Here is a 922,746-nt window from a genome sequence, read left to right as displayed (position 1 = left end):
GATAATGTCCTCCCGAATTCCTAACATGGATCCTACGATTTTCCAAAAATACAGATAATCTTCGGCCTGTTTTTCTGTTATATTCATACCTAAACGACGAAGGCCATCAATGATAACACTAGAGAAGGTTAATAGAGTACCCAACAGATCCTCCTGACAAATGGGGATACCATTTTCTTTTTCGTCCCATCTACCGGTTTGTTGGACCAAGTGACGAATAGCCGAATGCATTAAACGGACTTTTTGGATCGCTTTGATTCCTTGTCCTTCGGATTCAAGACCACCTGGTGCCATGACATGAAGCATGAATTGTCCTGTTTCAGCTATCCTGCGGTAGGCATTTTGACCTAAACGATAACTGAATGTAAGGACCTTAACACCTTTACTTGCTGCATAACAATACACAAGTGAGCCTGTTGCTAATAGTAAAGTGATAGCAATACCATGTTCCCGAAATAAGTCAGTTGCGTTTCTCATTCGGGCCCAGTCAACCCCTTCTGGACAATAAGCTGTATCTCTCAGCCAACTTTCGATGTTATCAGGAAGCTCTTCTGGATAAGACTGGTCATTGTTAATTAATTCTTTCAACAAAGAGTTTACTGCACCAACCTGACTATTTTTGAACAATTCTTTAATAATTCCATCCGGAATAGGGTCACCTTCCATCCGTAAACTCTCCATAAACTCGTCGGTATATAACATCTATTTCCCCCCCTTAACTGTTTATTGTTTATATTCTAGTCAACCCGAAGAAGGACAAGAATATATTCAACGTTATATATATTCTATTTATACAAGTAATATGAAAATCTATGAATAATTAATAACATTGAAGGCAGTATGAATAAATATAGACAATAATAGACTCTCGAAAATAATAGGCGGTGAATTGATATTAGGAAAACAGTCAAGCAAATCTAATTTTTAATGGAGATAATATGGTGAAGGACATAAAAAAGAGTGTTCAATGGAGATTTGACATCGAAAAAAATTAAATGAAAGGTTAAAAATGTTTGATGGGAAAAGAAAAAAGCAATGCTTCATTTGATTATTTTATTATTGGTGTACTGGTGAGCGGCTAGATTGGCGTATTAGTTGAATCTATTCTTACAGAACAGCTAGAAGGAAATTCTTTAAGGGTGGACTGTGGTATTTTTTATGATTGAATATATAAATTGATTTTAATTTTTCGACATCTAAGTCGCCGCTATGCAAAATGCAACATGATCTACACTCGTTTTCTCTTTCTGTTTTCACTTCGCATGTGGCAGGAAAGACCCTGACGGCTTCTATGAATGGCCAGATGCCCTCGTTCCTCTCCTTAAAAAGAAAGGGGTTTTTTTATTGGTAGTGATATAGAAGCTAAAAAATACCGAATAATAGATTGTTAGTTAGATAGATAATGGGTTATATTACATTTTATGGTGAAATATGTTAAAATAACTTGTGCGTTAATAAAGATAAAAGGTTCATATGTTAGGATGGGATTTTTTGAAAATGAAGGAGTGAAAGCATGACGAATAATTTACCCCTGCTGTCGATTGTTGTTCCTTGTTACAATGAGGAAGCGATGTTAGAGGAAACAACAAAAGAACTGACAAGGATTATGGATGATTTAGTTGCAAATAAAAAAATAAGTCATGAAAGCATCATTTTTTATGTAGATGATGGGAGTGCAGATAATACTTGGGGCATAATTGAAGAGAAAATAACAGTAAATCCATATGTTCAAGGATTAAAATTAAGTAGAAATTTTGGTCACCAAGGAGCATTAATCGCTGGTTTAGAATCAGCAAGAGAATTTTCAGATTGCGTGATTTCAATAGATGCTGACCTTCAAGATGATGTTAATGTTATCTATCAATTTATTGATAAGTATCAAGAAGGTTATGAAATCGTATACGGAGTTCGTGATAAAAGGGACACGGATACTAAATTTAAAAGAAATACCGCTTTGTGGTTTTACAGACTAATGGGAAAAATGGGTGTTAAGTTAGTACCCAATCATGCAGATTATCGTTTAATGAGCAAAAGGGCATTAGATGAATTTATAAAATACCAAGAAGAAAATTTATTTATTCGCGGAATCGTTCCTCTTTTAGGTTTTAAATCTACTAAAGTTTATTATGATCGTAAAGAAAGATTTGCTGGCGAATCTAAGTATCCGTTAAAGAAAATGATTGCATTTGCTTTCGATGGGCTTACCTCGTTTAGCGTGGCACCAATACGATTTGTTTCATATTTAGGGTTTTTGATGGTGTTGATCGGAATTGGAATTGCTTTTTATACAGTATTTGCAAAAGTGTTTTCATATACAATTAGTGGTTGGACTTCATTGATGTTATCTATTTGGATTGTCGGAGGCATGCAATTATTAGCAATTGGAATTATTGGTGAATATATAGGGAAAATTTTCAAAGAAACAAAAGGACGCCCGAGATATACAATTGAAAGAAATAGCGTTCTTGAGAAGCAAAAAGAATACTTATCAGACTTGGTAAAAAGATAATAAAAAAATAGAAACTTGTAAAAAGCTTGATTGTCTAGCCTTATTCCTTTATGGACGCCCGCAAATTTTCTTGTATAAGAAGGTGCAGGCACATTGAATCATGGATGAAGAGAAACTACATCCTATGGGACGGACGAAACTTACGGGTATTTTCTAAAGGTTATTTTAGGCTTTGCCTAAACGAAATTCATCCCCATCTTACCGCTGGGCGATTGCCCGTCAAGCGTATGAAGATGGGGATGAACTTTGGAATACGTTAAATTTGACGGAGCATTTAAAGCGGATGTATGAGCTAATCATGAAATGTTCCCGGCTTGAATTAAATGAATGAGAGGAAGACTTAAAAGAAATGAAAAATTCAGCTAGGTTTAATGAGCTCAGGACAAATAAAGGATCATTTGAACAACTAAATATTTTCTTGTTTTTTTATTCCTTTATTATTATGTTGTTTTTTACAGAAACTTCTCCATTTTTTGTATTAAGCGAGTGGGTAGATTCGAATGCCTTTTTTACAGTTGGAAAAGGTATGGCTAATGGACTAGTACCCTATCAAGATCTTTTTGAACAAAAGGGGCCTTTGTTATATGGCTTGCATGCACTAGCTTATTTTGTTTCACATACAACGTTTTTTGGTGTATACATATTGGAAAGTCTTGCGATGTTTGCCAATATGGTTTTAGCATTTAAGATTTCACGTCTTTATTTGAATTGGATGCCTTCCGCTACTATAGCTATTTTTTTCCCGATATTAATATTAAATCAAAATGCCTTCCGTTTTGGGGATAGCGCTGAAGAGTTTTCGATTCCTTTCATAATGGCTCTTCTATATATAATATTTAAATATTATAAGTATGGCTCTGATTCTCTTTTTAAACGGTCAATTTTTCTTTTAAATGGGATTATGATCGGCTGTGTATTTTGGATTAAATTTACTCTTGTCGGAGCTTGGATTGGATTCTACCTCGCAATTTTGATCATTTGTATTTATGGTAAAAGATGGAAAGATTTAACGAATGCTATTGTTTACACGTTTGTGGGGTTAGTTCTTGCAAGTATTCCATGGTTGATCTATTTTGGTATGAATCATGCAATTCAAGATTTAATCGATGTGTATTTAAAATTTAATCTTGGTACTTATTCATCACAAGTTGGTACAACTGAAAAACTCATCAATTTTGCGTTTACTTTTGGGGATGCATTTAATGGAAATTTTGAAAGTAAAGTGATGATTCTTATTGGTTTGGTTGATTTTATGTTTACATGGAAATATTTTAAAGACAAGAGCCAAAAATGGTTACTTTTAAGTACTGTCATTTTCTTAATAGTAGGGATATATATTGGAGGAAGAGGATATCCATACTATTTCCTTCTTATAACTCCGCTAGGATTATTTGGATTAATAGCAATCGGTAATTTTATTCAAAATTCTAACATACAATCGCAGATTAAGTTGGATAAAAGTAAATGGTTTGCCCTGTCGATGATGGCAATAACAACAATTTTTCTTTGCTTTGGTTATAATTCAAATATGAAATCTTCCAAGCTATATCAGAAGGAGCCACTTGCACAAGAAAAATTTGCAAAAATCATGCATGAAGAACCGAATCCAACATTATTAAACTATGGTTTTTTAGATGGGGGATTTTACTTAGCGGCAGATATTGTACCGAATGTCCGCTATTTTGAAAGACAAAACATTAATTATGAGGAATATCCTGAAAATATGGATGAGCAAAATCGCTATATAAGAGAGAAAAAGGTTCAATTTGTTGTATTAAGGGTTGATCCAGCGACAAAGCCGAATCAGGTAAAAGTTCCTTACTTGAATCAAAATTACCATTTGGTTGCTGAGCAAGAGCAATTCTTGGAAGGATCACGAACTAAATATTTACTCTATAAGCAGAAAGATTAAATATTTGATAAGGATCTCCACATTGAACAATAGATTTACCTCTAAAACGAATGTTCTAAAAAAACCAGATGGAATGATGTCACTAATAGATGGCTCCGGTATTGTGGTCTTACCCCTGTCAAGTGGACAGTAAAAGATTAGGTGTCTTCTCATTAAGCAGCCTTAGTTCTAAATTTAACAGGACTAAGGTTGTTTAATTTTTTTGGAATCGTTTGTTATTGTAATACCCCATCTCCTTTTCCGCAGCCAAGAGCTTTTTTAAGTATGCATTTTCTGCTTCTAATTGTTCTATTCTGTCATCTTGACTTATTCTTATTAAATTTTGATTTGTTTGTCTAGATCTTCCTCGTTTTTCTTGTAGGCCAAGAATACCCTCGCTATTATAGTTTTTAATCCACCTGTCTATAACCGAATACGTAACTCCTAATTCTCTTCCAATTAACTTACTACCCATTCCTCTATGTAAGTATATTTCAATAGCTTTCATTTTAAAATCAACCGAAAAAGTTCTTATTTTTTTTTTTCCATAAAAAAATCCCCTCCATAATAAACGGTACAGTAACTTTCTTTCAACTGTCTACTATAGGGGGATAATACCAGACTAAGGATGTAACCATAGAAAATTATTTAGAAGATAAGTTGAAAGAGTAAATAATATTCGCCGTTACCTTAGTTACGGTGAACCGTATCATAAATAAGGGTCTTTCCTAAAACCGTATAAAATAGAACACACTTGAGATTTGTCGTGACAATTAGGATAATTCAATATATGTTGGAACATTTTGGTTTAAAGTTTTGATAATATTATAGTTATCTACTAGTTCACTAACATTAGAAGACCATTGGAGAAAATTTTCTAATGGTCTTTTAAATATTGTTTAAACAGTAATAGTTCATAATAAGTGGAGGAATCCTGTTTAGATTGTAGCAGGAATTGATAAACTCCTTTTTATTTTAAGGTATAGTATGATTAGAACTAACGTGTATATAACGAAGATCTTTTGAACTCCTTTTAATGAATGGGCCAGTCAGACCATTGATAGTATTATCTGTTGCGGTGAATGCTCCGTGGTATTGCCTAGGAATGATTGCGAAATAATCTAACTTGCTCCCATTTTTACTTTCATACATATTATCCCATATTTTTACATTATCACCGTATGAAGTAGCTACAAAACTTCGACTAAAACCCGTTAGTATGTTATTTCTGATTGAAATATGATTTCCTCGTGTAACAAAAGCATAATTGAAATTTTCAATATAATTATTTTCAAAGAGAATATGTTCAGCGGTGGAGTGTGTACCAAATCCACTATTTCCTACTGCCAATGTATCCTTTTTATATCCAAAGGCTTTTGAATAGGAAACTGTTCCATAACGAGATGGTGTATCGCCGGAAAAATCTACCCCACGCCTCACTTTTTTAAAAGTGCTAGTTGTAATGACGTTCCCGATTCCTCCGTAATCTTGTATACCATAGCCAGTTTTTATATCTTTTGTTGTACCTAGTTCTACATAGCTATTTGAAACATATGTATGGAATGTTTTGTTTAGAAGCACACCTGCTATTTTAGAATTTATTACAGAAATACCTTCCATTCTAGCGTTGCTTGTATAATTTATTTTTAGCATTGTTGTATTTTGGGGTTTTGGGTGCTTGAATGAAATATTATACAATTCTAAATTTCGTTCAGGATATGCGATGGCTGTCACTTTTTCTCCTTCTTTTATTTTATAATATTCACTAGTTGGACTTTCAAGATACACTTTATTCCCTTGGATTTTTATAATTTTATGTAATTCACCTTTAGTCAAATAGTGCCGATTATCCCAATACCATAATTTATCAGACTTTAAATGTAGTAGATCACCGGTTTTCATTCCTTCTGTACTTTCTAATACAACGTAAGATTGATTAGGGGAAATTGTTTGTTTTACATAAGTTGATTTCACGGGATCATTTTTAAAAATAAGCGCACTATCTTTATTTTTTTGTAAAATTATGGCTGGTTTTTCGTTCTTTTTACTTGTTTCAATTTTAATAGAATGATTGATAATAAGAGGCTTATCTATGAGATAAGTAGCACCGCTTTTTAAAATAAGGTGTGAGCCACTGTTAATGGCTTTTTGTAAAGCTTCCGTATCCAATTCTTTACCAAGTCCAGTTGCTCCAAATTGCTCAGGAGTAATAGGTGTATAATAAAAAGTTTTTGAATTAGAGGAATTTCGCAAATGGTTTAAGACATTGAAAAAAAATATACTGAAAAAAATACATAGGACCAGATATATCCACTTCTTTTTATAAAGGTTTTTCATATCTTCTCTCCTTATAAAAGATCTTAGTACCAGCATTTTTTTCTAATTAGTATAACTGTGGCTGTTTAATTTTGCATAATGTTCACAACATAATGACCATAAACTTAATAGATACGATTTTATCATATTTTTATAAACTAAGGTTACATTAAAACTTAAATAGTGATATTGAGAGAAAAAGGAATAATTAAAAGATAAAGCGTGGAATGATGCCTTAAACGAGATTTACGGTGTACTAAAAACAAAACTTTCTAATAACAAAATGAACGTATTAATGAAACTTTAATGATAATCGAGGTACTCAAAGTGAAACATGTATAGGAAGATGCTGGATTTTACATATTTTAACTAATGTAATTCCTACAAAAATAACTCCCTAAGGATAAAGGGAGGCTTATTCCTCACAATCCCTTAGGGAGTAATATATAATAGTTTAAAGTAAAATTTTAGCTAATTAATATACAGTTATTGTATCTAAATTAATGTTGGTAGCCGACTTACGAGCGCCTGGACCGGCCTTTCCTGTCCACTCAATTATTACAACATGTCGCTTCGATGTCAGCCCCGTTTTCCTAAAGAATTCCGTCTTATATAGGCTAGATGTAGAATATAAGCTTACCTCGGAACTTACACCATCTATTGTTATCTTCACAATCCCTTGATTTGCATCTTTTACCCCTTTAAGGGAGATACCCGTTCCATTAAAGACAAATTGTGCTTTAGATCCGGCAGTATTAGTTGATGAATAAGACCCACCTGATACGTTTGAATTTGAGATTGTACTCCAAGTCCCTATATAGCCAATCTCCTTTGCTGTATTTTCATAGGTCCCGGCAGTTACACCAAATGAAGCCTTTGCAGTATAGCTTCCCGATCCTTTATAGGCGTATACATCTAGGTAATATGTTCCGTCCTCCGGAGCAACATAGGTGAACGATTCGCTTGAAGTTCCGGACTTTTCGGAATAAGCTACAATACCAGCACTTGATTTTACTGTTTTAGCAGTAGGATTATAAAGATAGATATCAAAGTCCGTCCCAGTTGCTCCGGATAAAGTAATTGTTACCTTTTCACCTTTTTGTAGTTTCATAGAATAAACATCATCTAAGTCAGTTGAGGAATTTACAGTATCACTCACACTTGTACCAGGGAAAGTTATACCAGGGATTTCATTATCTGGTTGGTAATTAACGGCACTACCTGCATTTAGTAGCCCTCCCGTCTCTAAGAGCCCTTTTAAAGAAGAAAGAGGGGTAACAGTCTTCAGAATGGTATCTTTTAAAATTGCAGGAGTGGAAGATGCATTTCGACTTAAAATTAATGCTGCTGTTCCTGATACATGTGGAGTAGCCATAGATGTCCCATTGTAATATTCATAGGCACCGCCTGGAACTGAACTTAATACTGATACACCAGGAGCCGCAACATCTACACTCTTTACACCGTAGTTGGAAAAGTAAGCTAGGTTCCCCTGGTTATTAATAGCAGCTACTGATAGAATATTTGGTAAGTCGTAAGCGGCAGGATATGCAGGAATAGCATCAGAATTTTCTCCGTTATTTCCGGCGGCAGCTACAAATAGAGAATTAGAATTTTTGATTGCATCATATAAAGTTTGACTAAAGCTGCCACCTCCCCATGAGTTGCTAGAAATCTTTACACCTTTAGCCTTTGCGTAGTTGATTGCTAAAACTGCATCGGACGTATATCCTCCATTTGGACCTATAAATTTTAGCGGCATAATTTTTATATTTGGTGCAATACCAATGACCCCTGAAGTGTTTGTAGTGCCTGCAATTGTTCCTGACACATGCGTTCCATGTTTGTCTCCATCATATGTATCATAAACAGTATTATCGTTGTGGTAAAAATCCCAACCATTTATATCATCCACATATCCATTGTTATCATTATCAATATTATCACCCGCAATTTCTCCAGGGTTTCTCCATATCCTGTCCCTTAAATCCGGATGGCTAATGTCGATTCCAGTATCGATAACTGCCACAATGATATTTGAACTTCCTTTTGTCATAGCCCATGCAGTTTCAGCCTTAATGTCGATACCTGATCTTCCAGTAATCCCATCAATAGTTTGTCCGGTATTCTTCATTCCCCATAATTGTCCATATAAGGGGTCAGACACTGCTGATGTATTTGCCATATCCGAAGCTTGTAGTAAGTAATTGGGTTCTGCATATTCCACCTGTGGAAGGGAATTTAAAATTTTGAGGACATCTTCAAGATTACTATTAGATTTAAAATTTACTAGTTTAACATTAGGACCTAAGTCCTGTTTTTTAGCTAAACCTAGATTTTTTGTAATTCCTTCTAGGTTTTCTATACTATAGTTATTTTTGAATTTTATTAAAACTTCATCATTTTTATATTTTTTGGTTTTATCAACCCTAAATGTTGCTTTTTCTTTGATGTTTTTTAATCCTGACGGAATCTGGATAGATGAATTAATAGCTTGGGACGCCTTTTTCATATTGGAAGTTGAATTATCAGAGGGTTCATTAGACTCAGCTAGTGTCGGAATACAGGAGAAAACTAAAAAAGTACTAAAAACTAAACCAACGATTTTTTTCATAAAATCCCCTTTCGCCTGTTAATGGATATTTTACTAATAATATGAAATGTTGATATTGTTTACCACTCCTAAGAAGTTTTTTGTATTACATAGCTAATTAGTATGTGAATTTATGTCAACTTATGATTTGTTTGTAAAAACTTTATTAATCAAACTGATTAGGAGAGAAATAAGCTAGGTAATCATTAAACAATTAATTAAAAAGTCTAATTGGATTTTTGGTAAGAAAATTTTGCAGTTATCGTTGTTACGGTGAACCACCTACCTTACCATAAGTAAATGAGGTTTTTTATCCTTTTAAAAGTATCAACTGAATTAAAGAGAGAAGAGAAATCAAGGAATAATTGTTCCTCTTCTTTTTTTTCAAATTTGAAAGGGATAAAAAAATATAATTAAATTTGAATATTAAATTCAATGGTCATTGTGTTGATTTTGCTTACTTTATTTATTTTTACGATATTTATGGCAGTCAAAACATTGAGCAAAGGAGTTATCGCTGCATTGTTCTGAATTTCGTTCACATGGGTTAAAGGTAGGATTAGCTAGAACCTCATATGGTCCCATCATATCGTGATCTTCATGTTCAAGAATGTGGCAGTGCCACGGGTAGATTCCTGTAAATGGCCCAAAACGTACAATAATCCGGATAACTTCTCCGGGATTGGCACGAACAGTATCCCTCCACCCTTTCTCGCCTGGATCGGGTGGCATTGGCGGCCCGACTTTGAGGTTAGAACCATTTGGATCGCCAGTAAATACAGCACGATTCAAAATTTGAAAATTTACAAGATGCAAGTGAATCGGGTTAATGAATCTCTTTCATTCTCAAAGATGACATTACCACATCAATTGATGAGACTAGTGCTTTTAGAGCAAGTGTATCGTGCATTTCGGATTAATCGTGGGGAGCCTTACCATAAGTAAATGAGGTTTTATGTGTACGAAAGAGTTGAAAGAGACTGCCTCTGTAATAAACTGATGAGAAAAGATTTCTTATTTTACTTATCGTAATGCAAAAAAATTTGTTTTAAAACCTTGCTAACCCTTTTGTATTCAAAGGGTGGTGGGGGAATATCTGGTAGGATTCTTCTGTCACTTTTTGTCCAATTTGCTTTTTTCTCAGTGGCATAATTTATAACAAAGCCCAATATTTCAGTTTCAGCCATTATTTTTGAGCGAGTTTCTTCATTCATTTGTTTCAATCCAGCTCTAATGTATTGATTGAATTTAAAACCCTGCTAGGGACTTGGCATATTCAAATGGGGTTGGAAGTATATAGGGTAGGATTCTTCTGTCACTTTTTGTCCAATTTGCTTTCTTTTCTGCAGCATAATTTCGTTGCACTTCCAACAACCAAATCTTGCACTTTTTATCTAATATGAGATCAATAGCAACATCACCGAAGTGTGCTTCTTCAGCATTCTCCATAACGTTTAAAATATTAATACATAATTGGGTAATTTCAACTATTTTTTGTTTAATTTGATCTTCACTCAAATGATAGATTTCCTTAAGAGCTACTTCTCCTGGTATAACTTTCTCTCTGTGACTTGAATTTGTTATTACACTTCCAACCTTTGCTACTCTCGTTTCCAAGCCTGAATATTTCCAGTTTTTAGTTTCATCTTTTTGGAGGTATAGTCGGAAGTCGATTTTTTTCCCAGAGTGGTTAGAAGGAATTTCCTGTTGAATAATATATTTTCTATTTTTCTTTATGCTTGAATTTAATCTCTCTTCTAAAGTCTCTATTGATTCAATAAGAACCTTATTTCCAGTGTTATATGATAATATATACCCTCTATCCGCTTTTTCTATATGAAAAATTCCCCTACCTCTACTTAATGAGGTAGGTTTCAAAAAGACGGATTCATATTTTGTAAGCATTTGAACCAAACTTTCTACCCCGTTATACTTTCTTGTAATAGGTAAATGCTCTCCTATATGAGGTATTTTGGATATTTTGTGCCAAAAAGAATATTTATTGCCATTTCGATATGGATAGTTAAATATATTTTTACCTATATGTTTTTTAAAGTGTCTATAAATGTTTGGCTTCATATTAGAACGATTGTAGATTGCACAAGGATAAGGAAAGGTGCCTTTCATGAATTTATTTGTAGTTGGTTCGTAATAATAGCCAGAAATCGTTTTATTAGATTGATTAATTGTTTTCCTATTAAAAATATATATTAACCCCTTAATCTTGTCATAATTTGAAAAACGTAACTTGACGATCTCTTGCATATTATTGTAGTACCCAGGTGTTAATAGAAAGCCAATAACTGGACCTAAGAATAAATGATTTTTATTAAAAAAGGAATCATATGGCAGTTCGGGTATAGATATGTTTTCGTTCAAATAGGATGAGAGTTTAATTTGATTAAGTTTCAGATTATTATCGATTTCAATCGTAAGTTCTTTTTTGAATTTACCAAAATTTAGTATGATGGAATTTGACTCAATGTTTAATCGTTTTAATGTTTCGGCATTCAAATTAATATAAAGTGGATCAAGTTCCTTATCAATAAGGACCGAACAGATAAAGTGTTCTTTCATAGCTTATCCAACTCCTTAATATTTTGTAATTATCATATTTAATATGAGATCTTTTTGTGTAAAAAGATTGCCATAATTTTAAAAAATTGCCTTATAACTACGTTGTTTTTGTTAAAATTTATGTCCGATCTAATATATTTTAACGATAGCACTATGTTGCTTTTTGTACAGCCAATTTTGCTAGTAATAGAGTTGGGTCAACCATCTTCATGTCTGTTTTGAATAAATGAAACAATAAGGGTATTTCAGTGCAACCACCTATAATCACGGAAATTCCGATTTCTTTATAGACATTTAAGATTCTGTTAAGATCTTTTAAATATTGATTAGATGAAATTTTTCCTAGTTTAACATCTTTAATGGTGTTATCAATGATATTTTGTTCTTCTTTAATAGGAGTGATTATTTCATAAGGGGTATTATGAAATGCTTTTTGATATAATCCATCATTTATGGTTGTTTCAGTAGCGAGTAAAAGGATTTTTTTATTGGTAGAGTCTTTTTCTTCTAAAAATATTGATTCCACAGTGGTTTCAATTATGCTATAGAACGGTATTTGAATGGTTGCTTTTATTTGTTCTAGCCATATATGTGCTGTGTTACAGGGCATAATAATGAAATCTGCACCTGCTTTTTCCAATAATATTGCAGATTTGACTAGCTCGGGTAATGGATACGAATGTTGCGTTCGAGGAGGGATTTTAGGGTTATTGTAGATAATAATGCGATGATGTTCTTGTTCTGTTTGTACAGGAGTGTTTAAAATAATTTTATGGAATAAGTCCAATGTTGCTGCTGGACCCATTCCTCCAAGAATTCCTATAGTTTTAGACATTTAATTCTATTTTCTCCTTTGTTAAACTTAATTAATTATCATTCTAGTAGTAATAATATGTTTATAGAAGAATTGTAGTGTGGACGTTATTTTTAATTATCGGCAACTATTTCCAATTCGTGGTTCTGCCAGCCAAAGGCATGAGATTACATGAGAATTTGCACCACGAATAAATGAAAGGATATATCTGAAAAAGAACCTCTTAACATTGTTACAAACAACGAAATTTAAATGCTAAATAAAAACCTCATTTAGACATACTAGGGGGAACCGTATCACAAGTAACGGCAAATTATAAGAAACAACGGGTAAATAAAAACTCAAATATCCGTTGTTTCTTTAGTTTAAATATAGAGATTTACCAAGCATTGTATAAACGAATTCCAATAAATACACGAATATCGCATTTCGTTCTATTAAGGTAGAAACTTTTCTCGCATTAACAAGTGATTAAGAAAAATAATTATCATATTAAATCACCATAAATAAGAAAGGTATAGGGGTGGTAAAGAGTGACCATTGTTTTTTAAATCTGGCCCCAATCTACATGCTGACATAAAAAATAAAAGTTAGATTAGAATTCATAATTATTTTTGTTGCTTCTCTCTAGTAATAAATTTGGCATATTCCAGGGGATTGAGGTATGCTCGATCAATCGTTTTTTTATCATGTGTCCGTAATGTATTTTTTCCGGTTTTTACGTTACATTCTATGAACCATAAATGGCCTGTTTTATCTAGTCCAAAATCAATACCGATTTCACCAAAGGCACCGTAGGATAGTTCAATTTTCTCGTAAATATAGAGAAGAAGCTTCTCCAGCTGTTTTTTCAATTTTGTGGTTTCATCATCTGTATAACCCATCTTATTTTTGAAAAAATCATCGAATGGATAAATCGTCGATTGTGTACGGGTATTCGTAACAGGTGAATTTTTTGTACCTAATCGTATAGTATGCGCAACACATTCTAATTGCCCCTGACCATTACGCTGTATCTCAGACCTTATGTCCGCAGTTCTATCATTTAATTGAATTAAGTCAATGGCTTTTTGCATAATAAATGGCTTGCCATTATAAAATAACTTAATTGCCTTAAATAGATCATTAAAATTTTTAAAAGTGGCCGTCTTTAAAGATGATTTACCAAAACGAGTGTATTCATAGCCCTCCGAGTTCATAGTTACGCACATAATTCCGATTCCATTATTTTTACTTAGGGCTTTAAGAAAAACTCTAGAGCTTTTTTTGAACATTCTCTTTAGATCTTTTTTGTTTTTACAGAATCTTGTTTCTGGTAAATGAGGTCGTAATTCTTCATATTGTCTTAATTGCTGATCAACATGCCATTTATCAAAACAGTGTTGGCTATTTATGCTGGGAATGCCCATTTCTTCAAATGTATTCCTAATTTTATCAACAATATTTCCCTTATTTAAATTGGATGACCTACGGTTATAGTAAACATCTGGAAATGGAAAGTCAGCTTGAGTCCATTTTTTTTCCTCTGTATCAAAAAAAGTCCCATTTATAAGCTTTTGTTCAAAATTCACATCTTTGTCCGAAAAAAAATATAAATTTGTATTTGCAATTTGGTTCATCTTTTGAAGTCTACCCTTTTTCTGTTTATTAAGTTTTCTATCGATGACACGCCTTTTCACATGTACACCTACGTAAGGTTTATTCTCATTTAAATCCATATTAAATTGACCTCCCCAATATAGATGTTCTATTGTATGCTTGCTTTTTTGGGAGGTATAATCATACAGCCCTTTTTATATAACTTTGTTACCCATTTTTATTATTGCATTGGGACGATTAATGACTAAAGAGAAATAAATTGTTTTGCAATTTCATTAATTTTATAAAAACCCTTCATTGGCCTTATCTTCTAGCTAATTTTTTACATACATATTTGTTTAGTCCTTGTTCAACTAAGGCTGGCTGATAGATGAATAGAATTCAATAAAAGTGATAAGGTTAGTATCGTCAATGGCACTAATCTTATTTAAAAAAGTAAAGAGTTTGGAACTATTTCCAAACTCTTTTTAGGTTTAACCCTTCTTGAATATAATCCTAAACTGAAATCGGACTTATTATCATCTGGTAAATTAGAACATAAGCTAGAAATCCCAATTTATTTTTTCTTATTTTTAAATCAAGATTTCTAAAAATTCGTTTTTGATATCGATACATAAAATAATTTTTTAATATGGTTAAAGGTAAGACAAATAATGTCGTAGCACCAACGATCCAATAGTATCCAAAAAACGCAAGAACAAGACCCGGTAATCAACAGAAAGTATACACTATATCCAATTAGCATAAGACAGTAGAATTAAACAAATATGCGATATTAAAACTGTTTTTCATTCAATAAATAAACTAGAGATTATGTTTTTATCAAAAAATGAAATGGTTATTTAGAAGAATTAGAGGATGGGGCATTTAATTTATTAAAGAGAATGAATTATAGAAGATAAGAGGTAGATCAAAACTAATAACCCCTATGGTCTAGTTCACAAATATGTGAACTAGGCCATAGGAGCTGTAGGTTATATTTTATTTATTTCGCATTAACGGGCAGTAAGACCCCGATTGATTCAACTAACCATCAGCGGGGGATGAAGCCTCCCCACTGATGGAAGTTTCATTTTATCAGAGTTATTATTTTTTATTTCCAAAAGGCAGTCCAGATATGTAGCCAACTCCTCCAGTCTCCTGAATACCTAAGCCTTGTTTCATCGCTTCTTCTAATTTAGTTTTGTCGACGGCTGTAATTTGTTTGCCCTCAAGGTCTTCACCTGGATGCTGATAGTTGCTTAAGATATAACGGAAGCCGTTAGCATCGTCAACTGCTCTTAATCCTGTTGCTTCTGCTCCAGCAGGAACTGAAAGAATTCTTGATAGTTGCTTAGTTTTAACATTATAAGCCCATACAAAGTTATTTGTGTGCATAGAGCTGTCTTCTCCAATGAATAACGTGTTTAAATCGTTTGAGAAGGTTAGGTTATCAGGATTTGCTACTTTGTCTGGTGCAGCTGTATTTCCGTAGGCATCTGGAGTTTTCAAATCTTCTCCAACAATAAGTCCTTTCATACTAGCAGGTACGAATTCACTTTCGATGTGACGGCCGCTGTTATCTTTTTGTTCGCTGTTTAGGTCTATCTGCCAGGTTACGCCAGAATTAATAGCGGGTAGCTGAATATCGTCTTGAATACTGCCTTCTTGTTTTTGCATACTGCCATTTTGATAGGACATAGCGATATACGCTTTTTTATCTTTCTCATTAACAGCGAGGCCTTCCATTTTATTAAATTCAGATGTTGCACCTAATATAGCGCCATATCTGCGAGATTCTAAGAATGCAGCTGCTTTTTCCATTCCAGGTTTTACTTTAAGGTACTCGATGTTTTTATTTGCTGATGTTTTGACTGCCGTATAGCCAGCGGTAGGCTGAGTTGCTGTATCAAAAATATCACTGAACTTGACACCTTTATCAATAATAGCTTTTATTTCTTCATCAGTTGAATGACCCAACTTAATCCATTCTAAGTTTCCTGCACCGCCATTTTCAGCACTTGTTTGTTTAAATTTAGCTGCGTATAGCGTTCCTGCAGAAAAATCTTTCTTTTTATCTGCCACATACATAAACATCATCGTATTTCCGCCATCATCACCAAATATTGCCGTTTTATCATCAGGTAAAACTTGCATCAATTCATGGGAAAATCTTCCTGTACTATAATGTTTGACAACGGAAGATTCTCCTTGTGCATTAACGGAGATTTCAGGAATCCAGCCATAAAAGTAAGGGTTTGCTTTAGATTTATCACCAAAGTAGTAGTTAGCAAAGTTTGTAACAGCTTTATACGAACTGGATGTAGGGTCTTCGAATGAGCGTGCATCTGGTTCATATTCTTCTGAGCCAAGATGAGTGTTCCACTCTGTTGTAGTTCCATTACATGGATTCCAAAGACCATTTACGTTTGAAAAATCAATTTTTTTGGCGTTATTAACAGTTAGTTCGCCATTTTCTTTATTTTGATCAACTTGTGTAAGAGTCATAGATGCCGGTAGACCAGAAATTGACTTTCCTGCATTATCTATTGAATCATATTCATAATGAGAGATAATATAAGATTTTCCAGCGACCGTAATAAAACTATTGGAGTCAGGTGCATCAGAAATAAAATAAGAAGGCTTGTCCGGAACACTTTTATCGACAATTGGATTCCCTTTCACGTCAATAGGGGTGCCCGCTGGGATCATTTCACCTTTATTTTTTACAATTTTATCTTTGGATAAAAATAGAGAGCTGTAATCAAGAGGCGTTTCTTTCACACTGCCGTCTTTATAGGTGATTTTCACCTTAGCCTCTGAATAAGTTTTGACCATGTTTTCAATAGTAGTTGGAGCTTTCATAGAAGTAAATTCTACGCGCTCTATTTGGTTGTGTTTTTGAGACTTAGAACTGTGATCAAAATCGGATGCAAAAGTCGGAATTGCAGCGGAAGCCATTATAGCCATAGAAAGACCAACTGAGAATGCTTTTTTCATAATGATTTGATTCCTCCTAAGATTTTAATAATTTTATTAAATCATTAAATTGTTAAGAGGATATTAAGAAATACTTTTTACTGTTGAGAATTTATTAAAATAATAATAAATTTATCGAAAAATTGGCAAGAAGACCCCACCTTCAATACCCTCTAAATATCGTCTCATTGCTCGTATTTTTTCTTTTGAAGAAAATTTAGCCATAAAAAACTACACCTCCAATTGTTAGAATATGTCTAACAATTGGGGTGCAGTTCAAATTAGGAATTCTTCATTTCATCCACTATTTTTTCTGCTAAACGTCGATACATATTACTCATGGTTACGAAAGATGTAAGCAATAAGAACTTCTCAAGATTTTCATCTTCGAAGATGGCTGCTTCTGCTTTCACTTCGTCTACTCGATTGTTTACATCATTTTTAAAGGTGTTGATATTTGTTTCTGTTAGATGGAGGTAACTTTTATAAAGAGCATCTAGTTCAAAATCGTCTTCGTGTACTAATTTTTCATTCATTTCAACTAATGAGCTTTTTATGTCGTTAATAGAAAGTGCCCCTTTTAACTGATAAATTAAACTAATTAAGATTATATGCTCTTTAGAGTATTTTTTATTTTTAATAGGAAAAAACAGTTTTCCTTTTGCATAGTTGTTAATCATGGTTTTCGTTAGTACTTTTTCATCTTCATTTCTAGTTGTCATGTTGTAGCTATTTTCAAATAGCTGAACGACTTGATCTACATATAAATCTACGTTAGGGATATCTTCAAGTGTAATTTTTTTTTCTAAATGTAATGTTTCTAGTAAATCTTTTATATTTTCCATATGAAATCCTCACTTTTATAGGAATGATGTAAATTTTTATATCGATATGCCCACCTCAAGGTTATGAGAAAACAAGGTGAGGGGTAGCTGCTGGCATGTGCTCGGTTGGTTCAACTAATTATCAGTGGGCAATAAAAACTCTCACTGATGGAAGTTTCACTTTATTAGTGATTATAACTTTCCGTGGTTATTCCTGTATGTTTAATTATAGTATTATGAAACAGATTTCTTGTAAATGTTGACCTTTAGAATTAATTACTATATAATCACATGTAGTTATTAAAACTACATGTGATTATATAGGGGGTCGTTAATGTGAATTCTTATGTGAGAGAACCGGTTAATGCATTTACGCATTTTGGAGGCGCAGTTTTATCATTTGTCGCACTTCTTGCCATGTTAGTGAAAGTTTCTATAAACATGCCGTCTGTCACTACAATTTCAGCAGTCATTTTGTTTGGAGTGGGGATGATGATTCTCTACGCTGCATCCACTGTATACCACATGGTTGTTGCAAATGATCGTGTCATTTATTTTTTTAGAAAACTGGATCATTCCATGATTTTTGTTTTAATTGCAGGTACATATGCACCTTTCTGTTTAATTACATTACAAGACGACAAAGGTTTGCTATTGTTCATATTGGTGTACGCAACTGCTATGTGCGGAATTATTTTTAAAATGTTTTGGTTTAGCTGTCCTAGGTGGTTATCGACATCTATTTATCTTTTAATGGGATGGTTGATTATATTCTTTTTTGCTCCATTATCAGCAAACCTCAGTGCAAATGGCCTCGTGTTATTGATATTAGGAGGGGTATTTTATACGATTGGCGGATTTATTTATGGTGCAAAACCGAAATGGTTGGAATTTAAATATATGGGCCATCATGAAATCTTTCATATTTTTGTGTTACTAGGTAGCCTTGCTCACTTTTTATGTGTTTACTTCTATGTAATTTAGTATTTGGATATAAATAAAAGTTAAGTTGTGATAAGAAACTTTACAGCTTAATGAATTTTTGTATATAGAGTGTCGTATAGATGGATAAACTCACAAATATTGCATAGATAACTCCTATCTAAGGAAAAAAGATAGGAGTTTTTTCGTTAAAAAAGAGCCAGGAGTAATACCCTCACTGATAGAAGTGCCATCTAATTGTAATGATTTTATAAATAAAGGAATTTTGTGGGTTATATACTATTTTTTTAATCATTTATTTTTCTCCCGAATGCTGTTATTATATTGATATCGTTTTCATAATGTATACTTTTCATTTTGAAAGCGCTTGATTCAAAATTTATATGCACTTCAAATGTATTACCTGTTGCAAATTTTTCTAAAGACAAGCAGTTCCTCTGCTACATGTTATTGGAGAAGAGGAACTGCTTTTTATTGTTAAAACTATTAAAAAATGAATGTATGATGTAAGGAGGTATCGTTGTGAAAAACAGTTTTGTTTTTCACAAGAATATATATGGGTGATGTTGGATTATTGCTTTCCGGTGCAGTGCTCTTTTTAAATAGCCTTGTAATGCTAGGAAAAGCGGAAGAAAAGAGTATTGGTGTTTTTAATTTATTTGTAGGTGTACTGCAAATTATTATTCCTTTTTATTTAATTGTAGTGTCCGATCAAAGCAATTGGACAGTGTATTTATATGCGGCTACTTTTTTATTTGGTTTAACTTATTTATACGTAGGAGTTACTTTCATCGTAGGATTAAAAGGTGATGGATTAGGCTGGTTTTCTCTTTGGGTAGCAATTATTGCACTATTCTACATGGTTGTGGCTATTATACATTTTCAAGATATTGTTAATGCGTTAACTTGGTTAATGTGGGCGTTTCTATGGTTCTTATTCTTTATCTCTAATGTGCAGAAAAAGAATATCAATCATTATATTGGAAAAATAGCTTTTGTACAGTCATGGGTTACACTGACGTGCCCAGCGCTCCTCTCCTTGATAGGTGTATGGAAAAACTCTTATGTATATAACCTATGGATATATGTATCGATTCTTTCGATTATATATTTCTGTGTTTGTACGTTTAAATTGAAAGCTAATGTAAATGCTGCTCAAAAAAATATAGATGCACACACGAGTTATTAGTTAGTTGCTAATCCTCTCAAGGATTGATGAATGCTTCGATTATATAGGTGTTTGGCATCCTGAAAAAGTAGCTTAATAGTTGATATTAAAGCATTTCGTAAGAGGAAAAATAATAAATAACATTGTCTTTTATAAAGAAAACAAGCTATTAATAGCTTGTTTTTTTTATGTTACATTGGTGTAGATACATATTGTTTAAAGAAAATTTAAATTTACCAGTAAAACTTTTTATTCAGTTTACAAGAATACGTTCTGAAAGTACCATTTATATTGTAAAATGAGATTAGTACGAATTATAAGGACAGGAGAGATCAAGCTTCGATTATGCAAATGAAAAACCTGTTTCAAAGCAAAGGGTTTCAGAGGTTAGTTATATTAGGGTTACTTGTGCTCATATTATATGGGTTGAAAAGTATGTTTAACTTAATCTTAATTACATTTATTCTTACGTATTTAATGGACCGATTTCAAAAATTTATCTCTCGTAAACTGGACCATTTTTTACCGATTAATAGAAGAATAATTATTGCGTTTCTCTATATAACATTGGTTAGTGGGATTGTTATTACATTATACAAGTATTTACCAATTCTAATGATACAAATTACACAGCTCGTGTATCAGTTCAATATATTTGTACGAAATCCACCTGATAATGAGGTAATTAAATATTTAGTTTCTGCAATTGATCATATAGAGTTATCGAAGTATGTGAATCAAGGTGTTGACATCATTTATAGTTCATTAGCGAATATTGGGAAAGTAAGCTTGCAAATTTTACTTTCACTCATTTTAAGCTTATTTTTCTTGTTAGAAAAATCTCGGATTGTTGCATTTACAGTAAAGTTCAAAGAAAGTAAATTGGCTGTTTTTTATAATGAGATTGAGTATTTTGGAAAGAAATTCGCTCGCTCGTTTGGAAAAGTAATTGAGGCCCAATTCTTTATTGCTGTTATAAATTGTGTGTTATCTGTTATTGCCCTTTGGATTTTAGGTTTTCCGCAGTTGCTCGGGTTAGCTTTAATGATTTTCTTATTGGGTCTTATTCCTGTTGCAGGTGTAATTATATCACTGTTTCCGCTTTGTATAATTGCTTACAATATTGGGGGCACTGTATATGTACTATACATTTTAATTATTGTGGCAGTCATTCATGCGATTGAAAGTTATTTCTTAAATCCAAAATTTATGTCAGTTAAAACGAATCTACCTATTTTTTATACATTTATGATTTTAATTTTCTCTGAACATTTCTTAGGAGTTTGGGGATTAATTATAGGGATTCCGATCTTTATGTTTTTATTAGATGTGTTAGAAGTAACAAGTGATGAGAAAGAAGAAATGGTGAACAAGAAATAAAAAGCATCTATTTTGATGCTTTTTTATTTATAACTTACATTTTTGTATGCCATACTGTAAGAAAAGATAGTGGGGTGAAGATGTGGCTGTAAACGAAAAATATGAATTTGCAACATTTGCCGGAGGGTGTTTTTGGTGCATGGTGTCGCCATTTGAAGAGATGGATGGCATTATAAAGGTTGTATCTGGATACACAGGTGGACATAAGGAAAATCCAACGTATAAAGAAGTTTGCTCAGAGACAACAGGGCATTATGAAGCGGTACAAATTACTTTTGATCCAGAGCGTATGCCGTATGAGCAATTACTTCACTTATATTGGCAACAAATTGATCCAACTGATGCTGGAGGTCAATTTCATGATCGCGGACAATCGTATGAAACAGTCATTTTTTATCATAGTGAAGAGCAACGCGAGGCGGCAGAAGCGTCTAAACGTGAATTAGAAGAAAGTGGACGATTTTTGAAGCCGATTGTCACAAAAATTTTACCGGCTGCAACATTCTATCCTGCAGAAGAATACCATCAAAGCTATCATGAGAAAAATTCGTTTCGATATGCGTTATATCGCCAAGGTTCGGGACGTGATGCGTTTATCAAAAAATATTGGCCAAAGGATAATACTCATCTAAAAGAAAAACTCACAGAAATGCAATTTTATGTTACACAAGAAAATGGAACAGAACCACCATTTCAAAATAAATATTGGGATTATAAAGAAGAAGGTATTTACGTTGATATCGTTTCAGGAGAGCCTTTATTTAGTTCTTTAGATAAATTTGATAGCGGTTGTGGGTGGCCTAGTTTTACGAAGCCGATGTTATCAGCAAGTATAAAAGAAAAAATAGATGTGAGCCATAATATGACGAGAACGGAAGTACGCAGTAAAGATGCAGATTCTCATTTGGGACACGTATTTCCAGATGGGCCGGGACCTAATGGTTTACGCTATTGTATTAATTCTGCTGCACTTCGTTTTATCCCTAAAGCGGATTTAGAGAAAGAAGGATACGGAGATTTTCTCATCTTGTTTAGACGCTAAAAAATATAACAGCCTGTTCCGCTTATTTCATTTTTGGAACAGGCTGTTATTACGTTATTTTTATTTCATGTATAAACCGTTTCATTTAATTAAGTTTTACACTTTTTATAGAAATGGTAATCGTGTGAGTTTTTTCATATATTGATGAATCACATAGATTCCATAGCTTTGAATAATAAAGAAGCTTGGAATGATAAAATATCGATATCTTGTCTGTATTTCTATTAAAAAGTGAATAGATATATATCCGATAATAAGTAATAGGAATAATGTATACTGAAGGTTTTTCTGCTTTGTGAAAAGAAGGTATAATAATCCAATCATACCAAATAGCATGGTTGCAATATAAATATATTTTTCATATTCCATGGCTGTATCAGCTAATTCTTTTTTATTTAATTGATTTAAGCTCCAGTAACCAGCGGAATCAAGACCTCCCCACATATAGGAAAATTTATCTCCAAAGAGTGTGAATAGCTTTTCTTTATCTGCAATTCGCTCTTTAATGAGCTTCATTTCTAATTCTTTTCTTTCTTCACCTATTTCTAGACGCATGATTTGTTCAGCATCGGATGTTGAATATAATCCTGTTGTTTCGTGGTTAAGTCCTACGACAAATTTCCAAAGGGGATCACGATTAGATAAAGGATACTGTGTAACTCCTGTAGCAATGAATGCAGAGCTCACGAGATAATGGACAGCATAAAAGACAAAAAGAATACCAATAAGTTTCTTTGTTGTAGTAACCATTGATTTCTTATCTTTCCCAAGAAACCCGTGAAGGAATAGATAAATAATAACTGCTAATAAAATAAAGCTACCTAGAGGACGTGTTATATCACCAAGCGCTAGTGTAATCCCTACAAAGATCCAAGTATATTTACTATAGAATCTTTTTGACACTAATAAATAGAACCCTAAATAAAATAAAAATGTTGCAAGGTGGTCATTAGCTAAGACAGAGCTCATCATAATGCTTGGAATAAAAAAAGCATATAATAGTCCAGCTATACGCCCAGTCCACTCATTAAAAATGTTGCTTGTAATACTATATATACATATGGTAGTTCCTGTACAATAAAGGACATTTAACAACTTCAAGATGAATATATGGTTACCGAATACATTGATGATAAAAGCTTGATACATCGTAAATCCAAGTTGATATACCCATGCTGTATAGTAGGGAGAACTTGAAAAACTATAGTCACCGTGAGCAGCTTGTACAGCACTCCTATACATTAATGCAAAGTCAGATTCAATTGGTGTTGGGACTTTTAGAATCCAAATGAACCGAAGGGTAAACGTGCAAAGTATTAACAAAATAATAAAGGCAGTTTTAGAAAGATATTTATTACAAAGGCAAGTTAGTAATATCAGCAAAATCATAATGATAATTACAATTGGGCCGCTAATAAGTGTTCGAACACTTAGAGTTTCTTTAACAGTTAAATAAGAGCTCCAAATAGTAAAAGCAAAGATAAGTAAGCATAAAAACACGAGGCATTTTGCTAACAATGAATTTAAACGATTCCATTGTAGGGTTAACATGGCTTATTACACTCCTTGTTTTTATTAATTTTCAAGGTGAAGTATAGTAATAATTTATGTATTTAGATGGGAATAAAGCGCACTCTTCATAAGAATGCAATTTTTTAAACAAGGTAAAATGTTTTTCCTAAAGAAGAAATAATGAAATATGCCTCTTGTCTTAGACAAGAGGCATATTTTTATCCCGCATTAACGGGCAGTAAGACCCCCACTGATGGAAGTTTCACTTTATTGATGAGCAGCTTTTTCCGCCCATTCCTCTACGTTCCAAACTTTTGTAATCCAACCTTCATAAAAGTCTGGTTCGTGGCAAACAAGAACGATTGTCCCTTTATAGGCTTTCATAGCGCGCTGTAATTCATCTTTTGCTGTTACGTCAAGGTGATTTGTTGGCTCGTCAAATAATAGCCAGTTACTTTCTGTTGCCATTAATTTGCATAAACGAACTTTTGCTTGCTCACCACCACTTAGTTGGCTCAATGGACGAGAAATATGCTCATTTTTTAAACCGCATTTCGCAAGCATTGCACGTACTTGATGTTGGTCTAAGTGTGGGAACGCATTCCATACATCATCAATTGGTGTAATACTTTCTGCTTTTACTTCTTGTTCAAAATAAGCTGGCTCTAAGAAATCACCAAGGCTTGTTTTTCCGCTTAGCGGTTTAATTTTTCCAAGAATCGTTTTGAGTAATGTTGATTTTCCGACACCATTACATCCGACAATGGCGATTTTCTCACCACGTTCAATTGTCATTGTTAATTTCGGTAATAGAGGGTGTGTATAGCCAATTTCTACATCTTCTCCTTCGAAGACAAAGCGGCTGCTTGCACGGCACTCTTTAAAAGAAAACTCAGGTTTCATAGCAGTTTCTGGACGATCAATACGCTCCATACGCTCCAACTGCTTTTGACGGCTTTTTGCACGTCCTGTCGTTGAGTAACGCGCTTTATTTCGTGCGATAAAATCTTCTTGCTGTTTAATGAACTCTTGTTGTTTTTGATATGCTTGTAAATGTTGATTTTTGTTGATTTCTGCTAGTTCTAAGAACTTTTCATATGTTGCTGTGTAGCGTGTCATTTTTGAGAATTCCAGATGGAAAATAACATTGACACATTTGTTCATAAATTCTGTATCATGGGAAATTAAAAGGAACGCATGTGGATATTCCTTTAAATAGTTTGCTAACCATTGAATGTGTTCAACGTCTAAATAGTTGGTCGGCTCATCGAGTAATAGCACTTCTGGTTGCTCAAGTAATAGTTTAGCAAGCAATACTTTCGTACGTTGTCCACCACTTAATGCTGAAACATCACGATCTAAACCAATTGCATCAATTCCAAGACCGCGTGCTGCTTCTTCAATTTTAATATCTAATAAATAGAAACCGCCTGCTTCAAGTGCATCTTGCGCTTCTGCCATCTGTTCAAGTAGTACTTCTAATTCTTCTGGTGATGCCGTTGCCATTTTTTCAGTAATTGTATTTAACTCTTTTTCTTTCTCAAATAACGGTAAGAATGCATCTGTTAATACGTCACGAATAGTTCTTCCAGGCGTTAAAATTGTGTGCTGGTCTAAATATCCGTAATGCGTACCTGGTGTCCATTCTACACGTCCTTGATCATGAATAAGTTGCCCTGTAATAATATTCATAAATGTTGATTTACCAACGCCGTTTGCGCCGACTAAGCCAACATGTTCTCCTGCTAATAAACGCATTGATACATCTTTAAATAATGTACGATCGCCAAAGGTATGCCCTAGGTTTTCAACTGTTAATAAGCTCATAGTGTCCTCCGCCCTGTTTGAAATAGTATCTTGAATCATGATACTAAATTCTTAAATATAAAGCTATCTTTAAATTATCACGTATTCCTTATGAATGGGATATGTAACTTTATGGGAAAAAGTTATGTTTGTACTCAGGAAGAATATGAATTGTTGTAACTATCGATTTACCTTACAATAATGTAATTTTTTTGTAAGATAAATCGATAGTTGATTCCTTTTATATATTATACACTTTCGTTAACAAGGCCTTATGAACATATAGATGAATAAATATAATGATAAATACGATGATGCGTGCTTTATACCAAGATGATAAATTGTCATTATTTTATTCATCACTTGTTTAGAGATTATAAAAAATCTCCTTGTTTTTTTGTAAGTTAAAACCCTATAAAGAAAAAGCAACTGTCCAGCGAAGGATCAGTTGCTTTTTCTTTTATCACGCTATTCGCGGGCAGTAGGACCTCCACCTCAAGATTGAGAGAGAAGTGCAGTAGATAGGTGGGGGCTAACTGTCCCGTAAAAGCCCGATTGGTGAGGGCTTTCCATCAGTGGGGATAAAGAAACTCCTCACCGATGGAAGTTTCACTTTATTTAAAGTACCCTCTGACAATTCCTTTTAAGCGATTTGCATGGAATTTTCGTTTATCGTTAGAGATGTTTTGCATCGTACGGAATGTAGCAGCAGCAATGGCACGTACAAAGTAAGGGAATCCGTAATGCAAGCGAATGACTCTGCCGAAACCTCCAGCATAGGAAATTGCTCTTTTCAATGATTGCTCATTAATGACTTCTTCTTTTACAGGATGATATACGAAAAGGTCTTTCTTAAATACACCTGTATATCCATTCTTCATACCGCGAAGTACGAAGTCAGTTTCTTCACCGGCTCCATAAATCGTTCCTGATCCAACTCCTAAGTCTTCATCAAATGTGCCTACATCTTGTACAAATTGTTTCGTGAAGAATAGTGCAAAGGAAGGTCCCATGAAGCCATATTTGTTATTTAAAATGATGTCTGTTTCTGGTGCGTGTATTAAAGAGCCTGTCCCTTCTACATTTGTTGTATTGGTAGAGACAAAGTGAATATCTTTGTTTTTCCCAAACGTTTCTTGGATGCTTTCTAATACATTTGTTTCGTAAATACAATCGTCATCTGGAAAAGCAATAATATCGCCGTCAATTACTTTTAATCCTGTGTTACGTGCACGAGATAGACCTTTAATTGGTGTGTATATATAGTTGATTGGGAATTTCTCTTTATAATCTTCAAATAAATCAGAGATTGGTATATCATTTTGATCAACTACGATGAGTTCAAAGTTTTTGTATGTTTGTTTTTCTAGCGATGTTAGTAAATCTATAATATCATCACGTCTGCCGCAAGTGGCCATGATTAAAGAGAATTTCAATCGTAACAGCTCCTTTAAGAAATTTCGTTAGCAGGAGGATTGAGGAAAAGATGTAGTATCCTTTCCTCATGTGTATTACGCTTTTTTAAATTTTATTTTATTTAAAAACATAAAGAGAATTTCATCTTTTGTTACCAATAAGATAAGAGCGTAAGCAAATATATTTACTGAAATTGTGATAAAAGCAAATGATAGCGTGTTTTTGAAATACATCTTTACAATAAATGTTAATGGAATAAACGTTAGTGAGTAAAGTAAATATTTTAATTTGCTCATATCAAACAATGTGTAATTTACTTTTAATTTCTTCTTTACATACATATATTCCAAAACAATCAATAAGCAGTTTGCAATTGTTGTTGTGAAAATAGCAGTTGCTGGTGTGAAGACATGAAAGATAATTAATGAAATATCTAATACAAGGTTTGTGAAACCGCATATGAATAAAAAGCGAACTAAAATATGTTCTTTCTTCTTCACATAAATAATTTGGTTCGATAGAATCGACTCGATTCCTACGGAAACCATATATAGAGCAAAAATAGATAATGTATTCCCAGCAGGTGCAAATTCGGATCCGCCATAAATAACAACAGCAGCATGAGAAATTAAAATGAGGCCAACAGCAGCAGGGAAGAGTGTAATAAAGTATACCTTTGAAATCTTATTTAATAATGTTTCATACTCTTTTTCATCAGCATTTCCTGATAAATAGGATAGTCTTGGAATGGTAACTTGAATTACGCTGACCATTAGTGTATTAACAATGGTCATCATTTGAAAGGCCATTACATAGAATGCCACATACTCTGCACCTAAATATTCTCCAAGTAAGAAACGGTCTAATTGTGTATACAAGATGCTTGTATTTGAGAAAATAACAACTGCTAGTAATGGTTTTAAGTGCGGAACGATTGTAATATTAGAGAAATCAAATTTTATTTTCCGCTTAATGTATATAAAGCTAGTAAAATGATTTAAAAATGTTGAAAGAGCTAATAGTGCTGCATATTGTTTATAGTCGTTTGCATTATGAACGATTATAAATAATAGCACAACGTAAGTTAATCTAACACAAATGGTCTTTATAGCAATAAAATCATATTTTTCATGAGCCTCATTTACCCATTCTACGTAGAACATATTCGAAATGAAGTTAAATCCGAAAATAACTAACACCGGGAATATTTTTTCATTGCCATAGCCGATGTAACTAAATATTAAAAAGGTTGTTAGAGCAAATAAGCTTGTCATTAAATTAATAAGGTAAAGGTTTGTGAAAAGTTGACTTACCTTTTTTTTATCATTTTTTATTAAGCTCATTTCTCGTAATCCATATTGATAAATACCAAATACAGCAAAAATGAAGAAGTAATTAAAAATCGTATCAGCAAAGTTAACAGTTCCCATTGATTGTGCTCCAAGCGCTCGGTAAGCGTATGGTCCAACGAGTAAGGGGAGAATAATGTTAAAGACATTCAGTGCAATCTTATACAAAATGTTTTTAAATAGTGATTTTTGCATAACTAGATCCTTCTATACATAATTTTATGGAGTTCATGATTTGTGCTTTATCTATTACACATTTCGTAATTATACGATTTATCTTATGTTGTGGGCAAATTTTTTTAAAAGCCCTAGCTAACTTATAAGTAACCTTATCAGTGTAACGCACGTAAACTTTGTAAAGCAACTTATGGAAATAATCATTGATGAAAACGGATTTTAAATGTCATATTAAAGATTAAGAAGAAGTATGAGAAACCACCATCCTAATAGAGGATGGTGGTTTCTTTAATTATGCATTCCACGGTTTTTGGATGGTTAGTACTTCTGCCATTTCTTTACTTTTTAGTCGGTTCAGTTTTCGTTTTTCTGCACGTTCTGCACCTGTATTATATAACCATTGCTCTTCTTCTGTTTCAGCAATTAAACCTGGTACAGAGGATGGTTTTCCGTCCTCTAATGCCACGAAAGTAATGAAGCAAGTAGCAGCAATGCGGCGTTCACCGCCTAATAAATCCTCTGCAACGACTTTTACGAATACTTCCATAGAAGATCTTCCTGTATAACAAACGAATGCTTCATAGCAAACAGAATCAGTTTGATGAATTGGTGTTAAAAAGTCAACAGAATCGATAGAAGCTGTCACACAGTGTTTACGACTATGACGTGCAGCTGCGATAGAAGCAATGCTATCAATTTCTGCTAATAATTTTCCGCCAAATAATGTTTGATGGTTATTTAAGTCATTCGGAAAAACACGTGTTGTTTTTATCGCCTTGGATTCTCTCATAAATTTCTTTTCCATATTATCTACTCCTGTTTATTTTGTTCTAATGATATCCATAAGAACTCGATTTGTTCTGTTCATTATTTATAGTAATTAATGAACAGAAGTTTCACTCCATATAGATTGTAGTGTAAAAGAGATTTCGCTTACATTGCAAGGAGAATATGTGATGTTACTAGCTTTGTCATAGAAATAGGCTACCAGCACTCCTTTTATTCATGATAAAATCATTTTGTTAAAAATATAAAGTTAAAGGGAATAGATATCCTTTAACAAAGAGAAAAAGAGGTGCAATGCAATAGAATTATGAGTAATGTACAGATAGGCTTTCATTCTTTTTTTAACAAGATAGTAGTTGGACTCATGTTCCTCTTTTTTTTATATTCATTTTGGTATTCTTTTGAAGAGGTAAGCAATATTTTTGATATAAACTCTTCTAGTTTAGTGATTGTGTTAGGTGTTTGTATCATTTTAATTTTGCTGGCTACATCTATTTTACAATATCGATTTACGAGTAAACAATTTATTATTTTTCTTATTTCAATTACTGTGGTACTTCGCTTTCTATCAATTGTGTCGATGGGAGCCCCACTTGAAGGTAACGCGAAGGTGATATATGAGGCCGCTAAGCAAATTGGGCAAGGAAATACTAGTTTTAGCGGACTAGAAAATCTTGTACAATTACCTTTTATTATGTATGAATCCTTTTTTATTCGTTTTTTTGGAGATGCAATGTTTGTATTAAAGATATGTAATATCTTATATTGCGGGGCTACAGCCTTTTTTATTTACAAGCTTGCTTCTACGCTATTTCATGAAGAATGCGGCCGAATTGCAGCTATGTTGTATGCTTTATATATTCCTAATATTGTACTTTGTTCCGTGTTAACGAATGAACATTTAGCAACATGTTTATTTTATTTTGCATGTTACTTACTTATACATAAAGGTTTAAGTCACTCGTATATGTGGGGAGTGGCTGCTGCTTTATTTGCTTTTAGTAATATGATTCGTCCATTAGGTTTATTTTTGATTATAGTCCTTGTTATGTACCTTGTAGTGGTGGAAGTTTTGCAAAGTGCAGAACGAAAAAAAATGCTTTTTAAAATAGTAGGTGTATGCGTTATATTTTATGGTGTCCATTACGGAGTAAGTTACGCGTTGGCAAAATCAAATAGTTTACAATATACATTTACAAATGATCAGTATGTTCAATCTGTATTAGTAGGAGGAAATGAAAAAACAACAGAACAAGAGAAGAAAGAGAAAAAAGAGTATACTGTGGATTTTATAAATAAAAAGTTGAAAGCAATAGAGATGGATCAGTTTACCTCTATTCAAATGAGTTTAGGGGAATTTCAGAAACAAGGAATACAAAACACTCTTATAAAGGGTGGGTACCTTATATATATAATGATTACAATATTTGCAGCAATTGCTATGTTACATCTTCTATTTCAAAAACCGGGAAATGAAAGTTATATGCTGCTTCTATTCATTACAGGAGGCTATTTATTTACAAGATTTATGGATATGCGTATTGTATATGATGGCATACTAGTCCCTAGTTTATTGATATTACAAAGCTATGGGATATATAAAGTATATCAATATTGTCAAAAGCTGTTTTTTAAAAAATAAAAGAATCCTCTAAGTAGGATTCTTTTTTCATCTTTAAAAATGCTTAGCATGATTGTTCCCCCTCTATATATTTATCCTGCTATCTCTAGACAATAAGCCCCTACCTCAAAATTTAAAGATGGGATTCCTTGTTGATAGAAGTTTTACCTTATAAAACGTTTGCAATGTTTGGCATTTTATTTATTATAGCTTTTCTTTAAATTTTTATATTTGATTTAAGTGATTCTAATAACATAAAGAAAGAGAATTCTTCCAAGAATTCTCGTTTGTATGAAAATAGATCAATGACCTTTATTCATTTTTGCATGTGTCTTAAAAAAGACTGGGAAATGTACATTATAGATAAAAGTTACAACACGTATAGTAAATGTCACAAGTAAACAAATATAGAAAGCTAATACGTGTGATCCCATTTCATACGTAATAAGAAAGCTAATTGCACCTAGAATGGAGGCAATTGCATAAATTTCTTTACGAAAGACATATGGGATATCTTGAGCACAAATATCGCGTAAAATTCCACCGCCAATACCTGTAATTACTCCCATAGAAACAACTAAGAAAGAAGCAGTCATATGATGGGTAATGGCTGCATTTGCACCGATTGCAGTAAATACGCCTAAACCAACAGCGTCTGAGAGCATAATAACAACTTGTAATTTATGAATTCTTTCAAAAAACATACAAGTAAATAATGCGGCTAAGATGCTAATGAAAAAGTAAATGGGTTGAACAAATGCAACTGGAGGTAAGTTTCCAATCATAACATCGCGAATTATCCCGCCGCCAAGTGCAGTTGCTACAGATAAACAAAGGACACCAAATAAATCAAGTTCTTTTTTCAAGCCTACTAATGTACCAGAAATGGCAGCTGCGATAATACCGAGAAATGTAAATACATCAATTAAAAACATTGCTCCAATCCCTTCCTTCTAAAGATGTTCCAAGGAAAGAATATACACTAAAGTTATGAAAATAACAATTACTGTTTCGCTACATGTAAAAAAAGTGAAAGAATAAGGAAAGAAAGCGTTTGAAAATGCTATTTAAGGGTGAATAAATTATAAAGTGAAACTTCCCTCAGTGGGGGTCTTACCGCCCGTTAATGCGGGATAAAAATGAGGTTTTTAAAGATTTTATTATTCAATTAAAATACCACTTAGTCAATTGAGGACTTATGCTATAATAAGTATTTGGAACGAGTTACGATACTTACAATATTTATCGGAGGCAAAGATGTTAAATAACAATAGTTTAGGTTATAAATTCGAGAGCTTTCTATTGATTTTTATTATATTACAACCAATTATAGACTTGCTTACATCATTTTGTATTTTAGTGCTCAAAATTGATGCAACGGTTGGAGTGATATCGCGTTTCTTTGTTATGGCTCTTGCTGGTATTTATATTCTCATGCAAGCCCGTGTTAGAGAAAACCGAAAATATATTATATATTTACTTGGACTAGGAATTGTCCTTGGATTAGGATTTTTAAATAATAAAATGATTAAGAATCCGATGTTACAAGGAGAAGAGATTAAGTTTATCGCAAAGACGTTATACCCATTTGTCATGATAAGCTGTTATATTCTAGTATTTAAGTCATTAAAAATGAAAGAAACGATGCATACAAAGATGAGAAATTATGTAGCGTATGCAGCTTTAATTATAAATGTGGTTATGGTTGTATCTATCGCAACGGGAACAGATTCTAATAGTTATGAATATTTTAAAGAAGGTTCACGTGGCTGGTTTTTTGCAGGGAATGAACTTGGATCGGTTTTAGCAATAATATGTCCAATTGTTGTTTTGTATTCTATTGAAAAAACAACAAGCTTGGCAAAGAGTTATTTTTGGATTCCGTCTCTTTTAATAATATTTTCATTATTTGCAGTTGGTACAAAAGTAGGAGCGGGAGCTATTTTCTGTACAGTTGCTATTGCTATTTTTATGTGCTTTATACAAGCATTTTTACAACGGAAAGAGCATAATAAAAAGCCATATTTGTTAAATGGTTTGATTGCAACAGTTATATTTGTAGGAGTATTGGGGTATTTTCCGTTCTCGCCAATATATAAAAATACAAGTATTCATGTTCAAGTTTTTGAAAAAGTACAACGAGAGAAAAAACAACAGAATAAACCTGTTACACCAGAGGATATTAAAAAAGAGAAAGAAGAAGAGAAACAGGCTGAGACACAATCTCTCATTTTCAGTGGACGTGAATTATTTACACAGATGTATAAAGACTTTTATAAACAAGCGCCTATGTCTCAGAAGTTACTTGGTATGGGGTATGGTGGTAACTTTAAAGATGCCCCAAAATTAATTGAAAGAGATTTCCATGATTGGTTTTACACATTTGGAATTATCGGTTTCATTTTCCTTATGATTCCATTTGTGTATTATGGTTTGAGAATCCTAATGGTATTTATAACAAGGTTTCGTGATATGTTTACAGTTAAGTATGCGTTGTTAGCTGCGGGTCTTTTGTTAGCATTAGGAATTGCTTTTACAGCAGGTCACGTATTAACGGCACCAGGGGTAAGTATTTACTTTGCTGTATTATTGGCATATTTAATCGTAGATTTAGAAATAGAATGATGGAAAAATAAAAGCTAGCATTATGTTAGCTTTTATTTTTTGCTATAGTAAAACAAAGGAAAAATATATTGATGGAGGAAGAAAAAGATGAAAGTGTTACATATGAATGCTGGAGCAGAAACAGGTGGCGGAAAAACGCATATTATCTCACTTTTGTCGCAATTTCCGAAAGATGGAGTAGAATTAGCAGTATTTGAAGAAGGTCCAATTGCAAGCGAAGCGAGAGCGTTAGGGATAAAGGTACACGTGTTTTCACAATCATCTCGCTATGATATATCTATTCTCTCAAAAATACGTTCTTTTATTAATGAAGAACGTTTTGATATCGTTCATACACACGGAGCAAGAGCAAACTTTTACCTTTTGCTATTAAAAAGAAAGATAAGTGCCAAATGGGTTACAACAGTTCACAGTGATCCAACACTGGATTTTATGAAACGTGGTTTAAAAGGATGGATTTTTACAAAGTTAAATTTACGTTCGTTTAAGAAGATTGATTTGTTTTTTGCAATTACAGAACGTTTTAAGAGAAATACGGTAAAGCTAGGTGTACCAGAGGATAAAATTTGTACAATCTATAATGGTATTGAATATGATCTTACACCAGCAAAGCCTTATAACCTAGAGGAGCAATTTGGTATACAAGAAGACGTATTTACAGCGATTCAAGTAGCGCGTCTTCACCCTGTTAAAGGGCATGAAATATTATTTGAGGCATTACAAAATACGGAGATTCCAAATATAAAAGTATTGTTACTTGGCGATGGTCCGATTGAGAATGAGCTAAAAGAAATGGTAAAACAAAAAGGAATAGAAGGTAAAGTACTATTTTTAGGACATCGTCAAGATGTAAAAGAATTATATGCATCGGCACATATTAACTTACTTACATCACATAGTGAAAGTTTCTCACTTGTTTTATTAGAAGCGGCAAATCAACGTTTAACTTCTATTGCTACAGATGTTGGTGATATGTCAAAGCTCATTGTCGATGAGACATATGGCTGGATCATTCCAACTGGCGATGCTGAGGCTCTTGCTCATGCATTAGAGGAAGCATATGAAAAATGGAAGAATGGTGAATTGGCGGAAATGGGTGAGCGTTTATATATGCATGCGTCTTCTCACTTTTCTTTACGAAAGGTGTATGAAGATACGCATAAAGCGTATGAAAAGCTTTTATCGGAGTAACTATTATACTAAATTAGGAAAGTTAGACTACCCGTAAAAGCCCGATTGGTTCAACTAACCATTAGTGAGAAGAGAGTTCACTGATGGTTAGTTGAACCTTATAGAAATAGAAAAGATATTTGAAATAGAGAGGATTTTAAATATGGCAGTGCAAACAATTGATATTTTAGGCGTGCCCTTCTCAACGATGACAATGGAAGAAACGATTCGATATATGCTGCAGCAGCTAGAAAAGGAACAAGAGAATACATTCCAAGTTGTAACGGCAAACCCTGAAATTGTGATGTGTGCAAAAAAAGATGCTAAATTCCATGAAACGCTTCTTCAGGCAGATATTATTACACCGGATGGAATTGGCGTAGTAAAGGCAAGCGGTATGCTAGGTACACCGTTAAAAGAGCGTGTAGCAGGTTTTGATTTGATGAGTGATTTATTTAAAACATTATCACAAGAGAAGAAATCGGTATCTGTCTTTTTACTTGGAGCAAAGCCGCATGTTGTAGAAAAAGCTGCTCAAACTTTAACAGAAAGATATGAAGCGCTATCCATTGCAGGTACACAAGATGGATATTTTAAACAAGAGCAGGAAGAAGAAATTATTGCACGTATTCAAGAAGCGCAGCCAGATATTTTGCTTGTTGCGCTTGGATTCCCAAGACAGGAAAATTTTATTCAGCAGAATAAACATCGTTTAAATACAAAAATAGCTGTTGGTGTTGGGGGAAGTTTTGATGTTTGGGCAGGAGAAGTAAAGCGTGCCCCGAAATGGATTCAAGCTATTCATTTAGAATGGTTTTATCGTTTATGCAGCAATCCAACACGCTGGCGTCGTCAGCTCGTATTAGCTGAATTTTTAAAAGAAGTGGTTCGGTCGAAAAGGTAGCAATTTTTTGCTACCTTTTTTCTATGGAAGCTTGTATATGTAACTTGCCTTTTCGTTTCGTAGAGTAAAACACATATGCATGAGTTGTTTTTTTCATGGGAAAGATAAGGTTTATGTAGGTGGTTTGTCTTCTTTAATATACAAAAAAGTATTTTACATATGTAATGTACATATGTAAAATATAGTGTAAAGACAGCTTTGTAAGGAGGACCTCTAGTGGGGAAAGTTACAGAAATCTCGAAACGAAAGCTTCTCGGAATTGCTGGGCTTGGTTGGCTATTTGATGCAATGGATGTTGGGCTTCTTTCGTTTATTATTGCTGCACTGCAAAAAGAATGGCAGCTTAGTGCACAGCAGATGGGGTGGATTGGTAGTATTAACTCCATTGGAATGGCAGTTGGAGCACTTATATTTGGGATATTAGCAGATAAAATTGGTCGTAAACCAGTTTTTATTATTACATTATTATTATTTTCTGTTGGTAGCGGTTTAACAGCTTTATCAACAACGTTAACTGTATTTCTTATACTTCGTTTTCTCATTGGAATGGGACTTGGAGGAGAGTTACCTGTTGCATCAACACTTGTATCTGAAAGTGTTGCCGCACATGAACGTGGTAAAATTGTTGTTTTATTAGAAAGCTTTTGGGCCGGTGGATGGTTAATTGCTGCTCTCATTTCATATTTTGTTATTCCGAAATATGGTTGGCAAACAGCGATGGTTTTAAGTGCAATTCCAGCCTTTTATGCACTATATTTACGCTGGAGTTTACCAGATTCACCACAATTTCAAAAAGTACCTCAAAAACAATCTGTATTTGCAAACATAAAGGCAGTTTGGTCTGGGGAGTACAGAAGAGCGACTGCTATGCTCTGGATTTTATGGTTTTGTGTTGTATTTTCTTATTATGGAATGTTCCTTTGGCTTCCAAGTGTACTAGTATTAAAAGGGTTTAGTTTAATTAAAAGCTTTGAATATGTGTTAATTATGACACTTGCGCAGCTTCCGGGCTATTTTACAGCCGCTTGGTTTATTGAACGTTATGGCCGTAAGTTTGTGTTGATCACATACTTACTTGGAACAGCATGCAGCGCATATTTCTTCGGAGCAGCAGATTCACTTCTCATGCTAATGATCTTTGGTATGTTGCTATCTTTCTTTAATTTAGGAGCTTGGGGAGCGTTATATGCGTATACGCCAGAGCAGTATCCGACAGTCATTCGTGGTACAGGAGCTGGGATGGCAGCGGCATTTGGCCGCATCGGTGGTATTTTAGGACCATTATTAGTTGGTTATCTCGTAGCCATGCATGCTTCTATTTCTTTTGTCTTTACGATCTTTTGTACAGCTATTGTAATTGGTGCTCTTGCTGTACTTGTGCTTGGGAAAGAAACAAAACAACAAGAATTAATATAATGAAAAGGAAGCTATGTAAAGCTTCCTTTTCGTTGTTTTCTGACAAAAACATGATATATTTGATAGAAAAATGGTTTATAAAAAGGGATTATTTCGAAAAAAGCGAATGTATACAACAAGGCGTATGGACAAAAGGATTAGGTGGTTGGGCAGACATGAAAATTTTAATCGTAAATGAACGAGAAGAAAACAGAGGACAATTAATAGATTTTTTCAAAGAACATGTAAAGAATTTGGAATGTTTTGAAGCGAAAACAGGAATGGAATCACTACAGATAGCGAAAAAGTATACGCCAGATTTTATTTTTTTAGATACACAATTACCAGATGCAACGGGTTTTGAAGTCGCAGGCTTGTTGCGCCAATTAACATTACATACAAAGTTTATATTTACAGGAAACGACATGAAAGATGCAATTATATCATTTCGTTTTCACGCTTTTTACTACTTATTGCAACCATTTAAGCAGGAAGACTTGCAGTTTTTATTGCATAGTATTGAGCAAGAAAGAGTAACACAAGAGAAAAATCGGTTGCAAAAGCTCCCAATTGAATGTCATGAAGGAATTACATACATTCGTCCAGACGATATTGTATATATAAGTAAGAATAAAGAAAATAAAACAGTTTCAATTTATACAAATGATAATCAATATATCTCAACATATACATTGCAAGAATTAGAAGGTAAGTTAGCGGTATACGATTTTTTACGTGTTCATAAAAGTTATCTTATTAACGTTATATATGTGCGAGAATTAAAGCCTTATTATAACGGAACGTATAACTTATATTTGGAAAGGTATGATAACCAGCCGATACCTGTTAGTCGAAATTATGTAAAACGGCTTCGAAATAAAATTGAGTTGTAACAAGTCGTGGACGAATTTAAACATGTTAAAATAGGAAACATTCATCATAAGGAATATTATATTTAACTATTCTGAAAATTTAGTACAATTCCCTCTAAGGCATAACATTAGGGGGGATTTTTGTTGAAAGCATGGAAATCTATTTTACTTTGGGGTGTGATTACGGCTTTAGGAGCAGCAGGATTTGCTGTTTTAGCGTTATCTCGCGGTGAAACGATTAATGCAGTTTGGTTGTTGGTTGCCGCTGTTTCCGTATATGCTGTTGCATATCGCTTTTATAGTAGATTTATCTCCAGAAAAGTTTTTGAATTGGACGATAATCGAAAAACACCGGCAGAGCTTTTGAATGATGGGAAAGATTATGTTCCGACAAATAAATGGGTTTTATTTGGGCACCACTTTGCGGCAATTGCTGGGGCTGGACCGCTAGTTGGTCCAATCTTAGCTGCACAGATGGGATATTTACCAGGAACGCTTTGGATTATTGTTGGAGTTGTGTTAGCCGGAGCTGTACAAGATTTTGTGATTTTGTTCGCGTCTATGCGTCGCAACGGGAAGTCGCTTGGTGAAATGATTAAAGAAGAGATTGGTCCAGTAACAGGTTTTATTGCGATGATCGGTATTTTGGGAATTATGATTATTTTATTAGCGGTATTAGCTCTTGTTGTGGTGAAAGCGCTCGTAGGAAGCCCGTGGGGAATGTTTACGATTGCAGCAACAATTCCAATTGCAATTTTAATGGGTGTATATATGCGTTACATTCGCCCAGGTCGTGTTGGAGAAGGTTCAGTTATCGGTATTATTTTACTTCTTTTATCGCTTGTAGCGGGTCAGTATGTAGCGGAAAATCCAACACTTGCTACGATGTTCACATTTAAAGGTGAAACAATTGCAATTATGCTTACCATTTATGGATTTATTGCTTCTGCATTACCTGTTTGGCTATTACTTGCACCGCGTGATTATTTAAGTACGTTTTTAAAGATTGGAACAATTGTTGGTTTAGCGCTCGGTATCGTGATTGTTGCACCAGATTTACAAATGCCGGCAGTTTCACAATTTATTGATGGAACGGGCCCAGTATTTGCAGGGAATTTATTCCCATTCTTATTTATTACAATTGCTTGCGGAGCTGTATCTGGCTTCCATGCGCTTGTTTCTTCTGGTACGACCCCGAAAATGATAGAAAGGGAAGGACATGCACAGCCAATTGGTTACGGTGCTATGCTGATGGAATCATTTGTTGCAGCGATGGCAATGATTGCAGCTTGTGTACTAACGCCAGGTACATACTTTGCAATTAATAGCCCTCCGGCAGTCATTGGAACGGATGTAACACAGGCAGCACAAGTAATTAGTTCTTGGGGGTTTACTGTGACGCCAAATGAGCTGAAAGAATTGGCTGTAAACGTCGGAGAACAAACGATATTATCTCGTACAGGTGGGGCACCGACGTTCGCGATTGGGATGGCTCATATTTTCTCTCAAGTAATTGGCGGAAAAGCATTAATGGCATTTTGGTATCACTTTGCAATTTTATTTGAAGCGCTCTTCATTTTAACAACGATTGATGCAGGAACACGTGTTGGTCGGTTTATGATTCAAGACATTTTAGGGCACGTTTATAAACCATTTGCAAAAACAGATTCTATGCTTTCCAATATTGTTGCAACAACGCTGTGTGTTCTAGGATGGGGATATTTCTTATATCAAGGGGTAATTGATCCGCTTGGTGGTATCAATACGCTATGGCCGCTCTTTGGAATCGCAAATCAAATGTTAGCTGGGATTGCATTATTACTTGGAACGACTGTTTTGTTTAAAATGGGAAAAAAGGCATATGTTTGGGTGACACTCATTCCGACAACGTGGTTACTGATTGTTACAATGACAGCTGGCTATCAAAAGTTATTTCATGAAAATCCGAAAATTGGATTCCTCTCTCATGCAAAAGTGTTCCAAAGTGCACTAGATAAAGGGAAACTATTAGCACCGGCGAAAAACGTAGCACAAATGAAACAAATTATTTTTAATGATTATATTGATGCGACGCTTTGTGGAATTTTCATGCTTGTTGTAATCGCGGTACTGATATCGTCTATTAGAATATGGATACAAGTATTGAACAATAAAGCAACTCCATTAAAAGAAGCGGCGTATGTTCCACGCGATGAAAGCGAGGCACAGCACTATGCTTAAAACAATGATAAGCATGTGGAGATACCGAAAACAATTTATTAGTTTGCTTGTTGGTGTACCTAGCTATGAGAAGTATGTTGCTCATATGAAACAACAACATCCAAATGAAATGATATTATCTCGAAAACAATTTTTTGCCGAAGCGCAAGAAGCAAGATTTAATGCGAAGGGCGGTAAAATTTCGAGATGCTGTTAGAGAGAATATAGTAAAAAAGGGCGATATCTCGCTCTTTTTTTATGTTTCAAAGTTTCACGTGAAACATATAAAGAAAAGTTTTGGAATTGTAGGGGGATAATATACAAAAATAAATAGGAAAAGGGGTACGAAATGGATAGGGATGGAACTTTCATGTGAGTTTTCAAGTTGTAAAAAGACCAGGTATATTTTTATGCTAGATAATCTAGTTGTTAATACAACTATTATTCTTTCTTTTATTTTTGTTGGTATTGTAATGGGAACCTTAGGTGTTCTGCTTATGAAGTTTGGTGTCCATATTGAGGATGTGATGCTAGATTTACGCTATCTTTCTGTTATATTAGCTTTCATCATTATTTTAATTGTACGTCTATTGTTAACGAATTATTCGGTAGGTGCTTCAATCTATGTAGACTCACTGCAGCAACTTATTCAACTTGCAGATGATGCATTATACTCTTCCAACGAAATAGAAGAAATCAAGTGAGTGCTGTTTCATGAAAAATAAAGTCGTCACGTATGGACGACTTTATTTTTAAATTTTAATTCCGCTATTCGCGGGCAGTAGGACCCCTACCATTGATTGAAGTTTCACTTTATACAAGCTCTTTTCCAGCTCCAAATTTACGATATGCACCGTGATGAGTTGGACCCACATATTCGTTTAGTTTGAATGAGTGGTGAATTGCAGCTGTAATAAACTCTTTTGCTACTTGCACAGCTTCTTTTACAGATTTTCCTTTTGCTAACTCTGCTGTAATTGCAGCAGCATATGTACAACCTGCACCGTGTGTGTATGTTGTTTCAATTTTTTCAGATTCTAAAATTTCAAATGTTTCTCCATCGTATAATAAATCGATTGCTTTTTCTGTTCCTAGCTTGCTGCCGCCTTTAATAAGTACATATTTTGTACCTAAAGCATGGATTTTTTCAGCAGCTTGTTTCATATCTTCAAGTGAGTTAATTTTTACACCGCTTAGTTGATACGCTTCAAATAAATTTGGTGTTACAATCAATGCTTTTGGAACAAGCACATCGCGTAAGCATTCGTTCGTTTCTGGATGAAGCGCCTCGTCTGCCCCTTTACATACCATAACAGGGTCTACTACTACGTTTTGTAGATTATGTTTCTCAATTGTTTCAGCAACAAGTTCAATAATTTCAACAGATCCAAGCATACCTGTTTTTAATGCATCAACGCCAACGCCTTCAATTGTCGTTTCTAATTGTGGTTTCAATGTAGACGCTGGAATTGGGAACACATTATGTGCCCAACCGTTATGTGGATCCATTGTTACGATTGTTGTAAGAGCTGTCATACCATATACCCCAAGCTCTTGGAATGTTTTTAAGTCTGCTTGCATACCAGCGCCGCCGCTTGTATCAGATCCAGCAATTGTAAGTGCTTTGTTTAATGTCATTGTGAAAGCCCCCTCAAGTAATATAATGAAAACTACATTTTTATCCATTATATCAATGTTATGAATAACTACAAAGTGAAAAAGTTACTTGCATGTTTTAGAAGAGACTGAATTTGATACAATGAGAAATGAAAATATTGTATGTAGGAGTAGATATGATTAACGACACATTTAAGGCTGGTAGAGGATTTGATTTAACAGCAGAAGAAATTATTGCAGCAGGTCTTGAAAAAGCTGTTAAAGTAGCAAGTGTGTTCTAATTAACAAAACAAACGCTATTTAATAGAGCAGTACCAACACTATAAAAGTGCTGGTACTGTTTTTTTATCCCGCTATTCGTGGGCAGTAATACTCCCACCTCAAAATTCGGTGAAAGCAAAGAAGATAGGTGAGAGATAAACTGCCCGTAAAAGCCCGATTGGTTCAACTAATAATCAGTGGGGGATGAAGAAAACCCCCACTGATTAAAGTTTCACTTTATCCCGCTGCTTTTGAGTGGATTTTTTATTATCGAGAGATGAAGAAAAACTCCCACTGCTGGGAGTTTCGCTTTATTTTACTATTTTATTCTTGTACTAGTTCTTCTTGTTCATTCTTATTATGATTCGGAAGTGGAAATACATTACCGATCATTGCAGCTCCAATCATTGGTAACAATAAATTAATTGGGAAGAACATGAGTAATAATAATGTCATAGCGATTGGTTTTCGTACTGCATAGCTTGAAATAGCTGTCGTTACAATAGCTACACAAGCAACTGGATCTAATGACGGTATGAGAGTTGCTATAGCATAGCCAATACTTGCACCAGAAAATACAATTGGAAAAATATGTCCGCCACGCCAACCTGTAGTTAAACAAACCGCGGTTATACACAACTTTAAAATCCCTGAAAGAGCCAGTATCCCAAATGATATTCCTGTCCATTCATTTACTAAGTCTTTTAATTGGTGTTCTCCTGAAAACAGTGTATACGGAAGTATAGTTCCTGCAATCCCTAAAAGGATACCACCTATAATCGCTAATGTTAGCTTATATTCTTGAAAAGGATGTACTATTCTTTCTAATATATGTTCGAATTGGAAATAACAGTATCCTACCCCAACACCTATAAAAATAAGAGGGAGAAAGGCAATCCATTCATGGAGTGCAAAAGATCCTTCTCCGAAATTAACAATAAAGGATCCTCGATTATCGAACTGACTGAGAAATAAATAAACAGTAAAACCAGCAAAAGTAGTAGCGAGATATACAATAGTCTTTTTCCCTTTAAAATTTTCAGTGAGTTGTGTATCCTCATGTTCTCTTGGAGCTAAATAACCGAATAGTGGTGCATTAAAAATAACACTTAAAGCAGCGCCAATCCCAAATTCTGTTAGTTCGTGCATTCCTTTTAAAGTAAATTTAAAGCGATCACCAACCCACGTACAAAGCCCACCTATAATCCCAACAAGTGCTGCTTCCGGTCCTAAGCTTGCACCAAATACTAAAACAATAATAGCTGTTAACGTAGCTTTATGCACAAAATGGTACTCGATTCTACCTGTTTTCTGATATTCAGCCATGGTCTCTGGCATTAAACGAGGATATGTACCGAAATACTTCTGTGTCAGTCCGACAAGAACACCACCAATTACTGTTACACAAATTGTGTAATAAGAGGGTGATCCTAATTCTTTAGGTAAATATTCCCAAATAAACTGGATTCCAACATTTGTGATAACTAAAAATAACCAGACTATAGCACCAACTATAGCACCTAGAAATATACCGTACATGATGAGTAAATAGTGCATGTTTCTCCTAGTAGCCATTTTTTATGCCTCCTTTATGTTACATCCTATTATGAAAAAGTTAGAGATTCTGATACGAAAATAATTGGGTAACTCATTCAATATGGATATTATCTTTTTTAAAGAGCTACTTATTCAAAGTATATTACAAAAATCAGCATCATTATTGTATGAAGCCCTGAACTAGTCATAATTTTAATCATGTTTATACATATATTTTGATGCTTGCTAAAATTAAGTATAACTCTTTAATTTTACATAGTAAGTAAAGTTTTTGAAACGTTTTTTTGTTTTTAGTATAGAATATCAATGTTTTTTTAATATAATTTAAAGTTTGAGAATGAACAAACGGATTGTTGTTATTTTTACAAAGATTCAGAAAAATAATTGACACTAGGAAATATTTACTATAAAATCAACGGTAATTGCATAAGTCTTATCAAGAATAGGTGGAGGGACCGGGCCCTACGAAACCTTGGCAACAGCCGTAAAACGGAATTGTGCCAAATCCTGCAGGTATTTCCTGAACGATAAGAAAGGCGACATGTCGAGCGTTTATCTAAGCTGCTTCTTTCTTATTTAGGAAAGAAGCAGTTTTTTTTATGTTAAGAAAGAAAGGGGATTGAGGAATGAGTGATACAAGGGGAAAAGGCACAATTTGTGTACAAGGTGGTTATACGCCGAAAAATGGTGAACCGCGTGTTTTGCCGCTTTATCAAAGTACGACGTATAAATACGATACATCTGACGATTTAGCAGCTCTTTTTAATTTAGAGGCAGAAGGTTATATTTATACCCGTATTGGTAACCCAACGCTTGCGGCGTTTGAGCAGAAACTGACGGAGTTAGAAGGCGGAGTTGGTGCGGTTGCAACTGCATCTGGGCAAGCTGCAATTATGTTAGCGGTATTAAATATTTGCGGCAGCGGCGATCACCTGCTTTGCTCATCAACAGTATACGGCGGTACATTTAATTTATTTGCAGTTAGTCTGCGGAAGCTTGGCATTGAGGTTACTTTCTTTAATCCAAACTTAGCCGCTGATGAAATTGTTGCTCTCGCAAATGAGAAAACAAAGCTTGTGTATGCAGAATCGCTTGGAAATCCAGCGATGAATGTTCTTAACTTTAAAGAGTTTTCTGATGCGGCAAAAGAGCTTGAGGTACCATTTATCGTCGACAATACGCTAGCTACGCCGTATTTATGCCATGCATTTGAACATGGTGCAAACATTGTCGTTCATTCTACAACGAAATATATTGATGGCCATGCAAGTTCACTTGGCGGTATTGTCATTGATGGCGGTAATTTCGATTGGAGCAAGTTTCCTGAATTTGTTGAACCAGATCCAAGTTATCATGGTGTGAGTTACGTCCAAAGATTTGGGCAGGCGGCATACATTGTGAAAGCTCGTGTACAGTTATTAAGAGACTATGGAAATTGTATGAGTCCATTCAATGCGTATGTAAGCAATATTGGCTTAGAAACATTGCATCTTCGTATGGAGCGTCATAGTCAAAATGCACTAGCTGTTGCACAGTGGCTATCTCAGCATGAACGCGTTGAGTGGGTCAATTATCCAGGACTTCAAGGTAATGAAAATTATGCATTGGCACAAAAATATTTACCGAAAGGTGCGAGCGGTGTTTTAACGTTTGGAGTAAAAGGCGGTATTGAATCCGCTAAGCAGTTTATTGCAAATGTGAAGCTCGCAGCATTGGTGACGCACGTGGCAGATGCAAGAACTTGTGTGATTCATCCTGCAAGCACGACGCATCGTCAGCTTACTGAAGAGCAGCAGCATCTGGCCGGTGTAACGCCTGATTTAATTCGGTTATCGGTTGGTATTGAAGATGCGGCGGATATTATTGCTGATTTAGCAGAAGCCCTTTCTGGAGGAAAACAGTATGCCGATCATCATTGCTAAAGATTTACCCGCTCGTAAAGTATTACAAAATGAAAATATTTTCGTGATGACGAAAGAACGAGCAGAAACACAAGATATACGTGCTTTGAAGATTGCTATTTTAAATTTAATGCCAACAAAGCAAGAAACTGAAACGCAGTTGCTTCGTTTAATTGGAAATACACCGCTTCAGCTCGATGTACATTTACTGCATATGGAATCTCATACATCAAGAAATGTGGCGCAGGAGCATTTAACAAGCTTCTATAAAACATTTCGGGATATTGAAGGGGAAAAATTTGACGGACTGATTATTACAGGCGCTCCGGTTGAAACACTTCCTTTTGAAGAGGTAGATTATTGGGAAGAATTGAAGCAAATTATGGACTATTCGAAGAAGCATGTTACATCGACGCTTCACGTTTGTTGGGGGGCACAAGCGGGGTTGTATTATCACTATGGTGTTCCGAAACATCCGCTTCAGCAAAAGATGTTTGGTGTGTTTGAGCATGAAGTGAAGCAGGAGCATGTGAAATTGTTACGCGGTTTTGATGAAAGCTTTTTTGCACCGCATTCTCGTCATACAGAAGTCCGTGCATCTGATATTCAAAAAGTGCAGGAACTTGATATGTTAGCGACATCTGAAGAAGCTGGTGTTCATCTTGTTATGAGTAAAGACGAAAAGCATATTTTTGTTCTTGGCCATAGTGAATACAGCTGCGAGACGTTAAAGCAAGAATATGAGCGTGATCAACAAAAGGGGCTCGATATTGCTATTCCAAAAAACTATTTTAGGCATGACAATCCATTGGAAAAGCCAGTGGTAAAATGGCGTAGCCATGGGAATCTACTATTTTCAAATTGGCTAAATTACTATGTATATCAAGAAACCCCTTATATTTTGTAAAGGAAACTATACAACACTTGGTAGCGTTTTCTTTGTAAGGAGTGCCTTTTATTATTCGGAATGTTCCAAATATATTGTTTTTTTGAATTTTACCTTATATAATGGCACCTAAATACAATTTTTAGAGGGGTGGACAATATTATGAACGAAATTCGAGTCGGCTTATTAGGTCTTGGAACTGTAGGAAGCGGTGTGGTGCGTATTATTGAAGATCATCAAGATCGTTTAGCGCATCAAATCGGTTGTCCTGTCAAAGTAGCAAAAGTGTTAGTACAAAACATAGAAAAAGAACGTGAGGTCCAATTAACCCCTACATTGTTAACGAGAAATCCAGATGAAATTATAAATAACCCAGATGTTGACGTTGTTATTGAAGTGATGGGCGGTGTAGAAGATGCGAAAGCATATATTTTACAAGCGCTGCAAAACGGAAAGCACGTTGTAACAGCAAATAAAGATTTAATGGCACTTCACGGTGCAGAACTTCTTACTGTGGCAAAAGAAAATCAAGCTGATTTGTTTTATGAAGCAAGTGTAGCAGGCGGTATTCCGATTTTGCGAAGCATTGTGGAAGGTCTCTCTTCTGATCGGATTACGAAAATGATGGGGATTGTGAACGGAACAACGAATTTTATTTTGACAAAAATGTCTGACGAAGGGAGAGCATACGAAGACGTGTTAAATGAAGCACAGCAACTTGGATTTGCAGAAGCAGATCCAACATCGGACGTTGAAGGGTTAGATGCGGCTCGAAAGATGACGATCTTAGCGACACTAGGCTTTTCTACAAATGTAGAACTTCATGATGTGAATGTAAAAGGGATTACATCCATTACGGAGGAGGATATTACATATAGTAAGAGCTTAGGCTATACAATTAAGTTAATCGGCGTAGCGAAGCGTGATGGTGAAAAATTAGAGGTTACAGTAGAACCAACACTGCTGCCAAATGCGCACCCACTTGCAACTGTTCAAAATGAATATAATGCCGTATATGTATACGGTGAAGCGGTAGGAGAAACAATGTTTTACGGACCAGGTGCAGGAAGCTTACCAACAGCAACAGCTGTTGTATCTGACTTAGTTGCGGTTATGAAAAATGTACGCCTCGGTGTAACGGGGAATAGTGCTGTGACTCCGCAATATGAGAAAGTGTTAAAAGAGGAAGACGAAATTTATGTGAAGAAGTTTCTACGCCTTCATGTGAAAGATGAGGTAGGTGTGTTTGCAAAAATTACATCTCTGTTCTCTGAACGCGGCGTTAGCTTCGAAAAGATTATTCAAATGCCATTACAAGAGAAAGGAGCAGCTGAGATTGTTATCGTTACACACCGCGCATCCCTTGCAGACTATGCGTATATTTTAGAAACGCTAGAGACGTATGAAGAAGTGGATTGCGTGAAAGCGAATTACCGTATTGAAGGAGATGCTCGCTAATGTGGAACGGACTACTTGCTGCTTATAAAGAATATTTACCGATTACTGATCAGACGCCGGCCCTTTCGTTATCAGAAGGAAATACACCACTTGTTTTATTAGAAAACCTTTCAGAAAAATGGGGTGTTTCTGTTTATGCGAAAGTAGAAGGGGCAAACCCGACTGGTTCCTTTAAAGATCGCGGGATGGTTATGGCAGTAGCGAAGGCAAAGGAAGCTGGCAGCAAAACAGTTATTTGCGCTTCAACAGGAAATACATCTGCAGCTGCAGCTGCTTATGCAGCGCGCGCAGGTTTATCTTGCATTGTTATGATTCCGAACGGAAAAATTGCATACGGTAAGTTAGCTCAGGCAGTGATGTACGGAGCTGAGATTATTAGTATTGACGGGAACTTTGACCATGCTCTGCAAATGGTGCGGAAGCTGAGCGACTCATCGCCCATTACACTTGTGAATTCAGTGAATCCGTATCGCATTGAAGGGCAAAAAACAGCAGCATTTGAAATTTGTGATGCACTTGGAAAAGCGCCTGATATTTTAGCCATTCCAGTTGGGAATGCGGGCAATATTACAGCATACTGGAAAGGGTTTACAGAGTATAACGAAAAGCATAGTACGGGTTTACCGGAAATGCGCGGCTTTGAAGCGGAAGGAGCGGCAGCGATTGTACGCGGATATAAAATTGAAGATCCTGAGACAGTTGCCACTGCAATACGCATCGGTAACCCTGCAAGCTGGGATAAAGCCGTTGCAGCTGCCCGTGATTCAAATGGAAAAATTGATGAGGTAACAGATGCAGAAATTCTTCAGGCATATGAATGGCTTGCTAAGTATGAAGGGATTTTTGCAGAGCCTGCTTCTTGTGCGTCGCTTGCTGGTATTTATAAGCAAGTACAAACAGGAGAAATAACAAAGGGAAGTAAAATTGTTGCTGTTTTAACAGGAAATGGTTTAAAGGATCCTAATATTGCAATTGATACGAAAAAAATTCAGCCGCTTGTTTTGCCAAATGATGAAAAGGTTGTGTTTGAACACATTCAAGGAGCTGTCCTGCGATGAAGGCGGCTCCCATGTTTACAATTCGTGTGCCTGCCAGTACGGCAAATCTTGGGCCAGGCTTTGATTCAATTGGCCTTGCGGTAAGTAAATATTTAACGGTAGATGTATTTTCGCATTACAGATGGGAGTGCAAGGCCAAAACACCACTTCTTCAAGGTGTTCCAGAAGATGAGAATAATTTACTGATTGAGACTGCTAGGGGAATAGCCGCTCGTTATAATAAGGAGCTTCCATATTGTAGTCTCTATCTCGATAGTGATATTCCATTAGCAAGAGGACTTGGAAGCAGTGCCTCGGCAATTATTGCTGGGATTGAACTTGCCGATCAGCTCTGTGATTTGCATTTATCTAGCAGAGAAAAGCTATTGATTGCAACGGAAATAGAAGGACATATTGATAATGTTGGAGCTGCGTTATATGGTGGACTTATAATAGGAACGTATGATGGAGAAGATATTGCATTTTTGTCACAGCCTATTCATGATGTAGAACTTGTTGCAGTTATTCCTTCATATGAACTCAAAACAGCTCATTCAAGAGACGTGCTTCCGAGTAAGTTATCGTATATGGACGGCATTCGCGGCAGTGGTGTTGCCAATGTACTTGTAGCAGCTTTATGTAAAGAGGATTGGGTGCTTGCTGGAGAAATGATGAAACAGGATATGTTTCATGAACCGTACCGTAAACAGCTTGTTCCTGAATTACAAACACTTCATGAATTAAAGCATGAGAATGTATATGGTGTTTCTTTAAGCGGTGCCGGTCCAACTGTGCTTTGTTATGTGAAAAAAGGAAGTGCTCAAGAAGTGAAGGTATGGCTGCAATCTATTTTCGGTCATTGCGTAGTAGAAACGCTTCAAGTTGTAAACGAAGGGGTTCATATTATATACGAACAACAAAAGCCCATTGAAAGCATATAGCTTTCAATGGGCTTCTTGCGTACGACTACTTTGTAAGATTTTTGTACCAATTTGAATAAATGTTTGAATGAGCCAGCCTGTTGTAAAAGATAGAATAATGGTACCAAAATAAATAGGCCCATGTAGCATGAAACTACCAGCTAAAAATAGACAAGCTAGAGAAATTTCTGTTTTCTGAAAGGACCACTTTGTTTTTTCAGAGATTGTTAAAACAAATGCTTCTTGCGGCGCAGTGCCAAGCTGTGATGAAACATAGATACCGATCCCTGCGCCGACAGATACATTTCCGCATATAAGTGTTATATAATTTGGAAGAGCTCGAATGCCATCCATTATAAATGCAACGGAGCCAATCATATCAACAAAAACGGAGATTAGCACCATCGTTACGATTGTACCAATTGTAATGCGCTTTCGGTTCATATACAGTACGATAAGGGTAAAGATAAGATTGATAATAAACATCCAAGATCCGATGCTTAAACCAAAATTTTGATATAAAGCAATGAAAAGCGAATCATACGGACTAAGACCAAATGAAGTAATCGTTGTCATCATATTTATACCGAGAGAGAGTAGCAGTAATCCACCTATAAAAAAGATATACTCTAGCTTAATTTTCATAATGAAACACAAATCCTTTCTTAATAAGCTTGCTAGCAAAGGATATAATGTGAAAAGCTTACCAGGTCAAGGGGTACATTTCTAAAATTTTTTTGTATGCGATAATATGAATGATGGGAAGGAGGATTTTATTATGCCAAATATAAAAAAAATCGCAGAAATGGCAGGTGTCTCAATTTCTACCGTTTCACGCGTTTTAAATAATCATCCGTATGTAAATGAGCAAAAACGAAAAGAGATATTAGCAATTATCGAAAAGTTAAATTATACGCAAAATTCGAATGCCATCCATTTAGTAAGAGGGAAAACGAATGTTATTGGTGTTCTCCTTCCGTTTGTAAACAATCAATATTACAGTGCAATTATAGAAGGCATTTCAAGAGAGGCCGCAAAACATAATTACAATATGATGCTTTGTCAAACAGGTTATAGTGCTGATAAAGAAATAGAAATTTTGAATATGTTAAAGATGAAAAAGTTAGACGGGGTCATTATATGTTCGAAAATCAATGATTGTCAGGAGATCGAGAAGTACGCAAAGTTTGGTCCAATTGTGACGTGTGAAGATACGATATCAAATACAATTTCTAGTATTCATATTGATCACTACAAAACGTTTGCATTAGGAATGGAGTATTTAATAGAAAAGGGACATAAACGAATTGGATACTGCGTTGGACGAAGTAATAGTTTCAACAGTCAAAATCGAAAGCAAGCGTACTTGGACGCTTTATCATCTATCCATGTTATGCCGAAAGAGGATTGGGAGTTTGTAGATTGTTTTACAATAGAGGACGGGAAACGTGTTGTTCAATCACTGCTTCATATGAAAGAGCGTCCAACCGCTCTTCTTGTATCTTGTAATCATATTGCAGCTGGTATTGTAACAGCCGCCCAAAAAAGCGGCCTTTCTATTCCAGATGATATCACGATTATTGGTTGTGATGATCAGCAAGTTGCAGAGATACTAGATATTACAACAATTGCTCATTCGAGTGTGGAGGTTGGTGCAGGTGCGTTTACAATTTTGCATGACCAAATTACGAGTAGAGAAAAAGAAGTAAAAAGAATTGAGTTATTTGCGAAATTAACGGAAAGACTTACAACATAAGGAATAAAGTGAAAAGCACAATCTGGATTAAAATGATTGTGCTTTTTTCATAGGCTGATGAAAATCGCTTTTCGAATTTCCATTTGGTATAATATGGTCAATCTATAAGGGGATAAAGGGGTTTTAGGATGAGATCGAAATTTGTGAAAGCTATTTTATTTGTTACACTGGCATCTTTTTGTTTATTTGCTTACGGCTTTATTGCCGGTGTAAATGATGTTCTAAATCCGAAAGTCTCTAAGTTAACTCCCGCTGTGCCAAAAGAAGCAAAAGGGAAACAACAAAAAGGAACGTTACAAATTGTTAGTTTAGGTGATTCTTTAACGCGCGGTGTTGGAGATAAAGAAGGCATTGGATATATTGGACGTATGAAGAATGAATTGCAAACGAAATACAAACAAAAGGTAGCGCTTACAAATTTAGCGGTGAGCGGTGCAAAAATGCCTGATTTACTGAAACAAATGGAAAGCAGCGGCGCCGGATATGCAATCAAGAAAGCTGATGTGCTTGTTTTGACAATTGGAGGAAATGACTTATTTCCAGGATGGGAATCGCTTGGGAATCTTGATTTAACGACGTATCGCCCTGATACAGTAACATTTCAAAATAATGCGAAGCAAATTTTATCCAAGCTGCGGCAATTAAATCCAAACAGCCCAATTTTCTGGATTGGTTTGTATAATCCATTTGAAGATGTAGAAGAGCTAAAAGGCTCGTCTCCAATTGTTATTGATTGGAATGCGTCATTAGAAAAAATTGCACTCGATTATCCAAACGTATATGTTGTCCCGACATTTGATATGTTCCAAAATCGTGGTAAGGATTTATTATATTCTGATCACTTTCACCCGAATGAAACAGGCTATACATTCATAGCGGATCGGTTATTACAAAATGTTGTGAGTAAATTAAAGCTTACTGGGGGTGAAGAGAAATGACGACGGTACTATCTGCACGAAATTTAAAAAAAGTAATTAAGAAAAAAACGCTTGTTGAAAATGTATCGTTTGATATACAACAAGGAGAAGTATTTGGTTTTTTGGGGCCAAACGGAGCGGGGAAAACAACAACGATTCGTATGCTTGTCGGTCTTATTCAAGCAACAGAGGGAACAATTTCAATCGGTGATTATGATATAAAAGAAGATTTTCGCGGGGCGATGAGGCAAATTGGGAGTATCGTTGAAAACCCTGAATTGTATACATATTTGACTGGCTTTGAGAATTTAAAGCAATTTGCTCGCATGCTGGGCGGGATTTCTGATGAGCGTATTATAGAAATTGCAAAAATGGTACATCTTGATGAACGCATTCACGATAAGGTGAAAACATATTCACTTGGAATGAAGCAACGTCTTGGGATTGCACAAGCTCTTCTTGGGAATCCGAAACTCCTTATATTAGATGAACCGACGAATGGGCTCGATCCGGCTGGTATTCGAGAACTTCGTGAATTTGTGCATACACTTGTGAAAGAGGAAAACATGAGCGTATTCATCTCCAGCCATTTGTTAAGTGAAGTGCAAATGATTTGTGACCGGGTTGCGATTATTAATAAGGGGAAAGTGATTACGGTAGCAAGGGTTGAAGAATTAGTGAAGCAAGCGAGTGGCCGTATGGAGTGGATTGTTACACCGCTTGAAAAAGCAAAGACAGTGCTTGAAGAATCTGGTGAAGTGACAGAACTTGTAATAGAAGAAGGGCGATTATTATGCCGGATGAATCAAGAGCGTGTAAGTTTTTGCAATAAGAAATTAGTAGAGCACGATGTAGACGTTCATAGTGTAAAAGAAATTGTATTTACATTAGAAGATTTATTTATGGAACTGACAAAGGGGGAGCAACATGCGTGAATTTGCGAACCTCGTCTATAATGAGGCGGAGAAAATATATCGAAAGAAGCGCATCTTAGTAGTCATGCTCATTTTGGCGATATTAATTCCAATTTTTGTGTATGCGCAGTATCGGGAAGTGCAGACGACTATAAAACGTCTTGGTACTAGTGATTGGAAAGTATCGTTGCAGCAGCAAATTGTTGATTCGCAAAATCGTTTAAATAGCTCGCGTCTACCGGAAGAATGGAAAGACTGGCTAAAAGTAAGGATAGAACAGCAACAATATTATTTAGATCATAATATTAATCCAATTGCTCCAGGAGCACCGACTTTTGTACGTTTATTTATTGAACAAGGAATTACGTTATTTATTCCGCTTCTCGTCATGATTGTAGCAATTGATATCGTATCGGGAGAACGGAGCGATGGAACGATGAAAATGCTCCTTACTCGGCCAATTCGGCGCTGGAAAATTCTTTTAAGTAAATACGTGACGATGGTGTTGTTTATTTCGCTCATTTTATTACTTGTTGGTGTTATTTCTTATGTAATATCAGGAATTGTATTTGGTTATTCGGGATGGAATTTACCGGTGCTGACAGGGTTTGTTACTGAAAAGGATACGTTAAACACAAACTTTGTTCATCTTATTCCGCAGTGGCAATATATTATTATGGCTTACGGGCTTGCTTGGTTTGTTGCGGTTGTCGTCGGCACAATCTCATTTATGGTTTCCGTACTGATTCGCAATATACCGGCTGGCATGGGAGTTATGCTGGCAGCATTAATTGCGGGAGGTATCTTAAATAATTTTGCAACGTCTTGGGAAGGTGCAAAATATATTTTTAGTGTCAATTTATCGTTAACGGATTACTTATCAGGACAGTTACCAGCACTGCAAGGATTATCGATGAGCTTTTCATTACTTAATCTAACAATTTGGGCAGTTGTATCGCTCATTATTGCTTTTGCAGTATTTACAAAACAAGATATGGTCAATTAATACGATAGGAAGTGAAAAAATGGAACAAATACTAAAGAATGATTGGGCACCGTTGCTCGCACCTGAATTTGAGAAACCATACTATCAACAATTACAATCATTTTTAAAAGAAGAATATCATACACATGTTGTATATCCAAAGCAGGAGGATATTTTTAATGCTTTGCATTATACAAGCTATCAAGATACGAAGGTACTTATTTTAGGACAAGATCCATATCATGGGCCAGATCAAGCGCACGGTTTAAGTTTTTCCGTGCAACCTGGCGTACGTACGCCGCCGTCACTGCAAAACATGTATAAAGAATTACTGGATGACCTTGGCTATCCAATCCCGAATAACGGCTATTTAGTAAAATGGGCAGAGCAAGGTGTGCTTTTACTAAATACTGTATTAACTGTACGTCAAGGAGAAGCCAATTCCCATAAAGGAAAAGGGTGGGAAGTTTTCACAGATCGCATTATTGAATTGTTAAATGAACGTGAGAAACCAGTTCTCTTTGTGTTATGGGGGCGACCTGCTCAGGCAAAGAAAAAGCTCATTACAAATCCAAATCATCATATTATTGAATCTGTTCATCCAAGCCCATTATCAGCACGCCGAGGGTTCTTTGGCAGCAAACCATTTTCAAAAATAAACAACTTGTTAGTAAAACAAGGAGAACGGGAGATTGATTGGCAAATTCCGAACCTCTAAATGAGAGTTCTTTCATTTAGAGATTTATACATTTAAAAAACAGACCACTACATATGTAGCGGTCTGTTTTTATTTATTTATTTTCTTCTTTTTTTAATTTCGCATCTAGTACGAACGTACCAAATGGAATAACAGATGCAACAAGCGCACCAAATGCCCATGACTTTGATTTATGATGAATAGTGGTTACTTGAAAGACAGCGTAGATGAATAATATAAACAAGACACCATGTGCCATACCTGCTACAGTAACGGCTTTTGCAAAACCTGCAAAATATTTTAGCGGCATTGCGATGAATAGAAGGATGAGAAAAGAAATTCCTTCAAGTACTCCAATAACTCTTAAACGTCCAATCGGTGTTGATAACATAAAATGACCTCCTTATAAGCCTGTCTATGATAAATTTGTATTCTTTTTGTGAATAAAATAGCCTATTTTATTCCATTATAATCGAAAATAAACTTTACACTACAAGAATAGTGCAAAGTTCAAAATATCTTCACAAGCTGCTAAAAATAAAAGATAAATCCCGCTGAAATATTTGACTTCAGCGGGATTTTATAGACGATTGGTTTAACTAATCTTCAACGAGCAGGCTATTTTATACAAGCACTTCGCTGTTTAATACAAATTGTTCTACGACTTTTGCAACACCGTCATTCATGTTTGTGTCTGTTACATGATTAGCAATGGCTTTAATGTCATCAGGTGCATTGCCCATTGCAACGCCAAGGCCAGCAAATTCAATCATTGCTAGGTCATTGTAGCTATCGCCCATTGCGATAACTTCTTCACGTTGAATACCAAGTTTTTGGATGAGTTGGTTTAAGCTTGTGCCCTTTGTTACGCCAGCCTCTGTAAATTCTAAGAAGAATGGCTTTGAGCGCATAACACTTAATTGTCCTTCAAATTCTTGTTGTAATTTTTTTTCAACCTCTACAAGGCGTTCTGGTGCTTCCATCATTAATACTTTCACAACAGGTTCTTTCACTGTATCTATAAAACTATCAATTTCAATAATTGGCATACCCGTAATATGAGCTTCAACTTCTGTATATTGATTATTTTCTTCTGTTACAATGTCATCGCCGATATACGTATGAATCCAAACATCCTCATGCTGGCTTGTTTTATATAAATTATGAACGGTTTCAGGTGATAACGTACTGCTAAATAATTCCTCATTTGTTTTGCAGTTAATAATTTTTGCGCCGTTAAACGATAAAATAAAACTTCCGTATTCTTCTAAACGAAGTTCTTTTGCAATCGCCCACATCGCAAATGTTGGACGGCCAGAAGCTAGTACGACTTTCACGCCGCGTTCTTGTGCTTTCATCAGCGCTTCTTTTGTACGCGGTGAAATGGTATGGTCATCGCGAAGTAATGTATCATCTAAATCTAGTACAATCATTTTATAAGACATTTGAATGGTCCTTCCTATATGAATTTAAAATAAATTATAAGACACCGAACTTCTCTGTTAATGGAATCGATTCCGTGCGCATTCATATACGAGCAGAAGAATCTTGTCTGCTCGTATATGTCTCTATTATCGTAACAATACTTAAAATAGACTGCAATGCTTGAAGTTTGCCAATTTGGTTTACATTTTGTGTCGATTGGCTCAACTGGTTTTTAATAGGGGCTTTTCTCTAAGATGTGTGTTTGTCCGTTGAACGAGAAAATAATACTTCTAGTATAATTGCCATTACAGAACCGAGTACAAGGCCGTTGCTTAAAAAGGATGCAAGAAACGGTGGAAGTGAAGAAAAGGATTCTGATGGGATGAACATGACACCAATCCCGGTAAAGAGAGCGAGACCGGAAACTTTGAATAAGCGCTCTTTATCTTTTACAGTTTCATATTCTCGAAAAGCTAGCCCAATCATACTTGCAAATACAGGATAAATAGCTGCATAACCAACAGCTACTGGAATCGCTGCAAAGAAAGATGTAACTTTCGGAAATAGGCTAATGAGAATAATAAAGGTTGAACCTAGAATAAACGGTAATCGTTTATAAATATTTGTTGTTGAAATAAAACCAGCTGATCCAGAAATAGCAACAGGCCCAATTGCTGAAAAAAGGCCCCCAAGAAGCTGGTTGATGCCAGTAATAACCCCTGCTTGTTTAAATCGATTTTGTATTGGGATTTCTTCATGTTTTGAAACGACTTGTTGCACAACGCGAATACTTGCTAACATGTTTGTAAGCAGTAGTAGTGTTACGAAAACAACCGTAATGACCATATTCGATTCTACGCGGGGCATACCGAAAACAAAGATAGAAGGAAGATGGATGATATCATTTACTGGTGTAATCGGATTAGAGAGTCCGAAGTAAGCAAATAGAATCCAGCCGATTACGATACTACATAAAACAGAATATTGTCCCAGAACAGGTAGCTTCATAATAAAGAATGATAGTAAAATAACGATGAGAGAAAGAAGAAGTACTTTTCCTTGTATTTCTTTATGTTGTCCATCAAGTCCAAACATTCCTTTCAAAAAGGAGCCGCTTAGCTGGGCAACGAGAAGAAATAAATATGTTCCGACGACAGTTGGTGTAAAATAGCGCACGAGCTTATCAATAAGCCCAAATACACTAAGAAGGATACAAATGAGACCGCTTAGTAAAAAAGAATATTGTAATACACGAAGTGTTTCACCACTTGACCCGAATAACGTAATTCCGAGGCTTGCGTATAATGAAAATATACCCCACCAAAGTCCAGCAGGCCCTTCTTGAATTGGCAAGCGATGTCCAAATACAGCTTGTAATATGCCGGCAAAGCCAAGAACAAATAATGTTCGTTGTACAAAAGCGATAGCCTCTGCCCCTTCAAGTCCGTAATTAGCAGCAACACTAATCGGAACAATAAGACTACCGGCTAAAATAAATAATGCCCATTGCAAGGCAGAAAGAAATGTTTTCATCTTATCGACCTCTTTCTTGTATTCCGTTTCTAGTATATATGTATTTGATTTGTTGTGGCAAAGATTGAACATAGAGAAAAGAGATGAAAGAATATCATGAGTGCACGTAAACAATTGATTATTGCAATTATATGTATGTGTTTCATTGTAATTGTTGGAACAATCGGGTTTATGATAATAGAAGAGATTAGTATGTTTCAAGCATTTTGGATGACAATGATTACTGTATTAACAGTTGGATATGGAGATGCCGTCCCATTAACGAAAGCAGGAAAGATTTTTGCCCTTTTAATTATTCCACTTGGTGTCGGTATTGTGACGTATGCAATTGGGGTAGTAGCAGCTATGATTGTCGAGGGAAATTTATTTCAAGCGATGCGGAGGAAGAAGATGGAGAAACAAATTGCAGAAATAAAAGATCATATTATTGTGTGCGGGTGCGGCAGGGTTGGTTTGCAAGTTGTGCAAGAATTACGAGAAAAAAACATTCCGTTTATTGTTGTTGATAGAGAAGAGTCTGTATTAGTAGAGCAAAAGCTTTTATATGTACACGGCGATGCAACAGAAGATGGGGTGTTACATAAAGCTGGTATTACGAGGGCAATTGGTTTAGTGGCAATCGTTGCCAGTGATGCAGAAAATGTGTTTATTACATTAACTGCAAGGGGCCTAAATGCGAATATTAAAATCATAGCTCGGGCAGAAAAACAAGAATCGGAAGAGAAGCTAAGACGCGCTGGCGCGAATAAAGTTATTAATCCATCCAGTATGGCGGGAATTCATATTGCAAAAGGCATTACAAATCCTTTAACGGTTAATTATATAGATACAGTGTTATATGGAACAGAACAGAATTTTGCTATTGAAGAAATTGAAATGGCTGCAGGGTCATCCTTAATTGGGAAAACATTAATAGAAGGAAATGTAAGAAATCGTTTTGATGTTACGATTTTAGCGATTTTGCGAGATGGGCATATTATTCATAACCCAACAGGGGCGGAAAAGTTGGCAGAACGTGATATGATAATAGTATTTGGTCCAGTAGAGAAATTGGAGCAATTTGAGAAAGAATTACAATACATGAGGTGATAAAGAATGCAAATATCTAGCGATAAGATTTTGAATAAAATGGCAAGCGAAATTGCAAAAGCGAAAGGAAGCGAATCACATAAAACGAAAGAACATCTTCTAGTTGTTCGTGCATTATGCGATTTATTGCTTGAAGAACAGACGGAAGTTCCTGCGTATGTTGAGCCGAAAATACAAACACATGTTATAGCGCCGCAAATGCCGGTTCAGCCAATTGCTTCGTTTTCAGGAGAGCCTGTATATATAAAAGAAGACGATGCAAATGGAAACTCTCTTTTTGATTTTTAAGAGTTAAATAGTTGGATTATGTGTAAAAAATTTTTTATTATAAAAATAAAAAGGGGAATTCCAATGAAAATTTTCTTCTTATTAGGTTGTATTGCAGCTGCACTAGCTGTTGCACTCGGTGCATTTGGAGCGCATGGACTTGAAGGGAAAATCTCTGCGAAAATGTTAGATGTGTGGAAAACAGGTGTTACGTATCAAATGTTTCATGCAGGTGGATTATTTGTTGTAGCTTTGTTAATGGACAAGATTCAATCTTCTCTTGTAAGCGCAGCAGGCTGGTGTATGGTGGCAGGTATTATTATGTTTTCCGGAAGCTTATACGCATTAAGTACAACTGGTATGAAATTTTTTGGTCCAATCACTCCGCTTGGCGGCGTAGCATTTATTGTAGGCTGGGTTTTATTAGGAACTGCGGTCGTAAAAGGATTATAAAGTGAAACTTCTTCTTGGGAAACGTTTTTCTTCCCAAGAGGTTAGTTGAACCAATCGGGCCCTTACAGATGGTTTGTACTTACTTCCTTATCTAACCTCTTACCAGCTGTTTGGGCGGGATAAAAATAAAACAAAAGCTGGCATTTGCCAGCTTTTTCTTATCATCTTGGAGGGTAAGTTGCTGGTTGTTGTCCTGGGAAGTAGGTGATTTCTCCAGGAAATTCTACATAGTCAAGATAGATCATAAGTAGTAAATAACGTTTTCCGGACTTAGGTTCACTTACAATGATATGATCGCGTCCTGCAGCCTCGATGATGCCTGTATAGGATTGTGTACCAAGTGTGCTGCCGCGCTCATATGTCATGAAAAAAGTCGCTGGTTTTCCTTTGTTTAAACGAAGGATATTTTCAATATACGATTGCTCAAGTGGAAGCATGCCTTGAGAAGCGGCAATTTGCGCTTGAGTAGGTTGCGGCGTTTGTGGCATTTGCATTTGTTGTCCTGGTTGTCCTGGTTGCCCTGGTTGCGGCTGCATATATCCACCAGATGGTTGATAAAATCCTCCCCCATAGTATGGGTTTTGTTGCTGTGCCATACAAAATCCCTCCTCTTTTCAATTCACTAATATACACCTGGACAGGCTTCACCGGTTGGTTGGAAAAAGCAATGGTTTTTAAAACGACCAGAATTTTCTTGATTAAACCAAGTTGGCGGACAATCACCTGGTGGTCGGAAAAACCATAAAGAAAAATTAGCAGGCCAAAAGCGTTCACCTTGAACTGTGCGTCTTGCCAAAGCGACATCACTTTCACGAGCACGCTGATAAAAGTAACCTTTTTGCGTCGCCTCAAACCCACCAGGACTTTGAAATACCATTTGACGAAGGTTTCGAATCTTTTTAAAGTCTAAGCAATTCCCTCTTACGCGATTGACGCCGACATTTCCAACCAAAAGCATTCCTTTAGGCCCTTCTCCTTCTGCTTCTGCCCGCATTAACCTTGCGAGTAGTCTTAATTCTTCATCTGTATAGGCAATAACACCCATCTCTTTCACCTCTCTTATTACTCTGCTAGAGAAAAGAAAGTGTAGAACAATCACTAATTCATAGGTATGAAAAAAAAGGAGCAGATATGACAACTAAGCCATGTTTTGTGATGAGGGATAATCTTTAGTTTGATTGAGGGTTGATTCAACTGAGAGTGTTAGCAGGGTATAAAAAAAGGAACGAAAAATCGTTCCTTTTTAGCTTATACATGTAAAAATTTTGCGACCTTCTCGCTTGGTAAAATGTTTCCAATGAAAAATGTTCCAAACTCACCGTAACGTGCACTTACTTCATCAAAGCGCATTTCGTATACAAGTTTCTTAAATTGAAGAACATCATCAGCGAATAATGTTACGCCCCATTCATAATCATCAAAACCTACAGAGCCGGTAATGATTTGACGTACTTTTCCTGCATATTGACGACCGATTTTGCCGTGGCTATACATTAATTTTTTACGCTCTTCCATCGGTAACATGTACCAGTTATCATCACCTTGGCGGCGCTTGTCCATTGGATAGAAGCAAACGTGATTTGCTTTTGGTAATGTTGGGTATAGACGCGCAAGAATTTGTGGATTTTGGTACGGATCTTCTTCAGCAGGAAGATAGTTACTTAACTCCACAACAGATACGTAAGAGTATGTAGGAAGCATATACTCTGCTAATGTTGTTTTATTGAAGTCTGCTTCAATTTCATTTAATTCTTCCATTGTTGGACGTAAAATCATGAACATGATATCAGCCTTTTGTCCAACGATTGTATACATTGCATGGCTACCTTGTTTTGCAGTTTCTGTTTTGTTCCATTTTTCAACGATGTTTAAAAATTCGAACATTGCTTGCTGACGTTCGTCACTAGATAATGTTTTCCATGCCGCCCAGTCCATAGAACGGAAATCGTGTAAACAATACCAACCATCTAACGTTTTTGCTGCTTCACTCATTAGATTCACCTCGAATAGTCAAGTTTTACACGTTAACTATATCATATATAGATGAAAAAGCATGTATCGGAATCTTGGAAGCACAAAATTGTCACATTTCATGGCGGAATTTTAAGAAAATATAATCATTTTTATTTTGCCTATTTTTTAGAAGCAATAAGTTTAAAATATAGATAAAAAGCGGTATTCTTAAATATGGATTTGAATTTGTAGGAGGGTTATTCGTGAGCGATTTATTTACAACAGTAAAAGAAAAAGTTCAAGGGAAAGGCGTTTCTATCGTACTTCCTGAAGGAACTGATGAAAGAATTTTAGGCGCTGCAGAGCGTTTAGCAAAAGAAGAGTTAGTAAAACCAATCTTAGTTGGTAATAAAGAAGAAATTAGCGCGAAAGCTGCTAGCATGAACTTAACATTAGCAGGCGTTGATATTTATGACCCAGCTACATACGAAGAAATGGATGCAATGGTAGCATCTTTCGTTGAACGCCGTAAAGGTAAAGCAACAGAAGAAGCTGCTCGTGAAATCTTAAAAGACGAAAACTATTTCGGTACTATGCTTGTATACATGGGAAAAGCACAAGGCTTAGTAAGCGGTGCAGCTCATTCTACAGCTGATACAGTTCGTCCAGCACTTCAAATCATTAAAACGAAACCAGGCGTTACAAAAACTTCTGGCGTATTTATCATGGTACGTGAAGAAGAGAAATATGTATTCGCTGACTGTGCAATCAACATTGCTCCAAACAGCCAAGATTTAGCTGAAATTGGGATTGAAAGTGCAAAAACAGCTGAATTATTCGGCATCGATCCACGCGTTGCAATGTTAAGCTTCTCTACAAAGGGTTCTGCGAAATCTCCAGAAACAGAGAAAGTTGTAGAAGCAACTCGCATCGCAAAAGAAATGGCTCCTGAGTTAACATTAGACGGTGAGTTCCAATTTGACGCTGCATTCGTACCATCTGTAGCAGAAAAGAAAGCGCCAGGCTCTGTTATTAAAGGTGATGCTAACGTATTCGTATTCCCAAGCTTAGAAGCTGGTAATATCGGCTACAAAATTGCACAACGCTTAGGTAACTTCGAAGCAGTGGGACCAATCTTACAAGGCTTAAACATGCCAGTAAATGATTTATCTCGTGGTTGTAACGAAGAAGAAGTGTACAAGTTAGCTCTAATTACAGCAGCTCAAGCACTATAATTATGAAAAAAGCCCCGCATCTGCGGGGCTTTTTAGTTTTCTAATCCAAGTGATTTATTGTTTCGATCAATAATGCGCTGTAAGTGATGTTCGTATAATGGTACTTCGTCTATTGTAAGCTGTGACGGTGTTAACTGCGGTGTGAAGTGCTGTAACGTTTGTAAAAGTCGCATCATTAAATTTTGTACGGTAATGTCTTCACCAAGTAGTTCTGATAAGGAAGCCATCGTACTTGGAACGATTTCGGGATAGGTAAACTTTGTTTCTTCTCCTTGAATAGCTAAGTTATAAAAATCACGAACAAGTGCAGCGCGTTCTGAACCGCTATTTGTGGCACATAAATAAATTTGTACAGCAACGCCTCCACGAATGCGGCGCTGTGAAATACCAGCAAACTTTTTATCGTCAATGCTTAAATCATAGCTGCCAGGACAGTAAGAGCCGACGATTTCTTTTGCTTCAATATTGACATCATAATCTTTTAGCATTTCTTTAATTAAATGCCACATTGTATCATAGCCAAGATCGATATCAATGCCTTTTTCTGTTTCTTGGAATAGAAGAGAGACGTTCAGAACACCCTCATCTAACACAACAGCGAGCCCGCCTGAATTGCGGACAATGGCATTGAAACCTTTACTTTTTAAAAATTCAATTCCCTGTTTTAAATAAGGTAATCGTGTATCTTGAATGCCAAGAACAATTGTATTGTGATGAACCCAAGAGCGCATTGTTGCAGCAGATGTACCGTTTCCGACTGTTGTACATAACGTATCATCCATTGCGAAAGACTGCAGCGCATGGAATTGCGGACCTAAGCTCGATTGGTCAACAATGCGCCACTCTGGTTGAGATAGAATCGAACGAGAATCGCTCATGTAAATAACCCCTTATCTATAAAATGACAATATTTATCAGTAAGACCCCCCACCTCAAGATTCAGAGAAAAGCGAAGAAGATAGGTGGGGGATAACTGCCCGTAAAGGCCCGATTGGGCGGGCTTCCCATCAGTGGGGGGAAAAAACACCACTGATGGAAGTTTCACTTTATTATAGCAAAAAAGAGAGAGTAGAGAGGAAGGTTGTGAAGAAGAACCTGAAAGGATTGAAAAAGCTAGAAAAAACTAGAGTTAAAAGAAAATCCGAAAAAAGAGAGTTATCCCGATGTACGTAGAGAATCTAAGATGGAAGAATTTCAAACGGTGAATGAAACCATAATAAAAAGGATGCTATCATAGCATCCTTCTCATTCCGCAATCTTTTCTAAATTTCCGTTTCGATCCATGCGAAACGAGGTTTGTGTACGCTCTTCGTCGTCCATTAATGCAAGTTTACGCGCGCGGTTCATAATTTTCATCAGCGTCTCGTAATCTTCTTGAACTGTAGTTGATTGCTGTTCTAGTTTTTCCACTTTCGTTTCTAATTCAGCATTTCTTCGCATATACTCGGCAATTTCTTGTTTCAATCTCTCATTCTCTCTTTCAAGCGCGGATACTTTTACATTAGAAGTTCCGAGTGACTGTAGAAAATGGATAACGTCGTGCATAGCAATGGAAGAAGTTGTTGGCGTTACTTGGGCAGTTTGAACAGTTTGAACGTTTTGAACGGTTTGAACGGTTTGAATAGGTTGCTCAATTTCGATAGCTATATTTTCATCGGTTGTTACAGTAGATGAAATCGGCGGTGTATATAGAAGGCGTTTTTTCGCCTGTTCGCCGCCATTTGCACGCATTTTATCTTTACGATGCTTTTTCGCAAGTTGTAATGCTTGATCGTAACTATAGCGCACCACAGCATTCCAACGAAATCCACAAGCTGCTGAGGTACGATTTAATTTATCACCAACTTCTTCAAAGGCATTTAATTGTGTACTTCCTTCGCGAACGTGGCGCAAAACGGTTTCAGCAAGAAGTAAATCATCTTCTTCAGTCCAAGCATCTTGTCTTACTTTCATAGATTCATCTCCCTTTCTTTTTATCAATATCTTATTTTTAGAATGGACAAAATAAACCCCTTTTATACAAAGCTTTTAAAATTATGGTAGATTTTGAGCGGAAGTGTGTTTGCAGGTTATATTTGCTGTGCGAAAAAGCGAGAGTATGTGATTGGTTTGACATGAAACCTGGCAGGAAGAAAACTTGCATCACATCAAAAAGAAAGGTAAAATACCATTTAGTGTTTATTGTTATATGTACTTGAGAAAAGTTTCAAATAGAGGAAGTGTTATATAAAATGGGAAACGAATTTCGTGTGTGTGATGATTGTCAGGCAACGAATATTAAGACGTTAGTACCGCGTTTAAAAAAAATAGATGAATGTGCAGATATTCAAATTGGATGCCAATCGTATTGCGGTCCTGGTCGTAAGAAATCATTTGCATTTGTAAATAACCGTCCAGTTGCAGCACCAAATGAAGATGAGTTAATTAAAAAAATTGAAGCAAAGTTACACAAGTAAAAAGATACGATATCGTATCTTTTTTTTGTACACTAAAGTTTTTCAGGGCGTAAAAAAGTTTTGTATAACAAAATTAGTGGTTGACAAATTTTAGTGTAAATTTGTAGAATGATATTGAGAATCATTATCGGAATCAAGAATCGCTCTTGGTTTTCTTTTTTGCCCTATAATGAGAATGAATTTCATTACTATTTATGTATATTAAGAGTTAGGATGTTGTAGATGGAAGTGAGTACGAGAAGGTTTTACGAAGAAGAATCGGTAGACGTAAAAGAGATAAAAAGCCGGCCTCTTATTGCCTTAATGATTTTAATTGTTGGGACTGCTTTATTAGCTTTAAGTATGGCGACTTCTATATCGTTTGGTGCTGCCGATATTAGTTTGAAAACAGTATGGCAAGCTGTGTTTCAGTTTGATGAATCGATTACATACCATAATGTTATTCAAGAATTGCGGCTTCCAAGAGCGATTGGAGGAGCAGTTGTTGGAGCATTTTTAGCAGTATCTGGTGCAATTATGCAGGGGATGACGCGAAACCCACTTGCGTCTCCGTCACTTATGGGGATTACAGACGGATCAGTATTTGGAATTGCGATTATGTTTGCGTTCTTTCCAAACTCGCCATACTTCATGTTCGTAATTGCTTCCTTTATTGGTGCAGCATTTGGTGCGAGCATTGTGTATGGGATTGGTGCAGCATCTCCGGGTGGATTAACGCCAATTAAGTTAGCGTTATCAGGAGCGGCGATTAGTGCGTTATTAGGCGCAATTTCCTCTGGGATTACACTATATTTTAACTTAGCGCAAGAAGTTAGTATGTGGCATGCAGGCGGTGTTGCTGGTGTAAAATGGGAAAGTTTACGTATGTTACTTCCAGTTGGTCTCGTTTGTCTTATTGTTGCTATTATGCTAGCGAGATATATTACGATTTTAAGTTTTGGTGAAGAAATTGCTATTGGACTTGGACAAAATACGAAGCTCATTAAGTTGATTGGAACTATCCTTGTCCTTATTTTAACAGGTTCTGCGGTTTCAATGGCTGGATCTGTTGGGTTTGTTGGCCTTGTTATTCCACACTTAACGCGCTTTCTTGTTGGGTCAGATTATCGCTGGGTGATTCCGTGTGCTGCCGTTTTAGGCGGCTTGCTTGTTGAATGTGCCGACATAATCTCCCGTATTATAAATCCGCCATTTGAAACACCAATTGGTGCTGTAACAGCGATGGTCGGAGTACCATTCTTCCTCTACTTAGCACGTAAAGAAGGGAGAGGGAAAATGTGAATCAAGGAATTTTAACGAAAAAAAATATTTCAATTTTATCTAGTATTAGTATTTTAATTTGTGCAGTATTTTTCATTAGCTTATATACAGGTACATTCAAAATGTCACCAGTTGAAGTATTAAAAACACTCGTTGGACTTGGAGCCGAAGATCAAGCAACAATTTTATTTGATTTTCGTATGCCACGAATAATTATTTCAATTTTCGTTGGATCAGCTTTGGCTGTTTCAGGTGCAATTATGCAAGGACTATCTCGAAACCCACTTGCTGATCCAGGGATTATGGGTATTAATGCCGGGGCTGGATTATCGGTTGTTGTCTTTGTTTATTTCTTCTTTGGAAAAGTAACGATGTCTTCGTTTTTATCTGTATTTATTTTGCCGTTTTTTGCTTTAGTTGGTGCAATACTGGCGGCAGTTATTATTTATGCGCTTGCTTGGAAGGACGGAGTTTCTCCGGTTCGTTTAATTCTTGTCGGGATTGCCGTAGCAGCCGGGTTTGGAGCTGTAAGTCTAGTATTCTCGATGAAAATGACATCAAATGATTTCCGCTTTGCTACGATTTGGTTATCAGGAAGTTTATGGGGAACAGATTGGAAATTCGTATTAAGTGTTCTGCCGTGGATGCTTATTTTCTTACCGATTGCTTTTATGAAGGCACACGTCTTAAATGTAATGAATTTAGGAGATGCAGCGGCAACGGGTCTCGGTTTGGATGTTGAGAAAGAACGCCGCAAGTTACTATTTATCGCTGTTTGTTTAGCTGGTGCCTCCGTTGCAGTAGCAGGGGGAATTAGTTTTATTGGATTAATGGCTCCTCATCTTGCGCGCCGCTTAGTAGGTGGAAAGCATCAAATAATGTTACCAACTGCTGCGTTAATTGGAACATTATTGCTATTGTTTTCTGATCTTCTTTCACGCAGTTTACTTACAACATCAGAAATACCAGTCGGTCTTGTCATTTCAGTGATAGGCGCGCCGTATTTCATTTATTTACTTGTAAAAACAAGATAGGGGAGACGATCTATATGCCATCTTTATCAGTTGATTCGATATCTGTTGGATATAATGAAAATTTCATTATTGATGGGTTATCTGTTGAAATACCTGAAGGAAAAATTACGACAATTATTGGTCCAAATGGGTGCGGGAAATCCACGCTTCTTAAAACAGCTTCACGTGTTTTAAAAGCAAAACGAGGTACTGTTTATTTGGACGGGAAAGCAATTGAGAAACAGCCGACGAAAGAAATTGCGAAAAAAATGGCAATCTTGCCGCAGACGGCAGAAGTGCCAACAGGTCTTACTGTATTTGAACTTGTTTCATATGGACGTTTCCCGCATCAAAAAGGGTTCGGTACGCTATCAGAAGAAGATTATCGCTACATTCGCTGGGCGCTTGATGTGACTGGCATGAGGGAATTTGCAAATCGACCAGCCGAGGCACTCTCAGGCGGGCAACGTCAACGTGTTTGGATTGCGATGGCACTCGCACAAGGAACAAACTTGCTTGTGTTAGATGAGCCAACAACGTATCTTGATATGGCGCATCAACTTGAAGTATTGAATTTGTTAAGAAAGTTAAATGAAGAAGAAGGCCGGACGATTGTGATGGTTATTCATGATTTAAATCATGCTTCTCGTTTTTCTAATCATATGATTGCGTTAAAAGATGGAAAATTAATGAAACAAGGAACGCCTGATGAAGTCATGACATCTGAAACGCTTCGCGAAGTGTTTGAAATTGAAGCACAAATTGTTTCGTGTCCTGTCAATGGCAAACCAATTTGTCTTACTTACGATTTAACAAGTGCGTAAGCGGGCTTAAGTTGGTTCTAGCAGGCAATAAATGGCTGACGATAGAGTCGGAGATTTACTGCCCGTTAGAACGGGAGAAAGTTGAATTTCCATAATTTTATAAAAATGGTTGATTTTATAAATATACTCTTGTAGATAGTCATTTTGTAAGGAAGAGTTTCGTAGCACTGTCTATTTAGAGTGGGAATTACAATAAGGTAAGGAGAGGAAATCATGAAGAAAATCAAAGTTACTTTACTAGTTTTCTTGTTAGCTGTTACTTCTGTATTATTTGCTGCATGTTCTTCTGATAAGAAAGAAGAAAAGAAAGCAGATGCAAAAAGTGAAGAGCGCGTTGTCAAACATGCTAAAGGGGAAATTAAAATTCCTGCAAATCCAAAGAGAATTGCTGATTTAAGCGGATCAACAGAAGAATTATTAATCTTTGGTATGAAGCCTGTTATTACGGCAAATACGACCGAAGAGAAAATTGATGCTCATATTGCAGATCAATTAAAGGGTGTAAAACCAGTTGGTTCTGCTTGGGGCGATCAAGTTAACATTGAAGCCGTAGCTGCTGCAAAACCAGATGTAATTTTGGTGAACAATCGTCAAGAAAAAATCTATGATCAATTATCTAAAATTGCACCAACAGTTATGTTAAGTACCCCATTAGATCAGTGGCGTCCAAAGTTTGAAGAAGTAGGTGAAATCTTCGGTAAAGAAAAAGAAGCAGCTGCATGGCTGAAGAAATATGATGAAAAAGCAAGCCAATTACATGATGAAATCGTTGCAAAAACTGGCGATGGGAAATTCATGGTAATGGCTGCATACCCAAATGCATTCCGTGTGTACGGTGATTACGGTTACGGCAGTGTTCTATTTAAAGATTTAAAATTGCCAGCAGTTAATGGTACACCAACAGATAAGCCGTTAGTACAATTGCAAAAAGAAGCATTAATTGATTATAATCCAGACTATTTATTTGTATTTACAACAGGTGACGGCACGCAGCGTCTAAAAGAATTCCAAGAAGAAACAATTTGGAAAAACATGAACGCCGTGAAAAACAATCATGTGTATATGATTAAAAACGAAGATCTCAATAAAGGATACTTCCCACTTGGTAAAGAGACGTTATTAGATGAGCTATCTAATTTTATTTTAGAAAAATAATGATGATAGAGAAAATCACCTTCGTTTTTTGAAGGTGATTTGCTTTTTATCAGGAGATGGGCAAGAAAACCCCACCTTCAAAATGTGCAGGGCTGAAGTGACCTCATAAAGTTAGCCAAGTTTAAGGTGAGGATGAATTGTCGTAGTATTCGTAAAAATGTTTTCATATTGATGCGAATGTATGTTCTTTTTGGTGTTTTGTAGTATTATAAAAGAAAGAAGGAGGTGAAAGTAATGACGAAAGAAAAAGAATATGTAACCTATCAAATTTGGATTAAAAAAGGTCATAAATTATACCCTTACTTCCTGGAAATGTGTCAAGGCGCAAAAAAACTCTATAACACAACAAACTTCTACATTCGCCAAGTATATACGGCCTTACGCGCTGAGAAACCATTACAGCCACTTCAACAAGAAGTTCTCCATACATTACAAGCGTATATTAAAATCATGAATGAAAACCAACTTCGTGCGTACCAAAAAAACTTGCAAAAGCAGAAAGAAAAGCCGACAGAAGAGCGGAAAGAAATCAAGTGTAATTTGTTTACATTACCGACAAAAGAGAAATCATTCCTATCCTATAACTTCCTAGATTGTTTGTTTAAAACAATGAAGCAACAAAATTATATAAACCTGCCATCACAAGTGAATCAAGCAGTTATAAGAAAGCTTTTCAAAGACTGGGATTCATTTTTTGATTCCATAAAAAAATACAAAACACATCCTTCCACTTTTACTGGTAAACCTCATATTCCAGGCTATATCAAATCATTTATGAGAGAAGTTGTATTCACGAATCAAGTATGTAAACTCCAAGGTAAGTATATTCGTTTTCCAAAAACAAGTATCAAACTAAATATCGGTAAATTGTTCGGACAAATCGAAAATCTAAAAGAAGTACGTGTTTCTCCTGCTTACGGGAAATTTAAGGTGGAAATTGTGACAGAACAATCTGAGTCGCCACCTAAGCATGTTGACAACAACCGTTATATGAGTATTGATTTAGGAATCAATAACATTGCAACCATCGTAACGAATACGGGAGCTACTCCTGTACTAGTAAAGGGCAATGTGATTAAAAGTGTCAATCAATACTACAACAAACAAAAGGCGCATTTACTGGGCATTCTTCGTCAGGGAAAAGAACCAAAAGAGGGACCACATACATCAACACGTATAGAGAGGCTTCATGAAAAACGGTTTCTAAAAATAAAGGACCTCTTTCACAAAATGAGTTACCACATTGTTCAGTTTGCGATTCAACACGAGATTTCAACGATTATGATTGGGAAAAATACATCGTGGAAACAAAACAGTGATATGGGGAAACAACAGAATCAATCTTTTTGCCATATCCCACATAATCTACTCATTGAAATGATCAACTACAAGGCGAAGAGGCAAGGCATAATGGTACAAGTTGTGGAAGAATCGTATACAAGCAAAGCGTCCTTTCTAGACAATGATGCGATTCCCACTTACGGTGAGGAAGATATTCCTGTATTCAGTGGAAAACGTATCAAACGTGGCTTGTATCGTACGAAAGAGAACAAACTACTGAACGCAGATGTGAATGGTGCTTATAATATCTTAAAAAAAGTAGTTCCAAAGGCATTTGCCGATGGAATAGAGGGGTTGTGCCATCAGGCAGCCGTGTCAACTCCACTTGTGTTAAGCATCTCTTGAAGATGATACACAAGAAACCCCCACTTCAAGATCCAAAGGAGATAAGTGGCGGGAGTTTTCATACAGTAATATACAGTCTTTCATTTCTTTCTGTTTCGCCTTTCGTTTATAATAGAGATAAGAATGTATAATGGAGGGCGGTGAATTTTAATGGCATATGTAAGTGACAAATTAGATGAAACGAAAGTGTTTAAAGACCCAGTGCATAAGTATGTGCATGTGCGCGATCGCGTGATTTGGGATTTAATCGGGACGAAAGAGTTTCAACGTCTGCGCCGCATTAAGCAGCTAGGGACGACATTTTTTACATTTCACGGTGCGGAGCATAGTCGCTTTACTCATTCATTAGGTGTCTATGAAATTATCCGCCGTATGATTGACGATGTGTTTGATGGAAGACCAAATTGGAATGCTGAAGATCGTTTGTTGTGCTTATGTGCAGCACTCCTGCATGATGTAGGACATGGTCCTTTTTCGCATTCATTTGAAAAAGTATTTGAACTAAACCATGAAAAGTTTACACAAAAAATTATTGTAGGTGATACAGAAATTCATGATGTATTAAGCCGTGTTGATCATGAGTTTCCGCAAAAGGTAGCGGATGTCATTGCGAAAACTTCTACTAATAAATTAGCGATCAGTATGATTTCCAGCCAAATTGACGCAGATCGTATGGACTATTTATTACGAGATGCATACTTTACAGGTGTGAAATATGGGAACTTTGATATGGAGCGGATTTTACGGGTAATGCGTCCATTTAATAATCAAGTTGTGATTAAATATAGCGGAATGCATGCTGTAGAGCACTATATTATGAGTCGCTATCAAATGTACTGGCAAGTGTATTTTCATCCGGTAACGCGCAGTGCTGAAGTAATCTTAACAAAAATTTTGCACAGGGCGAAAGCATTGCATGAACAGTACTATACATTTAAATATCATCCGGTTCATTTCTACTCTTTATTCGAAGGAGAAGTAACGATAGAGGATTATTTAAAGTTAGACGAGAATGTGATGTATTATTACTTCCAAGTATGGCAGGAAGAAGAGGATGCCATTTTAAGTGATTTATGTCGCCGTTTTATGAACCGTAACTTGTTCAAATGTGTAGATTTCACAGAAAAGCATGGGTTAAACAATTGGGTAGAATTAAATAGTTTATTTAAGAAAATTGGGCTTGATCCAGAATATTATTTAGTAGTAGATTCCACATCAGATCTGCCGTATGACTTTTACCGTGCAGGTGAAGAGGAAGAACGTCTGCCAATTTTACTCCTTATGCCGAATGGAGAGCTCCGTGAATTATCTCGTGAGTCGGATATTGTTGAGGCAATTACAGGTAAAAAGAGAACTGATCAAAAATTGTTCTATCCGCATGATTTACTGTATGAAGACGGGCGAAAAGGAAAAGTAAAAGAAAAGATTATTCGTCTATTAGAAGGAAAAGAGTAGGAGAAGCAGCAGGGCTGCTTCTCCTGTATAAAATATTATTCTTGGTCGCTTAAGCGTTTGCCGCCAACTGCGTAATGATTTTTAGACATTTCTTCGATGAAAACAACGATGTTTTCTTCAGGAGCACCAGTTGTTTCGCTTACTGCTGCAGTTACTTTCTCAGCAAGAGCTTTCTTTTGTTCTTCTGTGCGTCCTTCTAGCATTTTTACTGTTACGTATGGCATATGTATCGCTCCTTTTATGTATATTACAGTACTATTATAACGGATTCTTGAAGAGAACAATCAGAAAAAGAAATTTTTTTCTTTTTTAACATAATGAAGAGGGAGAGGAAGTATGGAACACTTTTTTGCATATCCGCTGTACCAATTACCGTTATTGGCAATGGCTGTTGTAATAGCTTTGTCAGTACATGAATTTGCACATGCTTATGTTGCGTATAAATTTGGAGATGATACAGCAAAAAGACAAGGCCGTTTAACATTATCTCCACTGGCACACTTAGATATAATCGGGCTTATTGCTGTATTATTAATCGGATTTGGTTGGGCACGTCCAGTACCAGTCAATCCTTATAATTTTAAAAGACCACGTCTTGCTGGTATTCTTGTTTCAATTGCTGGACCACTTAGTAACTTATTATTAGGAGCCCTTGGGCTTATTGCTTGGTATAGCTTGTTGAAATTTGGAATTATTGATGCAGTCCCAATAGCAGTAGGAGAAACACTATTTCAGTTCTTTCAAATTTTTATCGGGATTAATATAGTTTTATTTATTTTTAATTTGTTACCAATCCCGCCATTAGATGGTTACCGTGTTGTGGAAGATTTAGCACCGACAAATGTACGTGCGAAAATGACGCAATATGAAAAATACGGTTCAATCTTTTTATTAATTCTTGTGATTACACCGTTAGATCGATATACGATTCAGCCAATTTTCCAAGTTGTCATTCCGCACGTTTTAGGTATGCTGCATAGTATAATTGGACCACTATTTGGATTGTATTAGAAGAGAAGGGGAGGTTTTCTTATGGCAGAGAAAAAGAAACAAATCGGCTTTAATATTATTAAAAATGACTCCACAGATGGACATGGCGGTTTTGGAGTTGGCGCATTAAGTCTAGAAAATATTTCTCCTGTTATTATTGATGTAACAGAAGGAACAGCAGTTGTTGATATTGGTGCGATGCATGCACGCAGTGCTGCTGAAAAAGGAATTAAATTTTTAACTAATAAAGAAGAAGTACCAAATGCAAAACCATATTGGCTTGTTTGGGTAACAATTGAGCGCACTGCAAACGGCGCATATTATGCTGGTGTAACTGCATGCGAAATGACAATAGACCGTGAAATTCGCCGCGGCTATAAATCATTACCTGAGCATGTAAATAAAATGGACAAATCATTAAAGCGTTACATCATGGTTGATCATATGGATGAACCTTCTAAAAAAGTACTTGGTACGTTCTTAAAAGAACATAATGAGGAGCTATGGAATCTTTCTAGTGAGAAATTACGTAGCGAATTGTTAGGAGAGTAATAGGAAATCCCTTTCTTGTTGAAAGGGGTTTTTTTATTTGCTCTGAAATAGGTTTGTGGTGAAATATCAGTAACTGTATTTTATATGCAGGAAATAAAGAATCTTGTCAGAAAACATATTTCATAAAGAGTATGAGAGGGAGGATACATTTTGAAATTGAAGGGAAGTCGTATTTTAGTAAAGATTCTTGAAGATAGTGATGCAGAAAAATTGCTAGATTTGGAATTGAAAAACCGAGATTTTTTTCAAACGTATACACCGTTACGAGAAGATGATTTTTATACGTTGAAAAGTCAACTGAATCGAATTAGGGAGAACAAGGAAAAGAAAGATCTTGATCAACTATACTCATTTGGTATTTACGTAATCGAAACAGAAGAACTAATTGGGAATATTACACTGACAGAGGTACTGCGTGGCCCTTTACAAAGTTGCTATATTGGATATTCTCTAGATAAAAATCATAATGGGAAAGGATATATGACAGAGGCTGTTAAGCTAGTAGTATCTTACGCATTCGATGAGTTAAAGCTTCACCGAATTGAAGCAGGAGTTATGCCACATAATATCGGATCGATAAAAGTTTTAGAGAAATCAGGGTTTCATAAAGAGGGCATTGCAAAGAAAAATGTAAAGATAAATGGAAGATGGGAAGACCATCAAGTGTTAGCTATCGTAAATGATACTGATGAATAGGAGCACTTTTTAAGAAAGAAAAGGGAGCAGAAGAATGACTGCGCCCTTTTTGTAATGTAATCTTTGAGTGATTTCATTGCATAAAAGTAACTAATCAAAGTCTCATTTCATAAGTTTTCGTTACCAAGGAAAATACTTTTTCCACCAGCTTTCTTTACCTTTTGTTTTCTCTTTTAGCACCGCCTCAAATTCATCCTTTTCATCGATATGATCCATACAATATTCTGTTGGCTCAGTACCTTTTACAAAATACATTTTTACAGAAGTAGGACAACCTTTCGTTGCGATTTTCCCATTTTCAGGGTTAATGTTTAATGCGACAACATTGGCCGGCTTTTTAAAATCTTTTTTCGGGCTTTCCTCTAAACCTTGCTCCATAATGGTTGCCCACATATTTTTCGCATAAGATTGCTCAGCTGGGTTAGAGATTGTTTTTTGTTTATCGTAGCCGACCCAAATACCTGTCACGAGCTGTGGTGTAAAGCCAATCATCCAGCTATCTGTCTCGGTTGAACCTGATTTTCCAGCGTATGTGCGGGATAACTTTGGAATAAGGTTTTGTCCAGTGACAGAGGCGTAGCTGCTTAATTTTTTATTAAACATGCCCGTCATCATTTCTTCCATCACAAAGGCATTATTCTCATCAAGAATTTGTTTGTTTTCTAAATGAGCATCATACAAGATGTTTCCATCATGATCGACAACGCGCCGAATAAATGTCGGTTTCACTTGCTTGCCGCCGTTAGCAAGCATACTGTAAGCATTCACCATTTCAAGCGGTTTTACAGGAGATGTTCCAAGCGCAAGTGATGGAACATCTTTTAATGCGCTTGTAATCCCAAATTGCTTCGCCGTTTTTACAAGTGACTCTTCACCTAAGAAAAGATGTGTTTTCACAGCGTACACATTATCAGAAACAGCAAGTGCTTGCATCATCGTTATAAAGTCATCTGCATAATAGCCTTTATAATTCGCTGGGTTATATTTGGAAACACCATCGCCTAATGTGAATACAGTATGTTCACTTTTTAAGCGAGTTACTGGTGTAAAGCCTTGCTCAAGAGCGGCGTAATATAAAAAGGGTTTAAATGTTGAACCTGGCTGCCGGTACGCTTGCGTTGCTCGGTTGAATTGACTCTTCTTATAATCGCGTCCGCCAACAAGTGACATTACTTCGCCTGTTTTTGGATTCATGGATACAATAGCCGTTTCTATTTCTGTTGTGCTTGGGATGGTTTCTTTTACTGTACTTTCCGCAATTGTTTGTAGCTTTGGATCTAGCGTTGTATATACACGCAGGCCACCGCGTCCTACTGTTTGTTCATCGAGACCAGCATCATTGATGAGGGAAGTTCGTACAACATCCTGAAAATAAGGTGCCATTTCTGCTACTTCTTCTTTTTCAAGAGGAGCCAAGGTGAGTTGTTCTTTTTTGGCCGCTGCTGCTTCTTTCTTCGTGATATACCTCTGTTCTACCATTTCATCTAAAATGAGAGCTTGTCTTTCTTTGGCCCGGCTTTCATGTAAGTAGGGAGAATATAAACTTGGTCCTTTTGGAATACCTGCAAGCATACTTGCTTCTGCTAAATTTAAATCTTTCGCATTTTTATTAAAGTAGAGCCGTGCTGCTGCCTCAACTCCATAGGCACCGTGCCCGTAGTAAATTGTGTTTAAATATCCTTGTAAAATATCATTTTTATTATAATTAACTTCTAGGCGAACGGTATACATTGCTTCTAACATCTTTCGTTTCCATGTTTTATCGTGGTCCAAATATAAATTTCGGGCGTATTGCTGCGTAATTGTACTTGCGCCTTGTACCTTTGCCCTCGCTTTAATGTCAGCAATTACTGCCCCGCCGATGCGTTTTACATCAAAACCATGATGTTTATAAAAGCGCTGATCTTCAATAGAAAGCGTTGCTTCTCTCACGTAAGGTGAAATATGGTCGAGTGACACATTATAGCGTTCCTGCGCTCCGTGACTTTGCCCCATAACAGAGTCATCATTTGCATAAAAGATAGTTGTTTGCGGAACTGCAACAGGTGGTGGTCCGGCAATTTTTGCAACAAGTAAGACAATGAAAATAGTAGAAACAAAGAAAATAACACATGATAACAGTGCAGTGAGGAAAAAGCGTATATATTTTGCTTGTTTTTCATTTGTTGTAAGTTCCATTTTTGTCACCCCTCATAGCATACTTTTACTAGTATTGAGGATTTTGGCTGTTTTTAAACTAAAAAAGAGCTTCTTATTAAGAAAGAAGCTCAAAAGCACGTGTTGGCCAGTCGGTAATGATTACATCGACGCCGTAATCTATCATCTTTTGTAAGTCTTTGTATTCATTGATTGTATAAGGGCGGAATATGTATCCTTGCTGCTGAGCCATTTGTACAAACTCTTTTGTGAGTAATTCAAAATTTGGATGAAGACCATTTGCCTGTCTTTTCTTTGCTTCAGCAATTGGATCCGCGAGTGGTTCATCGTATAAAATCGCGCGGGGGATCTCTGGCGCTAAAGCTGCAAGCAGGGAAACGGATTCATGATTAAACGAAGAAAATACAATTTGATTAGATAGATGAAATTCGCGAACAAGGTCGACGACTTTTTCTTCTATACGGGGATAACGAATAACATCCGTTTTTAATTCAATATTTAATTGCATTGTTGTTGTAGAAAGCCAAATAAGTACTTCGCGCAGCGTTGGGATTTTTGCTTCATGGAAAGAAGGATCCTTGTAACTGCCAGCATCGAGTGCTTGCAATTGCTGGACAGTTTGTTCATATACAAGTCCTGCTCCATTTGTAGTTCGGTCCACAGTTTCATCGTGAATGACAACAACTTCCCCATCTTTTGATATATGTACGTCAAGCTCAATGCCATGTGCACCAACACGCTCTGCCTTTTGAAAAGCAATCATTGTATTTTCTGGGTGCGTACTTCTCACACCGCGATGCGCAAAAATAAGTGGTTGTTTCATAGCAAATTCTCCTTATGGTTCATTTTATCCCGCTATTAACGGACAGTAAGCTCCCTACCTCACGATTTTGAGGATAGATGGGAGGTGATCCGACTGATGAAAGTTTCACTTTGCTTCAATTATGAAACTGAGCAATCAAAAATACAATGCCGGTAGAAAAAATTTACAAAAGCGTAATGGTTGCATAAAAGTTAACGTTAACGTAAAATGTAATATTGTTAGGAAGGAGGAATAGAATTGTATAAAATCGATGAAGTTACAAAACAAACAGGTTTAACAAAGCGGACTCTTCGTTATTATGAGGAAATTGGCTTAATTCATCCGCCAGAGCGCAGTGAAGGGAATATTCGCCTATATACAGATGAAGATGTAGAGAGAATCAAAAAAATTGTAGAAGCGAAAGAAGTATTAGGTATTACACTTCAAGAAATGCAGTATTTCTTATCACTTAAAGAACGTATGGAGCAAAGAAGAAATAGTGATAACCCGCGCGACCGAGAAGTAATTCAAGAAATAGCGCGTATGCTGACAAATCAAGTCGAGACGTTAGATAAGAAAATGCTACAAATGAAGCGCGTGAAGGAAGAATTAGAACATAGCTTGGAAAGAGCAACGAAGTTCTTAGAAGAAACAAAAGGAGAGTGATTTATATGGAGAGTAAACAACGACTTGGAAGACTTATTACAGTAGTCGCTACTTTTCTTGCCTTTTCTGGCATTGGAGTAGTCGATCCAATTTTGCCAAGCATTGCAGAGCAAATCGGTGCAACACATTGGCAAGTAGAAATGTTATTTACAGCCTATATTTTAACGATGGCAATTATGATGCTGCCAGCTGGTCTTTTTGCGGCAAGATTTGGCGATAAGCGTATGATGACAATTGGTCTTGCAACTGTAACGGTATTTGCGTGTATTTGCGGATTCTCACAAACAATTACGCAGTTATCTATTTTTCGTGCCGGCTGGGGTTTAGGGAATGCGATGTTTTTTGCAACGGCAATGACGTTATTAATTGCGCTGAGCAAAGAGGTGCATGAAGCTGTTGGATTGTATGAGGCAGCAATTGGTTTAGGTATGGCGGGAGGTCCGCTGTTAGGTGGTTTATTAGGTGGATATTCTTGGCGTTATCCGTTTTTTGCGACAAGTGTTTTAATTGCTTTAGCATTTATTCTTGTTTTCTTTTTTGTGAAAGAACCAGAGCGCAAAGTGAAACGTCAGTCAGCTGGATTAAAGGAATTAATTAATCTGGTGAAATATAAACCTTTCATACAAGGTGCTATTTCCGGGATGTTATATTACTATGCTTTCTTTGTTGTCTTAGCATATTCACCGCTTGTTTTACATTTATCTGCCATTCAGCTTGGCTTTGTCTTTTGTGGCTGGGGTCTTGCATTAGCGTATGGTTCTGCTGTGCTTGCACACCAATTAGAAGGAAAATACGAACCGAAAATGTTACTACGCTATAGCTTGCTTGTATTTGCAATCTTTTTAATGCTATTGTTCTTCGTACAAGTCATGTGGTTACAAATTGTACTAATCATTTTATCAGGATTAGCGTCTGGTCTTAATAATGCATTATTTACAAGTTACGTAATGGATATCTCACCTTATGAAAGATCTATTACATCTGGTGTATATAATTTTGTTCGTTGGCTGGGCGGGGCAATTGCACCAATTTTATCTGGAATTATTGGTCACGTAGTTTCACCGCAAAGTCCGTTTTTAGTAGGAGGAATTGTTGCGCTAGTTGGATGTGTGATGATTTGTCTACCAGTTCGAGTAAATGAAAAAATTGAGAGCAAAACCCTTTCCTAGGAAAGGGTTTTCTTACCGTTTTATACATAATTGACTAAATATACGAACGAAAACGACTCGTTTACAATATATTTACGTTCTTTTTTATATTTTTAACTATACATTTTACATGTTTTGTTTTATTTTTGTTAGGGGACATTAATGGTGTCACATTATAATTTGCAACGAAAGGCGTGATTGTACAATGGAACTATGGTTCACTGAGAAACAAACAAAGCATTTTGGAATTACAGCGCGTATTAACCGCACTTTACATACGGAGCAAACAGAATTTCAAAAGCTAGATATGGTTGAAACTGAAGAATTCGGCAATATGCTTATTTTAGATGGCATGGTTATGACAACGCAAAAGGATGAATTCGTATATCACGAAATGGTAGCGCACGTACCATTATTCACACATCCAAACCCTGAAAACGTTTTAGTTGTTGGCGGCGGAGATGGCGGCGTTATTCGTGAAGTATTAAAACACCCAAGCGTGAAAAAAGCGACGCTTGTTGAAATTGATGGAAAAGTAATCGAGTACTCTAAAAAATACTTACCAGAAATTGCTGGCGAGTTAGAAAATCCACGTGTAGAAGTAAAAGTAGGCGATGGCTTCATGCACATTGCTGAAAGCGAAAACGTGTATGACGTAATCATGGTTGATTCTACAGAGCCAGTAGGCCCAGCTGTAAACTTATTTACAAAAGGATTCTATGCTGGAATCTCTAAAGCGTTAAAAGAAGACGGTATTTTCGTAGCGCAAACAGATAACCCTTGGTTCACACCAGAATTAATTTCAAACGTGTTTAAAGACGTAAAAGAAATTTTCCCAATTACACGTCTATACACAGCAAACATTCCAACGTACCCAAGCGGCCTTTGGACATTCACAATCGGATCTAAGAAGCATGATCCACTAGAAGTAAGTGAAGAGCGTTTCCACGAAATCGAAACGAAATACTATACAAAAGAACTTCACAAAGCAGCATTCGTATTACCTAAATTCGTTGGGGATTTAATTAAGTAAGAAAAGCGAAGCTGACGGTGGCTAAGGTTCTTTCCCACAGAAGGCACTATTTGCTTTCTCGTGGGGAAGGTTCTTAGATGCTAGGGTCTAGTGGGGCAGAGCTAGCTGCCGAAGTTGTAATAAAAGTAAGTAAATTTCTTCTCGACTAATTGGGTTGAGGCGAGTGTGGTAAATCGATAAAGAGGAGCAAAACCGCTCCAAATTTGAGACAAAATGAAAGGTTGGGATACCTTCAGTTCCAGATAGGAGGAAAAAGAATATGCGTTTTGATGAAGCTTATTCAGGTAAAGTATTTATTAACAGTCATCCAAGTTTTGAAGATGCTGAGGTTGTTATTTATGGGATGCCGATGGATTGGACAGTAAGTTATCGTCCGGGTTCTCGTTTCGGTCCAGCACGTATTCGTGAAGTATCAATTGGACTAGAAGAATATAGTCCGTATTTAGATCGTGAATTAGAGGAAGTTAAATATTTTGATGCAGGTGATATTCCGCTTCCTTTCGGTAATGCACAGCGCAGCTTAGACATGATCGAAGAATATGTAACAAAACTATTAGATGCTGGTAAGTTTCCACTAGGTCTTGGTGGTGAGCACCTAGTGTCTTGGCCAATTTTTAAGGCGATGGCCAAAAAATATCCAGATTTAGCAATCATCCACATGGATGCTCATACAGATTTACGTGAGTCGTATGAAGGCGAGCCTTTATCTCACTCTACACCAATTCGTAAAGTGTGCGATTTAATTGGTCCAGAAAACGTATATTCTTTCGGTATTCGTTCTGGTATGAAGGAAGAATTTGAGTGGGCAAAAGAAGTTGGCATGAACTTATACAAATTTGATGTATTAGAACCATTAAAGAAAGTATTGCCAACACTTGCAGGACGCCCAGTCTATGTCACAATTGATATCGACGTATTAGACCCAGCGCATGCTCCTGGTACAGGAACATTAGAAGCTGGCGGTATCACTTCAAAAGAACTACTAGATTCCATTGTTGCAATTGCAAATTCAAATATAAACGTAGTTGGAGCAGACTTAGTAGAAGTAGCTCCTGTATATGATCACAGTGACCAAACACCAATCGCAGCAAGTAAATTTGTGCGCGAAATGTTACTTGGATGGGTGCAAAAATAAAAGTGAAGCTACTGAGTATTCCAGTCACTAGAGCTAGATGAAAAGTAAGCTTTCTAAAAAAGGCTATTTCGAATGAATTCGAAATAGCCTTTTTTGTTGAGAAGATATTTTAATTAACTTCTCTTACAATGATGTAAGAGAAATGTAAGAAAAATCGATAGAGACTATTTTGGATAGATTTTATACTCAATGAAGCACTATACAAGGATACATGTTAGAGGTGGAAAGATTCATGCGTATGATATTAAAAGTTACAGCAGTACTTGCTGTTTTAGGCGGTGCAGGTGTCTTTTACTTACAATCAAAAACAGAAGGTGTGCAAGCCTTTGTAGATAACTTTTTTTCAGGTAAGGAAGTAAAGGATTATTATGCTGTAACAAATCAAGCCGAGAGAAAAGGGAATAAGTATTTGTATACATTTACTGCTTATGATAGGGATGGAAATGAGCAAGTTGTGAAAAAAATGATAAATCGTGAACTTTGCCAAGGAGTATACTTGAAAGTTTACGCAAAAGGCAGCCAAGGGAAAGGATGGGCAGAACTGCGAGAGAATGAAGTGCCAACGAAAGTGCTAGAAAAACTGAAAAAATAATAAAAAACCCAAGTTCATACTGAACTTGGGTTTTAATGTTTCACAAGGATGATACCAACATTTTTATCCCGCATTAACGAGCAGTAAGACCCCCACCTTAAGATTTAGAGAGAAGCGAGGAAGATAGGTGGGGGACAACTGCCCGTAAAAGCCCGATTGGTGAGAGCTTTCCATCAGTGGGGAATGAAAAACCCCCCCCACTGATGGAAGTTTCACTTTATAAATTGCTTTTTTGAACTACATCTTTCAATATGTTTCCTAATATTTCAGCAGACAGACACCGCTGTTTTTTGATATGATAGGAAAAGTGTTTTATTATAAATTATACTTAATATCTATAACATTTTGAAAGGTGTGCAAGACGTGGAGAATCAACTTGCAGGCTTACCAGTACAAGTTCACTTTGTAACGGAAGTTCGTGAAGGGGCGCGAAAGGAAACTATTGCTTTTGACGCAAATGGTCTATACTATGTAAAGGGTCAAAGTACATATGTAACGTTTCAAGAGCCGAACGAACAAGGCGAAGTGAAGACAATTATTAAAATCCAAGATGATCAAGTTCTCATTATGCGTTCAGGTGCTGTTTCTATGCGCCAAACTCATAAAAAAGGCGAGTGGACAACAGGAACGTATACGAGTGAACTTGGAACGTTTGCATTGCAAACGAAAACAGATAACGTCCTTTTTAAATGGTCGGAAGAAAAGAAAAAGGGACAACTCTTTCTAACGTATGCATTGCTTCTAAGTGAGCAAGAAGCAGGCCGATATACAATTACTATTAATCTCAAGGAGGCACAATAATGAACTCTTTAGAACAAGTAAAAGAACTCATTAAAGAGGAAATTAAAGCTGCTGTAGTAAAAGCAGAATTAGCGACAGAAGAACAAATTCCAAACGTTGTATTAGAAACGCCAAAAGATAAAACACATGGTGATTTCTCTACAAACATGGCGATGCAGCTTGCACGCGTAGCGAAAAAGGCACCGCGCATGATTGCAGAAGAATTAATTGCAAATTTCGATAAAGCAAAAGCTTCTATTGAAAAAATCGAAATTGCTGGACCTGGCTTCATTAACTTCTACATGGATAACAGCTACTTAACAGATCTAATCCCAACAATTATTACAGCTGGCGAAGCTTACGGTGAAACAAACACTGGTAACGGTGAAAAAGTACAAGTTGAGTTCGTATCTGCAAACCCAACAGGTGACCTTCACTTAGGACATGCGCGCGGCGCGGCAGTTGGTGACACGTTATGTAACGTATTAGCAAAAGCAGGATACGATGTATCTCGTGAATACTATATTAACGATGCTGGTAACCAAATTCATAACTTAGCGCTTTCTGTTGAAGCTCGTTACATGCAAGCGTTAGGGTTAGATAAAGAAATGCCAGAAGACGGTTACCATGGTGCAGATATTATCGGTATCGGGAAGCGTTTAGCAGAAGAGTTTGGCGATCGTTATGCAAAAGCTGACGCAAAAGAAAGCTACGAATTCTACCGTGAGTACGGTTTGAAATATGAATTAGCAAAACTTCAAAAAGACTTAGAAAGCTTCCGCGTTAAATTTGATGTGTGGTTCTCTGAAACATCGTTATACAAAAACGGAAAAATTGACGAAGCTCTTGCAGCGTTAAAAGAGCGCGGAGAGGTATTTGAAGAAGAGGGCGCAACATGGTTCCGTTCTACAACTTACGGCGATGATAAAGACCGCGTATTAATTAAAAACGATGGTTCTTACACATACTTAACGCCAGATATTGCGTATCACCGTGATAAATTAGAGCGTGGTTTTGAGAAATTAATTAACATTTGGGGTGCTGACCACCACGGTTACATTCCACGTATGAAAGCAGCAATTCAAGCGCTTGGATACGATAAAGATACATTAGAAGTAGAAATCATCCAAATGGTACAACTATACCAAAACGGTGAAAAAGTAAAAATGAGTAAACGTACAGGTAAAGCTGTTACACTTCGTGAGCTTATGGAAGAAGTAGGCGTGGACGCAATGCGTTACTTCTTTGCAATGCGCAGCGGTGATTCTCATTTAGACTTTGATATGGACTTAGCGGTATCAAAATCAAATGAAAACCCTGTATACTATGCACAATACGCACATGCACGCGTATGCAGTATCCTTCGCCAAGGTGAAGAGCTTGGATTAACTGCAGGCAGCGATGTTAACTACAAACTTGTTGCTTCTGAGAAAGAAGTAGACTTATTAAAGAAACTGGGTGAATTCCCAGCGGCAGTTGCAGAAGCAGCACAAAAACGTCTGCCACACCGCATTACAAGCTATGCATTTGACTTGGCAGCAGCGCTTCATAGCTTCTACAATGCAGAAAAAGTATTAAACCAAGATAACCTAGAGTTAAGTAAAGCTCGTTACGACTTAATGCGTGCGGTACGCATTACACTTCAAAATGCATTAGCATTAGTTGGAGTATCTGCACCTGAGAAGATGTAATAAAGTGAAACTACCGAGTACTCTAGTCGCTGGCACTAGATAATAAAAAAGCAGGATGTACGGAAATATTTCCGTGCATCCTGCTTTTTCTTATAGTTGTGTTAAAATAATTGGTTCACCGCGTGTAACGACAACGGTATGCTCACATTGAGCAACAAGGCTTTTATCTGGCGTTACAAATGTCCAGCCATCATCACCGCGTTCGATAATATGATCCGCACCCATGGATACGAATGGTTCTACTGCTAAGACAAGTCCGTCTTTTAATAGCGCACTATCCATAGGATCGAAATAGCTTAAAATATGGTTTGGTGCTTCGTGTAAGCTAAGTCCAATGCCGTGTCCTGTTAAGTTTTGAATTACTGCGTAGCCATTTTTACGCGCATCATTGGAAACCGCACGACCAATTTGGTTTTGTTTTGCGCCAGCTTTTACTTTTTTCATGGCTGCCCAAAATGCACTTTCAGCAGCAGCGCAAAGTTTTTCTTTTGCTTCATCTTGTCCAAGAACGAACGAAATACCTGTATCTGCGTAGTAACCGTCAAGTGCTGCAGATACATCTACGTTTACTAAATCGCCTTCTTTTAGGACGCGATTCCCTGGAATGCCGTGGGCAACTTCTTCATTGACACTAATGCAAGTTGTGCCTGGAAAATCATATTCTTTTTCAGGTGCAGAAATGGCACCGTGCTCATCTAATACTTTCTTACCAATTAAATCAAGCTCTTTCGTTGTCATACCTGGCTTCGCTTGTTTCTTCATTTCCTCGCGAGCAAGCGCAACGATGCGGCCGATTTTTCGTAAGCCTTCTAAATCTTGTTCATTACGAATAATCATGAAAACCACTGTCCTTCCTCGAATGTACATCTCACATGATTGTATCACGTTTGTTTTTGTCCTGCTACTTGCGTGGGAAAACCCGTATTTTAAGACTTCCTGACATTTGTCATATTCATATCATGACGTCTTTTACTGTTTTCCATCTCTTCCAATTTATACAATATAAATGTAAGTAACGATGGAGGTGGAGAAATGGAACAAGTAATTGAAGTGAATGGTGTTTCAAAAACATTTAAATATAAAAAAGCAGTAAATAACGTTTCATTTACAGTAGGGAAGGGGCAAATTGTTGCATTACTTGGACCAAACGGGGTTGGGAAAACAACAATAATTTCGATGATGCTTGGATTAAGGGATCCTTCAGAAGGAAATATTTCTATATTTGGCAAGAGCCCAAAGCACCGGGACGTTCGCAATCGCCTTGGGGCAATGCTGCAAGAAGTGAGCGTAATTGATAGTATCTCTGTGGAAGAGGCAATTGATTTATTTCGTAGTTATTATACGAATCCACTTGCAAAAGAAACACTGCTTCAGCTATCCAATTTAGAGTCAGAAAGAAAGCAAAGATGTGAAAAGTTATCTGGCGGTCAAAAAAGACGTTTGAATTTTGCACTCGCACTTGCTGGAAATCCAGAATTACTATTTTTAGATGAACCAACAGTAGGGATGGACATCACGTCTAGAAAAAACTTTTGGGATACAATTCGAAAGTTAGCAGGTGAAGGAAAAACGATTATGTTAACAACACATTATTTAGAAGAAGCAGATGCACTAGCAGATCGAATTTTATTATTTGCAAATGGAAAAGTGATTGCCGATGGAACACCAGATGAGATGAAAGCAACAATTTCTCAAAAAACAATTTCATTTTATGCAAAAGAGGAAATGCCAACAAGTATGCTTCGAAGTTTATCTCATGTTACAAGTGTCCAGTCGCATGAAAAACGTGTGGTGCTGACAACAGATGATACAGATGCTACGCTCCGGGAAATTTTCAATAAAAACTTGCCGGTCATGGATATTGCTGTTGAGCGCGGCAGCTTGGATGAAGCTTTTGAACAGTTTGTTGCAAATCAGAAGGAGGGAATTGCATGAGAGCGTTTTGGATGCAATGTAAAATAGAAATATTACGTACGTTTCGCAATAAATTATTTATCTTTTTCTCGTTATTAATGCCAGTTATGTTTTATTACATTTTTACAAATGTCGTGTCAGTGCCGGAAAATGGAGATGCATGGAAAGCACACTATTTAATTTCAATGGCTACGTTTAGTATTGTAGGAACAGCACTTTTTAGTTTTGGTGTTCGTCTTTCACAAGAAAAAGGGCAAGGATGGACACAGCTTTTACAAATCACACCGCTGCCAGAAGGGGCGTATTTATCTGCAAAAATTGTTGCACAAACGCTTGTAAATGCTTTTTCAATCTTAGTTATTTTTATCGCGGGAATATTAATTAATGATGTACAGTTAACGATTGGACAGTGGATTGGCGCTGGATTATGGTTGTTAATTGGTGTTACGCCATTTTTAGCGCTTGGAACGGTAATTGGTTCGATTAAGAAGGCTGATGCGGCTGCGGGGCTAGCAAATATTTTAAATATGTGTTTAGCCATTCTAGGTGGTTTATGGATGCCAATCGAAGTATTACCAAAGGCGTTAAGAAGTATTGGGGAATGGACACCGACATATCGTTTCGGAAGCGGTGCTTGGGATATTGTTGCTGGTAAGGCAATTGGCTGGGAGAATGTTGCAGTGTTAGGAGGTTATTTCATCGCTCTTGTTGTATTATCAATATATATAAGAAAGAGACAGGAAGCGATATAAAATGACCGAAAAGAAACAGTTTGAATTCTTTCCAAAACATATGGGATTTTTCCCTTATATATGGCTCGTGTACTTGTTGTTTCCTCTTTATTACTTGATGGGGCAATCAGGTTGGAAATTGATATTAGGAGGCGGGATGCTCATACTCTTTGTTATTGCATACCGCCAGCTTTATTTTGTGAAAAAAACATTTGTTATATGGGCATGTATTCAATTTGTGATTACATTTCTATTTAGTGCATTTTATGAACCATATATGATTTATTTTGGATTTTATACAGCAAATGCAATGGGGTTTACACCGACAAAAAAGCAATTTCGATTGTTGTTTTTCCTTTTGATCGTAATGATTGGTTCTTTTATGTTGCTGCATATGAATGAGCTTACAAAAGCGTCTTTTATAACAGCGATTCCGATGTTTATTTTAATGATTCTTACACCATTTGGTATGCGGAATTTTAATCAAAAAAAGATATTAAAAACACAATTAAGTGAAGCAAATGAACAAATTCGTGATCTAGTGAAGCGAGAAGAACGCCAGCGCATTGCGAGAGATTTACATGATACGTTAGGACATACGTTATCGCTTATTACGCTAAAAAGTCAGCTTGTTGAGAAGCTTATTGTGAAAAATCCAGAACGTGCTTGTCTAGAGGCAAAGGAAATCACGCAAACATCAAGAAATGCGTTAAAACAATTACGGGAATTAATTTCTGATATGCGTATGATTACGGTGGAAGAAGAGCTAGAGCAAGTGAAGGTGATTCTCCAAGCGGCCAATATATCATTAGAAGTAAAGCAGGAGACAAGTACGAATGTATTATCACCGCTAGAACAAAACATTTTAGGAATGTGTTTACGTGAAGCGGTGACAAACGTTGTAAAACATAGCAAGGCAACAACGTGCGTGGTTGCTTTACTTGAAACACAAGGGAAATTGATTTTACAAGTAAAGGATAATGGAATCGGACTACAAAAAAATCATGATGGGAATGGCATTCTTGGAATGAAAGAACGATTGGCTCTTATTGATGGAGTACTTGAACTAGACGATATTCATGATGGAACGATGTTAACAATACATGTACCAATTGTTATAAGAACAGGGAAAGATGGGGTGAGAGCATGATTCGAATCATCATTGCAGAAGACCAGCGTATGCTTCGCGGAGCGTTAGGGGCTTTACTTGATTTAGAAGATGATATTGAGGTTGTTGGGCAGGCGGAAAACGGAGAAGAGGCTTTGCGACTAATTGAAAAACTACAGCCAGATGTTAGTATTATGGACATTGAAATGCCGATTCAGAGCGGATTAGATGTGGCTGAAACGTTACGGAAACAACAGTCACAGTGTAGAGTTATGATTTTAACAACATTTGCCCGTCCTGGTTATTTCGAGCGAGCGATGAAAGCAAACGTGCATGGGTATTTATTAAAAGATAGTCCAAGTGAAGATCTTGCAGCGGCAATTCGGAATGTAATGAATGGGAAAAGAGAAATTTCTCCTGAGCTCATGTTTGGGCTTTGGCAAGAACAAAATCCGTTAACAGACAGAGAAAGAGAGGTTCTCTTGTTAGCGAAGGAAGGAAAGACGGCAAACGAAATTGCAAAAACACTATACTTGTCATCTGGAACCGTTCGAAACTATATTTCCGATGTGTTAACGAAATTAAATGCGAAAAATCGGATTGAGGCAATTGCAATCGCTGAAGAAAAAGGGTGGATATGAAAAAAGAAACCCTAGTAATGGGTTCGGTTTAGAGGGAGAAAACAGGAAATAACATACATTCTGGAGATGTAATTCGTATATGAATTAGCATCTCTTTTCTATTGTTAAATACTACGCTGAATACGGAACACAGCGAAAGTGAATTCATTGATTTGTTTTGTTGAACATCCTGGATGACAAGGACTTTATTGACGGGATAAAAGAAATAATAAGCGTATCATTCAACAAAGACTTTTAAATACGAATAAGAACATTTGTTCTGATATGATTGTTTTGTAAAATAAAATGCTAGGAGGTCTTTAAAATGAGTAAAGTTATTAGATTTGAATTTCAATTTCCAAATCCTGAAGAAGCTATTGAATTTTATTCAAGTAATTTCGGTTGGAAGTTTGAAAAGATGCCTGGTCCAGTTGATTATTGGTTTATAATTACAGGTGAGAGTGATAAACCTGGTATAGATGGTGGGTTAATGAAATCTCCTGATGGGGCTACAAGAACTACTAATTCTATTGAGGTACCTTCAGTCGATGAATACATAAAAAAAGTCACTGAAAATGGAGGATAAGTAGTTGTCCCAAAAACTGCTATTCCCAATATGGGTTACTTTGCTTATTGTTTAGATAATTAAGGACTTCTTTTTGGAGTGTCTGAAGTTAATACAGAAGCATAGTGATTTAATAATAATAAGAGAAGAAGGCATTGCTTTTGAGCAACGCCTTTTTAGTATAATTATTTAATGCCAATTACTTTTTTATTTCTATAAATGTTATGTATGAATAATTTAATGTAAGGGGTTTGAAAGATTATGAAGATATCATAAATAATTACCATTCAAGTGCAGCGCTTCTTCTTCGTTTTACTCCTCTTATAGATGAGAGAGCCTCTATTAATTTGAAAAGTGCTAAATCTTTTTGTTTACTTTCAATCATAATATCGAAGTCTTGATTCAGTTCTTTTGCTATGGATAGGAAGTTTTGAATAAATGGAACATCAATATAATCAGAATGTGCCCGGAATTCTCTTTCTGATTTTGGTGAAGAAATATGAACTTTTGGAATGGTATTTGTATGATCCCACGTCGCAAAAATAGATGGAAGTAATGCTTCTAATGATTCTTCACATGGATTTGCAACATGATGATGATAATCGAAGACAAAAGGGAGTTGCTCTCGCCTGCAAACTGTTAACGTTTCGGCCGCTGTATATGTTTTATCATCATTTTCCAGTGTCATTTGTTTTTTAATATGAGTAGGAAGTTTCTTAATGTTCTCATGGAAACGCAGTAAAGCCTTTTCTTTATTTCCGTATGCTCCTCCAACATGAATGTTTATGTAAGAAGAATCTGCAATGTTCATTGCATCTAGCAAATTGTAATGATACGTCATATCGTGAATAGCATTTGTTGTAATATGAGGCTTATCACTTGTAAATAAGGTAAATTGATTCGGATGAAAACTTACACGTAAATGATGCCTTTTAATTAGCTCTCCTATTTCTTTCCAAAAAATTTTAAAAGTGTCGATATAATTGAAATTTACTTCAGGATGTGTTGCCAATGGAACAATAGAAGAGGATAGGCGATACAGCTCAATTTCATGTGCGATATTGTAGTGTAGAATTCGTAATGTATGCAAAATGTTTTGTTTTGTCACGTCATATAATTTTTCATCGCGTTCTTGTTTGTTCAATTGTTTCCATCTTGTAAATGTCATCGTTTTTGCAGGAGAACAGTCCCACAATGCAAGAGCATGTGAGACATAACCAAATCTTATTTTCATACGTACATCGCCTTTCATGTGTTTATAGAAAAAAGGAAAGGACTGTTCCAATCCATTCTTTTCCTTTGTCTAAAAGAGAGTGAGGAGAAACATCTTGAATTGAAAGTGAAACGGAAGCTTCTAAGTCGTGATTGATTTCTTTCTTCACTTGTTCTAAAAACGGTGAGCCATATAATATACAATTGATTTCATGGTTCAGATATAAGCTTCTCATATCAAAATTCGCAGTTCCAATATCACAAATACAGCCATCTATCATTACAATTTTGGCATGAAAAAATCCATCTTGAAATTCGTAAATATGACAGCCTGCTTCAATAAGCTTCCGGCAATATGGAAGTTTCGCTTCACGAACAAATGGATGATCCGCTTTTTTAGGTACGAGAATGGTAATACGAACGCCTCGCTTTTTTGCGCGTAGCAATGCACTCATTAGCTTTTTCCCAGGGATAAAATAGGGCGTACCGATATATAGCTCTTTCGTTGCCTTTTCAATTAAATCGAGAAAAGTTTGTTGTAAATAAGCGCCGTCAGTTGGTACGAACTGATGGGAAGTTTCTCCCTTTTCCAGTATTGGAAAGTAATAATCTTCATGCAATAAATCTTCATTTGTATCATCGCGCCAATCGTGTAGAAACTGCGTTTGTAAGTCTTGTACGCCTTCTCCGGTAAGGCGTAGATGGTAATCACGCCATGGACCGAGTGCAGCATTATGCCCTAGGTATTCTTCACCGATATTAAAGCCACCGATATAGCCGATTTTTCCGTCAATAATCGTAATTTTTCTATGGTTCCGTTGATTAGCGGAAAAAAAGAGAAATGGGAGACGGATTTTATGACAAAATGAAAAATGTATGCCCTGTTGTTTTAATTCACGGATTGTTTCCTTTGATAAATGATGGCTGCCAATCCGATCAAGGAGAAGGCGTACTTCAATACCTTGTTGTGCTTTTTCCATTAGAAGCTGTAAAAATGTATGGCTAATCTCATCGTTTTTTACGATAAAAAATAAAATATGTACGTGATGCTTAGCCTGTTGTATATCAGTAAATAGCTCCTTATATAATGTTTGGCCATATGTATAGAGTTTAAAGTTACTATGGCGCAAAGGAAATGAACGAGGTTTAAGTTGTTTTAAATGAAGTTTTCTTCCATATATGAAGTCGAAATTTATCCACAGTAAGAAAAAGACAAGGAAGAGAAATAAAAAGCTCATGTATCCATTCCCTCCTCTATATTCATTTTTATCCCGCTATTTGCGGGCAGTAAGACCCCTACCTCAAGATTCAGAGAGAAGCGAGGAAGATAGATGGGGGATAATTGCCCGTAAAAGTCCAATTGGTTAACCATCAGTGGGGATGAAAAAATCCCTTGCTGATGGAAGTTTCACTTTATAGTTTCACCGAAATAAAAAGCTTTATGAAAAAATATATTGTTGTATAACAAAAAACTGTTGACTGAACGCTCACTCATCATATAATGGAAATAAGGGCAATAAATTCAGAAAATTATTTATTTTCGAAGATTCGAAAAAGGGAATATTACACGGAGAGGGGTTGGCAGAAATATGAATAGTTTATTAATTGTTAACTGGTTGGCGACAATCGCCATCATAGCGTATGCAGCATATTTATTTGTATATCTCATACGAACGCGGATTACCTACATACAATTAGGAAAGAAAGTCGAATTTGATCGCCGCTTCAAAGAAAGATGGGATCTTATTAAGGGGAATGTCTTCGGACAAAAGAAGCTTCTTAAAGATAAAAAGAGCGGTATCATGCATGTTATGTTTTTTTACGGATTTATTCTTGTCCAATTTGGAGCAATTGACTTCATATGGAAAGGCTTAGCACCAGGATCACATCTTCCACTTGGACCACTATACCCTGCATTTACATTCTTCCAAGAAATCGTCACACTCATCATTTTAATTGCAGTCTTTTGGGCTTTTTATAGAAGGTATATTGAAAAACTTGTGCGCTTAAAACGTAATTTTAAAGCGGGACTTGTTTTAATTTTTATCGGCGGCTTAATGCTATCTGTTCTTCTTGGTAACGGAATGGGCATCATTTGGCATGGCGAGGAATTATCATGGAGTGAACCAATTGCTTCTGCAATCGCTTACTTATTTTCTGGAATTGGTGAAACAGCTGCGATTGTTGTGTTCTATTTTGCGTGGTGGATGCATCTACTTATTTTGTTAACGTTTTTAGTTTACGTGCCACAATCGAAGCATGCACATTTAATTGCAGGACCAGCAAATGTATATTTTAGCCGTTTAACAAATCCAGGGAAATTAGAAAAAATCGATTTTGAAGATGAAACACAAGAAACATTTGGCGTTGGAAAAATTGAAGATTTCAAACAAACGCAACTTATTGATTTATACGCATGTGTAGAGTGCGGCCGCTGTACGAATATGTGCCCAGCAACGGGAACAGGAAAGATGCTATCACCGATGGATTTAATATTAAAACTGCGTGATCATTTAACGGATAAAGGCGCAGCGGTGACATCGCGTGCACCATGGGTTCCAACTGTTGCATTTAACAATACACAAGGTAATCAGTTAGCGATGATGGCGGCTGGAGAGGGACAACATGAATCTGCAGCAACACTAGCATACAATCCAAGTTTAATTGGCGATGTCATTACAGAAACAGAAATTTGGGCTTGTACAACGTGTCGTAACTGCGAAGACCAATGTCCAGTTATGAATGAACATGTTGATAAAATTATTGATTTGCGCCGCTATCTTGTTTTAACAGAAGGAAAAATGGATCCAGAAGCGCAGCGTGCCCTGACAAATATCGAGCGTCAAGGAAACCCTTGGGGGCTGAACCGTAAAGAGCGTGAAACGTGGCGTACGATGGAAGAAGAAGTTTCTATTCCGACTGTGAAAGAGAAAACGAAAGCAGGCGAAGAGTTTGAGTACTTATTCTGGGTAGGCTCTATGGGATCATATGATAACCGCAGCCAAAAAATTGCGTTATCGTTTGCGAAGCTGATGAACGAAGCTGGTATTTCCTTTGCTATCCTCGGAAATAAAGAGAAAAACTCAGGTGATACACCGCGTCGTCTTGGAAATGAATTTGTCTTCCAAGAGATGGCAAACAAGAATATTGAAGAGTTTGAAAAAGCGGGCGTTAAGAAAATCGTGACAATTGATCCGCACGCATATAACACGTTTAAAAATGAGTATCCGGACTTTGGCTTACAAGCAGAAGTCTATCATCATACAGAATTGTTAGCACAGTGGGTGAAAGAAGGACGATTAAAACCAGTTCACCGCGTAGAAGAAACGATTACGTATCACGATTCTTGTTATTTAGGACGCTACAACGAAGTGTACGAAGCGCCGCGTAATATTTTAAAAGCGATTCCAGGCGTGAATCTCATTGAAATGGAGCGTAACCGCGAAACAGGAATGTGCTGCGGAGCGGGCGGTGGTCTGATGTGGATGGAAGAGACTGCTGGTTCTCGTATTAACGTTGCACGTACAGAGCAAGCGCTTGCTACATCGCCGACGATCATCGGTACGGGCTGCCCATATTGCTTAACGATGATTAGTGACGGTACGAAGGCAAAAGAAGTAGAGGAACGCGTACAAACCCTTGATATAACAGAGATTTTAGAGCGCTCTGTTATCGGGTCAAAGAAAGAAGCAATGTAACATGTAAGAATCCGTACAACTTTAGATAAAAGGGGGTGCAAAGGTTGCACCTCTTTCTCACAACAGCTGAACTGAACGAGCGTTCAATCAACGCCGCAAAATGAAGAAATGGGGGAATATGTTTTGACTAGAACAGTAATTTTAAGTGCTGCAAGAACACCTGTTGGAAAGTTTGGGGGAGCTTTAAAGGATGTAAAGGCAACGGAGCTTGGAGGAATTGCAATTGGAGCGGCATTAGAGCGCGCGAATGTTGCAGCAAGTGATATTGAAGAAGTTATATTTGGAGCGGTTATTCAAGGTGGTCAGGGACAAATTCCATCACGCCAGGCGGCAAGAGAAGCAGGGATCCCATGGGAGACGCGCACAGAAACAGTCAATAAAGTATGTGCTTCCGGGCTTCGTGCAGTAACATTAGCGGATCAAATTATTCGTACCGGCGATCAATCGTTACTTGTAGCAGGCGGCATGGAATCGATGAGTAATAGTCCATATATTTTACGCGGTGCACGCTGGGGATATCGCATGGGGCATAACGAGGTTGTTGACTTAAACGTGGCAGATGGCTTAACGTGCTCATTTTCTGGCGTGCATATGGGTGTGTACGGCGGAGATGTAGCGAAAGAAGATGGTATTTCCCGCGAAATGCAAGACGAATGGGCATGCCGCAGTCATATGCGCGCCGTTGCATCACGCAAGGAAGGCCGATTTGAAGAAGAAATTGTACCTGTATCTGTGCCGCAGCGAAAAGGTGAGCCGGTAGTTGTTGCTCACGACGAAGCACCGCGCGAAGATACAACAGTTGAAAAACTAGCAAAATTAAAACCTGTATTTGATAAGGATGCAGCGGTTACCGCAGGAAATGCACCAGGTTTAAATGATGGCGCGGCAGCGCTCGTATTAATGAGTGAAGAGCGTGCGAAGCAAGAGGGAAGAAAGCCGCTTGCGACAATTTTAGGTCATACAGCGATCGCGGTTGAAGCGAAGGATTTCCCGAGAACACCAGGTTATGCCATTAACGAGCTGTTAAAGAAAACAGGTAAGAAAGTAGAAGAGATAGATTTATTTGAGATTAATGAAGCATTTGCGGCTGTAGCTATTGCAAGTGCAAATATTGCAGGTATTGATCCAGAAAAGATTAACGTAAACGGCGGAGCAGTTGCGATGGGACATCCAATCGGAGCAAGCGGTGCGCGCATTATCGTTACTCTTATTCATGCGTTAAAGCAGCGTGGTGGCGGAATCGGTATTGCATCTATTTGCAGCGGCGGCGGTCAAGGCGACGCAATTATGATAGAGGTTCAGTAAAAAAGGGGGCTATAAATATGACGGTACAAAATATTGTTGTAATTGGTTCAGGACAAATGGGATCTGGAATTGCACAGGTATGTGCGATGGCAGGTTATGACGTATATATGCAAGATTTAAAACAAGAGCAGTTAGACCGCGGCATGGGGATTATTACGAAAAATTTATCTAGGCAAGTTGAGAAAGGCCGCATGAGCGAAGAGGATAAGCAGGCAACATTAAATCGTCTTACAGCAACACTTACACTTGATTGCTTGAAAGAGGCAGATCTTGTCATTGAAGCAGCTGTAGAGAGAATGGATATTAAAAAACAAATTTTTGCGAATTTAGATGAGTTAGCACCGGAACATACGATTTTAGCAACAAATACATCTTCGTTGCCAATTACTGAAATTGCAGCTGTTACGAATCGTCCAGAAAAGGTTATTGGCATGCACTTTATGAATCCAGTTCCAGTTATGAAGCTTGTTGAAATTATTCGCGGTTTAGCAACAGAGGACGTTGTATATGAAACGATTGAAGATATTACGAAAAAAATCGGCAAAGTTCCAGTTGAAGTAAATGACTTCCCAGGATTTGTTTCGAACCGTATTTTATTGCCAATGATTAACGAAGCAATTTATGCGCTATATGAGGGCGTGGCGACGAAAGAAGCGATTGATGAAGTTATGAAGCTCGGCATGAATCATCCGATGGGACCGTTGACACTCGCTGATTTTATCGGTTTAGATACGTGTCTATACATTATGGAAGTACTGCACGAAGGATTAGGAGATAGCAAATATCGCCCATGTCCGTTACTTCGTAAATACGTAAACGCAGGCTGGTTAGGGCGCAAGACAGGACGCGGTTTTTACGTTTACGAATAATAACATACTCCGGTAGGGCACCTCTTTGCATGCACTAGTGGTCTTACCAAATAGTTGAATTACTATATAAAACAATTTGAGGTGGAGCATATGAACTTTCAATTTACAGAAGAGCAGCAAATGATGCGAAAAATGGTTCGGGACTTCGCTCAAAAGGAAATTGCTCCCTTTGTTCCTACTATGGAACAAGGGGTGTTTCCTAGAGAAGTCTTACAGAAAATGGGCGAGCTTGGACTGATGGGAATTCCTATTCCAGCGAAATACGGCGGAGCGGAAATGGACCTTATTTCATATATTTTAGCAATTAATGAACTGTCAAAAGTAAGCGCAACCGTAGGTGTAATTTTAGCAGTGCATACCTCTGTTGGAACGAATCCTATTTTATATTTTGGAACAGAAGAGCAAAAGCAAAAGTATCTTCCGAAGTTAGCAGCTGGTGAATATTTAGGAGCATTTGCATTGACAGAGCCAGGCGCTGGATCAGATGCAGGAAGTTTGAAATCAAGAGCAGTTAGATGCGGTGATGAGTACGTAATTAACGGTTCAAAAGTATTTATCACAAACGGCGGCGAGGCAGATACATATATCGTGTTTGCTTCTACGAATCCGGATGCGGGTACACGCGGGATATCGGCATTTATTGTTGAGAAAGATACACCGGGTTTAATCATTGGAAAAGATGAGCACAAAATGGGGCTATTAGGTTCTCGTACAGTGCAATTAACGTTCGAGGACATGAGAGTTCCTGTTGAGAATTTGCTTGGCGAAGAGGGTCAAGGTTTTAAAGTGGCAATGGCAAACTTAGATGTTGGTCGCATTGGTATCGGGGCGCAGTCACTTGGCATCGCTGAAGCAGCGCTTGCATGTGCTACGGATTATGCGAAAGATCGTCATCAATTTGGGAAGCCGATTGCCGCGCAGCAAGGATTAGGATTTAAGTTAGCGGATATGGCAACAGCTGTGGAAGCAGCTCGTCTGCTTGTATACCGTGCAGCATCGCTGAGAGCACAAGGCTTATCGTGTGGGAAGGAAGCGTCAATTGCAAAACTATTTGCTTCCAAAACAGCAGTAGAAGTTGCGATTGAAGCTGTGCAGGTGCTTGGCGGTTACGGTTATACAAAAGAGTATCCTGCGGAGCGATTCTTCCGCGATGCAAAAATATGTGAGATTTATGAAGGAACAAGTGAGATTCAGCGCTTAGTTATTAGCAGAGCGCTTTAAGGGGGAATAGAGATGCACTTTAAATTATCAGAAGAACATGAAATGATTCGGAAAATGGTTCGTGATTTTTCGAGAAATGAAGTGGCACCAACGGCAGCAGAGCGCGACGAGGAAGAACGCTTTGACCGCGCTTTATTTGATCAAATGGCGGAGCTTGGCTTAACTGGTATTCCGTGGCCTGAAGAGTACGGTGGAATTGGGAGCGATTACTTGGCTTATGTGATTGCGGTAGAAGAGCTGTCACGTGTTTGCGCATCTACAGCTGTAACATTATCGGCGCATACGTCGCTTGCAGGATGGCCAATTTTTAAATTTGGTACAGAGGAGCAAAAACAGAAATATTTACGTCCGATGGCAGAAGGAAAGAAAATTGGAGCTTACGGCTTAACAGAGCCGGGTTCAGGCTCTGATGCTGGTGGAATGAAAACAACAGCAAAGCGTGACGGCGATCATTATATTTTGAACGGTTCGAAAATTTTCATTACAAATGGCGGAATTGCGGATATTTATGTTGTGTTTGCACTGACAGATTCAGAGTCAAAGCAGCGCGGAACAAGTGCATTTATTGTGGAAAGCGATGCGCCTGGATTTTCTGTTGGAAAGAAAGAGAGCAAGCTTGGTATTCGTTCTTCACCGACGACGGAGATTATATTTGAAGATTGCCGCATTCCTGCCGAGAACTTACTTGGCGAGGAAGGCCAAGGATTTAAAATTGCGATGCAAACGTTAGACGGTGGCCGTAATGGTATTGCTGCGCAAGCGGTTGGCATCGCACAAGGTGCACTTGATGCTGCTGCCGATTATGCGAAGGAACGCCATCAATTTGGTAAACCAATTGCCGCGCAGCAGGGGATTGGTTTTAAACTAGCAGATATGGCGACGGGTGTAGAGGCGGCACGCTTGTTAACATATCAAGCGGCTTGGCTTGAGTCAGAAGGACTGCCGTATGGCAAAGAATCAGCAATGTCGAAATTGTTTGCAGGAGACACGGCGATGAAAGTGACAACCGAAGCTGTGCAAGTATTCGGGGGATATGGTTATACGAAAGATTATCCAGTTGAGCGTTTTATGCGTGATGCGAAGATTACGCAAATTTACGAAGGCACGCAAGAAATTCAGCGCCTTGTTATTTCACGTATGTTAACGAAGTAGAAGCTATAAGAAGCGTAGGGAGCCTCCTACGCTTCTTCCTGCAAAATGACAGGAAAAGGGGTGAAGGATATGGTTAAGCACAATGTACAAGCATCTGTGAAAGATGAAAAACTTATTGCACTTCGGCGCGAGCAAATGATTAAAGGTGCTGTACAGCTCTTTAAGCAAAAAGGATTCCCGCGCACAACAACGAGAGAAATCGCGAAAGCAGCAGGCTTTAGCATTGGTACACTCTATGAATATATTCGAACGAAAGATGATGTGCTTTATTTAGTGTGCGATAGCATTTATGAACATGTAAAAGATCGTTTAGAGCAAGTGCTGTGCAGAGAAAAAGGCAGCATTGATAGTTTAAAAGCCGCGATTACAAATTATTTTAAAGTTATGGATGAGCTGCAAGAAGAGGTCCTTATTATGTATCAAGAAGTTCGTTTTTTACCAAAAGAGTCGCTGCCTTACGTATTAGAGAAAGAATTTCAAATGGTAGGGATGTTCGAAAATATTTTGCAGCAATGTGTTCAAAATAAGGTATTTACTTTAACAAAAAAAGAGGTTCAACTGCTTGCTCATAATATTTTTATTCAAGGACAAATGTGGGGATTTCGGCGCTGGGCACTGCAGAAACTTTATACATTGGAAGAATATACAGAGATGCAAATTCGTTATGTATTAAATGGTGCTCATATGATTCAAAACTAAAAAGGGCAATAACGTTGCAATATGTAGGGAAATCACTTTATGATTCCCTATTTTTTTTGTGGCATATTTGGTGGAGTTTTGTTTATAATGAATAGTATGGATTTTTTTTGAACAGGCCTTTATATTAATAGGATATATTTTAAGAAAGGAAGTGCCGCATAAGTGAATTTAAAGCAATATTCACCAGAAGAGCTAAAAGAATTGTCCATGATCGAAGCTGTACATAGCTTGTTAGAGGAAAAACAACAAGCAACATCTTTTCACGATCTAGTTCAAGAAATTGCTCAATTACTGGGACTAACTGAAGAGCAAGTTGCTGCGAGAATCGCACAATTTTATACAGATTTAAATATCGATGGGCGCTTTATCAATCTCGGAGAAAATCGTTGGGGACTACGCGGATGGTATCCATATGAGCAAATTGATGAAGAAATCTTACCTCAACCGAAACCTAAGAAGAAACGTAAGGTAGAAGAGGACGAGCTAGATGACTACAACGATGATGAAGAGGACGACTTCGAAGAAGAGGCAGATGAAGACTTTGACGAAGTTGAAGATGAAGACGAAGATGTAGAAGATCTTGATGAAATTCTGGATGAAGATGATGAAGATCTTGATGATCTAGAGGACGACGATGATTTTGCCGATGAAGATGAGTTGGAATACGACGAATCAGGCGAAGAAGAGGAAGAACAGTAGTCCTTGACTTTTTATTATCGTCCATGTAGAATCATTTTTGGGCTCTTTAAAAAAGACGATAATAACTTTTACGTGTAAATATAAAAGAAAATTGCTCCCTATTTATTACTTTTAGTGATAAAGGGAGCAATTTTCTTTTTTGTTTTTTGTTTAGAAAAACAAAAGAGTCTAACAATAAGATAAGGTAAGTGTTATCTACATACGTTGCGATTTGCAGCGATGATTATATAACAGCAAACTAGAAGGGAGTACTTTCATGACTAAGTATATTTTTGTCACAGGCGGTGTAGTATCTTCTTTAGGAAAAGGTATTACAGCAGCATCTTTAGGAAGACTTTTAAAAAATAGAGGACTAAACGTAACAACCCAAAAGTTTGATCCATACATTAACGTAGACCCAGGGACAATGAGCCCATACCAACACGGTGAGGTTTTCGTAACAGATGATGGTGCAGAAACAGACTTAGACCTTGGTCACTATGAGCGTTTCATCGATATTAACTTAAATAAATACAGCAGCGTAACAACAGGTAAAATTTACTCTTCTGTTCTTCAAAAAGAGCGTCGCGGTGAATATTTAGGGGGAACAGTTCAAGTTATTCCTCACATTACGAACGAAATTAAAGAACGCGTATTCCGTGCGGGTCGTGAAACAAATGCAGACGTTATCATTACAGAAATCGGCGGAACTGTTGGTGACATTGAGTCTCTACCATTCTTAGAAGCAATTCGCCAAATTAAGAGCGATATTGGCCGTGACAATGTAATGTACATTCACTGTACGTTAATTCCGTACTTAAAAGCAGCGGGTGAAATGAAAACAAAACCAACGCAGCACAGCGTTAAAGAACTTCGCAGCTTAGGTATTCAGCCAAATATTATCGTTGTTCGTACAGAACTTCCTGTTTCTCAAGATATGAAAGATAAGCTTGCATTATTCTGCGATATCGATCCAAAAGCAGTAATTGAAGCGCGCGATGCAGATACATTATATACAGTTCCATTATCTCTTCAAGAGCAAAATATGGACCAAATCGTTTGCGATCACTTAAAACTAGACAATCCAGCTGCAGACATGACAGAGTGGAATGCATTAGTAGAAAAAGTACGCAACCTGTCTAAGAAAACAAAAATCGCTCTTGTTGGTAAATATGTAGAGCTTCAAGATGCATACATTTCTGTTGTAGAAGCACTTCGTCATGCAGGTTACAAATTTGATACAGATGTAGAAGTGAAATGGGTAAATGCTGAGCACGTAACAGCAGAAAACGTGAAAGAATTAGTTGGCGATACAGATGGTATCCTTGTACCAGGTGGTTTCGGTGACCGCGGTGTTGAAGGTAAAATCGCTGCAATTCAGTATGCACGTGAAAACAAAGTTCCATTCTTAGGAATTTGCTTAGGTATGCAGCTTGCATCAATCGAATTTGCACGTAACGTATTAGGATTAGAAGGAGCTAACTCTTCTGAAATCAATCCTGACACGCCTTACGCAATTATCGATTTATTACCAGAACAAAAAGATGTAGAAGATTTAGGCGGTACACTTCGTCTTGGTCTATACCCATGTAAGCTTACTCCAGAAACAAATGCTTACAATGCGTATACCGAGCCAGTTGTTTATGAACGTCACCGTCATCGCTATGAGTTCAATAATCAATTCCGTCAAGACATGGAAAACGCTGGATTCATCTTCTCTGGTACAAGCCCAGACGGCCGTTTAGTAGAAATTATCGAATTAAAAGAGCATCCTTGGTTCGTGGCATCACAGTTCCACCCAGAATTTGTATCTCGTCCAAATCGTCCGCAACCATTGTTCCGTGACTTCGTAGAAGCTTCTATTATTAATAAAGAAGGTAAGTAATAAGAAAAAGGCGTCCTATATAGGGCGCCTTTTTATGTTACTCATATTCATTCATAATGTCATCGATTGTAAATTTTAATCCATGATATGCAAATAAAGCCGTTATTAAACTTGGAAAGCCATAGCGAGAGCCATCGTCATCTGGAATCAATGCCTTTACAAGCTTTGTATCAATATGTGCATCGGTGAATTGTTCTAGCGATAATTCGCCTTCTTGTTTTGCAGAAATACCAACAATAAAATGACCGTTTTCTTGCAGCTGCTTTGCTAATGAAATGATATCTTCATCCGTGGAAAAGCGGCTGATAAGTAGTATACGGTCAGCGACGGTTACGCCTGCTTGTTTACCGTCTTCAAATAGCCGTTTTGCATTTTGCATAGGCTCGGATCCATACAAAGCTTCACAAATTACACCTTCCATCTCTTTCGTACCGTGCAAATAAATGTGGCCATCTCCAACTAATGCTTGTGCAAGTAAACGAGCACTATCTTCTATATTCATCTCTTCTTTCTGAGCAATTCTTGTGAAATAGCCACCTAGCTGAGTGGAAAAAATTTTAAACATGAGGATGCTCCTTTCTAACGTGTTAGACGGCTTTCATTATAGCTTATTTTTTCATAAAGGCGCTAGCGTTAGTAAATAGTAGACGGTAAAATAAGAAAGAATAGGAAGGAATTTGATAAAAAGTAGCGAAAATAATCGAAAGAGATATGAGAAATATAAATTTTGTATTTATATAGAAAGGTTGGATAACATGGAAGGGAAAATCCTAATCGTTGATGATCAATACGGCATTCGTGTTTTATTACACGAGGTGTTTCAAAAGGAAGGTTATCAAACATTCCAAGCAGCAAACGGTTTTCAAGCCCTTGATATTGTAAAAAAAGACTGTCCTGATTTAGTTATTTTAGATATGAAAATTCCAGGTATGGATGGAATTGAAATTTTAAAACATGTGAAAGAAATTAATCGAGAAATTAAAGTGATTTTAATGACGGCGTATGGGGAATTAGATATGATTCAAGAAGCGAAAGACCTTGGTGCATTAATGCACTTTGCAAAGCCGTTCGATATTGATGAAATTCGTAGTGCTGTGCGAAAAGAAATTACAGTACAAGCATAATCGTGAATTTTTTATTAAAAAATATAGAAAAAAGCGTTTTCATGGGCTGATGAGCAGGTGAATGCAGTTGAGTTTTTGAGTACAAGTTGGTATCCTATTGAGTGTAGAAAAAAGTCCGGTATGTGATTATACATATTTTTCCTTTTCGTGGTCATACTACCATCGATAAGAACTTATCGGATATAAAAAACGTTTTTAGGAGGATTCACCATGCCTTTAGTTTCCATGAAAGAAATGCTAAACAAAGCGCTAGAAGGAAAATACGCAGTTGGTCAATTCAACATGAACAACTTAGAGTGGACACAAGCTATCTTAGCTGCTGCGGAAGAAGAAAAATCTCCTGTAATTTTAGGTGTATCTGAGGGCGCAGCTCGTCATATGACTGGTTTCAAAACAGTTGTAGCTATGGTTAAAGCTTTAATCGAAGAAATGAACATCACTGTTCCTGTAGCGATTCACCTTGACCATGGTTCAAGCTTCGAAAAATGTAAAGAAGCAATTGATGCAGGTTTCACATCTGTAATGATCGACGCTTCTCACCACCCATTTGAAGAAAATATCGAAACTACTAAAAAAGTAGTAGAATATGCACACGCTCGTAACGTATCTGTAGAAGCTGAGCTTGGTACAGTTGGCGGACAAGAAGATGACGTAGTAGCTGAAGGTGTTATCTATGCTAATCCAGAGGAATGTAAAGAACTAGTAGCTGCAACAGGTATCGACTGCCTAGCTCCAGCATTAGGTTCTGTACATGGTCCTTACAAAGGTGAGCCTAACTTAGGATTCAAAGAAATGGAAGAAGTTCGTGACTTAACTGGTGTACCTTTAGTACTTCATGGTGGTACTGGTATCCCAACAGCTGACATTAAAAAATCTATCTCTTTAGGTACTTCTAAAATCAACGTAAACACTGAAAACCAAATCGAGTTTACAAAAGCGGTTCGTGAAGTATTAAATAAAGACCAAGAAGTTTATGATCCTCGTAAATTTATCGGACCTGGTCGTGAAGCAATTAAAGCGACTGTAATCGGTAAAATTCGTGAATTTGGTTCTAACGGTCAAGCATAATTCTAAAAATATTTTTAGAAACCGTCTAGCCTTTTAGACGGTTTCGTTTCGTTGTATAATGAAAGCGTGACCATTTTATGGGATAGACAATTTTCTACTTGTTAAGGCGTTTGAAAGGAAATATTTTTATAATTGTGTAAAAATAGAGGAAACAAATAGCATGGATATACTCATACGTGTAAAAACGTATCCGAAGTTGTGAAATCACCCGTTGTAGTGGGGAGGCTGGAACGGTAGATGAATTCACGAGAAGGGGGCTCAAAATGGACAAGTTGCTGATTGAAGGCGGTGTGCCTTTGCAAGGTTCGATTCGTGTAAGTGGTGCAAAAAATAGTGCTGTTGCGCTTATTCCCGCGACCATTTTAGCAGAAACACCAGTTACAATTGGTGGTGTACCTAATATTTCTGATGTAAAAATACTTGGTGACTTATTAGAAGAAATTGGTGGTTCTGTTACGTATCATCAAGACGAAGAAATGACAATTGATCCTTCTAAAATGGTAGCCATGCCTCTTCCAAATGGAAAGGTAAAAAAACTGCGTGCTTCTTATTATTTAATGGGAGCGATGCTCGGTCGTTTCAAAAAAGCAGTAATTGGGCTTCCTGGTGGATGTCATCTAGGACCAAGGCCAATTGATCAGCATATTAAGGGGTTTGAAGCGCTTGGAGCATATGTAACAAATGAGCAAGGTGCAATCTATTTACGTGCAGACGAACTGCGGGGAGCACGTATTTATTTAGATGTTGTCAGCGTAGGTGCGACAATTAATATCATGCTTGCTGCAGTGCGTGCAAAAGGTAGAACAGTAATTGAAAATGCAGCGAAAGAACCAGAAATTATTGATGTAGCGACGCTTCTTACAAGCATGGGTGCTCGTATTAAAGGAGCAGGAACAGATGTGATTCGTATTGATGGTGTTGAATCGCTTCATGGTTGTTACCATTCTATTATTCCTGACCGCATTGAAGCTGGAACATATATGATTTTGGGCGCAGCTTCTGGTGGTGAAGTTACAGTTGATAATGTGATTCCGCAGCATTTAGAATCCATAACGGCTAAGCTTCGAGAAATGGGTGTAAAAGTAGATACACACGATGATCAAATTGTGGTGAATGGGAATCGCCAACTAAAAATGGTAGATGTAAAAACACTCGTATATCCAGGATTTCCGACTGATTTACAGCAACCATTTACAGCGTTATTAACGAAAGCGAATGGAACGGCAGTTGTAACGGATACCATTTACGGAGCGCGTTTTAAACATATAGATGAGTTAAGAAGAATGAATGCGCAAATTAAAGTGGAAGGTCGTTCTGCTATCGTAACAGGCCCTGCTTCGCTGCAAGGAGCCAAAGTAAAAGCGAGTGACTTACGCGCCGGGGCTGCTCTTGTAATCGCAGGTTTAATGGCAGAAGGAATCACAGAAGTTACAGGATTAGAGCATATTGATCGTGGATATGAAAATTTAGAAGATAAGCTTCGAGGTCTTGGAGCAAAAATCTGGCGTGAAAAAATGACAAGTCAAGAGATTGAACAGATGAAAAATGCATAAAGATCTTTACATGGGTAAAGTGATATATGTGTATAAAGTGTAAGTGAAAACGGCATAAGGTAAAAATTTTATTGGAAGTTTAGTATGAGATAAATATTACGGCTTAAAGGAGAGGGATTATTGTGGAAAGAAGTTTATCTATGGAATTAGTACGTGTAACAGAGGCTGCAGCGTTATCATCTGCGCGTTGGATGGGACGCGGTAAGAAAGATGAAGCAGATGGTGCAGCAACGTCAGCAATGCGCGACGTATTTGATACAGTACCAATGAAAGGAACAGTGGTAATTGGCGAAGGGGAAATGGATGAGGCACCGATGCTATATATTGGTGAAAAATTAGGAACTGGATATGGTCCGCGTGTTGATGTAGCGGTTGATCCGTTAGAAGGAACAAATATTGTTGCAGCAGGAGGATGGAATGCGTTAGCTGTTATTGCGGTAGCAGACCATGGAAATTTACTGCATGCACCTGATATGTATATGGAAAAAATTGCAGTTGGCCCAGAAGCGGTTGGTGCTGTCGATATTAATGCACCGGTTATTGATAATTTACGCGCTGTTGCAAAAGCAAAAAACAAAGATATTGAAGATGTTGTAGCAACGATTTTAAACAGACCACGTCACCAAGCAATTATTGAGGAAATCCGTAAAGCGGGAGCTCGCATTAAATTAATTAACGATGGTGATGTAGCTGGTGCAATCAACACAGCATTTGATCGCACAGGCGTTGATATTTTATTCGGATCTGGCGGTGCACCTGAAGGGGTACTAGCAGCCGTTGCATTAAAATGTTTAGGCGGAGAAATTCAAGGAAAGCTTCTGCCACAAAATGATGCAGAATTACAGCGCTGCAAAAAGATGGGTATCGATGATATTAACCGCATTCTTCGTATGGAAGATTTAGTAAGAGGTGACGATGCAATCTTTGCGGCAACAGGTGTTACGGACGGAGAATTACTGCGCGGTGTTCAATTTAAAGGAAGTACTGGTACAACACACTCCCTTGTTATGCGTGCGAAATCTGGGACAGTTCGCTTTGTTGACGGGCGTCATAGCTTAAGCAAGAAACCAAACTTAGTTATAAAGTAAAACTTCCATTAGTGGGGAGGCTTTATCCTCCGCTGATGGAAAGCTCCCATCAATCGTGATAAAATAAAAAGCGTGCAAAAGATGGGTAGAGCGAAGACAAATTTTCTTGTCTTCGCTTCTTGTATTTGTCTCGCAACGTATTGATTAAAACGAGGTAAAAGGGTTACAATAGTGAATATTACCCTACTTGTACTTATTGCCTTTCATTATTACGTATTTGCCTTCCGTAATTTCCCTTACCCATCTGAAAAGAGAATAATATCAAAGTGTGGTGTCTGAATGAATTTAACAATTTCAGCTTTAGAGAACATGAAATTAAAAGAGTTATATGAGCTTGCGAAAGAATTTAAGATTTCCTATTACAGCAAATTAACAAAGAAAGAGTTAATTTTTGCGATTTTAAAAGCACGAGCAGAAAAAGAAGGTTTCTTTTTCATGGAAGGTGTACTTGAAATTATTCAATCAGAAGGATTTGGATTCTTACGTCCAATCAACTATTCTCCGAGTTCTGAAGATATTTATATTTCAGCTTCGCAAATTCGTCGTTTTGATTTGCGTAATGGAGACAAGGTTTCTGGTAAAGTGCGACCTCCGAAGGAGAATGAACGTTATTTTGGATTGTTGCAAGTTGAAGCAGTCAATGGAGATGATCCAGAATCAGCAAAGGAACGTGTGCATTTCCCTGCGTTAACACCGTTATATCCAAATCGTCAAATGAAATTGGAGACGGAAACGAAGAAACTATCAACCCGCATCATGGATTTAATTGCACCAGTTGGGTTTGGTCAACGTGGTCTAATTGTTGCGCCTCCAAAGGCTGGTAAAACGATGCTGTTAAAAGAGATTGCTCACAGTGTTACAACGAATCATCCAGAAGCAGAACTGATTGTACTTTTAATTGATGAACGTCCAGAGGAAGTAACAGATATTGAACGTTCTGTAAAAGGTGATGTTGTAAGTTCTACTTTTGATGAAGTTCCGGAAAATCACATTAAAGTGGCTGAGCTTGTGCTAGAGCGTGCAATGCGCCTTGTTGAGCATAAAAAAGACGTTATCATTTTAATGGATAGTATTACCCGTTTAGCGCGCGCCTACAACCTTGTAATTCCACCAAGTGGACGTACGTTATCAGGTGGTATTGACCCAGCGGCATTCCATCGACCAAAGCGCTTTTTCGGAGCAGCTCGTAATATTGAAGAGGGCGGTAGCTTAACAATTTTAGCAACAGCTCTTGTTGACACAGGGTCTCGTATGGATGATGTCATTTATGAAGAGTTCAAAGGAACAGGAAACATGGAGCTTCATTTAGATCGTTCTTTAGCAGAACGTCGTATTTTCCCAGCTATTGATATTCGTCGTTCTGGTACACGCAAAGAAGATCTATTAATTCCAAAAGAGCATTTAGACAAGTTATGGGGTATTCGCAAAACGATGAGAGATACACCAGACTTCATAGAAAGCTTCTTACGCAAGTTACGTCAAACGAAGACAAATGAAGAATTCTTAAAAAATATCCCTGAAGATTCAAAGAGATATGTCGCGATGAAGTAATGCTAAAAACAGGTAGTTGCAAAATGCAGATAGCCTTGTTATAATTTCATCATGTGCGTTTCATCATTATAGTTGTGATTGCAGCTAACGATGAAAAACTCTGTTTCGAAAATGATTCAGGGCGGAAGGAGATGAAAAGAATGAAAGCAGGAATCCATCCAGATTACAAAAAAGTTGTATTTATGGATACTAACACAGGCTTTAAATTCTTAAGCGGATCTACAAAAGGTTCTAACGAAACTGTCGAGTGGGAAGATGGTAACACTTATCCATTATTAAAAGTCGAGATCAGTTCTGATTCTCACCCATTCTACACAGGACGTCAGAAGTTTGCTACTGCAGACGGACGTGTTGATCGCTTCAACAAGAAATACGGCCTTAAGTAATAACAAACATAAAGCAGGCAAGTGTATATATCCGCTTGTCTGTTTTTTTTGCGAAAATATAAACCTTTACCTACTTACAGTAAGAATAAGTAGACGAAAGGAGGAGCTCTTATGTACGTAATAAATCAAGACGGTTGGATTGAAGTGGTTTGCGGAAGCATGTTTTCGGGGAAATCAGAAGAGCTCATCCGCCGTGTACGCCGGACACAATTCGCAAAGCAAAATGCAATTGTATTTAAACCGTGTATTGATAATCGTTATAGTGAAGAAGATGTTGTGTCTCATAATGGATTGAAAGTAAGAGCAGTTCCTGTTGCGGCTTCAAAAGAGATGTTTGAGCATGTAACAGAAGATATAGATGTTATAGCAATTGATGAAGTGCAATTTTTTGATGGGGACATTGTGGAAGTGGTGCAAGAATTGGCAAACCGCGGCTATCGTGTGATTGTTGCTGGTTTAGACCAAGATTTCCGTGGTCTACCATTTGGACAAGTTCCTCAGCTTATGGCGATTGCGGAGCATGTGACGAAGCTGCAAGCAGTATGTGCTAAATGCGGATCTCCTGCAAGTCGTACGCAACGTTTAATTGATGGGGAACCAGCGTCTTTTGATGATCCTATTATTTTAGTTGCTGCATCAGAATCATATGAACCACGTTGTCGTCATTGTCATGTTGTGCCAATTAAACAGAGATAAAAACTCGCTACATAAGGCGGGTTTTTTTAGAAAATGCGTAGGGGCTGAATGAGCCGTTTGCGTTTTTAAATATAATTTGCGTTTTTTTTGTTATGTACCATATACTATTTGTATTAGAGACTAGGATGTTGAGGTGAATAGTGTGTTAGATCGTTTGCAAGCTGTAGAAGACCGTTATGAGAAGTTAAATGAGCTTTTAAGTGATCCAGAGATTATAAGTGATTCAAACAAACTTCGTGAGTATTCAAAAGAACAATCTGATATACAAGAGACGGTAGAGGTGTACCGTGAGTATAAAGATGCTCGTGAACAATTAAGAGATGCAAAGGCGATGTTAGAAGAGAAGTTAGATGCTGACATGCGTGAAATGGTAAAAGAAGAAGTGTCTGAGCTAGAGGGACAAGAGAAGGAATTATCAGAGCGTCTGAAAATTTTACTTGTTCCAAAGGACCCGAATGATGATAAGAACGTTATCGTAGAGGTTCGTGGTGCTGCTGGTGGTGATGAAGCGGCATTATTTGCTGGTGATTTATACCGTATGTATAGCCGTTATGCTGAGGTGCAAGGTTGGAAAACTGAAATTATCGAAGCGAGCTATACAGAACTAGGTGGATATAAAGAGATTATCTTTATGATCAACGGTAAAGGCGCTTTTGCAAAGTTGAAATTTGAAAATGGTGCGCACCGTGTGCAACGTGTTCCGGAAACAGAATCTGGAGGACGTATCCATACTTCTACAGCAACTGTAGCTGTATTACCGGAAGCAGAAGAAGTAGAAATCGATATTCATGAAAAAGATGTTCGTGTGGATACGTTTGCTTCTAGTGGTCCTGGTGGACAAAGTGTTAATACAACGATGTCAGCGGTACGTTTAACGCATTTACCGACTGGTGTAGTTGTTTCTTGTCAGGATGAAAAGTCACAAATTAAGAATAAAGAAAAAGCAATGAAAGTATTACGTGCACGTGTTTATGATAAGTTTAGACAAGAAGCGCAAGCTGAGTACGATCAAAACCGTAAACAAGCTGTTGGTACGGGAGACCGTTCTGAGCGTATTCGTACGTACAACTTCCCGCAAAACCGTGTTACAGACCATCGAATCGGTTTAACGATTCAGAAGCTGGATCAAATCTTACAAGGTAAGTTAGATGATTTCATCAATGCCTTAGTGATGGAAGATCAGGCGCAAAAGATGGAGGCAGCTGAGTAATGCGTGTCTATGAAGCCCTGAAATGGGCTTCTTCTTTTTTACAAGAAAATGGGCGAGATGAAAATGCGGGAGAAATTGTCCTTTGTCATGTATTAAAGACGAATCGAACAGGTTTAATGATGAACATGCGTGAAGAATTAACGGAAGAACAAGAGCAACCTTTTACAAACTTTATCCACAAGCATGTAGAAGGTATACCTGTTCAGTACTTAATTGGATATGAAATGTTTTATGGACGTCCATTTTTCGTAAATGAAGAAGTACTAATACCAAGGCCAGAAACAGAGGAGCTTGTGCTAGGTGTGCTAACACGTATTCGCCGTAAATTTGGGGATAAGCACGTGCATGTGGCGGACATTGGTACTGGCAGCGGGGCAATTTCGATTACACTTTCTTTAGAAAATCCTCATTTACATGTATACACAGTCGATATTGCTCCGGAATCGATTGAAGTGGCGCAGAAAAATGCAGCAGAATTACAGGCAAATGTAACGTTCTACCACGGGGATTTATTGTCGCCGTTTCAGGAAATGAAGCAAAAGCTAGATGTTGTTGTGTCGAATCCTCCTTATATTCCAGAAGAAGATTGGAGAGGGCTTTCTTCTGTTGTGAAGGAGCATGAGCCAAAGCGTGCGCTTGTTGGCGGTGAAGATGGGCTCAATTTCTATAGACGATTTATGGAAGAGCTGCCAAAGGTTCTGCAAGAAGAAGCGATTGTTGCTTTTGAGGTAGGTGTAGGGCAAGGAGAAGATGTGCGTGCCCTGCTGCAAGAAACATTCCCGCATGCACATGTCGAGATTGTCTTTGATATTAACGGGAAAGATCGTATGGTCTTTGCGGAAATGTAATTTTAACAGGGGGCTGACCTGAAAATGGGCTTTTGTCAGCTCCCTCCAGTGCATCTGGCATGTCGAACATCGTCGAAGGGCCTTTATCCCGCATTAACGGATAGTAAAGGCTAGAGAAAAGCGGAGAAGAAAACTGCCCGTAAAAGCCCGATTGGTGAGAGCTTTCCATCAGTGAGAAAAGCGTCACTGATGGTTAGTTGAACTTTATATTGTGTCGAAGCGCCGATATATCAGTGGACATGACCTTAAAAAGAAAAGCGTTTGTATGAATCACCTAAAAAACGAATAGATTCTGAATTTAGTAGTTTAGAAAGAAAAAAACTTGTCTACACTGTTTTACTGAAGGGGCGGTGGAGATAGGATGAAAAAACAAGCGATTGCTTATCTGCTTTTATTATTAATCGGTGCACAAATGGTTGCGCACTTTGGATATATGAAAGTTGATGCAAAGGAACCTGTCGTAATTCCCAAAGAAGCAATTCGATTACGTATTTTGGCTAACAGTGATTCGAAGGAAGATCAAGAGTTAAAACGTAAAGTGCGCGATGAAGTGAAAGCACAAATCGATGGCTGGGTGGCAGATTTAAAATCGTTTGAAGACGCACGTCGTATCATCCGAAGCCGTATTCCGGAACTTGAACAAACAGTGGCGAACACGTTGAAACGAGAAGGTAGTAAGGAAACTTTTACAGTTCAGTTTAATAAACATGTTAAATTTCCAACGAAATTGTATGGGAACTTTATTTATCCAGCTGGAGAGTATGAAGCGGTACTTGTGACAATTGGTAAAGGTGAAGGTGCAAATTGGTGGTGCGTGTTATTTCCTCCAATGTGTTTCTTAGATTTCTCTAGTGGTACAGCTGTGAAGCAAGAAGAGCATATTGTAAAGGCAGAAACAATTGATGAGGATGATATAGAAGAAAATTATTTGCAAAAGGAAGTTGCAAGAGAAGAAGTAAAACAATCTCTTAAAGCTAAGAAAGAGACAAACATCGCACCTAAACAAAAGGTAAAGGCAAAGGCTATGCGAGAAAACAGGGCTGAGAAAGAATTACAGGAACAAGAAGAAGTAAAGCAAGATGAACCGAGTGCTATTGAAAAAGAAGAGCACGTGAAGGTAGTAGAAGAAACGGAAGAAGAACCAAAGGTAAAATTGTTTATCGTTGAAGCATTTGCATCTTTATTTTCAAAATAAGTTCTAAAAGATAATCCCTCCTCATATATAAAAATATGGGGAGGGATTATGTATGAAGCAAATACGTTTTGCTACAAAAACAGATGTAGAAAGATTGCACGCTTTTTTTGGACAAGCTCATATGAAGGAAGAACGACTAGATCAATTGTATGGGAATTTTATGATATTAGAAGAAGAGGGACAAATCCAAGCGGCCGTTGGATTTGAGCAAGCTGGAACTGATGCGCTTCTTCGCTCTTGTTTATTCACACCTGCTGTGGATAAAGTTACATTCTTACATTTTTTTGAAACGTTTTTGCAGTATATTAAAGAGAAAAGTATTGAGCAATTATATTTACTCACAAAGAGTCCACAGTCGGTTACGATATTTCAGTTTTTTCAATTTGAAATTGTGGAAAAGGATGTTGTGTCAGAAGAAATTCAGGCATTAGAACATTTTTGTAAAAATATAAAACAACCAAATGTAATTATACTAAATTGTCAGCTATTCACAAAGTTATCCACCGATTAAATTGATTTATCCACATTTTGTGGATAAATCTTATTTGTCTTTTGGATAAATCTCATAGTAAACTACAAATAACAAGTATTTCATGGCAGAAAAGGACGTGGGAAGAAATGAATACAAAAATGTGGGTTGTGGATAATATTGTGGAAATAAAAAAAGATTATCCACAGTTGCAAGAAGCAGCGCATTTATTACGAGAAAATGAAGCAGTAGCGTTCCCAACTGAAACAGTATACGGACTCGGTGCGAATGCATTAAACGACGAAGCTGTTGCGAAAATTTTTAAAGCAAAAGGAAGACCAAGCGATAATCCGCTTATTGTACATATTGGTACGGAAGAACAATTAGATGGTATTGTGGCTCATATTCCGCCGATCGCGAATGTATTAATGAAACACTTCTGGCCAGGACCACTAACACTTATTTTCCCGAAAAAAGAAGGGATCTCTGAAAAGGTAACAGCTGGATTACATACAGTGGCAGTTCGAATGCCAGATCATCCGGTAGCATTGGCGCTTATTGAAGCGGCAAATGTACCAGTAGCAGCTCCAAGTGCGAATCGTTCTGGTCGTCCTAGCCCAACGCTCGCTTCTCATGTATATGAAGATTTAAACGGAAAAATTGCCGGTATTGTTGATGGCGGGGCAACTGGTGTTGGTGTTGAATCTACTGTAGTAGATTGTACGAGTGAAATACCGACGATATTGCGCCCAGGCGGTATTACGAAAGAGCAGTTAGAAGAAGTAATTGGACCTGTTTTGTTAGATCCGGCGTTAAAGGATGAAACGGAAAAACCAAAATCACCAGGAATGAAATATACACATTATGCACCGAAGGCACCGCTTAGCATTGTTGAAGGTTCGCGTGCATTTATTCAACAACTTGTGGATAAAAAAGAGCAAGAGGGTTATAAAGTAGGTGTATTGACAACGGAGGAATATCAGCATGTGTATAAAGCAGAAGTTGTTCTTTCTTGTGGAAAGCGCAGTGATTTAGCGACAGTTGCGATAAAGCTTTATGACGTATTGCGTACATTTGATGCAAGCGGTGTTGATATCATTTTTAGTGAGTCATTCCCAAGCGATGGAATTGGTAGTGCGATCATGAATCGTTTAACGAAAGCTGCAGGTCATCAAATCATCTTCGAAAAATAAATTCTATCTCTCCTCGGACGTGCATATTGTGAAGTAGCAAGTCCGAGGAGGGACATTATGAAGATTGAACATATTATAAGCGAATTGTTGCCGCTGTTTATTATGGCATTTGCACTAGGGCTTGATGCATTTTCTGTCAGCCTCGGTATGGGGATGATTACGCTTAAGCAGCGCCAAATCTTTTATATCGGTATTATAATTGGTATATTTCATATAATCATGCCTTTTATCGGCATAATGCTCGGCCGCTTTTTATCAGAGCAATTTGGTTCTATTACTACAATTGTAGGTAGTATTCTATTGATGGGATTAGGATTTCACATTGTGTATAGCTCAATGTCTCATGATGATGAGTATAGGAGCGTCCCTGCCGGCGGAAGTTTACTGTTGTTTGCTTTTAGTGTGAGTATGGATAGTTTTTCTGTCGGTTTAAGCCTTGGTATTTACGGAGCACGTACATTTGTAACTATTCTTATATTCGGCGTTGTGAGTATGATGCTCACTTGGATCGGATTGTTAATTGGCCGCAGAGTACAAAGTATTCTTGGAACGTATGGGGAAGTGCTTGGCGGGATTATACTTGTTGGGTTTGGGATTAAATTATTATTTTCGGTATGAAGTAAAACAAATAATGTAAGAAAGCCCAGCCATTTATTGTAGCTGGGCTTTCATTTTTAGTTCTATCCAGCTCCAGCGGCTAGAACAGTCGGTGGCTTCGCGTCTTCCGCCGAGGCAGAGAGCGCCTCTATGTCAGAAGCTCCATCCTCCTCCTGTTCTGAGCGAGCCGCTTCCGCTTTTAGTTATGGCCTTACAAGTTCAAATTGCTCCCCAAGTTTTGCGTAATTATGTCCAGCCAGTCGGCTTATTGGTTTTAACCCTTCAGCATGAATGCGTCCATTTTCATATAAGTGCTCAGCGATATGGAAACGCACAATGCGTCCAATTAAGAGATCGCATGCAGGGGAATCTTCTGTTCCGCCTAGCTGAATAGCGCGCTCTAGTACACATTCCATACGGATACTCGCTTCTTTTACCCCCGGTACAGAAATGACATCGCTATCAATTGGTGTTAGTTTTGCAAGTTCAATCTCACTTTCATTAGGAGGAAGGTTAGCTGCTGTTTCATTGATAGCCTCCGCATACGATTCGTCAGAAATATGAACGACAAATTCTTCTTTTTCCATCGCGTTTCTTGCTGTATCTTTTGGTTCTCCACCTTTTCGCTGCACAGAAATTGAGATAAGAGGCGGATTAGCAGCAACGATATTAAAGTAGCTAAATGGTGCTCCGTTTAGTACTCCATCATTTGTAACGGTTGTGACGAAGGCAACTGGGCGCGGAATAATGCTTCCTGTTAGTAATTTGTAATTGTCTTTTTCAGTTTGTGCATTTGGATTAATAGACAGCATGTATGTAATCTCCCTTCGAATATCTGTAACACTTCTTTGTTTGTTTACAAGATAGAGGGGGGAAACTCCTGCTGAAAAAATATTTTTTTGCCGATTTTTGTAAAGGGTATGAAACAGTTCCTCACAAGGAATACGGAAACGATTCAAGGGCAGTAAGACCCCAACTTCAAGATTCAGAGAGAGGCGAAGAAGATGGGAGGGGAAATTCACTAAGGGGGTATATATTTAAAAAAACAAAAAGATGACAGATGTCATCTTTTTGTTTTTTTACGTTCTAAGTTTTTCATTGTTGCATCGAACAAATACAATCTGCTTCATTATAGACGATAGGATGAAACGTTGATGCCTTTCCACTCATAGTAATCTAAAATACCAGAGTAAATTGCTTCTGCAGCACGTTGTCTCCAATATTCAGATCCTAATTTTTCATTTTCTTGTGGATTGTCAATGAAAGCGAGCTCTGTAAGAATGGCAGGCATTGTATTTTCACGAACAACATAAAAATCGCCATCTTTTACACCGCGGTCTGTCGTTTCCATAGCATTTACAAGACGACCTTGTACTTTTTCAGCTAATACACGGCTTTCCTCTGTATTAGGGTTTCCTGCAGTTCTTGATTGCCAGTAGTACGTTTCTGTTCCGTGTGCAGTACCATCGAAGCCATTTGCGTGAATGCTGACAAAAATATCTCCGTTATTTTGTTGTGCAAATTCTACGCGTTTTTGTAGTGATTCGCTAGCGGTATTACCAGGCCGTGAATCTGTTTCACGAGTTAACAGCACTTTAAACGGTGATTTTTGATTAAATAGATCACGAACACGTAAGGAAACATCTAATACAACTGCGTCCTCTGTTATGCCGTCGTTGATACCAGCATGACCATCATCGACACCACCATGGCCCGGATCAATGATGATTGCTTTTCCGTTTAATGGATCTACTTGTAGATCGGTTGCTTGAACCCATCCTGTTTGATCGCCAATGCGAACTTCAATCCAGTTATTTGGATCTTTGCGCAGTACATCAACGGTTGTTCCTTGCTGCAGTGTCCATTTTTTATTATTGGCATATGGATACGGTTCTGTACGGAACTCGTCTGTTGTTTTTGTAATTTGTCCTTTTGTGTTTGCTGCGTAGTTCGTAAAAGGAATATCTTTTGGCAAATCATGTGAATCCTTAACCGGTTCATTATTTTTAGGTAAAATATTCACGCCGTCATATTCAGAACGATTATATGGATGTATTTCTTCCATAAGGTTTGCAATCTTAGTTGCCCACGCAGGATCTGTTGAATAGTTAGCGTTAATATCTTTTACTGTGACCCCTTTATAGCGCCAGTCGCCAGGTTCTAAATAATACGCTCTTACGTAAGAGGCATTATAATTAATACTGTCATTAAACGTATTGAAGTAGCTGGCTAAGCCAAATGGGTCAGAATCTTCAGCACGAAGTCCAAATAGATTATGTTTTCGATAGGCAATTAATGATTTGCCGTACCCCGACTCTAAAATAGCATGAGATGCTAAGAATAGAGCGTTCACACCATATTTGTTTTGTGCGTCAATAAACGCCTGTCCATATCCGATAAGCGGGCTTGTCCCGTTTGTTCTTCGGTTCATATAATTATCAATTTCTTGGGCAGTTACTTTTGAAGGTTTGCGCAAATCTAGCGTTTCATAAGGCTGGCCAATATAGTAATCTAGTGAAAGATTCGCTAAGCCGCTTCCTTCAAAATACTCCACGCGCAGCTTATGATTTCCTTTTGTTAAAGAAATTTTTCCTGTACGTGTACCGTTGTTACTTGCTTCCCAAGAGTTAATAACGGGCTGATCATCTACATAGACGCGAACGCCATCGTCTGCTTTCGCCGAGAATGTATAATCGCCACCTTCAAAGTATTCCGTTTTTGTAAAGCGAGCAGAGAAGTTATCATTTGAAATAAATGGGCTTGGAGAACCATTTTGCCAATTGAAATCAATCTTCTCAATTTTTTGTAAGGCGTTATTGCCACCAAGAATAATAGGATCGCCTTGAAGATTCGTATTGTTATAGATCTCACCGAGCCAAGTAGACGAATTTTGTACAGTACTGTAAAGTTCAATGCTAAATTCTACGCGACTTTGGCCTGTTTGTTCTAAATATTGTACTTCAACTAAATGCGTATCTGGTTGATTGGCTTTACCAAATGCCCAGGCAGCAGTTCCATCAGAAATATGAATTTTCTTCGCGTATTCTGTAAATCCTGATGGTCCCCAACGATCAAGGACAAGTTTCCCATCAATAAAGACACGAATCCCATCATCAGCGCGCCCGCGAATGACGTAATCTCCAGCAGATAAACGTTTTACCGTTGTGTAACGAGCGGAGAAGTTGTCAGCCGGCACTTTAGAAGTTGGAGCCCCGATACCATTATTTTCAGCGAGTTGCTTCGTATCCCCTTGTGGCGTTAGTACTTTTGCATCGACAGGATAGCCGCTTAAATTAGTATTTGGGTAATAATAAGCTAGCCAAGAATCGAATGGCACAATATCAGAAAAGATAGCTGCTTGACCGCTATTTTCATAGAAGTCAGTTCGAATTTTATGATCCCCTTGCGGTACATTTGTCACGATAGTACGATCGATTTGTCCAGGAACATCATACCAACGGTCAATTACTTGTTTCCCGTCAAAAGAAACTTTGACGCGATCATCAGCTAACGTATGTATAAAGTAATCACCGGCAGCCAGCTGCCTAGATTGATCAAAAGTCGCTGTGAAATCATCTTCTGTTTGATCGGGTGTAGGACTTCCATATCCCCAATTATAATGAACATCTCCGCCTGTTTGAGAAAAAGGTCCAGGAGATTTTTTATAATCGAATTGAAGATTGGCTTTTCCGCTTTGTTCCATATATTCAACAGTAATTTTATGTTCTCCAGCTGACAATGGTACTTTTACTTTGCGAGTTTCACCGTTACTAGCATTCCAAGAATCGATTACAACTTTGTTATCAACGTAAACACGCACACCATCGTCTGCTTTCGCCGTGAATAAATATTCACCTTGTTCAAACTTATCTACCTTAGTAAAGCGGGCAGAAAAATTATCGTTTGAGATAGCTTTATGCGGTGAGTTGTCTTCCCAATTAAAGTTGATTGTGTTTAACTTTTCTGAAGAATTCGCTCCGCCGATAACAACAGCGTCACCTTTTAACTCTTTGTTATTATAGAATTCGCCGAGCCAACTAGTTGATTTTGTTGCTTCGCTGTAAGGTTCAATTTGAAAATCTACTTGGCTGTTTCCGCCTTCTTCTAAGTATTGCACTTCAACTAGATGGGTATCTGTTTGATTGGTTTTACCAAATGCCCATGCTGCAGTTCCATCATTAATATGGATTTTTCGAGCATCTTCCTGTAACCAACCGGATCCCCAGCGGTCAAGAACAAGTTGTCCATCAATAAAGACACGAATACCATCGTCTACTTTTCCGCGAATGATATAATCTCCAGCAGGTAATCGCTTTACTGTCGTATAGCGAGCAGAGAAATTATCTGCGGGCACTTTTGGTGTTGGTGAACCAATTCCATTGTTTTGGAACAGCTTCTTTTCTGTTCCCGTTGGAGGAATCACTTTTGCGTCTACTGGATAACCTTCTAAATTTTTGTTCGGATAATAGTAGGCTAACCAGTGATCAAATGGAACAATGTCAGAGAAAACCGCTGCTTGACCAGTATTTTCATAGAAATTTGTTTGTAACTTATAAGTTCCCGCTTTTACATTTGTTATAAGTGCACGATCAATTTGTCCACCAGTATCATACCAACGATCAATTACCGGTGTCCCGTTAAAGGAAACTTTGATACGATCATCAGCTAACGTATGTACGAAGTAGTCTCCAGCTGATAATTGTTTTGATTGATTAAAGATGCCGGTAAAATGGTCCGCTGAAATGTCGGATCTTGGACTTTGATATCCCCAGTTGTAATGTACATCTCCATCATTTTGGGTAAATGTATCATTGCTCGCAGCATGTGCAATAAATGGGGTTAGAAAAAAACCAACTGCTATGATTGGAGCATACCATTTTTTATTCACTTTTTTTTTCTTATCTCCCTTCTCTAAAATAAACTCGAACTTTATCAATCTACCATAATCTTGCATGGAAAGGTATACAAATAATAGTTTTGTAATATTAGGCTTAAAGCTTCAGCCTTTATCATAACTTGATCCAAGCATATGCAGTCTGTTCTGGGGAACATGGGAAATTTTTGAAAGAAAATAATTGTAAAGCTTCTTTAATAAATGTTTGTGCAGGATAAAATTTTTAGCGATGATGTTGTTTTCTTATAAAAAACTGAACGACCTTTGAATAATGAATTTTTGTATTATCAGTAGCTATGGGAATAAATTTATTTTCGAATTGGTTTCATACATACTGAAGGAATGCTAAAAAGGCTTCTTTATATATTATGAAGAAGCTTTTTCGTGGTGTGCTCAGCGTGTATATATTCTCTAGGGTTCAAGTTCCGCGTCGTGAAGGCATTACGACTAGCTTAAGACAAGGGTGTCTGTTGCAACGAACCCCAAAAACTAAACGGAGGAGTAAAGCTATTAGGTAAAAATATTATTAATGCTAATTGAAGGAAAAAAATCCCTCACAATTGTGAGGGACTGAGTTGATAAATATCTCGAGTTCAAGATAATAAGTTAAATTAAAGTGTAAGCGCCAGGTCCAATAAGAGCAACGCCAACTGCAACTGCGATTAAGATAAGGTTATATTCAAAACCGTTTTGTGTAACCCAGTAACCATTTTTGCCATGAACTGTGAAGATAGCCATTAACATTGTACCGACAATAAATAGAGCACCTACCCAAGTGAAAATACCAGCAGCAAATAAGAAACCACCTAGTAGTTCAGTTGCCCCAGCCATAAACGCCATAAATACTCCTGGTCGTAAGCCGATTGATTCCATCCAGCCGCCAGTACCTTTTAAACCATAGCCGCCAAACCAGCCGAATAGTTTTTGAGCACCATGTCCCATGAATGTAACCCCAATAATAAGACGAATAATAAGAAGACCAATGTTTATCATTTTATAATACCTCCTAAAAAGTTATTTACTTAACTTACATATCTCGAATTCGAGATAATAAGTTAAATTAAAGTGTAAGCGCCAGGTCCAATAAGAGCAACGCCAACTGCAACTGCGATTAAGATAAGGTTATATTCAAAACCGTTTTGTGTAACCCAGTAACCATTTTTACCATGAACTGTGAAGATAGCCATTAACATTGTACCGACAATAAATAGAGCACCTACCCAAGTGAAAATACCAGCAGCAAATAAGAAACCACCTAGTAATTCAGTTGCCCCAGCCATAAACGCCATAAATACTCCTGGTCGTAAGCCGATTGATTCCATCCAGCCGCCAGTACCTTTTAAACCATAGCCGCCAAACCAGCCGAATAATTTTTGAGCACCATGTCCCATGAATGTAACCCCAATAATAAGACGAATAATAAGAAGACCAATGTTCATCATTTTATAATACCTCCTAAAAAGTTATTTACTTATCTTATGTAAGTAATAATAAAATAGTTACTTATTTTAGTCAAGTAACTTTAATGAAAAATAACAAGAAATTTTACAAATGGTGAACAAAAACTAATTATGTTGTTAAGACTTCTAGACAACTGAAGAAAAAAAGGCTTAAATAGAGATGAAGAAGTTCACTTCTTTCCATTTGAATTCAGACTGTCTGAATTGACTGGAATTTTGCAAGGCGATACAATAAGGGTCTAATTGACAACTCTCTTTTTTATATCGAAAACGTTTTATGCTAGTAAAGCGAAGGGTTGTAATTATTGAGCTCAAGTGTATTGTAAGTAAGGAATATAAGGAGGATTATCCTATGTTTAAGAAATTATTTGGTCTTGGTTCTAAAACAAATGCAGAAACAATCGTAGCTCCATTAACTGGAGAAGTGAAAAATATTGAAGAAGTGCCAGATCCAGTATTCGCTGGCCGTATGATGGGAAATGGTGTGGCAATCGATCCGACTGAAGGTGTAGTAGTATCTCCAGTAGACGGTGAAATCGTGCAATTATTCCACACAAAACATGCTGTAGGTATTAAATCGAAAAACGGTGCAGAGATTTTAATCCACGTTGGATTGGAAACTGTAACAATGGCAGGCGAAGGTTTCGAAGCACATGTAGCTGAAGGACAAACTGTTAAAGTTGGCGATAAATTAATCTCTTTCGACTTAGAATTAATTCGTGAAAAAGCAAAAAGCACAATTACACCAATCGTTATTACGAACACAGATGCAACAGCATCTATTGAAACAACTATAGGCGTAACAGCTGCAAAAGGTTCAACAGGAGTAATGAAAGTAACAATGAAATAATCGTTTTGATTGATAAGGAATCCATTTCATATTTGAAGTGGATTCCTTTTTTGTGGATGAAAGAATAACAGTAGATTTTTTCCTGCCTTGTATTACTATATTGTGGTCACTTAGAAATAGAGTTTCACATGTGTAATGAGAGCGCATTTCTTCTAGAAGAAATGCGCTTTTCTATATATACATTTCTTTTTTTCATTATCATTGTGCGTTATGATGAAAATAGATATTCATCATAAGGAGTTGGTGTTTGGTGAAGCGAGTATTATTCGTTTGTACAGGCAATACATGCCGCAGTCCGATGGCAGAAGCGTTATTACGGCATCATGGAGAAAAGCATTTTGAAGTGCAATCTGCGGGCGTATTTGCCGCAGTGGGCAGTGATGCATCTGCGCATGCTAAAAGTGCGTTAGAAGAAAAAGGAATTTCAATTGCACATGCTTCTCAGCAAGTGACGGAAGAGTTGCTAGAGTGGTCTGATGTTGTATTAACAATGACAACGGGACATAAGCAGCTTTTACTGGCCCATCATCCAGAAGTAAACGGAAAAGTGCATACATTATATGAATTTGTAGAAGGTACAAATAAGGACATTTCTGATCCTTTTGGCGGCTCGCTTGCTATTTATAAAGCAACGCTGGAAGAAATGGAACAACTTGTGCAAACTTTGCTGAAAAACCATTCAGAAAGTTAATGTTTCGTGTATAATACGATATTGGAGATTATATCGATTTAACGGGTAATATATCTCATATCTCAAAGGTTTGAGATGGGGTCAACTGTTCAGTTCATTGTTAGTGGGGGAGAAGAGAAACCCGCTGGCATGTGCCCGATTGGTTCAACTAACTATTCGGAGAAAAAGCATCTCCGAACGGAAGTTTCACTTTATATTTGGAGGGGTTTGGAATGAAAGTAGTAGTAGCATCTGATCATGGCGGATTGAACATTCGCAAAGAAATCGTAAATTTATTAGAAGAGTTAAATATTGAATATATTGATTTAGGTTGTGAGTGCGAAGCGGGTTCTGTAGATTACCCTGATTTTGCATTCCCGGCGGCAGAAATGGTTGCAAGTGGTGAGGTAGACCGCGGTATTTTAATTTGCGGAACAGGCATTGGTATGTCAATTGCAGCAAACAAAGTACATGGCATTCGTTGCGCATTAGTACATGATACATTTAGTGCAAAAGCAACGAGAGAACATAACGATACGAACATGTTAGCAATGGGTGAGCGTGTAATCGGAGCTGGATTAGCACGTGACATCGCGAAAATTTGGTTAACAACGGAGTATGAAGGCGGTCGTCACGAGAATCGTGTAGGGAAAATTAAAACATACGAAGCGAAGTAATCGTATTCTAACTTCTAGTAAGAGTTAATATAATTTGTTGAACCTACCTGCGAAAGGAAGAGCGTAATGAATGAAATATTACAATTGAAAGAGCAGTTGCAAACAGCGCTTTCTGAGTTTCAAGAGCAAGCTTCGCTGCGAAATGGGAACATTTTTGTTGTGGGCTGCAGTACGAGTGAAGTACTAGGTGAAAGAATTGGAACATCGGGAACGATGGAAGTAGCGGAAGCGATTTTTTCTGCGTTAAAACAATTTCAAGAGCAGTGTGGTATTGCGTTAGCGTTTCAATGCTGTGAACATTTAAACCGTGCTTTAGTCATAGAAAGAGAAATCGCAGAGAAGCACCAGTTCGAAATTGTAAATGTTACGCCTGTCAGATCAGCAGGTGGGGCTCTTGGAACATATGCATATCATAATATGAAAGATCCTGTTATCGTAGAGTTCGTAAAAGCAGATGCGGGTATTGATATTGGAGATACGTTCATTGGTATGCATTTAAAGCATGTAGCTGTGCCTGTACGCACACGTGTAAAAGAAATTGGGCATGCGCATGTAACGATGGCAAAGACGCGTCCGAAGTTAATTGGCGGGGCGCGTGCAGTATATGCCGTAAAAGAGGAAACGTTTACTTGCAGTTAAGTCGTATATGCCGTAAAAGAGGAAACGTTTACTTGTAGTTACGTCATAAATTTACAATAAAAAAAAGACCAGATTCGGTCTTTTTTTTCTTTTATCATGTGTAGAGTCGTGTTAGAATGTAGTTGAAAACATGAAGGTTTAGAAGAATTACAACTGGAATTTTCGTTTTTTCTTGAAAAATGAAGAGGAAATGTCGGGAATAGATGTAATTCGTTCAGAAAAGGGGGATTTTGATGGAGCATTTAAAACGTCAAGATGAAAAGGTGTTTGCTGCAATTGAATTAGAATTAGGAAGACAGCGTTCAAAAATCGAGCTTATTGCATCTGAAAACTTCGTAAGCCAAGCCGTAATGGAAGCACAAGGTTCTGTATTAACGAACAAGTATGCAGAAGGATATCCAGGGAAACGTTATTACGGTGGTTGTGAGCATGTGGATATCGTAGAAGATATCGCACGTGATCGCGCAAAAGAAATTTTTGGCGCAGAGCACGTAAACGTTCAACCGCATTCTGGTGCACAAGCAAATATGGCTGTATACTTCACAATTCTAGAGCAAGGTGACACAGTGCTTGGTATGAACTTATCTCACGGCGGTCACTTAACACACGGAAGCCCTGTTAACTTTAGTGGTGTACAATACAACTTCATCGAATACGGTGTAGATCCTGATACACATCACATCAATTATGAAGATGTATTAGAAAAAGCGAAAGAGCATAAGCCGAAATTAATCGTTGCGGGTGCTAGTGCGTATCCTCGTGTGATTGATTTCAAAAAATTCCGTGAAATCGCTGATGAAGTTGGCGCATATTTAATGGTAGATATGGCACATATCGCGGGGCTTGTAGCAGCTGGCTTACACCCAAATCCAGTACCATACGCTGATTTTGTAACAACAACAACTCATAAAACATTACGCGGACCACGCGGTGGTATGATTTTATGTAAAGAACAATTTGCAAAACAAATTGATAAATCCATCTTCCCTGGTATTCAAGGCGGACCGCTTATGCACGTAATCGCTGCAAAGGCAGTTGCATTTGGAGAAGCATTGCAGGATGACTTCAAAACATATGCACAAAACATTATCAACAACGCAAGTCGTTTAGCAGAAGGTCTGCAAAAAGAAGGTATTACACTTGTTTCTGGTGGCACGGACAACCACTTAATTTTAATGGATGTTCGCAATTTAAACATTACTGGAAAAGTTGCAGAGCATGTATTAGATGAAGTTGGTATTACAACAAACAAAAATACAATTCCATTTGACCCAGCTAGCCCATTTGTAACAAGCGGAGTTCGTATTGGAACTGCAGCTGTAACATCAAGAGGCTTTGGACTTGCTGAAATGGATGAAATTGCATCCATTATCGCTTACACATTAAAAAATCATGACAATGAAGCAGTACTAGAAGAAGCACGCGTGCGTGTAAATGCTTTAACAAATAAATTCCCAATGTATAAAGAGCTATAAGAGAAAAAAGCTGTTGAAACATATTGTTTCAGCAGCTTTTTTTGTTAAATTCTTGATATATTGTTTATCCTTCTATTCGCGGGTAGTGAGCCCCACTCGCTGATAGAAGTTTCACTTTATCCCGCAGTAAGACCCCACCTCAAGATTCAGAGAAAGTCGAAGAAGATAGGTAGGGGATAACTGCTGGCATGTGCCTGATTGGTTCAACTAACTATCAGCGGGGGATGAAAAAACTACTGATGGAGGTTTCACTTTACTAAAAGATAAACTTTTCATGTGTGTAATGAAAGTCTTGTTTATTTCGTACATTTATCATCTTCTTATGGAATATGTTTTAGTTGAAAAAAGAAAAGGAAAAACATTATTTAACAGATTTTCCACAAAAATATTACACATGAGAAAGAAGGGCATACAAAGCATCCTATGTATGTATACAAATCATGAATATATTTTAAATATATAATGAAGGATTTCGTTTCCATAATTGGTAAGGCTATTCTTGATAGAGAGAAGAAGCATTTGAAATTTTGCCAAATTCACCCTTGAATATTAGTGGCGTTTTCTTTACAATCGTACATAGTGTAAAAAACGGCGTGTCCTCACGCATCAATATCATCTGAAGGAGAGATTCACATGGGAAAATTGTATGTTTTTGATCACCCTTTAATTCAGCATAAGATTACATATATTCGCGATAAGAATACAGGAACGAAAGAATTTCGTGAGCTAGTAGATGAAGTAGCAAGCTTGATGGCGTTTGAAATTACACGCGATCTTCCGCTTGAAGAAATTGAAATTGAAACACCTGTAAGTAAAGCGAAAACAAAAGTGATTGCAGGTAAGAAGCTTGGTTTAATTCCTATTTTACGTGCGGGCTTAGGAATGGTAGATGGAATTTTGAAACTAATTCCAGCGGCGAAGGTAGGTCATATCGGTTTATATCGCGATCCAGAAACATTACAACCTGTAGAATACTATGTGAAACTTCCAACTGATGTAGAAGAACGTGACTTTATCGTACTTGATCCAATGTTAGCAACAGGCGGATCTGCATCAGAAGCAATTACTTCTTTAAAGAAGCGCGGTGCGAAACATATTAAATTAATGTGTATCGTTGGTGCTCCAGAAGGCGTAAAAGTTATTCAAGAAGACCATCCTGATGTGGATATTTACGTTGCTGCATTAGATGAAAAATTAAACGATCATGGATATGTTGTACCAGGTCTTGGAGATGCTGGTGACCGTTTATTCGGAACGAAGTAAGACAACAGACGAGAAGGATACTTTCTCGTCTGTTTCTTTATGCAACATAACATACAGTCCAATTGCATATAATATAGAAACCTCTACTTGAGAAAGTTATATTACAGAAGGAAAACGTTATATTAGGAAAAAATAATAGTGACAAATATGTGAACTTTTTTCTTCCATTATAAAGAGAAAAGGCATGGAGATTAGACGCTTATTAACAGTATTTTGAAGGGGAACGTTTTCATTTCTGTCAATAAATGACTAATACTCAAATTTTTTGATTTTTTTCGATTTGACGTTGACACTGTTTAATACCCTATTGTATGCTAACAACGGGGATAGATGGTAGGGTTTTCATTGACAATTTTTCATCTATTCAGTGACGAAAAAGTTAACTTTTTTATTTGACTAGGATTTATGCAAAAAAATGAGTTATTATTAACGCATAGTGAATGAGACCTTACATATGGAGGGATGAATCCTTGGAGGAAAACAAGCGTAGTCCATTTAAGGCATATGCTTTAATGACCGGAATTCTTTCTCAGCTCGTTGGTGCTATTTTAGTTGGAATTTTTGGCGGGCAATGGATTGATAGTAAGCTTGGAACGTTTCCTTTATTCCTAGTAATCGGTTTATTACTAGGTCTTGGAACAGGGGTTTATGCTATGATTCGACTCATTCGACACTTTTATTCAGGAGAGCAATGATGATAGAAGTACATGAACTTGTCCAAAGACAAAAGAAATATATGTACAACCTTCTCGCACTCTTTGTATTAGGATGGGGCTTTACCTCATACAAAGATGTCTTTCTGGGGCTGATTATCGGAACGATTTTCGGTTTTCTTAGTTTGCGCATCGTTGCACACAAGACGGACAGGCTGTTAGATCGCGTTACACAAGGAGCAAATGTAAAGTATAAAGCGACTGCAGTGAGTACATATTCGAGATTAGCCACGATAGGGTTATTAATTATATTTGCAGCGAAATATCAGTATTTAATAGCGATGTGGAGCTTAGGAGTAGGATTGCTGACAGGATATCTTGTCATGATCATAGATTTTCTTTATCTACAATATAAGAGCAGGGAAGAGAGGTGAATTACTAGTGGAACACGGTAAATTAGTTGAATTTCTAGGTTTAACGTTCGACTTGTCCGCTGTTATGATGACGACTGTTGCGGCAGTAATCGTATTTATCATTGCTATGATTTGTACACGTCGCTTAGCCTTACGTCCAACAGGAATGCAAAACTTCCTTGAATGGATTATGGACTTCGTGAAGGGTATGATCAATAGTACGATGGATTGGCAAACAGGCGGACGATTTTTAACGCTTGGAGTTACACTCATTATGTACATATTTGTAGCAAACATGCTCGGTTTGCCGCTCATGCTTACGGTAGCTGAGGGTGGTGAGCACCTTGCAGGTTGGAGATCTCCAACGTCTGACCCAGCAGTTACTCTAACATTAGCCGTGATGGTAGTTGCCCTCACCCATTATTATGGAGTTAAGATGAAGGGTACGAAAGAATATTTAAGAGGCTATTTTCAACCAATGAAATTCTTATTCCCGTTAAAGGTGATTGAGGAATTTGCTAATACATTGACGTTAGGTCTTCGTTTATTTGGTAACATCTATGCTGGTGAGATTTTATTAACATTACTTGCTCAGTTAGGTGCAAGCGGTGTGTTTGGCGCGTTAGGTGCTGTTCTGCCGATGTTAGCATGGATGGGCTTCAGTATTTTCGTAGGTGCTATCCAGGCATTTATCTTTACAATGTTAACGATGGTGTACATGGCTCATAAAGTAAGCCACGACCATTAATATATTTAAAGTAAGTACAAAATTTATTTTTTAATGATAAAAAGGAGGACTTTTAAAATGAGTTTAGGTGTAATCGCAGCTGCAATCGCAATTGGTTTATCTGCATTAGGTGCTGGTATTGGTAACGGTCTTATCGTATCTCGTACAGTTGAGGGTGTTGCTCGTCAACCAGAATTACGTGGTCAACTTCAAACAATTATGTTCATCGGGGTAGCGTTAGTTGAGGCGCTTCCAATTATCGGTGTAGTAATCGCGTTTATCGTATTAAACAAATAAGGGATAGCTCCCCTTACAATAAGTGGCGAAGATCGTTTTGGGACCTTCTTCGCCATTGCTTTATGAATGAAACATTACTTGTCTTTTCATTTATTTAATTTAGATTTTTGAAGGGAGTGAATCCTTGTGCCAACTCTATTATTAGGAGCTGCTGCTGTTCCATACGGAACGGTACTTTATACATTAGTCGTTTTCCTAATTCTATTAGCACTGCTTCGTAAATATGCATTTGGACCTTTAATGGGAATTATGAAGGAACGTGAAAATCATATTTCTAGCGAAATCGACGCTGCAGAAAAGAACAATGCAGAGACGAAAAAGTTAGTAGAAGAACAACGTGAAATGTTAAAACAATCACGTGTTGAAGCGCAAGAATTGATTGAGAGAGCGAAAAAGCAAGCAGAGGATCAAAAAGAAAGTATCATTGCTGCTGCAAAAGAAGAAGCAGTATCCATTAAAGAATCTGCTGTACAAGAAATTCAACGCGAAAAAGAGCACGCGATTGCTGCTCTGCAAGAACAGGTTGCTTCTTTATCTGTACAAATTGCTTCTAAAGTAATGCAAAAAGAATTGAAAGAAGAAGACCAAGTTCAATTAATTCGCGATTATATTAAAGAGGTAGGAGAAGCGCGATGAGCAATGAGATTGTAGCTAAACGTTATGCTGTCGCTCTTTTTCAAATCGCAAAAGATAAACACGCACTAGAAATGTTTGAGGAAGAACTACGCCTTGTACAAAGTATTTTTGTAAGTAGTAAAGAACTACATACTTTTTTAGGACAACCAAGCATTTCAAAAGAAGAGAAAAAACAATTTCTTTCTAACGTGTTTTCTACTGTTTCTCAACCAATTTTAAACACGTTATATATTTTAATCGATAATCATCGCGAAACATTAGTGCCTGAAATTGTAGATACGTATGTTGCACTTGCAAACGAAGAGCGTAACGTAGCTGATGCAATTGTTTACTCTACTCGTTCTTTATCAGAAGATGAGAAGCTTAGCATTGCAGAAGTATTTGCAAAGAAAACAGGAAAAGATGCAATTCGCGTTCAAAATGTTGTAGATGAAAATTTACTAGGCGGTATTAAAGTACGCATTGGAAACCGCATTTACGACGGCAGTTTACAAAGAAAGTTAGCACGTATCCAGCGTGAACTTATGAAGAATAGATAGGGGTGAAGCGCATGAGCATCAGAGCTGAAGAAATTAGCGCACTGATAAAGCAACAAATTGAAAACTATCAATCTGAGATCGAAGTTAGCGATGTTGGTACAGTTATTCAAGTTGGTGACGGTATTGCACGTGCTCATGGTCTTGATAACGTTATGGCTGGTGAACTTGTTGAGTTCGCTAACGGCGTTATGGGACTAGCACAAAACTTAGAAGAAAATAACGTAGGTATCATTATTTTAGGACCTTATACTGAAATTCGTGAAGGTGACGAAGTACGTCGTACAGGTCGCATCATGCAAGTACCAGTAGGAGAAGAATTAATCGGCCGTGTTGTAAACCCATTAGGTCAACCAGTAGACGGTTTAGGCCCAATTAATACAACAAAAACTCGTCCAATCGAAAGCCCAGCACCAGGTGTAATGGACCGTAAATCTGTTCATGAGCCACTTCAAACTGGTATTAAAGCGATTGACGCTCTTGTACCAATTGGTCGTGGACAACGTGAGTTAATCATCGGTGACCGCCAAACTGGTAAAACAGCTGTTGCACTTGATACAATCTTGAACCAAAAAGATCAAGATATGGTTTGTATCTATGTAGCGATTGGACAAAAAGAATCTACAGTTCGTAACGTAGTTGAAACATTACGTAAGCACGGTGCATTAGAGTACACAATCGTTGTAACTGCATCTGCTTCTCAACCTGCTCCATTATTATACTTAGCTGCATATGCTGGTGTAACAATGGGTGAAGAGTTCATGTACAACGGCAAACACGTATTAGTTGTATATGATGACTTATCTAAACAAGCAGCTGCATACCGTGAGCTGTCATTACTATTACGTCGTCCTCCAGGTCGTGAAGCATATCCAGGGGATGTATTCTACTTACACTCCCGCTTACTAGAGCGCGCGGCAAAATTAAGTGATGCAAAAGGCGCTGGTTCTTTAACAGCATTACCTTTCATCGAAACACAAGCAGGGGACGTATCAGCTTACATCCCAACAAACGTAATCTCTATCACAGATGGACAGATTTTCTTACAATCTGATCTATTCTTCTCTGGTGTACGTCCAGCGATTGACGCAGGTACTTCTGTATCTCGTGTTGGTGGTGCGGCTCAGATCAAAGCGATGAGCAAAGTATCTGGTACACTTCGTCTTGACCTTGCATCTTATCGTGAATTAGAAGCGTTCGCTCAGTTCGGTTCTGACCTTGATAAAGCAACACAAGCGAAATTAAACCGTGGTGCACGTACAGTAGAAGTATTAAAACAAGGCTTACATAAGCCATTAAAAGTAGAGAAGCAAGTTATGATTCTTTACGCATTAACACGCGGATTCTTAGATGATATCCCAGTAGCGGACATCACTCGTTTCGAAGAGGAGTTCCATGCTTGGTTAGATACGAATGCTGCTGAATTATTAACTGAAATTCGTACAACAACAAAACTTGCTGAAGACGAAAAAATGGCAGCAGCTATTAACGGCTTCAAAAAAGTTTTCGTAGCATCTGAATAATAACAAAAAGCGGAAGCGGCTCGTTCAGAAAGGGAGGGGGATGGAGCTTTTGACGTAGAGGCGTTCTTTGCCTCGCAGGAAGAAGCGAAGCCACCGACCTTTCTAGCCGCCGGAGCTAGAATAAATAAAAAGCAGAGTCGGCTCTTGTAGCCGCTCTACTTGAATATAGAAACAGGCAACTCTTACATAGAGTGCTAACGGATATGTAGAGGAAAAGAGTAGGTGCACCTATTCTTTTCCTTCAATCATGAACAAGTATAACTTGTTAATTAGATTGGGAAGATGAACAAACGGAGAGTCTTTCTAATCATGCCAACTTCCGGAAAAAAGGTGGTGAAAACCTGTGGCATCTTTACGCGATATAAAAGCAAAAATTAACTCGACAAAGAAAACGAGTCAAATTACGAAAGCGATGGAGATGGTATCTGCATCGAAATTAAACCGTGCAGAGCAAAATGCTAAATCTTTCGTTCCGTATATGAATAAGATTCAAGAAGTAGTAGCGGATATAGCGCAAGGTAGCGGGGTAAATCACCCAATGCTAACAGCGCGTCCTGTGAAGCGAACAGGATATATTGTTATTACATCGGATCGCGGACTAGCAGGTGGATATAACAGTAACGTTTTACGTGCAGTAAGCAACGTAGTGAAAGAGCGTCACAACATGGATGCAAACCAGTACGCGATTATTGTACTAGGACGTCTAGGCCGTGATTATTTAAAACGTCGTGGTTTTAATATCATTGATGAAGTAATTGGATTATCTGATCAACCATCATTTGCTGATATTAAAGATATTGCTTCAAGAGCAATTTCTATGTTTACAGATGGTGCTTATGATGAATTGTATATTTATTACAATCATTATGTAAGTAAGATTTCACAAGAAGTAACGGAGAAGAAGATTTTACCGCTTACTGATGTGGCATCTGAAAAAGCAAAAACTTCATATGAGTTTGAACCGTCTGAAGAAGATATTTTAAAAGTATTATTGCCTCAATACGCAGAAAGCTTAGTGTACGGTGCATTGCTAGACGGTAAAGCAAGCGAGCACGCAGCGCGTATGACAGCAATGAAAAGTGCTACAGACAACGCAATGGAAGTTATCGATACACTTACACTTTCTTTCAACCGCGCTCGTCAAGCAGCGATTACGCAAGAAATTACGGAAATCGTCGGCGGTGCAGCAGCGTTAGAATAGGAATAAAAAGCGGAGCCGATAATCTCAAAGCGAAATGAAATATAAAAAAACTCAAAGCCGACTGTTCGTAGAAAAGCTGGCTAATTTAAAGAAAGCTAGGAGGGAACCCGATGAATAAAGGGCGCGTTACGCAAATCATGGGTCCGGTTGTAGACGTTAAGTTTGACGGCGGAAAGCTACCTGAAATCTACAATGCCCTTAAAATTAAACAAGATGCAATTAACTTAACTTTAGAAGTTGCGATTCATCTTGGTGATAATACAGTTCGTACAGTAGCAATGTCTTCTACAGACGGACTTGTTCGTGGCGTTGAAGTAGAAGATACTGGTAAAGCAATCTCAGTTCCAGTTGGTGATGCAACACTTGGCCGTGTATTTAACGTATTAGGTGATGCAATTGACTTAGGTGAAGCAGTAGCAGCGGATGTACGCCGTGATCCAATTCACCGTCAAGCACCTGCATTTGAAGAGTTATCTACAAAAGTAGAAATTCTTGAAACTGGTATTAAAGTAGTAGACTTATTAGCTCCTTATATTAAAGGTGGTAAAATCGGTCTATTCGGTGGTGCCGGTGTAGGTAAAACAGTATTAATCCAAGAATTAATTAACAACATCGCACAAGAGCATGGCGGTATCTCTGTATTCGCTGGTGTAGGTGAGCGTACTCGTGAAGGTAACGACTTATACCATGAAATGAGTGATTCTGGTGTAATCAAGAAAACAGCGATGGTATTCGGACAAATGAACGAGCCACCTGGAGCACGTCAACGTGTTGCATTAACAGGTTTAACAATGGCTGAACATTTCCGTGATGAGCAAGGACAAGACGTACTTCTGTTCATCGATAACATTTTCCGTTTCACGCAAGCTGGTTCTGAAGTATCTGCCCTTCTTGGTCGTATGCCATCTGCGGTAGGTTACCAACCAACACTTGCAACTGAAATGGGTCAATTACAAGAGCGTATTACATCAACAAATAAAGGGTCTATCACGTCTATCCAAGCGGTATATGTACCAGCCGATGACTACACTGACCCAGCACCAGCAACAACGTTCGCTCACTTAGATGCAACAACAAACTTAGAGCGTCGTTTAACACAAATGGGTATTTACCCAGCGGTAGACCCATTAGCGTCTACATCTCGTGCACTTTCTCCAGAAATCGTTGGAGAAGAGCATTATGCAGTTGCTCGTCAAATTCAGCAAACATTACAACGTTATAAAGAGCTTCAAGATATCATCGCTATCTTAGGTATGGACGAGTTATCTGAAGAAGATAAATTAGTTGTACATCGTGCTCGTCGCGTTCAGTTCTTCTTATCACAGAACTTCCACGTAGCAGAGCAATTTACAGGTCAAAAAGGATCTTATGTACCTGTAAAAGACACAGTTCGTGGATTCAAAGAAATTCTAGAAGGAAAACATGATGACCTTCCAGAGGACGCATTCCGTCTTGTTGGTGGTATTGAAGAAGTTGTTGAAAACGCGAAGAAAATGATGGCGTAAGGCCTTAGGAGGGACGAATTATGAAGACATTTCCAGTCAGTATTGTAACTCCTGATGGACCGGTTTACGAAAATGAAGTTGAAATGGTAAGCGTAAAAGCAGAGAGCGGGGAAATGGGGATCTTGCCAGGTCACATTCCAACTGTTGCACCACTTAAGGTTAGTGCAATTCGCTTGAAAAATGGTGGACATACAGATTACGTAGCAGTTAGCGGTGGCTTTATTGAAGTTCGCCCTGAGAAAGTAACAGTATTAGCACCATCTGCTGAAACAGCAAGTCATATCGACGTTCATCGTGCAAATGAAGCGAAGCGCCGCGCTGAGCAACGTCTGCAAGATAAACAAGCACATGTTGACTTCAAACGTGCAGAAATGGCACTACAACGTGCAGTGAACCGTTTGAACGTTTCAAATATGAAGTAATGAAAAAAGCCGTAAAGGGATGAACCTTTACGGCTTTTTTTTATAGTTATCCCGCAGAAGTATGAATACCATGTTCTTTTAAGTTTTTGTTCCTTTTTCCCAATATATCGACATAGGAATTTAAAATTTGATATAATAACCATAATTGAATTATTTAGAAAAATTAAAAAATAATAAATGGTGCAAATCAATCATAACGTTTACTGAGTGCACTTGTATTTGTGAGGGGGGAGAGAGTTTCACAATGGAAAATGTATATGAAAATAGTTATATGATTGTCGTCATTTTTTTGTTATTAGGTATATTACTGCCGATTGTAGCACTCACATTGGGAAAGTTGCTGCGTCCACATAAACCGAGTACAGCGAAGAAAACAACATATGAAAGTGGAATTGAGCCGTTTCAAGATGCAAACGTCCGCTTCCATGCCCGTTATTATATTTTTGCATTGCTTTTTGTCATTTTTGATGTAGAAACTGTATTTTTATATCCTTGGGCGGTAGCGTATGACAAGCTGGGTCTATTTGCATTAGTGGAGATGCTCATTTTTGTTATTATGTTACTCATTGGTCTTGCATATGCTTGGAAAAAGAAGGTGTTACAATGGCTATAAATTTTGAAGATATTCATCCACAAGAACGCGCTGAATTAGAAAGAAATATATTTTTTATGACGCTTGAGCAAGTAAAGGGCTGGGCTCGCAGTAATTCGCTATGGCCGATGACATTTGGACTGGCATGCTGTGCGATTGAGATGATGGGAGTCGGCTCTTCGCACTATGATTTAGATCGATTTGGCTCTTTCTTCCGTACATCACCCCGTCAATCAGATGTCATGATTGTATCTGGAACAGTAACGAAGAAAATGGCACCAATCGTTCGTCGTTTATATGATCAAATGCCAGAACCGAAGTGGGTCATTGCAATGGGGTCTTGTGCAACGGCAGGAGGACCATATGTGAATTCGTATGCTGTTGTAAAAGGGGTGGATCAAATCGTACCAGTGGATGTATACATTCCTGGCTGTCCACCAAATCCAGCAGCTTTAATTTACGGTATTAATAAATTAAAAGAGAAAATTCGTTACGAAGCAAAGACAGGGAAGCAGGTGACGAATAAATGAGCGACCAAGATAAAAATATAGATGATGCGAAAAAAGAGGCGGCAAGACGTGCAAAGGAAGAAGCGCAGAAGCGACTGGCGGCACGTCAGGAAAATGAGATTCAAATTGTAGAAGAAAAAGAGAAAGCGCTATCAAATGAGAATGAAATAGATGTAGCAGAAGTAAAACGCCGGGCAGCAGAGGAAGCAAAAGCGAAGGCGGCAGCGCTAGCGGAGCAGAAGAAAAAGGAAGAAGAATCGCCGGAAGAGGATGAGAAGGCCAAAGCAATTGCGGAAGCGAAAGCAAAGGCAGCGGCAGCAGCAAAAGCGAAGGCGGCAGCACTAGCGAAGCAAAAAGAAAAAGAAGAAGAATCGCCGGAAGACGATGAGAAGGCAAAAGCAATTGCGGAAGCGAAAGCAAAGGCAGCGGCAGCAGCGAAAGCGAAGGCGGCAGCGCTAGCGAAGCAAAAAGAAAAAGAAGAAGAATCGCCGGAAGACGATGAGAAGGCAAAAGCAATTGCGGAAGCGAAAGCAAAGGCAGCGGCAGCAGCAAAAGCGAAGGCGGCAGCACTAGCGAAGCAAAAAGAAAAAGAAGAAGAATCGCCGGAAGACGATGAGAAGGCAAAAGCAATTGCGGAAGCGAAAGCAAAAGCAGCAGCAGCGGCAAAAGCGAAGGCAGCAGCGCTAGCGAAGCAAACAGAAAAGGAAGAAGAATCGTCAGAGGATGACGAGAAAGCGAAAGCAATTGCAGTAGCGAAGGCCAAAGCAGCGGCCGCGGCGAAAGCAAAGGCGGCGGCGCTAGCGAAGCAAACAGAAAAGGAAGAAGAATCGTCAGAGGATGACGAGAAAGCAAAAGTAATTGCGGCGGCGAAAGCAAAGGCAGCGGCAGCAGCAAAAGCGAAGGCGGCTGCACTAGCGAAGCAACAGGGAATAGAAGAATCGCCGGAAGACGATGAGAAGGCAAAAGCAATTGCGGCAGCAAAGGTGAAAGCAGCGGCCGCGGCAAAGGCTCGGGCGGCTGAAGGAAAGAAAGAGGAAGAAGAACAGAAAGTAGAAGAGCCGTCACGAAATCAGCCATATTTAGATGCATACGTTCAGGCAGTTGTAGCAAAATTTAGTGAAGATGTGTTAGAAGATTTCTATATTAATACATTGTCCAAGGATGTGCCAACGCTTATTGTGAAGCCGAAGCATTACTATGAAGTGATGGAACTTTTAAAGGTGGGTCCCGAATTTGCATTCGATTATATGTCAGAATTGCATGCGACAGATTTTGTAACGCATATGGAAGTTTACGTGCATTTATTTTCTTATGAAAAGAGGCAATCTGTAGCGGTAAAAGTAAAGCTTAACCGGGACGAGCCGAAAGTATCTTCTATTGCACCGTTATGGAGCGGGGCAGATTGGCCGGAGCGCGAGGCGTATGATTTACTTGGCGTTGTGTTTGAAGGGCATCCAAATTTAAAGCGTATTTTGATGCCGGACGATTGGATTGGCTATCCGCTGCGAAAAGATTACGAGCCTTTTGATGTGGAGCTTTGAAACAGTGGTTCAATATATGGACAATTCTAGCCAAAAGTGGTCACTAGTCTTTTAGCTAGATGCTCGTTTCTTAGCTTTCACCCCTTAGTGAGTGTGGCGTTTAGAAATAGGCTCTGCACGATGAACTACGTTGGTAAGTCAGGTGAAAACACACCTGCGGATGTAATCGTCAGTCCGCTGCTCTGTGAGTGCCAAGGAAGAAACTATGCTAATGACCTGCATAGACACACCGAAACACATGTCCTCTTACTGACATTGGGTAGACGAACAATTCTCCATAAAGGATGGTTGGTCAGAAATGACTGTATATGCTTTTGTTGTCGATATAAACGAGAAACCGTTAAGTCCAACAAGAGAAAATAATGCATGGTATTTAATCCGAAAGAAAAAAGCAGTGCTGAAAAGCAAGTATCCGATGGTTATACAACTCAACAAAGGAGTTTCAGATGAAAAACAAGATATATCTACCTTTGTTTGTGGTATTGATGATGGTTCGAAGCATGTTGGAATAGGTATTGTTCAAAATGGAAAGAAAGCTGTGTTTACAGGTGAAATAGAACAACGTCAAGATGTCAAGAGTCTCATGGATCTAAGGCGTATTTATCGGAAGTATAGAAGGAGGCATAAAAGATATCGAAAAACACGTTTTAATAATCGTGCTTCTAGTAAAAGAAAAGATCGAATATCGCCTTCTGTTAAACAAAAGCGAGAAGCCGTACTTCGTGTTGTAAACCAGCTGCAAAAATGGATACCGATACACAAAATTGTGTTAGAAGATGTGCAGATTGATGTTCGTAAGTTGACAGAAGGAAGACAACTGTATCAATGGCAATATCAACAATCTAATCGTTTAGATGAAAACCTTAGGAAAGCAACTCTCATCAGGGATGATTTTATGTGTCAACAATGTAGTAAGAAGAATTGTAAGTTAGAAGTGCATCATATTACACCGAGACGATTTCGCGGTGCAGATACATTGAAGAATCTCATTACATTATGTTCAGTTTGTCATGAATCATTAGGAACAGATGAATTAAATTATGCAGAGCATTTTTACACATTAATTGAAGGAAAGCATATTCGATTTGATTATGCACAGCATGTTATGCAAGGAAAACATTATTTACGAAACGAACTTGCAAAAATCTCTCCTTTGGAACTTACGACAGGATGCGATACAGCAAACAAACGGATTGATTATGATATTGAAAAATCGCATACAAATGATGCCTTAGTAATAGCAGGATTAAAGAATAGCAATGTATTCATACAACCCTATAAAATCAGGCCAATGAGAAGAAAGTTAAAAGCTAAAGTAGAGGGATTAAATGGTTTTCAACATCGCGATTTTATAAAGTATACAAAGAAAAATGGAGAAGAATATATCGGTTGGATTACAGCTTTATCCCAAAAACGAAAAACGTTAAATATCACAACAATAGATGGGAAAGTGCTTAAACGATACGGTATAGGAAGATGTACTTTGTTATGGAGGTTTCAATACATTTATTGGATGATATAAAGGTATTTTAGAAGCTTAGGTGGGAGGTGTAAAACATGATTCGTACAGAAGAAATGCTTTTAAATGTAGGGCCACAGCATCCGAGTACGCACGGTGTATTTCGGCTCGTTATTAAAATTGACGGAGAAATAATTAAAGAAGCTACGCCTGTCATTGGATATTTGCACCGCGGCACAGAGAAAATTGCGGAAAGCTTGCAGTATACGCAAATTATTCCGTACACGGACCGAATGGATTATTTATCAGCGATGACAAATAACTATGTCATTTGTCACGCGGTTGAGACGATGATGGGGCTGGAAATACCAGAGCGTGCTGAATATTTGCGCGTACTTGCAATGGAACTTGGGCGCGTGGCGAGTCACCTCGTTTGGTGGGGTACAAATTTGCTTGATATCGGAGCGGTGAGTCCGTTCTTATATGCATTTCGTGAACGCGAGATGATTATTAACCTACTGAACGAATTATGCGGAGCACGTTTAACATTTAACTATATGCGTGTTGGCGGGGTGAAGTGGGATGCGCCGGACGGCTGGATTGAAAAAGTACGCGAGTTTGTTCCGTATATGAGGGAGCAGCTAAAGGGATATCACGACCTTGTGAGCGGCAATGAAATTTTCTTAAACCGTGTAAAGGGAGTCGGTATTTATTCGGCAGATGATGCGCTGCAATATTCATTAAGCGGAGCGAACTTGCGCTGCACAGGTGTGAAATGGGATCTTCGTAAAGATGAACCGTACTCGATTTATGACCGTTTTGACTTTGATGTTCCGGTTGGTAAAGTAGGCGACGCTTGGGACCGTTACGTTTGCAGGATGGAGGAAATTGAAGAGTCGCTGAAAATCATTGAGCAAGCGGTAGAGCAGTTTCCAAAAGAAGGAGCTATTTTAGCGAAGGTACCGAAGATTATTAAAGCACCAAAAGGTGAGGCGTTCGTTCGAATTGAATCACCGCGCGGAGAGATTGGCTGTTACATTGCGAGTGATGGAAAGAAAGAGCCGTACCGCTTAAAGTTCCGCCGTCCATCTTTTTATAATCTACAAATCTTACCAAAGATTTTGAAAGGCGAGAATATCGCAAACTTAATTACAATCTTAGGCGGCGTTGATATTGTACTTGGGGAGGTTGATGGATGATGATACAAAACCTCTTAGAGTCACCCGCAAGCTGGACGAATTTTCTTATCTTTTTCGGATTAGCAACGTTGTTATTGTTTGTCGTTCTGGGTTTTGTTACATATGGAATTTTAGCAGAGCGAAAAGTAATGGGATTTATGCAAGGGCGCATAGGACCAAACCAAGTGGGAGGCCGTTTTGGACTCCTGCAAACAGTAGCGGACGTGTTAAAGCTTCTGTTAAAAGAAGATACGATTCCGAAAGCTGCTGATAAACCCCTCTTCATATTAGCACCTGTCATTGCGTTTGCGCCGGCATTTATGGTATTAGCAGTGATTCCGTTTACAGATAAATTGCAGTTTGCTGATATTGGTGTTGGCTTACTGTACTACATTGCAATCTCTGGTATTACAACAATTGGCGTTGTAACTGGGGGCTGGGCGTCTAACAATAAATACTCCTTACTAGGAGGAATGCGCGCCGCAGCGCAAATGATTTCCTATGAAATTCCACTTGTTATGAGCGTAATTGGAATAATTCTTCTAACGGGCAGCTTGAATTTAAATGAAATTGTCGAGGCGCAAAAAGGGGTTTGGTTCATTTTCGTGCAGCCAGTTGGTTTTGTCGTATTCTTAATCGCAGCTGTTGCCGAATTGAACCGGACGCCGTTTGATTTACCAGAAGCTGAATCGGAGCTTGTTTCTGGATACCATACAGAATACTCGGGATTCCGCTGGGCGTTCTTCATGCTTTCTGAGTACGTGTATTTCTTTGGAATGGCATCGCTTATCACGGTACTATTTTTAGGGGGATGGCAGCCAATTCCGTTTCTATCGTTTATTCCAGGTGCCGTTTGGTTCGCGCTGAAATTTAGTGCTGTTGTGTTTCTATTAATTTGGTTCCGCGTGACGTTTCCGCGTATACGAGGCGATCAATTGATGGAGTTTGGCTGGAAGGTACTATTGCCAGTAGCGCTTGCGAATATTTTCTTAGCTGCACTCATAAAAGAATTGTTCTTCTAATCTAAAAAGGGGGTAGGAGTACAATGAAAGGATTATTTAAAGGTTTAAAGTATACACTTAGTAACTTAAGTAAGAAGAAAGTAACGTATGACTATCCAAATCAGCCGCTGCCACTTCCAGATCGCTTTCGCGGTATTCAAAAGTTTTATCCAGAAAAATGTATTGTTTGCAATCAATGCGCAAATATTTGTCCGACAGACTGTATTCAACTAACAGGGAAAAAGCATCCGGATCCAGAGAAGAAAGGGAAGATCATTGATACGTATGATATTAACTTCGAAATTTGTATTCTTTGCGATCTTTGTACAGAAGTTTGCCCGACAGAAGCAATTGTGATGACAAATAACTTTGAGCTAGCGGAATATACACGTGATGATTTATTTAAAAATTTACAGTGGCTGGATGAAAATGATCAAAATGTGAGAAGGGAGAATAAAGCATGAATGGCGAGTTAGTAGCATTTTTAGCATTAGCCCTGCTTGCGATGATGGGCGGTGTACTTATGCTGAACTTAAAGAAAGTGATGCATATGATGCTCGCTCTAGTGTTTACGTTCCTTAGTATTGCTGGGCTTTACTTTATGTTATCAGCAGAGTTTGTCGGGGTTGTCCAAATTTTGATTTACTCCGGTGCGATTACGATCATTATGATTTTTGGCATTATGTTAACGAAGCATAATGATGAGGAAGAAACGCATTTTGGTTGGCGGAAATTGTTTGTCTTTCTTGCAGTTACAGTATTCGGTGCGGTGATGTATTTTGCGGTGAATAACGTAGGTTTTGAGAATCAAAGCGTTCAAGATGGGGTACTACTTCATGAGCAAAATACACTTCAGATTGGAGAATTGTTGTATTCGAAATATATAATACCGTTCGAGTTAACGTCTGTTTTGTTACTTGTTGCTCTTGTTGGCGCAATTGTACTTGCGAAGAAGGATGAGAAAGAGGGGGATTCGCATGAGTAGCATTCCAGCTTCTGCGTACCTGACGCTTGCGATTATACTGTTTTGCATCGGTTTATTTGGAGCATTAACGAAGCGTAATACAGTAATTGTATTGGTTTGTATTGAACTGATGCTGAACGCGGCGAATTTAAATTTAGTTGCCTTTAGCAAATTAGGGATGTTTCCAAATTTAAAGGGACAAATTTTTGCACTGTTTACAATGTCCGTCGCTGCAGCAGAAGCTGCGGTTGGCTTGGCAATTTTAATCGCTTTATACAGAAACCGCGCAACGGTTAATACAGATGAAATGGATTCGTTAAAGCATTAATGTTGTGACCAAAAGGGGGGAGAAACTCATGATGGACTATGCATGGCTAATACCGCTTTTCCCGCTTGTATCTTTCGTTGTACTCTTGATGTTTGGAAAGAAGCTGAAAGAAGGAAGTAGTTGGCTTGGCACCTTTCTCGCTTTTCTTTCATTTGCGGGTGCGGTACTTGTATTAATAGAACGGCTATCGGCAGAAACGGTAAAACAGCAATGGACATGGCTGCAAATTGGAGATGTGAATATTTCCTTCGGCTTTGAAGTAAATGCGTTAAACGCATTGATGCTCTTTATTGTCACACTTGTGAGCTTGCTCGTTCATATGTATTCGAAAGGGTATATGCACGGCGATGAAAGGTTCCATATTTTTTATGCATACTTAGGGTTATTTACGTTTGCGATGCTTGGGCTTGTGATTTCAACTAACTTATTGCAGCTTTATATATTCTGGGAGTTAGTCGGACTCGGTTCCTTCTTGCTAATTGGTTTCTATTTCTTTAAAGAAGAAGCAAAGGCAGCTGCAAAAAAGGCGTTTATTATGACGCGTATTGGGGATGTCGGCTTATTTATCGGGATGATTCTATTATTCTGGCAAGTTGGCAGCTTTGACTACGATGCAATCTTCCAGGCGGTACAAGCTGGAGAGATTTCAGGGACAATGATTACACTAACGGCGATTTTAATCTTTGTTGGCGCAATGGGGAAATCCGGTCAGTTTCCGCTCCATACGTGGCTTCCGGATGCGATGGAGGGTCCAACGCCAGTATCAGCGCTTATCCACGCAGCGACAATGGTTGCAGCTGGGGTATATTTAGTTGCTACCATGTTCCCGCTTTTCTCAGCGAGCGAAGCGGCGATGCAAACTGTTGCCATCGTTGGCGGCGTTACGGCAATTTTTGCGGCATCCATTGGTTTAGTGCAAACAGACATTAAGCGTGTATTAGCGTACTCCACAGTAAGTCAGCTTGGTTATATGATGCTTGCACTTGGTTCAGCAGGGTACGTGGCTGGTGTTTTTCATTTAACGACGCACGCGTTCTTTAAGGCATTATTATTCTTAGCAGCCGGAAGTGTCATTCATGCCGTACATACGCAAAACATCGAAGAAATGGGCGGCTTGTTTAAGAAGATGAAAATAACCGGCTCGTTGTTTTTGATTGGTACGCTTGCAATTAGCGGTGTTCCGCTATTTTCTGGATTCTTTAGTAAGGATGAAATTTTAGCGGCGACGTGGGAGCGCGGCAATTACGGTTTATTCGTCCTTGCGGTGATTGCAGCTTTCTTCACGGCCTTCTATATGTTCCGCCTTTACTTCCTTGTCTTTACGGGAGAAGCGCGCGGGGAACAAAAGAATGTGCATGAATCTCCGGGTGTGATGACAGTGCCGATGATGGTTCTTGGCGTCTTAGCGGTTGTAGCGGGTTATGTGAATACGCCTTGGTTCGGAACATTTCTTGGCGATTGGCTTACAAAAGACGTAGCGTTTCAGGTGAAGCAAGTCCATGGCCCGGCTTGGATCATGATTGTGGCCACGCTCGTTTCATTAGCCGGGATTGTCTTAGCGTATTTGATATATGGAAAACGCACAATTTCCCGTGATTGGATTGGCGGCGAGAGGACCGCAATGTATAGCTTGCTGAAGGAGAAATATTATATTGATGAATTGTATAGCGTAACAGTGCTTCCGCTCGTGAAAGGAACTGCATATGTGTTGCACTTTTTTGAAACGTATGTTGTTGAAGGAATGGCGAAGCTAGTCGCTGGTATTGTAAGAGGTGTGAGCGCGGCCTTATCGAAATTGCAAAACGGGCAAGTACAAATGTACGGCACAGTTACAGCTATTTGTTTAGCTGCATTAGTAATGATTCTGCTATTGACAGGGGGGCATGGACAATGAGTTCCTTTCTATTATCTTTCTTCATTTTCTCCCCGCTGTTAGGTATCATACTGTTGGCATTTATACCGCAGAAAGAGGAGAGAGCGGCGAGGATTATTGGTCTGCTTGGCACATTACTTCCCCTCGGGTCCGCGCTCTTTATTGCGATTACATATGCATCGGGAACAAGCTTAACGATCTTTGCTGAGAAGGTAAAGTGGATTCAATTTGGCCGCTTTCCAGGTATGGAGAACGAATTGTTTACGATTTATTATGAGCTTGGCATTGATGGTTTCTCGCTCGTTATGATGCTTCTGACAGCATTGTTAGCGACGTTGGCAGCTATTACGGCCTTTTCCATTACAAAGCATGTAAAAGGTTTCTATATGTTACTGCTTATGCTTGAAATCGGAATGCTTGGTGTCTTCGCTGCTGAAAATCTGCTGCTGTTCTTCGTTTTCTTTGAAATTACATTGCCAGCTATGTTTTTACTCGTTGGCAAATGGGGCAAATTTAGCAGTGAAAAAGCAGCGTACAGCTATTTAATTTATAACGGCATTGGTTCTGCGATTTTACTCATTGCCTTTTCAATTTTATTTGCAAGGGCAGGTACAACGAATATAGCAGAGCTGCAAGCCGTTTTAGCAGGAAAAGAAATGACAACAGTCGGTGAATTGTCTGATTCGTTGCAGCTTGGGTTATTTCTAGCCATTATGGTGGCATTTATGATTAAGCTTCCGGTCTTTCCGCTTCACCGCTGGATGGTGAACGTCCATGTACAAGCGCACCCGGCAATTGTTATGCTGCATGCGGGTGTTCTCTTAAAGATTGGGGCGTACGGGATTGTCCGCTTTGGAATGGGTCTTTTCCCAGAGCAGTTTGAAAAGTTTGCGGTTGTCTTAGCGGTTTTAGGGGTTATCAATTTACTGTACGGTGCATTATTAGCACTTGTTCAAACAGATTTTCGAAAAGTGCTCGCATATTCAAGTATTTCGCATATGGGAATTGTGCTGATCGGTTTAGCTGCGCTGAACGAGGCAGGGATGAAGGGCGCATTGTTCCAAGTTGTTTCCCACGGTTTAATCGCCGCGCTGTTATTCTTCCTTCTTGGCATCATCGAGCAGCGCTTTGGCACTTCTGACATTACAAAGCTTGGCGGTTTAGCGAAGCAAGTACCAATCCTTAGCGGTTTCTTATTAGCAGGAAGTATGGCTTCGCTCGGACTTCCTGGAATGTCTGGTTTTGTGAGTGAATTTCTAGCGTTTCTTGGCTTGTTTCAAGCGCACCCAATCTTAGCGGCGATCGGAGCAATCGGTATTATTTTAACAGCGGTGTATGTACTCCGGGCAGTTATGCAAGTTACATTCGGACAAAGGGAATGCGAAGCGAAAAGCGATATGCGCGGAGTGGATTATATTCCCGTTGTGATCTTGCTGGCGTGTATTCTAATCATCGGTATCGTGCCAGATGTACTTGGTGAACCGCTTCGTGACACATTACAATCGTTAGGAGGTAGATAGAATGGATATGAAAACATTACTAGGCTTATCGTGGTATTTAATGACGCCGGAATTCATCCTTCTTGGCGGTGCTATCCTTCTATCACTTCTTGATCTGTTCGCGAAACAAACGTTTCATCGCCGGAATTTAGCGTACGGGGCAATTGGAACGGTCATACTTGCACTTGTTGCGCTCGTTACATTGTACGGTGCACCAGCTGGAGAGATTTTAGATGGATCGTTTATATTAGACGGATTTTCCAAAGCATTTAAAACGCTCTTATTGCTGGGCGGTATTCTTGTATTATTCATTGCGATGAGCGACGATGCCAAGCAGCCGATTGAAGATCGAGGAGAATATTATTACTTATTTTTAACGGCGCTTCTTGGTGCGATGGTTATGGCATCTAGCAGCGATCTTATTACGTTGTTCATCGGTCTTGAATTATTATCATTGTCCTCGTACATTTTAGTCGGCATTCGTAAGAACAACAAAGCTTCGAATGAGGCGGCAATGAAGTACGTAATTAACGGCGGTATTTCTACAGCAATCACACTGTTTGGAATGAGTTATTTGTACGGACTGACGGGTTCAACGAATATTTTGGATATGCAGGGCTTGTTTATACAAGGAGTGAGCGGTGATATAGAACTTTTATTGGCACTTGCGTTTATCCTGCTCTTTGTCGGTTTGTCTTTTAAAATTGCGACTGTCCCATTTCATATGTGGGCACCTGACGTGTATGAAGGCGCAGCAACGCCTGTTACAGCGTTGTTAGGAACGGTATCGAAAATTGCTGGATTTGTGATGATTATTCGCATTTTCTTAGTCATTTTCGCAGTAGTTCCTGTTCAAAATGAAACGACATCACTATTAAATAATATGAGCATCTATATTGCGGTTCTTGCTGGTGTAACAATGCTTGTTGGAAATAGCGTTGCCTTAAAGCAATATAGCATAAAACGAATGCTTGCGTACTCAGGGGTGGCGCATGCTGGTTATTTACTTGTACCGTTCGTAGCGTTGTCACCATTTCTGATGGATAGCATGTGGTTTTACATGCTTGCTTATGTACTGATGAATATCGGAGCATTTGCGATTATCCACGGCATAATCTTACAAACGGGACAAGAAAATATATCTGCTTTTGCAGGTTTATATAAACGATCACCATTTGCAGCGGTCATGATGACAATTTTTATGTTGTCGCTTGCTGGTATCCCGGGGACAGCAGGGTTTATCGGAAAGATTAACATCTTTTTAGGAGCCTTTATCGTCCAGCCAGCTCATTACGTGCTCGTATCGATTATGATGGGGACAACGGTAATCTCGTTCGTCTATTATTTCCGCATTTTGCAGCAAATATTTTTCCGCCGTGCAGAAAGTGAAGAGCGTATCGTTCTTCCGGTTAATTTGAAAATAGTTGTGAGCCTGTGCGCAATTGCAACAGTTGTGCTCGGAATATTACCGGCAATCGGTTACAATTTCTTTTATGATTATTTTCCGCTTATGAAGGATTTCTTCTTTGTCGGGAACGTGGTACAATAGTAAAAATTGAAAGTGTAGAGCATGTACTCTACACTTTTTGTTTTGGTTATTTTTTGTTTACTACAAAAGTAGTGAATGGGTTGAACCAATCGGGCTCATGTGGGCAGTTGTCTATAAGAGTAAGATAAAGTGAAACTACGTTTTGGGAACGATTTTTTCGAAAAGGTTAGTTGAACTAATCGAGCTCATACGGACAGTTGTGCACCAAGATATACGAGAGTTACTGCCCGTTAGAGCGGGATAAAGGGGTCGATTTTTTATGGCACAAATTTTAGGGCAACAAGCACTCATTGCGATTGTGTCGCATTTACTGTTTATTACCATTACGTGGTGGACGCTTCAGGGTCTTCATGTAGAACGCCTGATGAAACCAGGAAAAGTATTGCAAACGAGAGTGTTCATGATTCTTGTAACGATTGCCATCGGTGCATCGGTAAGTAACTTTTTCCTTGATTACTTAGGGTATTCAAAGAGCTTAACATACCTTGTAAAGTAAAAAAGTACAACGTATAGAACCATCCTTCTCCGTCAACAATGGGGACTAGGAGGGGATGAACGTGAAAAAGATGCAAGCCATGCTATTGATTGTTGTCAGTGCTGTTATATTTTTAGTCGGATATAGAGAAATGAAACCTGTGAGCGATCAGGAAAAAATGGAAAGTATGATTGCTGCTTTAGAGAAACATGGTGCAGATGTTCAGCATTGGTCTTGGTTAGCGCGGGAAACAAAGACAATTTCAAATATACATACGTTTGAAAAGTTACTTGGTCAAATTAAGCAACGTGCAAATGTAGAAAAATGGGAAATTGAGAAGTCTAGGGACGGTTATAAAGCAACAGCACAAAAAAGTTTTTCTTCTTATGAAGAAAGGCTAGTAGTTACATGGACAATGGAAAATACTAAAGAAAACACTTTCATTATATATGAAGTGAGCGGAGCAAAATGGAATCCTAAATATACGGATAAAATGAATAAAATTTTTAGTACAAAACCAGAAATTTATACTTGTGTTCAAGGTACGCTCAGTGATAAGATTGAAGGTGTTTTGCAAGATAAAGCCAATGAAGTTTTGAAAGATCTTTCAGCAAAAGCGATTGAAAGAGTAGAAGAAAGAGCATTTGTGTCAGTCTCCGCATATAATAAAAAATGGAATGACGCTCTTTCAACAAATAAAGAGAAAATCAATGTGCAAATAGCAATACGTTCTACAAACAACAAGAATACAATTGTGGTTGGCACACCGATCATAACTTCTGAGTATTGAATATATGTGAAAAAAGGACACGGAGGGGAATAACTTGGAAAAGATCATCGTCCGTGGCGGAAAGCGGTTGAGCGGCACAGTGCGCGTAGAGGGCGCAAAAAACGCTGTATTACCTATAATCGCTGCAGCCCTATTAGCGAGTGATGGAAAGAATGTACTATCTGAAGTACCAGAACTATCAGATGTATACACAATTAATGAAGTATTACGTCATTTGAATGCAGAGGTATCTTTTGCAAACAATGAGGTAACAATCGATGCATCAAAAGAACTAAAAATCGAGGCACCATTTGAATATGTACGTAAAATGCGCGCGTCCGTTCTTGTAATGGGACCGCTTTTAGCACGCAATGGTCGTGCACGCATTGCGCTTCCTGGTGGTTGTGCAATCGGTTCACGTCCAATTGACCAACATTTAAAAGGCTTTGAAGCAATGGGAGCAAAAGTAAAAGTTGGTAACGGATTTGTTGAAGCGTATGTAGACGGTAAACTAACAGGTGCAAAAATTTACTTAGATTTCCCGAGCGTAGGGGCAACAGAAAACATTATGTCTGCTGCTGTATTAGCAGAGGGGACAACAGTGCTTGAAAACGCAGCAAAAGAGCCAGAAATCGTAGACTTAGCGAACTTCTTAAATGCAATGGGCGCAAAAGTACGCGGTGCTGGAACTGGCACAATTCGTATTGAAGGTGTCGATAAATTATATGGTGCAAACCATTCAATTATTCCTGACCGTGTTGAAGCAGGGACATTTATGGTTGCAGCAGCAATTACAGGCGGAAACGTGTTAATTGAAAATGCTGTACCAGAACACTTGCGCTCTATTACAGCGAAAATGGAAGAAATGGGCGTTACAATTATTGAGGAAAACGAAGGTGTACGCGTTATTGGCCCAGAGGAGTTAAAAGCGGCTGATATTAAAACGATGCCACACCCAGGATTCCCGACAGATATGCAGTCACAAATGATGGCATTATTATTAAAAGCAAACGGCACAAGCATGATTACAGAAACAGTATTCGAGAACCGTTTCATGCATGTGGAAGAATTCCGCCGTATGAATGCAGATATTAAAATCGAAGGCCGTTCTGTAATTATGAACGGACCAGGTAACCTGCAAGGCGCTGAAGTAGCGGCAACAGATTTACGTGCAGCAGCAGCATTAATCTTAGCTGGTTTAGTATCTGAAGGTCATACGCGCGTAACAGAATTAAAACATCTTGACCGCGGATATGTAAACTTCCACGGCAAGTTAGCTGCATTAGGTGCAGATATTGAACGTGTAACTGAAAGAGTGGAAGAAGTAGCAGAACAACAAGTATCTGATCTTCACGCTTAATAGAGATAGCTTCTATGCTTTGGCATGGAAGCTATTTTTTTATGTACTATTATTGTTATAGTCAGGAAACATAATCTTTATGCCTGTTTCATTAAAAATATTCTAAAAATTTAATCTTGTGCCATGTTAGAAAGAAGAAAAGAACTTGTTCTAAATGCTTGTCTTACTCCATAAGAATGAAATGAGTCTAATTTCATAGTGGAGGAAAGCAATGAAAACTACGAAGCCAATTATGGTCATCGTAACGCTATTAGTAGCGTTAGTGATTATCGTACCAAGCATGCTTGTTTTTCCGTTTACAAAAGCGAAAGAGGAAAAGCATCATACGCCTTCTGCTCCTCCAGCAGCGCAAAATGCGCCAGCTCCTTCTCCTACGAAAACCAATGTGCAAGTATCTGTGTATCGCAGCGAACAAAAGAAGATCGAAACTGTTTCAATTGAAGATTATGTTGCTGGGGTTGTCGCTGCAGAGATGCCAGCAAATTTTGAAATGGAAGCATTAAAAGCACAGGCATTAACAGCGCGTACATTCGTTGTGAAGCGCATGTTAAGCGGGCAAAAGCTTCAGAATAAAGCAGACGTAACAGATACAGTGGAAAATCAAGTGTACAAAAGTAAAGAAGAGCTAAAAGAACAATGGGGAAAAGAGTATGAAGGCAGAATGAATCGTATTGAAGAAGCGGTATCGAAAACAGCCGGGCAAGTTTTAACATACGAGGGAAGTCCAATTACAGCATCATTTTTCTCGACAAGTAATGGCTATACAGAAAATGCCGCAGATTATTGGGGCAGCGACTATCCGTACTTAAAAAGTGTAAATAGTCCGTGGGATCAGCAGTCACCGAAATTTACAAGCGAACAAACCTTTACTGTTGCTGATTTTCAAAAGCGTCTTGGCGTGAAAGTGTTAGCAAACGGTAATGTTGGCAACATTAAAGAACGAACAGAAGGAAAGCGCGTGAAGGAAGTTGAATTTCGAGGGAAAACATTAACGGGAAAAGACGTACGGGACAAGTTAGGTTTACGTTCGTCTGATTTTACGTGGAAGCAGCAAGGCGATCAAATTGTTGTGACAACGAAAGGCTTTGGTCACGGCGTTGGGATGAGCCAATACGGCGCTAATGGAATGGCGAGGGAAGGTAAGGCGTATACAGATATTGTCGCACATTATTATAAAGGCGTGGCAATTTCCGCACTGAATCAGTATGAGGAAAAATTGACGGCGAAGAAGTGAAGGCATAGCGCAGGGCGCTATGCTTTTTTATATGGGTGAGTCGAGGGTGTCTGATTGTGTCGAAGCGCCGATAAACAGCGGCCCCTGATGTATAAGTTCTGTGTCAGCTTTTGTAGAAAAGGAAAGAAATGTTGCTAGTTTTTGCCAGGTGATGTCATGTTATAATACAGTTGTACCTTTAGATATACAATGATAACAGGGGGAATGTAAGATGATGATGGATGTACCACTTCTCATTCCAGCCATGATGGAACGGGCAGAGAAGTACTTTTCAAAAAAGGAAGTTATTTCGCGTACTGCATCGCGTATTCAAACATTAACATACGGAGAGATTGCGAAGCGGACAAGACGACTTGCGAGTGTATTAAGTAAAATGGGGGTTGAGACGGGAGATAAAGTGGGAACAATCGCTTGGAATCATCACCGCCATTTAGAAGCATATTTTGCGATTCCAGGAATCGGAGCTGTATTACATACGATTAACTTACGACTTTCAGAAGACCACATTTCCTACATTATTAACCATGCCGAAGACAAAATTATTCTTGTGGATGAAGATATGGTTCCGGTATTAGAAAGCATTCAATACGAAATTCCTCATGTAAAAGCATTTATTATTATGACAGATGACGACACACTACCTCATACAACACTATCACCAGCATATCACTATGATAAACTTCTCGAAGAAGGCGATGAAACATTTCCATTTGTAACAGATCTAGATGAGAAAGCACCTGCGGGCATGTGCTATACTTCCGCAACGACAGGAAAACCAAAAGGTGTCGTGTATACGCATCGTAGCATTGCACTTCACAGTTACACGCTTGGACTTGTGGACGGCGGTAGTATATCAGAAGGAGATACATGCATGCCAGTCGTTCCAATGTTTCATGTGAATGCGTGGGGACTTCCGTTTGCAAGCACATGGTTCGGTACAAAGCTTGTCTTACCAGGCCCGCACTTTACTCCGAAAATTTTAGCGCAGTTAATCGAACGAGAGAAAGTAACGATTACTGCTGGCGTGCCGACAATTTGGATTGGCTTATTACAAGAGATTGAAAAATATCCATATGATATTAGTAGTGTTCGCAGCATATGGTCAGGCGGATCGGCAGCGCCAAAAGGTATGATTCGCACATATGAAGAAAAATATAATATTTCTTTCAGACAAATCTACGGAATGACAGAAACGAGTCCAGCAGTTTTGATAAACCGTCCGAAGTCGTATCAACACGATTTACCGAAAGAAGAGTATTATGAGTTACGCTCCCGCCAAGGTTGTTTACTCCCAGGTCTTGAAATGAAAGTCATCGGTCAAGATGGTGAAGTAAAATGGGACGGTGAAGAAATGGGAGAACTTTGCCTCCGCGGACCATGGATTGCCGGCAGTTATTATAATGATGAACGCACTGAAGAATCGATGAAAGATGGCTGGCTGCACACAGGCGATATCGTAACAGTAGATTCAGAAGGTTTTGTTAAAATTGCCGATCGCACGAAAGATTTAATTAAAAGCGGCGGTGAATGGATTTCTTCTGTTGATTTAGAAAACGCTTTAATGACACATGAAAAAGTATTAGAGGCATCTGTCGTTGCTGTTCCGCATGAAAAGTGGCAAGAGCGTCCGGTTGCCTGTGTCGTTTTAAAAGAAGGAGAAGTGGTCAGCCAAGAAGAGCTATACGAGCTATTAGAAAATCAATTTCCAAAATGGTGGATGCCAGATGATATTTTATTTGTAGAAGAAATCCCTAAAACATCCGTCGGGAAATTTTTGAAGCGAGCGCTTCGTGATCAGTTGAAGAGTTACATGGTGAAGTAGAAATAATAGAGAGGGCTATCCCTATATGGGATAGCCTATTTTTATCGTAGGAATAGATTGCATAATTATGAAATAAATTCCTATATCATATTTGCTACAATGGAATAAAAAACCAACATAGGGGTGAGAGGATGGCGTTATTAGAGCTAAACCAATTAGCAAAGACAAATGTGTTGCCATCTATTCAGTTAGAAATTGAAAAAGGGCAGTGTGTTGTATTGCAATGCAATAATCATATCGGCAAAACGTTGCACCGGATTATCATGGGAGTGGAAGAGGCATCGACTGGGACTGTGTTATTTGATGGGCAGCCGTTTGGGAAACATTCTTTTTCGCGGATTGGTTTTTGTTTTTTAGCAGATGAAGCATACGAACGATTAACGGTAAAAGATTACTTTATTTTCTTGCGAGGGTTATATGGTAATGGATTATCGGTAGATGAAGTTGTTCAGCTTGTTGGTCTTTTCGATAAAAAAGAAGTAAAGATAAGGGCGTTAACCTTTTCTGAAAAACGTCGTCTTCATATTGGCAGGAGTATTCTACATAATCCGGAGCTTGTTATTTTGGAAGAGCCGGAACAAAACGTAGATATTGAAAGTACAATTATTATTCGAAATGTCATTACAAAGGTAAAAGAACAAGGGAAAGCCATTTTTATAACTTCTGCATTTCTTTCAGATGCCTTATCTTTAACGGAAGATGTGTACGTGCTGCACCAAGATGGTGTGAAAAAAGTTGAAATTGAGCAAGAAGAAAGGATAGAAGCAGAAGAGGAAAAGGTTATCGAAATGATTCCGCAAATGAAACTAGAGCGCATCCTCGCTAAAGTAAACGATAAAATCATTTTACTGGACCCGATGGAAATTCAATTTATTGAAACGCAAAATGGCACAACGCATATTCATGTGCGTGATGGTGATTTTATTTGCGTGCTTACACTAAGTGAATTAGAAGAACGCCTAAAAGGATTCGGATTCTTCCGTTGTCACCGCTCTTACCTCGTGAACTTACAACGTGTACGCGAAGTTATTACGTGGACACGAAACAGTTACAGTTTAATCCTTGATGATGAACGAAAAACCTCTATTCCGCTCTCAAAAGGAAGAATGGATGAATTGAAGGGTGTAATCGGATTGTAAATGTATATTATTGTTCCATTCAATCCTATATTTACTCTAATCGTCTGTATGGCTGTTCCAGCGGACTGAAACTATGCTCCATTCACCGGTAAAAATACTCCTTTTACCGGTATTTTACTGCGTATTCCTTTTATTTTTCATATGATGAAGTCAATAAGAAAACGAAAAGCGGAAGCAGCTCGCTTAGAATGGAGGACATAGGGCTCCTGACGCAGAGCAAAGGGGATGAAGAAATGACGTTGGCAATTGAAATGAAAGATGTAATGAAAACCTTCGATAGTAAAACAGCGCTTCGCAATGTAAATATTGAAGTGAAAGAAGGAGAAATCTTCGGGTTTCTTGGACCGAGCGGATCGGGGAAAACAACAACTGTGAAAATCTTAACTGCGCAGTTGCTTCATAGTGTAGGAAAGGTGAGAGTACTAGGTCAAGATATTACAGGGCCAGGCAGTATTGATTATAAACGAATTGGTATTTTGACAGATAACAGCGGTTTATATGAAAGACTTAGTATTTATGATAATTTGCTATTATTTTGTGACTTATACGATTGTAAAAAAGAACGAATTGATGAAGTGTTAGCGCAAGTGAACTTATTAGACGATAAAAAAACACAGGTGAAAAAGCTCTCAAAAGGAATGAAGCAGCGCGTGACATTAGCGAGGGCCATTTTGCATAAACCGGACATTCTGTTCTTAGATGAGCCAACATCAGCGCTTGATCCAGCCAATGTACAAAATATTCATAATATCTTAAGGGATTTAAATAAAGAAGGAACGACAATCTTCTTAACGACTCACAATATGGATGAAGCAGAAACACTTTGCGACCGCATCGCGTTCTTATGCGGCGGAGAAATTGTGGTGCTAGATACACCGGGAAATTTAAGACTTCGATATGCAAAAGATAAAATTGAAGTTGTGCTAAAAGACAAACGGAAAGAAACGGTACAAAAAGATGAACTCGGAGCAAAACGAATTTCGGAGTGGATGAAAAATGGTGAACTTTTATCGATTCATTCTTACGAGCCGACGTTAGGGGATATTTTTATTGAAGTAACTGGGAGGGGATTATAATGACGTTTTCAATGAAGAGATTTTCAGCCATTGTTCGGAAGGAAATGTATGATGCAGGGAAAAATTCACAAATTTTGATTATGGCTTTGTTGCCAGTTCTACTCGCTTTCTTTTATAGCAATATTGATTCACAGAAAGAATTTTTTGCTAGCTTTACGGTTGCGATGACGCTCACAATGGTAGGAAGTTTCGTGCAAGCGATTATGATTGCTGAAGAAAAAGAAAAACATACATTACGTGTCTTAATGTTATCTCCGGCAAATCCGATAGAAGTTATTTTAGGGAAAAGTGTGCTAACGATCTTTTTTGTCATTGCAGCAAGTTTTGCTAGCTTATTGATTTTAGGGACTTTACAAGGAAACATCGGAATGCTAATTGTCATTCTCCTTGTGGGCACATTGCTTTGTATTATATTAGGTACAATTGTTGGGCTATTGTCACAAAATATGGCACAGACATCTATTGTAGGGATGCCAGTTTTCTTATTGTTTACATTGGGACCAATGCTGCAAGAGTTTGTGAAAAATGAAATTGTAAAAAAAGCAGTAGGTTTTCTTCCAACAACCCATATTATAGAAGGTATGGGAAAAGTAATGCAGGGAAAAGGTTTCTCTGCGATTCAAGAGCATATTTTCAATAATGCGATTTGGATTGCATTTCTGATTGTGATTTGTTTCTTTGTCTATAAAAAGAAACAATTAGACTAAAAACTGAGCCAAAACGCTCAGTTTTTTTCTTTTTTTATCATTTCCTCGGAAATTTTGTAACTCCTATGCATATTTTTACAAATTTTGTCGAAAAGTAATTAGTTGTAGATTGTATAGGATGAATGAATCTTGTTCAAAATGATTGCTGAGGTGATGATAGAATGAGAGAGAGGGAAAACAAGAGGTCTTCTCGAAAAGTAGTACATTTATTTCAAAAGCGTTGGGTATTCCCGACACTATACATTGTGTGTGCAGCGGTGATTTTAACAGTTGCATTATGGTATCAGGCAGCGAATACGAAAAAGACGCCTGAGAAAAATGAAGCAACGCCGCAAAGCGTAAGTGAAATTCCTACAATGCCAGTCACAAAATCTTCAGAAGTCGTGAAGATGCCAACTGCAAATGCAGCAGAAGTTGTTGTAAAGAAGAAGTTTTACGAGGATAAAGCAGCAGCCGAGGAGCAAGAACAAGCACTTGTCTTTTATAACAACACATACTCTGCGAATACAGGAATTGATATCACAGCAAAAAATGGAAAAGAGTTTGATGTCACAGCGGCATTAAGCGGTACGGTTACAAAAGCGGAAAAAGATCCACTTCTTGGCTATGTTGTAACAGTTGACAATGGCAATGGCGTTACAACGTTTTATCAAAGCTTAGGCAGTGCAAAAGTGGAAAAAGGTGCGAAAATCAATCAAGGTGAAATGTTAGGGAAAGCAGGACTAAGTGAAATGAACAAAGAAGCAGGTTATCACGTTCATTTCGAAGTTCGTAAAGATAACGTTGCAGTAAACCCAGAACTTTACTTCGACAAGTCTGTTGCAGATATTAAAGTTGAAAAGCAAGAAAAGCAAAAAGAGGAAAAATCAACAAACGGCGCAACTGATGAGAAGCAAAAAGAAGAAAAATCAACAAGTGGCACAAATGATGAGAAACAAAAAGAAGAAAAATCAACAAGTGGCACAAATGATGAGAAACAAAAAGAAGAAAAATCAACAAACAGCCCAGCTGATGACAAGAAAAAAGAAGAGAAGTCTACAAATAGCTCAGCAGGTCAAGATGATAGCTCTTCTGCTGAACAAACAGAGTAATATACGAAACCATCAGCCCTCTATACGAGGGTTGATGGTTTTATTTTTATATAAAAATAATTAATATGTCTAAAAAAACCTGTAACAGCAAGGAAATTGGACAGAATTCTCGAATATATATTAGTAAAAGGAGGGGATTACTTTACTATGTCATTGCTATTCGTTTTGTTGATTGCACTTATTTTATTGTTTGTTTTATCTTCATTATATTATTTGATTACAAGCAAAAGGGAAGTCCCCCGTCAAAGCCTTTGGGAAGAAAAAATAGATCAAGAAGAATGACGCCTTTAATAAAGGGCGTTATTTTTATTTTTTTCTAATTTGAATTTATTTTATGTGTAGACAATCTAATGAGATATTTTAAGATTATTATTTTTGGTTTTTTAATGTACAGAAAATGAAATATAAGTAATACCTTATCCTTGTATAATAAATTTCTTTAATAATTATAATTTTACATATAAGGAAGATTAGCGCTGAAGATAGAGAAACATCTTATTTGAAAATGTTTGATAAGGGTATTGACCATGTAGTATTTGATAGTGCATATTACACAAATAATAGAAATTTATTTTAGAATAAGTATTTTTTTTTTGTTATAATTTGTAATGAATTGTAATGAGTTTTAGGAGGGGATTAGATGTTTAAGAAAATAATAGTTCCATTATTCGCTGTATCGTTAGTGATTGCTGGTTGTAGCAAGGAAACAACTAAAGAAAAACCGACAGAAAAAACAGAGCAGAACAAACAGGGAATACCTTTGGGGATTTCTGGGGCAAAGATTGAAAAAGTTAATGAACGTACTTTAAAGGTGGATGTAACAGCAAAAGGTGAAAATTTAAAGTATGCATACTATATTTATAAGGGTACAAACATAGTAGAAAAAATAGGTTATAAACCAGAAGCTTCTTTAACATATGAGGTAAAAGAACCAGGTACATACAAAGTTAAAGTATATGCGAAGGATAAGAAAGGAAAAATAGAAACTCGATATACAAGTGAAGTAAAGATTGAAAAGTAATTGCCATGTTTTTTAATAAGTATAGAAATAAAAAGGTTGTATTAAAATACACTATCCTATTTGTCGGTAGTTGTTAATAAGATAAGTAGGGTTTAAAAGGGACTGACTCGTTAATATCATGAGTCAGTCTTTTTTATTTAACATTAATAGGTGGTAAATAGTGAATTAAAACTTTGGGGAATTAGAGAGTTCTTGGAGTTAATGAGAGGATTGAAACATGCCCCTTGATTTTATGTGTATGAAAACGGGTTGTATTTACGTTTTTTTTGCCAAAAATGTAATTTTTGTCACTTTAGTCCGCAAAAATACAGAACTTGTAGCATATAAATACAATGCGGGCAATAGAATGGTATAAACCAAAGCAAAGAGAGTGTTTGAGGTGAGAAATCGTGGATCATTTTATTATAAATCCCAGGAAGTATAACGCTTACAAACAGCATTCGAACGTACAGCCTAGTCATATGCAGCGAGTCTCATTTCACCCTTCTCACATCCAATTTAGGGAGGCGAGTGGTGTGCACGATTACATCAAAGAGAGAACAATCAAGATTGGCAAGTATATCGTGGAGACAAGAAAAACAGTTCGTGTGATTGCAAAGGAATTTGGTGTATCAAAAAGTACTGTGCATAAAGATTTAACAGAACGCTTACCAGAAATTAATCCAGAGCTCGCAAATGAAGTGAAGGAAATTCTTGATTATCATAAGTCAATTCGTCACCTCCGCGGCGGCGAAGCAACGAAGCAAAAGTATCAAAAAGAGGACACAGAAAAAATCGTGCGTCAATAATCTGACAATCAGGCAAACATTCCTAATGAAAGGTAAAAAAATTCGGTAGAATCTATTTCTTCAATATTACGTTTCTACAAAGAATATGCTAAAATTAGAAATTAGGTGTAAAGTATTCGGGTTAAGCCTGATTTATATATTGAGGAGGAAAACACAGGAATGTTTGCGAGAGATATCGGAATTGACCTTGGCACGGCCAACGTATTGATTCATGTAAAAGGTAAAGGGATTGTATTAAATGAACCGTCTGTTGTGGCGATTGACCGCAATACGGGAAAAGTATTAGCGGTAGGTGAAGAAGCAAGACGCATGGTAGGGCGTACACCTGGAAACATTGTAGCGATTCGTCCGCTAAAAGATGGTGTAATTGCTGATTTCGAAATTACAGAAGCGATGTTAAAACATTTCATCAACAAACTAGACGTAAAAGGCTTCTTATCAAAACCTCGCATTTTAATTTGCTGTCCAACAAACATCACATCTGTAGAACAAAAAGCTATTCGTGAAGCTGCTGAGAGATCTGGCGGTAAGAAAGTATACTTAGAAGAAGAACCAAAAGTAGCTGCTGTTGGTGCTGGTATGGAAATCTTCCAACCAAGCGGAAATATGGTTGTAGATATTGGCGGAGGTACAACGGATATTGCAGTACTTTCTATGGGCGATATCGTTACCTCCTCTTCCATTAAAATGGCGGGCGATAAGTTTGATATGGAGATCTTACACTATATTAAACGTAAGTATAAGCTATTAATCGGGGAACGTACAGCAGAAGATATTAAAATTAAAGCAGGTACAGTATTCCCAGGTGCACGCAGTGAAGAACTTGAAATTCGCGGCCGTGACATGGTAACAGGTCTGCCTCGCACAATTTCAGTATGCTCTGAAGAAATCACAGAGGCATTGAAAGAAAACGCAGCTGTTATTGTACAAGCTGCAAAAGGTGTATTAGAACGTACACCGCCTGAATTATCTGCTGATATTATCGACCGCGGCGTTATTTTAACGGGCGGCGGAGCACTACTGCACGGCATTGACATGCTTCTTGCAGAAGAATTAAAAGTACCTGTATTGATCGCGGAAAATCCAATGCACTGTGTAGCAGTTGGAACAGGTATCATGCTTGAGAACATCGACAAATTACCACGCCGCGCTTTACTGTAAGTAAGAAAGAACATTAGGTATATTGCCTAATGTTCTTTTTTTATATTTATCTTTAAAAATATATAGTTTTTGCGAAAAATGTAGAAATATAAAGGAAAATAGAGAAAAATAAACCTTTACTGATATATTTTAGCGAATTTGCCGTTTTTCATATTAGAAATGGTTATACTATAATGAAGCCGAATACGACACATGAGGCAATATGCCTTCAGGCATATTGCCTTCCCCTAACTTGGGCATGCACTCTTTTCTACCTCCGTGTCAACTGTATTTATTTCTGTTATACCAAAGTTTGTAGGAAAGAAAGAGTGTATGCATTTTTTTGAAGCGATACGAAGCAGGAAAGACTGCTTCGTTTTTTTTAATAATGACAAATAATGAATAAAGTGGGATAATAATATATAACCAAGTACTAAGACTAATTTCTAAAAAAGGAGCGATATACATATGTTGAACATAGAGCAAATTAAAGAAATTATCCCGCATCGTTATCCATTTCTACTTGTTGATCAAGTTCTTGAAGTAGAAGAAGGAAAACGTGCGGTTGGTATTAAAAACGTATCGGCAAATGAAGAATACTTTAACGGCCATTTCCCTGACTACGCAGTAATGCCTGGAGTATTAATTGTTGAGGCACTTGCACAAGTCGGAGCAATTGCTGTTTTAAAGAAAGAAGAAAACCGCGGCCGCCTTGCTTTCTTTGCGGGCATTGACAACTGCCGTTTCAAAAGACAAGTACGTCCGGGCGATCAACTTCGTTTAGAAGTAGAAATGACGCGCGTACGTGGTCCGATTGGTAAAGGGAAAGCAGTCGCAACAGTAAACGGTGAGGTTGCTTGTGAAGCGGAAATTACATTTGCGCTTGGAGATAAGAAGGAATAATTTTAAAAAGAACACTCTGTCGAGTGTTCTCTTTTATCCCGCATTAACGGGCAGTAAGACCTCCACCTTAAGATTCAGAGAAAATCGAAGAAGGATAGGTGGGGGATAACTGCCCGTAAAAGCCCGATTGGTTCAACTAACCATCAGTGGGGAAAGAAGCCCCCCACTGATGGAAGTTTCACTTTACGAAGAAATTTCACTACATGTATATTTTTGAGTAAGAATAGTTTGTGTAATAAAACCCGCTGTACATAACACCTTGATCCGCTTTCTTAACAACATACATAATAGACAGAAAAAACAAAATAAACATATTGTCAAACAAATGTGTTTTATGTATGATTTGTATATCTTATTAATTACCAAAAGAGATATTATCATATAAAAAGAGAAAGCTGTGAAAGCAAAGCAGCTGCTTGAGCATACCTCAGGAAAATTATTAGGTGTGATCTTAAATGCGAAAGAAGAATTGAAAAATAAATATGGATACTATTAATAGAGAGATTATATAGATTCTTCATGTTCCCATGCTAGGGAATGAAATTTTTTGTGCATTGAAAATTCTACTAAAGATAGGTATAATTTATACGATTTATTCGGTATAATGAACAACCGATCTATATGATAAGCATCTTTTTCTTTGTTTTTTTAATTTATATATAAAAAAAACATAATATATTAATAATAATGAGTGTAATCTGTTCTTTAAAAAAGAACGGATTGAGGGGTGCCATATATGTGTTGTACATAAAAAAAGGAGAGATTTGTTGTGTTCGGTAAACAGAGACAGACAAAACGAAAATTAGTAGCACATCATGAACCAAAATCGCAAATTGCCGAGCAGTACCGGAATATTCGTACAAATATTCAATTTACAGCGGTAGATAGTGACGTACGTTCTATTGTTGTGACTTCGTCTTGTACAGGAGAGGGAAAAACAACGACAATTGCCAATTTAGCAGTCGTATTCGGACAACAAGGGAAACAAGTGTTAGTAATTGATGCAGATATGAGAAAGCCAAAGCTGCATGAGATGTTTCATATTCACAATCAATTTGGCTTAACGAATGTTCTATCTGGACAAGCTTCGTTTGAGCGGTGTGTACATAAAACAGAAATAGAAAACGTGTCGTTCTTGCCATCAGGTCCCATTCCTCCAAACCCGGCAGAATTATTAACCTTTCGTATGATGGGAGAAATGCTAGAGCAGGCATATGCAGCATTTGATATCGTGTTAATTGATTCACCGCCTGTGCTCGCTGTAACAGACGCACAAGTTGTAGCGAATCGATGCGACGGGATTATTTTAGTTGTACGCAGCGAAGTGACAGAAAAAGCCCAAATCGTGAAAGCGAAACAACTATTAGATAACGCTTCTGGTAAATTGCTAGGAGTTGTTTTGAATGACAAAAAGCAACAGACGGATCAATACGGATACTATTAATAGAGAAAACCTATGAGAGAAAAATCATAGGTTTTCTCTATCTATTCAATGTTTCGCGAGTAATAGTTTTTGCGGAAAAAGGGATTTTGTGGAAATTTTGTGGAGAATGTTGTAAATTTTAATGGTTTTATGTAGAATTGTATGTGTTGGTCTTATGAGAAGGGCATAAAAAATTAACATATTTATATTAAAATGACATGAAAAATTAACACTTCTGTATTAATGATGGTATATGATTGTACTATAATTTATTTTTCATGTAATAAACTGAAAGCTGGAGGAAGTTATGGAGGAAACGATTAGTTTAAAAGAGTTATTTCAAATTTTACGAAAACGCCTAGCAATGATCCTTTCAATTACATTTGGTGCCGCTATTATTAGTGCAGTTGTAAGTTTTTTCTTTATAACACCAATCTATCAAACTTCTACGCAAGTTCTTGTTAACCAAAAGAAACAAGAAGGGGCCGCATTTCAAGCTGGTGAAGTTCAAAGCAATATTCAATTAACAAATACATATAAAGTAATTATTAAAAGTCCAGTTGTTTTAGATCAAGTAAAAGAAAAACTGAATTTAGACATGACAACACAAGCTTTAACGGGGAAGATTGATGTTGCAAATGAGAAGGATTCCCAAGTTATTTCAATAACTGTCAAAGATAAAGATCCAAAGTTAGCGCGTGATATTGCAAACACAACAGCAGAAGTGTTTAAAGGTGAAGTTGCGAAGATTATGAACGTAGATAACGTAACCGTTCTTTCAAAAGCAGAAATAGTTGAACATCAATCACCAATTAAACCACAACCAGTGTTAAACATTGCAATGGCATTTGTTGTTGGATTGATGGCTTCTATCGGTCTTGCATTCTTACTAGAATACTTAGACAACACAGTGAAAAAAGAAGAAGATATCGAAGCGTTACTTGGTTTACCTGTATTAGGGGTTGTAGCGCGGATGGATGAAGGAGAAAAAGGATCCAAAACACATGCATCATCAGCGAAGAGAGTAGGGGGGCATACAATTGGCTCTTAAAGGTTTATTCCAGAAAAATAACAACCATCGTCAACGTCGTCAATTAATTGCATATAACCAGCCGAAGTCTCCGGTGGCAGAACAATTTCGTAACATTCGTACAAATATTGAATTTGCGGCGATAGATACGAATATTCATTCTCTAATGGTAACATCTCCAAGCCCAAGCGAAGGAAAAACAACAACAGTAGGGAACATCGCTGTTGTATTTGCCCAGCAAGGAAAGAGAGTGCTACTTGTCGATGCAGACTTACGGAAACCAGCTCTGCACCAAATGTTCCAAGTCGATAATATTTTTGGTTTAACAAACATTTTGACACATGGTGAAAGATTTGAAAAATGTGTGCAAACAACGAATGTTGAAAATCTATATTTTCTTCCGTGCGGACCGATTCCGCCAAACCCAGCAGAGCTGCTTGGTTCTAAGGCCATGAAAGAATTTCTCGGACAAGCTTACAGCATGTATGATTTAGTCATCTTTGATTTACCGCCGATTTTGCCAGTATCAGATGCACAAATTATGGCAAATCAATGTGATGCATCTCTGCTTGTTGTACGCAGCGCGCACACGGAAAAAGAAGCAGCATTAAAAGCAAAAAGGTTACTAGAAGCAGCAAAAGGTAAATTATTGGGTGCTGTTCTGAACGACCGTGAACGTGAGCAAAGCTTATATTACTATTACGGCACAAATTAAAGAGAAGAGGTGTGTGGAATACGCACACCTGGCTCTCTTATTAAGCGTATATGTATAGAAAGGGTGGAAAACGTGATTGACTTACATTGTCATATTTTACCTGGTGTTGATGACGGGGCACAAACAATAACAGATAGCATAGCAATGGCTAAAGCAGCAGTAGCGGAAGGAATACATACAATTGTAGCAACTCCCCATCATCAAAATGGAAGGTATGTCAATGAGCGTACAGATATTCTTCACCAGGTAAAGCAATTAAATAGCTTATTGAAAGAAAACGATATAAATTTGAAGGTTTTACCAGGTCAAGAAGTTCGATTATACGGTGACTTACTAACAGACTATGAAGCGAACAAAATCGTCACATTAAACGAAGCAAGTACATACATACTCATCGAATTCTCGTCTAATCATGTACCGCGCTATGCAGAGCAAATGCTGTACGAATTACGAGTAAAGGGATTAATCCCAATTATCGTTCACCCAGAGCGTAATGCAGAGTTAATCGAGCACCCTGATAAGCTATACAACTTTGTTAGCAAAGGAGCACTTACCCAAGTAACAGCAGGCAGTTTACTTGGCAACTTCGGCAAAAAAATTAAAAAGTTCTCACTGCAACTCATCGAACATAATTTAACGCATATGATTGCATCTGATGCACATAACACAACAACACGCGGATTTCACTTACAAGCTGGTTATGATGTCATTGAAAAAGAATTTGGTACTAACATACTTATGGATTTTAAAGAAAATCCATATCTATTAATAAGCGGAAAAAGTGTTTATAAAGAAGATCCAGAACAAATTCGCCGTAAGAAAATATTTGGTATCTTTTAATACGTATATGGTAATGTCTCCTAACCGTTATCAATGGAGGCACTCGGCCTTGCTGTGGGTAGAAATTTCATTTCAACCTACCTTAGACGCGTGTCGTCAGGAGCATGGCGTGAGGATGGGTTAGATGCCCAAAATTATTTTAGAAACTCTAGCTATAGAGTTGTGCATAAGGACGCTATAGCTAGGGTTTTTATTATTTAAATATATTTATAAATATACATATCAATAAAATATATTTAGGGGGACTGACAATGAAACAAGTAAAAAAAGCAATTATTCCAGCAGCTGGACTTGGAACAAGATTTTTACCAGCGACGAAGGCAATGCCAAAAGAAATGTTACCAATTGTCGACAAACCGACAATTCAGTACATCGTAGAAGAAGCAATTGAATCAGGGATTGAAGATATTATTATCGTAACAGGAAAAGGAAAACGTGCGATTGAAGATCACTTTGACCACTCCTTTGAACTAGAACAAAACTTATTAGAAAAAGGGAAGTATGGCATACTTGAAAAAGTACAAGCATCTTCCAAAATTAACATTCACTACATAAGACAAAAAGAACCAAAAGGATTAGGACACGCAGTATGGTGCGCGCGCAAGTTTATTGGAAACGAACCATTTGCCGTATTACTTGGAGATGACATTGTTCAAGCGGAAACACCGTGCTTACGTCAATTAATGAATGAATATGAAGCAACAAAAGCTTCTGTCATTGGGGTGCAAACAGTACCAGACAATGAAACACACCGCTATGGCATTATCGATCCAGCCGAGCAAAATGGCCGCCGTTATCAAGTGCGTCAATTTGTCGAAAAACCAGCACAAGGAACAGCACCATCGAACTTAGCAATTATGGGACGTTACGTCTTAACACCAGAAATCTTTATGTTCCTAGAAGACCAGCAAACAGGTGCGGGCGGAGAAATTCAGTTAACAGATGCAATTCAGCGTTTAAATGAAATTCAACGAGTGTTTGCGTATGATTTTGAAGGAACACGTTATGACGTTGGGGAGAAGTTTGGGTTTATTAAAACAACGATCGAAATGGCACTTCAGCATGAGGAATTACGAGATGAACTGATGAAATATATGAATGGATTAGTGCAGAAAGAGACTGTACATATATAAAAAGAATAGTATTTTGTGCTGCCAGTATATGTGTGTAACATAGGGAAAATAAATAATTTAGCTGTAGCTTCTTTAAAATGAAGAGGAAAAATTTTTATTTAAAAATAAGATAAAGAAAGGAACATGTATATTGAGTTATCCAAAACGGCTTTCATTATTAATTTTCTTAGATTCATTTATTGTGTTAACTGCCGTGTACTTAAGTTATTGGTTTATACATCCGAATGCATTAAGCGGCGATGTTCCGATTACATTAATTATTAGTTCGATTACATTACTTTGTAGCCATCATATTTTTGCATCTATTTATAAGTTATATAGTAAGGCTTGGGAGTATGCGAGCATTGGAGAATTAAAAAACATATTTAAAGCGGTTACCTTTTCGATTATAGTAACAGCAATTGTACAAGAAATTATTAATCAAGATATTTATGTTCGTATTTTGGCAATGGCATGGATGCTTCATCTGTTGTTAATTGGTGGTTCACGCTTTGTTTGGCGTATGTTTCGTGATACATATATGGCAAAGAATACAAGCAATATAAATAAAACACGAACACTTATTGTTGGAGCGGGTTCAGCAGGAACAATGGTTGTAAGACAGTTACAACAAAATAAAGAAGCTGATTTATACCCAGTCGCATTTGTAGATGATGATAGAAATAAACAGCGATTAGAAATTTATAATGTACCGGTTGTAGGTTCAACAAAGGATATTGAAAGAGTTGTAGAGCAATATAAAATTGAACATATTATTATTGCTATTCCTTCTTTAAATAGAAAACAAGTAAATAAGATTTTTGAAACATGTACAAAAACAAAAGCAAAAACGCAGATTGTGCCGATGCTAGAAGATCTTTTAGATGGTAAAGTCTCTGTAAATGAGTTTCGTGATGTACAAGTAGAAGACTTGTTAGGAAGAGAACCAGTTCAGCTAGACGATGCAGGCATTGGAGAAAAGATTACAGGTAAGACAATTTTAGTAACAGGTGCTGGTGGATCCATTGGTTCTGAAATTTGTCGTCAAGTTATGAAGTATAAACCAGCAAAAATTGTTCTCTTGGGACATGGTGAAAATAGCATTTATCATATTGAAATGGAATTGCGCACAAGTTATAAAGATGCAGCTGAAATTACGACAGAAATTGCTGATGTACAAGATCGGAATAAAATATTTGAAGTAATGAAAAAGCATCAGCCATTTATTGTATACCATGCAGCAGCTCATAAACATGTTCCTTTAATGGAGCGTAATCCAGAGGAAGCTGTGAAGAATAATATTATTGGTACGAAAAATGTAGCAGAAGCAGCTGATACGTTTAAAGTAAATACGTTTGTTATGGTTTCTACAGATAAAGCGGTAAATCCAACAAACGTAATGGGGGCGACAAAACGTGTTGCAGAAATGGTTGTCCAACATATGGCTACGGTAAGTAAAACACGATTCGTGGCAGTTCGGTTCGGAAACGTACTCGGAAGCAGAGGAAGTGTAATCCCACTATTTAAAAGACAAATCAAAAAAGGTGGCCCTGTGACGGTTACACATCCGGAGATTACCCGCTACTTTATGACCATCCCAGAAGCGTCAAGACTTGTGATCCAAGCGGGTACGTTAGCTAAAGGCGGCGAGATTTTTGTGTTAGATATGGGAGAACCAGTTAAGATTGTAGACTTAGCAAAAAACCTAATTCAACTGTCAGGTTATTCTGTTGAAGAAATCGGGATTGATTTTAGCGGCTTGAGGCCGGGCGAGAAGATGTATGAAGAGCTACTAAATGAGAATGAAGTGCATCCGGAGCAAGTATTCCCGAAAATTCATATAGGAAAAGCTGTTTTGATGGAACTGGATATTATTCAGCAGTTTATAGATAATTTTGAGCAGATGAGTCAAGAGAGCATAAGAGAGACTTTATTAGGGTTTGCAAATAATAAAGTTGCGGTAAAAAGTTGAAGAATGGGAACTGATATGATCACGACCTATTTTGATTATGTATTTAAATTGAAACAGAATTTATTTCAGAATTAATAAAGGAAGGAAGTCTTTGAAAATGGGAGAAAGAATATTCCTTTCATCGCCACATATGAGCGATGAGGGTTATGAAATGCAATATGTTAAGGAAGCTTTTGATACGAATTGGATTGCACCTCTTGGGGAAAATGTGAATGGATTTGAAAAAGAACTGGCTACGAAGGTTGGTTCTAAAGCTGCTGCGGCATTATCTTCTGGAACAGCTGCGCTTCATATGGCTCTTAAAGCATCAGGAGTAGGAGAAGGGGATATTGTTTTTTGTCAAACACTGACGTTCTCAGCTACAGCAAATCCTATTATCTATCAAAATGCCATTCCTGTTTTTATAGATAGTGATTATGAAACTTGGAATATGTGTCCTAAAGCATTGGAAGCAGCTTTTGAGAAATATCCAAATGTAAAGGCAGTAATAGTAGTTCACCTTTATGGTCTTTCTGCGGATATGGATAGAATAGTTGAACTTTGTAAGAAACATAATGTTGTTTTAATAGAAGACGCTGCCGAGTCTCTGGGAACTTACTACAAAGGTAGGCATACTGGGACCTTTGGTGATTATGGCATCTTCTCTTTTAATGGAAACAAAATCATTACTACTTCTGGTGGCGGCATGCTTGTTTCTGATAATGAAGAGCGGGTTGCGAAGGTAAGATTTTGGGCTACTCAAAGTAGAGATCAAGCAAGACACTATCAACATAGCGAATTAGGATTCAATTACCGTATGAGCAATGTAGTTGCTGGAATCGGTAGAGGGCAACTTAAAGTATTAGATCAGAGAGTTCAGAAGAAAAGATACATCTTTGAGTTTTATAAGAGAGAACTAGGGGATCTTGAAGGTATTCAGTTCATGCCTAGCAATGACTGGAATGAACCAAATTATTGGTTAAGCTCAATGACTTTAAACGGTAAGGTTCGACCAATTGATATTATGGTAGCTCTTGAAAAAGAAAACATTGAATCCAGACCAATCTGGAAGCCAATGCATATGCAACCATTCTTTGAGAAGTATGACTTTGTTGGTACGGATGTATCGGAAAAACTGTTTGAAAACGGTGTTTGTTTGCCAAGTGATACGAAGATGACGGATGAGGATTTGGCTAGGGGTGTAAAGATTATTAAAGGGTTGTGGTTAGCGTAATGAAAAATTCTAAAGGTGGCATCTATAGAAGGTTCGTAAAAAGGTCGATGGATTTTATACTATCTTTGATCGCTATTATGGTTCTCAGCCCAGTATTTTTGGTAGTTGCTATCCTTGTAAGAGTTAAGCTAGGCAGTCCGGTACTTTTTAAACAGAAAAGACCTGGTCTTAATGAGAAGATTTTTATGATGTATAAGTTTAGGACGATGACGGATGAAAGAGATGAGAATGGAGAACTACTTCCTGATAGTGTAAGGCTTACGAAATTTGGAAGGTTCTTACGTTCTACATCTCTTGATGAGCTTCCTGAACTTTTCAATATTCTTAAAGGCGATATGTCGATCATAGGACCTAGACCTTTACTGGTTCAGTACCTATCATTATACAATGAACATCAAAAGCGTCGTCATAAGGTTAGACCCGGATTGTCTGGTTTAGCGCAGGTAAGTGGTAGGAATGCTATTAGTTGGGAAGAGAAATTTAATCTTGATGTAGAGTATGTAGATAATGTAAGCTTCATCGGAGATTGGAAGATTATTCTTCTAACTATTAAAAAAGTTTTTGTTAGGGAAGGCATTAACTCAGATACCGCTGCAACTATGGAACCATTTAGAGGAAACAAAAAAGGAAGAGTAGAGCTATGAAGAACAAGCTTCTTATAATAGGTGCTAGTGGTCACGGGAAAGTTGTTGCTGATATTGCCTTAAAAATAAATAAATGGCAGAGCATTGCCTTTTTAGATGATGACGAAAGTGTTAAGTCATCAATGGGAATAGAAGTAATCGGTAAATCAGCGGATGTCTTTAAGTATATAGAGGATTGTGACTTTTTTGTAGGTATTGGTAATAATGCTATACGAGAAAAAATCCAGAAGAAGCTTGAAACTGAAGGGGCAAGCATACCTACCTTAACCCATCCTAGTGCTGTTATTGGAGAACAAGTTGAGTTGGCATCAGGTACCGTAGTCATGGCCGGAGTTGTGATTAACTGCTGCACTACAATTGGGAAAGGATGCATTATTAATACAGGTTCTACAATAGATCATGACAATGTAATTGGAGATTATGTGCATATATCACCAGGGGCACATTTAGCTGGTACGGTGAAAGTTGGACGAGGTACTTGGTTAGGTATTGGTAGTGTAGTGAGCAACAATGTTAACATCACTAGTAGCTGTAAAATTGGTGCCGGTGCTGTTGTGGTTAAAGATATAACTGAATTAGGAACCTACGTTGGGGTTCCGTCTAGGAGATTATAGAATGAAAAAAGTTCTAATATTAGCAAATAATGATGTTGGTTTATATAAATTTAGAAAAGAACTTATACAAGAACTAGTTAAAGAGTATAAAGTTTACGTATCACTTCCTTATGGTGAATTTATACCTCGGTTAGAAGAGCTAGGGTGTAAATTTATTGATACACCGATTAGTAGACGAGGCACGAATCCAATAACTGATTTAAAGCTGTTGATGAATTACAAAAAAATTATTAAGGAAGTTAAACCTGATGTGGTTTTAACGTATACAATAAAACCTAATGTTTATGGTGGTCTGGCTTGTAAAATGAGTGGTGTTCCTTATATAGCTAACATTACGGGACTGGGAACCGCAGTTGAAAATGGTGGATTATTGCAAAAGGTTACTTTGTTTTTATACAAGTTAGCTTTAAAAGAAGTGAATTTTGTTTTTTTCCAGAATGAGGAAAATAGAAAGTTTTTTATAAACCAAAAGATTGTTAGGGACAATCATAGATTAATACCAGGATCTGGAGTTAACCTTAATCATTACTCTCTATTAGATTATCCATCAGATACAATGGTAAATTTTTTATTCATTGCTCGTGTAATGAAAGAAAAAGGTATTGATCAGTATTTAGATGCCGCTAAATATATCAAAGAAAGGCATCCAAACACAGCTTTTCATATCTTAGGTTTTTGTGAAGGGTCTTACGAAAGTAAGTTAAAAGAAATGCAGGATAGTGGCATTATTCAATATCATGGAATGCAAAATGATGTTAGAGAGTTTCACAAGTTCTCTCACTGTACAATTCATCCTACGTATTATCCCGAAGGAATGTCAAATGTACTTTTAGAAAGTGCTGCTTCTGGGAGACCGGTTATTACCACAAATAGAAGCGGATGTCGAGAGATTGTAGATGATACAATCAATGGATATATTGTAGAGCAGGAGAATAGTAGAGATCTTATTGAAAAAATAGAAAGATTTATTAATTTAGATTATGAAACAAAAAAGCAAATGGGGGTAGCGGGTAGAATGAAAGTTGAAAGGGAATTTAGCAGGGATATTGTTGTAAATGCTTATATGAATGAGATAGAAGCGATATATTAAATTTGATAGGTTCAAATTAAAGGAGTTTCTCATGACAAGAAAAAGAGAAATAATAAAAAAATATACTTTATTGATAAATCTTTTGGTTAAAGTATCAAAAATTTTGCCTCCGGTTTTTTACTTAAGGTTACTGAAACTAACAAGGAGCCATGATAATTATATAGCTATGTTAATCAGATATATTTGTCTAAAAAACTGTGCTAAAAGCTGCGGGGAAAACGTTGCGATTTTTTCAAATGTTTATTTACACCGAATTCATAATTTAGAAGTGGGAGATAATGTTAGCATTCATCCACTTTGTTATATTGATGCCTCCGGAGGAATTAAAATAGGTGACGATGTTTCTATAGCACATAACAGTACAATTCTGTCTGAAGAACATATATATTCAGATTTAGAAAAAAACATTAAAGACCAAGGTTGTGAATTCAAAGAGACTATTATTGAAAATAACGTTTGGATAGGAGCAGGGAGTAGAGTATTGGGAGGCAGCATAATTCGTTCTGGTAGCATCATTGCTGCAGGAGCAGTTGTTAAAAAAGAAGTAAAGAGTAATACAATTGTTGGTGGCGTTCCTGCAAAAAAAATTATGGGAAGGAATAAACTATGAAGCTGTTATTTGCTCATGACCATATATTTTATAAATATAAAGACAATTTTTACAGTACAGGTGGCCTCTCTAAAGAAGTGTTAGAGCGATATACTGAGGTTTTCGAGGAAGTCACTGTAATTAGTAGACACAAAGAAATAGACATTTTAGATGATAAACTAACACTAGCTTCAACTGAAAGAGTTAAATTTGTAGAGATACCAAATTTTAAATCTATTAAAAGTTATTCAAAGTTTTTTGAAGCTAAAAAAATTATTGAAAAGGAAATTGAAAGTTGTGATTCATTGATTGCGAGGTTACCTAGTTCGATAGGGTCATTAGCTATTTCACTTTCTAAAAAGAGTAAAAAATCATATCTAATAGAAGTAGTGGCATGCCCATGGGATGCTTATTGGAATCATAGCTTTAAAGGTAAAATTATTGCTCCTTATATGTTTCTGGCAACTAGAAATCATGTTAAAAATGCACCTAATGTTATATATGTAACAAATGAATTTTTACAAAGAAGGTATCCTACTAGAGGAATAAATATGGGTTGTTCTGATGTAGCATTACCACAATTAAATCATAACATTTTGGAAAAACGATTAAAGAAAATTAATAATGTTAGTAAAAGTAATCCAATTATTTTGGGAACAACAGCTGCTGTTAATGTAAAATATAAAGGACAACAATATGTTATTGAAGCTATTTCACTTCTTAATAAACAAGGATACAACTTTGAATACCATATTGTTGGCGGGGGAGACAATAGTTTTTTAAAATCAATTGCAAAGAAACACGGGGTATCTGATAAAGTCAAACTCTTAGGTTCAATGTCACATAAAAAAGTGTTTGAATATCTAGATAACATAGATATATATATTCAACCAAGTAAACAGGAAGGATTGCCAAGAGCATTAGTAGAAGCAATGAGCAGAGGCTGTCCATCTATTGGATCCACTACTGGGGGCATACCCGAACTGCTAAATGAACAGTTTATATTTTCTAATGGGTCGGTCAAAGAAATATGTGAAAAGCTGAAGAAAATGGATAAAAAATCAATGTACAAAGAGGCTATACGAAGTTTTGAAAAAGCAAAGGAATATGATTACGATAAGCTGGATATTAAACGGAAAACTTTCTATCAAGAGTTTATTTTAGATTTTAAGGGTGGAATTAGTAATGAATTATAAAAAAGTAATATATGTAGTAAAAGAGGCTCTACATATGTATCCACCATGTGTTTCTCAAATATTACTACTAAATGATTTCGGCGTAGATGTCACCGTTGTTTGTGGGGAGTGCGACCAACATTTATTAAATGAATTGAAAAAGAGAAAAATTAAATGTATTGTAGTTGGGAATAAGCGAATCCCATTTCGCTATCTAGGAAAAGTTAGTAGCTATCTGAAATTTAGGTATAAAGCTTGGGAGATAATAAAAAAACACAAAGATGAAAATACAATTCTATGGTTAGGAACTGCGGATGGTGCCATAGCACTCAAAGGTAAATACAAAAAGATGTCTTATATTCTAAGTATACTAGAATTATATGATAAATATCCTTTTTATCGATTTGGATTAAAAAGGATAATTGGAAATGCTTCTGCTGTTATTGCTTGTGAAGAAACTAGGGCAAAAATAATGAAAACATGGTGGAATTTAAAACAACAGCCATATGTATTACCTAATAAGCCTTATTCCCATCCCAGGGTATTAAAACAAACACCAACTACATTAGAGTTGGAAGCAGCAATATCAAAAATACGTGATAAGAAGGTCATTTTATATCAGGGAATAATTGCTGCTGACAGAGATTTAGCTGTATTAGCAGAAGCGCTAGATGAAATGAAATCTGACTATACGCTTGTTTTAATGGGGAAATCATTTTATGATGGAGCAAAAAAAGTAAAGGAAATCTATAGTAATTCTATTTATTTAGGGTATTTTCCAGCTCCTTTACATCTACAAATTACTAGTTATGCACAAATAGGAGTAGCAAATTACGATGACTCCTCACTGAATAATTTATTTTGTGCACCTAATAAGATTTATGAATATACTGGTTTTGGTATCCCTGTTTTAGGAAGTAATGTACCTGGATTAACAAGTACAATTGGAGCATCTTTAGCTGGTGAATGTGTAAACTTTTCAGATAAAAAATCTATAATTGATGCTTTAAAAAAAATTGAAAATGATTATGAAAGGTATAAATACAATGCTGAAAGGTTTTTTGAAAGTACAGATAATGTATCTAATATGAACGAAATATTACTAAGTGTTAATAGTTAAAATTAAGGTTGTGCAAAATGGCAAATATAATGGATTGGATTCTCATTGTTATTTCTTCTACACTTTTCTTTAAATCTTTAAATAGGATACTCAGTTATAAATCTAATACAATAGCAGATTATGTAATGATTGTCATATATATTTTTAATTGTCTTCCGGTTCTTTTGGATCATACTATAGGGGTACCTAAATATACTTCATGGTACTTTAACTTTGAGTTGGCACTAGGTAATGATTTAGTTAGACTAGTTTATTCGATATATATATTAATTTCAATTTTTTGCCTTTACATATATATAAAAAGGCATAATGTAAAGGAAACTAATATATATAGTCGCAATAACTCGATTATATTCAATAACAAAGTATTGCCCTTGGTAATACTTTTGCCTTATATGCATATTTTAATTACCGGTAATTTAACAAAGTATTTTATTTACGGAACATATAATACTCGTGGTTTAACTAGTTCATTTTATCAGTTAAATACAGTTTTAGTTTTTATAAGTATGTTTGCATTTTGCTGTCTGTTTTTTTGTAAAAAAGTAAAAAGAGGTGACTATTTAATCCTCTTTTTATATGCATTTTCAATAATGTGGATAGATGGTAAGAGATATATTGTTGTTACAATATTAGTTATGTTTTTGTTTTTCTTGCTAAACAGCATAAGAGTGAAATATAAAAGAATACCAATTAAGGGAGTATTTATATTCGTAGTTTTAGCTTTGTTGATATTTAATTCTATATACTCACTGTATATTAAACCTGTAGCAACAAGCTCTTTTGATTCAATGTACATGTCATATAGGATAGATTTTGGTAGAGATGACGTTACAAAATTTGTTTTATATAGAGAACTTATAGTAGATGAGCCAATATTGGACTATAGAGGAGAAACTTTTATTTCAACTATATTTATGTTGGTACCTAGAACTATATGGCCTTCAAAACCCTATCCACATTATAGGTATTTAACTTCAGAATTATATGGAACGTCATCAGAACTAGATATACCTGGAGGTATGACTCCCTCTTTATATGAAATGAGCGTTGCAAATTTCGGCGTTTTTCTTGGTATTGTAGTTACAGTTTTTATTTTAATATTTGCTTGCCGTTGGGCAGATAGGTCTAAAAGTGTTCCTAGAAAGGCCCTTTATTTATTACTAATTGTTGGACTTCTAACTCAAAGTATGGATGCCTTGATGGCATATATTATTTTAGCCCCTCTAAGTGCTTTTTCATCATGGGCTAAAAGGAGTGTAAATAGTTAAAAGTAGGGTATAGACAACGTGCAGGGGATATGTTTCATCATCTAGTATAATGAAATGGTATTTAACCAGTTTCTTAATAAGTAAGAAACTGGTTAAATACCTTTATACTAAACGTGCCGGACTTTAAATAAAATTTTACTATTTTAAAGTATAAACTAATAAGTTTAATCAATGTAATTGGTTTTCTCTTACAGTTGGCATCGTGCTGCTTCTCTTTTTGTGAGATGTAATTAAGCTGAAGATCATAAATATACTTCTTGTATAATAAGAAAACTCGCTTTAATCATTAAGTAGTATTTAAGTATTATACTGAACTGGTACGTTGTTGAGACCGTTCTTGTTTTTCAGTGTTTAATTTTCAAATCAAATATGTTGGCGGAAGATTCGAACGATGATACAGGTTCCTTCTTGTTTCATTTAAATGCCTGAATGTCCTTTAGTATACTGCTAAATTATTTTTGTATTAAAATTAGGTCTGTATGGTTCTTAATTCGTGTGGAGTTGTAAGTTAAAATAATTCATTCTATTCTTCTTTAGCCAATTAAATGACTTTAATAGGTAGTATTTCTAATGAAGAAGCTTGGAAATGTCATCTTATTTTTCATACTTTTCCATTCGAAACAATTCTCTGTTGTTAATTTGAGAGGATTTGTTATTTGTATAACTTTTATCCTATACGTTTTTTACTTTATACTAAAAGACTATTTACAACTATTAGTTGATGTTTAAATTCTATTTGAATTTATAAAGTTTTTAAAAAATAGAGAGGTTAAAATGATTTCTAACATCAGTTCATTACTAAAAAATAAAATTTTTATAAATGGTGTTTGGCTTTATGTATTACAGCTTTTCAATACTTTAATACCTTTGCTAACATTACCATATGTAACTAGGGTTTTGGGTAGCTCGCAGTTTGGTGTTTTTTCGTTTTCATTAACTTTTGTAACTTATTTTCAAGTAATTGTCGAGTATGGATTCAATTTGTCTGGTTCAAGAAAAATAGCATTAACTTCACAAAGAGAAGAACAGTCCAAAATTTTTACTAGCATTACAATCACAAAAATATTACTATGTTTGATTTCTTTTATAGTAATGGTTTCTATTTCTCTGGTACTTAATTTAGACAAAAAACAATTTTTTACTATTTTAATTTTATATACCATGGTAATTGGAACTGCAATACAACAAATATGGCTATTCCAGGGATTACAGGTTATGAAATTTATTACTATTATAAATGTAGTATCGAGGATTATATCCTTAATTTTGATTTTCGCGTTAATAAAAAACTCTAATCAGGTTTATTTATACAGTGCACTTTATGCAGTTACATCCTTATTAAATGGTGTCTTTAGTGCACTAATCACAAGGTATAAATTAAAAATTAGATTTACGAGGATTACTATAAATGATATTTTTATTGAACTTAGAGAGGGATGGCATACATTTACAACCTCTGCTATGTCAGTAATATTTAGTGGAATTGGAATTACGGTACTCGGTTTCTCTAATAGTAGCAACAGTACAATTGGAGTATATTCAGCAATTCAAAAAATTCCTTATATGATGATTATGTTTTTTACGCCGATTAGTCAAGCAATTTTCCCTCGGGTGAGCCAACAATTTTCAATTTCTTTCGAAAATGGAATTAGAAGTGTGTGGAAAATTTCAAAAATTGTTATTCCCATTGTTGCTGTAATTAGTTTTTTATTAATATTATTTTCTAATTTAATAGTTAGTTTAGTATATGGAGAGCAGTATTCAACATACTCTTTACTTATGATTCCTTTAGTCTGTTGGTTCTTTCTAAGTATACTTAACAATTTTCTTGGTATTCAAAATTTAGTTGCAAGTGGTCATCAGAAAGAATATAGTACAGCTTTTAGAATAAGTGCATTAGTAATAATTTTATCCAATATATTATTAGGTTATATTTGGGGTGCATATGGCGTTGCTTATGCAACATTGCTTTCTGAATTTATTTTGACCACAGCTTTAGTATATCAAATTAAGAAGATAAAAAATAAGTTTCAGTGCAATAGGTAAATACTATTTTAGCTAATCCTAACAAAGACGTTAATTAGGAGAAGAGTAGCAATGTTAAAATGAATAATGAGAAAAATAATGTATGCCGTAAATCTAATCTTCTTCTTAAAGTTAATTAGAGTAGGCGTTGTATATAATAATTACCTTATGGTAGATTGAGAGATAACTAAAAAGAAAAATGAAAATTATTAATTAATACTTTTTATATAGAACTAAACACATTACAGTGGACTATATTTTACAATAAAAGGCTTGAATTGGAAGGTGAAGGCTATGTACAAAATAGCAGTAGCAGGAACAGGCTACGTAGGTTTAGTAGCTGGTGTTTGTTTTGCTGAAGTTGGTCATCAAGTGACTTGTGTAGATATTGATGAGAAAAAAGTGAACTTAATGAAGTCTGGGGTTTCTCCGATCTATGAGGCAGATTTAGAAGAGTTAATGCAGAAGAATTATAATGCTGGAAGAATAAATTATACTACAGATTATAAATCAGCTTACAAGGACGCGGATGCAATCTTTATAGGTGTTGGGACTCCTGAACTGCCGGATGGTTCAGCAAATCTTTCATATATAGCAACCGTTGCAAGGCAAATTGCTGAAACGATAGAAAAGGACTGTCTTGTCGTTGTAAAATCTACAGTTCCGGTTGGAACGAATGATAAAGTTGAACAGTTTATCCGTGATTTTTTAGTGAATAATGTAAAAGTAAAAGTAGCATCGAATCCAGAATTTCTGGCACAAGGTTCTGCTGTCCACGATACGTTATATGCAGAAAGAATTATTATTGGTACAGAAAGTAAATGGGCTGAAGAGATGCTGATGAAGATCTATGAGCCATTTCATTTACCTATCGTTTCAGTAAATAGACGATCTGCCGAGATGATTAAGTATGCATCTAATGATTTCCTTGCTCTTAAAATCTCTTACATGAATGATATCGCTAACCTTTGCGAACTTGTCGGTGCAGATGTTCAGGATGTTGCGAGAGGTATGAGTTTTGATGAACGTATCGGAAGTAAGTTTTTAAATGCTGGTATTGGTTTTGGTGGATCATGCTTCCCTAAAGATACAAAAGCATTGGAGTATCTAGCAAGACAGAATGGTTATGAGCTTAAAACTGTAAAGGCTGCTATTGATGTGAATAAAGATCAAAAGACTTTACTATATAAAAAAGCTAGCCAAAGACTTATAACTTTTAATGGTCTTAAGGTAGCAGTACTAGGATTGACCTTTAAGCCTGGAACGGATGACTTAAGAGAAGCAGCATCTCTTGAGAATGTCCCTCTATTATTAGAGAAAGGTGCAGATATCTACGCATACGATCCAGTAGGTGCAGAGAATTTTGCTAGAGTACATCCAGAAGGAAAAAATGGTAAAGGTAATATCAAGTATGTTGCTAATGTTGAGCAAGCTTTAGAAGGTGCGAATGTCTGCTTTATTTTTACTGAATGGGGAGAAGTGAAAGCAGTAACACCTGAAATGTATAAGAAGTTAATGAGAACGCCTTTAGTATATGACGGAAGAAATATTTATCGTGTGGAAGAGATGCAAGAAGCAGGAGTGGAATATCATTCTGTTGGAAGAAAGCCTGTAATTAGAGAAGCATTAAAGGAGGCGAAAAATTTTGAATTACAAATCTCTAGATACTAGTAAAGTATATCTTATCACCGGAGCAGCAGGTTTTATTGGATATTTCTTATCTAAGAAGTTATTGAATCAGGACTGCCGAGTAATTGGTGTTGATAATATAAATAATTATTATGATGTGAATCTTAAATATGCTCGTTTGGAACAGCTCAAACCTTATGAGAAGTTTACCTTTATCAAGGGTGATATTTCTGATAAGGCAATGATTACAAACATATTTGAAGAGTACAAGCCTAATATTGTTATAAATCTAGCTGCTCAAGCAGGCGTACGGTATTCAATAGAAAATCCAGATGTATATATTCAAAGTAATATCATTGGTTTTTACAATATTCTTGAAGCATGCAGATACAATCCGGTGGATCATCTTGTATATGCGTCATCTAGTTCTGTTTATGGAGCAAATAAAAAGGTTCCTTTTGAAGAAACAGATTTTGTAGATCATCCAGTGTCACTTTATGCATCTACTAAGAAGTCGAATGAGTTGATGGCTCATACATATAGTCACTTGTATAAAATTCCAGCTACAGGGCTTCGTTTCTTTACAGTGTATGGTCCAATGGGTCGCCCGGATATGGCCTACTTTGGATTTACCGATAAGTATTTTTCTGGTGAGCCAATTAAGATATTTAATAATGGTGATTTTGAAAATGACCTTTATCGAGACTTTACTTATATAGACGATATTGTTGAAGGAATTGAACGTCTTTTAAGTAATCCACCTGTGAACGATGTCCAACATAAAGTATTCAATATCGGAAACAACAATCCAGAGAAGTTGATGGTATTTATAGAAACTCTGGAAAAAGCGCTAAGTAAAGCGTTAGGTAGGGAAGCTTTGTTTGAGAAAATCTTTGAGCCTATTAAGCCAGGAGATGTACCGGCTACTTATGCATCGACCGATTTATTGCACAAAGCTGTGGAATTTAAACCAGAAACTTCTATAGAAGAGGGCTTGCAGAAGTTTGCAGATTGGTATGTGGAGTATTATAAGGTACAGTAAGAACGTTTCACTCCTGAAACGTGCCTCATTCCTCTGGTTTTATAACATTTTCATATTCAACCTTATTAGAGAGAGATACTTACAAAAAGAGGACTATCTGAATGCATTGGAAAAGTATGAAAGAGCAGTAAGTCTGCTTCTTTATACTAAAATGTCCGAGGAAGATTAAAACCATATTACTATAGCGGTTAAAGAGCTAATTCAGAGTATTTAAGGTTAAAAGTGAATTAGTGTTATACTGTTATTTTATAAGTTTTTGAATTAGTAATTAAAATAGAGGATAAGCGAAGTCATTATTGACTTCGCTTATTTATTAAGGTGATAAATATGATACTAATAATAGGCGGCGCAGGTTACATAGGCAGTCATATTGTGAAAGTGCTTGTTTCACAGCAACATCGTATCGTTGTATTAGACGATTTATCGACAGGTCATCGAGTGAGTGTAAACAAACGAGCTATTTTTGAAAAAGGTGATTTTCGAAATCCTGATGATTTAGATCGTGTGTTTTCACGTTATAGTATTGAAGCTGTTGTACATGTTGCGGCGTATGACGTAATGGGGGTGCGGTTACTATTAAAAAAAATGTTGGTGCACCAAGTGTACAATTTTATTTTTTCGTCTGAGTTACCTTTTTCAAGTATGTCTTATAAAGATCAAATACAGGAAGTATATATGCCATATCCTTTTATTTTTCAAGGGAATTCTAGCCTAGTGATAGAGCAAGTGTTAGAAGATTTTTATAAGGCATATGATTTACATTATATATCGCTGCGTTATTATAATGCAGTGGGAGCTAATATAGAAGAAGGAATTGGTGAAGATCATCAGCAAGAGACACATCTTCTACCGAGAATTTTGTTGCATTTACGAGATCAAGAAGAACAGCCTTTTTTTGTGAATCGTAGTTATGATACAGAAGACGGAACATTGGTAAGAGAGTATCTTCATGTTATGGATGTTGCGAGAGCGCATGTAGTAGCTTTACATAGCCTTCTTCAGCATGATAAGACTAATGAACGGTATAATATAAGTAATGAAATTGGATGTTCTGTCAGGGAATTGATAGAAAAATGCGAAATTATAACTGGTAAAAAGATGAATATATCGTATAATAGTTCTAGTTCAACTGATTTATCTATAGTAGTATCATCAGCAAATAAAATTCATAGAGAATTAGGATGGAAAGCGTTATGCTCTATTGACGAGGCGATTCATTCTGCTTGGCTGTGGCATAAACGGTTTCCAAGTGGATATAAGCATAAAGAATTAGTTTATAAATAGAGAGAGGGTTAGAGAGATGAAAAAGAAAATTTTATTCTGGATTCTCGGTATCATAGGTGTTCTCGTGGTTGGAGGAGGAGCTTATGCATATCATATTTATTCCAATGTATCGAGTACATTAGAGGCAGTTCATAAACCATTAGACCGTGATAAGTCAGATAAGCGTGAAGAAAAAATAGATGTAGCAGATCAAAAGCCTATTTCTATTCTACTAATGGGTAGTGACCAACGAGAAGATGAGGTTGGCCGTTCCGATTCTTTAATGTTATTTACTTTAAATCCAAAGACAAAGTCGATGAAAATTGTCAGTATTCCACGTGATTCTTATACAGAAATTATTGGTAAAGGGAAGAAAGATAAGATTAACCATGCGTATGCATTTGGTGGAGTTGATATGGCTGTGAAAACAGTTGAAAATTTCCTTGATGTTCCAGTTGATCATTACATTGAAGTAAATATGGCTGGTTTTAAAGATATTGTTGATGCTGTTGGCGGTGTAGATGTGAATAATGATTTAGATTTCACATCAGATGGTAAGCATTTTGCAAAAGGGAATATTCATTTAACAGGTGATGAAGCTTTAGCATATACACGTATGCGTAAAGAAGATCCTCGAGGTGATTTCGGTCGTCAAATGCGTCAGCGTCAAGTTATCCAAGCTGTAATTAAAAAAGGTGCAAATGTATCGTCGCTAGCAAATTATGGTGATGTGTTAGCAGCGATTCAAAAGAATGTGAAGACAAGCTTAACGCAGGAGCAAATGTTTGATATTCAAAAAAATTACAAAGACTGCATGCAAAACACTGAAGAAATCCAAATTCCTGGTGATGGTCATAAGGCTGAAGATGGTATTTGGTACTATTTTGTAACAGATCAAACACGTAAAGATATCTCTAATAAACTAAGAGAACATCTTGAGTTACCGAAGAAATAACCTTTTAAACCCAACTACTCTCACGGTAGTTGGGTTTAATTTTTTTATGCCCTTATACTAATATTATGTAGTATAAGATTATTAATGGAATGAAACGCATGAATAAGAAAGTTTGGTTCGTACTTTTGATTTTTGTGTTGTTTGTTGCTTCTTTTGTGAGTGGTAAGGTGTATTGGGATAAGAAGATTGCGAAGTACGGTTTGATCCATCGAAAAAGGATATCTTACCATATTTATAAAGTGAGTTTGGTTTCCAAAATACGAAAGGTCATGAGCTTTGGGCGCAGTATGTGACGAATTAGTTTGTAGCAAAACCATAGAATGTAGGGAAAGTGTATTTGGTAATTACAAAAGATGTATTAGAGCGTACACCGTCTGAATTATTCGCAGATATCATTGACCACGATGTTATTTTAGCAGGTAGCAGAACATCATTATGCAGTATGGATTGCTGAAAACTCAATGCATTACATTGCTGTTGGTACAGGAATTATGTTAGAGAGCGTTCATAAATTACCATGTCGTGTATTAAGATAAAATGAAAGAATGCCTATGCAAAACCTAAATGTATATTTCAGTTTTGCATAGGTGTTTTTTATATTTGTATAGGAGAATTTTCTTTAGTTTTATAAGTATGCAAATGTATAATTGTGTATAGATTTGTAAAAAAAGTATTTCACTTACTAATCATTCATAGTATCCTTATATATGTGAAAATCTTACTTTTGCAATCTTTTTTTAGTAATATTACCTTTTTTATGTTAATAATATTAGTATGATTGCTAACATTATAAGTGGGTGGAGATTATTTCAATATGAAAAAAATTTTAATGATTACACAAAATTTTTATCCAGAAATCGGTAGTGCTGCGAACAGGATGAAAAATATATACTTAGAATTGAAAAAAAAAGGGTATGAGATAACGGTATTAACTTCAGACCCTAGTTATCCAAATCGTAACTTATATAATGATGAAAGTTATTGGTGTGATGAAACGATAGAGCAGGATACAGTACGTATCCACCCTAGGACGCGGAAATATACAAGAAACCTTTTTCGAAGGCTAATGTTGTACATAGAGGTTGTCCTTAGGCTCATTCTGGCAATAGGTAAAGATAAAGCCAAATATGACTATGTATTTGTTTCTACGCCATCAATTTTTGTTGCTGTGGCAGGTATGTTTGCTAAGAAAAAAATGAAAGCAAAGTTGATTTTAGATGTGCGAGATCTATGGCCGGAATCTTTAATAGGGGTAGGTTTTTTTAATAAAAGATGGATATTAAAAGTTGCTTATAAATTTGAATACAGGATGTATCATACGGCTGATCAAATTCTTATTAACAGTGAAGGCTTTTTCTCCTATATTACTTCTAAAGGTATTGATCCTAAGCGCATTTCTTTTATGCCTAATTCACTAACAGAAAAAGAATTATCTGTGATTCCAGTAGAAAATACTGATGACAAATTAACCATTATTTATACAGGTAATATTGGATTAGCGCAAGATATTACAAAATTAATTTCAGTGGCAGAGTATTTACAAGACTACAAAAATATTACATTTAAAATTATTGGATATGGTTATAAAAAAAATGCTGTCTACGACATGATGAAAATGAAAAACCTCGCTAATATTCAATTCCTTAAGCCGAAAAACCGGGAAGACACACTTGCTGAAGTTGCCTCTGCAGATATAACGTATGTGAGTTTAGTGGAGGAAGATGTCTTCAAAAAAGTTCTTCCAGGAAAAGTAATTGATTATATGAGTGTGAAAAAACCGATTGTTGCTGATGTTGATGGGTATGCAAAAGAAGTGATCGGAGAAGCAAACTGTGGATTTGTTGCTGAAAATCGAACGGTTTCTGAGCTAGGAGACTACATTATAAAATTGGCATCTGATAAACAACTACGGAAGCAACTAGGAGAGAATGGATACCAATATGCGTTTCGAACATTACGTTGGAAAACGAATATTGAAACTTTAGTGCAAATACTGGAGGAAAAAGATGTTACAAAAGAAAGTTTGCATGTTTGTATGGAATCATTTCACAAATGATGCGCGTGTATTAAGAGAATGTACAGCTTTGGCGGAATCTGGATATGAGGTGGATTTAATTTGTATCCATGATTGGAAGCAAGAGAATCTTCCTATGTGGGAACAGCGTCAAGAAGGTTTTACGGTAACTCGTGTGAAAAATAGAGTTCCAGTATTACAGAAAGTATTTGGATTGGCCAAACGTGTCAAAAGGATAGCGATGAAAAATATTGCTACAATTGCTACATTTGGCCTCTTCGTAATGTTAGGAATTTGGAAGTTTCCTATAGTGACAGTTAGTTTACTATTATTAGCTTTTTTACTTTCGCAGAGAAAGGTGACCACTTTATTTGTAAGAGGGGCAATTTTGTTTAGAATGATCCGAGCTGGTTTAAAAAAGAAATATGATATCTACCACTCGAACGATTTAAATACGTTACCACAAGGATTTATATGTGCGAAAATATTGAGAAGAAAAAAGCTAATTTATGACTCCCATGAAGTACAGACGAGCAGGACAGGATATAACAGTAATATTTATGGGATTATGGAGAAGTTTTTTATTAAATTTTGTGATGTCATGATTATGGAAAATCATACAAGAGCAAAGTATACAGAAGAGTTATATGGGTTTTATCCAAAAGTAATTCATAACTATCCATTTGTTTCGCGCCCTGAATTGAGTAAGTCAATAGATTTACATGGATTGTTAAATATTTCACGAAATGAACCAATTCTTCTATATCAAGGCGGGGTTCAAATTGGGCGTGGTCTTGATAAATTGGTACAGGCAGTTCCTCTATTTAAACGGGGAGTTGTAGTGTTTATTGGAGATGGACGTATTAAACCGGAGTTACAGCAAATGGTACAAGATATGAAATTAGAAGATCGAGTAAAGTTTTTACCGAAAGTACCAGTGCAGGACTTAATCCATTATACAAAAAATGCCTATTTAGGATTTCAAGTATTAAATAATGTTTGTTTTAATCATTATTCTGCTTCTTCCAATAAGTTATTTGAATATATGATGAGTGGTGTACCTGTAGTTGCTTGCAGTTTCCCTGAAATTCAAGGTGTAGTTGAAAAAGAAAATATAGGGGTTTGTGTCGATTCTCATGATCCGGCATCAATTGCGGAAGGTGTGAACTATTTACTAGATCACCCTGAGGAAAGGGAAAGGATGAAAGTGAATTGTTTTCAATCTCGTAATAAATATAATTGGAATGTAGAAAAGGAACAATTTTTAAAAGTATACCAAGAAGTGATATAAACTTAATTAAGTATGTGTAGTAATTAATATTTTATATAAATAACATTATGTGACTAGCTGTTACAAATTGAAGAGGTGATACTTAAATGAAGAAACCTTTAGATCGAATTTCAGAAGCATATTTTGATGACGAGAAATTAAATACTTATCATCAAGTGTTAACAGTGCAAAAAGAAGCGACAATTCTAGCTCAAAAAGAGCATATGAAAACAAAAAAGTTACTTCTTGCATCCTATGAAAAAGAAGAAAAATTGCTTAAAAGTTTTGAAAAACTATTAGTAGATTATGAAAAAGTAAAAGCTGAAAACAAAGAGTTAAAAAATAAGTTTATGGAGCAAAAAGAAGTTACCATTCAAACGCAAAAATTAAAATTGAATGTAGAAGAAAAATTGCTTCAATCTTATGAAAAAGAAGAACTCCTGCTTAAGAATCATTCTGGGCTGTTACAGAAATATGAGCAGCTACAAAGAAGATACAATGCATTAAGTAAATCTAAACTTGGAAAATTTACATTATCATATTGGAAATGGAAAAAAGAAAAGCTTGGAGGGAAATAAGTTGGATATTAAATCAATTAAACAACGACTTAATACGATACAAAAATTAAAAGATAGTCTTCACAAAGATATGGAAATTCAGAAGCAAATAATCGAAGCTGAGCAACAAGAACTACGTGCATTAAAGAAGGGTGCTTCTATTGAAAAGATTCAAGGCAAAATTTCTGTTAAGCTAGCACCGGTTTCTAAACCAGTACAGCAAAAGGTTGCGCCTCAAAATACAATGACAGATGAGGAGAAAAAGGCTTATATTCAGTATAGAGATAAAAATTGTGATAAAAACTTTTTCCAAGAAGTAAAGGCAATGTTGGAGAAAATTCCTGAAAGTAATGGAAGTAAGTTTTATTCTAAAATGAATGTTAATATAGGTATTATTGCAGATGAGTTTTTATTTAACTCTTTTAATGGTATGGCTAATTTTACTTATATTACTAGGGAAAACTATAAAAAATATGCAAATGATTTAGATGTATTTTTTGTAGCAACGACTTGGAAGGGATTAAATCTAGAGTGGAAAGGTTTAGGAAATCCTAACATTCGAAAGCATAGACAAGATCTGTTTAAAATTATTGATCTTTATAAGTCTAAAGGAATTAAAGTGGTATTCTATTCAAAAGAAGACCCTGTTAACTATGAGTATTTCATTGAGATTGCAAAGAAATGTGATTATATCTTCACTACTGCTGAGGAAGTAGTAGCAGATTATAAGAGGGATTGCAAGAACGATCGAGTAGATGTATTAAGCTTTGGTATTAATCCGCTTTATCATAATCCTGTGGGAATTAAGAAACTTCCAAAACGTAAAGAAGTATTGTTTGCAGGGTCATGGTATGAAAAGTATCCGGATAGAAAAGTAGATACAAAAATGTTATTTGATGGTGCGATTGAAGCGGGTGAAGGTCTTAAAATCATTGACCGTAACTTTGAGTTAAATCTAGTTCCACACCTTTTCCCAAAAGAGTATGTTAAATATATTTCACCATCTTTAGATCATGGAAACTTACAAAAACTACATAAGCTATACGATTGGTCTATGAACTTAAATTCAGTAAAATATAGCCCGACAATGTTTGCAAATCGTGTATATGAGTTACAGGCACTAGGTAATATCTTATTATCAAACTATAGTACGGCGATTAATAATAAATTTCCAAATGTGTTCTTAGTTCACGACAAAAATGAAGTTAAGGATATTTTACATGGGTTTACCGAAGAAGAGAAATATAGACACCAAGTTTATGGTATTCGTACAGTAATGTCTAATGAAACAACAATTCATCGTTTAGAGCAACTTTTCGAAACAATTGGTCTCCCTTATGAGAAAATCACGAAAAAGGTGGCAGTAGTTGTAAAAAGTGCCACAAGTCGTGTAAGAACGATGTTCGAACAACAAACATATCCGTATAAAGAGTTAATTTTAGAAAAGAACTTTACTGATAAAGTAAAGCAACAGTATGATATGATTACATTTTTTGATGAGAATAAAGAATATGATGAATTTTATTTAGAAGACATGATTAATGGATTCAAATATACAAATTCTGATTATGTTACTAAAGATGCGTATTATGAAGGAAAGAAACTTATTGCAGGAATTGAACATGACTACGTAACAATCATGAATGATAAGTATCGAACTATATTCTGGAGTGAATCCTTCACAGCAGAAAGACTGTTAGAGATGAATGGAAAAGTGGAACTACCGAATGGTTATAGTATTGATCATTTTGAGTTCAATAACGAAAAGCAAAAAGTAAGTAAACAAAAGAATAATAAAAAGTATAAACTTTCTGTAATTGTTCCTTCATATAATAATGGAGCACATCTATTAAATAAATGTTTTAATAGTTTAAAACGTAGTAGTTTATTTAAAGATATGGAAATTATTATTGTAGACGATGGTTCTACAGATGGTTATACTCCAACAATTGGAAGATATTTAGAGAAACAGTATGATAATGTTAAAACATTTTTCTTTAACGACGGTGGAAGCGGAAGTGCATCAAGACCTAGAAATAAGGGGTTTGAGTTGTCGACAGCACCATACATTACATATCTTGATCCTGATAATGAGGCAATTAATGATGGATATGCTAAATTGTATGAAGAAATTAAAACAGAACAATATGACTTTGTAGTTGGAAATATGCCACGTATTGCAAATGATGTATTGAATTTTGATTACTATAAGACAGTTATGCACTTTAATAAGAGTGATGTAATTCAAGGTGATATGAAACAGTACTTAATTAATACACAATTTAAGGCGATGAGTATTCAGGCGTTGGTTATGAAGCGGGAATTAATTGCGGATAATTCCTTAAAGATGGTAGAAGGAGCTGCTGGAGAAGATACATTATTCTTCCAAGAACTTTTACTACATTCTAAGAAGGTAAAAGCAATTAACCTAGGCATTCATATTTACTATGCAGCTGTTTCGGGATCGACAGTAAATAGTATTTCTAAAAGATTCTTTGAAAAATATTTGATTTTAGAAAAAGATCGAATCAAAACATTTAAAGAACAAGGACTGCTAGACGGGTATTTAGAGAAACGCTTTGAATACTTCTTCAAAAATTGGTATTTAGAGAAATTGAAGAAGGTAAGCAAAGAAGAAGCTTTAGATTCTGTGGAAATTTTAACGGAAATTTTTGACCTTTATAAAGATGAAGTTCAACTAGTAGAACCAGAGCTGATTCGTTTTGCAGAGCTTTGTAAGAAGAAAGATTATGAAGAAATAGTGAAAGAATATATAGCGTAGGCTTATTAAATGGGGGTATAAGTGTGAGAGCTTGTACCCTATTTATAATGATCTCTGAGAGTAAGGAACTGGATTTCAGTTAATATTTTGGGCACAAACAAAGTAAGGTTAGGCTACTTAGTCACCTGCTGCTGAAGAAATAACAATTTGAAAGTAATTAACATGCAGACGGAATTTTTTGATAATTATTTTAGGTTGATAATATGTGGAAATTATTTATATCACAAATAATTTTGATATACCTATATGTGAGGTAATACAAAGCCGAATCTTATTGAAATGAACCCAAAAAGTTAGACAGAAAAATTAAGCGGCTGATTGGATATGAGTCCGGTATTGTACTGGACTCATTCCATTTAACTTTACTTTAATTCTTTTGTGGTTGTAATAATGAATATAATTCTCTAATTCTATCTTAAAATGTTCCATACTTTCAAATTCTTTAAGGTAGAGTAATTCAGATTTTAATAAGCCAAAGAAGTTTTCTATGACTGCATTGTCCAAACAGTTTCCCTTACGGGACATACTTTGGATAACCTTATATTTTTTTAGTGATTGCTGGTATTTTTTCATTTGATAATGCCATCCTTGATCTGAATGAAGAATAGGAGTTTCTCCATTATTTAAGCATTTAAAAGCTTTATTAAGCATTTTTAATACAAGAGAATATACAGGTTTATGTTCTATATTGTAAGCTATAATCTCCCCGTTATATAAGTCTAAAACTGGAGAAAGATATAGCTTTTTACCATGTAGGTGGAATTCAGTAACGTCTGTTACCCACTTTTCATTAGGTTTTGATGCATTAAATTTACGCTTCAAAATATTTGGTTCGAATTTTCCTACTTCTCCTCGATATGAACGGTATTTTTTTATGCGAACAAGACATTTTAATCCGATGACATTCATTAGACGACGAACTGTCTTATGGTTTAATAAATACCCACGGTTACGCAATTCTAACGTGATACGACGATAACCATATCTACCATGATTTTCCTCGTAAATCTCTTTAATCAAACCTTTAATCTTCTCATATTTATCCGGACGTCCCATTTGTTTAATCGAGTAATAGTATGTACTACGAGCGATACCAGCGATTTTCACAAGATCGATGATTTTGTATTTGTGCCTTAATTCATAAATTGCTTGTGCTCTGTTTTGATCTGTGATTTTTCCTTTTTCTGAACTAAGGCATTTAACTTTTTTAAATAATCATTTTCCATACGTAAACGTTCATTTTCTGCCTGTAGAGCTTCTATTGATCCTTCAACTAACACTTGATCTTGTTTTGGTTGTATCTTAGCTTTTTTATTTTTCATAGTTGGACGTCCCTTCCTTTTTGAACGTAGGGCATCCACACCATTTGAATCATAAGCTATTTTCCATTTGCGAAGTGTTTCATAAGATGGAATATTAAAAATCGCCGCTGTTTCTCTAATAGATGTCCCTTGTTTATCCATATAATTAAGCACATCTAGTTTATATTGAAGTGAATAAGTTGTATAGCGCTTTTCAAAAGCTTTTTCCCCAAAAGCCTCATATTGTTTAATCCACTGATAAAGTACACTGTAATGAATCCCTAGAGATTTAGCAATTATTTTCCCACCATCTACCCCATCAAAATATCGTTTTACTATTTGTAGTTTTTCTTTAGAAGAAAACTTACCCATAAAAAAGTGCACCCCAATTGTTAATTGTGTCTAACAATTGGGGTGCACATCATTATGAGTCGGCTTTGTATACTTTATTTTCAAATAAGCTATACTACACTATTCTCTTTTATTGTGATAGGTTCGCTTATCATAGATACCTTCATATCTTTGTCATTTAGTGCAAAAGCTTTCACTTGATATATTCCTTCTTTCTCAAAACTAAATGTAAAGGTATTATCTGCCGAATAATCTTTGAAATCAATTCTGTTTTTATTGTGAAAAAGGTACCATGCAATTTTATTATCTTTAGAATCTGTCTCGACAACAAATGTTTGTGTAGCACCTATTGTATATTCACCTGTTAGAGATTCTAATGAACAAATAGTTGGATATCCTAGTAACTTAGTAATTTTTTTCTTCAATATCGGCGGGAAGAATACACCGACATCGCTATGTTTATTATAATTACCTAAATCAAGTGTATAATCAATGCCTCTTTGTTCAAGAAGTTTTACTAATGGTTGAACATGAACAGGATAATGAGGTTCTCCAGCCCCCATATGAATAAAGATGCTTGGTCTATTCTCTGTCTCATTAATCAAATTTTGTAAAATACTATTTAGGTATTCAAAGTCCTCTTGCTCAGCTCCACCGGAGATAAATGTAGCTATATCACTACAATTTGTTTGTTTCATTAAATATGTTCCTAAGAAAAACTGAGGAGAAGCGGCAATAACATGGTTAAAACCGTATTTTAGTCCATAATACAATGCCGCGTATCCACCTTTACTAGAACCGCAAGTAACTACATTTGTAATACCATTCTCTTCAATTATGTGATTGATTAAAGAAATTACGGATCTCTCAATAGCATAATCACGATTTTTGCAAAGGTAATAACTAGCTCTACAACCAAAGTCATCTAAAATAAATAACTTATTACAATCAAAGTCGCTTAGAGTTCGTCCGTAATTATAAGTTGGTGGGTGACCAATAGGCGGTATCCCTGAAAATACAATAACAAGATTCTCAGTTTTTTTATATGATTTTTGAAACAGATACTGTATATTTACTTCGGAATTAAAAATTTTTTCATTTTTAAACATTAAACATAAATCCCCCTTATTTTTGGATAGTTTCTCAGTTTATGTAATATTGTATATTTGTATTTATTGATATGAGTAACAAACAGGTTTCAATTAACTTTGTACGATTGTATCATTTCTTTGAATTTCGTTAAATTGATTCATAAAATTTTCGTAATAAGCCTTATTTGAATCTATTTTATACCATTCTTAAAAAATATATCAAAAATTCGAAATAAGCAACAATATATAAAGGATAAAAGTTAAAATTGGTAACATCAATAGGAGTTTCTGTCGGTGTAGCTTTTGAAGTGAATCTATATATTAAAGTAATTATATTTAAAATGGAGAATCGTGAATTTGAGTCAATATTTTAGACACAAAAAAATTAAATCTATGCTACTTCCTTAGCTAGATTCTCTATTGCTTGAGGAGTTTTATACTCGATGGTTTTGGGGAAGGTAGTTACTGTTTTAATTGAAAGGATAACTCCGAGAAGAGCAGAGCGTAAGAAGAAATTAGTTGTTATTGCTTCTAATCTTTAGTCAAAAATTTATAAGTCTATTACAGAATAAGCAAAAAATCCTGCTTCAAGATGAGTACTAGATTGAAGCAGGGAGTTATTTATCCTAAGGTTTAATAGCCTGAATATAGTGTATTGATTTTTCTAAGCTTAAAGGATTATGTCCTTCTTCTTTGTTCGCATAAAATTCTAAGTGTACTTGATTTGAAAAAGCGTTTTCATCAATTTCTTGTAATCCTGCAATGAAAGGTAAAACATGCTGTTGCATGTCATGATCGCATAGAACATTTTGAATATAATGAATTTTTGGGATGTATTGTATTTTTTTATAGAACTCTAAAACATTTAGACGATCAGAGAATCTTTTTATAATTTCTTCCCTTGTTAAATTTGGGTGCACGGATTTAAATAAAAGATTTACATGTGACTGATAGTAGTTTGGAATAATTGTTTGTGGATTATTTACCAAGGATGTAGATCCTTTTACAAAACCAGCCAGTATTAGAGACATAAAACCGCCACCAGAGGTTCCATAGAACAATACTTTGTTCGATTCAATCTCTATCCGTTTCATAATTACTTGAAGGATGGTAGCAATGTTTTGTAAATAGAATTCATTTGCTGTACCAAATCCCCAGCCAAGGTTTATGGGCCCTAAGTATAGTGTAGGATCATTATAAAAAATCATGGAGTCATCAAAATGGTTTGTCCATGAATACCTATGAAAGATAGGTGGTTTCAATTTTTGGGCATTATATGCACCGGAACCGAAAACAAGTAAATTAGGTGTATTGCTTTTTAAATGTATAAAGAATTCATAATTTGTTTGATCCCATTCTACTTTCAATAAAAATGGAGAATCATAGATAAGTTGGAAATCATTTATTTGTTTGTAATTAATATGAATCTTTTTAAGTTCATTAAGCAAGCTACTCATCAACCTTCCTTGTTGGTATATAGAGATATTTAAGGAAGATCCATACAAAAATGATTGTTAAAAATTTGTTGTACGATATCCCGACATAGTATATCATATTTCGAAATAATTCACTATATTTCAGTTTCTGAATAAAAAATATAGGATTTATAGACGAATCTTCCAATTTTTGTTTTAATAATAAATAGGAATTAATGAATTTTTGGAGGGACGCATAAAGTGAAAATTTGTACAATGGGATTAGGTTATATTGGATTACCGACATCAGCGATGTTTGCAAAATATGGAACAGAAGTAGTGGGTGTAGATATCCATTCGAAAGTAGTGAACAAGCTAAATAATGGTGAAATCCATATTGAAGAGCCTGGTCTTGGGGAAGTTGTAAAAGAAGTAGTTGCCAATGGGAAATTCCGTGCATCTTTAACACCGGAAGAAGCAGATGCGTTTATTATTTCTGTTCCAACACCAAATCACAATGATGAGCATAAGTCTTGTGATTTAACACATGTTTTAACTGCGACAAAACAAGTACTTCCATTTGTAAAGAAAGGAAATGTTATTATCGTAGAATCTACAATCGCACCGCGTAGTATGGATGACTATGTAAAACCGTTAGTGGAAGAAGCTGGGTTTATTGTTGGAGAAGATGTGTATCTTGTTCATTGTCCAGAACGTGTTCTTCCAGGACAAATTTTACATGAACTAGTGTATAACAACCGTATTGTTGGTGGAGTTACTCCTGCGTGTGCGGAAGCTGGTGCTCGTGTATATGGTGTATTTGTACAAGGTGAAATCATTAAAACAGATGCAAAAACAGCGGAAATGTCGAAGCTTATGGAAAATACATTCCGTGACGTGAATATTGCGCTTGCAAATGAGTTAACAAAAGTTTGTAACGCTTTAGAAATTAACGTATTAGATGTAATCGAAATGGCGAACAAACATCCACGTGTAAACTTACATTATCCAGGTCCAGGAGTAGGCGGACATTGCTTAGCGGTTGATCCTTACTTTATCGTTGCCAAAGCACCTGAATTAGCAAATATTATTAACCTTTCTCGTGAAACAAACGTTTCGATGCCACACTATGTGACTGAAAAAGTAAAAGAATTACTTGCAGGTGTCGAAAATCCTAAAGTAGCAGCATTTGGTGTTACATATAAAGGAAACGTGGATGATATGCGTGAGAGTCCAGCAATGGATGTAATTGACTTAATTCGTAATGAGGGAATTACAGTTTCAGCACATGATCCGCATGTAGAGTCTGATTTCTTTACATTACATTCTGCAGAAGAAGCTGTTAAGGATGCACATTTAATCCTTGTATTAACAGATCATGACGAATTTAAAACAATGAACTATGAAGAATTAGCACCGCATATGGCGAATGCTGTTGTTCTTGATACTCGTAATTGTGTACAAGCTGTTTCGACTGATGCAATGAAAATCATTAATTTTGGAACTTTATATGAAGCGTTAGGTGAGAAAGCGGTTACGGTATGAACGCCCTAAAAACTATCATTAAAGAACACTTTGAAAGTTTCTATTTAATTCGTAGATTATCTCATTATGAATTAAAACAAGCATATGCAGGTAACTTCTTGGGGATTTTATGGGTGTTTTTAAACCCATTTACACAAATTGGTGTATATTGGTTAGTATTTGGATTAGGGATTCGAGGAGGAGCGCCAGTAAATGGCGTTCCTTACTTTGTATGGCTTGTTTGTGGATTGATACCATGGTTTTTTATTAGTGCATCAATTTTACAAGGATCTAATTCTATTTATGCTCGTTTAAATACAGTTTCAAAAATGAATTTCCCATTAAGTATTGTTCCAACATATGTTGTTATATCACAATTGTATACTCATTGTATATTAGTTGTATTCATGTTAATCATCTCTTTCATTAACCAAGGTTGGCATACGATTAATATCTTTGCCCTATTATATGGGATGTTTTCTGTTACAATATTTTTAGTTGCATTAGGGTTTATTACATCTACATTATCGACAATGCTACGGGATATTCATTTGCTAATTCAAACTGCTACACGTATGTTATTCTTCTTGACGCCGGTATTTTGGGAACCGAAGGAAAACATGCCGCAAGCGTTTCTATTTCTTGTTAAGATAAATCCGTTTTACTATATACTAGAAATATATAGAGATGCGGTGGCATATGGTCAAAGTTCTATTATTTTCTCAGGGTATACACTATATTTCTGGGGAATGGTAATTGTCCTTTTTGTCATTGGTTCTATGCTTCATATTAAATTCCGTAAGCAGTTTGTTGACTACTTATAAAAGGTGAATGATTCAATGAATTATACAGTAAAGTTTCAAAAGGTTACAAAAAAATATAAAATGTATAACAAGCCATCTGATAAGCTAAAAGATTTGTTTCGAAAGCAGGAGGATGGAGAATTCCATTACGCTTTAAGCAATGTTTCTTTTGAGGTGCCCAGGGGAGAAATCGTCGGAATTGTAGGTTTGAACGGATCTGGGAAAAGTACGTTATCAAATTTAATTGCCGGCGTTACAATGCCTAATAAAGGGAAAATTGATATAAAAGGATCTGCTTCATTAATCGCTATTTCCTCAGGATTAAATGGTCAATTAACAGGGATTGAAAATATTCAATTAAAGGGTTTAATGATGGGGTTAACGAAAGAAAAAATTAAAGAAATTACTCCGAAGGTCATTGAATTTGCTGATATCGGGAAGTTTATAAATCAACCTGTTAAAACATATTCGAGTGGTATGAAAGCGCGATTGGGATTTGCGATTTCGGTAAACATTGATCCTGATATTTTAGTCATTGATGAAGCTTTATCTGTTGGTGATCAAACATTTACGGATAAGTGTTTAAAAAAGATGAATGAATTTAAAGAAAGAGGAAAAACGATCTTTTTTATTAGTCATTCTCTTAGCCAAGTAAATAGTTTTTGTACAAAAGCAATTTGGTTATATTATGGACAAGTAAGAGAATATGGAGATGTAAAGGAAGTAGTTGCGAATTATGGTGCATTTCTTAAAGAATATAATCAAATGTCTCTAGAAGAGCGAAAGAAGCTACAAGAGGAACAAATCGGGAAATTTCAACATGGTCTATTACAAGAGTACACAGCCGAAACTAAAAAGAGCCCTCGTAATTCCCAAAGCCACCGTCGTAAAGGGAAAAAAAGAAGAGGTGTAATCACAGGAATTTGTCTAGCTATTATAGCAGGGGGTATTGCGGCAGGAGTTTATTATAAAGATTTACTTCCGTTTAAAAAAGATAATGAGCATGCAGAAAAAGTAGTTCAAAGTAAGAATGTTACTGAAACAAAAGAAGCAAAAGAAGCGAAGGAAGAGAAATATATAGTAAATAGCAATGACATTAGTGTTCGCAAAGAAGCAAATACAAGCAGTGAACGCTTGTTTGTAGTAAACTTTGGGGACATATTCACTATATCTGATCGTAAAAAGGATACGGAAACTGGTATCGAGTGGTTACAAATTACCTTACCAAGTGGTGAAGCTGGGTGGATAAGCTCACAATATTTCGTGCCATTCACGCCAAGTAATAGTGTGCTGGAGGATACAAAATTAGATGATGTAACCTCTTTGTTAAGTAGTGTGTATGGGGCTAAATTCGTGAGTGCTCCTACTTATATTGGAAAGACATTAAACGAACTAAAAACCACATATCCTAATGCATTAACTTCGCCACAAAATGTAGCAGGTAAAACAGTTGTTAAAGATGGTAATATTCAATTTGGTGTTTTACAAGATAAAGTAGTAGAAGTTGTATTCCAAGATATTTCAATGTCTACTGCTAAATTGCATCAATTACTTGGTAAAGAAAGTATAAGTAATGATTCAGAAAATAACTATTTCTATGAAACAAAAAGTTATTATATCGCAGCTCGTTCCGATCCAACACATAAGGAAATCCAATCATTATCGATTGTGAAGAAATAATTGTATTTGTATATTCTTAGAGATTTATCTTGTTATTAAAGATAAATCTCTTTTTTTATTCATTTTCTATTTTTCATACCTGTGTAATTAAGGAAGAGTTCGAAATCATCATGTGTGAATGTGTGATAATTGCTTCACTAATTTACTAGCAATTGCCTTGGAAAGTTGCTTCGTCATTTTTGATATGAATGGTTTCATAGCGCCATTAAAGATGAGAGCACCCTTCCCATTTGCACGCATTTCTAACTCACTGGTTATTCGTGTTTTCGATGGGGTAATTGCTTCAGCACGAAAGACACCGCTACCAAGTAATTTTTTTGTTGATGAAGCTATAGTAAAACGCACTGTATCATGTTCTTTCCATTCGATGATTTCAACGTCCAAGTTAATATTGCCTTTGACTACGCCTAAATCGCCATGTAGACACCAAACTGAATGACGATCATCTATTATTCTGTGTTTTACATAACCAGAAACAAGCGGTGCCCAATTGTTCATATCACTAACGAAATTCCAAACATAATCTAGTGGTACATCTAATTCTATTATGTAATTTCCTTTTGCCATCAGTTACTTCCTCTCTGAACAATGTTATTTTTGTAGATTTTCTAGAGTGACAATAATTTGATGTTTTATCCAAATTCTAACATAACATGTATAGTCTTAACGATTAAATAAATGAAGGAGATTGTTCTCAAATCTTTCATTCACTTTCTTTTTATGTGCTAAAAATATATATCACATATAAGGTATATGTTATTTTATGTATATTATTTAATAAATAAATAGTTGAGAAGAGAGGGTACCGTCAATATTTTTGTGTATATGTATAAAAATGTGTAAATGAGAGCACATTGTTTTTGAAGTTGTTTTTTATACATTATAATCGAGTTGGATTTGTTTGGTATAAAAATGATTTGTAATAAATACGTAAAGTTTCAAGTAAGAATATATAGAAGTTCACAGAAAATTCATCACAAAAACACAACTTTTTAAAAAGGAAGCTTTAATATAAATCCATAAATATAAAATAGAGAAAAGAGATGATTAATGTGAAGCTATTTGAAGTTTTACATGATTATGAGAATGGAAAATTTAAAGATGGCGATATGTTTTTGTATCAAAATAATCCGAATATGATTGCAATGTTTAAATCAGGCAGTTTTATTTGGTGTGACGATCGGGTAGCTGTTAGTTGTAAAGAAATTTCAAGAGACATTTGGGTATATAAAGAAGCACGATAAACTTTTTGTGAAACAGGTTTGATTTTATAAATGCGCGGTGAGGACTTTGGGCGCGTATATCAAAGGGTAATGAAGCCTGATGAATTCAAAGTATGTAAATTTGTGAGAGAGAATTTACTAGATGCGATGGTAATTATATCGAAAAAATGTCCTATGTGGCAATAAAGAAACGTTTGTTTATACGATAAAAAAAGGGTGCTTCGTTAAAAGAAGCACCCTTTTCTATAAATCTATTACATTAATGTACCGTTTGCACCAAGTTTATAACCACCAACCGTTATATTCGCAGCCGCGACGCTTACAAATTTTCATAGCCTTCGCGAAGCATAGCAATGTCTGCATCATCATTCCACGGGTCTTGCTGATCCAAGCGGTGTTCCACCTGTTAGCCAGTACGAAATTTGATGTGCCTCGCAAATATTATGAAGTGCTGAGTGTGTTTTAACGGATCTTTTTTAACTGCATCTAAGACAATTCCCTCCATTTTTCGAAATATATATTTCGAAAACATCCAATTTGTATACAGATTTATCCACTTTTTGTATCTAACATTAACCTATCCCTAAATAAGAAGTAGGTATTCATTTGATCGTTGCTTCTTAATCAAACGTTTGTTTAAGAAAACCAGAAAGGAAGTGTAGGGAAGACTGATGGAAGTTTCGCTTTATATATGATTGTGATAGAATTGAAAAATTCAAAATATTACATTACTTTTTACGATCAATAATAGAAATGTCAAACTATGTAATATAAATGCGAGAAATATCAGATGTCTGTTGAGATTTTTTGGAAAAATTTATATAATTTTATTATATAAATAATTCTAAATAGAAGGAGATAAAAAATGTTACCAGAAACCGTTCATACCCCGAATAAAAAGAAAAAGTGGATTGTGGTAGGAATTATTGCTCTTATTGTCATCGTTGCTGCTATTAATATTTTTATCATGAAAAATAAGGGGCTACACAAAAAAGTAAACGTGAATTTTGTAGAAGTAACAGAACGTCAGCTGAATAATACAAAGTTAGTTTCTGGTCAAGTGAAACCAGGGAATATTGAAAGCTTCTATGCGGATATGACAAAAGGAAAAGTGAAAGATATTGCTGTAAAAGAAGGGCAAGAAGTGAAAAAAGGGGACAAGCTGTTCTCGTATGATAATGAAGAAATTAATTTGCAAATGCAGCAAGCAGAAATTGATCAAGAAATGGCTTCTATGCGCTATGATCAAGGACAGAAAAAGATAGATTCATTGGAACAAGATATTAAAAAAGCGAAAGATAGCGGAGTAGGGAAAGAAGCACTTGAACCGTTAGAATCGCAATTAAGTGACCTCGAAATGACACAAAAAGCAGCAACTCTTGAAAAAGAAAAAGGAAATCTCCACATCGAAGAGTTGAAGAAAAAACAAGGTGAACTTACGGTTTACAGTAATTTTGCCGGTGTTGTACAAAAGCTTGATAAAGATGCAACGCAAGGTTCCACGCAAGCAATGGGTGGCCAAGGAAAGCCATTTTTACAAATCGCCTCTAAAGATCCGTTCCAAGTTCAAGGAACATTAACGGAGTTACAAAAATCACAAATTCAAAAAGATCAAACTGTTACAGTGACAGCAAAAGCAGCACCAAAGAAAAAATGGACTGGAAAAATTACAGAAGTAAGTGAATATCCAACAAGTGCTGACGTTAATACACAAGCTATGACAGGCGCAGAAGCAGGACAAAATATGTCTTATTATACATATAAAGCAACGCTCGACTCACAAGATGGATTATCACCGGGATATCATGTATCACTGCAAGTGAATTTAGAGAATAGGAAAATGATTGCAGTTCCTCGTAAAAGTATCGTAGAGGAAAAAGATGATGCATTTGTGTATGTAGAAGATAAAGGAAAGCTTCGCAAGCAAATGGTGAAGAAAGGTGCAAGTGACGGAGATTGGGTGGAAGTGCTTGAAGGCGTAACAGTAGGACAAAAGGTGGTTGAAAATCCTTCCGATAAAGTGTTTGACGGAATGGAAGTGAAGGGAAAATGATTACCTTAAACAATATTGATAAAACGTATTATCAAGGGAGCTTAGCTGTGCCCATTTTACATGATATTAGTTTGAAGATTGATAGCGGTGAGTTCGTTTCTATTATGGGACCGTCTGGATCGGGGAAATCGACGCTTATGAATATTATCGGTTGTCTCGATCGTCCAACAGAAGGCGAATATATGTTGAATGACGTGAATATTTTAACAGCAGACGAGTCAAAGTTGGCACTCATTCGAAATGAATATATCGGCTTTGTGTTTCAGCATTTTAATTTATTGCCTCGTCTTTCGGCGGTGGAAAATGTGGAGCTGCCGCTTATTTATGGCGGTATAAAGAAAGCAGAGCGCCGTCAAAGAGCATTAGAGGCTTTAGAAAAAGTTGGATTAGCAGATCGCGTGCATCACTTGCCAAATGAATTATCAGGCGGGCAAAAGCAGCGTGTGGCGATTGCGCGTGCAATTGCAAACAATCCAACGTTTATTATGGCCGATGAACCAACAGGTGCGCTCGATACGAAATCCGGTGAGCAAGTTATGAATATTTTCACTCAGCTTAATAAAGAAGGTACAACAATTGTCATGGTTACACATGAAGAGGAAGTTGCTGCGTATTCGTCTCGCCGCATTGTGCTCAGAGACGGAAGAATTACAGAAGATAGAAGGTGGGCCGTATGAGTTTACTAGATAGTATGAAAATTGCACTTTCTTCTATTCTAGCTCATAAATTACGCTCGGCATTGACGATGCTGGGTATTATTATCGGTGTTGGTTCTATTATTACTGTCGTTGCTATCGGACAAGGCGGGGAAGCGATGTTGAAGTCGCAATTTGTAGGTGCAGGTAATAATGTCATTCCAATTCAGTTTCAGTCGGATATCAATGATCCATTTGCAGTAGGAATGGGAGAACGCCCTGAATTAACAGACGAAGATATTTTGGAACTGAAACAAGTGCCAGAAATTTCTCATGTTGTTACGACAAATTCGAGTATGGAGCCGCTCGATATTAATGATAAAAAAGATATGACAAATATTATCGGGCTGGACAGTGAATATTTTGCGGTAAATAAAATCAAATTGATTGAAGGCCGCTCTTTAAATGAAGGTGACGTTGAGCATGGCAATAACGTTGCGATGATTAGTACGAAAGCAAAGGATATGTTTTATCCGAAAGAAAATCCTGTTGGGGAAATTATCGAGTTAAAGGGCCAGCCATTGCAAATTATCGGGGTGTATAAATCCGATAATGAATTTATGGGCATGGGGATGTCGGAAATGTTAATTCCTATTTCCCTTTGGCCAACGTTATATGGAAAAAATGAAATTCAAAATATTGCGGTGCAAGCAAAAAATGTGGATCAGCTACAAGAAGCAGGGAAAAAAGCAATTGGCGTTTTAAACGACCGAAAATCAAATGATATTCCAGGTAAGTATGAAGTTGTCGATCTTGAGAAAATGAAAGAAAGCATCTCGAAAGTAACAAGTATTATGACGATGATTATCGGTGGTATTGCTGGTATTTCTTTAGTCGTTGGCGGTATTGGCGTTATGAATATTATGCTCGTATCTGTTACAGAGCGTACGCGTGAAATTGGTGTTCGTAAAGCGCTCGGTGCAACGCGCGGAAAAATCTTGCTTCAATTCTTAATCGAGGCAGTGATGTTAACGCTTCTTGGCGGTCTTATCGGAATCGGTCTTGGCTATGGTGGCGCTTATATTGTCTCTGCCTTTGCGAAATGGCCACCGCTTGTTTCGTGGCAAGTTGTACTTGGCGGTGTCCTATTCTCAATGACACTTGGTATTATTTTCGGATTAATTCCGGCAAACAAAGCAGCGAAGCTCGATCCAATCGAAGCGCTGCGCTATGAATAACAGAAGGTTTTTGTATATTTCTTTATAAAGTGAAACTTCCATCAGTGAGGGAGGCTTTATCCCTCACTGATGGTTAGTTGAACCAATCGGGCATTTACGGGCAGTTATCCCCCACCCATCTTCTTTGCTTTTCTCTGAATCTTGAGGTGGGGGTCTTACTGCCCGTTAATACGGGATAACACCCAGTTCTTGTGGGTGGTTAATCTCTATTTATAAAAGTAGGGATTACCCACCCGTTAGAACGGGTATCAAATAAAAGGAGGTTTTACATATGGAATCGAACGTAAACACGCAGAAGGTAAGTGGAGAGAAGCCCTCATTATTTGGAATGATTACCTCGCCTAGTTTGCAGTTTGAGAGAATGAAAAGTAATGCACCGGTGTGGGGCGCGTTTTTCTTAATGGCTGTATTAGGCGGCCTTATCGGGGCTACGGCTACATATTTATATTCTATAGACCCTGCAGTTGTCGCAAAAAATAAAGAGCTTGGTTTTGAAATGCCTATAGCAATCGCATTAGGCACTGGATTTGTAATGGCATTTATTAGCGTTATAGTTACATTCTTTATTGGTGCAGCTCTGTATAAAGTATTAATGATGTTTATGAGCAATGATACGTCTTATAAGAAGTTATTAGCAATTACTGTTTATTCTAGTATTATTACAGTTATTGGTGGCATTATTAATATGGGATTAGCATGGATTCTTGGCGGAAATGGTCAAGAATTGTATACAGGATTAGGGCCGGTATTTGCTTCTACTGGCGGCGTTGTACATGGCATTGCAAAATCATTTGAAGTTTTCGCAATTTGGGGATTGGTGGTAACAGGATTAGGACTGCACATTACAGCAGGCCTAAGCAAGAAACAAGCGACAATCCTTGTTGTTATTTTCTTTATTTTATCAATGGCATTTGGAGCAGTTGGTGGTTTATTCCCAAAAGCATAATATAAGATCATATTTATAGAAACGGCTCATATAGAGCCGTTTTTTTGTCGTACGTTGGCGAAGTATCTTTATCCCGCATTAACGGGCAGTAAAGGCTGGAGAAGAGCGGGGAAGAAAACTGCCCGTAAAAGTAACGGGCAGTAAAGGCTGGAGAAGAGCGGGGAAGAAAACTGCCCGTAAAAGCCCGATTGGTAAGAGCTTTCCATCGGTGAGAAAAGCATCACTGATGGAAGTTTCACTTTATATTGTGTCGAAGCGCCCATATATTTTAAATTGCGTTCGGTATATTGAAAAAAGCGCCGATATATTGCCGCTGAAGATAAATTTGCTATCAAATTTTATATAAGACTAGTAAATTTTCAAATATTGCATAGGTAAATTTGAAATTTTGCTTATCTATCATGAAATGCAGTGCGGTGAAGGCTGTACTGTTTTTTTATAAGGTAAAGGTACCGCGGAATAACAAAGAGGCATGCCTTTTAGAAATGGGCTGAACATGAAGCCAGTTACCTTTGCAGAAACAGTAGCACTGTATGAGGGGATGATTAGAAATCAAATGAGGAAGCTTTGTATTTACCGAGATTATGAAGAGTATTATCAATGCGGACTCATTGCGCTTTGGCGGGCGTATGACAGATACGATGAGGAGAAGGGAAGTTTTCCGGCATATGCGCTTGTAACGGTGCGCGGTTACTTGCTAGCGCAGTTAAAGAAGGAGCGCCGTTTGCAAGACCGGGAAGTTTGCACGGAGAAAAATATATTAGAAAATGTAGGCGGTGAGGAGAAGTACGCAGAAGCTTTCGAATATATGAGTATGCTAGGGGCGAAAGAAAGGTTTGTTCTGCTAGAGCATTTCTACGGGGGAAAGAAGATGCATGAGATTGCAACTGAGCTAGGCATGACTTATCATCAAGTGCGCTGGATATATCGGCAAGCACTGAAAGAAATGCGGGTGTACGCAGCAAAAAAATGAACGAAAGTGAAACTTCCATCAGTGGGGATCTTACTGTCCACGAATAGCGGGATAAAAAGGAGGCAACATATGAGGTTGTCTCCTTTTGCTATATGTATTAACTTTTGTCATGGTATCGATCTAGAAGATTGAGCTTCGCTAAAATATGGCCAGCTCTTATCCATTGATGTTCCATTTGGTAGAAACTGATCGGGAAAATTTGTGCCTTACCGTTACGGAAATGTATTTTTGTGTGCCGGGAATCATGACGTTCAACTTTTTCTATATAAGCGTAAAATATCCAGGAGCAGGGCCAAGATGAAGGTGACTTTGTAGGGATGGCGCAAATGTAGTGCTGATGATCGATAGGGATTGGAATGTTTTGTTTAAAATGACAGCATTTTTGAATGGCTAATCGTTTTCCTTCATAGGTAGAGTAGTTTCTCAGAAGACAACTTTCCTGAATGAGCTGTAATGGTGTTTTTGCTGAGAAGAAGGTTCCTCGTGTGTCCAAAATTTTTGTCTGGTAAAATGAATGAGCGTACGGTTCCAGTGACATTGTATGAGCTGAAATTTCATACCGATCAGCTAATTCAGTCAATGTAAAAACCTCCTTATATATTGTTATTATGAATTATATTTTCAATTATAAAACTAGAATATAAAAATAATTTAAAATATTTGTAAATCTATGTTAAATATTGGGTTTGTAAGAGGTTTCTATCATTCATGTTGTCTAATTTGCAATGAAATTTCATATAGATGAAAATAGAATAGATAGGCGGTGAAAAATATGAAATGGAAATATGTGCTCCTCGCTTTGGCTCTAGTGCTTTTCGTATATTTAGCTAATAGTAATCCGAGCAAAGGAGAATATACGGACTGGGCAGCGAAGCAGTTGATGACGCGCAATGATATTCATAAGAAATTAACGGAAGTAGAGAAAGAAGACCAAGAAGGACTTTTTGGTGAGTTAGCTACAATGGGGAAGAAACTAGCGAAGAAATATGTAGAGCCGCAAGTGGGCGTACTGATTGATCACTATACGAAGCGTAATGATTATATTTTCTTTTCGACATATACAACAGAGTTTACGATAGGGAAAGAAAACTATAAATATGTTTCAGTTGGTATTTCAAATATCTTTATACCAATTGAAATGCCAAAAAAGAAAGAGGAGTAGCCGCACTCCTCTTTCTTTTTTGCTATGCGTTGATGTTTACTTCAGAAATAGTCTTTTCGACGATCCTTGCTCCTTTTTTACGCGCAGATTGCCCAAGTGCGAGAAAAATATCAGAGGATACAATTGTATCCATGACACTAGTTACGGTTTGTTCGTTTACAGGTGTAATCGGATTCTCGATAGAAAAAGTTGTCGTTTTACCGTCTTCTTTTAAGAAAACGAGTTCTAGTACTTCCATCTGTTATAACCTCCTTTTGTTATCCCGCTATTCGCGGGCAGTAAAAGCTGGAGATGAGCGGGGAAGAAAACTGCCCGTAAAAGCCCGATTGGTGAGAGCTTTCCATCAGTGGGGGATGAAGAAAACCCCCACTGATGGAAGTTTCACTTTATTGATTAGATACGTCGGTTGTGCTGACAAGTTGAACTGCATCAAGCTTATGCTGCTGTAAAGATGCAATTGCAGTTGCGACTTCGTGCACTTTGTTTAAGTCTGCATTTGTTTTTACATTTTTAAATTGTTTGTTTTTCATGATGGCTTTACCGTTTTTGTCTGTACCGCCGTTTAGGACAAGACGTAAGCTCATATCAGATACAATCGTTTGAATTGCCATGTTTTTCACCTCCTTTTCGTCATATATATAGGAGGTAAGGTCATACTTTTGGCGTGAATTTTTTTCTTTTTTTTGGTACGCTTGAAAGAAATAGGACAAGGAGTTTCAAATATGAATCGTAAGTGGTTATTCTGGATCCCCGTTTTATTATGGATAGGAGTCATTTTTTATTCTTCATCTCAGCCGTATACGAAGCAAGATATGCGTTCGGATATCACAAAACATGTGAATGATGAGTGGGTGAAAGAACATTTCTCATGGGTATCCATTGATTATGGAGGCGGCACACCTGTTAGCATTGCCAACAAAGGGGTAGGCGGTTTTATCGAATTTTTTGTTCGTAAAGGTGCTCATTTTACTGTGTTTGGTATTCTTGGTGCACTGTTGTATATCGCATTATTTCAATATGGCTTTAGGAGAAAGGAAGCTTTCCAGCTGGCGCTGCTTCTCGTCGCTGCCTATGCGGGAATAGATGAAATTCATCAATCCTTTACGGGTGACCGTACACCGATGTGGCAAGATTCTGTATTAGATACGTGCGGTGGTTTCACGGGGATTTTAATAAGCAGTTTCTATTGGAAAAGAAAAAGGAGCTAAATCCTTCCCCTTTAGGTAGACAGTAAAAAAGAGTCCATCTGGTATGATGGGCTCTTTTCTATTGTTTATCTAGGGGGATTTTTTATTTTCAATTACTGACCCGTTGGACTTTTTATAGGGGATAGCACGCTAATATTTTGGCCAGCTGACGATAGTAATCTGTCCAAATAGGATTAAGGTCCGGTACCCAAAAGAATATAAGTCACAATTGACTTGATTAATGCTAATATGACTTAATTTTACACTTTGAAAATACGAAAAATGTCGAAACGATAATGATAGGATGCAGTAGTTGTAAGGTATTCTAAATTTACTGAAAATTGGCATAAAAATTGCATCAAGTAAGTTGAATAAGTATTTGGGGGCGATAAAAATAATGGAGCAACAGCAGAACAAACTACAGAAGCAGCTAAAATCAAGGCATGTAACAATGATTTCTCTTGGCGGAATTATCGGGGCAGGGTTATTTGTAGGTAGTGGAGCGGTTATACACGAAACAGGCCCTGGTGCTATTCTCTCTTATGCAATAGCAGGTTTGCTTATCGTTTTACTCATGCGTATGCTTGGGGAGATGGCAGTCGTGAATCCAGACAGCGGTTCTTTTTCCATCTACGCACGACAAGCGATTGGACCATGGGCAGGTTATACCATTGGATGGTTATATTGGTTTTTCTGGGTGATTGTTATTGCTATCGAGGCGACAGCAGGAGGAGCGATTGTTCATGGTTGGATTCCTTCTATGCCGATTTGGTTAGTAAGTTTAATTTTAACCCTTTTGCTAACGCTTACAAACATTTACTCCGTTAAATCGTTTGGTGAATTTGAATATTGGTTTTCGATGATTAAAATTGTGGCAATAATTGCATTCATATGTATCGGGATAGCGATTATTTTTGGCTTTATCCCAGGAGTTGAATCACCAGGGCTGTCTAATCTTACAGAACACGGAGGATTTATGCCGAAGGGATTTGGTTCCGTTTTTGTTGGTATTATTACTGTTATTTTCTCATTTTTTGGTGCGGAGATTGCAGCAATTGCAGCCGGAGAATCATCTAATCCGGAAAAATCAGTAGTTGTAGCAATCAATAGTGTTGTTTGGCGTATTCTACTCTTTTTTATTGGTTCAGTGAGTGTACTGGTTATTCTTCTCCCTTGGAATTCCGCTGAGTCGCTTGAAAGTCCGTATGTAACAATGCTTAATATGATTGGTATTCCAGCTGCCGCTCAAATTATGAATGTCGTCGTTCTAGTCGCAGTTCTTTCTTGTTTAAATTCAGCTCTATATACGAACTCTCGTATGCTGTTTTCTCTTGCTCAAAATGGGAATGCGCCACGTGCACTTTTAAAAGTAAGTAAGAATGGTGTACCCGTAAGAGCGGTTTTAGCAAGTACATTTTTTGCCTACATCTGTTCTATTTTTAATTTTGTGTCTCCGGATAAATTATTTCTCTTTTTAGTGAATGCGTCTGGAGCTATTGCGTTACTTGTTTATCTTGCTATTGCTGTTTCGCATTTGCGTATGCGAAGAAAGTTGGAAAAAGAAAATCCAGAAGCAATGAAGCTAAAAATGTGGCTATTTCCTTACTTAACATACGTAACGATTATTGCTATGGTCGTTATTCTGATTGCCATGGCATTCATTGATTCTATGCGTTCACAGTTTTTCTTAACCATGATGATTACTATTCTGGTTATTATTTCTTATTTTGTATCTAAACGTAAAACTGCTCATAGTTCTATAGATGAAGAGAAAAATGTTATCTAACGTTCAAAATCAGGAGCGATTCTAAGAAAAACTTCACGGCCTCTCCCAGGTAGAATATTGGGAGAGGCCGTGGTATATATACTTTTTTTATTATTTTCTAATTGACGGATACACCTAGTAATTCTTTCAGCTCGTTTGTTGACAGCTCTGTGATCCAATTTTCACTTGTAATAATCGCATTATTGAGCGATTGTTTCCGCTCTAGCATTTCATCAATTTTTTCCTCAAGTGTTCCTGTTGTAATGAGTTTATGCACATGAACAAACCGCTTTTGACCGATTCGATAAGCACGGTCTGTTGCCTGATTTTCAACGGCAGGGTTCCACCAGCGGTCGTAATGAATAACATGGTTGGCTGCAGTTAAGTTCAGGCCCGTTCCTCCTGCTTTTAAAGAGAGAAGGAAAATACCGTGTTGTCCGCTTTGGAACTGCTCAATCATTTTATCGCGTTCTTTCTTCGGTACACTGCCGTTTAAGAAGATGACGCGCTCTCCAAAATGTTCTTCTAACAATGTTTGCAGCATATTCCCCATTCGAATATATTGCGTGAAAATTAAACAGCTTTCTTGCTGGTCGCGTATGTTTTCCACGAGTTCTAATAATGTTTCTGTTTTCATAGAACGCTCAATTAAGTTTGCTGGTGTGTCTTCTTTTAAATAGAGAGCAGGATGATTACAAATTTGTTTTAGTTTATTTAGCATGAGCAAAATAAATCCGCGGCGCTCAATCCCCGTTAATCCTTCTACATTCTTTAATGTATCTTGAACGAGTTGTTCATAGAGCGATGCTTGCTCTGCCGTTAACGGGCAGTATGCTTTTTGCTCTTGTTTATCTGGTAAGTTCAAGGCAACTGTCTTATCTTGCTTCGTACGGCGCAGTAAGAATGGTGCGATTAAACGTTGCACTTGCTGAATCTTTTTCTCATCGCGATCTTTTTCAATTGGTGAAACGAAGCGACGCTGGAACTGCGGCAAACTGCCAAGATAGCCGTGATTCAGAAAATCAAAAATAGACCATAGTTCTGATAGACGATTTTCCATCGGTGTTCCTGTTAAAGCGATTTTATGATTTGCTTGTAAATTCCGAACCGCACGCGATTGCTTTGTATGCGGGTTTTTTATATTTTGCGCTTCGTCGAGAATAATCGCATCCCACAGCTGTGTGTTTAGCTCTTCTTCATCAAGCTGTGCTAGCGCATAGGATGTAAGAATCACATCGGCATCTTGCAGGAAGACAGGCAAGTCTTCTCCCTTTGCCCGGTTGCCGCCGTAATGGAGCTTTACTTGTAAGCTCGGTGCAAAACGCTCAAATTCTTTTTGCCAGTTACCGAGGACTGATGTAGGCGCTACAATAAGCGCTGGCCCTGTTTTTAGGCTGTGTTCTTTTGTGTATAGTAAGTAAGTAATGGTTTGAATGCTTTATGACGATAGGTAAGTATTTGATACGATCTCCAACTTTTCCCCCGTCCCACACCGTGCATGCACCTTTCAATGCACACGGCGTTCCATCGATAGTGTTCTACTCACAGGTAGTTTTCTCTACATGTTTTCGTTGCTGGCTATGAACTCGCATTCATAGCTGCATTATAATCAGCAGTTTCTTTTGTTAATTGATGTTGGAATTTCTCAATCTTCTTAACGGTTTTAGGTGAACCTTCTACATTTTTCTTTTCATGAATCATAAGGTGACAAGATTGACATACAGTAGCTAAATTTGGAATTTTATTTACTTCGTATAATGGTAACCACGGTTTTATATGATGACAGTGTATATTCCATGGATAAAGGAATGAGTCACAACATCTGCATTTTCCTTTATCCCGATTGTAGGCGTATTCTCTGTTCATGATGTATTCGAAGTTGTATCTTGGGTGCAGTCTTTTATGTTTCAGTTCGTATATCCGGCTCCATAAAGTTTCTTGAGAGTAGATAACATCTCGTTCTAGGAGAAATTTCTTTTTTCTTTTTGTTTCTAAGAACTTTCTTCCTTCTTCGGTGTAGCAGGATATACCTGTTATCCATCGGTTAGGGATGCGAGCTTCGGTAAAAGAGAATTTTGTTAGCCCAATTTTGATTTCATCGGCTTCTAAGTAGAAAATTCTATCGTTCCTCCGTTGATGTCTGTTTGGGCGATTATCTGTTTCCTTAGCTGGAATCACATAGTTTTCCCAACGTCTCTTTTGTCCTCCGCTTTGCAACTTACACCATTTTTTATACGCCACTTGATACAACTTCTGATCTTGTCGTTTCATAATATGAGCTGCTGAACTCGTTTTATAGAAATCAGCAATTCCTACAATCATGGAATTTACTTTTTCAAGTATTGCTATGTTTTCGCGTGGTTGTCGTAAGTTATGAATTTTACGTATTTCTTTAGCTACTTGTCTTACTTTATTTTTCAGTCTTTTAATATCGGGAATGCTGTGACAACTTAATGATTTTGTTTTCTTACTATGGTTCTTCTCAACAAAGAATTCAAATCCTAGAAACTTTACTCGTTTTTTCCTTAAGTCTGTAATAATTGTTTTTTCGTTTGAAAGCTCAAGATTTAGTACATGTTTTAAATATTTTCTGCTTGTCCTTAGGAGGGACTCGGCTTGGTCCATATCTTCACATAGAATAATCCAATCGTCTGCGTATCTAACGATTTGACATTTCTTATGTTTTTTATGAACACGTCTTAGTCCATCACTGTACGGATTAGAAACATCGTATCTAGCAGAATGATCTTGGAACTTTCTTGCTATCATCCAGTCGAAATTATTTAAGTATATATTCGCTAATAGAGGTGAAATAATTCCACCTTGCGGGGTTCCTAAGTGATTGTCTATTTGCATGTTATTTTCCATAACTCCTGCTTTTAGCATTTTCTTGATAAGCATTAAAAAACGTTTATCTCTAATGCCAAGACTCCACATGATTTTTAGAAGTTTATTATGATCGATGTTATCGAAGTAGCCACGTATATCTCCTTCTATAGCGATATACATTTTGCTTCTTTGTACTCTATCTAGAACCTCACGTTGAGCATGTTCAATACTTCGATTTGGTCTAAATCCAAAACTGTATTCGTAAAACTTTCCCTCTGCTATTGGCTCTAGAACGATTCTGGCTAGTTCTTGAATAATTCTATCTAGAATTGTAGGTATTCCGAGAGGGCGTTTCTTTCCATCAGTTTTTGGTATATATACTCTTCGAACTGGATTTGGATAATAGTTATCGATACAGCTTCTTATTAAATTGAGTAAAGTTTGCTCTGGTAGTTGCAAATAATTGTATATATCTTTGTTGTCTATTCCTTTTGTTTTACTACCTTTATTCGATTTTATGTTGTGAATCGCCGTAATAATAGTTTCCCGATTTTTCATTAGTTCAATCAAATTGTAGAAAGGTTCATTACCATCTTTAGATTTAGCATACATTTCATCCAATGTTCTATTTAACATGAATTCTGATTTGATTCTACGAGCATCTACCTTCACGTTGTTTAATAACCTCCTTGTTTGAGGAATAGCTGGTTATGCGTGAATTAACTATTTTACTTCCACATTCTTTTAAAGAAAGGGTCGTCTTACCGTAGAATCTGCTGATTAACATACACTACCGACTGGTGCCCTTCGCTAAGATGTTTTTCTGCTCCGTGACACTTCCGCAGAATTTCGTCTGCTTTATAGTCACATCAAAGCCCATCTATTATTGCTACTATGACACCGCTGACTTTCAACTCGCTTCGTCGTACCTTTATACTCCACGAATTGAATCTCAAACGTTCCGTATCGTTTATCCCTTCTTTTGCATTCCTTAGGTGCCCTCTATACACCGGAGTTACTTCGCTCAAGTTAGATTGACCTTAACTTCTCGAGCCAACTTCGTCATTTAGGCAAAGTAACGAAGCTGCATTTGTATCTTAGGAAAATATACAAATATTTCACTCAGACCATCCTTTGACCTACGTAAGATGGCTATGGGTAACGGTGCGTGCATGACGAGGGTTCGTCTTCGCTCACCATAGAATGCTTTTAAGGACTACCGCCTCATATCAGGGAATGTAGGCTCCCGTCAGTAGACGACTTCACCTGGCTCTCATACAGCAAGTTATAAAGGTAATTTGCCGCATGCAGGAGTATTATAGATAGAACAGAAAGGTCATTTGTTCTAATTAGGAGTTTCACCTAATATTTCAACGATACAGTTAGAATAAGGCAAAACCTTATTCCCGTAATTTCGTGTTTTAAGCAACACTTATATACGAACGTTTCGCACTTCCGAGTCCCATATCATCGGCTAGCAACGCGCCAAATCCTAGCTCTCGTAAGTAGAGGAGCCACTCGACACCTTGCTGCTGGTATGGTCTTAATGTTGCTTGTAAGGAAGCAGGCACCTTGGCAGATGGAATTTCTCCAATGTGCAGCAATCTTTCAAACAGTTTATCGTAATAATCATCGAATTCAAATTCCATATCTGCAAAAGGATTTTCTTCTTCGACTACTTCAGTTTCTGCACTTCGTAGTAATCGCTGCTGCACGACGTCTTTCATTTCAAGGCCGTACTTGTCTGCTTTCTTCATCAGCTTCTTCACTTCTTCGATAAATGCTGGATCAAGTCTCATCCATTGTCCATTTATGTGAATAAGACGTCTGTTTTGTTCAATGAGCGCGAGAAATTCGGCCTCTGATAAATCGATGCCGTTTGTAGAAATGCGCCAGTCAAAATCTACGAGCGTATTCATTCCAAAGAATGCCTGCCCTGTTTTCGCATTATGTTTCACTTGGACGCGCAGCTTTGGTTTATTTGCTTTTAAGTTTTGCCACCATGATGGCAGTAAAATATCAACACCGGCCGCTAGCAATTCATTGCTGGCTTCTGTTAAAAAGCGCCATGCTTCCGTTTCGTATAATTCGCTCCGAAATACGTCCTCTTCCATTAACCAAGGTACGAGTTTGCCGAAACCTTCTTGCGTTTCGATAATACGTTCTTCATGGTTTATCCACCTTTTTGACAGCGAATCGGTGCCTGTATATACGGATATTCGCTGATTGCCGCGTTTTGGTGTTAGTATGGTTTCAAGCTTCCATGCTTCAAAATCATTCTCTGGTTCTTGTAATCGAAGCCCAATTGCAAATGGTAGATCATCCTCGATATAGCCAATTTTACGTAGCCAATCGTTTTCATGAATAGCCGTTTCAAGTTGTCGTTTCGTAAAGTCATAATGCTCATATAAACGCTTTGCATCCTCCCATGCATCGTCAGAGCGAGTATGATGCCGGAGTGTTTCATTAATCGCTTCTGAAAACAGCTTTTGCACCGTTTCATCCATTTCTTCTTCATGAGCGGTTTTCCATGATGGATACTGGCCCCAGTGTTTGATGTCTGGAAGAAAGTTTCCTGTTGTGTAAGCCTCCCAAGCCTGCTGAGCGACTGGCTTGAGTTCAGTAATGTTTGCGCTTGTTTGCAGCTTTGTAAATGAATTCACCGGCTTTTTGGCGATATATTCAAATGCTTGGGCAGCGCTCAAAATGATACCGCTTCGCTGTTCATATGTTCCTTCTTGCAAAAATGTTCCGTAGAAAGAAGTGGAGTGCCATGTGAACGCATGTTGTTTCCAACTGCTTAGAGGCAAGCTGCTTCCTGTTTCATCCTCTGCCCAAAGAAACCAGTTTTCTTTCATTCGTTCGAGCCGAATGGTAATGTCAATTTGTGTTGTCATGGATCAACTTTCCTTTCCGCAGTTCTTCTTGCAATGCCCGCAGCCGTGAGTGAGAGGAGGCAATCATTATAATGAAGTAATCCCATTCGTCTGTCCGTTTGAGCCTTTTGTAAAGTGTTCTCAATTTTTTTAAGTAGCGAATCGCTCTGCGATATGATTTTCGATTCTTTTCTTCAATGGCTTGCATTGCGGCATAATGATAGAGCGGAAGAGCAGCTTCTGGCGCTTCTTTTTCAATTTCTTTTAACGGTTCTTTTAACAATTCAATTGCTTCAAATCCATATAGTAAATGAAGCTCTGTCCATGTGTGATATTGCTTTTTAGCGAGCACATATTGCTCATAGCTTACAAAACTATATGGCAATAATTCTTGAAGAACCATTTCATAGCCAGCTTGTTCGTTCGTATGCGTGGCATATGTTTCATACATCATCATAAATAAACGGACAACATCTTTCACAAAGTATGAATCGTGCTCGGCAGTTATCGTTTCTTTCACTCGTTTGTAAGTGAATGATAGCCATTGTTCTGCTCGCTCCCACTGCATGGAACTTAATAAATCTTCCAACCAGTCAAAGTAAAGTCCAACAACTTGTGGTGGCTGTGCTCTTAGTACATCCATTGCTTCTGCATCCTTTTTCTGTAGAAAGAGAAGGTGAGCGGATGCAAGTGCTTTTGATAAGGGATGAACCTTTGTTGCAATCCGCAGTTCCTCTTCTTGTATCCAAGCTTGCTCTGTGAAAAGCTCTCCCCATATGTGGCGATAAATAAAAAATCGCTCTTGTGTATAGGAAGAGGACGAGAAGAAGATTGTATGTAGCACTTCGGCAGTGTGCTGCAAAAATGGCGTAAGTACATCTGGAAGCGGCTCAGCTTTAAAATCCCTTACAATGCTTTCTATTTTATCAACAAAGAGCCGTACAATATTGATTGGTTTATGATAGGAATAGAGTTCATCTTCTTCAAATATTTGTATTTCCTCAAGCAGCTTTTGAAAAGAAAAGAGAGCTGCACTCAGTCTAAACAGTTCGTGAACAGCAACAATGCGCGGTGCTTTTCGTTCAATTTTCATATAAAAATCCATGAAAATGTTCATCAGAAAATACATTTGTTTGTATGATAAGCGCTTGTGTTCTTTTGCGAATGTATCGTATTCAGATTCAAAATAGGCAAGCCAGCTTTTGTAATCTGTATCTTTAAAAGATGTTGTTTGCAACATTTGCCGTGCTGTGCGAATAGGCGGGAGAGTAGGTTTACTTTTATTTTTAAATAAAGTTAGAATGTCTCCCACTTTCCCAAAGCTTGCGGCTGCATAGAGCAATACAGCGAGCATGTGTTTACATTGCGTCGGTGAAAAACAGTCGCAATAACTTTCCGACACGTTTCGAATAGGGATGTTTACACTAAAAATACCTCCATCGTTTTCAACTGTCCCCGATAATGTGTATCCATCAAAATCAACGTTATACACGAGGCCGCTACGGTAGAGCTGAAGTGCATCTGAAACTTGTTCTTTGTCAGATGCTTGCTGTGGATCTAGTCCTTTCAAAAATTCATTGGCGATTTCCATAATCTCATCTTTCGTAATTGAATGTTGAAGCATAACGTTCCTCCGCGCAAAAGATTTCCTTCTTCTACATTATAAACACAATGAGTATAAAAATAGAAAAAAACAAGTTTATTCTCAAAAACATTTGAAAATTATGGTAGAATATCACATTCGTTATGGTGGTGGATCTATGAAGTTTAAAAGCTTTCGTAACGAGCATATTATTACAGTCACACCAGAAACACAGAATTCACGCAAAAAAGACTATCTCTTTTAAGAAGAGGTAGTCTTTTGTTGTAATACGCTTTGTACGTAAGGATCTTGCAAAATCATTTCGATTAAAGGAATGGTTTTATTTTTGAAGTGGTGGCCGGTATCAATCGGAAATGGTTTTTGTCCACCAGGTTTGACGCCATATTGTATAATTTTATACTGTACGTCCTCATCTTGTTGTAATACGATTAGTCTATAACGGTTATCGTCATGCTCTAATGAAAAATCAATTGCAGTCGCATCGTATGTGACATCGTCTTTATATATATATGGAGTAGGTGTGCCAATCCAGTCAACTTTTGCGTCTATATTCATACATGTGCCTCCTTTTCTTTCTATCCCGCACTAACGGGCAGTAATATTCCACCTCAAGAGTAAGAGAAAGCAAAGAAGATAGATGGGGATAACTGCCCGTAAGAGCCCGATTGGTTCAACTAACCTTCTGGGAAAAAAACGCTCCCAGAAGGAAGTTTCACTTTATTATAAGCAAAATAAAAGCCAGCTCTCAACTGATGAGAGCTGGCTTTGTTTTTTTTATAGCAATAGCATTTAGTCTAAAATTTTCACTTTTACATGTTTGCGTCCCCATTGGTTTGCAGCGGCATCAGAGCCGACTAGGACGTCGATACGGTTTCCTTTAATTGCACCGCCAGTATCACCAGCAATTGCTTCTCCGTATCCTTCTACCCAGATCTTTGATCCAAGTGGAATTACTTTCGGGTCAACAGCAACCATTTTCATGTTTGGATTTGCTGTTAGGTCATGCCCCATAGCAGTTAATACATGACCGCCATGTGTGCCGCCATTTTCGCTTGGGTCAGCTGTATAAGCAGTTGCTTCAACTGTTAGTTCACGGCCGCCAGCTGGTGCAGCTTTTGTTTGTGCAGCCTTTGTTTGTGTAGCAGTCTGCGTTGCTTGAGCTTGAGCTGGTTGTGCTTTTGCAGGAGCAGGTGCTTGTTCTTGTGCTGTCACAACAGGTGCAGTACCTGTTAAATAAGGAACATTTACATAAGCTGTCTTTCCGTTATATTCAAATTGTAACCAGTCGTTTTGAACTTGATGTGTCGTTTGAATGACATCATCTTTCTTTAATGTACCCAGAATTTCTGAGTTTGTGTTTGCATCAGCACGTACATTTAATACGTTTGCTGTTACATAATAGATGTTTTTCGTAAACTCGGAGCTTACGAATCCTTCTTTACCATTTAGGTTTACTTTTAGCCAACCGTTTTCTGTATTTTTAACATCTAATTTATAACCATCTAATACTTTACCTACAACTTTTGATTCAATATTTGGGTTTTCTCGTACGTTGAGAACGTCTGCGTTAACAACTGTTTCTGCTTGTGCAGAAGAAGTGAAAATCCCAAGACCAAAAACTGCTGCTGTTGCTATACCAAGTAACTTTTTCATGAATAGCCTCCTATGCTTTTGTTTTCGTGTCCTCATTATAGCAACAGGTTTTCAGCGAAAATGGGAAATCACACAATTACAAACCATTCGTAACACTTCATTAATACTTTGTAATATAAAAAAATACATAAACAAACCGCTGTTTTCTTGAGTTTTAAGGGACTTCATTACATGTTGCAGGATTTAGGAGAGGGGAGTAAATATTTTAAGGGGGTTAATCGTGTTTCAGTAGTATTACAATAGTGTTATGAAAGGATTACTTCCGTTGCGTATTTTATTAATTTATTTCCAAAATAGTTATTTAAACATAATCAATTTGTGCTGTTTTTCACAAATTATAGCCCTGTTTTACGAAAAATCATCATACAATTGTTACAAAAAGAAGGGGTTGTCATAGAACAAATTTGTTCTTTTTCATCTCTGTAACATATCACAATGAATGAAATACGTATTATTTATTCCAGCAAGAGGGGAAAAAGAAACCGTCTAGTTAGGATGCTTTTCATTTTGTGTAATATTGACAAAAAAATGTCGAAAATGTGTTGTCACATCCTCCTAAATGTGCTATATTATTTCCTGTAAGCGATTTCAATTTAAGTTTTACGGCAACTAAGGGGAGGACATCCAGAGTAATGAAACGTTACGAACGAAAGTGGAAGCATATTTGTTTAAAGCGTGCTACGCACCGAGCAGTACATGAAAACGAAGAGCGAAAGATAGAAAAACCTACAAAAGAACCAGAAAAGCAATTGGTCGCACAAAAGTAGGATCCACTTTTGTCGTATATATAAGAAAGTGTTACGTTCGTTGGGGGATGGGCGTAAAGTAACTTTCAACTAAGGGGTATTAGTTCAATATATAAGTTTACGGTTAAAATAAGCGCAGAGCATACGGCAGCTCTGCGCTTATTTTTTTCTATATATATAGTAGAAACTCGTTTGAATTGTATCGCAAGGCATGCCCCTGCGATTCTGGGCACGCTAAGTAAGACCCTCACCTCAAGATTTAGAGAAAAGTGAAGAAGATAGGTGGGGGACAACTGCTGGCATGAGTCCGATTGGTTCTACTAACCATCAGTGGGGGACCACTGATGGAAGTTTCACTTTATTTATTCTTTTTAAATCGTACTGTTTTGTCCCAGCCGATGACCTGTTTTTTGCTTTTTGCACGTAAATATAGGATGAGACTTCGGATAAACAAGTATGTGAAGAGCTGGGCATATGTGAAATACATAATGACACTTATAAATATGTTTATCGGTGTGAATGTTTTTTCGACGCTTTGTGCACTGAATAGTTGAGATGTATATGTCACGTATGCAACATACCACATAAACATAAGTGGAATTGGGTATTGAATATGAAAGATACCGAGTAAGCCGATGATGAACCAAACGTTTGAAATGATGAGAAACAGCCAAAAGACAACATAGACCGATACTTGCTGTAAGGAGTGAACAAGAAGTTTTCCTTTGAAGAAATCAAAGGAAGAGAGCATGTTCTCTAAAATATATAAATTTCCTTGTAACCACCGTGTGCGCTGTTTAATCAATACTTTCAAATGTTCTGGCTCTTGTTCCCATGTAATAGACTCAGGTACAATCGGTAAGAGATAACCTTTATGAGTAATTCGAAGTGTGAGTTCGGCATCTTCTGCAATTGCATAAGGGTCATAGCCGCCGAGCTCTTCTAAAACAGAGCGGCGAAGAAGCATATTTGTCCCCGTTAAAGAACCTGTTTGGAATAAGAGCCAGCGCCCAGATTGCATAAGCAGTTGAAAAACTTGAAATTCAAGTGAAATCATGCGGGTAAGCCAGTTGTGTGTTTCGTTCACCGTTCGTACATGACCGACTGCTCCAACGGCATCTTCTATTGTTTCTGCATATTCCACAAGCATGCGAAGCGCATGAGGCTCTGGCTGGTTATCTGCATCGTACACGCAGAAGTATTTACCATCTGAAATGCTTAATCCATAGTTTAGAACGCGTGATTTTCCTTTCGGTTCTTCAGGCGGAACACGAATATGCCGAATATGTGTATAAGCTTGTTCAAAACTATCGACAATTTCTCCTGTTTCATCGTGTGAGTTATCATTTAATAAGTAAACCGTTAGTTGACCTGGATATTCAATGTTTGCCATCGCTTCTAACGTGTCTTTTATTACGATACCTTCGTTATAGGCAGGAATTAAAATATCAACGCTCGGATAATGAGAAAGCGTGCGATCTTTTCGTTTCCGATTGCGATGAATTAACCCGGCAATTGTTAAGAGAGAGTAATAAGCAAGCAAGCCGGAAAATAAAAATGCTGTAAAAATAAGAACATATTTGATCGAAAAGAAGATGCTAATCCAAAAAACAAGTATACAAAATAACATAAATAAAATAAGAAGAATGAGCGCTATCATAGTGAAGGTGACTCCTGTTTTCCAATCTGTTCTTGTTTCAGTTGAATTTGTTTAATCGCATCGTCGGTTAGCCATGTTTTCATCTTTTCTTGTAATCGGTTCATGACAATCTCTGTTCCTGCTGCATTTGTGTTTTGCAAGAGAATGACGAGTTTTTCATCATTATATTTTCCCACTAGGTCAAAATTATTGCGTACTGTTTTTAATAGAAGAAAGGCAACGCGATTCATCACGCTGCCGCGCGTATATTTACTGAAAGATGAAAAGTCAAAGTAGATAATAATTCCTGTTTCATCGCGGCGCTTCATCGCAGCTTCAAGTAATATGCCGCGATTTTCAAATTCTTGTTTTGTTAATAATTTTGTCCCAGCTATATATTGTTCTAATTTTGTAAGCTGTTCTGTTAAACGTTTATTTTCGTGAACAACTTGTTTGAGTAAATAAGTTGAAATGTAAATAAGGAAGAAGTTAGAAGCTGCGAGAAAATGAAATATGATATAGCTGAGTTGTTCTGATGTGTTCCATAAGTATAACCATGCTTCATAAAATAAATAGAAAACAGAAAGAATGGTTCCGATAATAAAGAGTACAAAAGCTCGTTTATTGGGGATGAATAGGAATAACAAATGAACAGCCACATACATAATTGTAAAGATAAGAGCATATTTGTATTCGGTCATCTGTACTGTACTGAAATAAAAAAGAATTTGTACAATCCATACTAATAATACTTCATAGGATGTACTTTTCATGGTAAACGCCCCCTAATGTAAATATCACAGGTTACTTGTAATATGTGTAATTAGAAGGAAGATGAGTCAAGTGATCTAATCACACCGTATGTTTGAAGTGTAGAGTGCGACTTTTCATCATGATTAAAAGCTTGTTATACGATGAGCGAGGGATAAAAGGGAATTGTATATAAAAAACCCCTCTTAAGTGAAAAACTTAAAAGGGATTTTCATGTATTAAAACATCATGCCTGCTACGGCAGCGTTTAAGAAGTTAGCTAATGTACCAGCAATTACTGCTTTAATTCCCAATTGTGCAATTTGTTGACGGCGTGAAGGAGCAAGTGTACCTGTCACACCTAATTGAATTGCAATAGATGAGAAGTTTGCGAAGCCGCAAATTGCAAATGCTAAAATAATGTTTGTTTTTTCGGAAAGGTCTCCCATATGCTGAGCTAAATTTCCGTATGCAACGAATTCATTCACTGCAAGTTTCTGTCCGATGTAACCAGCTGCTTGAATTGCTTCATGCGGCGGAACCCCGATTAGTACAGCGAGTGGAGACAGGATGTAACCAAAAATTAGATCAAGGCTTAGTTTTATATCAAACCAAGAACCAATCCATCCTAGTAGACCATTTAATACAGCGATTAACGCAATAAATGCCATAAGCATGGCTGCAACGTTAATAACAAGCTGCATCCCTTCAGATGCACCGCGTGCTGCTGCATCAATAACGTTTGCATCTGTACGCTCAGTAGAAAGCTTTACATCGTTATTTACTTTTTCCGTTTCCGGCATAATTAATTTTGCAATCAGTAAGCTTGAAGGTGCAGCCATAATAGCAGCTGCAAGTAAATGCTCAAGCGGAATTCCCATTGCCGCATAACCAACAAGAACAGAGCCGGCAACAGACGTCATACCACTAACCATAATAGCGAAGAATTCACTATTTGTTACGCGATCTAAGTAAGGTTTAATTAAAATCGGTGCTTCCGATTGTCCTAAGAAAACAGTTGTAACAGCATTTAAGCTTTCTGTTTTTGAAGTGCCAAGAAGTTTGCTTAACCCGCCGCCAATAATTGAAATAAACCATTGCATGATACCAAAATAATATAATATAGCTACGAGTGCACTAATAAATACAATTGGAAGTAATGCTTGAATAATAAAGACGAAGCCCCAAGGACCTTTAGTGTTTGCTAGATCGCCCACAACGAATTTAATTCCTTCATATGAGAAATTAATAAGACTTTGTACACCACCAGCAGCATGTTTTAAAACAGCTTTTCCAGCGTCCCATCTTAATACGATGAAGGAGAAAGTGATCTGAATAGCTAGCGCAATTAAAATTGTACGCCAATTAATAGCTTTGCGGTTGGAAGACAATAAAACTGCAATTGCCAAAATTCCAAGCACGCCGCCAATTCCCCATAAAACATTCATGCTTGTAAAATCTCCTCTCTAAATTGACGAAACATTGCGAATAGTAGAATTGCTACGTTTCTCTGAAAATATTATCTTATGTAACTTATCACACCAGACATCAGAGGTCAAACGTCTACGGAAAAGTCAGAATAGGAAAACAATAAGAGGGATAACTGCCCATAAAAGCCCGATTGGTTCACTAACTTTCCGGGAAAAAAACGCTCCCAGAAGGAAGTTTCACTTTATCCCGCCCAAACAGCCGGTAAGAAGTTAGGCAAGGAAGAGAGACAAACAAACCGTCTGTAAGGACCCGATTGGTTCAACTAACCTTCCGGGAAAAAAACGTTCCCAGAAGGAAGTTTCACTTTATCCCGCCCAAACAGTCGGTAAGAAGTTAGGCAAGGAAGAGAGACAAACAAACCGTCTGTAAGGACCCGATTGGTTCAACTAACCTTCCGGGAAAAAAACGTTCCCAGAAGGAAGTTTCACTTTATGTCATTTTTCCAATTTGTATTTATATATATAATAAAACGAAAAGAGCCTTCTAGTAATCTAGAAGGCTCTAAAACTATCAATTAATAAGGCTTAGAATATCCTAAGAAATGACTGTTCCAATATGAGTTGTTTAATGAAGCTACTTTAACACCATTGTCACCGGCTTGAATAAACGTACCGCCGCCAAGGTAAATACCCATATGAGATGGACCAGATTTATATGTGTTTTGGAAGTAGATTAAGTCGCCTGGTTGTGGGTTAGATGTATGTTGGAAGCTGCCCCAATATCCAGCTACACTTGTACGACTGATTGAATAACCAAACTTCTTATATACGTGATAAATGAAACCACTGCAGTCAACACCATTTGCAGAAGTGCCGCCCCATACGTATGGAACACCTTCCATTGATCTTGCGTATGAAAGTAGTGATGACATATCACCAGAGTTATTGCTTGTATTGTTGTTATTGTTGTTGTTATTGTTTCCGTTATTCGGTGTTTCAGCTGGTTTACTTTCTTGTCCGCCGCTTACAGGTGTTTTAGATAAGTAGCGAGTGCCTACATATCCAGTGCGTCCATTATAGTTAATTTTGCTCCAGCCGTACTCGTCTGCAAGTACTTGTACTTTTTGTCCTTGTGGTAAGGCTCCGATTACACCGTAGTTTGAGCCAGCGCCGCTGCGTACATTTAGTGCGCTTGCATTAACGTAATATTCTCCGCTTCCTTGCGATGGAGTTTGGTCGTTTGTTGATGGCGGAGTAGGTGTAGAAGTGCCGTCTTTTACAAATTTCACAAATTCGCTGCTAACATAACCAATTTGTCCATTATGCTTCACTTTGAACCAGCCATTTTCAGCGCCAATAACGTTTAATTTTTGTCCGTTTAATACGCCGCCAATGATACTGTTGTATGTAGCTGGGCCTGTACGAACGCGTAAAGATGTTGCGTTTACAACGTAAGTACCGCCAGGTTGAACTGTAACATTGTTGTTATTATTTTGCTGTTGGTCATCCTGTGCAGCATCTGTATTAGAGCCGCCTTTTGTTACATAATCTTTGCTAATGTAAGCTGTTTGTCCGCTGTAGTTAATTTTGAACCAATCTTGTACTTCGCCAACGACTTGTACAACTTGTCCTTTATGTAGAGAACCTAACTGTGTATGTGATGTGCTAGGGCCTGTACGAACACGAAGGGAGGATACATTTACTGTATAGTTTCCGCTTGCTGGTCGAACAGTTGTGTTATCGTTTGGTTTAGAAGCGGTATTCGTATTGCCCGCATTTACAAACTCACCGCTAACATAGCCGACTTTTCCATGGTGATTAATTTTATACCAGCCATTTTCTTGTCCAATTACGTTTAGTGTTTGTCCTTCGTATACGCGAGACATGATGGCATTAGAAGTGCCAGGACCCGTACGAACGCGTAATACGTCCGCGTTTACTGTGTACTTTGTTGTATTTTGTGATGTTGCTTGAGCCGTTTGAGCTGTTTTCGCTGCAGGTTGTTGTACGGTTTCAGCTGCCTGAACCGTATCCATTGTCGGCGCTACAGCACCTGCAACAGATACCGCAGCAAGACCGGCAAGATATTTTTTCATAGTTTGTCGATTCCTTTCTGCCTGTATTTTAAGGTAATGAAAAATTTACCAACTATAAAAATTCTAAGACGGTTGTCGATTGATGTCAATGCTTATGAAGAAATCCGAATATCCTAAAAAGGGATAACAAAAAAAAGAAAGGTGCAAAAATGCACCTTTTTTTGGTTTTGTATCCATATATTTTCATTTTTGAGGTGTAATTGTCCGCTTTTAAGGCCAAAGGGCGTTGGAAGTAGAAAAACTTTGCATAAATGTTTTTTGTAACAATTTTGTGATAGGCCCGACTTGTCCGTTTTGAATAGCAGTCCCATCGAGGTGTGTCAGTGGCATCACTTCAAAGGTTGTTCCTGTAAAGAAACATTCATCTGCTTTGTATACATCATGAACACTAAACAATTCTTCTTCCAGGGGAATATGTAATGTATGGGCAAGCGATATAATATATTGCCGAACAATACCGTTTAAAATGAGATGATTGGCAGGGTGGGTATATAGCGTTCCATTTTTCACAAGAAAGAAGTTAGAGTGACTTCCTTCAGTGACAATGCCGTTACGAATGAGAAGAGCCTCTTTGCAGCCTTTTCGCTCTGCTTTTGTACTAGCTAATACATTGGGTAGTAAATTTAGTGACTTAATATCGCAGCGCAGCCAGCGGATATCAGGCTCTGTTATGGCGCGAATTCCATATTCAATCCATAAAGCAGGGCGTTCTTTTTTGCGTATGTATGCATAAATAGTTGGAGTTGCATCAAAGGAAAAGGCATGAACACGCGGCTTGACACCTCGTGAAATTTGGAGATAAATGATGCCGTCTTCTTGAAATTGATTTTTTTCCAGCAGTTCGTATAGGGATGCGATAAGCTCAGCTTTTGAGAGAGAAAGGGTGAGCTCCATTTCTTCCATAGAGCGATATAATCTTGTTATATGTGGATCTAACAAATGCAAGGTACCTTTATAAACACGAATGACTTCATATACGCCATCACCAAACTGTAGACCGCGCTCTTCTAAGTCAACATGAGGTTGTTCGTTTGTTGTATCAATCATTTTTCCATTCCATAATACAAAGCGTTCATATTTCATGTTTTTCTCCTTCCTTCTCCAAATATTGTCTGCACATACAAATTCGAAGGCTGGTAGAAAGAATCCTGCTTTGCAACAAAAAAACAACGTTCTATTACAGAACGTTGTATAAGGAGGGTAGCTTGTATCATAGGGACAAAGCTTACATGTTTTATTATAAAGATGTTTCATAAATTTTATGTAAAATTTTGGTTAAGGTTGTGTAATGATTGCTCAACGCTTTTCCTGAAAGCTGTTTCTGCATGGTGTGTATTCATGTTGTATATTGTAGAATCATCGATATATTGATGTTATAACTAGAAAAAAGACGCTGATTACGCAGCGTCTTTTTCTTTATTGTTTTCTTTATTGTTTTCTTTATTGTTTTCTTTATTGTTTTCTTTATTGTTTTCTTTATTGTTTTCTTTATTGTTTTCTTTATTGTTTTCTTTATTGTTTTCTTTATTGTTTTCTTTATTGTTTTCTTTAATGGTTGTTTTGATTGTACCTGTTTTTACTTTGTTACCATCGTAGAAACGCAGTAAGTCACCTTCAATGATTTGATCTGACATGCGCAATTCATTTTGTGCGCGGTCGATCATTGCTTGTGCTTCGGCTTTTGGCACTTCTGCAACTTGACCTGTCGTACGGTTATAGAATGTATTATTTGTGTAAATGTATTGATCTGTAACGAAGCTTCCATCACGTTGTACGACAAATGGTTTGCGCTCTGGTGCGAATAAATCATGACCAAAGTTAATGTCGTTCGTTGTATCAACACCTAGTAAATGAAGGATTGTTGGTTTTACATCAATTTCTCCAGCAGGTGCTGAAATTGTTTTTCCTTCTGTTTGACCAGGAACGTGAATGAAGAACGGTGTACGTTGTAAGTTCATACGATCAAATTCTGTAATTTCTTGTTTTCCTAAGAATTGTGCCATTGCACGGTTATGGTTGTCAGAAATACCGTAGTGGTCACCATAGAATACAATAACAGAGTTATCGTAAAGTCCCTCTGCCTTTAAATCTTCAACAAAGTGTTTTAACGCTTCATCTAAATAACGAGCTGTTACTACGTAATTGTCAAATACATCGTCACCAGAGTTATATGGCTCAATTAATTTCGTTGCTTCATCATAGTCAAATGGATAGTGGTTTGTTAACGTAAGGAAACGTGTATAGAACGGTTGCTCAATATTTTTTAACATATCCACTGATTGATCAAAGTACTCGATATCTTTTAAACCCCAACCTAGCTTTGTTTCAGGAGTAACCTTGTAATCTAATTCATTAAAGTAACGATCGTAACCAAGTGCTGGGTACACCATGTTACGGTTCCAGAACGTTGCGTTGTTTGCATGGAATACAGCTGTGTAATAGCCTTGCTCATGCAAGATTTCTGGTGTTGCAACAAATTCATTATTACCATGCGTAAAGAATACAGCGCCGCGATCTAATGGATATAAAGAGTTATCTACAAGAAACTCTGCATCAGATGTTTTACCTTGACCTGTTTGGTGATAGAAGTTGTCAAAGTAATAGCTTTCTTTCGCAAACTGGTTTAAGAATGGTGTTACTTCTTGGCCGTTTACTTTTGCACCAATTAAGAATTGCTGCATGGACTCAAGAGATACAACAATTACGTTTTTCCCTTTTGCTGCGCCGAACATATTTGGATCTGGCTTTTCTTGCATTGTTTTCACATAGGTCTCTGCTTCTTGCAGCTTACTGCCATCTGCAAATGCTTTTTGTGAACTTGATTTTGCTTGTAAGCCAAGGTCGTACACTTGGTGTACGTATAAACCCAAGTTTTTAACAAGCATTACGCGGTCAAATGAGCGTGTTAATAATTCCGGACGCTCTGCTTCTGCAAGTCCTAAGTTTGCAAAGAAAATGGCAATTGTTGATACGAAATATAGTGATCGCATCGGACGTGAAACACGCTCTGTTTTTGCATAGTCTTTCTTTTTCTTTAAAAGGACTGCGAAGAAGATAATATCGGCAAAAGCGACAACAATTTTGTAGTTAAGGAGTGACTTCACACTAGAGCCAAGACTACCGAAGTTTGACGTTTGTCCAAGTACAGGTAATGTTACAAAGTCGTTATAGAAACCGTAGAACATTACGTTACCAACAAGAATGATGGTAAGGAGAAAGTCAATGCCAAGTGCAATATAGTTTCGTTTTTTCCCTTTTGCAAATAATGCAAGACCCACTAGAAATAATGATGAGGCTAATGGGCTAATAAATAAAATGAATTCTTGCATGAAAGATTCTAGTTTTAAGTCAAAGCTAGTACGTGTAATAATGTACGTTTTTAGCCACACTGTGATGGCAATAAAGAATGTAAATCGCACGTTTTGAAATTGTAATTTCAAAGATTCCTTCATCCATTTCACCCTTTCTCTATCAGGCTTGGTCGATTTTTGAGAGAAACCTGCTAAAATAAAAAATACATAGTTTTCTTTGCCATGGATAGAGTTTTTTCTTTATACATCTATATATGACTTGAACTATGCATACCCTTTTGTTTTCCTGTCATTTTGTATTGTTCCATAAGAACAAAGCCATTTTGTATTATACAACAAAATTTGGCTATTAGGAACACACTCGCATCTTACATTTTTTGTCTTTTTTTCCATTATAGCTGACAGTGAAAACTTTAACATTGGTTTATATGCTCGTCAACTAGAAAATATAACAAATATGGGAAAGAGTCCGTAGAAACGAGGACTTTTTATATTGAGAAAAATTTAAAAACCGACACCAAACACTTGTTCTTTTTTGCTTGTTTGTTATAATAAGAATGCATGATAAGTAACGTTGCCAAGCCAGAACCTACATTATATTGTATGTATGTGAAGTTTGCTTATGTTGTAAATAAATTCGGCATAATAGACATAAAGTGAAACTTCCATTAGCAGGGGGTCTCACTGCCCGTGAATAGCGGGGGAAAAGAATAACGAGGGGAGATTTCATGATGAAGGAGAAATTTTCAGTCGAAGCGTTTTGGAATAAAGTAAAACATGTAGCGATTAAGGCAGGGCAATCAGTCATTTATGCTAGTTTGTTACTGTTTTATGTATTGCAGAAACCAGGTGTTCCAAAACGAGTGAAGCTTACGATTATTGGTGCTCTTGCGTATTTTATTGCACCGATTGATGCTATTCCGGATTTTATAGCTGGGCTCGGTTATACAGATGACTTAGGTGCATTAACAGCTGCGCTCGTACAAACTGCTATGTATGTAGATGAAGAAGTGAAAGAACAAGCGCGTACAAAGCTGGGAGAATGGTTTGGTTCTGATGTGGATACGTCACTTATCGATCAAAAATTAGATTAATGCAGTAAGACGCCTATTGATGTTTCTTTCATTAATGGGCAGTCGGACGAGTTAGGATCGAACGGAAGGAATTGGATATGCCATCAGGAAAAACACACACGAAGATAAACTTAGTTTCTCTTCCCATTGTATTATTTATGCTCGGTTCTTACGGGTTAACGAATTTTGATTTTCTTCTTACGTTTACGATTGGATTTATTGTTGGGACGTACTTTTTAACACCGGATCTGGATATTCATAGTTCTGCTTACCGAAAATGGGGGTTATTTCGCATCTTTTGGTATCCATATCAAGTTGTAATGCCGCATCGGTCACCGCTTACGCACACGATTATTATTGGTGATTTGATTCGTCTTCTTTATATGCTGCTCGTTTTCTCACCGTTTTTATACGTTTTAAATAAAACAGTGCTAGAGGGAAAACTCATAGAGATCGCAAAGGCGCATAAAGTGGCAATTATTATGTTTGTACTGGGCGTTATTGCTGCTAGTGCATTACATATTATCGCGGACGGTGTGAATACAAGGCGTAAAAAAATGATGCGCCGCAAACGAAGAAAAAGAAGATGAAAAAAGTACTCGCTGCATGCGAGTACTTTTTTCTTATATATAAAGATAGTGGAATTTTCCTTAATGATACTTATTTTCAATAGAAAATGTAGGATAATTTACAAAGGATTAGGAAGTGAATTCCCGCTTCAAGATTCGAGAGAGAGGTGAAGGGAATTTTCATACATGAAATGTCATTCCAGTTCTATCAATTAAGTTTAGATCGGGCGAATTATAATGGAATGAAAGCAAGACCGTCTTTTGACGGTCTTGCTTCTTATTTTTCTTTAATTCATGACTCTAACAAATACCCAAACAAATTATTTCGTATTAACGAGCTGTGACATCTTTAGCTGCTTCAGAAATACGGTCAACTGTTGCTTTTCCAGCATTTTCAACAGCATCAACTGCATTTTGTACTACATCGCTTGCTGCTTCAATCCCGCGTTTTGTGTTATTACGCCCTGCATCAATGGCAGATTGAGTTCGATTTTGCTCAGTCATTTTTTGTCCTCCTAAAATCAGTTTTCGACCTTAGTATAAGAAAATGTCATTTTACTATTCATACATTAGAAACATTTCTAATCATCTGGGTTGTGTAAACAAAAAAACTTCTTCAGAATACGTTTATCCCGCTATTTGTGCTCAAGGTTTAGAGAGAAGCGCAGAAGCCGGATAGAGGATGAAAAATTAAAATGAAAAGCTGTTTGATTATAATAATTTTTAACCATTAAAAAACGCCATCCTTTTAATAATTCTACGAAAAGGATAGCGTATTTCTCGTATAGGGATTTACTTTCTTTTAGAAAGATTCAGCCTAAACTTTGGTGTTGGTGTATATGTCAAAAAAACATAAATAGTACTTCATATTCTTACTCTGTTACTTTACCAGCACTGTCGTATTCGCTGGAATTACTAATGTTGATTTTTCTTTTTTTGCTCCTAATTCACTAGAAAAAATCAGTTTTCCTTTGTCTGAAACAGTTAATGTAACCGGCTTGCCTGAAATATTATGATACACTTGAATTGATTTATTTTTATACGTACGATTATAGGCAAAAACCTGTGAGTTATTGACAGAAATAGATTCTAAATTACCTTTGACAAGTTCATCGTGTTGCTGACGAACACGAATCATTTTACGATAATGGTCTAGAAGAGAAGCTTTTTGTTTATCTTGTGCTTCAACGGAAACACCATTATGACCAATGTTATATACTGGAGTCTCCCAGCTCGTTTGACCTTCTTTATCATCTTCATACCAACGGAATGGCTCACGAATCAATTCATCTGGTTTTTGGCCTGTCATGCCGATTTCTTCACCATAATAAATGAACGGATTACCAGGGAGTGTCAACAGAATAGAGGCTGCTGATTTTGCTTTGTTCACATCACCATTTAACTCACTCATTACCCGATTTTGGTCATGATTCGTTAAAAACGTTCCATCAATTTTATTTGGATTATATGTTTTATATAACTCATTCGTTGCAACAGCTGCCGTGGCTATCCCTTGATCAGTACCATTTTTAACGGAATTAACGATTTTATATGCTAAGTCGAAGTTAAATGTAGAATCTAACGATTGATAATACGGAGCAACTACTTCTGGTTGATCCCATATTTCACCAACTAGATACGTATTTGGATTCGTTTCTCTCATCGCGTCGCGGAATTCATTCCACCATTCAATGTTTTTCTTTGCTCCTTCAGGTGTTTGCCCTTTAAAGATATGCATGGCTGCATCTAGACGAAAACCATCAGCTCCTTGTTTAAGCCAAAATTTCCCGATTTTAATCATTTCTTCTCTTACTTTAGGATTGTCATAGTTTAAGTCCGGCATCCCTTCCCAGAACGTTGCGTAGAAATACTCTCCGTTCGACGCTTTGTGCCATACTTGTTGACCCCATGGGCCTTTTTCATTTAAGTCTGTATTTTTATCAGCCCAAATATAGTAATCCCGATATTTACTGTTTTTATTTTTTAATGCATCGACAAACCAAGGATGCTCACTGCTTGTATGATTGATAACAAGATCCATTACTACCTTTACGTTGCGTTTATGCGCTTCTGTTGTTAGTTCACGGAAATCTTGTAAATTTCCATACTGAGGATCGATATTATAGTAATCAGTTACATCATATTTGTGATAACTCGGAGAGGTGTTAATAGGCATCATCCAGATCCCGTTTATTTGAAGATCATTATTTGTTCTTGGATTTCCATCATTTAAATAATCAAGTTTCTTTGTGACGCCTTTTAAATCACCGTGTCCATTGCTATCAGTATCATAAAAAGAATTAACATACAGTTCATAAAAAACTCCGTCTTTATTTCCTGTTTGTGCCTTTTGACCCTTATTATTATGTAATGTTTCTGCCTGTATGTTTGTTGATAAACTCACAACTAGTGGTAAAGATAGTGCTAACGCAGTCCATTTTTTCCTCTTCATACTTCTATCTCCCTTTTGTTTGCAATCGTTTGCATAGATTGGCAGCAATTGAAATGTAGAACAACATAAACACACATATAATATTTTGAAATAATTTGAACTATTGCATCTAAAATACATTATGCATCTTAATGAATTTTTCCTCCATTGATTAGAGCAACCGATTGCATTGATTTTTAATAACATGAAAAATATAACATTAATTGAAAGCGATTTCAATAATCTAAACATTAAAATTGTTTGAACGTTTTAGGAATGTAGAATTTGGAGAAATTCTACATTCCTAAAAATAAATTGATACAACAAAGGAAAAAAGTTTTATCCTGCATTAACGGGCAGTAATATCCCCACCTCAAAATTCAGTGAAAGCAAAGAAGTTAGGTGGGAGATAAACTGCCCGTAAAAGCCCGATTGGTTCAACTAACCTTCAGGGAAAAAATGCTCCCAGAAGAAAGTCTCACTTTATCCCGCCTAAACAGCCGGTAAGAAGTCGGGCAAGGAAGGGAGACAAACCGTCTGTAAGGACCCGATTGGTTTAACTAATCCTCAACGAGAAAACCGTTCGTTGAGGAAAGTTTCACTTTATTTTAGAAACCTGTAATCATATCACATTTTGTGAAAGGATGAACAAAGAAAATGTGAAAAAAATTCGAAAATAGCATTGTAAATAGAGGAAAATATGATAAAGTAGAATTATCAAATATTCATGAAAACGTTTTCTGTAAACGTTTTATTTTTTGGACCTAAAGGTCTGATGACCTGGTTGTCTACTTATAGGATTATAAGTATATGAAAAAGAGACATTAGAAGGGAAGAGAAACTATGAGCACATGGACACAAGTTTATGATCCGCTAGGTAACATTTGGCTTTCGGCAGCAGTTGCAATGATTCCAATTATATTTTTCTTCTTAGCGTTAACAGTTTTTCGTATGAAAGGCTATGTTGCAGGGTTCATTACAGTTTTATTAACAGTTATAATTGCACTTTTTGTTTATAAAATGCCATTTACGATGGCGATAGCAGCAACGGGTTATGGGTTTGCTTATGGATTATGGCCAATTGCGTGGATTATCATCATGTCAGTATTTTTATACAAAATCTCAGTAAAAACGGGACAGTTCGATGTCATTCGTGCATCTGTTCTTTCTATTACAAATGATCATCGTCTACTTGTCATTTTAATCGGCTTCTCATTCGGTGCATTTTTGGAAGGAGCAGCTGGATTTGGAGCACCAGTAGCAATTACAGCAGCGCTTCTTGCAGGGCTTGGTTTAAACCCGTTATACGCAGCGGGGCTTTGCTTAATTGCAAATACAGCACCGGTAGCATTCGGAGCGATGGGTATTCCAATTTTAGTAGCTGGTCAAGTAACAGGTATTGATCCTCATAAAATAGGAGAAATGGCTGGGCATCAATTACCGCTTCTATCATTATTTGTTCCATTCTTTATTGTATTCTTAATGGATGGATTAAAAGGTGTAAAACAAACGTGGCCTGCATTACTTGTAGCAGGCGGTTCGTTCGGGATTACGCAGTTTATTACAGCAACATATCTTGGGCCTGAACTCCCAGATATTACATCGGCACTAGTGAGTTTAGTGAGTTTAGCGCTATTCTTAAAAGTATGGCAGCCAAAAGAAATTTACCATTCTGGAAAAGGACAAGCAGAAGCAGCGGCAACGGTAGATGCTGGTTCTACAATGAATTTAACAGCAGGAAAAGTTTTGAAAGCGTGGTCACCGTTTATTATTTTAACGATAATGGTTGTAATCTGGAGCCAAAAGTTCTTTAAAGCTTTATTTGCTCCAGGCGGTGCGCTTGAAAGCTTAGTGTTTAAAATTCAAATTCCGGGTCTGCATAATTTAGTGATGAAGGCAGAGCCAATTGTTAATAAACCAACACCATATGAAGCTATATTAAAGATTGATATTTTATCGGCAACAGGAACAGCAATTTTGATTGCATGTATTATCACAATGTTTGTTTTGAAAATGAGTCCAAAACAAGCAGTGGTCACATTTAAAGAAACGTTGCAAGAATTGAAAATGCCAATTTTGTCAATTGGATTAGTACTTGGTTTTGCGTTTATCGCAAATTACTCAGGACTTTCATCGACATTGGCATTAGCGTTAGCAGGAACGGGGAAATTCTTCCCATTCTTCTCGCCATTCCTTGGATGGCTCGGGGTATTCTTAACAGGATCAGATACATCTGCAAACGCATTGTTCTCAAATCTACAAGCAATTACAGCGCAGCAAGTAGGCGTGAGCGAAGTGTTGCTTGTTGCGGCGAATACAACGGGCGGTGTAACTGCTAAAATGATTTCACCGCAGTCCATTGCAATCGCATGTGCGGCAGTTGGACTTGCTGGAAAAGAATCTGACCTATTCCGTTTCACAGTGAAACATAGTTTATTCTTCGTAACAATCATTGGTATTATCACATATATTCAAGCTTATTATTTAACTTGGATGATTCCTTAATGAATACTCCCCCACTTAGCGGAGCTGGAAGTGGGGGTTTCTAACGTTTCGACCTAACGGAGGATTAACGTTAGTGGAGTTAACACATTGGCGAGCTGTTTCACACCTAACCCCTCTATCCCGTTTGTCCATGCATTCGGGAATGCTTTTCGTAAAATATTAGCCGCAGCGTTTACGTCTGCATTCATGAAGATTCCATTCGCAGAACGATACATACCACGCTTGATTCGTTTTCCTGAAAAGGTTGCATGCTTGTCATTTGTTCCATAGGTTGGAATGAAGTCATGATCCAAAAAACTTGCTTTGGATGTATACGATTCTTCGATTACAATCACTTCGATACCTACTTTTTTTGCTTTATATGTAATCATTTGAATCAATACACTGTGTGGGATATGACAAAACGTTTGGTTCTGTTTCTTTCCCATATCCGTTTCCTGTTTCCAATTTTTGTTCTGACCAACTACGATTTTGCAAATTCTCTCTTCCTGCGCTCGTTTTACAATCTCATGACTTGCCTTATGAAAAAGATCTTTGATTTTCAGATAACGTTTTTGATAAAGTTTTTCTAATCTTTTTGAAGTATAAGGTCCTTCGTTTGTTTGTTTCCCTTGTCGAAGAATACTTGTAAAATCACTCTTTAATTTATTGTAGAATTGATTGATGCTTTTGATCTGCTTGCCCTTCACAAGAACAGGTTTCATACCTGTGTTTGTGACAATAGTTGCAAGGTTATCAATACCTAAATCAATTCCCATATAACGTTCATTCTCTTCAACGGATGGTATTTTGGAAGAAGCATCTACCACCAATTCCACTACATATGCATGATATTTAGGAATCACACGAACTTGTTTCAGTTTGCCTTTGGCACAACCTAATTTCCCAATATTTAATTGGCATTTTGTCTTTGGAAATTTTAAAAAGGTATGATGTTTAATGACACAGTCTTGGTTTGTATACAGCACCTCTTTTTCCACAGAACGAATATATTTGGGAATTCTCGGTTTTCCTGTATATTTGTTTGGATTTTGTTGATAATCTCGTAAGCTTGCAAAAAAGGAATGCCAGTTTTGAAATACAGTTTTCATGATGGATTGGCTGGATTGTGCAGGTAAAGAACGATAATCTTTTTGAAGCATAGCTTTAAACAAAGCATCTAGAAAATAATAATCTACATGAGGATTTTCTTTCGTAGGTTTGGAAAACAAATTGCATTTGATTTCTTTCTGTTTTTCTTTCGGTTTCATCTTCTCTTTTGTTAATTTCTTTCGATGGACAAGAAGCTGCGTATCATTCATCTTTTCGATATATTGATCTATAATATCCAACACTTCTTTTTGTAGGGGCTGTAACTCTTTTTCTTGTGTCAACCCTGTATACACCTGACGTATATAAAAGTTGGTCGTATTGTACATATTCTTGGCATTCTGACAAGATTCTTGAAAGTAAGCATACATACGATGTCCTTTTTTAATCCAAATTTGAAATGTTTGATAGTTGGATTGTTGTTCCTGATTCTTTTGCATCTTTTCACCTCCTTCTTAAGAAGATTATACCAAGAAGGAACATACGTTTCTATAACTTTCTGAAAATAAGATACACTTTTTCGATTCACCTCGCCACCTTCACGTACGTTTAGAGGTGGGAGTCCTCTCGAAAGGTATGATAGAAAAAAGGGGTGTCTCTTATGATGAGATACCTCTTTTTGTTATTTTTAATTTTATGATGGAAGATGTACGGTTTTAACGTGATGTAAATTAAAATGAAAACGCTGATTACGTGCTGTAATGAGTTCAATTTGGTTGTCGGTTACTTCAGCTAATTTGCCAATTTTATAACTCTGTATGCCTAAATCAAGTAAAACGATATGTTGTTTTAGTTTTTTCATTTGCTCAGAAAATGTACGTGCAAGTGTAATCTTTGAAGCTGGCGATAAGAGTTTTGTATTTTCTAGTCCGTAAGGCGTTTCTGCTTCCTTATACGGAACGATATATTTTACGTGATGAAAGGGGATGTATAACATTTGATAGACAGGTGAGAGGAAGATAAAATAGTCATTCATAATATGGGTAACATATCCATGTAAGAAGTGTTCATGTGATAGCGCAAGTTCAATAAATTGTCCTTTTGCCACTTGCAATGTTTTTCGCAGTGAAATAGTGGATTCACTTGATATTATGTCTGGCGGTAGTAAAGATTCTGGAATTGCTAGGTTATCAAGTAATGAAGAATCGATGCTTGGGGTTAAATGTTGAATGTGTAAACTAGAGATATACATGTATTTTTCTCCATCATACAATACAATAATATCCGAGCCTTTATCAATCATAATTCCTTCAAATGGAATAATTTCCCTTGACAATGTCACTTGTATGGGCTGATTAATATATTTTTGTAAATGAAGCATAATAATCACCTTTCTCGTAATTACATAATCTCCTCCTTCTAACATAGTGGAAGGAGGGAGATGTTTTAAGATGTGAAGATTAATTTAACCCAATAATATAAACATAGCAGTGTAAAAATGACGGTTGGCGGAATGACAAGAAGTGTAGTTTTTATATAGGTATCCCAACCGATAGTTACTTTTCCTTTTTTCACAATATACATCCACATTAAGCTTGCTAATGTACCAATCGGGAGTAATAATGAGCCCATGTCACTACCGATGATGTTTGCAAGATAAATGGTTTTCAATGTAATAGGATCTAGTCCCATTTCGGTGAGTTCAATTGTGCCAATCATTAAGGCAGGATGGTTATTAAAAATGTTAGAGAGGATAGAGACTAGGCCCCCCATAACAAAAGTGGCATGAAATAAACTACCAGTGATGATTGGCTGAAATGTAGTGATGAGCAGGTTGGTTAAGCCGATGTTATTAAGTCCATACACAATCACGTACATAGAAAATGCGAAAATTAAGACATACCAAGGTGTTTTTTTAATCATATCATGAGGTGGAAGGCGCAGTTTGTACCATCTCCACCCGAGTAAAATAACGGAGCCAATGACTGCTACAATGGCGATAGAAAACTGAAAGAAAGATGCGATAAATAAGCTGAGGCGAACGCATAAAACAAATAATAGAATTCCAAGCATAAACCTTGTTCGCTTACGATTTTCATCAATTGCGGGACGTGGTTGCAGTGGGTGAAAGGATTTTTTAACGAAATTTTCATCTAAGTATGTCGATAAGACCGGGAGTTTTTTAGGGATTTTTTTCCGAAAAACAAGGAATAACAGAAACGACATAAAAAGGAGACCTAACGTAGCGGGAACAAACATCATGGCTGTGTGCATGTATAAGTCCATATCAATAATTCTCAAGGCGATTAAATTCACAATATTGCTTACACCAATCGGCGCGCTTGAGGCAGTGGCGATGAGTGCACCACTTAGTAAGTAAGGTATTTTTTGATCATGTGTGAGTCGCAAATGGTGTAACAAAAGCAGTAAAATGGGAGTTGTAATTAAGATGCTACCATCGTTATTGAAGAATAATGTCATGAGAAAACAAAGAAGATTTGTATACCAAAAGAGGCGAATACCAGAGCTTTTTGCTTTTTTAGCAAGTTTAACGGCGCACCAATAAAAAAAGCCGAAACTCTCTAATACGATTGCCATAACAATGGTAGCCATAATTGTTATGGCGGCGCCAATAATTTTTGAGCTAATATCACCCAAGTCGGTAAGAGAAACTGTACCGCTTAAAATGACAATTACTGCACCAACTGTTGCTGGAATTGCTTCATTCATCCCTTTGGGACGCCAAAAGATGATGAGCGTGGTTCCGAGAAAAGCGAGTATGGTTATTGTAGATTGTAGGTTTATCAACTCTTTCACCCCTGTTCTTATCGTGAAAAGTTTGCATAAGACATACGTCCTGCACTGGCTTATATTCTATATGTATGAAGTGCGGATTCGGCTTGTACTGAGTGAAATACCCATTTTTTGAATAAGGAAAAAAATGATATAAATACCTTTGCATTTTTTTGACAATGATGTATGATAAGAGCGTAGTGAAAATTTAATCAGTGATAAACTAGGGGTGCCCAAGAGCTGGGCTGAGAGGGAAGCGTGTTGAAGCTTCTTAACCCTTTGGACCTGATCTGGTTCGTACCAGCGGAGGGAAGTTAACGGCTTTACATAACAATGCCTTATGTTGCCAGGTCCTATTCTTTATTATGGACCTGGCTTTTTTATTTGAGCATATACTAGCCGCTAGTTCTCATCCTGGTCATAAGAAAAGTGGAGCCAACTGTTTAGACGCAAGGGTCTAGGCGGCGAAACTGAATCTAAAGAAAAGCGGAGGTTACTTCGCTAAGACACAGGGGAGGAAACACATTTATGAAACAATCTGTTTCAGCTGAGCAAATTGAGTTGAAGTCAAGTTTACCGGGAAGCAAGAAGGTATATGTAGAGGGTACGCGTGAAGATATGAAAGTACCGATGCGCGAGATTGCACAAAGCGATACAAACGGTGTAACAAATCCATCTATTCGTGTGTATGATACGAGTGGTCCTTATACTGATCCGGATTACAAAGTGGAATTAGAAAAGGGGATTCCAACGCCGCGCCGCTGCTGGATTGTGGAACGTGGAGATGTAGAAGAGTATGAAGGTCGTGAAGTGAAACCGGAAGATGATGGTGTAAAAGTAGCAGCTAAACATACGCCTGTATTCCCGCAAATGGGACGTAATCCGCTTCGCGCAAAAACTGGGGAAAATGTTACGCAAATGCATTATGCGCGTAAAGGTATTATCACAGCAGAGATGGAATATGTGGCGATTCGTGAAGGCGTGGAACCAGAATTTGTACGTAAGGAAATTGCTGAAGGTCGTGCCATTTTACCGGCAAATATTAATCATCCGGAAGCAGAACCAATGATTATCGGGCGTAACTTCCATGTGAAAGTAAATGCGAATATCGGGAACTCAGCTGTATCATCGTCGATTGCAGAAGAAGTAGAGAAGATGACATGGGCAACACGTTGGGGCGCAGATACAATTATGGATCTTTCTACTGGGAAAAACATTCATACGACGCGTGAATGGATTATTCGTAATGCGCCTGTACCAGTTGGAACAGTGCCGATTTACCAAGCGCTTGAAAAAGTAAATGGGATCGCGGAAGATTTAACGTGGGAAGTATACCGTGATACGCTAATTGAACAAGCAGAGCAAGGAGTAGATTACTTTACAATTCATGCTGGTGTACTGCTTCGTTACATTCCGCTTACAGCAAAGCGTGTAACAGGAATTGTATCACGCGGTGGTTCGATTATGGCCCAGTGGTGTTTATATCACCATCAAGAAAACTTCTTATATACACATTTTGAAGAGATTTGTGAAATTATGAAGAAGTACGATGTTTCCTTCTCTCTTGGAGATGGATTACGCCCTGGTTCAATTGCGGATGCAAACGACGAAGCTCAATTTTCTGAGCTGGAAACATTAGGAGAACTTACGCAAATTGCTTGGAAGCATGATGTACAAGTGATGATTGAAGGCCCAGGACATGTACCGATGCATTTGATTAAAGAGAATATGGATAAAGAACTCGACATTTGTCATGGTGCACCGTTCTATACGCTCGGACCGTTAACGACAGACATTGCACCGGGTTATGACCATATTACTTCTGCGATTGGAGCAGCGATGATTGGTTGGTTCGGTACAGCAATGCTTTGCTATGTAACACCAAAAGAACATCTTGGCTTACCAAACAAAGATGATGTTCGTGAAGGGGTTATTACGTACAAAATTGCCGCGCATGCTGCTGACCTTGCAAAAGGTCATAAAACAGCACATCAGCGTGATGACGCTCTTTCTAAAGCGCGTTTTGAATTCCGCTGGCGTGATCAATTTAATTTATCATTAGACCCTGAGCGCGCAATGGAATATCACGATGAAACATTACCAGCAGAAGGAGCAAAGACAGCGCATTTCTGCTCAATGTGTGGTCCGAAGTTTTGCAGTATGAGAATTTCGCATGATATTCGTGAGTATGCAAAGGATAATGATTTAGAAACAACAGAAGCAATCTCAAAAGGTATGAAAGAAAAAGCAGAAGAGTTTAAAGAAACAGGCAGTCAATTATATCAATAATTAGAAAGCATCTTTCTGAACACCTCTTAATCTATGATCATGTGTACCCTAACCTAATATAGATGATAGTCCCCCTGCTGAGCGAGAGCAGGGGGATTTTGTTATACTTTACATAAAAAGTAAGGAAAATCAGAGGGGTAAAAATGAAACAGAAAATTGTTCCTGCTACTGCATTTATATTACAGATTCTTTTTGTTGTTACATTCGTTTTTTTATTGTCACCGAATTATGAGAAACAAATGGATATTATCATAACAGCTGTCAGCACGTTATTTCTTGTGTTTGGTAGTTTTGGCCTTTCTGTATATTCATTTGCGAAGAAGTGGTACCCGAAATTATCGTTTTTCTTTATGATTACATCATGCATGTTGCTTGCTTATTTTATCTTGGCTTTTATTCTTCCCGAGGCGGGGATTCCGCCTTATCTCTGTCACCGATTTACGGAGCGTTAGTATTAATAGAAATAGGAACCTTCCGTATATATTTTGGAGGGTCCCTATAAGGTGTTTTATTAACGAGCAAAAACGAGCTGCACCCAGTAGAAGAGGAGGAAGAGTGTTACGATTGTTGTGAGTGGAATGACAATTAAGGAGACATTCAAGTAATCTTTCCATTTTACTTTGATTTTATTTTGCTTTAGGATATGCATCCAAATAAGAGAAGCAAGTGTACCGATTGGTAGTAACAATGATCCCATATCGCTGCCAATGATGTTTGCAAGGTAGATTGTTTTGAGGGTAACAGGATCTAATCCCATTTCTGTTAAGGTAATGGTTCCAATCATTAAGGCAGGATGGTTGTTAAAGAAGTTTGATAGAATTGAAACGAGACCACCCATGATAAAACTTGCATGTAATAAACTTTGATTTACGATTGGCTCACATATTTGTACCAGCCAAGCTGTTAATCCAGCATTATGAAGTCCGTAAATAATGACGTACATGGAAAAAGCGAATACGAGAATGTGCCACGGTGTCTTTTTTAATATATCGACTGGATTTGTTCGTAAGTAATACCATCTCCATACGAGCAGAACGAGAGAGCCAAGTACGGCAACAATTTCAATCGGAATTGCAAAGAATGAGGCAACGAAAAGAAGACAACGCATAAGGAAGACGAACAGTAACACTTTTAACATAAATTTTGTGCGTTTGCTTTTCGTATCAACAGAATCTTTCCCCTTTAATGGATGAAAGTGTTTTGTGAAAAAGGCTTCTTCAATATCATAAGCGGATGTTGGTAGTTTTTCCGGTAATTTCTTTTTCACAACTAGATACATGAGCCATGACATAAAGATAAGCCCTAACGTTGCAGGTACGAACATCATTGCTGTATGCATATAGAGTGTCATATGAACGATGTTTAATGCGATTAAATTTACGATATTACTAACGCCAATTGGAGCACTAGAAGCAGTTGCAATTAATGCACCGCTTAATAAATATGGAATTTGTTGATGTGGTTTTAATTGAAGGTTTTTCAAAAGCAGAATTAAAATTGGTGTGGTAATTAAAATGCTACCATCGTTATTAAATAATAGCGTCATGAGGAAACAGAGTAATTGAATGTACCAATATAGACGGTGCCCGGAGCCCTTTGCTAAGTTCGCGAGCCGGGCTGCTGCCCAGTGGAAGAAACCAAAACTTTCTAATATAACAGCCATAACGATTGTCGCGATGATGGTGATAGAGGCGCCGCCGATTTTACTAATAATATCGGCAAGGTCGCTGCGTGATACAAGACCGGTAATAATGATAATCGCCGCCCCAATTGCAGCTGGCCATGCTTCGTTTATTCCTCCTGGCCGCCAAAATATAACGACCATGGTGATGACAAAAACAAAAAGTGTAATCCAAATTTCAATACCCATAGCTAGCCTGCCCTTCTTGATTCTTGAATTTGAACAAGAACAATTCGACTTGTCCACGACTTTCTACTTAATCATATTCATATTCTTAAAAGAAGGTATGGGGCATTACACTAACTATTGTAAATATGTGCGTTTGGTGTTTTGAGGAAAAGACATCGTATATAAGGGATTCTAAATGAAAATAGGCACATATCCAGTATGTGCCTATTAGGTATTTATAATAGAAAAGCTTTTATATACATCTACCTAGTTTTCTTTTGGTAGGTAGACGTGGATGAAAATATGCTACTTATTTCATGGTAGATGATGTTTGACTAAGAAATTTGTTATCAGTATGGGTATTTGTAATGCTGCTTGTAAGGGCTCGATTGGTTCAACTAATCCTCAACGAGAAAACCGTTCGTTGAGGAAGTTTTACTTTACCCCGCCCAAACGGCTGGTAAGAAGTGAACGCAAGAAGAAGAGCAAACCAGCCGTAAGGACCCGATTGGTTCAACTAACCTATCGTGAGGAAAAGCGTCTCACGATAGGAAGTTTCACTTTACTTTAAAAAAGTTCGATCTTTCAAGAATAAGTTCCAGAAGAAGATGAAGCCTGGTAATAGTATTGCGATACCGACTGCATAGAGAATGAGCAGCGCATAAAACGTTTCTTTCGTTGTAAAACTTGTGAATACAGTTACTTCTGGATAAATAATATACGGAAGGTGTGCAACGCCGTAAGCGTAGCTTGCAAATCCATATTGGGCAACGACAGAAAGAACAGCAATGCGCGGCCAGCCGAGTGTTTCATGTTTTTGGTTTGTCCACCAAAGGGAAGAATAGCCAATGATAAAAAAGATGATCGAGATTGTAAACCATTTGAATTGTTTAATTAATCCTTCCATGAGCCAATGTGTTTCTGGCTCCATTACGACAAGTGCGACGATGGCGGTGACAAGCGTTGCAGGACCGAGCACGATGGCGTTTCTCCGGTAGACACGATATGTATCTTCGGATCCTTGTTCTCTAGCAAAATCAGCGAGAAAGAGCGCTGATAAAAAGAGTTCTGATGTTAAACCAAAGAGCATGTACCAGTATACGACTGGACTTGATAATAACTTTCCATATAATAATGTTTCTTTGCCACCAGTAGTGGTAATGAAGGCTCCTTCTGTTACAGGAAGAACTGTAATTAAGAGAGCTGGAATTAATAGACCGGTAATGCCCGAAATAATGCGCATTATACGCTCATACTTTGGCAAGGAATAAGAAAACACCATAAAAGTACTACGAATTGTAACGAGTATGAGAATTAAGGTAACAGGTAAAAACATTGCGGTTGCGAGTGTAAATGCAGCTTTTGGAAAGAAGCCGAGAAACGCAACAACGACAAAGACTAGAAATGTATTTGTAACTTCCCATGTTGGGGACAAATAGCGATTAGCAAGTTTTCCGGCAAGTGTTGGATGCTTTGCATACACCATCCCCCAAAAGCCGGCCCCAAAATCAATTGAACCTAAAATACTGTATACAAAGACGACAGCCCAGAGAATGATAATAGCAATGCTTGCTTCAGGCATGTGAGTCCCCTCCGTTCGGTTGTAAGTCTTGCTTCAATGGATGGCGCCTAAAGAATGTTCGTAATACGAAGACAGTTAAGATGCCAAGTGCAATGTAAAGTACGACAAATACGACAAATAATGGCCCAACAAAGTCGGCGCGCGTTGCAGCATCTGTTGTACGTTGAAAACCGTAAATCGTCCAAGGCTGCCGTCCGCTACAGCTGAAAATCCAGCCACATTCAATGCCGAGAAGCATAATCGGACCGCCCGCAGCGATTGCCCCTAGCAGCCATTTTGGCAATTGCCCGCCTTTTTTTCGGTAAATGAAGTACCAATATCCAAGTGCAATTGCAGCGACGGCGAATGAAAATGTAGCTGCTCCGACCATTAAGTCAAAGAATAAATGGGTGTAAAAAGGAGGCCACGTGTCTGGTGAAAATTCATTTAATCCTTTTACAACCGTATTTGGAGAAAAACCAACTAACATACTTAACATGTTTGGGAATTCAATGGCATATTTTAATTCGTGTGTTTCTGGATCGAGAACGCCTCCAACGGCTAGTGGTGCATGTGACTGCGTATGAAATAATGCTTCTGCTGCTGCCAGTTTCTCTGGTGAGTGCTCATGAAGTCCAATCGCAGATTCATGTCCAGAAACCCACATAATCGCGCCTGTAATGAATGTGACCATAAGACCTAAGTACAATCCTTTTTTATGATAAGCAATCTCCCGTGCACTTTTATTTCGTTTTAATAATTTAAAGCCAGCGATAGAAGCAATGACAGCAGCTCCTGTTGCATAGGCGGTAATGACAACATGAACGGAACTTGTGAAAAAGCTTGGATTAAAAAAGGCTTTCCAAGGATTGACGTTATAGACAGAGCCGTCCGGTGCCATTGAAAATCCAGCTGGTGTATTCATCCACGTATTTGCTGATGTAATGAGTACAGCGGATGCAGTCGCGCCGAGCATAACAAAAAAGAGCGATATTAATCGCATGAATGGTGGTAATTTGTCTGCAGCATAGACGTAAATGGACATGAACAATGCTTCTAGGAAGAAGGCGAAAATCTCAATTTGAAATGGGACGGAAATGACTTGTCCAACAATTTTCGCAAAACCAGGCCAAAGCAAGGAAATTTGGACGCCTACAATTGTTCCTGTTGGAATGGCAACACCAAGAAGAATCGCAAATGCTTTCGTCCATCTTTTTGCCATCACAGAGTAATCGGAGTCCTTCTTCCAGTGATATAACACTTCACTTATAAAAATCATTAAGGAAAGTCCGATTCCAAGTGTTGCAAAAATAATATGGAAGGCTAACGACGATCCAAAGAAAGCGCGCGATAGTGTAACAGTATCCATGTTTCTACTCCTCTTCGTTTTTGCCATTATTTTCTTACTGACATGGAAATTTTATTCAAAAAAATGACAAAAAAATATATATGTATTTTAGGAGAGATTATGATATTATAATGTTGAAATCTTCAGAAAATAAAAATTTTTATTTTAGAATTGTGCTTTGAGGAAAAATATTTTATAATGCTTTATGCGAACGCAAGTTCTGTTTTGCGAAATTTCTTTACACACTGTAAGGAAAAAATGCGGATGTGCACTGGATTTAGTCGTTTTCATGAAACGGAGGGAAAGTTTTCATGTATCCAGAAGTCATTAAAAAGATGGCATTTTCGAAAGAGCATAAAGATTTATTGTTGAAGTTATACAATAAGGAAATTACGCGACGTGAATATGATCGTCTCGTACAAGCACTATATCGACCAGCGAAAGAAAGTGTGTAAATATCCATTCATAGTGATTGGATAACTGAATCTCATATTAGTGAAGAAGGCAATCTGAAAAGATTGCTTTTTTATTATGATGGTTGGTTGAACCAATCGGGCTTTTACGGGCAGTTATCCCCCACCTATCTTCTTTGCTTTCTCTGAATCTTGAGGTGGGGGTCTTACTGCTCGTTAATACGGGATAAATAAAAACCATTTTAAAATCTCCTATTAAGATGGCTTTCATTTATAATGCTTTGGATTGATTCTCAAAAGTCAATAATTGAACAGAAGAAATGAATCTATCAAGTAGAGTAGATAGAAAATAACAATCCACCCTTATCTTTTAGTGCTTAAAATGGTCGCTGCAAAGAAAGTGAAGGAGTCGGACCTGTAATCCATTTGTGAAACGGAATATAGCTAAACACAATGATTGTTCCTAAAGATAAAATTGCTGTGCAGCTAAATAAGCATATGCTATAAAGAATAGAGTTAGCTGGCAATGCAAAGGAAGACAATAGTTTGACACTTATATTTAAAAAGAAAAAGTGTGCCAAATAAGCTCCGTACGTAAAATTCCCGATAAATCGAAGTCCTTTATATAAAAGAGTACGATACTGTGCAATTGTTACAGATAACGCATATAAAATTATAATTTCACAGACGATGTATACAAACATAGATGGTTTTAAGTACGTTACAACTGTAAGTCGAATCGTATTTGCGCCGTAAAAATTAAAGAGTTGATAATTAATGAATAGAAATAAAGCGAAAAATAAAGCTGTAAAAAGCGGTATGTGTTTAAACACAAATATACGCCAAGCACGCAGAGCAACTGCTGCAATTCCTCCCATAACAAAGTAGAAGGAATAGAATAAGAAAGAGCGATCTGTATAATGCAACGCAGTAAATTTTGTTAATTTCTCTCCGTTAAAAATATAGTGGGAAGAGAACCACATTAATAGAAAATAAATAAGAGCAAAGGCAAATGTGTACCGATATACATCTTTCTTGTTATGGCTACGTTTATGAAACCAATGAAAGACGAGACAAAGAAGCGGGAACAATAAATGAATTTGAAACATCATAACAACATACCAAAGATGAGGTGCTGCTGTTCCGAGTAGAAGGCTACGAATAATTTCCCATAGTGATGGTATCTGTTTCGCCGTAAATAAGTAGACAATGGACCAAAAAAAATATGGCGCAAGCAAGTTTGTTGTTTTTTCATAAATGTACTGTGTATATAACATTTGTTTTGTATATTGACTAATAAGATGAAAGCCGACAATAAAAATAAATGCCGGAGCAGAAAATTTTGCTAGATTAAATAGCATGCCGATAATAATAGACTGCTCAATCGCTAAATTTCCTTGATTCATGGTATATAGTAATGAACTTTGCAAAACAACAGCTAGAAAGGCAATGCTTTGTAGTACTTTAAACTCAGGGGCATTTTGTGTCATTGTTATCATCTCCTATTCCATACATGATTATAGTACAGGAGAGAGGATTGTAATATAGCCACTTTGTGAAACTTGTAACAATTTAGTGACAGCGCATACATTGTATATGTAATAGAAAAAATCCTTCTAGCGAAAATCACGAGAATCGCTTCTATATTAAAGGAATTCATGTTCAATTCCAACCTTAAAGTTTAGTAGAAAGAAATGAGATTTGAAGATCCTCCAATTGATGGGAATTTCATCTATTAGATGGATTCGCTCGTTGATAGAGAGAATAGCGTGAATAGGGGATTTTTGTTGGTATGCTCGTCATACGAAAATTACCCTAGACATATACATAGGTTAACTTAAACTTATTCCGCTGCCCGCATGCGGTAAGACTCCTGCCTTCAAGTTTTGAGAAGTTAAAGAAAATAGGTGGGAGATAAGTATTGGCATGTGCCCCGATTGATTCAACTAATAATCATGGGAGATGCCTAAAATGATTATGGACAGTTGTAAAGAGTGGGCTAAGAAAGGGGGCATCGTATGAACATTTTACTTTGCTGTGCTGCTGGTATGTCAACGAGTTTGCTAGTTACGAAGATGGAGAAAGCAGCACAGGCACAAGGTATAGAGGCAAAAATTTGGGCTGTATCTGGATCGGAAGTGCGTAATCATATCGATGAAGCTGATGTATTACTACTCGGTCCACAAGTGCGTTATCTGCTACCGAAAATGAAAGAACTATGTAAAGAGAAAGGAATACCTGTTGATGTCATTCAATCTGTACACTACGGACTTTGTAACGGGGAAGCGGTGTTACAAGCAGCATTGTCAATGAAGTCATAAGGAGAGTGGAGAAGATGACGGGGTTTTTAGAGAGATACGTTATGCCTATAGCTGGAAGAATTGCGGAGCAGCGCCACTTACAAGCTATTCGAGACGGAATTATTTTAACGATGCCTTTCTTAATTATCGGCTCTTTTTTCTTAATTATTAGTGCTTTGCCGATCCCTGGATATCATGAATTTATGGCTAATTTGTTTGGCGATGATTGGCAAAAAGCATTAGGGTATCCAGTTAGCGCAACATTTAGTATCATGTCTTTAATTGCTGCTTTTGGAATCGCTTACAGATTGGCGGAGCAGTATAAAGTGGATGCATTAGCTGCAGGAGCGTTATCGCTTGTGTCTTTCTTACTCGCAACGCCATTTCAAGTTTCTCATATTATAGAAGGAACAAAGGAAAGTATTATAGTAGAAGGCGTTATTCCAGCTGTACTTATGGGAAGCCAAGGGTTATTTGTGGCAATGATTTTAGCACTTATATCTACAGAAATATATCGCGTCTTTATACAGAAGAATATTGTTATTAAACTGCCAGAAACAGTACCGCCTGCTGTGTCTCGTTCGTTTACTGCACTTATTCCTGGTTTTATTGTCGTAACAGTTGTTTGGATTTTACGATTAATGATGGAACATACTTCATTTGGAAGTATTCATAATATTGTTGGACAATTATTACAAGCGCCGCTTAGTGAAATTGGTGCTAGTTTGTTTGGAGCTGTGGTCGCTGTTATTCTTGTTCATGTATTATGGGCATGCGGAATTCACGGAGCGGCAATTGTTGGCGGAGTTATGGGTCCAATTTGGCTCTCATTAATGGATCAAAACCGCGTTGCCTTTCAAGCTGGGCATACTTTACCAAATACGGTTACACAGCAATTTTTTGATCTTTGGATTTATATGGGAGGGTCTGGTGCAACACTGGCACTCGTTATCGCGATGTTATTATTCGCACAAAGTCAGCAGTTAAAAAGCTTGGGCAGATTATCAATCGCACCAGGTATTTTTAATATTAATGAAATGGTGACTTTTGGGATGCCAATTGTATTAAATCCGCTTCTTCTCATTCCATTTATTCTAGTTCCTGTTGTCTTAACGATTGTGACGTACTTTGCGATGGAATGGGGCCTTGCCGCGCGGCCAAGCGGAGCAGCTGTACCGTGGACAACACCGATTATTTTTAGCGGTTATTTAGCAACGGGCGGCAAGATTTCAGGAATTGTTATGCAGTTAGTAAACTTCTGCTTAGCGTTTCTAATCTACTTTCCATTCTTAAAAATATGGGATAAACAAAAGCTAGCAGAAGAAAAGGGGGAGCAATAGAGAGACATGGATACATTAGAGACAATGGCTTTTCATTTAATTTTACACGGGGGAAATGCCAGAAGCTCAGCGATGGAGGCAATTCAATTTGCGAAGGAAGGAAAGCTTCTCGAAGCGGAAGAAAAGCTGCAGGAAGCAGCCAGCGAGTTAAAAGAAGCGCATCGCTTGCAAACAACGTTGATTCAACAAGAAGCAGGCGGCGAAAAGGTCGAACTCAGCTTACTGTTCGTTCACGCCCAGGATCACTTGATGAATGCCATAACAATAAAGGAACTAGCGAGTGAGTTTGTTGATTTATATAGGAAGATGCTAGATGAGAAATAGGCCTTGCATGTGCAAGGTCTTTTTTATGCGTAGAAAACAGCAAGTTAAACAAATAACGGGACCGCTTATGTACATATCCATTTATATTTTCCACATTTATGTAAAAATGAAATGGAAAAGGGGGGACGGCATGAAGGTTCAATTTTCATATGTGTAGGAAGCTTTATGATTATTTACTTCATTATTTGGTTTGCAATGACAATGTACTGGAAGAAAAAAATTGAGGGGTTAAATAACCAGATTAAATAAGAAGGAGCATATAAAGTGAAACTTTCATCAGTGAGCGATTTTTTCACTGATGGTTAGTTGAACCAATCGGGTATTTACGGGCAGTGATCCCCCACCTCAAGATTCTTCGCTTTTCTCTGAATCTTGAGGTGGGGGTCTTACTGCTCGTTAATGCGGGACAAAACACGCTAGGTGTGAAAATCATTTGGCGTGTTGATCGTTTAGTTAATGACGGTGATTTCGCCTAAGCCGCGAATCACCTGTTTTACATATAATTGCTTCGGATTGAGTATAGGCAATATATAATCGATGGCTTGTTGCGGGTCTACCTTTGTTCCACACGTATAGCAGTCAATAGCTGCAAACTGTTTCTCTGGATACGTATGAATAGAGATATGGCTTTCCGATAGTAAAACTAATATTGTAACTCCAGATGGTTCGAATGTTTTGGAGTCTACTGATAATACAGTTGCACCGCACATATTGGCTGCCATGACTAAATGTTGTTGTAAGAATTCATGATCATTTAATAATGCAGTGTCTACCTCCCACATATCTACCATTATATGTCTTCCAAATGTTGAATACTCCATGATACCTCCTGTTTATATAAGACTAATATTCCATATCTTCATGATAGCAACGGTGTAGAATAAGTTGGTTCTCTGTGTTGATTACTGCGTTTTGCCGTTCCTCTAAGAGGTCTTCTCTAAAGCGAAATAATAAAGCGAGGTTTTTCGGAAGTGTTCGATGAGGAACGGTTACGGGTAATGGGTTTCTATTGCGCATAATGGAGGAAGAATTGGTCGCGATATGAAAGCCCCAATCGTTTCCGAAAGAAGGAACGATTGTATGATAGCTTGCAACTGTTAATCCAGTGCTGCGAATTGTTCGGCCGATGCTCCAATAGGTAAGTGGTGCATCTTCTGGTGAGTTGGATTGACAGACGAACGCTCCACCTTTCGTAAGGAAGCTAGATACAACAGAAAATAATTCTTTTGTATATAGCTGACTTAATGTCTCGGTTGCAGGGTCTGGGAAGTCGATAATAATCACGTCATATTTGCGAGATTTCGTACGTAAAAATTTTCGAGCATCGTATGCATGGATATTTACACGCTTATCGAAAAAAGCCCTTTCGTTTAACGCGACAATTTCAGGCACATGAGTCGCAATTTTGATAACTTCTTCATCCAAATCGACAAGATCGACGCGGCGAACCGTTTTATATTTTAAAACTTCTCTTAATGCAAGACCATCCCCGCCTCCTAAAATGAGAACAGATTCTGGGGAATCTACTAATGCCATTGCAGGGTGAACAAGTGCTTCATGATACAGTCGCTCGTCTACAGAACTAAATTGTAATTGTTCATCAAGATACATTCTGACATCATTCACCTTTAGCACATCAATCTTCTGGTATTGGCTCTTTCCTCGAAATAGAGCAGTATGCTTGTCTGCTAATATTTCTCCCAAACTCAGTTTGTCCCATATATCCCCGTGGCTGTAACTTTGAGATGATGTTGAGTTTGACTTATTGTTGTTAGATTTTTTATTATAATATTTATTATAATATTTTTTACAATTTGAAGTAGATTCTTCCTCCTGGTCATGCTTCCGATAGTTTCTCGACATGTTGAGCTCCTTTCTTTTATAAGAAATAGATTTTGTAAGTTCATGTTAGTATATGTACATTACTAGAGAAGGCTTGGACAATTCTTTATATTGAGGCAAAGATTTTTTAAATGAATACTCCCCCACTTAGCAAAGCTTGAAGTGGGGGTTTCTAACGTTTCGACCTAACGGACGATTAACGTCAGTGGAGTTAACACACTAGCGAGCTGCTTCACGCCTAACCCCTCTATCCCGTTTGTCCATGCATTCGGGACTACTTTTCGTAAAATATTAGCCGCAGCATTTACGTCTGCGTTGATTTCGATTCCTTTTGCAGAACGATACATACCACGCTTCATTCGTTTTCCTAAAAACGTTGCATTTTGGTCATTTGTTCCATACGTTGGAATAAAGTCATTATCTAGAAAACTTGCTTTTGATGTGTAAGATTCCTCGGTTACAATAACTTGAATGCCTACTGCATTTGCTTTGTATGTAATCATTTGAATCAATACACTATGCGAGATATGGCAAAACGTTTGGTTATTTTTCTTTCCCATATTCGTTTCTTGCTTCCAACTTTTGTTTTGACCAATAACGATTTTGCAAACTTCCTCTTCTTGAGCTAGTTTTACAATATGATGACTAGCTTTATGGAAGATGTCCTTTATTTTCAGATAACGATTTTGGTGAAGTTTTTCTATTCTTTTAGAAGTAAAAGGTCCTTCCTTTGTTTGTTTACCTTTCCTGAGAACACTTGTAAAATGGCTCTTCATTTTATTGTAATATTGATTTATGCTTTTGACATGTTTGCCCTTAACAAGTACAGGTTTCATACCTGTGTTTGTTACAATGGTTGCAAGATTATCAATACCTAAATCAATACTCATATAACGCCCATTCTCTTCAACGGATTGTTGTTCTGAAGGAACATCTACCACCAATTCCACTACATACTCATTGTATTTTGGAATGACACGAACTTGCTTCAATTTACCTTCAGTAAACCCTAATTTCCCAATGTTTAATTGCAATTTTGTCTTTGGAAACTTTAAAAACTTATCATTTTTAATGACACAATCTTGATTTGTATACAGAATCTCTTTTTCAGAAGAACGAATATATTTTGGAATTCTAGGTCTTCCAGTATATTTATTTGGATTCTTTTTATAATCTTTTAAACCAGCAAAAAAAGACTTCCAATTTTGGAATACATTTTTCATGATTGATTGACTAGATTGCGTAGGCAAAGCACGATAATCATTCTGAATCATCACTTTAAATAATGCATCCAGAAAATTATAATCTACATAAGGTTTTTCTGTAGTTGGTTCTGAAAACAAATTACATTTCACTTTTTTTGTTTTTCTTTTGGTTTTGTTTTCTCTTTTTCCAATTTCTTTTGATAGGAAAGAAGTTGCGTATCATTCATCTTCCCTATGTTTTTAGAAATCGTATCCAAAACTTCTTTTTGTAAAGGTTGCAACTCCTTATCTTGTGTCAAACCTGTATACACTTGTCGTATATAAAAGTTTGTCGTGTTGTACATATTCTTAGCATTTTGGCAAGATTCTTGAAAATAAGAATACATACGATGCCCTTTTTTAATCCAAATCTGAAGAGTTTTATAATGTGTTTGATTTTCCATTGTCATTTTTCACCTCCTTGTTAAGGATATTATACCAAAACAAGAACGTATGTTTCTGTTTTTGAACATAAAATATTTTTTTCGATTCACCTCACCACCTTCACATATGTTTAGAGGTGGGAGTCCTCTCGAAAGGTATGATAGAATTCTCCGACGACGCCAAAAGAAGCAATTGAATGAAGCGCATCATTTTCAAACCGAGCTCATACAATCAGAAGCAGGAGGAGAAAAAAACAGAGATTACAGTACTGTTAATTCATGCGAAAGGGGAACATGCAGCATGCGTGGAATAAAAATTACAACAATTGGCGGCGGCTCTAGTTATACGCCAGAATTAATTGAAGGTTTTATTAAGCGCTATCATGAAATTCCTGTTCGTGAAATTTGGTTAGTTGATATAAAAGAAGGAAAAGAAAAGTTAGAGATCGTAGGTAACTTAGCAAAGCGTATGGTAAAAAAGGCAGGAGTACCAATTGATATTCATCTTACGCTTGATCGCCGCGAAGCGTTAAAAGGGGCAGATTTTGTTACAACGCAGTTTCGCGTGGGATTATTAGCAGCGCGCAGTAAAGATGAAGCAATTCCATTAAAATATGATGTGATCGGTCAAGAGACAAATGGTCCTGGTGGTTTATTTAAGGCTTTGAGAACGATTCCTGTTATTTTAGATATTTGTAAAGACATAGAGGAGATTTGTCCAAATGCATGGTTAGTCAATTTTACAAATCCAGCAGGTATGGTAACAGAAGCTATCCTTCGCTATACAAACATTCAAAAAGTTGTTGGGTTATGTAACGTTCCGATTGGGATTCGTATGGGATTAGCGAAGATTCTCGATGTAGATCCAAGCCGTGTACACGTTGATTTTGCAGGTTTAAACCATATGGTGTACGGATTGGATGTGTATTTAGATGGTGTGAGCGTCATGGATCGTTTGCTGGAATTAGTGACAGACCCAGAAAAACAAATTACAGTACAGAATATTGTAGCGCTTGATTGGGAGCCTGATTTCATTCGTGCACTTCGTGCGATTCCGTGTCCATATCATCGCTACTACTACAAAACACGCGAAATGTTAGAAGAAGAAAAACAAGCATCCATGGAAAAGGGTATACGTGCAGAAGTCGTAAAAAAATTGGAAGCTGATTTATTTGAGCTTTATAAAGATCCCAATCTAGACATTAAACCACCGCAATTAGAAAAACGCGGCGGAGCATATTATAGTGATGCAGCGTGTAGCTTAATTACCTCTATTTATAACAATAAAGGTGACATCCAGCCTGTAAATACAAGAAATAATGGTACAATTGCAAGTCTGCCAGCTGATTCTGCTGTTGAAGTGAACTGTGTCATTACAAAGGATGGTCCAAAGCCAATTGCAGTTGGGGACTTACCGGTAGCGGTTCGCGGTTTAGTACAGCAAATTAAATCGTTTGAACGTGTAACAATTGAAGCTGCTGTAACAGGTGATTATCATAAGGCGCTGCTTGCGATGACGATTAACCCACTTGTACCATCCGATAAAGTGGCAAAGCAAATTTTAGATGAAATGCTAGAAGCTCATAAAGAGTATCTTCCGCAATTCTTCAAAAAGGTGGAGAACTAAAGGCAGCGCTATATAAGCCTGCTTTTTTCTTGTTACGTAATGGGAGGGGATAGAATGATTCGATTAATCGTAAACGCAGATGACTTTGGCTTAACGCGAGGTGTAAACTACGGTGTTATTGACGCGCATGTTAACGGACTTGTCAATTCTACAACGATGATGATGAATATGCCGGGAGTAGAACATGCAGTGCAATTAGCGAAGGAATATAAGACGTTAGGAGTTGGCGTGCACCTCGTATTAACCGCAGGAAAACCATTGCTTTCTGATGTGCCTTCTCTTATAAAACAAGATGGTTCGTTTCATTCGCAACATACGATTCGGAAAGGAAATATAGATCCGCATGACGTCGAGCGAGAGTGGACCGCTCAAATTGACAAGTTTCTATCCTATGGTTTAACACCGACGCATTTTGATAGCCATCATCACGTACATGCACTGCCGATTTTACATGGTGTATTAAAAAGATTAACAGAGAAGTATAAAATCCCAGTACGCCGCCTTAAACAAGGCCGTGCAGTAAGTCCATTTTCTGATGTATTTCTCCGTAATTTTTACGGAGTTGGTGTAACGGATGATTATTTTACAAATTTACAAGAGCGTGTACGGGACGGGGCAACAGTTGAAATTATGGTGCATCCAGGCTATGTCGATGCGGAGTTGATGAAATGTTCATCTTATGTCATGAAGCGTGTTGAAGAATTACGGATTTTAACAGAGAGTAAGCTTCCAAGTGGAGTGGAGCTTGTAAAGTTTTAATATATAAGAAAGACGGCTATTTCTCGGAATAGCCGTCTTTCTTATAATACTGACAAAATGATTCCACTTATCGCGCCAACTATCACAATTACCCACGGCGGCAGCTTCCAAAAGGCAAGCATTGCAAATAAGAGTAATGCGACAACGAAATCAGCAGGCTTCTCAACCGAGCTCGTCCAAATCGGTTGATAGAAGGCGGCAAGTAAAATACCGACAACAGCTGCATTTATACCAAGCAGAGCACCCTGTACGTACGGTTTACGGCGCAGTGCATCCCAAAAAGGTAACACGCCTACTACGAGTAAGAAAGCTGGAAGGAAAATTGCAATCGTCGCAATTGTTGCTCCGAGGGCTCCGTTCATAATCGCACCGATATAAGCGGCAAATGTAAATAATGGTCCAGGGACAGCTTGCGTCATTCCATAGCCAGCGAGAAACTGCTCTTTCGTTATACTGCCGTTTGACACAAACTCATTTTCTAAAAGCGGAAGAACGACATGACCACCGCCAAAGACGAGAGAGCCTGATCGGTAGAAGCTATCAAACATGGCAATCAAGTGCGAGAGAGGGCGTAATATTGGTAATAGTATCAATAAGAGAAAGAACAGAGATAAGCATAGCACTGCGACTTTGCGTGAAATCGGAATGGATATTTTTGTTTCAGTTGCTATTGTATGCTCTCTGTATAAGAGCCACCCAATTACACCGGCGAATAAAATAACGATGATTTGTATCCAAGCTGCTTGGAATAATAGAACAGCAGCTGTAGCGATGACTGCGATCGTTGCGCGGCCACGGTCTGGTGTTAACTTCTGTGCCATTCCCCATAATGCGTGAGCGACAATTGCTACGGCCACAAGTTTTAAGCCGTGAATCCATCCGGCATGGGCAATGTCTATTTGCTGTAATACGGAAGCAAACAATACGAGCACAAGAACGGAAGGTAACGTAAATCCAAGCCAAGAAACAATCGCCCCAAGTATGCCGCCTCGAGATAAGCCAATGCCCATGCCGACTTGGCTACTAGCAGGGCCAGGAAGAAATTGACAAAGCGCTACTAAATCAGCGTAGCTTTTTTCATCTATCCACTTTCGTTTTTGAACGTATTCGTGGTGAAAATAGCCAAGATGTGCAACAGGCCCCCCAAAGGAAGTGAGCCCAAGTTTCGTGGAAACGAGAAAGATTTCTATTAATATTTGTAAGTAGTTTGTGATGGTTTGTTTTGTTTTCAAAATGAAGTAAATTCTCCTTCTTTTTTGATGAACGTTTTCTTCTATCATATCGAATATATGTAAATAAGAACATCGATAGAATGTAATAAATATGTAAATTTGCATACACTGCGAGTATCGTTTTATGGAAGTTTCACTCTATTGGAAATTTGGGTGAGGTAGTCAAAGAAACAAGCATATTTAGAACGGAATGAGTATCGTATCAGCTTTATATAAGGAGGTGGTTAGAAGAGTGACAAAAGCCTTTTTGCTAGATTAAAAGGACGTAATGAAGTCCCTCCTGTAGAAACTGATGCTTGTAGTAAGGTGAAATTCATGTTTAATGAAGACTTTACAAAGCTATATTATAAATTAACTAGAAGATGACTGTCGCTCACATTCATTTAGGGAAGGAAGGACAAAATGGACCAGTGAATCCTGGGATTAGTATTGATAAAGGCGTTGTAAAGGGTGTATTGACAAAAGATAATCTTGTTGGGCCACTCCAAGGAAAGACTTTAGCAGATCTTATGAAAGAAATACAGGGAGAAATGCGTATGTCAATGTGCATACAGAGCAATATCCTCAAGATGAAATTCGCGGACAAATTCAAGAGGTATGCTAACAAGGAAAAGGAGCTGACCTAACTTGGTCAACTCCTTTTTGTATTGTTTTATAAAGTGAAACTTCCATCAGTGAGCGATTTTTTCACTGATGGTTAGTTGAACCAATCGGGCTCTTACAGGCAGTTTGATTTTGCAACAATGAATAGCAACTTACTGCCTGTTAGAGCGGGGTAAAGTGAAACTTCCATAAGTGGGGGGCTTCATTCCCCTCGGCTATTGATCACTATTTTAAAGTTTACACAAAAATAGGAATTGGGGAAAGAGTGGACAGATTTAGCGGAGGCTAAAGTTGTTACAATCTCGTATCCTTCCAAAAATTAACTTCTAAATGAGAAGAAGGGTTGTAAGGAAGAAGTGTATACCCTTGTGAACGAAGATAGTCAATTATGTTTGGTAAAACTTGCACGGTGACACTTGAGTCATGCATTAAAATGACTTCAACTGGTTTATTACTTTGATTCATTATCCGTTCCAATACAGCAGAAGGATTATGATCACTTTTCCAATCATATGTATCGACTGTCCAATCCCACATTTTATAGTGAGCTACAACAAGAGCATCACGATAGTTTTTCTTTAAATGGGGCATGCTGCCATAAGGAACGCGAACGAGATGCGTATCGAGTCCGGTGATAGTTTGAACGATTGCCCGAGCTTGTTCCATTTCAGAAACTAAAATAGAGGGATCACCGTTATAAAGGTATTTTGCATTATGAGACATACTATGTAATCCTAGGTAATGACCTTCTTGAATCAATCGCTTTGTTGTTTGAGGATAACGAGAGACACGTCCGCCAATAACGAAGAAGGTTGCTTTTTCATTTTTTTGCTTTAAGATATTTAAAATTTGTGATGTATATTTGTTTGGTCCATCATCGAATGTTAAATAAGCCACTTTTCCTTGCGGGGTAGCTGTATGCTGATGAGGCAGTTGTGTTTCAAGATGAGCGATAGAGCGATTCTCATGTGAAGATACAACTGCAGCCTGCTTAGATGATAGAAAACATGAGATGATAGTATAAAACAAACAAATCAGTAGAAGCGTTCGCTTAATCATGATGCTCACCCTAATTTGAAAATTGTACCGTTATTTTGCTCCAATAGTGGTATTCTCAAACGAACTATATTTTGGAAAACAAAAAACCGGATGATTTCTTTAAAGAAATCATCCGGTTTGTATATTTTTATATTGAATTGGTTATACTATTGTTATTCTTCACGTTTTTTTACTTTTTTATAGACTGAAATAATTGGTTTATAGCGATCGTGTTCGTGTACAAGACCAATAATCTCTGCGACAATTTCAGTAACTAAAATAAGAACGAATAGAAGAAAAATGGATAACCATAATGTTGCGCTTGAAAAAATAATCGCGTTGACACTAAAGAAAATCCCGAAGGCATAAATGATAAGCACCGTTGTTCGATGAGAGAATCCTAGTGCAAGTAAGCGGTGATGTAAATGTGATTTATCTGGTGCCGAAATTGGTTTTTTATTTACAATACGGCGAATGATCGCAAATGTTGTATCAAATATTGGTACTCCTAAAATAATGACTGGAACGATAAAGCTAAACAGTGTTACGCTTTTGTACAGTCCAAGTAGTGATAGTACAGCAATACAATATCCTAAGAACAGTGCCCCTGTATCCCCCATAAAGATTTTCGCAGGATGGAAGTTATAGAATAGAAATCCAATTGTACTTGCCAGTGCAATTAACGCAAGCGGCAAAATGATAGCACTCCCAGCGCCAGTAACGCTAGTAGCAGCCATATAAGCTAACGTTGCAAGAACAATGGACGAAATTCCGGCCGATAATCCGTCAAGGCCGTCAATTAAATTAATGGCATTTGTAATACCGACAATCCAAAATACTGTAATCGGATAAGATAACCATCCAAGTTCAGTTTCTCCTAAAATTGGAATATAAAGCACCGATATTTGTAAATTTTTCACGATTAGCAATGCGACTGCAAGTTGTCCGCCGAATTTTACTTTTGCAGATAGTTCATACACATCATCTAATATACCAATGATGATGATTATGACAGCACCTACACTAATCGATAGGATACGCTGTTCATACAAGCCGCTAACGAAGCAACCTACAGCAACTCCGATGAAAATTGCCAGTCCGCCAAGACGAGGCATAATCTGCTGATGTACTTTACGAGCATTTGGCTTGTCTGTTGCCCCGATCTTAAAAGCTAACTTAATCACGAAAGGGGTAGCAATTAGTACGGTAATGAAAGATGCCAATACTGCATAAATAGTTCGTGAGTCCATTAATACCCCACCCTTTATATTTTAACGTATGCAAATCTTTCTTTTGCTTAAAAGTTCGATATGTGTTTTTGGCTCATAACATATGGTATCATAAAAAGAATAGAATTCAATCTTTTTTTCCCTTGACTTTGAGTAATGAGGGTCAAAATATGTGACATTTTTTAGTGAATTATAGATGCAAATTAATCTTAATATGGATGTTTTACAGGAAAATATGTATGATTCCTACTTTAGGAGTATATGGTAAATTGCGGGTGTGAATCATGATATAATCGTGTAGTCTAAATATATATATATGATGAGATTAGGTTTTTGAATTATTTTTCGTCATAGTGTGTCATACATAAATGTTGAGGGACATGTATAATAAAGGAAAACTTCCATTTGTCGAGAGTGAAAACCTCTCAACTGATGGCAGTTTCACTTTATAATATGGAGCAAAGGTATCTGATGATAAATTTTTTTTCAGGGGGAGAAAGCATGATTTTAGTAGTTGGCGGTGCAGGATATATTGGAAGTCATACAGTAAAACAATTGTTAGACAAAAATTTTGAAGTGGTCGTATTAGATAACTTATCGACTGGTCATCGTGAGAGCGTTGATAAAAGAGCACTTCTAGAAATAGGAGATTTAAGCAATGCAGCGGATTTAGATCGTGTATTCGGCAAATATTCTATTGATGCTGTTATGCATTTTGCAGCAAATAGCCTTGTCGGAGAATCCGTTTTGAATCCGTTGAAATATTATAAAAACAACGTAACGGCAACGATTACGTTGCTTGAAAAAATGATGGAGCATGATGTGAAATCGTTTATTTTCTCTTCAACAGCAGCAACGTACGGAATTCCAGATACAGATATCATTACAGAAAAGAATGCAACAAACCCAATCAATCCATACGGACGTTCTAAATTAATGATTGAACATATTTTACAAGATTTTCATGCGGCTTATGGCATGAAATATGTTGCACTGCGTTATTTTAACGCAGCAGGTGCTCACGTATCAGGAACAATTGGAGAAGATCATACACCAGAGACACATTTAATTCCGCTTGTGTTGCAGCACTTATTAGGAAAACGTGAAACAATTTCTGTATTTGGCACAGATTATGAAACAAATGATGGTACTTGTATTCGTGATTATATCCATGTAACAGACTTAGCAGAGGCGCACATTTTAGCACTGCAAAGCTTACAAAATGAACAAAAAACAAATGAAGTGTATAACTTAGGAAATGGCAAAGGTTTTTCTGTAAAAGAAGTGATTGAAACGTGTGAGCGTGTAACTGAGAAGAAGGCGAATGTCGTTTACACGGAACGCCGCGCTGGAGATCCAGCACAACTGATCGCTTCTTCAGCAAAGATCTATGACGAATTAGGCTGGAAGGCAAAATATTCACTTGAAGAAATGATTCACACGGCTTGGGAATGGCATACAGCTCACCCGAACGGATATAGTAAGTAAAAACAAGTCAGCTGCCGATAAAGCAGCTGACTTGTTTTTTACAAGATATTTTGGTAGTAGGACTCCCACTTCAAGATTGTGAAAAATGAAAGAAGATAGGTGGGGGATAGCTGCTGGCAGGTGCCTGATTGATTCAACTAATAATCAGTAGGAGATGAAGAAAACTTACACTGATTAAAGTTTCACTTTCGAGAATTTCAGCGCTTTTCTTTACAAAAGCTTAAAAAATGAGGCTAAAGATGTTTCATATAATAAAATTAAAGTGAAACAAACCATAAGTAGGAGGTGTTGTTTATGAAAATTACAGTAGTAGGTACTGGATATGTCGGGTTAGTGACAGGGGTTGGATTAGCGACACTTGGGCACTCTGTGATTTGTTTTGATATTGATGAACAAAAAATACAGTTGTTAGAGAAAAATGAATTGCCGATATATGAACCGGGCTTACAAGGATTATTGGAAGAGGCTGTTTTGAAACGGAGATTATCGTTTACTTCAAAGCGAGAAGAAGCTTACGAGGCAGCTGATTTTATTTTTGTGGCGGTTGGTACACCGTCCTACTCAGATGGATCTGCAAACTTAACACATATTGTAAATGTGTGCCGTGACATTGGCATGTACGCAAAGCGTGATGTGACTGTAGTGACGAAAAGTACGGTTCCAGTTGGGACAAATGATGCTATGAGAGAATGGATTCGAGAGTCAGTGCGAGCAGATATAAGTATACATCTTGTATCAAACCCGGAGTTTTTGCGAGAAGGTTCTGGTGTGCATGATTTCTTTCATGGTGATCGAATTATAATTGGAGCAGAAACAACAGAGATTGCAAAGAGAGTTGGTGAGCTGTATAAATCGCTCCCAATTGAAATATTTACAACAGATGTGCGCAGTGCAGAGATGATTAAGTATGCATCGAATGCTTTTTTAGCGACGAAAATTAGCTTTATCAATGAAATTTCAAATATATGCGAAAAAGTACAGGCTGATGTGACGGAAGTGGCAGCTGGTATGGGAATCGATAAAAGAATTGGCCCGCATTTTCTGCAAGCGGGTATTGGATACGGCGGCTCGTGTTTTCCGAAAGATACAAACGCACTTGTGCAAATTGCTGGGAATGTGGCGCATGATTTCAGGTTATTAAAAGCAGTCATCGAAGTAAATAATAAGCAACAAGCTTCACTCGTGGAGAAGGCAGAAAAGGTGATGAATTTACGAGGGAAACGAGTTGCTGTTCTCGGTCTTTCATTTAAGCCAAATACAGATGATATAAGGGAAGCGCCTTCTCTTATGATTATTGAACAGTTACTGGCTTTAGGAGCTAATATTATCGTGTACGATCCAAAGGCAATTTTACATGCGAAGCGTATATTGGCACATCAAGTACAATATACGACAGATATAGATGCAGCCATTATGAAAGCAGATGCAGCCTTTATTGTAACGGAGTGGGAAAGTATTCGAACGTATCCCATTGTGAAGTATGTACAGCTTATGAATGAACCGATTTTATTTGATGGAAGAAATTGTTATCCCTTGGAAAAGATAGAGAATTATGCTGTTGATTACTATTCCATTGGTAGAAGAGCAGTTCGAAAGCGTGATGTTTCACATCTCTTTTAGTAAATATTTCCTTCTATTGTTTAGAATTCTCATATATAATAACAAGTGTTATCTCGTATGATAAATTGAAACACTGAAAGAAAAGAGGAACTCAATATGACAGAACGCATGAAAGTAATGACGATTTTTGGAACGCGTCCCGAAGCTATTAAAATGGCCCCTCTTGTGTTAGAGCTACAAAAACATTCAGAACAAGTCGAGTCGATTGTGACAGTAACAGCACAACACCGTCAAATGCTAGATCAAGTGTTAGATATTTTCGGTATTACACCGAATTATGATTTGAATATTATGAAGGACCGTCAAACGTTAATTGATATTACAACGCGCGGTTTAGAAGGCTTAGATAAGATCATGAAAGAAGCAAAGCCAGATATCGTTCTTGTACATGGTGATACAACGACAACATTTATTGCAAGCCTTGCTGCATTTTATAATCAAATTCCAATCGGTCATGTAGAAGCTGGTCTTCGTACGTGGGATAAATATTCTCCATACCCAGAAGAAATGAACCGTCAATTAACAGGCGTCATGGCAGATCTTCATTTCGCACCGACGGCAAAATCTGCAACAAACCTGCAGCAAGAAAACAAAAAAGAGGCAAATATTTTTATTACAGGAAATACAGCAATTGATGCGTTAAAAACAACAGTAAAAGAATCATATACGCATCCTGTTTTAGAGAAGGTTGGAGATGACCGTCTTATCCTTATGACAGCACATCGCCGTGAAAATTTAGGTGAACCGATGCGCAATATGTTCCGTGCAATTAAGCGTCTTGTCGAAACACATGAAGATGTGCAAGTTGTATATCCAGTACATATGAATCCTGTTGTTCGTGAAATTGCAGGAGAAATTTTAGGAGATCATAATCGCATTCATTTAATTGAGCCGCTTGATGTAATTGATTTCCATAACTTTGCATCACGTTCATACTTAATGTTAACGGATTCTGGCGGTGTACAAGAAGAAGCGCCATCACTTGGTGTGCCGGTTCTTGTTCTTCGTGATACAACAGAGCGTCCAGAAGGTATTGAAGCTGGTACATTAAAGCTTGCTGGTACAGATGAAGAAACAATCTTTACTTTAGCAAATGAGTTATTATCAGATAAAGAAGCACACAGTGCAATGGCAAAAGCATCGAATCCATATGGTGACGGGCATGCGTCAGAGCGTATTGTAAAAGCAATTGTGGAGTATTTTAATAAATAATAAAGTGAAACTTCCAGCAGTGAACGATTTTTTCACTGCTGGAAAGCTCTCACCAATCGGGCTCTTATAGGCAGTTTGATTTTGCAGCAATGAATAGCATCTTACTGCCTGTTAGAGCGGGATAAAGCGAAACTTTCATCAGTAAACGATTTTTTTACTGCTGGAAAGCTCTCACCAATCGGGCTCATACGGGCAGTTTGATTTTGCAACAATGAATAACATTCTACTGCCCGTTAGAGCGGGATAAAAAAACAGCTATCTCCATTTACGGAGATAGCTGTTTTTAATGTGCAGGCATTTGCCATTCTGTATTTGATTCATGAGTGTCTGAATTTGTCTTTTGTTCATGCGATTTAGACGATGGTGTAGATTGTTCCTGTTTTCCAGGTTGATGTTGTATATTCGAGCCATGAGATGGATTAGCTGGTTCTTGCTTTTCAGGTTGATGTTGTATATTCGAGCTAGATGGTTTAGCCGGTTCTTGTGTTTCAGGCTGTTCTTGTGTATCCGACGCAGGAGCTGAATCTTCAAGTTCTAAGTTTTGCATAAAGGTATGGTGAATTTCTTGGATATTTGATTCGTCTGGAACGAAATAGTAAATTCCATCTATTTTTGCATCTTTGCCTTCCATTTTTACTGTTTGAATGGTAGATGTATCAAAGCCAGAGAATTCTTTATAGAGTGCAAGACCATCTGATACAGGTATATCTGTTTTTATATACTTTCCGACTACTTTTGCAATGTCATTGATTTTAAATACAGTAGAAGGTGAGTTTAATTCCTGTAACACCGCCTCAAGTACTTGACGTTGACGTGCAGCACGGCCAAAGTCCCCATTCGGATCTTGCTTTCTCATCCGAACATAAGCCAAGGCTTCTTCGCCATTTAAATGCTGTGGTCCTTTTTTAAACTCAATCTTTTTGTAATAGTCAACATCAGAGCGTTCCCAGAAATCGAATGGAACATCGACTGTAACGCCGCCAACTGCATCGACTATGCCTTTAAATCCTTTAAAATCTAATTTAATATAATGATCGACAGGTACTTTTAAAAGGTTTTCCACTGTATCCATGGCCATTTTTTCTCCGCCATAGGCATGAGCTGCATTTATCTTATCTTTTTTGTCACGCCCAGCGATTGTTACGCGTGAATCACGCGGGATACTCATTAAAGATACTTGCTTGGTTTTTGGATTAATAGTTGCAAACATTAAGGAATCCGTTCGTCCGTTTTGGCCGCCTGTGGCATAATCTTCAATTCCCATGATTAAAAGACTAAATGGTTTTTTCGTAATTTCTACATCCTCTGTGCGGAGTTTAGATTTATCATGCTTCGAGCCGCTGTAAATTCCCATTAAAGAAGAGTAAGAATTATACGCATAAAATGCTCCGCCTCCGATAAGGAGAGCAAAAATAAGGAATATAAGCGATTTGCGTCTTCTTTTCTTTTTCGTCCTTCTATTCTGGAGATGATGATAACGATCTTCCATAAATAATCTCCTTTAAGTATAAATTAGTGTTGTACTATATCTTGTTCTAGATATAGCATCTCATCTTCATTAATTGTACATTTCCCATTTGTGATTTCAATCATCCATTCTGTGAATGATTGTTTTTGGCTTTCCTCCACATATGTGTCAAACGTGACATGATCTAAGTAGTGTATATCTTTAATCGTATATACAGAGTTGCGTAGTTCATTTTCAATTTTTCCGAGTAATGTATAATCAATTTCAGTTTTCATGACGCGCATTAGCTTTCGTTCAACGACGCCGACATGATTTAGACCTTCACTTGTACATTTCCCGTATGCACGAATTAAACCGCCTGCTCCTAGTTTAATGCCACCGAAATAACGCGTTACAACAACGACAGTATCTTTTAAGTGACGCTTCTTTAACACTTCTAGGATTGGGACACCAGCTGTACCGCTGGGTTCTCCGTCATCGTTTGCTTTTTGAATTTGGTCATGTTCGCCAATTAAGTAGGCTGAGCAGTTATGGGTTGCATTCCAATGTTGTTTTTTAATCTTTTGGATAAATTCTTGCGCTTCTTCTTCTGTTGTTGCGCGGCTTACATGACAAATAAAGCGAGATTTTTGAATCACTATTTCATGTTCGCCGCACCCTTTTACGGTGAAATATTGTAGTAGCACTAATTTTTACGCCCCTATCTGTATAAATTACAGCTTTTATCAGTGGGCAGTTCTATCCCAAGCTGATGGTTAGCTTTATGAAATTGGGTTCTTGTGAAACAGGGTTCTACCTTCAGTTTCTTTCGTTTCTCAGAAGGTGAAGAACGTATTACTCGTTAGATAGATAAATTATCAATACTTTTTATTCTAAAAGGGCTAGTGTGGAGTTTCAAATCTTTTTTTGCAGAAATTTAGCCATTTCTATTATAATTTGAATTTTTTTGTTGTAAATTGTTGAAATAGCACTTATAATCTTAACCTCTCGTTTTTTCAGCAGTTAATGCACCTTTTTCCATTTTCATGTACAATTAATAATAAATTTGTTTATAAGGTAGGTACGAAAATGAAAACAGCTATTGTAACTGATAGTACGGCATATTTACCAAAACATGTTCGTGAAGAATTAAATATACATATAATCCCGTTGAATGTCATTTTTGGGAATGATTCTTATCAAGAAGAGGTTGAAATTACAGCTGCAGATTTTTATGTGAAAGTTCGTGAACAAGAAGAGCTGCCGAAGACATCTCAACCAGCTATCGGAAAGTTTATTGAGTTATTTGAAGAGCTGGGGAAAGAATATGATGCAGTGATTAGCGTTCATCTTTCTAGCGGTATTAGTGGTACATATCAGACGGCGACGACAGCTGGTCAAATGGTAGACGGAGTAAAGGTATATACATACGACTCAGAAATTAGCTGTGAAGTTCAAGGTTTTTATGCACGTGAAGGCGCAAAAATGGCGAGTGAAGGGAAAACGCCGGAAGAGATTATCGCTCGTTATGATGAAATGAAGAAAACAGTGGATGCGTATTTCGTTGTAGATGATTTGCATCATTTGCAGCGCGGCGGTCGTTTAAATAGTGCTCAGGCATTTATTGGAAGCTTATTGCAAGTGAAGCCGGTACTATATTTCCGTGATAAAGTTATTATTCCGTTTGAAAAAATTCGTACGCGTAAAAAAGCATTAAAACGTATTGTTGAAATTTTTGATGAACAAGCAAGTAAAGGTATGCCAATGGAAGCAGTTATCATTCATGCTAATCGGGAAGAAGAAGCAAAAGAATGGAAGCAAGAATTGGAAGAAAAATACCCGCATGTGGAAATTCGAATCGGTTATTTCGGAGCGGTAATTGGTACACACTTAGGAGAAGGTGCTCTTGGTTTAGGATGGTACACGAAATAAAAAAAGCTCTCTTTCATGTAGAGAGCTTTTTTGGTAAAAATATAACAAACAAAATAAGTTTAATTACTTACTTTTTATAAGAAACTATTTTATAATAGAGAAGAGGTGAAACATATGGAACATAATCCTTGTTTATGTCCGAAGTTCGAGTCTGCTTTTACACTTCTGAGTAAAAAGTGGACAGGATTAATTATTAAATCACTGTTAGAAGAACCGAAACGATTTCGAGAAATTGCTGATATCATTCCAAACATGAGCGATCGTATGCTATCAGAGCGCTTAAAGGAATTAGAAAGTGAAGGAATTGTTGTGCGTGCCGTTTATCCGGAAGTGCCAGTTCGTATTGAATATGGTTTAACAGATAAAGGAAAAGCATTAGAGAGTGTAATGGATGAAGTACAAAAATGGGCAGAGAAATGGGTTCATTAATTGGGATTTTACTACCAAAAAGTAGTGGGATAAAAAAGTGCAGGGAGATATTCCTGCACTTTTTTACTTTACAAATAAGGGAAAATACGGTAAAAAATATTTCTTTTCGATTAAAAGTATTGCGTTAATGTAACAAAGAGGTTACGTGTGTATTTTGAGTGTAATATAACCCTTCTTGTGGAGCTGAAAATTTAATTGTTAATTTGGAAGATATGTAAAAAGAAGGTAGTATATGGTCTTACTATGGCCAACATGGTGTGAAGAAGACGAGTTGGTTATATGATGGTAGAAAATGGTATTATTTCAATTCAGATGGTAAAAGGAAATTATCAAATCAATGGCAAATAGAATAAGTTCAATGAAAATGGTGTTTGGTTAGAGGAAGTAAAAGCTTAATAGATTATAAACTCTCTTGCGTGATAGCAAGAGAGTTTTTTGTTATACATCACATCACTATAAAGTAAATAAAATCGTGCGACAAAAGAGAAAAAAGTATCGTCCTCATTCTCCATTTCTCTACAAAAAGGCACAATATTAGAACATAAATGTCAAGAAATTACAAACGTAATATTACATTTCTTTTACAAAAGCGTAACATTGCTAAAAAACATTGGTAATTATGGTATAAATTTTATTAGACAAATTCGGAAAACCAAGAAAAAGAAAGCGGTGTAAAACAGAATGAAAAAATTTAAAATCGCATCTTGCGCATTAGCAGCAGGATTTATGATGTTTTCAGTAGTAACACCAAATGCATTTGCTGAAAAAAATGACGACGTAAAAACACAAATTCAACAACAAAATGACACTTTACATAAACAACAACAAGAACGTGATGATCTTCAAAAACAAATGGACGAATTAAAGAATACAATTCAAGGATTGGATAAGTCTGTTCAAGAGAACGAAGCTAAACTTGCTGAAACAACGAAGCAAGTAGAAGACACACAAAAATTAATTGAACAAAAAGATAAAGAGATTGCAGATTTACAAACGAAAATTGCACAGCGTGAAGAACTGTTGAAGAAGCGTTTAGTTGCTCTTCAAGAGAAACCAAACACGAATGTTGTAACGGAAGTAGTTGTAAATTCTAAAAGTCTTGCAGATTTAATTGATCGTTTAACTTCTGTTTCACAAATTCTTGAGTCTGACCAAGACATTATGAAAATGCAACAACAAGATCAAGATAAAGTGAAAAAAGATGTGGAACTTATAAAAGTAAAACAACAAGAATTAAAAGATGCACAAGCAAAAATTGAAACTTCGAAACAAGAACTTGATGCTGAAAAAGCGAAAAAACAAGCAGCAATAGATGATTTAAGTGCAAAAATGCAAACAGTTGTAAATGGAATGTCTAGCACAGAGGCGCAATTGAAAGATTTAGAAAAACAAGCTCTATACTTACAAAGCTTAGCTGAACAACAAGAAAAACAAGCACAACAAGCACAACAACCACAGCAAGCACAACAAACGCAACAACCAGCAAATAATGGCGGCGGACAAGCTAAAAATGCTTCTAATTCGAAACCAGCTCCTGCAGCACCGCCACAAGAAGTAAGCGGCGGCGGGGATTCAAGTGTAATTGCAAAGGCACAAAAATACCTTGGTATGCCATATGTTTGGGGTAGTGCATCTCCATCTAACGGTGGATTTGACTGCAGTGGTTTCATTTCTTACATTTACGGCGTAGGTCGTCAAGATGTAGCTGGATACTGGAATTCTGTTCAGCATATTAGCAGCCCACAACCTGGTGATTTAGTATTCTTCCAAGGTACGTATAAAGCAGGTCCATCTCATATCGGTATTTATGTTGGCAACGGACAAATGATTCACGCTGGTGATGACGGAATTGCATATTCTAACATTAACAGTAGTTACAACCAAAAACATTTCTTAGGTTACGGTAGATTCTAGAATTTTAATTATATAAAATACGTGTATAAAGTCGATAGCTTACTATTTTAAGAGTAGGTTATCGGCTTTTTTGATTTTTTACAAACTCTTTCAATCTTTTTATAGTGAAAATAGAAAGGGGGAGAGAGATGCTAGAAGGCCGACAGGTATTACTAGAAGAAGTATCCGTATCAAAGGAAGAACTTTATCAACTGGAGCGAGATGGCTATATTTGTTATGAGCAAGGCGTGATAAAGAAAAGCTCTCGTTATATGTGTCAGCGCTGCGGAAATGAAAAACGGCGATTATTTTTTTCGTTTTTATGCTATTGCTGCAATAAAATGTGTACATATTGCCGGAAGTGCATCTTGATGAGAAGAGTGAGTGAATGTACACAGCTCGTTCGTTGGATTGGTCCTATACAAAATCAAATCATAGTGAATTGTCTTGAGTGGAACGGTCAGTTATCAGAAGGACAACAAAAGGCTGCAGATGGAATTGTAAGGGCAGTGCAAAGAAAAGAATCCTTTTTCGTCTGGGCCGTATGCGGTGCAGGGAAAACAGAGATGTTATTTCATGGTATACAAGAAGCCCTAAGTAAAGGAGAACGTGTTTGTATTGCGACGCCGCGGACGGATGTTGTCCTCGAACTTTATCCCCGTTTGCGGGAAGTATTCCCATCTGTTTCAATTTGTGCATTATATGGTGGAAGTGACGACTTATATACAAATGTGCAGCTTGTTGTTTCGACAACTCATCAACTCCTACGCTATTATAGAGCATTTGATGTCATGATCGTGGATGAGATTGATGCCTTCCCTTATTCAATGGATAAAACGCTGCAATACGCAGTTAACTCTGCTAGTAAAGAAAATGCAGCGTTTATTTATTTGACAGCCACTCCATCTAAAGACTGGCAGCGAAAGCTTCGTAATGGAAAACAAAAAGGAGTGATTATTCCTGCACGCTACCATCGTTATCCCCTACCTATCCCTATTTTTCGCTGGTGCGGGAATTGGCGAAAATCCATCCAAAAGAAAACCTTACCTTCAATTATTTTGCGGTGGCTTCGTGTATATCTCGAAAAGCAATATCCTATTTTTTTATTTGTTCCTCATGTTTGTTATGTAGAAGAAATTGTTTCTATTTTAAAATGTATTGATAATCGTATAGAAGGCGTGCATGCGGAAGATCTGAAGCGAAAAGAAAAGGTGGCTTCATTCCGAAAGGGAGAGATTCCGTTATTAGTGACGACGACGATTTTAGAAAGAGGCGTTACCGTTTCGAATTTGCAGGTGGCGGTGTTGGGGGCAGAAGAGCATGTTTTTTCAGAAAGTGCGCTCGTTCAAATTGCAGGACGAGCGGGGCGTAGTAGTCATTCTCCTTATGGCGATGTCATCTATTTTCATTATGGAAAGACAGAAGCGATGGTTGCGGCCAAAAAACAAATTCAATCAATGAACAAACAAGCAAAGCAAGAAGGGTTGGTAGACTAATGCATTGCCTTCTTTGTGATGATGTTATCTCTGTTTTGCCGAGCTGGTTTTCTTTTTTTGTTGAACAAGAAAAGGGGTGCGTATGCGCATACTGTGAACAAAAATTTTCTTATATTATAGGAGACATTTGTGCAGATTGCGGAAGACCCTTTCAGTATCTATCAGATGAATATAAGCAAGGTGAATATTGTAAGGACTGCTTACGCTGGAAGCAAGATCCGTATTTTCAGCATGTATATGTAAAAAATCGATCTGTCTATGTATATAATGATTGGATGAAAGAAGTATTAGCCCGTTTTAAGTTTCGCGGCGACGCCGCTCTTGTTCAAGTGTTTGCTTCTTCTTTTTCCAACGTTTTTCAGCAGTATTTTCTCCATTGTGATTGTATTGTTCCTATTCCTCTTAGTCTGTCTCGTAAATATGAACGAGGATTTAATCAAGCAGAATTGTTAGCCTCATGCTTATCTATTCCAATTGTGAAAACATCACTCGTGCGAAGTGATGCAGAGAAGCAAAGTAAGAAAACAAGAACAGAACGTTTGCAGCGTCCGCGGCCCTTTTATTTTGTAGAGGAAGAATCCTTTCACGGAAAAGATATTCTCCTAATTGATGATGTATACACAACTGGGATTACGGTGCGTCAAGCGGCGCAATGCTTCTATGAACGAGGTGCACGGAATGTTTCATCATTGACGCTTTGCCGCTGACTTCTTGTTTGGTGTCCTCTTTACTAATACAGTGCAACTCAAATATTCTGGAATTTTTTTCACTTTTGGATACACAGGGAATCCTTCCGGCCACTCTAGCTACAATAAAGTGAACTTCCGTCAGTGGAGGGGCTTCCTCCCCTACTGATGGAAAGCTCTCACCAATCGGGCTTTTACGGGATAAATCTTAAGTACATTTTCTCAACGTGGATTGTAAATTTTTAGAAGGTTTTTAAGAAATTAAGAAAGAATACGTTCATCACCATTAAGTGCAATGGAGGTAGAAAAATAAAAAGTAAATGAGTTGGAAAATTCAAACTAAAATTAGGGAGACGTTTTCTATTACACGCTTATCATTCCATCAACTATAAATTATAGGATGAATTGAAGAACAACGTATTTGCATGAAGATGGGAATTGCAAATTCAATAAGGGGGACTGCTGTGTTGCATAAGTGCAAACGTTTTTTCGCAGTATTGACTATTTTTATCTTTGCTTTTTGTTCTTTTCATATTTCATCCGTTTCCGCTAGTTCTACGCAAATGTCTGGTGGGATTTTTCCGCCATCAGAATCGTTTACTCCTGGGAGTTGGTTTTTAGGGGCAACTCCTGAGCGTGATGCGAATAAACCACCTATCGTTTTCGTTCAAGGTAAGAATGGAACTGCTAAGGACTGGTACGGTGAAACCGTTTATCACGGTATGAACGATATGTATAATTATGCTTATAATGCAGGGTATCAAACTGTTTTCGTTCAGCTGTATGATGCGGCCGGAAAGGGCTCAGCAAGTGAGTGGGATAATGGGCGTTTGCTCGCTTCTATGCTGGAGCAAATCTATAATCATTTTGGTAAAAAGATCAATATTGTCGCACACAGCAAAGGTGGACCTGACACGCAAGCAGCGCTCGTTCACTACGGTGCAAGTCGCTTTGTTGGAAACGTAGTGACGCTCGCTTCTCCGCACTATGGCTCTAACTTAGCAGATTTGGCGTACAGTTGGTGGGCAGGTTGGCTGGCTTCCTTGTTAGGACAACGGGATGACGGCACGTACTCTTTGCAGACAGGGGAAATGGCGCAGTTTCGTAACATAACGGATAGTAATCCAAACGCAAAGTTGAACCGTTATTATACAGTTGCGGGCACGAGCTGGGGACCTGCCTTCTCTGCACTGTCTATAGGCGGATTTTACCTTTCCTGGTATGGTTCTAATGATGGGTTAGTCAATGAATGGAGCACGAAACTTCCTTATGGAACACATCTGTTTACAGATGCTAGCCTGGATCATGACAGCATTCGAAAAGGATCAGCTGTATTTTCACGGATTGAGCCTTATTTGCGCAATACTTCTGCGGTTGCCTCTATTGCAAACGAAAATATATTTGAAGAATCACAAAAAAATCTAGCTGTGAATGCTAATCAAACGGTGTTAGGAGGACCGCTCACACCAAACAGTTGGGTGGAACAAACCTTTGCGGTGGATACTGTAACGGATGGAAATGTTTCTGTGTTGACTGCATCTCCAGACGTACAGATGCAGCTTATCGCTCCATCTGGCAAGGTGTACACCAATCAAAACAGCAAAGCAGCGACGGGAGAAGAATATGCGTATTTTAGCGGAGCGACAATCCGAACATTCCAGGTTGATCAAATGGAAGTAGGTGAGTGGCGCTTAAAAATGATGTCACAAGCACAAAAAGATGCATATCTTATGCTGGCTAATTATAAACAGGTTGCACCGTTTACGTTAGAAATGCCGGGTAAAGTCAAGAAAAATAAAGCGGAATTTAAGTTAAAGCAATCTACAAAACGTTCCCTACAGCAGGGGGATCTTTCCTTTGATATACGTGTTGTAGATCGGGATGGGAATTTAGTATCGCACTCCAATAAGCTGCAAAAGACAGATACAGTCACATTCACCGGAAATTTGCCAGATGTCGCAAAATCAGGTGTGTATAACGTAACGATTGATATTAAAGGAAAGAATAAAGAGGGAAAAGCATATAATCGGACGGTTGTGCGTTCTGTGTATATTGAGAAATAAGACATGTCGAAAGGTACAATAAAAAGGCGACAAGTCTTCTTTGACTTTGCACTTTTCCATTCGTTATATTCAAAGTATGGGGCAGATACCCTTATTTTACGATTGAAGGGAATGGAAAGAACATGCAAGGAAAAGTAAAATGGTTTAATGCGGAAAAGGGTTTTGGGTTTATTGAGCGCGATGGCGGTGACGATGTTTTTGTTCATTTTTCTGCCATTCAGCATGACGGATATAAAACGTTAGAAGAAGGACAAAAAGTTGAATTTGATATTGTAGAAGGTGCGCGTGGTCCGCAGGCAGCAAATGTTGTGAAGTTATAGTTGAAACATGGTGAGGCTTCAAAGACCAGCGTTTCACATAGGGGAGCCTCCGTTACATAGGTAACGGAGGCTTTATCATAAAGTGAAACTTCCATCAGTTATCCACTACCTATCTTCTTCGGATTCCTCACAATCTTGAGGTAGGAGTCTTACTGCCCGCGAATAGCGGGATAAACAAAAAGCTGTCAAAAAGTTGTAGTATTTTTGTAACGGATTTTTCACACTTATATATGATAACTACGATATAAATAGGATAAAATAATAATAGAAAAGGAATTACATTTCTTTTTCTACAAAATTCGATAAAAAAATATCGATTTTGTCAAAAAATTTAAAAATGAAAGAAGGGTTTTTGATACCTTTGTCGAAAACCTATACATAGGCTTGAAAGGAGGAGTTCATCTTATGAAATTTAACATTCGCGGTGAAAATATTGAAGTAACTCCAGCATTAAAGGAATATGTAGAGAAAAAGCTAGGTAAGTTAGAGCGCTATTTCGAGACTTTTCCAGAAATTAAGGTAAACTTAAAAGTGTACTCTGACAAGCAACGAGTGGAAGTAACAATTCCGTTTCCGGATTTATTACTTCGCGCTGAAGAAACAAATAGCGATATGTATGCTGCTATTGATTTAGTCGTAGATAAACTTGAACGACAAATCCGTAAACATAAAACAAAGGTAAATCGTAAGTTACGTGAAAATGGCATTACAAAAACAATGTTGATTCTTCCAGAGCAACCAACTGCGCAAGAAGAGGTTGCTGAAGATGAATTAGAACTTGTTCGTACAAAACGATTTGACTTAAAACCAATGGATGTAGAAGAAGCAATTTTACAAATGGACATGTTAGGCCATAACTTCTTCGTCTTTACAAATTCAGAAACAAATGAAACAAATGTTGTATATGGACGTAAGGATGGAAAATACGGTTTAATTGAAACTAAATAATAATATAAGGAAAACGCAGCTGTAATGGCTGCGTTTTTTTAGGTTATCAGGAACTTCCTGATAGCCGTTTTTGAGTCGTATATTGTAAACTCGCCAATAAATTGATGTGATCCCGCTATTCGTGGACAGTAAGACCCCCACCTTAAGATTCAGAGAAAAGCGAAGAAGATGAGTGGGTGCGTTTTCATGAGGACGCGTTTGGCCGATTGTTGTCATAGATATAAAACAAGTGTTACAATTGTCAGTAGGTTTATCCTTTTTTAAGGAAAAGAATCCTATTTTTTAGCAAAGAAATGAGATTGAGTGTTATAGCGACCAATCAGTGGAAAGAGCAATAATAAATCGCACTGATGGAAGTTTTATTTTAATAAAAGAGGAGCGTATTCCCATGATCGGTATTTTAAAAAAGGTGTTTGATGTAAATGAACGTCAAGTAAAACGTATGCAGAAAACCGTGGATCAAATCGAAGCATTAGCACCTCAAATGTCACCACTGACAGATGAACAATTAAAAGGAAAAACAGTAGAGTTTAAAGAGCGATTAACAAAAGGTGAAACAGTGGATGATTTATTGCCAGAAGCTTTTGCAGTCGTACGTGAAGCGGCAACACGTGTACTTGGCATGCGTCCATATCCTGTTCAGTTAGTGGGTGGTATTGCCCTGCATGAAGGGAATATCTCTGAGATGAAGACAGGGGAAGGTAAAACGTTAACTTCTACATTACCAGTATATTTAAATGCCCTTACAGGAAAAGGTGTTCACGTTGTTACAGTGAATGAATACTTAGCGCAGCGTGACGCAAGTGAGATGGGACAATTACATGAGTTTCTTGGTTTAACAGTTGGTATCAATTTAAATCATATGTCACGAGAAGAGAAGCAAGCTGCGTATGCTGCTGATATTACGTACAGTACGAATAATGAGCTTGGATTCGACTATTTACGTGATAACATGGTGCTTTATAAAGAACAACGCGTACAGCGTCCATTACATTTTGCTATCATCGATGAAGTAGACTCGATTTTAATTGATGAAGCACGTACACCGCTTATTATTTCTGGACAAGCGCAAAAGTCTACGGAATTATATTTATTTGCGAATGCATTTGTTCGTACATTAACGAATGAAAAAGAATATACATTCGATGTGAAAACGAAAAATGTTATGTTGACGGAAGAAGGGATCAACAAAGCAGAAAAATCATTCCACATTGAAAATTTATTTGATTTAAAACACGTAGCGCTTCTTCACCATATTAACCAAGCGTTGCGTGCTCATGTTGTGATGCAGCGTGATACAGATTATGTTGTGCAAGAAGGCGAAATCGTAATTGTTGACCAATTTACAGGTCGTCTTATGAAAGGGCGCCGTTATAGCGAAGGATTGCACCAAGCAATTGAGGCAAAAGAGGGCGTAGAAATTCAAAATGAAAGTATGACGCTTGCGACGATTACATTCCAAAACTACTTCCGTATGTATGCGAAGCTTTCTGGGATGACAGGAACAGCGAAAACAGAAGAAGAAGAATTCCGTAACATCTATAACATGCAAGTTATTGTTATTCCGACGAATAAACCAATTGTTCGTGATGACCGTGCAGATTTAATTTTCAAAACGATGGAAGGAAAATTTAATGCGGTTGTAAATGATATTGTTGCTCGTCATAAAAAAGGACAACCAGTTCTTGTTGGTACAGTAGCGATTGAAACGTCCGAGTTAATTTCGAAGATGTTAACGAGAAAAGGTGTGCGCCATAATGTCTTAAATGCGAAAAACCATGCACGCGAAGCAGAAATTATAGCTGAAGCAGGTCATCCGGGTACAGTGACAATTGCAACGAACATGGCTGGACGTGGTACGGACATTAAGCTTGCAGAAGGCGTACGTGAAAACGGTGGTTTATCTGTTATCGGTACAGAGCGTCATGAAAGCCGACGCATTGATAATCAGCTGCGCGGTCGTTCAGGACGTCAAGGAGATCCTGGTGTGACGCAGTTCTACTTATCAATGGAAGATGAACTGATGCGCCGCTTCGGTTCTGATAATATGAAAGCGATGATGGATCGTCTCGGTATGGATGATTCTCAGCCAATCGAAAGTAAAATGGTATCTCGCGCTGTTGAATCTGCACAAAAACGAGTAGAAGGTAATAACTACGATGCTCGTAAGCAGCTTCTTCAATACGACGATGTACTTCGTCAGCAGCGTGAAGTTATTTACAAGCAGCGTCAAGATGTAATGGAATCAGATAATCTGCGCGGCATTATTGAAGGAATGATGCATTCTACAGTAGAACGTGTTGTGGCTCTTCATACGCAAGAGGAATTAGAAGAAGAATGGAACATTGCTGGTCTTGTTGAATACTTAAATACAACTCTTCTACAAGACGGTGATGTGAAAGAAGAAGAATTACGCCGCTTAGCGCCAGAAGAAATGATCGATAGCATTTTTGCGAAAGTGAAAGAGCGCTACGACGAGAAGGAAGCACAAATGCCGGAAGCACAAATACGTGAATTTGAAAAAGTAGTTGTATTCCGCGTTGTAGACTCGAAATGGATGGATCATATCGATGCGATGGATCACTTACGTGAAGGTATTCATTTACGTGCATATGGTCAAATTGATCCGCTTCGTGAATATCAAATGGAAGGCTTTGCGATGTTTGAAGCAATGATTGCTTCTATTGAAGAAGATATTTCTCGTTATATTATGAGAGCGGAAATCGAACAAAACTTAGAGCGTCAAGAAGTAGCGCAAGGAGAAGCGGTTCATCCAAAAGACGGAGATGGAGCTGGAGTTTCAAAAAAGAAACCAGTCGTAAAAGGTGAGCAAACAGGCCGTAACGATTTATGCACATGTGGCAGCGGAAAAAAATACAAAAACTGCTGTGGAATTGGGAAATAAAGAAAAGCGGAAGTGGCTCGTTTAGAATCGCAGGACGTTGGAGCCCCTGACAGAGAGGTGCTTTTTGCCTCGTCCGAGGGGGCGAAACGACCGGAGATTCTAGCCGCTGGAGCTAGACAAAAAGAAAAGCGGAAGTGGCTCGTTTAGGATGTTTTACCTCATGGATGGAAAATTTCCGTGAACATTCATATAATAACAAGAGATGAACTCTCTCTCGCAAAAGCAGGGAGAGTTTGCCTTGTTGTTCGTATAAAGTGAAGTAGGGTCTTACTGCACGTAAGCAGCTTGATAAATGAGGAAAGTAATAGTAATTACATAGAGGTGACCAAAATGGAATTAGTAGAAATTAGACAAGAACTAGAGAAAATGGCTAAGAGATTAGCGGCTTTTAGGGGGTCTCTTTGACCTCGCTGGAAAAGAAAAGCGAATCGCAGAATTAGAAGAAATTATGATGGGTACAGGCTTTTGGGATGATCAAAAAAGTGCACAAACAGTCATCAATGAAGCAAATGCTTTAAAAGACATGGTTGGTAAGTTTAATACGCTTAACGAAACGTTTGAAAATCTAGAAGTAACGCATGAACTTGTGAAAGAAGAATACGATGAAGAACTGCATGCGGAGCTTGAAGCGGAAGTAAAAACTTTATCTGCAGATATGAACGAATACGAACTTCAATTATTACTAAGTGAAGAACACGACAAGAATAATGCTATTTTAGAGTTGCATCCAGGTGCAGGTGGAACAGAATCACAAGATTGGGGTTCTATGCTGCTTCGTATGTATACGCGCTGGGCGGAAAAACGCGGTTTTAAAGTAGAAACGTTAGATTATCTTCCTGGTGATGAAGCGGGGATTAAAAGTGTTACGTTATTAATTAAAGGGCATAATGCCTACGGTTATTTAAAAGCAGAAAAAGGCGTACATCGTCTTGTACGTATTTCGCCATTCGATTCATCTGGCCGTCGTCATACATCGTTCGTATCTTGTGAAGTTGTACCAGAGTTTAACGATGATATTGAAATTGAAATACGTACAGAGGATTTAAAAATAGATACGTACCGTGCAAGTGGTGCAGGTGGACAGCATATTAATACGACTGACTCCGCTGTACGTATTACACATATCCCAACAAATGTCGTGGTAACATGTCAATCTGAGCGTTCACAAATTAAAAACCGTGAACATGCAATGAAAATGTTAAAAGCGAAACTGTACCAACAAAAATTAGAAGAACAACAAGCGGAGCTTGATGAAATCCGCGGTGAGCAAAAAGAAATCGGATGGGGAAGCCAAATTCGTTCATACGTATTCCATCCATACTCTCTTGTAAAAGATCATCGTACAAATACAGAAGTAGGGAATGTTCAAGCGGTTATGGACGGAGAGATTGATGCATTTATTGATGCATATTTACGTTCTCGTATTTCATAAGCTGAAACTTCTATAGATATAAAAAAACGCCAACAGGTCGTTGGCACATGCGTGAGGAAATGAGAAGTATACCTTCTGTCTAGAGGGAAAGAAAGAGGAGAGAAGTTGCGAGGCAACTTCTCTTTTTGGTGGATGTAGTTGTAGCATACAAGCTTGTATATTGTTTTGTAAAAAGTAGAAAATAACAAAATGTTGAAAGTAATTGATCAGAAGAATGGGATGATTTTCGTATTCTGTATGCTAGGAAAATTCGTTGTTTTGCATCATATCATTCGTTCACAAAATTGAAACAATTACTGAAAAGCATTATGCCTGTAAGTGTCCCTTCTCGTTTAGGGTAATATTGGTTATGCAGGTAAGTTTTGAAATTGCAGGGAAATCATTATAATGCTATTGAGGGATTAATTAACAGCAGGGAGCGATATAGATGAAAAAGAAATTGTTGATGATTGTATTAGGTACATCATTAGCTCTTACAGTAGGAGCATGCGGGAAAACGGAAGAAAGTAAACCTTCTAGTCCTAGTCAACAGGCAAGCACAGATAGCGCTGAAAAAATATTCCAAAAAAGCTGCGCAGGATGCCATGGTAATGATCTAAAAGGATTATCTGGACCATCGTTAGAAAAAGTGGGCGGAAAATATTCAGAAGAAGATATTGAAGGCATTATCGCTAAAGGCCGCGGCATTATGCCAGCTGGTGTAATCCAAGGCGAAGACGCGAAAAAAGTTGCAGAATGGCTAGCTGAGAAGAAGTAAGAAAGAAAAGTGGAAGCGGCTCGTTCAGAATCGCAGGACGTTGGAGCCCCCGACAGAGAGGCGCTTTCTGCCTCGTCCGAGGGGGCGAAACGACCGGAGATTCTAGCCGCTAGAGCTGGACAAGAAAAGTGGAGCTGACTGTTCAAACATGAATGCTAGTTTTCTTCTGTATAGAAGAAAATTAGCATTCTTATGCGGCAGTCTTCAGCTATCGCTGTATGAAATTCAAACAAATAAGACCTTTTTACTTGATGACAGAAGGTCTTATTTGTTTGTGTCATGTCATATATTCTGCGCTATGTAACACAACTGTAACAAAGTTGTATCCGAATTGGAAACCGAATAATGGTACAATGTAGGGCGTAGTATCTTTTGTAGAATTTTGAAGAAAAAGTTTTACATACATGAGAAGTTGAAATAGCGATTGTTGAGAGACGCAGCGAAAGATTGAATATTGCGATCGCTATGGCTAAACAACGAAGAGTATAGAGTGTCGAAAAAAATCATTAATATTGGGTGATAAATAATGATAACAATGACGAATGTTTATAAGGAGTATCCAAACGGCATGAAAGCTGCTAATGGACTCACAGTTAAAATTAAGCAAGGTGAATTTGTATATGTAGTAGGACCGAGTGGAGCCGGGAAATCTACATTTATTAAAATGATGTATCGTGAAGAGAAACCGACTACAGGTTCTATTAATGTAAATGGTTTAGTAATTGAATCTTTAGCAGAGCGCGATGTACCGTATTTCCGTCGCCAGCTAGGCGTAATTTTCCAAGATTTCAAGTTGCTTCCGAGGTTAACTGTATATGAAAATGTTGCATTTGCTTTAGAGGTAATTGAAGAAGAGCCAGACGTGATTCGTGAGCGTGTTATGGAAGTGTTAAATCTTGTAGGCCTTGACGATCGTGCTGATGCATTGCCAAGTGAACTTTCTGGTGGTGAACAACAACGTGTTGCAATTGCAAGAGCGATTGTGAATCGCCCGAAAGTTGTAATTGCTGATGAACCAACAGGTAACCTTGATATGGATACAGCGATGGATATTATGAATATTTTCAAACGCATTAATGAGCGTAATACAACAATTATTATGGCAACGCATAATGCGGATATTGTAAATACAATTCGTCACCGTGTAATTGCGATAGAAGACGGAAAGATTGCTCGAGACGAGATTGAGGGAGGATACGGATATGAAGACTAAAACCCTTAGTCGACATTTACGAGAAGGTGTCAAAAATTTATCCCGTAACGGATGGATGACATTTGCTTCTGTAAGTGCAGTAACAGTTACATTACTGCTTGTAGGTGTCTTTTTAACAGCGATTATGAATATGAACCATTTTGCAACGAACGTAGAGCAAGATGTAGAGATTCGTGTACACATTGATCCAGCGGCTAAGAAAGAAGATCAACAGAAATTAAAAGAAGATATTTCAAAGATTTCGCAAGTCGATTCTATTAAATATTCTTCTAAAGATGAAGAGCTAAAAAGATTGATTAAAAGTTTAGGAGATAGCGGGAAATCCTTTGAGCTATTTGAGCAAGATAACCCATTAAAAGACGTATATGTTGTAAAAGCAAAAGAACCAACTGATACAGCAAGTGTTGCAAAGAAAATTGAGAAAATGCAATTTGTAAATCAAGTACAATACGGACAAGGTGAAGTAGAAAAACTATTCGATACAGTAAAAGCTGGTCGTAATATTGGTATTGTATTAATTGCTGGTCTTTTATTTACAGCAATGTTCTTAATCTCTAATACAATTAAAATTACAATTTATGCACGAAGCACAGAAATCGAAATTATGAAACTTGTTGGAGCGACAAACTGGTTTATTCGTTGGCCATTCTTATTAGAAGGGTTATTCCTAGGTATACTAGGGTCGATCATTCCAATTGTTGTAATCTTAACTTCGTATAATTCGCTTCAAGCTATGTTTAATGAGAAATTTAGCGGAACAATTTTTGAATTGCTTTCATATAGCCCATTCGTTTTCGAGCTATCTGCGTTATTAATGCTAATCGGTGGATTAATCGGTATGTGGGGAAGCGTTATGTCTATCCGTCGTTTCTTAAAAATATAAGTGTAAAAAGTTGCAAACATATTTCGTACAAGCTTATCATATAGTAGAAATAGATAAAGGCATCGCACAGAGTGTGATGCCTTTTCATACACCATTGTGTGTTCGGAAAGGGGAATTCCGCATTGAAACGTAGAGTTGCGATTATTGGAATGATTGTTGCGTTTTTAATTGGCGCTGGCGGAATGTTCGCAGGTATGCATTGGCTTGAAAATGGCTCTTACACAGTGCAATCAATTACAGGGAAAAATGCCAATGTAAAACAAGCGGATTTGGATAAAATTCGCGAAGCGTATGCACTAATTGATTCACGTTATGTTGAGGATGTGAACGACGACAAGCTTGTTGAAGGAGCTATTCAAGGGATGCTTGCAACGCTGAAAGATCCATACTCTACATACATGGATAAGAAAACAGCAGCGCAATTTGAGCAATCGCTTGATCCAGAGTTAGAAGGAATTGGTGCTGAAGTAAATAAAACGGATGATAAGTTAATGATTGTTTCGCCGATTAAAGATTCTCCAGCAGAAAAGGCTGGTCTTAAACCGAACGATCAAATTTTAACAGTTAATGGAAACAGTGTGAAAGATTTATCCCGTGAAGAAGCAGTTATGAAAATTCGCGGAAAGAAAGGAACAACGGTTACGCTTGAGGTAAAACGTTCCGGAGTTAGTGAGCCGTTAACATTTAAAATTAAGCGTGATAAAATTCCGATTTTGACTGTATTTAGCTCTGTGAAACAAGAGAATGGGAAAGATATTGGGTATATGCAAATCACATCATTCTCTGAAAAAACAGCAACAGAGTTTAAAGATCAATTGAAAGATCTTGAAAAGAAAAATATACAAGGACTTGTTATTGATGTGCGTGGAAATCCAGGTGGTTATTTAACGAGTGTTGAAGATATTTTAAAGGTGCTGATGACAGACCAAAAGCCAATGGTTCAAATAGAACAACGTAATGGTGAAAAGCAAAAGTTCTATACATCATTAAAAGAGAAGAAACCATATCCGATTTCTGTATTAGTCGATAAAGGCAGCGCATCTGCCTCTGAAATTTTAGCAGGAGCTTTACATGAAGGAGAAGGTTATCCTCTTATTGGTGAGAAAACGTTTGGTAAAGGTACTGTTCAGCAAGCTGTACCGTTTACGGACGGTAGTAACATTAAACTGACGATGTTTAAATGGTTAACACCGGACGGCAATTGGATTCATAAAAAAGGAATTGAACCGACGGTCGAAGTGAAGCAGCCTGATTACTACTACGCAACGCCAATTCAAATTGAAAAAACGTTGTCTTACAATGATAACGATGAGCAAGTGAAGCATGCGCAAGAGATGTTGAAGAGTCTTGGATATGAGCCGGGGCGTGAAGATGGCTATTTTAGTAAAGAAACAGAAGCAGCTGTGAAAGCATTCCAAAATGCAAATGATATGGATGCAACGGGTCAGCTTGATAAAAAGACAGCAGAAGCAATCCAAAACAAAATCGTCGAAAAAATTCGTTCTGGTGAAAACGATCTGCAGCTACAAACAGCTTTAAAATTAATGGCGAAATAAGGTTCAACTAACCGTTTGGAGATGTTTTTTCTCCAAATGGGAGTTTCACTTTATTTCACTGGTGAAAGATAAAAAATATACAGGCTTACGTAGCCTGTATATTTTTTTTATGTGTTAAACAAACGTTTGATTAATTGTGATAAGATAAAATAAAACTTCCATATCCTACATAATGGCAATTAAGTTCTTGTAGGCAGGAAATCTTACTGCCCATTAAGTGTGGCAGAAATGAAATATATTATATTATAAATGGTGGTGAATCGTTTCGTGGAGGTTTGGTCGTCAGAAATTGTGAAGGCAATTGTGCGTTTCTTTGCACATCCTGCTTTGTATGTTTTCTTTATAAGTAGCTTTTTTGTTGGATATTTACGAGTACTACGAGAACGGAAAGATTTTTCCTTTAAAGTGTATGATATTTTGTATGAATTACGTACATCTGCATTCGCAGGAATTGGTTTTGGACTCATTCTATCCTTGATTACAGTTGGAATGGGGCTTGTTATCTCACAAGCAAGTGTATTTATGATAGCAATTTGGACGGTATTCTTTGCTCTTATTGCTCAATATAGATACTTATCTCCTGCATACACATTCGGAATTGCGATTGCAGCGACGTTATTATCTTCAAAACTCCCAGTCTCTTTCTTACAGCTTCGTGAGGGAGAAGAGAGCAGTGTCGTGTCGTTAGCGATTTTACTTGGACTTATGTTAGTTGTGGAAGGTTTGCTGATTTCTAAGAACGCAGCGAACTATTCGACGCCGAAATTACGAAAAGGAAAACGTGGTTTAAATATTGGACTGCATGAATCAAAAAGATTATGGTTAGTACCGATATTTGTTCTTGTACCAGGTGACGCTATAACGCAGTTTGTGTCTTGGTGGCCGGTTGTATCTGTCGGGTCGCAAAAGTTTTCTTTATTCTTAATTCCATTTCTAATTGGGTTTATGAGAACAATTAAAAGTTTTGAGCCAAAAGGAGCATTGTTATTTACAGGTCGTCGTGTGTTTGGATTAGCTGCAGTTGTTCTTCTATTAGGAATAGCAAGTTACTGGTGGCATACACTAGCAATTGTAGCTATGGGAGCAGCAATGCTTGGCCGTTTAACGATTACTGTGCAAGAACGTTTAGAGGATGAAAAGCGCCCTGCATATTTTTCCTCTCGTGATCATGGCTTAGTTGTATTAGACACAATTCCAGGTACAGCTGGAGCAACGCTGGACTTGAAACCAGGGGAAATGATTGTGAAAGTGAATGGAATCAGTCCGACTAATGTGGACGAGTTTTACAATGCCCTGCAATCAAAAACAACAGGCGCTTTTTGTAAAATGGAAGTTATTGATACGAATGGTGAACTTCGTCTTGTGCAACATGCGATTTATGAAGGGGAGCATCACGAACTGGGAATTGTTTTTGTGGAACAAGAGCATCAGTGGGATACGGAAGTTGTGTGATGTGAGTTTGGACAGACTTTTCATTTTGAAAGGTCTGTCCTTTTTTTATTTCATAGATTTTCGTACCAGAACGAATATAGAGGTATGGTATCAAAAATTATTGTTAGATTCATAATGTATCAATTTCTTCATCGATCCCATCTAATTCTACGTTAAAGTTCATTTTTCAATCTAGTAATAAAGGTCTTACAAATTTGAGAATAATGTTTTCCTTCTGAACGTACCCAGGCAAAATAGACATCCTGTTGCTCAGGAACTTCAAGTTCAATCATTACAATGTCTTTTTTTAGTAAAGCAGACTCACTAGGAAAAGAATAATCAGGACCAACAGTGATAGCTAATCCGTCTGTAATCGTTTTTTGGATCGCATCTGTATTGTTAGTGGTAAAAAGAATATCAGCAGGGCCATATGCAGCTGTAAACTGATTCATAAACCATTCGACGTAATCAGTTTTGTATAAAACTAAAGAATGAGCTAACAGTTCTTCTGGAGTAATTGATTTGTTAGATGCTAAAGGTGAATTACGGCTGACTCCAATAACTATTTTTCCTTTTAGCAATGGTTCAAACAATAATCCACTACTTTTATGAACAATGTCTTCAAGTAGAATGATTAGACCCATGTCAATCTTATGTTGGCGAATATCGTCTAGTATTTCCTGTGAACCTTTTTCAAATATCTCTATTTTTACATTTGGATAATCCTTTTTAAAATTTGTCACTGTATGAACCAATAAAGGCATAGGGCCAGGAATTGTTGCAATTCTTAATTCACCACGTGCGGTATTTGAGAACCCGTTAGCCTCATCTTTTAACTCCTGGAGTTTCTCTAATGTTTCAGCAGCTTTTTTAATAATAATTTTTCCTTCAGCAGTAGGGATTGTACCCAATCGAGAACGTGTAAACAATAAAACTCCTAATTCTGCTTCCAATGCTGAGATTGATTGACTGATAGCAGATAATGTGACATGCATATTTTGTGCTGCAATGGTTAAAGAACCTGCATTTGTAACCTCAACTATGTATTCTAATTGTTCAATGTTCATATAAACACGACCTCTTTTATTAAGTCTTACTTAAGCAATGATAAGTATGTTTTAATAATATTTAATGTACAGAAGTGTTACAATTATTGCAAGAAATCTGATAGCGAATAGGGGGAGTAGTTATGATGACAAGAAGAGTTGCTGTAATCACAGGTGGAGGAAGTGGAATTGGTCGACAAACATGTATTAAATTTGCAAGAAAAGGGGATCAAGTAGTAGTCGCTGATGTGAATGAAACAGGTGGAAAAGAAACTGTAGAGCTCATTAAAGCTGAAGGTGGAACAGCTATTTTTGTTAAGACAGATGTTTCGCAGTACGAGCAAGTAGAAACTTTAGTTCATATCGCAGTAGAAACGTATGGCCGAATTGATATTATGTTTAACAATGCTGGAATTGGCGGGGCAGGTCCAGTGCTGAATCAAAATATGGATCGCTATGAAAAAGTAATTGGGGTTAATCAACATGGTGTTGCCTATGGAATTATAGCAGCAGGAAAGAAAATGAAAGAATTAAATATAAAAGGTGTAATTATAAATACAGCTTCTGTTTTTGGCTTCTTAGCTTCTCCAGGTACATTTGCATATCACGCAACAAAAGGTGCCGTTATTATGATGACAAAATCTGCAGCGCTTGAATTAGCTGAATACGGAATTCGTGTTGTAGCGGTAGCACCAGGAGTTGTCGATACACCTATTCTTCATGGATATGACGATAGTATGATTGAATCTATGAAAACGAAAGTTATGGGTAATGAGTTAACGAATCCAGAAGCACTTGCTGATGTAGTCTACCTTCTTTCATTAGAAGAAGCAGATGCCATTAATGGGAGTGTAGTAATGGCTGACCACGGATATGCTTCATTTAAATAATAAAATATAAATGTGATTTTTCTAGTTTTTAAATATATGTAATATTTTTTGAATCTTCCGTTAACTTGTTTTATTTATAATTGAAACGCCCACGATAGAACGTATAAATTTGTGGGGGTAACTGCTGGCATGCGCCTAATTAGGAGGGACTTCCAGCAGTGGGGAATGAAGGAACCACCCACTGCTGGAAGTTTCACTTTATCCCGCATTAACGGGCAGTAAGACCTAACCTTAAGATTCAGAGAAAACCAAAGAAGATAGGTGGGGGATAACTGCCCGTAAAAGCCCGATTGGTTCAACTAACCATTCGAAGGAAAAACACCTTCGAATGGAAGTTTCACTTTATAAAAATGAATATGAATGAATTTACTTAGGAAAGGATTTTTTATATGAAAGGGACTAGCACTATTCCGCAGCCTAAAACTTTCGGGCCGCTTCGCAATTTACCCTTGTTAAAGGGAGAGGAACCTATACAATCAATTTTAAAGCTTTCGTATGAGTATGGACCAATTTTTCAACTTGAATTGCCTGGAAGGACGCGCACCATTGTTTCTAATCATGAATTAACGGCAGAAGTATGTGATGAATCTCGCTTTGAAAAGAGTATTGGAACCGCTTTACAAAATGTTAGTGCCTTTACTGGCGACGGGTTATTTACGAGCGGGACAAACGAACCAAATTGGCATAAGGCACATAACATTCTGCTTCCTAGTTTTAGTCAGCAAGCTATGAAGAGATATCACTCTATGATGGTTGACCTTGCTATGCAACTAGTTCAAAAGTGGCAGCGTCTCAATCCTAATGAAAGTATTGATGTACCAGAAGACATGACGCGCCTTACACTAGATACCATTGGATTGTGTGGATTTAATTACCGTTTTAATAGCTTTTATCGTGATACTCCGCACCCTTTTATTACTAGCATGGTTCGTTCACTGGAAGAGGCAATGAACCAATCTCAACGCTTAGGGATACAAGATAAACTAATGGTTATGAAGAAACGTCAGTTTAAGCAGGACATTCAATCTATGTTTGATTTGGTAGATAATATTATTGCAGAGCGTAAAGAGAGCGATAATCAAGATGGGGATGACTTATTAGCTCATATGCTGAAGGGGAAAGATCCGCAAACAGGTGAGATGTTGGACGATGAAAATATTCGTTTTCAAATCATTACTTTTTTAATAGCCGGACATGAGACGACTAGTGGTCTATTGTCATTTGCACTACATTTCCTTTTGAAAAATCCAGATAAGCTTCAGAAGGCATATGAAGAAGTAGATCGAGTTTTAACAGAGCCGATTCCTACATATGAGCAGGTTCAAAAACTTAAATATACTCGTATGATTCTCAATGAGACGTTACGTTTATGGCCAACAGCGCCAGCTATTTCACTTTATGCAAAAGAAGATACACTTCTTGGTGGAAAGTACCATATAGAAAAGGGAAGAGAGGTTACAGTTCTCATACCAAAGCTTCACCGTGATACGGATGTATGGGGGGATGCTGTTGAAGATTTCCAACCTGAGAGATTTGAAAATATTGAACAAATCGCTCCGCATGCATATAAGCCATTTGGGAATGGGCAAAGAGCTTGTATTGGACAACAATTTGCACTTCAGGAAGCTACTTTAGTATTAGGTATGATTCTTCAATATTTTGAAATTATTAACCATACAGACTATCAATTAAAAGTTAAAGAAACATTAACTTTGAAACCAGATGGATTTACTATGTGTGTCAAACCGCGAACTAAAAAAGTTGCCTTCCCTGTTTCTGATTCAAAAGTTACAGTACCAACAGAGCAGGAAGTAAAACATAACTTTAAAACGGTTGTCGATTCGCATTATACACCGCTACTGGTACTTTATGGATCAAACCTTGGAACAGCGGAAGGACTCGCACGAAAGCTTGCTGACACGGCTCGCTTCCAAGGATTTGAGAGTGAAGTGGCACCGCTTGATGAGTATACTGAAAAGCTTCCTAGAGATGGAGTCGTGTGCATTGTTACTGCTTCATACAATGGTAATCCACCTGATAATGCCAAGGAATTTGTGCATTGGATAAGCGAGTTAGAGGATGAAACGCTTAAAGGAGTGAAGTATGCTGTTTTTGGATGCGGCGACCGTAGTTGGGCTAGTACGTATCAACGTATTCCAAGATTTGTTGACGAACAATTGGCCTTAAAGGGTGCGACTCGTCTGAGCATACGTGGCGAGGGTGACGCGAATGAAGACTTTGAGTTCCAATTTGATGAGTGGCAAAATCAGCTATGGGAAGATGTAGCAAAAGCTTTGAATTTAGAAGTTAATAAAAATGAAAAACGTTCGGAAAATAAACTGAAATTACAATTTGTTAGCGAATTGACAAGTACGCCTCTAGCGAAAACGTATGATGCACTTTCGGCGTATGTTATAGAAAATCGTGAGCTTCAAACAGAGAAAAGTGTACACAGTACGCGCCATATTGAAATTACTTTGCCTGAAGGTGTTCAATACCGAGAGGGTGATCATCTAGGAGTCTTACCACAGAATAGAAAAGATCTTGTAGAACGTGTTTTACAACGATATGGATTAAATGGGAAAGATGTTCTTCTTCTGAGCGGAAATGATCACAGCATTGCACATCTTCCTTTAGAGCAGTCTGTATGTGTTTATGAACTGCTTGCAAATTATGTTGAATTACAAGAGCCGGTGACACGGACGCAACTTCGTGAATTAGCGGCACATACTGTTTGTCCGCCTCATAAACGAGAGTTAGAAGATCTTTTAGAGGAAGAGGCATACAAAACAAATATTCTTCAAAAACGTACGACTATGCTTGATTTACTTGAGAAATATCCTGCTTGTGAATTGCCATTTGAAAGGTTTGTAGAACTTCTTCCATCGCTAAAAGTTCGATATTATTCAATTTCTAGTTCACCGCAAATTGTTTCGAATCGTGCGAGTATCACAGTTGGTGTCGTACGAGGGTCAGCATGGAGCGGGCGTGGTGAATACTTGGGGGTTGCTTCAAACTATTTGGCCGAGCGACAAGTAGGGGATGCTATCGCATGTTTTATTCGTGATCCACAATCAGGGTTTCACTTGCCAGAAAATCCTGAGAAGCCAATTATCATGGTTGGACCTGGAACAGGAGTTGCTCCATTTTTAGGATTTTTGCAAGCACGTCGTGTTCAAAAGCAAGAAGGACAGAAGTTGGGAGAGGCACATTTGTACTTTGGCTGTCGTCATCCTGAACAGGATTATCTTTACCGTGAAGAGCTAGAACGTGCTGGGGAGGATGGATTAGTCATGCTTCACACAGCATTCTCTCGTTTAGAGGGACAACCTAAAACATACGTACAGCATCTTATGAAGCAGGATGCAAACAATTTAATTCGTTTACTTGATAAGGGTGGTCAACTTTATGTATGTGGAGATGGAAGTCGAATGGCTCCAGATGTAGAGAGAACTTTATGTGAAAGCTATCAAATTTATCATGGTGTTGATGAGCAGAAAGCAAAAGACTGGCTTGATCATTTGCAATCTGAAGGAAGATATGCAAAGGATGTTTGGGCAGGGATATAAATTTTATTTTTTAATTTGATGGTGATGTGGCGGTAGCTCATTAATTGGGATAAGATAAATATCGTAAAAAACCTAGTTATTCATCTATGTGTTCTTCATATTGGATAGCTAGGTTTTTTATTTGCTTCCTTAGGTTGATAGTGATACTCCAAAAAGAAAAAATCGGTGCCGTGTCCCTACAATCTGGCTTTGCACACATCTCTGCTGAACTCCATGTTAAAATTAACAAGCAGGATTACTTGATTAAAGTTTTACTTTAGGTTTATATACTATAGTATAGACAAAGTAACATACATAGAAAGGAACGATGAAATATGCCAAAGCAACAAATTGGAGTTGTTGGTGTGGGCGTTATGGGAAAAAGCCTTGCACTTAACTTTGAGAGTAAAGGGTATTCTGTTGCCCTATATGATATTTCAAAGGAAAAAGTAAATGAAATCATTGAGGAGAACAGTGGTAAAAACTTAGTTGGTACTCATATGGTTGAAGAGTTTGTTAACTCACTTGAATCACCTAGAAAGATTTTATTAATGGTTAATGCAGGGGAAATTACAGATAAGGCGATTGATTCGCTACTTCCTCACCTTGATAAAGGTGATATTTTAATTGACGGCGGCAATACATACTTTGGTGATACAATTCGCCGAAACAAACGTCTTGCCGAAGAAGGAATCAATTTCATTGGTGCAGGTGTGTCAGGCGGAGAAGAGGGCGCGTTGAAAGGGCCGTCCATTATGCCGGGCGGACAGAAAGATGCATATGAAAAAGTGAAAGATATGCTTGAAAATATCTCTGCGAAAGTAAATGGCGAGCCTTGCTGTTCTTATATCGGGCCTAATGGTGCAGGTCATTATGTAAAGATGGTTCACAATGGTATCGAGTATGGAGATATGCAATTAATTTGTGAAGCGTATTACTTCTTGAAACAAACACTTGATTTGACTGCAGAAGAGTTTCACGAAATATTTGCTGAATGGAATAAGGGTGAGCTTAACAGCTACTTGATCGAAATTACAGCAGATATTTTCACGAAGAAAGATGAAGAAACTGGAAAGCCATTAGTGGATGTTATTCTTGATACTGCGGGACAAAAGGGTACAGGGAAGTGGACAAGCCAAAGCGCGCTTGATTTAGGTATCTCCCTTCCTATTATCACGGAATCTGTATTCGCACGTTGTATTTCTGCTTTAAAAGAAGAGCGTGTGAACGCAAGCAAAGTATTATCTGGCCCTAAAGACAAACCAGCACTTGGAATTGAAAAAGCAGAATTAATCGAAGCAGTGCGCCAAGCTTTGTATATGAGTAAAATTTGTTCTTATGCGCAAGGGTTTACGCAATTAAAGGCAGCTTCTGAGGAATATGACTGGAACCTTGATTTCGGCAGCATTTCTATGCTTTGGAGAGGCGGATGTATTATTCGTGCAGCCTTCTTACAAAACATTAAAGAGGCTTATGAGAATAACACTGACTTACCGAACCTTTTACTTGATCCATACTTTAAAGAAATTGTGGAATCATATCAAGGCGGATTACGCAAAATAATTTCATTGGCTGTACAACAAGGTATAGCGGTACCTGCGTTTTCAGCAGCAATTTCTTACTATGACAGCTATCGTACTGCAACACTGCCTGCAAACTTGTTACAAGCACAGCGCGATTATTTTGGAGCACATACGTATAAACGCGTGGATAAAGAAGGTACATTCCATACAAAATGGATATAAAGTGAAACTTTAATCATTGGGGGGGCTTCATCCCCCAATGATTATTAGTTGAACCAATCGGGCTTTTACGGGCAGTTTATCTCCCGCCTAACTTCTGTGCTTTCACTGAGTTTTAATGTGGGAGTATTACTGCCCGTTAATGCGGGATAAAATAAAAGGTGGACCAAGATTGAAATCTTGGTCCACTTTTTTATCCCGCTATTTGCGGGCGGTTTCATTTTATTGAAATAATAACACACGTGCTGGTGCTGCATCTGTACCCATTAGTTTTAATGGAGCTGCGACCATAAAGTATGTTCCTGCTTCTACTTCTTTAAATGTTAATCCTTCGATTACAATAATATCGTGCGCAAATAGTGTTTTATGGGTTGGATGCCCTTCTTGTGCACGTTCAACACCTAACGCATCAATACCGACACCGCGAATGCCTTTTTCAGCAAGCAGCTTCGCGCCGCTTTCAGCTAAATAAATAAACTCAAAGTTAAATCCCTCATCAAAGGAGTTCTTTGTTTTAAATAAGACAAAGTCGCCTTTTTGAATATCGAAATCTTTCAGGTCTTCAGCAGTAATGCCGCCCTCAACATTTGTCAGGTCAAAAACCTTTGCTTCACCTACTAATTTCTCAATATCAAGCGTTTCAAATGTATCTCCGTCATTTATCATGTGCAAAGGCGCATCAATATGCGTTCCTGTATGAGCATCCATTTTTAATGTGGATTCTGTTACATGACCGTTTGTAACTTTGGAAAGTTGAGGCTGTTTTTCCGGCTTATTTTTATATACCGGCATTCCTTCGTAAATAGGTACTGTAATGTCATATACTTTTTTCATAAAAATTCCCCTTTCGCCTTTGCTATGATTAGATTGAGTAGTCACTATCATCTGAAATAGGCCACCAATGGAAGCCATTTTCCGCAAGTAGATCATCAGAAGCTTGAGGCCCCATTGATCCTGATTCGTAAGTAAGTAAATCGTTTGATACATCCTGTTTCCATGCTTTAGAAATAACATCAACAAATTTCCATGATAACGCTACTTCATCCCAGTGAGTAAAGTTTGTTGCATCGCCTTGAATTGCATCGTATAGGAGCTTCTCGTAAGCTTCTGGTGTATTTACTCCGTCTACGCAGTCATTACAGTAATCAAGTTTAAATGGTGTCGTCTTTTCAGAAGTACCGATTTTCTTACCATTTAAAACAAGAGAAATTCCCTCATCCGGCTGAATATGAATAATAAGCAGGTTCGGATGAACGCTATTTTCTGATTTAGAATATAAATTCATTGGCAATTCTTTAAACTGAATAACGATTTTTGTTGATTTTTCTTGCATGCGTTTACCTGTACGAATGTAGATCGGTACACCAGCCCAGCGGAAATTGTCTATTAATAATTTACCCGCCACAAATGTTTCCGTTCTTGAGTTTGGATCCACTTTATTTTCACTTCTGTACCCAGGAACTTCTTTTCCGTTGATTGCTCCTGGACCATACTGACTTCGCACAAAATATTCATCCACTTCTTCTACTGTTATTGGTCGAAGTGCACGTAATGCTTTAATTTTTTCGCTTCGGATTTCTTCTGTTGTTAAACGAATTGGCGGTTCCATTGCCAATAAAGCAACCATTTGTAATATATGGTTTTGTACCATGTCTCTTAAGGCACCGGAATGGTCATAGTACCCTCCGCGATCCTCTACACCTAAAGATTCACTGGATGTAATTTGAATATTAGAGATGTATCTATTATTCCATAATGATTCAAATATTGCGTTTGCAAAACGAATGACACCAATATTTTGAACCATTTCTTTTCCTAGATAATGGTCAATACGATAAATTTCATCTTCCGCAAATGCGTGACGAAGTTCCTCATTTAATTTTTGTGCGGATGGGAAGTCATGCCCGAAAGGCTTTTCAATAATCAATCGATTCCAACCGCTTGCGTTTGTCACACCTTCTGATTTTAAGTAAGAAGCGATTGTTCCGAAAAATTCAGGGGCCATTGCCATATAGAACATTCTGTTTCCTGGAATATTGAATTGTTCTTCTAGGTTAGTAAGTAATGCATTCAAATCTTGGTAGGAAGCAGTATTCGTAACATCAAACGCTAAGTATCGGAAATGAGTTAAAAATTCATCTAAATCATCGCCTGGTTTAATTTTTGACTCTTGAATAGAGGAAAGTACATTTTCACGAAATACATCATCACTCCATTCACGTCTTGCCACACCAACAACAGCAAAATTTTTAGAGAGCTGCCCTTTTTTATATAGGCTATAGATAGAAGGGAATAATTTTCTCTTCGCTAAATCTCCTGTTGCTCCAAATATAACCATAGTGCAATATGCATTGTCGTTCTTGTTCACTGGGTACCCTCACCTTTATTAATGTATATTGAATAGTATCTCAGAAGATTTTAACACAATTTGAAAGAAGTCTCCTACTTTTAAGTATGTGTAGGAAAGTAGGAATAAATCTTGTAAATTATTTTAAGGCGAAGGTTATAGAAAATCAAAAGAAAAGCACGAAACCATCACTACAATGTAATTTAGTTATTTTGAAGTTAGCAGAGGAGAGTAAGTACGGCGCAATAAGGAACAAATGAACCCTGCAATTGTAAGAGTTAAGACGGAAAAGAGGGCCAATTGGGGGTGCCGATAGATTCTGGTGCAGCGAAATAAATTGTGCTATGATGTGGATAAATATAGAATAAAGCCATTTAACGGAGGGATTCACTTGCCGCATATTGTATTTCGTGGAATTACTACTGAACAATTAAAGAGTATAAGTAAACCATTAGTAGAAGAGCTCGCAGAGATTTGCGAATGTGGTACAGATAATTTTACATTAGAACTACCAAATTCTACATTTGTATATAATGGAGAAGAAATAGAGGCTTTTCCTCTTATTGAGGTTAAATGGTTCGAACGTGGACAGGAAATTCGTGATCGATTTGCCGGGGCACTTACCACATATATAATGGATTTTGATCTTCCTGAAGTAGAGGTTGTATTTACGGTCTTCTCAGAACCAGCATATTATATTAACGGAAAACATTGTGCAGAATAAGGTTACTTAGGTTTTGGTGTGAATCTTAAAATTTATCCCGCTATTCGTGGGAACTGATTGAAACTTCACTTTATATACATAGGAGGACATATATTATGATCGTTACAACAACTTCTACTATTCAAGGAAAAGAAATTGAAGAGTATATTGATATCGTAAACGGAGAAGCAATTATGGGAGCTAATATTGTTCGTGATTTATTCGCTTCTGTTCGTGATGTTGTTGGTGGCCGTTCCGGTGCGTATGAAAGTAAGTTAAAAGAAGCACGTGATATTGCGATGGGCGAAATGAAAAATCTTGCAAAGCAAAAAGGCGCAAATGCAATTGTTGGTATCGATGTTGATTATGAAGTAGTTCGTGAAGGTATGTTAATGGTAGCTGTAAGCGGAACAGCGGTTAGAGTTCGATAAGGGAAGCAGCTGTGCGTACCCTATAATAATATGTGAACCCTTTCTCTATCAAGAGTAAGGGTTCTTTTTATGTAAATAAATTAAGATTGTTATCATATGGATCCGTTCATTGGAAAATTCTCTAACGAGCAAGCTACTCGTGTGGCGATGATTGATGGTGGTTTAGTAGCGATGCAGCTTATGTTAGCAGCAAAAGCAAAAGGCTTTGATACTGTGCCGATTGGCGGTTTTCATCCGCAGAAGTTTGTAGAAGCTTTTAACGTTCCAGAAAACCTTGAACCTGTCATGTTAATTTGTGTAGGTAAAGCAGTTAAGGCTGGTTTTGAAAAATTTCGTCTTCCGCTTGATGATGTGTTAACGCGGAATAAATTTTAATCATGTTTGATTTCAGATGAAAGAAAAAGGCAGTGTGATCTGCCTTTTTCTTTCATTTTTAGAGTAGGCGTGTTCTGCATTCTTGAATTTGACGTAGCAATTGCTCATATTCATTTTCAAGAAGAATAACATTATCATGACGTCCTGGCATTGAAATGCGCCCGATTACTTCTGTTAACTTTGTTTGTAAGCGCAACAGTTCCTGCTCTGCTGGATTGATAGAAGCTTGTTCTGTCCGCTTTGTATACTGTTCATAATTCCCTTGAAAGAGTCGTGGTGCTTCTTCATCTAGGTGTAAAATGTGATCAGCAATTTTATGAACAAAGGTGCGGTCGTGACTAATGAATAGAACAGTACCAGGATAATCTTGTAGCATTTGCTCTAGTTCTTCTTGAGTGGCGAGATCTAGATAGTTTGTCGGTTCATCAAGAAGGAGCATATTGTAGTCTCCTAAGAAAATTTTGACCAGCGCTACTTTCACGCGTTCGCCGCCGCTTAATACGTTCACTTGTTTATGAACATCCTCTCTTCGAAAGAGAAGACGTGCAAGAATCGTTCGTACAAATGATTCGTCATAACGTGTTTCTTCCATAACGTTTTGTAAAATGGTTTTGTCACTTTGCAGAATTGCTAATGTTTGTTCAAAGTAACCAATTTTACAGCTTTTCGAAAGTTGAATTCCTCGTTCATTTGCTTCAATCATATGAAATAGTGTTGTTTTTCCGCTCCCGTTTTTTCCGAGAATAGCAAGCTTTGCGCCCGGAGCCATACTTCCATTTATATTGTGAAAGAGGCTGCGGTTTCCAATCTTTCTCGTAACCTTATTAAACTGCACAACCGTTTTACTGTGAATCGGTGCGTGGTACTGTGCATCAAACTTTGCATGCACAATTTCTCTTGGCTTTTCTTTCTTTTCTAATTGCTCTAATTTCGTTTCTAATGCTTTGGCGGCTTTTTGGACGTTCCCCTGGCTGTAAGCGGCTCCTGATTTATATAGCTTAGATTCAGAAGAACTATAGCGAGTTGGGATTTTTGTCATACCGGCAGCTCGCTGTTGCCTGCTGGTGATTGCTGTTTCTAAGCGCTGTTTTTCTTTCGTATACTGTTCATATTCTGATTGTTGGCGCTGCCTTTGCTGTTCTTTTTGCTCGCGATAGTTTGTGTAATTTCCTTTATATTCACGAACAGAGCCATCTTCAATTTCGATAATCTTTGTGCAAATGGCGTCTAACAAGGAACGGTCATGGGAAATTAGAAGGATTGTTCCTTTATAAGATTGTAATGCTTTCTCTAGTTGTTCTGTGCCATACATATCGAGATGACTCGTTGGTTCATCAGCGAATAAGATAGATGCTTCTTGTTCAAGAGCATGAGCAATTTTTAAACGTTCGCGTTCGCCGCCGCTCATATTCGTTGTGACATGAGAAATTCCCCATTGTCCTTTTGAAAGAGAAGAAGCTGTTTCTAATGTCTCTTCATGGAACTGCGGAATGATAGCAATGGAACCGTAGTGGTCGATTGTTCCGCAATCAGGTTCTATTTCTTTACTTAATATTTGTAATAGCGTTGATTTCCCTGCACCGTTTACACCGACGATTCCAATACGGTCATGCGCCTGAATATCAAGTGCTTGTAATGTAAATAAAGTACGATCACCATAGCTTTTTTCAATGTTTCGTGCTGTTAAAATGGTCATAAAAAAACCTCCCTAGTTTCACTAGAGAGGATATACGTCACCCATAGTATGTAAAAAGGTATGCACAAAAAAACAGTACACGTATTTTTTACATGTTCATGTCAAAAGAAAGTTATCGACAAAAGGGCATACTAATCCTCTTCTAGTTTTCATCATTTCGTTTCACTATTTGTGATGGATGAATAAAAAAGAGAATTAGAACTTCATTGGCCGATGTACCTTCCTTTCATAAATTTACATTTATTGTATGTGTATGGAGGTGTATTTGTCAAATCATTCTGTTAATTATTTTTGCTTGAAAGTACGATTATATACTTTTACTTTTTCTATTGTTTCTTTATCATTCACGATTTCGCCTGGTGCGTTGGCAGCCCCAATCATATAACCTTCAAAAGAAGCTCCTACAAAGTCAAAAATATATTGAAACTGTGCAATAAGCGGGAGTGCCTTTAATTTTGGATTGTCACCGCCGACAATGACAACATACATTTTTTTCCCTTTCATACGTTCTTTGAAATGAAGTGATGCATCCCGCAAGCTTTGCGACCAGCGATCCACAAAGTTTTTCATATATCCGCTCATACCGTACCAATAAAGTGGTGTTGCAAAGACAATTGTATCATGCTCAAGCATACGCTGAATGATACCCTCGTAATCATCGTCGATAGGTTGAAAGCCTTCTGCATCATGACGCTGATCTGTAATTGGTTGGATTGTATGATTGCGTAAATATACTTCTTCAGCATGTAGTCCTTCTAGCATCATATGCGTTAATTGTTCTGTATTCCCGTTTGAACGTGAACTTCCGTGTAAAACGAACATATTTATCAATTCCTTTCTTTCCTTTGTTTCAACAGCGTAACGTGTTTTTGTAAGTTCGTTTGGATATGAGAAAGTAACGAAATCTGCTTTGTTACTTCAGCGAGCTTTTCTTCGTAAAGCGTAATGATACTGCTGCATGGATTATCATAAAAGTGTGGCTCTATTTCTAAACAGCGCAGCATTTTGTGTGTTTCTTCTAAGTTTAGACCTAGCTGCAAATACATTTGAATGAGCTCTACTTTTTCAATCATAGCTTCATCAAAATCACGATAGCCATTTGTGAGCCGTTTTGAAATAAGCAAGCCTTTTTCCTCATAATGCCGTAGGGAGCGTTCACTTACGCCTGTATGTTTAGATAATTCTCCGATGCGCAAAACCATCACTCCTTCTCTCCTTATTCTAAACCTTCACATTAGTGTAAAGGTCAACTATGTTTATCCGCAAAGGTTTGCACATGATCTAAGAATACTTGAATCGCTTTGGAAGGAATGAAATATTTTCCTCGTACAATGGAAAAAGGGCGTATGAGTTTTTCGTTTGGGACAGGTATATGACATACTTCGCCAGCTTGCAGTTCTTTACGTACCGTCCAATCTGATAGAATCGCAATTCCGAGTCCGGCAGCAACGGCTTCCTTTACACTTTGAATGCTGCTAAATGTGAAGTAACGCTTCATTTTTAGATGATGGTCATGGATGAAGCGGTCGCTGTAAGCTCGCGTTCCTGAACCGGTTTCGCGGAGCACCCATATTTGATCTTGCAGTATGTTTGTATCAATCGGACTTGTCATTGTAAGAGGATGATTTGGTGGAACGACAAGCTTCATTTCATCCTCCATAAATGATTCTACGTCTACATCTGTGTATATCACTTGCCCTTCTACTAAGCCAATATCTAGTTGATTCGAGCGAACTCCCTGTAAGACCTCTTCTGTATTCGAGATAAAGGTATGAACTTCAACGCGCGGATGTTCCTTCGCGTAGTTTGCTAATATCTTGGGAAGAAGATATTCTCCGATTGTAAAACTAGCGCCAATGCGCAGTGTCCCCGTAACGATATTATGCAGGTCATGGATTTCTTGTTTTGCTTCTTCGTATAGAGTAAGCATTTGTTTTGCATGTATGTATAAAATGTTCCCAGCTTCTGTGACTTGCACATGTTTTGGTGAACGCTGAATGAGCGTTGTACCAAACTCATTTTCTAAATTACGGATGTGCATGCTTACCCCTGGCTGTGAAAGATTCAACATTTCGGCAGCTCTTGAAAAGTGTTTTTGCTCTACGACTGTTACAAAAATTTTTAAAATGTCGGTGTTTATGAGACTCATTCCTTTCGGTGAATAAAATAGTCGGCTCCGCTTTTCTTATTATCCAGCTCCAGCGGCAAGAGTGGTCGGTGGCTTTGCTTCTTCCGCCGAGGTAAAGAGCACCTCTTTGTCAGAAACTCCATCCCTCTCCCATTCTGAACGAGCCGCTTCCGTTTATCGTTATATCCCGCATTAACGGGCAGTAAAACCCACACCTCAAGATTCAGAGAGAAGCGAGGAAGATAGGTGTGGGATAACTGCCCGTAAAAGCCCGATTGGTTCAACTAACCATCAGTGATAAAAATCGTTCACTGATGGAAGTTTCACTTTATTTTATCATAAGTTTTCTTGATGATTGAGATATCATATTAGTATTAAACTTATGATTAAAATACTCTTATAATGAAAGTAGAACGAACATGCATGTTATAAGATGATTATTGGAGTGGTATAAAATGGAACAAATGTTAGAGTTACAAAAGGAGAAGCGTTTTGGATTTGCGCAAGGTATTGGGATTACGTTACTTATTGCTATTGTTGCAAGATATTTGGCGCAGCTTCCATTTTTAAGTATTATGGGCCAATTAGTGATTGCTATTCTAATTGGAATGGTATGGAGAGCGGCAATTGGTGTACCAAGTCAAGCGATCGCAGGAACGAATTTTGCGAGTAAAAAACTACTACGTCTAGGGATTATATTACTCGGTATGCGGTTAAATTTAGTTGATATTGTGAAGGCGGGCCCGAAGGTATTGGTTATGGCGGCAATTGTCATTACGTTTACACTTATTGTTGTATATGCATTAACACGTGTTTATAAAGTGGAGAAGAAGCTTGGCATGTTAACAGCATGCGGAACAGCGATTTGCGGAGCAGCAGCAGTTATTGCGATTGGACCACAAGTAAAAGCAAAGGACGAAGAAGTAGCGGTTAGTGCAGCGATCGTTGCGATTTTAGGAACTATTTTCACATTAGCATATACGCTACTATATCCTGTACTTCATTTGTCTCCGTATGAATATGGTGTTTTTTCGGGTGCAACATTGCATGAAATTGCTCATGTAATTGCAGCAGCAGCACCTGGTGGAAGCGAGTCGGTGGATGTTGCGGTAATTATGAAGTTAACGCGCGTTGCCTTTCTTGTACCTGTGGCAATTTTAATTGGCATATGGTTTCAGCGCGGAGAAGAATCGGGGGAAAAGAAATCTTGGCGTGATGTTCCGATTCCGTGGTTTATTTTTGGCTTCTTAGCAGTTAGTGCGTTTCATTCATTAGGAATTGTACCTGAAAAAATTGCAAGCGATATTGTTGTTGTTTCTTACATGCTTATGGCTATGGCAATGGCTGGGCTTGGTTTAAATGTAGAATTTAAGACATTTCGTAAACTAGGAACAAAAGCATTTGTTGCAGGATTGATTGGATCGGTATTGCTTTCTGTTCTTGGATATATACTCGTAAAGGTATTACATTTTGCGTAGAAGACCGAGGATTATGATACGATCAAATGGAGTTTGGAATAGATAAAAAAAACTGCTGAACGTTATGGTTCGGCAGTTTTTTTATAAATCCGTATTCTTAGAATATGTATCTAGCAATCAAATAGGCTTGATAGGGCTTTTTCCCATCGCCATCAAGTTAAGAAATTCATTGTTCCCCAAAACGAAGAAAATGAGCTGAATTCTCGTAGACAACTGTGGAGGGATAAAATTTTTGTTTTGGAGGTACTTCAAAATATTAGCTTGGTGGGCAGGGGTATTTAATTACTTTACCTTGATGGAGATGTGTTTCCTATTGCCCAGATTCTTCTTCCTCAAATCGAACCAACGCTGCTTTCGCACGGTCCCTAAGTGAGACTAAATCTTCTTCGACCTTTAAGAGGTTTTTCTTTTTTTGTTCGATGAAGTTCAGCTGCTCTTCGATAGTATTTACTACTTTTCTTAACTTTTCTGTTTGTTCACTTGTGCCTTTTACTTGCCTGTAATCCGCTTTGTGAAGCTCTAACGTGTCGCTGAGCGCGATGAATTGCTGAAGCTCTTGAAGGGAAAAGCCCATTACTTCTTTGGCATTTGTGATTTTTTTCAGGAAGTCAATATGTTCCTGGGAATATAATCTTATGCCTCCTTCACTTCGCGGGGGAGCAGGCAGCAGTCCGATTTGTTCGTAATATCTGATGGTTCGTTTCGTTAAACCGCTTTGTTTCGCTACGTCATCTATTTTTATTCCGTCCATCATTCCGCTCCTATATTTCTTTATTTTTACTATTACACTAACAGGATGGAGCTTTTTAGCTCAAGAATATTATACTACAACCAGAGCTTTTCAGAAAAAACAAGCAGTTTACGCTAACGAAGAAGAGGAAGTTATTAATAAAATCATTCTTTTGTCCACTTTAATTAACGTTGACGTCAAGGTTAGAAAGTTTTATACTAATATTTGTAACGAAATTGCAATCATAGCTTTTTCAATATAAAGGGGATGGATAAGAGATATCAATCAGAGACCCGTAAACGGTAGGTTGAACTCGCCCCAAAACTATATATAAAGGAGTTTGGAATGGATGAATTCAAATCAATCATATTCACTTAGTGCCCAAAACCAATCGGCCAAACAGCCGCTTGTCGTTTGGGTTATCTTTTTTGCCTCAATCATTTCTTTCATGGGCTTAGGACTTGTCGATCCTATTTTACCTGCGATTGCAGAACAACTTCATGCAACCCCAAGCCAGGTTTCCTTACTATTTTCAAGTTATAACTTGATTACTGGGATTGCGATGCTGATCACCGGCGTTGTCTCCAGCAGGATTGGCATTAAATGGACTTTATTGACCGGTATTCTATTTATCATCGTCTTTTCGGCACTGGCGGGTTCTTCAGACGGCATATGGCAAATTGTCGCTTTCCGCGGTGGATGGGGACTTGGTAACTCATTGTTTATTGCCACAGCGTTGTCTGCGATAGTAAGTTTATCTGTAGGCGGAACCACCAAAGCAATCATTTTGTATGAAGCAGCCATCGGGCTTGGTATTTCCGTAGGCCCGCTGCTTGGCGGAGAATTAGGCTCTATTTCTTGGCGCGGCCCGTTCTACGGGGTAAGCGTGCTAATGATCATCGCTTTTTTTGCTCTTTTATTAAAAATGCCTCAGGTTGCAAAGCCGAAAGTAAAAAGCTCTATCCTTGATCCGATCAAAGCATTGAAATTCCCTGGATTATTAAGACTTGGGATTACAGCATTCCTTTATAACATCGGATTTTTCACGTTAATGGCATATGCTCCATTCGTCATGGGATTGGATGAGCATGGATTGGGATATGTGTTCCTTGGATGGGGAATTTGTCTCGCTATCACATCCGTCTTTGTTGCTCCGAAGCTTCAAGCCAGATTTGGAACGATTAAATCAATGTGCGCGATGTTAACCTTGTTTGCATTAACTCTTTTGGCAATGGGAATTTGGACAGAATCAAGAACAGTTATTATTGTTTCTGTTATCATCGCAGGCCTATTCTTGGGAACGAATAACACTTTGATCACTACAGCGGTTATGCAAGTTGCGCCAGTAGAGCGCGCTACGGCCTCCGCAGCATACAGCTTCGTCCGTTTCATCGGCGGAGCGATCGGGCCTTGGCTGGCAAATAAGCTTGCTGAAACGTATACTCCACATGTTCCTTTCGTAATTGGCGCTGTATTTGTATTCTTGGCCATGCTGGTCGTTGCTTTTGGACGGAAACACATTGCACATGTAGATCAAGTTAGCGGCCACTAAAAAAGCACATGCTCTCAAGCCATGCACAGCCGCGGATCAGTGTACACAGGCAACTATATATGAGAGGACGCAACGAATAGTTGGATTAATGGGTATTATGTAGACGGAAATGGTGTTTGAAGCAATAAATAATTAGTTATTGAAAAACTGCTGAGGCTTTGTGCTTTAGCGGTTTTTTTATTTTGAATGAGATGTTAAAAATTTCTTGAAGCTATTTCATTGGGGGATTCACTTTGTTTTATTTGCTGGTACGCACATTGTATTTTTTTTTGTATGGATTGGTGCCGCTTGAAAATATAGCTAGTTTTGATGCAGATGTATTTTTAAATGAAATCGCGAATCGTGTGAGTAAAGTGTGGAGAATTGTTTTTTTTGTAGATACGCTTATTACTCTCTCTTATGTTATTTTCCCAAAAAAGAAAAAGAAAGAGAAAGAGATGTTGCCGCGCTAGGATAACATCTCTTTCTCTTTCCGTTCTCTTTATTTCTCACGGCAGATACAGATCAATTTTTTTGATGAATACATGTAATCCACCTTGAGTAGAGTCAAGATTTGAGACACTCAAGCTCTTAAAGTTTTCTACTTGAAATATTCTTGTACTTTCTGTAATTATAGCGGTAATAGGATTACAGGGGCTTTTTAATATAATGGTTACCGTCAAAGGTAAAGGATCTCCACCTTTTAATGAGACAGAATTCAACTGAAGTAATGTTTTATTCTGATTATCAGTAAAATCTTGAAAAACAGGTTGATGGCTAGTGCCTCCTGGTATGAGAACTAGTACTGGGGAATTTGTTGATCCAATTGTATGATTTCCAAAAAAACAGTTATGAGTATTTGATTTATCTTTAAGACATTCCTCATCAGATTTGTCATGATGATCAGGCATATTGATGTTAAACCTCTTTTCTTTATTTTTGATACATTGTATTCCATAAGTAGAAAACACGTGTGGACAATGCGTGACGAGCTAGCTGTTCATTCAAGTTGAAAACATCTTGTTTGAGCTACGTGAATTTGGTGTATGTCAATATATAAAAAAGCTGCTGCCCTTAATGGACAACAGCTTTTTTGTTACCTCGTATTATCGGATAGTAAAACCCCTGAGGGAAGTTTCACTTTATCCCGCTCTAACAAGCAGTAAGAAAAGATGGGAGTGCAAGAAGAGGAACTGCTTGTAAGAGCCCGATTGGTTCAACTAACCTTCTGGGAAAAAAACGCTCCTAGAAGTAAGTTTCACTTTATCCCGCCCAAACAGCCGGTAAGAAGTTAGGCAAGGAAGAGAAGCAAACCGTCTGTAAGGGCCCGATTGGTTCAACTAACCTTCTGGGAAAAAAACGCTCCTAGAAGTAAGTTTCACTTTATCCCGCCCAAACAGCCGGTAAGAAGTTAGGCAAGGAAGAGAAGTAAACCGTCTGTAAGGGCCCGATTGGTTCAACTAACCATTCGGAGGAAAAGCATCTCCGAATGGAAGTTTCACTTTATGCGGCGTCGTCTTTTTGTTCGTTTCTCAAAGTACTGTTTTTATATCCGTAGCTGAAATATACAATTAAACCGATAACTAACCAAACGCCAAAGCCAATCCATGTTGTTACTGGAAGCTGTAATGTTAGGTATCCGCAGAATAGAATTGCTAATATTGGAACCCATGGTACGAATGGTACTTTAAAGGCACGCGGCAAGTCTGGCTGTTTTTTGCGTAAGATGATAACGCCAATTGATACAACGATGAATGCGAATAATGTACCGATGTTTGTTAGTTCTGCTAGCTTGCTTAATGGAACGAAGCCAGCAAAGAAAGCAACCATAGCTGCTGTAATCCAGCTATTCATAACAGGTGTTTGCGTTTTTGGGCTTACACGAGAAAGTGCTTTTGGCAGTAAGCCATCGCGGCTCATTGCATAAAATAAACGTGTTTGTCCATATAACATAACGAGTAACACTGTTGTAATCCCAGCAATTGCTCCTAAAGAGACAAGGCCGGCAACCCAATCTTGATGAATATATTGCAGTGCAAATGCTACAGGGTTCTTTACATCTAACTGACTGTAGGGAACGATTCCTGTTAATATTAATGAAACAACGATATATAAGATTGTACAGATTGCTAAGGAAGCGATAATACCAATTGGCATGTTACGCTGTGGATTTTTTACTTCTTCAGCAGCTGTTGATACAGCATCAAATCCAATATAAGCAAAGAATACAGTTGCAGCTCCAGTTGTTACGCCAGAGAAGCCAAATGGCATAAATGGTGTCCAGTTTTCAGGTTTTACATAGAAAGCACCAACACCGATGAATAGAAGAACAACAAATAATTTGATAGCTACCATAATAGCGTTAAAACGAGCTGATTTTTTTGCGCCTCTTGTTAATAACAATGTCATGATGAAAATAATGCAAATTGCCGGTACGTCTACATATGTTCCAGCCGCAGGGTTGTAAGCACTTGTTAAAGCATGCGGCAGTTTAATGCCAAATCCAGCTAATAATCCTTGGAAATATCCTGACCAACCAGATGCAACGGCTGAAGATGCCAATCCGTATTCTAGAATTAAATCCCATCCTAAAATCCAAGCGATTATTTCTCCAAATGTTGCATAGCTGTAAGTGTATGCACTACCTGATACTGGTACAGTTGAAGCGAATTCGGAATAACATAGTGCCGCGAATACGCAGGCTAAACCTGATAAAATAAACGATAAAATAAGTGCTGGTCCTGCATGTTCGGCTGCGGCAACGCCGGTAAGAACGAAAATACCTGTTCCGATAATGGCGCCGACTCCTAACATTGTTAAATCAAATGCCCCTAAATCCTTTTTTAAAGAAGCTCCTTTCTGCTGCGATTGTGCTAACATTGCGGAAATCGATTTTTTTCGAAATAGATCCATATAAATCCCTCACCCTCATAGTTGTTATAATATTCTGAACATTAAGATCAAGTTGTCGTATAATGTCGAATCTTTAAACGTATTGTAATATGAAAAATGGGCACTGTAAATATAAAATTTTTAGAAAATTATACCTATACAAAAAACGATGGACTTCTTGTCGATATTTGTATAGGTGTTTTTATTGCTACGCTAAATTTCATTTTGGATGGTAGTATTAAGCGAAACTTCCATCAGTGGGGGTCTTATTGCCCGTTAATAAGGAGATCCGATTTTTCAAACATTAGATTATGATGGAATCAATATAAACTATCTTTTTGATGATTCCAACGATAAATTTGGAGGAAGTCATAAAGGAAAAAAAGTGATGTGTGTAAAGGGATCATGGAAGAAAAAAGCGGTGAAGACGTAAGCTGTAGACTAAGTGAATGTAAAGGAAATCATGAGTATATCAGTTATTTTTTGCTGAAGGTACCTCATGAATAACCATGGGCAGATGCTTAGTAAATAAGCCTTTTTTTTGTTATTACATATTAGATTTGTAGAAACGCTGTCGAATTGTTTATCGAATGCTTGTTCGTTTTTTTGGTTTTTTTATGAGCATTCGTGGTAAAATGAGAATACAGATTTTTTACGAGGAGGGCGGATTTATTTGGAACATCAATTTGAAATTGTCTCAGAATATTCCCCGCAAGGTGACCAGCCAAGAGCGATAGAGCAGCTGGTAGCTGGGATTAAAAATGGTAAGAAACATCAAGTGTTGCTTGGAGCGACAGGAACGGGTAAGACATTTACGATTTCAAATGTCATTAAAGAAGTGAAGAAGCCAACACTTGTAATGGCTCATAATAAAACGTTAGCAGGACAGCTATACAGTGAGTTGAAAGATTTCTTTCCGAACAATGCGGTTGAATATTTTGTTAGTTACTACGACTATTATCAACCGGAAGCGTATGTACCACAAACCGATACGTTTATTGAAAAAGACGCACAAATTAATGATGAGATTGATAAATTGCGTCACTCAGCGACATCGGCTTTATTTGAACGAGATGATGTCATTATTGTAGCGAGTGTGTCTTGTATTTACGGTTTAGGTTCTCCAGAAGAATATAGTGAGCTTGTTGTCTCTTTACGTGTTGGTATGGAGAAGGAACGCAATCAATTGCTTCGTGAACTTGTTGATGTGCAGTACGGCCGTAATGATATTGACTTCCAGCGTGGAACGTTTCGCGTGCGCGGGGATGTAGTTGAGATTTTTCCAGCATCCCTTGATGAACATTGTATTCGGATTGAGTTTTTTGGCGATGAGATTGATCGTATTCGAGAAGTGAATGCATTAACAGGTGAAGTATTAGCAGAACGTGAGCATGTGGCAATCTTCCCGGCATCTCACTTCGTTACACGCGAAGAAAAAATGAAAGTTGCCATTGAAAATATTGAAAAAGAATTAGAAGAACGTTTAAAGGAATTAAATGATAACGGTAAATTATTAGAAGCGCAGCGGATAGAGCAGCGGACACGTTACGATTTAGAAATGATGCGTGAGATGGGCTTTTGTTCAGGGATTGAGAACTACTCCCGTCATTTGACGCTCCGTCCAGCTGGTTCAACACCATATACATTATTAGATTATTTTCCTAAAGATTTTCTTATCGTGATGGATGAGTCGCATGTATCAGTGCCGCAAGTAAGAGCGATGTACAACGGAGATAAAGCGCGGAAACAAGTGCTTGTCGATCATGGATTCCGTCTGCCATCAGCGCTAGATAACAGACCGCTTATGTTTGAAGAGTTTGAAGAGAAAACGAATCAAGTTGTGTACGTATCAGCAACGCCGGGGCCGTATGAACTAGAACATGCACCGGAAGTTGTGGAGCAAATTATTCGTCCAACTGGGCTTTTAGATCCGCAAATTGATGTGCGTCCAATCGAAGGACAAATTGATGATTTATTAGGAGAAATTCACGATCGAATTGCAAAAAATGAGCGCGTTTTAATTACAACATTAACAAAGAAAATGTCAGAGGATTTAACTGATTACTTGAAGGATGTTGGTATTAAAGTAAATTATTTGCATTCTGAAATTAAAACATTAGAACGGATTGAGATTATTCGCGATCTTCGTCTAGGAAAGTTTGATGTGCTTATTGGTATTAACTTACTTCGTGAAGGACTCGATATTCCAGAAGTGTCGCTTGTAGCAATATTAGATGCAGATAAAGAAGGATTCCTTCGTTCAGAGCGCTCGCTTATTCAAACGATTGGCCGGGCAGCGCGTAATGCAAATGGTCATGTTGTGATGTATGCAGACCGAATTACAAAATCGATGGAAATCGCAATCAATGAAACGAAGCGTCGTCGTCAAATTCAAGAAGCATACAATGAAAAACATGGGATTACACCAAAAACAATTCAAAAAGAGGTGCGCGATGTTATTCGTGCAACGATGGCTGCGGAAGATACAGAAACGTATGAGACAGCACCACTAACTTCTAAGAAAATGACGAAAAAAGAACGAGAAAATGTTATTGCAAAAATGGAAGCGGAAATGAAAGAAGCTGCAAAAGCGCTTGATTTTGAACGGGCAGCTGAGCTTCGTGATTTATTACTAGAACTAAAAGCAGAAGGGTGAAGGCGATGAGTAAAGATTTTATCGTTGTAAAGGGTGCGAGAGCCCACAATTTAAAAAATATTGATGTCACCATTCCGAGAAATCAACTTGTTGTTGTAACAGGGTTATCTGGTTCAGGGAAATCGTCGTTAGCATTTGATACGATTTATGCGGAAGGACAGCGCCGTTATGTAGAATCACTATCGGCGTATGCACGTCAATTTTTAGGGCAAATGGATAAACCAGATGTGGATGCAATTGAAGGATTGTCTCCGGCTATTTCAATTGATCAAAAAACGACGAGCCGCAATCCGCGTTCAACAGTTGGAACGGTGACAGAGATTTACGATTATTTACGTTTATTATTTGCGCGTATCGGAACACCAATTTGTCCAAATCACGGCATTGAGATTACATCGCAAACAGTTGAGCAAATGGTAGATCGTATTTTAGAATATCCAGAGCGTACGAAGCTGCAAGTGCTTGCACCGATTGTATCAGGCCGTAAAGGTGCACATGTAAAGGTGTTAGAAGATATTAAAAAGCAGGGGTACGTCCGCGTTCGCGTTGACGGGGAAATGCTTGATGTATCGGAAGAAATTACGTTAGATAAAAATAAAAAGCATTCGATTGAAGTTGTAATTGACCGTATTGTTGTGAAAGAAGGAATTGCAAGCCGTCTTGCTGATTCATTAGAAACGGCTTTGAAGCTTGGTGAAGGTCGCGTTTTAATTGATGTAATCGGAGAAGAAGAGTTGCTGTTTAGCGAGCATCATGCTTGTCCGCATTGCGGATTTTCTATTGGTGAACTTGAGCCGCGCATGTTTTCTTTTAACAGTCCGTTCGGTGCTTGTCCGTCTTGTGACGGTCTTGGTGCGAAGTTAGAGGTAGATCTTGATTTAGTGATTCCCAACTGGGATTTATCATTAAACGATCATGCGATTGCACCTTGGGAACCGACAAGTTCACAATATTATCCGCAATTGTTGCAGTCTGTTTGTAACCATTACGGCATTGATATGGATGTACCGGTAAAAGATATTCCGAAACATTTATTTGAGAAGGTGTTATACGGAAGCGGAGATGAAAAAGTATATTTCCGCTATGTGAACGACTTTGGCCAAGTAAAGGAAAGCGATATTATTTTTGAAGGTGTAATTCCTAACATTGAGCGCCGTTACCGAGAAACAAGCTCCGATTATATTCGTGAGCAAATGGAAAAATACATGGCAGAGCAAGCTTGTCCAAAATGTAAAGGCGGTCGTTTAAAACCAGAAAGTTTAGCTGTTTTTGTAGGTGAGAAAACGATTGCGGAAGTAACGCAGTTTTCTGTTAAGGAAGCACATGATTTCTTTACCGATATTGAATTAACAGAAAAGCAACAAAGTATTGCCAATCTTATTTTGCGTGAAATTAAAGAGCGTCTTAGCTTCTTAGTTAACGTAGGACTCGATTATTTAACACTTAGCCGTGCAGCTGGAACATTATCAGGCGGAGAAGCGCAGCGTATTCGCTTAGCGACGCAAATTGGATCGCGGTTAACGGGTGTATTATATATTCTTGATGAACCTTCTATCGGTTTGCATCAACGTGACAATGACCGCTTAATTCAAACGCTGCAAAATATGCGTGATTTAGGAAATACGCTTATTGTTGTTGAACACGATGAAGATACGATGATGGCTGCAGACTATTTATTAGATATTGGTCCTGGTGCAGGTATTCACGGCGGGCAAGTCGTTTCAGCCGGTACGCCGCAAGAAGTGATGCATGATGACAATTCCTTAACAGGACAATATTTATCAGGCAAAAAGTTCATTCCAGTTCCGCTAGAGCGCCGCAAAGGTGATGGCCGTAAAATTGAGGTCATTGGAGCGAAGGAAAATAATTTAAAAAATGCGAAGATGTCATTCCCGCTTGGTACATTTGTTGCTGTGACGGGTGTATCAGGTTCAGGGAAAAGTACATTAATTAATGAAGTGCTATATAAAGCAGTTGCTCAAAAATTATATAAATCGAAAAGTAAGCCTGGTGTGCATAAAGAAATTAAGGGTCTTGAGCATTTAGATAAAGTGATTGATATTGATCAATCACCAATTGGGCGTACACCGCGTTCAAACCCAGCGACATATACAGGTGTGTTTGATGATATCCGTGATGTGTTTGCACGAACGAATGAAGCGAAAGTGCGCGGTTATCAAAAAGGGCGCTTCAGCTTTAATGTGAAAGGTGGCCGCTGTGAAGCGTGCCGCGGCGATGGAATAATTAAAATTGAAATGCACTTCTTACCAGATGTATATGTTCCGTGTGAAGTTTGTCACGGAAAACGTTATAATCGTGAAACATTAGAAGTAAAATATAAAGATAAAAATATTTCTGAAGTATTAGAGATGACAATTGAAGATGGAGTAGAGTTCTTTGCGAATATCCCCAAAATTAAACGTAAGCTCCAAACGCTTGTGGATGTAGGACTCGATTACATGAAGCTCGGTCAACCAGCGACGACGTTATCGGGCGGAGAAGCGCAGCGCGTGAAGCTAGCATCTGAGCTGCATCGCCGTTCAACAGGACGAACGTTATACATTTTAGATGAACCGACAACTGGTCTTCATGCACATGACATTGCCCGTCTATTAAAGGTGCTTCAGCGTCTTGTTGATAATGGTGAAACAGTGCTTGTGATTGAACATAATTTAGATGTTATTAAAACGGCAGACTACCTTATTGATCTTGGACCTGAAGGCGGCGATAAAGGCGGACAAATCGTTGCAACAGGTACGCCGGAGCAGGTTGTGAAAGAAGAGCGTTCTTACACAGGCAAGTATTTAAAAAGTGTTTTAGATCGTGATAAAGCACGCATGAAAGAAAAAGTAGAAGAAGTAGAATTAACACAGTAAAACAAACATCTAATAAGGAAGTATTACTTCTTTATTAGATGTTTTCTGCTATATCCATGAAAAAGGGAGTGGATTTTGTGGATTCTACGCAAAAAATTTTAGCTTCATGCTGCTATTTCAGTATTTTTTTTGCCCCGTTATTGTTTCCAATTATCGTGTATTTTGTTGTTCCTCATGAAGATGTGAAATCTCATGCAAAGAAAGCTTTCATTTCACATTTACTACCATTTTTTTGTTTATTTCTCGTGTTTTTATTTGTATTTGTTATGAACACACCAGAACAAATTGGTGTACTCGTACTTGTAGCTATGTTGTTATTTGGTCTTGTGAATCTTGTTATTTTTATATGGAATATTGTGAAAGGTGTACAGGTGCTTGCGAATGAGTAAATGATCCCGCTACTTTTGGGCAACTCAAGATTCGGAGAAAAAGCATCTCCGAAAGGAAGTTTCACTGTACCTCGCTCAAACAAGCAGTAAGCAAAGATGAAAATTCGAGAAGGAGGAACTGCTTGTAAGAGCCCGATTGGTTCAACTAACCCTTCGGAGAAAAAAGCATCTCCGAAGGGAAGTTTCACTGTACCCAGCTCAAACAAGCAGTAAGCAAAGAGAAAATTCGAGAAGGAGGAACTGCTTGTAAGAGCCCGATTGGTTCAACTAACCCTTCGGAGGAAAAGGCATCTCCGAAAGGAAGTTTCACTGTAATTGTACTTGGTTTTTTTTTCTGATTTGGAGTATTATTGTTGATATATGTAGTTTGGGTTGTAATTGTCCCTAATGAAAAGGAAGTGTAAGGAATATGAGATGGATTCTATCACTTATTGTGAATAGTATTGTGCTAATTGCTGTATCGGGTCTTCTTAAAATTTTTGCACCAGGTGCGTTTGAAATAGCAAATATAAAAACAGCAATTATTGCAAGCTTAATTTTAGCAGTTTTAAATGTAGTTGTGAAACCGTTCTTAATTTTAATTACGCTGCCAATTACGATATTAACATTTGGTTTCTTCTTAATTGTTATTAATGCGATTACGTTGGAAATTACAGATTCGTTACTTGGCGATGCGTTTAATTTATCTGGATTTGGCGTAGCGATTGTTGCAGCAATCTTTATTTCGATTTTAAACATGTTAATTGATAAAGTGATTATTGAACCATTGTCTGAGAAAAAATAAGTGGAGAGTATAAGTATCCGACAAAACGTAAAACATTTTGCGCAAAGCGTGGAATGTTTTTTTCTTTTTCAAAAGAAACCGTGTTTCGTGTTTTAAGAAAAAAATGGTACAATAGCGGGGAGAGTGGTAGTACGCTGCTTAGATACATTCCGCAACGTGGAGGTTTACATATGCCAAAAGTTCGAACGAAAGATTTAATTGAACATTTTCATTTAGAACTAGTAAGCGGTGAAGAAGGAATTCATCGTCCGATTGATACAAGTGATTTATCACGACCTGGAATTGAAATGGCGGGATTTTTCACATATTATCCAGCGGATCGTGTTCAGCTTCTTGGGAAAACAGAGCTTACTTTTTTTGATACGTTAACAGAAGGACAAAAGCAAGCGCGTATGCAAGCACTTTGTACAGAAGAAACACCGTGTATTATCGTAACGCGCGGTCAAGATGTACCTGAGGAATTAATGCAAGCATCTCGCCAGACAGATGTGCCCCTGCTGCGTTCACCGTTAAAAACAACACGCTTATCAAGCCGCTTGACGAATTACTTAGAAAGTAAATTAGCACCAACAACAGCAATTCATGGTGTATTAGTTGATATTTATGGTGTTGGTGTAATGATTACAGGACAAAGTGGTGTCGGGAAAAGTGAAACAGCACTTGAGCTTGTGAAACGCGGACATCGACTTGTGGCTGATGATAGTGTAGAAATTCGTCAAGAAGATGACGATACACTAGTCGGAAGTTCACCTGAGTTAATTGAACATTTACTTGAAATTCGTGGACTTGGCATCATTAACGTTATGACGTTATTTGGTGCAGGTGCAGTGCGTAATCATAAACGTATTTCACTTGTAATTAATCTTGAGATTTGGGATCAAAAGAAAAACTACGATCGCCTTGGTTTAGATGAAGAAAAAATGAAGATCATTGATACAGAGATTACAAAGATTACACTTCCAGTACGACCTGGTCGAAACTTAGCTGTTATTATTGAGGTGGCAGCGATGAATTTCCGCTTAAAACGTATGGGTGTCAATGCAGCGCAGCAATTTTCAGAGCGTCTTATGAGTGCGATTGAACTAGGAGATCAAAATTAATATAAGTGAAACTTTCATCAGTAGAGGGGTTCTTTCTCCTCCACTGATAGAAAGAGAAAGGGAGTAGAGAATATGCTGTTAGGGTCTGTACCACAGCTTGATCGTGTGGCGATTCAGCTCGGACCGTTTCCGATTTATTGGTATGGTGTAATTATTGGCACTGGTGTCTTACTTGGCTTATGGCTCGCAACTCGGGAAAGTGAACGGCTTGGTCTGCCGAAAGATACAATTATTGATTTAGTATTGATTGCGGTGCCGATTGCAATCCTTTGTGCACGTGCCTACTATGTTATTTTCGAATGGGGCTATTATTCGCAAAACCCAAGCGAAATTCTTAGAATTCGTCACGGCGGCTTAGCCATTCATGGCGGATTAATCGGAGCGGTTATTACAGGATGGGTATTTGCGAAAAAACGCGGTCTTTCTTTTTGGAAGCTAGCAGATATTGTTGCACCAAGTATTTTACTTGGACAAGCGATTGGACGCTGGGGAAACTTTATGAACCAAGAAGCACATGGCGGTGAAGTGACGCGTCAATTTCTCGAAAGTTTACATTTGCCACAGTTTATTATAAATCAAATGTATATTGATGGTGTATATTACCAGCCGACATTCTTATATGAATCATTATGGGACTTTGCCGGGGTTATTTTGCTTTTACTTCTTCGTAAAGCGAATTTACGCCGCGGTGAACTATTCTTTACATATTTAATTTGGTATTCTACTGGGCGCTTCTTTATAGAAGGATTACGTACAGATAGCTTAATGCTCGGCCCGCTTCGTGTTGCACAAGTTATATCAATTGCCATAATTATCGTCTCCATCATTTTCATTGTTGTGAGACGCAAAATGGGGTATGCAGATAAACGATATTTAGAACAATAATGATATAACTTTGTGATTCAGTGAATGAGTCGGGGTTGAATGAAAAAAGTAGCGTCACATATGCGGCGCTGCTTCTTTTCTTATCATACAACAACAAAGGATGGCGAAAAGATGAAAATTAATACAGTGTTATTTGATTTGGATGGAACGTTGATTAATACAAACGAACTTATTATCTCTTCATTTTTGCATACATTAGAAAAATACTATCCAAATCAATATAAACGTGAAGATGTACTGCCATTTATTGGTCCGTCATTACACGATACATTTAGTAAAATCGACGAGAACCGAGTGGAAGAACTTATTCAATGTTATCGTGATTTTAACCATGAACATCATGATGAATTAGTAGAAGAGTATGAAACAGTGTATGAAACTGTACAGGTGCTTCGGGAAAAAGGTTATAAAGTCGGGATTGTAACAACAAAGGCGCGCAAAACTGTTGAAATGGGATTACAGCTAACGAAATTAAAGCAGTTTTTTGATGTTGTGGTAACAATTGATGATGTAGAACATGTGAAACCACATCCAGAGCCAATTCAAAGGGCACTTCAGTTATTAGAGGCAAAGCCGGAAGAATCTTTGATGGTAGGCGATAACCATCACGATATTGTTGGTGGACAAAATGCTGGTGTGAAGACAGCTGCTGTTGCATGGACAATTAAAGGACGCGAATATTTAGAGTCTTACAAACCTGATTATGTGTTAGAAAAAATGAGTGACTTATTAACAATCTTACCTCACTAATCGTTTTTCTTACGAGCGGCTGGGCTCAGCGAGTACAAAAAGGGAGAGAGCAAAGTGCGACGGACAACGCGCTATCCAGTATCGGGAGCAAATTCATTATGGAATGTATATAAAACGGTTTCATTTTGGAAAGTGATGAAAAACTTCATTGTAATCCAAATCGCGCGATATACCCCTTTTTTACGTATGAAAAATTGGTTATATCGCACATTTTTGCGGATGCAAATCGGAGAGAAAACTTCTTTTGCACTTATGGTTATGCCAGATACTATGTTCCCAGAGAAAATTACAGTTGGACGTAATTCAGTGATTGGCTATAATACAACGTTATTAGCTCATGAATATTTAATTACAGAATATCGTCTTGGTGAAATTATTATTGGAGACGAAGTAATGATTGGTGCAAATTCGACTGTTTTACCTGGCGTTGTCATTGGAGATGGGGCAATTGTTTCAGCTGGGACACTTGTTCATCGCGATGTACCGGATGGTGCTTTCGTCGGTGGGAATCCTATGCGAATTATTTATACGAAAGAGGAAATGGCAGCGAGAGAAGGGAAATGTTAGAAATGTAACATTTTCCTTTTCTTTTCGGTAATGAAAAGGAAATATTTGTGTATAATATATTGTTTTGTTTTTGGAGGAATCGTTTATACTTAGAGATAGAAGAATGAAATAATGGAGGAGTTATGGGGAAAAATCAAGAAATTCATAAAGATAACGGACAAGTTATTTCTTTTAATCAATTAGCTAACTTCTTTTATGATAAAGGCATGAAGGCTTATCGCAATCATCATTTAGAAGATGCAATTAAATATTTTAAGAGAGCGGCACAAGATCAGAAAGAGCCGTTTATTTTATGTCAATTAGCAACGGCATTATCGGAAGCGGGAGAGTATCACGAATCGAATCAAATCTTATTACAAATTGTTCGTACGGGTGAACAAATAGAAGAATGCTATTATTTTATGGCAAATAATTATGCGTATCTTGGGTTATTCCAACAAGCGAAAAAGTATGCAGAACGGTATTTAGAAATTGCGACGGATAAAGAATTTATTGCTGAAACAATAGAACTTTTAGAGATTATTGAAGAAGAAGAAATGGATACGCCGGAATTCGAAGATGAAGATGGATTAATTGTGATGCAAGAGCAAGCAAATCATTATATTCGTAACGGTCAATTAGAAGAGGCGATTGCGACGCTTGAAGGAGTCATAACGGAATATCCGGAATTTTGGTCAGCGCATAATAATTTAGCAATTGCTCATTTTCAGCTTGGGAATGTTGATCAAGCGTTGAAAATGACAGAGCTGATTTTAGAGAAGAATCCAGGGAATATTCATGCGTTATGTAATACGCTTATTTTTCTATATTCCATTGGGGAATATAAGCAAGTAGAAAAGTTAGCAGAGCAATTGGAAACAGTGTATCCGATGTCGTTTGAACATCGGGTGAAACTAGGGACAACATTTGCGACAATTGGTCGTTTTGAAAGTGCATATAAATGGTTAAAAGTGTTAAAACGTCAAGGTTACGAAGGTGATGTTAGCTTTTATTATTGGTTTGCATATTCTGCCTATATGGTAAAGGATGAGCAAACAGCCGAGAAAATGTGGGCGCATGTAGTGGAATTACATCCTGATAAAAAGGGAAAAGAACCTTGGAATGCTATTAATTTAGTAGATGAAGGCCAAAATATTTTATTCCGAGAGCTTCAGCAATCGTTTCAAAAGAGTGAAACATTGGAAGAACAAATGCTCGCTTTATATTTAATGAATGAACTGACAACACCAGAAAAGCTTGGCTTTTTCTTTGATGTTATGCAATCTCCTAATCGTGTTCCAATTGTATCGCAATTAGCGAACTATTTCTTTTTAATTAACAGTCATAAAAGTATTCCAGGAGAACTGCAGCAGTTTGAACAATGTATTCGCATTGCAGATGCTTTATACAATTATACGAAAAAAAATGATGAGCTTATTGAAGAATGTTTACATCTTTGGTTTTGTACATTTATACGTTTATACACGAGCGGAACGTCCTTTACAAATGTATATGGCTGGTCAGCGGCAGTTGAATATATTGTAAGAGGCGAGTGCCAAAATAAGCTGACGCAGGCAGAGCTTGGTAATATATATAATGTATCGGTAGCAACTGTACGAAAATATGTGCAAGCAGTGAGACGTTTGCATGCGTAAGTGCAAGCAAATCGCTGGGAAAAACCAGTTGCCAGCAGTATAATGAGGGTATCAAAAGAGCGATAAGAACAGGAGATGAGCAATATGGCAGAAGAAAAAATTTATGATGTAATTATTATCGGAGCTGGTCCAGCAGGGATGACAGCAGCTGTGTATACATCTCGTGCGAATTTAAGCACACTGATGCTTGAACGCGGTATCCCAGGCGGACAAATGGCAAATACAGAAGAAGTAGAAAACTACCCAGGATATGACCATATTTTAGGGCCAGACTTATCAAACAAAATGTTTGAACATGCGAAGAAATTCGGTGCAGAATACGCATATGGTGATGTGAAACAAGTTATTGATGGGAAAGAATATAAAACAATTGTAGCTGGAAAAAAAGAATATAAAGCACGTGCAATTATTGTAGCGAGCGGTGCGGAATATAAGAAAATTGGCGTGCCAGGAGAGAAAGAACTTGGCGGCCGCGGCGTATCATACTGTGCGGTATGTGACGGTGCATTCTTTAAAGGTAAAGAGCTTGTTGTTATTGGCGGCGGCGACTCAGCTGTTGAAGAAGGTGTGTATTTAACACGCTTTGCAACGAAGGTAACGATTGTTCACCGTCGTGACCAATTACGTGCACAAAAGATTTTACAGGACCGTGCTTTCCAAAATGAAAAAATTAATTTCATTTGGAATCATACTGTAAAAGAAATTAACGAAGCAAACGGAAAAGTAGGCAGCGTAACACTTGTGGATGTAAATAGCGGTGAAGAGCAAGAGTTTAAAACAGATGGCGCATTTATCTATATCGGTATGCTACCACTTTCTAAACCATTTGCAGAGCTAGGTATTACAAATGAAAATGGTTATATTGAAACAAATGAACGTATGGAAACAAAGGTTCCTGGTATTTTCGCAGCTGGTGATGTTCGCGAAAAGATGCTTCGTCAGATTGTAACAGCAACTGGTGATGGAAGTATTGCAGCGCAAAGTGCACAGCATTATGTGGAAGAACTAGTAGAAGAATTAAAAGTAGGAAAATAATCAACAAAGAAGAGAAGCTATCTTGAATAAGATAGCTTCTTTTTTGTGATATAGGATTTCAGCATTTTAACTGTCATCGAGATGTCATAAGTAGTAAAGGAATTAGTTACTTATTGCAGCATTATGCGAGTGTGACGTATGCAGCTAGTATTGGGCTTGTTATCCCCCGCATTAACGGGCAGTAAGACCCCATAGTTAAGTGGATTTGTTAGCCTGCGAGCAGTACTAGTACAATAAAGGTGACTTGTATACTAGTTCGTAGCCATAGTGAGGGAGGATGTTTTCCAGCGATAGTTAACCTCTCTTTTGATGCCTTGATATTTGCTGGAAACATAGCGATGAGTAAGATCGCTAAGCAAATGGAAGTCAATCTAGACATAGATGGAATTAATATACCTATCGCTGCAGCAATTTCTAATAAACCAGTAATCAAGACGATTAAATCAGGTCTAGGGAAAATCGATGGTACCATGCGGATTAAGTCAGTTTTTCTCTTTCCCCACCTGGCGGAAGCAGCAATAAGTAACATAGCAGCAATAGCTGCTTGAAGTGATGTGTGCCAACTATCAAAATAAGGCAAACCCATTTGCCCCATAACTAGAAATAAAAAGAATGAAATAATGAGCACGTAAAATGCTACCATAACTATTCTCCTCCTCCTGATTAAGCTTTTAATAAATTACTCATGAGTAATTTTAGTTCTTCAGTTTGAAAAGAAGGTTTTTTTCCAGGAATAGCATGATGTACTTGGTAACCAAGCATCAGTAAAATCCACAGTTCTGCTGTTCTACTACTATCGATGGAGCTTTTAATCACAGCATGTTGTTGGCCACTTTCAATCCATTGTTTTGAAAAATGTAATGCATGTTCATAGTATTGCTTTAGTACCTTCATGACAGAAGGTTCATTTTCTCTTCCTAATAAATATAACAGTACTCGATTTGTCACTAGATGATCCTCAGAAGTCGACAAGTTCTGTATAACTTTCTCTAAGGATGCCTCAAAAGTTTTTCTCCTTTACTTACCATTTTTATTCATATTTTTTACGTTTTTTACTAAAAATACAAAAAGGTAGATTGGTTGACAAAGTTACTTGAACATACAGTGATTATCTTTGCTTTTCTACTGTATCCCGCTCTAACAAGCAGTAAGCGAAGGTGGAAATTCAAGGAGGAGAACTGCTTGTAAGAACCCGATTAGTTCAACTAACCATTTGAAGGAAAAGCACCTTCGAATGGAAGTTTCACTTTATCCCGCTACTTTACCTTATTTGGAGGTGTCAATATGAAAGTATCCGTATTTATTACTTGCCTTGGAGATGTTTTTTATCCAGAAGTAGGAAAAGATGTTGTTGAAATTCTTGAAGATTTAGGTTGTGAAGTCGACTTTCCAAAAGATCAAACCTGCTGTGGTCAACCTGCTTATAATAGCGGTTATCAAAAAGAAACGAAAACGGCTGCAAAACATATGATTGAAGCATTTGCTGGTTCAGAATATGTTGTGGCGCCATCCGGGTCTTGTGTCATGATGGTTCACGAGTTTTCAAGCTTATTTTCTGAAAGTGAAACAGAATGGAAGCAAAAAGCTACTGAACTTGCAAAGAAAACATATGAATTTACACAATTTCTTGTAGAAGTGTTAGGTAAAGAAGATTTAGGTGCGGAACTTCATAAAAAAGCAACCGTTCATACATCTTGTCATATGAGCCGGTTGATGGGTATTAAGGAACCTCCTCAAAAGTTATTAAAACATGTAAAAGGGTTAGAAGTCGTTCCGTTATCACACAATTATGATTGCTGTGGTTTCGGCGGTACATTCTCAGTGAAGATGGCAGAAATCTCAGAGCAAATGGTTGATGAAAAAGTAAAACATATTATGGAAACAGGTGCGGAAGTGTTAATCGGGATGGATTGCAGCTGTTTAATGAATATAAAAGGCCGATTAACACGTAATGGTTATCCAATTGAGGTAAAGCATATTGCGCAAGTATTAAATGAAGATAGAAAGGGGATATAAAAATGGGAATGAAAATTGGAAATGATCCCTTTCATAAACGTACTGAAACGGCCGTTGGTGATCAATTCATGAGAAGGGCTGTTGCGAAAGCGCAAGATGGCCTTAGAGGTAAGAAACTAAAAGCAACTGAGAGTCTTGGGAATTGGGAAGAATGGCGCTCTTTAGGAGAAGAGATTCGAAAGCATACATTAGAAAACCTTGATTATTATTTATATCAACTTAGTGAAAATGTTGAGAAAAACGGGGGCTTTGTTTATTTCGCAGAGACTGCTGAAGAGGCAAGGGAATATGTAAAAGGGATTATAAAAAAGAAAAACGCGAAAAAAATTGTGAAATCAAAATCTATGGTAACGGAAGAAATCAGTCTAAATGAAGCAATTGAAGAAGTGGGCGGGGAAGTACTAGAAACGGACCTTGCAGAATTTATTTTACAAATTAATGACCATGATCCGCCATCACATATTGTTGTTCCTTGTCTTCATAAAGATAAAGAAAGTATTTGCGAGTTGTTTAAAGAAAAAATAGGGTATACCGGAACAGCTGATCCTGAAAAAATGGCGAGGTTTGTACGGAACTATTTGCGTAATGACTTTTTAACAGCGGATGTAGGAGTGACTGGGTGTAATTTTGCAGTTGCTGAGTCCGGGTCTGTTTCTATTGTAGCAAATGAAGGGAATGCGAGGTTAGTTACGACCATTCCGAAAACGTTAATTACCGTTATGGGGATGGAACGGATTGTCCCAACATGGGAGGAGATGGATGTGTTAGTAACACTCCTGTGCCGAAGTTCTGTAGGGCAAAAATTAACAAGTTATATTACAGGCCTAACGGAACCTGGGGGGACGGATGGACCTGAGGAATTTCATTTAGTGATTGTTGATAATGGTCGTTCCGATATTTTAGGAACAGAATTCCAAAGTGTCCTTCAATGTATTCGTTGTGCTGCATGTATTAATGTATGTCCAGTATATCGTCATATCGGAGGTCATGCATACGGCTCAATTTATCCAGGCCCGATCGGTGCTGTATTGACACCGCTTTTAGGAGGGTATGATGAATATAAAGATCTACCTTATGCATCTAGCCTTTGCGGTGCTTGTACGGAAGCATGTCCGGTAAAAATACCTTTACACGAATTGTTAATTCGACATCGCCGACAGATTGTGGAAGAAGCGAAAAAGTCTCCTTTAGCTTGGGATATGGCTATGAAAGGCTTTGAAAAAGTGGCGAATAGCTCGAGGGCGTTCTCCCTTGCAGCGAGGACAGCTCCGTACGCATTAAAGCCTTTTATAAAAGGAGACAAAATTGAACGCGGGGTAGGGCCGTTAAAAGCTTGGACAGAAGCGAGAGATTTTCCGGCTCCGAAAAAACAACCGTTTAGAGATTGGTTCGAAAAACGGTCAAGGGAGGAGAAATAATGGCTATTCAAAATCGCGATACATTTTTATCCCAATTATCAGAGAAACTGGGCAGAAAACGCCCGGAAACAGTAAAAAAACCAAGTTGGTCTGTTTCTCCACAATGGAGCGTTTTTGACGGATTAACACAAGACGAACTTATATCGAAGTTAGTTGAACAATGTGAAACCATTCATACAGAGGTGCAGCGAACAACAAAGGCTCATCTTGTTGAAACGTTACAAACTTTTATAAAAGAATGGAATATCGGATCTGTTATTTATTCTTATGATGAACGATTTGATGAATATGATCTGAGTGGATTTTTTACAAATGAAGGGGAAATACATTTCCATAAATGGGACTTAGATCATAAAGAAGAGAGTATTGAATTTGCAAAAACAGCTGATGTTGGAATTACGTTTAGTGATATCACTCTTGCTGAATCAGGAACTGTCGTTTTATTTAATGAGGGTATAAAAGGGAGGCCCGTTAGTCTTCTTCCTGAATCATATATCGCAATTGTCCCGAAAAGTACGATTGTGCCAAGATTAACACAAGCTACAAAGATGATTCATAATCAAAATATGAAGGGTGAAAAAATCCCATCCTGTTTGAACTTCATCTCTGGTCCATCAAACAGTGCTGATATTGAAATGAATCTTGTCGTAGGTGTTCATGGACCAATAAGAACAGCATATATTATTGTAGATGATCAATAATTGTACAAGGCCTCTCCCTGGGGCCTGCCACCTGCCGATCAAATTAATATGCTGAAGCATCCCAATAAGAAAATTTTTTTCGCTACTTTGGAGCAGTAAGATTCCCGCCTCAAGATTCAGAGAAAAACAAGAAATATAGGTAGGGATGAAAAAAATCACTGATGGAAGTTTCACTTTATTTTTTTCACTGAATGGTGATGGGAATAGTCTCCTATCATCTTTTTTATTTGTTGGAGACCGGAAGTTCCTTCATTGTGACAAACTGTATTTGATAGTATAATGAAGTGAGTATATAATGGGAATTTCCCTGTTATAAGTAGCTGAGGTGAGAAGCTTGCAAAGAGTGACAAACTGTGTGTTAATCAAGGATAATGAAGTTCTCCTATTACAAAAGCCTCGTCGAAATTGGTGGGTTGCTCCAGGTGGAAAGATGGAGCGCGGCGAAACAGTAAGAGAGTCGGTTGTTCGTGAATATCGCGAAGAAACGGGTATTTATTTGAAAAATCCAACATTAAAAGGTGTCTTTACTTTTGTGATCCAAGAAGGAGATAAGGTTGTTTCTGAATGGATGATGTTTTCCTTCTTAGCTACAGATTTTGCAGGAGAAAATAAATTGCAAAGCGAAGAAGGGATAATAGGCTGGCATACAGTTGATAAGATTGATGAGCTGCCAATGGCGCCAGGAGATTATCATATTATTGATTATTTAATTAAAGGAAATGGTATTATTTACGGTACATTTGTATATACACCAAATTTTGAATTACTTTCGTATCGATTGGATCCGAGTTAAACCATAAGGGGGGGATAATGATGGACGCACATAATGATATTAAAATGGTCATTATTACAGGAATGTCCGGAGCAGGAAAAACGGTTGCTCTGCAAAGCTTTGAGGATTTAGGATATTTTTGTGTGGATAATTTACCGCCCATGTTGTTGCCGAAGTTTGTTGAATTAATGGCAGATTCGAAAGGGAAAATGAATAAAGTAGCGCTCGGTATCGATTTGCGTGGCCGAGAGTTCTTTGATCACCTATGGGGAGCGCTTGATGATTTAACAGAGCGTACATGGATTATTCCTCATATTTTATTTTTAGATGCAAAAGATAGTACACTTGTAACTCGATATAAGGAAACAAGGCGTTCACATCCACTTGCTCTAACAGGTCTTCCGTTAAAAGGAATAGAAGCAGAGCGTACGCTGTTAACAGATATGAAGGCGCGCGCGAATATTGTCCTTGATACGTCAGACTTAAAACCGAAAGAGTTAAGAGAAAAGATTATTCAATTATTCTCAACTGAGAGTGAGCAAGCATTTCGTGTGAACGTGATGTCATTTGGATTTAAATATGGTATTCCAATTGATGCTGATTTAGTATTTGATGTTCGTTTTTTACCGAATCCATATTATATTCCACACATGAAGCCGTTAACAGGTCTTGATGAGGAAGTATCATCCTATGTACTGAAATTTAATGAAACGCATAAATTTCTAGAGAAGTTAACAGACCTTATTTCCTTTATGCTTCCACATTATAAGCGAGAAGGAAAAAGTCAACTTGTTATTGCAATTGGATGTACAGGGGGACAACATCGATCCGTTACGCTTGCAGAATATTTGACGAAACATTTGAAACAAGAGTGTCCAACTCATGTGTCTCATCGTGATGTGGAGAAGAGAAAGGGACATTAAGCGATGGAAAAAGAGAGAAAACCGAAAATCGTTATTATGGGAGGCGGAACTGGTTTATCCGTTTTATTGCGCGGGTTAAAAAAGTATCCTGTCGATATTACAGCGATTGTAACGGTTGCTGATGATGGGGGAAGTTCTGGGAGACTTCGTGATGAGTTAGAAATCCCGCCTCCTGGAGACATTCGCAACGTGCTTGTTGCGTTGTCTGATGTGGAGCCTCTTGTGGAGGCGTTATTCCAACATCGTTTTACATCAGGAGAAGGATTAACAGGACATGCGCTTGGTAATTTATTGTTAGCTGGAATGACAGCTATTACGGGCGATTTCTTTCATGCCATTACGGAAACAAGTAAAGTGTTAAATGTAAGAGGGCGTGTACTTCCAGCTGCGAATCAAAGTGTTGTTTTGCATGCGGAATTGGAAGACGGGCAAATTGTAAGTGGGGAATCTAAAATTCCGTATTACGGCAAAAAGATTAACCGTGTATTTTTAACACCGGGGGAAGTAGAACCGCTTCATGAAACACTAATGGAAATTCGAAAAGCTGATTTACTTGTATTTGGACCAGGTAGTCTGTATACAAGTATTTTGCCGAATTTAATGGTAAAAAAAATCGGCGATGCAGTCCTTCGTGCAAAAGCGAAGAAAGTGTATGTGTGTAATGTCATGACTCAAGTTGGTGAAACAAGGGGATATACAGCGTTTGATCATGTGAAAGCATTGCACGATCATCTTGGAGAAGCGTTTATTGATACAGCAATAGTGAACGATGAACCAATTCCAATTGAATTATTAGGGCGTTATGCAGAAGAAATGTCGAAGCCAGTTACAATTGATGAAGAGCATTTTACATCGCATAATATTAAGTTGATTAAAGATCGTTTAGTAAAATATGATGATCAAGTTGTGCGTCATGACACAGTAAAATTAGCTTCGATTTTACATTCGTTAATATAAATTGTAAGCTTGTAGAAATAATGAATAGGCTTGCATGATGGAAGGCGTTACTTCTTTGAGGTAACGCTACAAATTCATTTAGGGCATGAAAATAATTTTTACATTTTGTCAGGAGGTGAAATGGTTGTCATTTGCATCAGAAACAAAGAAAGAGCTGACAAAGCTTGAAATGAAGGGGTGCTGTGAGAGGGCAGAGCTATCAGCATTACTTCGGATGAACGGTTCACTCTCCTTTTCAAATCGCCGTGTAATCATTGATATTCAAACGGAAAATGCAGCGATTGCTCGAAGGATTTATACATTATTGAAAAAAGGATATAACGTTACAGTTGAGTTGCTTGTGCGTAAGAAAATGCGATTAAAGAAAAATAATGTGTATATCGTTCGTTTAGTTGAAAAAGCACGTGAAATTTTATTGGATTTGCACATTGTACGAGAGGACTTTTCGTTTATTCGTGATATTTCACAAGAATTAATTGAGAAAAAGTGTTGTAAACGTTCATACTTACGCGGTGCGTTTTTAGCTGGTGGTTCCGTTAATAATCCGGAAACATCATCATATCATCTAGAAATTTTCTCGTTATACAAAGAACATAATGATGCGATATGTGAACTTATGAACGAGTTTGCATTAAATAGTAAAACGTTAGAAAGACGAAAAGGGTATATTACGTATTTAAAGGAAGCGGAAAAGATTACCGAGTTCTTAAATATTATTGGTGCTCATAATGCTCTTTTAAGGTTTGAAGATATTCGCATTGTGCGCGATATGCGTAATTCTGTAAATCGTCTTGTGAACTGTGAAACAGCAAACTTAAATAAGACGATTGGTGCAGCCTTAAGGCAAATCGAAAATATTCGTTATATTGATGAAACAGTTGGTCTGGATTTTTTACCAGATAAATTACGTGAAATCGCAGAACTGCGTATCAATTATCAAGATGTTACATTGAAAGAATTGGGGGAAATGGTATCCGGGGGGAACATTAGTAAATCGGGTATCAACCATCGTTTACGTAAAATCGATGATATTGCTGATAAATTGCGTGCTGGAGAAGCAGTTGTAAAAAAATAAAAGGTAAAGGGGAATGGAGCTGTGGTTCAAAAACAGGTAGAGGTGTTGTTGAAAACTGGATTGCAAGCACGTCCGGCAGCGTTGTTTGTACAAGAAGCAAATCGTTTTCAAGCCGATATTTTTATGGAGAAAGACGGAAAAACAGTCAATGCTAAGAGTATTATGGGGATTATGAGCTTAGCAATTGGATCTGGATGTAAAGTTACAATTACTGCAGAAGGATCAGATGAAACAGCAGCATTAGAAGCACTTGTTGCTTATGTGCAAAAAGAACAATAAAGTGAAACTTCCATCAGTGGGGGTCTTACTGCCCGCGAATGGCGGGATAAAAAGAGCTATCGCGAATGTGCGATAGCTTTTTTTGTAGTCCGCTTTTCTTAGCGATTTGTAAAGATTTTATCGATTAAGCCATATTCTAGTGCTTTATCTGCTGTCATGAAGTTGTCGCGCTCTGTGTCGCGCTCGATTACTTCTAAATCTTGACCTGTACGCTCAGAAAGAATTTTGTTTAATTTATCACGTAAGAATAGGATGCGTTTTGCAGCGATTTCGATTTCTGTCGCTTGTCCTTGTGCACCGCCAAGTGGTTGGTGAATCATAACTTCACTGTTTGGAAGAGCGAAACGTTTTCCTTTTTCACCAGCAGCAAGTAGGAAAGCACCCATAGATGCAGCCATACCGATACAAATTGTAGATACTTTTGGTTTAATGAATTGCATTGTATCGTAAATTGCCATACCTGCTGTAATAGAGCCGCCAGGACTGTTGATATATATATGAATATCTTTTTCTGGGTCTTGTGATTCTAAGAATAAAAGCTGAGACACGATAGAGTTTGCTACGTTGTCATCAATTGCGCTGCCAAGCATAATGATGCGGTCTTTTAATAAACGAGAGTAAATGTCGTAAGCACGTTCCCCGCGATTTGTTTGTTCGATAACTGTAGGAATTAAATTCATGTGTAACTTCCTCCTTTAACACATTTGTTAGTTTTATAATACAATTATGGTCAATAAAGGTCAAACGAAACCACTTCAGTTTAAAAAATATGTAGGTGTATCATGTTAATTCGCTATAAATAAGGAATTCCCTTCTTCTTTACCTTCCTCATCATAACCGAATTGCATGAATTTAAACATATCAAATATGGAGAAAGACTGCCATACAAAAAAGAACGCCGTTACATATATAAGCGTTCTTTTTTCTTTTACTCTTTAAGTAGATAAGTCACTTTATTTAAAATTTCCTCTATCTTCTTGGCATTATTTGCATACATGCTGCTAGCAGTATTTGATTTCGTTTCTAAAGAAAATAGTTCGAGATCAGCATGACACTTCTTTAAGGAAGCGAGTAATAATGGCTTGTCTTGAGGAGAAGGCATTTGGATTTTATCGTTGTATATGTCGACAGTTAGTTGTCCGTAAGAATCGACTTGTCCGATGAAAACATTATCTAGTGCAACCCCAACTTTTTCGAGTTCAGCGCGAAGCCAAGCGCGGTTATGGCCGCTAGCTGAAAGAGGTTCATCTATTATGTTTCCATCCATAATGACTGTGTGTGTTTCTTTTTCATTTGGTAATTTTAATCCGATGTCTTTTGCAGTTAGTGGTTGTTTGTCTTTCTTTAATAAAACGTTTAATTCCCCGCTTGGTTCCAGTACAGCAAATTCAACATCGGATATGTTGAATACATCTTTTTTTCGAAGAAGCTCTAGTAGTTCGTCGCTCGTATATTTTTCCTTTTTTAAATTATCTTCGAGTACTTTGCCATCTTTTATAAAAATAGTGGATTTACCTTCAACAAAATCTCGTACTGTCTTATTTTTTAAGGAAATCAGTCCTGCGAAAAAAGGTATGATAGCAAAAACCAGCATACTAGAAATACCGTGGACGAAGTTTTGTTCCAATCCTGTCGATACTTCTGCAGCGATATCACCAATCGTCATACCGGCTATGTATTCAAAAAAGGAAAGTTGAGAGATTTGTCTTTTGCCAAGCCATTTCGTAATGGCGAATAAAACAATTAAGACACATAAAGAACGTATAATGACAAGCGGCCATTCTGGTATGTGAATGTTAGGCATATAAAGTCCCTCCAGTCTTCTTAAAATCCTTTATATTGTGGTTCTTCTCGTTCTAATGCTGAAACTCGCCTTTGTAAATCAGCGATGACACTATCCATTTCTATCATACATTCGTGAAAAACGCGTTTCGCTTCTTCGTCAGCAGCGTTTTGTGAAAGTGTACTTAAACTTGCCTGTGCGCCTTTTAAGCTGGCAAGGCATGTTTTTACACTAGCAACAACGGTCATGAGAACACCTCTTATCCTTTTGGTTTAAATAATAAAGCTCCGATAAAACCGAAGATAATCGCGGCAGATACACCAGCGCTTGTTACTGCAAACATTCCTGTTATAACTCCAATGATGCCATGCTCAGCCGCTTCTGCCATCGCACCGTGAACAAGGGCGTTACCGAAGCTTGTAATAGGAACTGTTGCACCTGCTCCAGCAAAATCAATTAATGGTTCATACAAATTTAATCCATCTAATATGGCACCAATGACAACAAGCGTTGACATTGTATGAGCGGGGGTAAGTTTAAAGACATCAAACATAATTTGACCAATCACACAAATGGCGCCACCAATTACGAAAGCCCAAAAATAGATCATTTATTGTACACCTCCAACTTCAATGGATACTGCATGGGCGATACAAGGAATTGTTTCTTGCTGCTGGAAAGTTAATGGGGAAAGTAAAGCACCGGTAGCGACTACGAGCATTTTGCTGAATTCCCCTTTTTTCATTCGATTTAATAAATGCCCGTACACGACAGTTGCTGAACAGCCTGGACCGCTTGCTCCTGCTAAAATCGGTTGATCTTCCCTATAAATGAGTAATCCGCAATCTTGAAACTGTTCGCTTGTTATAGATGTTCCTTGCTTACGCAGTAAATCAAAGGCAATTTCGCGTCCTATATGACCGAGATCACCTGTTACAATTAAGTCATAGTAGGATGCATCAATTTGTCGTTCCCTTAAATGTGCTTCTATCGTATCGACAGCAGCGGGCGCCATGGCACCTCCCATATTAAATGGATCTGATAAACCCATATCAATAACTCTTCCAATTGTTGCTGATGTAACGCAAGGTCCGTCTCCTTGATCGCTTAATAAAGCAGCCCCTGCTCCAGTTACTGTCCACTGAGCGGTAGGGGGCTTTTGTCCTCCGTATTCAGTTGGATATCGGAATTGCTTTTCAACAGCGGTATTATGGCTAGAAGCTCCTGTTAATAAGTATTTCGCCCCTTTTCCATTTACAATACTTGCCCCTAAAGCAAGGCCTTCCATTGAAGTAGAACAAGCTCCAAATAATCCAAGATAAGGAGCGCCGAGTGTTCGGGAGGCAAAACTTGAGGGAGTGATTTGATTGATAAGATCTCCTGCTAGAATAAATTGAATATCCTCTTTACGCAGTTTTGCTTTTTCTGTTGCCCTGCTGCAAGCTTCTTCAAATAAAATTCGATGTGCTTTTTCATAGGAGTCTTGTCCTAACCATAAATTATCGTGCAATGTATCGAAATCTTCAGGGATGTTTCCATTTGCCTCAAATGGTCCGCCAATGACACCAGTTGATATAATCACAGGCTTATTTTCAAATACCCATGTTCGGTGACCTTGTAACATTTAAAAACCTCCCCATTGAACGAAAATGGTTCTAATAAGTGCGATGATAAAAGCGGAAAATACACCAAATAAAATAACGGATCCTGCTAGCTTAAACATATTCCCGCCTACTCCAAGAACAAAGCCTTCTGTACGATGTTCAATACAAGCTGCGATGACTGAATTTCCGAAGCCGGTAACAGGAACAGCTGTACCAGCCCCGCCAAACTGAGCTAATCGATCGTACACACCAAAGCCTGTTAGGAGCATGGAGATAAAAATCATTGTAGCTACAGTCGGATTCCCTGCTGACCTTTCAGTGAAATCGAAGTACGTAATATAAAACGTAGAGATAAATTGACCGATTAAGCAAATAAACCCGCCGACAAAAAAAGCTTTTATACAATTTTTTAGAACAGGCCGCTTCGGTTCACGCTGCTTTTCAAATTGTTTATACTCTTGCTGCACTGGTGTTAAATCTTTGTTTCTCTTTGACATATGAATCCTTCCTTTTCTGTTTTGAAAAGTATCATTACGTATCGGAATGCATTTCTTTTTTTACTATTTTTAGTTGTTTTTTTACTTCTTCTTTATCTACTTCTTTATTTTTAATCTTGGTATCTAACTTATCGAGTAACATGAAAATTTTTTTATCCGTACTTACATAAATTTTTGAATTAGGATACATCTTTTTTAATGTTTGTTTTATTTCTTTTCGTAATTTCTTTAGTTGAAAGCGTTCATGGTGCTCTGGTTTAACCGCTACATAAAGTTCGTTATTGAAATTGACAGCTTTTACGTCAAGTATTTCATCCATAGTAAGAATCTTATTTTTCGCTGCATTCGCTGCCGATTGATCAATGGATTCTATGTTTATCTTTGTTAGTTTCGCATCTGTTTTATTTGTTTTTTGTGCTGATTCTTGTTTTTCTTTTTTATCTAATGGACTGTGACATCCGCATAGGAAACTGAATAAGAGAAGGAATAACAAGGAGATTGTTCCGAATTTTCGCATGGTATCATTCCGTTTCTATTGCTTTATGTAATTTGATTTGAAAAAAGGATGATATTGTATCACCCTTTTTTCAACTAATCAGAAAGTATACATATAATAATGAATTAGCCTATGTAGGCGTACATTAATAAGTATCATTCTGTTTTTTGCAGTACGCTGGCTTGTGAATGACCAGTTTTCCTTATATCGTTATTGCTGTGTATATTGAGGTTCTTCTTGTTCAACTTCTTGAACACGTGGAGATAAAGTCTCAATAATTGATTGCGTTTGCTGAGCTGCACTTTGAAATAATTGCTTCGCTTGTTGGTTATCAGTATCAAGAGCGAATCCTTCTAAGCTTGCTTGTGCACTTTTTAATCCTGAAACAGTTTGTTTAAGTTTTGTAATTACAGTCATAATGTAATTCCTCCTCTGATTGAGTTTGATTTCAATCATTAGAGTTTGTGAATGAGCACTGAAATATAATTACCAATTTTAGGGTTCTTCGAAAGTGTATTATTTTTAATTTTATTTATTAGGTATGTCGTATATTTGATTTTAAAAAATACAAGGAACTTAACATGAATAATGATGGAGTAAATATTACATAATATAGGACATAGAAGAATCTGGTTCTTCTATCCACCAATATGCAGCCCGTTAGCATGAAGCTAGCGGGTTTTTCGTATTATAATAATAAATTTCTAAATGTTGATTGCGGATTTTCTATTGTGAATATTTTAGAAAGCTACATAGTTTAGATTTTGTTGTTCAAAATATTATGTATCAATTAAAATAAGAGAATAAAAAATAGCAATTAAAAGGAGAAAAGTTATGGATCATCATACTTTAGTTAGATGGTTGGAAGCAGTATTAATCATACTAGCGTTAGTTGCAATTTGGTTTTCTGCAAGCAATTTTAGTAGTGTGAAGCGATTTTTAATTGGTCGTCCTATGCGAACATCAGAGCTTCATGCGCACCATAACAAATTGTTTTGGTTGATTGCACTTCCTATTCTCTCAGCGGATTTGTATTCATCCGTTGCATATGGACCTGAATCAGGAATGACAGAGCTTGTAGGGCTTGGTCCTGATGCGAAATGGATAATTTTACCCATTACAATTTCTACTATCGTTCTTTTAGCAATTTTGATTGTCTCGTATATTATGGGGATTTTGGCATATCCAAACGGCGGGGGAGCATATGCCATTGCAAAAGATAACTTCAAGCCGCGATGGGTTTCTCTTGTTGCTTCTAGTTCGTTGCTCGTTGATTACGTGTTGACCGTGGCTGTATCTGTATCTGCAGCTATAGAAGCTATTTCATCTGCTTATCCTGTAGTTGCTCCTTATGAAACGATTTTGGCCATTGTGTGTGTTATTCTCTTAGTACTTGTGAATTTGCGAGGAGTAGCAGAATCAGCCCGCGTTTTTGCTTGGCCGACATTCGGTTTTATGGTTTGTATGTTAATTTTAATTTTTACCGGCTTTTTTGATGAATTTCGTCATGGATTTATCCAACCAACTACACCCTCCTTTGGAACGGTTCCAGAGGGATTAACAACTTTATTGATTTTGAAAGCGTTCAGCTCAGCTTGTTCGGCGCTTACAGGAATTGAGACAATTTCGAATGCAGTTCCTATTTTTAGAGAACCACAGCAAAAAAATGCAATTAGAACTTATATTGCTTTGGGCTCGATCACAGCTGTGACACTGTTAGGATTTTCGTATCATCTGTATGTGAAGGGAATTACGCCAGATCCGCACAACACGATGCTGTCTCAGTTGACTGGCATGTATTTTGGGCACGGAATTATATATCAACTCATTATATGGTTTACGTTTATTGTTTTGATTTTAGCGGCAAATTCTACATTTACAGGATTTTCTCAGCTTGCTGCGATTGTAGCCGCAGATGGATTTTTGCCTCGAAGTTTGACAAATCGCGGAGACCGTTTAGGGTATTCAAACGGAATTATTGTGTTAGCATCATTGGCGTGTATTTTGATTATCTCGTTTCACGCGCATACGAATGCTTTAATTCCATTGTATGCGATCGGTGTTTTCCTTTCATTTACAGTAGCGCAAATTGGTTTGATGCGCCGCTGGAAACGAGTTAAAGGACCACATTGGAGAATTAAGCTTACGATTAATACAGTTGGTGCTGTTATCACATCAATAGTTGCTGTTATTTTCGCTGTTACAAAGTTTACAGGCGGCGCTTGGGTTGTATTAGTTGTATTGCCTATTATCATTTTTATTTCAATGGCTATTCACAAGCATTATGAAGATATTGCAAAAGAACTGCGCATTGATACGCAAAGCATACGTCCAGAAGCAAGTCAGGTAGTCACCCTTGTTTTAGTGTCGGGCGTTCATCGTGTTGTGAACAATACGATTTCCTTTGCGAAAAGCTTAGATGTTGATCCGGTTGCTGTATACGTTGGTTTCGATGACCAATCTATAGATAAAATGGAGAAGAAGTGGAAAGAGTGGGGAAATCCTTGTAGGCTGGTAGTTCTTCGAAGTAAATATCGCTCTATTCTTGAACCGCTGAATCGTCTTATTAAAACAATAGAGGCGAAACAAGAAAATGGGGGACATATCCATATTATTATCCCTCAGTTTATTCCACACAAATGGTGGCATCATGTATTACATAACCAGAGTGCACTCCTTTTAAGAATGTGGTTTATTCGTCATAAAGATATCGTGATTACAACGGTTCCATATCATTTGCATAAATAATTCATTTTCATTTCGGGTATTTATGAATTTGCTACTGATAATTTGAGTTATACGCCTGTGTCGTCAATCGACGCGGGCGTTTCTTTTATTGTATGAACGGATAAAGTTGAAGGGACGAAAGTATAGAAGGAGTGAAGTTACATGTAATATAAAGATGGCTTTTTCATTTCGATATCTAGCTGTAGTGAAAGATAAGAGTCGTTCTGTAAACTGCGACGTAATAAGTAATTGCTTCCAAAACGAAGATATCGTATAATAAACATTACGCAAGGCGGCGTGAAAGTGTCTCTTGCGATTGTAAGCATAAGGGAAATCCTTGATGCTATTATATATTTCATGCGCCCATAGCTCAGCTGGATAGAGCGGTGGTTTCCGGTACCACGTCTGCCGGGGGTTCGAATCCCTCTGGGCGCGTAAAAAAAACCCTGACTTATATTTTGAAGTTAGGGTTTTTTATTAGTTTGTTTATAAAGTTCTTACCAGAATATACAGGAGAAAAAGAGTAGTTTAAGTATAACGAAACTTCATTATACTTAAACTACTCTTTTTAATTGTTATTTCTTCAAATAGGAGTTACTATTAGTATGTGGTATAAAATTTGTGATTATTTTTAAGATTTTGGCATTTTCTTTCGGTATTACTCATTTTTTGGTTGTAATATATAAACTTAATTAATACATATGAAGTAATAATATATGGATGTTGGTATTTTGTAAGGATTCTCCTTTTGAGAAACTTATTGTACAATAGAAGTGAGGGGGAGATTAGGGTGAAAGCAAGTCTTTTACAAGAACAAAGTTTACGTTTGGCAATGACGCAAGAGTTAAGACAAGCGATTACAATGCTCCAATACAATGTGCAGGAATTAACGGAGTTTTTGTATGAGCAATCGCTAGAGAATCCCCTTATTGAGTTGGGGGGATTTGACAGGGAAAAGAAAAAGAGTAAAACAACAAGTAAACAAACAGAGAATCAAATGGAAATTTATAGTGTCGATTCAACAACGATTCAACAACATTTAGTCAATCAATTGCAGTATTATAAAATAGATGAAGAACAACGAAAAATTGCCTCATTCATTATTTTAAATGTGGATGAGAACGGGTACTTACAAGAAACAAACGAGGAATTAGCAGCATTATTATCAGTATGTGTAGAAGAAATTAATAGCGGTATGGAGCTCGTCCAATCATTAGAGCCAGCAGGGGTAGCTGCAAGAAATATTCAAGAGTGTTTATCAATTCAATTAAAGCGCTTACAAAAAAAGAGCGCATTAGCAGAAATGATTGTGGACGAACATTTTGCATATTTTGTAAAAAAAGATTGGCGCAAGTTAGTAAATGTGCTGAAATGTAGTACGGAAGAATTGCAAGAAGCTGTTCATGTTATTACATCACTGCAGCCGAAACCAGGTTTGGCATTTTCTTCGGAAAAACCGATGTACATCGTTCCTGATATGGCGGTGAAAAAAGAGGATAATCGTTTGGTGCTCCAAATGAATGAACGTAATATGCCGAAGATTGAAATTCATTCAGAATATAGTGAGCTCCTTCATAATAGTGAAAGAGACGTTGCTTCTTATGTGTCTGAAAAATATCAGCATGTACAATGGATTATGCGCAGTTTAAAACAAAGAAAACAAACGCTTCTGAAAGTAATGGAAGTAATTATTGAAAAGCAGCGCGACTTCTTTATGAATGGCCCTCAATATTTAAAACCGCTTGCATTAAAAGAGGTGGCTGAGATATTAAGTGTCCATGAGTCAACAATCAGCCGTGCAACGCGTAATAAATATGTGCAAACACCATATGGTTTATTTGAGATGAAATCATTCTTTAGTAATGCAGTAGCAACAACAGAGGATGAAGCAATTTCAACAAAGAGGGTGAAGCAGCTTATTCAAGAGTTTGTAGGGAAAGAAGATAAGAAAAAACCACTCTCAGATCAAAAGATTTCAAAAATGTTAGAGGAAGAACATGAAATTGTTGTTTCGCGCAGAACGGTAGCGAAATATCGAGAGCAGTTAAACATTCCGGCGTCTTCACTGCGAAAAACGATTGTATAGGTGATGAACATGGAGGTTATTCTATATACAAAGGAAGAATGTGGTCTTTGTCAGAAGGCGAAACAACTTCTGCAAGAGCTGAAAACTGAATATGTATTTGATCTAAAGGAAATAAATATTTATGAGGATGAGCAGCTGTTAGAGAAGTATCATCTTATGATTCCTGTCGTTGAAATCGAGGGGAAAGAGGTAGAATATGGAATCATTCACAAAGATGTCATAATAAACAGCATAATTCGCGCAATAAGAGTTGAATAACTTTGGATCTCCTGTTACAATAATAACCGTAGCAGGGATTATTTTTTTACTCTATGTGGGACACAATTTGTCACTACGGGACATATAATGACCATATAGGGAATGAACCAATGTGGTGAGGAGATAAAATATGATGCGCTCATGGATTCAGTATACGAAAAAATTATTACCTGATCTGCTACCTGTTATGCAAACAAGAATGCAAATTCTTCAGTACATTCGGTTAACACAACCTATTGGCAGAAGAAACTTATCTGCAAGTCTTGGTATGACAGAACGAGTATTACGAAGTGAAGTGCAAGTTTTGAAAGAAGAGAACTTGGTTCACGTCGCCTCTTCTGGAATGACATTAACAGAAGAAGGAACAGCTGTTGTTCTTGCTTTGGAAGACTTTATGAAAGAAATTTCTGGTTTAAAGGTTTTGGAAAAACAGCTTAAGGAAACATTAGACTTGGATGAAGTTTTCGTTGTCCCTGGTGATAGTGATGAATCACCTTGGGTCAAGCTCGAGATGGGCCGCGCTTGTGTTGCTTGTATAAAAGATCGTCTGACAGCGAATAATATCGTTGCTGTGACTGGAGGAACAACAATAGCTGCCGTAGCTGATATGATGCAATTGGATTGCAGGGATCTACATACATTATTTGTCCCAGCACGCGGTGGAATAGGAGAGAGTGTTGAGCTAGAAGCGAACACAATCTGTGCGAAAATGGCACAAAATACGATGAGCAACTATCGCTTATTGTATGTTCCCGATCATGTGAGTAGCGAAGCATATGCGTCCATTGTGACGGAACCTTCTGTGAAAGAAATTCTTGAGTTGATTCGATCTTCCAATATTGTCATTCACGGAATTGGTGATGCCTTAACGATGGCGCGTAGACGAAGTACTTTAGAAGCAGATTGGATGAAAATTAAAGAAATGCAGGCAGTCGGTGAAGCGTTTGGGTATTACTTTAATGAACAAGGTGAAGTTGTCCATAAAGTACAAACGGTCGGCATGCAGCTTGAAGATTTACAACATGTATCTCATGTCGTTGCAGTTGCTGGAGGTTCATCAAAAGCGAAAGCAATTCAAGCAGTAATTAAGCAAGGGCACACTTCATTACTCATCACAGATGAAGGTGCAGCAAAAGAGTTAGTAAAGGGTAAATAACCCTTAATATACATCCCCCAAGGAGGAAATTCAAATGACTAAAATTGGTATTAATGGATTTGGACGTATCGGACGTGTGGTATTCCGCGCAGCTCTTAACAACCCTAACGTGGAAGTAGTAGCAATCAACGACTTAACAGATGCTAAAACATTAGCACATCTTTTAAAATATGATTCTGTTCATGGAGCAGTAAATGCAGAAGTATCTTCTAACGGCGACAGCATCGTTGTTAACGGTAAAGAAATCAAAGTTATCGCTGAGCGTGACCCAGCTCAATTACCATGGAGCGACTACGGCGTAGAAGTAGTAGTAGAATCTACTGGACGTTTCACTAAAAAAGCAGATGCTGAAAAACACTTAGGTGGATCAGTTAAAAAAGTTATCATCTCTGCACCAGCTTCTGACGAAGATATCACAATTGTTATGGGTGTTAACCACGAACAATACGATGCAGCTAATCATAACGTAATCTCTAACGCTTCTTGTACTACAAACTGCTTAGCTCCATTTGCTAAAGTATTAAACGAAAAATTTGGCGTAAAACGCGGTATGATGACAACAATTCACTCTTACACTAACGACCAACAAATCTTAGACTTACCACATAAAGATTTACGTCGTGCACGTGCAGCAGCAATGAGCATGATCCCAACTACAACTGGTGCAGCTAAAGCAGTAGCATTAGTATTACCAGAACTTAAAGGTAAATTAAACGGTGGTGCAGTTCGTGTTCCAACTGCTAACGTATCTCTTGTAGACTTAGTTGTTGAGCTTGAGAAAGAAGTAACAGTTGAAGAAGTAAACGCAGCATTCAAAGCAGCAGCTGAAGGCGAATTAAAAGGTATCCTTGGATACAGCGAAGAGCCATTAGTATCTATCGACTATAACGGATGCACAAACTCTTCTACAATTGATGCATTATCTACAATGACTATGGAAGGCAACATGGTTAAAGTACTTTCTTGGTACGATAACGAAACTGGTTACTCTAACCGTGTAGTTGACTTAGTAGACTATATCGCTTCTAAAGGTCTTTAATTCATAAGTTTATCCGTAATTAATGACAAAACGAGGGAGAGGGTTTGTTCCCTCTCCCTTCTTTCGTTTTCTAAGCAAATGTGATAAGCTTTTGAATGGGTTTTGTCAATCCTAACTAGTCGGAGGGAAATCCAATGAACAAAAAATCAATTCGTGACGTAGATTTAAAGGGGAAACGAGTATTTTGCCGTGTTGACTTCAACGTACCTATGAAAGAAGGCAAAATTACAGACGAGACTCGTATTCGCGCAGCTCTTCCTACAATTCAATATTTAGTAGAGCAAGGTGCGAAAGTGATTTTAGCAAGCCATTTAGGTCGTCCAAAAGGACAAGTAGTAGAAGAAATGCGTCTAACTCCAGTAGCAGCACGTTTAGGTGAACTTCTTGGTAAAGACGTGAAAAAAGCGGACGAAGCATTCGGACCTGCTGTACAAGAAATGGTTGCAGCAATGAACGAAGGCGACGTATTAGTTCTTGAAAACGTGCGTTTCTATGCGGGCGAAGAAAAGAACGATGCAGAACTTGCGAAAGAATTTGCAGCTCTTGCTGATATCTTCGTAAATGATGCATTCGGTGCAGCTCACCGTGCTCACGCTTCTACTGCAGGTATTGCAGATTACTTACCAGCAGTATCAGGTTTCTTAATGGAAAAAGAATTAGAAGTACTAGGGAAAGCACTTTCTAATCCAGAGCGTCCATTTACAGCAATCATCGGTGGTGCGAAAGTAAAAGATAAAATCGGTGTAATTCGTCATCTACTTGATAAAGTTGATAACTTAATCATTGGCGGTGGACTAGCTTATACATTTGTAAAAGCATCAGGTCATGAAATCGGACAGTCTCTATGTGAAGATGACAAAATTGAACTAGCAAAAGAGTTTATGCAGCTTGCAAAAGAAAAAGGCGTAAACTTCTACATGCCAGTTGATTGCGTCATTGCAGATGACTTCTCTGAAACTGCAAACCGACAAGTGGTAGATATCGATTCTATCCCTGCTGATTGGGAAGGATTGGATATTGGACCAAAAACAAGTGCAATTTATGCAGATGTAATTAAAAACTCTAAGCTTGTTGTATGGAACGGGCCAATGGGCGTGTTCGAAATGGCTCCATTTGCAGAAGGTACAAAAGCAGTAGGACAAGCATTAGCAGATGCAGAAGGTACATACTCTGTTATCGGCGGTGGTGACTCTGCAGCAGCTGTTGAAAAATTCGGTATGGCTGATAAAATGAGCCACATTTCTACTGGCGGCGGTGCGTCATTAGAATTTATGGAAGGCAAAGAGCTTCCAGGTGTAGTTTGTCTTAACGACAAATAATCATCAGCCAAGAAAAAGGACGGTGCAAAGCATGCGTAAACCAATTATCGCAGGTAACTGGAAAATGAATAAAACTCTATCTGAAGCAGTTAGCTTCGTAGAGGAAGTAAAAGGTCAAATCCCAGCAGCTACAGCTGTTGATGCGGTTGTTTGCTCGCCAGCTCTTTTCTTAGAGCGTCTTGTAGCAGCTTCAGAAGGAACTGACTTACAAGTAGGTGCACAAAACATGCACTTCGAAAAAAATGGTGCATTCACTGGCGAAATTAGCCCAGTAGCACTTAGCGACTTAAAGGTGAGCTACGTAGTACTTGGCCACTCTGAGCGTCGTGAAATGTTTGCTGAAACAAACGAAACAGTAAACAAAAAGACGTTAGCAGCATTTGAGCACGGTTTAACACCAATCGTTTGCTGTGGTGAAACGTTAGAAGAACGCGAAAGCGGAAAAACATTTGATCTTGTAGCAGGTCAAGTGACTAAGGCACTTGCAGGTTTAACAGAAGAGCAAGTGAAAGCAACTGTTATCGCATATGAGCCAATTTGGGCAATCGGTACAGGTAAATCTTCTTCTGCACAAGATGCAAACGAAGTATGTGCGCACATCCGTAAAGTTGTTGCTGAAGCTGTTTCTCCGGCAGCTGCAGAAGCAGTTCGTATTCAATACGGCGGCAGCGTAAAACCTGAAAACATTAAAGAATATATGGCACAATCTGATATCGATGGTGCTTTAGTTGGCGGTGCAAGCTTAGAGCCTGCGTCCTTCTTAGGTCTTTTGGAGGCGGTAAAATGAGAAAGCCAACAGCTTTAATCATTCTTGATGGTTTTGGACTACGTGAAGAAACTTACGGGAATGCTGTAGCACAAGCTAAGAAACCTAATTTCGACGGCTACTGGAACAAGTTCCCTCACACAACACTAACAGCGTGCGGTGAGGCGGTAGGCCTTCCAGAAGGTCAAATGGGTAACTCTGAGGTAGGTCACTTAAATATTGGTGCCGGCCGCGTTGTATACCAAAGCTTAACGCGTGTAAACGTTGCAATTCGTGAAGGTGAGTTCGATCAGAACGAAACGATTCAAAATGCAATGAAACACGTGAAGGAAAAAGGTACAGCCCTTCATTTATTCGGCTTACTTTCTGATGGCGGTGTGCATAGTCACATTGACCATATGTTTGCTCTTCTTCGCTTAGCTGCAAAAGAAGGCGTGGAGAAAGTATATATCCATGCGTTCTTAGATGGCCGCGATGTTGGTCCGCAAACAGCAAAAGGTTATATCGATGCAACAAATGAAGTGATAAAAGAAACAGGAGTAGGACAGTTCGCGACAATCTCCGGTCGTTATTACTCCATGGACCGTGACAAGCGTTGGGATCGCGTTGAAAAATGTTACCGTGCCATGGTGAACGGCGAAGGCCCTACTTACAAAACAGCATATGAGTGTGTGGATGACTCATACGCAAATGGTATCTACGATGAATTCGTATTGCCGTCTGTAATGGTAAATGAAGATGAAACGCCAGTTGCAACAATCAATGATGATGATGCAATCATCTTCTACAACTTCCGTCCAGACCGTGCAATTCAAATTGCTCGTGTATTTACAAACGAAGACTTCCGTGAGTTCGATCGTGGTGAAAAAGTACCTCACATTCCAGAATTCGTTTGTATGACACACTTTAGTGAAACGGTAAAAGGTTATGTAGCATTCAAGCCAATGAACTTGGATAATACGTTAGGTGAAGTTGTTTCACAAGCGGGATTAAAACAACTTCGCATTGCGGAAACTGAAAAGTATCCGCACGTTACATTCTTCTTTAGCGGTGGTCGTGAGGCTGAATTCCCAGGAGAAGAGCGTATCTTAATTAACTCACCAAAAGTCGCAACATACGACTTGAAACCAGAAATGAGCATTTATGAAGTAACAGATGCTCTTGTAAATGAAATTGAGAATGACAGACACGATGTTATCATTCTAAACTTTGCAAACTGTGATATGGTTGGCCATTCTGGGATGATGGAACCAACAATTAAAGCAGTAGAAGCAACTGACGAATGTTTAGGAAAAGTTGTAGAAGCAATTCTTGCAAAAGATGGTGTAGCACTTATTACTGCTGACCATGGTAATGCTGACGAGGAATTAACTCCAGAAGGCACACCGATGACAGCTCATACAACGAACCCGGTTCCTTTCATCGTTACAAAAGAAGATATTGAGCTTCGTGAAGGCGGTATTTTGGGAGATATCGCACCAACAATGCTTACACTTCTTGGTGTTGAACAGCCAAAAGAAATGACAGGTAAAACAATTATTAAATAATTACACATATAAAAGGAGAGAAATAATATGCCAGCAATTTTAGATATTTATGCTCGTGAAGTTTTAGACTCTCGTGGTAACCCAACTGTAGAAGTAGAAGTATACACAGAAAGCGGCGCATTCGGACGCGCATTAGTACCAAGTGGTGCATCTACTGGTGAATACGAAGCAGTAGAATTACGTGACGGTGACAAATCTCGTTACCTTGGTAAAGGTGTTCTTAACGCAGTAAATAACGTAAACGAAGTTATCGCTCCAGAAATCGTTGGTTTCGATGTAACTGACCAAGCTGGAATCGACCGTGCTATGATCGAATTAGACGGCACTCCAAACAAAGGTAAATTAGGCGCTAACGCTATCCTTGGTGTATCTATGGCAGTAGCTCACGCAGCAGCTGACTATGTAGGTCTTCCATTATACCGTTACCTTGGTGGATTCAATGCAAAACAATTACCAACTCCAATGATGAACATCATCAACGGTGGTTCTCACGCTGACAACAACGTAGACTTCCAAGAGTTCATGATCTTACCAGTTGGTGCTCCAACATTCAAAGAAGCAATCCGTATGGGTGCTGAAGTATTCCATGCATTAAAAGCTGTATTACATGACAAAGGTCTTAACACAGCAGTAGGTGACGAAGGTGGATTCGCTCCAAACCTTGGTTCTAACCGTGAAGCATTAGAAGTAATCATCGAAGCAATCGAAAAAGCTGGTTACAAAGCTGGCGAAAACGTATTCTTAGGAATGGACGTTGCTTCTTCTGAGTTCTACAACAAAGAAACTGGTAAATATGATCTTACAGGTGAAGGTCGCAGCATGACTTCTGCAGAAATGGTTGATTTCTACGAAGATCTTTGCAAGAACTTCCCAATCATCTCTATCGAAGATGGTTTAGACGAAAACGACTGGGATGGCCACAAGTTATTAACTGACCGTCTTGGTAAAAAAGTTCAATTAGTTGGTGACGACTTATTCGTAACTAACACTCAAAAACTTGCTGAAGGTATCGAAAAAGGTATCTCTAACTCAATCTTAATTAAAGTTAACCAAATCGGTACTTTAACTGAGACTTTCGAAGCAATCGAAATGGCTAAACGTGCTGGTTACACAGCAGTTGTATCTCACCGTTCTGGTGAAACTGAAGATGCTACAATCGCTGACATCGCAGTTGCAACTAACGCTGGCCAAATCAAAACTGGTTCTATGAGCCGTACTGACCGTATTGCGAAATACAACCAATTATTACGCATCGAAGACGAACTAGGCGAAATCGCTGTTTACGATGGTTTAAAATCTTTCTACAACCTTAAAAAATAATTGTAGAATATAAAAACCGGCCGTGAGAAATCACGGCCGGTTTTATTTTTCCCCCGCATTAACGGGCAGTAAGCCCCCACCTCAAGATTGAGAGAGAAGCAAAGAAGATAGGTGGGGAATAACTGTCCGTAAAAGCCCGATTGGTTCAACTAACCATCAGTGGGGGATGAAGAAAACCCCCACTGATGGAAGTTTCACTTTATCCTGCTATTTACGGTCAAATTCTCACCTCTAGTATCCTCTCGAAAAGTCTGAAAATATAAACTTTATGCTACGATAAGTTCATTTCATTCCTAATTACGTTTACAAATACAGTAAAAATACCATTGTAAGCGCATACCATGGTCGGTTTTGCTTGTCAATTCGGGAAATTGCGGGTTTTTACAATTTATACTATGATAAATATAGAAAGTATAAAGAATCGTATAATGAAGGATGATAGACAGATGAAATTCACAAAAATTATTGTCCAAGTAGCAGCACTTTACGTGTTTAATATGATTGGCACGTGGATCCAAGAAGCGCTGCACATCCCAATTCCAGGGAATTTAATAGGGATGTTCTTGTTGCTCATATTGCTTGGTTTAAAAGTCCTTCCAGTAAAATGGTTTGAATTAGGAGCAGAAACATTGATGGCTCTTATGCCATTTTTATTAATTCCTGCAACCATTGGTTTAATGAATTATGGTTCTTTTTTTATGAATAAAGGTATTTCGCTGTGTATTACTATTATCGCGAGTACGTTTTTAATTATTATTGTAGCAGGACATACAGGACAATATCTTGCGACTAGAAAGGAAAAAGAGACACAATGAGTATAGTCATCGGAATTGGTTGGATTATTATAACAGCTTTAATGTATCAACTGTCAAAGAAGATTTATCAATGGATTCCAACACCGTTTACAGTTCCAATGCTTGTCGCAACAGCTTTAATGATCTTGTTGTTAGTCGTATTTGATATACCATATCAACAATACATGCAAAGCGGCGGGGGCTGGATTTCGCAATTGCTTGGTCCTGGTGTGGTAGCATTTGCAATCCCTCTATATAAACAACGCGGCGTTTTGAAGAAGTATGTTGTACCAATTGCTGGTGGTGTATTGGTGGGAACGATAGTTGCGATTGCAAGTGATATGATAATTGCCACAATTATGGGAACGGATAAAAGCTTAATTTTATCTTCCTTACCAAAGTCAGTAACAATGCCAGTAGCCATGAGTGTGTCACAAGAAGTTGGTGGTGTACCATCTTTAACTGCAGCTTTCGTAGTAGTTGCAGGAATATCTGGAACCATTTCTGGTCCTATTTTATTAAAATGGAGCAGAGTGACAAATTCTGTTGGAAAAGGAATTGGATTTGGCTGTGCGTCTCATATTATGGGCGTTATGCGTGCGATGAAAAATAATGAGCATGAAGGTGTAATTGGATCAGTAACAATGACATTAACAGCAATCTTAACATGTATACTTGGTCCATTGTTTGCGGCGCTTTTTATTTAACGTGGTGAAGTATTCGGTGAGTGAGAGTCCATGAGACGCTCTCGCTTTTCCAATTATTTTATGATACATTTAAAGTAATCGAAACTTTAGGAGGCATGTAAAGTGCATACGTTTTTATCAGTTTTACTTATTATTGTATCACTGTTATTGATTGTACTTGTATTAATGCAATCTAGTAAGAGTGCTGGTTTATCCGGTGCAATTTCCGGCGGAGCAGAGCAATTATTCGGTAAGCAAAAAGCACGCGGAATAGAAGCTATATTAAACCGCATTACAGTTGTTGTTTCTATACTATTTTTTGTATTAACATTTGCTGTTACGTACTTACAAGTATAAAATAAAAAGATTCGCCTTTTTCGGGTTGAATCTTTTTTTTACTTTAAGCAAAAAAGTTTCTAATTAGATTATGGAAAAGAAACTATGATAAACTATAAATAGACCATATATGAAGATTACATTATAGGAAGAGAAGGAGAACGTAAAATGAAGCTAGCATCCCCAAAACCGTTTACATTTGAAGCGGGAGAACGTGCAGTTTTACTATTACATGGATTTACAGGGAACTCTGCAGATGTTCGTATGCTCGGACGTTATTTAGAGACAAAAGGTTATACATGTCATGCACCGATTTATAAAGGTCATGGTGTACCGCCGGAGCAACTTGTACACACAGGTCCAGAAGACTGGTGGAAAGATGTTATGGCAGCGTACCAACATTTAAAAGATAAAGGATATGAAAAGATTGCAGCTGTTGGTTTATCACTGGGCGGCGTTTTTTCGTTAAAACTTGCTTATACAATGCCGATTATTGGAGTTGTACCAATGTGTGCACCGATGTACATTAAGAGTGAAGAAATCATGTATCAAGGTATATTAGCATATGCGCGCGAATATAAAAAACGTGAGCGTAAATCACCAGAGCAAATTGAAGCAGAGATGTTTGAATTCAAACAAACACCGATGAACACATTAAAAGCACTGCAAGGTTTAATTCGTGATGTACGCAATAACATTGATATGATTTATGCACCGACGTTTGTCGTTCAAGCACGTCATGATGAAATGATTAATACAGATAGCGCAAACATTATTTATAACGGTGTAGAGTCAAATTTAAAAGAAATGAAATGGTACGAAGATTCCACGCATGTAATTACGCTGGATAAACAGCGTGATGAGCTGCACGAAGATGTATATAACTTCTTGGAGCAACTAGATTGGTAAGATCTAGTTGCCTCTTTTTTACATAAAAAAACATCATTTATACATGGTTATGTTTTCGGATAGACTATAGAATACGAGGATTTAAAAGGAGGTTTTTGTACTTGGAAGAAATCATTCAAGCAAACATCGATAAATTGTTATCGTTTATGAAAGAAGAAGCATATAAGCCGCTTACTGTGCAAGAATTAGAAGAAGCATTTGGCATTGAAGATGCAGCGGATTTTAAAGAGTTTGTGAAAGCACTTGTCATTATGGAGGAAAAAGGGCTTGTTGTTCGAACAAGAAGTAACCGCTATGGTCTTCCAGAAAAGATGAACTTAGTGCGCGGTAAACTAATTGGACATGCCCGTGGATTTGCGTTTGTCGTACCTGAGGAAAAAGGGTTAGATGATATTTTTATTCCGCCAACAGAATTAAAGGGTGCACTGCACGGTGATACAGTATTAGCACGTATTAGTTCGGAATCAAGCGGTTCACGCAAGGAAGGGACAATTGTTCGGATTATAGAACGCGGAACAAAAGAATTAGTTGGTACATATACAGAATCGAAAAATTTTGGATTTGTTCTCCCTGACAATAAGCGATGGACGAGCGATATTTTCGTTCCAAAAAATGCTTCTATGGGTGCAGTAGAAGGACATAAAGTCGTTGTTAAAATTACGAGCTATCCGCAAGATCGTTTAAGTGCAGAAGGAGAAGTTATTCAAATTCTTGGTCATAAAAACGACCCAGGCGTTGATATTTTATCAGTTATCCATAAGCATAACTTACCGCTTGCGTTTCCGGCAGATGTAATGGAGCATGCGAACAGTGTACCAGAAACAATTGATGAGAACGATTTACAAGGGCGCCGTGATTTACGAGACCAAACAATTGTTACAATTGATGGTGCGGATGCGAAAGACTTAGATGATGCGGTTACAGTAACGAAGCTTGAGAATGGTAACTACAAGCTCGGTGTACACATTGCGGATGTAAGTCATTATGTTACGGAAGGATCTGCAATTGACCGCGAAGCAGCTGAACGAGGAACGAGTATTTATCTTGTAGACCGCGTAATTCCGATGATTCCGCATCGTTTGTCTAACGGAATTTGTTCATTAAATCCAAAAGTAGATCGTTTAACATTATCTTGTGAAATGGAAATTAATGATCAAGGGGAAGTAGTGAGTCATGAAATTTTCCAAAGCGTTATTAAAACGACGGAGCGCATGACATACTCAGATGTGAAGCGAATTTTAGACGATGAAGATGAAGAATTAATGGCTCGTTATGAACCGTTAGTACCAATGTTCCAAGAGATGGGGAAATTGGCTGCCATTTTACGTGAAAAGCGTATGCGCCGCGGGGCAATTGATTTTGACTTCAAAGAAGCAAAAGTGCTAGTGGATGAAGAAGGGAAGCCGACTGATGTGATTTTGCGTGATCGTTCTGTAGCTGAGAAGTTAATCGAGGAATTTATGCTTGTAGCAAACGAAACAGTCGCTGAGCATTTTCACTGGATGAACGTACCGTTTATGTACCGTGTTCACGAAGATCCAAAAGAAGATAAATTAGAGCGTTTCTTTGAGTTTATTACAAACTTCGGTTATGCGGTAAAAGGTCGTGGGAACGAAGTACATCCGCGTGCGCTTCAACAAATTCTTGAAATGGTACAAGGTCAGCCGGAAGAGATTGTCATTTCGACAGTTATGCTTCGTTCCATGAAGCAAGCTCGTTATGATGCAGAGAGTATCGGCCATTTTGGTTTATCTACAGAGTTTTATACACATTTCACATCACCAATTCGCCGTTACCCAGATTTAATTGTGCACAGATTGATTCGCACGTATCTCATTAACGGAAAAATCGATAGTGAAACACAAGCGAAGTGGCGTGAAAACTTACCGGATATTGCCGAGCATTCTTCCAACATGGAGCGCCGTGCTGTTGAAGCAGAGCGTGAAACGGATGAACTGAAAAAAGCAGAGTACATGCTTGATAAAATTGGTGAAGAATACGATGGTATGATTAGTTCTGTAACAAACTTCGGTTTGTTCGTAGAGCTTCCAAATACAATTGAAGGTCTTGTTCATGTCAGCTATTTAACGGATGATTATTATCGTTATGACGAACATCATTTTGCGATGATTGGCGAACGTACAGGAAACGTCTTCCGTATTGGCGATGAAATTACGATTCGCGTTGTGAATGTAAACAAAGATGAGCGTGCGATTGACTTTGAAATTGTCGGTATGAAAGGCAATGTGAAGCGACAACGAAAAGATCGTCCTGTTGTCATTGAGCAGCCAAAAGGAAATAGAAGAAAACGTGGCGGCCGTGAAAATAATCGCGGTGGACAAGACAACGAGTCAAACCGAAATGGAAATGGAAAACGAAATGGTGTTAAAAAGAAAAAGGCATTCTTTGAAAATGCACCGAACTTTAAGAAGAAAAAGAAAAAACGTAAGTAAGAAAGAAGCCATATATGGCTTCTTTCTTCATATTTTGCTACAATGGTAAAAATGAAGGGAGGCGTCAATCGAGATGCCAAAAGGTCAAGGAAAAGTCATCGCACAAAATAAAAAAGCATATCATGATTATTTTATTGAAGAAACATACGAAGCAGGTCTTGTCCTTCAAGGAACGGAAATTAAGGCAATTCGTGCAGGTCGTGTAAACTTAAAAGATGCCTTTGCACGTGTGCAAAATGGTGAAGTATGGGTACATAATATGCATATTAGTCCATATGAACAAGGTAATCGTTTTAACCATGATCCGCTTCGTACAAGAAAGTTACTTCTTCATAAAAGAGAAATTTTAAAGCTTATTGGGTATACAAAAGAAACAGGCTATACGCTTGTGCCGCTTAAAATTTATTTAAAAAATGGATTTGCGAAAATGGAACTTGGTTTAGGTAAAGGTAAAAAGCAATATGATAAGCGCCACGATTTAAAAGAGAAGGAAGCAAAGCGCGAAATTGCACGTGCATTCCGTGATCGTCAAAAAGCATAATACAAAAATTTACAATTGCAAAATAGCGAACGTATGCTATAATAACAAATGTAAGGCCAGTTGAACATTGAAAAACAGCTCAATAGCAGCTATCACGAATATACTTCGTATGCTCCATTTCTTATATGGGGACGTTACGGATTCGACAGGGGTAGTTCGAGCTTAGGTTGCGAGTCGAGGGGATCGGCCTCGTTAAAACGTCAAAGCCTATAACTGGCAAACAACAAAACAACTTCGCTTTAGCTGCTTAATAACAGCTTTTAGCGGTTCGCCCCTCCATCGCCCATGTGGTAGGGTAGCGGACTCACTCTAAGTGGGCTACGCCGGAGTTCACCGTCTGAGGACAAAGGAAGAGAACAACCAGACTAGCAATTCGGAAGCCTGTCGATAGGCCGAAGAATTTGCGAAATGCTAATATATCGACTACACTCGTAGAAGCTTAAGTGCCGATACTTTTGGACGTGGGTTCGACTCCCACCGTCTCCACCAATACATATTTGGTGGTTTTTTTATTTTGTGTGTGATATGAACCATAAGTTTGCCGGAACGGCAAGCTTATGGTTCTTTTTGTTTGCGGCAAACTTATGCTTCCAGGATTTGAAGAATATTTTTAATGTCGCTTTAAATAAAGTCACGGTGTTTATAAAAAAGACGTGATGTTTTGAATAAAGTCGAGACGTTTATAAAAAAATTGCGATGTTTTGTCCCTTTGGATCTGTTTATCTAAAGGGATGTTTTTATAGTGAAAAGAAGATCTGAACTGAAAGGCGGATTAAGGAACTGTTGAGTAGCAATAAAGTTACTCCACTAAAGGGCCATTTAATGAAATAAGGCTTATCAGCTAACTGCAGTTAAGTTGTAAAAGGATTTTTGTAATTAAAGCAGAATAATTATATTTACCTCCAAAATTTGTAAGTAAGTTATTTATCATTAGGTATCAATTAAAAAATAAAAGATAATGAAAAAAGGAGGGAATTTAAAATGACGTATCCCACATTAAAAATGTACGACTACCACGCATGGGCAAATGGAGTTATAATTGATCGTTTAAAAGAACTTCCGCAAGACATTTATCATAAGGAAATTCAAACAGGTTTTTCTTCAATATCAAAGGTGTTGTCTCACATTTATGCCTCAGATTACACATGGTTTGACATTATTTCAGGTAAAAGCATGGATGAAGCATTGGCGCATGAAGATCAGTTAAGAGAACAGGCGGAAACAAAAAGTATTGAGGAAATGAAAAAGATCTTTTTAGACTTATCTGAACGTTACAAAGCACTTCTAAACAGTCAAGAAGATATCGACAAGGTGATTGTAGTTGATAACCCCTATGCTGGGTTGCTTGAAACTTCTGTTTCTGAATTGGTGCTACATGTTGTCACTCACGGATCTTATCATCGTGGGAATATAGCTACCATGTTACGGCAAATGGGACACACCTCCGTGATGCAAGATTATGGACTTTACCTATTCATGCCCCAAACTTCATGATTACTCGTCTTGGGGTCTTGTATATTTTTATAAAAATTCTTCAATTAAAAGAGTGCTAATGTAATAAGGTTTTCAACGACCTGAGTAATTCTGGAATAGGGCGCGATTGTTGAGCAAACACAGGTAGAAAAATGATCAAACTTTATTACAAACCAACAGCATTCACGGCAAGCTTATGGGTTAATAATTAATCCACGGCAAAGTTATGCTTCCTTTTTCCTCGAATAATCAACTAAATCTCTTCAAAAACATGTGATTTCCGGCAAAGTTATGCTTCCTTTAGCGGCAATTTTATGGGTAAAGTCACATTGTGTGTAACAAGAAGCATAAGATGGCCGTTTTGGCCAACTTATGCTTCTTTTAGTTTACGGCAAAGTGTTATATCTTAAATTTGTAAGGAAGGGTTGTGGGGAGAGAATGTGTATTTGCATCTTTAAAGAAAAGTTTAATCATTTGTAATAAAGTTGCATTGTTTTTCCCTTTAAATATGATTATCCAAATAAATTTTCCTTTCCCTCATGAACCTCATAAAAACTTCAGAATCTTATTAAGTCGTTGTTAATTTAGCATAGATGATAAAGAACAAGGTTAATTCTCCTATTATGACAATGTTCGGAACTACTACTATTAAATTAATAATAAAAAAGATGGCTAAAATCGCTAAAAATAGCCCTAAATGATAATATTTCAAACGATGTTTTTCATATCTGTATTGATGAAAAACAATAGAAGTTGCAATGAAATAGAGTAATACAGAACCGAATACAAAATACATGATAAACAAATAACGAACCTCTTGTAAAAACAGCAGCTTGATAGATGCAGCAATCATGCTTAAAGACATTAGAATAAACAAATGACCGTAAATAATGATTTGGCCGGCTGTTTGGATTGATTTATCTACTTTCTTTTCTACATTATCAAAATACTGCCACCACATAGAAATAATAAGGATAAATGAAATAAACGAAAATGAGATTGAATGCCAATCCCCTTTTTGCGGCTGCAGCACAGAAACGGTGCTGACGACCGATTCTCCAAAAAGGATTAATGTCAATAAAGCAAACCGTTCTAATAAATGAGCTGTATTGGGTGGTGCTTTCACCAAATACTTGCGTCCGAAAATAGGTACAATAATATCCACAATAATTCCTGCATATAACAAGGCGTATCGAATCCATGAATCAAAAAAGAGAGAAGAAAATGAGATTATGATTCCAAGCCAAAAACCTCTTCCTAAAAAGCGAGCCACCTTTTTTCGATTACCTTCTTCTATCTTTTGAACAACAAGATATTGGATAGCTGTTAGTGCTCTTAATCCAATATAACCAATAAGAAAGGAGAGGTAGTATTGATCAAAATTTACCGATAAGCTGGATGTCATAATAAGAACAAACAACATTTGAAGAATCATAAATATACGTTGATGTAAAAAATCTTGCCCATACCGATTCGTAAACATTGTTTGTCCAGTCCAAGACCACCATATCGGGATAAACATGAGAGCAAACTTTAATAAATATTCTGGATGAATATACCCTTTTTCAACATGAACTAGAACTTGAGTAGTAGTTGCAACTGCTGCTACAAATAACAGGTCATAAAAAAGTTCTAACCATGTAACCTTTTTTTCTTCCATTTTTAGCACTCCTTCCCATATTTGATAGAGTATAGTATCATGAAAGGTAACTTCGAACAAGGAGGGTAATTTAAATGACTAGAACGATTGGCCTTATTTGCGGCAGTTTAAGAAAAAATTCTTATAATCGAATCATTGCTCAATCATTGACAGATATGAGTGATTTTGTCCAATTTCGTTGGATAGAGATAAAAGAGCTTCCTCTATTTAACGAAGATTTAGAAGTAGGCGGAGATCCAGAAGTAGTAACATCATTTAAGTCATCTATTCAAGAAGTTGACGGTATTATTATCGTTAGTCCAGAGTACAATTCCGGCATTCCAGGTGCGTTAAAAAATGCGTTGGACTGGGCATCAAGACCTTCGAAATCCTCCGTTCTTAGTAGAAAGCCAGTTGGCTTAATTGGAGCAACTCCTGGCGGATTAGGTACCGCCTTTGCTCAAATGCAAATCAGACAAATACTAGAAGCCATGCAAGTTCATGTTCTTCCATTTCAAAAAATGCTGATTTCGCAAGTACATGAAAAGATTGATTCCGATCAAAAAGTGCTTACTGACGAAAAAACAAAGCGATATCTTCAGCGTTATTTACAACAATTTATTCAGTGGATTGATCACACTCCTGTTCTAGATTAACAAAAGGGGCAAAATTTTAATGCCCCTTTTCTCTTTCTTCATGGAACGTGAGGAACAGAATACGATTTATCACGCATCAACGGGCAGTAATATTGGTAGAATGATTTCGAACGATTCTTCGCTGTTAAGAGTATGAGGGAATGTATTAGAGCATGGGATGGAGCGTTTTTTCGCAGCGTTGCTGAAGGTGTCTTTGATGAAGGAAATCTTATTTTTCGCACGAAAGAATTGAATCAATTTTTAATGGAAATGTATCAGGAATCGATGATTTTTGTTATTTCTTTTTTAATATACTTAAATATGCATCCCATGGGCCAACGTCTTCTTTGTACCTTTCAGACATAACACGAACGATTTGAGAAATATGTGTTAAATCATGAACAACCCATGTTGAAATCAATTCTCTTACCTTCACTACACCAAATGCAGGATGGTATCCCGTCAATTCAAGCTGTAATTCAGAATCAATAAGTGATGTAAGTTTGGTTATGTTATGTTTTCTAATTGTTTTAAACTCAAATAATTTTTCTTCAATAGATCCTTGAGATTTATTGTTTAAGTGGGAAAAACGATCAAAATGAGGGAAAGGTTTACTTTCACCTTCCTGGAGAATAAATTCTAGCCGCGGTATCCAATTGTTTTTCTCCCCCTCAATGAGGTGTTCAATCACTTCAGAGACATTCCATGTTCCTTCCCCTTCATTGCAGTGCAACCATCCATCAGATAAACCAGACAAAAAATACTCCAATGTTTGTGGTGTACGATCAAGAATCTCAACAGCTTCATTTACATTAAAGTTCACATAATTTCCCCCTCTCGCTAATGATACAAAGGTATATTCCAAAAAATCATCTTCATACAACCCTTTAAAAAGTTGTAAATCATTCACATTATTATACATTAGTTTTTGGTGAACATTTATTACAATAATTACTTTAATTTCTTTTTTGAGATATGGTGATGATTTTTATCCCGCTATTCGTGGGCAGTAATATTCCTACCTCAAAATTCAGTGAAAGTAAAGAAGTTAGGCGGGAGATAAACTGCCCGTAAAAGCCCGATTGGGGAGGGCTGATTAAAGTTTCATTTTATCTTTTCTATCCAAGTCTTGATATAATAGGATGCATTTTTGGCGAGCTTATGATTCTTAAAATTGTAAGGAAGAGTTGTTAGTTAAACAATTGTACAATTCATATTTTATTAATTGTGTATAGTAATTAATAAATTGTCACCTTTTGTATAGTGAAGCAGTTTTGCTATAATGTATTAGCATAATTTACATATAGAGAGGAGTGCTAGATGAAATGCAAAGATCTAAAGTCGATTATTACATTGCTAATATTTTACAGTGGATATTAAATATAGCTCTTATTATATTATCCCTTGTTCTATCTATCTTTTTAATCAATGAAACATTCACATTTATACAGTACGTATTTTCATCAAAAAAATACACACCGTATAAACTAGTTGAAAGCATTATTGTTTACTTTTTATATTTTGAGTTTATTGCATTGATTATTAAATATTTCAAATCGAATTATCATTTTCCGTTGCGTTATTTTATTTACATAGGAATTACAGCCTTAATTCGATTAATTATTGTTTCTCATGAAGAACCATTTGAAACATTATTGTATGCAGGCTCTATTCTCATTTTAGTTGTTGCTTTATATCTCTCTAATTTAAGGGATTTGAAGAAAGATTGATTTACTCCGCGGCACAGTAAGACCCCTATCTCGAGATTCAAAGAAAATCGAGGTGGGGGTCTTACTGTTTGTATATGCCCGATTAGGTGTGCTAACTATCAGTGGGGGCTCTACTAATAGAAACTTCACTTTATTAGAAATAGTTCTATACTCCTTTGAGGATTTATTTTCTTCCATATAATCATGTACTTGGGCAATGGTTTGCTGATGTAAAAAGTGCTCAAACAATTAAACTGTAATTTCTTTTAATTTTCATATTAAACAATACACATAATATGGATGTCAAATTTTCCCGAAAAATGGAGTTGTATATCGGGCATACTAAAGCTCTTTTTCGTTCCTATCGGTATATCGTATCCTCAAATTAAACATCACTAAAAAGCATTCTGGATAGGGAATACCCTTTATCCATTCATATAATTTCGGGTTATTCCTATGTCTATGAAGCTAAACTTATCAAAGTGTAATTTTAGGGAGCCCCATACATGCTCATCAACCTAAGAGCTTAGATTTTCCCATTGTCATCAACAATAGATAAAATGCTGAAAGGTTGCAAAAAAATAAAATTGAACAAAATAAAGAGTCCTATTATAAATAGGACTCTTTATTTTAGGTATTGTTGGTTGGTTTTTTCTAGCAGCCGAATCCGCCTCAAAAACAGCTACATCCAATTATAATTAACAGGATGAATAACACAATTAATAAGGCGAATCCGCCTCCAAAACAACCACAACCAGCTCCAAAACCCATATTGACTCCTCCTTTATAAATAAGGAGATAAAACAGTGGGACATATTTGCTTACGGCAGATTCAAATTCAGTATATGTTATAAGCGTATATACAGTGCAAGTCTTTATGTTGAAGTCGGTGTTGCTGAATTTTGTTCGAAGCGAGATGATACCTCTTCCTCCTTTTGTATGGATAATGATAGAATAGGAGAAAAAACTTCCATACATATAGGAAAGACATTCGGGGGGAGCAGAGTTTGCAAAATAAGAAGTTGTATTCCAGATTGTATCGAAATTTTGTGCTGATAGGAGGAGCTTTACTACTTTTTGCACTTCCAGTTCAAGCAGCGGATAATCCTCCTGCGACTAGCGTACAAGAGAATCAAATCGTGGCATGGACGAAAGGAAATTCCATTTGGACGCTTCCTTATGGATTAACGGGTGCTAGTTATGTAGGGTCTACGAATGATTATTCGGGTAAAGAGATTCAGCTAGTTCAGAAGATGATTGTAAATGATGTGGTATGGTATCAATTTAGTATAAATGGTCAAGTAATCGGATGGCTTGATAGCCGCGCGCTAAGTGATTTGAAAAATATCCAAACGATTAATCAGACTGCTGTGATGGGGGCAACGGCAGTCAATGGTGTATGGTCGATGCCATACGGTGTATCGGGTGCGAATTATTTAGGTTCAACGGATCTTTACGCTTACCAAGATATTCAGTTGGTAGAAAGTGCTACATATGGCGGTGTGCAGTGGTATAAATTTAGCGTAGATGGCAAGGTAATCGGCTGGATAGATCAAAAGGCGTTAGATAATGCTGGGGAAGCAAAAGATGCCAATTTTACGGTTACAATCGGAAGTACTTATAACAATGGTATATGGACAACGCCTTATGGGGTCACAGGTGCTAAGTATATTGGAAGCACCAATGATTATGCCTATCAAACAGTTCAAGTGGTGAAGACTGTAACGCGAGGGAATGTAACATGGTATCATGTGATGAAAGATGGCAAACTGCTAGGTTGGATTGATGGAGAGAAGGCAGTTTCAGATTTACAGAATGTAAAAGATGAAAATTACTCTGCTGTAATGGGTCTTTCTACGAAAGGAGACGGAATATGGAGCGCTCCTTACGGCGAATATGGCGCAAGTTGGGTTGATTCTACCAATAGTTATAGCTATCAAAACGTACAGGTTGTACAAAGTGCCACGAAAGGAACGGTTACGTGGGATAAAATTATGGTAGACAACAAAGTATTGGGTTGGGTAGATGCGAGAGTATTTACGAAAACGATATCGAATATAAAAGATGAAAATCGAATCGCACTTGTTGGAGATACGGATGGTCATGCAGTATGGAGTGCACCTTATGGTGAAAATGGTGCATCCTTTGTTGGTTTTGCAAATAATTATGATAGTCGTCCGATTCAGATTACCCGCAGCTTAGATAAAGATGGGGTGCATTGGTATTATTTTAAAGTAGATGGTCACGAAGAAGGTTGGATTGATGTAAATGCAATTTCTAGTGCAACGAATATTCAACCTTTAAACAAAGTTGGACATGTGAGCAATGCAGCAGGTAATGCGGTCTGGACGAAGCCTTATGGAATGCAGCATGCTAATTATGTTGGTTCTGCAGCGGATTTTGTACATCAAAACTTGAATTTATTACAATCTGCAACCTATAACGGGGTGACGTGGTACCAAATTGAGCAAAACGGCCGCACTGGATGGCTCGATAGCCGAGCGGTTAGCCTAGGTGGAATCACACTTGCAGATAGTTTCCATACAGTTGATGATAATAACCAATTAATTGTAGTTACAACGAATGGTTACGGAACAAACTTAGCACGTATTCGTACGTTTGAACGTGTAAATGGTGCTTGGAAGCAGCTGTTAGATATTAATGGGCATATTGGCCGGGATGGATTTGCATCGAAAATGAGTGAGAATGTTGTGCAGTCGCCGAGGGGAAAATATTCTATTGGTACGGCATTTGGTCGTTATGGCAACCCAGGTACAAAATTACCATTCCGTCAAATTACGTCGGATGACGTTTGGGTTGATGATTCGAACAGTGCTCTCTATAACACGTGGCAGTCTCGCAGTGCGACGCAGGGACAATGGAACAGTGCTGAAAGGATGGATATATCTGCTTATAATTATGGATTTGTCATTAACTATAATACAGACAGAATTCCAGGTGCCGGAAGTGCAATCTTCTTCCATGTTTCTGATATGTATACAAATGGTTGTACTGGTACGGATCAGCAAGACGTTATTTCTATATTGAAGTGGCTAGATCCAGCTAAAAATCCGGTGATCATTCAGAGTCCTGAATCTGAGTTAGGAAATTATTGAAGAGGTTTATCCCGTATTAACGGGCAGTAAGATACCCACCTCAAGATGAAGAAAGAAACGAGTAAGATAGGTGGGGGACAACTGCCCGCAAAAGCCCGATTGGTGAGAGCTTTCCATCAGTGGGGGATGAAGAAAACCCCCACTGATGGAAGTTTCACTTTATATAAAGGGAAAGAAAAGGATAGATGCAAGCAGTTACATACTGCCTGTTCTATCCTTTTTTTAATAATAACTCAACACGTATGAAAAATATCCTATTTTAGGGAATGCTAATACAAGCTGTGTTAGCGATTATTTGGGTTCAATATATGATTTATAAATTAGAGAAAAACAGCACATGAAACAAACAGGAGGAAGGTAACATGCATGAAATCATAATGTCAACTTTCGCAGGATTAATCGTAGGAATCATATTTACTCTGTTAAAACTCCCGATTCCTGCACCCCCGGTTTTCTCAGCAATCATGGGAATCATTGGTGTATGGGGTGGAATGAAGTTAGTTCAATTTTTTTTAGGTTAAGTTAGGCGGTAAAATGAACTTTGGCGGGTTCGAGGTTCTTATCGTAAGTGTGAAATACGTAAATACCTTAGTTAATGCTTTAAATAGAAATATCTCCAAATCAACAATGGCCGTCTTGGTTAATATAAATAATTTGCTAATACCTTTGACAAATTACTGTCAGAGGTGTTTTTTCTATGCACAGAGTACGGAAAAATAACAAAAGAGACCTTAAAGAGTCTCTTTTTCTACATAATCACTGATATCGGTAGTGAAATGGATATTTTTTTCGTTTCTATTATATCTCGAAGAATGTTCTTTCGAATGTCCCCGGGGTAAATTGCACCCCTGCATCGGGTTCGAAGATCTCAATATTTGTGTAGAGAACTGATACAAGAACCATAATCTGTCCTCCAGGGAATTCTAATGTTGCTGCAGGTGGACTTAGCGTAAGCATTCTAGTAATTTGTCCATTTCCTCCTGAGGTAAATTCTCCTGATGCTTCAAGGGTTCCACTAACTTCAGTTCTCTTCGTATTACTAGAAAAGCTTCCATCTCTGTTCATGCAAGCGTATACTGCCAGTGCATCTGCCATTGCAATAACCGTTGTCGTCACATTATCGTCAAGACCTGCTATTTGAAATGAAACTAACAGGTTCCCGCTTGAAGAAGGTCCAGCGGCACTGGCATTAATAAATTGTGCATTCGTCTTAAAATTTTGATTCGTCATGAAATCTCATCCCCTTATTCATGATAATTCAATATATGCCTGTACGAGGAAGAACGAAAGGGACAAGAGTGGAAAATTTTAAGTGTATGAGAAAAAATAATGAGTGAAACAGAGATGGATATCGTACTTTCGCAATTATAAAAACCACTGTACATACAGTGGTTTTTATAATTGGATTATCTCCCTTTTTATCCCGCTATTCGTGGGCAGTAAGATCCCCACCGATGGAAGTTTCACTTCATTTCCGTTATATCTCAAAATTTGTTCTTTCGAATATTCCCTCAATAGATACTGTGCCGGTATGGGGTTCTGAAACTTGAACATTCGTGTAGGAAGCCGATACAAGAACCATTTCTTGTCCTAGAGGGCATTCTAATGTTAGTGCAGGTAAATATATTGTAAGGGTTCGAGTAACTTGCTCAATTTTTCCGGATGTAAATCTCACAGATGCTTTAACGGGTCCGCTTACTACAGCTTTTTTCAGATCGTTAGGGAAGTTTCCGCTCCTGTTTATGCAAGCGTATACTGCAGTTACATCAGCGCTTGCAGTAGCTGTTGTCGTCATATTATCGTCAAGACCTGCTATTTTAAATGAAACTATCAAGTGCGCACTTGGAGAAGGTCCAGCGGCATTTGCGCTAATAAGGGGTGCACCACCACTGATTTCAATTTTTTTAGACGGATGAGTGATCGATTTTGACACCACTACTGCATTTTGTAATGTATTAGCTAAAGTGGTCGTATAAATTTTAGCCATGACTGTATTTTGCGAGTCTACAAATTGATTGTTGTTTTGTAGATTAGTACCATTTTGTAATCTTGCATCATTATTTTGATTATCACATAAATTTGGAAAGTGCTCTCTAAAGTATTGACTATTATAATGAATATCATCACTTTGATACGTATAGCCAGATTTGTTAGTAGTGTATAGCTTTTTTTTATTAGAAGTCATTTTTTCACCTCTAAATGAAACGTTTTATAATGTCTGTATACATAATATATATAAGATGCAATGAATTTGTTTGCATATGCATTTAAATGTTTTTATCCTGCTACTTTTGGGCAGTAAGAGTCCGATTGGTTCAACTAATAATCAGTGGGGGATGAAGAACCCCCCCACTGATTAAAGTTTCACTTTATTTTTCGACTCATTTGTGCTGCTGTTTTCCTAGTTCCATATTTCTTACCTCTTGCATACATTATGTTAGGCATTGAGAACTATTTTGAATTGAGGTGTGAATGATGGGAACACAAGAATCAAGTGAGACACACCAGTCAAGTGATATACAACAACCAAATGGTACACAGCATTCAAGTGAGACACACCAGTCAAGTAATACACAACATTCAAGTGTATTCACCTCTAGTACGAATCCGCCATCCAATCCGCTTTCTAAAGAGGCGAAAAAATTAGAAAAGGAGATTTCTACACTTATCAAGGATGTTTTAGGTGATTTGAAAATGAGTTTAAAATTACAAAAATCACAGATGAAAAGGAACATTCGTAACATGGATATTGCAAATAAGCAGGAAATCTTACAGCAAACAGAGGAAGGCTTACAAGCTATACTTATGGATATAAAAGATCAAATTCGGATGGACATAGAACAAATGGAGAAAAAAGAGGATGCGATTTCTGTATCAATAGAGGCAGATGCAGAGAAAAAACCTGAAATCAGTAAGAAGAAAATTCGTAATATACTTCCGAAGGAAAAAGAGAGTGATGAATAGGAGATATCCATCACTCTCTTTTTTATCCTAAAGTTTGTGGAGGAACAGTAAAACCAACAATAGAACATATAGAAAATACGTAGATGGTTGTTGGTGTAGTAAGATTATCTACAAAAAACGCAAGACAATCGCATACTTTTAATACAAAGATATTGTCAATGATGGAAGGAAACCCTTCAACGAGCAGGTTTATTTTCAATCCGAAATTTGAAGTTGCTTCTAATTCTGTGCCCACCGTGTGGGAACAATATTTTTTACAATTACGTTTACAATCACAGTGTTCAGTTTCTTTTTTTATGCTGTCGCAATTGTTAGTTGTAGCAAGTAGAAAATCAAAAACTGGATTGTTAACGGCACTAATACCTGTAATTTTATTTATTTGTAAGGTTGTATTTAGAATTGGTGTATTTAGATGTGCCTTTTTAAATGTTACAGTTGCACAATCATTTACATTAGTAATGACCGGATTTGGAATCGGGTTTTCTAGCGGAGTCGTTGTATTTACATAGATGTTTATCTGTTTATCTGCGGGGGTAGGAATCGTAGTTTGGGCATTTTGTATCATGCGCAATAATGCGGATAAAGATGCAGTACAACAATCACATTCTTTAAACTTACAATCACAGTCTTCAAAGCTGCAACCACATTTTTTTCGATTATGTTTTCGAGTTTTTTTCTTTTCATTGCACTCACATTCTTTAAACTTACAATCACAGTCTTCAAAGCTGCACTCACATTTTTTTCGATCATGTTTTCGATCTTTTTTCTTTTCACTGCAATCGTGTTCTTTAAACTTACAATCACAGTCTTCAAAGCTGCAACCATATTTTTTTCGATTATGTTTTCGATCTTTTTTCTTTTCATTGCACTCGCATTCTAAATTCACATTAACGGTAACACCACCTACATTTGTGGAGATGGTTTGGGTATTGTTTAACGGGGAGTCATTTGTATGCCCCTGAATAGTTTGTTGTCCTTGCGCTTGGAGCTGGTCTCCTAATGTTTGTGTTTGTTGCTCATGTTGCTTTTGTGTTTGTCCTTTGTTCTTGGTCAACAATAGGTCCTTCTTGCTCAGCATTTTGTCGATTATTTTGTTTTTGTTCTTGTTCAGGTCCTTCTTGTTTAGCGTTTTGTTGAGTATCCTGTTCTTGTTCGACGTCTTGTTCAGGTCCTTCTAGCTTAGCGTTTTGTTGAGTATCCTGTTCTTGTTCGACGTCTTGTTCAGGTCCTTCTTGCTTAGCGTTTTGTAGAGTATCTTGTTCTTGTTCGACGTCTTGTTCAGGTCCTTCTTGTTTAGCATTTTGTTGAGTATCCTGTTCTTGTTCGACGTCTTGTTCAGGTCCTTCTTGCTTAGCGTTTTGTTGAGTATCTTGTTCTTGTTCGACGTCTTGTTCAGGTCCTTCTTGTTTAGCGTTTTGTTGAGTATCCTGTTCTTGTTCAGGTCCTTCTTGCCTAGTATTTTGTCGATTATTTTGTTCTTGTTCAGGTCCTTCTTGCTCAGTACGTTGTCGATTATTTTGTTCTTGCTCTTGCTCTTGTTCTTGGCAGTGACAATCACACCTAGATCTGAAACATTTTCGACAAAAGCCAATAGGTGGACAAATGTCTTTTTTTCTATGGCGTCTATCTCTATCACACTCGCATTTTTCTTTACGGCATCTGTCACATTTTTCCTTGCGGCACTTTTCTCTATCGCAATCGCACTTTTCTTTACGGCATCTGTCACATTTTTCCTTGCGGCACTTTTCTCTATCACACTCTCACTTTTCTTTACAGCATCTGTCACATTTTTCTTTGTGGCACTTTTCTCTATCGCAATCGCATTTTTCTTTGCGGCACTTTTCTCTATCGCAATCGCACTTTTCTTTACGGCATCTGTCACATTTTTCCTTGCGGCACTTTTCTCTATCACACTCTCACTTTTCTTTACAGCATCTGTCACATTTTTCTTTGTGGCACTTTTCTCTATCGCAATCGCATTTTTCTTTGCGGCACTTTTCTCTATCGCAATCGCATTTTTCTTTACAGCACTTTTCTCTATCGTAATCGCATTTTTCTTTGCGGCACTTTTCTCTATCGCAATCGCATTTTTCTTTACGACATCTTTCTCTATCACACCTTTCTTCTTTGCTGCTCATATGTTCTCTCCTTTCTTTCAGATTTCTTCATTGTATTCAGAAGCAAATTGGAAAGTGCGGTATGGATAAGTACCCCTTTATTTTTGTGATATTTTAAAAAAATTCATATAATCACATTGTTTTAAGTGTAATTTTAGATGTTTAAGAAACAAAAATAATTTAAGAGCACATAAATTTGTATAGTGACAATAAAGTCATTTAAAGGATAGTAAAGCTCTTTCAAATGGGGGTTTAGTAAGTGTACACATTCATGTAAAGGGGAGTTGGAAGAGAGGTTGTCAATATAAGAAGACTATGGCAGTATATAAAAGTATATAAGGACGACCTATATTTTTATAAAAAGGAAATTAAATCCAATTCTTATATATTAGAATGACAATAACGGATGGAGGAAATGGAATTATGTCGAATTTACCAAATTGCCCAAAATGTAATTCAGAATACACGTACGAAGATGGAGTCCTTTTTGTTTGCCCAGAATGTGCACATGAGTGGAGCTTAGAAACTGAAGGTAGCGAAGATGAAAAGGTTATTAAAGATGCGAACGGAAATGTTTTAAACGATGGTGATTCTGTAACAGTAATCAAAGACCTTAAAGTAAAAGGAACTTCACTAGTCGTAAAAATCGGTACAAAAGTAAAAAATATTCGTTTAGTTGATGGCGACCATGATATTGATTGCAAAATTGATGGTTTCGGACCTATGAAATTAAAATCTGAATTTGTTAAAAAGGTATAAAGTAAAGCATTTATCCCGCATTAACGGGCAGTAAGACCTCCACCTCGAGATTCAGAGAAAAGCGAAGAAGCTAGGTGCCCGTAAAAGCCCGATTGGTTCAACTAACCATTCGAAGGAAAAGCACCTCCGAATGGAAGTTTTACTTTATAGAAACTTAAAAGGATTACCTTGTATTCATAAGAGGTAATCCTTTTTAATCTGTTTTCTTTTTTATCATTTTGTTGAAATGACTAACTATCGAAGAATAAAAGTTTGTAAACATTGCAGTGTCTAACTCCTTTAAGCGGTTGTTAAAAATAAGTGCTATTACATGAAAAATTGATGAACGATTTTTATAAAACAAGCAATACAAGATAATAATACAAAGCCACCTAAGCAAGAACCAGTAACAATTTGGGTGAATAATAAATCTTGATTTTCGTTCATGAGAATCCGCTCCTTTGTCATATCCTCTAGCTTTATCCCGCATTAACGGGCAGTAAAACCCTCACCTCAAGATTGAGAGAAGCGAAGAAGCTAGGTGAGGGATAACTGCCCGTAAAAGCCCGATTGGTTCAACTAACCATCAGAGGGGGATGAAGAATCCCCCTCTGATGGAAGTTTCACTTTATTGTTAGCTTACATGGAATCAAGAAGCGGAAACATCGAATTGCCTAACAAATTTCTTACATTATTGTAAGAATTCTTACATTTAGAAAAAATGCTATTCTAGTTGAGAGAATAGCGTTTTTTTAATGAATAGCTCATTTTTAAAATATGGTAAAGCTCATCAAGCTTTTGGATTTCATAAGTTGGATTTATGTCAGTGTTGTTAGGTTTCATCTCAGGATTGAACCAACATGTGTCTAGCCCAGCAAGCTGTCCGCCTTTAATATCGGCGCTTAAGGAATCTCCGATAATTAATGCTTGTTTTGGAGAGAAATTAGGAATTCTTGCAAAGACATAATCAAAGTATTCCTTCATTGGCTTTTGAAAGCCAGTGTCCTCTGAAACAAAAATATCTTTAAATAGTGGATGTAATCCTGAATTACGTAAGCGTTTATCCTGTGTTTTGGAAACACCATTCGTAACAATATATAAGTTATATTGCTTTTGTAAGTTTGTTATTAATTTAAAGGCTCCGTTAACAAGCTGATTTCCTTCTTCTAAGTAGCTGCGATAGTTCTGTTCCAGTAAGATTCCGTCAACCTCTTGGACGTATTTTTTGAATAAAATAGAAAAACGAGTATTTACTACCTCATCACGATCTAGTTTTCCTTCTTCAAAGGGCTTCCAAAGACCTTGATTGACTTCTTTATAATGTGCCTCGATTTCAGCTGTTAAGGGGATTTGTTGCTCTTCGAAAAGCGAACGCAGCGCTACGCGTTCTGCTACACCAAAATCCAATAGTGTATCATCTACGTCAAATAATAACGTTTGATAATGTTTCAAAAGTCTTCCCCCATTTTTTCTTTTGTTACCCAGTATAGTACTTTTTTGTTTAATGATTGGTGAAAAATGGTTTTTGATACTAGGATTGAAAATTGTGTGTAGAAAGACTGTCATTAAAAAGGTATGAAATTAAAGGTGGTTTTATAGGGGAGAGTAGCTGTTATAATCTTTGTTAGTTAAATGATATTCAATATATTAATATAATAGAATTTACAATGGGTATTACTTTTATTCAATACATTCAAGGGCTGTATATATACTAAACCTCATTTTTATTCTTAACACTCTATATTGCTATTCCTCAAATCATTTTCCTACTATACAATTCGAATGAATTGCTCATTTTGTGGGGGTACATGGGAAGAATCTTAATTTATTTTCGTTAAATCGCCGTTTTGCTTGAAGTTTATATTAAGCTACCTTATGATAAATGTTATGAATCTTTTTCCTCATTTTTCTTAACACTCCATATTGCTGCTTTCCTCTTTCATAATAGGAAAGGAGTTTTTTCGTGAATATATATATCATTTTGTTATTTTGTATATGTACCATTTTTCCTCTTGTTCATTTATTTCATTGTTTGCCTTTATTTCGCAGGTCAGGAGAGAATATACAGCAACAATCTATGATGGAAAAGGGAATTAGTATTCTTGTTCCTTGTTATAATGAACAAAGTATCATTGAAACGTCAATTGCAAGTATGAAATCGTTGCCGTATGCGGATTTTGAAGTTATTTATATTAACGATGGTTCATCAGATGAAACGCTCTTCTTATTGAAAAAGTTGTTACAATTAGTACCTTGTCATAAGGTGCCTGATGGAAAGTTGTTTTATAAAGATATAAAAACATTTTATCAATCTGAACTTTATCCTAACATCTATGTGATAGATAAAGAGAATGGCGGTAAAGCAGATTCGTTAAATGCTGGGATTGAATATGCGAATCATGATATTGTCATTACACTTGATGCAGATAGCATTTTGGCAAATCAGTCGTTACCTCTTATTAATCAAGTGTTTGAAGATGAGAATGTAATTGCTGCAGGTGGCATGGTCCATGTTCTTCAAACGAAGATTATGGATGGTACGAATCGTTTGTCTTTGTTGACTTCTAATATATTAGTCCGTGTTCAAATGCTTGATTTCTTGAAATCCTTTTATATTTTGAAGACATCGCTTGCTCGTTTTCGTGCTCTTTCTATCATATCTGGAGCATTTGGTATCTTTACTAAACAAGTACTATTAGAAGTCGGAGGATACCGCTCTACACTAGGAGAAGATATTGATATCACGTTGCGAATGCAAAAATATATATCTAAACACAAGCATAAAAAGGTTGTATTTGTGCCTGAAGCGGTTTGCTATACGGAATGCCCTGAAAACTGGCATGATTTATTTAAACAACGAGTAAGGTGGCAGAAAGCTTTTATTGATTGCTTAATTCATTTCCGCTCGTTTTTCTTCCAGACCTTGTTTACAAAATCTGTTTCATTTTTCTTCATGTTTGAAGCATTTCTCACTGGAACAGTTATGGCCTACGTTATGACAGGGGAACTTATAAAAAATGTAGTTGAGGGGCAGTATTCTCTTACTCATTATATACTTGCATATTTAGTAAGTGTTTTATTGTTTGGTATTTTGTATGATGTAGCAGCTATCTTCATGTGCAAGTATTATGGCTTTACGTTTCAAGGTAGGGATAAGTACCGCTTAGTTTCTACCATTTTCTTTGATATTCTGGTATATCGCTTTGTGACTATGTTTTTTGTGATGTATGGCACAATTTCCTATTTCTTCAATAAGCATGATTGGAATAAGGTTACGCGTACTGGGCGTAAGTATGAAGTGGGCTCTAAGTCTGCAGCATAATACATATTTCTAAGAAGTGTGTATGTCGAATTTATAAATGTAGAACAAAAGTCTAGTTGGATTTTTGAGCCTCTTTTTAGTAATGATTATGCTGTTCTGATTTATATTAAAGCTGTGGAATAAGATATAACTATAAAAAAAGAAAGAGTTCATGCTCTTTCTTTTTTTGTACTGAATTATATTAGCGATTTTTAGCATTTATCGTTTTTCTTCTTATGTTTTATGTGTTAAAGGTCATAATGTTTTTAAAAACCCAATAAACTTCTCTAAACTTTGTGACCTTTGTTTCCCGCGTTTAATAATAAAATCAATCTTCATTTTGTCTGGTAATTCCTCATGATGAATGGTCTTCATTTCGTTTCGGCTATGTGCAACATCTGCTGGCATGATACTAATCCCAAGCCCTGCATGAACAGCTTGGAGAATGGATTCAAGTGAATCAAATTCTATAATAGTTGGTTGATTAAAATGATGTTTCTCTGCAAAATCTAACAACTTATTTCTATATATACAACTTGGATCGCTATTCACAAGTAGTGTTGGATGATGATGCTGTTCAATTGGAGAAATGAGTATAAGGTTTTCGAAATAACGGTAAATACTTTCGAACTGTGAATCGTTATATGTACCGCTTATAAAAATTCCATCAACCTCTCCGTAAGAAAGCATTTCTTGTAATTTTGGCTTATTATTCGTCCGGATTTTTAGATCAATGTTTGTATTTGATTGCAAAAAAGAAGAGAAGAGCCACGGAACTTTCACAGCAGAAATCGTTTGAGATGCCCCGATGATTAAAGATTCTCTCCACTTTTTCGGATTTATTTTTGATTTGGCTTCATCCATTAACATCATAATTTGATTTGTGTAATCTAACAAAACTTCTCCTTGGTCAGTTAATGTTACTCCTCTGTTATTACGTATTAATAATGGGACGCCTAGTTCTTCTTCTAAGCTTTTTATGCGCTGGCTTATATTTGGCTGTACATATCCGAGTTTTTCAGCGGCTCTAGATATAGATTGTAATTCAGCAACATGTTTAAAAATCCATAAATCGTGACTTTCCAAAAATACATCCCTCCACTGATATCATTTTAAATGATACCGGCCTCATTATTCAGTATTATACCTTTCGTATGAGCGAAGATACAATGAGTCATAACAAATATGAAAAGAAGAGGAGAAGGAAAAATGGAGATAAGAGATAAAGTGGCTATTATAACAGGCGGTGGTACTGGTATCGGAAAGGCTGCGGCTATAAAACTAGCAGATGCAGGAGCGAAGGTTGTGATTAATTATAGCCATTCGGAAAAAGAAGCGTTAGAAACAAGGGACGAAATTGTACAATGCGAAAGTACAGCGCTCATTGTGAAAGCCAATGTAGCGATAGAAAAAGAAGTTGAGGACATGGTACTGCAAACCGTGAAATCTTTTGGGACAGTAGATTTTTTAGTGAATAATGCAAGTATAACAGCGCAAATACCTATGGATGATTTGCAGTCTGCAACGGATGAAGTGTGGGATTCTCTTTTTAACGTAAATGTGAAAGGAATGTTTCATTGTGTAAAGGCTGTTGTTCCTCATATGAAGAAACAACGATCGGGTGCTATTGTGAATGTAGGCAGCGTTGCCGGAATAACAGGGCTAGGTTCGTCTGTACCGTATGCAGCAACAAAAGGAGCTATTCATACGATGACAAAATCGTTAGCCATTGCACTTGCACCTGAGATTAGGGTAAATAGTATCGCTCCTGGTGCAGTTCATACGAGATGGTGGGCTGACAATGAAGAGAAGATGTATCAACTTGCGGGAAACATACCGCTGAAAAGAATTTCAACACCTGATGAGATTGCAGAGGCTATTATTTTTCAATTGACTCAGGAGTCTATTACAGGACAGGTATTTACAATTGATAACGGGCAGACGCTTTGAAGTTTCACTTTATAAAAAACATCTTCTTATTTCATATGTAAGAAGATGTTTTTAGTTATAGATGTTCCGAAGGTTCACGGTTACACAACAGAACGTTGAAAATCGTATGTGTATTTTTAATTTTGTTCCTTCAGTTTATCGTTTAAAATATTCTCCTCCAAGACAGCAAATTTATCACCATATACTTTCGTAATATGTTTTTCTCCCCAAGTACATAGAGAGCTTAAAATATCTTGTAAGCTCCATCCATATTCACTTAGTTCATATTCCACTTTTGGAGGCACTTGATTGTAAACAATACGATTGATGACGCCATCTTCTTCTAATTCACGTAATTGCTGCGTTAACATTTTCTGTGTAATGTTTGGCATAAGACGTTTTAATTCACTTGTGCGTTTTTTACCATGAGTAAGATGACAAAGAATCACACATTTCCACTTTCCTCCTATTACTTCGAGTGTTGCTTCTACGGAAATATTGTACTTTTTTTTCTCCATGCTCTTCCTCCTAATTGACAGGTACTTTTTAGTTCCTATAGAACTTTTTGGTACCTATATTACTTAAAAGTACGTACTTTTCTTTATTTCTTCTATATCCCATAATAACATTTGCTGGCGGATTCTTACCATATGGTTTTCTATATAGTTTGTTTAGAAGAGATGGAACGATACAACAAGAAGATGGGGAGGAGAAAGAATGAGTTTAGATAAAAAACGAAGTACATTGGCACTGTTGGCATTAGCTGTAAGTGCTTTTGCAATCGGAACAACAGAATTTATTAGTGTAGGATTATTACCACTTATTGCGCAAGATTTAAACGTTACTGTTACAACAGCTGGATTAACTGTTTCTTTATATGCTTTAGGGGTGACATTTGGAGCGCCTGTCTTAACTTCTTTAACATCCAGTATGTCGCGTAAATCTTTATTACTTTGGATTATGATTGTCTTTATTGTTGGAAATAGTATTGCTGCGAGTGCAACAAGTATCAGTTTGTTGCTAGTTGCTCGTGTTGTTTCTGCGCTTTCACATGGTGTGTTTATGTCAATAGGCTCTACGATTGCCGCGGATTTAGTTCCAGAAAATCGCCGAGCAAGTGCGATTGCGATTATGTTTACAGGGCTCACAGTAGCAACTGTTACAGGTGTTCCAATTGGTACATTTATTGGACAACAATTTGGCTGGAGGGCTTCTTTTGTAGTGATCGTTGTAGTAGGTATCATTGCTTTCATTGCAAATAGTATTCTTGTTCCATCTAATTTGCGAAAAGGTAATCGAACAACATTTCGTGATCAAATTACTTTGATCACAAACGGTCGTTTACTTCTTTTATTCATTATTACAGCTTTAGGGTATGGAGGTACATTCGTTGTCTTTACGTATTTATCTCCATTGTTACAAGAGATAACTGGGTTTACGGCAGGGGCTGTTACTATTATTTTACTCGTTTATGGAGTAGCAATTGCGATTGGTAACGTCATTGGTGGTAAAGTAGCGAACCGTAATCCGATTCGTGCATTATTCTATATGTTTATCGTACAAGCGGTTGTACTCTTTATATTAACGTTCACAGCTCCATTTAAGATAGCTGGTCTTATTACAATCATTTTAATGGGATTATTAGCGTTTATGAATGTACCAGGATTACAGATATATGTAGTGATGTTAGCTGAACGTTTTGTACCGGGTGCAGTAGATGTGGCATCTGCAATTAATATTGCTGCATTTAATGCTGGAATTGCCATTGGTTCTTATTTAGGTGGTGTAATTACAGATTCGATTGGGCTCATTCATACGCCTTGGATTGGAGCATTAATGGTTCTAGGAGCTGTAATTTTAACAGGTTGGAGCAAGACTCTAGAACAAAAAGATCAAAAACGTGCAGCGTAGAAAATTTTCTTTAAAAATTAGGAGGTTTATTTATAATGGCGAAACATTTACAAGATAAAACAACTTTGCATAACGGTGTACAAATGCCTTGGTTTGGTATTGGGGTATTTAAAGTAGAGGAAGGTCCTGAGTTAGTGAATGCTGTAAAAACAGCGATTACACATGGCTACCGTAGTATTGATACAGCAGCGATTTATGGAAATGAAGAAGGAGTTGGGCAAGGGATTCGTGAAGGAATACAACAAGCGGGTATTTCTAGAGAAGATGTATTCGTCACATCAAAAGTTTGGAATGCAGATTTAGGATATGAGTCTACAATTGCTGCTTATGAGACAAGTTTAAATAAACTTGGACTAGAGTATTTAGATTTATATTTGATTCATTGGCCTGTAGAAGGGAAATATAAAGAGGCATGGAGAGCATTAGAGACTCTTTATAAGGAAGGACGAGTAAAAGCGATTGGAGTAAGTAATTTTCAAATTCATCATCTTGAAGACTTAATGAAAGATGCAGAGATTAAACCAATGGTGAACCAAGTAGAATACCATCCACGCTTAACGCAAAAAGAGCTGCAAGCATTTTGTCAGGAACATGACATTCAGTTAGAAGCGTGGTCGCCGTTAATGCAAGGACAATTACTTAATCATGAAGTTCTTCAAGAAATTGCTAACAACTATAACAAATCTGTTGCCCAAGTCATTTTACGCTGGGATTTACAAAATGGTGTTATAACCATCCCGAAATCTACAAAAGAACATCGAATCATTGAAAATGCAGATGTATTTGATTTTGAGTTAAAGGAAGAAGATATGAAACGCATTGATGATTTGAATGAAAATCATCGTGTTGGTCCAGATCCTGATAATTTTGATTTTTAACGCATTATCCGAAAGAATTCTCCTTCCTCAAGCGTGTGCAGGGCGATAGCCCAACGGTAGGTGGGAGATGAATTTCGGTTTGGTTTAGCCGAAAAGCACTTGATTTTTCTTTTTATGTTTTCTTTCTTTATAATCAGTCTTATAAATAATAAAGGTTGATATATCAATGAAATTAGATAGTAATAATCATTCAGTATTCTTGCTGTATTATCACCTTGTATTAGTTGTGAAATACAGAAGGAAAGTATTTGATGATACCATATCTGACTATGCAAAAGATATGTTTGTAAGACTTTCAGAAAGCTACAATATAACGTTAGTAGAATGGAATCACGATGTTGACCATGTACATATTTTGTTCAAGGCACATCCTAATACAGAAATGACAAAGTTCATTAATGCGTATAAGAGTGCGAGTTCTCGGTTGATAAAGAAAGAATTTCCACAAGTGAAAAAGAACCTTTGGAAAGAAATGTTTTGGTCAAGAAGTTTTTGTTTGATAATTACTGGTGGTTCACCAATAGATGTAGTAAAGAAATATATTGAAAATCAAGGTGAAAAGTGAGGTGAAATGATATGACAAAGCATAATAAAGCATACAAATTCCGTTTGTACCCAACAGAAGAACAGGCACAACTTATGCGTAAAACTTTTGGTTGTGTTCGATTTGTATATAACAAGATGTTGGCTGAACGAAAAGAAATGTATGAAAAATACAAGGGGAACAAGGAAGAACTAGAGAAACAAAAATTCTCTACTCCTGCGAAATACAAAGCAGAGTATGAATGGTTGAAAGAAGTCGATTCATTAGCTTTGGCAAACGCTCAACTAAACTTGCAAACTGCCTATAAGAATTTTTTTAGTGGTCAAAGTGATTTTCCTACATTCAAAAGCAAAAAAAGTAGAAAATCATATACAACAAATATGGTAAATGGAAATATTATGTTGCTTAATGGTCATATCAAATTACCGAAACTTAAAATGGTCCGAATCAAGCAACATAGAGAGATACCACAAGACCATATCATCAAATCATGCACTATTTCGATGACCCCAACTGGTAAGTATTATGTGTCTATCTTGACTGAATATGAAAAAGAAATCATTCAAAAAGAAGTGGAAACTGTGGTTGGATTAGACTTTGCAATGGTTGAATTGTACGTTAGTAGTGAAGATGAGAAAGCCAATTATCCTCGTTTCTATCGTCAAATGTTAGACCGATTAGCAAATGCACAACGAGTATTAGCAAGACGTGTCAAGGGTTCTCAACGATGGAATAAACAACGGATTCGTGTAGCTAAGTTGCATGAAATGGTTGCAAATCAACGTAAGAACTTCCTTCATCACAAGTCTAAAGAATTAGCTATTAACTTTGATGTTGTAGCAATAGAAGACTTGAATATGAAAGGAATGTCACAAGCACTTAACTTTGGTAAAAGCGTTGCTGACAACGGTTGGGGGATGTTCACGACCTTTTTAGCGTATAAGCTACAAGAACAAGGAAAACAACTTGTAAAGATAGATAAGTGGTTTCCTTCTACAAAGATGTGTAGTAGTTGCGGAAACATAAAAGACATGTCATTATCTGAACGCACTTATGAGTGTTCTTGTGGACTGAAAATAGGCCGTGACCATAACTCGGCAATCAATATCAAGAATGAAGCAATACGCTTATTAGCATTAGCATAAGTAACATCAAAAACCCTTGGAACAAGGGAGTTAGCTCGGCGGTCTTAGACTAATTCGTTAGCTATCAAAAGTAACGACTAACCGAGAAGCCCCCACTTCAATTAGGCTCGTAAGGACCAATAAGTGGTGGGTAGTTCACGTACAGTTACAGATATGAAAAAAACTACTGTTTATGCAACTAGTAAAGCATGATGAACGAAAAGAGTATAGATGTCATGCAGATTGTTCATTCGAAGAAGTTTTCTAAAACATTAAGGAGGTTTTTGAAGATGATCGTTGTTACAAACAGAATTAAAACAAAAGTAGGATTTGCAGAAAAGATGGCCCCAGCATTCACTCGTCCAGGTGCACTGCAAAAAATGGAAGGTTTTGTGAAGGTTGAAGTTTTAATTACACAAAACTTAACTGAGCATGATGAAATAAGTGTAAACACGTACTGGGAAGATATGGACAGCTTTACTAACTGGAGAAATAGTGATGCTTTTAAAGAATCACACAAAAGACCAGAGCCAGGTTCTAAAGAAGCACAACAAGAATCACCGATTTTAGGTAACCAAATTGTTGTTGCAGAAGTTGCAGGCGTAATGGAGGCACTTCCTGAGAAGTAATGCAATATAAATATGCTTTTTAATAGGAACGGATGTATCCGTTTCTATTCTATTATTTAATTTAAAAAGGTAAAGTGAATGTGTGTCCCAAAACGAAAAAGTAGTATCTTTTTCGTTTTGGGACATTTTTATTTTCTTAAGAAAATCTTAAGAAACCTCCTCGCTATTTATTAAGAAACGATATTTATACTTAGAGGTATCTTACACAATACTGAATAAGCGAGGAGATATTGCATGCAATTGATTACATTCTTAAGTGAGTTTATTAAGCACCCGAAAAACACTGGGGCGATTGCTCCGAGCTCGAAAATATTAGCGAAAAAAATGGTGGATGCTATCAACTTTGAAGAAGCGAAATATATTGTGGAATTAGGACCTGGAACAGGATCTTTTACAAGAGAAATAATGAAGAGAAAAAAGAAACATACTACATTGATTCTGATTGAAATTAATGAAGTGTTTTTCAAAGATCTACAGAAACAGTTTGAGGATGATCCAAGCGTTTTTGTTGTACATGGATCGGCTGAAAATATTCAAAAGTACATCGAAGAGTTAAATATAGAAAAAATCGACTATGTATTATCTGGATTACCGTTCACTTCTTTACCGGTGGAAGTATCATTGCGTATTTTAAGCAATGTTATGGAAGCATTACAAGAGAATGGTGAATTCATAACATTTCAATATTCGCTCGTAAAGAAAGCATTTATCCAGAAGTTCTTTCCAGCGATATCACTTAAAAAGGTGTGGTTCAATTTCCCGCCAGCTTATGTGTTTTGTTGTGGAAAAGAACAAGGGAGGACTGTAGCGAATGGAATTACATGAATTGTTATTATACATTCAACATTACGGTTACGGTGCTTTGTTTTTTTGTTTATGGTTAGGGATTATTGGGATGCCAATTCCTGATGAAATGGTTGTGATGAGCGGTGGATTTGTTTCATCGATGGGTATATTAAAACCAATTCCAGCTTTTATGTTAACGTATTTAGGTGTTGTGTCAGGGCTCTCTTTAGGATATATACTTGGGAAAATGTTTGGTTCGAAAATTCTTGATAGAATTATGAAAAAGAAGAAGATGAAGTATCTTTTAAAATCACAAGAACTACTGAATAGATACGGGCGTTATGCATTGGTAACAAGCTATTTCATACCGGTAGTGAGACATATTGTTCCTTATTTAGTTGGAATCAATAACATGCCATTTAAAACGTATGCCAAGTACTCATACGTTACAGGATTTGTTTGGACATTGTTATACTTTGTAATTGGGTTTGTTTTTGGAGGAAACATAGAGCGTATTGTAGAACTCACAACTAAGTATGGTGTGTTTTTGGGAGTAGCTATTGCTGCTGCATTTAGTATTTCCTATTTATATAGACATCGAAAAGAACAGATCGTTATAAGTAAAGAATCAAAGGAATCATGCAATGAAGATTTGATAGGCTGAAAATGTTGGAGGGGCTATTGTGAGCAAAGAAACAATACTTGTCGTAGATGATGAAAAAGAAATTAGGGATCTCATTACCATCTATTTAAAAAATGAAGGATATGAAGTATTACAGGCCGGGGATGGTGCAGAGGGATTAGAGTTAGTAAAGAAACATCAAGTGCACTTAGTCGTATTAGATATTATGATGCCGAAAGTAGATGGTATTCATATGTGTATGAAAGTACGGGAAATAGCTGAGATGCCGATTATTATGTTGTCTGCCAAAACACAAGACATGGACAAAATTTTAGGATTAACAACCGGGGCAGATGATTATGTAACAAAGCCTTTTAATCCATTAGAATTGATTGCTCGAATTAAATCGCAGCTTCGCAGATATATGAAAATGAGCGGAGGCTTTATACAAGACGAAAATGAAATTGAAATTGGGGATATGAAAATTAATGTTGCAACACATGAGGTGATTGTTGCAGAGGAAGAAGTGAAATTGACACCGAGGGAGTTTTCGATTTTAGAGTTACTTGCTAGGAATCCCGGGATGGTATTTAGTGCGGATCAAATTTATGAGCGAATATGGAATGAACGACCCTTTCAATCTGATAATACTGTGATGGTACATATTCGGAAAATACGTGAGAAGATAGAAGAAAATTCAAGGAAACCTCGTTATATAAAAACAGTGTGGGGAGTGGGGTATAAGATTGAAAAGGATATTTAAACCATTTTATTATATGAATAAAAAGATAAAAATGTTAATAAATAAAATGATAAATGAAGTTCGTCGTAGCATTAGGATTCAATTAATTACTACGTTTATTTTTTGTGCCTTGTTAGGTTTTTTTGTAACGAGATTATCAACTCCATTTTTTGAAAAAGCAAATCAACATGCGGTAATTGATTATAGCAGTGGTATGGAGGAAATTAATGAGGAAGCAAAGCACACAGCAGAGACAATAGCGAGAGAAAATACAGTAGATGCGTTGCAAAACATGATTGATATGGAAAATCAAAATGCAGAACATGGACAGCATGCTTTAAAAGTGCTAGTTACAGATGAAACTGGTAAGGTTTTGTATAAAACAAAACAAGCAGAGGAAGAGCAAATTAACCTGCACGATACAATTCGAAATGTGATGTCTTTTGCTATTAACCGTCCAATTGATAATAATGGTTCAGGAGAAATTGAGGACTTGCATAAAGAATTTATCACGTTTTATCCAGTTACAATTGAAGGTAAAAATTTATATATGTTCGTAGGTGGCATTCCAAGAGGGGATGTTGTATATAGTACGACGGAAGGGCCTTTTCCATTTCTTATTGGCGTTATCGTATTTATCTTTTCTTTCTTCTATATAACGAAGCGAAAGATGAAGCAAATTGAAGCGATGGCACAAGGGGTAAAAGAGATTGCGAAGGGAAACTTAGCATATCGGATTGAGAAAAAGGGACAAGATGAAATGGCTTTATTAACAGAAAATATTAATCATATGGCAGAAGAGTTGATGGTGAATATTGAAAAAGAACGGAAAATTGAAAAACAAAAAAGTGAATTGATCACAAATGTATCACATGACTTACGAACGCCGCTTACTTCTATTATGGGGTATTTGCGTTTGCTTCGTGATGCCAAATATGAAAATAAAGAACAATATGATGAGTATGTAAGAGTTGCATTTTCAAAGTCAGAGCAGTTAAAGAACTTAATAGAAGATTTATTTGAGTACACAAAGCTAACAAATGAGAAAATCACATTAGAAAAGCAAGAAGTATGTGTAAACGAACTTCTTGATCAATTAATCGAAGAACTTGTACCCCAAGCAGAAGAACATAATCTTTCGTTTGTGAAGGAATTTCCTGAAGAGCGTCTATACGCTGCCTTGGATTCAGAAAAAATTGTCCGTGTGTTTGATAATTTATTAATGAATGCGATTAAATATAGTAAAGATGAGGGAGAAATTACAGTTTCACTTCAAAAGCAGCGTCGCAATATTTTCATTTCTGTTGAAAATCATAGCGAAGAATTTACAAAAGAAGAGCTTGAGAACGTATTTGAACGCTTTTATAAAAAAGATCAATCAAGAAGTAGAGTCTCAGAAGGTTCGGGACTTGGTCTTGCGATTGCGAAAAGTATTGTGGAACTGCAGGGCGGAGAAATTCGAGCAGAATATGAGAATGGGATAGTTCGGTTTATTATTGTGTTGCCGATTGTAGCGGCGGGATAAAGAGTTTGAAAGTTTCAGTATATATAAGAAAAAGCACCTCAACTTCTAATGAGGTGCTTTTTCTTATATATATTCACACACGTACAGCTGTACCGCTTACAGCAACCATTAACATTCCATCACGAACAACTTCGTAGTCTACATCGATACCGACAATTGCATTTGCACCTTTTTGCTTCGCAAGAGTTTTCATTTCTTCCATCGCAATATCACGTGCTTCTTTCAATTTACTTTCATATGCCCCAGAACGGCCGCCGACAACGTCACGAACAGAAGCGAATAGATCACGTACGATATTTGCACCCATAATTGCTTCACCGTTTACAATGTCAATATACTCAATAATTTCTTTGCCTTGAATAACAGAAGTTGTTGTTACGATCATTACCGACACTCTCCTATAATCTTTAAAAATTTATGATTGTTTCTTATGCTTTTATTATTGCATTGAAACAGGAAAGTAACTATTTAATAACCTTACATAAAGGTGACAGTTTCGTAAGGTTTCATAAGTGAAAAATGGAAGTGAAATTTTATCCCGCATTAACGGGCAGTAAGACCCCTACCTCAAGATTCAGGGAAAAGCGAAGAAGATAGGTGGGGGGTGGTTCACGACATGTCTATTAACTATCCATTTTTTGGGAAAATGGATAACAAAACAAAGAAGGGGGATAGACTTAGAAGAGTTTGTCCTATACTAAGAATACTTAAGTATAAAATTAGCTCAGATAATGGAGTTATTGATATGCAAAAATTTTTTCAATTTCATTCAAAATTGGATCCATTTCGTCTTTTTTCCAGGGAGCACTTATTGACGCTCGGAATCATTTTAGCCCTCAGTGTTCTTCTGTTTATTTTTAGAAAACAGCTTCAAGAGCAGGGAAGAGAACGACTTTTTCGTTTCTCTCTAGCGTTTCTCTTATTGGCTTTTGAAGTTCTTAATCATCTCTGGCTCGTGTATGAGAATGCTTGGTCGCCTAAAACGGCTTTGCCGCTTCAACTTAGTGATTTAGCTGTCATTTTGGCTATTGTGATGTTACTGACGAGAAGCTACAGACTTTTTCAATTTATGTATTTTGCGGGATTAAGCAGTTCTATTCAAGCTATCCTTACACCTGATCTTGGAAAATTTTCGTTTCCCCATTTTCGATACATCGAGTTTTTTGTTTCGCATGGAGGAGTGGTGATAGCATGTTTGTTTATGGTGGCGGTCTGCAAATATCGACCGACCATTCCTTCCATGTGGGTGACCATTCTCATTGTTAATCTTTATGCAGCTTGCGTATTTTTTCTTGATAAGTGGTTAGGAGCGAACTATCTGTATATCATGAAAAGGCCCAAAAGCGCTTCTCTTTTAGACTATCTCGGACCGTGGCCGTGGTATCTTCTCTCGCTGGAGTTCATGATGATTGTAAGCTTTTATCTTCTGTACAGTCCATTTTGGTTAACAAGGAAAATAGGAAGAAAGTAATTGAGTCGTCTTAAGAAGATGAAGGATTCGGCTTATATAGATAAGGAGTTTCACGTTATAAAGGGAAGTACTGTGAAAGTATTAGACAAGGAAAAAATGCAGTTTCAAGCAACGTTTCAATTGGACGGAGAGTATGGCGTGAAGAATTTCAGCTTGAAGGATTATGTATTAGAAGTGGAGATGTCGCCGTTTCACCCTGATAAGACATTGCCGCCAGTTCAGATTAAATTAAAGTAAAACCATACTTCATGATTTGACATGCAATTGGTTATAGTAACAAAGGAACGATAATCAAGGAGGCTACTTTAGTGGACAACACAAGTAATTTTGTAGAGAAATTGCACGATACACAGGAAAAAGCTGAAAGAAATAAAAAGCGTCAAGGCAATGGGAATCCAGGCAAAAAAAAGCCAAATAAAACGCATAAATAATCACGAAAAGTTCATGTAAAAAAACACCTCCGTATTGAGGAGGTGTTTTTTCTTTGGTTTTAGTCCCTTTTCTTTTCCTCAACTTCATGTGCATCGCTTCGCATTTGCTTTTTTATTGCGCACATATAGAAAAACCAAAACGAAAAGCGCGAGAACGAGTAACACCAATAATAAGATAGAAGCATAACGGTGAATGGAATGGCCGATTAGATGCCAATCTTTCCCGAATATCATTCCTAATTTAATAAAAGTGAAACTCCATATGAATGCTCCCGTGTAAGCGTAAAGGCAAAATTTCCGAAAGCTCAAACGGGAAATACCAGTTAAATAGGCGGTAACATGTCTAACTCCCGGAATAAAGTAACTAAAAATCAATAAAGGTGGGCCAATTTTTTGAAAGAGAGTTCGTGTCCGAGCGATTTTATTTTCTGTAATGTGCAGTTTAGGACCAAATTTCTTTAAGAAGGGAAGTCCAAGTATTTTTCCTAATATATAACTAAGTGTAATGCCAATTGAAGAGCCAACCCATGCAGTTAGTAAGGCAAGAGAAAATATCATCTTTTTTTGAAATATAGAGTACCCTACAAAAGTTAATAAAGTTTCATCGGGTATCGGTAATCCGATAATTCCTCCAACTAAAGCAATGATCAGTCCGAAATATCCATAATGGGAAATGATATAAGTTAAGTGCTGTTCTATTTGTAATCACCGTCCGTCTCATATGCATTAAGAATTACTATGTATTCTTCCTAGTTTCACCCAATTACATGTAATCATTACTATACGGATCATTTACTTTGCATGAAATAGCATGTATAAAAACGCCCCGTAATTAAATACTAAACATATTAAATTTGCTATTTTCTTTATTATAATCCAAAAAGGGGCTGTAAGCATGATTTTAAAACAACCGTATAAGTTCTGGATTGCCTTCGTGAGCGCGCTATTCATCATAACAAATCTCGTTTTTCCGCTTGGAAAGGCATTCGCAGAAGTGATGGATCATACGAAGTATCAAATGGATTGGAGTTATAGTAAATCTTTAAAGAAACCAATTCGAACTGAGCTCATTAAAACAGCAGATGGAAAAATTGCCTTTTGTTTAAATGTGCATTTAAAATCACCAAGCGGTCAGGATTTACCTGAAATAGGAAAAGCAGATATTGGGGTATACCGTGTATTACTCAATGGATATCCGGTAAAAAGTCCGCAAGAGCTCGGTGTATCGACTTGGGAAGAAGCGCATTATGCAACGCAGTTAGCTGTATGGAATGCGCTGAAGCAAATCGATATTAATGATTTAGATCATCGCAATAAAAATGTAGGAAAAGCAATGAAAGAAATTGTTGCAAAAGCGGAGAGCAGCCAAGAAGTGCAAGAGATTACGATGAATGTAACTCCAACAGAAAAGCAAACAGCAACGTTAAAAAATGATTTCTTTGAAACCGATTTGTATACAGTGGAAACAAATGCAACAAAAGGTACGTATCAAGTGCAAGCAACGAATGCACCTGAAGGTGTAAAGTTTGTGAATGAAAATGGCGAAGCAAAAACACAGTTTAACGTAGGAGAAAAATTTCGTGTTTTAATTCCAAAAGCAACAAAAACAGGAGAATTTAGTTTTAAAGTTGTTGCAAACCTTTCGAGGTTACAAGCTATTAAATATAAAGGTACTCCTGCAATCCAAGATGCAACAGTTCTTTTAGAACGAGGAGAAGAGAAAGCAAGTCCTGACTTGTTAGTAAATTGGGAAGCGCCAGCACCTTCTAAAAAGAAAAGATAATAACAAATCCCAACGCTTCGAGTTAGTATGAAACGTTGGGATTTTTAATTTCTAAAATTTTTTAAAAAACGACGGACATAAAATCGTATGTCCTTTCGAATAATATAGTGTAACGTTGTAAACACAATATTTATATATAAAGAGGAGAGAGGGAACATGATAGAAAAATATGAAGATATCGCTGAAATATTAAAGGTATTAGCGCATCCTGTGCGTTTATGTTTAGTAGAAACCATGCTTGCAAAAGGCCCTACGAATGTAACAACAATGTATGAAAAATTGGGAATGCCTCAAAGTACAATTAGTCAACATTTAGCCAAGTTAAAAGCTGCTAAAATCGTTTCGGGCACTCGAAAAGGGTTAGAAATTTATTATGAAGTAGTGGATAATCGTACGAAAACGATATTATTAAACCTTGTGTAATTTTCTTGTCTTTGTAGTAAACGAGTGAAACGGAAACTGTGGAACTTGCTACTTTCGCAAAAGACATAAAACACCCCCAATTTGGGGTATCACATTCCGATCACTTTTTCAGTCTAATGCTATTTTTTAACAGTCTAATAATTTATCGTAGATTTTAAAATATTTCTTAATAAAATATTAGGCTGTTAACCGAATAATAGAGAAAAGAAAACAAAAATCATAAAAAAAAGCGCAATTCTTTTAGAAGGAATTGCGCTTTTTTTATGTGCATTATATTTTTATGTCAGAAAAACTAACATGACTTATTTTTATGAAAGCGTTTGTATTATAGAGTATTAACGAGGAAAATAGAGTATTAACGAGATAAATTTATATGAAATTGTTGTTTTGTCGAAAATTGTTGATTTTTGAACGATTTTAGGATATAATTCAATTTATGTGAAAAAAAGGGAGGGGACAATATGATTGACATTTTAGAAAAATTCATCGGAGTAACGAATAATATTCTATGGACTTATGTTATTATTGCAATGTTAATTGGCTTAGGCCTTTATTTTTCTTTTAAACTTAAATTTGTTCAAATTCGTCATCTAGGGGAAATGATGCGTTTAATGACGGATGGATTGACAGGAAAGACGCGTAAAAAAGGCAGCGTTTCTTCTTTCCAAGCTTTCTGTATGAGTTCTGCAGCCCGTATTGGGATCGGGAACTTAGCAGGTGTAGCATTAGCGATTTCTTTGGGAGGTCCAGGTGCGGTATTTTGGATGTGGTTAATTGCGCTTATTGGGGCATCTTCAAGTTTTGTAGAGAGCACATTAGCGCAAATTTATAAAATAAAAGATGGCAGCGGGTTCCGCGGCGGTCCAGCTTATTATATGGAAAAAGGTTTAAATAAGCGTTGGATGGGAATTTTATTCTCGATCTTAATTACAATTAGTTATGGACTGATTTTCAACTCAGTACAAGCAAACACAGTTACACTTGCATTTAAGAATGCATTTGGTATTGACCGTTATATAGTTGGAATTGCACTTTCTCTTTTAGTTGCAGTTATTATTTTTGGCGGTGTTAAGAGTATCGCACGTATGTCAGAACTGATTGTGCCACCAATGGCAATTGTATATATTGGAATTGCATTGTTTGTTGTTCTTAAAAACATCACATTGCTTCCAGATGTATTTACAGAAATCTTCACGAATGCATTTGGTTTACAAGAAGCAGTGGGCGGCGGCGTTGGTGCTGCGATTATGATGGGTATTAAGCGTGGTTTATTTGCGAACGAAGCAGGTATGGGTAGTGCACCGAATGCAGCAGCAACAGCGGACGTATCTCACCCTGCGAAGCAAGGATATATTCAAACGATTGGTGTATTAGTCGATACGTTCTTAGTATGTACATCTACAGCATTTATCGTACTATGCTCTGGTGCTTACAAAACGCCAGGTTTAACAGGTATTGAGTTAACACAAGTTGCGTTAAGTTCACAAGTCGGATCTTGGGCAAGTGGTTTCTTAGCGATTATTATCTTTTTATTTGCTTTTAGTTCTCTACTAGGAAACTATTATTATGGTGAAACAAATATTGAGTTTATTAAAACGAGCAAGACTTGGTTAACGGTATATCGTATTGCGGTAGTTGGAATGGTTATGTTCGGTTCTGTTGCAGCTGTACAAATTGTTTGGGACATGGCTGATTTATTCATGGGCTTCATGGTAATCACAAACTTAATTGCAATTGCACTTCTTGGTAAATTTGCATTTGCTGCACTTAAAGACTATGTGAAGCAGAAAAAGCAAGGGAAAGACCCTGTATTCCATGCAAGCTCTATCCCAGGATTAAAGAATGCGGAATGCTGGGAAGATTCAGTTGCTGGAAAAGAAAAACAAGTAGGTTAGTGGTACAAAAAGAACATAGAAGAAAGATTCTATGTTCTTTTTTTGGCTATTTTTCCCTTTAAAAAATATATTGCATTTCTGAAAGATAACGCTTACAATTTGCTTATGGATAGAACAAAATGATATCATTCTCATATTCCACATGAATTATGTAGTATATAAATTTGCACAATGCAAACGCTTACGGGTGTAGGTGGTAATTTATTTTTAGAGGTACTTATTTTTTTAATCTGAATTGTCAGACGTCTATCGTTCAACGACTAATAGGGAATAATAGATGAAACGAAAAAAATGGAGGATTCACGTATGAAATTTGTTATGTTTCTTGTAGGATTAATAGCTGTATTTTTCCTAGCGTTTCTTGTAAGTACTGATCGGAAAAAGATTAAATATAAGCCAATTGCTATAATGCTTGTTATTCAATTAGGATTATCATATTTCTTACTAAATACACAGATTGGATATTATTTAGTTAAAGGAATTTCTGACGGATTTAGTGCAATTTTAAAATTTGCGGACGCTGGAATTAGCTTTGTATTTGGCGGGCTTGTAAATAAAGGAGAATATACGTTTTTCCTTTCTGTATTACTTCCAATTATTTTCTTAGCGGTGTTAATTGGAATTCTGCAACATCTTAGAATTTTACCAGTTATTATTAAAGCGGTTGGATTTTTATTAAGTAAAGTAAATGGTTTAGGAAGACTAGAATCTTATAATGCAGTAGCAGCGGCAATTGTTGGTCAAGGGGAAGTATTTATTACAGTTAAAGATCAACTAAGCAAGTTACCAAAAAATCGTTTATATACGCTATGTGCATCTTCTATGTCAACAGTATCTATGTCAATCGTTGGTTCTTACATGAAAATGATTGATCCTAAATATGTTGTAACAGCACTTGTTTTAAACTTATTTAGCGGATTTATTATCATTCACATTTTAAATCCTTACGATGTAAGTGAAGAAGAGGATATTTTAGAGTTACAAGAGGACAAGCACCAAACGTTCTTCGAAATGCTAGGCGAGTACATTATGTTAGGATTTTCAATTGCAGTTACAGTAGCAGCGATGTTAATCGGATTCATTGCATTGATGGCAGCAATTAACGGTCTATTTGATTCTATTTTCGGTATTACATTCCAAACGATCTTAGGATATGTGTTCTCACCATTAGCGTTCATCATGGGTATTCCATCATCTGAGATGGTAACAGCTGGACAAATTATGGCAACAAAATTAGTAACAAACGAATTCGTTGCAATGCTTGATTTAGGAAAAGCAGCAGCTCATTTAACACCTCGTACAATTGGTATTTTATCTGTATTCCTTGTATCATTTGCGAACTTCTCATCTATCGGAATTATCGCAGGTGCAACGAAGAGTATCGATGCAAAACAAGCAAACGTTGTATCTTCTTTCGGATTAAAACTTGTATACGGTGCAACGTTAGTAAGTGTGTTATCAGCAATTATCGTTGGGGTAATGCTATAAAAAAGAAAAAAAGCAATGAGCAGCGGGCTCATTGCTTTTTTTGTTGCGTGCCCAGCTAAGCTGGGCACTGCTCACTGGTGAAAGTCCGGTCTAGGTAAGAATCAAGTCGCCTAGTAACTGACAGGCAATCGGGGGAGGAATTCTAAGATTGAAGCCCTGTGAAAAAGTAACTTCTTACTAGAAGTGCGAGCGAATTAGCAGACCGTAACATAAAGTGAACCTTGCCGCCTCGTCAAGAGCACCCTAGCAATAGGAGAAAGGGAAGTCGAGCCTGGAGTTAATAGGTGAAGACCATGGAAGATGTGAAGAACTTGGAAATGCAACATCGAAGAATCCCTCGGGGTAAGGAGGACGGTATGCCTCACGTACAGTTTTCTACTCTACTACCTCTGTGCCCACCTAGGCATGGCGAACTGCTCTTTACCGTGTGAGTAACCCCTCCTTATCCACCTTCTGGTCTGATTGAAGAAGGGGAATTCTTTTGGAAGCATGTTAAAAAGAAAGAGGAGTACATAGATTATTTACAATACACAAAATCGTAACAAAGTAGACAGTATATTTAGAGATTTCAAAAGGTGTATGTCACTTTCTTGTTGAATAAGTTATGTAGAGAATTTTGACCAAATAAAAACCCGAATCATAGATAAACATGATTCGGGCTATCATTCAGATTAGTAAGCTAAGCTGAATAATCCTTTAATGTGTGATAAGTAACGAACGTTACTTGCTTCTTTCATTAATGATGCTGGTAAGCCTTTAAGTGGAGTTGAGCTTGCTCCGATTGTAGCAACAGCATCTTTACGTCCTAGACTTGCAAGTGTTCCAGAGTTTACTGGTGCGAACTCTTCGAATGCTTTGCCTTCTAGTGCTGCGTATAAGTTGTATCCAATTAACTCACCCATTTGCCAAGCGATTTGTGCAGTTGGTGGGTATGGACGACCGTCTGGAGCGAAGACAACAGCGCTGTCTCCAGCAACGAATACGTCTTTATGAGAAGTAGATTGAAGGTATTCGTTAACAGTTGCACGGCCGCGGTTTACTTCAAGACCTGATTCACCGATTAATGGGTTACCTTGTACGCCGCCTGTCCAAACGAATGTGTTAGCAACGATTTTTTGACCGTCTTTTAAGTCGATTTCATTGCCAGCAACGTTTGTTACAGGAAGACCTGTTAAGAATTTAACGCCGCGTGCTTCTAAGCTAGTAGTTGCACGTTCAATTAAATGGTCAGGTAATACTGGAAGGATTTTTGGGCCTGCTTCAACAAGAAGAAGTGTAACTTCTTTTGGATTTACGCCGTGGCTTTTTGCAAGTTTAGGCATAATGTCAGCAAGTTCACCAACTAGCTCAACGCCAGTTAATCCGCCGCCGCCGATTAAGATTGTAGCATCAGCTTCGTTTTTCGTTTTAGCGTATTCACGAATACGGTCTTCAACGTGTTTGTAGATTTTGTTTGCATCAGCAGCAGATTTTAATACCATGCTGTTTTCTTCTAGTCCTGGAATACCGAAGTAAGCAGTTTTACTTCCTAAAGCAACTACAAGTGCATCGTAAGATAAAGTAGTGCCACCAGCTAGTTTAATTTCTTTGCTATCAACTGAGAATGACTCAACTGTTGCGATTTTAAGATCGATATCTTTGCCTTTGAAAAGTTTTTCTAATGGCATAGCAATTGCCTGTTCAGAAATATTTCCTGCTGCAAGGCGGTGTAGTTCCGTAATAATTTGATGTGTTGGATATTGGTTGATAACTGTAACTTGTGCTTCTGATTTGCTGTAATGTTTACGTACATTTAAAGCTGCAAGAAGTCCGCCATAACCAGCACCTAAGATGACAATTTGTTTTGACATAGTATGATATCCCCCGTCTTTACTAATTGTTGTGTAAGAAAGAATTATTTATGATTGCGTTCTGCAGTAATTTGAAGATAAGCGTTTACAAAGCGAAACATTTTTTGTGCTTGCGGATCTTTTAGCATTCTTAAAAGGCCAAAAAGACCGATAACTTCGTTGCTTTCTTCAGCGCGATCTTTCGCTTCGATAGCAGTTGCAGCAATGGCTTTCACTGTATCTTTTACAGGTTCTGCAAGTTCTTGGATTGCTCCAACAGTATCATTTTTTAATACTTCATCAGTAGCGACTGCTTGAGCGAAATCATAAGACTTTGTTAAAATGTTAACGAGCTCAGTTAATTTTGGAAGTTGTTCTACTAATGTAGTTAAAGACTCTTGAACTTCAGGCTTTAATAGCTGATCAAGTACATCAAGCTGTCCTTGACTAGCAGAAATTTGTAATGATTCTTGTTCAGGCTTTGTTTGAGTGATTGTTTCTGGCATCTCCAATTCTCCTTTACGATAGCAATACTTCTTAAATTTTTGGGAATGAAAGAAGATTCCCCATTACAGGTAAGATTTCTTCGTCCGTAACAACTCGAGGAAATTTGTAAAAATTTACACAAAGATTTAGGGCAAGCTGCTCTTAAAGTTACTATTGCCGGTGAATATGTCTTTTCAAACCGTTGCAACATTCGAATGAACTATAAGTAATCACCGAATCTGAAATAGTAAATTTTAAAAGGCTAGTTGCGTCCTCTAGCTTATGGACTTGTCCAGTAAAAGACTTTGCCTACCAACTGAGTATATTATATACTGTAATACACCTATGTTAACATAAAAATGATTATTAAGCATTCGATTTTAATGACTATAATCTACGAACCTACAGGGCGTTATATCTGTTTTTTTATTCCAATTTTACAATGTAAGAAGCATAAATTGACGAAAGCGGTTGATTTATGCTTTTTCTGTTCCAGTTTTCTACTCTACTACTCAGCTGGTGGTGTAAACGTGCGTTTTTCTAATTCAGCATCTAACATAAACAATGCATTTGAATCGTTTGTAATTCGCTTTAATTTTTGAATGGTGCTATCGAAAGATGCTTCTTCTTCAACTTGCTCGTCAACGAACCATTTTAAGAAGGTGATCGTAGCATGCTCGCGCTCATCCCACGCAATGTCAGATAGGTGATAAATTCGCTTTGTAACTTCACGTTCATGTTCGAGTCCAGTTTCAAAAGCAGTTAAAATGGATTCGTACTCGTTATTTGGATTCTCAAATCCAGTAATAATCGCACGCTCACCGCGATCATTAATATAATTGTAAAGCTTCATTGCATGGAAACGTTCTTCCTCTGCTTGTACAAGAAAGAAGTTGGCAAATCCATCGTAGTTTTCTGACGTACAGTAAGCCGCCATCGCCATATACACATGGGCGGAGTAAAACTCAAAGTTCATTTGATCATTTAGTGCTTCACGTAATGTTGGAGATAACATAAAAAGCCCCTTTCATATTATTACGATATAATCATATCGTAAATGAAAATAATTCTCACTTATTATTCAAATCGCTTGGAGAGTTTCTTAACATGCGTTTCCATAATATCTTGTAAATCTAAATTATATTTTTGCGCTAAAATAATAAGATTTCCTAAAACATCTCCAATTTCTTCTTTTAATTCAATTGTTAATTCTTCTTCGCTCTTCTTTCGTTCATCTGGACGATCACGACCAATTTCAATAGCACGCACGACGCGAGAAACTTCTCCAACTTCCTCCGCTAAAAAATTAACACGAATAAAGGAATTATATTGTGCCCAGCCCCGCTCATAATAAAATTGTTCCACCCAGCTTTGAAATTCATTCGTGTTCATTCTTTCCCCAACCTTTCAATATGTAGTATGATTACATTGTAGCACAACAATATATGGTTTTGGGGTGGAGTAATGAAGCGTATTTGTGTATTTGCAGGATCGAATGTTGGAGAGCGTTCAGAGTTTCAAACAGAAGCTCGACAACTTGGAGAAATACTAGTTCAAAATAATATAGAGCTTGTATACGGAGGCTCTTGCGTTGGATTAATGGGAGAAGTAGCAAATCAAGTATTAGAGCTAGGCGGCCGTGTAACGGGTGTTATGCCTCGTGGATTATTTAGAGGAGAAATTGTTCACCAAGGCTTAACAGAACTAATCGAAGTAGAAACGATGCATGAGAGAAAAGCAAAAATGAGTGAACTTGCTGATGCATTTATTGCACTTCCAGGCGGTTATGGAACGTTTGAAGAACTGTTTGAAGTGGTGTGTTGGTCGCAAATTGGGATTCATGAAAAGCCTGTTGGATTGCTAAATATTGCAGAATTTTACACACCGTTATTACAAATGGTGGACCGTGCAGCAGAGGAAGGTTTTATGAACCCATCGAATAAAGAATTGCTTGTATCTGCAAAAACGGCTAATGAGTTGGTTCCTAAAATGAAAGAGTACAAACGACCAGTGATGGGAAATAAGTGGAAGCAGTTAACATAAAGTGAAACTTCCATCAGTGAGCGATTTTTTCACTGATGGTTAGTTGAACCAATCGGGTTTTTACGGGCAGTTAGCCCCCACTTACCTTCTTCGTTTTTTTCTGCATCTTGAGGTGGGGAACTTACTGCCCGTTAATGCGGGATAAAGTGAAACCGAGCGGAATTGTCCCGCTCGATTTTTTGGCTTGATATTTGTCGAATGCGGTCGAAGGGTCTTTATATTGTGTCGAATTGCCGATATATTAGAAAAAGCGCCGATATATCGGCGCCGTTTCCGTTTTTCTTATTGATTCAAGAATGCACGTAACATCCATGCATGTTTTTCAAGTTCAGTGTAGACGCCAAGTAGTAGATCAGATGTCATTTCATCGTCTGCATCTTGTGCGATTGTCATGCCTTTTTTCAGTTCACCAAGCATCATTTCATAGTCTTTCATAATTGCTTCAACCATCCCTTCGGCAGTTTCTCCGTAAGCTGCTTCTTGAACAGAAGATAGTTCTAAGTATTCTTTCATTGTTGCTACTGGTTTGCCGCCGATTGCTAAAATACGTTCTGCAATTTCATCGATGTTCGTAGCTGCTTCTGTATAAAATTGTTCGAATTTCTCATGTAATGTAAAGAACTGAGGTCCTGTTACGTACCAGTGGTAGTTGTGTAATTTTGTAAATAAAACGCTCCAGTTTGCTACTTGTTTGTTTAATACTTCAATAACTTGTGTATTCATGATATCAATCTCCTTCACGTTTTTATTGTTTTGTATCAATTACTAATTTATAATTATTATAATGTAATAGGAGGTATAAAATCAACCCTTTTTGCATATATAATTTTTAAATATTTTGTGACATAGGTGTAGGTTTAAAACAAGGAATAATGTGGCATACAGAGAAAAGAGAATAACATAGAAAGGAGAATGAATATGCAACTCCTATCTCAAAAGATATATCAACAAACTGGGAACTGGTATGTACTTGATGAAGATTTTCCATGGGATATAAATCAAGTAAAGAGGGATGTGTTCTCATTAATTGAACGGCGTGATGTACCTGTATTTTTCTGTGATACGTGTGAAACAAATGATGTGTTAGTACGATTAGGAGAAGAGGAAGAAGAATTTTTATTTCCGCTGAACGGATTTTATCATAAAGAAAAACGTTTAATTTTTGTTTGTATGTGGGAGAAGTATGAGCAGTTATTAGAAACATTGTTGCATGAGTTTCGGCATGATATGCAGCATGAACGAAAGTTATTGTATGTCGGTAATGAAATGTATGAAAAGCGGTGGATTGAGAAGGATGCAAGAGTGTTTGCGAAGAGAAAGATAAGAGAATATAGGAGGAAATATGCAAACTAAACATAGTGGATCCGGCACTATGTTTTAGTTTTACTTACAAAAAGAAAGTAATTGACATTTTTAAGGTTTAGTTCTAAACTATAGTTACAAAGCTTAGCGAGGTGATGGAATGAAAACAGATGAACGACTTGGTTTATTAGTATGGTTTCGTTTATCACGCTTTTACAACCAAAGTATTAGGGAAACGAATCAACATTTAAAAAAATGGGATTTGTCTGCTGCGCAATTTGATGTATTAGTACAAATTGGAGCAGGGGATCGTTTAACGCAGCAAGAATTAGGACAAAAGCTTTTCGTTACAAAAGGAAACGTTACGCAGCTTTTAAGTAAAATGGAGCAGCTGGATTTAATTCAAAGAGAGCAAGAAGGAAAAACGAAGTATCTTTCCTTAACAGAGAAAGGTAAAGCATTGTATGAAGACGTTGTTCCGCCTCAAGAAAGATTTCAAGCAGCGCAATTTTGCAAGTTGGATCGCGAGGAACAGAAACAACTGTTAGCATTACTTCGTAAATTACAATCATAAAAAATTTTAAATAAATATCTCGAATTCGAGATAATATGAGGTGAAGGATATGTTTAAAAAAATTGATCATAAACAAATGGGAAGAGCAAATCACGGTTGGTTAAATACACATTTTCATTTTTCATTTGCAGATTACTACAATCCAAATAATATGAGATTTGGTGCACTTCGCGTAATTAATGATGATTTAGTAGCAGCACAAACAGGATTTGATACGCATCCACACCGTGATATGGAGATTATTTCTTATGTAGTGGACGGGGCATTAACGCACCAAGATAGTATGGGAAACCGCGGGACAATTGAGCGCGGTCATGTGCAATATATGAGTGCTGGAACAGGTGTCTTCCATAGTGAGCACAACTTAGGAGATGAAACATTGCGTCTTCTGCAAATTTGGATTTTACCAGACCGTGCTGGCCATACGCCAAATTACGGTGAATTTAAATTTGATTGGAATAAACGTGAGAATACATGGTTCCACATGGTTTCGCCAATTGATGGCGGTGCACCGATTGAAATTCATCAAGATGCAAATCTGTACTCTCTTGCTTTAGAAAAAGGAAAAGAGATTACATTCCCAGTTGGTGAAGGGCGTCAAGCTTATTTGGTTCAAATTGAAGGAAGCGGCATTGTGAATGGTGAAACGTTAGTGATGAGAGATGCAGCAGAAGTCATTGAAGAAGATATCCATATTCAAGCAGCAGAAACAGCTCATTATTTAGTAATTGAGATGAAGGAACAATAATTAAGTGAAACTTTCAACAGTGAGGGGGCTTACTGCCCGTTAATAAAAATATGCCACGAGTAGCGTCTATAGATAGCGCTGCTCTTTTTTTTGTATGAATTTTCTGTCGAAATTTTCTAAAATTTAAACGGGAGGTTATTACTATTATCTCTAGAATTGTATAAAAGTGTCAAAACATTAGGGGATGGGGAGTGTTGTTTTTGAAAAAGAAGGTATTATCTTCAACGTTAGCTTTATCTCTAGCTTTAGGGGGATTTGCGACATTTGGTACGTCACGTACATATGCAGCAGAGCAAAAAGTTCAATATAACCAAGAATTTCAGACACCATCTTATATTGGGGAAGAGTGGAAAGCACCGGAAGGACTAGATAAAAAAGAAACGGTGTTTGAGTATTTAAAGAGTAAGAAAGACATGTTTAAATTAGCAGGAAATATGGAGAAACATTTTGAAATCGTTGGAGAAGAAAAAGACGCAGAAGCGGGAACAACGCATGTGAAGCTTATTGAAAAATATAATGGTGTTCCTGTATATGGCTCTGATCAAACAGTAGCAATTGATAAAGATAATAATGTGAAAGCATTTTTCGGACAAGTTATCCCGAATTTAGAAAATAAAAATATCCCAGCAAATGCAAGTATTTCAGAAGATGAGGCTGTAAATATTGCAAAAGCTGATATTGAGAAAGAAATTGGAAAAGTAGACAACTATGATGGGATTAAGAAAGATTTATATGTATATGAAAAAGATGGACAATATTATCTTTCCTATCTTGTAAAAGCATCTGTTTCGAATCCAGCACCAGGCTACTGGCATTATTTCGTGGATGCGACAAACGGTAATGTGATTGAAAAATATAATGCAGTTGATCATATGGCTGGGTTTGGATATGGTGTGTTAGGAAATCGAACAACGTTTGAAATGTCACAAAATGAAAAAACAGGCACTTTTCAATTATTTGACGGCACGCGTGGACAAGGTATTCATACATTCGATGCGAAGAACATGAATGAATTTATATTTAACATATTGTCACAATGGTTTGGATATACAGGTTATGAAATTGAAAGTAGAAACAAGTTCTTTGAAGATAAAGCAGCTGTTGATGCGCACGCTAACGCTGAGAAAGTATACGATTATTATAAGAAAACATTTAAGCGTAATTCCTTTGATAATGAAGGGGCAAAATTAATCTCTTCTGTTCATGTAGGGAAAAACTGGAATAATGCAGCGTGGAATGGTGTCCAAATGATGTACGGAGACGGTGATGGAAAAGTATTCATTCCATTATCAGCAGGACTTGATGTTATTGCGCATGAGCTGACTCATGCAGTAACAGAATACTCCGCAAATCTAGAGTATCAAGACGAATCTGGTGCATTAAATGAATCGTTATCTGATATTATGGGTGCGATGGTCGATCGTGATGATTGGGAGATGGGAGAAGATATTTATACGCCAGGTAAAGCGGGAGATGCACTGCGTTCTTTAAGCAATCCTGCTGCTATTCCAAATCCATTAAAGCCAACTGAAGGCTATCCAGATCATTATAGCAAGCGCTACACAGGAACGGTTGATAATGGCGGTGTTCATATTAACAGCAGCATTAACAACAAAGCTGCATACTTAGTTTCTGAAGGTGGCACACATTACGGTGTTACTGTAAATGGTGTCGGCCGCGCAGCAACAGAAAAAATTTATTACCGTGCTCTTACAAAATATTTAACTGCAAACTCAAACTTTAGCATGATGCGCAAAGCTGCAATTCAAGCAGCTACAGATTTATACGGCCAAAATTCTAAAGAAGTACAAGCTGTAACAAAAGCATATGATGCAGTAGGTGTAAAATAAGAAATAAAGAAGACCTGACTTTGATAATGTCAGGTCTTTCTTTTCGTCCCGCTATTCGTGGGCAGTAAGACCCCCACCTCAAGATTCAGAGAAAAGCGAAGAAGAGAGGTGGGGGACCACTGATGGAAGTTTCACTTTATCTAATCGCGAATTCCTAGTGCGATTTTTGCCATGCGAGACATACGTTCTTTGGACCAAGGAGGATTCCAAACAACATTTACTTCTATTTCGTTTACCTCTGGAACATTTGTCGATAATACCTTTTTTACATCAGATACAATTTGTCCAGCCATTGGACAACCGATAGAAGTCATTGTCATTGTAATAACAGCATTATTTTGTTCGTCAGTTGTGACATCATATACTAGCCCAAGGTTTATAATATCTACGCCAAGCTCAGGGTCAATTACAGCTTCTAAATTGGCATATACTTTATCTTCTAAAGTTTGAGACATATGAAACACCTCTATTCATGATTGATAGTTATTCTCATTATACAAGATGGAAAGAGAAGATGCAGTGATTGGGCACACAGCATTTTTTTCTAGATCAAAAAAGTATTCCTCATAAAGTTTCACTTTATCCTATTTAATCATATTTTAGTAATCCCCAACTTCGACTTATACGCGCTATGCATAGAAGAAAAACTCTCTTCATTTTAAAAAGAGTTTTTCTATATATTTTTGGCGATCAGTGTATATAGTCCAGGGATGCGATGTTCAATTCCTTCCGGCGCGTGAGGTGGAAAGACCCATTTTTGCTTTGCCCCACATTCTTCTGTGAGCTCTTCGAGACGGAGTCCTGCTTGGGCGATTTTTGTTACAATTTCTCCTAACGTCCATCTGCGAATCGTATTTTTAGGTAAAGAGGAGCGCTCTGCTTCTGATAAGAGCATACCGTATGCTACATCTACTTCGATTACATCTTCATAAAAGTAATTTCCATTTGCGATTGCTTGGTTATCTTCTATTTGCAGAAGTTTTGTATACATCGGATGATAGTCGCGTAAAAGGAATGTTCCACCTTGTTTTAGCAATTGAGAAATAAGTGTAAATAAAGGCTCTAAATCTATGAAATAGTGGAGCACACCAAGCTCAAGTAATACTACGTCGAATGAGCCTATTGTCTCTGGTAAATCTAGTACATCAGACACGATGTATTCAACATGTGTTTTAGCGGCTGCGGCAAGTCCTTTAGCATATTTCGCATTGCTCTCTGAAATATCGACAACCGTTACTTCTGCCCCTAATAATGAAAGGGCAACCGCCTTACTCCCTTTTGATCCCATTAAATTTATAATTCGTTTTCCTCGCACTTCACCGATGTAAGGCAAATAATAAGTGACCTCGGCAGTAGGGTTTTCCCGTATTTGCTTGCCAAAAGAATGCGGCGTTCCGTGGCGATTTGTCCAAGCTTCATAAGCGGCTTTACTCCAGCCTGCTTTATTCTTTGCACTTAATTGCTGTTGATTCAAAAAGACCTCTCCTTTCCATGAAGGAGTATAAATTCTTCATAAATATAAAAATCCCTTTCTATGGAATGAATTGTAATTTTTTTTGTAATAGAACGAACAAATAGTTTGATTTTTCTGTATAATATTATAAAATGTAAATTACATATGAAAAGCGTTGAAGAGGAAAAGTAGAATGAAATCATTCTTTCCAGAGAGCTTCGGTAGCTGAGAAGAAGCAAGAATGCTCATTTGAACAATGGCCTCTGAGCTTCGTCCTGAACTTATCAGCTGATAATAGTAGGCGACGACGAGTGTTGGCTCTCGTTATCAAAGTCACAGTATACGAGCAATGGTTGCTCCGTACTTGCAGAGGTCAATTGTGTGAGCAATTGGCGAAATAAGGTGGTACCACGACTGTATATACAGCCTCGTCCTTATCTTTTTAGAAGATAAGGACGGGGCTTTTTTATTTTTAAAGGAGGAATGTAGGATGAATATTTTTATTGGAGGCGCGTGGCCATATGCAAATGGTTCATTGCACCTTGGTCATATTGCAAGTTTATTACCAGGAGATATTTTAGCGCGTTATTACCGTTTGAAAGGCGATAAGGTGCTATATGTATCAGGAAGTGATTGTAACGGTACACCGATTACGATTCGTGCTAAGCAAGAGGGAGTAAGTGTAAAAACAATTGCGGATCGCTATCATGAAGAATTTGAACGATGTTTTCAGAAGTTAGGTTTTTCCTATGATTGCTATACGCGTACTGACTGTGTTCATCATCATGAAGTAGTTCAGAACATTTTCTTAGAGCTTGTAGAAAAGGGGCTTATTTATAAAAAGAAGGTGGAGCAAACATATTGTGAGACTTGTGCGCAGTTTTTGCCGGATCGTTATGTGGAAGGGATTTGTCCGCAATGCGGCGCACAGGCGCGTGGTGATCAGTGCGATGCATGTTCTGCTATTTTGGATCCGATAGATTTATTAGAGAAAACATGTAAGTTGTGCGGCAGTGTGCCGACAATTAAGGAGACAGAGCATTTTTATTTTGCACTAACGTCATTACAGAAGCAAGTAGAAGAGTATATAGAAACGGTGAAACAGAATGGCACGTGGCGTGAGAACGCCGTGCAGCTGGCGCAGCGATATTTACAAGAAGGATTACAGGATCGTGCTGTTTCAAGAGATTTGCCAATTGGAGTAAGCGTTCCGGTTGCTGGGTACGAAGAGAAGAAGGTGTACGTTTGGATTGAGGCTGTGTCTGGTTATTATTCAGCAAGTAAACAATGGGCACAAGAAATAAACTGTGATGATACACCATTTTGGCAAGAGGATACACGGACGTATTATGTGCATGGCAAAGATAATATTCCATTTCATACAATTATTTGGCCAGCTATTTTGCAGGGAATACAAGCGAAAGCATTACCAGAATATATTGTTTCTAATGAATATTTAACGGTGGAAAAAAGGAAGTTATCTACGAGTAGGAACTGGGCTGTATGGATACCAGACATGTTAAAGGAATATAATCCTGATTCGATACGCTATTTTTTAACTATAAACGCACCAGAAAATCGAGATACAGATTTTTCGTGGCGAGAGTTTATTTATAGTCATAATAGTGAATTGTTAGGAGCATATGGAAACTTTGTTAATAGAACGCTGAAGTTTCTTGAAAAATATTACGAGAATACTGTACCAACTGGACACATCAATCAAGAAATTGAAGAAAAGCTAAAAGGATTATATATGGAAGCAGGGCGATTGATTGAAAAAGCGCATTTTAAACAAGCGCTAGAAATAATTTTTGAAACGATTCGTTATGCTAATAAATATTTCGATGAGAGACAGCCTTGGAAACAAATAAAAGAGGACAAGAGAGCCTGCGATGAAACAATGCGAAATTGTGTTCATTTCATTATAAACTTTGCACAAGTATTAGCGCCGTTTCTTCCGTTTTCATCTGCACAAGTACAACAAATGTTAGAGGTTTCTCAGAGCAAATGGAATTACGTCACTGAATGTCCAGCTTATATTTCGAATGTATCACCGTTATTTGAACGTATCGATGTGAAGAAAATTGAGGAAGAAGTGGAAAAACTGTATGGGTCTTTAATATAAAAAAATAGCACCGATTGTGGTGCTATTTTTTTATTAAAGTATATAATCACTTTCCTTACAAAAATGTAAGCTTATTGTAAGCCATTGCGATAGTAGTTTCGACAACATTTTTATACAATAAAGATACAAAATTAGTACGTTATAGAAGATTGAATATCAGCAAGAAAAGGAGAGGGCGACATGGAATGGGTTCATGAATTATTTCAACAATACGGGTACTATGTTGTACTCGTTGGACTGTTGTTAGAGTATATTGCATTTCCGTTTCCGGGAGAGCCAACATTAGTGTATGCAGGATATTTAGTGCATACAGGTGAGTTACACTTAACATTATTAATCTTCTTCTCTTTTCTAGGGACAAGTGTTGGTATGACCATTCAATATTTTGTAGGAAACAAGCTCGGTATGCCATTTATTCAAAGGTACGGAAAGTATGTCTTTTTAACGCAGCGTAAAATTGATTTAACGCGGAAGTGGTTCGATAAGTATGGGTATTCCCTAATATTTATTGCATTTTTTATTCCTGGTGTGCGTCATTTTACAGGGTACTTTGCAGGTATTATTAGTTTACCATTTCGCCGCTTTGCGATAACAATTTATTGTGGGGCATTATTTTGGGTGTCATTCTTCTTAGTAGGCGGTTATTGGTTAGGTGGAAACATAGATGCTATTTTTGGAGTGTTTGAAGATCATATCGGAAAGATTATTATCGGTGTTGTTGTGGTTGTGGCAGTAGGTTTAGCGGTAAATTTTCGCAAACAAATTAGACGTGCACTTGTGCAAACAGTAAATTAAAAATATCCATTCTATGTCGAAAAAGGTGGTCTCTGAAATGTACCCTTTACAAAGGGTGCATTTCAGAGACCACCTTCTTTTTTATTACGAATTACTTTCCATTTGAACGTGGTTTTCATCTTGTAGTAAATCAAAGATATCTGCTACGCAAAATGCGATAAACCAAGTCCAAAGACCATGGAAGAATGCTGTACTAAGTTGCAGAGGTAAATCATAAGTTGTTGTTGAAAATGAGATACAACCGCCGACAATTCCAATCATCGTTAAGAGTGTCGTTTTTCTTGCGTTTTCTTCCGGATTGAAAAGGAAGAAAGTAAACGAACCTAAAATTGAAGCGCTTACAATAGAATCGATTCCATTCATATATAAATTTTCACCAGTATGAGTATTTGTCCAAAAGCACACGAGACCGCCTGCTACGGCAAATAATGTTGCGATTATAAATCTAAATTGTTTGTTCATACGTTCATCTCCTTCATCATCATCATTTGAACAGGAGGACCTGAATTTTAATTAATAGAAATTAAATAAGAAGATATAGTTATTATCTACTTTTATGATATATACATAGTATAACATGTTTTAGATTTGAATAAAAATAATTATCTGATATTTCTAGTTTTTGATGTTTCAAATAGCTATAAACATCATTCCATTTCCTTCGATATCATAAAGTGAAACTTCCATCAGTGGGGCGGGTTTCATCCCCCACTGATGGTTAGTTGAACCAATCGGGCTTTTACGGAACTCTTTTATATGCAAATAAAAACGCAAGGATTTCCTCCTTGCGTTTTGTTATATACGTTTAAATCGTCCAACCACTTCTACTGTTTCTGTAATGTTAATAAAAGCATGGCTATCAACGTGACGGATTAGACGTTTAATTTCTCCTAATTCATAGCGCGTAACAACTGTGTAAATCATTTTTTTCTTATGATCTGTATATCCACCGACAGCATCAACCATTGTTACACCGCGAATCCCGCTGTGTAGTAATGCTTTTTTAATGGCATCTCCTTTTTCTGTAACGGTCATCACTGTTAATTTAATATGTTTTGTATGAATAGAATCGATGACTTTACTTACAACAAATCGGCTGATAAGTGTGTAAAGTGTAATATCCCATCCGAAAATAAAACCACCGACTGCAAGTAGAATAAGGTTAAAGGCAAAAATAATGGATCCAATAGAAATATCTCTATGTTTTGCTACAATTAACCCAATAATATCGAATCCACCCGTCGAAGAAGCAAAGCGGAAAATGATTCCTGTTGCAGCTCCACATAATACACCACCAAAAACAGAAGACAGCAAAACATCCTCAGAAATTTGATGAACTGGAATGATATTCATTGCAAGAGTCGATACAGCAAGAAAGTATGCTGTTAAAAAAGTTGTTTTCTTTCCTAGATAAAAATAGCTAAGAAAGAGCAGTGGAATGTTTAATAAAAAGATGAGTGCACCAATGCTATAGTGCATTAAGTAACCGATAATCATCCCAACGCCAGCAAAGCCGCCACTAATCATGTGGTGTGGAATAAAAAACATATTCATTGAAATTGCATAGAGGATTGAAGCGACTGAAATAACAACAAGTTGAATGATGAATTCTAAATGCAATGTTTTTGCGGCTGGGAATGCTAAAAAGGCGGTATCGGGAACGTAATCGGCGTCTCCTAGTTGGCCCATAGTCTGTTTTCATCTCCATATTCGTTTTTGATTACAAGAAGAGAATAATGCTTTTTTCAAACACTGGCAATAGTTTTATTATTATACGAAAATTTTATAAAATTTTTACAATTTAAGTGTATGAATAAAAACATAAATATGTAAAATATAAGGAATTTACATGTTGAAACAGTATGATATAATCCTGTCATAAGGATGTGAAGAGATGGAATTCCTATTGCAAGATGCAATGTTATGTATATCTGTTGTAACAACGGCACTTTGTTTATTAGAAGTCTTATTTCTCACTAATGTTTCACGTTTTGTACGTCAGCAAACATATAGAGGTAGACAGAAAGCTTTCGCAGTCGTTGAAACATGTGAGGAGCATATAGGGAATAGCTTACTTTTCTCTATCTTTTATAAACATGGAATGGCCCACTCAGTTCGCAGGCAAGAAGCAAGCGGAGAGAGTGACGATGTAGGTCCGTATATAACCAATGTTTCGCTAACGAATTAAGAAACATTGGAGGAATATATATATGTTTAAATCATACCGAGCTTGGCTCGTAAGTTTATCTTTATTACTTGTTGTTGTTTTATCTGGTTGTAGTAATGCGAATGCAAATGCAGGACCAGTTGATGCGAATAGCCCAGGATTTTGGAATCACTTTATTGTATATCCAATTTCTGTTATGCTGCAGTTTGTGGCGCACCATTTGCCGAATCATAGCTTCGGGATTGCCATTATCATTATTACGATTGTAGTTCGTACGATATTACTGCCGCTGACGATTACGCAATATCGCAGCCAATTAAAAACGAAAAAAATGCAGCCAAAGCTTCAGAAATTGAAGGAAAAGTATGGCGATACGACGAAGAATCCGGAAAAACAAAAGCAATATCAACAAGAAATGATGACTTTAATGAGAGAGGACGGTGTAAACCCGCTGATGGGTTGTTTACCGTTGCTGCTGCAAATGCCGGTCTTCTCAGGATTGTACTATGCAATTAGTCACACGGAAGAGATTCGTTCCTCTTCTTTCTTATGGGTAAATTTAGGACATGCAGATCCTTATCACATTTTACCTGTCCTTGCTGCTATGTCAACATTCCTGCAAATGAAAGTATTTCAGTCTAATATGACAGGAGAACAAGCTCAAAATCAAGTATTGAAAGTCCAGCAGTTTATAATGCCGGCAATGATTTTATTTATGGGATCAGCTGCACCATCAGGACTTGTCTTGTACTGGATTACAAGTAACCTATTTACTGTGATTCAAACTATAGTATTGAGGAAAGTTATGGATCGTGAAGATGTACAAGTGCAAAGCGCATAAGAAAGGTTTACTTTTATAAAGTGAAATTTCCATCGATGGGGGCATCCGCCCGCCTAATCGGGTTTTTACTGCATAAATAAGACAGTGCTCTAATGAGCACTGTCTATTTTTTGTGATTTCGATATACGAAATTGATGCATGAATGTAATGACCACTTGTTATCGGCTTGAATATGAAGGGGCTTGGAGGTTAATAGAGAGGAACGTTGTATCTGTTATATTATACCGATATAATTTGTGTGTGTAATATAAAACACTCTTGCATTTTTTCAAAAATTCAATATAATGAACAGTAACAACAACATTCGACAAAAGTATTGATAAGGACATGATCTATTTTTTACGATTCTCAGAGAGGGAAGCCTGAGGCTGTGAGCTTCCTAATACGAAAGAATAGTTTACCACCTTTGAACTGCAGCAGTGAACGAACATCTAGTAATTGTTTGCCGGCAACAGCCGTTATCTGAAACTTGAGCAATTGGCGCTTTGTGTCTTCGTGTCAATTGGAACAAGGGTGGAACCGCGAATCAAACACTCGTCCCTTTTTTAGGGAGGAGTGTTTTTTTATTTTATTTAGATCAAACTAGGATTAGAGGGAGGAGACGCAGTATGCATCACGATGACAAAAATAAAATTGGCCTAACAGTCGCATTATCAATCGTTGTCGGAACAATTATCGGCTCTGGGGTATTTATGAAGCCAGGTAAGGTACTGGATTACGCAGGAAGTTCTAACATGGCAATCTTTGCTTGGGTAGTAGGGGGGATTTTGACCTTAGCAAGTGGTTTAACTGTTGCAGAAATTGGGGCGCAAATTCCGAAAAATGGTGGCTTGTATACGTATTTAGAAGAGATTTACGGAAGATTTTGGGGTTATTTATCTGGATGGATGCAAACACTTGTATATGGACCAGCAATTATTGGAACATTAGGATTGTATTTTAGTTCGTTAGTTTTAAACTTTTTCCATATTGATAAAGTGTGGAATTTACCAATCGCGATTGGAACAGTTGTATTTCTTGGTGCTGTAAATAGTGTTGGAACAAAGTATGGGGGTATTGTTCAAACTGTGACAACAGTTGGGAAAATGATCCCGGTTGTACTTATTATTGTGATGGGGTTTTGGAAAGGGGACAGCGATATATTTAACGTCGTTGTACCAGCGTCCGCAAATCAAAGTATTGGGATGGCAATTTTGGCAACATTATTTGCATATGATGGTTGGATTTTACTAGCATCTATCGGCGGTGAAATGAAAAATCCAACAAAGCTGTTGCCAAAAGCGCTGACAATTGGAATCCTTGTAGTAACAGCAGCGTATGTGTTGATTAATATGGCATTATTAAAAGTGTTACCAGCTCCGCAAATTGTTGCACTTAGTGAGAATGCAACAGCGAAAGCGGCTGAAATGTTATTAGGTGAATACGGTGGGAAATTGATTAGTATTGGGGTTATCGTTTCAATTTTCGGATGTTTAAATGGAAAAATTTTAACATTCCCACGCATTCCAGTATCAATGGCAGAACTTGGTCAGCTACCGTTTTCAAAATTTATTGCAAAAATTAATGATAAGTTTAAAACGCCAGCAAATGCAATTTTTGTAGAGATTCTACTTGGTATTATTTTAATGATTGTAAGTGACCCGAATAAATTGTCCGAGATTTCCGTATTTATTATTTATATTTTCTATGTGATGACATTTATCGGTGTATTCATTTTACGAAAACGTAATGCAGGACAAAAGCGTGAATATAGTGTTCCCTTATATCCAATCGTACCAATCATAGCAATTTTAGGATCATTCTTTGTAATTGGAAGTGCGATTATTAATGATCCAATCAGTTGTTTCTTGTCAATTGGTATCGTATTAACTGGATTACCAGTGTATTGGTATTTGAATAAGAAAAAGGTAAGTTAGTCGATAATGAATTTTGAAATAGGCATCTTTTGGAGATGCCTATTTTTTTGTGCAAGGATGTTGAAAGAGATTGTGGAATATGTTGTTAAAAGGAGGTGTTTACAGTGTTAACGTCTGTTGTCGAATTTATCTTTATGATTGCACCACTTGCATTGCTTGCCTTTGTGTTTCGATGGATTCGTTTTATTTATATAAACTCAGAAGAACAAATAAAACAAAATGAACAAATTATTTCGTTGTTATCGGATATAAAGAATCAAAATGAAGAACGGACATGAGTGGGAATACATGTCCGTTTTTTTAATAACGTAATTTCATTAATATGCTTCGAATTTCCTCATCGTTCATAAATAAATCATGATGCTTTTCTGTAATTTTCGCAAGGGCAACGTCATGATAGAAAAATTCTGTGAAAAATTTAACGAATGGCTGAGACATTGTTTTCATTGCTTGCCATGAGTTTTGCTCAACACCTGCAAATAAAATTTCATGATCATCGATAATGATGAGTAAAAAGCGTTCAAGTGCATCATGTTCTTCTGTTGGGATGAGAAGGTGAATTTGTTCTAGTGTTGTATCAAGATTCCCTACAACAAGTGCTTCTATCTCTACACCTTGCTTTTTCTTCTCTTCTAATAACGGCATATATTCTAGGAACGTATCATTCCATGCAGACATACGGATGGATTTCTTTGCTTCCTGCACAAGTTGTTTACTTTGCGCATGAATAGAAGACTGTATTTTTAAGCTCCAAACACGGTCATCTGTATATATTTTTTTCGATACGTTGTTTTGTAACTCTTCAATATTTGATTGAAATTCTGCGGTTAACTTTTCGATAGCAAGCTGCAGCGGCAAGGCGATATATAGTTTTTTCTTTTCAGAAACAGAATCCATCACCATGCCTTTATCAATAAGACGTGCCAATACTTCGTATATCTTTGCTTTCGGAACACCAGAATATTTCACGATGCTCGTTGCATCAAGCGGCTCTTCGCTTGAAACGAGGACTTCGTATGCTTGACTTTCATATTGTGAAAAACCGAATCTTTGTAACATAGTTCCTCCTGAACGAAAATTTCTTCTTTCTTAAGAATAAGGAACTCTCTTCGTGAATACAAGGGAAGAAGCTTCTTCTCTTGTGATTGAAACAGAAGCGGCAGCTATATCAGAAGAAGTTAATGCAGCGACAGAAACACAGGTATCTCATTTAGAAAAAGTGTCAGGAACGATGAAGCAATTAATAGTAGAAATGAGCGATTTGGAAAAGCGAGTAGAACAGTTTAAAATAGAAAATTGAACTTTAGGCTGTCGGGATTTTCCCGACAGCCATTTTTGAATGTTTTTTGGGGCGTATTCATGTCGTATATTGTCGGAAGGTCGATATCCCGCATTAACGGGCAGTAAAGGCTGGGGAAGAGCGGGGAAGAATACTGCCCATAAAAGCCCGATTGGTTCAACTAACCATCAGTGAGAAAAGCGTCACTGATGGAAGTTTCACTTTATGTTGTGTCGAAGCGCCGATAAATGCCCCACTTCCGCCGATATATCGTGAAAAACACCGATATATTGAGATTGTAACTCTTTTCATATTTAATTATGGACAGCTTGGAATGTGAGGATGCCGTTACTTTCTGTTACCATTAATGTCCCGCCAATAGCTTGTGTTGTATATTGATGAGATGTACGATCAGTTAATCCAAGTTGTTCTAAAATAGACATAACACCTTGCTGACCAAGAGAAGGGTCTAAACTCAAAATAACAAGACCTACCGTTGCATAAAAGGCTGAAGTGTCTTGTTCAGAAACATCTGAACCGACAACAGCAACAGCACCGATATTGCCGTTAGATTTATAAATTGTCATGCCAAATCCTAAACCATTGCTGAATGTTCCATTGTACGTAACAGTTGCTTGATCCTCTGTGAATAGCTTAACATTTCCTAAGTTATATCCGGATGGCTTTCCAAGACGGTTAAAAGTGGAAACATATTCTTGGATAGTTCGAGTTGTCTCAGCTTGTGCTGGTTGATGTGGATTAGGTTGGCCCGGTTGAGGAGCAGGTTGTGGGTTTGGGGTAGGAGCTGGGGCTGGTATTTGTTCTGGTGGAACTGGCTTTTCAACTGGAGGAGAAGAAGTTGGTTTGTCTTTCTCTTTCTCACACGCTGTTGTTCCTAGCAGAAGACTTCCTGCTAATAATAAGGTAATAAATAAACGTTTCATAATCCACTTCCTTTCAAAGTTGCGAAAATGCGATTTCTTGCAGAAGTCATATCAATATATGCAGGGCGGACAGAAAAGAGTTACGGTAGATAAGCATATTCTGGGAAAATAAAGTAAAACTTCCATCAGTGGGGGGCATCCCCCACTGATGGTTAGTTGAACCAATCGGGTTTTTACGAGCAGCCATTTTTTTAGGTGAGTTTCTGTCGTATATTGTCGGAAGGTCTTTATATTGTGTCGAAGCGCCGATAAATGCCGTACTTCCGCCGATATATCGTGAAAAGCGCCGATATATTTTTAGTTATGGAGAAAATTTTGTACAATAGTAAAGAATCTACAGAAGAGGTGAACAGAAATGGCAATTGTTGATGTTACCATTATTCCAGTTGGAACAGGCACTACAAGTGTAAGTGAGTATGTAGCGGAAATACAAAAAGTACTTGAGAAAAATGCAGATCGCGTGAAGTATCAATTAACACCAATGAATACAATTATTGAAGGAGAACTTCCGGTGTTATTTGAAGTCATTCAACAAATGCATGAAGTTCCATTTTCTAAAGGCGCAGGTCGCGTAGCAACAAATATTCGTGTTGATGACCGCCGTGATAAAGTCAGCTCCATGGAGAAGAAGTTACAGTCTGTACAGTCGAAGTTATAGAGTGGAACTAATCGGGATTTTACTGCCCGAATAGGAGAAGCAGCGAAATAAGGCTGCTTCTTTTTTAATATGACTTAAAAAAGTAGGACAAGAAAATTGTTTCTATCTTTAAATTTATTTACTATCAAATATGAAGAAATGAGAAGGGAGCTAGAGGGATGAGTGACAAATTTCAAGAACAGTTTGACGGCTTGCTACAGAAGTATACAGAGCTATTATTAGGAGAGAGCAACGAAGAATATAAACAAAAGGTTGAGAAATGGGCGTTATATTCGTATATTGCTAAAACGATGCCAGCTCTTGTAAAGCATTGGAATGAAACGTATCCAGATGCAAAAGAAGAGATGGTAAAGTTAATTACAGAAATTAAAAAGCGAAATGATGAGCATAGACAAAATAAGTGAAAAATAGGAAAAGGCTACTTGTATAAGTGGTCTTTTCTTATTTTTGATGAATAGGCATATGAGTTATTTTTATATAATGTTTGTTTATCTGTATACCACTTTTTATATGAAATGGAAGGAGTGTTTATAGAGAGGAGAAGATGTTAAAAAGCATTTGTCGAAATTATTTTTTGAAGAAGGCATTTTACTATATTGTTACCCATCCCCCGAAATTTCTGTATGTCGAAAAAATTTTTTTCGTATTTTTCCTTTTAAAATTCAATTATACATACATTCTTGTATTATTATGTTAATTATCTAAATAATTATTTGTATCAAATAATTTTAAACAATGATATAATTTAGAAGAGGGGTAAAAAACAGACAAAGTACAGTCATAGGGGTGAAATACATGGAACAATTAATGCGTAATTCTTTCTTGTTTTTATCAAAAAATAAAGCGTTAACAAAACTAGCGAAAAAATACGGTTTACGTTTTGGAGCAGGACGCTTTGTTGCGGGGGAAACAATTGATTTAGCAGTAGCTGCAATTAAAGATTTAAACAAACAAAACCTTTGCGTTACGATCGACTATTTAGGGGAATTTGTTGATAACGAAGCAGAGGCAAATGAAATGGCGGATGAATCGATTGAAGCGATTCGTGCAATCGGTCGCGAAAAGCTAGATTCTCAGCTTTCATTAAAAATGACTTCTATGGGTTTAGATATCTCAGAAAATTTAGTTATGAACAATATGCGCCGTATTTTAGATGCAGCGAAAGAAAACGGTGTGTTTGTAACAATTGATATGGAAGATTATTCACGTTGCGGAAAAACAATTGATATCTTCATGAAATTAAGAGAAGAATATGATAATGTTGGTACAGTAATTCAAGCGTATTTATATCGAACAGAGAAAGATATAGATGATTTGAATGCGTATCATCCAAATTTACGTCTTGTAAAAGGGGCGTATAAAGAGTCTGAAGAAGTTGCATTCCCAGAGAAGAAAGATGTAGATGACAATTATAAAAAGATTATTAGAACGCACTTATTAAATGGTAATTATACAGCAATCGCTTCACATGATGATGCAATTATTGAATATACAAAAAAACTTGCTGAAGAATACAACATTTCTCGTGATCAGTTTGAATTCCAAATGTTATTCGGCATTCGTACAGAGCGTCAACTTGAGCTTGTGAAAGAAGGATATAAAATGCGCGTGTATGTACCATATGGAAACGACTGGTACGGCTACTTCATGCGTCGCTTAGCAGAACGTCCAGCTAACGTAGCATTCGTATTAAAAGGAATGGTTAAAAAATAACCAAGGAAGTTTAAACTTCCTTGGTTATTTTAATTGTTCAAAAGCATAGTCCGCCATCTTTTTTGCATCAGGGTACAGTGTTTTGCGGCCAGAAGAGAGGACAACGGTAATAACCCTTTTCCCGTCTTTCTCATCTACTGTAGCGACTGTATATTCTGCTAATGTAGAAAGACCGCTTTTGCTTCCAATCGCATGTGGATCAGCGTACAGTTCTTCACGTCCATAGTTTGCGATTTTTTTCGTTTGCATGGATGTATGTATAGTTGTATGAATGGTATTCATATCTTGTAAGACTTCTGGATACTTTAATACTTTTTTTGTAATAAGTGCTAAATCATATGGTGAAATTTTATTTCCAAGCGCATCAGCCCCGCTTGCATTTTTAAACGTTGTATGTGTCGCTCCGAGCTGTTTTGCTCGTTCATTCATCATTTTTGCGAATTTTTCTTTGGAACCGGCGATATGTTCTGCGATCGATTCAGCGATTGGATCGGCGCTAATAACAAGCATCAACTTTAATGCCTCATCGCGCTTTAGCTTTTCTCCAGCATGTAGTGTAATTTTTTTACTTTGGCTTTCTGTTTTTATTGCATGTTCTGTAACGGTAATTTCTTCATCTTCTTTTACATTTTCTAGTAGAAGAAGAGCAGTCATCATTTTCGTTACACTTGCTGGGTAGGAGCGTTCATGTTCACGTTTTCCATATAAAACTTCTCCTGTATTTGCATCAATTGTCACGCCGTACTTTCCGTATATATCAGGCTGGGCAGCTCTGGCTACTTTTTGTCTGTGCGCATATAAGGAAAAAATCATCGCAATAAATAATGTAGCAGTAATAACAAGTAGTGTAATCGTTCGTTTCATTCTGTACCCTCTTTTATGTATGGAATAGGCAGCGATATAGCCTATTTTTCATTATGCCACGTTCGCTGCCTATAGTTGTACTCTTATTTTTCACCCATGTTTTGTTTTTTATATTGCTGATTGTTTCCTTGTCGGCCTTTTTCGATGCCGCGATCAACTGGACCAGCATTTCCTGTTACGCTTGTAGAACTAATACCTGCTTTTGATGGGTTTTTCTTAATTTTAGCCATAAGTTATGCCTCCGTGTGATCAATTTTATGGATTTTTAAAGTGTAACTAACCTTTTTAGGAGAAGGTGTTTTAAGAAAGGAAGTTCACTACATATCATGCCCAAAATATAAAAAAGAAATAAGTTCAGAAAATTTTATCTTTAAATATATTGCGAAAATTTAAACAATATCATATATTTATTAGTAGAGGCTCATTCATAGATTGCGACGTTTGTCGAAAAATTGAATGAGCATTCATTCAAGAATAAGGGGGAGAATTGGATGTTCCAAATTAAAAAGGCTGCAGTTCTTGGTTCTGGTGTAATGGGTTCTGGAATTGCTGCGCATTTAGCTAACATCGGTATACCGACATTATTGCTTGATATTGTACCGCCAACGCTTACAAAAGAGGAAGAAGCGAAGGGACTTACATTAGAACATAAAAGTGTACGAAATCGTTTCAGTAACGGAGCGCTGCAAAAATTGTTAAAGCAAAAACCAGCTCCTCTTACAATGAAAGAAAACTTAACGTTAATTGAAGCTGGCAATATGGAAGATGATATGGAACGCCTTGCTGACGTTGATTGGATTATCGAAGTTGTTGTTGAAAATTTGGAAATTAAAAAGAAAGTATTTGAGAAAGTAGACGCTGTTCGCAAGTTAGGTTCTATTGTTAGCTCAAATACATCGGGTATTTCCGTTGAAAAAATGGTAGAAGGGCGTTCAGACGATTTCAAAAAACACTTCTTGGGAACGCACTTTTTTAACCCTCCACGTTATTTAAAACTTCTTGAGATTATACCGACAAAAGAAACGGCTCCTCATGTGTTAGACTTCATGAAATTATTTGGCGAAGATGGACTTGGAAAAGGTGTTGTTGTTGCAAAAGACACACCAAACTTTATTGGAAACCGCATCGGTACGTACGGACTGCTTGTAACGCTGCAAGAAATGCTAAAACGCGGTTATAGCATTGGCGAAGTAGATTCAGTAACAGGTCCGTTAATTGGTCGTCCGAAAAGTGCAACGTTCCGCACATTAGATGTTGTCGGATTAGATACGTTTGTTCACGTTGCAAATAACGTATATGAAAACGTACAAGAAGAAGAGCGTGAAGTCTTCAAAGTGCCAGCTTTCATGCACGACATGTTAGAACGAAAATGGCTTGGAAGTAAGACAGGTCAAGGCTTCTTCTTAAAACAAGGAAAAGAGATTTTAGAGTTAAATCCTGAAACGATGGAATACGAGGCTCGTAAAAATTTGAACGCGGCTTCTGTTGAATTAAGTAAACAGGAAAAAGGATTAGCAAACAAATTGAAAGCGCTTGTATACGCAAAAGACCGCGCTGGCGAATTGTTATGGAACATTATTACGCCAACTCTTCTATATTCAGCAAAGCTTATGAAAGAAATTGCTGATGATATTGTTGCAATTGATAATGCAATGAAATGGGGCTTTGGCTGGGAGCAAGGACCATTTGAAATTTGGGATGCAATTGGCGTTGAGAAGTCCGTTCAGAAAATGGAGGAAGACGGTCAAGTTGTTCCAGCGTGGGTAAAAGAAATGATCGAGAAAGGCATTACATCATTCTATAAACATGATAATGGTGAGAGCTATTACTATGATAACGGTGAATATAAACAAATCGTTCGTAATAAAAAGGCAATTTCTCTAAAACAACTGAAAGAGAAAAATGGCGTACTGAAGAAAAATAGCGGTGCGAGCCTTATTGATTTAGGCGATGGCATCCTTTGCTTAGAATTCCATTCAAAGAGCAACGCAATCGGTATGGATATTACGCAAATGATTAATTACGCTGTCGATGAAGTTGAGAAGAATTATAAAGGACTTGTCATTGGAAACCAATCGAAGAATTTCTGCGTTGGTGCGAACCTTGCGATGATTTTAATGGAAGCGCAAGATGACAATTATTTTGAAATTGAGTGGGTCGTGAAAAACTTCCAAGATGCAATGATGAAAATGAAGTACTGCTCAAAACCAGTCGTGGCAGCGCCTTATGGGATGACACTTGGCGGCGGTACAGAGGTTTGCTTACCGGCAGCTAGCATTCAAGCGTCTAGTGAAACGTACATGGGATTAGTAGAAGTCGGTGTTGGTTTAATCCCTGGCGGAGGCGGTAACAAAGAGTTATACATTAAACATTTGAATAAAATGGCAAACGGTGTTGAGTTTGACCTGCAAAAAGTTGCAAATAAAGTGTTTGAAACAGTAGCGATGGCGAAAGTTTCAACATCTGCACAAGAAGCAGCTTCTCATAACTTCTTAGGCGATAAAGATGGTATTAGCGTCAATGGCGATCACTTACTATATGATGCAAAACAAAAGGCACTTGCTTTATATGAAGCGGGCTATAAAGCACCAATTCGTAAAAAGATCCCAGTTGTCGGTGAAACAGGATATGCAACGCTCGTGCTTGGGGCAGAAGCAATGCACTTATCTGGCTATATTTCCGAACATGACTTACACATTGCGAAAAAACTCGCATATGTCATTGCTGGTGGAAAAATCCCATATGGAACAGAAGTTGATGAACAATATTTATTAGATGTGGAACGCGAAGCATTTATCAGTTTAGTGAGCGAAATGAAATCACAAGCAAGAATGCAGCACATGCTTGTAAAAGGAAAACCATTACGTAACTAAGGAGGACGAGTGTTCATGAGAGAAGCTGTTATTGTTGCAGGGGCAAGAACGCCAGTTGGGAAAGCGAAGAGAGGATCATTAAAAACAGTACGTCCTGATGATTTAGGGGCATTAGTTGTAAAAGAAACATTAAAACGTGCGAATAACTATGACGGTCCAATTGATGATTTAATTTTTGGCTGTGCGACGCCAGAAGCAGAGCAAGGTTTAAATATGGCGCGTAATATTGGTGGATTAGCAGGACTTTCTTATAATGTTCCGGCTATTACAATTAACCGTTACTGTTCTTCTGGACTGCAAAGTATTGCTTTTGGTGCAGAGCGTATTATGCTTGGGCATTCGGAAGCAGTATTATCTGGCGGCGCTGAATCTATGAGTTTAGTGCCGATGATGGGACACGTTGTTCGCCCGAACAACCGTCTTGTTGAAGCAGCTCCAGAATATTATATGAGCATGGGACATACAGCGGAGCAAGTAGCAGTGAAATATGGAATTTCCCGTGAAGAGCAAGATGCATTTGCAGTAAGAAGCCATCAGCGTGCAGCAAAAGCATTAGCGGAAGGAAAGTTTGTGGATGAAACAGTACCGGTGGATGTAACACTTCGCACTGTTTCGGCAAATAACAAATTACAAGAAGAAACAATTGTGTTCTCACAAGATGAAGGTGTAAGAGCAGATACGACGTTAGATATTCTTGGGAAACTACGACCAGCATTTAACGTGCGCGGTTCAGTAACAGCTGGCAATTCTTCGCAACTGAGCGATGGCGCAGCAGCAGTACTACTGATGGATCGTGAAAAAGCAGTAAGCGACGGACTAAAGCCGCTTGGAAAATTCCGCTCCTTCGCAGTAGCTGGTGTACCGCCAGAAGTAATGGGAATCGGTCCAATTGCAGCGATTCCAAAAGCGTTAAAATTAGCAGGCTTAGAACTATCTGATATCGGCCTATTTGAACTAAATGAAGCATTCGCTTCTCAATCGATTCAAGTTATTCGCGAACTTGGACTAGATGAGGAAAAAGTAAACGTAAACGGCGGAGCGATTGCACTTGGACATCCACTTGGATGTACAGGAGCGAAATTAACATTATCTCTTATTCATGAAATGAAGCGCCGTAATGAGCAGTTCGGCATCGTGACAATGTGTATTGGTGGCGGAATGGGTGCTGCTGGAGTGTTTGAATTATTGTAAAAAATAAAAAGTGGAAGCGAAGCCACCGAACATTCTAGCCGCTGGAACTGGATTCAATAAAAGTGAAACTAGATAGATAAAGAGTGGAAGCGACTAAAGGGTATAAAAACAAACAAAGGAGGGCTAGCTTCTCTCACAACAAGAGAAGCAGCCTATGAAAATATGAAGGAGGAAATTTTTCATGGAAAAAATAGTAGGAAGTGCAGTAAAAGGCGGCAGCTTTTTAGTTGATGATTTTACAATTGATCAAGTGTTTACACCTGAAGATTATACAGATGAGCATAAAATGATCGCGAAAACGACAGAGGACTTTATCGTAAATGAAGTACTGCCAGAGCTTGAATATTTAGAGCAGCATGAGTTTGATCGTTCCGTTCGTTTATTAAAAGAAGCAGGTGAGCTTGGATTATTAGGTGCTGATGTACCAGAAGAGTACGGCGGCATTGGCCTTGATAAAGTTAGCTCTGCGTTAATTGCAGAAAAATTTTCGCGTGCGGGCGGCTTTGCGATTACGCACGGTGCTCACGTAGGGATTGGATCGTTGCCAATCGTATTATTTGGTAACGAGGGGCAAAAGAAACAATATCTTCCTGCATTAGCAACAGGCGAAAAGTTAGCTGCGTACGCATTAACTGAACCAGGTTCTGGATCTGATGCATTAGGAGCAAAAACAACGGCTCGTTTAAATGCGGAAGGTACACACTATGTATTAAACGGTGAAAAACAGTGGATTACAAACTCTGCTTTCGCTGACGTATTCATTGTATACGCAAAAGTAGATGGCGAACATTTCACAGCGTTTATCGTAGAGAGAGAATACGCTGGCGTATCCACAAGCCCGGAAGAAAAGAAAATGGGTATTAAATGTTCTTCTACTCGTACGTTAATTTTAGAAGACGCATTAGTGCCAAAAGAAAATGTGCTTGGTGAAATTGGGAAAGGTCACGTAATCGCATTTAACATTTTAAATATCGGCCGTTATAAATTAGGTGTTGGTACAGTTGGTTCGGCTAAACGTGCTTTAGAAATTTCAGCACAATATGCAAATCAACGTCAGCAGTTTAAGCAGCCAATTGCTCGCTTCCCATTAATTCAAGAGAAGCTTGCAAATATGGCAGCAAAAATTTATGCAGCAGAAAGCTCTGTATATCGTACAGTTGGTTTATTTGAAAGCCGTATGAGTACATTATCAGAAGAAGAAGTAAAAGACGGTAAAGCTGTAGCAGCTTCTATTGCTGAATATGCAATTGAGTGTTCTTTAAATAAAGTATTTGGTTCTGAAGTATTAGATTACGTAGTAGATGAAGGTGTTCAAATTCATGGTGGTTACGGATTTATGGCAGAGTACGAGATTGAAAGAATGTACCGCGATTCTCGTATTAACCGTATTTTCGAAGGTACGAATGAAATTAACCGCTTAATCGTACCAGGTACGTTCCTGCGTAAAGCAATGAAAGGTGAATTACCACTTCTCGAAAAAGCACAAAAACTACAAGAAGAATTAATGATGATGATGCCGGAAGAAGTAGGCGATGAGCCATTAGCACTGCAAAAACATTTAGTGAAGAATGCGAAGAAAATCGGCTTAATGGTAGCTGGATTAGCTGTTCAAAAGTATGGTAAAGCTTTAGATAAAGAACAAGAAGTTCTTGTGAATATCGCTGATATCGTAAGCAACCTATACGCAATGGAATCAGTAGTTCTTCGTACAGAAAAAGCAATTAAAACAACTGGCCTTGAGAAAAACAAACAAAAAGTTCTATACACTGAAGTATTCTGCCAAGAAGCATTCAATCAAATCGAAGCAGATGCGAAAGAAACAATTATCGCTGTAGAAAATGGCGATATGCTGCGCATGATGTTATCTGCGCTTCGTAAATTTACTCGTCACACACCGCTTAACGTAATTCCGAAGAAACGTGAAATTGCGGCGAAAGTGTTAGAGGATGAGCGTTATACAGTTTAATATGTAAAAAGCAGGAGTCGTTTAGAGCGGCTCCTTTTTTCGTGTTCATCGATATATCGGCGGAAGTAGTATATTTATCGGCGTTTCGATGATGTTCAACATGCGAATCGTTGAGCGACTCCTGCCTTTTTTTTGCCCAAAAATGGAATTTTTAGTGACAAAAACTAATACCATTAGTATAATAAAACTAATATCATTAGTTTTTAAAAGGGAGCTGGAAATATGAGAATGATGCATGAGAAAACGGTATATCAATTGTCATTTTTGCCAAGAGTGTTTCCTGTGAATTGTTACTTTGTGGAGGAAGAAGACGGTTTAACTTTAATTGATGCGGCGCTGCCATATAGCGCAAAAGGCATTTTACAAGCAGCTCAAAAAATCGGAAAGCCGATTACTAATATTGTATTAACACATGCACATGATGATCACATTGGTGCGCTAGATGCATTAAAAGAAGTACTTCCTGATGTTCCTGTTTATATTTCAAAGCGGGACGCACGTTTGTTAGAAGGAGATACGACATTACAAAGAGATGAACCAAATACGCCAATAAAAGGCGGTGTACCTAAAAAAGTAAAGACAAGACCAGATGTTTTATTAGAAGATGGAGATCGAATTGGATCGCTTCTTGCGATTATGACACCGGGACATACACCAGGTTCCATGTCGTTTCTTGATACGCGAAATAACACTCTTATTGTCGGAGATGCATTTCAAACAAGAGGAGGCACTGCCGTTTCAGGACAAATGAAATTTTGGTTCCCGTTTCCTGCGATGGCAACGTGGAGTAAAGAAGTAGCATTACAGAGTGCAGAGAGATTAAGAGAATATGGGTCTTCCTTACTTGCAGCAGGACATGGAAAAATGATAAAGGATCCAGCCGCGGCAATAGACCGTGCGATTGAGGAAGCAAAGCGAAATATAGAAAGCATGAAAGAAGGTTAATTTATGTCACCGAGAATAGGGCTTACATTACAGAAAATCATCGATACAGCAGCAGAAATCGCAGATGTAAACGGAATGCAAGAAGTAACATTAGCGTCATTATCGCAAAGGCTAGGAATACGCTCTCCCTCTCTATATAATCATGTGAAAGGTTTACAAGACGTACGAAAAAACCTTGGTGTTTATGGAATAGAGCAGCTGCATGAGGAGCTGAAAGAGGCGGTAGAGGGTAAAAGTATGGATGAAGCAATTCATGCATTGGGAGAAGCGTACGTGTCGTTTGTCCGAAAACATCCTGGATTGTATGAAGCAACTTTTTTACGAGATGAAGAAGTACAACAAGCAGGAGATGGAATTGTAGAGCTTTGCCTTCATGTTTTACAACACTATGGTTTAGAGGGTGAAAAAGCACTCCATGCGACGCGTGGATTAAGAAGTATTTGTCACGGATTTGCGTCGATTGAACAGCAAGGTGGATTTGGATTGCCGCTGGATTTAGATGTGAGTTTACATTTATTACTGGAAACGTTTATTAAAGGGCTACATGTAATAAAAGAATAAATAAGGGGAGAGAAAACATGAATTTTTTGCTGTTCATGCTTCTTTTTACAGTAGGTTGCGGCTTGTTAGAGATGAAAGTGCAAAAGGATGTGAAGTGAAATGTTTGCAGGACATTTTGGCTTAGCTGCAGCAGTGAAGGCAAAGTCACCGAAAATACCGCTTTGGGCTCTCATGTTAAGCACACAACTATTGGACGTCATCTTTGTGCCGCTTTATGTTTTAGGAGTAGAGACAATAGAACCTATTGGTGGTAATGGCTATGGTGAAGCAGTGATTCATGCGGATTATTCACACTCTTTAATAGGAGCACTGTGTATTGCCTTTTTTGCAGGAATAGTGGGTATGAAGTTTTGGGGAAGACGAAGTGGCTTTGTTATTGGAGCGGTAGTTTTTAGTCATTGGATCCTTGATTTACTTGTGCATCGTGCTGATTTGCCATTACTTCCAGGGAATTTCGGAGACTTACCTATGCTTGGTTTTGAGTTGTGGCGATTTCCAGCTATTAGTATCGCATTGGAATGTATTCTTATTGCATTAGGTAGTATATCATACTTTCGATATGTTGTTTCGAGTGTAGAGCAACAAAAGAAATCTATAGCAAGAGTAGCCGGCGGTGTAGTAGTTGTGTTATTAATTCTTTCGTTAATTACAGATGTAGTTGGCTTTGCGGCTTGAGTATGAATAAGAGGGAACCTTAGAAGCAATCCTAAGGTTTTTTTAGTGTATACAATCTAAAAATAGATAGATACTAAATCTTGAATGAACAAAGAAAGGAAGGCTGTTACGATGCAAAATTTAAACGAGCTTGAAGTGGAGAATTTACGTCATCTTATTGGCGGGCATGCAACAGTTATTAACAAATTACAAGAGTATGCACAAGCATGTACGGATCCGCAGCTGAAGCAGATGCTGCAAAAAGATGTGCAAGATGCACAAAATACGAAACAACAATTAATGTCTTTTCTAGGATAGGGGGGTAAAGAACATGAATGAAAAAGATATGGTAAATGATTATTTAGCTGAATTAAATGCAAGTTTAACAGGCTATGCGAATTACATTGCTCAAACGAATAACGATCAATTATATCAAACGTTAATTCAAATTCGTAATCAAGACGAAATGCGTCAACGTAATCTGTATCAATTCGCAAAACAAAAGAATTATTATCAACCAGCAGCTCCTGCTAATCCAACGATTGTTCAGCAGTTGAAGAATCAATTAAGTGCACAATAAGAAAAGAGATTTTTTAAAACGGGTGACGTGATTGAGACGTTACCTGTTTTTTTGTGAAAGTAAAAAGTTCGTGACTTTGTCGAAATTATATGTAAGGGGACATAAAACGTCCATATTATTGTGATATATTTCACAAATTGTACATGGTTTCCATGGTAAAAACTTCTATAATAAAAAGTGTAAAGAACACAACAAAAAGAAAATTACACTAAGAAGCAGGTGAGATTGTCATGAATAGAAACACAAGAAAGATTGCGATTATTGGTACTGGATTAGTTGGATCAAGCTGTGCGTATTCTATTGTGAATCAAGGAATCTGTGAAGAATTAGCGTTAATTGATCTCAATCATGAACGAGCAGTCGGCGAAGCAATGGATTTATCACACTGTATTAATTTTACAAATACAAGAACAAAAGTATATGCAGGAACTTATGAAGACTGCAAAGATATGGATATTGTTATTATTACAGCAGGACCTGCTCCAAAGCCAGGTCAAAGTCGCCTTGATACTTTAGGGGCAAGTGCGAAAATTATGGAGAGTATCGTATCAAGTGTAATGGAGAGCGGATTTGATGGTATCTTCCTAATCGCATCAAACCCAGTTGATATTATTACTTATCAAGTTTGGAAATTATCAGGTTTGCCAAGAAATCGCGTCCTTGGTACTGGGACATCATTAGATTCTTCTCGTTTAAGAACAATTTTATCTGAAATGCTGGAAGTTGACCCTCGTAGCATTCACGGTTACTCATTAGGTGAGCATGGCGATTCACAAATGGTTGCTTGGTCACATGTAACAGTAGGTGGAAAGCCTGTCTTGCAAATTTTAGAGGAGCAAAAAGAGCGTCTAGGTGAAATTGATTTAGATGAAGTTGTGGAAAAAACAGCAAAAGCTGGTTGGGAAATTTATAAACGGAAAGGAACTACTTATTATGGTATTGGGAATGCGTTAGCTTATATTGCACGTTCTATTTTTAATGATGATCACTGTATTATTGCTGTATCAGCCGTTTTAGACGGTGAATATGGTGAGTATGAAATATCCACAGGTGTACCAGCTATCATTACAAGAGATGGTATAAAAGAACTTGTCGAACTGAACTTAACAGAAGCTGAAGAAAGCCGATTTGCAAAATCAAATGACATTTTACGCGACTACATGAAAACAATCGGTTACTAAACTAGAAGAAGGTGAAACAGATGAAGGAATATATCATGCCTCGTATATTCAAAGGATCTGCAGGAATTGCACAAGGTATTTTCGTATCTCTTGGAATTGGTTTGCTCATCGAAAATATAGGAAGAATTGCTGATATTCCTATGTTAATTACAATTGGAGTTGTTGCAAAATCACTTATGGCACCAGCAATTGGAGCAGGAATCGCTTTTATGCTTGGAGCAAATGGACTTGTCGTTTTCTCAGCGATGGTTGCAGGAGCGATTGGAGCTGGATCAATTTCGATTACTGCAGCCGGCTTGATGATTAAAACTGGTGAACCAATTGGTGCGTTATTAACAGCAACACTAGCAGTTTATATCGGTAAACGATTAAGCGGAAAAACTGCTTTAGATATGATGCTTGTTCCGTTTGCTGCAATATTAGGTTCAGGTTTAGTTGGTATTTGGTTATCCCACAATATTAGCCCGGTTTTAAATGCGGTTGGAGCATTTATTAAAGATAGCTCAGCAGGCAGTCCGTTTATTGCTTCTATTTTACTTTCAGTTGTTTGGGGATTATTATTAATTTCTCCAGCGTCATCAGCAGCTTTAGCGATTGCCCTTAGCCTAGACGGCGTAGCAGGCGGTGCTGCACTTGCAGGATGCGTCGCTCAATTTATCGGATTCGCTGTTATCTCTGCGAAAGAAAATAATTTAGGCGGTATTTTGGCACAAGCCCTTTGTACACCGAAAGTACAGCTTCCGAATATTACTAAGAACCCGATGATTCTTGTACCAACTGTTGTCGCCAGTGCAATTGTAGGTCCTGTATCGGCGCTTGTATTCCAAATGACAGCGGGGAAAGAAATTGCGGGTCTTGGACTTAGTTCTTTAATCGCACCAATTAACTTAATTTCAAGCAAAGGATTAAGTGTTGTTCCAGCGATGGTAATTACTTATATCATAATTCCAGTAGCTGTTTCTTATATACTGTATATGATTTTGAAAAAAGCAGGTCGCATTAAACCTGGCGACATGACTGTACCGCAATCTTAAAGATTAGTAAGAGTGTGACATATAATATACCAATTTGAAAAGCTCCTTTTACATAGAGAAAAGCAGACTGAAGCCGCAGTCTGCTTTTGTTTTTATAGATTATACGATTATCCAGCAGGGGCTTTAACCTTTTGTTTACGTAATTCAAATACAGATTGCATAGCAGCATAAAGAAAACTTGCTACTACGATGCCTGTTATTACATCTATAAAGGCGTGCTGTTTTGTAAACAAAGTAGATAAAATAATGAGTACGCCAACAAATGTTAATAGACCATATTCCCATTTGTTTTGCTTTTTTCTCTTATATGCTGTAATCATAATGACAAATGTTGTGAGCACGTGAATGCTAGGAAAACAATTTACAGGTTGATCGATACTGTAAATAAAGCGAACTAAATTAGCAAACACATCATTGCCAATCACTTCAGGACGTGTTACCGTTGTTTGCCACATATAATAAATGCCAAAAGAAAGAAGGTCACCTAATATAACACTACTTAATGTAACGTAGTAGAGCTTTCGGTCAGCAAAGCAGTAATAAATTAGAGTACCGTATAGATAGGGAAACCAAAGTAAGTATGGAACGATAAATTCTTTTGTAAAAGGAATCCATGCGTCTATTTTTGTTGTTACATTCACAGCACCTACTGTTGATTGATTGAGCACGTCATAAAGAAGACCTACAAGTATGAGTAGCAATATATAACATAATGGAAGAAAGGATGAACGTTGATTATTCTCCATAGCGGTTCTCCTATTTCTAATGTAATGAGATAAAACTTGAGAAATTATAAATAGAAAAAATGGAAATGAGCTATCAATTTTCATTAAAGCGTTTTCACTATATCATATTGTAAGGTGACGATATTATTCATTTGTATTTTTGATAAAGAGAAGCTGTCAGTAAACAAAAGTCTGTTTAAGAGGTATGTTCGAGTTTATCCCGCTATTCGCGGGCAGTAAGACCCCCACTTCAAGATTGAGAGAGAAGCGAGGAAGATAGGTGGGGGATGAAGAACTCCGCACTGATGAAAAATTATAATAGAAAAATATAAACGAGCTATCGACTTTCCTTATATTTTTGTCACTATATCATATTGTAGGGTGACGATATAGCTCATTTGCATTTTCAATAAGAGAGAATTGCCATTAAATAAATGTTTGATTAAGACGTACGTTCGATTTTGTGGTCTTAATCAAACGTTTGTTTAAGAGGTATGTTCGATTTTATAATACTAATTAAACGTTTGATTAAGATATATGTTCTATAATGCTGCGCACCTTGTTGGGAAAAATAAAAAAACACTTCTCAAAAAAAATGAAGTGTTTTTCTGTCTCTAAATATATTATAATAAAAATAGTTAGAATTTTATTATTTCAATAAAATATCATATAAGCTTAAATAGATGTATTATATTCATTTATGTATTTAGTTACGCTTTCATTTAATGTTGCAAAAAAGCCTGGGAATTCTGAACTATTCGTGCGAATATTATCTATATGTTGTAAAGAGAGTTTTTCGTTTAAGAGAAACTCACCGTGATGTCCAAATACCTGTATATTAGCATTCATTTGTCCTGAATCTTCTTGTGTTGATACGAGAATGTAGTGAAATGCTTTTACAGGAATGACATATGTTTTGCGATATGTATTTGTACTGTTTATTCCGGTTTGCTTTATCACTTGAAACTGGAGAATGTCTTTGTTTATAGCAACAGACAATGTTGTTGACTTTAACTTTGTGTCTGTTAATTCATCAAGTTCTTCAAGTTGAAAGTGGATTGTAGTTTGATCTGAATGATGTTGAATTTGTTGCTGGATGACTGAGTGAATTTGTAGGTCCATATAGTTAAATAATCTCCTTTTCTTTATGTACTATCAAAGACAAAAATATAGAACAAAAGAATTAATATAACAGTTTCAAGCAGTAAAAAAGATTAAACATTTGTATTCTTCCTTAAAGAGAATACATGACAAATTACTAAAAAACAATATAAACTAATTTAGTATTTCATGTTTTAAAAACCATATATTTAACATAGTTAATATTATGTTAAATAATTTCTTTAGGGTAGTAAAGTATTTTTTGAGAATTTAAGAAAAATAAAAGATTTTGCAGGATAAAAGAAATTCTTAGCGAATTAAGTTAAAGTTTGAAATGAAAAAATATTTTCTATATGATAAGGTAAAGGTTAGTGAAAAGTAGGTGAATGTATGCCAGTAACATTTTATTCATATCCAAAATGTGGAACATGCCAAAAGGCAAAAAAATGGTTAGAAGCAAATGATGTAGCATATGAAATGATTCATATTGCTGAAAATCCACCTTCTAAGGAAGAACTTCGCAGTTTATATGAAAAAAGCGAATTGCCATTAAAAAAGTTCTTTAACACAAGTGGAATGCGTTACCGCGAGCTTGGTTTAAAGGATAAGCTAAAAGATGCAAGTGAAGAGGAAATGTTGGACATGCTCGCTTCTGATGGCATGTTAATCAAACGACCAATTGTAACAGGCAGTAATTATGTAACAGTTGGCTTTAATGAAGAACAATTTGAAAGCGTGTGGAAAAAGTACCGATAAGGTATTTTTACATAATTAATACATTCATTGGAGGTACAGACATGAGCATTCCAAAACAATTACGTTACTCTGAAGAACACGAATGGGTAAAAGTTGATGGCAACCAAGTTGTTATCGGTATTACAGATTTCGCACAACACGAATTAGGAGATATCGTATTCGTAGAACTTCCTGAAGTTGGTGCAACAATCGAAGCTGACGAGCCATTCGGAAGCGTAGAATCTGTTAAAACAGTTTCTGAGTTATACGCACCTGTAGCAGGTAAAGTTGTAGCAGTAAACGAAGAATTAAACGACAAGCCAGAGCTTGTTAACGAATCTCCATACGAAGGTGCATGGATGATTAAAGTTGAGATTGAAGATGCAGGTCAAGTGGATAACTTATTAACTGCAGAACAATACGAAGAAATGATCAATCAAGACTAAGATGGAAAGGGCAGCTAATAGCTGTCCTTTTTTATTTATGTCAGCTCTAGTAGCTAGAATGTTCGGTGGCTTCACTTCTTCCTCACATTCTGAACGAGCCACTTCCGCTTTTATTCACAAAAATAAACAGGAAACAACATTGAAATATCGAATATACTATATACTAAAGGTAAGGTTGTATCATAGTATATGGTGATCGGGTGATGCCAAGTGGTCTATGTGGAAAAAGTAATTATTGTTGAAGGTAAATCAGATAAGAAGAAGATTGAAACGATTATTAGAGAACCGGTGGAAATTGTTTGTACAAATGGTACAATTAGTTTGTCGAAAATGGATGAACTTATTGATCAGCTGTACGATAAAGAAGTGTATGTGCTTGTGGACGCAGATGATGCAGGAGAGAAGCTACGCAAACAATTTCGCCGAGAATTTCCACATGCTGAACATATTTATATTGATCGTTCGTATCGTGAGGTTGCAACTGCACCATCAAATCATTTAGCGAACGTTTTATGGGGAGCTGACATTGACGTTTATACAGAATTTTTACGGTAAGGAATGGTAGAATGATCGATTTGACAGGAAATGAAGCTGTAACTGCAGTTGAAAATCAAGATAAAACGGTGTTATACGTATATACGCCAATGTGTGGTACGTGTCAACTTGCTAAAAAAATGTTAACAGTTGTTGAAGCCGCATTACCTCATTTGGAAATTGGGATGCTAGATTTAAATTACGCACCGCATTTTGCGCGGGAGTACGAAATTGAAAGTGTTCCGTGTTTACTTATATTTGAGAAAAATCAACTTATGAAGAAAATATATGCATTTCAATCTGTGGAATATTTATATATGGAATTACAATAGGCGGCAAATACTTTGCCGCCTCGACATATTTCTTGGGAAATATAAGCAACAAGTGATTTTTTGTCGAGAGAAAGATACAGGAGAGCTCGTTATAGAAATGGAATGGTATTATGTAAAACGTGATATGAGGAGTGTGACGGAGATGAAATTGTATTCACTGCTTCAATCATTTGTAACATATGCCAATACGCAATATCATTTAGAACCGCTACTGCCGCAATTTGAGCGGACTGTTTGTTTTACTTTTCAAGATGAGCGTTATTCATTGAAAATTTCAAGAGATAAAATTGAGCTTACGAATGGTGCAATGGGAACGGAAGAACTTGTTTGTTTTCAAGAAGATGACTTGCAGTTATTAATTACAGGACAAGTTCGTTTGCAGTCACTATTGCGTAGAAAGGCCATTACATATAGAGGGACATACCAAACAATGTTATTATTAGAATCTGTATTTCATATTTGTAAGCCGCTACGAATAGGTGCTTAAATTTCAGAAAGTTTCTTCTTTACGAAAATTTCTGTTGACATCTATTTCATGCGTTGATACAATTCAAAACATGAAATAATGAAAACTTCATAACGACAAAATCAGACGAAATTTATATCTGATTTTCTCTTATCAAGAGAGGTGGAGGGACTGTGCCCGATGAAACCCGGCAACCGTCAACTTATGTTGAAATGGTGCCAATTCCTGCAAAGCGAATGCTTTGAGAGATGAGAGGAAAGGATAATAGTAATTTATGTATATAAACCTTTCTGCTCATTTTAAAGCAGAAAGGTTTTTTTGTTGTTTCAGTGTAGGAGGACGCTCAAACAACAACTTCATTTATCCCGCATTAACGGGCAGTAAGCCCCCACCGGAAGGTTCAGAGAGAGGCAAGGAAGATAGGTGGGGGATAACTACCCGTAAAAGCCCGATTGGTTCAACTAACCATCAGTGGGAGATGAAAAAACTCTCCACTGATGGAAGTTTCACTTTATCGGTATAGCGGAGAGCTGCTTACACTTTTTAATTAAAAAGGGGTGACATTAATGATTGTGTTAGAAAATGTAAAGAAAATATATCGCTCCAAAAACGGCGATGTTACTGCTGTTGATAATGCAAATTTACAAATAGAAAAAGGTGAAATTTTCGGTGTTATCGGATATAGCGGTGCCGGAAAGAGTTCCTTAATTCGCTTGTTTAATCAATTGGAGAAACCAACGTCTGGAAAAATTACTGTTGGAGAGCGTTTGATTTCAGCAATTAGAGGAAAAGAACTGCGAGAAGCGCGTCAAGAAATCGGGATGATTTTCCAGCATTTTAACTTGCTTTGGTCACAAACTGTTCGTGAAAATATTGCTTTTCCGCTTGAAATTGCTGGAGTGACAAAAGAGAAAAGAACACAGCGTGTAGATGAATTGATTCGTCTTGTTGGTTTAGAGGGACGGGGAGATGCGTATCCATCTCAGCTAAGTGGTGGACAAAAGCAGCGTGTTGGTATTGCGAGAGCATTAGCAAATAACCCGAAAGTATTATTATGCGATGAAGCGACATCAGCACTAGATCCAGAAACAACAGATCAAATTTTAGATTTGCTTCTCGATATTAATAAACGCCTCGGTTTAACGATTGTACTCATTACACATGAAATGCATGTGATTCAAAAAATTTGTAATCGTGTTGCTGTTATGGAAAAAGGAAAGATTGTTGAAAGCGGCAGCGTTTTAGATGTATTTCGTAATCCGCAGCAAGACATTACAAAGCGCTTCGTTAAGCAAATAACAGATTCTGAAGATGCAGACGAAACAATTGAACATTTAGTAGAGAAGTACCCGGAAGGAAAAGTCGTGAAACTGCAATTTATTGGTGAAGCAGTGGAAAGACCAGTTCTGCAGGAATTAATGAAGAAAGATGGAGTGGAAGTGAGCATTCTGCAAGGGAATATTGCTCAAACAACAAACGGGGCGTATGGAAGTTTAATTGTTCATTTAAAAGGTGACGAAGATATAGTTGCAGAGGCAGTTGCAACAATTCAACAAGAGCAAGTAGAGCTGGAGGTGATTGCACATGGATAATTTGTTTCAAAATGTCGATTGGGATCAAATGTTAGAAGCAACACAAGAAACGTTATACATGACGGCAATTGCCACGCTTGCAACGTTCGTATTAGGTCTTATTCTTGGATTAGTACTGTTTCTCACAGGAAAAGATAATCTGTGGGAGAACAAGCCAGTCAATATTGTGATTGGCGCGTTTGTAAATATTTTTCGTTCTATTCCGTTTATTATTTTAATCATTTTACTGATTCCATTTACGAAGCTTCTTCTTAATACAATTCTTGGAGCAAGTGCCGCATTGCCAGCATTAATTGTTGGAGCAGCACCGTTCTATGCGAGAATGGTTGAAATTGCACTTCGTGAAATTGATAAGGGTGTTATTGAAGCATCGAAAGCGATGGGAGCAAAGACGAGTACAATTATTTTAAAAGTATTGATACCAGAATCTTTGCCGGCACTCATTTCGGGTATTACGGTAACGGCGATTGCACTTGTGGGCTACACAGCGATGGCTGGAGTTGTTGGAGCAGGCGGTCTTGGTACCCTTGCTTATTTAGAGGGATTCCAACGTAATAATGGTGATGTCACTCTCATGGCAACAATTCTTGTACTTGTTATTGTATTTATTATTCAAATGTTTGGTGATTTTCTTACAAAGCGACTTGATAAAAGGTAAAGAGAAGCTAGTTATTATTAGGATAAAGAGTTTTCGTTTCGTACGAAAACTCTATATAGATTTTATATTTTGAATATTGAAAAACAGGGGGCGTTATAACATGAAGAAGGTATTATTTTCAGTACTTCTTGCTGTATTTGTATTTGCATTAGCTGCTTGCGGTAGTAGCGACAAAGATAAGAAAACACTTGTGGTGGGTGCTTCTAACGTACCGCATGCGGTTATTTTAGAACAAGCCAAACCACTATTAGAGAAAAAGGGTATTACATTAAAAATAAAAAAATTCCAAGACTATGTATTACCAAACAAAGCATTAGCTGATAAAGATCTTGATGCGAACTATTTCCAGCACATTCCATATTTAGAGAAAGAAATTCAAGAAAAAGGGTATAACTTTGTAAGTGCAGGGAAAATTCATTTAGAGCCTATGGGCATTTACTCTAAGAAATATAAAAGTTTAAAAGATCTTCCAAATGGTGCAACAGTGATTATGAGTAATAACGTAGCAGAACGAGGACGTATGCTTGCATTATTGCAAAAAGGCGGCGTTATCAAGCTTAAAGATGGTGTAGATATCGTAAAAGCGACAGAAAAAGATATTGTAGAAAATCCAAAAAACTTGAAATTTAAAACAGATGTTGAGCCAGGGCTTACACCGAAATTATATGAAAACAACGAAGGCGATGCATTATTCATCAACTCAAATTACGCAATTGATGCAAAATTAAATCCGACAAAAGATGCAATTGCACTTGAAGGATCAGACTCTCCTTACGCAAATATTATTGCTGTTCGTAAAGGTGACGAAAACAGAAAAGAAATTAAAGAACTTGTCGAAGTATTACATTCAAAAGAAATTCAAGATTTCATTAAGAAAGAGTACAAAGGAGCTGTACTTCCTGTAAGTGAATAAGGTGAAAAAAGGGCTAGAATTTTTCAGCCCTTTTTTCTTTATATAAGTAGGAAGAAAGGTGTATCATAATATAATGTGCAGAAAATACCTGCTCGTATTTGTAGAAAAATTGTTACATTTTTTCAACGTTTGCGATATCATTTTATTTGATATAAAATTAGAATGAGAATAAAATGAGAATGTGAACGTTTTAGGAATTTTTAAAATGTATATAGATGATTAATGGAGGTATTGAGATGGCTGGTTCTACATTAACGATTAAAGATTTACATGTATCAATCGATGGCAAAGAAATTTTAAAGGGTGTAAACCTTGAAGTAAAAGGTGGAGAAATCCACGCAATTATGGGACCTAACGGAACAGGTAAATCAACTTTATCTTCCGCAATTATGGGTCACCCAAAATATGAAGTAACACAAGGCAGCATCATCATCGACGGTGAAGATGTATTAGAAATGGAAGTAGATGAGCGTGCACAAGCTGGTCTATTCCTAGCAATGCAATATCCAAGTGAAATTAGCGGAGTAACAAACGCTGACTTCTTACGTTCTGCAATTAATGCACGCCGTGAAGAAGGCGATGAAATTTCTCTTATGAAATTTATCCGTACATTAGATAAAAACATGGAATTCCTAGAAATGGATCCATCAATGGCACAACGTTACTTAAACGAAGGTTTCTCTGGCGGTGAGAAAAAGCGTAATGAAATTCTTCAATTAATGATGATTCAGCCAAAAATCGCAATCTTAGATGAAATCGACTCTGGTCTTGATATCGATGCATTAAAAGTTGTATCTAAAGGTATTAACGAAATGCGCGGCGAAGATTTCGGTTGCTTAATGATCACGCACTACCAACGTTTATTAAATTACATCACTCCAGATCATGTACACGTTATGATGAATGGTCGTGTTGTGAAATCTGGCGGTCCTGAGCTTGCACAACGTTTAGAAGCTGAAGGTTATGACTGGATTAAAAAAGAACTAGGTATTGAAGACGAAACAGAAGAGCAAGAAGCGTAAGAGAGGAGCATAAACATGACAATTGGTACATTACCTTTCGATCAAGATTCTATCCGTCAGCATGCAAGCGAAGCGAACGAAGCTGCTTGGTTGACTGAGTTCCGCTTACAAGCTCTTGCAAAGGCAACTGAACTTCCAATGCCAACGCCTGATAAAACAAAAATTGATAAATGGGATTTTGTCGGCAAAGGTCACACTGCAAAGCAAGAGCCTGTACGTTCTTTAGAAGAACTTCCAGAAGCAGTGAAAAATTTAATTGACGAAAATAATAGCGTTCTTGTAGGGCGCAGCGGTACAACTGCATTCGTTTCTTTATCAGAAGAGGCGAAAACAAAAGGCGTTATTTTTACAGATATCGTAACAGCTGCAACTGAGCATGCTGAATTAGTACAAAAGTATTTAATGAAAGACGGCGTGAAAGTTGACGAACATCGTTTAACAGCGCTTCATGCTGCACTAATCAACGGTGGTGCGTTCGTATACGTTCCGAAAAACGTTGTTCTTGAAACACCACTTCAAGCTGTATTCTTAGTAGACGGTGAAGAAGCAAATGTATATAACCATGTACTATTTGTAGCAGATGCAAACAGCTCTGCAACATATGTAGAAAACTACGTGGCAAATGAAAATGTTACTGGTATTGCAAATATCGTGGCAGAAGTAATTGTAGAACAAGGTGCACAAGTGAAATTTGGTGCAGTTGACTTATTAGCAAAAGATGTAACATCTTACGTAAACCGCCGCGGCGTAGTTGGACGAGATGGACGTCTAGAGTGGGCATTAGGTCTTATGAACGATGGAAACACAATTTCTGAGAACGTAACAAACTTAATGGGCGACGGTTCATTTGCTGATACAAAAACAGTAACAATTGGCCGTGGTAACCAAACACAAAACTTTACAACAAAAGTTGTTCACTTCGGTAAACATTCTGAAGGCTTTATCTTAAAACACGGTGTACAAAAAGATAGCGCAACATCTATCTTTAACGGAATTGGTAAAATCGAGCACGGCGCTTCTAAATCAAATGCACAGCAATCTTCTCGCGTTCTGATGTTAAATGAAAAAGCACGCGGCGATGCAAACCCAATTCTTTTAATCGATGAAGATGATGTAATGGCAGGTCACGCAGCTTCTGTAGGACGCGTAGATCCTACACAACTATACTACCTAATGAGCCGTGGTATTCCGAAGAAAGAAGCAGAACGTTTAGTCATCCATGGATTCTTAGCACCTGTAGTAAATGAGCTTCCAATCGAAGGAGTAAAGGCACAGCTTGTTGAGGTAATTGAAAGGAAAGTTCGCTAATGGATATTCATGAAATACGCAAACAGTTTCCAATTCTTGATCAAAAAGTGAACGGCAAACAACTTGTTTATTTCGATAGTGCGGCAACTTCTCAAAAACCAATTCAAGTAATTGAAACGTTAGAACGTTACTATAAAGAATACAACTCTAATGTTCATCGCGGTGTTCATACGCTCGGTACGAAAGCAACCGATGCGTATGAAGGTGCACGCGAGAAAGTTCGTAAGTTTATTAATGCGAAGTCTATGGAAGAGATTATTTTTACGCGCGGTACAACAACAGCGTTAAATACAGTTGCGGCAAGCTATGGTATGGAACATGTAAAAGAAGGCGATGAAATTGTCATCTCTTACATGGAGCACCATAGTAACATTATTCCTTGGCAACAAGTTGCGAAGAAAACAGGTGCAACATTAAAATATCTTCCGCTTCAACCAGACGGGACAATTTCATTAGAAGATGCTCGTCAAACGATCACGTCAAATACGAAAATCGTATCTATTATGTACGTGTCAAACGTACTTGGAACGATTAACCCTGTAAAAGAAATTGCAGAAATTGCACACCAAAACGGAGCAATCATGGTCGTTGATGGTGCACAAAGTACACCGCATATGAAAGTGAACGTAAAAGATTTAAACTGTGATTTTTACGCTTTATCCGCTCATAAAATGTGCGGACCTACAGGTATTGGCGTATTATATGGTAAGAAGGAATTGCTTGAAAATATGGAGCCAATTGAATTTGGCGGTGAAATGATCGATTTCGTAGACTTACAAGAGTCTACATGGAAAGAGCTTCCTTGGAAATTCGAAGCAGGTACACCGATTATCGGCAACGCAATCGGACTTGGAGCTGCAATTGATTTCTTAGAAGAAATCGGTCTTGATAATATTGAAAAGCATGAACATGAATTAGCGCAGTATGCTTTAGAAAGACTATCAGAAGTAGACGGTGTTACAATTTATGGTCCAAAGCACCGTGCAGGTCTTGTTACATTTAATATTGATGACGTACATCCACACGATGTTGCGACAGTATTAGATGTAGAAGGTATTGCGGTTCGTGCAGGTCATCATTGTGCACAGCCGTTAATGAAGTGGCTCAAAGCTTCTTCTACAGCACGTGCAAGCTTCTATTTATATAACACAAAAGAAGAAATTGATACATTTGTCGAAGCGCTGACGAAAACAAAGGAGTATTTCACAAATGTCATTTAATAATTTAGATACGTTATATCGTCAAGTTATTATGGATCATTATAAAAATCCACGTAACCATGGCGTATTAGAAGATAGTGTTACGGTTAATTTGAACAATCCAACTTGCGGTGACCGCATTCAACTTACAATGAAAGTAGAAGACGGTATTGTTCAAGAAGCGAAGTTTGAAGGAGAAGGCTGTTCCATCTCTATGTCTTCCGCTTCTATGATGACGCAAGCCGTAAAAGGAAAGAAAATTGAAGAGGCACTTCAGCTTTCAAAAATTTTCTCGGATATGATGCTAGGAAAAGAGTATGATGACAGCATTGATTTAGGAGATATCGAGGCATTACAAGGTGTATGCAAATTTCCAGCGCGTATTAAGTGTGCAACATTAGCTTGGAAAGCGTTAGAAAAAGGCTTGAACGAAGAGAAGTAATGCAAATGAGTTCCTAAATACGAAGTTTATCCAAGGAGGGACATACGAACATGGCGAAACAGCTGCCAGATATCGGCGATTATAAATATGGTTTCAAAGATAAAGACGTTTCAATTTTCCGTGCTGAGCGCGGTTTAACAAAAGAAATCGTAGAAGAGATTTCACGTATGAAAGAAGAACCACAGTGGATGTTAGACTTCCGTTTAAAATCACTGGATCACTTCTATGAAATGCCAATGCCACAATGGGGCGGCGACTTAAATGACTTAAATTTCGATGAGATTACGTACTACGTAAAACCATCTGAGAAATCTGAGAAGTCTTGGGATGAAGTACCTGATGAAATTAAAGCAACGTTTGATAAATTAGGTATTCCAGAAGCAGAACAAAAATATTTAGCGGGTGTATCTGCACAGTACGAATCTGAAGTTGTATACCACAACATGAAAGAAGATTTAGAAGAGCTAGGAATCGTATTTAAAGATACAGATAGCGCATTAAAAGAGAACGAAGATATTTTCCGTGAGCATTTCGGAAAAGTAATCCCACCAACTGATAACAAATTCTCAGCATTAAACTCTGCAGTTTGGTCTGGTGGATCATTCATCTACGTTCCAAAAGGTGTGAAAGTAGAAACACCGTTACAAGCGTATTTCCGTATTAACTCTGAAAATATGGGACAATTCGAGCGTACGCTTATTATCGTAGATGAAGGCGCACACGTACACTACGTAGAAGGTTGTACAGCACCTGTTTACACAACAAACTCACTTCACAGTGCGGTAGTAGAAATCATCATTAAGAAAGATGCATATTGCCGTTATACAACAATCCAAAACTGGGCAAACAACGTATACAACCTAGTTACAAAACGTGCAGTTTGTGAAGCAAACGCAACGATGGAATGGATTGACGGTAACATCGGATCGAAATTAACGATGAAATACCCAGCTGTTATCTTAAAAGGCGAAGGCGCTCGTGGTTTAACATTATCTATCGCGATTGCTGGTAAAGGCCAACACCAAGATGCTGGTGCGAAAATGATTCACTTAGCGCCAAACACATCTTCAACAATCGTTTCTAAATCGATTGCTAAACATGGTGGTAAAGTAACATACCGTGGTATCGTACACTTCGGACCAAAAGCGACAAACTCTCGCTCTAACATCGAGTGTGACACATTAATCATGGATAACCAATCTACATCTGATACAATTCCTTACAACGAGATCAAAAACGATCACGTATCACTTGAGCACGAAGCGAAAGTATCAAAAGTATCAGAAGAACAATTATTCTACCTAATGAGCCGCGGTATTTCTGAGCAAGAAGCAACAGAAATGATCGTAATGGGCTTCATCGAGCCATTCACTCGCGAACTTCCAATGGAATACGCAGTAGAAATGAACCGTCTAATCAAATTCGAGATGGAAGGTTCTATCGGTTAATTTAAAAGCGGAAGCGCCCTGTTTACAGGGCGCTTTTTTGCTTGGAAGCAAATATATCAGCCGTTTCTCCCGATATATTGGAGTTATTCTTGAAATAACGGTGCTTTGACACGATATAAAGTGAAACTTCCATCAGTGATGCTTTTCTTACTGATGGTATAGGCTTGAAGATGTTAAGAAGTAAAAAAGGATCGGGTGCATGAAAGTAGCTGAAAAACTATCTGAAAAAATTTTATCAATATACAAAAATCAAAATTTTATGATATAATTTTTTGAAAAAAGGAGGTTAGTTTTTAGAGAATTCTAAATTTTATTAAGGGAATAAAATTTCTAGTATGTTTATTAGTTAGTTTATGCACTATTAATTATTCGTTTATTTCCTTCGCTGAAACTTAAACAAGTAATTCAGCTGATGCAACAAAATTATTCTAAAAAAGGAGTTGAATTTTTTGAAAATTATAAATAGTGTCAGAGGAATAAAGTTTCTAGTATGTTTATTAGTTAGTTTATGCACTATTAATTATTCGTTTATTTCCTTTGCTGAAACACAAACAGATAATTCAGCTGATGCAACAAAAAATGCTAGTGGAATTGATACTGGCATAGCAAATTTAAAGTATGATAGTAGAGATATTTTAGCAGTAAATGGTGATAAAGTTGAGGGTTTTGTGCCGAAAGAAGGTATTAATTCAAATGGTAAATTTGTAGTGGTTGAACGTGAGAAAAAATCACTTACAACCTCGCCGGTGGATATCTCAATTATTGATTCTATGGTTAATCGTACATATCCAGGAGCAGTACAACTTGCAAATAAAGCTTTTGCGGATAATCAACCTAGTTTATTAGTAGCCAAGAGAAAACCTTTGAATATTAGTATAGACTTACCTGGCATGAGAAAAGAAAATACAATAACTGTCCAAAATCCAACATATAGTAATGTGTCTGGAGCAGTAGATGATTTAGTATCTACTTGGAATGAAAAGTATTCAACAACACATACGTTACCTGCAAGAATGCAGTATACAGAGTCTATGGTTTATAGTAAATCTCAAATAGCAAGTGCTCTTAATGTTAACGCTAAATATCTTGATAATGGACTGAACATTGACTTTAATGCGATTGCAAATGGAGAGAAAAAAGTGATGGTTGCGGCATATAAGCAAATATTTTATACCGTAAGTGCAGAACTACCTAACAATCCATCAGACCTTTTTGATAATAGCGTTACTTTTGAAGAGTTAACTCGTAAAGGGGTAAGTAATACGGCTCCGCCTGTTATGGTGTCAAATGTAGCTTACGGCAGAACAATTTATGTAAAATTAGAAACAACTTCTAAGAGCAAAGATGTACAAGCTGCCTTTAAAGCCTTACTTAAGAATAACAGCGTTGAAACAAGTGGACAGTACAAAGATATTTTTGAAGACAGTACCTTTACCGCTGTAGTACTAGGCGGAGATGCAAAGGAGCATAACAAGGTTGTTACAAAAGATTTTAATGAAATACGAAATATAATTAAAGATAATGCAGAATTAAGTCCTAAAAATCCAGCATATCCAATTTCATATACTAGCACTTTCTTAAAAGATAATGCGGTTGCTACTGTTCATAACAATACAGATTATATCGAAACTACATCTACAGAATATTCTAGTGCTAAAATGACGCTTGATCATTACGGTGCATATGTTGCTCAATTTGATGTATCTTGGGATGAATTCTCGTATGATGAAAATGGAAAAGAAGTATTAACCCATAAAACTTGGGAAGGAAACAACAAAGACAAAACTGCTCATTTCTCTACAGTCATACCACTTCCACCGAATTCAAAAAATGTAAAAGTGGTAGCGAGAGAATGTACAGGTCTTGCATGGGAATGGTGGAGAACTGTTATTAATGAACAAAATGTTCCATTATCAAAAGAAATCAAAATTTCAATTGGAGGAACGACATTATACCCAAGTGCTAGTATTAGTTATAATTAAAGGTAATGTATATGTCAGAAGCGCCTTGTTTACAGGGCGTTTTTTTCATGGGCACAAATATAACGGTGCTTTGACACAATATAAAGACCTTCTGAAGAAGTTCGATAGGCGAGAAGCTTTTGTTAATTAATCTTCTCCTTAACTTTTAAAGAAGAAACTTTTGCTTTTTCCATTAATGAGAGTACAATGTAAAATAGCAAGAAAAGACGAAAAGTATTTACAGGATTCGAGCTTGCATATAGCGTAAACAAGAAGTATGGAATTGAGAGGAGGTTTTTTCTCTGAATATAGATACGGAAGTAACAATTCATCTTTATCATACAAATGATATACATAGTCATTTTGAAAATTGGCCGCAAATTTCTCGGTTTGTTGTAGAAGAGAAAAAGCGTCGTCTTGCTGCTGGTGAAGCGGTCTTTACATTAGATATTGGCGATCACGTTGATCGCTTTCATATGATTTCTGAGGCAACGAACGGAAAAGGAAATGTGCAGCTATTAAATGAAGCGTTGTACGATTATGTAACGATTGGGAACAATGAAGGGATTACACTTGCGAAGGAGCAACTGGATCATTTATACGACGATGCAAATTTTGAAGTGCTCGTTGCCAATTTATTTGAAACAAATCAAACACGTCCTAGCTGGGTAAAACCATACGTGCTGCAAACACTTGATAATGGGGTTACAATTGCTTTTATCGGTTTAACAGTGGCATATCCTGACTTTTATGCGAAGTTAGATTGGCATATTGAAGATCCGTTTCTACATTTGGAAACAATTTTAGAAGAGGTACGTGCAAAGGCGGATGTCATTGTTGTATTATCTCATTTAGGAAAGAATGCAGATGAATATATGGCAGAGCATTATGATATAGATGTTATTTTAGGTGCACATACCCATCATTTATTTGAGCGCGGTGTATTAGTGAATGGAACGCTTCTCTGCTGCTGCGAGAAGTGGGGACATTATGTGGGGCATGTGCAAATAACGGTGGACTTACAAACAAAGCAAGTGACGAAAAAAGATGGACGGGCAATTAGTGCGAAGCGATTAGGCGCATATGGAGAGCCCAATATTTTATTAGGAGAGCTTGAACAAGAAAGTAAGTTCATGATGGCAGAGCCTGTTGTAAGCTTAAAGGAATCGTTAGAAATGGATTGGTTTCAGGAAACGAAATTTGCTCATATGCTTGCCGAATCCCTTAGGGAGTGGTGCGATGCTGAAATTGGCATGGTGAATGCTGGTGTATTACTCGAAGGATTACAGGAAGGTATAGTTACCCGAGGAGATATTCATCGCATTTGTCCACATCCGATTAATCCATGCCGCTTGCAAGTAAAAGGGAAAACATTGCGAGATGTTATTTTGAAAGCACGACGTCCAAACATGGAACAGCTTGAAGTAAAAGGTTTAGGTTTTCGCGGGAAAGTCATGGGGAAAATGATGTATGCTGGCGTAGAAGTTGTGCCAGATACGATTCCGGGTAATAAAATTTTACTCGAGGACGTAATCATTAACGGGGAATCATTAGATCTAGAACGAATCTATACAGTAGGAACGATTGATATGTTCACATTCGGTTACTTATACCCAGAGCTTGCGGTCGTGCCAGAAAAAGAATATTATATGCCGGAATTGCTCCGTGATGTTTTGAAGGATACATTAATGAAATGTGCATCATCTGTAAAATTATAGCCTACTGATTACAGTAGGCTTTTTGTATTCACATTCTTTTTTCTACTCTCATACAGATAAAGGAGAGAGGAGTGTGAACTATGGTTAATATAGAACCAATTATAATAAATGAATGCACGTTTATAGCAGTGAGTGTAAAGCTTCCAAAGACAAATTTGTTAGCAGTTATGAGCGATAAAGGATATATTATGTGCGGGGCGTTAGATGTGGGATTGTTAAACGAAAAGTTAAGCGATCGCGGCATTCTTGCAGGGCGCGCTGTTGGCGTAAGAACGATTGAACAGTTGTTAGAAGCACCACTTGAATCGGTTACGATTGAAGCAGAAAGGTTAGGAATTACAACTGGCACAATTGGAAAAGATGCACTGCTAAAAATGATCTAAATATATCGTCCCTCTTTTTTGCATATACATGTGTAAGAAGGAGGGATTTGTTATGCGTGCGTTTCGCCCCCGGACTTCTCGGTTTCGGAAAGGACCACTGCCATTTCGGTACGTATTGCTTATTTCATTTGCTATTTTTATTATACTTACCTTACAAGGATTGTGGCTTGTGAACAAAAGCATCCAGCCAACGTTAATGAAATATGCAGAAATGCAGACGAAGCGAACAGCAACAGTTGTCATGACGAAAGCAGTAAAAGATAGGGTTGCACAAGGGATCGATGTCGATTCATTAATGAAGGTGCAAACGGATAAAAACGGAAAAGTCGCGACGATGGATGTAAATACAGCAGCAGTTAATGAAATTCTCACATCAACTACAATGTACATAGAGAAATATTTACATCAAGCAGAAAAGGGAGATACGAAGGCGTTAGGTTTGCCGGAGGACGGAGGAGCTTCATTATCTGTTCCGCTTGGGAGAATTACAGACAATGCATTGCTCGGTAATTTAGGGCCGGATATTCCAATTACATTTACAACAATTGGTGATGTGTATACAAATATTAAGCAAGACTTTGAGCCAAATGGAATTAATAATACAGCTATTAAAATTGTGATGGAAATTGAAGTGACGCTTCAGGTTATTATTCCGTTCCATACGAAAGAAGTGACAGTAAAGCAAGATATTCCAGTGGCAACACGTATGATCCAAGGTGAAGTACCTGGCTATTATGGAAGCGGCGGAGTTGTTGCACCAGAGAAAAAGGAGAAAAAAGCGGATAACTAATGTTACCCGCTTTTTTAGATAAAGGAATTGTTAATTTGAGATAACTGTAGCATCAAACTGCGGTTATCTTTTTGAATTCATTCGTTCTTTCCGCTCCCATAAGCTTAAATGCATGTACGGATCAAACGCCCATTCTGTATAGCCGTTATCTTTATACAATCCAAAGTGCAAGTGAGGCGGGAATTTACCTGCTGTTCCAGGCGGACCATAACCAGTACTGCCGACAAATCCAATGACAGTTCCAGGCTCGACGATTTGTCTAAGCTGTATTTCTTTGGAAAATCCGCCTAAATGTGCGTAGTAATGGTAGTTGTTATATAAGTCGCGAATACCAATGCGCCAGCCGCCAAGACGATTCCAACCTTTCGTTTCAATAATACCATAGCAAGTAGAACGAACAGGTACACCATAGCCAGCGAAAATATCTGTTCCTTCATGCATACGCCGTCCGCCAAAGCTTCGTTTAGCACCAAATGTACTGCGGTAACTATGATCGCTGCGAACAGGCAGAGGGAAAGCATTACCTTCTAAATTAATCCGATTGTAATGTTTGTACATACGAGCATAACCTAATATTAGCTCTACTGTTTTAGATCGCTGATAATATTCCCACAACATAATTTTTAGCTGTTCTCGATTTGTCCCACGTTTCCCTAATATGGTAGCCATTGTATAGAGAACATCTTCTTCATTATTTGCGTCTGCCAATCCATCGTTGTTTCCGTCTAACCCCATGCCTCCAAATAAGGAGATTGTGTACGGTTTTGTATCATGGGGGTCCGGATTTGCTGGCCCGGACCATACTTCTGGTTTGAAGTAAATAGAGATAATGGCATCTGGCTTTTTCGGAATATCGCTGCGAACAGCACGGATATTTCGCTCGTATTGATCGATGGCAGCAAAGTAGTACCATGGAATAAGAGAGAATGTCTCCATTTCTTTATATAATGTCATTCGCTTCATGTATATATCTTCTTGTTTGTTTTCTTGCCCGTATACAATGTTTGTTTGAAGAAGAAAACAGATAGAAAGCAGAAGGAAAAATTTTCGATGCACGGCAGTAAGCTCCTTTCGAAATCACTACCTTTAGTGTGGGATATACACGATATTTCATTATAAGTAATAATTGGAAGGAATTCTTAGAATCTTCATTTGAGCAAATCGCTTTCATGCGATAGAATAGATATGTTACATTGAAAGAAGCGAACATGGTAAACTATTTCATATTGTGCGGAGTTGATGAACATGACAAAACAAACAGAATACAAGCGCAAGCCCGAGTGGTTAAAAATTAAATTAAATACAAATGAAAACTATACAGGCTTAAAGAAAATGATGCGTTCTAAGAACCTTCATACCGTTTGTGAAGAGGCAAAGTGTCCGAATATTCATGAATGCTGGGCTGTTCGTAAAACAGCAACATTTATGATTTTAGGTGCAGTTTGTACACGTGCATGCCGCTTCTGTGCTGTTAAAACAGGCTTACCAACGGAGCTTGATTTACAAGAGCCAGAACGCGTAGCAGATTCTGTAGAACAAATGGGTTTAAAACACGTTGTTATAACAGCAGTTGCACGTGATGATTTGAAAGACGGAGGAGCAGCTGTTTTTGCTGAAACAGTGCGTGCAGTTCGTCGTAAAAATCCATTCACATCTATCGAAGTTTTACCTTCTGATATGGGCGGAGTAGAAGAAAATTTAAAAATGTTAATGGATGCACGTCCTGATATTTTAAACCATAACATTGAAACGGTACGTCGATTATCTGACCGCGTTCGCGCTAGAGCAAAATATGATCGTTCTCTAGAATTTTTACGTCGTGCTAAAGAAATGCAGCCTGATATTCCAACAAAATCAAGCATCATGGTAGGGCTTGGGGAAACAAGAGAAGACCTTATCGAAGCAATGGATGATCTACGTGCAAACAACGTTAATATTTTAACGCTTGGTCAATATTTGCAACCATCTAAAAAGCATTTACCAGTTATTAAGTATTACACACCAGCAGAATTTGCAGAGCTAAAAGAAATTGCACTTAGCAAAGGATTTAGTCACTGTGAGGCTGGTCCGCTTGTACGTTCTTCTTACCATGCAGATGAGCAAGTACAATCTGCAAAAGAAAATACAGTAGAAGCAAAATAATGAGGAAATCCCTCTTAGTGAATCGGCTAAGGGGGATTTTTTTTGAACAAGATATCAGTGTAGAAAATACGATAGAGCATAAAGGGGGAAGTCTATGAAAGGATTTGTTTTTTTAGCGCTTGCAATTGTGAGTGAAGTATTTGGGACAACGATGCTGAAGTTGTCAGACGGATTTACGAAAGTATGGCCAAGTATCGGTGTTGTTCTTGGTTTTACATCTGCATTTTATTGTTTATCCCAAGCGTTGCAATACCTTCAACTTAGCACTGCTTATGCGATTTGGTCTGGAGTTGGTACAGCGCTAACGGCATTACTTGGTGTTCTCATTTGGAAGGACGCTTTTACATGGCAAACGTTCGTTGGCATAGTGCTTATTATTGGCGGAGTTGTTGTATTAAATATGTCGGGTTCGGGTGCACATGGATGAAAAAAGAACTGAAATTTTCAGCTCTTTTTCATTCATATTCTAATACGGTATTTCCACATGTGGATAACACTTTACGTAATTCTTCTGTGGATAAAGCAATTGTAAATTCAGGGACACCAGGTGAAATCAATATTTTTTCGTATTGATAGATAGAAGAATCCACAATAATTGTTACATCCTCTGTATAGCCAAAAGGAGCCACACATCCTGGGATGCATCCTGTTGTCGTTCTTAGTTCATCAGGTGAACAAAGAGAGACGCTTGTACCGATCATATTTTTCATTTGCTTCATATCAAGGCGAGTTCCTTCTAATGTAAAAAAGACATAGTAAGCCCCGGATTTCGTTTTTAAAAAGAGACTTTTACTTGGTTCACCATCTAAACCGAGACGTTCCCGAATCATTCGATCTGTTTCATAATTTAAAACAGGTTCATGTTCAAATTTCTCATATAAAACATTCGTTTTATGTAGTAATGAGATGACTTCTTCGTACATTGGAATACAAGCTCCTTTCTTTTCACTTATCGAGTGTTTTCCATAATTTTTTGAATTTTTTTTGTTTACCCCGCACTAACGGGCAGTAATATTTAGCGAAAGAAAAGAAGTACTAATTGCCCGTAAGAACCCGATTGGTTCAACTAACCTTTTGGAGAAGAGCACTCCAAAAGGAAGTTTCATTTTATACACATATGTCCTGGAGCTGTAATGGGGCGTATTCAGCTGGAAAGTATTCAATACATACTTTTCCATTTACGTCTAACTTTTTGAAGACAAGTCCTTCTCCCATTCGCTGTTGCAACCATGCTTTCTTTTGCAAAACCCCGTGTGCCATTCTTTTGTCAGATATAGCACAGCAAATATGTTCTGATTCTAGATTATCAGTAGTTACGTTAATTCGTTTCACAATGTATTCCCCAAAATCTGTGGATAGTCGCTGTACCATGTTCTAACGTAATTTCGTATACGTCTGGATTGCTTAAGCTTTCCCATGTGGAAAAACCAACGTTTTTGTCAAAAAGCCTTAAAATGAGCGTGAACAAGTTACCATGTGTAACGAGCATTGTTACTTTTTTCGTATCTTCTTGTAATATGCTGTGGATAAGTGGCTGTACTCTCTCCGTCGCTTGGCGCGTCGATTCTCCGCCAGGAAATGCGACATCTATTTCTATAAATGTTTGCTCTAGCATTTGTAGCCAATTACTCATTGGAGCGCCGCTCAGTATACGCTCAGTTAACCGCACATCCTCTTGAATAGGGAGCTGCATATGTGACGCGTAAGGTGTAATGGATTGAACAGCACGAGTAAATGGGCTAGAGATAATGTTTTCGATAGGGAGCTGTTCTGTGATGAGAAAATCTGCAAGAGCTTTAGCTTGTTGCTGACCTGCTGCTGTAAGTGGTGCATCATGTTCTTGCCCAGTTGCAGTGCAATGGCGGACAACAATTAATTTCTTCATGATTTATCCCTCACTTATGAATAGACGAATTTGTACGTACTTCGACAAATAGAGTGAGGAATCCTCCTTTCTCTAGTTATTGGTAACTGAAATCAAAATAAAAAGCTAAGCCGATTCGGCTTAGCTTGCATGTTCTGCTAGGAATTTTGTTTTCATTTTACGAATTAGGATGTAAGCACCAATGCCAAACAGTATCATAATTCCTTCCGTTACGAACAAATTGATTTGTCTGCGTTGGTAAAGCGCTGCGAAAAAGTCAACAAACGAATGAAGAAATACTGCCAGCCCTACAAACATATACTTCTTATGCTTTACGCCATATAAGACAAGCATTGTAAGAGCAATTTGCATGATAAAAGCAACGATTCGCTCTACTCCGCCAAGTAAATAGAAGTAAGGCGGAGTATGTAGTAATGCATCTTGGACAGCGCTGAGCTGAGGTACCTTTTCAATCATCTTGGAGAAGGTTCCATTATTAATAGAGAAAGCAAATACAAGACTTTGCACTCCGGCAGTCGCCCCAATTAATAATGATTCAATCCCTCCGTGACCGATTCCATAAGCAAGGCCGTCTTTATACTCCTGGTACTTCTTGAGTAAAAAGAAAAAGGCGATAAAACGTGCAAGTTCTTCAAAAATACCAGCAGTTAATCCGCCATATATAGCATAGATAAACGGATTTTTTAGTAGCTCAGTTGCTGCTGGATTTCCAAATACATAGACATGTAACGTTTTTTCTAAAATTTGTGAGAATCCCAAAAAGAATACAATCCCGACACCGACAATTTTTAAAGAGATTCCATACTTCTTTCGACAGTAAACGAGAGCAATGATTGGGATAAGAACTGAAATAGCAATTTGCACAATCATACTTCCAATTGTTGCATTTGAAACCATACATTTCACCACTTTCTAATATATATACTATTTCTATTATGCAGGAAAAACGGTGAAATGTTTAGTAAATAACCTGAGAGTATATTCTCAGGTCATTTAATGTATCCTGTTATTAGTAATAATTTAGCAACATTAAAGGAGCGCTAACTGCCCGTAAGAGCCCGATTGGTTCAACTAACCTTTTGGAGAAGAGCGCTCCAAAAGGAAGTTTCACTTTACTTCATTGTGTTAGGCAGTGTAGTATTTTGCGTGTTGTTTAAATGCGGATTTTTGCTCATTTCATGCTTGAGCATATCGAGTGTTTGTGCATATTCTTTATCATTTAATGTGCCGGATTTGAGTCCTTGAATTTGTGATATTAATTTTTGATCTGTTGATACATATGCTTTGTAATAGCGGGGAACAACAGACAATGCTGCTTTTTGTACTTGATCAGCGACTAGAGCCGGATCTGTCGTGTTTGCTCGGTATACAACAAATACTTCATCATCTGTTACAAGTGTTGCGGCATTTATAACGTCTGGAAGTTTCACCGTTATATCTGTAATCATTTCTGCTAATCGTTCCTTGTTAATCGTACCGACTTGGCGATTCGACACTTCATCTTTTTGTTTTTGAGAATAGCCGACTCTTGTCAGCATTCGGTTTGGCACGTCCTTCCCGTATATGTCTTTATGCTCAGACACAAGTACGCGGCTTCCTTCTTCCTGTTTCATTTCCGCTTTGTTGTTTGTTTGACATCCAGCAAAGATGGAAAGGGTGAGAAGGGATAGGAGCAGTTGTTTTTTCATGATTGTTTCCTCCTTATTGATCTCGCTATTTGCGGGCAGTAATACCCACATCTCAAGATTCAAGGAAGAACGAGGAAGATAGGTAGGGGATAACTGCCCGAAAAAGCCTAATTGGTGAGAGCTTTATTCATCCCGCCCTAACGGATAGTAAGGCTCCCCCTCAAGATTGTGAGAAGTCAAAGAAGATAGGAGGGAGATAACTGTCCGTAAGAGCCCGATTGGTTCAACTAACCTTTTGGAAAAGAACGCTCCAAAAGGAAGTTTCACTCTATAGCATTTCCCACTTAGGAGGTTTTTTGTATTTGAAATTGTTGGTTTTGTGGCTTTATGATACGATAAAAAGAAGAAAGAATAGGAAAGGGAATGGAAGATGGAGCAGAAGCAGGAGATTCGCACTACAGTTTACGTGAATAATATCCACTATGAAGTCATACAAGAAAATCGAAATGGATTTAATGAAGAAGCATTTAAAGCTCGTTACGCAGAAATTTTAAATAAATATGATTATATCGTGGGTGATTGGGGGTATGATCAGCTACGATTACGCGGCTTTTTTGACGATAGCAACCAGCGTGCAACGTATGATACGAAAATTAGTACGTTATCGGAGTATTTATACGAGTATTGTAATTTTGGATGTGCATACTTTGTACTGCGAAAAGTGAAGAAGTAAAAGAATTCCTCTTACACCGTTGTAAGAGGAATTTTTTTAACATTGTTATATCAATTACAGGTATATAGAAATACAATCGCCAGCTGCAAGTTTGGCATTTTGCTTAATGCGTTGACCGTTTAAGTGAATAGATCCGTCTTTAATTTTCTTTATGATTACCGTACGGCTCCATTCTGAAATATAGGTCGCGAGTGCTTTGTCGATGCGAAACAATCCATGCACGGATTCTAATAGGATGGTTAGTTCCGTCAATCCTGCGTTTTCATAGGGCAGGATTGAAATGTTGTGTATCGTTTCTTGGCTTTCTTTTTGAAGCATATCGACTGTTTCAACATGTTCAGAATACGTTTTATAAATGTGTAATTTCTTATTCCATGTATGTTCTTTTTCGCATTTGTAAATCGCAAAACGATAAATGTTTTTACCATTCGCGTTATGTCTACGAATATGTGTATCAGTAAACAGGACTGTATGACCACAATTTTTACAATGTTTTTCTACAGTATCTTCTAATTCTGTCTTATATAAATTCCAAGAAAGTTGTATGTTCTGCATTTTCCTTCACCTCGTATTTAGATAAAGGAACGTGGGACATCTATTTGGATGTCTTGCAGTATGAAATATAGAAAAAAGAGAAAAATAAAAGAAGATTCCCCTGTGAGGAACCTTCGTAACAATCATACTACAGATGTGCTACGTTCCTTTGTAATGGGAATTGGGCAGACTACTCCCTTGAAAAAAGCGTTGTGCTTTTTTGAGAGTAATACTATCCAGTTGCTGCTCCATTACAAAGTATATGTTGGCATACGTAGTGTAACATCCTTTCTATCCAAATAAATTTGTCGTTATTATATCACATTAAACTGAAAATTCAAAATATGTAACATAAAAAATCACCAACTCTGTTGTAAGTTGGTGATTTAAATTTACATCAGTTCAAATAAAAATGAACGTAATTCTTCTGCATTTTCTTCTGAAATAGAAAATGCATGTTCTAAGTAGCCAGGTTCTTCTAAGTCGTCACGACCGATAATGGCAAATTTATTGCGCTGTATATCAAGGACGATAGTTTTACCATAATGACGGTCAGAATACAAAAGTGCTAAATCGTGGCGCTCGTTTTCTCCCATAAAGCTTACGAAACGCGTTTTTGTTTCCACTGTATCATCGTAAAGAAAAAAACGTTCTCCCATGAACATGACTCCTTTTTAAATATCTAAATTTAAGTGTGGTTTATGATCTAAATGGTGGTGCGTTTTAATAAAGCGCACTGTTCTTGTTTTATAGCGCATAACGATAGAATATGTTTCTGCTAAATCTCCGCCAAGGAATTTCACACCATCTAATAACTCGCCAGCAGATACACCTGTTGCTGAGAAGATTGCATCGTCACCGGATACTAAATCATCTAGCATAAGAAGTTGACGTGGGTCTTCTAAGCCCATGGCATGGCAACGTGCTTCTTCTTCTTCATTCATTGGAACGAGACGTGCTTGCATTTCTCCGCCAAGACATTTGAGTGCAGCAGCAGAGATAACGCCTTCCGGAGCACCGCCAGTACCGATAAATAAGTCGATTCCTGTTCCAGGAAGGGCTGTTGCGATAGATGCACCAACATCACCGTCACCGAATAATTTTACACGTGCACCTTTTGCACGTACTCGTTCGATGATGTCTTGATGACGTTCACGCTCTTGTATGATAACTGTTAAGTCACGAATTTTTTTATTGTTTGCTTCGGCTACAATTTCAATTGTCTTTTCAATTGGATCATCTAAGCTAATTTTACCAGCTGCATTTGGACCAACTGCGATTTTTTCCATGTACATATCAGGAGCGTGTAGAAGGTTTCCTTTATCAGCGATAGCGATAACAGCCATTGCGTTTGCAAGACCTTTTGCTACGATATTTGTTCCTTCTAATGGATCAACAGCGATATCTACTTCTGGACCGTTTCCTGTTCCAAGCTTTTCACCAATGTAAAGCATTGGTGCTTCATCAAGTTCCCCTTCTCCAATCACAACAGTGCCTGCCATGTTCACAGAGTCAAACATCGTACGCATTGCAGTTGTTGCAGCATCATCTGCTTCATTTTTCTTACCGCGACCCATCCATTGTGCGGATGCAAGGGCTGCTGCTTCTGTTACACGGACAATTTCTAATGCGAGTTCACGTTCCATGGTGCCATTCCTCCAATTCTCCAATTCCGAAAATCATACACGTATAACTATAACAAAGAATGGGAAAAAGGTGAATTCGAAAAATTGTCGATTTTTTTCGAATAAAGGGGTACAATTGGGAATGAAAATGCTTTAATTTCCAGGTAGGTGACATATATGTACTTTGTAGACCGTAAAAAAATTGAACAAATGTTACAGTGTTTAGAGAAAGTTGTTGCAGCATTTCAAACAAAACAAGAGTACCGCGGAGCGCTTGATGAATATGCATTAGAGCGCATGGCACATCTTATGATTGATTGTATTTTAGACGTAGGCAATGCCATGATTGATGGATTTATTATGCGTGATCCAGGTAGTTATGAAGATATTATTGATATTTTAATGGATGAAAAAGTGGTTACGAATGAAGAAGGAGAGCGTTTAAAAGAAGTCGTTCGTCTTCGTAAAATGATTGTGCAGGAATATGTAAATATGAACCATACAGAAGTGTATGATACAGTGCAAAAACATATTGATATGATCAAACAATATCCTGCTAATATTCGCCGTTATTTGGAGCAAGAACTTGGTCCTGTATCTGCATTTGCAGGAGAGTAAAGTGAAACTTTCATCAGTGAGGGATTCATCCCCACTGATGGAAAGCTCTCAACAGTCAGTCCCCACCTCTCTTCTTTGTTTTTTCAGAATGTTGAGGTGGGGGTTTTACTGCCCGCGAATAGGGGATAAATTCATGTGGCTTTAATGGACAGTGATGTACTTTGCTCATTAAAGCTTGTTAAAGGGAAGAAGGTAGAAAAATGGGGGAAGCAGCACGTTCTACAAAAGAAGAAATTCTTCAACTTTTGAAAATAAGGGGAGAACAGACTGTTGCGGTATTAGCGGAAGCATTGCAAATTACGGAGATGGCAGTGCGTCGTCATGTAAGTAGGCTTGAAAAGGAAGAGTTGATTGAAACGAAGATGGTGCGTCAACATGTCGGGAGACCGATGTATGTCTATCGTTTAAGTACGAAAGGAGAAGACTTGTTTCCGAAACAATATAAGCAGTTTGCAGTCGAAATGTTAGAAGACTTGCTGCATATTGGCGATGAGGAACTCGTTAAGAAGCTTTTAAGGGCACGTACGAACCGTATGGAAGAACAATTGGCAAACCGTATAAATCGAAAAGAAACAACAGTAGAGCGATTAAAAGAAATTGCAGTCATGCAAGAGAAAAATGGTTATATGGTGCGTGTGCAGCAAGAAAGTGAGCGCTCCTTCCTATTACAAAAGCAAAATTGTCCGTTAATAGAGGTAGCTGAAAAATTTCCGCAAATTTGTCATGATGAGAAAAATATGTATAATACACTGTTGCCAGATGCTGATGTGAAAGTATTATCTAATATGTGTGATGGAGATTGCTTCTGTTCGTATCAAATAATAGAAAAAAAATGAACATTATGGGACGCTTTTTGAAAAAGCGTTTTTTTCTTTTTGGAAAAAGGATACGATAAGAGGAGAGTATGTATCAAGAAGGAGTGGCACCTATGTATAAAGGCTATTTAATTGACTTAGACGGAACAATGTATCGAGGCGAAGAACGAATTGAAGAGGCAAGTGATTTTGTAAAGGCGCTGCAAGAGCGTAACTTACCATATTTATTTGTTACAAACAACTCAACGCGTAGACCAGAGCAAGTTGCAGACAAGCTTGTGCAGTTTGATATTCCAGCTAGCGCAGAACAAGTATTTACGACAAGCATGGCAACAGCGAACTTTATATATGAAAGAAAGCAAAATGCTTCTGTATATATGATTGGAGAAGAAGGTTTGCGCGATGCCCTTGTGGAAAAAGGATTCACACTTGTGGATAGTAATCCCGATTTTGTCGTTGTTGGATTAGATCGCGAAGTTACATACGAAAAGCTAGCAAAAGCGTGCTTAGCTGTTCGTAACGGGGCAACATTCATTTCAACAAACGCTGATATTGCCATTCCAACAGAACGCGGCTTATTACCAGGGAACGGTTCTTTAACATCCGTTGTAGCAGTATCCACAACAGTAAATCCAATTTTCATTGGTAAACCAGAATCCATTATTATGGAACAGGCTCTAAAAGTGCTTGGTACAACGAAAGAAGAAACGTTAATGGTTGGGGATAACTACGATACAGACATTTTAGCTGGTATGAATGCGGGGATGGATACGCTTCTTGTCCACACAGGAGTCACATCTGTGGAAAAATTAACAGAATATGATGTGCAGCCAACGCATGTTGTCCACAGTTTAACAGAGTGGATTGAGAAGATGTAGGAAGAGATAGGCAATCGTAAAAGGTTGCCTATTTTTTTTATAACAAAAAATTCGTTCTGGTGATACATATGGTCGAATTGTGTGAAGTTTTATTCCTTCCTTGCTGAACAGGTGAATGGTATAATATGGAACAAATGTAATAAGGAGGCGTATTTATGAAGTGCACAAAAATGATGGGGGTACAAATTTAAGGGGAAAACGCATCATTTACCCTATAAACTGCGCGGTTCCCCCTTAATATGGGGGTATCATCCTAGTGGAAAAAGATTTACAACAATTAAAGAATAGTAATATATCAACTACAGTAACCGATTTATCGAATTATGTATTTAGTGATGTAAAGAAGGCTTTTCTATGGCTTGGCTTTCTTGCTTTCTTCAGCGTATTGAACGAAATGGTTTTTAATGTAGTTTTACCTGATATCGCGAAAGACCTTGGTATATCACCGTCTTTGGCTAACTGGGTAAATACAAGTTTTATGCTTTCATTTGCTATTGGGTCAATCACTTACGGAACAATAAGTGATAAATATGGTGTGAAGAAATTACTTGTTTTCGGTCTGCTAGCTTATAGTGGTGGGTCACTTTTAGGTGTGTTGGCACATTCTAATTTTTTTGCTGTAATTGCTGCGCGTTTTATTCAAGGTGTTGGTGCATCATCAGTGCCGGCGCTTATTATGGTAATCGTTGCACGCTACGTGAAATCAGAGAATCGTGGTAAAGCATTTGGTATAATCGGCTCGTTGGTAGCTATGGGAGAAGGAATAGGTCCAGCTCTTGGCGGGACGGTTGCCCATTATGTACAGTGGCCATTTCTTTTTCTGATTCCGATGCTGACACTTTTCACTATCCCCTTTTTTCTAAAAGAACTTCCTAATGAATCCACAAAGGGAGAGAGGATAGATACTTGGGGATTAGCGTTACTGTCCTGTGGGATTGTCACATTTACTATATATACAACGCAATATAACTGGTTGTATTTGTCGATTAGTTTTGTGTTGTTTGCAGGATTCGCTTTGCATATACACAAGGCTGAATCGCCTTTTATAGAACCACGATTATTTATAAATCGAAAGTTCATATTGGGAGTTCTAACTGCTTGTATTCTGCTAGGAACCGTAGCAGGTTGTATATCAATGATCCCTTATATGATGAGAGGTGTACACCAGCTATCTGCAAGTATGATTGGGTGGGTTATATTCCCAGGAACTATGAGTGCAATGTTATTCAGTATAGTTGGTGGTAACCTAGTTGATAAACGAGGAACTACATTTGTGTTATGGATGGGCTCATTTTTCATTATTGTGAGCTTTTTTATCATTTCATTATTTGCGGATCAAACACCATGGTTAGTTTCTGGTATGTTGATTCTAATGTTTGGTGGACTCTCCTTCGTTAAAACAGTAATTTCCACGAGTGTTGCCGATGCTCTGGAGCCGAAGGAAGTCGGCGCAGGTATGGGATTTCTCAGCTTCGCCTGCTTCTTAGCGGAGGGACTAGGGATGGCTACTGTTGGTGGGTTGTTAACAAAACATATTCTAGAATATCCGTTATTTTCCACTATACAAAATGCTAAAGCGTACTTGTATAGTAATTTACTACTTGTTTTTATTGTTACCATATTAATCGGAGCAACTATCTATACAGTAGCTTATAGTCGAAGAAGGAAAAGGCGATAAAACATTCGTACAGGGACAATTTCCGCAAGAGAATGTCTTTTTGGATCGCGGTATAGAAAAGTGGAATAACAATGTAAACTTATTAATTAGAAATGAAGATATAAAAGAGTTAGAAGAGGTCCTGCAAAGATATATCCCTAAAATTATTGGAAATTAAAAATCCACCTTCACAAGGTGGATTTTCGTTAAAACAAACGATTCACTAGTTCTTTCACTTCTTCAAGGTATTGTGTTCTCACTTCGTTATCCACAGAAGGAACGCTCGTATAGAAAGCGTGCTCGACTGTTTCAATACCAGTAAAATCAAAAATACCTGCATCAGTTGTTTTCTTCATTGCTTCAAACATACCGCTTGCATCGTAATTCTCTTTTGAATTGCCCATTGTGGATAATAATACCCCTTTTTTACCTGTTAAAAATTTATCAACGCCATTTGGGCCGTATGTAAAAGCAAATCCTTGGCTAAATACACGTTCTACATACCCTTTTAAGATAGCGGGAAGGCCTGCCCACCAAACTGGATAAATAAATGTGATCACATCTGCCCACGTAATATGTTCTTGTTCTGCCTTAATATCAGCCGGCGTATTTCCTTGTGAAAAGGAAATGAAATCATCGACAGCTAATACAGGATTGAAGTTTATAGCATATAGATCGCGAACACGTACTTCATGTCCTTTTTCTTGTAACTGTCCTTGAAATGTTTCTAAAATTGCATGATTAAAGCTTTGTGGATTCGGGTGTGCATAAACGATTAAATGTTTCATTACAATTCCTCCTGCCTGTGGATATGTTAGTAGTATGTTCAAAGTGTGAATAAAACATATTTTGTAACTATTGTAGTTACAATGTGTTAAGAAGTCAAAGAAGATGCCTCTTACAGATTAAGAAACAGGAGTTTTCCTAGCGTGAGCGAATATGTAGAAGGAAAGAGAAGGTGAACGTAGGAATGAACATTCATAGACTTACGCTAGAAGAAGCGCAAAACATAAATGTGTGGCAATATGATGCGCCGTATGAATTATATAGTTTTACCGGAGCGTCTGAAACGCTGGAAGAATTGCTCGACGGTACATATTATGGCGTTCGTAATGAGCATAATGAAATCGTCGGTTATTTTTGTTTTGGGGATAACGCACAAGTGACGGGCGGAAGAGAGGCAAAGTTATACACAGGTGAGTGTGTTGTGGATATTGGGCTTGGAATGAAACCGGCGTTAACTGGAAAGGGATTGGGGATATCTTTTTTACAAGCTGGACTGCAGTTTGCGAACGAGCAATTTAGACCAGAGAAAATCCGTTTAAGCGTAGCTGCTTTTAATGAGCGTGCAATCGCTCTGTATATGAAAGCAGGTTTTCAAAAGAAGACTTCTTTCATGAGCAGGGGAAGGGAATTTTTACTTATGGAGTATGACGCGGCGGAATGTAAAAACAAATAAGAAAAACCAGCTTAAAGAAGTTGGTTTTTCCTGTTTTTGTACTATTCAGCATGTGCAGCTCTATGCGCTAAACGGCTGGATGCAGCAGCGGCAATTGCTCCGACGATATCATCGAGGAATGTATGAACTTTACCTGTGGATTTGTCATTTAAATATTCTAAAATACCTGGTTTTAATTTATCAATATAGCCAAAGTTTGTGAAACCGATTGAACCGTATACGTTGACGATAGATAAGGCAACGACTTCATCTACACCGTATAATCCTTCGTCACGATGTATGATGTCTTGAAGAGGAGCGCTTAACAACCCTTTTTCGGCAAGGACGTCCAGCTCAATTCCTGTAATGAGTGCATTTTGCACTTCGCGTTTGGATAAGACGCGTTCTACGTTATAACGACACTCTTCCATTGCTAAATTGGGATGATATTTTTTTTGAAGAAAATGAACGAGCTCTGCAATATCGTCAATTGTTACACCGCGTTCTTGTAGTAATTGTAATGCTCTTTCTTGTAGTTCATTTCGTTGTGTCATGATTATCACCTTTTTTTCTTTTTAATATTGTATACGTATATGTGTACTATGTGCATAGGAATGAAAGTTAATCAGAAGCTCATATATATATAGAAAAAATATAGGTGGCGAGTACGATGATTCAACATATTTATGAGCATTACCATATACACGTCAAAGAATTTACAACCCTCGGTCCCTATAAAAGCTTTTGGGTTCGAAATAAAACTTATGTGCTTCTTGCTACGGGAAACTTGCAAGAAGAAGAGCTTTTTGAAATGAAGAAGTTAAGTGATTATATGAATCAGCAAGGCGATATTACAGTTGCGACGTTTGTTCCAAACATACAAGGTTATTATGTTAGCGAGATAGAAGATACAAATTATTGTTTGCTGAAAGGAATGCGTATGTTAGAGCGCAATGTAATGTCTTCAGGAAGCGAGCTATCGTTATTTCATAAGCGCGGAGCATTCTTTTCTGATGATATTGAACATCTCAGCCGAATTGGTGAATGGAAGGCGCTGTGGGAAAAACGATTAGATCAGCTCGAACGCTTTTGGCAATCAAAAATAGTGAGTCACCCTACTGACATGTTTGAACAATTATTTATCGAATCATTCCCTTACTATTTAGGTCTTGCCGAAAATGCGATTCAATATGTAATGGATACAGAAATTGATGATATTCCTCAACGCGCTGACGCCGCAACGATTTGTCAAGAACGATTTACGCCATTACTTTGGCAGCAAACGAAGCGATTAAAGCTGCCAGTTGATTGGGTATACGATCATCCAAGCCGCGACTTAGCAGAGTGGGTCCGTCACGTTTCTTTTGAAAAAAGAGCGAACTGGGAAGAAGAAATTGCTCAATTTGTAACCGACTATGAACGTAACTATCCATTATCTTCTTTTGGATGGCGGCTGCTATTTGCGCGTCTTCTCTTTCCTCTTCATTACTTTGAAACAATTGAAGGGTATTACTTAACTGGAAGCGAGACGCAGAAATATGTATATCAAGATCGGCTAGAAACCATTTTACAGCGGGTAGATCAATCGGAACAATTTCTTCAGCACTTTTATGACCTTATTCGTTTACCTGTTGATAAGTTAGGAATTCGTAAGTTAGATTGGTTAACATAATATGTAATTTAGAAAAAAGAGACCATAGTGGGTCTCTTTTCTTTAGCTTAAAATACTTGTTCTACTTCGATTACGCCTGGTACTTCTTCTAAAAGTGCGCGTTCGATACCAGCTTTTAATGTGATTGTAGAACTTGGGCAGCTGCCGCAAGCACCTAGAAGGCGTAATTTAACGATACCCTCTTCAACATCTACTAATTCTACGTCACCGCCATCACGAAGTAAGAATGGACGTAATTTATCTAATACTTCTGCTACTTGTTCGTGTAAGTTTTCGTTTTCCATTTTTATCGACTCCTTTCATTAGTTTTATTATAATCAAGATACAGGGGAAAATCTATTTTTAATGTCTTTCTTATGTTGTCAAAATAGTTTATGGAAATTTCCTTCTTATATGTGACAATAAGATGCAGAAAAAAATGTATGTGCAAATGGGGGAGAGAATATGATAAAAGTTAGCGTCTATGGGGCAAAGGTTGTATGTGCTAGCTGCGTTGGGATGCCGTCATCAACGGAAACGTATGAATGGCTGCAAGCAGCAATTGGAAGGAAGTATGAAAGACAAGAAGAGAAATTTCACTTTGAATATGTGGACATTCACGAGCAGCAAGAAGAGGAAGAAAAACGAGCTTTTGCTGAGCGTGTGATTGAAGAAGACTTATTTTATCCTGTTGTTCTTGTGAATAATGAGATTGTCGGAGAAGGCAATCCTCGCTTGAAGGATGTATACGAAGAAATTGAGAAATATTTATAATATAACTTATAACTCACAGAGCTCTTGCAACGTAGATTACGAAACGCAAGGGCTTTTTCCGTATTCGAAAGGGTGGATGAGATGAAGAAGGGCTTTGTAATAGGGAGTATAGGGCTTTTTGCAGTCAGCGGTATTGCCTATATGGAAGGAGATGCAGCGATGATTTACTCGTTAGCAGGTTGGCTGAGCCTCTTTTTCTTAGCTAGTGCAGCATTTCTTTGTATAGATGGATTCATTTTAGGAGCGCGGGGGACATTTGCTTCAGCAAAGCCAAGGCGAAAAGAATCCCGTTTTCAATCTGCTAAAACGAATGTGTTTGCAGTGATTCCAAATGTGGTAGCTGCGTTAGGGGTATACTTATGGGTATCGTAACGGAGCATTTTGTACCAGAAGAAGTAAAGGTCTTATTAGAGCAGTATGTGAATGGACTTCAGGAAATCGTTTCTAAAGAAAAACTAGTTGGCGTGTATTTGTATGGTTCATTAGCATTAGGAGCTTTTCATTTGGGAATGAGTGATGTTGATTTTGTAACGGTGACAACAGAACAAGTGAGTGAAGCAGAGAAAGTGAAGATACGTGAACTACATAAGAAACTCTATAAACATGATCTTGGTAAGCGAATGGACGGTATGTATATTCCGTTTGTTGATTTAGGAAAGCAAAATCATGAAATGTCACCGTATTTATATTGTTCAGATGGAAAAATGAATGAAGGGCATTGGGATATTAATTCTGTGACGTGGTGGACATTAAAAAATCAAGGTATTACTGTTTGGGGTAAACAAGCAAACGAACTTCCGTATGCAATCACGTGGAATGATGTTGTGAACACAATGAAATACAATGTGGAACAATATTGGAGTGAGAAAGTAAAGCGTCCGTATTTATTTTTATCTACAGAATGGGTGGAGTTTGCAGTTGTGACAATGGGACGTATCATATACACGTTAGAGACGGAACGGATTGTTTCTAAAGATGAAGGGCTGCAATACGTGATGCAATCTTTTAAGCAATGGGAACCGCTGTTGCAAGACGTATATCGAATCCGTCACAAAGGAGGAATGAAACCGTCCTTATCGAGATGGAGACGTGCTGAGATGACGAAGAAGTATTTATTGTTTGGGATAGAGGGATGTAAGAAGAGGTGGGGAAGATAAAGTGAAAACAAAAAAACAAGAGCTGCACGTGCGCTCTTGTTTTTTTGTTTAACCATTATGATGCTTATACATCCAAAGAATACCTGATTTTAAAAGGCGAGGTACGCGGCCCATTAATGGCTGATTTGCGAGTAAACCGAAGCCGTGTTTTTTACCGAGAGAACCAAGAACACCTTTTAATTTAATAACAGGTAGTTCTTCTGGTAATGTTTCATTATTCCAACGTTTTAATAATATTTGGACAATTTGCTCGCCTTGTCCTTCTGCTAGCTGAGCAGATGGTGCGTGCGGCAACGCAGCGCAATCACCTAACACATACACATTCTCAAAATCTGGAATATTATGATATTTTGTTAATACAACACGACCGCTATTATCGTGCTCGACAGGTAGATTACGAACAACCTCATTTGCTTGAATGCCAGCTGTCCATACGATTGCGTCGCATTCAAGTGGTTCATCGTGGTTATACACAATATTTGGCTCCACTTTTGTAATGTTCGAGTTGCGAATGATTGTAACATTATGTTTCAAAAACCACTCTTCTACATATCTACTTAATTTTTCTGGGAATGGGAAAAGAATGCGATCTTTTCGGTCAAATAAATAAATGTTTAAGTCTGGACGGCTTTCACGAAGTTCACTTGCTACTTCAACACCGCTTAGTCCAGCTCCTACAACAGCAACTGTTGCGTGTGGCTCTAAACCGTTTAGTTGTTGATATGTTTGACGAACTTGTTCAATGGATTGAAGGCTATACGTATGTTCTTGCGCTCCTGGAACGTTGTGATAGTTGTCTTCACAACCAAGTCCAATAATTAAGTCATTATAATTCACAATTTCACCGTCATCAAGATGAACGGCTTTGTTTTCTAAATCAACATTAGTTATCGTCCCGTATTGAATATTAAGTCGTGGATGTTCTGGAAATGGAATGCGAATATGCGTTTCAGAAATCGTTCCTGCTACTAATGCGTAGTATTCTGTTTTAAAACAGTGATACGGCACTTTGTCGATTAATGTCACTTGAACATCATCCGGAAGTTGGTTGCTCGGAAGAAGACGCTGTAAAACTCTCATTCCACCGTAGCCCCCACCAAGTATTACGAGGTGCTTCATGATGGATTACCCCTTTTCTGTTGAAATATCCCCTAATCATAAAAAGTTTTTATATTACAAAAATATTTTGACTTTACCCACTCAAATTATATCGAATTCAGAAGCAAATAACAATGTATGAATGCATAATCTGTTGTACAATAAGAAGAAAAGTGGGGCGATTTGTGAAAAAATTGTAGAATGTTGCAGTTTTCGACCGAAAAGTGCTTTTTATTAAGGATTAACGCATAAAACGATTGAAAATTTTAGTCGTTTCAGCTCGATTTATACAACATCTTAGTTTTACTGTTATAAAACAAGGGTTAATATATAAAGGTAGGGGGGAATAAGGGTGATTAAACCGTTAATTGAATTTTGTGTTGGCAACCTTGCAAGTGGTGCGCAAAAGGCAAGGGAACAACTAGAGAAAGATCCGAATTTAGATGTGATTGAGTATGGTTGTCTTGGTTATTGCGGTATTTGCTTTGAAGGACCGTATGCACTTGTGAACGGTGAAGTTGTAAAAGGCGAAACACCGGAAGAACTTGTGAAAAATATATATGATTATTTAGATGAAAATCCGATGTTTTAAGGCGTTGCAACGAAGCAGCGTCTTTTTTATTTGGATACATAAAATCATCTCGAAGGAACAGGCTAATTAGTGCAGCAAGTACTGATATGTATATATAAAAAGAGAAAGCCCTTTGTTGAAGGGCTTTTTTCTTACACGATACGTGTAAGCACGACCTTGTTACGCCAAAATTGTCGTTGAATATGAGAAACGGGGGACATTCTTATTGTTTTCCAAAAGCGCTCATTTTATACTTATAACAATAAAAAATTTTGGAGTGAACCAATATGGAACAACTTTTTTTTACGAAAATGCACGGTCTTGGAAATAATTATATTTATGTAAATATGTTTGAAGAACAAATTGCAGAAGAGCATATAGCGAAAGTTGCTGAAAAAGTGTCAAATGTGAATACTGGGATTGGTTCTGACGGAATGATTCTAATTTGTCCATCTGACGTTGCTCCTGTAAAGATGCGTATTTTTAATAAAGACGGTTCAGAAGGAAAAAGCTGCGGGAATGGACTGCGATGCGTTGCAAAGTACGCATATGAGCATAAATTAGTAGAAGAGACTGTTTTTACAATTGAAACGTTAGCAGGAATTGTTACAGCAGAAGTAGTAGTTGAAGATGGAATTGTAACTTCCGCTACAATTGATATGGGTGCGCCGCGATTAAAACGCACGGATTTACCGATGTTAGGTGAAGGAGAAACACCATTTATTCGTGAAGATTTCCTTTACAGCAATCACCGCTATGCATTTACAGCTGTCTCAATGGGAAATCCGCATGCTGTTATTTTTGTAGATGATATTGACGAAGCGCCGCTTACAACATTAGGGCCTGTGCTAGAAACGCATGAGATGTTTCCGGAAAGTGTGAATGTAGAATTTATTGAAGTTCTGAATCATCATGAAATGCATTTCCGTGTATGGGAACGCGGTTCTGGTATTACACAAGCGTGTGGAACAGGAGCATGTGCTGCAGTTGTAGCTGCAATCTTGAATGGAAAGATGAAGCGTGGACAAGAAATCACTGTTCATTTAGCAGGCGGGGATTTAATGATTACGTGGACAGAAGAAGGAACAGTTTTAATGAATGGTCCTGCAGAAGTCACTTGCAGCGGTGTATATTATTATAAGATTGAAGAGTAAAGATGTATAATAAAATGAAAGAAGAAAGGAAGGTGGATTCTATGATTACTGTAACAGAACAAGCGGCATATCAAATTAAAGATATGTTAAAAGATGCCGAAGATGGAGAGAAATACGTTCGTCTTGCAGTGCACGGCGGTGGATGCAGCGGTCTTTCTTACGGCTTAGGATTTGAAAGAGAACCAAACGAAGACGACACAGTTCTTGAATTTTTCGGTGTTGAATTTGTTATTGATAAAGAAAGTGCTCCGATTGTAAAAGGAGTAAAAATCGATTATAAGCAATCAATGCTTGGCGGCGGGTTTACGATTGATAATCCAAATGCTATCGCATCATGCGGATGCGGATCATCATTCCGCACAGCGACGAATGCTGGTAAGCCTGAAGAGTGCTAATGCAACTTTTTAGTATCGAGATATGAGTATTCAATCGAATATGAGAAGCTGCTAAAGAAGTCTCATTGAGGATTTAATCAAATGGTTATCTAATTCGCTATAAATGAAAAACGCTTGGATTCGTTCAAGCGTTTTTTTTGTGATTTCTAATAAAATCATGGCAACATTCTAATACTAATAAAAAGAGGTGATTTTGATGGGAAAATGGAATGAACAGGCGGCACCAAATAATAATTTGCCAGCCAGCACAATTCGGTCATCTGAACTCCTGTTAGGAAAGAAAGCAGATCATGAATTTTCAGAGGAGCTTTCCGATGGCGGAGAAAGAGATAAAAACATTCAGATACTCAAAAATAATTCTAAATAGAAAAAACTGATGCAGAGGTGGCGATGAAAAAATCGTCACTATTTTTTTGCTTTGTTCCCCATATTCTCTCAACATACGCTTCAAAAAAATATGCCAAAATCAAAAAGATTATTGTATAGTTTAAATATTAAATCACCTAGGAAGAACTATGCAGCAATTAGTGATGTTACGTAATCACTTTCGAGAAAAAGATATTAACCTTGTTTCTATTTTATTACTAAAGGGGGAGTAGACATGGCACAACAAAGCTTGAAACGCGAACTGCAACCGCGCCATATCAGGCTTATGGCAATAGGTGGGATGATTGGGACAGGAATTTTCAAAGGAAGTGCAGATACAATTTCAGCTGCAGGACCCGGCATCGTTTTTTCTTATTTATTTGCAGGATTTCTTCTTCTCATTGTTATGAGTGCAATAGCGGAAATGGCTATTGCTTATCCTGGTTTAAACATTCAAGGGATGATTCAAAAAGCTTTCGGTTCTCGTTTCGCCTTTGTCATTGGTTGGCTCTACTGGGTCGACTGGATTTTAGTTATTATTGTTGAGGTTTTGGCAGGGGGGAGCTTTTTACAATACTGGATTCCATCCGCTCCTTTATGGCTGCTTAGTTTAGCATGTACTGCGCTGCTTCTTCTTATCAATTTGTTTAGCGTCAAACTTTACGGTGAAATAGAGTTTTGGCTTGCGAGTTTCAAAATTATTACTCTTGTTTTATTTATTTTGCTTGGTTTTGCCTTATTATTTGGCTTCATTCCAAATCATGAAGCAGCATATTTTACAAACTATACAAGTCATGGCGGATTCTTTCCAAAAGGATTGGGAAGTATTTTCACAGCACTCTTAATAGTTGTCTTTTCTTTCGGAGGCTCAGAATTAATCGGATTAACTGTAACAGAAACGAAAAATGTGGAACAGACGCTTCCTAAAGTAATAAAAGGGGTTATGTTCCGAGTGGTTTTATTTTACACATTACCTATTCTCATCATCACTGGACTTATCCCTTGGGACGAAGTAGGAAAGCAAGGCAGTCCTTTCGTACAGGTTTTCTCTGCAACTGGATTACAAGGTGTAGCACATATTATGAACTTCATTTTATTGACCGCTGTGTTGTCGGCTGCCAATTCAGGAATGTATGCTACTTCTCGCATTTTGTACTCTCTGGCACAAAATAACGAAGCTCCTGCTCTATTCTCTCGTCTTACTAAGCGCGGTGTTCCCATCTGGGGAGTTCTTGTCAGTTGCACTGGTTTATTAATTGGAGCTTTTATCGCGTTCCTTACACCAGAGCATGTTTTTGGCTATTTGATGTCTATCCCGGGCTTTACTGTTTTGCTCATTTGGACTAGCATTTGCCTCGCGCAATTCAAGTTGCGTAAACAGTATCCTAAAATGCCGTATTTTCGCGTGTGGTTCTTTCCATACAGCACCTTGTTTGCAGCAGCTGCCTTGGCAATTATTTTTATTTTCTTCTTGTTCAATGCAGGCAATATAATTAACTCTATTGTATGCGTAAGTATTCTTATCCTTTTATCTGGCCTATCTATTTTGGTTGGTAGAAAGGAATCGAAATAAAGATCTTCAGCTTAAAAATGCCGTGTGAAGCGGCTTTTTTTTTGTCCTAGCATTTCCGTTTTATTAAAAAAAAACTTCTGCAAGACTTTAACAGAATGTATATTCCACACATGATTAGTTCATATAACATGTTTGCAAAAAATTTCAGATGACTAATAGTAATTACGGAAAAATAATTCTTCACATAACGTTCGAAAAAATGTTTGAAAAATCTAAAAAATTAGATTATTATTTAATTAAGGTGAATTTTTCGACAAATAAAGACAACTATTTACAAATGGTGAGAAATTTTGTGGTTGTATTTTTCATTCTATATCTTTGATTCCAAAGAAAATAAGGAGGAATGATTATGCCAAAAAAAACCCGTAAATTACTCAGTAAATCATTTAAAGAATTAGTGCAAGAAAATAAACAAAAGATACTTGATGATAAACAAGAATTGGAACGAATTGAACAACGAATTGAACAACGTCATATAATGAAAACACCAGCCTCATAATGGCTGGTGTTTTCATTTATCCTGCTATTCGCGGGCGGTAAGACCCCCACCTCAAGATTCAGAGAGAAGCAAAGAAGATAGGGGGGATAAAGAACCCCCCACTGATGGAAGTTTCACTTTATTAAAAAAAGCTTCTGCAAGACTTTAGCAGAATGCATATTCCATACATGATTAGTTAACATGAAATTTTTTGGAAAAATCCCCAGATAATTAATGGTAACTTGGGAAAAAATTTTCACATAACGTTCAAATAAATAACGTTTGAAAAATTAAAAGTTATATTATTATTTAAGTAAGTCGAACTTTTCGACAAATTAAGACATTTTTTTACAAAGAGCGAGAGATTTTGTGGTTGTATTTTTCATTCTGCATCTTTGATTCCAAAGAAAATAAGGAGGAATGATTATGACAAGAAGGCACCGTAAATTACTCAGTAAATCATTTAAAGAATTAGTGCAAGAAAATAAACAAAAGATACTTAATGATAAACAAGAATTGGAACGAATTGAACAACGAATTGAACAACGTTATATAATTACAAAACCAGCCTCATAATGGCTGGTTTTTTCTTTCACTGAAATACTTGAGGGAACTGCTTTACTATTCCTTCAGTAAGCGCATCCGCCATTTCTAAGGCTTCCTTCTCAATTTTGTCATACAATTGCGCACTTGATTGATAATCTTTCTTTAGCATGGATACTGCCTCAGCTTTAGTTAATGCTAGATGCTCATAAAACATTTTCCTGAATTTTTCTTTAGGTATATGAGGATTTATGCTGCTTATGAATTCAACAATTTTGTCTGCATTGGCGTACCATTTTTTCTCTGCGATTGAGGCAGCGTTTTGATCGCCGGCCTTTGCTGCCTTGACAAGGTCTGCGGCGATTACTAAGTGGTCTTTTATCAAATTACTATATTTTGTCGCTGCATTTTGACCGTAGAAAGGTTTGAGTAAATTACCCATATCCGGAGCGTTTTTAAGGAGTCGTGTAATAGTAACGTTAACATCTGGTAAATTAAAAATAATGCTAATGATGGCCATCCTTGTCCAAGCGACATGCTGTTCCCATAGTGAGCGCATATAACTTTTTAAATCAACTTCATTTTTACTGATACGGTAATCTCGTGCCATTGAAAACGCAGATTGTGGATCCCAACTTACATAAGGTATATCATATGTGAAATAATTGGATGGCCAATAAGGGTACATAATGATTACACTCCTTTGAACATATATACCTCACGATATGATAAACTTCATTCTTAAGTTCTGTGTCCAAATGTTTTTATCTTCTATAACGATTTCTTCACTCTTCTTACGTTTGTATACAGTCATCTTCCGAAATAACTGTAAAGCCATGTCGTCTAAATAGTGCAGTTGTAACGCCGTACCCATTTTGTTTTTGTCCGTTAAACTCTCCTGTATAAATGACGGAACTTCCGCAAGATGGACTGCGTTCTTTCAGAATAATATACTCAGGATTTAAATCTTTTATTTGATGTAATGCTTCATAGGCGCCAGCAATAAAGATTTCCGTCACATCATTTCCGTTTTGGTCTATTACTTTTGCAGTTCCGTTCAATACATCGTCACCGTTTCCACCGACAATTTCGGCAGGTGTACGAGGTGTTGGCAATCCGCCTAATACTTCCGGACAAATAAGAATCGTTTCTTCTTTTTCTAGCAGTTCTTGAATCTTTGTAACGAGATTATCATTTCCGTCATAGCGACAAGCAATTCCAGCTAAGCATGCACTGATTACGATCATGTTTTCACCTCAGTTTGATGGATTTACTTTCATCATACAACAAAATCTTTCGCCACTTTTCTGTTTTTCCTCTTATTTATACAGTGAAAGACTACCCATGAATAGTGGGATAAACAGGGGGATAAGCATGAGTAAATTATATACATTAATGAAAGAATATAGCGAGTTTCAAAGTAAAGAAGAGTTTAATACATATCAACAGCAAATTTTGACGCAGTATCAAGCTCATATGAATAAAACAGATTTTCTCGTAATCTGTTTGTTAGGAAGGTATGCGATAAACGAAAAACAAAAAACGGTTGGTGTTGCATGTCCATTAATGGAAACAATTGCAATGAAAATAGGGAAGAGTGTACGGACTGTACGCCGTTCGATTGCAAAGCTTGAACAGCTTAGGATTATTAAGCGTGTGTTTACGAAAGAGAGGTATAAGCGCGGGGGATATAGTGCGAATTTGTATGTGTTTCGTAAACAGACAGTTGACCGCATGAGTGACCGTATGCAAATGACCGCATGTGAAAATGGCGAGAGTGCAGGAGAGTGTAAGAAGGAGCAGTTGAATGAGGAAACGGAAACTATTGTTTATGAAAACAATTTAAAGATACAACAGAAAATAAAAACGTATGATATGGACGAAACGTATTGCCGTCATGATATTCCAGTGCGATTTGTAGATGCGATTTCACCAATGTCTCGTCATCCACAAACAATTAATTTTACCTGGAGTAAAGTGGAACTCGCTTATAAAAAGAGCGGTTTATTTGAGCTAGGGTTGTTGTGGGAACAGATTATGAAGCATGATGATATACAAATGCAAATCATTAGGCGGACAAAAAGCGTTGTAAGGGCGTATAAGTACGGTGAGATTCGCAAAGATTTTGGTGCACTTTTATATGGTACGATGCAGGCATTATTTTTAGATATCGCATTAGAGTGGGGGGCGGCAGTGAGAAGGAACAGCGGGATTGTTTTATATAATCCATTTGAAAGTGTAAAAAGAAAAGAGTCATGCTTATGAAGCATAACTCTCTACTTTTAATCAAATTTTCGCACAGTCGGAACGCGAATGGCGATAAATAATACAAACAGAATGACAGCAATTGCACCGCTTTTCATAATCGTGACAATTGGTATCCCGGCAGCTAGTGCAAGTGAGGTAAGGGCATACGAAATAGGGATAAAGCCCATCGATGATAACATGAGTAAGCTCATGACTCGGCCCATCATTTCTTCTTTCACAGTTGATTGAATCATGGCCATTAACGGTACGATGGCCATTGCGATTGAAATACCGTAAAAGCAGCCTGCCAGAACTGCTTGCCAAAGTGTTGTACTAAAGTTAATAGATAAGAAGAAAATACCAGATAGCAGCATCATAATAATGCAAAATAAACCGCGTCGCCGATTAATATTTCGCAGCCCGACGATAACTGCACCAATGGCCATTCCCCCGCCAACAGCAGCTTCTAAGTAGCTAAAGTGGAGCGAGTCGCCGTGCAGTACATCTTTAATGAACAGCGGAAAACCGACTTGCATCGGTCCAATTAAAAATAAATTCAAAAAGGCGCTGCAAATAAGAAACGTTGATAAAAATGATGATTCTTTCACATAAAGGATGCCTTCTTTAATAGAAGTGAACATGCCTTTGTTTGGATTTGTTTCTTCTTGCACTGTACTTGTGTGAACTTTTTGGATGAGTATGGCAGCAATAAGTAATAATAAAATCGTTATCGTAAAAATTGTTTCATAATTACTGAATTTAATTAGTATTCCGCCAAGGACAGGACCAAGAATAACAGATGCTTGGTTTGTCATTTGCGTGAGTGAATTTGCTTGTGTAAGGCGATGTTTCTCTACGAGATCCGGTAAGATAGAGCCATCAGCTGACCAGAAAAAGGCATCAGCTAAACCAAAGAAGAGCGCAAAGAAAGCAAATGTGTATAATGTGACGTGCCCAACGATGAACCAAATGAGAATGACTGTTACAAGAAGCGCGCGCACAATATTAGAATAAAACATGATGTTTTTTTTCTGGAATTTGTCTGCAACGGCTCCGCCGATAATCATAAAGATTAGGCGCGGAACACTAAGGGCAACAAATACAATTCCAAGTGATGCTTCTAAGTTTAATGTCTTTGCTATGTACCACGTTTGCGAAAACGTAAAAAATGCTAAGGCAAAGCTTGAACATAGGGTAGCGCCCCAAAGAAAGAGGAAGTTTGTATTTTTTAATAAAGGCGTTCCCATTTCTTTTACAGCAAGTTTACTTTTATGTAATTCCTCCATATGAATCCCTTTCTGTCATATGTCTTTTTATCTTTGTTAACAGTTTCTAATTTTTCTATACAGATACTTTTCCATTGTATTCAAAAAAGCAGAATTTGCCCAGCGGATTTTTGAAGCATAAAAATAAGAAGGTGCCGAGGCATCTTCTTATTTTACACTTTAAACTAACGCAATATAAATATCAACTTGTGCATTATTTGGATCGAAAGTTCGTTTATCCTACATTAACGGGCAGTAAGGCTCCCACCTCAAGATTGAGAGAAAGCAAAGAAGAATGGTTGATAGTAACCACTCCTATGTCTAATTTAAGGATAATTATGGTGAAGATAAGTAACTAAGTCAATACAGTAATAGTACAAGTGTGTATATTTGGTAGTAATTGACCATAATTACTTGTAAGAGGTGATTCATGTATGGAACAAAAAATAATATGTTTTAGTGCTTGTAGTTCAGAAGCTTATAAAAATTTTCAAGAATCCGTTGAGCAACCAGTATCAGTTAATCAATTGGGCAAAAATATTAAAGTAGCTATTCAAGAAGTTGATAGTTCTTTAGATTCTGTATCGATATGGGCTATGCGCTACAGCCCTAAAAATCAAAAGCTTTGGGAGAAAATTGATGAAGGCGATATTGCCCTTTTTTATGGAAATAGGAAATTTATTTCGTACGGTAAAATTATTAGAACGTTAATGTGTGAACAGGCAGCAAAAAATATTTTTGGTGATACTATTTACAAGTTACTTATCATAATGGAAAAAAATAAAGCTGTAGATCAAAAAAGAGATAAGCTTTGGAATACATTTAAGTACTCTGAAATAGCTCGTATTCAAGGTATGATGATCCCAAATATAAAAGTGCAAAATGAACTTTTACAACTTCACAACAATAATATAAGTAGTTTATTAAATGACTTATTAGAAATAAAAGATAATGTAGGTTGATATTAAACTGTTCCATTAATAGACACTTCGAAAAAAGTTGATTAATTTTTCGAATGATTCTTTTGATTGATTAAGTACCTAATTATTTTGATATTTGCTCAAGTTTCATATAGGTATTTACCGTATTTTGGAATATATATCTTTTATGATTGGTTTTTTATAATAACAGCTTGATTTGCATAAGTCGTTTAGAGGTCATCACAAATATAGCATATCGCCTAAAACATAAAATACTGAATCCCACATATAAGAGTATATCTAATATGTGGGATTCAGTATTTTATTGTGATTTGTCGCACTGTTATTGTATGTTAAAATAGTTTAGCCCATGAATTATCCGTTTGACAAATTATGAGGTGATTATAAATGTGGAACAAAGTTTTTAAAAATATGGAATTTGAAAACCTTCACAATAATGATAGCTTTGTAGGATTGGGGGATAGTGTAGATCTACTTAAGAAGGTTAATGATAAAACGATTGATTTAATATTTGCAGATCCTCCTTACAACATCGGGAAAGATTTTGGTAATAATAAGGACAAGTGGGATAATACTCATGAATACATTAATTGGTGCAAGCAATGGATTGACGAATGTTTCCGTGTGTTAAAGGATAATGGAACATTTTATTTTATGACAGCAACACAATACATGCCTTACTTAGATGTTTATATTAGTGAAAACTACAATGTACTATCTAGAATTATTTGGACATACGATAGCTCAGGTGTTCAGTCTAAAAAAATGTTCGGTTCACTTTATGAACCCATTCTTATGGTAAATAAGGACTCTAAAGCAGCTTATACTTTTAATGCTCAAGATATTTTAGTTGAAGCAAAAACGGGTGCAAAAAGAAAACTAATTGATTATCGTAAGAATCCACCACAGCCTTATAGTACTGAAAAAGTTCCTGGGAATGTGTGGGAATTTCCGCGTGTTCGATTTAAGATGGAAGAATACGAAAATCATCCGACTCAGAAACCAGAAGCTCTTTTGGAAAGAATTATAAAAGCTTCTTCTAATCCGGGTGATATTGTTTTAGATCCATTTTCTGGTTCGTTTACTACTGCTGCGGTTGCTGTTAAGAATGGCAGAAAAGCATTGGGGTTTGAGTTCAATAAAGACTTCTATTTAATCGGTTTGAGAAGAACAGGAATAACAGAAAGATATGACGGAATTAAATTAGAAAAAGATAAGAGTCGAAAAACAACCAATAAATCTAAAAAAGACCACGTAGTTAGAGAAGGTGACATTACTTCTGAAGTGGAAGAAATAGAACACCTTGAAATGTTTTCAGGAGCTAATTTAAAAGTCCGCTAAATGCGGGTTTTTAAATCAGCTCCTTTTTGGTTTCATTAAAACTAGGTTGGCATCTTATATCAATCTATTTTTAATGAATATTTCCTTCTACTTTTCGATATTATCCAGTTCCAGCGGCTCGGCTACTCGCATATCGAGCATCGTCGAAGGGTCTTTATCCCGCATTAATGAGCAGTAAAAGCTGGAGAAGAGCGGGGAAGAAAACTGCCCGTAAAAGCCCGATCGGTTCAACTAACCATCAGTGAGAAAAGCATCACTGATGGAAGTTTCACTTTATATCATGTCGAAGCGCCGATAAATCGGCGGACACGTAAAAAAGGGACTGATCCAAAAGGCACTTACGTGCCTTTTGGATCAGCCCTATATTAAAACATGCTAGAACTATGCATTGGTTGCAGCTTCGCATTTGGATCGAAGTACGCTTTTGCATTGTTTACTGCTGTTGGCGCTTCGCCAAATCCGCATGCAATTAGTTTTACTTTTCCCTCGTATGTACAAATATCACCAGCTGCGTAAATACCAGGGATGTTTGTTTCCATTTTAGAGTTTACAACGATGCTGTTTTTTTGGATATCTAAGCCCCAGTCTTTAATTGGACCAAGAGAAGATACGAAGCCGTAGTTTACGATGACATCATCAACATCAATGACAACTTTTTCTTCCGTTTTCACATGTTGAAGTACAACTTGTTCAATTTTCTCTTCACCGATTAGTTCAACTGGAACGTATGGTGTTTTGACTTGTGCGCGAGAGTTCATTAACGTTTCAACGCTATGCTCATGTGCGCGGAATTTATCACGACGGTGAACAATTGTTACTTCTTCTGCGATTGGCTCTAACATCATTGTCCAGTCTACCGCAGAGTCTCCGCCGCCAAACACGACAACGCGTTTGCCAGCAAATTTATTCATATCCTCAACGAAATAGTGTAAGTTTGCTTTTTCGAATTTCTCTGTACCTTCTAATTCTAAACGGCGTGGTTGGAACGCACCGTTTCCAGCTGTAATGATGACTGATTTAGAGTAGTGTGTTTCTTTATTTGTTACAAGTTTGAACACGCCATCTGCTTGTTTTTCTAACGTTTGAACAGCTTCTTCTAAACAAACAGTTGGTTCGAACTTGCTCATTTGTTCTTTTAAGTTATTAATGAGTTCTTGTGCACGAATTTTAGGAAAACCTGCAATATCATATATGTACTTTTCAGGATATAATGCAGATAATTGACCGCCGAGTTGTGGCAAGCTTTCGATAATTTTTACGCTTGCTTGTCTCATACCGCCATAAAAAGCTGTGAATAGTCCAGTTGGGCCTCCACCAATAATAGTGATGTCATATACTTTTTGATTTTCTGTCACTGTTTACTCCCCCTATAATTAGGAAATTTTTCGTGATTCTCCTATATACACTCGTATGTATGTTATACGGAACTTCCGTGAACGGAGTGCAAGCGCACTCAAGACAAATGATATCATATTTTATAAAAAAAAGCGTTAGGAAACGACTGAATTGTGTATACACTTTGTGTAGATCTGTTAGAAAAGAAAAAAACTATTCAATAAGTGAAGTGTATATCTCTTGGTAATTATAACTAGCTGCAGTTAGTTGAAACAATTTATCGGAAAATGGTCAAGAAAATCCCACCTTCAAAACGTGCAGGGCATAGCCCAGTTTAAGGTGGAGATGAATTGCCAGCGCATTTGTAAAAAGATTTTTGTATTAACAAGAATGTATGTTCCTTTTCGGCGTTTTGTAGTATCATAAAGGAAAGAAGGAGGTGAAAGTGATGGAGAAAGAAGAAGAATATGTAACCTATCAAATTTGGATCAAAAAAGGTCATAAATTATACCCTTACTTCCTAGAAATGTGTCAAAACGCAAAAAATCTCTACAATACAACAAACTTCTACATCCGCCAAGTGTATACAGCCTTACGTACGGATCAACCATTACAGCCACTTCAACAAGAAGTTCTTCATACATTACAAGCACATATTGAAATCATGAATGAAAATCAACTTCGTGCGTACCAAAAACGCGTGCAAAAACAAAAAGAAAAACCTGTTAAAGAACAGAAAGACATAAAATGTAACTTGTTTACATTCCCGACAAAAGAGAAATCGTTCCTATCGTATCATTTCTTAGATTGCTTGTTTAAAACAATGAAGCAACAAGATTATATGAATTTGCCAGCACAAACGAATCAAGCAGTTATGAAGAAGTTATATCAAAACTGGAAATCATTCTTCGCTTCCATCAAGGCATACCAAAAACAGCCTTCCACTTTTACGAGCAGACCTCGCATTCCAAAATATATCAAATCTTCTATGAGAGAAATTGTATTCACGAATCAAGTATGTAAACCCCAAGATAAATACATTCGTTTTCCAAAAACAAGCATAAAATTAAATATTGGTAAATTGTTTGGGCGAATTGGCAATCTCAAAGAGGTACGTGTTTCTCCTGCCTACGGGAAATTTAAGGTGGAAATTGTAACAGAACAATCCGATTCTGTATTTAAGTATGTAGACAATAGGCGCTATATGAGTATTGATTTAGGAATCAATAACATTGCAACCATCGCAACGAATACAGGGGCCGTTCCTGTGTTAGTAAAGGGCAATGTGATTAAAAGTATCAATCAATACTACAACAAACAAAAGGCTCATTTACTGGGTATTCTTCGTCATGGAAAAGAACCAAAAGAAGGACCACATACATCAAAACGTTTAGAGAGGCTTCATGAGAAACGGTTTCTCAAAATAAAAGATATCTTCCACAAAATGAGTTACCACGTTGTTCAGATAGCGATTCAACAGGAAATCTCTATGATCGTGATTGGGAAAAATACATCATGGAAACAAAACAGTGCTATGGGAAAACAACAGAATCAATCCTTTTGCCATATCCCACATAGTCTACTTATTGAAATGATCAACTACAAGGCGAGGCGACAGGGCATCATGGTACAAGTTGTGGAAGAATCGTATACAAGCAAAGCATCCTTTCTAGACAATGATGCGATTCCCATTTACGGTGAGGAAGACATCCATGTATTCAGTGGAAAACGTATCAAACGTGGCTTATATCGTACGAAAAAGAACAAACTACTGAACGCAGATGTGAATGGTGCCTATAACATCTTAAAAAAAGCAGTTCCAAGGGCATTTGTCGATGGAATAGAGGGGTTGTGCCATCAGGCAGCAGTGTCAACTCCACTCGTGTTAAGCATCTTTTAAAGGTGATACATGAGAAACCCCCACTTCAAAATACGAAGGAGATAAGTGGCGGGAGTTTTCATAGATAATGATTCCACATTTGAAGGTGAGAAGACAGTAATTGTCTCTTAAATTCTGAGCAAATAAGGGAACGTGAAAAAACTTAAAAAGACCTCGTTATTTTAAAATATTGATAATTCTACAACTGCTTGAAAAGTAAAGAGAAAACGACTAATATAGGAAAGTGACTTTGTTAATTTTTTATGACAAATTTCGTAACATTTTTCAAACTTAATTTTTTATTTTGTCTAGATTGTGAAAAAGTCTACATTCTTAGCATTTAAATTGTTTTAGCATTATTTTTGCTATTTTTACTATCTATATAAAGAAGATTAATTTTTTTATTTTGTCTAGATTGTGAGAAAGTCTACATTCTTAGCATTTAAATTGTTTTAGCATTATTTTTTATTATTTTTTACTATCTATATAAAGAAGAGGGTTGTGATTAGGGTGAAGAAGCCAAAAATCGTAGTTCTAGGCGCAGGTTATGGCGGAATGATTACTACTGTTCGTCTGCAAAAAACATTATCTGTAAGTGAAGCTGAAATCACATTAGTAAATAACAACAGCTATCATTATCAAGCAACTTGGTTACATGAAAGTGCAGCTGGTACGTTGCATCATGATAAAGTTCGCTTAGACATCAAAGATGTAATCGACACAAACAAAGTAAACTTCGTGCAAGACACAGTTGTAGAAATTAAAGCAGCTGAAAAGCGCGTTATCTTAAAAAATGGCGAGCTAGAGTATGATTACTTAGTAATCGGTCTTGGTTTTGAATCTGAAACGTTTGGTATTAAAGGATTAAAAGAGCATGCATTCTCTATTGCTAACATTAATGCAACTCGTCAAATCCGTGAGCATATGGAGTACATGTTCTCTCTATATGCTTCAGAAAAACGTGACGAGTTAGTTACAATCGTTGTCGGCGGTGCTGGATTTACAGGTATCGAGTACGTAGGTGAACTTGCAAACCGTGTTCCTGAGCTTTGCAAGGAGTACGATGTTCCTCGTGAAAAAGCACGCATCATCTGTGTTGAGGCTGCTCCAACAGCGCTTCCTGGTTTCGATCCAGAGCTAGTTGAGTACGCTGTAAAACAATTAGAGAAAAAAGGTGTAGAATTCCGCATCGGTACAGCAATTAAAGAAGGAACTGAAGAAGGTATTCTTGTTGCAAACGGTGACGATGTAGAATTACTGAAATCTGCAACTGTAGTTTGGGCTGCAGGTGTTCGCGGTAACGGTATTGTAGAAGAGTCTGGCTTTGAAGCAATGCGCGGCCGTGTAAAAGTGGACGAGTACATGCATGCTCCAGGTCATGAAGAAGTATTCATGGTTGGTGATGCAGCGTTAATCATTAACGAAGAAATTAACCGTCCATACCCACCAACAGCACAAATTGCAATTCAACAAGGTTATAACATTGCACATAACTTAGCTGTTCTTGTTCGTGGTAAAGGCGAAATGCAGAAGTTTGTATTCGATAACAAAGGTTCTGTATGTTCATTAGGTCATGACGATGCAATGGGCGTTGTAATGGGCAAAAAATTAACTGGTTGGAAAGCTTCATTCATGAAGAAAGTAATCGACAACCGTTACCTATTCATGCTTGGCGGACCTTTATTAGTTCTTAAAAAAGGTAAGTTAAAGTTATTTTAATACGTAATGTAAAGCAGAAATGGCTGTAAGCTGTTTCTGCTTTTTTTATTTTAGTTTTACTGAATATTCTAAAATAGGTGAAGACCTTTCACAAAGAGTACACATTTCCCAACATTCTCCTTTCGAAAGCTTTATCCCGCTATTCGCGGGCAGTAAAACCCCCACTGACGGAAGTTTCACTTTATAGTATAATGAAAGAAAAGAATGAATATTCTGTTCGTTTGATTGGAAGGGGTTTGCAGTGATGAGTAAGCGAGGAAATGTGTGGCTAGCGGTAAGTGGTCTCGTTATCACAGCAGATGGAAGATGGCTGGTCGTTAAGAAAAAATATGGTGGATTAAAAGGGGAATGGTCATTGCCCGCGGGTTTTGTGAACGAAGGAGAAACAATCGATCAAGCAGTGCAGCGTGAAGTATTAGAAGAAACAGGAATTGCCACAAGTGTAAAAGGAATAATGGGTGCACGATCTGGCGTGATACGCGGTGAGATTAGTGATAATATGATTATTTTTCTTTTAGAGCCAAAAGGAGAAGACATTGTCGTTCAAGAGCGAGAATTGTATGAGGGAGCGTTCCTATTTCCAGAGGATATTGTAAATGATGAAAATGCCTCAGTGTTAATTCGTTATTTGTTAGAAGCGATGCCAGCACCGCTTTTAAAAATGGACGAGACGTTAAATCCAGGGGAACAGTTTGATTATACGGTATATAACGTTTTTGTAGGAAGAGTAGATTGATAAGTAAGAAAGGGTGAAGAAATCATGAGCATACCTGTTTTATTAATCTCAATGATGTTATTTTTAGTCTTATTTTTTGGAATTGGCTTTTTATTAAATATGATTTTACGAGCAACATGGGTGATGGTCGTTGTATATCCGCTTATTTGTGTGTTTATTATTGATAAAGTTGATTTCTTCGATTATTTTGTACAGCCGAAAGAGGCTTTCTCTTCATTAGGAACAAGTTTTCTTCATCTTGGACAAGCTGATATTATGATTTTATCAACTGGATTAGTTGGTGCTGCTTTATCTGGTGTTGTGATCAAAACATTGCGGAAAAATGGGTATCAAATGTTTTGAGGATCCTTTCTTAGAAGCTTTTTTAGAGTTGTCTAGCTTCAGCGCTTGTCATTGCTAAACAGGACACTTACGTTTTTCATGCGTATTTTCTTCATCGTTTAGGGAACAATAACGATGAAGGAGTGTGAAAAATGATAAAACGATTTAGCATTCGCATGATGATGGTTTGCTTATTTTTAGTTGCATTATGTGTAACTTGGCAAGCTGTGTCAGGAATCTCTCTTTCTGAAATAATTCATATGTATAAGAAAAATGAAGTGAAAGAAGTTCACGCAGCTGAGCAAAGTGAGCAAGCGATTCCAAGTGCCACAGTCATTCGTGCTTTAGAGAATGAAAAAGATTGGTCAAAATATCGTTCGATGGAAGTTATGGCAACAGGATATACAGCTGGCAGAGAGTCAACAGGGAAGACAAAAGGACATCCTGAGTATGGGATTACATATTCCGGTGTAAAAGTAAAACGGGACATATATTCAACAATTGCGGCTGATTTGCGCGTATTTCCGATTGGAACAATCTTGTTTATTCCTGGCTATGGCTATGGTGTTGTAGCGGATAAAGGCGGTGCTATTAAAGGAAATCGACTTGATTTATATTATGAAACCGTGCAAGATGTATACAGTCAATGGGGAAAGAAGACAGTGAATGTTTACATTGTAAAAATGGGAAATGGAAAATTTACAGAACAAGAGTTAACACTTTTAAACGAAGCGGAACCGATGCAAGTGTTTCGCGGACAATATTTAAACCAACGATAGTCTAGACGCTTATAGCGCTAGACTTTTTTTCATTCTCTTGTCATCATGAAATAGAGGGGAAAGAAAATATAGCAAAGGGAGAGCATATATGGAAGACTATCCTTTAGCGTATTATGAGTTTTTCATAAAGTATAACGAAGGCGATTATTATACGTGTCATGACTTATTAGAAGAAATGTGGCTTGAAGATCGGGGGAATTTGTTTTTAAAAGGTTTATTGCAAATGGCAGTCGCTCAGTATCATTACAGCTATGGGAATATAAAGGGAGCACGAATGATGATGGAAGTAGCGGAAGAATATTTAACTCCATATTGCCCTGTTTATTGGAATTTGAATGTTGAAAAGGTCGTACACTTTATTCAATTGTGCCGCAAAATTTTACCGAAAGAGATAAATCGAATTCCATACGAGCAAGTTCAGAATTTGCCGCAGCTCCCAGAGTTTATTTTATATATGGAAGAAGTTTGAATTGTCGCATTTTCACGAAAATAAAGCTATAATAGAAACAGAAAAAATCTGGGGGTGCTAGCATGTTTCAAGTACAAAAAGAACTAGCAAGTCATGAAGCGGTAGTTGTTGCCTTATTTGAAGATGAGGTAATGAGTAGTTTTGTAAAAGAATTAGATCAAGCGTTTGATGGACATATACAAGTGCTATTAGGCGAAAAAGAAATTTCTCCGAAGAAAAAAGTGATTTCTAAAGTACATAGCTTAGGGAAAACAAATGTAAAGCGTTACTATTTTGTCGGTCTTGGCAAAAAAGACAGATGTACAACAGAAACATTGCGCGGTGCACTTGGGAAATTAGCGAGAACGTTACACGGTGCAAAAGTAAAAAATGTCGCATTTGTATTAGATTCATTCATCACTGAAAAAATGGACGCAATTGATGTAGCGCATATTGCAGCAGAAACTTATTTACTTGGTACATATGAGTTAGTAACATATAAAACGGATAAAAAAGAAGCGCATCAATTAGAAAGCTTTGTTGTTGTTACAGAAGAAGATCCGCAAGAGATTGAAGCAGCATTAACGGTTGGTTATGTACATGGACGTGCTACAAATTCTGCGCGTACGCTTGTGAATTTGCCGCCAAACGTATTAACGGCAACTGCTTTAGCAGACTATGCAGTTGATCTGGCAGAAAAATATGATATGGACTATAAAGTGCTTGAGAAAGAAGAGATGGAAGAGCTTGGAATGGGTGCGCTTCTGGCGGTCAACCAAGGCTCCGCAGAACCGCCAAAAATGATTGCTCTTTTATATAAAGGTAAAGAAGAGTGGACAGATGTAATCGGCTTAGTTGGTAAAGGTATTACATATGATACAGGTGGTTATTCTTTGAAACCGCGCGAAAGCATGGTTGGTATGAAAGGCGATATGGGCGGCGCAGCAGCTGTTCTTGGAGCGATGGAAATTATCGGTGAGCTTCGCCCAGAGCAAAACGTAGTTGCGATTATTCCTTCTACGGACAATATGGTGAGCGCAACTGCATTTAAACCAGATGATGTGATTACCTCAATGAGCGGTAAAACAATTGAAGTATTAAATACAGATGCAGAAGGCCGCTTAGCATTAGCTGACGGTATTACGTATGCGAAAAAGCTTGGTGCAAATTATCTTGTTGATGTTGCGACATTGACAGGCGGTATTATCGTTGCTCTTGGAAACCATACAACAGGTGCAATGACAAATAACGAAGCATTTTATGAGCAAATGTTAGAAGCAGCGATGGAAACGGATGAGCCAATTTGGCAATTACCGATTTTTGAACGTGATAAAGAGCGTGTTCGTAACAGTAAATTTGCAGATTTAAATAACTCACCAGGACGCGATGGTCATGCAATTATGGCAGGAACATTCCTTGGAGAGTTTGCAGAAGAAACACCTTGGGTGCATTTAGATATTGCAGGAACATCTGATACAAAGAGCGTACACGACTTAGGTCCAGTTGGTGGAACAGGCGCGATGGTGCGTACATTAGCAACATTTGTTGAACGTTTTGGGGAAGAGTAAATGAGGAAAGGATTGGCAGATGCCAGTCCTTTTTTTAGATTATTGCCAATGTTTTCCTTTGGTGAACAAAGAGTTAAATGTTGTAAAAAGATAAAAAATATTTGAGGGAAGCGCTATTTTTTTCATATAATGGGATTATGTCTATTGAGAGGAGAGAGCAACATGAATTGGAAAAAAGAATATGAACGCTGGATTTCCTTTGCGAATTTAGATGCAGAGTTAAAGCAGCAACTAGAAGCAATGCAAAGTGATGAAAAGAAAATTGAAGATAGTTTTTATAAAGATTTAGAATTTGGTACAGGTGGTATGCGCGGGGAACTAGGTGCTGGCACAAATCGTTTAAATGTGTACACTGTCCGCAAGGCAACAGAAGGTTTAGCCCGTTTCATTGAAAACCAAGGTGAAGAAGCAAAAGCACGCGGCGTTGTTGTCGCATATGATTCTCGTCACAAGTCTCCAGAGTTTGCGATGGAAGTAGCAGCAACACTAGGTGCTCATGGCATTAAAACATATGTATTTGAAAGCCTACGCCCAACACCAGAGCTTTCTTTTGCAGTACGTTATTTACATACATGCAGTGGAATCGTTCTTACGGCAAGCCACAATCCGCCTGAATATAATGGCTATAAAGTGTACGGAGATGATGGCGGGCAATTGCCTCCAAAAGAAGCGGATGAGTTAATTCATTATGTAAATGATGTAAGTGACGAATTGACAGTAGAGGTTGCTGATGTAGAGCAATTGAAACAAAATGGTCTCTTACAGATCATCGGTCAAGAAGTTGACGATGCGTATTTAGAACAATTAAAAACGGTTATTCTTAATAAAGAGCTTGTGAAGGAAGTTGGACAAGATTTAAAAATTGTCTTCTCACCTTTACATGGAACATCTAATATTCCGGCTCGCCGTGGTTTGGATGCAGTTGGGTTTAAAAATGTAACGGTCGTGAAAGAACAAGAACAGCCAGATCCAGACTTCTCAACAGTAAAGTCACCAAATCCAGAAGAACATGCTGCATTTGAATTGGCAATTCGGTACGGTGAAGAAATTGATGCAGATGTATTAATTGCAACAGATCCGGATGCTGACCGTCTTGGTGTAGCAGTTCGTAATCATGATGGCCAGTATCAAGTGTTGACAGGAAATCAAACAGGTGCTTTAATGTTGGATTACTTATTAACACAAAAGAAAGAACAAGGTATTTTACCGACAAACGGTGTTGTATTAAAAACAATTGTTACATCTGAATTAGGACGCACAATCGCAAAAGCTTACGGACTTGATACAATCGATACGTTAACTGGCTTTAAATTCATCGGTGAAAAGATTAAGCAATATGAAGCGAGCGGAGAATATGAGTTCCAGTTTGGTTATGAAGAAAGCTACGGTTATTTAATTCGCCCATTCTGCCGTGATAAAGACGCAGTACAGTCTGTATTATTTGCATGTGAAGTTGCTGCATATTATAAAGCGCAAGGTAAAACATTATATGATGGTTTGCTTGAAGTATTTGAAAAGTACGGATATTTCCGTGAAGGACTTGTTTCCTTAACGTTAAAAGGAAAAGATGGAGCAGAGCAAATTCAAAATATGATGACATCTTTCCGTGAAAATAGACCGACAGAAGTGGCTGGCTTAGAAGTAACGATTGCGGAAGATTATAAAGCGAGCGTTAGAACAAAAGTAAAAGAAGATGCGACAGAAGAAATTGAATTACCAAAATCAAATGTATTAAAGTATTATTTGGCAGATGGATCTTGGTTCTGCCTGCGACCATCAGGAACAGAGCCGAAGATTAAGTTTTACTTTGGTGTACAAGGAGATTCACTACAACATAGTGAAGAGAAGCTTGAAGCGATTAAAGAAGATATTATGAATCGTTTTTAATATGAGTAAAGAGGGGGAATATTTTCCCTCTTTTTTTTATTTTATTTATGTTTCTATAATAAAGACAAGAAAGATTATGAGATAAGCATGAAATTTCTCTTATTCTGTGATAGAATTTTATATCGTGTGGGATAAGTATACGCTTTCAAATTGAAAGTTTGTGTAAGAAATGAAAGTTTAGAAGAATTACGTTCTATCTATACGTCAAGAATGGCGAGTTAATATCGGAATATTCGGAATGTTTGAAGAAGAGCCCGGTTGATTCAACTGATCATCAGTGCAGGAGAATTTCCACTGATGAAAGTTTCATTTTCTATCTAGGTTTAATTCATAAAAAGAGAGTTGAGTGTATGAAAGCATCTACTAAAAATTATGTGTTTTTACATGCAGCCTTTTTTTTATACTCTATCATAATGGTGTATATGAAATGGGCGGCAAAATTTTCAGTTACTTCAATTAGTTTTTTCTTAGCTTACATGGGACTTATTATTCTTTTGTTTGGATATGCAATTATTTGGCAGCAAGTAATTAAACATTTTGAAATATCTAAAGCGTATTCACATCGAGGGATTATTATTTTATGGGGACTTCTATGGTCCGTAGTATTTTTTGGAGATGTCATAAAATGGAATAATTTACTAGGTGCAGCTATTATCATAATTGGAATTGTTGTGGTGACAAGAGATGAATAAATTTGTACTGCTTTATATTTTCGGGATTATTTTGGCGAACTATTCCCAAATTTTATTAAAAAAAGCAACGTTAGCTGTTTATGATAAGAAATGGAAGGAATATGTAAATCGTTATGTAATTATTGGATATTCTTTATTTGTGATAAATGCGGGTTTAAATGTAATTGCGATGAAAGGTGTCCCGTTAAAGCAAGCACCTGTTTTAGAATCGCTTAGTTATGTTGTTATTTTAATATTCAGTTGGTATTTTCTTGGTGAGAAAATCACGAAAAGAAAAGTAATCGGAAATATTATTATCATTATAGGAATTGCTGTGTTTTGTATGCAGTGAGAGGAGTGTATTTCTATAATAAGTAGTGTTAATTTAAGACAAATAATATAAATGGAGTGTTATGTTGTATGGTAAATAGGAAAAAGATACTTTTTTCTTTTTTTGTAGTTTTTTGTGCAGTTTTGTATGTATGCCTGACGGGATCTACTCATACTGTAAGCAAAAGTCTTGCTTATAGCAATTATAAGATGGTTGATTTAGCCGAGGGCGATGAATTACGACAAGAGTTTCATTTTGATGGGGAAAACCCAAAGAATTTGTTATTACCTCTTACAAGCGAAAGTTATCATAAAAATGCACTATTGGAGTATGAACTTTCGGTTAAAGGAAGAGTAGTGAGTAAAGAGACAATCGATTTGAACAAATGGGGTGGAGAAGACTATATTAAAGATCCTCATTTTAAAAGTAGTATCATAGTTCCTATTCCAAAAGATCTAGATAATGATGTTGTCTTAAAAGTGAAAATCGTGAAAGCGGAGAATGGTGAAAAAATTGGTATTCGTACTGGGGCATCATTATCATCAGATGGAAAATTGATTGTTAATGGTAAAGAAGATAAAGGACAAGCAGTAGCAGCTAAAATATTATACGATCAGCTGGATTGGCTAAAAATTAGACAAGCTACAATTACTGCATTAGTTGCCCTAGTTGTTTTAGCTTTAATTGGGAAAAATACAATTAAGAATTTTGTTGTTGTGGCTGGAGCAATGGGGATTATGTTTAGTTTTAATAATCCGCTGTTTGAAGCAACTGATGAGAATTTTCATTTTGCAAAAGCTTATGATATTAGTTTAGGGCATCTTCTGTCTACGAAACAAGGTGATAAAGTAGGCGTTAACTTGCCAGAAAATATAGATGACATGCCACGACCAAATCAATTTGAGACAACCTATGGATTGCTTGCAAATGGCGAAAGATACGATAGAGCTAAGAGCGAGGCTTGGGATACGTATACCTTTGCAAATAAAACAAAATTTGTCGAGCAACCGACAACGGCTGTTTATACACCAATTCCATATATTCCACAGGCTCTTGGTTTGTTTATTGCTAATATATTAGGTTTAAAAGCTTTTAGCGCTTTGATGTTAGGAAGAATTTTCAACTTAATTGTGTATATTGCCTTGACTGCAATGGCGATAAAAATAATTCCAAGATTGAAAAATACGCTAGCGTTTTTAGCTGCATTTCCGTTATTTGTATCATTAGCTGCATCATTTTCGGCTGATGCAATGTTGATGGGGTTAACTTACTTATTTATCGCTATTATATTACAGAAACTTATGTGTTCGGAAAAGGATGTATTACGAGTTAAGGATTTTGTTATTCCAACCTTGTTATTAATCCTTATTGTATTGTGTAAATTTACGTATTGGCCATTATCATTCTTAATGTTTTCATTTGTTGGACGAGACCTATTCCGTACGAAAATGCAAGGTATTACTTCTTTCCTTATGCTTGCAGGTATATCTGGTTTAATGATGAGTTCTTGGAATTTATTTGTAATGAAGTTTGTTGGAACAATTAATCCAAATGAAAAAATTAATCCAGTTGAGCAATTGAAATTCATGTTTGGACATCCAGTTGAGGCTATGAAAACATTCTTTGGAACTTTTGAAAACGGAATGAGTACGTGGCTGACCATGTTAAATCAAGTTGGATGGGTAACGCACTTACTGAGCGGTATTGTAATTATTAGTTTGGTTGGGCTTGTTATGACAGCAATCTTTGATTATACAGAAGATAAGTTTAAATTACGCAACTTCGATTATGGGATTTTTATTTTAACAAGTATAAGTATAATTGGACTAGTTATGTTAAGTTTATATTTGACTTGGTCTGAAGTAGGTGCAGATTTTATAAGTGGGCTACAAGGAAGATATTTCTTACCTATTTTACCAATTATATTGTTCATGTTTAATGAAAAAATGAATGTGAAACAGCATTCGGAGTTAACTGCACAAAGGTCAGCAAAGTTAGCATGTTGGATGTTGTTGTATGCAAATGTTTTTATGTTAGGTTATTTATATTAAAGTGGAGTGGGGGATTACTTTTGTTTAAAAAGAAGCTCATTATTATTCCTGCCTATAATGAATCAACGAACTTAATTCATGTTGTAGAGGATATAGAAACGAATGCACCGGATTTTGATTACGTCATTATTAATGACTGTTCAAAGGATGATACAGAGCAAATTTGTAAAGATAATAATTTTAACTACGTCAGTTTGCCAATTAATTTAGGAATCGGCGGAGCGATGCAAACGGGGTATAAATATGCGCAGCGCTACGGTTATGATATTGCTGTACAATTTGATGGTGATGGTCAACATGATGCTGCCTATTTAGGCGTTCTTCTTCAGACGATGGAAGAAAAACAGGCGGATATGGTGATTGGTTCACGTTTTATTAATAAAGAAGGCTTTCAGTCTTCCTTCACAAGAAGATTAGGAATTCGTTTCTTTGAAAAGTTAATTAAAGCTGTATCTGGAAAAATAATCACAGATGCTACTTCTGGATTTAGAATGGTGAATCGCGATATTATTAATGAATTTTGCGATTACTATCCAAAAGATTATCCAGAACCAGAAAGTATTGTTTCTGTATTAAGAAATGACTATAAAATAGAGGAAGCCCCTGTACTTATGCGAGAAAGAATCGGTGGCACATCTTCAATTGTAAATTACAAAGCAATTTATTATATGATTAAAGTGACACTTGCGATTACAATCGACAGATTAAAACCTAAACGAAAGGAGAATGCTTCATGACAATTCGCCTTCAAATATTAATTATTTTAGGTGTATTAGTAGGATTGATTATTTTTACAAACTTAGTGCGTAAAGAGAAATTAGACCTGAAGTATGTACTAACATGGTTTGGCGTTTTAATCGGTATTCTCATCATTGGAATCTTGCCAAAAACGATTAATGTTGTATCGGATTTATTAGGCGTTGCAACGCCAATTAACGCATTGTTTTTCTTCGGATTTATATTTGTAACATGTGTATTGTTCTTTTTAACGATTGTTGTTTCAAGATCTTCTGCTCGTATTAAAGAGTTGACGCAAATCGTAGCGATTCATCAGCATGAAAATGAAAAAATGAAGAAAAAATTGGATAACTATTATAAAGAAGAGAACCAAAAAGTGACTATGTAATAAAGCGAAATTTTTATCGTAGCGCTTTCCCTACTGATGGTTAGTTGAACGAATCGGTCCCTAACAGGAAATCTAACTTTTTGGATTGCTCAGGACTTTGAGTTGAGGGCCTATTGCCTATTAGAGTGGGATAAAGAGAACAAAAAGGAGTGAATCTTGTATTCACTCCTTTTTGCATGCGTGTAATTCAAACTCATTTAGGTAAATATAAAGTAGGGATATTATGATTATTGGTGATGTTTATATAATAATTAGGGTTGCTTCATTTTCTTACTATTTAAGTGGATTTTTTCGTTGGAAAAGTATAGTAAATTCTTATTTTATTGAAGTAAAAAGAATGAAGAAGTAACGGCAGGAGCATATGGTAATGCTAGAACAAAGCATGTTACATGATGTGCGCTTTTAGATATTAACTGTTTATTAAAGGAAAGTGACAAATAAAGGACAACTATAAAGTAACCTTGACGAATAAAGAAGCAATCATGTAGAATTTGTAGGAAGTGTCATTTTCGGTAAGTGAGAAACAAACATGTAAGAAAACTGTAATATGACACTCAGATTAATAGATATATAATATAGAAGTTGCGTTTTTTCTATAAGAGATGTCTTGTCAAGGAATAAAATGTATTCAATAAATATACTTTGACGGGGCAAATTAAAAAAATAAATATTTGTATAAATGCGCATATAAACCAACAAAGAAAGAGGTTATAAGCATGAAAAAGGTAAGAAAGGCCATTATCCCAGCTGCTGGTCTTGGAACACGTTTTTTACCAGCAACGAAGGCAATGCCAAAGGAAATGTTACCGATTGTTGATAAACCAACAATTCAATATATCGTTGAAGAAGCAGTTGCTGCAGGTATTGAAGATATTATTATCGTTACAGGTAAAGGAAAACGTGCAATTGAAGACCATTTCGATAATGCTTTTGAATTAGAGCAAAATTTATTAGAAAAGAAAAAGTATGAGCTACTTGAAAGGGTACAAGCTTCTTCTAAAATGGTGGATATTCACTATATCCGTCAAAAGGAACCAAAAGGTTTGGGCCATGCAGTATGGTGCGCGCGCAAATTCATTGGTGATGAGCCGTTTGCTGTATTACTTGGAGATGATATTGTACAAGCAGAAACACCTTGCTTAAAACAGTTAATCGATGAGTATGAAAAAACACTGTCATCCGTAATTGGTGTGCAAACAGTTCCAGAAGATGAAACACATCGCTACGGTATTATTGATCCATTAGAAAAAGACGGCCGTCGTTATCAAGTAAAACAATTTGTTGAAAAACCAGCACAAGGTACAGCACCTTCAAATTTAGCGATTATGGGCCGTTATATATTAACACCGGAAATCTTCCGTTTCTTAGAAGAACAACATATCGGTGCTGGCGGCGAAATTCAATTAACGGATGCAATTCAAAATCTAAATGAAATTCAACGCGTATTCGCTTATGATTTTGAAGGAAAACGTTATGATGTTGGTGAGAAACTTGGCTTTATTCAAACAACAATTGAAATGGCGCTGCAACATGACGAATTAAAAGAAGATTTACTACAAATTATGCAAAACCTTGTGAAAGAACAAGGAGAAGCGATTAAAAACTAATTATTGATAGATGTGTAAGATTAGACATAGTGAATTGGAGAATGAGGTATTCTAAGGAAAACATCCAATTTACTATGTCTAATCTGTGCTTATAAATTGTTCTTTACTTGGAAAATTTGAAAAAGAAAGGGGTACCTACTTTGAAGACCATTACAATTTTAGTACCGGCCTACAATGAAGAAGAAGTGTTAGATCAGTTGTATAGTCGGTTGACAGGAGTAATTGAGTCGGTGCCAAATTACGACTTTGAGATTTTATTTGTGAATGATGGAAGTAAAGATAATACATTAAATATTATTAAAGAGTTTCGAGTACACGATAAACGCATTTCTTATGTAGATTTATCTCGTAACTTTGGAAAAGAAACAGCAATGATTGCCGGACTGGATCATGCAATGGGAGATGCGGTTATCATTATTGATGCTGATTTACAAGACCCACCGGAATTAATCCCAGAAATGATTAAATATTGGGAGCAAGGCTATGATGACATTTATGCCAAAAGACGTTCTCGTGCAGGAGAATCTTGGGCGAAAAAATGGACAGCTGGGAAATTCTATAGCCTATTAAAGAAAACAACAAGAATCCCAATTCAAGAAAATACAGGCGATTTTCGTTTACTGGACAGACGCTGCGTGGAAGCATTAAAGAAAATTCGTGAAACACAGCGCTATACAAAAGGAATGTTCAGTTGGATTGGCTACAATAAGAAAGAAATTTTATTTGACCGTGATCCGCGTGCGGCTGGTGAAACGAAATGGAACTACTTTAAGCTAATGGATTTAGCAATCGAAGGAATCACATCCTTTACAACGTTTCCATTACGTCTTGCATCCTTCACAGGGTTTACCGTATCATTCTTTGCATTTTGTTACATGGTGTGGATTATTATTAAGACGATGATGTATGGTGAACCGGTAAGCGGCTATCCATCTATGATGACAGCGATTTTATTCATCGGCGGCGTACAGTTAATCGCAATTGGAATTATCGGTGAATATTTAGGACGTATCTTTAACGAAACGAAAAATCGTCCACTATACTTTGTAGATGAGTATAATGATGATAAAGTAACAAATTTGGATGAAAAGCCGACAGCAAAGTTATATCGCGTAGAAGATCATAAAGTAAAATCAAATCGTTAGGAGATTACAAACGTGAATAACAAGACGAAGGAAATCTTTAACTATTTGCTTTTTGGCGGTTTAACGACGCTGGTCAACATTGTTACGTATTATGTTTGTGCAACTTTAGCTGGAATGGATTACAAAGTTGCCACGACAATTGCATGGATTGTATCTGTGCTGTTTGCGTATATTACAAATAAAAAATATGTATTTAGCAGCCAACACACAAGCTTTGCCCATGCCATGAAAGAATTCTTCTATTTTATGGGCTTTCGCGTTTTATCTTACTTCATCGATCTTTTCTCTATGATTGCATTAGTCGAATGGTTAGGTATCAATGATTTAGTATCTAAAATTATCGCGAATGTTATTGTTGTAGTTGTTAACTATTTTGCAAGTAAATATATAATCTTTAAAAAAAAGGTCGAAGTTAAAGAAGGCCAAAATGCATAAAAAACAAATAGCTTGGCTTTATGCCGGCTATTGTTTTTTATACATATATATTTTGAACTAGGAATAATATGGAGGCGTATAATGCAACAACTGTTAGATTTATTTAAGAAAAAGAAATTTTTGTACGCATTAGCTTTTTTCCTTCCGTTTTCTATTTATGGTGTAATGTTTATGCTGCTTGGTATTGCTCCATTTGGAGAAAAGTCAATTCTTGTTACTGATTTGCACACACAGTATGTACAGTTTTACACATATTTATATGATGTTATGAAAAATGGAAAAAGCATTTTTTATAGCTGGGAAGGCGGAATGGGACTAAACTTCCTTGGCGTATTTGCCTATTATTTAGCAAGCCCGTTTTCTATTTTAATTCTCTTTTTTGATCGTGCTCATATTCCAGAAGCGATTATGGTCATGACATTATTAAAAGTCGGGTTAGCTGGTATGACAATGACGCATTATTTAAGTCACATGATGAAGCGTCGTGATATTACAATTGCAGTATTCTCAACTTTTTATGCGTTAATGTCATTTGTAACAGTCTATTCTTTCTGTGTCATGTGGCTAGATGCAATTTATCTACTTCCACTCATTATGCTTGGAATTGAGAGGTTGTTGACGACTAAAAAATATGGATTGTTTATTTTTAGTTTAGCTCTTACATTTATTACAAACTTCTATATTTCTTATATGGTTGGAATCTTTACATTTATTTACTTTGTGGTGCGCTTTTGTGTCCTTTATGACATTCGCAATGTAAAGCAATTCTTTCAAAAGTTTGTATGGTTCTGTATTGGGACAGGTTTAGCAGTTGGAATGTCAGCATTCATCGTGCTGCCAACGTATTTGGATTTAAACAGCAACTTTGCGGAACGTACGAAAATTCCATTTTCTACAACGTTTAATTTTGACCCATTGGACTTTTATAGTCGCTTCTTTAATGGGGTTATTGATACAACGGTTAATGGAATGCCAAACGTTTATGCGGGTGTATTAACAGTACTGCTTGTACCATTGTTCTTTGTAACAAAGAAAATTTCATTAAAAGAAAAAATTGTGTATGGGACAGTGATGCTGTTTTTAGTTCTTTCTTTTGAACTACCGTTTTTAAATATTGCTTGGCATGGTTTTGAGCCGCCAACGAATTTCCCGTATCGTTATTCGTTTGTATTTTCATTTTTGCTTGTTTATGTGGCTGCTCGAACATTTATGGTATTTGGAGAAGACTTATTACCAGCATTGAAAAAAGTAGTTTTCTTTAACCTATTTATGATCATTTTACTTGGGAAAGTAGCACCTTCTTATATGCAATCCAATAAAATGATGGCAAACATCTTTTTGGTTGTTGTTTATGCGTTGTTACTATACTTAAAGGTTCGACTAAAAAACAAAAAAGCATTAGTATCTTTTGCCTTGTTAGCTATAGCCTCGCTGGATGTTGCACTGAATACAATGTATTCGATTAAGCTAATGGGTTATGAGTATGGTTACATTAATCGTCAAGAATATGCATCTCCATATCCGGGATATGAAGAAACGATTCAAAAAGTAGCTGAAAAAGATCCAGGGTTATATCGCATGGAAACGACAATGGGGAGAACCTGGAATGATGCGATGCGCTTCGGGTATAAAGGTATTACTCATTTCAATTCTGTTGCGAATGGTCATTTGAATTTATATATGCAAGATTTAGGTTACGGTTATTTGGACGCATTAATTTTACAAAACGGCAAAGGAATTGTTTCAACTGATGCCCTGTTTGGTATGAAATATATGATCTCGGATAGTCCATTAAATAAATATGGTTTTGAAAAAATCGACAGTGTCGGTGACTTCTCCATATATGAGAATAAAAATGCCCTTCCGTTTGGATATATGGTCAATAAAGAAGAGTTTGATACAAAAGGAAAAGATAAGTTAAAGGTTCAAAAATACAATTATACAAACTCATTTGAAGAGCAAAATAAACTAATTGGCAAGTTAAATGGACAAAGTGTTGAATATTATAAAGCGCTTCAACCGGTTTCTGTTCAATATGACAACTTACAAGTAGTAGAAACAGAAAAAAGCAAGAAACAACTTGCTAATGAAAAGAAAAAAATGGCTCTTACAAACCAAAAACCAATCGAGTTGGCAAAACTGCAAGATGATAAGCCAGCGAGTATTAAATACGTGTTTGATGTTAAAGGAAAACAACAGTTATATACAAAGTTGCGTGTGAACCCAACTGGTGTAACAAAGGTTTACGTAAATGGAAAAACATTAGGTAAAACAATTGGTGAGGGACCGGATAGCGACTTATCTAATTATCCAGAGTATTATTGGAACAATGGTATTCTTGACTTGGGCTCTTTTGAAAATGAAAAAGTGGAAGTAGAAGTGCAGGTAAAACCTCATTCTATTGAATTAGATCAACAATTGTTCTATGGACTTGATGTAGATACATTTGAAAAACGGGTAGATGAATTAAAACAACAGCCGTTGAACGTAACAAACTACACGGGTCGCAGTGTTGAAGGAAAGATTGATGTAAAAGAAGATAATTTCCTTTTCTTATCTATTCCATATGATAAAGGATGGAAAGCAACAGTTGATGGGAAAGATGCAAAAGTACTGAAATTAAATGATGCATTTCTTGGAATAGAACTACCAAAAGGTACGCATACAATTGAATTGAAGTATACATCCCCAGGATTTACAGTAGGGGTCATTGTTTCTGTTATCAGCTTACTAGCAACGGTTTTACTTTGCTTTATCGTGCTGAAGAAGAGGAAGTAAAATGAAAGAGGATCCTCTCTAAGTAGGGCTAACAGAGCCTACTTAGAGAGGATTTTTATATATTCGCTTACGTCAAGAAACAGCAAGTACGCAAGAGGAAAATAAAAATAAAACAGGAGCGTAAAATAATGAAAAAATTAAGAAGTCTGTATGGCGTTCTGTTCTTTTTCGTTCCATTCTGTATATTACTTATATGCTATGCTTTGTTCGGTGTATATCCGTTTGGAAAGTATTCAATATTAATTAGTGATTTAAACACGCAATATGTTCAATTTTATTCTTATTTACATAGCGTATTTACAGAAGGGAAGAGCTTACAATATACAATTGAATTAGGCGGGGGACTTAACTTTCTCGGGACATTCGCCTACTATTTAGCAAGCCCGTTTTCTGTTCTTCTTTACTTCTTTAATAAGGAAAGCATTCCAGAATTTATTTTTCTTATTACACTTTTAAAAGTGGGATTTGCAGGATTAACATGTGGTTGGTTTTTACGTTATGTGATAGGGAAAGAGCATAAAGGGTTGTTACTGTTTTCAACTGCTTATGCATTGTCAGGGTATGTTATGGCCTATTCATTTCATGTCATGTGGCTAGATGGTGTCGTGTTCCTACCTGTTGTTTTAATCGGAGTGGAAAAGCTTTTACAGGGCAGAAAGGTTATTTTCTTTACGGTTGCATTAGCGATTATGTTTATCGCTAATTTCTATATTTCATTTATGTTCGGGATTTTTACATTCCTTTATTTTATCATTCGACTCTTTTCACAATATAAGTTTCGAGATATAAAAACATGGGGGAAATATTTTCTGTTGTTTTGCATTGGAACGGGACTAGCTGTTGGAATAGGATCTGTAATTATTTTTCCAACTCTTGGAGCGTTAAAGAGTAACCCATATAGTATCAGTTCAATGGACTTCAAATTAGAATGGAATCTTAATTTACTTGATTTTTATTGGAAGCTATTATCTGGAGGATATGATTCAAGTTTATTTGGTGCTCCTAATGTATATGCATCCACATTAGTATTAGTATTATTACCTTTATACTTTGTTAATAAAGAAATTAACAAGAGAGAAAAATTCTTATCTATATTTGTATTTTTGTTCTTAATTTGCAGTTTTGCAATTCCGTTTTTAAATTTAGCTTGGCATGGGAATAAGCCGCCAAATGCGTATCCACATCGTTTTGCCTTTGTATTTGTTATGTTAACAATTTTTATGGCAGCCAGAGTATTTCAACATATGAATCGAAGATATGTTGTGCCATTATGGATTAGTTACATCGTACATCTTATTCTACTCTATTCATTATCAGTGAAAGGATATAAAGCAGTTTATAACGATATACTGCTTACAAACGCTCTTTTTATTACGGTTGTGGTTATAGCATTGCATATTCGTATGGTGAAACCATCATTATCAAAATTAACAACAGGATTATTGCTCATTTGTTTAATAGCTGATGTTAGTTTCAATACAAATAACTATATTCATGGCCTTCATAAAGAAATGACTTATGCAAAGCGAAAAGAATACGAACTGAATAAAACTGCTAAACAAGCTATTCAATATGTAAATGAAATCAATACAGAGCGGTATCGTGTAAATTCTCAATACTTTCGAACGCTAAATGATTCATTACAATATGATTATCCATCTTTTCAAACATTTAATTCGATGGCAAATGGATCATTTCATCGCTTCTTAAAGCAGACAGGGTACTCAACGTCTCCGGACTTTTTAGTAGCAAATAATCATGGTAATACATTATTATTTGACGCTATTTTAAAAAATGGATATAGAATTGAAGATGGTAGTATACCGAAATACGGATACGAGAAAATGAAACAATTTGGTTTTGCTAATGTGTTTAAGAATAATAATATTGTTCCATTCGGTTATCCAGTTGAAAGTTTACCTTCTAAAAATGAAGAGAATCCTTTTGTTTTTCAAGAAAAGCTGATTGGTGCCCAAGAAGGAACGCTATTTAAAAAGCTAGCAGATCCAAAAATTTCGCTAAAAAATATGGCTGCTGTTCCAGGAGAAGAAGGAATATATGAAAGAGTTAATAAGGCAGAGCCGGGATATATTACGCTTCAAGTAAGTATACCAAAAGAGGTTCAATTATATGGACTAGCTAATGGAGTTGAAAAGTGGAAAGAAATCGTAGTGAATGACCAGTATACGTGTTACTTACCACCTGATCCAGAAAAATCTATAATTGATTTTGGATACTTCCCAACAAAAGGGACTACAACAATGAAGATAAAGGTTGAGGACCAGGATGTCTTCTCATTAAAAGGGATTCAGTTTTATGGATTAGACATAGACAAATTTAATGAGACAGTAAAAGAATTACAAAAGAACACAATGAAAGTTACTGAAAACAAAGGAACAACAATAAAAGGAAATATAGCATTAAAGAATGAATCTACATTTGTATTTCCGATTCCTTATGATATTGGCTGGTCCGTTACAATTGATGGGAAAGAGCAGTCTACAGAAAAAATTGAAGATGGTTTATTAGGAGTCAAGGCGAATGCTGGTGACCATGAAGTTGTACTTACTTACCATTCTCCAGGTTTAAAACTGGGTATCATTATTTCTGTTGTGAGCATCATCCTTACTGTATTATTTGCTATTGTACAGACAAGGATGTTACGGAAAAACGTAGAATAAGAAATGAAAAATAAAGAAAAAAGCTACTGAATTCTTCAGTAGCTTTTTTTTGTACGGTGCTGTATATACCCAGTTGTTAAAAAGAAGTACATCATAAATGAAGCATTTTCTAATATGTTATAAAATGCGCTGCCAATAAGTACTCCGACTATTAAATATAAAGCAAGGGGAGCAAAAGGTGATTCTTTCCTATATTTCCAAAGAAGAGAAAGGAATCCAAAGGCGAATCCCGCACATAAGAACACACCTATTATACCTGTTTCAGCAAGTATTTGAATGTATTGATTATCGGAATAGAAGTCCCATGTAATCTCATATTGTTTATAAATAGGCGATGAGAAAGTTTGCGTAGCAGCATCGCCAAATGTTCCAAATCCATAGCCGGTAATTGGTTTATCTTGAAAGATTTCAACAGCTTTTTTTACATAGTAAATGCGCCCGTCTTGTTTACTAAGTTCAACTGTGTCTTCTGAGAGTGCTTCCGTAAATCGTTTTACACCCATTCTATCTCCCTCTAAATAGTTCGTCATTTTTGAGATGCATGTAGCGCATAGAAATGACACAAGGGCAATTGCTAGCAGTGATTTCCAATTTGAAAATTTCCGGTTGATGCATAAATAGACAACTAAAAAGACGGTAACTGTTAGAAATGCACCACGTGAATATGTGAGCCATAATGTTGTGGCAATGAGTGTGAGTCCTATATATGTGACATATTTCATTTTCCCTGATACGTTTCGAAGAACGTATAGTGAAATAAGAAAAGCTAATATCAAATATAGTGCCAATTCATTTGGGCCGCCCGCCATTCCGTATATCCGAATTTTGTTTGTTGGAGCAAGCACAAGATCTTTCCAAGCTTCCGGCAATAACATGGTTCGCAGTGATAGTTTCTCAATCAGCCCCTGTATAGACATAATGACAGAAGCGATAAAGGTAATCTTCGCAAAAAATAATATATCTTCATCGTGAATGGTGATACGAGAAGCGATATAGTATAAAAAATAAAATAGAAGCAGTGTGTGTAACTGCATAGCAATTGCGACAAGTGAAACACCATGCGATAGACCGATAGCAGCACCAAACAAGCAGAAAAGAAAATATAATATTTCAAAGTATCGGAATGAAAAAAGCTGTGAAATATTATGTCGGTATTGCCATAATAGACGCAATACGAGAGAAATAATGATGAATAGACCGATAAACTTTAGCCCAGGATTATAAGCAACGAGAAAGGGGCGCATCGGAATAAACATTAGTAAATAAGCAATACCGAGCTTTTCATCTCGAAAAGCAGCACATGCTAGTGCGACAGAAATGAAAAGTCCGGTATAAGTTGATGGAAACAGTAATCCCAATATAACGAAGAAGATACTTGCCCATATATAGTAGAATCGAGTTGAATGTGTCATATATATCCTCCTTTAACATGATGATGGTGTGCGATAAATTGCTGTAACTTCCTTTAACATTTTTGAAAAAGTGAAGTTTTGTAAGTAATGTTCGCGTCCGCATTCTGCTAAGGAATGATATAACTTTTCATCTTGTAATAATTGTGCTAAAGATGCAGCCAATGTTTCTTCCGATCCATACGGTATTAATAAACCCGAATGATTATGAACAATTACTTCTGGCAAACCACCGACATTTGTTGCAATAACAGGTTTTTTCATAGCAATTGCTTCAATAGCGACATAGGATAATCCTTCATTTTCTGATGGAATCACAATAATGTCATGTTTTGTATATTCTTTTATAATATCGTCTTGAAAGCCTGTTAATGATACATGTTCACATAGTGATAACTCTTGAATCATCTCTGTTAACTCTTCTTTTAATGGTCCTTCACCGATAATATCACAATGCCATTGTAAAGATGGATGTAGTACTCTTAGCTCTTTCAAGCCTTTTAATAAGAATAGTTGTCCTTTTTCTTTGCTAAGCCTTCCGATAACAGCTATTTTTTGGGGGCGATGCTGAGAAAGAGAGGCATCTATATACGGATCTGCAACCCCGTTATAAATGACCTTTATCTTTTTTTCTGGTACGCCCTTTTGACATAGCTGCTCCTTCATAAATTGAGAGATGCAAATGATAGCATCATTATAGCGGGTAAAAAAGGAATTGCTCCACTTTAGGTGAAATGACATCGGCACATTTACGTGGTATGTCCAAATAACCCGAATAGGAGCACCTAATAATTTGGCTAGAATAGCGATATAATTTTCACGTAAAAACTGTGCATGAACAATATCGATTTTTTCTTTTTTTATAATTTTCTTTAACTGCATAGCAGCTTGTATATCAAAAGGATGACGCATTTTGATTTGATACATCGGTACGTTTAGTTGTTCAAACTTTTTTAAGAAAGGACCAGGGATAGAGTATACAAGGATACAGTGTTCTGGACCAACGGATTCCATTAAATCTAGAACGTATTTTTCGGATCCGCCGTCCCCGATATAATTTAAAAGGTACATAATTTTATTCATTTATATTCTTCCTTTTACCTAAAAATAGCGACAGCAATTGTTGTAGCTCCTTTATCTTTAATATATAAGTGACGAGTAAGTAAACGATGGCACCAATTGCTATTGCTAATAAGATAAGCAACTTTGTATCGTGTGAGAAATGAAGCAGCAGTTTGGAAGCATACAAACTTACAAAAGATGCAACAATACATTTAAGTAAAAAGCCACCGTAGTGCGAGCTTACCTGTTCTTTCTCTTTCATGAATTTTCGGAGCATCCATAATAGCATGAGTACAGTGCTGGCTGATGCTATTGAAGTGGAAAGAGCTGCACCAGCTAAACCAATTTGGTTAACGAGTATAATGCATAATATAACATTTATAATCATGGAAATAATCGATGCATACATAATGTATCGATTCAGTTTCAAAGAAAAAAGCAAGCGATCAAGTAAGTCTTTTAAAGGCTGCATGAGGGCAGCTAACGCATAAAATTGCAGCGCGGTTGCTGTCATTATGATAGAATCTTCCCCAAATGCACCATAGTTATAAACAACTTTGACAATTTCCTCTGTAAAAAAGGTGAAATAAATAAAAACAGGAATAAACAAATATAACAGCACCTTTATATTTGTTTCCATTAATTTTGTGAAGTCTTTCCAGTTCGAATGATTTACGTATTCGACAAATTTAGGATACATAACTGTTAAAACAGGAGCAGCAATTAACCCAAGCGGAATAAAGTATAGCTTTTGGGAGTAATTAAGAGCCGCGATGGATCCTTCTTGTAATCCGGAGACTAGTGTACGATCTACAAGTAGATTAATTTGAACAGACATACTTGTAATAAAAGCAGGAATGCTCAAAGATATCATGGTTTTTAAAGAAGGATCTTTCCAATCGATTACAAATTGATAGCGATATCCTTCACGCTTGGAGGCGAAATAAACGAGTATATTTTGTACGATGTTTCCGACAATAACACCTAATGCAAGTGCATAAATTCCTATCCATTGTACAAGGCAAATAAAAATAATAAGTGTAATACCGTTTAATACAACCCATTGCATACTCGTAATACGAAATTTATGTAAACTGTTCAAATAAGCATTAAAAATATCAATCATGAATGTACAAAATACAGTCGGAAAAATAATTTGCAATAGATGAGCCGATAATAAAGCTGTTTGCTCAGGGAGCCCATGCGCAAATATTGAAATGAAGAAGCGGGGCTGTAATTCAATGAGCAAAAGCGGAATGAAAAAAATAAGTAGAACGATGTTTAAAAAGTTATTCATAAATCGATATGCTTTATGTGGATCTTTTCCTTTTAACTCCATAAAGATAGGAATGAAAGAAAAGGCGAAAGCCCCTGTAATACCAGTGAAAACAATAGTTGGTATATTTAAAGCTACAACGTATGCGTCAACGGCATAATTTGTACCAAAATAAGCTCCAAGTGTTACTTCTTTTGTAAATCCAAGTAGTTTTCCTAAAGCTGTCCCAAGGGTGAAAAATAGTGTTACAATGAGAAATCTTTTTGTATTGTCTTGAGATGCCTCTCTACTCATTTATAATCAATTCCTTATTTAAATTTAATTCTTTTTCAAGCATAATTTATTTGTATGTAAAAATCAAATATATCTTGGTAACGTAAAATGTTTCCCAATTAAAAAAGGATATCACCTAATAGGGGCGGATATCCTTTTTAGCTCGCAATAAAAGACCGTAATAATTCCCGCCTCTTATAACAAAACAATAGTATGAAATAACGGTTTCACCTTATGAAGCAAAGTGACTATTCTGATAGGCAGAACGGCGAACAGCATAGTATATACGAGGTGCAATAACTGCACCGATCATTGTAAAGATGATATCTTTTACAGCAAACCACATCATAACTTTCCAAGCTGCTGCATAGCTAATATGACCGCCTACCCAATTGTTTATAGCTAAGTACATATAAGTCGTTCCAATGATATAGACAAGAATGATTCCGACAGCAGAAGCAGTAGCAAATGTACCGAATTTTGGGTTTTTGACTTGCTCAACGATTTTACCTGTTACATAAGCAACAACAATGAAAGAAAGAATAAATCCGCCAGTTGGGCTTAATAGAGTACTAAACCCAGCTTGAAAGCCAGCGAATATAGGTGCTCCTGCAATTCCAACTAGTGTATAAACAATCATAGATAAGGCCCCGATTCGGCTTCCAAGAAGAAGACCAGCTAAAATAGCAAAGAATGGCTGCATAGAAAGCGGAACACCTGCAACTTGTAGAAATGGTGCCCAAGATGTAATATTTGCACCAATCGCCATAAGTGCGACAAACATTGCAGCTAAAGCTAAGTCTGATGCACGAAGTTTATTCATAATGTTAACCCCCGAGTGTTTTGTAGTTAACATTATCGTACTGAATTCATCTATGCATTGTCAATTAGAATATTTTGATATTTTGGCTTTAACACTTCACGAAGTAGTGTATATGGAATCCGGAATTGTGGAATACCACTTGCGTACGGCGCAATTTCGTACAGCGGGAAATAAATCATGAGATGATCTTGTTCTAAAACGTATTTGAGCTTTTTTTCGTTCATCGCTTTCTCGGCAGCATCTGGGAAGAAGTTCTCCTTATTTTGCTCAATTTGTCTAACGATTTCTGTCTTAATGATTGTTTCATATTGACTATCTTTTTGAAATAAGTCTGCTAAGCGGAGAGGTTTGTTTTTCTCTACATCAAATGTATTTGCTTTCCACTCATACATGCCATGAGCGCCGCCCGTATATTGATAGCGATTTACATATAGACTGAGCAATGGGAATTTATTTAATCCTACTTTGTAGTCAACATTCGCGATATATGGATGAAATGGAGCATCTGTCTCTTGTGATTGTTCATAATATGTTTTTGCATCTTTTTCTAAGTTCTTTTTAAACTGGTTCGTGCTTTTTTCATAATACGTATTTAATTTCTTTTGAAATTGTCCATCTGGAATATTATGAAATTGTGGATAGTTAAGTTGATATTCAAAATAAGGGTTCTTACCTTTTTGGGTCATAGTATGAACTTTAATTGTAAGGTTAGATGTTTGGGCTGCTATTGCATTTTTTGGTACAATAGCGATAGAGAAGTAAAAAAATAATATAATATATAATAGTTTCTTCATAAAAGGTACCTCCATGTATTATAGATTCACTGATAGTTTGAAAAGAAATAGATATTATTATGCGTTTTTTGGTAATTCGAAAGGGGATAATCGTATGCCTAAAACATTAATGGAAGCATTAGGTATTGAATTATTAGAAATGACAGAGGAGAAGGTTGTAGCGACAATGCCAGTACATGGAAGTACGCATCAACCATTTGGTTTTTTACACGGAGGAGCATCTGTTGCTCTAGCAGAAACAGTTGCAAGTGTTGGTACATATAATTTAATTGATCAAGATAAATATCTGTGCTTTGGTCTTGAAATTAATGCAAATCATTTATATTCAAAACGAGAAGGAATTGTAACAGCGATCGGAACACCACTTCACAAAGGGAAGACGACGATGGTGTGGGACATTCGAATTATTGATGAAGACAATACTTTAATTTGTATTTCCAGATGTACAGTTGCAGTGAAAGAGAAAAAATAAAAACGATTGCCGATATTGGCAATCGTTTTTTTTCTTTCATGCTGTATTCATGTGTTGAACATTGTGGAAGGGTCTTTATCCCGTATTAACGGGCAGTAAAGGATGGAGAAGAGCGGGGAAGAAAACTGCCCGTAAAAGCCCGATTGGTGAGAGCTTTCCAGCAGTGAGAAAAGCGTCACTGATGGAAGTTTCACTTTATATCCTGTCGAAGCGCCGATATATTGAGAAGATGAAAAAAACGACTGCTTCAAGCAGTCGTTTTCTCATTAAAATTGAATTTTCTTTTCTAAGAAGCCTTTTAGTTCGCTAATTGGCATACGTACTTGTTCCATTGTGTCACGGTCACGTACTGTAACTGCTTTGTCTTCAACAGAGTCGAAGTCGTAAGTGATACAGAATGGTGTACCGATTTCGTCTTGACGGCGGTAACGTTTACCGATAGAACCTGTTTCATCGAAGTCCACCATGAAGTCTTTTGCAAGTTCTGCGAACACTTCTTGTGCACCTTCAGATAGCTTTTTAGAAAGCGGCAGGATTGCTGCTTTAAATGGCGCTAATGCTGGGTGGAAACGAAGAACTGTACGAGAGTCGTTCTCTAATTGCTCTTCTTCGTATGCATCACATAAGAATGCTAATGTTACGCGGTCTGCGCCAAGAGATGGCTCGATGCAGTATGGTACGTAACGCTCATTCGTTTGTGGATCTACATAGTTAAAGTCTTCAGTAGAATGCTCCATATGACGGTTTAAGTCAAAGTCTGTACGAGACGCGATGCCCCAAAGTTCGCCCCAGCCAAATGGGAATTTAAATTCGATATCAGTTGTTGCGTTACTGTAATGAGATAATTCTTCTTCACCGTGGTCGCGAAGACGCATACTTTCTTCGTTCATACCAAGTGTAAGAAGCCAGTTTTTACAAGTGTTGCGCCAGAATGTGAACCATTCTAAATCGTCGCCAGGTTTGCAGAAGAATTCAAGTTCCATTTGTTCAAACTCACGTGTACGGAATGTAAAGTTACCAGGTGTAATTTCATTACGGAAGCTTTTACCGATTTGGCCGATACCAAATGGAAGCTTTTTACGCATAGAGCGTTGAACGTTTTTGAAGTTTACGAAAATACCTTGTGCTGTTTCAGGACGAAGGAAAATTTCGTTTGTGCTAGATTCTGTAACACCTTGGAATGTTTTAAACATTAAGTTGAACTGACGAATTTCAGTAAAGTCTTCGCTGCCGCAATCTGGGCATTTTACTTCGTGTTCTTTCATTAATCCAGCCATTTGATCGAAAGTAAGACCGTCAACAATCATTTCGATGCCTTTTGCATCTAAAGCATCTTCGATTAATTTATCAGCACGGTGGCGCGCTTTACATTTTTTACAGTCGATCATTGGATCGTTGAAGTTTCCAACGTGACCAGATGCTACCCAAGTTTTTGGGTTCATTAAAATTGCTGCGTCTAAACCTACGTTATACGGAGATTCTTGAATGAATTTTTTCCACCAAGCTTTTTTCACGTTGTTTTTTAATTCGATACCAAGTGGACCGTAATCCCAAGTATTTGCAAGACCACCGTAAATTTCAGAACCCGGAAAAACAAAACCACGATGCTTTGCTAAGTTTACGATTTGTTCCATTGAAGCCATTTTCAATTCCTCCTTAAAAGGTAACGTATTGGCGATGAAGGATAGAGTAGTACTTGTAGAAGTGATTAGGGGAGTGAGCCGCTTCCGCTTTTCAATAAAAAAACGCTCGTCCCAAGGCTTATTCAGCCTAGGGACGAGCGTTTGCCCGCGGTTCCACCCTAGTTGACACACAAAATTGTATGTCCACTTTATATTGCATTGCTCGGGACTGCCTTTTTCCTTGCAGTTTCAGGCTTTCACCATCCCTGAATCGCTTCGTTTTTGCAAGTACTTATTTGTCCTTCATCGCTACCATATTTAAAAAATAGATGACCATATTTTATCATGTTCTCTTTTAATTCACAATAGAGAGACGTATTTAGCGTAGTATATGTAGTATCTAGTATGTAGTATAGCCCAAAAATTACTGCTCGAATACATTTTTGATATGTTTAATAGCTTCACGTTTACTAAGCGGTGCAAGATGATGTGTTTGTACGAATTCCCATACAGCTTGCGGATTTGTTTTTGCGTATTCACGAAGTACCCAGCCGATTGCTTTTTGAATGAAAAATTCTTTAGAGTGACTGAGCTGCTCGATTAACGAGAAGAGGAGTTTCATATCTGTTTTTTCTTTATACTTAAGCTGGAATAAAAGGCATGTTCGCTGCAGCCACATATTGTTAGACGCCATCCACTTTTGCACATACGCTTCGATTAAATGCGGATGCGCCGCCAAGATGAGGCCAACAAAATGACTTGCAAGCATATCCACAGAATCCCACCATGATTTTGTAGTAATAAGCTCTTCTAAGAGTGATAAATGCGTTTCCTTTAACTGTTTGCGATATTTATCTAATAGAGTTAAAGCAAGCATTTGAAATTCTCGTTCTGGCAGTGCCCATAGTTCGCGAAGAATAACAGGAAGTTCTGCTCCTTTTGGTGCCTCAGTATTTTGTGACACTTCCCGAAATAACTGTTTTCGCTCTGGTGTTTGAATGCCGAGAAATGGAAAGTGATTTTTCATATAACGTTCCATTGGTTCTGCTTTTTCCTGGTTGCGATGTGCTTCAAAGTGTTTCTGTAGGCTTTCTGTGAAAGGATGCATATATTCACTCCTTATTCTTATTTTTCTATTTAAGTGTAACGCTTTTGGGACAAGATAAAAATTTTTTTATCCACTTCTTAATACTTTCCGTTATGAATATATAGAAAAAGAACGGAACTGAGTTAAAAGGGGGTATTAAGATGGGTGACCAAGTTGTAATAAGTGGGACAGCGAATGATGGGATTATAGCCGGCTTTTTAGCGTTAGGACTTATTTTTGTTATTATCTTTTTAGTCTGGGTTGTAGCTGCTTATTTATTAACAGCATTCGCGCTGTATAACATGGCAAAAGCTGATGGATTGGAAGATTCATTCTTTGCGTTTATTCCATTTTTAAATTGTAAAATATGGGGAGATTTAATTGGAAAGAAATTACCGCAATTTATGCAGCCGCAAGCGGGATGGAAGTTATTTGGTGTGTATGTTGCCTGCTTTATTATCGGATGGATTCCATTTTTGCATACTATATCTTCAGTCCTATTGATTGCGTTAGGTATTTATATCGTATATTTACTATTAGAAAGATACACAACAAATGCAGTACTATATACGGTGCTACATGTTATTACATGTTCTATTTTTCTTCCAATTCACTTATTTGTAATTCGAAATAAGGAACCGAGATATTAAGGATAAGAAAAAACGGAAGGGTTTCCTTCCGTTTTTTCTATTGTCTAGCTCCAGCAGCTAGCATGGTCAGTGGCTTCACTTCTCATTCTGAGCGAGCCGCTTTCGCTTTCCGTTACATTAAGTAACGGAAATAAATATAAATGTTCGAAATGATTAATGAAACAATTGTAATTGGGAAGCCAACTTTTAAGAATTCCATATAGCTAAAGCTATGTCCTTCGCGGTTTGCAATACCTGCAACGATTACGTTTGCGGATGCCCCGATTAATGTTCCGTTTCCGCCTAAACAAGCGCCAAGTGCTAGCGCCCACCAGAGTACGTCGACCTGTGCATCAGATGGTGTTAAGCCGAGTCCAATTGTCATATCATTAATAAGCGGGATCATTGTTGCGACGAATGGAATATTATCAATCGTTGCAGAAGCGATGCCAGATACCCATAAAATAAGTACAGCAGCGAAAGAAATGTCACCGCCAGTTATATTTAATACTTGCTGTGCTAACGATTTAATTAAACCAATATCGATAAGGCCGCCAACAAGTACGAATAAGCCAGCAAAGAAGAAAATTGTAACCCATTCTACATTAGCAAATACTTCTTCAATTTCATGCTCTTTTACACCGATTAACATTAATACTGTTGCTCCTGTTAAGGCAATAACTGCTGCATCAACGTGAAAAATAGAGTGCGTCATGAATCCGATGATTGTAAGCCCCAGTACAGTTAGTGATTTTTTCATTAGTACTGGATCTTTAATGTATTGCTTTTCATCTAGACTCATTAATTTTTTAATTTGGATTGGATCAGCTATTAATTGTTTTCTATACATGAAGTACAGCATAACCGCTGTCACTGCAATAATGATGATTACAATTGGAGCTAAGTTCACTAAGAAAGCATTAAAATCTAAATGTTTATTTGCAGAGCCAATCATAATATTTGGAGGATCACCGATAAGTGTAGCGGTTCCACCGATATTTGAGAAAATAATTTCTGATATTAAATACGGAACAGGATTTACTTGTAAAATACGTGTGATAGATAGTGTAACTGGTACAACGAGAAGAACCGTTGTTACGTTGTCTAAAAAAGCGGAGCCAACTGCAGTTAATAAAGAAAGGATAATTAAAATACGAATTGGATTTCCTTTCGCTTTCTTAGCGGATTTAATCGCAACATATTGAAAGACCCCTGACTTGCTCGTAATGTTAACTAAAATCATCATACCAATGAGTAAGGTAATCGTTCCCCATTCAATATGCTTCGTAAAAGCATTATGTAAGTCAACAACTCCTACAATTACCATTAAAGCTGCACCAAGCAGTGCGATGACAGCGCGGTTAATTTTTTCAGAAATGATGATGGCATATGTAACTAAAAAGACAGCAATTGCAAAATAGTATTGCCAGTTTGCAATTTCTTGTGTTGTTTCATGCAAAAATCCCATCTCCTCTCAGTAGTTTTTCTTATTGTTTGATACGATTATGTAATAAACACAATTAAAGCCATTATAAAGTAGAAAAATATAAGATGTAAATGAAAGCAATTGTTTTGTCATATTTTCTGCATAAATGAATTGAGTTATTTTCTTATTTTTGAAAATATTTGCTGTTATTTGACATATATATAAGATACATCTCATTGAACCAATTAGGCTCTTACGGAAGCTTTTCCTTTCTCAATTAGGATTCATGTATGTAAACGTGTTTGCGGGTATTTGGTGTGATATAATGGATGAATATGGAAGAATTTATAAGGAAGGGATCGTATGGATGAACAACAATTATTATTTTTAGATTTTGAGTTCACGATGCCTCAGAATCGAAAAAAGCCAAAAGGATTTTTTCCGGAAATTATTGAAGTAGGAATTGTTTCGGTTGTAAATCATGTTGTAGTTGATACGTATTCTTCTTATGTAAAACCGGAAACCTTTTCATCGTTAACAGAACGGTGCAAAAAGTTTTTAGGAATTCAGCAAGAAGCAGTGGATGATGGGATTTCATTTGCAACGCTTGTTGAAAAGCTGGCAAACTATGATAAACGTTGCAGTACAACAATTGTGACGTGGGGAAACATGGATATGAGAGTGCTGAAACATAATTGCGAAATAGCGAATATTCCTTATCCGTTTACGGGACAATGCCGTGATTTATCGTTAGAGTATAAGCGTTTTTTTGGGGATCGCAACCAAACTGGATTATGGAAAGCTATTGAAGCATACGGAAAGGTCGCTACAGGTAAGCATCACTGTGCGTTAGATGATGCGATGACGACATATAACATTTTTAAACTTGTTGAGAAAGATAAACAATACTTAGTAAAACCAGCTCCTCCAACACTTGGCGAGCTTGTAGACTTTTCGAAAGTATTAAAAAAGGTAAGTGCACAATAACAGCCAAATTACAATCATAATTGTAATTTGGCTGTTTTGTTTGTTCAGCGCTACTGATCTTACAATTGATAATCATGCTTTAATTGTTCTAGCATTTGTAAACTTCGCTGTGCAAATGGAGAGTCGTTCTCTTGTAATTGTTGCATTTGTTCTGTTAATGCTTTTTGAAGCGATTCTTTATAATCAGGCACGTCACCTTCATATTGCTTGACCATTTGCTGTGGGATATTTGTTTGTTCACGAAATGCTAAGGCACGGCGTTCATGGAAAAAGGGTACGTCAGCTTGTTTTACGTTATGTAAGTCGCCTTGCATTGGATGTTTCATAACTGCGAGCACCTTTACAAGATAATGCTGTGGACGAACATTAGTAATTTCACCAATATACTTCCCTGTTTTGTAAATGCCTGTTACAACATCACCAATTTGGAATGTTTCATTCATATTATTCACCTCTTTTTCATAGTAAGCAATGAAAGAGAAGGAGTCAAAAAAGAAAGGAAGTTTTGTTTAGACTGAAATTTCTGTATAATTAGTTGTATAAGGAAATAAACAAAGGAGTGAAGAATTATGATGCCTTTATACTTTCCAGAAGACAAGACAGAATATATTATACCTGGTATTGTATGCGTGTTATTTCTTGTTGGAGCAGTTGCTACATGGCGTATTTTTATTAAATCATCAGAACGAGAAGCAGAGAATCTAAAAGAGATGGAAAAACGTATTATGGGACAAGAGAAACGGTAAAGCGAAACTTCCTTTTGGAGTGTTTTTCTCCAAAAGGTTAGCCCTCGCCAATCGGGTTCTTACAGACGGTTTGTTATTTCTTCATAGCCGAGCATCTTACCGACTGTTAGAGCGGGATAAAGCGAAACTTCCTTTGGGAGTGCTCTTCTCTAAAAGGTTAGTTAAGCCAATCGGGCACTTACGGATGCTTTTTCGTCGAGAATTGTCTTAAGTATAGCGTCTATAAGTGGCAGGAGTTTTTGTATGTTTCCTTCTAGGCTCGGACAATATAAGAACAGAATGAGTCTGGAGGGAATACGGATGAAAAAGCAACTCGTATTGGGATGTTTCGCAGCCTTCCTCTTTGCTGGATGTGCACAAGAGAAGCCGACAAAAATAGAAGTGAAGCTTTACAATGCTTTTGGAGATAAAGTTGGAACAGCTAAGGTCTCTCAGGAGACAAGCGGTGTAAAGATTTCTATTAAAGCAGAAGGATTTACACCTGGTGTACACGGAGTACATATTCATGAAATGGGTGAATGTAAAGTACCGGACTTTATTTCTTCTGGAGATCATTTTAATCTTGATAAAAAAAAGAAACATGGATTATTGCATCCGGAAGGGTATGAAAACGGAGATTTACCGAATGTAATTGCAGATGGTGAAGGAAAGATTAAAGCGGATCTTACTGCACCGCAAGTGAGTTTAAAAGAAGGAAAAACAACGCTGCATAAAAAAGACGGCGCATCGCTTATTATTACAGAAAATGCAGATGACGGGATGACGCAACCAGCTGGAAATTCGGGGAAACGAATTGCATGCGGTGTGATTGTGAAAAAAGCTTCAGAGATAAAAAAGGAAAAAGGAAAAGGGAAGTAAAGAAAAATGTTCGAAAGACCGAACGTTTAAAGGCTGCCGGGAAAGTCTCGGCAGCCTTTATATATTTTGATGTTAAAATCGCGGACACACGTTCTTGGATGCGGGCACAAAGTGTTTCAACAAAATTTGATCCTTTGTGTAAGGTAACTCATATTCACGTGCGACATCCGCTAAAGCACGGGCAATTTCACGATGATAAGCAGCCGTCGAAGAACGAACATGGAAGTTTCACTTTATCACCTGAAAATATTTATTTTACTACTTGATACCCCAGTTTGTATTAATATAACCTATTAATATATGATATTTCCATTTTATCCCTGTGTTTGTGGACGATAAGACCCTCACTTCAAGATTCAGAGAGAAACGTTGTCCAGCTCTAGCGGCTAGAATCTCCGGTCGTTTCGCCCCCTCGGACGAGGCAAAAAGCACCTCTCTGTCGGGGGCTCCAACGTCCTGCGATTCTGAGCGAGCCGCTTCCGCTTTTCTAAAGAAGATAGGCGGGGGATAAAGAAAGGGGATTACATGAAAAAGAAGCTTCTATATATTGAGGACAATAAGGAAATTGGTGCTTGGGTATGTGAAGATTTATTCGAACGGGGCTATCAGGTAACTTGGATTACTTCAGGTGAAGGTGCCATTGAACATATGGCGGAAATCGACCTAGTAATTCTTGATATTATGCTTCCGGGATTGGATGGCTTTTCAGTTGGACAGCGATTGAAAAAGGAATTTCCAAAAAACCCTATTTTAATGCTATCCGCCAGATCATCGATTGATGATAAGTTGCAGGGGCTGCAGTTTGCAGATGATTATATGACAAAGCCTTTTCACCCCGATGAACTCGCGGCACGGGTGGAAGTGCTTCTCAGGCGGTTTGACAAGATATGCTCCCCGCTCATTGTACTATCACATCTCCGCATTTATTTGAATGAGAACCGCATTGTGGATTCTAGATCGAATAATGATGTCATACTTACGGCTAAGCAGTTTCAAATTTTCACCTATTTACTCCGTCATCCAAACCAAATCTTAACAAAAGAACAAATTTATGAGGCTGTATGGGGAAATCCGTATATCGAAGGAGATAAAACCTTAATGGTACATATCCGCCATTTACGCGAAAAAATAGAGAAGGAGCCAAGTCAACCACAAATAATTGAAACAATTCGCGGTATTGGATACAGGGTGAAACAATGAAATTCCGACATTCGCTGTTAGCTAGATATTTGTTGATCATTACAACTGCGCTTGTTTTATGGCCGTTTGTTTTACCTCTTTATTACGTGCCGAAATATACACTAGACAAGGAGATGTACCAAAAGGTCAAGTATATGGATACAAAAAAGTTAGAACAAATGTGGAATGATGAGGCAGCAAAGTTGGATGGGGCGCCCCCAGATCAAGTGAACAAACAACTTCGTTCGTTAAAAGAACCGTATTCAATGGCGACAATGTTTTGGGTTGACGCCGCAGGCAAAACACAGCTCAAGCTTCCCGAAAAAAAGAGTATACCTGACCAATGGACGTTTCAGGAAAGCACTAAGTTTATGAAGAAAAATGTTGATAATAACCTGTTCACAATGATTGCTTTTATTGGCGGCGACCAGAGTCAAGGCTTTATGGTTTTTCAAGTCCCTCTTTCCGTTACACAACCAGCCAGCGTGTCCTTCATCGATGATAAGTTTTTACTAGTATATGCTGTGCTTGTCTTTGCGATTTTTCTAATTGCATCTTGGGTATTTTTCTCGAAAATTCGCAAGCGGCTCGTTCAACTACAAACCGCAATGGCCGAAGTCGATGAGAACGGCATTCCTCAGAAAATTCTCGTTCGTAAAAAGGACGAAATCGCGCAACTAGGGTCGGCATTCAATCATATGATTGACGAGTTGACAAACGGTAGGAAACGTGAACTGGAGGAGGAAGCTCTTCGTAAACAATTGATTGCTAATATATCACACGATTTACGGACACCGCTCACCACCATCCGTGGACATGCCTATTCATTGCAAAAGGAAACTTTATCTCCTAAAGGGAGGGAATCGCTTCATTTGATTGAAAGAAAGGTAGATGCTCTTAGCCAATTGCTCGAAAACCTTCTTTCCTACACGTTATTATCGGCGGGAAAATATACTTTGCAACAGAAGAAGACAGATATTATCCGATTAACCCGGACTTCTGCTGCAGGGTGGTTTCCTGTATTTGAAAAGGAAGGATTTGAAGTAGAAGTTCATTTGGCAGAAAAAGCTTTAATGTGGAATGTTGATCCGCACTGGTTTACACGTATATTAGATAATCTATTCCAGAACGTTGTTAGACACGCAAAAGCTGGACGGTATGTTGGTGTAAGTTTGGAAGAGTTAGATGGAAGAACTGCTATTGTTATTGAGGACAAAGGACCTGGAATGGATAGCATCTCCAGTGAAAAAGGAGCCGGAATTGGTTTATCCATTGTTTCATTAATGCTCCAAGAAATGAATCTTGAATGGAAAATAACAAGTTCTACGAACGGAACTCGCATTTATTTATGTGAAAAAATTGAAGTGTAAATGAAATCCCAATTCTAAGCGTAGGGGGCACGAAATAGCCTCTGGACGCCTGACAAAAGTTAAACGAAATTTAAACTAGACCCCACCATCATTTTAATCTTCGCTGATTAGAATGATGGTGGGGTTAAATTTTGAAACATAAATAAGTGCCAATACCTCATTCGGTTGGTTTCGTAGGTATTTAAAATAGTAAAGAAAAGAGGAGAATTTCAATGGAAACTTCATCGCCGATAATTGAAGGAAAGATTGGGAAAGGCTTTACACGATGGCCCTTATGGATTGGATATGGCGCTGCGGGATGGTCACTGCTCTACGGGGTTGTACAGCTTTACTGGTTACTTGGAGGGGCGGGGTATCCCTTCAAAGGTGATGAACTGGTTGCGGCTATGGTTACGTATCTTCCATCCAAAGTTGGAGGCCTCATTTTTGTTATTCTTTGTTTATTAGGAACAGTGATTGGCGTAGCTATGCAAAAAACGCGGAGAGGTGTTCTTCTTAGGTGGCTATTCCTTACTTTTGCTTGGTGCTTTGCCGTTGCCTTGCTCCTTTTTATTCCTGATTTTAGCCTAATTGCAGCTATGGCTTATGCCTTTTTATTTAAGTTTGCTTTTAACTGGAGTATGTTCAATCAGATTATTTGTATTATAGGTGCTCTGCTTTGGATCATGACTGCTGTTGCATATCAACGTAGGACTCGTGATGCTTGTGAATATTGTGGACGGACAGAGAGTGGACACACATTTTTATTGGTACGCTGGGGAAGATGGTTGACCATTATCGCGGCTCTTGCGCCCATTCCTTATGCCCTGACACGTTTTGCGTGGGCACTTAATATCCCTTTAGGGATAGACCCGCAGTTACTTCACGAGCTTTCAAAAGTTAATCCTATGGCACAGATAACAGAATGGGTATTTGGGTCTATTTGCGTAGGTGGAGGAATTCTTACACTTGGTTTGATTCAAAAATGGGGTGAAATATTCCCAAGGTGGTTCCCGTTCATTGGTGGCAAAAGAGTTCCTATCATGCTCGCGGTAGTTCCAGCTTCTATTATAGCCATTGCTGTAACTGCAGCCGGATTTGTTTTTACCTTTAGTTTTTTTGCTGTGACATTTCACCTTATGCCAGCCGATAGCCTCCTCCTCAGTGAGAGATGGGGAACGATTGGACCAATGCTTTTCTGGGTGCCGTGGGGAGTAGCACTTGGTCTTGCTGCCATTGCTTACTATTATCGTCGGCGTGGTAAGTGTACGCATTGTGGAAGAGACGATCAAAATTGAAGCAGAAAAAGGAGAGTTGCATGAATATGAACAACATAACGAATAATGGGGAATCTTCCGTGCAAATATTGAATGTTTTTGAACGCTTTACAAAGAAAGCGGTATGGCCTGGTTACGTTGGTTGCCTATGGGCATTTATGTATGCAGTTTTTGTTCGGTTTTATGAAGCAGCAGGGGGGAATATAGGCCTTTCGGGCCAACTTAATGACCCTAAATCATTTTATATGGCAAGTTACATCGCTGGTGTCATCATCATGTTATGTGGATTTGCCTTGCTTACACTTATCAAACCGTGGGGAAAGGTCATGCCGAAATGGGTGCCGTTGATAGGAGGCAGAAAGATCCATCGTCTTATTTTATTAATTCCTACTCTTATCGGAACTGCCTTTTTAATTGCTCATGGAGTCAGTGGCATGATTACAAAAGCTTTGCTTTTGGCTGGTGTTATTACAATTAACTTCCCTGGCTGGACTGTAGTTGATGTCCGTAGCTTAGCTATATGGGATCTCTTGTTTTATGAACCGTGGTTTGTCATTATGGGTATTTTGGCTGGTTTGACTGCTTCCCATTATGCGCAAGCTTCTGGTGTTCCACTTTCTGCATTTAGACGCTGTACGTTAATTTATTTGAGTTTGGTTTTTCTCCTTACTGCGCTTTTTGTGTTCGCTATAATTTTTGACTTCGGAAAATTATAATTACCGCTACTGCGTCGGATCTTATATGAATCTATCACCATACAGATTTTGGTTTGGCGCAGCAGCGGATTTTTATCCCGCATTAACGGGCAGTAAGACCCCCACCTCAAGATTCAGAGAAAAGCAAAGAAGATAGGTGGGGGGAGTTCAATCAAAGAATGTTGGAATGTATAATAACCAGGCTTAAGTCACATAGATAGCTTTTCCTTGGAAGTACATGAAAACGCGCATTGTAAGCGGCGGAGCGCATCTTCTAATACAGGGCGTGGACAGCCGATATTTAAACGAATGTGTTGCTCACCGCCAACACCAAATTTTTCTCCTGGCTCTACAATGATTCTCCCTTTTTTTTCTAATAATTCCATTCGCTCATTTTGAGTCAGCCCAAGTTTGGAACAATCAATCCAAAGTAAGAATGTACCATCTGGCTGAATGACGGATAGTTTCGGAATATGCTGTTTAATAAAGTCACATGCAAATCGTGCATTTTCTTCTATATAAGGTAACAGCTCTGCTAGCCATTCATTGCATTCTGTGTATGCACTTTGCATTGCTGCGTAAGCAAACGTGTTTAAGCCGTGAAAACCTTGGCGGTGCTGCACAGCGGTAAAGGCATCTCGCAGCTTTTCATTTGGAATAATAATAACCGATGCTTGCAGTCCAGCAATATTAAACGTTTTACTTGGAGCGATGCATGTAACAGTTCGCTCTGCTAAGTTTGCTGATAAAGAGGCAAGTGGTATATGCTTGCGTCCATTAAAGATAATATCAGCATGAATTTCGTCTGCAATGACGATTACATCATATATTTCGCAGAGCGTACCGAGTTTAGTCAACTCTTCCACTGTCCATACACGGCCAATCGGATTGTGCGGACTGCACAGGAACATCAGTTTCACACCTTGCTGAAATTGTTTCTCTAACTGTTCAAAATCCATTTTGTAAACACCGTTTTCTAAGCGCAGTGGATTGGTAAGCACTTGACGTCCATTCGTTGTTACCATTTCGAAAAATGGTGAATATACAGGCGGCTGTACAAGTACTGAATCTTGCTTTTTGGTAAAAGCTTGTACAGAAACACTAAGTGCAGGAACGATGCCAGCGCTAAAGACAAGCCATTCTTTTTCAATGACCCAATTATATTGTGTTTTTACCCAATGACAAATTGCTTCTTTTACTTGTTCACTTGAAGTGTTATAACCGAAAATCGGATGTTGTAACCGTTTGGTTAAGGCGTCTTGAATTGGTGAAGGAACAGGGAAGTCCATGTCTGCAATCCAGGCATGAAGAAGTTCCTCGTTTTTATGTGTATCCCATTTAACGGAATTTGTCCCGCGGCGATTTACCATTTTGTTAAAATTACCCATATTTGTTACTCCTTTCAATAATAGGTTAAAAGTACTGAATGTTCTCTCATTTCTTCTAGCATAGCTGATATGATACGATAAAGAAAAGTGGAAAATAAGAAAAAGGCGGGAAGTGTATGGGGACGTATGAGAAAATGATAGATTTTGTGAAGAGTTGGGATCCGTTTCGAATGGGGCCAGAATTTTATGAAACAGAAGCAAGTGACATCGTCTACATTGTAAGTACATTTGATGATGCGAAATATATCGCAAAGAAAATACAGCACATTTATTTGCTATCGTTTGAAAAAACATTACCTATTGAAAAGTGTCAATGGTTAGCAGAACAATTGTTACTATTAAAAGGTGGCGGAAGCTGTACGCTATAAAGTGAAACTAACCTTTTGGAGCGTTCTTCTCCAAAAGGTTAGTTGAACCAATCGGGCCCTTACGGACGCTTCTTTCATAAGAATTGTCTTAAGTATAGTGCTCGTAAGTAGCGGGAGAAAGAGGCTGAAATCCAGAAGGTCATAGAAGTTAGACTTTTGGGTGTCAGCCTCTTTCTTTATCCTGCTATTCGAGGGCTTAGTGCTGGTATGCGCCAAGTGCGTTCAATTTGCTAAGAAGGTCATAATTTCTTCATATACGTGTTCCGGCTTTTCTTCTGGTAATAGATGTCCTGTGTCTTCATAAGAGATAAAGTGTGAATGCTGCAGGTCATTGTGTAATCGGCGTCCAACATTAATAGGAACAATACGATCTTTTTCTCCCCAAATAAGCAAAGTAGGTGTTTTAATTTTTTGTAGTTCTTTTGATGTTAAGTCACCTTCGCGATCTCGAATCATGCGGGTTAGTGCAGGAAAGATGCGATTATCATAAAAAGGTGCTGCATAACCTTGCATCATTTCATCATCGATTAAAGAATGATCGTGAACAACGTTCATTAAATTATAGATGATGCCTCGTCGTATAATCCAATTTTTTACGTATAAATGAAAGAACGGTAAATAAGAAGTATAGATAAGTGGCAATCTTGCTCGTGATAAATAGCTTGAACTGCATAAAAGAACTGTCCTTTGGATTAAATCAGGACGCAACCGGCTTATATATAAAGCAATTTGTCCGCCCATTGAATGCCCTACTAAAATAATGTTTTTTGCTTGTAAATGTTCAATGAGTTCAATAACAATCGTTGCGAGGTTTTGATAAGAATATGTGAAATGAAATGATTTATCACTTTTTCCAAATGGCGGTAAATCGAGAGCGATCACGTCCCCCTGCTGAGCTAAAAGCGGAATGAGACGCCGGTAGCTAAAGGTCGAAGAGAGAAAACCATGAATTAAGACAAATGTTGGTTTTTCTTCTTTGCTGAAAGACTGATAGAGCTCATAATGAACCGTAATCCCTCTTGTAGAAAAGGTGAAGTGAGGGAGTTGAACTTCGTTTTCCATCTTCATCACTCCGTTGTTTTTTGTTCATATCATCTCCTTGTTAGGGGAAATTATCCCGTGGAAGAAGGGAAAGCAGGAAGAAAACCAAATGTATAAAAAAAGACAAAACCACTGTGATGTGGTCTTGTCTTTTTGTTGATCATTTCAGTTCATTGACGAGATTTGGAGGGGTATTCCCTTGTAGTCCAGCTACTAAATTTTTCGCTGCTGTCATTGCCATATTTTGACGTGTTTTTAACGTTGCGGAACCGATGTGAGGGAGCGTAACGACATTTTGCAGAGATAACAACGGGTTATCTTTTTCAATTGGTTCTTGTGTAAATGTATCAATACCTGCTGCGAAAATTTTCTTTTGCTGCAACGCTTCAATTAATGCAGCTTCATCTACTGTTTTCCCGCGAGACGCATTAATAAAAACAGCTGTTTCTTTCATAAGATCAAATTCTTTTTTCCCAATTAAATGATAAGTTTCTTCTGTTAATGGTGTAAGTAGAACGATAAAATCTGCTTTTTGTAGTAACGTTTCTAATTCGCAATATGTTGCGCCAAGCTCTCGTTCTGCTTTTTCTTTGCGACTCCGATTGTAGTATAAAACGTCCATATCGAATCCGAATTTCGCACGTTTGGCAACGACTTCTCCGATGCGACCCATGCCGATGATTCCGATTGTTTGATGGTGAACGTCTAAGCCGAAATGTTCTTTGCTAATTTCTGCATTCCATTCTCCAGATTTCACGTAACGATCAAGTTCGCAAACACGGCGAGAGGCAGATAGCATTAATGCAAATACAAGATCAGCGACAGTATCATCTAACACGTACGGTGTATTTGTTCCAATTATGTTTCTTTTTTTCATAGCTTCGATATCGAAGTTGTCATAGCCGACAGAAATATTACTTACTACCTTCAACTGCGGAGCTGCTTGGAGTAATTCTTCATCAATGATTGCCCCGAAATTTAATAGTCCATGTGCATCTTTTACTTTTTCTAATAGTACGTGGCGTGGGATTTTTTCGTTTTTATCCCATGCCTCATATTCATAATGCTCAGCAATGTATTCTTCAACAAAGGCAGGAACTTGTTCTGCAATGTATACTCTTTGTTTCATGGTTTCATCCCCTTTTTATATGATCCCGCTACTTTTGGGCAGTCAGGCTCTCACCTCAAGATGCAGAGAGAAGCAAGGAAGATAGGTGGGAGATAACTGCTGGCATGCGTCCGATTGGTTCAACTAACCTTTTGGAGAAGAACGCTCCAAAAGGAAGTTTCACTATATTGTTACATAATTCTCTGAAAAAATCTTCTTTTCAAATAGGAAAAGCAGTCTGTATAATTTAGAAAATACACAAAAAGGGAAGGGCGAATATGATGACAGAAAAAGAATTAGAATTGTTAGCTTGTCTTGAAAATAATAGCCGATTATCTGAAGAAACATTAGCCAAAATGTTAAACATAGATGTAGAAGAAGTGATAGCGATCCTTGAAAAATTAGAAAAAGAAAAAGTGATTGTAGACTATGTTACGTTTATTGATTGGACAAAGGTAAAAGAACATACAGGTTTAACAGCAATGATTGATGTGAAAGTTACACCGAAGCACGGCGTTGGATTTGACGCGGTAGCGGAGCAAATTTACCGATATCCAGAGGTGAAGTCAGTTTACTTAATGTCAGGTACATATGACCTTTCCATTACTGTAGAAGGAAAAGGGATGGCTGAAGTTGCGACATTTGTAGCGGAAAAGTTAGCGACAATTGAATCTGTTGTATCGACGACAACGCATTTTATTTTGAAAAAGTATAAACATGAAGGAATTATATATGAAAACAAAGATGATGATAAGCGAATTGTGGTGGCACCATGAGTAAATTTGAATTATCAAAAGTAGCACAATCTTTACAACCGTCCGGTATTCGTAAGTTTTTTGATTTAGCGGCGGGTATGAAAGGGGTTATTTCATTAGGTGTTGGCGAGCCTGACTTTGTAACGCCTTGGAATGTAAGACAAGCTTGCATTCGTTCATTAGAAGAAGGATATACGGCATATACTGCGAATGCTGGATTGTTAGAGCTGCGCGAAGAAATTGCAAAATATTTAGAAAAACAATTTGCAGTATCTTATGATCCGAAAGAAGAAATTATTGTAACGGTTGGAGCAAGCCAGGCGTTAGATGTCGCAATGCGTGCAATTGTAAATCCTGGTGATGAAGTTATTATTATTGAACCAAGCTTTGTATCATATGCACCGCTTGTTACGCTGGCTGGCGGGGTACCGGTACCTGTTTCTACATTTCCAAAGGATGAATTTAAAGTACAGCCGGAGCAGATTGAAGCTGCCATTACATCGAACACGAAAGCGATTTTATTATGTTCGCCAAACAATCCGACAGGAACGCTCTTAAATAAAGAAGAGTTAGAAAAACTTGCGGTCATTATAGAGAAATACAATTTAATCGTACTATCCGATGAGATTTATGCAGAGCTTGTCTATGATGAGACATATACAAGCTTTGCGAGTGTGAAACATATGCGTGATCATACAATTTTAATCTCTGGTTTTTCAAAAGGGTTTGCGATGACAGGCTGGCGCCTAGGTTTGATCGCAGCCCCTCAACATTTTGCGGAATTGATGTTAAAGATCCATCAATATTCTATGATGTGTGCGCCGACGATGTCGCAATTTGCAGCATTAGAAGCACTTCGCTCTGGAGAACAAGAAGTTGTTCGAATGCGTGAGAGCTATAAACAACGCCGAAACTTTATGGTGACTTCATTTAATGAAATGGGACTAGATTGTCATATGCCAGGCGGAGCATTCTATGTATTTCCTTCAATTCGTTCAATGGGATTATCTTCGGCGGAATTTGCCGAACGTTTATTATTAGCGGAAAAAGTCGCTGTTGTACCTGGAAGTGTGTTTGGCGAGAGCGGTGAAGGATTTATTCGCTGTTCATACGCAACATCACTTGAACAACTTATGGAAGCGATGAAACGCATGAAACGGTTTATGGAGAACGAAAAAAGGACAAAACATAATACGTTTTGTCCATAAAAGGGGGAGAATACTAGAAAGCCATGTGTTAGTATTTTATCCCGATATTTGAAGATTTATACATGTTAAGGAAAATTTTTTCATGATTTTTGAATGAAATGTTTGTAAGTGGTATAATTTACTAATACAAAAGGTAAAACATATGGGAGTGTTTCTTATGTCAGACAAATACACAACAGGAGTGGTTGTGAAGGGAAAAGTGACAGGAATTCAAGATTACGGTGCATTCGTTGCATTAGATGAAGAAACGCAAGGTCTTGTGCATATATCTGAAATTACAAATGGGTATGTGAAAGATATTCATGATTTTTTAAAAGTTGGGGATGAAGTAGAAGTAAAGGTGCTTTCAGTTAATAGAGAGAACGGAAAAATGAGTTTATCATTGAAGGCTGCCAAACGTAAGCAAGGAAAGGTGCGTATACCGAATCCTTCTGCAAATGGATTTAACACATTGCGAGAAAAGTTAACAGAGTGGATTGAAGAATCTCAAATCACAAAATAAAAGCAGGGAGCATAGCTCTCTGCTTTTATTACTTGTTCACCAAGTAATCGGTGAATGTGATACATTATGATATAAAATAATCAAACATTTCTTTTGCTGCATTTGTAATCAGTATAAAGAAACATCCGTATGTCAGAAGTTAGTAAAGCATCATAGATCTCCACTTGTGTGAAAACAAGTGGAGATGCATGTTTTATAATATCATTTTAGAATGGTATTAGATTTATCGTACTTCACGTGCTTCTGGGTGTGTTCCAAGTTCTTCAGAAGGTTTAAATAATAAGCCAAGGTTAATTAAACCTGAAATACCCACAATACCATAGATAATTCGAGCAAATGCTGTATCTTGCCCTCCGAAGATAGCTGCTACTAAATCGAATTGAAAGAAACCAATGAGTCCCCAGTTTACTGCGCCAATAATCGTAAATACTAAGGCAATGCGTTGTAATGTACTCATTTTAAGCAGTCCCTCCTTAAATGATGAAGCAAAAACGAGATACATTCACTCGTTTAATGAAGCTTCCTTTATAGAATGGATACCTTTTGTTGTTCTTATACCCAAAAAATTAAAATTTCTCATTGTATACTTGTCTAGACCAAAAAACGGAAGTTATGACGATTTTGTAAAAAAAATAAATTGGCTACGCTTACAATTTGTAGTTCGCTTGATTTACAACTGTGGTTTCGCTAAAGTGAAGACAGAAATACATATACATATTGTATTGGAGGGAAAAAGATGAGCACACATGTAACGTTTGACTATTCAAAGGCGTTATCGTTCATCAGTGAACAAGAATTAACATATTTACGTGATGCAGTAAAAGTATCACACCATGCAATTCATGAAAAAACAGGAGCAGGAAATGACTTCTTAGGTTGGGTAGAACTTCCGCTTGCATACGATAAAGAGGAATTTGCTCGCATTCAAAAATGCGCTGAGAAAATTAAAAATGATTCTGACATTTTACTTGTTATTGGGATTGGTGGTTCTTACTTAGGAGCGCGAGCAGCAATTGAAATGCTAAACCATTCTTTCTACAACACGCTGTCTAAGGAACAACGCAAAACTCCACAAGTGCTATTTGTTGGACAAAACATTAGCTCCACTTACATGAAAGATTTAATGGATGTATTAGAAGGTAAAGACTTCTCTATTAACGTTATTTCTAAATCAGGTACAACAACAGAGCCTGCAATTGCATTCCGCATTTTCCGTAAGCTATTAGAAGAGAAATACGGAAAAGAAGAAGCGCGTAAACGTATTTATGCAACGACAGATAAAGCGCGCGGTGCTTTAAAAACATTAGCTAACGAAGAAGGATACGAAACATTCGTGATTCCAGATGATGTTGGTGGTCGCTTCTCTGTATTAACACCAGTTGGTTTATTGCCGATTGCTGTAAGTGGTTTAAATATTGAAGAAATGATGCAAGGGGCAGCTGTAGCTAGTGATGATTTTGCGAAATCAGAACTTGAAGAAAATCCAGCTTATCAATATGCAGTTGTACGCAATGCTTTATACAATAAAGGTAAAACAATTGAAATGCTTGTTAACTACGAACCAGCACTTCAATATTTTGCTGAATGGTGGAAACAATTATTTGGTGAGAGTGAAGGAAAAGATCAAAAAGGTATTTTCCCATCTTCTGCAAACTTCTCAACTGACCTGCATTCTTTAGGTCAATACATTCAAGAAGGACGCCGTGACCTATTTGAAACAGTTCTAAAAGTAGGAAAATCTACACACGAACTAAAAATTGAATTAGATGAGAACGATTTAGATGGATTAAATTACCTTGCTGGTGAAACAGTGGACTTCGTTAACACAAAAGCATACGAAGGAACATTGCTTGCACATAGCGATGGCGGTGTACCAAACTTAATCGTCAATATTCCTGAACTAAATGAGTATACATTCGGTTATCTTGTATACTTCTTCGAAAAAGCATGTGCGATGAGCGGCTACTTATTAGGCGTAAATCCATTTGACCAACCAGGCGTAGAAGCATATAAGAAAAACATGTTCGCTCTACTTGGAAAACCAGGATTCGAAGAACTAAAAGCAGAACTAGAAGAACGTTTGAAATAAGAAAAGCGGAAGCGGCTGGTTCAGAATGGGAGGGGGATGGAGCTCCTGACGTAGAGGCGCTTTTTGCCTCGTAGGAAGGCGCGAAGCCACCGACCATTCTAGCCGCTGGAGCTAGACAATAAGAAAAAGCTGTTGGGATTATCCCAACAGCTTTTTTTATGGGGATATGTATCGGAGGGCCCGCTATTCGGGGGTAGTAAGACCCCACTAATGGAAGTTTCACTTTATTATGCCGAAGCGCCGATATATGGAACGCGAAATGGGTATGCTAAAAAAAATCTAGAAAGGATGATACATTTGATTGGGATTCATTCAAAGTTAGAAGGACAAACATTTGCTCTTTTCCAGTTAGAAGAAATATTAAAGCCGCTCGGTTATACAATCGGTGGGAATTGGGATTATGAGAAAGGGTGTTTTGATTATAAGATAGATGAAGAAGACGGATATCAATTTTTACGATTACCGTTTACAGCAGTTGAAGGAGAGCTTGATGTAAACGGAGTTATCGTTCGTCTTGATACACCTTATCTTCTTTCGCATGTGTACCAAGATGAACTAGATGATGAGGTGAATACATTCACAGCAGGCTTATCTTTCGATCAGTTTGCAGAACCGAAAGATGCAGATGGGGACATACAAGCTAAACATATTGATATTGGTAAAGCTATAGTTCGAGAGTTAGAAGGATATCTCCTTAATGTTTAATGACAATGAGTGAATCATTTTCTTGCAGAGTAAGTGAGTGAACTGGATTTATGTGATATTGTCCGTCGCGTTGTATACCAAGTAATAGTATATTTTGTTTTAATAAAGCACTGTTACAATATTCGAATGTTTCACCAGCGTATGTCTGAGGAATATGCGTAAGCTGCAATTTATTTGCAGTAATTTCATTATAAATTGTAAACAGCACTTCTGAAATCGAAGGAAATAATAGGGAAGCGGTAAATACATAACTTGTTAATTTATTTCCTTCAATAATTTCTGTCGCCCCAGCTCGTTTTGCATTTCGAATTTGATCGGAAGTTAGCATTTCAACAATGCAATAAATATTTGGATGTAATCCTTTCGCTGTTAAAATGGTTAGAATAGATTGTGTATCAGCAGAACTCTCACTTTTTTCTTTATCAGCTGTAATCAAAATGGTATGTGCGGTACGAATATTTGCTTTGAGTAAAATATTATCATGATGAGGACAGCCTTTAATAAATTGTAAATGATGAAATGACTTAGGGAGTAGAGGAAGCGTTTCATCTATAAGAACAATATCAAGGTTTGGTTGTAATACGTGCAGTTGACTTACAACATGCTTAACACGTTCATTCCAACCGACAATAATCATATGACCATGACAAGAGGCAGCCTCTTCACCTTTTATTTTCATATATTGTTTACTAATCATTTCCGTAGCGAACGATATCATATAATAGGAGACGAATCCAGTTCCTAATAAAATAAGAATAATTGCGAGTATTCTTCCAGGTACACTGTGAGGAACATAATCGCCGTATCCAATAGTGAACGTTGTGACAAGCGCCCACCATATGCCGTCAAACCATGTTGGAAAGTGGAGTGGTTCTAATTTGTGTATAAGAAATCCAAAGAGGATAATGAATCCAGTAATTAGGGTAACCAATCGTAAAATGATAGAGTTGCGAAATGTGTCTAAAATACTACTCCTTGCATTCAATGTCTGCAGCTCCTCCCAAGTTCAGATGGTTATAGTGTTACCATTATAAAAAGAAGAAAAACCCCCTCATAGGAATAAGGGAGTCTTCACATGCTTTCCACTTCGGCTTGTCGTACACTTTCAAGATGCTGAATGGCATAGTACATGTCAGCTGTATGCATTTTTTGGTCAACAGATATTTTCATTTGTAGAAAATGAGTTCCATTTTCTAACGTTTTGAGTTTCATATTTTTAACTTTTATATCCATCTTTTTGATGTCTTCGATAACGATAGGGATGCTTTCCATACTATTCACAACGAGTTTTACAGCAATCTCGCGTTGACGAAGTGACTTTGGCCCTAAAACACTCATTGCAAAAGGAATAAGTTCTACACTAATCATAAGAAAGCACATGCCGGAGATTGCTTCTAGATAAAAACCAGCTCCGACTGCGATGCCAATTCCAGATGCTCCCCAAATCATTGCAGCAGTGGTGAGGCCTGCGATGCTATCGTTATCTCTTCGTAAAATAACGCCTGCTCCTAAAAAACCGATTCCTGATACAACTTGAGCTGCTAAGCGGAGGGGATCCATGCCGATTCTGTTTGAGACGGAGCTTGGTAAGTTATAAGCTGCTTCAATTGAAACAATGGTAAGTAAACAGCTAATAATAGAAATAACTAAGCAAGTTTTGAGGCCTAGTGGCTTGCGCTTTAATTCCCGTTCTAAACCAATCCCAAATCCTAAAATGGCAGAGAGGCCTAGCTTGAGTAATAAATCGAAGTGTTCCATTTGTATCCCTTCCTGTAAATTGAGGTAATAGACGAGCTTATATTTTATGTATATGGTAAAAGGAAGGGAAGTTGGACAGTTTTTATAAAAAAAATTTAAAAAGGATGTTGCATTTCGATTTTCACCATGCTATATTAATAAACGTCGCTGATGCACAACAGCAGAAAGCGAAGAGAAAAAAGAAATAAAAAACAATGTTGACATCAAAAAACAAAGATGTTAACATAAGGAAGTCGCAATTGAGCGGCGGACAAGTTCTTTGAAAACTGAACGAAACAAACAACGTGAAACGTCAATTTTTATTTATGATGCTAGACAAACACTTTATTGGAGAGTTTGATCCTGGCTCAGGATGAACGCTGGCGGCGTGCCTAATACATGCAAGTCGAGCGAACTTCTTAAGAGCTTGCTCTTAAGAAGTTAGCGGCGGACGGGTGAGTAACACGTAGGTAACCTGCCTATAAGACTGGGATAACTCCGGGAAACCGGGGCTAATACCGGATAACATTTTGCACCGCATGGTGCGAAATTGAAAGGCGGCTTCGGCTGTCACTTATAGATGGACCTGCGGCGCATTAGCTAGTTGGTGAGGTAACGGCTCACCAAGGCGACGATGCGTAGCCGACCTGAGAGGGTGATCGGCCACACTGGGACTGAGACACGGCCCAGACTCCTACGGGAGGCAGCAGTAGGGAATCTTCCGCAATGGACGAAAGTCTGACGGAGCAACGCCGCGTGAGCGATGAAGGCCTTCGGGTCGTAAAGCTCTGTTGTTAGGGAAGAACAAGTGCTAGTTGAATAAGCTGGCACCTTGACGGTACCTAACCAGAAAGCCACGGCTAACTACGTGCCAGCAGCCGCGGTAATACGTAGGTGGCAAGCGTTATCCGGAATTATTGGGCGTAAAGCGCGCGCAGGTGGTTTCTTAAGTCTGATGTGAAAGCCCACGGCTCAACCGTGGAGGGTCATTGGAAACTGGGAGACTTGAGTGCAGAAGAGGAAAGTGGAATTCCATGTGTAGCGGTGAAATGCGTAGAGATATGGAGGAACACCAGTGGCGAAGGCGACTTTCTGGTCTGCAACTGACACTGAGGCGCGAAAGCGTGGGGAGCAAACAGGATTAGATACCCTGGTAGTCCACGCCGTAAACGATGAGTGCTAAGTGTTAGAGGGTTTCCGCCCTTTAGTGCTGAAGTTAACGCATTAAGCACTCCGCCTGGGGAGTACGGCCGCAAGGCTGAAACTCAAAGGAATTGACGGGGGCCCGCACAAGCGGTGGAGCATGTGGTTTAATTCGAAGCAACGCGAAGAACCTTACCAGGTCTTGACATCCTCTGACAACCCTAGAGATAGGGCTTCTCCTTCGGGAGCAGAGTGACAGGTGGTGCATGGTTGTCGTCAGCTCGTGTCGTGAGATGTTGGGTTAAGTCCCGCAACGAGCGCAACCCTTGATCTTAGTTGCCATCATTAAGTTGGGCACTCTAAGGTGACTGCCGGTGACAAACCGGAGGAAGGTGGGGATGACGTCAAATCATCATGCCCCTTATGACCTGGGCTACACACGTGCTACAATGGACGGTACAAAGAGTCGCAAGACCGCGAGGTGGAGCTAATCTCATAAAACCGTTCTCAGTTCGGATTGTAGGCTGCAACTCGCCTACATGAAGCTGGAATCGCTAGTAATCGCGGATCAGCATGCCGCGGTGAATACGTTCCCGGGCCTTGTACACACCGCCCGTCACACCACGAGAGTTTGTAACACCCGAAGTCGGTGGGGTAACCTTTTTGGAGCCAGCCGCCTAAGGTGGGACAGATGATTGGGGTGAAGTCGTAACAAGGTAGCCGTATCGGAAGGTGCGGCTGGATCACCTCCTTTCTATGGAGAATTGATGAACGCTGTTCATCAATATAAGTTTCCGTGTTTCGTTTTGTTCAGTTTTGAGAGAACTATCTCTCGAAAATATATGTTCTTTGAAAACTAGATAACAGTGTAGCTCATATTTTTTTAATTTTGGTTAAGTTAGAAAGGGCGCACGGTGGATGCCTTGACACTAGGAGTCGATGAAGGACGGGACTAACACCGATATGCTTCGGGGAGCTGTAAGTAAGCTTTGATCCGGAGATTTCCGAATGGGGAAACCCACCATACGTAATGGTATGGTATCTTTATCTGAATACATAGGGTAAAGAAGACAGACCCAGGGAACTGAAACATCTAAGTACCTGGAGGAAGAGAAAGCAAATGCGATTTCCTGAGTAGCGGCGAGCGAAACGGAATCTAGCCCAAACCAAGAGGCTTGCCTCTTGGGGTTGTAGGACATTCTATACGGAGTTACAAAGGAACGAGGTAGACGAAGCAGCCTGGAAAGGCTCGTCATAGAAGGTAACAACCCTGTAGTTGAAACTTCGTTCCCTCTTGAATGTATCCTGAGTACGGCGGAACACGTGAAATTCCGTCGGAATCCGGGAGGACCATCTCCCAAGGCTAAATACTACCTAGTGATCGATAGTGAACCAGTACCGTGAGGGAAAGGTGAAAAGCACCCCGGAAGGGGAGTGAAAGAGATCCTGAAACCGTGTGCCTACAAATAGTCAGAGCCCGTTAACGGGTGATGGCGTGCCTTTTGTAGAATGAACCGGCGAGTTACGATCCCGTGCGAGGTTAAGCTGAAGAGGCGGAGCCGTAGCGAAAGCGAGTCTGAATAGGGCGTTTAGTACGTGGTCGTAGACCCGAAACCAGGTGATCTACCCATGTCCAGGGTGAAGTTCAGGTAACACTGAATGGAGGCCCGAACCCACGCACGTTGAAAAGTGCGGGGATGAGGTGTGGGTAGCGGAGAAATTCCAATCGAACCTGGAGATAGCTGGTTCTCCCCGAAATAGCTTTAGGGCTAGCCTCAAGTGTGAGAGTCTTGGAGGTAGAGCACTGATTGAACTAGGGGTCCTCATCGGATTACCGAATTCAGTCAAACTCCGAATGCCAATGACTTATCCTTGGGAGTCAGACTGCGAGTGATAAGATCCGTAGTCAAAAGGGAAACAGCCCAGACCGCCAGCTAAGGTCCCAAAGTGTGTATTAAGTGGAAAAGGATGTGGAGTTGCTTAGACAACTAGGATGTTGGCTTAGAAGCAGCCACCATTTAAAGAGTGCGTAATAGCTCACTAGTCGAGTGACTCTGCGCCGAAAATGTACCGGGGCTAAATACACCACCGAAGCTGCGGATTGATACCTATGGTATCAGTGGTAGGGGAGCGTTCTAAGTGCTGTGAAGTCAGATCGTAAGGACTGGTGGAGCGCTTAGAAGTGAGAATGCCGGTATGAGTAGCGAAAGACGGGTGAGAATCCCGTCCACCGAATGCCTAAGGTTTCCTGAGGAAGGCTCGTCCGCTCAGGGTTAGTCAGGACCTAAGCCGAGGCCGACAGGCGTAGGCGATGGACAACAGGTTGATATTCCTGTACCACCTCTTTATCGTTTGAGCAATGGAGGGACGCAGAAGGATAGAAGAAGCGTGCGATTGGTTGTGCACGTCCAAGCAGTTAGGCTGGTAAGTAGGCAAATCCGCTTACCGCAAAGGCTGAGCTGTGATGGGGAAGCTCCTTATGGAGCGAAGTCTTTGATTCCCCGCTGCCAAGAAAAGCTTCTAGCGAGATAAAAGGTGCCTGTACCGCAAACCGACACAGGTAGGCGAGGAGAGAATCCTAAGGTGTGCGAGAGAACTCTGGTTAAGGAACTCGGCAAAATGACCCCGTAACTTCGGGAGAAGGGGTGCTTTCTTAACGGAAAGCCGCAGTGAATAGGCCCAAGCGACTGTTTAGCAAAAACACAGGTCTCTGCGAAGCCGTAAGGCGAAGTATAGGGGCTGACACCTGCCCGGTGCTGGAAGGTTAAGGAGAGGGGTTAGCGCAAGCGAAGCTCTGAACTGAAGCCCCAGTAAACGGCGGCCGTAACTATAACGGTCCTAAGGTAGCGAAATTCCTTGTCGGGTAAGTTCCGACCCGCACGAAAGGTGTAACGATTTGGGCACTGTCTCAACCAGAGACTCGGTGAAATTATAGTACCTGTGAAGATGCAGGTTACCCGCGACAGGACGGAAAGACCCCGTGGAGCTTTACTGTAGCCTGATATTGAATTTTGGTACAGCTTGTACAGGATAGGCGGGAGCCTTTGAAGCCGGAGCGCTAGCTTCGGTGGAGGCGCTGGTGGGATACCGCCCTGGCTGTATTGAAATTCTAACCTACGGGTCTTATCGACCCGGGAGACAGTGTCAGGTGGGCAGTTTGACTGGGGCGGTCGCCTCCTAAAAAGTAACGGAGGCGCCCAAAGGTTCCCTCAGAATGGTTGGAAATCATTCGTAGAGTGCAAAGGCATAAGGGAGCTTGACTGCGAGACCTACAAGTCGAGCAGGGACGAAAGTCGGGCTTAGTGATCCGGTGGTTCCGCATGGAAGGGCCATCGCTCAACGGATAAAAGCTACCCCGGGGATAACAGGCTTATCTCCCCCAAGAGTCCACATCGACGGGGAGGTTTGGCACCTCGATGTCGGCTCATCGCATCCTGGGGCTGTAGTCGGTCCCAAGGGTTGGGCTGTTCGCCCATTAAAGCGGTACGCGAGCTGGGTTCAGAACGTCGTGAGACAGTTCGGTCCCTATCCGTCGTGGGCGTAGGAAATTTGAGAGGAGCTGTCCTTAGTACGAGAGGACCGGGATGGACGCACCGCTGGTGTACCAGTTGTTCTGCCAAGGGCATAGCTGGGTAGCTATGTGCGGAAGGGATAAGTGCTGAAAGCATCTAAGCATGAAGCCCCCCTCAAGATGAGATTTCCCATAGCGTAAGCTAGTAAGATCCCTGAAAGATGATCAGGTTGATAGGTTCGAGGTGGAAGCATGGTGACATGTGGAGCTGACGAATACTAATAGATCGAGGACTTAACCATATAATATGAAGCAAATGTTATCTAGTTTTGAAGGAATATACCTTCATAAGTCTGGTAATGATGGCAGAGAGGTCACACCCGTTCCCATACCGAACACGGAAGTTAAGCTCTCTAGCGCCGATGGTAGTTGGGACTTTGTCCCTGTGAGAGTAGGACGTTGCCAGGCAAATGGAGGATTAGCTCAGCTGGGAGAGCACCTGCCTTACAAGCAGGGGGTCGGCGGTTCGATCCCGTCATCCTCCACCATATAATGCCGGCTTAGCTCAATTGGTAGAGCAACTGACTTGTAATCAGTAGGTTGGGGGTTCAAGTCCTCTAGCCGGCACCAGGATTATGGCGGCTGTGGCGAAGTGGTTAACGCATCGGATTGTGGCTCCGACACTCGTGGGTTCGATTCCCATCAGTCGCCCCATTTCTTAAAAAAACAATATGCGGGTGTGGCGGAATTGGCAGACGCACCAGACTTAGGATCTGGCGCCTTTGGCGTGGGGGTTCGACTCCCTTCACCCGCACTTTTAATTGAATAAGTCATATATGTCTTGCGGAAGTAGTTCAGTGGTAGAATACAACCTTGCCAAGGTTGGGGTCGCGGGTTCGAATCCCGTCTTCCGCTCCAATTTTCAATATGACATGCCGGGGTGGCGGAACAGGCAGACGCACAGGACTTAAAATCCTGCGGTGGGTGACCACCGTGCGGGTTCGACCCCCGCCCTCGGCACCATATGCGCCCGTAGCTCAATTGGATAGAGCGTTTGACTACGGATCAAAAGGTTAGGGGTTCGAGTCCTCTCGGGCGCGCTTATCAACGGGAAGTGGCTCAGCTTGGTAGAGCACCTGGTTTGGGACCAGGGGGTCGCAGGTTCGAATCCTGTCTTCCCGATAGTTTTAAAATAATGGGGCCTTAGCTCAGCTGGGAGAGCGCCTGCCTTGCACGCAGGAGGTCAGCGGTTCGATCCCGCTAGGCTCCACTTATACTTTATTTATGGCGGTGTAGCTCAGCTGGCTAGAGCGTACGGTTCATACCCGTGAGGTCGGGGGTTCGATCCCCTCCGCCGCTACCATAAAGGACCTTTAGCTCAGCTGGTTAGAGCAGACGGCTCATAACCGTCCGGTCGTAGGTTCGAGTCCTACAAGGTCCACCACTCAAGTTTCATATATCTCGGAGGTATACCCAAGTCTGGCTGAAGGGATCGGTCTTGAAAACCGACAGGCGGCGAGAGTCGCGCGGGGGTTCGAATCCCTCTACCTCCTCCATTTTAACTAAAATAATATTTTTATCATCGCGGGGTGGAGCAGTCTGGTAGCTCGTCGGGCTCATAACCCGAAGGTCGCAGGTTCAAATCCTGTCCCCGCAACCAATGGTCCCGTGGTGTAGTGGTTAACATGCCTGCCTGTCACGCAGGAGATCGCCGGTTCGACCCCGGTCGGGACCGCCATTTATATTAAGGCTCGGTAGCTCAGTCGGTAGAGCAGAGGACTGAAAATCCTCGTGTCGGCGGTTCGATTCCGTCCCGAGCCACCATTTTGAAATATACAAGCCGGCTTAGCTCAATTGGTAGAGCAACTGACTTGTAATCAGTAGGTTGGGGGTTCAAGTCCTCTAGCCGGCACCATTTCAAAATGAGCCATTAGCTCAGTTGGTAGAGCATCTGACTTTTAATCAGAGGGTCGAAGGTTCGAGTCCTTCATGGCTCACCATTTTTATGCGGGTGTAGTTTAGTGGTAAAACAAGAGCCTTCCAAGCTCTGGTCGAGAGTTCGATTCTCTTCACCCGCTTTTTCTATGGGCCTATAGCTCAGCTGGTTAGAGCGCACGCCTGATAAGCGTGAGGTCGATGGTTCGAGTCCATTTAGGCCCACCATATTCCGCAGTAGCTCAGTGGTAGAGCTATCGGCTGTTAACCGATCGGTCGTAGGTTCGAGTCCTACCTGCGGAGCCATATATAGAGAAGTACCCAAGTGGCTCAAGGGGCTCCCCTGCTAAGGGAGTAGATCGCTTACGCGGTGCGAGGGTTCGAATCCCTTCTTCTCTGCCAGAAATTGGCCCGTTGGTCAAGTGGTTAAGACACCGCCCTTTCACGGCGGTAACACGGGTTCGAATCCCGTACGGGTCATACGAAAAGAGATAGCATATAATGCTATCTCTTTTTTTGTGTTGTTGAAATTACTCCATTTTATAATTCGATGATATAGAAGTTACTTGTAGTTCCCACGTCAAAATTAAAATACAAGAAATCATTAAGCAACCACAAACAACCACCAAAAACATTAGTAATCTTTCCTAAAAAGTCTTCAAACAAATATTTGTTGAATTCTGGCGCAGAATACATTTGAATGCGCCCTGCAAGAAATGCAATCTTTGTGTTGATATATAGGAATGTTGGTTATCTCGTGTACCAATTTTAGGACCGATTGCAAAGCCTGTTCCTACAACTGTATCAATGTAAGTGATAGTAGTTCTTTTTGAACTCTCCCACTGTTGTTCATCCATTGCAACTGCCTTTCAAGCATGAATATGAATAAATGGGCGTATGACGACTGTTCTGTATAATGTTAAATATTTGTGATTGTTTTTGGATTATACGTGACGTTTTGTGATTGTTTTTGAATTATTTTGATTGATTTTTGAAAGGGTTTTCGTTATGATGAATGTAAGAAGGAGGTGACGGCATGTTAACACCTGAGCGTCACCAAATTATTTTGGATTTGGTGAAAGAAAAAGGAACTGTAAAGCTTCAAGAGTTAGTTGCTGCAACTGAATCATCGGAATCGACGATTCGAAGAGATTTGATTTATTTAGAAGAGAATAACTATATAAAGCGTGTTCATGGCGGAGCCTCACCGTTACAATCAAAGGGAAAAGAACCGAGTATGAACGAAAAATCCTTCAAAAATCTTCAGGAGAAAAAGTCGATTGGTCAATATGCAGCATCTCTTGTGGAAGACGGGCATTGTATTTACTTAGATGCCGGAAGTACGACGTTTGAAATGATTCCATTCTTGCAAGGAAAAGATATAACTGTCGTGACAAATGGACTTATGCATATTGAGGCATTGTTTCAAGCCAATATTCGAGCTTACTTACTTGGTGGCATGATGAAAAGCAATACAAGAGCGTTAATTGGAAGCGCTGCTCTTGAAAGCTTACTTCGCTATCGATTCGATCTTTGTTTTTTAGGGGCAAATGGTGTTCATCCTGTGTACGGTTATACAACTCCAGATCCTGAGGAAGCATTGCTAAAGAAAACAGCTCTGCAACTTTCTAACTCATGTTATGTTCTGGCGGATGGCAGTAAATTTTCAGAGATATCATTTGCAAAAATTGAAGAGCTCGAAGCAGCGAATATTATTGCAACTAATATTGGGGAGAACGAAGTAGCTACTTATGCTAAAAAAACATTAGTAAAGGTCGTGACAGTATGATTTACACTGTAACATTGAATCCTTCTGTAGATTATGTAGTGCAAGTAAATAATTTTGCACTACATTCGCTAAATCGCATTGAAAAAGAAGTGAAGTATCCAGGCGGAAAAGGAATTAATGTATCCCGTGTTCTAAAAAGAATTGATGTTTCTTCAAAAGCACTTGGATTTATAGGTGGATTTACTGGTCGCTTTATTCAAGAAAAATTAGAAGAAGAGGGTATTACGACTGATTTTATTGAAGTTGATGGTGATTCGCGGATTAACATTAAATTGAAGACAGGACAAGAAACTGAAATAAATGGAAGAGGTCCTGTTATTTTAAGCGAACAATTAGATCGTTTAATACAGCAAATACGCAATTTACAAGAAGGTGATGTTCTATTATTGGCAGGCAGTATTCCACCGTCTTTGCCAGAATCGTTATATAAAGAAATTACAAAGGAATGCAGTGCGCGCGGCGTGAAAGTAGCTGTTGATGCGAGCGGAAAGGCATTGATTGACGTTGTAAAGCATCGTCCATTCTTTATAAAGCCAAACCATCACGAGTTAGGCGAGCTATTTGATGTAGAAATTCATAGTATTCAAGATGCGGCATTATATGGTAAGAAGCTTCTTGAAATGGGCGCAGAGCATGTTGTTGTATCAATGGCCGGGGATGGCGCACTCTTTCTTGCGAAGGAGCATGCATATTTTGCTAATGTGCCGAAAGGGCAAGTTGTGAATTCTGTTGGAGCTGGTGATTCGCTTGTGGCCGGTTTTCTAGGAACATATGAAAAAACTGGAGATTTAAAAGAAGCATTTCGATTTGGCGTTGCTACTGGGAGCGCAACAGCATTTTCTTCTGATCTTGGTGAAAAAGAAAAAATTGAGGAACTATTGTTGCAAGTAGAGGTACACTCTTTACCCTACATTAACGAGCAGTAAGCTACCCATCTTAAGATTGAGAGAGAAGCGAAGAAGATAGGGGAAATGAAGAAAATCTTCACTGATGGAAGTCTCACTTTATAGGAGAGAAGGATCTATATGAAAATTACAGAATTACTTAAAAAAGACACAATTCTTCTACAATTACAAGCATCTTCTAAGCAAGAAACGATTGATGAAATGGTAAGTAAGCTTGCACAAGCAGGTCGATTATATGATGAAATTCAATTTAAAAAGGCTATTTTAACTCGTGAAGCACAAAGTACCACTGGCATTGGAGAAGGGATTGCAATTCCTCATGCAAAAACAGCTGCGGTCAAGACACCTGCTATTTGCTTTGCGAAATCAGATAGTGGTATAGACTATGAATCTCTCGATGGTCAACCTGCTCATTTATTCTTTATGATTGCAGCAAGTGAAGGAGCGAATAATGCTCATTTGGAAACTCTTTCTCGACTATCTACATTGCTAATGGATGTGGATTTTCGACAGAAAATAATGAAAGCGCAAACAGAAGAGGAACTATTGAATCTTATTGATGCGAAAGAGAAAGAGATTACTGAGGAAGAAGAAAGAGGAAATACTATAGAGTCGAATACAAAAGGAAAAATTTTAGCAGTTACTGCTTGTCCTACAGGAATTGCTCATACGTATATGGCAGCAGATGCTTTAAAATCAAAAGCAAAGGAAATGGGAGTTGATATAAAAGTAGAAACCAATGGTTCTACCGGAGTAAAAAATGAATTAACTGTAGAAGAGATTCATGATGCGGTGGCAATTATCGTTGCTGCAGATAAACAAGTTGAAATGAATCGTTTTAAAGGAAAGCATGTGATTGAGGTTCCAGTTGCAGCTGGAATACGGAAATCTGAGGAACTTATTAATCGCGCACTTAAACAAGATGGACCAATATATCAAGGAACAGGCGAAGTGAAAAAAGGCGAAGTAAAAGAAAAACGCACAGGATTTTATAAGCATTTAATGAATGGTGTATCCAACATGCTTCCATTCGTTGTTGGTGGGGGGATTTTAATCGCACTGGCATTCGCTTTTGGCGGCATTCATGCAAAAGGGCCAATTGCTTCTACATTAATGGCAATTGGTGGCGGAAACGGAGCATTTTTCTTTATCGTTCCAGTGTTAGCAGGATTTATTGCAAGTAGCATCGCAGATCGGCCTGGTTTTGCACCTGGTATGGTTGGCGGTTATTTAGCAGCACAAGCTGGGGCTGGATTTCTCGGTGGTTTAATCGCAGGATTTCTGGCAGGTTATGTGATCGTTCTCTTGAAAAAAGCTTTTCAAGTATTACCGGCACAACTTGAAGGAATTAAACCTGTTCTTTTGTATCCACTCTTTGGTATTATGATTACTGGTTTGATTATGATTCTTTTTGTAAATGATCCTGTAGTAGCAATAAATAAAGGCTTAACACATTGGTTAAACGGATTAAGCGGAGGAAATGCTATTTTATTAGGTATCATTCTTGGTGGTATGATGGCTGTGGATATGGGAGGCCCTATCAACAAAGCTGCCTTTACATTCGGGTTAGCAGCAATTGCTGCTCATAATTTCGGACCACATGCTGCAGTTATGGCTGGTGGTATGGTTCCGCCGCTTGGAATTGCATTAGCAACAACTTTCTTTAAAGGAAAATTTACGGATGCAGAGCGCAAATCTGGTATTACAAATTATATTATGGGTCTTTCCTTTATTACAGAAGGCGCTATTCCATTTGCGGCAGCTGATCCATTACGTGTAATTGTGAGCTGTGTTGTAGGATCTGCGATTGCAGGTGCTATGACAATGGCATTTCATATTACTCTTCCTGCACCACATGGTGGATTGTTTGTTGTTCCTCTTGTGAATAAACCAATGATGTACTTATTAGCCATTACAATAGGAGCGATTGTCACAGCAGCTATGCTTGGAATTTGGAAAAAACCTGTCGATAAAAATAAATAAGAGAAGCGGTCAATGTTTTGATCGCTTTTTTCATGTTGTTGAAAATGTACATTAGGAGGATGAATCCCGTACGGGTCATAAAAAAAGAGATAGCATATAATACTATCTCTTTTTTATTTGTTCTGTATTGGTGAATAATATATTCTCCATCTTAGTTTCACTTTACCATAAATAATAATGCTAAAGCACAATTGCATCAATGCGCTCGCAATTAACGAAGATAATGCGCCCGTTTTCATCTATAAATGTAGCAAGTCCCGTATTAAAGTGAAATCCTATGAAAGCTGAAACGGTTAATGGTATGCCATTAACTAAAATTTCGTTTACTTTTTTTCCTAAATTAAAGGTGTTTAAAAGGCAGCAAATACCTTCAAAATGTTTTTGTTTATTTTTTATATTTGAAGGTTGTTTATCTGTGTCCTTCACTAAATTTGGATTAAATATTTTAGGGATAGCAGTATAGTTTATGAGAATTGACATGTTTCTTTCCCTCTTCCTCTCTTTTTTAATTCATATAGAAGCATATTTTGAAATTATAAAAAAGAGCTTTTTTCAAAGCTCTCTTTTATAAAGTGAAACTTTAATCAGTGGGGGTTTTCTCCATCCCCCACTGATTATTAGTTGAACCAATCGGGCTTTTACGGGCAGTTTATCTCCCACCTAACTTCTTTGCTTTCGCCGAGTTTTGAGGTGGGAGTATTACTGCCCGTTAATGCGGGATAAACTAGCTTGCCTCAATTGTAAGTGCTTGAATATCACGGCAATCTACAAGAAGTACTCCTCCTGCTTCGGGTCCTTCTGTAAATACGAAAGTTGCGCAAAAGTTTTCAGGATTAAAGTTAACAAACGTAACATCATCTATAAAGTTTCCATTTAGAAAAATATCTACTTCTGTACCTACCTGTAATTCTTCTAGTTGTTCACAGACGCATTTTCTATGCTTATTTATATAAACCAACTCCTTTCAAAATAAATTTTGACTCAATATATAATATTTCTAAGCTGAAAAAAGGTGTGGACAACTTATATAAGTTATATAAATATTTTCATTCAGTGGAGATGAAGAAAACCCCCACTGATGGAAGTTTCGCTTTATGATTCTGATGGAATTAGTATGTGAATGTGTTTCGCTTGAACTGGGATAGATTTCACACCTGATACTATAATTTTCTCTCATCTGTGAAAAAGTTCACAAATAGGTCATAATTTGTGAATACATTCACAAATGAACGTGCTACAATATGTGTGTAAGGAAGTTAAACAATATAAAATCAGTATTTTAATTATTTACTTAAATGACAATGATAATAATAATAATGAAATGAAAAATAGAGAGGGGATTTTACCATGAAAAAAGGTATTAACCGCGTAGTATTAGTAGGAACAGGAGCTGTAGGTTGCAGCTATGCATATTCTATGATTAACCAAGGTGTAGCTGAAGAGTTTGTTCTTGTTGACGTAAACGAAGCAAAAGCAGAAGGGGAAGCAATGGATTTAAGCCATGCTGTTCCATTTGCTCCAGCTCCAACAAAAGTTTGGAAAGGCAGCTATGCAGATTGTAAAGATGCAGATCTTGTTGTTATCACTGCTGGATTACCACAAAAGCCAGGTGAAACTCGCTTAGATTTAGTTGAGAAGAATACAAAAATCTTTAAACAAATCGTTCGCGGCATCATGGATAGCGGATTTGATGGTATCTTCTTAATCGCAACTAACCCAGTTGATATTTTAACTTATGTAACTTGGAAAGAATCTGGATTACCAAAAGAACGTGTAATTGGTTCTGGTACAACTTTAGACTCTGCTCGCTTCCGTTACATGCTAGGTGAATACTTAGATGTGGATCCACGTAACGTTCACGCATATGTTATTGGTGAACATGGCGACACAGAGCTTCCAGTATGGAGCCATGCTACTGTTGGTGTACAAAAACTTGAAACAATCTTAGCAAACAATGAAAAGTACAATCAAAGCGATTTAGATGAAATCTTTGTGAATGTACGCGATGCTGCTTATCATATTATTCAACGTAAAGGTGCAACTTACTACGGTATCGGTATGTCACTACTACGTGTAACTAAAGCGATTTTAAACAACGAAAACAGCGTATTGACAGTATCTGCATATCTTGAAGGACAATATGGACAACAAGATGTTTACGTAGGTGTTCCAGCAGTTATCAACCGTCAAGGTGTTCGAGAAATTGTAGAGCTTGAATTAAATGAAGCAGAAGAATTGAAATTTGATCATTCTGTAAAAGTGCTAAAAGAAACTATGGCACCAGTACTATAATCCAAATTGTATAAACCCCTTTCCGGCAGCCCCTGTATATCCCCTTTTGCCGGAAAGGGTTTTTTTGTTTTGCTGAAAGTTAATTACTCTTTAAATGTAATATGTATTTTGCTCTAATAGGAAGTAATGAATCCCAGTAAAATTTCCCCTCCTTTTCACTTTGAAAATTATTCTAAAATAAAACGCTTACAAGGAATATTCGTCAAAATTCGATATTTTCAGCTGAAATTTACGGAATTACCATGAATTTCCGCGAAAAAAACGTATGTTTTTTTAGAAAATCGCAAGGATATTTCTATTTACCGAAGAATAGTAATAACATATTTAAAATTCTGTCATCTTGTGAGGTGAACATAGTGATTGTAACAAATTGTAATGAGGAAAAAATGCTATTGTTTCATAAAGAGAAATTTTACGATAGCTACGAAATATTTGGTGCTCATCTAACGAAGGAAGATGGGGTGCAAGGAACACGTTTTTCCGTATGGGCTCCTCATGCACAAGCTGTGAGTATTGTGGGAGATTTTAATGAATGGAATAATCAAATTCATAAAATGGTGCGAGTGACAGAGGATGGAATTTGGTCTTTGTTCATACCAAATGTAGCTCAGCTGGAATTGTACAAATATGCAATTGAAGCCTCAAACGGCCATACAATTTTAAAAGCTGATCCGTATGCAATGTATGCTGAAGTGCGACCAAATACGGCATCCATTGTTTATGATATAAAAGGATATAAATGGAAAGATCAGAAGTGGTTTCAAAAAAAGAAACGAAAACCAATTTATAATGAACCGTTAGCAATTTATGAGCTTCACTTTGGTTCATGGAAAAAGAAAGAAGATGAGTCTTTTTACTCTTACAGAGAAATGGCAGATGAGCTTATTCCGTATGTAGTAGAGCATCAATTTACTCATATTGAAATTATGCCGCTTATTGAACACCCATATGATCGTTCTTGGGGATATCAAGGGACTGGATATTATGCACCGACAAGTAGATACGGAGCACCGCAGGATTTTATGTATTTTGTCGATGAATGTCATAAATATGGGATCGGTGTCATTTTAGATTGGGTACCAGGGCATTTTTGTAAAGATGCTCATGGGCTTTATTTGTTTGATGGAGAACCAACGTATGAATATAGAGATCTTGATGTACAAGAAAATCACGTATGGGGAACTGTGAACTTTGATTTAGGAAAACAAGAAGTACGAAATTTTCTCATTTCGAATGCATTGTTTTGGATGAAGTATTATCATATCGACGGCTTTCGCGTTGATGCGGTTGCTAACATGCTATATTGGGAGCGAAATGGGGGGCAGGAAAGTAATGAACATGCTGTATTATTCCTGCAACAGCTGAATGAAGCAGTATTTGCGGAAGATCCAACTTTCTTAATGACTGCGGAAGATTCAACAGCATGGCCGCTCGTAACTGCACCGACATACGAAGGTGGACTTGGTTTTAATTATAAATGGAATATGGGCTGGATGAATGACATTTTAAAATATATGGAATGTGCGCCGGAGTATCGGAAATATATTCATGACAAAGTAACATTTTCACTGCTTTACGCGTATTCTGAGAATTTTATTTTACCGTTATCGCATGATGAAGTTGTACACGGGAAAAAGTCGCTATTAAATAAAATGCCGGGTGATTATTGGTCCAAGTTTGCTCAGCTTCGTTTATTGTATGGCTATTTATTTACACATCCGGGTAAGAAGCTGCTCTTTATGGGCGGCGAGTTTGGACAATATGACGAATGGAAAGACCTTGAAGATTTAGATTGGGGCTTACATGATTTTGAAATGCATGATCGTACGCATGATTACTTTAAGGAGCTCATAGCATTGTATAAGCGCTCTAAGCCGCTTTGGCAGCTTGATCACACAGAAAAGGGTTTTCAGTGGATTGATGCGGATAACCGTGAGCAAAGTATTTTTTCGTTTATTCGCCAAGGGGAGAGAGAAGAGGATGTTCTCGTTATCGTTTGTAACTTTACAAATGCGGTGTATGAAAACTATAAAGTTGGCGTACCAGCATTTCGCTATTATAACGAAATTTTAAATAGTGATAGTTCTGTATACGGCGGTTCGGGACAAATCAATAAGAAGCGATTAAAAGCGATTATGGAACCTTATCATAATCAGCTTGCTCATGTTGAAATGACAATACCACCATTTGGAATTTCAATTTTACGGCCGGTGAAAACACGAAAGGGGAGTAGTAAACAAGATGGTACAAAAGCAGACGTGCGTAGCAATGTTATTAGCAGGGGGAAAAGGTAGTCGTTTAAGCGCCTTAACAAAAAATTTAGCGAAGCCAGCTGTTCCATTTGGCGGTAAATATCGCATTATTGATTTTACATTAAGTAACTGTGCGAATTCTGGTATTGAAACAGTGGGGATTTTAACACAATATCAGCCGTTAGAATTGCATAGTTATATCGGTATTGGAGATGCATGGGATTTAGACCGTGTAAATGGAGGAGTTACTGTACTCCCGCCTTATGCAGAGTCTTCTGGAGTGAAATGGTATACAGGAACGGCAAGTGCCATTTATCAAAATTTGAATTATTTAAAGCAGTATGATCCGGAATATGTTCTCATTTTATCTGGCGATCATATTTATAAGATGGATTATGCAAAAATGCTCGATCATCACATGGAACGAGAAGCAGATGTCTCTATTTCTGTTATTGAAGTACCGTGGGATGAAGCGAGCCGCTTTGGCATTATGAATACGAATGAAGAGATGGAAATTGTTGAGTTTGAAGAAAAGCCGCAGTTTCCAAAAAGCAATCTAGCTTCAATGGGCATTTATATTTTTAATTGGGCTATTTTAAAAGAGTATTTAGAAATGGATGCAAGAAATCCAGAATCTAGTAATGATTTTGGAAAAGATGTGATTCCGCTTTTATTGGATGAAGGGAAAAAGCTTGTTGCGTATCCATTTAGCGGGTATTGGAAAGACGTTGGAACAGTGAAGAGCTTATGGGAAGCAAATATGGATTTGCTTCGCGAAGATTCATCACTCAACTTATATGACCGTGATTGGCGAATTTGTTCTGTTAACCCGAACCAGCCGCCTCAATATATTGCACCGTCAGCTAAAGTGGAAGAATCGTTAATTAACGAAGGTTGTGTTGTAGAAGGTGATGTGCAGCATTCTGTATTGTTTCAAGGGGTAATCGTGGAGGAAGGCAGCAAGGTTGTAGATTCAGTTATTATGCCAGATGCCAGAATTGGAAAGAATGTTGTGATTGAGCGTGCCATTGTTGGGCCAGGGATGGTCGTTGAAGATGGAGCAATCATTCGTCCGGAACGAAATATTGAAGACGTTGTATTAATTGCAGAGGAAAATTAAATGAAGTAAAACTAATGATTAGCAAGGGGAGCTTAATCCCTTCACAAATAGTTAGCGGAAACAATCGGAGCTTTTACGGATAGTGATTCTATTCCTATCTTCTTTGAGTTTATGGAAGGTTACGGTGATAATTTTACTGTCTGTTAGAGCGTGACGAAAAGGGGATGAGATGAGTGAGAGAATCAATGTTAGGAATTATTAATGCAACAGAGAATTTTCCATCACTACAACAAGTAACAAATCATCGATCATTGGCGGTATTGCCGTTTGCTGGGCGTTACCGTTTAATAGATTTTATGCTTTCCAATATGGTAAATTCTCATATTCATAGTGTAGCCATTTTCACAAGTCATAAAAATCGTTCACTCATGGATCATCTCGGTTCTGGAAAACAGTGGGACTTAGATCGAAAACGTGATGGTTTATTTTTATTTCCTCCAAATTGTCAATGTGATCAAGATGAGTTTGGTACATTTGCTCATTTTAGCAGACATATTGATTACTTTTTACGTAGTAAAGAGCAGTATGTTGTCATTACAAACAGTCATGTTGTAACAGCGCTTGATTTCCAAGCGGTATTAGACCGTCACTTATACACAGAGGCAGATATTACAGAAGTATGTCACCAAGGTGAGTCACTTCAGACATATGTATTAAAGAAGGAGTTATTATTACATTTGTTTGAGACGTATCAAGACATGGGATATTATAGATTAATTGATGTTGTAAAAGAAAAACGAAACACATCATTGCATATTGAAAGTTATGAGCATACTGGCTATGTGGCGGTAATCGATTCAATTGAAAGTTACTATAAACATAGCTTGGAAATACTGCAGCCGCATATTTGGAAGCAAGTGTTTAAGAAAGAAACGCCGATTTTTACGAAAGTAAAGGATGAGCCGCCAACAAGGTACGGAAAAAACGCGAGTGTACATAACGCGATGGTTGCGAATGGCAGCATTATTGAGGGAGAAGTAGAAAATAGCGTTGTCTTTCGTTCTGTAAAGATTGGAAAAGGTTCGATTGTTCGTAACAGTATTATTATGCAAAAGAGCCAAATTGGAGAGAATTGTATACTAGATGGTGTAATTATTGATAAGGATGTAAAGATTGAAGATGGAACGACGTTAACAGGCGGAGCACATTCTCCATTTGTTGTAGAGAAAGGAACAATACAAAGCAGTAATATAACGATCTACTAAGATGTATATTTGAAAATTGAGAGGAGGAATCTGCAGGCATGGCATAGGTAAGCATAGTTTGCCTATGCTTGCTGCTGCAGAGAGACAATCGCAGTGAATATTTTATTTGCAGTATCAGAATGTTTACCATTTATTAAATCGGGTGGATTAGCAGATGTAGCTGGAGCACTTCCAAAGGCATTGCAAAAACTTGGAATGAACGTGCGTGTTATGCTTCCGTACTATAGTTTAATTCCAGAGCATGTACGAAAAGAATGTGTGCTTCATAAAGTGATTACGGTTCAGCTTGGTTGGCGTAATCAATATTGCGGTATTTTGAAAATGGAGCATGAAGGAATTACGTATTATTTTATCGACAATGAATATTATTTTAAACGCGATTCACTATATGGTCATTATGATGATGGCGAACGTTTTTCATTTTTCTCAAAGGCGGTATTAGAATGCATTCCGCATATAGATTTTGAAGTAGATGTTCTGCATTGTCATGATTGGCATACAGCGATGGCAAATTTTTTATTACGTGAAAAATATCGTGATCAGCCATTATACGAAAAGATAAAGACAGTCTTTACGATTCATAACTTGCAGTTTCAAGGCGTGTTTCCGCGCATTGTTATGGATGACTTATTGGAGCTTGGCAATGAGTATTTTCATAGTGAACAGCTTGAGTTTTACGGAAACATCAACTTCATGAAAGGCGGAATTATCGCCTCTGATATGATTACAGCGGTAAGTCCGACATATAAAGAAGAAATTCAATATCCATTTTTCGGAGAGAAGTTAGACGGTTTATTGCGTAAATATAACGATAAACTTGTTGGAATTGTAAATGGAATTGATGATGTTTTGTACAATCCGAAGAATGATAAAACGATAGCGGCAATGTATGATGCAAATTCACTTCATAAAAAAAGAGATAATAAACGTGCATTACAGCGTTATTTTGGATTGCCAGAAAAAGAAGAGGCACCTATTATTGCGATGGTTACACGTTTAACGCAGCAAAAAGGATTAGATTTAGTGCGTCATGTTTTTCATGAAATGATGCAAGAAGATGTGCAATTTATTGTACTTGGATCGGGCGATAAAGAATATGAACAGTTTTTTGAACAAATGGCATATGAATATCCAGATAAAGTGAAAGTGTATATCGGATTTCATGAAGGGCTGGCACATCAAGTGTATGCCGGGACAGATTTGTTTCTAATGCCATCTTTATTTGAGCCATGCGGCCTTGGACAGTTAATTGCCCTTGCATACGGAGCGATTCCAATTGTGCGGGAAACAGGCGGTTTAAATGATACAGTTCAATCATACAATGAAGCTATAAATGAAGGAAATGGTTTTAGTTTTACGAACTTCAATGCGCACGATATGCTGCATACGGTGCAGCGTGCACTGCACTATTATCATGACAAACAGGTATGGCAGTCTCTTGTGAAACGAGCAATGACAGAGGATTATAGCTGGAAGCAGTCCGCACGTAAGTATAAGGAGCTTTATGAAAGCTTATTCGAATCAAATGAGGAACCACAATCTCATGAGGAACAACAGGAGATTGATGATAAGCAACCGATTCTTTTTGTTCATCATCAGTAGGAAAGCGTAATTGATACATGTTTCACTGAACGGGTTTTATGTGTGAAGGATTCATTCGTTAGAACCGGATTGGGAGGGCTAACCAGCAGCGGGAAATCCACTGCTGGTAGTTTCATTTTGGAAGAGGTGAGAGAGATGTTTTCGAGTACAGAGAGTTTTAAAGCTGCTTTTTTAGAAAAGCTAGAAACGATGTATGGTAAAAGTTTTAAAGATTCGACTGTGCAAGATCAATATAATACGCTCGGACATATGGTACGTGAATATATTAGTCAGCGCTGGATTGAGACGAATGAACGATATCGGACAGACAATCAAAAGCAAATGTATTACTTATCGATTGAGTTTTTATTAGGGCGTTTATTAGGAAGTAATGTCTTAAACTTGGGAATACGTGATGTATGCGAGAGAGGATTAGAAGAACTTGGGATTTACTTACAAGACCTTGAAGAAATTGAAGCAGATGCTGGACTTGGAAATGGCGGTCTTGGTCGTTTGGCGGCCTGTTTTCTTGATTCTCTTGCTTCATTAAATTTGCCAGGCCACGGGTGCGGTATTCGCTATAAGCACGGTTTGTTTGATCAAAAAATTGTGGATGGTTATCAAATCGAGCTGCCGGAGCAATGGCTGCGTCACGGGAATGTTTGGGAAGTAAGAAGGCATGATCAAGCTGTGGAAGTTAGCTTTTGGGGACAAGTTGATACATTTCAGTCAAATGAACGTCTTGAATTTCGGCATATAAATGCGGAAACAATTATGGCTGTACCGTATGATGTACCTGTTGTCGGCTATCAGACAAATACTGTAAATACACTGCGTCTTTGGAGTGCAGAGCCGGTTCTATTTCCCCAAAACTGCAAGGATGTATTGAAATATAAACGGGAAACGGAAGCAGTATCGGAGTTCTTATATCCAGATGATACGCATGATGAAGGAAAAATACTTCGTTTGAAACAGCAATATTTTCTTGTGTCTGCTAGCTTACAAATTATTGTTCGGTTGCATCGTGAACGAAATGGCACGCTGCGCAATCTGCATGAGAAAATTGCCATTCATATTAATGATACGCACCCTGTCTTAGCGATTCCGGAATTAATGCGTATTTTGCTTGATGAAGAAAAGATGAGCTGGGAGGATGCGTGGTATATTACAAGACATACGATTTCTTATACAAACCATACAACCTTATCTGAAGCGTTAGAAAAGTGGCCGATTCATATTTTTGAGCCGTTATTACCGCGCATTTATATGATTGTACAAGAAATTAATGAGCGCTTTTGTCGTGATTTATGGGAGCGGTATTCGTATGAGTGGAATCGTATTGAAAATATGGCGATTATCGCTCATGGGCTTGTGAAGATGGCACATTTAGCAATCGTTGGCAGTCATAGTGTAAACGGTGTTGCTAACATTCATACGGAAATATTAAAGCAGCGAGAGATGCGATTGTTTTATGAGTTTTATCCAGAGAAATTCAATAATAAGACGAATGGAATTACGCATCGGCGCTGGTTATTAAAAGCAAATCCGCAGCTGTCAAAATTAATTTGTGAAACAATTGGAACAGATTGGGTGAAGGAGCCAGATCAGCTGCAAACTTTAGGGAATTATAAGTATGATGCAGCATTTCAAGATGCGCTTCATAATGTAAAACAAGTGCGAAAAGAATTGTTAATGAAGCGGATTGAAAAACAAACAGGTATTGTTGTTGATCCATATTCTATTTTTGATGTGCAAGTAAAACGGCTACATGCATACAAGCGGCAATTATTAAATGTGCTGCATATTTTATATTTGTACAATCGTTTAAAAGAAGATTCTAGTTTTTCCTTTTATCCGCGTACATTTATTTTTGGTGCAAAGGCATCGCCTGGTTATTATTATGCGAAAAAGATTATTAAACTTATAAATGAATTAGCCCGAAAAGTGAATGATGATCCGTATGTAAGTCAATATATGAAAGTTATTTTTCTAGAAAACTATCGCGTTTCTCTTGCCGAAGATATTTTTCCAGCGGCAGATGTGAGTGAACAAATTTCAACTGCAAGTAAAGAAGCATCAGGAACCGGAAATATGAAATTTATGATGAACGGTGCGATAACGGTTGGTACGCTAGATGGTGCTAATGTTGAAATAAAAGAAACTGTTGGAAATGATGCTATTTTTATTTTCGGTTTAACTGCAGAAGAAGTACTACATTATTATCAAAATGGCGGATACCGTGCTAGCGATTATTATCATCATGATATGCGCATTCAAAAAGTCGTCAATCAGCTGACAAATGGCTTTTTTGAGGATGCGGGTGATGAGTTTGAAGCTATTTTCGATTCCCTTCTTATTCAAAATGATGAATATTTTGTTCTCCGGGACTTTGCACCGTATGCAGATGTGCAAGAAAAAGTTGGAAGAACATATGAGAATCGAAAAAAATGGCTTGAAATGAGTACTGTTAATATTGCGAAATCTGGTCATTTCGCAAGTGACCGAACAATCTTACAGTACAGTCGTGATATTTGGAGAATCGCAGAGGGCATGCGAGCGCGGTAAAAGAAAGTAGAGTTTCATCTAAATAGTTTCGAGAAACGGAACAATTGTTCACTAAAGGAAAACGAAAAAAACGACTTGTAAACATTTCAAGTCGTTTTACTTTGTGGCAGAAGTAGGATAGAACGGTGCATATAATATACCGTGTCCATCGTATTCTGTTGTAGCAAAGTACGAAAATGTAAAGAAACCTGTAAAAACAACAAGCATAACTAGAAAGAATGTAACGATAGCTTTTACTATGTTCGGTCTCCAATATAGACCTTTTAAAAAAGAGTGGCAATTGACGTTTTATAAGTTGTAATGTGATGGTTTTTTGTAATGGAATTCATATTTTTCGTAAAGGTCATACTGCGATGAATATGAGAATATTCCCATTTATTTTCTTCAAATTGTACTTTACGAGGAGGAAGAAGCGGGACGACATCAAATAAATTTACGAAGCGAAAGCTGTTGGCCACTTGCATTTTATAATAATTTCGAAAGGCAATATCTCCGACTTTCGGGGAGCCGAAATTGTAGAGAGTGTAATGAGAGAATGAAGTGTTTACACGGGCGTCTAGTATGTGCAGGGTAGCAAGGGCTCCTCCTAAACTATGTCCAGTAACAAAAAGTGCTTTATGAGAAGATAGGGAAACGAGGGTGTCCATTATTGTATCTCTACATGATTCGTAAATAGAAAGAAAGCCGCTATGAACATTGCCGCTATTTGCAGTAAATGGATATGGTTTTTGTTGGACTATCGAATCGGCCATCCAATCACGGTCGGATTGTGTCCCGCGAAAGGCTACAATAATTTGATCCTCTGATTCTAAAATAAATCCAAACCAAGTTGTTGTTTGAATGGCTTTTGCCTGAAAGCCTTGTATATATCGAAAACCTTCGGGAATGGTGAAAATGCCATTTTGCTTATATTGCTCATATGTTAGCTCGCAGCATGTAGCTAACAACACAGCGGTATCCTTATGAAAGGATACAGAAGTTGGCATAGAAAAGTCCTCCTCATGATGAAATATAATTCAATATATGAGGAGGATATGGATTTCATTCTTTTACTTACCCCGCACTAACGGGCAGTAAAGGATAGAGAAGAGCAGGGAGTAAAACTGCCCGTAAGAGCCCGATTGGTTCAACTAACCATCGGAGAAAGGCACTCCCGATGGAAGTTTCACTTTACCCCGCACTAACGGGCAGTAAAGGATAGAGAAGAGCGGGGAGTAAAACTGCCCGTAAGAGCCCGGTTGGTTAGTAAAACTTTACTCGTCGCCATCCAGAATGCGTCCAAGTCCACCGAGAATACTGCCTTCTCCGGAATTTTTTGCTCCTGGGCCAGCGATGCGCTGTGCTAAGCGGCTTAATGTTAAAGATTGAACCCAAACCGTTCCCGGTCCTTGTAATGTTGCGAAGAATAGGCCTTCACCACCGAAGATTGCACTTTTTACATTACCAACAAATTGAATATCATAGTCAACATCTTGTGTCATTGCAACGAGGCAACCAGTATCAATTTTTAATCTTTCTCCTGGTTTTAACTCACGCTTATAAACTGTTCCGCCGGCATGCATGAAAGCAAGGCCGTCACCTTCAAGTTTTTGCATAATAAATCCTTCGCCGCCGAAGAAGCCGCTACCAAGTTTTTTTGTAAATTCAATGCCGACAGAAACACCTTTTGCAGCACATAGAAAAGAATCCTTTTGGCAGATTACTTTCCCGCGATACTCAGTTAAATCAACAGGGATAATTTTCCCAGGATACGGAGCTGCAAATGAAACATGACGTTTTTCATGTCCTGTATTTGTAAATACAGTCATGAATAAGCTCTCACCTGTCACGAGACGTTTCCCAGCACCGACAAGCTTGCCGAAAAATCCACCTGTTTGTGCAGCACCGTCACCAAATACTGTTTCCATTTCAATATTGTCTTCCATCATCATCATAGCACCGGCTTCAGCAACTACGCTCTCTTGCGGGTCTAACTCAATTTCAACAAACTGCATATCATCGCCGTATAATTTGTATTCGATCTCATGTGCTTTCATGGTTTCACCTCAATTATAAATATGTATATCCGTATTTATATTGTACCGAAACATCTTCAAATAGAAAATACAAGTTTTGTTAATTTTCAAAAAGATATTTCTGTTTTATTTGACGTTTTATTTCGGGCATGATATAGTAAAAGAACTATTGAGCTGCATAATGTGGTACGGAAATAAAGCGTGTTTGTTTCAAAGCATTAGCTTGTGAGGAAATCATGATGTTTATCTCGACCTTTGTATGTAGTTTCCAATAGATAGATTTCTTTTTATTTAGGAGGTACATGCAATGCAAACAGGAAAAGTAAAATGGTTTAACGGCGAAAAAGGTTTTGGTTTCATCGAAGTTGAAGGTGGCGAAGATGTATTCGTACATTTCTCTGCAATTCAAGGCGAAGGCTTCAAAACTTTAGAAGAAGGTCAAGAAGTTTCTTTCGAAATCGTTGAAGGTAACCGCGGACCTCAAGCTGCTAACGTTACTAAAAAGTAATGAAGGCAAAAGAAACATTCCTGAATAAGGAATGTTTCTTTTTTTTATCCCGCTCAAAGGAACAGTAAAGGTGTAAGAGATACAGGGAAGAAACTGTTCCTAAGAACCCGATTGGTTCAACTAACCATCGGAGAAAAGGCACTCCGATGGAAGTTTCACTTTATGGTTTTGAACTTGACTCATCTGAAGAAAGTTCGCCGTTAAAGGTTCTTTTTTCGTAGTCATCTAGCATTTGTTCATATTCTTCATGTGCTTCTGTGGCATATACTTGTACGTTTTTTCCGTACATATCTGTTCCAATAAAGTTTTCAAAATCCTCAACATATCCGCGCGGTTCCTCTGCATCTACATACATCTCATTAAAATTTTTAGAGTCGCGGCGCTCTAAATCAGCAGGAGTTTCTGACGTTCCATATAAAGCAACATCTTGCCAAGCATCTTCAGCATCATAACCAACAGCACTATCCATATCATATTTACCAAAAGGAGGCTCAATAAGTTCTTCTTCAATAGGACGCGCACCAAGGATTAGTTTATTATGTGTATGTTCGATACAAGTTGTTGCAGTCGGCATTGCTTCTAAACGTTCAAGTGGAATTGGTTCACCCGATACTTCGCAAATCCCGTATGTTCCAGCTTCTATTTTTTGCAGGGCATGCTTTACATCCGTAAGTTGTTTATGCCAAAATTCAACTAACCCTAAGTCTTTTTCACGTTCATACAATTCTGTTCCCATGTCTCCAGGGTGATTATCATACGCAGAGAGTTCGCCAACTGAATCACGTTCAGAAGCTTGCCCTCGATGTTCATGATTTTGCAGCGTTTGTTCAAGCTCTTGTTTTTGTTTTTGTAGTACAGATTGAAAATGATCCATTTGTTGTGGAGTTAGCATAAAATCCACCTTCCTACAATTCGGTTTCTTTAAGTAGTATGAGCTCAATTACAGGAATTATGAAAAATAATACGTTAATATATCGGCGGTTCAACATAATATAGAGTGAAACTCCCATCAGTAGGGGTCTTACTGTGGGCTTAAAATAAAGTCACGATGTTTATAAAATAGATGCGATATTTCAAATAAAGTCGCGACATAAAAAAATTGCGAAATTTTTCTTCTTTAAATATTTTTGTCTGAAGAGGGTTTTTATGTAAGAACATCTAATATTGAAAGGTGTTTCAAGGAAGGCAACCTTTTGTGTCGGTACACCAAACTATTGGAGGGATTAAGATGTTAAATAAAAATGTCGTCCTCTACACTGAAGAAAATGGTATCGCAAGAATTACACTAAACAGACCGGAAGCACTAAATGCGTTAAACCGAGATGTTCTTGAACAACTTTCGTCCGTCTTGGACAGGGTTAAAACTGATTCAAGTATAAAGGCAGTGATAATCATCGGTGCCGGAGAAAAGGCATTTTCCGCAGGTGCTGACATTCAGTTTCTCAATAAAGCCACTCCGCTAGAAGTACGAGATTTAGCTCAGTTAGCTGTTACAGTTACTAATAAAATTGAGTCATTAGGGAAAGTAGTTGTTGCTGCCATCAACGGCTTCGCACTGGGAGGCGGACTTGAGTTAGCTGAATCCTGTACGCTCCGTGTTTGTGCTAATCATGCTAGATTAGGACATCCTGAAGTCCGTATTGGAGCTGTTGCCGGTTTTGGAGGAACTACGAGACTGCCCAGACTTATAGGTAAGGGGCGTGCTACAGAGCTATTGCTCACCGGAAACGTGATAAGCGCAGACGAAGCTTATAGAATAGGACTAATTAATAGGATTGTTGAACCCGATAAATTATTATCAGAAGTAGAAACGCTTATTTTAGAAATTCTGTCTCAGTCTCCTATCGCAGTAAAAATGACTTGGGAGGCAATTCATCGGGGAGGTAATTTAACTTTAGAAGAGTCTGCACTTCTCGGTGCAGATTATTTCGGTTTGATAGCGTCCACCGAGGACTTCAGAGAAGGAACTAAATCATTTTTAGAAAAGACCCAACCATTATTTAAAGGAAGATAGTTAATGAAAACAATCATGTGTGGATGTCAACTACCCACCACTTAAACGCTAACACGTTTTGAAGTGGTGGCTTGAAAAAAGCCCTGGTTGTCTAGCCTCGGTCTTTCGTGGACTCCGTTCGTAGGTTGCATATCCAAGAATGATTCCCTAGTTCTTGGCTCTATGGTGGCTCTATAACAGTTCTGATTGGGAAGGAATGGTCAACTACCCACCACTTAAACGCTAACGCATTTTGAAGTGGGGGCTTGTAAAAAGCCCTGGTTGTCTAGCCTTAGTCCTTTATAGACTCCGTTCGTAGGTTGCATACCCAAGAATGATTCCCTAGTTCTTGGCTCTATGGTGGCTCTGTAACAGTTCTGATTGGGAAGGAACGGTCAACCACAAGACTTCTTATCCAAGAAGTTGCCAACACCTACAAACATTGGCGAAGGGAAACAAACTCTTAGGAGGGGCAAAACATGCGTGTATTTGTCAAGAATTTAAGAGGAGAACCGCTCATGCCTTGCAGTCATCGTAAGGCACGGATTCTTCTCAAACAAGGAAAAGCAAAGGTTATTGGCTACACTCCGTTTACAATTCAATTACAATATGCCACAGGTGAAGCGGTGCAACCCGTCACAATCGGTGTTGACAGCGGAGCAAAGCATATCGGCATTGCGATTACCACTGAAGACAAAGTGCTAGCAAAAGGAACCATTGAGGTACGCCAGGACGTCAAAGAAAATCTTACACTGAGAGCTACATTACGCAGAGGTAGAAGACAACGAAAAACAAGATATCGAAAAGCACGTTTTCTCAATCGGAAAAAGAAAGAAGGATGGTTGCCGCCATCGATTCAAAGCAGAGTGGATAACCAAATTCATTGGATTGAAATATTTCGCTCGTTATTACCATCTCCAAAAGTCATCGTCGAAGTAGGGAAATTTGATGCACAAAAGCTAAAAAATCCCGATATACAAGGAACAGAATACCAACAAGGAGATACCTTTGGGTTTTGGAATACGAGATATTATATATTCGCAAGAGACAATTACACCTGTCAAATTTGTAAGAAGAAAGGTGGCATTTTGCATACGCATCATATCATTGAACGATGCAATGGCGGTTCAGATATGGCAGATAATCTTGTAACAGTGCACGATGAATGCCATCAACAATTTCATCAAGGAAAAATCAAACACAGTTTCGAAAAACCAAAACAATATAAAGAGACTGCTTTTATGAATATATTGCGTTTACAAATCATGACTCGTTTAGATTGTGACATTACGTACGGCAGTTACACCACCCCAAAGCGAAAAGAATTGGGTTTATCAAAAACACATGTAAATGACGCCATTGCGATTACCCATCCAACACAACTACAAGAATATGATCAAAGCGGTGAGTTTCGCATTAAGCAATTCAGAAAGAAAAAACGCTCCCTGCATGAAGCAACCGCAAGAAAAGGAAGGAAAACAAAGAATACAAGTGCAAAACGGAACAAGAAAAATACACCACATATAGATGGAATCTATTTAGGTGATAAAGTAAGGGTATTTGGACAAGTAGGATTTGTGACAGGATTTACAGGAAAAATGGTATACGTACAAGATATACATGGACAATATATACAAAACTCTTCTAAATCCTATAAGCAAGTGAAGATGTCAGATATGGAACGTATACACCATACGAACAATTGGCAGTTCTTACAAATCAGTTAGGCTATGCCTAACCGAAATTCACCCCCACCTTACCGCTGGGCTTTTGCCCGTCACGCGCTTGAAGATGGGGACTTCTTTCGGAAATACGTTAAACTGTATTCCAATTCAACACTTACTGCCCGTTCATGCGGGATAAAGACGATTCGACAATATATAACATGAATGTACCATAAAAAAACGCAAGTGCTTTTACACTTGCGCTTTTCTTATAGGAAATATCCAAGTAATAACCCAATTCCCATTAAAAATCCAAAAATTGTATTTGTTTTTGCTGTTGCAACCATCGCAGGTGCCATTTCCATTGGGATGCTCTTTCCGATAAAACCTTTTGTTGCTTTAAATGCTTTTGGAACGCTTAGAAAGACTACGAGCATCCACGGTGAGGCAATACCGACAATAATAAGGGCAATCGTCCATATATAAGAAATGATAAACATGGATGCTAACACACTAATTGCATTGTTTCGTCCGACTAAAATGGCTAATGTTTTTCGTCCGTTTTCTTTGTCGCCATCTAAATCGCGAATATTATTGGCAAGTAGAATGGCTCCAATTAAAATGGCGTTTGGAATGGATAGTAATATAACTTCTGATGTTACAGTTCCAGTTTGAATAAAGAAGGAAATTCCAATAATAATAACACCCATAAATAATCCTGCTGTTAATTCTCCAAAAGGTGTATAGGCAATTGGAATTGGACCGCCTGTATATAAGTAGGCAACAGCCATACAAATAAGACCGATTGCCGCAAGCCACCAGCTGGAGCTCATACAAATGTAAATTCCTAATAAAATTGCGATGCCAAAGAATCCAAACGCTAAGTTTAATACTGTTTTCGGCTGAATACCATCGCGAACGATCGCACCGCCAATCCCAACGGATCCTTCATGATCAAGCCCTCTTTTATAATCGAAGTATTCGTTAAACATGTTTGTTGCTGCCTGAATGAGAAGGCAAGCAAGAAGCATGCTAAGGAAAAGAGGAAGATTTATTTTGCTAATACCTTCAACATGCATAGCATAAGTTGTTCCAATAAAGACGGGAACAAAAGCTGCAGTTAATGTATGAGGACGTAATAAACTCCACCAAATACGCCAGCCCGTTTGTTTACTTGGCTTTGGCTGCATGGAAGAGGAATTCGTTTCAGTTTTTACTTCCATATGGAATCCTCCTATCTGTTTGTTATATAAAATAAAAATGAGTTCTTACTGCCCATTAGAGCAGAACACGTACACAAAAAGTACACAATTAAGTGTAGGAAAAGCATCATATAGTGTCAACGTTTATTTTCTAGGAATATGCTCGGATTTTCTCAGAAATGCTAAACATTGACACACCTTTCGTTTGAGGTGTATCTTAAAATCAAGCGTATTTATGACTATTTTTCGCCCATAGGGGGGAGACTGTGTGATTCAAACGAAACAACATGATGTAAAAGATGTGATTCTTACTGCGATTCAGCGCGCAGCTGACGGGCAAGTACTCGTTAGTTTTGTGAAGCAAGTGGAATGGGTTGATCCACTCCTTTTTTATGCAGCAGGAACACAATTTGGATATAGAGACAGATGTTATTTTGCAGATCCATCGCAGCACGTTATCTTCGCTGGAGTAGGTTCTGCCTTTACTATAGCAAATTCTTCTGATAAGCGCTTTCAAAATGCTCGTCAAGAGTGGGCGCGATTGAAAGACGAAGCAGTAATTCATCGTGATACTTACGAATTTGGAACAGGGCCGCTTTTATTTGGTGGTTTTGCTTTTGATCCACGAAAAGAAAGAACAGATTTATGGAAGTCATTTCACGATACAACACTGCAATTGCCAGCTTTTTTGTTAACGGTAAAGAATGAAAAGGCATGGTTAACAGTGAACCGTTTTGTTTCTGGAAATGATTGTGCAGAAAAGATTTATGAGGAATTGCAAAACGCTGAGGAGCAATTGTTGCAGCAAAGCAAGCATTCCTTCGTGGAAGAGCATGTGACCATTCTTTCGAAAGTAGAAGTAGAGCCCGAGAAATGGCTGCAAGCAATTGAACAAGTGCAGGAAGAAATGAAGCGAGGGGCTGTTCAAAAAGTTGTGTTAGCTCGTGAGATGCAACTTGTTATGGATAAAGATGTTGATTCGGCTTCTGTTTTGGCAGCACTTCGTATAGGTCAACCGGATTGTTATGTATTTGCGTTTGATTATAAAGGAACGTGCTTCTTAGGAGCAACGCCAGAAAGGCTTCTTCGTAAAGAGGGAGAAACATATACATCCATGTGTCTTGCCGGTTCGATTGGACGAGGTGCTTCAGAAGAGGAAACGAAAGAGAATGGATATGAACTTTTGCATGATGAGAAAAATTTAGCAGAGCATGATTATGTTGTAAACATGATTCGCAGTGTGTTAACAAGGCATTGTGAAACGGTCGATATTCCATATGAACCGCAATTATTGAAGACGAAAAATTTACTTCATCTATATACACCAGTACAAGCAAATGGAAATGGTGATTTATTATCGATGATTGAAGAACTTCATCCAACACCAGCTCTTGGAGGAACACCGCGAGAAGAAGCGCTGAAATTGATTCGTGAAGTAGAGCTATTAGATCGCGGGTTATACGGAGCGCCAATGGGCTGGGTTGATGAGCAAGGAAACGGAGAATTTGCCGTAGCACTTCGCTGCGGATTATTGTCTGGTAAACAAGCTTCGTTATTTGCTGGATGCGGCATTGTCATTGATTCAAAGCCGCATTTAGAGTATGAGGAAACAAGGCTGAAATTTAAGCCGATGCTTTCTGCTTTGGAGGGACTATCTAGATGAGCAATCATATAGAAGCATTATCGTATTACTTAGGCGCGTTTGTTGATGAATTGGCGCGCCTGCATGTGCAGGATGTTGTCATTAGCCCGGGTTCACGGTCAACGCCGCTTGCCTTATTAATGACGCAGCATGAACAAATCCGCACATATTTACACGTGGATGAAAGATCAGCGGCCTTTTTTGCTCTTGGCATTGCGAAGGCAAAAAAACGCCCTGTTGCATTATTATGTACATCAGGCACAGCGGCAGCAAACTATTATCCAGCTATATGCGAAGCATTTCATTCGCGCATCCCGCTTCTCGTACTGACAGCGGATCGTCCGCATGAATTGCGAGATATTGGTGCACCGCAAGCAATGAATCAATTTCATTTGTTCGGTTCGTTTGTAAAACAATTTATTGAAATGGCACTTCCAGAAGCAGCAGAACCAATGTATCGATATGCACGGATGACAGCGGGACGAGGGATAGCAGCGGCATTACAAACGCCGAAAGGACCCGTTCATGTAAACTTTCCGATTCGCGAGCCGTTAATTCCGAATTTCTCTTTAGAAAATTTATGGGAAAAAGGCCGCGGAGAATACGAAACAACCGTTCATCAAGGGAAAATAGCGGTGACGGATGAATATGCAGCATCTTTACGAGAGCGCCTTTCGCATATGAAAAAGGGGCTTATTGTATGTGGTGATGATAGTCATCCAAATATTGCAGAAGCTGTCGTGGCTTTTTCAAAAGCATATGGTTATCCGATTCTTGCAGATCCGCTTTCTGGGCTTCGCAGCGGTCTTCACGATAAAGAGACGATTATAGATTGCTATGATACATTTTTACGAAATGAACAACTTCGCGATAGTTGGAAACCAGATGTGATCATTCGTTTCGGCGGTATGCCAATTTCTAAAGCACTTACGCAATACTTGAAAAAGCAAACAGAAGCATTGCACATTGTTGTTGACGAATCTGGAAATTGGCGTGATCCAGCGCTTATGTCCACAGAAGTTGTGTATGCAAATGATGCTAAATTTTGTGAGCAGCTTGTAAATGATGTCAAGCAGCAAAGCAACTATGACTGGCTTCATATGTGGCAACAGATAAATGCTGTAACAAAAGAGAAGCTTATTAAAATTGAATCGTATGAACATGCATTTGAAGGAAAAGTGATTACAGAACTTGTAGATGTTCTGCCAAATGATGCAACTTTATTTGTAAGTAACAGTATGCCAATTCGTGATACAGATACATTTTTCTTCTCAAATGATAAAAATATTGAAGTGCTAGCAAATCGCGGTGTCAATGGCATTGATGGCATTGTTTCGACAGCGCTTGGGGTGAGTGTAGCTCGTGATTCGCTCGTATTAGTTGTGGGGGATTTATCGTTCTACCATGATTTAAATGGATTGTTAGCAGCAAAGCTACATGATTTAAATGCAACTATTGTTGTCGTTAACAATGATGGCGGCGGTATTTTCTCATTTTTACCGCAGTATGAACAGAAAGAACATTTTGAAGCATTATTTGGTACGCCGCTCGGGCTTGATTATGAACATGTTGTCAAGATGTATAACGGTTCATTCCAGCGCGTAAAAACATGGGAAGCGTTTCGAAATGAAGTGGACAAAGGTACGAGAGAAAATGGACTGCATGTGATTGAAATCCAAACAGATCGTGAAGAGAACTTACAGCTTCATCGTGACATTATGGCAGAGGCAGCAGCCATTGTTTCAGAAGCATTGCAAGGTGAAGGGAAATGAAAGTAAACGTACATGGTATTTCTTACGAATATGAGGTAATCGGAAGCGGCGAGCCGCTTCTTGTACTTCATGGTTTTACAGGCAGCATGGAAACATGGCGTTCGTTTGTCCCTGCATGGAGCGATCAGTTTCAAGTGATTTTAGTCGATATAATCGGACATGGTAAAACGGAAAGTCCAAAGGAAACCCGGCACTATAACATAGAAACGGTAGCTGGGCATCTCATTGCTTTGTTCGATCATTTGCAAATTGAAAAAGCGCATATGTTAGGTTATTCTATGGGCGGGCGCCTTGCGCTTACGCTTGCTTGCTTATATCCAGAGCGCGTCTTGTCTCTTTTGTTAGAAAACTGTACAGCGGGACTGATAACAGAAGCAGAACGTGAAGAGCGTAGACAAAAGGATGAACAGCTTGCTGAAAAGATTGAACGAGAAGGCGTTTCTGCTTTTGTGGAAAAATGGGAGAACATTCCGCTCTTTGCCACGCAAAAAAAATTACCGCTTCATGTACAAGCTAGCGTACGTGAAGAAAGGTTAGCTAATGATCCTGAGGGTCTTGCAAATAGCTTGCGGGGCATGGGAACAGGAGCGCAGCCATCTTGGTGGAATGAATTGCAACACTTGCAAATGCCGGTCTTACTCATGAGCGGAGAATATGATGAAAAGTTCTTTCACATCTTAACAAAGATGAAAAAACATATCCCTCATGCTGAATTTGTACAAATTATTGGAGCGGGCCATGCAATTCATGTGGAACAACCGCAAAAGTTTGATACAATAGTAAGGGGCTTTTTGCAAAACATAAAAGGAGGTAGAGATAAAATGACGATTGAATGGGTAAAAGAAGGAAATTACGAAGATATTATTTACTCCACATACAATGGAATCGCAAAGATTTCGATTAACCGTCCTGAAGTACATAATGCATTCCGTCCAAAAACGGTAATGGAGTTAATCGATGCTTTTGCACATGCACGAGATGATGAAAATGTTGGCGTTATCATTTTAACAGGTGAAGGTGGCCGTGCATTCTGTTCTGGCGGTGACCAAAAGGTTCGCGGTCATGGCGGATATGTTGGGGAAGACCAAATCCCACGTCTAAACGTATTAGACTTACAACGTTTAATTCGCGCGATTCCAAAACCAGTTATCGCAATGGTAGCAGGTTATGCAATCGGTGGTGGACATGTTCTTCACATCGTATGTGATTTAACAATCGCAGCAGATAACGCAGTATTTGGCCAAACTGGTCCAAAAGTAGGTAGCTTTGATGGCGGATACGGCGCTGGCTATTTAGCTCGTATGGTTGGCCATAAGAAAGCACGTGAAATTTGGTACTTATGCCGTCAATACAATGCGCAAGAAGCACTTGATATGGGCTTAATCAATACAGTTGTACCATTAGAACAGCTAGAAGAAGAAACTGTGAAATGGGCAGAAGAAATTTTAGCAAACAGCCCGATGGCACTTCGTTTCTTAAAAGCTGCATTTAATGCAGATACAGATGGCCTTGCTGGTATTCAGCAACTAGCTGGCGATGCAACGCTACTATACTACACAACAGACGAAGCAAAAGAAGGCCGCGATGCGTTTAAAGAAAAACGCCGTCCGGACTTTGGACAATTCCCTCGATTCCCGTGATCGGGAAGATGAACAAAAGAGACTTGATGAAATTTCATCAAGTCTCTTTTTTGTATCCCGCATTAACGGGCAGTAAGACCCTCACCTCAAGATTGAGAGAGAAACAAAGAAGATAGGTGGGGGAAACTGCTCGTAAAAGCCCGATTGGTTCAACTAACCATCAGTGGGGGATGAAGAACCCCACTGATGGAAGTTTCACTTTATGATTAGCCAGCTTTCTAACATGATTTTCAAAAATCTGTATTAGATTACAGTTATTCTTGTATAATAACAAAATATTATTATATTTATATATAAATAAATGCTTCTAATATTGGATATTTATATACAAAAAGGCAAATTTTACTTCCTATAATTTTATCATTATTGTTATAATAGAAATTGTAAAATTAAAATGGTTAATTTTACAATTTTCGCATATTGATAGGGGGAATATTAAATGTCTGGACAAATTCGTATGAGTCCTGAGGAACTTAAAGCTAAAGCAGCTCTATATGGTAGAAGCTCTCAAGAAATTGATAGTATTTTACGCAAGCTGGAAGGGCTACAAAATGAATTAAGAGGTGAATGGGAAGGTCGTGCTTTCCAAGGGTTTGATCAACAATTTAATGAATTAAAACCGAAAGTACAAAGCTTCTCTCAATTATTACATGAGATTAACGTTCAATTAGACAGAACTGCACAAGCTGTTGCTGAACATGATGAGCAGCTATCACGTAATTTTGGCTTGAAATAAGAAAGCTTGAATAGTAGAAGATTGATAAATGAGCCATGCGACTTTTGTTGTATGGCTGATTTATATATAAGTGGTTTAATTTTGAAATTTTAATAATAATCATTCTCTCCATTGCAATTATGTTGATGCAGTTTAAGGCTATACATTTGAAGGACAAAAATAAGCTGCATTCTAACAATGGATAAATTATTTCATATTCACAGGAGTGGTAAGTATTGAAAAAAATTCAATGGAGGATCTTGTTGTTTATTGTTTTAGCTCTTGTACTAGCAACGGGAACTTCCTATTTAGCATTAAATCATAAGGTTAAAAAAGAGGATGAAACTAGTGCTAAAAAAATGGCAGTTGCCGTAGTAAACGAAGATCAAGGAACGACGTTTGAAGGGCAGAAAATAAATTTTGGAGATCAGTTTACAAAAAACATTAGTAAAAATGATACACAACAATGGTATGTAGTAAGTCGCGGAATAGCGGAAAATGGTTTGAAGAATAATAATTATAACATGATGATTGTTATTCCGAATGATTTTTCTCAGAAAGCGGTTGCTATTAATTCGGATTCGCCAGAAAAAGTAACGATAAGTTACAAAATTAATGCTACTGGTAATAAAGATTTGAAGGCAGAGGCAGAAAATACTGCGGCTTCTATTTTAGAAGAGTTTAATAAGCATATAGTAGATGTTTATTTTGCTAGTATTGTTGGGAATTTACAAGGTGCACAAGATAATATACAGGCAATCACCAACAAAGAACAAGCTCAATTGAATGTATATAAGACAGATGTACATAGCCCTTTAGCAAACTATACACAACAGTTTAAAACAGTACAAGATTATACAGGAGTTTCAATAGATACATTTAAAGGGTTTCAAGGTGTCTTGAATGGGTTTGAACAAAATATTGATGGAACCGCACAATCTAATTTGGCTTTCCAAAATAGTTTTGGTAATTTCCAAAAGACACAAGGGGAAAATAGTTTAGTTGCAAATAATTTCTCTAACCAACTGAATCAATTCAATAGCGATTTAAGTACAGAGGATGTATTAAAAAGGCTAGATACTTTGGAGTTAACTAACAAAGCGATAGCTGATCAATTCACTCTTGCAGATAACAATGCTAACATTTTATCAGATTCAGCTGCTATTCAAAATTACTTAACAGACGTTAATAGTAAAATTCGCAGCTACGATGCAGATTTAACTGAAAAGTTAAAGTCGGATATTGAAGCGGAGACTCGTGAGAAATTAAAGAAAGCCATTTCGGGTGAGGATCAAAAAGCAGTATATCTAAATACACTTATGCAGCAACCGAACGATGCAATTAAAGGAAAAATTGAACAGCAAATCAATCACTTACCGAGTATGAATACGGAAGAGATAGATCAGCTCCCGTTACCAGATGAAACAAAACAAGAGTTAAAAAATGTGATTCTAGTTACTGGAAAATACAATACAGAGAATCAATTTTATCCTGAAGATACAGGACAAACCCCTTTAGGAAATACAATAAAAACCATTAAAGAGGATCTTGCAACAAAAGGAATCATCTTTAATGATGTCAAAAAAGTGCCGAAGATGGATGCTGCTCAAACGTTCACTTTAAATCTTCCTAGTGAGTTTGGTCTTCAGTCATTAGTAATTGATGGCAAAGATTATACAGAAGAATTTTTAAATAAAGGCACAGTTACTTTACCAGCGCGAAAAGAAGGGAATTTAGAGGTTCGTGTACATGTTAAATTGCTAGATCCAAATGCCAATATAGATGTGTTTACTCCAGTAAATTGGCAGTGGAATTTAGATCATAAGTCTGAGAAGAAAACACCTCCTGAATCAGGAAAGCCTTCCAATCCTAATGGAAAAGAAGAGGCCGGAAAAACTGGTAATACATCGATAAGTGCAGCCTCACAAAAGGTAACGAAAATAGAACAAACAACGGATACAAATCCAGGTGATCCAAATAAGGGCAATGGAACAACCCCAAGTGATCCAAATAAGGGCAATGGAACAACCCCAAGTGATCCAAATAAGGGTGATGGAACAACTCCAAGTGATCCAAATAAGGGTGATGGAACAACTCCAAGTAATCCAAATAAGGGTGATGGAACAACTCCAAGTGATCCAAATAAGGGCGATGGAACGACCCCAAGTGATCCAAATAAGGGTGATGGAACAACCCCAGGTGATCCTAACAAAGATAAAACTAAGGTAGAAACAATTGAACGCACGAATGATCGAATCTCACATCAAAAGGCAGAGTATTTATATCCAGATTCAACAAATGTATTAATTCGTGATTCTGTTAAAACAGTACAAGCTTATCAGCAATTGTTAAGTTTGTATGAATTGTATTATGGCTTTGATATGAAGTCAGGAAATTTAGAAACAAAGTTAGAAGAAGGAACATTAAGTGATCAAGCTGCACCAGATTCTCTTTATTACATTTTCAATAAGCAAGATATAGTAGATGTAATGGCAAACTTTATTGCAACTGAGATTACTGGTGAAATAACGGCAGAAACAAATGATTTAAAACAAAAAGTCGATACGTATATGGAATTAGTAGGTAATGCTGATCAAAATTCAGAACACTTGGCAGAAGTATTAAAACAAACAACAGAACAAGCTCAAGTTATGAATGCGACTTTAGGAGAATACTTAAAAAATGTAGAAGCATGGCGTGAAAATAGTTTGAAATTAATAGATGACCAAAAAGTAGTGGCGACTAATCGTGATGGTGAACAAACAGCCGTGTTAGCATTAAATTCCGAGTATAATTCATTGTTAACGCAAAGCCAATCTTTAAGTGATGCGTCTAAAGGAAATCTATTAGCGGCAGATAACGTGTATAAAACGTTTGATGAAATTAATAATCAGGCAAAAGAAATTCAAGATAGTGGTGTAACGATCGTATCGAAAGCGAATACATTACTAGATGATTATAGTGAAAAAGTAGCAGATGACAAGGATTTCTCCAAAAACTTTGCGAAAGTACTGTCAAATAGCCGTGTTGGAGAGCGTCAAAATGAAGACTTATATCAATTTTTAGCAAATCCAGTTCAGAAGCAAAATGATGGTACGATTACAGCTGGAGATGCATTTACACCGTACTTAATGGTATTGGTATGCTTTATTGTTGCTTTATTTACTTCTTATGCAATCGCACATCAAGAGAAAAGACGTAGTCAAAAAGATGATTTTGAAGAAGAATTCTCTACGATGCTTTCAAATGTACCAATTACTTCAATTACTTTAGGGATTGCAATTGCAGAAGGGATAACGATTGGTATTATTTCAGGGCATTTACTACAATTTGATCAGACACGTAATTTAATGTGGATTGGTTCTATTACAATGATTATGGCTGCTTTAGTTCTGATTTCCACATATTTATTACGTCAGGTAAAAATGATTGGGATGTTTATATTATTAACATTCTTTAGTATGTATTTGTTCTTAACGAATGCAGTGGGAATGAATATAGATAAGATGTCGTACTTTGGAAAAATACGTGAATTCTCACCACTTCAGTATCTTGAAACATTTTTAAATAACTTTATAAGTGGTAAAAATAGTGAGCCTGCTATTTTTGGATGTATTATTGGCTTAGCCATTTTTGGATTTATTATCAATCTCTTTGTATGGCATAGAAGAAGAGGAGAGGGACAAGAGTTAGATGATCAAATCACGGAAAGTATTAGTTAATTTATCATTGTTTCTTTTCCTTGGCTCATTTGCCGCGTTACCGATGAGGTGCGCGGCAGAGAGCTACCTCAATGATAATGGGAAAATGGAGTTTAAAGTAGATCGAATCGAACAAACAGATGAAGAGAAAATGAATAAAGGGGAACAAGAAACGGAATTAGATAAGGCAGGAATAGAATTATTTAATCCAAAAGTAGAAAAAGAAATTGAAGAAAAACAAAAGAAAGAAAAGAAACAGATGAAAGAATTAAGGGAATCCTTATTTCTCAATACAAAAACAAATGATGATATTAAAGATACAAAAGAAAGTTTATTCCAGGAAAACTACGCGGTGCAAATGAATTCAAGTGAAACAAATAATAATCAAACCACAGAGGGAACCCCAATTAGTACAACGATGACGGTACTACTCATCGGTGGGATTCTATTCATTTGTAGTGGCATTTATGTCATTATTCGAAAAACTGGGGTATAAGGAGAAATATGAATGGCTGTTCAAACACATATTAATGTCACCGTAGATTTTAGTAAATGGAATGGGAAAACATATGATTTACGCATTCCTAATCATCAATCTATTAAATATTTGTTGAAGAATTTAATAGAAACTTTAAAAGTTCAAAATCATGATGGGTCACATTATGTCATAAAAGTTGTTAATAAGTCGCTATTACTAACAGACAATGATCGGTTAATAGATTATGAAGTAACTGATGGAGATATTTTACAAGTACTATGACTACTTGGATAAATAGTTCAATGTGTAGAAATTTATGTATACGATCAAAAGGAGAAGAACATGGTGGAGAAAACGATTCAGATTGATTCGATGAATTATCGATTTGAAATAGGCGAAGGGACTTGGAAATTAGAACTTGCCCAGTCACAAACTCGAGTAAAAGATTTTTGTCAATTTGATTTATTAATGGAGAAGTCAGCAATCTTTGTTCCGGTAGCAGTAGAAGAAACAGAGGATGCCTTTGTCTTTTCATACGAAGTTAGTCAGAAACTAAAGAAGTGGGACGATATAAAAGATTTAGAGAGAAATGAAAAATTACGATTACTTCGAAATGTCGCTCGTTTTAAAGAGTATTTACATAGAAGAATAACGTTCTTTTTACACCCGGAAAATCTAGTATTTGATGCTAATTATTTACCTTTTATTGTTCATCGTGGAATTCGAGAGATTGTTCCGCCAACCCCCATTACAGAAGAAAAATTCTTATTACAATATAAATGTTTAATTATTGCATTGTTTTCTAAAAAATATAGCTATGATGAATTGTATAGTGGCGTCTTGAAAAATGCAAAAGAAACAACATTTGAGCAAAATGTTGTTAGTATGAACAGTTTAGACGAATTAATCCAATTTATTGAGGATAGCTTTGAAAAAGAACAAAGAAAAACAGAAAAGAATATGCAAATTGTCCCTAAGAAAAATTTTAAAAGATTCAAATATATGGCGTATTCTTTTGCCGCAGCTACTGTTATTTTAATAGCACCATTATCGTATTACGCGTTTATGAAAGTGCCTTATCAAAATACATTGTTAGAAGCAAATAAAAACTTTTTAGCTACTGATTATGATCAAGTCATTAGTAATTTACGAGATGAAGATGCTGAGGGACTACCTTTAGCTTCTAAATATGAACTGGCATATTCTTATGTTAAGGGTGAGAAATTAGGGGACCAGCAAAAATCATCTATTATGAAGAACATCAGTTTAAAAAGTGATGAAAACTATTTGCTGTATTGGATTTATAACGGTAAAGGAGATTTTAACAAATCTCTAGATATAGCAAAGCAGATTGATGATCCACAATTAATCATGTATGGCTTAATCAAACAAATAGAAGCTGTGAAAAATAATCCAAAATTGTCGGGAAAAGAACGAGATGAGAAGTTAAAAACATATCAGCAACAGTTAGATGAGTATAAAAAGAAATATAGTGATACATCTGATGAAAAAGATTTATCTAATACGAACAAATAAACAAACTAAGAACGTTAAAAGAATGAAACTTCTTTTACTTCATGTATCCTGCTCTAATGGATAGTAAAACTCTCACCTCAAAACGTAAAGAAAAGAATCTAGGTGGGAGTTTTACTATCTTTAAGAGAAACAGTACACATATTTTTTTAACTATAGAAGCTAACAAAGGAGTAGTGGAGAAGGATGAAGCAACAACTTCTAGCAGTGAGCTATGGCGATAAATTGTATAAATGTCGCCTAAATCCATCTGAACGTCCCGTTGTGACAATTGGGAATGAGTGGTCAAATACAATTACGAATCTTGATTTAGAAGAATCGCTTACGATGAATTGGGACCTTGAGAATCGTGTATGGAAAATAGAAGATAGAACCATCCATGTTAACAAGGGGAATCAAATTGAACTGAAAAATCATAAATCTCTCCATGTGTGGATCACATATGTTGAAGAGGTTGCTGTATATGATATAGCGACGAAGTATTCCATCACGCTTAGCGAACGTGAAGGTGATGATATTACCATTGATGGAACAGGTGCAGACCTCGTATTCATTCGTGAGTCATTAGATGAACCATTCAAAGTTAACGTATACGAAGGACGTGTATTTCATAACCATCAAAAATTAGAAGGTAGTGCTATTTTAGAAAGTGGAGATCAATTATTTTTTGATGGTGTAACAATTCAAATTGGACATGAAGATATTCAATTTGGAGCAGCCAAAGACAAAGTACAATCAATATTACCTCGTTTACTTGAAGCAGATAGCTATTTTCGTGATGAATATCCAGACTACCATCGTTCACCACGCATTATTTATCGTGAGCCAGTTGACAAAATGACAATTGCAAAGCCACCAAGTGAACCATCAAAACCAACAGAACATTTAGTGCGAATGATCGCTCCGTCCCTTGTTATGATCATGGTCACTGTACTATTGGCAATCTTTATGTCAAATGGCTTATATATATTTGCCTCATTAGCGATGACTGTAGCGACAGTAATTATATCGATCACATCGTATATTAAAAGTTTAAAGCAATACAAAATTGATATTGTAGAGCGTGACACAAGTTATAGAGAGTATTTAAAACAAAAGACAAAAGATTTATATGAAGAAACTGAAAAGCAACGTCATGCACTTCACTATCATTATCCAGATGTTGCAGAAATTCGCAACATGGCTATGCAGGTAAACTCACGCATATATGAAAAAACGATGCTTCATCATGATTTCTTAACATATCGTGTTGGAGCAGGTCAGGAAAATACTAGTTTTGAAATTCAATTTAACGAAGAAGAATTTAGTCAAAAGAAAGATGAATTAATTGATACAGCACGTGAACTAAGACAACAATACCTTTCACTACAAGATGTTCCAGTCGTGACAGATTTAATGAATGGACCAGTCGGATATATTGGACAACGTTCTTTAGTGTTAGAACAACTGCAACTTTTAGTTATGCAAACTGCACTATTTCATAGTTACTATGATTTGCAGTTTATTACATTGTTCCCTGAAGAAGAAAAGAAGAAATGGGATTGGATGCGCTGGCTGCCGCATGCAAGTGTGCGCGATATTAACGTACGTGGTTTTGTGTACCATGAACGCAGCCGTGACCAAGTACTAAACAGTCTGTATCAAATATTAAAAGACCGCAAAATGAAAATAGAAGAAAAAGGTTCTTCTAATGAAAAATTATATTTTGCACCGCACTATGTTGTACTCATTACAGATGAAAAACTGATCTTAGATCACATTGTAATGGAATTCTTTAATGAAGATCCAACGGAATTAGGAGTATCACTTGTATTCGTACAAGATGTAATGCAAAGTCTACCAGAACATGTGAAGACAGTCATCGATATAAGGGATTCGAAGAAAGGGAATATCATCTTAGAAAAAGGTGAACTTGTTAACCGCCAATTCGCGCTCGATCATTTTCCAAAAGACTTTAACTTAGAAGATGTATCCCGTGCATTAGCACCGCTGAATCACCTACAAAACTTGAAAAATAGTATTCCAGAAAGTGTAACTTTCTTAGAAATGTATGGTGTTGAGAAAATTCAAGAATTAAACATTACAGCAAGGTGGGAAAAAAATGCAGCCCACAAATCATTAGCTGTGCCACTTGGATTACGCGGTAAAGAAGATATTGTAAACCTAAACTTACATGAAAAAGCACATGGACCACACGGATTAGTGGCAGGTACGACAGGTTCTGGTAAATCAGAGATTATTCAATCATACATTTTATCTCTTGCGGTTAATTTCCATCCGTATGAAGTAGCATTTCTACTCATTGACTATAAGGGCGGCGGAATGGCGAACTTATTCAAGGACTTACCGCACTTACTAGGAACCATTACGAACTTAGACGGTGCACAAAGTATGCGTGCACTAGCATCGATTAAAGCGGAATTACAAAAGCGCCAGCGCTTATTTGGGGAACATGATGTAAACCATATTAACCAATATCAAAAACTATACAAACAAGGCAAAGCGAAAGAACCAATGCCGCACTTGTTCTTAATTAGTGATGAATTCGCAGAGTTAAAGGCAGAACAGCCTGACTTTATGAAAGAGCTAGTATCAACAGCACGTATCGGTCGTTCTCTAGGAATTCACTTAATCCTAGCAACGCAAAAACCAAGCGGGGTTGTCGATGACCAAATTTGGAGTAACTCGAAATTTAAATTAGCATTAAAAGTACAAAACACATCCGACAGTAACGAAATCTTAAAAACACCAGATGCCGCAGAAATCACACTGCCAGGACGAGCTTACTTACAAGTCGGAAATAACGAAATCTATGAATTATTCCAATCTGCATGGAGCGGTGCTGATTACATAGAGAACAGAGACGATCAAGAGCATTTAGACGCAACTATTTATGCGATTAATGATTTAGGGCAGTATGAGATTTTGAGTGAGGATTTGAGTGGTTTTGGGAAACAAGAGAGCATCGCAAAAGTACCAACCGAATTGGATGCAGTCATTGATTACATTCATGAGTACACAGAAGAAGAACAAATAGCACCGCTGAAGCGCCCATGGTTACCGCCTTTAGAAGAACGTATTTACTTGCCGCAACTGCAATTTGTTGATTTCCAACAAGCGTGGCAAGAACCGAAAAGCGATTTAGAACCGATGATTGGTATTGTTGATATTCCAGAGATGCAAGCGCAAGAGCCATTACAACTGAATTTAACAAAAGAAGGACATATCGTAGTCTTTGCAAGTCCAGGATACGGGAAATCAAGTTTCTTACAATCTGTTGTAATGGATTTAGCACGGAAGCATAGTCCAGAACATTTGCATGTCTATTTATTAGACTTTGGTACAAATGGTTTATTATCGCTAAAAGGCTTACCACATGTTGCGGATACCCTTATGGTAGATGATTTGGAGAAAATAAATAAATTTATTAGACGTTTATCCCAAGAGCTTAAAGTTCGAAAACAACTACTAAGCAAATATGGTGTCGCAAATATGGCAATGTATGAGAAAGCAAGCGGTAAATCTCTTCCGAATATTTTAATTACTTTAGATAACTATGACACGGTACGCGATGGACAATTTGGTGATGAATTTGAAAGAATGATTACACAAATTGCACGTGAGGGCGCGAGTATTGGAATTCATTTATTAATGAGTGCGGGCCGTCAAAACGCAATACTGATGTCACTTTTAGCTAATATTAAAATGCAAATTGCACTCTATAACATTGAGCAAAACGAAGCGCGAAATATTGTTGGACGTACAGATTTAACAATTGAAGAATTACCAGGGCGAGGACTTGTGAAACTTGAAAATCCAGCAGTTTTCCAAACAGCGCTACCAACGATAGGAGAAGATGCTTTGGCTATTGTTGAAGCTATTCAAGAAGAAGCGAAAGCTATGAATCATGCATGGAAAGGTGAAAGACCGTTGCCAATTCCAATGGTGCCTGAAGTACTACATTATCACGAGTTCATTTCTTGGCCGCAAACGAAGCAACTTATTGAAAACAAGCAAATACCATTTGCAGTTGATATGGAAGAAGTACAACCTGTCGCATTTGATTTAGAAAAGCATCAAAATATTGTTGTTATAGGAGATCAATTAGAGATCATTGAAAATTCGATGGAAATGATTCTACAACTTCTAAAACGTAGTGACGCATACGATATCGTTTTATTTGATAACAGTACAATGAGATTCACTGGAAGCAAAGAGGTAGCTGCACAGTATGTTTCTAATGGAACAGAGATGGAAGAGGTAGCTGCTGCACTAAGAAATGTATGGAAAAGACGAGAAGAAGCATTTATTGAAATGCAGAAAGAAAGCAATGGTCAACTATCAATCCATGAATTTAAAAAACAGCTACGACCTATTGTTGTTGTAATAACGGATGTTCCATTTATTAATAGCACATTGAATACAACAGTAGAAGACAATTTAGGAGAACTCATCGAAAATGGGCATCGAATGGGTATTCACTGTATTATTTCTGGTACAAATGGTCTATTAGGAAAAGATTACGACAGGGTGAACCAAGCTGTGAAAAAACAGAAAACGGGTATTGTATTAACAAAAGTTGCAGACCAATGGCTGTTTGAAGTTTCTAACCGTCCTTACAAAGAAAAGAATTTACAACCTTATGAAGCCTACTTTATACAGCAAAACATGGCTGAAAAAATTAAATTAGCAGCTTACTTATCGCCAGTGGAGAATTTACGTTAAAAGGGTGGGGATGGATTTGTTTGATTTCTTAAAAAATGAATATGAAAGAAAACGAGATTACTATAGGAATCTATACCAAGACTTACAAGAAAACATCACGGATTATTCAAATGGTATAGCTGAAATTAATAGTATGCTAAGTAGTTATAAAGGCAAGATGCCCCATTCATCAAGTGGGAGTATCCCATCCAATGAATTTGTGTCGAAACGTGAGCAACTGGATGAGAAGCTGACGAAGTATATTTCAGCCGCAAAAGAGAAACAGTCGAGTTTAATAGCAGCTAAACAAGCAGCTTACAATCGTTACATTTATTACAGGGACCAAGCAAATGCAAAGGCTAAAGAAGGGAAGTGATGAAGATGGGGAAAGTTGAGATTATTGATAGCGATTTACAGCAAGCAATTAGCTGCTCTAAAGCAATCCAGGAAGCATTAAACACATCCTATGAAAAAAGCAATGATTTGAAAAGCTTTGTAAAATCAGCTAAATGGAGCGGGAGCACACGCGGAGCGTTTGAAGCATACTTAGATTTAATTACGCAATACCATAGAGATATGAAGCATATTATGGACAAGCATACGACAGCGTTAGAAAACTTAAATACGTACGTGAGAAATTTCGAAGATACAGCAGATGTGAGGAAAGTGAGGAATTTATAGCTCATGATAGATTCACAAATGATCAAGGATACTTTCAGTACAGAAGAATTATATTTACTAGCAAGTGCTTTTGATGCCAATGTCATTTTTGGTCTAGATTCAAAAGAGTTACTAATCATGAAGGGTCTAGACGTAATGGAACAAGCAAAACAAAAATTAATAGATAAAGAAATATTAACAGTAGACGGGAAAATAACAGAAGGCGGAGCCACTGTTATTCAAACACTACAAACTTATTATAAAAGCCGCAAGTATGTACGACTAAATCAGTTTATGTTTGCTTTTTTAGAGGAGAAATCAGATGAGTTAATCATGTTAGTTGAAATCATACCTCATCAGCAATATCAATTACATGTTCTCTCTAAAGCAATTGTATTGAAAATGCTGACTGAGCATTTCCCTATGCTGCTAAGGGAACCACAAGAAGATGAATACAAAGAACTAACGCGTGAAGCATCTGATCAGGAAAGAAAAGAGATGGAACAACGCTCCTTATCAGGTCAGGGCATGATAAATATGGAACTGTTTCATCTGACGGAAAAACCAGCGTTACAGTCCAACCAACGCTACTATCAACAATGGCTTTTCTTTGAAGAAGAGAAAAAAGTAGCAGCTGTTAATTTAGTAAAAGAGCAATATTTGTTTGTAAGTCAGTTCTGGCTATTAAAGCTTGTATTTGATGAACTGGAATTTCCTTATACGAAGGAGGAAATCGTAAATGGCTAATGCTGTGTCTGATGGCCAAAGCATTCAGATGAATGTGGATGAAATGACTACGATTTATAAGTACTTACAAGAAATACTAAGTACATTTGAAAATGAGATTCAAGCATCCAGTCATAACATCCAGCAATTTAAATACTACAAAGATGGAAAAGCGAAACAGGTTGTAAGTGAGTATGAGAAAATTTTGAACAAAACAATGGAAATCAGAGATCATTACGCTCGCATAATGTCGCTAGTTGCCTATACTTTAAACTCCATGATGGAAACAGATGAAAAACTGGCACAAGAAATTATAGAAAAAATTGGGGTGTAAGCCATGGACGTGAAGTATATCCCACAGGACTGGGAGAAAACAGAAGAGGGAATTGGTAATCTAGTTGGCCTCGGTAAGTGGGGAAAAGGGGTTATTGACAAGCTGAAAAAACTGGATGATATAGTGGAAGATGCAAAAGATTCCATAGGGGAATACGATGTTGACGGAGTCGTTCACCTTCAACATACGAGCCAAAAAAGTAAGTATCAGGATTTATATGAAGATTATGAAGTGCTCCATGATTTTAGCGAAAAAGTAGGAGAACTGATTGATACTGAAATTGATCAGCCATTTTATGAAGATATAGATGCCTTTGCACAAGCTATGCGAGATTTAACAATAGAAAAATATACAACTAGTAACACCATCGGCGCTAAAGAAACAATCGCGACGCCGATGGGAGGTTCCTATGTGCAAACGACAGAGCGCGTCAAAGATAAAATCACAGTGAATGATATCTTTACTTCCAATAATGTATTCGCCACTAATTTAAAGGCAGAATTTGAGGCGTATACGAAAGCACATCCAGAAGAGAATGTATCGTATACTACATACCAAAAGGCAGCATTAAATAGTCGGGCATTCACCTATGATTCAATTAAAGATCAGCAACAAAACAAAGAATTTTGGCGTGATATAGCAATACTAGGTACAACAATCGTATTAGCTGTTGCCACTCCGTTCTTTCCTCCAGCCGGTATCGCATTAGGTGCCCTTGTAACGAGTGTTGGGGCAATGGAACTTTCCAGCGCAGCAACGGGAAAAGACTGGATGACAGGACGAAAACTCGATACATCTGAACGTTGGCTACGCGGTGTATTGGCGTTTGTAGATGTATTACCTGCGGCAAAAGGATTACATGCCTTTGGAAATGTTACAACAGGTCTAAAAGCAGGTACTAGTACAACGACGATTAAAAACGCTTCAAAAGTAGGGCTAGAAGAAGGCGGATCTCGCTTGAAGCAGGCTGATAATCTTCTTACAGAACGGGCGCAAAATGCGAACAAATTATCAGGTGAGAAACTCGAAAACCTTGAGCTGAATATAGAGAAGAAAACACCTGTGGAAAATGCGCCAGTGTTTGAGAAGAAATCGGCGGAGTTTTTTGATGGATTGAATTTGAAGAGTGGTGCGAAGGATACGACAGAAGAAGTGCGTAATGTTGCAACTAAATATAGTTATAATATGATAGAAAATCCTGGGCCTTTAGCTGAAATGAGGGGAAATCCGGCATCAAATTTTCTAGCAGGAAAATATAATGTGAAAACTTTGGATGAAGATACAACTCTATATCGTTCAGGCAAAAAAGGAGGATTAACAATTCCAGGAGAAGAACAAAATGCGCTTGGACAGTGGTTTACAAGAGAACCAGCAGAATCAGTTGCAAAAGTGCGAATAGATTCTGCGGTTAAAGCTCAATGGATAGATCCTAAAACAGGTGTACTGACAGGTACTTCGCCATTAGAATCAACATACGCAATAAAAATTCCTAAAGGAACTACAATATATGAAGGTCCCGTTGGATATCAAGGAGGTCTTTACCTTGGTGGAGAGAATTGTAATCAAATTTTTATTTCAGAACCATGGAAGATTAATGGAGTAGAACCTTTAAGTGAAACACCAATAAATTTGAAGAATGGTGCGAAGGTTGCGACAGAAGAAGTACGTAACGCCGCAACTGAATATAATTATAATATGATAGAAAATCCTGGGCCTTTAGCTGAAATGAGGGGAAATCCGGCATCAAATTTTCTAGCAGGAAAATATGATGTGAAAACTTTGAATGAAGATACAACTCTATATCGTTCAGGCAAAAAAGGAGGATTAACAATTCCAGGAGAAGAACAAAATGCGCTTGGACAGTGGTTTACAAGAGAACCAGCAGAATCAGTTGCAAAAGTGCGAATAGATTCTGCGGTTAAAGCTCAATGGATAGATCCTAAAACAGGTGTACTGACAGGTACTTCGCCATTAGAATCAACATACGCAATAAAAATTCCTAAAGGAACTACAATATATGAAGGTCCCGTTGGATATCAAGGAGGTCTTTACCTTGGTGGAGAGAATTGTAATCAAATTTTTATTTCAGAACCATGGAAGATTAATGGGGTAGAACCTTTGAGTGAAACACCAATAAAATAGGAGGCATGATAATGAGTTCAAGTAAGTTAGTAATAGATAAATTAGAAAAGCTTTTTAGTGAATTGAGTGTAATATTAGAGGAAAGTAGAAAAGGTGATATAGATTATCAGATATCTGAAGTTAGATATGTAATTAATATTTTAAATGAATGCCAAAATAATAATTATACTGATTCTGATGATGTTATAAAGGAAATAAAATTAATTCATAGTAATTTATATCCACCAAGAGGAGGATTATCTGATTTCTTTATATGGAAGGCGGATTTTAATGAACGTGTTAAAGCCAATGAGCCTTTAGGGAGAATTGGGGATGAATTGTGGGAAATGTTAAAATAATTAATTGTCAAGGAATAGAAAATAATTAACTGCGCTAAAAACTACAAATAAGCATAAAAAGAAGTTTCTAATGCGGATTGTTACGGAAAGTATGAGAAATCTTGCGGAAATTTCTTTAGATGATTAATGGTAATTTATGATAAATATATAATGGATGCTAATGATATATCTATTGGAGTTCTTCTTTATAAGTTTTAATTTAGACAAGATAGAGATAACGATTTTCTGTCCAACCGCTGATATTTGTGTCATGGGAACCCTCAAGCGTAACAATGGGAAAAGATTGGCTGACAGGCTGGAAGCTTGATACACTTGAACATTAGATGCGAAGTGCTTTCGCATTCGTAGATTATGACCTATCTTCAGTAACGTAGCAACAAGTCTAAAAGCAGGAGTCACTACAGTAAAAGGTGACTCCACAAACACTTAAATCAACTGGAACAGTTTTAAGTGGAGAAGTAGATTAAATATTGTGACCGTATAATTGACCTCTAGAGTGGATTACAGATATTCGGATAGTTTCAAGCAAATAGAGGAGGAAGTACTATAATCTATGAGCTTTTGAAACATTGTAAAAATGTTATCTTATTACTCGAACAAAATTATTCAAGACAAATTCATTATAATGGAATAATAAAAGAAATATATATTAAATTCAGTGAGATGACAGAACAAATTCAAAACAAGGAAGTTTCAAGTATCAACGTAGATTTTTTAAGTATTATACGGCAATTTGTTGATGATACAACGGAGTATAATAGTCCTGTAATAAGAGAAATTGAGAAGATAAGCAAAATATTAGATAAAATAAAAACTAGACAATGAGAGGAGGAATTGTAATTGGATATTAATCAGCCCCTTACAAATCCAGATTTAATAAGAAGTCTTGAAAAATTAAAACAAGAATATAATCAAACAAATGAATATCAATTTTTTAAGGATATTTTGGAAGCCAAATTTTTAGCACCCGTTATTATTAACCCTTCTCCAAACACCAAAGGTGGTAAAGCTATATTAAATGAAAACACAACTTTAACCTTAATTAATATTACAGATGTGAATGGAATTGATTATTTACCTGCATTTACTGATTGGGAAGAATTAAGAAAATGGAATCAGGATGACGATATTCAAACTCTTATTTTTACATTTAAAGACTACGAAAAGATTATTTTGGAAGATAATAGAGATTTAAAAGGATTTGTTTTAAATCCGTTTGGTCAAAATATTATTTTTGGTAAAGAACAAATTCAATCTGTAAATAACAGCGTTATAAAAGTTCAAAAAAATGAATCTGTTATGTTGGGAATACCTAAAGATTATCCACTTGAAATGGTAGAAGCATTGAAAAACCATTTACCTAAGTTACCCTCTGTAAAAAAAGTTTATCTTATGTTAATGATAAGAGGAGAGGTTGACAAAAGCTATTTATTAGTTGTTGATTCAAATGGAGAGTACAATAAAATCTTTGGAGAAATGGCAGAGATTGCAACTAAATATTTAAAGCTTGAGGAAAAATTAGATTTTGTTCCATTTGCTGAAGAATTTGGTAGGAATGCTGTAAAAGATCAACAGCCATTCTATAGTAAGTAAATGAAATATATTCTTTTAACCATTACAGAAAGTGCTTAAGTTATGAAATAACTTAAGCACTAATGAAAGAGTAGTAAAGATGATTACCTCCACCTCGAGTAGACAATAAATAAGAAGAGTTTTTATGGTCTTATATTCTATTAGAGAAAGGCCATGAAATCTTTTAAAATAGATATTTTCATAAATTCATCTGCTGTAGATAGGAATATAATACCTTGAATAAAGGTTAAAAAGGCAGTCAAAAACATAGAAAATAACGGTGGAGGAATAAAATAATGAATAACTTAAAACAAGGCATTTTAGAGATTAATAAAGTTTTAATCACTCCTAATTGTAGATTAAACGAAGTTATTCTGGAATTTAATAAAGATGATATCAAGATAATAAAAGTAGATGATGAAACTACGGTGGTAAGACTTTTAGCACCTGTAAAAATAGGCACTAAAAGTTTCGGGATAGGTATTTTCTTTGAAAATGAAGTGATTTGGTCTATTGATCTTAAAGTAGCTGACCCAAGTATAAATGAGTGGGATTATAAAGAAATGCTTGCGCAACATGGTGATTGGCTTGTAGAACAAATAGGACATCCAGCAGGGATATTATCAGAAAATGTATATGAGTGGGGCAAAATAACACAGTGGGATGATCCTAGATCATGTACTGCAGGTATAAGTATAGTATATTTTCAAAAATAGTATGGTGATTGAACAGAGATGACTTTGGGATTGATCCAAGGTCATCTTTTTAGAGTCAACTGAAGAATGAAGAAAAGAGAAAGCAATTAAAGGTATGCCAAAAGAAAGAAACTGGGAAGAAGATAAGGTTGAATTCGCTAAGAAAGATGACTTAAACCAATCAGAGAAAAATAGTTTAGAGAAGTGGAAGAAAGAGTCTGAAACCTCATTATCTGAAACAACGATTAATGCTCTTAGAATAGGGGTATCTGTTCTAGGAATTCTGATTCTTATATACTCACTGTTCTTCTTATTGGCGTTCACCTTTGACCGTATTACAGTAACCGAGTGGAAGGCAATGCCAACTATAACAAAAGACAGGCTATTTGTAGTAGAAGACAAAGAAGACTCAACATTTAACCAAAAGTCGTATGGTCAACCAAAAGGTATATCCATAGCAGACTTAGTTAAAATTGAGTTCTTATTAATCGGATTAAGTATCTGTTTATTAAATGGTTGGATATATGCTATTATAACGGCTATCATTCAAGGTGCAAACTCAGTTCAAAGTTACTTTAGTCAATTGTTTTAAGTAAAGGGGTATTGTGTTGAAAAATAAACGGTTTAAAACTATTTGTATTGTAGTGTTTCTAGTATGTACGTTCCTAATCATAGGTATAGGAACGTACAACGAGATACAAATCAGACAACATGGTAAGTCGAGTATAGCAGAAGTCGTAGACAAGAAAGAGTATATGTCTAAAGGGTTTAAGACTTATGAAATAGAGTACAGAGTAGATGGTGAAACTCACACAGGTAGCGTAAGTAAGAAACTTTATAAACGTTTAGACATTGGTTCTCACATTGAGGTTATAGAGTACAAAGGAAAGACTACTCTATTCGAAAGTTACGATTCAAACTGAGGGGTATGAAAAGTGAGTCATAGACGTAAGAAAAAGAAGAAACCTCTAAACTTAAGAAAATCACAAAATAAGGTAGAACCCAGTATACAAGAGGAGAAACCAAAAGGGAAGAACAGTAACAAGTTAGTTGAAATCCTTATTGGTATTCTTATCTTTCCTGTTATTATATGGGCAATATTAGAAGGCTCTAAGACAACCTTTAGTAAGAAGACAACTCTTTTGATTATAAGTATTGCCATTCTCATCTTAGTAGGGGTAGTTATAATTGGAGACAAATAAAAGGGGCATTATTATGAGCGAAAAGAAGAAAATAGAGTTAGAAAAAGAAATTGATGACTTAAAAGAAACTGAAGACATAGAAGAAATTGATGAAGACGATGATAGTGACATCATTATACTAGACAGTAAAGATGGTAGTAGAGTTTATTACGTTGACCCAGACGATTATGAAGAGGAGGAACTTAAAGACCTCGATACGATACGTGATAGATTAGATGAACTATTTGCAGAAAAGAAAAAGAAGAAAAAGAAGGCTTGGACTATCACTGGTATTATCGTTGCACTCTTTATTGGCATATCTATGCTAGAGGGGTATCAAAACGATAAACTGATTGAAAACGGTTTTGTTTATGAAGCACCTATTATAGACAAGGCAATTAAAAAGAAAAATTTCTTTTCTGTACATCCTACATTATACCTATATGTAGATGGTAGACTTGAAAGTGTATGGGTGAGTCAAGATGTGTATGATAAAGCACGTAAAGACGATAAGATTCATATTGTTGAGGTAGAGAAGGGTAAAGGTGAAATTAGAACAGACCCTAGATATGAAGATGACGAATTAATAATAGAAAGAGAACCTGAGTAATCAATCATATAGGGGTAGGAATTAGAGGTGTAAAAAGTTGAAACAGCGTAAAAACATATGGAACATACTGTTAAGAGTATTGATGATTATACCTATTGCAGTTGCCTTTACTTTCTATCCTCTCATAGCCAAAGAACATACTGTTTCCGCAAACAATGGTGATTATAAGAATTTGAAACAGTATGAAGGTAAACGTCAAGCAACTCTAAAATCAATCTTTATTGTATATTTTGAAGTTACTTGACGTTTACGTGTATTTGGTGCCGGATTGGCTTTAATACCATCATTGTTCGGATATTTTATTTTTTTCAAAAAGAAAAAGAGTTAATTCAATATTGAATACTAAAAAAAGTTCCTTTTTGCTCTACTTTCAGTTTATCTATGAAACTATAGTTACCACGTTAATAAAGCCAAAATAACAAAAGAATCCTATAAATCTAATGGCACTAAAAAAGTCCATTTAAAGAGAAAAAGAAGCAAATTATCTACTATGTAGTTGATAATTTGCTTCTTTTTGTTGCATGCCCTGCTAAGCTAGGCACTGCTTACTGGTGATAGGTAAGAGCCAAGCCAACTAGCAGCTAATAGGTAACTATGGAGAAGCCCTAAGAAAATAATTTCTAGTAGGAGTGCGAGCGAATCAGCAGACCGTAACATAAAGTGAACTATTTATGACTGTATATCAATAATTATGTATTTATAGCACCGTGTTCTATAATGAATATATATAAAACCTTAAGTAGGAAGGTCGGTATCTTATGACACAATCTAATGTAGTTAAACTTACTTCACTATCATCCAAGGGAGGCTGCGGTTGTAAAATTGGTCCAGCAGATTTAGCGCAGGTGATTCGTACACTTCCTCCGGCAATGCCAAATCCTGATTTGCTTGTGGGACTTGATACGAGTGACGATGCGGGGGTATACCGCCTGAATGATGACTTGGCGATTGTACAAACTGTTGATTTCTTTACGCCAATTGTAGATGATCCGTATTCGTTCGGACGGGTGGCGGCAGCTAATGCTATTAGTGATATATATGCGATGGGCGGTAAGCCGTTGACTGCGCTTAATATTGTTGCTTTTCCTATTACGACATTGGATAAGCAGATTTTGGCGGATATTTTACGCGGTGCTGGTGATAAGCTGAAAGAAGCAGGAGCGACGCTTGTCGGCGGCCATTCAATTGATGATAAGGAGCCGAAATTTGGGCTTGCTGTAACTGGAATCGTTCATCCGAACAAAGTACGGACGAATGCGGGAGCGAAGAACGGAGACAAGCTGATCTTGACAAAACCAATCGGTGTCGGTATTTTGACGTCTTCCATTAAGCGTAATTTGCTGAATGATGAAGAAATTGCCCGCGTAACGCAGGTAATGACAACGCTGAATAAAACGGCAGCGGAAACGATGGAGTCTTACAATGTACATGCTTGCACTGATGTTACTGGGTTCGGTTTGCTTGGACATGCATCGGAAATGGCTAAGGGCAGTGGTATGGGACTACGCATTGTGAAAGAGCAGGTACCTGTTTTGCCGCGAGTGAGAGAGCTTGCGGAAGCGGGCGTGATTCCTGGAGGAACGAAAAATAATTTTGTTCATTTACAAGGTACGGTGAATTTTCCGGAGACAATGGATCAAATTGACCAATGGATTTTGTGTGATGCGGTTACATCTGGCGGACTGTTGATGTCTGTGACTGGCGAAGAGGCGGAATTGCTTCTGGCGGATCTGCAGAAGGCTGGCGTGGAAGCTTGCATAATCGGTGAAGTGACAGAAGATCATCCAGGTCAAATTGTTGTTATATAAGCAATCTATATTGTAGAAAGGCGGAAGGATCAGTGTTCCAAGATATCACTATTGATGAGTTATTGGCTTTGCATGATAAAAAGGAGCTTGTGCTGGTCGATGTTCGGTCACCTTCGGAATATAAGGATGCTACAATCCCAGGCAGCTTAAATATTCCACTGTTTAATAATGAGGAAAGAGCTGAAATTGGGACGATTTACAAACAAGTTAGCTTTCAAGCGGCTAAAGAACGCGGTCTTGAAATTGTTTCGGCGAAGTTGCCGGCTTTCGTTAAGGAATTTGGCCAAATTGATGCACAAAAGGCTGTATTTTGCTGGCGCGGGGGCATGCGCAGCAGGACGACGGCCACTGTTTTAGATTTAATGGGAATTCAAGTTTATCGTCTACAGGGAGGCGTCCGCGCTTATCGCAAGTGGGTTGTTGAAACGCTTGATCATCTAGAGCTCAAACAGGAAACTTATGTTTTGAACGGTTATACGGGATCAGGGAAGACTACCATTCTACGACGTCTGAGAAAGGAAGGATACCCTATTCTTGATTTGGAGGGGATGGCTAACCATAGAGGTTCCATCTTCGGACAGATTGGACTTGAACCGCACAATCAGAAAACGTTCGAATCTCTTCTTGTTCAAGAGGCCCTTCATTTACAGCAAGCACCATATATGTTAGTTGAAGCGGAGAGCAAGCGAGTCGGGAAAGTAATGATCCCCGATTGTATTTTTGAGAGAAAAGAACAGGGAATACAATTATTTATTGATATGCCTGTAGAAGAACGAGTCCGACATATTTTGGAAGATTATTGCCCTTGGGAGCATCAAGAGGAATGCATTGAGGCTTTCCGAAAAATTAAAAGACGTATTCACACACCTGTCGCAACAAAGATTAACAATGATTTACAATCAGGTAATTTTGATTCAGCGGTGCAATTGTTGCTTGAACATTACTATGATCCTCTTTATGAACATACGGCGAAACACTATCCAGAGGAACGTAGGCTCACTATAAAAGTGCAGAATGTGGATGAAGCGGTGGAGGCTATTCGAGATATTCTCTCGATTCCGTTCAAGTAAATGTAAAGTAGAGAAGATGGTTCTAGTATTCTGTTAAAAAATAGTTGTAGACTGGAAAGGTGTTTTCTATACATGAAAGCACCTTTTGTTAACATAAAACCAATGTATCACAAGAACTTTCCATTCACATAATCAATGTTATCGGAAGTCAATGTTGTCGTTAGTTCGGATTCGACTTTTGTATAGTTGACGAAATTTGATGAAAGAAATAATCCTCCAAGGTAAGATATATCCCAGCGCTACAGTTATAAATAGTGCTGCTTCTGTCTCTGGACCTAGCCATTTTAAATAATCACGAAGTAAAAATCGAATAATAAATACGATGAGAAAGGTAATGGCAAAGCTCTTGTTTCTTACAGCATAAATATGCTGATCGGATCGGAGTTCGTAGTTAGTGGTCCAAATAAGTGGAATTGACAAAAGGAACCCAAAGATAGCTGCACAAATCCATTCCCAGACAGCGGCATGTACATTTGGATTCAGGATTATGAAAACACTAGGTAATAGTAGAAATAATATGGGTAAGAGAAGACGGGTTCCGTTTCCTTTAATAGGACGATACATTGCCCTAGTTCTACGCCATAAGACCAACGCAGCAACTATGATCACAATAGAGTAAAACGAAGAAGAATTCATAATCTCACCTCTATACATAGTGTATTTCAATTATTTATATGGGAAGTACAGGTGAGTGAGTACCAGTAATCGTTTTAATTGGAAAAATATAAAACTACTTTATGAATATCATATATAGAATTTCGAATTTAAATTGAAGTGATTCATGTTGAATATTAATGAGGAGAGGAAATAAAAGAATGGAACCTAAAATAGTAAGCATTCCAGCAAAAAAAATTGTTGGGATTAAGAGAGAAACAACTTTTGCCACAGATCCCGAAGTCACAAGAGAAATATGGAAAACATTTATGCCATTAAGAAATCGTATTCCTCATAGAAGTAACTCTTGTTTCCTTTCTATAAAGGTGTTACATACACCTTTAAATATGAATGATATAAACTATGCGTATGAAAAGTGGGCTGCTGTTGAAGTTGAGGATTTTGAAACGGAGACTTTTTCGGAACTGTCTACGCATACCTTAACAGGCGGCTTATATGCTGTTTTCATCCATCAAGGAACGGCATCTGATATGAGTACTTTCCAATATATTTTTCAAGAATGGTTGCCGAATTCTAATTATAGTTTAGACGTAAGGGAACATTTTGAAGTTATGGATGATCATTATCGTCCGGATGATGTAAACGCAAAAGAAGAGGTATGGATACCAATAACATATAAGGATCGTGAAATAGATTATTAAAATGAAAACATGTACGCAAATAGAATTGATAAAGAGATAGGGGGAAGATGAAAAGACGTTATCCTTTTCTATAATTCTATAGAAAGGATAACGTCTTTTCGTTTTAGAGATAGATTAATATCCTAGAATATCTACTTCTGCTGCTGAGGCATATCCGTTCATTCCGTTTACTACCTCTAATTTTACATATTTAGTAGATACGGGATCAAATGTTGCAAATTGTTGGTTCTTGTTATTTTCCCATGTTCCAGAAGCTGCCTTTTGATAGTTAACACCATCCGGACTTGTGTAAATGTTGTAGTTTAAAATACGACCATTTGCACAGTTATCTTGTCGAGGAAGATATGCTAATTGAGTAATTGTTCGCGTATCACCAAGATCTAATGTTAAACTGTATGGATATTGATTCTTTATGCCCCATTTGCTATGCCAAATTGTATCTGGATTACCATCAATCGCATTGCTAGCAGGATCATGCCATGATTCTTCGCTGTTTGCAGTTGCTTTCATTATTTTTTTAGATAATACAGCTAGCGGTTTAACAGGTTTAGAATCCGTTGCTTCCCAAATAGGAGCAGTCAATGTCGGATAATGTAAAGCTTCTATTTTTTGTCTTGTTTCTTCTGACGCTTTTAATCCCCATTGATCAAAAAACGGAAGTAAATTTTGTTTTGCTACTTTGGATGTATTATAAATAAATGCTTGTATTTTCTCTTCATCGGTTTGTGGAAGTTGAGTATCTGGTAATTCACGGTATAATTTGTGAAGATTAGGATAAAAATCTTCACCGTATGCTAAATTAAGTTGCCAGATCATAACAAGTTTCACAAACAAATCATCGATATTTTTATAATCTTTATCTGTTTGTTGTAAATATGTAAAGGCCCTATCGTAATCTCCCTCTTTTTCTAAACGTGTTGGTTCATTAGGGAATAATTGCTTTTGTGCAGCTAAAGAATATAGATTAACAGTTACTTCACCCATACCTCTAAGATCATTCCACGTCCATGGGTATTGTTGTCTTGCATGTCCTGCTTCATGCATCTGTCCCCAGCCAAATTCATTTACATTTAACATACTTTCGCTGGCGTTCCCAGCAGTAGTAAATACGGCTCCATCAAGGGAGGCATACATTCCCCAATCTGATTTGTTAGGGTTTTCTACAAAAGCCCAAAGGCGATGAGTTGGTCGATGTAAAGGATTAGGGTCTGTTTCAGATAACCCTGATATCTTATCTTGTGCTCGAATCATTTCATCATATTTTTCTAAAAGAGGAACAGGATCTTGATCTACGATATATTTTTTAGCACTATCCTGAGTAACAGTGAGTACCGCTTTCTCTGATTTTAGTTGGACGGCATGCGCATCTGGGTATGCATTCATCATCGCAATCCAGTCTTCTTTCGTATGCTTCCCTAATTCAAAGAATGGAACAGGGCTCCCGCCTTGTGTTACTTTTACGTGAATTGTTCCTGCATTTTGATAGTTATCAAATCCTAATAAGCCACCATTTGGAGAGGAAATGGTATTAGAGCCGGGAGAAAGAGTCAATTCTTTACCCCATTCTTTATCGTATTGATGTGTACCAATAATAGCTCTAATTGGTTGTGATCCTGACACTTCAATTGTAACTTGTTCATTTGGTTTGACATAGATTCCGGTTGGAGCAAAGGTTTTTTGATTTGCTCTTTTTTCTCTTTTTGCTTCATCCCAATAACTCCCTGTAGCTGGAAGATCAAATTCTCTCTGTTCATATTGAGTTGCGGTTTGCGTAGCAGCTGTTTCAGCATGAACAACGACATGATTTGTCATGATAGGAGTAAATAGTGTAGTTGTTAAAATAGCAGAAGTTGCAAATACTTTTATTGATTTTTGTAACATATGAAGCCTCCTTTTTTACATATTTCTTTCATTTCAAATCCATTTTACTCATTAAAAGTAAGATTGTATATAAATAATTTTTATATTTTGATTATAAAATTCAAATAGGAATTTCTTCACTCTGTATTTAGCAATCAATATGTAAGAAGTACTTAAGCAATGTAGTGTGGTCACTATAAAATTGTATTTATGAATAGAAAATTTTTTTATCTAATATATACAAAAAGAACCTTAAAAAGGTTCTTTTTGTCGGGCATAAAATAAAAAGGGGAGGGAGCTTACAATCACACAATGTCGGTATAGGAGTCTGAAAATTCAGTTTATTATAGGAGCAACATTCCCAACATCTATATGATTATTATTTATAATAACAGTAAATTTTTAAAAAAACAACAAAAAAACTGAAAATTTTTCTTTTTTCGACATTTTCATACATGTATTCCGCATTAACTGCCAGTAAGACTTCCAACTCAAGATTCAGATGGAAGTTTCACTTTATGTACTGAGCGATCGTTTGCTGTTCAAGAAAATAATGTAGAATAATTTGTTGCAGCATATGAAACAGACAAAGAGTTCCTATTTGATATAAAAGCAAGAGATAGATAAGATGGAAATAAAGCAACACTAGTTACAAGTAAAGAAATAGGTCAGAAGTAAAAGAAGTTATGTTAGTCTTCTATTCTGTGAAGGGAGAATATGATATGAAGAGAATGCCAAATTGGCTTATGCAAAGAGCTTTTTTAACACCGGAGCGTACCGCGATTGAAACGAAAGAAAGTACACATACGTTTTTGCAGCTTCATGAAGAAGTTCTTTCACTTTGTGAGCATCTTGCTTATTTACAAGTGCAAAAAGGTACAAAAGTGGCTGTTCTGATGAAAAATAGTATGGAGATGGTAATAACGATTCATGCCCTTTCTTATATGGGTGCAGTAGCCATCTTGCTGAATACACGTCTTTCAAGAGAAGAGCTACTTTGGCAAATGGAGGATGCAGAAGTTTCTTGTTTGCTTACGGATGAAGATTTCGAGGCAGAGCGAGTACCGGTATACTTGTTTACAGAACTTACGGCATTGCCAAAACAAAAAGTAACTGTGCAGAATGAGTTTGTTTTAGAAGATACAATGACAGTTATTTATACGTCAGGTACAACAGGAAAGCCAAAGGGCGTTATGCTTACGTACGGGAATCATTGGTGGAGTGCAGTTGGTTCTTCTTTGAATTTAGGGCTTCGTGAGGATGATTGCTGGTTAGCGTGTTTGCCGTGTTTCCATGTAGGCGGGTTATCACTTTTAATGAAGAATATTATGTACGGTATGAGGGTGTTACTTGTTCCGAAGTATGATCCGGATTTTATTCATGAAGCGCTGCAAACGAGAGGCGTAACGATGATTTCAGTCGTATCTAAAATGCTGACGGATTTATTAGAAAGGTTGCAAGAAGATACTTATCCAGCGTCTCTTCGCTGCGTATTACTTGGCGGAGGACCAGCTCCAAGGCCGTTGTTAGAAACGTGCGTTGCAAAAGGAATTCCAGTGTATCAGACGTACGGTATGACAGAAACATCTTCGCAAATTTGCACATTGGCTGCTGATTATATGCTAACGAAAGTTGGTTCGGCCGGAAAAACATTGTTTCCATGTCAGCTTCGCATTGAACAAGGTGGAAGAGAAGCTGGGGTAGGAACTGCCGGGGAAATTGTTGTGAAGGGGCCAAATGTAACGGGTGGTTATTTTAAGCGTGAAGAGGCGACGAGAGAGAGTATTCAAGACGGCTGGCTGCATACTGGAGATATTGGCTATTTAGATGAAGATGGCTTTCTTTATGTGTTAGATCGCCGCAGTGATTTAATTATTTCAGGCGGAGAGAACATATATCCAGCGCAAATTGAGGAAGTCTTGCTTGCACATCCGGCTGTTTCGGAAGTAGGAGTAGTTGGAGAAAATGATGAAAGATGGGGACAAGTTCCTGTCGCATTCGTTGTGAAATCAGAAGAGGTAACAGCGGAAGAACTACTCGCTTTTTGTGAAGATAAACTAGCGCGGTATAAAGTGCCAAAGGCAATTTATTTTCTTTCTGAGTTGCCGCGCAATGCTTCAAAAAAATTATTGCGCCGTGAACTGCGGCAGCTGGTGGAGGAAATGTAAATGCGTATTACAAAAGCAATACTTTACCTAACAGAAATGCCGCTCGTTATTCCATTTGCTGCAAGTTACGGGACGTATGAAAAGCGTGAAAGTATTGTAATTGAATTAATAGATGAAGAAGGACGAAGCGGATGGGGAGAAGTGGTTGCTTTTTCTGAGCCATGGTATACAGAAGAAACAGTTGTAACAGCATTTCATATGCTGCAAGATTTTTTGTTGCCAGTGTTATTTGAACAGCAGCTTTCGCACCCTGCTGATGTCGCATCTCTTTTTCAGCATATAAAACGTAATAATATGGCGAAAGCAGGAATAGAGGGTGCATTATGGGATTTGTATGCAAAGCGTGAGAATCAATCGCTTGCTGCGCTGCTTGGCGGTGTAAAACGAGAAATTGAAGTTGGGGTTGTCATTGGCCTTGATACAGTTCCAAACATGTTAAAACGTATTGAAACGTATGCAGAAGAAGGCTATAAACGTTTTAAAGTGAAAATCAAACCAGATAATGATTATGTGTTGCTTCATGAAATACGAAGAGCGTTTCCTACTATTCCATTAATGGTAGATGCGAATTCTGCGTATACGTTAGATGATATGAAGCAATTGCGGCGATTGGATGAGTTTGATTTAATGATGATCGAACAGCCGCTAGCAGATAACGATTTCCTTGATCATGCCCGTTTGCAAAAGCAAATGGAAACACCGATTTGTTTAGATGAAAGCATTCATTGCTTAGAAGACGCAAGGGTAGCGATTACACTTGAAAGCTGCCGTATTATTAACATAAAACCTGGACGAGTTGGCGGATTAACAGAGTCCATTCGTATTCATGATTATTGTCAGCAGCATGGTATTCCAGTTTGGTGCGGAGGCATGGTAGAAATGGGGATTTCCCGTGCGCAAAACATTGCACTTGCATCGCTGTCTAACTTTACAATTCCAGGCGATATTTCAGCTTCAAACAGGCATTGGAAGCAAGATATTATCTCACCGGAAGTAACGCTGAAAAATGGAAAAATTGTTATTCCGCAGCAAGCAGGGTTTGGTTATGACATAAACCGGGCAAGACTAGAAGAGATAACGAAACAATGCATTGTATGTGAGAGGTGAACATATGCAAAAGCATGAAAAGGAGCTGCGTCATATACAAACGCGTTTATTAGACACACCGTTTGTGAAAGTGGCGTACATCTTCGGATCTCATGCAAGAAAAGAAGCAACATCTTCTTCAGATTATGATATTGCAATTGAGACAACACATATTTCAGTAGGTGAGTTTCAATGGCTTTGGTTTCAATTGATGGAGGAGCTGGACGGGACAGGTAAAGTGGATGCGGTTCATTTGAATACATTGTCTAATAGCGAACTGAAGCGTCATATTTTACGAGAAGGAAAGTTGTTTGCGCAGCGTATATGAAGTGAAACTTCCATCAGTGGGGGTCTTACTGCCCGTTAATGCGGGATAAAGCACTAGACTGAGCATAAAGATTTTGAAAGAGAAAAAGGCTCTCCTTTGTACGTAAGGAATGAGCCTTTTCATTTACTTTCGATAACTATGTAAAACATACAGGCATATGATATACCAAAGGGATTTCACTTTTTAAATGAGAATATCTTAGTAAAAGAGAAAAATATTATAAAAGGTGTGAACTGAACTGTTTTTGGATACAGTAACATTGGAATTTGTTCATTTAAATTTCATGATAAAGGAGAATTTTAATAATGAACAAAGATAATCTGCAGTTTAAAGAACTACAGCAAGCTGATTCTACGGAAGACCCAAAATATAAAGAAAAAGTACCTTGGAAGTTAGGAAGACATCTAAAAGATAAGCACATAGAGAAGTTAAGTACATTAATAACAGATTATCATCAATGTATGTTTCAGTTATTAAATGATAAGGGTACTCATACAAAGCAAGATTGAAGTATATAAGCCACTTATGATTTGGGCTATGATAATGAAATACTAGTCACATAAATTTTTTATATAAAAATGTAAGATAATAAAGTGTATTTTCTCAACAATCGCATAGTCATAAGGAATACACTAGCATATAATGATAAAGGATTTTGAGAAAAAAGTGAGGTGGAACTGTTTTATGAGTAATCCGAGTATAGGAGAGTCGGACATGGCCCCGACGTCTGAGGAAGTCATACAACTGAATATCCGAAGCGGGTTACTGTGTAAAAATAGTTACCGCTTCATATAAACTTTGGAAAGATGGCTTCCTCTATAAGAGAGGAGGTTTGTACAATGGTACAAAAAATCTGGAAGCAAATTAAAGGACAAAAACAAGAAACTACGAAAATCCAAGGTTTTGATATTGACTTAAACCAAGAAAGCTTAACACGTATTGACCGACTTGTAGATCGCTACGAGTCAGAAATACTTCACCAGCTTGATAGTGAATACACACAACGAACAAAGTGGGCAGACCGAATAGCTGATAAAATTGCACAGTTTGGCGGTAGCTGGCGATTCATCATCTGGTTTGCATGTTTTCTTGCTGGGTGGATTATTTGGAATGGCCTGCCTATCACAAAAGGAGCACACTTTGATGCCCCGCCGTTTATTTTATTGAACTTATGTTTATCTTTTATAGCGGCATTTCAAGCACCCGTTATTATGATGAGCCAAAACCGTCAAGCTGCACGTGACAAACATGAATCTGTTATTGACTTTGCGATTAATTATAAAGCAGAGCAAGAGATTGATAATATGCAAAGCCGCTTACACAATATAGAAAGCGAATTAGCGGAAATTAAAGAGCTGTTGAAACAATTAAAAAAAGAATAAATATATTACCTTTTAAAAGAGTAAAAGCTAATCATTTACAGGATATAAGTAGATGATTAGCTTTTTTGCATTTTATCCCGCATGAACGGGCAAGTAAGCCCCTCGCCTTAAAAGTGGGTAAGATAGATAGGTGGGGGATGAAAAAAGTACTGATGGAAGTTTCACTTTATGCAGGATAGATTAGAAAATCAATCTCGTTTGAAAACAAGCCTGTTTTTAAAAAGAACAAGCTCTTATTCCCATTCGAAACATAGGATAAATGGAATCCACTTGAAAGGATCCCACAAATGAAAAGGATTTTTATTAAAGGAGGAATAGAGTAATGAGTGAAAGTTGTGATCATGGACATGGGCATGGGCATGGGTTTCGTCATCACGGCAGTGGCTTTGCGCTTGTAATCGTATTGTTTATTTTATTAATCATCATTGGTGCTGCCTGCTTCTGTGGCGGTGGCTATGGTGGTGGCTTCGGCTATGGTGGCTACGGCTACGGCGGTTATGGTGGTTTTGGCTGCTAATAAGTTAAAAACTATTGAAAATAGCCTTGTGCCCTGCACAAGGCTATTTTATTCACAGTTTAATATGTTGTGATAACTTTTGAATGTAAAATGAGCGAATTAGGAAAAAGGAAATGACTTCGACTATTCCAAAGAGGCTTAATACTAACATAGCTTCTTTTGTTAAAGAGAAAGAGAGTGTACTTTGTATAAATTTAATTGCAAATATTGTATGAATAGAAGCAATAACATAAGGAACGAAAAATAGTATGGCTAATTGAATTGTTGCCGAACATATCATTTCAGACTTTGTTAATCCAATTTTTGTAATCGTCTTATATTTTTCTGCTTCTCTCGTTAAATCAGTATACATACGGAAGTACAGAACGCTTCCTGCTCCGATAAAGAAAATAATTCCAAGAAATGTACCAGTGAAGAGGTAAGCAACATTCCATCGCTTTTCTGCATATAATTCATCGCTGGCAGTATAAATATGAAAGGAACTTTTCTGGTCATGCTTCGTTTGCTGATCTGGATTTGGAAGTAAACTATGTGCATCGGCATCGGTCATATGCAATATGCGCTTTGTAAGCGGAAGCGTATTTTCCCAATTATCCACTTGGAAATTATAAAGTGTAATTGGTTCGAGGTGTGGAATTTCGTTGTTTACAGCCTCATCCGACAGTACGATAAGATATACCCAAGCATGTTGCGGTATAATTGGCTTATTTGCTATTTCTTTTATACGAAATTGTTTTTTATTAGATTGTAACGTAATATTTTCTTGCTTAAGAAAAGGATTTGTTAACAATTCTAATGTTACAGGCGAATATTTTGGAATAACATATGTTTCGTTGTTAGCTAGTTGAATTTGAGAACGATTTAGAAATTTAGCAAGAATATTATAGTCGCTTTGTTTCATAATCCAAATATCTTCGTTAGCTGCCATATCTTTATATACAACTGATTTATGCTTTTGATATGTAAATTTGTCTGTCATTAATTCATTTTCTAGTGTTGTAATATGCTTCGTTTCAAATGGATTCCCTTCGTAAGATGCGTAAGTAAATGGAAAAGGAAATGATTCAATTATAGAAGCCTTTGTGTGTTTATTAAGAGCGTATAATGTTGTAATAGTGGTAAAAGCAACTGCAGATAACACTGTTACAATGAAAAGCATATTAATATTGACACGAACTCGTGATGCCAAATCGGATATCCAAAGCATATTTGTTTTTTTCATATAAAAGCGTCGTCGCTTTTTTAATATCCAAATGAACAGGAAGCTAGCTTGTGAGAATAGAAAGTATGTCCCAACTATAACAAGAGGAATAATGGCTAAGATAATGAGTACACCAACTCCATTTGTTAAGCTTTCTTCTGTTATATAACTTTGTGGATAAGCCGCAAAAATATAACCTGAAAGTAAACACAGTAAACTAAAAATTGAAATGACAATGGAAGGCAGTTTTTCCTTCTTTGTACGAATTCCTCCTTTTAGAAGACGAGTTACTTTCCGTGTTCGAATTAAAGCAGGTGTAAAGACTGATACAATAATAAAAAGGATGAGAAATGTTGTTACAGTTGTCCAAATTGCTTCTGATGGCCAATATAAATAAAGGCCGTTAACACCTGAGATCTTTGAGGTGATTAATAAGAAAAAGTTAGAAAACACAAGACCAACTTGAATGCCTACAAAAATAGAAAGCAATCCAATCAGCATATTTTCTAAAAAAATAAGTCGTTTCAGTTGTTTGTTTGAAATACCTAAAATCGTTAAAACACCAAACTGCTTATTACGTACTTTTAAAAACGCTCCGATGGAGTACAACAAAAAGAAAAAAGAAAACAGTACAATTACAACTTGGGTAAAGCCAACTAAATTCATAAGAGGTCCGGTATCTTTGTAGTTTTGTATATTTTGCAGGCGTGGATGATATCGGTACACAGCAAATGAAAAGAAGACCGTAATGGAAAAAGAACTACTTAAAAAATAAGCAAAATAAGCTCTTGAATTACGGACTACATTTCTTAAAGCAAATTGCCAAAATTTCATCCACGTCTTCCTCCTAGTAATGCTAATACATCTAATATTTCTTGATAGAACTTTTCACGGTGGAGACCGCGGTGCAGTTCATTGTAAAGTTCACCATCTTTAATAAAAATGACGCGACTGCAATAACTAGCTGCAAATGGGTCATGTGTCACCATTAAAATAGTAGCTCGTTCCTCTTTATTTAACTTCGTAAATAACTCCATTACATCGATAGCTGCTTTAGAATCTAAGTTTCCTGTTGGTTCATCAGCAAGCAATAAAGATGGCTGATGAATAACAGCACGGGCTACTGCCGTACGCTGTGCTTGTCCTCCTGAAATTTCAAAAATTCGTTTATTTAAAATGTGATTGATTCCGAGTTTGTTTGAAATTGTATCTAGCTTCTCATCCATTTCAGAAAGTGGAACATTATCTAACGTTAATGGCAGAATGATGTTTTCACCAATTGTTAACGTATCTAATAAATTAAAGCTTTGAAACACAAATCCTAACTCTTGCCGGCGAAACACAGCTAATTTTTCATTGCGAAACGTATGCGGCTGTTTTCCATTAATAAATACTTCTCCTGATGTAGGAGAATCAATTGTCGAAATGACATTTAATAAAGTTGACTTGCCGCTCCCCGACGGGCCCATAATGGCAACAAATTCGCCTTTATCCACGTGTAAATTAATATTTTTTAAAGCGGTATGAGGGACTTTTCCCTCATATACTTTCGATACATTTTTAATATGTAGTACTTCGTCCATATGTAAATCACCTTTCTAACTATGCTTATCTTTCATTACAGTTTCATATGGCATATATAGTGAACGAATGAATGGAAAAAGAGAATTACCCTTCATACTCTTCTGTTTTGTTTATTACAGCGTTATGGAAAATAATTTTGATACTTGTACCTTTTCCAACTTCAGATTCTAATTTTATAGAATGACCTAAATAAGAACAAATTTTGCTAACAATATATAACCCCATACCAGTAGACTCTCCAAATATTCGTCCATTTTTTCCAGTATAAAACGGTTCAAACACACGGCGAATATCTTCTTCCGGAATTCCGACACCTTCATCCCGAACTTCAAAAACAATATCTTTTCCACTTTGAGAAGCAGATAAGAATACTTTTTTTCCTCTTTCTCCTGAATAACGCACGGCATTTGTCATTAATTGATAAATAATGAATTTTAACCATTTCGCATCAGAAGTAACCATTAAATCAGAATGTACTTCTAGAACAGGAAAGACACCGCTTCTAATAAACAGTTCTTTTAAGTTATTTATATTTTTCGTTACCGCATCTTTTAATGAAATGGTTTCCACGTGGAAATCTTCATGGAAGTTCGTTAACCGTGCCATATATAATGCCATATCCAGTCCTTGATTTAATCTCTCTAGCTCTTTTTTAAACTTCGGAATGAGATGTTCGTCTTCCATTTCAAGCGCCATCAGCTGCATAACAGAAACGGGTGTTTTCATTTGATGAACCCATTGATTAATAAACATTTGATGTTCTTGCTGTTTGACTTCATATGTTTGCAATTCTTTCTGAAATAGACGATATTGTGTACGAACAAGTTCATTTACGCTATGCGGCATAGGGGCAGTTGCTCGTTCGATGAACGCATCTTCCATTTTTTCAGGTGGTTCACTTAGTCTTTTATACAACCTGCGATTCCGAACGTAGCGATAAGCAAGAAAGCAGATGAATAGATACATACTTAACACAATAAAATAGAATTTATTGTTTTGAAATCCATCAACGGCATCATACAAAGCGAAGATGATGACAAAGTTTACAATATAAAGAAGTAAAAAACCAACATGATCACGTAAAAATAACTTCATGATTTATTCACTCCAAGTTGTGTTAAAGCGATAGCCTAAGCCGCGTACTGTTTCAATGGCATTTTCAATTCCAAGTTCAGTGAATTTTTTCCGAAGACGCGTAATATTTACGTTTAATGTATTTTCTTCGACAAAGCTTTCATCATCCCAAAGTGCAGATAATAAATCTTCTCGGTTTGCTGTACGAGGATATTTTGATAGGAGCATTTCTGCTAGAATTGCTTCTTTCTTTGTTAGTAATACTTGCTCATTTCTAAAATGAAGCTCTGGTCGTTCAGGATATAGTTTTAATCCTTCCACTTCAACAATACGTTCTGACATACTTGGTGCATAGTCACCGTAAATGCGGCGTAATTGGCCTTTAATTTTTGCCATTACTACATCATAGTGGAATGGCTTTGTAATATAATCATCCGCACCGCTTTCAATCGCCATAATTTGCTCCATTTCACCAGCGCGAGCTGAAATGAAAACAATTGGGCAAGTGGATTCATGGCGAATTTGACGACACCAGTAGAAGCCATCGAATTTCGGTAAATTTACATCTAATAAAACAAGGTGTGGTTTCACATTGTTAAATGAAATCATAATATCATCAAAGTTATCAGCAACAATTGCTTCGTAACCGTATTTTTGAATGTGAGATTGTAGTAAAGATGAAATATTAGGATCGTCTTCTACAATTAAAATTTTGTACATATGGAAAATCCTCCTCTAACTTTGTGTATGTATAGTGTAACATGTGTTTTCTCAGTTTTCATTATGTCAAAATCATACCTATTATACAGTGTGGATGAAATTGACAGATTCGAAAAATGAATTTAATATTTAGATAAATATCTAAATGTCTAATTAGTGAAAGGAAGAAGAACATTGAACCAAGCATTTAAAGCGTTAGCAGATCCGACCAGGCGCAAAATTTTAGACCTATTAAAAGAAGGCGACTTAACAGCGGGAGAAATTGCAGAGCATTTTAATATGACAAAGCCGAGTATATCGCATCACTTAAGTGCGCTCAAAAACGCAGAGCTCATTCAAGATGAAAAAAGAGGACAGTTTGTGGTGTATTCATTAAACACGACCGTTTTTCAAGATTTACTAACTTGGGTGTTTACGTTTACGGGTAGAGGGGGAGAAACGAAATGAAGAAACACATTTTTGCCATTATACTTATTGGTATAACAATTTTTGCTTGGATTATTTCTTGGCCGCATCTTCCGAATACAATCGCTACGCATTGGAGTGGCGGCACCGCAGATGGCTATTCTTCTAAACTAAATGGAATGTTGTCGATGGTTGGGGTTATGATTGGAACTTATATATTACTCAATGTTCTTCCAAAGATTGATCCCAAGAAAGACAATTATAAAAAATTCTCGAAAGGTTTTACAATGATCACGTATAGTGTCCTCTTTGCATTGTTTATTGGGAATATGGATATTATTGCGACTGGATTAGGCTATGATTTACGAATAAATCGTGTTTCAGAATTGATTGTTGGTATTTTATTTTTAGTGATCGGTAACTATTTACCTCAGTGTAAACCGAATTTCTTTGTTGGGATTCGTAATCCGTGGACATTAAGCAATGAAGAAGTATGGCGTAAAACCCATCGTTTTAGCGGGAAAGTATTTATTATTTTAGGGATTATCATGTGCTTAAGCATTTTTGCTCCTGCTCATTGGAGATCATATATCGTACTGACTGTCATTTTGGTTGGAGTGGTAATCACAATGCTATATTCTTATTTTGCTTATAAGAAAGAGATGAAAGTATGAAAAGAAGGTTCTTTTCTAAAGGAAAGATATTTATATTAATATATAGATAAAATATTATTTTGTGATAATTCTTTTAGGATATATAATACAGCCCTTATATCAGCAATCTATTTATTATATATTATGAAAACGGTCAAAAAGAAAAAGCCACTCTTCCATTGAGAAGAGTGGCTTTTTTCTAATCTTACATAAATGTAATGTTTATGTAAGAGAAATAGATAGTGTGGCATTAGTGGCGGTGTTATAGTAACAAAATACTTAAGAAAATCATTTTAATATAATTTTTATAGAAGATATTGCGACTTATATAATAATCATGTTTGTGTAAGGGGGTTCGATCGTGGCAACAGTAATGATGAGATAAGGTAAAGTGAGGGATATAGTAATGAAAACAGTGCTAGAAGCAAATAATATACAAAAAATATATGACACCGGTGGAAATAAATACGAAGCGTTAAAAGGAATTAACTTACAAGTGAAAGAAGGCGAGTTCGTTGGAATTATGGGGCCGTCTGGATCGGGTAAAACAACGTTATTAAATGTTCTTTCTACAATTGATAACGCAACGAGCGGTGAAATTTTAATTGATGGAAATGATATTGTGAAAATGAATGATGATAAATTAGCATTATTCCGTCGTGATAACTTAGGCTTCATTTTCCAAGATTATAATTTATTAGATACGTTAACAGTGAAAGAAAATATTGCGCTTCCACTTGCGTTATCAAAAGTAAAAGCAGGTGAAATTGATCGCCGTGTTCTTGAAATCGCGAAAAAAATTGGTATTGATCATATTTTAGATCAATATCCATACCAAGTATCTGGCGGACAGAAGCAGCGCTGCGCAGCCTCTCGCGCTATTGTTACAAATCCAAGTATGATCTTTGGAGATGAGCCAACAGGTGCGTTAGATTCTAAGTCTGCAACTGACTTATTAGAGAGCTTGAAATCATTAAATGAATATGATCAATCGACAATTTTAATGGTCACGCATGATGCATTTGCCGCAAGTTATTGTCAGCGTGTTATTTTCATTAAAGATGGTGAGTTATATAAAGAACTGCACAAAGGAGAAGTAACGCGGAAGCAATTTTTCCAAGAAGTACTAGATGTAATGTCTATTATCTCTGGAGGTATAGTAGATGACGTTATCTAGTATTGCCCTTCGCAATATAAAGCGAAACTTTAAAGATTATGCTTTATATTTTATGTCGATGATTTTTAGTATCGTCATTTACTTTACCTTTGCAGCACTTCAATATAATACACAAATGGAAAAAGCGGCAGAAGGATCAAAGAAAATTAGCGGGGCATTCCAAGTCTCTAGTGTAATGCTCATTATTTTCGTAGCGGTATTTATTATTTATTCCAATAGCTTCTTTACACGTAAACGAAAAAAAGAAGTTGGGTTATATTCTTTACTAGGAATTCGGAAACGCCAAATTGGAAGAATGCTGTTTTATGAAAATATGTTAATGGGATTAATGTCCTTAGTAATTGGTATTGTGATTGGTAGTTTACTGTCTAAGCTATTTCTGGAATTACTAGTAAGCTTAATGGGACTCGATTTACATGTTCATTTTGAAGTGCCGTTAGCAGCGATTACGAATACGGCAGTTGTGTTTTTTGTTATTATTTTGTATACATCGCTGCAAGGGTATCGTTTAATTTATCGATTTAAGCTTATTGAGCTATTCCGCGCTGAGCGTGAAGGAGAACAAATGCCAAAAGGGTCTATTATTATGGCATTTATCGCTATATTCTTAATTGGTTCTGGATATTTCTTATCACTTATGTTTACGAAAGCTATTAAATACGCAGACTTCATGATGATCGCATTTTATATTCTATTTGCAACCGTAATTGGTACGTATTTATTATTTAAGTTCTTTACAGTTGTCGTTTTAAAACGCTCAAGAAATAATAAATCATCCTTTTATAATGGAATGAATATGGTAACGACATCTCAGTTGTTATACCGCATTAAAGGAAATGCAAAATCGCTTGCAACCATTGCTATTTTAAGTGCAGTAACATTAACAGCCGTTGGTACATCTGTCACGATGTATTACAACACATTCACACAAGCGAAAGATTATACACCGTATAGCTTCTCTTATGAGAAAAAGGATGAGGCTTTAGAACAGAAAGTGAATGCAATCTTTGAGGAAGAGAAGAAGCATAATCCAATTAAAGAGCAGTTCGAAATTGAAATGGTGCCGGTGAAAGGGAAATTTGAAGGTGAAAAAGCTGATATAAGTATGAATGCTCATTATATGATGACAGAACAATATCAACTTGTGTCACAATCCGCCTTTAATACAATTGCGAACAAAATGGATACGGTAAGGTTAACCGCTGGAGAAGCTTTCGTATTGGATGGCACGTATATTGAAGGACATGAATTTAGTACAGTATATACAGGAAATAAAGCGGTATTTCCTCTTGGAAATGAAACGAAGGCATTAACAATTAAAGGTGTTGAAGGTCGTAATGTTACGAACTTAGGAGAATTAGTTGTTGTTGTTCCAGACGACGTATACGAGCAAGCGAAAAAGGTAAATGGAACGAGAGTTGTTAAAAATATTAATGTGAAAAATGAGAAGAATAGTAAGGCATTAACGGAAAAATTAACAAAGATTATGCCGAGAGAGCCTGAACCTGCACCGTCATTTAGAGATTTCTATACAGGATTTAAAGGCGGAATGGAAGCAACTGGTCTGATGATGTTCATCAGTACTTTCTTAGGAATGGTATTCTTACTTGCAACAGGTTCTATCATTTACTTTAAACAATTAACAGAAGCAAATGCAGACCGTGATCGCTATGTTGTTCTTCATAAAATTGGGGTAACGAAGCAAGAGATGAAGAAGGCAATCGCAAAACAAATTCGCTTTATTTTTGCGATCCCATTAATCATTGGAATTTTGCATAGCTTATTTGCGCTAAAAGGATTGGCTAACTTATTGCCATTTGAAATTTTAATTCCATTATTAATGAGCATTGGAGTATATAGTGTGATTTATATTGGCTATTACTTCTTAACGGTTCGTTCTTATTTTAAGATTGTAAGTGAGAAGTAGTAGAAAAGCAGCTATTGGTATGGGCCATAGCTGCTTTTTTTTACTACGTATGCATGTCGTATATTGGCGAATGGCCGATATATGTAAAAAACGCTGATATCGTATTATTTATCTGTTGCAACAGAAGCGATGTATGGTAAGTTGCGATATTTTTCAGCGCAGTCAATGCCATAGCCGACGATGAATTCATCTGGAATGACAAAGCCAACATATTCAGCTGTTAAATCAACTTTACGGCGTTCTGGTTTATCAAGAAGCGTACAGAATTTTAACGCTTTTGGTTTATGCATTAAGAAGTGGTCCTTTAAGAAATGAAGTGTTAAACCAGAATCAATAATGTCTTCTACGACAATTACATTTTTACCTGTAATATTTACATCGATATCTTTTAATAATTTTACTTTTCCAGTTGTTGTTGTTTGGTTTCCATAGCTAGATGCAGAGATAAAGTCGATTGTTACATCGTTTTTAATGTGACGAATTAAATCTGCTGCGAATACGAAAGAACCTTTTAGTACAGCAATAACAAAAATTTCTTCTCCTTCAAAATCACGTTCGATTTGCAGTGCAAGCTCTTTTACTTTTTCTTGCAGCTGTTCTTGTGAGATTAAAGTGTCTTTTATTTGGATTTCCATGCTGATCCTCCTACATTGTAAAACTTATGAACAGTTTGACTGTAAAGGATTGATGTGAAAAAGTCAAAAATGAGAGAGGAATAATTCATTTTAAATCGAAGAAATAAAATGAAAAAGAGATTGGTAATTAGCCAATCCCTTTGTTAATTTCATAGCAGTTTTGTATCTTGAATTTATGCAGAAATTAATTAGTTATCTCATTGAAATTTTTTTGTCTACAATATTTTTCTCTTAAAGCTAGTACATATTCTACAGATTGCTGAACACCTTTTTCTTGATCTTCAAGCATTTTTTCTAATAGATGTTCAGGAGGATAATAGTAATCTGCAGGCTGAATGACATGTAAGTCATATGGAGGATTTTCTACTTTGAATGCTCCTTCACCGACTTCATATACTCCCCCAGTTCCTTTTGGGCGTTTAAATGGAGCTACGTATGGAAAACACATTTCTACATTGATTCTCGTTAGTGTTGATTCATTCACAAGGATTTTAAAACATTCTTCCAAATCGATATTTCCAGTTCCTGCTGGAACCCCGCAAACTATATGGTCTTCACCGTCATGAATGACAATGTGATCTTTAAAATGAGTTGTGTAGGCATACGGAGCTAAATTCCTTACTGCTTCAACTGGATCTTCCCATGCCATCATTCCATTTCCTAGATCACAATGTGCTCCAACCCAAGGACTGTTTACTTCTTTAATAATTTTAATTACCTCAGCTGTTGTTTCTTCTTCGTGGTTTTCGACTCCAAGTTTAATTCGATATTGTTTTAACAATGGCACGATTTGTTTGAGTTCTTCAGGAGCCTTAGCCATCTTTTCGGCATCATATTCCCCTACACAAACGTAAGTCCGGATGACATCTGCACCAATTTGATTGGCAATGTCTATCACTTTTGTCAAATGCTCTATATCTGTACCTCTTGTATCAATTTCAGCATATAAACCATATTTTTGAATTTCTTCTCGAACCTTTTTCAAGTGATCAGGGTCGTTTCCGCCAAGCACACCCCATTCTGGATGTAAATTCTTGTCTGCCTCATTTGTAATAATATTGATCTGAACCCCGTCCAATCCGAGTTCAGCTGTTTTTCTTATAAAATCAAAAATATCCATTCGGTTGTTGTGAAAAAATAAATGATAGCTTTCTGTTTCTAATCCAATTTTCATAATATCCTCACCTTTCTTATCTTTCGGTTATAAGTCTCATACTTCATTTGAAATTGAACTTGTCTCGTTTTTCACTAACTCATTTTTCTTCTTAACAATTCGGACTAAATAACTGCTAATAATCAGGCCAAGTACGGAAAAAGCAATCATTGTTAAAAATACATGCTTATAACCGTCCATTCCTGGTGTTCTATCTAACATGCTTCCGTATAGAGAAAATGCAAACATCGAAGGTGCATATCCTATTAAGCAAGCAATAGAAACAGATGAACCACTGATTTCTCTTGGTATTCCCACTTCATCAATAGGCGCAAAAAATACCGCTCGTTGAGTAAAAATAATTGTGCCAAAACTTAGTGTAAAGATCATTCCAACGTATACATTCATCGTCTCATGAGGTAAGAAGATAAAAATAGTCATCCCAATAATTGCGGCTATAAAAGCAACTCTTAAATATTTAGATGGAGATTTGAATTTTTTATCAGCTAAGAATCCTCCTAGCGGACCTCCAAGCATTTTTAAAGCGTATTGATTAATAATTCCATAAGCACCTACTAGTGCAACAGGCATACCATAGATTTCTTTTAAAAACGGAATAAAATATGTTAAACCAATATAAACGGAATACACAGAGAATATAGTGAATGATACTGCCCATACTTCAGGCATCTTTAATGCTTGTAAAGCACCTTCTAGTGCAGCTTTATTTTTGTTAATTTTGTTACCTTGTTCATCTGTATCTTTAATTACGTCGTCTTCTACTAAGAAATAAGAAATGATACCAATAACAATTGCTGTTGCTGCAAGGAAGATAATTGCACCTCTAAAGCCAGCTGCTCCTGATCCTAACCAACTAAAAATTGCAAGGGCAGAAAAAGCAACAATCGTATCAACCACTCCTCTTCCTGCTTCAAGGAATCCAAACACTCTACCTTGTTCGTCTTTATCTCCTAATAACCTTACAGCTTTTATTAAAGCAGGCCAGTAAGCAGTTTCTGCAAATAAAGCGAAAATGATCCAAACAGTTAAAACACCATAATAACCAGGAAATGTTGTTAAATATAATCCTGATAATCCAACACCAATTAAGCTAAACGGTATGATTTTTTTCTTAGAAAACCTGTCTACTATATACATCGATGCGATATAACCGAATGCTTGGATAATCCCATAAATAGATAAGATTACACCTATTTGGGTATGAGATAAGTGAAAATACTCCATCATGGGAATATAAAAAGCATCTTTTAAAAACGGAAGTTTAAAAATTGTTCCTCCGCCTAAAATTAGTACGACAAGTGCAAACCACTTATTTTTTTTTGGAGTATCCATCCTTTTCCCCCTCAGAGGTTGATTTTTTAAAGATAGCGCTTTCAATGAATTCGAAACTTAGCAATCCCTCACTATAAAGATTAAGTCTTTAAATCGTTTGATAATAAAGGAGTGACATTTTATTTTATCATTTTTAATATTTAATTTTTCCTTATAATAAAGCGACATCATTACATTGAACTGTATGCGTTAACATTAAAAACTTTATAAAGTTGCAATAACTTCAATTTCAACAAGTGCATCCTTTGGTAATCGTGCTACTTGCACGGCACTTCGAGCAGGACAATTTGCTGTAAAGTAAGTACGGTAAACTTCATTCATTTGTGCAAAATGGTTCATATCTTTTAAAAACACAGTTGTTTTAATAACTTTACTTAAACTACTTCCAGCTTCTTCTAGAATGGCTTTTACATTCTCTAATGACTGTTTTGTTTGATTTTCAATTGTTTCAGGCATCTCTCCGTTTTTAGGGTCAATCGGCAGTTGCCCCGAAGTAAAGATAAAATTTCCCGCTTTCATCGCTTGTGAATAAGGACCAATTGCACCGGGTGCATGTTGAGTAGAAATAACCGCATTCATCCAAAAAACCTCCTGTGATAATTTTTTTTTATAACTATAATAATTTATTATAACGTGTTTTTATTTTAATGCTTTCTTTTTCTTAATTCAACAAATATTTTAAAAATTCTTTAAAATATTAAAAAATTCTTATTGCAATAATAATTTTTTGTTGATAAATTTACATATAGAAAGTAAAAAATGAGAAAAATTGGGTAAAATCTGCCTCATTATCCCGCATTAACGGGCAGTAAGACCCCCATCTCAAGATTGAGAGAAGCGAAGAAGGTAGGTGGGGGATAACTACCCGTAAAAGCCCGATTGGTGAGAGCTTTCCATCAGTGGGGGATGAAGAAAACCCCCACTGATGGAAGTTTCACTTTATCTTTAGAGAGGCATTGTGTAGTAGTATGATAGTATGAAAGAAGAAAGCAAAGAAAAATGTTGATGCGAAAGTGTGTACTTTCTTCATATCTTCTAAAAAAGGTGCGATATCAATGGAAAATAAAGAAAAGTTAAAGCGGTATATTCCTCTTGTTCATTTCATTGCAGATGTAATTGGAGAAAATTGCGAAGTTGTTTTGCATGATGTTACGAATCCAGACGAATCTATAATTGAAGTTGCTAATGGACATCTTAGTGGAAGAAAAGTTGGTGGACATTTAACAGACTTAGCTTTAAAGATTCTACAAGAAAAAAAATACATAGATAAACATTTTATTTCCAATTACAAAGGAAACTCAAAAAATAATCAAACGTTTCGTTCATCAAGCTATTTTATTAAAGATGAACACAATAGCATAATTGGAATGCTGTGCGTGAATATTGATATTAGTAATATGATAAAAGCAAGAGACTGGTTAGACAGTATGATTATGAGTAATACTAGCATGAATGAAGATGCGGAGAAGTCACATCCTAATCTTGAATTAGACCTTTCTGAGAACTTAGAAGAAAATCTTGATAGTCTTCTTTCATCACTTATTACAGGAGTTTTATTAGAATACGAAGTGTCGCCTGAGAGAATGTCTCCCGATGAAAAAATGGAAGCGATAAAAAAACTTAATGATAAGGGGGTATTTTTACTTAAAGGCGGCGTAAGTGAAGTTGCTAAACATTTAAAAGCATCAGAAGCAACCATCTATCGATATTTAAACAAGGTAAAGTAAATGTGTTATTTACTTATTTAAGTAGCATTTTCTTTAAAGTAGAAATGCTACTTTTTTTATGCGCAGAAAAATGATAGACTTTCCATTGATTAAATGAACTGAATAGAAAAGGAGAGTCATATGATTTCATTTTTACTTACTTTAAAAAGAATGTTAGAAGCTTTTTTTAGAGCGTGGAAAGATAAAGAATTTCAAGTGTTATTTGTATTAACGGCTGGAACTCTTACGTCAGGAACTATTTTTTATAGTACGGTAGAAAAAATGCGCGTAATTGATGCTTTATATTTTAGTGTTGTCACATTAACGACAGTTGGGTATGGCGATTTTAGTCCAAAAACAGACTTTGGAAAGCTCTTTACTATTTTTTATATTTTCATTGGACTTGGTTTAGTAGCTGGTTTTATTCGTAAACTAGCAATAAATATTCAATTGCCAGATCGATTATCAAGACGAAAGAACGGGTAAAAGCAATCGGGATATGCGCTTGATTGTATGTATAGATGCTTTGAATTTTTTACGATACTAATAATCATTGCATTTCCTACACTTTGCTTCTAAATTATACAAGCTACTTCATGAGAGAGTACTATCAATCAAAGCACGCGTATTATTTATATGTAATTAAATTTTATATATTTATATATCATTATTTAATATTATTACCTTACAAAATTGTAAGGTTTTTTGTAAGGTAAATCGATAGTTTGTACTGATTTTTTTGTATACACTACATATGTGTAAGGCACACACATTTTAGGGAAAAAAGGCAGGCACTAAAAAAGAAAGGAGTAGGGGAATGGAGAGGCACTCGGCGGCTCTATCTTTATTATTAGAGAATGATACGATTATGTTAGCTAATAATGAAGGCTGTAAAACTGTAGTTGATCGACAAGAAGTATGGATAGATTCACATGATAAAATTGTGTGGTACAAATGGAATGATAGTTATAAAGAGAATATAAAGAAGCAGCACATAGGGTATGATATGCATAGAGTTGTTTTATGGAATGAGATGAAATCTTGGATTCATAAGCATAACGGTAAAAATAAACGAGAGCAGCCGAGAGAGATAGACACACTCCATTCTCAAACTCCTGAAATGGTAAGACACATAGATTCACATTAGGAAAGTAACATGGGAAACTGAGGCACAAAAAAAGATTGCTATTTAAGCAATCTTTTTTTTGTTTGTATAATTCATATTCACGCTTGTAAATAAGCGTGGTGCTGTTGTAAATAAAATGACAAGTAAAATTGCACATAATGCGAAAGAACCAATCATTGTGCTGCCATTTATGATGAAAGAATATAAAACAGCAGATTGTCCTTTTGGTGCGTATTGTCCAAAGAAAATAACACCGGCAATAAAGTGCCAGAAATAACGAGCTAGGCTGCCAATAAATGTAGCGATAATGATATACGTAATTGCTTTTGTTCTTTGTTTATTGGCAAGTGCTTGTTGGATTGGTGTATGAAATAATCCAGCAAAACCGATAAAGGCAAATGCAATGAAGTATTCAATAAACGCTTGTATTGGCGTTAAAATGTATGCATCTCCTACGACAATTTGTAGTAATCCCCAAATGAGACCACTTAAGAAACTAGTTTTAAATCCCCAGCGGTAAGCAATAATAAAAATTGGAATCATAGCAAATGAGATAGAACCGCTCGTTGGAAGTTTAATAGATAGTGGTAAAATATCGATGACTAACGCAAATGCTGCGAGAATCGCTGCCTCTATCATCGCTTGTAAATTTGTGTTACGCATTTATAGCTCCCCCTAAATCCAAGTTACAAAAAAGAATCACTATCATAGGGGGATATTGAAATATACAAGTTACAAATAACTATTTATGTATATACGTTTGCACAATTCCTGCGTTAGCATTAACTAACAGGTTCAAAGGGTCGGAACGATGTGTTCCCTCTCAGCGACGTGGCTCCCCCTGTGACAACGAGATTCTTAGATTGTTATTTTTATTGTAACGAAAATGGATAAGAATGACAAATGAATCGTACATAACTTTGTTTCATAACATAAAAACGCTGAAATTGTACAAAAATATTAATAAATTCACATCATATTGTATAGTCTTTTTTCAAAAAGTCATGGTATGATTGATATTGATAATAATTATCGTTATCTTCCAAGGGGGAGAAGTTATGAACTTAGTTGATATGAATATAGATGAAAAAGTACGTGTGAAAGATTTACAATCTCTTGATAAATTATTAAAACGCCGTTTAGCTTCATTTGGATTTGCTGAAGGCTGCGAACTTTGTATAAAACAAAAGGCAATGTTTAATGGTCCGTGTACATTAGAATGCCGCGGGCAATTAATCTCTATTCGCCATTGTGATGCGAAAATGATAAAGGTGGAATTAGCGTGAATAAGGTTGCTTTACTGGGGAATCCGAATACGGGGAAAACATCATTATTTAATGCGCTTACTGGTTCTTATGAATATGTGGGGAACTGGAGCGGAGTAACTGTAGAAAAAAAGATTGGTAAGTTAAAAGATAAGAAGGGAACTTTAATAGACTTACCAGGCGTATATGATTTAAACCCTGTGTCACGTGATGAAGGGGTTGTTACACAATTCCTATTAACAGAAGAATTTCATCATATGTTAAACATTGTAGACGCTTCTCAATTCGAGCGTAATATGCATTTAACTTTGCAATTATTAGAATTCGGTAAGCCACTCTCAATTGGTTTAAACATGATAGATGTTGCCAGGCAGCGTGGAATTATAATTGATGTGAAGAAACTAGCTGAAATGCTAGGTGTAACAGTTATTCCGGTTATTGCGAGGAGCGGAAAAGGCTGCGAGGAATTGTTAGCTTCTCTTCACGAAAGTGATCGCGTAGAACAGAAGCCATTTATTCTTTCTTATGGTGAAAAGATAGATGCAGGAATTCAGCAAGTTATGAATAAATTGCAACAAGCGAATTATGAGCATCCAAGATGGCTTGCACTTCAATTTTTAAGCAATAATGAAGTAGTAGAACAAGAATTAAATCAATTGCCTATTTATAAGGAACTTGTAGCAATTCGCTCTGCATTAGAAGTAGAACTGGATGTAACGTTGGAACAGCATATATACGGAGTACGTGCAGCGTATATTGAAAAGTTGAAAACAAGTGTCATTCGTCATGAGAAAGAAGGCAGCATTCCTTTTTCTGAACGAATTGATAAATTAATTACACATAAAATCTGGGGCCTTCCGATCTTTTTAGGGATCATGTATTTCATTTTTCAGGTTACATTTACGTGGATTGGAACACCTCTATCTGATCAACTTGATGCATTTGTCGGCGGTTCGTTCACAGATTGGGTAACGACAGCTTTAACTAATATGGGGGCATCTGAGTTTATTCGAGCGCTTATTACAGATGGCGTGATTGCTGGTGTCGGTGGAGTTATAGTATTCGTTCCGCAAATTTTTGTATTGTTCTTCTTTATTTCATTATTGGAAGACTCTGGATATATGGCGCGTATTGCCGTTGTAATGGATCGTATTATGGAGTTTTTTGGACTAAATGGAAAAGCATTTATTCCAATGATTATTGGTTTTGGTTGTAACGTACCAGGCATTATGGCCGCAAGAACGATTGAACAGGATAAAGAGAGGTTGCTTACGATTTTAGTGACGCCATTTATGTCGTGTTCAGCACGTCTACCTGTATATGCATTATTTGCTGGGGTCTTTTTCCCGCATAGTCAAGCAATCGTTGTGTTCTCTTTATATATCGTTGGTATAATACTTGCGCTATTGGTGACAAAGATTATGTCTGTTACGGTTTTAAAAGAAGAAAAATCTATTTTTGTAATTGAACTTCCGCCTTATCGCGTACCGCAAGCAAAAACGTTATGGCGCAGTACATGGGAAAAAGGAAAAGGATTTGTACGTAAAGCAGGTACATTTATCTTTGGTGGTTCTGTTGTCATTTGGCTATTAAACTATGCCGGTCCATCTGGGTTCGATGTAAAGATGGGAGATAGTTTCCTAGCGATGATTGGCGGCGTCTTGGCTCCAATTCTAGCACCGCTTGGCTTTGGAACATGGCAAGCAGCTGCAGCATTATTAACAGGATTTTTAGCAAAAGAAGTTGTTGTTTCCGCAATGGCGATTATTTATTCTGTGAAAGAAGATGTATTAGGAAACATAATCGGAGCTCATTTTACAGCATTATCAGCATATGCATTTATGTTCTTTATCTTATTATATGTACCATGTTTAGCAACAGTTGCGGTAATTCGCCGTGAAACAGGATCAGTTAAGTGGACTATTTTCTCTGTTGTTTATCCGCTTATTGTTGCGTATGTATTAACACTAATTGTATACCAAGTTGGATCTATGATGGGATTCTAGAAGGAGATGTATCATAATGATGGTTAATATTTTAATTGGAGCTGTCGTTTTTGGATATGCAGCATATACGTTAATTAACTTTGTAAAGAGAAGTAAAAAAGGGAAATGTGCAGCGTGCTCCATTAATAAATCATGTCAGTCTAATGCTTGTAGCCCTGATATGGAGCATGTGGTGAATAAGTAGTACATGGGTTCGGTTCCTAGATAACATATGAAAACGCATGGAGAACTGATCCATGCGTTTTTTGTTTATCCCACCTCAAGTTTCACAGAGAAACGAGAAAGATAGGTGGGGGATGAAAAAATTCCCACTGATGGAAGTTTTGCTTTAGTTGAAAAGTGTTTAGGCTGATGTAACAATAATTTAGAATATATATAATAACTAAGAACATAGGGGTGATGAAATGAACGAAAGTAAAGAATTACATATCAAAAAAGTTTACGAACAACTTATTGAAGCTTGGAACAATCGTGATGCAGAAGGTATGGCAAACTTGTTTACTGAACATGGAGAGAGTATAGGATTTGATGGAAGTCAGTCGATTGGACGTAAAGAGATTTTTTCTCATTTAAGCCCCATTTTTAGGGACCATCCTACTGCTCAATTTGTAAGTAAAATAAAAGATTTACGTTTCATTGGTGAAAATGTTGCTATCTTAAGAGCTATCGCAGGTATGATACCTCCAGGAAAATCAGATTTAAAGCCAGAGGTTAACACCCATCACACTCTTGTGGTTATAAATAACTCTAATGATTGGAAAATCGAATTATTTCAAAATACACCAGCACAATTTCATGGAAGACCTGAATTAGTAGAACAAATGACAGAAGAGCTGAGAAAACTGTTATAAAAAGAAATGCTCAGAGCATAAAAACTCTGAGCATTTTTGTGTGCTATTATCCCTGTAAAACTAAATCAGCAATTTTTGTAGGGAATTCTGTATCTATATAAAATTCTTCTGCTTTCCAATATCTATTTTGAAACTTGGAAATGTTTTGTTGTGTATGTTCATTTTCACGAAGAAATCTCTTATCTCGCGGGCAGTCCAAATACACTACAGAATCATAGAAACTTCTCCACTCTTTACGTTGAAGAAAAACACCTTCTATTAAGATTACACAAGTATTGGGAAGTTTAATGTTCTTAATACTCTGTGTATCAGATTCGTTATCATAAAAGGGTAGAATAAGATCGTTCGAAAATCTAAGTTTATCGAAAAAATGATCCCGTAACCAATTAATATCCCATTGTAAATGATAATATTCATACCATTCTTCATGGCCAGTATTGTAACGTTTTTTACGTTCAACAATGTGGTCATCAATATGAAAGACATAGAAAGGAATATTCTTTTCTTTTACAGCCTCGCTAAGTTTTTTCACAAGTGTTGTTTTGCCAGAACGGCTTAACCCATCTACCCCTAAAATAAATCGACCATCTATCTCAAGGTTTGTAATCAAATGCAAGAGCGTTATGAAATTATCTTTCAAGGTAGTATCATCTCCTTTGAAAAAAGTCATTCTTTTTTTACCTTATTTTTCTCAGTTTTGAACCATTAGCTATTATGCCAATACAACCAGTGATAGCGAATATATACGCTACGAACAAGGATGTTGATGATAGTGACTCTATAATTATTCTAAATGTGCCAAAAGCAAATAATAGGAAACTACCTACGAGAGTTATAATTGTTCGAGCTTTAATATCCAGTTTTTGCACCCCCGAAAAATCTTTATTTTAAATAAATGTTAACATATTCATTAGTATAAATTAACATTTATTGTAATTCAGGGAGAGTTCCCTATTTTTTTATATGAATATCAATATTAAAATTTATCACAGTCAAAATAAAAAAGAAGCCTGCTAAAAACAGGCTTCTTTTTTATTTTAATGATATCCCTTCGCAGAGTCTTTATGAATTTTCTCTTTAAAGATTGTGTAGCTCCATAATTGATAGCCAATAACAATTGGTACCATGACTATTGCAACAAAGAACATAATTTTTAAGTTTAATTCACTGCCTGCTGCTTGGAATAATGTTGTGCTGTATGCATCGTTAATGCGAGATGGCAACATTCTTGGGAACATGCCAGCAAAACCAGTTGCCATAAACATGGCGATTGTTAAGCAAACAAATGTGAACGCTAAACCAATTTTACGTTTGAAAACCATAATGATTGTGATGACACTCATTAACATCGCAAGTAACGGGATGATAAACAGTACAGGGTATTCCGTAAAGTTTTGGAATAAGTTTGTAAGGTTTGCCGTTGCGACGTAGAAGATAGCTAAAATGGTTGCTGCTGCCATCGAAAATGGTTTGGCAATTTTATAAGCACGATCTGATACTTCACCAGTCGTTTTAATCATAACCCAAAGTGCACCGGATACGACAAAGATTGCAGTGAAGAAGAGACCGCCTAAAATACCATAAGGATGTAATAAGCTAAGTAAGTTTCCTTCATAGCCATGTTTACCAATTTGTAGTCCGTAGTACAGGTTAGCGAATGTAACGCCGAATAAGAAAGCAATTAAGAAACTACCAACCGCATACGTCCATTTACAAACAGTTTGCCAAACTGGTGAATCATCTTTATGCATAAATTCTAATCCTGCTGCACGAGCGAACAGAGCAATTAATACTAAAAATAACGGTGTATATAAGTAGCTGAACATGTTTGCATATGTGATTGGGAAAGCAGCAAATGTTGCTCCCCCTGCTGTAATTAACCATACTTCGTTACCGCCCCAGAACGGTCCAATTGCTTCCTGCAATTGATTTCGTTCTTGGCGATCTTTCGTAACGAATGGAAAAATCATTCCGTTACCAAGTGCATAGCCATCGAGAATAAAGTAAACTGTCCAAATCACGCCCCATAAGACGAACCAAATAATTGCAAGTGTATCATGAGACATGAGCTACACCTCCTTGATTCGTTTCTTCTAATGCTGCTGGACCTTTTTTCGCAAATTTTAGCATAAGGTATACATCAGCAATTAATAGTAAAGTGTAGAACAAGATTAAGCTAATTAAAGAGAACCAAATTTGCGGTACAGAAATTGGTGAAACTGATTCTGCTGTTCGCATTAGTTTGTACACTGTCCAAGGCTGACGTCCTGCTTCTGCAACAATCCAACCAGCGTTAATTGCTACATACGGAAGTAATACAGACCACATTGTAATTTTTAAGAAACGTTTTGAGTTTTCTAGTTTTCCTTTTTGCATTAAATAGAAACCAAACCATGTTAGTGCCATAAAGAATGTACCAAGTGCAACCATTAAACGGAAGCTGTAATAAACAAGATTCACGTTTGGACGCTCATCTTTCGGAATATCTTTTAAACCGATAATTTTTCCATCAAATGAGTTTGTATAGAAGAAGCTGCCGAGTTTTGGAATTGTTAATGCTTCGAAGTTTTTCTCATTTTTCACATCAGGAATTTGAATAATGGAGAAGCCTTGTCCTTTCCCAGTTTCCCAAACTGCTTCCATTGCTGCACCTTTTGCAGGCTGCATTTTTGCTGCGAAGGCACCGGATTCATGACCGATGAAAGGTGTTGCAGTTGCTGCAAATAAACCGAATATTAAACCGTACTTAAATGATTTTTTAAAGAATGCAACCTCATTTTTACGTAGTAAGTGATATGCACTGATAGCCATAACGAAGAATGCACCAACGATGTAACAACCAACAACAGTGTGGAAGAACATATGCCACGCATATGGATTTGTAACTAGTGCCCAAAAGTCATTTAATTCAGCGCGGCCATTGCGGACTACATAGCCAACAGGGTTTTGCATAAAGCCGTTCGCTGTAATGATCCAAAGTGCGGAAATATTTGTTCCAAGTGCGACCATCCACATAGAGAATGCACGGAACTTTGGTGAAATTTTATCTTTACCGAACAACCAAATTCCCATGAAAGTAGATTCTAAGAAGAAGGCAACAAGTGCTTCTATCGCTAATGGAGATCCAAAAATATCTCCCATGTATTTGGAGTACTCAGACCAGTTTGTTCCGAATTGGAATTCCATTGTAATCCCAGTGATAATTCCCATTACGAAGTTAATGGTAAATAATTTACCCCAAAAGTTCGCCATTTTGCGGTACGTTGGATTCAATGTACGCGCATATTGCGTTTCCATAAACGCTACTAAAATAACAAGTCCGAGTGTTAACGGTACAAATAAGAAATGATAAAAGATTGTAATTGCAAATTGAAAACGACTCAGTAACAGAACGTCGGACATAGTAATGATTCACTCCTTTTTTTCATTATCCACAAATAGTTTATAGTGAAAAAATGAGCAAAGTATGGGTGAGTTGTTACAGAACTGTGTGAGAATTATGGAAGAATTATGGCTGTTATCTGAAAACATCGTATTTTTAGAATAAAGCAATACATTTCTTGTTTTTTTCATTCTTTGATACACTTAATTTGTAGTTATATGAAGAAAGAGGGGTTTTACTTTGAAAACATTAGAAGAGATTTTGCAATATAATCAGGAATTTGTTGAAAGTAAAAAGTATGAAGAATATGAAACAGGAAAATTCCCGAATAAAAAAATGGTTATTATTTCATGTATGGACACACGTCTTGTAGAACTATTGCCAAAAGCGATGAACATGCGTAACGGTGATGTGAAAATTATTAAAGTAGCTGGCGCTGTTATTTCACATCCATTTGGAAGTATTATGCGTAGCATTTTAGTCGCGGTTTATGAACTTGGTGCAAATGAAGTGTGTGTAGTTGGTCACCATGATTGCGGTATGGCTAAAATTCAAGCGAGCAGCACGATTGAAAAGATGAAAGAGCGCGGTATTTCAGAAGAGAAACTAGACACACTTCGTTATTCTGGAATTGATTTAGAAAGGTTTTTACGTGGATTCTCAAGTGTAGAAGAAAGCGTAGAGCATAGTGTTTCTATCCTTCGGAACCATCCGCTTATGCCAATAGAAGTGCCTGTGCATGGACTTGTTATTCATCCAGATACTGGAAAGTTAGACGTTGTTGTAAATGGCTACGAAGGTTAATTATCTTTTTGTTTTTTCTCTGGTACAGGATCGAATCCGCCTGGATGAAACGGGTGGCATTTCAAAATTCGTTTCACTGTAAGCCAGCTTCCTTTTAATGCGCCGTGAGTTTGAATCGCTTCTAGTCCGTAGTGAGAACACGTTGGGTGAAAGCGGCACGTTGGCGGCGTCATTGGGGAAATGAATGTTTGGTAAAAGCGAATAATACCGATGAAAATGCGTTTCATAACGATCTCCTTTCTTGCATATGCTGTAAGTATTATAGCATGGTCTGTACATAATACTTTACTAATTTGCAATTCCGTTATATCATATTGGATATAACGGAATTAAAATAAAAGCGGGAGAGATGCATATGCCATCAGTAGAAAGCTTTGAATTAGATCATACAATTGTAAAAGCGCCTTACGTAAGACATTGCGGCGTTCATAAAGTAGGCAGCGACGGTGTCGTGAATAAATTTGATATTCGTTTTTGCCAACCAAATAAGCAAGCGATGAAGCCAGATGTGATTCATACGCTAGAACATTTATTAGCATTTAATTTACGTAAATATATTGATCGTTATCCTCATTTTGATATTATTGATATTTCGCCAATGGGTTGCCAAACAGGATATTATCTTGTTGTAAGCGGTACGCCAACAGTACGCGAAATCATCGATTTATTAGAGTTAACACTGCAAGATGCAGTAAAAATCACAGAAATTCCTGCTGCAAACGAAACGCAGTGCGGTCAAGCGAAACTTCATGACTTAGAAGGCGCAAAACGCTTAATGAATTTCTGGTTAAGCCAAGATAAAGATGAACTTGAGAAAGTGTTTGGATAAGATGAAGGAAAGCTGCCTGTGATAGGCAGCTTTTTTTAATTGGCGGATATATGTATGTCGAATGGTGTCGCGGGGTCTTTATCCCGCATTAACGGGCAGTAAAGGCTGGAGAAGAGCGGGGAAGAAAACTGCCCGTAAAAGCCCGATTGGTGAGAGCTTTCCATCAGTGAGAAAAGCGTCACTGATGAAAGTTTCACTTTATATCGTGTCGAAGCGCCGATATATAGAAGAGAAGTGTAGTAGTTTGCTTTGGTAGAGAGACGAGTATGAATATTAGAATGCTATCGAGATACTTTCACCACGGCGACAAATAATATAAAGATAGCAAGACCTAGAAAGAGAACTCCCATTAATTTACGCTGTTCTTTTATTTCAGAAATTCCCCATACCAAAAAGGTAAGAATTAGGAATATTTGGGTGTAAAGAATGAATTGATTTCCTTCAAAGAAAAAGGAACAAATAGCTGAAACCAAAGCAGCTGTACTAAACAGAATCCGCAGTATTTTTAGCATCGTAGCACTCCTTATCATTTCTTTGTGGTACTTGTTATAGGAGTAGTTTTTCGTTTAGAGAAGCAATTCTGATATAGAAACATATAACGCCAATGCACCAGTAAAAAACAGAAAAATCCCAGCAGATGTTTGTTTTTTTTTGAAATTCTGCAATACTAGAAACGAAAAAGATGAGTCCTAAAGAGATGAACATATAAGGTAAAATGAATGGAATGTTATCTGTAAAAAGTCCAAAAGCGGCTAAAAATAGCGTGATGATAGAAAAAGTAATGCTTAATATTTTCAGCATGTTACTGTCCCTTTTCTTCTTGATACGGATTATCCTCTATAGAATCTACTGAATGTTTATAAGAATATCCCTTATTAATCGTTAATACTGAGAGTAATAATACAACAATCACAATAATGACTGCTATAATTAATATCTTCATCATAGAAAGGCCCCCTTTTCTTTATTTTATCATTGCATATGCTCTCTTTTACATATTTTTGTAAGAAAATGAAAACAATAGAAAATAAAGCGGGTGAAAGAAGGGACGTTCTATGGATAAGAAAACATACTATGTTTCAGTTGCAAATGGTGAAATCTCACAGGTGAAAACGGCCAATACATATAGTTTTGCGATTCAAGCGACAGACGAGGAAATTATTAAGCTCCGAGAATATTTTGATCAAGCATATCGTGAAGATCTTGGAGCATTTGTGCGCTCACATGTTCCGTTTGTCGAATATCATAATGATTCTAATAATGATCGGTTCGATGAACAACTGCAAGAAGCATATCGAATGATTTATGAATTAGGGGATCAGGAAGCGAAAGAATTGATTGCACAGATGGGAATTATCAACGGGTTATGATTGGATAAGATTAGTCATACTAGTCAGAATGTGCTACAATTTATGGTAAGAAACTTGTAACCATCAATAGGGGAGTAGGGCATGTACACATTTAAAGATTATTATCATAACACTGTACAATTATCGTTTGAACGTTACCCATTTTCTCCAGAACCAAAGCACGTTTGGGTTGTGTGTCGATATGGGAACCAATGGTTATTAACACATCATTTGCGCCGGGGTCTTGAATTTCCAGGTGGAAAAGTAGAAGCTGGGGAAACACCGGAAGAAGCGGCAGCTCGTGAAGTTCATGAAGAAACGGGCGGCATTGTATCAAGCTTAACGTATATCGGACAATATAAAGTATCCGGAAAAGACAAAATAATCATTAAAAACATTTATTTCGCAACAATTAGTGCAGTAGAAAAACATACGCACTATGAAGAAACGAAGGGATCTGTACTACTAACAGATATTCCAGAAAATATTAAAGAGAATAGACGCTTTAGTTTCATTATGCGCGATGACGTACTAGCGCGCACAATGCAGCATATAGAAGAAATCGGCTGTTTCACGAAATAGAGCAGTCGATTTCTTTTTATTTTTTGATTGTATTTCCTTATTCATGCTAGAGAAGACTCAAAAATATTATATAAAAAGATGTTTGTGATATGATTCAATTTAATTATTTTACATACGCTCTCATGAATACCATTATCTTTTTGCCGTATTTTTTGTTTACCATTATCGGAAATTCTTATGACATTCCCTTGCATGGTTGGCTTCCGCTTATTATTTTTATACGGGGGCATTCCTCATTCATTCGTTTTTCCAAAAAGTGAGGACTCGGGAGTCATTGTTAGGCTTTCTTCTCGTTGCAATCTTCGCAGCTGCTTGCGGGATGTTAGCGCCTCTTTCACCGATTTGGATTGAGTTATCTGCCCTTTTGATGGGGATTGCAACGAGTATCTTGCTTCCTCTTTATATGACAATTCAATATCATGAAAAGTATTTTTATAGTGTGCGTCTAACACGTAAATCCAGCTACCCCTCATAATTTTTCATCTACACTTCTCCTTTTCTGTAGATTAATTATATAACTGCTGAAAATTGATTCTTCCTTTTTTAATCTACATGCGCATATTATATTACATGTGTTTTTTGTATACGAATAAAAACAAAGAAAGCAGGTAGAAAGCAATAGATAAATGATTAACGTTTTCATGAATATATTGAATTTCTATCCACTGAAGGGGGAGATCGAGTCCTAATGATGCAAATAAAAAATTTCTTTCAAAGTAAAGGATTTCAAAGGTTGCTTGTGTTAGTAATTTTAGCCCTTATATTATATGGGTTAAAAAGTATGATTAATTTAATATTGATTACCTTTATCCTTACGTTTTTAATGGATCATTTTCAAAGGTTTATTTCTGAAAAGCTTAATCGTTTTGTACGGATAAATAGGAAAGTGATTATCGCTTTTTTATACATTGTTTTAGTTATGTTGATTATTACCACGTTATATAAATATTTACCGGTCATTACCGTTCAAGTTTCACAGTTAATTCATCAGTTTCAAGTGTTTTTTAAGCAGCCACCTGATAGTGAAATTATAAAATATTTGATTTCTACCATTAAAGAGATGGAAGTATCAAAGTATATTGAACAAAGTGTCGATGTTATTTATCAGTCTTTAGCTAATATTGGAAAAGTAAGTTTGCAAATGTTTCTTTCCCTTATTTTAAGTTTGTTCTTCTTGTTAGAAAAAGAGCGTATTATAGCTTTCACTTCTAAATTCAAAGATAGTAAGCTTAGCATTTTTTACAATGAGATTGCATATTTTGGACAGAAATTTGTACGTTCATTTGGAAAAGTTATTGAGGCACAGTTTTTAATCGCTGTTGTAAATGGTATTCTTTCAGTTATTGCACTTTGGCTTTTAGGATTTCCACAGCTCCTTGTATTAGCAGTAATGATTTTTTTGCTTGGGCTCATCCCAGTTGCAGGTGTAATCATTTCGCTATTTCCACTTTGTATTATTGCCTATAATATTGGTGGGATTACATATGTAGTATACATTTTAATTTTCATTACAGTCATTCATGCGTTTGAAAGCTATTTTTTAAATCCAAAATTTATGTCTGCAAAAACGAATTTACCAATTTTCTATACGTTTATGATCCTTATATTTTCAGAGCATTTTTTTGGTGTGTGGGGGTTAATAATTGGGATTCCGATTTTTATCTTCTTGCTTGATGTACTTGACGTGAAGAATGAGGAGAAATCGTATGTAGATGTAGAATGATACCTCGAAGGCATGTAAAAAGCAATCCAAGTATATTGGATTGCTTTTTATCCCGCTATTCGCGGGCAGTAATTTCTTTTCTGCGAGGCATGGCGGTTAATTTTTGTTTACTTTATGGAAAAAACTCGGCTGTTTTACGAAATAGCCGAGTTTTTTTGCATGTTAGTAGGGGAGTTGCAGCGGACGGCGGCGTCCAGATTAAATGAAGTTACTTTTACTAAGTGAATAATAGTTAAATCGTGCTGTTGTATATCTTGTCAAAATTGATTATGATTTCAATGACATAATAGAGTGTAGGGAGGACGTTATGAGGAAACACCGTATTCATTTTTTATTTTTGCTCATATTCATTTGCTTTATTAGTAGCTGTAGTAAAGCAACAGATGTGGCAGAAGAACAAGAGTTATGTAAAACAAAAGAAGAATGTATAAAAAAGGGAGATGCATTCCTTAGTAAGATTAATAAAAAAATGCAGGGAATTTCTGAACTAGAAGCATATACGGAAGTAGAAAATAAAGAACAATTAACAGCCTATGAAGAACAAAGAAAAGATGACGACCGTTACTTCTTTTTAGCCTCTTATTATATTGATAATGATGAATTAGTAGATCCATATTTTGAAGAGCTAGATAAAAAGAGAGTATATAAAGTATTTGCTGATGATAAAGATGCAAGTAAAGAAGTGATCGCATCTCATGAAGATATGGATTATCATCAAACGCTATGGGACATGTACAGCCTCTTAATTCCAGCAAAATATAGAGAGGATATTAAAGAATTCGATATTGTAACGGACGGATACGATAATATCGTTGCTCATGTTATGCAAAATGCAGAAAATCCTGAAGACTGGATAATAAGTTTAGATGCGTTAGATTCTAACATAAATATAAACGAAGTGATAAAAACGTTAATTCATGAAACTGCTCATGTTTTAACATTGAATAGCACACAAATTCCTGTGGATCAGAAGTATATAAAAGATGTTACAGAGGAAAAAGACATTTCGGCATATGAAGCAAAATGTACGGCGCTGTTTTTAACAGAAGGCTGTACAAAGAAAGAATCGTATGTGAACCAATTTTATGACCAGTTTTGGAAACCAATTGAAAGTGAATGGAAAGAGAAAAAAGTGGAAACAAATTTAGAAGCGCAAATGCAGTTTTTTAAAGAACATGAAGACAAATTTGTTTCTGAATATGCAACAACGAATGTCGCAGAAGACATTGCTGATACATTTACCGCGTTCATTTTACAAGATTCTAGCAAAGTGAAAGAATCACAAGAATTAAAGTATCAAAAGATTGCTTTCTTTTATCAATTTCCAGAGCTTGTGAAGATGAGAGCGGAAGTACTGTCAGGGTTACAGCAAATTTCGGAGGAAGTGGAAGAGGCGTAGGGTGAAGCCTTTTCATATTTGATAAATGATTTGAGATTTTAACAACAAGGAGTCACTACATGAAAGAAACAATACAATGCCCACAATGTACAGAGGATATTACAGTGGAACATATTATAGATGCAGCAACGCCTTTTACAATGCGTTGTCCTTACTGTAAGGTAAAGTTAAAAGAAACGAAAGTAACGCCAATCTTAATTGGAGTGGCAATGATTATGATTCCTCTTTTTATTTATTTAGGGGTCAGTGTAAAAGAAATTTTAATAAACTATTTTCCGATTGTTGATAAAGTCCCGACAATCATCGTCTTTTTTGCATTTTGCTATCCGCTGTACTATATGTATGAGAAGTACAATGCTTTGTGGATTGTAAATAAGGGGAAATTGAAGATAAGGAAATAATATATAGTTATTATTCTCTTTCTTTCTTTGAGATCCAAAAGGAAAAAAGAGAATACAGCTATGTATTTTGATATGTATCGAAAGTCTCTGTGAAGCAATTCTGCTTTGCAGGGGCTTTTTTATTATTTATGTTATAGATAAATAAAATGAAATATTTTAATTTTAATATAAATAAAAATATTTAAGCTTATTTAATAGCCTGTTATACTATGAAGGCTACAGCAAGATTTATAGTTTAGGAGGCTACATAGGGGTAAGATGCGAAAATATTTTATACAAACGATGCTGCTTGTAGCGATGCTTTTTATTTTACACAAGAGAATGGAGAAGATAATATGAATCAACAACTAGCAGGATTTTGGAGACGATTTGGAGCTAATTTTTTAGATGGACTAGTGTTAGTTCCTTTTCTTGTAATTTTTATGTGGTTAGATATGTCTAAGGAGAAATCAGATAATATAATAGGTATTTTAGAAACGTTATACTATCTAATTGTTCCTGTCGTATGGGCAGGGTTTACAGTAGGTAAGAAAGCATTAGATATTCGAATTGTACGTATTGATGGAAAGAAAATTACGATTTGGACTACGTTAAAACGCTACCTATTAGGTGGAATTGTATATACACTTACAATTGGTATTGGATTTATCGTAAGTGCATTTATGGTAGCACTGCGAAAAGATAAACGTTCTATTCATGATTTTATTGCAGGAACAAAAGTTATTCGTGACTAATATGAAAAGCAACCTATACATTGTTAGGTTGCTTTTTTCGTACGCGTAATGAACTTTTCAAATCCCGCAACAAGCACATACATAAGTGTTGCGAGAATACATGTGAGAAGTACGCTAAGCAAAACGAGCGTAAAGTTAAAGACTTGAAAGCCGTAGCTAATTAAATAGCCGAGCCCTTCTTTTGAAATGAGCAGTTCTCCGAAAATCACTCCAACCCAAGAGAGACCGACGTTTACTTTTAATGTAGAAATGATGGCCGGGAATGATGCTGGTAAGATGACTTGTTTATAACATTGCCATTTGTTTGCACCAAAGGTTTGCATGACTTTCAAATAATTGGCGTCCACTTCTTGAAAGGCACTATAAATGACGAGAATGGTAACGATGATGGAAATGATGACGCCCATCGCCACTGCAGATGAGATATTCGGACCGAAGATGACAATAATAATCGGACCGAGCGCGACCTTTGGCATTGCGTTTAAGACGACAAGGTATGGATCGAGTACACGGGCAATGAAAGGGCTCCACCATAGGAAGGTTGCAATGCACGTACCAAGAAATGTTCCGAGTATAAAGCCAAGGCACGTTTCAAAGAGCGTTGTATAAATGTGCGGCCAAAGGGAATTGTCTTGCCATTTTGTAATGAGTAAGTGAAAAATGCTAGAAGGTGAACTAAATAATAATGGATCAATCCACTGGTTTCGGCTAGCGACTTCCCACAATGCGAAAAAGAGAAAGAGAATGAATAGCTGCAATGTTCGTACAGCAAGTGTCCGTTTTATTTCTCGTTTTCGAAAGTCTTGGTGAATTTCTTTTATATTATCCAAGGTGTTCCAACTCCTTCCATATTAACTGGAAGAATGAAGGGAAATCGGGATGCTGACGCGCTTCAAATGGTGAAAGGGAGCGAATGTTTTCTGGAACAGGAAAGACTTTGGCGATGCGGCCTGGTTTGGCTTGCAGTAAGTAAATGCGATCGCTCATTGCAATAGCCTCTTCGATGTCGTGTGTAACGAGAAGCGATGTTTTCTTATATTCTTTTAAAATGGAAAAAACGAGTTCTTCTAATTTTAATTTTGTTTGGTAATCGAGTGCAGAGAATGGTTCGTCTAGTAATAATATTTTCGGGTTTGTTGCGAGTGTCCGAACGAGAGCAGCGCGCTGGCGCATTCCTCCTGATAATTCATGCGGATATTGTTTTTCAACCCCCTGCAGACCGACTTGCTCTAATAGCTGCAAGGCGTGTTGTTTCGTTTTTGATGTGTATTCCTTTGTAATGCGTAATCCGACTGAGATGTTATCTTCAATCGTTTTCCACGGAAACAAGTAATCTTGCTGAAGCATATAACCGATGGAGGATGTTGGTTTTGTCACACATTCTCCGTCGAGAAAAACAGTTCCTTCAATTGGCTGCAGTAAGCCCGAAATAATGGAAAGTAGTGTTGTTTTACCACAGCCGCTAGGGCCAAGGAAGGAGATAAACTCCCCTTCCTCGATTGTTAAGGAAATATTGGATAAGACGAGGCTGGCGTTTTCTTTTGAGAAGAAGCAATGAGATACGTTAGAAAGCTGTAGCAATTTCATTGTACGGTCCTCTACTTCTTAATAACACTTTCTGCAATGGATGTGTTCACTAAATCTTTATGTTGCACTTCTTTCGGTAATTCGCCAGCTTCTTTCATAATACTTTGCAGTTGTTTCCACTCTGCTTCATCTAATAATGGATTCGTTGCGTACGAATGTTGCGTTTTGTAACGATCAATAACTTTCACCATAATATCTTTTGATGTATCTTTAAAGCGCGGTTCAACAGCTTTTGCAATTTCTTCGGGGCTATGTGTATCGACCCATTGCTGCGCCTTATAAATAGCGCGTGTAAATTTCTCGGCAGTTGCTTTGTCTTTCTTTAAGAAGCTTTCTTTTGCCATAAAGGTTGTATACGGAACAGTTCCAGATTCAACGCCAAATGAAGCAACGATGTAGCCTTTTCCTTCTTTCTCGAAAATACTGGCAGTTGGTTCAAAGAGCTGTACGAAATCACCTGTTCCAGAAGCAAAGGCATTTGCGATATTGGCAAACTCGATATTTTGAATTAAATTTGTATCTTTGTGCGGATCAATTCCGTGCTTTTTCAGTACGTATTCACCAACCATTTGCGGCATACCGCCTTTACGTTGACCGAGGAAAGTTGTACCTTTCACATCGCTCCAATTAAAAGACTCCAATTTTTTACGAGAAACGAGGAATGTTCCGTCTGTCTGTGTTAATTGCGCAAAGTTAATGACAGGGTCTTTTGCCCCTTGCGCGTAAACATAAATAGATGTTTCTGAACCGACAAGGGCAATATCGATGCCATTTGATAATAAAGCTGTCATCGTTTTATCGCCGCCAGCAGTTGTTTGCAAATCAATATCTAACCCTTCATCTTTAAAAAATCCTTTTTCCATAGCGACATATAACGGAGCATAAAATAATGAATGTGTAACCTCACCAACGCGTACTTTCTCTACTTTTGTACTTTCTTCTTTTTTATTACACGCAACAAACGTAAAGGCAGTAAGGAAGACAATTAAAAAACACGCTAGAACTTTTCGCAATTTATGACACCTCCTAAAAATACATCTACTTTAATGTATGTGGGTAAATGCCTATATGTGAGTGGACAGAGGAGGAATTTTTTGAGCAGAAAAGAAAAAATAACGATGTGCGGATTTCATTTTTTTCGTCATAACAACGGAAGTATCACTTTGTTAAAAGAGATGAAGGAAATGTACAAGGAAAAGAAGAGCAGAGAAGGGGTATGTAATATGCATGCGAAAGTAAAACAAGCATTGAAGTGTTTTGGAGGAAAAGAAGAAAGCTGTGTTAAGCTCTCTAGTGGATTTCAAAATGAGGTATATGAGTATACGTATGGAGGAGAAAGGCGCATTTTGCGTATTACACCTAGTTCTCGTAGAACAATCAAGCAAATCCAAAGTGAATTGGAATTTATACGCAGTTTAAATGCAAATGGCGTAAATGTTTCCTTGCCAGTTGCATTCGTAAAAATATTTTTACACCAACACGAATGTATGTTCTTTTTGACGTTTTGTAGTATTATGAAGGAAAGAAGGAGGTGAAAATTATGACGAAGGAAAAAGAATATGTAACCTATCAAATTTGGATCAAGAAAGGTCATAAGTTATATTCTTACTTCCTAGAGATGTGTCAAAACGCAAAAAATCTCTACAATACAACAAACTTCTACATTCGCCAAGTGTATACAGCCTTACGTACAGAGCGACCATTACAGCCACTTCAACAAGAAGTCCTTCATACATTACAAGCACATATTGAAATCATGAATGAAAATCAACTTCGTGCGTATCAAAAACGCGTACAAAAACAGAAAAAAAAACCTGTTAAAGAACAAAAAGAAATGAAATGTAACTTGTTTACATTCCCGACAAAAGAGAAATCGTTTCTATCGTATAACTTTTTAGATTGTTTGTTTAAAACAATGAAGCAACAAGATTATATGAATTTGCCAGCACAAACGAATCAAGCAGTCATGAAGAGGTTATATCAAAACTGGAAATCATTTTTTGCTTCTATCAAGGCATATCAAAAATGTCCTTCCACTTTTACTGGCAGACCTCGTATTCCAAAATATATCAAATCATCTACGAAAGAAATTATATTTACGAACCAAGTATGTAAACTCCAAGAGAAGTACATTCGTTTTCCAAAAACAAGCATAAAATTAAATATTGGTAAATTGTTTGGGTGGATTGGCAATCTAAAAGAGGTACGTGTTTCTCCTGCTTATGGGAAGTTTAAAGTGGAAATTGTGACAGAACAGTCCGAACCAGCACCTGGGCATGTTGACAACAATCGTTATATGAGTATTGACCTAGGGATCAATAACATTGCAACTATCACAACGAATACAGGGACCATACCTGTGTTAGTAAAGGGCAAAGTGATCAAAAGCATTAACCAATACTATAACAAGCAGAAGGCTCATTTACTGGAGGTTCTTCGTCATGGAAAAGAACCAAAAGAAGGACTACACACATCAAACCGTTTAGAGAGGCTTCATGAGAAACGGTTTCTCAAAATAAAAGACCTCTTCCATAAAATGAGTCACCACATTGTTCAGCTTGCGATTCAACAGGAGATCTCTATGATTGTAATCGGAAAAAATACATCATGGAAACAAAAGAGTGAGATGGGGAAACGCCAGAATCAATCTTTTTGTCATATTCCACATAGTTCACTCATTGAAATGATCACCTATAAGGCAAAACGAAAAGGTATTGCTGTACAAGTCGTGGAAGAATCGTATACAAGCAAGGCATCCTTTCTAGACAATGATGCGATCCCCACTTACGGTGAGGAAGACATTCCTGTATTCAGTGGTAAACGGATCACACGTGGGTTGTATCGTACGAAAGAGAATAAACTACTGAACGCAGATGTGAATGGTTCCTATAATATCTTAAAAAAAGCAGTTCCAAAGGCATTTGCCGATGGAATAGAGGGGTTGTGCCATCAGGCAGCTGTGTCAACTCCACTCGTGTTAAGCGTCTTCTGAAGATGATACACGAGAAACCCCCACTTCAAGATCCGAAGGAGATAAGTGGCGGGAGTCTTCATCATGCAGTGTGGCAAGGACTATCATTAAGACCGGAACATGTATCCTTTCCCAAAGAATTTATGAAGTGTTTTATAGAAGGATATAATAAAGAACATACGATGAATAAAGAAATATTAAAGTAAATTCCACTTTTTCTTAAATTACGGGAAGTTTTTTTATTTACGCTGTTTCATGAAGTATGGGATTTTGACAAATTAGAAGAATGGCAGGTTTACACATTAAAAGATTTGCGATATCGGATTGAACAGGGAGTTCCGTATACAGATGTGGATTTTTTAAGTTTTTTATACAGACCTCATTCGATATGTTATCAAAATTCTGAAAAATAGTCTATTTCTTTTTGTAGTATGCAGCTAACATGAGAATGAAAGTAATAATAATAGATGGGGGACACTATATGTCAGTCTTTGATCAATCTTCATTTCAATGTCGCATAGAGTGGGGACGGCGCGGCGCTAGGGAGGCAGCGAAGCGAGGAGATATTACGATTATTGTAGATGTTCTTAGTTTTTCTTCAACAGTAGTCACAGCTTTACATGTAGGGGCTGAGATCTTTCCATATCCGCCGCCGTTAAATGAAAGAGCAAAAGCGTATGCACAGCAATTAGGTGCAGAGCTTATGTTAAGCAGGGCAGAAGCAGCGAAAATGGGCAAGCATTCTTTATCCCCGGTAACATTTAACGATGCTGATCAAGGGAAGAGGTTTGTTTTATGTTCGTTAAACGGTGCGTCTTGTACATGGATTGCTTCGAAAGTTCCTGCTCTTTTCATTGGCTGTTTACTGAATGCTTCAGCTGTTGCGGAAGCTGCGAATCTCCTCCAAAAACAAACTGGTGCAAATATTACGGTTGTCCCCTGCGGAGAACATTGGGAAGATCCAAAGGAAGATGAAAATGAGCTGAGACCAGCAATAGAAGATTATTTAGGGGCAGGTGCAATCATAGAAAATTTACAAGGAAGTAAGTCAGTTGAAGCACAGTTATGTATGGGTGCTTTTCAAAATGCAAAGTTCAATCTTAATGAGTTTATTTGGGATTGCGGGAGTGGCCGAGAGTTACGTGAACGTGGATTCGCGGAGGACGTAACACATAGTGCATCTCTAAATCTACTGCAAGTAGTACCATTTTTACAGAATGACCGGTTTGTGAATTTTATCCCGCACTAACGGGCAGTAAGACTCCCACCTCAAGATTCTGAGAAAACAAAGAAGATAGGTGGGAGATAACTGCCCGTAAGAGCCCGATTGGTTCAACTAACCATCAGTGGGGGATGAAGAAAACCCCCACTGATGGAAGTTTCACTTTATCCCGCTATTTTTGGGCGGTAAGACCCCACCTCAAGATTGAGAGAGAAGCGAGGAAGATAGGTGTGTGATAAAGGGAATTTGTTATATAAACTAGCATTTTCTAAAAATTATCCTTTTAAATTTAATAGAATCAATATGTCTAAGTTCGGTAGATTTCTTTTACCGGAACCACATTACACATATCTCAGTTGAACCTTTACATGATTGATGATACATTTTAAAATGTAGTATTACATAAAATATAGATGGGTTTATATTCTGGTTATAGTCTAAAATTGATAGAATTCTTGGAGAGACATGGGAGGTGACCGTGAATGCCTGAACCATTAAAGAAAGATCGTCGTTATATGGTTGGATTAGAAAGTCTAAGAGGCCTAGCCATACTAGGTGTTATTTTGTATCATCTCAATCCTAAGTGGTTACCTGGAGGATTCCTAGGCGTTACTGTATTTTTTGTACTTTCTGGTTATTTAATTACCGATCTTCTTGTTATTGAATGGAAGGAAAAAAAGAGGATTGATTTGAAAAATTTCTGGTTGCGTAGGGCAAGGAGATTGCTTCCAGGAATGCTTGTCATGCTTGTTATAATCTTAGCATGGATTACAATTTTTCATAGTTCCTTACTTGGAAAAATGTGGGGAGATTCATTAGCAGCTTTATTCTATGTTAGTAACTGGTGGTATATATTTCACAAAGTATCATATTTTGATAGTTTTGGCCAACTTGCTCCACTGAATCATTTTTGGTCATTAGCTGTTGAGGAACAGTTCTATGTAGTTTGGCCGCTCATAATTAGTTTAGGATTTTCCTATATAAAAAAACAGTCCCGTATGACTCTACTTATTTTTCTCGGAGCGATTGCTTCAGCTGTCGCAATGGCAATGATATATGTACCGGGCGCTGATCCAAGTAGGGTTTATTATGGTACCGATACAAGAGCGTTTTCCTTATTGATTGGTGCAGCACTCGCTTTAATTTGGCCGAGCAGTAGGCTTGCTAATAACATTATTCCGTCAGCTCGTCTTGCTCTTGATGTAATTGGAGGAATTGCTCTTATTGTGATTCTCTTTATGTTTTGGAAGACGAATCAATATGATCCATTCCTATACCGCGGAGGAATGTTCCTTTTCTCGATTGTTACCGCATTATTAGTAGCGAACCTTGCTCATCCAGCTAGCCGAATTAGTGTATTTTTAAGGTTTAGGCCTTTACGATGGATGGGTGTCCGATCATATGGGATATATCTCTGGCATTATCCGATTATCACATTGACAAGTCCGCAAGTAAGTACTGGAGAATTTCAGTTTACGAGGGCCATTTTTCAACTTTTTCTTATTCTGTTTATAGCGCAGCTTTCATGGAAATTTATCGAAAATCCAATTCGTCAAGGTGCATTGAAGAATATTCGTTTACATAACTTAAGCATAAGAAACTTAGCGTTAAGTGGTAAGCTAGCTTTAGCATTTGCACTATTGGTTTCTGTGACAGCTGGTTTCGGTTTATTAACAGGGAGCCAAGCAAAAGCGGATTCTAAAAAAGCTAGTATAGAAGCAGTGCAAACAGAACAAAAAGAACAAACGAAACCAAAAGAGCAAACAAAACCAAAAGAACAAACGGAACAAAAAGAACAGGCTGATAAACCAGCTCAAAATAAAGAAGAAAAAGGAACGGTTTCTGAGAAGCCTAAAGAACCTCCAACAGTTACAGCCATTGGAGATTCAATTATGATTGACATATCTCCATATTTGAAAAATACTTTTCCTAATATTAAGATCGATGCGAAGATTGGAAGACAAATGTCTGAAGCAACCGCCACGGTAGATAAAATGAAAAAAGAGGGTAATTTAGGAGAGTATGTAATTATCGGATTAGGTACAAATGGAGCATTTACTACTGAGCAAATCACATCATTGATTCAATCGATAGGTAATGAACGTAAAGTTATATTAATTAATACAAGAGTGCCGCGTCCATGGGAATCATTGGTGAATGAGAGATTAAAAGAAGCAGCGAAGAATTTCTCAAATGTCACACTAGTCGATTGGTATTCAGCAAGTGCTGGGAAGCAGGAATATTTTGAACCAGATGGAGTCCATTTGACGAAAACAGGGGCAGAGGCATACGCTTCACTTGTAGTGAAGGAGATTAAGTAGGCTTAGCTAATAAAACACTCGTTGTGACCTTAAAGTGGTTTTTAAATGAGTAGGAAAAAGCGCTATTCTTTTTTACAGAAAGAATAGCGCTTTTTGTATTAATACCACCATTTCTCCTGCGGCAGTAACACAACATTTACATGAAAGTTTTGCGAAAACCAATCATACATTAGCGTCTTTTTCACTAAAAACTCAGACGCAGAATGAGAGACCCCAATAAGCGACATACTTGTATGCGGGATGTACTCTTTCATGGTGGCATATTTCTTTTTCCCATATTCGTTATCAATATGACAATGCACTTCCCCGGTAATATAAGCCTGCGCCCCTTTTTCTTCTGCTTCTTGCATCATGCTTACTTTATCGCCGCAGCCAGCGATGATTGCGATTTTCGAAATGTGAGAACGTGTTTGTCCTTCCAAGTCTACATACGGGATGTTAAAAATCTTTTTTGCTTTTTCAATTAGTTCGTTTGTATGAGTTGGAGCAATTTCACAAATCAATCCATCGCCTTCAGCGAAGCTTTCAATTACTGATGCACGTAGTGCTTTGGCGATGGCGATACTTGTACCATACGTTTGATGACGGTCCATTGGTGCGTGACATGTGTACACGGATAATCCTTTTTCTTTTATTGCTTGTAAATAATGCTTTGGAATAGGAACGAATCCGCGCCCTGGTAAGCCTTGGGGGTCTCCGCATTCCATGACAAGCGGATGATGCATAAATAATAAGTCTCCAGCTTTTCCTTCAGAAAGAAACCTATCTAGCACCTCATCTGTTGGAAAGACAGCTAGAAATACGTTTTGAACAGTATCTGCCCCTTTTAGCATGAGTCCGTTAAAATATGTAACAAAATCATTTTCAAAGAAATCTTGCCATGGAAACGAAATAGGATCATAAACAGCTGGAATAAAACGACTAAATCCAGGGTCTATTCCATGCTTATGAACTGCAAATAAAGTATCTAATTGATGTTGTATGTCTTGGAGTGGTGGCATGATGAACTCCTCCTTTGGAAAATATATGAATTTTATTATATATTTGAATGAATTTTCTGTATATACAAATCAGATCAGTTTATGAAAAAGAATGCTACAATAGGATAATCGTTATATATGTAGGAGGAAAAACAATGAATGTTACAGTGACAGAAGCGGCATATGCAAAAATAAAAGAAATGATTCCAAGTGAGGCAAAATATATAAAATTATTTTATGATAACGAAGGATGCGGCTGTGTGATGAGTGGGATTATTGACTTAGTTGCTGTATCTGAAAAAGATGAGCGCGATGTAGAGATTTCATCAAACAAATTTCAGTTTATTGCAGATCGAACGAAGCTCGTTTTTATGGATGATAACTTGATTGTTGATTTTCAGGAATCAGGAGGAAACTTTCAATTAAAAAGCCCAAGTCAATATTATAATCCGAATATGAAACTGCATGTCCGGGTGTAATGAATAGAATAAAAAAGAAGAAAGCAGATTATATTTGCTTTCTTCTTTTTTATTTTGCTGCTTGTATACGTTAAGATTCAGCGGTGAGAGTTTCCATCCACGGATATTAGCATGTATTAATGGATTTCTTTTTCCTGAATAATCGTTTCTGGTGAGGAATTGAGGTAGAAAGAAAGGACTCCAAGAACAATGAGAAATAAAAAGAGAAAAAGTATAATAAGTATGATCTTGATGATGGTTTTCCGTTTCATGTGTTGTTGCTGAGATAGTCGCTTTTCTGTATTTATATATATATTTCTCTTTTATGCATGCGTAAGAAAAAATTCTAAATTTCAATGAGGAAAGTAGGAATTTTGAAAGTGAGAAGGAATTTCAGCATGTTTCTTGAATCTTAATGAGGTAAAGTATCGGGTATAGTGGGGGAAATGTATGAAAAGATGGGGGATTGAATTACTGCTTTTTTGTGTCGTAATTATATGGGGAATCAATTATACAATCGGAAAATACGGTATTGTAGAATTAACAGCAATCCAATTTACAGCAATGCGCATGGTTACTGCTGCACCGCTTTTATTATTGTTGGCGTTTTACATAGAAAAATCGCTTTATATTGCATGGAAAGATGTTGTCAGGCTTATTTTCGTTAGTATGGTGGGGATTACGCTGTATCAAACGCTGTTCATGGAGACGATTCAACATACGTCTGCAACTAATGCGTCACTGTTAATTTCGATTTCTCCCATTTTTACAACGATGTTTGCCGTATTCTTGAAAGAAGAACAGCTTTCATCACGTAAACTCATTGGATCAGTCATTGCGTGTATAGGAGCAGCACTTGTATTACTTGCAGGGCATTCACTTGTGCAATCTTTTTATGGCAATGCAATTGGACTGATTACTTCGATTTGCTGGGGATTGTATCCTGTCTTAGCAGGGCCGCTTATGAAGAGATATTCAGCCCTGCGCGTAACGGCCTGGTCAGCAGCAATTGGTGCAGTACCACTTGTAGTATTAAGCGGTTGGCGAATTGTTCAGCTGCCTTTTGAGATTCAGCATGGCAGTACATGGTTTTCGTTATTATATTCGATTTTTTTCGTTACTGTATTTGGGCTTGTCATGTGGTACGTTGGGATTCAAAAAATTGGTGCATCTCATACGATGGTGTATATGTACGTTACACCGTTTGTAGCAGTTTTATTTGCGGCAATATGGGCGAGAGAGCAGCTATCTTTACAACAAATGATAGGTGGAATTGTTATTTTTGTTGGTTTGTGGTTTGTAAAATCTAAAAAAGCTAATCAAACATTACTCGTAAAAGAAAATATATCAAAATAAGAAAGCAGATCAAATCTGCTTTCTTATTTTTTTATTTTAGGTAAGAAAATAAGATACAAAATAGCTGTAATAAATGGAATCCAGTTGAGGACAGGTAAGCGGAAAAAGCTAATAAGAATCATACCTGTGAGAAGAACGCTGAGGACCGCATAAAAAATACTATGCTTAGGTGTGTACCAATATAATGTTAAGCCAACAAGAGCTGGGATAACAAAATGAATAAGAGCGATTAAAAAGAAGAGCAATGGAAGTCCCTCCTTTACTGTGTACTTATATATTATATCCATATTTTGTAAGATTGATATCTTTTTTTCAACAATCATCAAAAACGTTTGTCAAAACGACACAATTCGACGTACTGCTTATAGGAGAAATTTTGTATAATATTATTTCCAGAAAGTATTTTACTAATATAAACACTGTGTAAATAGTGAGAACGATTCCATAAAAAATGGATGAGGTTTGATATAAAGAGTTTGCAGTAAAGGAGTTACAGAATGATTAGTATGTCATTACAAACATTTAAAGTACAAATGTATTATATTTTAGCGGTTGTACTATTTGGATGGGCATTTACCCCGTTATCTCCACATTTTTTAGGAATAGGTCTTGGCTTTCTTGTGAGCACGTATTGTGTTTGGATTTTAGGACGCCGCATTGAAAAGATTGGAGAGAGTGTAGTAAAAAAAGGAAAGCACCTACTATGGGAATGATAAATAGGTTTGCAGCAGCGATACTTGGCGCAATTATTATGTACGAAATTGAACATCATATGGTGATGTGGGCATTTGCTGTTGGAATTATGGGTGGATATATATTAATTGTTATAAATTTAGCATATTACAGTATGAAAGATGCTAAGAAATAGGAAAGAGGCTACGAGATTACCCGTAAGCCTCTTTTTATATGTAAGCATGTGCTATCACAAGAAAACGTGGGCTTTGTCGGTGAGTACTTGTTTTCTTGCAATAACAACATACTTATTCACATGATTTAGGATATTTCAAAGTAAAGTCGGGTTTAAGCGATTGGACCGCCAAGTTTTACAATTGTTTCAGAAACGTTATCAAATTTCTTGAAGTTTTCTTTGAACTTATTCGCAAGCTCAGTTGCTTTTGCTTTGTAAGCTTCTTTATCAGTCCATGTTTGTTCTGGCATTAATACTTCATCAGGTACACCAGGAACATGAAGTGGTACTTCAAGACCAAAGATATCATGTTTCACTGTTTCAGCGCTATCTAATTCGCCGTTTAATGCAGCTTGCACCATTGCACGTGTATGACCTAAGTTCATACGTTTTCCAACGCCGTATTCGCCGCCAGTCCAGCCAGTGTTCACTAAGAATACTTTAGCATCGTGCTTCTCGATTTTTTCTCCAAGCATTTCTGCATAGCGAGATGCATCAAGCGGTAAGAATGGAGAACCGAAGCATGTTGAGAATGTTACTTGCGGTGAAGTAATACCGCGCTCAGTTCCAGCCAGTTTACTAGTAAAACCGCTTAAGAAATGGTACATAGCTTGCTCTTTCGTTAATTTGCTGATTGGAGGCAATACGCCAAATGCATCAGCAGTTAAGAAAATGATTGTATTTGGATGACCTGCAACGCTAGGTAATACGATGTTATCAATTGCATCAATTGGATAAGCTGCACGTGTATTTTCTGTTAATGCAGTGTCATCATAATTTGCAATGCGTGTATGATCATCAATCACAACGTTTTCTAAAACAGAGCCGAATTTAATCGCATCAAAGATTTGTGGCTCTTTCTCGCGAGATAAGTTCACACATTTTGCATAGCAACCGCCTTCAATATTGAATACGCCGTTATCAGACCAACCATGCTCGTCATCACCAATTAATTTGCGGTTTGGATCAGCAGATAATGTTGTTTTACCTGTTCCAGATAAACCGAAGAATAAAGCAACATCGCCTTCTTCACCTACGTTTGCAGAGCAGTGCATAGAAAAAATATCTTGTTCTGGAAGTAAGTAGTTCATGATAGAGAAGATTGATTTCTTCATTTCACCAGCGTACTCTGTACCTCCGATTAACACGATACGCTTTTCAAATGAAACGATAATAAATGTTTCTGAGTTCGTGCCGTCGATTTCTGGATCTGCTTTAAAGTTTGGTGCAGATACAATTGTGAACTGTGAATCATGATTTTTTAATTCTTCCTCAGTTGGACGAATGAATAATTGATGTGCGAATAAGTTATGCCATGCATATTCATTAATAACTTGAAGAGGAAGACGATAGTTGCGGTCTGCTCCTGCAAATCCTTTGAATACGAATAGTTCTTCTTTTTCTTTTAAGTATTCTAATACTTTTGTATATAATTTATTAAAATGCTCTTCAGAAATCGGTTGGTTTACCGAACCCCAAGCGATTTTATCCGTAACAGATGCTTCGTCTACAATAAATTTGTCTTTCGGAGAACGTCCTGTATATTTTCCTGTTGAAACAGAAACAGCGCCAGTAGAAGTCAATCGTCCTTCTTTTCTCATTAATACTTTTTCCGTTAATTGTGGAACGCTCAATTGAACCTGTGCATTGCTTCCGTTTAATAACTCATGTAATCCAATTTGGACATTCACAGTACTCATATTTATTTACCATCCTTTGTTTGATTTATGAATATTCCTCGTAATTCCCACTAAAAGTATAACACAATGATATAAATAATGTATACTATTTATTTATTTTTGTTTGTGTTATTATATTATTTTTTTCCATAAATTTCTGCCGTTAAAAACTTATAGGAATATGTGTATATGGATTGACAAATGAAAAGCATTTCTTTAGTATAGTTGAGGACGGATACTCTCTTATCCCGAGCTGGCGGAGGGACAGGCCCGATGAAGCCCGGCAACCTCACTTGTATGTACGACAAGCGCAAGTGAATAGGTGCTTAAACCTGTGCGAGATGTAATGTCTCGAGCGATAAGAGCGAAGGGCAAAAAGCAGTATGCAAGTAGCGAATACAACCTTTCCTCTATATATAGGAAAGGTTTTTCTTTTGCGCTTGTGGGAGAATACATGAATGTCGCAGTTTGTGGCAAATTAAGGATGAGTTCCGTACAATATATACATTTACTGTCGGGAGGTTTACCACATGACAAAAAAACGTCATCTGTTCACATCTGAGTCTGTAACTGAAGGACATCCAGATAAAATTAGTGACCAAATTTCTGATTCAATTTTAGATGCAATCTTAGCAAAAGATGCAAACGCACGTGTAGCTTGTGAAACAACAGTAACAACTGGTTTAGTATTGGTAGCGGGAGAAATTACGACTTCTACTTATGTAGATATTCCAAAAATCGTTCGTGAAACAATTAAAGGAATTGGTTATACTCGTGCAAAATACGGTTTCGATTCAGAAACTTGTGCAGTTTTAACATCTATCGATGAGCAGTCTGCTGACATCGCAATGGGTGTTGACAAAGCGTTAGAAGCACGCGAAGGTCAAATGACTGACGAAGAGATCGAAGCAATTGGTGCAGGCGACCAAGGTTTAATGTTTGGTTTCGCATGTAATGAAACAAAAGAATTAATGCCACTTCCAATCTCTCTTGCTCATAAATTAGCTCGTCGTTTAACTGAAGTTCGTAAAGATGATACATTACCATACTTACGTCCAGACGGTAAAACACAAGTAACAGTAGAGTATGATGAAAACGGTAAACCAGTTCGCGTTGATACAATTGTAATCTCTACGCAACATCACCCAGAGATTTCTTGGGAACAAATCGATCGCAACTTAAAAGAATTCGTAATTAAACCAGTTGTACCAGCTGAATTAATCGATGAAGAAACAAAATTCTTCATTAACCCAACTGGCCGCTTCGTTATCGGTGGACCACAAGGGGATGCTGGTTTAACAGGTCGTAAAATTATCGTAGATACTTACGGTGGATACGCTCGTCACGGCGGTGGTGCATTCTCTGGTAAGGATGCAACAAAAGTTGACCGTTCTGCAGCATACGCAGCTCGTTACGTTGCGAAAAACATCGTAGCAGCAGGTCTTGCTGACAAAGCAGAAGTACAACTTGCATACGCAATCGGCGTAGCGAAACCAGTATCTATCTCTGTTGATACATTCGGCACTGGAAAAGTATCTGAAGAAGTATTAGTAGAACTAATCCGCAACAACTTCGATCTTCGCCCAGCTGGTATCATCAAAATGCTAGACTTACGTCGCCCAATTTACAAACAAACAGCAGCATACGGCCACTTCGGACGTACTGATGTGGATCTTTCTTGGGAGCGTACAGACAAAGCTGAAGCTTTAAAAGAGCAAGCTGGTCTATAATATAGGAAGAAAAAAGCTTTGCGCACACGCGCAAGGCTTTTTTTATTTATAGAAATACATTAAGTTCTCTTTATTAGGTGAGTTCAACAATGATGTATATTTGTATAGAGAATAATTTCTTATTTTAAAAATAAGAAAGACTGTTTGTCTATGTTATATGGTTGTTTCACAAAAAAAGTCATTTATTGAATGTTACTTTCCCTTTAACACCATCCACTTTTATCTTATCATTTTTAGCACCTACAATCGTAACATTTTTTCCAACACTATTGATATCGGCTGAACCATCACCAATTTTAGCCCGTACCGATCCATCAATATCTTTAATAACAACAGCCCCATTATTATTGTCAACATTGACATTAGATGACACACTGGAAATATTAATTTTTCCATCCCTATTTGTTACACCTACAGTCCCTTCAACATTGGAAATGTCTATATTTCCATTAACATTAAGTATGTTTATATCTGAATCCAGTTTAGAAACTTTAATATCACCGTCTCTATGATTTTCTTTAAATTCTACTTTTACGTTTTTAGGTACTGAGAGTTTAACATCAACCCAAGTTTCACTATTACTAAAGAATTGCCCATCAAAAGAAGTATTTAAGTTGGCAACTCCATTTTTTTCTGAAAGATCTAGTTTTAATTTGTCCATGCTAATTCCTTTTGCTTTTGCATTGATAGAAGCTTCTATTTTATCTGATGTAGCATTTGTTGAAATATCAATATTACCATTACGATTATCTAATGTTAATTTCTTAACATTAGAGGCTGGTAGTTCCAGTTTTTGTTCTTTTGTTTCACTTTTAGAACTTGAACAGCTAGTAAGAATTAAAGTGATTAACGTACAAAAAATGATTAACTTTTGCTTCATTTTTTCATCTCCTTATTCATTTTAAATTTCAATTCAACATTATGAGTCGTGTTCTTAGTTATCAACGTATCAAAATTAATGTAATAAAGCACAGTGACAAAATGTAATAACCTTGCTATGATAAAAATACATTTATGGAAAATATATACATAAAGTGAGGGTTTTTAGTGGGAGGTGCTTATACAGTTGATTTATGCACAAAAGAAATTACTTTGGCAGCATTGGTTAATCGTATTCATTCGTATCTTTTGGATTGCTGCAGTTACGATTTTAACGTATCGAGATAATCCTACATTCCCTTTTGAAAGTGTTTTTGGTATGACCTTAATACTGTATGTCATACCTGTAATATTATATAAAATTCGATATGAACTATATTTATTAGCTGAGATAATCTTAGTAGGAGGGCTTTCACTTTATCTTGCATATACCTATCATTTAGCACAGTTTTTTTCTCCTGCAATTTTAACATTGGCATTTTTTTGTCGTGGAAAAGCTAATTTCTATACATTGCCTCTAACAATTATCGTTTATATATTCGGAGTTTTCTTGAATTTTGATGATAAATTAAATCACTTGCTTCTAGGTCTATTTGACGTTCTTTTCATTTATAGCGTTGGACATGTGTTACAGAGAATTGTTTTTTCTATGGATTCAATTAAACAAAAACTCAAATTAATTAAAGAGAAGAATGCGATTTTAGAACAATATTCTTCACAAGTTGAAAGAATGACCCTACTTGAGGAAAGATGTAGAATGGCGAGGGAATTACATGATACTGTTGGTTATAAATTTACGTCAGTTATATTAAGTATGGAAACATTAAAACCCCACTTAACTACTGAAGAAGGGCAAAAAAAATTACAAGATATATTAGATATGTCACGATCTGGCTTAGAGAGTATTCGAAGACAAATTCATGAAATGGATCCATTAGAAGAGGAATTAAATTTAGATGTATCTTTGCTTAATATTATAGAAGAATTTAAAAGCAATACACACGTTGATGTTGTTTTTCGAACAATTGGAGAGCAGTATACGATAGCAAAAAAAGTCAAAATGACTTTTTGTCGTTGTTTACAAGAGGCAATGACAAATGCAACTAGGCATGGAGAAGCAGAGTCGATACAAGTTCTTTTACAATATCATAAAAATCATGTCATGCTTCAGGTACAAGATAATGGTAAAGGAACAGGATATATCCAAGAGGGATTTGGCTTATCTGGAATGAGAAATCGCCTAAACGAATATCAAGGAAGCTTGTATATAGACTCTCAAAAGAATGCTGGAACCATTGTAACTTGTGTAATTCCAAGCTTACATATAGAGAAGACTCCCACTGAAGATGAAATAAATATATTAATAGTAGATGATCAATCTATGGTGTTAGATAGCTTAGAACTTTTATTGAATCAATATACTGGCTTTAATGTTACAGTTGCGAATAGTGGAAAACAGGCTTTAGAAAAATGTGAAGTAAATCAACCAGATATTGTTCTTATGGATGTACAAATGCCTGAAATGAATGGGATTATAGCGACAGAAGAAATTAAGAGGAAATGGCCAAGTACTAAAGTTATTATGGTGACGACTTTTGAAGAATCTTCTAGTGTTTCTGAAGCGCTTAAAGCAGGGGCTGAAGGGTATGTACTTAAATCTGCCCCACCTAAAGAATTAGTGGCGGCAATTAGATTAGTAAATTCAGGAGGGACTATGTTGTCTCAAGGTGCTGCGAATCGTTTGTTTAACGCATATAGCTCAATACCAAGAAAGTATCCTTATGAATTGACGCGACGTGAAATTGAGGTCTTAGGTGCTCTTAAAGAGGGACTTCGATATAAAGAAATTGCAAAAAAATTGTTTTTATCTGAAGGGACTGTGAGGAACTATGTTTCTTCTATATATCTGAAGCTTAAGGTTTCTGGAAGAAGTGAAGCTGTAAAAAAAGCAGAGGAGGAAGCTTTTTTATAAATGATTAGGAAGAAAAAAGCTTTGTACACACGTGCAAAGCTTCTTTTTATTTAATTGCTTTCCTGTTTTTCTACTTTCCCAACGCAAGAAGTACAATAAACTTCTCCGCCCAGCTCAATATACTTTTGAATATTTGTTATACCGCTTGGCGGATATTGCATGTAAATCCAAGAACGTTCATGTACTGCAATTTCCTTTCCGCATGATGTACACATAGCTGATTTTTTACCGAACATCGATTATTGCCCCCTCTGTGAACGGGATTTTCCGAAGCAGTATGCACTACAAAGTAAAAAGATTGTCGCGAAGCCAAAACCGCCAATGGCTGCGTAAGGTACAGCGTCTTTTAGTGCCATGCCAGCGCTAATGGAAGCGACGAAAAGTAAGATAAATAGTGTCGTTAATTTTCGCATTGTATCCATATGAAATTCCTCCCTTTTGAAAATCCCTATATTTCTATTATAAGGAAAAATACGGAAGTGAGGTGTTTTTTCTATAAAAATGTGTGACATGCCGCACATTTTTTTGTTGCTGCATCATATATGATAAAATTTAGATAGTTCAGAAGAAGGAGCGAATGACAATGAGCGTCACAGAACATAAAAAACAAGCACCGGCACAGGTTCGTTGTAAAATCATAACGATTTCGGATACACGTACAGAAGAAACAGATAAAAGCGGCCAGTTATTAAAAGAGTTATTAATAGAAGCAAATCATCAAGTAACAGCTTATGAAATTGTAAAAGACGATAAAGAAAGCATTCAGCAAGCTGTGTTAGCAGGCTGCCAACAAGAAGATGTAGATGTTGTGTTAACAAACGGCGGCACCGGTATTACAAAACGTGATGTTACAATTGAAGCAGTAGAAGCGTTGCTTGATAAAGAAATTGTAGGCTTTGGAGAACTATTTCGGATGATTAGTTATTTAGAAGATATCGGCAGCGCAGCGATGTTAAGCAGAGCAATTGGCGGGACAATTGGACAGAAAGTTGTCTTTTCTATGCCAGGATCAACAGGTGCGGTTCGCCTTGCGATGAAGAAATTAATTTTACCAGAGCTTGGACACATTACATTTGAGTTGCATCGCCAGTGAAAATTGCAGGAATTGTATTAGCCGGCGGACAGTCCAGTCGTTTTGGAGAACCGAAAGCATTAGCAACTTGGTGCGGAAAAACATTTATTGAACATAGTATAGAAGCTTTGAAAGAAGTTGTTACAGACATTGTTGTAATTAGCCATCCAGCGATTACAAATGAGCTCTCGCATATACTGCATGTACCAGTTGTAGAAGATATTGCGCTGTATAAAGGAAACGGTCCGCTTGCCGGTTTATTAACAGGCATGGAATTTGTAGATGCAGATTGGTATATTGTTGCACCGTGTGACACACCAAATATTTCGAAAGCATGGGCGATGACATTCATCGAACGAGCAGACGAAACATATGAAGCAATTGTTCCATTAGTGGAAGGACGGAAGCAACCACTTTTAGCGCTATATCATCACAAGGTAAAAGGAAAAATAGAACAGTTATTAAAAGAAGGTAAGAGAAGTATGCAGGGGCTATTATCTCAGTGTAATGTCCAGTATGTGACGGCGGAAGAATCGCAGCTGTCGACAGAGTTATTTCTTAATGTGAATACAAAAGAAGAATATAGCCAATTACAGAATAGGAAGTGAATGGGGAAGAAGGGAATATATAATGGAGAGTGAATTACTGAAAATATTTGATGACCATAGAAATCAAATAGGAGTAGCAACTCGCGAAGAAGTACATAAACTTGGGCATTGGCATGAGACGTTTCATTGCTGGTTTATAAGTAGAGAAAACGGAGTAGATTATATTCATTTTCAAATTCGTAGTGAGACAAAAAAGGACTATCCGAATTTGTTAGACATTACAGCTGCTGGACATATATTGGCACATGAAACAGTATATGATGGAATCCGAGAGGTGAAGGAAGAAGTAGGAATCGATGTCTCGTTTGATGAACTCGTGTCATTAGGTATTATCGATGATTGTGGTGCAATAGATGATTTTATTGATAAAGAATTAGCTCACGTTTTTTTATATGAAAATAAAAAACCAATGGATGAATACAAGCTGCAAATAGAAGAAGTATCAGGCATTGTTAAAGCTGAATTTAACAGTTTTTCTGAACTTTGGTTAGGAGAAATGGATGAAATTACAGTGGAAGGATTCGAAATGAATGAAGCTGGGGAAAAAGTTTTAATCCATAAGACCGTAGATAAAAGTAAATTTGTTCAGCATGAACATTCGTATTATGAGAGCATTATAAGGTTGATGAGAGAGAATATGAAATCGTTAGGGCGTACTGAAGCGTAAAGCGAATGACTAAACATCAGTGGGGGATGAAGAAAAGCCCCACTGATGGAAGTTTTACGTTATATAGGTATCTAAATCATCAAGCCCATAATAAGAGTATTATAATAAACACCATTTATATATGTATCTTGTTTCAATACCCCTTCTTCTTCAAATCCAACTTTTTTATATAACTCGATTGCTCTAGCATTATCTTCTCTCGTTACGAGATGTATTCTCTTCGTAGTCCCATTTAATTTTGCCCACTCGATAAGCTCGTCCATCAGTATTCTACCTAAACCGAATCCGCAGTGCTCTTCCGCAATTACGATTCCTAGTGTTCCTACATGTTTCGTTCTAGCTTTTGGGCTAGAGGTAATGGATGCGATGCTTATGATTTCATCATCCATTGTTGCTAGTAAGATGATGGAACTATTATCTGCTCCAGTAGATTCTATGAATTTTTCATAATCATGTAAAGACATACTGAACTCATTTTTCCCGAATGAAAGAAAATCAGTTTCGCCGCCGACTACATTATAAAAATCAATCATAGATTGAGCGTCTTTTTGTAAAGCCTCTCTTATAATTACTTCTTTTCCGTTTCTTAAACATATTGTTTTCATATTTCTCAACTTCTTTCGAATTAGTTACATTAATCATAATATTAATTTGAAAAATTTAATAGCTGTAATCGAGTCTCGGAAATAATTATGAAGCTTGTTTTGGGATGCTATAAAATTCCTTAAGTTTTATAGGAAATATAAAAAGAAGAGGACTCCTCCTCCTCTTTTTAAATAGTTGGTCTGTTATTCACGTTAAGACATACACATAAAGTTTCTAATTTGTGAATATCGATAGCTTACTTTTCGGCGGCGTCCTCCTTGCCAAATATATCCGACTACCCCGTTTTTTCTAACTTCAGTTGGATAAAACCAAAAATCTCTTCCAAAAGGTCCTGGTGTTCTTAAACCAATAAATCCCCATCTTCCTAAACAATTACATAGCGCTGATCGGATTTGCCCCATTTGTATAGGAGAAGAAAATGCTGCTGGTGCAGATGGTGGTTGTGCTGGTGGTGGTGATGTTGGAGCATCTTCAGCATCATCGGGACGATAGACGTCATCGTCGATCTCCCTTGTGTCCTCGAATGGTTGATAATTTGGGTGTTGATAATACTGCTGTTGATAATCTGGATGTTGATAATACTGCTGTTGATTATAATTTACATACGGATAGTACATTTGCTCGTTATTCATGAAAAAATCACCTCATTTTTTTTTATGCGCATTTAAAATATGAGTATGTTGCGTGATTCTTATATGAAGCTTATTTATGGCCCAAATTATTTTAAGCAGGATGAATTATATGAACAAATTGGATCCAAGGCATTATCTTTTACCAGTAAAGAAACAATTATGAAATTGATTTATATACATCTTTGGTTCTATATAGTTATAAGTGGAATTAGTTTACAATTATAACATTTGGTGGATGGTAAAACAGACAATTCCATTTTATACTAAAAGTGTGCCACCCTCCCTAAGGGACAGCGTACAGCCGGTGATTGGCTAATGGGAACATTCTCATTTTGCCAGTGCCGGTTTTTTGTTAGATAATGATGGTAATAGATTTTTGGGGGAGGGATCGTTTTGAAAAAGATAGACTTTACTTCTATGAGAGAACAAGTAGCTAGTTTTTATATTTATTCTATTTCTTTTCTTGGTGTGATTGCTGTTATCATTTCTTTATTTTTAAGTAAAATGCCTTCTCATCTCATACTGCTTTTGTTGTTAATTATGTTTATGGGGATTACTGAGTATTTTCCTATCCGCATTTGGAGAGGGGGAATCACACTCAGTCTTACGCTCATTTATACGATGAATTGGCAGTTTGGAATACATATAACTGTTGTTTCTTGTGTATGTGCAATGTTATGTATCCATTTGCTTCGCCGCTTACCTATGCAAAGGACACTATTTAATTGTGCTCAGCTTGCTCTTAGTATCATATTAGCAGACTGGTTTTCCAGCGAATGTCTCTCTCTTTTTATTTCTGGGATGAATCTCTCAGTTTTATATGAAAAATTCATAAGCTTGTTTTTATTTAGTGTGTTTCTTTCCTTTTTTAACAGCATTCTTTACGATCTTTTAATCATACTTCTTCCTCAGCCATATCCGCTAGAAGAGTGGCGTAAAAAAAATATATTAGTATTATTGAGTGTGAGTGTTTGTTTATTTTACTCCTCGCTTATACATATTTTAGATTACCGATATCGCGGAGTGATGGATGAAATTATGGTTCTGTTCTTCTTTTTTCCGCTTGTGGCAATCTGTATCATCAGCTCTTTTGTTAGACAAATACGGGTGGAAAAAGAACGATTATATAAGCTTTTTTCCATTACGACGGAATTGAGTCATGGGTTATCTGCCGGAAACTTACAGCAGATGAAACAATCACTGAAAGGATTCCTAGGAATACAGGCATATGTTTTATGGGCAAAAGATGAGGAGAACTGGACACTTTTATTAAAGGATGGAAAAGTACGTCGTGATATTTCTGATTATTCTGACCTGTATGCGAAGTTTGAAGAGATATCTGAAACTGTTGTTGTTACGGATTGGAAAACAGGTATGGCTCCGGGAGATGAAGTGTTTGAAAATACGATGCGCTCTCTTGTATATTTACCTCTTAAAGTAAATCATGAATTAGTTGGAATGTTTGTGGCAGGGAAAAGCAGAAGTGCGAGTTTTATTACTGAAGATGTACAGACTTTAGCTACGTTTGCCAATCAATTGGGCAGTTTGCTTAAAACACGGACACTTGTTTCTGAACAGGAAAAAAGAACAATTTTGGAAGAAAGAAATCGAATTGCTCGTGAAATTCACGATGGAATCGCACAAGCATTGGCCGGAGTGATATTCCAGATGGAGTCAGCTCAGAAAAAGTATGCAGATCGACCAAAGGACATGCAGCAAGTGGTAGATACAAGCATAAAAAAATTACGGAAAAGTTTAGGGGAAGTTCGTTATTCTATTTATGCTTTAAAGCCATATCCAACACAAAGGCTAGGGCTAAAACAAGCAATTACAAATAAAATTCAATCCTTAAAACAAGAATATGGTCTAGCTATTACATATCATGAAAGAGGCCGTTCTCGAAAACTTAATTTTACGAAAGAACGAGTCATCTTTGATACTTTACAGGAGAGCTTGCAGAACATTGTAAAGCATGCGAAGGCAGATAAAGTTGACGTTTTACTAAGTTATCAACGGGAACATGTACTTTTGAAAGTGAAGGATAATGGAATTGGTTTTTCCCTTTTTGAATCTATGATTAAAGCAAAGAATGAGCCGCATTATGGTATATTACATATGAATGAACAGGCTGAACAGTTAGGGGCTGCTCTTCAGATTGATAGTTCAGCAGGAAAAGGCACAGAAATCACATTGTTAATTCCAGATTCAGAAATGGGGGAGGAGTATCATGATTCGAATATTAGTAGTGGATGATCATACTGTTTTGCGTGATGGAATTCGAAGTATATTGGAACTCGAATCTGATATGCGAGTAGTTGGAGAAGCTGTTTCCGGGGATGAGGTATTAAAGAAAGTGGAAGAGTGTAGACCTGATTGTATCTTAATGGATATTAATTTACCAGGAAAAAATGGTATCGAGGCTACATCGCTCGTGAAAGAACAGTATCCGAACTGCCGCGTTCTCGTATTAACGATGTATGAGCATGATGAATATTTGATGTCTGCTCTTCGGGCAGGTGCAGACGGTTATTTACTGAAGGATTCATCATCCGAGCAAGTGGTGGCGGCGATTCGAATGGTATTACAAGGAGATTCTGTGATTCACCCGCGTATGACTAAAAAGTTGATTACATACCATCAGCAAACGAAATCAGAATCAAATGAAAATGAACTGACAGAGCGTGAAAAAGAAATACTGTTTGAATTGGTCAAAGGCCTTAGTAATAAAGAAATTGCTGAAGCCCTATATATCAGTGACAAGACAGTTAAAATTCACATTAATAAGATTTTTAAAAAACTAAATGTGAAAAGCCGTTCACAAGCAGTCATATATGCCGTTCGAAATCAGCTTGTTCCATTTTCTTAAATGAAAGTGCTTAAAAGAACTGTTCTGTGTTTTATTATTTTACTCAAAATAATAAGGTGCGGAATAGTTCTTTTGTTTTATTTTGCTTTAGAACCAATAGCTATGAAATTACTTCTTTTGTCTAATTTTCAGAAAGATTAAAATTCTAGATAATAAGGACAGAATCATAGTTTACTAGTAGATTAAGAATCTAAAGTGACAAATTTAGAATAAAATATAAATCGTAATCATTACTATTTATTGCAACGTTCCAAAAGAGGTATTATACTAAATTTGTAATATAAAACGTAATCATTACGTTTTATGACAAAAGAAAGATATTTATTTAATAATAAAAAAAGGAGATAAGAAAAATGAAGACATTTAAAGTAATGACCACAGCAGCTATCATGTCATTATTCTTTACATCACTTACAGTTTTTGCAGAAGGCGATGTTACGCCTGCTGAGTCGCAAATGGTTGAAGAAATTGTGGAACAAAGAGGACAATTATTTTTTGATAAGGATAAGATCGAAACAGGTGAAGATGATTCCCTATATAAAGACGTTAAAAAAGAAGGTTTGGCTACAGCATATAAACCGAATGATACTGTTCGCTTAATCGTAGAAGTTGAACAACCAACAGAAATTGAGCAAACAGCCAAAAGCAAAAAAGCTTTATATAAACAAAAGCAAGACAAAGTAATCGAACAAATCTCAAAAGAAAAAAATTCTAAATCAAATGCTTCTATTAAAGTGAAGCATCGTTTTTTCGAAGGGTTTAACGGGTTCAGTGTAGAAACAGAGTTTCAAAATATTAAAGATATCCAGTCTATTCCAGGGGTTATGAATGTCCATGTTGCTAGAACATACCAGGAAACGATGGGAGCAAGTAAAGAATTAGTACAAGCTCAAAAAGTATGGGAACAATATGGTTATAAAGGTGAAGGATTAGTAGTAGCGGTCGTAGACTCCGGGATTGATTATACGCACAAAGATATGAAACTATCTGACACAGCCAAAACGAAAGAAAAATGGACTCAAGATAAAATTAATCCAAAATTTGTTGAGACAGATGTAAACGAAATTTGGTATTCTGATAAAATTCCAACAGGATATGATTGGGCAGACAATGATACCAATGTCATTCCGGGAACAAAAGGCAGCCCGCATGGTACACACGTGGCTGGTACAATTGGAGCAAATGGCGACGAAACGAATGGCGGTGTCGAGGGTATTGCACCAGGTGTTCAACTATTAGCTGAGAAGGTATTTTCTGATAGTGGTAATGGCGGTGCCTATGAGGATGATATTATAGCAGGAATTGAGCATGCCATTACATTGGATGCAGATGTAATAAACATGAGCTTAGGTGCCGATGCAGGCTATGTAGATGAAGAGTTTGATCCGATCCAAAAAGCAATTCGAGTTGCGACAGAACAAGGCACCCTTGTTGTAGCGGCAGCTGGTAATTCAGCCTACAGTACGAAAAATAATATCATTCCCTCTTCATTAAGACCATATGCAGAAAATCCTGATATTGGAACAGTTGGTGCACCGGGTGTAAGTCCATATGCGTTATCGGTTGCTTCCTATGAAAATACTAAACTTCATTTAAATGCATTAGCAGATGCAAGTGGTTTTTCGGTACCGTTCAAAGATCAAACGCAATTTCCAGCATCGTATAATTTTAAAGTCTCTAAGGTTCTTTCACCAGATGTACCTTATGATTTGGTATATGTTGGGGAAGGAAAGAATGCATTAGATTATCCTAAAGGCAAAACTGGCTACATTGCAGTAGTTAAACTATTAAATTCATATAGTACTGTTTCATCCATTCAGTGGACAGCAAAGAGTGCAGGAGCAAAGGCGATTATTATGATACCACCTGCAAATTGGTCAGATTATGCTACTCTACCAGTAACGCCAACTGCAACACCAACGGCGTCAACAAGTAAAGCTGCAGGTGAAGCATTACTGAGTAAAATGAATAGTCTGCCAAGCGGTCAATATGTAAGTATGAAATTCGCAGGCGATACTTTCGTTGATAACCCAGCAAAAGATAGTATGTCTAGTTTTTCATCGATGGGTACTCCACATACATTAGATTTTAAGCCAGAAATTTCTGCCCCTGGTGGAAATATTTATTCCACTGTACCAGGTAATGATTATGAAATGATGAGCGGTACATCCATGGCAGCACCTCATGTTGCAGGCGGTTCGGCATTGTTATTGCAGGCCCTTTATCAAAAAGGATTAACCCATTCAGAAGATACAGTTTTAAAAGCAAAACTTGCTTTAATGAATACAGCTAATATTGCCATGGATCCAAGGACAAATGGAGAAGTTCCATATTCACCACGTGTACAAGGGTCAGGTCTAATGCAAATTCAAAATGCCATTCATACACCAGTCATTGTGACAAATGGAAATGCGCCTTTAGAACAAGCTGGAGCGGTTGCTTTAAAGGAAATAGGTCAAAATACAAGTTTCAAATTAAACATGGAAGCATTCGACGCTCCTAAAGGTAAAAATAGTAGTGATGATATTGAATATAAAGTTTATGTAGATGTATTAAAAGATAAGACGGAAATGAAGGAATTTGATTTAGATAGTGATGGGCAATTGGATTCAAAAGAGTATTTAACATTAACTAGTGAACGTATTAATGGTGCGACAGTCACTGTCAATGATAATACAGTTACAGAAACAGAAGGAGCATTAGTTAAAATCAAACCAGGTCAAACAAAAATGCTGACTGTTAATGTAACTTTACCAGATTCCTTAAAGAAAAATAGTTTTGTAGAAGGATTTGTTCGTCTCGTTCCGGTTGCTAAAGACCAGGATAAAGCAGTTCCTTTAACTATTCCATATATGGGCTTCTATGGAAAATGGGATGAACCACGAAATATCGACGCACCTGCATGGGAGAAGGATGCGTTTGTAGGATATACGGCCCTTTGGGATGAGAATTCAGAAAGATATCCATTAGGATATAACCCATATACTGGAAGGTTCAGTCTTAACCATATTGCATTCTCGAAAAACTATATACTCGATGGTATCTATCCGTCATTCCAAGCCTTACGTAGTTTAGACAAAACTGAAATGTATATTGAAGATCAATCTGGAAATCTCATTAAAAACTTAGGTGACTTTAGTGAATATACTGGTACTCCATGGAAATTTAGAAAAAATATAATGTCATATGGGGATACAAAGTATGACGGATATAAATGGGATATGAAAGACTCATCCGGACAATATGTGCCTGATGGTGTTTATCAATATGTTATCAAAACAACATTAGATTATTCAAACGCAAAGCCACAGATTGTTAAAATGCCAGTTACGGTAGATTCCATCGCTCCGACCGTTTCAGATATTACAGTAACGCCAAAGAACGGAAAATATGAAATTTCCTTCAATCCGCAAGACAATGCAAGTGACTTTAATTCTGCTGTTGTATGGGTGAATGGACAATATTATTCACTAGGTCTTGAGCAAAAATCTTTCTTAGTTAATACAGAACCGAAAAGTATTATTATTCTAGCCATTGATTATGCAGGAAATCAATCGTACAAAGTTTGGGGAGATCCGAGCTATATTAAATATACTATGGCTGTACAAACGATCAGTATAACTCCGACTGCAAATATTAACAAAAGCAAACCTGCAAATATTAGTGCCTGGGCTTATGCTAGAGTAGACTGGACGATTAATGTTAAAGATGCAAGTGGAAAGATAGTCGATTCGTTTGAAGTGAAAAATGAACATACACTGAAAACACAATGGGTACCTAATGCGGATCTTCCAAATGGAACGTATACGATCTTAGCTGATGTGGTTACAAAAGACGGTTTTAAAGTTACAACAGAACCTAAGCAAGTCACGGTTCGTCAACAATCATAGAGAAAACTCGCCGATTGGCGAGCCCCTAAGAGCGAGGACAGAGGTGTAGTTACACGTATGACTGATAGGAAAGTAAAATACTTTCCTATCAGCGAATAAAATCGCTAACGTGACTAAATCATGATCCAAGTGAGGATTATTCACTTGGGTCTTTTTTGTTCGTCGCATTGTGCCATTACAAAAGGAACGTATTACTTCTGCTATTTCATTTTCTTTTAAATTATAAAGTAGTTCTTTTGTACTATACGGTATAGAACTAATAACTATAAAAAATATTCCTTTTTGTTAATTTTCAGAAAAGTTTTAATTTAATACAATAAGAAAGTAGAATCGTAGTCTAATAGCTTCGTAAATTTATGTTATACACTGACTACAGATAAAAATAAATTTAGACGGGGGAACTTGTATGAAAAGAGGGAAATTTGGAAAGGTTCTTACGGGGACGTTAGTTGCTGGCATGCTATTGTCACAAGGCATTCCGTATAACGTATTGGCAGAAAGCGCGGTTGAACTGAATCCAGTTGATAATGCGGAACAGGTATTGATGAATCTATCACCAGAACAAAGAAAAGCGTTGGAACAGTTAGATGTAAGTCCTAATTTTACGATTTCTCCTGATATTGATTCTAATAGTCCTGAATTAGTTAACGTTATCGTGGAATTCAATCAGGCTCCAGCAAAAATTGAAGTGATGAAACAAGCGGCGAAAGGAAAGAAAATAGCTTCTACTACTGCGCAAACAAAAGTGGATGAAGAGCATAAAGTGTTCAAACAACATGTCGAATCCTTAAAATCGAAGAAGGATGCCGGCACTTACGATACGCAAAAAGTGAAGATCACACGCGAATACAAGAACGCTATCAATGGTGTAGCGATGACTTTACCTGGTGTTGCAGTGCAGGAGTTGATGCAATCCGGCGTAGTAAAACGTGTGTTTAAAGATTACGAGGTAAAAGTGGAACCTCCGGTAGAAACAAAAGAAACAATCCAGCCAAAAATGGCGGACAGCATTCCGCAAATTGGCGTGGACAAGCTCCATGCAGAAAACATTACAGGTAAAGGGATTAAAGTCGGCGTTCTTGATACAGGTGTTGACTATAATCATCCTGACTTAAAAGGTGCTTATAAAGGCGGATATGATTTTGTAGATAACGATGCAGATCCGATGGAAACAACATACGAGGATTGGATACAAGCTGGTAAACCAGAATATCCAGGCCTTGTATATTACACAAATCATGGTACACATGTAGCTGGAACGATTGCAGCTCAAAAGAAAAATAATGCGGATTATGCTGTGAAAGGTGTGGCACCTGAAGTAGATTTATATGCGTATAGAGTATTAGGCCCTTGGGGCGGAGGAAATACAGCAGGAATTCTTGCTGGAATAGATAAAGCGATTGAAGATGGTATGGACGTTATCAATATGTCACTTGGTGCTCAGAAGAACGATCCGTTATATGCTACTTCTGTCGCGACAAATAACGCTATGCTTTCAGGTGTGGTAACAGTTGTTGCCGCAGGTAACTCTGGACCGAACGAAAAAACGCTCGGCTCTCCGGGAACGGCAGCTCTCGGTATTTCAGTAGGGGCAAGCGATGTTTCCATGTCCATTCCTACATTCAGCGCAAGTGCAGCGGGCGAAAAGTTTGAAAACATGCAGTTATTAGGGAAAGATTTTCCTGATAAGTTAGAAGATTTACAAGGACAATCGTTACCAATTGTATTTGCAGGACTTGGTAAACCAGCTGATTTTACGGGGAAAGATTTAAACGGAAAAATTGCGTTAATTCAGCGCGGAGAAATTACGTTTGATGAAAAAATCAAAAATGCCAAAAAGGCCGGAGCAAAAGCTGTTATCGTGTATAACAATGTCGACGGACAAATACCTGCCTACTTAGGCGAGGGTGTGGATTTCATTCCATCTTTCCGTCTATCAAAAGCGGATGGTGAACGGTTAAAGGGACTAGGAGAAGTATCTTTCAAATTCGAAACGCTGAGCAATACAAAAACGGAAGGCGATCACTTAGCTGATTTCAGTTCACGTGGGCCGGTAAATGGAAATTATGATATTAAGCCGGATGTAGTTGCTCCTGGTGTGTCGATTTTCTCTACTGCACCAGAATATATCAATGATCCGCAGGACGGTATTAATTACAGTAATGCATATGTACGCTTATCAGGTACATCTATGGCGACTCCTCACGTGACAGGTACAGCGGCATTGATTCTGCAGGAGCACCCAGAATACACTCCTTTCGATGTAAAAGCGGCTCTTATGAATACATCTGATGATTTGAATGGGAAGTATTCCGTATACGAAGTGGGTGCAGGGCGCATCGACGCATATCAAGCTGTTCATACGGACACTTCCATCAAAGTATTAGACAAAACAAAAAATATCGAGAACGGAAATATTGTTGAAATTGACGAACAAACAGGCTCCATCGTGTTTGGCAGACATGTTAAGCAAGGTGATGAACCAATTGAAGCGAGCAAAAAGGTGACTGTCCAAAACCATAGTAAGGAAGAAAAATCATTTAAAGTGGAAGTGGAGTATCACGGCGAGCGTACAGGTATTCAAGATGCAGTGAAGAACGGTGTAAAAGTTGAGGTACCGGCATCCATTACAGTGGCAAGCGGACAATCACAGGAGCTACAGCCAAAAATTACGATTCCTTCTAGCGCAGCGAAAGGAAGATACGAAGGGTATATCCATGTGATGAATGCGAACAATCCAGCCGAAACGTATCAAATCCCATTCGCTGTCATGGTGACGGAAAAAGGATTTGAATATATAAAAACGACTAAACCATCCGTAACAAACACGACAGCTTTCTGGCAATATTTAGATCCTGTGGTCCACGGAGTAATGAAGTTGAATAGTCCGATGCAAACAATCGATATAGTTGTCAAAGACAGTAAAACAGGAAAAGCTGTAGGTTTTGTAGGAACAGCGAATACCAGCAAATTACTGACAGACACAGAAACTTTTCTTATAGGAGCATTCAGCGGTACTGTCTATCCATTTACAAATGATCCTTCCAAGCCGATTGGCGATCTTCCTGTGAAGCTTCCAGCAGGCGATTATATACTGGAAATGATTGCGCATGATGAGGAAGGGAAATCATATGTTGCAGACAATCCGCTTATCGTGGACAATACAGCACCAGAAGTAAATATGGATAAAAAACCGGGTATAATTGAAATTAATGACTCCATGTTCACAGTAGAAGATGGCCAAAAAGCAGTATGGCTGCATGGAACAGCTAAAGATTCCACAGTAGATGTATTAAAATCAAAAGGCTTAAACTATGATCAAACTTCCAACCAAATGGGTTACTCTGCAAACTCTCCGTTCATAGATGGATACTTCCCGATCCAAGCAAACGGAGATGTAAAGTTTGGAATTGAGGAAAGTGATATTGCAAAAGGACCTTTAAATTTGAACTTGACTACGTTTGATATCGCAACGGCAGTTGGTAAACAAAAATATGTCTTCGTAAAAGAAGGTACGGAATATACGACTTCTAGTTATGATAAGAAAGACGTAAAAGTTGACGATACAGTTACGATGACACTCAGCCTCAATAATGTAAAGCAGCTTGTATCTGGGGAATTCCAGGTCGAATTCGACAAAGGCTTGTATAAGTTTGGGGATGTGAAGCTGAACAATGCGGCAAACGAGTATGTAAAGGAAAAAGGCTTGGAAGTATCGCTGCAAGAACCTGTGGTGATAGAAGGAATGTACACTAATACGGTGAAAGTTGGCGCATCTATGAAAGGGAATGCATTCAGCGGTATGGATGGAGATATGCCTTTCCTTGATGTCACGTTCAAATTAGTAAGTGATGCATATTTCGATCAAGCTACTACATTTAATGTAAAGCAGGCGTCTTATATGAAAGCGGGACAAACAGCAGCTACTGCCATTCCTTTTTATAACACGGAAAGTTTTAACATCATTCCAACGCATTCGAGAGTGCAGGGTTCTATCGGACCGGAAGCATTTTTCATTGGGAATGAGGGCTCTCAGTATTTGAGAAAAGCGGATTATACAAAAATCGGTGCTCAAGTATATGCGATGTCCCCAAGCGGTAAAAAATATAAGGGAACAATTGATAATACAGGATTCTACACCATTTATGGTATCCCAGCTTCTAATGAAGCATACACAGTTGTTATTGATGTTCCGGGACATCTCAAAGCGATGAAGAAATTCATTCCTGGATATTCTGTAAACGGTGAGATGCGCGGGCAACATGTTAGAATAGGTGTTAAAAATCTTGCAGGGGACGTGAATGGTGATAGATTAATTGATATTCGCGATATGCAAAGTGTAGTTGATGTATACGGTAAGAAGGATGCATCCATCGTGCCGCAAGACATCAATCAAGACGGTGTCGTAGACGAGACAGATGTCCGCTTCATTGAGAAAAACTTCTTGCAAAAAGAAGTCGGCGTTCCAGAAGTTGTTAAGCCAAAAGAAACAATCGGCAAAAAAGGACTGGCAGACTTCCTGCGTCAAATCGGTTTGGAGCCGAAATCGAAATAATAAAGTAAAACTTCCATCAGTGGGGGGTTTTTCATCCCCCACTGATGGTTAGTTGAACCAATCGGGCTTTTACGGGCAGTTATCCCCACTATCTTCCACGCTTTCCTCTGAATCTTGAGGTGGGGGTCTTACTGCCCGTTAATGCGGGATAAAGTGAAATTTCCATTAGTGGGGGACTTTCTTCATCCCTCACTAATGATTTCTAACTTAATCTAATGATAGATTTTATCCACTATATTTTTACACAAAGTGAGATCGATAGCTTTAAAGGTTACTTCTTTTGTTTGATTTTCAGAATGGCATCTTAGTTTACTAGTTTCACGGATTGTTTGTAAAACAATTATATGAGGAAAAGGAGATGCGCTATGAAGAGAAGAAAAAAAGGAAAGCTTCTTATAGGAACGTTAGCTGTAGGTATGCTATTGTCACAAGGCATTCCGTATAACGTATTGGCAGAAAGCCCGGTTGCACTGAATCCAGTTGATAATGCGGAGAAAGTCTTGACGAGCCTGTCTGCGGATCAAAGAAAGGCTTTAGAGCAATTAGATGTAAATCCTAACTTTACGATTTCGCCTGATATTGATTCTAATAGTCCTGAGTTAGTCAAAGTTATCGTGGAATTCAATCAGGCTCCAGCGAAAATTGAAGTGATGAAACAAGCGGCAAAAGGAAAGAAAATATCTTCTAGTGCTGCGCAAGCAAAAGTGGATGAAGAACATAAAGTGTTTAAGCAACATGTCGAATCCTTGAAATCGAAGAAGGATGCCGGCACGTACGATACGAAAAAAATGAAGGTTACACGCGAATACAAAAATGCGATCAACGGCGTAGCGATGACTTTACCTGGTGTTGCAGTGCAGGATTTGCTGCAATCTGGAGTCGTAAAACGTGTCTTTAAAGATTATGAGGTAAAAGTAGAACCTCCAGCAGAAACGCAAAAAGAAATCCAGCCAAAAATGGCGGACAGCATCCCGCAAATTGGCGTGGACAAGCTTCATGCAGAGAACATTACAGGTAAAGGGGTTAAAGTCGGCGTTCTTGATACAGGTGTTGACTATAATCATCCTGACTTAAAAGATGCTTATAAAGGCGGATACGATTTTGTAGATAACGATGCAGATCCGATGGAAACAACATACGAGGATTGGATACAAGCTGGTAAACCAGAATATCCAGGTTATGTATATTACACAAATCATGGTACACATGTAGCTGGAACGATTGCAGCTCAAAAGAAAAACAATGCCGATTATGCTGTGAAAGGTGTGGCACCTGAAGTAGATTTATATTCTTACAGAGTTTTAGGACCATGGGGAGCTGGATATACAGAGGGAATCCTTGCTGGAATCGATAAAGCGATTGAAGATGGTATGGACGTCATCAATATGTCGCTAGGTGCCCAGACAAATGATCCGTTATATGCTACTTCCGTCGCGACGAATAACGCCATGCTTTCAGGTGTGGTGACTGTTGTTGCCGCAGGAAACTCCGGACCGAATGAAAAAACTCTCGGTTCCCCAGGAGCGGCAGCTCTTGGTATTTCAGTAGGGGCAAGCGATGTTTCCATGTCTATTCCTACATTCAGTGCAAGTGTATCCAATGAAAAGTTTGAAAACATGCAGTTATTAGGCAAAGATTTTCCTGATAAGTTAGAAGATTTACAAGGACAATCCTTACCAATTGTATTTGCGGGACTTGGGAAAGAATCTGATTTTGCGGGAAAAGATTTAAACGGAAAAATTGCGTTGATTCAGCGCGGGGAAATTACGTTTGATGAAAAAATCAAAAACGCCAAAAAAGCCGGGGCAAAAGCGGTTATCGTATATAACAATGTCGACGGACAAATACCTGCCTACTTAGGTGAGGGTGTAGGTCTTATTCCATCTTTCCGCCTCTCAAAAGCGGATGGCGAACGGTTAAAGGGACTAGGTGAAGTATCTTTCAAATTCGAAACATTGAGCAATACAAAAACGGAAGGCGATCACTTAGCTGATTTCAGCTCACGTGGGCCGGTAAACGGAAACTACGATATTAAGCCAGATGTAGTCGCTCCTGGTGTGTCGATTTTCTCTACTGCACCGGAGTATATCAACGATCCACAGGACGGCGTGAATTACAGCAATGCATATGTACGCTTGTCTGGTACATCCATGGCGACTCCTCACGTGGCAGGTGCAGCGGCATTGATTTTACAGGAGCATCCAGAATATACTCCTTTCGATGTAAAGTCGGCTCTTATGAATACATCAGATGATTTGAACGGGAACTATTCCGTATACGAAGCGGGTGCTGGGCGCATCGATGCGTATCAAGCCGTTCATACAGACACATCCATCAAAGTATTGGACAAAACGCAAAATGTAGAGAATGGAAACGTTGTCGAAATTGATGAACAAACGGGCTCCATCGTGTTCGGCAGATATTATAAACAAGGTGATAAACCAATTGAAGTGAGCAAAAAAGTGGCTGTTCAAAACCACAGCAAGGAAGAAAAATCATTTAAAGTGGAAGTGGAGTATCACGGCGAGCGTACAGGTATTCAAGATGCGGTGAAAAACGGTGTACAAGTTGAGGTGCCGGCATCTCTTACAGTAGCAAGTGGACAATCGCAGGAGCTAGAGCCGAAAATTACGATTCCTGCTAGCGCAGCGGCAGGCAGATATGAAGGATATATTCATGTAACGAATGCGAAGAATTCGGCCGAAACGTATCAAATTCCATTCGCTGTCATGGTGACGGAAAAGGGATTTGCCTATATGGAAACGGAACGACCATCGGTAACAACTAATACGCCTTTCTGGCAATACATGAGGCCATTCATCCTTGGAAAAATGAAGTTGAATAGCCCAATGAAAACAATCGATATAGTTGTCAAGGACAGCAAATCGGGGAAAGCCGTAGGACTGACTGGAACGATAGACGCCAGCAACATGATGACAGATAGAGCGTATGGCGGAATGTTATTCAATAGCTATGTCTATCCATTTACAAATGATCCTTCCAAGCCAATTGGAGATGTCCCTGTGAAACTTCCAGAAGGAGACTATACAATTGAAATGATTGGGCATGATGAGGAAGGAAAATCATATGTTGTAGGCAATCCGATGATTGTGGACAATACAGCACCGGAAGTGAACATGGATAAAAAACCGGGTGTAATCGAGATTAATGACTCCATGTTTACAGTAGAGGATGGACAAAAAGCAGTATGGCTGCATGGAACAGCCAAGGATGCGACAGTAAATCTATTAAAATCCAAAGGGTTGAACTATGATCAATCGTCCAATACAATGGCTTACTATGGAAACTCTGGATTCATAGAGGCATTCTTCCCGATCCAAGCAAACGGAGATGTAAAATTTGGAATTGAGGAAAGCGATATTGCAACACAACCTTTAAAATTTAAGTTGACTACGTTTGATATGGCAACGGCCGTTGGTAGACAAGACTATATCTTCATGAAAGAAGGTACAGAGTATACGACTTCTAGTTACGATAAGAAAGACGTAAAAGTCGGTGATACCGTAACAATGACACTGAGCTTGAATAATGTGAAGCAGCTTGTATCTGGGGAATTCCAGGTAGAGTTCATCAAAGATCTGTTTAAGTTTGAGAATGTGAAGCTGAACAATGCGGCAAACGAGTATGTAAAGGAAAATGGCTTGGAGGTATCACTACAAGAGCCTGTGGTGGCGGATGGCGATTACTTTAGTACGGTAAAGGTTGGCGCATCTATGAAAGGGAATGCATTCAGCGGTCTGGACGGAGATCTGCCTTTCCTTGATGTCACGTTCAAAGTAGTACATGATGAATCGTATTCTGGCGATATCTTTATGGATGTAAAACAGGCATCTTATATGAAAGTGGGACAAGCGGCAGCTACTGCCATTCCTTTTTACAATACGCAAAATGTTAACATCATTACGAAGCATTCGACTGTGACAGGCTATATAGGGCCGGAAGCATTTTTAACAGCAGGCGGTTATTTGAAACAGGGAGATTATACAAAAATCGGTGCCCAAGTATATGCGCTGTCTCCGAGCGGTAAAAAATATAAGGGAACCATTGATAAACAAGGAGAATACCGTATCACCGGTATCCCAGCTTCTGGTGAAGTATTCACAGTTGTTGCTGAGGTTCCAGGACATCTAAAAGCAATGAAGAAGTTTATTCCTGGATATTTGGTAAACGGTGAACAGCGTGGGCAAAACTTTAGATTTGCTGCCCTAAAAGGTCTTGCAGGAGACGTGAATGATGATAGATTGATTGATATTCGTGATATGCAAAGTGTAGTCGATGTATACGGTAAGAAAGATGCATCTATCTTGCCGCAAGACATTAATCAAGACGGTGTCGTAGACGAGACAGATGTCCGCTTCGTTGAGGAAAACTTCTTACAAAAAGAAGTTGGCGTTCCAGAGGTGGTCAAGCCAAAAGAAACAATCGGTAAAAAAGATCTGAAATACTTCCTGAGCCTTATCGGTCTAGAGCCGAAGAAATAAAGTGAAACTTCCATCAGTGGGGGGCTTTATCCGCCACTGATGGTTAGTTGAACCAATCGGGCTTTTACGGGTAGTTACCCCCCGCCTATCTTCTTCGCTTTCTCTCAATCTTGAGGTGGGGGTCTTACTGCCCGTTAATGCGGGATAAAAAGAAGATGTCTTAGGAGCGGCTGTTGATAAAAGAGGAGAAATTTCATCTTCTTTAAATATCGATAGTCGCTCTTGAATAAAATCGAAAGTTCTTTATTAAGAACTTGAAGAGAACGAGCTATTTGATTTTGTTTTATCTCATATGAACTTATTGGCTTTTAAAAAGTTTAAACATTCTAAAAATAGGGGGATTATTAAAATGAGTCTTAAGAAAAAGCTTGGTATGGGTGTTGCATCTGCAGTTCTTGGTTTATCTTTAATTGGAGGCGGAACGTTTGCGTACTTCAGTGATAAAGAAGTATCACAAAACACGTTTGCGGCTGGTACATTAGATTTGAGCATTGATCCACAAGTTATCATCGATGTTGACAAAATCAAACCAGGTGACCAAGTGGAACGCGATTTCCACTTAATCAACAACGGCACTTTGAAAATTAAGGACGTTCATCTTCTTACAGACTACACTGTAACAGATGCAAAAGGTGATAACGGAAATGCTGATTTCGGCGATCACATTAAAGTGGAGTTCTTATGGAACATAGACAAGAACACAGTTCCTGTATGGGAAACTACTTTGTCTGAATTGAAACAAGCTACTGCTGATGGTAACATTCCTGATCTTGTACAAAAAGGTGTCGTAAACTGGGAAGGAAACGGACTTGCTCCAGGAAGTGATGACACTTTCTATGTGAAATTTACATTTGTAGATAATGGAGAAGATCAAAATGTATTCCAAGGAGATACATTGAAATTGAACTGGACGTTCGATGCGACTCAAACAAAAGGTAAAGACAAATAAGCTCGAATGTCATCTATAATTGTGAAATCTATGTAGCTACTATATAAAGTGCAAGACAAAGAGAGGTCCTACTATGAAGTATGACCTCTCTTCCTATACTTTGTACAATATAGAAGTTTCATTTTAAGCCAGCATTTCTGCTTTTCGATTTTGAATGACATCATCATAATGCATAAGTAGATCATTAAAAATTTCATCCCAACTTTTTGTTAAAGCATAGCTTCTACCTTGTTGCCCCATGTATTCACGTTTCTCTTTCTGATCAAGCAATGTATAAATAGAAGATAAAAATGAGTCCGTTTGTTTCGGCTTACAAAGAAACCCTGTTGTTTCATGCGTAATAATGCTTTTCACACCGCCTGCATTTGCGCCGATCACTGGTGTGCCGCATGCGAGGGATTCTAAGACGACATTTCCGAACGTTTCTGTTGCAGAAGGGAATACCATAACATCTGAACAAGCATATGCTTCAGCTAACTCTTCTCCTTTTAAATACCCAGTAAATGTTACATTTTCTGTAATTGTGTCTTTTACTTCGTCAGCGAGAGGGCCATCACCCACAATCAGCCAATGAACATCGTTTTTTCGTTCTTTCGTTGTTTTTTGGATTAATGCCAGCAATGTTTCGATATCTTTTTCAGGAGCTAAACGTCCAACGTAAGAGAGGATATATGGCGATGTAATGTTATATTTTTTTCGAAATACGTTCTGATTATAATGAGGATGGAATAGATTGCAATCTACCCCGCGGCTCCATAAGTATAAGTCTTGGAAGCCTTTTTTCTGTAATTGATGCATCGTTTCAAACGAAGGAACAAACGTTTTCTGTAGGGAGCTATGAAACCATTTTAAATAGTTCCATAACATATTGGAGAAAAATTCAATTTTATAATATTGCAAATACGCATCAAAATCTGTGTGATACGAACCGACAAGAGGGATGTTTAGTTTTTTGGCGTAATACATGCCGCAAAGTCCCATATTAAACGGTGTTGCGACATGTATTATATCTGGTTGAAATTGAAATAGTTCTTTTTTGATGAAACGTGGATTTGGAAATGCGAATCGGCACTCTGGATACAAGAGTTTAAGTGGAATACTTTTTATTTTATTGACGTTGGTAACAAAATTATCTTCCGCTGTATGCTGCGGTGCAAATACTGAGTAAGAGATATTTTGCTTTTGCAAATACTGTGTAAAGCGATCGAGTGTTTTCGCAACGCCGTTCACTTGCGGTGTAAACGTATCTGTAAAGATGGCAATTTTCATCAAATCCCCTCCTTCTTCTATCCCGCTATTAACAGGCAGTAAGACCCCCGCCTCAAGGTTCAGAGGTTTCACTTTATATGAAAAGTGGACTGAATTGATAATAAGAAACAATGCCGGATATTGTTCCGAGGCACATGCCAACAAGTACATCAGACGGATAGTGCAAGCCGAGATAAATGCGTGAAATGCCCACGCTAATCGCTATTGGGAGTAGCAAGAATGTCATACTTGGTTCATATAATAAAAAAGGAATAATAACAGAAAAGATAGCAGTCGTGTGTCCGGATGGAAAAGAATGATCTACTAATGGATTTGTTGGATACTTTGCATTAAGAATTGTTAAATAAGGCCGTTTTCTTGGATAAAACTTTTTTAGAATTTGCACAGGTATATGGCTAATCGCAAGGGAAATAGCACTTGCAATTGATGCGTCGTGTAAAGTTCCGCTTGTGAAAAAAAGTAAGAATAGAACGAGGGAAATCGTAACGGTAGCACTGCCCATATGTGTAATAGTGCGAAAAAAGATGTTTAATGTTTTGCGTTCAAAATAGCGATTAATTCCTTCGAAGATGTAGCACTCTATTTTATATAAGGAGCTTATGGAACGAGTTTTCATGAAAAATTCTCCTCCTCACTACATATATATTTGAAGATTTACTTTTATTTTAATAAAATTTTATTGAGGGAATAATAAGATTTTGTAAAGAAAACGTAGCATTTTGCAAAGAAAAAGCTGCCTGTATAGTGGCAGCTAAAAAATTATTTTGTTTGTAAACCTTTATAATATTGTCCTTTTTCGACGTACTGACGACGGATGCGAGCCATATCTTTACGGTCTTCATCCGTTAACTCACGAATAACTTTAGCAGGGCGGCCGAATGCAAGTGTATTTGGCGGGATTTTCTTTCCTTGTGGTACTAAACTGCCGGCACCAATAAACGCACCTTCACCAATTTCAGCTCCGTCTAAAATAATGGACCCCATGCCGATTAAAGCGTCTTTTTTCACTGTACAGCTATGTAAAATGACCTGATGCCCAATTGTTGCATCATCTTCTAAAATAAGCGGGTATGCTGGGCTTTGATGCAGTGTACATTGATCTTGTACATTGACCCGGTCTCCGATAATCGTTGGAGAAACATCTCCGCGAATGACAGTGTTAAACCAAATGCTTGATTCTTCACCAATTGTTACATCACCTGTAATTGTGACATAGTCAGCGATAAACGCGCTATTAGCAATTTTGGGATTTTTGTCTTTGTAAGGATAAATCATATAAGTAGCCTTCCTCTCCTAGAAACTAATATAAGTGTAGCAAATTCTGAAACAGAGTGAAACGGAGGAGTTTTATGTGGAATTATGAAGCGGAAGAGGCGAAAGCTGTTATAGTTATGGTACACGGTGCGATGGAGCATCATGGTCGTTACGAGGCACTTGCAGAAATGTGGCGGCATATTGGTTTTCATGTGGTGATGGGGGATTTACCAGCGCACGGAACAACTTCAAGAAATAGAGGACATATTACTTCATTTGATGAATACATAGAAGAAGTAAAGACATGGATTAAAGAAGCGAGAAAATATTACTTGCCTATTTTTCTATATGGACATAGTATGGGAGGCTTAACGGTTATTCGCGTGCTGCAAGAAACGAAAATGGATGTGCAAGGAGTAATTTTAACTTCACCGTGTTTAGGGGTTGTATCGATGCCTAAAGTACCGCTTCGTACCATTGTAAAAGTGCTGAATGTTATTGCGCCGAAAATGCAGTTTCAGTCAACTATTACAGTTGAAATGGCAACACGTAATCATGAAATTCGTGATGCGATGGAAAATGATTCATTGTTCTTGCGCAAAGTATCAGTTCGTTGGTATAGTGAGTTAATTAAAGCTGTAGAAGTCGCCCATGAAAAACGCGATGAATTTCCAGATGTACCACTCTTGATAATGCAGGCATGTGAGGATAAACTTGTAGATAAAACACGTGTCCGCAAATGGTTTGATAATCTGAAAATTAGTGACAAAGCATACAAGGAATGGCCAAATTGTTATCATGAGCTATTTAATGAGTATGAAAAAGATGACGTTTTCGCATATGCAAAATCATTTGTAGAAACACATTTAATTCAGAAAGACAAATAAACAGATGAAATTCGTAATACATTTAGAACATGTTTGACCATATTCATTAGAGGAGATGAAGAAAGAAGTGAAAGTACCGAGTAACCCCATAACGCTCATGGCGAAAGTATACCGAGATGTGTTTCCGGTCGTACACCATGAGCTCGCAAATTGGAAAGAACGCGCCTATCATATTCCGAATGATGAGCTTCATAACCAAGCGTTAGCGAGTATTGAGCATAAAACGTTTCATTGTGAAGGCGGTGGGATTTTAGCACTGCTTGCTCATGAACATCGTGAGGAATGTATTCGATTTATTGTAGCGTATCAAACGATTAGTGATTACTTGGATAATTTATGTGATCGCAGCACATCGCTTGATCCGAATGATTTTGCGGCGCTTCATGAATCGATGCTCGCGGCGCTAACGCCAGGAAGTGAAGGAAGCAATTATTATCGTTATCGTGATGATCAAGATGATGGCGGTTATTTAGATGAACTTGTAGAAACGTGTCAGGACGTGCTTACAAAAACGAAGCATTATAACAAGATTGCACCAATTCTTCATGAGCTTGCTTGTTATTATTGTGATTTACAAATTCATAAACATGTAAAGCTAGAAGAGAGAGAAGAGCGCCTAAAAACGTGGTTTGCAGTGCATCGTGAAAATGTACCACCGATGAGCTGGTTTGAATTTTCCGCATGCGCAGGCTCAACGCTCGGCATTTTCTGTCTTGTAGCGTATGCGTTCCACGATGAATTAACAGACGAAGATATTATGAAAATTAAGCAAGGATATTTTCCATATGTACAAGGATTGCATATTTTACTTGATTATTTCATTGACCAAGAAGAAGACCGCATTGGCGGAGATTTAAATTTTTGTAGTTATTATGAGAATAAAGAAGCAACACTTGAGAGATTGAAACATTTTGTGATGGAAGCGGAAAAAAGTTTGGAACAAATCCCGCATATGAAGTTTCATCGCCTCATCAGCCGTGGGCTGCTTGGTATATATTTATCAGACCAAAAAGTGTCGCAACAAAAAGAAATGCAGCAGATGGCACGGCGTATTGTGAAATATGGGGGTCTTACTTCGCGCTTTTTCTATTGGAATGGGAAGATGTATCGAAAGAAAATGGCGCAGTGATAAAAAATACGTGCAGTATGCACGTATTTTTTTTGGTATTCACGTCGAATTTTATAGAGCGGTCTTTATCCCGCATTAACGGGCAGTAAAGGCTGGAGAAGAGCGGGGAAGAAAACTGCCCGTAAAAGCCCGATTGGTTCAACTAACCATCAGTGAGAAAAGCGTCACTGATGGAAGTTTCACTTTATATTGTGTCGAAGCGCCGATATATGATGAGAAACGGTCGATATATTTCAAAAGCGCCGATATATTGACGAGACGCTTTATCGTTTTTCAATTGCAATAATAAACGGCGGGTTATTTTGTTGGTTCATAAATTCGTACTTCAGTACATGCGCTTCTTTTTGATCCAGCTCTTGTGCAAAATTCACAACAGCATCGCGTTCAACTTGTCCTTCTGGATGTCCGTGATAAATGACGAGAACGATGATTCCTTCCGGTGCCATTACTTCTAATAACTGCTGGATGGCAGAAAGAGTTGAGTTCGGTTTTGTGACGATGCTTTTATCACCGCCAGGAAGATAACCTAAGTTAAAGATAGCTCCTGTTACTTTTCCTTTTGCATCCTCTGGTAATACGTCTGCTAATGTATCGTGGCTATCATGAATAAGAACGGCACGCTCAGCTAGTCCTTTTTCTTTTAGCCGTATTGCTGAATTTGTGATTGCCTCTTCTTGAATATCGAAGCCAAATACTTTTCCGTTTTCTCCAACAAGTTCTGCTAAAAAACATGTATCATGACCGTTGCCAAGCGTTGCATCAATGGCATAATCTCCCTCTTTCACTGCTCGCTCTAGCAGTGTGCGTGCAAAAGGTAAGATGCGTTCTAATTTCATACTTCCGTCACCTCATTTGCATATTTGCCTTGCCAACTGCCGCGGCGTATAAATTCAGCATCGATTGCATTTAATACTTCCCACTTGTTCAAGCTCCACATCGGACCGATCATTAAGTCGGGCGGACCGTCACCTGTAATGCGGTGTACGATGACGTCAGATGGAATGATTTCAAGCTGATCAACAACAAGGTTTACGTAATCTTCAAGAGAAAGGAATTCTAATTGTCCTTTTTCATATTGTTTTACCATCGGCGTTCCCTTCAATAAATGAAGCAAATGAATTTTAATACCTTGAATATCAAGCTTTGCGACTTCGCGCGCTGTTTCTATCATCATGTCATAGTCTTCAAGCGGAAGACCGTTAATGATATGTGAACATACGTTAATGTTATGCTTACGAAGTTTATTTACACCTTCTACGTAAGATGGATAATCATGAGCACGGTTAATAAGAAGTGCTGTACGTTCATGCACAGTTTGTAAGCCAAGCTCAACCCAAAGGTACGTCCGTTTATTTAAGTCAGCTAAATATTCGACAACATCGTCTGGTAAGCAGTCTGGACGAGTTGCGATAGAAAGACCGACAACCCCTTCTTCCTTTAAAAGAGGTTCGAATTTTTCTTTTAGCACTTCAACAGGAGCGTGTGTATTCGTATATGCTTGGAAATATGCAATACATTTGCCATCTTTCCATTTTGTATGCATTTTCTCTTTCATTTCATGATATTGCGTAACAACATCATCACGGCGGTCACCAGCAAAATCGCCAGAACCAGCCGCACTACAAAATGTACAGCCGCCGTATGCGACTGTGCCATCACGGTTTGGACAATCGAAGCCAGCATCTAAGGAAACTTTAAAGATTTTCTCGCCAAAATGTCCGCGCAAGTGATAGTTCCATGTATGATAACGTTTATTGTCATTTGAATATGGGAAAGGATTTTGAGCTTTCATATTATGCCTCCTCAATGGTATGAGCAAAAATCATTATAACATACTCATAAGCTTCAGATGGAAGGGATAGACTAATGGAGAAATGAAAGGCAAGGAGGAAACATGATGGCAGAGCGTAGCGCAATTGAACGATGCATGAATGAAGCAGAACAGGCGATGGAATACGCAAAACAACAGTTAGAAATTGGCATGAGACAAGAACATTACAATAAGATGAATTATTCAGATGCACAGCTCCAACTGGAAAAAGCTTATACAGAAATTGAAACAATGGAGCACTTTGCAACTGCTGAGCAGCGCGATCAATTATATCGTGCTCGTCTTGCAGTTCAACAACTACGGCATCAAATGATCACTACACCGCACTAATAAGGAGTGAAAGATAAATGGCAAAACGTTCTGATCAAAATAACCCAGAGCAAAAAACACAAAACGGACATAATGCCGAGTTTTCAAATGAATTAGATCCAGTGGTGCAAGCGAAGCAAAGAAATCGTAAAAAAGGGCAACCACAAAAATCAAAGCAATCAGAGTAAGCCAGGTCGAAGTATGACCTGGTTTTTATTTTTTATCCCGCTATTTCAGGGCAATGAGACCCCCACCTCAAGATTGAGAGAAAAGCGAAGAAGATAGGTGAGGAATAACTGCTAGCATGTGCCTGATTGGGCGGGCTAACCATCAGTGGAGGATGAAGTAACCCCCATTGATGGAAGTTTCACTTTATTGCATCTTGTATTGTGTCAGGACCTCTATTATTTTTTTGTACTTTTTAAAAGTTAAGGAAAAGTTAAGGAACATGTCCGATAATTCCACTTGTAACGTCATTACGTATTTTAGGAGGAATTTCAAATGAAATTAAGATCAAGTTTGATTGCACCTATTTTAGCAGCGACAATATTGACTCCAGCATCTGGAAGTGCAGTGATGAATCATTCCAATACATCTAACAAATCAGCTACACATGAAACAGCGGAACATCACCATAAAGGTAACCATGAGAAGGAGCTTACGAATATCATTAATCAATACGCTTCTTCTGATTTGAAAACTAAACTTACACAAGATTTAGCAACACATAAAAACTTAGAGCAACAATTGCACAAAACAGCTGGTTTCCAAAAACAAGAGGCACAAGAGAAGGCACAACGAAAAGCTTTTTACGAAGCTCATAAACAAGAAATTGATTCTATTAAACAACAAGTAAAAGATGGGAAATTAACAAAAGAACAAGCGCATAAGCAATTAGAAGCGATATTTGGAAAACACGAAGATAAAGATCATGATAAAGGTAAAGAACAAGGTGAACGTGGTATTCAAAAAGAATTGAAAGCAGCTGTTCAAAAGAAAGACAAAACAGCTATTAATGCTGCATTAGAAAAATTTGATCAACAATTACAAAATTCTAATCAGAAATTACAACAAGAAATTGAGGCTAACAAATAAGATGAATTTGAACAAAAGGGCGGCTGATCTCAGCTGCCTTTTTGTATTGCAGCTCATACACAGAAAAAACAAAGCTCTCGTAAGGAGAGCATATCATTGTTAGAGTGGCTTTTATTTTAAAAGGATAAAATGAAAAAAGCTGAGCTTACATGAGCTCAGCTTTTTTATATTCTACATGGTAATATGTGGTATATTTAATGTAGAGAGGAATATTGACATTCTTGAGTTTTTATACAACACGACGGAGAAAATAAAGGGAAGGAAATAGAGATGAAAAATACTATAGAGACAAGAACTAATCATGTACAGGAGAAACTCAATGTATTTGGAAGTAAATCTTTTTCACAACCAGTTATTGCCGAAAGTGTCCGTGTGAAAGGTGTTGCATCTTTTAAAAAGGATATACAGGCTAATGAATTTAGTATAATCGGGGACTGCGTCATTCGAGGAAGTTTAATTGCTAAAAGTTTTAGTAATTCTGGTACATGCAAGATTGAAGGGGTATCTCAAATTAACGAAATAAAAAACACCGGTAGTTGTAAATTAGGAAAAATACAGGCAAAACATATACACTCATCGGGTACTTTATCGATAAAGGAAGATGTGTGTGCTGAAACACTTACAGTGCAAGGGGCTGTTCGAGTAAATGGAAATCTACAAGCAAAAAAGATTGAAATAGGATTTATAGCACCTAGTGAATTGCAAAATGTTGAAGGGGACATAATCACGTTAGCGCCATCTCGTAAATTTATATCTCTTACAAGTTTCATCCCAGGCATAAAGAAAAGAATTGTTTGTAAAACGATAAAAGGAAACGACATTACTTTAAGTAAAACAGATGTATCAATTGTGTCTGGTTGTCATATAAAAATTGGTCCAGACTGCAATGTGGATGAAGTTGAATATGGTGGTACATTACATGTAGATCCAAGTGCGATCGTTGGAAAGATCACACGGTTGTAATGTCACTTTATTGCGTGAAATGAAAACATATATCGTCAACTACCCACCACTTAAACGCTAACGCGTTTTGAAGTGGGGGCTTGTAAAAAGCCCTGGTTGTCTAGCCTTAGTCTTTTATAGACTCCGTTCGTAGGTTGCATACCCAAGAATGATTCCCTAGTTCTTGGCTCTATGGTGGCTCTGTAACAGTTCTGATTGGGAAGGAACGGTCAACCACAAGCCTTCTTATCCAAGAAGTTGCCAACACCTACAAACATTGGCGAAGGGAAACAAACTCTTAGGAGGGACAAAACATGCGTGTATTTGTCAAGAATTTAAGAGGAGAACTGCTTATGCCTTGCAGTCCTCGTAAGGCTCGCCTTCTTCTCAAACAAGGAAAAGCAAAAATTGTGGGATACACACCATTTATCATTCAGCTCCAATACGCTACTGGAGAAACGGTACAACCTGTTACAATCGGCGTTGACAGTGGCGCAAAGTATGTAGGCATTGCAATTACCACAGAAGAAAGGGTACTTACAAAAGGAACCATTGCGTTACGTCAAGATGTCAAAGAAAACCTAACCCTCAGAGCTACACTACGTAGAAGTCGAAGACAACGTAAAACCCGCTACCGAAAGGCACGTTTTCTGAACCGAAAAAAGAAAGAAGGCTGGCTCCCGCCCTCCATTCAAAGTCGAATCGACAATGTTATTCATTGGATAGAGAAATTCAAATCTCTCTTACCTTCCCCAAAAGTCATTGTCGAAGTAGGAAAATTTGATGCGCAAAAACTAAAAAAACCTGACATACAAGGAATAGAATATCAACAAGGGGATGCCTTTGGCTTTTGGAATATAAGGTATTACGTGTTTGCGCGAGATCAATATACCTGTCAAATTTGTAAGAAAAAAGGTGGGATCTTGCATACCCATCACATCATTGAGCGCCATAAGGGTGGTTCCGATATGGCAGATAACCTTGTAACTGTACATGAAGAATGTCATCAAAAATTCCATAAAGGGAAAATCAAACACAGTTTCAAGAAACCAAAACAATATAAAGAAACGGCCTTTATGAATATACTACGTTTGCAAATTATGAAACGCTTAGATTGTGAGATTACGTATGGCAGTTACACAACACCGATACGAAAAGAGTTGCATTTACCAAAAACACATGTAAATGATGCCGTTGCAATTACAAATCCAAAACGGTTACAAGAATATGATCAAAGTGGTGAATTTCGCATCAAGCAATTTAGAAAGAAAAAGCGTTCTCTCCATGAAGCAACTGCAAGAAAAGGAAGAAAAACGAAAAATACAAAGGCAAATCGAAATAAGAAAAATACATCACATGTAGATGGAATCTATTTAGGTAATAAGGTGAAAGGATTTGGACAAATAGGATTCGTGACGGGATTTACAGGGAAAATGGTGTACGTACAAGATATCGATGGACACTATATACAAAATCCGTCTAAATCTTATAAACAAGTGAAGATATCGGATATAGAATGTATCCACCATAATAACAATTGGTTGTTTTTACAAGTGAGTTAGACTATGCCTAACCGAAATTCATCCCCACCTTACCGCTAAGCTATTGCCTGTTACGCGCTTGAGGATGGGGACTTCTTTCGGAAATACGTTAAAATAACAAGCGGCTCCATATGTTACGTGTTTACACGTAACATATGGAGCCGTTTTTGTATATGACAAAAATGTAAGATAAATGTAAGTTTAATCAATGGCAGATCATGCTTGAAAAGAGCAAAATAGGAACAGGAAAACAAAGCACAGGAGGGTATATATGAAAGCACCAGTTGTAGACGTAAAAAATGTTCAAAAAGTATACGGTAAAAAGGGTGAGAGCCAATCACATGCATTAAAGGGCGTATCATTTTCCATTCAAGAGGGAGAATTTGTTGGGATTATGGGACCATCTGGTTCTGGTAAAACTACTTTATTAAATGTCATTTCAACATTAGATAAAGCGACGGATGGCGTTGTTGAAATTGCTGGCATGGATATTACGAAAATGAAGCAAGGAGAACTATCTGATTTCCGTTCACAAAAACTAGGGTTCATTTTCCAAGACTTTAATTTATTAGAGAATCTATCAATCTATGAAAATATTGCATTGCCGCTTTCTTTGCAAGGCGTTTCTTCTAAAAAGATTGGTCCAAAAGTAGAAAAAGTAGCGGAAATGTTAGGGATTTCAGCAATTCTTCAAAAATATCCTTCAGAAGTTTCTGGCGGGCAAAAGCAGCGTTCAGCAGCAGCGCGTGCGCTTGTACATGAACCGGCAATTATTTTAGGAGATGAGCCAACAGGAGCGCTTGATTCGAAAAACGCAACAAGTCTTTTAGATGCGATGACAAGCTTAAATGAAGAACAAGGTGTTTCTATCATGATGGTTACACATGATCCGTATAGTGCAAGTTATTGCCAACGTATTTTATTTATTCAAGACGGAGAGTTATATAAAGAAATTCATCGCGGTGGTACACGTGAAGAATTCTATAAAGAAATTTTAGATGTGCTTGCTGATTTAGGCACACAAAAAGCGTAAGAAAGGGGGGAGCAGGCATGTTATTTAAGCTTTCCATGTCGGGGCTGAAAAGTAAGTTAAAAGACTATATCGTCTTACTTGTTGGTCTTGTTATGTCGATTTCTATTTTTTATATGTTCCAAACGTTAGCGACAAATAAAGCGTTTCTTGAATCAAATTCTGTTATTGCATCAATTGCATTTGTCTTTCAAGCAGGTTCATTTTTATTAGCTATTATTACATTCTTCTATATTTTATATGCGAACTCATTCTTACTATCCCTTCGTCAAAAAGAGTTTGGAATGTATATGATGTTAGGAGCGAAAAAACATAAGATTACATTGCTTATGTTTATAGAAACAATTGTAATAGGAGTGGCGTCTCTTGTGATTGGGATTGCAGTTGGTGTAGGACTGGCGCAAGGAATCGGACAGCTGCTTATGAAACAGATTGAATTTACTGCAGGTGGTTATAAAGCATTTTATGTTCCATCGATGACTGTTACGTGTATTTTCTTCTTTGCATTATTTGTGTTATCAGCAATAATGAATAGTATTAAACTATCACGTATTTCAGTATTGCAGCTTGTGCATGCAGATGCGCAAACAGAGCGCGTTGCTGTAAAAGGAAAAATGACTGGTATCGTAGCATTTCTTGCGATTATTTTATTAGCAATCGGCTATGCTTCTATGATTTATATGGACAAGTTACAACAATTTGGTATCATCATTGCGCTCATTACAATAACAGCAGGAACGTATATGTTATTTGCTTCTGTTCTTCCGCTTATTATTAAAAAGCTGAAAAGTAATAAAAAACGAAGCGAAAAAGGGCTTAACGCCTTTACATTTGCACAGCTAAACTTCCGTATTAACAGCTTAACGAGAGTACTAGCAACAGTAGCGATGTTAGTTGCTCTTGGTGCAGGTGCCATTTCTGGCGGTATGGCTTTTAAAAATAATGTCATGCTGACAGTTGATGGCTTTGCAATATATGATGTAGCCATTCATAATCCAATAGCAGAAGAAAAGAAAATTTTAGACAGTATTACATTCAATGAGAAAAACGAATATCGTTATAAAGTTGATGATAAATTTGTTTACTATTTAAAAGAGGATTTAGAAAAAAATCCTCCGTTAGTACATGAAGGTAAAGGGAAAGAAAGCTTTGGTAAATTTAAACGCGTTTCAGGAGAGCTTCCTGTAGGTGCTATTTCTAGTCATGGTCAAGAAAAAACGGAGAATACAGCGGTAATTCCCGAAAAATGGGCAGAGGCTTTAGGAAGTATCCAGCCATTCTACTTATATCGCGACCACACTATAAAAATTGTTGATCAAAAGATGTACAATGAAGTACAAGGAAACGAAGGAATTGCCTTCATTGGAAAAACAGATAATTTTATAGCACATAAAGATGAATGGAAAAAACTTGATGAGTTAGAGTTAGCGAAATATAAAGATGTAAAAGCTGATGATTTAGCAACGAAATATGCGATGTATACAGGGTTTTACAGTATTGCGAGCGGAACCGTATTTATGGGCTTTTTCTTAGGAATTGCGTTCTTAGCAATGATGGCAAGTTGCTTAATGTTTAAGATTCTTTCTGGTGCCTCAAAAGATATCACACGTTATAACATGCTTCGTAAAATCGGTGTGCGCCGTGAGTTATTAACGAAGTCCATTTATAAAGAGTTATTCTTAGTGTTCTTATTCCCGGCAATTGTAGGAATTGTACACGTGTTAATTGGGATGAAAATGTTCGGTTTTATTTTACTTGATCCGTACTTCCGGATTTGGCTTCCAATTGTCATTTTCGTAGTCATTTACGCGATTTATTATTTCATTACCGTTCAATTGTATAAAGGGATTGTTTTGCCGAAAGAAGAATAGAATTTTAAAAATACCGAGCATAGGATGCTCGGTATTTTTTATTAATTTAAGAAAAAATGCGTTGGAAATAAAAACGTATAATGATAAAAAAGGGAGTTTCTTTATAATTAAATTGAAGAGAAATTGAAGGAAGGTTCTGATAATGTGTTCACGGTAGGGGTTGACGTAAAAAAAACAGAAACAGAATTAATTATTAAGTGGCAGCTTGCAACGGTCAATATTCCATTGGAAGAAATTATTGAAATTACCGAAGATGATACTTACGGTGGCGAAAAAGCTGATGCAGTTCGAATAGGCACACCATATGGTACAACGAATCGGATTTTCATTAAAACGAAAAAACAAAATTACATATTGTTTACGACGAATACACCTAGAATTTTAAAAGAAATGCATTTCTGAAAAACAAAAAGGGTTCTCGATACTCAGTCGGGGGAGCAGATAGTTTTTTGTTTGATATACAGAATGGGTAAAAGGAGCAACGGTCTTTAGCTGTCGAAACTTAGCTTGATAGTGCCGTGCTATAATGAAAAAGAAACCAATAGGATGTGAAACGATAATGAAGCAAGCTTTAGTTGTTATTGACATGCAAGAAATCTTTTTTAATGAACCGCAAAATTTTTTGTACGACAAGGAACATGTAGTTGCAAATATAAACGAATTAATCACAAAAGCTCATGAGAAAAATATCCCGGTTATCTTCATTCAACATACGAGCACAGAGGAAACAAATGAAATGTTTGAAGGGAAAGATGGCTGGCAATTACATAAGGGGCTAGTGAAAACTTCTTCAGATAAAGTTATTCAAAAAGCGAAATGGGATTCATTCTATCAAACAGAACTATTAAACTACTTAAAAGAGAAAGAAATTGAACAAATTATTTTTGCGGGAGCGCAAACTGAATTTTGTTTAGATACTACAATTCGAGCTGCGTATAGCTTAGGTTATCAAAATAACATTCTTTATAAAAATACACACAGTACGATAACGAGTACAGTATTAGAAGCGCAAACCATTATTAAACATCATGAGAACATTTGGAATAACCGATTTTTAAAAATTGTAGAATTAGATACAGTACTATAACTAAATGTAGCTAATTCAATAACAAATATGGAAAAAAGCTAAGGAACATTCGATAGAATACATGAATGTTTCCCTAGCTTTTTTCATAGTATGTCATTCATATCCTCACTATCATTATTTACGTATTTTTCTTTTTCTGTTTTTAGATGATGTATTTCATCTTTTCATTCATTTATGGAGTCTTTCATTTCTTATATTCATTTAGACGTATTATCTATGTGTTACGAACTCTTTTGATATTTAAATCCCAAATTAGGTTTTATTTCTAATCTTTTCTAAAGTCATATGTTTCATTTGGTACTTGTAACGTGCGGCCACTGATAATAACAGTATCTTCATCTTTCCACTCAATATTGGCTTGGTTTTCTTTGTAATTCCAATAAATATTTTTTGTTTTAAATATCTTACGTTTGTTAAAAATAAGTTCACCTCTCACCGCAAAGCTTGTAGTTGCTCCTCCATTTGTAATATAGGCATTTAACGTATATGTGCCATTTGGAGATTTAACCTCTTGAATCAATTCACCTTTTGGAACACCTTGCAAACTAAAAAACTTCCAATATACAGAACTTGCTCCAATGATAAACATAGAAAGTAATACAATTACTACTTTTCTTTTCGTTTTCTTAATTTCTTTTTGTGCTTTTTTTGTATCCATTTGCGTCTCCCTTAAAAATGGTTATATGTATTGTATACCATTTTATGGATAAATTCTATGTGTGGCTGGGTGCTCTCGCCTAACTACCAAAAGCGGACTTTCTATTAGTGGTAATGAAAAAATACTGATGAAATTTTCACTTTATAGATTTATGCTTTGTACGTGCCTCCCAATAAAATCTCTTAGAGGGTAAGGGATTAAAGCTGGTTTCAATACAAGATTAAACGATTACAAGAAAATATTTTTTATTTTTCTGTCACAAATAGTTAATTTATGGTTTCTTTATAGTGAAAGCGGCTAATAAGGAGGAAGAAACGAGTGGAGGTGAAAGCTTCATTGCTAAATATATATGAACAAGATTCAGTTTCACATATACAGTTTCAAGATGTATTTAAACAATATTATGCTCACGTTGTGAGACAAATTATGCGGATTGTGCGAGATCAAGTAATTGCTGAAGATCTAGCGCAAGAAGTATTTTTGCAATTATATCATACAGAATGGAAACAGATTGAAAGTTTATCAGCATGGCTTGCAAAAGCATCCATTTATGCGGCATATAACTATTTGCGATCTGAAAAAAGGCATCAAGCAAGAATCGAAAAAGAAGCCAATAATAAACAGTCAATTAGCTGTCCGTCATCGGAAGAACAATGTATTCAAAAAGAAGAAATTACTCGTGTACAAAGTACATTAAAAGAAATGGATGAGCGGGAACGTACCCTCTTATTAATGAAGTTTTCTGGGTTCCAATACAAAGAAATCGCGGAGGCTACTCATATGGAAGTATCCTCGGTTGGAACATTGCTAGCACGAGCGAAAGCGAAATTTCGGAAGATGTATAGAGGGATGAAGGAGGAGTGACAAATGAAGTGCCAAGATATTGGATTTATTCAGGCGTATTTAGATGGAGAATTAAACCGCGATGACAGAAAACAATATATTCAGCATCTTGACCAATGTAAAGAATGTCAAAAGACGTTAGAAGAAGTGAGCAAGCTTAATCAATGGGTAGAAGTTGTATTGGATGATGAATCTACAAACGTTAGTCAAGAAATTGATATCGATGTTGATCAAGCTTGGAAAACCTTTGAACAGAATATCAAAAATCATAAAACAGAAGAAAGAAATAGTGAAGAAAGTAAAAAGAAGGGAAGATGGCATAATATGAAGAAATCATCTAAACGTTGGATTACTGCAGCAGCAGCGGCGGCAGTTGTGTGTGTGTCTTTAACAGTTCCAGAAGTACGAGCAGGAGCAAGTAACTTGTTATCGATTTTTCGAGTAAAGGATGTACAGTTCGTTCAACTTACCGATTCGGACTTACGTGATATTGAAGGATGGATATCTAAAACGGAAGAAGGAGAAAAGTCCATTAAAGGAATTGGGAAAATAGAAATCAAAGATAACGGAAGTAAAAAAGATGCTCATTTTCAGTCAGAACAGCAAGCAAGAGAAGCTGGATATGCTGTCCCAAAAGTGCCAAATGGATATCGTGTAACGAATGTGGATGTGAATCCGTCATTTATTATGCAATTTGAGCTCGATACAGAAAAAGCTAATAAATTATTGAAACAATTACAAAGTAATACGCAATTTGAAAGTGCTTTGAATGGTAAGCAATTTTCAATCACAGTTCCGGAATCAGTACGTACTCAAATAGAAGTTGAGGGCAATCGAACATCAAGCGCTTTTTCTTATAATGTGATTGATGCACCAAAAATTTCTGTTCCAGAAGGTGTAGATGTTGCGAAATTACAAAAAACAGTTTTAGAGCTTCCGATTATTCCTGGGAATGTGAAAACGCAACTTGCAGGTATTCAAGATTGGACACATACATTGCCGATTCCTTATGTAGCAAAAGATGCAAAAGTATCAGAGACAAATGTTCAAGGAGTAAAGGCCGTTTTATATAATACAGAATATGAAAATGTGCTGATTTGGGAGAAAGACGGGAAAATGAACATGATCGAGCAACATAAAGAGCAGGGGAAAGATATGAATGCAAGTGATCTTATTAAACTTGCAAATGAATTAAAATAATGATTGAACAAGAGCGGCTCCGCGAAAAGGGGCGGCTCTGTTCCTGTATAGGGCGGAGGTAAAACATGAACGAAGACTGGATTATACAAACAAAGAATTTAACAAAACAATATAACGGAAAAGGCGGTATCCGCAACATTTCATTAGACGTTCCGCGCGGTACTGTATTCGGGTTTATAGGTCCTAACGGTGCAGGGAAAAGTACGTTTGTGCGAACGATGCTTGGATTGATTCATGCGGATTCTGGAACAGCGCAAATGCTAGGACAGCCGATTGGGACAATTGAATCAAAACGGCGCATTGGCTATTTACCTGAACTGTTTCGCTATCCTGATTGGCTGACTGGTTGGCAGTTACTTGAAACGCATGCGAAATTATGCGATCTGCCTTTTCGGGAGCGGAAAGCAAAAATGAATGACGTTATTGAAAAAGTAGGTCTAAAGGGAAGGGAGAAAGAAAAAATTCGCGGTTATTCAAAAGGAATGCAGCAGCGTATTGGACTGGCCTGTGCCCTGCTTTCTGATCCGGAATTGATTTTTTTAGATGAGCCAACATCCGCGCTTGATCCAATCGGGCGAAAAGAAGTGCGTCATTTAATGGAAGAGCTTCGGGACCAAGGGAAGACAGTATTTTTAAATAGCCATCTATTAAATGAAATTGAACATCTATGTGATCACGTGGCGATTATTAATAAGGGAGAGCTAATTGTACAAGGAGATTGGCGCTCATTAATGATGATTCAAACGGAAGTTGAAGTAACAATTGGTGAAAAGAGCGAATTGGTTTTTAAACAACTGCCTGCGTTTATTAAAAACGTAAGGAAGATAGAAGAACAGCAAAATCGTAAACGTTGGATTATCACGCTGCAACAAGAAGACGACATTCCTAGATTGTTAGAAGCATTTGTATCACTACATATTCCTGTGTATCAGCTAAATCCGGTTCACCCGCATTTGGAAGATGTGTTTATGTACTGGGTGAATAAGAAAGAGGGGACGCAGCATGTGGACAATCGCCAAGTTATCATTTAAAGAAATCCTTTTAAAGCGTATTTTTACCATTACATTATGTATGACTTTTGCCTTTTTAATATTTTATGGAGTGGCCATTCATTACGCCGTCAGTGAAATCATTCCGGGAGAATCTAGTGGTCTTTCGACAGCTCAAGATGTTATGAGCAAGAGTTTCTTTTCTACACAACTTCTTGGGGTGGGGTTATACTTTTCTTCGTTTATTACTGCGTTGTTAGCTATTTTAAGTAGTGTTGGCAGCATTGCCAATGAAATTGAAAGTCATCAAATTGATACATGGTTGACGAGACCGATTTCGCGCTTTTCCTTTTTAATGGGAAAATGGATCGGCTTATGTTGCTTACTGATTGCGTACGCAGCCTTTCTATTTATAAGTATCGTGCTTATTCATCAAACAATGGGAGGGAATACGTTTCATTTAGATTTCACGGCGACGCAGATTATAAAAGCATTGGCTCTTTTTTTAATACAGCCCGTTATTTTAATTAGCATCGCGATATTACTAAGCACACGTATGGCGACATTAAATGCTGGCATTGTGTTAATTATTTTATACGGAACTGGGTTTATTGGTGGATTTGTTGAACAAATCGGTACATTGGCGGAAAAAACAGCACTTGTAAACATGGGCATAATCGCCAGCCTTTTATTCCCAATCGATACGATGTATCGTAAAATGACAATCTATTTATTTGATTCAGCAGACAATCCTTTATCAATAGCTTCACAAGGAGTATTTGGGAGTGTTTCAACACCGAGTAACATGATGATTGTTTATGCTGTTTTATATGTGTTAGCGGCTATTTTTATAGCGATTCGTACATTTAAATCACGTGATTTATAAGGGGATGAAACTTGAATGTATTCTCCAAATACTGTAAAGTGTGAAAGGAAATCCATCTCTTTATGTAGAGGTGGGTTTTATTTTATATCTCATTATCAGAATTTCACCAACTATTAATCATTTGCCTTCCTACCTAAAAACGACTACAATTTTACTGTTATTGAAGATCGAAAAAATAATAGAATAGGAGGGAAGGGGTATGCCAAGGAAAGTATGGCTATTAGTAGCTGGGATGATTATTAACGTCACGGGTGCTTCTTTTTTATGGCCTTTTAATACGATTTATTTACATGATCATTTAGGGAAGTCATTATCTGTGGCCGGAATGGTATTAATGATTAACTCGTTAACAGGAGTAATTGGTAATTTACTCGGCGGTGTTTTATTTGATAAATGGGGCGGATATAAGTCCATTTTAGTTGGTATTGTTATTACACTATTAGCGATTTTAGGACTGGTATTCTTCCATGGTTGGCCATTTTATGTTGTGTGGCTTGCGTTAATTGGATTTGGTTCTGGAATGGTCTTTCCGTCGATGTATGCAATGGTCGGGACGGTTTGGCCAGAAGGCGGACGGAGAGCATTTAATGCGATGTATGTAGGACAAAACGTTGGAATCGCTATTGGAACAGCGTGCGGTGGTTTAGTTGCTTCTTATCGTTTTGATTATATTTTCTTAGCAAACTTTATTTTATACTTTATTTTCTTCTTAATTGCATTTCTTGGATTCCGTGGTATGGAAGATAAGAAAGATAAGAGTGTAGAAGGAAAAGAAAAAACGAAAAAAGGTTGGTCACTTACACCGGGATTTAAGGCGCTTCTTATTGTATGTGTAGCATATGCTTTATGCTGGGTTACATATGTACAGTGGCAAGGAGCGATTGCAACGTATATACAGGAGTTGGATATTAGTCTTCGTCAGTATAGTTTATTATGGACGATAAATGGGGCGATGATTGTTTGTGCCCAGCCATTAATAAGTATGATTATTCGAGCGATGAAGCGTTCTTTAAAACAACAGATTATGATCGGAATTGGTATTTTCGCAGTATCCTTCATTGTACTGAGTCAAGCGCAGCAATTTACAATGTTCCTTGTCGCAATGGTGACATTAACAATTGGTGAATTATTTGTTTGGCCAGCTATTCCAACGATTGCGAATATCCTTGCACCAAATGATAAGCTCGGTTTTTATCAAGGTGTTGTAAATAGTGCAGCAACTGTTGGGAAAATGTTTGGACCTGTTGTCGGCGGAGCAATTGTAGATCTATATAATATGGAAGTATTGTTCATAGCGATAATGGTAATGCTTGTAGTAGCACTTATCGCAACGAGTATTTATGACAAGAGAGTACGGGTTGAAGAAACAGTAGAAGAAAAAATTGCAGTTTAGTTTGACGGAACATGTAACTTGTTTTAGAATATATTTTAAATAACTCATATGTAATAACAGTGATAAGGAGTAGTAGTAATAGAAGCTGGTTTAGAGAGTTGACGGTCGGTGCAAGTCAATCCACGTTTCGTTATGAACTCGCCTTGGAGTTGCAGTCGTGAAAGAAAGTAGCGATTTGCCGTCTATCCACGTTACGGATCTAAGTGAATGTATATTAGTGCTTGTTCAAAAAGGAGGATAAAGAGAGCAGAGCAGTTCGAGGCGCGGAAGCCAGGAGGACACGGAGTGTAGAGTGACTACATGAGTACCGGACTGGCGACGTAACGAAGAAATGCGATAGCTATCTTTACCGGACGTTTTGAACATCCTTTATGACATTAATTTAGGGTGGTACCGCGGGAATATAACCTCTCGTCCCTTTTCTGGGATGAGGGGTTTTTTGTATTTTTGGCGGTGAAAAATATATAAAATTTGAATGGAGGGTATTTCATGAGCTTCAATCATCAAGAAATTGAAAAGAAGTGGCAAGCGTATTGGGAAGAGAATAAAACATTCCGTACGCCAGATGAAACAGATAAACCGAAATTTTACGCACTAGATATGTTCCCATATCCATCAGGTGCAGGTCTGCACGTAGGACATCCAGAAGGATATACAGCAACGGACATTTTATCTCGTATGAAACGTATGCAAGGTTATAACGTACTTCATCCAATGGGATGGGATGCGTTCGGTCTTCCAGCAGAGCAATACGCACTTGATACTGGAAACAGCCCGGCTGAATTTACAGAGAAAAATATTAATACGTTCCGCAATCAAATTAAATCATTAGGTTTCTCTTATGACTGGGATCGTGAAGTAAATACGACAGATCCAGGTTATTACAAGTGGACACAATGGATCTTCCTAAAATTATATGAAAAAGGTCTAGCTTACGTAGATGAAGTACCAGTAAACTGGTGCCCGGCACTTGGTACTGTACTTGCGAACGAAGAAGTAATCGATGGTGTGAGTGAGCGCGGCGGACATCCTGTTGAACGTCGTCCGATGAGACAATGGATGCTTAAGATTACAGCTTATGCAGATCGCTTACTAGAAGACTTAGATGAGCTTGATTGGCCAGAAAGCTTAAAAGATATGCAGCGCAACTGGATCGGTCGTTCTGAAGGTGCAGAAGTACACTTCAACATCGACGGCACAGATGAGAAATTTACTGTATTTACAACGCGCCCAGATACATTATTCGGTGCAACGTACTGTGTACTTGCTCCAGAACACGCACTTGTTGCAGAAATTACAACTGCAGATCAAAAAGAAGCAGTTGAAGCATACATTGATTCTGTAAAAGCGAAAAGTGATTTAGAGCGTACAGAGCTTGCGAAAGAAAAAACAGGTGTATTCACAGGTGCTTATGCAATTAACCCAGTAAATGGTGAGAAATTACCAATCTGGATTGCTGACTATGTACTGGCAAGCTACGGAACAGGTGCTGTTATGGCAGTTCCAGCACACGATGAGCGTGACTATGAGTTTGCAAAAACATTCGAGCTTCCAATGAAGGAAGTTGTAGAAGGCGGAGACATTACGAAAGAAGCACATACAGGTGATGGAGCACACGTTAACTCTGCATTCTTAGATGGTTTAAATAAAGAAGAAGCGATTGCGAAAATGATTGAATGGCTTGAAGTGACGAGCGCAGGAAATCAAAAAGTAACATACCGTCTTCGTGACTGGTTATTTAGCCGTCAACGTTACTGGGGTGAGCCGATTCCAATTATCCATTGGGAAGACGGCACAATGTCAGCTGTAAAAGAAGAAGAATTACCATTAATTCTTCCAAAAACAGAGAACATTCGTCCATCCGGTACAGGTGAATCACCACTTGCAAATATTGATGAGTGGGTAAATGTTGTCGATCCAGTGACTGGGAAGAAAGGTCGCCGCGAGACAAATACAATGCCGCAATGGGCAGGCAGCTGCTGGTATTACCTGCGTTATATCGATCCGAAAAACAGCGAAGCACTTGCTGATCCAGAAAAAATTAAACAATGGCTTCCAGTCGATATTTACATCGGCGGTGCAGAGCATGCGGTACTTCACTTACTATATGCACGTTTCTGGCATAAAGTATTATACGATGTAGGCGTGGTTCCAACGAAAGAGCCATTCCAACAACTATTTAACCAAGGTATGATTCTAGGTGAAAACAACGAGAAAATGAGTAAATCAAAAGGTAACGTTGTAAACCCTGATGATATCGTAGCAAGCCACGGTGCAGATACACTTCGTCTATACGAAATGTTTATGGGACCATTAGATGCTTCTATTGCTTGGTCTGAAAATGGCCTTGACGGAGCTCGTCGTTTCTTAGATCGCGTATGGCGTCTACTTGTTCAAGATAATGGTGAACTAAGCGAGAAAATTACAGATGCACCAAACAAAAATCTTGAAAAAGTATATCACCAAACAGTGAAGAAAGTAACAGAAGACTACGCAGAACTTCGCTTTAACACTGCAATTTCTCAAATGATGATGTTCATTAATGATGCATATAAAGCTGAGACACTTCCGAAAGAATATGTAGAAGGTTTCGTGAAAATGATTGCACCAGTTGCGCCGCACGTTGCGGAAGAGCTTTGGAACAAGCTTGGACATAACGAAACAATCACATATGTAAGCTGGCCAACATTTGATGAGTCTAAACTTGTAGAAGATGAAGTTGAAATCGTTGTTCAAGTGATGGGTAAAGTCCGTGCGAAGCTAACGATGAAAAAAGATGCATCAAAAGAAGAAATGGAACAACTTGCACTTGAGGCAATTAAAGAGCAAATTGAAGGGAAAACAGTTCGTAAAGTAATTGTTGTTCCTGGAAAACTTGTGAATATCGTAGCGAATTAATGGAAAAGAGCACCTTTTTAGGTGCTCTTTTTATGTTTTGAACGGGATGGAAGAGCAGAATTTTAGACAGACAAACACCTATTTCTCTTTTTGCAATATGATAACATCGACACATTAAATTGTGAGGAAGAGGTGAACGAAATGAATTATAATGAACAACGACAAATGATTAGTCCATCTGGCATGGGTGGAGTTCCTACAACACAAGTAGGATATCCGCATGGAGGATATCCTTATGGCTATCATCATGTGGGATATCATCCATATTATCCATATCATCATGTGGGGTATCATCCACATTATCCATATCATCATCATGGCTATCAACATGTTATTTATCATCCTCATCATGGTTATCATCACGGCCATCCTTCTGTCACGCCATATCAAGGCATGTAAGATTAAACAACTATGGAATAGGGCGTTAGTGCCTTAAAGAAAATCTCCTTCTATGCAAGGAGATTTTTTATTTGGGAATGATAAAGAAAAAGGGGGTGTATACATATGGGTAAAGGTAGAAGTAACAATACTGGCCAAAGACAGCCTAATTTCGATGCAAATGCTTCGAAAGGAAAGCAACCTCAGATGGGAGATTCGAAGAAGAAATAGAGAAAAGGAGCCATTTAACAGATGGCTCCTTTTCAAATGGAAATCATATATTATTTTTTTGCTTCTTGACGTTGACGCTCAATTTCCGCACGAAGTTGTGGTTCTGGTGCTTCCCATCCTTCAGGCTTTAAAATCTTGCCGTCACCTTCGCGGAAGCGTGGTTTACCGTCTGGGAATAATTTTGCCATGTTTGCATTGTTCACGATCTCAAAACCTTTATCAGGACGTACACCCATTTCTGCAAACGTTCCAAATGCAAAGTAAATTAAGTCAATTAATGCATCGTATTGATCTTCTACTGTATTTGCTTCTAAGAACTCTTCTAGTTCTTCCTGCATAAAGCTTGCACGAATTTTTGCACGTTCTTCTGTTAATTTTGTTGGAGTATCTGCAACAGGGTGACCAAATACTTCATGCATTTTCGCAACAAGTTCATAGCCTTTATCTAAACCTTTTTCGTTTGTCATGTTGTTTCATCCTTTCTCATTCTTTGCCGATTTTTATTGTAACATGATTTACGTTAGGGAGGTCTAAATTCTGTTTTTACAAAAAAGATCCTCTTTCTAATTTAACTTTAGGAAAGAGGATCAAATATTTTACTCAATAACTCCTGAATTTGTAATATCAACTTCATACTTCACTTTCACAGGAACATCTTTGTACATTTTTTCCCATTCTTTTAATTTAAAATGTCTGTAGTGTTGTTTAAATCTGGCACCTAAAGCAAGTGGGTCTGTACCAAGAGATTGAAATTTTTTAATTAATTTTACTCCATCTTCATTTAAGCTCTTTTCAACGTCTTTTCGTATTTTTTCTACATTTTTTTTGTTTTCTAGATTAGTATGCTTTGACAGCTCTTGAATGCGAGCTGTCATTTTTACATGAATGAAAAAGGAAGGCTTGCCGTTTTTTATATATACACGATAAGAAGGAGAAGAACGAATGTTGTTAATGATTGTATAGCCTAATTTTGTTTTAAATTCATGTGAATCCAGTTCACTTTTTTCGAGCAGTGTTTTAAAAAGAAACATATCTTTTTCTTCTACTTTTCCTACATACTTATCTTTTTTGAAAAGAGCCATACTTGTAATTTTAATGCTGTTCTTTTTCTTTTTTAAAATAGGCATATACGTATCTTGTCCATCGCGATAATATCGAAAAGCTTGAAGGTGTAAATTATCTTTTGGTAATACACCTGTTTTCATATTATGTTCTAGTATTTTTGTCATGTAGATTGCTACGTTAGAAGCAGTTTGATATTGGCCTGATAGTAGTTTTTGACCTTCTCCATTTCCTCCGCCTTCAACTAGACCAACATATACTAAGTTTCCGATATTTACATCACGAATAAGTGTATCAAATAAGCTGGAGAGTCCTTTTTTAGCTAATTTTTCTGTAAAAAGAGTAACGCGTATTTGTCCGCTGGCAAGAGGTTCTCCAGATTCTAAAGCAGTTGTTACTTTAACTTGTTTGACTGTATTTCCATATCCTTGAAGTACTTGTACTGTTTTCCCTTTTTTTCGAATAGGACAAACGTAAGTCACTTTTACTTTTTCCTTCTTTGAGCCTGTATCTGAAGCGACATCAAAAACAGAACCTTGAATAAGACTGAGATCATCAACGATGCTTTTGGGCACACATGCTGTTGTAAAAAATAAGCACAAACTAAAAAGGAATACTACTTGCTTTTTGATGTTTTCCATTTGTTTTTCACCCACATTATAAGGAATAAAACTGGGATGTACACATAAACAATCCAAAAATCTACCTTTGAGACATGAGTAACAAAGTTATTAATATGGTGCCGTTCCGTTAGGAATTGTGAAATAATGACGGTTAAAAATAATAAGGAAATTAATATGTATTTCTGCTTTATGCGAAATAGTTCATAAAATCCTCTTGTTGCACCCCATAATGGTAAGATAAAACTTGTAATTGCAATGATTGCGTAGCCGGAGATAACAATATATTCTAGACGCTCAATGAAAGGAAGACGAATTACTTGTGAAATGGATAGCTGTGACCAAATTGTTTTTGATAATTGTTTTTCGCTAAAGAACGCAAAGGCAAGAATGGTACTTAGTAAAAATAAAAAGTTAGAAAATACAACACCATATTGTGCAAATTTATGAGATTTTTCCGGAGTTCTGATAAACGGATATATCATCAAAATGAGTTCGAAGCCAATCATGGTATAAGTCGACGCTTGAGTTGCTTTTAAAATATCCCCAAAAGAATGAGAGAATATAGGTAGTAGGTTTCCAAAATTAGCGTATTTAATGGTTATAAGCAGCATCATGATATATCCGCATGTAGCAACAACGGAGATAACACAAATACCAGTCATAACCCGAAAGCCAGATGAAATAACATAATAACTAAGTATGCATAGAAAGATTGTTAATTTCCATGTAGATGCTGTTGGAAACATCCAAACTTGAATAATTTCTACATATGTGCGTATAACGGATACGCTGTCTAGAAAGAAATATGTAATAAAGATTAGATTAAATGCATTGCCTAGCCATTTTCCAAATATATTTTGATGCACTGTAAGCAAGTTTCCATTTGCGTTTCCTAATAGACGATACATCATCCACATAAGAATGTGAACGCCTATCCCCGCTATAATTACACCCATCCATGCATCATATCCGGCAGCTTTTGCAATAATACGTGCAAATCCGAGAACCCCAACACCGAATTGAGCAGCATGGATTAAGAAAAAAACAAAAATGGGAGATACTTTATAATTTGTTTTAACCGTACTCATATGCTCTCCTCGTTTCTTACTCATCAAAATCTGTCATGCGTTTTTGAAACACTTCTTTTACATAACGACCGACATGTTGCGGTCTTGATTGAATATTGCGTGTATCCATTTTAGATAAGGGTAGTTGTATAAGTGAGTCTTTAATTGACTGTTTCCGAAATGGATAAAAAAAACCATATGGCTTTCGTAGGGACGATAATCGAAAAAGTCGTGTTAGAAGAAAGATAAATCCTAGCGAAATTCCTAATAGTCCCCATAGCTCTGCAAGTATTAGAAATGGAAAACGAAGTATACGAACGGCATTGCCCATTTTATAAATCGGTGTAATAAATGATGCTAGTGCTGATAAGGCGACGATAATTAACAAAATATTACTTGTTAATCCTGCTTGTACAGATGCTTGTCCAATAACGATACCGCCTACAATACCGAGTGTTTGCCCGACCTTCATTGGTAAACGTGCTCCTGCTTCACGGAGAAGGTCAATGGCTAACTCTAGAAAAATAGCCTCTATTAAAGGCGGAAATGGCACCTGTGCCCGCGATAAAATCAATGTCTCCAGCAAATCACTTGGAATCAATTCGTAGTGATAACTAAGTACCGCTACATATAGAGGCGTTGCAGCAATTGAAAAAATAATTGCTATAAAACGTAATAAGCGAGAAAAGGTTGCATAAAACCATGACACACTGTAATCCTCAGGCGAGACGAAGAAATCCAGTAGAGATACAGGTGCTAATAAAATATTTGGTGCACCATCGACAAATATAGCAATTTTTCCGTCAACGAGTCCGCTGCTCACACGATCAGCACGTTCTGTAGTAATAAAAGTTGGAAAAATAGAAGTATCGCCCATTAGATGCGCAATATAATTGCTATCATTAATTTGGTCATATTGAATTTTGTTCAGGAGGCCTTCTAAATATGCGATGGTTTCTTTTTCTGCTAAATTACTCAAATACATCATAACGACTTTCGTTTTTGAAAATTCTCCAATTAGTAATTCTTTTGTTTTTAATTCTAGAACTGGCAACCGTTTACGGACAAGGTTAATATTTGTATCGATATCCTCTACAAATCCTTCTTGCGGTCCAGTTACGGTTGATTCGTTTAATGGTATACTCGGTAATCTGTATTTCTCAATTGCGATATTTGCAAGTAGGCATTTCGTATCATGCTCTTGCAGTTGAATAATGGCGTGACCTTTTAGAACCATTTCTTCAATTTTTTTTACGTCACTCGTAATGATAAGGCCGCTTATTGGAATCATTTCTTTTATTTCTTCTAGTGTTGGTGCAGTGTGATGTAATAAAGCAGGCATTAAATAATTTTGTAATCTCATACCATCCATTGACGTACGGAAATACGAAATCCAATAAGGCTTAGCTGGGTCTTCAGAAGTATGAGAATGAACAAAATCGCTTGATTCTTTTAATTTCTGAAAAAGTTCTTGTAGTGAATGAGCTGCTTCATGTTCTGGCTTACTAAAATCGAAAATACCGTTTTTACTTTGTTTGGAATATTGTTTGTTTGATTGTTGCTTGTTTGTTTGAGCTTGTTGTTGTTTTGGCTGTTGCTTATTTGCTTGAGCTTGTTGCTGTTCCGGCTGTTGCTTACTTGCTTGAGCTTGTTGCTGTTCCGGTTGTTGCTTGTTTGCTTGAGCTTGTTGCTGTTCCGGTTGTTGCTGTTCCGGTTGTTGCTTGTTTGCTTGAGCTTGTTGCTGTTCCGGTTGTTGCTTACTTGCTTGAGCTTGTTGCTGTTCTGGCTGTTGCTTACTTGCTTGAGCTTGTTGCTGTTCCGGTTGTTGCTTGTTTGCTTGAGCTTGTTGCTGTTCTGGTTGTTGCTTACTTGCTTGAGCTTGTTGCTGTTCTGGCTGTTGCTTACTTGCTTGAGCTTGTTGCTGTTCCGGTTGTTGCTTGTTTGCTTGAGCTTGTTGCTGTTCCGGCTGTTGCTTACTTGCTTGAGCTTGTTGCTGTTCTGGCTGTTGCTTACTTGCTTGAGCTTGTTGCTGTTCCGGTTGTTGTTTACTTGCTTGAGCTTGTTGCTGTTCCGGTTGTTGCTCCGTTTGCTTAGTTTGTTGCGTGCCTTTCATTTGTTCCTTGTTTGTTGCATCTGTACTGTTCTTTTTTCTACTAAACCATTTAAAAAACATATGTATTCCCTCTTTATCCAAATAAGATAACTTTAGTCTGTGGGAATTTTTATATATTATGCACATATTTGTATTTGGAAAAAGCGAAACAAATGGCTGGGCTATGGTAGAAGGAAATCATGCCCTATCGTACGAATAAATATAATTGATTATGGTGTATGCGCATTCTTGTAACAAAGGATATATTTGCAGCGGCTTTTTTCGCTTTGTCTCCAGTATCACACTTTGTTTGTACTAGTAGAAATGAGGAAAAGTGTTACGTAAGGAGGACGAAATGGTGTTATATGTAGAAAAACAAGAATTTAGATTGAAGAAATTCACATTTGAAAATGGTATGTCAATCCCAATTCAAATTGGTTATGAAACATACGGTAAGTTAAACCGTGAGAAGTCCAATGCGATTTTAGTATGTCATTATTTTAGTGCAACGAGTCATGCGGCAGGACAGTATACAGAGCATGATCCTCTTCCTGGATGGTGGGATGAATTAATTGGACCAGGAAAAGCAATCGATACAAATAAATATTTTGTTATTTGCACGGACAATTTGTGTAACGTTCAAGTGAAAAATCCTTATGTTGTGACAACCGGGCCAAAGATGATAAATCCAGAAACAGGTGCAGAGTATGGGATGACTTTTCCCGTCTTTACGTTTCTTGATATGGCTCGTATTCAATACGAATTAATACGACATATGGGGATTGCGAGGTTACATACTGTGATTGGGCCATCTGCTGGTGGGATGATTGCTCAGCAATGGGCGGTTCATTACCCGCATATGATGGAGCGAGTGATTGGCGTCATTACAAATCCGCAAAATCCAATAGTGACGGCTGTTAATGTTTTGCAAAATGCAATCGATGCCATTCAATTAGATCCAGCTTGGAATAATGGAAATTACGGAGAGAAGCAGCCGGTGAAAGGACTGCATATGGCCGCTAAAATGATGTTTATAAACGCATTTGATGCGCATTATTATGAGACGACATTTTCGCGGAGCCATACAGAATCTGCACCATATCAAGATTTCTTTACTTTAACTTCATTTGAAGAAGAAATTCATGAAGTAACATTACAGAATATTGCATTTGTCGATGCAAATTCATGGATGTATACAGCAAAAGCAACGTTATTACATGACATTGCCCGTGGTTTTTCTTCATTAGAAGAAGCGCTTCGACAAGTAGAAGCAAGCGTCCTTATGATTCCTTGTAAGCAAGATATACTACAGCCTTCTCGTTATAATTATGAAATGGTTGAGTTATTGAGGAAGAATAGAAAATTTGCAGAAGTGTATGAGATTGAAAGTATACATGGACATATGGCAGGGGTGTTAGAGACACATTTGTTTGCTAGCAAAGTACATCAATTCATAAATCAGCGAACTTCAAATGTTCTCTAATGAGACTTGGGCACATAGCTTGTTTTCTAGCTATTGCATGCTAAAATTGAGAATGAATCGAAAGAAGGAGGCAGTTCCATGTCTGAAATTAAAACAATTATGCCACAAGAAGTACAAGAGCGTTTAGAAAAAGGGGAAACGTTATTTTTAGTAGATGTGCGTGAAGATGAAGAAGTAGAATACGGGAAAATTCCAGAAGCAGTTCATATTAAAATGAATGACATTCCGCATAAAGTAGACTTCTTTGATAAAGAAAATGAATACATTTTTATTTGTAGGTCAGGTGTGCGCAGTGAAAATGTTTGTCATTATTTAAATGAACTAGGTTATAAAACAGTAAACATGGTTGGCGGCATGATGCAATACGAAGGTGAAATTAAATAAAGTTCACTAATCATCAGCGGGGATATCCCTGCTAGAAATAATTCTTTTTAAAACTTGAAACGCGTCCGTTTCAAGTTTTTTTCTTTTGCATACAGTGTAGAAAGGAAGAGATATTGTTAAGGAAGGTGGTTTACGGGTGAATCCACTTATTCGAAAAATTAAAATCATAAACAATAGAGGACCAATCAATATGGGAAATTGTTATGATCTTTCTCCGTTTATTGCGACGAAGATATTTAGTGGGTCTGGTGGATCAAGCTCTGCTAGATTGTTAAATGGGAAGTTAATGTCACCGAGCGTACCACGAGGTAATACTGAATTTACTCCGGCGGAAATAAGTATAACATCAGGAGGGTAATAGAAAGGTTGTATAAAAATGGGAGCTTGTATTAAGGAGTTTGTTATTATAAATAATTCTGGGAATATTTTCACAGGAGATAATTTGCGGGATACTTCGTTTGTTGCAACAAAAACATTTACCGGATCAACAGGACCAACATGTATGGATGTTGTAGTCGTTATCGGAAATACAAATGAAGTTTGTCTGAAACCTGGAGACACAATTACAACAACTATTACACGAGGTAGCACCTTGGTAAATGCTGCAAGTAGTAGCGAGATGACAGATACTTTACCGGGAGCTCAGAATAGCATTGGGATGACAAATGCTTCACAGGGAGCTCAGAATAGCAGTGGGATGACCAATGCTTCACAGACAGCTCAGAATAGCTGCGGGATGACCAATGCTTCACAGACAGCTCAGAATAGCTGCGGGATGACAAGTGCTTTACCGGGAGCTCAGAATGGCAGTGGGATGACAGGTGCTTCACAGGGAGCTCCGAATGTGGAGCGTACAGATTGTATAGTAGAATGAGAAAAAAGCATTCCGATGAAAGGAATGCTTTTCTATTTTTATAAAATATTTATCCCGCATTAACGGGCAGTAAGTCCCCCACCTCAAGATTCAGAGAGAAGCAAAGAGGGTAGGTGGGGGATAACTGCCCGTAAAAGCCCGATTGGTTCAACTAACCATCAGTGGGGAATAAACCTGTCCCCCACTGATGGAAGTTTCACTTTATTTCGTGAAAAAGTTCCTGATTAAAGTTTCATTTCGTTAGACTCTATCGGTTTTCTTTTTCGATAAATAACATAGCTGCGTCGTAAATATTTCACGGGAACGCTAAAGACATGAACGAGTCTTGTAAATGGCCATGCTGCAAACAGTCCCATAGCTGCAACGATGTGAATTTTAAACCAAATTGGCACCTCCGCCATATATTCGGCTTTAGGCTGGAAAATAAAGAGGCTGCGGAACCACGGGCCAACCGTTGTTCGATAATCAAAACCATTTGAATCAATATTTAAAAATGTAGAAGAAAGTCCTGCGAGCATTACGATGAGCAACAAGATGAGGGCGATGTAGTCTCCCTTTGTACTTGTTGCGATAATACGTTTTACGGTAAAGCGGCGATACGTTAAAATGAATAATCCGATTATAGAAGCAATACCTGCCGGAAGGCCGAAACCGATCGCCATCATATGATACGTATGTTCAGAAATGCCGAGGGAACTATAGACGGATTCGGGGATTAAAATTCCCATGACATGCCCGCCAATTACGAACATAATACCAAAATGAAACAATAAACTTCCGATTCGGAGCATTTTCTTCTCTAATAGTTCACTAGATTTTGATGTCCAACCAAATTGATCGTAGTTGTATCTAAAAATATGCCCACCAATGAAAATGACTAAAATGATATATGGAAAGAGTACCCATAAAAATTGATCTATCATCTTTGCCGTACTCCTTTCTATTCTATTTCATACTGCCATGCACCAATAGCAGTAAGGATGCATCGGACAATTGGTTCGTACATATTGTTTGTGTCTTTTAATTGTTGATGCAATGCCTCGATATTGCTTGTGTATTTTTTCATAATCGGCTCACTATCTTCTTCCTCTGCATTTGCGAGAAACTCTAACATAAGTGGTAAATAATCAGGCAGTTCTTTATCCGTTACAGCGAAGCCTGCTTTTTGATAGTGTTGTTTTAGTTCTAGCAGTTCAATTCCTCGTTCTCGTTGTTCACCAGTATTCATGTAAGTGAGATACATATTTGTTTTTTTGCCAAAATCAAATGTATATACATATGATTCAATTAATTCATCGTTTGTTTTTTGCTTTGCTTGTTCGATAAATGTTGTAAGGGTAGTGCGAATTTCCTCATGTTCGACGCTTTGAATATCACTTTGTAAATGAGGAAGTGCTTCTCTCCATCCCTGTTCAGGATAGGAGAGAAGAAAGGAAGAACAAGAAAAAGCAGTTTGTAGACTTTGTTTCATAGTTGTTACCTCCTTTATTTTAAGAGATTGTCATACAAGAGCCCGGACCGCCAGCAAAGGAAAGACCGCAGCTTCCTTGCTCGTTATAAAGGTCTGCTACTTGTTCGCGGTGAGAAGTTGGAATGACGAAACGATCTTTATATTTCGCAATCGCAAGAAGACGGTACATATCTTCAACGTCTTTTTTTGTTAAGCCCAGTTCTTTTAATACAGCTTCATTTGGTTCTTTATTTATTTGCAATGCTCTCATATGAGTACGCATGACAGCCATTTTTTTCAATGTAAGACGAATATGAGATTCATCGCCTGCAGTTAATAAGTTTGCTAAATATTGAATCGGGATACGCATATTATCAATAGCAGGGAAAATCTCTTCTGCTTGCCAGTTGCTTCCTTTTCCTTCGACCATGTTCATAATCGGGCTTAAAGGCGGGATGTACCAAACCATTGGCAACGTACGATACTCTGGATGAAGTGGAAGCGCAATTTTCCAATCGATAATCATTTTATAAATAGGTGATTGCTGAGCAGCTTTGATCCATTCTTCTGGAATACCTTGTTTCTTTGCTTCAGCGGCTATTTCTGGATCGTTTGGATCTAGGAATACGTTAAGCTGAGAATGGTATAAGTCTTTTTCATCTTCTACAGATGCGGCTTCTTTTACTTTATCAGCGTCATATAACATAACTCCGATGTAACGAATGCGTCCAACGCATGTTTCAGAACAAATTGTCGGCATACCAGCTTCAATACGTGGGAAACACATCGTACATTTTTCAGCTTTATTCGTTTGCCAGTTGAAATACACTTTTTTGTATGGACAAGAAGAGACACAGAATCTCCAAGCGCGGCATGCGTTTTGATCAACAAGGACAATTCCATCTTCATCGCGCTTATACATAGAGCCAGATGGACAAGAAGATACGCACGGCGGATTGATGCAATGTTCGCAAATACGTGGTAAGTACATCATGAACACATTTTCGAAATCCGTTTTAATTTCTTCTTCCATTTTCTTGACGTTTGGATCTTGTAAGCCTGTTACATGCCCGCCGGCTAAATCATCTTCCCAGTTTGGTCCCCATTCAATTTTATCGATAAATTCACCTGTAATGGCTGACTTTGGACGAGCAACCGGTTGGTGCTTTCGCTGCGGGCTGTTTGTTAATGTTTCATAGTCGTAGTTCCAAGGCTCAAAGTAATCATCAATTGTTGGTTGATCTGGGTTATGAAAAATGTTCATGAGACGTTTCATTTTTGAACCGGATTTCAACTGAAGGTCTCCGTTCTTCAGCTCCCAGCCGCCTTTATATTTTTCTTGATCTTCCCATTGTTTTGGATAGCCAATGCCCGGTTTTGTTTCTACGTTGTTAAAGTACATGTATTCAGCACCTGGACGATTCGTCCAGGTGTTTTTGCATGTTACGCTACAAGTGTGGCAGCCGATGCATTTATCTAGGTTCATTACCATTCCGACTTGTGCTTTAATCTTCAAGCCAATCTACCTCCTTCAGTTTGCGGATGACGACGTTTAAGTCGCGTTGGTTGCCAGTTGGGCCATAGTAGTTAAAGCCGTAGCTTAATTGACCGTATCCGCCAATCATATGTGTTGGTTTTACGTGAATACGCGTCGGGCTATTATGTGTTCCTCCGCGGTTACTTGTTAAATTCGTACCAGGCACGTTAATGTGGCGATCTTGTGCATGATGCATAAAGGCCATTCCTCGCGGCATGCGGTGTGTTACGACAGCACGTGCAACAACGACACCGTTTCGGTTAAAGCATTCAATCCAGTCATTATCAGCAACACCGGCTTCAGCAGCGTCATCTTTATTCATCCATACTGTTGGTCCGCCGCGGAACAGTGTTAACATCGGCAGTGAATCAAAGTACATACTATGAATGGACCACTTGTTATGCGGTGTTAAATAGTTCAGCGTAATTTCTTTTCCTTCTACTTCAGGGCGAGATTTACGGAACGGTTTATGCTGTAAAATTGGTTTGAACGTTGCCATTGTTTCGCCAAATTCTTTCATCATGTCGTGATCTAAGTAGAAAGATTGACGCCCTGTTATTGTTCTCCAAGGAATAAGACGTTCTACATTTGTTGTAAACGGTGAGTAACGGCGTCCTCCTTTTTCCGAACCACTAAAAGCAGGAGAGGTAATAACCGTTTTTGGTTGCGCCGTAATTTGTTCGAATGTGAAGCATTCTTCTTCACGTTCTTCTGCTAAATCACGCAGTTGTAAATCTGTTTGTTTTTCAAGCGCTTCCCATGCTTTTACTGCCATATGACCGTTTGTTGTAGAAGAAAGGGTTAACACTGTCTCAGCAGCATTAATTGCTTCTGTTATGTCAGGGCACCCTTTCGCGATCGAATCAGCGCGAATTACACCTAATTTACTCTTTAATTGTTCGTATTCTTTTTCCGCAGACCAAGAGATGCCTTTTGTACCAATTGGCTGTTTTCCAACGTTTGGTCCGAGCGCGGTCATTTTGTCATAAATCGTTTTATAGTCACGTTCTACGACATGAATTTGCGGCATTGTTTTGCCTGGGATTGGCTCACATTCCCCTTTGCTCCAATCTTTAATTTGTCCGAGCGGCTGCGCTAATTCTTGCGGTGTATCGTGAAGAAGCGGCGTTGCAACAACTTCTTTCATTGGCTCAAGGTCTAACTTTTGTGCTAGATCAGAGACTGCTTTTGAAAGGGAGCAGAAAATATCCCAATCAGAACGAGCTTCCCACGGTGAACCGATTGCTGGGTTAAATGGATGCACGAACGGATGCATATCTGTACTGCTTAAATCATGCTTTTCATACCACGTGGAAGCAGGAAGAACGATGTCAGAGTATAGTGCTGTTCCAGCCATACGGAAATCTAAATTGATTAGTAGGTCAAGTTTTCCTTCTGGTGCTTCTTCATGCCATGTAATTTCTTCCGGTCGTAATGAATCGCTATCATCGTTCATTAATCCATTTGTCGTACCTAGTAAATGTTTTAAGAAATACTCGTGTCCTTTACCAGAACTTGAGATTAAATTCGCGCGCCATACGAATAAGTTGCGCGGGAAGTTATTTTTGTTATCCGGGTCTTCAATCGCAAATTTGAGCTCTTTGTCTTTTAGCTTCTCTGCAACATATTTCCCGATTTCCTCCCCCGTTGTTGCGCCACTAGCGACCGCTTCTTTATATAGTTCAATGCCATTCTTTTCGAAAGTTGGATAAGAAGGTAGCCAGCCAAGGCGAGCGGCCAACACATTGTAATCACCATGATGCTGATAACGTGAGTTGCCGACAATTGGTGATGCTAAATGTCCAACTGGTGTATCTTCATAGCGCCACTGATCTGTAACGAAATAGAAGAAGGATGTACCGTTTTGCAGTTTCGGCGGGCCTTGCCAATCCTTTGCGGTTGCGATGGTTTGCCAACCTTCTGCCGGACGTAATTTTTCTTGGCCGACATAATGAGCCCAGCCGCCGCCGTTTACACCTTGTGCACCAACAAGAAGAACGAGGTTTAACACAGCGCGGTAAATCGTATCAGAGTTAAACCAATGGTTAATACCAGCGCCGACAATAATCATCGAGCGTCCATTTGTATCAACTGCATTTTGAGCAAATTCACGAGCGATTTGAATAATAAGTTCTCGTTTTACACCTGTCATTTTTTCTTGCCATGCTGGCGTAAACGGAACATCTTCATCAAAGCTCTTCGGTTCTTGGCCGCCAAGTCCGCGGTCCACGCCATAGTTTGCTAATGTTAAATCATAGACAGTTGTTATGAAAAGATCTCCGTTTGGTGTTGTAATCTTTTTCACTGGAATGGTACGTTCTAATACTTCATTTCCGTCATCAGAAAAGTACGGAATTTGTACAGTTCCAATTGCATCCTCCATACCAAGTAAAGAAAGACGCGGCTCAATTTTTTCACCTGTTTGTTCATCTTCTAAACGTAAGTTCCACTTCTTCTCGTTATCCCAGCGTGATCCCATTGTGCCGTGCGGCGTTGCGAAATCATGACAGTTATCGTTCCAAAGAACGGGCTTCCATTCGCCAAGCTTCGTTTCACGACCAATATCAGCCGCATTTAAGAAGCGATCTGCAACAAATTGATCTCCTTGCTGCTTTAACGTGACAAGGAATGGGAAATCTGTATATTGTTTTGCATAATTTATGAAGTAGTCCACTTGTTTGTCCACGTAAAATTCTTGTAAAATGACGTGCCCCATTGCCATTGCAAGTGCACCGTCTGTTCCTTGTTTTACACTGATCCAGTCATCAGCAAATTTTGTTGATTCGGCAAAATCAGGGCTAACAGAAACGACTTTTGTTCCTTTATAGCGCACTTCCGCTAAGAAGTGGGCATCTGGTGTCCGCGTTAGCGGTACGTTGGAGCCCCATGTCATAATGTAGCCAGCGTTGTACCAATCACTACTTTCTGGCACATCTGTTTGATCACCCCAAATTTGCGGTGAAGCTGGCGGTAAGTCAGCGTACCAATCGTAGAAGCTGAGCATCGGCCCGCCCATAAGCTGCATAAAGCGGCTTCCAGCTGCGTGGCTTAACATTGACATCGCAGGAATTGGCGAGAAGCCAACATTTCGATCTGGACCGTATTTGATTACTGTATATAATAAGGAAGCAGCAACAAGCTGTAATACCTCATCCCAATTTGCACGAATGAAGCCGCCTTTTCCGCGCGCCCCTTTATATGTACGTGCTTTTTCTGGATTTTCAACAATGCTTTTCCAAGCGTCTAACGGTGATTCATGTTTTTGTAGTTCTTCTTGCCACATATTCCAAAGAACGCCGCGTACATATGGATATTTCACACGAAGCGGACTATAAATGTACCAAGAAAAGCTTGCTCCGCGCGGACATCCGCGTGGCTCAAAATCTGGCATATCAGGGCCAGTAGTTGGATAATTTAGCTCTTGTCCTTCCCAAGTTACAATTCCATCTTTTACGTAAATGTTCCAGCTGCAAGAACCGGTGCAGTTTACGCCATGTGTGGAGCGGATTACTTTATCATGCTGCCATCGCTTTCTATAAGCGTTTTCCCATTCGCGGTCTTCGTATGTTTCTTGTGTATGATTATCGTTGTAACGATCTATTGGAGAAAAATATTTTAAACGTTGCATGAATGGTGATGGTTTCTTTTTCATACTGTTCACTCCTTTATTGCGTCTCTCTTGCTTACTTTCACTATAAGAGGGCGTGCAAAATAGAGATGTGACATCCATCACAGTTCAACAGATTGTCAAAAATTCATGAGTGTGTAAGGAAAAAATAGAGAAGGTGTGACATTTTGCACATTACAAAACATGTTTAGGATGTAGAATAAAAAAAGAGCAGCATCTAAATGAGATGCTACTCAATACTACAAATAGAGGTAGGGCAATCTTCACAAGCGATTGCACATTTTAAAAAGTGTAAATTATGAATGGTAATCTTTCCTTTATGAATAGAAATAATGCCTTGTTTTTTTAAATCATTTAACATGCGATTGACACTTTCCCGAGAGGTTGCACAGAAGTTTGCAAGATCTTGATTCGTTAATGGAAGATCAATGAGAATACCATCTTCTTTTAAAATCCCGTAACTATTCGTCATGCGAATGAGAGTCGAATAGAGAGCTCCTTTTTTGCCGTGCAATACTAAATCACGAAACTTCGTTTGCATTCTTCGTAAATGCTCACTAACCCACTTCATAAATTCAAACGCAAGAGCTGGTTTTTCCAGCAATGCTTTTTCTAATGCATCTCGTTTAATGACGCCGATTTCTGCATGTTCAAGCACTTTTGCATTTAACAAATATTTGGCATCCTCTGTAAATAATGTGAGTTCTCCGATAATATCATGCTGCGAACAAATGCGCAGTGTCAATTCTTGACCATCGGCACTAATTTTACTAATTTGAACTTTTCCAGAGTGAATAATGTATAGTTCTTTTGCCACCATACCTTCTTGGAAAATATAATTAGCTTTGCCCACTTTCATTTTATATTCCACAGATGCGAGCAATTCTTTTAAATCATTTGATAATGCCGTACTGTTTGCCACAGCAATCACCTTTCTTTTCAGAACAGTCTATTTCTTATTTTGAATGTAAATATAGTGCAAATGCAAGCAGTTTTTTTCCCGTGGCTAATTGTGAACAGTTTTTGAACAGAATTGTGAAGAATTTTTGAATGAGAAAATCGATGTGAGAAATATCACAACATAGATTGTTGTTCTTTTTTATGATGAAGACAAATGAAAGACAGCCAAAAAAAAGATAAAGCGCAAGAGCAAAAACACCCTAGTTTAAAAATATATTATAATAGAATGAAGGTATATAGAGACAGCAAGAAGGAGGGGTGAAGATGACTGAGAAGATTTTAGATGCATGGCAGCGTCCGCTTCAAGATTTACGCATTTCTGTTATTGATCGTTGTAATTTTCGATGCACATATTGTATGCCGGCTGAAGTGTTTGGTCCAGATTATGCGTTTTTAAAAGATGAGTTTTTGCTTACATTTGATGAGATTGAGAGATTAGCTAAACTTTTTGTTCGCATGGGCGTCAAGAAAATTCGATTAACTGGCGGCGAACCGTTACTGCGTAAAGATTTACCAAAGCTCATAGAACGTCTTGTGAAATTAGAAGGTCTAACAGATATTGGGCTAACGACGAACGGTATTCATTTAACGAAGCAAGCGAAAGCTTTAAAAGAAGCTGGTTTACAACGAGTAAACGTCAGTTTAGATGCACTAGATGATGATGTATTTCGAAGCATTAACGGCCGCAATGTAAGCACGAAGCCTATATTACGAGGAATTGAAGCAGCAAGGGCAGCCGGATTAGAAGTAAAAATCAATATGGTCGTAAAAAAAGGAATGAACGATAACCAAATCTTGAAGATGGCCGCTTATTGTAAAGAGCAGTGCATCCCTCTTCGCTTTATTGAATTTATGGATGTTGGGAGTACGAACGGCTGGAATTTTCAACAAGTGATTACGAAGAAAGAATTAATCGATATGATTGGACGTGTGTATCCAATTGAGCCGGTAGATCCGCATTATTTTGGTGAAGTGGCAAAGCGGTATCGATATGTTGGAACTGAGGCAGAAGTCGGCTTTATCACATCTGTTTCTGAGTCATTTTGCTCTTCTTGTACGAGAGCACGTATTTCAGCAGAAGGTAAATTTTATACATGTTTATTTGCAACAGCAGGAATAGATTTACGAACGCTGCTCCGCGGGGGTATAGACGACGATAAACTATTACAAGTCGTGCAAGATGTGTGGAATAAGCGCAGTGATCGTTATTCAGATGAGCGAACGGAAGAAAGTGCAAATAACCGTCCGAAAATTGAAATGTCATATATTGGCGGATAAGAAAGAAGGGGTCTAGATGCAAGAGAGGTATTCACGGCAAATACTATTCTCAGAGATTGGTGAAACTGGCCAGCGAGATTTAGGTGAAAAACACGTATTAATCATTGGCGCTGGTGCACTTGGTGCGGCAAATGCTGAGGCGCTTGTCCGGGCGGGAATTGGCAAGTTGACGATTGCCGATCGGGATTATGTCGAGTGGAGCAATTTACAAAGGCAGCAGTTATATACAGAAGAAGATGCGAAGCGTTATGTGCCGAAAGCAGTTGCAGCGGTGCAGCATTTAAGGCGAATCAACTCTGAAGTAGACATCGAGCCAGTTGTAACGGATGTAGCGGTGCAAGAAATGGAACAGCTTGTTAAGAACGTGGATGTAATAATAGATGCAACAGATAATTTCGATACGCGTCTTCTTATTAACGATATTTCACAGAAGTATAACGTTCCATGGATATACGGTGGTTGTGTAGGGAGTTATGGTGTAACGTATACGATTATCCCAGGGAAAACACCATGTTTTCGATGTTTAATGGAGCATCCAACGAGCGGAGCAACGTGTGATACAGCGGGGATTATTCAACCAGCCGTGCAAATGGTCGTTGCTTATCAAGTTGCAGAAGCTTTAAAAATACTAGTTGGAGATTTTGAAGCATTACGAGAAACGATGGTAACATTCGATCTTTGGAACAATCAGTATATGGCATTTAAAGTAAACAGGCAGAAAAAAGAGAATTGCCTGTCTTGCGGTAAATTGCGTACATATCCAAGCCTAACATTTGAGGCACAAATGAAAACAGAAGTGCTGTGCGGTCGAAATACAGTTCAGATTCGCCCAGGCAAAAATCAGCTTCTTAACTTAGAAGAAATAGAAAAGCGCTTACAAAAGAGCGTAACGATGCAGAGGACACCGTACTTATTATCATTTCATGTAGATGAATATCGCTTTGTTTTATTCCAAGATGGGCGAGCCTTTGTTCATGGTACAAATGATATACAAGTGGCAAAGCGATTATACGCTCGTTATATAGGGTGAATCCAGGGGGACACCCCCCTTGGATTCGATGAAGGAGTTTAAGATTGATTTCTTGTATAATCGCCGCTTTTGCCGCCTGTTTTTTCAAGTAAGTATGTTTCACCGATGATCATGCCTTTATCGACAGCTTTGCACATGTCATATACGGTAAGAGCGGTAGCGGAAGCTGCAGTTAAAGCTTCCATTTCAACGCCGGTGCTGCCCTCTGTTTTCACTTTTACTTCAATAAGTAAACGATATTGTTCATCTGCAATATTCCAGTCAAAGGAAATATCAACACCTTTTAGAAGGAGTGGATGACACATCGGAATGATATCAGAAGTACGCTTTGCTGCCATAATACCAGCGATTTGTGCAACCGCTAGGACATCGCCTTTTCCGATTTCATTATGGGTAATTTTATCATAAATTTCTTTCGTCACGATGATGCTAGAACGAGCGATAGCTGTTCGCACGGTAATCTTCTTATCGCTAATATCGACCATTTTGGCACGGCCTTGTTCGTTAAAATGAGTAAATGAAGACATGGAATTCCTCCTTGAAGTAATTGCTATTATGATTAGCATTGTACAACAAAAATTGTAATGAAGATGTGATATTTTGCAAATGTGGGGTGAAAATGATGCTAGAAAAACGAATACCAATTGCTGTTAGCGATGCAGTGGCACATGTGATGAAATATGCAAGATATGGAGAAACAGGGCGAGTACCGCTTACAGAAAGTTATGGACGAATTCTTGGGGAAGACGTAGTAGCGGATCATGATGTTCCTCATTTCGATCGCTCTCCGTACGATGGTTTTTCGATACGTGCAGAAGATACAAAAAAAGCAAGTCAGGAGCAGCCAGTTGAATTTGAAGTCGTTGGAGAAATTGGTGCTGGTTTTGTTTTTACAGAAGAAGTGAAGGCATTTCAAGCGGTGCGGATTATGACAGGTGCAGCGATTCCAACAGGTTGTGACGCGGTTGTCATGCTAGAGCTTACAGAAGGCTTCCAAAAAAACGGGAAGACATATATGAAACTGAAGCGTCCGTTTCAATCAGGCGATAATATTTCATTTAAAGGTGAAGATGTAAAGCAACATGATGTACTTGTGGAAAAGGGAACAGTGATTAATCCAGGAGTGGCAGCGCTTCTTGCAACGTTTGGTTATAGTGAAGTAGCTGTCGCAAAGCGTCCTGTTATTGGAATTGTAACTACGGGAAGTGAATTGCTAGAGGTGCATGAACCGCTTGAACCAGGAAAAATTCGTAACAGTAACTCTTATATGATTGCTGCGCAAATTATGCGAGCGGGCGGCACGGTTCGGTATTATGGACAATTTGCAGATGACTTCGATACTTGCTATGAAATGGTAAAAAAGACAATGGAAGAAGTCGATGTTCTCATTACAACAGGCGGTGTGTCAGTTGGAGATTATGATTACTTACCGGCTATTTACGAAAAGCTTGGAGCGCATGTACTGTTCAATAAAGTAGCGATGCGGCCAGGAAGTGTAACGACGGTAGCAGAAGTAAACGGAAAATTATTATTTGGATTATCAGGTAATCCGTCTGCTTGCTATGTTGGATTTGAATTGTTTGTACGTCCTATTGTTCAGACATTTCTACATCGGAAGCAGCCTCATATGTACCGCGGTGATGCCATTTTAACGAAGGGGTTTCCGAAAGCGAATCCATTTACACGTTTTGTTAGAGGGAAAGTAGAAATAGTAAACGGACAACTGCAAGCAGTGCCAGTTGGGCTTGATAAATCAAGTGCTGTGTCTTCACTTGCCGATGCGAATGCTTTTATCGTCTTACCAGGTGGTACGCGCGGTTTTGAAGCAGGTATGACTGTTACTGTCCTTTTATTAGAAGCAGAGCAAGGAAGTGAGTGGCCATGGAAAGAGCCGTTCCAGTCTTACAAGTCGTAGGGTATCAAAATAGCGGAAAAACGACATTGGCAGAGAAGCTGATTAGAGCTTTAACGAATGAGGGCGTGCGAGTAGGGACAATTAAGCATCATGGGCACGGAGGATATCCAGAGTTGCCGCTGCAAAAAGATAGCGAGCGTCATCGCGAAGCGGGAGCAATTGTCAGTGCAGTGGAAGGTGACGGATTATTGTCTTTATCTGCTACGAGCCACTGGTCTTTAGAAAAAATCATTCGTTTGTATACATGTTTTGAAGCAGAAGTTGTTATTGTTGAAGGATATAAAAAAGAACAATACCCGAAAGTAGTTTTACTTAGGTCAGATGAAGATGCCTCTTTATTAGAAAGTGTAGAAAATGTGATCGCTGTCATTACATGGAATGAGGCTCCGGAAACATGGCACGAGAACTATAAAGTTTTTCGTATAACAGAAGAGGCAGAGTATATAAAGTGGCTCGTACAAAGAATGAGGGATGCAAAATGACAAATACGTATTTTGAAGTAGTGGATACACCAATTTCCATTGAAGAAGTGACAAAGAAAGTGATTCGCCGTGAATGCGGTGCTGTGACGACATTCACTGGTACAGTGCGCGAGTTTACGAAAGGACGCCGTACACTTTACTTAGAATATGCTGCATATCATTCGATGGCTGAAAAGATGCTTGCCAAAATTGGTGAGGAAACGAAAGAAAAATGGTCAGGAACACATGTGGCAATTACGCACCGCATCGGCACACTGCAAATTTCTGATATTGCCGTAGTTGTTGCTGTATCGACGCCGCACCGAAAAGCGGCATACGAGGCAAATGAGTACATTATGGAGCGTATTAAACAAATTGTTCCAATTTGGAAGAAAGAGTTTTGGGAAGACGGTGAGAAATGGATTGGCGATCAATTAGAGAAAACATCGTATCCAAAAGGGGAACCAGGAAAGGAGAATGCGGAATGATTACAGTATTATTATTTTCTCATTTACAAGAAGAAGCTGGAACACATCAATTACAAATTGATGTACAAAATCTTGCCGTATCAGAATTAAAGGAACTTGTGACGAAAGACTACAATGTATCCCTTTCACAGCACACAATGGTAGCAATTAATGAAGAATATGCGAATGAAGATGATATCATTCAAGATGGTGATGTTGTCGCATTGATTCCACCGGTAAGTGGAGGCTGATTCTTTCCTGCCTAATCACGCTCTATCGTGATTAGGCAGGAGGGAAGCAATAGAAATTGTGAAATATTGAACAAAATTGGAGGAGAGACTGATGAAAAATCCGAATTTTCAGTTAAGATTACAAACTTCAAATCTTGTAATGGGCTTTATGGTATGGGTTATTTTATCTTCTTTAATGCCATTTATTAAAGCAGACATTGCGTTAACAGCAGGACAGATTTCTCTTGTCACAGCAGTACCAGTTATTTTAGGATCTATTCTTCGCATTCCAATTGGTTACTGGACAAATCGTTTCGGAGCAAGAAAATTATTCTTTATTAGTTTTATTATTCTATTATTCCCTGTTTTCTATATTAGTAAAGCAACATCGATGCTAGATTTAATTATTGGCGGTTTATTTGCCGGAGTTGGCGGTGCGGTATTCTCTGTTGGGGTAACAGCTCTTCCAAAATATTATCCGAAAGAAAAGCATGGTTTTGTAAACGGAATTTATGGAGTAGGAAATGCAGGAACAGCGGTTACATCGTTTCTTGCACCAGTACTTGCAACTTCATTTGGGTGGAGAACGACTGTACAAATGTACTTAATTTTACTTGCTGCATTTGCACTGCTCAATTTCCTGTTAGGGGATCGTAACGAGAAAAAGGTGAACACACCATTAATGGAACAAATTAAAGGTGTATATAAAAATGAAAAACTTTGGTTCTTATGTATTTTCTATTTCTTAACGTTTGGTTCATTCGTTGCATTTACAGTATATTTACCGAACTTTCTTGTATCTCACTTTGGCTTAGCTAAAGTAGATGCTGGATTACGCACAGCTGGTTTTATCGTGCTAGCAACAATCATGCGTCCAATTGGGGGTTGGCTTGGTGACAAATTTAATCCATTTAAAATTTTAATCTTTGTGTTTATTGGATTAACGTTATCAGGCATTATTTTATCCTTTATGCCAAGCATGCACGTATATACATTTGGCTGTTTATTAGTTGCATTTTGCGCTGGTATTGGAAATGGAACGATCTTTAAACTTGTACCAATGTATTTCTCGAAACAAGCTGGTATCGTAAACGGTCTTGTATCGGCACTTGGGGGACTTGGCGGTTTCTTCCCGCCATTAATCTTAACGATATTATTCCAATTTACAGGCCACTATGCAATTGGATTTATGGCATTATCAGAAGTAGCACTTGCTTGTTTAATTATTACAGTGTGGATGTATAGTCAAGAAAAGTTACTTGCAATGCTAAATCATAGATAAAGAGTAAAAGAGGGTGTCTCCTAAGTCGCGATTTTGGAGACACCTTTTTAAATTTTTTAGGAGAGATTGTTCATGGAAAGCTCTCACCAATCAGGCTCTCCTTTCCCAAAAGCAGCAAGATAAATGAGAGAGGAATTATCTCGATAGTATAAGCATACTAGTTTATAGAGTTTAACTTTATGTATAAGGGGAATGAAGAGAATGAATAGAGTGGGCAAGGTAGGAAAAGATGATTTTGTTTCTGGATTTGTACCACATCATAACCATGGGTCAGTGGATTATACATCTGTTGAGGATGGGCATGTACATCAATGTTTAGATGTAACATCCCCGCCTATTAAGACACAAGAGGGTGGGCATATACATTATACAGAAGGATATGTCTTGTTCGAAGATGGACATACACACTATTACAAGGCGTACTCAGGACCAGCAATTCCAGTTGGAAATGGGATGCATGTTCATTATTACGACTTTTATACGACGCAAGACGATGGACATAAACATCGCATTAAGGGCGTAGATCAGCCTGCCCCGGGTGATAAATAAAGTTAATACGAAAACCCCTCTTGCTGTTAAATAGTAGTTTTTTTGTCTTGTGTTTGTTTTTAATAATTAAAACGCAAGCGCCTAATAGCAGCTTCAGAACAGAAGAAATCACTTTGGAGTCGTCTGTTTGGTAAATAAATTAGAATTATTATTTATGTTGTGATGAATAGAAAAAAATAAGATTATTTTTATAGCCAGACTGACCTTTTATTGATGGTATTTTTATATATATCTATTCATAAGAATAGAACTAGCCTAGTATTTACTGGAGGGATTGAAAATGAATAGGATACATCCTGATACGGGTGTTACATCTGTAATGTTTGTTGAACGATCATTAAATGAAATTCGTTTTTGGTCTAGAATTATGAAAGAGCATTCTTTATTTCTGCGATTGGGGTTTAGATGTGAGGATACTCAACTAATCCAAGAGGCTAATCAATTTTACCGATTGTTTGAACATATCGAACAAATTGCACATTCCTATACAAATCAAACAGATCCTGAGCAAATAAAAAGATTTAATTCAGAAGTACAACAAGCTGCAACTAATATTTTCGCATTTAAACGAAAAATTCTAGGATTAATTCTCACATGTAAATTGCCAGGGCAAAATAATTTTCCACTGTTAGTTGATCATACAAGTAGGGAAGCTAATTATTTTAGAAATCGTTTAATTGAATTAAATGAAGGTAAATTGGATGCTCTTCCTGATGCTATTATTAAAGAAAATGTTTTCTTTTTAAGGATTATGGCAGACCATGCTAAATTTATTGGTCATCTTCTTGATCCATCGGAAAGAAAGCTTGTAGATATGGCTCGGAATTTCAGCAATGATTTTGATCAATTGATGTATCAAGCAATTGACTTAGAATCTATGAAACCACAATCTCAAACAGTTCCTCTTTTAGATCAATTCCTGGATCAAAATCGTGTGTCAGTCACAGCTCTTCGGGATTTTAAGAAAACGGCACGTGATTTAATTGAGCAATGTAAAATAAAGAGTATCATTCACCCACTATTAGCAGACCATGTTTTCCGTGAAGCTGATAGATTCCTTGAAATAATTGATATGTTTGATGCTCATCTTACAAGCGTTAAATCACAATCTAAGCAATAATAGAGGAGATCTCGGACTTCTATCTTAAAATTATGAGATATCATCATATTGCTATCAATCTAAGAGAATTAAATACCAAAAAAAGAGCTTATATTACTATAAGCTCTTTTTTTATCCCGCTATTCGCGAGCAGTAAGATCCCCCACTTATGGAAGTTTTACTTTATGAAATTTCAAATCATCGATGTTAGCTTGATGGGGTATGAATATATGGGATATTATGTATTTTTATATTGGGGTGGATTTGAAATATAGATTAATCATTTATAAAAAAGTTGTACTGCTTAACCCCTCGGAATATTTTTGTCTAAAAAGATGTTGTGTAGCTTTTAAAATAAGGATTAGGAATTTATAGCAAGGTTCGATGGGATAGGGAGGAGTTACGGAATGAATAAGAGTTTAAAAGAAAGACTTGTGTATTTATTTACAGGGGAACTCTTCGCAGTGATTACCTTTATTTTTCTGTACTTTTTTTATCCTTTAAACCCTAACGGTAGTTATGCTCTAATATATGTATTCTTTATATTAAATTTCGTCTTACTACAAGGGAGTTTTTACTGGTTTGTAAAGTGGAAACGATTAAAAACAAAAAGACCTCTACTTCCTAATTTTTACAAGTTACTTAGCATACTAAAAAAAATAAATTTTATACTCATATGTATAGCACCTATCATATTTCTTATTGATATAACTATGATGGAACGGATGTCATTTCCTGTATTTTTACTAACATTATTCATTTATGCATTTGCTATAATTGAGTATATTAACTACTTTCATATTCAATTAACAAATTACAAAAAAGGAAGGGGAAAAAAGGCTTCAATTGCTAAAGAAATTAACAGAATTACAAGTAAAGGTTGATCTAACTTTTTTATAAAAATTCCATCTGTATTCAAAACTGTAGAAGCCATTTTGTTCGATCTTTTTTTTATGTATTCTTTTTGTTTGCTGTCTAATAATAATTAGTTTCGCCCTTTTTATCAAACTTTTTTACAAAACTACAGGTGCTGTTATTTGCATTGTAACAATACTTATCGTTTCAATACATAGAAAGAGGAGAGTTCCGTGAAAATAAGATATATGGTTCAATTCGGGATAGCTCTTATATTCTTCATTGTTTCAACTATTCTCAGTTGGTACGAAGGAAGTAATTTAATCGAGGATTCATTTGATTGGAAATATTCCGCTAAGTTTACCAATCATTTCAAAGGGCCGGTTTCGGATTCCCACGACATTATGCAAATCGATTTTTTTATATATGCAGCTAAATTTTACCCTATACCAGTTATCATTATGGTTGCTAGTTTTGGATATATGGTGCTGTTAAGTGTGTATATTATTTTGAAAAGAAGGCTGTTTTCTTAAAGATTGATTTATACTCCTATTTTCGTACCTCGTTCTAACTCTAATGGGGGATTTTAAGAAGCATATCGCTATTTTATAGTAGGAGATGTAAGTGCTCTTGAATTCATAGAGGGAGGAATTCATATGAAAAAATGGGTTCAGTTTAGAATAGCAAGACCAACAGACAAACTTGAAGAAGTAATTAAGTTTTACGAAGAAGGATTGGGGTTAAAACGCATAGGCGAGTTTCACAATCATGAAGACTATGATGGGGTAATGTTTGGATTACCTGGTGTAGAATATCATTTAGAATTTACAAGGCATATAAATGGAAGTCCATGTCCTGCTCCAACAAAAGATAACTTATATCCCCTTAAATTTCATTCATAAAATAAAAAATCCTTAATACAATAAACCAAATCCGTTCTTTTTCGAAAGGAGGGGTGGGAGATGAGCCGCACAATTAAAATTGATATAACAGACAAGGTAGTGGCGAAATTCAAGACAGATTATTTGGAATTATACTCTAATAAATTTATGATTGGTAAATTTTATGTCTATACTGAAGAGAAGCAGTATGTATTAGAAGATGGTTATTTGTATGAAGATGGTAAGTTTTATCGCATCATTGATACGCGCCGAGATAATAGTTCAGCCGTAGAAGGTTGTGACTTAGGATGGTGTTAATGTGATTCGAGTGAAGATATTTGATGAAAGTCATGAAAAGGATTTAGAAGAGGCTATCAATGTCTTTTTAAAGAAGATGGATGAAGAGCAAATTGTAGATATTAAATACCAAGTGTCGGTTTCAAATAATGATGAAGAGAGTCAAATTTATTGTTTTTCAGCGATGGTTGTATATCGGTCTTAAATAAAAACAACGAAAAAGGATGACGAGAAGTCGTCCTTTTTCGTTGTTTTTTAAATTTATCGGCGCTTTTTCCAATATATCGACCACTGGACACGATATAAAGACCGTTCGACAACACACGACAGGAATAGGTTCTGAAAATAAAGTGAAACTTCCATCAGTGGGGGTCTTACTGCCCGTTAATGGGGGATAAACAAAAAAGGCTAGCGTTTCGCTAGCCTTTCTAATATAAATTTTTACTTATTTGCAGCCTTTTGCTGGGGGGCTGCTGCACCCTCTTGGTTTTGTTTTAAGAAGAACCATGCAATAAGTAAACTGATTACAGCTAATATAAACGTGCCGCTAAAGATAATATGAACACTAGAAGCCAAGACTTCTTGCGATCCTGTAGCAGTACTTCCGTGTTCCGAAGTTACTAAGTTTACATTTCCCTCACCTGCACTGTGAATCATTGTATTGAAGATCGTTCCAAATACAGCTGATCCTAGCGTTTGGCTGAATGTATTAATAAATGTATTTAAACCGACCGCTGTTCCACGTTTAGTTGCAGGGACAGAAGCTTGAATTGTGACCATATAGATTGGTGTCACAAGTCCCATTCCTAAACCGAACATACCCATTGCGATGTAAATGAGAGCTGGATGCGAGTGAGTAGACAATGTGAACAACAGGAATGTAGAAACGGATAAAATGCTGCCGCCAAGTAAAATAATTTGTTTTGTTTGTAACCGGCCAACTAAGTTACCAGATAGCATGGCCCCAACTGTCCAAAGGACTGGAATTGGCATAAGAATCAAACCAGCTTCTGTTGCATTTTTTCCTAATACGCCTTGGGTCCAAATTGGGAGGTACATCGTAATACTAATAATCATACCACCAGCAATTAACGTTAATGCGTTAACAATAGATACAGCCCGATTTGAGAAAAGATCTAATGGAATTAGTGGTTCTGGTGATTTTTTTTCTACGAGTAAGAAAATGATAAATGCGACAATCGCAAATAGCAGCAGGCCAATAATTGTGATATCTCCCCAATTTTGATGCTGACTTCCTGTTAATAGTGCATAAAGTAAAGCAATTGTACTAAGTGAGAAAATAACAGCACCTGGATAATCGATATGATGTTTTGCTGGCGTGATGGATTCTTTATAAGAAATGGCGATCATCGCACAAGCAATGATTCCAAATGGAATGTTTATGAAAAAGATATAACGCCAAGATAGTGAATCTACTAAAAAACCGCCAACTAACGGTCCAATAACACCGGATACACCCCAAACAGCACTCATCCATCCTTGTGCTTTTGCTCTATCTTTTGCCTCGCTGTATAAGTCGCCAATAATTGTCATTGTAATTGGCATGACAGCTCCTGCACCTAACCCTTGCAGAGCACGGAAAAGAATTAATTGTTCCATTGTCGTTGCAAGGCCACATAATGTAGAGCCGATTAAAAAGATGGTTGCACCAATTAATAGTACTTTTTTACGCCCAAATAAGTCTGCTAGCTTTCCGTAGATCGGAGTTGATACAGCGGTTGCTAACATATAAATCGCATATACCCAGCTTACAAGTTCTACGCCTGACAGTTCGCTTGTAATGCGAGGCACTGCTGTGCTAACAATCGTTCCTTCAACAGCGGAGAGAAACGTCATTAACATTAAAGATATCATTACTTTTTTTCTCATCTGTTTTCCCCTTTGTTTCTTTATACTGATATATCGGTGATTTTATACTATCCGACATTTTTTACTATTACATGGTAGCATTTTGCCCCGCAGTCATTCCAGCAATTCGGCCTGTAACAAGTGCAGAAGTAATATTATATCCGCCTGTATAGCCGTGAATATCAAGAACTTCGCCGCAGAAATATAAGCCGTTCATGAGTTTTGATGACATTTCTTTCGGATTAATTTCTTTGACAGACACACCGCCGCCTGTTACAAATGCTTTTTCAAGAGACTGCGTTCCATTTACGGTAAAGGAAAATCCTTTGAAGTCTGCAGCAAGAGCCCGGATTTTTTCATGAGAAATTTGTCCGCATTGCTGACTGCCGTCAATTTCATTTTTTTCTAATAGGAATAAGAAATAACGTTCAGGTACATAGCCTTTCAGTACATTTTTTAATCCCTTTTTCGGCTCTTCTTTTATTTGCTTCATCATGCGCTGGAAGAGTTGTTCACTATGTTCATCTGGCAAGGCATCAATGCTCATTGTTACTATGTTTGTTTTGAACTTTTTCATTGTTTTCACAACAAACTGACTGCAGCGAAGGGCAGCGGGACCAGAAACGCCAAAATGAGTAAAGAGCATGTCCATTTTATGAGAGATAACAGCTTTTCCTTTTGGATTTAATACGCTTAGTTCTACATCGCGAAGTGCTAAGCCTTGTAATGTACGGTCACGAATAAATGGTTCATTAGAAAGGATCGGTACCTCAGTTGGAAATAGTTCTGTAATTGTATGCCCTGCTTTTTCAGCCCAAGCATAGCCATCACCAGTTGAGCCGGTATGCGGTACAGATTTACCGCCAACAGCGATTACAACATGACTTGTTTCAAGAACTTCTCCGTTTTGCAGAATAACCGCTTTTGTTTGCCCATTTTCATACTCTACTGTTTTAACAGGAAGATTGGTACGAATCGTAACGCGCAGTTCTTTTAAGCGTGTTAACAAAGCATCGACTACTGACTGTGCTTTATTGGATACTGGGAACATGCGGCCGTGATCTTCCTCTTTTAATTTCACACCAAGATTTTCGAAAAACTGAATAATATCTTCGTTATTAAAAATAGAAAAGGCGCTATATAAGAAACGACCATTTCCAGGAATATGTTTTACAATTTCATCAAGCGGGAGACGGTTTGTCACGTTGCAGCGTCCGCCGCCAGAAATCGCAAGCTTTCTTCCTAATTTATCGCCTTTATCAAGAAGTAAAACGCGTGCACCTTCTTCCGCAGCTCCGATTGCTGCCATTAATCCAGAAGGGCCTCCTCCGATGACAATTACATCATAATGCATATAAATCGACCTCATTTTCTTATTTTGCTGCATTCAAGAATATCACGTTTTTGTAGAAAAGAAAAATGAGGGAAGGTACTGTTTACATGAGAAATTGTGGTACAATACAAAAGTTGAGTTCAGCGTTTTGAATAATGGAGGAGGATTTTTATGTCCGATTCAAAATTTTTACGCGGAACGCTTATTGTGACGCTTGGGACATTTTTAGTAAAGTTCCTCGGTATGATTTATGTCTTTCCGTTTCATGCGTTAGTTGGCACAGAAGGCGGGACGCTGTATACATATGGATATATTCCATATACAATCTTTTTAAGTATCGCAACGGCAGGAGTGCCGCTTGCAGTTTCAAAGTTTGTTTCGAAGTATAATGCGCTTGGAGATTATAAAACGAGCCGAAGAATGTTTCGCTCAGGTATGATCATGATGATCGTGAGTGGAATTCTTTCCTTTTTAGTATTGTATATGTCAGCGCCATTATTTGCTGAGGCAATGCTAGGGAAACAGAGTTTACATAGCAGCTTAGAAGATGTAACAATGATTATTCGCCTGGTCAGCTTTGCGCTTATTGTTGTACCAGCAGCGAGTTTAATTCGCGGCTACTTCCAAGGTCACCAATCAATGGGGCCTACAACAGTGTCGCAAATTATTGAACAAATTATTCGTATCGTATTTTTACTTGCAGGTAGTTTTATCGTAATAAAAGTATTGAAGGGTTCTGTCGCAACAGCAGTTGGTGTGGCGACATTTGCAGCGTTTGTTTCCGCAGTTGGAGCGCTAGCTGTGCTCATTTGGTATTGGATGAAGAGAAAGCATCATTTAAATCAATACATCATCAATCAAACTGTACCAGAATCAACAGTTCGTACATTGGACCTATTTAAAGAGCTGTTTGCTTATGCGATTCCTTATGTTGTAGTTGGATTAACGATTCCGCTTTATCAGCAAATTGACGCGCTAACATTTAACTCGATTATGCAAGCAATTGGACAAGGCGATATTGCAGAGCGTGCTCTTGGTATTTTTACGATGTGGACACATAAGTTAATTATGATTCCAGTATCGCTTGCAACGGCGTTCAGTTTAACGCTTGTACCAGCGATTACAAAGTCGTTTACAGAAGGGCAGTTCCGTTATTTAAACCAGCAAATTACACAAACGTTTCAAGTAAATATGTTTTTAACATTGCCAGCTGTAATTGGAATTTCAGCTTTAGCTTATCCAATTTATACAGCATTTTACGAAGCTGATCCACTTGGCGGAAAAGTATTAATGTGGTATGCACCAGTCGCATTATTATTTGCACTATTTACAGTAACAGCAGCCATTTTACAAGGGATAAATCAACAAAAGTATGCAATCATTGCACTTGGAATGGGGATTATTTTAAAATTCTTATGTAACGTGCTATTCATTCGTTATTTTGGAACAATTGGTGCGGTCGTAGCAACAGGTGTAGGGTTCTTCGCATCCATTTGGTATACAAATAAACAAATTCGAAAACATGCCCATTTTTCATTTGAACTTGTATATAAACGAACGTTCCAAATTGCAATGTTAACAGCAGCGATGGTGATTGTTGTAAAGCTATTATTATGGATCCTTTCCTTTATGCTTCCATATGAGACAAGCCGTTTTGCAGCATTGGTTACAGTAGGCATTTGCGCAATGGGAGGAGCGGCTGTATACGGCTATTTGGCACTTCGTACAGGCGTAATGGAACGAGTACTTGGCGGTGAATTTTTAGAGAAGATTCAGCGTAAACTTGGTAGTAGATTGAAAATTAAAGTGAAAACTAAAGGGGCGTAATCGTACGCCTCTCTTTTTCTGAGTATAAAAAGAAGGTGTGAAACGATGAGATTAGATAAATTATTAGCAAATATGGGCTATGGTAGCCGCAAAGAAGTGAAGAAGCTATTAAAAGACGGCATCGTAAAAATAGATGGCGTACCGGTGAAAGATGCAAAATATCATGTGAATGTGGAAGAACAAGAGGTTATGATTCACGGAGAAGTAGTGGAGTATAAAGAATTTGTGTATTTAATGATGCATAAACCTCAAGGCGTCATTTCTGCAACAGAAGATGATAATCATGAAACGGTTGTTGACTTATTAGAACTAGAAGATGCTATTTTTGATCCATTTCCAGTAGGAAGACTTGATATTGATACAGAAGGTTTTCTTTTATTAACGAATGACGGAAAGCTAGCGCATCAATTACTTTCTCCGAAAAAGCACGTGCCGAAAAAATATTTTGCGAGAGTAGCTGGGAAAGTTACAGAAGAGGATATTGCTGCGTTCAAAAAAGGTGTTATTTTAGATGACGGATATGAAACGAAGCCAGGTGAGCTTACGATTTTACAAAGCGATGATGTGTCTGAAATTGAACTTGTCATTACAGAAGGTAAGTTTCATCAAGTAAAGCGCATGTTTGAAGCAGTTGGAAAAAAGGTTGTGTATTTAAAACGTACAGAGATGGGGCCTTTAGTATTAGATGAGGAATTAGAACTTGGGCAATATCGTGAGTTAACAGATGAAGAAGTAGAAATGCTGAAGTCATATCATTCTCAAACAGAGGGTTTAGATAATTAATATATTACCCTGAGACCGATTCCGAAAACAAAAAAGAATCCCCTTTCTCTGTATAGAAAGGGGATATATATTGTAAATCAAGTTAAATTTGTCACGAGGTCATTCTCACTTTCTTTCCTGTTGTTGTCCACTTGCCGCGGCAAGGGCTATACACGAGTTCATTAAATTGCAACACATTCAGATCGCGCTGTATCGTTCGCGGTGTGATCCCGAACTCATCTACAAGGTCTTGCGTCGTTACGGTGCCTTTCTCATTAATGTACATATAGATAGATTTAATGCGTGTTAGCATACGAGTAGTTGTAGGTTTTATCAAAAAACCACTCCTCTACAAGTTTTTTGACCCATTCAGGAAAGAAGGTCTTTACTTCCATTGTACTCCATATGAAAAAAATCATGCTCTAACTTGCTCAAATTTTACAAAATTTTAACATGTAATAGAGTTTGTAGAAAGAAAGTTGTTGACATTTTGTTTCTCTTTATCAACTATCTTACTAAATTTCTACGGAAAACGTCAAATTCCTGCAAAAAATTTTGAGAAAAATAAGAAAAAACCAATTTTAATTATCTGAAATATTTAAATTGTTCGGTATTAATCCTTTCCTTGCTAGCATAATAAGAAATCGTTTGCTATGATGAAAGAGAGAATAGAGAAGAAGGTGAAGGTATGACAAACATAAATTGGATGCAAGAAGTAGAGAAACGAAAAGATACTCTTATTCACGATGTACAGCAATTTTTACAAATTAAAAGTGTATGGGAAGAAGAGACGGCAAAAGAAGGCGCACCATTTGGAGAGGGTGTAGCAAAGGCCTTATCTTTCATGCTAGATAAGGGAGAAGCTGACGGATTTCTTTCTAAAAATTTAGAAGGATACGCAGGTCATTTAGAGATGGGACAAGGAGAAGAACTTCTTGGTATTTTATGTCATGTTGATGTTGTACCAGAAGGAGACGGCTGGACAACTCCTGCATATAGTGCGGATATTCGCGATGGTAAAATTTTTGCACGCGGTGCAATTGATGATAAAGGGCCAACAATGGCAGCTTACTATGCAATGAAAATTGTAAAAGAATTAGGATTGCCGCTTTCTAAACGTGTTCGAATGATTTTAGGAACAGATGAAGAAAGTAATTGGAAATGCGTGGATCATTACTTCAAACATGAAGAAATGCCAACGATGGGATTTGCACCGGATGCAGATTTCCCGATTATTAATGCTGAAAAAGGGATTTGCGATTTATATGTTGTTCAAAATAAAAAAGAACACGCAGCAGGAGAGAATGTATTAGTATCATTTTCATCTGGACGTCGTTTAAATATGGTTCCTGATTTTGCAGAAGCTGTTGTAACGAGCGAAAAAGCAGCAGAACTTGCAAGTCAGTATGAACAATATGTAGAAGAAGCAAAGAAAAACGGAAAAGCAATTGTGGAAGGAAATACAGTTAAATTGCAAGTAAAAGGCATTTCTGCACACGGCTCTACGCCTGAACAAGGAGAAAATGCAGGATTAACACTTGTGAACTTCTTAACGACAATCTCTTTAGATGAGCAAGGCGCAGCATTTGCTAGCCTAGCGGCAGAAACATTCACAAATGATACGCTTGGGAAAAAAGCTGGCATTGCTTATGCAGATGAGATTACCGGACCATTAACAGTAAACGTTGGTCTTCTTTCTTATACGAAAGAAGAGGGCGGTAAACTGGGATTAAATATTCGTTATCCAGTTACAACAAACTTAGAAGGAACGCTGCAAACATTAACGAATTATGTGGGTGCACAGGACTTTGCTATAACAATTGTGTCAGACTCTCGTCCGCATCACGTAGATAAAAATCATGTGTTAATTCGTACACTTCAGCGTGTATACGAAGAGCAAACAGGCGAAAAAGCAGAGTTATTAGCAATCGGCGGCGGTACATATGCACGTTCATTGGAAGCTGGTGTTGCGTTTGGTCCTCTATTCCCAGGAAAAGAAGAATTAGCGCATCAAAAAGATGAGTATATTGAAATTGAGGATTTATTAAAAGCGACAGCTATCTATGCGCATGCTATTTATGAATTAGCGAAATAGTAGCAGCAATACATGAACCGCTCTCTACAAGGAGAGCGGCTTCTTTTGTATGTATGGAGAATAAGAAGACGTTTCACACTAATAATAGTGAAAAATCCTGCTTGGATGTATTTTGTTAGACAGTTTAATGCCGGGAAAAGGAGATAGAGAAGATGGCGAGACATTATTTTATTGCAGTGAAATTACCAAATGAGATAAAGAACGCGTTGGCAGAGTGGAAAGAAACGATAGAAGAAGCCGCCCTGTTTCGTTCTTGGGTGCATAAAGAGGACTATCATATTACACTGTCGTTTTTAGGAAGTGCTGAGGAAACGCAGCTTGAAAAACTGAAACAAGACTTGCAGCAGCTAGCTAAAATTTCACGTTTTTCACTTACATTGCAAGGATGTCATACATTTGGAAGAAAAGAACAGCCGCGTGTTTTTTGGGTGGGAGTGGAAGAAGAAAGGGCTTTGTTTGACTTACAAAAACAAGTATATACAATATGTGAACAGAATGGTTTTCAATTAGAAACACGCCCGTATCACCCTCACATTACGATAGCTCGTAAATGGAAAGGTGAAGAAAAATTTGATGAGAAGCAGCTTTCAGTAGTACCGCGGCGTACATTTGAGGTCGAAACAGTAACCTTATATGAAACTCATGTAGACCAGGTACCGAAGTATGAGGCAATCCATGAAATATCTTTACAGAAGACACAAGCTTGAAAACGTTTTCCGATTTTTTGAATATACTATAGAAAATGGAATGTCTCTTGGGAGGATGTGAGTACATATGTTAAACATACAGCGTACGTTTGAAGCATATTTAGATGAAATGGATAAAATCACAATTTTACTTCCGCATGCGTACGGAACGAGTAGCATCTTCCATTTAAAACAAGATGCAAATGAATGGGAGCTCTCAATCGAACGTATCATCTCTCTTCCACATGCAATAAAATATGAATGTAAAGTGAGTGAACAAATTACACTGAATCAGTGTTATATCATATGTGATGAGCGCGGCGTAGAAACAGATTTGCAGATGGGTGCTGTCATTCGAACAGCGAAGTTTGATGAGTTATATATGTACGAGGGAAGCGATTTAGGAGCTTCTTATTCAAAGGAACAAACTAAGTTTAAAGTGTGGGCACCAACAGCCACTAAAGCAAAAGTTCGTATTTATGAAAGCGCCGATGTATATACAGATTATGAAATGAATGGACAAGAAAAAGGCGTTTGGTGCTATGAGTTGTCGGGAGACTGGGATGGTGCTCAATATACATTTCTTGTCTGTATTAATCTTATTTGGCGAGAAGCAGTTGATCCATATGCAAAATCAGTTTCTTTAAACGGCACATATGGAATCGTCGTAAATCTTGCGAAAACGTATGTACAAGACCATGAACCGTTACCGCCAATGACTTCTATGACGGATGCCATTATTTATGAGACACACATTCGTGATATGACGATTCATCCTAATAGCGGTGCGAGTAATAAAGGAAAGTACCTCGGTTTAACGGAAGAAGGAACAGTAGGAAAAGATGGGACGTTCACAGCTCTTTCTTATATAAAGGAATTAGGAGTTACACATATCGAACTATTGCCCATTCATCATTATGCTGGAGTAGATGAGGAGCAGCCGTTCACAACGTATAACTGGGGATATAATCCGTTATATTACAACGTTCCAAATGGCAGTTATGCAACAAATCCGATTGATCCGTACAATCGAATTGTTGAATGTAAACAAATGATTCAAGCACTTCATCGAAATAGTCTACGCGTTATTATAGATGTTGTTTATAATCATATATACGAAAGAGAAACATCTTCTTTTGAGAGGCTTGTACCAGGATATTACTTTCGGCACGATGAAAATGGGATGCCGTCAAATGGGACGGGTGTTGGAAATGATATTGCATCAGAGCGTAATATGGTCCGTAAATTTATTGTCGATTCGGTATTATATTGGTTAACAGAATACAATGTGGACGGATTTCGTTTCGACTTAATGGGTATTTTAGATGTTGATACAATGAACGAAATTCGTGAAAAAACAAATACAGTGAAAGAACATGTAGTATTACTAGGTGAAGGATGGGATTTGCAAACACCGCTTGCTGCTAATAAGAAAGCAACGTTACAAAATGCAATCCAAATACCATATATTGCTCAGTTTAATGATCAATTTCGAGATGGAATCAAGGGAAGTACATTTGATGTCCAAAAAAGCGGCTACGCTCTTGGTGAAACAACAAATAAAGAGCATATCCAATATTTACTTACAGGAAGTGTTCCTTATTTAAAGTCGTCTAGTTTATTTCAAGAGCCCGTGCAAAGCATTAATTATGTAGAATGTCACGATAACATGACAATGTGGGATAAGATTGCAAGCAACAGTAAAGAAGAGGAACAATTGCAAAAACGTCGTCACCGCCTCGCAACGACAATGACATTATTAGCACAAGGTATTCCGTTCTTACATGCTGGTCAAGAATTTTACCGTACAAAACAAGGAAATGAAAATAGTTATAATGCCCCGGATTGCATCAATCAGATGGACTGGGATCAAAAAGAGCGAGAAGAAGAAAATATTTCCTATATAAAAGGAATGATTCGTATTCGAAAATCACACGGAGCATTTCGTTTTGCGTCGTCTGAGTTGATTAAGCGGTATATGTCCTTCTTAAATACGGTTCCTTCTGTTATCGCGTATTACTTACAGGATGTACAGCAGTTTGGGAAGTGGAAAGAAATTGTTGTATTCTTTCATAACGGAATAGAAGAGCAAACTGTTTCATTGCCAAATAGCGGTGTATGGCATGTACTTGCGAACGATAAAAATGCAGCAGAGAGTCCAATTTCTTCATTTGATGGAGATACATTTGTTATTGCACCGATTAGTACCTATATATTGGCGAAAATGTGACGAATCGACCCTTGACGATGCGAATATAATAAATGTAGAATTGACAAAGGTGGCTATTCAGATAAGTTGCCATATATATTATTGTTTTTGTAAAATAAAGTAAAAGAGTGAACAGCTTGTTTGTTTCTTTTCATAACTATAAAAGATAAGGAATTGTTAACGGGTAATGAACATGGAATGGTTGGAACAATTGTTAGGAGAAGAGTGGAAAGTAATACCAGCCGGAGGGGCGACAGGAGATGCCTACATTGCGCATAATGAACAACATAAACTATTTTTAAAGCGCAATTCATCGCCCTTTCTTGCGGTATTGTCAGCAGAAGGGATTGTTCCGAAGCTACTTTGGACAAGGCGATTAACAAATGGCGATGTCATTTCGGCACAAAAGTGGCTACCAGGACAAAGGTTAGAGCCAGAAGATATGAAATCTAAGCGAGTTGCAGCATTGCTGAAAAAAATTCATTCTTCTGAGGCGTTATTGCATATGATTCAAAAGCTTGGTAAACAGCCCTTGCATGCGCAAGATATATTAGAAGAAGTGCTTCTCACTTTGCAAGAGGATGTAAAGCAAAATGAAATCATTCAAAAAGGACTTCAGTATTTACAAAAGTCCCTTCAGCATGTAGAATTTGATAATCTTGCTGTTTGTCATTGCGATGTGAATCATAACAATTGGTTATTAACAGATGATGATGAATTGTTTTTGATTGATTGGGACGGAGCAGTTATTGCAGACCCAGCTCTTGATATTGGAATGCTACTCCATTGGTATATTCCAAGGGATGAATGGCACGAGTGGCTTGAGCATTATGGATTAGAACTGACTGATTCTTTGCTAAGCCGTATGAAATGGTATGTTACACTGCAATGTATGATTTTCGTACAATGGTACACAGCAAAAAATAAGCAAGTAGAAGCAGAATATTGGCTTCAATATTTAATACAACTACTCGCTTCAGAATAATTTAAGAAAAACTATCCATTCCTGTAATCCATTGTGACAGTTGTTCTTGATGACCAGAAATATGGCCGTCTAAATCAGGAGACAATTTACCCGATTGACTATAGTAATATACATCGTTTAGCATCGTTTTGACCTCATTGCTCACACTGTCATTTACGAGTAATGATTGAATGAGACGTTCTAATTGTTCACACTCAGAAACCGTTCCACAGCAATCACTTTGATGATTGACTAAGATGTCTTTTAAGATTGCCATTTGATGTTCATGGTTAAGTGGCATTTTTGACACATCCTTTTCAGTTGTTATCGTAACAATGAAACGAGCGTAGTGTACCGCCAGCGAAGAGCTGATGAAAGTTGTATGTAATACACTTTGTAGTTTCCATCAAAATAGCAAATCTTATACTAGAAACAAACGGACCGAGTGCTCGTACGTACTTGGTTTTTTATTTGATACACACATCTTGAAATGCAGAGAGGGAGAGAACTATGCGCTTAAGACATAAACCATATGCAATGGACCGAACGAAAGAATATTCGCAGTTTGTAATTGGAAATCCGGAAGAACATAACGGGAAATGGAAAGAGTTGTTTGGTAACGACAACCCAATTCATATTGAAGTTGGAACAGGACGTGGCCGCTTCATGTACGAAATGGCAAAAGCAAATCCCGATGTAAACTATATTGGAATTGAGAAGTTTACAAGTGTGGTTGTAGATGCACTTGATAAACTAATTGAAGAAGCAGTGCCGAATTTAAAATTAATTAATAAAGACGCAGAAGATTTAACAGTATTTTTTGCGGAGAATGAAATTGATCGCGTTTATTTAAACTTTTCTGATCCATGGCCAAAGAATCGTCATGAAAAACGCCGTTTAACGTATAAAACGTTTTTACGTAACTATGAAACAGTACTTGTAAAGGGCGGAGAAATTCACTTCAAAACAGATAACCAAGCTCTATTCGAATACTCTCTTACAAGTATGGCAGAATATGGCATGCTGCTGCCGTATATTAGCTTAGACCTTCACAATAGTGATTTTGAAGGCAACATTATGACGGAATACGAAGAAAAATTCTCAAGCAAGGGAAATCGTATTTACCGCGTTGAAGCAAAATATCGTACAGAACCTGCGCAATAATGCGCAGGTTTTTTCTTTTTTAAGGAGCTAATTGCATAAAATAAAGAAGCCGCCCCAAAGTACTAGCTTTGTGACAGCTTCTTGGAAAAAAGAAAGAGTTAGATAAGCACAAGAATGTCAATGAAAGTGAAATGGTTTGAAAACTAAATTTTCAGAAAAATATAAAGCTTATAGGGTGTTTTTTTCTACTCTTTCTTTATGATTATGAGTTTATCACTAAAAATAAAATAAATCAACAAAAAATAGACAATTTTCTTTATAATTCGACAATTTTACAGACTGATATAAGACTACTTATAAGAATTTAATATAGTTACTAAAGCTGGAAAGCTAGGCACATGAATATATTGTTGGAATTACATCTTTTGATCGAATTTGAGGTTTATCCCGCTATTCGCGGGCAGTAAGACCCCCACCTCGATATTGAGAGAGAAGCGAGGAGTGGGGGGCTTACTGCCCGTAAGAGCCCGATTGGTTCAACTAACCATTAGCGGGGGATGAAAAACCCACCCACTGATGGAAGTTTCACTTTACATCAGAAGCATTTAAACTAATATTGGGCTATATTAAATAAGTGGATATCACATGGTAATACATATATAGGAGTGAAAAGGATTGTTTCAGTTAAACAAAGGAGATCAAATAGGTATTTTTTCACCATCACTGCCAGGTACATATACATCGCCTAATAGATTCAAACGCTCCAAACAGTTTATGGAAAGTAAAGGATTTCGTATAGTTGATGGAAGTCTTACTGGGAAACATGATGGATATCGATCTGGAAGTATAAAAGATCGTGCTCAAGAGTTGAATGAACTCATTCGAAATCCAGCGATTAAGTGTATTATGTCGTCTGTTGGAGGGAGTAATTCAAATTCTTTACTTCCCTATTTAGATTACGAAGCAATAAAACAACACCCTAAAATTTTTGTTGGATATTCAGATGTTACAGCAATTTTATTAGGTATTTATGCTAAAACAGGTATTCAAACATTTTATGGACCTTCCTTGATTTCTTCATTGGGAGAATTTCCTCCGTATGTAAATGATACATTTTTATCATTTGAAGATGTGCTAATAAAAAGTGAAGCACTTCCATATGAGTATCCTGTATATCCTTTTTGGACAGATGAGCAATTAAATTGGCAGACACAAAATCGGCCAAAAAAAAGTTATCCGAATGAATGGATTTGTGTAAAAGAAGGTGTAGCAACAGGTCGGTTAATAGCTGGAAATTTGACGACAATGTTAAGTATATGGGGAAGTCCTTATATGCCTGCTATTAATAAGGGAGATATTTTCATGATGGAAGACTGTAAAAAAACAGCAGCGATCGTTGAAAAGCATTTTAGTTTCCTAAAAATAAATGGTGTGTTCGACAAGGTTAGCGGCGTAATCTTAGGAAAGCATGAACAGTTTGACGATCAAGGAACAGGGTTAGCACCATCTGACATTTTACTCGAAGTAATCGGGGACCTTGATATCCCTATTTTAGTGGATTTTGATTGCTGCCATACACATCCTATTGTAACAATGCCAATTGGAGCAACTATTGAATTAAATGCAACGCAGAAAACAGTTCGTATTTTGAGCTTTTAGCTTTTTACTTGTTTATAATACCTCGATATAACTAGAAACCCAAAAAAGTCCCTTCAGAAAAAATCTAAAGGGACTTTTTGTATCGTAAAAAACATACAAGTTTCTGAGTTAATAATTTAGTTGAATTTCAAAAATTATAAAAAATAGATAAAATACATATCAAACCAAATAACCTTAAAAAGTTTAAGGTATTTGGTTTGATATGACAGGACAGCAAAGCAAAGAAAGAGTGGTAACTGCACATACATGTTAAACAAGTGGAAATGGAGTAAACAAGCAAAAAAATGAATATTTATACTTCTTGTAATACAGAGGGTTTTTAGTTACTCTCTCTTTGTGATTGTAAGTGTAACACTAAAAATAAAATAAATCAACAAAAAATAGACAATTTTCCTATTAATTCGACAATTAGGATTTTTGGATAATATCTGTGATAAAGATTCAACCATTACAGAAATGTAATGTTTACGTAACCTAAATCGATAACAAATCACGCACAAAACCTTTACGATACAAAAAGATAATACATTGCAAATTCATAGAAAAGGCGTGAACGATTTGAAGAAATATGTAGTGGGTGTTACGACATGTGTTCTATTATTTTTACTATCTTCAGTAGCAGTATTCGCTGTTGCTGAAAAGAATAATGTGCTAAATCTTAAAAAATGGGGAACGAAAGAATATTATGTTCAAATCACAGAGAACGGAATAGAAGAATCTACGAAAGGTGAAGATGGGGAAAAGTATACGCTGTATTGGTATACATTGAAAGCATATGATGATAATGGGAAGGAAGTAACTGTTAAATTTTCTGCAAATAAAAATTTGAAATTACATGCATTTCTTCGTGTATATGTAGAGGGTGAATATGATGACAAAACGAAATCAATTCAAAGTTATGAAGAGGTAACAATGAATGAATTACCTGTGAAGGCAAAAGAAAAGTTAGGTGTGAAATAATATATATATAAAGCAGTCCGTATTTATGTAGAAAAAAACGCTATTCTTTTTGTAGAAATATAAAAAGGATAGCGTTTTTTTACCAATCCCGTTTTTTTAATTACAAAACCAATTACATAACTTACAAAATCTGTTTTTACTATTGAAAGCGTTTTAATATTGTAAGTAACAACATAAGGGGGTGCCTCTATGGGGATTCAAAATAAAATGGAAACGGTGTCACCTGTAGGTAAAGTAGAAACAAAGCAGGAATCACACGTTTCAAAAATCATGAATATAAAAATTGGTGTTATACCATTGCCTTTATATATCGTGCTAGCGGCTGTTATTTACGGAGCGTCTGTATATAATAAGTTGCCTGCTGATATGATTGGTGGATTTGCAGTTATTATGATTATGGGAATTTTCTTAGGTGATATCGGAATGAGAATTCCAATTTTAAAGAACATTGGTGGACCAGCAATTCTTTCATTATTTATTCCTTCATTACTTGTGTTCTTTAATTGGATGAACCCAGCTTCAATGGATGCTGTGAATATGTTAATGAAAAAATCGAACTTTTTATATTTATATATTTCTTGTTTAGTAATCGGAAGTGTTTTAGGAATGAGCCGTAAAGTGTTAGTGCAAGGCTTTATTCGCATGTTTATTCCGTTAGTTGTAGGAACACTCGCTTCTATTGCAGTTGGATTATTAGTTGGATCATTATTTGGATTTGAAATGAAGCGAACATTCTTCTTTATAATTGTGCCAATTGTGAGCGGTGGTATCGGAGAAGGTATTTTACCACTTTCCTTAGCTTACAGTGACATTTTACATCAATCATCAGCAACATTTGTATCTCAGCTTATTCCAGCAGCGGTTATCGGAAATATGTTTGCGATTGTAGGTGCTGGATATATGAAGCGATTAGGTGAGAAAAAACCAGAGCTTAGCGGTAATGGTATGTTGGTAAGAACAGGTGATCAAGATGAATTATTAAAAGAACAAAATACAGAAAAACCAATTGACTTCTCATTAATGGGAGCAGGTTTATTAATTGCATGTACGTTCTTTATTTTCGGTGGATTGGCTTCTAAATTTATTGGTATTCCAGGGGCAATCATTATGATCTTTTCAGCAGCACTTGTAAAATACTTCAAATTAATGCCAGCAAAAATGGAGCAAGGTGCATATCACTTATATAAATTTATTTCGACAAGCTTAACGTGGCCATTAATGGTTGGTTTAGGATTGCTATACATTCCGTTAAAAGATGTAGCAGCTGTTCTTTCAGTTGGATATGTTGCGGTGTGTGCATCAGTAGTAGTAACAATGATAGCGTCTGGTTTTCTTGTTGGAAAAGTCATGAAAATGTACCCAGTTGAATCTGCGATTGTAACAGGATGCCATAGCGGATTAGGTGGAACAGGAGACGTTGCGATTTTATCAGCTTCAAACCGTATGGAATTAATGCCATTTGCACAAATTTCAACACGTTTAGGCGGAGCAGCGATGGTTGTAACAGCATCAATTTTATTAAAAATGTTTTCGTAATGTATGCAGACAAGCTAGCTATGTAAAGACGTAGCTAGCTTGTCAAATTAGGAGGAGATTATTTCTATGTTAGAGAGTCAAATTAAGGAACGTTCATTATTGCTTCATAAAGAGTTAGTAGGAAAAATTGAAATTACAAGTAAAGTAGAAGTGAATTCAGCAGATGATTTAAGTTTGACATATACACCAGGTGTAGCTGAATCTTGTAAGGCGATTGCTGCAGATGAAGAAACAGCTTACGATTATACGGCACGCGGTAATATGGTTGCGGTTATTTCAGATGGAACGGCAGTGCTTGGATTAGGCGATATTGGGCCGAAAGCAGCTATGCCTGTTATGGAAGGAAAAAGTATTTTATTTAAAACGTTTGCGAATGTCGATGCATTTCCGCTTTGTCTTGGAACGACGGATGTAGATGAAATCGTAACCATTGTTAAAAATTTAGAGCCTACATTTGCAGGTATTAATTTAGAAGATATTGCAGCACCGCGTTGTTTTGAAATTGAAAAGCGTTTAAAAGAAGAAACGAATATTCCAGTGTTCCATGATGATCAGCACGGAACAGCAATTGTTGTTTTAGCTGCGGTGCTTAACGCGTTAAAAGTGGTAAATAAAACGATGAATGAAGTAAAGATCGTCATTAATGGTGCTGGTTCTGCAGGGATTGCGATTGGTAAATTGTTATTAAAAGCAGGCGCACAGCATATGACATTAGTAAGTTTAGAAGGGGTTGTTTGTGAAGGAGAGTCATGGATGAACCCAGCACAAATCGAGATTGCTAAAGAAACAAACCGTGAACATGTACATGGAACATTAAAAGAAGCGATTCACGGCGCAGACATTTTTATCGGTGTATCTGCTCCTAACGTATTAACAAAAGAACTTGTGAAGACAATGAATACAAATCCAATTGTGTTTGCAATGGCGAATCCAGTACCAGAAATATTCCCAGAGGATGCGCTGGAAGCCGGAGCAGCTGTTGTTGGAACAGGCCGCTCTGATTATGCGAACCAAGTGAACAATGTATTGGCATTTCCAGGTATATTCCGCGGTGCATTAGATGTCCGTGCAACAGATGTTACAGAGGAAATGAAATTAGCTGCGGCGTACGGAATTGCTAACATTATTACGGATGAAGAACGAAATGCAAATTACGTCATTCCAAATCCACTGGATAAAAGAGTTGTACCAAGCGTAGCAGCTGCGGTAGCAAAAGCAGCTATTCAATCAGGAGTGGCGCAAATCACAACGATGCCAAACTATTCTATAGAACAATAAAGTGAAACTTTGAATGGAAGTTTCACTTTATCCCGCATTAACGGGCAGTAAGCCCCCCACCTTAAGATTCAGAGAAAAGCGAAGAAGATAGGTGGGGGATAACTGCCCGTAAAAGCCCGATTGGTTCAACTAACCATCAGTGGGGGATAAAGCCCCCACACTGATGGAAGTTTCACTTTATAATTTGTTGTTTTCTTGGCTTGTTAAATTAAATAGGTATCCATTGCTACTCATGGATATCTTTTTTGTTTGTTTAAAATCACCACTAGTATAATCTTTGGAAATAGAGTGTTCTAATTCGCACTCTTTTGAATCTATACTCAAAATCTTAACTTTTATTAAGTGTGAAGAAATCTTGTAACAAAAATATAACAGTTATAATGATCATTCCAAAGTTAAATATAAGAGCTGTTATAACAGATAAGTCTGTGATATTTAATAATACGATACAGATTGAAAAAATTGATGCAATAAAAGGAATGATTTTTTTCGTTCTTGATATCACATACCCTTTACTTTCCTGAAGATATATCATCATTACAGCAATAATTAATAGTAAGGGAGCAGTAATAAGGACCCCAAACCAACCTACAGCATCTTCAATAAACCAAGGTAAAAATCGTATGGTTGAGGAGAAGATAAATAGGTTAAGTACGAAAGCAAGTAATTGTATGAGAGATAATCTATACATGTTTTTTTGCTTCATAGTTTCAAATCTCCTAGAGTGTAATTTTACACTGTTTTAAAAATAATTCACTCGGGTGTCAAGTAGCTTTTCAGCAAATTTTATCTCGCTATTCGTGGGCAGTAAGACTCCCACCTCAAGATTGTGAGGAATCCGAAGAAGATAGATGGGGGATAACTGCCCGTTAAAGCCCGATTGGTTCAACTAACTAACCATTCGGAGGAAAAGCATCTCCGAATGGAAATTTTACTTTATGCTCCTTTTTCTATTTTTGTACCAAAATCTAGAAGTCTGTATGGACCTTTTGGAACTATAGTATATTTGTATTAAAACTAGTAAAGTAATGTAGATGATTTTACTTATAAAAAGTGTTTTTTTTATTAAAGAGAATAAGTAAATATAGATTTTTCATGCGGTATAGAAGAAATAAGGGAGAAAATAGAGAGATGAGAAAAAGAAAAAACTTGTTAGGTTTATGGCCAACGATTACATTGCTGGTGTGTACGGTTGTCATATTGTCTTTGCTTGTAACAGATATTTTAATTAGTCATCATGTCGAGCGTATGACAGAAGAGAGCCAAATGGAAAAAGCTAAAGCAGTTGCACGTATTACAGCAAATTCACCGCTCGTAATCGATGCTTTAGCGGGAAGAAAAGATGTATCTGAGATTCAAACGTATACGAATAGACTTTTAAAAAATACAGATGTTCAATTCATCGTAGTCATGGATATGAATGGAATAAGAAAGTCTCATCCAGATCCTAAGAAGATCGGCCAACATTTTGTAGGGGGCGATGAAGGCTTAGCCATGAAAGGAAAAGAACATGTATCAATGGCAAAAGGGACATTAGGGAGATCTATGCGCGTATTTGTACCGATTTTTTCTGAAGCGAAAGAACAAATCGGGGTTGTTGCTGTTGGAATTTCAGCTGATAATGTGGAAGAAAGGGTTAAGGAGAGTAGACATATTATTTACATCGGTGTTAGTGTTGGAATTTTAGTTGGTATTATAGGTGCTATTTTATTAGCTAGACATATTAAGAAAATTTTATTTGGCCTCGAACCTAGTGAAATCTCAAAAATTTTAGAAGAGCGGAATACGATGCTACAATCCGTCAAAGAAGGAATTATTGCGATTGATAAAGATGCGAGGATTACTTTAATTAATAACGAAGCGAAACGATTAATTGAGAAAAGCGGAATTAAAGAAGAGTGTATTGGTAAAGACATTGAGCAGTATATGCCGAACACAAGGATAAAAGAAGTATTACAAACGGGAGCAGCGCAGTTCGATGAGGAACAAAGTCTACATGGGATTACAATTGTTACGAATCGAGTTCCGTTATACGTAAAGGGTGAAATTGTTGGTGTCATTGCAACATTTCGTGATAAAACGGAAATGAGAAAATTAGCAGAGCAGTTAACGGGTATTCGACTATATGCAGAGGCTTTACGAGCACAATCTCATGAATTTATGAATAAGATGCACGTTGTATTAGGGCTAACACATATGAAAAATTATGAAGAATTAGAGACGTATGTTAGTAGCATGGTATCAGAGCATCAATATGAAATTGGCGGTGTGATGAGGAAAATAAAAAATCCCGTGTTTGCAGGGTTTATGCTTGGCAAACTTAGCTATGCGAGAGAAAAGGGGATAGAACTGACTATAAGTGAGGATTCGTATTTACCAGATCCAGATGATGAGAGATTGATTCATGAGCTCATTACAATTGGAGGAAATTTAATTGATAATGCACTAGATGCGGTGGCGAGTTGTGAATATAAGCAAGTACACGTTTCCGTCCAATATCATGATAAATTGATTATTAAAGTTACCGATACAGGAAATGGAATTCCGAAAGAAGAAGTGGATAAAATATTCGTCAAAGGATATTCCACAAAAGGTGAAAATCGAGGGTATGGTTTATATCTTGTAAATGAAAGCATAAGGCGCATAAAAGGGAATATATATATCGATTCCGTCTTAGGAAAGGGAACGACCATTACAATTGAAATACCATATAAAAGTAGGGATGAGATAGGAAAATGATCAAAGTTTTAATTGTAGAAGATGACCCAATGGTGGCGATGCTAAATAAGCATTATTTAGAACAAGTGGGAGGATTTGAACTTGTTCATATAGCTAAATCCGTAAACGAAGCAGTACAAATATTAGAGGAATCTCATATAGATTTTATACTGCTTGATATTTTTATGCCTGGTGATACAGGGTTTGAATTGTTACTGCATATCCGCAATAAAGAAAAAGAAACTGATGTTATGATGATTTCAGCAGTACATGATATGGCAAGTATTAAAAAAGCACTGCAGTATGGAGTTGTCGACTATTTAATTAAACCATTTACGTTTGAACGTTTTAAGGAAGCGTTAACTGCATATCGTGAGAAATTTAGATTTATGAAGGCGCAACAAAAGATTAATCAATCTGAACTAGATGCACTGATTTTACAAAAAGAAAAAGTAGAATCTCACGTAAGTAAAGAACTTCCAAAAGGATTAACAAAGCAAACATTGCAGTTAATTTGGAAACAGATCCAATCGCTCCGTGGAAACGCATTTACAACAGATGAAATGGCACAATTAGTTGGAATTTCAAGGGTGTCTATTCGAAAGTATGTCATATTTTTAATTGAAATCGGAGTTTTAGAAAATGAAATGGTTTATCAGCAGGTAGGAAGACCGGTAAGTAAATTGCGTTGTATTGATGAAAATAAAATAAAGCTGTACATGTAAGCTGTCTCAAAAGGTCGTTGAATAATGACCCTTTGAGACAGCTTTTTTGAATAGAAAAGAGTAGATATGCGAGATGACTAAGATGTATTTATTCATTATTTAGTAGTAATAGTTTTTAAAAAGTGAAAAAATCTTTATATAAATAATTGACAATGGAGTCACTTTTTAATAATAATTAGATTATAATAATTTTAAATAAATAATTTTTATTTAAAAGGAGGATTTCAGAAATGAATCTTAATAATCGTTTAACAACAAACCAAGGTGCTCCTGTAGGAGATAATCAAAATTCTCGCACAGCAGGTCGCCGTGGACCAGTCTTATTAGAGGATTATCATTTAGTAGAAAAGTTAGCTCATTTTGATCGCGAACGTATTCCTGAGCGTGTGGTACACGCGCGTGGTGCTGGTGCCCATGGTATTTTCGTAACAAAAAATAGTATGAAAGAATATACAAAAGCAGCATTTTTACAGAAGGAAGAAACAGAAACACCTGTATTTGTTCGTTTTTCAACTGTTATCCATGGCCAAGGTTCTCCAGAAACAGCTCGTGATCCAAGAGGCTTTGCAGTAAAGTTCTATACAGAAGAAGGAAACTATGATCTTGTTGGTAATCATTTACCTGTATTTTTCATTCGTGATGCAATCAAATTCCCTGATATGGTTCATTCTTTAAAACCAGCACCTGATACAAATATTCAAACACCGGATCGTTACTGGGATTTCATGACGTTATCACCAGAATCGACTCATATGCTAACATGGGTATTCTCTGATTACGGTACACCTGCAAACTACCGTCAAATGGAGGGCTTCGGTGTTCATGCATTTAAATGGGTAAACGAAGATGGAAAAATTGTGTACGTAAAATATCATTGGAAGCCACAACAAGGTGTACGTAACTTTAATGCGAAAGCGGCAGAACAAATGCAAGGAAAAGATTTTAACCATGCAACTCGTGATTTATTTGATGCGATTGAGCATGGGAATTATCCAAAATGGGATCTTCATGTACAAGTCATGGAACTAGATAAAATGGATTCTTTAGAGTTTGATCCACTAGATCCAACAAAAATATGGCCAGAAGACCGTTTTCCATTAATTGAAGTAGGTACAATGACATTAAATCGTAACCCGCAAAATTTCTTTGCAGAAGTAGAGCAAGCGGCATTTTCACCGAGTGCAACTGTGCCTGGTATTGAACCATCTGAGGATAAATTATTACAAGGACGCTTATTCTCTTATCCGGATACACAGCGTTATCGCTTAGGAGCAAATTACTTACAAATACCTGTAAACTGTCCGTATGCAGCTGTTCATAATCAACAACGTGATGGTTTCATGCAAGTAAATCAACAATCATCCACAATCAATTACGAACCAAGTCGTCATACTGAAAATCCAACTGAAGATCCAGCGTATCGAGATTCAACTATGAAACTTACAGGTTATGTAACTCGTGAAAAAATTGAGAAGCCAAACGATTTCCAACAAGCCGGTGAGCGTTATCGTTCATTCTCTCAAGAAGAAAAAGATAACTTAATTGCGAACTTAACAAATGATTTAAAAGATGTACATGAACAAACAAAATTGCTTGCGATTTGTAACTTCTTCCGTGCAGATCGAGAGTATGGTATGCGTTTAGCACAAGCATTAAACGTTGATATTTCGGCATATATGGGAGGGATTGTGAAATAGTGGGAGTGTCTCCCAAATTGTTTATTTAGCCAGTTTTGTAACTAGTTTTTTTACTTACAAAACTTATGGGAACTATTTTATCACCGAAAAAATTTTAAAATTGCGAATAACAAACAATTTGCTAGGACTCGTAGTTGAATGTAGACATTATGAGTCCCAGCAAACAGTTAAGTTTTGATATTGTTTGTTTTAGGTGGAATCCTATTCTTTCGTCAAAGAGTTAAATAATTAGATCATTTATTATACTGTAACCCGAGTAGCAGACAAGTTAACCTATTCGGGTTTTTTCTTATTTAGAACATGTCTTTTTTAAACAAATGCTCCTTGCTGCATATAGTTATAGGGAGAACGGAGGGATAAAAGTGACGAGAATTGCCTATTCAGAAAGTGATGTCGATTTACTTGCTCGTCTTATGAGAGCGGAAGCAGAAGGTGAAGGGCAACAAGGGATGATGGCAGTAGGAACAGTTGGTGTGAATCGTGTAATGTGCGATTGTTTGGATTTTAAACAAATTACAAATATTGAACAAATGGTGTATCAGCAGCCAGGCGGATTTGAAGCAGTGACGAAAGGGTATTTCTATCAACGAGCAAGAGAGAGCGACAAAGAAATGGCAAGAAAATGTTTGAATTATGCTCGTATATGGCCAGGTGTATATTCTCTTTGGTTTTTTCGTCCAGTTGGCGATTGTCCTCCTACGTGGTGGGATCAACCTCATGCAGGACAATATAAGAATCATTGTTTTTATGAACCGACTGGAAATGACTGTCCGAAGGTGTATAGTGGAAAATAGAGTAAGTAGCTTGGGACGAATATATCAGCGCTTCGACACAACATAAAGACCATTCGACATACAAAAACACCTCATTTGCAAAATGAGGTGTTTTTTGTTATTTTCATAGAAAATAATACTGAGAGGAAGCGATTGTTATATGATGCCTGAGATTATAGTTAGAAGATTTTTTGAAGAAATACGTTCAGGACGTAATCTACATCTAGTAACAGAGTTTATGGCAGAAAAAGTGTTGGCTCATCAAGTTCAAGCTGAAGATGAAGTAACAGTTGAAAGATCTCCTATGGATTATGCGGATCATGTACAAGAGATGTTGGATGCCTATGGTACGTTTACTTTAGAAATTCAAGAATTGTTAGTATCTCAACAAGATCGTGTATATGTTCGATGGAAACAAACAGGTACTCATATTGGTGAAGTTGATGGATTTCAGCCAACCGGACTTCCTATCATTCAGTTAGCTAGCGCGGTGTATCGTGTAGAAGGCGGGAAAATTGTAGAGTATTGGATTCAAATTGACCGCACTGGTATTACAGCTCAATTAGAACGAAATAAAAAGATAAAAATCGAAAATAATTAAAAATATTTATTTTATCCCTAAAACAAAAAAGCATTTCTTTCTATTATACATACAGAAAGAAATGCTTTTTGTTTTGAGGATTTGATTAAGAGTACCATTAGTTCGTGAATAATGAGCCAGAATGGTTATTAGAATATTTTCCCTTAAAGAATACATAATAAAAAATAGTTATGAAATGTAGAAAGGGATGGAGTTTATGTTTAATTTTCTGAAACCATTAAAAGGTAGACGTAATTCAAAGTCTCTTCAAATAAACAATAATACTCATTTTCAGGAAAAAGACATAGAAGATTCTCCCTTGGACGTTAATTTATCTAAAAACATAGCTCAACTTCAGCAACTCTTCTGTCAATCTCCTGATTTGGTCATTCGTCCGTTTCCAATCACAGTCGATGGATTAGAAGCAGCTTTAGTCTATTTGTCTGGATTAACGGACAAGCAATCGATTCAAAATCATGTTTTAAGTCCTTTGATGAATAGTGCCCGTAATCCTAACACGGATCTGCCCATTACATTAGGGCAGGTCAAAGTCGTCGATACGTGGACCAAAATTGAAAGTGCTATTTTGGAAGGAGATAGCGTTTTATTTATTCATGGCCAAACTACAGCGCATCAATTAGATACGAAAGGATGGCCGCAAAGAAATATTGAAGATTCTAGGAATGAAATATCACTAAAAGGTGCTCATCAAGGGTTTGTAGAAACTGGAAGTCAAAATATCGCATTGATTCGGAGATATATTCCTCATCGAGAATTAATGTTAAAAGAGATTACAATTGGTATGCGGGGCAAAACGAGGATTTCCATTTTATATTTGAAAGATGTAGCTTCCGAAGAAGTACTGGAAGAATTGGAAACACGGATTCAAGATATTATGGTGGACGCTGTCATTAGTACGGGTGAACTTATCGAGTTCATTGAAGATAATCCGTATTCACCGTTTCCTCAATTTATATTAACTGAAAGACCCGATTTAGCTGTATCTCACATTCTCCAGGGAAGGTTTGTAGTTGTTGTGGATCATTCTCCAAATGTATTGATTGCTCCGACAAATTTTATATCCTTTTTTCAAGGAGTTGATGATTACGGGACACGCTGGTTAGTTGCCTCGTCTATTCGGATACTTCGTTTCTTCGCTTTTTTGATTGCTCTATTTTTGCCTGCGAGTTATGTTGCGTTTATTTCCTTTAATTTTGAGGTCATTCCTGTGGAGCTTTTTTTATCTATTGCAGAATCAAGAACCCGCGTACCATTTTCTCCAGTTATGGAAGCACTGCTTATGGAAATGACTTTAGAAATGATGAGGGAAGGAGCTTTGCGGCTACCCACTCCGATTGGTCAAACAGTTGGAATTGTAGGCGGGATTATCATTGGACAGGCGGCCGTTCAAGCCGGAATTGTAAGTAACATTATGATTATTGTTGTTGCTGTTACAGCCATCGCTTCTTTTATCATTCCGAATTATGATATGGGGGCAGCAATCAGGTTTTTACGGTTTCCTATGATGATATCAGCTGCCTTGTTTGGAATTGTAGGACTTGTTATCGGGTGGATGACATTAATTGCACATCTCATCAGTCTTGAATCGCTAGGTACCCCTTATGGGACTCCGTTAGCACCGTTTCGTTTTGCAGATATGAAGGATGCTTTTGTACGCTTTCCTCTATGGGCAATGAGAAGCCGCTCTAAAGGTACGGGAGCTATTCAATCTATTCGCCAAGGAAAAAACCACAATAAAAGGTGAAACTATGAAAAAGTATGCCTATAATGACATCACTCTTATGCAGTATATTTTTTTAATTAATGGAATGCAGGTGGCAACTGGAGTTTTAGCTCTCCCACGAGTGCTTGCAGAAAAAGCTGGAACAGATGGATGGATAGCTATACTTATTGGTTGGGTATTCTCCACAATATCTGGTATTTTTATCGTTAAAACATCTGCAAGATATCCAGAAGACACGTTTTATGACATTCTTATACGATTGTTTGGAAAAATAGTTGGGAAAGCACTAGTTGTTATTTACACGATATACTTCGCTTGTTATTCCGGTATCGTTCTTGTGAACGCTATGCTTTATCTTAAGGCGTGGCTTCTTCCGAAAACGCCTGACTATATCATTATATCTTTGTTTTCAATTCCTATTTTTCTTGTTGTACGCAACGGTCTTCGTATTATAGGACGATACTGCGAACTCGCTTTTTATATGATGATTTGGATTCCGGTGTTTTTTTTGATACCGCTAAGAGGTGGCTGGAGTTGGCTGCCTTTCTTTCCATTGTTGAAGGATGGATGGAATCCGATATTGACAGCTGTGCCAACTACTATTTTTGCCTATTTAGGATTTGATATTACGTTCTTTTTGTATCCTTTTTTACAAAAAAAGCAGTACGCGGTCCATGGATTTGTTATTGCAAATACCTTGACGATGTTATTCTATTTGTTTGCTACTCTTGTTTGTTTTGCTTACTTTAGCCCTGATAGCATTACAGAATTTAATCAACCAGTACTAAACTTATTTAAAGTAATTGAATTTCGTTTTTTGGAGCGTTTTGACATGGTTTTATTGGCTGCTTACCTAATTGTTGTTTCCACAGCCTGGGTCCCTTGCATATACTGCGCTGTATTTTGTTCTAGTCAATTACTTGGAAAAGAAGATCATAGCTCTCACGTCATTGTTCTATTATTGTGCATTATCGGTTTCATATTTTGGACTCATCCTACTTGGAATGAATCTGAGGTTTGGCAACAAGCCATATCAAATGCTGGATTAGGATTGACGTATATATCACCTGTGGTTTTATGGATGTACAGCTGGGTATATGAGAAGTATAGCCGGAGGGGAATACATTGAAAAGGAAGGTACTATGCTGCATTTTGTTATTGACGTTCACCATGACTGGATGCTTTGATCAAACAAATGTTGAAGATGTTTCCCTTACTCTTATACTTGGTATTGATTTAGATCGCGATAATAACTTATTGGTATACATGTCAAGTCCTGTGTTTAATAAAGAAGCAAAGATGAAAGAAGAAAATACTGGTGTGAAATCTGTTACGGTTCGAAATTCTAGAGAGAAATTCGATGCTACGGTTATGGCGCTAACATCGGGAAGCAAAACGCAAGTCTTTTTAATTGGGAAACGGCTGCTGAAACGAAAAAACTGGGAAGATTATCTTGACCCATTTTACCGTGATCCAAAAAATACGGTTACTGCACGAATTGTCGCTGTAGATGGACCTGTTTCGGACGTAATTTTTTATAATCCAAAAGATAAGCCTCGGCTCCCTTTGTATTTAGCAAAACTAGTTGATACCGCCTATATGAGAAATGTCACGGTAAAAACAACTCTTCAAAAATTTCATCAACAAACGAAAGATAAAGGGATGACAGCGAGTATTACCGAGATGAAAAAAAAGAATAGAGTATGGGTGACAGGAACAGCGCTGTTGGACGAAAAAGGCAGATATAAATTAACACTAACACCGGATGAAAACAGATTATTACGCATTTTACAGCACGAAAATAAAGGTGAGTTTCTATTTACACTTCCAATCAAGCCGAAATCGGATGACCATAATAAAGATTGGATAAGCTTTACTGCTCAAAAAATCAAGATAAAGACAAAAGTAAAATATGACAGTCATTTTATATTTAATATAGATGTAAAGATGAGAATCGCCATTACAGAACGGCTTTTTCCGTTCAATATAAGAAAGGACGCGGCAAAGCTGCAAAAAGCTATTGAAACTAGGCTGGAAGCTGATTTTAAGGATTTAATAAAGAAAATACAAGCTGCCGAAATCGACCCTATTGGACTTGGTACATATGCAAGAACTTACACATATCCAGAGTGGAAAAAAGTCCAAAATCAATGGGGTAAGGCATTGGCAGAGGGGGATGTAAATGTTAAGGTAAGTGTAAAAGTTGGTTCGATGGGAACGATTAAGTAATAAGAGTTCAACTGGGATACGTATGAAAATTGATTATAATTTGCAAGCCCCCTTCAGATCTTCTGAGGGGGGCTTTTCTAATGTGAAAGTAAATTAAAGTGGTAATACTCCTTCTAGATGTGTATTTAGTTCAGATACAAATTTATCAACATCAGGGTTCTTTATTACATTATAGCAAGCGAAGCTCTTTAAAGGCTTCATTCCGATAAACTCTTGCGTCCGGTGTAAATGATTGAGTGCTTCTTCTAAGCTTTTTCCTCCAAAGAACTGTGCTGGATCGTTAAATGCTTTTTCAGGAGCATTCCACGTAGTTGAAAACATATAGTGTTTATCAGTTAATAAGCCGCCTCTTCCGTATTGCTCGGAGCCTTTGAAAAATAATCCGTAAGCATATACCTCATCCATGTATGTTTTCAGTAATCCTGGAACATTAAACCAATAAATAGGTGTTTGGTAGATTACAATATCAGCCCATAAAAATTTACTTTGTTCTTCTTCGATATCATATCCGTTTTGAATGACTGTTGTTTGTACAGGATTCTCGGGACTTAATATATTCACCATGTTGTCCGTTAATGTTTTGTTTAGTTTTCCTTCCGCTGATCTGTATGTTTGATGACCATTGATAATTAGTATATTTTTCATTTTATTTATCCCCCTTAGTTTAGAGATAGCGTCTAGTCGCTATTGATATTTTATATATAGTTGATTTCTTTTGGGAAGTAGTGATATTTATTTCATATAGTTACCGTAAGGATAGAATTGTGATAGCATAAAGGAAAATCATAAAAAATTTTTTTCAGGAGCGTGTTTTAATGGAGAATATGGAGCCAATTAAATTAACAAAAGGAACACCAGGACAAATTTGTCCCATTGCGAAAACACTCGATGTAATTGGGACAAAATGGACTTTTTTAATCATTCGAGATCTTCTTATTGAAGGAACGATGCGATTTAGTGATTTACAAAAATCGATGGATGGAATTAGTCCGAAGACCCTCTCACTTCGTTTGAAGGAACTTGAAGTACAAGGAATTGTGAAAAGAACGGTATACCCAGAGGTTCCACCGCGTGTCGAATACACATTAACTGACAAGGGAATACGTTTAGAACATATTTTCATTGAATTAAAGCGATTTGGATTAACATTATGAAAAAATTTGAATGTAGATAAAAAAGGACCATGGGGTCCTTTTTTATTATGAAAAACAATTTTTTTGTGCGTACATTTCTTGTCAAAAAAGAAACTTTCTAAAATGTAACTATGTGTATTAAATATCACTACTTCCAAAAAGAAAGTTTTAAAAATACAATAATCTCAGCAAAACAAAATTAGAAAAACTGGGGGAAATGAACATGTTAAGCAATAAAAAAATTGTAATTATTGGTGGAAGTTCTGGTATTGGTTTAGAAACAGCGAAACTTGCACTCTTGCAAGGAGCTGAAGTTATCATTGCTAGTCGCTCAGAGGAAAAGTTGCAGAGAGCGACGGATCAGTTAGGAAGAAACGTGACTGCTTATACGCTTGATACAACGCAAGAACAACAAGTTCAGTCTTTTTTTGAACAAGTAGGTACGATTGATCATTTAGTTGTTACGGCAGCAGAAACATCAGGAGGTTCCTTTATCGACACAGATACAGCCGCAGCACGTCAGTTGTTTGAAAACAAATTTTGGGGACAATTCTACTCTGCAAAATATGGTGCACCAAAGATTGCTACTAATGGCTCCATCACTTTATTTTCTGGAGTTGTTGCTTATAAATCTATGGTTGGATCGGCAACGCTCGGTGCAGTCAATGCAGCTGTTTCTAATCTTGGCCAAACGTTAGCGTTAGAGCTTGCTCCTATTCGTGTGAATGTTGTCTCTCCTGGAATTATTGATACGCCGTCACGGAGTAAAATGGCAGAAGAAGTACGCGACAAATTCTACACTGACTTAGGAAATAAACTTCCTGCAAGGCGAGTAGGTCAAGCGGAAGATGTAGCACAAGCTGTACTATATGCGATGCAGAACGGTTTTGTTACGGGAACGGTTCTTCATGTTGAAGGTGGGCATACTTTGATTTAGTGTATTAAAACGAGTTTGTATTTATATAAAAAAACGCTATTCTTTTGTGGAAACATACGGAGAGAATAGCGTTTTTTATGAATTTATCCCGCATTAACGGGCAGTAAGACCCCCCATCTCAAGATTAAGAGGATAGGTGGGGGATAACTGCCCGTCAAAGCCCGATTGGTTCAACTAACCATCAGTGGGGGATGAAGAAAACCCCCCACTGATGGAAGTTTCACTTTATCTGTTTTTCTAATTGAAATCCAATTTAGCATTCGAACGAAACAGTCTACATACTATGAGTTTTGTCTATGGCTTCACGCAGTGCTTTAGCTAATTTGATTGGATCGTCATTTGCCCAAAAATGCATAAAAAATAGTCGGGGATTCTCGGTTAACATGTGATTATGTAAAGCAGTTACTTCAATACCATGTTTACGTAACGTACTTGCAACAGGATTTACCTCTTCAGCAGTAAGTACAAAATCACCAGTTATGGCAGCTTTTTTGTTTTTCGTCGGCTGAAAATTGATTACTGTTGCTATCCTCATAGCAGGAGGAATTTCCATGCCATTTTCCATGATTTTGTCTAACCGGGGAATACTTACGTGATAAACACCACCACTAACTGTACCTTTCTGTCTAAATATTTTATCAAGCTTCTGTTTATCAATGGAAAAGGCATGCGAATCATTCGGTAATTTGTTGTTCCATGGTATTGTTGTTAGTTCCATTGCGGATCTAATCGCTTTAGCTAATTGAACTGGATCACCATACCCCTTAACGTGCAAGTACATAATACGCGGTGACTCTCCCAGCAAATGATTATGTAGTGCAGAAACTTGAATTCCTTGATGAAAAAGTTGATTCATGACAGGTTGAACTTCATTTTCCGTAAGAACTAAATCACCCATAACCATCGTTTGATTACCCATTTGTTTAAAAGCTGTCCAGCCTCCCAAGGCTAAACTAGGCCGGATTGGTATTCCTTGGACATTTACTTGTAAATCATTACGTGGAAGGCTGATATAAAAGACTTCACCTGGCCTCATCGCACCTGATTGCCCCATTGCTTTCTCAACTAGTTTCCAGTTTACTTGCTGCGGTAAATGATTTGTTGAATGATTGTAATTCGGAGAAGAAGAGTTCTCCATCGCTTGAATTGAGGGGGGTGAAGTAAAATTATAAATTATAACAGCAACTAAAAAAGTAATTATAATATATTTCCACTTATGCATAGATTAACTCTCCTTTAGATGTATAGTGAAATATTAGGAAACGATATTATAATTCCCCATTCATCTTATTTCTTGCGCATAACAGCTCGTTAGTGAATGAGCTTTTTTATCCTCGATTACGTCTCGATTCTTTTTTTGCATATAAAAAGGGTTAATTGATATAGCTAGTAGGAGAAAACAAATAGTTAAGAATTTCATAAGCCAATGAGGGAAAAAGGAATGACAGGTTCAGTGCTGTTAGGTGAACAAGGCATCTTCGTTAGGACTAATCATTCCTTTTAGAAATGGAATGTACATCTATTATTATGACTTTTATATAACTTATGTTAAGGGAGTAAATCAGCTTGCTATGAGGATCTGATATAAGAACTATTATGTAAAAAAGTTAGAAATGTCCTTACAGAACCAGGGAGGATCGATAAGAATTCCTCCCTGATATAAATAAAGTCAAATTATCTTTTTAATACTTTAAATGCTTCTCTTATTTTTCTAGCAAACTCTAATGGTGGTTCAATTGACTCAAAATGCATATACATAGCCCGTGGTTCTTCAAATAACCAATGGTTATGAAGTGCTGTAACGATAATGTCTCTTTTTCGAAGTTCAGTTAATAATGGGTTAACCTCTTCTTGTAAAAGAACTGTTTCCCCTAAATTCAACGCATTTCCTTTCCTATCAAGATCTTCAAACGAAAAAAACTGAGGGTTAACCAGTGGAGAGTGTGTTCTACGTCCAAGAATAGTAAATTTAATATCACGAAACTTTTGTACTAAGCATACCCCTTCTGGAGTAACTGTTGCAGATCCACCTAAGATTCTCCCAAATTCTTTACATAAGTCGCATATAGAGTCATTTGAACCCATAAAAAACCTTCTTTCCGTATATTTTTTTTGATTATATAATCAATTCCCTCTAATAAAATATTCGTAGTATAGAGAAAAAGCTTGGACTATTTACGTACTATTAATAGAATTAATAAAAACATTTTAATAGTTTTATATGTTCAGGAATTATAAAAACGAATATTTCCTATTTCAAAAAACAAGAGCAGTCGAAAAGGCGGCTCTTGTTCCATAAATTTTACTTCAATTCCTTCTAGTAAACCACCTTTTCTGAATTGTGTGATAATATGGAGTGAAAGGGGGCATACAAAAAATGGAACATCTACAAATTGGAGAGATACAAGTGACATGGCTGCGAGGAGGAAATACGCATTTAGATGGCGGAGCGATGTTTGGTGTTGTGCCGAAAGCGCTTTGGTCACGTAAATATAGTCATAACGATAAAAATCAAATTTATTTACGAACAGATCCATTGTTGCTGCAAACGAAAGATGGCAATATGCTCATAGATTCAGGTATGGGAAATAACAAAATGAATGAGAAGATGAAACGAAATCAAGGAGTGACAGAAGAGTCATCAGTTGAACAATCGCTCGCTCAGCTTGGTTTGAAAGCGGAAGATATTCAGTATGTTCTTATGACGCATCTTCATTTTGATCATGCATCTGGTTTAACGAAATGGGAAAGGGAAAAGCTTATCCCGACGTTTCCAAATGCAAAAATATACGTATCACAAACAGAATGGGACGAAATGAGAAATCCAAATATCCGCTCACGCAATACATATTGGAAAGAAAATTGGGAGCCAATTGTACATCAAGTACATTTATTTAATGAGGAAATAAATGTTACGGATGAAATCCGAATGCTTCATACGGGCGGACACAGTGATGGACATGCGGTTGTCATTGCACAAAGTCAAAATGAAACATTGCTTCATTTAGCAGATCTAATGCCGACGCATGCGCATCAAAATGTATTGTGGGTTATGGCGTATGATGATTATCCAATGACATCAATTGAGAATAAACAAAAATGGATGAAATACGGCGCAGAGCAGAAAGCGTGGTTTACGTTCTACCATGATGCATATTACCGTGCGGTGAAATGGGATGAAGAAGGGCATATGGTAGAAAAATTAGAACGTAAAGAAGTAGAAGTACCGAGCGAAGTGTAATGGAGTAAAAATTGAATAAGCAAACATAAAGCAAATGAAAAGATAACTCATATGGGAAAAATATCGGTCTACACTGACCGATATTTTTTATGTATTGGATAAAATTCTGAAAATATAGACATTTAATCATGAATGTTTTATAGTAGTTAATACAATAACTACTATTAGGAGGATTTATGGAAGAGAAAGCAATTACCGAATTGCAAAAACATGGATTTTCAAAATACGAGTGTAAGGCCTATATAGGTTTATTGAAATCACCAGCCATCACTGGCTATGAATTAAGTAAACGTTCTGGCGTCCCGCGCTCAATGATTTATGAGGTATTAGGAAAATTACTTGATAAAGGAGCAATTCAAACTGTTCCTTCTGATCCCATTGTCTATAAACCTGTTGAGCCGAAACAGTTGCTCGCTCGTCTTAAAGAAGAGATGAATACATCATTAGAAGTGCTAGAATCGTCCCTCACAACGTTAGAAAGTGATCAGAAAGTGGATGTTGTAACTAGAATTGTTCAGTATGAACATATTGTTCAAGAAATGCTTTCGATGATTCGATCTGCAAAAACAGAACTTTGGTTATCCATTTGGTCTCCTATTGTGAAAGACATTGAAAAAGCTGTTCGAGAGAAAGAAGGATCAATCCCTATTTTTACAGTTTTATTTGGAGCAGAAGATAAGATGCTAGGAAACACGTATCATCACAACTATATGGCACCGGACATTGTTAGTAAACGTATGGGCGGGTATTTGACCATTCTCATTCGGGATGAAGAAGAAGCATTAATTGCTAAGTTTAGCGACAGAGGTTCAGAATGGGCTGTAAAGTCAACTGACCCTGCTCTCGTTCTTATCGCTACCGAATATATTCGACACGACATTATGGTAGAAGAAATTACAACTGCGTTCGGTCCTGAAAAGCTTGATGAGCTATGGAAAAAACGAGAAGATTTAATTCATGTCATGACAGGAAGAAACAGCTTAGTGTAAAGCTGTTTTTTTACCATAAAACAAGAGTCGTTATAATTATAACGACTTTGGAGGGGAATTAGATGTATGCAAAACTAAAATTTGCCGCCTCTATGGCTATCTTTGGTTCAATCGGTTTATTTTCGATAAAAACAGGCCTCCCATCGATTGAATTGGTTTTTGTACGTTGCCTCTGTGCAAGTATTCTTTTAGGAGCAATATGGGGGTTTCACACATTAACAACAAAACAGCAGCATAAAAGTTTTATTCCGCGCCGGGAGTACTTACTTGCTTTATTATGTGGTGTGTTTCTTATCATAAACTGGGTCTTTTTCTTTCGCTCTATTGAAGTAATGCCCATTACTGTGGCAATATCCATTTATCATTTAGCGCCTGTTATTGTGCTTTTATTAGGTTCTTTTATCTTTAAAGAAAAAATAACAGGAACAGGATTGATATTCTTCTTTATTTGTTTTGCAGGAACACTGTTAGTCGGAGGGATTCATCAACATACAACCGTTGCTGGATTTTTATCCACAGGCGTTTTATGGGCGTTTGCAGCAGCACTCTTTTATGCCCTTACTTCAATTACGGGAAAGGGAATTCAAACACTTAGTCCGTTGTTAACGACCGTTATTCAAACGAGCTTGGGTGTTTTGCTATTGATTCCATTCGTAGATTGGTCAAAGTTTACGCATCTTACCGCTGAAAATTGGTTTTATATCCTTGTTACAGGGTTTATTCATACGGGATTCGTATTTTATTTGTTTTTCAGTAGTTTGCGAGAATTAAAGGCTCAAACCATTGCTATTTTAGTTTTTGTTGATCCAATTGTTGCAATCTTACTGGATGTTACTATTTTGAATTACCGTCCTGATGTCTATCAACTTCTTGGAATTTTGCTAGTGTTTGTAGGGATTAGTTATTCTCCAAAAAAAGAAAGACGATTAGCGGAAGATAAATTTGTTCGTTTAAACTAATGGTGCGGATTATTCTACTAATATGAATATGTGTAGGAAAAGGAGAGCAAAGAATGCTCTCCTTTTTCTTAGGAGGTAGCTGTCCAACGATTTTGTTGTAACTATTTGTCGAAATGTTCGTTTCTAAAACATTCTGAAAATTGTTATAATAGCCCCAAGCTAGTCCGTTTTTTAAAAGAAGATAACGAAAAAATGAAAGCGTTTTAATGGATAAGGAGGGGAAATGTATCGTGTATATGACGATTGGGAAGCTGCTGGAATTAACGGTTGGAAGTTATCCGAATAAGGAAGCAATTGTTGAGCCGGAAAAACAGGTTCGCTGGACGTATGCAGAGTGGAACGAGCAGGTAAACAAACTTGCCCATGCACTTCAACAAAGCGGGATACGAAAGGGTGACCGCGTTTCGACATTTCTTTTTAATAGTAGTGCGCTGGCAACGACATGTTTTGCCTGTGCAAAAATTGGGGCTGTATTCAATCCAATTAATTTTCGGTTAAAGCCGCAAGAACTTGCTTATATATTAGAAGACGCTTCTCCTAAAATCGTACTTTTTGAACAGCAATTATCCTCCCAAGTACAAAGCATTCATACACAATTTCCTCACATTCAATTTTGGTACATTGATCAAGATCAGCCAACGTTTTCTATTTCTTATGAAGAAAAAATATCTAGTGCCACGCCACATTTTGAAAAAATAGAAGTAAAAGAAGATGATATTTGTTCCATTATGTATACAAGCGGAACAACGGGTTATCCAAAAGGTGTGCTTCATCGTCACCGAGAGATTATTGATCAAAGCTTGATGGGCGTTGCCTATTTACATTACACGGAAAATAGCCGCGGCCTTGTAACAGCGCCGATGTTTCACTGTGCAGAGCTGCATTGCTGCTTTATTCCGAGAGTACATAGCGGTGCAACAAATATCATTCTTCATCATTTTGATGCAAAGCTTGTCTTAGAGACAATTCAAAGTGAAAAGGTGACTGTTATGTTTGCGGCACCGACAATGTGGAATATGATACTGCAAGAAGATTTGTCACAGTATGATTTATCCTCACTTCAATACGGTTTATATGGAGCGGCGTCGATGGCACCTGCACTTGTGAAAGCTTGCGATGCAAAATTGAATGTTTCATTAGTACAAGCTTACGGAATGACAGAGATGGGACCAGCCGTTACGTTTTTACGTGAGCATGAGCAGCTTTCGAAAGTTGGTTCGGCAGGAAAGGCTGGGTATAATCATGAAATTCGCATTGTCCGTCCGAACGATGATGGACCGTCTGAACCGGATGATGTATTACTTCCATATGAAATTGGAGAAATTATTATAAGAGGTTCGTGTGTGATGGCAGGGTATTACAACAATAAAGAAGCGACAGAAAAGGCTTTATATAAAGGGTGGTATCATTCAGGCGATTTAGGGTATGTAGATAGCGATGGGTATTTATACGTTGCAGACCGCGTTGATGATATGGTCGTGAGCGGCGGTGAGAATATTTATCCGCGTGAAGTAGAGGATTTTTTGTATACGCATGACGGTGTTTTAGATGTTGCGGTGCTAGGAGAGAAGGATGAGTTATGGGGGCAGCGTGTCGTTGCGTATGTTGTTTCGAAGGACGGGTCTCTTACAGAAGAAATGTTAGATGAATATTGTAAACAGAGCGATAAACTCGCTGATTATAAACGCCCGCGCAAGTATGTATTTACCGAGCAGTTGCCGAGAAATGCGAGCGGGAAAATTCAAAAGTTTATTATACGTAGTGAAGGGGCAGAGGTGAATAAATAAGGGGAGAATACGATGAAGCATGCATATTTGGAGGAGGAGCATCACATTTTCCGTGATGCCTTCCGTAAATTTTTAGAAAAGGAAGCGTATCCGCACTATAACCAATGGGAGAAAGACGGTATTATTCCGCGTTCCTTGTGGAAAAAGATGGGCCAAAATGGCTTTCTTTGTTCGATGGTAGAGGAGAAGTACGGCGGAGCCGGCGCTGATTTTGGATATTCAGCTGTGATAAATGAAGAGTTAGAAAAGGTTGGTTCTAGTTTAGTAGGAATTAGTCTCCATAATGATATTGTCGTTCCTTATTTAACAGCATATGGAACAGAAGAACAAAAGAAACGTTGGCTTCCAAAATGTGTGAGCGGTGAATACATTACCGCAATTGCGATGACAGAGCCGGGAGCAGGTTCTGATTTAGCTAGTATTCGCACAACGGCACGCAAAGAAGGGGATCATTATGTTGTAAACGGAGAAAAAACATTCATTACAAATGGCATTCATGCAGATTTAGTCGTTGTTGTTTGTAAGACGGATTCTACTGTAAAGCCAGCTCATAAAGGAATGAGTTTGCTTGTTTTAGAGAGAGGAATGGAAGGATTTAAAAGAGGGAAAAAATTAGAAAAGGTTGGATTACATAGCCAAGATACAGCAGAACTTATTTTTGAAGATGTGAAAGTTCCTGCCTCTAATTTGTTAGGAGAAGAAGGAAAAGGTTTTTATTATTTAATGGACAAATTGCAGCAAGAGCGCCTCGTTGTCGCGATTGCTGCCATAACTGCAGCAGAAGTGATGCTGCGTTTAACAAAGGAATATGTAAAAGGGCGAAAAGCATTCGGAAAGAGTATAAGTGATTTTCAAACTGTTCAATTCAGACTCGCAGAAATGTATACAGAAATTGAAATTGGCCACACATTTATTGATGAATGTATTAGGGCACATATGCATGGGGAAAACATCGTTACCAAAGTATCGATGGCAAAGTGGTGGGTAACAGACCTTGCGAAGAAAGTAGCGGCAGAGTGCATGCAACTGCACGGCGGGTATGGATACATGGAAGAGTACGAGATTGCAAGGCGGTACCGCGATATTCCAGTAAGTGCGATCTATGCCGGAACAAACGAAATTATGAAAAGTATTATCGCGAAAAGTATGGGATTGTAATGAAAGAGGAATGGGAGGAGAAAAGATGATTCAAAATATTGCAGTAATTGGTGCCGGAATTATGGGAAGCGGTATTGTCCAAGCATTAGCGATGGGCGGAAAGTGTGTGAAAATGTATGATGTATCGGAAGAAAGTTTACAAAAGGCATATAAGGGGATTACCGCAAGTTTGGATCGCTTTGTGAAAGCCGGGCGTATGAACAAAGAAGAGAAAGAGCAGGTTCTTGCTAATATTGTTTCTACGATTACGTTAGAGGAAGCATGTAAAGATGTAGAACTTGTTATTGAAGCTGCACCTGAAAATTTGCAGTTGAAAAAAGAGATTTTTAAACAGCTAGATAGCTATGCTTCTCAGGCTACTATTCTTGCAACAAATACATCTGAATTAAGTGTAACGGCGATTGCAAGCGCGACAAACCGCTCTGAGAAAGTGGTGGGGATGCATTGGTTTAATCCAGCACCTGTTATGAAACTCATTGAAATTGTGAAAGGGGTTGATACAGAGGAACATACACTACAAGCAGTGAAAGAATTAGCAGAAGAGATTGGAAAAGAAACAGTTGTTGTGAAAGATGTGCAAGGATTTGTCACTTCAAGAGCAATTGCGGTGCATTTGTTAGAGTGTATGCGTATGTACGAAGAAGGAGTAGGTAGTAAAGAGGAAATTGATAAAGCAATTAAACTTGGCTTGAATTATCCAATGGGTCCATTTGAGTTAGCGGATTATGTTGGATTAGATACGATGTTATTTGCAAGTCAGGGCTTAAGCGAAGCGTTTGGTGATAGATTCCGCGCTCCGCAAACACTTGTAAAACTTGTAGAGGCAGGACATCTTGGCCGGAAAACGGGAAAAGGGTTCTATGATTATCAAAAAGGGAAAGTGGGAGAGAAAATATGAATCGAGAAGTCGTTATTGTTGAAGCGGTACGTACTCCAGTTGGAAAAAGAAACGGTGCTTTTCGTGAACTTCATCCAGTACAACTTGGAGCAGTTGCACTGAATGAAGTAACAAAACGTGCAAATATCGAAAAAGGAATCGTAGAAGATATTGTAATGGGATGTGTAACGCCGATTGCGGAGCAAGGCTTTAATATTGGTAGACTTGCCGCGCTAGAAGCGAACTTTCCGATTACAGTTCCTGCCGTAACGATTAACCGTCTTTGCGGTTCAGGACAACAAGCGATCCATTTTGCGGCGCAAGAGATTAAATCTGGTGATATGGATATTACCATTGCTGCTGGTGTTGAGCATATGACGAAAGTGCCAATTTTAAGCGATGGCAATGCAAATACAATTCCGAGTAGTCTTCATGCGAAATATGAAATTGTACATCAAGGTGTATCAGCAGAAATGATTGCTGAAAAATATGGAATTACAAGAGAGCAACTAGATAGCTATGCCTTTGAAAGTCATCAACGCGCGCTACATGCGATAGAAGCAGGTCATTTTAAGCGAGAAATTGTACCTGTAAATGGAATAGATAAGGAAGGAAATGCAATACTAGTTACAAATGATGAAGGGCCGCGGGCGAATACTTCTCTTGAAGCACTAGCAAATTTAAAGGCTGTGTTCAAGGAGAACGGATCGATTACAGCAGGAAATGCAAGTCAAATTAGTGACGGAGCAGCAGCGATTCTTTTAATGGACAGTGAAAAAGCGAAAGAGCTAGGATATAAAGCACGCGCGCGAATTGTGAATCAAGTTGTTGTTGGCTCAGATCCTACAATGGGACTTACTGGAGTTATTCCAGCAACGAAAAAAGTACTGCAAAAATCAAACTTAACGATTCATGATATGGACTTAGTAGAAATTAATGAAGCATTCGCTTCCGTTGTTCTTGCATGGCAAAAAGAAATGGAAGCAGATTTACATAAGGTAAATGTCAATGGCGGTGCTATTGCATTAGGGCATCCGCTTGGAGCAACAGGTGTGAAATTGATGACTTCCCTTCTTCATGAACTGGAAAGAAGAAATGGAAGATACGGGTTGCTTACGATTTGTATTGGACACGGGATGTCAACGGCAACAATTATTGAAAGAATATAACAGTAAATTTAAGTCATATATTGTCGGCTCGCCGATATATTGATGTGATAATTAAAAGGGTGCAGAAATGAATCTGCACCCTTTTGATTAAGCAACTTTTACTTCTAAAATTGTACCTGTTTTTGCATCTACTAAAAATTCAAATCGTTCTTGTACATCGTGTAATAACGTTGTAATACCACCGCGGTATACATCATAAGTAACATCATATTTTTCAAACGTCTCTGGAACCATATGGACCCAAGAACCTGTAATTTCACCTTTATGACTTAATGCTTGTTTCACCATTTTTAATGCTTTTTCAGAAGAAATGTGTGCTTGTTCTTGTACTTTATTTGCAACAACATATCCAGCCGCAAATCCTATACCAACACCAGCTAGTAAGCTTTTCCAATTCATATACTCACCTCTATTCTATAAAAAGTTCATCTTCATAATTATAAATCAATTTACATGAAAAAAGAAGAAACTAGAAAGATTTCGAAAATTTCGTTACAATAAAAAGAGTGATTCTATTATTGGATTGAAGGAAGGATAACGCAATGAATAAAGAGACAATGGAGCTATTTCGTACGTTAACAGAGCTGCAAGGAGCTTCTGGATTTGAGCATGATGTGCGTCGTTTTATGAAGCAAGAACTAAGCAAATACTCAGATGAGATTGTACAAGATCGTTTAGGAAGTATCTTCGGCTTAAAAAAGGGTGACGAAAATGGACCGCGCGTTCTTGTAGCTGGTCATATGGACGAAGTTGGCTTTATGGTAACGCAAATTACGAAAAACGGAATGGTCCGTTTTCAAACATTAGGCGGCTGGTGGAGTCAAGTGTTACTAGCGCAGCGCGTACAAATTATGACAGACAATGGACCAATTATCGGTGTAGTAGGTTCTGTTCCTCCTCATTTATTAAGTGACGAACAACGCGCGAGACCAATGGATATAAAAAATATGTTAATTGATATCGGTGCAGATAGCCCAGAGGAAGCACATGAAATTGGCGTGAAACCTGGTCAACAAATTGTGCCAATTTGTCCGTTTACACCAATGGCAAATCCAAAGAAAATTATGGCAAAAGCTTGGGATAACCGTTATGGCTGCGGCCTTGCGATTGAATTGTTAAAAGAGTTAAAAGATGAAAAATTACCAAACACGCTATATTCCGGTGCAACTGTACAAGAAGAAGTCGGTCTTCGCGGTGCACAAACAGCAGCGAATATGATTCAGCCAGATATTTTTTATGCGTTAGATGCAGGCCCAGCGAACGATGCATCAGGAGATAAAACACAGTTTGGTCAAATCGGAAAAGGTGCTGTGCTTCGTTTGTATGATCGTTCTATGGTGACACACCGTGGAATTCGTGAGTTTATTTTAGATACAGCAGAAACGCATAACATTCCGTATCAATACTTCGTATCACAAGGTGGTACAGATGCAGGACGTGTACACACAAGTAACTCTGGTGTACCATCAGCTGTTATTGGTGTATGTGCTCGTTACATTCATACACATGCTTCGATTTTACATATTGATGATTACGCAGCAGCGAAAGAATTGCTGATTCATTTAGTAAAAGCAACAGATAAAACAACATTTGAAACAATTAAACAAAATGTTTAATATGGAAAAGGCCAAATGCGGCCTTTTCTTTTTAAATAGGAGGTTTAACAGTGAAAGTAGCAGTCGGATCAAAAAATAAAACAAAAGTAAATGCTGTTCAGGAAGTGTTACCAGATGCTGAAATGATTTCATTGTCTGTACCGTCTCATGTGTCAGCGCAGCCGTTTTCTGATGAAGAAACGCTGCAAGGGGCAAGTAACCGGGCAAAATTAGCATTAGCAGAAGGAAAAGCAGATATTGGAATTGGTTTAGAAGGCGGTGTGATGCATACAGAATACGGCTTGTTTATGTGTAACTGGGGTGCTTTAGCAACGAAAGAAGGAAAGTTATTTACCGCAGGCGGAGCACGTATAAAACTGCCAGATGAGTTTATTCAACCTCTTGAAGAAGGAAAAGAATTAAGTGAAGTAATGGAAGAGTATACAAAGCGGCATGACATTCGCAGCCATGAAGGAGCAATCGGCATTTTTACAAACAATTATGTAGATCGAACGGATTTGTTTGTGCATGTTGTGAAGCTATTAGTTGGACAATATATGTATGACAGAAACGAAGCATAAACCTTGCACCGTACTTCATGTATGGTAGTATATAAATACAAATGAAAAAAAACCTAAAAACCCTCTTTCTTTTTAGATGGGCGAGAGCATCTGGCCATGCATAGAAGCGGTCAGGGCCTTTTCCTGCCACGTGCAAGGGTTAAAACAAAGGTAGAAAGCGAGTGCAGGTCATGTTTTGATCTGCATGGCAGCGATTTATATGTTGATAAATCAAAATGGATTTATATATAAAGTAAGATTAAATTAGTAAATACATACTTCTTTTTAGGGAGGAATTATAGATGAAATCATTAGAAAGCATGGAGCAATTTCAAGAATTGAAAAACGAGGAGAAAGTGATCTTTTTATTCTCAGCAGACTGGTGCCCAGATTGCCGTTTTATCGATCCATTTATGCCGGAAGTAGAAGAAAAATATAGCGAGTTCTCTTTCTATTATGTAGACCGTGATGAATATATCGATCTATGCATCAAATTAGACGTATTTGGTATTCCAAGCTTTGTCGCTTACAATAAGGGAGAAGAAATTGGTCGTTACGTAAACAAAGATCGTAAAACGCAAGAGCAAATTGAAGAGTTTATTGAAGGGTTAAAGTAAGACGTTTCCAGCCAATTACAATGCGAAAAACAACCTCTGTCTTCACATGTGGAGGTTGTTTTTTTCGGAAGGGAGGTACATCATATGAAAATGACGAGTAAAAAGATGAAAGACGAGCTTATGAAGCGTCTTGAAAGAGCAGAGTGGAATTTTCAGTACGATAGTGAAAAGGAGACACTTCGCATTGAGCAGACAGATACGAAAAAGGGAATTACTGTTTCTCTTCCAGGTATCGTAGCGAAGTGGGAGGTAAAGAAAGAGAAGGCAATTGACGAAGTTGTATATTACGTAGAAGAAGCGCTCGTTGCGATGCATAAAGAAGTAAAAAGTACGGCGAAAATTTTTCCTGTTATTCGTTCGACGTCCTTTCCGAAAGAAGCGGAAGAAGGAAATCCGTTTGTCATGACAGAGCATACAGCAGAAACGCGTATTTACTATTCATTAGATTCAGATAAAACATATCGCCTTATTGATCAGCGTTTGCTGCAAAAACTTGGGATGACAGAAGAACAAGTACGTGAAATGGCATTGTTCAACGTTCGTTCTTTAAGTGCTGATTTTAAGCGAGATGAAGTCGCTGGAAATACGTTTTATTTCTTAAATACAAATGATGGGTATGATGCGAGTCGTATTTTAAACGATTCATTATTACGAGAGATGCGTAAACAAATTTCAGGTGATATGGTTGTTGCAGTTCCACATCAAGATGTATTAATTGTTGCTGATATCGTGAACAAAATCGGTTATGATATTATTGCACAAATGACAATGAAGTTTTTTGCAGAAGGTCATGTTCCGATTACATCACTTTCATTCGTATATGAAGATGGTAATTTCGAACCAATCTTTATTTTGGCGAAAAATCGGAAGGAACGAAGTGAAAAAGAGAAAGGATGAACAAAGTGAACGTTTTTTATAACCTTGAAGGTATTGGGGATACATTAATTGTTGCCCTGCAAGATATTACATTAGAAAACCGTACATTTGAACGTAAAGGAGATGTAGCGCGCGTTTTCGATCGTGAAAGCAATGTAACAGCAGGATTCAACATCTTTAATGCTTCTTCCTATATGGAAGTAACAGAAACAGGTAATCTTACACTAACAAAAGAGCTTGTTGAAAAGATCAATGAAATTTTAGCGAAGAACGATTTTACAGAAAAAGTAGAAGCGGATCTTTCTCCAAAATTTGTTGTTGGTTACGTAGCAGAAAAAGAAAAACATCCAAATGCGGATAAATTAAATGTATGTAAAGTAGAAGTTGGGACAGAAACATTACAAATCGTATGCGGTGCGCCAAACGTTGACGCAGGCCAAAAAGTAGTCGTTGCGAAAATCGGTGCGGTAATGCCAAGCGGTATGTTAATTAAACCAGCAGAGCTTCGCGGTATTCCATCTTCAGGTATGATTTGCTCAGCACGTGAATTAGAGCTTCCAGATGCTCCGCAAGAAAAAGGAATTCTTGTACTTGAAGAAAGTTACGAAGTTGGACAAGAGTTTAAATTTTAAATATATGGCCCGTTAGAGCGGGATGAAAAATAGTCTCATTGTTAATGAGGCTATTTTTTTATCGGAAAATTGGCAAGAAACCCCCATCTTCAAAACGCTCAGTGCATAGCCCAGTTTAAGGTGGGGATGAATTGCCTTTGAATTTGTATAAAAATTTTTGATATCGATACGAATGTATGTTCTTTTTTGCTGCTTTGTAGTATTATTATGGAAAGAAGGGGGTGAACATGATGACAAGAGAAAAAGAATATACAACCTATCAAATTTGGATTAAGAAAGATCACAAATTGCACGCCTACTTCATGGAAATGTGTCAACATGCAAAAAATCTCTACAATACAACGAATTTCTATATTCGCCAAGTGTATACGGCCTTACGTACGGATCAACCATTACAGCCACTTCAACAAGAAGTTCTCCATACATTACAAGCATATATTGAAATCATGAATGAAAATCAACTTCGTGCGTATCAAAGACGTGTGCAAAAGCAGAAAGAAAAGCTGGCAGAAGAACGGAAAGAAATCAAGTGTAATCTGTTTACGTTACCGACAAAGGAGAAATCATTTCTATCCTATAACTTTCTAGATTGTTTGTTTAAAATAATGAAGCAACAAGATTATATGAACTTGCCAGCACAAACGAATCAAGCGGTTATGAAGAAGTTATATCAAAACTGGAAATCATTCTTTACTTCCATTAAAGCATACGAAAAACATCCTTCCACTTTTACGGGTAGACCTCGCATTCCCAAATACATTAAATCATCTATGAGAGAAATTGTATTCACGAATCAAGTATGTAAACTCCAAGATAAGTATATTCGTTTTCCAAAAACAAGTATCAAATTAAATATCGGTAAATTGCTCGGGAAAATCGAAAATTTAAAAGAAGTACGTGTTTCTCCTGCCTATGGGAAGTTTAAGGTGGAAATTGTAACAGAACATTCCAAGTCAATACCTGAGCATGTAGACAATAATCGGTATATGAGTATCGATTTAGGGATTCATAACATTGCAACTATCACAACGAATATAGGGATCACACCTATGTTAGTAAAGGGCAATGTCATCAAAAGCATCAATCAATACTACAACAAGCAAAAGGCCCATTTACTGGGTATTCTTCGTCATGGAAAAGAACCAAAAGAAGGACCACACACATCAAAGCGTTTAGAAAAGCTTCATGAAAAACGGTTTCTTAAAATAAAAGATATCTTCCACAAAATGAGTCACCACATTGTTCAGATAGCGATTCAACAGGAAATCTCTATGATTGTGATTGGGAAAAATACATCATGGAAACAAAACAGTAATATGGGAAACCGACAGAATCAATCCTTTTGCCATATCCCACACAATCTACTTATTGAAATGATCACCTATAAGGCCAAACGAAATGGGATTGCTGTTCAAGTCGTAGAAGAATCGTATACAAGCAAGGCATCCTTTTTAGACAATGATGTAATTCCCACTTATGGTGAAGAAGACATTCTTGTATTCAGTGGGAAACGTATTAAACGTGGCTTGTATCGTACGAAAGAGAACAAATTACTAAACGCAGATGTGAATGGTTCCTATAACATCTTAAAAAAAGCAGTTCCAAAGGCGTTTGCTGATGGAATAGAGGGGTTGTGCCATCAGGCAGCTGTGTCAACTCCACTCGTGTTAAGCATCTTTTGAGGATGATACATGAGAAACCCCCACTTCAAGATCCGAAGGAGATAAGTGGCGGGAGTTTTCATCAAGAGAGTTTAACGGCTTCTGAGTTCATTGTGAATAAAGTGAAGGAAAACAGTAACATACAAGTAAACGGAATTAAATTTCGTGATGATTTATCTGGATTTAATTGGGCGGAAGTACCGGGAGTTTTATTAGAATTAGGATTTATGTCTAACCCAGAAGAAGACCAAAAACTATCAGACGTAAATTATTTACGTTCTTTACTGCAAAGTGTGGCAGATAGTGTTGAAAGTTACCGAGTAAGTAAAGGATAAAGTGAAACTTCCATCAGTGACGTTTTTCTCACTGATGGTTAGTTGAACCAATCAGGCTTTTACGGGCAGTTATCTTCCAAGCTTTTCTCCATCCTTTACTGCCCGTTAATGCGGGATAAACTTTTTTCGATCCATATCATATAAAAGCGTTTTCATTTTGTAATCTTTTTCATTTTTCTGTAAATAATTTGAAATTAATTTCATCTGCACTTTTTGCCGAATGCTGATACAATAAAGGGTGTTACTATTTAGTAGAAAGAGTGGTAAGCATGCTAGATTGGATGAAAAAGTTTTTTAAAAAAGAGGAAGAAAATGAAGCGACAGCATTGAGAGAAATAGAGACTCTTGTAGAGAAAAAGGTTACTTCGCACACTCCTCGTGTAAACTACTACTCTAATAAACGAGAAGATGAGCTGCAAGTGTCTAAGCCGCATGCGAGCAGGAATTTTCGTTTTCCATTAATTCCTGACGGAGGATTTGAGGAGAACACAATGAAATCGCCTCGTATAGAGGAGCGTGCTATACAAGAAATACCAATTCGAGAAAGACGCCAATCAAGACGAGTAGAAGAAATACAAAAAGAGACACAGATTGAACCGATTATTCAAGAGGTAACGGAAGCAAAGCCTACTTCTGTAGAAGAAAGTCACCGAAGACCGTTTCGTCCAACAGAAATAGTTTCTCCGATTTTTGGGTATAAACGCCCGGAAGTAGTGGGACAAGAACATACTGAAAGTAAGAAACAACAACGAGAAGATATTGAGATATCAATAGAAGGAAAAGCAGTTGTTGATGTATGGTTTGAGAAGAATGGCTATGCGTTTTATGATTCATCACAAGATGTTCTACCAGAACAAAATCAAGTAGAGTCTACACGAATTGAAGCGGAAGTTAAGAAGTCTGTTGTTGATACATGGTTAGAGAAAAATGAAGCAGAACTTACATCTGTGCAAAATGATGCAACATTCCATGAAACGGTGCTACTTAATCGTGATGCAGTTGCGGCTCAAGGTGAAAATGAATTACATGAACCTATTGCTGTAGAGTCAGAATTTGAAATGAAAGAAGAAGTTGAGAGAATAGAAGAGTCTGTTATGCAAGAAGAAGCAGAAGAGCCTGAAGAAATAGAAGTAGTGGAAGTATCTTCAGAGATAGAAGAAGCTGTTATGCAAGAAGAAACATTTGAAGCTGAAGAATCTCAGGAAATAGAAGAAATCGAGTTATCTTCGGAGACGGAAGAATCGAATGTACAAGAAGAAACAGAAGAAGTTGAAGAGCCTCAGGAAATAGAAGTAGTAGAGTTATCTTCAGAGACAGAAGAATTGGATGTACAAGAAGAAGCACAAGAAGCAGAAGCGCCTGAGGAAATAGAAGTAGTAGAAGTATTTTTAGAGATAGAAGAAGCTGTTATGCAAGAAGAAACATTTGAAGCTGAAGAATCTAAGGAAACAGGAGAAATAGAGTTATCTTTAGAGACGGAAGAATTGGATGTACAAGAAGAAACAGAAGAAGTTGAAGAGCCTCAGGAAATAGAAGTAGTAGAGTTATCTTCAGAGACAGAAGAATTGGATGTACAAGAAGAAGCACAAGAAGCAGAAGCGCCTGAGGAAATAGAAGTAGTAGAAGTATTTTTAGAGATAGAAGAAGCTGTTATGCAAGAAGAAACATTTGAAGCTGAAGAATCTAAGGAAACAGGAGAAATAGAGTTATCTTTAGAGACGGAAGAATTGGATGTACAGGAAGAAACAGAAGAAGTTGAAGTGTCTCAGGAAATAGAAGAAATCAAGTTATCTTCAGAGACGGAAGAATCGAATGTACAAGAAGAAACAGAAGAAGCAGAAGTGTCTCAGGAAATAGAAGAAATAGAGTTATCTTTAGAGATAGAAGAATTGGATGTACAAGAAGAAACAGAAGAAGTTGAAGAATCTCAGGAAATAGAAGAAATAGAGTTATCTTCAGAGACAGAAGAATTGGATGTACAAGAAGAAACAGAAGTAGTGGAAGAATCTTCAGAAATGGAAGAGTCTAATATACAAGAGGAAGTACTTGAAGCCTCAATAACAGAAGAACTGCTTGAAGCTAAGGAAGTGGAAGCAGTAGAGTTATCTTCAGAAATGAAAGAGTCTAATACACAAGAAGAAGTACTTGAAGCGGAAGCAATAGTAACTGAAAATTTCGTTCATGAACAAAGTGAAGAACCTGTTAAAGCTGATGAACAAACACAGCAAGCTGTACAAGCCTTTGCAAATGTATTAATAGAAGAAACAGAGGAAAAACAAAATGCAATTGCTGAGCAGACTAAAGTAAAAACAGGGCAGCCCAAAGTAGATGCAACGCAAGAACCAAAACGTGAGAAGAAACGTTTCGTTCCGTTTAATGTAGTGATGTTAAAGCAAGATAAACAGATGTTAGCAGAAAAGCGCCGTGTAGCAATGCCGTCGCAACCGGCTCCTTCACAAAATGTGACTGAGCAAAAAAAACAAAATATTGAATCGCCAGCAGTGAAACAACCAGTGCAAGAAGAGATGACGCACCGAGTTGTTGTAGAAACAAAACAAGATATTCGTAACGTTTTACAGGCACCGCCAACGTATGAGTTTCCACCATTAGCACTTTTAAATATCCCAAGTCATCCGGCGGCACATGATGCTGAGTGGTTAGAGGAACAAAAAGAGCTGTTAAATACGACATTCCATAATTTCCATGTCGGTGCAAAAGTGGTGAATGTGACGCAAGGGCCAGCTGTAACTCGTTTTGAAGTGCAGCCAGAACCTGGTGTGAAAGTAAATAAAATTACGAATTTAAGTGACGATATTAAATTAAATTTAGCTGCTCGTGATATTCGAATTGAGGCGCCAATTCCAGGGAAAAGTGCAGTTGGAATTGAAGTGCCGAATAAAGAGAGCAAAGCTGTATTTCTTCGTGAAATTTTACGAAGCCCAGTGTTTACGAAAAGTGAATCACCGCTTACAGTCGCACTTGGTCTAGATATTTCAGGAACACCGATTGTGACGGATATTCGAAAAATGCCGCACGGTTTAATTGCGGGGGCAACAGGATCAGGAAAAAGCGTATGTATTAATGCAATTTTAACAAGTATTTTATATAAAGCGAAGCCACACGAAGTAAAGCTGATGCTAATTGATCCGAAGATGGTTGAACTTGCGCCGTACAATTCTGTACCGCATCTTGTTGCGCCGGTTATTACGGATGTAAAAGCGGCGACGGCAGCTTTAAAGTGGGCAGTAGATGAAATGGAACGTCGTTATGAATTGTTTGCACATGCAGGTGCGCGTGATTTAACGCGTTACAATACGATTATGAACGAACAAGAAATTCCAGGCGAGACGTTGCCGTATATCGTTATTGTTATTGATGAGCTGGCTGATTTAATGATGGTTGCACCGGGTGATGTGGAAGAAGCGATTTGCCGGATTGCCCAAAAAGCAAGAGCGTGTGGAATTCATTTATTAGTAGCGACGCAGCGTCCATCTGTAGATGTTATTACAGGATTGATTAAATCGAACATTCCAACGCGAATTGCTTTTACAGTGTCATCGCAAGTAGACTCACGTACAATTATTGATATTGGCGGAGCTGAGAAATTACTTGGCCGTGGTGATATGCTATTTTTAGATAATGGAACATCAAAACCGGTTCGTGTGCAAGGGGTATACGTTTCAGATGAAGAAATTGAAAAGTCTGTTGCGCATGCGAAACGTCAAATGAAGCCAAATTATTTATTCCATCAAGAAGACTTATTGGCAAAAACAGAACAGCAAGAATCTGAAGATGAGTTGTTCTTTGAGGCATGTCAATTTGTTGTAGAACAAGGGGGAGCATCCACGTCTTCTGTGCAGAGAAGATTCCGAATTGGGTATAACCGTGCAGCTCGTCTTATTGAAGACATGGAAGCGCAAGGGATCATTTCAGAAGCACGCGGAACAAAACCAAGAGACGTCCTCATTACAGAAGATGAATTTGCTGCGATGCAGGATATACATGTATAAGAAAAGGTTTTGCTGTATACTAAGAGAAAACGCTGGATAGTAAAGTAGGGAGTATAGCGACATGAAAGAAATCGAATTAAAATTACAAGGTGAAATAAATCGACTAACAAATAAGACGTTCAAGTTTGATGAGCGCGTTGGCGAAGGTTGGTTTTCTGCGGTTTATTTCTTAAAAACTCGTGATATTATTAAAGAATTTCGACCAGGAAGCGTTGTGACAATGCAGTTTTTCCAAAAGGAACATGCTGTATTATGCGGAACAGATGAAGCACTTGCTTTATTACAAACATTTGCAGAGCATCCTGAAGAGCTTGAAATTTATTCCTTAAAAGATGGGGATCAGGTTAATCCGTTTGAAACAGTATTAACGATTCGCGGACCGTATGAGTATTTCGGCTATTTAGAAGGTGTAATAGATGGCATTTTAGGACGCCGCACTTCTGTTGCAACAAATGTGTATAATGTTGTGCAAGCTGCGCGCAGCGGTGAGAAAGAGAAGCCTGTTATTTTCATGGGTGATCGTGATGATCATTATACACAACAAGCTGGTGATGGTTATGCGGCTTATATCGGTGGCATGAGCGCACAAGCAACGCATGCGATGAATGAATGGTGGGGTAGAAGCGGCATGGGAACAATGCCTCACGCTTTAATTCAAATGTTTAACGGTGATGTTGTGGAAGCGGCAAAAGCATATCATAAAAAGTTCCCAGAAGATGAGTTAGTTGTACTAATTGATTACAATAACGATGTGATTACAGATGCGCTTCGCGTGGCACGTGAATTTGGATCAGAGCTAAAAGGAGTACGTGTAGATACATCTCGTACGATGATTGATCAATACTTCATTCGTCATCCGGAAGTGCTTGGTACATTTGATCCGCGCGGTGTGAATCCTTCTCTTATCTTTGCACTTCGCAAAGCATTAGATGACGAAGGATTCCAGCATGTAAATATCGTAGTGAGCGGCGGATTTGATGAAAAACGTATCCGTGAGTTTGAAGCACAAAATGTTCCTGTTGATATTTATGGCGTTGGCAGCAGCTTATTAAAAATGAATATTGGCTTCACAGGTGATAACGTAGAATTGAACGAAAAACCGGAAGCGAAAGCAGGACGTAAATATCGTCCAAATCCACGCTTAGAGCGTGTTCAGTTGCAAGCAAGAGAAAATGAGGAATAAGAGGAAAAACTGATAGGGAATTGACCCTATCAGTTTTTCTGTTATCATAGTATAACGGATTGTTTTTTGCTATAATAAGTTTGTTGTGGATTTAAAAGAGAGCATGAACGTGATTATAAGAAAATCGAGATGATTACCAAAATAAAAAGAAAATCATATACTGTCTTATAGATAGACCGTTGGAATAGTTCGAAATGTTGGAGGTTCTTTAAGATGACAGTTTACCATTTTGTAGGAATTAAAGGGACAGGGATGAGTGCTTTAGCGCAAATTTTACATGATATGAAGCATACTGTTCAAGGTTCTGATGTAGACAAACGTTTTTTTACGCAAACAGCTTTGGAAAACCGTGGGATTTCTATCCTGCCTTTTGATAAGAATAATGTTGAAGAGGGACAAGTGATTATCGCAGGAAATGCATTCCCAGATACGCATGAGGAAATTGAAGCTGCAAAGGAATTAAATTTACCTATTTATCGTTATCATCATTTTTTAGGCGATTTTATGAGTAAGTATACGAGTGTCGCTGTAACTGGTGCTCACGGAAAAACATCAACGACAGGTTTGTTATCTCACGTGATGCAAGGAGCAAACCCTACATCTTGTTTAATTGGTGATGGAACAGGACTTGGAGTAGAGGATAGTAAGTATTTTGTATTTGAAGCGTGTGAATATCGTCGCCATTTCTTGTCATATCATCCAGACTATGCAATTATGACAAATATTGATTTTGATCATCCAGATTATTTTGCAGACATTAATGATGTATTTAGTGCGTTCCAAGAGATGGCACTGCAAGTGAAGAAAGGTATTATTGCGTGTGGTGATGATGAAGAACTTCAAAAAATTCATGCGAAAGTACCAGTTATTTTCTATGGATTTGGTGAAGATAACGATTTCCAAGCACGTAACATTCAAAAAAGAACAGATGGTACAGTGTTTGATGTCTTTGTTCGTAATACGTATTATGGAACGTTCCAAATTACAGGTTACGGCAATCATAGCGTGCTAAATGCATTGGCGGTTATTGCTCTTTGTGATTATGAAGACATTGATGTCGAAGTTGTGAAACATCAGTTAACAACATTCGGTGGTGTAAAGCGACGCTTCAATGAAAAGAAAATGGGCGAGCAAGTGATTATTGATGATTACGCACATCATCCAACAGAAATCAATGCGACAATTGAAGCTGCCCGTCAGAAATACCCAGAACGTGAAATTGTAGCAGTATTTCAGCCGCATACATTCTCTCGAACACAAAAATTCTTAGATGAATTTGCAGAGAGTTTACGTAAGGCAGATCAAGTATATTTATGTGATATTTTTGGTTCTGCTCGTGAAAATAGAGGAGAACTTACAATTCAAGACCTGCAGCAACGCATTGATGGTGCAGAGCTTATTACGGTTATGACAACAGAAACATTAAAGAAACATAAAAACGGCGTACTTATTTTTATGGGCGCTGGTGATATTCAAAAATTTGAAGCTGCTTATGCGAAGGAAGTACAAGTAGCGGAGAAAAAGTAAGGGAGAAATGACGTGCAATACGCACGTCATTTTTTATTAACAATTTCTAAGTATAAATGTTAGAATAGTTAGAAAAAAGGGGAGAGGGAAATGTTTACACTAAGAATCGATAAAGAAATCGAATTACAATTATTAGAAAAACATCATAAAGATGAACTGTACGAATTAGTGGATAGCAACCGAGAATATTTGCGAGAATGGCTTCCGTGGGTGGATCGCACGAAATCAGCTGAAGGATACAATGAAATCTTTCCAATGTGGCTGCATAACTTCGCAGATGGAAATGGTTTTGAAGCAGGTATACGTTATAAAGGAAATCTCGTTGGGATGGTTGGGATTCATCCGGTGGATTGGGCGAAGAAGGCGACAGCTCTTGGATACTATCTTGCAGAAGAAGCAAGTGGAAAAGGAATTATGACGCGAAGTGTAAAGGCTGCGCTCCGTTATGCTTTTGAAGAATTAAAATTAAATAAAGTTGAAATTCATTGCGGAGTAAAAAATCAAAAGAGCCGTGCAATTCCAGAACGACTTGGTTTTAACTTAGATGGAATTATTCGTGATGGAGAATGGTTATATAATCATTTCCATGACATTGCGGTGTATAGTATGTTAGCGAGAGAATGGAAGGAGAGAAGCGTTTAAAATGACGCTTCTTTTTTCTGAATTTATCAACATCTAATGGTATAATATGGATAAGGAGTGATAAAGATGGAATTTTACGTGAAAAAAAATCCAATTATGATGCTGCTTACTGTGATTATGCTATTACTTGTCGTAATCTCTCCCATTATATCATTTATGTTGCACGAGAAAGGTTGGCTGACGGGACTTGCAGCAGGAATCTTATTTCTAGCTGCAAATATTATTCCGATTTCTGAAATGTTTGTGTTTCAGCATAAAGTCGTTGATGGTGAACTTGTAACAGGGCATTGGCTAACAAAGAAGAAAATTCCAATTGTAAGCATTCGTGTTATGCGATTTGTTGGAAAAAATAAGAGAAACTTAGAAATCACGTACGGTAGTAATTTTGAAGTACATATGATTACAATGCCAAAAGAGAAAGAAAAGTTTATGGAATTACTTTTAAAAGGAAGTCCCTATGTGAGAATAGTGGACTGAATATTATATTTTCAGGGAGAAACTGATGAAAAATGTAAAAGTATTGTTTTGCTTTGAAATGCTCACTGTACTTATAGTTTGTGTAAGGGGTTATGTACGCTGGGAGTGGCCCTTATATCTTTCGATTGGAATAGGTGTTTTAGCAGTCGTACTTCTCTATTATTTTCATTATCAATATAGGAAAAGCGAAGGGAAGAAATTTTTTAAACAATAGATTACAGGCAGTATGTCAGCGTTATAGGAGGATTCTACATGAGCATTCGTTGGCATGAATCAGATTGTCGTGAGGATCATATGATTTTTGACACGCTATGGGAAGCAGATGAATGGGGACGTTCTATCAGTCACGATATACATGCAGGTGCATTTGATGGATATGCAACTCCAGACGAGAAAGTTGCTTATGTTTTGGCCTTTCATTTGGCAAACGTTCCACGATTTCATGTTCATACGGATACAGTTTGGTCTGGGGATAAAATTATATATAAGGTATGGGTTACTCCGTCTGCTCATGCAGAAGTTTAGATAGAATAGACTGAAAGGGGGCAGGGATATGGGAGTAGGAAATATTATGTTTAGCATTTTTTCAATTTTAGGGCTTATTTTTTATATTGCAGTTGCAGTCTTTGCGGTATACGTTGTGGTGAGTGTATTAAAGAGGATGAGAGAACGAAATGAGTATTTAAAAGATATCCGAGATGAGCTTAGGAAGAGGAATGATACTTCGAACTAAGTTCATTTTTGATAATTTGGAGGTTTTACTATGACTAAAATAGGTATAATCCGTCACGGAAGTACACCGTGGAATAAAGAAGGCAGAGCACAAGGGAGTTCAGATATTTCCCTTGATCAAGATGGAATATTAGATGCGCATAAACTTGCAGAGCGCTTGCGTAAGGAGAATTGGAATTTCATATATTCTAGTGATCTATTAAGAGCGAAGCAAACTGCTGAAATTATAGGAGAAAAAATTGCGAATATACCAATTTACTTGGAACCTAGGCTTCGTGAAGCAGGGGGAGGACAGATTGAAGGGACAACGGAAGAAGAGCGAGTTTTAAAATGGGGAAAGAATTGGAGAGAGCTAGATTTAGGAATTGAAAGTGCTGATAGTGTAATCACAAGAGGTCTTTCGGTAATTGAGGAGATTGCATCTAAACATGATAACAAGAATATATTAATCGTTAGTCATGGTGCATTCATTAGACATCTTCTAAAGGAACTAGTACCGCATTTAAATATGGTAGAATTTCCGAGAAACACGTCTCTAACTAATCTTATAAAAGCAAAGAATGGTTGGGATTCCGAGCTATATAATTGCACAGTACATTTGGGATAGAGGAGAAAGAGGGAATGATTGTATCTTAAAGTAAAAGCATTCTCTCTTTCCTATCTATGGTTAATATCATTACACAATCTTCGGGGGCTTCTCAGTGCTGTCATTTGAATAGAGGCGTTCCCAAAGCTCGTTCATTTTGCTTCTACCGTTATTAATTTCAGGATTGAACTGAATTGCAGCTTGCCTGCGAACAGTACGGACATGCTGCACTGCTTGTTGTAGTTTTTGGTCAATTGTGTTCGATTCTTTTCCTGCATGTTTGACGATTGACAATCCCGCTGTTGTTCCTTGAGCCATGGCAATTTTGCCACTTTCAATCCCAGTGATATTCCCGGCTACAAATAGTCCATCAAGAGGAGTTTCCATCGTCTCTGAATGGTGGGGCACGTGACCGCCAAGTTCAGGAATGTATTGAAATGGACATCCGGCAACGGCGGCAAGCTCTGCTAGTGGATACAAGCCGCCTGCTATACAGACAAAATCTGCTTCGTAAATTGTTTCAGACCCCGTAACAATCTTGCCATTCGCATCAATATCGGCGACGCGTACTCCTTCCACTTGATCTTTACCGATAATTTCGAGTGCTGCTTTCCGAAGTTGGAGGGGAGTGCCATTCACTTTCATACCGTTTTTCGGATAAAAGTTTAAAGCAACTTTCCTCATCCAGTCATTTTTCATGAAACGGCTCCCGATACGTAATAATGGTGATGGTGCGAGATGAGCTGCGTTCAAGAGCGATTTCATAACCTCTTCAGGTTCACCTGCTTTTTGACTAAGGGCACTTTTTTCTGGGAGTACAATTCGATCAACCGTTATGCCAGCTAGTTGTAATTCATTTAAAATCGCAAATGCTAAAATATTTGCTCCGATAAGAATTCCTTTTTTGCCGACTTGGACGCGGTGAACATTTGTCATTACTTGAGCCGCGCCAATGGACATTACGCCAGGAAGGGTCCAACCAGGCAGTGGGATAGAGTATTCGGCAGCTCCAGTAGCCACTAGTACAAATGGTACTTCTAGCGTACCTAGGCTCGTATGTACATTCCATAGGTGATTTTCTTTTTCTAAATTGTAAACAGACACCCCGCAGCGAATATCGACCGATAATTTTTTCGCTTCTTGATGAAGGCGCTCTGATTCTTTTATTCCATTCCACCATTCACCGGAAGGCTCTTGATGAAGTTGTCCGAGTAACCTGCCGCCTGGTTTTATAAATTCATCAAGAACAGTCACTTTGAGACCAAAGCTCGCACAGGCAATAGCTCCTGCTAACCCTGCTGGGCCTCCTCCAATTACAATTACATCAATCATCGCTTTTCCACCATCCTTCTTACAATATTCGGATGCTGTTTGCCGCTTTCAACAATCATATCCTTCTCTACAACTGTTAAGCAGGCTCTTACGTTTGCTTGATCATTGACAGTTACACGGCACTCTAAGCAATGACCGATGTTGCAATAAATACCCCTAGGTGTCCCGCTATCTTCGTGAACGCGCAGTTTTCTTATTCCATTTGCCAAAAGAGCAGCAGCAATTGTTTCATTTTCATATGCTTCATATTCCATTCCATCAAATTGAAAGGAAATACGTTCTCTATCCTCTAAATTCCCTAAAATAGGATGCTTCATGATTCTAGTCATTGATTTTCACCTACTGTTCCAAATGTCACCGGCCGAATTGGGGGCTGGTATTTTAACGGAATTTCACCAGGTGACACATTAGGGATAACACTTTCAATAATTCTATCTAATGTCGGCCTGCATGTGCGGCCTCCACAAAAGCCCATTCCTGCTCGTGTTCTTAATTTTAATTCTCTTGCTGTGCATTTATGTTGATCTGCTGTTGACTGGAGTTGTCCGTAAGTAACTTCTTCACAGCGGCAAATCACAATGCTCTCTTTGTTAACCATTTGAATTCCTCCTCGACAGTCTTTCATAAAGATATTATGCAAAAAATGTGCCAATGCAGAGGAGGAAGAGGGTTACTGTAAGCCAAGCCGCTTCAAGCGATTGTATAAAGTGGCTCTTGTGATACCGAGTTGTTTCGCACACTCCAATTTATTTCCATCTAAGATTTGTAGTGCTCTTTTGATTACTTTTCTCTCGTGTTGATTCATTTCTTCTTGTAACGATAAGATGGTAAAGTCACTTTCTTGAAGTACATTAGATACAGTCTTTGGTTTGTTTTCAAAGCTGATACTATTGGTATGAAAGGGTAAATAATCTCTTTTTATTACGCCATCTGTTGCGAATACGATAAGCCGTTCCATGACGTTGCGAAGTTCGCGAATATTGCCAGGCCAATCATACCGAAGCAGTTCATGCATGACTTCTGGAGGAAATTCATGAATCGGCCGTTGATAATTCAAAGAAAAGTCATGTAAAAAATAATGGGTTAATTCAATAATATCTTCTTGCCGTTCTCTTAAAGGAGGAATGTGTAGACTGACTACGTTCAATCGGTAATACAAATCTTCACGGAACTGTCCTTTTTTCATTAATTCTTGTAAATCACGATTTGTGGCAGCGATGATACGGAAGTCGATATTAATTTCTTTTTCTCCACCAACGCGATAATATTTTCGCTCCTGCAGCACGCGTAGAAGTTTTACCTGCATTTCGAGGGGCATTTCACCTACTTCATCAAGAAATAATGTACCTCCTTTTGCCAGTTCTATTTTTCCTTTTTTTCCTTTGCTGTCAGCACCGGAGAAGGCGCCCCGCTCATATCCGAATAGTTCACTTTCAAATAAAGCTGCTGGTATCGCACCGCAGTTAATTGAAATAAAAGGTGCTTTCGGTTTTTCGCTCGCTTCATGAATCGCTTTCGCAAATACCTCTTTTCCGACACCGCTTTCACCTAATATGAGAACAGTAGATTTAACAGAACATACCCTTCTAGCTAAATCCACTGTTCTTTGCAGGGCAGCACTCTTTCCTTTAATAGAATGAAAGGAATCAGAAGAATCTTTATATTTTGCTACTTCTTGTTCTAAACGGTGTACTTCATTGGACATGTTGAACAATTTTTCATTCAGTACGACTTGATTTGTGATATCCGTTTCTGAAACGACTGCGCCGATAATCTGATCGTTAAAATAAACGGGATTAGAGTTAATTAAGACAAACAAATCAGACTGAGGCTGATGGTGCTGTCCTACAATTTTTTTCCCTTTATGTAGAGATTGCAAGATTTCTAGGTTTTTATAGTCAAAGAAATCCGTAATCGGTCGGCCGATGATATCTTGCCGTTTGACGGAGAAAATTTTTTCTGCTCCTTCTGTCCACGTACAAACACGTTCGTTATCATCAATGACCGTGACGGAAGAATCCGTCGTTTGAATAACAGTTTCATAAAATGCTTTTAATTGATTGTAAGAGTTATGAAGAAAATGGATGATTTGTGTTGCTGTTATACAGCCTACTGGATTTTTGTTTGTATCAAGAATAACAGCTGTGGAATGATGACTAAACGCCTGAAGTAAGGTGAAGAATGATTCATCTTCATATACGACTTTGCATGGAAGCTCAGGCATCTTTGTTGTTGAACGATAATAAAATTTACCGTTTTTTTGTTCAATTTTCTGCTTATCGAACGATGTATCCATTAAAATCCGTTGTATAATTTCTTTCCCTGACGGTAATGAAAATATGATAATCCCCTCCAAAATTAATTGTAAAAAGTTATTAACACTGTAAAAAAATTATACACGTGTTCATGAAATATTTAAAATATTTTTACAATAGAGCTTACCTCACTTTAAAGGGCAGTAAAGCTTCTACTTCTAGAAAACAAGGAACTGGATAACTGGATCAAGAGGGAGTGTCTATAAAGTGAAACTTCCATCAGTGGGGGTCTTACTGCTCAAAAGTAGCGGGATAAATTTCTAATCAACAAAGATTTGAAAGTACAACTTCCTCTAAAACTATTACATTTCCTTTGTACAGCGTCTCTGTCACGCGTACCTAACTATCAGCGGGGAAGAAATAATTCTCTGTTGTGAAAGTTTCACGTTAATTGGCATACGAATTGCATTTTCAGGTAATGAAGCCATTTCATCGAGAGGAGGAATGCCATGTGAAACATTGTGACGTGTTAGTCATTGGCGGGGGAATTATTGGCTGTTCGATTGCCTATTATGCTTCTAAGTATGGAAGAGATGTAACGATCATTGAAAAAGGGGAATTTGTTAGTGGCACGTCTTCACGATGTGACGGCAATATTTTGGCGATTGATAAAGACCCAGGTTTTGATAGTCAAATGTCGTTGTTTAGTCAGAATTTAGTGGATGAATTAAGCAAAGAGTTGGAGCATCCATTTGAATATCGAGCACCAGGAAGCATCCTTGTTTGTGAGTCGGACGAGGAGATGGAAGCGGCACAGAAATGGGTAGATCGCCAAAAAGCTGCCGGTTTACCATTTCGAATGCTTGACCGGCAGGATATTCGGCAGGAGTCCCCCTTTTTTGCAGATGATTTATTAGGTGGGCTAGAATGCGCCACTGATTCCACGGTTAATCCATATCTCTTAGCTTTTTCACTTTTGGAGGAAGCAAAAAAACTAGGGGCTAAAGCTTTCAAGCATACAGAAGTAAAACAAATGAAAAAAGAAGAAAGTGGTTCATTTACTGTAGAAACGACAAACGGAGTTTTTACTGCGGATCATGTCGTCAATGCGGCAGGAGTATGGGCACCTCGAATAGGAGAGATGCTGGATCTTTCAATACCAATTGAACCGAGAAAAGGGCATATTATCGTTGCCTCAAGGCAGCAGCATGTAGGATGTCGAAAAGTAATGGAGTTTGGTTACTTAATTTCTAAATTTGGTGGAAAGCGCCGTGTTGATCGGCTAACTGAAAAATATGGAGTAGCTCTTGTCTTTGAACCAACGGAAAGCCAAAATTTTTTAATTGGGAGCAGTAGAGAATTTGTTGGCTTTCATACGAAAGTAAACAATGAAATCATTAAATGTATTGCTAATCGGGCAATCCGCTTTTATCCGAAAATGGCAGATATGATGGTGATTCGTTCGTATGCAGGATTAAGGCCATGGACGGAAGATCATTTGCCAATCGTTTCACGCGTAGATAAAATTCCAAATTATTATATTGCGGCGGGTCATGAAGGAGACGGAATTAGCCTCGCAGCAGTAACAGGGAAAATAGTAGAAGAACTCATTAATGAAAAAGAAACATCGATTCCCGTTGCACCGCTTAGCTTTAACCGATTTACAGAAAGGGTGTTGAGCAGATGAGGGCACAAAGAGTCTTTACAACAATTGATACGCATACAGGCGGGAATCCAACGAGGACACTGATTAGCGGACTTCCGAAATTAGTTGGGGAAACAATGTCAGAAAAAATGCTCCATATGAAAAAGGAATATGACTGGATTCGCAAACTGTTAATGAATGAACCGCGCGGCCATGATGTCATGTCTGGTGCTTTGTTAACGGATCCTTGCCATCCAGAAGCAGATATTGGCGTGATTTACATAGAGACGGGCGGATATTTGCCGATGTGTGGACATGACACAATTGGTGTGTGTACAGCGTTAGTTGAATCTGGATTGATTCCCATTCAGGAGCCGGTCACTTCCTTAAAATTGGATACGCCTGCTGGACTCGTCGAAGTGGATATTTCAGTAGAAAATGGAAAAGCAAAAGAAGTGTCTTTTTGCAATATCCCAGCATTTCTTTTAAAACATGTTTTCATTGATGTCGAGGGGATTGGGCGTATAGATGCTGATATTGCGTATGGTGGTAATTTTTATGCAATCATTGATGCGAAATCAGTTGGATTGGAGTTACTTCCAGAGAATGCTTCTAACATAATCGAAACAGCAATCAACATTAGAAATACCATTAATGAAAAAGTTGAAATCGTTCATCCGCAACATCCGTTTATTAAAGGGTTGACTCATGTTGAGTTTTTTACGGAACCAACCCACGAGGAAGCAGATGTGAAGAACACAGTTATTGTTCCTCCAGGAGGAATCGACCGTTCTCCATGTGGAACTGGTACTTCTGCGAAATTGGCTGTCCTGTATGCAAATCAACAAATTTCAATTGGCAAAGAATTTATTCATGAAAGCATTGTTGGTTCCTTATTTAGAGGACGCGTATTGGAAACAACCGATGTGGAAGGTGTTGAGGCTGTAGTGACCCAAATTACGGGATCAGCTTGGTTGATGGGGATGCATCGGTTCTTCTATCACGAAGAAGATCCGCTTAAAGAAGGATTTTTGCTCATTCCCCCCATGGAACATGAAACGGAGGACGTGAAATGAAAATTCAGAAGACGTATTCAACAACAGATGTACACGTGGCTGGTGAAGCGTTTCGTGTTATTAAAGATGTGCCGTTTATTCATTATCAAAACTTGGAACAGTTAAATGAACATTTTACGCATGTGTTTGCAGAAGAAATCAATCTTTTGTTGAATGAACCGCGTGGGTTTGCTGGTTTAAATGGTTGTCTTGTTGTTCCGACGATTAATGAAGAAGCTGATGCCGCAGTATTATTTCTAAATCATGAAGGAACGGTTCCATTTCATTACGGTGGCATCGTTGCTGTAATTACAGCTTTACTAGAATGCGGTCATTTGCAGCCGAGGGCGTCAAATGAATATAAAATCGAAACGGTCAGTGGTGTGATTTCAGTTATCGCGATGATGGAGAATAATGAAGTAGTTTCGGTGGTGATAGAAAGTGAACCGTGTCAAATAGTCGAAACAAACATTCCATTGTCTAATTCGCATTGCAATACGCAGTTCTCCCTCGTGCAAGCTGATCAATTATACGCAGTATTTGAGAAAAGTGATATTTCTGCAGAGATTCGCGTTGAGGAACTTTCTGAACTAAAGAGATGGGGACAAACGGTGCTTCAAGCTCTCGAGTCAAAAATGCCAGTAAAAGGTGTCATTTTAATGGATGACTCTCATCTAGAAGAGGGGCGAATTAAAACAATTACGTTTCGTGCTGATCAGTATATCGTTCGTTCTCCGGGCTTCGAATCGACGATGGCGTGTTATACAAACTTACTTTCTAAAGGGAAGGTGTATATAGAACCACCATTTGTAAATGAAAGTATTTTTGGCAGCACTTTAGCAGTAGAAGTAGCAAAACAAACAGAGAGTGGATGTAAATTCACCTTGAAAAGCCGCGGTTTTATTACAGGAATGCAGATGTTTGTATTAGATCCGACAGATCCTTTACCTGCTGGATTTTTACTAAAATAATCAAATTATAATCGTTTACTAAAGTTATTATGCCTGCTAGTGATAGCAAAAAAAACTAAAAAAATATTAAGGGGGAAATAGAAATGACAACAATTAGAGGAGCTTATCCAGTATTAATTACTCCAATGAATGAGGCGCAGGAGATTGATTGGGGCGGTGTGAAAAATAATGTGAACTATTTCGTGAATCAAGGAGTTGCAGGTATTGTAATCAACGGCAGTACTGGAGAGTTCGTGAGCTTATCTAAAGAAGAAAAATTCCAAATGGTTGAAACTGTATTAAAGGAAGTCAACGGCCGTATTCCTGTTATTGTGGGAACAGCTGCTGAAACGACAAAAGAAACAATTGAATACACGAAACAGGCGGAAGCACATGGTGCAGATTGTGCGCTGATCATTAATTCTTACTATTGTAAACCGAAAGAGGAAGAAATTTATTTCCACTTTAAAGAAGTGTCAAATGCAGTGAATATACCTATTATGCTGTACAACAATCCTTTTACATCTGGCGTTGATATGAGTACAGAGCTGATGCTGCGAATTGGAAAAGAATGTGAAAGAGTTACTCACATTAAAGAATCAAGTGGGGATATTCGCAAAGCAAGAGATCTTGTCAGACATGGCAAAGGGGATATTGAAATTTTCTGCGGTTCAGAAGATTTAGTTATGGAGTCTTATTTAGTCGGGGCAACAGGCTGGATTTCTGTCGCAGGGAATATTGTGCCAAAACTTGTTACGCAAATGTTCAATCATTTTCAAAAAGGTGAGTTAAAAGAAGCTTGGGCAATCAATGACAGCATATTACCGCTTTGTACATTCCTTGAAGGGTCAGGAAAATATGTGCAAATTGTTAAACGTGCAATGGAATTAAATGGACAGGCAGGAGGTCCTTCCCGTTATCCTCGTTTAGGATTGACACTTGAGGAAGATCAAAAGTTGAAAGATATTTTAGCCACTTTGACTGCCGTTTCACATGTGTAAAAAAGTATAGCACTGTATGAATAAAAAAATGCAAAGGGGAGTGGAACATGTTAACAGCACAAATAGAATTAAAGCCGAGAGTGAAAGCTTTTTTAGAAGGAAATATTGAACTTTTTATCGATGGAAAATTTGTACCAGCTATAAGCGGTAAAACGTTTGAAACGTATAACCCAGCGACAGAAGAAGTTCTTGCTTTCGTAAGTGAAGCACAAGAAGAAGATGTTGATTTAGCGGTGAAGGCAGCTCGCCGGGCATTTGAAAAAGGACCATGGCCTGAACTTAGTGCAGCTGAAAGAGCACACTTAATTTACAAGCTGGCTGATTTAATTGACGAACATAAAGAAGAACTAGCTCAATTAGAAGCACTAGATAACGGAAAGCCGTATCAAGTAGCATTAGAAGACGATATTCCAGCAACAGTGGAACATTACCGTTATTATGCTGGCTGGGCAACGAAGATTCTTGGTCAGACGACTCCGATTTCAAAGGACTATTTAAACTATACACGTCATGAACCAATTGGTATTGTCGGCCAAATTATTCCGTGGAACTATCCATTAGTCATGGCTGCGTGGAAAATGGGGGCAGCACTTGCGACAGGATGTACAATCGTATTAAAACCCGCTGAGCAAACACCATTATCTCTATTATATACAGCTCAGCTTTTTAAAGAAGCTGGCTTCCCAGACGGCGTGGTCAATTTCGTCCCTGGATTCGGCCAAACAGCAGGTGCAGCGATTGTGAATCATCATGATATTGAAAAAGTAGCTTTTACAGGTTCGACTGACACTGGTAAGTATATAATGCGTCAAGCAGCTGAAACGATTAAACATGTGACGTTAGAACTTGGGGGAAAATCACCAAATATTATTTTGGAAGATGCAGATTTATCAGAGGCGATTACTGGTGCTTTCAACGGTATCATGTACAATCATGGTCAAAACTGCAGTGCAGGATCCCGTGTGTTCGTTCATAGAAAGCACTATGAAAAAGTGGTGGAAGAACTAGCGAAACTAGCAAACAATGTAAAACTCGGTGCAGGAATGGAAAAAGGTACTGAAATGGGACCGCTTGTTTCGAAAAAGCAACAAGAGCGCGTGTTACGTTATATTGAAAAAGGAAAAGAGGAAGGAGCAAGAGTTGCAGCTGGCGGTGAGGAGGTGTTTGAAAAAGGATACTTCGTTCAGCCAACTATTTTTGCTGATGTCACAGATGATATGACAATCGCAAAAGAAGAAATATTTGGGCCAGTAGTCGCAGTTCTGCCGTTCGATACAGTTGAAGAAGTCATCGAAAGAGCAAATAATACTCCATTTGGACTCGCTGCAGGTGTATGGACAGAAAACATTAAAACGGCACACCAAGTGGCGAATCGCTTAAAGGCAGGCACAGTTTGGATTAATGATTACAACTTAGAAGACGCTGCAGCGCCATTCGGTGGTTATAAACAATCGGGCATTGGGCGCGAAATGGGCTCCTATGCACTCGACAACTATACAGAAGTGAAGAGCATTTGGGTAAACTTGAAATAAAGTGAAACTTCCATCAGTGGGGAGCTTCATCCCCCACTGACGGAAAGCTCTCACCAATCGGGCTGTCCGTTTTTTCGATTAATTTTGAAAGGTTATTGGAATTTCTAAAAATTAAAGCGTTTACATCTGGGGGTTCTTTCATCTATGCTGTTCTTCTATAAAATTATGAAATAACGGCAATAGTCTAATTATAAAATACTGAATATTAAGAAAATATAAGGTTGAAAGGGGAGAGATTAAAGTATGGCAAACAAGGGCAAGTTTAAAAGAGAAATATCATTATTGGATTTAGCCTTTATTGGTTTTGGATCTATGTTTGGATCAGGATGGTTGTTTGCTGCTAGCCATGTTTCAGGAATAGCAGGTCCAGCGGGAATTATTTCATGGGTAATTGGTGGAATCGCTATTTTTTTATTAGGACTTGTATACTGTGAACTTGGGGCATCACTTCCAAGGGCTGGAGGAATTGTGCGCTATCCTGCTTATTCACATGGTCCTATACTTGGATATTTATTAGGATTTATTACCCTTATTGCATTTTCAAGTTTAATAGCAATTGAAGTAGAAGCGGCTAGGCAATATGCTGCGGCTTGGTGGCCGAGCCTGACGAAAGAAAATTCTACCTTGCCTACTGTAAGCGGATGGCTTATGCAATTTGGACTTATCGTCATTTTCTTCTTGTTAAATTATTGGAGTGTAAAAACATTTGCGAAATCGAATTTAATCATAACCATCTTTAAATTTTTTGTACCAGCACTAACAATCATTGTATTGTTAATGCATTTACATGGTGATAATTTTTCAAGCGCTGGTTTCGCGCCGTTTGGATTTTCTGGTGTACAAGCAGCTATTTCTGCAGGCGGTGTTATTTTTGCTTATTTAGGACTGACACCTATTGTATCGGTTGCAAGTGAAGTGAAAAATCCGCAAAGAACGATACCAATTGCTCTTATTTTGTCTGTGATCTCTTCATTGATTGTTTATGTTCTTTTACAAGTTGCTTTTATTGGAAGTATTCCAACTGAAATGCTTAGCCAAGGATGGGCGGGAATTAGTCAGGAATTTAGTTTACCATTTAAAGATATTTCCGTTCTATTAGGACTGGGGTGGATGGTCTATTTTATTGTTTCCGATGCAATTATATCACCGAGTGGAACGGGGAATATTTATATGTCCGCTACCCCCCGTGTTGTATATGGCTGGGCTCAAAGTGGAACCTTATTTAAAGTATTTTCTAAAGTTGATGCAAAATCAGGCATACCAAGACCTGCACTTTGGCTTACATTTGTCCTTTCTATTTTCTGGACATTGCCATTTCCTTCATGGGAAGCGTTAATTAATGTTGTTTCTGCAGCGCTTGTATTGAGTTATGCTCTCGCACCGATTACAGCGGCAGCGCTTAGAAAACGGGCTCCTGAGCTAAATCGTCCGTTTTGGGTAAAAGGAATGTCAATCATTGGACCACTTTCATTTGTCATTGCCTCATTAATCGTGTACTGGTCTGGTTGGAAAACACTTTCTTGGTTATTATCTTCACAAGTTATCATGTTTGTAATCTATCTATGTTGCAAAAAATGGGTACCAACTTCACAAGTCTCTTTTGCCCAACAAATCAAATCATCATTATGGCTCGTTTTTTACTACGTTGCGATAATGGTGGTGTCGTACTTTGGGATGTTTGGTGAAGGAAAGGGGTATTTAACCTATTCAACAGATTTGATAGCGGTTAGTATTGTTTCCTTGATTAGTTATTACTGGGCGGTTCATACTGCTTTACCTGTTGTAGATTTGGATGACGAAGACGAAGTGGAAAGCACTGATTATTTACAGGTAGAGAATGCTACGATTAGTAAATAACATCTAGTTCTTGCGAAAGATAGAAACATAGAAAAAGAAGAAGCGTATAGAGAGATGCTTCTTCTTTTTTTCTGAATTTACCGACAATTATTGGTGTAATATGGAGTGGAAAAATCCAATTATAAAGTGAAACTTCCATCAGTGGGGGGGTTCTTCATCCCCCACTGATGGTTAGTTGAACCAATCGGGCATTAACGGGCAGTTATCCCCCACCTATCTTTTTCACTTCTCTCTCAACCTTGAGGTGGGGGTCTTACTGCCCGTTAATGCGGGATAAAATACTAAGTTAATTAGGAAAAGAGAAATAGTAATCTTCTAAAAAGAGGTGGGTAAATTGCGTGGAACCTTAAAACAGCGTTGGAGTTTGGATGAGATTTTCCACGGGGGAAGTGAGTCTAATGAGTTTAAACATTTTCTCATGAAACTAGAGGAAGATATCTCTAAAGAAACAGCTACAACAATAGAGAGTAAGGAACTGAAATCAATAAGTGGATTCGAACGGTGGATAGAACAAATGGATCGAATACAAGAGTTATCTACTCGCTTGCTTGAAGCAACCCATTTTGTTGGATGTTTGGAATCAGAAAATGTTGAAGATGAGAAGGCTATTATATTAAGTGAAAAAGTAAGGGGTATTTCAACACAATTTGAGATAGTTATAAACGACTTTGAACAAACATTGGTACACATACCAGATGATATTTGGGAACAGCTATTGCAGCTGGAACAAATAAAACCGATTGCTTACCCGCTTCATGAAAAAAGAGAAAAGGCGAAGGGGAAATTGCCAATAGTACAGGAAAAGTTGATTCAAGATCTTTCTATTAATGGATATCATGCTTGGGCCAATTTATATAATTCTGTCACTGGGAAAACGAAAATTGTTCTAGAGGAGCGAAGTAAACACCTGAGTTTTGGACAAGCATATAATATATTACATTCATCTATAAATCAGCATACTAGAACGAATCTAGTAAATGCTTTAAATGATGCAAGCGAAAAAGTAGCTGAGACATGTGCAGCAGCTCTAAATAACATCGCTGGTTTTCGATTACAAGTATATAAACATCGGGGGTTACCTTCAGATTCTATTTTAAGAGAACCACTTCGTTATAATAGAATGTCGCAAACAACGCTTGATGCGGTGTGGGAAGCCATCAATCAAAGTAAGCCTGTAATAACTTCATATTTAGAGAGAAAGGCCCACCTACTAGGAGTAGAAAAAATGAATTGGTTTGACATATATACACCTATAGGAAAAGTGACTAAGACTTATACATATGAAGAGGCTGCTGAAATAATCCTTACTAAGTTTAACTCTTTTAGCCCTAAATTGGCGGATTATACAAAAAGAGCATTTCTGGAAGGCTGGATTGACTCTGAAAACAGAGATACAAAAGCAAGCAGGGGATTCTCATCTAGATTTCCGCTAACAAAACAGTCGCGCATCTTCATGAATTTTCAAGGAACGCCTAATAATCTCGCAATACTTGCACATGAATTAGGGCATTCTTTTCATCAAGGAATTATGTCAAATGACGTTCCCCCATTTGCACAGCAATATACGATGGCTGTTAGTGAGACGGCTTCTACTTTTGCTGAAACCATTATTTTACATGCAATGATTAAAGATATTTCAGATGAACATGAAAAACTGCTTCTTCTAGAAGCAAAAATACAATCTGCACTTAGTTATTTAATAGGAGTGCAGGGCCGTTTTATATTTGAAAAAGGCTTTTATGAAATTCGAAAAAAGCGGGTTGTAGGAGTCGATGAATTGAACCATCTGATGGCAGAAGCACAGAAGTATGCTTTCAATGAGTCGCTTGCTTCTTATAATCATTTTTCATGGATTTGGAATCGACATTTCTACTTCACAGATAAACCTTTTTATAATTTCCCTTATACATTTGGCTTCCTATTTAGCCAAGGAATTTATGCAAATGCACTTCAAGAAGGATCTTCATTTGAAGAAAAATATATACATTTACTTCGGGATACTGGCAGAATGACTGCTGAGCAATTAGCTTTTCATCATCTTGGTTTTGATTTAACAAAACAAGAATTTTGGGAGAAAGCAATACATGTTGTTTTACAAGATATAAAAGACTTTCTTGCTTTAACAGAGAAGTTGAGCTTATTTTGTTGTAATGGACGAGTCGGGAGGGGATGAAATGCCGAATGTAGCGTCAAAAACATAAGAATTGAAAACGAAGCTACAAAATATATTAACTAGAAAATATAAAGAAAATTTTCCTTCTAGAATAGCGTGACAGTTAGTTGTATTTCAATTAAAAAAGTGTCAATCCAGACGGTCACTATAATCATTGCCTCTATTTTATGTTTTGCTTGGAATATAGAGAAAAGGGAGATGTGAAATATGATAAATTCCACATTAGAAATGTATGACTATCATGTATGGGCGAACCAAAAAATGATTGACCGATTAAAAGAACTGTCTCAGGATATTTACACCAAGGAAATGCAGAGTATTTTTCCTTCTATATCAAAAGCGTTATCTCATATTTATCTCACCGATCACTTATGGTTAAATGTGATTTCTGGTAAAAGTATGAATGAAGCATTCGAATTAGTAAATCAATTAATAGAGCAAACAGAGTCAAAAAATATCGAGGAAATGGAGAGCATATTTTTCGATTTATCAAGGAGATATAAAGACTTTCTAAGTGTTCAAGAAGATATGGAAAAGGTAATAGTAGTTGATAATCCATATGCTGGTTTACTTACAACTTCTATTTCTGAATCTATACTACACGTTGTTACTCATGGATCTTATCACCGCGGTAATATCGCAGCTATGTTACGACAACAAGGTCACGCCTCCATTATGCAAGATTATGGTCTTTATTTGTATAAAAAGTAATCTTCTATTAGGAAAAATGAGTACCTTTTAATAAAATAGTAAAACGAACAGAAAATTAATTAGAGCGATTCAAAAAGCTCAGAAAGATCTAGGATTATCATTACGTGAGTCTAAAGATTATATTGATTCTTTATAATACATATAATGTTCGTTAACGAACCTCATGTTAAAAAATAAAAGTGAGCACAACAACCTGTGCTCACTTTCTCTATACTTATTTTAAGTTCTCAGGATTTAATGCTTCTAATTCAGGTACAACGAAGCGGCCATCTTTACGGATTAATACGTCGTCGAAGTAAATTTCTCCGCCGCCGTATTCAGGGCGTTGGATGCATACTAAATCCCAGTGGATGTTAGAGTTGTTGCCGTTCCATGCATCTTCGTATGCTTGTCCTGGTGTGAAGTGGAAGCTGCCGTCGATTTTTTCATCGAATAGAATATCGCCCATTGGATGTAAAATGTATGGGTTTACGCCAATTGCGAATTCACCAACGTAGCGTGCGCCTTCATCTGTATCGAAAATTTTGTTAATACGTTCTGTATCGTTTGCAGTTGCTTCAACGATTTTACCATCTTTAAATGTAAGTTTTACATTTTCGAACATGTAACCGTTGTACGGAGATGGTGTGTTGTAAGAAACTGTACCGTTAACAGAATCGCGAACAGGCGCAGAGTATACTTCGCCGTCTGGAATATTTAAGTGACCAGCACATTTAATTGCTGGAATGTCTTTAATTGAGAATGTTAAGTCAGTTCCAGGTCCAACAAGACGTACTTTGTCTGTTTTGTTCATTAACTCAACAAGATTGTCCATCGCTTTATCCATTTTAGCGTAGTCTAAGTTACATACATCAAAGTAGAAGTCTTCAAATCCTTCTGTGCTCATTTTTGCAAGCTGTGCCATAGAAGCGTTTGGATAGCGAAGTACAACCCATCTTGTTTTTGGAACACGAATGTCTCTATGTACTTTTTTACCTACTGTGTTGCCGTAAATTTTCATGCGTTCGCTTGGAACGTCAGCTTGTTCATTTACGTTATCACCAGAGCGAAGGCCGATATAAGCATCCATATCCTTCATTACGCTTGCTTCATATGCAGCGATTTGCTCGAAATGTTCTTCTGTTGCGCCCATCATTAAAGAGCGGTCTACTTGATGATCTTTTAATAGTACGAATGGATAACCACCAGCTTCATATGCAGCTTTTACAAGTGCTGTTACAAGCTCTTTTTGTAAGCCGAAGTTTTCGATTAACACTTTTTCGCCTTTTTGTAAACGAATAGAGTAGTTAATTAAATTTTTTGCTAATGTTTCAATACGTGGGTCTTTCATATGTAAAGCCTCCCTTATATATGTATCCTTTCTTATTGTAACCTACTTGTCCGAATTTGTTTAATAATTTAGGTTGCATTTGCCAAACAAATATGAAAATTAATACGAAATATGGAACAATTAGAATGAAACGGAAAATGATTGTATAATAGGAGAAAACATAAAAAGATAAAGGAGTGATTCGTATGCAAATTCTTTTATACGTCAGTGTAGCCATTATCGCAATTGCGTTTGCCGTATTAGTTGTATATGTATGTAAGACTTTAGTATCTGTCCAAAAAACGTTAGAAAATGTAGCAAGTACGATGGAAGGTCTTGAAAAACAAATGCAGGGTATTACTGTAGAAACAGAGCAGCTTCTTCATAAAACAAATGCATTAGCAGAAGATATTCAACAGAAATCACAGTCGTTAAATAAAGTTGTGGAAGGTGTAGAGGGAATTGGAACAACGATTCATTCTTTAAACACAAGACTACGCAGCGTTTCTGATTCTGTTGCAGATCAAGTAGAAAATAATGCAGATAAAGTAGCACAAGTGGTGCAATGGAGTAATGCGGTCATTGATGTGTACAATCGCTTTCGTGCAAAAAAGAAAGAGGATGAAGTAGAGCAGTTTGAAAAGCCAGAGAAAAAACCGAAAAAAGAAAAGAAATTACCGCGACTTCCGATTCGAATGAGAGGCGAATGAAATGAGCATGACGAAGATTGAAACAATGGAGCAATTTGAGGAATTAACAGCAAGTAAAGAGCCGTATATCTTGTTTAAACATAGTACAACATGTCCAATTAGTCACGGTGCTTTCACAGCGTTTCAAGAATATCGTAGTGAAGAGCAAGCTGTACCGGCATATTATTTATATGTGCAAGATGCACGTCCTGTTTCAAATAAGGTTGCCGAGCATTTTGAAATTAGACATGAATCACCGCAAGTATTATACATAAAAGATGGTAAAGTGCTATGGCATGCATCGCATTGGAAAATTACAAAGCAAGCGTTACAAGAGAATATAAAGTGAAACTTCCATCAGTGGGGGGTTTTTCATCCTCCACAGATGGTTAGTTGAACCAATCGGGCTCTTACTGCCCAAAAGTAGCGGGATAAAATAAGAGAAAGCAAGCAAATGTGCTTGCTTTTTTAATTTTCTAAAAATAATATTGACGTACCATGCGTTTTACGATTAAATTAAGAAAAAATAACGATTCCATACGCAGTCTAATGCGAAGTGTATGAAGTGACATCCGCATATGTATCATATATAATAAGTTATCTTATGAATGATATTTATATCTTTTTATTAGTATACATATAAAATTTGAAAGAGGTGGCTTTATTATGGCATCACAGGAATTAGATCGTTTACGTTCTCAAATTGATGAAAAGAACTTACAAATTTTAAAATTATTAAATGAGCGCGGTCGTCTTGTACAAGAGGTTGGTAAATTAAAAGAAGTACAAGGTGTGAAACGTTTTGATCCAGTACGCGAGCGCAAAATGCTCGATTTAATCGCAGAAAACAATGATGGACCATTCGAAACATCAACGCTTCAACATTTATTTAAACAAATTTTTAAAACAGGTTTAGAACTGCAAGAAGATGATCATCGTAAAGCACTCCTCGTATCTCGTAAGAAAAAGTCCGATGATACGATTGTTGATATTAAAGGTGAAAAAATTGGTGATGGCAATGCTCACTTTATTATGGGACCATGTGCAGTTGAGAGCTATGAGCAAGTTCGTCAAGTAGCGGAAGCAATGAAAGAACAAGGATTAAAACTTATGCGCGGCGGTGCATTTAAACCGCGTACATCACCATATGATTTCCAAGGTCTTGGTATTGAAGGGCTGAAAATTTTACGCCAAGTAGCAGATGAGTATGATTTAGCTGTAATTAGTGAAATTTTAAATCCAAATGATATTGAAATGGCGCTTGATTACGTAGATGTAATTCAAATTGGTGCGCGCAATATGCAAAACTTTGAGCTGTTAAAAGCAGCTGGTTCTGTCAAGAAGCCGGTATTGTTAAAACGAGGATTATCCGCAACGATTGAAGAGTTTATGTATGCGGCAGAATATATTATTGCACAAGGGAACGGCGATATTATTTTATGTGAGCGCGGCATTCGTACGTACGAGAAAGCAACGCGAAATACATTAGATATTTCTGCTGTACCAATTTTAAAGAAAGAAACACACTTGCCGGTTGTTGTAGATGTAACACATTCAACAGGACGCCGTGATTTATTATTGCCAACTGCAAAAGCAGCGATGGCAATCGGAGCAGATGCGATTATGGCGGAAGTGCACCCTGACCCAGCTGTAGCACTTTCAGATTCAGCGCAGCAAATGGATATTCCAGAATTTAATGCATTTATGAACGAATTAAAAGCATTTCGTATGAGATAAAGTGAAACTTCCTTTTGGAGCGCTCTTCTCCAAAAGGTTAGTTGAACCAATCGGGCTTTTACAGACGGTTTGTTATTACTTCGTAGTTAAGCACCTTACCGACTGTTAGAGCGGGATAAAGTGAAACTTCCATCAGTGGGGGCTTACTGCCCGCGAATAGCGGGGTAAGAATGGCTTCAAAATCTATGCAGTTAAATGCTGCATAGATTTTTTTCTGGAAAATAAGTATTTTTCTATTTAAAATATGAAAATATAAGAAAAGGAACGAATTTTTTCGAAACTTTTTCGGGAAAATATTGTCTCAATCCTTATTTGTATCGTATCATTAGTAAAAGGGCTCGGGAGTGACATCTTCAAGTAGAGTGGATGTCTTTTTTTTCATTCAAGTTAACCGATACATAGTATATAGATAAATTTTATAAAGGAGTGTGTGAAAAGATGAACGTAACAATTTATGATGTAGCGCGCGAAGCAAATGTCTCAATGGCAACAGTATCACGTGTTGTGAACGGCAATCCAAATGTAAAACCGACAACAAGAAAGAAAGTACTAGAGGCGATTGAGCGCCTTGGCTACCGTCCAAATGCAGTAGCACGAGGATTAGCAAGTAAGAAAACAACAACAGTAGGGGTTATTATTCCAGATATCTCTAACACGTTTTATTCAGAACTTGCACGTGGTATCGAAGACATCGCAACAATGTACAAATATAATATTATTTTAAGTAACTCTGACCAAAACAAAGAGAAAGAGTTCCATTTATTGAATACAATGCTTGGTAAGCAAGTGGACGGCATCGTATTTATGGGAGAAGATATTACAGACATTCATGTAGAAGAATTCAAAAAATCTCCTGTTCCAATCGTACTTGCGGCATCATTTGATGAGCAGAACATTACACCATCTGTAAATATTGATTACACACAAGCAGCATATGATGCAATGAAGCATTTCTTAGAGCAAGGTCATACACGCATTGCTTTCGTATCTGGTCCTTATGTTGATAAAGCAGGCAGCGCAAAAAAATTACAAGGCTATAAACGAGCATTAGAAGAAGCTGGTATTGCTTACGATGAAGAGCTTGTTGTTGACGGTGATTATACATACGATTCAGGTATGGAAGCATTAGATAAGCTATGGGAACTTACTGAAAAGCCGACAGCAGTATTCGTATCCTCTGATGAAATGGCATTAGGTGTGATTCATGCAGCACAAGATAAAGGTCTAAACGTGCCAAACGATTTAGAAGTACTTGGTTTTGACAATACACGTCTTGCAATTATGGTACGCCCGCAGCTTTCAACAGTTGTACAACCAATGTATGACATCGGAGCAGTTGCAATGCGTTTATTAACAAAATACATGAACAAAGAAACAGTAGAAGATCATACTGTTATCTTACCGCACAGTATTAAGTTTAGAGATTCAACAAAGTAATAAGGAGAAAACTCGTGGAAATACAACCACGAGTTTTTTTATTTTATAAAGAGTTCAATAGTCGCTGTGACATTTGTTTTTAGATGGAAGTTTCGCTTTACCACTATTTCTAATGTATAATGATTATAAAGTGAAACTTCCATCAGTGGGAGATCATACTGTTCGTGAATAGCGGATAAAACTATGTGAGGGGGAGATGTGAAATGATAATTCTTTGGGGAATTACGCTTTGTGTGACGGCTATATTCGCTTATATGACGTTAAAGCAGAGTGGTATGAGACGCTTTATTCCTGGTGGTGTTTTGGCAGGGATAGCCCTAATCACATACGTTACTTCGATTTTTTTAGAAAGCGCTGGAGAACAAATACATGACAGTTTTGTGTTTTTTTCTATTACATTATTTGTAGGCGCTATTATTATTTTACTTGTCGCAGGTATTATTTTGTTTATTCATACAAACTCAGAAACGCTATAAAATGGAACTTCCATCAGTGGGGGGATTCATCCCCCACTGATGGAAAGTTCTCACCAATCGGGCTCTTACTGCCCAAAAGTAGCGGGATAAAAAAGAGAGCAGATCTATGTCTGCTCTCTTTTTGTCTATTTCATTATGCCTTGTCTCTTGATGCATTTTGCTGTTTTAATAAATCACGAATTTCTGTAAGAAGCGCTTCTTCTTTCGATAAAGCAGCTGGTACTTCTTCTTTCTTCTCTTCTTCTTTTTTGAATGATAGTTTGTTGAATAGTTTAATGAATAAGAAGATAGAGAATGCAATGATAAAGAAGTCAACAATAGTTTGAATGAATGCACCATATTTTAATGTTGCATCACCTACTGGATAAGAAAGACCCGTAAAGTCAACGCCACCTAGTAAAATTCCGACCAATGGCATAATAATATCATTTACTAATGAAGAAACAATTTTACCAAATGCGCCACCGATTACTACCCCGACAGCTAAATCCATGACGTTCCCTTTTAAAGCGAACTTTTTAAACTCGTTCCACATTTATAATTCCCATCCTTTTCACAATTATGTATAAAATTATTAGTTCTATCCCATACATTGTATATAGATTTAAGGTAGAAATAAAGAGTAAAAGGGAATGAAAGTGAATTCGGAAAACTGAATGCGTTTTCCTTTTTTTGTATTTGTTAACGATACGACAAAGCTTGCTTTCCTAACGCATCCCAAGATTGAATAAACGTTTCTTTGTTTACTTTAAGTGCTTTTTTCTCAGTTAAAGGATCATTAATATAAACGTATCCATCTTCAAAGCCTACGAGTACAACAGCGTGTAAATCTAGAGGAGCTGTAATGTTTTCGTTTCCATGTTTCCAAGACGCCCATTTGTCAGGAAGTTTGTAATCCCCTGTTGTCCAAACTACTGCAGGTTTACCTATGTTGACTTGAGCTAGCACATCATCAAAAGATTTTCTTGTTAAATTTACTGTGCGATTTGGAAGATACTGTTCCATTAATTGTTGCAGCGGTTCAACGTAAACAGCAAATCCCATAGTTTTCCCTGTTATATCTCCAACGAATCCTTCTTTAGGGTTTCCCCATTGAAGAATGTCTCCGTCTTTGCTGACAGATGGCGGATCATTGTCTTTTTTTATATTATTTGCTAACTGCATTTTATCGACTTTCACGCCAGCATGTTGCAGTACCATCGCTAAGCTCGTCACTTCACAGCCGAATTTCAGCTCAGGTTTTTGAGGTATGAGCGGTACATCTAAAATAACCTTTTCTTGTTTTGGAGGAGTTGGAGGTTGTAGTGGTTCGTTTGAGGGCGATGAATATTTGACATTTTTCGTTAATTCGGCTTCTTCATATTTGGGATGAGATGCATGCTTTTCAGTGGAAGCCTGTTTAGTAGAATAGCCTGTCATAAATGTAAATAGGGTATACAAAATTAGAAATCTTTTCATAGCGTTCACCTTCTTTATGTAGTGCGGTACATGGTGTAATGATAGCGTTTTTTATTAAGTTCTTTCATTTCTCATGAAAATATGCAAAAGATAACGGATTTGGTTTAAGAGTAAAAAAAGAGAAATTTCTCTCAGTGAGAGGGTGAAGAAAACCCCACTGATGGAAATTTCTCTTTGTTAATGAAGATTTAATTTTAAAATAAAGTTAGTGTATAGCACTTATTCCTGTATTTGTTTGTCTTCCCAAGCTTCAAATGAAAACGGAATTCCAACCATTTTAGCAGTCAACTCATCGTACGATACTAAATCTTTTTTTGACAATTCTTTTAATGAGCGTTTTCCCATTGCTCTTAATGCCATTTTTATTTCTTCTACACTTGCGGTTAAAAACTTTTCAGCAGATTTTACTCCATCTTCGACATTAAATTGATCTTTAAATTTCCCGTTGTACCAAACAGCTTGTGTCGGTGGCTCAAAAGGAAGTGCATTGAAGGATTGAGTATGTGAGAGAGAAAATAACATTGCAGAGCCAAGATACACGGCATCAGCGCCGAGTGCGAGCACCTTCAAAAAATGTCCAGGGACTAAAAGTCCTCCGGAGACAATTAAGCTTATTTCTCCTTTCTTATTTCTTTTTTCTAAATGATTCACAGCACGAACGACTGCATGCAATGTTGGAATACCAAAATCATCGCATAAAATAGGTGGAGCCTCTTTCATCGCTGCCTGTCCTCCATCAATCGCGATAAAATCAACACCTTGGTCAATTAAATGATCAATATCTTCTTCAATCTTTCCGCCTGCCCCTATTTTCACACCAATGGGGACACCGCCAGATAAACTCCTTAGTTCCTCAACTAGTTCTTTTATATCCCTTAATGTTTGATTTTCAAAAAAATGTTCAAAAATCACAGCATCCTCATTTTCCTTAAGTCCCATCACTTCGCGAGCACGACCTGTTAAATCTTTAGGATCGATTTTCTGGCCCATCCCGGCTAGTGCCCCTTGACCAAGTTTAATTTCGATCATGTTAGCACGCTTAATCACTTCTTTTTCCTTTGCCCATGCTGTTTTCGAAAACTGTAAAATATACTTCCCGGCTGTGTCTAACTCTTCAGGCAAGATTCCTCCTTCACCAGAATTAATCGCTGTTCCTGCATTTTTAGCTGCTTCTACTAACGAAAGCCTTGCTTGTTCACTAAGCCCTATCCCATAGCCCATCCCACTAATCATTAGAGGGATTTGAACTTCCAGTGGTTTTTTTGCTTTTGGTCCAATGGTTATTTTTAGATCAATTTCTTCTTCAACATCAATTGGAAATGGTGTCGTTTGTGCAGGAATAAAGGTTATCGGATCCAAGTGTGGCCATTTTTTGGAAGATCCAGCAAGTGGTCGCTGAAGGACGCTGCCTGTTTCTGCGCGCAAGCTATTTTCCAGCATATTTTGAATGCCCATATGCCTTAGAGTTGGTATCAACTCTGTAATATTTTCTTGATAATTATCGGTTAAAATAATTTTTCCGTACTTCTTCACCGTTAGTTCTATGATCCAACGCCAACCAATAAATAGGAATAATAATAGAACAAATACAATGGACAACATTGCAAACGCTATATAAATAAAAATGTTCGGCATATTCACTTCTCCGCTATAAATTAAATAGTTGTTATTATCATTATTCCTCAAAGAGCGATAATTATCATTTGATATGAAACACTGCACGGAAAAATATAACAATAAAGTTGTTTAAGCCTAAAGGCTATTCAGCGATTGCGGCTAATTGTTGAATAGCAAACTTCATACAATTACTATTAGGTAATTAGTCTTTTTTCGAATTAACGTTCCTTGTTATTATTTCAGATATTATTGTATCTTGTAACTCTACATTCTCTAGTTTTTTTTATAGAAAAAAAATAAAATATACCTCCGATCATCCAGTAAGGCTCCCAGAGTACCAATCTCCAGAAGGTGGAATATCTATCTAATTCAAGGTTTAAAACACCAATTGCACTCAAGGATATTGTTATGAAATTGAACAAACCGTATAAAAAAAGTAAAAGTCCACAAATTTTTATTATGAGATAGAGCGACTTTTGAATCCGAGAATTTCCCCATTTCATTAACAACATGATGAGCAATACTACTCCGAGCAATTTTATGAATCCAGTTATCCAAACGATTGCTATAAACGATGGTGTTGGATGTAATGCCATTTCATAAATTGCACCTCCTAGGGATCTAACACCAAACATGCCCCCCGCTGCCCAATAGAAACTCAAGCCAGAAAATAGTAGTGACCATATCACTCCTAAATACAAAAAATACTTATTGGTTTCCATAAAAATGGCTCCTCGTATTAAAATAACAATGCTCTTTTATCCCATTTTGAAGCATTATACTTGGCCACTTTCTTCTTTTAAAGAATGATAGAACGCTGTAGTAACAGATAAAAATTTCTCTTTCTCTTCTAAAAAGGGATAATGATTGCTGTGTTCAAAAGAAATAAAAGAAGAGTTTCGTATGCCTTGATGTATTTGTAGGGAAGAGGCAATGGGACATTGAACATCGTGTTTTCCACAAATGATTAACGTTTTTGTTGTTACGCTAGAAAGGTGTTCTCTTAAATCAAAGCTACGAAATTCTTTTGAAAAATAGTTCATACGGCTTGCGGCCATCGTCTTATGAATAGGTTTTGAAAAGTATGTTTCATATTGCTCTGGATGGTATAAAGATAGCTTCGCACGCTTGACTGATAAGGCATTTCTTTCTTCTTTTGTAAGATGTGGTAGTTTCAAATCTTCAATCAGTTGCTGCATATATGCAAACTGCGGATGATCCGGATGATAAATGCAGTCTTTTGTTTTTGTGTAATCGCTGGCAGCAGCGCCAACTACTACTAAAGATTGTAATGACTGCGGATGGTTTATCGCGTACATTAGTCCAAGCATGCCGCCGGTAGAGTGTCCTGCGAAATGCCATGATGAAATGCGGAGCGCTTCACGAATTGCTTCTAGGTCTTCAACTGTTTCTTCCATACTTAATTCTTCTTCTTTACAAGTAGTTACTGAATGACCTGCATCTTTTAGGTTGATTAATATAACTTGATGTGATGATGTAAAGCTATCGGCAAAGTAATCTCCTGTTTCATTAAACTGTGAATATAGGTGTGTTACACAGAGAGGTTCTCCGTTTCCTTTTGAAAATAGTTCAAAAGTACCACGCTTTGTATGGATGAGTTGTTGTGTCCACATAAAAAATCACCCTTCATAAAAAAGAATAGGAGCAAATCTCCTATTCTTTTATTTAATATAATGCCTTTTTTGTATTACTCCGAATAATTTCAAGAGACTTTGCCACGGTTAATGCGTTTTTTTCTTCGATTTCTGGTTTTCGAGGGATAGGATTATACATGTTGTTAGGGTCTTCCCATGTGAGGGGAAGTTCAGTTGTTGCTTGTCCTTTCCAAGCTTCAATCCATTCTGGAGGGAGATAACCTGAGATGTTCTGGATGTTATTCATTTCGAGCCAAATGAGTGCCCAAGCTCTTGGAACGACGCGCCACATATCATAGCCGCCGCCACCGACTGCAATCCAGCGACCATTGCAATATTCATGAGCAATTTCATGAGCAAGCCTCGGGATTTCACGGTAAATTTGTATCGTTGAACAAAGATGTGTTAGAGGATCATAGTAATGAGCATCCGCTCCGTTTTGCGTTAAAATAATATCTGGTTTGAAATAATCGGCGACTTCACGAATGACAGTGCGATACGCATGTATAAATGAATCATCTTCTGTAAAAGCATCAAGAGGAACGTTAAAAGAATAGCTGTATCCATTGCCTTGACCACGCTCGTTTACAGCACCTGTTCCTGGAAATAAGTAACGCCCTGTTTCATGTAAGGAAATTGTGCATACGTTAGGATCATCATAAAAGGACCACTGTACACCATCACCGTGATGAGCGTCTGTATCAATGTATAAAACACGAAGACCATATTTTTGCTGCATATACTTAATAGCAATCGAGCTGTCATTATAAATACAAAAGCCAGATGCTTTGCCGCGAAAGCCGTGATGTAAGCCGCCTCCTAAATTTAGAGCATGTTCTGCTTTTCCTTCAAGGATTGCATCGACCGCAGTTAATGTCCCCCCAACAAGAAGGGCGCTTGCTTCATGCATATTGGCAAACATTGGCGTATCTTCTGTTCCAAGACCATAAGACATTGCAATTGATTTTTCTAGCGTTCCTTCTCCAGCACGTTTTACCGCATTTATGTATTCCTCTGTATGAATTAAAGCAATTTCTTCATCTGTTGCGATTCGTGGTGGAATGACTTGTGAAGGGTGTATGAATCCTCCTTTTTGAAGCAAATCATATGTCAGCTTTACACGAAGCTGATTAAAAGGATGATCAGGACTAAAGGAATAGCCCTGATAATCTTCTGAGTAAATGAATACATTTTTCATGTTCCCATCCCCGCGATATTCGGCCATAACACACGGTAGCCTTTTTGTTCTAGTTCTTCAATTGCTTTAAGAGGATTCATTGTTTGAATGCGGAAAACAAGAACTTTGTCGCTCTCTTCTTTTGCTGGATAGACGAGAACACTTACAATGTTAATTTTCAGTTCACTAAAAACAGCAACAACTTTTCCGAGAATACCAGGTTCATTTTTTATTTGAATTTCAATTTGTGAACTTGGTTGATGAGCACCTGTTAATTTGACGAGCGTATGCAGTACAGTCGATTCTGAAATAATACCGACAAGCTTACCGCTTTTTGTAACAGGAAGACAGCCAATTTTATTTTCGAAAAATAACGTGGCGATTTCTTCAACGAAGTCAAGAGGATGACATGTCATAACGGGATGTTTCATAATACGTTCAACTGGCTCGTTAAGAGCATCCTTTGAAACGTGTTCATCAAGAATAGATGGACTTGCATCTCGAACGTCACGGTCGGAGATAATCCCAACGACTTCATATTTTTCATTTACAACTGGAATGTGACGGATGCTTTTTGCTGCTAATGTTCGTAAAGCTGTTTCAATCGTGTCGTTTGGGCGCAGCGCTGTTACATTTTGATTCATAATTTCTTCAACAATCATGATGTAATCCTCCCTTTTAGTACATGAAACGATTCTGGAAGCGTAAGCGGTCAAACTTTTGAATGGATTGTGTATCAACGCGTTTTCCGATGCGAACCATTAAGCAGTTTGCTGGATGCGAACAAATTTCAGGGTCATCCGTTGCCATCCATTCAAGTCCACCAGCATTCATCATTTTTTCCATTACTTTTCGATATTCCCAAACATTTAAGCCGGTTTGTTTTAAATCCCAGTGCCAATAATACTCAGTTGTTAAAATAATATAATCTTCCATATGATCATCCATCATGGAAACTTCTAATAAATTCTTTCCGACAGCACATCCGCGAAAATCTGATGCAACCTCAATGGCACCAAGTTCGATTAAATCGTCCATTTTCCCTTCAGACCATCTCTCAAGCGGATCGGGATATAAATATGTTACATAGCCAACAATCGTTTGTTCATGACGAGCAATAATGATGCGGGCTTCCGGTAACTTAGAAATTTCGACAATTGCTTTATATTGCTGGTCGGCAGGTCGAAAGGCAACTAAATCAGGATGAAACTCATACATTTCTAAATTATGCGTTTTGACAGGACCTTCAATAACTAAAGTTCCTTTCGGCGTTTTCAAGTTTCTTACGTTGTATACCTTACTATGAATCAATTTTAGGCTCACCACCTTCAGGGCTTTGTGAATCTACTATCTATTTTCATACTACTGTACTCAGTATGCGATGTGAATCGAAATTTGTCAGTAAAAATTTGTGCGAAATTTGTAAAAAATACTGAAAATTATAAAAAATATATTTATAATAAAAATACATGGAGTACATAGAAGGGGGATGTAAAGAATGAAAGTAGAAACGCTTCCAGTAATTAAAGGTGAAAATAATTTGTTAAATTATGATGAAGCATATCAAAATTTTAATTGGGAAGAAGTAAATCAAAACTTTTCTTGGCATGAAACTGGGCGAGTAAATATAGCTTATGAAGCAATTGATCGACATGCTAAATCCCACCGAAAAAATAAAGTAGCATTGTATTATCAAGATGGCGAGAGAAAAGAGAAATATACATTTAAAGAAATGATGGAGTTTTCGAATAAAGCAGGGAATGTCTTAAAGAATTTTGGGGACGTCGAAAAAGGCGATCGCGTCTTTATTTTTATGCCTCGTTCACCGGAATTGTATTTTACTTTACTTGGTGCTGTAAAGCTAGGAGCAATCGTCGGACCATTATTTGAAGCTTTCATGGAAGCGGCTGTTTGCGACCGCTTAGTGGATAGTGAAGCAAAAGTGCTTGTGACAACGCCAGAATTGTTAGAGCGCATACCTCTTAATGATTTACCAGCATTAAAAACGGTATTTGTCGTTGGTGAAAATGTAGAAGAAGGCGGTAAAATTACAGCGTTTAACCCACTTTTTGAAAAAGCTTCTAATAAATTGAATATTGAATGGCTTGGAAGAGAAGATGGACTTATTTTACATTATACGTCTGGTTCTACAGGGAAACCAAAAGGCGTGTTGCACGTTCAAAATGCAATGGTTCAGCATTATCAAACAGCAAAATGGGTGCTAGATTTAAAAGAAGACGACGTATACTGGTGCACAGCTGATCCAGGCTGGGTAACAGGAACTGCCTATGGTATATTTGCACCGTGGTTAGTTGGGGCGTCGAACGTTATTGTAGGAGGACGCTTTAGTCCAGAGGCATGGTATGAAGCGTTGCAAGATTATGGTGTAACGGTTTGGTATAGTGCTCCGACAGCATTCCGCATGCTAATGGGTGCTGGTAACGATACGCTTAAAAAGTATGATTTATCACAGCTACGCCACGTGTTAAGTGTTGGTGAGCCGTTAAATCCAGAAGTAATTCGTTGGGGAATGAACGTATTTGGTCTTCGCATTCATGATACATGGTGGATGACAGAAACAGGAGGACAAGTTATTTGTAACTATCCTTGTATGGAAATTCGTCCAGGATCGATGGGAAAACCAATTCCAGGCGTGAAGGCAGCAATTGTTGATAATGAAGGAAATGAAGTGCCGCCATATACGATGGGGAACTTAGCGATTGCGAAAGGTTGGCCATCGATGATGCGTGCTGTTTGGAATAACCCGCAAAAATATGAGTCTTATTTTATGCCAGGAGACTGGTATGTATCAGGTGACTCTGCGTATATGGATGAAGATGGCTACTTTTGGTTCCAAGGGCGTATTGATGATGTTATTATGACGTCAGGTGAGCGCGTTGGTCCATTTGAAGTAGAAAGTAAATTAATCGAGCACGCTGCTGTAGCTGAAGCTGGTGTAATTGGTATTCCGGATCCAGTACGCGGAGAAATTATTAAAGCGTTTATCGCACTGCGCGCAGGATATGAAGCGTCCGATGAATTAAAAGAAGATATTCGTCAATTTGTGAAAAAAGGATTAGCTGCTCATGCGGCTCCTCGTCAAATTGAGTTCCGTGATAAATTACCGAAAACGAGAAGCGGTAAAATTATGCGCCGTGTATTAAAGGCTTGGGAGTTAAACTTGCCAACAGGAGACTTGTCTACGATGGAAGATTAAGTAAGAAAGGTCTGAACTACATTTGGTTCAGGCCTTTCTTGTTTAGAGTATAGTGAAATTGTGTTCAAATTGTTTAGTGTTACATATAACTTATTGTAATATGGAAAATGCAACAGAGGATGCAAGAAGGTTAATACAATGGGATAAAGAAAAGATTTAACCTGTGGAGGGATGTTAATGACGCAATATTATCTTTTTGTTGCTATGTCAATTTTTCTTATTATTTTGCCAGGACCTGATACGGGATTAGTAACTCAGAATACAATACTGCAGGGAAAACAAGGCGGAATGAAAACTGTTTTTGGTATTCTATGTGGTTTAAGTATTCATACGTTAGCGGCTGTACTTGGGATTTCTGCAATTCTTGTTAAATCGGCATTTTTATTTTCTATTTTTAAGTATATTGGTGCTATTTATCTTATTTATTTAGGATGCGTATCATTATGGTCTATACGGAAGAAAGGAAAACAAACGGAGGATATTACAGTTAAAAATAAGTATCAGGGTGCTCCTTGCTTCCGGCAAGGTTTTCTTACTAATTTGTTAAATCCAAAAGTAGCTATTTTCTTTTTAACATTTTTACCACAATTTATACAGCATGATGGAAATATGTTTTTTCAACTTTTTATTATGGGAATGACATATACAGTTTTAACCTTTCTATGGTTTATACTCTATATTTATTTAATCAATGCAATTCGGACATGGATGAAAAAGCCGTCTACAGAGCGGGCTATTCAAGGTATAAGCGGTTTTGTACTTGTGGCATTTGGTATTAAATTAGCGCTGGAAAAACGACCGTAGTTATTTTCATAAGTAAAGCTCATTTGACATGCATATACAATTGATGGTATAAAAGAAAATATATAAATAATCGAGCGTGGAAAGGGAACAGTAGTGATCATTTCCCTGTTTTAGAGAGCTGATGGTCGGTGGAAATCAGCACATAAATGATCGTGAATTACACCTCTGGAGCATCTTTCTTCGATTGGATTTCATCCGAAAGGGGAAAGACGGTGATAAGCCGTTATGTGAATGAAGTGGCAGGTTTTTTGCCTGCAACTAGGGTGGTAACGCGATGAGTAAAATCGTCCCTTATTGAAGGGGCGATTTTTTTATGTTTTTAAAATCCGCGCAAAAACTATTTCTAAAGGAGTGAATTTGATGAACATTTTACAAGATCTTGAGTTCCGTGGTTTGATTAATCAACAAACGGATGCAGAAGGTTTACAAGAGTTGCTAGAGAAAGAAAGTGTGAAATTATACTGTGGCTTTGATCCGACAGCTGACAGTTTACATATTGGTCATATGCTTCCAATTTTAATACTGCGTCGCTTCCAACAAGCGGGACACCAACCAATCGCACTTGTTGGCGGAGGTACAGGTTTAATTGGTGATCCAAGTGGTAAAAAAGCAGAGCGTACATTAAATGAGAAAGAAACAGTTGCCTTTTTCAGTGAGCGCATTAAAGAGCAGCTTTCTAGCTTCTTAGATTTTGAAAAAGCAGGTAATCCAGCGATTATCGCAAACAACTATGATTGGATTGGTTCTTTAGATTTAATCACATTCTTACGCGATATCGGTAAAAACTTTGGCTTAAACTACATGTTAGCGAAAGATACAGTTGCATCTCGTTTAGAAACAGGTATCTCATTTACAGAGTTTAGCTACATGATTTTACAATCATACGATTTCTTAAACTTATACCAAACATACGGCTGTAAATTACAAATTGGTGGTAGTGACCAATGGGGGAACATTACAGCTGGTCTTGAATTAATCCGTAAATCAGAAGAAGATGCGAAGGCGTTTGGATTAACAGTACCGCTTGTAACGAAATCTGACGGTACAAAGTTTGGTAAAACAGAAGGCGGCGCAGTTTGGTTAGACCCAGAAAAAACAACGCCATACGAGTTCTACCAATTCTGGATTAATACAGATGATCGCGATGTTGTTAAATACTTAAAATACTTCACATTCTTATCTCATGAAGAGATTCTTGAATTAGAAAAACAAGTAGCAGAAGCGCCGGAAAAACGTGAAGCACAAAAAGCATTAGCTTCTGAAATGACAAAACTTGTTCACGGCGAAGCAGCATTAGAGCAAGCAATCAAAATTTCAGCAGCACTATTTAGCGGTTCTGTTGCAGAATTAACAGCAGCAGAAATCGAACAAGGCTTTAAGGATGTACCATCTGTGGAGCGTAACACAGAAGATGCATTACTAGTGGATGTACTTGTAGAAAGTAAAATTTCACCATCAAAACGTCAAGCGCGTGAAGACATTACAAATGGCGCGGTTTATGTGAATGGTGAACGTACACAAGAGTTAGACTACACGGTAACAGAAAAAGACCGCATTGAAGGCAAATTTACAATCATTCGCCGCGGTAAGAAAAAATATTTCTTAATTCGTTACTAATATGCGAAAAAGCGTAAGAATCCTTACGCTTTTTGCATTTTAAAGGAGAGGAGTTAATATTTTGGATATTCAGAAATTCTTTGAAGATTATATTTTAAACCCAGAAAAATTAATGAGCTTTGGGGGAACTATCCTAAGAATTATTATTATTTTTATTGTTGCAAAAGTGGTTATTCGCGTAACTTGTGTAGGAATTGAACAAATTTTTAAGATGAGCAGCAAAGCGCCTGTTCGCACGAATGAAAGACGTGAGGCGACATTAACGAAGCTTTGTCAAAATATTGTTCATTATGTTGTGTATTTCATGGTAGTTGTGACGGTTTTAGACACAGTAGGAATCGATATTAAAGCACTTCTTGCTGGAGTGAGTGTTGCCGGTTTAGCAATTGGTTTTGGTGCACAAAACTTAGTAAAAGACATTGTAACAGGATTCTTTATTATTTTTGAAGATCAATTTTCAGTTGGCGATAAAGTGAAAATTAATGATATCGATGGTATTGTCGAAGAAGTAGGGCTTCGTACGACGCAGCTAGTTGCAGAAGAAGGGGAGATTTACTTCATTCCAAATAGCTCAATTACAAAAGTTGTGAACTACTCTTTAGGGGAAAAGCGTAAAGAAATAGCGTAAGAGAATATATAAGACTTCGGTATGTGATACCGGAGTCTTTTTTGTTCAAAAATTTTCCGTATGTTCACTTCAAGTTCATAACAAGTATGTATGATGTAAGTATCATAAGTGATAGAAAAAAGGAGCTTAACTATATGTCACTAGAAGCATTAATTATCTTTTCGTTACTGAACGCAGGACAGTTAGCAGAAAATGAAAAAACTCACTTACAAAAGAATCAAAGTGAACAACATGTTTATGTAGAGAAACAAGAACGTAATGAAACCATGAATATAAAGCTTAAATAAGAAATTTTATACAACGAAAAAAGCCAATCCAAAAGGATTGGCTTTTCATCATTAACGAGAGTAGAACTCTACGATTAACGCTTCGTTGATTTCAGCAGCTAATTCAGCGCGCTCTGGTAAGCGAGTGAAAGTAGCTTCTAATTTGTCAGCATCGAAAGTTAAGTACTCAGGTACGAAGTTGTTAACTTCGATAGCTTCTTTAACTACAGCTAGGTTCTGAGATTTTTCGCGAACGCTGATTGTTTGGCCTGGTTTAACGCGGTAAGATGGGATATCAACGCGAGCGCCATCTACCATGATGTGGCCGTGGTTTACTAATTGACGAGCAGCGCGACGAGTGCGAGTTAAGCCCATGCGGTAAACTAGGTTATCAAGGCGAGCTTCAAGAAGGATCATGAAGTTTTCACCGTGTTTACCCATCATTTTACCAGCTTGGTCAAATGTGCGACGGAATTGACGCTCAGTCATGCCGTACATGTGACGAAGTTTTTGTTTTTCTTGTAATTGTAAACCGTATTCTGAAAGTTTCTTACGTTGGTTAGGACCGTGTGGACCTGGTGCGTAAGGGCGTTTTTCTAATTCTTTACCTGTGCCGCTTAGAGAGATTCCAAGACGACGAGAAAGTTTCCAAGATGGACCTGTATAACGAGCCATGAATGACTCCTCCTTTAGATGTTTTTATTTTTGTAAAATAAAAACAGACGTAATTGACATTTATGCGTATTTCATTTTCATGTACCCTCGCTCCAGCAGCAGGGAGTTACACGATACACCTCTTCGTGAGGAACAAAATACAAACAATAAACTCACATTACAAGGCTGCCTTTTTATTTTACACAAAGGCTATTATATCTGTTTATTAGGAGGGAGTCAAGAATATCAATTTTTATTTTATACATATAAATTTTGGAAAAATGCAAGAAGGAATTTTATGAATGCTCATGGAAAGGATAGCAACAGATAGAAAACGCTTACATAGTATGGAGTATAAGGGGGATGTTTGTATGAAAAAGAAACATATCGAAACGACGTTAGTCCATCACGGGTATGATGCTGCGCAGTATAAAGGGAGTTTAACACCTCCGTTATTTCAAACATCTACGTATACATTTGAAACAGCCCAGCAAGGGGAAGCGAGTTTTGCTGGATATGATTCAGCTTACATTTATTCTAGACTTGGCAATCCAACAGTCGAGTTATTTGAAGAAAGAATGGCAGCTTTAGAAGAAGGGGCAGCTGCGCTTGCATTTGGCTCTGGAATGGCAGCTATTTCAGGGACGCTTTTAGCCTTTTTAAAAGCGGGAGATCATATTGTTTGTTCTAACGGATTATACGGTTGTACGTATGGATTTTTAGAAGTATTAGAGGAGAAATTTGCAATTACGCATACATTATGTGAGATGGAAACAGAAGCAGAGATTACAAGTAGTATTCAACCGAATACGAAGATCATTTTTGTAGAAACACCAATTAATCCAACGATGAAACTTATTGATTTAGAACTTGTTGTAAAAGTAGCAAAGCAGCATGGGCTTCTCGTTATTGTTGATAATACGTTTTGTTCACCATATTTACAAAGACCGCTTACATTAGGCTGCGATGTTGTTTTGCACAGTGCGACAAAATATATTGGCGGTCATGGTGATGTTGTCGCGGGTGTTACGATTTGTAAAACAAAAGAGCTTGCAGAAAAAATTCGTCCGATTCGCAAAGATGTTGGAGGAATTATGTCACCATTTGATGCATGGCTGCTTTTGCGCGGTTTAAAAACATTAGCAGTGCGGATGGATCGCCACTCTGAAAATGCAGAAAAAATTGCTGCTTTTCTGAGAAATCATGAATTAGTAGAAGATGTATGGTATCCGGAAGGGATGCTTGCAAATAAACAAATGAAGCGCGGCGGTGGAGTGCTGTCGTTTACAGTAAAAGGTGGAAAAGAAGAGGCACAGGCTTTGATGGATAACTTAAAGTTAATTGCAATTGCAGTTAGCCTTGGTGATACAGAAACGTTAATTCAGCATCCAGCAACGATGACACATGCGGTTATTCCAAAACATATTCGTGAGCAGATGGGTATTTATGATAATTTACTACGCTTATCCGCAGGACTTGAGGCGTGGGAAGATGTCGTAGTAGATTTAGCACAAGCGCTGCAAAAAGAAAAAACGGCTCTATCTTAAGAGCCGTTTTTTTTATATATGGTTTAATAAAGTTTCTACAAATTTCTCTAAATATGTTTGATCGATTTCATCAAAACGACCTTTATTTGGGCTATCGATGTCTAGTACGCCAATGACTTCACCGTTTTTGATAAGTGGTACAACAATTTCTGAATTAGAAGCTGCATCACAGGCTATATGTCCAGGGAACTGATGAACATCAGCGACAAGTTGCGTCGTTTTTGTTTCCGCTGCTGCGCCGCATACACCACGGCCAAATGGGATACGAACGCAAGCTGGTAATCCTTGAAATGGTCCAAGTACAAGCTGATTCCCTTCCGTTACATAAAAGCCCACCCAGTTAATATCTTGTAAAAACACATTGAGTAAAGCAGATGCATTTGCTAAGTTAGCTACTACATTTGTCTCACCTGTTAATAATGCATCGAGCTGTTTGATTACTGTTTCGTATTGCTCCTCGCGTGTACCTGTATATCCTTCTGATGTAAACATAAAAACGCCGCCCTTTCTCTAGTGAAATGTAAAATTATTGCAAAATAAGCTATAATTCGCATGACTTTGTCGATAGAAAATTAAAGGAATTTGTCCTAAAAGTCAAGAAATTTACATAAAAGTGAAACTTTCATCAGTAGAGAAGGGCGTCCGCCGTTGATGGCTAGTTGAACCAACGGGCTCTTACTGCTTGCTAAGGAATAAAAGCTGTTCTACGAAAGGGAGTGAGTAAGTATATGACACAGGCGAGACAGAAGATTATCGATGCGGCAATTTCGCTATTTTATGCGAAAGGATATAATGGTACATCGGTGCGTGATATAGCAAAACAAGCAAATGTCAATGCTGCCAATATTTCGTATTATTTTGCTGGAAAACAAGGATTGCTGGAACAGTTAGTGTCAGACTTTTTAGAGGGGTACTTACGTGTAATTGAAATGCCATTTGAACAGCGGAATTTTTTGTCTTCAAAAGAAGTATTATTTCAGATGGTACGCAATATTTTACAATATCAATTTGAGCGAAGAGAACTTACTCGTTTCTTTTACAGAGAACTTTCATTAGATAGCACATTAATTCGAGAAGTAATGACGATTTACTTTTCAAAAGAGAGATATTATGTGGAACAACTTATTAGAAAAGGTCAGGAAAATAAAGAATTTCAAAAAATATCCTTCACGATGTTTATGACGCAGCTGAAGGGGATGATTAGTATGCCATATTTATATCCGCAATATATATCGGAAGTGCTGCATTCATTTCCGTCAGAAGTGTTTTTTATTGAAATGTATATAAAGGAAGTAGAGCAGTGGATAGAGAAAACTCTTTGTATAGAGCATTCGCATTATCGTCTGCCGAGAGCGGCTTATGTATAAAGAAAATCGAAAAACATAAAAACAGCTTGTTACCAGTATATATGGGAACGAGCTGTTTTTATGTTTACTTCCTAATGAAATAGTATCTTCTTTTTTGCATTCTTATATAGTAGTATGTCAATGAGATGGTAATAGTACTTACTTTATCCCGCATTAACGGGCAGTAAGATCCCTACCTCAAGATAGAAGAGAAATACTGTTTTTAGCAATTATAACTTTTGGTTAGAGGTGTAACCATAATGAATTTGGAGGTAGTAAATTCTTTCGTTAAATTTTTCTAAAAACTAGGCCAAAAACATATGATTACATGGTATGATTAGTACATTGACAGTTGTTAAATATAGGGGATTTTCCTTTTCTTACATAACGCCTTCCATTTCAAAAAACGGAACGGACAAAAAACAAGATAAATAGGAGGCTTTTGAATGGATTCAATTTTAACGATCGTTATCATCGTAGTAAGCTCTATTTTGCTCTTCCTCATAGTAGAGCTTGTGATGAGAAATCGTTTATATAAAGATATCGAGGCATTGCAGCAATGGCAACAAGAAATTAAGGATAAGCCCGTTGCAGATGAACTAAAGAGAGTAAAAGAGTTAAATATGACCGGACAAACAGAAGAACTGTTTGAGAAGTGGCGAAATGAATGGGATGAAATTGTTGCTAATATTCTTCCGAAAGCAGAAAAAGAATTAGAAAGCGCTCAAAAGCTTGCCGCGCAATTTTCCTTCCGAAAAGCAAAACATATCATGAATGAATCCATTAGCAGTTTAGATGAAGCAGACCATCGGATTACTGATATATTAAATGAATTGCAAGAGCTGTTGGAAAGCTACGAGAAAAACAATTCAGAAATTGAACAGTTACGTGATACATACCGGAACATGAAAAAGAGTGTGCTTGCTCATCGCCATATGTTTGGCTCAGCAGAACAGAAAATTGAAGAGTTACTCGATGTAGAGTCTAAGAAATTTCAAACGTTTGAAGAAGCAACGCAAAATGGAGATTATTTAAAAGCGCGTGAAATTGTTAGGAGTTTAGAAGAAGGGTTATCAAATTTAGAACTAATTGTGCATGAAGTGCCTGATCTATTAGTAGAATGTCAAGCGACCTTACCAGTACAATTAGAAGACTTAACACAAGGTCACGACGATATGAAAAAGCAAGGCTATGTATTAAATCATTTGGAAATCCCAAAAGAAGTAAGAGAGATGAACAAACAACTGCAAACATGTCTTGCGGATTTAGAATATCTACATGTGTTGGAAGCAAAAGAAAAAATCGATGTTTTAAAAACGCAGCTCGATACGTTATACGAACAATTGGAATTAGAAGTGAGAGCGAAATATTATGTTGAGCAACAGACAGCAACTGTATACGAAGATTTAGAAACAATTCGAGAGCAGGCGTTGGAAACAAAAGCAGAAACACAATTTGTGAAGCAAAGTTATCAGCTGCAAGATAAAGATATCGAATCACAAAAAGTAATTGAAAAACAAATGCATATTTTGATGAAGCGTTTTGAAGTATTACAACTTCGTATTGCAGAGCAAGATATTGCATTCTCTGTCATTCGAGAAGATTTAGAGGAAATTTACGAGCAATGTGAAACATTGAAAGCACTTCACGCTGAGTACAAGGATATGTTACAAACAATGCGTAAAGATGAATTTGAAGCACGTGAAGCGTTACGAGAAATGCGCCATACAATGATGGAATCAAAACGTATAATGCAAAAATCAAATTTACCAGGTTTGCCAGATAGCCTCATGGTTGATCTGCAAAACGGCCAACGTGCGATGCAAAGTGTGTATGAGCAGCTGGAATTAAAACCGCTGAATATGGGCGTGGTAAATGGTACGTTAGAAGAAGCAGTAGCTATTGTAAATGGTGTATATGAAGCAACGCAAGAATTAATTGAGCAAGCATATTTAGTAGAGAAACTAATTCAGTATGGTAATCGTTATCGCAGTCATGATGATATGCTGGCGCGAAGTTTAGATAACGCAGAGCGATTATTTCGTGAATATGAATACGACGCAGCTCTTGAACAAGCAGCTTCTGTATTAGAACAAATTGAGCCAGGTGTTGTCCAAAAGATTGCTGAATTTGTTGACGTAGAACAAACTCCTTAATATGTATTAAGGGGTTTGTTTTTTTTGATTCAAATAACTTTTGTATGCGTGATGATGCAATATTGCTATAATGAATAGCAGAATATGGAGCGTTTTTTAGTTAAAAGTAGAAAAGCATACTTCCGCTTTAATGACGGAAACTATGAGCATGCTTAGCGTAAACGCATGAATTTATGATATGATTGTGTGATGTGATATCGCTGAAAGGGGAAGAACGATGATCTATTTTGATAATAGTGCGACGACAAAACCATACCCGGAAGCCTTGCAATCTTATGTAACAGTTGCAGGAAAATATTTTGGAAATCCTTCTTCTATTCATTCTCTTGGGGGAGAATCAGAGCGTTTATTAACGCAATCACGTGCGATTGCAGCTCAGCTTCTTCATGTAAAGCCTTCAGAAATTATCTTTACGTCTGGAGGAACAGAAGGGAATAACCTTGCAATTAAGGGGATTGCGATGAGAAATCGCTCCCGCGGCAAGCATATGATTACAACAAATATTGAACACGCTTCTGTGTCTGAATCATATAAACAACTAGAAAATCTTGGTTTTGACGTTACATATTTACCTGTAAATGAAAATGGTGTTGTATCGGTAGAAGATGTAAAACGTGCTCTTCGAGAGGATACAATTCTTGTTTCCATGATTCACGTTAATAACGAAACAGGAGCGATTCAGCCTGTTGGTGAAATTGGAAAGTTGTTAGTGGACTATCCGAAAGTACGATTCCATGTGGATCATGTGCAAGGAATTGGAAAAGTACCACTTGACTTTTATGAAAATCATATCGACCTTTGCACGATTTCTGGGCATAAGTTCCATAGTGTAAAAGGAACAGGGCTTTTATATGTTCGTGATGGCGTTAGACTTGATTCAGTTTTATCAGGTGGTGGACAAGAGTTGCGTTACCGTTCTGGTACAGAAAACTTGCCGGGAATTGTTGCAATGATAAAAGCTTTGCGAATGACATTAGAAAAGCAGTCAGAGAATATCATACATCTTCAAACATTAAAAAAAGAACTCGTTCATGTTTTTAATGATATGGAGGATGTTACAATTAATACGCCGAATGACCATACGGCACCGCATATTTTAAACGTATCATTTGTAGGATTAAAGCCAGAGGTTGTTGTACATGCCTTAGAAGAACGTGATGTGTATGTATCGACAAAGTCTGCTTGTTCTTCAAAAGCAAACGAAATCAGCCATGTTTTACTGGCGATGGGCTTGCCGCATGCAGTAGCAGCAAGTGCGATTCGCATGAGTCTAGCGCCGGAAAATACGATGGAAGAAGTAAAACAATTTGAAGGAATTGTAAAAGAAACATTGCCAAAATTATATGAAGTGATGAGGTAAGGAAAGATGATGACATACGAATATATTTTAGTTCGTTACGGCGAAATGACAACAAAAGGAAAGAACCGTTCTAAATTTGTAAGTACGTTGAAGGATAACGTAAAACATAAGTTGAAGAAATTTACAAACTTAAAAATTGATGCGACGCATGATCGGATGTATATTCAATTAAATGGTGAAAATCATGAAGCGGTTGCGGAGAAGTTAAAAGATGTGTTTGGTATTCATAAATTTAACTTGGCTATGAAAGTGCCAACAGATTTAGAAGAAATTAAAAAAGGTGCACTCGCTGCTTTCCTGCAAGTAAAGCGTGAAGTAAAAACATTTAAAATTACGGTTCATCGTTCTTATAAGCATTTTCCGATGCAAACGATGGAATTGCTTCCAGAAATCGGCGGGCATATTTTACAAAATACAGAGGATATTACAGTAGATGTTCATAATCCAGATGTAAATATCCGTGTTGAAATTAGAAGTGGTTATAGCTATATTATGTGCGATGAGCGCATGGGAGCTGGCGGTCTTCCAGTTGGTGTTGGAGGAAAAGTTATGCTTCTTCTTTCTGGTGGTATTGATAGCCCAGTTGCTGCTTACTTAACAATGAAACGCGGCGTATCAGTGGAAGCTGTCCATTTCCATAGTCCGCCATTTACAAGTGAGCGCGCGAAGCAAAAAGTTATTGACTTAGCCCAAGAGTTAACGAAGTATTGTAAACGTGTAACACTTCATCTCGTACCGTTTACAGAAGTGCAAAAAACAATTAATAAAGAAATTCCATCTAGCTATTCGATGACAATTATGCGCCGTATGATGATGCGCATTGCAGAGCGTATTGCAGAAGAGCGTAACGCGCTTGCTCTTACAACAGGGGAAAGCCTTGGTCAAGTAGCGAGTCAAACATTAGATAGTATGCACACGATTAACGAAGTGACAAATTATCCAATTATCCGTCCACTTATTGCGATGGATAAGCTAGAAATTATTAAAATTGCAAATCAAATCGGTACGTATGACATTTCGATTCGTCCGTATGAAGATTGTTGTACAGTATTTACTCCAGCAAGTCCAACAACAAAACCGAAGCGTGAAAAAGCAAATAAATTTGAATCATACTATGATTTTACGCCGCTTATTGAAGAAGCAGTTGCCAATACAGAGAAAATGGTATTACAAACAGTAGAAGTAGCAGAAGAAGAACAATTTGAAGATTTATTTTAAAACCATAAATTACCATTAAAAGATATGTATGAAGCCATATGGTTTATCACACTCTATACTCACAAGGAGGTGATACCATATGGCAAACAATAATACAAATCAATTAGCAGTTCCTGGTGCACAAGCTGCTTTAGATCAAATGAAATATGAAATCGCTCAAGAGTTCGGTGTACAACTTGGACCAGATGCAACATCTCGTGCTAACGGATCTGTTGGTGGAGAAATTACAAAACGTTTAGTTGCAATGGCTGAACAACAATTAGGTGGTTTTCAACGATAACAACCATATATAGTGGCTTAGAGAGAGCGGGATTCCCCGCTCTTTCTTTTTTTGTTGTTTTTTGTAAAAAAATAAGAGAAAACATCTACTATTGTAGCCAACTGGTCAAAATATAAACCGATTTGTCAAAAGAAGATAATTTTAAATTGACAGAAAATTCTTTACCATCGACAGAAAACTCTTTATTATTGACAGAAAATTCTTTATTATTAAAAGGAAGTCGTATATTGTAAAGGGGGAAGCGTATGAGACATGTGAGCCGCGAAGAGTTATTAGCACCGCCGACGTATAACTTAGTAGAAGAGATGGAGCGTCATGCAAAGCACCCAAATAAGCTTGCGCTTATTTGGCAAGATGATCAAGGCAATAAAAAGAAAGTAACATATGGGGAATTGTTACAAGGGGCAAATAAAATTGGAAACGCTTTTATTAAAAGTGGTCTGCAAAAAGGGGACAAGCTTCTAATTATGATGCCTCGTCTTATTGAAACATATATGACGTATATTGCCGCAATTAAAGCGGGATTTGTTGTCATTCCAAGTTCAGAAATGCTGCGTAAAAAAGATATTGAATACCGCATTGCCCATGGAGAAGTAAAAGCGATTGTGAGTTATGAGCCGTATGTTAGACAATTCGACGGAATCGAATCCATGAATTCGCTTTATAAATTTGTATTAAGTGAAGAACCGCTAGACGGTTGGAACAATATAAGAGAAGCGCTTGAAACAGAGAGTGATGTACTAAAAATAGCAGAGACAAATTGTGATGATATGGTGTTTTTATCATATACATCTGGAACGACAGGTAATCCAAAAGGTGTTGTACATACACATGCTTGGGCGTATGCTCATCTTCGTACGAGCGCTGCAAATTGGTTAGCGATCGAAGAAAATGATGTTGTATGGGCAACAGCAAGTCCAGGGTGGCAAAAGTGGGTTTGGAGTCCTTTTCTTGCAACACTTGGTTCAGGTGCAACGGGATTTGTGTATCACGGGAAATTTGACCCGACAACATATTTACAATTATTAAGTGATAATAAAGTAAATGTGTTGTGCTGTACGCCGACTGAATATCGCTTAATGGCAAAAATAGACAACTTGCAGCAATATGACTTGTCTTCCTTGCATAGTGCTGTTTCAGCAGGAGAGCCATTGAACAGAGAGGTTATTGATACGTTCCGAAATTATTTTCATGTAACGGTTCGTGATGGTTATGGCCAAACAGAAAATACATTACTTGTTGGTGTATTAAAAGGAATGGAAACAAAGCCTGGTTCGATGGGGAAACCAACGCCAGGTAATCAAGTTGATATTGTTGATGAAGATGGTAAACCAGTTCTTCCGGGAGAAGTAGGAGATATTGCGGTACATATCAAAACACCAGCATTATTTAAGGAGTACTATAAAGACCCGGAACGTACAACTATGCAATTTCGCGGTGATTATTATATTACAGGTGATCAGGCGAAAAAGGATGAAGATGGCTACTTCTGGTTTGAAGGGCGAGGCGATGATATTATTATTAGTTCTGGTTACACAATTGGACCGTTTGAAGTGGAAGATGCACTTGTGAAGCATCCATACGTAAGAGAATGTGCTGTTGTGGCAAGTCCAGACGAAATAAGAGGGAATGTCGTAAAAGCCTTTATTGTTTTACAAGAGGGGATAGAGGAACAAGATGAAATGTTAATTCCACTTCTGCAAGAGCATGTAAAAGAATTAACAGCACCTTACAAATACCCGCGGAAGATTGAATTTGTGAAAGAACTTCCAAAAACAATTTCCGGTAAAATTCGCCGCATTGAACTGCGAAAGCGTGAAATGGAAATAGCTTCGAAGTAAAGTGAAACTTCCATCAGTGGGGGGGCTTTATCCCCCACTGATGGAAAGCTCTCACCAATCGGACTTTTACGGACAGTTATCCCCCACCTATTTTCTTTGAGTCTTGAGGTAGGGGTTTTACTGCCCGCCAATAGCGGGATAAAGAAGGATTGTAAGTACGAAAGAATCGTGGGCAGAGAAATCTGCCTGCTTTTTTTCTTGCTGCCAATTTCGTACACTAAAAAGTAAGAAGCAAAGGGGGAGAAAAAATGGGAGAACTTTGGTATGGCGGAAAGATTTATACAATGGAAGAAGAAGGAACGACCGTAGAAGCTGTTTACGTAGAAAATGGTAAGATTATTGCTATTGGAATGAAAGAAGATTTAGAAGCTCGTTATCATCCGGAGCAATTATTTGATGTAGAAGGAAAAACAATGCTCCCTGGTCTTGTAGACAGTCATATGCATCTTATTGGACACGGGGAACGATTGCTTCGCTTAGATTTATCAGCATGTACATCTTATCAAGAAGTGTTAAATCTTGTTGCTGAACGAGTAAAAATAGCCAAGCAAGGAGAATGGATTATTGGAGAAGGCTGGAATGAAAATAACTTTACAGATCGGAAAGACATACATAAACGTGATTTAGATGTTCTGTCACTTCATCATCCTATTTTATTGAAACGCGTTTGTCGTCATGTGACTTTGGTAAATTCCTATATTCTTGATAAAGCAGAGATTATGCAGGATAGAGAAGATCCGAAAGGCGGGAAAATTGGGCGTGATAAAACTGGTGAATTCACAGGTTTATTGTACGAACAAGCGCAGGATTTGATTGCTCATATTCAACCAGAAATCGATGCAGCGTATTTAACAAACGCATTGAAAACAGCCATTCAAGATTGTTGGAAATACGGGTTAGTTGGTGGTCATACAGAAGACTTAAACTATTACGGTGGTTTTCAAAAAACATATAAAGCTTTTGCAGAAGTGATTCGAGATATGCCGTTTAAAGCACACCTTCTTGTTCATCATGAGGTGGCGCATGAACGGAAGTGCTATGAGAATACACATTATATTGAGTTTGGAGCAATGAAAATCTTTTCGGATGGTTCCTTTGGCGGACGAACAGCGCTGCTTAGTGAACCATATGAAGATGCAAAGGAAACAAATGGAGTTGCCATCTTTTCACGTGATGAGCTGGCGCTACTTGTAAAACAAGCGAGAGATTTCCATATGCCTGTTGCAATTCATACAATTGGTGATTTATCACTTGAATATGTGATAGATGTGCTCGAAATGCATCCACCAAAGGAAGGGCAGCGTGATCGTATTATTCACTGTCAGCTTGTGCGTGAAGAGTTAATCGATCGCATGAAGAAGCTCCCTGCAATTTTAGATCTTCAACCTGTCTTCGTTTCTTCCGACTTTCCATCTGTTATTGAAAAACTAGGAAAACAGCGTCTTCGTTATGCGTATGCCTGGAAAACACTTCTTCATGCTGGCTTGCACTGTGCGGGCGGTTCGGATGCACCAATCGAGCAGGTGAACCCGCTTTTAGGGATATACAGCGCCGTAACAAGGAAAAGCTTTGTAGATGGAAACTGTTACATACCAGAAGAAAGGTTAACAGTATTTGAAGCCGCTTCGCTATTCACAACAGGAAGCGCATATGCAATCGGAAAAGAAGAAAGCCGGGGGAAAATTGCTGCAGGATATGAAGCGGATTTTACTATATTAGACAGAGATATATTTGACATTCAAGAAGAGGAAATAAAAGAGGTAGATGTTGTAATAACGGTTGTAGATGGTGAAATTGTATATAAAAAATAGAGGCGGCATATGCCGCCTCTATTTTTTATAAAAACGTTCTTTGTACTTTTTCCCAGAACGAGTTATTTTTTAGTTTTACTGTTTTAATTTGTTTATCGCTTAAACGAACAACTGCTTTTTCAACTTGTTTAATACTTAATGCTTCGTTATCCATGCCCATGACAGGATAATCTTTTCCATTTGGAGCTAATTTTAATGTCAATGTACGATTGCTACTTAAAATAAATGGAGAACCAAGTGTACGGTACGTATTGTTATTTAAAGAAGCAAGTTCACTCACTTGGAAACATGGAATTAATGGATCCACAACAGCTCCGTGTAGTGATTTATTATACGCCGTGCTTCCAGTTGGTGTAGAAACGACTAAGCCATCGCCTCTGAATGTTTCAAAGTATAAGTCATCAACGTACACATCTAGTACAAATGTTTTAATAACGCTAGAGCGCAGTGAAAATTCATTTAAGCAATAAAAAGATGTATCGTGATCAACTGTTATTTGAATTGTTGGATATCTTCTTACTTCAATTTCATTTTTTGTGATTTCTTGAAGGGCGCTATCGACATGGTCAATGTGGAAGTCACAGTAAAAGGAAATATCATCTGTTGTCGAAACCCCTGCGTATAAACAATCTTCACGAAATCCTGTTTTTCTGACAGCTTGCAAGAATGTACCGTCGTCGCCAACACTAACGATGGCATTTGCATGTTTTGGATGGTCTAATATTGTAAATCCATTTTCTTCTAAAATGTCGTATACTGGTTTCATTTTTTCGACAAGTGTTGCTTTATCATCACCGTAAAAGAAAAATAAATTGCGACGATCTGCCATTTTGTATCCCTCCATGCAGTAAATAATATGTTCGAATATTATATTTCGATAAAAAGTATCAAAAGTCCTTCTATTTTTTAGAAAAATCTATATTTTCAATTTTGTTTATTCTTTTCATATTGTGTCGATAATGGATACGGAATGAAAGGATGGTACGATGAAGTGGCTTGCGATTGGAATTGGAATACTTATTTTGTTCGTCTTGCTTATTTTGTTATCGAAATTATCGCTGAAAATTAGTTTGTTATATACAGAAACAGAAAAACAGTGTTTATTTCAAGTGAAAATATGGATGATTCATTATACGTTTGATGTACTTGAGCGGATAGAGAAACAACAAAAGAAAACAGATCAAAAAATTGAAAAAGCAGGAGAAGAGGGCGGAACAGAAGATAAGTTTGTAGCAATGCTTGACAGTATGGCCGAGGTTATAAAAAGGATGCAAGAAATCCATACTATGATGAAAGGTTTTCTTCAAAAAGTGAAAATCAAAAATTGGAGATGGCGTTCGCAAGTTGGAACAGGTGATGCAGCGAGCACTGGAGTTATAACAGGTTATGTATGGTCAGTAAAAGGAATGATTGTTGGTGCTGCTGGAAATTACATGGAAATTATCGATGCGCCTCAGCTTGAAGTTACTCCAATTTTTCAAGGGAAAACTGTGGCATCACATTGTGAATTAACAGCTTCATTTCGTATATACCGTGCAGTGAAAGCGGCAATTCGTATATTTGTATTTTTGAAACAACAAGGAGTTATTGCTACAGATAATGCAATGCAACAATGAACATAGGAGGGATTATGTGGAACATCCAATTCAAGGATTGATGACAACAGCGATGCAACATTTAAATCATATGATTGATGTAAGCACAATCGTCGGTGATCCAATTCAATCGCCAGATGGAAGTGTCACCTTACCGGTTTCTAAAGTAAGTTTTGGCTTTGCGGCGGGCGGGAGTGAATTTGGTAAACTTGAAAACAATAATCGCCATCCATTTGGCGGTGGTAGTGGGGGCGGCGTTTCCATTAATCCAATTGCTTTTCTCGTTGTAAATAGTGAAGGTGTGAAAGTGCTTCACTTAGATAAACAGACGCACATACTTGATAAAGTAATGGAATTAGCACCGCAAGCAGTCGATAAAGTGAAAGAAATGATGAACACACAAAAAGATGAACAGCCGGAGTATGAAATATAGAAAGAAGAAGCTAATCGAGTGATTAGCTTCTTTTTTCATAAAACAGAACGATTCATTTGCATTCTGTTTGCTGAACATCTATCATTTACACTGTACATATTTTGTTTTAGAAAAGGGAGGATTTTTAAATGGCAAACGTAACGTTTAAGGGAAACCCAATCACTTTAGTTGGAACAGAAGTTAAAGTAGGCGACCAAGCGCCTAATTTTCAAGTATTAGCAAATGACCTATCTCCAGTAACTTTAGAAACATACAAAGGTGCAGTGAAATTAATTAGTGTTGTACCATCTATCGATACAGGTGTATGTGATGCGCAAACTCGTCGTTTTAACGAAGATGCAGCTGGTATTGAAAATGCAAAAGTATTAACAATTAGCGTTGATTTACCATTCGCTCAAAAACGCTGGTGTGCAGCTAACGGTTTAGAAAATGTTGTAACGCTTTCTGATCACCGTGACCTTTCTTTTGGCGAAGCATACGGTGTTGTAATGAAAGAACTTCGTTTACTTGCACGTGCAGTATTCGTAGTAGATAGCAACGACAAAGTTGTTTACGTAGAATATGTAAGCGAAGGTACAAGCCATCCAAATTACGAAGCAGCATTAGAAGCAGCAAAAGCTGCAAAGTAATGTGAAGAGTAAAAAGCGACCTCTTGTGAAAAGAGGTCGCTTTTTCTTTTGGAAAGAATTTAGAGTGTGGTATGATATAAGTTATGTGTATTTTAGTTTTAAGGAGGAATTTTCGTGAGTTCAACAGTAGAAACATTATTTTCTATCTTTGATTCTTCTGCCGTAATTTTACGTAAAGAATTAGACATAACCTATTTAGAAGCGCTTGTAGAAACAGGCGATAATTTATTTGAAGGAACAATTTTACAAGAAGGATTAGAACAGCCAACAATTGAACGACTAGAGCGTGAATATAGTAAGTTTAATGAAGAAAACTATAAAGGCGAAGAAATTCGCAAAGCGTTTCAACTTGCCATCTTAAAAGGAATGAAAGAAGGCGTACAAGCAAATCATGAAATGACGCCAGATGCGGTTGGTATGTTTATGAGTTATTTATTCCAGAAATTTATGAAGGATCATAAGGAAATGACTGTTTTAGATCCTGCAGTTGGAACGGGAAATTTATTAACGACAATCTTTAACGGTTGCCCAGAAGGTACAAACGTGAGCGGATTTGGGGTAGATGTAGATGATTTGCTTGTTAAGCTTGCTTTAGTTAATGCAAATTTACAAAAACAAGCAGTTGAGTTTTTCAATCAAGATGGCTTAGCTCCCCTTTATATTGATCCAGTTGATGTAGTTGTGTGTGATTTACCAATTGGCTATTATCCAAACGAAATTGGTGCAAGTGAATATACTTTAAAAGCAGATGAAGGCATGTCTTATGCACATCATCTTTTTGTTGAACAAAGTGTAAAACATACAAAAGAAGGCGGATATTTATTTTTCTTAGTACCAAATTTCATATTTGAAAGTGATCAAGCGCCAAAACTTCATGCATTTATTAAAGAAACATGTTTTGTACAAGGGCTACTACAGCTACCTGTTTCCATGTTTAAAAACGAAAAAAATGCAAAAAGTATATTTGTTCTCCAAAAGAAGGGACAAGACATACAAATGCCAAAACAAGCGTTATTAGTAGAATTACCAAAATTCTCAAATATGACAGCGATGGAGAATATTATGAATCAAATTAATGGTTGGTTCGCTAAACAAAAGTAAACAATGTTTATATGTAACAGGTATATACTAATATATAGTACAGTTTTATAGTGTTTACAAAATTCAGTAATATATATAAGAACAAAAATAAGAATTATAAAATCTGTAATATAAAAAAAATCTTTGTGTTACAATTTTTTCACTTGAAATATATGTCGTACGATGTTTAAATTAAAATCGTGAGTATAAAACTTCTGTCGGTAAAACGCTTGTGTTAGCTGGCAGCTAGTTGAAGACATAAAATTGAGCGGTTTGTGGAAGGATTCCACACGGCTAACAAGAGAAAAAGGGGCGAAAGACTAGATGTCAAAAATCATCGCGATTAATGCAGGAAGCTCTTCCTTGAAATTCCAATTATTTGAAATGCCAAGTGAAACAGTATTAACAAAAGGTTTAGTAGAACGTATCGGTTTAGAGGATAGCGTATTTACAATTACTGTGAACGGTGAGAAACAAACAGAAGTAACAAATATCCCAGACCATGCAGTTGCGGTTAATATGCTTGTAAATAAATTAACTGAAACAGGTATTATCAAATCTCTTGATGAGATTAGCGGTACGGGTCACCGTGTTGTACACGGCGGTGAAACATTCCCAGATTCTGTTCTAATTGATGACAAAGTATTAGCAGATATCGAAGCTTTAAGTGAGTTAGCACCACTTCATAACCCAGCAAACGCTATTGGTATTAAAGCGTTCCGAGAAATTCTTCCGAACGTACCTGCAGTAGCAGTGTTCGATACAGCATTCCACCAAACAATGCCGGAAGAATCTTTCTTATACAGCTTACCTTACGAATACTATGAGAAATTCGGCATCCGTAAATACGGTTTCCACGGTACTTCTCACAAGTACGTAACAGAGCGTGCAGCTGAATTATTAGGCCGTCCACTTGAAAGCTTACGTTTACTTTCTTGTCACTTAGGTAACGGTGCAAGTATCGCAGCTGTTGAAGGCGGAAAATCAATCGATACATCTATGGGCTTCACACCACTTGCTGGTGTAACAATGGGTACACGTTCTGGTAACATTGACCCTGCGTTAATTCCATACATTATGGAAAAAACAGGACAATCTGTAGACGAAGTTCTTGACGTATTAAACAAGAAAAGTGGTATGTTAGGTCTTTCTGGATTCTCTAGTGACTTACGTGACATTGAACAAAAAGAAGAAGAAGGAAATCACCGTGCAGAAGTAGCACTAGACGTATTTGTAGGCCGTATCCACAAATATATCGGCTCTTATGCAGCTCGCATGAAAGGTGTAGACGCAATCATCTTTACAGCTGGTATTGGTGAAAACAGTGCATTAATTCGTGAGCGTGTATTAGAAGGTCTTGAGTTTATGGGCGTATACTTCGATGCGAAACGCAACAATTTCCGTGGTGAAGAAGCATTCATTAGCTTCCCACACTCTCCAGTAAAAGTAATCGTAATTCCAACAGACGAAGAAGTTATGATTGCTCGTGACGTAGTACGTTTTGGAAATATTGGTTAATATATGATAAAAAGACGGGATGATTCCCGTCTTTTTGTATTATTTTTTTGAAAGTAGCTCTGTTAATCCGTTTGGGTATAATGTTTTTTCTCCTTGCAAAAATGTTTCAATGGGAACCCATACACCGTAGGAGATGTTCTGTCCTTCTGTTATTGTGAATCGACCCTTTCTATAAAGCGATTTGTTTGAGAAGCAGACAGAATACAATTGGACTAGTTCATGTCCAATTGTATTTTCTATTTGAAAGATGTTTTCTAAACAGCCCAAATATACAACGATTTCCACAGAGACTCCAAGTTCTTCTTCGAATTCTCGGATAACAGTTTGCGTTGCATACTCTCCAAATTCAATACTTCCGCCAAGTGGTCTATAATAATAGCCCTCACCACTTTCATGTTTTCCTTTATATTCTTCAACAAGGATACAATGATTGTGTTCAATAATACCTAAGGCTTTTGCACGTGGATACATAACGTTCCTCCCATTTTTTATTATGACGCATTTAAAGTTAACAAATTTTTCAGAAAAAAACAGGCGTTCTTTCTCTTCTAGCAAATATGTTACAATGTAGAAAAAATAATCCAAGGGGTTGTTTGTATGCTGTCAAAGCGAGAAGAACGAATTTTATATGATATGAAAAGCTGGGAGCAGCAATTAGTGCAACAAGAATCAACGGATTTCCAGAGAATGTTTGATAAGTGGTTGAACGGCACATTTTCTAAGCTGCCAGAAAAAAAACGAAATGAATTTTTTTCGAAAGCAGATGGATGGCTCTTTCATCTGCACGCATTTATTCAAAGTTCGCAATCACAGCTCGATGCACGGGGACGTATTTTAGGCACAGCACGTTTATTTGATGATTCCGTTGAACATATTGAAGACATGAAAACATTATCGATTGATCAATTAACATACATAGCAGAACAGCAAACAGCTCGTCATCGTTTATATTCTTTCGTGCAAGGAGGAGTAACAGGAATTGGTGGCTTTTTATTATTAAGTGCAGATTTACCAGTACTGGTTGCCTTAAATGTGAAAGCAGTGCAGCTAATCGCCACATCATTTGGTCATGATGTGAATAAACCGTACGAAATGATGCTAGCGTTAAAAGTATTCCATGCAGCCATATTGCCAGCGCACTTGCAGCAGTATGCTTGGTACAACTTACTGCAAGAGTTAGAACAAGAAGAAGCGGCTCCATTCTTCTATGAGGGAGAAGAGGAAGTACTAAATCCAGCATCTGTACAAGTACTACTAAAACAAATTTTGAAAACGTTCATTATTTATTCGCTGCGCCGCAAGTTGTTTCAAGGTGTACCAGTACTTGGGATTGCGGTTGGATCAACGGCGAATTATCGGTTAACACGGAGCATAACAGAATTTGCAAATCGATTTTATCAAATGCGTTATTTACGCCAAAAAATATAAAAAGCGAAAGGCAGCCGCCTTTCGCTTCTTAGTTTGTTGCATGTTGTTTTGATAATGGAATTGCCACTGGTTTCTTTTCCTTTGCTGGATAGTAGATTAAATCTAGTACTTTCGCCTGCACGGCAAGGGAAAGAATCGTAAAGGCAATTTCAGTCCATGATAAATAATATAATGAAAGTGCAATGACAATTGCGTCAAAAACGAAGAAAATTTGCCCAATTGTAAAGCGTGTTTTTTTGCTTAATACAATGGTTAAAATGTCATCTCCGCCTGTTGCACCACCGAATCGTAAAATAAAACCAAGTCCAATCCCAGCTAATGCACCGCCCACTACTGCAGCTACAAATAAGTGATTCGATAAATCCACCGTGAACGGAGAATAGTTTTCCATTAAAGAATAAAATACTCCGAATGAAACGGAACCAACAAATGAATAACCGACCATTTTTTTACCTAAAAATGTAGCACATAGTAAAATGACAGGAATATCCATTAAAACAGTTGAAATTGACGGTGAAATGTCAAAAAAGTTTTGTAAAAACAGTGCGATTCCTACAAAGCCACCTTCTGTTAAGTGATTTTGAAACTGAATGTGGTATAGCGCGACAGCTAAAATAAATGAACCAAGTAAAACCATAAAAATTTCTTTAATAATTTGTCGACTTTGGATGTTTTGGATGTTCTCCATCGTTATTCCTTCTCTCCGTAGTTAGTAGTTTTTTGTTTTTTCATAAACTAACTACGCCTACATAGCAGCAGTTAGTTTACATACGTCTAACTACGCTATATATCACTGAAGAAATAACGAATAATCCTCTCGTCCATCAATTCTCCCTACTTTCGTTTTAGTTTAGGTCTGAAACAGACTAAACAAAACGCTACGTGTAAGAAGAGTCTTTTCGTTGCCAAATTATCCTTCGGGCAATCATAATTTCCCCACTCTCGTATTTTTTTCGCTAGACAAAGTATCTAAGCAAAAAAATACGCTACGTGTAAGATTCGTCTTTTCGATGCCACATGCTCCTTCGAGCGATCATGATATCTAAATCCTTTCTATAAAAGATTATATTCTATTATATCATACTTTTTTTAAATGTATGTTCTTGGAAATCGACAATGGGCAACGAAAAACCTACATACTTCGTAAATATGGGAGCTTTAGTTGAAATTCATGTGAATTTTGCTGAAAAATGGTGCGATACAAAAATATTTTCCGTCGAAAGGGTCTCTGTATGAAAAAGTAAACTTTGTCGATTTTTCTGTAAAATTTACTTTAATTAATTACAAAATGTTTATTTTAAATAAAATATTTTGTATTATTCGAATAATATTATCTATGGTGACTGGAGAGATTTGTATGAAAACGATAGATATACAAGAAAGGATGGAGGAAAAAAGGAAGGAACTAATTGAACTTGTAAGAGAGTACGGTTTTTATCATGATAAAGTAATTGTATGTAGTCAAGAATTAGATAGTTTAGTATATCTTTTGATGGAAAGTATTATATACACAGAGAAGGCGTCTCATATGTCTGAAAAGAAAAATACGATTACCACTACATGTTTAACGGAATAGACAAGAGCGTATTTTCCATTATTATAATATAAATATATTTTAACTAGTTTTACGTTGTAACTTACCGTATTTGAACAAGTCGACGACGCTATTGTTTACCTATATTTGAAAGCGTTTGCGAAATACGTACAAAGGGGAACGGAAAGCAAAAAAGGATAGAACTGTTTTATCCCGCATTAACGGGCGGTTATCCCTCACCTCGAGAATCTAAGAAGATAGGTGAGGGATAACCGCCCGTTAAATCCCGATTGGTTCAACTAACCATCAGTGGGGGGGCACTGATGAAAGTTTCACTTTATAAAATTATTAAGTCGTTGAGGAAATATTCTCAACGACTTTTTTATTCCACTATTCGCAGGCGGTAAGACCTATACTTCAATATTCAGAGAGAAGCGAGGGAGATAGGTGGGGGATGAAGAAAACCCCCACTGATGGAAGTTTCGCTTTACTGATGTGCTTTTCCTGCAGATACATTTTGAGTTAGACGATACCAAAGCCAAAGGTCGTTAATAATGGAAGCGAGATCCGCAATTTCTGTATTGAGTCTACAAGAAATTTCAAAGTTTTCTTCGTTATTTAACCCGTGTTGTTTCGTGTTAATGATATGTTCAAGTTCTTTAATTCGATCTGGTATTTTCCCGCGAATTTGCTCCCACTTTAATAAAATTGTATGTTGCACTGTTTCAGGTATATCCTCCCATTCTTCTTGGAAATCAGGTAGTTCAATACCTAGGTGTTCGTTATATGTGAAATATTGTTCCATACATTGTCCCCTCCATTTTCTGTCTTCATTGTATCGAAAAAGAGAAAGAACTTCGACGAAATTGTTTTAAAAATAATTATGAATATCCCTTGCAACATTTTGTGAAAGGTGATAAATTATGAATTAATATTAATAACAATGAATAATTATTCTTTAGGGGGATATAAAATGGAGAACAAAAAAGTTGTATTAGCATATTCCGGAGGTCTTGATACTTCCGTTGCGATTAAATGGTTACAAGAAAAAGGATACGATATTATTGCACTTTGTTTAGATCTAGGGGAAGGAAAAGATTTAGAGTTTGTAAAAGAAAAAGCATTGTCCGTCGGAGCAATTAAATCTTATATGATTGATGTTCAAGAAGAGTTTGCGAACGAATATGCATTAAAAGCACTGCAAGCTCACACGTTATATGAAGGGAAATATCCACTTGTATCTGCATTATCTCGTCCGTTAATTGCTAAGAAATTGGTAGAGATTGCAGAGATGGAAGGTGCAAGTGCAGTTGCACATGGATGTACAGGAAAAGGAAATGACCAAGTACGTTTTGAAGTTTCTATCCAAGCGTTAAATCCGTATTTAGAAGTGATTGCACCGGTGCGTGAATGGAAATGGTCACGTGAAGAGGAAATTGCGTATGCAAAAGAAAACAATGTACCAATTCCGATTAACTTAGACAGCCCGTTTTCAATTGATCAAAACTTATGGGGACGCAGCAACGAATGTGGAATCTTAGAAGATCCATGGGCAGCACCGCCAGAAGATGCATATGAAATGACGTTAGCATTAGAAGATACACCAAACAAACCCGAATTTGTAGAGATTGGCTTTGAAGCAGGGGTGCCAACGACATTAAATGGCGTATCATATTCACTTTCAGAGTTAATTAAAACGTTAAACGCTCTTGCTGGTAAGCACGGGGTTGGCCGCATCGACCATGTAGAAAATCGTCTTGTTGGTATTAAGTCACGTGAAGTGTATGAATGTCCAGCGGCGATGACATTGATTACTGCACATAAGGAATTAGAAGATTTAACACTTGTAAAAGAAGTAGCACATTTTAAACCGATGATTGAACAAAAATTAACAGAGTTAATTTATAACGGTTTATGGTTCTCGCCTTTAAAAGATGCTCTTGTTGCCTTTTTACAAGAAACGCAAAAAAATGTAACAGGTACAGTACGTGTGAAATTATTTAAAGGACATGCGATTGTAGAAGGACGTAAATCAGAGTATTCTTTATACGATGAAAAATTAGCGACGTATACAGTAGATGATGAATTTAATCACGATGCAGCGATTGGATTTATTTCATTATTTGGTTTACCAACAAAAGTATACAGCCAAGTGAATCAAAAGAAGGTGGAGGCATGAGCAAACTTTGGGGCGGCCGTTTTACGGAACAGGCTGAACAGTGGGTTGAGGAGTTTGGAGCTTCCATCTCCTTTGACCAGCAATTAGCAGTAGAAGATATACAAGGAAGTATGGCCCATGTTACGATGCTTGCGAAATGCGGTATCGTAACGGCTGAAGAAGGAGAGAAAATTAAAAACGGCTTGCAGTATTTACTTGAGAAAGCAAAGAAGCAAGAGCTTACGTTTTCTGTTGAAGCAGAAGATATTCATTTAAACATTGAAAAGATGTTAATTCAGCATATTGGTGAAGTTGGCGGTAAGCTGCATACAGGAAGAAGTCGTAACGACCAAGTAGCAACGGATATGCATTTGTATTTGCGAAATGAAGTGCAAGGCATCATCGAGGCAGTGAAACAAGTGCAAATTGCACTTGCAGGACAAGCTGAAGAACATATTGAAACAATTATGCCAGGGTATACGCATTTGCAGCGTGCACAGCCAATCTCTTTTGCCCACCATCTCCTTGCATACTTTTGGATGTTAGAGCGCGATGCGAATCGTTTTAAAGATTCGTTAAAACGTATTAACATTTCTCCGCTTGGAGCCGGGGCACTTGCTGGGACAACATTCCCGATTGATCGCGAGTATAGTGCACAGTTGCTCGGTTTTGAAGGAATATATGAGAATAGCTTAGATGCAGTAAGCGACCGTGACTTTATTCTTGAATTTTTAAGTAATGCTTCTATATTAATGATGCATTTATCACGTTTTTGTGAGGAACTTATTTTATGGAGCAGTCAAGAATTTCAGTTTATTGAAATGAGCGATAGTTATGCAACGGGTAGCAGCATTATGCCGCAAAAGAAAAATCCGGATATGGCAGAGCTTATTCGCGGGAAAACAGGAAGAGTATACGGCAACTTGTTTAGCTTATTAACAGTTATGAAGGGATTGCCGCTTGCTTACAATAAAGATTTGCAAGAAGATAAAGAAGGTATGTTCGATACGGTAAATACAGTAAAGGGCTGTTTACATGTAATGGCAGGCATGCTTGAGACGATGACGGTGAAAAAAGATAAAATGGCAAAGGCTGTCACGCAAGATTTTTCAAATGCGACAGAGATTGCAGATTATTTAGCGAGTAAAGGGTTACCGTTTCGTCAGGCACATGAAATTGTAGGAAAACTTGTCCTTCATTGTATTAACGAAGGTGTTTATTTGCTAGATTTACCGTTAACAACCTACCAAGAGATGAGCTCGTTATTTGAGGAAGACTTATATGAAGTGCTTTCACCATATGCAGCAGTAAAACGAAGAAACAGTGCAGGTGGTACAGGATTCGCACAAATTGAACAGGCACTTCAAAAAGCAAAAGAGATAGTAGAAAATCCCGTGAACATGTAATGTTTCACGGGATTTTTCATGATTGTTACATATATTCAATTAATGTACTTTCTAATGCATACGATCTTTGTAGGGATGTTGTTTTTCGTTTACGGCTTGTAGCAGTTCCAAACATAATATTTTCAGGGTCTAAGCTATGCGTTCGATAAGAGTTTCTATCTGGATTTTTTCCTTGTAGTTTTCGGTGGGAATAGAATAAGATATGTCCGAGTTCGTGCGCAAGTGTATTTTCTAGCGAAGATTTTGTAAGGATAATATGGTTGAAGCGGCTTTTCGTCGTGAAGGAAGAGAACGTTCGTCCTGTCGTATTACTCGAGAGGTGCCTTGCATTTGTATAGAATATTGAAATACTATTTGGATTTGGAAAGAGATATTTTCTTTCACGAAATAATCGCTGTATATTTTTGCTTTGTCTTTTACGAAATGAAGTATCATTCGTTTGAACAGAAAAATTTTTCAGCGTTGTGATACTTGTGATAATAAAGTCTATGTTCCATATTTTGGTTGCTAACGCAACTTGCTGCTTAATTTGTTTTTCAGTTACATTACAGCCGGGAAGAGTAAATATACATAAGTTCATAATCGGAGTAGCGGATTTGCTTTTTCTTTTATTCTCATCACTCAAAAACATCACACCTTTATGCTTGGACATATATATAATGTATGCATAAAGAAAAGGGTTGCTTGTACGCTGCAAGCAACCAGTCGCCTATATTTTTTCATGTTCGTATTTATGCTTTCCTTCTGTAATGCGAATATATTCTATATCCATTAAATCGCGAAAAAGTGCACCGTGACTTAACTCTACACCATGTTTTTCTTTGAAGTGGGCACAAATTTTTTCTACCATGTCAATTTCTTGTCCGTTTAAATCCAGTATAATACGTTCATGACTTTCCATGCCGTTTCCCTCATTTCCTTTTTTCTTAGCATAACCTTACAGAATCATCTTATCCTGCTATTTTAGGGCAGTAAGACGATTAAGAGAAAAGCGAAGAAGATAGGTGGACCCCCACTGATGGAAGTTTCACTTTATTTTAAAGCAAATAAAAAAGCACCAAGCTCATGAAATAAAAGCTTGGTGCTGCTTCATTACAGGTATTAAATTTCTCCTTGCTCTTCTTCACCGCGAACAACAAGGACATCGCATTTTGCATAGCGAATAATATGTTCAGAGACGCTGCCGATTAAGAAACGCTCTACTGCGTTTAAACCAGTTGCACCGCACATAATTAAATCAACGTTGTGCTTCGGTGCGATATCTTTCGAGATTTTTGATTTTGGATTACCGAATTCTAATACAGTTTCTATTTTTGTAAGTCCTGCTTCTAGTGCAGTCTTTTTGTAGTCTTCTAATAGATCTTCTGCAAATAAGTTTGCACGTTCTGCAATAGCGCGGCTATATGCTTCGACTGCAGAGTAAGCTTTGACGTCAACGATATGGGCGATTGTTAATGTAGCGTTGTTACGCTTCGCTACTTGAATGGCTTTTTTGAATGCTTTTTCAGCTTCTTTAGAACCATCGACTGCAATTAAAATATTTGTATATGTAGTATTCATGAACGATTCCTCCCAATTATAAAAGTGTTATAACTCTTTACACTTTTATTATAAAGTAAATTATGGAAAAAAGTATGTCAGAAACGTTACAGAATTTTGAAAAATCTGTTCAAACTTTTTAGTTGTAATTGTTCGAAGAAGTTGTTACATATGAATTATAGCAAGAAAAAAGGAGGCTTATTTTTGTGAGACATGCGCTCATTACAGCCGGTACAAAAGGTTTAGGGAAGCAAGTAACAGAGAAATTATTAGATAAAGGATATTCGGTAACAGTAACGTATCGCAGTGATATACAAGCGATGGAAAAGTTACAACAGCAATATAAACATCTTGCACATCGTATGCAATTTGTACAAGCGGATGTAACGAAACAAGAAGATTTACATAAAGTAGTAATAAAAGCGATGGAGCGTTTTGGTCGTATTGATTTTCTGATTAATAATGCAGGTCCTTACGTATTTAAACGTAAAAAATTAGTTGAGTATAAAGATGATGAATGGAATGAAATGATTCATGGTAATTTAACGGCAGTTTTTCATTTATTAAAGCTTGTTGTACCGATTATGCGACAGCAGAAATTTGGCCGCATTGTGAATTACGGATTTCAAGGAGCGGATAGCGCGCCGGGATGGATGTATCGTTCCGCATTTGCAGCTGCAAAAGTCGGACTAGTTTCACTCACAAAAACGATTGCCTATGAAGAAGCAGAATACGGTATTACATCAAATATGATATGTCCGGGTGACATTATTGGTGATATGAAAGAGGCAACAATTGCTATGGCACGTACGTTACCCGATCATCGTACACCAATTGGGCGTTCTGGTACAGGGGAAGATATCGCACGTGCAATTTCCTTTTTATGTGAGGAAGATTCGGACATGATTACGGGAACAATTATAGAAGTAACGGGAGCAGTTGACGTTATTCATCGATATCGTCAAAACTAGACAAATTCTATCGGACAACTTGCATTATTTTTGTCAAAAAATGCGAGATTATGGTAAAATATAAGAGAATAGAAAGCGCTTTATGAAAAGCGTATATGCTATGGCTATTCAGGGGTAATTTTATAATCTCAAGGGGGAATTTCCAATGCGTATCGGTGTACCAACAGAAGTTAAAAACAATGAAAATCGTGTGGCAATGACGCCAGCTGGTGTTGTTCATTTAATTCACAATGGTCATGAAGTTTTTGTTCAAAAAGGTGCTGGTTTAGGATCTGGTTTTACAGATGAAGCATATGTAGAAGCAGGTGCAACAATTGTAGAAACAGCACAAGAAGCTTGGAATCAAGAGATGGTTATGAAAGTAAAAGAGCCAATCGCAAGCGAATACGGCTATTTCCGCGAAGGCTTAATTTTATTCACGTATTTACACTTAGCTCCAGAACCAGAATTAACAAAAGCATTAATTGAAAATAAAGTAGTCGCAATTGCGTATGAAACAGTTCAATTAGACAACCGTTCTTTACCATTACTTGCACCTATGAGTGAAGTAGCTGGTCGTATGGCAGCGCAAATTGGTGCGCAGTTCCTTGAAAAAAATAAAGGCGGCAAAGGCATTTTACTTGCAGGCGTTCCAGGGGTAAAACGCGGAAAAGTAACAATTATCGGCGGTGGTCAAGCTGGTACAAATGCTGCTAAAATTGCAGTTGGTCTAGGTGCTGAAGTAACAATTATCGACTTAAGTGCAGAGCGTCTTCGTCAATTGGATGATATTTTCGGTAACCAAGTAGCAACATTAATGTCTAATCCGTATAACATTGCAGAAGCTGTAAAAGAATCTGATCTTGTTATCGGTGCAGTATTAATTCCAGGAGCAAAAGCGCCAAAACTTGTAACAGAAGAAATGATTAAATCTATGGAACCGGGTTCTGTTGTAGTCGACATCGCAATCGACCAAGGCGGTATTTTTGAAACAACTGACCGTATTACAACACATGACAACCCAACTTACGAAAAACACGGCGTAGTTCACTATGCAGTTGCAAATATGCCTGGTGCAGTTCCACGTACGTCAACTCTTGCGTTAACAAACGTAACAGTACCATACGCAGTACAAATCGCAAACAAAGGCTACAAAAAAGCTTGCTTAGATAACAGTGCCTTATTAAAAGGTATTAATACATTAGATGGCTACGTAACATTCGAAGCAGTTGCAGAAGCACATGGTTTACAATATGCAGATGCGAAAGAGCTTCTTGAAAAAGCTCCTGCTTTATCATAAGAAAGAATACACAGCGGCTGCCCATTGGATAGCCGCTTTTATTATGGTTTCATCCGTGCTCGTGCAGTTTCTCGTTGGCTACTTACAGGAAGAGGCTCCCCTGCTTTTGCTAAACCGAATAAGGGCATATTTGCATATACACTCTCGTATTGACCTTTCTCAACAACAAATGTTTCATGAAAAATGCCAACCGTTTCAGTTTTGGAAGCTTTTTGGTTAAAATTTTTCCATGCTTTTAAATGTAAGGAAGCGTGACGTGCATAGTGTTCAAGGTCTTCAAATGATTTCCAATATTGAATTTGTACAATTGTGCGGCCGGTGAAGAAAGATTCTGTGCTGAGAAAACCGAGTTCTTTATTTTCATATAGTTCTTTTAGCATTCCACCCATTGCTAGCGCTACGGGCAACCATTTCGAAACAGCAAATAGCTTATTAATGCGCATACCAATCACAAACACTACAAATGAATCGTCCATCTGTGCAGTATAACGTCCAGGTATTACAGGTTTCATCATTCATCCCTCTTTTACTATGGATTTAATATGTTTAAATGAAGGTCATACATTTCCATTACATTTTGAGTTTGAAAGACATGAGCTGTTAAATAGGCGCCGTAAAAAATAGAGTGTAATAGTTTCACAATCTGTGAAATGTCCATCTTGAGTGTAATTTCTCCTGCAGCTTTTCCTTCTTCCACGCAGTTTGCAAATACTTCATTCAAATTTGGAATGAGCTTTCGAACTTGTTCTTCTTTTCCGGGATATAATAGATGAATTTCTGCATCGGTTAAATGAGGCATACAAGGATGCATTTTTTCTTCTGAGAGAAATGCAATCAAACTTAACATCAGTCCAGGTTTTTCTTTTGCATATTCTGAAACTCCTTCAAAAACATGGTGTAGTGCGGTCAGTCCTTTTTTGTTTGTTTCTTTCAGCTCCAACATACGATCCGTTAACCATAACCTCATAAAATAAATAAGAATGTCTTCTTTTCGGGAGAACATTTTAAAAAATGTCACCTTTGAAATTTCTACTCGTTCGCATAATTCTTCAACGTATACTTCTCGAAATGATTTTTCTCCAATGATGTCTAATGCAGTGTGAAATAGCTTGATTTTTGTTCGTGCTTTTTTGATTTCTCGTAGCGGTAATTTCTCTTTCATTACTATGCTCCTTGTTAGTAAAAATTAACTCTTATTAATAAATTAACACGAGTTAACTTTTGAATCCACACTATAATTCTAATTTTTCTGATAGATAAGAAAAATGTTTGGTATGATGAAATTAGAAGAAATAGTAAAATACTTGGATAATGAGTAAGAGGGAGATAAATATGAAGAATGAACTTACAAAAGAATTAAACTTAGAAAAAGTCAACTTATTAGAGATGACAAGAAATATTACGGAGCAGTATAAAAATTTTGTTGTTTCAGATGTAAATAACCACTGTTTACGCATCGCGGTATTTATAGGAGAATATGATTGGCATTTTCATTCGAATTCAGATGAATTATTTATGGTATTAGAAGGAGAGTTATTGATTGATTTTCAAGATCGAGAAACGATTGCCTTAAAGCCAAATGATACGTTATGCATTCCAGCGGGGACGATTCATCGGACAAGAGCATTGAAGCGTACTGTAAACCTTTGTTTTGAAGACGTAGATGCCGATACGGTTATCGTGGAGAATGTATGAAGAGTTTCTCATTATGATATGTTCAAAAGAAAAATGGAAGTTCTTTAAGGGCTATTATATATGAACTTATCAGTGCTATCACTGTGGGAATTGCGATATCGGGTATGCATTACGCAGAAATGGCTGCCGTATCTTTTTGCTTACCTTCAGCTTTAAACGCGCAGTACGAGGAGTGTAGTAGATGGGAAAAATAATAAACAGGTGGCATATATGCCACCTGTTTATTATTTTACAAACTGTAATTCTTTCGGGAATTTCGTTAAAATTTCCACGCCATCTTTCGTTATATAAACATCATCTTCAATACGAACGCCGCCTACGTTTGGTACGTAAATACCTGGCTCGATCGTGAAGACCATTCCTTCTCGTAATGGAGAGTTGTTGCCTTCTTTTACATCTGGATATTCGTGGACGCTAATACCAAGTCCATGACCAAGGCGGTGCGGGAAGAAGTCGCCGTAGCCAGCATCTGCGATAATAGAACGAGCAGCACGGTCGATTTCACTAAATGTCACGCCCGGTTTACATGATTCAACTGCATGTAATTGACCTTTTAATACAGTGTCATAAATGCGTTTTTGTTCGTCTGAAATTTCGCCAAAAGCAACTGTACGCGTAATGTCAGAGCAGTAACCATCGATAATAACACCTAAGTCAAATAGGACGAAATCACCGCGTTGAATTTTATTTGCACCTGGTACACCGTGCGGAAGGGCGGAATTTGCACCTGTTAATACCATTGTGTCAAAGGACATTTTATGAATGCCTTTTTTCTTTAATTCATGCTCAATTATCGCTAATACTTCAAGTTCACTGCGATTCTCTTGAATTGCATCTACCCCAACTTCAATTGCATAATCAGCCATAGCAGCAGCTTGGCGTAAAATCGCAAGCTCTTTTTCATCTTTAATTAGGCGAAGTTCACGTACTTTTTCTTCAGCGGGTTTGAAAGATGCTTTTGGGAATAATTGTGATAAGTGCTCGTAGCGTTCTACATTTAAATGTTCTTTTTCAATTGCAACTGCATTTGCATCAATGCCGCGTGCTTTGATTGCTTTCGCGATCATATCCCATGGATTGTCTGTATCTGTAAAACCGATAATTTCGTGAGTCCAGCCAGCACTTCTTACTTTGTCTTCTTCCATCTTCGGACAAATTAACATCGGTTCTTTTTCTTGGAATACAAATAGACCGAGTAGTCTTTCATGCGGTTCGCAGTGGAAGTTCGTCATATAGAAGACGCTCGGTGTAGAAGTTAAGAATGCAGCTTCTGTATTTTTTTCTTGTAACCATTGCATTAATTTTTCTAATCTAGTATTCATATATCTGCACCTCCGAAATTTCAATTACATGTATAACTTTACATCGAACGAAAGCGTTATGACAAGCAAATCGATGTTTGAAAAGACAGGAAATTGCGAAATCGTGTAGAATAGAAGGTGTGGATATGAATAAGGGAGGTAATGAAAAGATGAAAGTATCTTATCACGGTCATTCAGTTGTAAAGATTGAAACGAACGGAAAGGTTATTTTAATTGATCCATTTATTACAGGTAATCCGAAAACAGATTTAAAAGTAGAAGAGGTAACAGTTGATGCAATTATCCTTTCTCATGGACATGGTGATCACGTTGGGGATACAGTAGAATTAGCAAAAAAACATAATGCAGTTGTTATTGCACCGTTTGAGCTTGCGACATTTTTAGGTTGGAAAGGTGTAAATACACATCCAATGCATATTGGAGGTTCTCATGCATTTGAATTCGGAACAGTGAAGTTTACACAAGCATTTCATGGTTCTAGCTATGTTGATGAAGAAAATCAAACGATTACATATACAGGTATGCCAGCAGGGATTGTATTTACTGCAGAAGAAAAAACAATTTATCATGCCGGAGATACAGCGTTGTTCTCGGATATGAAATTAATTGGTTCTCGTCATACAATTGATGTGGCATTTTTACCAATTGGAGATAACTTTACAATGGGTCCAGAGGATGCCGCGTTAGCTGCAGAATGGATTGGAGCGAAAATTGTTGTGCCAATGCACTATAATACCTTCCCAGTTATCGAACAAGATCCGCATCAATTTGTAGAAAAATTAACCGGTAGTGTAGGGAAAGTGCTACAAGCAGGAGAAACAATTGAATTGTAAAAAAGAAACCTTCATTTTGCGCGGCAAAGTGAAGGTTTTTACATGTGGGAAGGACATAATGTAAATGTTGGATTTGTTATATTATTTTTAGATTGTAATCTATGTGTTTCTGTTTCAGTTACTTCGTTGATTTTGATTGCTACTTTCTTTCCATCCACGAACGCTAACAATACCGCGCCAATTATTTCTAAAATTTTTTTCATATCATATCGCTCCTTGTCTCTCATTTCTTGTCTTTATTGTACGATAAGAAAATGAAACAAACTATCGAATAAGATGACAAGGAAATTACATAATTGTAAGAAACATGTATCCTTTTGTTATAAAAAAATTAGTACAGATATATAAACATACAGTGTAACAGTTTTGAAAATATAGTATACTAAAAAGATAACACATGAAGAATTTAGGGAAAAGAAAGTATGGTGAAACTACTTGGCTACGAAACACAACCAAATTTTAGAATATATCAACAGTTTGCCAATTGGGCATAAAATTTCTGTGCGCCAAATTGCAAAAGAGTTGAGCGTAAGTGAAGGAACGGCATATCGGGCGATTAAAGATGCGGAAAATAAAGGCTATGTAAGTACAATTGAACGGGTCGGGACAATTCGTATTGAACAAAAAAAGAAAGAAAATATCGAAAAGCTAACATTTGCAGAAGTTGTTAACATCGTGGATGGTCAAGTACTTGGTGGTAGGGAAGGTTTACATAAAACGTTAAACAAGTTTGTAATCGGGGCAATGAAGCTAGAAGCGATGATGCGCTATACGGAAGCTGGGAATTTACTTATTGTCGGAAACCGTACACAAGCACATCAATTAGCGCTTGAAGAAGGAGCAGCTGTACTGATTACAGGTGGATTTGATACAGAAGAGCATGTGAAGAAATTGGCAGATGAATTAAAGCTGCCGATTATTTCGAGCAGTTATGATACATTTACAGTAGCAACGCTTATTAACCGTGCTATTTATGATCAGCTTATTAAAAAAGAAATCGTTCTTGTTGAAGATATTTTAACACCAATTGAAGAGACGGTATATTTACAGCCAAGTGATACAGTGGAAAAGTGGCATAGATATAATGAAGAAACGATGCATGGCCGTTATCCGATTGTAGATGAAGCAAATAAAGTGCTTGGCATTGTAACGTCCAAAGATATGATTGGTGTAGTAAAAGAAACACCAATTGAAAAAGTAATGACAAAACAGCCGATTACTGTCAACGGAAAAATGTCTGTTGCAGCAGCGGCACGTATGATGGTGTGGGAAGGAATTGAGCTTCTTCCAGTTGTTGATGATAGCAATACATTGCAAGGGATTATTAGTCGTCAAGATGTGCTGCAAGCGCTCCAAATGATTCAGCGCCAGCCGCAAGTTGGGGAAACGATTGATGATATTGTAACGAATCAATTTATGAATCCGAAAGAAGCAAAACAAGATTCTGCTTATCATTTTTCTGTCACACCACAAATGACAAATTCAATAGGGACTTTGTCATACGGCGTCTTTACAACAATTGTGACAGAAGCAACAAATCGTGTGCTTCGTGCCCAGAAAAAAGGTGACGTCATTGTTGAGAATTTAACGATTTACTTTGTAAAGCCGGTTCAAATTGATAACGTTGTGTCCGTCTATCCAAAAGTGCTAGAAATTGGACGTAAATTTGGTAAAGTTGAAGTAGAAGTACGACATGAAGGAAATGTTGTTGGAAAAGCATTGCTCATGGTTCAATTGATTGATCGTTAAGGAGGGGAAGCTGTCTGAAAGGACAGCTTTTTTGTATAAATAAATATCTTCATTTTTCATCCGGTATGTTATTATGGGAAATAAAGGAAGTGATGTGTATATTATCTGCTGGTATCTTTTTCGGGAGCATTGCTATCCTCTACTTTTTTATCATGATTCCAATCTAATACTCTTATATATCTGGCGTCAACTACCCACCACTTAAACGCTGACACGTTTTGAAGTGGGGGCTTGAAAAAAGCCCTAGTTGTCTAGCCTCAGTCTTTTGTGGACTCCGTTCGTAGGTTGCATACCCAAGAATGATTCCCTAGTTCTTGGCTCTATGGTGGCTCTGTAACAGTTCTGATTGGGAAGGAACGGTCAACCACAAGTCTTCTTGTATAAGAAGTTGCCAACACCTACAAACATTGGCGAAGGGAAACAAACTCTTAGGAGGGACAAAACATGCGTGTATTTGTCAAGAATTTACGAGGAGAACCACTCATGCCTTGCAGTCCTCGTAAGGCACGGCTTCTTCTCAAACGAGGAAAAGTAAAGATTATTGGACACACTCCGTTTACAATTCAATTACAATATGCCACAGGTGAAACGGTGCAACCCGTCACAATCGGCGTTGACAGCGGAGCAAAGCATATCGGCATTTCGATTACAACTGAAGACAAAGTGCTAGCAAAAGGAACCATTGAGTTACGTCAGGACATCAAAGAAAATCTTACACTGAGAGCTACATTACGCAGAGGTAGAAGACAACGAAAAACAAGATATCGAAAAGCACGTTTTCTCAATCGAAAAAAGAAAGAAGGATGGTTGCCACCATCGATTCAAAGTAGAGTGGATAACCAAATTCATTGGATTGAAATATTCAAGTCACTCTTACCTTCACCAAAAGTAATTGTCGAAGTAGGGAAATTTGATGTACAAAAACTAAAAAATCCCGATATACAAGGAACAGAATATCAACAAGGGGATACCTTTGGCTTTTGGAATACGAGATATTATGTATTCGCAAGAGACAATTACACCTGTCAAATTTGTAAGAAGAAAGGTGGTATTTTGCATACGCATCATATCATCGAACGATGCAATGGCGGTTCAAATATGGCAGATAATCTTGTAACAGTGCATGATGAATGCCATCAAAAATTTCATCAAGGGAAAATCAAACACAGTTTCAAAAAACCAAAACAATATAAAGAGACTGCTTTTATGAATATATTGCGTTTACAAATCATGAATCATTTAGATTGTGACATTACGTACGGCAGTTACACCACACCGAAGCGAAAAGAATTAGGTTTATCAAAAACACATGTAAATGACGCGATTGCGATTACCCATCCAACACAAATACAAGAATATAATCAAAGCGGTGAGTTTCGAATTAAGCAATTTAGAAAGAAAAAACGCTCCCTGCATGAAGTAACCGCAAGAAAAGGAAGGAAAACAAAGAATACAAGTGCAAAACGGAACAAGAAAAATACACCACATATAGATGGAATCTATTTAGGTGATAAAGTAAAGGTATTTGGACAAGTAGGATCTGTGACAGGATTTACAGGGAAAATGGTGTACGTACAAGATATAAATGGACAATATATACAAAATCCTGCGAAATCTTATAAGCAAATGAAGGTATCGGATATAGAACGTATACACCATACGAACAATTGGCAGTTCTTACAAATCAGTTAGGCTATGCCTAACCGAAATTCATCCCCACCTTATCGCTGGGCTCTTGCACGTCACGCGCTTGAAGATGGGGACTTCTTTCGGAAATACGTTAAAAGAAAGAATGAAAAAAACAGGTCTCACACAAAGTGAGTTATACGAAAAGATGTCATTTGAAGAAGAACAAGCGCATTTCAATTTGCAAGGGAATTTGTTTAATTTACCGTCGGCTATTGTTGCGAGTCTTATATATAAATTGCGCCATCGTTAGTAAGTGTCTTTATTTTAAGACAAGTCCTAATGACTATATTGTAGCAATAATAAAAAATATAAAAAGGCCGGTCTCACTATTGATGAGCCGGCTTTTTTGTATAGTATGTGGGCATTTCATTTCGTTAGGTTGGTGGGAATCTCTACACATGTCTCTAAACTAAAAACGGGATTATCCTTGTTTCTTTTCAATATACATGCAATGGGGAATATGATTTCATCTAGATGTACCTTGTCCTACTCAAGACAAAAGCTTTGTAACGCCTGTCGTTTTTCCTTTGTTAAACCGAACTCATGAGCAAAGTACGTATCAAGGTTTCCATACGTATTCGTAATAGATTGGAAAACACCTTCTAAAAACTCCTCTTTTACTCCAAGCAGCTGTTCCATAATTTGAAGACCTCTGTCATCCAAATGCGCTGAAATTTGCTTCAATACCTTTTCGTTAAACTCTTTCATCGTTTCATTTGTCAATAAATAATCTTCCATAACAGTTTCTTTTGGAACTCCAAGCACAGATAAAATAAGAGCAGCACCAACGCCCGTACGATCCTTTCCAGCGGCACAATGATGTAATAACCCCAAATTATTTGGGTCTTGGATAACTTGCATCAATCGTTTGTAAGATGGATTGTTTAGCGGAAGTTTGGAATACACCTCCCACATAATATCTAAGTTAAGATTTTTGAAGAAATTATTTCTAGCCATTTCTTCGATCGTGCCGAATTGATTATTTTGCTCTGATGCCGGGATACGTTCGTATGCCACGTTTGAAAGGATAGGATCGGGCTTATTTTGTGCTTCCAGCTCATCGCGATAATCAAAAATGTATTTAATGTTTAATGTTTGTAAGAAATTCATATCTTCATCTGTCAAACCTGTTAGTTCGTCTGAACGGAAAAAAAGTCCAAGTTTTACTGTACGGCCATCGTATGTTTTATAGCCGCCCATGTCACGAAAGTTATGAGCTCCAATAAAGGGGATTACTCGGTTTGCAGGATATGTCGCATAACGAGTTGCTGTTGTGATTTCCATTAAAATAAACACCTCTTCTATTTGTAATTAAAAACACTTGCTTGGTGGAGAGTTGGATGATAACTTTCTCTTTTTCAGAGCAAGTTGTATACAAGCAGAATACTACCTAATTGTAAAAGAAATATTAAGGCTTTTTAAAGTTCTTGTAACTTTCGAATGTTAGATGCGTTGAAATAATATTTTGGGGTTTCCTTGTAGTTCAAAAACAGGTATTTTGTATACGAAAAGGATACACGGGAGTTATACATTTCTACAGCTAATCTAGAACTGGTTATGTGAAAGATAGGAAGAAATTATTTTAAAAAAAGCGTCCCATATTATCAGAAAAGAAAAAGAGAACGGGACGAAAGATTTATGATCTGACGTCCCAATAGATAAACAAGTAAAATTTACAGTCTTCCTTCCATTACTACACGATTACGAGTGTTGAGAAGAGTCTCTTTTACTATTTGCTTTGCACCTTCATAGTCTTTGGATACTACAGCTTGATAAAGAGATTCATTAACGCGGTTAGCGGAATAATGAGGCTGATGAGGAGTAAGCTTCCAGTTTACCGTAGCAATCATGATAATTTTATCTTGATATGAATCCATAATTTGCAGCATAGCTTGATTATTTAAGGCAGACATAATACAGCGTGAAAACAAATGGGAGTATTTGACGTATTCAGGATAATCATCTTGCTGGCTAGCTTCAATCTGATTTTTGAGACATTTTCCTAATTCCGAGATATTTAAAATACAACCGCGTTCAATCATAGAATCTAGCGCATGTATTTTAAAAGAGGTTAGCACTTCCATCATATCCAAAATTTCTTTAACTGAAATTTCTTTCACTAAAATGCCCCGATTTTTTAATGAAACCACAAACCCCTCCGATTCCAAATGAGAAATGGCAGTTCGAATCGGTGTTCGGCTCATGTTTAGTTCGTTTGCAAGTTCGTTTTCTGATAATAGTGTTCCAGGCATGAAATCGCCAAGAATAATCTTTTGACGTATGTTTGCATAGGCAATGTCTATTAAAGATTTAGATGACATGAACTTTTAATTCCTTTCATTTATCATTTACAAAATTATCTTAAAGTAGCTGAGTTTCAACTGCAAGTAAATAATCGTAAGTGTAGGTTCAGGATAAATGAGAAACTTACATGAAGTTTAAAAATAATTAATATTTCATTTACATTCCACTGGTATTCTTCTTGTATACAACTAAGAAAGGAAGGTATACCTAAGCCAAAAGATCGTTTCTCACTGTTTGTAGACCAATGACTTTAAGGGGGAAGATAGAACAAACTAATAAGCGCAGAAAAGTGTTGTATAGAAACATAAATAACAAACAATTTGGAGGAGAAATACAATGAAGGTTTCGTCAAAAACGGTTCTATCTTACGGACTGGGGAGTCTTGGGCAGAATTTAGTTTATATTTTGACTGTTAGTTATTTAATGTTATTTTATACCGATTACTTTGGGATATCAGCAGCTGCTGTAGGAACATTATTTCTTGTAGCCCGATTGTTGGATGCTTTATTGGATCCTTTTATAGGCATCATGGTAGATAATACAAAATCCAGATGGGGAAAGTTTAGGCCGTATCTTTTGCTTCCCCCCGTTATTATGGCCGGTTTTACAGTTCTTTGCTTTTTGCAGCCTAATATTAGTCCTGCCGCTAAGATCATTTACGCTTCTGTAACCTATATCATGTGGGGAATGAGCTTCGGTCTGGTAGATGTTCCATATTGGTCTATGACATCCGCTATCACAGACGATCCAAAGGAAAGAACAAAAGTGGTGATGGTGCCTCGTGTAATGGCAATTATCGCTGCATTATTTGTAAGTGTCTTTACCTTACCGCTTGTTAAAGCGTTAAACAGTTGGATCCTTGTCAGCGCGATCTATGCAGTATTATGTATTGGCTTCTTTTGGATTACGTTTTTCAATGTAAAAGAACAAGTAACAGTAGAACGAAACGAAAAGTTTACGTTCAAAGATGCTTTTCGTGTAATTAAATCGAATCAGCCGCTTCTGCTGTTGTTGTTGACAATGTTAATGGAAGACATCGTAACAAAATTCCGCGGTGCTTTCGGTATCTACTATTTCAAATATTATTTACATGCAGAAAATCTGTTCCCTGTGTTTTCTTTGGTGAGCATAGTGCCAGTATTAATAGGAGGCCTGTTAGCACCTACGATTTCGAAGCGCTTAGGGAAAAAGAAAACTACTATCATTGGAATTATTGGTTACGGTGTAGAGCATATTGCTTTATTCTTTGTAGGCAAAAATATGATTCCGTTCTTTACACTAAATATTCTAGGTGGTTTATTTTTTGGTATAGCGACGATTACAATGAGTGCTATGATTGCTGATTGTGTGGAATACGGGGAATGGAAAACTGGAAAACGGGCAGAGGGAACGGTATTTTCTACTAACACTTTCCGCGCTAAATTCGCAGGAGCGATTGGCGGAGGAATAGGAGCTTATGCGCTTTCTGGTATTGGTTACATCCCGAATCAAACTCAAGCAGGTACAACAATGGTTTGGATGCAGTTGTTTTTTACGCTTATTCCAGGAATTTTGCTGCTTATCTCTGTTATACCGCTTATGAAATACCAGTTAACAGAAGGGTTCTATGAAAAAATCCTATCTGAAATAAAAATTAGACGAAAGAGCCATACGACTGAATTTAAGAATGCGCAATAAGAGCTGATGATTCGGACATGTATGAAAACACACACAAATCAGGGGGAGTAAACATGATGAATTTAAGAGAAAATCCTTTCTATCTAACAGATCAAGATATTGCATGGGTGAACGAAACCTTATGCTCTATGACGACTGAAGAAAAAGTCGGACAACTTTTCTGCTTGCACGGTATGGAGAAGGATGAAAAGAGATTGAAAGAAATACTGGAAAAATTTAAGCCTGGTGGGTTTATGTTTAGGCCAGACAAAGGAACGGCAATTCAAGAGGTTCATCGTTTTTTACAAGAGCAATCCGCTATTCCTCTACTTCTTGCGGCAAACCTAGAAGCCGGAGGAAATGGCATTGCATTGGACGGGACAGCAATTGCTAATCCTATGCAGACAGCAGCAACAGGAAACACAGAAATAGCATACAAGTTAGGGGAGATTGCAGCTAAAGAGGGCAGTGCTGTCGGCTGTAACTGGTCTTTTGCACCTGTAGTAGATATTGATATAAACTTTCGAAATCCGATTACCAACATTCGTACCTTTGGATCAGATGTTTCCACAATTATAAAAATGAGCAAAGAGTATGTACAAGCCTTGCAAGAAAACGGACTAGCGGCATCTATCAAACATTTTCCAGGAGACGGTGTGGATGAAAGAGATCACCATTTAGTGACTTCTGTTAACTCTCTCTCTGTAGAGGAGTGGGATCGTACCTATGGTATTATTTTTAAGGAATTAATTGAGGCAGGTACAAAAACGATTATGCCTGGACATATTATGCTCCCTCATTATTCCAGAAAGCTTCGTCCTGATATTAAGGAAGAAGAAATCATGCCGGCTACTCTATCTAAAGAATTGTTACAGGATTTACTAAGAGAACAATTGCAATTTAATGGTGTCATTGTCTCTGACTCTACCATGATGGCTGGGTTCGCAATGGCAAAAAGTCGAGAAGAGGCAGTTCCTTTAACAATCGAAGCGGGCTGTGATGTGTTCCTCTTTAACCGAGATATACAAGAGGACTTTGAATTTATGATGAAGGGTCTTGAAAACGGACTGCTGACGATGGAAAGAGTAGAGGAAGCAGTCACGAGAGTGTTGGCCTTAAAAGCATCTCTTGGTCTTCATAAAAAAGAAGCCACTGAGTTAATTCCGAGAGAAGAGGAGCTCAAGGTACTCGGCTGTCAAGAACATAAGGAGTGGGCATCCATTGCAGCAGATGAATCTATTACTTTGGTAAAAGATACAAAACAATTACTGCCTATATCCGCTGATCAATATCGAAGAGTTTTGTTAATTCCTGTAGAAAACATAAATTCTCAGTTAAAAGCAGAGGGCTTCTACTCAAAATCCTGGACTGAGAGCTTTGCAGATAAGCTGCGAACAAATGGGTTTGAGGTGGTTCTCTTTGATCCAAATCAAAATTTTGGAGCGTCATTTACAGCTCCTACGTACACAATAAAAGAACAATTTGACCTTGTTATTTATTTGGCGAACCTTCCTACCGCTAGCGTAAAGCCTACTTTGCGGCTGCAGTGGTCGCCCAAGCTTGCGGGCGATTTACCATGGTTCATTCAGGAAGTGCCTACTATTTTCATTTCTTTAGCTAATCCGTATCATTTATTCGATATTCCGAGAGTCCCTGTCATGATTAACTGCTATCACGCAAACGAAAACATTATTGATTATCTTTATAAGAAGTTAACGGGGGAATCCGAATTTAAAGGAAAGAGTCCGGTAGATCCATTTTGTGGATGTTGGGATACGCGGTTTTAATCAATGATATGTTATCTCGCATTAATGGGCAGTAAGACCCCACTGATGGAAGTTTCACTTTATAAGCTAAGGTCGTAACGGTGAATGTACAAGGGGTTTTAATTTAAAAACGGTCATCCTTTCATGGGTATTCTATGAAAGGATGACCGCTTTTTTATGTCTCCAATGAATCTTACAGAAGAACTACAGTTATTAGATAAAGGAATGATTTCTATTTGATTGTAATACCAAATTCACTCAAAGCAAGCGCTTGGAAAGTTTGTATATCAATCGTTTGTTTAGATTTATGATTCCCTATCGTTACGGTATAAGTTTTGTCTGTCAGTGTAACGTGACCATCGTCTGTTCGTTTTGCAAGAAGCGGTGATTTATTAAATGGTGATTGTTCATGGTGGGTAATGATTTGTTGTGCATTTTGTAAAACCGTTTCATCAATTGGCGATGTGAAGAAGTCATAGCCAATTTCTAGAGTGCCATTTTGATATTTTTCAAATGCGTATTCTCCTAAATCTGTTTTTTTCTTTTGAATACGATATTCACCAGTTGAAGAAGATACTAGTTCTCCTGTAAACGGAAGAGGCTGCAGGGCATGGTGTGAACCGAAACCAACATCAATCAAGTATGGCTGACTGTTATGCTGAAGAATCGTTGCAAAGTGTGTTCCAATTAGCCGAATTTCTCCATCATTAAATACAGTGCCACATATCATATGGACTTGAAATCCTAGTTCTTTTAAAGCGTAGTAAAACAAAGGGTTCAGCTCATAGCAAACACCGCCGCGCCGGTTGTCTATAATCTTTCTTTTTAAGTTTTCAAAGGTAATATCAATGTTTTCATTTTGTATAATACTAATATTTTCAAATGGCACATGTTTAGCAAATTGAGATTGTAACGTACGAATATCTTCAAATGTTACATCTTTTTTTTCATATTGAATGCGGTTGAAAAAATCGTTTAGAAAGGTGTTCATTTTATCTCACCTCAAATTATTTTTGTAACTGCTCTGCCTCTTCAATCGCAAGCGGTAAAAAATGCTTATATTGGCGAATACCGTTGTAGAGGCTAGCACCGCCAACAATTACAAATAAAGTTCCAACGATTATACGAGCTGCTGAAAGATCCAAGAAAAATTGGTTCAGGCCAAATAATGCAACAAATAATCCGAGTGCAATCGCTGATTTTCCAGCAAGCCATCCTTTCTCCATGGAACGGTTTGTACGGAAATATTTCGTTTTGTAGAAAAGATACAACATAAATGTAACGATAATACAAAAGACTAATACTGGCATGACCCCAATCCCCCATCTACTTGTATGTTATTTATTTTATTGTAAATCAATTATCGTCCTGTATGAAGTGTTTTGGGTTATAATGGGTATAAATTGGTGAAAAAGGAGACTTTTACATATGCATGAGAAGATTTTAGAAGCAATTAAGCAATTTGATACGATTATTATTCACCGTCATGTACGTCCGGATCCAGATGCATTAGGTTCTCAGTGCGGACTTGGTACAATGCTGCAGCAATCGTTTCCAGAGAAAAAGATTTATATGGTAGGATATAATGAACCGTCTTTAGCATATTTACACGTAATGGATGAAATTGATGATGCTATATATGAAGAGGCGCTTGTTATCGTTTGTGATACAGCAAACCAAGAGCGCGTTTGCGATCAGCGTTATACAAAAGGAAAGCAATTAATTAAAATTGATCATCATCCAAATAAAGATCCGTACGGAGATATTGTTTGGGTAGATACAACTTCTAGTTCTACAAGTGAACTTATTTATGAATTTTATTTATATGGCAAAGACAAAGGGTTAACTTTAACAAAAGAAGCCGCACGTCTTATTTTAGCTGGTATCGTTGGTGACACAGGCCGTTTCTTATTTCCGAGCACATCGGCAAAAACACTTCGTTATGCATCTGAACTTGTAGACATGGGAGTTGAATTCCCTGCATTATATGATGAAATGTATAAAACAAATGAGCGCATTGCACGTTTAAATGGTTACATTTTACAAAATTTCACAATGGCAGAAGAAGGAGCAGCGTATATTAAGATAACGAAAGAAATATTAGAGCAATTTGATGTACTTCCGTCTGAGGCATCAGGAGTTGTTGGAGCACTTGGAAACATTGAAGGCTTAAAAGCGTGGGTTCTATTTCTAGAGGAAAAAGATGTAATTCGTGTTCGACTTCGTTCAAAAGGACCGGTAATTAATACATTAGCAATGCAATATAACGGTGGAGGGCATCCGATGGCGTCAGGTGCAAAAGTTTTTTCTTGGGAAGAAGCAGATCGTCTTTTTGCAGACTTATGTGAATTGTGTAAATAAGAAGAAAGGTAGAGGGGACTCTACCTTTCTTGTTTTATCTTTACGCTAATTTCGAGTGTAGTGTCAAAAGAAACTGTTTCGATTTCAAATCGATAGACACGGTCGTAATATTTATATACTTTATTTTCAATGACCTTTTTCAGTAGTTCTTTATTATTTGCGACGCTCTGAATATTTTGGGTAAGCAAGTGGCGGAGATCATCGCGAATCGAGGTTTTTAATGTTTCAACAGTTAGAGAGTCTACATTGTATTTATCATGATTGACAATCTCAACTTCAATCTCTTGAATCGTTAATATTTTTTTATTTTTTTCATTTTCTTTATTTTGATCTTCAATAATTACATGTAAGTCATCTGTTAATTTCTTTATTTTTGCTTCTTGTTGTTCCAGTGTTTTGGTTTGCACTTCTTGAAATACGCCATATATGTACAAAAAAATAATCCAGCTTAAAATACCGCCAACAGCAGCGCCGCCTAAAAAAAGCTTCCATCGATTGGAGAGTGAGCTTGGAACTCTCATACATGCTCCTGTGTAATCCAATTAATAATAATGAATCCTGTTTGCATACCGCCTGTGGCAAAGAAAATGAGAAGAATTTGTTTCACAATATCTTTTGTATCTCCTCCAAAGAAGCTGCGTTCAAAGCTGTAAAATGTATCAAAAGTCCCGCCAATAGCAGCGACAAGTGCCCAAATTCGTAAATTTTCTGCAAACTGCGTAATCATTGTGAGGGGTGGTTTTCCAACTAAAAAAGCACCGACCCCGCCGATTAACGATCCACCAATCATAACACCAAGGGCAATAAAATAACTTGTAACGAGAAGAGAGAAAAAGCTTTGATTCACTTCCATCATCATTCCCCTTTCTTTTTCATGTATATGGACAAAGAAGGAGAAGTATGTTTTGATTTCACGTATAATAAGAGGTAGTCAAATAGATAAAGAGAGGGCATAAAAGTGAAGTTTGTGCATTTACAATGTCAAACCGTTTATAGTTTATTGAAAAGTGCTTGTAAAATAGACGAGCTTGTTCATCAAGCGAAAGAACTTGGTTTTACAGCATTAGCGATTACAGATGAAAATGTGATGTATGGTGTTGTTCCGTTTTATAAAGCGTGTAAAAAAGCGGGTATTAAACCGATTATCGGTTTAACAGCTTCGATATGGAATGAAGAAGAGGATCGGTCTTATCCACTTGTTTTACTGGCTGAAAACGAAACTGGGTATAGAAATTTACTCAAAATTTCTAGCAGCATTATGACAAAGTCAAAAGACGGTATTCCAAAGAAATGGCTTGCGCACTATGCAGGCGGATTAATTGCGATTTCTCCAGGGAAAAATGGCGAAATTGAACAACTTGTATTGCAGGGCAAACATGAGGTTGCTGAAGAAGTAGCGAATATGTACAAAAGTATATTTGCAAGCTTTTACATAAGCTTGCAGCACCATGCCATTCAAGAAGAATTATTGCTGCAGGAAGAGCTTCTGCCATTTGCAAAGCAGCTTGGAATTCCGCTTGTGGCGACGAATGATATTCGTTATGTCAAACAAGGCGATGCGATTGTACAGGAATGTTTATTATCCGTTCATAGCGGGACAAAAATGACAGATTCTGAAAGGCCGCGTTTACAAACTGATCAATATTATATGAAATCGCCTTCTGAAATGGAAGCGTTATTCTCTGCTATGCCAGAAGCGATTGAAAATACTGTATGTATTGCAGAGCGCTGTCATGTAGAGATTCAGTTTCATACAAATCAACTTCCGAAGTTTCCGGTACAAACAGATGAGTCATCGGATCGCTTTTTACGCCGCATTTGTGAAGAAGGGCTGAAGAAGCGTTATGAAACAGTGACAGATGTGCATAAGGCACGTCTAGCGCACGAATTAGGCGTTATTTCTCGAATGGGATTTAGTGATTATTTTCTTATTGTATGGGACTTTATGACATACGCTCACGAGCACCGCATTTTAACAGGACCAGGCCGTGGTTCGGCAGCTGGATCACTCGTGTCTTACGTACTGGAAATTACCGATATCGATCCAATTCAGTATGATTTACTGTTTGAACGATTTTTAAATCCAGAGCGTGTTACACTTCCTGATATTGATATTGATTTTCCAGATATTCACCGCGATGAAATGATTCGTTATGTGAAAGATAAATATGGAGAACTACGTGTTGCTCAAATCGTAACATTTGGAACACTTGCAGCAAAAGCAGCGATTCGCGACATTGCAAGAGTAATGGGGCTGCCGCCAAATGAAATTGATATTTTTTCAAAGCATATTCCATCCAGGGTTGGGATTACATTAGAGGAAGCTTATGCAGAATCGCAAGCACTGCAAAATTATATACAAAGTAACCTCATATTTCAAAGGATATTTTATATCGCAAAACGGGTAGAAGGCTTGCCCCGTCATACGTCTATTCATGCAGCCGGAGTGATTATGAGTGAAGAACCGCTTACAAATAGCGTTGCCATTCAAGATGGGCATGATGGTGTATATATTACGCAATATCCCGCAGAGGTATTAGAAGAACTTGGATTGTTAAAGATGGATTTTCTTGGTCTTCGTAATTTAACGTTGCTTGAAAATATTCGTACCTTTGTTGCACAAACAACTGGGACAAATATAGATATAAAGAAATTGCCTCTTCAAGATGCGAAAACATTTGCACTGCTTGGACGAGGAGATACGACTGGAATTTTCCAGCTCGAATCAAGCGGAATGCGGAATGTTTTGCGTTCGTTAAAACCGAATGAGTTTGAAGATATTGTTGCAGTCAACGCGCTATATCGACCAGGACCAATGGAGCAAATTCCGGTGTTTATTGAATCAAAACACGGGAAACGTGCGATTCATTATCTTCATCCTGATTTGAGACCAATTTTAGAAAATACGTATGGAGTTATCGTTTATCAAGAACAAATTATGCAAATTGCCTCTCGTTTAGCAGGATTTTCTCTTGGTGAGGCGGACTTATTACGCCGTGCAGTAAGTAAAAAAAATCGTGATATTTTAGATGAAGAGCGTACTCACTTTGTGAAAGGTTGTTTGCAAAATGGATATGATGAAGAAACTGCCCAAAAAATTTATGATTTAATCGTTCAATTTGCGAATTATGGATTTAACAGAAGTCATGCAGTTGCTTATAGTATGATTGGATATCAGCTTGCCTATTTAAAAGCAAATTATCCGCTGCAGTTTATGACAGCACTATTATCAAGTGCAATTGGAAATGAAGAGAAGATTGTACAATATGTTCGGGAAACAAAGCGAAAAGGGTTTCATGTTTTACCTCCATCTCTTCATAAGAGCAGTTATGATTTTCATGTTGAAGGAAATGCAATTCGGTATAGTTTACTTGCTATTCGCAATGTAGGGATGGCGACAGTGAAAGCCTTGATTGAAGAAAGGAACAAAAAAACATTTCAAGATTTATTTGAGTTTTGTTTACGTATGCCGGCGAAGTTTGTAACAGAACGCAATTTAGAAACAATGATTTGGGCGGGGTGTTTTGATGATTTTGAGGTTTCACGTTCGTCCTTGTTTAACAGTATTAAAGGTGCGTTAGAATATTCGAGCTTAGCACGTGAAATTGGCGAGGAACTTGTGCCGAAGTCAGAGTATGCACAAGAGGCAGAGCTATCTTTTATCGAACAATTAAATAAAGAGAAAGAAGCACTAGGTTTTTATTTATCAAGTTATCCAACTGCACAGTACGAACCGCTTGTTAAACAATTAGAAATTCCGACACTTGCACAAGCGATGAAGCAGCAAAGAAAAGTGCAGCGGGCAATTGTGTATTTGACAAATATAAAAATCATTCGGACAAAAAAATTACAAAAGATGGCGTTTGTCACGTTTTGTGATCAAAATAATGAAATGGAAGCAGTTGTATTTCCTGAAACATATATCCATTTTGCAGAGCGGTTACAAGAAGGTGAAATTGTTTTAATAGAAGGTACAATTGAACAGCGAAATCACAAGCTGCAATGGATTATAAATGGTGTCTATCCGCTAGAACAAATGGATACTTACGATAAAATGAAAGACGCTTCTATTTACGTGAAAGTACCATCACAGTATGAAAAAAGGCTGTTAAACAATGTAACAAAAATATTATTTCACTATTCAGGTTTTGTGAAAGTACTAATTTATTATGAAAAAGAGCATAAGATGGTACAATTATCTCGTAGTTTATCAATTCATCCAAGTGAAGAATGCCTACAAGCACTTTATGAGGTAGTCGGGAAGGAAAATGTCGTTGTAAAAATATAATGGACAATTTCCCTCTATTTCGATTATAGTAATAATAGCGTTCGTGGTCAGACCACCTTGGAGAATGAATAATGCTATTCAGCAAGAACATATGAGGAGAGTGGATCGTTTGTCAACACTTCGTGAAGAAGCACTTCACATGCATAGAGTGCATCAAGGAAAATTAGAAACTGTATCAAAAGTAAAGGTAGAAAATGCAAAAGATTTAAGTCTTGCGTATTCTCCAGGGGTTGCAGAACCATGTAAAGTTATTTATGACGATAAAAGCAAGGTATACGAATATACAATGAAGGGCAATATGGTAGCAGTTGTAACAGATGGAACGGCTGTGTTAGGTCTTGGAAATATTGGACCGGAAGCATCTCTTCCAGTTATGGAAGGTAAAGCTGTATTATTTAAGAGCTTTGCTGGTGTAGATGCATTTCCAATTGCTTTAAATACAAATGATGTAGATAAGATTGTTGAAACTGTAAAATTAATGGAGCCAACTTTTGGCGGCGTAAACTTAGAAGATATTGCAGCGCCAAACTGCTTCATTATTGAAGAGCGTTTAAAGAAAGAAGCAAATATTCCTGTATTCCACGATGATCAGCATGGGACAGCAATTGTAACAGTAGCGGGTCTTGTAAATGCATTAAAGCTAGTTGGAAAGAAAATGTCTGATATTAAAGTTGTCGCAAACGGTGCCGGAGCAGCTGGCATTGCGATTATTAAACTTTTATATCGCTACGGCGTACGTGACATTATTATGTGCGATACGAAAGGTGCGATTTTTGAAGGTCGTCCTGTTGGTATGAATCCTGTGAAAAATGAAGTTGCAAAATATACGAATAAAAATCGTGTAGAGGGTTCATTAGCAGAGGTGATTCAAGGTGCAGATGTGTTCATCGGTGTATCTGCAGAAGGCGCATTAACAGAAGAAATGGTTCGTTCTATGAACAAAGATGCAATTATCTTTGCGATGGCGAATCCAAATCCAGAAATTATGCCAGAAATCGCAAAAGCAGCTGGAGCAGCTGTTGTAGGTACAGGTCGTTCGGACTTCCCGAACCAAGTAAACAACGTATTAGCTTTTCCTGGTATTTTCCGCGGTGCTCTTGACGTACATGCAACGCAAATTAATGAAGAAATGAAGATTGCAGCAGTAAAAGCAATTGCTGAGCTTGTATCAGCTGAAGAACTGAATGAGGATTATATTATTCCAGCTCCATTCGATGCGCGCGTAGCACCGCAAGTGGCAGCGTATGTAGCGAAAGCTGCAATGGAAACAGGTGTTGCTCGCCGTCAAGTCGATCCGAATGAAGTAGCTGAGAAAACAAGAAAACTAGCGATTATCGGTAAAGAATAAGCGAGGAGTGTCCATTGACATCATCACAAACAAAAGTATACCTGGAAATAGTGAAAAAAATCCGTTCTATTATAAAAGAGGACGGATTAGAAGCAGGTAATCGCCTGCCATCTGAACGAGAGCTAAGCGCACGTTTAAATGTTGGTCGTTCCTCTGTTCGTGAAGCGCTCAGAGCGCTGGAATTGGTCGGCTTAATTGAAACGCGGCGCGGTGAAGGGACGTTCATTCGAAATTTTTATGAAAATGGTCTTGTGCAATTAATTGCACCGTTCGTATTACAAGATGAAAAAACGCGGCAAGATTTGTTACAAATGAAAGAATTGCTTGAGAGGGATGCGATTCGTGTTTTATGTCAAATGCAGACAGAAGACTGCTTAAAGGCACTTAAGGCAACTTTTTCTAATGAACAGTCATCTATCGCTGAATTTCATCAAAACTTTTTAAAAACGCTTGTAGAGCAAGTAGATAATTTTTTAATGTATCGTGTTTGGATGATTGTACATGACTACGCTTCGACGCTTTCTTGTGATGTTCATTTAAACGCGAGAGAGTTGCATGAAAAGCTATATAAAGCATTAGAGAATAAGCAGGAACAAACAGCAATAGAGCTTTATGATGCAATCATAGAGAACATACAGTTTCATTTGTAATTCTAACATCTATACAAAATTTGTCGAAATGACCATGACACGTTCTGACAAACATTCTGCCAGACAACGTTTAAAGTTAAACGTAAAGAGATGGGTTATAAGACAAATTGAGAAAACAAGGCTAACACTTATTAATGTAGGTGTTAGCCACATTTTCTTACTCGTTAACCTTAGCTCTTTTATCACCTAAAGGAGGGTCAAACTTTGCTACGAGATTTATTCCAAAAGAAGAAAAAATATGCTGCAATTCCTTCAGAGCAAGTAAGAAGAGATGTACCGGACGGTGTCATGACAAAATGTCCGAAATGCAAAAAAATCATGTATACGAAAGAACTTCTGAAGAATTTAAAAGTATGTGTTAACTGTGGGTATCATCATCCGATGAACGCATGGGAGCGTCTTGAAAGTTTGTTAGATGAAAATTCATTTCGTGAATATGACAAAGAAATGATTTCGGCAAACCCGCTTCACTTCCCTGGTTATGAGGAGAAACTTGAGAGCGATCGTAAAAAAACTGGATTAAACGAAGCAGTTGTGACAGGAGAAGGAACAATTGAGAATATGCTCGTTGTTGTTGCGGTTATGGATTCAAGGTTTCGAATGGGAAGCATGGGCTCTGTTGTAGGTGAAAAAATTGCGCGTGCTGCTGAAAAAGCACATGAAATGAAAGTGCCGTTTCTTATTTTTACCGCATCAGGCGGAGCTCGTATGCAAGAGGGCATTTTAAGTTTAATGCAAATGGCGAAGACGAGTGTTGCTTTGAAAAAGCATAGCGATGCAGGCGGTTTATTCATTTCTATTATGACACATCCAACGACGGGCGGAGTTTCCGCGAGCTTTGCTTCACTTGGTGACTACAATCTAGCAGAACCAGGCGCATTAATTGGATTTGCAGGTCGTCGTGTAATTGAACAGACTGTTCGTGAAAAATTGCCGGAGGACTTCCAAACGGCAGAGTTCTTACTGGAACATGGACAATTAGATGCAGTTGTGCACCGTAATGATATGAGAGATACACTCCGCAAGATTTTAGAAGTTCATCAAGGGGAGGAAGTGGCGTCATGGCAGAATTAGAATTTGAAAAGCCGGTTGTTGAGCTGAAAAATAAGATTCTTGAATTAAAAGAGTATACAAAAAACAGCCAGATGGACTTCAGTGAAGAAATCCGTATTTTGGAAGATAAGTTAGAGCATTTAGAGGAAGAAATATACGGCAATATGAAAGTATGGGACCGTGTTCAAATTGCTCGTCATGCCGAAAGACCGACAACACTTGATTATATTGAGCACTTATTTACTGACTTTTTTGAGTGTCATGGAGATCGCCTATTTGGTGATGATGCAGCAATTGTCGGCGGTATTGCGAAATATAATGGAATGCCTATAACGGTAATTGGCCATCAGCGCGGAAAAGATACGAAAGAAAATATTCGCCGAAATTTTGGAATGCCTCACCCAGAAGGCTATCGCAAAGCAATGCGCCTTATGAAACAAGCAGAGAAATTTAATCGTCCTATCATTTGCTTTATTGATACGAAAGGTGCATATCCTGGAAAAGCAGGTGAAGAACGCGGACAAAGCGAAGCGATTGCACGTAATTTATTTGAAATGGCCGGACTCTCTGTACCGGTTATATGCATTGTGATTGGTGAAGGCGGCAGTGGCGGTGCGTTAGGACTTGGTATTGGGAATTATGTCCACATGTTAGAAAACTCCACGTATTCAGTTATTTCTCCCGAAGGAGCGGCAGCAATTCTTTGGAAAGATGCTACGAAAGCAAAAGAAGCTGCTGAAGCGATGAAAATTACGGCGGCTGATTTGAAAGAATTAGGTGTAATTGATGAAATGATTCCAGAAGCTCGCGGCGGTGCGCATCGCAACGTTAAAGAACAAGCGGAATATATAAACCGTACCTTACAAAAAACATTCCAACAATTAGAAGGTGTTTCGAAAGAGGAACTGGTTGAAAATCGTTATACAAAATATATGAAAATTGGGCAAGTTTCGTTTTCAAACGCTTCCATTGGGGTAAAATAGAAAAAGCGTGCGTTCCATCTCGCGAATGCACGTTTTTCTTATGAAAAAGACACATCTTCTCCATTGTCATTTTATCTTTCTTCATGTTATTTTATTATAAGGCAAATAATCTTTATGAGGTGAGTACTAATGAAACGTATTGGTGTGTTAACGAGTGGTGGAGATTCACCTGGTATGAACGCTGCTATTCGTGCGGTTGTTCGTAAAGCAATGTACCACGATCTAGAAGTGTATGGTATCTACCATGGATACGCAGGATTAATTTCTGGTCATATTGAAAAATTAGAGTTAGGCTCTGTAGGCGATATTATCCACCGCGGTGGAACGAAATTATATACAGCAAGATGCCCTGAGTTCAAAGAACTAGAAGGACAATTAAAAGGAATTGAACAATTAAAGAAATTCGGTATTGAAGGACTTGTTGTTATTGGTGGCGATGGTTCTTACCAAGGTGCAAAAAAATTAACAGAGCATGGTTTCCCGTGTGTAGGTGTACCGGGCACAATTGATAATGATATTCCTGGTACTGATTTTACAATTGGTTTTGATACAGCTTTAAACACTGTTATTGATGCAATTGATAAAATTCGTGATACAGCTACATCTCATGAACGTACATATGTAATTGAAGTAATGGGCCGTCATGCGGGAGATATTGCGTTATGGGCAGGTTTAGCGGACGGTGCAGAAACAATTTTAATTCCGGAAGCAGACTATGAAATGAACGATGTAATTGCTCGTTTAAAACGCGGTAGCGAACGTGGAAAGAAACATAGTATTATTGTCGTAGCTGAAGGTGTTGGCAGCGCGATTGAAATCGGTAAACAAATTGAAGAAGCAACAAACTTTGATACACGCGTTACAGTATTAGGTCACGTACAGCGCGGAGGATCTCCAAGTGCGATGGACCGTGTATTAGCAAGCCGTCTTGGTGCAAGAGCAGTTGAGCTTTTATTAGAAGGAAAAGGTGGCCGCTGCGTAGGTATTCAAAACAATCAACTTGTTGATCATGATATTATTGAAGCGTTAGCGCAAAAACATCAACTTGATTTAGATGTGTATCAGTTATCAAAAGAATTATCCATCTAATTGGCGTAGTGTCGGATTGGTGGTAACGTTTTCATAAATATTTGGAGGTGCGTTATGCGCAAAACTAAAATTGTATGTACAATTGGTCCTGCTAGCGAAAGTATTGAAAAATTAGAACAATTAATGGGAGCGGGTATGAACGTTTGTCGTTTAAACTTCTCTCACGGTAGCCATGAAGAGCACGGAGCACGTATTAAAACCATCCGTGAAGCTGCGAAGAAAACTGGTAAAACTGTAGCAATCTTACTTGATACAAAAGGTCCAGAAATTCGTACACATGACTTTGTAGACGGACAAGCTGAGCTAAAAACAGGTGCAGAAGTTGTTATTTCTACAGAGCAAGTATTAGGAACTGCTGAAAAGTTCTCTGTAACTTACGCGGGACTTTATGATGATGTCGATGCAGGTTCTCGCATTCTAATCGATGATGGTCTTATTGAGTTAGAGGTAATCGGAAAAGCGAACGGTGATATCCGCACAAAAGTATTAAACAGCGGTACTGTAAAAAATAAAAAAGGTGTAAATGTACCAAACGTAAGCATTAAGCTTCCTGGTATTACAGAAAAAGACATTCAAGATATCATCTTCGGTATCGGACAAAATGTTGACTTTATCGCAGCTTCTTTCGTACGCAAAGCATCTGACGTATTAGAAATTCGTGAGCTATTAGAAGAGCACGGAGCACAACATATTCAAATTATTCCAAAAATCGAGAACCAAGAAGGTATCGATAATATCGACTCTATCCTAGAAGTTTCTGACGGCTTAATGGTAGCGCGCGGTGACATGGGTGTAGAAATTCCACCAGAAGAAGTACCGTTAGTGCAAAAGCGTCTAATCAAAAAATGTAATGTATTAGGGAAGCCAGTCATCACTGCAACGCAAATGTTAGATTCTATGCAGCGTAACCCTCGTCCAACACGCGCGGAAGCAAGTGACGTAGCGAACGCTATTTTCGATGGCACAGATGCAATCATGCTTTCTGGTGAAACAGCAGCAGGTTTATACCCACTTGAAGCGGTACAAATGATGGCAAACATCGCGATTCGTGTTGAGAAATCACTGCAATATGAAGACATGTTCCAAAAACGTCTTAAAGAGCAATCTAGCACAATTACAGATGCAATTAGTCAATCTGTTGCACATACAGCAATCGCGCTTGATGTAGCGGCAATCGTAGCTCCTACAGAAAGCGGCTATACTGCGAAAATGATCTCTAAATATCGTCCGAAATCTCCAATCGTAGCAGTAACATCTAATGAACAAGTATGCCGTCGTCTTGCGCTTGCATGGGGTGTACAAGCGTATATGGCAGAGGAAAAGGCAAAATCTACAGACGAAATGTTAGAAACTGCTATTGAAACAGCTATGGATGCAGGTATGATTGGCCTTGGTGATACAGTTGTTATTACTGCTGGTGTACCAGTTGCTGAAACTGGCACAACAAACTTAATGAAAATTCATGTTGTTGGCGAACAAATCGCTAAAGGACAAGGAATTGGCCGTAAAACAGCAAAAGGTAAAGTTGTTGTAGCGAAAACAGCTGAAGAAGCATTAGCAAACGTAACAGAAGGTTCTATCCTTGTTACAACAAGTACTGATAAAGATATGATTCCTGCAATTGAAAAAGCTGCAGCTCTTGTTGTAGAAGAAGGCGGCTTAACAAGCCATGCAGCGGTTGTTGGTGTAACAATTGGTATTCCAGTTATCGTTGGTGTAGAAACTGCGACTGCTATCCTAAAAAATGGTCAAGAAGTAACAGTTGATGCAGCGCGTGGAATTGTATATAATGGACATGCGGAAGTGCTATAAGAAATAATATGTAGGGAAGGATGGAAATCCTTCTCTTTTTTTTACTCAATTTGAAAACATGAGGTGAGAGGAATGAAGGTATTTCTCTTTTTGTTAATTTTAATTCCAGCGTTAGAGGTTACGGTATTGATTGGATCGAGTCAATTGATTGGGCTGTGGCCGACGTTTTGTGTGATTGTAGTAATGAGTATCATGGGAGCATATATAGCGAAACGGCAAGGAGTAGCAGTTTGGAGAGATATTCAGTATCGGTTAAGTAGAGGTGAGATTCCAGGTGATGCTGTATTAGATGCGATTTGCATTTTTGCAGGCGGTATACTTCTGCTAATCCCAGGGTATATAACAGATTGTATAGGATTGTTTTTATTGATTCCGATAGCGAGAAAACCGGTGAAATATATGATAATCAAATGGATGGAACGAAAAATAAACCGAAATAACACTATTATTGTGCAAAAATAACGCTTGAAAGAGGAAACTCTTCAAGCGTTATTTTTTGTCGAAAATACAAATGAATAAATATTCGTTTGTAGAAAAAGGAAGAAAAAGATTGAATTTTTATTCGCATTAGTGAATAAAAAAACAAGGAGAGATTTCTCCTTGTTTTTAGTTGATTTTTATTGATGAAAATTCACTTTATACTGTCCGTAAGAGCCCGATTGGTTCAACTAACCATAAGTAGGAAAACCGCCTACTTATGGAAGTTTCACTTTACCCCTTTATGAACTTCCAAAGATCTTTAAATACATTTGCTTTATGCAATGTATTTAATAACACGAGTGTTACAGGGCCAATAATCAATCCTAAAAAACCAAATAATTTAAATCCGATAAATAAAGAAAATAATGTTGGAAGTGGATCGAGTCCGATGTTGGATGATAATACCTTTGGTTCCATTAATTGTCGCTGTACAATGACAACGATATATAAAATGAGTAAACCAAGTGCGAAAGCAGTATCTCCTGTAAAGAATACATAAATAATCCATGGAACGAAAACAGTCCCTGTTCCTAAGTATGGAAGTAAATCAACAACTCCTGTAATAAGGGCGATAGTAATTGCGTATGGTACACGCAAAATTAATAGGCCGATTAGAACGATAATGGTTGTCATTGATATAAGTGTAAATTGTGCTTTTACAAATCCAAACAAAGCTTTTCGTAAATCAACAAAAATTGTTTTTCCATAGCCGTGTAACCGATTAGGCAATAATTTTTCAATTTTATGGGCGAGACGGTGCCAATCAAAGCTAATAAAGAAAGTGGCTAATAAGACGAATACAAGAACAGTTAACATAGTCGGAAGAGCGCTAATGAAATTTGTTAATCCGCTTATAATAGCTGTCAAAATAGTTTTCATTTGCTGAGTTGCTTCTGCCCCAAGGTTTTGAATGTTTGTTGTAATCGTAATTTGTTGTGTTGCTCCAAGGTGATTAAATTTAGCAATCAAATCATTGTAAAGCGGCATAATGTTGGTGAGTGCGAATTCTTGCAGATACTGAACCATAGCCGGGAATTTTTCAGGTACAATTTGTAATAAGTAAGTTGCTGCGGAAATCGCTTCTGTTACAAGATACGTAACGAGTCCAACGATAGCCCCAAATACAAGGATGAGGCTAATAAAAACAGACAAAGCACGAGGAAATCGTAGTTTTTGATCAAGAAAGTTTACAACTGGATTGATCAAATATGCAATTGCAAAAGCGATAATAAATGGGTATACCAGACCTGCTATATATATGAGTGCGTATACTCCTAATATAGTTGCTGCAATGACAAAGAGAAGTCGAAGTGCTATGTATAGTGAATGTCGATTCAAAGGTCTTTCCCCCTTTGCAAAATATGTTGTGTATGAGCTAAAGTTGTGTAAATGTTCACTTATCAAATGATGAGATGCTTTGATGCCTCTTCTGTAAATGGTATGATATTGTATGGGTTTTTCCCTTTTTATTTTACCTTTTTCTTATAAGAAAGAAAAGGAAAGCAAAGTCCATTTGGTTATAAGTGGAAACGATTCTCTATTTGTTGAATGAATTCCTCTTTTTTCTACTATTCGCGGGCAGTAAGATTCCCGCCTAAGTGAGGAAGATATTTTTGGCATGCGCCCGATTCGTTCAAATAACCATCATTGAGAGGTGAAAAAACCCCCCGATGATGGAAGTTTCACTTTATTTCATTAAACGGACATGTTTGAGAGCCCTTCATTATTTTCAGAAAGGATGAGGCATTATGATTAGTCAATCAACTTTATTTTTATTCATACTTCTTCTCATTGGATTTATCGCAAAAAATCAATCTTTATCAGTAGCAGTTGGCGTTTTGCTGTTGATGAAATGGACGTTCTTAGGAGATAAACTTTTTCCTTATTTTCAAACGAAAGGAATTAACCTTGGGGTTACCATTATAACAATTGCGGTGCTTGTGCCGATCGCGACAGGAGAAATTGGATTTAAGCAACTTGTAGAGGCGACAAAGTCTTATTATGCTTGGATTGCTCTTGCTTCTGGTATTGCTGTAGCGCTTCTTGCGAAAGGCGGTGTACAACTTTTAGCGAGTGATCCGTACATTACGACAGCTCTTGTGTTTGGAACGATTATTTCGGTAGCACTATTTAATGGAGTAGCGGTGGGACCGTTAATTGGAGCTGGAATTGCATATGCTGCGATGAGTATTATACAGCTATTTAAATAAAAAAATTTTATTGTAATATAAATTTTCGAATTCTTTCCATTCACAAAAGTCAGATAATTGTTTATAATAGATTTATGGAACTTCTTCGAGTTACATAACAGCATAGACCTACACCAAATAAAATAAAAACAACATGAAATAATTTGGTTAATATTGTTTTATGTTGTTTTTATATATCAGCTCTCCGAAATTATATTTCCTCACTATGTATCGTTTGTAGCGTGGGGGATCGGGGAGAAGCTCACGTCTATGCTAAAAAGCATGGAACGATAGATAGGTGTAAATGCAGAAGTGATTGTGCCAGGATGTATTTTGCTTGTTTCAGAGATGAACGGATGCTCATTCATTTTCGTGACCAGCTGAAAACACATTTTATTGCGACAAAGTATAAGGTTGGGGAGAAATTTCGAGGAAAAGGAGAGATTATAATGACTGTTATTCGAGGTTTAGAAGGGGTAGTAGCAACAACATCATCTGTAAGCTCCATTATTGATGATACATTAACTTATGTGGGTTACGATATCGATGATTTAGCTGAAAATGCTACATTTGAAGAAGTCGTATATTTATTATGGCACCGCAAGCTTCCAAATGAAATGGAATTAGAAGAATTAAAAACACAATTATCCCAGCATGCAGAAGTGCCGGGGGAAATTTTAGAATATTTAAAAAACACAAACTTGAAAATAACACATCCAATGTCTGTTTTACGTACAGCGATTTCCATGCTATCATTATACGATGAAGACGCTGAGTTAATGGATGTAGAGTCCAATTATTTGAAAGCGGTTAAATTACAGGCGAAAGTTTCAACGCTTGTTGCGGCATTTGCAAGAATCCGCAAGGGGTTAGATGTTGTTGAGCCTCGCAAAGATTTAGCATTAGCTGCAAACTTTTTATATATGTTAAATAATCGTGAGCCAAATGAAGTTGAAATTGAAGCGTTTGATAAGGCGCTTGTACTTCATGCGGATCATGAATTAAATGCCTCTACTTTTACAGCGCGCGTTTGTGTAGCTACACTTTCTGATGTGTATTCCGGTATTACAGCAGCAATTGGTGCTTTAAAAGGACCACTTCATGGCGGGGCAAATGAAAATGTAATGAAGATGCTGATGGAAATCGGTGAAGAAGAAAATGTAGAATCATATATTCATAATGCGTTTGCGAATAAAGTGAAGATTATGGGCTTTGGCCATCGTGTATACCGCAATGGTGATCCACGTGCAAAACATTTACGTGAAATGTCTAAGCGTTTATGTGTGCTAACAGGGCAAGACAAGTGGTATAATATGTCTATCAAAATTGAGGAGCTTGTAACTTCAGCAAAACAGCTTCCGCCAAATGTAGATTTTTATTCTGCATCTGTTTATCATTGTTTAGGAATTGATCATGATTTATTTACACCAATCTTTGCAATCAGCCGTATGTCTGGTTGGTTAGCTCATATTCTAGAACAATATGAAAATAACCGTCTCATTCGTCCGCGTGCAGATTATAATGGTCCGATTAACCAACGCTATGTACCAATCGGCCAAAGAGCGTAATGCGCCTTTAAGAATCTGACTTTTTTGTAAAGATACAATGATTGGAATATTTAAACTTAATTTATGGTTTGAACTGAGGGGATATCCCTCAGTTTCATACATATGAAATTTCAAACATGGGGGTAATCGCAGTGACTACAGGAGAAAAAATTACCGTAACTAATGGTGTTATGAATGTACCAAACAACCCAATCATTCCTTTTATTGAAGGAGATGGAATTGGACCAGATATTTGGGCAGCAGCATCTCGTGTATTAGAGGCAGCTGTTGAAAAAGCATATAACGGCGAAAAGAAAATTGTTTGGAAAGAAGTGCTTGCTGGGGAAAAAGCATTTAATCAAACAGGTGAGTGGTTACCAGAAGAAACGTTAGAATTGATTCGCGAATATTTAATCGCAATTAAAGGGCCATTAACAACTCCTGTTGGTGGTGGCATTCGTTCTTTAAACGTAGCGCTTCGTCAAGAACTAGACTTATACGTATGTTTACGTCCTGTTCGCTACTTTGATGGTGTTCCTTCTCCTATCAAGCGTCCGGAAGATACTGATATGGTTATTTTCCGTGAGAATACAGAGGACATCTACGCTGGTATTGAATATGCACAAGGTTCTGAAGAAGTTCAAAAACTTCTTGCGTTTTTACAAAATGAAATGGGCGTGAAAAAAATCCGTTTCCCAGAAACTTCTGGACTTGGGATTAAACCGATTTCTGAAGAAGGTACAAAGCGTCTTGTTCGCGCTGCGATTCAATATGCAATTAATGAAAAACGTTCTTCTGTTACATTAGTTCATAAAGGTAACATTATGAAGTATACAGAAGGTGCATTCAAAAACTGGGGTTACGAAGTAGCAGAAAAAGAGTTTGGCGACAAAGTATTTACTTGGGCTGAATATGATCGTATTGTTGAGAAGGAAGGAAAAGATGCTGCTAATAAAGCGATGTCAGAGGCAGAAGCTGCTGGAAAAATCATCGTAAAAGATTCAATTGCAGATATCTTCTTACAACAAATTTTGACGCGTCCACGCGAGTTCGACGTTGTAGCAACAATGAACTTAAATGGCGATTATATTTCTGATGCACTTGCAGCGCAAGTTGGCGGCATCGGTATTGCACCTGGTGCTAACATTAACTATGTTACCGGACATGCTATTTTTGAAGCGACACATGGTACAGCTCCAAAATATGCAGGTTTAGATAAAGTAAATCCATCTTCAGTTCTTCTTTCAGGGGTATTAATGTTAGAGCATTTAGGATGGAATGAAGCAGCGAAACTAATTACTAATTCTGTAGAAAAAACGATTGCTTCAAAAGTGGTAACATATGACTTCGCACGCCTTATGGAAGGTGCAACTGAAGTGAAATGTTCCGAATTTGCTGATGCTCTTATTAACAATATGGACGCAGCGATTATTAAAAACTCATAATTCAAAGTGGGGGAGAAATTATGACAATCAAACGCAAAAAAGTTTCAGTCATCGGTGCAGGATTTACAGGGGCAACAACAGCATTCTTATTAGCGCAAAAAGAATTAGCAGACGTTGTATTAGTGGACATTCCGCAACTTGAAAATCCAACAAAAGGGAAAGCGTTAGATATGTTAGAAGCAAGCCCTGTACAAGGTTTCGATGCTAATATTATCGGTACATCTGATTACGTAGATACAGCTGATTCTGATGTTGTAATCATTACGGCAGGTATTGCTCGTAAGCCAGGTATGAGCCGTGATGATTTAGTAGCAACGAACTCTAAAATTATGAAAAGTGTAACGCGAGAAATTGCAAAATATTCTCCGAATACAATTATTGTTGTATTAACAAATCCAGTTGATGCAATGACATATTCTGTATTTAAAGAAGCTGGATTCCCGAAAGAGCGCGTTATCGGTCAATCTGGTGTATTAGATACAGCTCGTTTCCGTACATTTATTGCACAAGAATTAAATCTATCTGTGAAAGATATTACAGGATTTGTTCTTGGTGGACACGGCGATGAAATGGTACCGCTTGTTCGTTATTCTTATGCAGGTGGTATTCCGCTTGAAACATTAATTCCGAAAGAACGCTTAGATGCAATTGTTGAACGCACTCGTAAAGGCGGCGGTGAAATTGTAAATCTATTAGGAAACGGTAGTGCATACTACGCACCAGCTGCTTCTTTAGTAGAGATGGCAGAGGCTATCTTAAAAGACCAACGCCGCGTATTGCCAGCTATTGCATACCTTGAAGGTGAATATGGCTATAGCGATCTTTACTTAGGTGTTCCAGTTATCCTTGGCGGTAACGGAATCGAAAAGATTATTGAATTAGATCTTCTTCCAGAAGAAAAAGAAGGATTAGATCGTTCTGTAGAATCTGTACGCAGTGTAATGAAAGTTCTTGCATAAGAAAAGAAGGAAAAAGGTTCGGGGCTCCCGAATCTTTTTCCACTATTAGAGAATTATTTTTGTGAAATAGTTTGAAAGCGTTATCAAATAGGTATCCTACAATGTAAAATGTAGATTTGTAGTGAATGTGCTCTCATTGTTATAAAGATTCGTATAATATACCACTTCGAGTAGGATAATTTAAATATCGATCGGAGGGATTGTATCATGTTAAAAAAGAAAAGCAAATTAGGTCGTAAAATGGATGAAATTACAGTAGGGGAAAAGTTATCCGTTACAGAGAAAATAGAAGACAAAGATTTGTTATTATATTTAGGATTAACGAATGATTCAAATCCGTTATATATTCAGCATGACTATGCATCCCAAACTCCGTATGAAAAACCAATTGTACCAAGTGTTATGTTAACGGGGATTGTTACAACTGCGGTTACAAAATACTTACCTGGTCCAGGAAGTCATGTTGTAAGGCAAGAACTTGAATTTATAAAGCCTGTATACCATTATGCAACGCTGCAAATTCATTTTGAAGTTGTTTCCGTTTACGAGAAAGATCATTTAATTGAAATGCAAATGTTTGCGTACAATGAGAAAGAAGAAGAAGTGATGAAAGGTTTACTAACAGTAGCACCGCCGCATCATTTAACAACGATATTTGAAAGAGCGCTTGATAATTTTTGATAAAGTGAAACTTCCATCAGTGGGGGTTCTTCATCCCACATTGATGGTTAGTTGAACCAATCGGGCTTTTACGGACAGTTATCCCCCACCTATCTTCTTCGCTTTTCTCTGAATCTTGAGGTGGGGGACTTACTGTCCGTTAATGCGGGATGAAAAACAGGTGATGTGATGTCACCTGTTTTTCTTATTTAGCTTAAACGGGCAATGTTATTTAGAGAAACATGAACCTTATCCACGTGGCCATAACATAATAAATACGCCAATGATGCAAACGAAGGCTCCAGTCCAATCGAATAAGTCGGGTGTTTTTTTATCAACCCACCAACCCCACAATACACTCATTACAATAAACACGCCACCGTAAGCTGCATACACTCTTCCGAAGCTTGAGAATACTTGGAATGTAGCGATGACCCCATATAAAAATAGAATCACTCCCCCGATGATGCCGATTCCAATAGAACCGCCTTCGCGCAGCCATTTCCAAATGAGATAACCACCGCCAATTTCAGCCAAACCCGCAAGAAAAAAGATAATAAATGCTTTTAACATAAGAGTCCTTTCTATAAAAATGTATTTTGTTGTATAAAGGTAACATAAAGTGGAGCATAAGTCAGTAGGGAGGACTGCCCGTTAATGCGGGATAAACTCTTATTTTTCAAAGTACAATTTTATTGAGAGGGGTATTGTTTTCTAGTATGATGGAAATGTCGGGGAAGAATACTAGGGTGAAGAATGTTTAAGAGTCTATAACCTGGAGGAAAAGAATGAGCAATCGAATTTTAGTCGTGGACGATGAGGAGTTTATCTTAACTTTAATCGAATTTAATCTGCAGCAAGCAGGGTTTGAAGTCATAACAGCGATGGATGGAGAAACAGCGCTGCATAAAGCACAGACGGAACGTCCGGATCTGATTATATTAGATTTAATGCTTCCAAAAATGGATGGAATGGAAGTTTGTAAAGAACTGCGCCTGCAGCGTATTATGACACCTATTTTAATGTTAACAGCAAAAGATGATGAGTTTGATAAAGTGTTAGGTCTTGAGCTTGGAGCGGATGACTATATGACAAAGCCGTTCAGTCCAAGAGAAGTGGTTGCGCGTGTAAAGGCTATTTTGCGCCGTACGAAACTCCACGATGAACAAGTGCCGGAAGTAGAAGATGAAAATAGTATTATAATTGCTGAATTAAGAATTTTACCGGATTTTTATGAAGCATATTTCCAAGGGGAAAAGTTAGAACTTACACCAAAAGAATTTGAATTACTTGTATATTTAGCGAGACATAAAAGCCGCGTGTTAACTCGCGATCAGCTGTTAAGTGCTGTATGGAATTATGATTTTGCTGGGGATACACGTATTGTTGATGTTCATATTAGTCACTTGCGAGATAAAATCGAAAAAAATACAAAAAAACCAACTTATATTAAAACAATCCGCGGATTAGGTTACAAATTGGAGGAGCCAAAAGGGGATGAATAAATTTCGCTCAAGGCTTCTCTTTACGTTTATTTCTCTAATTGTTCTTATTTTTGTAGGGACAGGATTATTGCTTGAAAAAGTATTGGAAGGATTTTATGTTGATCGTTTCCATGAGAGATTGGAGAAAGAAACGCAGTACGTTGCTTCTGTTGTCGAAGCGGAAGGAATTGATAACGTCCTTAAGAAACCAAATGTATTTTTGAAATTTGAAGAGCAGTTTGGTGTATATGTAACGTTTGTAAATGAACAAAAACAAATTCAATATGAGACTGTAAATCAACAGGCGGTACCACGTAAAGAAGTGATGGAAGACCTTCTTCCAGAAGCAAGAAAACAAACGCATACAGTTGTGATGAAGGAAACAAAGGATGAACACTCATATTACTATGCTACGTTTATCCAAGATGCACAGGGGGAGAAAGGGTATATCATTATTAATGCTTCTATTCAGTCCTTGAAAACTGTGCATCAAAAAACATGGGGCATAGTAATTCTTGGTTTTATCACTTCTTTCTTTATTATTGTGTTTCTTGTTATGAGAATTACAGGGCAGTATATTAGACCGATTGAGTCTGTTACAAAAGTAGCTATTGAACTTGCGAAAGGAAACTATAAAGCACGTGCTTATGAAAGTCATTCGGATGAGACGGGAATGCTCAGCAAGGCAATCAACGTTTTAGCGCGTAATTTACAAGAGATGACGTTAGAGCAAGAAATGCAGCAAGATCGGCTGCATACACTCATTGAAAATATGGGAAGCGGTATGATTTTAATTGATAGCCGCGGCCATGTTAGTCTTGTCAATCGTTCTTATAAAGAGATTTTTCATGTAACAGATGAAGAGTATTTACATCGTTTATATTATGAGGCATTTACGCACAAAGAAATTGTCGAACTTGTGGAAGAAATTTTTATGACAGAGGTCAAAGTACGGAAGCAAATGTTGTTGCCTCTTGAAATTGAAAGAAAACACTTTGAAGTGTATGGTGCTCCAATTATTGGAACAAACCATGAATGGAAAGGGATTGTACTTGTCTTTCATGATATTACGGAGCTTAAGAAACTTGAGCAAATGCGTAAAGATTTCTTGGCAAATGTGTCACATGAACTGAAAACGCCCATTACTTCTATTAAAGGATTTTCAGAAACGTTGCTTGATGGAGCGATGGAAAATCAGCAATTTCTTGAGCATTTCTTACATATTATTTTGAAAGAAAGCGACCGAATGCAAATGCTAATTGAAGACTTACTAGATTTATCGAAAATTGAGCAACAAGGATTTCGATTAAATATGGGAGTTGTCGACTTAAAAGGGTTATTAGAAGAAGTCGGTATTATATTAGAAAATAAAGCAAATGATAAAGACATTCGTTTACATGTCGATGTGAATGAGCATATCTCTGTTGTAGGAGATGCAGAACGATTGAAACAAGTCTTTATTAATTTAATGAATAACGCAATTTTATATACGCCAGCAGGCGGAACTGTTTCTGTTAGGCTTTCGTATGATAGTCAAAACGTATATATAAAGGTGTCTGACACAGGGATTGGAATAGAAAAAGAAGAAATCCCTCGTATTTTTGAGCGTTTTTATCGCGTTGATAAAGCGCGCAGCCGTAATACAGGCGGCACGGGACTTGGATTGTCTATTGTGAAACATTTAGTTGAAGCGCATCATGGGATGATTACTGTAGAAAGTGCAATTGGGGTTGGAACGACTTTTACTGTTACCCTTCAAAAGTACAGTAAGTAGATATTTACATTATATTAACAATAGCTTCACTTTATATTAATAAAGGTCTGTTACTATAATACATGAAAACCCCTTCATCCAAGGAGTAGTTTTGGACGAGAATAAGGAGACTTATTCTCGTCACTTCCCTTTTTTAATGGTATTTCTTCTTTTGAAATGTATTCATGTATGCTATGTTATACCGATATATATGCTGTTGTATTTCAAGAGTAAGAAAGAATTCCACCTATATGATGCTGAATATAATATATGAAGAAAGCCGTTGTTTTTCTTCTCTCTTCTAGTCGTGGTAATATAGAGAGAAGAAAAGGAACGGTTTTTTCTATGTATTGAGAAATCGTTTTAATTTTTTACGGGGAGGTTTTTCAAATTGGAAAAGAAAGTCGTTTTAGTTGATGGAAATAATATTGCGTATCGCGCTTTCTTTGCGTTGCCGCTTTTAAACAACGACAAAGGTATACATACAAATGCCATTTATGGTTTTACGATGATGTTAATGAGAATTCTAGAAGAAGAAAAGCCAACGCATATGCTCGTTGCATTTGATGCAGGGAAAACAACGTTTCGTCATAAAACATTTAGTGAGTATAAGGGTGGCCGTCAAAAAACACCACCAGAACTATCAGAGCAATTTCCATTCATTCGTGAAATGTTAGATGCATTTCATGTGCCTCGTTACGAATTAGAGAACTACGAAGCAGATGACATTATGGGAACATTGGCAAAAGAAGCGAGTGAGCAAGGGGTTCCAGTAAAAGTCATTTCCGGAGATAAAGATTTGCTTCAGCTCGTTTCAGACAATACCCGCGTTTGTATTCCGCGTAAAGGGATTACAGAAGTGGACGAGTATACAAAAGAAACATTATTTGAAAAATATAGTTTATCTCCAAAGCAAATTATCGATATGAAAGGGCTGATGGGAGATCAGTCAGATAATATCCCAGGTGTCCCAGGTGTCGGTGAGAAGACGGCAATTAAATTGTTAACACAATTTGAAACAGTGGAAGCTGTATATGAAAATTTAGACAAAGTGAGCGGTAAGAAATTAAAAGAAAAGCTTCAAGAAAATAAAGAGCAAGCATTGATGAGTAAAGAGTTAGCAACAATTATTACTGATGCCCCAATTACGATTCAATTAGATGATATTGCTTATAACGGACATGATAATAGCGATATTATTCCAATGTTTGAGAACTTAGGGTTTCATTCTTTATTGACTAAGTTAGGAGCACCGATTGCAGAAACGCCAGCAGCTGAGCTGGATGATATCTCATTTGAAATTGTAGAAGAAGTAACGGAAGAAATGTTGCAACAAGATAGTGCGCTCATTGTAGAAGTGCAAGAAGACAATTATCACGGAGCGAATATTCAAGGATTTGGTATTCAAAATGAAAATGGATGTTACTTTGTTCCGACTGATATCGCTCTTCAATCACAATCGTTTACGAATTGGTTAGCGAATCCAGAGATGAAGAAGTATACATTTGATGCTAAGCGTGCAATTGTTGCGTTAAAGTGGAAAGGCTATGAAATAAAGGGAATTGATTTTGATTTATTAATTGCAGCTTACTTACTTGATCCAGCGGAAACGGATAAAGATTTTCGTGCCGTTGCGAAAATGAAAGATACACATGCTGTGCAATCAGATGAAGAAGTGTATGGAAAAGGTGCAAAACGAGCTGTACCAGAGCAGACAGTTGTAGCGGAGCACGTAGCGCGAAAAGTGCATGTGTTATACGATGTACAGCAATCATTTGCTGAAGAACTGAAAAAGAATGAGCAGTATGAATTATTTACAGAGTTGGAAATGCCGCTTTGCCGCGTATTAGCTGAAATGGAATGTAAAGGTGTTGCAGTTGATACAAATCGTCTCCGCAATATGGGGGATGAATTGGCCGCGCAGCTCAAGAAAATGGAAGAAGAAATTTACGAGCTTGCAGGAACGGAATTCAATATTAATTCACCGAAACAACTTGGTGTGATCTTGTTTGAAAGCTTAAACTTACCGGTTATAAAAAAGACAAAAACAGGTTATTCTACATCAGCTGATGTGCTTGAAAAATTAATGGAGCATCATGAAATTATTCCGAAAATCTTACACTATCGTCAGCTGGGAAAATTAAATTCTACGTATATTGAAGGTTTGCTGAAAGTTGTTTATACAGATTCGTCTAAAATTCATACACGTTTTAATCAAGTATTAACACAAACGGGACGTTTAAGTTCAACAGATCCAAACTTACAAAACATTCCGATTCGTTTAGAAGAAGGAAGAAAAATACGTCAAGCATTTATTCCATCAAAAAAAGATTGGATCATGTTTGCAGCGGATTATTCTCAAATTGAATTACGCGTTTTGGCACATATTTCAAGAGATAATGGCTTGATTGAAGCATTCCAACATGATATGGATATTCACACAAAAACAGCGATGGATGTATTTGGAGTTGAAAAAGAGGGCGTAACCTCTAATATGAGACGACAAGCGAAAGCTGTAAATTTCGGAATTGTATACGGAATTAGTGATTATGGTTTATCGCAAAATCTTGGCATTACAAGAAAAGCAGCAGCTGATTTCATTCAAAAGTATTTTGAGAGTTTTCCAGGAGTAAAGGAATATATGGATGATATTGTGCAAGAGGCGAAGCAAACAGGATATGTATCTACATTGTTGAACCGTCGCCGTTACATTCCAGAAATTACGAGCCGCAATTTTAATCTGCGCAGCTTTGCAGAACGCACGGCAATGAATACACCTATTCAAGGAAGTGCTGCGGACATTATTAAGAAAGCGATGATTATTATGGCGGATCGACTAGAAGAAGAAGGATTACAAGCTCGTCTTCTTCTGCAAGTGCACGATGAACTTATTTTTGAAGTGCCTCAAGAGGAAGTAGAAAAGCTAGAGAAACTTGTACCTGAAGTAATGGAGCACGCGATTGAGCTTTCTGTTCCATTAAAGGTTGATTACTCATATGGTCCAACATGGTACGATGCAAAATAAGGAAGTGATAGTATGCCAGAACTACCAGAGGTTGAAAATGTAAGGCGAACGTTAGAGAAACTCGTCAGAGGAAAGACGATTGAAGAAGTTATTGTAACATACCCAAATTTAGTGAAAGAACCAGATGACGCCGAACTTTTCAAAGAGATGCTGCGCGGAGAAATGATTGAAGAAGTCGGACGTCGCGGTAAGTTTCTTCTCATATATGTAACCCGTTATGTCATTGTTTCTCATTTGCGAATGGAAGGGAAATATATGCTGCACGAAGCAGATGATCCAGTTGATAAACATACACACGTCCGTTTTCGTTTTACAGACGGTACGGAACTTCGTTATAAAGATGTACGTAAATTCGGTACGATGCATCTTTTCGAAAAAGGATCAGAGCTTACAGTCATGCCGCTTGTAGATTTAGGGCCAGAGCCTTTTTCGGGTGAATTAACACCAGCGTATTTACGAGAAAGAATGCAAAAAACCGCTCGGAAAGTAAAAGTTGTTTTGTTAGATCAACGCATTGTAGTTGGTCTTGGCAATATATATGTAGATGAAGTATTATTCCGGTCACGTATTCATCCAGAGCGAGAAGCGTCTTCTTTAACGAATGAGGAATTTGAAACGTTGTATAAAGAAATTGTTGCAACATTAACAGAAGCGGTAGAGCGTGGTGGAAGTACAATTCGTACGTATATGAATTCGCAAGGACAAATTGGTTCATTTCAAGAACGCCTTTACGTATATGGAAGAAAAGGTGAACCATGTGTAACATGCGGCACTACACTTGAAAAAACAGTTGTTGGCGGACGCGGTACACATTATTGCCCTGTTTGTCAGTTGAAAAGTTAAACAAACAAAACATCAGTAAAAATACTTATTGATGACAGCATCATTTTATCCCGCTATTCGCGGACAGTAAGACCCCCACCTTCAAGATGCAGAGAGAAGCAGGGAAGCTAGGTGGGGGATAACTGTCCGTAAAAGCCCGATTGGTGAGAGCTTTCCATCAGTGGGGATGAAGAAAACCTCACTGATGGAAGTTTCAATATATTTTTTGTAATAACATCGGATAGGCTTCTGTCATATATATACAACAAAGCTATGTATAGGGAAGGAGCTTATCGATGTATCATTATTTCTCTCTTATTTTATTAGCTTTTACGCTAAGTTTAGATAGCTGCAGTGTGGGGCTTACATATGGGCTCCGCAACGTCCGAATTCCACTGAAATCTATTATTGTAATCGGGATTTGTTCAGCTGTTGTGATGATATTATCAATGGGAATCGGGCATATGATTGCACAAGTTTTTTCGCCGGTGCTTGCGACAAGAATTGGAGGATTGGTTCTCGTAGCAATCGGTGCGTGGGTGTTGTATCAATTTTTTCAAAGTGATAAAAAAGAGGAAGCACCGCAAGAAGAAAAAGTATGGAACTTAGAAATTGCTTCTCTCGGCCTTGTCATTCAAATTTTGCGAAAACCGACTGTTGCTGATTTTGATAAATCTGGGACAATTTCGGGGGTGGAAGCACTTCTTCTTGGTATGGCGCTTTCATTAGATTCATTTGGAGCAGGTATTGGGGCGTCTTTACTTGGATATTCTCCATTTACGATGGCGGGATTAGTTGCGGTAATGAGCTCGTTATTTTTATTTATTGGAATGAAGGCGGGAACGATATTATCAAATATGCGATGGCTACAAAAGCTTACGTTTTTGCCGGGTATATTACTTATTATTATTGGAATTTGGAAAATGTAAGAGGAGACGTGAACTGATGTTTCACGTCTCTATTTTTAAAGGATACGAATCTATCCCGCTATTCGCGGGCAGTTATCCCCCACCTCAAGGTGCAGAGAGAAGCGAGGAAGCTAGGTGGGGGATAACTGCTGGCATGTGCCTGATTGGACGGGCTCTCCAGCAGTGGGAAATGAAGAAAACCCCACTGCTGGAAGTTTCACTTATAAAAGTTGGAGATGTCTAGCTTCAGCACTTGTTTTGCTAAACAGGATGCTTAAGCTTTTCTTAAGGGGGAATTTTGATGACAGTTGTAATTGGATTAACAGGCGGCATTGCAAGTGGAAAAAGTACAGTATCACAAATGTTTCAAGGTTTTCATGTTCCAGTTATTGATGCAGATATTATTGCGAGGGAAGTTGTAGAACCAGGGAAGGAAGCGTATAACGAAATTGTAACAGCATTTGGGAAAGAAGTGCTGGGGGAAAATGGAGAACTAGATCGTCCGAAGCTTGGTGGCATCGTATTTCATAATGAAGAAAAACGTTTGCTGTTAAACGGTATTGTTCACCCTGCTGTACGAAAAGAAATGAATGCACAAAAGGATATGTACATAAGAGAAAAAGCGCAAGCGGTTGTGCTCGATATTCCACTTTTATTTGAGAGTAAATTAACAGGTCTGGTAGATAAAATTTTGCTAGTTTATGTTGATAGTGAGACTCAGCTTACAAGATTAATGGAGCGCAACAATTTTAAAGAAGAAGAGGCAAAGGCTCGTATTGCTTCGCAAATGCCGCTAGAAGATAAAATCACATTAGCGGATGAAGTGATTAATAATAATGGCACAATGGAAGAGACGAAAGCCCAATTAAGTCGCATTTTAAAAGAATGGAACATTATTAAATAAAAAAATTTAAAAATGATGAAATTGTTTAGTGACATATCTTCTTTTTGTGTTATACTATTATTGGGATTGGAGATAAATAGTATAACGCAATCAAGGGGGATAACATATTATGATTCGTGTGGCAATTAATGGTTTTGGACGTATTGGGAGAATGGTGTTTCGCCAAGCTATAAAAGAAAGCGCATTCGAAATTGTAGCGATTAATGCGAGCTACCCATCTGAAACGTTAGCACATTTAATTAAATATGATACAGTTCATGGTAAATTTGATGGTACAGTAGAAGCGTTTGAAGATCATTTATTAGTAGATGGCAAAATGATTCGCCTTTTAAACAACCGCGATCCAAGAGAATTGCCTTGGAAAGAAATGGGAGTAGACGTTGTAATTGAAGCAACGGGTAAGTTTAACTCCAAGGAAGGCGCAAGTCTTCACGTAGAAGCTGGTGCGAAAAATGTTATTTTAACTGCACCAGGAAAAAATGAAGATGTAACAGTTGTTGTTGGTGTAAACGATGAACAACTTGATATTACAAAACATATCGTTATTTCAAATGCGTCTTGTACAACAAACTGTTTAGCACCTGTTGTAAAGGTGTTAGATGAGCAGTTTGGAATTGAAAACGGTTTAATGACGACAGTTCATGCTTATACAAATGACCAAAAAAATATTGATAATCCACATAAAGATTTACGTAGAGCACGTGCATGTGGTCAATCTATCATTCCAACAACGACAGGTGCTGCGAAAGCGTTAGCAAAAGTTCTTCCACATCTAAACGGAAAACTTCATGGGATGGCACTTCGCGTTCCAACACCAAACGTATCTCTTGTTGACTTAGTTGTGGATGTAAAGCGCGATGTAACAGTGGAAGAAATTAATGAAGCGTTCATGACAGCAGCTAACGGTGCGTTAAAAGGAATTGTCGCATTTAGTGATGAGCCTCTTGTTTCTATAGATTTTAATACAAATACACATTCCGCAATCGTTGATGGTTTATCTACAATGGTAATGGGTGAGCGCAAAGTGAAAGTACTTGCTTGGTACGACAACGAATGGGGTTATTCTCGTCGTGTTGTAGATCTTGTAAAGCTTGTTGTAGATCAATTTGCGAAACAAGAAAACGTACAACATATTTAATAGATGAGAAAAGGGCAAGCGTTAGCTAGCCTTTTTCTTTTTTTTTATGAAAGGAAAAGAATACATATGCTTTTTCTTTGTAAATCGCCTAAAAAAGCTATAATTACTGTGATTTGGAATCTTTTCTTTTGTTTTCGGAGAAAAGTAAAAGAGAAAGTGTCATCGAAAAAATAAAAAACTGTTGTTGCAAAATGAAAATAAACAAAGTATACTAACATTCGTAAACTTAAGAGCTGAGGTGGTAGTCACTACTTAAAGGGTTAGGACCTCTCTGGACTAACTTTCCCCCGTGGTAGTGGAGCAAGCCAAATTGCAAATTAGTTTTCAATTCGAACAGTTAGATTAAATTTATAAGGGGGAACTGTAGAATGGATACTATGGATACTATGGGTCGTCACGTAATCGCGGAACTTTGGGATTGCGATTTCGACAAACTTAATGATATGCCTTATATTGAAAAATTATTTGTGGATGCAGCACTTCGAGCAGGCGCTGAAGTACGTGAGGTTGCTTTCCATAAATTTGCACCACAAGGTGTAAGTGGGGTTGTAATTATTTCTGAATCTCACTTAACAATCCACAGCTTTCCAGAACATGGTTATGCAAGTATTGATGTATATACTTGCGGAGATCGCATTGATCCGAATGTTGCTGCAGAGTACATCGCTGAAGGTTTGAGCGCAAAAACGAGAGAGAGCATTGAACTTCCTCGTGGTACAGGTAGCTTCGAAATTAAACAAAGAGAGACAAAAGCTCTTTAAAAAAGAAGATAAGTGATTTAAAATGTAAAGAGGTGTATTATACACCTCTTTTTAATTTATCTGCTATTTGCGGACAGTAAGACCCACACTGATGGAAGTCTGGGTAAATTAATTGTTAGAAAGATAAAAAAGAATAACGTACATAAGTATATTTGATTAAGGGTTTATAATATAGAAGAGATAATTCTTGTTTATAATGTTTTGGTTTTGTTAAGATAAAATTAAATTGTAAAGGAGTGAATGGATTGCGTTGTCCATCCTGTTTTCACAATGGTACGAGAGTATTGGATTCGCGTCCAGTTGACGAAGGGCGATCGATTCGTAGAAGAAGAGAGTGCGAAAGTTGTCTCAATCGCTTTACAACATTTGAACGTGTCGAGGAGCCGCCACTAATTGTTGTAAAGAAAGAAGGAATGCGAGAAGAGTTTAACAAAGAGAAAATTTTGCGCGGTTTAATTAAAGCGTGTGAAAAACGACCTGTATCTTTAAAACAACTAGAAGAAATCACGCAACATGTAGAACGTGAATTGCGTAACTTAGGAATGTCAGAAGTAAAAAGCGATATGATTGGTGAAATGGTCATGGAAGAGCTTCGTGATATTGATGATGTTGCATATGTACGTTTTGCATCTGTTTATCGACAATTTAAAGATTTGAACGTATTTATTGAAGAATTAAAAGATATACTTCAAAAAGAACGAAAATAAAAGAGCTAGAAGCGTAAGCTATTAGCTCTTTTTTTCACTAATAAGTAGTAACGAACGGAAATATAAATCACATATATCCCGCTATTTGCGGGCCGTAAGATCTCTACCTCGAAATTCTGAGAAAACAAAGAAGAAAGGTGGAGGACAACTGCTGGCATGCGCCCGATTGGTGAGAACTTTCCATCGGTGAGCCCTTCACTGATGGAAGTTTCACTTTATCCCGCATTAACGGACAGTAAGACTCCCACCTCAAGATTCAGAGAAAAGTGAAGAAGAGAGGTAGGGGATAACTGTCCGTAAAAGCCCGATTGGTTCAACTAACCATCAGTGGGGGATGAAAAACCCCCCCACTGATGGAAGTTTCACTTTATGATAAGAATGGATAACAGAAAGGATTTGCAAGAATGGAAAGACAGTCATGGATGGAGTTACTGCCAATTGACCGTTATAAAGTAAGTGCAAGAGGACTGCTCAGTAATTATGACCGTAAAGTGCTTACGATGCTATATCAACCGCTAATCGGTAGTAAAGCTTTTAGTTTATATATGACATTGTGGGGAGAATTGGAGCAGGATCGTTTATTTGGAAGAGAAAATACACACCATTCTATTATGGTAACGATGCAAATGCAGCTCCCAGATATTTATGAAGAACGTATAAAACTAGAGGCAATTGGACTTTTAAATGTGTATATGAAAAAAGAAAAAGATATTCGCATGTTTATTTATGAGTTGCAGCCACCTCTCATGCCGAAGCAATTTTTTGATGATATTGTATTAAGTATTTTTTTATATAACCGCTTAAGCAAGGCAAAATACAATCAAGTAAAGCAATATTTTTTAGAAGAAGAATTTGACTTTGTTTCTTATGAAAATATGACACGATCCTTTAATGATGTGTTTGGCTCGTTTAATCCAGGACAAGTTGAGTATGCCAAGGAAGAATTGCTTATACCAAATGCAACTGTGATGCCGGGCAGAGCGCAGGGTAATGCACCTAAGCTCTGGAATGATTTCTTTGATTTTTCATTATTTGTAGAAGGATTATCAGCACTCGTTCCGCGCAAAGCCATTACAGAACAGATGCGTGAATGTGTGATGACATTAGCTTACGTATACGGGATTGATCCGTTATCCATGCAAAATATTGTTCTTGGTGCTGTTACAGAACATCATACAATTGATATGGAGCGACTGCGAAAAGGTGCGCGTGATTGGTACCAATTTGAGAATGGACAAGCGCTCCCAGTATTTAGTGAACGAACGCAGCCATTGCATGCGCGGACGATGAAAGAGAAAGAGCCGAAAACACAAGAAGAAATGCTCATTAAACAGTTAGAAGAAATTTCGCCAAGAGAGTTATTAAAAGAAATTTCGGGCGGAGCTGAGCCGACGAAAGCTGATTTGCAAATTATTGAAGAAGTGATGTTGAATCAAAAGCTCACACCAGGCGTTGTAAATGTGCTGATTTATTATGTGATGCTTCGTTCTGATATGAAATTGGCTAAAACATATGTTGAGAAGATTGCAGGACACTGGGCAAGGAAGAAAGTAGGCACAGTGTCAGAAGCGATGGCTTTAGCAAAAGAAGAGAATCGCCAATATCAAGAATGGGCTGAGACGAAGAAAAAAGGCCGTACATCGAAGAAACTAGTACGGAAAGAAATGGTGCCGGATTGGCTTAAGGAAGAAGCGAAAGAAGAATCTAAAGGGCAATCGCAAGATCGTGTAAGTTCAAAAGAAAATCCAAGCAAGCTAGAAGAAGAACGAAAGAGACTAGAAGAAGTACTAAAAAAATATAAGCGTGATTAGTAGAGGAGAATGAACGCTCTTTGAGGTGAAAAAATGGAGCATATTCAAAATTCATTTGCAAAATTGATGCAAAACGAAAATTTTAAAAATAGATATGAAGTGTTAAAAGAAGAAGTTATGGCACATCCCCGTGTGAAAGAATTTGTGGAAGAACATAAAGGGGAAGTAACGACTTCTATGATAGAACGAAGTCTTGTGAAACTGTATGAATATATTGGACAAAGTGTTGGATGCACAGATTGTCCGAACTTAGAATCATGTAAAAATATGATTCAAGGATACGAGCCAAAATTGATTATTCAAGGTAAGATGATTGATATTCAGTATGATCGTTGTGTGAGAAAAGTAGCTTATGATGAGAGAAAGAAATATGAAAAATTAGTGCAGAGTGTCTATATGCCAAGTGATATTTTGAAGGCTTCTATGGAAAATTTAGACCCATCGGATTTAGATGCGCGTATTGATGCGATTGATGCAGCGAATGAATTTTTAAGTGCGTATGAACCAGGGAAAAAAGTACAGGGTTTATATCTCTACGGTAAATTTGGTGTAGGAAAAACGTATCTCTTAGGAGCAATTGCAAATGAATTAGCCTTAAAAAAGGTAAGTTCAATGATTGTATACTTACCAGAATTTTTACGGGAAATTAAAAGTTCACTGCAAGATAACACGATAGGTGAAAAGATTGATGCTGTGAAGCGTGTACAAGTCTTAATGTTAGATGATATTGGGGCAGAAGCAATGTCCAGCTTTGTACGTGATGATGTCCTCGGCGCCATCTTACAATTTCGCATGTTGGAAAATTTACCGACGTTCTTTACATCAAACTTTGATTTTAAAGAGTTAGAACATCATCTAACATATACGCAGCGCGGAGAAGCAGAAGAAATGAAAGCGGCCCGTATTATGGAGCGGATTAAATATTTAGCGAAGCCGATTCCTATTGGTGGGAAAAACCGCCGGCATACGTAAAGAGCAAGCAGTGAGCTTGCTCTTTATTTTTTTGGAAGGAAATATAATAAAGCATTACTTTGAATGATAAATTACTTTACGCTTGTATCATTTTTTGTACATCCCCCTAATATATATGGAAATAGCAAGAATTATAAAAGGGGGGACAAAAGTGATTGAAATCTGCTTTGAAGAAAAAAATGATGCTATTGTTATATATAAAGAGCTGAAAAAACGGACAGATGATATATATGCAGAAATAAGCATTTATTTGTACGAACAAATGGTGATTGTTCATATACCAATACAAGAATTATGCTACATTGATCGAGTGGTTATCCCTGTACTTGTTCAATATATTATAAATACAAAACAAGATGAATGGATAAGTGATATTTTAAAAGAGAAGTTTTACTATGGAGAGCGAGAAGAACGAATTCAAATTTTACATATGGCTCATTCTATTTTAAATGGGAGACGTAAGGGGCTAAACGATGCTCCTTCTAAACAAAGAGGGAAAGAATTGGTGGTTTCTTCCTTGCGGGGGTGGATGCATGATAAGATGTCTTTTTCGTTTGAAGCATACATTCGTTTTCGCTTGAGAAAGTACAATGAATTTTTATATCGCACTACAGAGATGGCGATAGATGAATATAAGTTAGAACAAGAGTATCAAATGTTTGTGGAAACGCTCCGGCAGCAAGTGAGCAGCCGGAAATCGCGTTTGTCATGCTTGCATCTTGTGTTTGATGACAGTTTTATTTTTTATGATGAAAAGGGAGCTCGTTTAAAACAAGATAAACTTGTTCAGTATATAGAAGAAGAATTACTCTCTCAAAAAGGCTTGTACATTGATCCGAATATTATGGCACCGCTTCTTTCAATCTCGCCTAAAACAATTCATCTGTATACGAAAGAGCAAGATCATAATATGATTGTGACAATTCAAAATGTGTTTCAAGAGAGAGTACAACTATATGCGCTTCATGAATTTGAAAAGAATGTGAAAAATTATAAAAATAAAGGGAACGCCCTTGATTTTCTAAATTTTTGAGCATATAATTACGTACATACATGAAAATACATTAAAATGTTACGATGAGGACATGAGTAATTGTCTACGATTCTCAGAGAGGGAAGCCTTAGGCTGTGAGCTTCTTAATACGAGATTATTACTTACCACCTCTGAACTTCAGCAGTGAACGAAATTCTAGTAATTGCTGACGGTAAATGCCGTTATAATGAACTTGAGCAGTTAACAATGCGTTAGCTGGAACAAGGGTGGAACCACGAATTCAACACTCGTCCCTTTTTATAGGGATGGGTGTTTTTTATTTTGACTATGAAAAAGGAGTGACCAAAGATGGCAGACGTAGTAAAAATTACATTCCCAGACGGAGCTGTGAAGGAATTTCCAAAAGGAATAACAACAGAAGATATTGCTGCTTCTATTAGCCCTGGCTTAAAGAAAAAAGCAATTGCAGGGAAATTAAACGAGGAAATGGTAGACTTACGTACACCGATTGAGCAAGATGGTGCGATTTCTATCGTTACATTAGATTCTGAAGATGGTTTATACATTTTACGCCACTCAACAGCTCACCTTTTAGCACAAGCATTAAAGCGTTTATATAAAGATGTGAAGCTTGGAATTGGGCCTGTTATTGAAAATGGTTTCTATTATGATATCGATATGGAAGAAGCAATTACAGTTGAAGACTTCCCGAAAATTGAAAAAGAAATGCAAAAGATTGTGAACGAGAACCTAGAAATCGTTCGTCATGAAGTACCACGTGCTGAAGCACTTCGTCGTTATGAAGAAATCGGCGATGAGTTAAAATTAGAATTGATTAATGATCTTCCAGAAGATGCGGTTATTTCAATTTATGAACAAGGCGAATTTTTCGATCTTTGCCGCGGAGTTCACCTTCCATCTACAGGGAAAATTAAAGTGTTTAAACTGTTAAGCGTTGCTGGTGCTTACTGGCGTGGAGATAGCGATAATAAAATGCTACAACGTATTTACGGTACTGCATTCGTGAAAAAAGCGGAATTAGATGAGCATCTACGTATGCTTGAAGAAGCGAAAGAGCGTGATCACCGTAAATTAGGTAAAGAGTTAAAACTATTTACAAATAGCCAAAAAGTAGGACAAGGTTTACCACTTTGGTTACCAAAAGGTGCAACAATCCGTCGAATTATCGAGCGTTACATTGTTGATAAAGAAGCAAGCTTAGGATATGACCACGTATATACTCCAGTATTAGGAAGCCGAGAGCTTTATGAAACTTCTGGTCACTGGAATCACTACCGAGATGGCATGTTCCCATCAATGGAAATGGATAATGAGGAATTAGTACTTCGTCCAATGAACTGCCCTCACCATATGATGGTTTATAAAAACGATATCCACAGCTATCGTGAATTACCGATCCGTATTGCAGAGCTTGGAACAATGCACCGTTATGAAATGTCTGGTGCATTATCTGGGTTACAACGTGTACGTGGGATGACTTTAAATGATGCGCACATTTTCGTTCGTCCAGACCAAATTAAAGAAGAATTAAAACGCGTTGTAAACTTAACTTTAGAAGTATACAAAGACTTCGGTTTAGAAGATTATTCATTCCGTTTATCTTATCGTGATCCAGAAGATACTAAAAAGTATTATGATGACGATGAAATGTGGGAAAGAGCACAAGGCATGTTAAAAGAAGCTATGGATGAAATGGGTCTTGAGTACTATGAAGCTGAAGGTGAAGCGGCATTCTACGGTCCGAAACTTGACGTGCAAGTTCGTACTGCGCTTGGAAAAGACGAAACACTTTCAACTGTACAATTAGACTTCTTACTTCCAGAACGCTTTGAGTTAACTTACATCGGTGAAGATGGTAAGCATCATCGTCCAGTTGTTATCCACCGCGGTGTTGTATCAACTATGGAACGCTTTGTTGCCTTCTTAATCGAAGAGTACAAAGGTGCATTCCCAACTTGGTTAGCACCAGTTCAAGTACAAGTAATTCCAGTTTCTCCGCAAGTACATTTAGACTATGCGAAGAAAGTACAAGAAGAATTACAACGTGCTGGTATTCGCGTTGAAGTGGATACTCGTGATGAGAAGATCGGTTATAAAATCCGCGAGGCACAAATGCAAAAAATCCCGTATATGCTTGTAGTAGGTGACAATGAAGTTGCTGAAACTGGTGTAAACGTACGTAAATACGGTGAACAAAAATCAGAAACAATCTCATTAGACGCTTTCGTTGACCTAATTAAAGCTGAAGGAAAACGATAAGAAAAAGTCGCGGTTCGTCCGCGGCTTTTTTTTGTATGTTTTGTTTGGTAATAAGAACCAAAGTTCGCTTATATAAAAAAATGTTGCATGTATTCGTTTTGTTTGTTACAATATTTTTTGTTGCTACTTAAGAAGATCGACTTCTTGACACGCATCACGTCCTATGATAGAATCATCAAGGATAATAGAATACGGATTTGTGGAACAAGTAGAAGCACCCGCTTCTCACCTGATTGACGCGAAAGCAGTTACCAGGTAAATGTATTTCTTACTTAAGATATTACAAGTGTGGGTGTCATATACCCGCACTTTTTTGTTTGGGTTCTGCCTTCCCAAAACGTATTCCCATAAAACCTTGGAGGTGGCTTACTATTAGCAAGGACATGATGATTAACGAGCAAATTCGTGCACGTGAAGTACGTTTAGTTGGTGCAAATGGTGATCAACTTGGAATTAAGTCTCGTCAAGAAGCATTAGACATGGCTGCAAACGTAAATCTTGATCTAGTATTAGTTGCTCCAAATGCGAAACCACCAGTATGCCGTATTATGGACTACGGAAAATTCCGCTTTGAGCAACAAAAGAAAGAAAAAGAGCAGCGCAAAAATCAAAAAATCATTAGTATGAAAGAAGTACGTTTAAGTCCAACAATTGATGAACATGACTTTAACACAAAACTTCGTAATGCTATTAAATTCTTGGAGAAAGGCGACAAAGTTAAAGCGTCTATTCGCTTTAAAGGTCGTGCTATTACTCATAAAGAAATCGGTCAACGTGTTTTAGATCGCTTCTCTGAAGCTTGTGCTGAAGTTAGTACAATTGAATCTAAGCCAAAAATGGAAGGACGTAGCATGTTCTTAGTTTTAGCACCGAAAAATGATAAGTAATAAATAGAGGAGGAAATCACTATGCCTAAACAGAAAACTCACCGCGGCGCTGCAAAGCGTTTCAAAAAAACAGGATCTGGTAAACTAAAGCGTTCTCACGCTTACACAAGCCACTTATTCGCTAACAAATCTACAAAAGCTAAACGTAAATTACGTAAAGCTGGTGTAGTAAGCGCTGGTGACTTCAAACGTATTCGTCAAATGCTTGACAACATGTAATTAATATTTTGTTCAGATAGATATCTAGGAGGGAAATAATATGCCAAGAGTAAAAGGTGGTACGGTTACTCGTAAACGTCGTAAAAAAATTATTAAATTAGCAAAAGGTTACTACGGTTCTAAACATACATTATACAAAGTTGCTAACCAACAAGTAATGAAATCTTTAATGTATGCGTTCCGTGACCGTCGTCAAAAGAAACGTGACTTCCGTAAATTATGGATCACTCGTATTAACGCAGCTGCTCGTATGAACGGTCTTTCTTACAGCCGTTTAATGAACGGTCTTAAAGTTGCTGGTATCGAAGTAAACCGCAAAATGCTTGCTGACCTAGCTGTTCATGACGAAAAAGCTTTCGCTGAATTAGCAACAGCTGCTAAAACTGCTTTAAATAAGTAATGATAAAAAATCCTTAGGACATTGTTCCTAAGGATTTTTTTGTTTTTCATAAATTAACATTGTTTTTGCTGAAATGGAAGAAAGAAAGATGAATGGACGTGTTGTACCATATATGACAAAATAAGCATAAAAGGCACAATAATATAGAAGAATAAAGATAAAAAGTCGGAGGGGGTCTCTGACTTTTTATCTTTATCGCGCATTAAGGGGTAGTAAGAACCCCCATTGATGGAAGTTTCACTTTATTTAGGTGTATAGTCATAAGCTCACTTATATACGGAAGAACGATGGTGATAAGGAGGAGTTTGACTTCAGACAATCATGTCTTTCCACGCGAAACTGACACTGTTATAATGTAAGAATGTAACTTGCTTATTTTCTTATATTTACCATTAGAATGGAACAATATCGGATAATGTTTATTGGATATTGAAGGAGGAGTACGTTTTGGATTTACTACAACTATTTAAATTACAAAAAGAATTAGATGATCGTATTGCGAGAGAACATAATTTAGAGCCGAAAAAGTTGTTAAAAGAAAAGATGCTAGCGCTTCTAGTGGAAATTGGAGAACTTGCAAACGAGACACGCTGCTTTAAATATTGGAGCAACAAGCCAGCATCTGAGCGTGCAATTGTACTAGAAGAGTATGTGGATGGGTTACATTTTATTTTATCTATCGGAATTGACTTAGGAATTGATAAAAATTTCTTATTTTATAAGTGTGCAATAACAAATAAAACACAGGTAGAAATTTTCTTAGATGCATATGCAAAAGTAATCCGTTTTAATGAACAGCCGTCTATTACGAATTATATTGAATTGTTTACGAGCTATCTTCGCCTAGGACAAGCACTTGATTTTGGTCAAGAAGAGATTGAAAAAGCATATTTAGATAAAAACGAAGTGAATCATCAGCGTCAAACAGAAGGATATTGATGAAATTTTTTGAACATTCTTTTCCGCTCTTGTATAATTAAAGAGATGAAGAAAAAGGAGGACATTGTCCAATGACAAAACTAGATGCGGCATTGACGATGCTAAAAGAACTAACAGACGCGCGTGGGATTGCTGGAAATGAACGTGAGCCTCGTGAAGTAATGAAGAAGTATATCGCACCGTTTGCTGATGAAGTATCAACAGATAACTTAGGAAGCTTAGTTGCGAAAAAAGTTGGTGACGGTAACGGCCCGAAAATTATGGTAGCTGGTCATTTAGATGAAGTTGGTTTTATGATTACGCAAATTGATGATAAAGGTTTCTTACGCTTCCAAACAGTTGGAGGCTGGTGGTCACAAGTTATGTTAGCGCAGCGCGTAACAATTGTTACGAGCAAAGGTGATGTAACGGGTGTCATTGGTTCGAAGCCACCTCATGTTCTATCAGTTGATGCTCGTAAAAAGCCGGTTGATATTAAAGATATGTTTATTGATATTGGTGCTTCTAGTAAAGAAGAGGCAATGGAGTGGGGCGTACGTCCAGGAGATCAAGTTGTACCATACTTCGAATTCCAAGTGATGAAAAATGAGAAAATGTTACTTGCAAAGGCATGGGATAACCGCATTGGTTGTGCAATCGCAATCGATGTTTTAAAACAATTAAAAGATGAAAAACATCCAAATATCGTATATGGTGTTGGAACGGTTCAAGAAGAAGTAGGTTTACGAGGTGCGAAAACATCTGCGAACTACATTCAACCGGATATTGCTTTTGCGGTAGATGTTGGTATCGCTGGAGATACACCGGGAATTAGTGAAAAAGAAGCACAAGGCAAAATGGGTGATGGCCCGCAAATTATTTTATATGATGCATCTATCGTTGGACATAAAGGTCTTCGTGATTTCGTTGTTGGTGTAGCAGATGAATTAAACATTCCATATCAATACGATGCACTTCCAGGCGGCGGAACGGATGCGGGGGCAATTCATGTTTCTGTGGATGGTATTCCAGCGATGGCAATTACAATTGCAACTCGCTATATTCATTCTCATGCTGCAATGCTGCATCGCGATGACTATGAAAACACAGTGAAGTTAATTGTAGAAGTTGTGAAACGTCTTGATGCTGAGGCTGTACATAACATTACATTTGATTAATATACGAAAGAGCGAAGGGACATTCCTTTCGCTCTTTTTCATTTAAATGGTGCTTCTAATCCAGCGGCTGCATACGGGCCTAAAATGATTAAACGAGATAGCTGCAAGGCCATATAATGAGGCGTATACGGCATATTTTGTCTTAACCAAGAAATAATCATCCCTAAATGTGCACCTGCCATATAACTAGTAAGAATATCACGAGGTACAATTAATTCTTCTTCATTTGGTTGTGAAAGAGAAAGGGCGTTAAGCAAATCCGTTTGAATTGCTTTCATCATTTGTGAGGAAAACTTCGGAATCCCATTCTCTCCAAGCATCACTTGATAAAAGAAAGCATGTTCAGCAATATGGCTAAATAAAGATAAAAAGATAGGATGAGGAGTATCAAAAGTAAGTTCAAACTCCTTCTTATCTAATTTTTTCGATTTGAGAATATCTGCTAATGCTGTTAACATTTCTGCAATGCTTTTGTCTAATAGATCATATTTGTCGTGATAATGACTATAAAAGGTAGCGCGGTTTACAGTTGCCTTTTCAGCAATGTCTTGAACCGTAATACCATCAAAACCTTTTTCATGTATTAAAGATATAAGAGCATCATGTATCGCTTGCCTCGTTCGTTTTACACGCGGGTCATTTGAATTTTTAATAGACATTTTCGTTCTCCTTGCTTTGTTTTTCATACTTTTTCAACACATATATAGGCGAATGTCGGAAAAACAACATATCGAAATAAATTGACGGTTGTCGTTCAAAATGAATTATTTATAATTATAAACGATATTCTTTTTCTTAGCACAAAATAAGGAGAGTATTTTGTGCCAGAAAAAGGGTTATTTTTTTGACTAGTCCTTAATAATATGAATGGTCAATATTATTAACTAAAATTGAAAATAAGGAGAGAACACAATGAGTCAAATTCGAAGAATGGTTATCATCAATATTATTACATTGATTGTGTTAGTTGGCGGCGGGTTTGCCGGCTATTATTATTACAATCAATCAACAAGTTATTTAAAAACGGACAATGCAAAAATTGATGGAAAAGTTGTACCAATTGCATCTCCAGTTGCTGGGAAATTAACAAGCTGGACAGCTGAAGTAGGAAAAAGTTATAGTGCTGGTGATAAAGTAGGTTCTGTAACGAGTAACGCTAGTGGCACAGCACAAGAAGTGGATATTACAGTTCCGACAAATGCAACGCTTGTTCAATCGAATGCAACGCAAGATTCTTACATTGCTCCAGGAGCACCGCTTGCGTACGCTTATAATATGAGCGACTTATGGGTAACGGCAAACATTAAAGAAACAGACATCGACGATATTCAAAAAGGGCAAGATGTAGATGTATATGTAGATGCATATCCTAATACAACATTAACAGGAAAAGTAGAACAAATTGGTTTAACAACAGCAAATACATTCTCTATGCTACCATCTAGTAATGCAACAGCAAACTATACGAAAGTAACACAAGTTATTCCAGTTAAAATTTCATTAGACCATAATAAATCACTAAATATTGTCCCAGGCATGAATGTCACAGTTCGGATTCATAAGTAAGGGGGAATGAAATATGTCCTCGATCTTTATTGCAGGATACGCTCTTTTATGTATTGTCGTGTTCATTATTGTAAATCGTGTTTTTAGAAAGAAAAAAACACAAAGGATAGAAGAACCGGTTCAAGCAGTTTTAAAGGATACAAAAGAGGCAGTAATAAAACAAGAAATATCAGAAGGTATTGAAGAGAGAGCTCAAGAACAAGAAATTGTAGAAGAAACAATTGAAAAACAAGAAGCATCAGAACTTGTAAAAGCACCGGTACAAGAACAAAAAGCGGAAAGTAAAGAACCGAAAGCTTCTCGGCCTCAGACGGCTCTCCCTGATTTTAACGTGAAGGTCGTTTTGGCTGTTCTTATTTCCGGGATGTTCGTTTCGATTTTGAATCAAACATTAATTAACGTTGCTTTACCGTCCTTAATGAATGAATTTAATGTATCGACATCTACAGCGCAGTGGCTTACAACAGGTTTTATGCTTGTGAACGGGGTATTAGTACCGGTTAGTGCGTTTTTAGTTTCGCGGTTTACGTATCGAAACTTATTTTTAGCAGCCATGATATTCTTTACAGTCGGTTCGATGATTTGTGCGATATCCGGAAACTTTACGATGATGATGACAGGACGTATCATTCAAGCTGTTGGTGCCGGTATTTTAATGCCTGTTGGAATGAATATTTTTATGGCAATCTTCCCGCCTCATAAACGCGGGGCAGCGATGGGATTGCTCGGTTTTGCAATGATTTTAGCACCTGCCATTGGGCCGACGATTACAGGATGGATCATTCAAAACTATAAATGGAATGTGATATTCTATGCGATGTTTATTATTGGTTTATTCATTATTGTATTAGCACTAAAATATTTCACGCTAAAACAGCCAGTGTCAAAGGCAACGCTGGATACGTATGGTGTTATCACTTCTAGTATCGGCCTTGGAAGCTTACTATATGGTTTTAGTGAGGCAGGAAATAAAGGCTGGGGTAGTGCGGAAGTTATCATTGCGATTATTATTGGAGTTATTGGACTAAGTTTATTTATATGGAGACAGTTAACGACTGACAATAAAATATTAGATCTTCGTGTATTCAGCTACTCTGCATTTACTTCGACGCTGATAATTAATGCAATTGTTACGATGGCGCTATATGGTGGTATGCTATTACTTCCTATATATTTACAAAACATCCGTGGATTTACGCCAATTGTTTCCGGATTATTACTTCTTCCAGGATCTTTAATTATGGGACTGATGGGACCATTTTCCGGAAGGCTATTTGATAAATACGGGATTCGGCCGCTTGCAATTTTTGGATTACTCCTTACAACATACGCAACATACCAATTTACACATTTAACATTAGAAACACCTTCTATTCAAATTATGATAGATTATATTATTCGTTCGTTTGGGATGTCCTTTATTATGATGCCAATCTCGACAGCAGGGATGAATGCTCTGCCAAGGCAACTGATTTCGCATGGAACAGCAATGCAAAATACAGCAAAGCAAGTTGCTGGTTCTATTGGGACTGCGCTTTTAATTACAATTATGACGCAGCAAACGACAAATCATATGGCAGACTATGCAAATGCGATTACAACAACAAACCCGATTATTGTAAACAAACTATCTCAATTGGGGCAAAGTATTGGTGCATTGACAGGATCAGCTCAGGCAGGAAACGCGTTAAGCTCGCAAATGCTATTTGGGCAAGTTTCGAAGATGTCCGTTATTAACGGAATTAATGATGCGTTCTGGATTGCAACAATGTTAACAGCTATTGCCTTGTTCTTATCATTTTTCTTACAATCAGGAAATAAGGTGAACAAAAAAGCAGAGAGATGATGTAAGTAGTTCGGTTATGAAGGTTAATTAATAGACTAAATAACAAGCAAAATGGCATTGTTTTGAACAATGGAATCGTATAAAGAAACGCAGAGATTTTGAAATCTCTGCGTTTTTCTGTTATGAAATGGTGTTCTTTTTTTATTCCGCTATTCGCGGGTAGTAAGAGTCCGATTGGCGGACTTTCCATCAGTGGGGAATGAAGCCCCCACACTGATGGAAGTGTCACTTTGTATGTTAATGTTTTATAAGTTTTGTCTGTCCTTTTCCTTCATTTGCAGAAATGTGCAAATGGGATGGTGTATGTGTTTGTAATTCGCGATCTATCATCTGATCTAATCGCTTGATCGCTTGCAGTGCTTTTTCATAAGAGATTGTTCGATAGTGATGTGTTCCCCCTGGTTCCTCATCTGCTTCGTCTGCCCATTTAATAATATTTTGCAGAGGCGTTCTTTCAAGTGTTTGCTCTAGTAGAAAAGAATCAGTGTGCAGGAGAATGGCAACAGAAATTTCTTTTGCTTGATTAGGGTGTTCTCCTAATCGGATTAGCAATTTATGAGCTCTTTCCGCTCCTTTAATAGCGTGTATATCATTCTTTTTATACAATTCATAGTCCCATTTCCCATCGCGATACCATGTGTGATGTCCGATATCATGAAGAAAACCAGACTTTGTTGCCGCATCGACTGAGGCGTGATGCTTTTTGGCTAAGTGGAACGCGTGGTAAGCGACAGCAATCGCATGAACCATTCCAGATCGGTTTACATATTTTTGGGTGATGGGATGCTGAAAAATTTGTTCAAGTGTAACACGGCGCATAAAACATTCACTCCTTTCATTCAGTGCAGTGTATTATAGAGAAAAAACAATAGCTATAAATATATTTTGAACATTTTACTACATCATTGTTATGTTAGTAAAGTAATTAATGATGTAATAGAAAAATTTTTTTCTGTTATGATCCCTTTTCAAGAGCATAACTAAATTACATCATTTCATAGAAAAATATCCCTATTACAACAAGCGAAAATAAAGTAATTCCTACACGTTTAATGCTAGTTATTTGATTGCGCGCCCCGCTAATTCCTCCTAATAAACTAGCAATAGCTAACATACCCCAGTACATAGACGTTGAAAGTGGGAGAGACTGTTCGACATCCCTTCCTATCCCTGCAGAAATAATAGGCAGGAGAACGAGTGAAAAACAAACGATTCCCATTAGAAAAATAAACCATTTTTTATGTATTGCTCCTCTTATAATGAAAAATAACCCTCCGCCAATGCCGCATAGTATAAGAACGGGTACGAAAAGGATCCAAAGTAAGATAAACATATATAAGAAAACCTCCTATGTAATAAGTTATATTTTATAACAGGAGGTTTATTTTGGATATTATAAAAAAATATGGATATTTGATAGAAATCCACGATATACAATCGAAATAATAAGTGTAGAACGTTTGAGGTAATTGTTAAATAATAAATAAAACGAATTATCCAAAGTAAGATAAAAAGCATATGGATATTCTTGTATTGTGAGTTGTATTTCACGCTATTGATTTTTATTTTTGATAGGAAAAAAGAATCTAGTATTTGCTAGAGGAGGCCATGTTGTTATGGTTGATAGAAGAGATAAACAAATTATTGACCATGATATAGAGCAAGACATCCAAAATCTTACTGACACAGAAATCATGCTTAATTTTGGAGATACTTTAACAAAATGATCAAGAATTGTCCAAATGCCTATTTCACATATCTGTATTCGGTCATATAAATATGGTAACCCTATAAAGAAAGGATTTGACTTTATGGCTCTTTTAACTAACTGTGAAACCTGCACTCCTCCTGCGGGTTCAACACCTATTCTCACTCTGAATGTACCTGGTGGACTTGCTATTAACCTATTGGGAATTCATATTGAAGCTTGCCCAATCTGTATTACAGTATTCACTGGTGATGGTACACTAACAGCTCAACAACAAGACATTGTAAACAACCTTCTTCAGACTGTTCGTATTTTTAATCCGAATATTACGAATTTTCAAAAGTAAATAAACTAATAAGTGTATAGATATATTAATTAGCCTTCGGTTTTCTCTGCAAGGCTTTTTTATCCCGCATTAACGGGTAGTAAGACCCCACCTCAAGATTCAGAGAGAATCGAAGAAGATAGGTGGGGTCTTACTACTAGCATGCGCCCGATTAGTTCAACTAACCATCGGTGGGGGAGAAATTCCTTATTTTCTTAAGCCTTGCTCCAACGTAGATAACATTTCATGCTTTTCATTTTCATCAGCATTTTTCCAAATCACTTCAAATAAAACGCCAAGCCCTGGAAGCATTTTTTCTTCACCGCTTTGAATGGCATCGACAATTGTTTCTTGTAATTGGTTTTGCGTATTTCCAGATACGTTTGCTAATACAGCATTGCGTAAATTAAAGTTCATCATTTTCACCTCTTTTTAGGAATGGAAACTGACATTAGTTTTTGTTCTTTTTTATGTAAATATGTATGAAAAATAGGCTATAATGAGAAGACAAGAAGAGAGGGAAATACATATTATGAAAAACATTGATTCAGTACAAAATCCGCGCGTGAAGCAGTGGAAAAAGCTGCAGACGAAAAAAGAGCGCGATAAAAAAGGACTATTTTTTGTAGAAGGATTCCATTTAGTTGAGGAAGCTTTAAAAGCAGGAGTTGTAATAGAGCTTATCGTTTGGGATCAAACAGATCTTCCGAAAGATTGGGCAGTTATCGATGTTGAAATGTACATTGTGCCTGAGGCAATTGTAAAAATGTTACGGGAAACGGAAACAACACAAGGCGTATTTGCGGTTTGTGAGAAGCAAGAAAAAGAAGTACATTTGACAGATGGAAAGCTCTTATTACTTGACGGTCTGCAAGACCCAGGTAACTTAGGGACAATTATTCGTACAGCAGATGCAGCTGGTATTCATGCCGTTGTGCTTGGAGAAGGATGTGTTGATGTTTATAACAGTAAAGTACTGCGTTCTACACAAGGCTCTGTATTCCATTTACCAATTGTAAAAGGAAACTTAGAAGAATGGGTAGACAAGCTAAAAGAAAAGAACGTTCCTGTATACGGAACAGCTCTTGAAAATGGGGTTCCATACGGTGAAGTAACGCCGACGGGAAGTTTTGCATTAATTGTAGGAAACGAAGGAAATGGTGTACGCCAAGAGATTCTTTCCAAATGTGATCAAAACTTGTATATTCCGATTTACGGGGGAGCAGAATCATTAAATGTTGCGGTTGCAGCAGGGATTTTAACGTATTATTTACAAACTCCAGTTGCGAATCGATAAAAAACTTTTTATAATAAATTGAAGTATAATACTAAAAAATGTTGATAGAGAAGAGTAACTTACAAAATCGCTATGTAGGGAGAGAGTGCCATAGACTGAAAGCACTCTTATAGTAGACGTGAGTGAATTCACCTCTGGAGTTGACGCCAGGACCATTTATATGTAAAGGCGTTCCGGTTTAAAAAGCCGTTATAATAATGAAGTGGGCAGACTCGTTCTGTCAATTTAGGGTGGTACCGCGAATTTACCTCGTCCCTTTTTAGGGAGCGAGGTTTTTTTATTTTTAAAATTAGGAGGGTTCCAAATGGAAGCACGTTTAAAAGAGCTAAAGCAAGAAGCACTGCAGCTGATTGAAGAAGCGAAAGAGCTAAAGGGCTTAAATGATGTACGCGTTGCGTATTTAGGAAAAAAAGGTCCAATTACAGAAGTACTGCGTGGTATGGGGAAATTATCTCCAGAAGAGCGTCCACGTATGGGAGCTTTAGTAAACGAAGTACGCGAAGCAATTCAAACACGTTTAGAAGAAAAAATTAATCATTTAGAAAAAGCGGTAATCGAAGCGAAATTAGCATCTGAAACAATTGATGTAACATTACCAGGCCGTCCTGTAAATACAGGTTGTCATCATCCGTTAACAGCGGTTGTTGAACAAATTGAAGATTTATTCATCGGTATGGGCTATGAAGTTGCTGAAGGTCCAGAAGTAGAAAAAGATTATTACAACTTCGAAGCGTTAAACTTACCAAAAGATCACCCAGCACGCGATATGCAAGATTCTTTCTACATTACAGAAGAAATGTTGCTTCGTACACATACATCTTCTGTGCAAGCAAGAACGATGGAAAAGAATACAGAAAAAGGCCCAATTAAAATTATTTGCCCTGGTAAAGTATATCGCCGCGATGATGATGATGCGACGCACTCTCATCAGTTCATGCAAATTGAAGGTCTTGTAATCGATAAAAACATTCGTATGAGTGATTTAAAAGGTACATTACAAGCATTTGCGAAGAAGATGTTTGGTGAAGACCGTGAAATTCGCCTTCGTCCAAGTTTCTTCCCATTCACAGAGCCATCTGTTGAAATGGATATTTCTTGTATGATGTGTCATGGAAAAGGTTGCGGCACATGTAAAGGAACTGGCTGGATTGAAATTTTAGGTGCAGGTATGGTTCATCCAAACGTACTTGAAATGGCTGGCTATGATTCAAAAGAATATCAAGGCTTCGCGTTCGGCATGGGTGCAGAGCGTATTGCGATGTTAAAGTACGGCATTGATGACATTCGTCATTTCTATACAAACGATGTACGTTTCTTACAACAATTCAAACGAGCGTAAGGGAAGGAGAGATAAAGAATGTTCGTATCATATCGTTGGTTACAAGAGTATGTAGATATTAAAGATGTAACAGCACAAGAATTAGCTGATAAAATTACGAAAAGCGGTATCGAAGTAGAAGGCGTTGAAGTATTAAATAAAGGCGTAAAAGGTGTTGTAGTTGGTCACGTATTAGAGTGCGAAAAACACCCGGAAGCTGATAAGTTAAGCAAATGCTTAATCGACATCGGTGAAGAAGAGCCAGTTCAAATCATTTGCGGTGCTCCTAACATTGCGAAAGGTTTAAAAGTACCAGTTGCAAAAGTTGGCGCTGTTCTTCCTGGTAACTTCAAAATTAAAAAAGCAAAACTACGCGGTGAAGCTTCTCACGGTATGGTTTGTTCCTTACAAGAGCTTGGTATTGATGGAAAATTAGTTGCAAAAGATTATGCAGAAGGTATTTTCATCTTCCCAAGTGATGCAGAAGTTGGCACAGATGCATTAGAAATCTTAAACCTACATGATGAAGTACTTGAACTAGGTTTAACACCGAACCGTGCAGACTGCTTAAACATGTTAGGTGTTGCATACGAAGTAGCAGCAATTTACGGCCGTGAAGTGAAACTTCCAGCAGCAGACTTACAAGAAGCAGCAGAGAAAACATCTGATTACATTTCTGTAAGTGTAGAAGCAACAGAGCAAAACCCATTATACATTGCAAAAATGGTGAAAAACGTAAAAGTTGGTCCATCACCAATTTGGATGCAAACGCGCCTAATGGCAGCTGGCATTCGTCCAATTAGCAATGTAGTTGATATTACAAACTATATCTTAATTGAATATGGTCAACCGTTACATGCATTTGACTATGATAAATTAGGATCAAAAGAAATTGTTGTTCGTCTTGCACAAGAAGGCGAGAAAATGACAACATTAGACGATCAAGAGCGTACATTACAAGCTCATCACCTTGTGATTACAAACGGTACAAAAGCGTTAGCTGTTGCCGGGGTAATGGGCGGAGCAAACTCTGAAGTAGATAATGATACAGTAAACGTATTAATCGAGTCTGCATATTTTGCAGGTCAAACAGTGCGCCGCACATCAAAGGACTTAGGTCTTCGCAGCGAATCAAGTGCTCGTTTTGAAAAGGGCATCGACCCAACACGTACATTCGAAGCGATTCAACACGCAGCAGCATTAATGGCAAAATATGCTGGCGGCGAAGCGTTAGAAGGCGTTGTAGAAGTTGATCACTTACAAGTAGAAGGGCGTACAGTATCTGTTACAGTTGAAAAAATTAACCGTGTATTAGGTACAGAGATCTCTGCTGGTCAAGTGAATACAATTTTCACAAACTTAAAGTTCCCATTCACAGAAGTAGAAGGAACATTCCATGTGGACGTACCAGCACGTCGTCCTGATATTACAATTCCAGAAGATTTAGTAGAAGAAGTAGGTCGTTTATACGGATACGACCATATTCCTTCAACATTACCAACTGGTACAATTACACGTGGTAAATTAACAGCAGCGCAAACAAAGCGTCGTAAAGTACGCCGTTATTTAGAAGGCGCTGGGTTATATGAAGCGATTACGTATTCATTAACAAGTGCTGAAAAAGCAAAACAATATATGGTTGAGTCAAACGAAAAGACACCTGTGAACCTTGCACTTCCAATGAGTGAAGAGCGCAGTCAGCTTCGTTTAAGCCTAGTACCGCAATTATTAGAAGCAGTAGCTTATAACAATGCTCGTAAAGTAGATAACGTTGCATTATACGAAGTAGGTTCTGTATTCTTACCAACAGTAGAAGGTGAACTTCCGAAAGAAGAACAACATATTGCTGGGGTTATGACAGGGCTTACTCTTCATCATCAATGGCAAGGTGAGAAGAAGGTTGTTGACTTCTTCGTTATGAAAGGTGTATTAGAAGGATTATTTGACGTACTTGGCGTTGCTAAGAACATCACGTATGTACCAGCAAAACGTGAAGGCATGCACCCAGGCCGTACAGCTGACATTTTACTAGACGGTGAAGTTATTGGCTTCATCGGTCAATTACATCCAGAAGCACAAAAACAATTAGATGTAAAAGAAACGTACGTATTCGAATTGTCTCTTGTAAAAGTATTTGGTGCAGATGTAGAAGAAACATACTACACTACAATTCCACGTTTCCCATCTATGACACGTGATATGGCTGTTGTTGTAGCTACTGAAGTAAAAGCTGGCGAAATGAAGCAAACAATTGCTGAAGCAGGCGGAGCACTTTTAAAAGAAGTAACATTATTCGACTTATATGAAGGCGAAAAAATGGAAGAAGGCAAAAAATCACTTGCATTCTCTATGAACTACTTCGACCCAGAACGTACATTAACAGATGAAGAAGTAACAGAAGCACATAGCCGTGTATTAGCAGCGGTAGAAGAGAAATTTGGTGCGGAGTTACGTAAATAATAAAAAACAGCTGTCGGAAAAAATTCCGGCAGCTATTTTTTTATAGGGAGAATTCATGTCGTATGTTGTAGAAGAGTCGATATATAGAACGATAACTTGCATCTTTGCCTCGAATGTAGTACATTAATTTTAGTTTAACAAAATGAAAGACGATGATAAGGAAAAGTAGTATATACTATAATCCAAAGCGAGTCAGGGACGGTGCAAGCCTGATGAGGCGGTATATGTGAAGAACACCTTGGAGTTGCTAACCGAAATTGAACTGTGTGTTCAAGAGTAGACTTAGACGGGAATCCGGCCTGTTACAAACCGGGAAGTATGTGTAATACATACGAGTTGGAGCTGGTCTTTATGACAAATTGGGTGGTACCGCGAAGTTTAACCTTTCGTCCCTTTATGGATGGAAGGTTTTTTTGTATTTAAATATAAGTAAAGGAGAATTTTAATATGGAAAACACATTAGTAAAAAGTCTGTATAGAGAAACTGATAAGTATGTAGATCAAAAAATACAAGTATCAGGTTGGATCCGTAACTTACGTGATTCAAAAGTATTTGGTTTTATCGAATTAAACGATGGTAGCTTCTTTAAAAGCGTTCAAATCGTTTTTGATACAGAACTAGATAACTTTAACGAAATTGCGAAGCTTCCGTTAAGCTCTTCTATTAAAGTAGAAGGTACGCTAATCGCAACGCCAACTGCAAAGCAACCGTTTGAAATTAAAGCGGACAAAATCGAAGTTGAGGGATTATCAGATTCTGATTATCCATTGCAAAAGAAGCGTCATACGTTTGAATACTTACGTACAATCGCTCATTTACGTCCAAGAACAAATGCATTCTCAGCGACATTCCGCGTGCGTTCTATCGCAGCGTTTGCGATCCATCAGTTCTTCCAAGAGCGCGGCTTTGTACACGTTCATACACCAATTATTACAGGAAGCGACACTGAAGGTGCAGGTGAAATGTTCCGCGTAACAACGCATGATATGAACAACGTACCAAAAGGTGAAGACGGACAAGTAGATGATTCAAAAGACTTCTTCGGCAAAGAAACAAACTTAACAGTAAGTGGACAATTGAATGCTGAAGCTTATGCATTAGCGTTCCGCGATGTATATACATTTGGTCCAACATTCCGTGCTGAAAACTCAAACACAACTCGCCATGCAGCTGAGTTCTGGATGGTTGAGCCTGAGATTGCATTCGCTGAATTAGAAAATGTAATGGATTTAACAGAAGACATGCTGAAATATGCAATGAAATATGTGTTAGAGCACGCACCAGAAGAAATGGAATTCTTCAATAGCTTTGTTGATAAAACAGTTCTAGAGCGCATGAACAACGTAATCAACTCTGACTTTGGACGCATCACATACACAGAAGCAATTGAGGTGCTTCAAAAATCAGGTGCAGACTTCAAATACCCAGTAGAATGGGGAATTGACTTACAAACAGAGCATGAAAGATACTTATCTGAACAAGTATTCAAACGTCCTGTATTCGTAACAGACTATCCAAAAGATATTAAAGCATTCTACATGCGCTTAAACGATGACGGTAAAACAGTAGCTGCAACAGACTTACTTGTTCCTGGCATCGGGGAATTAATCGGCGGAAGTCAACGTGAAGAAAGAATGGATGTTTTAGTAGACAGAATTAAAGAATTAGGCATGGACGAAGAAGACTACTGGTGGTACTTAGAGCTTAGAAAATACGGCGGTACAAAACACGCTGGATTTGGCCTAGGTTTCGAACGTTTCTTAATGTACATCACTGGTATGGCGAACATTCGTGACGTGATTCCATTCCCAAGAACACCAGGTTCTGCAGAGTTTTAATAAAAAAGAGGTATATCAACAGCAATCTTGCTGTCTGATATACCTCTTTTTATTTTTCTTTTGAGCAGGGGGAGATGTGAGATAAGGAGAAACAATTATGAGAAAGAGAAAGGAGCTGAACTTGTGAAAAAAAGAATGGTATGTTTCTTAGCGGTGATGCTAATCAGCTTAAGTGCATGCGGAAATGGAAAAGAAAAAGTAGTTCCTACATCACAAGAGGCAGAGGTTGTTACGTTTCAAGGGAAAGAAATAAAGGAGATTCAGCTTACATCTACGAAAACGAAAGGTACGAAAGTATTGAAAAAAGAAAATGATATAAAACAACTTGTATCCGCGATGGAGCAGGTTGGATTGGCGGAAAACGGGGATGAACCTAAAACACTATTGCTAGATGAAGAAGCTAAATCCGCTATTCGCTACAATATGACTATGGATTATAATGATGGTTCGGTTGAAAATTACTTTGTTTGGGTAGAAGATGACGGGGAAGTTGTAATTGGGCATAAAGATACACCAGAGAAAGAACGTGTTGAGTTTTATGATTTAAAAGAAGTCTCAAAAAAAGTTGCAGAGACGTTTAAAACAGAGTAGTAAAAACAAAGGAGCTGACTAAAAAATCCACTTTTTAGTCAGCTCCTTTCACTTTTCGGCATGATCCAGTTCAGCGGCTCGACTACTCGCATGTCGAATATCGTCGTAAGGTCTTTATCCCGCATTAACGGGCAGTAAAGGATGGAGAAGAGCTAAGGAGAAAACTGCCCGTAAAAGCCCAATTGGTGAGAGCCTTCCATCAGTGAGAAAAGCGCCGATAATTGCAAAGAACGATCGATATATCGGTGGACACGGAAAAAGGACTGACTTCAAAAGGCACCTATGTGCCTTTTGGGTCAGCTCTTTGTTTAGTCTATACGTATCCTGCCCATACTGAAAAATAGCTATTTCTTTAACAATCGAAACGCCTTTTCCGTATTCGCAAAATGTAATTTCACAAACTCAGGTAATCTATCTTTCCCAAGCTTTTGAATCAATTTTGCTGCTGCAATATCGACTTGCTTCCCGGCGCCTTTCGGAAGCGTCATACCCGCTTTTTTGCTCAGTTCATCAAACTGTCTTACAAATGAATAACGAGCTAAAATGGAAGCTGCTGCAACAGCGATATGTACACTTTCACCTTTTGTAGCGAAATATACGTTTTCACGTTGTACGTTTTTCTGCTTTGCTAAATATTTATAATATGTAGCCGGTTGTGTGAACTGATCAATTAATATGCCTTCTGGTTTTGTTGGCGCCATCTTAGCTAATAAGTTTGTAATGGCTTTATTATGAAGCATCGCTTTTAGTTGTCCTTGATTGTAGCCTTTCTCAAACATTTCGTTATATTTTTCGTTGTGAAGAACAAGGGAACTGTAAGGGACAACCGCCAGTAATTGTTTTGCAATTTCACAAATTTGTGCATCATTTAAGTTTTTTGAGTCTTTAACGCCGAGTTCTTTTAATAATGGAATTTGCGCTGCATCGACGTATACTGCCACAACTGTCATCGGTCCAAAATAATCTCCTGTTCCGACTTCATCCGAACCGAGAATAGACATAGTAGCGATGGAAGCTGGCGGTGCATAGGAATGGTCATTTACACTTTTCTTTACAGAAGCTTTTGGCGCTGCAGCATTTGCTTGCCAATGACTAGATTCTTCAGCTGCACGTCCACCTTGAAACATTACCTTTCCTGATTTATAGGCTGTAATTGTGCAAGATGGAACCTTTGCCATGAAGATACCGCCTTGGGGGATTTTTGGTTGCAATGCTTGTGCGTATTTTGTTTTCATGTCCTCTATAACAGCAGAACTTACTTGAATGACAATAGAATTTGACAAAATGGTCGCTCCTTTTTCATTATTTCCCTCGCGCTAACGGGCAGTAAGACTCCCGCCTCAAAATTTTGAGAAATCAAAGAAGATAGGTGGGAGGTAATTGCTCCTAAGAGCCCGATTGATGAGAGCTTTCCAACAGTGGGGATAAAGCATTCACACCGTTGGAAGTTTCACTTTATATTTTTATCATATCGAATTGTTGTTTCTGTTTCCATATCATGTTTTTTCATGGTATGATAATCTGTAGGATTCTGTACGGGATTGGAGGACAGTAAGTTGTCACAACAAAAAGGAAATCGAAGTAAAATTAATGTAGAAATTTATGGTCAACAATATTCAGTTGTTGGCGATGAAAGTACAAGTCATATACGCATAGTCGCGGCGATTGTGGATGATAAAATGCGCGAACTGAATGCTAAGAATCCTTCGCTTGACACAAATCGATTGGCGGTGTTGACGGCAGTCAATGTCGTGCATGATTACATAAAATTAAAAGAAGAAAATGAAAAATTGAAAGAAAGAATGAAACAAAAAGGAATTGAATAACATGGTTGATATTATAATCATTGTATTGCTTGTTATGGGTTTTCTCCTTGGACTAAGAAGAGGACTGGTACTGCAGCTTGTAAAGTTAGCAAGCTTTATTATTGCCTATCTTGTGGCATACTGGTATTGCAAAGATTTAGCACCGGTACTGCAAAAGATTATTCCGTATCCATTTAAGCCAGAAACAAATGTGCCAAATTGGATCGATGCAAATAGTATGGAAACAATTTTTTACCAAGCAATTGCGTTTATCGCATTATTTATCATTACAAAAATCGCGTTAACGTTACTGGGACAGCTTTTGAATATGTTTACAGAAATCCCTGTTTTGAAACAGGTTAACGCATTAGGCGGAGCAATCTTAGGTTTTTTAGAAGTGTATATTATATTGTTCGTATTAATTGTAATCGGTACGATACTTCCAGTTGAACAAGTACAAACGTCGCTTAATACATCAACAATAAGCAAAGCAATTGTAAATGATACACCAATTCTTTCTGAAAAAGTTAAGGAATTATGGCAGACAGGTAACAAGGTATAACTTCTCTTTTTTTTGAAAGAGAAGTTTTTTTCTATGATGGAAAGGTGGGAGAGGAATGAAAGTAAATAAAAAACAAGTGATTCAACTACTTGAGACGATTGCACTTTTCATGGAGCTAAAAGGTGAAAATCCCTTTAAAATATCAGCATTTCGTAAAGCGGCAGCAGCGTTAGAAAGTGATGATCGCAGCCTTTCAGAGATTGAAGATTTTACGAAAATACCAGGCATCGGAAAAGGAACCGCAGCCGTTATTGCAGAATACATTGAAGTTGGAACGTCAGAAGTGCTTGCGGAGTTGGAAAAAGAAGTACCGAGCAGCTTATTGCCGCTTTTAAAATTACCAGGCCTTGGCGGAAAAAAAGTAGCGAAGTTATATAAAGAACTTGGCGTTGTAGATATGGAAACATTAAAGAAAGCTTGTGAGGAGAAGAAAATTCAAGCGCTTGCGGGATTCGGTAAGAAAACGGAAGAGAAAATATTAGAAGCAATTGCTCAAGTTGGTTCTCGTCCAGAACGTCTTCCGGTGGCGATGGTGCTTCCTATTGCCGGGGAAATAGAACGGAAATTGTCGAATGTACCAGAAATTATTCGGTATTCCCGTGCTGGTAGTTTGCGCCGTGTTCGCGAAACAGTGAAAGATTTAGATTTTATCATTGCAACAACAGAACCAGAAAAGGTGCGCGAGCATTTATTGCAGTTTGAAAATATGATTGAGGTCATTGCAAGCGGAGATACAAAAGTTTCTGTACGCCTTCAGTATGAGTACGATATTTCTATTGATTTCCGTCTTGTTAAGCCGGAAGAATTTATTACCACTCTTCACCATTTCACAGGTTCAAAAGAACATAATGTAAGAATGCGCCAAATTGCGAAAGATAAAGGTGAGAAAATTAGTGAATACGGTGTTGAAAACTTAGAAACGGGTGAAGTGAAGACATTTGAAACAGAAGAAGCGTTTTTTGCACACTTTGGACTTCCATTTATTCCGCCAGAAGTGCGTGAAGATGGGAAAGAAATTGACTTGATTGGGCAGTATCCGAATTTAATTCAGTTCTCTCATATTCAAGGTGATTTACATATGCATACGACGTGGAGTGACGGTGCTTTTTCTATTGAGGAAATGGTACAAGCATGTCGCGCTCGTGGATATAAATATATGGCAATTACCGACCATTCACAATACTTAAAAGTGGCGAATGGTTTAACGAAAGAACGTCTTCGTGAGCAAGGAAAAGAAATTGAACGCATTAATGAAAAGTATCCGGATATCACTATTTTACGTGGTATTGAAATGGACATTTTACCGGATGCAACGCTTGATTTTGATGATGAAGTATTAGCGGAGCTTGATTATGTCATTGGTGCGATTCATTCTAGTTTCTCACAAGATCGTGAAACAATTATGAAGCGCCTTCGCACGGCAATTGAAAATCATCATGTGACAATGATTGCGCATCCAACGGGCCGCTTAATTGGTCGACGCGAAGGATATGATGTCGATACAGATTTATTAATTGAGCTTGCGAAAGAAACAAATACTGTACTTGAATTAAATGCAAATCCAAATCGTTTAGATTTAAGTGCGAAACTGTTAAAACAAGCGCAAGATGCAGGTGTGAAAATCGCGATTAACACAGATGCCCATACGCTTGAAATGCTAGAGGATATGGAAATTGGTGTTGCTGCAGCGCGAAAAGGTTGGATTCAAAAAGATACAGTTATTAACACATGGGATATTGAACGTTTATTAGATTATATTAAGCGTAATAAGTAACACAAGGGGGACAAGCAACTATGTTAGAACGAACGTTGCGGGTATTAGAATATGACAAAATAAAAGAACAATTGCTTGAGCACGTTGCTTCTTCACTTGGCCGCGATAAAGTGAAAGGGCTTATGCCGAGCACGAATTATGAAGAAGTTGTAGAACTTCAAGAAACAACAGATGAAGCAGCGAAAGTGATCCGTTTAAAAGGACATGTGCCGCTTGGCGGGATTTTTGATATTCGTCCAAATGTAAAACGTGCGAAAATTGGCAGTATGCTAAGTCCGCATGAACTGCTCGACATTGCTAGTACGATGTATGGAAGCCGTCAAATAAAACGATTTATTGAAGATATGGTTGAAAACGGTGTTGAACTGCCGATTTTAGACACGTATGTAGCACGCATTATATCTTTATATGATTTAGAAAAGAAAATTACAAATTGCATTAGTGATGGCGGAGAAGTAGTTGATAGTGCAAGTGAAAAACTACGCGGTATTCGTCAGCAAATTCGTACAGCGGAAAGCCGAATTCGTGAGAAACTTGAAAATATGACGCGTTCTTCTAACGCACAGAAGATGTTATCAGATGCAATTGTAACGATTCGTAACGATCGCTATGTAATTCCTGTGAAACAAGAATATCGCGGTGTATACGGTGGTATCGTTCATGATCAGTCTGCTTCAGGACAAACGTTATTTATCGAGCCGCAAGTCATTGTTGAATTGAATAACACACTGCAAGAAGCACGGGTAAAAGAAAAACAAGAAGTAGAACACATTTTAATGATGTTAACAGAAGAAGTCGCTGCCGAGGCTGATATTATTTTAGAGAACGTTGATGTTGTGGCAGAGCTAGATTTCATTTTCGCAAAAGCTTTCTATGCGAAACGATTAAAAGCAACGAAACCAATTTTGAACAATGAACGTTATATGAATTTACGCCAAGCCCGTCATCCGCTTATTGATCCTAAAGTCGTTGTGCCAAACGATATTGTGCTTGGAAAAGACTTTACAACAATCGTTATTACAGGACCAAATACAGGTGGTAAAACTGTTACATTAAAAACGGTAGGGATTTGTATATTGATGGCGCAGTCCGGTCTGCAAATTCCTGTTCTTGATGAATCGGAAATTTGTGTGTTTAAACATGTTTTTGCCGACATCGGTGATGAGCAATCTATTGAACAAAGTTTAAGTACATTCTCATCTCACATGGTAAACATTGTTGATATTTTAGAGCAAGCTGATTTTGAAAGCTTAGTACTGTTTGATGAATTAGGAGCAGGAACAGATCCGCAAGAAGGAGCTGCGCTTGCAATTTCAATTTTAGATGAAGTGTATAACCGCGGTGCGCGCGTTGTCGCAACGACGCACTATCCAGAGCTAAAAGCATACGGATATAATCGTGAACAAGTGATTAACGCAAGTGTTGAGTTTGATGTAAATACATTAAGCCCAACTTACAAATTGTTAATTGGTGTACCAGGACGAAGTAACGCTTTTGAAATTTCAAAACGCCTTGGTTTATCTGACCGCGTAATTGACCGTGCTCGTGGTCATATTAGTACAGAATCAAATAAAGTAGAAAATATGATTGCTAAGCTGGAAGAAAGCCAAAAGAATGCTGAGCGTGAATGGAATGAAGCAGAAGAGCTTCGTAAGCAATCTGATAAGCTTCATAAAGAATTGCAGCGTCAAATTATTGAATTTAACGAAGAACGTGATGAAAGATTATTAAAAGCACAAAAAGAAGGCGAAGAAAAAGTTGAAGCTGCGAAGAAAGAAGCAGAAGAAATTATTCGTGAACTGCGTCAATTGCGAAAAGCAAAGCTTGCTGATATTAAAGATCACGAGCTAATTGAGGCAAAAAGCCGTTTAGCAGGAGCAGCACCGGAGCTTGTGAAAAAACAAAAGACAAAAGTGAAAAACACAGCGCCAAAACAAGTGTTGCAGCCAGGCGATGAAGTAAAAGTATTAACGTTTGGTCAAAAAGGTCAGCTTCTTAAAAAAGTAAGTGACAATGAATGGAACGTCCAAATTGGAATTTTGAAAATGAAAGTAAAAGAGTCCGATATGGAATATATTAACACGCCAGCTCCTGTTGAGAAAAAAGCAGTGACAGCGGTAAAAGGTAGAGACTATCATGTTTCTTTAGAACTTGACCTTCGCGGTGAGCGCTTTGAAGATGCGATGGCACGTGTTGAAAAATATTTAGATGATGCACAGCTCGCAAGCTATCCACGCGTTTCGATTATTCATGGAAAAGGAACAGGAGCACTGCGCCAAGGTGTACAAGATTACTTGAAAAACCATCGCGGCGTGAAAAGCTTCCGATATGGTGATATGGGCGAGGGAGGCCTTGGTGTTACTGTTGTAGAATTGAAGTAGGAAAACAAGCAAAGGGGAAACGGCTATGTTTATGGACAAACTTGCAAAAGTATTGTTAGCTTGTTGTGGAACGTTCTTTATTATTGGGGTTATATATTTGCTGTTTTTTGCGAAATAAGGGAGAGAACACCGTTTTTGGTGTTCTTTTTCATTGCCTGTTTTCTAGGTATTAGAGTATGGGCATGAGTAGAAGTTGTTATGTATAATAGAAGATGTTATACAGGAATAGAAGGTGACGTTATGATTAAAACGAAAAAACTGTTAGAGGAAGCAACTAATTTTATTACAGATTGCTACAATGAACTAGAAAAATCTCATGAAATACAAGATAGATTATCACAAATTGAAGCTGAAATACAGAACACAGGAACGTATGAACATACTTTTGAGGAGCTTGTTCACGGGGCACGAATGGCGTGGAGAAATAGTAACCGCTGCATCGGTCGTCTCTTTTGGAATAAGCTGCATGTATTAGATGCACGCGATGTAAATGATGCAGAAGGTATATATGAGGCATTGCTTCATCATATTCAATATGCTACAAATGACGGGAAAATCCTACCTACAATTACTATTTTTAAACAATATCAAGGTGAGCATAATCAAATTCAGATTTATAATCACCAATTGATTCGCTACGCTGGATATGAAACAGAAAACGGAGTTATCGGTGACTCTCATTCACTGTCATTTTCAGCGTTTTGTAAGAGCCTTGGTTGGCAAGGGCAGGGGACACATTTTGATGTGTTGCCGCTTGTATTCTCGATTGATGGAAATGAACCAGTGTATATGCCAATTCCAAAAGAATATGTAAAAGAAGTGCCGTTAGAACATCCGGAGTATCCATTCTCCTCATTGGAAGCAAAGTGGTACGGGGTTCCGATGATCTCGGATATGCGTTTAGAAATTGGCGGTATTTCTTACACAGCCGCACCCTTTAACGGCTGGTATATGGGAACAGAAATAGGTGCTCGCAATTTAGCTGATCAAGATCGTTATAACCTTCTTCCCGCTGTTGCTGAGATGATGGGATTAGATACGTCAAGAAATAGTACACTCTGGAAAGATAAAGCATTAATAGAATTAAATGTAGCTGTTTTATATTCTTTCAAAAAACAAGGAGTAACTATTGTAGATCACCATACGGCGGCTCAGCAGTTTAGTCAATTTGAGAAACAAGAAGCAGCGTGCGGCCGTCTTGTAACAGGGAACTGGGTATGGTTAATTCCGCCTGTATCTCCTGCAGCAACGCATATTTATCATAAGCCTTATCCAAATCAAATACTTACACCTAATTTTTTTCATAAAAAAAGATAAGTGCTTGTTGTGTGGATAAAAGAATAACATGTATAGTTAAAAGGGACCGTTTATGGACGATACTAAATAAACGGCCCTATTTTTGTGCTTCTAACATAGAGTGGTTTCATACATAAGAAAAGTTGTGGCAAAACTTCTGACTTCGTATAGGGCCTTTCTTAATAGCTAGAAAGCATTGGAATGGAAAGGTAGGATATGTAATGAAAACAGAAGTTGTTTTAAAGGTTAAGACGAAATACGTAAACGAATTAAAAAGTGGCTATCCACTTATTTCGAAAGAAGCAATTATAAATTTACATGATGTAAATACAGAAGGTACAATCGTAAAACTTGTAGATGATAAAAATAAGTTTATCGGTACAGGATATTATGGTAAGCAAAACAAGGGATATGGCTGGATTTTAACAAGAAAAGAACAAGAACAAATTGACCAGGCCTTCTTTGAAAAAAAGATTAAATCCGCTTTAAGCAAACGTAAAAACTTCTATGAAGATTCAGATACAACGGCATTTCGCGTGTTCAACGGTGAAGGTGATGGAATCGGCGGCTTAATCATTGATTATTATGATGGGTATTATGTTATTAGCTGGTACAGCGAGGGAATTTATCAATTTAGTAAAGAGATTATCGAGTCCTTACAGAATGTGACTGAATTTAAAGCGATTTATCAGAAAAAGCGCTTTGATACGAAAGGTCAATATATTGAAGAAGACGATTTCGTAACAGGAGAACGCGGAGAGTTTCCGATTATCGTCAAGGAGAATGGTGTAAACTTTGCGGTGTATTTAAATGACGGAGCAATGGTCGGGGTGTTTTTAGATCAACGTAATGTAAGAAAGCAAATTCGCGATAAGTATGCAGATGGTAAGACTGTCTTGAATATGTTCTCTTATACAGGTGCGTTTTCTGTCTTTGCAGCACTGGGCGGAGCGGCAAAAACGACAAGTGTTGACCTTGCGAACCGCAGCTTAAGTAAAACAATTGAACAATTTAGCGTGAACGGCGTTGATTACGAGGCGCAAGATATTATCGTAGAAGACGTATTTCACTATTTTAAATATGCGGTAAAGAAAGCATTGAAGTTTGATATGGTCATTCTAGATCCGCCGAGCTTTGCACGTTCAAAGAAGTATACATTTAGTGCTGCGAAAGATTATAAAAACTTATTAAAAGAAGCAATTGCGATTACAGAAAACAACGGTATTATTGTAGCTTCGACAAATTGCAGTACATTCGGTATGAAAAAGTTTAAAGGCTTCATTGATACAGCATTTAAAGAGATTAATGGCAAGTATAAAGTATTAGAAGAACATTCGTTGCCAGAGGACTTTCGGACTAATTCACAGTTTCCGGAAGGTGACTACTTAAAAGTTGTGTTTATTAAGAAGATTAAAGGATAAATTTATAAAAAAAGGAGCTCATATTCAAAAATGAGCTCCTTTTCTTATGAAATAATATTTTTTACACGACCAACTTGTCCATCTTGAAGGCGGACTTTAATACCGTGTGGATGTGAAGGAGAATTTGTTAAAATATCCTTCACAATACCTCTAGTTAGTTTCCCCGTACGCTGATCTTGCTTTAATACAATATCAACCTCAAGCCCAGGTGAAATATTTGTTCGCTTCTGTCCGTTCATTTATACACCTGTGCGTCTGCGTTGATTGTTTGGCTTCTTCGTTTGTTGATTTTGCAATTTCTTTGTTGCTTGACTTTGATTTTTAGCATTTGATCCATTTGCATTTCCTTGCTGTTTCTTCGCAAGTTGCTCACGCATTAAATCCGCTAGGCTTACTTTTTTATTTTCTGACATATTAAATCTCCTTTTATATACAGTGAATTGTAAACATTCATAGTGAACTCCATCATATCATTGTTGAGGGAAGAAATGAAGCTGGATTATGGAGAAATAAGAAGCTTGGGATATGAGAGTGGAAAAGTTGTCGTAAAGGACTTCTTTTGGAAATGCGTTAAAACGAATCGATAGTTCATGTATCGATTTACTTAACAAAAAGCCCCTCCAGTGTATGAACTGAAGGGGCTTTTTACTCATATTTCCTAAATTGTGGATGATATAATAATCTGTTCTCTTATGGAGTGATAAAGCTAAGCGGAGCGTAAGGATAATTTGGGAGAAGATGTGAAATGGCAGGAGTAGGTAAAAATTGATGATGCAAGATTGTATTTCCATCTTGCGGAATACCCGCAGTATTGACTCCAAATGTGTTCGTGATGACACATTTGGCAGGTCCATATTGAGGAGTCACAAGTACTTCGTAGCAAGTATTTGGTTGCTGAACAGGATTTGGGAGAAATGCGTGAATCACGAGGAGATTGCGAGGAGGAATTGTAAATGTAAGCGGTGTGAGAATCGGTTGAACGTTGTCAGGCGGAACGATGTTGCTTTGCTGAGGTTGAATCGCTTGTGCGGTGTTTAAAGGTGGATTGACGAATTGCCCACAAAAAAATACAAACTTGGCAACCTCGGCTGGATTACACGTATTTTGCCTATCTAACACGGATACGGTGACGGTTTGGGGCATGTTGTAATCCTCATTTGAAAGCGTGACGATCACGATCTCGGTATTGGGGTTTCTCCATATAGATCCTGTCGTAAATACAGCGGATTCTCCTGGACATTTTGGAGCCGGGCACCAATAAGAATTAAAGTGTTTGTCTGACAAGAATAATAAAACTCCTTTCTTTTAAAATATAATTCAATTATATGGAATTGTATCCCTTTTGCTTGTATACTTGTCTGACTAATAAACTTATTGAATATTTCGTTTTTTTGTAAATAAAAGCCGTTTGAATGTAATTGTATTTATATATGAGGAATTGAAATGAGGAACTATGCTACATGCTAGCTGGATAAAAGAATGGTAGGAACATGGTTATATTTATCGGGAAATGGGCAAGGAAACCCCACCTTCAAAACATGCAAGACATAGCCAAGTTTAAGGTGGGGCTGAATTGCTGTCGTGCTCATAAAAAATATTTTCTCATCAATGAGAACTTATGTTCTTTTTAGGTGTTTTGTAGTATCATAAAAGAAAGAAGGAGGTGAAATTGATGACGAAAGAAAAAGAATATGTAACCTACCAAATTTGGATTAAGAAAGGTCATAAGTTATACCCTTACTTCCTAGAAATGTGTCAAAATGCAAAAAATCTCTATAACACAACAAACTTTTACATTCGCCAAGTATATACGGCCTTACGTGCTGAGAAACCATCACAGCCACTTCAACAAGAAGTTCTTCATACATTACAAGCGTATATTGGAATTATGAATGAAAATCAACTTCGTACGTATCAAAAAAACTTACAAAAACAGAAAGAAAAGCCAGCAGAAGAACGGAAAGAAATCAAGTGTAATTTGTTTACTCTACCGACAAAAGAAAAATCATTCCTATCCTATAACTTCCTGGATTGTTTGTTTAAAACAATGAGGCAACAAGATTATATAAACCTGCCATCACAAGTGAATCAAGCAGTTATGAGAAAGCTTTTCAAAAACTGGGATTCATTTTTTGAGTCCATAAAAAAATACAAAAAACATCCTTCCACTTTTACTGGTAAACCTCGTATTCCAAACTACATCAAATTATCTAGGAGAGAAGTTGTATTCACGAATCAAGTATGTAAACTCCAAGGTAAGTATATCCGTTTTCCCAAAACAAGTATCAAACTAAATATCGGTAAATTGTTCGGAGAGATCGAAATTCTAAAAGAAGTACGTGTTTCTCCTGCTTACGGGAAATTTAAGGTAGAAATTGTAACACAACAGTCTGAGCCGCCACCTAAGCACATTGACAACAACCGTTATATGAGTATTGATTTAGGGGTCAATAACATTGCAACCATCGCAACGAATACCGGGGCTACTCCTGTGTTAGTAAAGGGCAATGTGATTAAAAGTATCAATCAATACTACAACAAACAAAAGGCGCATTTACTGGGCATTCTTCGTCATGGAAAAGAACCCAAAGAAGGACCACATACATCCAAGCGTTTAGAGAGGCTTCATGAAAAACGGTTTCTAAAAATAAAGGATCTCTTTCACAAAATGAGTTACCATATTGTTCAGTTTGCGATTCAACACGAGATTTCAACGATTATGATTGGGAAAAATACATCATGGAAACAAAACAGTGATATGGGGAAACAACAGAATCAATCCTTCTGCCATATCCCGCATAATCTACTCATTGAAATGATCCACTACAAGGCGAAAAGGCAAGGCATGATGGTACAAGTTGTGGAAGAGTCGTATACAAGCAAAGCATCCTTTCTAGACAATGATGCGATTCCTACTTACGATGAGGAAGACATCCCTGTATTCAGTGGAAAACGTATCAAACGTGGCTTGTATCGTATGAAAGAGAACAAATTACTGAACGCTGATGTGAATGGTGCCTATAACATCTTAAAAAAAGTAGTTCCAAAGGCATTTGCCGATGGAATAGAGGGGTTGTGCCATCAGGCAGCTGTGTCAACTCCGCTTGTGTTAAGCATCTCTTGAAGATGATACACAAGAAACCCCCACTTCAAGATCCGAAGGAGATAAGTGGCGGGAGTTTTCATTTACCAAATTCAACCATCGTATTACAATATAATTATAAATTTTTAAGAAAACGGGTGATGGTGTGCAACATAAAATTTTATTGGTAGAAGACGATATATCGATTCAAGAAATGGTCAATGGGTATTTAACAAAAGAGGGGTTTGTTGTAGCGGTAGCCTCGGACGGAGAGGAAGGAATAGCGAAGTTTTTAGAAGATCAGTTTGATTTAGTTATTCTTGATATTATGATGCCTAAAATAGATGGCTTAGAAGTGATGAATATGATTCGAAAAAAGAGTTCTGTACCAATTTTAATTATGTCAGCAAAAGACACGGATGTTGATAAAGCATTAGGGCTTGGACTTGGCGCAGATGATTATATTTGTAAGCCGTTTTCTATGATTGAATTGTCTGCACGGGTGAAGGCAGGTATTCGTCGTTCGACGAAATATTCCGCTCCGCAAAAGAGAGAAGATGAAATGATTGTAATAGGTGATTTGAAAATTGATACGACGAATTTTACTATTCAGAAAAACAACAAAGATATTAAACTTACTTCTAAAGAATTTGAGCTTTTAAAGCTATTTGCGACAAATCGAAATCGTGTGTTTACAAAGGCGCAAATTTATAACTTGATTTGGAATGAAGAATATTACGGTGATGAGAATGTCATTAATGTTCATATGAGAAGGCTGCGAGAGAAAATTGAGGACGATCCATCTCAGCCGCAGTACATTAAGACACTATGGGGCATCGGTTATAAGCTGGAAGTGATATAGAATGGTTTTATTTTTAACGGCTATTATTTTTATATTAATTGGTGTTATTTATTTTCAATATCGCACGGGGAAAAATCGAAGTGCGAATTTACGTTATACATATGAAAAGTTGCAGGCTATTGTAGAGAAGCAAACGAGTGAAAATTTATTAGTAGTAACAGATGATAAAGAATTGAAATCATTATTAGTGGCAATTAATGATTTGCTAGATGAAAAGAAAAAAACAATTGCGAAACATTCGAAACTAGAAATATCGATGAGGAAAATGCTTTCCAACATATCACATGATTTAAAGACGCCGCTTACTGTGATTCTCGGTTATGTTGAAATTTTAAATGTAGATGAAACGATAGGCGAAGAAGAGAGAAAGATATTACTAGAAAAAATTCATATGAAAACGTTAGAAGTGTTAGATCTTATTCATAAGTTTTTCGATCTAGCAAAACTAGAATCCGGCGATAAAGATATTGCAATGACGCGGATTCATATGAATGAAATTTGTCAGGAACATATGTTATCGTTTTATGATTTATTAACAACACAAGGATTTGATGTTCATATTGATATACCAGAAATGCCAATATATGCGCACGGAAATACAGAAGTCATCGGAAGGATTATGAATAACTTAATTTCAAACGCAATTGCTTATGGGGGAGACGGAAAAATATTAGGGATTACACTACGAAATGATGATAAGTTTGTGTATGTGGACATATGGGATAAAGGAAAAGGAATTTCTGAATCTCACATCGATAAAGTATTTGAACGTATGTACACATTGGAAGATTCACGAAATCGTTTGTATCAAGGCAGCGGACTGGGGCTGACGATTACGAAGCGCCTTGTAGAAGCATTAGGGGGAGAAATCCATCTGTCTAGTACGCCATATGAGAAAACAGTGTTTACGGTTATGTTAAGAAGAATCAACTTTTAGCTTGTAGAAAGAGCAATTCTACAAGCTTTTTTCAACTTAAGAAATTTGTAAGAATGTAGTAAGAAAAAAGAGAACTTCGTTGCTTACAATGCAAATATAGAGCAAGTGCGAAAGGGGAATGAAAATGACATATGTATTGAAAACGAATCAATTAACGAAAGTGTTTCATGGCAAAGAAGTTATTTCTAATGTAAATATGCATGTGAAACAAGGTGAAATATATGGATTCTTAGGACCAAACGGTGCTGGTAAAACAACAATTATGAAAATGATAACGAATTTAATTAAACCAACAAGCGGTGAAATTGAGATTTTCGGTGAGAAATTAACAGATACATCATATGAAGTGTTAAAGCGAATGGGAACGATTATTGAATACCCAATCTTTTATGAAAAACTAACAGCGAGAGAGAATTTGTATTTACATTGTGAGTACATGGGCTATTATGACAAGAAAGCAATTGATCAAGCGTTAGACCTTGTAAACTTACACAATGTAGACGACAAGAAGGTAAAAGACTTTTCACTTGGGATGAAACAGCGGCTAGGAATTGCAAGAGCGATTACAACAAAACCAGAGCTGTTAATTTTAGATGAACCAATTAACGGTTTAGATCCAATCGGCATTAAAGAATTACGAGAATTATTTAAAATGCTTTGTAAAGAATATGGGATTACTCTATTAGTTTCCAGCCACATTTTAGCGGAAATGGAGCAAATGGCAGATACAATTGGTGTCATTCAAAGTGGGAAGCTAATAAAAGAAGTTTCGATGAAAAGTATTAACGGTAAACAAACAGAGTATATTGAGGTTACGGTTCAGGATGTAAAACAAGCAGCCTATGTTTTAGAGAATAAACTACGCCTTACAAACTTTAAAGTAATGAATGAAAATACGATTCGAATTTATGAAGCAAGAATAGCACAGCAAGAGATTTCAAAAACGCTCATTATGAATGATATCGTAATTGAAGGAATTAATAAGAAGCATAGCTCACTGGAAGATTATTTCTTAAACCTTATGAACGGAGGCGGCATCCATGCTTAATTTGATGAGATTAGAACTGATAAAATTTAAAGTTGGTTCTTCGATCAGAGGGGCATTCATTGCGGCGTTTATAATTTTTGGTTTTCTTCTACTAATTGGATATGCTTCAAAATCAGAAGGAGACATTGCTTTTTCAAATTACAATGAATTATTTTCTGTCATAGATACTTTGGTACGTGCAACGTTTATTATTTTTGGAGCAAGTTTACTAGCAAAAATAATTGTTCAAGAATTTACAGATAAGACGATAACATTGCTATTCATGTATCCAGTCAATCGACAAAAACTTATTATCGCCAAGTTACTCATTGTGATTGTATTTACTTTTTTCTCAATGATTATTTCGGAAATGATTGTGTTTAGTTTGTTTTATGTTGCTAATGCTTATAATCCAGTGCTTTCGGAAGCATTAACATTACCGATTGTTACACATAATGCAGCGAAATTAGTAATGAATGCAATCGCAGCAACGGGCATGAGCTTAATCCCGCTTTTCTTTGGAATGAGAAAGTATTCCGTTCGTACGACTATTATATCTTCTATTATAATCGTGTCTCTCGTATGCTCGAATAATGGTGGAACTTCATTAAGTGATATTATTATCATTCCAATTATATTAGCTTGTATTGGAGTAGTGATTGCTTATATGACAGTGCGAAAAGTTGAGCAGGCGGACTTATTTAAATAAGCAAAGTAGATGAACTAGGAGGAGAGACCATTATGCTACACCTCATGAAGCTAGAAATGAAAAAGTTTAAATTTGGTTGGTATGTAAAAGGAGCATTAATTGCCAACATCATTATTACGGCCTTATTCATTTCCATAAACTATATCCAGGAAATAGAAAATGATGTAATTATGACGAATTCTGAGGAGGCTTTTTTATTGATAGGAGCAATGGTACGGGCAACATTTATTGTCTTTGCAGCAGTATTACTTGCGCAATTAGTTATTGAAGAATATAAAAATAAGACAATAATGCTCATGTTCTCTTATCCGATCAAGCGGAAGAAAATCATTGCTAGTAAATTAGCTATTATTGCTATACTGACATTTATAACAATTTGGTTATCTAATATAGTTATTACAGGTGCTGTCTTTCTTTTACAAGGATACTTCTCGTTTATATCATACTCTATAACATTTACTGAATGGATGCAGCAAGCTATCAATATGATTCCATTTGCAATCGCTGCGGCAGGTACAAGTCTAATCCCACTATATTTCGGGATGCGTAAGTATTCTGTTCCTACCACAATTGTATCATCATTTCTTGTCGTTTCATTCGCTTGTTCTTATAATCCAGCGTTCTCAATAGTCACCACTATTCCCATTCAGTTCGTCCTTGCAGCTGTTGGAATTATAATTGCCTACTTAGCAATTCGGGACATTGAGAAAGAGGATGCGATTTAGTTTTTCAGATAGTATTGCAAAGTGTAGTAAAAAGACAAGATTTTTATCAATCTTGTCTTTTTATCATTGAAATTGGATTTGTATGACTCTAATTCTAATAGGAATTTTTAGCTTGTAGAAAGAGCAATTCTATAAGCCTTTTTAACTTAAGAAATTCGTAAGAAAAAAGAGAATTTCATTTCTTATTATATAAATATAAAGCGGGAGCGAAAGGGGATTAAAATACGAAGTGTTGTTTTGATAGGAATGGCACTAGTATTCAGCATAATAAAAGTTAATTAGGGAGGAACGATTATGGATTTACTGGTACTTAATCTAGTAGGTGGGCTTATAGCACTTTTAATAGGGGTAATCTTATATTACAGAAATCCAGAGCAGAAGTTTTTTTTACTTTTCATGGTGATAGGGATAGTAACCGTAATGATAAATGGAGTTAGAATGCTTTTAATATAGTGATGATTTATTTTTATCCCGCATTAACGGGCAGTAAGACCCCCACTGACGGAAGTTTCACTTTATAACACAGAACGATTTCAAGAAAAACCAAATCACCTGAGTCCGATAGAATATCGAACTCAGGTGATGAAAAAGTGCGTAACCATATAGGTCTTTTCTTTACTGTCTACTTGATAGGGGCATACTCATTATCAATCTTGTCTTTTTATTATTCAAACTGGATTTGTATGACTCTAATTTTAATAGGAATTAATTCTTTATTTTTATAAACTGTAACAAATCTTCAAAAGCTGCTTGTTGATCACGCCATAGTTCAGGCAAGTTATTTAAGGGGAAAAATTTTAGCTGTAAGCTTTCTTCGTTATGAGTATGTAATGTTCCGTGAAAATCTCTACAAATATAAGCTAACTTCACTAAGGCAACTTGATCGCCGTTAGATAGTGTTCTTTCGTAATCTTTTCCAGAATACACATTAAAGAATTCAAGTTTACCCAATTTTAAACCAGTTTCTTCTAACACTTCTCTCCTTACTGTATCTTCAACTGTCTCCCCCATTTCCATAAATCCGCCAGGCTGTCCCCACTTTCCGTTATCGGATCGTAATTGTAGAAGCACTTCATTTTTTTCATTAAATACAAAACAACCTGCGGCCACCATAATTACTTTTTCATGTCCAACCATATTTCTTAAATAACTTATATAATCCATACGTTTCAGCTCCAATATTCATTTACATCCATTATAAATAATTCCAGAGAAATTTGTTTTGTTCTTATAGAATAAAAATAAGGTTCCTCAAAAAAGAGGAACCTTATTTTTATTTAGTAAGCAAATATTACATTTGCGGCGCTGTCATTCCAGCTAGAGCCCATTCTTCTTTTGCAGGGCCGTAAATACCAGGAACCTTTAATCCAGCTTGACGCATGAGTACCGTCATTTGCCCACGATGATGGTTTTGATGGTTGATAACAGTCATTATAAATATTGAATTTGGCATTGGTTTTCCAAAGAAATCATTTATCGTTGCTAAATCTTTATCTGTCCATTGTGTTTGTAATGCTTCAGTAAATGCCTTATTCATTTGACGATAGCTATCTGCGATATACTTAGCTGACGTTGGTACAGGATAATCCTTTGTTTCTCCTTCAAACTTTAATCCTGTACGGGATGTAATGACAGGAATAGCAGTGACAATATGCCATGCAATGCGCCCTAACGTCCAGTTTTCCGGCGTGATTGCTTGTTTTAACGATTCATCAGTAAGAGCATCTAATACCTTTTGTGTTGACTCCGCTTCGTATTTCCATGATGTTAAAAAGCCTTCAATTGTTTGGAACATAGAAAAAACCTCCTATGATTGGATTCAAATGGTAAATTCGTGAAAGTTTTATAGTTTCCTTCTAGTATGAAGAAAAATAAAGGAGTTGCATTGTTACTAGATTACTATGTCAATCCTTTCTCGCAACATTATAACAGTAAAAAAGAATAACTCAGAACATTTTGCCTCGTATAGCTGTAAGATTTTATATGTGTAGAGTTTAATGGTAAGGAGGGAGCTGGAGTTCTGAGTATATCGTTGCGGGAATTGTGGCATTTTGTATAGGAGTATGGAAAAGGCAAGTTGTGTTTTCATTATTAACGGGAGTGATTACACTTGTTTGTTGGAGAGTGCTTGTAGGATGGTAATAGTTATAAAATAGTCTGAATATTATGATTGTAACGAAATAATCCCTATACTATAATGAAAATAGTCAACATGAATACACATTCAGTTTCACTTGTGTTAGAGCAAGATGGGCTAGTAGTACGAGAGAATCATATTTTTGTAACTTAAAGAAGGGGGAGTTTTAAAATGGAAAGGCCCTGGCTAAAAAGTTATCCAAAGGAAATTCCGCATACAATTTCCTACGATATGCAGCCTCTTCATGTGTATTTACAGCAAATAGCTTCACAATATCCAGATAAGAAAGCGCTTCATTTTCTTGGGAAAGATATTACATTCTCAGAACTAAATCGTAAAGTTAGGCAATTCGCCAACTATCTTCGCAAACTGGGGATAGAAAAAGGGGATCGAGTTGCCATTATGCTGCCGAACTGCCCGCAAGGTGTTATCGGTTATTATGGAACACTATTAGCTGGCGGTATTGTTGTGCAAACGAATCCGCTTTATACAGAAAGAGAGCTTGAATATCAGCTTCATGATTCAGGAGCGAAAGTCATTCTTTGCCTCGATTTAGTGTTTCCGAAAGTCAGCAATGTGCAGTCCTCAACTAATATTGAGCATGTCATCGTAACACGCATCGCAGATTTTTTACCATTTCCGAAAAATTTATTATATCCATTTGTGCAAAAGAAACAAACGAACCTTGTGGTGAATGTAAGAGAAAGTGAAAATATCCACGTTTGGAGGTCCATTGAACGTGCAGGGGATGAAGCGGTAGACGTTTCGTGTGATCCCGAGGAAGATATAGCACTTCTGCAATATACAGGCGGGACGACAGGATTTCCAAAGGGTGTAATGCTTACCCATAAAAATCTTGTATCCAATACAATTATGGGCATGCATTGGCTGTATAATTGCAGAAAAGGAGAAGAAGTTATTCTTGGTGTACTTCCATTTTTTCATGTATATGGTATGACGGCAGTAATGAATTTATCAATTATGCAAGCGTATAAGATGGTGCTCGTTCCGAAATTTGATATTAAAATGATGCTAGAGGCGATTAAAAAACATCGTGTGACGTTATTTCCTGGAGCCCCGACCATGTATATTGCTCTATTAAACTATCCTGAGCTTCATAAATATGATATTTCTTCCATTAGCGCATGTATTAGTGGTTCCGCCCCGCTTCCGGTTGAAGTGCAAGAACAATTTGAAAGTGTAACGGGAGGAAAGCTTGTAGAAGGATATGGCTTAACGGAATCATCCCCGGTTACACATGGTAACTTTTTATGGGCAAGACGGGTGCCGGGAAGTATAGGGGTGCCGTGGCCTGATACGGATGCGCGCATTATTTCGTTAGAGACAGGTGAAGCATTGCCAATAGGAGAGGTTGGAGAAATTGTTGTGAAGGGTCCGCAAGTGATGAAGGGGTATTGGAATAAACCAGAGGAAACAGCGGCAGTTTTGCAAGATGACTGGCTTTATACGGGTGATGTTGGATATATGGACGAAAACGGCTTTTTTTATGTGAAAGATCGTAAGAAAGATATGATTGTTGCCAGTGGATTTAACGTATATCCACGCGAAGTAGAAGAAGTATTGTATGAGCACGAAAAAGTGCAAGAGGTTGTCGTTCTTGGTGTGCCTGATCCGTACCGCGGTGAAACAGTGAAGGCTTTCGTTGTTATTAAAGATGGTGCAACATGTTCAGAAGAAGAATTAAATGAGTTTGCTCGTAAATATTTAGCAGCGTATAAAGTTCCTAAAATATATGAGTTTCGGAAAGATTTGCCGAAAACAACTGTTGGGAAAATTTTACGTCGTGTGCTTGTTGAAGAAGAGCTGCGAAAACAAGAAGATGAGCAGACGGGCTAAACGCCCTTTCTTTTTTGGATGAGTAGTATTGACAATATTTTAAATAGTCAGTATTATTGAAATGTGAATGAATCATCATTCAGTCATCTTCTTGAAGGGGATAGTACTGTGAAAAAGAATCGACCAAAATATAACCAAATTATTGATGCAGCGGTGATTGTCATCGCAGAAAATGGATATCATCAAGCGCAAGTTTCCAAAATTGCAAAGCAAGCTGGTGTTGCTGATGGAACTATTTATTTATATTTCAAAAATAAAGAAGATATATTGATATCTCTATTTCAGGAGAAGATGGGAGAATTTATTGAAACAATTCGGCAAAAAACAGCAGGAATTGAAAGCGCTGTAGAGAAGTTATTTATGTTGGTAGAAACGCACTTCTCTTTACTGTCGAAAAATGATCCTCTTGCTATCGTTACGCAACTAGAACTTCGCCAATCCAACCAAGAATTACGCCTCAAAATTAATGAAGTGCTGAAAGGGTATTTGCAAGTCATGGATGAAATTTTAGAAACCGGCATACAACAGGGAGAATTTCGCACGGATCTAAATGTACGCGTGGCAAGACAAATGATTTTCGGAACAGTAGATGAAGTTGTAACCAACTGGGTAATGAGCGATCATAAATATGATTTGGTCGCAATTTCAAAAACGGTGCATGAGCTATTAGTAGCAGCTTGTGGTTACCGCAATTAATGGGGAGGGAGTACATTTGAATTTCCTATCTTTAACGGTGGAAGATTACGTAGCAATTGTAAAAATCAATCATCCGCCGGCAAATGCGATGTCTTCACAAGTCATTAGTGAAGTTGGTGAACTTCTTGATGTAGTGGAAACGGACGAAAATGTGCGCGTTGTACTTGTTCATGGAGAAGGTCGCTTTTTTTCAGCGGGAGCGGATATTAAAGAATTCACTTCTGTTGAAGAAGCAAAAGAGGCGACGACATTATCACAACATGGGCAAGTCATTTTTGAACGTGTTGAAAAGTTTTCAAAGCCAATTATTGCGGCTATTCACGGTGCAGCGCTTGGCGGCGGGTTAGAATTTGCAATGTCTTGCCATATGCGTTTTGTAAGTGAAACTGCAAAAATCGGTTTGCCGGAGCTAACGCTAGGATTAATCCCGGGTTTTGCGGGGACGCAGCGCTTACCGCGTTATGTGGGGAAAGCAAAAGCGTGTGAAATGATGCTAACAAGCGATCCGATTTCAGGTGTGGAAGCAGTTGAATATGGACTTGCAAACCGAGCATTCCCTGAAGAAGCATTGCTGGAAGAGACGCTAAAACTAGCGAAAAAGATTGCAGGAAAAAGCTCAGCATCTACTCGCGCTGTGTTAGAGTTATTACAAACAACAAAATCTTCTTCTTATTATGAAGGAGTGCAACGCGAGGCACAGTTATTTGGTGAAGTGTTTACAAGTGGAGATGGGAGAGAAGGCGTTGCTGCTTTCTTAGAAAAACGTAAACCTTCTTTTAGTGGTAGGTAGTTCTATATTTTTTTAACATAAATTAGCAGAATATTATAATTAACAAAATTTTTATAAAAAAACAAGGGGGTAAATAGAATGAACATCTACGTACTCATGAAACGAACATTTGATACTGAAGAAAAAATCGCAATTAAGAATGGTGCAATTTACGATGGCGAAGCGGAATTCATCATCAACCCTTACGATGAATATGCGATTGAAGAAGCAATTCAAGTAAGAGATGCACAAGGCGGTGAAATTACAGTCGTTACAGTTGGCGGTGAAGATAGTGAAAAAGAACTTCGCACGGCACTAGCGATGGGCTGTGATAAAGCAGTATTGATTAATATTGAAGATGATGTTGAAAATGGCGATCAATATACAACAGCAAAAGTACTTACTGAATACTTAAAAGAGAAGGATGTCGATTTAATTTTAGCTGGTAACGTAGCGATTGACGGAGCATCTGGACAAGTTGGACCACGTGTCGCTGAAGCGCTTAATATCCCATATGTAACAACAATTACAAAGCTTGAAATTGACGGTACAAACGTAAAAATCGAGCGTGATGTAGAAGGGGATACAGAAGTAATTGAAACGACATTGCCACTTTTAGTAACAGCGCAGCAAGGGTTAAATGAACCGCGTTATCCATCGCTTCCAGGTATTATGAAAGCGAAGAAAAAGCCGCTGGAAACATTGGAATTAGATGATTTAGATTTAGAGGAAGATGATGTAGAAGCGAAAACAAAAACAATTGAAATCTATTTACCTCCTAAGAAAGATGCTGGAAAAGTGTTACAAGGCGAACTGCAAGAGCAAGTAAAAGAACTTGTATCGTTGTTGCATACAGAAGCGAAAGTAGTTTAAAAAATACTAGGATATCCAGGAGGGAAAACATATGGCTCGTAAAGTATTAATAATGGGAGAAGTTCGTGACGGATCTTTACGTAACGTTTCATTTGAAGCAGTAGCAGCAGCAAAAACAATTGCAGAAGGCGGTGAAGTTGTCGGTCTTTTACTAGGTGAAAGCGTCGCTTCATTTGCGAAAGAACTGATTCATTACGGTGCAGATCGCGTTGTGACAGTTGAAAGCGATAAGTTAAGCTCATATACATCTGATGGATATGCACAAGCATTTCTAGCGGTGTATGAAGAAGAAAAGCCAGAAGGAATTGTCTTTGGACATACGGCGCTTGGGAAAGATTTATCACCAAAACTTGCAGCGAAATTACATGCAGGTCTTGTCTCTGACGTGACAGCGTTAGAAGTGGCTGGTGGAAACGTTGTGTTCACACGCCCAATTTACTCTGGTAAAGCATTTGAGAAAAAGATTGTAACAGATGGTGTATTATTTGCGACAATTCGTCCAAATAACATTGCGCCGCTTGAGAAAGATGAAGCACGTGAAGGCGATGTTTCTTCTATGACAGTCGATGTAAAAGATTTGCGTACAGTTATCAAAGAAGTTGTTCGCAAAACAGCAGAAGGTGTAGACCTTTCTGAAGCAAAAGTCATTATCGCAGGCGGACGCGGTGTGAAGAGTGAAGAAGGTTTTAAGCCGTTAAAAGAATTGGCAGATGTGCTTGGCGGAGCAGTTGGCGCTTCTCGCGGAGCATGTGATGCAGAATACTGCGATTATTCACTGCAAATTGGACAAACAGGTAAGGTTGTAACACCAGATTTATATATTGCATGTGGTATTTCTGGTGCGATTCAACATTTAGCTGGTATGTCTAACTCAAAGATCATTGTAGCAATTAATAAAGATCCTGAAGCAAACATTTTTAAAGTAGCTGACTATGGCATCGTTGGCGACTTATTTGAAGTGTTACCGCTTCTAACAGAAGAATTCAAAAAGTTAAAAGTACATTCTTAAACATGAAGTTACGCATAATGGGTTCCCATTAAGTAATTACCCCTATATAAATAAAGGAAGGCGAGAGGTCCCCTGCTTCTCGCTTTTTCGTACGAAAAGTAATACTTTCTTATAGTATAAAGGCATGATTATTTGATACAATACTTAACGATACATATTATTCGCCACGTATATAAGATAATGATATACTTTGGTTAGAAAGTTCATAAAGGAGGAAATAAAATGGCAATTGTAAACGCAACTGACCAAACTTTCGCAGCTGAAACAAGCGAAGGTGTTGTATTAGTAGATTTCTGGGCACCTTGGTGTGGCCCTTGTAAAATGATCGCTCCTGTATTAGAAGAAATCGATGCAGAATTAGGCGATAAAGTAAAGGTAGTAAAAGTAGATGTTGATGAAAACCAAGAAACAGCTCGTAAATTCGAAGTAATGAGCATTCCATCTCTTTTCGTAGTAAAAGATGGTCAAGTGGTTGATCAAGCATTAGGTTATAAGCCGAAAGAAGCATTAGTTGAATTAGTATCTAAACACTTCTAATTGATAAAAGGTCCAGCATACGATGCTGGACCTTTTTATTTTGGTTATAATTTCCTTGTATTAATGTGACACCGGATACAAAAATGATGTTGACACTTATCGCTCCTACTTTTATAATCAAATTATCAATAATGAAAATCAATATCAGTTGGTTGTAGGGGGACGCAGTTCATGACAGTAAAGTTAAAAGTATTATCTGCAGCAGCGGTAGCATCTTTACTTTTTGCAGGTTGTGCGAAAGAGGAACCGAAAAAGTCTGAAGCACAAGAGAAACAGACAGAACAAACTGCTAAAAAAGAAGAAACAAAACAACAAGAAGTAGATTATGTACAAGCTTACAAAGATGGAGTAGCTGAGCTTGAAAAAGCGAAAGACGGTAAAGAGGTTGACTTTGAGAAAGTAACAAAGTTATACAAAGAAAAATTACAACCTCTTGTTCAACAACGCGATGGTGAATTTAGCGAGCAAATTGATCCAACTATTACAGCTGCATTAGAAGCAGGTAAAAATAAAGAAATGGACCCAATGGTTGTAAAGCAACTATTTGATAAATTAATGCAAAAAGAATTCTTCCAATCTATGCGCCATGATTTTAAAGAAGTAGATGAAAAATGGGGCAACAAAGATGAAGTGAAAGAAGAAATGGAAGAAGCACTTGCGTTTTATAAAGGTTTAGAAGGTACAGTTGGAAAGCGTGATACGGCATACGGTACACAAATGGCCTCTACAATTAAAGGCGGCTTTGATGAAATGAATGCAGCAATTGATAAAGGCGACAAACAAGCATTTTCTCTTGGCAAGCAAGTTGTAGATAAAACGTTAATGAAAACATTCTACTTTGCAACAGGAGCTACGCCAAACGGTTATGCTACAAAAATGGTAGAAGAAGCAAAGAAAGATGAGAAAAATGCAAAAGTTGAGCAAGCTGAAGGCTGGGCATTTTACCAAGCTATCTATCCATATCTGAAAAAAGCAGCTCCTGAAGAAGCAGACTTTATTTTGAAGCAATTTGATTTAAAAACAGATGTGAAAACAGTTGATCCAAAAGCTGTAAATCAAGCGTTTGTACGTGGATTTTCAAAAGTTGCATTAGGTGAGTATAAAGAAAGCCAAGAAAACTTCGGGAAAGATAAAGGTCCTGTTACAGCATTAGAAGGTGCTCTATTCATTAACATGATTGAAAATGATTTAAAAACAGTACTTGGCGAGCAGCAAACAGCAGATTTAACAAAAACAGCACAATCTTATTTAGATGCAGTAAAAGCGAAGAACAAAGAAGAGGCAGACAAGTTATTACCACAAATTGAATCCACATTAAATAAAGTGGTTGAAACAGCGAAATAAAACTGAAACGTCTATATTCTTTGGAAGAAACCTTGTCTTGACAAGGTTTCTTCTTTTGCATAGGGTTGTAGAAGGTGGTGAAAGAAATGAAAGTATTAATTACTGGCGGAGCGGGTTTTATCGGAAGTCATCTTGCGTTGAAATTATTAGAGCAAGGTAAACAAGTTGTGCTTCTTGATAATTTTCATTCTTATTATGCAAAGTCTAGAAAGCTTTTTCAATTAGAGCAAGTACAGGAAGCTGGAAAGATTCCATTTTATGAATGTGATATTTTGCAAAAAGATAATGTGAAAGCTGTTATGCAGCAAGAAAAAGTCGATGCGGTTATTCATTTAGCGGGCTTTCCAGGTGTAAGACCATCGCTTGAAATACCAGGTGCTTACGTTGATATTAATATAAAAGGGACAAGTAACGTATTAACATGTGCCGGAGAAGAAAATGTGAAACATGTTATTTTTGCATCGTCCTCTTCTGTATACGGAGAGCAGGCAGGGATGCCTCTGCAAGAAAACATGGCAAACGGCCGCGTTCTTTCACCGTATGCTGCATCAAAATACGGAGCAGAATCTCTGTGCCATGCGTATCAATATATGTACGGATTCCAAATGAATATTTTACGGTTCTTTACTGTATACGGACCGTGGGGACGTCCCGATATGGCAATTGCAAGCTTCATTCGAAAGCTATTAAAAGAGGAGGAAATTGTCGTGTACGGAACAGGAACGGGGCGTGATTATACGTACATCGATGATATTACGGAAGGAATCTCCCTTACATTGCAATCCAATCACAGTGATGTATATAATCTTGGATCCAATGCTCCTGTTTTAATGACAGAATTACTGGCACAGTTAGAAAAACATTTCCCGCTTATGCGTGTAAGGAAAGAAGCACACCGAAAAGGTGATGTAACATCAACTTGGGCGGATATTTCAAAAGCGAAAGAACAGCTTGGGTACATGCCGCATATATCTTTTGCAGAAGGGTTGGAGCGAACCATTGCTTGGGCGAAACAATATCCGAATATTGTTTAATGTTTTCGGTATTTTCTTGTTATGCATTTTTTTTCTTTTGTCATGGCGGTCGTTTGAAGCATCTTCATTACTGAAACATCTTCAAACCTTATGGAAACAACCATACACGGTTATGTTTCTCATTATGATGTACGGGATTGCTTTTTTGTTGCGTGCATATGCATGGAGAATATACCTTCATCATCGTATTACAATAAAAGAGGCGTTATATGGACTGTTGTATAGTTTGTTCATTAACCATGTTTCTCCGCTAAAGGTTGGAGATGCTGTACGCATTGCTGTGATTACAAAAGAGAAGAAAGTAACATTAGGAGAAGCAACGCAATCTGTCATCGTTCTTCGTATATTAGACTTACTTATTCTCGGTATGTTTGGAGCAGTGGGTATGTTTCTATTATGGAGAAATATTTTACTTAATGTTCCGGTCATTTTTACTTGTATATGTATAGGAAGCGTGATGGGATTGCTTATCTACAAGAAAGCACCGCAATTTGTAGATAAGCAGTGGAAGCAATTGAAAGGGGCGCTATTTACAGCAAAAGGCGGAATCATTCTGCTCCTGATTGCGCTGAGTTGGATTTGTGAAGCATTTGTCATTTATGAAATTGCTACGCCGCTCTCATTTGTACAAGCAGTTTGGGTAAATAGTGTGACCATTGCTGGACAAGTGTTTCAACTAACACCAGGTGGGATCGGTACGTATGAGACCGTTATGACATTTGCATTGCAAGCAGTAGGAGCTGTGCAATCTGATGCCTATCAATGGTCATTAATGAGTCATGGTTTTAAATTTATATTTTCTTATGGTGTGGGCGTGATACTATTATTGGTGTATCCTATGGAATTACGCTCATTTTTCAGTCAGAAGGGAGAAGGCATCCGTTGGAAGAAGTAAAGAAAGCGTCGAAATTTGAAAAAGTAGCGGCGCGCTGTTGGAATCTACTAAATGAAGGGAAACCATTTACACTGATTTTTGTATTCGGTACATTTTTGTTGTTTTCTATTTCACAATTTGGGAATCCAAATTTTGTGTCTGCTTTTTTTAGTAGCTTTTTATTCATTGTTCCGCTACTCGTTTTATATTATTTGTTTGATTTTCCATTGTTTTTGCGAAATTATTTATGGCTGCCGTTCGTTGCCTATTTAATCGTATTTAAAACGGTGCATGTACCGTTATTATTATTTGCATTAGGATTATATTTTTTCTTTACGATCCTATTTTGGGGAACGTTATATTATCATTTGCGTATTGGAACGTCTTGGTTAAACTTTACACGTTTTTGGAAACTCGTGCTAAAGAACAGTGATTCTACAAGCGGAAATGCACAGGAGCAAATGCCGAAGTTTTTACTGTTGTTATCACTTTGGTATTATTACTACCATTTCTTCCAAGAAGGTGGTACGCTCGGTGCAGTAGATTGGAAAACACTGCTTATGTTTTATGGTGCTCTTGCACTATACACAATCATCTTACATCGTAATTTATTTGACTGGCAGCCAAAAGCAATTTCAACTTATACGAATAATATGCCAGAAAATAAAGAGGCACTGAATGAAAAAGTAGTTGTAATTGTTATTGATGGTATGCGTAAAGATCGCTTTGAAACAGCACATACACCGTATTTGGATTCTCTTCGAAAAAAAGGGACGGAGTTTTTAAATATGGAAACGGTATATCCAGCTCGAACCGTTGTATGTTTCTCTTCTATGTTTACAGGAACATATTCATTTGAGCACGGCATTAAATCGAACATGGTTTGGAAGCACGGCGTGAATGTAGAAAGTATTTTTGATTCGCTTCGAAAAGTAGACAAAACAGGAAAAATGCTAGCCGTTGCGCATTTAGTTGACGCGTTTGGTGAAGATGTAGAAACATTTACAGCTGTTATGAAAAATGATGTTGTGGATGGGAAGATTATGGAGAAAGCGAAACAAATAATGGATGAACAAGACCCAGATCTCTTTATTGTACAGCTCATTTCAACAGATCAAACGGGACATAGTCGTGGTGTGTTATATGATGAGTATTTACAAAAAATTCATGAGGCAGACCAGCATGTAAAACATTTTATCGAGCATTTAGAGAAAACAGGAAAAACAGAGAATACGACGTTTATCATTTGTGCTGATCATGGACAGGCAGATGGGATTGGCGGTCATGGCCATTTAGATGAAGGAGAACGATTCGTACCATTCTTTATGTACGGCCCTCATATTAAACAAGGTGTTAAGGTAGAAGAAAAGAAAAGCCTTGTCTCTATGGCACCGACACTTGCTTATTTACTAGGTGCACCGTATCCATCTCATAGCCGTGGTCCTGTGTTAGTGGAAGCGTTAAAGGAGCAGGAAAAGAAATGAAAGTAATTGTGTTTATACCAGCCCTAAATGAAGAAGAGTCCATTGCACATGTTATTCGAAAAGTGCCGCGTCATTTTCATCCGAGTGTAACGGTAGAGGTTCTTGTGATTGATGACGGTTCAACAGACAGAACGGTGGAAGTTGCAAAAGAGGCTGGGGCGGATCATATCGTTTCATTTTCAAAAAATAGTGGTCTTGGTGCAGCCGTTCGAGCAGGACTAAAGGAGAGCTATCACCTTGGGGCAGATATTAGTGTAATGATTGATGCAGATGATGAATATCCAGCAGATGAAATTCCAAATGTAGTACAGCCAATTTTGGAAGGGAAGGCTGATTATACAATGGGGTCTCGTTTTCGCGGAACCATTAGCGGCATGAAGCTGTACAGACGCCTTGGGAACTATTGTTTTACAATGCTGCAATGTATATTGCTACGTAAATGGATTCGTGACGGGCAATCAGGGATGCGTGCTTTTTCGAGACAAGCGATGGAACATGGAGAAATTATTCATGATTACAATTATGCACAAGTAATTACATTAAATTTAGTACGAAAAGGCTTTCGAGTTCTGGAAATACCCATTACGTATAAAGTGCGTGAAACAGGGGAGTCTTTCATTTCATTCCGTAAATATATGATGCGTGTTCTTCCTGCAATTTGGAAAGAGATGAAACGTCCGGTGGAGAAAGTTACGATTGATTATGATGCGCATGTAGTAGTAGAAGATAAGAAATGCTCGTAGCGAGCATTTCTTATCTTGACAATGAAAGTGATAATTATTATCATTTTGTTTAGGAGGAGCGTTTATGAAAAAAATAATTACTTCATTATTTGTTAGTCTTTTTTTAATATTCTCGATACATACGAGCGCATTTGCTTATTCGTACGGAAATCCGAACGAAGAAAAGGTTGCAGAGGCGTATAAGCAAATGGTCGCAAAGCTAGATGAAAATCCAGCAAACTTTACAGAAGCAAAGAAAGCATATGAAAATGTGCAAGAAGAAATTGATCAGCACATGGGAAAAGAACCTTCTAAAGCAATTATGAAAGACTTTGATAAGAAAAATAAAGAAGCTATTATTACAGATATGCAAAAAATTCTTGCCCTTAATATTAATCGTCGTTTAACGAATGTCGATGAACAATTTAATGACTATGATACAAGTAAACGTCTATTAGCAAAAGCATTTGCAACATATGATGCATTATCACCAGTTATTGCAGAACATAATAAAGAATTAGATGCAAAATTAAAAGATGAGTTTAACAAGGCGTTAGAATCACTTGGGAACCCTGGATTATTTGGAGTAGGACAAAAGGAACCAAATCATGATGCTTTCAAGCAAAGTAAAGATGTCATTTTAACAAGTTTGCAAAAAGAATTAAAAATTAAAGATTTTAGGGTTGGTCATTTTGATGTTAGTGGACAAGAAGCGGCTTCAGCAAACAAAGGCCAAACAGAGTGGACAGATTTAAGCAACTTAAAAAACTGGGCTCCAATTGTGATAATTGTACTTGTACTTGTTGGAGTCATTGTATATGCAGTAAGAAAACGTAAGTAAAGATGAGGAGGAAGAGCGATGCAACTGCAGGCATTTCTCATTACATTTCGTGAAGTATTAGAAGCATTGCTCATTGTTGGAATTATTACTACGTATTTAAAGCGTACGGATAATAAGCAATTTGTGAAATACGTTTGGATAGGAGCAGGCCTTGCGGTTGTAGCAAGCTATCTTGTCGCTCTTGTCTTTCAAGTTGTGTTTACTGGCTTTGCCGCAATGGGAAGTGAGATGTATTTAAAGATATCGATTATGTTCATTTCCGTTATTTTGCTTACACAAATGGTATTTTGGATGGCGGAACATAGCAAAAATATACAAGGCAATATGGAAAGTAAAATGAGTCATTATATTACGACTGGAAACGTAATTGGAATGGTCGTACACTCCTTTCTTGTTGTGCTGCGAGAAGGCGTTGAAACAGTGTTCTTCTTTGCTGCAATTACAGGTGGAAATATTGAAGCGGCAATGAAAGGCTGGGGAGCAATTGCGGGAGTTCTTGTTGCAGCTCTTGTCGCCTACTTATTCTTTAAAAGAACGATGCGTATTTCACTAAAAGTATTCTTTAGAGTAACGGGAGTATTTATTGTCTTCATCGCAGCTGGGCTTCTTGTACAAGGTATTTCCATGCTGCAAGACTTAAAAATAATCGGTAGCGTGATGCCGCACGTATACGATATTACATGGCTGCTCCCAGAGCACCCGATTGATTATGAACACTACTTGCGTGATCATGGAACTGCACCAGTTTTTTCCGGTCAGGTCGGTCTATTCTTAAAATCGTTTTTAGGATATTCTTCTATGCCATCGCTTGAAGAAGTGCTTGCATATATGGGTTATTTTGTTGTCCTTTATATGTTAATTATCTTTAAAAAACCTGCGAAAAAAAAGCAAACCGTAACTGAAGAAAATAAATCAGTAAGCTAAAAGTACAAGGGATATTCCTTGTACTTTTTTTACAGAAAGGAAATCAGATGAAACAAGTATTACGTATATGGGCAATCATTCTTTTTTCTAGTGCGATTCTCATTCGTTTTTTTTATGCAAGTCCGTTTGCGGCAACGTGGGATGAAGTAGATTTTTCGCTTGCGCTAAAGCAATATGACATATTAGCGATGCAGCCTCATTTCCCGGGTTATCCTTTTTTTATTTTAGGGGGAATGATGACACATCTTTTTATAGAAAATCCTGTGCAATCGTTAGGGATTTTTAATGCAATTATGGCACTTACTGCTGCTTTTCCGATGTATTGGATTGCACGCCGTTATGTAAGTAAAACGAGTGCTCTTATTGTTGTAGCTGTATTGCAAACGAGCGGTTATTTTTCTATTTTAGTGACGCAGCCGATGTCAGAGGGAGCAGCGATAGCTGTACTGTGGTGGTATATGTGGAGCGTAGATCGAGCATTTCGCACAAATGAATTTCGTGCTCAGTTTTTGCCGGTGATCTTATTTGCTCTATTAATGGGAATCCGTTTATCGTATGCGCCGTTTGGGATAGCGCTTATTTTATTAGTATGGCAGCAGTGGCATGAAGAAAAATGGCGGTTTATTATTATATGCTGCACAGCTGTTCTTTCGCAGCTCGTATGGATCGGGGCGCTTATTTGGAATATCGGCGGCTTAGCGGGATTATGGAAAATTTCTTTCGGATTTGTAAAAGGGCATTTTACAGAATGGGGCGGTGCGGTTACAGAAACGAGTGAACCGCTTATATCACGTCTGTTTCGTTTACTTTCCGAGAATATTGTATTTGCAGGGATCGGTGTTCATTCGTACGTTCTTGTAGGTTTCTTTCTTTTCTTTTTGTTTCTTTTTGTTTTACAATGGAAGAACATACGTTGCTATCCGAAATTATTTATAGCGCTTGGCAGTGTATATTTTCTTTGGAATTTACTTGGACAAAATATCGATAAGCCACGTCATTCTTATCCAATTGTAGCAATAGTACTTTTCGTACTTGCTATTTCATGGTTAAAAAAATATAGCGGAATCTTACTGCTGTTATTTGCAACACTTCAACTTGTTGTCAGCATACCGCTTATGCAAGAACAAAAAGAAGCTGTGCCCGCAACGTATCAGCTAGCGTCATATTTAGAAGAAAAACAGCAGCCGTTTATCGTATATACATGGGAAGAGACACGCGTTATGGAATACTTACATGTACCATATGAACATAAACGTTTTTACACATATGACTATTTTTTACAAGATAAAAAATATCATAAGAATGATACAATATACGTTACGAATCATCTTATTGAAGGATTTCAAAAACAAGGGATTGATATAAAAGGACAGGTGGAACAGGTTGCTGTCTTTCGTTCTAATCCATTATTTGATCCTGTTTATTCTAAAATAGTTTTATATAAGTGGAAAAAGTAAGAGAGGAGAAAGCGAGTGCACGAATATTTAAAAGAAAAACTAGCGATTTTACCGGATCAACCGGGCTGTTATTTAATGAAAGATAAGCAAGGAACAGTTATATATGTTGGGAAGGCAAAGGTATTAAAAAATCGTGTGCGCTCGTACTTCACTGGTTCACACGATGGGAAAACACTACGTCTTGTCGGAGAAATTGTTGACTTTGAGTATATTGTGACCTCCTCGAATCTGGAGGCTCTTATTTTAGAATTAAATTTAATTAAAAAATATGATCCAAAATATAATATCCAATTAAAAGATGATAAAACATACCCATTTATTAAAATTACGGCTGAAAAACAGCCGCGTTTGCTTATTACGAGAAATGTGAAAAAGGATAAAGGAAAGTATTTTGGCCCGTATCCAAATTCACAGTCAGCTCATGAAACAAAAAAATTGTTAGATCGAATGTATCCGCTGCGGAAATGTACAAATATACCAGATAAAGTTTGTCTATATTATCATATGGGACAATGCTTAGCGCCTTGTGTGCAAGAGATAACAGATGAACAAAATAAAGAAATTGTAGATGACATTATTAAGTTTTTAAATGGTGGACATAAAGAAGTTCGTTCAGAATTGGAAGCGAAAATGTATGAAGCATCGGAAAAATTAGAGTTCGAACGAGCGAAAGAATTGCGAGATCAAATTGCTCATATGGATGCGATTATGGAAAAGCAGAAGATG

861 protein-coding genes, 23 tRNA genes, 3 rRNA genes, 1 other RNA gene, 27 pseudogenes, 5 riboswitches and 8 other annotated features (2 of these 928 only partly in view) are annotated in these 922,746 nt (G+C 37.5%); of the genes and pseudogenes, 654 read left to right on the top strand and 261 right to left on the bottom strand.

The window, feature by feature from the left end; genetic code table 11:
• Window positions 1-702: the 5' portion of an oxygenase MpaB family protein gene (locus NKR74_RS23640; protein WP_253631040.1), read on the bottom strand. It extends 432 nt beyond the left edge of the window; the window shows 702 of its 1,134 coding nt (coding positions 1-702); it begins with the start codon at window positions 700-702; its stop codon lies off the left edge, out of view.
• 811 nt (window positions 703-1,513) lie between these two features.
• On the opposite strand from NKR74_RS23640, the gene NKR74_RS23635 reads away from it, so the two are divergent.
• The 3 genes from NKR74_RS23635 to NKR74_RS23625 all read left to right on the top strand — a co-directional run bounded on the left by NKR74_RS23635 (window position 1,514) and on the right by NKR74_RS23625 (window position 4,421).
• Window positions 1,514-2,509, top strand: a complete 996-nt coding sequence (locus tag NKR74_RS23635; protein WP_253631039.1) for a glycosyltransferase family 2 protein — start codon at window positions 1,514-1,516, stop codon at window positions 2,507-2,509.
• A 172-nt stretch (window positions 2,510-2,681) separates the two neighbouring features.
• A complete protein-coding gene (locus NKR74_RS23630; RefSeq protein ID WP_253631038.1) occupies window positions 2,682-2,840 on the top strand; it encodes a hypothetical protein in 159 nt (52 codons plus the stop codon).
• 18 nt (window positions 2,841-2,858) lie between these two features.
• Entirely contained in the window at window positions 2,859-4,421 is a 1,563-nt protein-coding gene (locus NKR74_RS23625) for a glycosyltransferase family 39 protein (protein ID WP_253631037.1), read from the top strand.
• Window positions 4,422-4,614: 193 nt separating this feature from the next.
• Here the strand turns inward: NKR74_RS23625 and NKR74_RS23620 are convergent, their stop codons facing one another.
• From NKR74_RS23620 to NKR74_RS23605, 4 genes and pseudogenes are all read right to left on the bottom strand, one after another.
• Complete coding sequence (locus NKR74_RS23620) at window positions 4,615-4,908, bottom strand: helix-turn-helix domain-containing protein (protein ID WP_253631036.1); 294 nt, start codon at window positions 4,906-4,908, stop codon at window positions 4,615-4,617.
• A gap of 467 nt (window positions 4,909-5,375) precedes the next feature.
• Window positions 5,376-6,737, bottom strand: a complete 1,362-nt coding sequence (locus NKR74_RS23615; RefSeq protein WP_253631035.1) for a glycoside hydrolase family 55 protein — start codon at window positions 6,735-6,737, stop codon at window positions 5,376-5,378.
• A gap of 454 nt (window positions 6,738-7,191) precedes the next feature.
• Window positions 7,192-9,330 carry a S8 family serine peptidase gene (locus tag NKR74_RS23610; RefSeq protein WP_253631034.1) on the bottom strand — a complete coding sequence of 713 codons (2,139 nt, stop codon included), beginning with the start codon at window positions 9,328-9,330 and terminating at the stop codon, window positions 7,192-7,194.
• 441 nt (window positions 9,331-9,771) lie between these two features.
• Window positions 9,772-10,137: pseudogene (locus NKR74_RS23605) on the bottom strand (multicopper oxidase domain-containing protein); the annotation flags it as partial.
• Here NKR74_RS23605 and NKR74_RS23600 point away from each other — a divergent pair.
• A pseudogene (locus NKR74_RS23600) lies at window positions 10,138-10,254 on the top strand (23S rRNA (pseudouridine(1915)-N(3))-methyltransferase RlmH); the annotation flags it as partial.
• Between the two features lie 74 nt (window positions 10,255-10,328).
• Here NKR74_RS23600 and NKR74_RS23595 read toward each other — a convergent pair.
• The 6 genes from NKR74_RS23595 to NKR74_RS23570 all read right to left on the bottom strand — a co-directional run bounded on the left by NKR74_RS23595 (window position 10,329) and on the right by NKR74_RS23570 (window position 18,102).
• Window positions 10,329-10,523, bottom strand: a complete 195-nt coding sequence (locus NKR74_RS23595) for a hypothetical protein (protein ID WP_253631033.1) — start codon at window positions 10,521-10,523, stop codon at window positions 10,329-10,331.
• Between the two features lie 34 nt (window positions 10,524-10,557).
• A complete protein-coding gene (locus NKR74_RS23590) occupies window positions 10,558-11,886 on the bottom strand; it encodes a YheC/YheD family endospore coat-associated protein (protein ID WP_253631032.1) in 1,329 nt (442 codons plus the stop codon).
• A gap of 151 nt (window positions 11,887-12,037) precedes the next feature.
• Complete coding sequence (gene cuyB / locus NKR74_RS23585) at window positions 12,038-12,721, bottom strand: cysteate racemase (RefSeq protein WP_253631031.1); 684 nt, start codon at window positions 12,719-12,721, stop codon at window positions 12,038-12,040.
• 587 nt (window positions 12,722-13,308) lie between these two features.
• Window positions 13,309-14,418, bottom strand: coding sequence for a YheC/YheD family endospore coat-associated protein (locus NKR74_RS23580; RefSeq protein ID WP_253631030.1), 1,110 nt, complete (start codon window positions 14,416-14,418; stop codon window positions 13,309-13,311).
• Window positions 14,419-15,385: 967 nt separating this feature from the next.
• Window positions 15,386-17,278 carry a PhoX family protein gene (locus NKR74_RS23575; RefSeq protein ID WP_253631029.1) on the bottom strand — a complete coding sequence of 631 codons (1,893 nt, stop codon included), beginning with the start codon at window positions 17,276-17,278 and terminating at the stop codon, window positions 15,386-15,388.
• Between the two features lie 260 nt (window positions 17,279-17,538).
• Entirely contained in the window at window positions 17,539-18,102 is a 564-nt protein-coding gene (locus tag NKR74_RS23570) for a DUF1836 domain-containing protein (RefSeq protein ID WP_253631028.1), read from the bottom strand.
• Between the two features lie 315 nt (window positions 18,103-18,417).
• Here NKR74_RS23570 and trhA point away from each other — a divergent pair, with 315 nt between their 5' ends.
• From trhA to msrB, 4 genes are all read left to right on the top strand, one after another.
• Window positions 18,418-19,065 carry a PAQR family membrane homeostasis protein TrhA gene (gene trhA, locus NKR74_RS23565; RefSeq protein WP_253631027.1) on the top strand — a complete coding sequence of 216 codons (648 nt, stop codon included), beginning with the start codon at window positions 18,418-18,420 and terminating at the stop codon, window positions 19,063-19,065.
• A 514-nt stretch (window positions 19,066-19,579) separates the two neighbouring features.
• Entirely contained in the window at window positions 19,580-20,212 is a 633-nt protein-coding gene (locus NKR74_RS23560) for an AmiS/UreI family transporter (protein ID WP_098310166.1), read from the top strand.
• A gap of 324 nt (window positions 20,213-20,536) precedes the next feature.
• The gene (locus tag NKR74_RS23555) at window positions 20,537-21,571 is read left to right on the top strand and encodes an AI-2E family transporter (protein ID WP_098310116.1); all 1,035 of its coding nucleotides are present in this window, start codon (window positions 20,537-20,539) and stop codon (window positions 21,569-21,571) included.
• A gap of 82 nt (window positions 21,572-21,653) precedes the next feature.
• A complete protein-coding gene (msrB, locus tag NKR74_RS23550) occupies window positions 21,654-22,613 on the top strand; it encodes a peptide-methionine (R)-S-oxide reductase MsrB (RefSeq protein WP_253631026.1) in 960 nt (319 codons plus the stop codon).
• A 105-nt stretch (window positions 22,614-22,718) separates the two neighbouring features.
• Here the strand turns inward: msrB and NKR74_RS23545 are convergent, their stop codons facing one another.
• The 5 genes from NKR74_RS23545 to NKR74_RS23525 all read right to left on the bottom strand — a co-directional run bounded on the left by NKR74_RS23545 (window position 22,719) and on the right by NKR74_RS23525 (window position 29,678).
• A complete protein-coding gene (locus NKR74_RS23545) occupies window positions 22,719-24,164 on the bottom strand; it encodes an ArnT family glycosyltransferase (protein WP_253631025.1) in 1,446 nt (481 codons plus the stop codon).
• Between the two features lie 228 nt (window positions 24,165-24,392).
• A complete protein-coding gene (gene abc-f, locus NKR74_RS23540) occupies window positions 24,393-25,991 on the bottom strand; it encodes a ribosomal protection-like ABC-F family protein (protein ID WP_253631024.1) in 1,599 nt (532 codons plus the stop codon).
• Between the two features lie 554 nt (window positions 25,992-26,545).
• A complete protein-coding gene (locus tag NKR74_RS23535) occupies window positions 26,546-27,367 on the bottom strand; it encodes a glycosyltransferase family 2 protein (protein WP_253631023.1) in 822 nt (273 codons plus the stop codon).
• A gap of 75 nt (window positions 27,368-27,442) precedes the next feature.
• Window positions 27,443-28,891 carry an oligosaccharide flippase family protein gene (locus NKR74_RS23530; RefSeq protein WP_253631022.1) on the bottom strand — a complete coding sequence of 483 codons (1,449 nt, stop codon included), beginning with the start codon at window positions 28,889-28,891 and terminating at the stop codon, window positions 27,443-27,445.
• A 274-nt stretch (window positions 28,892-29,165) separates the two neighbouring features.
• The gene (locus NKR74_RS23525) at window positions 29,166-29,678 is read right to left on the bottom strand and encodes an acyl-CoA thioesterase (protein ID WP_098310110.1); all 513 of its coding nucleotides are present in this window, start codon (window positions 29,676-29,678) and stop codon (window positions 29,166-29,168) included.
• Window positions 29,679-29,948: 270 nt separating this feature from the next.
• Between NKR74_RS23525 and NKR74_RS23520 the strand changes: the two genes are divergently transcribed.
• Window positions 29,949-31,301: a glycosyltransferase family 39 protein gene (locus NKR74_RS23520; RefSeq protein ID WP_253631021.1), complete on the top strand. Its 1,353-nt coding sequence runs from the start codon at window positions 29,949-29,951 to the stop codon at window positions 31,299-31,301.
• Between the two features lie 281 nt (window positions 31,302-31,582).
• On the opposite strand, the gene NKR74_RS23515 is transcribed toward NKR74_RS23520, so the two are convergent.
• Entirely contained in the window at window positions 31,583-32,215 is a 633-nt protein-coding gene (locus tag NKR74_RS23515) for a trimeric intracellular cation channel family protein (RefSeq protein WP_098310108.1), read from the bottom strand.
• Between the two features lie 322 nt (window positions 32,216-32,537).
• On the opposite strand from NKR74_RS23515, the gene NKR74_RS23510 reads away from it, so the two are divergent.
• The 8 genes and pseudogenes from NKR74_RS23510 to NKR74_RS23475 all read left to right on the top strand — a co-directional run.
• On the top strand, window positions 32,538-33,905 hold the full coding sequence (locus NKR74_RS23510; protein ID WP_098310107.1) for an O-antigen ligase family protein: 1,368 nt from the start codon (window positions 32,538-32,540) through the stop codon (window positions 33,903-33,905).
• A gap of 87 nt (window positions 33,906-33,992) precedes the next feature.
• Window positions 33,993-35,096, top strand: a complete 1,104-nt coding sequence (locus tag NKR74_RS23505) for a glycosyltransferase (protein WP_253631020.1) — start codon at window positions 33,993-33,995, stop codon at window positions 35,094-35,096.
• A gap of 142 nt (window positions 35,097-35,238) precedes the next feature.
• Window positions 35,239-35,979 carry a WecB/TagA/CpsF family glycosyltransferase gene (locus NKR74_RS23500; protein WP_253631019.1) on the top strand — a complete coding sequence of 247 codons (741 nt, stop codon included), beginning with the start codon at window positions 35,239-35,241 and terminating at the stop codon, window positions 35,977-35,979.
• Between the two features lie 216 nt (window positions 35,980-36,195).
• Window positions 36,196-37,395 carry an MFS transporter gene (locus NKR74_RS23495; RefSeq protein WP_253631018.1) on the top strand — a complete coding sequence of 400 codons (1,200 nt, stop codon included), beginning with the start codon at window positions 36,196-36,198 and terminating at the stop codon, window positions 37,393-37,395.
• 155 nt (window positions 37,396-37,550) lie between these two features.
• On the top strand, window positions 37,551-38,267 hold the full coding sequence (locus NKR74_RS23490) for a LytR/AlgR family response regulator transcription factor (RefSeq protein WP_253631017.1): 717 nt from the start codon (window positions 37,551-37,553) through the stop codon (window positions 38,265-38,267).
• 123 nt (window positions 38,268-38,390) lie between these two features.
• A complete protein-coding gene (locus NKR74_RS23485) occupies window positions 38,391-40,466 on the top strand; it encodes a carbon starvation CstA family protein (protein WP_253631016.1) in 2,076 nt (691 codons plus the stop codon).
• Window positions 40,459-40,662 (top strand): YbdD/YjiX family protein, encoded by a 204-nt coding sequence (locus tag NKR74_RS23480; protein ID WP_098310102.1) that lies wholly within the window; start codon window positions 40,459-40,461, stop codon window positions 40,660-40,662. Before NKR74_RS23485 ends, NKR74_RS23480 begins: the two co-directional genes overlap by 8 nt.
• Before the next feature lie 193 nt (window positions 40,663-40,855).
• Window positions 40,856-41,068, top strand: a pseudogene (locus NKR74_RS23475) (GGDEF domain-containing protein); the annotation flags it as partial.
• 190 nt (window positions 41,069-41,258) lie between these two features.
• Here the strand turns inward: NKR74_RS23475 and pdxK are convergent.
• Window positions 41,259-42,083 (bottom strand): pyridoxine/pyridoxal/pyridoxamine kinase, encoded by an 825-nt coding sequence (pdxK, locus tag NKR74_RS23470; protein WP_098310101.1) that lies wholly within the window; start codon window positions 42,081-42,083, stop codon window positions 41,259-41,261.
• A gap of 564 nt (window positions 42,084-42,647) precedes the next feature.
• The gene (locus tag NKR74_RS23460) at window positions 42,648-43,898 is read right to left on the bottom strand and encodes a chloride channel protein (RefSeq protein ID WP_253631015.1); all 1,251 of its coding nucleotides are present in this window, start codon (window positions 43,896-43,898) and stop codon (window positions 42,648-42,650) included.
• Between the two features lie 412 nt (window positions 43,899-44,310).
• Window positions 44,311-44,414, top strand: a riboswitch (SAM riboswitch).
• A gap of 92 nt (window positions 44,415-44,506) precedes the next feature.
• On the opposite strand from NKR74_RS23460, the gene NKR74_RS23455 reads away from it, so the two are divergent.
• From NKR74_RS23455 to thrB, 5 genes are all read left to right on the top strand, one after another.
• Entirely contained in the window at window positions 44,507-45,802 is a 1,296-nt protein-coding gene (locus NKR74_RS23455; protein WP_253631014.1) for a bifunctional O-acetylhomoserine aminocarboxypropyltransferase/cysteine synthase, read from the top strand.
• Window positions 45,783-46,688, top strand: coding sequence for a homoserine O-acetyltransferase MetA (gene metA / locus NKR74_RS23450; RefSeq protein ID WP_098310098.1), 906 nt, complete (start codon window positions 45,783-45,785; stop codon window positions 46,686-46,688). Before NKR74_RS23455 ends, metA begins: the two co-directional genes overlap by 20 nt.
• A gap of 141 nt (window positions 46,689-46,829) precedes the next feature.
• The gene (locus tag NKR74_RS23445) at window positions 46,830-48,125 is read left to right on the top strand and encodes a homoserine dehydrogenase (protein WP_253631013.1); all 1,296 of its coding nucleotides are present in this window, start codon (window positions 46,830-46,832) and stop codon (window positions 48,123-48,125) included.
• Entirely contained in the window at window positions 48,125-49,183 is a 1,059-nt protein-coding gene (gene thrC, locus NKR74_RS23440; protein WP_253631012.1) for a threonine synthase, read from the top strand. Before NKR74_RS23445 ends, thrC begins: the two co-directional genes overlap by 1 nt.
• Before the next feature lie 11 nt (window positions 49,184-49,194).
• Window positions 49,195-50,103 (top strand): homoserine kinase, encoded by a 909-nt coding sequence (gene thrB, locus NKR74_RS23435; protein WP_253631011.1) that lies wholly within the window; start codon window positions 49,195-49,197, stop codon window positions 50,101-50,103.
• A 3-nt stretch (window positions 50,104-50,106) separates the two neighbouring features.
• Here thrB and NKR74_RS23430 read toward each other — a convergent pair whose 3' ends face one another.
• On the bottom strand, window positions 50,107-50,727 hold the full coding sequence (locus NKR74_RS23430; RefSeq protein WP_301287744.1) for a YczE/YyaS/YitT family protein: 621 nt from the start codon (window positions 50,725-50,727) through the stop codon (window positions 50,107-50,109).
• 133 nt (window positions 50,728-50,860) lie between these two features.
• On the opposite strand from NKR74_RS23430, the gene NKR74_RS23425 reads away from it, so the two are divergent.
• The 5 genes from NKR74_RS23425 to NKR74_RS23405 all read left to right on the top strand — a co-directional run bounded on the left by NKR74_RS23425 (window position 50,861) and on the right by NKR74_RS23405 (window position 55,372).
• Complete coding sequence (locus tag NKR74_RS23425) at window positions 50,861-51,838, top strand: LacI family DNA-binding transcriptional regulator (protein ID WP_253631010.1); 978 nt, start codon at window positions 50,861-50,863, stop codon at window positions 51,836-51,838.
• Window positions 51,839-51,966: 128 nt separating this feature from the next.
• Window positions 51,967-52,776, top strand: coding sequence for an SGNH/GDSL hydrolase family protein (locus tag NKR74_RS23420; protein WP_253631009.1), 810 nt, complete (start codon window positions 51,967-51,969; stop codon window positions 52,774-52,776).
• The gene (locus NKR74_RS23415; RefSeq protein WP_253631008.1) at window positions 52,773-53,690 is read left to right on the top strand and encodes an ABC transporter ATP-binding protein; all 918 of its coding nucleotides are present in this window, start codon (window positions 52,773-52,775) and stop codon (window positions 53,688-53,690) included. The genes NKR74_RS23420 and NKR74_RS23415 overlap by 4 nt, the downstream gene beginning before the upstream one ends.
• Entirely contained in the window at window positions 53,683-54,675 is a 993-nt protein-coding gene (locus tag NKR74_RS23410) for an ABC transporter permease (protein ID WP_253631007.1), read from the top strand. Before NKR74_RS23415 ends, NKR74_RS23410 begins: the two co-directional genes overlap by 8 nt.
• Window positions 54,676-54,694: 19 nt before the next feature.
• Window positions 54,695-55,372, top strand: a complete 678-nt coding sequence (locus NKR74_RS23405) for a uracil-DNA glycosylase (RefSeq protein WP_253631006.1) — start codon at window positions 54,695-54,697, stop codon at window positions 55,370-55,372.
• A 73-nt stretch (window positions 55,373-55,445) separates the two neighbouring features.
• On the opposite strand, the gene NKR74_RS23400 is transcribed toward NKR74_RS23405, so the two are convergent.
• From NKR74_RS23400 to NKR74_RS23390, 3 genes are all read right to left on the bottom strand, one after another.
• Window positions 55,446-55,742: a DUF3817 domain-containing protein gene (locus NKR74_RS23400; RefSeq protein WP_098310089.1), complete on the bottom strand. Its 297-nt coding sequence runs from the start codon at window positions 55,740-55,742 to the stop codon at window positions 55,446-55,448.
• Window positions 55,743-55,974: 232 nt separating this feature from the next.
• Complete coding sequence (locus NKR74_RS23395; protein WP_253631005.1) at window positions 55,975-56,796, bottom strand: Cof-type HAD-IIB family hydrolase; 822 nt, start codon at window positions 56,794-56,796, stop codon at window positions 55,975-55,977.
• A gap of 229 nt (window positions 56,797-57,025) precedes the next feature.
• The gene (locus tag NKR74_RS23390; protein ID WP_253631004.1) at window positions 57,026-58,309 is read right to left on the bottom strand and encodes a purine/pyrimidine permease; all 1,284 of its coding nucleotides are present in this window, start codon (window positions 58,307-58,309) and stop codon (window positions 57,026-57,028) included.
• A 96-nt stretch (window positions 58,310-58,405) separates the two neighbouring features.
• On the opposite strand from NKR74_RS23390, the gene NKR74_RS23385 reads away from it, so the two are divergent.
• The 3 genes from NKR74_RS23385 to NKR74_RS23375 all read left to right on the top strand — a co-directional run bounded on the left by NKR74_RS23385 (window position 58,406) and on the right by NKR74_RS23375 (window position 60,118).
• Window positions 58,406-59,398 carry a potassium channel family protein gene (locus tag NKR74_RS23385; protein WP_253631003.1) on the top strand — a complete coding sequence of 331 codons (993 nt, stop codon included), beginning with the start codon at window positions 58,406-58,408 and terminating at the stop codon, window positions 59,396-59,398.
• 6 nt (window positions 59,399-59,404) lie between these two features.
• Window positions 59,405-59,686, top strand: coding sequence for a YwdI family protein (locus NKR74_RS23380; protein WP_098310085.1), 282 nt, complete (start codon window positions 59,405-59,407; stop codon window positions 59,684-59,686).
• A 63-nt stretch (window positions 59,687-59,749) separates the two neighbouring features.
• Window positions 59,750-60,118 (top strand): DUF423 domain-containing protein, encoded by a 369-nt coding sequence (locus NKR74_RS23375; RefSeq protein ID WP_098310084.1) that lies wholly within the window; start codon window positions 59,750-59,752, stop codon window positions 60,116-60,118.
• A 161-nt stretch (window positions 60,119-60,279) separates the two neighbouring features.
• On the opposite strand, the gene gerQ is transcribed toward NKR74_RS23375, so the two are convergent.
• The 3 genes from gerQ to hemQ all read right to left on the bottom strand — a co-directional run bounded on the left by gerQ (window position 60,280) and on the right by hemQ (window position 62,110).
• The gene (gene gerQ, locus NKR74_RS23370; protein WP_098310083.1) at window positions 60,280-60,714 is read right to left on the bottom strand and encodes a spore coat protein GerQ; all 435 of its coding nucleotides are present in this window, start codon (window positions 60,712-60,714) and stop codon (window positions 60,280-60,282) included.
• Between the two features lie 26 nt (window positions 60,715-60,740).
• Window positions 60,741-61,163 carry a cell wall hydrolase gene (locus NKR74_RS23365; protein WP_253631002.1) on the bottom strand — a complete coding sequence of 141 codons (423 nt, stop codon included), beginning with the start codon at window positions 61,161-61,163 and terminating at the stop codon, window positions 60,741-60,743.
• A gap of 203 nt (window positions 61,164-61,366) precedes the next feature.
• Complete coding sequence (gene hemQ / locus NKR74_RS23360) at window positions 61,367-62,110, bottom strand: hydrogen peroxide-dependent heme synthase (RefSeq protein WP_253631001.1); 744 nt, start codon at window positions 62,108-62,110, stop codon at window positions 61,367-61,369.
• A gap of 224 nt (window positions 62,111-62,334) precedes the next feature.
• Between hemQ and pta the strand changes: the two genes are divergently transcribed.
• Window positions 62,335-63,306, top strand: a complete 972-nt coding sequence (gene pta / locus NKR74_RS23355) for a phosphate acetyltransferase (RefSeq protein ID WP_098310080.1) — start codon at window positions 62,335-62,337, stop codon at window positions 63,304-63,306.
• A gap of 32 nt (window positions 63,307-63,338) precedes the next feature.
• On the opposite strand, the gene lipL is transcribed toward pta, so the two are convergent.
• Together lipL and NKR74_RS23345 are read right to left on the bottom strand one after the other, a co-directional pair.
• Entirely contained in the window at window positions 63,339-64,184 is an 846-nt protein-coding gene (lipL, locus tag NKR74_RS23350; protein WP_253631000.1) for an octanoyl-[GcvH]:protein N-octanoyltransferase, read from the bottom strand.
• 367 nt (window positions 64,185-64,551) lie between these two features.
• A complete protein-coding gene (locus NKR74_RS23345) occupies window positions 64,552-65,259 on the bottom strand; it encodes an RsfA family transcriptional regulator (RefSeq protein WP_253630999.1) in 708 nt (235 codons plus the stop codon).
• 278 nt (window positions 65,260-65,537) lie between these two features.
• Between NKR74_RS23345 and NKR74_RS23340 the strand changes: the two genes are divergently transcribed.
• The 7 genes from NKR74_RS23340 (at window position 65,538) to NKR74_RS23310 (ending at window position 73,155) form a co-directional block, all read left to right on the top strand.
• Window positions 65,538-65,762 carry a YuzB family protein gene (locus NKR74_RS23340; RefSeq protein WP_253630998.1) on the top strand — a complete coding sequence of 75 codons (225 nt, stop codon included), beginning with the start codon at window positions 65,538-65,540 and terminating at the stop codon, window positions 65,760-65,762.
• A gap of 222 nt (window positions 65,763-65,984) precedes the next feature.
• Complete coding sequence (locus tag NKR74_RS23335; protein ID WP_253630997.1) at window positions 65,985-67,043, top strand: FecCD family ABC transporter permease; 1,059 nt, start codon at window positions 65,985-65,987, stop codon at window positions 67,041-67,043.
• Window positions 67,040-68,056 (top strand): FecCD family ABC transporter permease, encoded by a 1,017-nt coding sequence (locus NKR74_RS23330; protein ID WP_253630996.1) that lies wholly within the window; start codon window positions 67,040-67,042, stop codon window positions 68,054-68,056. Before NKR74_RS23335 ends, NKR74_RS23330 begins: the two co-directional genes overlap by 4 nt.
• A 14-nt stretch (window positions 68,057-68,070) precedes the next feature.
• Window positions 68,071-68,859 (top strand): ABC transporter ATP-binding protein, encoded by a 789-nt coding sequence (locus tag NKR74_RS23325; protein ID WP_375337683.1) that lies wholly within the window; start codon window positions 68,071-68,073, stop codon window positions 68,857-68,859.
• Window positions 68,860-69,072: 213 nt separating this feature from the next.
• Window positions 69,073-70,014: an ABC transporter substrate-binding protein gene (locus NKR74_RS23320; RefSeq protein ID WP_253630995.1), complete on the top strand. Its 942-nt coding sequence runs from the start codon at window positions 69,073-69,075 to the stop codon at window positions 70,012-70,014.
• 234 nt (window positions 70,015-70,248) lie between these two features.
• Window positions 70,249-71,700, top strand: a complete 1,452-nt coding sequence (locus tag NKR74_RS23315) for an RNA-guided endonuclease InsQ/TnpB family protein (RefSeq protein ID WP_253630994.1) — start codon at window positions 70,249-70,251, stop codon at window positions 71,698-71,700.
• Between the two features lie 150 nt (window positions 71,701-71,850).
• Window positions 71,851-73,155 carry an HD domain-containing protein gene (locus NKR74_RS23310; RefSeq protein ID WP_253630993.1) on the top strand — a complete coding sequence of 435 codons (1,305 nt, stop codon included), beginning with the start codon at window positions 71,851-71,853 and terminating at the stop codon, window positions 73,153-73,155.
• A 35-nt stretch (window positions 73,156-73,190) separates the two neighbouring features.
• Here the strand turns inward: NKR74_RS23310 and NKR74_RS23305 are convergent, their stop codons facing one another.
• Window positions 73,191-73,379 (bottom strand): 2-hydroxymuconate tautomerase, encoded by a 189-nt coding sequence (locus NKR74_RS23305; protein WP_253630992.1) that lies wholly within the window; start codon window positions 73,377-73,379, stop codon window positions 73,191-73,193.
• A gap of 112 nt (window positions 73,380-73,491) precedes the next feature.
• Between NKR74_RS23305 and NKR74_RS23300 the strand changes: the two genes are divergently transcribed.
• From NKR74_RS23300 to NKR74_RS23290, 3 genes are all read left to right on the top strand, one after another.
• A complete protein-coding gene (locus tag NKR74_RS23300) occupies window positions 73,492-74,166 on the top strand; it encodes a site-2 protease family protein (protein ID WP_253630991.1) in 675 nt (224 codons plus the stop codon).
• Between the two features lie 21 nt (window positions 74,167-74,187).
• Window positions 74,188-74,697 (top strand): YwhD family protein, encoded by a 510-nt coding sequence (locus NKR74_RS23295; protein WP_253630990.1) that lies wholly within the window; start codon window positions 74,188-74,190, stop codon window positions 74,695-74,697.
• 150 nt (window positions 74,698-74,847) lie between these two features.
• Window positions 74,848-75,393 carry a GNAT family N-acetyltransferase gene (locus tag NKR74_RS23290; RefSeq protein ID WP_253630989.1) on the top strand — a complete coding sequence of 182 codons (546 nt, stop codon included), beginning with the start codon at window positions 74,848-74,850 and terminating at the stop codon, window positions 75,391-75,393.
• 120 nt (window positions 75,394-75,513) lie between these two features.
• On the opposite strand, the gene NKR74_RS23285 is transcribed toward NKR74_RS23290, so the two are convergent.
• Both NKR74_RS23285 and NKR74_RS23280 read right to left on the bottom strand, forming a co-directional pair.
• Window positions 75,514-77,571: a transglycosylase domain-containing protein gene (locus tag NKR74_RS23285; protein WP_253630988.1), complete on the bottom strand. Its 2,058-nt coding sequence runs from the start codon at window positions 77,569-77,571 to the stop codon at window positions 75,514-75,516.
• A 76-nt stretch (window positions 77,572-77,647) separates the two neighbouring features.
• A complete protein-coding gene (locus tag NKR74_RS23280) occupies window positions 77,648-78,373 on the bottom strand; it encodes a glycerophosphodiester phosphodiesterase (RefSeq protein WP_253630987.1) in 726 nt (241 codons plus the stop codon).
• 237 nt (window positions 78,374-78,610) lie between these two features.
• On the opposite strand from NKR74_RS23280, the gene NKR74_RS23275 reads away from it, so the two are divergent.
• From NKR74_RS23275 to argS, 7 genes are all read left to right on the top strand, one after another.
• Window positions 78,611-79,018 (top strand): MerR family transcriptional regulator, encoded by a 408-nt coding sequence (locus NKR74_RS23275; RefSeq protein WP_253630986.1) that lies wholly within the window; start codon window positions 78,611-78,613, stop codon window positions 79,016-79,018.
• A gap of 5 nt (window positions 79,019-79,023) precedes the next feature.
• Window positions 79,024-80,187, top strand: a complete 1,164-nt coding sequence (locus tag NKR74_RS23270) for an MFS transporter (protein ID WP_253630985.1) — start codon at window positions 79,024-79,026, stop codon at window positions 80,185-80,187.
• Between the two features lie 184 nt (window positions 80,188-80,371).
• Window positions 80,372-81,199 carry a polyamine aminopropyltransferase gene (gene speE, locus NKR74_RS23265; protein WP_098310064.1) on the top strand — a complete coding sequence of 276 codons (828 nt, stop codon included), beginning with the start codon at window positions 80,372-80,374 and terminating at the stop codon, window positions 81,197-81,199.
• 259 nt (window positions 81,200-81,458) lie between these two features.
• Window positions 81,459-82,334 (top strand): agmatinase, encoded by an 876-nt coding sequence (gene speB, locus NKR74_RS23260; protein WP_020059760.1) that lies wholly within the window; start codon window positions 81,459-81,461, stop codon window positions 82,332-82,334.
• Window positions 82,335-82,566: 232 nt separating this feature from the next.
• A complete protein-coding gene (locus NKR74_RS23255; protein ID WP_253630984.1) occupies window positions 82,567-82,926 on the top strand; it encodes a YxeA family protein in 360 nt (119 codons plus the stop codon).
• A 363-nt stretch (window positions 82,927-83,289) separates the two neighbouring features.
• Window positions 83,290-83,727 carry a YwiB family protein gene (locus tag NKR74_RS23250; protein WP_253630983.1) on the top strand — a complete coding sequence of 146 codons (438 nt, stop codon included), beginning with the start codon at window positions 83,290-83,292 and terminating at the stop codon, window positions 83,725-83,727.
• Window positions 83,727-85,397 carry an arginine--tRNA ligase gene (gene argS / locus NKR74_RS23245; protein ID WP_253630982.1) on the top strand — a complete coding sequence of 557 codons (1,671 nt, stop codon included), beginning with the start codon at window positions 83,727-83,729 and terminating at the stop codon, window positions 85,395-85,397. The genes NKR74_RS23250 and argS overlap by 1 nt, the downstream gene beginning before the upstream one ends.
• A gap of 90 nt (window positions 85,398-85,487) precedes the next feature.
• Here argS and map read toward each other — a convergent pair whose 3' ends face one another.
• A complete protein-coding gene (gene map, locus NKR74_RS23240) occupies window positions 85,488-86,282 on the bottom strand; it encodes a type I methionyl aminopeptidase (RefSeq protein WP_098310059.1) in 795 nt (264 codons plus the stop codon).
• A 147-nt stretch (window positions 86,283-86,429) separates the two neighbouring features.
• On the opposite strand from map, the gene NKR74_RS23235 reads away from it, so the two are divergent.
• From NKR74_RS23235 to NKR74_RS23215, 5 genes and pseudogenes are all read left to right on the top strand, one after another.
• The gene (locus tag NKR74_RS23235) at window positions 86,430-87,332 is read left to right on the top strand and encodes an ABC transporter ATP-binding protein (RefSeq protein WP_253630981.1); all 903 of its coding nucleotides are present in this window, start codon (window positions 86,430-86,432) and stop codon (window positions 87,330-87,332) included.
• The gene (locus tag NKR74_RS23230; RefSeq protein WP_253630980.1) at window positions 87,329-88,063 is read left to right on the top strand and encodes an ABC transporter permease; all 735 of its coding nucleotides are present in this window, start codon (window positions 87,329-87,331) and stop codon (window positions 88,061-88,063) included. The genes NKR74_RS23235 and NKR74_RS23230 overlap by 4 nt, the downstream gene beginning before the upstream one ends.
• Window position 88,064: 1 nt before the next feature.
• On the top strand, window positions 88,065-89,192 hold the full coding sequence (locus NKR74_RS23225) for a sensor histidine kinase (protein WP_253630979.1): 1,128 nt from the start codon (window positions 88,065-88,067) through the stop codon (window positions 89,190-89,192).
• The gene (locus NKR74_RS23220) at window positions 89,189-89,791 is read left to right on the top strand and encodes a response regulator transcription factor (RefSeq protein ID WP_253630978.1); all 603 of its coding nucleotides are present in this window, start codon (window positions 89,189-89,191) and stop codon (window positions 89,789-89,791) included. The genes NKR74_RS23225 and NKR74_RS23220 overlap by 4 nt, the downstream gene beginning before the upstream one ends.
• A gap of 304 nt (window positions 89,792-90,095) precedes the next feature.
• A pseudogene (locus NKR74_RS23215) lies at window positions 90,096-90,419 on the top strand (VOC family protein).
• A 196-nt stretch (window positions 90,420-90,615) separates the two neighbouring features.
• On the opposite strand, the gene uvsE reads toward NKR74_RS23215, so the two are convergent.
• Both uvsE and cls read right to left on the bottom strand, forming a co-directional pair.
• On the bottom strand, window positions 90,616-91,569 hold the full coding sequence (uvsE, locus tag NKR74_RS23210; RefSeq protein WP_253630977.1) for a UV DNA damage repair endonuclease UvsE: 954 nt from the start codon (window positions 91,567-91,569) through the stop codon (window positions 90,616-90,618).
• Between the two features lie 22 nt (window positions 91,570-91,591).
• Window positions 91,592-92,785: a cardiolipin synthase gene (gene cls / locus NKR74_RS23205; RefSeq protein ID WP_253630976.1), complete on the bottom strand. Its 1,194-nt coding sequence runs from the start codon at window positions 92,783-92,785 to the stop codon at window positions 91,592-91,594.
• Window positions 92,786-93,136: 351 nt separating this feature from the next.
• Between cls and NKR74_RS23200 the strand changes: the two genes are divergently transcribed.
• The 8 genes from NKR74_RS23200 (at window position 93,137) to pyrG (ending at window position 103,054) form a co-directional block, all read left to right on the top strand.
• Window positions 93,137-95,245, top strand: coding sequence for a (Fe-S)-binding protein (locus tag NKR74_RS23200; protein WP_253630975.1), 2,109 nt, complete (start codon window positions 93,137-93,139; stop codon window positions 95,243-95,245).
• A 123-nt stretch (window positions 95,246-95,368) separates the two neighbouring features.
• The gene (locus tag NKR74_RS23195) at window positions 95,369-96,550 is read left to right on the top strand and encodes an acetyl-CoA C-acetyltransferase (protein WP_098310052.1); all 1,182 of its coding nucleotides are present in this window, start codon (window positions 95,369-95,371) and stop codon (window positions 96,548-96,550) included.
• A gap of 17 nt (window positions 96,551-96,567) precedes the next feature.
• Window positions 96,568-97,419 carry a 3-hydroxybutyryl-CoA dehydrogenase gene (locus tag NKR74_RS23190; protein ID WP_253630974.1) on the top strand — a complete coding sequence of 284 codons (852 nt, stop codon included), beginning with the start codon at window positions 96,568-96,570 and terminating at the stop codon, window positions 97,417-97,419.
• Between the two features lie 90 nt (window positions 97,420-97,509).
• Window positions 97,510-98,640, top strand: a complete 1,131-nt coding sequence (locus tag NKR74_RS23185) for an acyl-CoA dehydrogenase (protein WP_253630973.1) — start codon at window positions 97,510-97,512, stop codon at window positions 98,638-98,640.
• 12 nt (window positions 98,641-98,652) lie between these two features.
• On the top strand, window positions 98,653-99,792 hold the full coding sequence (gene acdA / locus NKR74_RS23180) for an acyl-CoA dehydrogenase AcdA (protein ID WP_098310049.1): 1,140 nt from the start codon (window positions 98,653-98,655) through the stop codon (window positions 99,790-99,792).
• 69 nt (window positions 99,793-99,861) lie between these two features.
• Entirely contained in the window at window positions 99,862-100,491 is a 630-nt protein-coding gene (locus tag NKR74_RS23175) for a TetR/AcrR family transcriptional regulator (protein ID WP_098310048.1), read from the top strand.
• 162 nt (window positions 100,492-100,653) lie between these two features.
• Window positions 100,654-101,190: a DNA-directed RNA polymerase subunit delta gene (rpoE, locus tag NKR74_RS23170; protein WP_253630972.1), complete on the top strand. Its 537-nt coding sequence runs from the start codon at window positions 100,654-100,656 to the stop codon at window positions 101,188-101,190.
• Between the two features lie 256 nt (window positions 101,191-101,446).
• Window positions 101,447-103,054, top strand: a complete 1,608-nt coding sequence (gene pyrG, locus NKR74_RS23165) for a CTP synthase (RefSeq protein WP_253630971.1) — start codon at window positions 101,447-101,449, stop codon at window positions 103,052-103,054.
• 37 nt (window positions 103,055-103,091) lie between these two features.
• Here pyrG and NKR74_RS23160 read toward each other — a convergent pair whose 3' ends face one another.
• Window positions 103,092-103,619, bottom strand: a complete 528-nt coding sequence (locus tag NKR74_RS23160) for a DUF2529 domain-containing protein (protein WP_230574275.1) — start codon at window positions 103,617-103,619, stop codon at window positions 103,092-103,094.
• A gap of 190 nt (window positions 103,620-103,809) precedes the next feature.
• Between NKR74_RS23160 and NKR74_RS23155 the strand changes: the two genes are divergently transcribed.
• The 13 genes from NKR74_RS23155 (at window position 103,810) to NKR74_RS23095 (ending at window position 116,053) form a co-directional block, all read left to right on the top strand.
• Window positions 103,810-104,178, top strand: a complete 369-nt coding sequence (locus NKR74_RS23155) for a response regulator (protein WP_098310044.1) — start codon at window positions 103,810-103,812, stop codon at window positions 104,176-104,178.
• Window positions 104,179-104,388: 210 nt separating this feature from the next.
• Window positions 104,389-105,246 carry a class II fructose-bisphosphate aldolase gene (locus NKR74_RS23150; protein ID WP_098310043.1) on the top strand — a complete coding sequence of 286 codons (858 nt, stop codon included), beginning with the start codon at window positions 104,389-104,391 and terminating at the stop codon, window positions 105,244-105,246.
• 263 nt (window positions 105,247-105,509) lie between these two features.
• Complete coding sequence (locus NKR74_RS23145; protein WP_098310042.1) at window positions 105,510-106,799, top strand: UDP-N-acetylglucosamine 1-carboxyvinyltransferase; 1,290 nt, start codon at window positions 105,510-105,512, stop codon at window positions 106,797-106,799.
• A 122-nt stretch (window positions 106,800-106,921) separates the two neighbouring features.
• The gene (gene glpX / locus NKR74_RS23140) at window positions 106,922-107,887 is read left to right on the top strand and encodes a class II fructose-bisphosphatase (RefSeq protein WP_098310041.1); all 966 of its coding nucleotides are present in this window, start codon (window positions 106,922-106,924) and stop codon (window positions 107,885-107,887) included.
• Window positions 107,888-108,166: 279 nt separating this feature from the next.
• On the top strand, window positions 108,167-109,438 hold the full coding sequence (gene rho / locus NKR74_RS23135; RefSeq protein ID WP_098310040.1) for a transcription termination factor Rho: 1,272 nt from the start codon (window positions 108,167-108,169) through the stop codon (window positions 109,436-109,438).
• 140 nt (window positions 109,439-109,578) lie between these two features.
• Entirely contained in the window at window positions 109,579-109,824 is a 246-nt protein-coding gene (locus NKR74_RS23130; protein ID WP_000643433.1) for a type B 50S ribosomal protein L31, read from the top strand.
• Window positions 109,825-109,935: 111 nt separating this feature from the next.
• Complete coding sequence (locus NKR74_RS23125) at window positions 109,936-110,520, top strand: thymidine kinase (protein ID WP_098310039.1); 585 nt, start codon at window positions 109,936-109,938, stop codon at window positions 110,518-110,520.
• Between the two features lie 142 nt (window positions 110,521-110,662).
• Window positions 110,663-111,730: a peptide chain release factor 1 gene (gene prfA / locus NKR74_RS23120; protein ID WP_141525065.1), complete on the top strand. Its 1,068-nt coding sequence runs from the start codon at window positions 110,663-110,665 to the stop codon at window positions 111,728-111,730.
• A complete protein-coding gene (prmC, locus tag NKR74_RS23115; RefSeq protein WP_253630970.1) occupies window positions 111,730-112,578 on the top strand; it encodes a peptide chain release factor N(5)-glutamine methyltransferase in 849 nt (282 codons plus the stop codon). Before prfA ends, prmC begins: the two co-directional genes overlap by 1 nt.
• Window positions 112,579-112,939: 361 nt before the next feature.
• Window positions 112,940-113,773 carry a stage II sporulation protein R gene (gene spoIIR, locus NKR74_RS23110; RefSeq protein WP_253630969.1) on the top strand — a complete coding sequence of 278 codons (834 nt, stop codon included), beginning with the start codon at window positions 112,940-112,942 and terminating at the stop codon, window positions 113,771-113,773.
• Window positions 113,774-113,825: 52 nt separating this feature from the next.
• Entirely contained in the window at window positions 113,826-114,284 is a 459-nt protein-coding gene (locus NKR74_RS23105) for a GNAT family N-acetyltransferase (protein ID WP_253630968.1), read from the top strand.
• Between the two features lie 107 nt (window positions 114,285-114,391).
• Window positions 114,392-115,435 carry an L-threonylcarbamoyladenylate synthase gene (locus NKR74_RS23100; RefSeq protein ID WP_253630967.1) on the top strand — a complete coding sequence of 348 codons (1,044 nt, stop codon included), beginning with the start codon at window positions 114,392-114,394 and terminating at the stop codon, window positions 115,433-115,435.
• Window positions 115,436-115,492: 57 nt separating this feature from the next.
• Window positions 115,493-116,053: a manganese efflux pump MntP gene (locus NKR74_RS23095; RefSeq protein WP_098310033.1), complete on the top strand. Its 561-nt coding sequence runs from the start codon at window positions 115,493-115,495 to the stop codon at window positions 116,051-116,053.
• A gap of 182 nt (window positions 116,054-116,235) precedes the next feature.
• Here NKR74_RS23095 and NKR74_RS23090 read toward each other — a convergent pair whose 3' ends face one another.
• The 5 genes and pseudogenes from NKR74_RS23090 to NKR74_RS23070 all read right to left on the bottom strand — a co-directional run bounded on the left by NKR74_RS23090 (window position 116,236) and on the right by NKR74_RS23070 (window position 122,368).
• Entirely contained in the window at window positions 116,236-116,844 is a 609-nt protein-coding gene (locus NKR74_RS23090) for a flavin reductase family protein (RefSeq protein WP_253630966.1), read from the bottom strand.
• A gap of 317 nt (window positions 116,845-117,161) precedes the next feature.
• Window positions 117,162-117,887: pseudogene (locus NKR74_RS23085) on the bottom strand (N-acetylmuramoyl-L-alanine amidase); the annotation flags it as partial.
• A gap of 210 nt (window positions 117,888-118,097) precedes the next feature.
• Window positions 118,098-120,986 (bottom strand): annotated as a pseudogene (locus NKR74_RS23080) (PA14 domain-containing protein); the annotation flags it as partial.
• Window positions 120,987-121,532: 546 nt separating this feature from the next.
• A complete protein-coding gene (locus NKR74_RS23075; protein ID WP_098310030.1) occupies window positions 121,533-121,919 on the bottom strand; it encodes a DoxX family protein in 387 nt (128 codons plus the stop codon).
• Between the two features lie 62 nt (window positions 121,920-121,981).
• Window positions 121,982-122,368, bottom strand: a complete 387-nt coding sequence (locus tag NKR74_RS23070; protein WP_253630965.1) for a DoxX family protein — start codon at window positions 122,366-122,368, stop codon at window positions 121,982-121,984.
• 370 nt (window positions 122,369-122,738) lie between these two features.
• On the opposite strand from NKR74_RS23070, the gene NKR74_RS23065 reads away from it, so the two are divergent.
• The 69 genes and pseudogenes from NKR74_RS23065 to NKR74_RS22730 all read left to right on the top strand — a co-directional run bounded on the left by NKR74_RS23065 (window position 122,739) and on the right by NKR74_RS22730 (window position 190,236).
• The gene (locus NKR74_RS23065) at window positions 122,739-123,236 is read left to right on the top strand and encodes a PTS sugar transporter subunit IIA (RefSeq protein WP_098310029.1); all 498 of its coding nucleotides are present in this window, start codon (window positions 122,739-122,741) and stop codon (window positions 123,234-123,236) included.
• 250 nt (window positions 123,237-123,486) lie between these two features.
• Window positions 123,487-123,927 (top strand): low molecular weight protein arginine phosphatase, encoded by a 441-nt coding sequence (locus tag NKR74_RS23060; protein WP_253630964.1) that lies wholly within the window; start codon window positions 123,487-123,489, stop codon window positions 123,925-123,927.
• A 212-nt stretch (window positions 123,928-124,139) separates the two neighbouring features.
• Window positions 124,140-124,583, top strand: a complete 444-nt coding sequence (gene rpiB, locus NKR74_RS23055; protein WP_253630963.1) for a ribose 5-phosphate isomerase B — start codon at window positions 124,140-124,142, stop codon at window positions 124,581-124,583.
• Between the two features lie 66 nt (window positions 124,584-124,649).
• Complete coding sequence (locus tag NKR74_RS23050; RefSeq protein WP_098310026.1) at window positions 124,650-125,222, top strand: TIGR01440 family protein; 573 nt, start codon at window positions 124,650-124,652, stop codon at window positions 125,220-125,222.
• A 233-nt stretch (window positions 125,223-125,455) separates the two neighbouring features.
• Entirely contained in the window at window positions 125,456-126,697 is a 1,242-nt protein-coding gene (gene glyA, locus NKR74_RS23045) for a serine hydroxymethyltransferase (RefSeq protein WP_141524974.1), read from the top strand.
• Window positions 126,698-127,330: 633 nt separating this feature from the next.
• A complete protein-coding gene (gene upp / locus NKR74_RS23040) occupies window positions 127,331-127,960 on the top strand; it encodes a uracil phosphoribosyltransferase (RefSeq protein ID WP_020061432.1) in 630 nt (209 codons plus the stop codon).
• A 330-nt stretch (window positions 127,961-128,290) separates the two neighbouring features.
• Window positions 128,291-128,404, top strand: a pseudogene (locus NKR74_RS24235) (DUF4024 domain-containing protein).
• 26 nt (window positions 128,405-128,430) lie between these two features.
• Window positions 128,431-128,655: an AtpZ/AtpI family protein gene (locus NKR74_RS23035; protein ID WP_141524975.1), complete on the top strand. Its 225-nt coding sequence runs from the start codon at window positions 128,431-128,433 to the stop codon at window positions 128,653-128,655.
• Entirely contained in the window at window positions 128,655-129,047 is a 393-nt protein-coding gene (locus tag NKR74_RS23030; RefSeq protein ID WP_154710236.1) for an ATP synthase subunit I, read from the top strand. Before NKR74_RS23035 ends, NKR74_RS23030 begins: the two co-directional genes overlap by 1 nt.
• Before the next feature lie 7 nt (window positions 129,048-129,054).
• Window positions 129,055-129,774 (top strand): F0F1 ATP synthase subunit A, encoded by a 720-nt coding sequence (atpB, locus tag NKR74_RS23025; protein ID WP_098307123.1) that lies wholly within the window; start codon window positions 129,055-129,057, stop codon window positions 129,772-129,774.
• 57 nt (window positions 129,775-129,831) lie between these two features.
• Window positions 129,832-130,050 carry a F0F1 ATP synthase subunit C gene (gene atpE / locus NKR74_RS23020; RefSeq protein WP_098307126.1) on the top strand — a complete coding sequence of 73 codons (219 nt, stop codon included), beginning with the start codon at window positions 129,832-129,834 and terminating at the stop codon, window positions 130,048-130,050.
• A 126-nt stretch (window positions 130,051-130,176) separates the two neighbouring features.
• A complete protein-coding gene (gene atpF / locus NKR74_RS23015; protein WP_098307128.1) occupies window positions 130,177-130,686 on the top strand; it encodes a F0F1 ATP synthase subunit B in 510 nt (169 codons plus the stop codon).
• Window positions 130,683-131,225 carry a F0F1 ATP synthase subunit delta gene (locus NKR74_RS23010; RefSeq protein ID WP_098307130.1) on the top strand — a complete coding sequence of 181 codons (543 nt, stop codon included), beginning with the start codon at window positions 130,683-130,685 and terminating at the stop codon, window positions 131,223-131,225. The genes atpF and NKR74_RS23010 overlap by 4 nt, the downstream gene beginning before the upstream one ends.
• Window positions 131,226-131,236: 11 nt before the next feature.
• On the top strand, window positions 131,237-132,745 hold the full coding sequence (atpA, locus tag NKR74_RS23005; RefSeq protein ID WP_098307132.1) for a F0F1 ATP synthase subunit alpha: 1,509 nt from the start codon (window positions 131,237-131,239) through the stop codon (window positions 132,743-132,745).
• A gap of 343 nt (window positions 132,746-133,088) precedes the next feature.
• Window positions 133,089-133,946: an ATP synthase F1 subunit gamma gene (gene atpG / locus NKR74_RS23000; protein ID WP_098307134.1), complete on the top strand. Its 858-nt coding sequence runs from the start codon at window positions 133,089-133,091 to the stop codon at window positions 133,944-133,946.
• 110 nt (window positions 133,947-134,056) lie between these two features.
• Window positions 134,057-135,451 (top strand): F0F1 ATP synthase subunit beta, encoded by a 1,395-nt coding sequence (atpD, locus tag NKR74_RS22995; RefSeq protein ID WP_098307136.1) that lies wholly within the window; start codon window positions 134,057-134,059, stop codon window positions 135,449-135,451.
• 20 nt (window positions 135,452-135,471) lie between these two features.
• Complete coding sequence (locus NKR74_RS22990) at window positions 135,472-135,873, top strand: F0F1 ATP synthase subunit epsilon (protein WP_098307138.1); 402 nt, start codon at window positions 135,472-135,474, stop codon at window positions 135,871-135,873.
• 244 nt (window positions 135,874-136,117) lie between these two features.
• Window positions 136,118-136,486: an NADH-quinone oxidoreductase subunit A gene (locus tag NKR74_RS22985; RefSeq protein WP_098307140.1), complete on the top strand. Its 369-nt coding sequence runs from the start codon at window positions 136,118-136,120 to the stop codon at window positions 136,484-136,486.
• On the top strand, window positions 136,477-136,995 hold the full coding sequence (nuoB, locus tag NKR74_RS22980) for an NADH-quinone oxidoreductase subunit NuoB (RefSeq protein ID WP_098307142.1): 519 nt from the start codon (window positions 136,477-136,479) through the stop codon (window positions 136,993-136,995). The genes NKR74_RS22985 and nuoB overlap by 10 nt, the downstream gene beginning before the upstream one ends.
• Window positions 136,992-138,515: an NADH-quinone oxidoreductase subunit C gene (locus NKR74_RS22975; protein ID WP_253630962.1), complete on the top strand. Its 1,524-nt coding sequence runs from the start codon at window positions 136,992-136,994 to the stop codon at window positions 138,513-138,515. The genes nuoB and NKR74_RS22975 overlap by 4 nt, the downstream gene beginning before the upstream one ends.
• A 298-nt stretch (window positions 138,516-138,813) precedes the next feature.
• Window positions 138,814-140,037 carry an RNA-guided endonuclease IscB gene (gene iscB / locus NKR74_RS22970; RefSeq protein ID WP_253630961.1) on the top strand — a complete coding sequence of 408 codons (1,224 nt, stop codon included), beginning with the start codon at window positions 138,814-138,816 and terminating at the stop codon, window positions 140,035-140,037.
• A 35-nt stretch (window positions 140,038-140,072) separates the two neighbouring features.
• Window positions 140,073-141,173 carry an NADH-quinone oxidoreductase subunit NuoD gene (nuoD, locus tag NKR74_RS22965; RefSeq protein ID WP_098307148.1) on the top strand — a complete coding sequence of 367 codons (1,101 nt, stop codon included), beginning with the start codon at window positions 140,073-140,075 and terminating at the stop codon, window positions 141,171-141,173.
• On the top strand, window positions 141,173-142,174 hold the full coding sequence (gene nuoH / locus NKR74_RS22960; RefSeq protein WP_253631208.1) for an NADH-quinone oxidoreductase subunit NuoH: 1,002 nt from the start codon (window positions 141,173-141,175) through the stop codon (window positions 142,172-142,174). The genes nuoD and nuoH overlap by 1 nt, the downstream gene beginning before the upstream one ends.
• A 23-nt stretch (window positions 142,175-142,197) precedes the next feature.
• Window positions 142,198-142,617 carry an NADH-quinone oxidoreductase subunit NuoI gene (gene nuoI, locus NKR74_RS22955; RefSeq protein ID WP_098307150.1) on the top strand — a complete coding sequence of 140 codons (420 nt, stop codon included), beginning with the start codon at window positions 142,198-142,200 and terminating at the stop codon, window positions 142,615-142,617.
• Window positions 142,614-143,138, top strand: coding sequence for an NADH-quinone oxidoreductase subunit J (locus NKR74_RS22950; protein WP_253630960.1), 525 nt, complete (start codon window positions 142,614-142,616; stop codon window positions 143,136-143,138). Before nuoI ends, NKR74_RS22950 begins: the two co-directional genes overlap by 4 nt.
• Window positions 143,131-143,445: an NADH-quinone oxidoreductase subunit NuoK gene (gene nuoK, locus NKR74_RS22945; protein ID WP_098307154.1), complete on the top strand. Its 315-nt coding sequence runs from the start codon at window positions 143,131-143,133 to the stop codon at window positions 143,443-143,445. Before NKR74_RS22950 ends, nuoK begins: the two co-directional genes overlap by 8 nt.
• 28 nt (window positions 143,446-143,473) lie before the next feature.
• Window positions 143,474-145,339: an NADH-quinone oxidoreductase subunit L gene (gene nuoL / locus NKR74_RS22940; RefSeq protein ID WP_253630959.1), complete on the top strand. Its 1,866-nt coding sequence runs from the start codon at window positions 143,474-143,476 to the stop codon at window positions 145,337-145,339.
• Window positions 145,336-146,838 carry an NADH-quinone oxidoreductase subunit M gene (locus NKR74_RS22935; protein WP_253630958.1) on the top strand — a complete coding sequence of 501 codons (1,503 nt, stop codon included), beginning with the start codon at window positions 145,336-145,338 and terminating at the stop codon, window positions 146,836-146,838. The genes nuoL and NKR74_RS22935 overlap by 4 nt, the downstream gene beginning before the upstream one ends.
• A gap of 7 nt (window positions 146,839-146,845) precedes the next feature.
• Window positions 146,846-148,366, top strand: a complete 1,521-nt coding sequence (gene nuoN / locus NKR74_RS22930) for an NADH-quinone oxidoreductase subunit NuoN (RefSeq protein WP_301287871.1) — start codon at window positions 146,846-146,848, stop codon at window positions 148,364-148,366.
• Window positions 148,367-148,625: 259 nt separating this feature from the next.
• Window positions 148,626-148,862, top strand: coding sequence for a DUF1146 family protein (locus tag NKR74_RS22925; RefSeq protein WP_098307162.1), 237 nt, complete (start codon window positions 148,626-148,628; stop codon window positions 148,860-148,862).
• A 70-nt stretch (window positions 148,863-148,932) separates the two neighbouring features.
• The gene (locus tag NKR74_RS22920) at window positions 148,933-149,631 is read left to right on the top strand and encodes a YwmB family TATA-box binding protein (protein WP_253631207.1); all 699 of its coding nucleotides are present in this window, start codon (window positions 148,933-148,935) and stop codon (window positions 149,629-149,631) included.
• A gap of 34 nt (window positions 149,632-149,665) precedes the next feature.
• Complete coding sequence (gene murA / locus NKR74_RS22915) at window positions 149,666-150,970, top strand: UDP-N-acetylglucosamine 1-carboxyvinyltransferase (RefSeq protein ID WP_253630956.1); 1,305 nt, start codon at window positions 149,666-149,668, stop codon at window positions 150,968-150,970.
• 211 nt (window positions 150,971-151,181) lie between these two features.
• Complete coding sequence (gene spoIID, locus NKR74_RS22910) at window positions 151,182-152,204, top strand: stage II sporulation protein D (RefSeq protein ID WP_253630955.1); 1,023 nt, start codon at window positions 151,182-151,184, stop codon at window positions 152,202-152,204.
• Between the two features lie 211 nt (window positions 152,205-152,415).
• Entirely contained in the window at window positions 152,416-154,026 is a 1,611-nt protein-coding gene (locus tag NKR74_RS22905; protein ID WP_253630954.1) for a long-chain fatty acid--CoA ligase, read from the top strand.
• A gap of 131 nt (window positions 154,027-154,157) precedes the next feature.
• Entirely contained in the window at window positions 154,158-155,165 is a 1,008-nt protein-coding gene (locus tag NKR74_RS22900; protein ID WP_253630953.1) for a LytTR family transcriptional regulator DNA-binding domain-containing protein, read from the top strand.
• A gap of 233 nt (window positions 155,166-155,398) precedes the next feature.
• The gene (locus NKR74_RS22895) at window positions 155,399-156,241 is read left to right on the top strand and encodes an ABC transporter ATP-binding protein (protein WP_253630952.1); all 843 of its coding nucleotides are present in this window, start codon (window positions 155,399-155,401) and stop codon (window positions 156,239-156,241) included.
• Window positions 156,241-156,948 (top strand): ABC transporter permease, encoded by a 708-nt coding sequence (locus tag NKR74_RS22890; RefSeq protein WP_253630951.1) that lies wholly within the window; start codon window positions 156,241-156,243, stop codon window positions 156,946-156,948. The genes NKR74_RS22895 and NKR74_RS22890 overlap by 1 nt, the downstream gene beginning before the upstream one ends.
• Window positions 156,949-157,109: 161 nt before the next feature.
• Window positions 157,110-158,039 (top strand): stage II sporulation protein SpoIIQ, encoded by a 930-nt coding sequence (gene spoIIQ / locus NKR74_RS22885; RefSeq protein WP_253630950.1) that lies wholly within the window; start codon window positions 157,110-157,112, stop codon window positions 158,037-158,039.
• A 147-nt stretch (window positions 158,040-158,186) separates the two neighbouring features.
• A complete protein-coding gene (locus tag NKR74_RS22880) occupies window positions 158,187-158,321 on the top strand; it encodes an ABC transporter ATP-binding protein (protein ID WP_098310419.1) in 135 nt (44 codons plus the stop codon).
• A gap of 358 nt (window positions 158,322-158,679) precedes the next feature.
• Window positions 158,680-159,060: a triple tyrosine motif-containing protein gene (locus NKR74_RS22875; RefSeq protein WP_253630949.1), complete on the top strand. Its 381-nt coding sequence runs from the start codon at window positions 158,680-158,682 to the stop codon at window positions 159,058-159,060.
• 515 nt (window positions 159,061-159,575) lie between these two features.
• A complete protein-coding gene (gene spoIIID, locus NKR74_RS22870) occupies window positions 159,576-159,848 on the top strand; it encodes a sporulation transcriptional regulator SpoIIID (protein ID WP_020061467.1) in 273 nt (90 codons plus the stop codon).
• A gap of 159 nt (window positions 159,849-160,007) precedes the next feature.
• Window positions 160,008-161,009 (top strand): rod shape-determining protein, encoded by a 1,002-nt coding sequence (gene mreB / locus NKR74_RS22865; RefSeq protein WP_098310417.1) that lies wholly within the window; start codon window positions 160,008-160,010, stop codon window positions 161,007-161,009.
• Window positions 161,010-161,456: 447 nt separating this feature from the next.
• The gene (fabZ, locus tag NKR74_RS22860) at window positions 161,457-161,891 is read left to right on the top strand and encodes a 3-hydroxyacyl-ACP dehydratase FabZ (protein ID WP_035430592.1); all 435 of its coding nucleotides are present in this window, start codon (window positions 161,457-161,459) and stop codon (window positions 161,889-161,891) included.
• A 385-nt stretch (window positions 161,892-162,276) separates the two neighbouring features.
• Window positions 162,277-162,387 (top strand): annotated as a pseudogene (locus NKR74_RS22855) (tyrosine protein kinase); the annotation flags it as partial.
• 273 nt (window positions 162,388-162,660) lie between these two features.
• On the top strand, window positions 162,661-163,335 hold the full coding sequence (locus NKR74_RS22850; RefSeq protein ID WP_253630948.1) for a CpsD/CapB family tyrosine-protein kinase: 675 nt from the start codon (window positions 162,661-162,663) through the stop codon (window positions 163,333-163,335).
• 286 nt (window positions 163,336-163,621) lie between these two features.
• Window positions 163,622-164,365, top strand: coding sequence for a YveK family protein (locus tag NKR74_RS22845; protein WP_253630947.1), 744 nt, complete (start codon window positions 163,622-163,624; stop codon window positions 164,363-164,365).
• Window positions 164,355-165,059 (top strand): CpsD/CapB family tyrosine-protein kinase, encoded by a 705-nt coding sequence (locus NKR74_RS22840; protein WP_253630946.1) that lies wholly within the window; start codon window positions 164,355-164,357, stop codon window positions 165,057-165,059. The genes NKR74_RS22845 and NKR74_RS22840 overlap by 11 nt, the downstream gene beginning before the upstream one ends.
• Before the next feature lie 72 nt (window positions 165,060-165,131).
• Window positions 165,132-165,899, top strand: coding sequence for a tyrosine-protein phosphatase (locus tag NKR74_RS22835; RefSeq protein ID WP_253630945.1), 768 nt, complete (start codon window positions 165,132-165,134; stop codon window positions 165,897-165,899).
• Between the two features lie 251 nt (window positions 165,900-166,150).
• Window positions 166,151-167,032 carry a UTP--glucose-1-phosphate uridylyltransferase GalU gene (gene galU, locus NKR74_RS22830; RefSeq protein WP_253630944.1) on the top strand — a complete coding sequence of 294 codons (882 nt, stop codon included), beginning with the start codon at window positions 166,151-166,153 and terminating at the stop codon, window positions 167,030-167,032.
• 130 nt (window positions 167,033-167,162) lie between these two features.
• Entirely contained in the window at window positions 167,163-168,983 is a 1,821-nt protein-coding gene (locus NKR74_RS22825) for a polysaccharide biosynthesis protein (protein WP_253630943.1), read from the top strand.
• A gap of 97 nt (window positions 168,984-169,080) precedes the next feature.
• Window positions 169,081-170,196, top strand: a complete 1,116-nt coding sequence (locus NKR74_RS22820; protein ID WP_253631206.1) for a DegT/DnrJ/EryC1/StrS family aminotransferase — start codon at window positions 169,081-169,083, stop codon at window positions 170,194-170,196.
• Complete coding sequence (locus tag NKR74_RS22815) at window positions 170,196-170,840, top strand: sugar transferase (RefSeq protein ID WP_301287742.1); 645 nt, start codon at window positions 170,196-170,198, stop codon at window positions 170,838-170,840. Before NKR74_RS22820 ends, NKR74_RS22815 begins: the two co-directional genes overlap by 1 nt.
• Complete coding sequence (locus NKR74_RS22810; RefSeq protein WP_253630942.1) at window positions 170,837-171,454, top strand: acetyltransferase; 618 nt, start codon at window positions 170,837-170,839, stop codon at window positions 171,452-171,454. The genes NKR74_RS22815 and NKR74_RS22810 overlap by 4 nt, the downstream gene beginning before the upstream one ends.
• 1 nt (window position 171,455) lies before the next feature.
• Window positions 171,456-172,544: a glycosyltransferase family 4 protein gene (locus NKR74_RS22805; RefSeq protein WP_253630941.1), complete on the top strand. Its 1,089-nt coding sequence runs from the start codon at window positions 171,456-171,458 to the stop codon at window positions 172,542-172,544.
• A gap of 31 nt (window positions 172,545-172,575) precedes the next feature.
• On the top strand, window positions 172,576-173,154 hold the full coding sequence (locus NKR74_RS22800; protein WP_253630940.1) for an acyltransferase: 579 nt from the start codon (window positions 172,576-172,578) through the stop codon (window positions 173,152-173,154).
• Window positions 173,151-174,329 carry a glycosyltransferase gene (locus tag NKR74_RS22795; RefSeq protein ID WP_253630939.1) on the top strand — a complete coding sequence of 393 codons (1,179 nt, stop codon included), beginning with the start codon at window positions 173,151-173,153 and terminating at the stop codon, window positions 174,327-174,329. The genes NKR74_RS22800 and NKR74_RS22795 overlap by 4 nt, the downstream gene beginning before the upstream one ends.
• Window positions 174,319-175,428, top strand: coding sequence for a glycosyltransferase family protein (locus NKR74_RS22790; RefSeq protein WP_253630938.1), 1,110 nt, complete (start codon window positions 174,319-174,321; stop codon window positions 175,426-175,428). The genes NKR74_RS22795 and NKR74_RS22790 overlap by 11 nt, the downstream gene beginning before the upstream one ends.
• Window positions 175,429-175,445: 17 nt before the next feature.
• Window positions 175,446-176,699, top strand: coding sequence for a hypothetical protein (locus NKR74_RS22785; RefSeq protein ID WP_253630937.1), 1,254 nt, complete (start codon window positions 175,446-175,448; stop codon window positions 176,697-176,699).
• Window positions 176,700-177,473: 774 nt separating this feature from the next.
• Window positions 177,474-178,745, top strand: a complete 1,272-nt coding sequence (locus NKR74_RS22780; RefSeq protein WP_253630936.1) for a flippase — start codon at window positions 177,474-177,476, stop codon at window positions 178,743-178,745.
• Between the two features lie 273 nt (window positions 178,746-179,018).
• Complete coding sequence (locus NKR74_RS22775) at window positions 179,019-180,395, top strand: UDP-glucose dehydrogenase family protein (RefSeq protein ID WP_253630935.1); 1,377 nt, start codon at window positions 179,019-179,021, stop codon at window positions 180,393-180,395.
• Window positions 180,370-181,395, top strand: a complete 1,026-nt coding sequence (locus NKR74_RS22770; RefSeq protein WP_253630934.1) for a GDP-mannose 4,6-dehydratase — start codon at window positions 180,370-180,372, stop codon at window positions 181,393-181,395. Before NKR74_RS22775 ends, NKR74_RS22770 begins: the two co-directional genes overlap by 26 nt.
• Before the next feature lie 327 nt (window positions 181,396-181,722).
• Window positions 181,723-182,679, top strand: coding sequence for an NAD-dependent epimerase/dehydratase family protein (locus NKR74_RS22765; RefSeq protein ID WP_253630933.1), 957 nt, complete (start codon window positions 181,723-181,725; stop codon window positions 182,677-182,679).
• A 16-nt stretch (window positions 182,680-182,695) separates the two neighbouring features.
• Entirely contained in the window at window positions 182,696-183,613 is a 918-nt protein-coding gene (tagU, locus tag NKR74_RS22760) for a polyisoprenyl-teichoic acid--peptidoglycan teichoic acid transferase TagU (RefSeq protein ID WP_253630932.1), read from the top strand.
• 98 nt (window positions 183,614-183,711) lie between these two features.
• Window positions 183,712-183,804 (top strand): annotated as a pseudogene (locus NKR74_RS24230) (SGNH/GDSL hydrolase family protein); the annotation flags it as partial.
• A 140-nt stretch (window positions 183,805-183,944) separates the two neighbouring features.
• Window positions 183,945-184,149: pseudogene (locus NKR74_RS22750) on the top strand (rod shape-determining protein); the annotation flags it as partial.
• A 278-nt stretch (window positions 184,150-184,427) separates the two neighbouring features.
• On the top strand, window positions 184,428-185,669 hold the full coding sequence (locus tag NKR74_RS22745; RefSeq protein WP_253630931.1) for a glycosyltransferase family 4 protein: 1,242 nt from the start codon (window positions 184,428-184,430) through the stop codon (window positions 185,667-185,669).
• Window positions 185,620-186,918 (top strand): glycosyltransferase, encoded by a 1,299-nt coding sequence (locus tag NKR74_RS22740; RefSeq protein ID WP_253630930.1) that lies wholly within the window; start codon window positions 185,620-185,622, stop codon window positions 186,916-186,918. Before NKR74_RS22745 ends, NKR74_RS22740 begins: the two co-directional genes overlap by 50 nt.
• Window positions 186,919-187,004: 86 nt before the next feature.
• Window positions 187,005-187,475 (top strand): hypothetical protein, encoded by a 471-nt coding sequence (locus NKR74_RS22735; RefSeq protein ID WP_253630929.1) that lies wholly within the window; start codon window positions 187,005-187,007, stop codon window positions 187,473-187,475.
• 1 nt (window position 187,476) lies between these two features.
• Window positions 187,477-190,236, top strand: a complete 2,760-nt coding sequence (locus NKR74_RS22730) for a glycosyltransferase (protein ID WP_253630928.1) — start codon at window positions 187,477-187,479, stop codon at window positions 190,234-190,236.
• Between the two features lie 306 nt (window positions 190,237-190,542).
• Here the strand turns inward: NKR74_RS22730 and NKR74_RS22725 are convergent.
• The 3 genes from NKR74_RS22725 to NKR74_RS22715 all read right to left on the bottom strand — a co-directional run bounded on the left by NKR74_RS22725 (window position 190,543) and on the right by NKR74_RS22715 (window position 194,436).
• Window positions 190,543-191,909, bottom strand: a protein-coding gene (locus NKR74_RS22725; protein ID WP_253630927.1) for an IS3 family transposase whose coding sequence is annotated in 2 segments (ribosomal slippage) — window positions 190,543-191,447 and window positions 191,447-191,909 — 1,368 coding nt in all. Because the reading frame shifts where the segments join, the coding sequence is not laid out codon by codon here.
• Between the two features lie 89 nt (window positions 191,910-191,998).
• Window positions 191,999-192,997 (bottom strand): YqiA/YcfP family alpha/beta fold hydrolase, encoded by a 999-nt coding sequence (locus NKR74_RS22720; RefSeq protein ID WP_253630926.1) that lies wholly within the window; start codon window positions 192,995-192,997, stop codon window positions 191,999-192,001.
• 608 nt (window positions 192,998-193,605) lie between these two features.
• Window positions 193,606-194,436, bottom strand: a complete 831-nt coding sequence (locus NKR74_RS22715) for a glycosyl transferase family 2 (protein WP_253630925.1) — start codon at window positions 194,434-194,436, stop codon at window positions 193,606-193,608.
• Between the two features lie 219 nt (window positions 194,437-194,655).
• On the opposite strand from NKR74_RS22715, the gene NKR74_RS22710 reads away from it, so the two are divergent.
• The 3 genes from NKR74_RS22710 to tagH are packed head-to-tail and all read left to right on the top strand — an operon-like array spanning window position 194,656 to window position 198,401.
• Complete coding sequence (locus NKR74_RS22710; RefSeq protein ID WP_253630924.1) at window positions 194,656-195,939, top strand: nucleotide sugar dehydrogenase; 1,284 nt, start codon at window positions 194,656-194,658, stop codon at window positions 195,937-195,939.
• Window positions 195,936-196,742 carry an ABC transporter permease gene (locus NKR74_RS22705; RefSeq protein WP_253630923.1) on the top strand — a complete coding sequence of 269 codons (807 nt, stop codon included), beginning with the start codon at window positions 195,936-195,938 and terminating at the stop codon, window positions 196,740-196,742. Before NKR74_RS22710 ends, NKR74_RS22705 begins: the two co-directional genes overlap by 4 nt.
• Before the next feature lie 15 nt (window positions 196,743-196,757).
• On the top strand, window positions 196,758-198,401 hold the full coding sequence (gene tagH, locus NKR74_RS22700) for a teichoic acids export ABC transporter ATP-binding subunit TagH (protein ID WP_253630922.1): 1,644 nt from the start codon (window positions 196,758-196,760) through the stop codon (window positions 198,399-198,401).
• Between the two features lie 108 nt (window positions 198,402-198,509).
• Here tagH and NKR74_RS22695 read toward each other — a convergent pair whose 3' ends face one another.
• The gene (locus NKR74_RS22695) at window positions 198,510-198,968 is read right to left on the bottom strand and encodes an SRPBCC family protein (RefSeq protein ID WP_253630921.1); all 459 of its coding nucleotides are present in this window, start codon (window positions 198,966-198,968) and stop codon (window positions 198,510-198,512) included.
• Window positions 198,969-199,444: 476 nt separating this feature from the next.
• Between NKR74_RS22695 and NKR74_RS22690 the strand changes: the two genes are divergently transcribed.
• From NKR74_RS22690 to NKR74_RS22665, 6 genes are all read left to right on the top strand, one after another.
• On the top strand, window positions 199,445-199,645 hold the full coding sequence (locus NKR74_RS22690) for a hypothetical protein (protein WP_253630920.1): 201 nt from the start codon (window positions 199,445-199,447) through the stop codon (window positions 199,643-199,645).
• 844 nt (window positions 199,646-200,489) lie between these two features.
• Complete coding sequence (locus NKR74_RS22685) at window positions 200,490-201,677, top strand: efflux RND transporter periplasmic adaptor subunit (RefSeq protein ID WP_253630919.1); 1,188 nt, start codon at window positions 200,490-200,492, stop codon at window positions 201,675-201,677.
• Window positions 201,674-202,354, top strand: a complete 681-nt coding sequence (locus NKR74_RS22680) for an ABC transporter ATP-binding protein (protein ID WP_253630918.1) — start codon at window positions 201,674-201,676, stop codon at window positions 202,352-202,354. Before NKR74_RS22685 ends, NKR74_RS22680 begins: the two co-directional genes overlap by 4 nt.
• Window positions 202,351-203,550 (top strand): ABC transporter permease, encoded by a 1,200-nt coding sequence (locus NKR74_RS22675; protein WP_253630917.1) that lies wholly within the window; start codon window positions 202,351-202,353, stop codon window positions 203,548-203,550. Before NKR74_RS22680 ends, NKR74_RS22675 begins: the two co-directional genes overlap by 4 nt.
• A 271-nt stretch (window positions 203,551-203,821) precedes the next feature.
• Window positions 203,822-204,496, top strand: a complete 675-nt coding sequence (gene yknW / locus NKR74_RS22670) for a YknW family membrane protein (RefSeq protein WP_253630916.1) — start codon at window positions 203,822-203,824, stop codon at window positions 204,494-204,496.
• A gap of 496 nt (window positions 204,497-204,992) precedes the next feature.
• Window positions 204,993-205,469, top strand: coding sequence for a sigma-70 family RNA polymerase sigma factor (locus NKR74_RS22665; protein WP_253630915.1), 477 nt, complete (start codon window positions 204,993-204,995; stop codon window positions 205,467-205,469).
• 97 nt (window positions 205,470-205,566) lie between these two features.
• Here the strand turns inward: NKR74_RS22665 and NKR74_RS22660 are convergent, their stop codons facing one another.
• Window positions 205,567-206,049 (bottom strand): competence protein ComK, encoded by a 483-nt coding sequence (locus tag NKR74_RS22660; RefSeq protein WP_253630914.1) that lies wholly within the window; start codon window positions 206,047-206,049, stop codon window positions 205,567-205,569.
• A 192-nt stretch (window positions 206,050-206,241) separates the two neighbouring features.
• On the opposite strand from NKR74_RS22660, the gene NKR74_RS22655 reads away from it, so the two are divergent.
• Window positions 206,242-206,631 carry a DUF4359 domain-containing protein gene (locus NKR74_RS22655; protein ID WP_253630913.1) on the top strand — a complete coding sequence of 130 codons (390 nt, stop codon included), beginning with the start codon at window positions 206,242-206,244 and terminating at the stop codon, window positions 206,629-206,631.
• A 22-nt stretch (window positions 206,632-206,653) separates the two neighbouring features.
• On the opposite strand, the gene NKR74_RS22650 is transcribed toward NKR74_RS22655, so the two are convergent.
• Complete coding sequence (locus NKR74_RS22650) at window positions 206,654-206,869, bottom strand: DUF2922 domain-containing protein (protein ID WP_253630912.1); 216 nt, start codon at window positions 206,867-206,869, stop codon at window positions 206,654-206,656.
• A 148-nt stretch (window positions 206,870-207,017) separates the two neighbouring features.
• Window positions 207,018-207,242, bottom strand: a complete 225-nt coding sequence (locus NKR74_RS22645) for a DUF1659 domain-containing protein (protein WP_098310955.1) — start codon at window positions 207,240-207,242, stop codon at window positions 207,018-207,020.
• Window positions 207,243-207,353: 111 nt separating this feature from the next.
• Here NKR74_RS22645 and NKR74_RS22640 point away from each other — a divergent pair, with 111 nt between their 5' ends.
• Window positions 207,354-207,839: a VanZ family protein gene (locus NKR74_RS22640; RefSeq protein ID WP_253630911.1), complete on the top strand. Its 486-nt coding sequence runs from the start codon at window positions 207,354-207,356 to the stop codon at window positions 207,837-207,839.
• A 376-nt stretch (window positions 207,840-208,215) separates the two neighbouring features.
• Window positions 208,216-209,604: a GABA permease gene (gene gabP / locus NKR74_RS22635; RefSeq protein ID WP_253630910.1), complete on the top strand. Its 1,389-nt coding sequence runs from the start codon at window positions 208,216-208,218 to the stop codon at window positions 209,602-209,604.
• A 97-nt stretch (window positions 209,605-209,701) separates the two neighbouring features.
• On the opposite strand, the pseudogene NKR74_RS22630 reads toward gabP, so the two are convergent.
• The 6 genes and pseudogenes from NKR74_RS22630 to NKR74_RS22605 all read right to left on the bottom strand — a co-directional run.
• Window positions 209,702-211,021 (bottom strand): annotated as a pseudogene (locus NKR74_RS22630) (DEAD/DEAH box helicase); the annotation flags it as partial.
• Window positions 211,022-211,161: 140 nt separating this feature from the next.
• The gene (ltrA, locus tag NKR74_RS22625) at window positions 211,162-213,084 is read right to left on the bottom strand and encodes a group II intron reverse transcriptase/maturase (RefSeq protein WP_253630909.1); all 1,923 of its coding nucleotides are present in this window, start codon (window positions 213,082-213,084) and stop codon (window positions 211,162-211,164) included.
• 776 nt (window positions 213,085-213,860) lie between these two features.
• A pseudogene (locus tag NKR74_RS22620) lies at window positions 213,861-215,309 on the bottom strand (SNF2 helicase-associated domain-containing protein); the annotation flags it as partial.
• On the bottom strand, window positions 215,293-216,912 hold the full coding sequence (locus tag NKR74_RS22615; protein WP_253630908.1) for an SWIM zinc finger family protein: 1,620 nt from the start codon (window positions 216,910-216,912) through the stop codon (window positions 215,293-215,295). The pseudogene NKR74_RS22620 and the gene NKR74_RS22615, both read right to left, overlap by 17 nt.
• 219 nt (window positions 216,913-217,131) lie before the next feature.
• Window positions 217,132-217,446 (bottom strand): DUF3910 family protein, encoded by a 315-nt coding sequence (locus NKR74_RS22610; protein ID WP_253630907.1) that lies wholly within the window; start codon window positions 217,444-217,446, stop codon window positions 217,132-217,134.
• A gap of 234 nt (window positions 217,447-217,680) precedes the next feature.
• Window positions 217,681-218,544, bottom strand: a complete 864-nt coding sequence (locus NKR74_RS22605) for a 3D domain-containing protein (protein WP_253630906.1) — start codon at window positions 218,542-218,544, stop codon at window positions 217,681-217,683.
• A 632-nt stretch (window positions 218,545-219,176) separates the two neighbouring features.
• Here NKR74_RS22605 and NKR74_RS23985 point away from each other — a divergent pair.
• Window positions 219,177-219,311 carry a hypothetical protein gene (locus NKR74_RS23985; protein WP_301287741.1) on the top strand — a complete coding sequence of 45 codons (135 nt, stop codon included), beginning with the start codon at window positions 219,177-219,179 and terminating at the stop codon, window positions 219,309-219,311.
• A gap of 337 nt (window positions 219,312-219,648) precedes the next feature.
• Here the strand turns inward: NKR74_RS23985 and NKR74_RS22600 are convergent, their stop codons facing one another.
• The 6 genes and pseudogenes from NKR74_RS22600 to NKR74_RS22575 all read right to left on the bottom strand — a co-directional run.
• Window positions 219,649-220,950 (bottom strand): glycosyltransferase family 2 protein, encoded by a 1,302-nt coding sequence (locus NKR74_RS22600; protein ID WP_253630905.1) that lies wholly within the window; start codon window positions 220,948-220,950, stop codon window positions 219,649-219,651.
• A complete protein-coding gene (locus NKR74_RS22595) occupies window positions 220,947-221,702 on the bottom strand; it encodes a GGDEF domain-containing protein (protein ID WP_253630904.1) in 756 nt (251 codons plus the stop codon). The genes NKR74_RS22600 and NKR74_RS22595 overlap by 4 nt, the downstream gene beginning before the upstream one ends.
• A 216-nt stretch (window positions 221,703-221,918) precedes the next feature.
• Window positions 221,919-223,127 (bottom strand): NupC/NupG family nucleoside CNT transporter, encoded by a 1,209-nt coding sequence (locus NKR74_RS22590; protein WP_253630903.1) that lies wholly within the window; start codon window positions 223,125-223,127, stop codon window positions 221,919-221,921.
• Window positions 223,128-223,684: 557 nt separating this feature from the next.
• Window positions 223,685-225,205 (bottom strand): C40 family peptidase, encoded by a 1,521-nt coding sequence (locus tag NKR74_RS22585; RefSeq protein WP_253630902.1) that lies wholly within the window; start codon window positions 225,203-225,205, stop codon window positions 223,685-223,687.
• 210 nt (window positions 225,206-225,415) lie between these two features.
• Complete coding sequence (locus NKR74_RS22580; RefSeq protein WP_098310967.1) at window positions 225,416-226,288, bottom strand: D-amino-acid transaminase; 873 nt, start codon at window positions 226,286-226,288, stop codon at window positions 225,416-225,418.
• A gap of 452 nt (window positions 226,289-226,740) precedes the next feature.
• Window positions 226,741-228,657: pseudogene (locus tag NKR74_RS22575) on the bottom strand (LTA synthase family protein); the annotation flags it as partial.
• 590 nt (window positions 228,658-229,247) lie between these two features.
• Here NKR74_RS22575 and NKR74_RS22570 point away from each other — a divergent pair.
• Together NKR74_RS22570 and NKR74_RS22565 are read left to right on the top strand one after the other, a co-directional pair.
• Window positions 229,248-229,610, top strand: a complete 363-nt coding sequence (locus NKR74_RS22570; RefSeq protein ID WP_253631204.1) for a YkvA family protein — start codon at window positions 229,248-229,250, stop codon at window positions 229,608-229,610.
• Window positions 229,611-229,687: 77 nt separating this feature from the next.
• Window positions 229,688-230,179 carry a metal-binding protein gene (locus NKR74_RS22565; RefSeq protein WP_253630901.1) on the top strand — a complete coding sequence of 164 codons (492 nt, stop codon included), beginning with the start codon at window positions 229,688-229,690 and terminating at the stop codon, window positions 230,177-230,179.
• A 309-nt stretch (window positions 230,180-230,488) separates the two neighbouring features.
• Here NKR74_RS22565 and NKR74_RS22560 read toward each other — a convergent pair whose 3' ends face one another.
• Entirely contained in the window at window positions 230,489-230,662 is a 174-nt protein-coding gene (locus NKR74_RS22560) for a hypothetical protein (RefSeq protein ID WP_253630900.1), read from the bottom strand.
• Window positions 230,663-231,038: 376 nt separating this feature from the next.
• Window positions 231,039-232,610 (bottom strand): alpha-amylase family glycosyl hydrolase, encoded by a 1,572-nt coding sequence (locus tag NKR74_RS22555; protein ID WP_253630899.1) that lies wholly within the window; start codon window positions 232,608-232,610, stop codon window positions 231,039-231,041.
• 822 nt (window positions 232,611-233,432) lie between these two features.
• On the opposite strand from NKR74_RS22555, the gene NKR74_RS22550 reads away from it, so the two are divergent.
• A complete protein-coding gene (locus NKR74_RS22550; protein ID WP_253630898.1) occupies window positions 233,433-235,094 on the top strand; it encodes a lactate permease LctP family transporter in 1,662 nt (553 codons plus the stop codon).
• Window positions 235,095-235,147: 53 nt separating this feature from the next.
• On the opposite strand, the gene NKR74_RS22545 is transcribed toward NKR74_RS22550, so the two are convergent.
• From NKR74_RS22545 to NKR74_RS22535, 3 genes are all read right to left on the bottom strand, one after another.
• On the bottom strand, window positions 235,148-236,623 hold the full coding sequence (locus NKR74_RS22545) for an RNA-guided endonuclease InsQ/TnpB family protein (protein WP_253630897.1): 1,476 nt from the start codon (window positions 236,621-236,623) through the stop codon (window positions 235,148-235,150).
• A 194-nt stretch (window positions 236,624-236,817) separates the two neighbouring features.
• Window positions 236,818-237,504: a DUF2642 domain-containing protein gene (locus NKR74_RS22540; RefSeq protein ID WP_098310972.1), complete on the bottom strand. Its 687-nt coding sequence runs from the start codon at window positions 237,502-237,504 to the stop codon at window positions 236,818-236,820.
• A 65-nt stretch (window positions 237,505-237,569) separates the two neighbouring features.
• The gene (locus tag NKR74_RS22535) at window positions 237,570-238,928 is read right to left on the bottom strand and encodes an arsenic transporter (protein WP_253631203.1); all 1,359 of its coding nucleotides are present in this window, start codon (window positions 238,926-238,928) and stop codon (window positions 237,570-237,572) included.
• Window positions 238,929-239,131: 203 nt separating this feature from the next.
• Window positions 239,132-239,245: riboswitch (TPP riboswitch) on the top strand.
• A 199-nt stretch (window positions 239,246-239,444) separates the two neighbouring features.
• Here NKR74_RS22535 and thiC point away from each other — a divergent pair.
• Complete coding sequence (gene thiC / locus NKR74_RS22530; RefSeq protein WP_098310973.1) at window positions 239,445-241,205, top strand: phosphomethylpyrimidine synthase ThiC; 1,761 nt, start codon at window positions 239,445-239,447, stop codon at window positions 241,203-241,205.
• Between the two features lie 143 nt (window positions 241,206-241,348).
• The gene (locus tag NKR74_RS22525; protein WP_253630896.1) at window positions 241,349-241,657 is read left to right on the top strand and encodes a hypothetical protein; all 309 of its coding nucleotides are present in this window, start codon (window positions 241,349-241,351) and stop codon (window positions 241,655-241,657) included.
• 59 nt (window positions 241,658-241,716) lie between these two features.
• Here the strand turns inward: NKR74_RS22525 and NKR74_RS22520 are convergent, their stop codons facing one another.
• The 3 genes from NKR74_RS22520 to NKR74_RS22510 all read right to left on the bottom strand — a co-directional run bounded on the left by NKR74_RS22520 (window position 241,717) and on the right by NKR74_RS22510 (window position 245,984).
• Window positions 241,717-243,075 carry an arsenic transporter gene (locus NKR74_RS22520; RefSeq protein ID WP_253630895.1) on the bottom strand — a complete coding sequence of 453 codons (1,359 nt, stop codon included), beginning with the start codon at window positions 243,073-243,075 and terminating at the stop codon, window positions 241,717-241,719.
• A 541-nt stretch (window positions 243,076-243,616) separates the two neighbouring features.
• Window positions 243,617-244,636, bottom strand: a complete 1,020-nt coding sequence (locus NKR74_RS22515) for a cytochrome d ubiquinol oxidase subunit II (RefSeq protein ID WP_098310975.1) — start codon at window positions 244,634-244,636, stop codon at window positions 243,617-243,619.
• Window positions 244,629-245,984: a cytochrome ubiquinol oxidase subunit I gene (locus tag NKR74_RS22510; RefSeq protein ID WP_098310976.1), complete on the bottom strand. Its 1,356-nt coding sequence runs from the start codon at window positions 245,982-245,984 to the stop codon at window positions 244,629-244,631. Before NKR74_RS22510 ends, NKR74_RS22515 begins: the two co-directional genes overlap by 8 nt.
• Before the next feature lie 290 nt (window positions 245,985-246,274).
• Here NKR74_RS22510 and NKR74_RS22505 point away from each other — a divergent pair, with 290 nt between their 5' ends.
• The gene (locus NKR74_RS22505; protein ID WP_098310977.1) at window positions 246,275-246,418 is read left to right on the top strand and encodes a hypothetical protein; all 144 of its coding nucleotides are present in this window, start codon (window positions 246,275-246,277) and stop codon (window positions 246,416-246,418) included.
• A 335-nt stretch (window positions 246,419-246,753) separates the two neighbouring features.
• Here the strand turns inward: NKR74_RS22505 and NKR74_RS22500 are convergent, their stop codons facing one another.
• Window positions 246,754-247,866 carry an acyltransferase gene (locus tag NKR74_RS22500; RefSeq protein ID WP_253630894.1) on the bottom strand — a complete coding sequence of 371 codons (1,113 nt, stop codon included), beginning with the start codon at window positions 247,864-247,866 and terminating at the stop codon, window positions 246,754-246,756.
• A gap of 528 nt (window positions 247,867-248,394) precedes the next feature.
• On the opposite strand from NKR74_RS22500, the gene NKR74_RS22495 reads away from it, so the two are divergent.
• The 4 genes and pseudogenes from NKR74_RS22495 to NKR74_RS22480 form a co-directional block, all read left to right on the top strand.
• Complete coding sequence (locus tag NKR74_RS22495) at window positions 248,395-248,697, top strand: PTS sugar transporter subunit IIB (protein WP_098310980.1); 303 nt, start codon at window positions 248,395-248,397, stop codon at window positions 248,695-248,697.
• Window positions 248,698-248,711: 14 nt separating this feature from the next.
• Window positions 248,712-250,016, top strand: a complete 1,305-nt coding sequence (gene celB / locus NKR74_RS22490; RefSeq protein ID WP_253630893.1) for a PTS cellobiose transporter subunit IIC — start codon at window positions 248,712-248,714, stop codon at window positions 250,014-250,016.
• 6 nt (window positions 250,017-250,022) lie between these two features.
• Window positions 250,023-250,340, top strand: a complete 318-nt coding sequence (locus tag NKR74_RS22485; protein WP_253630892.1) for a PTS sugar transporter subunit IIA — start codon at window positions 250,023-250,025, stop codon at window positions 250,338-250,340.
• Window positions 250,341-250,487: 147 nt separating this feature from the next.
• Window positions 250,488-250,589: pseudogene (locus NKR74_RS22480) on the top strand (DUF3021 family protein); the annotation flags it as partial.
• Between the two features lie 200 nt (window positions 250,590-250,789).
• Here the strand turns inward: NKR74_RS22480 and speD (NKR74_RS22475) are convergent.
• The 3 genes and pseudogenes from speD (NKR74_RS22475) to NKR74_RS22465 all read right to left on the bottom strand — a co-directional run bounded on the left by speD (NKR74_RS22475) (window position 250,790) and on the right by NKR74_RS22465 (window position 253,836).
• The gene (gene speD, locus NKR74_RS22475) at window positions 250,790-251,161 is read right to left on the bottom strand and encodes an adenosylmethionine decarboxylase (protein WP_253630891.1); all 372 of its coding nucleotides are present in this window, start codon (window positions 251,159-251,161) and stop codon (window positions 250,790-250,792) included.
• A gap of 22 nt (window positions 251,162-251,183) precedes the next feature.
• Entirely contained in the window at window positions 251,184-252,203 is a 1,020-nt protein-coding gene (locus NKR74_RS22470) for a spermine/spermidine synthase domain-containing protein (protein ID WP_253630890.1), read from the bottom strand.
• Window positions 252,204-252,367: 164 nt separating this feature from the next.
• Window positions 252,368-253,836, bottom strand: a pseudogene (locus NKR74_RS22465) (RNA-guided endonuclease InsQ/TnpB family protein).
• 274 nt (window positions 253,837-254,110) lie between these two features.
• Between NKR74_RS22465 and NKR74_RS22460 the strand changes: the two are divergent.
• Window positions 254,111-255,436 carry a 6-phospho-beta-glucosidase gene (locus NKR74_RS22460; protein ID WP_253630889.1) on the top strand — a complete coding sequence of 442 codons (1,326 nt, stop codon included), beginning with the start codon at window positions 254,111-254,113 and terminating at the stop codon, window positions 255,434-255,436.
• Between the two features lie 54 nt (window positions 255,437-255,490).
• Complete coding sequence (gene chbG / locus NKR74_RS22455; protein WP_098308311.1) at window positions 255,491-256,195, top strand: chitin disaccharide deacetylase; 705 nt, start codon at window positions 255,491-255,493, stop codon at window positions 256,193-256,195.
• A gap of 41 nt (window positions 256,196-256,236) precedes the next feature.
• Here the strand turns inward: chbG and NKR74_RS22450 are convergent, their stop codons facing one another.
• Window positions 256,237-257,427, bottom strand: coding sequence for a chromate transporter (locus NKR74_RS22450; protein ID WP_253630888.1), 1,191 nt, complete (start codon window positions 257,425-257,427; stop codon window positions 256,237-256,239).
• A gap of 246 nt (window positions 257,428-257,673) precedes the next feature.
• On the opposite strand from NKR74_RS22450, the pseudogene NKR74_RS24225 reads away from it, so the two are divergent.
• Window positions 257,674-258,031 (top strand): annotated as a pseudogene (locus NKR74_RS24225) (CHRD domain-containing protein); the annotation flags it as partial.
• Between the two features lie 293 nt (window positions 258,032-258,324).
• Here the strand turns inward: NKR74_RS24225 and NKR74_RS22440 are convergent.
• Both NKR74_RS22440 and NKR74_RS22435 read right to left on the bottom strand, forming a co-directional pair.
• Entirely contained in the window at window positions 258,325-259,089 is a 765-nt protein-coding gene (locus NKR74_RS22440; protein ID WP_098308313.1) for a polysaccharide deacetylase family protein, read from the bottom strand.
• Between the two features lie 152 nt (window positions 259,090-259,241).
• On the bottom strand, window positions 259,242-260,318 hold the full coding sequence (locus tag NKR74_RS22435; RefSeq protein WP_098308315.1) for a glycosyltransferase family 4 protein: 1,077 nt from the start codon (window positions 260,316-260,318) through the stop codon (window positions 259,242-259,244).
• 480 nt (window positions 260,319-260,798) lie between these two features.
• On the opposite strand from NKR74_RS22435, the gene galE reads away from it, so the two are divergent.
• From galE to wecB, 3 genes are all read left to right on the top strand, one after another.
• On the top strand, window positions 260,799-261,785 hold the full coding sequence (gene galE, locus NKR74_RS22430; RefSeq protein WP_253630887.1) for a UDP-glucose 4-epimerase GalE: 987 nt from the start codon (window positions 260,799-260,801) through the stop codon (window positions 261,783-261,785).
• Window positions 261,786-262,079: 294 nt separating this feature from the next.
• The gene (locus NKR74_RS22425; RefSeq protein ID WP_253630886.1) at window positions 262,080-263,405 is read left to right on the top strand and encodes a UDP-glucose dehydrogenase family protein; all 1,326 of its coding nucleotides are present in this window, start codon (window positions 262,080-262,082) and stop codon (window positions 263,403-263,405) included.
• A gap of 96 nt (window positions 263,406-263,501) precedes the next feature.
• A complete protein-coding gene (gene wecB, locus NKR74_RS22420) occupies window positions 263,502-264,617 on the top strand; it encodes a non-hydrolyzing UDP-N-acetylglucosamine 2-epimerase (RefSeq protein ID WP_253630885.1) in 1,116 nt (371 codons plus the stop codon).
• Between the two features lie 283 nt (window positions 264,618-264,900).
• Here wecB and NKR74_RS22415 read toward each other — a convergent pair whose 3' ends face one another.
• The gene (locus NKR74_RS22415; RefSeq protein WP_253630884.1) at window positions 264,901-266,106 is read right to left on the bottom strand and encodes an LCP family protein; all 1,206 of its coding nucleotides are present in this window, start codon (window positions 266,104-266,106) and stop codon (window positions 264,901-264,903) included.
• Window positions 266,107-266,129: 23 nt separating this feature from the next.
• Window positions 266,130-266,771: a YigZ family protein gene (locus NKR74_RS22410; RefSeq protein WP_253630883.1), complete on the bottom strand. Its 642-nt coding sequence runs from the start codon at window positions 266,769-266,771 to the stop codon at window positions 266,130-266,132.
• Window positions 266,772-267,153: 382 nt separating this feature from the next.
• Here NKR74_RS22410 and NKR74_RS22405 point away from each other — a divergent pair, with 382 nt between their 5' ends.
• The 16 genes from NKR74_RS22405 to NKR74_RS22330 all read left to right on the top strand — a co-directional run bounded on the left by NKR74_RS22405 (window position 267,154) and on the right by NKR74_RS22330 (window position 286,029).
• The gene (locus tag NKR74_RS22405) at window positions 267,154-267,996 is read left to right on the top strand and encodes a DegV family protein (protein ID WP_253630882.1); all 843 of its coding nucleotides are present in this window, start codon (window positions 267,154-267,156) and stop codon (window positions 267,994-267,996) included.
• Window positions 267,997-268,110: 114 nt separating this feature from the next.
• Window positions 268,111-268,425, top strand: coding sequence for a winged helix-turn-helix transcriptional regulator (locus NKR74_RS22400; RefSeq protein ID WP_098308329.1), 315 nt, complete (start codon window positions 268,111-268,113; stop codon window positions 268,423-268,425).
• Window positions 268,426-268,682: 257 nt separating this feature from the next.
• Complete coding sequence (locus NKR74_RS22395; protein ID WP_253630881.1) at window positions 268,683-268,778, top strand: hypothetical protein; 96 nt, start codon at window positions 268,683-268,685, stop codon at window positions 268,776-268,778.
• 328 nt (window positions 268,779-269,106) lie between these two features.
• Window positions 269,107-270,339, top strand: coding sequence for a C40 family peptidase (locus NKR74_RS22390; RefSeq protein WP_253630880.1), 1,233 nt, complete (start codon window positions 269,107-269,109; stop codon window positions 270,337-270,339).
• 128 nt (window positions 270,340-270,467) lie between these two features.
• Window positions 270,468-271,814 (top strand): ATP-dependent helicase ComFA, encoded by a 1,347-nt coding sequence (locus NKR74_RS22385; protein WP_253630879.1) that lies wholly within the window; start codon window positions 270,468-270,470, stop codon window positions 271,812-271,814.
• Window positions 271,814-272,521 (top strand): ComFC family protein, encoded by a 708-nt coding sequence (locus NKR74_RS22380; protein WP_253630878.1) that lies wholly within the window; start codon window positions 271,814-271,816, stop codon window positions 272,519-272,521. The genes NKR74_RS22385 and NKR74_RS22380 overlap by 1 nt, the downstream gene beginning before the upstream one ends.
• Window positions 272,522-272,964: 443 nt before the next feature.
• Window positions 272,965-274,563 carry a lipase family alpha/beta hydrolase gene (locus NKR74_RS22375; protein ID WP_375337682.1) on the top strand — a complete coding sequence of 533 codons (1,599 nt, stop codon included), beginning with the start codon at window positions 272,965-272,967 and terminating at the stop codon, window positions 274,561-274,563.
• Between the two features lie 122 nt (window positions 274,564-274,685).
• Window positions 274,686-274,883, top strand: coding sequence for a cold-shock protein CspD (cspD, locus tag NKR74_RS22370; RefSeq protein WP_098308341.1), 198 nt, complete (start codon window positions 274,686-274,688; stop codon window positions 274,881-274,883).
• A gap of 405 nt (window positions 274,884-275,288) precedes the next feature.
• Window positions 275,289-275,831 carry a ribosome hibernation-promoting factor, HPF/YfiA family gene (gene hpf, locus NKR74_RS22365; RefSeq protein ID WP_253630877.1) on the top strand — a complete coding sequence of 181 codons (543 nt, stop codon included), beginning with the start codon at window positions 275,289-275,291 and terminating at the stop codon, window positions 275,829-275,831.
• A 388-nt stretch (window positions 275,832-276,219) separates the two neighbouring features.
• On the top strand, window positions 276,220-278,736 hold the full coding sequence (gene secA, locus NKR74_RS22360) for a preprotein translocase subunit SecA (RefSeq protein WP_253630876.1): 2,517 nt from the start codon (window positions 276,220-276,222) through the stop codon (window positions 278,734-278,736).
• A gap of 330 nt (window positions 278,737-279,066) precedes the next feature.
• A protein-coding gene (gene prfB / locus NKR74_RS22355; RefSeq protein WP_253630875.1) for a peptide chain release factor 2 occupies window positions 279,067-280,168 on the top strand; the annotation gives its coding sequence in 2 pieces (ribosomal slippage) (window positions 279,067-279,138 and window positions 279,140-280,168; 1,101 coding nt in all).
• 427 nt (window positions 280,169-280,595) lie between these two features.
• Window positions 280,596-280,925, top strand: coding sequence for a cytochrome c551 (cccB, locus tag NKR74_RS22350; protein ID WP_253630874.1), 330 nt, complete (start codon window positions 280,596-280,598; stop codon window positions 280,923-280,925).
• A gap of 526 nt (window positions 280,926-281,451) precedes the next feature.
• On the top strand, window positions 281,452-282,138 hold the full coding sequence (gene ftsE, locus NKR74_RS22345; protein WP_301287738.1) for a cell division ATP-binding protein FtsE: 687 nt from the start codon (window positions 281,452-281,454) through the stop codon (window positions 282,136-282,138).
• A complete protein-coding gene (gene ftsX / locus NKR74_RS22340; protein WP_253630873.1) occupies window positions 282,128-283,021 on the top strand; it encodes a permease-like cell division protein FtsX in 894 nt (297 codons plus the stop codon). Before ftsE ends, ftsX begins: the two co-directional genes overlap by 11 nt.
• Before the next feature lie 122 nt (window positions 283,022-283,143).
• Window positions 283,144-284,577 carry a S41 family peptidase gene (locus NKR74_RS22335; protein ID WP_253630872.1) on the top strand — a complete coding sequence of 478 codons (1,434 nt, stop codon included), beginning with the start codon at window positions 283,144-283,146 and terminating at the stop codon, window positions 284,575-284,577.
• A gap of 249 nt (window positions 284,578-284,826) precedes the next feature.
• Window positions 284,827-286,029, top strand: coding sequence for a PDZ domain-containing protein (locus NKR74_RS22330; protein ID WP_253630871.1), 1,203 nt, complete (start codon window positions 284,827-284,829; stop codon window positions 286,027-286,029).
• 152 nt (window positions 286,030-286,181) lie between these two features.
• Here the strand turns inward: NKR74_RS22330 and NKR74_RS22325 are convergent, their stop codons facing one another.
• Complete coding sequence (locus NKR74_RS22325) at window positions 286,182-287,075, bottom strand: LysR family transcriptional regulator (protein ID WP_253630870.1); 894 nt, start codon at window positions 287,073-287,075, stop codon at window positions 286,182-286,184.
• A 122-nt stretch (window positions 287,076-287,197) separates the two neighbouring features.
• On the opposite strand from NKR74_RS22325, the gene NKR74_RS22320 reads away from it, so the two are divergent.
• From NKR74_RS22320 to gndA, 3 genes are all read left to right on the top strand, one after another.
• Window positions 287,198-287,944: an SDR family NAD(P)-dependent oxidoreductase gene (locus NKR74_RS22320; protein WP_253630869.1), complete on the top strand. Its 747-nt coding sequence runs from the start codon at window positions 287,198-287,200 to the stop codon at window positions 287,942-287,944.
• A gap of 389 nt (window positions 287,945-288,333) precedes the next feature.
• Window positions 288,334-291,513, top strand: coding sequence for a bifunctional cytochrome P450/NADPH--P450 reductase (locus tag NKR74_RS22315; protein ID WP_253630868.1), 3,180 nt, complete (start codon window positions 288,334-288,336; stop codon window positions 291,511-291,513).
• 314 nt (window positions 291,514-291,827) lie between these two features.
• Entirely contained in the window at window positions 291,828-293,237 is a 1,410-nt protein-coding gene (gndA, locus tag NKR74_RS22310) for an NADP-dependent phosphogluconate dehydrogenase (protein WP_253630867.1), read from the top strand.
• A gap of 219 nt (window positions 293,238-293,456) precedes the next feature.
• Here gndA and NKR74_RS22305 read toward each other — a convergent pair whose 3' ends face one another.
• Window positions 293,457-294,068, bottom strand: a complete 612-nt coding sequence (locus NKR74_RS22305; RefSeq protein ID WP_253630866.1) for a cyclase family protein — start codon at window positions 294,066-294,068, stop codon at window positions 293,457-293,459.
• Between the two features lie 28 nt (window positions 294,069-294,096).
• Window positions 294,097-295,572, bottom strand: a complete 1,476-nt coding sequence (gene zwf / locus NKR74_RS22300) for a glucose-6-phosphate dehydrogenase (RefSeq protein WP_253631200.1) — start codon at window positions 295,570-295,572, stop codon at window positions 294,097-294,099.
• A 400-nt stretch (window positions 295,573-295,972) separates the two neighbouring features.
• On the opposite strand from zwf, the gene NKR74_RS22295 reads away from it, so the two are divergent.
• The 3 genes from NKR74_RS22295 (at window position 295,973) to NKR74_RS22285 (ending at window position 297,090) form a co-directional block, all read left to right on the top strand.
• Window positions 295,973-296,305, top strand: a complete 333-nt coding sequence (locus NKR74_RS22295; RefSeq protein ID WP_098308497.1) for a DUF1904 family protein — start codon at window positions 295,973-295,975, stop codon at window positions 296,303-296,305.
• Window positions 296,306-296,400: 95 nt separating this feature from the next.
• Window positions 296,401-296,715, top strand: coding sequence for a heavy metal-binding domain-containing protein (locus NKR74_RS22290; RefSeq protein ID WP_098308370.1), 315 nt, complete (start codon window positions 296,401-296,403; stop codon window positions 296,713-296,715).
• A gap of 96 nt (window positions 296,716-296,811) precedes the next feature.
• Window positions 296,812-297,090, top strand: coding sequence for a nitroreductase family protein (locus tag NKR74_RS22285; protein WP_309247643.1), 279 nt, complete (start codon window positions 296,812-296,814; stop codon window positions 297,088-297,090).
• A gap of 58 nt (window positions 297,091-297,148) precedes the next feature.
• Here NKR74_RS22285 and abc-f (NKR74_RS22280) read toward each other — a convergent pair whose 3' ends face one another.
• The 4 genes from abc-f (NKR74_RS22280) to NKR74_RS22265 all read right to left on the bottom strand — a co-directional run bounded on the left by abc-f (NKR74_RS22280) (window position 297,149) and on the right by NKR74_RS22265 (window position 300,926).
• Window positions 297,149-298,786: a ribosomal protection-like ABC-F family protein gene (gene abc-f / locus NKR74_RS22280; protein WP_253630865.1), complete on the bottom strand. Its 1,638-nt coding sequence runs from the start codon at window positions 298,784-298,786 to the stop codon at window positions 297,149-297,151.
• 285 nt (window positions 298,787-299,071) lie between these two features.
• On the bottom strand, window positions 299,072-299,608 hold the full coding sequence (locus NKR74_RS22275; RefSeq protein ID WP_253630864.1) for a flavodoxin family protein: 537 nt from the start codon (window positions 299,606-299,608) through the stop codon (window positions 299,072-299,074).
• 5 nt (window positions 299,609-299,613) lie between these two features.
• Window positions 299,614-299,982, bottom strand: coding sequence for a MerR family transcriptional regulator (locus NKR74_RS22270; protein WP_253631199.1), 369 nt, complete (start codon window positions 299,980-299,982; stop codon window positions 299,614-299,616).
• A gap of 50 nt (window positions 299,983-300,032) precedes the next feature.
• Window positions 300,033-300,926: a LysR family transcriptional regulator gene (locus NKR74_RS22265; RefSeq protein ID WP_253631198.1), complete on the bottom strand. Its 894-nt coding sequence runs from the start codon at window positions 300,924-300,926 to the stop codon at window positions 300,033-300,035.
• 443 nt (window positions 300,927-301,369) lie between these two features.
• Between NKR74_RS22265 and NKR74_RS22260 the strand changes: the two genes are divergently transcribed.
• Window positions 301,370-302,392: a YeiH family protein gene (locus NKR74_RS22260; protein ID WP_253630863.1), complete on the top strand. Its 1,023-nt coding sequence runs from the start codon at window positions 301,370-301,372 to the stop codon at window positions 302,390-302,392.
• 310 nt (window positions 302,393-302,702) lie between these two features.
• Here NKR74_RS22260 and NKR74_RS22255 read toward each other — a convergent pair whose 3' ends face one another.
• The gene (locus NKR74_RS22255) at window positions 302,703-303,143 is read right to left on the bottom strand and encodes a MerR family transcriptional regulator (protein WP_098308380.1); all 441 of its coding nucleotides are present in this window, start codon (window positions 303,141-303,143) and stop codon (window positions 302,703-302,705) included.
• A 328-nt stretch (window positions 303,144-303,471) separates the two neighbouring features.
• Here NKR74_RS22255 and NKR74_RS22250 point away from each other — a divergent pair, with 328 nt between their 5' ends.
• Together NKR74_RS22250 and NKR74_RS22245 are read left to right on the top strand one after the other, a co-directional pair.
• Complete coding sequence (locus NKR74_RS22250; protein ID WP_098308382.1) at window positions 303,472-304,674, top strand: MFS transporter; 1,203 nt, start codon at window positions 303,472-303,474, stop codon at window positions 304,672-304,674.
• 233 nt (window positions 304,675-304,907) lie between these two features.
• Window positions 304,908-305,126: a hypothetical protein gene (locus tag NKR74_RS22245; RefSeq protein WP_253630862.1), complete on the top strand. Its 219-nt coding sequence runs from the start codon at window positions 304,908-304,910 to the stop codon at window positions 305,124-305,126.
• Window positions 305,127-305,162: 36 nt separating this feature from the next.
• Here the strand turns inward: NKR74_RS22245 and NKR74_RS22240 are convergent, their stop codons facing one another.
• Window positions 305,163-305,564 (bottom strand): exosporium protein D, encoded by a 402-nt coding sequence (locus NKR74_RS22240; protein WP_098308387.1) that lies wholly within the window; start codon window positions 305,562-305,564, stop codon window positions 305,163-305,165.
• 592 nt (window positions 305,565-306,156) lie between these two features.
• On the bottom strand, window positions 306,157-307,566 hold the full coding sequence (gene bcaP / locus NKR74_RS22235) for a branched-chain amino acid transporter BcaP (RefSeq protein WP_098308389.1): 1,410 nt from the start codon (window positions 307,564-307,566) through the stop codon (window positions 306,157-306,159).
• A gap of 271 nt (window positions 307,567-307,837) precedes the next feature.
• Here bcaP and NKR74_RS24220 point away from each other — a divergent pair, with 271 nt between their 5' ends.
• From NKR74_RS24220 to NKR74_RS24215, 12 genes and pseudogenes are all read left to right on the top strand, one after another.
• Window positions 307,838-307,978 carry a hypothetical protein gene (locus NKR74_RS24220; RefSeq protein ID WP_375337710.1) on the top strand — a complete coding sequence of 47 codons (141 nt, stop codon included), beginning with the start codon at window positions 307,838-307,840 and terminating at the stop codon, window positions 307,976-307,978.
• Between the two features lie 240 nt (window positions 307,979-308,218).
• Complete coding sequence (gene uvrB, locus NKR74_RS22230) at window positions 308,219-310,201, top strand: excinuclease ABC subunit UvrB (protein ID WP_253630861.1); 1,983 nt, start codon at window positions 308,219-308,221, stop codon at window positions 310,199-310,201.
• Between the two features lie 5 nt (window positions 310,202-310,206).
• Window positions 310,207-313,077 carry an excinuclease ABC subunit UvrA gene (uvrA, locus tag NKR74_RS22225; RefSeq protein ID WP_098308395.1) on the top strand — a complete coding sequence of 957 codons (2,871 nt, stop codon included), beginning with the start codon at window positions 310,207-310,209 and terminating at the stop codon, window positions 313,075-313,077.
• A 56-nt stretch (window positions 313,078-313,133) separates the two neighbouring features.
• A complete protein-coding gene (locus tag NKR74_RS22220; protein ID WP_098308503.1) occupies window positions 313,134-313,466 on the top strand; it encodes a magnetosome magnetite crystal formation protein family in 333 nt (110 codons plus the stop codon).
• 409 nt (window positions 313,467-313,875) lie between these two features.
• Window positions 313,876-314,250 (top strand): phage holin family protein, encoded by a 375-nt coding sequence (locus NKR74_RS22215; protein ID WP_098308397.1) that lies wholly within the window; start codon window positions 313,876-313,878, stop codon window positions 314,248-314,250.
• A 170-nt stretch (window positions 314,251-314,420) separates the two neighbouring features.
• Window positions 314,421-315,350 carry an HPr(Ser) kinase/phosphatase gene (hprK, locus tag NKR74_RS22210; RefSeq protein WP_253630859.1) on the top strand — a complete coding sequence of 310 codons (930 nt, stop codon included), beginning with the start codon at window positions 314,421-314,423 and terminating at the stop codon, window positions 315,348-315,350.
• A 72-nt stretch (window positions 315,351-315,422) separates the two neighbouring features.
• Window positions 315,423-316,235 (top strand): prolipoprotein diacylglyceryl transferase, encoded by an 813-nt coding sequence (gene lgt / locus NKR74_RS22205; protein ID WP_098308399.1) that lies wholly within the window; start codon window positions 315,423-315,425, stop codon window positions 316,233-316,235.
• 111 nt (window positions 316,236-316,346) lie between these two features.
• Complete coding sequence (ppaX, locus tag NKR74_RS22200) at window positions 316,347-316,985, top strand: pyrophosphatase PpaX (protein WP_098308505.1); 639 nt, start codon at window positions 316,347-316,349, stop codon at window positions 316,983-316,985.
• A gap of 54 nt (window positions 316,986-317,039) precedes the next feature.
• Window positions 317,040-317,552 carry an acyltransferase gene (locus tag NKR74_RS22195; protein ID WP_098308401.1) on the top strand — a complete coding sequence of 171 codons (513 nt, stop codon included), beginning with the start codon at window positions 317,040-317,042 and terminating at the stop codon, window positions 317,550-317,552.
• 122 nt (window positions 317,553-317,674) lie between these two features.
• Window positions 317,675-319,186: a tetratricopeptide repeat protein gene (locus NKR74_RS22190; protein WP_098308403.1), complete on the top strand. Its 1,512-nt coding sequence runs from the start codon at window positions 317,675-317,677 to the stop codon at window positions 319,184-319,186.
• A gap of 84 nt (window positions 319,187-319,270) precedes the next feature.
• A complete protein-coding gene (trxB, locus tag NKR74_RS22185) occupies window positions 319,271-320,221 on the top strand; it encodes a thioredoxin-disulfide reductase (protein WP_141525009.1) in 951 nt (316 codons plus the stop codon).
• 83 nt (window positions 320,222-320,304) lie between these two features.
• Window positions 320,305-320,394: pseudogene (locus tag NKR74_RS24215) on the top strand (DUF368 domain-containing protein); the annotation flags it as partial.
• A 35-nt stretch (window positions 320,395-320,429) separates the two neighbouring features.
• Here the strand turns inward: NKR74_RS24215 and NKR74_RS22180 are convergent.
• Complete coding sequence (locus NKR74_RS22180) at window positions 320,430-320,864, bottom strand: DoxX family protein (RefSeq protein ID WP_253630858.1); 435 nt, start codon at window positions 320,862-320,864, stop codon at window positions 320,430-320,432.
• Window positions 320,865-320,884: 20 nt separating this feature from the next.
• Complete coding sequence (locus NKR74_RS22175; RefSeq protein ID WP_098308410.1) at window positions 320,885-321,169, bottom strand: hypothetical protein; 285 nt, start codon at window positions 321,167-321,169, stop codon at window positions 320,885-320,887.
• A gap of 336 nt (window positions 321,170-321,505) precedes the next feature.
• On the opposite strand from NKR74_RS22175, the gene NKR74_RS22170 reads away from it, so the two are divergent.
• From NKR74_RS22170 to NKR74_RS22135, 8 genes are all read left to right on the top strand, one after another.
• Complete coding sequence (locus NKR74_RS22170; RefSeq protein ID WP_253630857.1) at window positions 321,506-322,237, top strand: (Fe-S)-binding protein; 732 nt, start codon at window positions 321,506-321,508, stop codon at window positions 322,235-322,237.
• Between the two features lie 2 nt (window positions 322,238-322,239).
• Entirely contained in the window at window positions 322,240-323,655 is a 1,416-nt protein-coding gene (locus NKR74_RS22165) for a LutB/LldF family L-lactate oxidation iron-sulfur protein (protein ID WP_253630856.1), read from the top strand.
• Complete coding sequence (locus NKR74_RS22160) at window positions 323,655-324,356, top strand: LutC/YkgG family protein (protein WP_253630855.1); 702 nt, start codon at window positions 323,655-323,657, stop codon at window positions 324,354-324,356. The genes NKR74_RS22165 and NKR74_RS22160 overlap by 1 nt, the downstream gene beginning before the upstream one ends.
• 334 nt (window positions 324,357-324,690) lie before the next feature.
• Entirely contained in the window at window positions 324,691-325,149 is a 459-nt protein-coding gene (locus tag NKR74_RS22155; RefSeq protein ID WP_098308417.1) for an NUDIX hydrolase, read from the top strand.
• Between the two features lie 20 nt (window positions 325,150-325,169).
• Window positions 325,170-326,051: an RNase adapter RapZ gene (gene rapZ / locus NKR74_RS22150; RefSeq protein WP_098308419.1), complete on the top strand. Its 882-nt coding sequence runs from the start codon at window positions 325,170-325,172 to the stop codon at window positions 326,049-326,051.
• Window positions 326,052-326,054: 3 nt separating this feature from the next.
• On the top strand, window positions 326,055-327,008 hold the full coding sequence (locus tag NKR74_RS22145) for a gluconeogenesis factor YvcK family protein (RefSeq protein ID WP_098308421.1): 954 nt from the start codon (window positions 326,055-326,057) through the stop codon (window positions 327,006-327,008).
• Between the two features lie 124 nt (window positions 327,009-327,132).
• Complete coding sequence (whiA, locus tag NKR74_RS22140) at window positions 327,133-328,083, top strand: DNA-binding protein WhiA (protein ID WP_253630854.1); 951 nt, start codon at window positions 327,133-327,135, stop codon at window positions 328,081-328,083.
• 21 nt (window positions 328,084-328,104) lie between these two features.
• Window positions 328,105-328,362 carry an HPr family phosphocarrier protein gene (locus tag NKR74_RS22135; protein WP_230576567.1) on the top strand — a complete coding sequence of 86 codons (258 nt, stop codon included), beginning with the start codon at window positions 328,105-328,107 and terminating at the stop codon, window positions 328,360-328,362.
• A 98-nt stretch (window positions 328,363-328,460) separates the two neighbouring features.
• Here NKR74_RS22135 and clpP read toward each other — a convergent pair whose 3' ends face one another.
• The 8 genes from clpP to NKR74_RS22095 all read right to left on the bottom strand — a co-directional run bounded on the left by clpP (window position 328,461) and on the right by NKR74_RS22095 (window position 333,159).
• On the bottom strand, window positions 328,461-329,042 hold the full coding sequence (gene clpP / locus NKR74_RS22130; protein ID WP_098308426.1) for an ATP-dependent Clp endopeptidase proteolytic subunit ClpP: 582 nt from the start codon (window positions 329,040-329,042) through the stop codon (window positions 328,461-328,463).
• A gap of 248 nt (window positions 329,043-329,290) precedes the next feature.
• Complete coding sequence (locus NKR74_RS22125; protein ID WP_253630853.1) at window positions 329,291-330,166, bottom strand: DUF421 domain-containing protein; 876 nt, start codon at window positions 330,164-330,166, stop codon at window positions 329,291-329,293.
• 20 nt (window positions 330,167-330,186) lie between these two features.
• Window positions 330,187-330,393 (bottom strand): DUF1657 domain-containing protein, encoded by a 207-nt coding sequence (locus tag NKR74_RS22120; RefSeq protein ID WP_098308430.1) that lies wholly within the window; start codon window positions 330,391-330,393, stop codon window positions 330,187-330,189.
• A gap of 11 nt (window positions 330,394-330,404) precedes the next feature.
• Entirely contained in the window at window positions 330,405-330,755 is a 351-nt protein-coding gene (gene spoVAE / locus NKR74_RS22115) for a stage V sporulation protein AE (protein WP_098308432.1), read from the bottom strand.
• The gene (gene spoVAD, locus NKR74_RS22110) at window positions 330,756-331,769 is read right to left on the bottom strand and encodes a stage V sporulation protein AD (RefSeq protein WP_098308434.1); all 1,014 of its coding nucleotides are present in this window, start codon (window positions 331,767-331,769) and stop codon (window positions 330,756-330,758) included.
• Window positions 331,770-332,246 carry a stage V sporulation protein AC gene (spoVAC, locus tag NKR74_RS22105; protein WP_253630852.1) on the bottom strand — a complete coding sequence of 159 codons (477 nt, stop codon included), beginning with the start codon at window positions 332,244-332,246 and terminating at the stop codon, window positions 331,770-331,772.
• Window positions 332,247-332,280: 34 nt separating this feature from the next.
• Complete coding sequence (locus NKR74_RS22100) at window positions 332,281-332,763, bottom strand: YhcN/YlaJ family sporulation lipoprotein (RefSeq protein WP_098308438.1); 483 nt, start codon at window positions 332,761-332,763, stop codon at window positions 332,281-332,283.
• A gap of 189 nt (window positions 332,764-332,952) precedes the next feature.
• Entirely contained in the window at window positions 332,953-333,159 is a 207-nt protein-coding gene (locus NKR74_RS22095; RefSeq protein WP_098308440.1) for a DUF1657 domain-containing protein, read from the bottom strand.
• 417 nt (window positions 333,160-333,576) lie between these two features.
• On the opposite strand from NKR74_RS22095, the gene NKR74_RS22090 reads away from it, so the two are divergent.
• From NKR74_RS22090 to NKR74_RS22005, 18 genes are all read left to right on the top strand, one after another.
• A complete protein-coding gene (locus tag NKR74_RS22090) occupies window positions 333,577-335,490 on the top strand; it encodes an APC family permease (RefSeq protein WP_253630851.1) in 1,914 nt (637 codons plus the stop codon).
• Between the two features lie 338 nt (window positions 335,491-335,828).
• A tRNA-Arg gene (locus NKR74_RS22085) sits at window positions 335,829-335,904 on the top strand.
• A 355-nt stretch (window positions 335,905-336,259) separates the two neighbouring features.
• A complete protein-coding gene (gene rpoN, locus NKR74_RS22080) occupies window positions 336,260-337,555 on the top strand; it encodes an RNA polymerase factor sigma-54 (protein ID WP_253630850.1) in 1,296 nt (431 codons plus the stop codon).
• A 9-nt stretch (window positions 337,556-337,564) separates the two neighbouring features.
• Window positions 337,565-337,813, top strand: a complete 249-nt coding sequence (locus NKR74_RS22075; protein WP_154711227.1) for a glutaredoxin family protein — start codon at window positions 337,565-337,567, stop codon at window positions 337,811-337,813.
• A gap of 133 nt (window positions 337,814-337,946) precedes the next feature.
• Complete coding sequence (locus tag NKR74_RS22070) at window positions 337,947-338,969, top strand: sugar-binding transcriptional regulator (RefSeq protein WP_098308507.1); 1,023 nt, start codon at window positions 337,947-337,949, stop codon at window positions 338,967-338,969.
• A 34-nt stretch (window positions 338,970-339,003) separates the two neighbouring features.
• Window positions 339,004-340,008, top strand: a complete 1,005-nt coding sequence (gap, locus tag NKR74_RS22065; protein ID WP_098308450.1) for a type I glyceraldehyde-3-phosphate dehydrogenase — start codon at window positions 339,004-339,006, stop codon at window positions 340,006-340,008.
• A 134-nt stretch (window positions 340,009-340,142) separates the two neighbouring features.
• On the top strand, window positions 340,143-341,327 hold the full coding sequence (locus NKR74_RS22060) for a phosphoglycerate kinase (RefSeq protein WP_098308452.1): 1,185 nt from the start codon (window positions 340,143-340,145) through the stop codon (window positions 341,325-341,327).
• Window positions 341,328-341,358: 31 nt separating this feature from the next.
• A complete protein-coding gene (gene tpiA, locus NKR74_RS22055) occupies window positions 341,359-342,114 on the top strand; it encodes a triose-phosphate isomerase (protein ID WP_253630849.1) in 756 nt (251 codons plus the stop codon).
• Window positions 342,111-343,640 carry a 2,3-bisphosphoglycerate-independent phosphoglycerate mutase gene (gene gpmI, locus NKR74_RS22050; protein WP_253630848.1) on the top strand — a complete coding sequence of 510 codons (1,530 nt, stop codon included), beginning with the start codon at window positions 342,111-342,113 and terminating at the stop codon, window positions 343,638-343,640. The genes tpiA and gpmI overlap by 4 nt, the downstream gene beginning before the upstream one ends.
• A 27-nt stretch (window positions 343,641-343,667) precedes the next feature.
• Window positions 343,668-344,960, top strand: a complete 1,293-nt coding sequence (eno, locus tag NKR74_RS22045; RefSeq protein WP_098308458.1) for a phosphopyruvate hydratase — start codon at window positions 343,668-343,670, stop codon at window positions 344,958-344,960.
• Window positions 344,961-345,406: 446 nt separating this feature from the next.
• The gene (locus NKR74_RS22040) at window positions 345,407-345,775 is read left to right on the top strand and encodes a CidA/LrgA family holin-like protein (RefSeq protein WP_098308460.1); all 369 of its coding nucleotides are present in this window, start codon (window positions 345,407-345,409) and stop codon (window positions 345,773-345,775) included.
• Complete coding sequence (locus NKR74_RS22035) at window positions 345,772-346,461, top strand: LrgB family protein (protein WP_253630847.1); 690 nt, start codon at window positions 345,772-345,774, stop codon at window positions 346,459-346,461. Before NKR74_RS22040 ends, NKR74_RS22035 begins: the two co-directional genes overlap by 4 nt.
• Window positions 346,462-346,563: 102 nt before the next feature.
• Window positions 346,564-346,797 (top strand): preprotein translocase subunit SecG, encoded by a 234-nt coding sequence (gene secG / locus NKR74_RS22030; protein WP_098308464.1) that lies wholly within the window; start codon window positions 346,564-346,566, stop codon window positions 346,795-346,797.
• Between the two features lie 147 nt (window positions 346,798-346,944).
• Window positions 346,945-347,685 carry an alpha/beta hydrolase gene (locus NKR74_RS22025; RefSeq protein WP_098308466.1) on the top strand — a complete coding sequence of 247 codons (741 nt, stop codon included), beginning with the start codon at window positions 346,945-346,947 and terminating at the stop codon, window positions 347,683-347,685.
• A 146-nt stretch (window positions 347,686-347,831) separates the two neighbouring features.
• Window positions 347,832-350,138, top strand: a complete 2,307-nt coding sequence (gene rnr / locus NKR74_RS22020) for a ribonuclease R (RefSeq protein ID WP_375337709.1) — start codon at window positions 347,832-347,834, stop codon at window positions 350,136-350,138.
• Window positions 350,139-350,211: 73 nt separating this feature from the next.
• The gene (smpB, locus tag NKR74_RS22015) at window positions 350,212-350,679 is read left to right on the top strand and encodes an SsrA-binding protein SmpB (protein ID WP_098308470.1); all 468 of its coding nucleotides are present in this window, start codon (window positions 350,212-350,214) and stop codon (window positions 350,677-350,679) included.
• Between the two features lie 127 nt (window positions 350,680-350,806).
• Window positions 350,807-351,168: a transfer-messenger RNA gene (gene ssrA, locus NKR74_RS22010) on the top strand.
• 492 nt (window positions 351,169-351,660) lie between these two features.
• Window positions 351,661-352,173, top strand: coding sequence for a DinB family protein (locus tag NKR74_RS22005; RefSeq protein ID WP_253630845.1), 513 nt, complete (start codon window positions 351,661-351,663; stop codon window positions 352,171-352,173).
• A gap of 547 nt (window positions 352,174-352,720) precedes the next feature.
• Here NKR74_RS22005 and NKR74_RS22000 read toward each other — a convergent pair.
• Window positions 352,721-353,812 (bottom strand): low temperature requirement protein A, encoded by a 1,092-nt coding sequence (locus NKR74_RS22000; protein WP_253630844.1) that lies wholly within the window; start codon window positions 353,810-353,812, stop codon window positions 352,721-352,723.
• Window positions 353,813-353,886: 74 nt separating this feature from the next.
• Here NKR74_RS22000 and NKR74_RS21995 point away from each other — a divergent pair, with 74 nt between their 5' ends.
• A complete protein-coding gene (locus tag NKR74_RS21995; protein ID WP_253630843.1) occupies window positions 353,887-354,447 on the top strand; it encodes an NADPH-dependent FMN reductase in 561 nt (186 codons plus the stop codon).
• 136 nt (window positions 354,448-354,583) lie between these two features.
• A pseudogene (locus NKR74_RS24210) lies at window positions 354,584-354,696 on the top strand (carboxylesterase); the annotation flags it as partial.
• 25 nt (window positions 354,697-354,721) lie between these two features.
• Here NKR74_RS24210 and NKR74_RS21990 read toward each other — a convergent pair.
• The gene (locus NKR74_RS21990) at window positions 354,722-355,249 is read right to left on the bottom strand and encodes a DinB family protein (RefSeq protein WP_253631197.1); all 528 of its coding nucleotides are present in this window, start codon (window positions 355,247-355,249) and stop codon (window positions 354,722-354,724) included.
• Between the two features lie 502 nt (window positions 355,250-355,751).
• Between NKR74_RS21990 and psiE the strand changes: the two genes are divergently transcribed.
• A complete protein-coding gene (gene psiE, locus NKR74_RS21985) occupies window positions 355,752-356,156 on the top strand; it encodes a phosphate-starvation-inducible protein PsiE (RefSeq protein ID WP_253630842.1) in 405 nt (134 codons plus the stop codon).
• Window positions 356,157-356,807: 651 nt separating this feature from the next.
• Here psiE and NKR74_RS21980 read toward each other — a convergent pair.
• Window positions 356,808-356,906, bottom strand: a complete 99-nt coding sequence (locus NKR74_RS21980) for a YjcZ family sporulation protein (protein ID WP_098308481.1) — start codon at window positions 356,904-356,906, stop codon at window positions 356,808-356,810.
• A gap of 236 nt (window positions 356,907-357,142) precedes the next feature.
• Between NKR74_RS21980 and NKR74_RS21975 the strand changes: the two genes are divergently transcribed.
• Window positions 357,143-359,251: a GW domain-containing glycosaminoglycan-binding protein gene (locus NKR74_RS21975; RefSeq protein ID WP_253630841.1), complete on the top strand. Its 2,109-nt coding sequence runs from the start codon at window positions 357,143-357,145 to the stop codon at window positions 359,249-359,251.
• Between the two features lie 362 nt (window positions 359,252-359,613).
• Window positions 359,614-359,772: a XapX domain-containing protein gene (locus NKR74_RS21970; RefSeq protein ID WP_098308487.1), complete on the top strand. Its 159-nt coding sequence runs from the start codon at window positions 359,614-359,616 to the stop codon at window positions 359,770-359,772.
• Between the two features lie 277 nt (window positions 359,773-360,049).
• Here the strand turns inward: NKR74_RS21970 and NKR74_RS21965 are convergent, their stop codons facing one another.
• Both NKR74_RS21965 and NKR74_RS21960 read right to left on the bottom strand, forming a co-directional pair.
• Window positions 360,050-360,481: a hypothetical protein gene (locus NKR74_RS21965; RefSeq protein ID WP_253630840.1), complete on the bottom strand. Its 432-nt coding sequence runs from the start codon at window positions 360,479-360,481 to the stop codon at window positions 360,050-360,052.
• Window positions 360,482-360,728: 247 nt separating this feature from the next.
• A complete protein-coding gene (locus tag NKR74_RS21960) occupies window positions 360,729-361,436 on the bottom strand; it encodes a hypothetical protein (RefSeq protein WP_253630839.1) in 708 nt (235 codons plus the stop codon).
• A gap of 290 nt (window positions 361,437-361,726) precedes the next feature.
• Here NKR74_RS21960 and NKR74_RS21955 point away from each other — a divergent pair, with 290 nt between their 5' ends.
• Window positions 361,727-362,215: a hypothetical protein gene (locus NKR74_RS21955; RefSeq protein ID WP_253630838.1), complete on the top strand. Its 489-nt coding sequence runs from the start codon at window positions 361,727-361,729 to the stop codon at window positions 362,213-362,215.
• Between the two features lie 22 nt (window positions 362,216-362,237).
• On the opposite strand, the gene NKR74_RS21950 is transcribed toward NKR74_RS21955, so the two are convergent.
• Both NKR74_RS21950 and NKR74_RS21945 read right to left on the bottom strand, forming a co-directional pair.
• The gene (locus tag NKR74_RS21950; RefSeq protein WP_253630837.1) at window positions 362,238-363,269 is read right to left on the bottom strand and encodes a hypothetical protein; all 1,032 of its coding nucleotides are present in this window, start codon (window positions 363,267-363,269) and stop codon (window positions 362,238-362,240) included.
• A gap of 120 nt (window positions 363,270-363,389) precedes the next feature.
• Window positions 363,390-364,331 (bottom strand): hypothetical protein, encoded by a 942-nt coding sequence (locus NKR74_RS21945; RefSeq protein WP_253630836.1) that lies wholly within the window; start codon window positions 364,329-364,331, stop codon window positions 363,390-363,392.
• A 424-nt stretch (window positions 364,332-364,755) separates the two neighbouring features.
• Here NKR74_RS21945 and NKR74_RS21940 point away from each other — a divergent pair, with 424 nt between their 5' ends.
• Entirely contained in the window at window positions 364,756-365,091 is a 336-nt protein-coding gene (locus tag NKR74_RS21940) for a zinc ribbon domain-containing protein YjdM (RefSeq protein ID WP_098308947.1), read from the top strand.
• A gap of 306 nt (window positions 365,092-365,397) precedes the next feature.
• Here NKR74_RS21940 and NKR74_RS21935 read toward each other — a convergent pair whose 3' ends face one another.
• Both NKR74_RS21935 and NKR74_RS21930 read right to left on the bottom strand, forming a co-directional pair.
• Window positions 365,398-365,517, bottom strand: a complete 120-nt coding sequence (locus NKR74_RS21935) for a DUF4027 family protein (RefSeq protein ID WP_141525022.1) — start codon at window positions 365,515-365,517, stop codon at window positions 365,398-365,400.
• A gap of 282 nt (window positions 365,518-365,799) precedes the next feature.
• The gene (locus NKR74_RS21930) at window positions 365,800-366,522 is read right to left on the bottom strand and encodes a YjjG family noncanonical pyrimidine nucleotidase (RefSeq protein WP_253630835.1); all 723 of its coding nucleotides are present in this window, start codon (window positions 366,520-366,522) and stop codon (window positions 365,800-365,802) included.
• Window positions 366,523-367,033: 511 nt separating this feature from the next.
• Between NKR74_RS21930 and NKR74_RS21925 the strand changes: the two genes are divergently transcribed.
• Complete coding sequence (locus tag NKR74_RS21925) at window positions 367,034-368,392, top strand: glycosyltransferase family 2 protein (protein ID WP_253630834.1); 1,359 nt, start codon at window positions 367,034-367,036, stop codon at window positions 368,390-368,392.
• A 234-nt stretch (window positions 368,393-368,626) separates the two neighbouring features.
• Here NKR74_RS21925 and NKR74_RS21920 read toward each other — a convergent pair whose 3' ends face one another.
• Entirely contained in the window at window positions 368,627-369,457 is an 831-nt protein-coding gene (locus tag NKR74_RS21920; protein ID WP_253630833.1) for a LysR family transcriptional regulator, read from the bottom strand.
• A gap of 123 nt (window positions 369,458-369,580) precedes the next feature.
• Here NKR74_RS21920 and NKR74_RS21915 point away from each other — a divergent pair, with 123 nt between their 5' ends.
• Entirely contained in the window at window positions 369,581-370,321 is a 741-nt protein-coding gene (locus NKR74_RS21915) for an SDR family NAD(P)-dependent oxidoreductase (RefSeq protein ID WP_253630832.1), read from the top strand.
• A gap of 116 nt (window positions 370,322-370,437) precedes the next feature.
• On the opposite strand, the gene NKR74_RS21910 is transcribed toward NKR74_RS21915, so the two are convergent.
• Window positions 370,438-370,818: a winged helix-turn-helix transcriptional regulator gene (locus NKR74_RS21910; RefSeq protein ID WP_253630831.1), complete on the bottom strand. Its 381-nt coding sequence runs from the start codon at window positions 370,816-370,818 to the stop codon at window positions 370,438-370,440.
• A 199-nt stretch (window positions 370,819-371,017) separates the two neighbouring features.
• Between NKR74_RS21910 and NKR74_RS21905 the strand changes: the two genes are divergently transcribed.
• The 9 genes from NKR74_RS21905 to NKR74_RS21865 all read left to right on the top strand — a co-directional run bounded on the left by NKR74_RS21905 (window position 371,018) and on the right by NKR74_RS21865 (window position 379,061).
• Entirely contained in the window at window positions 371,018-372,211 is a 1,194-nt protein-coding gene (locus NKR74_RS21905; RefSeq protein ID WP_098308943.1) for an MFS transporter, read from the top strand.
• 35 nt (window positions 372,212-372,246) lie between these two features.
• Window positions 372,247-373,089: an aldo/keto reductase gene (locus NKR74_RS21900; RefSeq protein WP_253630830.1), complete on the top strand. Its 843-nt coding sequence runs from the start codon at window positions 372,247-372,249 to the stop codon at window positions 373,087-373,089.
• Window positions 373,090-373,255: 166 nt separating this feature from the next.
• Entirely contained in the window at window positions 373,256-373,654 is a 399-nt protein-coding gene (gene tnpA, locus NKR74_RS21895) for an IS200/IS605 family transposase (RefSeq protein ID WP_253630829.1), read from the top strand.
• 11 nt (window positions 373,655-373,665) lie between these two features.
• Window positions 373,666-374,778, top strand: coding sequence for a transposase (locus NKR74_RS21890; RefSeq protein ID WP_253630828.1), 1,113 nt, complete (start codon window positions 373,666-373,668; stop codon window positions 374,776-374,778).
• Between the two features lie 269 nt (window positions 374,779-375,047).
• Window positions 375,048-375,386 carry a heme oxygenase gene (locus NKR74_RS21885; protein WP_253630827.1) on the top strand — a complete coding sequence of 113 codons (339 nt, stop codon included), beginning with the start codon at window positions 375,048-375,050 and terminating at the stop codon, window positions 375,384-375,386.
• 234 nt (window positions 375,387-375,620) lie between these two features.
• Window positions 375,621-376,211, top strand: coding sequence for a class I SAM-dependent methyltransferase (locus NKR74_RS21880; RefSeq protein ID WP_253630826.1), 591 nt, complete (start codon window positions 375,621-375,623; stop codon window positions 376,209-376,211).
• On the top strand, window positions 376,198-376,836 hold the full coding sequence (locus NKR74_RS21875) for a DedA family protein (RefSeq protein WP_253630825.1): 639 nt from the start codon (window positions 376,198-376,200) through the stop codon (window positions 376,834-376,836). Before NKR74_RS21880 ends, NKR74_RS21875 begins: the two co-directional genes overlap by 14 nt.
• Before the next feature lie 19 nt (window positions 376,837-376,855).
• Entirely contained in the window at window positions 376,856-377,557 is a 702-nt protein-coding gene (locus NKR74_RS21870; RefSeq protein WP_253630824.1) for a response regulator transcription factor, read from the top strand.
• On the top strand, window positions 377,541-379,061 hold the full coding sequence (locus NKR74_RS21865) for a sensor histidine kinase (protein ID WP_253630823.1): 1,521 nt from the start codon (window positions 377,541-377,543) through the stop codon (window positions 379,059-379,061). The genes NKR74_RS21870 and NKR74_RS21865 overlap by 17 nt, the downstream gene beginning before the upstream one ends.
• Window positions 379,062-379,134: 73 nt before the next feature.
• Here NKR74_RS21865 and NKR74_RS21860 read toward each other — a convergent pair whose 3' ends face one another.
• Window positions 379,135-379,446 carry a heavy metal-binding domain-containing protein gene (locus tag NKR74_RS21860; protein WP_230574642.1) on the bottom strand — a complete coding sequence of 104 codons (312 nt, stop codon included), beginning with the start codon at window positions 379,444-379,446 and terminating at the stop codon, window positions 379,135-379,137.
• Window positions 379,447-379,806: 360 nt separating this feature from the next.
• On the opposite strand from NKR74_RS21860, the gene NKR74_RS21855 reads away from it, so the two are divergent.
• The 3 genes from NKR74_RS21855 (at window position 379,807) to NKR74_RS21845 (ending at window position 380,963) form a co-directional block, all read left to right on the top strand.
• On the top strand, window positions 379,807-380,532 hold the full coding sequence (locus tag NKR74_RS21855; protein WP_253631196.1) for a YwaF family protein: 726 nt from the start codon (window positions 379,807-379,809) through the stop codon (window positions 380,530-380,532).
• Window positions 380,533-380,769: a hypothetical protein gene (locus NKR74_RS21850; protein WP_253630822.1), complete on the top strand. Its 237-nt coding sequence runs from the start codon at window positions 380,533-380,535 to the stop codon at window positions 380,767-380,769.
• Between the two features lie 71 nt (window positions 380,770-380,840).
• Window positions 380,841-380,963 (top strand): DUF4023 domain-containing protein, encoded by a 123-nt coding sequence (locus NKR74_RS21845; RefSeq protein WP_098308933.1) that lies wholly within the window; start codon window positions 380,841-380,843, stop codon window positions 380,961-380,963.
• 84 nt (window positions 380,964-381,047) lie between these two features.
• Here the strand turns inward: NKR74_RS21845 and NKR74_RS21840 are convergent, their stop codons facing one another.
• On the bottom strand, window positions 381,048-381,662 hold the full coding sequence (locus tag NKR74_RS21840; protein WP_253631195.1) for a DedA family protein: 615 nt from the start codon (window positions 381,660-381,662) through the stop codon (window positions 381,048-381,050).
• Window positions 381,663-381,858: 196 nt separating this feature from the next.
• Here NKR74_RS21840 and NKR74_RS21835 point away from each other — a divergent pair, with 196 nt between their 5' ends.
• From NKR74_RS21835 to NKR74_RS21820, 4 genes are all read left to right on the top strand, one after another.
• Window positions 381,859-382,746 (top strand): thioester domain-containing protein, encoded by an 888-nt coding sequence (locus NKR74_RS21835; RefSeq protein WP_253630821.1) that lies wholly within the window; start codon window positions 381,859-381,861, stop codon window positions 382,744-382,746.
• A 156-nt stretch (window positions 382,747-382,902) separates the two neighbouring features.
• Window positions 382,903-383,169, top strand: coding sequence for an ArsR/SmtB family transcription factor (locus NKR74_RS21830; RefSeq protein ID WP_253630820.1), 267 nt, complete (start codon window positions 382,903-382,905; stop codon window positions 383,167-383,169).
• A gap of 464 nt (window positions 383,170-383,633) precedes the next feature.
• Complete coding sequence (locus tag NKR74_RS21825) at window positions 383,634-385,064, top strand: alanine/glycine:cation symporter family protein (protein ID WP_253631194.1); 1,431 nt, start codon at window positions 383,634-383,636, stop codon at window positions 385,062-385,064.
• Window positions 385,065-385,370: 306 nt separating this feature from the next.
• The gene (locus tag NKR74_RS21820) at window positions 385,371-386,552 is read left to right on the top strand and encodes a NupC/NupG family nucleoside CNT transporter (protein ID WP_098308924.1); all 1,182 of its coding nucleotides are present in this window, start codon (window positions 385,371-385,373) and stop codon (window positions 386,550-386,552) included.
• 671 nt (window positions 386,553-387,223) lie between these two features.
• On the opposite strand, the gene NKR74_RS21815 is transcribed toward NKR74_RS21820, so the two are convergent.
• The 4 genes from NKR74_RS21815 to NKR74_RS21800 all read right to left on the bottom strand — a co-directional run bounded on the left by NKR74_RS21815 (window position 387,224) and on the right by NKR74_RS21800 (window position 390,259).
• A complete protein-coding gene (locus tag NKR74_RS21815) occupies window positions 387,224-388,402 on the bottom strand; it encodes an NAD(P)/FAD-dependent oxidoreductase (RefSeq protein ID WP_253630819.1) in 1,179 nt (392 codons plus the stop codon).
• Window positions 388,403-388,446: 44 nt separating this feature from the next.
• Window positions 388,447-388,887 carry a DUF1641 domain-containing protein gene (locus NKR74_RS21810; protein ID WP_253630818.1) on the bottom strand — a complete coding sequence of 147 codons (441 nt, stop codon included), beginning with the start codon at window positions 388,885-388,887 and terminating at the stop codon, window positions 388,447-388,449.
• 488 nt (window positions 388,888-389,375) lie between these two features.
• Window positions 389,376-389,882, bottom strand: coding sequence for a ferritin (locus NKR74_RS21805; protein WP_253630817.1), 507 nt, complete (start codon window positions 389,880-389,882; stop codon window positions 389,376-389,378).
• A 62-nt stretch (window positions 389,883-389,944) separates the two neighbouring features.
• Complete coding sequence (locus NKR74_RS21800; protein ID WP_230574658.1) at window positions 389,945-390,259, bottom strand: MazG-like family protein; 315 nt, start codon at window positions 390,257-390,259, stop codon at window positions 389,945-389,947.
• 72 nt (window positions 390,260-390,331) lie between these two features.
• Here NKR74_RS21800 and NKR74_RS21795 point away from each other — a divergent pair, with 72 nt between their 5' ends.
• On the top strand, window positions 390,332-390,910 hold the full coding sequence (locus tag NKR74_RS21795; protein ID WP_253630816.1) for an LOG family protein: 579 nt from the start codon (window positions 390,332-390,334) through the stop codon (window positions 390,908-390,910).
• 282 nt (window positions 390,911-391,192) lie between these two features.
• On the opposite strand, the gene NKR74_RS21790 is transcribed toward NKR74_RS21795, so the two are convergent.
• Window positions 391,193-391,633, bottom strand: coding sequence for a Dps family protein (locus NKR74_RS21790; RefSeq protein ID WP_253630815.1), 441 nt, complete (start codon window positions 391,631-391,633; stop codon window positions 391,193-391,195).
• A gap of 195 nt (window positions 391,634-391,828) precedes the next feature.
• On the opposite strand from NKR74_RS21790, the gene NKR74_RS21785 reads away from it, so the two are divergent.
• The 4 genes from NKR74_RS21785 (at window position 391,829) to NKR74_RS21770 (ending at window position 395,384) form a co-directional block, all read left to right on the top strand.
• Window positions 391,829-392,263, top strand: a complete 435-nt coding sequence (locus NKR74_RS21785; protein ID WP_253630814.1) for a DUF3920 family protein — start codon at window positions 391,829-391,831, stop codon at window positions 392,261-392,263.
• Window positions 392,264-392,372: 109 nt separating this feature from the next.
• A complete protein-coding gene (locus NKR74_RS21780) occupies window positions 392,373-392,786 on the top strand; it encodes a MarR family winged helix-turn-helix transcriptional regulator (protein WP_253630813.1) in 414 nt (137 codons plus the stop codon).
• A gap of 49 nt (window positions 392,787-392,835) precedes the next feature.
• Window positions 392,836-393,534 (top strand): pirin family protein, encoded by a 699-nt coding sequence (locus NKR74_RS21775; protein ID WP_253630812.1) that lies wholly within the window; start codon window positions 392,836-392,838, stop codon window positions 393,532-393,534.
• Window positions 393,535-393,734: 200 nt separating this feature from the next.
• A complete protein-coding gene (locus NKR74_RS21770) occupies window positions 393,735-395,384 on the top strand; it encodes a M4 family metallopeptidase (RefSeq protein WP_253630811.1) in 1,650 nt (549 codons plus the stop codon).
• Window positions 395,385-395,524: 140 nt separating this feature from the next.
• Here NKR74_RS21770 and NKR74_RS21765 read toward each other — a convergent pair whose 3' ends face one another.
• Window positions 395,525-395,839: a metal-sulfur cluster assembly factor gene (locus NKR74_RS21765; RefSeq protein ID WP_098308904.1), complete on the bottom strand. Its 315-nt coding sequence runs from the start codon at window positions 395,837-395,839 to the stop codon at window positions 395,525-395,527.
• Between the two features lie 218 nt (window positions 395,840-396,057).
• Window positions 396,058-396,858, bottom strand: coding sequence for a class I SAM-dependent methyltransferase (locus NKR74_RS21760; RefSeq protein ID WP_253630810.1), 801 nt, complete (start codon window positions 396,856-396,858; stop codon window positions 396,058-396,060).
• Between the two features lie 145 nt (window positions 396,859-397,003).
• Window positions 397,004-397,276 (top strand) — a binding site (T-box leader).
• A 51-nt stretch (window positions 397,277-397,327) separates the two neighbouring features.
• Between NKR74_RS21760 and metG the strand changes: the two genes are divergently transcribed.
• Both metG and NKR74_RS21750 read left to right on the top strand, forming a co-directional pair.
• Window positions 397,328-398,962 carry a methionine--tRNA ligase gene (gene metG / locus NKR74_RS21755; RefSeq protein ID WP_253630809.1) on the top strand — a complete coding sequence of 545 codons (1,635 nt, stop codon included), beginning with the start codon at window positions 397,328-397,330 and terminating at the stop codon, window positions 398,960-398,962.
• Between the two features lie 180 nt (window positions 398,963-399,142).
• Window positions 399,143-399,757, top strand: coding sequence for a DedA family protein (locus NKR74_RS21750; RefSeq protein ID WP_253630808.1), 615 nt, complete (start codon window positions 399,143-399,145; stop codon window positions 399,755-399,757).
• An 84-nt stretch (window positions 399,758-399,841) separates the two neighbouring features.
• Here NKR74_RS21750 and NKR74_RS21745 read toward each other — a convergent pair whose 3' ends face one another.
• The 3 genes from NKR74_RS21745 to NKR74_RS21735 all read right to left on the bottom strand — a co-directional run bounded on the left by NKR74_RS21745 (window position 399,842) and on the right by NKR74_RS21735 (window position 401,446).
• Window positions 399,842-400,219, bottom strand: coding sequence for a DUF3938 domain-containing protein (locus NKR74_RS21745; RefSeq protein WP_253630807.1), 378 nt, complete (start codon window positions 400,217-400,219; stop codon window positions 399,842-399,844).
• 168 nt (window positions 400,220-400,387) lie between these two features.
• Window positions 400,388-400,531 (bottom strand): hypothetical protein, encoded by a 144-nt coding sequence (locus NKR74_RS21740; RefSeq protein WP_253630806.1) that lies wholly within the window; start codon window positions 400,529-400,531, stop codon window positions 400,388-400,390.
• A gap of 21 nt (window positions 400,532-400,552) precedes the next feature.
• Window positions 400,553-401,446, bottom strand: coding sequence for a YitT family protein (locus tag NKR74_RS21735; protein ID WP_253630805.1), 894 nt, complete (start codon window positions 401,444-401,446; stop codon window positions 400,553-400,555).
• 205 nt (window positions 401,447-401,651) lie between these two features.
• Here NKR74_RS21735 and NKR74_RS21730 point away from each other — a divergent pair, with 205 nt between their 5' ends.
• The 4 genes from NKR74_RS21730 to NKR74_RS21715 all read left to right on the top strand — a co-directional run bounded on the left by NKR74_RS21730 (window position 401,652) and on the right by NKR74_RS21715 (window position 404,959).
• Complete coding sequence (locus NKR74_RS21730; protein ID WP_098308893.1) at window positions 401,652-401,945, top strand: hypothetical protein; 294 nt, start codon at window positions 401,652-401,654, stop codon at window positions 401,943-401,945.
• 22 nt (window positions 401,946-401,967) lie between these two features.
• Window positions 401,968-402,765 carry a membrane protein insertase YidC gene (gene yidC / locus NKR74_RS21725; RefSeq protein WP_253630804.1) on the top strand — a complete coding sequence of 266 codons (798 nt, stop codon included), beginning with the start codon at window positions 401,968-401,970 and terminating at the stop codon, window positions 402,763-402,765.
• Window positions 402,766-403,072: 307 nt separating this feature from the next.
• Window positions 403,073-403,310 (top strand) — a binding site (T-box leader).
• Window positions 403,311-403,373: 63 nt separating this feature from the next.
• Window positions 403,374-404,681, top strand: a complete 1,308-nt coding sequence (locus tag NKR74_RS21720) for an APC family permease (RefSeq protein WP_253630803.1) — start codon at window positions 403,374-403,376, stop codon at window positions 404,679-404,681.
• A 104-nt stretch (window positions 404,682-404,785) separates the two neighbouring features.
• Entirely contained in the window at window positions 404,786-404,959 is a 174-nt protein-coding gene (locus tag NKR74_RS21715) for a hypothetical protein (protein WP_253631215.1), read from the top strand.
• Between the two features lie 22 nt (window positions 404,960-404,981).
• On the opposite strand, the gene NKR74_RS21710 is transcribed toward NKR74_RS21715, so the two are convergent.
• Window positions 404,982-405,740, bottom strand: coding sequence for a TrmB family transcriptional regulator (locus NKR74_RS21710; RefSeq protein WP_253630802.1), 759 nt, complete (start codon window positions 405,738-405,740; stop codon window positions 404,982-404,984).
• A 52-nt stretch (window positions 405,741-405,792) separates the two neighbouring features.
• Between NKR74_RS21710 and NKR74_RS21705 the strand changes: the two genes are divergently transcribed.
• Entirely contained in the window at window positions 405,793-405,981 is a 189-nt protein-coding gene (locus tag NKR74_RS21705) for a hypothetical protein (RefSeq protein ID WP_253631214.1), read from the top strand.
• A 293-nt stretch (window positions 405,982-406,274) separates the two neighbouring features.
• Here the strand turns inward: NKR74_RS21705 and NKR74_RS21700 are convergent, their stop codons facing one another.
• Window positions 406,275-406,904, bottom strand: a complete 630-nt coding sequence (locus tag NKR74_RS21700) for an adhesin (protein WP_253630801.1) — start codon at window positions 406,902-406,904, stop codon at window positions 406,275-406,277.
• Window positions 406,905-407,259: 355 nt separating this feature from the next.
• Here NKR74_RS21700 and NKR74_RS21695 point away from each other — a divergent pair, with 355 nt between their 5' ends.
• The 3 genes from NKR74_RS21695 (at window position 407,260) to NKR74_RS21685 (ending at window position 409,275) form a co-directional block, all read left to right on the top strand.
• Entirely contained in the window at window positions 407,260-407,562 is a 303-nt protein-coding gene (locus NKR74_RS21695) for an MTH1187 family thiamine-binding protein (RefSeq protein ID WP_090998954.1), read from the top strand.
• A 158-nt stretch (window positions 407,563-407,720) separates the two neighbouring features.
• Window positions 407,721-407,966, top strand: coding sequence for a YusU family protein (locus NKR74_RS21690; protein ID WP_098308883.1), 246 nt, complete (start codon window positions 407,721-407,723; stop codon window positions 407,964-407,966).
• A gap of 391 nt (window positions 407,967-408,357) precedes the next feature.
• Window positions 408,358-409,275, top strand: a complete 918-nt coding sequence (locus NKR74_RS21685; RefSeq protein ID WP_098308881.1) for a proline dehydrogenase family protein — start codon at window positions 408,358-408,360, stop codon at window positions 409,273-409,275.
• Window positions 409,276-409,299: 24 nt separating this feature from the next.
• Here NKR74_RS21685 and NKR74_RS21680 read toward each other — a convergent pair whose 3' ends face one another.
• Both NKR74_RS21680 and NKR74_RS21675 read right to left on the bottom strand, forming a co-directional pair.
• The gene (locus NKR74_RS21680; RefSeq protein ID WP_098308879.1) at window positions 409,300-410,139 is read right to left on the bottom strand and encodes a D-alanyl-D-alanine carboxypeptidase family protein; all 840 of its coding nucleotides are present in this window, start codon (window positions 410,137-410,139) and stop codon (window positions 409,300-409,302) included.
• 83 nt (window positions 410,140-410,222) lie between these two features.
• On the bottom strand, window positions 410,223-410,369 hold the full coding sequence (locus NKR74_RS21675) for a YuzL family protein (RefSeq protein WP_090916082.1): 147 nt from the start codon (window positions 410,367-410,369) through the stop codon (window positions 410,223-410,225).
• A gap of 261 nt (window positions 410,370-410,630) precedes the next feature.
• Here NKR74_RS21675 and NKR74_RS21670 point away from each other — a divergent pair, with 261 nt between their 5' ends.
• From NKR74_RS21670 to NKR74_RS21625, 10 genes are all read left to right on the top strand, one after another.
• Window positions 410,631-413,012, top strand: coding sequence for a 3-hydroxyacyl-CoA dehydrogenase/enoyl-CoA hydratase family protein (locus NKR74_RS21670; RefSeq protein ID WP_098308877.1), 2,382 nt, complete (start codon window positions 410,631-410,633; stop codon window positions 413,010-413,012).
• Between the two features lie 15 nt (window positions 413,013-413,027).
• The gene (locus NKR74_RS21665; protein WP_098308875.1) at window positions 413,028-414,203 is read left to right on the top strand and encodes an acetyl-CoA C-acetyltransferase; all 1,176 of its coding nucleotides are present in this window, start codon (window positions 413,028-413,030) and stop codon (window positions 414,201-414,203) included.
• Window positions 414,204-414,384: 181 nt separating this feature from the next.
• Window positions 414,385-416,169, top strand: coding sequence for an acyl-CoA dehydrogenase family protein (locus NKR74_RS21660; RefSeq protein ID WP_098308873.1), 1,785 nt, complete (start codon window positions 414,385-414,387; stop codon window positions 416,167-416,169).
• A 222-nt stretch (window positions 416,170-416,391) separates the two neighbouring features.
• Window positions 416,392-417,114 (top strand): MBL fold metallo-hydrolase, encoded by a 723-nt coding sequence (locus NKR74_RS21655; RefSeq protein WP_253630800.1) that lies wholly within the window; start codon window positions 416,392-416,394, stop codon window positions 417,112-417,114.
• Between the two features lie 3 nt (window positions 417,115-417,117).
• A complete protein-coding gene (locus NKR74_RS21650; protein ID WP_253630799.1) occupies window positions 417,118-417,675 on the top strand; it encodes a TetR/AcrR family transcriptional regulator in 558 nt (185 codons plus the stop codon).
• A gap of 99 nt (window positions 417,676-417,774) precedes the next feature.
• The gene (locus NKR74_RS21645; RefSeq protein WP_253630798.1) at window positions 417,775-418,350 is read left to right on the top strand and encodes a permease; all 576 of its coding nucleotides are present in this window, start codon (window positions 417,775-417,777) and stop codon (window positions 418,348-418,350) included.
• 111 nt (window positions 418,351-418,461) lie between these two features.
• On the top strand, window positions 418,462-418,647 hold the full coding sequence (locus tag NKR74_RS21640; protein ID WP_098308865.1) for a hypothetical protein: 186 nt from the start codon (window positions 418,462-418,464) through the stop codon (window positions 418,645-418,647).
• A gap of 13 nt (window positions 418,648-418,660) precedes the next feature.
• Window positions 418,661-418,909 (top strand): spore coat protein, encoded by a 249-nt coding sequence (locus tag NKR74_RS21635; RefSeq protein ID WP_098308863.1) that lies wholly within the window; start codon window positions 418,661-418,663, stop codon window positions 418,907-418,909.
• A 230-nt stretch (window positions 418,910-419,139) separates the two neighbouring features.
• A complete protein-coding gene (locus tag NKR74_RS21630) occupies window positions 419,140-420,090 on the top strand; it encodes an L-lactate dehydrogenase (protein ID WP_098308861.1) in 951 nt (316 codons plus the stop codon).
• Window positions 420,091-420,110: 20 nt separating this feature from the next.
• Window positions 420,111-421,124, top strand: coding sequence for a PTS sugar transporter subunit IIC (locus NKR74_RS21625; RefSeq protein WP_253630797.1), 1,014 nt, complete (start codon window positions 420,111-420,113; stop codon window positions 421,122-421,124).
• A gap of 107 nt (window positions 421,125-421,231) precedes the next feature.
• Here NKR74_RS21625 and NKR74_RS21620 read toward each other — a convergent pair whose 3' ends face one another.
• Both NKR74_RS21620 and NKR74_RS21615 read right to left on the bottom strand, forming a co-directional pair.
• On the bottom strand, window positions 421,232-421,870 hold the full coding sequence (locus NKR74_RS21620) for a phosphatase PAP2 family protein (protein WP_253630796.1): 639 nt from the start codon (window positions 421,868-421,870) through the stop codon (window positions 421,232-421,234).
• 654 nt (window positions 421,871-422,524) lie between these two features.
• On the bottom strand, window positions 422,525-422,971 hold the full coding sequence (locus tag NKR74_RS21615; protein WP_253630795.1) for a DUF3978 family protein: 447 nt from the start codon (window positions 422,969-422,971) through the stop codon (window positions 422,525-422,527).
• 369 nt (window positions 422,972-423,340) lie between these two features.
• Here NKR74_RS21615 and NKR74_RS21610 point away from each other — a divergent pair, with 369 nt between their 5' ends.
• The 17 genes from NKR74_RS21610 to yunB all read left to right on the top strand — a co-directional run bounded on the left by NKR74_RS21610 (window position 423,341) and on the right by yunB (window position 438,897).
• Window positions 423,341-423,706, top strand: coding sequence for an arsenate reductase family protein (locus NKR74_RS21610; RefSeq protein ID WP_253630794.1), 366 nt, complete (start codon window positions 423,341-423,343; stop codon window positions 423,704-423,706).
• Window positions 423,707-423,747: 41 nt separating this feature from the next.
• Window positions 423,748-424,131 (top strand): glycine cleavage system protein GcvH, encoded by a 384-nt coding sequence (gene gcvH / locus NKR74_RS21605; protein WP_098308851.1) that lies wholly within the window; start codon window positions 423,748-423,750, stop codon window positions 424,129-424,131.
• 210 nt (window positions 424,132-424,341) lie between these two features.
• Window positions 424,342-424,686: a toprim domain-containing protein gene (locus tag NKR74_RS21600; protein ID WP_098308849.1), complete on the top strand. Its 345-nt coding sequence runs from the start codon at window positions 424,342-424,344 to the stop codon at window positions 424,684-424,686.
• A gap of 11 nt (window positions 424,687-424,697) precedes the next feature.
• Window positions 424,698-424,997, top strand: coding sequence for a thioredoxin family protein (locus tag NKR74_RS21595; protein WP_098308846.1), 300 nt, complete (start codon window positions 424,698-424,700; stop codon window positions 424,995-424,997).
• 142 nt (window positions 424,998-425,139) lie between these two features.
• A complete protein-coding gene (locus NKR74_RS21590) occupies window positions 425,140-425,484 on the top strand; it encodes a hypothetical protein (protein ID WP_253631193.1) in 345 nt (114 codons plus the stop codon).
• A gap of 126 nt (window positions 425,485-425,610) precedes the next feature.
• Window positions 425,611-425,718, top strand: a riboswitch (SAM riboswitch).
• Between the two features lie 311 nt (window positions 425,719-426,029).
• The gene (locus tag NKR74_RS21585; RefSeq protein ID WP_253630793.1) at window positions 426,030-427,055 is read left to right on the top strand and encodes a methionine ABC transporter ATP-binding protein; all 1,026 of its coding nucleotides are present in this window, start codon (window positions 426,030-426,032) and stop codon (window positions 427,053-427,055) included.
• Window positions 427,048-427,713 carry a methionine ABC transporter permease gene (locus NKR74_RS21580; protein ID WP_253630792.1) on the top strand — a complete coding sequence of 222 codons (666 nt, stop codon included), beginning with the start codon at window positions 427,048-427,050 and terminating at the stop codon, window positions 427,711-427,713. The genes NKR74_RS21585 and NKR74_RS21580 overlap by 8 nt, the downstream gene beginning before the upstream one ends.
• Before the next feature lie 100 nt (window positions 427,714-427,813).
• Window positions 427,814-428,626, top strand: a complete 813-nt coding sequence (metQ, locus tag NKR74_RS21575) for a methionine ABC transporter substrate-binding lipoprotein MetQ (RefSeq protein WP_253630791.1) — start codon at window positions 427,814-427,816, stop codon at window positions 428,624-428,626.
• A gap of 236 nt (window positions 428,627-428,862) precedes the next feature.
• Window positions 428,863-429,648, top strand: coding sequence for a Fe-S cluster assembly ATPase SufC (gene sufC / locus NKR74_RS21570; protein WP_035433106.1), 786 nt, complete (start codon window positions 428,863-428,865; stop codon window positions 429,646-429,648).
• Window positions 429,649-429,663: 15 nt separating this feature from the next.
• Window positions 429,664-430,956, top strand: a complete 1,293-nt coding sequence (gene sufD, locus NKR74_RS21565) for a Fe-S cluster assembly protein SufD (RefSeq protein ID WP_253630790.1) — start codon at window positions 429,664-429,666, stop codon at window positions 430,954-430,956.
• Complete coding sequence (gene sufS, locus NKR74_RS21560; RefSeq protein ID WP_253630789.1) at window positions 430,956-432,176, top strand: cysteine desulfurase SufS; 1,221 nt, start codon at window positions 430,956-430,958, stop codon at window positions 432,174-432,176. The genes sufD and sufS overlap by 1 nt, the downstream gene beginning before the upstream one ends.
• On the top strand, window positions 432,166-432,597 hold the full coding sequence (gene sufU, locus NKR74_RS21555; protein ID WP_035433100.1) for a Fe-S cluster assembly sulfur transfer protein SufU: 432 nt from the start codon (window positions 432,166-432,168) through the stop codon (window positions 432,595-432,597). Before sufS ends, sufU begins: the two co-directional genes overlap by 11 nt.
• 50 nt (window positions 432,598-432,647) lie before the next feature.
• Entirely contained in the window at window positions 432,648-434,045 is a 1,398-nt protein-coding gene (gene sufB, locus NKR74_RS21550; protein ID WP_253630788.1) for a Fe-S cluster assembly protein SufB, read from the top strand.
• A 440-nt stretch (window positions 434,046-434,485) separates the two neighbouring features.
• The gene (locus NKR74_RS21545) at window positions 434,486-436,027 is read left to right on the top strand and encodes a thiol-activated cytolysin family protein (protein WP_375337681.1); all 1,542 of its coding nucleotides are present in this window, start codon (window positions 434,486-434,488) and stop codon (window positions 436,025-436,027) included.
• A gap of 281 nt (window positions 436,028-436,308) precedes the next feature.
• Entirely contained in the window at window positions 436,309-437,724 is a 1,416-nt protein-coding gene (locus NKR74_RS21540; RefSeq protein ID WP_301287864.1) for a bifunctional metallophosphatase/5'-nucleotidase, read from the top strand.
• 80 nt (window positions 437,725-437,804) lie between these two features.
• Entirely contained in the window at window positions 437,805-438,107 is a 303-nt protein-coding gene (locus NKR74_RS21535; protein WP_098308826.1) for a YunC family protein, read from the top strand.
• 52 nt (window positions 438,108-438,159) lie between these two features.
• A complete protein-coding gene (gene yunB, locus NKR74_RS21530; protein ID WP_253630786.1) occupies window positions 438,160-438,897 on the top strand; it encodes a sporulation protein YunB in 738 nt (245 codons plus the stop codon).
• A 63-nt stretch (window positions 438,898-438,960) separates the two neighbouring features.
• Here the strand turns inward: yunB and NKR74_RS21525 are convergent, their stop codons facing one another.
• A complete protein-coding gene (locus tag NKR74_RS21525) occupies window positions 438,961-439,953 on the bottom strand; it encodes a M23 family metallopeptidase (RefSeq protein WP_253630785.1) in 993 nt (330 codons plus the stop codon).
• Between the two features lie 189 nt (window positions 439,954-440,142).
• On the opposite strand from NKR74_RS21525, the gene lipA reads away from it, so the two are divergent.
• Together lipA and NKR74_RS21515 are read left to right on the top strand one after the other, a co-directional pair.
• Window positions 440,143-441,039, top strand: coding sequence for a lipoyl synthase (gene lipA / locus NKR74_RS21520; RefSeq protein ID WP_253630784.1), 897 nt, complete (start codon window positions 440,143-440,145; stop codon window positions 441,037-441,039).
• A gap of 94 nt (window positions 441,040-441,133) precedes the next feature.
• Complete coding sequence (locus NKR74_RS21515; protein WP_098308818.1) at window positions 441,134-441,466, top strand: DMT family transporter; 333 nt, start codon at window positions 441,134-441,136, stop codon at window positions 441,464-441,466.
• 28 nt (window positions 441,467-441,494) lie between these two features.
• Here the strand turns inward: NKR74_RS21515 and NKR74_RS21510 are convergent, their stop codons facing one another.
• From NKR74_RS21510 to NKR74_RS21490, 5 genes are all read right to left on the bottom strand, one after another.
• Window positions 441,495-441,962, bottom strand: coding sequence for a YbaK/EbsC family protein (locus tag NKR74_RS21510; protein ID WP_253630783.1), 468 nt, complete (start codon window positions 441,960-441,962; stop codon window positions 441,495-441,497).
• Between the two features lie 184 nt (window positions 441,963-442,146).
• On the bottom strand, window positions 442,147-442,371 hold the full coding sequence (locus tag NKR74_RS21505; protein ID WP_253630782.1) for a hypothetical protein: 225 nt from the start codon (window positions 442,369-442,371) through the stop codon (window positions 442,147-442,149).
• Window positions 442,358-442,924 (bottom strand): histidine phosphatase family protein, encoded by a 567-nt coding sequence (locus NKR74_RS21500; protein WP_253630781.1) that lies wholly within the window; start codon window positions 442,922-442,924, stop codon window positions 442,358-442,360. Before NKR74_RS21500 ends, NKR74_RS21505 begins: the two co-directional genes overlap by 14 nt.
• Window positions 442,925-443,044: 120 nt before the next feature.
• The gene (locus NKR74_RS21495; RefSeq protein ID WP_098308812.1) at window positions 443,045-443,821 is read right to left on the bottom strand and encodes a YhfC family intramembrane metalloprotease; all 777 of its coding nucleotides are present in this window, start codon (window positions 443,819-443,821) and stop codon (window positions 443,045-443,047) included.
• A gap of 215 nt (window positions 443,822-444,036) precedes the next feature.
• The gene (locus NKR74_RS21490) at window positions 444,037-444,612 is read right to left on the bottom strand and encodes a YhcN/YlaJ family sporulation lipoprotein (protein WP_098308810.1); all 576 of its coding nucleotides are present in this window, start codon (window positions 444,610-444,612) and stop codon (window positions 444,037-444,039) included.
• Between the two features lie 370 nt (window positions 444,613-444,982).
• Here NKR74_RS21490 and NKR74_RS21485 point away from each other — a divergent pair, with 370 nt between their 5' ends.
• Entirely contained in the window at window positions 444,983-445,285 is a 303-nt protein-coding gene (locus NKR74_RS21485; protein ID WP_098308808.1) for a YutD family protein, read from the top strand.
• 54 nt (window positions 445,286-445,339) lie between these two features.
• Here NKR74_RS21485 and NKR74_RS21480 read toward each other — a convergent pair whose 3' ends face one another.
• The 3 genes from NKR74_RS21480 to glpX (NKR74_RS21470) form a co-directional block, all read right to left on the bottom strand.
• A complete protein-coding gene (locus tag NKR74_RS21480; RefSeq protein WP_253630780.1) occupies window positions 445,340-445,840 on the bottom strand; it encodes an RNA-binding S4 domain-containing protein in 501 nt (166 codons plus the stop codon).
• Between the two features lie 371 nt (window positions 445,841-446,211).
• Window positions 446,212-446,478, bottom strand: a complete 267-nt coding sequence (locus NKR74_RS21475; RefSeq protein WP_098308804.1) for a DUF3055 domain-containing protein — start codon at window positions 446,476-446,478, stop codon at window positions 446,212-446,214.
• 15 nt (window positions 446,479-446,493) lie between these two features.
• A complete protein-coding gene (glpX, locus tag NKR74_RS21470) occupies window positions 446,494-447,465 on the bottom strand; it encodes a class II fructose-bisphosphatase (protein WP_098308802.1) in 972 nt (323 codons plus the stop codon).
• Between the two features lie 156 nt (window positions 447,466-447,621).
• Here glpX (NKR74_RS21470) and hepT point away from each other — a divergent pair, with 156 nt between their 5' ends.
• The 5 genes and pseudogenes from hepT to NKR74_RS21445 form a co-directional block, all read left to right on the top strand.
• Window positions 447,622-448,062 (top strand): type VII toxin-antitoxin system HepT family RNase toxin, encoded by a 441-nt coding sequence (gene hepT / locus NKR74_RS21465; RefSeq protein ID WP_098308800.1) that lies wholly within the window; start codon window positions 447,622-447,624, stop codon window positions 448,060-448,062.
• A gap of 200 nt (window positions 448,063-448,262) precedes the next feature.
• A complete protein-coding gene (locus NKR74_RS21460) occupies window positions 448,263-448,898 on the top strand; it encodes a helix-turn-helix transcriptional regulator (protein ID WP_253630779.1) in 636 nt (211 codons plus the stop codon).
• A 92-nt stretch (window positions 448,899-448,990) separates the two neighbouring features.
• Window positions 448,991-449,755 (top strand): TIGR01457 family HAD-type hydrolase, encoded by a 765-nt coding sequence (locus tag NKR74_RS21455; RefSeq protein ID WP_098308950.1) that lies wholly within the window; start codon window positions 448,991-448,993, stop codon window positions 449,753-449,755.
• Between the two features lie 292 nt (window positions 449,756-450,047).
• Entirely contained in the window at window positions 450,048-451,433 is a 1,386-nt protein-coding gene (locus NKR74_RS21450) for an MFS transporter (protein ID WP_253631191.1), read from the top strand.
• A pseudogene (locus NKR74_RS21445) lies at window positions 451,414-451,590 on the top strand (iron ABC transporter substrate-binding protein); the annotation flags it as partial. The gene NKR74_RS21450 and the pseudogene NKR74_RS21445, both read left to right, overlap by 20 nt.
• 28 nt (window positions 451,591-451,618) lie before the next feature.
• Here NKR74_RS21445 and NKR74_RS21440 read toward each other — a convergent pair.
• Window positions 451,619-452,200: an NAD(P)H-dependent oxidoreductase gene (locus NKR74_RS21440; RefSeq protein WP_253630778.1), complete on the bottom strand. Its 582-nt coding sequence runs from the start codon at window positions 452,198-452,200 to the stop codon at window positions 451,619-451,621.
• A gap of 182 nt (window positions 452,201-452,382) precedes the next feature.
• Between NKR74_RS21440 and NKR74_RS21435 the strand changes: the two genes are divergently transcribed.
• The gene (locus tag NKR74_RS21435; protein ID WP_253630777.1) at window positions 452,383-452,871 is read left to right on the top strand and encodes a GNAT family N-acetyltransferase; all 489 of its coding nucleotides are present in this window, start codon (window positions 452,383-452,385) and stop codon (window positions 452,869-452,871) included.
• A gap of 41 nt (window positions 452,872-452,912) precedes the next feature.
• Here the strand turns inward: NKR74_RS21435 and NKR74_RS21430 are convergent, their stop codons facing one another.
• Complete coding sequence (locus NKR74_RS21430; protein WP_253630776.1) at window positions 452,913-453,404, bottom strand: phosphatidylglycerophosphatase A family protein; 492 nt, start codon at window positions 453,402-453,404, stop codon at window positions 452,913-452,915.
• 116 nt (window positions 453,405-453,520) lie between these two features.
• Here NKR74_RS21430 and yutH point away from each other — a divergent pair, with 116 nt between their 5' ends.
• The gene (yutH, locus tag NKR74_RS21425) at window positions 453,521-454,522 is read left to right on the top strand and encodes a spore coat putative kinase YutH (protein WP_098308750.1); all 1,002 of its coding nucleotides are present in this window, start codon (window positions 453,521-453,523) and stop codon (window positions 454,520-454,522) included.
• Window positions 454,523-454,569: 47 nt separating this feature from the next.
• Here the strand turns inward: yutH and NKR74_RS21420 are convergent, their stop codons facing one another.
• Window positions 454,570-454,806, bottom strand: a complete 237-nt coding sequence (locus tag NKR74_RS21420; protein WP_098308748.1) for a NifU family protein — start codon at window positions 454,804-454,806, stop codon at window positions 454,570-454,572.
• Window positions 454,807-454,966: 160 nt separating this feature from the next.
• On the opposite strand from NKR74_RS21420, the gene NKR74_RS21415 reads away from it, so the two are divergent.
• The 3 genes from NKR74_RS21415 (at window position 454,967) to NKR74_RS21405 (ending at window position 456,432) form a co-directional block, all read left to right on the top strand.
• Window positions 454,967-455,275, top strand: coding sequence for a YuzD family protein (locus NKR74_RS21415; RefSeq protein WP_098308744.1), 309 nt, complete (start codon window positions 454,967-454,969; stop codon window positions 455,273-455,275).
• Window positions 455,276-455,356: 81 nt separating this feature from the next.
• Window positions 455,357-455,647, top strand: a complete 291-nt coding sequence (locus NKR74_RS21410; protein WP_098308742.1) for a hypothetical protein — start codon at window positions 455,357-455,359, stop codon at window positions 455,645-455,647.
• Window positions 455,635-456,432, top strand: coding sequence for a nucleotidyltransferase domain-containing protein (locus NKR74_RS21405; RefSeq protein WP_253630775.1), 798 nt, complete (start codon window positions 455,635-455,637; stop codon window positions 456,430-456,432). The genes NKR74_RS21410 and NKR74_RS21405 overlap by 13 nt, the downstream gene beginning before the upstream one ends.
• A 48-nt stretch (window positions 456,433-456,480) precedes the next feature.
• Here NKR74_RS21405 and NKR74_RS21400 read toward each other — a convergent pair whose 3' ends face one another.
• The gene (locus NKR74_RS21400) at window positions 456,481-457,551 is read right to left on the bottom strand and encodes an NAD(P)/FAD-dependent oxidoreductase (protein WP_253630774.1); all 1,071 of its coding nucleotides are present in this window, start codon (window positions 457,549-457,551) and stop codon (window positions 456,481-456,483) included.
• A gap of 331 nt (window positions 457,552-457,882) precedes the next feature.
• Between NKR74_RS21400 and NKR74_RS21395 the strand changes: the two genes are divergently transcribed.
• The 7 genes from NKR74_RS21395 to NKR74_RS21365 all read left to right on the top strand — a co-directional run bounded on the left by NKR74_RS21395 (window position 457,883) and on the right by NKR74_RS21365 (window position 462,643).
• Window positions 457,883-458,122, top strand: a complete 240-nt coding sequence (locus NKR74_RS21395; protein ID WP_098308736.1) for a YuzB family protein — start codon at window positions 457,883-457,885, stop codon at window positions 458,120-458,122.
• Between the two features lie 266 nt (window positions 458,123-458,388).
• Entirely contained in the window at window positions 458,389-459,255 is an 867-nt protein-coding gene (gene dapF / locus NKR74_RS21390) for a diaminopimelate epimerase (protein WP_253630773.1), read from the top strand.
• Window positions 459,256-459,296: 41 nt separating this feature from the next.
• Entirely contained in the window at window positions 459,297-459,650 is a 354-nt protein-coding gene (locus tag NKR74_RS21385; protein WP_098308732.1) for a HesB/IscA family protein, read from the top strand.
• 196 nt (window positions 459,651-459,846) lie between these two features.
• Window positions 459,847-460,017: a hypothetical protein gene (locus tag NKR74_RS21380; RefSeq protein WP_253630772.1), complete on the top strand. Its 171-nt coding sequence runs from the start codon at window positions 459,847-459,849 to the stop codon at window positions 460,015-460,017.
• Window positions 460,018-460,251: 234 nt separating this feature from the next.
• A complete protein-coding gene (locus NKR74_RS21375) occupies window positions 460,252-461,589 on the top strand; it encodes an amino acid permease (RefSeq protein WP_253630771.1) in 1,338 nt (445 codons plus the stop codon).
• Window positions 461,590-461,938: 349 nt separating this feature from the next.
• Complete coding sequence (locus tag NKR74_RS21370; protein WP_253630770.1) at window positions 461,939-462,088, top strand: FbpB family small basic protein; 150 nt, start codon at window positions 461,939-461,941, stop codon at window positions 462,086-462,088.
• A 405-nt stretch (window positions 462,089-462,493) separates the two neighbouring features.
• Window positions 462,494-462,643 carry an FbpB family small basic protein gene (locus NKR74_RS21365; protein ID WP_098309267.1) on the top strand — a complete coding sequence of 50 codons (150 nt, stop codon included), beginning with the start codon at window positions 462,494-462,496 and terminating at the stop codon, window positions 462,641-462,643.
• Between the two features lie 16 nt (window positions 462,644-462,659).
• Here NKR74_RS21365 and NKR74_RS21360 read toward each other — a convergent pair whose 3' ends face one another.
• A complete protein-coding gene (locus tag NKR74_RS21360) occupies window positions 462,660-463,298 on the bottom strand; it encodes an acetylglutamate kinase (RefSeq protein ID WP_253630769.1) in 639 nt (212 codons plus the stop codon).
• A 106-nt stretch (window positions 463,299-463,404) separates the two neighbouring features.
• A complete protein-coding gene (locus NKR74_RS21355; protein ID WP_253630768.1) occupies window positions 463,405-463,857 on the bottom strand; it encodes a 2-thiouracil desulfurase family protein in 453 nt (150 codons plus the stop codon).
• A 127-nt stretch (window positions 463,858-463,984) separates the two neighbouring features.
• Here NKR74_RS21355 and NKR74_RS21350 point away from each other — a divergent pair, with 127 nt between their 5' ends.
• Window positions 463,985-464,875 carry a helix-turn-helix domain-containing protein gene (locus NKR74_RS21350; RefSeq protein ID WP_253630767.1) on the top strand — a complete coding sequence of 297 codons (891 nt, stop codon included), beginning with the start codon at window positions 463,985-463,987 and terminating at the stop codon, window positions 464,873-464,875.
• Between the two features lie 17 nt (window positions 464,876-464,892).
• Here NKR74_RS21350 and NKR74_RS21345 read toward each other — a convergent pair whose 3' ends face one another.
• A complete protein-coding gene (locus NKR74_RS21345; protein WP_253630766.1) occupies window positions 464,893-466,143 on the bottom strand; it encodes an MFS transporter in 1,251 nt (416 codons plus the stop codon).
• Window positions 466,144-466,556: 413 nt separating this feature from the next.
• Between NKR74_RS21345 and NKR74_RS21340 the strand changes: the two genes are divergently transcribed.
• Window positions 466,557-467,084 carry a hypothetical protein gene (locus tag NKR74_RS21340; protein WP_253630765.1) on the top strand — a complete coding sequence of 176 codons (528 nt, stop codon included), beginning with the start codon at window positions 466,557-466,559 and terminating at the stop codon, window positions 467,082-467,084.
• Between the two features lie 366 nt (window positions 467,085-467,450).
• Window positions 467,451-468,404 carry an adenine-specific DNA-methyltransferase gene (gene yhdJ / locus NKR74_RS21335; protein ID WP_098309261.1) on the top strand — a complete coding sequence of 318 codons (954 nt, stop codon included), beginning with the start codon at window positions 467,451-467,453 and terminating at the stop codon, window positions 468,402-468,404.
• 365 nt (window positions 468,405-468,769) lie between these two features.
• On the opposite strand, the gene NKR74_RS21330 is transcribed toward yhdJ, so the two are convergent.
• On the bottom strand, window positions 468,770-469,759 hold the full coding sequence (locus NKR74_RS21330; RefSeq protein ID WP_253630764.1) for an NAD(P)/FAD-dependent oxidoreductase: 990 nt from the start codon (window positions 469,757-469,759) through the stop codon (window positions 468,770-468,772).
• Window positions 469,760-470,187: 428 nt separating this feature from the next.
• On the opposite strand from NKR74_RS21330, the gene NKR74_RS21325 reads away from it, so the two are divergent.
• From NKR74_RS21325 to NKR74_RS21240, 18 genes are all read left to right on the top strand, one after another.
• Window positions 470,188-471,639 (top strand): RNA-guided endonuclease InsQ/TnpB family protein, encoded by a 1,452-nt coding sequence (locus NKR74_RS21325; protein ID WP_253630763.1) that lies wholly within the window; start codon window positions 470,188-470,190, stop codon window positions 471,637-471,639.
• Window positions 471,640-472,128: 489 nt separating this feature from the next.
• The gene (locus tag NKR74_RS21320) at window positions 472,129-473,337 is read left to right on the top strand and encodes an NAD(P)/FAD-dependent oxidoreductase (protein ID WP_098309259.1); all 1,209 of its coding nucleotides are present in this window, start codon (window positions 472,129-472,131) and stop codon (window positions 473,335-473,337) included.
• Between the two features lie 244 nt (window positions 473,338-473,581).
• Complete coding sequence (locus NKR74_RS21315) at window positions 473,582-474,073, top strand: NUDIX hydrolase (RefSeq protein WP_098309258.1); 492 nt, start codon at window positions 473,582-473,584, stop codon at window positions 474,071-474,073.
• Between the two features lie 24 nt (window positions 474,074-474,097).
• Window positions 474,098-474,415 (top strand): YuiB family protein, encoded by a 318-nt coding sequence (locus tag NKR74_RS21310; protein ID WP_098309257.1) that lies wholly within the window; start codon window positions 474,098-474,100, stop codon window positions 474,413-474,415.
• 131 nt (window positions 474,416-474,546) lie between these two features.
• Window positions 474,547-475,173, top strand: a complete 627-nt coding sequence (locus NKR74_RS21305) for a 3D domain-containing protein (RefSeq protein WP_253630762.1) — start codon at window positions 474,547-474,549, stop codon at window positions 475,171-475,173.
• Between the two features lie 88 nt (window positions 475,174-475,261).
• The gene (locus NKR74_RS21300) at window positions 475,262-475,642 is read left to right on the top strand and encodes a DUF309 domain-containing protein (protein ID WP_098309255.1); all 381 of its coding nucleotides are present in this window, start codon (window positions 475,262-475,264) and stop codon (window positions 475,640-475,642) included.
• A 62-nt stretch (window positions 475,643-475,704) separates the two neighbouring features.
• Window positions 475,705-477,189, top strand: a complete 1,485-nt coding sequence (locus NKR74_RS21295; protein ID WP_253630761.1) for a leucyl aminopeptidase — start codon at window positions 475,705-475,707, stop codon at window positions 477,187-477,189.
• Window positions 477,190-477,351: 162 nt separating this feature from the next.
• Entirely contained in the window at window positions 477,352-479,076 is a 1,725-nt protein-coding gene (locus NKR74_RS21290; RefSeq protein WP_098309253.1) for a phospho-sugar mutase, read from the top strand.
• A 350-nt stretch (window positions 479,077-479,426) separates the two neighbouring features.
• Window positions 479,427-479,768 (top strand): EamA family transporter, encoded by a 342-nt coding sequence (locus tag NKR74_RS21285; RefSeq protein WP_098309252.1) that lies wholly within the window; start codon window positions 479,427-479,429, stop codon window positions 479,766-479,768.
• Window positions 479,761-480,099: an EamA family transporter gene (locus NKR74_RS21280; protein ID WP_098309251.1), complete on the top strand. Its 339-nt coding sequence runs from the start codon at window positions 479,761-479,763 to the stop codon at window positions 480,097-480,099. Before NKR74_RS21285 ends, NKR74_RS21280 begins: the two co-directional genes overlap by 8 nt.
• 68 nt (window positions 480,100-480,167) lie before the next feature.
• Window positions 480,168-482,129, top strand: a complete 1,962-nt coding sequence (locus NKR74_RS21275; protein ID WP_098309250.1) for a DUF2142 domain-containing protein — start codon at window positions 480,168-480,170, stop codon at window positions 482,127-482,129.
• A gap of 20 nt (window positions 482,130-482,149) precedes the next feature.
• Window positions 482,150-482,866, top strand: a complete 717-nt coding sequence (locus NKR74_RS21270) for a glycosyltransferase family 2 protein (RefSeq protein ID WP_098309249.1) — start codon at window positions 482,150-482,152, stop codon at window positions 482,864-482,866.
• Window positions 482,863-483,255 carry a DUF2304 domain-containing protein gene (locus tag NKR74_RS21265; protein WP_098309248.1) on the top strand — a complete coding sequence of 131 codons (393 nt, stop codon included), beginning with the start codon at window positions 482,863-482,865 and terminating at the stop codon, window positions 483,253-483,255. The genes NKR74_RS21270 and NKR74_RS21265 overlap by 4 nt, the downstream gene beginning before the upstream one ends.
• A gap of 716 nt (window positions 483,256-483,971) precedes the next feature.
• Window positions 483,972-484,862 carry a UTP--glucose-1-phosphate uridylyltransferase GalU gene (gene galU / locus NKR74_RS21260; RefSeq protein ID WP_098309247.1) on the top strand — a complete coding sequence of 297 codons (891 nt, stop codon included), beginning with the start codon at window positions 483,972-483,974 and terminating at the stop codon, window positions 484,860-484,862.
• A gap of 140 nt (window positions 484,863-485,002) precedes the next feature.
• Window positions 485,003-486,007 carry a glycosyltransferase family 2 protein gene (locus tag NKR74_RS21255; protein ID WP_098309246.1) on the top strand — a complete coding sequence of 335 codons (1,005 nt, stop codon included), beginning with the start codon at window positions 485,003-485,005 and terminating at the stop codon, window positions 486,005-486,007.
• A gap of 12 nt (window positions 486,008-486,019) precedes the next feature.
• Window positions 486,020-486,442, top strand: a complete 423-nt coding sequence (locus tag NKR74_RS21250; RefSeq protein WP_098309245.1) for a GtrA family protein — start codon at window positions 486,020-486,022, stop codon at window positions 486,440-486,442.
• Between the two features lie 81 nt (window positions 486,443-486,523).
• Entirely contained in the window at window positions 486,524-489,220 is a 2,697-nt protein-coding gene (locus NKR74_RS21245; protein WP_253630760.1) for a YfhO family protein, read from the top strand.
• A gap of 128 nt (window positions 489,221-489,348) precedes the next feature.
• Complete coding sequence (locus tag NKR74_RS21240) at window positions 489,349-491,901, top strand: YfhO family protein (RefSeq protein WP_253630759.1); 2,553 nt, start codon at window positions 489,349-489,351, stop codon at window positions 491,899-491,901.
• 35 nt (window positions 491,902-491,936) lie between these two features.
• Here the strand turns inward: NKR74_RS21240 and NKR74_RS21235 are convergent, their stop codons facing one another.
• The 5 genes from NKR74_RS21235 to NKR74_RS21215 form a co-directional block, all read right to left on the bottom strand.
• Window positions 491,937-493,313: an O-antigen ligase family protein gene (locus NKR74_RS21235; protein ID WP_253630758.1), complete on the bottom strand. Its 1,377-nt coding sequence runs from the start codon at window positions 493,311-493,313 to the stop codon at window positions 491,937-491,939.
• A 12-nt stretch (window positions 493,314-493,325) separates the two neighbouring features.
• Complete coding sequence (locus NKR74_RS21230; RefSeq protein WP_098309241.1) at window positions 493,326-494,393, bottom strand: glycosyltransferase family 4 protein; 1,068 nt, start codon at window positions 494,391-494,393, stop codon at window positions 493,326-493,328.
• A complete protein-coding gene (gene murJ, locus NKR74_RS21225; RefSeq protein WP_098309240.1) occupies window positions 494,386-495,942 on the bottom strand; it encodes a murein biosynthesis integral membrane protein MurJ in 1,557 nt (518 codons plus the stop codon). Before murJ ends, NKR74_RS21230 begins: the two co-directional genes overlap by 8 nt.
• 211 nt (window positions 495,943-496,153) lie before the next feature.
• Window positions 496,154-496,744, bottom strand: a complete 591-nt coding sequence (locus NKR74_RS21220) for a biotin transporter BioY (RefSeq protein WP_098309239.1) — start codon at window positions 496,742-496,744, stop codon at window positions 496,154-496,156.
• Between the two features lie 50 nt (window positions 496,745-496,794).
• Window positions 496,795-497,538, bottom strand: a complete 744-nt coding sequence (locus NKR74_RS21215; RefSeq protein WP_253630757.1) for a DUF3298 and DUF4163 domain-containing protein — start codon at window positions 497,536-497,538, stop codon at window positions 496,795-496,797.
• 94 nt (window positions 497,539-497,632) lie between these two features.
• On the opposite strand from NKR74_RS21215, the gene NKR74_RS21210 reads away from it, so the two are divergent.
• On the top strand, window positions 497,633-498,010 hold the full coding sequence (locus NKR74_RS21210) for a hotdog fold thioesterase (RefSeq protein ID WP_253630756.1): 378 nt from the start codon (window positions 497,633-497,635) through the stop codon (window positions 498,008-498,010).
• Window positions 498,011-498,276: 266 nt separating this feature from the next.
• Here the strand turns inward: NKR74_RS21210 and NKR74_RS21205 are convergent, their stop codons facing one another.
• Window positions 498,277-499,653: a glycine--tRNA ligase gene (locus tag NKR74_RS21205; protein ID WP_098309236.1), complete on the bottom strand. Its 1,377-nt coding sequence runs from the start codon at window positions 499,651-499,653 to the stop codon at window positions 498,277-498,279.
• A 403-nt stretch (window positions 499,654-500,056) separates the two neighbouring features.
• The gene (locus NKR74_RS21200; protein WP_253630755.1) at window positions 500,057-500,740 is read right to left on the bottom strand and encodes a DNA alkylation repair protein; all 684 of its coding nucleotides are present in this window, start codon (window positions 500,738-500,740) and stop codon (window positions 500,057-500,059) included.
• Window positions 500,741-500,880: 140 nt separating this feature from the next.
• Between NKR74_RS21200 and NKR74_RS21195 the strand changes: the two genes are divergently transcribed.
• Window positions 500,881-501,369, top strand: a complete 489-nt coding sequence (locus NKR74_RS21195) for a hypothetical protein (protein ID WP_253630754.1) — start codon at window positions 500,881-500,883, stop codon at window positions 501,367-501,369.
• Window positions 501,370-501,481: 112 nt separating this feature from the next.
• Here the strand turns inward: NKR74_RS21195 and NKR74_RS21190 are convergent, their stop codons facing one another.
• Window positions 501,482-502,807 carry an ArsB/NhaD family transporter gene (locus tag NKR74_RS21190; RefSeq protein ID WP_141525035.1) on the bottom strand — a complete coding sequence of 442 codons (1,326 nt, stop codon included), beginning with the start codon at window positions 502,805-502,807 and terminating at the stop codon, window positions 501,482-501,484.
• Window positions 502,808-503,137: 330 nt separating this feature from the next.
• Here NKR74_RS21190 and kapD point away from each other — a divergent pair, with 330 nt between their 5' ends.
• Window positions 503,138-503,761 (top strand): 3'-5' exonuclease KapD, encoded by a 624-nt coding sequence (gene kapD / locus NKR74_RS21185; RefSeq protein WP_253630753.1) that lies wholly within the window; start codon window positions 503,138-503,140, stop codon window positions 503,759-503,761.
• Between the two features lie 59 nt (window positions 503,762-503,820).
• Here the strand turns inward: kapD and kapB are convergent, their stop codons facing one another.
• Entirely contained in the window at window positions 503,821-504,204 is a 384-nt protein-coding gene (gene kapB, locus NKR74_RS21180) for a kinase-associated lipoprotein KapB (RefSeq protein ID WP_253630752.1), read from the bottom strand.
• 126 nt (window positions 504,205-504,330) lie between these two features.
• On the opposite strand from kapB, the gene NKR74_RS21175 reads away from it, so the two are divergent.
• From NKR74_RS21175 to NKR74_RS21150, 6 genes are all read left to right on the top strand, one after another.
• Window positions 504,331-504,507, top strand: coding sequence for a hypothetical protein (locus tag NKR74_RS21175; protein WP_176524603.1), 177 nt, complete (start codon window positions 504,331-504,333; stop codon window positions 504,505-504,507).
• Between the two features lie 300 nt (window positions 504,508-504,807).
• The gene (locus NKR74_RS21170) at window positions 504,808-505,365 is read left to right on the top strand and encodes a superoxide dismutase family protein (RefSeq protein WP_253630751.1); all 558 of its coding nucleotides are present in this window, start codon (window positions 504,808-504,810) and stop codon (window positions 505,363-505,365) included.
• Window positions 505,366-505,890: 525 nt separating this feature from the next.
• A complete protein-coding gene (locus NKR74_RS21165) occupies window positions 505,891-506,565 on the top strand; it encodes a response regulator transcription factor (protein WP_253630750.1) in 675 nt (224 codons plus the stop codon).
• On the top strand, window positions 506,562-507,914 hold the full coding sequence (locus tag NKR74_RS21160; RefSeq protein ID WP_253630749.1) for a HAMP domain-containing sensor histidine kinase: 1,353 nt from the start codon (window positions 506,562-506,564) through the stop codon (window positions 507,912-507,914). Before NKR74_RS21165 ends, NKR74_RS21160 begins: the two co-directional genes overlap by 4 nt.
• A gap of 386 nt (window positions 507,915-508,300) precedes the next feature.
• Window positions 508,301-509,191, top strand: coding sequence for a hypothetical protein (locus tag NKR74_RS21155; protein WP_253630748.1), 891 nt, complete (start codon window positions 508,301-508,303; stop codon window positions 509,189-509,191).
• Between the two features lie 20 nt (window positions 509,192-509,211).
• Window positions 509,212-509,886: a DUF3995 domain-containing protein gene (locus NKR74_RS21150; protein ID WP_253630747.1), complete on the top strand. Its 675-nt coding sequence runs from the start codon at window positions 509,212-509,214 to the stop codon at window positions 509,884-509,886.
• 188 nt (window positions 509,887-510,074) lie between these two features.
• Here the strand turns inward: NKR74_RS21150 and NKR74_RS21145 are convergent, their stop codons facing one another.
• Complete coding sequence (locus NKR74_RS21145; protein WP_253630746.1) at window positions 510,075-511,253, bottom strand: MalY/PatB family protein; 1,179 nt, start codon at window positions 511,251-511,253, stop codon at window positions 510,075-510,077.
• A 116-nt stretch (window positions 511,254-511,369) separates the two neighbouring features.
• Here NKR74_RS21145 and NKR74_RS21140 point away from each other — a divergent pair, with 116 nt between their 5' ends.
• Window positions 511,370-511,621, top strand: coding sequence for a DUF1871 family protein (locus tag NKR74_RS21140; RefSeq protein ID WP_098309224.1), 252 nt, complete (start codon window positions 511,370-511,372; stop codon window positions 511,619-511,621).
• A 222-nt stretch (window positions 511,622-511,843) separates the two neighbouring features.
• On the opposite strand, the gene NKR74_RS21135 is transcribed toward NKR74_RS21140, so the two are convergent.
• Window positions 511,844-512,683, bottom strand: a complete 840-nt coding sequence (locus NKR74_RS21135; protein WP_253630745.1) for an alpha/beta fold hydrolase — start codon at window positions 512,681-512,683, stop codon at window positions 511,844-511,846.
• A gap of 139 nt (window positions 512,684-512,822) precedes the next feature.
• Window positions 512,823-513,791, bottom strand: a complete 969-nt coding sequence (locus NKR74_RS21130) for a 2-hydroxyacid dehydrogenase (RefSeq protein WP_253630744.1) — start codon at window positions 513,789-513,791, stop codon at window positions 512,823-512,825.
• Between the two features lie 257 nt (window positions 513,792-514,048).
• On the opposite strand from NKR74_RS21130, the gene NKR74_RS21125 reads away from it, so the two are divergent.
• The 3 genes from NKR74_RS21125 to yugI all read left to right on the top strand — a co-directional run bounded on the left by NKR74_RS21125 (window position 514,049) and on the right by yugI (window position 516,235).
• Window positions 514,049-514,546: an Lrp/AsnC family transcriptional regulator gene (locus tag NKR74_RS21125; RefSeq protein WP_253630743.1), complete on the top strand. Its 498-nt coding sequence runs from the start codon at window positions 514,049-514,051 to the stop codon at window positions 514,544-514,546.
• Window positions 514,543-515,733, top strand: a complete 1,191-nt coding sequence (locus NKR74_RS21120) for an aminotransferase (protein WP_253630742.1) — start codon at window positions 514,543-514,545, stop codon at window positions 515,731-515,733. Before NKR74_RS21125 ends, NKR74_RS21120 begins: the two co-directional genes overlap by 4 nt.
• A gap of 157 nt (window positions 515,734-515,890) precedes the next feature.
• Window positions 515,891-516,235, top strand: a complete 345-nt coding sequence (gene yugI, locus NKR74_RS21115) for a S1 domain-containing post-transcriptional regulator GSP13 (protein WP_098309219.1) — start codon at window positions 515,891-515,893, stop codon at window positions 516,233-516,235.
• A 223-nt stretch (window positions 516,236-516,458) separates the two neighbouring features.
• Here the strand turns inward: yugI and NKR74_RS21110 are convergent, their stop codons facing one another.
• A complete protein-coding gene (locus NKR74_RS21110) occupies window positions 516,459-516,692 on the bottom strand; it encodes a DUF378 domain-containing protein (protein ID WP_098309218.1) in 234 nt (77 codons plus the stop codon).
• A 279-nt stretch (window positions 516,693-516,971) separates the two neighbouring features.
• Between NKR74_RS21110 and NKR74_RS21105 the strand changes: the two genes are divergently transcribed.
• Entirely contained in the window at window positions 516,972-518,324 is a 1,353-nt protein-coding gene (locus tag NKR74_RS21105; RefSeq protein WP_253630741.1) for a glucose-6-phosphate isomerase, read from the top strand.
• Between the two features lie 297 nt (window positions 518,325-518,621).
• Window positions 518,622-519,029 (top strand): YugN-like family protein, encoded by a 408-nt coding sequence (locus NKR74_RS21100; RefSeq protein WP_253630740.1) that lies wholly within the window; start codon window positions 518,622-518,624, stop codon window positions 519,027-519,029.
• On the opposite strand, the gene NKR74_RS21095 is transcribed toward NKR74_RS21100, so the two are convergent.
• Together NKR74_RS21095 and NKR74_RS21090 are read right to left on the bottom strand one after the other, a co-directional pair.
• Window positions 519,019-520,014, bottom strand: coding sequence for a potassium channel family protein (locus tag NKR74_RS21095; RefSeq protein WP_253630739.1), 996 nt, complete (start codon window positions 520,012-520,014; stop codon window positions 519,019-519,021). The two genes, NKR74_RS21100 and NKR74_RS21095, sit on opposite strands and share 11 nt — an antisense overlap.
• Window positions 520,015-520,100: 86 nt before the next feature.
• Window positions 520,101-520,787 (bottom strand): MgtC/SapB family protein, encoded by a 687-nt coding sequence (locus NKR74_RS21090; protein WP_253630738.1) that lies wholly within the window; start codon window positions 520,785-520,787, stop codon window positions 520,101-520,103.
• A 324-nt stretch (window positions 520,788-521,111) separates the two neighbouring features.
• On the opposite strand from NKR74_RS21090, the gene NKR74_RS21085 reads away from it, so the two are divergent.
• The 28 genes from NKR74_RS21085 to NKR74_RS20950 all read left to right on the top strand — a co-directional run bounded on the left by NKR74_RS21085 (window position 521,112) and on the right by NKR74_RS20950 (window position 532,032).
• Window positions 521,112-522,663 (top strand): 16S ribosomal RNA (locus NKR74_RS21085).
• Between the two features lie 137 nt (window positions 522,664-522,800).
• A 23S ribosomal RNA gene (locus NKR74_RS21080) occupies window positions 522,801-525,722 on the top strand.
• Window positions 525,723-525,772: 50 nt separating this feature from the next.
• A 5S ribosomal RNA gene (gene rrf / locus NKR74_RS21075) occupies window positions 525,773-525,888 on the top strand.
• Together the 16S, 23S and 5S rRNA genes with 22 tRNA genes alongside form the textbook arrangement of a ribosomal RNA operon.
• Before the next feature lie 4 nt (window positions 525,889-525,892).
• Window positions 525,893-525,968, top strand: a tRNA-Val gene (locus NKR74_RS21070).
• A gap of 6 nt (window positions 525,969-525,974) precedes the next feature.
• Window positions 525,975-526,050, top strand: a tRNA-Thr gene (locus NKR74_RS21065).
• A gap of 8 nt (window positions 526,051-526,058) precedes the next feature.
• Window positions 526,059-526,134, top strand: a tRNA-His gene (locus NKR74_RS21060).
• Window positions 526,135-526,153: 19 nt separating this feature from the next.
• Window positions 526,154-526,234: transfer RNA gene (locus tag NKR74_RS21055), tRNA-Leu, on the top strand.
• A gap of 29 nt (window positions 526,235-526,263) precedes the next feature.
• A tRNA-Gly gene (locus NKR74_RS21050) sits at window positions 526,264-526,338 on the top strand.
• A gap of 16 nt (window positions 526,339-526,354) precedes the next feature.
• Window positions 526,355-526,443, top strand: a tRNA-Leu gene (locus NKR74_RS21045).
• A gap of 3 nt (window positions 526,444-526,446) precedes the next feature.
• Window positions 526,447-526,520, top strand: a tRNA-Arg gene (locus NKR74_RS21040).
• 8 nt (window positions 526,521-526,528) lie between these two features.
• Window positions 526,529-526,602: transfer RNA gene (locus NKR74_RS21035), tRNA-Pro, on the top strand.
• 15 nt (window positions 526,603-526,617) lie between these two features.
• Window positions 526,618-526,690, top strand: a tRNA-Ala gene (locus tag NKR74_RS21030).
• Window positions 526,691-526,706: 16 nt separating this feature from the next.
• A tRNA-Met gene (locus NKR74_RS21025) sits at window positions 526,707-526,783 on the top strand.
• 4 nt (window positions 526,784-526,787) lie between these two features.
• A tRNA-Ile gene (locus tag NKR74_RS21020) sits at window positions 526,788-526,864 on the top strand.
• Window positions 526,865-526,883: 19 nt separating this feature from the next.
• Window positions 526,884-526,976: transfer RNA gene (locus NKR74_RS21015), tRNA-Ser, on the top strand.
• A gap of 27 nt (window positions 526,977-527,003) precedes the next feature.
• Window positions 527,004-527,080: transfer RNA gene (locus NKR74_RS21010), tRNA-Met, on the top strand.
• A 2-nt stretch (window positions 527,081-527,082) separates the two neighbouring features.
• Window positions 527,083-527,158, top strand: a tRNA-Asp gene (locus tag NKR74_RS21005).
• 10 nt (window positions 527,159-527,168) lie between these two features.
• Window positions 527,169-527,244 (top strand) — tRNA-Phe (locus NKR74_RS21000).
• Between the two features lie 15 nt (window positions 527,245-527,259).
• Window positions 527,260-527,335 (top strand) — tRNA-Thr (locus NKR74_RS20995).
• Between the two features lie 9 nt (window positions 527,336-527,344).
• Window positions 527,345-527,420 (top strand) — tRNA-Lys (locus NKR74_RS20990).
• A gap of 7 nt (window positions 527,421-527,427) precedes the next feature.
• Window positions 527,428-527,498 (top strand) — tRNA-Gly (locus NKR74_RS20985).
• An 8-nt stretch (window positions 527,499-527,506) separates the two neighbouring features.
• Window positions 527,507-527,583 (top strand) — tRNA-Ile (locus tag NKR74_RS20980).
• 3 nt (window positions 527,584-527,586) lie between these two features.
• A tRNA-Asn gene (locus NKR74_RS20975) sits at window positions 527,587-527,661 on the top strand.
• 5 nt (window positions 527,662-527,666) lie between these two features.
• A tRNA-Ser gene (locus tag NKR74_RS20970) sits at window positions 527,667-527,757 on the top strand.
• A gap of 6 nt (window positions 527,758-527,763) precedes the next feature.
• Window positions 527,764-527,835: transfer RNA gene (locus NKR74_RS20965), tRNA-Glu, on the top strand.
• A 556-nt stretch (window positions 527,836-528,391) separates the two neighbouring features.
• Entirely contained in the window at window positions 528,392-529,144 is a 753-nt protein-coding gene (locus tag NKR74_RS20960) for a DeoR/GlpR family DNA-binding transcription regulator (RefSeq protein WP_253630737.1), read from the top strand.
• The gene (pfkB, locus tag NKR74_RS20955; protein ID WP_253630736.1) at window positions 529,141-530,070 is read left to right on the top strand and encodes a 1-phosphofructokinase; all 930 of its coding nucleotides are present in this window, start codon (window positions 529,141-529,143) and stop codon (window positions 530,068-530,070) included. Before NKR74_RS20960 ends, pfkB begins: the two co-directional genes overlap by 4 nt.
• A gap of 99 nt (window positions 530,071-530,169) precedes the next feature.
• Complete coding sequence (locus NKR74_RS20950; protein ID WP_253630735.1) at window positions 530,170-532,032, top strand: PTS fructose transporter subunit IIABC; 1,863 nt, start codon at window positions 530,170-530,172, stop codon at window positions 532,030-532,032.
• 180 nt (window positions 532,033-532,212) lie between these two features.
• Here the strand turns inward: NKR74_RS20950 and NKR74_RS20945 are convergent, their stop codons facing one another.
• Both NKR74_RS20945 and NKR74_RS20940 read right to left on the bottom strand, forming a co-directional pair.
• Window positions 532,213-532,512 carry a hypothetical protein gene (locus NKR74_RS20945; protein WP_253630734.1) on the bottom strand — a complete coding sequence of 100 codons (300 nt, stop codon included), beginning with the start codon at window positions 532,510-532,512 and terminating at the stop codon, window positions 532,213-532,215.
• Window positions 532,513-532,756: 244 nt separating this feature from the next.
• Window positions 532,757-532,990 (bottom strand): penicillin-binding protein, encoded by a 234-nt coding sequence (locus tag NKR74_RS20940; protein WP_301287735.1) that lies wholly within the window; start codon window positions 532,988-532,990, stop codon window positions 532,757-532,759.
• A gap of 389 nt (window positions 532,991-533,379) precedes the next feature.
• Between NKR74_RS20940 and NKR74_RS20935 the strand changes: the two genes are divergently transcribed.
• From NKR74_RS20935 to NKR74_RS20910, 6 genes are all read left to right on the top strand, one after another.
• Window positions 533,380-534,324 (top strand): L-lactate dehydrogenase, encoded by a 945-nt coding sequence (locus tag NKR74_RS20935; RefSeq protein WP_098306429.1) that lies wholly within the window; start codon window positions 533,380-533,382, stop codon window positions 534,322-534,324.
• Window positions 534,325-534,680: 356 nt separating this feature from the next.
• Window positions 534,681-536,618, top strand: a complete 1,938-nt coding sequence (glgB, locus tag NKR74_RS20930) for a 1,4-alpha-glucan branching protein GlgB (RefSeq protein WP_375337680.1) — start codon at window positions 534,681-534,683, stop codon at window positions 536,616-536,618.
• The gene (locus NKR74_RS20925; RefSeq protein ID WP_098306431.1) at window positions 536,566-537,696 is read left to right on the top strand and encodes a glucose-1-phosphate adenylyltransferase; all 1,131 of its coding nucleotides are present in this window, start codon (window positions 536,566-536,568) and stop codon (window positions 537,694-537,696) included. Before glgB ends, NKR74_RS20925 begins: the two co-directional genes overlap by 53 nt.
• Window positions 537,697-537,869: 173 nt before the next feature.
• Complete coding sequence (locus tag NKR74_RS20920) at window positions 537,870-538,901, top strand: GlgC family sugar phosphate nucleotidyltransferase (protein ID WP_253630733.1); 1,032 nt, start codon at window positions 537,870-537,872, stop codon at window positions 538,899-538,901.
• Between the two features lie 93 nt (window positions 538,902-538,994).
• The gene (gene glgA / locus NKR74_RS20915; RefSeq protein ID WP_253630732.1) at window positions 538,995-540,503 is read left to right on the top strand and encodes a glycogen synthase GlgA; all 1,509 of its coding nucleotides are present in this window, start codon (window positions 538,995-538,997) and stop codon (window positions 540,501-540,503) included.
• 135 nt (window positions 540,504-540,638) lie between these two features.
• The gene (locus tag NKR74_RS20910) at window positions 540,639-543,047 is read left to right on the top strand and encodes a glycogen/starch/alpha-glucan phosphorylase (RefSeq protein WP_098306437.1); all 2,409 of its coding nucleotides are present in this window, start codon (window positions 540,639-540,641) and stop codon (window positions 543,045-543,047) included.
• Between the two features lie 263 nt (window positions 543,048-543,310).
• Here the strand turns inward: NKR74_RS20910 and NKR74_RS20905 are convergent, their stop codons facing one another.
• Both NKR74_RS20905 and NKR74_RS20900 read right to left on the bottom strand, forming a co-directional pair.
• On the bottom strand, window positions 543,311-544,033 hold the full coding sequence (locus NKR74_RS20905; protein WP_098306439.1) for a lipase family protein: 723 nt from the start codon (window positions 544,031-544,033) through the stop codon (window positions 543,311-543,313).
• 267 nt (window positions 544,034-544,300) lie between these two features.
• The gene (locus NKR74_RS20900) at window positions 544,301-545,083 is read right to left on the bottom strand and encodes a TIGR00266 family protein (protein ID WP_098306441.1); all 783 of its coding nucleotides are present in this window, start codon (window positions 545,081-545,083) and stop codon (window positions 544,301-544,303) included.
• Window positions 545,084-545,369: 286 nt separating this feature from the next.
• On the opposite strand from NKR74_RS20900, the gene cspD (NKR74_RS20895) reads away from it, so the two are divergent.
• On the top strand, window positions 545,370-545,570 hold the full coding sequence (cspD, locus tag NKR74_RS20895; protein WP_035432508.1) for a cold-shock protein CspD: 201 nt from the start codon (window positions 545,370-545,372) through the stop codon (window positions 545,568-545,570).
• Window positions 545,571-545,730: 160 nt separating this feature from the next.
• On the opposite strand, the gene NKR74_RS20890 is transcribed toward cspD (NKR74_RS20895), so the two are convergent.
• The gene (locus tag NKR74_RS20890) at window positions 545,731-546,462 is read right to left on the bottom strand and encodes a yteA family sporulation protein (RefSeq protein ID WP_253630731.1); all 732 of its coding nucleotides are present in this window, start codon (window positions 546,460-546,462) and stop codon (window positions 545,731-545,733) included.
• 336 nt (window positions 546,463-546,798) lie between these two features.
• Here NKR74_RS20890 and NKR74_RS20885 point away from each other — a divergent pair, with 336 nt between their 5' ends.
• Window positions 546,799-547,584, top strand: coding sequence for an enoyl-CoA hydratase/isomerase family protein (locus NKR74_RS20885; protein WP_253630730.1), 786 nt, complete (start codon window positions 546,799-546,801; stop codon window positions 547,582-547,584).
• A 458-nt stretch (window positions 547,585-548,042) separates the two neighbouring features.
• Window positions 548,043-549,290, top strand: coding sequence for an RNA-guided endonuclease IscB (gene iscB / locus NKR74_RS20880; RefSeq protein WP_253630729.1), 1,248 nt, complete (start codon window positions 548,043-548,045; stop codon window positions 549,288-549,290).
• 206 nt (window positions 549,291-549,496) lie between these two features.
• Here iscB (NKR74_RS20880) and NKR74_RS20875 read toward each other — a convergent pair whose 3' ends face one another.
• Window positions 549,497-550,450: a 1,4-dihydroxy-2-naphthoate polyprenyltransferase gene (locus tag NKR74_RS20875; protein ID WP_253630728.1), complete on the bottom strand. Its 954-nt coding sequence runs from the start codon at window positions 550,448-550,450 to the stop codon at window positions 549,497-549,499.
• 247 nt (window positions 550,451-550,697) lie between these two features.
• On the opposite strand from NKR74_RS20875, the gene NKR74_RS20870 reads away from it, so the two are divergent.
• From NKR74_RS20870 to mnmH, 24 genes and pseudogenes are all read left to right on the top strand, one after another.
• On the top strand, window positions 550,698-552,092 hold the full coding sequence (locus NKR74_RS20870; protein ID WP_098306449.1) for an isochorismate synthase: 1,395 nt from the start codon (window positions 550,698-550,700) through the stop codon (window positions 552,090-552,092).
• Complete coding sequence (gene menD, locus NKR74_RS20865; protein WP_253630727.1) at window positions 552,089-553,843, top strand: 2-succinyl-5-enolpyruvyl-6-hydroxy-3-cyclohexene-1-carboxylic-acid synthase; 1,755 nt, start codon at window positions 552,089-552,091, stop codon at window positions 553,841-553,843. Before NKR74_RS20870 ends, menD begins: the two co-directional genes overlap by 4 nt.
• Window positions 553,840-554,628, top strand: a pseudogene (menH, locus tag NKR74_RS20860) (2-succinyl-6-hydroxy-2,4-cyclohexadiene-1-carboxylate synthase); the annotation flags it as partial. The gene menD and the pseudogene menH, both read left to right, overlap by 4 nt.
• Before the next feature lie 36 nt (window positions 554,629-554,664).
• Complete coding sequence (gene menB / locus NKR74_RS20855) at window positions 554,665-555,483, top strand: 1,4-dihydroxy-2-naphthoyl-CoA synthase (RefSeq protein WP_098306808.1); 819 nt, start codon at window positions 554,665-554,667, stop codon at window positions 555,481-555,483.
• A gap of 439 nt (window positions 555,484-555,922) precedes the next feature.
• Window positions 555,923-556,219: a WXG100 family type VII secretion target gene (locus NKR74_RS20850; protein WP_098306453.1), complete on the top strand. Its 297-nt coding sequence runs from the start codon at window positions 555,923-555,925 to the stop codon at window positions 556,217-556,219.
• 242 nt (window positions 556,220-556,461) lie between these two features.
• Complete coding sequence (gene esaA, locus NKR74_RS20845; protein ID WP_253630726.1) at window positions 556,462-559,920, top strand: type VII secretion protein EsaA; 3,459 nt, start codon at window positions 556,462-556,464, stop codon at window positions 559,918-559,920.
• Window positions 559,892-560,395: a type VII secretion protein EssA gene (gene essA / locus NKR74_RS20840; protein ID WP_253630725.1), complete on the top strand. Its 504-nt coding sequence runs from the start codon at window positions 559,892-559,894 to the stop codon at window positions 560,393-560,395. Before esaA ends, essA begins: the two co-directional genes overlap by 29 nt.
• 12 nt (window positions 560,396-560,407) lie before the next feature.
• Window positions 560,408-560,659 carry an EsaB/YukD family protein gene (locus NKR74_RS20835; RefSeq protein ID WP_098306458.1) on the top strand — a complete coding sequence of 84 codons (252 nt, stop codon included), beginning with the start codon at window positions 560,408-560,410 and terminating at the stop codon, window positions 560,657-560,659.
• A gap of 60 nt (window positions 560,660-560,719) precedes the next feature.
• Window positions 560,720-561,913, top strand: a complete 1,194-nt coding sequence (gene essB, locus NKR74_RS20830; RefSeq protein ID WP_253630724.1) for a type VII secretion protein EssB — start codon at window positions 560,720-560,722, stop codon at window positions 561,911-561,913.
• 183 nt (window positions 561,914-562,096) lie between these two features.
• On the top strand, window positions 562,097-566,635 hold the full coding sequence (essC, locus tag NKR74_RS20825; RefSeq protein ID WP_253630723.1) for a type VII secretion protein EssC: 4,539 nt from the start codon (window positions 562,097-562,099) through the stop codon (window positions 566,633-566,635).
• 16 nt (window positions 566,636-566,651) lie between these two features.
• Window positions 566,652-566,990, top strand: a complete 339-nt coding sequence (locus NKR74_RS20820; RefSeq protein WP_098306464.1) for a chorismate synthase — start codon at window positions 566,652-566,654, stop codon at window positions 566,988-566,990.
• 5 nt (window positions 566,991-566,995) lie between these two features.
• The gene (locus NKR74_RS20815) at window positions 566,996-567,295 is read left to right on the top strand and encodes a WXG100 family type VII secretion target (RefSeq protein WP_098306810.1); all 300 of its coding nucleotides are present in this window, start codon (window positions 566,996-566,998) and stop codon (window positions 567,293-567,295) included.
• Window positions 567,296-567,298: 3 nt separating this feature from the next.
• Entirely contained in the window at window positions 567,299-568,021 is a 723-nt protein-coding gene (locus NKR74_RS20810) for a DUF5081 family protein (protein WP_098306466.1), read from the top strand.
• On the top strand, window positions 568,014-568,334 hold the full coding sequence (locus tag NKR74_RS20805; RefSeq protein ID WP_253630722.1) for a hypothetical protein: 321 nt from the start codon (window positions 568,014-568,016) through the stop codon (window positions 568,332-568,334). The genes NKR74_RS20810 and NKR74_RS20805 overlap by 8 nt, the downstream gene beginning before the upstream one ends.
• Window positions 568,335-568,337: 3 nt before the next feature.
• Window positions 568,338-570,476: a pre-toxin TG domain-containing protein gene (locus NKR74_RS20800; protein ID WP_253630721.1), complete on the top strand. Its 2,139-nt coding sequence runs from the start codon at window positions 568,338-568,340 to the stop codon at window positions 570,474-570,476.
• A gap of 11 nt (window positions 570,477-570,487) precedes the next feature.
• On the top strand, window positions 570,488-570,814 hold the full coding sequence (locus NKR74_RS20795; protein ID WP_098306470.1) for a hypothetical protein: 327 nt from the start codon (window positions 570,488-570,490) through the stop codon (window positions 570,812-570,814).
• A gap of 840 nt (window positions 570,815-571,654) precedes the next feature.
• Entirely contained in the window at window positions 571,655-572,407 is a 753-nt protein-coding gene (locus NKR74_RS20790; RefSeq protein ID WP_098306474.1) for an enhanced serine sensitivity protein SseB, read from the top strand.
• Window positions 572,408-572,682: 275 nt separating this feature from the next.
• The gene (locus NKR74_RS20785) at window positions 572,683-573,102 is read left to right on the top strand and encodes a hypothetical protein (protein WP_098306476.1); all 420 of its coding nucleotides are present in this window, start codon (window positions 572,683-572,685) and stop codon (window positions 573,100-573,102) included.
• A 94-nt stretch (window positions 573,103-573,196) separates the two neighbouring features.
• Window positions 573,197-573,673: a hypothetical protein gene (locus NKR74_RS20780; RefSeq protein ID WP_098306478.1), complete on the top strand. Its 477-nt coding sequence runs from the start codon at window positions 573,197-573,199 to the stop codon at window positions 573,671-573,673.
• 343 nt (window positions 573,674-574,016) lie between these two features.
• Window positions 574,017-574,283, top strand: coding sequence for a hypothetical protein (locus NKR74_RS20775; protein ID WP_253630720.1), 267 nt, complete (start codon window positions 574,017-574,019; stop codon window positions 574,281-574,283).
• Window positions 574,270-574,872 (top strand): hypothetical protein, encoded by a 603-nt coding sequence (locus tag NKR74_RS20770; RefSeq protein WP_253630719.1) that lies wholly within the window; start codon window positions 574,270-574,272, stop codon window positions 574,870-574,872. Before NKR74_RS20775 ends, NKR74_RS20770 begins: the two co-directional genes overlap by 14 nt.
• Window positions 574,873-574,909: 37 nt before the next feature.
• A complete protein-coding gene (locus NKR74_RS20765) occupies window positions 574,910-575,116 on the top strand; it encodes a hypothetical protein (RefSeq protein WP_253630718.1) in 207 nt (68 codons plus the stop codon).
• 514 nt (window positions 575,117-575,630) lie between these two features.
• The gene (gene selD, locus NKR74_RS20760; protein ID WP_253630717.1) at window positions 575,631-576,680 is read left to right on the top strand and encodes a selenide, water dikinase SelD; all 1,050 of its coding nucleotides are present in this window, start codon (window positions 575,631-575,633) and stop codon (window positions 576,678-576,680) included.
• A 32-nt stretch (window positions 576,681-576,712) separates the two neighbouring features.
• The gene (mnmH, locus tag NKR74_RS20755; protein WP_253630716.1) at window positions 576,713-577,750 is read left to right on the top strand and encodes a tRNA 2-selenouridine(34) synthase MnmH; all 1,038 of its coding nucleotides are present in this window, start codon (window positions 576,713-576,715) and stop codon (window positions 577,748-577,750) included.
• A 138-nt stretch (window positions 577,751-577,888) separates the two neighbouring features.
• Here mnmH and NKR74_RS20750 read toward each other — a convergent pair whose 3' ends face one another.
• On the bottom strand, window positions 577,889-578,386 hold the full coding sequence (locus NKR74_RS20750) for a CcdC protein domain-containing protein (RefSeq protein ID WP_301287734.1): 498 nt from the start codon (window positions 578,384-578,386) through the stop codon (window positions 577,889-577,891).
• A 179-nt stretch (window positions 578,387-578,565) separates the two neighbouring features.
• Between NKR74_RS20750 and NKR74_RS20745 the strand changes: the two genes are divergently transcribed.
• Window positions 578,566-579,066: a GyrI-like domain-containing protein gene (locus NKR74_RS20745; protein ID WP_253630714.1), complete on the top strand. Its 501-nt coding sequence runs from the start codon at window positions 578,566-578,568 to the stop codon at window positions 579,064-579,066.
• Window positions 579,067-579,180: 114 nt separating this feature from the next.
• On the opposite strand, the gene NKR74_RS20740 is transcribed toward NKR74_RS20745, so the two are convergent.
• Window positions 579,181-580,947, bottom strand: a complete 1,767-nt coding sequence (locus NKR74_RS20740; RefSeq protein WP_253630713.1) for a M60 family metallopeptidase — start codon at window positions 580,945-580,947, stop codon at window positions 579,181-579,183.
• 701 nt (window positions 580,948-581,648) lie between these two features.
• On the opposite strand from NKR74_RS20740, the gene NKR74_RS20735 reads away from it, so the two are divergent.
• The 6 genes and pseudogenes from NKR74_RS20735 to NKR74_RS24205 all read left to right on the top strand — a co-directional run.
• Complete coding sequence (locus tag NKR74_RS20735) at window positions 581,649-583,094, top strand: o-succinylbenzoate--CoA ligase (RefSeq protein ID WP_253630712.1); 1,446 nt, start codon at window positions 581,649-581,651, stop codon at window positions 583,092-583,094.
• Entirely contained in the window at window positions 583,095-584,201 is a 1,107-nt protein-coding gene (gene menC, locus NKR74_RS20730; protein WP_253630711.1) for an o-succinylbenzoate synthase, read from the top strand.
• Window positions 584,202-584,205: 4 nt separating this feature from the next.
• On the top strand, window positions 584,206-584,508 hold the full coding sequence (locus NKR74_RS20725) for a nucleotidyltransferase family protein (protein ID WP_253630710.1): 303 nt from the start codon (window positions 584,206-584,208) through the stop codon (window positions 584,506-584,508).
• 305 nt (window positions 584,509-584,813) lie between these two features.
• Entirely contained in the window at window positions 584,814-585,017 is a 204-nt protein-coding gene (locus NKR74_RS20720; protein WP_253630709.1) for a hypothetical protein, read from the top strand.
• A gap of 330 nt (window positions 585,018-585,347) precedes the next feature.
• Window positions 585,348-585,890: a DUF1003 domain-containing protein gene (locus NKR74_RS20715; RefSeq protein ID WP_098306506.1), complete on the top strand. Its 543-nt coding sequence runs from the start codon at window positions 585,348-585,350 to the stop codon at window positions 585,888-585,890.
• Window positions 585,891-586,212: 322 nt separating this feature from the next.
• Window positions 586,213-586,332, top strand: a pseudogene (locus tag NKR74_RS24205) (YjcZ family sporulation protein); the annotation flags it as partial.
• 127 nt (window positions 586,333-586,459) lie between these two features.
• Here NKR74_RS24205 and NKR74_RS20705 read toward each other — a convergent pair.
• From NKR74_RS20705 to NKR74_RS20690, 4 genes are all read right to left on the bottom strand, one after another.
• On the bottom strand, window positions 586,460-588,442 hold the full coding sequence (locus tag NKR74_RS20705) for an FtsX-like permease family protein (RefSeq protein WP_253630707.1): 1,983 nt from the start codon (window positions 588,440-588,442) through the stop codon (window positions 586,460-586,462).
• Window positions 588,439-589,191, bottom strand: coding sequence for an ABC transporter ATP-binding protein (locus NKR74_RS20700; protein WP_098306512.1), 753 nt, complete (start codon window positions 589,189-589,191; stop codon window positions 588,439-588,441). The genes NKR74_RS20705 and NKR74_RS20700 overlap by 4 nt, the downstream gene beginning before the upstream one ends.
• 85 nt (window positions 589,192-589,276) lie before the next feature.
• Window positions 589,277-590,287, bottom strand: a complete 1,011-nt coding sequence (locus NKR74_RS20695) for a sensor histidine kinase (protein ID WP_098306514.1) — start codon at window positions 590,285-590,287, stop codon at window positions 589,277-589,279.
• 3 nt (window positions 590,288-590,290) lie between these two features.
• Entirely contained in the window at window positions 590,291-590,986 is a 696-nt protein-coding gene (locus NKR74_RS20690) for a response regulator transcription factor (protein WP_098306516.1), read from the bottom strand.
• 174 nt (window positions 590,987-591,160) lie between these two features.
• Here NKR74_RS20690 and NKR74_RS20685 point away from each other — a divergent pair, with 174 nt between their 5' ends.
• The 4 genes from NKR74_RS20685 (at window position 591,161) to NKR74_RS20670 (ending at window position 595,148) form a co-directional block, all read left to right on the top strand.
• On the top strand, window positions 591,161-591,433 hold the full coding sequence (locus NKR74_RS20685; protein WP_154710781.1) for an autorepressor SdpR family transcription factor: 273 nt from the start codon (window positions 591,161-591,163) through the stop codon (window positions 591,431-591,433).
• A complete protein-coding gene (locus NKR74_RS20680; protein WP_253630706.1) occupies window positions 591,430-592,065 on the top strand; it encodes an SdpI family protein in 636 nt (211 codons plus the stop codon). Before NKR74_RS20685 ends, NKR74_RS20680 begins: the two co-directional genes overlap by 4 nt.
• A 385-nt stretch (window positions 592,066-592,450) precedes the next feature.
• Window positions 592,451-593,221 (top strand): ABC transporter ATP-binding protein, encoded by a 771-nt coding sequence (locus tag NKR74_RS20675; protein WP_253630705.1) that lies wholly within the window; start codon window positions 592,451-592,453, stop codon window positions 593,219-593,221.
• Window positions 593,208-595,148 carry an FtsX-like permease family protein gene (locus NKR74_RS20670; protein WP_253630704.1) on the top strand — a complete coding sequence of 647 codons (1,941 nt, stop codon included), beginning with the start codon at window positions 593,208-593,210 and terminating at the stop codon, window positions 595,146-595,148. The genes NKR74_RS20675 and NKR74_RS20670 overlap by 14 nt, the downstream gene beginning before the upstream one ends.
• 104 nt (window positions 595,149-595,252) lie before the next feature.
• Here the strand turns inward: NKR74_RS20670 and hpt are convergent, their stop codons facing one another.
• The 4 genes from hpt to NKR74_RS20650 all read right to left on the bottom strand — a co-directional run bounded on the left by hpt (window position 595,253) and on the right by NKR74_RS20650 (window position 598,868).
• The gene (gene hpt, locus NKR74_RS20665; protein ID WP_098306526.1) at window positions 595,253-595,783 is read right to left on the bottom strand and encodes a hypoxanthine phosphoribosyltransferase; all 531 of its coding nucleotides are present in this window, start codon (window positions 595,781-595,783) and stop codon (window positions 595,253-595,255) included.
• 184 nt (window positions 595,784-595,967) lie between these two features.
• Window positions 595,968-596,957 (bottom strand): sugar phosphate isomerase/epimerase family protein, encoded by a 990-nt coding sequence (locus NKR74_RS20660; protein WP_098306528.1) that lies wholly within the window; start codon window positions 596,955-596,957, stop codon window positions 595,968-595,970.
• A 36-nt stretch (window positions 596,958-596,993) separates the two neighbouring features.
• Window positions 596,994-598,289: an MFS transporter gene (locus NKR74_RS20655; RefSeq protein ID WP_098306530.1), complete on the bottom strand. Its 1,296-nt coding sequence runs from the start codon at window positions 598,287-598,289 to the stop codon at window positions 596,994-596,996.
• Window positions 598,290-598,493: 204 nt separating this feature from the next.
• Window positions 598,494-598,868, bottom strand: coding sequence for a RidA family protein (locus NKR74_RS20650; protein WP_253630703.1), 375 nt, complete (start codon window positions 598,866-598,868; stop codon window positions 598,494-598,496).
• A gap of 476 nt (window positions 598,869-599,344) precedes the next feature.
• On the opposite strand from NKR74_RS20650, the gene NKR74_RS20645 reads away from it, so the two are divergent.
• The 3 genes from NKR74_RS20645 to NKR74_RS20635 all read left to right on the top strand — a co-directional run bounded on the left by NKR74_RS20645 (window position 599,345) and on the right by NKR74_RS20635 (window position 601,142).
• Entirely contained in the window at window positions 599,345-600,016 is a 672-nt protein-coding gene (locus NKR74_RS20645) for a helix-turn-helix transcriptional regulator (protein ID WP_253630702.1), read from the top strand.
• Between the two features lie 120 nt (window positions 600,017-600,136).
• A complete protein-coding gene (locus NKR74_RS20640) occupies window positions 600,137-600,481 on the top strand; it encodes a potassium channel family protein (protein ID WP_230576070.1) in 345 nt (114 codons plus the stop codon).
• Window positions 600,482-600,812: 331 nt separating this feature from the next.
• Window positions 600,813-601,142: a hypothetical protein gene (locus NKR74_RS20635; RefSeq protein WP_253630701.1), complete on the top strand. Its 330-nt coding sequence runs from the start codon at window positions 600,813-600,815 to the stop codon at window positions 601,140-601,142.
• 42 nt (window positions 601,143-601,184) lie between these two features.
• Here NKR74_RS20635 and thiT read toward each other — a convergent pair whose 3' ends face one another.
• Window positions 601,185-601,784, bottom strand: a complete 600-nt coding sequence (gene thiT / locus NKR74_RS20630) for an energy-coupled thiamine transporter ThiT (protein ID WP_253630700.1) — start codon at window positions 601,782-601,784, stop codon at window positions 601,185-601,187.
• Between the two features lie 87 nt (window positions 601,785-601,871).
• A riboswitch (TPP riboswitch) is annotated at window positions 601,872-601,973 on the bottom strand.
• A 206-nt stretch (window positions 601,974-602,179) separates the two neighbouring features.
• On the opposite strand from thiT, the gene NKR74_RS20625 reads away from it, so the two are divergent.
• From NKR74_RS20625 to NKR74_RS20610, 4 genes are all read left to right on the top strand, one after another.
• Window positions 602,180-602,407 (top strand): FeoA family protein, encoded by a 228-nt coding sequence (locus tag NKR74_RS20625; RefSeq protein WP_098306542.1) that lies wholly within the window; start codon window positions 602,180-602,182, stop codon window positions 602,405-602,407.
• On the top strand, window positions 602,404-604,392 hold the full coding sequence (gene feoB, locus NKR74_RS20620; RefSeq protein ID WP_253630699.1) for a ferrous iron transport protein B: 1,989 nt from the start codon (window positions 602,404-602,406) through the stop codon (window positions 604,390-604,392). The genes NKR74_RS20625 and feoB overlap by 4 nt, the downstream gene beginning before the upstream one ends.
• Window positions 604,393-604,408: 16 nt before the next feature.
• Window positions 604,409-604,576 carry a FeoB-associated Cys-rich membrane protein gene (locus tag NKR74_RS20615; protein ID WP_253630698.1) on the top strand — a complete coding sequence of 56 codons (168 nt, stop codon included), beginning with the start codon at window positions 604,409-604,411 and terminating at the stop codon, window positions 604,574-604,576.
• A gap of 220 nt (window positions 604,577-604,796) precedes the next feature.
• Window positions 604,797-605,243: an SgcJ/EcaC family oxidoreductase gene (locus tag NKR74_RS20610; RefSeq protein ID WP_253630697.1), complete on the top strand. Its 447-nt coding sequence runs from the start codon at window positions 604,797-604,799 to the stop codon at window positions 605,241-605,243.
• A 46-nt stretch (window positions 605,244-605,289) separates the two neighbouring features.
• On the opposite strand, the gene NKR74_RS20605 is transcribed toward NKR74_RS20610, so the two are convergent.
• The 3 genes from NKR74_RS20605 to NKR74_RS20595 all read right to left on the bottom strand — a co-directional run bounded on the left by NKR74_RS20605 (window position 605,290) and on the right by NKR74_RS20595 (window position 608,645).
• Complete coding sequence (locus NKR74_RS20605) at window positions 605,290-605,883, bottom strand: kinase (RefSeq protein ID WP_375337679.1); 594 nt, start codon at window positions 605,881-605,883, stop codon at window positions 605,290-605,292.
• Window positions 605,884-606,280: 397 nt separating this feature from the next.
• Window positions 606,281-607,309: a cytochrome d ubiquinol oxidase subunit II gene (gene cydB, locus NKR74_RS20600; protein ID WP_253630696.1), complete on the bottom strand. Its 1,029-nt coding sequence runs from the start codon at window positions 607,307-607,309 to the stop codon at window positions 606,281-606,283.
• Window positions 607,299-608,645, bottom strand: coding sequence for a cytochrome ubiquinol oxidase subunit I (locus tag NKR74_RS20595; RefSeq protein ID WP_253630695.1), 1,347 nt, complete (start codon window positions 608,643-608,645; stop codon window positions 607,299-607,301). The genes cydB and NKR74_RS20595 overlap by 11 nt, the downstream gene beginning before the upstream one ends.
• Window positions 608,646-608,865: 220 nt before the next feature.
• On the opposite strand from NKR74_RS20595, the gene NKR74_RS20590 reads away from it, so the two are divergent.
• Complete coding sequence (locus NKR74_RS20590) at window positions 608,866-609,429, top strand: beta-class carbonic anhydrase (protein ID WP_253630694.1); 564 nt, start codon at window positions 608,866-608,868, stop codon at window positions 609,427-609,429.
• Here NKR74_RS20590 and yidD read toward each other — a convergent pair.
• Window positions 609,426-609,656 (bottom strand): membrane protein insertion efficiency factor YidD, encoded by a 231-nt coding sequence (gene yidD, locus NKR74_RS20585; protein ID WP_098306556.1) that lies wholly within the window; start codon window positions 609,654-609,656, stop codon window positions 609,426-609,428. The two genes, NKR74_RS20590 and yidD, sit on opposite strands and share 4 nt — an antisense overlap.
• Window positions 609,657-609,784: 128 nt before the next feature.
• Here yidD and luxS point away from each other — a divergent pair, with 128 nt between their 5' ends.
• Window positions 609,785-610,258 (top strand): S-ribosylhomocysteine lyase LuxS, encoded by a 474-nt coding sequence (luxS, locus tag NKR74_RS20580; RefSeq protein WP_230576081.1) that lies wholly within the window; start codon window positions 609,785-609,787, stop codon window positions 610,256-610,258.
• 281 nt (window positions 610,259-610,539) lie between these two features.
• Here luxS and NKR74_RS20575 read toward each other — a convergent pair whose 3' ends face one another.
• The 3 genes from NKR74_RS20575 to ytzI all read right to left on the bottom strand — a co-directional run bounded on the left by NKR74_RS20575 (window position 610,540) and on the right by ytzI (window position 611,204).
• Window positions 610,540-610,770, bottom strand: coding sequence for a DUF3953 domain-containing protein (locus tag NKR74_RS20575; protein WP_253630693.1), 231 nt, complete (start codon window positions 610,768-610,770; stop codon window positions 610,540-610,542).
• A gap of 54 nt (window positions 610,771-610,824) precedes the next feature.
• Entirely contained in the window at window positions 610,825-610,923 is a 99-nt protein-coding gene (locus NKR74_RS24200; protein ID WP_375337678.1) for a DUF3953 domain-containing protein, read from the bottom strand.
• 137 nt (window positions 610,924-611,060) lie between these two features.
• On the bottom strand, window positions 611,061-611,204 hold the full coding sequence (ytzI, locus tag NKR74_RS20570) for a YtzI protein (RefSeq protein ID WP_098306562.1): 144 nt from the start codon (window positions 611,202-611,204) through the stop codon (window positions 611,061-611,063).
• 109 nt (window positions 611,205-611,313) lie between these two features.
• Here ytzI and NKR74_RS20565 point away from each other — a divergent pair, with 109 nt between their 5' ends.
• The 7 genes from NKR74_RS20565 (at window position 611,314) to NKR74_RS20535 (ending at window position 616,446) form a co-directional block, all read left to right on the top strand.
• Window positions 611,314-611,628 carry a hydrolase gene (locus NKR74_RS20565; protein WP_230576083.1) on the top strand — a complete coding sequence of 105 codons (315 nt, stop codon included), beginning with the start codon at window positions 611,314-611,316 and terminating at the stop codon, window positions 611,626-611,628.
• 81 nt (window positions 611,629-611,709) lie between these two features.
• A complete protein-coding gene (gene ytkD, locus NKR74_RS20560) occupies window positions 611,710-612,189 on the top strand; it encodes an RNA deprotection pyrophosphohydrolase (protein WP_253630692.1) in 480 nt (159 codons plus the stop codon).
• A 274-nt stretch (window positions 612,190-612,463) separates the two neighbouring features.
• Window positions 612,464-612,664: a hypothetical protein gene (locus tag NKR74_RS20555; RefSeq protein ID WP_253630691.1), complete on the top strand. Its 201-nt coding sequence runs from the start codon at window positions 612,464-612,466 to the stop codon at window positions 612,662-612,664.
• A gap of 213 nt (window positions 612,665-612,877) precedes the next feature.
• The gene (locus NKR74_RS20550) at window positions 612,878-613,912 is read left to right on the top strand and encodes an AI-2E family transporter (RefSeq protein WP_253630690.1); all 1,035 of its coding nucleotides are present in this window, start codon (window positions 612,878-612,880) and stop codon (window positions 613,910-613,912) included.
• Window positions 613,913-614,219: 307 nt separating this feature from the next.
• A complete protein-coding gene (locus NKR74_RS20545; RefSeq protein ID WP_253630689.1) occupies window positions 614,220-615,311 on the top strand; it encodes a recombinase family protein in 1,092 nt (363 codons plus the stop codon).
• 59 nt (window positions 615,312-615,370) lie between these two features.
• Window positions 615,371-615,712: a hypothetical protein gene (locus tag NKR74_RS20540; protein WP_253630688.1), complete on the top strand. Its 342-nt coding sequence runs from the start codon at window positions 615,371-615,373 to the stop codon at window positions 615,710-615,712.
• A 335-nt stretch (window positions 615,713-616,047) separates the two neighbouring features.
• Window positions 616,048-616,446, top strand: a complete 399-nt coding sequence (locus NKR74_RS20535) for an RDD family protein (protein ID WP_098306579.1) — start codon at window positions 616,048-616,050, stop codon at window positions 616,444-616,446.
• 23 nt (window positions 616,447-616,469) lie between these two features.
• Here NKR74_RS20535 and NKR74_RS20530 read toward each other — a convergent pair whose 3' ends face one another.
• From NKR74_RS20530 to NKR74_RS20520, 3 genes are read right to left on the bottom strand one after another with little or no spacing between them, the layout of a single operon-like run.
• On the bottom strand, window positions 616,470-617,276 hold the full coding sequence (locus NKR74_RS20530; protein ID WP_253630687.1) for an ABC transporter permease: 807 nt from the start codon (window positions 617,274-617,276) through the stop codon (window positions 616,470-616,472).
• Window positions 617,269-618,033, bottom strand: coding sequence for an ABC transporter ATP-binding protein (locus NKR74_RS20525; RefSeq protein WP_253630686.1), 765 nt, complete (start codon window positions 618,031-618,033; stop codon window positions 617,269-617,271). The genes NKR74_RS20530 and NKR74_RS20525 overlap by 8 nt, the downstream gene beginning before the upstream one ends.
• 11 nt (window positions 618,034-618,044) lie before the next feature.
• Window positions 618,045-619,046, bottom strand: a complete 1,002-nt coding sequence (locus NKR74_RS20520) for an ABC transporter substrate-binding protein (protein ID WP_253630685.1) — start codon at window positions 619,044-619,046, stop codon at window positions 618,045-618,047.
• 81 nt (window positions 619,047-619,127) lie between these two features.
• Here NKR74_RS20520 and NKR74_RS20515 point away from each other — a divergent pair, with 81 nt between their 5' ends.
• The 4 genes from NKR74_RS20515 to NKR74_RS20500 all read left to right on the top strand — a co-directional run bounded on the left by NKR74_RS20515 (window position 619,128) and on the right by NKR74_RS20500 (window position 624,547).
• The gene (locus tag NKR74_RS20515) at window positions 619,128-619,568 is read left to right on the top strand and encodes a phosphotransferase (protein WP_253630684.1); all 441 of its coding nucleotides are present in this window, start codon (window positions 619,128-619,130) and stop codon (window positions 619,566-619,568) included.
• 5 nt (window positions 619,569-619,573) lie between these two features.
• The gene (locus NKR74_RS20510) at window positions 619,574-621,025 is read left to right on the top strand and encodes an RNA-guided endonuclease InsQ/TnpB family protein (protein ID WP_253630683.1); all 1,452 of its coding nucleotides are present in this window, start codon (window positions 619,574-619,576) and stop codon (window positions 621,023-621,025) included.
• A 460-nt stretch (window positions 621,026-621,485) separates the two neighbouring features.
• Window positions 621,486-622,253 carry a 2-phosphosulfolactate phosphatase gene (locus NKR74_RS20505; RefSeq protein WP_253630682.1) on the top strand — a complete coding sequence of 256 codons (768 nt, stop codon included), beginning with the start codon at window positions 621,486-621,488 and terminating at the stop codon, window positions 622,251-622,253.
• Window positions 622,254-622,708: 455 nt separating this feature from the next.
• Window positions 622,709-624,547, top strand: a complete 1,839-nt coding sequence (locus NKR74_RS20500) for an acyltransferase family protein (protein WP_253630681.1) — start codon at window positions 622,709-622,711, stop codon at window positions 624,545-624,547.
• Window positions 624,548-624,645: 98 nt separating this feature from the next.
• Here NKR74_RS20500 and NKR74_RS20495 read toward each other — a convergent pair whose 3' ends face one another.
• Window positions 624,646-625,548, bottom strand: a complete 903-nt coding sequence (locus NKR74_RS20495; RefSeq protein ID WP_253630680.1) for a Nif3-like dinuclear metal center hexameric protein — start codon at window positions 625,546-625,548, stop codon at window positions 624,646-624,648.
• Window positions 625,549-625,682: 134 nt separating this feature from the next.
• Between NKR74_RS20495 and NKR74_RS20490 the strand changes: the two genes are divergently transcribed.
• Window positions 625,683-626,006 carry an iron-sulfur cluster biosynthesis family protein gene (locus NKR74_RS20490; RefSeq protein WP_253630679.1) on the top strand — a complete coding sequence of 108 codons (324 nt, stop codon included), beginning with the start codon at window positions 625,683-625,685 and terminating at the stop codon, window positions 626,004-626,006.
• A 429-nt stretch (window positions 626,007-626,435) separates the two neighbouring features.
• On the top strand, window positions 626,436-627,341 hold the full coding sequence (locus tag NKR74_RS20485) for a DMT family transporter (RefSeq protein WP_253630678.1): 906 nt from the start codon (window positions 626,436-626,438) through the stop codon (window positions 627,339-627,341).
• 23 nt (window positions 627,342-627,364) lie between these two features.
• Here NKR74_RS20485 and NKR74_RS20480 read toward each other — a convergent pair whose 3' ends face one another.
• A complete protein-coding gene (locus NKR74_RS20480; RefSeq protein WP_098306599.1) occupies window positions 627,365-627,586 on the bottom strand; it encodes a hypothetical protein in 222 nt (73 codons plus the stop codon).
• 252 nt (window positions 627,587-627,838) lie between these two features.
• Here NKR74_RS20480 and NKR74_RS20475 point away from each other — a divergent pair.
• Window positions 627,839-628,209 (top strand): annotated as a pseudogene (locus NKR74_RS20475) (ATP synthase subunit I).
• Between the two features lie 152 nt (window positions 628,210-628,361).
• Here the strand turns inward: NKR74_RS20475 and pckA are convergent.
• On the bottom strand, window positions 628,362-629,948 hold the full coding sequence (gene pckA, locus NKR74_RS20470; RefSeq protein WP_253630677.1) for a phosphoenolpyruvate carboxykinase (ATP): 1,587 nt from the start codon (window positions 629,946-629,948) through the stop codon (window positions 628,362-628,364).
• Window positions 629,949-630,167: 219 nt separating this feature from the next.
• A riboswitch (SAM riboswitch) is annotated at window positions 630,168-630,292 on the top strand.
• A gap of 165 nt (window positions 630,293-630,457) precedes the next feature.
• On the opposite strand from pckA, the gene metK reads away from it, so the two are divergent.
• The gene (gene metK / locus NKR74_RS20465) at window positions 630,458-631,657 is read left to right on the top strand and encodes a methionine adenosyltransferase (protein ID WP_098306603.1); all 1,200 of its coding nucleotides are present in this window, start codon (window positions 630,458-630,460) and stop codon (window positions 631,655-631,657) included.
• Window positions 631,658-631,835: 178 nt separating this feature from the next.
• Here the strand turns inward: metK and NKR74_RS20460 are convergent, their stop codons facing one another.
• Window positions 631,836-632,537 (bottom strand): hypothetical protein, encoded by a 702-nt coding sequence (locus NKR74_RS20460; RefSeq protein ID WP_253630676.1) that lies wholly within the window; start codon window positions 632,535-632,537, stop codon window positions 631,836-631,838.
• Window positions 632,538-632,723: 186 nt separating this feature from the next.
• Here NKR74_RS20460 and NKR74_RS20455 point away from each other — a divergent pair, with 186 nt between their 5' ends.
• Entirely contained in the window at window positions 632,724-634,508 is a 1,785-nt protein-coding gene (locus tag NKR74_RS20455) for a helix-turn-helix transcriptional regulator (RefSeq protein ID WP_253630675.1), read from the top strand.
• A 50-nt stretch (window positions 634,509-634,558) separates the two neighbouring features.
• Here NKR74_RS20455 and NKR74_RS20450 read toward each other — a convergent pair whose 3' ends face one another.
• Together NKR74_RS20450 and NKR74_RS20445 are read right to left on the bottom strand one after the other, a co-directional pair.
• Window positions 634,559-634,744 (bottom strand): hypothetical protein, encoded by a 186-nt coding sequence (locus NKR74_RS20450; protein ID WP_253630674.1) that lies wholly within the window; start codon window positions 634,742-634,744, stop codon window positions 634,559-634,561.
• A gap of 3 nt (window positions 634,745-634,747) precedes the next feature.
• A complete protein-coding gene (locus tag NKR74_RS20445) occupies window positions 634,748-634,930 on the bottom strand; it encodes a hypothetical protein (protein WP_230576108.1) in 183 nt (60 codons plus the stop codon).
• A gap of 161 nt (window positions 634,931-635,091) precedes the next feature.
• Between NKR74_RS20445 and NKR74_RS20440 the strand changes: the two genes are divergently transcribed.
• From NKR74_RS20440 to NKR74_RS20430, 3 genes are read left to right on the top strand one after another with little or no spacing between them, the layout of a single operon-like run.
• Window positions 635,092-635,601, top strand: a complete 510-nt coding sequence (locus NKR74_RS20440; RefSeq protein ID WP_253630673.1) for a MogA/MoaB family molybdenum cofactor biosynthesis protein — start codon at window positions 635,092-635,094, stop codon at window positions 635,599-635,601.
• Window positions 635,598-636,188 (top strand): molybdenum cofactor guanylyltransferase, encoded by a 591-nt coding sequence (gene mobA, locus NKR74_RS20435; RefSeq protein ID WP_253630672.1) that lies wholly within the window; start codon window positions 635,598-635,600, stop codon window positions 636,186-636,188. Before NKR74_RS20440 ends, mobA begins: the two co-directional genes overlap by 4 nt.
• Window positions 636,189-636,210: 22 nt before the next feature.
• Window positions 636,211-636,855 (top strand): NUDIX hydrolase, encoded by a 645-nt coding sequence (locus NKR74_RS20430; protein ID WP_253630671.1) that lies wholly within the window; start codon window positions 636,211-636,213, stop codon window positions 636,853-636,855.
• 71 nt (window positions 636,856-636,926) lie between these two features.
• Here NKR74_RS20430 and NKR74_RS20425 read toward each other — a convergent pair whose 3' ends face one another.
• Together NKR74_RS20425 and NKR74_RS20420 are read right to left on the bottom strand one after the other, a co-directional pair.
• Window positions 636,927-637,460, bottom strand: a complete 534-nt coding sequence (locus NKR74_RS20425; RefSeq protein WP_253630670.1) for a GNAT family N-acetyltransferase — start codon at window positions 637,458-637,460, stop codon at window positions 636,927-636,929.
• A gap of 192 nt (window positions 637,461-637,652) precedes the next feature.
• A complete protein-coding gene (locus NKR74_RS20420; RefSeq protein ID WP_253630669.1) occupies window positions 637,653-638,093 on the bottom strand; it encodes a hypothetical protein in 441 nt (146 codons plus the stop codon).
• A 393-nt stretch (window positions 638,094-638,486) separates the two neighbouring features.
• On the opposite strand from NKR74_RS20420, the gene NKR74_RS20415 reads away from it, so the two are divergent.
• The 6 genes from NKR74_RS20415 to NKR74_RS20390 all read left to right on the top strand — a co-directional run bounded on the left by NKR74_RS20415 (window position 638,487) and on the right by NKR74_RS20390 (window position 654,855).
• Entirely contained in the window at window positions 638,487-640,346 is a 1,860-nt protein-coding gene (locus NKR74_RS20415; protein ID WP_253630668.1) for a GAF domain-containing sensor histidine kinase, read from the top strand.
• Complete coding sequence (locus NKR74_RS20410; protein WP_253630667.1) at window positions 640,321-640,959, top strand: response regulator; 639 nt, start codon at window positions 640,321-640,323, stop codon at window positions 640,957-640,959. Before NKR74_RS20415 ends, NKR74_RS20410 begins: the two co-directional genes overlap by 26 nt.
• Before the next feature lie 353 nt (window positions 640,960-641,312).
• Window positions 641,313-644,849 (top strand): S8 family serine peptidase, encoded by a 3,537-nt coding sequence (locus tag NKR74_RS20405; RefSeq protein WP_253630666.1) that lies wholly within the window; start codon window positions 641,313-641,315, stop codon window positions 644,847-644,849.
• 406 nt (window positions 644,850-645,255) lie between these two features.
• Window positions 645,256-649,404, top strand: coding sequence for a S8 family serine peptidase (locus tag NKR74_RS20400; RefSeq protein ID WP_253630665.1), 4,149 nt, complete (start codon window positions 645,256-645,258; stop codon window positions 649,402-649,404).
• 365 nt (window positions 649,405-649,769) lie between these two features.
• A complete protein-coding gene (locus tag NKR74_RS20395) occupies window positions 649,770-653,906 on the top strand; it encodes a S8 family serine peptidase (protein ID WP_253630664.1) in 4,137 nt (1,378 codons plus the stop codon).
• Between the two features lie 349 nt (window positions 653,907-654,255).
• The gene (locus tag NKR74_RS20390; protein WP_098306631.1) at window positions 654,256-654,855 is read left to right on the top strand and encodes a CalY family protein; all 600 of its coding nucleotides are present in this window, start codon (window positions 654,256-654,258) and stop codon (window positions 654,853-654,855) included.
• A 123-nt stretch (window positions 654,856-654,978) separates the two neighbouring features.
• Here the strand turns inward: NKR74_RS20390 and NKR74_RS20385 are convergent, their stop codons facing one another.
• The 3 genes from NKR74_RS20385 to NKR74_RS20375 form a co-directional block, all read right to left on the bottom strand.
• Window positions 654,979-656,124: a glycosyltransferase family 4 protein gene (locus tag NKR74_RS20385; protein ID WP_098306633.1), complete on the bottom strand. Its 1,146-nt coding sequence runs from the start codon at window positions 656,122-656,124 to the stop codon at window positions 654,979-654,981.
• Between the two features lie 73 nt (window positions 656,125-656,197).
• Window positions 656,198-656,740, bottom strand: a complete 543-nt coding sequence (locus tag NKR74_RS20380) for a phosphatase PAP2 family protein (RefSeq protein WP_253630663.1) — start codon at window positions 656,738-656,740, stop codon at window positions 656,198-656,200.
• A gap of 143 nt (window positions 656,741-656,883) precedes the next feature.
• Window positions 656,884-657,399, bottom strand: a complete 516-nt coding sequence (locus NKR74_RS20375) for a gamma carbonic anhydrase (protein WP_230573575.1) — start codon at window positions 657,397-657,399, stop codon at window positions 656,884-656,886.
• A gap of 74 nt (window positions 657,400-657,473) precedes the next feature.
• Between NKR74_RS20375 and NKR74_RS20370 the strand changes: the two genes are divergently transcribed.
• Both NKR74_RS20370 and NKR74_RS20365 read left to right on the top strand, forming a co-directional pair.
• Window positions 657,474-658,265 (top strand): alpha/beta hydrolase, encoded by a 792-nt coding sequence (locus tag NKR74_RS20370; RefSeq protein ID WP_253630662.1) that lies wholly within the window; start codon window positions 657,474-657,476, stop codon window positions 658,263-658,265.
• A 67-nt stretch (window positions 658,266-658,332) separates the two neighbouring features.
• Entirely contained in the window at window positions 658,333-659,394 is a 1,062-nt protein-coding gene (locus NKR74_RS20365) for a tetraprenyl-beta-curcumene synthase family protein (protein WP_253630661.1), read from the top strand.
• Between the two features lie 263 nt (window positions 659,395-659,657).
• Here the strand turns inward: NKR74_RS20365 and mnmM are convergent, their stop codons facing one another.
• Together mnmM and mnmL are read right to left on the bottom strand one after the other, a co-directional pair.
• A complete protein-coding gene (gene mnmM, locus NKR74_RS20360; RefSeq protein WP_253630660.1) occupies window positions 659,658-660,230 on the bottom strand; it encodes a tRNA 5-(aminomethyl)-2-thiouridylate-methyltransferase MnmM in 573 nt (190 codons plus the stop codon).
• On the bottom strand, window positions 660,227-661,186 hold the full coding sequence (mnmL, locus tag NKR74_RS20355; RefSeq protein ID WP_253630659.1) for a tRNA modification radical SAM protein MnmL/YtqA: 960 nt from the start codon (window positions 661,184-661,186) through the stop codon (window positions 660,227-660,229). Before mnmL ends, mnmM begins: the two co-directional genes overlap by 4 nt.
• A 105-nt stretch (window positions 661,187-661,291) precedes the next feature.
• On the opposite strand from mnmL, the gene NKR74_RS20350 reads away from it, so the two are divergent.
• The 9 genes from NKR74_RS20350 to NKR74_RS20310 all read left to right on the top strand — a co-directional run bounded on the left by NKR74_RS20350 (window position 661,292) and on the right by NKR74_RS20310 (window position 669,100).
• Window positions 661,292-661,555, top strand: coding sequence for a YtzC family protein (locus NKR74_RS20350; protein WP_253630658.1), 264 nt, complete (start codon window positions 661,292-661,294; stop codon window positions 661,553-661,555).
• Between the two features lie 17 nt (window positions 661,556-661,572).
• Window positions 661,573-661,722 carry a hypothetical protein gene (locus NKR74_RS20345; RefSeq protein ID WP_003208774.1) on the top strand — a complete coding sequence of 50 codons (150 nt, stop codon included), beginning with the start codon at window positions 661,573-661,575 and terminating at the stop codon, window positions 661,720-661,722.
• 313 nt (window positions 661,723-662,035) lie between these two features.
• A complete protein-coding gene (locus NKR74_RS20340) occupies window positions 662,036-662,629 on the top strand; it encodes a hypothetical protein (RefSeq protein WP_253630657.1) in 594 nt (197 codons plus the stop codon).
• Window positions 662,630-662,899: 270 nt separating this feature from the next.
• Complete coding sequence (locus NKR74_RS20335) at window positions 662,900-663,592, top strand: hypothetical protein (RefSeq protein ID WP_253630656.1); 693 nt, start codon at window positions 662,900-662,902, stop codon at window positions 663,590-663,592.
• A 293-nt stretch (window positions 663,593-663,885) separates the two neighbouring features.
• A complete protein-coding gene (gene iscB, locus NKR74_RS20330) occupies window positions 663,886-665,133 on the top strand; it encodes an RNA-guided endonuclease IscB (RefSeq protein WP_253630655.1) in 1,248 nt (415 codons plus the stop codon).
• Window positions 665,134-665,383: 250 nt separating this feature from the next.
• Window positions 665,384-666,145: an ABC transporter ATP-binding protein gene (locus tag NKR74_RS20325; protein ID WP_253630654.1), complete on the top strand. Its 762-nt coding sequence runs from the start codon at window positions 665,384-665,386 to the stop codon at window positions 666,143-666,145.
• Window positions 666,146-666,162: 17 nt separating this feature from the next.
• On the top strand, window positions 666,163-668,013 hold the full coding sequence (locus NKR74_RS20320; RefSeq protein WP_253630653.1) for an FtsX-like permease family protein: 1,851 nt from the start codon (window positions 666,163-666,165) through the stop codon (window positions 668,011-668,013).
• Between the two features lie 144 nt (window positions 668,014-668,157).
• Complete coding sequence (locus NKR74_RS20315; RefSeq protein WP_253630652.1) at window positions 668,158-668,415, top strand: SunI/YnzG family protein; 258 nt, start codon at window positions 668,158-668,160, stop codon at window positions 668,413-668,415.
• 157 nt (window positions 668,416-668,572) lie between these two features.
• Window positions 668,573-669,100, top strand: coding sequence for an isochorismatase family protein (locus NKR74_RS20310; protein ID WP_253630651.1), 528 nt, complete (start codon window positions 668,573-668,575; stop codon window positions 669,098-669,100).
• 265 nt (window positions 669,101-669,365) lie between these two features.
• Here the strand turns inward: NKR74_RS20310 and NKR74_RS20305 are convergent, their stop codons facing one another.
• A complete protein-coding gene (locus NKR74_RS20305; RefSeq protein ID WP_253630650.1) occupies window positions 669,366-669,758 on the bottom strand; it encodes a DUF5412 domain-containing protein in 393 nt (130 codons plus the stop codon).
• A gap of 318 nt (window positions 669,759-670,076) precedes the next feature.
• On the opposite strand from NKR74_RS20305, the gene NKR74_RS20300 reads away from it, so the two are divergent.
• The 7 genes from NKR74_RS20300 to NKR74_RS20270 all read left to right on the top strand — a co-directional run bounded on the left by NKR74_RS20300 (window position 670,077) and on the right by NKR74_RS20270 (window position 678,366).
• On the top strand, window positions 670,077-670,622 hold the full coding sequence (locus NKR74_RS20300) for an RNA polymerase sigma factor SigX (RefSeq protein ID WP_253630649.1): 546 nt from the start codon (window positions 670,077-670,079) through the stop codon (window positions 670,620-670,622).
• 3 nt (window positions 670,623-670,625) lie between these two features.
• On the top strand, window positions 670,626-671,801 hold the full coding sequence (locus tag NKR74_RS20295) for an anti-sigma factor family protein (protein ID WP_253630648.1): 1,176 nt from the start codon (window positions 670,626-670,628) through the stop codon (window positions 671,799-671,801).
• A 65-nt stretch (window positions 671,802-671,866) separates the two neighbouring features.
• Entirely contained in the window at window positions 671,867-672,832 is a 966-nt protein-coding gene (locus NKR74_RS20290) for an ABC transporter ATP-binding protein (protein ID WP_253630647.1), read from the top strand.
• On the top strand, window positions 672,804-673,676 hold the full coding sequence (locus NKR74_RS20285; protein ID WP_098306671.1) for an ABC transporter permease subunit: 873 nt from the start codon (window positions 672,804-672,806) through the stop codon (window positions 673,674-673,676). The genes NKR74_RS20290 and NKR74_RS20285 overlap by 29 nt, the downstream gene beginning before the upstream one ends.
• Window positions 673,677-673,875: 199 nt before the next feature.
• Window positions 673,876-675,069, top strand: a complete 1,194-nt coding sequence (locus NKR74_RS20280) for an MDR family MFS transporter (RefSeq protein ID WP_253630646.1) — start codon at window positions 673,876-673,878, stop codon at window positions 675,067-675,069.
• A gap of 50 nt (window positions 675,070-675,119) precedes the next feature.
• Window positions 675,120-675,491, top strand: a binding site (T-box leader).
• Between the two features lie 67 nt (window positions 675,492-675,558).
• A complete protein-coding gene (gene leuS, locus NKR74_RS20275) occupies window positions 675,559-677,967 on the top strand; it encodes a leucine--tRNA ligase (RefSeq protein WP_253630645.1) in 2,409 nt (802 codons plus the stop codon).
• Between the two features lie 141 nt (window positions 677,968-678,108).
• A complete protein-coding gene (locus NKR74_RS20270; RefSeq protein WP_253630644.1) occupies window positions 678,109-678,366 on the top strand; it encodes a hypothetical protein in 258 nt (85 codons plus the stop codon).
• 260 nt (window positions 678,367-678,626) lie between these two features.
• On the opposite strand, the gene NKR74_RS20265 is transcribed toward NKR74_RS20270, so the two are convergent.
• The 4 genes from NKR74_RS20265 to NKR74_RS20250 form a co-directional block, all read right to left on the bottom strand.
• Complete coding sequence (locus NKR74_RS20265; RefSeq protein WP_253630643.1) at window positions 678,627-679,043, bottom strand: pyrophosphohydrolase domain-containing protein; 417 nt, start codon at window positions 679,041-679,043, stop codon at window positions 678,627-678,629.
• Window positions 679,044-679,172: 129 nt separating this feature from the next.
• Window positions 679,173-680,279, bottom strand: coding sequence for a Ger(x)C family spore germination protein (locus NKR74_RS20260; protein WP_253630642.1), 1,107 nt, complete (start codon window positions 680,277-680,279; stop codon window positions 679,173-679,175).
• Complete coding sequence (locus tag NKR74_RS20255; RefSeq protein WP_253630641.1) at window positions 680,255-681,349, bottom strand: GerAB/ArcD/ProY family transporter; 1,095 nt, start codon at window positions 681,347-681,349, stop codon at window positions 680,255-680,257. The genes NKR74_RS20260 and NKR74_RS20255 overlap by 25 nt, the downstream gene beginning before the upstream one ends.
• A gap of 16 nt (window positions 681,350-681,365) precedes the next feature.
• Window positions 681,366-683,501: a spore germination protein gene (locus tag NKR74_RS20250; RefSeq protein ID WP_253630640.1), complete on the bottom strand. Its 2,136-nt coding sequence runs from the start codon at window positions 683,499-683,501 to the stop codon at window positions 681,366-681,368.
• 334 nt (window positions 683,502-683,835) lie between these two features.
• Here NKR74_RS20250 and NKR74_RS20245 point away from each other — a divergent pair, with 334 nt between their 5' ends.
• From NKR74_RS20245 to NKR74_RS24195, 3 genes and pseudogenes are all read left to right on the top strand, one after another.
• Entirely contained in the window at window positions 683,836-684,903 is a 1,068-nt protein-coding gene (locus NKR74_RS20245; protein WP_483861592.1) for an alpha/beta fold hydrolase, read from the top strand.
• Between the two features lie 78 nt (window positions 684,904-684,981).
• The gene (locus NKR74_RS20240) at window positions 684,982-685,287 is read left to right on the top strand and encodes a rhodanese-like domain-containing protein (RefSeq protein ID WP_098306683.1); all 306 of its coding nucleotides are present in this window, start codon (window positions 684,982-684,984) and stop codon (window positions 685,285-685,287) included.
• A 376-nt stretch (window positions 685,288-685,663) separates the two neighbouring features.
• Window positions 685,664-685,987 (top strand): annotated as a pseudogene (locus NKR74_RS24195) (hypothetical protein); the annotation flags it as partial.
• Window positions 685,988-686,385: 398 nt separating this feature from the next.
• Here NKR74_RS24195 and narI read toward each other — a convergent pair.
• From narI to NKR74_RS20205, 5 genes are all read right to left on the bottom strand, one after another.
• Window positions 686,386-687,084 carry a respiratory nitrate reductase subunit gamma gene (narI, locus tag NKR74_RS20225; protein ID WP_253630637.1) on the bottom strand — a complete coding sequence of 233 codons (699 nt, stop codon included), beginning with the start codon at window positions 687,082-687,084 and terminating at the stop codon, window positions 686,386-686,388.
• Window positions 687,085-687,101: 17 nt separating this feature from the next.
• A complete protein-coding gene (narJ, locus tag NKR74_RS20220) occupies window positions 687,102-687,632 on the bottom strand; it encodes a nitrate reductase molybdenum cofactor assembly chaperone (RefSeq protein ID WP_253630636.1) in 531 nt (176 codons plus the stop codon).
• Between the two features lie 19 nt (window positions 687,633-687,651).
• Window positions 687,652-689,127, bottom strand: coding sequence for a nitrate reductase subunit beta (gene narH / locus NKR74_RS20215; protein ID WP_253630635.1), 1,476 nt, complete (start codon window positions 689,125-689,127; stop codon window positions 687,652-687,654).
• Entirely contained in the window at window positions 689,117-692,800 is a 3,684-nt protein-coding gene (locus NKR74_RS20210; protein WP_253630634.1) for a nitrate reductase subunit alpha, read from the bottom strand. Before NKR74_RS20210 ends, narH begins: the two co-directional genes overlap by 11 nt.
• 205 nt (window positions 692,801-693,005) lie before the next feature.
• Entirely contained in the window at window positions 693,006-693,698 is a 693-nt protein-coding gene (locus NKR74_RS20205; protein ID WP_253630633.1) for a Crp/Fnr family transcriptional regulator, read from the bottom strand.
• 302 nt (window positions 693,699-694,000) lie between these two features.
• Between NKR74_RS20205 and moaA the strand changes: the two genes are divergently transcribed.
• A complete protein-coding gene (moaA, locus tag NKR74_RS20200; protein ID WP_253630632.1) occupies window positions 694,001-695,014 on the top strand; it encodes a GTP 3',8-cyclase MoaA in 1,014 nt (337 codons plus the stop codon).
• Window positions 695,015-695,030: 16 nt separating this feature from the next.
• On the top strand, window positions 695,031-696,044 hold the full coding sequence (locus tag NKR74_RS20195) for a molybdopterin-synthase adenylyltransferase MoeB (RefSeq protein ID WP_253630631.1): 1,014 nt from the start codon (window positions 695,031-695,033) through the stop codon (window positions 696,042-696,044).
• 38 nt (window positions 696,045-696,082) lie between these two features.
• Here the strand turns inward: NKR74_RS20195 and moaC are convergent, their stop codons facing one another.
• Window positions 696,083-696,571 (bottom strand): cyclic pyranopterin monophosphate synthase MoaC, encoded by a 489-nt coding sequence (moaC, locus tag NKR74_RS20190; protein WP_098306701.1) that lies wholly within the window; start codon window positions 696,569-696,571, stop codon window positions 696,083-696,085.
• Between the two features lie 95 nt (window positions 696,572-696,666).
• Between moaC and NKR74_RS20185 the strand changes: the two genes are divergently transcribed.
• The 12 genes and pseudogenes from NKR74_RS20185 (at window position 696,667) to NKR74_RS20130 (ending at window position 704,285) form a co-directional block, all read left to right on the top strand.
• On the top strand, window positions 696,667-697,959 hold the full coding sequence (locus NKR74_RS20185) for a molybdopterin molybdotransferase MoeA (protein ID WP_253630630.1): 1,293 nt from the start codon (window positions 696,667-696,669) through the stop codon (window positions 697,957-697,959).
• Complete coding sequence (gene mobB, locus NKR74_RS20180) at window positions 697,926-698,441, top strand: molybdopterin-guanine dinucleotide biosynthesis protein B (RefSeq protein ID WP_253630629.1); 516 nt, start codon at window positions 697,926-697,928, stop codon at window positions 698,439-698,441. Before NKR74_RS20185 ends, mobB begins: the two co-directional genes overlap by 34 nt.
• Window positions 698,438-698,908: a molybdenum cofactor biosynthesis protein MoaE gene (locus tag NKR74_RS20175; protein WP_253630628.1), complete on the top strand. Its 471-nt coding sequence runs from the start codon at window positions 698,438-698,440 to the stop codon at window positions 698,906-698,908. The genes mobB and NKR74_RS20175 overlap by 4 nt, the downstream gene beginning before the upstream one ends.
• Entirely contained in the window at window positions 698,905-699,138 is a 234-nt protein-coding gene (gene moaD / locus NKR74_RS20170) for a molybdopterin converting factor subunit 1 (protein ID WP_098306709.1), read from the top strand. The genes NKR74_RS20175 and moaD overlap by 4 nt, the downstream gene beginning before the upstream one ends.
• A gap of 91 nt (window positions 699,139-699,229) precedes the next feature.
• Complete coding sequence (locus NKR74_RS20165; protein WP_253630627.1) at window positions 699,230-700,399, top strand: nitrate/nitrite transporter; 1,170 nt, start codon at window positions 699,230-699,232, stop codon at window positions 700,397-700,399.
• A gap of 210 nt (window positions 700,400-700,609) precedes the next feature.
• Window positions 700,610-700,948: a YmaF family protein gene (locus NKR74_RS20160; RefSeq protein WP_253631188.1), complete on the top strand. Its 339-nt coding sequence runs from the start codon at window positions 700,610-700,612 to the stop codon at window positions 700,946-700,948.
• 280 nt (window positions 700,949-701,228) lie between these two features.
• On the top strand, window positions 701,229-702,068 hold the full coding sequence (locus NKR74_RS20155) for a DUF2935 domain-containing protein (RefSeq protein WP_253630626.1): 840 nt from the start codon (window positions 701,229-701,231) through the stop codon (window positions 702,066-702,068).
• 386 nt (window positions 702,069-702,454) lie between these two features.
• Complete coding sequence (locus NKR74_RS20150; protein ID WP_253630625.1) at window positions 702,455-702,931, top strand: general stress protein; 477 nt, start codon at window positions 702,455-702,457, stop codon at window positions 702,929-702,931.
• 219 nt (window positions 702,932-703,150) lie between these two features.
• On the top strand, window positions 703,151-703,435 hold the full coding sequence (locus NKR74_RS20145) for a YjdJ family protein (RefSeq protein WP_253631187.1): 285 nt from the start codon (window positions 703,151-703,153) through the stop codon (window positions 703,433-703,435).
• Window positions 703,436-703,558: 123 nt separating this feature from the next.
• A pseudogene (locus NKR74_RS20140) lies at window positions 703,559-703,780 on the top strand (VOC family protein); the annotation flags it as partial.
• Window positions 703,781-703,864: 84 nt separating this feature from the next.
• Window positions 703,865-704,101, top strand: a complete 237-nt coding sequence (locus tag NKR74_RS20135) for a DUF2553 family protein (protein ID WP_098306719.1) — start codon at window positions 703,865-703,867, stop codon at window positions 704,099-704,101.
• 1 nt (window position 704,102) lies between these two features.
• Window positions 704,103-704,285: a sporulation protein Cse60 gene (locus NKR74_RS20130; protein WP_020060291.1), complete on the top strand. Its 183-nt coding sequence runs from the start codon at window positions 704,103-704,105 to the stop codon at window positions 704,283-704,285.
• A 236-nt stretch (window positions 704,286-704,521) separates the two neighbouring features.
• Here the strand turns inward: NKR74_RS20130 and NKR74_RS20125 are convergent, their stop codons facing one another.
• Complete coding sequence (locus NKR74_RS20125) at window positions 704,522-705,970, bottom strand: MDR family MFS transporter (protein ID WP_253630624.1); 1,449 nt, start codon at window positions 705,968-705,970, stop codon at window positions 704,522-704,524.
• A 67-nt stretch (window positions 705,971-706,037) separates the two neighbouring features.
• A complete protein-coding gene (locus NKR74_RS20120) occupies window positions 706,038-707,303 on the bottom strand; it encodes a BaiN/RdsA family NAD(P)/FAD-dependent oxidoreductase (RefSeq protein WP_253630623.1) in 1,266 nt (421 codons plus the stop codon).
• A 150-nt stretch (window positions 707,304-707,453) separates the two neighbouring features.
• Between NKR74_RS20120 and NKR74_RS20115 the strand changes: the two genes are divergently transcribed.
• Window positions 707,454-709,109: a putative polysaccharide biosynthesis protein gene (locus NKR74_RS20115; protein ID WP_253630622.1), complete on the top strand. Its 1,656-nt coding sequence runs from the start codon at window positions 707,454-707,456 to the stop codon at window positions 709,107-709,109.
• A 45-nt stretch (window positions 709,110-709,154) separates the two neighbouring features.
• Window positions 709,155-709,892, top strand: a complete 738-nt coding sequence (locus tag NKR74_RS20110) for a pseudouridine synthase (protein WP_098306727.1) — start codon at window positions 709,155-709,157, stop codon at window positions 709,890-709,892.
• A 91-nt stretch (window positions 709,893-709,983) separates the two neighbouring features.
• Here the strand turns inward: NKR74_RS20110 and NKR74_RS20105 are convergent, their stop codons facing one another.
• On the bottom strand, window positions 709,984-710,205 hold the full coding sequence (locus NKR74_RS20105) for a DeoR family transcriptional regulator (protein WP_035436379.1): 222 nt from the start codon (window positions 710,203-710,205) through the stop codon (window positions 709,984-709,986).
• A gap of 354 nt (window positions 710,206-710,559) precedes the next feature.
• On the opposite strand from NKR74_RS20105, the gene pepV reads away from it, so the two are divergent.
• The 4 genes from pepV (at window position 710,560) to NKR74_RS20085 (ending at window position 715,846) form a co-directional block, all read left to right on the top strand.
• A complete protein-coding gene (pepV, locus tag NKR74_RS20100) occupies window positions 710,560-711,966 on the top strand; it encodes a dipeptidase PepV (RefSeq protein WP_098306728.1) in 1,407 nt (468 codons plus the stop codon).
• A 152-nt stretch (window positions 711,967-712,118) separates the two neighbouring features.
• The gene (gene thpR / locus NKR74_RS20095) at window positions 712,119-712,673 is read left to right on the top strand and encodes an RNA 2',3'-cyclic phosphodiesterase (protein ID WP_098306730.1); all 555 of its coding nucleotides are present in this window, start codon (window positions 712,119-712,121) and stop codon (window positions 712,671-712,673) included.
• A 67-nt stretch (window positions 712,674-712,740) separates the two neighbouring features.
• Window positions 712,741-714,882 carry a type I pullulanase gene (gene pulA / locus NKR74_RS20090; RefSeq protein WP_253630621.1) on the top strand — a complete coding sequence of 714 codons (2,142 nt, stop codon included), beginning with the start codon at window positions 712,741-712,743 and terminating at the stop codon, window positions 714,880-714,882.
• 166 nt (window positions 714,883-715,048) lie between these two features.
• Window positions 715,049-715,846, top strand: coding sequence for a phosphotransferase family protein (locus NKR74_RS20085; RefSeq protein WP_253630620.1), 798 nt, complete (start codon window positions 715,049-715,051; stop codon window positions 715,844-715,846).
• A 1-nt stretch (window position 715,847) separates the two neighbouring features.
• On the opposite strand, the gene NKR74_RS20080 is transcribed toward NKR74_RS20085, so the two are convergent.
• Complete coding sequence (locus tag NKR74_RS20080; RefSeq protein WP_098306736.1) at window positions 715,848-716,126, bottom strand: YtzH-like family protein; 279 nt, start codon at window positions 716,124-716,126, stop codon at window positions 715,848-715,850.
• A gap of 209 nt (window positions 716,127-716,335) precedes the next feature.
• On the opposite strand from NKR74_RS20080, the gene trmB reads away from it, so the two are divergent.
• The 5 genes from trmB (at window position 716,336) to NKR74_RS20055 (ending at window position 722,362) form a co-directional block, all read left to right on the top strand.
• Window positions 716,336-716,989 carry a tRNA (guanosine(46)-N7)-methyltransferase TrmB gene (trmB, locus tag NKR74_RS20075; RefSeq protein WP_098306738.1) on the top strand — a complete coding sequence of 218 codons (654 nt, stop codon included), beginning with the start codon at window positions 716,336-716,338 and terminating at the stop codon, window positions 716,987-716,989.
• Window positions 716,990-717,604: 615 nt separating this feature from the next.
• The gene (locus tag NKR74_RS20070) at window positions 717,605-718,588 is read left to right on the top strand and encodes a S66 family peptidase (protein ID WP_098306740.1); all 984 of its coding nucleotides are present in this window, start codon (window positions 717,605-717,607) and stop codon (window positions 718,586-718,588) included.
• A gap of 558 nt (window positions 718,589-719,146) precedes the next feature.
• Window positions 719,147-719,548, top strand: coding sequence for a YxeA family protein (locus NKR74_RS20065; protein WP_253630619.1), 402 nt, complete (start codon window positions 719,147-719,149; stop codon window positions 719,546-719,548).
• Window positions 719,549-719,737: 189 nt separating this feature from the next.
• Complete coding sequence (locus NKR74_RS20060) at window positions 719,738-721,084, top strand: 2-hydroxycarboxylate transporter family protein (protein ID WP_253630618.1); 1,347 nt, start codon at window positions 719,738-719,740, stop codon at window positions 721,082-721,084.
• 66 nt (window positions 721,085-721,150) lie between these two features.
• The gene (locus NKR74_RS20055) at window positions 721,151-722,362 is read left to right on the top strand and encodes an NAD(P)-dependent malic enzyme (protein WP_253630617.1); all 1,212 of its coding nucleotides are present in this window, start codon (window positions 721,151-721,153) and stop codon (window positions 722,360-722,362) included.
• 328 nt (window positions 722,363-722,690) lie between these two features.
• On the opposite strand, the gene NKR74_RS20050 is transcribed toward NKR74_RS20055, so the two are convergent.
• Entirely contained in the window at window positions 722,691-723,068 is a 378-nt protein-coding gene (locus NKR74_RS20050) for a hypothetical protein (RefSeq protein WP_253630616.1), read from the bottom strand.
• A gap of 425 nt (window positions 723,069-723,493) precedes the next feature.
• Here NKR74_RS20050 and NKR74_RS20045 point away from each other — a divergent pair, with 425 nt between their 5' ends.
• The 8 genes from NKR74_RS20045 (at window position 723,494) to NKR74_RS20010 (ending at window position 732,828) form a co-directional block, all read left to right on the top strand.
• On the top strand, window positions 723,494-725,101 hold the full coding sequence (locus tag NKR74_RS20045) for a sensor histidine kinase (RefSeq protein ID WP_098306750.1): 1,608 nt from the start codon (window positions 723,494-723,496) through the stop codon (window positions 725,099-725,101).
• Window positions 725,098-725,805: a response regulator gene (locus NKR74_RS20040; protein WP_253630615.1), complete on the top strand. Its 708-nt coding sequence runs from the start codon at window positions 725,098-725,100 to the stop codon at window positions 725,803-725,805. Before NKR74_RS20045 ends, NKR74_RS20040 begins: the two co-directional genes overlap by 4 nt.
• A gap of 230 nt (window positions 725,806-726,035) precedes the next feature.
• Window positions 726,036-727,502, top strand: a complete 1,467-nt coding sequence (locus tag NKR74_RS20035) for a catalase (RefSeq protein WP_253630614.1) — start codon at window positions 726,036-726,038, stop codon at window positions 727,500-727,502.
• Between the two features lie 413 nt (window positions 727,503-727,915).
• Window positions 727,916-728,296, top strand: coding sequence for a cell wall hydrolase (locus NKR74_RS20030; protein ID WP_301287853.1), 381 nt, complete (start codon window positions 727,916-727,918; stop codon window positions 728,294-728,296).
• A 139-nt stretch (window positions 728,297-728,435) separates the two neighbouring features.
• On the top strand, window positions 728,436-728,876 hold the full coding sequence (locus NKR74_RS20025; RefSeq protein ID WP_098306758.1) for an ester cyclase: 441 nt from the start codon (window positions 728,436-728,438) through the stop codon (window positions 728,874-728,876).
• Window positions 728,877-729,072: 196 nt separating this feature from the next.
• Complete coding sequence (locus NKR74_RS20020) at window positions 729,073-730,620, top strand: spore germination protein (RefSeq protein WP_253630613.1); 1,548 nt, start codon at window positions 729,073-729,075, stop codon at window positions 730,618-730,620.
• A 4-nt stretch (window positions 730,621-730,624) separates the two neighbouring features.
• Complete coding sequence (locus tag NKR74_RS20015; protein ID WP_253630612.1) at window positions 730,625-731,728, top strand: GerAB/ArcD/ProY family transporter; 1,104 nt, start codon at window positions 730,625-730,627, stop codon at window positions 731,726-731,728.
• Complete coding sequence (locus NKR74_RS20010) at window positions 731,725-732,828, top strand: Ger(x)C family spore germination protein (RefSeq protein WP_253630611.1); 1,104 nt, start codon at window positions 731,725-731,727, stop codon at window positions 732,826-732,828. The genes NKR74_RS20015 and NKR74_RS20010 overlap by 4 nt, the downstream gene beginning before the upstream one ends.
• 93 nt (window positions 732,829-732,921) lie before the next feature.
• On the opposite strand, the gene NKR74_RS20005 is transcribed toward NKR74_RS20010, so the two are convergent.
• Window positions 732,922-733,473, bottom strand: a complete 552-nt coding sequence (locus NKR74_RS20005; RefSeq protein WP_253630610.1) for an NAD(P)H-dependent oxidoreductase — start codon at window positions 733,471-733,473, stop codon at window positions 732,922-732,924.
• Between the two features lie 170 nt (window positions 733,474-733,643).
• Here NKR74_RS20005 and NKR74_RS20000 point away from each other — a divergent pair, with 170 nt between their 5' ends.
• Entirely contained in the window at window positions 733,644-733,982 is a 339-nt protein-coding gene (locus tag NKR74_RS20000) for a winged helix-turn-helix transcriptional regulator (protein WP_253630609.1), read from the top strand.
• 202 nt (window positions 733,983-734,184) lie between these two features.
• Window positions 734,185-734,898: an SDR family oxidoreductase gene (locus tag NKR74_RS19995; RefSeq protein ID WP_253630608.1), complete on the top strand. Its 714-nt coding sequence runs from the start codon at window positions 734,185-734,187 to the stop codon at window positions 734,896-734,898.
• A gap of 274 nt (window positions 734,899-735,172) precedes the next feature.
• Here the strand turns inward: NKR74_RS19995 and NKR74_RS19990 are convergent, their stop codons facing one another.
• A complete protein-coding gene (locus NKR74_RS19990; protein ID WP_253630607.1) occupies window positions 735,173-736,120 on the bottom strand; it encodes a DUF1259 domain-containing protein in 948 nt (315 codons plus the stop codon).
• 452 nt (window positions 736,121-736,572) lie between these two features.
• Entirely contained in the window at window positions 736,573-736,983 is a 411-nt protein-coding gene (locus NKR74_RS19985) for a DUF1259 domain-containing protein (RefSeq protein ID WP_253630606.1), read from the bottom strand.
• A 292-nt stretch (window positions 736,984-737,275) separates the two neighbouring features.
• Here NKR74_RS19985 and NKR74_RS19980 point away from each other — a divergent pair, with 292 nt between their 5' ends.
• From NKR74_RS19980 to NKR74_RS19950, 7 genes are all read left to right on the top strand, one after another.
• Complete coding sequence (locus NKR74_RS19980; protein WP_253630605.1) at window positions 737,276-738,139, top strand: YtnP family quorum-quenching lactonase; 864 nt, start codon at window positions 737,276-737,278, stop codon at window positions 738,137-738,139.
• Between the two features lie 176 nt (window positions 738,140-738,315).
• Window positions 738,316-739,128, top strand: a complete 813-nt coding sequence (locus tag NKR74_RS19975; protein WP_253630604.1) for a TrmB family transcriptional regulator — start codon at window positions 738,316-738,318, stop codon at window positions 739,126-739,128.
• A 62-nt stretch (window positions 739,129-739,190) separates the two neighbouring features.
• A complete protein-coding gene (locus tag NKR74_RS19970) occupies window positions 739,191-740,087 on the top strand; it encodes a DMT family transporter (RefSeq protein ID WP_253630603.1) in 897 nt (298 codons plus the stop codon).
• Window positions 740,088-740,317: 230 nt separating this feature from the next.
• Complete coding sequence (locus NKR74_RS19965; protein WP_253630602.1) at window positions 740,318-741,874, top strand: fatty acid--CoA ligase; 1,557 nt, start codon at window positions 740,318-740,320, stop codon at window positions 741,872-741,874.
• A 12-nt stretch (window positions 741,875-741,886) separates the two neighbouring features.
• The gene (locus NKR74_RS19960) at window positions 741,887-743,032 is read left to right on the top strand and encodes an acyl-CoA dehydrogenase family protein (protein WP_253630601.1); all 1,146 of its coding nucleotides are present in this window, start codon (window positions 741,887-741,889) and stop codon (window positions 743,030-743,032) included.
• Window positions 743,033-743,057: 25 nt separating this feature from the next.
• Window positions 743,058-743,930: a 3-hydroxyacyl-CoA dehydrogenase family protein gene (locus tag NKR74_RS19955; RefSeq protein ID WP_253630600.1), complete on the top strand. Its 873-nt coding sequence runs from the start codon at window positions 743,058-743,060 to the stop codon at window positions 743,928-743,930.
• A complete protein-coding gene (locus NKR74_RS19950; RefSeq protein WP_253630599.1) occupies window positions 743,927-745,078 on the top strand; it encodes a thiolase family protein in 1,152 nt (383 codons plus the stop codon). Before NKR74_RS19955 ends, NKR74_RS19950 begins: the two co-directional genes overlap by 4 nt.
• An 87-nt stretch (window positions 745,079-745,165) precedes the next feature.
• Here the strand turns inward: NKR74_RS19950 and NKR74_RS19945 are convergent, their stop codons facing one another.
• Window positions 745,166-745,477, bottom strand: a complete 312-nt coding sequence (locus NKR74_RS19945; RefSeq protein WP_098306792.1) for a PepSY domain-containing protein — start codon at window positions 745,475-745,477, stop codon at window positions 745,166-745,168.
• Window positions 745,478-745,620: 143 nt separating this feature from the next.
• On the opposite strand from NKR74_RS19945, the gene NKR74_RS19940 reads away from it, so the two are divergent.
• From NKR74_RS19940 to NKR74_RS19865, 15 genes and pseudogenes are all read left to right on the top strand, one after another.
• The gene (locus tag NKR74_RS19940; RefSeq protein ID WP_098306794.1) at window positions 745,621-746,694 is read left to right on the top strand and encodes a M42 family metallopeptidase; all 1,074 of its coding nucleotides are present in this window, start codon (window positions 745,621-745,623) and stop codon (window positions 746,692-746,694) included.
• Window positions 746,695-746,744: 50 nt separating this feature from the next.
• Window positions 746,745-747,254, top strand: coding sequence for a DUF84 family protein (locus NKR74_RS19935; RefSeq protein ID WP_253630598.1), 510 nt, complete (start codon window positions 746,745-746,747; stop codon window positions 747,252-747,254).
• Window positions 747,255-747,535: 281 nt separating this feature from the next.
• Complete coding sequence (locus NKR74_RS19930) at window positions 747,536-747,850, top strand: thioredoxin family protein (RefSeq protein ID WP_090918897.1); 315 nt, start codon at window positions 747,536-747,538, stop codon at window positions 747,848-747,850.
• Window positions 747,851-747,934: 84 nt separating this feature from the next.
• Complete coding sequence (locus NKR74_RS19925) at window positions 747,935-748,747, top strand: DUF1444 domain-containing protein (protein ID WP_253630597.1); 813 nt, start codon at window positions 747,935-747,937, stop codon at window positions 748,745-748,747.
• Window positions 748,744-749,358 (top strand): YtpR family tRNA-binding protein, encoded by a 615-nt coding sequence (gene ytpR, locus NKR74_RS19920; RefSeq protein ID WP_098306800.1) that lies wholly within the window; start codon window positions 748,744-748,746, stop codon window positions 749,356-749,358. Before NKR74_RS19925 ends, ytpR begins: the two co-directional genes overlap by 4 nt.
• Window positions 749,359-749,588: 230 nt before the next feature.
• Window positions 749,589-751,040, top strand: a complete 1,452-nt coding sequence (locus NKR74_RS19915; RefSeq protein ID WP_253630596.1) for an RNA-guided endonuclease InsQ/TnpB family protein — start codon at window positions 749,589-749,591, stop codon at window positions 751,038-751,040.
• Between the two features lie 59 nt (window positions 751,041-751,099).
• Window positions 751,100-751,354 (top strand): annotated as a pseudogene (locus NKR74_RS19910) (N-acetylmuramoyl-L-alanine amidase); the annotation flags it as partial.
• Window positions 751,355-751,623: 269 nt separating this feature from the next.
• Window positions 751,624-755,364, top strand: a complete 3,741-nt coding sequence (locus NKR74_RS19905) for a DNA translocase FtsK (RefSeq protein ID WP_253630595.1) — start codon at window positions 751,624-751,626, stop codon at window positions 755,362-755,364.
• Between the two features lie 61 nt (window positions 755,365-755,425).
• A complete protein-coding gene (locus NKR74_RS19900; RefSeq protein ID WP_098311068.1) occupies window positions 755,426-756,547 on the top strand; it encodes a nicotinate phosphoribosyltransferase in 1,122 nt (373 codons plus the stop codon).
• 213 nt (window positions 756,548-756,760) lie between these two features.
• Window positions 756,761-758,074: a UDP-N-acetylmuramate--L-alanine ligase gene (murC, locus tag NKR74_RS19895; protein ID WP_098311067.1), complete on the top strand. Its 1,314-nt coding sequence runs from the start codon at window positions 756,761-756,763 to the stop codon at window positions 758,072-758,074.
• Between the two features lie 90 nt (window positions 758,075-758,164).
• Window positions 758,165-758,716, top strand: coding sequence for a GNAT family N-acetyltransferase (locus tag NKR74_RS19890; protein ID WP_098311066.1), 552 nt, complete (start codon window positions 758,165-758,167; stop codon window positions 758,714-758,716).
• Between the two features lie 66 nt (window positions 758,717-758,782).
• Complete coding sequence (locus NKR74_RS19885) at window positions 758,783-759,193, top strand: PH domain-containing protein (RefSeq protein WP_253630594.1); 411 nt, start codon at window positions 758,783-758,785, stop codon at window positions 759,191-759,193.
• A gap of 252 nt (window positions 759,194-759,445) precedes the next feature.
• Window positions 759,446-759,718: a hypothetical protein gene (locus NKR74_RS19875; protein WP_253630593.1), complete on the top strand. Its 273-nt coding sequence runs from the start codon at window positions 759,446-759,448 to the stop codon at window positions 759,716-759,718.
• 28 nt (window positions 759,719-759,746) lie between these two features.
• Window positions 759,747-759,926, top strand: coding sequence for a hypothetical protein (locus tag NKR74_RS19870; RefSeq protein ID WP_098311062.1), 180 nt, complete (start codon window positions 759,747-759,749; stop codon window positions 759,924-759,926).
• Window positions 759,927-759,956: 30 nt separating this feature from the next.
• Entirely contained in the window at window positions 759,957-760,532 is a 576-nt protein-coding gene (locus NKR74_RS19865) for a histidine phosphatase family protein (protein ID WP_253630592.1), read from the top strand.
• A 69-nt stretch (window positions 760,533-760,601) separates the two neighbouring features.
• On the opposite strand, the gene NKR74_RS19860 is transcribed toward NKR74_RS19865, so the two are convergent.
• The 4 genes from NKR74_RS19860 to NKR74_RS19845 form a co-directional block, all read right to left on the bottom strand.
• Window positions 760,602-761,843 carry an NAD(P)/FAD-dependent oxidoreductase gene (locus tag NKR74_RS19860; protein ID WP_253630591.1) on the bottom strand — a complete coding sequence of 414 codons (1,242 nt, stop codon included), beginning with the start codon at window positions 761,841-761,843 and terminating at the stop codon, window positions 760,602-760,604.
• Window positions 761,840-762,172, bottom strand: a complete 333-nt coding sequence (locus tag NKR74_RS19855; protein WP_253630590.1) for a (2Fe-2S)-binding protein — start codon at window positions 762,170-762,172, stop codon at window positions 761,840-761,842. The genes NKR74_RS19860 and NKR74_RS19855 overlap by 4 nt, the downstream gene beginning before the upstream one ends.
• The gene (locus tag NKR74_RS19850; RefSeq protein WP_253630589.1) at window positions 762,169-762,441 is read right to left on the bottom strand and encodes a (2Fe-2S)-binding protein; all 273 of its coding nucleotides are present in this window, start codon (window positions 762,439-762,441) and stop codon (window positions 762,169-762,171) included. The genes NKR74_RS19855 and NKR74_RS19850 overlap by 4 nt, the downstream gene beginning before the upstream one ends.
• Window positions 762,442-762,513: 72 nt before the next feature.
• Window positions 762,514-764,187, bottom strand: a complete 1,674-nt coding sequence (locus NKR74_RS19845; RefSeq protein ID WP_253631186.1) for a sigma-54 interaction domain-containing protein — start codon at window positions 764,185-764,187, stop codon at window positions 762,514-762,516.
• A gap of 422 nt (window positions 764,188-764,609) precedes the next feature.
• Here NKR74_RS19845 and NKR74_RS19840 point away from each other — a divergent pair, with 422 nt between their 5' ends.
• The 8 genes from NKR74_RS19840 to NKR74_RS19805 all read left to right on the top strand — a co-directional run bounded on the left by NKR74_RS19840 (window position 764,610) and on the right by NKR74_RS19805 (window position 775,022).
• On the top strand, window positions 764,610-765,785 hold the full coding sequence (locus tag NKR74_RS19840) for an NAD(P)/FAD-dependent oxidoreductase (RefSeq protein WP_253630588.1): 1,176 nt from the start codon (window positions 764,610-764,612) through the stop codon (window positions 765,783-765,785).
• Window positions 765,782-766,819, top strand: coding sequence for a proline racemase family protein (locus NKR74_RS19835; RefSeq protein WP_253630587.1), 1,038 nt, complete (start codon window positions 765,782-765,784; stop codon window positions 766,817-766,819). Before NKR74_RS19840 ends, NKR74_RS19835 begins: the two co-directional genes overlap by 4 nt.
• Window positions 766,816-767,769 (top strand): proline racemase family protein, encoded by a 954-nt coding sequence (locus tag NKR74_RS19830; RefSeq protein ID WP_253630586.1) that lies wholly within the window; start codon window positions 766,816-766,818, stop codon window positions 767,767-767,769. The genes NKR74_RS19835 and NKR74_RS19830 overlap by 4 nt, the downstream gene beginning before the upstream one ends.
• An 83-nt stretch (window positions 767,770-767,852) precedes the next feature.
• Window positions 767,853-768,749: a 4-hydroxy-tetrahydrodipicolinate synthase gene (gene dapA, locus NKR74_RS19825; protein WP_098311054.1), complete on the top strand. Its 897-nt coding sequence runs from the start codon at window positions 767,853-767,855 to the stop codon at window positions 768,747-768,749.
• Between the two features lie 47 nt (window positions 768,750-768,796).
• Entirely contained in the window at window positions 768,797-770,281 is a 1,485-nt protein-coding gene (locus NKR74_RS19820) for an aldehyde dehydrogenase family protein (RefSeq protein WP_253630585.1), read from the top strand.
• A gap of 243 nt (window positions 770,282-770,524) precedes the next feature.
• Window positions 770,525-772,138, top strand: a complete 1,614-nt coding sequence (locus NKR74_RS19815; RefSeq protein ID WP_253630584.1) for an APC family permease — start codon at window positions 770,525-770,527, stop codon at window positions 772,136-772,138.
• A gap of 334 nt (window positions 772,139-772,472) precedes the next feature.
• The gene (locus NKR74_RS19810; RefSeq protein WP_253630583.1) at window positions 772,473-774,311 is read left to right on the top strand and encodes a M3 family oligoendopeptidase; all 1,839 of its coding nucleotides are present in this window, start codon (window positions 772,473-772,475) and stop codon (window positions 774,309-774,311) included.
• A 207-nt stretch (window positions 774,312-774,518) separates the two neighbouring features.
• On the top strand, window positions 774,519-775,022 hold the full coding sequence (locus tag NKR74_RS19805) for a DinB family protein (protein WP_253630582.1): 504 nt from the start codon (window positions 774,519-774,521) through the stop codon (window positions 775,020-775,022).
• 214 nt (window positions 775,023-775,236) lie between these two features.
• Here the strand turns inward: NKR74_RS19805 and NKR74_RS19800 are convergent, their stop codons facing one another.
• Window positions 775,237-776,352, bottom strand: a complete 1,116-nt coding sequence (locus NKR74_RS19800; RefSeq protein ID WP_230573664.1) for an aminopeptidase — start codon at window positions 776,350-776,352, stop codon at window positions 775,237-775,239.
• Window positions 776,353-776,537: 185 nt separating this feature from the next.
• Between NKR74_RS19800 and NKR74_RS19795 the strand changes: the two genes are divergently transcribed.
• The 5 genes from NKR74_RS19795 (at window position 776,538) to NKR74_RS19775 (ending at window position 780,670) form a co-directional block, all read left to right on the top strand.
• Complete coding sequence (locus tag NKR74_RS19795) at window positions 776,538-777,041, top strand: DUF948 domain-containing protein (protein WP_098305475.1); 504 nt, start codon at window positions 776,538-776,540, stop codon at window positions 777,039-777,041.
• A 1-nt stretch (window position 777,042) separates the two neighbouring features.
• Entirely contained in the window at window positions 777,043-777,369 is a 327-nt protein-coding gene (ytxJ, locus tag NKR74_RS19790) for a bacillithiol system redox-active protein YtxJ (protein ID WP_098305473.1), read from the top strand.
• A gap of 317 nt (window positions 777,370-777,686) precedes the next feature.
• On the top strand, window positions 777,687-778,757 hold the full coding sequence (locus NKR74_RS19785) for a bifunctional 3-deoxy-7-phosphoheptulonate synthase/chorismate mutase (protein WP_253630581.1): 1,071 nt from the start codon (window positions 777,687-777,689) through the stop codon (window positions 778,755-778,757).
• 438 nt (window positions 778,758-779,195) lie between these two features.
• Window positions 779,196-780,194, top strand: coding sequence for a catabolite control protein A (gene ccpA, locus NKR74_RS19780; protein WP_253630580.1), 999 nt, complete (start codon window positions 779,196-779,198; stop codon window positions 780,192-780,194).
• A 203-nt stretch (window positions 780,195-780,397) separates the two neighbouring features.
• Window positions 780,398-780,670 (top strand): DUF3917 domain-containing protein, encoded by a 273-nt coding sequence (locus tag NKR74_RS19775; RefSeq protein ID WP_098305465.1) that lies wholly within the window; start codon window positions 780,398-780,400, stop codon window positions 780,668-780,670.
• Between the two features lie 133 nt (window positions 780,671-780,803).
• On the opposite strand, the gene mscL is transcribed toward NKR74_RS19775, so the two are convergent.
• The 8 genes from mscL to NKR74_RS19735 form a co-directional block, all read right to left on the bottom strand.
• Window positions 780,804-781,205 carry a large conductance mechanosensitive channel protein MscL gene (gene mscL, locus NKR74_RS19770; RefSeq protein WP_098305463.1) on the bottom strand — a complete coding sequence of 134 codons (402 nt, stop codon included), beginning with the start codon at window positions 781,203-781,205 and terminating at the stop codon, window positions 780,804-780,806.
• A gap of 146 nt (window positions 781,206-781,351) precedes the next feature.
• Window positions 781,352-782,128, bottom strand: a complete 777-nt coding sequence (locus NKR74_RS19765; RefSeq protein WP_253630579.1) for a C39 family peptidase — start codon at window positions 782,126-782,128, stop codon at window positions 781,352-781,354.
• Window positions 782,129-782,347: 219 nt separating this feature from the next.
• Window positions 782,348-783,763, bottom strand: coding sequence for an FMN-binding glutamate synthase family protein (locus tag NKR74_RS19760; protein WP_253630578.1), 1,416 nt, complete (start codon window positions 783,761-783,763; stop codon window positions 782,348-782,350).
• A 221-nt stretch (window positions 783,764-783,984) separates the two neighbouring features.
• Window positions 783,985-784,467: a DUF3995 domain-containing protein gene (locus tag NKR74_RS19755; RefSeq protein ID WP_253630577.1), complete on the bottom strand. Its 483-nt coding sequence runs from the start codon at window positions 784,465-784,467 to the stop codon at window positions 783,985-783,987.
• 54 nt (window positions 784,468-784,521) lie between these two features.
• Entirely contained in the window at window positions 784,522-785,379 is an 858-nt protein-coding gene (locus NKR74_RS19750; protein ID WP_253630576.1) for an alpha/beta fold hydrolase, read from the bottom strand.
• A 52-nt stretch (window positions 785,380-785,431) separates the two neighbouring features.
• A complete protein-coding gene (locus NKR74_RS19745; protein ID WP_253630575.1) occupies window positions 785,432-786,598 on the bottom strand; it encodes an acetoin utilization protein AcuC in 1,167 nt (388 codons plus the stop codon).
• Window positions 786,595-787,239, bottom strand: a complete 645-nt coding sequence (locus NKR74_RS19740; protein WP_098305451.1) for an acetoin utilization AcuB family protein — start codon at window positions 787,237-787,239, stop codon at window positions 786,595-786,597. The genes NKR74_RS19745 and NKR74_RS19740 overlap by 4 nt, the downstream gene beginning before the upstream one ends.
• 16 nt (window positions 787,240-787,255) lie before the next feature.
• Complete coding sequence (locus NKR74_RS19735) at window positions 787,256-787,888, bottom strand: GNAT family N-acetyltransferase (RefSeq protein ID WP_098305449.1); 633 nt, start codon at window positions 787,886-787,888, stop codon at window positions 787,256-787,258.
• A 187-nt stretch (window positions 787,889-788,075) separates the two neighbouring features.
• Between NKR74_RS19735 and acsA the strand changes: the two genes are divergently transcribed.
• From acsA to NKR74_RS19710, 5 genes are all read left to right on the top strand, one after another.
• Window positions 788,076-789,794: an acetate--CoA ligase gene (gene acsA, locus NKR74_RS19730; protein ID WP_253630574.1), complete on the top strand. Its 1,719-nt coding sequence runs from the start codon at window positions 788,076-788,078 to the stop codon at window positions 789,792-789,794.
• 177 nt (window positions 789,795-789,971) lie between these two features.
• Window positions 789,972-790,598, top strand: coding sequence for a LysE family translocator (locus tag NKR74_RS19725; protein ID WP_253630573.1), 627 nt, complete (start codon window positions 789,972-789,974; stop codon window positions 790,596-790,598).
• Window positions 790,599-790,666: 68 nt separating this feature from the next.
• Window positions 790,667-790,893 (top strand) — a binding site (T-box leader).
• Between the two features lie 65 nt (window positions 790,894-790,958).
• Window positions 790,959-792,215: a tyrosine--tRNA ligase gene (tyrS, locus tag NKR74_RS19720; protein ID WP_098305443.1), complete on the top strand. Its 1,257-nt coding sequence runs from the start codon at window positions 790,959-790,961 to the stop codon at window positions 792,213-792,215.
• 61 nt (window positions 792,216-792,276) lie between these two features.
• On the top strand, window positions 792,277-792,843 hold the full coding sequence (locus tag NKR74_RS19715; protein WP_098305441.1) for a mechanosensitive ion channel family protein: 567 nt from the start codon (window positions 792,277-792,279) through the stop codon (window positions 792,841-792,843).
• Window positions 792,844-792,977: 134 nt separating this feature from the next.
• The gene (locus NKR74_RS19710; protein WP_253630572.1) at window positions 792,978-793,130 is read left to right on the top strand and encodes a transporter; all 153 of its coding nucleotides are present in this window, start codon (window positions 792,978-792,980) and stop codon (window positions 793,128-793,130) included.
• 51 nt (window positions 793,131-793,181) lie between these two features.
• Here NKR74_RS19710 and rpsD read toward each other — a convergent pair whose 3' ends face one another.
• Complete coding sequence (rpsD, locus tag NKR74_RS19705; RefSeq protein ID WP_098305437.1) at window positions 793,182-793,784, bottom strand: 30S ribosomal protein S4; 603 nt, start codon at window positions 793,782-793,784, stop codon at window positions 793,182-793,184.
• A gap of 350 nt (window positions 793,785-794,134) precedes the next feature.
• Between rpsD and megL the strand changes: the two genes are divergently transcribed.
• Window positions 794,135-795,310, top strand: coding sequence for a methionine gamma-lyase (gene megL / locus NKR74_RS19700; RefSeq protein ID WP_098305435.1), 1,176 nt, complete (start codon window positions 794,135-794,137; stop codon window positions 795,308-795,310).
• Between the two features lie 12 nt (window positions 795,311-795,322).
• Here megL and NKR74_RS19695 read toward each other — a convergent pair whose 3' ends face one another.
• Window positions 795,323-795,802: a GAF domain-containing protein gene (locus tag NKR74_RS19695; RefSeq protein WP_253630571.1), complete on the bottom strand. Its 480-nt coding sequence runs from the start codon at window positions 795,800-795,802 to the stop codon at window positions 795,323-795,325.
• Between the two features lie 236 nt (window positions 795,803-796,038).
• On the opposite strand from NKR74_RS19695, the gene refZ reads away from it, so the two are divergent.
• The 7 genes from refZ to NKR74_RS19660 all read left to right on the top strand — a co-directional run bounded on the left by refZ (window position 796,039) and on the right by NKR74_RS19660 (window position 805,322).
• Window positions 796,039-796,677 (top strand): forespore capture DNA-binding protein RefZ, encoded by a 639-nt coding sequence (refZ, locus tag NKR74_RS19690; RefSeq protein ID WP_098305431.1) that lies wholly within the window; start codon window positions 796,039-796,041, stop codon window positions 796,675-796,677.
• A 425-nt stretch (window positions 796,678-797,102) separates the two neighbouring features.
• Complete coding sequence (gene ezrA, locus NKR74_RS19685; RefSeq protein WP_253630570.1) at window positions 797,103-798,812, top strand: septation ring formation regulator EzrA; 1,710 nt, start codon at window positions 797,103-797,105, stop codon at window positions 798,810-798,812.
• Window positions 798,813-799,029: 217 nt separating this feature from the next.
• The gene (locus NKR74_RS19680) at window positions 799,030-800,172 is read left to right on the top strand and encodes a cysteine desulfurase family protein (RefSeq protein ID WP_253630569.1); all 1,143 of its coding nucleotides are present in this window, start codon (window positions 799,030-799,032) and stop codon (window positions 800,170-800,172) included.
• A gap of 6 nt (window positions 800,173-800,178) precedes the next feature.
• A complete protein-coding gene (thiI, locus tag NKR74_RS19675; RefSeq protein WP_253630568.1) occupies window positions 800,179-801,390 on the top strand; it encodes a tRNA uracil 4-sulfurtransferase ThiI in 1,212 nt (403 codons plus the stop codon).
• 79 nt (window positions 801,391-801,469) lie between these two features.
• The gene (locus NKR74_RS19670; protein WP_253630567.1) at window positions 801,470-801,670 is read left to right on the top strand and encodes an alpha/beta-type small acid-soluble spore protein; all 201 of its coding nucleotides are present in this window, start codon (window positions 801,470-801,472) and stop codon (window positions 801,668-801,670) included.
• A gap of 254 nt (window positions 801,671-801,924) precedes the next feature.
• Window positions 801,925-803,511, top strand: a complete 1,587-nt coding sequence (mbcS, locus tag NKR74_RS19665; RefSeq protein WP_253631185.1) for an acyl-CoA synthetase MbcS — start codon at window positions 801,925-801,927, stop codon at window positions 803,509-803,511.
• Between the two features lie 248 nt (window positions 803,512-803,759).
• Window positions 803,760-805,322, top strand: coding sequence for an amidohydrolase (locus tag NKR74_RS19660; protein ID WP_253630566.1), 1,563 nt, complete (start codon window positions 803,760-803,762; stop codon window positions 805,320-805,322).
• Window positions 805,323-805,347: 25 nt separating this feature from the next.
• On the opposite strand, the gene NKR74_RS19655 is transcribed toward NKR74_RS19660, so the two are convergent.
• Window positions 805,348-806,151 (bottom strand): NAD kinase, encoded by an 804-nt coding sequence (locus tag NKR74_RS19655; protein ID WP_253630565.1) that lies wholly within the window; start codon window positions 806,149-806,151, stop codon window positions 805,348-805,350.
• 157 nt (window positions 806,152-806,308) lie between these two features.
• Here NKR74_RS19655 and NKR74_RS19650 point away from each other — a divergent pair, with 157 nt between their 5' ends.
• The 5 genes from NKR74_RS19650 (at window position 806,309) to NKR74_RS19630 (ending at window position 810,577) form a co-directional block, all read left to right on the top strand.
• Window positions 806,309-806,938 (top strand): DUF2953 domain-containing protein, encoded by a 630-nt coding sequence (locus NKR74_RS19650; protein ID WP_253630564.1) that lies wholly within the window; start codon window positions 806,309-806,311, stop codon window positions 806,936-806,938.
• A 16-nt stretch (window positions 806,939-806,954) separates the two neighbouring features.
• The gene (gene ytfJ / locus NKR74_RS19645) at window positions 806,955-807,350 is read left to right on the top strand and encodes a GerW family sporulation protein (protein ID WP_253630563.1); all 396 of its coding nucleotides are present in this window, start codon (window positions 806,955-806,957) and stop codon (window positions 807,348-807,350) included.
• Between the two features lie 128 nt (window positions 807,351-807,478).
• On the top strand, window positions 807,479-807,979 hold the full coding sequence (tpx, locus tag NKR74_RS19640) for a thiol peroxidase (RefSeq protein ID WP_098305412.1): 501 nt from the start codon (window positions 807,479-807,481) through the stop codon (window positions 807,977-807,979).
• 114 nt (window positions 807,980-808,093) lie between these two features.
• Window positions 808,094-809,080, top strand: a complete 987-nt coding sequence (locus tag NKR74_RS19635; protein WP_253630562.1) for a class I SAM-dependent methyltransferase — start codon at window positions 808,094-808,096, stop codon at window positions 809,078-809,080.
• Window positions 809,081-809,383: 303 nt separating this feature from the next.
• Entirely contained in the window at window positions 809,384-810,577 is a 1,194-nt protein-coding gene (locus NKR74_RS19630) for an acetate kinase (protein ID WP_098305408.1), read from the top strand.
• A gap of 39 nt (window positions 810,578-810,616) precedes the next feature.
• Here the strand turns inward: NKR74_RS19630 and NKR74_RS19625 are convergent, their stop codons facing one another.
• Window positions 810,617-811,048 (bottom strand): NUDIX hydrolase, encoded by a 432-nt coding sequence (locus NKR74_RS19625; RefSeq protein ID WP_253630561.1) that lies wholly within the window; start codon window positions 811,046-811,048, stop codon window positions 810,617-810,619.
• Between the two features lie 126 nt (window positions 811,049-811,174).
• Between NKR74_RS19625 and NKR74_RS19620 the strand changes: the two genes are divergently transcribed.
• Window positions 811,175-812,005 (top strand): EcsC family protein, encoded by an 831-nt coding sequence (locus tag NKR74_RS19620; protein ID WP_253630560.1) that lies wholly within the window; start codon window positions 811,175-811,177, stop codon window positions 812,003-812,005.
• A gap of 28 nt (window positions 812,006-812,033) precedes the next feature.
• Here NKR74_RS19620 and NKR74_RS19615 read toward each other — a convergent pair whose 3' ends face one another.
• Entirely contained in the window at window positions 812,034-812,684 is a 651-nt protein-coding gene (locus NKR74_RS19615; protein WP_098305497.1) for a YitT family protein, read from the bottom strand.
• 678 nt (window positions 812,685-813,362) lie between these two features.
• Here NKR74_RS19615 and NKR74_RS24190 point away from each other — a divergent pair.
• Window positions 813,363-813,581 (top strand): aspartyl-phosphate phosphatase Spo0E family protein, encoded by a 219-nt coding sequence (locus NKR74_RS24190; protein WP_098305402.1) that lies wholly within the window; start codon window positions 813,363-813,365, stop codon window positions 813,579-813,581.
• Between the two features lie 445 nt (window positions 813,582-814,026).
• On the opposite strand, the gene NKR74_RS19605 is transcribed toward NKR74_RS24190, so the two are convergent.
• Window positions 814,027-814,344, bottom strand: a complete 318-nt coding sequence (locus NKR74_RS19605; RefSeq protein WP_098305400.1) for a radical SAM protein — start codon at window positions 814,342-814,344, stop codon at window positions 814,027-814,029.
• Window positions 814,345-814,512: 168 nt separating this feature from the next.
• Between NKR74_RS19605 and NKR74_RS19600 the strand changes: the two genes are divergently transcribed.
• Together NKR74_RS19600 and argH are read left to right on the top strand one after the other, a co-directional pair.
• Entirely contained in the window at window positions 814,513-815,718 is a 1,206-nt protein-coding gene (locus NKR74_RS19600) for an argininosuccinate synthase (protein ID WP_098305398.1), read from the top strand.
• Window positions 815,715-817,103 (top strand): argininosuccinate lyase, encoded by a 1,389-nt coding sequence (gene argH, locus NKR74_RS19595; protein WP_098305396.1) that lies wholly within the window; start codon window positions 815,715-815,717, stop codon window positions 817,101-817,103. The genes NKR74_RS19600 and argH overlap by 4 nt, the downstream gene beginning before the upstream one ends.
• A gap of 25 nt (window positions 817,104-817,128) precedes the next feature.
• On the opposite strand, the gene NKR74_RS19590 is transcribed toward argH, so the two are convergent.
• The 3 genes from NKR74_RS19590 to NKR74_RS19580 form a co-directional block, all read right to left on the bottom strand.
• Window positions 817,129-817,728, bottom strand: coding sequence for a hypothetical protein (locus NKR74_RS19590; RefSeq protein WP_098305394.1), 600 nt, complete (start codon window positions 817,726-817,728; stop codon window positions 817,129-817,131).
• 84 nt (window positions 817,729-817,812) lie between these two features.
• Complete coding sequence (locus tag NKR74_RS19585; protein WP_098305392.1) at window positions 817,813-818,004, bottom strand: ProA domain protein; 192 nt, start codon at window positions 818,002-818,004, stop codon at window positions 817,813-817,815.
• Between the two features lie 200 nt (window positions 818,005-818,204).
• Complete coding sequence (locus NKR74_RS19580; protein ID WP_098305390.1) at window positions 818,205-818,663, bottom strand: universal stress protein; 459 nt, start codon at window positions 818,661-818,663, stop codon at window positions 818,205-818,207.
• A gap of 150 nt (window positions 818,664-818,813) precedes the next feature.
• Between NKR74_RS19580 and NKR74_RS19575 the strand changes: the two are divergent.
• Window positions 818,814-819,613, top strand: a pseudogene (locus tag NKR74_RS19575) (SDR family oxidoreductase).
• 145 nt (window positions 819,614-819,758) lie between these two features.
• Window positions 819,759-820,892: an alanine dehydrogenase gene (gene ald / locus NKR74_RS19570; RefSeq protein WP_098305386.1), complete on the top strand. Its 1,134-nt coding sequence runs from the start codon at window positions 819,759-819,761 to the stop codon at window positions 820,890-820,892.
• 41 nt (window positions 820,893-820,933) lie between these two features.
• On the opposite strand, the gene NKR74_RS19565 is transcribed toward ald, so the two are convergent.
• Window positions 820,934-821,404 (bottom strand): DUF4188 domain-containing protein, encoded by a 471-nt coding sequence (locus NKR74_RS19565; protein ID WP_253630559.1) that lies wholly within the window; start codon window positions 821,402-821,404, stop codon window positions 820,934-820,936.
• 17 nt (window positions 821,405-821,421) lie between these two features.
• A complete protein-coding gene (locus NKR74_RS19560; RefSeq protein WP_253630558.1) occupies window positions 821,422-822,054 on the bottom strand; it encodes a TetR/AcrR family transcriptional regulator in 633 nt (210 codons plus the stop codon).
• Window positions 822,055-822,224: 170 nt separating this feature from the next.
• Between NKR74_RS19560 and NKR74_RS19555 the strand changes: the two genes are divergently transcribed.
• Window positions 822,225-822,587 carry a cupin domain-containing protein gene (locus NKR74_RS19555; protein WP_253630557.1) on the top strand — a complete coding sequence of 121 codons (363 nt, stop codon included), beginning with the start codon at window positions 822,225-822,227 and terminating at the stop codon, window positions 822,585-822,587.
• 224 nt (window positions 822,588-822,811) lie between these two features.
• On the opposite strand, the gene pepQ is transcribed toward NKR74_RS19555, so the two are convergent.
• Window positions 822,812-823,909, bottom strand: a complete 1,098-nt coding sequence (gene pepQ / locus NKR74_RS19550; protein WP_098305378.1) for a Xaa-Pro dipeptidase — start codon at window positions 823,907-823,909, stop codon at window positions 822,812-822,814.
• Between the two features lie 149 nt (window positions 823,910-824,058).
• Between pepQ and NKR74_RS19545 the strand changes: the two genes are divergently transcribed.
• Entirely contained in the window at window positions 824,059-824,742 is a 684-nt protein-coding gene (locus tag NKR74_RS19545) for a metal-dependent hydrolase (RefSeq protein ID WP_098305495.1), read from the top strand.
• A gap of 38 nt (window positions 824,743-824,780) precedes the next feature.
• On the opposite strand, the gene NKR74_RS19540 is transcribed toward NKR74_RS19545, so the two are convergent.
• Window positions 824,781-824,945, bottom strand: a complete 165-nt coding sequence (locus NKR74_RS19540; protein ID WP_098305376.1) for a hypothetical protein — start codon at window positions 824,943-824,945, stop codon at window positions 824,781-824,783.
• 232 nt (window positions 824,946-825,177) lie between these two features.
• Here NKR74_RS19540 and NKR74_RS19535 point away from each other — a divergent pair, with 232 nt between their 5' ends.
• The 3 genes from NKR74_RS19535 (at window position 825,178) to NKR74_RS19525 (ending at window position 828,430) form a co-directional block, all read left to right on the top strand.
• On the top strand, window positions 825,178-826,491 hold the full coding sequence (locus NKR74_RS19535) for a CBS domain-containing protein (RefSeq protein ID WP_253630556.1): 1,314 nt from the start codon (window positions 825,178-825,180) through the stop codon (window positions 826,489-826,491).
• 444 nt (window positions 826,492-826,935) lie between these two features.
• A complete protein-coding gene (gene iscB / locus NKR74_RS19530) occupies window positions 826,936-828,183 on the top strand; it encodes an RNA-guided endonuclease IscB (protein ID WP_253630555.1) in 1,248 nt (415 codons plus the stop codon).
• 64 nt (window positions 828,184-828,247) lie between these two features.
• Window positions 828,248-828,430 carry a DUF3949 domain-containing protein gene (locus tag NKR74_RS19525; RefSeq protein ID WP_253630554.1) on the top strand — a complete coding sequence of 61 codons (183 nt, stop codon included), beginning with the start codon at window positions 828,248-828,250 and terminating at the stop codon, window positions 828,428-828,430.
• 236 nt (window positions 828,431-828,666) lie between these two features.
• Here NKR74_RS19525 and NKR74_RS19520 read toward each other — a convergent pair whose 3' ends face one another.
• Window positions 828,667-829,464 (bottom strand): tyrosine-protein phosphatase, encoded by a 798-nt coding sequence (locus NKR74_RS19520; RefSeq protein ID WP_098305370.1) that lies wholly within the window; start codon window positions 829,462-829,464, stop codon window positions 828,667-828,669.
• 389 nt (window positions 829,465-829,853) lie between these two features.
• Window positions 829,854-830,501: a GntR family transcriptional regulator gene (locus NKR74_RS19515; RefSeq protein WP_253630553.1), complete on the bottom strand. Its 648-nt coding sequence runs from the start codon at window positions 830,499-830,501 to the stop codon at window positions 829,854-829,856.
• Between the two features lie 319 nt (window positions 830,502-830,820).
• Between NKR74_RS19515 and NKR74_RS19510 the strand changes: the two genes are divergently transcribed.
• A complete protein-coding gene (locus tag NKR74_RS19510) occupies window positions 830,821-832,161 on the top strand; it encodes a glycoside-pentoside-hexuronide (GPH):cation symporter (RefSeq protein WP_098305366.1) in 1,341 nt (446 codons plus the stop codon).
• A gap of 53 nt (window positions 832,162-832,214) precedes the next feature.
• Window positions 832,215-833,927 carry a glycoside hydrolase family 3 protein gene (locus NKR74_RS19505; protein ID WP_253630552.1) on the top strand — a complete coding sequence of 571 codons (1,713 nt, stop codon included), beginning with the start codon at window positions 832,215-832,217 and terminating at the stop codon, window positions 833,925-833,927.
• A 211-nt stretch (window positions 833,928-834,138) separates the two neighbouring features.
• Here the strand turns inward: NKR74_RS19505 and NKR74_RS19500 are convergent, their stop codons facing one another.
• Complete coding sequence (locus NKR74_RS19500) at window positions 834,139-834,897, bottom strand: arylamine N-acetyltransferase family protein (RefSeq protein ID WP_253630551.1); 759 nt, start codon at window positions 834,895-834,897, stop codon at window positions 834,139-834,141.
• A 16-nt stretch (window positions 834,898-834,913) separates the two neighbouring features.
• The gene (locus tag NKR74_RS19495; protein ID WP_098305360.1) at window positions 834,914-835,216 is read right to left on the bottom strand and encodes a YtpI family protein; all 303 of its coding nucleotides are present in this window, start codon (window positions 835,214-835,216) and stop codon (window positions 834,914-834,916) included.
• 118 nt (window positions 835,217-835,334) lie between these two features.
• On the opposite strand from NKR74_RS19495, the gene NKR74_RS19490 reads away from it, so the two are divergent.
• Complete coding sequence (locus NKR74_RS19490; protein WP_253630550.1) at window positions 835,335-836,267, top strand: DHH family phosphoesterase; 933 nt, start codon at window positions 835,335-835,337, stop codon at window positions 836,265-836,267.
• Window positions 836,268-836,287: 20 nt separating this feature from the next.
• Here NKR74_RS19490 and ytrI read toward each other — a convergent pair whose 3' ends face one another.
• Entirely contained in the window at window positions 836,288-836,788 is a 501-nt protein-coding gene (ytrI, locus tag NKR74_RS19485; RefSeq protein WP_098305356.1) for a sporulation membrane protein YtrI, read from the bottom strand.
• Entirely contained in the window at window positions 836,785-837,126 is a 342-nt protein-coding gene (ytrH, locus tag NKR74_RS19480; RefSeq protein WP_098305354.1) for a sporulation membrane protein YtrH, read from the bottom strand. Before ytrH ends, ytrI begins: the two co-directional genes overlap by 4 nt.
• Window positions 837,127-837,225: 99 nt before the next feature.
• On the opposite strand from ytrH, the gene dnaE reads away from it, so the two are divergent.
• From dnaE to NKR74_RS19440, 8 genes are all read left to right on the top strand, one after another.
• Window positions 837,226-840,555 carry a DNA polymerase III subunit alpha gene (gene dnaE / locus NKR74_RS19475; RefSeq protein ID WP_253630549.1) on the top strand — a complete coding sequence of 1,110 codons (3,330 nt, stop codon included), beginning with the start codon at window positions 837,226-837,228 and terminating at the stop codon, window positions 840,553-840,555.
• A 91-nt stretch (window positions 840,556-840,646) separates the two neighbouring features.
• On the top strand, window positions 840,647-841,903 hold the full coding sequence (ystJ, locus tag NKR74_RS19470) for an NADP-dependent malic enzyme (protein ID WP_176524509.1): 1,257 nt from the start codon (window positions 840,647-840,649) through the stop codon (window positions 841,901-841,903).
• Window positions 841,904-841,917: 14 nt separating this feature from the next.
• The gene (locus NKR74_RS19465) at window positions 841,918-842,553 is read left to right on the top strand and encodes a FadR/GntR family transcriptional regulator (RefSeq protein WP_253630548.1); all 636 of its coding nucleotides are present in this window, start codon (window positions 841,918-841,920) and stop codon (window positions 842,551-842,553) included.
• Window positions 842,554-842,757: 204 nt separating this feature from the next.
• Entirely contained in the window at window positions 842,758-843,627 is an 870-nt protein-coding gene (accD, locus tag NKR74_RS19460) for an acetyl-CoA carboxylase, carboxyltransferase subunit beta (RefSeq protein ID WP_098305346.1), read from the top strand.
• Complete coding sequence (gene accA, locus NKR74_RS19455; protein WP_253630547.1) at window positions 843,615-844,589, top strand: acetyl-CoA carboxylase carboxyl transferase subunit alpha; 975 nt, start codon at window positions 843,615-843,617, stop codon at window positions 844,587-844,589. The genes accD and accA overlap by 13 nt, the downstream gene beginning before the upstream one ends.
• A 129-nt stretch (window positions 844,590-844,718) precedes the next feature.
• Window positions 844,719-845,678, top strand: coding sequence for a 6-phosphofructokinase (gene pfkA, locus NKR74_RS19450; protein ID WP_098305342.1), 960 nt, complete (start codon window positions 844,719-844,721; stop codon window positions 845,676-845,678).
• 54 nt (window positions 845,679-845,732) lie between these two features.
• Window positions 845,733-847,490 (top strand): pyruvate kinase, encoded by a 1,758-nt coding sequence (gene pyk / locus NKR74_RS19445; RefSeq protein ID WP_098305340.1) that lies wholly within the window; start codon window positions 845,733-845,735, stop codon window positions 847,488-847,490.
• 72 nt (window positions 847,491-847,562) lie between these two features.
• Window positions 847,563-847,952: an FxsA family protein gene (locus tag NKR74_RS19440; protein ID WP_098305338.1), complete on the top strand. Its 390-nt coding sequence runs from the start codon at window positions 847,563-847,565 to the stop codon at window positions 847,950-847,952.
• Between the two features lie 249 nt (window positions 847,953-848,201).
• Here the strand turns inward: NKR74_RS19440 and ytvI are convergent, their stop codons facing one another.
• Complete coding sequence (gene ytvI, locus NKR74_RS19435; protein ID WP_098305336.1) at window positions 848,202-849,308, bottom strand: sporulation integral membrane protein YtvI; 1,107 nt, start codon at window positions 849,306-849,308, stop codon at window positions 848,202-848,204.
• A 410-nt stretch (window positions 849,309-849,718) separates the two neighbouring features.
• On the opposite strand from ytvI, the gene NKR74_RS19430 reads away from it, so the two are divergent.
• From NKR74_RS19430 to NKR74_RS19410, 5 genes are all read left to right on the top strand, one after another.
• Window positions 849,719-850,180: a DUF441 domain-containing protein gene (locus NKR74_RS19430; RefSeq protein ID WP_098305334.1), complete on the top strand. Its 462-nt coding sequence runs from the start codon at window positions 849,719-849,721 to the stop codon at window positions 850,178-850,180.
• Window positions 850,181-850,608: 428 nt separating this feature from the next.
• Window positions 850,609-851,727, top strand: a complete 1,119-nt coding sequence (gene citZ, locus NKR74_RS19425; protein ID WP_098305493.1) for a citrate synthase — start codon at window positions 850,609-850,611, stop codon at window positions 851,725-851,727.
• A gap of 131 nt (window positions 851,728-851,858) precedes the next feature.
• Window positions 851,859-853,151, top strand: coding sequence for an NADP-dependent isocitrate dehydrogenase (gene icd / locus NKR74_RS19420; protein ID WP_141524944.1), 1,293 nt, complete (start codon window positions 851,859-851,861; stop codon window positions 853,149-853,151).
• A 20-nt stretch (window positions 853,152-853,171) separates the two neighbouring features.
• Window positions 853,172-854,110 carry a malate dehydrogenase gene (gene mdh / locus NKR74_RS19415; protein ID WP_098305331.1) on the top strand — a complete coding sequence of 313 codons (939 nt, stop codon included), beginning with the start codon at window positions 853,172-853,174 and terminating at the stop codon, window positions 854,108-854,110.
• A 207-nt stretch (window positions 854,111-854,317) separates the two neighbouring features.
• Window positions 854,318-854,791 (top strand): MaoC family dehydratase, encoded by a 474-nt coding sequence (locus NKR74_RS19410; protein ID WP_098305329.1) that lies wholly within the window; start codon window positions 854,318-854,320, stop codon window positions 854,789-854,791.
• Window positions 854,792-855,019: 228 nt separating this feature from the next.
• Here NKR74_RS19410 and NKR74_RS19405 read toward each other — a convergent pair whose 3' ends face one another.
• A complete protein-coding gene (locus tag NKR74_RS19405; RefSeq protein ID WP_098305327.1) occupies window positions 855,020-855,343 on the bottom strand; it encodes a YnfA family protein in 324 nt (107 codons plus the stop codon).
• 215 nt (window positions 855,344-855,558) lie between these two features.
• Here NKR74_RS19405 and NKR74_RS19400 point away from each other — a divergent pair, with 215 nt between their 5' ends.
• From NKR74_RS19400 to NKR74_RS19315, 18 genes are all read left to right on the top strand, one after another.
• Window positions 855,559-856,275 (top strand): response regulator transcription factor, encoded by a 717-nt coding sequence (locus NKR74_RS19400; RefSeq protein ID WP_253630546.1) that lies wholly within the window; start codon window positions 855,559-855,561, stop codon window positions 856,273-856,275.
• The gene (gene pnpS, locus NKR74_RS19395) at window positions 856,268-858,028 is read left to right on the top strand and encodes a two-component system histidine kinase PnpS (protein WP_253630545.1); all 1,761 of its coding nucleotides are present in this window, start codon (window positions 856,268-856,270) and stop codon (window positions 858,026-858,028) included. The genes NKR74_RS19400 and pnpS overlap by 8 nt, the downstream gene beginning before the upstream one ends.
• A 370-nt stretch (window positions 858,029-858,398) precedes the next feature.
• Window positions 858,399-861,032: a DNA polymerase I gene (polA, locus tag NKR74_RS19390; protein WP_253630544.1), complete on the top strand. Its 2,634-nt coding sequence runs from the start codon at window positions 858,399-858,401 to the stop codon at window positions 861,030-861,032.
• Window positions 861,033-861,044: 12 nt separating this feature from the next.
• Window positions 861,045-861,875 carry a DNA-formamidopyrimidine glycosylase gene (gene mutM / locus NKR74_RS19385; protein WP_098305319.1) on the top strand — a complete coding sequence of 277 codons (831 nt, stop codon included), beginning with the start codon at window positions 861,045-861,047 and terminating at the stop codon, window positions 861,873-861,875.
• Between the two features lie 275 nt (window positions 861,876-862,150).
• Window positions 862,151-862,783, top strand: coding sequence for a sporulation membrane protein YtaF (ytaF, locus tag NKR74_RS19380; protein ID WP_098305317.1), 633 nt, complete (start codon window positions 862,151-862,153; stop codon window positions 862,781-862,783).
• A 280-nt stretch (window positions 862,784-863,063) separates the two neighbouring features.
• Window positions 863,064-863,666 (top strand): dephospho-CoA kinase, encoded by a 603-nt coding sequence (coaE, locus tag NKR74_RS19375; RefSeq protein WP_098305313.1) that lies wholly within the window; start codon window positions 863,064-863,066, stop codon window positions 863,664-863,666.
• Between the two features lie 109 nt (window positions 863,667-863,775).
• Entirely contained in the window at window positions 863,776-864,804 is a 1,029-nt protein-coding gene (locus tag NKR74_RS19370; RefSeq protein ID WP_098305311.1) for a glyceraldehyde-3-phosphate dehydrogenase, read from the top strand.
• A gap of 377 nt (window positions 864,805-865,181) precedes the next feature.
• Complete coding sequence (speD, locus tag NKR74_RS19365; protein ID WP_176524508.1) at window positions 865,182-865,565, top strand: adenosylmethionine decarboxylase; 384 nt, start codon at window positions 865,182-865,184, stop codon at window positions 865,563-865,565.
• Between the two features lie 245 nt (window positions 865,566-865,810).
• Window positions 865,811-866,272 (top strand): transcriptional regulator NrdR, encoded by a 462-nt coding sequence (nrdR, locus tag NKR74_RS19360; RefSeq protein ID WP_098305307.1) that lies wholly within the window; start codon window positions 865,811-865,813, stop codon window positions 866,270-866,272.
• Window positions 866,273-866,676: 404 nt separating this feature from the next.
• Complete coding sequence (locus tag NKR74_RS19355) at window positions 866,677-868,083, top strand: replication initiation and membrane attachment family protein (protein WP_253630543.1); 1,407 nt, start codon at window positions 866,677-866,679, stop codon at window positions 868,081-868,083.
• A gap of 33 nt (window positions 868,084-868,116) precedes the next feature.
• Window positions 868,117-869,055, top strand: a complete 939-nt coding sequence (gene dnaI / locus NKR74_RS19350) for a primosomal protein DnaI (protein ID WP_098305303.1) — start codon at window positions 868,117-868,119, stop codon at window positions 869,053-869,055.
• 151 nt (window positions 869,056-869,206) lie between these two features.
• Window positions 869,207-870,088 (top strand): putative sporulation protein YtxC, encoded by an 882-nt coding sequence (gene ytxC, locus NKR74_RS19345; RefSeq protein WP_098305301.1) that lies wholly within the window; start codon window positions 869,207-869,209, stop codon window positions 870,086-870,088.
• Window positions 870,089-870,120: 32 nt separating this feature from the next.
• Window positions 870,121-870,347 (top strand) — a binding site (T-box leader).
• Between the two features lie 50 nt (window positions 870,348-870,397).
• Entirely contained in the window at window positions 870,398-872,329 is a 1,932-nt protein-coding gene (gene thrS / locus NKR74_RS19340) for a threonine--tRNA ligase (protein ID WP_098305299.1), read from the top strand.
• 200 nt (window positions 872,330-872,529) lie between these two features.
• Window positions 872,530-872,650: a sequence feature (ribosomal protein L20 leader region), on the top strand.
• Window positions 872,651-872,712: 62 nt separating this feature from the next.
• Complete coding sequence (gene infC, locus NKR74_RS19335; protein ID WP_020060081.1) at window positions 872,713-873,216, top strand: translation initiation factor IF-3; 504 nt, start codon at window positions 872,713-872,715, stop codon at window positions 873,214-873,216.
• Window positions 873,217-873,237: 21 nt separating this feature from the next.
• Window positions 873,238-873,435: a 50S ribosomal protein L35 gene (rpmI, locus tag NKR74_RS19330; protein WP_020060080.1), complete on the top strand. Its 198-nt coding sequence runs from the start codon at window positions 873,238-873,240 to the stop codon at window positions 873,433-873,435.
• Between the two features lie 40 nt (window positions 873,436-873,475).
• A complete protein-coding gene (gene rplT / locus NKR74_RS19325; RefSeq protein ID WP_154709926.1) occupies window positions 873,476-873,835 on the top strand; it encodes a 50S ribosomal protein L20 in 360 nt (119 codons plus the stop codon).
• 447 nt (window positions 873,836-874,282) lie between these two features.
• Window positions 874,283-874,774, top strand: coding sequence for a dUTP diphosphatase (locus NKR74_RS19320; protein WP_098305295.1), 492 nt, complete (start codon window positions 874,283-874,285; stop codon window positions 874,772-874,774).
• Window positions 874,775-874,845: 71 nt separating this feature from the next.
• Window positions 874,846-875,931, top strand: a complete 1,086-nt coding sequence (locus NKR74_RS19315) for a M42 family metallopeptidase (protein ID WP_098305293.1) — start codon at window positions 874,846-874,848, stop codon at window positions 875,929-875,931.
• Between the two features lie 38 nt (window positions 875,932-875,969).
• Here NKR74_RS19315 and NKR74_RS19310 read toward each other — a convergent pair whose 3' ends face one another.
• On the bottom strand, window positions 875,970-876,590 hold the full coding sequence (locus NKR74_RS19310; RefSeq protein ID WP_098305291.1) for a TetR/AcrR family transcriptional regulator: 621 nt from the start codon (window positions 876,588-876,590) through the stop codon (window positions 875,970-875,972).
• A gap of 253 nt (window positions 876,591-876,843) precedes the next feature.
• Here NKR74_RS19310 and NKR74_RS19305 point away from each other — a divergent pair, with 253 nt between their 5' ends.
• The 3 genes and pseudogenes from NKR74_RS19305 (at window position 876,844) to NKR74_RS19300 (ending at window position 879,343) form a co-directional block, all read left to right on the top strand.
• Window positions 876,844-877,497 (top strand): HlyD family secretion protein, encoded by a 654-nt coding sequence (locus tag NKR74_RS19305; RefSeq protein ID WP_098305289.1) that lies wholly within the window; start codon window positions 876,844-876,846, stop codon window positions 877,495-877,497.
• 13 nt (window positions 877,498-877,510) lie between these two features.
• A pseudogene (locus tag NKR74_RS24185) lies at window positions 877,511-877,705 on the top strand (MFS transporter); the annotation flags it as partial.
• Entirely contained in the window at window positions 877,703-879,343 is a 1,641-nt protein-coding gene (locus NKR74_RS19300) for a DHA2 family efflux MFS transporter permease subunit (protein WP_375337708.1), read from the top strand. The pseudogene NKR74_RS24185 and the gene NKR74_RS19300, both read left to right, overlap by 3 nt.
• A gap of 237 nt (window positions 879,344-879,580) precedes the next feature.
• Here the strand turns inward: NKR74_RS19300 and NKR74_RS19295 are convergent, their stop codons facing one another.
• Together NKR74_RS19295 and NKR74_RS19290 are read right to left on the bottom strand one after the other, a co-directional pair.
• Window positions 879,581-880,162, bottom strand: coding sequence for an HD domain-containing protein (locus NKR74_RS19295; RefSeq protein ID WP_253630542.1), 582 nt, complete (start codon window positions 880,160-880,162; stop codon window positions 879,581-879,583).
• Between the two features lie 166 nt (window positions 880,163-880,328).
• Window positions 880,329-880,676, bottom strand: a complete 348-nt coding sequence (locus NKR74_RS19290; RefSeq protein WP_098305284.1) for an ammonia permease — start codon at window positions 880,674-880,676, stop codon at window positions 880,329-880,331.
• Between the two features lie 478 nt (window positions 880,677-881,154).
• Between NKR74_RS19290 and NKR74_RS19285 the strand changes: the two genes are divergently transcribed.
• A complete protein-coding gene (locus NKR74_RS19285) occupies window positions 881,155-881,397 on the top strand; it encodes a hypothetical protein (protein ID WP_098305282.1) in 243 nt (80 codons plus the stop codon).
• A 186-nt stretch (window positions 881,398-881,583) separates the two neighbouring features.
• Here the strand turns inward: NKR74_RS19285 and sspI are convergent, their stop codons facing one another.
• On the bottom strand, window positions 881,584-881,793 hold the full coding sequence (sspI, locus tag NKR74_RS19280; protein WP_098305280.1) for a small acid-soluble spore protein SspI: 210 nt from the start codon (window positions 881,791-881,793) through the stop codon (window positions 881,584-881,586).
• 82 nt (window positions 881,794-881,875) lie between these two features.
• On the opposite strand from sspI, the gene NKR74_RS19275 reads away from it, so the two are divergent.
• The 5 genes from NKR74_RS19275 to NKR74_RS19255 all read left to right on the top strand — a co-directional run bounded on the left by NKR74_RS19275 (window position 881,876) and on the right by NKR74_RS19255 (window position 888,881).
• Window positions 881,876-882,673 carry a TrmH family RNA methyltransferase gene (locus NKR74_RS19275; RefSeq protein WP_253630541.1) on the top strand — a complete coding sequence of 266 codons (798 nt, stop codon included), beginning with the start codon at window positions 881,876-881,878 and terminating at the stop codon, window positions 882,671-882,673.
• Between the two features lie 32 nt (window positions 882,674-882,705).
• Window positions 882,706-882,933 (top strand) — a binding site (T-box leader).
• Window positions 882,934-882,977: 44 nt separating this feature from the next.
• Window positions 882,978-884,012, top strand: coding sequence for a phenylalanine--tRNA ligase subunit alpha (gene pheS / locus NKR74_RS19270; RefSeq protein ID WP_098305276.1), 1,035 nt, complete (start codon window positions 882,978-882,980; stop codon window positions 884,010-884,012).
• An 18-nt stretch (window positions 884,013-884,030) separates the two neighbouring features.
• On the top strand, window positions 884,031-886,451 hold the full coding sequence (gene pheT / locus NKR74_RS19265; protein WP_253630540.1) for a phenylalanine--tRNA ligase subunit beta: 2,421 nt from the start codon (window positions 884,031-884,033) through the stop codon (window positions 886,449-886,451).
• Between the two features lie 143 nt (window positions 886,452-886,594).
• Window positions 886,595-886,848 (top strand) — a binding site (T-box leader).
• Window positions 886,849-886,898: 50 nt separating this feature from the next.
• Window positions 886,899-888,290, top strand: a complete 1,392-nt coding sequence (gene asnS, locus NKR74_RS19260; protein WP_098305237.1) for an asparagine--tRNA ligase — start codon at window positions 886,899-886,901, stop codon at window positions 888,288-888,290.
• A gap of 123 nt (window positions 888,291-888,413) precedes the next feature.
• Window positions 888,414-888,881 (top strand): hypothetical protein, encoded by a 468-nt coding sequence (locus NKR74_RS19255; protein ID WP_098305235.1) that lies wholly within the window; start codon window positions 888,414-888,416, stop codon window positions 888,879-888,881.
• 344 nt (window positions 888,882-889,225) lie between these two features.
• Here NKR74_RS19255 and rnhC read toward each other — a convergent pair whose 3' ends face one another.
• On the bottom strand, window positions 889,226-890,164 hold the full coding sequence (rnhC, locus tag NKR74_RS19250; protein WP_098305233.1) for a ribonuclease HIII: 939 nt from the start codon (window positions 890,162-890,164) through the stop codon (window positions 889,226-889,228).
• Between the two features lie 273 nt (window positions 890,165-890,437).
• On the opposite strand from rnhC, the gene zapA reads away from it, so the two are divergent.
• The 6 genes from zapA (at window position 890,438) to NKR74_RS19220 (ending at window position 898,120) form a co-directional block, all read left to right on the top strand.
• Window positions 890,438-890,707 (top strand): cell division protein ZapA, encoded by a 270-nt coding sequence (zapA, locus tag NKR74_RS19245; RefSeq protein WP_141524942.1) that lies wholly within the window; start codon window positions 890,438-890,440, stop codon window positions 890,705-890,707.
• A 1-nt stretch (window position 890,708) separates the two neighbouring features.
• Window positions 890,709-891,248 carry a CvpA family protein gene (locus tag NKR74_RS19240; protein ID WP_098305229.1) on the top strand — a complete coding sequence of 180 codons (540 nt, stop codon included), beginning with the start codon at window positions 890,709-890,711 and terminating at the stop codon, window positions 891,246-891,248.
• Between the two features lie 55 nt (window positions 891,249-891,303).
• Complete coding sequence (polX, locus tag NKR74_RS19235) at window positions 891,304-893,022, top strand: DNA polymerase/3'-5' exonuclease PolX (RefSeq protein WP_253630539.1); 1,719 nt, start codon at window positions 891,304-891,306, stop codon at window positions 893,020-893,022.
• Between the two features lie 20 nt (window positions 893,023-893,042).
• Window positions 893,043-895,403, top strand: coding sequence for an endonuclease MutS2 (locus tag NKR74_RS19230; protein WP_098305225.1), 2,361 nt, complete (start codon window positions 893,043-893,045; stop codon window positions 895,401-895,403).
• A gap of 240 nt (window positions 895,404-895,643) precedes the next feature.
• Window positions 895,644-896,720, top strand: a complete 1,077-nt coding sequence (locus NKR74_RS19225) for a nitric oxide synthase oxygenase (protein ID WP_253630538.1) — start codon at window positions 895,644-895,646, stop codon at window positions 896,718-896,720.
• Between the two features lie 200 nt (window positions 896,721-896,920).
• On the top strand, window positions 896,921-898,120 hold the full coding sequence (locus tag NKR74_RS19220) for a class I SAM-dependent rRNA methyltransferase (protein WP_253630537.1): 1,200 nt from the start codon (window positions 896,921-896,923) through the stop codon (window positions 898,118-898,120).
• Between the two features lie 44 nt (window positions 898,121-898,164).
• Here NKR74_RS19220 and NKR74_RS19215 read toward each other — a convergent pair whose 3' ends face one another.
• From NKR74_RS19215 to NKR74_RS19205, 3 genes are all read right to left on the bottom strand, one after another.
• Entirely contained in the window at window positions 898,165-898,359 is a 195-nt protein-coding gene (locus NKR74_RS19215) for a YwbE family protein (RefSeq protein ID WP_098305219.1), read from the bottom strand.
• Window positions 898,360-898,533 (bottom strand): hypothetical protein, encoded by a 174-nt coding sequence (locus NKR74_RS19210; RefSeq protein ID WP_098305217.1) that lies wholly within the window; start codon window positions 898,531-898,533, stop codon window positions 898,360-898,362.
• A gap of 277 nt (window positions 898,534-898,810) precedes the next feature.
• Entirely contained in the window at window positions 898,811-899,263 is a 453-nt protein-coding gene (locus NKR74_RS19205; protein WP_253630536.1) for a hypothetical protein, read from the bottom strand.
• 529 nt (window positions 899,264-899,792) lie between these two features.
• On the opposite strand from NKR74_RS19205, the gene NKR74_RS19200 reads away from it, so the two are divergent.
• The 6 genes from NKR74_RS19200 (at window position 899,793) to NKR74_RS19175 (ending at window position 905,462) form a co-directional block, all read left to right on the top strand.
• On the top strand, window positions 899,793-901,244 hold the full coding sequence (locus tag NKR74_RS19200; protein ID WP_253630535.1) for an RNA-guided endonuclease InsQ/TnpB family protein: 1,452 nt from the start codon (window positions 899,793-899,795) through the stop codon (window positions 901,242-901,244).
• A gap of 124 nt (window positions 901,245-901,368) precedes the next feature.
• Window positions 901,369-902,064, top strand: coding sequence for a response regulator transcription factor (locus tag NKR74_RS19195; protein WP_098305210.1), 696 nt, complete (start codon window positions 901,369-901,371; stop codon window positions 902,062-902,064).
• Window position 902,065: 1 nt separating this feature from the next.
• The gene (locus NKR74_RS19190; protein ID WP_098305208.1) at window positions 902,066-903,001 is read left to right on the top strand and encodes a HAMP domain-containing histidine kinase; all 936 of its coding nucleotides are present in this window, start codon (window positions 902,066-902,068) and stop codon (window positions 902,999-903,001) included.
• Between the two features lie 124 nt (window positions 903,002-903,125).
• A complete protein-coding gene (locus NKR74_RS19185) occupies window positions 903,126-904,049 on the top strand; it encodes an ABC transporter ATP-binding protein (protein ID WP_098305206.1) in 924 nt (307 codons plus the stop codon).
• Complete coding sequence (locus NKR74_RS19180; protein ID WP_098305203.1) at window positions 904,042-904,737, top strand: ABC transporter permease; 696 nt, start codon at window positions 904,042-904,044, stop codon at window positions 904,735-904,737. The genes NKR74_RS19185 and NKR74_RS19180 overlap by 8 nt, the downstream gene beginning before the upstream one ends.
• Before the next feature lie 32 nt (window positions 904,738-904,769).
• Window positions 904,770-905,462 (top strand): ABC transporter permease, encoded by a 693-nt coding sequence (locus NKR74_RS19175; RefSeq protein ID WP_098305201.1) that lies wholly within the window; start codon window positions 904,770-904,772, stop codon window positions 905,460-905,462.
• Window positions 905,463-906,167: 705 nt separating this feature from the next.
• Here the strand turns inward: NKR74_RS19175 and NKR74_RS19170 are convergent.
• Both NKR74_RS19170 and NKR74_RS19165 read right to left on the bottom strand, forming a co-directional pair.
• Window positions 906,168-906,626 carry an NUDIX hydrolase gene (locus NKR74_RS19170; protein WP_098305197.1) on the bottom strand — a complete coding sequence of 153 codons (459 nt, stop codon included), beginning with the start codon at window positions 906,624-906,626 and terminating at the stop codon, window positions 906,168-906,170.
• Between the two features lie 127 nt (window positions 906,627-906,753).
• On the bottom strand, window positions 906,754-907,257 hold the full coding sequence (locus NKR74_RS19165; RefSeq protein WP_098305195.1) for a DinB family protein: 504 nt from the start codon (window positions 907,255-907,257) through the stop codon (window positions 906,754-906,756).
• A gap of 513 nt (window positions 907,258-907,770) precedes the next feature.
• Here NKR74_RS19165 and NKR74_RS19160 point away from each other — a divergent pair.
• From NKR74_RS19160 to uvrC, 15 genes are all read left to right on the top strand, one after another.
• A complete protein-coding gene (locus NKR74_RS19160; protein WP_253630534.1) occupies window positions 907,771-909,456 on the top strand; it encodes a long-chain-fatty-acid--CoA ligase in 1,686 nt (561 codons plus the stop codon).
• Window positions 909,457-909,564: 108 nt separating this feature from the next.
• Entirely contained in the window at window positions 909,565-910,152 is a 588-nt protein-coding gene (locus NKR74_RS19155; RefSeq protein WP_429706457.1) for a fatty acid metabolism transcriptional regulator FadR, read from the top strand.
• 16 nt (window positions 910,153-910,168) lie between these two features.
• Entirely contained in the window at window positions 910,169-910,942 is a 774-nt protein-coding gene (locus NKR74_RS19150; protein ID WP_253630533.1) for an enoyl-CoA hydratase, read from the top strand.
• A gap of 78 nt (window positions 910,943-911,020) precedes the next feature.
• Window positions 911,021-911,794 (top strand): electron transfer flavoprotein subunit beta, encoded by a 774-nt coding sequence (gene etfB, locus NKR74_RS19145; protein ID WP_098305187.1) that lies wholly within the window; start codon window positions 911,021-911,023, stop codon window positions 911,792-911,794.
• A gap of 31 nt (window positions 911,795-911,825) precedes the next feature.
• Window positions 911,826-912,803 carry an electron transfer flavoprotein subunit alpha/FixB family protein gene (locus NKR74_RS19140; protein ID WP_098305185.1) on the top strand — a complete coding sequence of 326 codons (978 nt, stop codon included), beginning with the start codon at window positions 911,826-911,828 and terminating at the stop codon, window positions 912,801-912,803.
• Between the two features lie 222 nt (window positions 912,804-913,025).
• The gene (gene trxA / locus NKR74_RS19135; RefSeq protein WP_098305183.1) at window positions 913,026-913,340 is read left to right on the top strand and encodes a thioredoxin; all 315 of its coding nucleotides are present in this window, start codon (window positions 913,026-913,028) and stop codon (window positions 913,338-913,340) included.
• 171 nt (window positions 913,341-913,511) lie between these two features.
• A complete protein-coding gene (locus NKR74_RS19130; protein ID WP_253630532.1) occupies window positions 913,512-914,684 on the top strand; it encodes a hypothetical protein in 1,173 nt (390 codons plus the stop codon).
• Window positions 914,685-914,770: 86 nt separating this feature from the next.
• Entirely contained in the window at window positions 914,771-915,718 is a 948-nt protein-coding gene (locus NKR74_RS19125; RefSeq protein WP_098305179.1) for an SDR family NAD(P)-dependent oxidoreductase, read from the top strand.
• Window positions 915,636-916,613, top strand: a complete 978-nt coding sequence (locus NKR74_RS19120) for a lysylphosphatidylglycerol synthase transmembrane domain-containing protein (RefSeq protein ID WP_309247642.1) — start codon at window positions 915,636-915,638, stop codon at window positions 916,611-916,613. The genes NKR74_RS19125 and NKR74_RS19120 overlap by 83 nt, the downstream gene beginning before the upstream one ends.
• Entirely contained in the window at window positions 916,601-918,076 is a 1,476-nt protein-coding gene (locus tag NKR74_RS19115; RefSeq protein ID WP_253630530.1) for an alkaline phosphatase family protein, read from the top strand. Before NKR74_RS19120 ends, NKR74_RS19115 begins: the two co-directional genes overlap by 13 nt.
• The gene (locus tag NKR74_RS19110) at window positions 918,073-918,819 is read left to right on the top strand and encodes a glycosyltransferase family 2 protein (RefSeq protein ID WP_253630529.1); all 747 of its coding nucleotides are present in this window, start codon (window positions 918,073-918,075) and stop codon (window positions 918,817-918,819) included. Before NKR74_RS19115 ends, NKR74_RS19110 begins: the two co-directional genes overlap by 4 nt.
• Window positions 918,820-918,883: 64 nt before the next feature.
• On the top strand, window positions 918,884-919,639 hold the full coding sequence (locus NKR74_RS19105) for a hypothetical protein (RefSeq protein WP_098305173.1): 756 nt from the start codon (window positions 918,884-918,886) through the stop codon (window positions 919,637-919,639).
• Between the two features lie 18 nt (window positions 919,640-919,657).
• Window positions 919,658-920,563: an FTR1 family iron permease gene (locus NKR74_RS19100; protein ID WP_253630528.1), complete on the top strand. Its 906-nt coding sequence runs from the start codon at window positions 919,658-919,660 to the stop codon at window positions 920,561-920,563.
• Window positions 920,564-920,610: 47 nt separating this feature from the next.
• Window positions 920,611-922,020, top strand: coding sequence for a glycosyltransferase family 39 protein (locus NKR74_RS19095; protein ID WP_098305169.1), 1,410 nt, complete (start codon window positions 920,611-920,613; stop codon window positions 922,018-922,020).
• Between the two features lie 15 nt (window positions 922,021-922,035).
• Window positions 922,036-922,746, top strand: the 5' portion of a protein-coding gene (gene uvrC, locus NKR74_RS19090) for an excinuclease ABC subunit UvrC (RefSeq protein WP_098305167.1). Its footprint extends 1,071 nt past the window's final position; the window shows 711 of its 1,782 coding nt (coding positions 1-711); its start codon is at window positions 922,036-922,038; the stop codon falls past the right edge of the window.

This window comes from Bacillus sp. 3103sda1, assembly GCF_024159135.1.
Taxonomy (GTDB): Bacteria; Bacillota; Bacilli; order Bacillales; family Bacillaceae_G; genus Bacillus_A; species Bacillus_A rhizoplanae.
This window is presented reverse-complemented; position numbering and strand designations above follow the sequence as displayed.

Coding starts and splice junctions, on each gene's coding strand:
- NKR74_RS23635 (WP_253631039.1), top strand. CDS start 1,514: ATGACGAATAATTTACCCCTGCTGTCGATTGTTGTTCCTTGTTACAAT.
- NKR74_RS23625 (WP_253631037.1), top strand. CDS start 2,859: ATGAAAAATTCAGCTAGGTTTAATGAGCTCAGGACAAATAAAGGATCA.
- NKR74_RS23620 (WP_253631036.1), bottom strand. CDS start 4,908: ATGAAAGCTATTGAAATATACTTACATAGAGGAATGGGTAGTAAGTTA.
- NKR74_RS23615 (WP_253631035.1), bottom strand. CDS start 6,737: ATGAAAAACCTTTATAAAAAGAAGTGGATATATCTGGTCCTATGTATT.
- NKR74_RS23610 (WP_253631034.1), bottom strand. CDS start 9,330: ATGAAAAAAATCGTTGGTTTAGTTTTTAGTACTTTTTTAGTTTTCTCC.
- NKR74_RS23595 (WP_253631033.1), bottom strand. CDS start 10,523: ATGAATGAAGAAACTCGCTCAAAAATAATGGCTGAAACTGAAATATTG.
- NKR74_RS23590 (WP_253631032.1), bottom strand. CDS start 11,886: ATGAAAGAACACTTTATCTGTTCGGTCCTTATTGATAAGGAACTTGAT.
- cuyB (WP_253631031.1), bottom strand. CDS start 12,721: ATGTCTAAAACTATAGGAATTCTTGGAGGAATGGGTCCAGCAGCAACA.
- NKR74_RS23580 (WP_253631030.1), bottom strand. CDS start 14,418: ATGGATTTAAATGAGAATAAACCTTACGTAGGTGTACATGTGAAAAGG.
- NKR74_RS23575 (WP_253631029.1), bottom strand. CDS start 17,278: ATGAAAAAAGCATTCTCAGTTGGTCTTTCTATGGCTATAATGGCTTCC.
- NKR74_RS23570 (WP_253631028.1), bottom strand. CDS start 18,102: ATGGAAAATATAAAAGATTTACTAGAAACATTACATTTAGAAAAAAAA.
- NKR74_RS23560 (WP_098310166.1), top strand. CDS start 19,580: ATGGGTGATGTTGGATTATTGCTTTCCGGTGCAGTGCTCTTTTTAAAT.
- NKR74_RS23555 (WP_098310116.1), top strand. CDS start 20,537: ATGCAAATGAAAAACCTGTTTCAAAGCAAAGGGTTTCAGAGGTTAGTT.
- NKR74_RS23545 (WP_253631025.1), bottom strand. CDS start 24,164: ATGTTAACCCTACAATGGAATCGTTTAAATTCATTGTTAGCAAAATGC.
- abc-f (WP_253631024.1), bottom strand. CDS start 25,991: ATGATTCAAGATACTATTTCAAACAGGGCGGAGGACACTATGAGCTTA.
- NKR74_RS23530 (WP_253631022.1), bottom strand. CDS start 28,891: ATGCAAAAATCACTATTTAAAAACATTTTGTATAAGATTGCACTGAAT.
- NKR74_RS23525 (WP_098310110.1), bottom strand. CDS start 29,678: ATGGAAAAGAAATTTATGAGAGAATCCAAGGCGATAAAAACAACACGT.
- NKR74_RS23515 (WP_098310108.1), bottom strand. CDS start 32,215: ATGTTTTTAATTGATGTATTTACATTTCTCGGTATTATCGCAGCTGCC.
- NKR74_RS23510 (WP_098310107.1), top strand. CDS start 32,538: ATGTTAAATAACAATAGTTTAGGTTATAAATTCGAGAGCTTTCTATTG.
- NKR74_RS23505 (WP_253631020.1), top strand. CDS start 33,993: ATGAAAGTGTTACATATGAATGCTGGAGCAGAAACAGGTGGCGGAAAA.
- NKR74_RS23500 (WP_253631019.1), top strand. CDS start 35,239: ATGGCAGTGCAAACAATTGATATTTTAGGCGTGCCCTTCTCAACGATG.
- NKR74_RS23490 (WP_253631017.1), top strand. CDS start 37,551: ATGAAAATTTTAATCGTAAATGAACGAGAAGAAAACAGAGGACAATTA.
- NKR74_RS23480 (WP_098310102.1), top strand. CDS start 40,459: ATGCTTAAAACAATGATAAGCATGTGGAGATACCGAAAACAATTTATT.
- pdxK (WP_098310101.1), bottom strand. CDS start 42,083: ATGACATTAAACAAAGCACTTACAATTGCTGGATCTGATACAAGCGGC.
- NKR74_RS23460 (WP_253631015.1), bottom strand. CDS start 43,898: ATGGCTACTAGGAGAAACATGCACTATTTACTCATCATGTACGGTATA.
- NKR74_RS23455 (WP_253631014.1), top strand. CDS start 44,507: ATGAGTGATACAAGGGGAAAAGGCACAATTTGTGTACAAGGTGGTTAT.
- metA (WP_098310098.1), top strand. CDS start 45,783: ATGCCGATCATCATTGCTAAAGATTTACCCGCTCGTAAAGTATTACAA.
- NKR74_RS23445 (WP_253631013.1), top strand. CDS start 46,830: ATGAACGAAATTCGAGTCGGCTTATTAGGTCTTGGAACTGTAGGAAGC.
- thrC (WP_253631012.1), top strand. CDS start 48,125: ATGTGGAACGGACTACTTGCTGCTTATAAAGAATATTTACCGATTACT.
- thrB (WP_253631011.1), top strand. CDS start 49,195: ATGTTTACAATTCGTGTGCCTGCCAGTACGGCAAATCTTGGGCCAGGC.
- NKR74_RS23430 (WP_301287744.1), bottom strand. CDS start 50,727: ATGAAAATTAAGCTAGAGTATATCTTTTTTATAGGTGGATTACTGCTA.
- NKR74_RS23425 (WP_253631010.1), top strand. CDS start 50,861: ATGCCAAATATAAAAAAAATCGCAGAAATGGCAGGTGTCTCAATTTCT.
- NKR74_RS23420 (WP_253631009.1), top strand. CDS start 51,967: ATGAGATCGAAATTTGTGAAAGCTATTTTATTTGTTACACTGGCATCT.
- NKR74_RS23415 (WP_253631008.1), top strand. CDS start 52,773: ATGACGACGGTACTATCTGCACGAAATTTAAAAAAAGTAATTAAGAAA.
- NKR74_RS23410 (WP_253631007.1), top strand. CDS start 53,683: ATGCGTGAATTTGCGAACCTCGTCTATAATGAGGCGGAGAAAATATAT.
- NKR74_RS23405 (WP_253631006.1), top strand. CDS start 54,695: ATGGAACAAATACTAAAGAATGATTGGGCACCGTTGCTCGCACCTGAA.
- NKR74_RS23400 (WP_098310089.1), bottom strand. CDS start 55,742: ATGTTATCAACACCGATTGGACGTTTAAGAGTTATTGGAGTACTTGAA.
- NKR74_RS23395 (WP_253631005.1), bottom strand. CDS start 56,796: ATGTCTTATAAAATGATTGTACTAGATTTAGATGATACATTACTTCGC.
- NKR74_RS23390 (WP_253631004.1), bottom strand. CDS start 58,309: ATGAAAACATTTCTTTCTGCCTTGCAATGGGCATTATTTATTTTAGCC.
- NKR74_RS23385 (WP_253631003.1), top strand. CDS start 58,406: ATGAGTGCACGTAAACAATTGATTATTGCAATTATATGTATGTGTTTC.
- NKR74_RS23380 (WP_098310085.1), top strand. CDS start 59,405: ATGCAAATATCTAGCGATAAGATTTTGAATAAAATGGCAAGCGAAATT.
- NKR74_RS23375 (WP_098310084.1), top strand. CDS start 59,750: ATGAAAATTTTCTTCTTATTAGGTTGTATTGCAGCTGCACTAGCTGTT.
- gerQ (WP_098310083.1), bottom strand. CDS start 60,714: ATGGCACAGCAACAAAACCCATACTATGGGGGAGGATTTTATCAACCA.
- NKR74_RS23365 (WP_253631002.1), bottom strand. CDS start 61,163: ATGGGTGTTATTGCCTATACAGATGAAGAATTAAGACTACTCGCAAGG.
- hemQ (WP_253631001.1), bottom strand. CDS start 62,110: ATGAGTGAAGCAGCAAAAACGTTAGATGGTTGGTATTGTTTACACGAT.
- lipL (WP_253631000.1), bottom strand. CDS start 64,184: ATGAGCGATTCTCGTTCGATTCTATCTCAACCAGAGTGGCGCATTGTT.
- NKR74_RS23345 (WP_253630999.1), bottom strand. CDS start 65,259: ATGAAAGTAAGACAAGATGCTTGGACTGAAGAAGATGATTTACTTCTT.
- NKR74_RS23340 (WP_253630998.1), top strand. CDS start 65,538: ATGGGAAACGAATTTCGTGTGTGTGATGATTGTCAGGCAACGAATATT.
- NKR74_RS23335 (WP_253630997.1), top strand. CDS start 65,985: ATGGAAGTGAGTACGAGAAGGTTTTACGAAGAAGAATCGGTAGACGTA.
- NKR74_RS23325 (WP_375337683.1), top strand. CDS start 68,071: ATGCCATCTTTATCAGTTGATTCGATATCTGTTGGATATAATGAAAAT.
- NKR74_RS23320 (WP_253630995.1), top strand. CDS start 69,073: ATGAAGAAAATCAAAGTTACTTTACTAGTTTTCTTGTTAGCTGTTACT.
- NKR74_RS23315 (WP_253630994.1), top strand. CDS start 70,249: ATGACGAAAGAAAAAGAATATGTAACCTATCAAATTTGGATTAAAAAA.
- NKR74_RS23310 (WP_253630993.1), top strand. CDS start 71,851: ATGGCATATGTAAGTGACAAATTAGATGAAACGAAAGTGTTTAAAGAC.
- NKR74_RS23305 (WP_253630992.1), bottom strand. CDS start 73,379: ATGCCATACGTAACAGTAAAAATGCTAGAAGGACGCACAGAAGAACAA.
- NKR74_RS23300 (WP_253630991.1), top strand. CDS start 73,492: ATGGAACACTTTTTTGCATATCCGCTGTACCAATTACCGTTATTGGCA.
- NKR74_RS23295 (WP_253630990.1), top strand. CDS start 74,188: ATGGCAGAGAAAAAGAAACAAATCGGCTTTAATATTATTAAAAATGAC.
- NKR74_RS23285 (WP_253630988.1), bottom strand. CDS start 77,571: ATGGAACTTACAACAAATGAAAAACAAGCAAAATATATACGCTTTTTC.
- NKR74_RS23280 (WP_253630987.1), bottom strand. CDS start 78,373: ATGAAACAACCACTTATTTTTGCGCATCGCGGTGTGAGAAGTACGCAC.
- NKR74_RS23270 (WP_253630985.1), top strand. CDS start 79,024: ATGGAGAGTAAACAACGACTTGGAAGACTTATTACAGTAGTCGCTACT.
- speE (WP_098310064.1), top strand. CDS start 80,372: ATGGAACTATGGTTCACTGAGAAACAAACAAAGCATTTTGGAATTACA.
- speB (WP_020059760.1), top strand. CDS start 81,459: ATGCGTTTTGATGAAGCTTATTCAGGTAAAGTATTTATTAACAGTCAT.
- NKR74_RS23255 (WP_253630984.1), top strand. CDS start 82,567: ATGCGTATGATATTAAAAGTTACAGCAGTACTTGCTGTTTTAGGCGGT.
- argS (WP_253630982.1), top strand. CDS start 83,727: ATGAACTCTTTAGAACAAGTAAAAGAACTCATTAAAGAGGAAATTAAA.
- NKR74_RS23235 (WP_253630981.1), top strand. CDS start 86,430: ATGGAACAAGTAATTGAAGTGAATGGTGTTTCAAAAACATTTAAATAT.
- NKR74_RS23230 (WP_253630980.1), top strand. CDS start 87,329: ATGAGAGCGTTTTGGATGCAATGTAAAATAGAAATATTACGTACGTTT.
- NKR74_RS23225 (WP_253630979.1), top strand. CDS start 88,065: ATGACCGAAAAGAAACAGTTTGAATTCTTTCCAAAACATATGGGATTT.
- NKR74_RS23220 (WP_253630978.1), top strand. CDS start 89,189: ATGATTCGAATCATCATTGCAGAAGACCAGCGTATGCTTCGCGGAGCG.
- uvsE (WP_253630977.1), bottom strand. CDS start 91,569: ATGAAAATAAGATTTGGTTATGTCTCACATGCTCTTGCATTGTGGGAC.
- cls (WP_253630976.1), bottom strand. CDS start 92,785: ATGAGCTTTTTATTTCTCTTCCTTGTCTTTTTCTTACTGTGGATAAAT.
- NKR74_RS23200 (WP_253630975.1), top strand. CDS start 93,137: ATGAATAGTTTATTAATTGTTAACTGGTTGGCGACAATCGCCATCATA.
- NKR74_RS23190 (WP_253630974.1), top strand. CDS start 96,568: ATGACGGTACAAAATATTGTTGTAATTGGTTCAGGACAAATGGGATCT.
- NKR74_RS23185 (WP_253630973.1), top strand. CDS start 97,510: ATGAACTTTCAATTTACAGAAGAGCAGCAAATGATGCGAAAAATGGTT.
- acdA (WP_098310049.1), top strand. CDS start 98,653: ATGCACTTTAAATTATCAGAAGAACATGAAATGATTCGGAAAATGGTT.
- NKR74_RS23175 (WP_098310048.1), top strand. CDS start 99,862: ATGGTTAAGCACAATGTACAAGCATCTGTGAAAGATGAAAAACTTATT.
- pyrG (WP_253630971.1), top strand. CDS start 101,447: ATGACTAAGTATATTTTTGTCACAGGCGGTGTAGTATCTTCTTTAGGA.
- NKR74_RS23160 (WP_230574275.1), bottom strand. CDS start 103,619: ATGTTTAAAATTTTTTCCACTCAGCTAGGTGGCTATTTCACAAGAATT.
- NKR74_RS23155 (WP_098310044.1), top strand. CDS start 103,810: ATGGAAGGGAAAATCCTAATCGTTGATGATCAATACGGCATTCGTGTT.
- NKR74_RS23150 (WP_098310043.1), top strand. CDS start 104,389: ATGCCTTTAGTTTCCATGAAAGAAATGCTAAACAAAGCGCTAGAAGGA.
- NKR74_RS23145 (WP_098310042.1), top strand. CDS start 105,510: ATGGACAAGTTGCTGATTGAAGGCGGTGTGCCTTTGCAAGGTTCGATT.
- rho (WP_098310040.1), top strand. CDS start 108,167: ATGAATTTAACAATTTCAGCTTTAGAGAACATGAAATTAAAAGAGTTA.
- NKR74_RS23130 (WP_000643433.1), top strand. CDS start 109,579: ATGAAAGCAGGAATCCATCCAGATTACAAAAAAGTTGTATTTATGGAT.
- NKR74_RS23125 (WP_098310039.1), top strand. CDS start 109,936: ATGTACGTAATAAATCAAGACGGTTGGATTGAAGTGGTTTGCGGAAGC.
- prmC (WP_253630970.1), top strand. CDS start 111,730: ATGCGTGTCTATGAAGCCCTGAAATGGGCTTCTTCTTTTTTACAAGAA.
- spoIIR (WP_253630969.1), top strand. CDS start 112,940: ATGAAAAAACAAGCGATTGCTTATCTGCTTTTATTATTAATCGGTGCA.
- NKR74_RS23105 (WP_253630968.1), top strand. CDS start 113,826: ATGAAGCAAATACGTTTTGCTACAAAAACAGATGTAGAAAGATTGCAC.
- NKR74_RS23100 (WP_253630967.1), top strand. CDS start 114,392: ATGAATACAAAAATGTGGGTTGTGGATAATATTGTGGAAATAAAAAAA.
- NKR74_RS23095 (WP_098310033.1), top strand. CDS start 115,493: ATGAAGATTGAACATATTATAAGCGAATTGTTGCCGCTGTTTATTATG.
- NKR74_RS23090 (WP_253630966.1), bottom strand. CDS start 116,844: ATGCTGTCTATTAATCCAAATGCACAAACTGAAAAAGACAATTACAAA.
- NKR74_RS23075 (WP_098310030.1), bottom strand. CDS start 121,919: ATGATAAACATTGGTCTTCTTATTATTCGTCTTATTATTGGGGTTACA.
- NKR74_RS23070 (WP_253630965.1), bottom strand. CDS start 122,368: ATGATGAACATTGGTCTTCTTATTATTCGTCTTATTATTGGGGTTACA.
- NKR74_RS23065 (WP_098310029.1), top strand. CDS start 122,739: ATGTTTAAGAAATTATTTGGTCTTGGTTCTAAAACAAATGCAGAAACA.
- rpiB (WP_253630963.1), top strand. CDS start 124,140: ATGAAAGTAGTAGTAGCATCTGATCATGGCGGATTGAACATTCGCAAA.
- NKR74_RS23050 (WP_098310026.1), top strand. CDS start 124,650: ATGAATGAAATATTACAATTGAAAGAGCAGTTGCAAACAGCGCTTTCT.
- glyA (WP_141524974.1), top strand. CDS start 125,456: ATGGAGCATTTAAAACGTCAAGATGAAAAGGTGTTTGCTGCAATTGAA.
- upp (WP_020061432.1), top strand. CDS start 127,331: ATGGGAAAATTGTATGTTTTTGATCACCCTTTAATTCAGCATAAGATT.
- NKR74_RS23030 (WP_154710236.1), top strand. CDS start 128,655: ATGATAGAAGTACATGAACTTGTCCAAAGACAAAAGAAATATATGTAC.
- atpE (WP_098307126.1), top strand. CDS start 129,832: ATGAGTTTAGGTGTAATCGCAGCTGCAATCGCAATTGGTTTATCTGCA.
- NKR74_RS23010 (WP_098307130.1), top strand. CDS start 130,683: ATGAGCAATGAGATTGTAGCTAAACGTTATGCTGTCGCTCTTTTTCAA.
- atpA (WP_098307132.1), top strand. CDS start 131,237: ATGAGCATCAGAGCTGAAGAAATTAGCGCACTGATAAAGCAACAAATT.
- atpD (WP_098307136.1), top strand. CDS start 134,057: ATGAATAAAGGGCGCGTTACGCAAATCATGGGTCCGGTTGTAGACGTT.
- NKR74_RS22990 (WP_098307138.1), top strand. CDS start 135,472: ATGAAGACATTTCCAGTCAGTATTGTAACTCCTGATGGACCGGTTTAC.
- NKR74_RS22985 (WP_098307140.1), top strand. CDS start 136,118: ATGGAAAATGTATATGAAAATAGTTATATGATTGTCGTCATTTTTTTG.
- nuoB (WP_098307142.1), top strand. CDS start 136,477: ATGGCTATAAATTTTGAAGATATTCATCCACAAGAACGCGCTGAATTA.
- NKR74_RS22975 (WP_253630962.1), top strand. CDS start 136,992: ATGAGCGACCAAGATAAAAATATAGATGATGCGAAAAAAGAGGCGGCA.
- iscB (WP_253630961.1), top strand. CDS start 138,814: ATGACTGTATATGCTTTTGTTGTCGATATAAACGAGAAACCGTTAAGT.
- nuoD (WP_098307148.1), top strand. CDS start 140,073: ATGATTCGTACAGAAGAAATGCTTTTAAATGTAGGGCCACAGCATCCG.
- nuoH (WP_253631208.1), top strand. CDS start 141,173: ATGATACAAAACCTCTTAGAGTCACCCGCAAGCTGGACGAATTTTCTT.
- nuoI (WP_098307150.1), top strand. CDS start 142,198: ATGAAAGGATTATTTAAAGGTTTAAAGTATACACTTAGTAACTTAAGT.
- NKR74_RS22950 (WP_253630960.1), top strand. CDS start 142,614: ATGAATGGCGAGTTAGTAGCATTTTTAGCATTAGCCCTGCTTGCGATG.
- nuoK (WP_098307154.1), top strand. CDS start 143,131: ATGAGTAGCATTCCAGCTTCTGCGTACCTGACGCTTGCGATTATACTG.
- nuoL (WP_253630959.1), top strand. CDS start 143,474: ATGATGGACTATGCATGGCTAATACCGCTTTTCCCGCTTGTATCTTTC.
- NKR74_RS22935 (WP_253630958.1), top strand. CDS start 145,336: ATGAGTTCCTTTCTATTATCTTTCTTCATTTTCTCCCCGCTGTTAGGT.
- nuoN (WP_301287871.1), top strand. CDS start 146,846: ATGAAAACATTACTAGGCTTATCGTGGTATTTAATGACGCCGGAATTC.
- NKR74_RS22925 (WP_098307162.1), top strand. CDS start 148,626: ATGGCACAAATTTTAGGGCAACAAGCACTCATTGCGATTGTGTCGCAT.
- NKR74_RS22920 (WP_253631207.1), top strand. CDS start 148,933: ATGCAAGCCATGCTATTGATTGTTGTCAGTGCTGTTATATTTTTAGTC.
- spoIID (WP_253630955.1), top strand. CDS start 151,182: ATGAAAACTACGAAGCCAATTATGGTCATCGTAACGCTATTAGTAGCG.
- NKR74_RS22905 (WP_253630954.1), top strand. CDS start 152,416: ATGATGATGGATGTACCACTTCTCATTCCAGCCATGATGGAACGGGCA.
- NKR74_RS22900 (WP_253630953.1), top strand. CDS start 154,158: ATGGCGTTATTAGAGCTAAACCAATTAGCAAAGACAAATGTGTTGCCA.
- NKR74_RS22895 (WP_253630952.1), top strand. CDS start 155,399: ATGACGTTGGCAATTGAAATGAAAGATGTAATGAAAACCTTCGATAGT.
- NKR74_RS22890 (WP_253630951.1), top strand. CDS start 156,241: ATGACGTTTTCAATGAAGAGATTTTCAGCCATTGTTCGGAAGGAAATG.
- spoIIQ (WP_253630950.1), top strand. CDS start 157,110: ATGAGAGAGAGGGAAAACAAGAGGTCTTCTCGAAAAGTAGTACATTTA.
- NKR74_RS22880 (WP_098310419.1), top strand. CDS start 158,187: ATGTCATTGCTATTCGTTTTGTTGATTGCACTTATTTTATTGTTTGTT.
- NKR74_RS22875 (WP_253630949.1), top strand. CDS start 158,680: ATGTTTAAGAAAATAATAGTTCCATTATTCGCTGTATCGTTAGTGATT.
- mreB (WP_098310417.1), top strand. CDS start 160,008: ATGTTTGCGAGAGATATCGGAATTGACCTTGGCACGGCCAACGTATTG.
- fabZ (WP_035430592.1), top strand. CDS start 161,457: ATGTTGAACATAGAGCAAATTAAAGAAATTATCCCGCATCGTTATCCA.
- NKR74_RS22845 (WP_253630947.1), top strand. CDS start 163,622: ATGGAGGAAACGATTAGTTTAAAAGAGTTATTTCAAATTTTACGAAAA.
- galU (WP_253630944.1), top strand. CDS start 166,151: ATGAAACAAGTAAAAAAAGCAATTATTCCAGCAGCTGGACTTGGAACA.
- NKR74_RS22820 (WP_253631206.1), top strand. CDS start 169,081: ATGGGAGAAAGAATATTCCTTTCATCGCCACATATGAGCGATGAGGGT.
- NKR74_RS22815 (WP_301287742.1), top strand. CDS start 170,196: ATGAAAAATTCTAAAGGTGGCATCTATAGAAGGTTCGTAAAAAGGTCG.
- NKR74_RS22810 (WP_253630942.1), top strand. CDS start 170,837: ATGAAGAACAAGCTTCTTATAATAGGTGCTAGTGGTCACGGGAAAGTT.
- NKR74_RS22805 (WP_253630941.1), top strand. CDS start 171,456: ATGAAAAAAGTTCTAATATTAGCAAATAATGATGTTGGTTTATATAAA.
- NKR74_RS22800 (WP_253630940.1), top strand. CDS start 172,576: ATGACAAGAAAAAGAGAAATAATAAAAAAATATACTTTATTGATAAAT.
- NKR74_RS22795 (WP_253630939.1), top strand. CDS start 173,151: ATGAAGCTGTTATTTGCTCATGACCATATATTTTATAAATATAAAGAC.
- NKR74_RS22790 (WP_253630938.1), top strand. CDS start 174,319: ATGAATTATAAAAAAGTAATATATGTAGTAAAAGAGGCTCTACATATG.
- NKR74_RS22785 (WP_253630937.1), top strand. CDS start 175,446: ATGGCAAATATAATGGATTGGATTCTCATTGTTATTTCTTCTACACTT.
- NKR74_RS22780 (WP_253630936.1), top strand. CDS start 177,474: ATGATTTCTAACATCAGTTCATTACTAAAAAATAAAATTTTTATAAAT.
- NKR74_RS22775 (WP_253630935.1), top strand. CDS start 179,019: ATGTACAAAATAGCAGTAGCAGGAACAGGCTACGTAGGTTTAGTAGCT.
- NKR74_RS22765 (WP_253630933.1), top strand. CDS start 181,723: ATGATACTAATAATAGGCGGCGCAGGTTACATAGGCAGTCATATTGTG.
- tagU (WP_253630932.1), top strand. CDS start 182,696: ATGAAAAAGAAAATTTTATTCTGGATTCTCGGTATCATAGGTGTTCTC.
- NKR74_RS22745 (WP_253630931.1), top strand. CDS start 184,428: ATGAAAAAAATTTTAATGATTACACAAAATTTTTATCCAGAAATCGGT.
- NKR74_RS22740 (WP_253630930.1), top strand. CDS start 185,620: ATGTTACAAAAGAAAGTTTGCATGTTTGTATGGAATCATTTCACAAAT.
- NKR74_RS22735 (WP_253630929.1), top strand. CDS start 187,005: ATGAAGAAACCTTTAGATCGAATTTCAGAAGCATATTTTGATGACGAG.
- NKR74_RS22720 (WP_253630926.1), bottom strand. CDS start 192,997: ATGTTTAAAAATGAAAAAATTTTTAATTCCGAAGTAAATATACAGTAT.
- NKR74_RS22715 (WP_253630925.1), bottom strand. CDS start 194,436: ATGAGTAGCTTGCTTAATGAACTTAAAAAGATTCATATTAATTACAAA.
- NKR74_RS22705 (WP_253630923.1), top strand. CDS start 195,936: ATGAACGCCCTAAAAACTATCATTAAAGAACACTTTGAAAGTTTCTAT.
- tagH (WP_253630922.1), top strand. CDS start 196,758: ATGAATTATACAGTAAAGTTTCAAAAGGTTACAAAAAAATATAAAATG.
- NKR74_RS22695 (WP_253630921.1), bottom strand. CDS start 198,968: ATGGCAAAAGGAAATTACATAATAGAATTAGATGTACCACTAGATTAT.
- NKR74_RS22690 (WP_253630920.1), top strand. CDS start 199,445: ATGATTAATGTGAAGCTATTTGAAGTTTTACATGATTATGAGAATGGA.
- NKR74_RS22685 (WP_253630919.1), top strand. CDS start 200,490: ATGTTACCAGAAACCGTTCATACCCCGAATAAAAAGAAAAAGTGGATT.
- NKR74_RS22680 (WP_253630918.1), top strand. CDS start 201,674: ATGATTACCTTAAACAATATTGATAAAACGTATTATCAAGGGAGCTTA.
- NKR74_RS22675 (WP_253630917.1), top strand. CDS start 202,351: ATGAGTTTACTAGATAGTATGAAAATTGCACTTTCTTCTATTCTAGCT.
- yknW (WP_253630916.1), top strand. CDS start 203,822: ATGGAATCGAACGTAAACACGCAGAAGGTAAGTGGAGAGAAGCCCTCA.
- NKR74_RS22665 (WP_253630915.1), top strand. CDS start 204,993: ATGAAGCCAGTTACCTTTGCAGAAACAGTAGCACTGTATGAGGGGATG.
- NKR74_RS22655 (WP_253630913.1), top strand. CDS start 206,242: ATGAAATGGAAATATGTGCTCCTCGCTTTGGCTCTAGTGCTTTTCGTA.
- NKR74_RS22650 (WP_253630912.1), bottom strand. CDS start 206,869: ATGGAAGTACTAGAACTCGTTTTCTTAAAAGAAGACGGTAAAACGACA.
- NKR74_RS22645 (WP_098310955.1), bottom strand. CDS start 207,242: ATGGCAATTCAAACGATTGTATCTGATATGAGCTTACGTCTTGTCCTA.
- NKR74_RS22640 (WP_253630911.1), top strand. CDS start 207,354: ATGAATCGTAAGTGGTTATTCTGGATCCCCGTTTTATTATGGATAGGA.
- gabP (WP_253630910.1), top strand. CDS start 208,216: ATGGAGCAACAGCAGAACAAACTACAGAAGCAGCTAAAATCAAGGCAT.
- NKR74_RS22615 (WP_253630908.1), bottom strand. CDS start 216,912: ATGCTTCAACATTCAATTACGAAAGATGAGATTATGGAAATCGCCAAT.
- NKR74_RS22610 (WP_253630907.1), bottom strand. CDS start 217,446: ATGAATATAGACGCAAAAGTTGACTGGATTGGCACACCTACTCCATAT.
- NKR74_RS22605 (WP_253630906.1), bottom strand. CDS start 218,544: ATGAAAAAGTTACTTGGTATAGCAACAGCAGCAGTTTTTGGTCTTGGG.
- NKR74_RS23985 (WP_301287741.1), top strand. CDS start 219,177: ATGAAACGTTACGAACGAAAGTGGAAGCATATTTGTTTAAAGCGTGCT.
- NKR74_RS22600 (WP_253630905.1), bottom strand. CDS start 220,950: ATGATAGCGCTCATTCTTCTTATTTTATTTATGTTATTTTGTATACTT.
- NKR74_RS22595 (WP_253630904.1), bottom strand. CDS start 221,702: ATGAAAAGTACATCCTATGAAGTATTATTAGTATGGATTGTACAAATT.
- NKR74_RS22590 (WP_253630903.1), bottom strand. CDS start 223,127: ATGAATGTTTTATGGGGAATTGGCGGCGTGCTTGGAATTTTGGCAATT.
- NKR74_RS22585 (WP_253630902.1), bottom strand. CDS start 225,205: ATGAAAAAATATCTTGCCGGTCTTGCTGCGGTATCTGTTGCAGGTGCT.
- NKR74_RS22580 (WP_098310967.1), bottom strand. CDS start 226,288: ATGAAATATGAACGCTTTGTATTATGGAATGGAAAAATGATTGATACA.
- NKR74_RS22570 (WP_253631204.1), top strand. CDS start 229,248: ATGAAGGAGAAATTTTCAGTCGAAGCGTTTTGGAATAAAGTAAAACAT.
- NKR74_RS22565 (WP_253630901.1), top strand. CDS start 229,688: ATGCCATCAGGAAAAACACACACGAAGATAAACTTAGTTTCTCTTCCC.
- NKR74_RS22560 (WP_253630900.1), bottom strand. CDS start 230,662: ATGACTGAGCAAAATCGAACTCAATCTGCCATTGATGCAGGGCGTAAT.
- NKR74_RS22555 (WP_253630899.1), bottom strand. CDS start 232,610: ATGAAGAGGAAAAAATGGACTGCGTTAGCACTATCTTTACCACTAGTT.
- NKR74_RS22550 (WP_253630898.1), top strand. CDS start 233,433: ATGAGCACATGGACACAAGTTTATGATCCGCTAGGTAACATTTGGCTT.
- NKR74_RS22545 (WP_253630897.1), bottom strand. CDS start 236,623: ATGCAAAAGAATCAGGAACAACAATCCAACTATCAAACATTTCAAATT.
- NKR74_RS22540 (WP_098310972.1), bottom strand. CDS start 237,504: ATGCTTCATTTACAAAAATATATTAATCAGCCCATACAAGTGACATTG.
- thiC (WP_098310973.1), top strand. CDS start 239,445: ATGAAACAATCTGTTTCAGCTGAGCAAATTGAGTTGAAGTCAAGTTTA.
- NKR74_RS22525 (WP_253630896.1), top strand. CDS start 241,349: ATGAAACAGAAAATTGTTCCTGCTACTGCATTTATATTACAGATTCTT.
- NKR74_RS22520 (WP_253630895.1), bottom strand. CDS start 243,075: ATGGGTATTGAAATTTGGATTACACTTTTTGTTTTTGTCATCACCATG.
- NKR74_RS22515 (WP_098310975.1), bottom strand. CDS start 244,636: ATGCCTGAAGCAAGCATTGCTATTATCATTCTCTGGGCTGTCGTCTTT.
- NKR74_RS22510 (WP_098310976.1), bottom strand. CDS start 245,984: ATGGATACTGTTACACTATCGCGCGCTTTCTTTGGATCGTCGTTAGCC.
- NKR74_RS22505 (WP_098310977.1), top strand. CDS start 246,275: ATGTATCCAGAAGTCATTAAAAAGATGGCATTTTCGAAAGAGCATAAA.
- NKR74_RS22500 (WP_253630894.1), bottom strand. CDS start 247,866: ATGACACAAAATGCCCCTGAGTTTAAAGTACTACAAAGCATTGCCTTT.
- NKR74_RS22495 (WP_098310980.1), top strand. CDS start 248,395: ATGAACATTTTACTTTGCTGTGCTGCTGGTATGTCAACGAGTTTGCTA.
- celB (WP_253630893.1), top strand. CDS start 248,712: ATGACGGGGTTTTTAGAGAGATACGTTATGCCTATAGCTGGAAGAATT.
- NKR74_RS22485 (WP_253630892.1), top strand. CDS start 250,023: ATGGATACATTAGAGACAATGGCTTTTCATTTAATTTTACACGGGGGA.
- speD (WP_253630891.1), bottom strand. CDS start 251,161: ATGGAGTATTCAACATTTGGAAGACATATAATGGTAGATATGTGGGAG.
- NKR74_RS22470 (WP_253630890.1), bottom strand. CDS start 252,203: ATGTCGAGAAACTATCGGAAGCATGACCAGGAGGAAGAATCTACTTCA.
- NKR74_RS22460 (WP_253630889.1), top strand. CDS start 254,111: ATGCGTGGAATAAAAATTACAACAATTGGCGGCGGCTCTAGTTATACG.
- chbG (WP_098308311.1), top strand. CDS start 255,491: ATGATTCGATTAATCGTAAACGCAGATGACTTTGGCTTAACGCGAGGT.
- NKR74_RS22440 (WP_098308313.1), bottom strand. CDS start 259,089: ATGATTAAGCGAACGCTTCTACTGATTTGTTTGTTTTATACTATCATC.
- NKR74_RS22435 (WP_098308315.1), bottom strand. CDS start 260,318: ATGGACTCACGAACTATTTATGCAGTATTGGCATCTTTCATTACCGTA.
- galE (WP_253630887.1), top strand. CDS start 260,799: ATGATTTTAGTAGTTGGCGGTGCAGGATATATTGGAAGTCATACAGTA.
- NKR74_RS22425 (WP_253630886.1), top strand. CDS start 262,080: ATGAAAATTACAGTAGTAGGTACTGGATATGTCGGGTTAGTGACAGGG.
- wecB (WP_253630885.1), top strand. CDS start 263,502: ATGACAGAACGCATGAAAGTAATGACGATTTTTGGAACGCGTCCCGAA.
- NKR74_RS22415 (WP_253630884.1), bottom strand. CDS start 266,106: ATGGAAGATCGTTATCATCATCTCCAGAATAGAAGGACGAAAAAGAAA.
- NKR74_RS22405 (WP_253630882.1), top strand. CDS start 267,154: ATGAAAACAGCTATTGTAACTGATAGTACGGCATATTTACCAAAACAT.
- NKR74_RS22400 (WP_098308329.1), top strand. CDS start 268,111: ATGGAACATAATCCTTGTTTATGTCCGAAGTTCGAGTCTGCTTTTACA.
- NKR74_RS22390 (WP_253630880.1), top strand. CDS start 269,107: ATGAAAAAATTTAAAATCGCATCTTGCGCATTAGCAGCAGGATTTATG.
- NKR74_RS22385 (WP_253630879.1), top strand. CDS start 270,468: ATGCTAGAAGGCCGACAGGTATTACTAGAAGAAGTATCCGTATCAAAG.
- NKR74_RS22380 (WP_253630878.1), top strand. CDS start 271,814: ATGCATTGCCTTCTTTGTGATGATGTTATCTCTGTTTTGCCGAGCTGG.
- cspD (WP_098308341.1), top strand. CDS start 274,686: ATGCAAGGAAAAGTAAAATGGTTTAATGCGGAAAAGGGTTTTGGGTTT.
- hpf (WP_253630877.1), top strand. CDS start 275,289: ATGAAATTTAACATTCGCGGTGAAAATATTGAAGTAACTCCAGCATTA.
- secA (WP_253630876.1), top strand. CDS start 276,220: ATGATCGGTATTTTAAAAAAGGTGTTTGATGTAAATGAACGTCAAGTA.
- cccB (WP_253630874.1), top strand. CDS start 280,596: ATGAAAAAGAAATTGTTGATGATTGTATTAGGTACATCATTAGCTCTT.
- ftsE (WP_301287738.1), top strand. CDS start 281,452: ATGATAACAATGACGAATGTTTATAAGGAGTATCCAAACGGCATGAAA.
- ftsX (WP_253630873.1), top strand. CDS start 282,128: ATGAAGACTAAAACCCTTAGTCGACATTTACGAGAAGGTGTCAAAAAT.
- NKR74_RS22330 (WP_253630871.1), top strand. CDS start 284,827: ATGGTGGTGAATCGTTTCGTGGAGGTTTGGTCGTCAGAAATTGTGAAG.
- NKR74_RS22325 (WP_253630870.1), bottom strand. CDS start 287,075: ATGAACATTGAACAATTAGAATACATAGTTGAGGTTACAAATGCAGGT.
- NKR74_RS22320 (WP_253630869.1), top strand. CDS start 287,198: ATGATGACAAGAAGAGTTGCTGTAATCACAGGTGGAGGAAGTGGAATT.
- NKR74_RS22315 (WP_253630868.1), top strand. CDS start 288,334: ATGAAAGGGACTAGCACTATTCCGCAGCCTAAAACTTTCGGGCCGCTT.
- gndA (WP_253630867.1), top strand. CDS start 291,828: ATGCCAAAGCAACAAATTGGAGTTGTTGGTGTGGGCGTTATGGGAAAA.
- NKR74_RS22305 (WP_253630866.1), bottom strand. CDS start 294,068: ATGAAAAAAGTATATGACATTACAGTACCTATTTACGAAGGAATGCCG.
- zwf (WP_253631200.1), bottom strand. CDS start 295,572: ATGGTTATATTTGGAGCAACAGGAGATTTAGCGAAGAGAAAATTATTC.
- NKR74_RS22290 (WP_098308370.1), top strand. CDS start 296,401: ATGATCGTTACAACAACTTCTACTATTCAAGGAAAAGAAATTGAAGAG.
- NKR74_RS22285 (WP_309247643.1), top strand. CDS start 296,812: ATGGATCCGTTCATTGGAAAATTCTCTAACGAGCAAGCTACTCGTGTG.
- abc-f (WP_253630865.1), bottom strand. CDS start 298,786: ATGACCATTTTAACAGCACGAAACATTGAAAAAAGCTATGGTGATCGT.
- NKR74_RS22275 (WP_253630864.1), bottom strand. CDS start 299,608: ATGTTCGTTTTACACGGAAGTTCACGTTCAAACGGGAATACAGAACAA.
- NKR74_RS22260 (WP_253630863.1), top strand. CDS start 301,370: ATGGAACAAATGTTAGAGTTACAAAAGGAGAAGCGTTTTGGATTTGCG.
- NKR74_RS22255 (WP_098308380.1), bottom strand. CDS start 303,143: ATGGACGGAATAAAAATAGATGACGTAGCGAAACAAAGCGGTTTAACG.
- NKR74_RS22250 (WP_098308382.1), top strand. CDS start 303,472: ATGAATTCAAATCAATCATATTCACTTAGTGCCCAAAACCAATCGGCC.
- NKR74_RS22240 (WP_098308387.1), bottom strand. CDS start 305,564: ATGCCTGATCATCATGACAAATCTGATGAGGAATGTCTTAAAGATAAA.
- bcaP (WP_098308389.1), bottom strand. CDS start 307,566: ATGGATCTATTTCGAAAAAAATCGATTTCCGCAATGTTAGCACAATCG.
- uvrA (WP_098308395.1), top strand. CDS start 310,207: ATGAGTAAAGATTTTATCGTTGTAAAGGGTGCGAGAGCCCACAATTTA.
- NKR74_RS22220 (WP_098308503.1), top strand. CDS start 313,134: ATGAAAAAGGGAGTGGATTTTGTGGATTCTACGCAAAAAATTTTAGCT.
- NKR74_RS22215 (WP_098308397.1), top strand. CDS start 313,876: ATGAGATGGATTCTATCACTTATTGTGAATAGTATTGTGCTAATTGCT.
- hprK (WP_253630859.1), top strand. CDS start 314,421: ATGCCAAAAGTTCGAACGAAAGATTTAATTGAACATTTTCATTTAGAA.
- lgt (WP_098308399.1), top strand. CDS start 315,423: ATGCTGTTAGGGTCTGTACCACAGCTTGATCGTGTGGCGATTCAGCTC.
- ppaX (WP_098308505.1), top strand. CDS start 316,347: ATGAAAATTAATACAGTGTTATTTGATTTGGATGGAACGTTGATTAAT.
- NKR74_RS22190 (WP_098308403.1), top strand. CDS start 317,675: ATGGGGAAAAATCAAGAAATTCATAAAGATAACGGACAAGTTATTTCT.
- trxB (WP_141525009.1), top strand. CDS start 319,271: ATGGCAGAAGAAAAAATTTATGATGTAATTATTATCGGAGCTGGTCCA.
- NKR74_RS22180 (WP_253630858.1), bottom strand. CDS start 320,864: ATGGTAGCATTTTACGTGCTCATTATTTCATTCTTTTTATTTCTAGTT.
- NKR74_RS22170 (WP_253630857.1), top strand. CDS start 321,506: ATGAAAGTATCCGTATTTATTACTTGCCTTGGAGATGTTTTTTATCCA.
- NKR74_RS22165 (WP_253630856.1), top strand. CDS start 322,240: ATGGGAATGAAAATTGGAAATGATCCCTTTCATAAACGTACTGAAACG.
- NKR74_RS22160 (WP_253630855.1), top strand. CDS start 323,655: ATGGCTATTCAAAATCGCGATACATTTTTATCCCAATTATCAGAGAAA.
- rapZ (WP_098308419.1), top strand. CDS start 325,170: ATGGACGCACATAATGATATTAAAATGGTCATTATTACAGGAATGTCC.
- NKR74_RS22145 (WP_098308421.1), top strand. CDS start 326,055: ATGGAAAAAGAGAGAAAACCGAAAATCGTTATTATGGGAGGCGGAACT.
- clpP (WP_098308426.1), bottom strand. CDS start 329,042: ATGAATTTAATTCCTACAGTTATCGAACAAACAAATCGCGGGGAACGT.
- NKR74_RS22125 (WP_253630853.1), bottom strand. CDS start 330,166: ATGCCTAACATTCACATACCAGAATGGCCGCTTGTCATTATACGTTCT.
- NKR74_RS22120 (WP_098308430.1), bottom strand. CDS start 330,393: ATGACCGTTGTTGCTAGTGTAAAAACATGCCTTGCCAGCTTAAAAGGC.
- spoVAE (WP_098308432.1), bottom strand. CDS start 330,755: ATGATCTATTTTTGGGCTTTCGTAATTGGTGGCGCCATTTGTGTGATT.
- spoVAD (WP_098308434.1), bottom strand. CDS start 331,769: ATGTTACAAGGTCACCGAACATGGGTATTTGAAAATAAGCCTGTGATT.
- spoVAC (WP_253630852.1), bottom strand. CDS start 332,246: ATGTCAAAGAGAAACAAAGATTTAACACCAGTGCAGCAAGAGTATAAA.
- NKR74_RS22100 (WP_098308438.1), bottom strand. CDS start 332,763: ATGCGAAAATTCGGAACAATCTCCTTGTTATTCCTTCTCTTATTCAGT.
- NKR74_RS22095 (WP_098308440.1), bottom strand. CDS start 333,159: ATGACTGTAATTACAAAACTTAAACAAACTGTTTCAGGATTAAAAAGT.
- NKR74_RS22090 (WP_253630851.1), top strand. CDS start 333,577: ATGGATCATCATACTTTAGTTAGATGGTTGGAAGCAGTATTAATCATA.
- NKR74_RS22075 (WP_154711227.1), top strand. CDS start 337,565: ATGGAGGTTATTCTATATACAAAGGAAGAATGTGGTCTTTGTCAGAAG.
- NKR74_RS22070 (WP_098308507.1), top strand. CDS start 337,947: ATGCGCTCATGGATTCAGTATACGAAAAAATTATTACCTGATCTGCTA.
- gap (WP_098308450.1), top strand. CDS start 339,004: ATGACTAAAATTGGTATTAATGGATTTGGACGTATCGGACGTGTGGTA.
- NKR74_RS22060 (WP_098308452.1), top strand. CDS start 340,143: ATGAACAAAAAATCAATTCGTGACGTAGATTTAAAGGGGAAACGAGTA.
- tpiA (WP_253630849.1), top strand. CDS start 341,359: ATGCGTAAACCAATTATCGCAGGTAACTGGAAAATGAATAAAACTCTA.
- gpmI (WP_253630848.1), top strand. CDS start 342,111: ATGAGAAAGCCAACAGCTTTAATCATTCTTGATGGTTTTGGACTACGT.
- eno (WP_098308458.1), top strand. CDS start 343,668: ATGCCAGCAATTTTAGATATTTATGCTCGTGAAGTTTTAGACTCTCGT.
- NKR74_RS22040 (WP_098308460.1), top strand. CDS start 345,407: ATGAAATTCACAAAAATTATTGTCCAAGTAGCAGCACTTTACGTGTTT.
- NKR74_RS22035 (WP_253630847.1), top strand. CDS start 345,772: ATGAGTATAGTCATCGGAATTGGTTGGATTATTATAACAGCTTTAATG.
- NKR74_RS22025 (WP_098308466.1), top strand. CDS start 346,945: ATGAAGCTAGCATCCCCAAAACCGTTTACATTTGAAGCGGGAGAACGT.
- rnr (WP_375337709.1), top strand. CDS start 347,832: ATGAAAGAAGAAGCATATAAGCCGCTTACTGTGCAAGAATTAGAAGAA.
- smpB (WP_098308470.1), top strand. CDS start 350,212: ATGCCAAAAGGTCAAGGAAAAGTCATCGCACAAAATAAAAAAGCATAT.
- NKR74_RS22005 (WP_253630845.1), top strand. CDS start 351,661: ATGACGTATCCCACATTAAAAATGTACGACTACCACGCATGGGCAAAT.
- NKR74_RS22000 (WP_253630844.1), bottom strand. CDS start 353,812: ATGGAAGAAAAAAAGGTTACATGGTTAGAACTTTTTTATGACCTGTTA.
- NKR74_RS21995 (WP_253630843.1), top strand. CDS start 353,887: ATGACTAGAACGATTGGCCTTATTTGCGGCAGTTTAAGAAAAAATTCT.
- psiE (WP_253630842.1), top strand. CDS start 355,752: ATGCAAAGATCTAAAGTCGATTATTACATTGCTAATATTTTACAGTGG.
- NKR74_RS21980 (WP_098308481.1), bottom strand. CDS start 356,906: ATGGGTTTTGGAGCTGGTTGTGGTTGTTTTGGAGGCGGATTCGCCTTA.
- NKR74_RS21970 (WP_098308487.1), top strand. CDS start 359,614: ATGCATGAAATCATAATGTCAACTTTCGCAGGATTAATCGTAGGAATC.
- NKR74_RS21965 (WP_253630840.1), bottom strand. CDS start 360,481: ATGACGAATCAAAATTTTAAGACGAATGCACAATTTATTAATGCCAGT.
- NKR74_RS21960 (WP_253630839.1), bottom strand. CDS start 361,436: ATGACTTCTAATAAAAAAAAGCTATACACTACTAACAAATCTGGCTAT.
- NKR74_RS21955 (WP_253630838.1), top strand. CDS start 361,727: ATGGGAACACAAGAATCAAGTGAGACACACCAGTCAAGTGATATACAA.
- NKR74_RS21940 (WP_098308947.1), top strand. CDS start 364,756: ATGTCGAATTTACCAAATTGCCCAAAATGTAATTCAGAATACACGTAC.
- NKR74_RS21935 (WP_141525022.1), bottom strand. CDS start 365,517: ATGAACGAAAATCAAGATTTATTATTCACCCAAATTGTTACTGGTTCT.
- NKR74_RS21915 (WP_253630832.1), top strand. CDS start 369,581: ATGGAGATAAGAGATAAAGTGGCTATTATAACAGGCGGTGGTACTGGT.
- NKR74_RS21910 (WP_253630831.1), bottom strand. CDS start 370,818: ATGGAGAAAAAAAAGTACAATATTTCCGTAGAAGCAACACTCGAAGTA.
- NKR74_RS21905 (WP_098308943.1), top strand. CDS start 371,018: ATGAGTTTAGATAAAAAACGAAGTACATTGGCACTGTTGGCATTAGCT.
- NKR74_RS21900 (WP_253630830.1), top strand. CDS start 372,247: ATGGCGAAACATTTACAAGATAAAACAACTTTGCATAACGGTGTACAA.
- tnpA (WP_253630829.1), top strand. CDS start 373,256: ATGAAATTAGATAGTAATAATCATTCAGTATTCTTGCTGTATTATCAC.
- NKR74_RS21890 (WP_253630828.1), top strand. CDS start 373,666: ATGACAAAGCATAATAAAGCATACAAATTCCGTTTGTACCCAACAGAA.
- NKR74_RS21885 (WP_253630827.1), top strand. CDS start 375,048: ATGATCGTTGTTACAAACAGAATTAAAACAAAAGTAGGATTTGCAGAA.
- NKR74_RS21880 (WP_253630826.1), top strand. CDS start 375,621: ATGCAATTGATTACATTCTTAAGTGAGTTTATTAAGCACCCGAAAAAC.
- NKR74_RS21875 (WP_253630825.1), top strand. CDS start 376,198: ATGGAATTACATGAATTGTTATTATACATTCAACATTACGGTTACGGT.
- NKR74_RS21860 (WP_230574642.1), bottom strand. CDS start 379,446: ATGATCGTAACAACAACTTCTGTTATTCAAGGCAAAGAAATTATTGAG.
- NKR74_RS21855 (WP_253631196.1), top strand. CDS start 379,807: ATGCAAAAATTTTTTCAATTTCATTCAAAATTGGATCCATTTCGTCTT.
- NKR74_RS21835 (WP_253630821.1), top strand. CDS start 381,859: ATGATTTTAAAACAACCGTATAAGTTCTGGATTGCCTTCGTGAGCGCG.
- NKR74_RS21830 (WP_253630820.1), top strand. CDS start 382,903: ATGATAGAAAAATATGAAGATATCGCTGAAATATTAAAGGTATTAGCG.
- NKR74_RS21820 (WP_098308924.1), top strand. CDS start 385,371: ATGAAATTTGTTATGTTTCTTGTAGGATTAATAGCTGTATTTTTCCTA.
- NKR74_RS21815 (WP_253630819.1), bottom strand. CDS start 388,402: ATGTCAAAACAAATTGTCATCTTAGGTGCTGGTTATGGCGGACTTCTT.
- NKR74_RS21810 (WP_253630818.1), bottom strand. CDS start 388,887: ATGCCAGAAACAATCACTCAAACAAAGCCTGAACAAGAATCATTACAA.
- NKR74_RS21805 (WP_253630817.1), bottom strand. CDS start 389,882: ATGTTATCTCCAACATTACGTGAAGCACTAAATGATCAAATGAACTTT.
- NKR74_RS21800 (WP_230574658.1), bottom strand. CDS start 390,259: ATGAACACGAATGAATTTCAAAGCTGGGTGGAACAATTTTATTATGAG.
- NKR74_RS21795 (WP_253630816.1), top strand. CDS start 390,332: ATGAAGCGTATTTGTGTATTTGCAGGATCGAATGTTGGAGAGCGTTCA.
- NKR74_RS21790 (WP_253630815.1), bottom strand. CDS start 391,633: ATGAATACACAAGTTATTGAAGTATTAAACAAACAAGTAGCAAACTGG.
- NKR74_RS21785 (WP_253630814.1), top strand. CDS start 391,829: ATGCAACTCCTATCTCAAAAGATATATCAACAAACTGGGAACTGGTAT.
- NKR74_RS21780 (WP_253630813.1), top strand. CDS start 392,373: ATGAAAACAGATGAACGACTTGGTTTATTAGTATGGTTTCGTTTATCA.
- NKR74_RS21775 (WP_253630812.1), top strand. CDS start 392,836: ATGTTTAAAAAAATTGATCATAAACAAATGGGAAGAGCAAATCACGGT.
- NKR74_RS21765 (WP_098308904.1), bottom strand. CDS start 395,839: ATGTCTCAAACTTTAGAAGATAAAGTATATGCCAATTTAGAAGCTGTA.
- metG (WP_253630809.1), top strand. CDS start 397,328: ATGAATATTTTTATTGGAGGCGCGTGGCCATATGCAAATGGTTCATTG.
- NKR74_RS21750 (WP_253630808.1), top strand. CDS start 399,143: ATGGAATGGGTTCATGAATTATTTCAACAATACGGGTACTATGTTGTA.
- NKR74_RS21745 (WP_253630807.1), bottom strand. CDS start 400,219: ATGAACAAACAATTTAGATTTATAATCGCAACATTATTTGCCGTAGCA.
- NKR74_RS21735 (WP_253630805.1), bottom strand. CDS start 401,446: ATGGGCCAACTAGGAGACGCCGATTACGTTCCCGATACCGCCTTTTTA.
- NKR74_RS21730 (WP_098308893.1), top strand. CDS start 401,652: ATGGAATTCCTATTGCAAGATGCAATGTTATGTATATCTGTTGTAACA.
- yidC (WP_253630804.1), top strand. CDS start 401,968: ATGTTTAAATCATACCGAGCTTGGCTCGTAAGTTTATCTTTATTACTT.
- NKR74_RS21720 (WP_253630803.1), top strand. CDS start 403,374: ATGCATCACGATGACAAAAATAAAATTGGCCTAACAGTCGCATTATCA.
- NKR74_RS21710 (WP_253630802.1), bottom strand. CDS start 405,740: ATGTTACAAAGATTCGGTTTTTCACAATATGAAAGTCAAGCATACGAA.
- NKR74_RS21700 (WP_253630801.1), bottom strand. CDS start 406,904: ATGAAACGTTTATTTATTACCTTATTATTAGCAGGAAGTCTTCTGCTA.
- NKR74_RS21695 (WP_090998954.1), top strand. CDS start 407,260: ATGGCAATTGTTGATGTTACCATTATTCCAGTTGGAACAGGCACTACA.
- NKR74_RS21690 (WP_098308883.1), top strand. CDS start 407,721: ATGAGTGACAAATTTCAAGAACAGTTTGACGGCTTGCTACAGAAGTAT.
- NKR74_RS21685 (WP_098308881.1), top strand. CDS start 408,358: ATGGAACAATTAATGCGTAATTCTTTCTTGTTTTTATCAAAAAATAAA.
- NKR74_RS21680 (WP_098308879.1), bottom strand. CDS start 410,139: ATGAAACGAACGATTACACTACTTGTTATTACTGCTACATTATTTATT.
- NKR74_RS21675 (WP_090916082.1), bottom strand. CDS start 410,369: ATGGCTAAAATTAAGAAAAACCCATCAAAAGCAGGTATTAGTTCTACA.
- NKR74_RS21670 (WP_098308877.1), top strand. CDS start 410,631: ATGTTCCAAATTAAAAAGGCTGCAGTTCTTGGTTCTGGTGTAATGGGT.
- NKR74_RS21665 (WP_098308875.1), top strand. CDS start 413,028: ATGAGAGAAGCTGTTATTGTTGCAGGGGCAAGAACGCCAGTTGGGAAA.
- NKR74_RS21660 (WP_098308873.1), top strand. CDS start 414,385: ATGGAAAAAATAGTAGGAAGTGCAGTAAAAGGCGGCAGCTTTTTAGTT.
- NKR74_RS21655 (WP_253630800.1), top strand. CDS start 416,392: ATGAGAATGATGCATGAGAAAACGGTATATCAATTGTCATTTTTGCCA.
- NKR74_RS21650 (WP_253630799.1), top strand. CDS start 417,118: ATGTCACCGAGAATAGGGCTTACATTACAGAAAATCATCGATACAGCA.
- NKR74_RS21645 (WP_253630798.1), top strand. CDS start 417,775: ATGTTTGCAGGACATTTTGGCTTAGCTGCAGCAGTGAAGGCAAAGTCA.
- NKR74_RS21640 (WP_098308865.1), top strand. CDS start 418,462: ATGCAAAATTTAAACGAGCTTGAAGTGGAGAATTTACGTCATCTTATT.
- NKR74_RS21635 (WP_098308863.1), top strand. CDS start 418,661: ATGAATGAAAAAGATATGGTAAATGATTATTTAGCTGAATTAAATGCA.
- NKR74_RS21630 (WP_098308861.1), top strand. CDS start 419,140: ATGAATAGAAACACAAGAAAGATTGCGATTATTGGTACTGGATTAGTT.
- NKR74_RS21625 (WP_253630797.1), top strand. CDS start 420,111: ATGAAGGAATATATCATGCCTCGTATATTCAAAGGATCTGCAGGAATT.
- NKR74_RS21620 (WP_253630796.1), bottom strand. CDS start 421,870: ATGGAGAATAATCAACGTTCATCCTTTCTTCCATTATGTTATATATTG.
- NKR74_RS21615 (WP_253630795.1), bottom strand. CDS start 422,971: ATGGACCTACAAATTCACTCAGTCATCCAGCAACAAATTCAACATCAT.
- NKR74_RS21610 (WP_253630794.1), top strand. CDS start 423,341: ATGCCAGTAACATTTTATTCATATCCAAAATGTGGAACATGCCAAAAG.
- gcvH (WP_098308851.1), top strand. CDS start 423,748: ATGAGCATTCCAAAACAATTACGTTACTCTGAAGAACACGAATGGGTA.
- NKR74_RS21595 (WP_098308846.1), top strand. CDS start 424,698: ATGATCGATTTGACAGGAAATGAAGCTGTAACTGCAGTTGAAAATCAA.
- NKR74_RS21590 (WP_253631193.1), top strand. CDS start 425,140: ATGAAATTGTATTCACTGCTTCAATCATTTGTAACATATGCCAATACG.
- NKR74_RS21585 (WP_253630793.1), top strand. CDS start 426,030: ATGATTGTGTTAGAAAATGTAAAGAAAATATATCGCTCCAAAAACGGC.
- NKR74_RS21580 (WP_253630792.1), top strand. CDS start 427,048: ATGGATAATTTGTTTCAAAATGTCGATTGGGATCAAATGTTAGAAGCA.
- metQ (WP_253630791.1), top strand. CDS start 427,814: ATGAAGAAGGTATTATTTTCAGTACTTCTTGCTGTATTTGTATTTGCA.
- sufC (WP_035433106.1), top strand. CDS start 428,863: ATGGCTGGTTCTACATTAACGATTAAAGATTTACATGTATCAATCGAT.
- sufD (WP_253630790.1), top strand. CDS start 429,664: ATGACAATTGGTACATTACCTTTCGATCAAGATTCTATCCGTCAGCAT.
- sufS (WP_253630789.1), top strand. CDS start 430,956: ATGGATATTCATGAAATACGCAAACAGTTTCCAATTCTTGATCAAAAA.
- sufU (WP_035433100.1), top strand. CDS start 432,166: ATGTCATTTAATAATTTAGATACGTTATATCGTCAAGTTATTATGGAT.
- sufB (WP_253630788.1), top strand. CDS start 432,648: ATGGCGAAACAGCTGCCAGATATCGGCGATTATAAATATGGTTTCAAA.
- NKR74_RS21535 (WP_098308826.1), top strand. CDS start 437,805: ATGGTTAATATAGAACCAATTATAATAAATGAATGCACGTTTATAGCA.
- yunB (WP_253630786.1), top strand. CDS start 438,160: ATGCGTGCGTTTCGCCCCCGGACTTCTCGGTTTCGGAAAGGACCACTG.
- lipA (WP_253630784.1), top strand. CDS start 440,143: ATGACAAAACAAACAGAATACAAGCGCAAGCCCGAGTGGTTAAAAATT.
- NKR74_RS21515 (WP_098308818.1), top strand. CDS start 441,134: ATGAAAGGATTTGTTTTTTTAGCGCTTGCAATTGTGAGTGAAGTATTT.
- NKR74_RS21510 (WP_253630783.1), bottom strand. CDS start 441,962: ATGTACGAAGAAGTCATCTCATTACTACATAAAACGAATGTTTTATAT.
- NKR74_RS21500 (WP_253630781.1), bottom strand. CDS start 442,924: ATGAAGAAATTAATTGTTGTCCGCCATTGCACTGCAACTGGGCAAGAA.
- NKR74_RS21495 (WP_098308812.1), bottom strand. CDS start 443,821: ATGGTTTCAAATGCAACAATTGGAAGTATGATTGTGCAAATTGCTATT.
- NKR74_RS21490 (WP_098308810.1), bottom strand. CDS start 444,612: ATGAAAAAACAACTGCTCCTATCCCTTCTCACCCTTTCCATCTTTGCT.
- NKR74_RS21485 (WP_098308808.1), top strand. CDS start 444,983: ATGGAGCAGAAGCAGGAGATTCGCACTACAGTTTACGTGAATAATATC.
- NKR74_RS21480 (WP_253630780.1), bottom strand. CDS start 445,840: ATGCAGAACATACAACTTTCTTGGAATTTATATAAGACAGAATTAGAA.
- NKR74_RS21475 (WP_098308804.1), bottom strand. CDS start 446,478: ATGGGAGAACGTTTTTTTCTTTACGATGATACAGTGGAAACAAAAACG.
- glpX (WP_098308802.1), bottom strand. CDS start 447,465: ATGGAACGTGAACTCGCATTAGAAATTGTCCGTGTAACAGAAGCAGCA.
- hepT (WP_098308800.1), top strand. CDS start 447,622: ATGTACTTTGTAGACCGTAAAAAAATTGAACAAATGTTACAGTGTTTA.
- NKR74_RS21460 (WP_253630779.1), top strand. CDS start 448,263: ATGGGGGAAGCAGCACGTTCTACAAAAGAAGAAATTCTTCAACTTTTG.
- NKR74_RS21455 (WP_098308950.1), top strand. CDS start 448,991: ATGTATAAAGGCTATTTAATTGACTTAGACGGAACAATGTATCGAGGC.
- NKR74_RS21440 (WP_253630778.1), bottom strand. CDS start 452,200: ATGAAACATTTAATCGTTTATGCACACCCGAATCCACAAAGCTTTAAT.
- NKR74_RS21435 (WP_253630777.1), top strand. CDS start 452,383: ATGAACATTCATAGACTTACGCTAGAAGAAGCGCAAAACATAAATGTG.
- NKR74_RS21430 (WP_253630776.1), bottom strand. CDS start 453,404: ATGACACAACGAAATGAACTACAAGAAAGAGCATTACAATTACTACAA.
- yutH (WP_098308750.1), top strand. CDS start 453,521: ATGATTCAACATATTTATGAGCATTACCATATACACGTCAAAGAATTT.
- NKR74_RS21420 (WP_098308748.1), bottom strand. CDS start 454,806: ATGGAAAACGAAAACTTACACGAACAAGTAGCAGAAGTATTAGATAAA.
- NKR74_RS21415 (WP_098308744.1), top strand. CDS start 454,967: ATGATAAAAGTTAGCGTCTATGGGGCAAAGGTTGTATGTGCTAGCTGC.
- NKR74_RS21410 (WP_098308742.1), top strand. CDS start 455,357: ATGAAGAAGGGCTTTGTAATAGGGAGTATAGGGCTTTTTGCAGTCAGC.
- NKR74_RS21405 (WP_253630775.1), top strand. CDS start 455,635: ATGGGTATCGTAACGGAGCATTTTGTACCAGAAGAAGTAAAGGTCTTA.
- NKR74_RS21400 (WP_253630774.1), bottom strand. CDS start 457,551: ATGAAGCACCTCGTAATACTTGGTGGGGGCTACGGTGGAATGAGAGTT.
- dapF (WP_253630773.1), top strand. CDS start 458,389: ATGGAACAACTTTTTTTTACGAAAATGCACGGTCTTGGAAATAATTAT.
- NKR74_RS21385 (WP_098308732.1), top strand. CDS start 459,297: ATGATTACTGTAACAGAACAAGCGGCATATCAAATTAAAGATATGTTA.
- NKR74_RS21380 (WP_253630772.1), top strand. CDS start 459,847: ATGGGAAAATGGAATGAACAGGCGGCACCAAATAATAATTTGCCAGCC.
- NKR74_RS21375 (WP_253630771.1), top strand. CDS start 460,252: ATGGCACAACAAAGCTTGAAACGCGAACTGCAACCGCGCCATATCAGG.
- NKR74_RS21370 (WP_253630770.1), top strand. CDS start 461,939: ATGCCAAAAAAAACCCGTAAATTACTCAGTAAATCATTTAAAGAATTA.
- NKR74_RS21365 (WP_098309267.1), top strand. CDS start 462,494: ATGACAAGAAGGCACCGTAAATTACTCAGTAAATCATTTAAAGAATTA.
- NKR74_RS21360 (WP_253630769.1), bottom strand. CDS start 463,298: ATGTACCCTTATTGGCCATCCAATTATTTCACATATGATATACCTTAT.
- NKR74_RS21355 (WP_253630768.1), bottom strand. CDS start 463,857: ATGATCGTAATCAGTGCATGCTTAGCTGGAATTGCTTGTCGCTATGAC.
- NKR74_RS21350 (WP_253630767.1), top strand. CDS start 463,985: ATGAGTAAATTATATACATTAATGAAAGAATATAGCGAGTTTCAAAGT.
- NKR74_RS21345 (WP_253630766.1), bottom strand. CDS start 466,143: ATGGAGGAATTACATAAAAGTAAACTTGCTGTAAAAGAAATGGGAACG.
- NKR74_RS21340 (WP_253630765.1), top strand. CDS start 466,557: ATGGAACAAAAAATAATATGTTTTAGTGCTTGTAGTTCAGAAGCTTAT.
- yhdJ (WP_098309261.1), top strand. CDS start 467,451: ATGTGGAACAAAGTTTTTAAAAATATGGAATTTGAAAACCTTCACAAT.
- NKR74_RS21325 (WP_253630763.1), top strand. CDS start 470,188: ATGGAGAAAGAAGAAGAATATGTAACCTATCAAATTTGGATCAAAAAA.
- NKR74_RS21315 (WP_098309258.1), top strand. CDS start 473,582: ATGAGTAAGCGAGGAAATGTGTGGCTAGCGGTAAGTGGTCTCGTTATC.
- NKR74_RS21310 (WP_098309257.1), top strand. CDS start 474,098: ATGAGCATACCTGTTTTATTAATCTCAATGATGTTATTTTTAGTCTTA.
- NKR74_RS21305 (WP_253630762.1), top strand. CDS start 474,547: ATGATAAAACGATTTAGCATTCGCATGATGATGGTTTGCTTATTTTTA.
- NKR74_RS21300 (WP_098309255.1), top strand. CDS start 475,262: ATGGAAGACTATCCTTTAGCGTATTATGAGTTTTTCATAAAGTATAAC.
- NKR74_RS21295 (WP_253630761.1), top strand. CDS start 475,705: ATGTTTCAAGTACAAAAAGAACTAGCAAGTCATGAAGCGGTAGTTGTT.
- NKR74_RS21290 (WP_098309253.1), top strand. CDS start 477,352: ATGAATTGGAAAAAAGAATATGAACGCTGGATTTCCTTTGCGAATTTA.
- NKR74_RS21285 (WP_098309252.1), top strand. CDS start 479,427: ATGAAAGCATCTACTAAAAATTATGTGTTTTTACATGCAGCCTTTTTT.
- NKR74_RS21280 (WP_098309251.1), top strand. CDS start 479,761: ATGAATAAATTTGTACTGCTTTATATTTTCGGGATTATTTTGGCGAAC.
- NKR74_RS21275 (WP_098309250.1), top strand. CDS start 480,168: ATGGTAAATAGGAAAAAGATACTTTTTTCTTTTTTTGTAGTTTTTTGT.
- NKR74_RS21265 (WP_098309248.1), top strand. CDS start 482,863: ATGACAATTCGCCTTCAAATATTAATTATTTTAGGTGTATTAGTAGGA.
- galU (WP_098309247.1), top strand. CDS start 483,972: ATGAAAAAGGTAAGAAAGGCCATTATCCCAGCTGCTGGTCTTGGAACA.
- NKR74_RS21245 (WP_253630760.1), top strand. CDS start 486,524: ATGCAACAACTGTTAGATTTATTTAAGAAAAAGAAATTTTTGTACGCA.
- NKR74_RS21240 (WP_253630759.1), top strand. CDS start 489,349: ATGAAAAAATTAAGAAGTCTGTATGGCGTTCTGTTCTTTTTCGTTCCA.
- NKR74_RS21235 (WP_253630758.1), bottom strand. CDS start 493,313: ATGACACATTCAACTCGATTCTACTATATATGGGCAAGTATCTTCTTC.
- NKR74_RS21230 (WP_098309241.1), bottom strand. CDS start 494,393: ATGAATAAAATTATGTACCTTTTAAATTATATCGGGGACGGCGGATCC.
- murJ (WP_098309240.1), bottom strand. CDS start 495,942: ATGAGTAGAGAGGCATCTCAAGACAATACAAAAAGATTTCTCATTGTA.
- NKR74_RS21220 (WP_098309239.1), bottom strand. CDS start 496,744: ATGAATAAACTTCGTGCATCAGACTTAGCTTTAGCTGCAATGTTTGTC.
- NKR74_RS21215 (WP_253630757.1), bottom strand. CDS start 497,538: ATGAAGAAACTATTATATATTATATTATTTTTTTACTTCTCTATCGCT.
- NKR74_RS21210 (WP_253630756.1), top strand. CDS start 497,633: ATGCCTAAAACATTAATGGAAGCATTAGGTATTGAATTATTAGAAATG.
- NKR74_RS21205 (WP_098309236.1), bottom strand. CDS start 499,653: ATGGCTTCAATGGAACAAATCGTAAACTTAGCAAAGCATCGTGGTTTT.
- NKR74_RS21200 (WP_253630755.1), bottom strand. CDS start 500,740: ATGCATCCTTTCACAGAAAGCCTACAGAAACACTTTGAAGCACATCGC.
- NKR74_RS21195 (WP_253630754.1), top strand. CDS start 500,881: ATGGGTGACCAAGTTGTAATAAGTGGGACAGCGAATGATGGGATTATA.
- kapD (WP_253630753.1), top strand. CDS start 503,138: ATGGATGAACAACAATTATTATTTTTAGATTTTGAGTTCACGATGCCT.
- kapB (WP_253630752.1), bottom strand. CDS start 504,204: ATGAATGAAACATTCCAAATTGGTGATGTTGTAACAGGCATTTACAAA.
- NKR74_RS21175 (WP_176524603.1), top strand. CDS start 504,331: ATGATGCCTTTATACTTTCCAGAAGACAAGACAGAATATATTATACCT.
- NKR74_RS21170 (WP_253630751.1), top strand. CDS start 504,808: ATGAAAAAGCAACTCGTATTGGGATGTTTCGCAGCCTTCCTCTTTGCT.
- NKR74_RS21165 (WP_253630750.1), top strand. CDS start 505,891: ATGAAAAAGAAGCTTCTATATATTGAGGACAATAAGGAAATTGGTGCT.
- NKR74_RS21160 (WP_253630749.1), top strand. CDS start 506,562: ATGAAATTCCGACATTCGCTGTTAGCTAGATATTTGTTGATCATTACA.
- NKR74_RS21155 (WP_253630748.1), top strand. CDS start 508,301: ATGGTTACGTATCTTCCATCCAAAGTTGGAGGCCTCATTTTTGTTATT.
- NKR74_RS21150 (WP_253630747.1), top strand. CDS start 509,212: ATGAATATGAACAACATAACGAATAATGGGGAATCTTCCGTGCAAATA.
- NKR74_RS21145 (WP_253630746.1), bottom strand. CDS start 511,253: ATGGGTAATTTTAACAAAATGGTAAATCGCCGCGGGACAAATTCCGTT.
- NKR74_RS21140 (WP_098309224.1), top strand. CDS start 511,370: ATGGGGACGTATGAGAAAATGATAGATTTTGTGAAGAGTTGGGATCCG.
- NKR74_RS21135 (WP_253630745.1), bottom strand. CDS start 512,683: ATGGAAAACGAAGTTCAACTCCCTCACTTCACCTTTTCTACAAGAGGG.
- NKR74_RS21130 (WP_253630744.1), bottom strand. CDS start 513,791: ATGAAACAAAGAGTATACATTGCAGAACAAGTTCCTGCCTTTGTTGAA.
- NKR74_RS21125 (WP_253630743.1), top strand. CDS start 514,049: ATGATGACAGAAAAAGAATTAGAATTGTTAGCTTGTCTTGAAAATAAT.
- NKR74_RS21120 (WP_253630742.1), top strand. CDS start 514,543: ATGAGTAAATTTGAATTATCAAAAGTAGCACAATCTTTACAACCGTCC.
- yugI (WP_098309219.1), top strand. CDS start 515,891: ATGTCAGACAAATACACAACAGGAGTGGTTGTGAAGGGAAAAGTGACA.
- NKR74_RS21110 (WP_098309218.1), bottom strand. CDS start 516,692: ATGAGTACATTACAACGCATTGCCTTAGTATTTACGATTATTGGCGCA.
- NKR74_RS21105 (WP_253630741.1), top strand. CDS start 516,972: ATGAGCACACATGTAACGTTTGACTATTCAAAGGCGTTATCGTTCATC.
- NKR74_RS21090 (WP_253630738.1), bottom strand. CDS start 520,787: ATGGAACACTTCGATTTATTACTCAAGCTAGGCCTCTCTGCCATTTTA.
- NKR74_RS20960 (WP_253630737.1), top strand. CDS start 528,392: ATGTTAACACCTGAGCGTCACCAAATTATTTTGGATTTGGTGAAAGAA.
- pfkB (WP_253630736.1), top strand. CDS start 529,141: ATGATTTACACTGTAACATTGAATCCTTCTGTAGATTATGTAGTGCAA.
- NKR74_RS20950 (WP_253630735.1), top strand. CDS start 530,170: ATGAAAATTACAGAATTACTTAAAAAAGACACAATTCTTCTACAATTA.
- NKR74_RS20945 (WP_253630734.1), bottom strand. CDS start 532,512: ATGTCAATTCTCATAAACTATACTGCTATCCCTAAAATATTTAATCCA.
- NKR74_RS20935 (WP_098306429.1), top strand. CDS start 533,380: ATGAAAAAAGGTATTAACCGCGTAGTATTAGTAGGAACAGGAGCTGTA.
- NKR74_RS20925 (WP_098306431.1), top strand. CDS start 536,566: ATGGTACAAAAGCAGACGTGCGTAGCAATGTTATTAGCAGGGGGAAAA.
- NKR74_RS20910 (WP_098306437.1), top strand. CDS start 540,639: ATGTTTTCGAGTACAGAGAGTTTTAAAGCTGCTTTTTTAGAAAAGCTA.
- NKR74_RS20905 (WP_098306439.1), bottom strand. CDS start 544,033: ATGCCAACTTCTGTATCCTTTCATAAGGATACCGCTGTGTTGTTAGCT.
- NKR74_RS20900 (WP_098306441.1), bottom strand. CDS start 545,083: ATGAAAGCACATGAGATCGAATACAAATTATACGGCGATGATATGCAG.
- cspD (WP_035432508.1), top strand. CDS start 545,370: ATGCAAACAGGAAAAGTAAAATGGTTTAACGGCGAAAAAGGTTTTGGT.
- NKR74_RS20890 (WP_253630731.1), bottom strand. CDS start 546,462: ATGCTAACTCCACAACAAATGGATCATTTTCAATCTGTACTACAAAAA.
- NKR74_RS20885 (WP_253630730.1), top strand. CDS start 546,799: ATGTTAAATAAAAATGTCGTCCTCTACACTGAAGAAAATGGTATCGCA.
- iscB (WP_253630729.1), top strand. CDS start 548,043: ATGCGTGTATTTGTCAAGAATTTAAGAGGAGAACCGCTCATGCCTTGC.
- NKR74_RS20875 (WP_253630728.1), bottom strand. CDS start 550,450: ATGGAAGTAAAAACTGAAACGAATTCCTCTTCCATGCAGCCAAAGCCA.
- menD (WP_253630727.1), top strand. CDS start 552,089: ATGAGCAATCATATAGAAGCATTATCGTATTACTTAGGCGCGTTTGTT.
- menB (WP_098306808.1), top strand. CDS start 554,665: ATGACGATTGAATGGGTAAAAGAAGGAAATTACGAAGATATTATTTAC.
- NKR74_RS20850 (WP_098306453.1), top strand. CDS start 555,923: ATGTCTGGACAAATTCGTATGAGTCCTGAGGAACTTAAAGCTAAAGCA.
- essA (WP_253630725.1), top strand. CDS start 559,892: ATGATCAAATCACGGAAAGTATTAGTTAATTTATCATTGTTTCTTTTC.
- NKR74_RS20835 (WP_098306458.1), top strand. CDS start 560,408: ATGGCTGTTCAAACACATATTAATGTCACCGTAGATTTTAGTAAATGG.
- essB (WP_253630724.1), top strand. CDS start 560,720: ATGGTGGAGAAAACGATTCAGATTGATTCGATGAATTATCGATTTGAA.
- essC (WP_253630723.1), top strand. CDS start 562,097: ATGAAGCAACAACTTCTAGCAGTGAGCTATGGCGATAAATTGTATAAA.
- NKR74_RS20815 (WP_098306810.1), top strand. CDS start 566,996: ATGGGGAAAGTTGAGATTATTGATAGCGATTTACAGCAAGCAATTAGC.
- NKR74_RS20810 (WP_098306466.1), top strand. CDS start 567,299: ATGATAGATTCACAAATGATCAAGGATACTTTCAGTACAGAAGAATTA.
- NKR74_RS20805 (WP_253630722.1), top strand. CDS start 568,014: ATGGCTAATGCTGTGTCTGATGGCCAAAGCATTCAGATGAATGTGGAT.
- NKR74_RS20800 (WP_253630721.1), top strand. CDS start 568,338: ATGGACGTGAAGTATATCCCACAGGACTGGGAGAAAACAGAAGAGGGA.
- NKR74_RS20795 (WP_098306470.1), top strand. CDS start 570,488: ATGAGTTCAAGTAAGTTAGTAATAGATAAATTAGAAAAGCTTTTTAGT.
- NKR74_RS20785 (WP_098306476.1), top strand. CDS start 572,683: ATGAATAACTTAAAACAAGGCATTTTAGAGATTAATAAAGTTTTAATC.
- NKR74_RS20780 (WP_098306478.1), top strand. CDS start 573,197: ATGCCAAAAGAAAGAAACTGGGAAGAAGATAAGGTTGAATTCGCTAAG.
- selD (WP_253630717.1), top strand. CDS start 575,631: ATGACACAATCTAATGTAGTTAAACTTACTTCACTATCATCCAAGGGA.
- NKR74_RS20750 (WP_301287734.1), bottom strand. CDS start 578,386: ATGAATTCTTCTTCGTTTTACTCTATTGTGATCATAGTTGCTGCGTTG.
- NKR74_RS20745 (WP_253630714.1), top strand. CDS start 578,566: ATGGAACCTAAAATAGTAAGCATTCCAGCAAAAAAAATTGTTGGGATT.
- NKR74_RS20740 (WP_253630713.1), bottom strand. CDS start 580,947: ATGTTACAAAAATCAATAAAAGTATTTGCAACTTCTGCTATTTTAACA.
- NKR74_RS20735 (WP_253630712.1), top strand. CDS start 581,649: ATGAAGAGAATGCCAAATTGGCTTATGCAAAGAGCTTTTTTAACACCG.
- menC (WP_253630711.1), top strand. CDS start 583,095: ATGCGTATTACAAAAGCAATACTTTACCTAACAGAAATGCCGCTCGTT.
- NKR74_RS20725 (WP_253630710.1), top strand. CDS start 584,206: ATGCAAAAGCATGAAAAGGAGCTGCGTCATATACAAACGCGTTTATTA.
- NKR74_RS20720 (WP_253630709.1), top strand. CDS start 584,814: ATGAACAAAGATAATCTGCAGTTTAAAGAACTACAGCAAGCTGATTCT.
- NKR74_RS20715 (WP_098306506.1), top strand. CDS start 585,348: ATGGTACAAAAAATCTGGAAGCAAATTAAAGGACAAAAACAAGAAACT.
- NKR74_RS20705 (WP_253630707.1), bottom strand. CDS start 588,442: ATGAAATTTTGGCAATTTGCTTTAAGAAATGTAGTCCGTAATTCAAGA.
- NKR74_RS20700 (WP_098306512.1), bottom strand. CDS start 589,191: ATGGACGAAGTACTACATATTAAAAATGTATCGAAAGTATATGAGGGA.
- NKR74_RS20695 (WP_098306514.1), bottom strand. CDS start 590,287: ATGAAGTTATTTTTACGTGATCATGTTGGTTTTTTACTTCTTTATATT.
- NKR74_RS20690 (WP_098306516.1), bottom strand. CDS start 590,986: ATGTACAAAATTTTAATTGTAGAAGACGATCCTAATATTTCATCTTTA.
- NKR74_RS20680 (WP_253630706.1), top strand. CDS start 591,430: ATGAAGAAACACATTTTTGCCATTATACTTATTGGTATAACAATTTTT.
- NKR74_RS20675 (WP_253630705.1), top strand. CDS start 592,451: ATGAAAACAGTGCTAGAAGCAAATAATATACAAAAAATATATGACACC.
- NKR74_RS20670 (WP_253630704.1), top strand. CDS start 593,208: ATGACGTTATCTAGTATTGCCCTTCGCAATATAAAGCGAAACTTTAAA.
- hpt (WP_098306526.1), bottom strand. CDS start 595,783: ATGGAAATCCAAATAAAAGACACTTTAATCTCACAAGAACAGCTGCAA.
- NKR74_RS20660 (WP_098306528.1), bottom strand. CDS start 596,957: ATGAAAATTGGATTAGAAACAGAAAGCTATCATTTATTTTTTCACAAC.
- NKR74_RS20655 (WP_098306530.1), bottom strand. CDS start 598,289: ATGGATACTCCAAAAAAAAATAAGTGGTTTGCACTTGTCGTACTAATT.
- NKR74_RS20650 (WP_253630703.1), bottom strand. CDS start 598,868: ATGAATGCGGTTATTTCTACTCAACATGCACCCGGTGCAATTGGTCCT.
- NKR74_RS20645 (WP_253630702.1), top strand. CDS start 599,345: ATGGAAAATAAAGAAAAGTTAAAGCGGTATATTCCTCTTGTTCATTTC.
- NKR74_RS20640 (WP_230576070.1), top strand. CDS start 600,137: ATGATTTCATTTTTACTTACTTTAAAAAGAATGTTAGAAGCTTTTTTT.
- NKR74_RS20635 (WP_253630701.1), top strand. CDS start 600,813: ATGGAGAGGCACTCGGCGGCTCTATCTTTATTATTAGAGAATGATACG.
- thiT (WP_253630700.1), bottom strand. CDS start 601,784: ATGCGTAACACAAATTTACAAGCGATGATAGAGGCAGCGATTCTCGCA.
- NKR74_RS20625 (WP_098306542.1), top strand. CDS start 602,180: ATGAACTTAGTTGATATGAATATAGATGAAAAAGTACGTGTGAAAGAT.
- NKR74_RS20615 (WP_253630698.1), top strand. CDS start 604,409: ATGATGGTTAATATTTTAATTGGAGCTGTCGTTTTTGGATATGCAGCA.
- NKR74_RS20610 (WP_253630697.1), top strand. CDS start 604,797: ATGAACGAAAGTAAAGAATTACATATCAAAAAAGTTTACGAACAACTT.
- cydB (WP_253630696.1), bottom strand. CDS start 607,309: ATGTCTCATGATACACTTGCAATTATTTGGTTCGTCTTATGGGGCGTG.
- NKR74_RS20595 (WP_253630695.1), bottom strand. CDS start 608,645: ATGTCCGACGTTCTGTTACTGAGTCGTTTTCAATTTGCAATTACAATC.
- yidD (WP_098306556.1), bottom strand. CDS start 609,656: ATGAAACGCATTTTCATCGGTATTATTCGCTTTTACCAAACATTCATT.
- luxS (WP_230576081.1), top strand. CDS start 609,785: ATGCCATCAGTAGAAAGCTTTGAATTAGATCATACAATTGTAAAAGCG.
- NKR74_RS20575 (WP_253630693.1), bottom strand. CDS start 610,770: ATGCTAAAAATACTGCGGATTCTGTTTAGTACAGCTGCTTTGGTTTCA.
- ytzI (WP_098306562.1), bottom strand. CDS start 611,204: ATGATGAAGATATTAATTATAGCAGTCATTATTGTGATTGTTGTATTA.
- NKR74_RS20565 (WP_230576083.1), top strand. CDS start 611,314: ATGGATAAGAAAACATACTATGTTTCAGTTGCAAATGGTGAAATCTCA.
- ytkD (WP_253630692.1), top strand. CDS start 611,710: ATGTACACATTTAAAGATTATTATCATAACACTGTACAATTATCGTTT.
- NKR74_RS20550 (WP_253630690.1), top strand. CDS start 612,878: ATGATGCAAATAAAAAATTTCTTTCAAAGTAAAGGATTTCAAAGGTTG.
- NKR74_RS20545 (WP_253630689.1), top strand. CDS start 614,220: ATGAGGAAACACCGTATTCATTTTTTATTTTTGCTCATATTCATTTGC.
- NKR74_RS20540 (WP_253630688.1), top strand. CDS start 615,371: ATGAAAGAAACAATACAATGCCCACAATGTACAGAGGATATTACAGTG.
- NKR74_RS20535 (WP_098306579.1), top strand. CDS start 616,048: ATGAATCAACAACTAGCAGGATTTTGGAGACGATTTGGAGCTAATTTT.
- NKR74_RS20525 (WP_253630686.1), bottom strand. CDS start 618,033: ATGAAATTGCTACAGCTTTCTAACGTATCTCATTGCTTCTTCTCAAAA.
- NKR74_RS20510 (WP_253630683.1), top strand. CDS start 619,574: ATGACGAAGGAAAAAGAATATGTAACCTATCAAATTTGGATCAAGAAA.
- NKR74_RS20505 (WP_253630682.1), top strand. CDS start 621,486: ATGTCAGTCTTTGATCAATCTTCATTTCAATGTCGCATAGAGTGGGGA.
- NKR74_RS20500 (WP_253630681.1), top strand. CDS start 622,709: ATGCCTGAACCATTAAAGAAAGATCGTCGTTATATGGTTGGATTAGAA.
- NKR74_RS20495 (WP_253630680.1), bottom strand. CDS start 625,548: ATGCCACCACTCCAAGACATACAACATCAATTAGATACTTTATTTGCA.
- NKR74_RS20490 (WP_253630679.1), top strand. CDS start 625,683: ATGAATGTTACAGTGACAGAAGCGGCATATGCAAAAATAAAAGAAATG.
- NKR74_RS20485 (WP_253630678.1), top strand. CDS start 626,436: ATGAAAAGATGGGGGATTGAATTACTGCTTTTTTGTGTCGTAATTATA.
- pckA (WP_253630677.1), bottom strand. CDS start 629,948: ATGAGTACTGTGAATGTCCAAATTGGATTACATGAGTTATTAAACGGA.
- metK (WP_098306603.1), top strand. CDS start 630,458: ATGACAAAAAAACGTCATCTGTTCACATCTGAGTCTGTAACTGAAGGA.
- NKR74_RS20460 (WP_253630676.1), bottom strand. CDS start 632,537: ATGAAGCAAAAGTTAATCATTTTTTGTACGTTAATCACTTTAATTCTT.
- NKR74_RS20450 (WP_253630674.1), bottom strand. CDS start 634,744: ATGTTCGGTAAAAAATCAGCTATGTGTACATCATGCGGAAAGGAAATT.
- NKR74_RS20445 (WP_230576108.1), bottom strand. CDS start 634,930: ATGGATACAATGCGAAAATTAACGACACTATTTATCTTACTTTTCGTC.
- NKR74_RS20440 (WP_253630673.1), top strand. CDS start 635,092: ATGAGCGTCACAGAACATAAAAAACAAGCACCGGCACAGGTTCGTTGT.
- NKR74_RS20430 (WP_253630671.1), top strand. CDS start 636,211: ATGGAGAGTGAATTACTGAAAATATTTGATGACCATAGAAATCAAATA.
- NKR74_RS20425 (WP_253630670.1), bottom strand. CDS start 637,460: ATGAAAACAATATGTTTAAGAAACGGAAAAGAAGTAATTATAAGAGAG.
- NKR74_RS20420 (WP_253630669.1), bottom strand. CDS start 638,093: ATGAATAACGAGCAAATGTACTATCCGTATGTAAATTATAATCAACAG.
- NKR74_RS20410 (WP_253630667.1), top strand. CDS start 640,321: ATGATTCGAATATTAGTAGTGGATGATCATACTGTTTTGCGTGATGGA.
- NKR74_RS20405 (WP_253630666.1), top strand. CDS start 641,313: ATGAAGACATTTAAAGTAATGACCACAGCAGCTATCATGTCATTATTC.
- NKR74_RS20400 (WP_253630665.1), top strand. CDS start 645,256: ATGAAAAGAGGGAAATTTGGAAAGGTTCTTACGGGGACGTTAGTTGCT.
- NKR74_RS20395 (WP_253630664.1), top strand. CDS start 649,770: ATGAAGAGAAGAAAAAAAGGAAAGCTTCTTATAGGAACGTTAGCTGTA.
- NKR74_RS20390 (WP_098306631.1), top strand. CDS start 654,256: ATGAGTCTTAAGAAAAAGCTTGGTATGGGTGTTGCATCTGCAGTTCTT.
- NKR74_RS20385 (WP_098306633.1), bottom strand. CDS start 656,124: ATGAAAATTGCCATCTTTACAGATACGTTTACACCGCAAGTGAACGGC.
- NKR74_RS20380 (WP_253630663.1), bottom strand. CDS start 656,740: ATGAAAACTCGTTCCATAAGCTCCTTATATAAAATAGAGTGCTACATC.
- NKR74_RS20375 (WP_230573575.1), bottom strand. CDS start 657,399: ATGATTTATCCTTACAAAGACAAAAATCCCAAAATTGCTAATAGCGCG.
- NKR74_RS20370 (WP_253630662.1), top strand. CDS start 657,474: ATGTGGAATTATGAAGCGGAAGAGGCGAAAGCTGTTATAGTTATGGTA.
- mnmM (WP_253630660.1), bottom strand. CDS start 660,230: ATGAAATTAGAACGCATCTTACCTTTTGCACGCACACTGCTAGAGCGA.
- mnmL (WP_253630659.1), bottom strand. CDS start 661,186: ATGAAAGCTCAAAATCCTTTCCCATATTCAAATGACAATAAACGTTAT.
- NKR74_RS20350 (WP_253630658.1), top strand. CDS start 661,292: ATGGCAGAGCGTAGCGCAATTGAACGATGCATGAATGAAGCAGAACAG.
- NKR74_RS20345 (WP_003208774.1), top strand. CDS start 661,573: ATGGCAAAACGTTCTGATCAAAATAACCCAGAGCAAAAAACACAAAAC.
- NKR74_RS20340 (WP_253630657.1), top strand. CDS start 662,036: ATGAAATTAAGATCAAGTTTGATTGCACCTATTTTAGCAGCGACAATA.
- NKR74_RS20335 (WP_253630656.1), top strand. CDS start 662,900: ATGAAAAATACTATAGAGACAAGAACTAATCATGTACAGGAGAAACTC.
- iscB (WP_253630655.1), top strand. CDS start 663,886: ATGCGTGTATTTGTCAAGAATTTAAGAGGAGAACTGCTTATGCCTTGC.
- NKR74_RS20325 (WP_253630654.1), top strand. CDS start 665,384: ATGAAAGCACCAGTTGTAGACGTAAAAAATGTTCAAAAAGTATACGGT.
- NKR74_RS20320 (WP_253630653.1), top strand. CDS start 666,163: ATGTTATTTAAGCTTTCCATGTCGGGGCTGAAAAGTAAGTTAAAAGAC.
- NKR74_RS20310 (WP_253630651.1), top strand. CDS start 668,573: ATGAAGCAAGCTTTAGTTGTTATTGACATGCAAGAAATCTTTTTTAAT.
- NKR74_RS20305 (WP_253630650.1), bottom strand. CDS start 669,758: ATGGATACAAAAAAAGCACAAAAAGAAATTAAGAAAACGAAAAGAAAA.
- NKR74_RS20295 (WP_253630648.1), top strand. CDS start 670,626: ATGAAGTGCCAAGATATTGGATTTATTCAGGCGTATTTAGATGGAGAA.
- NKR74_RS20290 (WP_253630647.1), top strand. CDS start 671,867: ATGAACGAAGACTGGATTATACAAACAAAGAATTTAACAAAACAATAT.
- NKR74_RS20285 (WP_098306671.1), top strand. CDS start 672,804: ATGTGGACAATCGCCAAGTTATCATTTAAAGAAATCCTTTTAAAGCGT.
- NKR74_RS20280 (WP_253630646.1), top strand. CDS start 673,876: ATGCCAAGGAAAGTATGGCTATTAGTAGCTGGGATGATTATTAACGTC.
- leuS (WP_253630645.1), top strand. CDS start 675,559: ATGAGCTTCAATCATCAAGAAATTGAAAAGAAGTGGCAAGCGTATTGG.
- NKR74_RS20270 (WP_253630644.1), top strand. CDS start 678,109: ATGAATTATAATGAACAACGACAAATGATTAGTCCATCTGGCATGGGT.
- NKR74_RS20265 (WP_253630643.1), bottom strand. CDS start 679,043: ATGACAAACGAAAAAGGTTTAGATAAAGGCTATGAACTTGTTGCGAAA.
- NKR74_RS20260 (WP_253630642.1), bottom strand. CDS start 680,279: ATGGAAAACATCAAAAAGCAAGTAGTATTCCTTTTTAGTTTGTGCTTA.
- NKR74_RS20255 (WP_253630641.1), bottom strand. CDS start 681,349: ATGAGTACGGTTAAAACAAATTATAAAGTATCTCCCATTTTTGTTTTT.
- NKR74_RS20250 (WP_253630640.1), bottom strand. CDS start 683,501: ATGTTTTTTAAATGGTTTAGTAGAAAAAAGAACAGTACAGATGCAACA.
- NKR74_RS20245 (WP_483861592.1), top strand. CDS start 683,836: ATGTCAATCCCAATTCAAATTGGTTATGAAACATACGGTAAGTTAAAC.
- NKR74_RS20240 (WP_098306683.1), top strand. CDS start 684,982: ATGTCTGAAATTAAAACAATTATGCCACAAGAAGTACAAGAGCGTTTA.
- narI (WP_253630637.1), bottom strand. CDS start 687,084: ATGATAGATCAATTTTTATGGGTACTCTTTCCATATATCATTTTAGTC.
- narJ (WP_253630636.1), bottom strand. CDS start 687,632: ATGAAACAAAGTCTACAAACTGCTTTTTCTTGTTCTTCCTTTCTTCTC.
- NKR74_RS20210 (WP_253630634.1), bottom strand. CDS start 692,800: ATGAAAAAGAAACCATCACCATTCATGCAACGTTTAAAATATTTTTCT.
- moaA (WP_253630632.1), top strand. CDS start 694,001: ATGACTGAGAAGATTTTAGATGCATGGCAGCGTCCGCTTCAAGATTTA.
- NKR74_RS20195 (WP_253630631.1), top strand. CDS start 695,031: ATGCAAGAGAGGTATTCACGGCAAATACTATTCTCAGAGATTGGTGAA.
- moaC (WP_098306701.1), bottom strand. CDS start 696,571: ATGTCTTCATTTACTCATTTTAACGAACAAGGCCGTGCCAAAATGGTC.
- NKR74_RS20185 (WP_253630630.1), top strand. CDS start 696,667: ATGCTAGAAAAACGAATACCAATTGCTGTTAGCGATGCAGTGGCACAT.
- mobB (WP_253630629.1), top strand. CDS start 697,926: ATGGAAAGAGCCGTTCCAGTCTTACAAGTCGTAGGGTATCAAAATAGC.
- NKR74_RS20175 (WP_253630628.1), top strand. CDS start 698,438: ATGACAAATACGTATTTTGAAGTAGTGGATACACCAATTTCCATTGAA.
- moaD (WP_098306709.1), top strand. CDS start 698,905: ATGATTACAGTATTATTATTTTCTCATTTACAAGAAGAAGCTGGAACA.
- NKR74_RS20165 (WP_253630627.1), top strand. CDS start 699,230: ATGAAAAATCCGAATTTTCAGTTAAGATTACAAACTTCAAATCTTGTA.
- NKR74_RS20155 (WP_253630626.1), top strand. CDS start 701,229: ATGAATAGGATACATCCTGATACGGGTGTTACATCTGTAATGTTTGTT.
- NKR74_RS20150 (WP_253630625.1), top strand. CDS start 702,455: ATGAATAAGAGTTTAAAAGAAAGACTTGTGTATTTATTTACAGGGGAA.
- NKR74_RS20145 (WP_253631187.1), top strand. CDS start 703,151: ATGGTTCAATTCGGGATAGCTCTTATATTCTTCATTGTTTCAACTATT.
- NKR74_RS20135 (WP_098306719.1), top strand. CDS start 703,865: ATGAGCCGCACAATTAAAATTGATATAACAGACAAGGTAGTGGCGAAA.
- NKR74_RS20125 (WP_253630624.1), bottom strand. CDS start 705,970: ATGAGAAAAAAAGTAATGATATCTTTAATGTTAATGACGTTTCTCTCC.
- NKR74_RS20120 (WP_253630623.1), bottom strand. CDS start 707,303: ATGCATTATGATGTAATTGTCATCGGAGGAGGCCCTTCTGGATTAATG.
- NKR74_RS20115 (WP_253630622.1), top strand. CDS start 707,454: ATGTCCGATTCAAAATTTTTACGCGGAACGCTTATTGTGACGCTTGGG.
- NKR74_RS20110 (WP_098306727.1), top strand. CDS start 709,155: ATGAGATTAGATAAATTATTAGCAAATATGGGCTATGGTAGCCGCAAA.
- pepV (WP_098306728.1), top strand. CDS start 710,560: ATGACAAACATAAATTGGATGCAAGAAGTAGAGAAACGAAAAGATACT.
- thpR (WP_098306730.1), top strand. CDS start 712,119: ATGGCGAGACATTATTTTATTGCAGTGAAATTACCAAATGAGATAAAG.
- pulA (WP_253630621.1), top strand. CDS start 712,741: ATGTTAAACATACAGCGTACGTTTGAAGCATATTTAGATGAAATGGAT.
- NKR74_RS20085 (WP_253630620.1), top strand. CDS start 715,049: ATGAACATGGAATGGTTGGAACAATTGTTAGGAGAAGAGTGGAAAGTA.
- NKR74_RS20080 (WP_098306736.1), bottom strand. CDS start 716,126: ATGCCACTTAACCATGAACATCAAATGGCAATCTTAAAAGACATCTTA.
- trmB (WP_098306738.1), top strand. CDS start 716,336: ATGCGCTTAAGACATAAACCATATGCAATGGACCGAACGAAAGAATAT.
- NKR74_RS20060 (WP_253630618.1), top strand. CDS start 719,738: ATGGGGATTCAAAATAAAATGGAAACGGTGTCACCTGTAGGTAAAGTA.
- NKR74_RS20055 (WP_253630617.1), top strand. CDS start 721,151: ATGTTAGAGAGTCAAATTAAGGAACGTTCATTATTGCTTCATAAAGAG.
- NKR74_RS20050 (WP_253630616.1), bottom strand. CDS start 723,068: ATGAAGCAAAAAAACATGTATAGATTATCTCTCATACAATTACTTGCT.
- NKR74_RS20045 (WP_098306750.1), top strand. CDS start 723,494: ATGAGAAAAAGAAAAAACTTGTTAGGTTTATGGCCAACGATTACATTG.
- NKR74_RS20040 (WP_253630615.1), top strand. CDS start 725,098: ATGATCAAAGTTTTAATTGTAGAAGATGACCCAATGGTGGCGATGCTA.
- NKR74_RS20035 (WP_253630614.1), top strand. CDS start 726,036: ATGAATCTTAATAATCGTTTAACAACAAACCAAGGTGCTCCTGTAGGA.
- NKR74_RS20030 (WP_301287853.1), top strand. CDS start 727,916: ATGAGAGCGGAAGCAGAAGGTGAAGGGCAACAAGGGATGATGGCAGTA.
- NKR74_RS20025 (WP_098306758.1), top strand. CDS start 728,436: ATGATGCCTGAGATTATAGTTAGAAGATTTTTTGAAGAAATACGTTCA.
- NKR74_RS20020 (WP_253630613.1), top strand. CDS start 729,073: ATGTTTAATTTTCTGAAACCATTAAAAGGTAGACGTAATTCAAAGTCT.
- NKR74_RS20015 (WP_253630612.1), top strand. CDS start 730,625: ATGAAAAAGTATGCCTATAATGACATCACTCTTATGCAGTATATTTTT.
- NKR74_RS20005 (WP_253630610.1), bottom strand. CDS start 733,473: ATGAAAAATATACTAATTATCAATGGTCATCAAACATACAGATCAGCG.
- NKR74_RS20000 (WP_253630609.1), top strand. CDS start 733,644: ATGGAGAATATGGAGCCAATTAAATTAACAAAAGGAACACCAGGACAA.
- NKR74_RS19995 (WP_253630608.1), top strand. CDS start 734,185: ATGTTAAGCAATAAAAAAATTGTAATTATTGGTGGAAGTTCTGGTATT.
- NKR74_RS19990 (WP_253630607.1), bottom strand. CDS start 736,120: ATGCATAAGTGGAAATATATTATAATTACTTTTTTAGTTGCTGTTATA.
- NKR74_RS19985 (WP_253630606.1), bottom strand. CDS start 736,983: ATGGGTTCAAATGACTCTATATGCGACTTATGTAAAGAATTTGGGAGA.
- NKR74_RS19980 (WP_253630605.1), top strand. CDS start 737,276: ATGGAACATCTACAAATTGGAGAGATACAAGTGACATGGCTGCGAGGA.
- NKR74_RS19975 (WP_253630604.1), top strand. CDS start 738,316: ATGGAAGAGAAAGCAATTACCGAATTGCAAAAACATGGATTTTCAAAA.
- NKR74_RS19970 (WP_253630603.1), top strand. CDS start 739,191: ATGTATGCAAAACTAAAATTTGCCGCCTCTATGGCTATCTTTGGTTCA.
- NKR74_RS19960 (WP_253630601.1), top strand. CDS start 741,887: ATGAAGCATGCATATTTGGAGGAGGAGCATCACATTTTCCGTGATGCC.
- NKR74_RS19955 (WP_253630600.1), top strand. CDS start 743,058: ATGATTCAAAATATTGCAGTAATTGGTGCCGGAATTATGGGAAGCGGT.
- NKR74_RS19950 (WP_253630599.1), top strand. CDS start 743,927: ATGAATCGAGAAGTCGTTATTGTTGAAGCGGTACGTACTCCAGTTGGA.
- NKR74_RS19945 (WP_098306792.1), bottom strand. CDS start 745,477: ATGAATTGGAAAAGCTTACTAGCTGGTGTTGGTATAGGATTTGCGGCT.
- NKR74_RS19940 (WP_098306794.1), top strand. CDS start 745,621: ATGAATAAAGAGACAATGGAGCTATTTCGTACGTTAACAGAGCTGCAA.
- NKR74_RS19930 (WP_090918897.1), top strand. CDS start 747,536: ATGAAATCATTAGAAAGCATGGAGCAATTTCAAGAATTGAAAAACGAG.
- NKR74_RS19925 (WP_253630597.1), top strand. CDS start 747,935: ATGAAAATGACGAGTAAAAAGATGAAAGACGAGCTTATGAAGCGTCTT.
- ytpR (WP_098306800.1), top strand. CDS start 748,744: ATGAACAAAGTGAACGTTTTTTATAACCTTGAAGGTATTGGGGATACA.
- NKR74_RS19915 (WP_253630596.1), top strand. CDS start 749,589: ATGACAAGAGAAAAAGAATATACAACCTATCAAATTTGGATTAAGAAA.
- NKR74_RS19905 (WP_253630595.1), top strand. CDS start 751,624: ATGCTAGATTGGATGAAAAAGTTTTTTAAAAAAGAGGAAGAAAATGAA.
- NKR74_RS19900 (WP_098311068.1), top strand. CDS start 755,426: ATGAAAGAAATCGAATTAAAATTACAAGGTGAAATAAATCGACTAACA.
- murC (WP_098311067.1), top strand. CDS start 756,761: ATGACAGTTTACCATTTTGTAGGAATTAAAGGGACAGGGATGAGTGCT.
- NKR74_RS19890 (WP_098311066.1), top strand. CDS start 758,165: ATGTTTACACTAAGAATCGATAAAGAAATCGAATTACAATTATTAGAA.
- NKR74_RS19885 (WP_253630594.1), top strand. CDS start 758,783: ATGGAATTTTACGTGAAAAAAAATCCAATTATGATGCTGCTTACTGTG.
- NKR74_RS19875 (WP_253630593.1), top strand. CDS start 759,446: ATGAGCATTCGTTGGCATGAATCAGATTGTCGTGAGGATCATATGATT.
- NKR74_RS19870 (WP_098311062.1), top strand. CDS start 759,747: ATGGGAGTAGGAAATATTATGTTTAGCATTTTTTCAATTTTAGGGCTT.
- NKR74_RS19865 (WP_253630592.1), top strand. CDS start 759,957: ATGACTAAAATAGGTATAATCCGTCACGGAAGTACACCGTGGAATAAA.
- NKR74_RS19860 (WP_253630591.1), bottom strand. CDS start 761,843: ATGATTGATGTAATTGTAATTGGAGGAGGCCCAGCAGGGTTAGCAGGA.
- NKR74_RS19855 (WP_253630590.1), bottom strand. CDS start 762,172: ATGACTAGAATCATGAAGCATCCTATTTTAGGGAATTTAGAGGATAGA.
- NKR74_RS19850 (WP_253630589.1), bottom strand. CDS start 762,441: ATGGTTAACAAAGAGAGCATTGTGATTTGCCGCTGTGAAGAAGTTACT.
- NKR74_RS19835 (WP_253630587.1), top strand. CDS start 765,782: ATGAGGGCACAAAGAGTCTTTACAACAATTGATACGCATACAGGCGGG.
- NKR74_RS19830 (WP_253630586.1), top strand. CDS start 766,816: ATGAAAATTCAGAAGACGTATTCAACAACAGATGTACACGTGGCTGGT.
- dapA (WP_098311054.1), top strand. CDS start 767,853: ATGACAACAATTAGAGGAGCTTATCCAGTATTAATTACTCCAATGAAT.
- NKR74_RS19820 (WP_253630585.1), top strand. CDS start 768,797: ATGTTAACAGCACAAATAGAATTAAAGCCGAGAGTGAAAGCTTTTTTA.
- NKR74_RS19815 (WP_253630584.1), top strand. CDS start 770,525: ATGGCAAACAAGGGCAAGTTTAAAAGAGAAATATCATTATTGGATTTA.
- NKR74_RS19805 (WP_253630582.1), top strand. CDS start 774,519: ATGATAAATTCCACATTAGAAATGTATGACTATCATGTATGGGCGAAC.
- NKR74_RS19800 (WP_230573664.1), bottom strand. CDS start 776,352: ATGAAAGACCCACGTATTGAAACATTAGCAAAAAATTTAATTAACTAC.
- NKR74_RS19795 (WP_098305475.1), top strand. CDS start 776,538: ATGCAAATTCTTTTATACGTCAGTGTAGCCATTATCGCAATTGCGTTT.
- ytxJ (WP_098305473.1), top strand. CDS start 777,043: ATGAGCATGACGAAGATTGAAACAATGGAGCAATTTGAGGAATTAACA.
- NKR74_RS19785 (WP_253630581.1), top strand. CDS start 777,687: ATGGCATCACAGGAATTAGATCGTTTACGTTCTCAAATTGATGAAAAG.
- ccpA (WP_253630580.1), top strand. CDS start 779,196: ATGAACGTAACAATTTATGATGTAGCGCGCGAAGCAAATGTCTCAATG.
- NKR74_RS19775 (WP_098305465.1), top strand. CDS start 780,398: ATGATAATTCTTTGGGGAATTACGCTTTGTGTGACGGCTATATTCGCT.
- mscL (WP_098305463.1), bottom strand. CDS start 781,205: ATGTGGAACGAGTTTAAAAAGTTCGCTTTAAAAGGGAACGTCATGGAT.
- NKR74_RS19765 (WP_253630579.1), bottom strand. CDS start 782,128: ATGAAAAGATTTCTAATTTTGTATACCCTATTTACATTTATGACAGGC.
- NKR74_RS19760 (WP_253630578.1), bottom strand. CDS start 783,763: ATGCCGAACATTTTTATTTATATAGCGTTTGCAATGTTGTCCATTGTA.
- NKR74_RS19755 (WP_253630577.1), bottom strand. CDS start 784,467: ATGGAAACCAATAAGTATTTTTTGTATTTAGGAGTGATATGGTCACTA.
- NKR74_RS19750 (WP_253630576.1), bottom strand. CDS start 785,379: ATGTGGACACAACAACTCATCCATACAAAGCGTGGTACTTTTGAACTA.
- NKR74_RS19745 (WP_253630575.1), bottom strand. CDS start 786,598: ATGAAAAATGTATTCATTTACTCAGAAGATTATCAGGGCTATTCCTTT.
- NKR74_RS19740 (WP_098305451.1), bottom strand. CDS start 787,239: ATGATTGTTGAAGAAATTATGAATCAAAATGTAACAGCGCTGCGCCCA.
- acsA (WP_253630574.1), top strand. CDS start 788,076: ATGAAAGTAGAAACGCTTCCAGTAATTAAAGGTGAAAATAATTTGTTA.
- NKR74_RS19725 (WP_253630573.1), top strand. CDS start 789,972: ATGACGCAATATTATCTTTTTGTTGCTATGTCAATTTTTCTTATTATT.
- tyrS (WP_098305443.1), top strand. CDS start 790,959: ATGAACATTTTACAAGATCTTGAGTTCCGTGGTTTGATTAATCAACAA.
- NKR74_RS19710 (WP_253630572.1), top strand. CDS start 792,978: ATGTCACTAGAAGCATTAATTATCTTTTCGTTACTGAACGCAGGACAG.
- rpsD (WP_098305437.1), bottom strand. CDS start 793,784: ATGGCTCGTTATACAGGTCCATCTTGGAAACTTTCTCGTCGTCTTGGA.
- megL (WP_098305435.1), top strand. CDS start 794,135: ATGAAAAAGAAACATATCGAAACGACGTTAGTCCATCACGGGTATGAT.
- NKR74_RS19695 (WP_253630571.1), bottom strand. CDS start 795,802: ATGTTTACATCAGAAGGATATACAGGTACACGCGAGGAGCAATACGAA.
- refZ (WP_098305431.1), top strand. CDS start 796,039: ATGACACAGGCGAGACAGAAGATTATCGATGCGGCAATTTCGCTATTT.
- ezrA (WP_253630570.1), top strand. CDS start 797,103: ATGGATTCAATTTTAACGATCGTTATCATCGTAGTAAGCTCTATTTTG.
- NKR74_RS19680 (WP_253630569.1), top strand. CDS start 799,030: ATGATCTATTTTGATAATAGTGCGACGACAAAACCATACCCGGAAGCC.
- thiI (WP_253630568.1), top strand. CDS start 800,179: ATGATGACATACGAATATATTTTAGTTCGTTACGGCGAAATGACAACA.
- NKR74_RS19670 (WP_253630567.1), top strand. CDS start 801,470: ATGGCAAACAATAATACAAATCAATTAGCAGTTCCTGGTGCACAAGCT.
- NKR74_RS19660 (WP_253630566.1), top strand. CDS start 803,760: ATGGGAGAACTTTGGTATGGCGGAAAGATTTATACAATGGAAGAAGAA.
- NKR74_RS19655 (WP_253630565.1), bottom strand. CDS start 806,151: ATGGCAGATCGTCGCAATTTATTTTTCTTTTACGGTGATGATAAAGCA.
- NKR74_RS19650 (WP_253630564.1), top strand. CDS start 806,309: ATGAAGTGGCTTGCGATTGGAATTGGAATACTTATTTTGTTCGTCTTG.
- tpx (WP_098305412.1), top strand. CDS start 807,479: ATGGCAAACGTAACGTTTAAGGGAAACCCAATCACTTTAGTTGGAACA.
- NKR74_RS19630 (WP_098305408.1), top strand. CDS start 809,384: ATGTCAAAAATCATCGCGATTAATGCAGGAAGCTCTTCCTTGAAATTC.
- NKR74_RS19625 (WP_253630561.1), bottom strand. CDS start 811,048: ATGTATCCACGTGCAAAAGCCTTAGGTATTATTGAACACAATCATTGT.
- NKR74_RS19620 (WP_253630560.1), top strand. CDS start 811,175: ATGCTGTCAAAGCGAGAAGAACGAATTTTATATGATATGAAAAGCTGG.
- NKR74_RS24190 (WP_098305402.1), top strand. CDS start 813,363: ATGAAAACGATAGATATACAAGAAAGGATGGAGGAAAAAAGGAAGGAA.
- NKR74_RS19605 (WP_098305400.1), bottom strand. CDS start 814,344: ATGGAACAATATTTCACATATAACGAACACCTAGGTATTGAACTACCT.
- NKR74_RS19600 (WP_098305398.1), top strand. CDS start 814,513: ATGGAGAACAAAAAAGTTGTATTAGCATATTCCGGAGGTCTTGATACT.
- argH (WP_098305396.1), top strand. CDS start 815,715: ATGAGCAAACTTTGGGGCGGCCGTTTTACGGAACAGGCTGAACAGTGG.
- NKR74_RS19585 (WP_098305392.1), bottom strand. CDS start 818,004: ATGGAAAGTCATGAACGTATTATACTGGATTTAAACGGACAAGAAATT.
- NKR74_RS19580 (WP_098305390.1), bottom strand. CDS start 818,663: ATGAATACTACATATACAAATATTTTAATTGCAGTCGATGGTTCTAAA.
- ald (WP_098305386.1), top strand. CDS start 819,759: ATGCGTATCGGTGTACCAACAGAAGTTAAAAACAATGAAAATCGTGTG.
- NKR74_RS19565 (WP_253630559.1), bottom strand. CDS start 821,404: ATGAAACCTGTAATACCTGGACGTTATACTGCACAGATGGACGATTCA.
- NKR74_RS19560 (WP_253630558.1), bottom strand. CDS start 822,054: ATGAAAGAGAAATTACCGCTACGAGAAATCAAAAAAGCACGAACAAAA.
- NKR74_RS19555 (WP_253630557.1), top strand. CDS start 822,225: ATGAAGAATGAACTTACAAAAGAATTAAACTTAGAAAAAGTCAACTTA.
- pepQ (WP_098305378.1), bottom strand. CDS start 823,909: ATGAATACTAGATTAGAAAAATTAATGCAATGGTTACAAGAAAAAAAT.
- NKR74_RS19545 (WP_098305495.1), top strand. CDS start 824,059: ATGAAAGTATCTTATCACGGTCATTCAGTTGTAAAGATTGAAACGAAC.
- NKR74_RS19540 (WP_098305376.1), bottom strand. CDS start 824,945: ATGAAAAAAATTTTAGAAATAATTGGCGCGGTATTGTTAGCGTTCGTG.
- iscB (WP_253630555.1), top strand. CDS start 826,936: ATGCGTGTATTTGTCAAGAATTTACGAGGAGAACCACTCATGCCTTGC.
- NKR74_RS19525 (WP_253630554.1), top strand. CDS start 828,248: ATGGGGACTTCTTTCGGAAATACGTTAAAAGAAAGAATGAAAAAAACA.
- NKR74_RS19520 (WP_098305370.1), bottom strand. CDS start 829,464: ATGGAAATCACAACAGCAACTCGTTATGCGACATATCCTGCAAACCGA.
- NKR74_RS19515 (WP_253630553.1), bottom strand. CDS start 830,501: ATGTCATCTAAATCTTTAATAGACATTGCCTATGCAAACATACGTCAA.
- NKR74_RS19510 (WP_098305366.1), top strand. CDS start 830,821: ATGAAGGTTTCGTCAAAAACGGTTCTATCTTACGGACTGGGGAGTCTT.
- NKR74_RS19505 (WP_253630552.1), top strand. CDS start 832,215: ATGATGAATTTAAGAGAAAATCCTTTCTATCTAACAGATCAAGATATT.
- NKR74_RS19500 (WP_253630551.1), bottom strand. CDS start 834,897: ATGAACACCTTTCTAAACGATTTTTTCAACCGCATTCAATATGAAAAA.
- NKR74_RS19495 (WP_098305360.1), bottom strand. CDS start 835,216: ATGCCAGTATTAGTCTTTTGTATTATCGTTACATTTATGTTGTATCTT.
- NKR74_RS19490 (WP_253630550.1), top strand. CDS start 835,335: ATGCATGAGAAGATTTTAGAAGCAATTAAGCAATTTGATACGATTATT.
- ytrI (WP_098305356.1), bottom strand. CDS start 836,788: ATGAGAGTTCCAAGCTCACTCTCCAATCGATGGAAGCTTTTTTTAGGC.
- ytrH (WP_098305354.1), bottom strand. CDS start 837,126: ATGATGATGGAAGTGAATCAAAGCTTTTTCTCTCTTCTCGTTACAAGT.
- ystJ (WP_176524509.1), top strand. CDS start 840,647: ATGAGGAGAGTGGATCGTTTGTCAACACTTCGTGAAGAAGCACTTCAC.
- accA (WP_253630547.1), top strand. CDS start 843,615: ATGGCAGAATTAGAATTTGAAAAGCCGGTTGTTGAGCTGAAAAATAAG.
- pfkA (WP_098305342.1), top strand. CDS start 844,719: ATGAAACGTATTGGTGTGTTAACGAGTGGTGGAGATTCACCTGGTATG.
- pyk (WP_098305340.1), top strand. CDS start 845,733: ATGCGCAAAACTAAAATTGTATGTACAATTGGTCCTGCTAGCGAAAGT.
- NKR74_RS19440 (WP_098305338.1), top strand. CDS start 847,563: ATGAAGGTATTTCTCTTTTTGTTAATTTTAATTCCAGCGTTAGAGGTT.
- NKR74_RS19430 (WP_098305334.1), top strand. CDS start 849,719: ATGATTAGTCAATCAACTTTATTTTTATTCATACTTCTTCTCATTGGA.
- citZ (WP_098305493.1), top strand. CDS start 850,609: ATGACTGTTATTCGAGGTTTAGAAGGGGTAGTAGCAACAACATCATCT.
- mdh (WP_098305331.1), top strand. CDS start 853,172: ATGACAATCAAACGCAAAAAAGTTTCAGTCATCGGTGCAGGATTTACA.
- NKR74_RS19410 (WP_098305329.1), top strand. CDS start 854,318: ATGTTAAAAAAGAAAAGCAAATTAGGTCGTAAAATGGATGAAATTACA.
- NKR74_RS19405 (WP_098305327.1), bottom strand. CDS start 855,343: ATGTTAAAAGCATTTATTATCTTTTTTCTTGCGGGTTTGGCTGAAATT.
- NKR74_RS19400 (WP_253630546.1), top strand. CDS start 855,559: ATGAGCAATCGAATTTTAGTCGTGGACGATGAGGAGTTTATCTTAACT.
- pnpS (WP_253630545.1), top strand. CDS start 856,268: ATGAATAAATTTCGCTCAAGGCTTCTCTTTACGTTTATTTCTCTAATT.
- mutM (WP_098305319.1), top strand. CDS start 861,045: ATGCCAGAACTACCAGAGGTTGAAAATGTAAGGCGAACGTTAGAGAAA.
- ytaF (WP_098305317.1), top strand. CDS start 862,151: ATGTATCATTATTTCTCTCTTATTTTATTAGCTTTTACGCTAAGTTTA.
- coaE (WP_098305313.1), top strand. CDS start 863,064: ATGACAGTTGTAATTGGATTAACAGGCGGCATTGCAAGTGGAAAAAGT.
- NKR74_RS19370 (WP_098305311.1), top strand. CDS start 863,776: ATGATTCGTGTGGCAATTAATGGTTTTGGACGTATTGGGAGAATGGTG.
- speD (WP_176524508.1), top strand. CDS start 865,182: ATGGATACTATGGGTCGTCACGTAATCGCGGAACTTTGGGATTGCGAT.
- NKR74_RS19355 (WP_253630543.1), top strand. CDS start 866,677: ATGGAAAGACAGTCATGGATGGAGTTACTGCCAATTGACCGTTATAAA.
- dnaI (WP_098305303.1), top strand. CDS start 868,117: ATGGAGCATATTCAAAATTCATTTGCAAAATTGATGCAAAACGAAAAT.
- thrS (WP_098305299.1), top strand. CDS start 870,398: ATGGCAGACGTAGTAAAAATTACATTCCCAGACGGAGCTGTGAAGGAA.
- infC (WP_020060081.1), top strand. CDS start 872,713: ATGATGATTAACGAGCAAATTCGTGCACGTGAAGTACGTTTAGTTGGT.
- rpmI (WP_020060080.1), top strand. CDS start 873,238: ATGCCTAAACAGAAAACTCACCGCGGCGCTGCAAAGCGTTTCAAAAAA.
- rplT (WP_154709926.1), top strand. CDS start 873,476: ATGCCAAGAGTAAAAGGTGGTACGGTTACTCGTAAACGTCGTAAAAAA.
- NKR74_RS19315 (WP_098305293.1), top strand. CDS start 874,846: ATGACAAAACTAGATGCGGCATTGACGATGCTAAAAGAACTAACAGAC.
- NKR74_RS19310 (WP_098305291.1), bottom strand. CDS start 876,590: ATGTCTATTAAAAATTCAAATGACCCGCGTGTAAAACGAACGAGGCAA.
- NKR74_RS19305 (WP_098305289.1), top strand. CDS start 876,844: ATGAGTCAAATTCGAAGAATGGTTATCATCAATATTATTACATTGATT.
- NKR74_RS19295 (WP_253630542.1), bottom strand. CDS start 880,162: ATGCGCCGTGTTACACTTGAACAAATTTTTCAGCATCCCATCACCCAA.
- NKR74_RS19290 (WP_098305284.1), bottom strand. CDS start 880,676: ATGTTTATCTTACTTTGGATCCTTTTCGTACCCGTTCTTATACTATGC.
- NKR74_RS19285 (WP_098305282.1), top strand. CDS start 881,155: ATGGCTCTTTTAACTAACTGTGAAACCTGCACTCCTCCTGCGGGTTCA.
- sspI (WP_098305280.1), bottom strand. CDS start 881,793: ATGAACTTTAATTTACGCAATGCTGTATTAGCAAACGTATCTGGAAAT.
- NKR74_RS19275 (WP_253630541.1), top strand. CDS start 881,876: ATGAGAAGACAAGAAGAGAGGGAAATACATATTATGAAAAACATTGAT.
- pheS (WP_098305276.1), top strand. CDS start 882,978: ATGGAAGCACGTTTAAAAGAGCTAAAGCAAGAAGCACTGCAGCTGATT.
- pheT (WP_253630540.1), top strand. CDS start 884,031: ATGTTCGTATCATATCGTTGGTTACAAGAGTATGTAGATATTAAAGAT.
- asnS (WP_098305237.1), top strand. CDS start 886,899: ATGGAAAACACATTAGTAAAAAGTCTGTATAGAGAAACTGATAAGTAT.
- NKR74_RS19240 (WP_098305229.1), top strand. CDS start 890,709: ATGGTTGATATTATAATCATTGTATTGCTTGTTATGGGTTTTCTCCTT.
- polX (WP_253630539.1), top strand. CDS start 891,304: ATGAAAGTAAATAAAAAACAAGTGATTCAACTACTTGAGACGATTGCA.
- NKR74_RS19230 (WP_098305225.1), top strand. CDS start 893,043: ATGTTAGAACGAACGTTGCGGGTATTAGAATATGACAAAATAAAAGAA.
- NKR74_RS19225 (WP_253630538.1), top strand. CDS start 895,644: ATGATTAAAACGAAAAAACTGTTAGAGGAAGCAACTAATTTTATTACA.
- NKR74_RS19220 (WP_253630537.1), top strand. CDS start 896,921: ATGAAAACAGAAGTTGTTTTAAAGGTTAAGACGAAATACGTAAACGAA.
- NKR74_RS19215 (WP_098305219.1), bottom strand. CDS start 898,359: ATGAACGGACAGAAGCGAACAAATATTTCACCTGGGCTTGAGGTTGAT.
- NKR74_RS19210 (WP_098305217.1), bottom strand. CDS start 898,533: ATGTCAGAAAATAAAAAAGTAAGCCTAGCGGATTTAATGCGTGAGCAA.
- NKR74_RS19205 (WP_253630536.1), bottom strand. CDS start 899,263: ATGCCCCAAACCGTCACCGTATCCGTGTTAGATAGGCAAAATACGTGT.
- NKR74_RS19200 (WP_253630535.1), top strand. CDS start 899,793: ATGACGAAAGAAAAAGAATATGTAACCTACCAAATTTGGATTAAGAAA.
- NKR74_RS19190 (WP_098305208.1), top strand. CDS start 902,066: ATGGTTTTATTTTTAACGGCTATTATTTTTATATTAATTGGTGTTATT.
- NKR74_RS19185 (WP_098305206.1), top strand. CDS start 903,126: ATGACATATGTATTGAAAACGAATCAATTAACGAAAGTGTTTCATGGC.
- NKR74_RS19180 (WP_098305203.1), top strand. CDS start 904,042: ATGCTTAATTTGATGAGATTAGAACTGATAAAATTTAAAGTTGGTTCT.
- NKR74_RS19175 (WP_098305201.1), top strand. CDS start 904,770: ATGCTACACCTCATGAAGCTAGAAATGAAAAAGTTTAAATTTGGTTGG.
- NKR74_RS19170 (WP_098305197.1), bottom strand. CDS start 906,626: ATGGATTATATAAGTTATTTAAGAAATATGGTTGGACATGAAAAAGTA.
- NKR74_RS19165 (WP_098305195.1), bottom strand. CDS start 907,257: ATGTTCCAAACAATTGAAGGCTTTTTAACATCATGGAAATACGAAGCG.
- NKR74_RS19160 (WP_253630534.1), top strand. CDS start 907,771: ATGGAAAGGCCCTGGCTAAAAAGTTATCCAAAGGAAATTCCGCATACA.
- etfB (WP_098305187.1), top strand. CDS start 911,021: ATGAACATCTACGTACTCATGAAACGAACATTTGATACTGAAGAAAAA.
- NKR74_RS19140 (WP_098305185.1), top strand. CDS start 911,826: ATGGCTCGTAAAGTATTAATAATGGGAGAAGTTCGTGACGGATCTTTA.
- trxA (WP_098305183.1), top strand. CDS start 913,026: ATGGCAATTGTAAACGCAACTGACCAAACTTTCGCAGCTGAAACAAGC.
- NKR74_RS19130 (WP_253630532.1), top strand. CDS start 913,512: ATGACAGTAAAGTTAAAAGTATTATCTGCAGCAGCGGTAGCATCTTTA.
- NKR74_RS19125 (WP_098305179.1), top strand. CDS start 914,771: ATGAAAGTATTAATTACTGGCGGAGCGGGTTTTATCGGAAGTCATCTT.
- NKR74_RS19110 (WP_253630529.1), top strand. CDS start 918,073: ATGAAAGTAATTGTGTTTATACCAGCCCTAAATGAAGAAGAGTCCATT.
- NKR74_RS19105 (WP_098305173.1), top strand. CDS start 918,884: ATGAAAAAAATAATTACTTCATTATTTGTTAGTCTTTTTTTAATATTC.
- NKR74_RS19100 (WP_253630528.1), top strand. CDS start 919,658: ATGCAACTGCAGGCATTTCTCATTACATTTCGTGAAGTATTAGAAGCA.
- NKR74_RS19095 (WP_098305169.1), top strand. CDS start 920,611: ATGAAACAAGTATTACGTATATGGGCAATCATTCTTTTTTCTAGTGCG.